General features: G+C 35.9%; 816 protein-coding genes, 1 tRNA gene, 1 other RNA gene, 13 pseudogenes, 6 riboswitches and 3 other annotated features (2 of these 840 only partly in view). Of the genes and pseudogenes, 643 read left to right on the top strand and 188 right to left on the bottom strand.

Going from position 1 to position 922746, the window contains the following annotated elements; translation table 11 throughout:
- A protein-coding gene (gene pta, locus NSS71_RS17985; RefSeq protein ID WP_047940793.1) for a phosphate acetyltransferase crosses the window boundary here: on the top strand, positions 1-744 show its 3' portion. The gene continues 234 nt to the left of window position 1, outside the view; only the last 744 of its 978 coding nucleotides appear in the window; the start codon falls outside the window, past its left edge; its stop codon occupies positions 742-744.
- Positions 745-1092: 348 nt separating this feature from the next.
- On the top strand, positions 1093-1938 hold the full coding sequence (locus NSS71_RS17980; protein WP_095322008.1) for a lipoate--protein ligase family protein: 846 nt from the start codon (positions 1093-1095) through the stop codon (positions 1936-1938).
- Positions 1939-2410: 472 nt separating this feature from the next.
- Here the strand turns inward: NSS71_RS17980 and NSS71_RS17975 are convergent, their stop codons facing one another.
- A complete protein-coding gene (locus tag NSS71_RS17975) occupies positions 2411-3232 on the bottom strand; it encodes an RsfA family transcriptional regulator (RefSeq protein ID WP_047940791.1) in 822 nt (273 codons plus the stop codon).
- Positions 3233-3437: 205 nt separating this feature from the next.
- Complete coding sequence (locus tag NSS71_RS17970) at positions 3438-4772, bottom strand: MFS transporter (RefSeq protein WP_341116769.1); 1335 nt, start codon at positions 4770-4772, stop codon at positions 3438-3440.
- Positions 4773-5050: 278 nt separating this feature from the next.
- Between NSS71_RS17970 and NSS71_RS17965 the strand changes: the two genes are divergently transcribed.
- From NSS71_RS17965 to NSS71_RS17955, 3 genes are all read left to right on the top strand, one after another.
- On the top strand, positions 5051-5275 hold the full coding sequence (locus tag NSS71_RS17965; RefSeq protein ID WP_047940789.1) for a DUF1450 domain-containing protein: 225 nt from the start codon (positions 5051-5053) through the stop codon (positions 5273-5275).
- Positions 5276-5505: 230 nt separating this feature from the next.
- A complete protein-coding gene (locus NSS71_RS17960) occupies positions 5506-6807 on the top strand; it encodes an HD domain-containing protein (RefSeq protein WP_047940788.1) in 1302 nt (433 codons plus the stop codon).
- A 41-nt stretch (positions 6808-6848) separates the two neighbouring features.
- Entirely contained in the window at positions 6849-7355 is a 507-nt protein-coding gene (locus tag NSS71_RS17955; RefSeq protein ID WP_047940787.1) for a YwgA family protein, read from the top strand.
- Positions 7356-7413: 58 nt separating this feature from the next.
- Here the strand turns inward: NSS71_RS17955 and NSS71_RS17950 are convergent, their stop codons facing one another.
- Positions 7414-7599 carry a 2-hydroxymuconate tautomerase gene (locus tag NSS71_RS17950; protein WP_031540077.1) on the bottom strand — a complete coding sequence of 62 codons (186 nt, stop codon included), beginning with the start codon at positions 7597-7599 and terminating at the stop codon, positions 7414-7416.
- Positions 7600-7820: 221 nt separating this feature from the next.
- On the opposite strand from NSS71_RS17950, the gene NSS71_RS17945 reads away from it, so the two are divergent.
- The 3 genes from NSS71_RS17945 to NSS71_RS17935 all read left to right on the top strand — a co-directional run bounded on the left by NSS71_RS17945 (position 7821) and on the right by NSS71_RS17935 (position 11437).
- A complete protein-coding gene (locus tag NSS71_RS17945) occupies positions 7821-8459 on the top strand; it encodes a site-2 protease family protein (protein WP_047940786.1) in 639 nt (212 codons plus the stop codon).
- 104 nt (positions 8460-8563) lie between these two features.
- Positions 8564-9076 (top strand): YwhD family protein, encoded by a 513-nt coding sequence (locus tag NSS71_RS17940; RefSeq protein ID WP_047940785.1) that lies wholly within the window; start codon positions 8564-8566, stop codon positions 9074-9076.
- Between the two features lie 432 nt (positions 9077-9508).
- Positions 9509-11437 carry an endonuclease MutS2 gene (locus NSS71_RS17935; RefSeq protein ID WP_047940784.1) on the top strand — a complete coding sequence of 643 codons (1929 nt, stop codon included), beginning with the start codon at positions 9509-9511 and terminating at the stop codon, positions 11435-11437.
- A gap of 139 nt (positions 11438-11576) precedes the next feature.
- On the opposite strand, the gene NSS71_RS17930 is transcribed toward NSS71_RS17935, so the two are convergent.
- Positions 11577-13640 carry a transglycosylase domain-containing protein gene (locus NSS71_RS17930; RefSeq protein ID WP_047940783.1) on the bottom strand — a complete coding sequence of 688 codons (2064 nt, stop codon included), beginning with the start codon at positions 13638-13640 and terminating at the stop codon, positions 11577-11579.
- 287 nt (positions 13641-13927) lie between these two features.
- On the opposite strand from NSS71_RS17930, the gene speE reads away from it, so the two are divergent.
- The 5 genes from speE (at position 13928) to argS (ending at position 19323) form a co-directional block, all read left to right on the top strand.
- Positions 13928-14779, top strand: coding sequence for a spermidine synthase (speE, locus tag NSS71_RS17925; RefSeq protein ID WP_047940782.1), 852 nt, complete (start codon positions 13928-13930; stop codon positions 14777-14779).
- Positions 14780-14814: 35 nt separating this feature from the next.
- Positions 14815-15687, top strand: coding sequence for an agmatinase (gene speB / locus NSS71_RS17920; RefSeq protein ID WP_047940781.1), 873 nt, complete (start codon positions 14815-14817; stop codon positions 15685-15687).
- Positions 15688-15953: 266 nt separating this feature from the next.
- Positions 15954-17054, top strand: a complete 1101-nt coding sequence (locus NSS71_RS17915; protein ID WP_047940780.1) for an SH3 domain-containing protein — start codon at positions 15954-15956, stop codon at positions 17052-17054.
- 152 nt (positions 17055-17206) lie between these two features.
- On the top strand, positions 17207-17650 hold the full coding sequence (locus NSS71_RS17910) for a DUF1934 domain-containing protein (protein ID WP_047940779.1): 444 nt from the start codon (positions 17207-17209) through the stop codon (positions 17648-17650).
- Positions 17651-17652: 2 nt separating this feature from the next.
- Positions 17653-19323: an arginine--tRNA ligase gene (argS, locus tag NSS71_RS17905; RefSeq protein ID WP_047940778.1), complete on the top strand. Its 1671-nt coding sequence runs from the start codon at positions 17653-17655 to the stop codon at positions 19321-19323.
- Between the two features lie 301 nt (positions 19324-19624).
- Here the strand turns inward: argS and NSS71_RS17900 are convergent, their stop codons facing one another.
- The 6 genes from NSS71_RS17900 to NSS71_RS17875 are packed head-to-tail and all read right to left on the bottom strand — an operon-like array spanning position 19625 to position 24420.
- Positions 19625-21007, bottom strand: coding sequence for a HAMP domain-containing histidine kinase (locus tag NSS71_RS17900; RefSeq protein ID WP_047940777.1), 1383 nt, complete (start codon positions 21005-21007; stop codon positions 19625-19627).
- Complete coding sequence (locus NSS71_RS17895; protein WP_047940776.1) at positions 20998-21660, bottom strand: response regulator transcription factor; 663 nt, start codon at positions 21658-21660, stop codon at positions 20998-21000. The genes NSS71_RS17900 and NSS71_RS17895 overlap by 10 nt, the downstream gene beginning before the upstream one ends.
- Before the next feature lie 17 nt (positions 21661-21677).
- Entirely contained in the window at positions 21678-22430 is a 753-nt protein-coding gene (locus NSS71_RS17890) for a lantibiotic immunity ABC transporter MutG family permease subunit (RefSeq protein WP_341151891.1), read from the bottom strand.
- Positions 22431-22443: 13 nt separating this feature from the next.
- The gene (locus NSS71_RS17885; RefSeq protein WP_047940774.1) at positions 22444-23199 is read right to left on the bottom strand and encodes a lantibiotic immunity ABC transporter MutE/EpiE family permease subunit; all 756 of its coding nucleotides are present in this window, start codon (positions 23197-23199) and stop codon (positions 22444-22446) included.
- Positions 23196-23912, bottom strand: coding sequence for a lantibiotic protection ABC transporter ATP-binding protein (locus NSS71_RS17880; protein ID WP_341151890.1), 717 nt, complete (start codon positions 23910-23912; stop codon positions 23196-23198). The genes NSS71_RS17885 and NSS71_RS17880 overlap by 4 nt, the downstream gene beginning before the upstream one ends.
- Before the next feature lie 13 nt (positions 23913-23925).
- Positions 23926-24420 carry a NisI/SpaI family lantibiotic immunity lipoprotein gene (locus NSS71_RS17875; protein WP_047940772.1) on the bottom strand — a complete coding sequence of 165 codons (495 nt, stop codon included), beginning with the start codon at positions 24418-24420 and terminating at the stop codon, positions 23926-23928.
- A 530-nt stretch (positions 24421-24950) separates the two neighbouring features.
- Here NSS71_RS17875 and NSS71_RS17870 point away from each other — a divergent pair.
- Positions 24951-25065: pseudogene (locus tag NSS71_RS17870) on the top strand (transcriptional regulator); the annotation flags it as partial.
- A 144-nt stretch (positions 25066-25209) separates the two neighbouring features.
- On the opposite strand, the gene NSS71_RS17865 reads toward NSS71_RS17870, so the two are convergent.
- Both NSS71_RS17865 and NSS71_RS17860 read right to left on the bottom strand, forming a co-directional pair.
- Complete coding sequence (locus tag NSS71_RS17865; protein ID WP_047940770.1) at positions 25210-26367, bottom strand: ABC transporter permease; 1158 nt, start codon at positions 26365-26367, stop codon at positions 25210-25212.
- The gene (locus NSS71_RS17860) at positions 26357-27109 is read right to left on the bottom strand and encodes an ATP-binding cassette domain-containing protein (RefSeq protein WP_047940769.1); all 753 of its coding nucleotides are present in this window, start codon (positions 27107-27109) and stop codon (positions 26357-26359) included. The genes NSS71_RS17865 and NSS71_RS17860 overlap by 11 nt, the downstream gene beginning before the upstream one ends.
- Positions 27110-27343: 234 nt before the next feature.
- On the opposite strand from NSS71_RS17860, the gene NSS71_RS17855 reads away from it, so the two are divergent.
- Entirely contained in the window at positions 27344-28042 is a 699-nt protein-coding gene (locus NSS71_RS17855; protein WP_095258223.1) for a LytR/AlgR family response regulator transcription factor, read from the top strand.
- Positions 28043-28052: 10 nt separating this feature from the next.
- A complete protein-coding gene (locus tag NSS71_RS17850) occupies positions 28053-29057 on the top strand; it encodes a sensor histidine kinase (protein ID WP_341151889.1) in 1005 nt (334 codons plus the stop codon).
- A 229-nt stretch (positions 29058-29286) separates the two neighbouring features.
- Here the strand turns inward: NSS71_RS17850 and cls are convergent, their stop codons facing one another.
- Positions 29287-30489, bottom strand: a complete 1203-nt coding sequence (cls, locus tag NSS71_RS17845; RefSeq protein WP_047940768.1) for a cardiolipin synthase — start codon at positions 30487-30489, stop codon at positions 29287-29289.
- Between the two features lie 639 nt (positions 30490-31128).
- Between cls and rpoE the strand changes: the two genes are divergently transcribed.
- Positions 31129-31698, top strand: a complete 570-nt coding sequence (rpoE, locus tag NSS71_RS17840; RefSeq protein ID WP_047940766.1) for a DNA-directed RNA polymerase subunit delta — start codon at positions 31129-31131, stop codon at positions 31696-31698.
- Between the two features lie 242 nt (positions 31699-31940).
- Positions 31941-33545: a CTP synthase gene (locus tag NSS71_RS17835; protein WP_047940764.1), complete on the top strand. Its 1605-nt coding sequence runs from the start codon at positions 31941-31943 to the stop codon at positions 33543-33545.
- A gap of 97 nt (positions 33546-33642) precedes the next feature.
- Here the strand turns inward: NSS71_RS17835 and NSS71_RS17830 are convergent, their stop codons facing one another.
- Positions 33643-34173 (bottom strand): DUF2529 domain-containing protein, encoded by a 531-nt coding sequence (locus NSS71_RS17830; RefSeq protein WP_047940763.1) that lies wholly within the window; start codon positions 34171-34173, stop codon positions 33643-33645.
- Between the two features lie 194 nt (positions 34174-34367).
- On the opposite strand from NSS71_RS17830, the gene NSS71_RS17825 reads away from it, so the two are divergent.
- The 10 genes from NSS71_RS17825 (at position 34368) to NSS71_RS17780 (ending at position 44299) form a co-directional block, all read left to right on the top strand.
- On the top strand, positions 34368-34730 hold the full coding sequence (locus NSS71_RS17825) for a response regulator (protein ID WP_047940762.1): 363 nt from the start codon (positions 34368-34370) through the stop codon (positions 34728-34730).
- 414 nt (positions 34731-35144) lie between these two features.
- Positions 35145-36002 carry a class II fructose-bisphosphate aldolase gene (locus NSS71_RS17820; RefSeq protein ID WP_047940761.1) on the top strand — a complete coding sequence of 286 codons (858 nt, stop codon included), beginning with the start codon at positions 35145-35147 and terminating at the stop codon, positions 36000-36002.
- Positions 36003-36123: 121 nt separating this feature from the next.
- Positions 36124-36255, top strand: coding sequence for a hypothetical protein (locus NSS71_RS17815; RefSeq protein WP_268874793.1), 132 nt, complete (start codon positions 36124-36126; stop codon positions 36253-36255).
- Between the two features lie 260 nt (positions 36256-36515).
- Positions 36516-37802, top strand: coding sequence for a UDP-N-acetylglucosamine 1-carboxyvinyltransferase (locus NSS71_RS17810; RefSeq protein ID WP_341151888.1), 1287 nt, complete (start codon positions 36516-36518; stop codon positions 37800-37802).
- A 751-nt stretch (positions 37803-38553) separates the two neighbouring features.
- The gene (gene rho / locus NSS71_RS17805) at positions 38554-39828 is read left to right on the top strand and encodes a transcription termination factor Rho (protein WP_016202506.1); all 1275 of its coding nucleotides are present in this window, start codon (positions 38554-38556) and stop codon (positions 39826-39828) included.
- Between the two features lie 220 nt (positions 39829-40048).
- Complete coding sequence (gene rpmE / locus NSS71_RS17800) at positions 40049-40249, top strand: 50S ribosomal protein L31 (protein ID WP_047940758.1); 201 nt, start codon at positions 40049-40051, stop codon at positions 40247-40249.
- Between the two features lie 321 nt (positions 40250-40570).
- Positions 40571-41188: a thymidine kinase gene (locus NSS71_RS17795; protein WP_047940757.1), complete on the top strand. Its 618-nt coding sequence runs from the start codon at positions 40571-40573 to the stop codon at positions 41186-41188.
- 249 nt (positions 41189-41437) lie between these two features.
- Positions 41438-41824, top strand: a complete 387-nt coding sequence (locus NSS71_RS17790; protein ID WP_095258221.1) for a MerR family transcriptional regulator — start codon at positions 41438-41440, stop codon at positions 41822-41824.
- Positions 41825-41863: 39 nt separating this feature from the next.
- Positions 41864-43177, top strand: a complete 1314-nt coding sequence (locus NSS71_RS17785; RefSeq protein WP_047940755.1) for a hemolysin family protein — start codon at positions 41864-41866, stop codon at positions 43175-43177.
- A gap of 60 nt (positions 43178-43237) precedes the next feature.
- Entirely contained in the window at positions 43238-44299 is a 1062-nt protein-coding gene (locus NSS71_RS17780) for a hemolysin family protein (protein WP_047940754.1), read from the top strand.
- 111 nt (positions 44300-44410) lie between these two features.
- On the opposite strand, the gene NSS71_RS17775 is transcribed toward NSS71_RS17780, so the two are convergent.
- On the bottom strand, positions 44411-45313 hold the full coding sequence (locus tag NSS71_RS17775) for an STAS domain-containing protein (RefSeq protein ID WP_082809998.1): 903 nt from the start codon (positions 45311-45313) through the stop codon (positions 44411-44413).
- A 219-nt stretch (positions 45314-45532) separates the two neighbouring features.
- Between NSS71_RS17775 and prfA the strand changes: the two genes are divergently transcribed.
- From prfA to NSS71_RS17570, 41 genes are all read left to right on the top strand, one after another.
- On the top strand, positions 45533-46606 hold the full coding sequence (gene prfA, locus NSS71_RS17770; protein WP_095258220.1) for a peptide chain release factor 1: 1074 nt from the start codon (positions 45533-45535) through the stop codon (positions 46604-46606).
- Positions 46599-47462 (top strand): peptide chain release factor N(5)-glutamine methyltransferase, encoded by an 864-nt coding sequence (gene prmC, locus NSS71_RS17765; protein WP_095258219.1) that lies wholly within the window; start codon positions 46599-46601, stop codon positions 47460-47462. The genes prfA and prmC overlap by 8 nt, the downstream gene beginning before the upstream one ends.
- Before the next feature lie 263 nt (positions 47463-47725).
- Entirely contained in the window at positions 47726-48457 is a 732-nt protein-coding gene (spoIIR, locus tag NSS71_RS17760; protein ID WP_341151887.1) for a stage II sporulation protein R, read from the top strand.
- A gap of 212 nt (positions 48458-48669) precedes the next feature.
- Complete coding sequence (locus tag NSS71_RS17755; protein WP_095258217.1) at positions 48670-49599, top strand: metal ABC transporter solute-binding protein, Zn/Mn family; 930 nt, start codon at positions 48670-48672, stop codon at positions 49597-49599.
- Between the two features lie 2 nt (positions 49600-49601).
- On the top strand, positions 49602-50336 hold the full coding sequence (locus tag NSS71_RS17750; protein WP_341151886.1) for a metal ABC transporter ATP-binding protein: 735 nt from the start codon (positions 49602-49604) through the stop codon (positions 50334-50336).
- A complete protein-coding gene (locus tag NSS71_RS17745; protein ID WP_095258216.1) occupies positions 50336-51244 on the top strand; it encodes a metal ABC transporter permease in 909 nt (302 codons plus the stop codon). The genes NSS71_RS17750 and NSS71_RS17745 overlap by 1 nt, the downstream gene beginning before the upstream one ends.
- The gene (locus NSS71_RS17740; protein WP_095258215.1) at positions 51244-52137 is read left to right on the top strand and encodes a metal ABC transporter permease; all 894 of its coding nucleotides are present in this window, start codon (positions 51244-51246) and stop codon (positions 52135-52137) included. The genes NSS71_RS17745 and NSS71_RS17740 overlap by 1 nt, the downstream gene beginning before the upstream one ends.
- A 308-nt stretch (positions 52138-52445) precedes the next feature.
- A complete protein-coding gene (locus NSS71_RS17735) occupies positions 52446-53360 on the top strand; it encodes a proline dehydrogenase family protein (RefSeq protein WP_061796870.1) in 915 nt (304 codons plus the stop codon).
- A gap of 87 nt (positions 53361-53447) precedes the next feature.
- Positions 53448-55022 carry an L-glutamate gamma-semialdehyde dehydrogenase gene (pruA, locus tag NSS71_RS17730; RefSeq protein WP_061796866.1) on the top strand — a complete coding sequence of 525 codons (1575 nt, stop codon included), beginning with the start codon at positions 53448-53450 and terminating at the stop codon, positions 55020-55022.
- A gap of 270 nt (positions 55023-55292) precedes the next feature.
- The gene (locus tag NSS71_RS17725) at positions 55293-56966 is read left to right on the top strand and encodes a sigma-54 interaction domain-containing protein (RefSeq protein ID WP_061800836.1); all 1674 of its coding nucleotides are present in this window, start codon (positions 55293-55295) and stop codon (positions 56964-56966) included.
- Positions 56967-57038: 72 nt separating this feature from the next.
- Positions 57039-57494 carry a hypothetical protein gene (locus NSS71_RS17720; RefSeq protein ID WP_095258213.1) on the top strand — a complete coding sequence of 152 codons (456 nt, stop codon included), beginning with the start codon at positions 57039-57041 and terminating at the stop codon, positions 57492-57494.
- A gap of 173 nt (positions 57495-57667) precedes the next feature.
- Entirely contained in the window at positions 57668-58708 is a 1041-nt protein-coding gene (locus NSS71_RS17715) for an L-threonylcarbamoyladenylate synthase (protein ID WP_061800834.1), read from the top strand.
- 103 nt (positions 58709-58811) lie between these two features.
- Positions 58812-59366, top strand: a complete 555-nt coding sequence (locus tag NSS71_RS17710; protein ID WP_047940740.1) for a manganese efflux pump MntP — start codon at positions 58812-58814, stop codon at positions 59364-59366.
- Positions 59367-59606: 240 nt separating this feature from the next.
- A complete protein-coding gene (locus NSS71_RS17705) occupies positions 59607-60059 on the top strand; it encodes a low molecular weight protein arginine phosphatase (protein ID WP_061800833.1) in 453 nt (150 codons plus the stop codon).
- Between the two features lie 30 nt (positions 60060-60089).
- Complete coding sequence (locus NSS71_RS17700; protein ID WP_047940738.1) at positions 60090-61391, top strand: methyl-accepting chemotaxis protein; 1302 nt, start codon at positions 60090-60092, stop codon at positions 61389-61391.
- 84 nt (positions 61392-61475) lie between these two features.
- Positions 61476-62048, top strand: a complete 573-nt coding sequence (locus tag NSS71_RS17695; RefSeq protein WP_341151885.1) for a TIGR01440 family protein — start codon at positions 61476-61478, stop codon at positions 62046-62048.
- Between the two features lie 461 nt (positions 62049-62509).
- Complete coding sequence (glyA, locus tag NSS71_RS17690) at positions 62510-63751, top strand: serine hydroxymethyltransferase (RefSeq protein WP_251687858.1); 1242 nt, start codon at positions 62510-62512, stop codon at positions 63749-63751.
- A gap of 230 nt (positions 63752-63981) precedes the next feature.
- Entirely contained in the window at positions 63982-64611 is a 630-nt protein-coding gene (upp, locus tag NSS71_RS17685) for a uracil phosphoribosyltransferase (protein WP_047940735.1), read from the top strand.
- Positions 64612-64793: 182 nt separating this feature from the next.
- On the top strand, positions 64794-65279 hold the full coding sequence (gene tnpA / locus NSS71_RS17680) for an IS200/IS605 family transposase (RefSeq protein WP_047944525.1): 486 nt from the start codon (positions 64794-64796) through the stop codon (positions 65277-65279).
- Positions 65280-65676: 397 nt separating this feature from the next.
- Positions 65677-67884, top strand: a complete 2208-nt coding sequence (locus NSS71_RS17675; protein WP_328282833.1) for a S8 family serine peptidase — start codon at positions 65677-65679, stop codon at positions 67882-67884.
- A gap of 319 nt (positions 67885-68203) precedes the next feature.
- The gene (locus NSS71_RS17670; protein ID WP_047940733.1) at positions 68204-68599 is read left to right on the top strand and encodes an ATP synthase subunit I; all 396 of its coding nucleotides are present in this window, start codon (positions 68204-68206) and stop codon (positions 68597-68599) included.
- Between the two features lie 2 nt (positions 68600-68601).
- Positions 68602-69315, top strand: coding sequence for a F0F1 ATP synthase subunit A (gene atpB / locus NSS71_RS17665; RefSeq protein ID WP_047940732.1), 714 nt, complete (start codon positions 68602-68604; stop codon positions 69313-69315).
- Between the two features lie 66 nt (positions 69316-69381).
- Positions 69382-69588 carry a F0F1 ATP synthase subunit C gene (gene atpE / locus NSS71_RS17660; protein ID WP_016204791.1) on the top strand — a complete coding sequence of 69 codons (207 nt, stop codon included), beginning with the start codon at positions 69382-69384 and terminating at the stop codon, positions 69586-69588.
- Between the two features lie 232 nt (positions 69589-69820).
- Positions 69821-70339, top strand: a complete 519-nt coding sequence (atpF, locus tag NSS71_RS17655; protein WP_047940731.1) for a F0F1 ATP synthase subunit B — start codon at positions 69821-69823, stop codon at positions 70337-70339.
- The gene (locus NSS71_RS17650) at positions 70336-70872 is read left to right on the top strand and encodes a F0F1 ATP synthase subunit delta (RefSeq protein WP_047940730.1); all 537 of its coding nucleotides are present in this window, start codon (positions 70336-70338) and stop codon (positions 70870-70872) included. The genes atpF and NSS71_RS17650 overlap by 4 nt, the downstream gene beginning before the upstream one ends.
- A 26-nt stretch (positions 70873-70898) precedes the next feature.
- The gene (gene atpA / locus NSS71_RS17645; protein WP_061800830.1) at positions 70899-72407 is read left to right on the top strand and encodes a F0F1 ATP synthase subunit alpha; all 1509 of its coding nucleotides are present in this window, start codon (positions 70899-70901) and stop codon (positions 72405-72407) included.
- A gap of 33 nt (positions 72408-72440) precedes the next feature.
- The gene (atpG, locus tag NSS71_RS17640; RefSeq protein WP_047940728.1) at positions 72441-73301 is read left to right on the top strand and encodes an ATP synthase F1 subunit gamma; all 861 of its coding nucleotides are present in this window, start codon (positions 72441-72443) and stop codon (positions 73299-73301) included.
- Positions 73302-73373: 72 nt separating this feature from the next.
- A complete protein-coding gene (gene atpD, locus NSS71_RS17635) occupies positions 73374-74789 on the top strand; it encodes a F0F1 ATP synthase subunit beta (protein ID WP_047940727.1) in 1416 nt (471 codons plus the stop codon).
- A gap of 20 nt (positions 74790-74809) precedes the next feature.
- A complete protein-coding gene (locus tag NSS71_RS17630; RefSeq protein ID WP_047940726.1) occupies positions 74810-75217 on the top strand; it encodes a F0F1 ATP synthase subunit epsilon in 408 nt (135 codons plus the stop codon).
- Positions 75218-75512: 295 nt separating this feature from the next.
- Positions 75513-75749 carry a DUF1146 family protein gene (locus tag NSS71_RS17625; RefSeq protein WP_047945077.1) on the top strand — a complete coding sequence of 79 codons (237 nt, stop codon included), beginning with the start codon at positions 75513-75515 and terminating at the stop codon, positions 75747-75749.
- Between the two features lie 202 nt (positions 75750-75951).
- Positions 75952-76701, top strand: coding sequence for a YwmB family TATA-box binding protein (locus NSS71_RS17620; protein ID WP_251687861.1), 750 nt, complete (start codon positions 75952-75954; stop codon positions 76699-76701).
- Positions 76702-76734: 33 nt separating this feature from the next.
- The gene (murA, locus tag NSS71_RS17615; protein ID WP_047945079.1) at positions 76735-78042 is read left to right on the top strand and encodes a UDP-N-acetylglucosamine 1-carboxyvinyltransferase; all 1308 of its coding nucleotides are present in this window, start codon (positions 76735-76737) and stop codon (positions 78040-78042) included.
- Positions 78043-78397: 355 nt separating this feature from the next.
- Entirely contained in the window at positions 78398-79411 is a 1014-nt protein-coding gene (gene spoIID / locus NSS71_RS17610; RefSeq protein ID WP_047945080.1) for a stage II sporulation protein D, read from the top strand.
- A 300-nt stretch (positions 79412-79711) separates the two neighbouring features.
- The gene (locus tag NSS71_RS17605) at positions 79712-80557 is read left to right on the top strand and encodes a M23 family metallopeptidase (protein WP_341151884.1); all 846 of its coding nucleotides are present in this window, start codon (positions 79712-79714) and stop codon (positions 80555-80557) included.
- A 785-nt stretch (positions 80558-81342) separates the two neighbouring features.
- Positions 81343-81615: a sporulation transcriptional regulator SpoIIID gene (gene spoIIID, locus NSS71_RS17600; RefSeq protein ID WP_016204804.1), complete on the top strand. Its 273-nt coding sequence runs from the start codon at positions 81343-81345 to the stop codon at positions 81613-81615.
- Between the two features lie 678 nt (positions 81616-82293).
- Positions 82294-83295, top strand: a complete 1002-nt coding sequence (locus NSS71_RS17595) for a rod shape-determining protein (protein WP_061800827.1) — start codon at positions 82294-82296, stop codon at positions 83293-83295.
- 354 nt (positions 83296-83649) lie between these two features.
- Positions 83650-84462, top strand: a complete 813-nt coding sequence (locus NSS71_RS17590; RefSeq protein WP_341151883.1) for a flagellar hook-basal body protein — start codon at positions 83650-83652, stop codon at positions 84460-84462.
- 35 nt (positions 84463-84497) lie between these two features.
- The gene (locus tag NSS71_RS17585; RefSeq protein WP_328282836.1) at positions 84498-85325 is read left to right on the top strand and encodes a flagellar hook-basal body protein; all 828 of its coding nucleotides are present in this window, start codon (positions 84498-84500) and stop codon (positions 85323-85325) included.
- A 15-nt stretch (positions 85326-85340) separates the two neighbouring features.
- Positions 85341-85625: a DNA-directed RNA polymerase subunit beta gene (locus tag NSS71_RS17580; RefSeq protein ID WP_061800824.1), complete on the top strand. Its 285-nt coding sequence runs from the start codon at positions 85341-85343 to the stop codon at positions 85623-85625.
- 205 nt (positions 85626-85830) lie between these two features.
- Entirely contained in the window at positions 85831-86268 is a 438-nt protein-coding gene (gene fabZ, locus NSS71_RS17575; RefSeq protein ID WP_047942697.1) for a 3-hydroxyacyl-ACP dehydratase FabZ, read from the top strand.
- Between the two features lie 177 nt (positions 86269-86445).
- Positions 86446-86751, top strand: a complete 306-nt coding sequence (locus NSS71_RS17570) for a hypothetical protein (protein WP_047942696.1) — start codon at positions 86446-86448, stop codon at positions 86749-86751.
- 73 nt (positions 86752-86824) lie between these two features.
- Here the strand turns inward: NSS71_RS17570 and NSS71_RS17565 are convergent, their stop codons facing one another.
- Entirely contained in the window at positions 86825-87259 is a 435-nt protein-coding gene (locus NSS71_RS17565; protein WP_047942694.1) for a YwpF family protein, read from the bottom strand.
- 517 nt (positions 87260-87776) lie between these two features.
- Here NSS71_RS17565 and NSS71_RS17560 point away from each other — a divergent pair.
- Positions 87777-91571, top strand: a complete 3795-nt coding sequence (locus NSS71_RS17560) for a S8 family serine peptidase (RefSeq protein WP_328282837.1) — start codon at positions 87777-87779, stop codon at positions 91569-91571.
- A 158-nt stretch (positions 91572-91729) separates the two neighbouring features.
- Here NSS71_RS17560 and NSS71_RS17555 read toward each other — a convergent pair whose 3' ends face one another.
- Both NSS71_RS17555 and NSS71_RS17550 read right to left on the bottom strand, forming a co-directional pair.
- Positions 91730-94576, bottom strand: a complete 2847-nt coding sequence (locus NSS71_RS17555; RefSeq protein WP_047942692.1) for a DEAD/DEAH box helicase — start codon at positions 94574-94576, stop codon at positions 91730-91732.
- Positions 94563-96176, bottom strand: coding sequence for an SWIM zinc finger family protein (locus tag NSS71_RS17550; protein ID WP_047942690.1), 1614 nt, complete (start codon positions 96174-96176; stop codon positions 94563-94565). The genes NSS71_RS17555 and NSS71_RS17550 overlap by 14 nt, the downstream gene beginning before the upstream one ends.
- Before the next feature lie 290 nt (positions 96177-96466).
- Between NSS71_RS17550 and NSS71_RS17545 the strand changes: the two genes are divergently transcribed.
- The gene (locus NSS71_RS17545; protein ID WP_047942687.1) at positions 96467-96652 is read left to right on the top strand and encodes a hypothetical protein; all 186 of its coding nucleotides are present in this window, start codon (positions 96467-96469) and stop codon (positions 96650-96652) included.
- Positions 96653-96679: 27 nt separating this feature from the next.
- Here the strand turns inward: NSS71_RS17545 and NSS71_RS17540 are convergent, their stop codons facing one another.
- The 3 genes from NSS71_RS17540 to NSS71_RS17530 all read right to left on the bottom strand — a co-directional run bounded on the left by NSS71_RS17540 (position 96680) and on the right by NSS71_RS17530 (position 99721).
- Entirely contained in the window at positions 96680-97759 is a 1080-nt protein-coding gene (locus NSS71_RS17540) for a C40 family peptidase (RefSeq protein WP_047942685.1), read from the bottom strand.
- 321 nt (positions 97760-98080) lie between these two features.
- Positions 98081-98953, bottom strand: coding sequence for a helix-turn-helix domain-containing protein (locus NSS71_RS17535; RefSeq protein ID WP_053215703.1), 873 nt, complete (start codon positions 98951-98953; stop codon positions 98081-98083).
- A 387-nt stretch (positions 98954-99340) separates the two neighbouring features.
- The gene (locus NSS71_RS17530; RefSeq protein WP_061800821.1) at positions 99341-99721 is read right to left on the bottom strand and encodes a thiol-disulfide oxidoreductase DCC family protein; all 381 of its coding nucleotides are present in this window, start codon (positions 99719-99721) and stop codon (positions 99341-99343) included.
- A gap of 235 nt (positions 99722-99956) precedes the next feature.
- Here NSS71_RS17530 and NSS71_RS17525 point away from each other — a divergent pair, with 235 nt between their 5' ends.
- Positions 99957-101957, top strand: coding sequence for a penicillin-binding transpeptidase domain-containing protein (locus tag NSS71_RS17525; protein WP_047942683.1), 2001 nt, complete (start codon positions 99957-99959; stop codon positions 101955-101957).
- A 315-nt stretch (positions 101958-102272) separates the two neighbouring features.
- Positions 102273-103688, top strand: coding sequence for a SpoVR family protein (locus tag NSS71_RS17520; protein WP_047942681.1), 1416 nt, complete (start codon positions 102273-102275; stop codon positions 103686-103688).
- Between the two features lie 46 nt (positions 103689-103734).
- On the opposite strand, the gene NSS71_RS17515 is transcribed toward NSS71_RS17520, so the two are convergent.
- Positions 103735-104877: an anti-sigma factor gene (locus NSS71_RS17515; RefSeq protein WP_047942679.1), complete on the bottom strand. Its 1143-nt coding sequence runs from the start codon at positions 104875-104877 to the stop codon at positions 103735-103737.
- Positions 104870-105367 carry a sigma-70 family RNA polymerase sigma factor gene (locus NSS71_RS17510; protein ID WP_047942678.1) on the bottom strand — a complete coding sequence of 166 codons (498 nt, stop codon included), beginning with the start codon at positions 105365-105367 and terminating at the stop codon, positions 104870-104872. The genes NSS71_RS17515 and NSS71_RS17510 overlap by 8 nt, the downstream gene beginning before the upstream one ends.
- A gap of 136 nt (positions 105368-105503) precedes the next feature.
- On the opposite strand from NSS71_RS17510, the gene NSS71_RS17505 reads away from it, so the two are divergent.
- Positions 105504-106526: a homoserine dehydrogenase gene (locus NSS71_RS17505; RefSeq protein ID WP_047942677.1), complete on the top strand. Its 1023-nt coding sequence runs from the start codon at positions 105504-105506 to the stop codon at positions 106524-106526.
- Between the two features lie 39 nt (positions 106527-106565).
- Here the strand turns inward: NSS71_RS17505 and NSS71_RS17500 are convergent, their stop codons facing one another.
- Entirely contained in the window at positions 106566-106754 is a 189-nt protein-coding gene (locus NSS71_RS17500; RefSeq protein WP_047942675.1) for an aspartyl-phosphate phosphatase Spo0E family protein, read from the bottom strand.
- 683 nt (positions 106755-107437) lie between these two features.
- Here NSS71_RS17500 and NSS71_RS17495 point away from each other — a divergent pair.
- Complete coding sequence (locus NSS71_RS17495; protein WP_082810100.1) at positions 107438-107725, top strand: TMEM164-related integral membrane acyltransferase; 288 nt, start codon at positions 107438-107440, stop codon at positions 107723-107725.
- A 204-nt stretch (positions 107726-107929) separates the two neighbouring features.
- Here the strand turns inward: NSS71_RS17495 and NSS71_RS17490 are convergent, their stop codons facing one another.
- Positions 107930-108901, bottom strand: a complete 972-nt coding sequence (locus tag NSS71_RS17490; RefSeq protein WP_341151882.1) for an exonuclease domain-containing protein — start codon at positions 108899-108901, stop codon at positions 107930-107932.
- A 238-nt stretch (positions 108902-109139) separates the two neighbouring features.
- Here NSS71_RS17490 and NSS71_RS17485 point away from each other — a divergent pair, with 238 nt between their 5' ends.
- Together NSS71_RS17485 and NSS71_RS17480 are read left to right on the top strand one after the other, a co-directional pair.
- The gene (locus NSS71_RS17485; protein WP_061800816.1) at positions 109140-109583 is read left to right on the top strand and encodes a C40 family peptidase; all 444 of its coding nucleotides are present in this window, start codon (positions 109140-109142) and stop codon (positions 109581-109583) included.
- Between the two features lie 197 nt (positions 109584-109780).
- Positions 109781-110647: a DMT family transporter gene (locus NSS71_RS17480; protein WP_047942669.1), complete on the top strand. Its 867-nt coding sequence runs from the start codon at positions 109781-109783 to the stop codon at positions 110645-110647.
- 42 nt (positions 110648-110689) lie between these two features.
- On the opposite strand, the gene NSS71_RS17475 is transcribed toward NSS71_RS17480, so the two are convergent.
- Positions 110690-110854, bottom strand: a complete 165-nt coding sequence (locus NSS71_RS17475) for a hypothetical protein (RefSeq protein WP_162837582.1) — start codon at positions 110852-110854, stop codon at positions 110690-110692.
- A gap of 230 nt (positions 110855-111084) precedes the next feature.
- Between NSS71_RS17475 and NSS71_RS17470 the strand changes: the two genes are divergently transcribed.
- Positions 111085-112035 carry an SDR family oxidoreductase gene (locus tag NSS71_RS17470; protein WP_176474096.1) on the top strand — a complete coding sequence of 317 codons (951 nt, stop codon included), beginning with the start codon at positions 111085-111087 and terminating at the stop codon, positions 112033-112035.
- A gap of 45 nt (positions 112036-112080) precedes the next feature.
- Here the strand turns inward: NSS71_RS17470 and tyrS are convergent, their stop codons facing one another.
- Positions 112081-113328: a tyrosine--tRNA ligase gene (gene tyrS / locus NSS71_RS17465; protein WP_061800815.1), complete on the bottom strand. Its 1248-nt coding sequence runs from the start codon at positions 113326-113328 to the stop codon at positions 112081-112083.
- 55 nt (positions 113329-113383) lie between these two features.
- Positions 113384-113621 (bottom strand) — a binding site (T-box leader).
- A 167-nt stretch (positions 113622-113788) separates the two neighbouring features.
- Positions 113789-114036, top strand: a binding site (T-box leader).
- Between the two features lie 136 nt (positions 114037-114172).
- On the opposite strand from tyrS, the gene NSS71_RS17460 reads away from it, so the two are divergent.
- The 10 genes from NSS71_RS17460 to NSS71_RS17415 all read left to right on the top strand — a co-directional run bounded on the left by NSS71_RS17460 (position 114173) and on the right by NSS71_RS17415 (position 122497).
- Positions 114173-115171, top strand: coding sequence for a tryptophan--tRNA ligase (locus NSS71_RS17460; protein ID WP_047942666.1), 999 nt, complete (start codon positions 114173-114175; stop codon positions 115169-115171).
- A 233-nt stretch (positions 115172-115404) separates the two neighbouring features.
- Entirely contained in the window at positions 115405-115953 is a 549-nt protein-coding gene (locus NSS71_RS17455) for a DUF3231 family protein (RefSeq protein ID WP_047942665.1), read from the top strand.
- A gap of 202 nt (positions 115954-116155) precedes the next feature.
- Entirely contained in the window at positions 116156-116530 is a 375-nt protein-coding gene (locus tag NSS71_RS17450; RefSeq protein WP_047942663.1) for a DUF2500 domain-containing protein, read from the top strand.
- Positions 116527-117012 (top strand): GNAT family N-acetyltransferase, encoded by a 486-nt coding sequence (locus tag NSS71_RS17445; RefSeq protein ID WP_047942662.1) that lies wholly within the window; start codon positions 116527-116529, stop codon positions 117010-117012. The genes NSS71_RS17450 and NSS71_RS17445 overlap by 4 nt, the downstream gene beginning before the upstream one ends.
- 119 nt (positions 117013-117131) lie before the next feature.
- On the top strand, positions 117132-118061 hold the full coding sequence (locus NSS71_RS17440) for an ABC transporter ATP-binding protein (RefSeq protein ID WP_061800813.1): 930 nt from the start codon (positions 117132-117134) through the stop codon (positions 118059-118061).
- Positions 118036-118773 carry an ABC transporter permease gene (locus NSS71_RS17435; protein ID WP_341151881.1) on the top strand — a complete coding sequence of 246 codons (738 nt, stop codon included), beginning with the start codon at positions 118036-118038 and terminating at the stop codon, positions 118771-118773. Before NSS71_RS17440 ends, NSS71_RS17435 begins: the two co-directional genes overlap by 26 nt.
- Before the next feature lie 8 nt (positions 118774-118781).
- A complete protein-coding gene (locus tag NSS71_RS17430; RefSeq protein WP_341151880.1) occupies positions 118782-119915 on the top strand; it encodes a sensor histidine kinase in 1134 nt (377 codons plus the stop codon).
- The gene (locus NSS71_RS17425) at positions 119912-120514 is read left to right on the top strand and encodes a response regulator transcription factor (RefSeq protein ID WP_047942657.1); all 603 of its coding nucleotides are present in this window, start codon (positions 119912-119914) and stop codon (positions 120512-120514) included. The genes NSS71_RS17430 and NSS71_RS17425 overlap by 4 nt, the downstream gene beginning before the upstream one ends.
- 430 nt (positions 120515-120944) lie before the next feature.
- Entirely contained in the window at positions 120945-121688 is a 744-nt protein-coding gene (locus tag NSS71_RS17420) for a Yip1 family protein (protein WP_047942655.1), read from the top strand.
- A gap of 17 nt (positions 121689-121705) precedes the next feature.
- Entirely contained in the window at positions 121706-122497 is a 792-nt protein-coding gene (locus NSS71_RS17415) for a metallophosphoesterase (protein WP_445668944.1), read from the top strand.
- Between the two features lie 45 nt (positions 122498-122542).
- Here the strand turns inward: NSS71_RS17415 and NSS71_RS17410 are convergent, their stop codons facing one another.
- Positions 122543-123112: an HAD hydrolase-like protein gene (locus NSS71_RS17410; protein ID WP_047942653.1), complete on the bottom strand. Its 570-nt coding sequence runs from the start codon at positions 123110-123112 to the stop codon at positions 122543-122545.
- A gap of 89 nt (positions 123113-123201) precedes the next feature.
- Between NSS71_RS17410 and NSS71_RS17405 the strand changes: the two genes are divergently transcribed.
- The 10 genes from NSS71_RS17405 to galU all read left to right on the top strand — a co-directional run bounded on the left by NSS71_RS17405 (position 123202) and on the right by galU (position 132051).
- A complete protein-coding gene (locus NSS71_RS17405; RefSeq protein ID WP_156485468.1) occupies positions 123202-123342 on the top strand; it encodes a hypothetical protein in 141 nt (46 codons plus the stop codon).
- 2 nt (positions 123343-123344) lie between these two features.
- Complete coding sequence (locus tag NSS71_RS17400) at positions 123345-123497, top strand: hypothetical protein (protein WP_156485467.1); 153 nt, start codon at positions 123345-123347, stop codon at positions 123495-123497.
- 435 nt (positions 123498-123932) lie between these two features.
- Positions 123933-124679, top strand: a complete 747-nt coding sequence (locus NSS71_RS17395; RefSeq protein ID WP_061800811.1) for a DUF2087 domain-containing protein — start codon at positions 123933-123935, stop codon at positions 124677-124679.
- Between the two features lie 17 nt (positions 124680-124696).
- Positions 124697-125053, top strand: a complete 357-nt coding sequence (locus NSS71_RS17390; RefSeq protein WP_047942650.1) for a GIY-YIG nuclease family protein — start codon at positions 124697-124699, stop codon at positions 125051-125053.
- Positions 125054-125194: 141 nt separating this feature from the next.
- Complete coding sequence (locus NSS71_RS17385) at positions 125195-125707, top strand: GNAT family N-acetyltransferase (protein WP_047942647.1); 513 nt, start codon at positions 125195-125197, stop codon at positions 125705-125707.
- Between the two features lie 12 nt (positions 125708-125719).
- On the top strand, positions 125720-126229 hold the full coding sequence (locus NSS71_RS17380; protein WP_341151878.1) for a DinB family protein: 510 nt from the start codon (positions 125720-125722) through the stop codon (positions 126227-126229).
- A gap of 105 nt (positions 126230-126334) precedes the next feature.
- Positions 126335-128365 (top strand): Na+/H+ antiporter, encoded by a 2031-nt coding sequence (locus NSS71_RS17375; RefSeq protein WP_061800809.1) that lies wholly within the window; start codon positions 126335-126337, stop codon positions 128363-128365.
- 140 nt (positions 128366-128505) lie between these two features.
- On the top strand, positions 128506-130197 hold the full coding sequence (locus NSS71_RS17370; RefSeq protein ID WP_061800808.1) for an ATP-binding protein: 1692 nt from the start codon (positions 128506-128508) through the stop codon (positions 130195-130197).
- A 60-nt stretch (positions 130198-130257) separates the two neighbouring features.
- On the top strand, positions 130258-130812 hold the full coding sequence (locus NSS71_RS17365) for a YdhK family protein (RefSeq protein ID WP_047942644.1): 555 nt from the start codon (positions 130258-130260) through the stop codon (positions 130810-130812).
- A 342-nt stretch (positions 130813-131154) separates the two neighbouring features.
- On the top strand, positions 131155-132051 hold the full coding sequence (gene galU / locus NSS71_RS17360) for a UTP--glucose-1-phosphate uridylyltransferase GalU (RefSeq protein ID WP_047942642.1): 897 nt from the start codon (positions 131155-131157) through the stop codon (positions 132049-132051).
- Positions 132052-132841: 790 nt separating this feature from the next.
- On the opposite strand, the gene NSS71_RS17355 is transcribed toward galU, so the two are convergent.
- The 3 genes from NSS71_RS17355 to selD all read right to left on the bottom strand — a co-directional run bounded on the left by NSS71_RS17355 (position 132842) and on the right by selD (position 135203).
- On the bottom strand, positions 132842-132991 hold the full coding sequence (locus tag NSS71_RS17355; protein ID WP_341151877.1) for a hypothetical protein: 150 nt from the start codon (positions 132989-132991) through the stop codon (positions 132842-132844).
- Between the two features lie 82 nt (positions 132992-133073).
- On the bottom strand, positions 133074-134135 hold the full coding sequence (gene mnmH / locus NSS71_RS17350) for a tRNA 2-selenouridine(34) synthase MnmH (RefSeq protein ID WP_341151876.1): 1062 nt from the start codon (positions 134133-134135) through the stop codon (positions 133074-133076).
- Between the two features lie 18 nt (positions 134136-134153).
- Positions 134154-135203: a selenide, water dikinase SelD gene (selD, locus tag NSS71_RS17345; protein WP_341151875.1), complete on the bottom strand. Its 1050-nt coding sequence runs from the start codon at positions 135201-135203 to the stop codon at positions 134154-134156.
- 198 nt (positions 135204-135401) lie between these two features.
- Between selD and NSS71_RS17340 the strand changes: the two genes are divergently transcribed.
- Positions 135402-136454, top strand: coding sequence for a permease (locus tag NSS71_RS17340; protein WP_047942638.1), 1053 nt, complete (start codon positions 135402-135404; stop codon positions 136452-136454).
- Between the two features lie 20 nt (positions 136455-136474).
- On the opposite strand, the gene NSS71_RS17335 is transcribed toward NSS71_RS17340, so the two are convergent.
- Positions 136475-137602 (bottom strand): GntR family transcriptional regulator, encoded by a 1128-nt coding sequence (locus NSS71_RS17335; RefSeq protein WP_341151874.1) that lies wholly within the window; start codon positions 137600-137602, stop codon positions 136475-136477.
- Positions 137603-137993: 391 nt separating this feature from the next.
- On the opposite strand from NSS71_RS17335, the gene NSS71_RS17330 reads away from it, so the two are divergent.
- The 5 genes from NSS71_RS17330 (at position 137994) to mgrA (ending at position 144783) form a co-directional block, all read left to right on the top strand.
- Positions 137994-138953, top strand: coding sequence for an acetylxylan esterase (locus NSS71_RS17330; RefSeq protein WP_061801322.1), 960 nt, complete (start codon positions 137994-137996; stop codon positions 138951-138953).
- On the top strand, positions 138946-141180 hold the full coding sequence (locus NSS71_RS17325) for an alpha-galactosidase (protein WP_095258188.1): 2235 nt from the start codon (positions 138946-138948) through the stop codon (positions 141178-141180). Before NSS71_RS17330 ends, NSS71_RS17325 begins: the two co-directional genes overlap by 8 nt.
- 14 nt (positions 141181-141194) lie before the next feature.
- Positions 141195-142586 (top strand): glycoside hydrolase family 1 protein, encoded by a 1392-nt coding sequence (locus tag NSS71_RS17320; RefSeq protein ID WP_341151873.1) that lies wholly within the window; start codon positions 141195-141197, stop codon positions 142584-142586.
- 92 nt (positions 142587-142678) lie between these two features.
- On the top strand, positions 142679-143554 hold the full coding sequence (locus NSS71_RS17315) for an ROK family protein (RefSeq protein ID WP_047942632.1): 876 nt from the start codon (positions 142679-142681) through the stop codon (positions 143552-143554).
- A gap of 236 nt (positions 143555-143790) precedes the next feature.
- Positions 143791-144783, top strand: a complete 993-nt coding sequence (gene mgrA / locus NSS71_RS17310; protein WP_061801324.1) for an L-glyceraldehyde 3-phosphate reductase — start codon at positions 143791-143793, stop codon at positions 144781-144783.
- A 33-nt stretch (positions 144784-144816) separates the two neighbouring features.
- Here mgrA and NSS71_RS17305 read toward each other — a convergent pair whose 3' ends face one another.
- Both NSS71_RS17305 and NSS71_RS17300 read right to left on the bottom strand, forming a co-directional pair.
- Positions 144817-146010, bottom strand: coding sequence for an AGE family epimerase/isomerase (locus NSS71_RS17305; RefSeq protein ID WP_144544813.1), 1194 nt, complete (start codon positions 146008-146010; stop codon positions 144817-144819).
- A 27-nt stretch (positions 146011-146037) separates the two neighbouring features.
- Entirely contained in the window at positions 146038-147387 is a 1350-nt protein-coding gene (locus tag NSS71_RS17300; RefSeq protein ID WP_047942626.1) for an MATE family efflux transporter, read from the bottom strand.
- Positions 147388-147545: 158 nt separating this feature from the next.
- Between NSS71_RS17300 and NSS71_RS17295 the strand changes: the two genes are divergently transcribed.
- The 4 genes from NSS71_RS17295 (at position 147546) to NSS71_RS17280 (ending at position 152328) form a co-directional block, all read left to right on the top strand.
- Complete coding sequence (locus NSS71_RS17295; RefSeq protein ID WP_251689471.1) at positions 147546-148487, top strand: glycoside hydrolase family 113; 942 nt, start codon at positions 147546-147548, stop codon at positions 148485-148487.
- A gap of 430 nt (positions 148488-148917) precedes the next feature.
- Entirely contained in the window at positions 148918-150234 is a 1317-nt protein-coding gene (locus tag NSS71_RS17290; protein ID WP_217989383.1) for an ABC transporter substrate-binding protein, read from the top strand.
- 317 nt (positions 150235-150551) lie between these two features.
- A complete protein-coding gene (locus NSS71_RS17285; RefSeq protein ID WP_095322810.1) occupies positions 150552-151436 on the top strand; it encodes a carbohydrate ABC transporter permease in 885 nt (294 codons plus the stop codon).
- A 67-nt stretch (positions 151437-151503) separates the two neighbouring features.
- Positions 151504-152328, top strand: a complete 825-nt coding sequence (locus NSS71_RS17280) for a carbohydrate ABC transporter permease (protein ID WP_047942718.1) — start codon at positions 151504-151506, stop codon at positions 152326-152328.
- Between the two features lie 42 nt (positions 152329-152370).
- Here NSS71_RS17280 and NSS71_RS17275 read toward each other — a convergent pair whose 3' ends face one another.
- The 7 genes from NSS71_RS17275 to NSS71_RS17245 form a co-directional block, all read right to left on the bottom strand.
- Positions 152371-152955 (bottom strand): hypothetical protein, encoded by a 585-nt coding sequence (locus NSS71_RS17275; RefSeq protein ID WP_095320432.1) that lies wholly within the window; start codon positions 152953-152955, stop codon positions 152371-152373.
- Positions 152956-153068: 113 nt separating this feature from the next.
- On the bottom strand, positions 153069-153236 hold the full coding sequence (locus tag NSS71_RS17270; protein ID WP_156485498.1) for a hypothetical protein: 168 nt from the start codon (positions 153234-153236) through the stop codon (positions 153069-153071).
- Positions 153237-153666: 430 nt separating this feature from the next.
- Positions 153667-153960, bottom strand: coding sequence for a MazG-like family protein (locus tag NSS71_RS17265; RefSeq protein ID WP_047942622.1), 294 nt, complete (start codon positions 153958-153960; stop codon positions 153667-153669).
- Between the two features lie 206 nt (positions 153961-154166).
- Complete coding sequence (locus tag NSS71_RS17260) at positions 154167-154556, bottom strand: cytidine deaminase (RefSeq protein WP_047942621.1); 390 nt, start codon at positions 154554-154556, stop codon at positions 154167-154169.
- A gap of 100 nt (positions 154557-154656) precedes the next feature.
- Entirely contained in the window at positions 154657-155523 is an 867-nt protein-coding gene (locus NSS71_RS17255) for a TetR/AcrR family transcriptional regulator (RefSeq protein ID WP_341151872.1), read from the bottom strand.
- A 431-nt stretch (positions 155524-155954) separates the two neighbouring features.
- Positions 155955-156833, bottom strand: a complete 879-nt coding sequence (locus NSS71_RS17250; protein ID WP_047942618.1) for an alpha/beta fold hydrolase — start codon at positions 156831-156833, stop codon at positions 155955-155957.
- 280 nt (positions 156834-157113) lie between these two features.
- The gene (locus tag NSS71_RS17245; protein WP_095320437.1) at positions 157114-158544 is read right to left on the bottom strand and encodes an MDR family MFS transporter; all 1431 of its coding nucleotides are present in this window, start codon (positions 158542-158544) and stop codon (positions 157114-157116) included.
- A gap of 364 nt (positions 158545-158908) precedes the next feature.
- Here NSS71_RS17245 and NSS71_RS17240 point away from each other — a divergent pair, with 364 nt between their 5' ends.
- Both NSS71_RS17240 and NSS71_RS17235 read left to right on the top strand, forming a co-directional pair.
- Complete coding sequence (locus NSS71_RS17240; RefSeq protein ID WP_341151871.1) at positions 158909-159817, top strand: glycoside hydrolase domain-containing protein; 909 nt, start codon at positions 158909-158911, stop codon at positions 159815-159817.
- 77 nt (positions 159818-159894) lie between these two features.
- On the top strand, positions 159895-160887 hold the full coding sequence (locus NSS71_RS17235; protein WP_095320439.1) for a Gfo/Idh/MocA family protein: 993 nt from the start codon (positions 159895-159897) through the stop codon (positions 160885-160887).
- A 414-nt stretch (positions 160888-161301) separates the two neighbouring features.
- Here the strand turns inward: NSS71_RS17235 and NSS71_RS17230 are convergent, their stop codons facing one another.
- The 4 genes from NSS71_RS17230 to NSS71_RS17215 all read right to left on the bottom strand — a co-directional run bounded on the left by NSS71_RS17230 (position 161302) and on the right by NSS71_RS17215 (position 165363).
- Positions 161302-163209 carry a DHA2 family efflux MFS transporter permease subunit gene (locus tag NSS71_RS17230; RefSeq protein WP_341151870.1) on the bottom strand — a complete coding sequence of 636 codons (1908 nt, stop codon included), beginning with the start codon at positions 163207-163209 and terminating at the stop codon, positions 161302-161304.
- 9 nt (positions 163210-163218) lie between these two features.
- The gene (locus tag NSS71_RS17225; RefSeq protein ID WP_047942613.1) at positions 163219-163869 is read right to left on the bottom strand and encodes an HlyD family secretion protein; all 651 of its coding nucleotides are present in this window, start codon (positions 163867-163869) and stop codon (positions 163219-163221) included.
- The gene (locus NSS71_RS17220) at positions 163866-164318 is read right to left on the bottom strand and encodes a MarR family winged helix-turn-helix transcriptional regulator (RefSeq protein WP_047942612.1); all 453 of its coding nucleotides are present in this window, start codon (positions 164316-164318) and stop codon (positions 163866-163868) included. Before NSS71_RS17220 ends, NSS71_RS17225 begins: the two co-directional genes overlap by 4 nt.
- A 124-nt stretch (positions 164319-164442) precedes the next feature.
- Positions 164443-165363 (bottom strand): HD-GYP domain-containing protein, encoded by a 921-nt coding sequence (locus tag NSS71_RS17215; protein ID WP_328283025.1) that lies wholly within the window; start codon positions 165361-165363, stop codon positions 164443-164445.
- A 149-nt stretch (positions 165364-165512) separates the two neighbouring features.
- Between NSS71_RS17215 and NSS71_RS17210 the strand changes: the two genes are divergently transcribed.
- The 4 genes from NSS71_RS17210 (at position 165513) to NSS71_RS17195 (ending at position 168267) form a co-directional block, all read left to right on the top strand.
- Positions 165513-166076 (top strand): CBO0543 family protein, encoded by a 564-nt coding sequence (locus NSS71_RS17210; protein ID WP_047942610.1) that lies wholly within the window; start codon positions 165513-165515, stop codon positions 166074-166076.
- 65 nt (positions 166077-166141) lie between these two features.
- The gene (locus NSS71_RS17205; protein ID WP_047942608.1) at positions 166142-166612 is read left to right on the top strand and encodes a CBO0543 family protein; all 471 of its coding nucleotides are present in this window, start codon (positions 166142-166144) and stop codon (positions 166610-166612) included.
- A 53-nt stretch (positions 166613-166665) separates the two neighbouring features.
- Positions 166666-166986, top strand: a complete 321-nt coding sequence (locus NSS71_RS17200; RefSeq protein ID WP_341151869.1) for a YnfA family protein — start codon at positions 166666-166668, stop codon at positions 166984-166986.
- A 183-nt stretch (positions 166987-167169) separates the two neighbouring features.
- A complete protein-coding gene (locus NSS71_RS17195) occupies positions 167170-168267 on the top strand; it encodes a diguanylate cyclase (RefSeq protein ID WP_235844510.1) in 1098 nt (365 codons plus the stop codon).
- Between the two features lie 91 nt (positions 168268-168358).
- Here NSS71_RS17195 and NSS71_RS17190 read toward each other — a convergent pair whose 3' ends face one another.
- Positions 168359-168649: an AbrB/MazE/SpoVT family DNA-binding domain-containing protein gene (locus NSS71_RS17190; protein WP_047942606.1), complete on the bottom strand. Its 291-nt coding sequence runs from the start codon at positions 168647-168649 to the stop codon at positions 168359-168361.
- Between the two features lie 188 nt (positions 168650-168837).
- Between NSS71_RS17190 and NSS71_RS17185 the strand changes: the two genes are divergently transcribed.
- Together NSS71_RS17185 and NSS71_RS17180 are read left to right on the top strand one after the other, a co-directional pair.
- Positions 168838-169680 (top strand): aldo/keto reductase, encoded by an 843-nt coding sequence (locus tag NSS71_RS17185; protein ID WP_047942605.1) that lies wholly within the window; start codon positions 168838-168840, stop codon positions 169678-169680.
- A gap of 624 nt (positions 169681-170304) precedes the next feature.
- Entirely contained in the window at positions 170305-171255 is a 951-nt protein-coding gene (locus tag NSS71_RS17180; RefSeq protein ID WP_341151868.1) for a nuclease-related domain-containing protein, read from the top strand.
- Between the two features lie 255 nt (positions 171256-171510).
- Here NSS71_RS17180 and NSS71_RS17175 read toward each other — a convergent pair whose 3' ends face one another.
- Entirely contained in the window at positions 171511-172575 is a 1065-nt protein-coding gene (locus NSS71_RS17175; RefSeq protein ID WP_341151867.1) for a hypothetical protein, read from the bottom strand.
- A gap of 165 nt (positions 172576-172740) precedes the next feature.
- On the opposite strand from NSS71_RS17175, the gene NSS71_RS17170 reads away from it, so the two are divergent.
- The 4 genes from NSS71_RS17170 (at position 172741) to NSS71_RS17155 (ending at position 177625) form a co-directional block, all read left to right on the top strand.
- Positions 172741-173298: a thioredoxin family protein gene (locus NSS71_RS17170; RefSeq protein WP_061799550.1), complete on the top strand. Its 558-nt coding sequence runs from the start codon at positions 172741-172743 to the stop codon at positions 173296-173298.
- A 154-nt stretch (positions 173299-173452) separates the two neighbouring features.
- Entirely contained in the window at positions 173453-175210 is a 1758-nt protein-coding gene (locus tag NSS71_RS17165) for an ABC transporter ATP-binding protein (protein WP_341151866.1), read from the top strand.
- Positions 175203-177044: an ABC transporter ATP-binding protein gene (locus NSS71_RS17160; RefSeq protein WP_445668937.1), complete on the top strand. Its 1842-nt coding sequence runs from the start codon at positions 175203-175205 to the stop codon at positions 177042-177044. Before NSS71_RS17165 ends, NSS71_RS17160 begins: the two co-directional genes overlap by 8 nt.
- Before the next feature lie 77 nt (positions 177045-177121).
- On the top strand, positions 177122-177625 hold the full coding sequence (locus NSS71_RS17155; RefSeq protein ID WP_047942600.1) for a MarR family winged helix-turn-helix transcriptional regulator: 504 nt from the start codon (positions 177122-177124) through the stop codon (positions 177623-177625).
- Between the two features lie 146 nt (positions 177626-177771).
- Here NSS71_RS17155 and NSS71_RS17150 read toward each other — a convergent pair whose 3' ends face one another.
- The 3 genes from NSS71_RS17150 to NSS71_RS17140 all read right to left on the bottom strand — a co-directional run bounded on the left by NSS71_RS17150 (position 177772) and on the right by NSS71_RS17140 (position 180519).
- Positions 177772-178176 (bottom strand): VOC family protein, encoded by a 405-nt coding sequence (locus NSS71_RS17150; protein ID WP_061799545.1) that lies wholly within the window; start codon positions 178174-178176, stop codon positions 177772-177774.
- 298 nt (positions 178177-178474) lie between these two features.
- Positions 178475-179335, bottom strand: a complete 861-nt coding sequence (locus NSS71_RS17145) for a MerR family transcriptional regulator (RefSeq protein ID WP_061799543.1) — start codon at positions 179333-179335, stop codon at positions 178475-178477.
- Between the two features lie 20 nt (positions 179336-179355).
- Positions 179356-180519: an MFS transporter gene (locus tag NSS71_RS17140; protein ID WP_341151865.1), complete on the bottom strand. Its 1164-nt coding sequence runs from the start codon at positions 180517-180519 to the stop codon at positions 179356-179358.
- A gap of 153 nt (positions 180520-180672) precedes the next feature.
- Between NSS71_RS17140 and NSS71_RS17135 the strand changes: the two genes are divergently transcribed.
- From NSS71_RS17135 to NSS71_RS17125, 3 genes are all read left to right on the top strand, one after another.
- Positions 180673-181089, top strand: a complete 417-nt coding sequence (locus NSS71_RS17135) for a DUF4304 domain-containing protein (RefSeq protein ID WP_156485437.1) — start codon at positions 180673-180675, stop codon at positions 181087-181089.
- A 10-nt stretch (positions 181090-181099) separates the two neighbouring features.
- Complete coding sequence (locus NSS71_RS17130) at positions 181100-181522, top strand: HIT family protein (protein ID WP_341151864.1); 423 nt, start codon at positions 181100-181102, stop codon at positions 181520-181522.
- Positions 181523-181650: 128 nt separating this feature from the next.
- Complete coding sequence (locus NSS71_RS17125; protein ID WP_341151863.1) at positions 181651-182220, top strand: DUF6434 domain-containing protein; 570 nt, start codon at positions 181651-181653, stop codon at positions 182218-182220.
- Between the two features lie 610 nt (positions 182221-182830).
- On the opposite strand, the gene NSS71_RS17120 is transcribed toward NSS71_RS17125, so the two are convergent.
- The 3 genes from NSS71_RS17120 to NSS71_RS17110 form a co-directional block, all read right to left on the bottom strand.
- Positions 182831-183016 carry a hypothetical protein gene (locus NSS71_RS17120; protein WP_047942592.1) on the bottom strand — a complete coding sequence of 62 codons (186 nt, stop codon included), beginning with the start codon at positions 183014-183016 and terminating at the stop codon, positions 182831-182833.
- Between the two features lie 144 nt (positions 183017-183160).
- The gene (locus NSS71_RS17115; protein ID WP_341151862.1) at positions 183161-184273 is read right to left on the bottom strand and encodes a mechanosensitive ion channel family protein; all 1113 of its coding nucleotides are present in this window, start codon (positions 184271-184273) and stop codon (positions 183161-183163) included.
- 139 nt (positions 184274-184412) lie between these two features.
- The gene (locus NSS71_RS17110; RefSeq protein WP_341151861.1) at positions 184413-187142 is read right to left on the bottom strand and encodes an N-acetylmuramoyl-L-alanine amidase; all 2730 of its coding nucleotides are present in this window, start codon (positions 187140-187142) and stop codon (positions 184413-184415) included.
- Positions 187143-187567: 425 nt separating this feature from the next.
- Between NSS71_RS17110 and NSS71_RS17105 the strand changes: the two genes are divergently transcribed.
- The 25 genes from NSS71_RS17105 to NSS71_RS16985 all read left to right on the top strand — a co-directional run bounded on the left by NSS71_RS17105 (position 187568) and on the right by NSS71_RS16985 (position 212420).
- Complete coding sequence (locus NSS71_RS17105; RefSeq protein WP_082138343.1) at positions 187568-188404, top strand: YveK family protein; 837 nt, start codon at positions 187568-187570, stop codon at positions 188402-188404.
- Positions 188376-189074, top strand: a complete 699-nt coding sequence (locus NSS71_RS17100) for a CpsD/CapB family tyrosine-protein kinase (protein ID WP_047942589.1) — start codon at positions 188376-188378, stop codon at positions 189072-189074. The genes NSS71_RS17105 and NSS71_RS17100 overlap by 29 nt, the downstream gene beginning before the upstream one ends.
- A gap of 579 nt (positions 189075-189653) precedes the next feature.
- Positions 189654-190277 (top strand): sugar transferase, encoded by a 624-nt coding sequence (locus NSS71_RS17095; RefSeq protein WP_268876241.1) that lies wholly within the window; start codon positions 189654-189656, stop codon positions 190275-190277.
- A gap of 16 nt (positions 190278-190293) precedes the next feature.
- A complete protein-coding gene (locus NSS71_RS17090) occupies positions 190294-191226 on the top strand; it encodes a glycosyltransferase family 2 protein (protein WP_095322792.1) in 933 nt (310 codons plus the stop codon).
- Positions 191227-191231: 5 nt separating this feature from the next.
- Positions 191232-192383: a glycosyltransferase family 4 protein gene (locus NSS71_RS17085; RefSeq protein ID WP_095320471.1), complete on the top strand. Its 1152-nt coding sequence runs from the start codon at positions 191232-191234 to the stop codon at positions 192381-192383.
- 16 nt (positions 192384-192399) lie between these two features.
- Entirely contained in the window at positions 192400-193830 is a 1431-nt protein-coding gene (locus NSS71_RS17080; RefSeq protein ID WP_341151859.1) for a hypothetical protein, read from the top strand.
- Complete coding sequence (locus tag NSS71_RS17075; RefSeq protein ID WP_341151858.1) at positions 193811-194944, top strand: glycosyltransferase; 1134 nt, start codon at positions 193811-193813, stop codon at positions 194942-194944. Before NSS71_RS17080 ends, NSS71_RS17075 begins: the two co-directional genes overlap by 20 nt.
- A gap of 38 nt (positions 194945-194982) precedes the next feature.
- Entirely contained in the window at positions 194983-196134 is a 1152-nt protein-coding gene (locus NSS71_RS17070; protein WP_095320474.1) for a glycosyltransferase family 4 protein, read from the top strand.
- 19 nt (positions 196135-196153) lie between these two features.
- Complete coding sequence (gene gmd / locus NSS71_RS17065) at positions 196154-197164, top strand: GDP-mannose 4,6-dehydratase (RefSeq protein WP_341151857.1); 1011 nt, start codon at positions 196154-196156, stop codon at positions 197162-197164.
- A 70-nt stretch (positions 197165-197234) separates the two neighbouring features.
- The gene (locus NSS71_RS17060) at positions 197235-197816 is read left to right on the top strand and encodes a glycosyltransferase (protein ID WP_095258149.1); all 582 of its coding nucleotides are present in this window, start codon (positions 197235-197237) and stop codon (positions 197814-197816) included.
- The gene (locus tag NSS71_RS17055; RefSeq protein WP_095258148.1) at positions 197803-198366 is read left to right on the top strand and encodes a glycosyltransferase; all 564 of its coding nucleotides are present in this window, start codon (positions 197803-197805) and stop codon (positions 198364-198366) included. Before NSS71_RS17060 ends, NSS71_RS17055 begins: the two co-directional genes overlap by 14 nt.
- A 31-nt stretch (positions 198367-198397) precedes the next feature.
- On the top strand, positions 198398-199510 hold the full coding sequence (locus NSS71_RS17050; protein WP_095258147.1) for a glycosyltransferase family 4 protein: 1113 nt from the start codon (positions 198398-198400) through the stop codon (positions 199508-199510).
- Between the two features lie 47 nt (positions 199511-199557).
- Complete coding sequence (locus tag NSS71_RS17045) at positions 199558-200889, top strand: oligosaccharide flippase family protein (protein ID WP_095258146.1); 1332 nt, start codon at positions 199558-199560, stop codon at positions 200887-200889.
- Between the two features lie 62 nt (positions 200890-200951).
- The gene (locus NSS71_RS17040; RefSeq protein ID WP_095258145.1) at positions 200952-202139 is read left to right on the top strand and encodes a glycosyltransferase family 4 protein; all 1188 of its coding nucleotides are present in this window, start codon (positions 200952-200954) and stop codon (positions 202137-202139) included.
- A gap of 18 nt (positions 202140-202157) precedes the next feature.
- Positions 202158-203363: a glycosyltransferase family 4 protein gene (locus NSS71_RS17035; protein WP_341151856.1), complete on the top strand. Its 1206-nt coding sequence runs from the start codon at positions 202158-202160 to the stop codon at positions 203361-203363.
- A gap of 5 nt (positions 203364-203368) precedes the next feature.
- Positions 203369-203686, top strand: coding sequence for a PqqD family peptide modification chaperone (locus tag NSS71_RS17030; protein ID WP_082138341.1), 318 nt, complete (start codon positions 203369-203371; stop codon positions 203684-203686).
- A complete protein-coding gene (locus tag NSS71_RS17025) occupies positions 203674-204162 on the top strand; it encodes a lasso peptide biosynthesis B2 protein (RefSeq protein WP_341151855.1) in 489 nt (162 codons plus the stop codon). The genes NSS71_RS17030 and NSS71_RS17025 overlap by 13 nt, the downstream gene beginning before the upstream one ends.
- Positions 204140-205321 carry a nucleotidyltransferase domain-containing protein gene (locus NSS71_RS17020; RefSeq protein ID WP_341151854.1) on the top strand — a complete coding sequence of 394 codons (1182 nt, stop codon included), beginning with the start codon at positions 204140-204142 and terminating at the stop codon, positions 205319-205321. The genes NSS71_RS17025 and NSS71_RS17020 overlap by 23 nt, the downstream gene beginning before the upstream one ends.
- A gap of 3 nt (positions 205322-205324) precedes the next feature.
- On the top strand, positions 205325-207133 hold the full coding sequence (locus NSS71_RS17015; protein ID WP_341151853.1) for an ABC transporter ATP-binding protein: 1809 nt from the start codon (positions 205325-205327) through the stop codon (positions 207131-207133).
- Between the two features lie 22 nt (positions 207134-207155).
- Positions 207156-208541 carry a sugar phosphate nucleotidyltransferase gene (locus tag NSS71_RS17010; protein ID WP_341151852.1) on the top strand — a complete coding sequence of 462 codons (1386 nt, stop codon included), beginning with the start codon at positions 207156-207158 and terminating at the stop codon, positions 208539-208541.
- A gap of 133 nt (positions 208542-208674) precedes the next feature.
- Entirely contained in the window at positions 208675-210624 is a 1950-nt protein-coding gene (locus tag NSS71_RS17005) for an asparagine synthase-related protein (RefSeq protein WP_047942565.1), read from the top strand.
- 43 nt (positions 210625-210667) lie between these two features.
- Positions 210668-210805 (top strand): paeninodin family lasso peptide, encoded by a 138-nt coding sequence (locus tag NSS71_RS17000; protein WP_123258429.1) that lies wholly within the window; start codon positions 210668-210670, stop codon positions 210803-210805.
- A gap of 122 nt (positions 210806-210927) precedes the next feature.
- Positions 210928-211857 carry a hypothetical protein gene (locus tag NSS71_RS16995; RefSeq protein ID WP_047942564.1) on the top strand — a complete coding sequence of 310 codons (930 nt, stop codon included), beginning with the start codon at positions 210928-210930 and terminating at the stop codon, positions 211855-211857.
- Entirely contained in the window at positions 211854-212153 is a 300-nt protein-coding gene (locus tag NSS71_RS16990; protein WP_047942563.1) for a lasso peptide biosynthesis PqqD family chaperone, read from the top strand. Before NSS71_RS16995 ends, NSS71_RS16990 begins: the two co-directional genes overlap by 4 nt.
- Positions 212154-212171: 18 nt before the next feature.
- Positions 212172-212420, top strand: a complete 249-nt coding sequence (locus NSS71_RS16985) for a helix-turn-helix domain-containing protein (protein WP_144579565.1) — start codon at positions 212172-212174, stop codon at positions 212418-212420.
- A 333-nt stretch (positions 212421-212753) separates the two neighbouring features.
- On the opposite strand, the gene NSS71_RS16980 is transcribed toward NSS71_RS16985, so the two are convergent.
- On the bottom strand, positions 212754-213557 hold the full coding sequence (locus tag NSS71_RS16980; protein ID WP_251689407.1) for a hypothetical protein: 804 nt from the start codon (positions 213555-213557) through the stop codon (positions 212754-212756).
- A gap of 224 nt (positions 213558-213781) precedes the next feature.
- Between NSS71_RS16980 and NSS71_RS16975 the strand changes: the two genes are divergently transcribed.
- The 14 genes and pseudogenes from NSS71_RS16975 to NSS71_RS16910 all read left to right on the top strand — a co-directional run.
- Complete coding sequence (locus NSS71_RS16975) at positions 213782-214525, top strand: YveK family protein (protein ID WP_251689406.1); 744 nt, start codon at positions 213782-213784, stop codon at positions 214523-214525.
- Complete coding sequence (locus NSS71_RS16970; RefSeq protein WP_061799481.1) at positions 214512-215222, top strand: CpsD/CapB family tyrosine-protein kinase; 711 nt, start codon at positions 214512-214514, stop codon at positions 215220-215222. The genes NSS71_RS16975 and NSS71_RS16970 overlap by 14 nt, the downstream gene beginning before the upstream one ends.
- 82 nt (positions 215223-215304) lie before the next feature.
- Positions 215305-216069, top strand: a complete 765-nt coding sequence (locus tag NSS71_RS16965; protein ID WP_061799477.1) for a tyrosine-protein phosphatase — start codon at positions 215305-215307, stop codon at positions 216067-216069.
- 126 nt (positions 216070-216195) lie between these two features.
- The gene (locus NSS71_RS16960; protein WP_061799471.1) at positions 216196-216870 is read left to right on the top strand and encodes a sugar transferase; all 675 of its coding nucleotides are present in this window, start codon (positions 216196-216198) and stop codon (positions 216868-216870) included.
- A gap of 20 nt (positions 216871-216890) precedes the next feature.
- Complete coding sequence (locus tag NSS71_RS16955; RefSeq protein WP_341151851.1) at positions 216891-218174, top strand: lipopolysaccharide biosynthesis protein; 1284 nt, start codon at positions 216891-216893, stop codon at positions 218172-218174.
- Positions 218161-218688, top strand: a complete 528-nt coding sequence (locus NSS71_RS16950) for an acyltransferase (RefSeq protein ID WP_061799461.1) — start codon at positions 218161-218163, stop codon at positions 218686-218688. The genes NSS71_RS16955 and NSS71_RS16950 overlap by 14 nt, the downstream gene beginning before the upstream one ends.
- 68 nt (positions 218689-218756) lie before the next feature.
- The gene (locus tag NSS71_RS16945; protein WP_167555733.1) at positions 218757-219956 is read left to right on the top strand and encodes an O-antigen ligase family protein; all 1200 of its coding nucleotides are present in this window, start codon (positions 218757-218759) and stop codon (positions 219954-219956) included.
- Entirely contained in the window at positions 219953-220426 is a 474-nt protein-coding gene (gene pssD, locus NSS71_RS16940; protein WP_235844509.1) for a PssD/Cps14F family polysaccharide biosynthesis glycosyltransferase, read from the top strand. The genes NSS71_RS16945 and pssD overlap by 4 nt, the downstream gene beginning before the upstream one ends.
- Positions 220423-220905, top strand: a complete 483-nt coding sequence (pssE, locus tag NSS71_RS16935) for a PssE/Cps14G family polysaccharide biosynthesis glycosyltransferase (protein ID WP_061799453.1) — start codon at positions 220423-220425, stop codon at positions 220903-220905. Before pssD ends, pssE begins: the two co-directional genes overlap by 4 nt.
- Positions 220906-220920: 15 nt before the next feature.
- Positions 220921-221934 carry a glycosyltransferase gene (locus NSS71_RS16930; RefSeq protein ID WP_061799452.1) on the top strand — a complete coding sequence of 338 codons (1014 nt, stop codon included), beginning with the start codon at positions 220921-220923 and terminating at the stop codon, positions 221932-221934.
- Positions 221935-222095: 161 nt separating this feature from the next.
- Positions 222096-223460: a sugar phosphate nucleotidyltransferase gene (locus NSS71_RS16925; protein WP_061799450.1), complete on the top strand. Its 1365-nt coding sequence runs from the start codon at positions 222096-222098 to the stop codon at positions 223458-223460.
- A gap of 62 nt (positions 223461-223522) precedes the next feature.
- Positions 223523-224689, top strand: coding sequence for a nucleotide sugar dehydrogenase (locus tag NSS71_RS16920; protein ID WP_061799445.1), 1167 nt, complete (start codon positions 223523-223525; stop codon positions 224687-224689).
- A gap of 207 nt (positions 224690-224896) precedes the next feature.
- On the top strand, positions 224897-225958 hold the full coding sequence (locus NSS71_RS16915) for an endo-1,4-beta-xylanase (RefSeq protein ID WP_061799439.1): 1062 nt from the start codon (positions 224897-224899) through the stop codon (positions 225956-225958).
- Between the two features lie 104 nt (positions 225959-226062).
- Positions 226063-226563 (top strand): annotated as a pseudogene (locus tag NSS71_RS16910) (transaldolase family protein); the annotation flags it as partial.
- A gap of 173 nt (positions 226564-226736) precedes the next feature.
- On the opposite strand, the gene NSS71_RS16905 reads toward NSS71_RS16910, so the two are convergent.
- The 3 genes from NSS71_RS16905 to NSS71_RS16895 all read right to left on the bottom strand — a co-directional run bounded on the left by NSS71_RS16905 (position 226737) and on the right by NSS71_RS16895 (position 230143).
- Positions 226737-227270: a phosphoribosyltransferase family protein gene (locus tag NSS71_RS16905; protein ID WP_172885269.1), complete on the bottom strand. Its 534-nt coding sequence runs from the start codon at positions 227268-227270 to the stop codon at positions 226737-226739.
- 18 nt (positions 227271-227288) lie between these two features.
- On the bottom strand, positions 227289-228362 hold the full coding sequence (locus NSS71_RS16900) for a solute carrier family 23 protein (RefSeq protein WP_061799428.1): 1074 nt from the start codon (positions 228360-228362) through the stop codon (positions 227289-227291).
- A gap of 73 nt (positions 228363-228435) precedes the next feature.
- Positions 228436-228537: riboswitch (purine riboswitch) on the bottom strand.
- Between the two features lie 187 nt (positions 228538-228724).
- On the bottom strand, positions 228725-230143 hold the full coding sequence (locus NSS71_RS16895) for a PTS transporter subunit IIC (protein WP_095259543.1): 1419 nt from the start codon (positions 230141-230143) through the stop codon (positions 228725-228727).
- A 293-nt stretch (positions 230144-230436) separates the two neighbouring features.
- Between NSS71_RS16895 and NSS71_RS16890 the strand changes: the two genes are divergently transcribed.
- The 5 genes from NSS71_RS16890 to NSS71_RS16870 all read left to right on the top strand — a co-directional run bounded on the left by NSS71_RS16890 (position 230437) and on the right by NSS71_RS16870 (position 235847).
- On the top strand, positions 230437-231453 hold the full coding sequence (locus NSS71_RS16890; protein ID WP_047941946.1) for a LacI family DNA-binding transcriptional regulator: 1017 nt from the start codon (positions 230437-230439) through the stop codon (positions 231451-231453).
- Complete coding sequence (rpe, locus tag NSS71_RS16885) at positions 231446-232105, top strand: ribulose-phosphate 3-epimerase (protein WP_047941947.1); 660 nt, start codon at positions 231446-231448, stop codon at positions 232103-232105. Before NSS71_RS16890 ends, rpe begins: the two co-directional genes overlap by 8 nt.
- Before the next feature lie 22 nt (positions 232106-232127).
- On the top strand, positions 232128-233042 hold the full coding sequence (gene rbsK / locus NSS71_RS16880; protein ID WP_047941948.1) for a ribokinase: 915 nt from the start codon (positions 232128-232130) through the stop codon (positions 233040-233042).
- A 325-nt stretch (positions 233043-233367) separates the two neighbouring features.
- Positions 233368-235011, top strand: a complete 1644-nt coding sequence (locus tag NSS71_RS16875; RefSeq protein ID WP_047941949.1) for a PTS transporter subunit IIBC — start codon at positions 233368-233370, stop codon at positions 235009-235011.
- Positions 235008-235847 (top strand): endonuclease/exonuclease/phosphatase family protein, encoded by an 840-nt coding sequence (locus NSS71_RS16870; protein ID WP_341151850.1) that lies wholly within the window; start codon positions 235008-235010, stop codon positions 235845-235847. The genes NSS71_RS16875 and NSS71_RS16870 overlap by 4 nt, the downstream gene beginning before the upstream one ends.
- 161 nt (positions 235848-236008) lie before the next feature.
- Here NSS71_RS16870 and guaD read toward each other — a convergent pair whose 3' ends face one another.
- On the bottom strand, positions 236009-237376 hold the full coding sequence (guaD, locus tag NSS71_RS16865) for a guanine deaminase (RefSeq protein ID WP_341151849.1): 1368 nt from the start codon (positions 237374-237376) through the stop codon (positions 236009-236011).
- A 157-nt stretch (positions 237377-237533) separates the two neighbouring features.
- Positions 237534-237635, top strand: a riboswitch (purine riboswitch).
- Positions 237636-237817: 182 nt separating this feature from the next.
- On the opposite strand from guaD, the gene NSS71_RS16860 reads away from it, so the two are divergent.
- The 13 genes from NSS71_RS16860 (at position 237818) to NSS71_RS16800 (ending at position 253356) form a co-directional block, all read left to right on the top strand.
- Positions 237818-239176 carry a uracil-xanthine permease family protein gene (locus NSS71_RS16860; RefSeq protein ID WP_047941954.1) on the top strand — a complete coding sequence of 453 codons (1359 nt, stop codon included), beginning with the start codon at positions 237818-237820 and terminating at the stop codon, positions 239174-239176.
- Positions 239177-239201: 25 nt separating this feature from the next.
- Positions 239202-240206: an aromatic ring-hydroxylating dioxygenase subunit alpha gene (locus NSS71_RS16855; protein ID WP_095322453.1), complete on the top strand. Its 1005-nt coding sequence runs from the start codon at positions 239202-239204 to the stop codon at positions 240204-240206.
- A gap of 222 nt (positions 240207-240428) precedes the next feature.
- Positions 240429-240989, top strand: coding sequence for a transposase (locus tag NSS71_RS16850; RefSeq protein WP_217989369.1), 561 nt, complete (start codon positions 240429-240431; stop codon positions 240987-240989).
- A gap of 1568 nt (positions 240990-242557) precedes the next feature.
- Positions 242558-244264 (top strand): NAD-dependent malic enzyme, encoded by a 1707-nt coding sequence (locus NSS71_RS16845; protein WP_341151848.1) that lies wholly within the window; start codon positions 242558-242560, stop codon positions 244262-244264.
- Positions 244265-244345: 81 nt separating this feature from the next.
- Complete coding sequence (locus NSS71_RS16840; RefSeq protein WP_095322457.1) at positions 244346-245293, top strand: AEC family transporter; 948 nt, start codon at positions 244346-244348, stop codon at positions 245291-245293.
- A 301-nt stretch (positions 245294-245594) separates the two neighbouring features.
- Positions 245595-246008 (top strand): hypothetical protein, encoded by a 414-nt coding sequence (locus NSS71_RS16835; protein ID WP_061799404.1) that lies wholly within the window; start codon positions 245595-245597, stop codon positions 246006-246008.
- 329 nt (positions 246009-246337) lie between these two features.
- A complete protein-coding gene (locus NSS71_RS16830; RefSeq protein ID WP_061799563.1) occupies positions 246338-247567 on the top strand; it encodes an MFS transporter in 1230 nt (409 codons plus the stop codon).
- A gap of 118 nt (positions 247568-247685) precedes the next feature.
- Entirely contained in the window at positions 247686-248459 is a 774-nt protein-coding gene (locus NSS71_RS16825) for an IclR family transcriptional regulator (protein WP_061799402.1), read from the top strand.
- 18 nt (positions 248460-248477) lie between these two features.
- On the top strand, positions 248478-249743 hold the full coding sequence (locus NSS71_RS16820; protein WP_235844508.1) for a Zn-dependent hydrolase: 1266 nt from the start codon (positions 248478-248480) through the stop codon (positions 249741-249743).
- A 26-nt stretch (positions 249744-249769) separates the two neighbouring features.
- Positions 249770-250555, top strand: a complete 786-nt coding sequence (locus tag NSS71_RS16815; protein ID WP_341151847.1) for a dihydroorotate dehydrogenase electron transfer subunit — start codon at positions 249770-249772, stop codon at positions 250553-250555.
- Positions 250552-251463, top strand: coding sequence for a dihydroorotate dehydrogenase (locus NSS71_RS16810; RefSeq protein WP_341151846.1), 912 nt, complete (start codon positions 250552-250554; stop codon positions 251461-251463). The genes NSS71_RS16815 and NSS71_RS16810 overlap by 4 nt, the downstream gene beginning before the upstream one ends.
- A 206-nt stretch (positions 251464-251669) precedes the next feature.
- Complete coding sequence (allB, locus tag NSS71_RS16805; RefSeq protein WP_341151845.1) at positions 251670-253118, top strand: allantoinase AllB; 1449 nt, start codon at positions 251670-251672, stop codon at positions 253116-253118.
- Positions 253119-253170: 52 nt separating this feature from the next.
- Complete coding sequence (locus NSS71_RS16800) at positions 253171-253356, top strand: hypothetical protein (protein ID WP_144545740.1); 186 nt, start codon at positions 253171-253173, stop codon at positions 253354-253356.
- Between the two features lie 168 nt (positions 253357-253524).
- Here the strand turns inward: NSS71_RS16800 and NSS71_RS16795 are convergent, their stop codons facing one another.
- Positions 253525-254433 (bottom strand): helix-turn-helix transcriptional regulator, encoded by a 909-nt coding sequence (locus tag NSS71_RS16795; RefSeq protein WP_341151844.1) that lies wholly within the window; start codon positions 254431-254433, stop codon positions 253525-253527.
- A 76-nt stretch (positions 254434-254509) separates the two neighbouring features.
- Here NSS71_RS16795 and NSS71_RS16790 point away from each other — a divergent pair, with 76 nt between their 5' ends.
- The 4 genes and pseudogenes from NSS71_RS16790 to NSS71_RS16775 form a co-directional block, all read left to right on the top strand.
- Positions 254510-254962, top strand: a complete 453-nt coding sequence (locus NSS71_RS16790; protein WP_341151843.1) for a VOC family protein — start codon at positions 254510-254512, stop codon at positions 254960-254962.
- Between the two features lie 189 nt (positions 254963-255151).
- Entirely contained in the window at positions 255152-256597 is a 1446-nt protein-coding gene (locus NSS71_RS16785; protein ID WP_341151842.1) for a right-handed parallel beta-helix repeat-containing protein, read from the top strand.
- Positions 256598-256887: 290 nt separating this feature from the next.
- Positions 256888-257229: a MazG nucleotide pyrophosphohydrolase domain-containing protein gene (locus NSS71_RS16780; RefSeq protein WP_047941978.1), complete on the top strand. Its 342-nt coding sequence runs from the start codon at positions 256888-256890 to the stop codon at positions 257227-257229.
- Positions 257210-257779 (top strand): annotated as a pseudogene (locus tag NSS71_RS16775) (PTS transporter subunit EIIC); the annotation flags it as partial. The gene NSS71_RS16780 and the pseudogene NSS71_RS16775, both read left to right, overlap by 20 nt.
- A 599-nt stretch (positions 257780-258378) precedes the next feature.
- Here NSS71_RS16775 and NSS71_RS16770 read toward each other — a convergent pair.
- Both NSS71_RS16770 and NSS71_RS16765 read right to left on the bottom strand, forming a co-directional pair.
- Positions 258379-259107, bottom strand: a complete 729-nt coding sequence (locus NSS71_RS16770; protein WP_047941982.1) for an SIS domain-containing protein — start codon at positions 259105-259107, stop codon at positions 258379-258381.
- Positions 259108-259166: 59 nt separating this feature from the next.
- Entirely contained in the window at positions 259167-260558 is a 1392-nt protein-coding gene (locus NSS71_RS16765; protein WP_047941983.1) for a sugar phosphate nucleotidyltransferase, read from the bottom strand.
- 226 nt (positions 260559-260784) lie between these two features.
- On the opposite strand from NSS71_RS16765, the gene NSS71_RS16760 reads away from it, so the two are divergent.
- From NSS71_RS16760 to NSS71_RS16735, 6 genes are all read left to right on the top strand, one after another.
- Positions 260785-261498 (top strand): GntR family transcriptional regulator, encoded by a 714-nt coding sequence (locus NSS71_RS16760; protein ID WP_061799376.1) that lies wholly within the window; start codon positions 260785-260787, stop codon positions 261496-261498.
- Between the two features lie 343 nt (positions 261499-261841).
- Positions 261842-262831: an ROK family protein gene (locus NSS71_RS16755; RefSeq protein ID WP_341151841.1), complete on the top strand. Its 990-nt coding sequence runs from the start codon at positions 261842-261844 to the stop codon at positions 262829-262831.
- The gene (chbG, locus tag NSS71_RS16750) at positions 262819-263544 is read left to right on the top strand and encodes a chitin disaccharide deacetylase (RefSeq protein ID WP_341133074.1); all 726 of its coding nucleotides are present in this window, start codon (positions 262819-262821) and stop codon (positions 263542-263544) included. Before NSS71_RS16755 ends, chbG begins: the two co-directional genes overlap by 13 nt.
- Positions 263545-263557: 13 nt before the next feature.
- Complete coding sequence (locus NSS71_RS16745; protein WP_047941986.1) at positions 263558-263791, top strand: PTS system mannose/fructose/sorbose family transporter subunit IID; 234 nt, start codon at positions 263558-263560, stop codon at positions 263789-263791.
- A gap of 91 nt (positions 263792-263882) precedes the next feature.
- The gene (locus tag NSS71_RS16740; RefSeq protein ID WP_047941988.1) at positions 263883-265178 is read left to right on the top strand and encodes a neutral/alkaline non-lysosomal ceramidase N-terminal domain-containing protein; all 1296 of its coding nucleotides are present in this window, start codon (positions 263883-263885) and stop codon (positions 265176-265178) included.
- 80 nt (positions 265179-265258) lie between these two features.
- Positions 265259-265666, top strand: a complete 408-nt coding sequence (locus tag NSS71_RS16735) for a PTS sugar transporter subunit IIA (protein ID WP_445668936.1) — start codon at positions 265259-265261, stop codon at positions 265664-265666.
- Here the strand turns inward: NSS71_RS16735 and NSS71_RS16730 are convergent.
- A pseudogene (locus tag NSS71_RS16730) lies at positions 265640-265756 on the bottom strand (AsnC family transcriptional regulator); the annotation flags it as partial. The gene NSS71_RS16735 and the pseudogene NSS71_RS16730 sit on opposite strands and share 27 nt — an antisense overlap.
- Positions 265757-265877: 121 nt before the next feature.
- On the opposite strand from NSS71_RS16730, the gene NSS71_RS16725 reads away from it, so the two are divergent.
- The 5 genes and pseudogenes from NSS71_RS16725 (at position 265878) to NSS71_RS16705 (ending at position 270383) form a co-directional block, all read left to right on the top strand.
- Positions 265878-266294: a carboxymuconolactone decarboxylase family protein gene (locus NSS71_RS16725; protein WP_061799362.1), complete on the top strand. Its 417-nt coding sequence runs from the start codon at positions 265878-265880 to the stop codon at positions 266292-266294.
- A gap of 117 nt (positions 266295-266411) precedes the next feature.
- Complete coding sequence (locus NSS71_RS16720) at positions 266412-266579, top strand: YjfB family protein (protein ID WP_268874849.1); 168 nt, start codon at positions 266412-266414, stop codon at positions 266577-266579.
- Positions 266580-266758: 179 nt separating this feature from the next.
- Complete coding sequence (locus NSS71_RS16715; protein WP_061799360.1) at positions 266759-267022, top strand: MazG nucleotide pyrophosphohydrolase domain-containing protein; 264 nt, start codon at positions 266759-266761, stop codon at positions 267020-267022.
- A gap of 342 nt (positions 267023-267364) precedes the next feature.
- Positions 267365-268195, top strand: coding sequence for a BglG family transcription antiterminator LicT (gene licT, locus NSS71_RS16710; RefSeq protein ID WP_061799358.1), 831 nt, complete (start codon positions 267365-267367; stop codon positions 268193-268195).
- Positions 268196-268443: 248 nt separating this feature from the next.
- Positions 268444-270383 (top strand): annotated as a pseudogene (locus tag NSS71_RS16705) (beta-glucoside-specific PTS transporter subunit IIABC).
- 311 nt (positions 270384-270694) lie between these two features.
- Here the strand turns inward: NSS71_RS16705 and NSS71_RS16700 are convergent.
- Positions 270695-271135 carry an Lrp/AsnC family transcriptional regulator gene (locus tag NSS71_RS16700; RefSeq protein ID WP_047941989.1) on the bottom strand — a complete coding sequence of 147 codons (441 nt, stop codon included), beginning with the start codon at positions 271133-271135 and terminating at the stop codon, positions 270695-270697.
- A 121-nt stretch (positions 271136-271256) separates the two neighbouring features.
- On the opposite strand from NSS71_RS16700, the gene NSS71_RS16695 reads away from it, so the two are divergent.
- Positions 271257-271673 carry a carboxymuconolactone decarboxylase family protein gene (locus NSS71_RS16695; RefSeq protein ID WP_251689335.1) on the top strand — a complete coding sequence of 139 codons (417 nt, stop codon included), beginning with the start codon at positions 271257-271259 and terminating at the stop codon, positions 271671-271673.
- A 201-nt stretch (positions 271674-271874) separates the two neighbouring features.
- Positions 271875-272048 (top strand): YjfB family protein, encoded by a 174-nt coding sequence (locus NSS71_RS16690; protein WP_082138312.1) that lies wholly within the window; start codon positions 271875-271877, stop codon positions 272046-272048.
- A gap of 173 nt (positions 272049-272221) precedes the next feature.
- Here the strand turns inward: NSS71_RS16690 and NSS71_RS16685 are convergent.
- Positions 272222-273570 (bottom strand): IS1182 family transposase gene (locus NSS71_RS16685; RefSeq protein ID WP_156485408.1). Its coding sequence is split into 2 segments (ribosomal slippage): positions 272222-273006 and positions 273006-273570, totalling 1350 coding nucleotides; the frame shifts between segments, so codons are not numbered across the junction.
- A gap of 540 nt (positions 273571-274110) precedes the next feature.
- Between NSS71_RS16685 and NSS71_RS16680 the strand changes: the two genes are divergently transcribed.
- From NSS71_RS16680 to NSS71_RS16545, 28 genes are all read left to right on the top strand, one after another.
- A complete protein-coding gene (locus NSS71_RS16680; protein ID WP_172865713.1) occupies positions 274111-274869 on the top strand; it encodes an IclR family transcriptional regulator in 759 nt (252 codons plus the stop codon).
- A 149-nt stretch (positions 274870-275018) separates the two neighbouring features.
- Positions 275019-275972 carry a sugar kinase gene (locus NSS71_RS16675; RefSeq protein ID WP_047942156.1) on the top strand — a complete coding sequence of 318 codons (954 nt, stop codon included), beginning with the start codon at positions 275019-275021 and terminating at the stop codon, positions 275970-275972.
- A 21-nt stretch (positions 275973-275993) separates the two neighbouring features.
- A complete protein-coding gene (locus NSS71_RS16670; protein ID WP_047941994.1) occupies positions 275994-276632 on the top strand; it encodes a bifunctional 4-hydroxy-2-oxoglutarate aldolase/2-dehydro-3-deoxy-phosphogluconate aldolase in 639 nt (212 codons plus the stop codon).
- 14 nt (positions 276633-276646) lie between these two features.
- Positions 276647-277795, top strand: a complete 1149-nt coding sequence (dgoD, locus tag NSS71_RS16665) for a galactonate dehydratase (protein ID WP_061799348.1) — start codon at positions 276647-276649, stop codon at positions 277793-277795.
- A gap of 125 nt (positions 277796-277920) precedes the next feature.
- Positions 277921-279189, top strand: a complete 1269-nt coding sequence (locus NSS71_RS16660; RefSeq protein ID WP_341151840.1) for an MFS transporter — start codon at positions 277921-277923, stop codon at positions 279187-279189.
- Between the two features lie 372 nt (positions 279190-279561).
- Positions 279562-280374 (top strand): creatininase family protein, encoded by an 813-nt coding sequence (locus NSS71_RS16655; RefSeq protein WP_047942000.1) that lies wholly within the window; start codon positions 279562-279564, stop codon positions 280372-280374.
- 26 nt (positions 280375-280400) lie between these two features.
- Complete coding sequence (locus tag NSS71_RS16650) at positions 280401-281201, top strand: ABC transporter ATP-binding protein (RefSeq protein ID WP_047942002.1); 801 nt, start codon at positions 280401-280403, stop codon at positions 281199-281201.
- Between the two features lie 15 nt (positions 281202-281216).
- Complete coding sequence (locus NSS71_RS16645) at positions 281217-282554, top strand: FAD-binding oxidoreductase (RefSeq protein ID WP_047942004.1); 1338 nt, start codon at positions 281217-281219, stop codon at positions 282552-282554.
- A 13-nt stretch (positions 282555-282567) separates the two neighbouring features.
- Positions 282568-283416 carry an ABC transporter permease gene (locus tag NSS71_RS16640; RefSeq protein WP_123260435.1) on the top strand — a complete coding sequence of 283 codons (849 nt, stop codon included), beginning with the start codon at positions 282568-282570 and terminating at the stop codon, positions 283414-283416.
- A gap of 48 nt (positions 283417-283464) precedes the next feature.
- Positions 283465-284460 carry an ABC transporter substrate-binding protein gene (locus NSS71_RS16635; RefSeq protein ID WP_047942006.1) on the top strand — a complete coding sequence of 332 codons (996 nt, stop codon included), beginning with the start codon at positions 283465-283467 and terminating at the stop codon, positions 284458-284460.
- Position 284461: 1 nt separating this feature from the next.
- Complete coding sequence (locus NSS71_RS16630; protein ID WP_186440633.1) at positions 284462-285784, top strand: amidohydrolase family protein; 1323 nt, start codon at positions 284462-284464, stop codon at positions 285782-285784.
- Between the two features lie 21 nt (positions 285785-285805).
- A complete protein-coding gene (locus NSS71_RS16625; protein ID WP_095259227.1) occupies positions 285806-287041 on the top strand; it encodes an amidohydrolase family protein in 1236 nt (411 codons plus the stop codon).
- Positions 287042-287092: 51 nt separating this feature from the next.
- Complete coding sequence (locus tag NSS71_RS16620) at positions 287093-287329, top strand: ferredoxin (RefSeq protein ID WP_047942012.1); 237 nt, start codon at positions 287093-287095, stop codon at positions 287327-287329.
- Between the two features lie 217 nt (positions 287330-287546).
- The gene (locus NSS71_RS16615) at positions 287547-288434 is read left to right on the top strand and encodes a hypothetical protein (protein WP_172885252.1); all 888 of its coding nucleotides are present in this window, start codon (positions 287547-287549) and stop codon (positions 288432-288434) included.
- Positions 288435-288595: 161 nt separating this feature from the next.
- Positions 288596-290716, top strand: a complete 2121-nt coding sequence (locus NSS71_RS16610; protein WP_047942014.1) for a BglG family transcription antiterminator — start codon at positions 288596-288598, stop codon at positions 290714-290716.
- Between the two features lie 16 nt (positions 290717-290732).
- Complete coding sequence (locus NSS71_RS16605) at positions 290733-291173, top strand: PTS sugar transporter subunit IIA (protein ID WP_336045006.1); 441 nt, start codon at positions 290733-290735, stop codon at positions 291171-291173.
- The gene (locus NSS71_RS16600; RefSeq protein ID WP_047942018.1) at positions 291173-291439 is read left to right on the top strand and encodes a PTS sugar transporter subunit IIB; all 267 of its coding nucleotides are present in this window, start codon (positions 291173-291175) and stop codon (positions 291437-291439) included. The genes NSS71_RS16605 and NSS71_RS16600 overlap by 1 nt, the downstream gene beginning before the upstream one ends.
- A 31-nt stretch (positions 291440-291470) precedes the next feature.
- Positions 291471-292766, top strand: a complete 1296-nt coding sequence (locus NSS71_RS16595; protein WP_061799334.1) for a PTS ascorbate transporter subunit IIC — start codon at positions 291471-291473, stop codon at positions 292764-292766.
- Between the two features lie 71 nt (positions 292767-292837).
- Positions 292838-293830 (top strand): phosphotriesterase family protein, encoded by a 993-nt coding sequence (locus tag NSS71_RS16590; protein ID WP_047942023.1) that lies wholly within the window; start codon positions 292838-292840, stop codon positions 293828-293830.
- Positions 293831-293846: 16 nt separating this feature from the next.
- Positions 293847-294575 (top strand): creatininase family protein, encoded by a 729-nt coding sequence (locus NSS71_RS16585; RefSeq protein WP_144545724.1) that lies wholly within the window; start codon positions 293847-293849, stop codon positions 294573-294575.
- A gap of 1 nt (position 294576) precedes the next feature.
- Positions 294577-295290, top strand: a complete 714-nt coding sequence (locus NSS71_RS16580) for a KDGP aldolase (protein WP_061799328.1) — start codon at positions 294577-294579, stop codon at positions 295288-295290.
- 3 nt (positions 295291-295293) lie between these two features.
- Positions 295294-296046, top strand: a complete 753-nt coding sequence (locus NSS71_RS16575; RefSeq protein WP_341151839.1) for an SIS domain-containing protein — start codon at positions 295294-295296, stop codon at positions 296044-296046.
- 583 nt (positions 296047-296629) lie between these two features.
- On the top strand, positions 296630-297748 hold the full coding sequence (locus NSS71_RS16570; protein WP_047942029.1) for an ROK family transcriptional regulator: 1119 nt from the start codon (positions 296630-296632) through the stop codon (positions 297746-297748).
- Positions 297749-297779: 31 nt separating this feature from the next.
- Positions 297780-298193 (top strand): PTS sugar transporter subunit IIA, encoded by a 414-nt coding sequence (locus NSS71_RS16565; RefSeq protein WP_053215654.1) that lies wholly within the window; start codon positions 297780-297782, stop codon positions 298191-298193.
- Positions 298194-298195: 2 nt separating this feature from the next.
- Positions 298196-298675: a PTS system mannose/fructose/N-acetylgalactosamine-transporter subunit IIB gene (locus NSS71_RS16560; RefSeq protein ID WP_047942035.1), complete on the top strand. Its 480-nt coding sequence runs from the start codon at positions 298196-298198 to the stop codon at positions 298673-298675.
- Between the two features lie 83 nt (positions 298676-298758).
- Positions 298759-299547 (top strand): PTS mannose/fructose/sorbose/N-acetylgalactosamine transporter subunit IIC, encoded by a 789-nt coding sequence (locus NSS71_RS16555; protein WP_047942037.1) that lies wholly within the window; start codon positions 298759-298761, stop codon positions 299545-299547.
- The gene (locus NSS71_RS16550; RefSeq protein ID WP_341151838.1) at positions 299540-300349 is read left to right on the top strand and encodes a PTS system mannose/fructose/sorbose family transporter subunit IID; all 810 of its coding nucleotides are present in this window, start codon (positions 299540-299542) and stop codon (positions 300347-300349) included. Before NSS71_RS16555 ends, NSS71_RS16550 begins: the two co-directional genes overlap by 8 nt.
- A 14-nt stretch (positions 300350-300363) precedes the next feature.
- On the top strand, positions 300364-301428 hold the full coding sequence (locus NSS71_RS16545) for an SIS domain-containing protein (protein ID WP_095322480.1): 1065 nt from the start codon (positions 300364-300366) through the stop codon (positions 301426-301428).
- 474 nt (positions 301429-301902) lie between these two features.
- Here NSS71_RS16545 and NSS71_RS16540 read toward each other — a convergent pair whose 3' ends face one another.
- On the bottom strand, positions 301903-302871 hold the full coding sequence (locus NSS71_RS16540; RefSeq protein ID WP_341133064.1) for a helix-turn-helix transcriptional regulator: 969 nt from the start codon (positions 302869-302871) through the stop codon (positions 301903-301905).
- Positions 302872-302959: 88 nt separating this feature from the next.
- Between NSS71_RS16540 and NSS71_RS16535 the strand changes: the two genes are divergently transcribed.
- From NSS71_RS16535 to NSS71_RS16515, 5 genes are all read left to right on the top strand, one after another.
- Positions 302960-303490: a dihydrofolate reductase family protein gene (locus tag NSS71_RS16535; RefSeq protein ID WP_061799295.1), complete on the top strand. Its 531-nt coding sequence runs from the start codon at positions 302960-302962 to the stop codon at positions 303488-303490.
- Between the two features lie 322 nt (positions 303491-303812).
- Positions 303813-304469, top strand: coding sequence for a response regulator transcription factor (locus NSS71_RS16530; protein ID WP_047942160.1), 657 nt, complete (start codon positions 303813-303815; stop codon positions 304467-304469).
- On the top strand, positions 304466-305398 hold the full coding sequence (locus NSS71_RS16525) for a sensor histidine kinase (protein ID WP_047942047.1): 933 nt from the start codon (positions 304466-304468) through the stop codon (positions 305396-305398). The genes NSS71_RS16530 and NSS71_RS16525 overlap by 4 nt, the downstream gene beginning before the upstream one ends.
- Before the next feature lie 90 nt (positions 305399-305488).
- Complete coding sequence (locus NSS71_RS16520) at positions 305489-306412, top strand: ABC transporter ATP-binding protein (RefSeq protein ID WP_336044965.1); 924 nt, start codon at positions 305489-305491, stop codon at positions 306410-306412.
- A 31-nt stretch (positions 306413-306443) separates the two neighbouring features.
- Positions 306444-307142, top strand: coding sequence for an ABC transporter permease (locus NSS71_RS16515; RefSeq protein ID WP_341151837.1), 699 nt, complete (start codon positions 306444-306446; stop codon positions 307140-307142).
- A gap of 58 nt (positions 307143-307200) precedes the next feature.
- On the opposite strand, the gene trmL is transcribed toward NSS71_RS16515, so the two are convergent.
- Positions 307201-307671: a tRNA (uridine(34)/cytosine(34)/5-carboxymethylaminomethyluridine(34)-2'-O)-methyltransferase TrmL gene (trmL, locus tag NSS71_RS16510; protein WP_341116584.1), complete on the bottom strand. Its 471-nt coding sequence runs from the start codon at positions 307669-307671 to the stop codon at positions 307201-307203.
- 270 nt (positions 307672-307941) lie between these two features.
- Here trmL and NSS71_RS16505 point away from each other — a divergent pair, with 270 nt between their 5' ends.
- The 4 genes from NSS71_RS16505 to NSS71_RS16490 all read left to right on the top strand — a co-directional run bounded on the left by NSS71_RS16505 (position 307942) and on the right by NSS71_RS16490 (position 312008).
- A complete protein-coding gene (locus NSS71_RS16505; RefSeq protein ID WP_061799277.1) occupies positions 307942-308427 on the top strand; it encodes a sigma-70 family RNA polymerase sigma factor in 486 nt (161 codons plus the stop codon).
- Between the two features lie 169 nt (positions 308428-308596).
- The gene (locus NSS71_RS16500; RefSeq protein WP_341151836.1) at positions 308597-311104 is read left to right on the top strand and encodes a bifunctional diguanylate cyclase/phosphodiesterase; all 2508 of its coding nucleotides are present in this window, start codon (positions 308597-308599) and stop codon (positions 311102-311104) included.
- A 145-nt stretch (positions 311105-311249) separates the two neighbouring features.
- On the top strand, positions 311250-311489 hold the full coding sequence (locus NSS71_RS16495; RefSeq protein ID WP_061799259.1) for a helix-turn-helix domain-containing protein: 240 nt from the start codon (positions 311250-311252) through the stop codon (positions 311487-311489).
- 30 nt (positions 311490-311519) lie between these two features.
- The gene (locus NSS71_RS16490) at positions 311520-312008 is read left to right on the top strand and encodes a competence protein ComK (protein WP_341151835.1); all 489 of its coding nucleotides are present in this window, start codon (positions 311520-311522) and stop codon (positions 312006-312008) included.
- Positions 312009-312242: 234 nt separating this feature from the next.
- Here NSS71_RS16490 and NSS71_RS16485 read toward each other — a convergent pair whose 3' ends face one another.
- Positions 312243-312689 (bottom strand): helix-turn-helix domain-containing protein, encoded by a 447-nt coding sequence (locus tag NSS71_RS16485; RefSeq protein ID WP_053215658.1) that lies wholly within the window; start codon positions 312687-312689, stop codon positions 312243-312245.
- A 450-nt stretch (positions 312690-313139) separates the two neighbouring features.
- Here NSS71_RS16485 and gnd point away from each other — a divergent pair, with 450 nt between their 5' ends.
- From gnd to NSS71_RS16440, 9 genes are all read left to right on the top strand, one after another.
- Positions 313140-314036 (top strand): phosphogluconate dehydrogenase (NAD(+)-dependent, decarboxylating), encoded by an 897-nt coding sequence (gene gnd / locus NSS71_RS16480; protein ID WP_341151834.1) that lies wholly within the window; start codon positions 313140-313142, stop codon positions 314034-314036.
- Positions 314037-314145: 109 nt separating this feature from the next.
- Positions 314146-314913: a PTS sugar transporter subunit IIC gene (locus tag NSS71_RS16475; protein ID WP_341151833.1), complete on the top strand. Its 768-nt coding sequence runs from the start codon at positions 314146-314148 to the stop codon at positions 314911-314913.
- A 24-nt stretch (positions 314914-314937) separates the two neighbouring features.
- A complete protein-coding gene (locus tag NSS71_RS16470; protein WP_047942055.1) occupies positions 314938-315807 on the top strand; it encodes a PTS system mannose/fructose/sorbose family transporter subunit IID in 870 nt (289 codons plus the stop codon).
- Between the two features lie 77 nt (positions 315808-315884).
- Positions 315885-316298 carry a PTS sugar transporter subunit IIA gene (locus NSS71_RS16465; RefSeq protein ID WP_061799237.1) on the top strand — a complete coding sequence of 138 codons (414 nt, stop codon included), beginning with the start codon at positions 315885-315887 and terminating at the stop codon, positions 316296-316298.
- Between the two features lie 27 nt (positions 316299-316325).
- Positions 316326-316820 carry a PTS system mannose/fructose/N-acetylgalactosamine-transporter subunit IIB gene (locus NSS71_RS16460; protein ID WP_047942058.1) on the top strand — a complete coding sequence of 165 codons (495 nt, stop codon included), beginning with the start codon at positions 316326-316328 and terminating at the stop codon, positions 316818-316820.
- A 95-nt stretch (positions 316821-316915) separates the two neighbouring features.
- On the top strand, positions 316916-317908 hold the full coding sequence (locus NSS71_RS16455) for a D-isomer specific 2-hydroxyacid dehydrogenase family protein (RefSeq protein ID WP_047942059.1): 993 nt from the start codon (positions 316916-316918) through the stop codon (positions 317906-317908).
- A 39-nt stretch (positions 317909-317947) separates the two neighbouring features.
- A complete protein-coding gene (locus NSS71_RS16450; protein WP_341151832.1) occupies positions 317948-318613 on the top strand; it encodes an HAD family hydrolase in 666 nt (221 codons plus the stop codon).
- 37 nt (positions 318614-318650) lie between these two features.
- Positions 318651-319574: a phosphoglycerate dehydrogenase gene (locus NSS71_RS16445; RefSeq protein WP_341133058.1), complete on the top strand. Its 924-nt coding sequence runs from the start codon at positions 318651-318653 to the stop codon at positions 319572-319574.
- A gap of 19 nt (positions 319575-319593) precedes the next feature.
- On the top strand, positions 319594-320223 hold the full coding sequence (locus NSS71_RS16440; RefSeq protein ID WP_047942061.1) for a bifunctional 2-keto-4-hydroxyglutarate aldolase/2-keto-3-deoxy-6-phosphogluconate aldolase: 630 nt from the start codon (positions 319594-319596) through the stop codon (positions 320221-320223).
- A 68-nt stretch (positions 320224-320291) separates the two neighbouring features.
- Here NSS71_RS16440 and NSS71_RS16435 read toward each other — a convergent pair whose 3' ends face one another.
- Both NSS71_RS16435 and NSS71_RS16430 read right to left on the bottom strand, forming a co-directional pair.
- Complete coding sequence (locus NSS71_RS16435) at positions 320292-321005, bottom strand: response regulator transcription factor (RefSeq protein WP_095259242.1); 714 nt, start codon at positions 321003-321005, stop codon at positions 320292-320294.
- Positions 321002-323077, bottom strand: a complete 2076-nt coding sequence (locus NSS71_RS16430; protein WP_341151831.1) for a sensor histidine kinase — start codon at positions 323075-323077, stop codon at positions 321002-321004. Before NSS71_RS16430 ends, NSS71_RS16435 begins: the two co-directional genes overlap by 4 nt.
- Positions 323078-323410: 333 nt before the next feature.
- Here NSS71_RS16430 and NSS71_RS16425 point away from each other — a divergent pair, with 333 nt between their 5' ends.
- Positions 323411-330244, top strand: a complete 6834-nt coding sequence (locus NSS71_RS16425) for an immunoglobulin-like domain-containing protein (protein ID WP_341151830.1) — start codon at positions 323411-323413, stop codon at positions 330242-330244.
- Between the two features lie 512 nt (positions 330245-330756).
- On the opposite strand, the gene NSS71_RS16420 is transcribed toward NSS71_RS16425, so the two are convergent.
- Positions 330757-332469 (bottom strand): sensor histidine kinase, encoded by a 1713-nt coding sequence (locus tag NSS71_RS16420; RefSeq protein ID WP_047942062.1) that lies wholly within the window; start codon positions 332467-332469, stop codon positions 330757-330759.
- Positions 332469-334022, bottom strand: a complete 1554-nt coding sequence (locus tag NSS71_RS16415; protein ID WP_095322491.1) for a response regulator transcription factor — start codon at positions 334020-334022, stop codon at positions 332469-332471. Before NSS71_RS16415 ends, NSS71_RS16420 begins: the two co-directional genes overlap by 1 nt.
- Positions 334023-334238: 216 nt before the next feature.
- Here NSS71_RS16415 and NSS71_RS16410 point away from each other — a divergent pair, with 216 nt between their 5' ends.
- The 14 genes and pseudogenes from NSS71_RS16410 (at position 334239) to NSS71_RS16345 (ending at position 350387) form a co-directional block, all read left to right on the top strand.
- Positions 334239-335912, top strand: coding sequence for a sugar ABC transporter substrate-binding protein (locus NSS71_RS16410; protein WP_341151829.1), 1674 nt, complete (start codon positions 334239-334241; stop codon positions 335910-335912).
- A gap of 184 nt (positions 335913-336096) precedes the next feature.
- On the top strand, positions 336097-336966 hold the full coding sequence (locus tag NSS71_RS16405) for an ABC transporter permease (RefSeq protein WP_047942167.1): 870 nt from the start codon (positions 336097-336099) through the stop codon (positions 336964-336966).
- A gap of 13 nt (positions 336967-336979) precedes the next feature.
- Positions 336980-337873 (top strand): carbohydrate ABC transporter permease, encoded by an 894-nt coding sequence (locus NSS71_RS16400; protein ID WP_341151828.1) that lies wholly within the window; start codon positions 336980-336982, stop codon positions 337871-337873.
- 109 nt (positions 337874-337982) lie between these two features.
- The gene (locus NSS71_RS16395) at positions 337983-338606 is read left to right on the top strand and encodes a YesL family protein (RefSeq protein ID WP_047942071.1); all 624 of its coding nucleotides are present in this window, start codon (positions 337983-337985) and stop codon (positions 338604-338606) included.
- A 193-nt stretch (positions 338607-338799) separates the two neighbouring features.
- Positions 338800-340284, top strand: coding sequence for an aldehyde dehydrogenase family protein (locus tag NSS71_RS16390; protein ID WP_341151827.1), 1485 nt, complete (start codon positions 338800-338802; stop codon positions 340282-340284).
- 206 nt (positions 340285-340490) lie between these two features.
- Positions 340491-341021 (top strand): hypothetical protein, encoded by a 531-nt coding sequence (locus tag NSS71_RS16385; RefSeq protein WP_341151826.1) that lies wholly within the window; start codon positions 340491-340493, stop codon positions 341019-341021.
- A 385-nt stretch (positions 341022-341406) separates the two neighbouring features.
- Positions 341407-343407, top strand: a complete 2001-nt coding sequence (locus tag NSS71_RS16380) for a methyl-accepting chemotaxis protein (RefSeq protein ID WP_341151825.1) — start codon at positions 341407-341409, stop codon at positions 343405-343407.
- Between the two features lie 221 nt (positions 343408-343628).
- Positions 343629-344093 (top strand): hypothetical protein, encoded by a 465-nt coding sequence (locus NSS71_RS16375; protein WP_047942076.1) that lies wholly within the window; start codon positions 343629-343631, stop codon positions 344091-344093.
- Between the two features lie 201 nt (positions 344094-344294).
- Positions 344295-345485 carry an ROK family transcriptional regulator gene (locus tag NSS71_RS16370; protein WP_047942078.1) on the top strand — a complete coding sequence of 397 codons (1191 nt, stop codon included), beginning with the start codon at positions 344295-344297 and terminating at the stop codon, positions 345483-345485.
- Positions 345486-345628: 143 nt separating this feature from the next.
- A pseudogene (locus NSS71_RS16365) lies at positions 345629-345820 on the top strand (amidohydrolase family protein); the annotation flags it as partial.
- Positions 345807-347264: an argininosuccinate lyase gene (gene argH / locus NSS71_RS16360; protein ID WP_095259247.1), complete on the top strand. Its 1458-nt coding sequence runs from the start codon at positions 345807-345809 to the stop codon at positions 347262-347264. The pseudogene NSS71_RS16365 and the gene argH, both read left to right, overlap by 14 nt.
- Before the next feature lie 23 nt (positions 347265-347287).
- Complete coding sequence (locus NSS71_RS16355; RefSeq protein WP_235844469.1) at positions 347288-348571, top strand: extracellular solute-binding protein; 1284 nt, start codon at positions 347288-347290, stop codon at positions 348569-348571.
- 59 nt (positions 348572-348630) lie between these two features.
- Positions 348631-349548, top strand: coding sequence for a carbohydrate ABC transporter permease (locus NSS71_RS16350; RefSeq protein WP_095259248.1), 918 nt, complete (start codon positions 348631-348633; stop codon positions 349546-349548).
- A gap of 20 nt (positions 349549-349568) precedes the next feature.
- The gene (locus NSS71_RS16345; protein WP_235850138.1) at positions 349569-350387 is read left to right on the top strand and encodes a carbohydrate ABC transporter permease; all 819 of its coding nucleotides are present in this window, start codon (positions 349569-349571) and stop codon (positions 350385-350387) included.
- A gap of 152 nt (positions 350388-350539) precedes the next feature.
- Here the strand turns inward: NSS71_RS16345 and NSS71_RS16340 are convergent, their stop codons facing one another.
- Positions 350540-351790, bottom strand: a complete 1251-nt coding sequence (locus NSS71_RS16340) for an MFS transporter (protein WP_047942090.1) — start codon at positions 351788-351790, stop codon at positions 350540-350542.
- Positions 351791-351833: 43 nt separating this feature from the next.
- Positions 351834-352289: a CBS domain-containing protein gene (locus tag NSS71_RS16335; protein WP_061798199.1), complete on the bottom strand. Its 456-nt coding sequence runs from the start codon at positions 352287-352289 to the stop codon at positions 351834-351836.
- A 183-nt stretch (positions 352290-352472) separates the two neighbouring features.
- On the opposite strand from NSS71_RS16335, the gene NSS71_RS16330 reads away from it, so the two are divergent.
- The 3 genes and pseudogenes from NSS71_RS16330 to NSS71_RS16320 all read left to right on the top strand — a co-directional run.
- Positions 352473-352907, top strand: a complete 435-nt coding sequence (locus tag NSS71_RS16330) for a MarR family winged helix-turn-helix transcriptional regulator (RefSeq protein WP_047942092.1) — start codon at positions 352473-352475, stop codon at positions 352905-352907.
- 425 nt (positions 352908-353332) lie between these two features.
- Positions 353333-355702 (top strand): immune inhibitor A domain-containing protein, encoded by a 2370-nt coding sequence (locus NSS71_RS16325; protein WP_341151824.1) that lies wholly within the window; start codon positions 353333-353335, stop codon positions 355700-355702.
- 164 nt (positions 355703-355866) lie between these two features.
- Positions 355867-356342: pseudogene (locus NSS71_RS16320) on the top strand (type I glyceraldehyde-3-phosphate dehydrogenase); the annotation flags it as partial.
- 461 nt (positions 356343-356803) lie between these two features.
- Here NSS71_RS16320 and NSS71_RS16315 read toward each other — a convergent pair.
- Complete coding sequence (locus NSS71_RS16315) at positions 356804-357001, bottom strand: YwbE family protein (RefSeq protein WP_047942094.1); 198 nt, start codon at positions 356999-357001, stop codon at positions 356804-356806.
- Positions 357001-357201 carry a hypothetical protein gene (locus NSS71_RS16310; RefSeq protein ID WP_095259271.1) on the bottom strand — a complete coding sequence of 67 codons (201 nt, stop codon included), beginning with the start codon at positions 357199-357201 and terminating at the stop codon, positions 357001-357003. Before NSS71_RS16310 ends, NSS71_RS16315 begins: the two co-directional genes overlap by 1 nt.
- Before the next feature lie 180 nt (positions 357202-357381).
- Between NSS71_RS16310 and NSS71_RS16305 the strand changes: the two genes are divergently transcribed.
- The 14 genes from NSS71_RS16305 (at position 357382) to NSS71_RS16240 (ending at position 381855) form a co-directional block, all read left to right on the top strand.
- On the top strand, positions 357382-357840 hold the full coding sequence (locus NSS71_RS16305) for a hypothetical protein (RefSeq protein ID WP_061798196.1): 459 nt from the start codon (positions 357382-357384) through the stop codon (positions 357838-357840).
- A 243-nt stretch (positions 357841-358083) separates the two neighbouring features.
- Positions 358084-359196: an iron-containing alcohol dehydrogenase family protein gene (locus NSS71_RS16300; RefSeq protein ID WP_061798195.1), complete on the top strand. Its 1113-nt coding sequence runs from the start codon at positions 358084-358086 to the stop codon at positions 359194-359196.
- Positions 359186-360388: an aminotransferase class I/II-fold pyridoxal phosphate-dependent enzyme gene (locus NSS71_RS16295; protein WP_251689161.1), complete on the top strand. Its 1203-nt coding sequence runs from the start codon at positions 359186-359188 to the stop codon at positions 360386-360388. Before NSS71_RS16300 ends, NSS71_RS16295 begins: the two co-directional genes overlap by 11 nt.
- A complete protein-coding gene (locus NSS71_RS16290; protein WP_095322503.1) occupies positions 360366-361196 on the top strand; it encodes a transporter substrate-binding domain-containing protein in 831 nt (276 codons plus the stop codon). Before NSS71_RS16295 ends, NSS71_RS16290 begins: the two co-directional genes overlap by 23 nt.
- A 342-nt stretch (positions 361197-361538) precedes the next feature.
- On the top strand, positions 361539-362903 hold the full coding sequence (gene purB / locus NSS71_RS16285; RefSeq protein ID WP_336044596.1) for an adenylosuccinate lyase: 1365 nt from the start codon (positions 361539-361541) through the stop codon (positions 362901-362903).
- Positions 362896-363408: a GNAT family N-acetyltransferase gene (locus NSS71_RS16280; RefSeq protein WP_061798187.1), complete on the top strand. Its 513-nt coding sequence runs from the start codon at positions 362896-362898 to the stop codon at positions 363406-363408. The genes purB and NSS71_RS16280 overlap by 8 nt, the downstream gene beginning before the upstream one ends.
- A gap of 6 nt (positions 363409-363414) precedes the next feature.
- Positions 363415-364212, top strand: coding sequence for an amino acid ABC transporter substrate-binding protein (locus NSS71_RS16275; RefSeq protein ID WP_235844471.1), 798 nt, complete (start codon positions 363415-363417; stop codon positions 364210-364212).
- Between the two features lie 14 nt (positions 364213-364226).
- Positions 364227-364904, top strand: coding sequence for an amino acid ABC transporter permease (locus NSS71_RS16270; protein WP_047942102.1), 678 nt, complete (start codon positions 364227-364229; stop codon positions 364902-364904).
- A 12-nt stretch (positions 364905-364916) separates the two neighbouring features.
- Positions 364917-365657, top strand: coding sequence for an amino acid ABC transporter ATP-binding protein (locus tag NSS71_RS16265; RefSeq protein WP_061798183.1), 741 nt, complete (start codon positions 364917-364919; stop codon positions 365655-365657).
- 3 nt (positions 365658-365660) lie between these two features.
- On the top strand, positions 365661-366803 hold the full coding sequence (locus NSS71_RS16260) for an amidohydrolase (protein WP_321198309.1): 1143 nt from the start codon (positions 365661-365663) through the stop codon (positions 366801-366803).
- Positions 366796-368115 (top strand): MmgE/PrpD family protein, encoded by a 1320-nt coding sequence (locus NSS71_RS16255; protein ID WP_095259253.1) that lies wholly within the window; start codon positions 366796-366798, stop codon positions 368113-368115. Before NSS71_RS16260 ends, NSS71_RS16255 begins: the two co-directional genes overlap by 8 nt.
- Positions 368116-368330: 215 nt before the next feature.
- Positions 368331-371420: a hybrid sensor histidine kinase/response regulator gene (locus NSS71_RS16250; RefSeq protein ID WP_095320869.1), complete on the top strand. Its 3090-nt coding sequence runs from the start codon at positions 368331-368333 to the stop codon at positions 371418-371420.
- Positions 371401-372516 (top strand): response regulator, encoded by a 1116-nt coding sequence (locus NSS71_RS16245; protein ID WP_047942105.1) that lies wholly within the window; start codon positions 371401-371403, stop codon positions 372514-372516. The genes NSS71_RS16250 and NSS71_RS16245 overlap by 20 nt, the downstream gene beginning before the upstream one ends.
- 201 nt (positions 372517-372717) lie before the next feature.
- A complete protein-coding gene (locus NSS71_RS16240; RefSeq protein WP_341151823.1) occupies positions 372718-381855 on the top strand; it encodes a SpaA isopeptide-forming pilin-related protein in 9138 nt (3045 codons plus the stop codon).
- Positions 381856-382106: 251 nt separating this feature from the next.
- Here NSS71_RS16240 and NSS71_RS16235 read toward each other — a convergent pair whose 3' ends face one another.
- A complete protein-coding gene (locus NSS71_RS16235) occupies positions 382107-382994 on the bottom strand; it encodes an EamA family transporter (RefSeq protein ID WP_172865225.1) in 888 nt (295 codons plus the stop codon).
- 384 nt (positions 382995-383378) lie between these two features.
- On the opposite strand from NSS71_RS16235, the gene NSS71_RS16230 reads away from it, so the two are divergent.
- Positions 383379-383663, top strand: a complete 285-nt coding sequence (locus NSS71_RS16230) for a hypothetical protein (protein WP_047942107.1) — start codon at positions 383379-383381, stop codon at positions 383661-383663.
- Positions 383664-383717: 54 nt separating this feature from the next.
- On the opposite strand, the gene NSS71_RS16225 is transcribed toward NSS71_RS16230, so the two are convergent.
- Positions 383718-385013 (bottom strand): hypothetical protein, encoded by a 1296-nt coding sequence (locus NSS71_RS16225; protein ID WP_341151822.1) that lies wholly within the window; start codon positions 385011-385013, stop codon positions 383718-383720.
- 234 nt (positions 385014-385247) lie between these two features.
- Here NSS71_RS16225 and NSS71_RS16220 point away from each other — a divergent pair, with 234 nt between their 5' ends.
- From NSS71_RS16220 to NSS71_RS16205, 4 genes are all read left to right on the top strand, one after another.
- A complete protein-coding gene (locus NSS71_RS16220; protein WP_061798172.1) occupies positions 385248-386564 on the top strand; it encodes a CapA family protein in 1317 nt (438 codons plus the stop codon).
- Positions 386565-386759: 195 nt separating this feature from the next.
- Positions 386760-388025, top strand: coding sequence for a M20/M25/M40 family metallo-hydrolase (locus NSS71_RS16215; protein WP_047942110.1), 1266 nt, complete (start codon positions 386760-386762; stop codon positions 388023-388025).
- Positions 388026-388411: 386 nt separating this feature from the next.
- Positions 388412-388756 (top strand): hypothetical protein, encoded by a 345-nt coding sequence (locus NSS71_RS16210; RefSeq protein ID WP_047942113.1) that lies wholly within the window; start codon positions 388412-388414, stop codon positions 388754-388756.
- A gap of 215 nt (positions 388757-388971) precedes the next feature.
- The gene (locus NSS71_RS16205; protein WP_156485407.1) at positions 388972-389145 is read left to right on the top strand and encodes a hypothetical protein; all 174 of its coding nucleotides are present in this window, start codon (positions 388972-388974) and stop codon (positions 389143-389145) included.
- A gap of 118 nt (positions 389146-389263) precedes the next feature.
- Here the strand turns inward: NSS71_RS16205 and araA are convergent, their stop codons facing one another.
- From araA to NSS71_RS16190, 3 genes are read right to left on the bottom strand one after another with little or no spacing between them, the layout of a single operon-like run.
- Positions 389264-390682 (bottom strand): L-arabinose isomerase, encoded by a 1419-nt coding sequence (gene araA / locus NSS71_RS16200; protein ID WP_047942115.1) that lies wholly within the window; start codon positions 390680-390682, stop codon positions 389264-389266.
- 40 nt (positions 390683-390722) lie between these two features.
- Positions 390723-391418, bottom strand: a complete 696-nt coding sequence (locus tag NSS71_RS16195; RefSeq protein ID WP_047942116.1) for an L-ribulose-5-phosphate 4-epimerase — start codon at positions 391416-391418, stop codon at positions 390723-390725.
- A gap of 21 nt (positions 391419-391439) precedes the next feature.
- Entirely contained in the window at positions 391440-393050 is a 1611-nt protein-coding gene (locus NSS71_RS16190) for a xylulokinase (RefSeq protein WP_061798167.1), read from the bottom strand.
- Positions 393051-393389: 339 nt separating this feature from the next.
- Here NSS71_RS16190 and NSS71_RS16185 point away from each other — a divergent pair, with 339 nt between their 5' ends.
- Positions 393390-394475, top strand: coding sequence for a GntR family transcriptional regulator (locus NSS71_RS16185; RefSeq protein ID WP_061798165.1), 1086 nt, complete (start codon positions 393390-393392; stop codon positions 394473-394475).
- A gap of 123 nt (positions 394476-394598) precedes the next feature.
- Here the strand turns inward: NSS71_RS16185 and NSS71_RS16180 are convergent, their stop codons facing one another.
- The 5 genes from NSS71_RS16180 to vanR form a co-directional block, all read right to left on the bottom strand.
- Complete coding sequence (locus NSS71_RS16180) at positions 394599-395528, bottom strand: metallophosphoesterase (protein WP_047942120.1); 930 nt, start codon at positions 395526-395528, stop codon at positions 394599-394601.
- A gap of 10 nt (positions 395529-395538) precedes the next feature.
- Positions 395539-397458 (bottom strand): FtsX-like permease family protein, encoded by a 1920-nt coding sequence (locus NSS71_RS16175; protein ID WP_341151821.1) that lies wholly within the window; start codon positions 397456-397458, stop codon positions 395539-395541.
- Complete coding sequence (locus tag NSS71_RS16170; RefSeq protein ID WP_047942122.1) at positions 397451-398212, bottom strand: ABC transporter ATP-binding protein; 762 nt, start codon at positions 398210-398212, stop codon at positions 397451-397453. Before NSS71_RS16170 ends, NSS71_RS16175 begins: the two co-directional genes overlap by 8 nt.
- Positions 398213-398339: 127 nt before the next feature.
- The gene (locus NSS71_RS16165; protein ID WP_082138317.1) at positions 398340-399434 is read right to left on the bottom strand and encodes a sensor histidine kinase; all 1095 of its coding nucleotides are present in this window, start codon (positions 399432-399434) and stop codon (positions 398340-398342) included.
- The gene (vanR, locus tag NSS71_RS16160) at positions 399427-400119 is read right to left on the bottom strand and encodes a VanR-ABDEGLN family response regulator transcription factor (RefSeq protein WP_047942123.1); all 693 of its coding nucleotides are present in this window, start codon (positions 400117-400119) and stop codon (positions 399427-399429) included. The genes NSS71_RS16165 and vanR overlap by 8 nt, the downstream gene beginning before the upstream one ends.
- Before the next feature lie 229 nt (positions 400120-400348).
- On the opposite strand from vanR, the gene NSS71_RS16155 reads away from it, so the two are divergent.
- Complete coding sequence (locus tag NSS71_RS16155) at positions 400349-402178, top strand: hypothetical protein (protein WP_341151820.1); 1830 nt, start codon at positions 400349-400351, stop codon at positions 402176-402178.
- Between the two features lie 38 nt (positions 402179-402216).
- Here the strand turns inward: NSS71_RS16155 and NSS71_RS25725 are convergent.
- Positions 402217-402411: pseudogene (locus NSS71_RS25725) on the bottom strand (helix-turn-helix domain-containing protein); the annotation flags it as partial.
- Positions 402412-402426: 15 nt separating this feature from the next.
- A complete protein-coding gene (locus NSS71_RS16150) occupies positions 402427-402690 on the bottom strand; it encodes a hypothetical protein (RefSeq protein WP_141231683.1) in 264 nt (87 codons plus the stop codon).
- 588 nt (positions 402691-403278) lie between these two features.
- Here NSS71_RS16150 and NSS71_RS16145 point away from each other — a divergent pair.
- The 8 genes from NSS71_RS16145 to NSS71_RS16110 all read left to right on the top strand — a co-directional run bounded on the left by NSS71_RS16145 (position 403279) and on the right by NSS71_RS16110 (position 413225).
- Positions 403279-404073, top strand: coding sequence for a nucleotidyltransferase domain-containing protein (locus NSS71_RS16145; protein ID WP_095259264.1), 795 nt, complete (start codon positions 403279-403281; stop codon positions 404071-404073).
- A 290-nt stretch (positions 404074-404363) separates the two neighbouring features.
- Entirely contained in the window at positions 404364-405581 is a 1218-nt protein-coding gene (locus NSS71_RS16140; protein WP_047942129.1) for a cytochrome P450 family protein, read from the top strand.
- Positions 405582-406094: 513 nt separating this feature from the next.
- Positions 406095-407078: a ring-cleaving dioxygenase gene (locus NSS71_RS16135; protein WP_341151819.1), complete on the top strand. Its 984-nt coding sequence runs from the start codon at positions 406095-406097 to the stop codon at positions 407076-407078.
- Between the two features lie 171 nt (positions 407079-407249).
- Entirely contained in the window at positions 407250-408242 is a 993-nt protein-coding gene (locus tag NSS71_RS16130) for a LacI family DNA-binding transcriptional regulator (RefSeq protein WP_047942131.1), read from the top strand.
- Positions 408243-408543: 301 nt separating this feature from the next.
- Complete coding sequence (locus tag NSS71_RS16125; protein ID WP_172885249.1) at positions 408544-409581, top strand: Gfo/Idh/MocA family oxidoreductase; 1038 nt, start codon at positions 408544-408546, stop codon at positions 409579-409581.
- A 67-nt stretch (positions 409582-409648) separates the two neighbouring features.
- Entirely contained in the window at positions 409649-410587 is a 939-nt protein-coding gene (locus NSS71_RS16120) for a sugar ABC transporter substrate-binding protein (protein WP_047942133.1), read from the top strand.
- A 120-nt stretch (positions 410588-410707) separates the two neighbouring features.
- A complete protein-coding gene (locus tag NSS71_RS16115) occupies positions 410708-412216 on the top strand; it encodes a sugar ABC transporter ATP-binding protein (protein ID WP_341151818.1) in 1509 nt (502 codons plus the stop codon).
- Between the two features lie 4 nt (positions 412217-412220).
- Positions 412221-413225, top strand: a complete 1005-nt coding sequence (locus tag NSS71_RS16110; RefSeq protein WP_047942135.1) for an ABC transporter permease — start codon at positions 412221-412223, stop codon at positions 413223-413225.
- A gap of 67 nt (positions 413226-413292) precedes the next feature.
- On the opposite strand, the gene NSS71_RS16105 is transcribed toward NSS71_RS16110, so the two are convergent.
- The 3 genes from NSS71_RS16105 to NSS71_RS16095 form a co-directional block, all read right to left on the bottom strand.
- Entirely contained in the window at positions 413293-414171 is an 879-nt protein-coding gene (locus tag NSS71_RS16105; RefSeq protein ID WP_341116553.1) for a VanW family protein, read from the bottom strand.
- Between the two features lie 397 nt (positions 414172-414568).
- The gene (locus NSS71_RS16100) at positions 414569-415540 is read right to left on the bottom strand and encodes a permease prefix domain 1-containing protein (RefSeq protein ID WP_095320883.1); all 972 of its coding nucleotides are present in this window, start codon (positions 415538-415540) and stop codon (positions 414569-414571) included.
- Positions 415533-415868 carry a PadR family transcriptional regulator gene (locus NSS71_RS16095; RefSeq protein WP_047944476.1) on the bottom strand — a complete coding sequence of 112 codons (336 nt, stop codon included), beginning with the start codon at positions 415866-415868 and terminating at the stop codon, positions 415533-415535. The genes NSS71_RS16100 and NSS71_RS16095 overlap by 8 nt, the downstream gene beginning before the upstream one ends.
- A 223-nt stretch (positions 415869-416091) precedes the next feature.
- Here NSS71_RS16095 and NSS71_RS16090 point away from each other — a divergent pair, with 223 nt between their 5' ends.
- From NSS71_RS16090 to NSS71_RS16045, 10 genes are all read left to right on the top strand, one after another.
- The gene (locus NSS71_RS16090) at positions 416092-422055 is read left to right on the top strand and encodes a lamin tail domain-containing protein (RefSeq protein ID WP_341151817.1); all 5964 of its coding nucleotides are present in this window, start codon (positions 416092-416094) and stop codon (positions 422053-422055) included.
- 511 nt (positions 422056-422566) lie between these two features.
- Positions 422567-423772 (top strand): ROK family transcriptional regulator, encoded by a 1206-nt coding sequence (locus NSS71_RS16085; protein ID WP_047944475.1) that lies wholly within the window; start codon positions 422567-422569, stop codon positions 423770-423772.
- Between the two features lie 60 nt (positions 423773-423832).
- Positions 423833-425089 (top strand): ABC transporter substrate-binding protein, encoded by a 1257-nt coding sequence (locus tag NSS71_RS16080; RefSeq protein ID WP_061798139.1) that lies wholly within the window; start codon positions 423833-423835, stop codon positions 425087-425089.
- A gap of 94 nt (positions 425090-425183) precedes the next feature.
- Complete coding sequence (locus tag NSS71_RS16075) at positions 425184-426110, top strand: carbohydrate ABC transporter permease (protein ID WP_095259295.1); 927 nt, start codon at positions 425184-425186, stop codon at positions 426108-426110.
- A 63-nt stretch (positions 426111-426173) separates the two neighbouring features.
- Positions 426174-426935 (top strand): carbohydrate ABC transporter permease, encoded by a 762-nt coding sequence (locus tag NSS71_RS16070; protein WP_082138436.1) that lies wholly within the window; start codon positions 426174-426176, stop codon positions 426933-426935.
- Between the two features lie 49 nt (positions 426936-426984).
- Complete coding sequence (locus tag NSS71_RS16065) at positions 426985-427998, top strand: Gfo/Idh/MocA family protein (RefSeq protein WP_047944472.1); 1014 nt, start codon at positions 426985-426987, stop codon at positions 427996-427998.
- Entirely contained in the window at positions 427995-428981 is a 987-nt protein-coding gene (locus NSS71_RS16060; RefSeq protein ID WP_341151816.1) for a Gfo/Idh/MocA family protein, read from the top strand. The genes NSS71_RS16065 and NSS71_RS16060 overlap by 4 nt, the downstream gene beginning before the upstream one ends.
- A gap of 48 nt (positions 428982-429029) precedes the next feature.
- Complete coding sequence (locus NSS71_RS16055) at positions 429030-429863, top strand: sugar phosphate isomerase/epimerase family protein (RefSeq protein ID WP_047944470.1); 834 nt, start codon at positions 429030-429032, stop codon at positions 429861-429863.
- Positions 429864-429876: 13 nt separating this feature from the next.
- Complete coding sequence (locus NSS71_RS16050) at positions 429877-430443, top strand: Gfo/Idh/MocA family protein (RefSeq protein ID WP_341151815.1); 567 nt, start codon at positions 429877-429879, stop codon at positions 430441-430443.
- Between the two features lie 13 nt (positions 430444-430456).
- Positions 430457-430858, top strand: coding sequence for a hypothetical protein (locus NSS71_RS16045; RefSeq protein ID WP_341151814.1), 402 nt, complete (start codon positions 430457-430459; stop codon positions 430856-430858).
- A gap of 124 nt (positions 430859-430982) precedes the next feature.
- Here the strand turns inward: NSS71_RS16045 and NSS71_RS16040 are convergent, their stop codons facing one another.
- The 3 genes from NSS71_RS16040 to NSS71_RS16030 form a co-directional block, all read right to left on the bottom strand.
- On the bottom strand, positions 430983-431411 hold the full coding sequence (locus NSS71_RS16040) for a DinB family protein (RefSeq protein WP_341151813.1): 429 nt from the start codon (positions 431409-431411) through the stop codon (positions 430983-430985).
- Positions 431412-431663: 252 nt separating this feature from the next.
- A complete protein-coding gene (gene hpaB, locus NSS71_RS16035) occupies positions 431664-433094 on the bottom strand; it encodes a 4-hydroxyphenylacetate 3-monooxygenase, oxygenase component (RefSeq protein ID WP_341151812.1) in 1431 nt (476 codons plus the stop codon).
- Between the two features lie 165 nt (positions 433095-433259).
- Complete coding sequence (locus NSS71_RS16030) at positions 433260-433973, bottom strand: GntR family transcriptional regulator (protein WP_047944466.1); 714 nt, start codon at positions 433971-433973, stop codon at positions 433260-433262.
- A gap of 164 nt (positions 433974-434137) precedes the next feature.
- Here NSS71_RS16030 and NSS71_RS16025 point away from each other — a divergent pair, with 164 nt between their 5' ends.
- The 4 genes from NSS71_RS16025 to NSS71_RS16010 are packed head-to-tail and all read left to right on the top strand — an operon-like array spanning position 434138 to position 437581.
- Positions 434138-435550, top strand: a complete 1413-nt coding sequence (locus NSS71_RS16025) for a glycoside hydrolase family 1 protein (protein ID WP_047944465.1) — start codon at positions 434138-434140, stop codon at positions 435548-435550.
- Positions 435551-435575: 25 nt separating this feature from the next.
- The gene (locus NSS71_RS16020; RefSeq protein ID WP_047944464.1) at positions 435576-436895 is read left to right on the top strand and encodes a PTS sugar transporter subunit IIC; all 1320 of its coding nucleotides are present in this window, start codon (positions 435576-435578) and stop codon (positions 436893-436895) included.
- 39 nt (positions 436896-436934) lie between these two features.
- Positions 436935-437240: a PTS sugar transporter subunit IIB gene (locus tag NSS71_RS16015; protein ID WP_047944463.1), complete on the top strand. Its 306-nt coding sequence runs from the start codon at positions 436935-436937 to the stop codon at positions 437238-437240.
- Between the two features lie 23 nt (positions 437241-437263).
- Positions 437264-437581 (top strand): PTS lactose/cellobiose transporter subunit IIA, encoded by a 318-nt coding sequence (locus tag NSS71_RS16010; RefSeq protein WP_047944462.1) that lies wholly within the window; start codon positions 437264-437266, stop codon positions 437579-437581.
- Between the two features lie 206 nt (positions 437582-437787).
- Here NSS71_RS16010 and celB read toward each other — a convergent pair whose 3' ends face one another.
- Entirely contained in the window at positions 437788-439092 is a 1305-nt protein-coding gene (gene celB, locus NSS71_RS16005; protein ID WP_047944461.1) for a PTS cellobiose transporter subunit IIC, read from the bottom strand.
- Positions 439093-439417: 325 nt separating this feature from the next.
- Between celB and NSS71_RS16000 the strand changes: the two genes are divergently transcribed.
- From NSS71_RS16000 to NSS71_RS15975, 6 genes are all read left to right on the top strand, one after another.
- Entirely contained in the window at positions 439418-439795 is a 378-nt protein-coding gene (locus tag NSS71_RS16000) for a hypothetical protein (protein ID WP_095259283.1), read from the top strand.
- A gap of 55 nt (positions 439796-439850) precedes the next feature.
- Positions 439851-440312, top strand: a complete 462-nt coding sequence (locus tag NSS71_RS15995; protein WP_336045138.1) for a GNAT family N-acetyltransferase — start codon at positions 439851-439853, stop codon at positions 440310-440312.
- 83 nt (positions 440313-440395) lie between these two features.
- Entirely contained in the window at positions 440396-440983 is a 588-nt protein-coding gene (locus NSS71_RS15990; protein WP_061798124.1) for a restriction endonuclease, read from the top strand.
- A 142-nt stretch (positions 440984-441125) separates the two neighbouring features.
- Positions 441126-441734, top strand: coding sequence for a hypothetical protein (locus NSS71_RS15985; protein WP_061798122.1), 609 nt, complete (start codon positions 441126-441128; stop codon positions 441732-441734).
- 38 nt (positions 441735-441772) lie between these two features.
- On the top strand, positions 441773-442414 hold the full coding sequence (locus NSS71_RS15980; protein ID WP_061798121.1) for a hypothetical protein: 642 nt from the start codon (positions 441773-441775) through the stop codon (positions 442412-442414).
- 663 nt (positions 442415-443077) lie between these two features.
- The gene (locus NSS71_RS15975; RefSeq protein ID WP_053215797.1) at positions 443078-446113 is read left to right on the top strand and encodes a glucosaminidase domain-containing protein; all 3036 of its coding nucleotides are present in this window, start codon (positions 443078-443080) and stop codon (positions 446111-446113) included.
- A gap of 87 nt (positions 446114-446200) precedes the next feature.
- Here the strand turns inward: NSS71_RS15975 and NSS71_RS15970 are convergent, their stop codons facing one another.
- Positions 446201-446980 carry a CAP domain-containing protein gene (locus NSS71_RS15970; RefSeq protein ID WP_235850142.1) on the bottom strand — a complete coding sequence of 260 codons (780 nt, stop codon included), beginning with the start codon at positions 446978-446980 and terminating at the stop codon, positions 446201-446203.
- A gap of 465 nt (positions 446981-447445) precedes the next feature.
- Between NSS71_RS15970 and NSS71_RS25720 the strand changes: the two genes are divergently transcribed.
- Positions 447446-447649 carry an NlpC/P60 family protein gene (locus tag NSS71_RS25720; RefSeq protein WP_095259294.1) on the top strand — a complete coding sequence of 68 codons (204 nt, stop codon included), beginning with the start codon at positions 447446-447448 and terminating at the stop codon, positions 447647-447649.
- Positions 447650-447702: 53 nt separating this feature from the next.
- Positions 447703-448647, top strand: coding sequence for an LCP family glycopolymer transferase (locus NSS71_RS15965; RefSeq protein ID WP_047944456.1), 945 nt, complete (start codon positions 447703-447705; stop codon positions 448645-448647).
- Positions 448648-448798: 151 nt separating this feature from the next.
- On the opposite strand, the gene NSS71_RS15960 is transcribed toward NSS71_RS15965, so the two are convergent.
- Both NSS71_RS15960 and NSS71_RS15955 read right to left on the bottom strand, forming a co-directional pair.
- Positions 448799-448996, bottom strand: coding sequence for a hypothetical protein (locus NSS71_RS15960; protein WP_047944455.1), 198 nt, complete (start codon positions 448994-448996; stop codon positions 448799-448801).
- On the bottom strand, positions 448997-450532 hold the full coding sequence (locus NSS71_RS15955) for a glycosyltransferase family 2 protein (RefSeq protein WP_053215796.1): 1536 nt from the start codon (positions 450530-450532) through the stop codon (positions 448997-448999).
- A gap of 488 nt (positions 450533-451020) precedes the next feature.
- On the opposite strand from NSS71_RS15955, the gene rfbA reads away from it, so the two are divergent.
- From rfbA to rfbB, 4 genes are read left to right on the top strand one after another with little or no spacing between them, the layout of a single operon-like run.
- Positions 451021-451899, top strand: coding sequence for a glucose-1-phosphate thymidylyltransferase RfbA (gene rfbA, locus NSS71_RS15950; protein ID WP_047942549.1), 879 nt, complete (start codon positions 451021-451023; stop codon positions 451897-451899).
- A gap of 20 nt (positions 451900-451919) precedes the next feature.
- Positions 451920-452486 carry a dTDP-4-dehydrorhamnose 3,5-epimerase gene (gene rfbC, locus NSS71_RS15945; RefSeq protein WP_047944454.1) on the top strand — a complete coding sequence of 189 codons (567 nt, stop codon included), beginning with the start codon at positions 451920-451922 and terminating at the stop codon, positions 452484-452486.
- Positions 452483-453337, top strand: a complete 855-nt coding sequence (gene rfbD, locus NSS71_RS15940) for a dTDP-4-dehydrorhamnose reductase (protein ID WP_047944453.1) — start codon at positions 452483-452485, stop codon at positions 453335-453337. Before rfbC ends, rfbD begins: the two co-directional genes overlap by 4 nt.
- Positions 453338-454357 carry a dTDP-glucose 4,6-dehydratase gene (gene rfbB, locus NSS71_RS15935; RefSeq protein ID WP_047944452.1) on the top strand — a complete coding sequence of 340 codons (1020 nt, stop codon included), beginning with the start codon at positions 453338-453340 and terminating at the stop codon, positions 454355-454357.
- 123 nt (positions 454358-454480) lie between these two features.
- Here the strand turns inward: rfbB and NSS71_RS15930 are convergent, their stop codons facing one another.
- Positions 454481-456370 carry a glycosyltransferase family 2 protein gene (locus NSS71_RS15930; protein ID WP_235850608.1) on the bottom strand — a complete coding sequence of 630 codons (1890 nt, stop codon included), beginning with the start codon at positions 456368-456370 and terminating at the stop codon, positions 454481-454483.
- 317 nt (positions 456371-456687) lie between these two features.
- On the opposite strand from NSS71_RS15930, the gene NSS71_RS15925 reads away from it, so the two are divergent.
- The 7 genes from NSS71_RS15925 (at position 456688) to NSS71_RS15895 (ending at position 464060) form a co-directional block, all read left to right on the top strand.
- The gene (locus tag NSS71_RS15925) at positions 456688-457689 is read left to right on the top strand and encodes an LLM class flavin-dependent oxidoreductase (protein WP_336045401.1); all 1002 of its coding nucleotides are present in this window, start codon (positions 456688-456690) and stop codon (positions 457687-457689) included.
- A gap of 555 nt (positions 457690-458244) precedes the next feature.
- Entirely contained in the window at positions 458245-460359 is a 2115-nt protein-coding gene (locus NSS71_RS15920; protein WP_095322756.1) for a BglG family transcription antiterminator, read from the top strand.
- Between the two features lie 47 nt (positions 460360-460406).
- Entirely contained in the window at positions 460407-460715 is a 309-nt protein-coding gene (locus NSS71_RS15915; protein ID WP_061798103.1) for a PTS sugar transporter subunit IIB, read from the top strand.
- Positions 460716-460740: 25 nt separating this feature from the next.
- Entirely contained in the window at positions 460741-462030 is a 1290-nt protein-coding gene (locus tag NSS71_RS15910; protein ID WP_047944448.1) for a PTS sugar transporter subunit IIC, read from the top strand.
- A gap of 31 nt (positions 462031-462061) precedes the next feature.
- Entirely contained in the window at positions 462062-462457 is a 396-nt protein-coding gene (locus tag NSS71_RS15905) for a hypothetical protein (RefSeq protein WP_061798101.1), read from the top strand.
- Positions 462458-462484: 27 nt separating this feature from the next.
- Complete coding sequence (locus NSS71_RS15900; RefSeq protein ID WP_061798099.1) at positions 462485-463351, top strand: class II fructose-bisphosphate aldolase; 867 nt, start codon at positions 462485-462487, stop codon at positions 463349-463351.
- A gap of 97 nt (positions 463352-463448) precedes the next feature.
- Positions 463449-464060 (top strand): AAA family ATPase, encoded by a 612-nt coding sequence (locus NSS71_RS15895; RefSeq protein WP_047944446.1) that lies wholly within the window; start codon positions 463449-463451, stop codon positions 464058-464060.
- A gap of 107 nt (positions 464061-464167) precedes the next feature.
- Here NSS71_RS15895 and NSS71_RS15890 read toward each other — a convergent pair whose 3' ends face one another.
- Complete coding sequence (locus tag NSS71_RS15890) at positions 464168-464353, bottom strand: type Z 30S ribosomal protein S14 (protein WP_047944445.1); 186 nt, start codon at positions 464351-464353, stop codon at positions 464168-464170.
- A gap of 188 nt (positions 464354-464541) precedes the next feature.
- Between NSS71_RS15890 and NSS71_RS15885 the strand changes: the two genes are divergently transcribed.
- Positions 464542-464769, top strand: coding sequence for a hypothetical protein (locus tag NSS71_RS15885; RefSeq protein ID WP_061798096.1), 228 nt, complete (start codon positions 464542-464544; stop codon positions 464767-464769).
- A 126-nt stretch (positions 464770-464895) separates the two neighbouring features.
- Here NSS71_RS15885 and NSS71_RS15880 read toward each other — a convergent pair whose 3' ends face one another.
- Positions 464896-465927 carry an NADH:flavin oxidoreductase/NADH oxidase gene (locus NSS71_RS15880; RefSeq protein WP_047944443.1) on the bottom strand — a complete coding sequence of 344 codons (1032 nt, stop codon included), beginning with the start codon at positions 465925-465927 and terminating at the stop codon, positions 464896-464898.
- Positions 465928-466576: 649 nt separating this feature from the next.
- Between NSS71_RS15880 and NSS71_RS15875 the strand changes: the two genes are divergently transcribed.
- From NSS71_RS15875 to NSS71_RS15855, 5 genes are all read left to right on the top strand, one after another.
- Entirely contained in the window at positions 466577-467275 is a 699-nt protein-coding gene (locus NSS71_RS15875) for an MBL fold metallo-hydrolase (protein WP_047944442.1), read from the top strand.
- Between the two features lie 2 nt (positions 467276-467277).
- The gene (locus NSS71_RS15870; protein WP_047944441.1) at positions 467278-467844 is read left to right on the top strand and encodes a TetR/AcrR family transcriptional regulator; all 567 of its coding nucleotides are present in this window, start codon (positions 467278-467280) and stop codon (positions 467842-467844) included.
- 237 nt (positions 467845-468081) lie between these two features.
- On the top strand, positions 468082-468798 hold the full coding sequence (locus NSS71_RS15865) for a LytR/AlgR family response regulator transcription factor (RefSeq protein ID WP_061798094.1): 717 nt from the start codon (positions 468082-468084) through the stop codon (positions 468796-468798).
- A 246-nt stretch (positions 468799-469044) separates the two neighbouring features.
- Positions 469045-469761, top strand: coding sequence for an EAL domain-containing protein (locus NSS71_RS15860; protein ID WP_095259527.1), 717 nt, complete (start codon positions 469045-469047; stop codon positions 469759-469761).
- Between the two features lie 397 nt (positions 469762-470158).
- Positions 470159-470881 carry a LytR/AlgR family response regulator transcription factor gene (locus tag NSS71_RS15855; RefSeq protein ID WP_047944438.1) on the top strand — a complete coding sequence of 241 codons (723 nt, stop codon included), beginning with the start codon at positions 470159-470161 and terminating at the stop codon, positions 470879-470881.
- A gap of 57 nt (positions 470882-470938) precedes the next feature.
- On the opposite strand, the gene NSS71_RS15850 is transcribed toward NSS71_RS15855, so the two are convergent.
- Both NSS71_RS15850 and NSS71_RS15845 read right to left on the bottom strand, forming a co-directional pair.
- Positions 470939-471955, bottom strand: a complete 1017-nt coding sequence (locus NSS71_RS15850; protein WP_095259526.1) for a FecCD family ABC transporter permease — start codon at positions 471953-471955, stop codon at positions 470939-470941.
- Positions 471955-472992, bottom strand: coding sequence for a FecCD family ABC transporter permease (locus tag NSS71_RS15845; protein ID WP_047944436.1), 1038 nt, complete (start codon positions 472990-472992; stop codon positions 471955-471957). Before NSS71_RS15845 ends, NSS71_RS15850 begins: the two co-directional genes overlap by 1 nt.
- Positions 472993-473182: 190 nt before the next feature.
- On the opposite strand from NSS71_RS15845, the gene NSS71_RS15840 reads away from it, so the two are divergent.
- On the top strand, positions 473183-474151 hold the full coding sequence (locus NSS71_RS15840) for an iron-hydroxamate ABC transporter substrate-binding protein (RefSeq protein WP_047944435.1): 969 nt from the start codon (positions 473183-473185) through the stop codon (positions 474149-474151).
- Between the two features lie 131 nt (positions 474152-474282).
- Here NSS71_RS15840 and NSS71_RS15835 read toward each other — a convergent pair whose 3' ends face one another.
- Entirely contained in the window at positions 474283-475089 is an 807-nt protein-coding gene (locus tag NSS71_RS15835; protein ID WP_047944434.1) for a MurR/RpiR family transcriptional regulator, read from the bottom strand.
- A 123-nt stretch (positions 475090-475212) separates the two neighbouring features.
- Here NSS71_RS15835 and NSS71_RS15830 point away from each other — a divergent pair, with 123 nt between their 5' ends.
- The 3 genes from NSS71_RS15830 to NSS71_RS15820 are packed head-to-tail and all read left to right on the top strand — an operon-like array spanning position 475213 to position 479999.
- The gene (locus NSS71_RS15830; protein ID WP_047944433.1) at positions 475213-477093 is read left to right on the top strand and encodes a beta-glucoside-specific PTS transporter subunit IIABC; all 1881 of its coding nucleotides are present in this window, start codon (positions 475213-475215) and stop codon (positions 477091-477093) included.
- Complete coding sequence (locus NSS71_RS15825; protein WP_047944432.1) at positions 477090-478532, top strand: family 1 glycosylhydrolase; 1443 nt, start codon at positions 477090-477092, stop codon at positions 478530-478532. The genes NSS71_RS15830 and NSS71_RS15825 overlap by 4 nt, the downstream gene beginning before the upstream one ends.
- Positions 478533-479999, top strand: a complete 1467-nt coding sequence (locus NSS71_RS15820) for a glycoside hydrolase family 1 protein (protein ID WP_144544590.1) — start codon at positions 478533-478535, stop codon at positions 479997-479999. It begins immediately after the preceding gene.
- A 652-nt stretch (positions 480000-480651) separates the two neighbouring features.
- Here NSS71_RS15820 and NSS71_RS15815 read toward each other — a convergent pair.
- Positions 480652-481518, bottom strand: a complete 867-nt coding sequence (locus tag NSS71_RS15815; protein ID WP_251688141.1) for a metal-dependent hydrolase — start codon at positions 481516-481518, stop codon at positions 480652-480654.
- Between the two features lie 19 nt (positions 481519-481537).
- Positions 481538-482176 carry a hypothetical protein gene (locus NSS71_RS15810; protein WP_251688143.1) on the bottom strand — a complete coding sequence of 213 codons (639 nt, stop codon included), beginning with the start codon at positions 482174-482176 and terminating at the stop codon, positions 481538-481540.
- A 352-nt stretch (positions 482177-482528) separates the two neighbouring features.
- Between NSS71_RS15810 and NSS71_RS15805 the strand changes: the two genes are divergently transcribed.
- Positions 482529-483002: a hypothetical protein gene (locus NSS71_RS15805; protein ID WP_047944429.1), complete on the top strand. Its 474-nt coding sequence runs from the start codon at positions 482529-482531 to the stop codon at positions 483000-483002.
- A 157-nt stretch (positions 483003-483159) separates the two neighbouring features.
- On the opposite strand, the gene NSS71_RS15800 is transcribed toward NSS71_RS15805, so the two are convergent.
- From NSS71_RS15800 to NSS71_RS15770, 7 genes are all read right to left on the bottom strand, one after another.
- Positions 483160-484875, bottom strand: a complete 1716-nt coding sequence (locus NSS71_RS15800) for an adenine deaminase C-terminal domain-containing protein (protein ID WP_341151811.1) — start codon at positions 484873-484875, stop codon at positions 483160-483162.
- Positions 484876-484888: 13 nt separating this feature from the next.
- Positions 484889-485947 carry an ABC transporter ATP-binding protein gene (locus tag NSS71_RS15795; protein WP_095322740.1) on the bottom strand — a complete coding sequence of 353 codons (1059 nt, stop codon included), beginning with the start codon at positions 485945-485947 and terminating at the stop codon, positions 484889-484891.
- A gap of 12 nt (positions 485948-485959) precedes the next feature.
- Positions 485960-486748 (bottom strand): ABC transporter permease, encoded by a 789-nt coding sequence (locus NSS71_RS15790; RefSeq protein WP_047944426.1) that lies wholly within the window; start codon positions 486746-486748, stop codon positions 485960-485962.
- 6 nt (positions 486749-486754) lie between these two features.
- Positions 486755-487576 carry an ABC transporter permease gene (locus NSS71_RS15785; protein ID WP_061798090.1) on the bottom strand — a complete coding sequence of 274 codons (822 nt, stop codon included), beginning with the start codon at positions 487574-487576 and terminating at the stop codon, positions 486755-486757.
- Between the two features lie 4 nt (positions 487577-487580).
- Positions 487581-488528: a nucleoside hydrolase gene (locus NSS71_RS15780; protein WP_336044736.1), complete on the bottom strand. Its 948-nt coding sequence runs from the start codon at positions 488526-488528 to the stop codon at positions 487581-487583.
- A gap of 17 nt (positions 488529-488545) precedes the next feature.
- The gene (locus NSS71_RS15775) at positions 488546-489592 is read right to left on the bottom strand and encodes an ABC transporter substrate-binding protein (protein WP_047944480.1); all 1047 of its coding nucleotides are present in this window, start codon (positions 489590-489592) and stop codon (positions 488546-488548) included.
- A 206-nt stretch (positions 489593-489798) separates the two neighbouring features.
- On the bottom strand, positions 489799-490119 hold the full coding sequence (locus NSS71_RS15770) for a Na-translocating system protein MpsC family protein (RefSeq protein ID WP_047944423.1): 321 nt from the start codon (positions 490117-490119) through the stop codon (positions 489799-489801).
- Between the two features lie 651 nt (positions 490120-490770).
- Between NSS71_RS15770 and NSS71_RS15765 the strand changes: the two genes are divergently transcribed.
- Together NSS71_RS15765 and NSS71_RS15760 are read left to right on the top strand one after the other, a co-directional pair.
- Positions 490771-492072, top strand: coding sequence for a GntP family permease (locus tag NSS71_RS15765; RefSeq protein ID WP_172865627.1), 1302 nt, complete (start codon positions 490771-490773; stop codon positions 492070-492072).
- A gap of 15 nt (positions 492073-492087) precedes the next feature.
- Positions 492088-493224: a glycerate kinase family protein gene (locus NSS71_RS15760; RefSeq protein WP_047944421.1), complete on the top strand. Its 1137-nt coding sequence runs from the start codon at positions 492088-492090 to the stop codon at positions 493222-493224.
- A gap of 62 nt (positions 493225-493286) precedes the next feature.
- On the opposite strand, the gene NSS71_RS15755 is transcribed toward NSS71_RS15760, so the two are convergent.
- Both NSS71_RS15755 and NSS71_RS15750 read right to left on the bottom strand, forming a co-directional pair.
- Positions 493287-494312 (bottom strand): CdaR family transcriptional regulator, encoded by a 1026-nt coding sequence (locus tag NSS71_RS15755; protein WP_047944420.1) that lies wholly within the window; start codon positions 494310-494312, stop codon positions 493287-493289.
- A gap of 587 nt (positions 494313-494899) precedes the next feature.
- A complete protein-coding gene (locus NSS71_RS15750; RefSeq protein WP_047944418.1) occupies positions 494900-495163 on the bottom strand; it encodes a SunI/YnzG family protein in 264 nt (87 codons plus the stop codon).
- A 472-nt stretch (positions 495164-495635) separates the two neighbouring features.
- Here NSS71_RS15750 and NSS71_RS15745 point away from each other — a divergent pair, with 472 nt between their 5' ends.
- The 8 genes and pseudogenes from NSS71_RS15745 to NSS71_RS15710 form a co-directional block, all read left to right on the top strand.
- Positions 495636-498296 carry a YhgE/Pip domain-containing protein gene (locus tag NSS71_RS15745; protein WP_047944417.1) on the top strand — a complete coding sequence of 887 codons (2661 nt, stop codon included), beginning with the start codon at positions 495636-495638 and terminating at the stop codon, positions 498294-498296.
- A gap of 1284 nt (positions 498297-499580) precedes the next feature.
- On the top strand, positions 499581-500981 hold the full coding sequence (gene treP, locus NSS71_RS15740; protein WP_328283166.1) for a PTS system trehalose-specific EIIBC component: 1401 nt from the start codon (positions 499581-499583) through the stop codon (positions 500979-500981).
- Between the two features lie 338 nt (positions 500982-501319).
- Positions 501320-502960: a sensor histidine kinase gene (locus tag NSS71_RS15735; RefSeq protein ID WP_047944415.1), complete on the top strand. Its 1641-nt coding sequence runs from the start codon at positions 501320-501322 to the stop codon at positions 502958-502960.
- A 7-nt stretch (positions 502961-502967) separates the two neighbouring features.
- Positions 502968-503732 (top strand): response regulator transcription factor, encoded by a 765-nt coding sequence (locus NSS71_RS15730; RefSeq protein WP_047944414.1) that lies wholly within the window; start codon positions 502968-502970, stop codon positions 503730-503732.
- A 95-nt stretch (positions 503733-503827) separates the two neighbouring features.
- Entirely contained in the window at positions 503828-504856 is a 1029-nt protein-coding gene (locus tag NSS71_RS15725; protein WP_047944413.1) for an ABC transporter substrate-binding protein, read from the top strand.
- 24 nt (positions 504857-504880) lie between these two features.
- On the top strand, positions 504881-505963 hold the full coding sequence (locus NSS71_RS15720) for an ABC transporter ATP-binding protein (RefSeq protein ID WP_047944412.1): 1083 nt from the start codon (positions 504881-504883) through the stop codon (positions 505961-505963).
- A 3-nt stretch (positions 505964-505966) separates the two neighbouring features.
- Entirely contained in the window at positions 505967-507628 is a 1662-nt protein-coding gene (locus NSS71_RS15715) for an ABC transporter permease (protein ID WP_047944411.1), read from the top strand.
- A gap of 855 nt (positions 507629-508483) precedes the next feature.
- Positions 508484-508597, top strand: a pseudogene (locus NSS71_RS15710) (excalibur calcium-binding domain-containing protein); the annotation flags it as partial.
- Positions 508598-508952: 355 nt separating this feature from the next.
- Here the strand turns inward: NSS71_RS15710 and NSS71_RS15705 are convergent.
- On the bottom strand, positions 508953-510341 hold the full coding sequence (locus NSS71_RS15705) for a PTS transporter subunit EIIC (protein WP_061798088.1): 1389 nt from the start codon (positions 510339-510341) through the stop codon (positions 508953-508955).
- 300 nt (positions 510342-510641) lie between these two features.
- Here NSS71_RS15705 and NSS71_RS15700 point away from each other — a divergent pair, with 300 nt between their 5' ends.
- The 10 genes from NSS71_RS15700 to NSS71_RS15655 all read left to right on the top strand — a co-directional run bounded on the left by NSS71_RS15700 (position 510642) and on the right by NSS71_RS15655 (position 524057).
- Entirely contained in the window at positions 510642-511841 is a 1200-nt protein-coding gene (locus NSS71_RS15700) for an enolase C-terminal domain-like protein (RefSeq protein WP_095320789.1), read from the top strand.
- A gap of 117 nt (positions 511842-511958) precedes the next feature.
- The gene (locus NSS71_RS15695; protein WP_235844466.1) at positions 511959-512675 is read left to right on the top strand and encodes a GntR family transcriptional regulator; all 717 of its coding nucleotides are present in this window, start codon (positions 511959-511961) and stop codon (positions 512673-512675) included.
- A gap of 608 nt (positions 512676-513283) precedes the next feature.
- The gene (locus NSS71_RS15690) at positions 513284-514948 is read left to right on the top strand and encodes a sugar ABC transporter substrate-binding protein (protein ID WP_095320788.1); all 1665 of its coding nucleotides are present in this window, start codon (positions 513284-513286) and stop codon (positions 514946-514948) included.
- Between the two features lie 121 nt (positions 514949-515069).
- A complete protein-coding gene (locus tag NSS71_RS15685; RefSeq protein ID WP_047943822.1) occupies positions 515070-516026 on the top strand; it encodes an ABC transporter permease in 957 nt (318 codons plus the stop codon).
- Positions 516027-516042: 16 nt separating this feature from the next.
- Positions 516043-516924 carry a carbohydrate ABC transporter permease gene (locus NSS71_RS15680; protein WP_095320787.1) on the top strand — a complete coding sequence of 294 codons (882 nt, stop codon included), beginning with the start codon at positions 516043-516045 and terminating at the stop codon, positions 516922-516924.
- A 68-nt stretch (positions 516925-516992) separates the two neighbouring features.
- Positions 516993-518123 (top strand): glycosyl hydrolase family 8, encoded by a 1131-nt coding sequence (locus tag NSS71_RS15675; RefSeq protein ID WP_047943823.1) that lies wholly within the window; start codon positions 516993-516995, stop codon positions 518121-518123.
- A gap of 31 nt (positions 518124-518154) precedes the next feature.
- Positions 518155-519741, top strand: a complete 1587-nt coding sequence (locus NSS71_RS15670; RefSeq protein ID WP_095320791.1) for a glycoside hydrolase family 43 protein — start codon at positions 518155-518157, stop codon at positions 519739-519741.
- Positions 519734-520339, top strand: a complete 606-nt coding sequence (locus NSS71_RS15665; protein ID WP_047943824.1) for a YesL family protein — start codon at positions 519734-519736, stop codon at positions 520337-520339. The genes NSS71_RS15670 and NSS71_RS15665 overlap by 8 nt, the downstream gene beginning before the upstream one ends.
- 243 nt (positions 520340-520582) lie before the next feature.
- Positions 520583-522349, top strand: coding sequence for a sensor histidine kinase (locus NSS71_RS15660; RefSeq protein ID WP_341151810.1), 1767 nt, complete (start codon positions 520583-520585; stop codon positions 522347-522349).
- Positions 522350-522461: 112 nt separating this feature from the next.
- Positions 522462-524057: a response regulator transcription factor gene (locus NSS71_RS15655; protein ID WP_047943826.1), complete on the top strand. Its 1596-nt coding sequence runs from the start codon at positions 522462-522464 to the stop codon at positions 524055-524057.
- Between the two features lie 120 nt (positions 524058-524177).
- Here the strand turns inward: NSS71_RS15655 and NSS71_RS15650 are convergent, their stop codons facing one another.
- A complete protein-coding gene (locus NSS71_RS15650) occupies positions 524178-524849 on the bottom strand; it encodes an NAD(P)H-dependent oxidoreductase (RefSeq protein WP_047943827.1) in 672 nt (223 codons plus the stop codon).
- Between the two features lie 189 nt (positions 524850-525038).
- On the opposite strand from NSS71_RS15650, the gene NSS71_RS15645 reads away from it, so the two are divergent.
- The 3 genes from NSS71_RS15645 to NSS71_RS15635 all read left to right on the top strand — a co-directional run bounded on the left by NSS71_RS15645 (position 525039) and on the right by NSS71_RS15635 (position 527758).
- Positions 525039-525344 (top strand): hypothetical protein, encoded by a 306-nt coding sequence (locus NSS71_RS15645; protein ID WP_341151809.1) that lies wholly within the window; start codon positions 525039-525041, stop codon positions 525342-525344.
- Between the two features lie 348 nt (positions 525345-525692).
- Entirely contained in the window at positions 525693-526268 is a 576-nt protein-coding gene (locus NSS71_RS15640) for a TetR/AcrR family transcriptional regulator (protein ID WP_047943829.1), read from the top strand.
- A gap of 35 nt (positions 526269-526303) precedes the next feature.
- On the top strand, positions 526304-527758 hold the full coding sequence (locus NSS71_RS15635) for a DHA2 family efflux MFS transporter permease subunit (RefSeq protein ID WP_410796286.1): 1455 nt from the start codon (positions 526304-526306) through the stop codon (positions 527756-527758).
- A 94-nt stretch (positions 527759-527852) separates the two neighbouring features.
- On the opposite strand, the gene NSS71_RS15630 is transcribed toward NSS71_RS15635, so the two are convergent.
- Positions 527853-528593 carry an SDR family oxidoreductase gene (locus NSS71_RS15630; protein ID WP_341151808.1) on the bottom strand — a complete coding sequence of 247 codons (741 nt, stop codon included), beginning with the start codon at positions 528591-528593 and terminating at the stop codon, positions 527853-527855.
- Positions 528594-528720: 127 nt separating this feature from the next.
- Here NSS71_RS15630 and NSS71_RS15625 point away from each other — a divergent pair, with 127 nt between their 5' ends.
- The 7 genes from NSS71_RS15625 (at position 528721) to NSS71_RS15595 (ending at position 537144) form a co-directional block, all read left to right on the top strand.
- Positions 528721-529623, top strand: a complete 903-nt coding sequence (locus NSS71_RS15625) for an AraC family transcriptional regulator (protein WP_341151807.1) — start codon at positions 528721-528723, stop codon at positions 529621-529623.
- A gap of 267 nt (positions 529624-529890) precedes the next feature.
- Positions 529891-530817 (top strand): ABC transporter permease, encoded by a 927-nt coding sequence (locus NSS71_RS15620; RefSeq protein WP_047943831.1) that lies wholly within the window; start codon positions 529891-529893, stop codon positions 530815-530817.
- Between the two features lie 23 nt (positions 530818-530840).
- Positions 530841-531758 carry a carbohydrate ABC transporter permease gene (locus NSS71_RS15615; RefSeq protein ID WP_047943832.1) on the top strand — a complete coding sequence of 306 codons (918 nt, stop codon included), beginning with the start codon at positions 530841-530843 and terminating at the stop codon, positions 531756-531758.
- A 24-nt stretch (positions 531759-531782) separates the two neighbouring features.
- Complete coding sequence (locus NSS71_RS15610) at positions 531783-533249, top strand: ABC transporter substrate-binding protein (RefSeq protein ID WP_251688164.1); 1467 nt, start codon at positions 531783-531785, stop codon at positions 533247-533249.
- Positions 533250-533319: 70 nt separating this feature from the next.
- A complete protein-coding gene (locus NSS71_RS15605) occupies positions 533320-533934 on the top strand; it encodes a DUF624 domain-containing protein (protein ID WP_047943834.1) in 615 nt (204 codons plus the stop codon).
- Between the two features lie 12 nt (positions 533935-533946).
- Positions 533947-535638, top strand: coding sequence for a sensor histidine kinase (locus tag NSS71_RS15600; RefSeq protein WP_047943835.1), 1692 nt, complete (start codon positions 533947-533949; stop codon positions 535636-535638).
- A 15-nt stretch (positions 535639-535653) separates the two neighbouring features.
- The gene (locus NSS71_RS15595; protein ID WP_341151806.1) at positions 535654-537144 is read left to right on the top strand and encodes a response regulator transcription factor; all 1491 of its coding nucleotides are present in this window, start codon (positions 535654-535656) and stop codon (positions 537142-537144) included.
- A 75-nt stretch (positions 537145-537219) separates the two neighbouring features.
- On the opposite strand, the gene NSS71_RS15590 is transcribed toward NSS71_RS15595, so the two are convergent.
- Together NSS71_RS15590 and NSS71_RS15585 are read right to left on the bottom strand one after the other, a co-directional pair.
- Positions 537220-539433: a GH92 family glycosyl hydrolase gene (locus NSS71_RS15590; protein WP_047943837.1), complete on the bottom strand. Its 2214-nt coding sequence runs from the start codon at positions 539431-539433 to the stop codon at positions 537220-537222.
- A 19-nt stretch (positions 539434-539452) separates the two neighbouring features.
- Positions 539453-540481, bottom strand: coding sequence for a GntR family transcriptional regulator (locus NSS71_RS15585; protein WP_047943838.1), 1029 nt, complete (start codon positions 540479-540481; stop codon positions 539453-539455).
- 224 nt (positions 540482-540705) lie between these two features.
- On the opposite strand from NSS71_RS15585, the gene NSS71_RS15580 reads away from it, so the two are divergent.
- The 20 genes from NSS71_RS15580 (at position 540706) to NSS71_RS15485 (ending at position 562710) form a co-directional block, all read left to right on the top strand.
- Positions 540706-542001 carry a glycoside hydrolase family 125 protein gene (locus NSS71_RS15580; RefSeq protein ID WP_047943839.1) on the top strand — a complete coding sequence of 432 codons (1296 nt, stop codon included), beginning with the start codon at positions 540706-540708 and terminating at the stop codon, positions 541999-542001.
- A gap of 39 nt (positions 542002-542040) precedes the next feature.
- Complete coding sequence (locus NSS71_RS15575) at positions 542041-544713, top strand: alpha-mannosidase (RefSeq protein ID WP_047943840.1); 2673 nt, start codon at positions 542041-542043, stop codon at positions 544711-544713.
- Positions 544714-544901: 188 nt separating this feature from the next.
- Entirely contained in the window at positions 544902-546098 is a 1197-nt protein-coding gene (locus NSS71_RS15570; RefSeq protein ID WP_047943841.1) for an MFS transporter, read from the top strand.
- 163 nt (positions 546099-546261) lie between these two features.
- Positions 546262-547371 (top strand): SDR family oxidoreductase, encoded by a 1110-nt coding sequence (locus NSS71_RS15565; RefSeq protein ID WP_082138403.1) that lies wholly within the window; start codon positions 546262-546264, stop codon positions 547369-547371.
- Between the two features lie 64 nt (positions 547372-547435).
- Entirely contained in the window at positions 547436-548692 is a 1257-nt protein-coding gene (locus NSS71_RS15560; protein WP_341151805.1) for a cytochrome P450, read from the top strand.
- 181 nt (positions 548693-548873) lie between these two features.
- The gene (locus NSS71_RS15555) at positions 548874-550169 is read left to right on the top strand and encodes a helix-turn-helix domain-containing protein (protein WP_082138404.1); all 1296 of its coding nucleotides are present in this window, start codon (positions 548874-548876) and stop codon (positions 550167-550169) included.
- Positions 550170-550321: 152 nt separating this feature from the next.
- Positions 550322-550450 carry a hypothetical protein gene (locus tag NSS71_RS15550; protein ID WP_268874807.1) on the top strand — a complete coding sequence of 43 codons (129 nt, stop codon included), beginning with the start codon at positions 550322-550324 and terminating at the stop codon, positions 550448-550450.
- A gap of 7 nt (positions 550451-550457) precedes the next feature.
- A complete protein-coding gene (locus NSS71_RS15545; RefSeq protein WP_047943844.1) occupies positions 550458-551084 on the top strand; it encodes a hypothetical protein in 627 nt (208 codons plus the stop codon).
- A 78-nt stretch (positions 551085-551162) separates the two neighbouring features.
- Positions 551163-552332 (top strand): hypothetical protein, encoded by a 1170-nt coding sequence (locus NSS71_RS15540; protein ID WP_047943845.1) that lies wholly within the window; start codon positions 551163-551165, stop codon positions 552330-552332.
- 234 nt (positions 552333-552566) lie between these two features.
- Positions 552567-553370 (top strand): undecaprenyl-diphosphate phosphatase, encoded by an 804-nt coding sequence (locus NSS71_RS15535; protein WP_172864653.1) that lies wholly within the window; start codon positions 552567-552569, stop codon positions 553368-553370.
- Positions 553371-553633: 263 nt separating this feature from the next.
- A complete protein-coding gene (locus NSS71_RS15530; protein WP_082138405.1) occupies positions 553634-555148 on the top strand; it encodes a BglG family transcription antiterminator in 1515 nt (504 codons plus the stop codon).
- 25 nt (positions 555149-555173) lie between these two features.
- On the top strand, positions 555174-555644 hold the full coding sequence (locus tag NSS71_RS15525; RefSeq protein ID WP_047943877.1) for a PTS sugar transporter subunit IIA: 471 nt from the start codon (positions 555174-555176) through the stop codon (positions 555642-555644).
- Between the two features lie 42 nt (positions 555645-555686).
- On the top strand, positions 555687-556001 hold the full coding sequence (locus NSS71_RS15520) for a PTS fructose transporter subunit IIB (protein ID WP_047943848.1): 315 nt from the start codon (positions 555687-555689) through the stop codon (positions 555999-556001).
- Positions 556002-556017: 16 nt separating this feature from the next.
- Complete coding sequence (locus tag NSS71_RS15515; RefSeq protein WP_095258446.1) at positions 556018-557103, top strand: PTS fructose transporter subunit IIC; 1086 nt, start codon at positions 556018-556020, stop codon at positions 557101-557103.
- 59 nt (positions 557104-557162) lie between these two features.
- A complete protein-coding gene (locus NSS71_RS15510) occupies positions 557163-558014 on the top strand; it encodes a class II fructose-bisphosphate aldolase (protein WP_047943850.1) in 852 nt (283 codons plus the stop codon).
- Positions 558015-558038: 24 nt separating this feature from the next.
- Positions 558039-558938 (top strand): ketose-bisphosphate aldolase, encoded by a 900-nt coding sequence (locus NSS71_RS15505; protein ID WP_047943851.1) that lies wholly within the window; start codon positions 558039-558041, stop codon positions 558936-558938.
- A gap of 250 nt (positions 558939-559188) precedes the next feature.
- A complete protein-coding gene (locus tag NSS71_RS15500) occupies positions 559189-559512 on the top strand; it encodes a PadR family transcriptional regulator (protein WP_047943852.1) in 324 nt (107 codons plus the stop codon).
- Positions 559505-560065: an HAAS signaling domain-containing protein gene (locus tag NSS71_RS15495; protein WP_047943853.1), complete on the top strand. Its 561-nt coding sequence runs from the start codon at positions 559505-559507 to the stop codon at positions 560063-560065. Before NSS71_RS15500 ends, NSS71_RS15495 begins: the two co-directional genes overlap by 8 nt.
- On the top strand, positions 560058-560855 hold the full coding sequence (locus NSS71_RS15490; protein WP_047943854.1) for a DUF4097 family beta strand repeat-containing protein: 798 nt from the start codon (positions 560058-560060) through the stop codon (positions 560853-560855). The genes NSS71_RS15495 and NSS71_RS15490 overlap by 8 nt, the downstream gene beginning before the upstream one ends.
- A 169-nt stretch (positions 560856-561024) precedes the next feature.
- A complete protein-coding gene (locus tag NSS71_RS15485) occupies positions 561025-562710 on the top strand; it encodes a methyl-accepting chemotaxis protein (protein ID WP_047943855.1) in 1686 nt (561 codons plus the stop codon).
- Between the two features lie 228 nt (positions 562711-562938).
- Here NSS71_RS15485 and NSS71_RS15480 read toward each other — a convergent pair whose 3' ends face one another.
- Together NSS71_RS15480 and NSS71_RS15475 are read right to left on the bottom strand one after the other, a co-directional pair.
- Positions 562939-563535, bottom strand: coding sequence for a hypothetical protein (locus NSS71_RS15480; RefSeq protein WP_053215765.1), 597 nt, complete (start codon positions 563533-563535; stop codon positions 562939-562941).
- Between the two features lie 124 nt (positions 563536-563659).
- Entirely contained in the window at positions 563660-564370 is a 711-nt protein-coding gene (locus NSS71_RS15475; protein WP_047943856.1) for a GntR family transcriptional regulator, read from the bottom strand.
- A 198-nt stretch (positions 564371-564568) separates the two neighbouring features.
- Here NSS71_RS15475 and bglA point away from each other — a divergent pair, with 198 nt between their 5' ends.
- Positions 564569-566008 carry a 6-phospho-beta-glucosidase BglA gene (bglA, locus tag NSS71_RS15470; RefSeq protein ID WP_047943857.1) on the top strand — a complete coding sequence of 480 codons (1440 nt, stop codon included), beginning with the start codon at positions 564569-564571 and terminating at the stop codon, positions 566006-566008.
- 99 nt (positions 566009-566107) lie between these two features.
- On the opposite strand, the gene pepF is transcribed toward bglA, so the two are convergent.
- Entirely contained in the window at positions 566108-567919 is a 1812-nt protein-coding gene (gene pepF / locus NSS71_RS15465) for an oligoendopeptidase F (protein WP_047943858.1), read from the bottom strand.
- Positions 567920-568176: 257 nt separating this feature from the next.
- Between pepF and NSS71_RS15460 the strand changes: the two genes are divergently transcribed.
- The 6 genes from NSS71_RS15460 to NSS71_RS15435 all read left to right on the top strand — a co-directional run bounded on the left by NSS71_RS15460 (position 568177) and on the right by NSS71_RS15435 (position 571939).
- Positions 568177-568695 carry a VanZ family protein gene (locus NSS71_RS15460; protein ID WP_053215766.1) on the top strand — a complete coding sequence of 173 codons (519 nt, stop codon included), beginning with the start codon at positions 568177-568179 and terminating at the stop codon, positions 568693-568695.
- Positions 568696-568725: 30 nt separating this feature from the next.
- Positions 568726-569301 carry a GNAT family N-acetyltransferase gene (locus NSS71_RS15455; RefSeq protein ID WP_047943859.1) on the top strand — a complete coding sequence of 192 codons (576 nt, stop codon included), beginning with the start codon at positions 568726-568728 and terminating at the stop codon, positions 569299-569301.
- Positions 569302-569486: 185 nt separating this feature from the next.
- On the top strand, positions 569487-569666 hold the full coding sequence (locus NSS71_RS15450; RefSeq protein WP_144544645.1) for a hypothetical protein: 180 nt from the start codon (positions 569487-569489) through the stop codon (positions 569664-569666).
- Positions 569667-569944: 278 nt separating this feature from the next.
- Entirely contained in the window at positions 569945-570520 is a 576-nt protein-coding gene (locus tag NSS71_RS15445) for a hypothetical protein (protein WP_047943860.1), read from the top strand.
- Between the two features lie 199 nt (positions 570521-570719).
- Positions 570720-570845: a hypothetical protein gene (locus tag NSS71_RS15440; protein ID WP_268874806.1), complete on the top strand. Its 126-nt coding sequence runs from the start codon at positions 570720-570722 to the stop codon at positions 570843-570845.
- A gap of 242 nt (positions 570846-571087) precedes the next feature.
- Positions 571088-571939 carry an HAD family hydrolase gene (locus NSS71_RS15435; RefSeq protein WP_047943861.1) on the top strand — a complete coding sequence of 284 codons (852 nt, stop codon included), beginning with the start codon at positions 571088-571090 and terminating at the stop codon, positions 571937-571939.
- Positions 571940-572171: 232 nt separating this feature from the next.
- Here NSS71_RS15435 and NSS71_RS15430 read toward each other — a convergent pair whose 3' ends face one another.
- The gene (locus NSS71_RS15430; protein WP_047943862.1) at positions 572172-572483 is read right to left on the bottom strand and encodes a hypothetical protein; all 312 of its coding nucleotides are present in this window, start codon (positions 572481-572483) and stop codon (positions 572172-572174) included.
- 230 nt (positions 572484-572713) lie between these two features.
- Between NSS71_RS15430 and NSS71_RS15425 the strand changes: the two genes are divergently transcribed.
- The 3 genes from NSS71_RS15425 to NSS71_RS15415 all read left to right on the top strand — a co-directional run bounded on the left by NSS71_RS15425 (position 572714) and on the right by NSS71_RS15415 (position 578533).
- On the top strand, positions 572714-574057 hold the full coding sequence (locus tag NSS71_RS15425; protein WP_061798082.1) for a UDP-glucose dehydrogenase family protein: 1344 nt from the start codon (positions 572714-572716) through the stop codon (positions 574055-574057).
- Between the two features lie 247 nt (positions 574058-574304).
- Positions 574305-577433: an alpha-mannosidase gene (locus NSS71_RS15420; protein ID WP_047943864.1), complete on the top strand. Its 3129-nt coding sequence runs from the start codon at positions 574305-574307 to the stop codon at positions 577431-577433.
- A gap of 110 nt (positions 577434-577543) precedes the next feature.
- On the top strand, positions 577544-578533 hold the full coding sequence (locus NSS71_RS15415; RefSeq protein WP_061798080.1) for an FUSC family protein: 990 nt from the start codon (positions 577544-577546) through the stop codon (positions 578531-578533).
- A 3-nt stretch (positions 578534-578536) separates the two neighbouring features.
- Here NSS71_RS15415 and NSS71_RS15410 read toward each other — a convergent pair whose 3' ends face one another.
- Positions 578537-578665, bottom strand: coding sequence for a hypothetical protein (locus NSS71_RS15410; RefSeq protein ID WP_268874805.1), 129 nt, complete (start codon positions 578663-578665; stop codon positions 578537-578539).
- A gap of 328 nt (positions 578666-578993) precedes the next feature.
- Between NSS71_RS15410 and NSS71_RS15405 the strand changes: the two genes are divergently transcribed.
- On the top strand, positions 578994-579608 hold the full coding sequence (locus NSS71_RS15405) for a nitroreductase family protein (RefSeq protein ID WP_047943867.1): 615 nt from the start codon (positions 578994-578996) through the stop codon (positions 579606-579608).
- Between the two features lie 52 nt (positions 579609-579660).
- Here the strand turns inward: NSS71_RS15405 and NSS71_RS15400 are convergent, their stop codons facing one another.
- Complete coding sequence (locus NSS71_RS15400) at positions 579661-581421, bottom strand: flavocytochrome c (RefSeq protein WP_061798078.1); 1761 nt, start codon at positions 581419-581421, stop codon at positions 579661-579663.
- A gap of 218 nt (positions 581422-581639) precedes the next feature.
- On the opposite strand from NSS71_RS15400, the gene NSS71_RS15395 reads away from it, so the two are divergent.
- On the top strand, positions 581640-582464 hold the full coding sequence (locus NSS71_RS15395; protein ID WP_047943869.1) for an aldo/keto reductase: 825 nt from the start codon (positions 581640-581642) through the stop codon (positions 582462-582464).
- A 69-nt stretch (positions 582465-582533) separates the two neighbouring features.
- Here the strand turns inward: NSS71_RS15395 and NSS71_RS15390 are convergent, their stop codons facing one another.
- The gene (locus NSS71_RS15390; protein WP_047943870.1) at positions 582534-583256 is read right to left on the bottom strand and encodes a 3-ketoacyl-ACP reductase; all 723 of its coding nucleotides are present in this window, start codon (positions 583254-583256) and stop codon (positions 582534-582536) included.
- Between the two features lie 335 nt (positions 583257-583591).
- Between NSS71_RS15390 and NSS71_RS15385 the strand changes: the two genes are divergently transcribed.
- Positions 583592-584263: a YdeI/OmpD-associated family protein gene (locus NSS71_RS15385; RefSeq protein WP_047943871.1), complete on the top strand. Its 672-nt coding sequence runs from the start codon at positions 583592-583594 to the stop codon at positions 584261-584263.
- Between the two features lie 726 nt (positions 584264-584989).
- On the opposite strand, the gene NSS71_RS15380 is transcribed toward NSS71_RS15385, so the two are convergent.
- Both NSS71_RS15380 and NSS71_RS15375 read right to left on the bottom strand, forming a co-directional pair.
- Complete coding sequence (locus tag NSS71_RS15380) at positions 584990-586231, bottom strand: MFS transporter (protein ID WP_047943619.1); 1242 nt, start codon at positions 586229-586231, stop codon at positions 584990-584992.
- 51 nt (positions 586232-586282) lie between these two features.
- Complete coding sequence (locus NSS71_RS15375; protein ID WP_047943620.1) at positions 586283-586750, bottom strand: hypothetical protein; 468 nt, start codon at positions 586748-586750, stop codon at positions 586283-586285.
- Positions 586751-586934: 184 nt separating this feature from the next.
- Here NSS71_RS15375 and NSS71_RS15370 point away from each other — a divergent pair, with 184 nt between their 5' ends.
- The 5 genes from NSS71_RS15370 (at position 586935) to NSS71_RS15350 (ending at position 594052) form a co-directional block, all read left to right on the top strand.
- Positions 586935-588209, top strand: coding sequence for an ATP-binding protein (locus NSS71_RS15370; protein WP_061798076.1), 1275 nt, complete (start codon positions 586935-586937; stop codon positions 588207-588209).
- 167 nt (positions 588210-588376) lie between these two features.
- Complete coding sequence (locus NSS71_RS15365) at positions 588377-589567, top strand: MalY/PatB family protein (RefSeq protein WP_095258414.1); 1191 nt, start codon at positions 588377-588379, stop codon at positions 589565-589567.
- A gap of 456 nt (positions 589568-590023) precedes the next feature.
- Positions 590024-591358, top strand: a complete 1335-nt coding sequence (locus NSS71_RS15360) for a polysaccharide pyruvyl transferase family protein (protein ID WP_251688203.1) — start codon at positions 590024-590026, stop codon at positions 591356-591358.
- Positions 591359-591628: 270 nt separating this feature from the next.
- On the top strand, positions 591629-592984 hold the full coding sequence (locus tag NSS71_RS15355; protein ID WP_061798072.1) for a polysaccharide pyruvyl transferase family protein: 1356 nt from the start codon (positions 591629-591631) through the stop codon (positions 592982-592984).
- Between the two features lie 207 nt (positions 592985-593191).
- A complete protein-coding gene (locus NSS71_RS15350; protein ID WP_144579418.1) occupies positions 593192-594052 on the top strand; it encodes a hypothetical protein in 861 nt (286 codons plus the stop codon).
- A gap of 68 nt (positions 594053-594120) precedes the next feature.
- Here the strand turns inward: NSS71_RS15350 and NSS71_RS15345 are convergent, their stop codons facing one another.
- The 4 genes from NSS71_RS15345 to NSS71_RS15330 all read right to left on the bottom strand — a co-directional run bounded on the left by NSS71_RS15345 (position 594121) and on the right by NSS71_RS15330 (position 598626).
- Positions 594121-596064, bottom strand: a complete 1944-nt coding sequence (locus NSS71_RS15345; RefSeq protein ID WP_061798070.1) for an ABC transporter permease — start codon at positions 596062-596064, stop codon at positions 594121-594123.
- The gene (locus tag NSS71_RS15340; RefSeq protein ID WP_341151804.1) at positions 596051-596815 is read right to left on the bottom strand and encodes an ABC transporter ATP-binding protein; all 765 of its coding nucleotides are present in this window, start codon (positions 596813-596815) and stop codon (positions 596051-596053) included. The genes NSS71_RS15345 and NSS71_RS15340 overlap by 14 nt, the downstream gene beginning before the upstream one ends.
- A gap of 123 nt (positions 596816-596938) precedes the next feature.
- Positions 596939-597940: a sensor histidine kinase gene (locus tag NSS71_RS15335; protein WP_341151803.1), complete on the bottom strand. Its 1002-nt coding sequence runs from the start codon at positions 597938-597940 to the stop codon at positions 596939-596941.
- A complete protein-coding gene (locus NSS71_RS15330; protein WP_095320764.1) occupies positions 597937-598626 on the bottom strand; it encodes a response regulator transcription factor in 690 nt (229 codons plus the stop codon). Before NSS71_RS15330 ends, NSS71_RS15335 begins: the two co-directional genes overlap by 4 nt.
- 145 nt (positions 598627-598771) lie before the next feature.
- Between NSS71_RS15330 and NSS71_RS15325 the strand changes: the two genes are divergently transcribed.
- The 9 genes from NSS71_RS15325 to NSS71_RS15285 all read left to right on the top strand — a co-directional run bounded on the left by NSS71_RS15325 (position 598772) and on the right by NSS71_RS15285 (position 607508).
- Positions 598772-598912, top strand: coding sequence for a hypothetical protein (locus NSS71_RS15325; protein WP_341151802.1), 141 nt, complete (start codon positions 598772-598774; stop codon positions 598910-598912).
- Positions 598913-599287: 375 nt separating this feature from the next.
- Positions 599288-599389: riboswitch (purine riboswitch) on the top strand.
- A gap of 160 nt (positions 599390-599549) precedes the next feature.
- Positions 599550-600158, top strand: coding sequence for a xanthine phosphoribosyltransferase (locus NSS71_RS15320; protein WP_047943630.1), 609 nt, complete (start codon positions 599550-599552; stop codon positions 600156-600158).
- A 1-nt stretch (position 600159) separates the two neighbouring features.
- Complete coding sequence (locus tag NSS71_RS15315; RefSeq protein WP_341151801.1) at positions 600160-601467, top strand: nucleobase:cation symporter-2 family protein; 1308 nt, start codon at positions 600160-600162, stop codon at positions 601465-601467.
- 59 nt (positions 601468-601526) lie between these two features.
- Positions 601527-601769 carry a hypothetical protein gene (locus tag NSS71_RS15310; RefSeq protein WP_341151800.1) on the top strand — a complete coding sequence of 81 codons (243 nt, stop codon included), beginning with the start codon at positions 601527-601529 and terminating at the stop codon, positions 601767-601769.
- 122 nt (positions 601770-601891) lie between these two features.
- A riboswitch (SAM riboswitch) is annotated at positions 601892-602002 on the top strand.
- Positions 602003-602142: 140 nt separating this feature from the next.
- Positions 602143-603159: a methionine ABC transporter ATP-binding protein gene (locus tag NSS71_RS15305; RefSeq protein WP_341151799.1), complete on the top strand. Its 1017-nt coding sequence runs from the start codon at positions 602143-602145 to the stop codon at positions 603157-603159.
- Positions 603159-603821, top strand: coding sequence for a methionine ABC transporter permease (locus tag NSS71_RS15300; RefSeq protein WP_047943633.1), 663 nt, complete (start codon positions 603159-603161; stop codon positions 603819-603821). Before NSS71_RS15305 ends, NSS71_RS15300 begins: the two co-directional genes overlap by 1 nt.
- A gap of 79 nt (positions 603822-603900) precedes the next feature.
- Complete coding sequence (locus NSS71_RS15295; protein ID WP_061798054.1) at positions 603901-604758, top strand: MetQ/NlpA family ABC transporter substrate-binding protein; 858 nt, start codon at positions 603901-603903, stop codon at positions 604756-604758.
- Between the two features lie 12 nt (positions 604759-604770).
- The gene (locus NSS71_RS15290) at positions 604771-605979 is read left to right on the top strand and encodes a M20 family metallopeptidase (RefSeq protein ID WP_047943635.1); all 1209 of its coding nucleotides are present in this window, start codon (positions 604771-604773) and stop codon (positions 605977-605979) included.
- 347 nt (positions 605980-606326) lie between these two features.
- Entirely contained in the window at positions 606327-607508 is a 1182-nt protein-coding gene (locus tag NSS71_RS15285; protein WP_061798048.1) for a NupC/NupG family nucleoside CNT transporter, read from the top strand.
- 47 nt (positions 607509-607555) lie between these two features.
- On the opposite strand, the gene NSS71_RS15280 is transcribed toward NSS71_RS15285, so the two are convergent.
- Together NSS71_RS15280 and NSS71_RS15275 are read right to left on the bottom strand one after the other, a co-directional pair.
- Positions 607556-607960, bottom strand: coding sequence for a YkvA family protein (locus tag NSS71_RS15280; RefSeq protein ID WP_061798045.1), 405 nt, complete (start codon positions 607958-607960; stop codon positions 607556-607558).
- A 95-nt stretch (positions 607961-608055) separates the two neighbouring features.
- Positions 608056-608241, bottom strand: a complete 186-nt coding sequence (locus tag NSS71_RS15275; protein ID WP_047943638.1) for a hypothetical protein — start codon at positions 608239-608241, stop codon at positions 608056-608058.
- Between the two features lie 66 nt (positions 608242-608307).
- Positions 608308-608409, bottom strand: a riboswitch (cyclic di-GMP riboswitch).
- Positions 608410-609197: 788 nt separating this feature from the next.
- Between NSS71_RS15275 and NSS71_RS15270 the strand changes: the two genes are divergently transcribed.
- On the top strand, positions 609198-609422 hold the full coding sequence (locus tag NSS71_RS15270; RefSeq protein ID WP_156485404.1) for a hypothetical protein: 225 nt from the start codon (positions 609198-609200) through the stop codon (positions 609420-609422).
- A 186-nt stretch (positions 609423-609608) separates the two neighbouring features.
- On the top strand, positions 609609-610115 hold the full coding sequence (locus tag NSS71_RS15265) for a hypothetical protein (protein WP_053215750.1): 507 nt from the start codon (positions 609609-609611) through the stop codon (positions 610113-610115).
- A 359-nt stretch (positions 610116-610474) separates the two neighbouring features.
- Here the strand turns inward: NSS71_RS15265 and NSS71_RS15260 are convergent, their stop codons facing one another.
- Positions 610475-610924, bottom strand: a complete 450-nt coding sequence (locus NSS71_RS15260) for an AraC family transcriptional regulator (RefSeq protein WP_061798035.1) — start codon at positions 610922-610924, stop codon at positions 610475-610477.
- Between the two features lie 439 nt (positions 610925-611363).
- Positions 611364-612059: a Crp/Fnr family transcriptional regulator gene (locus tag NSS71_RS15255; protein WP_061798030.1), complete on the bottom strand. Its 696-nt coding sequence runs from the start codon at positions 612057-612059 to the stop codon at positions 611364-611366.
- 155 nt (positions 612060-612214) lie between these two features.
- Here NSS71_RS15255 and ric point away from each other — a divergent pair, with 155 nt between their 5' ends.
- Positions 612215-612904, top strand: a complete 690-nt coding sequence (ric, locus tag NSS71_RS15250) for an iron-sulfur cluster repair di-iron protein (protein WP_047943641.1) — start codon at positions 612215-612217, stop codon at positions 612902-612904.
- 101 nt (positions 612905-613005) lie between these two features.
- The gene (locus NSS71_RS15245; RefSeq protein WP_047943681.1) at positions 613006-613869 is read left to right on the top strand and encodes an NAD(P)-dependent oxidoreductase; all 864 of its coding nucleotides are present in this window, start codon (positions 613006-613008) and stop codon (positions 613867-613869) included.
- 32 nt (positions 613870-613901) lie between these two features.
- Here the strand turns inward: NSS71_RS15245 and NSS71_RS15240 are convergent, their stop codons facing one another.
- Entirely contained in the window at positions 613902-614990 is a 1089-nt protein-coding gene (locus NSS71_RS15240; protein WP_047943682.1) for an iron-containing alcohol dehydrogenase family protein, read from the bottom strand.
- Positions 614991-615175: 185 nt separating this feature from the next.
- Between NSS71_RS15240 and NSS71_RS15235 the strand changes: the two genes are divergently transcribed.
- The 12 genes from NSS71_RS15235 (at position 615176) to NSS71_RS15180 (ending at position 628514) form a co-directional block, all read left to right on the top strand.
- Positions 615176-615736 (top strand): AAA family ATPase, encoded by a 561-nt coding sequence (locus NSS71_RS15235; RefSeq protein WP_328282761.1) that lies wholly within the window; start codon positions 615176-615178, stop codon positions 615734-615736.
- Between the two features lie 63 nt (positions 615737-615799).
- A complete protein-coding gene (locus NSS71_RS15230; RefSeq protein WP_341151798.1) occupies positions 615800-616618 on the top strand; it encodes a MurR/RpiR family transcriptional regulator in 819 nt (272 codons plus the stop codon).
- Between the two features lie 109 nt (positions 616619-616727).
- Positions 616728-617723 (top strand): acrylyl-CoA reductase family protein, encoded by a 996-nt coding sequence (locus NSS71_RS15225; protein ID WP_328282762.1) that lies wholly within the window; start codon positions 616728-616730, stop codon positions 617721-617723.
- Between the two features lie 241 nt (positions 617724-617964).
- Positions 617965-618357: a nuclease-related domain-containing protein gene (locus NSS71_RS15220; protein ID WP_082138392.1), complete on the top strand. Its 393-nt coding sequence runs from the start codon at positions 617965-617967 to the stop codon at positions 618355-618357.
- Positions 618358-619021: 664 nt separating this feature from the next.
- The gene (locus NSS71_RS15215; protein ID WP_328282763.1) at positions 619022-621262 is read left to right on the top strand and encodes a GAP1-N2 domain-containing protein; all 2241 of its coding nucleotides are present in this window, start codon (positions 619022-619024) and stop codon (positions 621260-621262) included.
- Positions 621263-621389: 127 nt separating this feature from the next.
- Positions 621390-622823 carry an NAD-dependent succinate-semialdehyde dehydrogenase gene (locus NSS71_RS15210; protein WP_082138393.1) on the top strand — a complete coding sequence of 478 codons (1434 nt, stop codon included), beginning with the start codon at positions 621390-621392 and terminating at the stop codon, positions 622821-622823.
- Between the two features lie 226 nt (positions 622824-623049).
- Positions 623050-623391 carry a Na-translocating system protein MpsC family protein gene (locus NSS71_RS15205; protein WP_141232339.1) on the top strand — a complete coding sequence of 114 codons (342 nt, stop codon included), beginning with the start codon at positions 623050-623052 and terminating at the stop codon, positions 623389-623391.
- A 118-nt stretch (positions 623392-623509) separates the two neighbouring features.
- Complete coding sequence (locus tag NSS71_RS15200; RefSeq protein WP_369989348.1) at positions 623510-624280, top strand: ABC transporter ATP-binding protein; 771 nt, start codon at positions 623510-623512, stop codon at positions 624278-624280.
- A gap of 71 nt (positions 624281-624351) precedes the next feature.
- Positions 624352-625167 carry an ABC transporter permease gene (locus NSS71_RS15195; protein ID WP_047943683.1) on the top strand — a complete coding sequence of 272 codons (816 nt, stop codon included), beginning with the start codon at positions 624352-624354 and terminating at the stop codon, positions 625165-625167.
- Between the two features lie 42 nt (positions 625168-625209).
- Entirely contained in the window at positions 625210-626244 is a 1035-nt protein-coding gene (locus NSS71_RS15190; RefSeq protein ID WP_047943650.1) for an ABC transporter substrate-binding protein, read from the top strand.
- Between the two features lie 69 nt (positions 626245-626313).
- Positions 626314-626925 carry a cysteine hydrolase family protein gene (locus NSS71_RS15185; RefSeq protein WP_053215751.1) on the top strand — a complete coding sequence of 204 codons (612 nt, stop codon included), beginning with the start codon at positions 626314-626316 and terminating at the stop codon, positions 626923-626925.
- A 119-nt stretch (positions 626926-627044) separates the two neighbouring features.
- Positions 627045-628514 carry an MFS transporter gene (locus NSS71_RS15180; RefSeq protein WP_047943652.1) on the top strand — a complete coding sequence of 490 codons (1470 nt, stop codon included), beginning with the start codon at positions 627045-627047 and terminating at the stop codon, positions 628512-628514.
- 566 nt (positions 628515-629080) lie between these two features.
- Here NSS71_RS15180 and NSS71_RS15175 read toward each other — a convergent pair.
- On the bottom strand, positions 629081-630763 hold the full coding sequence (locus NSS71_RS15175) for a methyl-accepting chemotaxis protein (RefSeq protein ID WP_047943653.1): 1683 nt from the start codon (positions 630761-630763) through the stop codon (positions 629081-629083).
- Positions 630764-630998: 235 nt separating this feature from the next.
- On the opposite strand from NSS71_RS15175, the gene NSS71_RS15170 reads away from it, so the two are divergent.
- From NSS71_RS15170 to NSS71_RS15155, 4 genes are all read left to right on the top strand, one after another.
- Positions 630999-631505 (top strand): cupin domain-containing protein, encoded by a 507-nt coding sequence (locus NSS71_RS15170; RefSeq protein ID WP_047943654.1) that lies wholly within the window; start codon positions 630999-631001, stop codon positions 631503-631505.
- A gap of 165 nt (positions 631506-631670) precedes the next feature.
- Complete coding sequence (locus NSS71_RS15165) at positions 631671-633407, top strand: phospho-sugar mutase (protein ID WP_144544688.1); 1737 nt, start codon at positions 631671-631673, stop codon at positions 633405-633407.
- Positions 633408-633673: 266 nt separating this feature from the next.
- Positions 633674-634015: a single-stranded DNA-binding protein gene (locus NSS71_RS15160; protein WP_047943656.1), complete on the top strand. Its 342-nt coding sequence runs from the start codon at positions 633674-633676 to the stop codon at positions 634013-634015.
- 14 nt (positions 634016-634029) lie between these two features.
- Positions 634030-634176, top strand: a complete 147-nt coding sequence (locus NSS71_RS15155; protein WP_163186436.1) for a hypothetical protein — start codon at positions 634030-634032, stop codon at positions 634174-634176.
- Positions 634177-634411: 235 nt separating this feature from the next.
- Here the strand turns inward: NSS71_RS15155 and NSS71_RS15150 are convergent, their stop codons facing one another.
- Positions 634412-634558, bottom strand: a complete 147-nt coding sequence (locus NSS71_RS15150) for an anti-repressor SinI family protein (RefSeq protein WP_095258455.1) — start codon at positions 634556-634558, stop codon at positions 634412-634414.
- A gap of 24 nt (positions 634559-634582) precedes the next feature.
- Positions 634583-634671: riboswitch (cyclic di-GMP riboswitch) on the bottom strand.
- Between the two features lie 240 nt (positions 634672-634911).
- Here NSS71_RS15150 and NSS71_RS15145 point away from each other — a divergent pair.
- Positions 634912-635658 (top strand): WecB/TagA/CpsF family glycosyltransferase, encoded by a 747-nt coding sequence (locus tag NSS71_RS15145; RefSeq protein WP_095258457.1) that lies wholly within the window; start codon positions 634912-634914, stop codon positions 635656-635658.
- Positions 635659-635696: 38 nt separating this feature from the next.
- Here NSS71_RS15145 and NSS71_RS15140 read toward each other — a convergent pair whose 3' ends face one another.
- Positions 635697-639311, bottom strand: coding sequence for an alpha-amylase family glycosyl hydrolase (locus NSS71_RS15140; protein WP_341116460.1), 3615 nt, complete (start codon positions 639309-639311; stop codon positions 635697-635699).
- A gap of 372 nt (positions 639312-639683) precedes the next feature.
- Between NSS71_RS15140 and galE the strand changes: the two genes are divergently transcribed.
- Together galE and gloA2 are read left to right on the top strand one after the other, a co-directional pair.
- Positions 639684-640646, top strand: coding sequence for a UDP-glucose 4-epimerase GalE (gene galE, locus NSS71_RS15135; RefSeq protein WP_047943684.1), 963 nt, complete (start codon positions 639684-639686; stop codon positions 640644-640646).
- A gap of 84 nt (positions 640647-640730) precedes the next feature.
- The gene (gene gloA2 / locus NSS71_RS15130) at positions 640731-641120 is read left to right on the top strand and encodes an SMU1112c/YaeR family gloxylase I-like metalloprotein (RefSeq protein ID WP_047943659.1); all 390 of its coding nucleotides are present in this window, start codon (positions 640731-640733) and stop codon (positions 641118-641120) included.
- 332 nt (positions 641121-641452) lie between these two features.
- Here the strand turns inward: gloA2 and NSS71_RS15125 are convergent, their stop codons facing one another.
- The 7 genes from NSS71_RS15125 to tagU form a co-directional block, all read right to left on the bottom strand.
- The gene (locus NSS71_RS15125; protein WP_082138395.1) at positions 641453-643345 is read right to left on the bottom strand and encodes a CDP-glycerol glycerophosphotransferase family protein; all 1893 of its coding nucleotides are present in this window, start codon (positions 643343-643345) and stop codon (positions 641453-641455) included.
- Between the two features lie 18 nt (positions 643346-643363).
- Positions 643364-644539 (bottom strand): CDP-glycerol glycerophosphotransferase family protein, encoded by a 1176-nt coding sequence (locus NSS71_RS15120; protein ID WP_176473329.1) that lies wholly within the window; start codon positions 644537-644539, stop codon positions 643364-643366.
- Positions 644540-644572: 33 nt separating this feature from the next.
- A complete protein-coding gene (locus tag NSS71_RS15115; protein ID WP_047943660.1) occupies positions 644573-645598 on the bottom strand; it encodes a ribitol-5-phosphate dehydrogenase in 1026 nt (341 codons plus the stop codon).
- Positions 645591-646307: an IspD/TarI family cytidylyltransferase gene (locus tag NSS71_RS15110; RefSeq protein WP_047943661.1), complete on the bottom strand. Its 717-nt coding sequence runs from the start codon at positions 646305-646307 to the stop codon at positions 645591-645593. Before NSS71_RS15110 ends, NSS71_RS15115 begins: the two co-directional genes overlap by 8 nt.
- A gap of 272 nt (positions 646308-646579) precedes the next feature.
- Positions 646580-647719, bottom strand: coding sequence for a CDP-glycerol glycerophosphotransferase family protein (locus tag NSS71_RS15105; protein WP_269083452.1), 1140 nt, complete (start codon positions 647717-647719; stop codon positions 646580-646582).
- Between the two features lie 25 nt (positions 647720-647744).
- A complete protein-coding gene (gene tagD / locus NSS71_RS15100) occupies positions 647745-648140 on the bottom strand; it encodes a glycerol-3-phosphate cytidylyltransferase (protein WP_047943663.1) in 396 nt (131 codons plus the stop codon).
- A gap of 198 nt (positions 648141-648338) precedes the next feature.
- Positions 648339-649268, bottom strand: coding sequence for a polyisoprenyl-teichoic acid--peptidoglycan teichoic acid transferase TagU (gene tagU / locus NSS71_RS15095; RefSeq protein ID WP_047943664.1), 930 nt, complete (start codon positions 649266-649268; stop codon positions 648339-648341).
- Between the two features lie 643 nt (positions 649269-649911).
- Between tagU and NSS71_RS15090 the strand changes: the two genes are divergently transcribed.
- From NSS71_RS15090 to NSS71_RS15080, 3 genes are all read left to right on the top strand, one after another.
- Positions 649912-650742, top strand: coding sequence for an ABC transporter permease (locus tag NSS71_RS15090; protein WP_047943665.1), 831 nt, complete (start codon positions 649912-649914; stop codon positions 650740-650742).
- Between the two features lie 13 nt (positions 650743-650755).
- Entirely contained in the window at positions 650756-651565 is an 810-nt protein-coding gene (gene tagH / locus NSS71_RS15085) for a teichoic acids export ABC transporter ATP-binding subunit TagH (protein WP_047943666.1), read from the top strand.
- Positions 651566-651873: 308 nt separating this feature from the next.
- Positions 651874-652935, top strand: coding sequence for a glycosyltransferase family 4 protein (locus NSS71_RS15080; protein ID WP_047943667.1), 1062 nt, complete (start codon positions 651874-651876; stop codon positions 652933-652935).
- 58 nt (positions 652936-652993) lie between these two features.
- Here the strand turns inward: NSS71_RS15080 and NSS71_RS15075 are convergent, their stop codons facing one another.
- The 4 genes from NSS71_RS15075 to NSS71_RS15060 all read right to left on the bottom strand — a co-directional run bounded on the left by NSS71_RS15075 (position 652994) and on the right by NSS71_RS15060 (position 657825).
- Positions 652994-655366 (bottom strand): SpoIID/LytB domain-containing protein, encoded by a 2373-nt coding sequence (locus tag NSS71_RS15075; protein ID WP_341151797.1) that lies wholly within the window; start codon positions 655364-655366, stop codon positions 652994-652996.
- A gap of 226 nt (positions 655367-655592) precedes the next feature.
- Positions 655593-655730 carry a hypothetical protein gene (locus tag NSS71_RS15070; RefSeq protein ID WP_156485402.1) on the bottom strand — a complete coding sequence of 46 codons (138 nt, stop codon included), beginning with the start codon at positions 655728-655730 and terminating at the stop codon, positions 655593-655595.
- Between the two features lie 244 nt (positions 655731-655974).
- Entirely contained in the window at positions 655975-657063 is a 1089-nt protein-coding gene (locus NSS71_RS15065) for an LCP family protein (protein ID WP_047943668.1), read from the bottom strand.
- Between the two features lie 129 nt (positions 657064-657192).
- Positions 657193-657825 carry a YigZ family protein gene (locus tag NSS71_RS15060; protein WP_047943669.1) on the bottom strand — a complete coding sequence of 211 codons (633 nt, stop codon included), beginning with the start codon at positions 657823-657825 and terminating at the stop codon, positions 657193-657195.
- 557 nt (positions 657826-658382) lie between these two features.
- Between NSS71_RS15060 and NSS71_RS15055 the strand changes: the two genes are divergently transcribed.
- The 3 genes from NSS71_RS15055 (at position 658383) to NSS71_RS15045 (ending at position 661561) form a co-directional block, all read left to right on the top strand.
- Positions 658383-659522 carry a sensor histidine kinase gene (locus tag NSS71_RS15055; protein WP_047943670.1) on the top strand — a complete coding sequence of 380 codons (1140 nt, stop codon included), beginning with the start codon at positions 658383-658385 and terminating at the stop codon, positions 659520-659522.
- A gap of 189 nt (positions 659523-659711) precedes the next feature.
- Entirely contained in the window at positions 659712-660398 is a 687-nt protein-coding gene (locus NSS71_RS15050; protein WP_047943671.1) for a response regulator, read from the top strand.
- A gap of 323 nt (positions 660399-660721) precedes the next feature.
- A complete protein-coding gene (locus tag NSS71_RS15045) occupies positions 660722-661561 on the top strand; it encodes a DegV family protein (RefSeq protein WP_047943672.1) in 840 nt (279 codons plus the stop codon).
- 303 nt (positions 661562-661864) lie between these two features.
- On the opposite strand, the gene NSS71_RS15040 is transcribed toward NSS71_RS15045, so the two are convergent.
- Together NSS71_RS15040 and NSS71_RS15035 are read right to left on the bottom strand one after the other, a co-directional pair.
- Positions 661865-662059: a hypothetical protein gene (locus NSS71_RS15040; RefSeq protein ID WP_047943673.1), complete on the bottom strand. Its 195-nt coding sequence runs from the start codon at positions 662057-662059 to the stop codon at positions 661865-661867.
- Positions 662060-662159: 100 nt separating this feature from the next.
- A complete protein-coding gene (locus NSS71_RS15035; protein WP_047943674.1) occupies positions 662160-663119 on the bottom strand; it encodes a hypothetical protein in 960 nt (319 codons plus the stop codon).
- A 344-nt stretch (positions 663120-663463) separates the two neighbouring features.
- On the opposite strand from NSS71_RS15035, the gene NSS71_RS15030 reads away from it, so the two are divergent.
- From NSS71_RS15030 to NSS71_RS14860, 35 genes are all read left to right on the top strand, one after another.
- Positions 663464-663892, top strand: a complete 429-nt coding sequence (locus tag NSS71_RS15030) for a nuclease-related domain-containing protein (RefSeq protein WP_341151970.1) — start codon at positions 663464-663466, stop codon at positions 663890-663892.
- A gap of 242 nt (positions 663893-664134) precedes the next feature.
- Positions 664135-665634: a DEAD/DEAH box helicase gene (locus NSS71_RS15025; RefSeq protein ID WP_341151796.1), complete on the top strand. Its 1500-nt coding sequence runs from the start codon at positions 664135-664137 to the stop codon at positions 665632-665634.
- Positions 665631-666323: a ComF family protein gene (locus NSS71_RS15020; RefSeq protein ID WP_341151795.1), complete on the top strand. Its 693-nt coding sequence runs from the start codon at positions 665631-665633 to the stop codon at positions 666321-666323. The genes NSS71_RS15025 and NSS71_RS15020 overlap by 4 nt, the downstream gene beginning before the upstream one ends.
- 13 nt (positions 666324-666336) lie before the next feature.
- Entirely contained in the window at positions 666337-666750 is a 414-nt protein-coding gene (locus NSS71_RS15015; RefSeq protein WP_047943677.1) for a TIGR03826 family flagellar region protein, read from the top strand.
- A 137-nt stretch (positions 666751-666887) separates the two neighbouring features.
- On the top strand, positions 666888-671471 hold the full coding sequence (locus NSS71_RS15010; RefSeq protein ID WP_341151794.1) for a hypothetical protein: 4584 nt from the start codon (positions 666888-666890) through the stop codon (positions 671469-671471).
- Positions 671468-671764: an EscU/YscU/HrcU family type III secretion system export apparatus switch protein gene (locus NSS71_RS15005; RefSeq protein ID WP_047944767.1), complete on the top strand. Its 297-nt coding sequence runs from the start codon at positions 671468-671470 to the stop codon at positions 671762-671764. Before NSS71_RS15010 ends, NSS71_RS15005 begins: the two co-directional genes overlap by 4 nt.
- Positions 671765-671819: 55 nt before the next feature.
- Positions 671820-672251: a flagellar export chaperone FliS gene (fliS, locus tag NSS71_RS15000; RefSeq protein WP_144579398.1), complete on the top strand. Its 432-nt coding sequence runs from the start codon at positions 671820-671822 to the stop codon at positions 672249-672251.
- Between the two features lie 20 nt (positions 672252-672271).
- Positions 672272-673681 (top strand): flagellin N-terminal helical domain-containing protein, encoded by a 1410-nt coding sequence (locus NSS71_RS14995; RefSeq protein ID WP_061800959.1) that lies wholly within the window; start codon positions 672272-672274, stop codon positions 673679-673681.
- 167 nt (positions 673682-673848) lie between these two features.
- Positions 673849-674286, top strand: a complete 438-nt coding sequence (locus NSS71_RS14990) for a YaaR family protein (RefSeq protein ID WP_061800958.1) — start codon at positions 673849-673851, stop codon at positions 674284-674286.
- A 278-nt stretch (positions 674287-674564) separates the two neighbouring features.
- Positions 674565-674819: a flagellar biosynthesis anti-sigma factor FlgM gene (flgM, locus tag NSS71_RS14985; protein ID WP_095258474.1), complete on the top strand. Its 255-nt coding sequence runs from the start codon at positions 674565-674567 to the stop codon at positions 674817-674819.
- 21 nt (positions 674820-674840) lie between these two features.
- Positions 674841-675326 carry a flagellar protein FlgN gene (locus NSS71_RS14980; RefSeq protein WP_061800956.1) on the top strand — a complete coding sequence of 162 codons (486 nt, stop codon included), beginning with the start codon at positions 674841-674843 and terminating at the stop codon, positions 675324-675326.
- Between the two features lie 11 nt (positions 675327-675337).
- The gene (gene flgK / locus NSS71_RS14975) at positions 675338-676987 is read left to right on the top strand and encodes a flagellar hook-associated protein FlgK (RefSeq protein ID WP_095258475.1); all 1650 of its coding nucleotides are present in this window, start codon (positions 675338-675340) and stop codon (positions 676985-676987) included.
- A 46-nt stretch (positions 676988-677033) separates the two neighbouring features.
- Entirely contained in the window at positions 677034-678179 is a 1146-nt protein-coding gene (gene flgL, locus NSS71_RS14970; protein ID WP_251688227.1) for a flagellar hook-associated protein FlgL, read from the top strand.
- Positions 678180-678297: 118 nt separating this feature from the next.
- Entirely contained in the window at positions 678298-678747 is a 450-nt protein-coding gene (gene fliW, locus NSS71_RS14965) for a flagellar assembly protein FliW (protein ID WP_061800953.1), read from the top strand.
- Positions 678747-678980, top strand: coding sequence for a carbon storage regulator CsrA (gene csrA / locus NSS71_RS14960; protein WP_061800952.1), 234 nt, complete (start codon positions 678747-678749; stop codon positions 678978-678980). The genes fliW and csrA overlap by 1 nt, the downstream gene beginning before the upstream one ends.
- 146 nt (positions 678981-679126) lie before the next feature.
- Positions 679127-680251 carry a flagellin N-terminal helical domain-containing protein gene (locus NSS71_RS14955; RefSeq protein ID WP_095258478.1) on the top strand — a complete coding sequence of 375 codons (1125 nt, stop codon included), beginning with the start codon at positions 679127-679129 and terminating at the stop codon, positions 680249-680251.
- A gap of 155 nt (positions 680252-680406) precedes the next feature.
- Positions 680407-680997: a hypothetical protein gene (locus NSS71_RS14950; protein WP_095258480.1), complete on the top strand. Its 591-nt coding sequence runs from the start codon at positions 680407-680409 to the stop codon at positions 680995-680997.
- 15 nt (positions 680998-681012) lie between these two features.
- Positions 681013-682020 (top strand): UDP-N-acetylglucosamine 4,6-dehydratase family protein, encoded by a 1008-nt coding sequence (locus NSS71_RS14945; protein ID WP_341132970.1) that lies wholly within the window; start codon positions 681013-681015, stop codon positions 682018-682020.
- Positions 682021-682074: 54 nt separating this feature from the next.
- Positions 682075-684906 carry a 6-hydroxymethylpterin diphosphokinase MptE-like protein gene (locus NSS71_RS14940; protein ID WP_341132969.1) on the top strand — a complete coding sequence of 944 codons (2832 nt, stop codon included), beginning with the start codon at positions 682075-682077 and terminating at the stop codon, positions 684904-684906.
- A 28-nt stretch (positions 684907-684934) separates the two neighbouring features.
- A complete protein-coding gene (locus tag NSS71_RS14935; RefSeq protein ID WP_341151793.1) occupies positions 684935-685972 on the top strand; it encodes a TylF/MycF/NovP-related O-methyltransferase in 1038 nt (345 codons plus the stop codon).
- A gap of 67 nt (positions 685973-686039) precedes the next feature.
- Entirely contained in the window at positions 686040-687464 is a 1425-nt protein-coding gene (locus NSS71_RS14930) for a CDP-glycerol glycerophosphotransferase family protein (RefSeq protein ID WP_341132967.1), read from the top strand.
- 25 nt (positions 687465-687489) lie between these two features.
- A complete protein-coding gene (locus tag NSS71_RS14925) occupies positions 687490-688497 on the top strand; it encodes a glycosyltransferase (RefSeq protein ID WP_251688243.1) in 1008 nt (335 codons plus the stop codon).
- Between the two features lie 34 nt (positions 688498-688531).
- Complete coding sequence (locus NSS71_RS14920) at positions 688532-689980, top strand: CDP-glycerol glycerophosphotransferase family protein (protein ID WP_142300794.1); 1449 nt, start codon at positions 688532-688534, stop codon at positions 689978-689980.
- Positions 689964-690656 carry a CDP-alcohol phosphatidyltransferase family protein gene (locus tag NSS71_RS14915; protein WP_341151792.1) on the top strand — a complete coding sequence of 231 codons (693 nt, stop codon included), beginning with the start codon at positions 689964-689966 and terminating at the stop codon, positions 690654-690656. Before NSS71_RS14920 ends, NSS71_RS14915 begins: the two co-directional genes overlap by 17 nt.
- A 28-nt stretch (positions 690657-690684) precedes the next feature.
- Positions 690685-691623 carry an ATP-grasp domain-containing protein gene (locus NSS71_RS14910; RefSeq protein ID WP_095258492.1) on the top strand — a complete coding sequence of 313 codons (939 nt, stop codon included), beginning with the start codon at positions 690685-690687 and terminating at the stop codon, positions 691621-691623.
- A complete protein-coding gene (locus NSS71_RS14905; RefSeq protein ID WP_095258493.1) occupies positions 691620-692276 on the top strand; it encodes an HAD family hydrolase in 657 nt (218 codons plus the stop codon). Before NSS71_RS14910 ends, NSS71_RS14905 begins: the two co-directional genes overlap by 4 nt.
- Before the next feature lie 23 nt (positions 692277-692299).
- Positions 692300-693025, top strand: coding sequence for a cytidylyltransferase domain-containing protein (locus NSS71_RS14900; RefSeq protein ID WP_095258494.1), 726 nt, complete (start codon positions 692300-692302; stop codon positions 693023-693025).
- 1 nt (position 693026) lies between these two features.
- Entirely contained in the window at positions 693027-694076 is a 1050-nt protein-coding gene (gene pseG, locus NSS71_RS14895; RefSeq protein WP_095258561.1) for a UDP-2,4-diacetamido-2,4,6-trideoxy-beta-L-altropyranose hydrolase, read from the top strand.
- Positions 694073-695125: a pseudaminic acid synthase gene (gene pseI, locus NSS71_RS14890; RefSeq protein WP_095258495.1), complete on the top strand. Its 1053-nt coding sequence runs from the start codon at positions 694073-694075 to the stop codon at positions 695123-695125. The genes pseG and pseI overlap by 4 nt, the downstream gene beginning before the upstream one ends.
- 12 nt (positions 695126-695137) lie before the next feature.
- Entirely contained in the window at positions 695138-696076 is a 939-nt protein-coding gene (locus tag NSS71_RS14885) for an SDR family NAD(P)-dependent oxidoreductase (protein ID WP_341151791.1), read from the top strand.
- Positions 696077-696106: 30 nt separating this feature from the next.
- Positions 696107-697294 carry a UDP-4-amino-4,6-dideoxy-N-acetyl-beta-L-altrosamine transaminase gene (gene pseC, locus NSS71_RS14880; RefSeq protein ID WP_341116365.1) on the top strand — a complete coding sequence of 396 codons (1188 nt, stop codon included), beginning with the start codon at positions 696107-696109 and terminating at the stop codon, positions 697292-697294.
- A gap of 110 nt (positions 697295-697404) precedes the next feature.
- The gene (locus NSS71_RS14875) at positions 697405-697770 is read left to right on the top strand and encodes a flagellar protein FlaG (RefSeq protein ID WP_341116363.1); all 366 of its coding nucleotides are present in this window, start codon (positions 697405-697407) and stop codon (positions 697768-697770) included.
- Positions 697771-697788: 18 nt separating this feature from the next.
- Positions 697789-699615: a flagellar filament capping protein FliD gene (gene fliD, locus NSS71_RS14870; RefSeq protein ID WP_341116362.1), complete on the top strand. Its 1827-nt coding sequence runs from the start codon at positions 697789-697791 to the stop codon at positions 699613-699615.
- A gap of 22 nt (positions 699616-699637) precedes the next feature.
- Positions 699638-700039, top strand: coding sequence for a flagellar export chaperone FliS (gene fliS / locus NSS71_RS14865; RefSeq protein ID WP_341151790.1), 402 nt, complete (start codon positions 699638-699640; stop codon positions 700037-700039).
- Positions 700039-700392 carry a flagellar protein FliT gene (locus tag NSS71_RS14860; RefSeq protein ID WP_341116360.1) on the top strand — a complete coding sequence of 118 codons (354 nt, stop codon included), beginning with the start codon at positions 700039-700041 and terminating at the stop codon, positions 700390-700392. Before fliS (NSS71_RS14865) ends, NSS71_RS14860 begins: the two co-directional genes overlap by 1 nt.
- 48 nt (positions 700393-700440) lie before the next feature.
- On the opposite strand, the gene NSS71_RS14855 is transcribed toward NSS71_RS14860, so the two are convergent.
- Positions 700441-701610, bottom strand: a complete 1170-nt coding sequence (locus NSS71_RS14855; RefSeq protein ID WP_341118086.1) for a glucose-1-phosphate adenylyltransferase — start codon at positions 701608-701610, stop codon at positions 700441-700443.
- An 864-nt stretch (positions 701611-702474) separates the two neighbouring features.
- Between NSS71_RS14855 and hpf the strand changes: the two genes are divergently transcribed.
- From hpf to NSS71_RS14710, 29 genes and pseudogenes are all read left to right on the top strand, one after another.
- Entirely contained in the window at positions 702475-703023 is a 549-nt protein-coding gene (gene hpf, locus NSS71_RS14850; protein WP_047943892.1) for a ribosome hibernation-promoting factor, HPF/YfiA family, read from the top strand.
- Between the two features lie 227 nt (positions 703024-703250).
- On the top strand, positions 703251-703700 hold the full coding sequence (locus NSS71_RS14845) for an Lrp/AsnC family transcriptional regulator (RefSeq protein ID WP_061800934.1): 450 nt from the start codon (positions 703251-703253) through the stop codon (positions 703698-703700).
- 159 nt (positions 703701-703859) lie between these two features.
- Positions 703860-704171, top strand: a complete 312-nt coding sequence (locus NSS71_RS14840) for a hypothetical protein (RefSeq protein WP_328282791.1) — start codon at positions 703860-703862, stop codon at positions 704169-704171.
- A gap of 669 nt (positions 704172-704840) precedes the next feature.
- Positions 704841-705209, top strand: a pseudogene (locus tag NSS71_RS14835) (oligopeptide/dipeptide ABC transporter ATP-binding protein); the annotation flags it as partial.
- A gap of 1 nt (position 705210) precedes the next feature.
- A complete protein-coding gene (locus NSS71_RS14830; RefSeq protein WP_328282792.1) occupies positions 705211-706821 on the top strand; it encodes a gamma-glutamyltransferase family protein in 1611 nt (536 codons plus the stop codon).
- Positions 706822-706845: 24 nt separating this feature from the next.
- Positions 706846-707409 (top strand): chromate transporter, encoded by a 564-nt coding sequence (locus NSS71_RS14825; RefSeq protein WP_095322062.1) that lies wholly within the window; start codon positions 706846-706848, stop codon positions 707407-707409.
- Positions 707406-707936 (top strand): chromate transporter, encoded by a 531-nt coding sequence (locus NSS71_RS14820; protein WP_328282793.1) that lies wholly within the window; start codon positions 707406-707408, stop codon positions 707934-707936. Before NSS71_RS14825 ends, NSS71_RS14820 begins: the two co-directional genes overlap by 4 nt.
- A 20-nt stretch (positions 707937-707956) precedes the next feature.
- A pseudogene (locus NSS71_RS14815) lies at positions 707957-708789 on the top strand (DUF1028 domain-containing protein).
- Positions 708790-709078: 289 nt separating this feature from the next.
- A complete protein-coding gene (locus NSS71_RS14810) occupies positions 709079-709765 on the top strand; it encodes a GntR family transcriptional regulator (RefSeq protein WP_235844546.1) in 687 nt (228 codons plus the stop codon).
- A 77-nt stretch (positions 709766-709842) separates the two neighbouring features.
- On the top strand, positions 709843-711921 hold the full coding sequence (locus NSS71_RS14805) for an alpha-glucuronidase family glycosyl hydrolase (protein WP_341151789.1): 2079 nt from the start codon (positions 709843-709845) through the stop codon (positions 711919-711921).
- A gap of 563 nt (positions 711922-712484) precedes the next feature.
- Positions 712485-713654: an extracellular solute-binding protein gene (locus NSS71_RS14800; RefSeq protein ID WP_061800930.1), complete on the top strand. Its 1170-nt coding sequence runs from the start codon at positions 712485-712487 to the stop codon at positions 713652-713654.
- Positions 713655-713712: 58 nt separating this feature from the next.
- Complete coding sequence (locus tag NSS71_RS14795; RefSeq protein WP_061800929.1) at positions 713713-714843, top strand: ABC transporter ATP-binding protein; 1131 nt, start codon at positions 713713-713715, stop codon at positions 714841-714843.
- A gap of 4 nt (positions 714844-714847) precedes the next feature.
- On the top strand, positions 714848-715711 hold the full coding sequence (locus NSS71_RS14790) for an ABC transporter permease (RefSeq protein ID WP_047943900.1): 864 nt from the start codon (positions 714848-714850) through the stop codon (positions 715709-715711).
- Between the two features lie 17 nt (positions 715712-715728).
- Positions 715729-716622 (top strand): ABC transporter permease, encoded by an 894-nt coding sequence (locus NSS71_RS14785; RefSeq protein WP_341151788.1) that lies wholly within the window; start codon positions 715729-715731, stop codon positions 716620-716622.
- Between the two features lie 186 nt (positions 716623-716808).
- Positions 716809-717963, top strand: a complete 1155-nt coding sequence (locus NSS71_RS14780; RefSeq protein ID WP_341151787.1) for a Gfo/Idh/MocA family protein — start codon at positions 716809-716811, stop codon at positions 717961-717963.
- A 19-nt stretch (positions 717964-717982) separates the two neighbouring features.
- Positions 717983-718150: pseudogene (locus NSS71_RS14775) on the top strand (Gfo/Idh/MocA family protein); the annotation flags it as partial.
- Between the two features lie 774 nt (positions 718151-718924).
- On the top strand, positions 718925-719857 hold the full coding sequence (locus NSS71_RS14770) for a Gfo/Idh/MocA family protein (RefSeq protein ID WP_082138410.1): 933 nt from the start codon (positions 718925-718927) through the stop codon (positions 719855-719857).
- A 413-nt stretch (positions 719858-720270) separates the two neighbouring features.
- On the top strand, positions 720271-722790 hold the full coding sequence (secA, locus tag NSS71_RS14765; RefSeq protein ID WP_047943904.1) for a preprotein translocase subunit SecA: 2520 nt from the start codon (positions 720271-720273) through the stop codon (positions 722788-722790).
- A 329-nt stretch (positions 722791-723119) separates the two neighbouring features.
- A protein-coding gene (gene prfB / locus NSS71_RS14760; protein WP_123258225.1) for a peptide chain release factor 2 occupies positions 723120-724224 on the top strand; the annotation gives its coding sequence in 2 pieces (ribosomal slippage) (positions 723120-723191 and positions 723193-724224; 1104 coding nt in all).
- A gap of 244 nt (positions 724225-724468) precedes the next feature.
- A complete protein-coding gene (locus tag NSS71_RS14755; protein WP_047943905.1) occupies positions 724469-725452 on the top strand; it encodes a glycosyltransferase family 2 protein in 984 nt (327 codons plus the stop codon).
- The gene (locus NSS71_RS14750; RefSeq protein WP_047943906.1) at positions 725449-725877 is read left to right on the top strand and encodes a GtrA family protein; all 429 of its coding nucleotides are present in this window, start codon (positions 725449-725451) and stop codon (positions 725875-725877) included. Before NSS71_RS14755 ends, NSS71_RS14750 begins: the two co-directional genes overlap by 4 nt.
- Complete coding sequence (locus NSS71_RS14745; protein ID WP_047943907.1) at positions 725874-727559, top strand: DUF6044 family protein; 1686 nt, start codon at positions 725874-725876, stop codon at positions 727557-727559. Before NSS71_RS14750 ends, NSS71_RS14745 begins: the two co-directional genes overlap by 4 nt.
- 142 nt (positions 727560-727701) lie before the next feature.
- On the top strand, positions 727702-728502 hold the full coding sequence (gene bacA / locus NSS71_RS14740; RefSeq protein ID WP_047943908.1) for an undecaprenyl-diphosphate phosphatase: 801 nt from the start codon (positions 727702-727704) through the stop codon (positions 728500-728502).
- Positions 728503-728909: 407 nt separating this feature from the next.
- Positions 728910-729728: a YitT family protein gene (locus tag NSS71_RS14735; RefSeq protein ID WP_047943909.1), complete on the top strand. Its 819-nt coding sequence runs from the start codon at positions 728910-728912 to the stop codon at positions 729726-729728.
- A 675-nt stretch (positions 729729-730403) separates the two neighbouring features.
- Positions 730404-731090, top strand: coding sequence for a cell division ATP-binding protein FtsE (gene ftsE / locus NSS71_RS14730; RefSeq protein WP_047943910.1), 687 nt, complete (start codon positions 730404-730406; stop codon positions 731088-731090).
- Complete coding sequence (gene ftsX / locus NSS71_RS14725) at positions 731080-731973, top strand: permease-like cell division protein FtsX (protein ID WP_047943911.1); 894 nt, start codon at positions 731080-731082, stop codon at positions 731971-731973. Before ftsE ends, ftsX begins: the two co-directional genes overlap by 11 nt.
- 207 nt (positions 731974-732180) lie before the next feature.
- Complete coding sequence (locus NSS71_RS14720) at positions 732181-733581, top strand: murein hydrolase activator EnvC family protein (protein ID WP_047943912.1); 1401 nt, start codon at positions 732181-732183, stop codon at positions 733579-733581.
- 216 nt (positions 733582-733797) lie between these two features.
- On the top strand, positions 733798-734136 hold the full coding sequence (locus tag NSS71_RS14715; RefSeq protein WP_047943913.1) for an ArsR/SmtB family transcription factor: 339 nt from the start codon (positions 733798-733800) through the stop codon (positions 734134-734136).
- Between the two features lie 270 nt (positions 734137-734406).
- On the top strand, positions 734407-736590 hold the full coding sequence (locus NSS71_RS14710) for a heavy metal translocating P-type ATPase (RefSeq protein ID WP_047943914.1): 2184 nt from the start codon (positions 734407-734409) through the stop codon (positions 736588-736590).
- Between the two features lie 94 nt (positions 736591-736684).
- Here the strand turns inward: NSS71_RS14710 and NSS71_RS14705 are convergent, their stop codons facing one another.
- Entirely contained in the window at positions 736685-737512 is an 828-nt protein-coding gene (locus NSS71_RS14705; RefSeq protein WP_061801328.1) for a manganese catalase family protein, read from the bottom strand.
- A 154-nt stretch (positions 737513-737666) separates the two neighbouring features.
- On the opposite strand from NSS71_RS14705, the gene NSS71_RS14700 reads away from it, so the two are divergent.
- Positions 737667-739088: a S41 family peptidase gene (locus NSS71_RS14700; RefSeq protein ID WP_047943941.1), complete on the top strand. Its 1422-nt coding sequence runs from the start codon at positions 737667-737669 to the stop codon at positions 739086-739088.
- 566 nt (positions 739089-739654) lie between these two features.
- Here the strand turns inward: NSS71_RS14700 and NSS71_RS14695 are convergent.
- A complete protein-coding gene (locus tag NSS71_RS14695) occupies positions 739655-740017 on the bottom strand; it encodes a winged helix-turn-helix transcriptional regulator (RefSeq protein ID WP_047943915.1) in 363 nt (120 codons plus the stop codon).
- 197 nt (positions 740018-740214) lie between these two features.
- On the opposite strand from NSS71_RS14695, the gene NSS71_RS14690 reads away from it, so the two are divergent.
- The 19 genes from NSS71_RS14690 to NSS71_RS14600 all read left to right on the top strand — a co-directional run bounded on the left by NSS71_RS14690 (position 740215) and on the right by NSS71_RS14600 (position 761376).
- Positions 740215-741399, top strand: coding sequence for an MFS transporter (locus NSS71_RS14690; RefSeq protein WP_047943942.1), 1185 nt, complete (start codon positions 740215-740217; stop codon positions 741397-741399).
- A complete protein-coding gene (locus NSS71_RS14685; RefSeq protein WP_047943916.1) occupies positions 741396-742235 on the top strand; it encodes an aldo/keto reductase in 840 nt (279 codons plus the stop codon). The genes NSS71_RS14690 and NSS71_RS14685 overlap by 4 nt, the downstream gene beginning before the upstream one ends.
- 584 nt (positions 742236-742819) lie before the next feature.
- Complete coding sequence (locus NSS71_RS14680; protein ID WP_053215769.1) at positions 742820-743035, top strand: DUF3923 family protein; 216 nt, start codon at positions 742820-742822, stop codon at positions 743033-743035.
- A 329-nt stretch (positions 743036-743364) separates the two neighbouring features.
- Positions 743365-743811, top strand: coding sequence for a ribose 5-phosphate isomerase B (gene rpiB / locus NSS71_RS14675; protein ID WP_047943918.1), 447 nt, complete (start codon positions 743365-743367; stop codon positions 743809-743811).
- Positions 743812-744048: 237 nt separating this feature from the next.
- Positions 744049-744912: a 6-phosphofructokinase gene (locus NSS71_RS14670; RefSeq protein WP_235844536.1), complete on the top strand. Its 864-nt coding sequence runs from the start codon at positions 744049-744051 to the stop codon at positions 744910-744912.
- 75 nt (positions 744913-744987) lie between these two features.
- A complete protein-coding gene (gene tkt / locus NSS71_RS14665) occupies positions 744988-747003 on the top strand; it encodes a transketolase (protein WP_047943920.1) in 2016 nt (671 codons plus the stop codon).
- Positions 747004-747395: 392 nt separating this feature from the next.
- Positions 747396-749450, top strand: a complete 2055-nt coding sequence (locus tag NSS71_RS14660; protein WP_047943921.1) for a BglG family transcription antiterminator — start codon at positions 747396-747398, stop codon at positions 749448-749450.
- A gap of 27 nt (positions 749451-749477) precedes the next feature.
- Positions 749478-749945 (top strand): PTS sugar transporter subunit IIA, encoded by a 468-nt coding sequence (locus NSS71_RS14655; protein WP_047943922.1) that lies wholly within the window; start codon positions 749478-749480, stop codon positions 749943-749945.
- A gap of 15 nt (positions 749946-749960) precedes the next feature.
- Positions 749961-750260, top strand: coding sequence for a PTS sugar transporter subunit IIB (locus tag NSS71_RS14650; RefSeq protein ID WP_047943923.1), 300 nt, complete (start codon positions 749961-749963; stop codon positions 750258-750260).
- Between the two features lie 46 nt (positions 750261-750306).
- Positions 750307-750588: a PTS sugar transporter subunit IIB gene (locus tag NSS71_RS14645; RefSeq protein WP_047943943.1), complete on the top strand. Its 282-nt coding sequence runs from the start codon at positions 750307-750309 to the stop codon at positions 750586-750588.
- 102 nt (positions 750589-750690) lie between these two features.
- Complete coding sequence (locus tag NSS71_RS14640; protein ID WP_047943924.1) at positions 750691-751968, top strand: PTS galactitol transporter subunit IIC; 1278 nt, start codon at positions 750691-750693, stop codon at positions 751966-751968.
- A 95-nt stretch (positions 751969-752063) separates the two neighbouring features.
- The gene (locus NSS71_RS14635; RefSeq protein WP_047943925.1) at positions 752064-753116 is read left to right on the top strand and encodes a galactitol-1-phosphate 5-dehydrogenase; all 1053 of its coding nucleotides are present in this window, start codon (positions 752064-752066) and stop codon (positions 753114-753116) included.
- On the top strand, positions 753117-754148 hold the full coding sequence (locus NSS71_RS14630) for a zinc-binding dehydrogenase (RefSeq protein WP_047943926.1): 1032 nt from the start codon (positions 753117-753119) through the stop codon (positions 754146-754148).
- Positions 754149-754452: 304 nt separating this feature from the next.
- On the top strand, positions 754453-754899 hold the full coding sequence (rpiB, locus tag NSS71_RS14625; protein ID WP_095322077.1) for a ribose 5-phosphate isomerase B: 447 nt from the start codon (positions 754453-754455) through the stop codon (positions 754897-754899).
- 91 nt (positions 754900-754990) lie between these two features.
- Positions 754991-755296 (top strand): hypothetical protein, encoded by a 306-nt coding sequence (locus NSS71_RS14620; protein WP_321198329.1) that lies wholly within the window; start codon positions 754991-754993, stop codon positions 755294-755296.
- Positions 755293-755877: a 6-phosphofructokinase gene (locus tag NSS71_RS14615; protein WP_321198330.1), complete on the top strand. Its 585-nt coding sequence runs from the start codon at positions 755293-755295 to the stop codon at positions 755875-755877. The genes NSS71_RS14620 and NSS71_RS14615 overlap by 4 nt, the downstream gene beginning before the upstream one ends.
- The gene (gene tkt, locus NSS71_RS14610) at positions 755874-757886 is read left to right on the top strand and encodes a transketolase (protein WP_341151786.1); all 2013 of its coding nucleotides are present in this window, start codon (positions 755874-755876) and stop codon (positions 757884-757886) included. The genes NSS71_RS14615 and tkt (NSS71_RS14610) overlap by 4 nt, the downstream gene beginning before the upstream one ends.
- A gap of 228 nt (positions 757887-758114) precedes the next feature.
- Positions 758115-759308 carry a PDZ domain-containing protein gene (locus NSS71_RS14605; RefSeq protein WP_061800407.1) on the top strand — a complete coding sequence of 398 codons (1194 nt, stop codon included), beginning with the start codon at positions 758115-758117 and terminating at the stop codon, positions 759306-759308.
- A gap of 175 nt (positions 759309-759483) precedes the next feature.
- Positions 759484-761376 (top strand): TniQ family protein, encoded by a 1893-nt coding sequence (locus tag NSS71_RS14600; protein WP_341151785.1) that lies wholly within the window; start codon positions 759484-759486, stop codon positions 761374-761376.
- Positions 761377-761453: 77 nt separating this feature from the next.
- Here the strand turns inward: NSS71_RS14600 and NSS71_RS14595 are convergent, their stop codons facing one another.
- Entirely contained in the window at positions 761454-763265 is a 1812-nt protein-coding gene (locus NSS71_RS14595) for a TniQ family protein (protein WP_341151784.1), read from the bottom strand.
- 62 nt (positions 763266-763327) lie between these two features.
- Between NSS71_RS14595 and NSS71_RS14590 the strand changes: the two genes are divergently transcribed.
- The 17 genes from NSS71_RS14590 to cydC all read left to right on the top strand — a co-directional run bounded on the left by NSS71_RS14590 (position 763328) and on the right by cydC (position 783907).
- Positions 763328-763966, top strand: coding sequence for a TnsA endonuclease N-terminal domain-containing protein (locus tag NSS71_RS14590; RefSeq protein ID WP_053215733.1), 639 nt, complete (start codon positions 763328-763330; stop codon positions 763964-763966).
- A 6-nt stretch (positions 763967-763972) separates the two neighbouring features.
- Positions 763973-766048, top strand: coding sequence for a Mu transposase C-terminal domain-containing protein (locus NSS71_RS14585; RefSeq protein ID WP_163187421.1), 2076 nt, complete (start codon positions 763973-763975; stop codon positions 766046-766048).
- A gap of 10 nt (positions 766049-766058) precedes the next feature.
- Positions 766059-767030 carry a TniB family NTP-binding protein gene (locus NSS71_RS14580; protein ID WP_163187423.1) on the top strand — a complete coding sequence of 324 codons (972 nt, stop codon included), beginning with the start codon at positions 766059-766061 and terminating at the stop codon, positions 767028-767030.
- Between the two features lie 284 nt (positions 767031-767314).
- Positions 767315-767773 carry a MarR family winged helix-turn-helix transcriptional regulator gene (locus tag NSS71_RS14575; RefSeq protein ID WP_047943233.1) on the top strand — a complete coding sequence of 153 codons (459 nt, stop codon included), beginning with the start codon at positions 767315-767317 and terminating at the stop codon, positions 767771-767773.
- Between the two features lie 69 nt (positions 767774-767842).
- Positions 767843-768370 carry an arsinothricin resistance N-acetyltransferase ArsN1 family A gene (locus tag NSS71_RS14570; RefSeq protein WP_016204943.1) on the top strand — a complete coding sequence of 176 codons (528 nt, stop codon included), beginning with the start codon at positions 767843-767845 and terminating at the stop codon, positions 768368-768370.
- A gap of 1 nt (position 768371) precedes the next feature.
- Complete coding sequence (locus tag NSS71_RS14565) at positions 768372-769745, top strand: NAD(P)-binding domain-containing protein (protein ID WP_341151783.1); 1374 nt, start codon at positions 768372-768374, stop codon at positions 769743-769745.
- A gap of 22 nt (positions 769746-769767) precedes the next feature.
- Positions 769768-769977, top strand: coding sequence for a hypothetical protein (locus NSS71_RS14560; protein WP_047945104.1), 210 nt, complete (start codon positions 769768-769770; stop codon positions 769975-769977).
- 113 nt (positions 769978-770090) lie between these two features.
- The gene (locus NSS71_RS14555) at positions 770091-770429 is read left to right on the top strand and encodes an ArsR/SmtB family transcription factor (protein ID WP_341151782.1); all 339 of its coding nucleotides are present in this window, start codon (positions 770091-770093) and stop codon (positions 770427-770429) included.
- Positions 770430-770596: 167 nt separating this feature from the next.
- The gene (locus tag NSS71_RS14550; protein WP_171510383.1) at positions 770597-770926 is read left to right on the top strand and encodes an ArsR/SmtB family transcription factor; all 330 of its coding nucleotides are present in this window, start codon (positions 770597-770599) and stop codon (positions 770924-770926) included.
- Between the two features lie 15 nt (positions 770927-770941).
- A complete protein-coding gene (locus NSS71_RS14545; RefSeq protein ID WP_047945085.1) occupies positions 770942-772240 on the top strand; it encodes an arsenic transporter in 1299 nt (432 codons plus the stop codon).
- Positions 772241-772300: 60 nt separating this feature from the next.
- Positions 772301-773944: an FAD-dependent oxidoreductase gene (locus NSS71_RS14540; protein WP_163187427.1), complete on the top strand. Its 1644-nt coding sequence runs from the start codon at positions 772301-772303 to the stop codon at positions 773942-773944.
- Between the two features lie 407 nt (positions 773945-774351).
- Complete coding sequence (locus tag NSS71_RS14535; RefSeq protein ID WP_047945083.1) at positions 774352-775173, top strand: alpha/beta fold hydrolase; 822 nt, start codon at positions 774352-774354, stop codon at positions 775171-775173.
- Positions 775174-775232: 59 nt separating this feature from the next.
- A complete protein-coding gene (locus NSS71_RS14530) occupies positions 775233-777383 on the top strand; it encodes an NACHT domain-containing protein (RefSeq protein ID WP_169189097.1) in 2151 nt (716 codons plus the stop codon).
- Positions 777384-778080: 697 nt separating this feature from the next.
- Positions 778081-779433 (top strand): cytochrome ubiquinol oxidase subunit I, encoded by a 1353-nt coding sequence (locus tag NSS71_RS14525; protein ID WP_095258551.1) that lies wholly within the window; start codon positions 778081-778083, stop codon positions 779431-779433.
- Entirely contained in the window at positions 779430-780443 is a 1014-nt protein-coding gene (locus NSS71_RS14520) for a cytochrome d ubiquinol oxidase subunit II (RefSeq protein ID WP_047944877.1), read from the top strand. Before NSS71_RS14525 ends, NSS71_RS14520 begins: the two co-directional genes overlap by 4 nt.
- 15 nt (positions 780444-780458) lie before the next feature.
- Positions 780459-782189 carry a thiol reductant ABC exporter subunit CydD gene (gene cydD / locus NSS71_RS14515; protein WP_251688305.1) on the top strand — a complete coding sequence of 577 codons (1731 nt, stop codon included), beginning with the start codon at positions 780459-780461 and terminating at the stop codon, positions 782187-782189.
- A complete protein-coding gene (gene cydC / locus NSS71_RS14510) occupies positions 782189-783907 on the top strand; it encodes a thiol reductant ABC exporter subunit CydC (RefSeq protein ID WP_251688307.1) in 1719 nt (572 codons plus the stop codon). The genes cydD and cydC overlap by 1 nt, the downstream gene beginning before the upstream one ends.
- 116 nt (positions 783908-784023) lie before the next feature.
- On the opposite strand, the gene NSS71_RS14505 is transcribed toward cydC, so the two are convergent.
- Positions 784024-785064 (bottom strand): NAD(P)-dependent alcohol dehydrogenase, encoded by a 1041-nt coding sequence (locus NSS71_RS14505; protein ID WP_251688309.1) that lies wholly within the window; start codon positions 785062-785064, stop codon positions 784024-784026.
- Positions 785065-785293: 229 nt separating this feature from the next.
- Here NSS71_RS14505 and NSS71_RS14500 point away from each other — a divergent pair, with 229 nt between their 5' ends.
- The 5 genes from NSS71_RS14500 to zupT all read left to right on the top strand — a co-directional run bounded on the left by NSS71_RS14500 (position 785294) and on the right by zupT (position 789432).
- Complete coding sequence (locus NSS71_RS14500; protein ID WP_341151781.1) at positions 785294-785704, top strand: MerR family transcriptional regulator; 411 nt, start codon at positions 785294-785296, stop codon at positions 785702-785704.
- Between the two features lie 89 nt (positions 785705-785793).
- Positions 785794-786219: a MaoC family dehydratase gene (locus tag NSS71_RS14495; protein WP_047944884.1), complete on the top strand. Its 426-nt coding sequence runs from the start codon at positions 785794-785796 to the stop codon at positions 786217-786219.
- A 193-nt stretch (positions 786220-786412) separates the two neighbouring features.
- Positions 786413-787930: a flavocytochrome c gene (locus tag NSS71_RS14490; RefSeq protein WP_144546290.1), complete on the top strand. Its 1518-nt coding sequence runs from the start codon at positions 786413-786415 to the stop codon at positions 787928-787930.
- A gap of 186 nt (positions 787931-788116) precedes the next feature.
- Positions 788117-788338 carry a hypothetical protein gene (locus NSS71_RS14485; protein WP_061800391.1) on the top strand — a complete coding sequence of 74 codons (222 nt, stop codon included), beginning with the start codon at positions 788117-788119 and terminating at the stop codon, positions 788336-788338.
- A 284-nt stretch (positions 788339-788622) separates the two neighbouring features.
- Positions 788623-789432, top strand: coding sequence for a zinc transporter ZupT (gene zupT / locus NSS71_RS14480; protein WP_047944888.1), 810 nt, complete (start codon positions 788623-788625; stop codon positions 789430-789432).
- Between the two features lie 108 nt (positions 789433-789540).
- Here the strand turns inward: zupT and NSS71_RS14475 are convergent, their stop codons facing one another.
- Positions 789541-789762, bottom strand: a complete 222-nt coding sequence (locus tag NSS71_RS14475) for a hypothetical protein (protein WP_321198338.1) — start codon at positions 789760-789762, stop codon at positions 789541-789543.
- 291 nt (positions 789763-790053) lie between these two features.
- On the opposite strand from NSS71_RS14475, the gene NSS71_RS14470 reads away from it, so the two are divergent.
- From NSS71_RS14470 to NSS71_RS14460, 4 genes are all read left to right on the top strand, one after another.
- Entirely contained in the window at positions 790054-790224 is a 171-nt protein-coding gene (locus NSS71_RS14470; RefSeq protein WP_082138459.1) for a DUF1657 domain-containing protein, read from the top strand.
- A 36-nt stretch (positions 790225-790260) separates the two neighbouring features.
- Positions 790261-790440: a hypothetical protein gene (locus NSS71_RS25715; protein WP_445668943.1), complete on the top strand. Its 180-nt coding sequence runs from the start codon at positions 790261-790263 to the stop codon at positions 790438-790440.
- A 206-nt stretch (positions 790441-790646) separates the two neighbouring features.
- Positions 790647-791333 carry a ribose-5-phosphate isomerase RpiA gene (gene rpiA, locus NSS71_RS14465; protein WP_047944890.1) on the top strand — a complete coding sequence of 229 codons (687 nt, stop codon included), beginning with the start codon at positions 790647-790649 and terminating at the stop codon, positions 791331-791333.
- Positions 791334-791563: 230 nt separating this feature from the next.
- A complete protein-coding gene (locus NSS71_RS14460) occupies positions 791564-792799 on the top strand; it encodes an NAD(P)-dependent malic enzyme (protein ID WP_341151780.1) in 1236 nt (411 codons plus the stop codon).
- 45 nt (positions 792800-792844) lie between these two features.
- Here NSS71_RS14460 and NSS71_RS14455 read toward each other — a convergent pair whose 3' ends face one another.
- Together NSS71_RS14455 and NSS71_RS14450 are read right to left on the bottom strand one after the other, a co-directional pair.
- The gene (locus tag NSS71_RS14455; protein ID WP_445668935.1) at positions 792845-794176 is read right to left on the bottom strand and encodes a nucleobase:cation symporter-2 family protein; all 1332 of its coding nucleotides are present in this window, start codon (positions 794174-794176) and stop codon (positions 792845-792847) included.
- A 151-nt stretch (positions 794177-794327) separates the two neighbouring features.
- Positions 794328-795974, bottom strand: coding sequence for a PucR family transcriptional regulator (locus tag NSS71_RS14450; protein ID WP_047944896.1), 1647 nt, complete (start codon positions 795972-795974; stop codon positions 794328-794330).
- A gap of 246 nt (positions 795975-796220) precedes the next feature.
- Between NSS71_RS14450 and allC the strand changes: the two genes are divergently transcribed.
- From allC to NSS71_RS14425, 5 genes are all read left to right on the top strand, one after another.
- A complete protein-coding gene (gene allC / locus NSS71_RS14445) occupies positions 796221-797456 on the top strand; it encodes an allantoate deiminase (protein WP_341151778.1) in 1236 nt (411 codons plus the stop codon).
- Positions 797457-797799: 343 nt separating this feature from the next.
- Positions 797800-798990, top strand: coding sequence for a pyridoxal-phosphate-dependent aminotransferase family protein (locus tag NSS71_RS14440; protein WP_095322096.1), 1191 nt, complete (start codon positions 797800-797802; stop codon positions 798988-798990).
- A 216-nt stretch (positions 798991-799206) separates the two neighbouring features.
- Positions 799207-799424, top strand: a binding site (T-box leader).
- A gap of 84 nt (positions 799425-799508) precedes the next feature.
- Positions 799509-800942 (top strand): proline--tRNA ligase, encoded by a 1434-nt coding sequence (gene proS / locus NSS71_RS14435; protein ID WP_047944899.1) that lies wholly within the window; start codon positions 799509-799511, stop codon positions 800940-800942.
- A gap of 298 nt (positions 800943-801240) precedes the next feature.
- On the top strand, positions 801241-801747 hold the full coding sequence (locus NSS71_RS14430; RefSeq protein WP_251688321.1) for a hypothetical protein: 507 nt from the start codon (positions 801241-801243) through the stop codon (positions 801745-801747).
- 53 nt (positions 801748-801800) lie between these two features.
- A complete protein-coding gene (locus tag NSS71_RS14425; protein ID WP_251688323.1) occupies positions 801801-802565 on the top strand; it encodes a TraX family protein in 765 nt (254 codons plus the stop codon).
- Between the two features lie 219 nt (positions 802566-802784).
- On the opposite strand, the gene NSS71_RS14420 is transcribed toward NSS71_RS14425, so the two are convergent.
- From NSS71_RS14420 to NSS71_RS14400, 5 genes are all read right to left on the bottom strand, one after another.
- Positions 802785-803663, bottom strand: coding sequence for a cation diffusion facilitator family transporter (locus NSS71_RS14420; protein ID WP_144546300.1), 879 nt, complete (start codon positions 803661-803663; stop codon positions 802785-802787).
- Between the two features lie 195 nt (positions 803664-803858).
- The gene (locus tag NSS71_RS14415; RefSeq protein ID WP_251688325.1) at positions 803859-804710 is read right to left on the bottom strand and encodes a DUF3298 and DUF4163 domain-containing protein; all 852 of its coding nucleotides are present in this window, start codon (positions 804708-804710) and stop codon (positions 803859-803861) included.
- A gap of 12 nt (positions 804711-804722) precedes the next feature.
- Positions 804723-805208, bottom strand: a complete 486-nt coding sequence (locus tag NSS71_RS14410; protein ID WP_047943753.1) for an RNA polymerase sigma factor — start codon at positions 805206-805208, stop codon at positions 804723-804725.
- A 180-nt stretch (positions 805209-805388) separates the two neighbouring features.
- Positions 805389-807590, bottom strand: a complete 2202-nt coding sequence (locus tag NSS71_RS14405) for an MMPL family transporter (protein WP_144546302.1) — start codon at positions 807588-807590, stop codon at positions 805389-805391.
- Between the two features lie 120 nt (positions 807591-807710).
- Positions 807711-808340 carry a TetR/AcrR family transcriptional regulator gene (locus NSS71_RS14400; protein ID WP_047943755.1) on the bottom strand — a complete coding sequence of 210 codons (630 nt, stop codon included), beginning with the start codon at positions 808338-808340 and terminating at the stop codon, positions 807711-807713.
- A gap of 369 nt (positions 808341-808709) precedes the next feature.
- On the opposite strand from NSS71_RS14400, the gene adhE reads away from it, so the two are divergent.
- Positions 808710-811322 (top strand): bifunctional acetaldehyde-CoA/alcohol dehydrogenase, encoded by a 2613-nt coding sequence (adhE, locus tag NSS71_RS14395; RefSeq protein WP_047943756.1) that lies wholly within the window; start codon positions 808710-808712, stop codon positions 811320-811322.
- 59 nt (positions 811323-811381) lie between these two features.
- Here the strand turns inward: adhE and NSS71_RS14390 are convergent, their stop codons facing one another.
- Positions 811382-812407, bottom strand: a complete 1026-nt coding sequence (locus NSS71_RS14390; RefSeq protein WP_053215761.1) for an HD-GYP domain-containing protein — start codon at positions 812405-812407, stop codon at positions 811382-811384.
- Positions 812408-812655: 248 nt separating this feature from the next.
- On the opposite strand from NSS71_RS14390, the gene NSS71_RS14385 reads away from it, so the two are divergent.
- The 21 genes from NSS71_RS14385 (at position 812656) to trxB (ending at position 834711) form a co-directional block, all read left to right on the top strand.
- A complete protein-coding gene (locus NSS71_RS14385; protein WP_235844534.1) occupies positions 812656-812943 on the top strand; it encodes a hypothetical protein in 288 nt (95 codons plus the stop codon).
- A gap of 215 nt (positions 812944-813158) precedes the next feature.
- Positions 813159-814025: an STAS domain-containing protein gene (locus NSS71_RS14380; RefSeq protein WP_053215762.1), complete on the top strand. Its 867-nt coding sequence runs from the start codon at positions 813159-813161 to the stop codon at positions 814023-814025.
- 12 nt (positions 814026-814037) lie between these two features.
- Entirely contained in the window at positions 814038-814271 is a 234-nt protein-coding gene (locus NSS71_RS14375; RefSeq protein WP_047943757.1) for a CsbA family protein, read from the top strand.
- 416 nt (positions 814272-814687) lie between these two features.
- A complete protein-coding gene (gene uvrB / locus NSS71_RS14370) occupies positions 814688-816667 on the top strand; it encodes an excinuclease ABC subunit UvrB (RefSeq protein WP_095258576.1) in 1980 nt (659 codons plus the stop codon).
- 7 nt (positions 816668-816674) lie between these two features.
- Positions 816675-819551 (top strand): excinuclease ABC subunit UvrA, encoded by a 2877-nt coding sequence (uvrA, locus tag NSS71_RS14365; protein WP_047943759.1) that lies wholly within the window; start codon positions 816675-816677, stop codon positions 819549-819551.
- Between the two features lie 356 nt (positions 819552-819907).
- A complete protein-coding gene (locus tag NSS71_RS14360) occupies positions 819908-821032 on the top strand; it encodes a DUF4097 family beta strand repeat-containing protein (protein ID WP_047943760.1) in 1125 nt (374 codons plus the stop codon).
- 124 nt (positions 821033-821156) lie between these two features.
- Complete coding sequence (locus tag NSS71_RS14355; RefSeq protein ID WP_047943761.1) at positions 821157-821510, top strand: phage holin family protein; 354 nt, start codon at positions 821157-821159, stop codon at positions 821508-821510.
- Positions 821511-821707: 197 nt separating this feature from the next.
- Positions 821708-822637, top strand: coding sequence for an HPr(Ser) kinase/phosphatase (gene hprK, locus NSS71_RS14350; protein WP_047943762.1), 930 nt, complete (start codon positions 821708-821710; stop codon positions 822635-822637).
- 47 nt (positions 822638-822684) lie between these two features.
- Positions 822685-823497 carry a prolipoprotein diacylglyceryl transferase gene (gene lgt, locus NSS71_RS14345; RefSeq protein ID WP_047943763.1) on the top strand — a complete coding sequence of 271 codons (813 nt, stop codon included), beginning with the start codon at positions 822685-822687 and terminating at the stop codon, positions 823495-823497.
- A 21-nt stretch (positions 823498-823518) separates the two neighbouring features.
- A complete protein-coding gene (gene ppaX, locus NSS71_RS14340; RefSeq protein ID WP_095258577.1) occupies positions 823519-824172 on the top strand; it encodes a pyrophosphatase PpaX in 654 nt (217 codons plus the stop codon).
- Complete coding sequence (locus NSS71_RS14335; protein WP_061800355.1) at positions 824169-824702, top strand: acyltransferase; 534 nt, start codon at positions 824169-824171, stop codon at positions 824700-824702. The genes ppaX and NSS71_RS14335 overlap by 4 nt, the downstream gene beginning before the upstream one ends.
- Positions 824703-824999: 297 nt before the next feature.
- On the top strand, positions 825000-826184 hold the full coding sequence (locus tag NSS71_RS14330) for an ATP phosphoribosyltransferase regulatory subunit (protein WP_251688331.1): 1185 nt from the start codon (positions 825000-825002) through the stop codon (positions 826182-826184).
- On the top strand, positions 826181-826825 hold the full coding sequence (hisG, locus tag NSS71_RS14325) for an ATP phosphoribosyltransferase (protein ID WP_047943767.1): 645 nt from the start codon (positions 826181-826183) through the stop codon (positions 826823-826825). The genes NSS71_RS14330 and hisG overlap by 4 nt, the downstream gene beginning before the upstream one ends.
- 19 nt (positions 826826-826844) lie before the next feature.
- On the top strand, positions 826845-828113 hold the full coding sequence (gene hisD, locus NSS71_RS14320; protein WP_144546310.1) for a histidinol dehydrogenase: 1269 nt from the start codon (positions 826845-826847) through the stop codon (positions 828111-828113).
- A 41-nt stretch (positions 828114-828154) separates the two neighbouring features.
- Positions 828155-828742, top strand: coding sequence for an imidazoleglycerol-phosphate dehydratase HisB (gene hisB, locus NSS71_RS14315; protein WP_061800347.1), 588 nt, complete (start codon positions 828155-828157; stop codon positions 828740-828742).
- Positions 828743-829366 carry an imidazole glycerol phosphate synthase subunit HisH gene (hisH, locus tag NSS71_RS14310; RefSeq protein WP_061800345.1) on the top strand — a complete coding sequence of 208 codons (624 nt, stop codon included), beginning with the start codon at positions 828743-828745 and terminating at the stop codon, positions 829364-829366.
- 5 nt (positions 829367-829371) lie between these two features.
- The gene (gene hisA, locus NSS71_RS14305) at positions 829372-830097 is read left to right on the top strand and encodes a 1-(5-phosphoribosyl)-5-[(5-phosphoribosylamino)methylideneamino]imidazole-4-carboxamide isomerase (RefSeq protein ID WP_047943771.1); all 726 of its coding nucleotides are present in this window, start codon (positions 829372-829374) and stop codon (positions 830095-830097) included.
- 26 nt (positions 830098-830123) lie between these two features.
- Entirely contained in the window at positions 830124-830882 is a 759-nt protein-coding gene (gene hisF, locus NSS71_RS14300; RefSeq protein ID WP_047943772.1) for an imidazole glycerol phosphate synthase subunit HisF, read from the top strand.
- Complete coding sequence (hisIE, locus tag NSS71_RS14295; RefSeq protein ID WP_047943773.1) at positions 830879-831520, top strand: bifunctional phosphoribosyl-AMP cyclohydrolase/phosphoribosyl-ATP diphosphatase HisIE; 642 nt, start codon at positions 830879-830881, stop codon at positions 831518-831520. Before hisF ends, hisIE begins: the two co-directional genes overlap by 4 nt.
- A gap of 196 nt (positions 831521-831716) precedes the next feature.
- On the top strand, positions 831717-833234 hold the full coding sequence (locus tag NSS71_RS14290) for a tetratricopeptide repeat protein (RefSeq protein ID WP_047943774.1): 1518 nt from the start codon (positions 831717-831719) through the stop codon (positions 833232-833234).
- Between the two features lie 526 nt (positions 833235-833760).
- Positions 833761-834711 carry a thioredoxin-disulfide reductase gene (gene trxB, locus NSS71_RS14285; RefSeq protein WP_047943775.1) on the top strand — a complete coding sequence of 317 codons (951 nt, stop codon included), beginning with the start codon at positions 833761-833763 and terminating at the stop codon, positions 834709-834711.
- A gap of 267 nt (positions 834712-834978) precedes the next feature.
- Here the strand turns inward: trxB and NSS71_RS14280 are convergent, their stop codons facing one another.
- Positions 834979-835932 (bottom strand): nuclease-related domain-containing protein, encoded by a 954-nt coding sequence (locus NSS71_RS14280; RefSeq protein WP_341151777.1) that lies wholly within the window; start codon positions 835930-835932, stop codon positions 834979-834981.
- A 169-nt stretch (positions 835933-836101) separates the two neighbouring features.
- Between NSS71_RS14280 and NSS71_RS14275 the strand changes: the two genes are divergently transcribed.
- The 5 genes from NSS71_RS14275 (at position 836102) to NSS71_RS14255 (ending at position 839840) form a co-directional block, all read left to right on the top strand.
- A complete protein-coding gene (locus tag NSS71_RS14275) occupies positions 836102-836560 on the top strand; it encodes an NUDIX hydrolase (protein WP_047943777.1) in 459 nt (152 codons plus the stop codon).
- Positions 836561-836581: 21 nt separating this feature from the next.
- Positions 836582-837454 (top strand): RNase adapter RapZ, encoded by an 873-nt coding sequence (gene rapZ, locus NSS71_RS14270; protein ID WP_047943778.1) that lies wholly within the window; start codon positions 836582-836584, stop codon positions 837452-837454.
- Positions 837451-838407: a gluconeogenesis factor YvcK family protein gene (locus NSS71_RS14265; RefSeq protein WP_047943779.1), complete on the top strand. Its 957-nt coding sequence runs from the start codon at positions 837451-837453 to the stop codon at positions 838405-838407. Before rapZ ends, NSS71_RS14265 begins: the two co-directional genes overlap by 4 nt.
- 66 nt (positions 838408-838473) lie before the next feature.
- Positions 838474-839418 carry a DNA-binding protein WhiA gene (whiA, locus tag NSS71_RS14260; protein ID WP_047943780.1) on the top strand — a complete coding sequence of 315 codons (945 nt, stop codon included), beginning with the start codon at positions 838474-838476 and terminating at the stop codon, positions 839416-839418.
- A gap of 173 nt (positions 839419-839591) precedes the next feature.
- Complete coding sequence (locus NSS71_RS14255) at positions 839592-839840, top strand: HPr family phosphocarrier protein (RefSeq protein WP_047943781.1); 249 nt, start codon at positions 839592-839594, stop codon at positions 839838-839840.
- 127 nt (positions 839841-839967) lie between these two features.
- On the opposite strand, the gene clpP is transcribed toward NSS71_RS14255, so the two are convergent.
- Positions 839968-840570, bottom strand: a complete 603-nt coding sequence (gene clpP / locus NSS71_RS14250) for an ATP-dependent Clp endopeptidase proteolytic subunit ClpP (RefSeq protein ID WP_047943782.1) — start codon at positions 840568-840570, stop codon at positions 839968-839970.
- 319 nt (positions 840571-840889) lie between these two features.
- Here clpP and NSS71_RS14245 point away from each other — a divergent pair.
- The 14 genes from NSS71_RS14245 to NSS71_RS14180 all read left to right on the top strand — a co-directional run bounded on the left by NSS71_RS14245 (position 840890) and on the right by NSS71_RS14180 (position 856589).
- Positions 840890-840961 (top strand) — tRNA-Arg (locus NSS71_RS14245).
- 571 nt (positions 840962-841532) lie between these two features.
- Positions 841533-842549 (top strand): sugar-binding transcriptional regulator, encoded by a 1017-nt coding sequence (locus NSS71_RS14240; RefSeq protein ID WP_047943783.1) that lies wholly within the window; start codon positions 841533-841535, stop codon positions 842547-842549.
- Between the two features lie 54 nt (positions 842550-842603).
- Positions 842604-843614, top strand: a complete 1011-nt coding sequence (gene gap, locus NSS71_RS14235) for a type I glyceraldehyde-3-phosphate dehydrogenase (protein ID WP_047943784.1) — start codon at positions 842604-842606, stop codon at positions 843612-843614.
- Between the two features lie 112 nt (positions 843615-843726).
- Positions 843727-844911 (top strand): phosphoglycerate kinase, encoded by a 1185-nt coding sequence (locus NSS71_RS14230; protein WP_047943785.1) that lies wholly within the window; start codon positions 843727-843729, stop codon positions 844909-844911.
- 34 nt (positions 844912-844945) lie between these two features.
- Positions 844946-845707, top strand: coding sequence for a triose-phosphate isomerase (gene tpiA / locus NSS71_RS14225; RefSeq protein ID WP_047943786.1), 762 nt, complete (start codon positions 844946-844948; stop codon positions 845705-845707).
- Positions 845700-847235 (top strand): 2,3-bisphosphoglycerate-independent phosphoglycerate mutase, encoded by a 1536-nt coding sequence (gene gpmI / locus NSS71_RS14220; protein ID WP_047943787.1) that lies wholly within the window; start codon positions 845700-845702, stop codon positions 847233-847235. Before tpiA ends, gpmI begins: the two co-directional genes overlap by 8 nt.
- 25 nt (positions 847236-847260) lie before the next feature.
- Positions 847261-848556, top strand: a complete 1296-nt coding sequence (gene eno / locus NSS71_RS14215; RefSeq protein WP_047943788.1) for a phosphopyruvate hydratase — start codon at positions 847261-847263, stop codon at positions 848554-848556.
- A 355-nt stretch (positions 848557-848911) separates the two neighbouring features.
- Positions 848912-849145, top strand: coding sequence for a preprotein translocase subunit SecG (secG, locus tag NSS71_RS14210; protein ID WP_031540682.1), 234 nt, complete (start codon positions 848912-848914; stop codon positions 849143-849145).
- A gap of 245 nt (positions 849146-849390) precedes the next feature.
- Entirely contained in the window at positions 849391-850134 is a 744-nt protein-coding gene (locus NSS71_RS14205; protein ID WP_047943789.1) for an alpha/beta hydrolase, read from the top strand.
- Between the two features lie 66 nt (positions 850135-850200).
- The gene (gene rnr / locus NSS71_RS14200; RefSeq protein ID WP_373694335.1) at positions 850201-852492 is read left to right on the top strand and encodes a ribonuclease R; all 2292 of its coding nucleotides are present in this window, start codon (positions 850201-850203) and stop codon (positions 852490-852492) included.
- A gap of 119 nt (positions 852493-852611) precedes the next feature.
- The gene (gene smpB, locus NSS71_RS14195; RefSeq protein ID WP_016203855.1) at positions 852612-853079 is read left to right on the top strand and encodes an SsrA-binding protein SmpB; all 468 of its coding nucleotides are present in this window, start codon (positions 852612-852614) and stop codon (positions 853077-853079) included.
- Between the two features lie 159 nt (positions 853080-853238).
- Positions 853239-853597: a transfer-messenger RNA gene (gene ssrA / locus NSS71_RS14190) on the top strand.
- A 485-nt stretch (positions 853598-854082) separates the two neighbouring features.
- Positions 854083-854886: a BglG family transcription antiterminator gene (locus tag NSS71_RS14185; protein WP_341151776.1), complete on the top strand. Its 804-nt coding sequence runs from the start codon at positions 854083-854085 to the stop codon at positions 854884-854886.
- A 224-nt stretch (positions 854887-855110) separates the two neighbouring features.
- Complete coding sequence (locus NSS71_RS14180) at positions 855111-856589, top strand: aldehyde dehydrogenase family protein (RefSeq protein ID WP_341151775.1); 1479 nt, start codon at positions 855111-855113, stop codon at positions 856587-856589.
- A gap of 83 nt (positions 856590-856672) precedes the next feature.
- Here the strand turns inward: NSS71_RS14180 and NSS71_RS14175 are convergent, their stop codons facing one another.
- Positions 856673-856879, bottom strand: coding sequence for a YozQ family protein (locus NSS71_RS14175; RefSeq protein ID WP_095258622.1), 207 nt, complete (start codon positions 856877-856879; stop codon positions 856673-856675).
- Between the two features lie 453 nt (positions 856880-857332).
- Here NSS71_RS14175 and NSS71_RS14170 point away from each other — a divergent pair, with 453 nt between their 5' ends.
- From NSS71_RS14170 to arfA, 5 genes are all read left to right on the top strand, one after another.
- On the top strand, positions 857333-858688 hold the full coding sequence (locus tag NSS71_RS14170; protein WP_217988646.1) for an ABC transporter substrate-binding protein: 1356 nt from the start codon (positions 857333-857335) through the stop codon (positions 858686-858688).
- A gap of 68 nt (positions 858689-858756) precedes the next feature.
- Positions 858757-859656, top strand: coding sequence for a carbohydrate ABC transporter permease (locus tag NSS71_RS14165; protein ID WP_341151774.1), 900 nt, complete (start codon positions 858757-858759; stop codon positions 859654-859656).
- A gap of 2 nt (positions 859657-859658) precedes the next feature.
- Positions 859659-860549: a carbohydrate ABC transporter permease gene (locus NSS71_RS14160; RefSeq protein ID WP_176474024.1), complete on the top strand. Its 891-nt coding sequence runs from the start codon at positions 859659-859661 to the stop codon at positions 860547-860549.
- 36 nt (positions 860550-860585) lie between these two features.
- On the top strand, positions 860586-861197 hold the full coding sequence (locus tag NSS71_RS14155; protein ID WP_095322132.1) for a YesL family protein: 612 nt from the start codon (positions 860586-860588) through the stop codon (positions 861195-861197).
- Between the two features lie 82 nt (positions 861198-861279).
- Positions 861280-862794: an arabinosylfuranosidase ArfA gene (gene arfA, locus NSS71_RS14150; protein WP_095258658.1), complete on the top strand. Its 1515-nt coding sequence runs from the start codon at positions 861280-861282 to the stop codon at positions 862792-862794.
- A 119-nt stretch (positions 862795-862913) separates the two neighbouring features.
- Here arfA and NSS71_RS14145 read toward each other — a convergent pair whose 3' ends face one another.
- The 5 genes and pseudogenes from NSS71_RS14145 to NSS71_RS14125 all read right to left on the bottom strand — a co-directional run.
- Positions 862914-863660: an amino acid ABC transporter ATP-binding protein gene (locus NSS71_RS14145; RefSeq protein WP_341151773.1), complete on the bottom strand. Its 747-nt coding sequence runs from the start codon at positions 863658-863660 to the stop codon at positions 862914-862916.
- Positions 863661-863675: 15 nt separating this feature from the next.
- On the bottom strand, positions 863676-864335 hold the full coding sequence (locus NSS71_RS14140) for an amino acid ABC transporter permease (RefSeq protein WP_047943804.1): 660 nt from the start codon (positions 864333-864335) through the stop codon (positions 863676-863678).
- A gap of 72 nt (positions 864336-864407) precedes the next feature.
- Positions 864408-865184, bottom strand: coding sequence for an amino acid ABC transporter substrate-binding protein (locus NSS71_RS14135; RefSeq protein ID WP_061799168.1), 777 nt, complete (start codon positions 865182-865184; stop codon positions 864408-864410).
- Positions 865185-865546: 362 nt separating this feature from the next.
- On the bottom strand, positions 865547-865870 hold the full coding sequence (locus NSS71_RS14130) for a hypothetical protein (RefSeq protein ID WP_341151976.1): 324 nt from the start codon (positions 865868-865870) through the stop codon (positions 865547-865549).
- A pseudogene (locus tag NSS71_RS14125) lies at positions 865863-866042 on the bottom strand (MEDS domain-containing protein); the annotation flags it as partial. The pseudogene NSS71_RS14125 and the gene NSS71_RS14130, both read right to left, overlap by 8 nt.
- Before the next feature lie 357 nt (positions 866043-866399).
- Here NSS71_RS14125 and NSS71_RS14120 point away from each other — a divergent pair.
- The 4 genes from NSS71_RS14120 to NSS71_RS14105 all read left to right on the top strand — a co-directional run bounded on the left by NSS71_RS14120 (position 866400) and on the right by NSS71_RS14105 (position 870418).
- Positions 866400-867452, top strand: a complete 1053-nt coding sequence (locus tag NSS71_RS14120) for a sulfate ABC transporter substrate-binding protein (RefSeq protein WP_047943806.1) — start codon at positions 866400-866402, stop codon at positions 867450-867452.
- A gap of 129 nt (positions 867453-867581) precedes the next feature.
- A complete protein-coding gene (gene cysT / locus NSS71_RS14115; protein ID WP_341151772.1) occupies positions 867582-868427 on the top strand; it encodes a sulfate ABC transporter permease subunit CysT in 846 nt (281 codons plus the stop codon).
- 17 nt (positions 868428-868444) lie between these two features.
- Complete coding sequence (gene cysW, locus NSS71_RS14110; RefSeq protein WP_341151771.1) at positions 868445-869317, top strand: sulfate ABC transporter permease subunit CysW; 873 nt, start codon at positions 868445-868447, stop codon at positions 869315-869317.
- A gap of 27 nt (positions 869318-869344) precedes the next feature.
- Positions 869345-870418 (top strand): sulfate/molybdate ABC transporter ATP-binding protein, encoded by a 1074-nt coding sequence (locus NSS71_RS14105; RefSeq protein WP_047943809.1) that lies wholly within the window; start codon positions 869345-869347, stop codon positions 870416-870418.
- 434 nt (positions 870419-870852) lie between these two features.
- On the opposite strand, the gene NSS71_RS14100 is transcribed toward NSS71_RS14105, so the two are convergent.
- Positions 870853-871044, bottom strand: a complete 192-nt coding sequence (locus NSS71_RS14100) for a hypothetical protein (RefSeq protein ID WP_047943810.1) — start codon at positions 871042-871044, stop codon at positions 870853-870855.
- Between the two features lie 253 nt (positions 871045-871297).
- On the opposite strand from NSS71_RS14100, the gene NSS71_RS14095 reads away from it, so the two are divergent.
- The 7 genes from NSS71_RS14095 to NSS71_RS14065 all read left to right on the top strand — a co-directional run bounded on the left by NSS71_RS14095 (position 871298) and on the right by NSS71_RS14065 (position 878085).
- Positions 871298-872455 carry a GNAT family N-acetyltransferase gene (locus NSS71_RS14095; RefSeq protein ID WP_341151770.1) on the top strand — a complete coding sequence of 386 codons (1158 nt, stop codon included), beginning with the start codon at positions 871298-871300 and terminating at the stop codon, positions 872453-872455.
- A 172-nt stretch (positions 872456-872627) separates the two neighbouring features.
- Positions 872628-873815 (top strand): aminotransferase-like domain-containing protein, encoded by a 1188-nt coding sequence (locus NSS71_RS14090; RefSeq protein WP_341151769.1) that lies wholly within the window; start codon positions 872628-872630, stop codon positions 873813-873815.
- Between the two features lie 139 nt (positions 873816-873954).
- The gene (locus NSS71_RS14085) at positions 873955-874488 is read left to right on the top strand and encodes an NADPH-dependent FMN reductase (protein ID WP_095258633.1); all 534 of its coding nucleotides are present in this window, start codon (positions 873955-873957) and stop codon (positions 874486-874488) included.
- Positions 874489-874638: 150 nt separating this feature from the next.
- Entirely contained in the window at positions 874639-875235 is a 597-nt protein-coding gene (locus tag NSS71_RS14080) for a nitroreductase family protein (RefSeq protein WP_047942339.1), read from the top strand.
- Positions 875236-875372: 137 nt separating this feature from the next.
- A complete protein-coding gene (locus NSS71_RS14075) occupies positions 875373-876098 on the top strand; it encodes a DsbA family oxidoreductase (protein ID WP_047942338.1) in 726 nt (241 codons plus the stop codon).
- 266 nt (positions 876099-876364) lie between these two features.
- Positions 876365-877078, top strand: coding sequence for a GntR family transcriptional regulator (locus tag NSS71_RS14070; protein WP_341151768.1), 714 nt, complete (start codon positions 876365-876367; stop codon positions 877076-877078).
- A 239-nt stretch (positions 877079-877317) separates the two neighbouring features.
- Positions 877318-878085 carry a MerR family transcriptional regulator gene (locus NSS71_RS14065; RefSeq protein ID WP_341151767.1) on the top strand — a complete coding sequence of 256 codons (768 nt, stop codon included), beginning with the start codon at positions 877318-877320 and terminating at the stop codon, positions 878083-878085.
- Between the two features lie 61 nt (positions 878086-878146).
- Here the strand turns inward: NSS71_RS14065 and NSS71_RS14060 are convergent, their stop codons facing one another.
- Positions 878147-879607: an MFS transporter gene (locus NSS71_RS14060; RefSeq protein WP_321198349.1), complete on the bottom strand. Its 1461-nt coding sequence runs from the start codon at positions 879605-879607 to the stop codon at positions 878147-878149.
- Between the two features lie 153 nt (positions 879608-879760).
- Here NSS71_RS14060 and NSS71_RS14055 point away from each other — a divergent pair, with 153 nt between their 5' ends.
- Positions 879761-880210 (top strand): MarR family winged helix-turn-helix transcriptional regulator, encoded by a 450-nt coding sequence (locus NSS71_RS14055; RefSeq protein ID WP_144546525.1) that lies wholly within the window; start codon positions 879761-879763, stop codon positions 880208-880210.
- Positions 880211-880245: 35 nt separating this feature from the next.
- Here NSS71_RS14055 and NSS71_RS14050 read toward each other — a convergent pair whose 3' ends face one another.
- Complete coding sequence (locus tag NSS71_RS14050; RefSeq protein ID WP_047942333.1) at positions 880246-880893, bottom strand: GntR family transcriptional regulator; 648 nt, start codon at positions 880891-880893, stop codon at positions 880246-880248.
- Between the two features lie 142 nt (positions 880894-881035).
- Between NSS71_RS14050 and NSS71_RS14045 the strand changes: the two genes are divergently transcribed.
- The 9 genes from NSS71_RS14045 to NSS71_RS14005 all read left to right on the top strand — a co-directional run bounded on the left by NSS71_RS14045 (position 881036) and on the right by NSS71_RS14005 (position 890549).
- Positions 881036-881362, top strand: a complete 327-nt coding sequence (locus tag NSS71_RS14045) for a metal-sensitive transcriptional regulator (RefSeq protein ID WP_144546527.1) — start codon at positions 881036-881038, stop codon at positions 881360-881362.
- 12 nt (positions 881363-881374) lie between these two features.
- A complete protein-coding gene (copZ, locus tag NSS71_RS14040) occupies positions 881375-881581 on the top strand; it encodes a copper chaperone CopZ (RefSeq protein WP_047942331.1) in 207 nt (68 codons plus the stop codon).
- Between the two features lie 83 nt (positions 881582-881664).
- Complete coding sequence (locus tag NSS71_RS14035) at positions 881665-884097, top strand: heavy metal translocating P-type ATPase (protein WP_186325705.1); 2433 nt, start codon at positions 881665-881667, stop codon at positions 884095-884097.
- Positions 884098-884190: 93 nt separating this feature from the next.
- The gene (locus NSS71_RS14030; RefSeq protein ID WP_095258636.1) at positions 884191-884316 is read left to right on the top strand and encodes a hypothetical protein; all 126 of its coding nucleotides are present in this window, start codon (positions 884191-884193) and stop codon (positions 884314-884316) included.
- A gap of 551 nt (positions 884317-884867) precedes the next feature.
- A complete protein-coding gene (locus NSS71_RS14025; protein ID WP_047942330.1) occupies positions 884868-885746 on the top strand; it encodes a helix-turn-helix transcriptional regulator in 879 nt (292 codons plus the stop codon).
- 109 nt (positions 885747-885855) lie between these two features.
- Positions 885856-887373, top strand: a complete 1518-nt coding sequence (locus NSS71_RS14020) for an alpha-glucosidase/alpha-galactosidase (RefSeq protein ID WP_144546529.1) — start codon at positions 885856-885858, stop codon at positions 887371-887373.
- Between the two features lie 37 nt (positions 887374-887410).
- On the top strand, positions 887411-888724 hold the full coding sequence (locus NSS71_RS14015; protein ID WP_235976232.1) for an ABC transporter substrate-binding protein: 1314 nt from the start codon (positions 887411-887413) through the stop codon (positions 888722-888724).
- 78 nt (positions 888725-888802) lie between these two features.
- Complete coding sequence (locus NSS71_RS14010) at positions 888803-889675, top strand: carbohydrate ABC transporter permease (protein ID WP_047942328.1); 873 nt, start codon at positions 888803-888805, stop codon at positions 889673-889675.
- Positions 889665-890549: a carbohydrate ABC transporter permease gene (locus NSS71_RS14005; protein WP_144546531.1), complete on the top strand. Its 885-nt coding sequence runs from the start codon at positions 889665-889667 to the stop codon at positions 890547-890549. Before NSS71_RS14010 ends, NSS71_RS14005 begins: the two co-directional genes overlap by 11 nt.
- A 155-nt stretch (positions 890550-890704) precedes the next feature.
- On the opposite strand, the gene NSS71_RS14000 is transcribed toward NSS71_RS14005, so the two are convergent.
- Positions 890705-891568 carry an aldo/keto reductase gene (locus tag NSS71_RS14000; protein WP_144546532.1) on the bottom strand — a complete coding sequence of 288 codons (864 nt, stop codon included), beginning with the start codon at positions 891566-891568 and terminating at the stop codon, positions 890705-890707.
- 415 nt (positions 891569-891983) lie between these two features.
- Complete coding sequence (gene katA / locus NSS71_RS13995; protein ID WP_336045433.1) at positions 891984-893438, bottom strand: catalase KatA; 1455 nt, start codon at positions 893436-893438, stop codon at positions 891984-891986.
- 379 nt (positions 893439-893817) lie between these two features.
- Between katA and NSS71_RS13990 the strand changes: the two genes are divergently transcribed.
- From NSS71_RS13990 to NSS71_RS13980, 3 genes are all read left to right on the top strand, one after another.
- Positions 893818-894348, top strand: coding sequence for a shikimate kinase (locus tag NSS71_RS13990; protein WP_336044860.1), 531 nt, complete (start codon positions 893818-893820; stop codon positions 894346-894348).
- Between the two features lie 25 nt (positions 894349-894373).
- Positions 894374-895138, top strand: a complete 765-nt coding sequence (gene aroD / locus NSS71_RS13985; protein WP_047942362.1) for a type I 3-dehydroquinate dehydratase — start codon at positions 894374-894376, stop codon at positions 895136-895138.
- Positions 895139-895283: 145 nt separating this feature from the next.
- Positions 895284-896657: an aldehyde dehydrogenase gene (locus NSS71_RS13980; RefSeq protein ID WP_144546534.1), complete on the top strand. Its 1374-nt coding sequence runs from the start codon at positions 895284-895286 to the stop codon at positions 896655-896657.
- Between the two features lie 63 nt (positions 896658-896720).
- Here the strand turns inward: NSS71_RS13980 and NSS71_RS13975 are convergent, their stop codons facing one another.
- A complete protein-coding gene (locus tag NSS71_RS13975) occupies positions 896721-897263 on the bottom strand; it encodes a hypothetical protein (protein ID WP_061799122.1) in 543 nt (180 codons plus the stop codon).
- A 149-nt stretch (positions 897264-897412) separates the two neighbouring features.
- Between NSS71_RS13975 and cdaS the strand changes: the two genes are divergently transcribed.
- Positions 897413-898036, top strand: a complete 624-nt coding sequence (cdaS, locus tag NSS71_RS13970) for a sporulation-specific diadenylate cyclase CdaS (RefSeq protein WP_047942320.1) — start codon at positions 897413-897415, stop codon at positions 898034-898036.
- A gap of 285 nt (positions 898037-898321) precedes the next feature.
- Here cdaS and NSS71_RS13965 read toward each other — a convergent pair whose 3' ends face one another.
- The 3 genes from NSS71_RS13965 to NSS71_RS13955 all read right to left on the bottom strand — a co-directional run bounded on the left by NSS71_RS13965 (position 898322) and on the right by NSS71_RS13955 (position 899829).
- Positions 898322-899143 carry an STAS domain-containing protein gene (locus NSS71_RS13965; RefSeq protein WP_095322146.1) on the bottom strand — a complete coding sequence of 274 codons (822 nt, stop codon included), beginning with the start codon at positions 899141-899143 and terminating at the stop codon, positions 898322-898324.
- 180 nt (positions 899144-899323) lie between these two features.
- Entirely contained in the window at positions 899324-899608 is a 285-nt protein-coding gene (locus NSS71_RS13960) for a spore coat protein (protein WP_144546536.1), read from the bottom strand.
- 26 nt (positions 899609-899634) lie between these two features.
- Positions 899635-899829 carry a hypothetical protein gene (locus NSS71_RS13955; protein WP_061799119.1) on the bottom strand — a complete coding sequence of 65 codons (195 nt, stop codon included), beginning with the start codon at positions 899827-899829 and terminating at the stop codon, positions 899635-899637.
- A 246-nt stretch (positions 899830-900075) separates the two neighbouring features.
- On the opposite strand from NSS71_RS13955, the gene NSS71_RS13950 reads away from it, so the two are divergent.
- The 10 genes from NSS71_RS13950 to NSS71_RS13905 all read left to right on the top strand — a co-directional run bounded on the left by NSS71_RS13950 (position 900076) and on the right by NSS71_RS13905 (position 912273).
- Positions 900076-900489 (top strand): DUF624 domain-containing protein, encoded by a 414-nt coding sequence (locus NSS71_RS13950; protein WP_336044859.1) that lies wholly within the window; start codon positions 900076-900078, stop codon positions 900487-900489.
- A 62-nt stretch (positions 900490-900551) separates the two neighbouring features.
- Positions 900552-900713 carry a hypothetical protein gene (locus tag NSS71_RS13945; protein WP_156485428.1) on the top strand — a complete coding sequence of 54 codons (162 nt, stop codon included), beginning with the start codon at positions 900552-900554 and terminating at the stop codon, positions 900711-900713.
- 19 nt (positions 900714-900732) lie between these two features.
- Positions 900733-902484, top strand: a complete 1752-nt coding sequence (locus tag NSS71_RS13940; protein ID WP_336044858.1) for a sensor histidine kinase — start codon at positions 900733-900735, stop codon at positions 902482-902484.
- 4 nt (positions 902485-902488) lie between these two features.
- Positions 902489-904030, top strand: a complete 1542-nt coding sequence (locus tag NSS71_RS13935; protein WP_047942315.1) for a response regulator transcription factor — start codon at positions 902489-902491, stop codon at positions 904028-904030.
- Positions 904031-904208: 178 nt separating this feature from the next.
- Positions 904209-905504: an ABC transporter substrate-binding protein gene (locus NSS71_RS13930; RefSeq protein ID WP_341151766.1), complete on the top strand. Its 1296-nt coding sequence runs from the start codon at positions 904209-904211 to the stop codon at positions 905502-905504.
- Between the two features lie 130 nt (positions 905505-905634).
- A complete protein-coding gene (locus NSS71_RS13925) occupies positions 905635-906534 on the top strand; it encodes a carbohydrate ABC transporter permease (protein WP_047942313.1) in 900 nt (299 codons plus the stop codon).
- Between the two features lie 38 nt (positions 906535-906572).
- On the top strand, positions 906573-907445 hold the full coding sequence (locus NSS71_RS13920) for a carbohydrate ABC transporter permease (RefSeq protein WP_445668942.1): 873 nt from the start codon (positions 906573-906575) through the stop codon (positions 907443-907445).
- Positions 907446-907508: 63 nt separating this feature from the next.
- Entirely contained in the window at positions 907509-908612 is a 1104-nt protein-coding gene (gene bglB, locus NSS71_RS13915) for a beta-galactosidase BglB (RefSeq protein WP_341151765.1), read from the top strand.
- Between the two features lie 29 nt (positions 908613-908641).
- A complete protein-coding gene (locus NSS71_RS13910; protein ID WP_341151764.1) occupies positions 908642-910627 on the top strand; it encodes a beta-galactosidase in 1986 nt (661 codons plus the stop codon).
- A gap of 359 nt (positions 910628-910986) precedes the next feature.
- On the top strand, positions 910987-912273 hold the full coding sequence (locus tag NSS71_RS13905) for a Gfo/Idh/MocA family protein (RefSeq protein WP_047942310.1): 1287 nt from the start codon (positions 910987-910989) through the stop codon (positions 912271-912273).
- A 59-nt stretch (positions 912274-912332) separates the two neighbouring features.
- Here the strand turns inward: NSS71_RS13905 and NSS71_RS13900 are convergent, their stop codons facing one another.
- The gene (locus tag NSS71_RS13900; protein ID WP_176473299.1) at positions 912333-913310 is read right to left on the bottom strand and encodes a LacI family DNA-binding transcriptional regulator; all 978 of its coding nucleotides are present in this window, start codon (positions 913308-913310) and stop codon (positions 912333-912335) included.
- Between the two features lie 218 nt (positions 913311-913528).
- Here NSS71_RS13900 and NSS71_RS13895 point away from each other — a divergent pair, with 218 nt between their 5' ends.
- Entirely contained in the window at positions 913529-913666 is a 138-nt protein-coding gene (locus tag NSS71_RS13895) for an RAxF-45 family protein (RefSeq protein ID WP_341151763.1), read from the top strand.
- Positions 913667-913951: 285 nt separating this feature from the next.
- Positions 913952-915838 (top strand): ribosomal protection-like ABC-F family protein, encoded by a 1887-nt coding sequence (gene abc-f / locus NSS71_RS13890; protein ID WP_341151762.1) that lies wholly within the window; start codon positions 913952-913954, stop codon positions 915836-915838.
- Positions 915839-915885: 47 nt separating this feature from the next.
- Here abc-f and NSS71_RS13885 read toward each other — a convergent pair whose 3' ends face one another.
- Positions 915886-916587, bottom strand: a complete 702-nt coding sequence (locus NSS71_RS13885; protein WP_047942306.1) for a YoaK family protein — start codon at positions 916585-916587, stop codon at positions 915886-915888.
- 371 nt (positions 916588-916958) lie between these two features.
- Between NSS71_RS13885 and NSS71_RS13880 the strand changes: the two genes are divergently transcribed.
- Positions 916959-917537, top strand: coding sequence for a class D sortase (locus tag NSS71_RS13880; protein ID WP_095320538.1), 579 nt, complete (start codon positions 916959-916961; stop codon positions 917535-917537).
- Between the two features lie 245 nt (positions 917538-917782).
- On the top strand, positions 917783-918685 hold the full coding sequence (locus tag NSS71_RS13875) for a hypothetical protein (RefSeq protein ID WP_095320539.1): 903 nt from the start codon (positions 917783-917785) through the stop codon (positions 918683-918685).
- 55 nt (positions 918686-918740) lie between these two features.
- Here the strand turns inward: NSS71_RS13875 and hxlB are convergent, their stop codons facing one another.
- Both hxlB and hxlA read right to left on the bottom strand, forming a co-directional pair.
- Positions 918741-919298: a 6-phospho-3-hexuloisomerase gene (gene hxlB / locus NSS71_RS13870; protein ID WP_095320540.1), complete on the bottom strand. Its 558-nt coding sequence runs from the start codon at positions 919296-919298 to the stop codon at positions 918741-918743.
- Between the two features lie 4 nt (positions 919299-919302).
- Positions 919303-919935: a 3-hexulose-6-phosphate synthase gene (gene hxlA / locus NSS71_RS13865; protein WP_047942301.1), complete on the bottom strand. Its 633-nt coding sequence runs from the start codon at positions 919933-919935 to the stop codon at positions 919303-919305.
- Between the two features lie 177 nt (positions 919936-920112).
- Here hxlA and NSS71_RS13860 point away from each other — a divergent pair, with 177 nt between their 5' ends.
- The 3 genes from NSS71_RS13860 to NSS71_RS13850 form a co-directional block, all read left to right on the top strand.
- Entirely contained in the window at positions 920113-920487 is a 375-nt protein-coding gene (locus NSS71_RS13860; protein ID WP_047942300.1) for a winged helix-turn-helix transcriptional regulator, read from the top strand.
- Between the two features lie 262 nt (positions 920488-920749).
- A complete protein-coding gene (locus tag NSS71_RS13855) occupies positions 920750-921775 on the top strand; it encodes a LacI family DNA-binding transcriptional regulator (protein ID WP_047942299.1) in 1026 nt (341 codons plus the stop codon).
- 57 nt (positions 921776-921832) lie between these two features.
- On the top strand, positions 921833-922746 hold the 5' portion of the coding sequence (locus NSS71_RS13850) for an alpha,alpha-phosphotrehalase (protein WP_144546558.1). 751 nt of this gene lie beyond the right edge of the window; only the first 914 of its 1665 coding nucleotides appear in the window; the start codon lies at positions 921833-921835; the stop codon falls past the right edge of the window.

The following is a 922746-nucleotide window of genomic DNA, read 5'->3' as shown; positions in this document are numbered from 1 at the left end:
GATGCACTAGTTGCTTCTTTTGTGGAAAGACGTAAAGGAAAAGTAACGGAAGAAGATGCTCGTAAAATTCTTTTAGATGAAAACTATTTTGGAACAATGCTTGTATATGCTAACGAAGCAAATGGTCTAGTAAGTGGTGCGATTCACTCAACAGCAGATACTGTTCGTCCAGCTTTACAAATCATTAAAACAAAACAAGGTGTGAAAAAGACATCTGGTGTATTTATCATGGTTCGTGAAGAGGAGAAATATGTATTTGCAGACTGTGCAATCAATATTACTCCAGACAGCCAAGATCTTGCAGAAATCGCTGTGGAAAGTGCGAAAACAGCAAGAATGTTTGACATTGATCCACGTGTTGCAATGTTAAGCTTCTCTACAAAAGGCTCTGCAAAATCACCAGAAACGGAAAAAGTAGAAGGTGCATTAGCAGAAGCTAAATTAAGAGATCCGTTATTAGTAATCGACGGTGAATTCCAATTTGATGCTGCATTTGTTCCATCTGTAGCAAAACAAAAAGCTCCAGATTCTCCTATTCAAGGTGATGCAAACGTATTTGTATTCCCTAGCCTAGAAGCTGGTAACATTGGCTATAAAATTGCACAAAGACTAGGGAACTTTGAAGCAGTGGGACCAATCCTTCAAGGATTAAATGCTCCTGTAAACGATCTTTCTCGTGGATGTAACGAAGAAGATGTTTATAAATTAGCTTTAATTACAGCTGGTCAAAGCTTAACAAAATAAATTTAAAAGCAGGCGTCTCCTTAGAATGGGAGGCGTCTTTTTTGTTTATGTTATCTATCTTCATCTTACTCCCACATGTACAAGAAGCTTAATGAAAATTCTAAGTTATACAAAGTATGGATAGTCGCTGTCACTGATTAAGTGGTTTTTCTATTTAGGAGATTGGAGCGAATGAACGAAGCAGATTTAAGTTTATCCCTAAGTAAGGATACGAAAAATATATCAAAAAAGAGAAGATTGCTTTTGAAATAGCTCTAAATTCGCTATAATAAATCATTGTGATGAATAAAGAGGGCTAAATCTTTTTAAAATAGAATAGATAGTTGGTAAAACAGAAGGAGCTAAGTGATGGTTGGCAGTACTAGTTTATTAAAACAAGAAAAATGGAGAATTATTGATCAGTCCACAACAGGTTTACATGTATCCGCGCTCACATCTTTTGGTATGGATGACACCTTATGTTCTTCCGTGGGAAGCGGGATGGCACCAGCCACGGCCAGAACATGGGTCCATGATCGGACAATTGTATTAGGAATTCAAGATACGAGATTACCACATTTGAAAGAGGCATTAACTTTTTTAAAGGAGCAGGGATACCACTATATTGTTCGTAATTCAGGTGGTCTAGCTGTTGTATTAGATAAGGATGTGTTAAATATATCGCTTATTCTCCCAGAGCAGGAGAAACGAATTGATATTAACAGTGGCTATGATACTATGTTCGAATTGATTAAATATATGTTCCGTGATTATGGAAAAACAATTGAAGCAAAAGAGATTGTTGGTTCGTATTGTCCGGGCAGCTATGACTTAAGTATTGATGGAAAAAAATTCGCTGGAATTTCCCAGAGACGCTTAAGAAGCGGAGTTGCTGTGCAAATTTATCTTTGCGTAAATGGAAGTGGACAGGATAGAGCAGGGATCATCAAACAATTTTATTCTTCTGGTCTACAAGGAGAGACGACAAAGTTTGAGTATCCTGAAATAAACCCTGAAGTAATGGCATCCTTAGCAGAATTGTTAGGAGTTTCTTTAACGGTTGATCAAGTTATGACCAAATTGTTACTCGCTTTAAAGGATCATGCAGAATTTTTATTTGCAGATCAATTACAAGGAGAAGAACTTTCGCTATTTGAATCTTATTATGATCGGGTCGTGGAAAGAAACGATAAAATCATGCAGCCATTTCGCTAAAACCAAAAAGAGGATAAGGAAGGGGACTTCAAGTAGAGAAAATCCCTTTTCTTATCCTCTATTTATAATCGAGAAATGTGCTGCCAACTATTAATACTCTCTCTTTTTAATAAATGTGGACCGCTGCAGTAGCTTTGGGTGATGGGCTAGCCTTTCCCTACGATAAGTCAACATCAGATCGCTATCGCTCACTGTGTTTCCTATATCTCAGGAAATGCTGCTCCACCCCACACGCCGCTAAACAGTCCCTTTCCGCTTTAACATAATCCAGCTCCAGCGCCTATCAGCTAGCAAACTTCAGTCTTCTCCCTACGATAAGTCAACATCGACTCACTAGCGTTCGCCGTGTATCCTTTATCTCAGTCGAAGCCCTTCGACGTATAGGATGTACTAGTGTCGACGTCGCCACAGGACGTGGCGATCTTAGTCGACCAGTTTGTACGCTGATAAGCAAGGCGCCTCCGCTTTTTAGTTACTCTGCGACTTTTTCGAGGTTTCCGTTTCGGTCCATTTTAAATTTGGTTGGGCGCTCGTCTTCTTCTAGTAGGACGAGTTTTCTGGCTCTGTTCATAATTTTCATCAGTGTCTCGTAATCTTCTTGCATGGTTTCTGAGTTGTTTTCGATTTGATGAAGCTTGTCTTCTAATTCCTTGTTTCGACTTTTAATGGAAGACATTTCTCTTTTTAATCTTTCATTCTCGCTTTTTAGGATTTCCAACTGGATGGTAGCATTTCGGAAATTTTGTAAGTAGGAAAGAACCATGTCGAAATTTAGTGTGCCAGCTTGGCTATGCTTTACAGATGAATAGGCAGGTGCTTGTTTCGCTTCATATGCTGGTAATGGCTGTGCGTCTTCTTCTGATTGATAGTTTGCAAGCTCTTCTTCTTGTGGACTAGTAACATTTGTTTCTAATGTTTCAGTTGTAATGAATGTTTCCATCGCATCCAAATCCATAGAACCGATTTCTAAATTAGTGGATACGGTAAGTGCTTCAAAATCATCCACTGTTGGCACTGGTGGTGAATATAATAGTTTTTTCTTGCCGCCTTGATCCTTTCCTAACATCCGTTGTCGTTGCTTTCGTTGTTTTTTTGCAAGCTGAAGTGCTTTTTCATATTGATGACGAACGACTGCGTTCCAGCGGAATCCACAGGCTGCCGAAGTTCTGTTTAGTTTATCCCCAACTTCTTCAAAGGCATTTAACTGTGTGCTCCCTTCTCGCACATGTCTTAAAACTGTTTCTGCTAATAATAGGTCATTTTCTTCTGACCATGCGTCTTGTCTAACTTTCATTGATAACTCAACTCCCAACTTAATCACGATAAATAAATATTTCTAGTCCCATCTTTTCCAGAAACTTGGATGTTTATACAAAAGAAATACAAGGATAGTAGATTTTTTTATAGAATAGAAAAAAGGGAAATTAGCGGATAAAGAGGATGAAAAAAACAGCCGGCGATAAACCGACTGTTTTTAAGATAGATAAGGTGGGAAATCTCTATACGTTTTTTTCGCTTAAAGTTCCTTCGTTTCGAATGAAGAATGCTGAAAGAAAAGCAAATATGCTAACAATAAATCCAAATAGGAAGAGATGGTGAATGCCATCCATAAAGGTTGAGCCACTATTTAGCAAAGATCCCATAATCGTTACGCCAATAGCTGTTCCCATGTTTCGGCAAAACATAAAGAAAGAGGTGGATATACCCTTTTCATGGTTTCCAACTAGTGCCTGGGCACCAATCACACCTACTGTACTTAGTAAGCCGAATGCAAGGCCTTGTACGACCATAAGAATAAATACGTACCAGAAGCCATTTGATTCATTTAATAATACTAATAATATTCCTGAAAGCAGCAATAGTGCATTTCCAATAATTAATAGAATGCGATAGCCATATTTTAATATCCATTTCCCTGCAGGAACAGACATGGCCATCCATCCAACCGATAGGCCAAGGAGAGAAACGCCACTCCATAATACAGAGAGCCCTGCCTGATTTTGTAGGAATAATGGAATATAGCTCGATGTTCCAAATAAGGCCAATGTTCCAACAAATCCATTAATAAACATCCAAGTGATCGTCTTATTTTTGAAAATGGATAACGGGACAATAGGAGATGCTTGTTTTTTCTCAAAGAAATAAAAGCTAATTAACAGAAGGACACCTACTATAGCATAAAGATAAAGGTAGTTTTCAAGCACTGTAACTAGTAATAAACAAGTTATTCCGATTCCAAATAGCATTGCTCCGATGTAATCCACCTGTGCCTTTTTCGCCTGATAGACTTCTTTATATGGAATTAAAGTTAGTAGTGCAATAATGCATACTGGTAAATTGATATAAAAAATCCATCTCCAACTCATAAATTCTACAAAGAGAGAACCAAGAGTAGGGGCTAATATGGCGGATAGAGCCCACATGCCAGTAAACAATGCTTGGATTTTCCCTCGCTTCTCAATAGAAAAAAGATCCCCGGCAATGATAGCAGGAAATGGCATCATGAATCCGGCTCCCATCCCTTGCAATGCTCTAAAAATAACTAATTGAGTCATAGTGGATGAGATTCCGCATAGCAGAGAACCAATTAAAAAGACAATAATTCCAAAAGCAAACAGCTTTTTCCGTCCGAATAGATCGGAAAGTCTTCCAGCAATTGGTGATAGAATTGTGCTTGCTATCATATAAGCAGCAAAAGACCAAGCGTACAATTCCGTACCGCCAAGTTCTTCCGCAATAATTGGCATAGTTGTATTCATAATAGTCGTATCAATAGAGGCAATAAGCATTGCAAGAACAATGCTGCACATTACTAATATTCTACTTTTGTTCATTGTAAAACCTCCCTATATTCAAGAGAAAATTATAACGCATATTGATTAATTAATATAGAGAGGCAAGCTAGTTTACAAAAAATATAATGATAGTAGTAAGGGAATGATACTGTAAGGCCAGTGGATTTTCTCCACAAATTCGTCACTATTTTACAATCTTTTGCATCTTGCATTGCTAGTGGAGAAGGGGTAAAATACCATATAGTAATAAGTGAGAATGTTGTCGAATGAATTTTCGATAACGTTATTGGAGAGCAAGTATAGAAAGGGTTGTCCAAATGGCAAACGAATTTCGTGTTTGCGACGATTGTCAGGCAGTGAATTTAAAAACGTTAATACCTCGTTTAAAGCAAATTGATCCAGATGCTAAAATTGATATAGGCTGTCAATCCTATTGTGGGCCTGGTCGTAAAAAAACATTTGCTTTTGTCAATAATCGTCCACTAGCCGCATTAACAGAAGAAGAGTTAATGGATAAAGTCAATGCGAAGCTGAAAAAGTAATGGAAAGCTGTCAATACTTTAATTTTTTGTGTAAAACAACAATGAAAAAGAACAGAGCCTTAGTAAAACAGAGGAGTTTCCACTGGATAGTTATTTTATGGAGAAAGCCATGATTTTTCCCTTTTAAAATGCCTACAACGGAACCCTCTTTTTCTATCTTTAGAATATGGAATAACTCTAATTACTAGAATGAATAAAAAATAGCCAATGAACGAAAGAGAGTGAGAAAGATGCCATATTCGACGGATAAGCTAAATGAAGAGAAAGTATTTAAAGATCCTGTCCATCGCTACATTCATGTTCGCGACAGAGTGATATGGGACTTGATTGGAACAAAAGAATTTCAGCGACTGAGAAGAATTAAACAGCTGGGCACGACCTATCTTACCTTTCATGGTGCAGAACATAGCAGGTTTAATCACTCTCTAGGAGTATATGAAATTGTTAGAAGAATCATTGATGATGTTTTTGAAGGCCGAGAAGAATGGAACAATGACCAAAGGTTGCTTTCTTTATGTGCCGCTCTCCTACATGATTTAGGTCATGGCCCTTTTTCTCATTCTTTTGAAAAAGTGTTTGATCTTGATCATGAAGAATTTACACGCAGAATTATCTTAGGAAAAACAGAAGTCAATAAGGTTTTGACAAAAGTAGAGAAGGACTTTCCTAAAAAGGTTGCAGAAATAATTGCTAAAACCTCCAAGGAAAAACTAGTAGTTAGTTTAATTTCCAGTCAGATAGATGCAGACCGAATGGATTATCTGCTAAGAGATGCATATTTTACAGGGGTTAGCTACGGGAATTTCGATATGGAACGAATTTTGCGTGTAATGCGCCCGCGTGAAGATCAGGCTGTTATTAAAAAAAGCGGAATGCACGCGGTGGAAGACTATATTATGAGCCGTTATCAAATGTACTGGCAGGTCTATTTCCATCCAGTGACAAGAAGTGCGGAAGTAATTCTTACGAAAATTCTACATAGAGCGAAATATTTACACGAGCAATTCTACTCTTTTAAATATCACCCTATTCATTTTTACTCAATTTTTGAAGACGAAACATCGTTAGAAGACTACTTAAAATTGGATGAGGCTATTATTCTCTATTATTTTCAGATGTGGCAAGAAGAAGATGATGCCGTTTTGAAGGATCTCTGCCGCAGGTTTATGAACCGAAATCTTTTTAAATACGTGGAGTTTGATCCAGCTAAAGAGTATAAAAAGCTTCAAGAATTATCTGGTTTATTCCATAAAGTAGGGTTGGATCCGGAGTATTATTTAGTTGTCGATTCTTCGTCAGATCTTCCCTATGATTTTTATCGACCTGGAGAAGAGGAAGAGCGATTACCGATTCATCTATTGATGAAAAACGGAGAAATTAGAGAGCTTTCCAGAGAATCAGAAATTGTTGATAGTATTTCTGGAAAAAGAAGAACCGATCACAAGTTATATTTTCCTAAGGATATTTTAAAGGATGACAGTTCCAAAGGGGAAATAAAAAAACAAATTCGTCAATTGTTGGATATTCAATAGATGTATGTCTTAGGATTAAATGGAGTAGGAGATGACCCAATTTGTTAAAAGATCATGCCAAAGTAATGAAAGCAATTGCTGCTTCGGGCGAAATTATTGGAAGAAAAAAGCTGCAAAAAATGATATATATCGCAAAAAAGCTCGATTTTCCATTTCATGAAAAATATCAGTTTCATTTTTTCGGTCCCTATTCAGAAGAATTAACCTTGCGAATAGAAGAATTATGCAATATGGGTTTTTTGAATGAAGTAAAAGAGAAAAAGGGAGGATATTTCCAATATCGATATACTTTAACCGATAATGGAAAGGAATTTTTGGATCTTAATGAGGTGGAAATGCCTGATTTGTCTCCTTGTCTAGAAGATATGAATGGCCAGAATTCTCGCTTCCTCGAGCTTGTGTCAACCGTTCTTTTCTTTGATAGCCTTCCAAAGGAAGAAGTGAAGGAAAAAGTATTCACATTAAAGGCCAAGCAAAAATATACGGAAGAAGAAATAGAGATTGCATATGCGTATATTGAAAGCCTAAGAGAGAAAAGAAATCATTAAAAAAAGGTCCTGCCATGCAACGATTTGAATTGCTGGACGGGACCTTTTTGAACTCTTTTTACTGATCGCTTAGGCGTTTGCCTGCAACAGCATAATGGTTTGTAGGCATTTCTTCAATAAAGACCACTACTTTTTCCTTTGATGCGCCTGTTGTCTCCACAACTGCTTCTGTTACTTTCTCTACTAAATTTCTCTTTTGATCCTCAGTTCTACCTTCTAACATTTTTACAGTTACATATGGCATTTGTTCAAATCCTCCTTAGTTTTGATTGTAGTTTTTCATATTTCTTGGAAAAGTGCAAGTTTCTAATCAGCGTATATGCATTTAAATAGAGTCTTATGAAGAGGTAACAAAAGAAAATTTTCCTTTCCAATTTAATATCATGTATAATTTTAAAAGGAAACATTACTAGATAGAGAATATTCATTTTCCATAGAAACTGTGTATAGAGGGGAGCTAATCATTTGTTATTTTCGCAAAATTTGGCGGATTTGCCTTATATTATTATTTCCATTGTAGTAGGTTTTACCTTCCATGAATTCGCACATGCATTTGTAGCCTATAAATTTGGAGATCCCACGGCGCAAAAGCAAGGAAGATTAACGCTAAATCCAATCGCTCATATTGATCTCATAGGGGCAATTTTTATCTTAATCGCAGGATTCGGATGGGCGAAGCCAGTACCGGTTAATCGTCATTATTTTAAACGACCAAAATTAGCTGGAGTATTAGTCACTTTAGCAGGTCCTGTCAGTAACTTAATACTAGCTTTTCTTGGCTTTATCATTATTGCAATATTAATAAAGTTACAAGTACCAGCGGGAAGTAATTTTGATTTATATCCGTTTTTTGAAATTTTTGTTTATATGAACTTATTACTTTTTGCTTTTAATTTGCTTCCTTTGCCCCCTTTAGATGGTTATCGAATTATTGAAGATCTCGTTTCCTCGCGGGTAAGAGCAGCGATGTCCAAGTATGAGGTTTATGGATCTATTTTATTTATTGTATTAATTGTTACAGGTTTATCAAGCTATACGATATTCCCTTGGATTGAAGTGATACGATACTTTTTTCTATCGCTGTTTAATCAATTGTTCTTTTGATTTTGCAGAGGATAAAAGTCGGCTTTATATACACGACAAATAAAAAATCGTCAAGCTATACCAATCCGCGATCATTTATAATAAATCGCAAAAGGAGTATGAACATGGAAGAAAAAAAGAAGAAAACAATAGGCTTTAATATTATTAAAAATGACCCAACCGATGGGCATAAAGGCTTTGGAATTGGCAGTCTTAGTTTAGAAAATGTATCTCCTGTTATTATTGATGTAGAAGAGGGAGAAGCCATCGTTGATATCGGCGCCATGCATGCAAGAAGTGCAGTGGAACGTGGCATCAAATTTTTGAAAACAAAAGAAGAGGTTCCTAATGGTAAGCCTTACTGGTTAGTCTGGGTGACAATTGACCGTAAGCCTGAAGGTCCTTATTATGCTGGTGTAACAGCGTGTGAAATGACTGTGGATCGTTCTATTCGCAGGGGTTATAAGTCTCTTCCAGAGCATGTGAATAAGATGGATAAAAGTATGAAAAGACATATTATGGTCGATCATATGGATGAGAAGTCTAAAAAGGTGCTGGCAGATTTTTTGAAAAAACATGATCAGCGACTATGGGATAACTCTGTAGAACAGCTGAAACAAGACTTATCCCCTTCTTAACTATTGAGAAATGAAATTTTCTCTTTAGTAAATTAATTTTTTGAAAATGTTGACAAAAGAAAAGAAAAATCGATAAACTAAAAGGGAATAAAAAATAAAAAGCCCTTTTAAAGGAGATTGTTTTATGAGTGTGAGTGTTCTTAACTAACCGTTAATTATATACGGCCTTGAATTTTGTTAAAAAACTGGGGATATACCGGTTTATTTAGCATGGGTATTTCAAGGAAGGTTAAGAATAAGCCTCATAGCAAGCAATAGATGATAAAAAGCTATGGCATATTTGTCATAGTTTTTATTTCTTTATTGCAAAGGATCTCCTAATCCGGCACTTTAAAGCGGATAGGTCTACCCCAAAAAGCTAGTGTGAGCGTTTGTTCACGCTGGCTTTTTCTATTTTTAAGGGCTATTTGAAGAAAAATAGGAGGAATTAAAATGAATCAACAGGCATTTGAAGTATTAGGTTTTTATAAAATTTTAGAAGAGATAGAATCCTATGCCAAAACAAATTTAGCGAAAAAGACAATACGAAAACTGCGACCGCTGCAGGATAAAGGAAGAATGGAGCAGTCAATCAAGGAAATAGAAGAGGCTATGAAAATCATAGAAATATCTAGTAGTGTGCCGATTCATACACTTGATGAAATGTCTATTTATTTAAGCCAAGCAAAAAAAGGGATTTATATTCGAGCAGATCAATTTCCGTTTGTTATTTCCTTTTTGGAACATTGTACCAAGCTTAAACAATTTATGAAGGATAAGGAATATGCGGCACCAAATGTCTCGCTTTATGTTCAATCCATTCCTGATGTTAGAGAGCTTACAGAGGAAATAGCAAGATGTATTAGACATAGTAATGTGGATGATTATGCTTCTAGTGATTTAGCCTATTTAAGAAGACAGCTGTCCATCCTGACAGATCGAGTAAAAGAAAAAGCGAGTCAATTAGTGAAATCGAAAAAATATACGGGCTATCTTCAGGACAAAATTGTTTCAGAGCGTAACGGTCATTTGACCCTCTCTGTAAAAAGAGAATATCGAACGAAAATCCAAGGTAGTGTACTGGATACATCCGCATCTGGAGCGACGGTATTTATTGAGCCAATTGAACTTGCTGACATGCAAGCAGAAATCGAAACCATGAAGCTAGCAGAAGAATCTGAAGTAGAAAGAATTCTATATGAATTAACGGAGAAGCTCTTGGCTGAGGAAGAGGCCATTAATTTAGCAATAGAAACGATGCACTATTATGATGTTTTATTTGCGAAAGCAAAATATAGCCGAGTAATTGCTGCAAAGCCGCCTTTCTTATCAGAAGATTATACGATTTATTTAAAAGAGGCTCGTCATCCAATGCTTGGAGACAAAGCAGTTCCTTTAACTATTTCATTTGGAGAAGAGCATCGTGCCCTTGTTATTACAGGACCAAATACAGGTGGGAAAACAGTCACATTAAAAACAATTGGTTTATTAACAATGATGGCTCAATCTGGCTTATTAATTCCAGCGAAAGCAGGGAGTAAAATCGCCATTTTTCAACATATATTTGTGGATATAGGCGACGGACAAAGTATTGAACAAAATTTAAGTACATTTAGCTCCAGATTAGTAAATATAATTGATATCTTAAGAACAACCAATGACCGATCCCTTGTATTGCTTGATGAGCTAGGATCAGGGACCGATCCCGGAGAAGGTATGGCTCTTGCTATTGTCATTTTAGAACAACTTTATCAAAAAGGAGCAACCTTATTTGCGACCACTCACTATAGCGAGATGAAAGAATTTGCAGATCAAACAGAAGGTTTTTTAAATGGAACAATGGAATTTGATATCAATACATTGCGACCAACATATAAACTATTACTGGGACAAAGCGGAAGAAGCCAGGCATTTGAAATTGCAAGTAAATTAGGCTTGCACCCTAAGCTCATTGAAAAGGCGCACCAGATAACGTATAAAACATTTCGGAATTTCCATCATGAACAGAATTTAAAGGAGCTGGATTTTCAGCAGCAAATTGTAATCAATAAATACGCGCGAAAGGCAGTAGAGAAAAAAACGACTAAAACCCTTCCATCCCGGGAGCCTATTTTTGAGAGAGGAGATAATGTGATTCTTACAGAGACGGATGAAATGGGAATTGTTTATCAAGGTCCTGATGTACAAGGAAGATATATAGTGCAGGTTCGACAGGAAAAAAGAACCGTGAACCAAAAACGATTAAAGCTCTATATAAAAGGAACAGAGCTATATCCGCAAGATTATGATTTCGATATTATTTTTAAATCGAAAGAATATCGGAAAATAAACAAGCAGCAAAAAAGAAAGCATATAGAAGATGTATGGCTTGAGGAGGAATAGGTGATAGAACCGTTGTCTGAGTCCTTTGGGGAGAGGAAGTAAGGGGAAAGGGAGTAGAGGGGAGCTTTACCCTGTTGCACCTAAACAAAAAAGCATACTACACTCAAAAGAGCTGGTAGTATGCTTTATCAAGTTCCTTCTACCACGGTAAAATTCGTTTATACCATGGTACTTTTTCTTTTGCTTTGTCCTTATTTGCTGGTTTTTCCTTAGAGTCTTCTTTTGGTAAATCAGCACAAAATTCTGTTGGTACAGTATCTTTAGTAAAGTACATCATTCTTTTTGTATCACATGCAGCTGATGCGAGTTTGCCGCTCTTAGGATCGATATAAACGCCAACAGTACCTTTAGTTGGTGTAAATCCTTTGATCGGCTCTTTTTTTAAACTATGTTCCATAAACTGAACCCAAACTTTCTTTGCATATGTTTTATCGGCTGCTAACGTTATAGGCTCTCCCTGATCATAGCCTGTCCAAACAGCGGATACTAGCTGTGGAGTATAACCAATCATCCAACTGTCTGATTCAGTGGAGCCAGATTTTCCTGCATAAATTCTTGTGATGTCGTCTTTAATAGTACTTCCTGTTACAGAGGCATAGCCATTAAGAGTAGGGTCAAACATGCCTGTCATCATTTGATTCATCACAAACGTTAAATCCGTATCTAAAATCTTTTCTGGTTTTGTCTTATGTTCATAGAGAATCTGCCCATCATTTGTCTCAATTTTTGTAATGAAAACAGGAGATACCCTATTTCCTCCGTTGGCAAATATACTATAGGCATTTGCCATATCAATCACACGAACATTAGACGTTCCAAGAGCGAGAGATGGAACCTCTTGTAAATCGGTTGTAATGCCGAATTTCTTGCCTGTTTTTACCAATGTATCTTGCCCTAAAAAAAGATGGGTTTTAACCGCATAAACATTATCAGAGACAGCTAGTGCCTGTGCCATGGTAATATTTCCATCGGCATATTGATTGTTAAAATTATGCGGGGTATATGGATCTCTCCCATCATCAAAGCGAAAGGTTGTTTGTTCGCTGCTCATCATCGTAGCCGGTGTAAATCCATGTTCAAGAGCTGCATAATACAATAAAGGCTTGATCGTCGAACCAGGTTGCCGAGTTGCTTGAATTGCTCTGTTAAATGGACTTTCTTCATAATCTTTTCCACCTACCATTGCCTTAACGTGGCCTGTAGCTGGATCCATGGCAACGAAGCCAATTTGTATATTACTATCCTTATTTATCGTCTGGTTAATCGTTTCCTCTGCTATTTTTTGCTGCTCTGTATTCAAGGTTGTATACACTCTTAATCCACCTAATTGAATCGTTTTATCATCTAAATGAAGCTGGTTTTTTAGAATGCTTTTTACAGTATCTTGAAAATAAGGAGCTGTTTCGACACTAGCATTTGGAAATTTTCCTACTAACGACAGTTTTTCCGTTAAAGCTAACTGCTTATCCTCTTCTGTTATATATCCATTTTCAATTAAGGAATTTAGGATGATGCCCTGTCTTTTTTTCGCATTCTCCATCGATGAAAAAGGAGAATATATACTAGGTCCCTTCGGAATACCAGCAAGCATGGTTGCCTCTCCTAATGTTAGTTCGGAGGCCTTTTTTCCAAAGTAGTATTGGCTTGCAGCCTCTGCTCCATATGCTCCATGACCATAATAAATGGTATTGATATAGCCTTCTAGAATTTCATCCTTTGTATAGAATATTTCTAATCGAAGTGTATAAAATGCCTCTGCAATTTTTCGCTTCCACGTCTTTTCATGCTCTAAAAATAAGTTTCGAGCATATTGCTGGGTTATTGTGCTCGCGCCTTGAACTTTTGCCATTGCTCTTATGTCGGCTAAAATAGCACCGCCAATTCGTTTATAGTCAAAGCCGTGATGAGAATAAAAGTTTTTATCTTCAATAGAAACAGTAGAGTCTACTAAATAGGGACTAACATCATCAATGGATACCCAATACCTTTTCTGTCCATTGCTGCTTTCGCCAATAATGCTGCCATCATCTGAATAGTAGATTGTTGACTGAGAAACAGCTAGCGGTGGAGGACCTAGTGTACGAGCATATACATATATACCGATAAAAATCATGCTTGCGGTTATCATGAAAAGAAGTCCTAATATAATCAATAGACGTAAATATTTCCCAGAGTTTTTAAGTTTATTTACAATGACTTCCAAAACATGACACCTCCTAAGTAGAACCTTCTTTGTTCTTTTATCGCATTAATGAAAGATAAATAGATAAAACTAGTATGTGGTAAAGATTGGCGTTTTAAACATTTTTATCATGGAATATAAAAAAAAATCTTTGCTTTTATACGAATATCCACTATACTTTTTTCGTGTTTGTTATTTGTTTGATTGGGAAGTATAAAAAGAAGATTGTACTCACAAGAAATGAAGAAACTAGGAATGTTTAGCATATAAGAAACTTTATACCAATCAAATGAATGGAGGATATGTCAATGGGAATTTGGTTTACAGAGAAGCAGACCGACGATTTTGGAATCACTATGAAAATCAAGCGTACATTACATACAGAACAAACACCGTTTCAAAAGTTAGATATGGTAGAAACAGAAGAATGGGGAAATATGCTATTATTGGACGATATGGTGATGACTTCTGTTAGAGATGAGTTTGTTTACCACGAAATGGTAGCACATATTCCACTGTTTACACATCCCAATCCTGAGTATGTTCTAGTTGTTGGCGGTGGGGACGGCGGGGTTATTCGAGAAGTTTTAAAGCATCCTAGTGTCAAAAAAGCGACGCTTGTTGATATTGATGGTAAAGTAATTGAATATAGTAAGAAGTTTCTACCAGAGATAGCAGGTAAGCTGGATGATCCAAGAGTAGATGTACAAGTAGGCGATGGGTTTATGCATATTGCCAAAAGCGAGAAGAAATACGATGTTATTATGGTTGATTCCACAGAACCAGTGGGTCCAGCTGTTAATCTGTTTACAAAGGGCTTTTATGCAGGAATAGCGAAAGCATTAAAGGACGATGGACTTTTTGTTGCTCAAAGTGACAATCCTTGGTTTAAAGGAGAGCTCATTCGTTCCGTGCAAAGAGATGTAAAGGAAATATTCCCGATAACCAGATTATATATCGCCAATATTCCGACGTATCCAAGTGGCATGTGGGCATTTACAATTGGATCTAAACAGTATGATCCATTAAATGTTCCAGAAAGTCGCTTCCATTCGATAGAGACAAAGTATTATACGAAAGAGTTACACAAAGCAGCCTTCATCTTACCAAAGTTTGTTCAAGATCTCTGTGACGGGGATAACAGCAAATCAAGGGAATGATTGGACTGTCTTTGAATAAAAAGGAGAGATGACTAATGCGTTTTGACGAATCGTATTCAGGAAATGTATTTATTAAAAGTTTTCCAAATTATGAAGAAAGCCAAGTAGTATTGTATGGTATGCCAATGGACTGGACCGTTAGCTTCCGTCCTGGCTCCCGTTTTGGCCCAGCAAGAATTCGAGAGGTTTCTGTTGGGTTAGAAGAATACAGCCCTTATTTGGATAGAGAGCTTGAGGAAGTAAAATATTTTGACGCAGGGGATATTCCTTTACCATTTGGAAATCCACAACGCAGCTTAGATATGATTGAAGAATTTGTGGACAAAGTATTAGGTGATAATAAATTTCCGCTTGGAATGGGAGGAGAGCATTTAGTATCGTGGGGCGTGTTCCAAGCAATGTATAAAAAATATCCGGATTTAGCTATCATACATATGGATGCCCATACAGATCTTCGCGATGAATATGAAGGAGAGCCATTGTCTCATTCCACGCCGATCAAAAAAGTAGCCAATTTAATTGGTCCCAAAAATGTATATTCATTTGGGATTCGTTCTGGAATGAAAGAAGAGTTCCAGTGGGCGAAAGAAGTAGGGATGCATATTTCTAAGTTTGAGGTGCTAGAGCCATTAAAAGAAATCTTGCCAACACTTGCAGGCAGACCTGTATATGTAACCATAGATATTGATGTCTTAGATCCAGCGCATGCCCCTGGAACAGGTACGGTGGATGCAGGAGGAATTACTTCAAAAGAATTATTAGCATCCATTCATGAAATAGCGCGCTCTAATGTTCAGGTAGTTGGAGCGGATTTAGTTGAAGTAGCGCCAATTTACGATCCATCTGAGCAAACAGCGAATACAGCAAGTAAATTAATCCGTGAAATGATTTTAGGGTTTGTAAAATAATATAATTTTAATAAGCTGGGACATAGTTTCCAGCTAGAAATAAAGTCAAACAATTGTACGAAAGATTTCATATGGTTGTTTGACTTTATTATTAGACATTTTAAATTCAACCATTAACTTTAGAAAATGACTAGGAAAATATTGTAGCTTTGTAATGTGGTTATTAAGAAACTGAAATAGTGTTCTGCTAGACTATATATGGAGCATTTGGCGTATGCTTGTCCATGAAAAGGAGGGCATCATATTACATAGGGAGAAGGATGAAAATGGGGAAAAGGATTTTTGTTCTACTAGTAGGGGTAATGGTTTTATTTGCGGGCTTTCATTCAGTAAATACGGTACAAGCTGCTAGTAAAAAAACGAAATATGTGACAGCAAGCACTCTTAATATAAGAAGTGGTCCAGGTACTTCTTATAAAGTAGTGATAACCGTTAAGAAAAATCAGGCTGTAACAGTAACCCAAACAAAAGGGTCTTGGGATAAAGTGACAGTTGGAAAGAAAACAGGCTGGGCTTCTAACAAATATTTAACGACAAAAAAGCCAGCAGCAAAGGCAACGACATCTACAAAAACGATGTATGTTACAGCAAGTACGTTAAATGTGAGAAGTGGTACAGGAACCAACTATAAAGTAGTTGCGACAGTCAAAAAAAATCAATCTTTAAAAGTATCACAAACAAAGGGATCTTGGAGCAAGGTAACAGTGGGCAGCAAAACAGGCTGGGCATCAAGTAAATACCTAACAACCAAAAAACCCGCAGAACCAAAAAATTTAGCAGCTGGCCTAAAAACAGTAGGAAAGAATAAACAATTGATTCTTGTTACTTCAAATGGCTATAATATATCCTCTGCTGAGATTCGCACTTTTGAAAAAAATAAAAAGGGTGAATGGATTCCGGTTTTAACGACAACTGGACATATTGGGAAATATGGCTTTACTTCAAATATGAGTGAAGGCGGAAAAAAATCACCCATTGGGAAGTTTACGATCGGAACAGCGTTTGGTACACAAAAAAATCCTGGGACAAAATTACCTTATCGAAAGATAACCAATGATGATGTTTGGGTAGATGATCCGAAATCTAAGCTATATAACACATGGCAGTCGAAAAAGGTAACAAAAGGTCAATGGAAAAGTGCCGAAAATATGAATGTGCCGGCATACAAATATGGATTTGTTATTGACTACAATACAAAGCGAGTTCCTAATAAAGGAAGCGCAATTTTCTTCCATATTGCAAATAGTTATACGCTAGGCTGTACAGCAACTTCAGAAGCAAACGTTGTGAAGGTTTTAAAATGGCTGGATCCATCTAAAAATCCTGTGATTATCCAAACACCAATCAAGGAACTAAGCAACTATTAAAGCGAAAACCTGCAGATTGTACTGTAGGTTTTTTACATATAGGGTTATGTCAAGAGAGAATATCTTCGTTCTTTTGCGAACCATCTTGCACTTCCCCTTTAAAAAATTTATACTTATAAAGTTACACAGTAAATGAAAAGGAAGTGTTGTCGTTGTCTCAACCATCAGGGCAACAAGTGCCTGTAAAATTACACGTTACAACACATATATATAACGGGAAAAATAAAGAAAGTATTGAGTGGATTGGGTTTGGTCAATACTTAGAAAAAGATACTAGTAAATATATAAAATATGAAGAAATCATAGAAGAAGGTACCATCAAAACAATTATTAAAATCACAGAAAAGGAAGGATTAATCCTTCGAAGTGGAGCAGTCAAAATGCGCCTTCCTTTTCTTATTAATAAACAAAAGGTCGGCAGCTACGAAAGTCCTTACGGTGTATTTCAGCTAGTTACCGATACAAAGAGACTGGCGCTAGAAGTGGAACAGCAAGCAACCACAGGTTCATTAGATATTTTATATGATTTAAAGATGCAAGGAAGCAATAATGGAACCTATCATATGACTATTTCATTTAAGGAGGAGACAGAGTAAAAATGAATATTGTAGATCAAATAAAGGACAAGCTAAAGGAAGAAATTAAACAAAGTGTCATAAAAGCTGGATTAGCAGCAGAAGAACAAATTCCCGAAGTAATATTGGAGTTGCCAAAGGATAAAGCCCATGGTGATTATTCTACAAATATGGCGATGCAATTAGCGAGAGTTGCCAAAAAAGCGCCAAGAATGATTGCAGAGGCGATTATTGAGAATTTCGATCAAACGAAAGCTTCTATTAAAAAAGTTGAAATAGCAGGTCCTGGTTTTATTAATTTTTATATGGATAACAGCTATCTAACGGATTTAATTCCAACTATCCTTAAAGCAGGAGAGCAATATGGACAAACTACAGTTGGAAATAATGAAAAAGTACAAGTGGAGTTTGTTTCAGCTAACCCAACTGGCGACCTTCACTTAGGTCATGCGCGTGGGGCGGCTGTAGGAGATTCTCTTTGCAATATCTTAGATAAAGCTGGCTATGATGTTTCAAGAGAATACTATATTAATGATGCTGGTAACCAAATTAATAACTTAGCATTATCGGTAGAAGCGCGTTATTTCCAAGCATTAGGGATGGAAAAAGAAATGCCGCAAGATGGCTATCATGGAGAAGACATTATCGGAATCGGGAAAAAGCTAGCAGAGGAATATGGGGATAAGTATGTCCATGTTTCAGAACAGGAACGTTTTGACTTCTTCCGTGAATACGGTCTGAAGTATGAAATGGCTAAATTAAAACAAGATTTAGAAGATTTCCGTGTGAAATTTGATGTGTGGTTCTCCGAAACATCTCTTTATCAAAATGGAAAGATTGATATAGCGTTAAACAAATTAAAGGAAAATGGCTATATTTTTGAACAGGATGGAGCGACATGGTTACGTTCTACTGATTTTGAAGATGATAAAGACCGTGTGCTTATTAAAAATGACGGCTCTTTTACGTACTTATTGCCAGACATCGCATATCATAAGGATAAATTAGATAGAGGCTTTGAAAAGCTTATTAATATTTGGGGTGCAGACCATCATGGTTACATTCCTCGTATGAAAGCTGCAATCCAAGCATTAGGATATAACAAAGAAGCATTAGAAGTGGAAATTATTCAGCTTGTTCACTTATATAAAAATGGCGAAAAAATGAAGATGAGTAAGCGTACAGGGAAAGCTGTAACAATGAGAGACTTAGTAGAAGAAGTAGGGCTAGATGCAACTCGTTATTTCTTCGCCATGAGAAGTGCGGATACGCATTTAGATTTTGACTTAGATCTCGCTGTATCCCAATCGAATGAAAACCCAGTATATTATGCACAATATGCCCATGCTCGTATTTCAAGTATCTTGAGACAAGGAAAGGAACAAGGAATAGAGCTGACCGATGAGCTGAATGCTGCACTAATTACGGCGGAAAAGGAATTTGACTTATTAAAGAAATTAGGAGAGTTCCCGCAGGCAGTAGGAGAAGCAGCATTAAAGAGAATGCCGCACCGTATTACGAATTATATTTACGATTTGGCATCAACTTTCCATAGCTTCTATAACGCTGAAAAAGTTTTAGATGCAGATAACTTAGAAAGAACAAAAGCACGTTTAGCATTAATCCAAGCAACGCAAATCACATTAAGAAATGCCTTGGCGCTTATTGGCGTATCTGCACCAGAAAAAATGTAATAAATCAAAAGGAGGAAAGCGAAAATAGATGCTTTCCTCCTTTTAATAGGTTATTTCTTCAACATTGCAAGGTATTCGATTTTTTTCTTTTGGTATTAAAAAAGGTAAGGAGAAGAGATTTAACATTTTCCTATTCCTATAATACTCTTCAGTATTTGTAAGATCATATAAGAAATAAATAACGAGATGATGAAATTGAGTATTATATTAGCATTGCTGGCAGCTTCGATCATCATCAGCATTTTTATTTGGCTTTATACCGCGCGAAGCATTACAACCCACGTCCAGATAGGGCGTGGGGTTAATGATTTCTATATAAGGGTATTTTCACTCGCACTTCTCCGCCGCCCTCTATCGTGTTTCCAAGAGTCAGTTCTCCATTATGGAGATTCACAGCATTTTTTGCGAAGGTCAACCCCATTCCATAATGACCTTTAGACTGACGGGCCTTGTCATCCATGTAAAAAAGTTCTGTTGCTTTTTTTAGCCCGCTTTCCGAAAATCCATTTCCTGTGTCTTTTACCAAAAAGTAAAGAGTATCAGAATCGCATTCCGCATGCACCGAGACAGTCCCATCTTCTGGTGTATAATCAACCGCGTTTGTTAAAATATTCAATAACGCTCTATGTAACAGCTGCCAGTCAATTTCCGCCTCTTTCTTGAGATTTTCTTTTTTAAATGAAATAGTTATTTTCTTATTCCCTTTATAGGCGGATATATCTTTCTGCAGAGTTTCTGTCAGCTTATCTATAAAGGCTTTCTCCAAATGAATAGTTAAGGAATCCTCCGTTCTTGAAAGATAAATAAGCTGAGAAATATATTGTTCAATTTGATTTCCTGCTCCAAGAATATACTTTGTATACTCAGCTTGTTCTTCGTTTTGAATAGATAAGCTGAGTAATTCAGCATTTCCTTTAATAATGGTAATCGGGATTTTGATATCATGTGCCAAAGCACCAATTTGCTCTTTCTTATTTTTTTCTAACCGCCACTGGGCCTCGAGTGATGACCGAAGAGCATCTCTCATTTCAATTAAGGAGTCAATTACATCATCAAATTCCTTAATATGTGTAAATTCGGGGGTGAACTGCAAATTTTGCTCTTTTATATATCGAGTAATTACATTCAGTGTTTCAAAATGTTTTCTTAATCTATTAGCAAAGTACGTTGTTATAATAGAAATGTCTATAATGAGCAAGATTATCAAAATACTGATACTCGTTAATTCATAATTAGGAAGGTATTTTCTTAATAAAGGTGAGCTGAAATCTGCCCGTAATGAATATTGCAAAATACAATACTCATTTTTTCTTTCTATAATCAAATATCCTTTTTGTTTATAATTGACATACGGTTTTTTTTCAAGCTTCTTTTTTACCAGGTTCAGATCTGTTTCTTTAATAGTTCCAGCTGTTTTTTGTTTTGTTTCTTTATCTAGGAGGGCAAATGACATCGTATCAGGAATCACATCAGCAGTTACTTTATCTACATGTTCCAGCTTCGGCGCAAGTTTCTCTGCTTCTTGTTCATTATAATTTGCTGGATGTGAGAAGCCCATATTCATAGCGATGGTATTCATAAATAAATAGAGCAGAGCAAGTACAATCAAACTAATACATAACGCAGCTATATACTTTATCAGTTCTCTAAGAAGTGTTTTTTGGCCATTAAAATTTATTCCCATTTGTACCCGAATCCCCATACCGTTTTGATAGGGTCTGCATTATGCTCTTTACATTTTCTGCGAATCGTTCTGATAAACTCAGTAATTGTTGAATACAAGGCATTCCCCTCTAGTCCATATATCTCCTCGTAAATTTGTTCTCTTGAAAAAGTTCTCCCTTTATGTTGAGCTAAAAATTCAAATATTTTATATTCATTTTTTGTTAAGTTAAGTTTTTGATTATTGATAAATACTTCTTTACTATCAAAATGAAATAAAAAACCAGAGATGACTCTTTTCGATTGATGTTTGTCTCTCCGTTCCCTTCTTAAGTGAGCATTAACTCTAGCACTAAGCTCTCTAACGCCGAACGGCTTTGTAATATAATCATCTCCGCCAGTAATGAGGCCTTTGATTATCGCTTCCTCTTCAGTTTTAGCCGTGAGGAATAATATGGGACAATCCACCAAAGGCCGTATCTGTTTACATAGCTCAAAACCGTCAATGTCCGGCATCATAACATCAAGCAAAATTAAATCATATCCTTGAAATAAATCAGGCGGCTGGCCTTTAACACGATCTAAAGTGTCGACTTTATGCTGATCACGGCGCAAAATATTTTGTATCAGTGCAAGAATATCTTTTTCATCATCGACAGCAAGGATTTTTGCCATTTTCCATCCCCCTCATGCTATTCAAACGTTTTTCTGCCTTCCCATCTGCTAAACCATATTAGACTGGCAATAATTATACATACTGTACCAAAAACAACAATAAATACCGCTGAATTTATTTCATGCATTAATAAAGAATAATTCCCTTTTTCTATAAAATGGAGAACCCCATTTAAACCTGATAATCTAATACTCCAAGCCCAAGGGTTATATTTCCATATCGCATCTCCTAATCCAGTATTCATGAGAGCTGTCAAAAGCAGGCCCGCTCCGCCTATCAGAACAGAAGCACCCATTCCAAACATACAGCTGATAAAAAAATAAATAACATATAGAACGACACTGCCCGCAACCAGCCAGGCAGCACCTGTTATAAAAATATCATAAGGCAAATCCGGCACATTTAAAATAAATGTTAATCCCATTATATAAAGGAAAAGCGCTATGCCAATTGAGCAAAGTTCCATGAGAAGAAGCATTAACAATTTACTGGCATAAGCAATAATTTTCGGAGATGTGCCTCCCAGCAACACTTGGAATTTTCCAGCCTGTTCTTCTAAAGATGCGGTCATGCCGCATAAAACCCCTATGAGCAGCGGTAATGCAATAGCAATAGCTTCCATAAAAGATTTATACAAATGAAATTGGCTTTGGTCTCTTCCATAAAAATACAGGATTAACACACCTGAACAAACTATAGGGATAATGAAATGCAGCCACATAAAGGAGGTGTGCCTGTTTTTTTGAAAATCAGCTTGTAAACACCTCAAAAGCAGTCCCACTTTACATCGCCCCCTGCTTTTTTCTTCTGTAATCAATGGAAGGAGCAAATGAACGGCTGGTTAAAAACGCTATTAACAAAAATAATAGTACAGAAATCAATATAGCGGGAGGGACGACCATCCAACTCAACAAAGGATTATTTTTTTCAAGCAACAGACCGTTAGGGTGAATACCTATTGTTGGACACATCATTCGGATTGGCCAGCTCCACGGAATAAACCACCAAAAAGAGCGAGATGCCGGCATTATTCCCAAAACAAATGTTCCTATGAGATTTAACATTACTGCTATTGTAAGACCCCACTTTTTGGCAACAAATAAACAAAGTGGAATTTGCCAAAGGCTTGTTACCCAAAGCAATAAACTTGCGGCAACTGTAGAAAGCGTAACAATGGCAAAATCAGCTAAAACGAATCCCATAAGTAACATAAACACTAAAAATACAATTTGAGATAATAACGAATAAACCATAATAATGACAATCTTAGAATACCATAATCTCCCCAAATCAATAGGCAATGAATATGTGCCATTATAATTAGAGGCTTTTTTTTCTTTTTGATGAGATAACGAGCAAAGTAAAGCAATCATCACTGGCATAAAAATAATAGACCACCAGTTAAAAGTACCGGAAACAAAAAATTGAATGTTCATTAAAAAAGAAAAACCTATATTAAGGAGCGGTACAAAGATAATCATTTTTCTAGAAAAAGTCCGTTTAAACTTCAGGTTTTCGGCCTTCATATAATTTATCATCTTTTTACACCCTCTTTTTCACGGCTTGCCTTTACAACTTCCATAAACAAATGCTCTAAATCATCAGTCTTATTTATTTCGCCCTGGTATCCAAGGTGACCGCCGATGATAATCCCAATATGATCTGCTATTTGCTCTACTTCTGAAAGGATATGACTAGATAAAATCACGGTTATTCCTTCTTGAGGAAAAGAGCGGATAAGGTCTCGGAGCTCCTGAATACCGATTGGATCTAGCCCGTTCGTAGGCTCATCAAGAATTAATAATTTAGGATGATTTAATAAAGTAATAGCAATCCCCAGCCGCTGCCTCATCCCCATAGAAAACTGGCCTGCTCTTTTCTCACCAGTATGCTGCATATCTACAGTCTTTAGCACACTGTGTATACGCTCTTCAGATAGGCCCAGCAGCGTGGCATGTACTTTTACATTTTCAAATGCTGTTAAATTATCGTAAATGGGCGGAGCTTCTATTAAAGATCCAATATTTTGCAAATCAGAACGATCCCATTTATGTCCGTCGAAGAAAACCTCACCAGAAGTCTTCCGTAAAATTCCTGTCAATATTTTAAGTGTTGTCGATTTCCCAGCTCCATTTGGTCCAAGCAGACCATAAATGCTGTTTTTTTGAACAGTTAGTGAAACATCTGAAACAGCTGTTTCCTTGCCAAACTTTTTTGTAAGACTTTTGGTTTCTAATAGGACTGCACTCATTTCACACTCTCCCTTATTCCTTTTCATTCTTAATCAAAACCGCCCGATAATACTCGTGATTAAACTCAACGATGATTTCATCTTTGGCATCGACGTCTTCGTTTGCACTGTAAACCTTCCCATATCGTAAAGGTTTTTTCTCTCTGATATCATCAGGGTCAAGAGAGATATACGGTTCTTTCAGTTCTTCTTCCGACCATCTCTTTCCGTCGCTATCTACAAAGAAAGTTTTGCCTATTGCCCCTATGACTTTTCCTTTTGTGTCTTCATCAACTTTATCTTTCAGCTGATAAAGTTTTTCGTTGTAGACCACTTGAGCGAATTTTCCCTTAGCAATCAAACTCTCCATTGTTTCAGCTGTTTCGTTTTCGTTACCCTCAGTAAAATGCATTGTTTTTTTTGTTTCTTCAATGGTTTTATCTTTAAACTTTGTTAATGATTGACATGCAGATAACATAAGTAAAACAATAAAACAGCATGAAATGTTTATACATCTTCTTAAAAACATATACACCACCTCAATCTTATGACTTTTCCCCCTGTGCGTGTCTATGTGGGATGTTGATTATTCTAGAATACTTTTATCAAAATTTAATCAAGATACATTTCTAACTGGAAACTCAAAACATTTGGGCTACTGGCAATACGATCGACTTGTCCAAATAAAAAGGGGGATAGATGAGATTCAAATATATTTTCTTTCTCAAAATTTTTGTGTCTTGATCAATAAAGGTTTTTTAATATCCCAATACTTGTTCAATAAATAATCTTTAAGGTTATACAATTTTAATTCTTTAAAAGAAAAATTATGTGGAGTATATAAATGATATCCAAGATTTTCTTTCTGCACTGCCTGTTTCCAAAGTATAAAAAATTCCTGCTGTCCAATTTTCAAGAAATAAAATAGAGAAATGACTGGAATCACCAATAAGGATAGTTTAGACTTTGGATTCCATGACATAAAAAACGTAATTAAAAGTATAGAAAATAGATTATTCAAGAACGGAAGGGGAGGAAAGTGCCGGTAGAAAGAAATAGATTAGACGTGATTACGTCTTGCAGTATTATGGTCAAAAACGATTATTCCCTTAATCAGCTTGCGCTGGAAATCGGAGTCTTACCCGCCGCATTGAGCCGCTTGCTAAATGGAGAAAGTGAAGTGTATTCAGGCTGCGGCTGATCACCACAGACCCTTTTTCTTAAAAATTAATTAAACCCCGAACAATTATACGAATATTTTTTTTAGTGTGTACGTATAATTATTCGGGGTTATATTTGATTGAAATACTTATTATGCTTAATTAATAACCCACTTATCCTTTAAAAATAGCATTCTGCCAATCAGAAAGGAAATAACGATAAAGACTAAATTTGATCCTAGGGTAAGAAGCAAATGCTGATAAATTATTTCCCCGAATATTAACTCTTTTAGAGTGCTAAATACATTAACAAAAGGAATAATAAAATGGTTAGTAGTTAATTCATTTATTCCAGTAGTTGATAAAAGCATCATTGGAAAAATAGTCAGAAGCAGTATCGGTGTGCTATAGCTTTGAGCCTCTTTAATCGTCTTACCAATAATACTAGTAATCATAAGCAATGAAGCAATTAACATAGAGTAAATAATCGTCATAACCAAAGCGAATAAGATAATTAATGCAAAATTATCATGCACAGGAACAGCATTTTTTAAATTTTCCGTAAAAAAGGCAATTTCAAGCACAACTACCAGCAAAGTGATCAAACCAGTTAAAACCCCAATGGTGGTGATAGTTAACCATTTAGAAATAACTAAAGTTGAACGCTTTACGGGAGTCATTAATAATGCCTCCATTGTTTTCTTTTCTTTTTCTCCTGCAAACAGATCCGCAGCGGCAGGAGAAGCTCCGACTCCTAAAGCTAATGATAGGATTAATGGAATAAGCATAGCGACTAAATTAATGGTTGGGTCCTCTGCAGAAATTTCTTGTTGTTCAATAGAGAAAGGCTGTACAATCGAACTTTCGACACCTGCTTCATTTAATCGTTCTGTTACCACCATCTTTTCGTATTCATTTAATGCATTCATAACAATCGAAAGTAACGTAGAAGATTTTTCACTAAAGGAATCTCCAATGAGAACGATATTGGTATTTTCTCCTTGGCTGAGTTTTTCGCTAAAACCATTCTCTATCAGTATGGCAGCCTGTGCATCTCCGTCTTTTACCATTTTTTCGGGATTATCAGAATCTATTAATTCAATGTTTGTATAAGCAGCTAAATTAGCTTTCATCTCTTCGTTTATATTTGTTGGAATGGCTAATTGGTAGGTGTCTCCTTCATCACTAGATACTAACTTTTCATAAAAGAGGGTTAAGCCTGTCATCATAATAATCGGTAAGAAAACGGAAAGTAGTAATGTGCGTCTATCGCGAAATGAATCCTTTAATTCTTTTAAAAATAATTTAAATAGCATATGTGTTTCCTCCTCTAACTAATTTACTCATAAAGATGTAGTTTAGGTCCTGGCTGCCTTCCGCTTTGTATAAATCTTCAAGCTTTCCATGATAGACAAGCTCTCCTTTGTGTATCATAGCAACGCTATCACAAAGCAACGCTACTTCTTCCATAATGTGGCTGGAAAATAATATGGTTTTTCCTTCTCTTTTTAATTGATGAACAAGCTGGCGGAATACATTTGAAGCAGTAATATCCAAGCCTGTTGTAGGTTCATCAAAAAGAATAATTTCGGGGTCATGAATAATCGCTCGTGCAATCGCCACTTTTTGTCTCATCCCTTTAGAAAAGCCGCCAACCTTGCGATTTAAATAATCTCTCATTCCAAACATCCTAGAAAGCTCATCGATTCTTACCTTTGTTTCATGTTTTCCTAATCCGTATAGATTAGCAAAGTACTCCAAATTCTCTCTTGCAGTTAATCGCTCATAAAGACCAGTTTCTCCACCGAATAGAACACCAATTTTTTGTTTAATTTCATTTGGGTTTTTCTTTGTATCATATTGATCAACCGTTATAGTTCCTTCTGTTGGTTGAATAAGGGTGGCAATGGAACGTAGAAGCGTCGTCTTGCCTGCTCCATTCTCTCCAAGTAAAGCAATTGTTTCTCCTTTTTTTATGGAAAATGACACGTGTTTCAGGGCTGTTACAGAAGTTTTTTTATCTTGGAATTTTTTAGTTACCGTTTGAATTGTTATCATACTCTTTCACCTCGTATTGGTTTCGTTACATTTATCATAATCGGAGAGCCTCTTTTTTTCTGCCATTATGTCACGAAAATGGCTTTTCATGTCGTGAAAAGGGAGGATACCGCATATAGGAATACTTGTGGGGATGGAAAATGCGGTGAAACCCATCCGAACGTAGAGAAATCATGGTAAAATAAAAAGGGTAATTTCTGTCAGTATTTGTGGGGATGAAGGGAGAAAGAAAAGTTGAGAGTTGGTTTAGTTGATGACCGTATGATTGATCTAGATAAATTAATAGGCATTGTTTCCGGTATTCCTGATGTTGAGATTATCTTCTCAACACTTTCTGCGGAAGAGGCTTATACGGAAATAAAAAAAGAAAGCATTGATTTGTTAATTGCGGATATTGAAATGCCAGGTTTATCGGGATATGAATTAGCGGACATTATTCATTCTCATGCTTTGAATATTTTGGTCATTTTTGTAACAGGTACTAGTGGCTATGCTGTTCATGCCTTTGAACTGAACGTCCATGACTATATTATGAAGCCTTATAATAAGGAGCGGCTTACCCAATCGGTACACCGAGCATTAGAAAAGACAAAGTCTACAGAGATTGCTGGAAGACTTTATATTAAGCAAAAGAGTGAAATTCACATTATCCAAAAGAAGGATATTGTTTTTATTGAACGATCTGGAAGGTCAACAACCATTTATACAAAAGCAGAAGCGATCAAAACATATCAAACGTTAAATGAATTAGAGGGAGAACTGAGAGAAAGAGATTTTATTCGCTCCCATCGATCCTTTATTATAAACATTCATTATGTTAAAAATTTTTCTCTTTATGCAAAGAACTCTTATGCTGTAGCATTCGAAGGATTAGAGGAAAAGGCATTGATTACAAAGGAAAAGGTAGATTTTCTTCAGGAAAATTATTTTTAAAGAGGTATATATGATTAATAATAACCATTTTTATTGGCTGCTTATTGCTGTCTATAGCACCATACATAGCAAAATAGTAATCGACCACGTAAGTTTTTCAGTGCAAGCATATTGGATCTTTGCATTCTTTGTGGGAATATGCTTTGTTTTTTCGAAATATTTACATCAAGATAAAGCTGTTATTACTTCCAGCTTAGAAGTTCTCTTCTGGCTTGTACAATCATTGGTTTTGCTTTTGCATATTCAGGTTACTTTCACATACTGGAATATATTATTCCTGCTGTTGTTTGTACTAATAGAAATAGTGCGGTTTATGATTGGAGGAAAAATCTTTTCACTAAAACAGGCAAAAGAGTCCTACGAGAAGGAGATAAGCCAATATAATGAACTTTTTCAAGTAGTGCGCAGCGAAAGACATGATTTTTTAAAGCATATTTCAGCTGTGCATTTTATGCTGGAAAAAGAGGGTTCCTCCCATGCTAAGTGTTATTTAGACGAACTGGTAGAAGGATATGAAGAAACAAATCTATCTATAAAAGGGGAAAGTGGATCTGTAGCCTCTGTCTTGCATAGAGTTTATAAGCAGGCGGTTCAGGAAAATATCGCGCTAAAATATGATTTTGATATACCTTTATCGACGTTGCCGATGAAAGAAAAGGATATCGTCGGTTTAGTAGGAAATTTATTGTCTAATAGCTTAGAAGCAAGTCGAGAATGGCAGCAAGAGTATCAACGAGAGGCCCATATTACTATTCGGCTATCCAAAAGAAGTGGGCTTTATTTACTGACATGCAAAAATGACTGCTTGCCTATTCCAGTTTCCATCTTAGACTCTTTATATAAGAAATTTGGTAAGTCGACGAAGATGGGGAAAGAACGAGGATATGGAACAAGAATCATCCTTGATATCGTGAAGAAGCATTGTGGCTATCTTGATTACACCTATAAGGAAGAATCATTTTTTGTCAAAATAAAAATACCAGTCATAAAAAACAGTAACGATGTTTATGATTGATTGGATATTGGTTGCAAATCCGAAGCAGCTTAGGGGTAGCCCATGGAAAGTGAATGGTATTCCGTCTGCGGAAAATAACTACAAAATAATTCTTTTTTTAAAATAAAGACCCAAACAGTCACAAGAAGTTTTATTTACTTCTTGTGATTGTTTGGGGTTATGTTTAGCTGGAATACTTATATTCCGGGCATGTCTTTACAAAACGTCTAAGGATAGTTCCGTAATGTGTTTATAGAAATGGAGCGAAAAGGCGGGCTATCCATTCTTTTAGCTTACTTCTCATTGTAATGGTATCTAAACCTTCAAGAGATAACTCCTTTGCCTGCTGTAAATCCTCTGTTGTAATCTTGTTCATTCTTTCTATAAAGCCTTGGTCGTAGATACAACAATTTAACTCATGATTTAAAAAGATACTGCGTCTATCAAAATTGGCTGAACCAATAATGATAATTTCATTATCAATATTAATTAATTTACCATGAAAAAAACCATTCATATACTGATAAACACTTGCTCCATGTGCAAGCAATGTACGTAAATAAGGAAAAGAAGCCTCCTTGACCAATAAATGATCAGCCTTATCTGGAATAAGGATAGTAATGGAAATATTTCTATGTAATGCTCTTAGTAACTCGCTTGTTATTTGTTTACTAGGTATAAAATAAGGAGTGGTAATTAAAAGAGAACTTTTGCAGTTTTTTATGACATGACAGACTATTTCTTCTAAGTAAACCCCTTGTGTAGGAATTATTTGATGCCTAGATGCTCCCTTTTTTTGCACAGGAAAATATATTCGATTTTGCAGTAGATTTATCTTTGAAGCTTTTAACCAATCCATTAAAAATTCTCGCTGTAAGTCATCGACCCCTTCGCCAATCAATTTAAGATGATAGTCACGCCACGGGCTCAATTTAATATTGGCATGAATATAATCCTTGCCAATATTAAAGCCGCCCATAAAACCAACTTTACCATCAATAATAGCAATTTTTCTATGGTTTCTAACCTGCAAGGAATAAAATAGATAAGGGAAAGATGGAAGCTGGCAAAAAGCAAACTGAATACCAGCCTTTTTTAATTCTTCCCTAACTTTTCTTCTTATTTTATAACTTCCTAACCAATCTAAAATAAGACGCACTTCCACTCCTTCATGTGCTTTTGATTTTAAAAGATTGAGAAACTCTTTGGAAATACTGTCTGTTTTAATAGTATAAAAAAGAATATGGACATGATCAGTAGCCTCTTCAATTGCTTGAAAGAGGGCTGGAAAAAGCTCCGTTCCGTCCGAGTAAATGTGAAAGTCACTATATCTAAAAGGATGATTTTTTCGATTGATTTTTTGGTGCTGAGCTCTCTTACCTAATTGAAAGTCCAGGTAAAGAAGGAAAATGAGTATGGCAATAATGCTTAGGATAATCAAGAATGTCTTCATTCATAATGCCCTCCTTAGAAGGATAGTATTGCCGATATTCCCTTCCTTTCATACCTTGCTTGGTAATGTCCGTAGAGATTGCTATTCATCAAAATTACAATAAATGATGGGAGAGAAAAGAAAAAATAGAGTATAGACTTGCGCACCCCTTGATAGAATCGTTATCCTAGAAGTAAGAATATTCTACATTTAGTTGGGATGGATTAGCAGTGCGGAAATTATGGATATGGATGGGAATACCTGTATATATGGTGGTGTTTACTTTCCTTTATAAGCATCACTTAGGTTCCATTGGCTTCTTTCTTTTATCCCTTCTGTTTTTTAAACTAGCTAAGAACAAACATTCAAAAATAATGGGAAAAGAGAAGGAAAACTTTTATTTTGAAGAAAAGTTAAATAAACCTTAACTAGAACTAGCATATTCACCTAAAATTTGTTTATAATGGAGAATATGTATTTTTACTATTTTAGTTAAAGCTCTTTTCAAAAGGCATTAAAATAGGTTATAGGATTTATTGCAGAATGATCAACAAAAGCATAGAAAAATAATAAACTCCCGAAAAGTGAAACTTCCACCTGAATTTCAGTCCGAGCTTTCAGGAAAGGGATAAGAGTAGATAAGAAAGGAAGTGCAAAAGAATGAGTGTTGATAAATACACACAAGAAGAACTAAAAGAAATGTCGCTAATTGATGTAGCACATGAAATTATGAATGGTGGTAAAACACCTTATGCGTTTAATGAACTAATGGATGAAGTAGCAAAATTAGTTGGGTTAAGTGAAGAAGAGGTTAATGAAAAAATAGCACAATTATATACAGATGTTAATATTGATGGTCGCTTCTTATCATTAGGAGACAATCGTTGGGGGCTTCGTTTATGGTATCCTGTAGATAAGTCAGAAGAAGATGTCGTAACAGTCACAAAACCGAAGAAGAAGAAAGCGAAAAAAGCTGTCGATGATGACTTCGATGATTTTGATAGCCTAGATGAAGATGACGATTTTGATGACTTTGATGCTGATCTAGATGACGAAGAGCTTCTAGATGAGGATGAGGATTTAGATGAAGAAGATGATGATCTACTAGATGACGATTTGTCAGAAGATGATGATGACTTCGATGAAGATTATGAAATCGATGACGATGACCTTGATGAGGATGACGAGGAAGACGACGACGAATTTGATGACGAGGATGAGGATAAATAATCTCCTAGTCTTGACATTTAGAGTCGTTGCTAGTAAAATCTTTTTTGGGCTCCTTAAAAAGAGGAACGAACTAAAATTCGCTAAATATAGCGCTCCCTTACTTTTAGAAAGTAAGTGGAGCGCTTTTTATTTTTTAGTAAAGAAAGTAAATAGCAATCGTTTCATACCCCTCTAAAAAAATTAGTTAATTCGTCTTAAATAAAGAGGAATTGGAGCAAACTTAAATCAAGGGGGATTATATAATGACAAAATATATTTTTGTAACAGGTGGAGTAGTATCTTCACTAGGAAAAGGTATTACAGCAGCATCACTAGGACGCTTGCTCAAAAATCGTGGTGTAAGTGTAACGATTCAAAAGTTTGACCCGTATATCAATGTGGATCCTGGTACAATGAGTCCATATCAGCATGGAGAAGTGTTTGTAACAGATGATGGTGCAGAAACGGACTTAGACTTAGGACACTATGAGCGTTTTATTGATATCAATTTAACGAAATATAATAATGTGACAACAGGAAAAATCTATTCTACTGTATTAAGAAAAGAACGTAGAGGAGATTATCTTGGCGGTACAGTGCAAGTAATTCCACACATTACCAATGAGATCAAAGAACGAGTATTTAGAGCTGGTCGTGAAACGAATGCAGATGTAGTAATTACAGAAATCGGCGGAACGGTTGGAGACATCGAATCCTTACCATTCTTAGAAGCTATTCGTCAAATTAAAAGTGATATTGGTCGTGACAATGTTATGTATATTCATTGTACATTGGTACCATACATCAAAGCTGCAGGGGAAATGAAAACTAAACCAACACAACATAGTGTAAAAGAGCTGCGCAGCTTAGGAATTCAGCCAAATGTGATTGTAGTAAGAACAGAAAAACCTATTTCTGAAGATATGAAGGATAAAATTGCTTTATTCTGTGATATAGACAATAAATCTGTTATTGAGTGTCGTGATGCAGATACACTTTATACTATTCCATTAGCTCTTCAAGAGCAAAATCTTGATCAAATTGTATGTGATCATTTAAAGCTTAAATGTCAAGAAGCAGATATGACAGAATGGATTGAACTAGTAGATCGCGTTCGTCATCTTTCTAAAACAACAAAAATTGCCCTTGTTGGTAAATATGTTGAATTACAAGATGCTTATATTTCTGTAGTAGAAGCTTTAAAACATGCTGGATATGCATATGATGCTGACATTGAGATCGATTGGATCAATGCAGAGCAGGTAACGAAAGAAAATGTCCAAGAATTATTACAAGATGCAGATGGAATTCTTGTACCAGGAGGATTCGGAGACCGTGGCGTGGAAGGGAAAATCCTTGCAACGCAATATGCACGTGAACAGAAGGTTCCTTTCTTTGGAATTTGCTTAGGTATGCAGGTAGCATCTATCGAATTTGCTCGTAATGTTTTAGGTTGGAATGATGCTCATTCTTCTGAAATTAACGAAGCAACAACGCATCCAGTTATTGACCTTCTGCCAGAACAGAAGGATGTGGAAGATTTAGGTGGAACACTTCGTTTAGGTTTATATCCATGTAAATTAAAAGAAGATACTAGAGCATATGAAGCATATCAAGACGAGGTAATTTATGAGAGACATCGTCATCGTTATGAGTTCAATAATCAATATCGTCAAGAGATGGAAAATGCAGGATTTGTATTCTCAGGAACTAGCCCAGATGGCCGTTTAGTGGAAATTGTTGAATTAAAAGATCATCCTTGGTTTGTTGCTTCTCAATTCCACCCAGAATTTATCTCGAGACCAACTCGCCCGCAACCTCTTTTCCGTGAGTTTGTTGGTGCATCTATCCGCTTAGCAGAAAAATAAAGTTTAGGGCAAACTTAAAAAAGAGGCTATTCCACTTATTTGGAAAAGTCTCTTTTTTGTAATGTTTTCTAACATTTAATGTAATAGTCATTCTTCTTTATAAATCATATTCTTTGAGAATTTCATCGGTTGTAAATTTAATGCCATGATAAATAAAAAGAGCAGCAATTAACGATGGATAGCCATATCGCTTTCCTTCATCGTCAGGCAATAAGCCTTTAGAAAGTCTTAAGTCGATAGAAACATCTGCGAAGTCAATCAGTGATTCGATATCAGGATTGGTAATGGAACAGATGGAAATAAAGGGAACTTGAGCATCGTATAGCTGTTTAGCAAATGTGTTTATTTCTTCCTCTTCATTTGTTCGAGCAAAAAGAATAAACCGATCGTTTGAGGTAATAGATTCAAGCGGTGTATTTGCCCATTCTTCTGTATTTGGCATTGGCTCCATCCCAGTTGTTGCTTCTGCTATTACTCCAGCCATTTCATTTGTGGCATAGAAATAAATCTTCCCGTCACTGACAATGGCTTGTGCTAATAGTCTTGAACTGTCTTCGATTGCTTCCTCTTCTTTCTCATGCAATCTTTTAAATAGCCCACTTAGTTGAGTGGAAAACATTTTAAGCAAGTTTGAAAACCTCCATTTTATTAAATTAAAACAGTAATTTGCTTCATATAGTAGATAATTATAATTAAATTGAAGGAAAAGGTAAAATTTAAGGGGATTAGCAGGAAAAAACGACTAAATAGTAGAAAAAGATAAAGTATGATAAAAACGAGAGAATACATACATATAACTTGACTTAGAAGGGAAGGTTCCTTATGAAAGGGAAAATATTAATTGTTGATGATCAATTCGGCATTAGAATCCTTTTGAATGAAGTTTTTCAAAAGGAAGGCTATAAGACGTTCCAAGCTGCAAATGGGAATCAGGCGTTAGAAATTGTGACAAGAGAATCACCTGATTTAGTGCTGCTTGATATGAAAATTCCAGGAATGGATGGAATTGAAATTTTAAAACGAATGAAAAAGCTTAATCAAGATATTCGTGTGATTATCATGACAGCTTATGGAGAACTTGATATGATTCAAGAAGCGAAGGACCTTGGTGCCTTAACGCATTTTGCTAAACCGTTTGATATTGATGATTTGAGAGAGGCTGTTAAGAAGTACATTAATCATTAATCGCCATATTTTATACATATTTATTAGCCAGATAGTCCTTATATGTTTTCCCTTATCTCTAAAAATGTAGTTTCTGTTTAGAAGCTATTGTTTTTTTGAAATCTAAATCTGTGATGTTTCTTACTAAGCCATTATAGGTCATATTTCCAATGCTTTTTCTATAGTTTATAAGTGGATTTAGAATTAAAGTGCTTTCATTCGTCAAAAAGTATATTAATTTGTGACAAAATAGAAAAAAAAGCTTGAACGATAGCATTTCTTGTTTTATTTTGGTATGATTACAATTGAGTTTTTAAATGGAATGATTCGTTTTATTTTACTTGAGGTATTATATACATATTCAACTTTCCTTTGGGAATTTTAATAAAGATTCTCTTGTAAAAAAGAACGATCATTAAATAAGGAGGAAGAAATATGCCTTTAGTTTCAATGAAAGACATGTTAAACAAAGCAAAAGCAGAAGGCTATGCTGTTGGTCAATTTAACTTAAATAATCTTGAGTTTACTCAAGCAATTCTTCAAGCTGCAGAAGAAGAAAAATCTCCAGTTATTCTTGGGGTTTCTGAAGGTGCTGGCCGTTATATGGGTGGCTTCAAAACTGTTGTTAAAATGGTAGAAGGTTTAATGGAAGACTATAACATCACAGTTCCTGTTGCTATTCATTTAGATCACGGTTCAAGTTTCGAAAAATGTAAAGAAGCTATCGATGCTGGCTTTACATCTGTAATGATCGATGCTTCTCACCATCCATTTGATGAGAACGTTGAGATTACTTCTAAAGTAGTAGAATATGCACATGCTAAAGGTGTTTCTGTAGAAGCAGAACTTGGTACTGTTGGTGGACAAGAAGATGACGTTGTAGCTGAAGGTGTAATTTATGCTGATGCTAACGAATGTGTTGAACTTGTTAAACGTACTGGCATTGACACTTTAGCTCCTGCTTTAGGATCTGTTCACGGTCCTTACAAAGGTGAGCCTAACTTAGGTTTTAAAGAAATGGAAGAAATCGGCAACTTAACTGGTTTACCATTAGTATTACACGGTGGTACTGGTATCCCAACAAAAGATATCACAAAAGCTATTTCTTTAGGAACAGCTAAAATCAACGTTAACACTGAAAACCAAATTGCTTCTGCTAAAGCTGTTCGCGAAACATTAGCTGCTAAACCAGAAGAATATGATCCACGTAAATACTTAGGACCTGCTCGTGATGCGATTAAAGCAACTGTAATCGGCAAAATCAAAGAATTTGGTTCTTCTAATAAAGCATAATTTTATCTAAAGGAAAGAGAGGATATCTTTTAGGGGAAGGCCCTTAAAGGATATCCTCTTTTTTATGGAATATTTCTAAAAAGATGTTTTTGTTAGAGGTAAAAGGAGATACTTGTAAAGAATGGAACAAATAAATACCTCGAAAAATAACTTCCATATTTATATTTCAAAAGGGATACTAGCAAGCAGCTTTCAGTTGATTAGCGAATTACCAAAGATTATCATGACTGGTTTATGGAAAAAGCGTATATGAAAGTTGAAGATTCATAGTACCAGATAAATGCCAATAAATTGGTTCGAGTATCATGATGCCTTATATAGGTAATACTAAAAATGTTTGTACTTTGTTAACACAATAGAATGTAAAGTTCATACATATATACTTTTCCATTGAGTCTTAATATTTGGTATAATAAGTAACAGTAATTCAAACAAGATTCTACATCCAAGCCTCATCTTGATTAACTTATAGCAGAATTCGTACTTTTGCATTGGCTTAGAAGGGAGCTAGAAATGGAAAAACTTATGATTGCAGGTGGATCACCTTTAAAAGGAACGGTTAGAGTTAGTGGTGCAAAAAATAGTGCAGTGGCACTTATACCAGCAACCATTTTAGCTGAATCTCCCGTTACTATTGAGGGACTGCCTGACATTTCAGATGTTCAGATATTAAAAAAGATTATGGAAGAGTTAGGTGGAACGGTATCTATATCAGAGTCTGATATAACAATTGATCCCTCTTCTATGATTTCTATGCCTATGCCGAATGGGAAGGTAAAAAAATTGCGTGCTTCTTATTATTTAATGGGAGCCATGCTAGGACGATTTAAAAAGGCGGTAATTGGCTTACCTGGTGGCTGTCATCTAGGACCAAGACCGATAGATCAGCATATTAAAGGATTTGAAGCACTTGGTGCACAGGTTACAAATGAACAAGGAGCCATTTATCTTCGAGCAGATGAGTTAAGGGGAGCAAGAATTTACTTAGATGTAGTAAGCGTCGGGGCAACAATCAATATTATGCTTGCAGCAGTACGAGCAAAGGGGAAAACCATCATCGAAAATGCTGCTAAAGAACCGGAAATTATTGATGTGGCAACACTTTTAACCAATATGGGAGCGAAAATAAAAGGTGCAGGAACTGATGTAATTCGGATTGAAGGGGTAGATCATCTTCATGGTTGCCGTCACACTATTATTCCGGATCGAATCGAGGCTGGTACTTATATTATAATTGGAGCAGCAGTTGGAGATGGTGTGCTTGTGGATAATGTGATCCCTCAACATTTAGAGTCTCTAATTGCGAAATTAAGAGAGATGGGAGTCTCGATTGAATCAAGTGATGAACAAGTGTTTATCAGCTCCAATAACTCTTTGAAACCAGTAGATATAAAAACACTTGTATATCCTGGGTTTCCAACAGATCTTCAGCAGCCATTCACGTCCCTTTTAACAAAGACAAATGGTACAAGTATGGTTACAGATACAATTTACGGTGCAAGATTTAAACATATTGATGAGCTGCGTCGAATGAATGCCACAATAAAAGTTGAGGGACGATCTGCCATTATTAATGGCCCTGTTCATTTGCAAGGTGCCAAAGTAAAAGCAAGTGATTTACGTGCTGGTGCATCCTTAGTAATAGCAGGGCTTATGGCAGATGGAGTGACAGAAATTACGGGTCTTGAGCATATTGATAGAGGGTACAGCCATATAGTGGAAAAACTTACTGGTTTAGGCGCGACAATATGGCGAGAAAAGATGACCGAAGAGGAATATGAACAAATAAATAATGGCTAAGCTATAATGAACTAGTAAAGCGCCGTGTTATTCATTAAGAATCATGTGTAGAACCTTTTTCTATTTATTAGCCAATATAGGAGAACAGAGGGAGGAAGTTCCCTCTGTTCTAGATTCATTAAAAACTTTTTGGAAAAAGAATTTGAACGGAAATAAGTCTAATAAACCATTCATACGTAAGATTTTCGCTATAAAAGGGGTGTAGGGACCATCCTTTTAAATTTGCTTTGTGAAAAAATAAATGTCCTCCAAAACGGGAATATTCATTAAGCTTCCTCCATACCTTCCTTTTCGAACGACCCTAAAAAAAGAAGGATGAAAACGAAACTTCATCCATATTCCGCTTCCATTATGGAGTGGACAAGTGTTGGTAAAAAAATTCTTGTTGCACATTTTTCGTAGATGGAGGTAAAATAGAGATTGCTTTTAATTGATTCTCGTTGAAGCTAATAGAAACCTGAAGGATAAAATAAAAACTCCTCTTAAGATAAATTTATATTCAAATCAAGGCTCCTTCCGCTTTATTGAAAGAAAGCCATTCTTATGAAAAAAGTTATAAGAAAATGAAAGTATACGATTTATCGATAGCTGGAGAAGAAGCAGGATTCTTCTTTTCCATCCTTCACTTTAATTATTTCTCGCATCAAAATTTCTCTTCACAAAAAGCGTTCGCCTCAAACAGAAGAAAAACCTTCCCACATTTCGAAATAAATGGTAGGGATAACTGAAAATATAAAAGAGTGGTGTAAAAATGGGATTAAATATATCTAGTTTAGAAAATATGAAATTAAAAGAGCTGTATGAATTAGCTCGCGAATATAAAGTTGCCTATTACAGTAAGTTAACAAAAAAAGAACTGATTTTTTCCATCTTAAAGGCAAGAGCAGAGCAAGAAGGCTATTTCTTCATGGAAGGTGTTCTAGAGATTATTCAGTCAGAAGGATTTGGCTTCTTAAGACCGATTAATTACTCTCCAAGTTCACAGGATATTTATATTTCAGCATCTCAGATTAGAAGATTCGATTTGAGAAATGGAGATAAAGTTTCAGGGAAAGTTCGCCCACCTAAAGAAAACGAAAGGTATTTTGGCTTACTTCAAGTAGAAGCTGTTAATGGAGACGATCCAGAGACAGCAAAAGAAAGAGTTCATTTTCCAGCCTTAACGCCTCTATACCCGAATCGTCAAATACATTTAGAAACAACACAGAGAAATGTATCTACTAGAATAATGGATGTGTTAGCTCCTGTTGGCTTTGGACAACGCGGTCTCATTGTAGCTCCTCCTAAAGCAGGTAAGACAATGCTGATCAAGGAAATAGCAAATAGTATTACAACAAATCATCCAGAGGCAGAGTTGATTGTTTTACTCATTGATGAAAGACCTGAAGAAGTAACAGATATTGAAAGATCTGTAAGTGGAGACGTTGTTAGCTCTACATTTGATGAAGTTCCCGAAAACCATATTAAAGTTGCTGAATTAGTACTAGAAAGAGCAATGCGTCTTGTAGAACATAAACGTGATGTTATTATCTTGATGGATAGTATCACAAGATTAGCTCGTGCCTATAACCTAGTCATTCCTCCAAGTGGAAGAACTTTATCGGGAGGAATTGATCCAGGAGCATTCCATAGACCAAAACGATTCTTCGGTGCTGCACGTAATATCGAAGAAGGCGGTTCTTTAACTATATTGGCTACAGCACTAGTTGATACTGGTTCACGTATGGACGATGTTATTTATGAAGAATTTAAAGGAACAGGTAATATGGAGCTTCATTTAGATCGTGCATTAGCAGAAAGAAGAATATTCCCTGCTATTGATATTAGACGCTCTGGAACACGAAAAGAAGAATTATTGATTCCTAAAGAACATTTAGACAAGCTATGGGCTATTCGTAAGTCAATGTCTGATTCACCAGACTTTGCTGAAAAGTTCTTAAGAAAATTAAGACAAACGAAAAGCAATGAGGATTTCTTTGCGATCCTAGGTGAACAAATGAAAGCAGGAACTGCGAAGCGTTCCTAATCACAGATAAAAGCGATATAAGTGATTTTTAAATTATTTATTTCTATGATTGAAGACTTTCAGTTTTTTTCAATATTTGGTAATTAATGCATGGTTAATAGTGTTGCAAAACAAGAATGTACTTGTTATAATATAATCAATGTGTTTTACAATTACAGTGTCTAAGCACTGTTTTAGAACTCTGTTTCGAAAGTTGCAGGGCGGAAGGAGATGAAAAGGAATGAAAACAGGAATTCATCCAACTTATAACGAAATTACGGTGAAATGTGCTTGTGGTAACGAGTTCAAAACTGGTTCTGTTAAAAAAGAAATCAAAGTTGAAACTTGTTCTGAGTGCCATCCGTTCTATACTGGACGTCAAAAATTTGCTGAAGCTGGCGGACGTGTTGATCGCTTCAACAAAAAATACGGTCTTAAGTAATATGGAATATCAAGAACAGGCAAGAAGTTACTTCTCCTTGCCTGTTTTTTATTTGGACTGATAGTAGGATTTTTAAGAATGAAAGTCATGATATAACTTTTATTCTTAAGTATCTTATGTTATTTTTTTGTCTATTTTTCATGCGAGATGCTAGTAAAAATGATATTTGAAGTGAATCTATTATTTCCATTAGCATGGATAGCTGTTAAAGTATGTAAGAGAGAATATGGATAGTGATTTTCATATCTTGACTATTAATTAGGAAAATATAAATAGAGTAATGGAAGAGACAAGTTGTTTTATCTAGGAAGGAGCGGTTTCATGTATGTAATGAAACATCATGGATGGGTAGAAGTTATTTGTGGAAGTATGTTTTCAGGAAAATCAGAAGAACTCATCCGTCGTGTAAGAAGAGCGCAATTTGCTAAGCAGAAGTTTATAGTGTTTAAACCAAGTATCGATAATCGCTATAGTGAGAAATCTGTCGTTTCTCATAATGGAACTGCAACCAATGCGATTCCTATTAGTAAATCAGCAGACATTTTTGAATATGTTACTTCCGATATAGAGATAGTTGCAATAGATGAAGTGCAGTTTTTTGATGATGAAATTATTGGAGTTATTCAACATTTGGCAAATAGTGGCCATCGAGTGATTTGTGCTGGTCTAGATCAAGACTTTAGAGGCGAGCCATTCGGAAAAATGCCAGAATTAATGGCGATCGCAGAATTAGTGACGAAGCTTCAGGCAGTTTGTGCCGTTTGCGGTTCTCCAGCAAGTAGAACACAAAGATTGATTAATGGTGCCCCAGCTAACTATGAAGATCCTGTAATTTTAGTAGGTGCTTCTGAATCTTATGAACCAAGATGTCGCCATCATCATGAAGTACCTAGAAGTACAGAGAAAGCAAATAAAGATAATACCTCAACAGCTTTATAAGAAAAAGCTCTTGTTAGGAATGGTTGATCCTTCTTAACGGGAGCTTTTTTATTGTTTATAGAAAATATCGAAAACAAGTACAAAACCGTAGAATTGATAAAATCCTGGAATTCGTCTGCTATTCTTAGGTAAAATTCATTATCAACATGAACGATAAACCGTAACGTAATACTGTACGGATTTTGTTTTTCATGTTACTATATAATTAACTTATAAACAGAAAGGGGTTTTTTCATTGGGAAGGCGTTATTGCGTATTGGCCAAGTGGCGAAATTAAGCGGATTATCTACAAGAACGATTGATTACTATACAAGTAATAAATTGCTTCCGGTGACGCGATCTGATTCCAATTATCGCCTGTATTCCGAAGATGTTCTCTATACATTGGAACGAATAAAACTTTTGAAAAAACAACGTATGTCGATTGAAGAAATACGAAAAGTCATTCATTCAATGGAAGACCAAGAAATCGAACCAATGATGGATGAGGTACAGGACGAAATTGCCTGTTTGCATAAAAAACTGGCCTCCTTGGAAGAACGATTGAAAGATGCGCCGCAGGAAGAGAAAAAGAAAGTGTATCGTACACTTGAAACAAAATTATTAGACATAATGAAATTACTGTCTTTAATGTAACTATTCCTGGAGGTGAATCCCTCGAAACGAGGGAAATAATTGGACATAATAACGATAATCAATTTATTTTTACTAGTGCTATTAATAGCGCTAACAGCTTTCTTTGTTGGTGCAGAATTTGCTGTTGTTAAAATTCGTATGTCAAGAATTGATCAGTTAATAGCAGAAGGAAATAAGAAGGCCATTATGGCGAAGAAAGTAGCAAGTGAGTTAGATTACTATCTTTCTGCCTGTCAATTAGGTATTACCGTAACCGCACTTGGTCTTGGTGCCCTAGGAAAACCGGCAATTGAGCAACTATTGTATCCAGTATTTAATTTACTGAATGCTTCTCCATCTGTTGCCTCAGTTGCTTCCTACGCTATTGCTTTTGCATTGGTAACTTTCTTGCATGTGGTGGTAGGAGAAATGGCCCCGAAAACACTTGCTATTCAATTCGCTGAAAAATTAACCTTATTGCTGGCGCCGCCATTATATTGGTTTGGTAAGGTGATGAAACCTTTTATATGGGCATTGAATGGTTCTGCACAAGTAGTACTTCGTTTAATGGGGATCAAACCTGTTAAGCACGAACAGGCCTATTCTGAAGAAGAATTGAAAATAGTAATGACACAGAGTTATCAAGGTGGAGAAATTGATCAAACAGAGCTTGAATATATGGAAAATGTATTTTCCTTTGATGAAAGAGTAGCGAAGGATATTATGGTTCCTAGAACAGAGTTAGTAACACTAAATAAAGATATGTCCTATGAAGAGATTGTAAAGGTCTTGGATGAGCATAATTATACGCGCTATCCTGTAACAGAGGATGGAGATAAAGATCATATTATTGGTGTAGTGAATGTAAAGAAAATGCTCACACAAATGGCTTGGGGAAGAAATCGTCAATTAGAAGAGTTCGTTCGTGACCTTCCGGTTGTGTTAGAAGTAACAAGATTGCAGGATGCTCTTTTAAAAATGCAGCAGGAGCGAGTGCATATGTTATTGGTTATTGATGAGTATGGTGGTACTTCTGGTATCCTGGCAATGGAAGATATACTAGAGGAACTTGTTGGAGAAATCCGTGATGAGTTTGATGCAGATGAAGTGGCGGACATCCGAGAGTCGGGGAAGGATAAATATTTCATTAATGGCCGTGTATTGCTAGATGAATTAGAAGAACGTTTTGGAATCCCGTTTGAAGAAAGGGAAGAACTTGATACTATTGCAGGCTGGATACAATATCAGCTATTAGATACAGCAAAAATTGGGGATCAAGTAGAACAAGGGGACCGATTATGGACTGTGACCGATATGGATAACTACCAGATCAAAGAGGTTAGCCTTACACAAAACGCTTTTAAAACTATCTAGATGTCAAAACTGCTTTATCGATAACTCATGGAGGTGAATCCCTTTAAAAGAGGGAAATAATTGGACAGTATAATACTATTGAATTTGTTTTTAGTAGCAGTATTTATTATGTTAACAGCGTTTTTCGTTGGGGCGGAATTTGCTATTTTAAAAGTAAGAATGTCACGGCTGGATCAGCTTATTGCCGAGGGAAATAAAAAGGCAATTATTGCAAAAAAAGTAGCGCATGACTTAGATTACTATTTATCTGCCTGTCAGCTTGGGATTACCATTACGGCATTCGTTTTAGGAGCTTTAGGGGAACCAACAGTAGAAAAAATCCTTCATCCTTTGTTTGAGAGGTTCGATGTGCCTAATGCTTTATCAACTGTACTCTCCTATGCAATTGCTTTGTCAGTTGTTTCTTTTTTACATGTTGTAGTCGGAGAATTGGCTCCAAAGACATTGGCTATTCAATATGCTGAAAAAATGACGCTGATGTTTGCTCCTGGCTTATATTGGTTTGGGCAGGTTACAAAGCCGATTATCCATGCTCTAAATGGCTCATCTAGAGCGATCCTCGGATGGTTTGGTATAAAACCGACTGGACATGAAATAGCCCATTCGGAAGAGGAATTAAAGTTGATTGTGACTCAAAGTTATGAGAGTGGCGAAATCAATCAAACAGAATTAGCCTATTTAAAGAATATTTTTGCTTTTGATAATCGAATTCTAAAAGAAATTATGATTCCAAGAGAACAAATTGTGAATGTAGAAATAGAAATGTCATTGGAAGAAATGTTGACTGTCTTGGATACACATGAATATACTCGTTACCCTGTTACAAAGGATGGAACAAAGCTAGTAGGGTATGTAAATACAAAAGAAATGCTGACAAATGTGGTAGCAGGAAGAGAAACGAAAATGGAAGAATTTATTCATGAGATGCCTATTTTTTTTCAAACGTCACCAATCAAAAATGTTCTTCTTAAAATGCAGCAAGAAAGAGTGCACATGGCTTTAGTGAAAAATGAAAGAGGCGTAATTGTAGGACTCGTTACAATGGAGGACATTCTAGAAGAAATTGTTGGCGAGATACGTGATGAATTTGTAGGAGAAGAAATTCTGAATAAAGGATTCTAATTTTGAATTTACTAGTTTAATAGAAAAAAGATTAATAACTCTGCTAAATCATTTATTGCTATGCAGGAAATCCATTTCCGATAGTAGTATAAACAATTTAGCAGAGTTTTTTTATGGTTTATGCTTTGCGAAAGGCATAGTACTAATGCTAGAGGCTGCGACATCTAAAGACTTTTCCTGTAAAGATAGCGCTTGTTTTAGCGTACTGAATGTGGAAACTTTCCCCAATTTAATTCCCAAGGCAGCAATCATTTGTGCTGTATCAGGACTAAGTCCAGAAATAGTAGACTCAATACCAATGAAAGAAAGTATTTTTGTTAGTTTCATTAACTCATGCAAAACCATTGTATCAATGGAAGAAATACCTGATAAATCAATGAACAGATGCTCAATGCCTTCCTCTTTGCAGCGTACAGGAACGGTTTCTAATATTAGTTTTGCACGTAAGCTATCAATGTCACCGATTAGGGGAAGAACACCAATCGAATCAGTAATTGGAATAACAGGAACGCTTAATTGCTGGATAAGCTCCTCTTGGGAATGGATTTTTTCTTTGGTAAAAGTATGATACATACTGGTAAATTGATTTGTCAATTGATCAAAAGTAGAGTGATATTTAGTGCTCCATTGTAAAACTAAGGCTGTTGAAACTTCTTTATGCTCAAGGATAAATTGTTCAATTGTATCCCATATTGCCTTTCTTGTAATACTTAATGCCTCTAATACTTCATGAACAGGCGTTGCTAATTCTACCCTGCTTTTAGCAACTTCATTTGCCCATACTTCTAGATTATCAGCAAAGATGCTTTCATCTTCTAGAAATGCACTGATAACAGTCTGAATGGTAAAAGCATGCTGCTTTTTAAGCATTTCTTCAACTGCAGGGGAGGTGTTTTTTGAGTAAATAGACCCTGGTTCTCCATCTTTAATAGCAAACCATGTTTTCGTAATAGAGGGCGCCTTGTCCATCACATATTCGTAAATGGAATGGTTCGTTAGGGACATATTTGTCATTTCCTCTCTTTTTAGTGTTATATCTATTATAATAGATAATGAAAAAATTGGCTCTACATTCTTATGCTTATTTAATTAAGGCGCTATTTTTTAAGTGGAAGAATTTTTTTGAAAAAGAAAAGAAGCGATAAAATGCTATTTTTCATAAGAATTGGTTTTGACGAGAAAAATAGCCTATAATATAATGAATACGTTATGGATAAAAACGAGGTGAATAGTGTGTTTGATCGTCTTCAAGCTGTCGAGGATCGTTATGACAAGCTTAATGAATTATTAAGTGATCCTGAAATTGTGAATGATACAAAAAAACTGCGTGACTATTCGAAGGAACAATCGGATATTCAAGAAACAGTAGAAGTTTATCGTGAATATAAAGAAGTAAAAGAACAGCATGTAGAAGCTAAAGCAATGCTGGAAGAAAAGCTAGACTCAGAAATGCGCGAGATGGTAAAAGAGGAATTAGATGAAACAGCAGCACGTATTGAAGAGTTAGAAGCACGTTTGAAAATATTGTTAATCCCTAAAGATCCTAATGACGATAAAAACGTTATTATGGAAATAAGAGGTGCTGCCGGAGGAGATGAAGCTGCATTATTTGCAGGGGATCTTTTCCGTATGTATAGCCGCTTTGCGGAGGCGCAAGGATGGAAGATGGAAGTCATCGATGCGAGCTCAACAGGTGTTGGCGGCTATAAAGAAATCATCTTTATGATTAACGGAAAAGGGGCATACAGCAAATTAAAGTTTGAAAATGGGGCCCACCGTGTACAGCGGGTGCCGGAAACGGAATCTGGTGGTCGTATCCATACGTCTACTGCAACAGTTGCTTGTTTGCCTGAAGCAGAAGAAGTAGAGATTGAAATCCATGAAAAAGATATTCGTGTAGATACATTTGCTTCTAGTGGTCCTGGAGGGCAAAGTGTTAATACAACGATGTCTGCTGTCCGTTTAACGCATCTTCCAACAGGTACAGTCGTTTCCTGTCAGGATGAAAAATCACAGATAAAAAATAAAGAAAAAGCAATGAAAGTATTACGTGCGCGTGTTTATGATAAATTCCAGCAAGAAGCACAAGCAGAATATGATCAACAACGTAAATCTGCGGTTGGAACAGGGGACCGCTCTGAGCGTATTCGTACGTATAATTTCCCGCAAAACCGTGTGACTGACCATCGTATCGGATTAACTATTCAAAAGTTAGACCAAATTCTTCAAGGAAAAATGGATGATATTATCGATGCCCTCATTTTTGAAGAACAATCTAGTCGTTTGGAAAGTGCTTCCGATGTGTAAGGTATTTGAAGCCCTAAAATGGGCTTCTTCTTTTTTAAAGGAGCATAATAGAGAAGAATATGCAGCGGAGTTATTATTAAGGCATTCGTTACAAGTGAGTAGATCTGAAATGCTTATGAAATTTCGTGAAGACATAGGTGATGAACAATTCAAGGATTTCCAAAAGCTAGTCTACTTGCATGCCAAAGGACAACCAGTCCAATATATTATTGGTCAAGAAGACTTTTATGGCAGAGCTTTTAAGGTGAATAAGGAAGTGCTCATTCCTCGACCAGAAACGGAGGAGCTTGTACAATCTGCGCTTGCACGGATAGATAGACTGTTTGGAAAAGATGCAGCGTTAAAGCTAATAGATGTGGGGACAGGAAGCGGGGCAATTGCTGTGACTATGAAGCTAGAATGTCCATCCTTGCAGGTGGTAGCTAGTGATCTTTATGAAGTTTCATTAGCTGTTGCAAAGCAGAATGCTGCGAATTTAGGGGCAGATCCAATAGAATTTGTACAAGGAGATTTATTGCAGCCATTTATTGCCCAAGGGAAAAGCTTTGACGTTGTACTCTCCAATCCTCCCTATATACCAGAAGGGGATGTCATGACGATGTCTGACGTGGTAACCGAGCACGAGCCGCATAGAGCACTGTTTGCCGGAGAAGATGGGCTCCTTTTGTATAAAAGGCTATGTGAAGAACTACCTCAGGTCGTCAAGGAAAAAGCTATTATTGGCTTTGAAGTAGGTGCGGGCCAGAGCAATGCTGTTGCACAGCTTTTAGAAGCCGCTTTCCCTCAGGCAAAAGTAGAAGTTCAATATGATATCAATGGCAAAGATCGCATGGTATTTGCCGAAGTAGGCTTTTGATTAGTAGGAGAAAAGGCATATGCTATACCCGGTTATACGGTGTAATAGCATATGCTTTTTTTATTTGGGAAGAGTCGTTTTATAAGTTGGAGAGGAGGAGCCGCAAGTGTAAGGTGGGAGAACTGCAAGAAAAAGCAGCAAACGGCAAAATAAATGAAGACAAATTCCCATTCTACAAAAAATTACTCCAAAAAAATGAAATTTACTAGTTTAAGATTCTATTAATCTGCCCACACTGTGTTAGTGAAGGGGCGGTGCTAAAGATGAAAAATAAACCGATGGCAACTATTTATTTATTTGTACTTATTTTATCTACAATGATGAGTTTATATATTCCAAAAAATGAAGTGACAGCAAATAATGAAGTAATTATTCCTAATGATGCGATTCGTCTAAGAATTTTAGCAAATAGTGATAAGGAAAATGATCAGGAGTTAAAAAGAAAAGTAAGAGATGCTGTAAATGAGGAAATTACAAACTGGGTTTCCAAATTAACTTCTAAAGAAGCGGCAAAAGACTTATTGAAGAAAAAATTACCAGAGATTCAACAGATTGCGGAAAGAGTAGTAGAAGAAGAAAAAGCCAATCAAGCTGTAAATGTTACGTTTGATAAAGTGGATTTTCCAACTAAGCTTTATGGTGAGTTCTTATATCCAGCTGGACAATATGATGCCATTTTAATTACTTTAGGAGAAGGTGAAGGGGCCAATTGGTGGTGTGTTCTTTTCCCGCCATTATGCTTCTTGGATTTCTCTAACGGAGTTGCGGTAAGTGATGGATTTGAGGAAGAGAAGAAAGAAGAAAAAGAAGATAAAGCAGTAAAGGAAGAAAAGAAAGAAAAGAAAGAAAAGAAAGAAAAGAAAGAAACGAAAGAACAAAAAGAACAAACTAAAGCGGAAGAGAAACAAGATCCTGTATTTGTAGAAGGAGAAAAAGAAGAAGAAGTAGAAGTGAAATTCTTTCTTGTGGAGTTATGGGAGAAGATATTTGGATAACAAAATAGTTTTTAAGAGAGATGCTGTTAATAAAGGCATCTTTTTTTATTGAATGTTAGCAAAGTTACTTAAAAAATTTTCCCTAATCACGATTAAATCATTGACATTTTTCGAATAGTTAAGTATTTTGTATATAAACATAAAAGTTTCCTTAGGGAAACAAATTGTCCAAAGGGTATGTTTGTTTCGATAAAGAAAAGGGGGAAGGAATAATGTGGAAATTGGTACTAACAGGATTGCTAATGTCGTTTGTTTTTCTAACAGGATGTTCAGCTGAATCAACGGAATCAAAAGAAGATGGTAAGCTTACGATTGTTACTACAATTGCGCAAATTGCAGAGCCTATGTCGGTTATTGGCGGCGATAAAGTAGAAGTGCAAAGCTTGATGGGACCTGGAGTGGATCCTCATTTGTATACAGCGACACAAGGAGATATCCAGAAAATGGATGGTGCGGATATTGTCTTTTATAGCGGGCTGCATCTAGAGGCAAACATGGTAAAGGTTTTTGCAGAAATCGGCAAAACAAAACCAGTTCTTGCGATTGGGGATGGTATCGCCGAAGAGAAACTTTTGAAGGATGAGGAAGGCGCAATTGATCCCCATATTTGGTTTGATGTTGATTTGTGGAAAGAGGCACTTGATGCTGCAACGACCGAGTTAAAGAAAGCGTCACCTGATGATAGTAACTATTTTGAAAAAAATAAACAGGAATATTTTGCGAAATTAGATTCATTAAAAGAAGAAGCAAAAACACAAATGGAATCATTGCCTGAAGATAAGCGGGTATTGGTTACAGCACATGATGCATTTGGCTATTTTGGAAGAATGTTAGATATAGAAGTTGTTGGTTTACAAGGTTTAAGTACGGAAGCTGAAATTGGGTTAACGGATATAGAGGACACTATTGCATTACTAGTAGAGCATCAAGTTCCAGCAGTTTTTGTTGAAAGCAGCATTAACCCAGCCTCCATCAATGCCGTTCTGGAAGGAGCAAAAAAACAAGGGCTTGATATAGAGCTTGGCGGAGAATTGTTCTCTGATGCTATGGGCGATGCGAAATCGAATGAAGGAACATATATCGGGATGTATGAACATAATGTTTCAACCATCTATCAAGCATTGAGCAGAGGAGTGGAATAAAGATGGAGACAGTACTTACAGTGGAAAATGTGTCCGCTGCTTATCGTAAAAATGAAGTACTATCTGATGTTAGTTTTCAAGTGGAGAAGGGAACTCTGACGAGTATCGTCGGACCAAATGGGGCCGGGAAATCTACTTTGTTAAAAGTAATATTAGAGCTTCACCATGCTATTAGTGGAGAGGTGAACTTTTTTGGTGAAACCTATCAAACAGCCAAATCGAGAATTGGGTATGTACCCCAGCGTGGTTCGGTAGACTGGGACTTTCCAACAAATGCTCTTGATGTAGTAACAATGGGTTTATATGGGCAAATAGGGTGGCTCAAGAGGCCGAAGAAAGAGCATAAACAAAAGGCAATGGCAGCCTTAAAAGAAATGAAGATGGAAGACTATGCAGATCGTCAGATTAGTCAGTTATCAGGTGGACAGCAGCAGCGTGTGTTTCTTGCACGCGCGCTGGCGCAAGAGGCTGATCTTTACTTCTTAGATGAACCGCTTGCTGGAGTAGACGCAACAACGGAAAAGGCGATTATGGAAACCTTAAAGATGTTGAAAGAGCGCGGTAAAACTGTTATGGTCGTCCACCATGATTTGCAGACTGTTGAAGAATATTTTGATCATGTTCTCCTGTTAAATAAAACAGTTATTGCCCATGGTCCTACAAGTGAGACTTTTACAAAAGAAAACATTAGGAAAGCATATGGTGGTACCTTGCACTGGATGGGAGAGAAGAGATAATGTTTAGTTTTCTTTCTTATAATGCGCAATCTGTATTATTCAGTACGTTCTTATTAGGAATGGCAGCAGGTGTTATTGGAAGCTTCGCTTATTGGAAGAGACAAAGCTTAATGAGTGATGCCCTTTCTCATGCTGCGTTACCAGGAGTTGTATTAGGGTTTATAGTACTGGGAGAAAAAAATCTATTTGTCATGATAATTGGAGCAGCGATTACCGCTTTATTAGGTGCATTTCTTATTCAGTGGATCAGAAGCTCAAGTCGTGTGAAAGAAGATGCAGCCATGGGAATTGTATTATCTGTTTTCTTCGGCTTAGGGATTATGCTGTTGTCATTTGCTAATCGAATGCCTGGCGGTAATCAAAGTGGACTGGATAGTTTTATTTTTGGGCAAGCGGCATCTATGGTATCAAGAGATGTCTGGACCATGATGATGGTGGCTATTATTGTACTTTTCTTAACAGTAATTCTTTTTAAAGAGTGGAAAATTTTTTTGTTCGATCCAAGCTTTGCGAAAGGATTAGGTATATCCATAACGGGGATGAATGCACTCTATATGGCAATTCTTGTTTTAGTTATTGTGGTTGGCATTCAAGCGGTCGGCGTCATATTAATGGCAGCCTTATTAATAATTCCAAGTGTAAGTGCTAGATATTGGACAGAATCCTTTAAAGTGATGGTGATTCTTTCCGCCTTGTTTGGAGGAGCCTCCGGAATGATTGGAACATTTTTAAGCACAATTGGAAAAGGATGGCCAACTGGTCCGTTTATCGTAGTAACCGCAGCTGCTATTTTCTTTATCTCCTTATTTTTAGGAAGTAAAAAAGGATTGGCTGTTGTCTATTTTCAACAGAAAAGACAAAGGAAGAGCATGGAGTTAGTAAAAATGACGAGGGAGGTAGAACAATAATGAGCTATACAGGTTGGATATTGTTGACTGCCTCATTAGTAGGACTAAGTTGTGGTTTAATTGGCGTTTTGTTGATTTTAAGAAGAATGGCTATGATGGCTGATGCTATTAGCCATACCGTGTTATTGGGGATAGTGTGTGCTTATTTAATAACACGAGAATTAACAGGAATTCATATGTTGATTGGCGCGGTTATTGCTGGCCTTATTACTGCGTTTTTCATTCAGTGGCTGCATTCACGCGGAGTTCAACAAGAAGCTTCGATTGGAATCGTCTTTACTACACTATTTGCGATAGGGGTTATTTTAATTGCAACCAAAGTAGGCAATGCCCATTTAGATGTGAAACATACTTTAATGGGAGAAATTACTTTCATCCCATGGGAAAGAGTAGAAGTCCCCATTCTAGGAAGTGTTCCAGAGGCAGTAGTATTACTTAGCGGCGTGTTATTTGTAATTCTATTGGTCATTATTGCATTCTATAAAGAGTGGAAAATTACTTCATTTGATTCTGCACTTGCAGCAAGCCTTGGTATTCCGGTTATCTTTATGCATTATTTATTTATGTCTTTGGTTTCCTTAACAACAGTGGCAGCTTTTGATGCTGTTGGCGCAATTATGGTAGTAGCAATGCTTATTACTCCTGCGGCTGCAGCTTATTTATGGACAGATCGATTATCCTTTCTTTTTCTGTTAAGCAGTGGGTTTGGGATTCTATCGGCGTTTATTGGCTATTATATGGCGGTATGGTTAGATACCTCTATTTCAGGGGCGATGGCTTTTTCTACAGGCATCATTTTTATGATAAGCTTCCTTTGCTCTCCGAAATATGGAGTATTAGCAAAAAGAATGACAAGAAGAAAACACAACCAGAGAACATACAAAATTAGTTAAGAGATTGTCTGTGAAGTACTCTTTTAAAAGAGGGGTTAGAACCTTTTTTAAAGAGAGTACTAGTCGGACAATCTTTTTTTATGTGATCGGCAGCCTCATTCATTAATCACTTCGGATACTCTTCCCTCTAAATTTTAAGCAGCTATCAAAAGAAATAAATTATGCGCTTCCAGTATTTTAATAATAAAAATTAATCAGAAAATTATAGATTTCAAAGCTGGTATTATTGTATAATCGAAGTATGAATTAAACACAAATGTACAGTGCTTAAATTTTAAACAAAAGTGTTCAAAAAGGGGAGCTTGATAATGGAAGTTGCATTGAGAAATATGTTTCAGTCATTAGCTAAGAATAAGTCCGCCAATAAACTAGCTCGCAAATACGGTTTACGCTTTGGAGCAAAACGATTTGTTTCTGGTGAAACGATAGCAGAAGCAATTTCAAAAGTCAGTGAATTAAACAAATCAGGTAGAGTGGTTACGCTTGATCATTTAGGAGAGTTTGTCTATACGAAAGAAGAAGCAGATGAATCAACGAGAATGTCTTTAAAAACACTAGATGAGATTCATGCATCTAGCGTTCACTCCCATTTATCAGTCAAAATGACATCTCTGGGGTTGGATATTGACAAGGAATTATGCTTGAACAACATGCGGAAAATTGTTTCTAGAGCCAACCAATACGGAAACTTTGTCCGTATCGATATGGAAGACTACGCTCATTGCCAAGTAACCATTGATATTTATGAAGAGCTCCGCAAGGAATATGATAATGTTGGTTTGGTCATTCAAGCCTATTTGTATCGAACAGAAGAAGATATGAAACATTTGAATGAATTAAGCGCAAATCTGCGTTTGGTAAAGGGGGCTTATAAAGAGTCACCGGATGTTGCCTTTCCAGAGAAAAAGGACGTAGACGAAAATTATAAAAAAATTATTGAAATGCATATGCTGAATGGAAACTACACAGCTGTTGCCAGCCATGATGAAAAAATAATCCAATTCACTAAAGAGCTTGCCGCAAATCATGGGATTGATAAAGACAAGTTTGAATTTCAAATGCTGTATGGAATATGTGAGGATTTGCAAAATAAGCTAGTGAAAGAAGGGTACAAAGTAAGAGTGTATGTGCCATACGGAAAAGATTGGTTCGGCTATTTTATGAGAAGATTGGCAGAAAGACCAGCAAACGTTTGGTTTATTTTGAAAAACTTATTTAAGTAAGTCGGTAGAATCGAGCTCCCCTTTTTATATATTAAGTTTGCTAGATATCAGGATGAAAAAATATAAACAAAAAAGGAGAAATAAAAGATGACGAATATGACAAGTATCCCACCGTATAAAAATGAACCGTTTACCGATTTTACAAAAATCGAGAACCAGCATGCAATGGAAGCCGCTATTCAAAAAGTAAAAGAGGAATTAGGAAAAACCTTCCCCCTTGTAATTGGCAAAGCCAAAATTATGACAAAAGAAAAAACGGTATCGATTAATCCGGCGAATGTAGATGAAGTCATCGGAGAAGTAAGTAAAGGGAATAAAGAGTATGCAGAAAAGGCCATGCAGGAAGCCTTGCAATCGTTTGAGACATGGAAGAAAGTAAAACCAGCTGAGCGTGCTGAATATTTGTTTAAAGCTGCACAATTAATGAGGGAAAGAAAACATGAGTTTTCCGCATATTTAATCTTAGAGTCAGGGAAGAACTGGGTAGAAGCAGATGCAGATACTGCGGAAGCAATTGACTTCCTTGAGTTTTACGGGAGAGAAATGATTCGTTTAAGTGAGACATCGATCCACCAACCGCTATACCCGACAGCTGGTGAAGTAGATAATAAGATTACCTATATTCCGCTTGGGGTAGGGGTTGTTATTTCTCCATTTAACTTCCCGCTTGCTATTATGGCAGGGACAACAGTTGCTGGAGTCGTATCGGGGAATACCGTTATCTTAAAGCCGTCCGATAATACACCAGTTATTGCTGCTAAGTTTGTAGAATTAATGGAAGAAGTGGGTTTGCCGTCGGGTGTTATTAATTATCTTCCTGGCGATAGTTTGGAAGTAGGAGAATATTTAGTGGAGCATCCTAAAACAAGATTCATTTCCTTCACTGGATCTCGTGCTGTAGGCTGCCGTATCTATGAGCGTGCATCTGTTGTACAGCCTGGCCAAATGTGGTTAAAGCGAATTGTAGCCGAAATGGGTGGGAAAGATGGCATTGTAGTCGATGAAACAGCAGATCTTGATGCAGCAGCAGAAGCGATTGTGGCAGCGGCGTTTGGTTTTCAAGGTCAAAAATGTTCTGCTGGATCTAGAGCAATTATTGTGGAATCTGTGTATGATAAAGTAGTAGAAAAGGTAGTAGCACGGACAAAAAATTTAGCTATTGGCCTACCAGAGACGAATGCAGCAGTAGGGCCAGTGATTGATGAAAAAGCATTAAACAAAATACTAGGCTATATTGAAATTGGCAAAAACGAAGGGAACCTCGCAATAGGTGGGTCTCGTGCAGAAGGAAATGGCTACTATATTGAACCAACTATTTTTATAGATGTTCCCGCAGATGCTCGCATTATGAAAGAGGAAATTTTTGGTCCAATTCTCGCAATCTGTAAGGTGCCTGATTGGAAAACAGGTATTGAAGTATATAACGATACCGAATATGGCTTGACCGGCTCCTTTTTTTCTACTCAAGATGATCGAATCGAGTATGCATTAGAAAATCAGCATTGCGGCAATTTATATATTAATAAGAAATGTACAGGTGCATTAGTAGGAGTGCACCCATTCGGAGGCTTTAACATGTCTGGAACGGACTCCAAAGCAGGAGGATTCGACTATCTGTTACTTTTCACACAAGCTAAACTAAGCACGAAAAAAGTACTGTAATCAGTGTAATTGCTAGCTGTCTTTTGGGGAAATGATGGTAGGCAGAGTAAATCCATAGTCAAAAATAAACCAACTTAATCAAGCTGACTCTATTAGGAACACAAGAATATTACTAGAAAGAAGTAGTAACTTCTGCATTTTAATCATTCGAGTGGATTCCTTTTAGAGCCAGCTTTTTTCTATAGAATAAATTGCATCCATTTTCTCTTATTGGAAAAAACGGTTATTTAGTGATAAATTAACAATAATAAGGAAAGAAAGGATAAAGATATGTTTACAGATTCGCAAATGAAGATTGAAACTTCATTTACCATCCTCTCAGACGACGAAAAAATTAGTACGCTAACAGAGGTGTTAGCAGATTATTCCTACGCTATTATTGAAAGTGAGCAGTTATTTACGATTGGAAATGCTGAGCAGTACCTGCTAGCAGCTGTAAGGAATAGTCAAACAATAAAAGACTGGCTGCAAGTAAGTAATATATTACCTTCAGAGGTAATTACTATACAGGATATAAAAAAGGACAATCTAAGTTGGTTAAGACCAGTCATTATAAAGAAACAAAATGAATTTCAAGGGATTGTGACTGCGGCAGCAAGAATCCAAGCTTTACAAAAGGAAAATAAATATATCGCTACTTATTTTGAAACACTTGCTGAGACTATGAATGATGCCGTAACAGCAGTAGATAGTCACGGAACCGTTTTTTACTGGAATAGTGTAGCAGAAGATACCTATCAAATTACAAAAGAAGCAATTATCGGTAAAAAAATCGGCGAGCATTTTGAAACAGACTCAATTCAATTACATCGTATCCTAAAGGAAGGAAATCCGATTAGAGGTACTTATCACCGCCCAAATGAACATACACATGTGTTAATTAATGCTTCACCTGTTCTTGTAGATAATAAAATAATTGGTGGCATTTCAACAGAACATGATATTACGAAGCTAATACACCTAAATCAAGAATTAGATTCGACTACCTCTATATATGTGCAAAAGGATGAGCCTTTTTCCTCTATTTTATCAAGCAGCAAAGAAGTGAAAAGAGCGGTTGAAATGGCACAAAAGGTAGCATCGGCGGAAATACCGGTTCTTATATCTGGAGAAACAGGTACAGGAAAAGAACAGCTTGCACAAGCGATTCATTATGGGGGATCGAAAAGAAAGAATCCGTTTTTATCGTTAAATTGTTCCACTGTTCCAAAAGATTTAATGGAGATGGAACTGTTTGGATATCAGAAAATGAGTTTTAATGCGGGAGATCCAGTAGAAATAGAAGGAAAGATAGAGCAGGCTGAGTCAGGGACACTATTTATCGAAGAAGTGGATAAAATGCCTTTAACTGTTCAAGAAAAACTACTGCACTATATGACTGAGCGATCCTTTACTAGGGTGGGCGGAGAACAGCAGAAAAAGCCAGCAACAAGACTTATTTTGTCATCTACCCAGCCTTTAGGAGAGTTAGTAAGAAAAGGCGAATTTAATGAAAGGCTTTATTACCAAATTAGCGTTATTCATATTGAAATTCCTCCACTCCGCAAACGAAAAGAAGATATACCGCATTTAGTTAATAGTTTTCTAAAAATGTACAATGAAAAATATCAGAAAAACGTAACAAAAATAAATGAACAAGCAATGCATATTGTATGTTCATACGATTGGCCAGGTAATATAAAAGAGTTGAAGAATGTAATAGAACATAGTCTATTAGTATGTGAGGGAAATAGGGAATTAACTCTTGAACATATCCCGGCAGAAATTGTAGAGAAGTATAAGGTTTCTATTCGGGGTGAAAAAGGGAATAGGGAAGATAACGAAATGGAACGAATAAAAGAAGCGCTCAAAAAAACCTATGGAAATAAGAGTGCTGCAGCAACATTGCTAGGAATATCAAGAGGAACTTTATATAACAAAATAAAAGAATTTGGCCTTAAATAAGAAATCTCGCATTTTTTCCTCCATCATTTCATAGTAATAGATTAAATACTAGATGGTGGGGGGATTAGAAAGATGCATATCATTCGACAAGCAGAAATAGGGGATTTAGAAAGGATTGCTGCTTTTTTAACAAAAGCAGAAGTGACAGTAGAAAGATTGCAAGAATGGCTGGACTGCTTTTTGCTTATGGAAGCGGAAACTGATCAAACTCTGATAGGCACCATTGGAATAGAACCTTTTGGGAAAATAGGATTGCTTCGTTCGATGGTTCTTTCTAAAGGGACGGTGGAAGATATATTGTTTTTAATACACCAAGCGTTAAAATTAGCGAAGGATAAAGACCTAGATACCATCTATTGTAAGGTTCATAATCCGCATTCCATGCAATTATTTCATTTATTAGGGTTTCAAGCGATAGAAGAAGAAAACATTCCAGCAGCATTGAAAGAGTCGAATACTGTAAAAAGCGTTTTCACTGTTGATAAGTCGCATTTTATGTATATTCCGATGAATATTGTGGATAAATAGCAAAAGTTATCCACTTTTTAGGGGTGTTTATTCACAATTTGGGGACAAGTCAGATTTTTATCCCCATTTAAGGAGAAGCTTGTCCTTTTCCACAAATGGTGGTATTGTCGAAAAATGAGGAATAAGAAGCGATTTAGCGTAATTGATATTAAAATGGAAAAAGGTGGATTTTAATGAAGACAAATTATTGGTCAGTGGATAAAAATGTGGATAAAGAGGAAAGTTATTCACAAATACAACAAGCTGCTGATCTTTTAAGAAAAAATGAGGTCGTTGCGTTTCCGACAGAAACGGTTTATGGCCTTGGTGGAAATGCAAAAGAAGATTCCGCCATTTCAAAAATATTTGCGGCTAAAGGAAGACCGTCTGACAATCCGCTTATCATACATATTGCAAAACGAGAGCAATTAGATGAGTTAGTAGAAAAAGTACCGGCAACAGCAGAGAAATTAATGGATGCTTTTTGGCCGGGACCACTTACGATTATTTTTGAAAAGAAAAATGGGGTGTTATCGGAGTTAGCGACTGCTGGTCTTTCTACAGTGGGAATTCGAATGCCTAATCACCCTGTCGCATTACAGATTATTGAACAATCATCCCTGCCAATCGCAGCTCCAAGTGCTAACCGTTCCGGGAAACCGAGTCCCACGAAAGCGATTCATGTGAAAGAAGATTTAGATACATATATTGCCGGAATAGTGGATGGTGGTTCCACAGGAGTAGGTGTTGAGTCTACTGTTGTTGATTGTACGGATGAGAAAGTAATGGTTCTCCGCCCAGGAGGCATTACGAAAGAACAACTAGAAAGTGTTGTCGGTGAAGTGAAAGTTGATCAGGCGCTGACTGATACGGAAATAAAACCAAAGTCACCTGGGATGAAATACACTCATTACGCTCCAAATGCTCCATTGTTTTTAGTGGACGGTTCTAAGGAGAAAATTCAATTACTAATAGAAGAAGAAAAACAAAAGGGACATAGAGTTGGTGTTTTAACTACAAAGGAAAATAAAGCATTCTATCGAGCTGATTTTGTTTATGCTTGTGGTAAACGGCTGGATCTATCTACGGTAGCTGCTGAGCTATATGATGGTTTGCGAAGCTTTGATCATCAGCAAGTCGATATTATCTTCGGAGAGATGTTTCCGACAGAGGGCGTTGGACAAGCTGTTATGAACAGATTGATGAAAGCTGCTTCTCACCAAGTAATAAAATAGTGTTTAATGAGAAGTCATCTCTTAAAAATATTTGCGGATATTTAATTCTAAAAGAACTTGGACGTGCATAATCTCTAATGAGCAAGTCCAAGGGGGCCAAAGAATGTCTGCAGTTGTGGGAGAACTTTTTACACTTATTTTAATGGCATTTGCTTTAGGAATGGATGCATTTTCGGTTGGGCTAGGAATGGGGATGTTTCAACTAAGATTAAAGCAAATCGCAAAAATCGGCTTTATAATTGGAATCTTTCATGTAATAATGCCTTTACTGGGGATGATTACAGGGAAGTTTCTTTCGGAAAATTTCAGTGAAATAGCCGGATATATAGGTGGAGCACTTCTAGTTTTATTAGGAATTCAAATGATTTGGACTGGGTTTAAAGAAGTGGAGACAAGTCGAATTACGCCGGTTGGTTTCGGCTTGCTTCTATTTGCGGTTAGTGTAAGTTTGGACAGCTTCTCCGTTGGCTTAAGTCTAGGAATATACCAGGCAAGAACAGTAGTAGTTCTGCTTTGCTTTGGAATTAGTGCGATGGTACTGACGTGGTTAGGCCTACTAATTGGAAGAAAAGTACAGGGCTGGTTAGGCTCTTATGGAGAAATGCTTGGGGGAGGAATCCTTCTTATTTTTGGAATCAAGCTGCTTATTAGTTTATAGTAGTATTAGATACGGAGAAGTGGCTTTCATCATTGGGTGAAAGCCATTTCTCATTTCCTTGTTTAGAAAATGATAGAGTGAAAAGATAATTTGAAGGTAATGTAACATACTCCAATTAGTAAATGCTGAAAATGTCCTAGCTTTAACCGATAATAAACGAGTATTTGCACTATCTTCTTTGTAGATAAAATAGAATTATTAGGTAAAATGGTCTATAATAGAACCATATAAAGGAGGATAATGATGATTCGCATATTGTTTGTTTGTACAGGTAACACGTGCAGAAGTCCAATGGCAGAGGCTATTTTAAAGCATAAATTTGCTTCTGAAGTCGAAGTCAAATCCGCTGGAGTCTATGCGGTAGATGGTAGTGCTGCATCTTTGCAGGCACAGGAGATTCTTTCTGAAAAGGGAATCCAGCATAACCATTCTTCCACAATGGTCACAAAAGAGTTAATAGACTGGGCAAATTATATATTCACAATGACAAAAGGGCATAAAAATATGCTTGTATCAGCATATCCATCCTCCATTGAGAAAACGTTTACGATAAAAGAATATGCAGAGGATGACCCAGATGGGGATGTGAGTGATCCTTTTGGAGGACCTGTTTCGATTTATCGAGACACATATGAAGAATTAGAAATATTGATAGATAAAATAATGGAAAAAATAACAAAAAGTGAATGGTAAGGTGCTACTTATTCACAAGGGGGAAAAAGAGTGGGAACGAAGGTGCAGTATAAGTTTAGTTTACGAAAGAAATTGGCGCTATTTATTACAATTCTTGCAATTATTACGTATTCAACGAGTGCTTTTTTTATGTATATTCTCTATCCAGCCATTGAAAGCAAAATCGCCATTAGTTCCGTTATTTTTAATATTGTCACCTTAGCATTAGGCGTATTTTGGTCTGGTTTTTTAGGCTTTTTGGCGGCAGGGCTTATTATTAAACCGTTAAAGCGATTGGAACAAAGTGCATTAAAAGCCGCACACGGAGATATAAGCAGGGATGCAGAAGTGTCCAAATCAGATGATGAAATCAAATCCTTAGGCTTAGCTTTTAATCATATGCTGTTTAATTTACGCGACATGGTTCAAAGTATTGAAAATAATTTTAACAAAACAAACGAAACAGTAAAACGGATCTCTGCTGAATCGGATAACGCGCTAGAGCAAACATTAGCAATTTCTAATTCGGTTGGTGAAATTGCTGGGGGTGCTGAAATGTCTGCACAAAGTGTCCAAGCCTCAGCAGAGTCTGTAGAAGAATCAATGAATATCGCTCTTGTCGTGGAAGAAAAAGCGAATATGTCCAAAGCTATTTCCGAACAAATGTCTGAAAAGTTAGTAGAGACAAATAAAGTAGTTCATTCCTTAGTGGATGGAATGATGGAATTGGCAGTAGAGAATACGCATTCCCTAAAGTCTGTACAAAATTTAGAGATTCATTCTAAAGAAATTGAAGAAGTGTTAAAGCTTGTTGGAGAAATTGCCTCACAGACAAATTTATTAGCATTAAATGCATCTATAGAAGCGGCGCGAGCTGGAGAACATGGTGCTGGCTTTAGTGTGGTAGCCGAAGAAGTAAGAAGACTTGCTGATGAGAGTGGCAAAGCGGTAGAAGGAATTGCGGAGATTATCCGCAATATGCAGACAGAAGTTAGAAATGTCGTTGAACAAATTACAAACCAAGTCGAGAATGCTCAAGAAAAAGCGGAAACAGGGAAGAAAACGAATTTAATTTTTAATGAAATGAATGAAACTACAAATAAAATGGTAGATGCAACAGCTGATATAACCGAATTGATTCATAAGCAAAAACAACAAATTTATGAAACAACCCAGCAATCACAAGAAGTTGCAGCAATTGCGGAAGAAACGGCTGCAGGAGCACAACAGGTAACGAATATTGCGGATAATCAAACGGCACTTATACGCAAGGTGGATGGATTGGCATTGGAATTACAAGCGCATGCAGAAGAACTGCAGCAAACCATTTGTCGCTTTCACATTAAAGAATAGATAGTTTACTTGTACTCCCTATATCTTTGTGCCATGATGGTTATAGTATAAGAAATGTAGGTAACTTGAAGAGGGGTGTTTTAAATGAATGAGGAAACACTTAAGCTAAAGGAGCAGCTACGAACGATTCTAACGGAATATCAAGAACAGGCACAGCTGAAAGAACAGCAATTATTTGTGATTGGCTGCAGTACAAGTGAAGTCATCGGTCAAAAGATTGGTACCGCGGGAACGGTAGATGTCGCTTCCTTAATTTTTGAAGAATGCCAAAAATATCAGCAGCAAGCAGGAATTTCGCTTGCTTTTCAATGCTGTGAACATTTAAATCGGGCTTTAGTAGTCGAAAGAAAAGTGATGTTAGCAAGGAACTTACCGGAAGTTTCTGTTGTACCGGTGCGTCATGCGGGTGGAGCGATGGCCACTTTTGCCTTTCAGCAGATGGAAGATCCAGTGGTCGTAGAGTTTATTCAGGCAGATGGTGGAATCGATATTGGCGACACCTTTATTGGCATGCACTTAAAGCATGTTGCTGTACCAATCAGAACCTCACTGAAGGAACTAGGAAATGCTCATGTCACACTAGCAAAATCCCGTCCTAAATTAATTGGTGGTCCAAGAGCTGTATATGAGAACACAAAAGAAAATCTTTCTTGTTAATGAATAACCAATGAAATTCCTGCATGTTTTTTAGGGATTTTGTTGGTTTCTTGTTTTTATGGACTGGAGCTGAAGGAAGAGAATCTAAGGTGTATTGAGAAGGAGGAAGGACGAAGTTAAGTAGAGTAAGAGAAAAAAGATATTAGAGACTACGACACTTCCACTCTCCTATCCCATTCCCATGAGTACTATTGTTAAATAATAATTCTTTGCTAAGAAAACCACCCAATAATAATGAAAAAATTATTTTTTAACACAGGTTCATTTTATTGAAATAGTAGAAAAATAAATATTTTTGTATCTTTCTAAAAAAATAACGAAAATACTTTGGAAAAACCGAACGAAAAGTGTATAAATCATTTGATAATTCGTAAATTAGCTCTTTCTTTTTAAAATATATACATGATAGAATAGAGGCAGATTTACGGTGGAAAAGAGAGAATAGTCGGGAGGAAATACATATGAAGCATTTAGCGGAGCAAGATGAACTGGTTTTTAAAGCAATACAACAAGAATTAGGACGCCAAAGAGCGAAGATTGAATTGATTGCATCAGAAAACTTTGTTAGTGAAGCGGTAATGGAAGCACAAGGATCTGTATTAACTAATAAATATGCAGAAGGTTATCCTGCTAAACGTTATTACGGTGGATGTGAATATGTAGATATTGTAGAAGATATTGCGCGTGATCGTGCGAAGGAAATCTTCGGTGCAGAACATGTAAACGTACAGCCGCATTCAGGTGCGCAAGCAAATATGGCTGTTTATTTTACCATTTTAGAGCATGGAGATACCGTGTTAGGAATGAATTTGTCTCACGGTGGGCATTTAACACATGGTAGTCCAGTTAACTTTAGTGGTGTTCAATATAATTTTGTGGAGTATGGTGTGGATAAAGAAACACATTATATTAATTACGAAGATGTTCGTGAAAAAGCGTTGGCTCATAAGCCAAAGTTAATCGTAGCTGGAGCAAGTGCGTATCCACGTGAAATTGATTTTGCGAAATTCCGTGAAATTGCTGATGAAGTTGGAGCATACTTAATGGTCGATATGGCTCATATAGCTGGTTTAGTTGCTGCGGGCTTACATCAAAATCCAGTTCCATATGCTGATTTTGTTACTACTACAACGCATAAAACGTTACGTGGACCTCGTGGAGGAATGATTCTATGTAAAGAGGAATTTGCCAAGAAAATTGATAAATCTATTTTCCCGGGAATTCAAGGTGGTCCGCTGATGCATGTAATTGCAGCAAAGGCTGTTGCATTCGGGGAAGCACTGCAAGCTGATTTTAAAGATTATGCAGTGAATATTATTGCAAATGCAAAGAGATTAGCAAGTGGTCTGCAAAAAGAAGGATTAAACTTAGTATCGAACGGCACGGATAATCATTTATTATTAGTTGACCTCCAATCATTGGGTTTATCTGGAAAGACAGCAGAGCATGTATTAGATGAAGTGGGGATTACTGTAAATAAAAACACTATTCCTTATGATCCAGCAAGTCCTTTTGTGACAAGTGGAATCCGCATTGGAACAGCAGCGGTAACATCTCGTGGATTTGGTTTAGAGGAGATGGATGAAATAGCTTCTATTATTGGTTTTACACTTAAAAACCATGAAGACGCTGAGAAGTTAGCGGAAGCTGCTAAAAGAGTAACAGTATTAACGAGTAAATTTGAATTGTACAAGGAACTATAAGAGGAAGAGAACAGTTGATAAGGCGTATAGCGGCTTATCAACTGTTCTCTTTTTTTAAAACGATTTTTTTCTAGGTTTTCGGAAAAACTATCAGAGAAAATTCAAATTTAGAAAAGAATTTCAGTTGATTCAGTAATACTTTTTCTGTAGAATAAATAGAAGTGTGTTAACGAAGTATCCTGTCGAAAAAAGAGGATATTTATACTAATGAAGGAACGGAGTGAATAGTTGTGGCAAAAGTATATGTATTTGATCACCCATTAATTCAGCATAAACTTACATACATCAGAGAAAAACAAACAGGTACGAAGGAATTTAGGGAGTTAGTAGACGAAGTTGCTACTTTAATGGCTTTTGAAATTACTCGTGATATGCCATTAGAAGAAATTGAAATTGATACACCGGTCGCAAGAACAAAATCAAAAGTTCTTTCAGGTAAAAAAATTGGTATCGTTCCTATCCTGCGTGCTGGTATTGGAATGGTGGACGGGGTTCTAAAATTAATTCCTGCTGCGAAAGTTGGACATATTGGATTATATCGTGATCCTAAAACATTAAAGCCAGTGGAATACTATGTTAAGTTACCTTCTGATGTCGAAGAAAGAGATTTTATTGTTGTAGACCCAATGCTTGCTACTGGTGGTTCTGCAATTGAAGCAATTCACTCTTTAAAAAATCGAGGCGGAAAAAATATTAAATTTATGTGCTTAATCGCAGCTCCTGAAGGGGTGGAAGCGTTAAAAGAGGCACACCCAGATGTAGATATCTACATTGCGGCATTAGATGAAAAACTAAATGAAAAAGGTTATATTATCCCAGGTCTAGGAGACGCTGGAGACCGATTGTTTGGTACAAAATAATATCGTTCCAAAAAGGCCCAAAGCAGCTTAGCTTTGGGCCTTTTTTATTTATAGAAAAGAAAACCCTGGGCTATGCCTAGGGTTCCAAAAAGCTTACAGCGCGGTATTAAAAAAACTTCCTCTTGGTGCTAAAATATTTTTTGGTTCGCCAACCGAAAATAAATAGCCAGGAGGAAGTCCTTATGTCAAAAGACAATAATAGTTTAGCACACACAACTTGGAATTGTAAGTATCACATAGTATTTGCACCAAAATATAGAAGACAAATTATTTACGGGAAAATAAAGAAAGATATTGGGCAAATCTTACGTACCTTATGTGAGAGGAAAGGCGTGGAGATAATAGAAGCAACAGCGTGTAAGGATCACGTACATATGTTAGTGAGTATTCCGCCAAAATTAAGTGTATCAGCATTCGTAGGCTATCTAAAAGGGAAAAGTAGCTTGATGATATTTGATCGACATGCACAATTGAAATATAAGTATGGAAATCGAAAATTTTGGTGTACAGGATATTATGTAGATACGGTAGGAAGAAACAAAAAGGTAATTGAAGAATATATCCGTAATCAAATACAAGATGATATAGTCGCAGAACAATTAACAATGATGGAATATATTGATCCATTTACAGGGGAAGAAGTGAAGAAAAAGAAACGAAAAAATTAGGAGAGAAGGCCTTTGAGGTCTGGCCAGTAGAAGTAGTACAATTGGCGAACCTTTCAGTAGCCCTTTAGGGTTTGGTCAGTAATAAAGGCTTTCAGCCGCAGAGAAAACCACCCGTTCTCACGGGTGGTCCTTATTTCCGCTCATCTCCTAGGGAAAAGAAACTTTATATCATTTCATTATAAGCTTTTCCTGCTTCCTTTGTGCTAACAGAACTGCAAATCTCATTGCTTCTTTATAACCTTATTAAATTAGAGAGAGTTTTTTGCTTTTAACAATAATGAAATAAATATTTGTGAGAAAAGTCACATTCGGATTGTGATGTGTATTTTTGGCAATACATAAAAACACAACTTGCGGTCAAAATAAAAAGCATAAAGATTTGCAGGGGGCGGTAATAATGCTACAAAAAACACTCAGAATTCTCCTCTTTATACCACTATTACTATCACATTTAACAATGGCAGCATCTTTAAAAACTCCAAATCTTCCCTCGCAAAATTTCAATGAAGTTCAAATTGCTATTGTGCATACAAAGAAGAATTATGCCGAACAAGAAATCGATCGGCTTCTTAGTCGATATCCAGATTTAAAAAGAAGATATATTTTTACAGAAGTATTCAGTGGTTTTTCTGTTGAAGGACCGGTATATGAACTTGAAAAATTAAAACAAAGCGAAAGCGTGAATCAAGTCTCAAAGGTTCAGACTTATATGGCAGAAACAGAAGACCCGGTTGAAATAATTGGAGCAGATGAAATTAGGAATTACTTAGGCAAGTCATTAGAACATATTAGTGGCAAAGGAATAAAAATAGGGGTCATCGATACAGGGATAGATTACCAACATCCTGATTTAGCCAAAAATTATCGGGGTGGCTATGATTTCGTGGATAAGGACAAGGACCCGATGGAAACAAAAGGGTTAGGGAATAAAGATACTTTTCATGGAACTCATGTTGCTGGAATTATTGCAGCAAACGGAAAAATCAAAGGAGTTGCTCCGAACGCAACAATTTATGCCTATAGAGCATTAGGTCCAGGTGGTTCTGGAACAACAGAACAAATATTAGCAGCAATCGATAGAGCTGTCAGAGATAAAGTTGATATTATCAATTTATCATTAGGCAGTGATGTGAACGGCCCTGATTTGCCAATTAGTCTTGCTTTAAACGAAGTCGTTAAGAAGGGGATAATTGCAGTTGCAGCAGCTGGAAACGCTGGTCCTGCTGAATGGACAGTTGGTTCTCCAGGAACCGCAGCTAAGGCCATTTCAGTAGGCGCTACCACGCCCAATATCCATACTCCTTTTTTTACCATAGATGATAAGAAAATTGCCTTAACAAATATGGAGAACAGTAAGGAATGGATGGGAATGGAATCTATTCCATTAGCAAGCGGTGGGATAGGAAAGAAGCAGCAACTGACGAACGTAAAAGGAAAGTTAGTATTAATAGAAAGAGGAGAATTGACATTTACAGAAAAAGTGCAGAATGCCTATGAGGCTGGGGCGGTGGGCGTATTAATATTTAATAACTTGCCCGGAGCATTTCAAGGAATGCTAGAAAAAGAAGTACCTTTACCAGTAGCAGGAATTACAAAGGAGGAAGGAGAATTTATAAAGAAGACTATTCAAAAAAAGAAAATATATGTAACCATCGAAAAGAAGTGGGAAAAGGATATACTGGCAGATTTTAGCTCGCGGGGACCTGTTACAAGTACATGGGAAATTAAACCAGATGTTCTCGCGCCTGGAGTTGTGATAAATAGCACAGTCCCTGATGGATATATGGCTTTACAGGGAACAAGTATGGCAGCTCCTTTTGTTGCTGGAGCGTGTGCGTTATTGTTGGAAGTGCATCCTGACTGGGGACCAGAAGAAGTAAAAGCGGCTTTAATGAATACCGCAAAGTCAGTCAAAAATAGACAAAATGTGACATATAAAGTATACGAGCAAGGGGCGGGTCGAATTCAAGTTGACCAAGCCATAAATGCCAATGTTTTAATCATGCCAGGAAGTATTCGTTTCGGAAAATATAAATTAGTAAAAGAAAAGAATCAATATAAAGCGTATATCTCCATTAAAAATGTGGGGAAAAGAAGAGAAAAAATTTCCTTTGATTTTCCTAAAGGAAAGCGCGGGATTAGTTGGAAACTTCCCCTTTCTTTTACACTAAAACCAAGAGAAGAGAAAAATGTTCCAATAATAATGAATATTGATGATAACCTTTTCAATAAGAAACTGCAAGATGGTATAATTAAAGTGAGAGCAGGCGGAAAATTAATTGAATTACCCTATTTATATGTATTGGAAGAACCAGATTATCCAAGAATTATGGGGTTCGATTTTCATAAGAAGAATGGAGAAAGTTGTTATGAGTATGAGACCTATCTGCCAACTGGCGCCGAGGAATTTGGAATTGCACTTTTTAGAGAAGATACATTACAATTTGTCCGGTTTCTAGATTGGAAAAAAGAAGTGAAAAGAGGTCGATTAAAAGGTGAATTTGCCTTAACGAAAGTAGAGGAGGCAGGGACATATCGAATGAAAATATTCGCCAAAAAAACTGGGAAAGAGGACATGCTTGAAAAAATTCTAAAAATAAAATAAGCTATAACAAAGAGATTGTTAAATGGTGAGCAATGAATTTTTTTTTTGTATTTAAATGCATTGACATTGACAATACCCTATTGTATGCTTACAAGGGGTATGAATAGGTTTTCACCCGCGGAGTATCAAGATTTTAACACTAGTATAGTGTTAATAGAGTTAAGGGGCAAGCGATATAATCGCTTCGTTTATCGGATGAAAAGGAAGGATAAACATATGGTATAATGCCCGAATGATACAAAAGGAATGTGCTTTTTCTCTGCTTCGCTTTATTTTCGCGGGTTTAGAGTGATGCCCTGAAAATAAGGAGGATAGAGAATTGGAACAATTGTTTGAGATTTATATGAGGGTTAAGAAATACCTTTATTTCTTTTTATCATTTTGTGCATTTGCTTGGGCGTTCACCCCCTATCAATCTGTTTTTCTTGGTCTATTTGTCGGGACAAGTGCCAGTGTATTCAATCTCACCTTACTGGTTAGAAGAGCAAAGGTCTTTGATAAAGCCATTGAAGAGGAAGGGAAGGTTTATGGCTTAGGAACCATTTCCCGAATGGCTACAGCAGTAATAGTTTGCTTAATTGCCGTAGAATATCCACAAAAAGTTCACTTAATAAGTGTTGTAATTGGATTGATGACAGCTTATATTGTCATTATGGCAGATTATTTAGTGCGTTATTTTATTTTACATAAGAATGGTGAGAAAAGAGGTGAGTAATATTGCATCATGAAGCACCTACCAAAGTGTTTTTAGGATTAACTTTTAACCTATCTAATGTTTTAATGATTGTTGTATCAAGTATAATTGTATTTTTAATCGCATTTTTTCTCACTCGGAATCTTCAAATGAAGCCGACAGGCAGACAAAATTTGATGGAGTGGATTATGGACTTTGTCCGTAATATTATTAAAAATAACATGGATTGGAAAGACGGAGGAAGGTTTCATGTTTTAGGAATCACGCTTCTAATGTATATCTTTATTTCCAATATGTTAGGTTTACCTTTTGCTATTACAGTGCATCATGAGCTTTGGTGGAAATCGCCAACTGCAGATCCAGGTGTCACATTAACACTAGCAATTATGGTTGTGGGTTTAACTCATTACTACGGTGTCAAAATGCGTGGTACAAAAGGATACTTTAAAGAGTTTGTCCAACCAGTAGGATTTTTATTACCATTGAAAATAGTTGAGGAATTTTCTAACACACTCACACTGGGTCTTCGTTTATACGGAAACATTTATGCAGGTGAGGTACTACTAAACTTACTAGTAAATGGTTTAGCGAAAGCCAATTATATTGGAACAGTAGCGGCCTTCCCATTAACAATGGTATGGCAGGGATTCTCCATTTTTATCGGAAGTATCCAAGCATTTATTTTCACTTTATTAACAATGGTTTATATGGCTCATAAAGTAAGTCAAGACCATTAATATATATACCCAGTTCAGAATATGGACAAACTTTATAATAATTACAATTTAGGGAGGATTTTAATAATGGGTTCATTAGCAGCAGCAATTGCAATTGGTTTAGCAGCACTAGGTGCAGGTTTAGGTAACGGATTAATCGTTTCTCGTACAGTAGAAGGGATTGCTCGTCAGCCAGAAGCAAGAGGTATGCTTCAATCAACAATGTTCATCGGGGTTGCATTCGTAGAGGCGATTCCTATCATGGCGGTTGTTATCGCGTTTATGGTTCTTTAATAGAATACGAATATATTTATTCCAGTTATGGCGAAGATCATTCGATAAGAACCTTCGCCATTCCTTTATTTAAAATCAACAATTCACATAAAAAACACGCAAAAAAGCGTATTATGATAGCTTAAAAATTGTTCCTATTAATTTATAAATAAGCATATTCACCTTTTTTCCATAATCGAATAAAGGTTTCCAGTATGTGATACAAACACTATCTGAAAGGAGTGAATCAAGCGTGTTCACAAATGGATTAGTATTAGGTGCCGTAATGAATTTTGCGGGCGGTGATGTAATCGTTCAATTACTATCTTTCTTATTATTACTGTGGGCAATCAAAAAGTTTGCATGGGGTCCTTTAATGAAAATGATGAAGGATCGTGAGGAATTTGTTGCAAATGAAATAGATAATGCAGAGAAAAGCAGACAAGAAGCTGCCAAACTATTAGAAGAGCAAAGAGTATTATTAAAAGAAGCGCGCAATGACGCACAAGAGTTAATTGATAGAGCAAAACAACAAGCAGATGCTCAAAGAGAAACTATCATTGACGATGCCAGAAAAGATGCAGAGCGAATCAAAAACTCTGCTTTAGTAGAAATTGAACAGCAAAAGGAAAAAGCTGTTGCAACAATTCGCGATCAAGTCACTTCTCTTTCTGTTTTAATCGCTTCTAAAGTGATCGAAAAAGAATTAAATGAGCAGGATCAAGAAAAGTTAATTCATGATTACATTCAAGAGGTAGGCGAGAAACGATGATGGATACAGGTGTTGCAAAGCGTTATGCTTTAGCCCTTTTCCAAATCGCCAAAGAAAACGGACAGATTGATCAACTAGATGAAGAAGTACGAGTAGTAAGGACATTAGTCACTTCTTCGCCTGATATTCATACATTTCTACAATCTCCTAATATTGCATTAGAAAAGAAAAAAGAAATGGTGAAAGTGGCATTTGCCTCTGCGAGTGAGTATATTCAAAACCTTTTAATGCTATTGATTGATCGTCATCGAGAAGAGATGATTACTAGTATATGTGATCAATTTATTGCACTAGTTAATGAAGCAAAAGGGATTGCAGATGCAAAAGTATATTCCATCAAACCGTTAACAGACGATGAGAAAAGAGCTATTTCAGCTACATTCGCTGCAAAAGTTGGGAAAATATCGCTAAATATTGAAAATATCATTGATTCTAACCTATTAGGCGGAATTAAGGTAAGAATCGGTAATCAAATATATGATGGTAGTCTTCAAGGGAAGCTGAACCGTCTACAACGACAATTATTAGGATAGTAATTCTTTAGATAGGGGTGAAACGCATGAGCATCAAAGCGGAAGAAATCAGTGCTCTTATAAAAAAGCAAATTGAAAGTTACCAATCAGAAGTTCAAGTAAGTGAAGTTGGTACAGTAATTAATATTGGTGATGGTATTGCTCGTGTACATGGCCTGGATAATTGTATGGCTGGAGAGCTTGTTGAATTTTCTAATGGGGTAATGGGCTTAGCTCAAAACCTAGAAGAAAGCAATGTAGGTATCATTATCCTTGGTCCTTATACAGATATTCGTGAAGGTGATGAAGTTCGCCGTACGGGAAGAATCATGGAGGTTCCAGTAGGAGATGCGCTGATTGGACGCGTAGTAAACCCTCTTGGTCAACCAGTTGATGGACTGGGTGCAATCAACACTACGAAGACTCGTCCAATTGAATATTTAGCTCCTGGTGTAATGGATCGTAAATCGGTAAGTGAGCCACTACAGACAGGAATTAAGGCTATTGATGCGTTAGTGCCGATTGGTCGTGGACAACGTGAGTTAATCATCGGTGACCGTCAGACAGGTAAAACATCTGTAGCGATCGATACGATTCTTAACCAAGCAGACCAAGATATGGTTTGTATTTATGTTGCAATCGGACAAAAGGAATCAACAGTACGTAACGCTGTAGAAACATTACGTAAAAATGGTGCATTAGATTATACAATCGTTGTAACAGCATCTGCATCTCAACCAGCACCACTTCTATACCTAGCTCCATATGCAGGTGTAGCAATGGGTGAAGAGTTTATGTATAACGGTAAACACGTTTTAATCGTATATGATGATTTAACAAAACAAGCATCTGCTTATCGTGAACTGTCCCTGTTACTTCGTCGTCCTCCAGGTCGTGAAGCATATCCAGGGGATGTCTTCTACTTGCATTCACGTCTTCTTGAGCGTGCCGCTAAATTGAGTGATGCAAAAGGTGGAGGATCTATTACGGCGCTGCCATTTATTGAAACACAGGCAGGAGATGTTTCTGCTTATATTCCAACAAACGTAATTTCGATTACCGATGGACAAATTTTCTTACAATCTGATCTCTTCTTCTCTGGCGTACGTCCAGCGATCAATGCAGGTTTATCTGTTTCTCGTGTTGGTGGTTCTGCCCAAATCAAAGCGATGAAAAAGGTTGCTGGAACATTACGTCTTGACCTTGCATCATACCGTGAGTTAGAGTCATTCGCTCAGTTTGGATCTGATTTAGATAAAGCGACACAAGATAAATTAAATCGTGGTGCTCGTACAGTAGAAGTATTGAAACAAGATCTTAATAAACCATTAAAAGTAGAAAAACAAGTTGCGATTCTATATGCACTTACACGTGGTCATTTAGATGATATTCCTGTAGTGGATATTAAACGTTTCGAAGAAGAATTCTTAAATTGGTTAGATCATAATCATACAAATGTGGTAGAACATATTGTTACAACAAAGGATCTTCCATCTGATGATGATATGAACGCAGCAATTAACGATTTCAAAAAAACGTTTGTAGCTTCTGAATAAGAAGGCAAACTTATAGATTGGTGGTGAGAATCTTTGGCATCTTTACGTGATATAAAAGCTCGTATTGACTCAACAAAAAAGACTAGCCAGATTACGAAAGCCATGCAGATGGTGTATTCGGCTAAAATGAATAGAGCGGTTATTAATGTAAAAGCATTTATTCCGTATATGTCTAAAATGGAAGAAGTAACACATTCTGTGGCTCTAGGCAGCTCAGGTGTTAGCCATCCAATGCTTCAAACACGACCTGTTAAAAAAACAGGATATCTGGTTATTACTTCTGAACGTGGATTAGCAGGAGCATACAACAGTAACGTACTAAGAAAGCTAAATCAAACAATTAAAGAACGTCATCAATCAAAAGACGAATATGCCATAATTGTGATTGGTAGAATCGGGAGAGACTTTCTATTAAAACAAGGACATAATGTCATTTTGGATGTAGTGGGTATTCCTGATTTACCAGATTTCCTAGATATTAGAGATGTAACAAGCAAAGCAGTAGGTATGTATGATGATGGTACTTTTGATGAACTTTATGTTTACTATAGTCATTATGTAAGTGCTATTCAGCAGGATGTGGTAGAGAAGAAGGTTCTTCCGTTAACGGAAATGGATGCTTCTAATAAAACATTAACATCCTATGAATTTGAGCCATCAGCAGAAGAAATTCTCGATGTTCTATTACCACAGTATGCAGAAAGTCTATTATATGGTGCTCTGCTTGATAGTAAAGCAAGTGAGCATTCTGCACGTATGACAGCGATGAAGAATTCTACTGATAATGCGAAAGAATTAATAGACAATTTAAGTTTACAGTATAACCGTGCTAGACAAGCAGCGATTACACAAGAGATTACGGAAATCGTTGGTGGAGCTGCAGCGTTAGAATAATGATACAAATAAGTTCTGCTAAACTTAACGTTTTAGCAGAACCTGCTTTAAGAAAGTTTAGGAGGGAAATTAATGAGCACAGGACGAGTTCTTCAAGTTATGGGACCAGTTGTTGACGTGAAGTTCGATGGAGGAAGTCTACCTGACCTTAACAACGCATTACGTGTTGTTCAAGATCCAAGTAGTTCTTCTAACATAGAATTAACCCTTGAAGTGGCCCTTCATTTAGGTGATAACACAGTTCGAGCTATTGCGATGTCTTCTACAGATGGTGTTACAAGAGGCGCAGAGGTAATAGATACTGGAAAATCTATTTCCGTACCTGTTGGGGATGTTACACTAGGTCGTGTATTTAATGTATTAGGAGAAACAATCGATTTAGATCCAGAAATTCCAGCAAGTGCAAGACGTGATTCTATTCACAGAGAAGCTCCTAAGTTTGAGCAATTATCAACCCAAGTAGAAATTTTAGAAACTGGTATTAAAGTAGTAGACTTATTAGCGCCATATATTAAAGGTGGGAAAATTGGTCTATTCGGTGGAGCTGGTGTAGGTAAAACAGTTTTAATTCAGGAATTAATCAACAATATCGCGCAAGAACATGGTGGTATTTCTGTTTTTGCTGGTGTTGGGGAACGTACTCGTGAAGGAAATGACCTTTACCATGAAATGACGGATTCAGGCGTTATTAAGAAAACAGCGATGGTATTCGGACAAATGAATGAGCCGCCAGGTGCTCGTATGCGTGTTGCCTTAACAGGTTTAACGATGGCTGAATATTTCCGTGATGAACAAGGACAAGACGTACTTTTCTTCATCGATAATATTTTCCGCTTTACTCAAGCTGGTTCTGAGGTTTCCGCGCTGCTTGGCCGTATGCCGTCAGCAGTTGGTTACCAGCCGACATTAGCAACTGAAATGGGTAAATTACAAGAACGTATCACATCAACAAATGTAGGTTCTGTAACTTCTATCCAAGCAATCTATGTACCAGCGGATGACTACACAGATCCAGCACCAGCTACAACGTTTGCTCACTTGGATGCAACAACAAACCTTGAGCGTAAATTAACAGAGATGGGTATTTATCCAGCGGTAGATCCACTTGCTTCTACTTCTCGTGCCCTTTCTCCTGAAATAGTTGGAGAAGAGCATTACAATGTAGCGAGAAATGTACAATCTACATTACAGCGTTATAGAGAGCTTCAAGATATCATCAGTATCCTTGGAATGGATGAGCTAAGCGATGAAGATAAATTAGTTGTTCACCGTGCAAGAAGAATTCAATTCTTCTTATCACAAAACTTCCATGTTGCCGAACAATTTACAGGTCAAAAAGGTTCTTATGTACCTGTAAAAGAAACGGTAAAAGGATTTAAAGATATTCTTGAAGGTAAATATGATCACCTTCCAGAAGATGCATTCCGTTTAGTTGGTCGTATTGAAGAAGCAATCGAAAAAGCTAAATCTATGGGTGTAGAAGTATAAAATAATCAGGAGGGGTAGTAATGAAGACGATTAAAGTCAATGTAGTAACTCCTGATGGCCCGGTGCATGAATCAGATGTAGAAATGGTGATCGCAAAAGCAGAAAGTGGAGAACTTGGAATTTTAGCAGGCCATATTCCGATGGTTGCTCCACTTAAAATAGGAGCTGTTCATTTGAAAAATGGTTCAGATTCTGAATATATAGCGGTGAATGGTGGAATATTAGAAGTTCGCCCAGATCAGGTGACAGTACTTGCTCAATCTGCTGAATTAGCGGAAGAAATTGATTATGATCGTGCCTTACGTGCTAAGGAGCGCGCAGAACAAAGATTACATGCTCAAAAATCAGAACATGTGGACTTTAGACGTGCAGAACTTGCTCTTCAACGTGCAATGAATCGTATATCCATTGTTGAGAAAAAATACTAAAAAAGTCCCTAAGGGGGCTTTTTTTAGTGGGGTAGATTTAAAGTGAGGATTAAGACAGCAAAGTAGATTTCCTATTTTTTAAATAGATAATGGCAAGTAAATAATGGAAAAACACTCTGAATGGGGCTTAAAAGTGTACCGAACAATCAGTAGGGAAGAGAGATAATTACTTCGGATAAATATTTACGATTTTAAGGATGGAAAAAATAAAAAAATAATTACACAAATTGAAACCTTTTTATAAGTCAATACGTCAAATAAGAGTTGAAACAGAAGGGATAGATGGGAGGAAAAAATGGTAGAAGCTTTTGGACAACAGGCGTTACTGAGTATTTTGATACATATCGTTTTTATCGCTCTTTCATGGTGGGCATTACAGTCACTAAATTTTGAGAAATTCCTTCGAAAAAACAGAGTTTTTCAAGCACGAGTATTATATGTATTATTAGCAATTATAATGGGATCGATTGTCAGCAATTTCTTACTCGACTATTTAGTTTGGTCACAACAATTGCCATTAATATTGAAGTAATTACCAAAATAAGAAATAATTAATTACAAAGATAGGTCTTCATACATGTTTTCATTCCTTTGTTTTTTAAGTAAAATTCATTTTGTGTGCTTAAATAGTTTGTTCATTGATTAACGTTTTATTCATGTCAAAAAGTGACGATTAATCATTAGTATGCAATTCTTCTCCTTGGAAACAATGGTAGTATGGGGGAGGAATAACAATGAAGATAAATAAAACGTTAATTATAATAACAATATTAATTGGTTTGGCTTGTCTTACAATTGGGAATAACATCACTATCGCGAGAACGAAGTCTGACTTAATAACTATAAATGAAATTTTACAAAAACAAGAAAATGTAACGATTAATGAATGGTCTCTGCATGCAAGAGAAAGGCTGGAAAATGTTACAAGCATTGAAGATGCAAAAGCATATCAGTCAGAGTTAAAAAGAGTTTTCCCAAATGGTGATTGGGTGGAAACGAAAAATCATCAGAGCTGGCAAGCAAAGATGGTCTTGAAATCCAGTGGCCAAATAGAAGAAAGTATAATCTTAACCACTTCTTTAACAACTGATAACGTCCAATCATATATTATGTATGAGGTGAGAGGAAAGAAGTTAGCGAACAAAGAAATGAAAAGGTTAGATATGGAAATTAATAAAAAAATTTCTGACATATTTCGAGGAAAACCAACAATTTTCTCTTGTATTAAAGGCGAATTCAGTGATAAGATGAATGAGACTTTGCCTTATAAAGTTAACCATTTGCTAGATGCATTTCAAGCAAAAAAAGTAGAGGCGTTGGAAGAGGATGATTTTATATCCACCTCCGCATATACGCCGCTATTTGAAGAACGAATTGATAATAGCGAAAAGGAAATGAACGTACAAATAGGACTAAGAACACAAGATATGGGAGGAAAAACTACGTTCGTAGTTGGCACACCCATCATAACGATTGAATATTAATATAGAGATATTGGACGCGGAGGGGAATAGACTTTGGATAAAATCATCGTCCGCGGCGGAAAAAGGTTGAATGGAACGGTTAAAGTAGAAGGCGCAAAAAATGCCGTTTTGCCTGTGATCGCCGCTACATTATTAGCAAGTGATGGAAAAAGTATAATTAAATCAGTTCCGACTCTTTCAGATGTATATACGATTAATGAAGTATTGCGATATTTAAATGCAGAAGTACATTTTGAAAACGGAGAAGTAACTGTAGATGCATCAAATGATTTAAGCGTTGAAGCGCCATTTGAGTACGTAAGAAAAATGCGCGCATCTGTTTTAGTAATGGGATCTTTGTTAGCAAGAAATGGCCATGCAAGAGTAGCATTACCTGGTGGTTGTGCAATTGGTTCAAGACCAATTGATCAACATCTAAAAGGTTTCGAAGCAATGGGAGCAAAGGTTCAGGTTGGTAATGGATTTATCGAAGCTTCCGTAGATGGACGTTTAAAAGGTGCGAAAATCTATCTTGATTTCCCAAGTGTTGGTGCGACGGAAAATATTATGATGGCTGCTTCTTTAGCAGAAGGTACGACTATTATTGAAAACGTAGCAAAAGAACCTGAAATTGTTGATTTGGCGAACTTCCTAAATAAAATGGGCGCAACAGTAAGAGGAGCAGGTACAGGAACTATTCGCATTGAAGGTGTAGAAGTGCTACATGGTACAGAACATACGATTATTCCGGATAGAATTGAAGCAGGGACATTCTTAATCGCTGCTGCTATTACTAATGGAAATGTCCTTGTACAGGGTGCGGTTCCAGAACATTTATCATCCTTGATTGCCAAAATGGAAGAGATGGGTGTTGTTTTCAAAGAAGAAGAAGACGGTATCCGTGTGATTAGTGCAGAAAATTTAAAAGCTGTAGATATCAAAACAATGCCTCATCCAGGATTTCCAACAGATATGCAATCTCAAATGATGGCATTACTTCTTCGTGCAAAGGGAACAAGTATGATTACAGAAACTGTTTTTGAAAACCGTTTTATGCATGTAGAAGAATTTAGACGTATGAATGGCGATGTGAAAATTGAAGGTCGTTCTGTTGTTATGAATGGACCAACTAATCTGCAAGGTGCAGAAGTAGCTGCTACTGATTTACGTGCTGCTGCTGCCTTAATATTGTCTGGACTTGTAGCAGACGGTATTACACGCGTTACAGAGCTTAAACACTTAGATCGTGGTTATGTTAATTTCCACGAAAAATTAGCTGCGTTAGGCGCTGATATTGAAAGAATTACCGAAGAAAGTGAATTAACGTTAACGGCAAGCTATGTTGCAGATTTAAATGCATAAATATAATTGGCAAACTTTATTTATCGATTTCATTCCGATAGATAAAGTTTGTTTTTTTATGGGCAAAATTATACATAATATGAAAAATATTTTAGAATAACCGAGAAGTTCAATAGAGGCTTCTATATATGTTTCAGTTCCTACTTCTGTTAATATCTGTTATATAATAGAGGGGATTACCGGAGTTGTTTAAAACACAGGATTGCTAAAATAGTATGCAAAACGGATATGTTTAGAACCATAAATTAAGGATATTTCTCTAGAAAAAAGAAGGAATAAAAGCTTGTCCATCTCCATAAGAATGTTTTAGAGACAGTTAAAAAGGTCTTATTTCTATCTTATGGAGGCTTTATTCATGATTAAAATCAAACCTTTCATCGTACTAGGAGTTATTCTGTTTGCTATTACTATACTTATTCCGACCATCCTTGTTCTGCCCTCTATTCAGGATAAAAAGGAAGAGGTAAAGAGTAATATACCACCTGCAGAAACGCCAGAGCCTGCTATTGAAGTAGCTGTATATCGTGAAAATAAACAAGAAGTAGAGAAATTAGACTTAGAAGAATATGTAGTTGGGGTTGTTGCATCAGAAATGCCAGCGAAATTTGAAAAAGAAGCATTAAAAGCACAAGCCTTAACAGCGAGAACATATATTGTAAAAAGAATGATGCATCAAGAGAAAACAGATCTTCCAAAGGGAGCATTAGTTGGCGATACAATAAACTACCAAGTGTATAATAACCGCGAAGAATTAAAGAAAATTTGGGAAAATGATGGGTTAGATTGGAAGAAGAATATGGCTAAAATAGAAGAGGCTGTAGCGGCTACAAAGGGGCAAATTTTAACGTATGAAGGTACTCCTATTGATGCCACGTTTTTCTCCACAAGCAATGGATACACGGAAAATTCAGATGATGTCTGGGCTAATTCCATCTCCTATTTACAAAGTGTGGAAAGCCCATGGGATGTCAATTCGCCAAAGTTTAAAGGGGAAGTGACAATGCCTGTTAAAGACTTCGAGAAGAGCTTAGGCGTTAAGCTTACAGCTGACAGGAAAGTATTAGAAGACGTTAAATATACAAAAGGAAAACGAATTGCAAGTGCCAAGATTAATGGAAAACAATTATCAGGAACAGATATTAGAGAAAAGTTAAGCTTAAAATCAACGGACTTTACAATGGAACGAAAGGGAAATAACGTTTATATTGCTACAAAAGGATATGGTCATGGTGTCGGCATGAGCCAATATGGGGCAAACGGAATGGCCGCAAATGGGAAAAACTATGAAGAAATCGTAAAATACTATTATAAAGGGGTAGATGTAACAGCATCTGATGATATGCTAGCGAAATACACAGCTCAGAAATAAGGGGATCAGCCAAAGTAGCGGTGAAATCAGCCAAAGTAGAGAAATATCAGCCAAAGCAGCGGGTGAATCAGCCAAAGCAGCGGGTGAATCAGCCAAAGCACTAATTACAAGCCTAAAAAGCAAGTCTTCCTCAAGAAGGCTTGCTTTATTTATTGTGACTTCATCCCATTAATAATTAAAATTTTCGTTTCTATGTATAAACTCAAGAACTTTGTCGAAAAATAAGTCTAAAAAATTTTTTAGCATGTAGGTATATATTTATCATTATCTGTTCAGAATGATTGCTGAGGTGATGATAAAATGAGAGAGGAAGAAAACAAACGTACTTCTCCAAAGTCAAAAGTAAAAAGCTTTTTTAAAAAGCGTTGGGCATTTCCAGCCATTTATATCGCAAGTGCAGCTATTATTCTAACAGGGGTCCTTTGGTATCAAAATAGCGCATCAGAAACAGATAAGTATAAATATAATAACGCTGATATGCCAACAAAACAAACAGATGAACCTGCAGAACCAGTAGCAAAGGAATTTGAGAACTTTGCATGGCCAGTAGTCGATGAAGATTCTTTCATTACACAAAAAGAGTTCTATGATAATACGGCTAGTAAAGAAAAGCAAGCTGAATCTTTAGTATTCTATAATAATCAATATCAGCCAAACACAGGTATTGACTTAAAAATGGAAGATGATAGCGAATTTGAAGTAGTAGCAGCTCTAAGTGGAACCGTTACAAAAGTTGCGGAAGATTCTCTATTAGGGAATACAATTGAAATTGATCATGACAATGGGATTAAAACATATTATCAATCTGTGAAGGATTTCCAAGTGGAAGAAGGCGCTGAAGTAAAGAAAGGCCAACCATTAGCAACTGCTGGAAAAAGTAAGTTGAATCAAGAAGCAGGAGTTCATGTCCACTTTGAAGTAAGAAAAGACAATGTAGCTGTGAACCCTATTGATTATTTTGGTAAACCGGTAAGTGCTTTACAAAGTGATGATACTTCTGGTGCTACTTCTGGAAATGATTCAGCAGTAGAAAAATCAAGTAATTCCGATGAAGAATTGCCGACAGATAACAAATTAGAAAATGGAACAGACGCTAAACAGGATGAAGATTCAGAAGGGTCTACAACCACAGATCCAAACGCTTAATAACTAGAGGTTGCTATAAGTAGTTTTTACAAAGCATAAAATAATGATTATGCGAGTGATAGCTACTTTATAGCAACCTTTATGTATTCTCGAAAGAAGTATTTTATGGATGGGAAATGTCGAAGAAAATACGTAAATACAAAGAATTCTCATCTAGACATCTCCCTTTATATCCTCGAATAGTCCACTAAAAGGCAAGACATCTAATAACTCCAGAACATTTATAAGTGAAAAGTAGTAGTATAATTTAACTATAAGTGGAAGACATAAATGGATAATAGTCACTTACGAGCGGAAAATGACAAATTTCTCGGGAAATATTAAACCTCTAGACGATGAAAATAACAGATATTTTTCTAATAATAACAGATGTAAAACCACACATCGGCAATTTCCTCTTTTTAAAAATATCATTCCTGTTTTTCAAGCCAATCAATTGTTTCGCATAAAACATAGCTATTTAATTCCTCAAAAACAAGTAAATATAGAAAAAAACAGATAAACCTTGTCCCTATTCATATTTTTCTGCATAAAGTCTTACCCAAGCTAATAAAATGTTACAAACCTTACAAAGCGGAAGTTTGGAGTGAGGGGTCGTTTGAAGATAATGGATATGTAGTTGAGGACATGTTTAATCCCTATAAGAACAGAAAGCTTTTGACTTTCTGCCGCATGAAGAAAAGTATTATGCAGGAAAGGAAACGTGCGGGATGAAGAATTTCAATGAAGCGAAAAGCGAGTCTCATTTCACACTTCTCACATCCAATTTAGGGAGGGCGAGTGGTGTGCACGATTACATCAAAGAGAGAACTATCAAGATTGGAAAGTATATCGTGGAGACGAGAAAAACGGTTCGCGTAATAGCGAAGGAGTTTGGCGTATCCAAAAGTACAGTCCATAAAGATTTAACAGAAAGACTTCCTGAAATTAACCCAGATTTAGCAAATGAAGTGAAAGAGATCCTTGATTATCATAAATCAATACGACATCTACGCGGTGGGGAAGCAACAAAAATGAAATATAAAAAGGAAGAGCTTGAAGGGGAAACTGTACAGTAAGAAATTCCAGGGTAATGCTTTATCATGAATGCATTAATTAAATAGAAAAAGTATGCAATATTAAGTTACCCTGGAAATATTTAAAACAGAAAGGGAAGTTTAGAAAAATGGAGTTACAACAGTCTATCGGTGGAGGTGTCTCCATCGATAGAGAAAAAGAATGAGTATAAAAAGCAACTCATTTTGGAATGCTAATAAAGGGTACATAATAGCTAAAAGGACCTTGGAAGCAATGTCCTTTTTCTTGTTTGAGAAAAAAGAAAATTATTTTGTGAAAAAAAACTCATTTTTTTTACAAAAAGTTACTTATTTCGTGATCTTATGATAAAATAAAAAATTAGAGTGGTTTAAATAGATAGAGAAAAAAACATACAAATTTTAACCTGAAAAATACATAATTCACTTTACAAAAGAATGAAAATGGTTGATTTAATATAGAGCGATAAGAAAGACATATTTAAGCGAGGTAAATATTTAGTGGCATTTAAAAAGGCGCTATAACTGTGTGAATGGAAGGAATTCTTAGGAATGTTTTTTCGTTTAACTACATTTAATGAAACTTAAATATGAGGATGTCGTTACATATAGTGTGGAAGCCAGCTCTTTGTCTCTATAAGGAAAATGAAATTATAAAATGAAAAAAATGGAAAAGCTAAAGGCGAAGGAGGAGCATATATAATGTTTGCTAGAGATATTGGTATCGATTTAGGAACAGCAAATGTACTCATTCATGTAAAAGGAAAAGGGATTGTATTAAATGAGCCTTCTGTTGTGGCATTAGATCGCAATACAGGCAGAGTGTTAGCGGTAGGAGAAGAAGCTCGTAGTATGGTCGGACGTACGCCTGGAAATATTGTTGCTATTCGCCCACTAAAGGATGGCGTTATCGCTGATTTTGATGTAACAGAAGCAATGCTAAAGCATTTCATTAATAAATTGAACGTAAAAGGATTTCTTTCAAAGCCAAGAATTCTTATTTGTTGTCCAACAAATATTACTAGTGTGGAACAAAAAGCAATTAAAGAAGCAGCCGAAAAAAGTGGTGGAAAGAAAATCTATTTAGAAGAAGAACCAAAGGTTGCAGCGATTGGTGCAGGAATGGATATTTTCCAACCAAGTGGAAATATGGTTGTTGATATTGGCGGCGGTACTACAGATGTAGCAGTGCTATCAATGGGGGATATCGTTACTTCTTCTAGTATTAAAATGGCTGGAGATAAATTTGATAATGAAATTCTCCAATATATTAAACGAAAATATAAGCTCTTAATTGGAGAACGTACGGCAGAGAATATAAAAATTAATATTGGAACTGTTTTTCCAGGTTCTAGAAAAGAAGAAATGGATATTCGCGGTCGTGACATGGTTTCTGGTCTTCCAAGAACTATTACGGTACATTCAGAGGAAATTGAGCAAGCATTAAGAGAGTCCGTATCTGTTATTGTACAAGCTGCTAAAAGTGTCTTAGAAAGAACACCACCTGAGCTTTCTGCTGATATCATTGATCGTGGAGTTATCTTAACTGGTGGTGGAGCATTACTTCACGGGATTGACTTACTATTAGCGGATGAATTGAAGGTTCCTGTATTAGTAGCTGAAAATCCAATGGATTCTGTAGCAATCGGTACAGGAATAATGTTAGATAATATTGATCGTCTTCCAAAAAGAAAATTAAGCTAAAAAATGGGGGGGCATAAACAAGTGAAAAAACTTGTTTATGCATAGGAAAATGAAATCTATTTATTTCATACCCGTTTGTATAAGTCTTAAACCTAAAAAATCGGAATGGAAAAATTTCTTTTTCTTATTCCGATTTTTTATTTAGCTGTTTCTGTTTTTTTAGTAACCATAAGGTTCTTCTTCCTCCTTTATCTTCCAGTAGATTGTTCCTATGAATAGCCGATATAATAAATGATTAATATAACGAACATTTTTAGACTTTTTTCAACAAAATTTAATGTAATCTTTTGATATTTTTTTTATAATAGAATATATATGCTTGAATCGAAATTTTTGTATAGATAGGAGACAATTATGTTTAAAGGGTTCTATACAGCAGCTTCTGGTATGCTTGCTCAGCAGCGCAAAACCGAAATGCTTTCTAATAATATGGCCAACAGTACGACACCGGGTTTTAAAGCAGATCAATCATCCATGAGAGCTTTTCCTGAATTATTACAGCAAAGCGTTAGGAAAAATGCAGCTGGTACTGTAGAAAAGCAGCAAGTAGGCTATTTAGCAACAGGAGTCTATATGCAAGAAATAATCCCGAAGTTTACTCAAGGTGATCTTAATCAAACAGGATTAAAGACAGATTTAGCAATCTTAAACGCGAATGTTCCAGGGAATGGAACGAATGCTGGCGGCGGATTATTTTTTACAGTGCAAAATGATAATGGAGTTGCTTATTCGAGAAACGGAAATTTCACCTTAGATGGCCAAGGGTATTTAACTACTTCTAGTGGTGCTTACGTTTTAGATGAAAATAATGAACGAATTCAACTTACAAGTACGGATTTCTCTGTTACATCTGATGGAGTGCTTACAAGCAGTAATGGAGAAGTGTATCGTCTTGGAATAAGTTATACAGATTCACCGGAACAGCTCGTAAAAGAGGGGGATGGTTTGTATCGAGCACAAGATGGAGCCGCTCTACAAAGTGCTTATGCAAATAACCAAGTTACCTTTCAAATCAATCAAGGTTTTTTAGAGAATTCTAATGTTGATACAGCGCAGACAATGACAGATATGATGACTGCTTATCGAGCATTTGAAGCTAATCAGAAAATATTGCAGGCTTATGATAAGAGCATGGATCAAGCCGCAAATGAAATTGGTAAGCTATAAGAATCATTTAGATAGTAGTAAAGGGGGGAATCGCTATGAATAGAACGATGATAACGGCTAGTAATACTTTAACACAGCTGCAAAAGCAAATGGATCTTATTAGTAATAATATGGCTAATGTTGATACTACAGGCTATAAAAGGCAAAATGGGACGTTTACAGATATGCTTTATCAGCAATTTAATAATCAAAAGGATGAAACGCAGGAAGTCAATCGTCAGACGCCAAACGGCATCAGGCAAGGAGTAGGCGCTAAAATGGCTCAAACGCAATTAGTGATGACACAAGGAATGATTAAATCATCTGATCGCGTTTTGGATACTGCATTGACGAAAGAAGGACAATTATACAGAGTATTGGTGCAAGACGGAGGAACTTCCGAAATGCGTTATACGAGAGATGGAGCGATGTATTTATCACCTGTATCTAATAATGAGAATATGCTGGTTACGAAAGAAGGCCATGCTATCCTTGACGAGAATAATAACCCAATTTTATTAAATAATAATGTTAAAGAATATGCTTTTTCATCAACAGGAACTTTAACAATTCAATTGAATAATGGCGGGCAGGAAACCTTTAATCTCGGCATATCGTATGCTAATAATCCGCAAAGCCTTGAAAAAACAGGGGAGAACTTATATCGACTCTCTGACACTGCTGATGAAAATCAAGTAATGGTCGATTTGAATGGCGGCAGAAGAAATGAAATTGCAATGAAACAAAATGCATTAGAACAATCTAATGTGGATATAAGCAAAGAAATGGTCAATCTGATTGCTACACAGCGCTCCTACCAATTTCAGTCCAGATCCATCTCTTTAGCAGATCAGATGATGGGATTAGTGAATGGAATACGTTAAAAAAGGAGAAAAGTGATGGCATTAAATAGCAGTAGTCAAGAAATGGTTAAGACAAGAGAACAGGTTAAAAAAGATCAAAAAGAGAAGAATAATCCAGAAGAGAAAGCTTCTCCTAAACAGAAGATTAGAGTTCGTCTGTTTCCTATATGGCTACGTATTGTTGTTATTATTTTAGTAATGGCTGTAAGTGTTCTAGCTGGAGCCGTTGTCGGTTATAGTGTAATGGGAAACGGAAAAGCAACAGATACCTTTAAAAAAGATACCTGGATGCATATTGTCAATTTGATAAATGAAGAGTAAAGAAGATGGGAATTTGTAAAAATAATTACAGATTCCTTTTTTGCTGGTGTGCTGGAATGATCAAATTAACGAAATAGCTGTTCAGGATGATAGCTAGAACAACTATTTTAAAAAACATCTTAAAAAAGGAGGGGATATCCCTTCCTTTTTCATAGCTTTTTTTAGTACAATATAATATAACCACATATTAGTAGGAGGTCACAAAATGTTAGATATTAATCAAATTAAAGAAATAATTCCTCATCGATATCCATTTTTATTAGTAGATAGAATTTTAGAAGTGGAAGAAGGTAAAAAAGCTGTAGGTATTAAAAATGTATCGGCAAATGAAGAATATTTTAATGGGCATTTCCCTGAATACCCAGTTATGCCAGGTGTATTAATTGTAGAAGCATTGGCGCAAGTAGGAGCGGTTGCCATGTTGATTAAGGAAGAGAATAAAGGAAGATTAGCTTTCTTTGCTGGAGTAGATAACTGCCGCTTTAAAAAGCAAGTGTTTCCAGGAGATCAGCTGCGACTAGAAGTAGAAATGACAAGACTACGTGGCAATTTTGGAAAGGGAAAATGTGTAGCTACTGTTGATGGTGAAATTGCCTGTGAAGCAGAAATTATGTTTGCCCTTGGAGATAAGAAAGAAGCATAAAAAGGCAGAAAGAAGAGGTGTCTGTTTAAACGAGCAGCTTCTTCTTTTTTTCTTTACAACATTGTTTATTATTGGAATTGAATAATAAGGCGTAATAATTTTCTTTTCTTGGATAACCTAATAACTGACCAAATGAATGGTCATGAATGATACTTATCAAGAAAAGGGGTATAACGAATGACTAAATGGATGAAGTTATTAGGAGTTTCAGCGTTATCTGCTATGCTGTTAACTGCTTGTGGTAATGATGATGATAATCAAAGTCCTCCACCGGATGATGATACCACAATCGAAGATAAAGACTTAGATACGAATGACGTTGTTCCAGACAGAGGTACTGATCTGGATAATGACAACGAACCAGATGTACCAGATGAAAATAAAGATGATGATCTAGATCCAACAAAGGATGATAATGATCCTGGTGAAGATATGATCGAAGATAAAGATGATATGAAAGACAAAGACGATATAGATCGATAAAGAGCCTATATGTTCAGAATCTCAAGGTTATTCCAGGCCTTGAGATTCGTCTATTCAATAGTTCTCCTGCAACCTACAGCTTCTTCTCCAAAAATGTCTGTGGCTTGCTTTGCATCAGCTCAGTAAATTTATTCGATAATTTTTTCCCTTCATAGCCTTCTTCGATTAGATATTGGAGCAATAGCTCTGCATAGTCTTTTCTGTCTCTTTTTAATGTTCCTTCTAAAAGAATGCTTGCTTTATCACCAAAATTTTGGATAGACAGAATCGTTACTTCAAAAGGAGCGGGATCATTTTCTTTTTTTGAGATAACAGCTTGAACAAGCAACTCCTCCTTCTTCTGAAATGCTTCATCAAGAAAAGCGATAGCAGCTAATTCTGTATAAACCTCAATTAGCCAATGATTAAAATCATCTTCTTTATTTATAATCAATCCATCAATCAATTTAATCGGCACTAGCTTTTCCTTCGTGAGAATCTGTAAAGAAATTAATTTAAAAGTTTTCACGATAATCCCTCCCCAGGCAAATTCTCCTTTTCTTTTATTATACCTTACCTTGATGAATTATCTAAGCTCTCGAATGATCCGATTGGAAAATAAGTAAATATAATTCTATTTCGTATAGTACAAAAATATTCTCCCTGCCTCCATCTGAAAACAATCTCTTTAAAAATTATATTAATAAAAGTTTGTTTTATATTGTTCACTATTTTTTTAATCTATTCTTTCTAAAAGGAGAATGTTTTATAATTTTTGCTAACATTTGCTTCTAAAAACTAGCTTTCATCACAGCCTTTCATCAATAATTCCCCAAGGTGATTATATCCTGATATTGGCAGAAAAGCAGAATAACGTCAGCTCTTGGCGAAAAAGGAATAAAAATGCGATATTTACTGACTAAATTACTAGTATATACAAGAGAGAGACAGTACTTTCGTCCCTTAATAAATATAAGAATATTGTGATATTTTTATATAGTTCGATATATTCCGAAAATAAAGAAGGGGTAGAGGGGAGTTTTAACATGAAACTTAGAAAAGTATTTTTTCTAGTTATTATGCTCTGTATGCTATTTTCCAATAGTGTATTGGCAGCAACTGTACCAGATAAGGAAATTCGTAAAAAAGGAGAAGAAAACAAGCAAAATATCCAAACCATAAAGGTGGACGAGCTAGAGACCACTTATAATAAAAACGATACGGTTCGGGTAGTGGTAGAGATGAACACGGAGCCGACGGTGCAATATGCTCAAGCACAAGCAAAGCAAGTAAAAGAATTGCCTAAATCAACAAAAGAAAAATTAAAGAGCGAAAAGTTAGCAGAGCAGAAAAAAGTAAAAGAAAAAGTAAAAGCAAGAAAAGTAAAATTTAAGGAATTAGAGAATTTCACCACCATTTTTAATGGTTTTAGTGGAGAAATGAAGTACGGAGATATTGAAAAAATCGAGGAACTTCCAGAGGTAGCAAAAGTACATATTGCCACAGCTTATGAAAGACCAGAAGAAGAAGCAGACATGATATATAGTAAAGAACTTGTACAAGCTCAAGATGCTTGGCGGGATTATGGTTTTAAAGGCGAAGGAATGATTGTTGGTGTAATTGATACCGGCATTGACCCAAATCATAAGGACATGGTACTTTCTGATGAAACAGAAGAGGAATTGAGCAAGGAAGAAATTGCCCAATTTAAAAAGGAAAATGGGCTTAAAGGTAAATTTTATAGCGAAAAGGTACCATACGGATATAACTATATGGATGAAAATGACATTATTCAAGATATCGCTGAAGGGGCAAGTATGCATGGGATGCACGTCGCAGGTACTGTTGGAGCAAATGGCGATGAAGACAATAATGGGATTAAAGGAGTTGCGCCAGAGGCACAGCTTTTAGCGTTAAAGGTTTTCGGAAATGACCCAACTGTATCGACTACCTGGGGAGATATTTATATTAAAGCTATTGATGATGCGATCGTATTGGGTGCAGATGTCCTTAACATGAGTTTAGGATCTCCAGCAGGTTTTGTTGCGGCCGATGCACCAGAGCAGCAAGCTGTAGAGCGTGCTGTGGAAAATGGAATTATGATGTCTATTTCAGCTGGAAACTCTGCCCATTTTGGAAATGGCTTTGCCAATCCATCTAGCTCTAACCCTGATATTGGAGTATCTGGTTCACCAGGTGTTGCCTATGATAGTTTACAAGTTGCATCTATTGAAAATAGTTTTATAGATATTGATGCACTTTCCTATCAATATGATGGTCAGATGGAACAAGCTGGATTCCTGTCAGCAGGCAGTGTTCACCCAAATTCAGTTACGGAAAAAACATTTAAAATTGTTTATGCTGGATTAGGGAAACCAGAAGAATTAGCCGCAGTTGATGTGAAGGATAACTATGCGCTCATCCAAAGAGGCGAAATCGGCTTCGTGGATAAAGCAATCAATGCACAGCAGGCAGGGGCAGCTGGTGTTATTATTTATAATAATACAGATGGCTTTGTTAGCATGGCAACAGATGCAAGCATTAAGATTCCTCAACTATTCTTATTAAAAACAGATGGGGATAAATTAGCAGCAGCTCTTCAAAGTGGTGAAACTATCTCGATTACATTTGATGGCAAAAAAATAACTTCCGCTAATCCAGAAGCCGGAAAAATGAGTAGCTTTTCCTCATGGGGCCTAACGAATAACTTAGACTTTAAACCAGAAATCACAGCACCAGGTGGACAAATCTATTCTACTTTAGAAAATAATCAATATGGGATGAAGAGTGGAACGTCGATGGCAGCTCCGCATGTTTCAGGGGGATCTGCCCTTGTATTAGAACGTGTAGATAATGAATTCGATGTGTCAGGCTTTGATCGAGTAAACATTGCGAAAAATCTCTTAATGAACACCGCTAAACCGGTGACAGATATTGGAACAGTAAACAGTGCATTTGACTGGGAGGTACCATATTCTCCACGTCGTCAAGGTGCTGGATTAATGCAGCTGCATGCAGCATTACAATCACCTGTTATAGTAACGGAGAAGAAGACGAAAGAAGGGAAAGTAGCCTTAAAAGAAGTAGGAAACACCTTTACTTTTACTCTAGAAGCGAAAAACTATAGTGATAAGAAGGTTAAGTATGATGTGGCTGCAAATATACAAACAGACTTTGCGGCTTACGGAGAGTTAGGTTATACTGCTAATCTATTAGAAGCACAGAAGATTTTGGATGCAAAGATAAAAGTAAATGATAAGAATGAAACAACGATAAGCATTCCTGCCAACAAAAGCAAAAAAATTAAAGTATCTGTTGATTTAACAAATGCAAAAGTAATTGATCCTTCTCAAACAGGCAGTTGGGAAACACCTGTAGCGATTGATCGCGTATTTGAAAATGGCTATTTTGTGGAAGGGTATGTAACATTAACAGATCCTCAGGAAACAAATGCAACATTAACCGTGCCGTATGTTGGATTTAAAGGTGACTGGAACAAAGCACCCATTTTAGATGGGATGAAATATGATGAGACATCTTTCTATGGCATGGCTGGAGCGGTGACAAAAGAAGGAGAAGACTTCCTATACCTTGGATATGATCCGATTACAAGTAAGTTTACAAAAGAAGGAATTGCCATTTCTCCAAATAATGATGGAGTCCAAGAAGAAATAATTCCGGTTCTATCGTTTTTAAGAAATGCAAAGAAAGTTCAATTCTCTATTGTTGATAGTAAGGGGAAAACCGTAAGGACATTACGTACACAAGAAGAAATTAGAAAGAATTACTATGATGGCGGCAAAGGAACAAAATATGTTCTTGATTCCAATTGGGCATGGGATGGAAAAGTGAATGGAAAGCTAGTGGAAGGGCAATATTTCTACCGCGTTAGTGCAACCCTTGACTATAAAGGTGCAAAACCACAGATAGTAGATATTCCGGTTATTGTTGATACAGTAAGTCCAACTGTTGAAGTGGACTTAGCAGAAGATAATAAAGTATTGGAAATTGCTGCGTCTGATGATGAAAATGGCTCTGGGATTTCTTATTTAGATATTTTAGTAGATGGGAAATCAGTTGTAACTACTCCAGTCAGCGGTGAAACAACTGAATTTACTTTGCCGAATGAAGTAAAACCAGGTACATCTGTAACAGTTGTTGCGTATGATTATGCTGGCAATAAAGAGGAAGCAAGTGTGGTTGCCGAAGAAGAGAAGAAGGATACAACTATTCCCGTAATCTCTTTAGCGACCCCAGAAGCTTTAGAGGTGTATGGAGAAAAAGAAGTGGTATTTAGTGGAACAATCAAGGATGAATCGGACCTTAAAGAATTTACGATTGGCGGTCAAAAAGTAGACACTGTTTATAATGAGGAGAAAGAAGAATATACCTTTAATACAGTCATTCCTTATGAAAATGGCGTTCATTCTGTTGAAATCAAAGCAATAGACAGTGCTGATAATACAGCAGTCTTTAAACGAAGCTTTATCGTTGATGCTGAAGCACCCGTCATCTCCTTCAAAGGGCTTTCTGGCAATCGAATCGTAAATAGCAATGGCAAAAATCCAACTGTACATGTAACAGTAAAGGATAATTTTGATGATATTCAATTAGCTCTAAATGGAAGTGAGCTTTATTATCAGACATTTAAAGAGCCATATGCTATGAGAAGTTTAGAAAAAACAATCAAGAAAGTGGAATTAGACTTAGAAAATGGCTTAAATGAATTTGAATTCACAGCAACCGATTTAGCTGGCCATAAAACAACGAAAACTGTATATTTCTATAAGATGACTAAACAAGAAAATCGAAAAGATATTAAAGTCCCAGAGGATAAATAAACAAACCGATCTATAAAAGAAGACGAGAAACAGGTTGAGACATAAGTATTTCAATCAAAGATAAACCCCAGCAAGGATACCGAGTAATTCATATCCTTGCTGGGGTTTTTATTCATGTCTTCTGTATTATCCATTTGGTTCTGTTCTCTGCTAGCACCCTATAAGGCTGCTGGGTTTTCATTCAATGACACCAAATCCCTTAATTCATCTGTTGTTAACTCGGTCATCCAATTTTCGTTTTGGATAATTTGGTCATTTAGTGATTGTTTCTTTTCCAGCATCGCATCAATTTTTTCCTCTAATGTTCCTGTACAAATCAGCTTATGAACATGAACAAAACGAGTCTGGCCAATGCGGTATGCACGGTCTGTTGCCTGATTTTCTACAGCAGGATTCCACCAGCGATCATAATGAATAACATGGTTGGCAGCTGTTAAATTTAATCCTGTTCCTCCAGCCTTTAAGGAAAGGAGGAAAATCGGAAATTCTCCAGCTTGGAATTGGTCAATTAAGCGATCACGTTGTTGCTTGGACATACTGCCATTTAAGAATGGAACGTCGATGCTGAACTTTTTCTTCATCATTTCCTGAATCATATGTCCCATTTCAATATATTGTGTAAAAATAAGGCAGCTTTCACCTCTCTCTAAAATCGTATCGGTCAGTTCTGCCAATTTCTCCATTTTTACTGATCGATCAATTAAGCTAGTAGGTGCTTGCTCTTTTAAGTAAAGGGCAGGATGATTGCATAACTGCTTTAATTTACTTAACATTTGTAGGACAAGACCTTTCCGCTCGAATCCAGAGAGCTGCTCAATTTGGGCAAATGTATCGGTAACTAATTGTTCATATAAGGCAGCCTGCTCCGTCGTTAAAGGACAATATTCCTTTTGCTCCAGTTTATCAGGGAGATTCAAGGCAACCTCTTCATCCTTTTTCGTTCTTCTTAATAAGAATGGACGAATCAGTGTCTGCAATTGCTGGATTTGTTCCGGTTTATTTTCCCTTTCAATCGGAATAACAAAGCGCTTTTGAAATTGTCCGAGGCTACCTAAATAACCGTGATTAGTAAAATCAAAAATAGACCAAAGCTCATTGAGACGATTTTCCATCGGTGTTCCAGAGAGCGCAATATAATGTGCTCCCTTTAATTTTCTCACAGCTCTTGATTGCTTTGTCTGCGCATTTTTGATATTTTGTGCTTCATCGATTGCAATGGTACTCCATGTGAGTTCTTCGAAGCTTTGCTTATCGATATGTGTTAATCCATAAGAGGTTAAGACTACATCTGCTTCGTGTACTCTATTTAAAAAGGCCTCATCTTTTAAGCGATTAGCTCCATAATGGAGATATACATTTAAATCAGGTGCGAATCGCTCTAACTCCTTTTGCCAGTTGCCGAGGACAGAAGTAGGACAAATGATAAGAGCTGGTGTTGTTAGTTCTGCTTCTGTTTCTTTCACTTTTAATAAATAAGAAATAAGCTGAACTGTTTTTCCTAGTCCCATATCGTCTGCTAAAATGGCTCCAAATCCATACTTTCTTAAGAAGAGAAGCCAGCTCATCCCAAGCACTTGATAAGCACGTAAATCGCCTAAAAAGCTGTGTGGAACTTCTTCTAATGGCAGATTCTTTACTTCTTTTAATTGATGAATCATCGTTCTCCATTGTCTATTTAGGTCGATTTGGATTCTTGCAAATGTTTTCGGATTCTCTAGCTCATCATTTTGTTGTTCTTCCGCTTGCATTAACTCTTGCTCAATAATATCGCGGACATGCAAACCTTCTTTTTCAGCTTTTTTCATTAAATCCTGTATTTGCCGAATAAAAGCGGGATCTAATTTAATCCAACGACCTTTAATAAAGACAAGACGGCGTTTTTCCTCCACTAATTTATTGAATTCATCTTCAGAGAGGGTGACGCCATTCATAGAAAAGCGCCAATTATAATCCAGCATTGCCTGTAGCCCTACAAAGGATGGACGATGACTTGTACTCGAAACCTTTGCTTTCACTTTCAAGTTGGCTGACTTCATTGCTTGCCACCAAGAAGGAAGAAGAATATCCACTCCAAGGGCAAGGAATGTTTCACTAGCTTCTGATAAAAAAAGCCAAGCTTCTTCTTCTGTTAATTGATTGGTTATCCCGCTTTTTCCTTTTAGCCATGGGAAAAGCAGGAGCCAGCGCTGTTGTTCTTCCTCAATATAGGAGGTAAAGTTTAACCACTTCTTCGGCATATTACTTTCATCATGTATATCCACAACGAGATCAGGATTTTCCTTTGATCGTAAAAATATATCCAAATCCCAAGTTGTATCGATTTCAGTTGGTTCTTCCAGACGGATTCCTAGCGTGAATGGATAGTCTGTTTCTTTTAACCCCATCCATTCCTGCCATTTATCTTCAGTGAAATAAGCAGCCAGCTGCTCGGAAGGAATATTTGCATTCTTTAATGTTTGGATTCTTGCATGGAAATTTTGTTTTGTCTCTTGATGATCTTCCAAATAATGATTGAGCGAATGCTGGAACCATTGCTGGATAAAATCGTTATTTGTTTGACCTGCCAACTCATCGTGAAGTTCCATTTCCCAAAAGCTCGGGTCAAATTCATCCATGATACGATTGGGCAGGGACCATTGGAAATTGCCAACCTCCCATTGGCTGAAATCCGGTATCCATTCTTTATGTTTAATAGCTTCCAAAATACTTGGGGCAGCAGCAAGACAAACCTGTGCAGTATCATTCCAATCCCAATCTACATAACGATTAAACCCTTCAGTAGCAAGCAAAGTCACCAACTGCCAGCCACTTAATAATACGCCTTCTATTTCATCAATTGTTACAGTATCTAGGATAGTTCCATAATAGCTCTCTTGATGCTGCTGAAAAAGAAGTTTTTTCCAATAATTAGGATATAGATAGCGATTCTCTATTTCTCCTGTTAAAAAAAATCCTCTATTCTCATAGTAATGAACATTTATTTTTAGATAGTTAGTTTTCAGCATGGATTAACTTTCCCTTTCTACATTCTTCATGAAAGGCTCTTAATCGTTTCGTACGTTCTAAGATAACCAATAAGAATTGCTCGAATTCGGTTTGTTTTTTCAGCTTTTTATAAAGGGTACGCAGTTTTTTTAACTGACGGACAGCGATTCGATAATGCTCTCTATTTTTCCCTTCGATATGTTCTTGAATCGAACGATGATATAAGGAAAGCAATAATGATTGATCATATTCCTGCAGCGTTTTTATTTGTTCTTTGTGAAGATGATCTAGTCCATATCCCATCATGGTAAACAGATCCATCCATTTATCAAATTGTTTCTTCTCATACAGAAAATCCTCATATTTGCGGTAGCTATATGGAAGTGTATGAATATATGCTTTTTCAAGTAAGTCTTCTTTATTCATAGCTAGGCAATAAGGGAGAATCGCTCGGATTGCCATCTGTGTAAATTCGTAGCAATAATCGTCATCATCATCTGTACATATATAATTTTTCAGTTCTTGAATAAATGCTGGTATATATAAATCCATTCTTTTCCAAGCTTTGCGACTCGATAAATAATCAATCCAATAAAGCATATACGAAGTAACTTGTGTATCAAGTGATTGAATGATTTTAAGGGCATTCTCATCTTTTTGAAGAAGGATTTCTAGGTGAATCATGGCAATTTTTTCGGAAAAGCTTGGGTCGCTGTTCGCTGACAATTGTGTCAATTCATCCTGTCTCCATTTTTTCGTGGCGAAAAGATCCGTCCACATTAAGCGATAAAGCTGTATACACTCAAATGCTAATATTGGCTGGATGGTAAGAATTGCTCGTATATCATCCTTTAGACTAATTAAAAAATCGTCAAACGCAAATGGAAAGGTAAAGTTTGATAATTTATAGAGGTTATCCTCGATGCTATTCATTAAATCATGAAAAAGATGTCGATAATAGCGATTGATTGTTTGTGTATTATGATCTAGTTTTTTACTAACTATTAATAATTGTTTAAAAGTAAATACATGGGCGATAACTAAATAAAGGAGCTTCCACTCTGTTTGGAGAGGAGTAGCTGCTTTTATTTTTCGTATATAAATATAATACGTTTCCGCAATCAGATATGGTTTGTTATGATTTGTCTCCATAAGGGATTGAAAACTCTTTTCCAATGTTTCAATCCAATCTGTATAATTTGGCTCTTTGTCTTCTTTTTCCTTCAGTAAGTCACTTGCTCGCATAATACCGAGATTTTTTAACATTTCCGCATTCTCAATTGGTTTACGCCAATTTTCCAACCAAGTGGACACTTTCCCAACTTGTGCAAGTAAATAGAAAAATAGAGCGAGCTGATGGCGACAAAATCCTTCTGCGTGACAAGTACAAGAGCTCTGTTGAACATAATCCAAATCTAAAGTGGCCCTTACAGGCGTTACATCTTGGATCATTCCCGTCACCAATTCATTGGAGAACTTGACCTGATAGACAAAGCTTTGTCTGTACAGAAGCAGTCCCTTTTCCACAACCTTTTTCATTTGGGGATCATTTGCATCCAATAAATTCATTAAGTTTTCTGCGCAAAAATTCACTGGCTCCAAATACTTTTCTAGAAGCATAATGTATCCCTCCCATATTGGTAAATCGATTAATTTTGCTTAAAGATGTGCTCTAAGAAGTAGAGGCACCAAAAAAGTCCATTCTTTAATTATAACGCTTTTTGAATAGAGATGGTAGAGGACAGAAGAAGAGAAGTAAAAGAGCGTAATTGGATACTAGTTTTGAAGTAACGAATATAGGGAATGAAGAGAATAGACAATGAAAGTAGGAAAAAATATACGCAGTTTGGTAAAAGCTCGGCGCTGAATGGTGCGAGATTGGAAGATATATTAGCAAAATGGAGGAATATTTGTTCCATGGTAAGGGTATATCAGCCAAAGTAGTGGAGATATCAGCTAAAACGAGGAGTAAATCAGCCAAAGTAGTGGGTATATCAGCCAAAACAAGGAGTAAATCAGCCAAAGTAGTGGGTATATCAGCCAAAGTAGGGATATATCAGCCAACCCCAAAGCATACAAAAAAGACTGCCCGCTAAATAGACAGCCCTTTCTATTATTATCTGTTAATATAAACGTTTAAAACTATCAAAATGCTCTTTATAGTATGAGTTATCTAAACTTGTAACACGAACGCCGCTTGAGTCAGCGTGAATAAATTCATTGTTGCCAATATAAATACCTAAATGAGAGATACCTTGTTTGTAGGTATTTTTAAAATAGACAATATCTCCAACAGCTGGAACATCTATATAATAGCTGCGGTCATAGTAGCCTTCAGCAGAATAACGTCCAATTGATTTACCGCTTTGATTTAACACATAGTAAACAAATCCGCTGCAATCAAACCCTGCAGTAGTTGAGCCTGCCCAAACATATGGAATGCCAACTAGACTTTTAGAGACCGAAACGACTTTGGAAGCATAGGATTGTCCATTGTTTCCATTAGAAATAAGAGTCGGTTTATTAGAAGAGGGATTAGTATTTCCAGTGTTAGTTATCTTTTCAGAAGCAGTAACCTTCAATTTTTGTCCTGGGAAAATCAAATCAGAATTTAGATTATTTAATTGCTTTAGTTGGCTTACAGACATTTTATACGTAGAAGCAATTTTACTTAAAGTATCTCCGCTTTTAATCGTATAAGTTCCTGTAGAAGCAGTTGTAGTTTCCTTTACAGCTGTATTGCTGTTACTTCCAGAGTTACTAGACGGGTTGGAATTAGCATTTCCAGGTTTGGAAACATATAAAATATCACCAGGATAGATAAGCGAAGAGGATAGATTGTTCCATTGCTGTAACTCTCCTAAAGAAATAGAATGCTGATTTGCTATTTTAATAAGGGAATCTCCTGAAACAACTTTATATGTCTTGGCACTTGAGCTTGTCTTCGTAGAAGTTTTACTAGCGTTAGTTGTATTGCTGCTAGATTTTGAATCATCGCCAATAGATAATTCTTGATTGATTAAAATAAGGTCTGAGGAAAGATTATTTTGCGACTTTATGTCATTAACAGTCGTATTGAATTTCTTCGCAATCTGTCCTAAAGTATCCCCTTTTTTCACTACATAAGTACTAGCAGAGGCATTCGCTGCGAAAGTGGTTGACAGAATAGCCGTAGTTGCCAATACTGTGACTTTCTTCTTCATTTTTTATCACTCACTCCTAATGATTAAACTATAGTATATCTATCTTACCATAACCTATCAGACTATTGACCTTTTATTTTAATAAAATTGATAACGTTTTACGAAAATAGGTAATTTTTCATAGAATCTTATCATTAGGACATTAGTTGCTGGAGATGAAACTGATTGTATAAACAGGGAATAACTAACTAGGTATATATGCGGATAGCATAGAGGCGATGGAAAATGATCGTTATCCCCGCTTAAGAAAAAAGATGCCCCCAACTATTTCACGATTCGTAGGGGAGAATAGTTGGAGGACATCTTTATATAATACATATATTATGTTTGCCAGCTACGGATTTTTCCTTCGATATAATCCGTATATCGATGATCTTTTACTAATTGGAAAATCATTAGTGCATCTTGCATATAAGGAATAGCTAGGTCAAAATTCTTTTGTAATTCATAGTTATATCCGATATGATAGTGAAAGTGAGCCAGCAAATAAAGGTTATCCTGTTGTATCGCCCAATCAATCCCTTCCTTACAATAAGTAATGGATGCATCAAACATGGATTGATCTGTTAAGGATTTCGCGATATTAAAATATAATCTGCTTTTAATCGTATCATCCTTTAAATAGGGAAGCTGGTTGATCGCTTTAAATGCTTGTTCATAAATGGTCAAGGAATCATCAATAAATCCTTCTTCATAGTGAAAGATTCCTTTACTAATAAAGATTTCTATTTCTCTTTCTGTGAAGACAGTGTCAAAGGTAAGTTCAATTGCTTCATTAATAAGCTTTACTGCTCGATTAAAATCACGGTCGATTTCAAATACATAAATTGCCTTATGCCAAAGCAGCAATTGATAGTTTTTTTTATGGTGCGTAAATAAAGGATTTTTTTCTTCTGCTTTTACAATTTGTTTTATTGTATGATAATCAGTATTCCTTCTAGCTGCTTTTAATTGCCGAAAAGTTTCTTCCACATAATCTAGTCTGGGGGTCGTACCAATATCGAAGAAGTAATTTACGTCTACTCCCAATCGCCTAGAAATAAGATAAAGAGTAGAAGACAATGGAAGTACTTCTCCTTTTTCAATCTTGCTTATTTGCGCTTGTGTACAAATATTGTGAGAAAGTTCCTTTTGTGATAGTCCCATTTGCTTTCGTAATTCCTTGATTTTTTCCCCAACCGCTGAAAAATTCAATCGCTTCACTCCTACATAGAAAAGCTCACCTTTTTTTAATGATATTCCTAAAGTTATATTTTTGAAGATTTTTGCAAAAAAACAGTGCTAAATGCCTTAAAATGCCGAAATTTACTTTGAAATCAAGAATTCATCTATCTTAATAATATGATTTAATTGTTTTTACTGCAATATATTAAGAATATTTTTGCTATTTTTAGAAGTGCCCACCTACGCCTTCTAATTATTCGCATAATAAAACTTAATTGAGCATTTTTAATAGAAATTTTGAGATTTCTATTAAACCCCAATATCTGTTTTACGAGTAGTCCTTTTATCTCCAATTTTCTGCCGTTTTCTGATGAGAAAGCGGTCTTTTTTATTCGAAAAGGCAAGAATGTGAGGGAACTATAAAAAGCGCTTCTTCATTTCTTCTGTTGGAAGCATACAGGAATCCTGTTTGCCAAACCATTTATAACGATTTCTAGCAATAATTCGATAAAGAGGGTCTCTGATGAAAGGCGGGATTACTTTTAAAATAGCTAGAAGCTTCCATCCACCTGTAAGATGGCTGCAAATTTCTAAAGCGGCATCCGATTCTAAATAGTATCTATCTTCTTTTAAAAGGATAACACTATCAACCTCAGATAAATGATATTTATTCAATAGATTTCTTCCAGTTTCGCTCTGTAAGGAAGCAAAGAAAAATTGGTTATGTGGATCTCTTTTAATAATAAATTGCACACTTTTGTTGCATAAATTACAAACCCCATCAAATAACACAATCATCTATATCCCCCCTTAGTCTGTATTTTAGCAAATGGTGAAGCAAAAGTATGTTAAAAACGATCTGTAATTTTTTCAATTGGTCTTCGTAATAAAGTTATTATTTTGTCAGAAAGGTAATAATATACAGGATGCAGGAAAGAAAAAATAAAAAAATGACCATTTTGTATGTAATTCTTTTTCCGTTTTTATGAAAAAATGGTACGCTAGTAGTAGTAGATTAGAAGGGGAGATAGGAATGAAAAAGAGATGGATGCTTTTACTGATATTTGTATTGATAGCAGTGGTAACAGGGTGCAATAAGAATGATCCTACCCCAGATGAACGGCTATCACAATATATAAAACTGTGGAATGACGAAAAATTCAAAGAAATGTATGCTTTCTTATCAACAGAAGCAAAGAAAAATGTTTCGGAAGAAGAATTTGTTTCTAGATATGAAAAAATTTACAAAGACTTAAGTATTAAAGATTTAGAGATAACATATAAGAAACCTTCAGACGACGAAAAATTTGATAAAGTAGAGAAAGCAGAAATTCCATTTTCGGTTAAAATGAACAGTATGGCAGGAGAAATCAGTTTTGATAATCAGGCCACGCTTGTAAAAGAAGAGCGAGACAAAGACGAGAATTGGTATATAAATTGGGATACTACTTATATATTTTCTGAGTTAGGTCCTGATGATAAAATTTCGGTCAACACGATTCCAGCAGAACGCGGTAGTATTGTGGATAAAAATGAGAATCCGATGGCCATGAATGGAGTTATTTATGAAGTTGGGCTGGTTCCAGAACAAATGGGAGACAATCCAGATGCTGTCATAAGTAATCTAGCAAAGCTTTTGGATATTAAAAAAGAAACAATAGAGAAAGCGATCCAAGCAGATTGGGTCCAACCGAGCTTTTTTGTTCCAATAAAGAAAGTTGCCACAGGAGATCGTGCTTATTTAGATAAACTCTTTGCATTACCTGGTGTGCAGAAGCAAGATACCAAAGGAAGAATTTATCCATTTGGCGAAAGTGCTGCCCATTTAATTGGCTACATTGGCAGCATCACAGCAGAAGAGCTGGAGGAGAATAAAGGGAAGGGTTATTCAAGCACAGATGTAATTGGAAAAAGAGGCTTAGAGCAAGTGCTGGAGGAACGATTGAAAGGCACGAATGGCGAAGAAATTTCTATTAAAAAAGCCGACGGCAGTACAGTTACTTTAGCGAAAAAAGATGTGAAGAATGGTGAAAATGTAAAGTTAACAATCGATGCAGACTTGCAAAAGGAAATATATGAAAAAATGGATGGCGAAGCAGGTGCAGCTACAGCTATTAATCCGCAAACAGGGGAAACACTTGCGTTAGTCAGCAGTCCCGCATTTGATCCAAACAAGATGATTGTTGGCCTGACAACGTCTGAGAAGGAAGCATATGATAATAATAAGCTAGATCCTTTTACCAATCGCTTTAAAAATAAATATGCTCCTGGTTCTGTTATGAAGCCGCTTGTAGCAGCTGCTGCATTAACAGAGGGCGTCATTACTCCTGAACAGGAAAGAAAGATTACCACTAAGAAGTGGCAGAAGGATAAATCTTGGGGCGGTTATTATGTCACAAGAGTGCATACAAGCTCAGAGCCTGTAAATCTGGCGGATGCTTTGATATATAGTGATAATATTTACTTTGCGCAGACAGCACTTGATTTAGGTAAAGATAAGTTTGCAGCAGAACTAAAAAAATTCGGGTTTGAAGAACCGTTTACTTATGCTTACCCAATTGAAACATCCACCTATGGCAAATTAGATACAGAGCAGCTTTTAGCAGACTCAGGATATGGCCAAGGGCATGTGGAAATGAGTGTGATTCATCTTGCGACAGCATACACACCATTTGTTAACGGTGGAAATCTAATAACACCTGTATTATTAGATAGTGAAGAGAAGAGTAAGGTTTGGAAAGAAAAAATCATGGACGAATCAGTAGCCAACACCATTTCTGATGACTTACAACAGGTTATTGAAAGTCCTCACGGTACAGCACGTGCCGGAAAAATAAGCGGGAAAACATTCGCAGGAAAAACAGGTACAGCTGAATTAAAAGAAAAGCAAGGCGAAAAGGGAACAGAAAACGGCTGGTATGTTACCTATGATAAAGGCAATAAGAACCTCTTGATTGCAATGATGATGGAAAGCGTACAAGATAAAGGCAGCTCTGGATACGTTGTGAAAAAGGTAAAAGAGATAATAGAATAAAGAGAAAAGGAGTGTTCTGTGGGAATGCTCCTTTTTTTTTCATAAAAGTAGACAGGAAGGATTAGGGAGGGGCAACAGGTGGGATGAAAGCTAAAAAGTAGAAGGAGTGACAGAAAAAATGCGTTCATACCCGTGATGAAAGCCAATATCCAGCTAGTCCAACAAAAACAGCATCATACTTACTCCAAAATCATTTCGCCAACACCTACACAAGCAATAAATAAAAGATCTATCCAATTCAATTTCTATTCAATTTACTCATGATTCCGTTTTTTTTTTCATACATTAGTTTAAACGGTGAAAGGAGAGAGCGGAATGAATGAGGTAGAACAAAAGGAATTGGAATATGCCATTGCAGAAATCACCGAGATTGCTACTGGATTTGGACTAGACTTTTATCCAATGAGATATGAAATTTGTCCTGCGGATATCATTTATACATTCGGTGCTTACGGAATGCCTACTCGATTTTCCCATTGGAGCTTCGGAAAGCAATTTCATAAAATGAAATTACATTATGATTTAGGCCTATCCAAAATATATGAATTAGTCATTAACTCAAATCCTTGTTATGCTTTTTTGCTTGATAGTAACTCCTTAATAAATAATAAGCTTATCGTTGCCCATGTTCTGGCACACTGTGATTTCTTTAAAAATAATGTTCGATTTCAAAATACCAAACGAGAAATGGTGGAAAGTATGGCCGCAACTGCTGATCGAATTCGTCAATATGAAATCAAATACGGGAAGCAGGAAGTGGAAACGTTTTTGGATGCGGTATTAGCCATTGATGAACATATTGACCCAAGCTTGATGAGACCTAAATTAGCTTGGTCCATGGACGATGTAGAATTTGTGGAGGAAGAGGAACCAACAAGTACACCTTATGATGAATTATGGGGATTGGACGACCGAAATAAACCAAAGAAGCCGAAGAAAAAAGTAGCCAAGAAATTCCCGCCCCAGCCAGAGAAGGATTTACTACTTTTTATTGAAAACTTCAGTCGAGAGCTTAGCGACTGGCAAAGGGATATTTTAACCATGATGCGCGAAGAAATGCTTTATTTCTGGCCACAGTTAGAAACAAAGATCATGAATGAGGGCTGGGCATCCTATTGGCATCAGCGGATTGTTCGAGAATTAGATTTAACAAGTGCGGAAGCCATTGAATTTGCAAAGCTGAATGCTGGTGTAGTACAGCCGTCTAAAACGGGCATTAACCCCTATTATCTAGGTTTAAAGATATTTGAAGATATCGAGGAACGCTATAATAATCCAACAGAAGAAATGAAGCAAAGAGGTGTTAAACCAGGATCAGGGCGAGAAAAAATGTTTGAAGTTCGGGAAATAGAATCAGATATTTCTTTTCTGAGAAACTATTTAACCAAAGATCTTGTCATGAGAGAAGATATGTATTTGTTCCAAAAGCAAGGAAGAGATTATAAAATTGTCGACAAGGCATGGGAACAAGTCCGGGATCAATTAGTGAGCATGCGCGTTAATGGGGGTTTCCCATATATTACAGTCAATGATGGTGATTATAATAAAAATGGAGAGCTGTACTTAAAGCATGGCTTCGAGGGAATTGAATTAGACTTGAAATATTTAGAAAAGGTTCTTCCGTATATTCATCAATTATGGGGAAGAGGCGTGCATATGGAGACGGTAGTAGAAGATAAACCGCTTCTTTATAGCTATGATGGAAAAGCGCTGCATCGGAAGTATTTATAGGAGAAATAGACCCACAGAGCTTTATTGAGTCCTGTGGGTTCTTCTTTTATTCATCCCAATTCCAAAAAGCTATATCATCTATACTAATTTCCTTTATCCAGCTTTCTTTTTTTAACTTGAGTATTTCTTCTGTAGGACCAGTAATAACAACCCCATAATGATTAATACCATTTTTTTTCATATAAGCAATTCGTTTATTTAATTCTAAATGACCAAAATAAAAATTCTCCGCCTTTTTTTCATACGGTTCTAGAAATGTAAGTGTTTTTAGAAACTGTTTATGCAGAATCTCCGCATCTCCTACTGTATACTCTGGCGAACTAGAGGAGCTAGATTCAATGGAAAACCAAAAGTTTCCTTCTTTTTTGGTTGAATCTGTGATCATATCATCATCATGCCAAATAGGGTTATTAGGAAAGCCAATTGGATCTATACCAAATTCGTCTCTATTCTCTACCCCTGTATCAACAGCAAACCAGATAATTTCTATATTTCTATCTTTTAAATAATCAAACACTTTATTTGTTGATAATAATTCAGAGAAGGACAAATAAACAGACGCTACAGTGCCATTCTTTACTTTTTCTAGTCGCTTCCATTCCGATGGGGATGACTCTTTTGGTAAAAAGGAAAAGGAGGCTTGTTGTTGGGAGATGACTCCCTGTGTTTTCTTTTCAGGCATTCCCATGAGTGAAAAGAAAAATTTTGTTTTATACTCCCCCGTTTTATAGATTTCATCCCCGACTCTTTTTTCAATATCTGTTGTTGTTTCCAGTCCAAAGTAAGGCTTTGTAGCTGCACTTGTTCCACTGTACTGCCCATAGGGATCTGTTACAGTAAGGGTTAAATCAATAATGTTTCGGTATACATCTGTTCTATCAGGGGTGCCCCAAGCGTAATAAACAGCAGTGAAAATGGAAGAAAGAATGGTGAAAAGAATGATTAGTCCTAATGCAGTGAGTGCTGTTTGAAATCGGGCCATCCACTTTCCTCTTCTTACTATTCTTCTTTGTTTTTTTGAATCAATCAGGAGTGGTGCGGCTTGATGATGATTGCTCATTTCTGCTTCCTCAAAAACTTGAAAATATTGCTCCATCTTTTCTAAATCTTTCTCTATTTCTGCTGCTTCCTCTTTTGAAAGTTCCCCATTTTTATATGCTTCTAACCTTTTTTTGTACTCTTCACTCACGAATTTGTTTCCCCCTCTGTCTTATTGTTTGTCTCCCTCGGAAGAGTAAAACTTTAAAGTAGGTTGGACTAATGTTCATTACCATGGCACCTTCCTCTGTTGTAAGTTCTTGGAAGTCTGCTAGTAATACGGCCATCCTTTGTTTTTCAGGCAATACTTTTAGCATGTTTATCACTCTTTGAATTTCTTCTTTTAATAAGACTGTCTCCTCTGTTCTTTGCGCGTTATCCATCTTTTCTTGAAAGAAATCATTCTCTTTGACTACTAGTCGCTTATTTTTTCGAAACTGATCGATAAAAACGTGATACGCCACCGTGAAAAGCCAGGCCTTCACATTTTTTCCTTGGAAAGTTTCCAGATAGAGATGTGCTCTGAAAAATGTCTCTTGAACTAAGTCTTCTGCAGAATGATGATTATGGCAGAGTGAAAGGAGAAAATAATAAATATCATTAAAATAAGTTTGATAAATAGAATCAATTGAATCCTTCATCTTCGCCCCCTATCACTTATAACACGTTTAATGAGATGAAAAGTTACAGTGAAAAATATTTAATCCAAAATAAAGGGAATATAACAGAAAAAAAAGAAGTCTATAGCAAGAATAAAAGAAAGGAATAGTTGAAACAATGAAACAAAAAAGGATAATCGTTACGGGATATGGCACAGTCGGGAAGGAATTTATCGAATTATTGTATCGGAAAAAAGAACTGTTCCTAAAACAATATCATACAGAATTGATGGTAACTGGAGTAGTTGGATCTGTAGGGATGGTCTATGAATCGGAAGGATTGGATTTATCTATACTGCATCAGCTCCCAACAGGTTCGATTGGGATTTCGCAATATGCTAGTATGAAAGATTTAGTGCTTGAATCTCCAGCCATTAAAGGAGATATTCTTGTAGAGTGTACTCCTACGAATATAGAAACAGGCGAACCAGCCCTTTCTTACATAAAAAAAGCGCTCGAGGCAAATATGGATATTGTATCTGTCAGTAAGGGGGCGCTTGTTCATTGCTTGCCAGAATTACTGGCCATTGCCAAAGGGAAAGGATGTCATATTAAGTATAGTGGAGCTACGGCAGCAGCGCTGCCTACATTAGATATCGGTGAATTTAGTTTGGCAGGCAGTACCATTCAATCGATAAAAGGGATTCTAAATGGAACATCCAATTTCATCCTGACAAGTATGTCAGAGGGGAACCTGACTTTTGAAAAAGCATTACAGTTAGCACAGGAAAATGGAATTGCGGAAAAAAATCCTGAGTTAGATATTAAAGGGTTGGATAGTGCATGCAAAATATTGCTGTTAGCAAATGGTTTACTTCATACGAATCTAACTTTAGAAGATGTGGATATCGATGGCATCGACAAGATTACCAAAGCAGATATACAGCGTGCCAAAATAAATAGCTGTGAGTGGAAGTTAATTGCAACAGCGAAAAAGCAACGAGATAAGTTTATCTTACAAGTAAAACCTGAAATGATTCCTCCTGAAAATCCGTTAATCCATGTAAAGGGAACAAATAAAGGAATCTTGTTTGAAACGGAAGAAATGGGAGCCATTTGCTGTGTTGGCGGTGCGTCACATCCGAGAGGCGCAGCAGCAGCAGCGATGAAAGATATGATTAATCTTATTCGGCAGGAATAAATGTAGAAGAGGATTTGCAGGAGGACTATGTATATTTGTCTATTTTTGAGCCAGTTTTTTCTGATACATGACAATATATGTATCTAGCAGTTCACTTATTTGAATGGTATTGGGATCATCTAATCCTTTTTCAATCCCATATTTAAGCAATTGTATTTTTAAAGAATCGATTGTGTCCATAAGTTCACAAACGTTTTCTATATTCATTCGAGAAAGTACCATTATCATTTAAAGCTCCTATATTTTATAGATTGCTTTATTATTTTACCAAATTAAATTGGAAAAAATAAGTACTTTTTCTATTAAATTTACAAAAATGTAGGAGAATGACTTGTTGAATAATTTTCCTTTTTTGCGAGAAGAAAAGCGATATCTAATCATTTCACCTAAAAGGGAGTCTGGAGGATACGATGATTTTTTAATGATGAAAAATCATCGTATCCTTCAGATTATTTTTCCGAAGCAAGATTAAATAAATATTCAAGGTAGGATTCTAATTCGAATTTATCTTTGTCAATAAAATCGGTCATTGCAGTATTTGTTTGTAGTTTCATCATAATCCTCTCCTTCAAAAATGGTTTTTTCTTTTCAGTAGTATTTGTCTATAATATTCCCAAACTATTAAACTTTTATACATAGTTTTTAAAAATAATTTGGAAAAAGTTTTTTTTCGGAAAATATCAGAAAGGAGAATGGTGGTAAGGAAGGGATGGTACGGCCATCTTTATGATGATTTCCCCTTTGAATTATTTTCTGTTTCTCTTCTCATCATGATAGGTATTCTTATAATAGGGGGAATTTTACTTGCTTTTTTTCGGAATAACATCCAAATGATCATTTTTTTAGTCTACTTTCTTTGTATTGTTACTTGGTTTAGAGGTGATGTATGATTATTGGATGTATAAGGATGGATGATGGGATGCTTCTTTATACTGCCGTTCCATCTGTGTTCTATTAGCTTAGTGCTTTGTTTGCTGCTTCTAATTACAAAATGGGAGTTTGTTTTTCAAGTTGTCTATTTTTTCGGCATGATTGGCGCATTGATGGCTATTTTCACACCAGAGTTATTTATAGGTTATCCCCATTTCCGCTATTTTCACTTTTTTGTTACGCACATTCTTATTATATGGACTTGTCTTTATTTTGTGCTTGTCCACCAATATAAACCGACTAAAAAGGGTTCGTTTTGTCCTAAATAGCAGTGCAGTGCTTGCGTGGATTATTAATACTTATACAGACGGTAATTATATGATTGATTATTTAGTTCATATAACATACTTGATCTTGGGACAGTCGCCTTTTTTTATTTTCTGTTTTGTTTATTTCCTTTCGATGGAAAAGGGAAAGCAAGGATAATAAAAAAGACTGCTTCTTAGTGGGGAAGAAACAGACTTTCTATTTGATTAATGATTGACTCGTTCTTTTTTTAATAGTGCTAGAAATTGCTGTTCATTAATAATTTCTATGGGTTTTCCTTTTGCTTGTAAATCATACGCTTTTTTTTCTTTAGAACTAATGCCTTCAGATCCCACAAGCTTTTGGTCTTGGTCACCGACCACCAAATAATCGGTTTTGCTGCTGACACCACTTTTAATAATGCCTCCAACATTAACCACTTGCTGCATCGCATCTTTCCGTTCTAGTGTACGCAGATCGCCAGTAAATACAAGATTTTTTTCATATAGCGGGTGATCCACATCAAAGGAATCCGTTGTTGGTGTTATTTCCGATATGGAAACGGAAGCAAATTTCTTGAATGGTTTTCTGTTGGAAAAATTAGTTGCTCTTCCAAAAGTATTTTGTGGTTTTAATTCAGAAAATTGTTTTATAGGAAGAGTTGGATAGGAAGCACAGTAATGACTTAACGAATTCTTCTTTCTCGAGTGAATACAAGCGATTACTAGCTCTGCACATGCTCGCGCATCGGAACCTGCATGATGATGTTCTTGCATAGAAATACCAAAATAAGATGTCCGATCCTTCAATGATTGCCCAATTTTTGCTCCTCTTGTTGCCCGATTGCTAATAGGAATACTGCAAATATAGGAAAAGTCTGGTTTTGCCAATTGATATTTTTCTAGACAGGCATAAAGAACACTCATATCAAACTGGGCATTATGAGCGATGATGGTATGGGAAGAAATATCTTCTTTTATTAGTTCCCATACTTCTGGAAACCTCTTTGCATTCTCAACATCTTTTTCTGTTATTCCATGAACCGCTACAAACTTTGGATCAAATGATAGACTTGGCGGCTTTATTAAAAAATATTGTTCTTTTATTATCGCGTTATTTTCTACATATGCTAATCCAATGGAACAGGCGCTTGCCATATCAGCATTCGCAATTTCAAAATCGATAGCAATAAAATCCACTGTTTATACGCTCCTTCTTTTTTCTATTAGTATATCATGTTCGCTCCTTTCTTTAGAGAAATTAGCTAACAAGAAGATATTGGAACCACAGGAAAGTTATTCTTAAATAATATTGTAATAGATTTGTAATCGAATTTCTATCAAGCTGTAACCTAATTATCTGAATAATATGAGAAGATAGATTTTGTTGATAGAAGGAAGCCTTGGGAATAATATTTTAGGTAAATGAGGTCACTACATGAAAAAAGTTCTTGTTATGTCATTCCTGTCATTTGGTTTGTTATTTTCCGGCATATTTACTGCACCTGAGGCAAGTGCTGCTTCAAAGAAATCAGTTGTTACTGTTGCGAAAAATTACATTGGAACACCATATAAATACGGAGGAACGTCTCCAAAAGGTTTTGACTGCTCCGGTTTTGTCGGTTATAGCTACAAAAAGGTCGGCAAATCACTGCCACGAACAACCGCAAGCATGTACAAAAAAGGGAAAAAAGTTAAGAAAGCAAACTTGCAAAAAGGGGATTTAATCTTCTTTGAAACATATAAAAAAGGTGCCTCTCATGTCGGCATATACATAGGAAGTAATCAGTTTATCCATAGTTCCTCCTCCAAAGGAGTAAAAGTGGACAAGCTATCTAACTCTTATTGGAAAACAAAATATTATGGTGCAAAAAGAATTTAGCCCTTTCTTAGAAAGGGTTTTTCTGTTTGCTGAATGGATTTACATTCATTTTAATAGAGTTTGCTTTTCAGCTTTGCTAGTATTTAAAGAATTTACGAAATAAACTGAAAAAATACCCCCAACATATTCCAAAAAGACCAATTTTTCTATATCATTAAGAGTAAAATGAGCAACTGGAAAGAATTTGGGGGAGTAATATGAGTGCAGCAATGAAATTTGCATTATCGATGGCCATATTTGGTTCGGTTGGCTATTTTTCTGCCAAAACAAATTTGCCATCAATCGAACTTGTATTTATTCGATGCATTTGTGCATGTGTCGTATTAAGTTTGGTGTATTTATTTTCAAATAAGAAAAAAGAAGCGGTGGAGAAAAAGGAGATTGGCTTTAGTGTCCTGTGTGGTGTGTTTCTCGTTGTTAACTGGGTCTTCTTCTTTCGTTCCTTTGAGCATATGTCCGTAACGGTTGCCGTTTCGATCTATCATTTGGCACCGGTTCTAGTTGTGTTACTGGGAAGTTTTCTTTATCGGGAAAAGATCACTTTAAAAGTAATGCTGACGGTTATTACATGTTTTATCGGAACATTATTAGTTGGGGGAATGCAAGATTATCTGTCTTTAGAAAGTCTTATGTCAGCTGGATTGCCGTGGGCATTTGGAGCAGCCTTATTTTATGCATTAACCACTTTGATGGGCAAGAAAATTTCAAAATTAAATCCTATATTAACAACCATTATCCAAACAGGAGTCGGGGTTCTCATGCTATTGCCGCTTGTCCAATGGGATTATTTTAGCCAGTTAACGGGCGAAAATTGGTTTTATATTTTATTAACTGGGATCGTCCATACAGGGTTTGTGTATTATTTGTTTTTTAGCAGCTTGCCAAAGCTGTCTTCTGGGACAATTGCAATCCTAGTATTTATCGATCCAGCAGTTGCGATTTTTATGGATATTGTCTTAACAGCATATCGTCCTGATTTTCTGCAGATTATTGGTATCTTACTTATCTTCTGGGGACAAGCTCATGCTGCTTTGAAGCGAAAGGTAAGTGAATCAGGGAATTAGCCCATAAAAGAGGAATGGAAAAGATCCATTCCTTTGATTTTTTTATACTTTTGGAAAATGTAATTCATAAACTGGCTTTTTAAAATATGGCGGCCTTATCGTTATTTTTGGCATTGTCCATTTATGGTTGATATAGGTCATATACACAGTTTCATTAGAATGCTTTTGCAGTAATAATTTTACCTTCGGGTTAAATTCATATCTCATCTTTACCCCTCCTTCATTTCTCCTTTTAATGTATTCACTTCCAACAAAAGAGAGTTAGTCCCAAAAAGATAATTAGGCACCAAATATTGAATGCCACATAGGATATGTTACGACTATGAGGAGGGATCAGTATGTCTATTTATGTAAATGATCCGAGAGATCCGATGTATCAAGTGCCAGAAACATTTTATGAATTAGTAGAAAAAAGAAATCATCAATCAGATAAGCTTATGGAATTAAAGGAAGTCCAAGACCTTTTTACTGCCAATAAACAGACAGAACCATATCCGCTTTATCCGAACTACGGAAGAATCACGAAGTATGAGGAAATACCGATTAATTTTCCAGAAAATAGACAGCTTCGTCAGCCAGGACTTGAAAGTTATATGGTGCCAAAGCCAATTATTGAAAATGACCACTACATAGGAAGTGGAAAGCTGAAAGGGAAAGTGGCTCTCATAACAGGAGGAGATAGTGGTATTGGTGCGGCCGTTGCAATTGCCTTTGCAAAGGAAGGGGCAGATGTAGCAATAGCCTATTTAGATGAGCATGAGGATGCGAATCGTACGAAAAAAAGAATTGAGGAGTTAGGGCAGCAATGTCTGTTATTACCAGGAGACTTGCGCAAGAAAAAACAGTGTATAGATATTGTGGAGAAAACAGTTAAGGTATTCGGAGAATTAGATATCCTTTGTAACCATGTCGGCATTCAATTTCAACAGACAAGATTAACAGATATTACGGATGAACAATTTGATAATACTTTTAAGGTTAATATTTATTCGCATTTTTATACGACAAGAGCAGCTCTTCCACATTTAAAGCCAGGCAGCAGCATTATTAACACTGCTTCCGTTGTTGCATATGCTGGGGAACCTCTGTTAATTGACTATGTTGCCACAAAAGCAGCAAATGTAGGTTTCACTCGTGCTCTTGCCAGAAGTGTTGTCAAAGACGGCATTCGAGTAAATGCAGTAGCGCCAGGGCGAATTTGGACACCATTAATTCCGGCAAGCTTCTCCTCTGATCAAGTAGCTATCTTTGGTTCAGAGAATCCAATGCAAAGAGCGGCCCAACCATTTGAATTAGCACCGACCTTTGTATATTTAGCTTCTGATGATTCTCGATTTGTAACAGGGCAAGTTCTGCACGTAAATGGAGGCGAAGTAGTAAGCTCCTAAAGTGAGAGAATAGAAAAATGGGCTAGCAGCTAGCCCATTTTTATTTTATTCGCTAAACAGTTTTACAAACTTTCTTTTCCCTACTTGAATAATCAATTCCTTATTGATTGAAACTTCAAGGTCCATTTCTTCGACTTTCTCTCCATTGATGCGTATACCACCGTTTTGTATCATCCGTCTTGCTTCACTTTTCGAGGTTAATAGATGTAAGTCTACTAATAGCTGAACAAGCGATTCAGGATTTTTTCCAGTCCACTTAACGGTTGGAATATCCTCTGGTAAGGAGCCTTTTTGAAAAATTGTAATAAATTGCTGTTCTGCCTTTTCGGCTGCTTCTTTGCCATGGTACATCCGGACGATTGTTCTTGCAAGCAGCATTTTAGCATCCCGAGGATGAAGAGATCCTGTATGCAATTCTTTTTTTATTTGCGTGATTTCAGCAGGCTCAAGATCAGTAATAAGCTCAAAGTATTTGCTCATTAGTGGATCAGGGATGGACATCGCTTTGCCGTACATATCATTGGGATTCTCATCAATGCCAATGTAGTTATGCTTTGACTTAGACATTTTTTCAACCCCGTCTAACCCCTCTAAAAGAGGCATTAATATAGCAATCTGCTTTTCTTTTCCAAACTTCTCTTGGTAGTGGCGGCCCATGAGAATGTTAAAATGCTGATCTGTTCCACCAAGCTCAATATCTGCCTCTAACATAACAGAATCATACCCTTGCATTAATGGATAAAAAAACTCATGCAAGGAAATTGATTTTCCGTATGCTAATCGCTCTTCAAAATCATCTCGTTCTAGTAAGCGGGCAACAGTTATTTTTCCAGCAAGTCCTATAACATCTTCGAAAGAAAGGGAAGAGAGCCATTTAGAGTTGTAATGAAGCTCAACCTTTTCCATGTCTAATACTTTTCCGAATTGCTCAAAATAAGTTTTTGCATTCTCCTTCACTTCTTCATCTGTCAGTTGTTTTCTAGCAGAAGATTTTCCAGTTGGATCACCGATTTTCCCAGTGAAATCTCCGATAATCAATTGAATGGTATGCCCATTTTCTTGAAATTGGCGCAATTTATTCAGTACAACAGTATGGCCAAGGTGAACATCTGGCGCAGATGGGTCAAGACCAAGCTTTACTTTTAGCGGCGTATTGGTCACAAGGGATTTTGCAATTTTTTCTGCGAGTTCTTCTGTTGGAATGATGTCTTGTACGCCTTGGCGATAGATATCTAGCTGCCTCTTCATTTCTTTTTCTTGGTCGCTCGTTAACTGTTCAATAAATGGACTCATCTTTTTTCTCCTTTCGTTAAATGAATGATTAATAAACAAAAAACCACGCCCCTAAAAAAGGGACGTGGTTGCTTGTAAGCACGTGGTACCACCCTAATTGAAGAATATAATTAATTATACTCTTCCACTCATTATGGGTAACGGCTCATCCGTTCTTTGCTAATCGAATCAAATTCTTTCACAAAGAATGCTCCTGGAGGTAATTCGCGTCTATTTTTGTGTCAATTTGCACCGGCCATTGACTCTCTAAAAACAGGGAAATAGGCACTACTCATTCCAATCAAAGCATGTATATTTAAGAGATATATTTAGTAAAATTTGAAGTTAGCGCTAACTTGATAAAGATACTAACAGATAAAATTTGCAAATACAAGAGGTTATGTTGATTTTGTGTTTAAAAAATTTTTCATTTTAGATCCCTTGACCTTTTGAAAAGTATATTTTACTATATATGTAATATTAATGAGCGATGAGGAAGAAGAGTAGGCAGTTGAAAGGTTTAAGAGAGCTGATGGTTGGTGCGAATCAGTACGGATTGATTGTTGAATGGGCTTCGGAGCTTCAAGGCTGAACCAATAGTAGGCTGCGCGGAAACGTCTTACCGTTAAAAAAGACAAAGTATAAGAAACGGCTATGTTTCTGTACGGATAAGTGCGTTTATCGGATATAAACGAATGAAGGTGGCACCACGGGTTACTCGTCCTTTTTTAGGATGAGTAGCCCTTTTTGTGTTTTGTCCGATGCTTACCGTCCGTAAAGTTTCGAATGGTTCAACTACCTCATCAGCAGGAGGAAGAAGTCCCGCTGACGGAGGTTTCGCTTATAGAAAAGGGAGGATTATCAAATGGAGCAAATTGTCTTAACGGGTATTAAGCCAACTGGGCAGATTCATTTAGGGAACTATATAGGAGCAATTAAACCGGCTTTGAAGCTAGCAGAAAATAGCGATTATCAAGCTGCTTATTTTATTGCAGATTATCATGGTTTAACAAAAATTCACGATCGGGAAGAATTTCGAACATTAACATATGGAGTAGCAGCAACATGGTTAGCACTTGGATTGGATCCAGAAAAAACAATCTTTTATCGTCAATCGAATGTGCCCGAAATTTTTGAACTGAATTGGATATTAGCTTGCTTTTCGCCAAAGGGATTGATGAACCGAGCACATGCTTATAAAGGAATAGTTGATAGCAATAAACAAGCAGGGAAAGAGGTAGATAATGGGGTAAATATGGGATTATTTACGTACCCAATCTTGATGGCAGCTGATATTCTTGCATTTCAAGCAAATATGGTACCAGTCGGAAAAGATCAAATACAACATGTGGAAATTGCCCGCGATATTGCGGAAAGCTTTAATCACCAATATGGAGAGACATTTGTACTACCAGAATATATCGTAGATGAAGAAACAAGCATCTTGCCTGGCCTAGACGGTCGAAAAATGAGCAAAAGCTACCATAACACAATTCCGCTTTTTGAAGAACCGGCAAAGCTACAAAAGCTGATTAATAAAATCAAAACAGACTCGCTTCCGCCAGAAGCGCCGAAAGATACAGAATCGTCTATTCTATTCACGCTGTATAAGGAATTTGCTAGTGTCGAAGAAATAGCACAGATGCACAAAAAGTACGAAAGCGGAATCGGATGGGGTGAAGTGAAAAAAGAATTATTTGCTGTGATGAATCGATTCTTAGAAGAACCAAGAAAGAAATATCAGGAGTTAATGGCAAATCCGGAAAAAATAGATCTCATTCTCCAAAATGGAGCAGAAAAAGCGAGAGCACGAACATTGCCATTTTTACAGGAAGTAAGAAAGCAGATCGGCGTGCTGCGCTGAGTGGAGAGCGGCAAGTAAAAGGGTGGAGAGCCGCAAGCAAAGTGAGGAGAGGAGCAAGTATAAGAGCCAGAGTCGCAAACAAAAGTATCAATAAGTTTTACTGTGAACTTAAATGGTCGCTCATTTGTGAAAAAAGGAGATTCTTTTCACTTTTCATCTCCCTTTTCTTTATTTTGAATAAACTGCCATCTAATTGTAAACATTATAGGTAAAAAACACTAAGAGGTGTAGTAATGGCACATAAGATGGAAGCGCTTCTTGACTATATTAAGACAAGATTTGATTCAGAACCGAAACCTTTGCTTCATATTGGAGAGGCGATGGGCTGCTGGACATATCATGCTGCAATTGCGGATGAAATTCCTGTACTTGAGATGGCACTTAATACAACGACAGATAATGTTTTAATCAAATTGCTTCATGAAGCAAAAGAATTAGCAACAGAACAGCGCAAAACATTAGAGAAGTTTATGATTAAGGAAGGCGTTCCCCTCTCAAGTTCTGCTGAGTCAAAGCCTAAGTCCGATCCGAATGCCGTGCCTTTAGGAGCGAAATCTACCGATATGGAGATAGCCAATTTACTGGCGGCAAAAGTAACAAGCAATATTGTTATGTGCTCCACTAATATTACGCAAAGTGTGCGCAGTGATGTCGGATTAATGTGGATTCGTTTCCATACGGAGAAAAGCATTTATGGGATGGAGTTAAAAACGAGAATGAGGGAACATGGATGGATTAAGATGCCGCCGAGCTTCTATCCTCCAGGTGCACCACAGCAGTAATTCAAAAATAAATATAAAAAATAAACTGTTCGAGTATATTAATAAAAAAGTCTAGTGCGGCGTAGCGCTAGATTTTTTTGTTGAAGAAAGCACAACCTTTTAGGAAAATGATGACTACCTTTTGAAACCTTTTCCCATATACATGCGTAATAGTGCTATTGGAACAAAAGAAAATAATCTTTTCATAAAAGGAGATTGGTCTATGGAAGAATTTTTGCTTGGTGGGGATATTATGTTTACAGTTGCACGTCTCTTTATTTTTCTTGTATTTGCTATTATTTTATTTAATGTTTTAAAGGGTATCTTTCAGTGGGGGGAAAATAATCGGCAGCCACATCTTACTTCTGCTGCGAAGGTAGTAGGCAAACGAACAAGTATTCACGGCGGAGGAAATACTCGTGCATATAATCACTATTTTGCCACATTTGAATTTACGAATGGAAATCGTACCGAATTTCAACTGAAAGACGAAGAATATGGCATGCTGGCTGAAGGGGACAGCGGGGAACTGCAATTTCAAGGCACAAGATATTTAGGATTCACGCGAAATAAAAGGACAGGGGAAAATAGCGGATGAATTACACTATCCAAAAGATGACAGAAGAGGCGGCCAGGGAAATCCTTAGCTGGACCTATCCCGTCCCCTATGATTTATATAATGGAGAAGTAACAGAAGAATCGTTACAAGAGTTTGCAGAAAACCTTTATTATGCGATTGAACAGGAGGGGAATCTAGTCGGATTCTATTGTACAGGCTTTGTTGCTCAGGTTCCAATTGGATATCTGTTTCAAGCATATCCAGAAGGATACCTCGATATCGGTCTTGGTATGCGTCCTGACTTAACAGGACAGGGACGGGGCATGGGCTTTATGCAATTTATTATCGATTCCATAGAAACTAATCAGCCGCTGCGCTTAACGGTTGCAGCCTTTAATAAACGAGCTAACGCCTTATATGAAAAATTTGGCTTTCGTAAAGTTTCTGCTTTTAAGAATGCAAATGATGTAGAGTTTTTCGTAATGACAAGAGAAGAAGGAAACAAACCGTGTTCTGGTTAGTAACCAGAGCATTTTTTTATAAAAAAATGACATTTGTCATCTTAAATTCCTGACATCTGCGACTAAACCGCCTCTTATTTGCTCGCTATACTAAGGATAATAGCTTGGAGGTGGAGTAGTTGGAAACAATTGTAGAGTTAAGGCACGTAACGAAAGAGTTTCAGGGAAAGAAGGCAGTTCATGATATTTCCTTTTCAATAAAACGTGGAGAAATGGTGGCAATCTTAGGAGCGAATGGCGCAGGGAAAACGACAGCGATGCGGATGATGCTTGGATTAATTAAACCTACCCGAGGGACTATCTCTCTTTTTCACAAGAATCCTAGACAAAAGGAAGTATTAGAAAAGGTAGGTGGGATGCTGCAGGAAGTTAGTGTGATGGACAGCTTGAAGGTAAAGGAGCTAATCCAATTAGTTCAAAGCTATTATCAAAGTCCGCTAGCGTTATCAACTCTGTTGGAACTAACAGGGCTTCAAGAAGAAGCTTGGAATCAACGGACGGAAAAGCTTTCTGGCGGGCAGAAACGACGCTTGAATTTTGCGTTGGCACTGGCAGGAAATCCTGATTTGTTGTTTTTAGATGAACCAACCGTGGGCATGGACGTAACGTCAAGAGAACAGTTTTGGCAAAAAATCAAAGAATTGAATAGACAAGGAAAGACAATCCTTTTTACAACCCATTACTTACAAGAAGCAGATGAAGTAGCGGAAAGAATTATTATGATTAATAAGGGGGAGGTAGTAGGCGACGGTACACCAGCACAATTGAAGGAAAAACTTACAAAACCAAGGGTAATGTTTCAGGAGAAATCTCCTTATAGTTTAAAATTCTACCGAGAATTGCCATATGTTGTGGATGTGCAGAAAGAGAAGGAGAAAGTAATGCTGACTGCTACAAATTCGGATCAGCTTTTACAAGAACTTTTCGATAGACAGTTGGATATTCAGCATATAGAAGTAAAGCTTGGTCGGTTAGAAGAGGTTTTCTCGCAGTTAATGGAAGATACGAAGGGGGTTAATGAGAATGAAATCTTTTTGGATGCAAAGTAAAGCGGAAATCGTCCGAACGCTTCGGAATAAATATTATATCTTTTGGTCCTTACTTATTCCCGTCCTTTTTTATTTTTTATTTACCAATATTTTCACGGCGCCACGAGATGATGAGGCGTTATGGAATGTACATTATTTAATGTCGATGACAACATTTAGCATTATGGGGTCTAGTATTATGACGTTAGGAATCAAAATTGTGGAGGAAAAAGCAGAAGGGTGGACCATTTTCCTGCATATTACGCCCCTTTCCCAATTTGCTTACTTTGGAGCCAAGATGGTGGCACAAACTGTTATCCATTTATTTTCCATCATGGTGATATTTACGGCTGGAGTCCTTATTAATGGGGTTCATCTTTCTTTTTCTCAGTGGGTGCTTTGCGGAATCTGGATTCTCTTCGGATCCCTCCCGTTTCTAGCGCTTGGAACGATCGTCGGTAATATCAAAAAAGTAGAAACAGCTTCAGGAATTAGCAATCTATTATATATGTCTATGGCAATAACAGGAGGAATGTGGATGCCGATTGATGTGTTTCCATCCTTTATGCAGCAAGTGGCGAAATGGGTTCCTTCCTATCATTTTGCTAATGGAGCGTGGGAGATTATTAGAGATCAATATCCATCCTTTCTCAATTATCTGATGATTACCGGGTATCTTCTCCTATTTATGTTATTATCAATTTATATTGGAAAAAAACGAGAGGCGGTGTAAAGTCCAAAATGGATACCAAGAAGAAATTTGAGCTTTTTCCGAAAAGATATGGCTTTTTTCCTTATATCTTTTTAGTATACGTATTACTTCCGATTATTCAGGTAATGCAGGAGAATGGGATAAAGCAATTGATTGGTATCCTGCTTGTACTTGTTTTCCTCCTGGCTTATCGACAATTATACTGTCATATGGAAGAGAGTATATTTAATTATTGGCTGGTTGTGCAAATCTTGATAGTCATGTTTTTTAGTATCTTCTATGATCCTAATCTATTATTTATGGGGTATTTTCCTGCTAACTTTATCGGATATTACTCAGGCAAAAAGTACTTCTATTACTTTTACAGCCTTTTCGCCATTTCCTTGGTTATTCCAATTATCTTTAGTTGGAATGGTATCAATCCTCAGTCTCTCTTTTTCTTAGTGCCGTTCTTTATCATTATGCTGATTTCTCCTTTTGGAATCCGCTCGATGAACCGACGGATGGATTTAGAAAGACAATTAGATATAGCGAATGAGCAAATTAGCCATCTTGTTAAAAGAGAAGAACGAATGAGAATTGCTCGAGATTTGCATGATACGCTCGGCCACACTTTATCCCTGCTGACATTAAAAAGCCAGCTTATCGCAAAAATGGTGCCAGCTCAACCAGATAGTGCCATACAAGAGGCAAAGGAAATGGAAAGCATATCACGATCAGCGTTAAAGCAAGTTCGTGAGCTTGTGTCTGATATGCGCGCCATAACCATTCGTGAAGCAATAGTAGAGATACAGACAGCTTTACAGACAGCAGAGATAGAAAGTGAACTAGCAATCGAACTAGAAGATGGAGAGGTCCCGCTTTTAACCCAGAATATTATTAGTCTCTGCTTAAAAGAAGCAGTAACAAATATAATCAGGCACAGTGCGGCAACCATCAGTAAAGTATCGATTCAACAACGTATAGGCGAGATAGAGCTTATCGTGCAGGATAATGGGAAAGGCGTGAAGGGAGATGAAACGCAAGGGAATGGATTAAAGGGAATGCGTGAAAGACTGGAATTGGTTGACGGAAAATGGAGTATGACGGCTAATTCGGGAACCACTCTGCACATCATTGTTCCCATTATTCGAAAGGAAAGAAGAGAGGAGGAGATATTGTGATACGAATTATCATCTCTGAAGACCAGCGCATGCTAAGAGGAGCATTAGGAACGTTGCTTAATTTTGAAGAGGATATGGAGGTCGTGGGACAAGCGGAAAATGGCGAACAGGCCTTAGAGCTAATAAAAAAATATAATCCAGACGTCTGTTTATTAGATATTGAAATGCCTATTAAAAGCGGTCTAGACGTGGCAGAGGAATTACAGAGGCAGAAATCTTCTTGTAAAGTGATTATTTTAACGACATTTGCGCGACCAGGATATTTTGAAAGAGCACTAAATGCCAATGTTCATGGCTATTTATTAAAGGATGGTCCCAGCGAGGAATTAGCAGAAGCTATTCGCAAAATCATGGACGGAAAAAGAGAGTTCGCCTCTGAACTGATTTTTGGCAGCATTGGAAAAGAAAATCCATTGTCAAAGCGCGAAAGAGAAATATTAGTACTGATTGAAGAAGGAAAATCAGTAAAGGAGCTTGCGGCAATGCTTTATTTATCTTCTGGAACGATTCGCAATTATATCTCAGAAGCAATCAGCAAATTAGGGGCAAAAAATCGAATGGAGGCCATTGCCGAGGCGAAGCGGAATGGTTGGTTATAATATAGCCCTCCTTCTCACGAATTCTTATTCCTCGCATCTTATAAAAGCTAAATGCCCCCACAGTGAGACAACAGCATGATCAATTTTCGAATACCATAAGCTCCATCCCAATAGGATAGTTAAAGAGAACGGGCTGGTTTGTCAAAATAGAAAATAAGTAAACAGCAATATGTTGCTGCCTGAAAAATATATAAGATAAGGATATCCACTCGTAATTATTTGAGACGGAAAAGAATAAGAATCTTCTTTTTGATAAAAGCATATAAAATCAATAATTGATTTTATCGTATGCTTAACAGCTAGGATAACCCACCTCAAGCAAACCGACTGATGGAAATTTTCCTTAACTTATGCCTATTTTCCAAAAATTTAACAATTTATTTTCTTATTTTGATAGAATATTAGTAACTATCCTTTAGGAGGAACAAATATGGTAGATAGTCAGAACTTTAGAAGGGGAATGGAATATGCCTTTATAAAACTAGCAGGAGCTGGTTTTGCGGCAACACTCTTTTTTTCTTATATTTTTCTATCAAGTTTCGATTTATATTTATTTTCACATGAAATTGAAAATCCATACTTTTGGATAGGCTTTTTTGGTTTCGGAATTCTTATTTCGATCGTAATAGATTGGATATCTAACTATTTTCCAAAGCTAGAATTACTATTATATATTGTGGTGGGAGTATGTCTTTTTTTGCCGATTATGTGGAATGTTCTACCTGTCCTTGCTATCGTTTCTGGTTTTAGCGCGATTTTATTCTATATAGGGATTAAAATAGCTGCTAAAGTAAGTTGGTTTAAGTGGATATTTGCCTGTACACCTATTCTCTTTCTTTTGTTAACAATCCCAGACTTCACGGTGAAAAAAGAATGGAATACAGTAAGAGGCGAACAGTCCTACGAAGCTTATTTTGCTTATTTTAACGGGGAGGATGAAGTCCCGATTAAAGCGAAAAAAGGGGAAAGGGTTACCATTCACATTGATTTTACCAATCGCAATGGCGGTGGCTTCGGGTATTATTTAATAGATGAAAAAAATCGAAGAATTGGCTTAAGTAATGAAGAGAAAAAAGTTTTAACCTTTGATGCAAAAAAAACAGAAACCTATAAGCTTATTGTGACCGGAGATGGATTACAAGGCGGTTTTGAGGTGAACTGGGAGAAAGAGTGAATATAGTGAGAAAAAGAATGTTGCTTCTTGCTAGTTTAATAGGCATCTGTATATTTTTTTCATACTACCAGAATAATCATTTATCGACCTCGAGCTTTACTCTCTCGTCTCTCAAAATAACAAAGCCGATAAAAATAATGCAGTTATCGGACCTACATAGTAAGCAATTTGGAAAAGAGCAACAGCGTTTAATACAGCAAGTAAAAAAGCTAAACCCAGACCTGATCGTTTTCACTGGAGACCTTGTGGATTCAAAAAAATACGATGAACAAAAAAGTATGACATTAATGGAAAGACTTGTCCAGCTTGCGCCAACGTATTATGTAACAGGCAATCATGAATACTGGTCAGGGGAATTTCCGTCATTAGAAGCGAAATTAAAACATGCAGGCGTGTTTGTGTTAAGAAATGAACAGACACTTGTAAAGGTTGGAGGAGAAACGATTAATATTATCGGTGTAGATGATCCAACCTTTTTATCTGGAGAGGATAATCTAGCTGAAATACTAGGTGGCCTGAAGGATGAAGAACATTTCAATTTGCTGTTGTCCCATCGGCCAGAGCTTTTTTCTCTCTATGAAAAAATAGATTTAGCTTTAACAGGACATGCACATGGTGGTCAAGTAAGATTGCCCTTTATCGGTGGAATTGTCGCTCCAGATCAAGGCTTCATGCCAGAATATACAGCTGGTATGTATAAAAAAGCAGACACAGCAATGATTGTGAATAGAGGCTTAGGAAATAGCATCATTCCCCAGCGAATTTTTAATCGTCCTGAAATTATCGAAGTAGTGTTGGAAAAAGAGTAAAGAGCATTCCGAGATGTAAGGGGATGCTCTTTATTATCTTAATAGTTACGCTTTCATCGGGTATACTTTGAAAAAATCAGCAAAGTCTGATAGATGAAAGTCAGCAAATTCACATTGATTTTGAAATATACAAGTTTGTATCCCTAATTCCTTAGCTGGAATTAAATCCAGTTCTCTATCACCAATAGCTAAGTCAATGGAATACTTCGTGTGCAAATATTGATAGGCATTAACCGCAGGCTTCCGCGGAAAACCATTCTCCAATGTTACTATTTCAGCAAAATAACGCTCCCACCCATAGTGCCGAAGAAAATTTACCACACCGTCATAGCTTTTATGCGTCATAATCACATTTATTTCCGCAGTTTTCAAAATCTCCTCTACCCCTGTAAAAGGTTTCACCTCATCCGCAGCAATTCCTTTATTCATAAGCTTAATCTCATTTCGCTGCTGCTCTGATATGTTGAAATATTCCATCGCATGAGAAAAAGATACTTTTAGCTCTTTATAAATACCGGCCTTGTCCACCTTTTCACCCAATACCTTATAAATAATATTTGTATAAGCAGGATACGTATCAAACAACGTACCATCAAAATCCCAAAGAATATTCATCCATATATCCTCCAATAAAAGCAGTTTCTTTCATGGTAGTACACTTGTTTGGGAATGTCCATTCAGAGATTGTTAGATAGAGAGCTAAGATGAAAGAGGGCTGGGAAGAGAAAGGTGGTGTTCATAGTGCAGATGAAAGCCAAAAAGGAGAGCAGGGAAGAGAAAAAGGTGTTCATAACGGTGATGAAAACCGAAAAGGAGAGCAGGGAAGAGAAAAAAGGTGTTCATAACGGTGATGAAAACCGAAAAGGAGAGCAGGGAAGAAAAAAAGGTGTTCATAACGGTGATGAAAACCGAAAAGGAGAGCAGGGAAGAGAAAGATGGTGTTCATAACGGTGATGAAAACCGAAAAGGAGAGCAGGGGAGAGAAAGGTGGTGTTCATAGCGCAGATGAAAACCAAAAAGGAGAGCAGGGAAGAGAAAGGTGGTGTTCATAACGTTGATGAAAACCAAAAAGGAGAGCAGGGAAGAGAAAGATGGTGTTCATAGCGTTGATGAAAACCAAAAAGGAGAGCTGGAAAGGGACAAGTGGTGTTCATAGCGTTGATGAAAACCAAAAAATAGAGTTGGGAAGAAAAAAGAGGCGTTCAGAGCACAGATGAAAGCCAAAAAATAGAATAGAGAAGAAAAATAGCTTGCATAACCTAACTCCAATAGAAGCTGAAAAAGAAAGAAACCCCAAAGCCTCAAAACACGCCAAAGACTCAACAACAAAAAACTCCTAAGACTATTGACGATTACCCAAAGTAGGTTTAATATTTAACTAACGTAAATGATAATTGTTTGTAAAACAACAAACGAATTAATGGAGTGTTTATAAATGAATGTTTCATCTTATTTTCAAAATGCAACGATTGATGAATTAAAAAAGGGTTATATTGAGAATTCAGATTCGTATCTTTGTCTTTTATGTGGGGAGGAGATCGAGAAAGGGATTATCTACCCGGAAGACGGCAGATTATATGAAGCGGAAAAGTACATGAAGCGTCATATCGAGGATGTCCATCAATCAGTTTTTCATTTTTTACTAAGCTTAGATAAAAAGATGACAGGGTTAACGGAGCATCAGACAAAATTGCTGGAGCTGTTTTATCAGGGAAAAAGGGATGAAGAAGTGAAAGCAGAGTTGGAAATCGGCAGTGCTTCAACCATTCGGCATCATCGTTTTGCTCTTAAGGAAAAAGAAAGGCAGGCGAAAAATTTTCTGGCAATAATGGAGCTGCTGAAGGAAAAGGACCATCATGCGCCAAGCTTTGTCCCTGTTCATCCTACTGCTGCAATGGTAGACGACAGATATAATATCACGGAAGAAGAGCAGGGAAAAATAGCAGCAAAATATTTCAACAATGGTATATTAAGTAAATTCCCGATCAAACAAAAGCAGAAATTAGGGGTTCTTCGGGAAATAGCGAAGTATTTAGAAGGGCAAGAAAACTACACGGAGAAGCAATTGAATCAGCATTTAAAAACAATTTACCCTGACTATGTTCTTATCAGAAGATATTTAATCGAATACGGATTTCTTGACCGTAAAGCAGATGGAAGTCTTTACTGGTTAAAAAAGTAAAAGAAAGGTGAATCACAATGGACCGAAAAAAAGAGCTGAAAATGCAATATAAAGAAATTCCGGTCGAAGCCGGTATTTATACAATTACTAATAAGAAGAATGGGAAAGTCTGTGTCGTTAGTACAAGAAATTTCAAAACCATTAATGGCGTGAAATTCTCCTTGGAAAATGGCGGATATGCAAATAAAAAATTGGTGGATGAATGGAAGCAATACGGCAAAGAAGCATTTTCCTTTGAGATAGTAGAAGTATTAAAGCCGAAGAAAGATGATCCTTATTACAATGAAAAGGAAGAGCTGGCTAAGTTGGAAGAAAAGTGGCTGGAGAAATTACAGCCGTTTGGAGATAGTGGTTATAATAGCAGGAAAGAGTAAGGGATGTCTTTAATAGGACATCTTTTTTCATTAGATAAAGTAAAAAATACTTTCATTTTTCGTCCCTAATTGGTATCTTACTTAATAAGATTATAAAATTTGATGGAATTTTTCAAATTATAGAAAAAAGGGGATATGGCAATGATCCGTGAGATGAAGGAAACAGATTTAGAAGAGGTTTTGGAAATATATAATGATGCCATTTTACATACAACGGCCGTATATGGTTATCGTGCCCATTCCTTAGAAGACAGAAAAGCATGGTATAACCAGAAGCTGGAGGGCGGATATCCTCTTTTTGTTTTCGAGGAGGCTGGGAAGGTGCTTGGTTTTGCAACATATGGACCATTTCGAGCATGGCCAGCTTATAAATATTCGATTGAGCATTCGGTGTATGTTCATAAAGAAGCAAGAAAAAGAGGAATTGGTACACACTTATTAAAAGCTCTGATTGAGCGGGCGGAAGAAGAGGAGTATGCAACCCTTATTGCCGGAATTGACAGTACGAATAAAGGAAGTATCTTTATTCATGAGAAATTAGGATTTACGTATTCAGGCACGATAAAAAAGGCAGGCTATAAATTTGAGAAATGGTTAGATTTAGCCTTTTATCAGCTAGAATTAACAGGACCTAAATCTCCAGTAGAAGAATAAGGGGGAGTCAGCATGATAAGACCAGCCATTAGTGATTATCCAGAACATTATCGGGAGTATATAGGCTTAGTTCCAGAGGGAGATATAATTGCTTTAATTAATGCTCAAATAGAAGAAACAGTTGCTTATATAAAGGAAAACGAAGACCGACGTGATTTTCGCTATGCAGATGGAAAGTGGTCATTCATCGAAGTGGTTGGTCATATGAGCGATACGGAGAGAATTCAGGCATATCGCTTAATGCGGATTGCTCGAGGAGATAAAACGCAATTAGCCGGTTATGATGATGAGGACTATATGGAGAATGCCCATTTTTCGACAAGAACAATAGATGATCTATTAGAAGAATTAGTGGCAGTCCGCAAATCTACGGTAAGCTTGTTGAAAGGCCTTCCAGAAGATGCTTGGGAAAACAGGGGTTTTGCTAATAACGGAGAATTTACTGTCATGGCCCTTGCTTATATTATTGCCGGGCATGAGCTTCATCATTTGAAACTGATTAAAGAAAGATACATGGTTTAATTATGAAGGGAGGTTCCTGTTGGGAATCTCTTTTTAATCTCTTTCCAACATAATCTACATAAAAAGGAGAAAAACTAGCATAAGAATCTGCAAGGAGACAACAAGATGGAGTTATTAATAACAATCATTTTATTATTATTTTGTTTACTGATTTCGAATATTGTCAGTCATTATCTTCCCTCTATCCCAACTGCCTTAACGCAAATTGCATTTGGAGTAGTGATGGCACTTCTCTTCTCCGATTTTGAGCTTGAATTAGAGGCAGAGTGGTTTTTGCTCTTGTTTGTTGCCCCTTTGCTCTATAACGATGGCAGGCATTTTCCAAGAGAAGAGCTATGGAAGATGCGTACTTCTATTTTAGGGAATGCCATTATCTTAGTATTGCTTACGACTATCGTTGGCGGTTATTTTGTTCATTGGCTTATTCCCAGTATCCCGCTTGCGGCGGCCTTTGCTTTAGCGGCAATTTTATCCCCGACAGATCCAGTAGCTGTCAATGGGATTGCGAAACGTATTCATATTCCAGCAAGCGTGCTCAACCTTGTAAGAGGAGAATCGCTGATTAATGATGCTTCAGGGCTAGTGGCATTTAATTATGCGGTTGCTGCTGTTGTCACAGGATACTTCTCGATTACAGAGGCATTGACTGATTTCACGTATACCTTTTTCATTGGAGCTGTAGCAGGACTTGTTTTAAGTCTTCTTATTATCATAATCCGTTTTATTTTACGAAAACAGGGAATCCAGGATGTTACATTCCACTCTTTGTTACAGGTGCTGACACCGTTTCTAATTTTTATTATAGCTGAGGAAATGCTCCATGCTTCTGGGGTGATTGCTGTTGTAGTAGGTGGAATTATTCACTCCTTAGTGAGTGAAAGAACAGAAACGATGCTTGCGGAGGAACAGGTATTAACGGAAAATATTTGGTCTATCGTTATCTTTATTCTTAATGGAATAGTCTTCTTATTACTCGGGTTAAATATCCCATCTTCTATTGTGGATACAGTGGAAGATCCTTCTTTAAGTAATTGGTTAATTATCGGATATGTCATGTTAATTGGGATTGTTATTCTTGGCATTCGCTTTTTCTGGTCCTATTTATTTTCCATTTATGAATATAAAGCGAACAAGACAAGAGAAAGCGAAAAGCCGAGTATGAAGCATACTTTACTGGTCAGTCTGACAGGAGTCCGCGGGGCGGTAACAATGGCAGGGGTACTGTCGATCCCCTTTGTCATCCATACTGGCCAAGGATTTCCGGAGCGTTCCTTAATTCTCTTTCTAGCTGCAGGTGTTATCATGTTCACTTTACTTGCAGCTACGATATTTTTGCCATTCCTTAGTAAAAATAGTGGAGAGACAGAAATAAATGATGAAGAACTAGTAATCAGAGCAAAGAAAAAGCTTATGCTTTCCACTATTGATAAGCTTTATTTAGAAATGAATGAAGAAAATACAGCAGCTGCTTATGAACTAATTGATGAATATAAACGACGCATTCAGCAGTTAAATTATCAAGTGGCAAGAACAGAAGAGGAAGAGAATAAATATTCAGCCTTGGTTGAAATTAGGTTGCGCGCCTTAAAAGAAGAACGTAACTATGTACACCATTTAGTAAAAGAGGAAAAAATTTCAGAAGAAGTGTTTGCGATTTTTGAAAAATCATTGGACTATCGCGAAGAAATACTATGCACCAATGTGCAAACTGGGACGAGATTTCTGTTTGGAAAGGCCATGAGAGGCTGGAAACGCTTTGTGCGGAAACACCGCGGTAATAAACGTGATCGAAGAGAACAAATTCGTATCAGCAAAGAGGTGCTATTAAATTCGATGAAATCTGCTCTTTCCTATTTAGAACAATGGAAAGAGACAGCGGAACATAAACAGCAAGTAGAATCCGTTATTTTAGAATACCGACGGATGGTCGATCGCTGGGAAAAACAACCATCAGCATCATTTAATGAAAAGCTGCAGGAACAAATAGAAGAATTACGTCTAGGCATCGTGGATCAGCAACGCGCAGCCATACAGCAAATGTATGAAAAAGGAGAAATAAATCGAGAACAGACGAAAGAACTTCGTAGATTTGTTCATTATATTGAGAGTGTAACCTTGTATGAATATGAAGAATAGACGGAGAGAGAGTTCCTTCCTGCATAGTGAGGAACTCTCTCTCTATTTTTGAAAAAATAATAAATTCATCCAAATAGTCGGAAATTTACATGCTATAATAAAAGGATATTAAACTTTATAAAGAAAGTTGGGGGTTTTTAATGGCTGTATATACTCCTCAGACAAGGTTTCATCCAGAGGTTGCTCTTACAAATCTCTCTGATATGACAAGTGGTGCCCATGTCTTATACTTAACGAACGACGAAGATAAATACATAACTAATGCGGCGTCCTTCTTAAAAACCGGTCTGCTTTTGGAGCAAATAGTAATTTTTGTCGATCAGCAGAAAATATGGCCACTAATAATAAAAAAGTTGGAAGCGAACGGATTACATACTAAGCTAATTGATAAAATAAACTTTATTGATAGTGAAGATGTTTATTTTAAAAACGGAGAACTATGTTTGGAGAATATAATGGAGGCAAGCAAAGACTTGGTTGATCCTACCCTATTTTTCAATAAAGAAATTACCATCCGTTATTGGGGGAAAATAATACCAAGACTCTTAAGTGAAAAAAGTAACATAGATAAATTACTTCAATACGAGGATAAAGTAGATGAGTACATAAGGGATTATCATAATTATACGGTATGTGTCTATGACGGGATGGAATTATCTGCAAGCAATTATATAAGCTTAAAAAAGTACCATCCATATGTGATGACAGATACGGAATTTACCTTATCCAGTGTTTATGAAAAAGAAATCTTACCTCCATCCCCCGTGCGAAATGGTAAATATGAAGAGACGATTGCCAACCTACAATTAGCACAAACCTACTATTCCCGGCTAGTAGAGGACATGCTAGACGCGGTATTTATTACTTCCAACAATATTATTATGTATGTAAATAAAGCAGCTGCAAAGTTATTAGATGCAGAAGATCTTGTCGGAAAGTCAGCTTACGAGATTATGGAGCCAGATTTCCTAGAAAACTATTTAGATAAATCTAGAAATATATGGAAAGAAGAAATTTCTACTCCATATGAAATGCAGTTGATTACCTCAAAAGGAAAAAAGGTAGAGGTAGAAGTTTTAGCTTATCCGTTTCTTTTTGAAGATTTAAGTTCCACCGTTATTATCATTGCACGAGATATAAGTGTTAGAAAAGAGAACCAGCAGCTGCAGATAAAAAATGAAAAACTAGGAATAGCAGGACAACTAGCAGCAAGTATTGCCCATGAAATTAGAAATCCTCTTACGGCCATTAAAGGTTTTTTAAAGCTGGCATACCAAGGGGCGATGAAATTAGATGATATTTATCCAATCCTTGATCTTGAAATCAATCGAATCGAAACAATTGCAAGCGAGCTAATGTTTTTAGGAAAACCAGCCAGATCAGAAATTAAAGAAACAAACATTGGAAAAATTCTTCTCGATGTCTACACCTTAATGCAATCACAAGCCAATTTAGATAATGTTGTCATTAATTTAGATACATATGGAGATCATTTAAATACATTATGCAATGTAGATCAGATTAAACAAGTTTTTATCAATTTGGTCAAAAATGCGATTGAAGCAATGGATAATGGCGGCATCATAAATATGGAAGCAAAGCTTGATGGAAAATGGGTAGTTGTTACTATTACTGATAATGGGAAGGGAATACCAGATGAAATAAAGAATAAGCTGGGGGAACCTTTTTACACAACAAAGGAAAAAGGAACCGGGCTAGGGCTAGTAATCTGCTATAACATTATCGCAGAACATAAGGGCAAAATAGATTATGTCTCAGAAGATGGAATGGGTACCACATTCACGATTCAATTACCTCTCGCTAATAAATAGACGTATGTTTAAAATAACCTCTAAAGTGAAAGAATTCATAATAATAGAGGAGGTAATGAAATGAAAAGTAGGCATTTTTACATGGCGGCGGTTTTTGCCGTACTGTTACTATTTTACGGTTGTTCATCTGGTGAAAAAAATAGCGATAGTGAAAATCTATCTACGCAAACCCAGCATGAACACAAAGAAACGGGATCTTCAGATATTCCCGATGGCCTAGAGCCAGCATCAGATCCTACTTATAAAGAAGGCAGTCAAGTCATCTTAAAGGCAGATCACATGGAAGGAATGGACGGAGCAGAAGCGACGATATTAAATGCATTTAACACGATTGCGTATGAAGTGACTTACACTCCGACAACAGGTGGAAAACCAGTCAAGCATCATAAATGGGTTATTCAAGAGGAAATAAAAGATGCTGGGAATGAAATGCTTGAAAAAGGGACAGAGGTTACCTTAGAAGCAGATCATATGAAAGGGATGAAAGGTGCAAAAGCGACGATAGATTCCGCTGAGAACACAACCGTATATATGGTAGATTATCAACCGGCAACAGGCGGCAATATGGTAACAAATCACAAGTGGGTCACCGAAGAAGAAGTATATCCGGAATAATATTAGAAGAAAAGGGTTGTTATTACAACTCTTTTTTTGTATGGTAGAATAATAAGTTTTCTGAATATTAAAGGTGTAATAAATGCATTTAAGGGATAATTTGACAAAATATTGTAAAAAGTGATAAGTTATTAAAAAATACATAACAACTATTCTCAAAGAGAAGCTAAAGTGATATAATGGTTGTGCGTTATGAAGAACGAATTAATACTTAATATAATTTTATAAAGAACAGTCTTGTGTTTTTTACTAATAATTTACAAAGAAGAAATTCGTATTTGAATTCCTTTGTAACAAAAAAATGGTATAATCAAAAGTGAATTGCTTAAAGGAGGAAATAAGTTGAAAAAAGTAAGAAAAGCGATCATTCCAGCCGCTGGTCTAGGTACTAGATTTTTGCCTGCAACGAAAGCGATGCCGAAAGAAATGTTACCAATTGTCGATAAACCTACAATTCAATATATCGTAGAGGAAGCAATTGCTTCTGGTATTGAAGATATTATTATCGTTACCGGTAAAGGAAAAAGAGCGATTGAAGATCACTTCGATTACGCACATGAATTAGAACAGAATCTTCGTGATAAAGAGAAATTTGAGTTGCTTGAGAAAGTTCAATATTCTTCAAATCTTGCAGATATTCATTATATTAGACAAAAAGAGCCAAAAGGTTTAGGACATGCTGTATGGTGTGCAAAAAGCTTTATTGGCGATGAGCCATTTGCTGTTTTACTTGGTGACGATATCGTGCAGAGCGATACACCATGCTTAAAACAATTAATTGACCAATACGAAGAAACACATGCTTCTGTTATTGGCGTTCAAACAGTGTCAGAAAATGAAACACACCGTTACGGAATTGTCGATCCAGGTGAGAGCGAAGGAAGAAGATACCAGGTAAATAATTTCATTGAAAAACCAGCTCCTGGAACAGCACCTTCTAACCTAGCAATCATGGGTCGCTATGTGTTAACGCCAGAAATCTTCATGTACTTGGAAAATCAACAAACAGGTGCAGGCGGAGAAATCCAATTAACAGATGCCATCCAACAATTAAACCAAATTCAACGTGTTTTTGCTTATGATTTCGAAGGAGATCGTTATGACGTTGGTGAAACATTAGGATTCGTTAAAACAACATTAGAATTTGCTTTACGACGAGATGAAATGCGAGAAGAAATTATTGAATATATGAAAGCAGTACTGGATAAAGCTGATCTAGATAAAATCAAAGTATTGTAATAAGAGAACGTCTTTTGGATGTAGATCAACTGCATGTGAGAGGCGTTTTTGTTTGGAATTTGTGGGAGTGAGGGGGGATTAGTTAGTGGCTGGTGGTTTGGCTGATAAATCTGAAGTTTGGCTGATAAATCTGAAGCTTGGCTGATAAATCTGAAGTTTGGCTGATAAATCTGAAGTTTGGCTGATAAATCTGAAGTTTGGCTGATAAATCTGAAGTTTGGCTGATAAATCTGAAGTTTGGCTGATAAGTACTGAAGTTTGGCTGATAAGTACTGAAGTTTGGCTGATAAGTACTGAAGTTTGGCTGATAAATCTGAAGTTTGGCTGATAAATCTGAAGTTTGGCTGATAAATCTGAAGTTTGGCTGATAAATCTGAAGTTTGGCTGAAAAATCTGAAGTTTGGCTGAAAAATCTGAAGTTTGGCTGATAAATCTGAAGTTTGGCTGATAAATCTGAAGTTTGGCTGATAAATCTGAAGTTTGGCTGATAAATCTGAAGTTTGGCTGAAAAATCTGAAGTTTGGCTGATAAATCTGAAGTTTGGCTGATAAATCTGAAGTTTGGCTGAAAAATCTGAAGTTTGGCTGATAAATCTGAAGTTTGGCTGAAAAATCTGAAGTTTGGCTGATAAATCTGAAGTTTGGCTGATAAATCTGAAGTTTGGCTGAAAAATCTGAAGTTTGGCTGATAAATACTGAAGTTTGGCTGATAAGTACTGAGGTTTGGCTGATAAATCTGAGGTTTGGCTGATAACGCCCCAAGTTTGGCTGATATCCTAAAATCCCTTCCCTTAATTTTGCTCTTGTCTCAGTGTTTCTAGCCAATAATTCCAAATTTCTGCCCGAATCGACTCCATCATTAGAAGGATAATCACAAAAACGGCACCCAAATCAACTCCATAGTCAATCACCACTGCAAAATCCCTTCCTTCATTTAACATTCTACACGCATCACACCCTCCAAACTAAAAAAAAGCTTTATCACTTGTCCTCAATAACAAGTAATAAAGCCATTTCCAAAAGTTAGTTCGCTTCGCTCTTCGCTGAAGTCCGACTCTTCTTTTGCCAAAACTCCCTTACTTTAATGATCGCATCCTCTGTGTTTTGCACATATAAATCGATAGTTTGCTCATCTTTATATTGTAAAGCCGTTCTTTCATAGAGCGGATCATAATAGTAGGTTAACAGCAATTCAACAGCTTCAGCATAGTTTCTAGTCTGTAGAGATTCTTCAATTTTAGCAGCCGCGGGTGTGTGGATGCGCCGCTTGATTAATTGGAATGCTTCTACACATTCATCATGATGATTGGCTGGAGAATAGTCAGTCAATATATGCTGAACTCGTTCCTCGATTGGCATATGAATAAATAGCTGAAGGCCAGCCTCCTTTTTTTTCAAAAGAAAGTTAGGCAGCAGTACTTTGCCAATTCGCTTACTTTCACCTTCCATTAAAAAATAGGAAGAAGCAGGCAGCTTTTCGATTTCGCCGACAAGCAAGGAGTCGAAAGTCTTCTGATTATGGGGCTTGAGTCCAATTTGGCCGAAGATGGAGCCGCGGTGATTGGCCATTCCTTCCAAGTCCAATACAGGAAGTCCTTCTTGTTTTAAATGCTGTAAAATAACAGTTTTATTGGAACCAGTGTAGCCGTTTAAGACAATTGCTTCCTGAGCCATTTCCATTGTATCTAATTGGTGGATAACCCATTGTCGGTACGTCCGGAAACCGCCTTGCAAGCGGTAGCTATGCACGCCCATTAAATCAATAACGGTTGCCGCTGTTTTACTGCGCATGCCGCCCCGCCAGCAAAAGACCACTACATCCCTTGATAATTCTTGGAATGACTGGATGAAAGCAGGCAGTTTAGCAGACACGATTTCCAAGCCGCGAGCTTTTGCCGCTTCCACACTTACCTGCTTATAAAGAGTCCCAACTTCTGCTCTTTCCTCATCTGTAAAAAGAGGGATATTGACACTGCCAGGAATTGTATGCTCGTTAAATTCAGAAGGAGAGCGAACATCTACTAAAGAAAATTCTTTTTTCTCCCGTAATTCAAATAATCGTTCGATTGTTATATCTTGAAACAAGGTAGCTCCGCCTTTCTCTTACCCAACAAAAATATGGCCAGGGCTCTCTTCTTTGACTTCTCCAATAATCGCCGCTTCTACACCGGCATCAACTAATTCTTGCAGCAATGCATCTGCTTGTTCACCTTCAACAGAAATAAGCAGTCCACCAGAAGTTACCGCATCGCATAAAATTAACTGATCAAGCTCATCTAATCTAGAAGCAAAAGTAACATCGCCTTCTAGGTGGGCAAAGTTATTTTTCGTACCGCCAGGAATTACCCCTTGTTCCGCTAATTCTTTTACACGTGGAAGAACAGGAACTTGATCGCGGTTAATATGGATGGTTGTATTGCTTCCTTTCGCCATCTCTGAAGCATGTCCAAGTAATCCAAATCCAGTTACATCTGTACAAGCATGTACATTATAAGACTCCATCACTTCAGCAGCCTTCTTATTCAGTGTAGCCATAACTTTTGTCACACGATCAATTTCTTCTGCTGTTAATAGACCCCTTTTAATCGAAGTGGTTAAAATACCGACACCGATTGGTTTGGTTAAAATTAGTTTGTCAGTAGGCTTAGCACCGGCATTTGTACGTACTTTATCTGGATGGATGGTTCCAGTGACAGCAAGACCAAATTTTGGTTCTTTATCATCAATGGAATGTCCGCCGACAAGGGTAGCTCCAGCTTCTTTCACTTTATCGCCAGCACCTCGCATAATATCAGCCAAAATTTCTTTTTCTAAAACAGAAATAGGGAAAGCCACAATGTTTAGGGCAGTTAACGGTTTTCCACCCATTGCATAAATATCACTTAAGGCATTTGCTGCAGCAATTTGTCCAAACGAGTAAGGATCATCCACAATTGGCGTAAAGAAATCGACTGTTTGCACGATTGCTAATTCATCTGTCAGCTTGTAAACGCCAGCATCATCGCTTGTATCTAAGCCAACAAGAAGATTTGGATTTTTCTCTGCTGGTGGTAATGTACGAATGACTTCAGATAAGTCAGCAGGACCGATTTTGCAGCCGCAGCCTCCTTTGGAAGATAAAGATGTAAGTTTAACGGAATAAGACTGTGTCATATGACACCAACCTTCTTTCTAGTAAATTAAATATTTTTTATTAAGTATTCTTCTCTATTATAAAGCAGTTAGCAGGACATTGCATGCTTAGTAGATTGGATGGGAAAAAAAGGAGATTAAATCATTTTCGGGTACCTAAATTTTAAAATATGATATAATTTAAAACGCAATTAATCTAATATATCGAAGGTGAAAGTGATGAGTACGTTAGCAGAGGAGCAATCAAGTAAAAAAAGAACGTTTTGGTTCGCTTTTCTATTTGTTTTAGTCGCAGTAATCGGTCTCACATATGTGAAATGGTGGCCATATTATCATAAGGCCATCCTTTCTTTTCAAACAAATTCTATCGGAGATTCGATTCTGCAAGATCAGATTTCCGGAACATTCACATGGAGTGCCGCAGTAGATTATACGGTTACTTACTTCCAATCTGTTTGGAAGGCAGCAATTTTAGGTATTCTGCTAGGTTCCCTTGTGCAAGTTCTTCTGCCGACTGGCTGGCTGTTAAAAGTGCTAGGGAAAACAAGCTTTGGCAGTACTGCAGCAGCAGGACTAGCATCTATACCAGGAATGATGTGTACTTGCTGTGCCGCGCCAGTCGCTGTGGGGCTTCGTAAAAAAAATGCCTCCGTCGGCGCAAGCTTGGCCTTTTGGATTGGGAATCCAACCATCAACCCAGCAACCTTAATTTTTATGACTTTTGTCCTTTCTTGGAAGTTTACTGTATTACGTCTTATCGTTGGACTAGTTTTAACCTTTGGCATTAGCTATTTTGCCAACCGCTTTGTCAAAAATCCAACTCCTGTTTCTATGGATAAATTAATAGAAGATGCGGAAGTAGATAAGCGTTCATTTTTAAATAGATGGCTTACTTCTCTTGGAAGCATGGTTCTTTATGTGGTACCGGCCTATGTTCTGTCCGTATTAATTCTAGGTGCAGCGCGTTTTTGGCTCTTCCCGCAGCTAAGTGACAGCATGTCTAATAGTTTGATTGCTATTCTGATTTTTGCAGTAGCTGGGATGCTTTTTGTTATTCCAACAGCCGCTGAAATTCCGATCATTCAAACGTTAATGGCAATGGGTCTTGGAGCAGGACCAGCTGCGGCCCTGCTTATTACACTGCCAAGTATAAGCTTGCCATCTTTATTGATGGTAGCGAAATCCTTTCCAAGAAAAGTACTCGTATTTGTATCCATATCGGTAGTCGTTTTAGGAATTATCAGTGGATTAATAGGAAAGTTAATATTCTAGTATGTTAAGATCCGCATGTGTTAAAACACGGCGGATCTGTTCTTTTTTACAACGTCAGTGGAGGAACGGATGACTAGTTTTGGTTCATAAATAATCGGGTCGTCCAAGGAAAGATTGTATTCTTTTCCTTCAACGGCTGCAATAATTCTTCTAGCTGCATCTATTCCCATATGACTTTTCGGATGGGCGATAGTAGTTAATGGAAGATTTGGTGAGTCAGCTAGTGCAGTATCATCGAAGCCAACAAGGGAGATATCCTCTGGTACAGATAAATGCAATTTTTGTAAAACTTTGTGAACGATAACGGCAACATAATCATTGTAGCAGACGATAGCAGTAGGCATATTCTTTCTATTTGTAAGCGTATTCAAAATTTTCTCCTCCAAACCAGCATGTAATTCTTCGGTAGTAAAAGTAACGACAAGCTCCGGTGCAATCGTAAGCCTCTCATTTCGCAGCGCCTGCAAAAAGCCTTGCATGCGATGAACGCCTTGTAAATCATCCGATTGAAAGAGACCAAGAATTGGCTCATGCCCAAGCTGGATTAAATGATCTGTTGCCATATATCCGCCTTTTACATCATCCATAATTAAATAGAAGGGAGAGAGCTGCGAATAATATTGATTAATCATTACATAGGGGATATGGCGTTCCTCCAGCTCCAGGTAATAATCTAGATTAGGATTGAAGTGACTGCTTTTTGTAGGTTCTAAAATGAGTCCGTCCACATTTAAATCAAGGAGCTTGCGGATACATAATCGCTCCTTTGCATGATCATTTTCCGTACAAACTAATGTTAAAGAATATCCCCTTTCTGTTAAATAAGTTTCCATTCCACGGATAATCGATGGAAAAATATAATCAGAAAGATAAGTGGTCATCACCCCAATGTTTTTCCCATTCGCTATTTTCTGGCCCTTTCTACTAGCAAAAGGTTCCCCGCAAAAGGTGCCAACACCCTGCTCCCGATAGAGCCATCCCTCATCGACAAGTTCTCCAATCGCTAATCGAACCGTATGCCTGCTTACATCAAACAGCTTCGAAAGCTCATACTCCGAATAAATCCGATCCCCCGGTTTCACTCGTCCATTGATTACCCAATCCTTTACCGATTCCATCACCATTACCTTTTTTGAATGTCGCCCCATTGTAACTCCCCCTTTAAATGCAAATCTGTTACTTCTAACAAATGCAGCCATTTCCGCAGATATACATTTTTTATTGTTTTTGTGAAAAGTTTATTGGATTGGAGAGGATGAAAGAATTCGCAAATAAAGGTGGAAAGGTCGCAAATAAAGTAAGAAAAATGCAACCAATGCTATAAAAACTGCAAACTCATTCTCCATCAGCCCCAACAAAAAAGCATAATCGGCAAGTATACAATGAAAATTATTCAATAAAATAACAATAACCGCATTTATAAACGAAAAAATACTACAACCAAATTTTGATTTTACATTAATATAAATAAATATAGACATTTACAATTTCAAGTATATACATTATAATGAAAGCGATAACAGTTCGGAGGTGTCCTTCATGAAAAAAGAGCAGGTAATCAATGAATATCGAGAATATAAAGGATCTGGTCGAAAGCCCGCGGATTATGATTTATATTGGGATAAGGCGTTACAAGAGCTAGACGAACAAAGCTTAGATTACGAGTTAGAAAGAGTAGAGATTCCTTCCAAAACGGCAGAATTTTTCAACTTATATTTTACAGGTGTAAAAGGTGCAAGGATAAGATGCCAATATATCCGTCCGAAAAAAATAGAAGGAAAGGTGCCTGGGATGCTGATGTTTCATGGCTACCATGGGGATAGCGGGGACTTTGGTGATAAGCTTTCCTGGGTAACAGAGGGGTTCGCTGTTCTTGCGATGGATTGTCGCGGGCAAGGAGGAGAGTCAGAAGATACGACAACGGCGAAAGGAACGACATTAAAAGGATTAATTATCCGCGGTGTCGAAGAAGGACCAGAGAGCCTTTATTATCGAAGCGTATTTTTAGATACTGCTCATGCAGCTAGAATTTTAATGAGCATGGAGGAAGTTGATGAAGAGGCTGTTTCTGTTCAAGGTGCCTCACAAGGCGGTGCTCTGTCATTAGTCTGTGCAGCACTAGAACCGAGAGTGAAAAAAGTAGTAGCACAATATCCTTTCCTTAGTGATTATCGCAAAGTATTTGAGTTAGACATTAATTCATCTGCATATGAGGAATTGGCATATTGGTTCCGGTTCAGAGATCCAATGCATGACAGAGAAGAGGAATTTTTCGATACATTAGAATACATTGACTTACAGCATTTGGCACCGAGAATTAAAGCAGAAGTAAAGTGGGCAATTGCCTTAGAAGATGGCGTTTGTCCGCCAGCAACGCAATTTGCTGTGTACAATCAGATTTCTTCACCAAAAGAGATGATTTTCTTCCCAGAGTACGGGCATGAATATTTGCCGAAGCTCGGAGATAGAGTCAGGGGGTTTTTGTTAAATCATGAGTAGAATGATTACATTCAATAAAGAAACACTAGAATTTCATTTATCAAACGGACTTATAAGTTATTTATTTCGTGTCATTGAAAAAACATCCCAGCTAGAGCATCTTTATTTTGGTAAGGCAATCCGACATCGTCATAATTTTCAATATTTACTAGAAAGAGAGATTCGTCCTTCTAATAATCAAATAGAGGGAGATCATACTTCTTCTTTAGAGCATATAAGACAAGAATACCCTTCTTATGGAACAACAGATTTTCGCACACCGGCACAGCAAATTCGTTATCCGGAAGGGGATCGGATTTCTGATTTCCGTTATGATCATCATAGCATCCTAGAAGGAAAGCCTGCATTAACGGGACTGCCTGCTACTTATGTAGAGGACAAAGGCGAAGCGGAGACATTAGAGGTTGTTTTAAAAGATACGTATTCAGACATAAGTATTCATTTATTTTATACAATTTTTGCGGGGAGAAAAGCAATTGCTCGGAGTGCGAAGTTTGTAAACAATGGTAAGCAAAGCTATGATTTAGAATCAGCGTTGAGCTTAAGTCTTGATTTTCCTGATAAAAATTTTGAACTTGTTCATTTACATGGAGCTTGGGCACGGGAAAATCAGATGGAAAGAAAGCCTGTGATGACGGGTATTCAAGCGATTTCTAGTGCAAGAGGGGCAAGCAGCCATCAGCATAATCCGTTTATGGCATTGGTGCGACCGGATACGACAGAGCATACAGGACAGGCATATGGCTTTAGTTTAATTTACAGCGGCAATTTTTTAGCACAAGTGGAAGTGGATACATATCAAGTAACAAGAGCGATGATCGGCATCAATCCATTCGAATTCACTTGGCGCTTAAAGCCGAATGAAGCATTCCAGACGCCAGAAGCTGTTGTTGTATTTTCAGATGAAGGCCTGAATGGGATGAGTCAGACCTTCCATGAGCTATATCGTACAAGACTTGCTCGCGGTGAATGGCGCGATAAAGAACGTCCGATTCTCATTAATAACTGGGAAGCAACCTATTTCGATTTTAATGAGGATAAGATTTTGGATATTGCCAAAAAAGCAGCTGAAGTGGGTGTCGAATTATTCGTCCTCGATGATGGCTGGTTTGGGGAAAGACATGACGACACTTCTTCCTTAGGAGACTGGTTTGAAAATAAAGACAAATTGCCAAATGGCATTAAAGGTTTAGCAGAGAAAATTCATGCATTAGATCTAAAGTTTGGTTTATGGTTTGAACCAGAAATGATCAGCAAAGGCACGAAGCTTTTTGCAGACCATCCAGATTGGCTTATTCATGTTCCTGGAAAAAGAACATCTCATGGCCGCAACCAATTTGTCCTCGACTATTCTCGTCCAGAAGTTGTCGACGGAATTTTTGCTCAAATGGATGCTATTCTTTCTACCAGCAAAATCGACTATATCAAATGGGATATGAACCGTTATATTTCCGAGGTCTTTTCGATTGCTTTGCCAAAGGAGCAGCAGGGAGAAGTATTCCATCGCTATATTTTAGGTGTGTATTCTCTATATGAGAGACTGCTAGCTAAATATCCACATCTATTAATCGAATCCTGTGCTGGGGGCGGAGCTAGATTCGACCCAGGCATGCTCTACTATGCTCCCCAAGCGTGGGCTAGTGATGATACGGATGCAGTTGAGCGTTTGAAAATTCAATATGGTACTTCTATGGTTTATCCGTTATCTAGCATTGGGAGTCATGTGTCAGCTATTCCAAATCATCAAGTTGGCAGGATGACGAGCTTAGATACAAGAGCAAATGTTGCTTATTTCGGTACATTTGGCTATGAACTGGACATTACGAAAATGTCGGAAGAAGAGCATGCGAAGATGAAGGAGCATATTGCTTTCTTTAAAAAGCATCGCAAGCTAATCCAGCAAGGTACATTTATCCGTTTACAAAGTCCTTTTACGAATAACGAAACAGCCTGGATGGTCGTCTCCGAAGATAAGACAGAAGCAATCATCGGCTATTATGAAGTGCTGGCAAAGCCGAATCGACCGTATGAACGCTTGCGGTTAAAGGGCTTAGCAGCAGATAAATTATATACGATTAATAATGATGTAGAGCGATATGGCGATGATTTAATGGAAATCGGGCTAATATTTGCGGGGAATTATATCGACCGTGCCAGCGATTACTGGTCAAGAGAGCATATTTCCGATTACAACAGCAAGATATTTTATTTAGCAGAGAAACAATAAAGGAGATTAAAATCATGAAAAAGTTCCCGGAAAATTTTTGGTGGGGTGCAGCAACATCTGGGCCGCAGAGTGAAGGTCGTTTTAATAAACAGCATGCGAACGTTTTTGACTACTGGTATGAAACGGAGCCAGAAGTATTCCATAATCATGTAGGACCAGATACAGCATCTAATTTTTACAATAGTTATGTAGAAGATATTGCGTTAATGAAAGAGATCAACTTAAACTCTGTTCGTACATCGATTCAGTGGACACGTTTAATTGATGATTTCGAAACAGCAAGCTTAAATGAAGATGGGGTGCGTTTTTATAACAATGTAATTGATGAATTTATCAGGCAAGGGATTACACCTGTAATGAACCTGCACCATTTCGATTTGCCTGTCGAGCTGTATCATCAATATGGCGGCTGGGAATCCAAGCATGTCGTTGATCTTTTTGCCAAGTTTGCTCGCCGCTGCTTTGAATTATTCGGCGATCGCGTGAAGCATTGGTTTACATTTAATGAGCCATTGGTCATTGTCGATGGGCAATATTTATACCAATTCCATTATCCAAAAGTAGTAGACGGAAAAAAGGCAGTACAGGTGGCATATAACTTAAACCTAGCATCTGCAAAGGCAATTAAAGAATTCCGCGACTTAAAAATGAACGAAAAAGGTGCGAAAATAGGTACAATCTTAAATCTAACTCCTTCTTATCCAGCAAGCGATAAGCCAGAAGATGTGGAAGCAGGGAGAATTGCAGACCTATGGCGCAATGAAATGTTCTTGCATACAGCCGTATACGGAGAATTTCCGCCTGCATTAGTGGAACTTTTAACAAAGGATAAAGTAATTTGGGAATCAACAGAAGAAGAGCTAACGATTTTAAAAGAAAATACCATTGATACACTTGGGGTAAACTTCTATCATCCTTCGCGTGTAAAAGCGCCAGATGTAGCACCGAACAGTGTCGGCGACTGGATGCCAGATCGCTATTACGATCATTATGCTATGCCTGGCCGCCGCATGAACTTGGATAAAGGCTGGGAGATCTTTCCGGAGGCGCTATATGATATTGCCATTAATATTCGTGATAACTATAAAAATATCGAATGGTTTGTATCAGAGAATGGCATGGGCGTTTCCCGCGAGGAACGTTTCTTAAATGAAGAAGGTGTGATCGAGGATGATTACCGCATTGAATTTATTCAAGAACATTTAGAATGGGTTCATAAGGGAATCGAGGAGGGCTCTAATTGTTATGGCTATCATTTATGGACGCCAATCGATTGCTGGAGCTGGATGAATGCCTATCGCAACCGCTATGGATTTATTTCAAACAATATTCATACACAAGTGAAAACTATTAAGAAATCGGGTCATTGGATTAAAGAAGTAAGTGCTAAGAATGGGATTGAATAATTAGGAAGAAGATCATCGCTTAATTTTTGCGATGGTCTTTTCTCCAGGCATATAATTAAGAGTAAAAACGCACACAAATCGGGGGTGTTCAAATGTCCTTATTAGTAATGGATATAGGCGGGTCTTCTGTAAAGTTTGCTGTCTGGGAAAAAGAACAGCTAGTGGACAAAGGCTCTTTCATCACACCAAAAACTTGGGATGAGATGAAACAAGAAATGATACAGTTAAAAGAAAAAATGGACGCAAAATACACTATTGAGGGTATTGCATTTAGTGCTCCAGGGGCGGTGAATCAAAGGAAAGGAATAATTGAAGGGGCAAGTGCTGTTCCTTATATTCACCACTTTCCAGTTATTTTCGAGCTAGAGGGACTATTTGGCTGTCCAGTTTCCATGGAAAATGATGCAAACTGTGCAGGTCTGGCGGAAGTATGGAAAGGTGCCGCACGTGGAATGCAGAATGTTCTGTTCGTAGTTATTGGCTCGGGAATTGGCGGCGCAGTGATTGTGGATGGGAAAATCCGCCATGGAAAACATCTATTTGGGGGCGAGTTTGGATACATGCTGCTTAAAGAAGATAAAACCTTTAGTGACCTAGGGACGGCTGTCAATATGGCAAAACGCTATTCCAAGCGAATGGGATTAGAAACGCCATTAAGCGGCAAAGAAGTATTCGATCTCGCCGAACAAGGGGATAAGACAGCAAAAGAAGAAGTAAAAACGTTCTATCACTATTTGGCAACAGGCATCTATAATCTGCAGTACAGCTTCGATCCGGAAAAAATCATAATTGGCGGGGGTGTCTCTGCTAAAGAAGGCTTACTAGACGAATTGAACCTTCATCTTGCCAGAGTAGTAGAAAGCACAAAAATCGCTCCATTCATTCCCGAAGTAGCTATATGCGAATTTCAAAATGACGCCAATTTAATTGGTGCTGTTTATAATTATGAGCTTGCTTTTGGGAAGTAGGCAGTGGAAAGGGCGGAGTCACAAGTAAACTTGCAAGAAGCGCAAATAAATGGACAAAATCCACAAGTAATCTAGCAAATTGCACAAACAAGTTTTTGGATCTCTCAAACAAACAGACACGGTACCGCCGAAGTAGCGCTGACCATTAAACAACGATCAAAATTCAATATATTGCTAGTCCACAATATTATTTTTTGCAAAAAATAGCAGTTAAAATAATTGGAGAAGAGGGACAAATCATGTATACGGCTAATGAAAATAGGTATGAAAAAATGATTTACAATCGTGTGGGGAAGAGCGGATTGAAATTATCGGCGCTGTCACTAGGGCTGTGGCATAATTTTGGGGGTGTCGATTTATTTGAAAATAGTCGTGCTCTTGTAAGAAGAGCATTTGATTTGGGAATTACGCATTTTGATTTGGCGAATAACTATGGACCGCCTGCCGGCAGTGCGGAGGAGAATTTTGCGAGAATCTTAGAAAAGGATTTAAAGCCGTATCGGGATGAGCTGATTATTTCCACAAAAGCAGGATATGGGATGTGGGCTGGTCCGTATGGTGATGGTGGCTCGAAGAAATATTTAGTGGCTAGTCTTGATCAAAGCTTAAAGCGGATGGGTCTTGAATATGTGGATATTTATTATCACCATCGTCCAGATGAGGAAACGCCCTTAGAGGAGACGGCGGAGGCTTTGGATTTATTGGTCCGTCAAGGCAAAGCGTTATATGTTGGTGTTTCCAACTATTCACCGGAGCAAACAAGAGAAATAGCGCGGATTTTTGAAGATAAAAAAACGCCATTCATTATTCATCAGCCTTCTTACAGCATGTTTAATCGCTGGATTGAGGATGGATTGAAGGATGTTTTAGTGGAAAAACAGCTTGGAGCGATTGCTTTTAGTCCACTTGCTCAAGGATTATTGACAGACCGCTATCTAAATGGCATTCCTGAGGATTCTCGTGCCAATCGGGAAACGGGACTATGGCTGCATAAAGAAAATGTGGATCAGACAATAGATAAAGTAAGAGCTTTAAACAATATTGCGAAAGAACGAGGGCAAACCCTTGCCGAAATGGCAGTTGCCTGGATTTTGCGTGATGGCATTGTCACAAGTGTACTCATTGGTGCAAGCAAGATAAGCCAAATTGAAGACAATGTGAAGGCACTGGATAATATTCATTTTAGTGCGGAAGAGCTCGTGGCTATTGATAAGGTGCTAAGAGGATAAAGAGAAAACCACTGCAGAGCAGTGGTTTTCGTTTTAATTTGCTAAGCGTTTGATCATTTCTAAGCACATTCTTGCATTATGGTAGGGACATTTCCATGAGTCGACGATGTTTTCTTGTGTTTGGTACTTTTCATCGCGGAGAGAAGAAATAACTTCACCGTTTGTATCAATGCGGGAGTACCATTCGCCGCCCTCGCGCTTATCATGGATAGATGCTTGAATGTATTTCCATACATCCTCACTATATATTAAATAGTTTTGGATATTCGTTAATTCATAGGCATTGTGGAAGCCGATTACTGCTTCGGCTTGTCCCCACCAGACTCTTGTTGCGTGAATGGTGCCATTTGCCTTGTAATCCATAAGCGATCCATCTTCAGCAAGCCCTTCTCTAGCAACCTCCAATGCCATGAGCTTATTCATTTCTACTATTTCTGGTCTATCGAGCTTAGTTACATTCAATGCTTCTGATAAAAGCCAGCTCGTTTCAATATCATGTCCAAACGAGAAAGTATCTTTTATACTATTCCAATTTTGGTCAAAGGCAGCGTGGCAATAATGCTTTTGATGATCAAAAATATGTGTATGGAATAGCGTTAATAGATTATCAATTTTGCGTAATAGTCTTTCATCAGGCCAAATTTGGTAAAGGGTCGTGTATGCTTCGATAATATGCAAATGGCTATTTGTTGTAAAGGCAGCCTCCACGCACTCATTTAATAGAACATTTTCCTTTTTAGTCCAATCGGCATTAAATTCTTCCAAATAACCGTTTAATGATTCAGAGAAGCAAATATCTTCTATAAGATAAAATAATTTTTGTGCTAAAGCTAATACTTCCATATCTTTAGACACCTTATAATATTCACTTAAGCCATAAAGCGCAAAGCTTTGGGCATAGACATGCTTTGATGAGATAACCGGATTTCCTTTATAATCAACAAGCCAATAGATGCCGCCGTTTTCCTGATCCCAGAGCTTATTTTTAAAAAATTCATAAGCATGATGGGCAGCTTCTAAATAGGCTGGATCTTGTTTGTATTGATACACAGCGGAAAAGGTCCATAGGTTTCTAGCACCTAAAACGCCACCTTTATGGGCTTCAGGATGAAGCTTTAAATGGTAATCAACCACCCCGTAGAATCCGCCGTTCTCCTTATCCATTAGATTTAACCAAAATGGCAAAATACGATTCTCCAACTCTTCCATAAACTCTATTTTCTTCATGGTAACTCCTCCTCTTTTTTACCTTCTTTACCCTTCAACAATATTGCGAATCCATTTTTTTGTATAAGTTCTTTTTAACCCCAAGAAGGCTCGAATAAAATCATGGGAGTTAGCAAGTGCATAGACAGCAAACAATGGCAGCTGGAAGTATACGCCTAATGCAGCAAGTGGAAGCCCGACTAGCCAAACACCGATTGTGTCTAGCCACATTACATATTTTGTGTCGCCTCCAGCACGCAAGATGCCGACATTGTTGATATAATTTAGATTTTTGGCAATGGAAAAGGGGATATAGACAAACATAATGCCATAAACAAGTTGTTCTACTTCTGGTGTAAGTCGATAAAGCGACAGCACATGCGGGAGTAGGATTAAAATCAGAATTCCGACGACAATAGAAGTTCCCGTAGTAATCCGGATGAAATTCTTCGCATACTGAAAAGCACCTTTTTTATCATTTGCACCAAGCTGATTTCCAATCATGACTGCCGATGCATCGCTTATCCCGGTAAAGACACAGGTGAAAATAAAAATAATCGGATCAATCATCGAGATAGCGGCAGTTTGATTTGTGCCCATTGTGGCATACAGCCAGAAAAAGAGCGTATCTCCAAGCGTCCATGTACCATGGTTAATGATGGATGGCATCGTGATTTTAAAATATTGTTTGCTTAAACTGCTTCGGAAAACATCGAGATTCTTTTTGATAATCGAAAAAGAAAGGAACTCTTTTTTTACAAGAAGCATGAAAAGAAGAGCAGTTTGAATGATACGAGCGATTAGTGTCGCAATCGCAGCACCTTCGACTCCTAATGCAGGTGCTCCGAAATTCCCGTATATAAGGACATAGTTTAATAGCGTATTCACTAATAAGGCAATTACGCTATAATAGGTTGGTTTACGTACTTCGCCAGTTGTTTTTAAAGCGATTACAAAAATCATAGATAAGGCTGTAAAAACATAGGAGTAACCGAGAATTTGCAGAAATTCACCGCCCAATTGCTTAACAGAAATATCCGAAGAAAAAAAGCTAAGAATCGGGTAGGAGAAAAACTGTGTCAAGAGTGTAAAGAAAAGGGAAAAAACTGCGGTGAGTACGCTTACAAAGATAACCGAGCGACTAATGCCGTTTTTATTTTTTGCTCCCCAGTATTGGGCACAGAAGATGGTTGCGCCACTTGCAAATCCTTGTAGAAGAATCGTCGGAATCTGCGTGAATTTATTGGCAATCCCCACAGCTGCAATACTGTCTACACCAAGTCTGCCGACCATAATGGAGTCAATAATATTAAGACCTGAAGTAATCAAAAGCTGAATAGTAATAGGGATGGTAAAATACATCATTTTCCTATAATATTCTTTCTTGCTATCTTCCATTCTGTCACTTTCTTTCTATTAAATTGTCTATTTTTTCTCCCGTTTTGTTCTTTACTTATTGGAAGTCGAAATATATAATTAATTTACAACAAAAGTATAGACAATTCAATATAAAACTTTATATTTATATTGATTTATTGATAAAGGAGGAAAGTGCGATGGAATTTATGAAAGGATTTAGCTTTGGATTTATGAGCAAAAGAGGAGAATGGCAAGAGGAGAAAACGATAGAATCACTGAAGCTGCTAAAAGAAAGATGTGCAGTTGAACATATTGTCCTAACTGTTGTTGCAGAGCAGGATACTCCACAATCCACCACAATTAATTGGAAGAATCATCCCGATGTAGTCAGTGATGAAGAAACCGTGCAATTAATTGAATACGCTAACAAAATAGGCTTAGAGGTCACTTTAAAGCCAATGGTAAACGTGGCAGATGGTACATGGCGTGCCCATATTAATTTCTTTGATACGGATGTACCTTGTGAACCAAAATGGTCTGAATGGTTCGCTTCTTATAATGAGTACATTCTGCACTATGCAAAGCTAGCAGAGCAAATGAAGTGTCCCATGTTTGTAATCGGCTGCGAACTAGTAAATGCAGACAGAAGAGAAGCTGAATGGCGTCACCTTATAAAAGAAGTGCGCAAAGTATATAGCGGTTTAATCACATATAACTGCGATAAGTACCAAGAAGATGTCTTAAAGTGGTGGGATGCTGTTGACGTAATTTCTTCTAGCGGCTATTACCCGATTGATGCCTGGGAAGCACAATTAGACCGTATCGAAAAAGTAGTACAGAAACACAAGAAACCTTTCTTTTTCTGTGAAGCTGGCTGTCCAAGCTGGGTAGGTGGAGATTTGCTCCCAAATGATTGGACAAAAAGAGGCGAATTCAGCGAAGAAGTTCAAAAAAGATGGTATGAAGCAATGTTTCAAGCAACCAGCAAACGCAGCTGGGTAAAGGGATTTGCCTTATGGGACTGGAAAGCTCATCTATATCCAATCGAACAAGCAAAAAGTAATCAAGATTACGCTGTATATGGAAAAGCGGCAGAAAAAGTGATTAAGGATTATTATTCTTCTGTTGGTGGAGAGTGAGGATGGAGGGTAGTTGTAGGATGAACGCGAATAGCCGAGGGAATTGGAACAGTGATGTTCATAAAGGAGATGAAAGCCAAAAGAAGCGGAGGTACGCGGGAAAGTGGTGTTCATAAGAGAGATGAAAGCCTAAACCAGCCTAGGCAATCATAAAAATGGTGTTCATGAAGCAATAAAAGCGGTAAGAACAGTCAAAAGCAAACAAAGCAACAATATATCAAGTGTCCTAGCAAGCAATAAATCAAATCATTAAAATGTATGCGCTTAACATAACTATATCACCATAAAAATAATTGTCCTTACTTTTTCAACAAAAGACTATACAAATGGAATTGACCATGGTAGAATATGTTTGTAAGCGCTTAATGGTAAAGTTTTCAAAATATGCTTTAACTCTTTATATGACCTAATTATTTGGAGGGAAAATAGAATGGGGATTAAAAAAGGTAATAAACTATTTCGGTTTGGCCTGATTGCTAGTGCAGCTGCATTAATGCTTGGTGCTTGTAGCAGTGATTCGGAAAAGCAAGGGGGAAAAGGGGCAGACGGGAAAGAGACAATCACTTTTATTAACCACAAAACAGACTGGACTGGGAATGGCAAATGGGATGAGTACATTGCACAATTCAATGAAAAACATCCAGATATTGAAGTGAAAGTAGAAACAATTACTGATTATGCTGGTCAAATGCAAATTCGCATGAACTCAAAAGATTATGGCGATGTGTTAATGGTGCCAACAACGATTAAGCCAGAAGACAACGCAAACTTCTTTGAGCCGCTTGGTGATCAAAAGGAATTAGAAGAAAAATACTTATTATTAACAGACCGTGCATATGACGGTGTATCTTATGGTATTCCAATTGCCGTAAATACAACAGGTGTACTTGTTAATATGAAAGTATTCAATGATGCAGGAATTACTGAATTCCCTAAAACGCCAGAAGAATTTCTAGCAGCATTAGGAAAAATTAAAGAATTAAATCCGGATATTACGCCATTATACACAAACTATGCTTCTAACTGGGCAATGTCGAATTGGGATTTCGTACGTGAATCTGCAGCAGGCGATCCAAACTTCACAAATGAGTTAACAACAGATAAAACGCCATTTGATGATGGAAAGCCTATGAATACTATTTACAAATTGCTTTATGACTCTGTAAAAGAAGGCTATACAGAAGCGGATCCAACGACAACAGATTGGGAACAATCTAAGCAAGATCTTGCTGATGGAAAAGTAGCAGCAATGGTATTAGGAAGCTGGGCAATTGAACAAGTACAAGCGCTAGCGGAAAATCCAGAAGACATCCAATTCGCTGCATTTCCAACAACACACGATGGAAAACAATACACAGTGATTGGTGGAGACTACAATATTGGTATTAACGTAAACAGTGAGCATAAAGAAGCTGCACGCACATTCTTAGATTGGTTTGTTGATGAGTCAAACTATGCTGCTGACACTGGCGGAATATCTCCAAAAGTGGGAGCTGATTTACCAGCTGCACTTAAATCAATGGAAACTGCTGGAGTGGAATTCTTCCAAGCAACACCTGCTCCTGCTGGAAAAGAATCATTGTTTGCTGATATCAACAACAGTTCGGAAATCGGTTTAGGTACAACGGATGCAACCAAACAACGAATCGTGGATGCGGCAAAGGGCAACACAAAAGAATCTTTTGACGATATCATGAAAGAGCTTAACGAAAAATGGGGCAATGCAATCGAAGAGGTTGGACAATAAACCAATATAGAAATCGCAAGTATTATGGGGAAATGAAAACGATTAAAAAGATTGTTATTTAAAAATGGAGGGTTATCTTAAAAGAGAAAATCTCTTAAGGTACCCTTCATTACTATTGAGTTTTTGTAAAAATCAGTTTTCAGACGGGGCACAGCAGAGAAAATCCTTCTTACTTTGTAGTCATTAACTATTCATTTGTACGATGCTATAACACAAGAGAGTTCCCGTTTGTAGTTTCATATTTTACGCCGGCGCCGATGGAGGTGAATGAGTTTTCCATAAAAGGCGTTAGTGAAAGAATAAGAGGTGTAGGCAAGATGAATAAAATGAAATTGGGGTATAACGGGCAGAGACGATTAATCATTGTTTTATTTTCCGCCCTGCCAGTTTTTTTACTTTTGTTATTTTCATATTATCCTTTATTTAAAATGGTACAGTATAGTTTTACAAACTGGAATGGAATAAGCCCGACAAGTGAAAATGTTGGCTGGGATAACTATATTCGCATTTTTACCACTCCTGAATATTTCTCTGTTTTTAAAGTAAGCTTATATTATTTCTTTGCAACATTTGTACAACTAGGAATCGCATTATATTTTGCGACCGTTTTAACGTTTAAAGTAAAATTCGCAAACCTTTGGAAAGGAATTCTTTTCTTCCCATATTTATTAAATGGGGTAGCGATTGGGTTCATTTTCTTATATTTCTACAAAGGTGGAGGTACGCTAGATACCGTATTGAATTTCTTAGGACTAGAAGATCAAATCCGTCTTTGGTTAGGGGATCGCTCCATTAATAACGTATCAATGGCATTTACTTCTATTTGGCGTTATATGGGCTTTAACTTTATCATCTTCCTTGGTGCTATTCAGTCTATTGATTCAGAAATTTATGAAGCTGCAGAGATTGATGGAGCAAATCGCTGGCAGCAATTCCGATATATTATTATGCCGAGTATTAAGCAGATTATTTTCTTAAATATTATCCTTGGTATCAGTGGCTCACTGAGTGTATTCGAAATTCCTTATATCATGACTGGTGGATCAAACGGTACGAAGACATTCGTTATCCAGACAATTGACACAGCCTTTAAGTTCAGCAAGGTCGGATTAGCATCTGCGATGGCGTTAGTATTACTTGTTATTGTTATTGTTGTGACATTGCTGCAGCAGTTCTTAACAAGAGAGAAAGGAGCGAAATAACATGAAATCACAAACTAGCTTGGAAAAACAAACAGGAATAAAAAGTGAAAATGGATTAACAACTGCGATGATGGTAAAGAATATCCTCGGATTCATTGTCAAATATGGAAGCTTATTAATCGGAGCCGCTGTTGCCATTGTTCCTGTTTTAGTTGTGATTATTGGCTCCTTTAAATCAAAGCAGGAATTTTTAACAACGGGTGTATTAGAACTGCCGAAGAATTTTACCTTTAACAATTATGTTACAGCCTTTGTGGATGGACAAATGCTGACTGGTTTTAAAAATACGATCCTTATCTTTATTGCATCCATCATCGGAAAACTCCTTTTAGGAACGATGATTGCCTATGTACTGGATCGCTTTAATTTTAAAATGAAGAAGGTTATTCTAGCATTATTCCTTCTTGCAACATTGATTCCTGGTATCACAACACAGGTTGCCACATTCCAAATCATTAATGGAATGGGATTATTTAATACCATCTGGTCTGTTATTGTTCTCAACTTAGGTACAGATGTTATTGCTGTTTATATCTTCCTGCAATATTTGAAAAACATCCCTGTTTCACTAGATGAAGCAGCGATTTTGGAAGGGGCATCGTATTTTACGATCTATCGTAAAATCATTCTGCCGTTATTAAAAGCACCGATGATTACGATTCTAATCATCAGTGGTGTCGGAATTTACAATGATTTCTACAATCCGTTCCTATATATGCCGTCACCAGATTTAAAGGTTATTTCGACAGCACTATTTGCCTTTAAAGGTCCGTACGGCACAGATTGGCCAGTTATCCTTGCTGGTGTTATCATCGTTATTCTTCCGATCCTAATTGTGTTCCTAACCTTACAGAAACATATTTATAATGGAGTATCTGGCTCTGTTAAATAAAGAAAAGGGATAGCATCCAAACAAGATGCTATCCCTTTTCCATTACACCGGCCGAGGCACAATATACTTTGTCAAAAAGATTGTCAACGGCGGGGCAAAGAAGATAAATACTAGTAAATTAATGCGGACGAGAAAACTAATCGCAATAATAGTGGCCAGTATAATCAAACTATTAATAAAACGGCGAATACAGGTGTCAAATGCGATTGCATACAGCCATTTTTGATCATCCTTGCCTTTCGGAGGATCAGCTAGAAAATAAATACAATAAATGTAATAAATCCAAGCGAAAAAAGTGAAGAAAACAAGCGGGAATTGAAAAAAGCCAAGAACAGGACTAGCTGTAATGAGCGAATAATAAACGGATAGTAAACTAGCCACAGTCAGCAAAAAGACTACAAAAGACAATAGTTTATTCCCCTTATGCTTCTGATAGGCCTCTTCAAAGGAAATGCGAATACTGTATTCTACCTCATTGTGAATACTTTCAATGCTATGAATCAGACCAATACCAGCAGGAACTAAGCCATATACAAGTCCCCCGCGCAAAAGATACATCCAAAAATAATACCCAGCAGTCGTATACTGAGCCACTCTGTTGATGAAAAGTATAATCTTATTATTCAATATGTTCACCCTTTTAATGTCTATATGTTAGTTATACATGTAAACGGAAACATTATCAATAGGGAGAATGCATAAAGAAAGGGGAAAGGATGCTATCCATGTTCCCCGTTAATTTATATATGAATAGTATTTTTTTTCAAGCGTGCAATCATATACTCTCCTTGCAGAAGCATAAATAGAAAAAACAACGGGATAGCAAGAAAGACAAGCTTGCGGTGCCATTGTAAGTTGCGATGAAGCAGGAATGCCGAAAATAAGTTAGTCAGCAGAAAATTAGTCATAAAAAAGTCACCCTTTTTTCTCTTAGTGTGATTAGAAAGGGTGATTTTTATTCAGGAGTCAGCAGCTGCAATAGTTTCAAGTGCGGACTGGCATGTTGGGAACACACGCATATCTAGCTTTTTCCCATATGTATATTGAATTTTATAACATAAATAGAACTTTGTTGCATATTAGAGAAAAATATATATCTGGAATATCGTGACAAGAAAACTACCTTTATTACCATCTGTTTTTATCTTTTGCTTCTAAGTATAGTTAGGGAATTTCCTATTCTAATCAAAGAATCACTAGTCCAATATCAAAGCTCAACGCTCTTTGGAAAACTTATCTGCTGTGCTGTAAAGGTATTTTGACAAAAGAAGTATTTACCATTCCAACCTGGTATCATTTGTTCATTTCAGTAGCCTCGCTATGGGACAGGCTTTTTGTTTAACTAATTTTGTTTTCCCATTTATTCATTTTTTTATCTAGTAAGTCATACAGCTCTTCTTCTCGATTAGAAAGCTTATAAAATAAGGATAATGCAACAAGGAGAGTATCAACACATTCTTCCTTAATGTCTTCTTTATTGAGCTGCTTATAGTCACTTCCGCTTGCATTTAAATAAGAAAGCACAGCCTGTGATACTTCTCCAGCTTCTTCTGATAATTTCAATGCCATTTGCTCCAGTGTCTTTGGCTCCAATTTACTCAGCTTCCTTAATCTCTCTAAGTAGGTGTTCATGGTCTTCTCTCCTTACTCTTATGTAACTACACTTTAGTTATAGTAATAATCCATTAAGCAGTCTTCTACTTTATAAGAACATGTTTTTTGTTATTAGCCTTGAGAATCCTCAACTGTTCGAATATTGATAGATTCGGATTGTAATCCCCCTATGCATTTAGCATGAAGGTTTTATGAAATTTCAGCTATATTTCAACTAGTTAATTTCATGTATAAGCATTTGTCCAATGAAATGGCTGAAGTTCTTGTAACGAGACATACTTAATTTCATCTGTTTTATGCGTCACGGCTACTAATACTTCACCTCCCCAATACAGCAATCTTTCTTGACAAATACCACAAGGAGTAAGAATTTTGAAAGGGCTATTTTCATCATCTCTTACAACACAAATGGAATGAGTAACTGTTGTTTGCTGTTTATGAGCTTCTAGGATAGATCCCACTTCTATACAAAGATTAGTTGCTGCATTCAGCACTTCTGGTGCTACGCTAGTAATAATATTTCCATCACTTGTACGCATTGCGGCTGCACCGCCCCAACCGGTAGGATAGCGCTTTTCAATTAGCTGCACTGCTGATTTATATAAAATGTCCATTATAATTGCCCCTCCAGGAAGTATTTAAAATAAGTTAATCTGCATTTGGTATGCGAGAAAAACAAAAGTGACTGTTACATATAAGATCGTTCATTTAACATTATTGATAAATATCTTTTTGTGTATGGATAATGTCAAATAACTCTTTCAATATATTTTGATAAACTGAATCTGTGGAGGAAGATAGTATCTGTAATTGACGAATAGCACCTTCACAAACACCCCATCTTGTATAAGAACTTTGAGTTTCTTCTAAAATAAAACTTATTAATTCTTTTTGTTCTTGTGATAAATGATCCCAACTTATACACTTGTCAAGTAATTTTCTTATTTCCCTAATAGCGGATTCTTGATCGTCGGCTGAGTTAGGTGATTTATACGGAAATAAAACTTGATTTGTTTGTTTTGTAATTTCAATGTTATTTTCTAAACGTAAAATATTGTAATCTAAAATATCAGAGCTATTTATATTCAGCTTTATTTGATCGGAATATCTAAACTGATAACCTAAACTCCCAATAAAATGAGTGGATAAATCCATTGCGCTCTTTTCGATATCTTTTCCATAAACGTCTATTAGGCGTTTTGACAGCCAATTTAATTCTTTATAATGTCTTTCTTGCATGTAACTTTGTAATTCCTCATCATTTTCGCCCAAAGAGATATTATATAATTCTGAGATTTTCTCCGTTCCATAAATGGAATGCTTTACCCGAAGCTGGGTATAAAATAGCTGCTTATCGTATGGACTTCCTTCGAGCAACAACGTATTTTGTTGTTCGTCAACCTTTTCGTCAACTTTTTGAATAATATAAAGAATCAATTGTGATTTTGTAGAGAAGTAATTATAAAATGTGCTTTTGGAAACTTTGGCTTGTTCCAAAATATCTTGGATTGCAGTATCATGATAGCCTTTTGTTCGAAATAATTGTTTTGCTGCTTCAATGATTTTTTCTTTTTTACTCATACAATTCTAACTCCTTTAAATATGATGGATATCATTATAATACCAATCTATCATAAAAACAAACTTGAGTACAGAAAAATGAACTTCGGTTTGATTGAAAGGGGGAATGGAATGATTATTCCTTAAAGATTTAATATCTTAATCAAGGTAAAAAGTCCGTCAGCAAGGAGGTGATAAAATAAGTGTTCTATTGAATACAGCTATCAACTGAGGAAGAAGGTTCCTTATACTTTCTATATAATAGTTATTATATAGAGGCTGAGGAGGGTCCTAGAAGTTATAAAAGTTTATAATCCTATTACCGATCAGGGTGGTCTGAAACTCTAGTGTTACTCACTAGAAAATCTTCACAAACTACTCTAATGTCACAAGATGTACATTAATGGAATGAGGAAAGCCCTCATGCATAACGATAAGGGCTTTTATCTTTTCTATTTATTAAAAAAGTTTAAAACACGATCATTAATTTGTTCTGGCTTCTCCATCGACATCAAATGACCTACCCCTTTTATAATCTCTGTTGTAATATGAGGAGAGGAGTTCTTGGCACGATTAAAAGCTTCCACAGGATCATACATTACTTCTTCTTCTCCAAGTAACAGAAGAATTTGAGTCTGAATTTGGGCTAATTCTTCATCCTCAAATACATAAGGGAATGCTTGTTCCACTTGAGTTGCTTTTGGTGGAGAAGACACAGTGTCCTTCATTCCAGCTATTAATTGTTGTTTTATAAGAGGGTCAACAATATAACGGTTATTAAAAATCCATTTTAAAAAGTTGTTAACTCCTGCTTCATTACTAACCAATCCGATAGCGTAAGAATAGAATTCAGGATTAAAAGGAATATAAGTAGCGGCTGGGCTCATAATAACAGCTTTATTCACCTTATCAGGGAAGAAGGTCAAGAAATTAACCGTATGTAAAGCACCATAGGATAAACCTACAATATTTGTTTTAGCAATTTTCAGAGAGTCTAGCACTTCATTTAACCAAGAAGCATAGCTTAATCGATTTGAAAATGGTTTCTCCGCAATGCTTTTATTTGTATCCCCTAAAATATCTATACAAATGACTCTATAATGCTTACTCCATTCTGCCACATTTGGATACCACATGGTCGAACTCATTTTAGCACCATGCAAAAGGAGTAGGGGTGGAGACAACTTATCTCCACTCTCAATTATATAGGTGTTTCCATAAGACGTTTCTAAAAAGTAAGAGGAAAATTGTGTTGGCCATAGTGCTTTTAATGCGTTATCGTAAGATTGAATGTATGTACTTTTTGGGTCATCTGACTTTAAATGATTCATTTTTAATTCCTCCACATAGTTGTTTTTATTAAAACTCACCAATCGTTTTAGTTGAGTTTTAAGAAATAGATTACGCCTGATTTTAGATCACTGTTTGTTAAGAGTTCTTAAGTTACAAATAGATTAATAGATTGAACTCTTGTGAGTCGATTTAAATAGTCATAATAATTCCTCCCATATCTCTAAATTTCAAAGCCATATCGAATTTCTAGATATCCTTTCTCCTTCAACACTTAAAAGAGTGTCCGTAAGGGGGATTATTTAATAGAAGAGATACTGTTTATTCAGCTTTAATTGATGGAGACTTTATAAAAAAACATAATACAAATGCGATGGCGATTAGAATGAAGCCGGATATAAAGGCATTCTTAAGACCATTCAACAACGGAATAAAGGAAGAGTCTTCATAATAGCTTGAATATTTGGTCACAGTAGCTGACATAACCCCAACCATGACTGCAGATCCTAGTGAGGCAAACACTTGTCGAACAGTATTATTAATAGCAGAACCGTGACTTATCAAATCATTAGACAATGCATTTATTCCCGCAGTGGCTAAAGGCATCATGACAAATCCCATACCTAGCATTCTAAAAGAATAAAGACAAACAATCCACCAAGTAGCTGTATTGTTAGTGAGGTATAAGAATGGAAAAGTTGCTGCCGCTAGAATGAACATGCCCATTATTGATATTTTTTTAACGCCAAACTTATCAAATAATTTCCCTGATATTGGAGAAATAATACCCAGTACAATCGCACCAGGAAATAATATTAGCCCCGATTGAAGTGCTGAAAAGTTTTTTATAGTTTGTGTATAAATAGGTAAAAGAACTTCAAATCCAATCATAGTCATAAAAATAATAGAGACAATCATTGTAGACAATGTAAATGTTCTACTTTTAAAAACTTGTAACTCCAAAAAGGGTTGAGTGAGTTTAAATTGTCGATGGGAAAATAAAATTATGATTAGGAGGCCAGCTACGCAAGAGAACCCTGTAATTTTATTTTGCCACCCTATATTCCCTGCAACACTAATCCCATATAGCAGGGAACCTAAACCTATGCTACTAAGCATAATAGAAAGGATATCAATCTTCGGTTTAGTTAAATTAATGACGTTTTTCAAATAGAAGCATGCCAGTAACATGTTAATCACAGCAATTGGGAGAATTATATAAAATAAGTATCGCCAATTAAAATAATCAACAATCCATCCAGATAAAGTGGGAGCAATAGCAGGAGCAAATGCAATAACAATTCCTACTAACCCCATAGCCTCTCCTCGCCGTTCAACTGGATATACTAAAAACATTAATGTCTGCATTAAAGGAATAATTAATCCTGAACCAACCGCTTGGATGATACGTCCTAATAACAGTATGTTATATGTAGGACTGAGTGCACAGATTACTGTGCCTATTACAAAGCTTACCATTGCTGCCATATATAATTTTCTATTATTTATTGTATTTAACAAAAATGCTGAAGTGGGAATCATGATGCCACTGATCAACATAAACGCAGTAATGAGCCATTGTGCATTAATAGCACTAATGTCTAGGTCAACCATTATCTTTGGCAAAGCTGTGACCAATAATGTTTGGTTTATGATAGTTAAAAAAGTACCAATCATTAAAACGAGGACAAATCCGGCTCTACTAAATTGATTTCCATTAATGTCGATGGGATGTGCTCTAATATTTGTCATTCTTCTTATCCTCCTGTTGTATAAAATAAAACTCGAGTATATTTTTCTGAACTCTAGTACAATACCATGATAGAATTGAATAATAAAGATGTCAATATCCTTTTTGTTCCGGCACAACTACTTGATGTGCAAAATTAGGAATGGTTATGCTTTCCAGTTATGAATTATTCATACTCTTTAATGATTCTTAAATAGCAACAAAGAATAACTTCTTTTCCTCGCCAATATAGATAGGAGGAGGAAGAGATAGTTCACTTTTTTCAGATAATAGTTTCACTAAAGGACAACATGCATTTACAGATGGAAATAGTGCTGACCATTTATTTCCTTTTTTTCTATATAAAAAGAAAAGGAGTGGTTCAGAATGACAATGGGCTTTGATTGTGCTACCAAGTTAACAGAAAAAATGGCAAAAGACTTGTATGGAGCAGGGTTTCGCTATGCTGCACGCTATTTAGGAGATAGCTGGAAGTCCTTTAATAAGAAAGAGGCAGAAGTAATTCAAAAGGCGGGAATAAAGCTGATTAGTATTTTTCAAAAAAGAGCTAATAAGATTTCCTATTTTACAGAAAAGCAAGGAACAGTAGATGGGAAGGACGCAGAAAAGTGGGCAAAAGCAGTTGGGCAGCCAGAAGGAACTGCTATTTACTTTGCAGTTGATTGTGAGGTTACAGGAAAGCAAATGGCCCAGATCCAAGCTTACTTTTCAGCTGTGAAAAAGGAGCTGATATCTTATAAAATAGGAGTATACGGTTCCTATGCAGTGATGCATACCATGAAGGGGGAGGTTGATTACTTATGGCAGACCTATGCATGGTCACGCGGAGAAGTCGCTCCCTTTATTCATATGTATCAATATGAAAATAATATCATCCTAGAGGGCGTCAACATTGACCGGAATCAGATTATGCAAAATCCTGGGCATTGGGACACGGAAAAAGTGCAGGCGAATAAGTATACTGTTCAGCAGGAAACAGGTGCCTTTCTAACAGCGGCAGATGCTAAAGCTGGCCAAAATAAAAAGGGAATCGTCAAGCCAGGAATATACTCGATTTTTAACAAATCTCAAGGAATGATAAATGTCACGAAAATAGCAGGAAAACCAGGATCATGGATTAACCCGCAGCAAGAAACAGTACACATCGTCTCCAGTGGAGAAACGTTAACGAAAATTGCCAAAATCTATGGAATGAGCCTTTCATCCATCCAAGCAAAAAATCCACAGATTAAAAATGTGGATCTCATTTACCCTGGGCAAGCGATAAAAATTTGAATTGACTAGACAAATTTTGAAAAAATGAAGGGTTTTCAAAGACGGAGAGCGAATAAGAAGGAGAGGTGAAAATATAGATGAAAAAGATAGAAAACGAAGTTCGATGGGGAATTATTGGCTGTGGAGATGTGACAGAAGTAAAAAGTGGACCAGGCTTTCAATTAGCGGAAAATTCAAAGCTAGTGGCAGTTATGCGCCGCAATGGTGAATTGGCTAAGGATTATGCGGAGCGTCATCATGTTCCTAAATGGTATGACAATGGCGAAACACTAATAAATGATCCAGATGTCGATGCTGTTTATGTCGCTACCCCACCAGCTTTTCATAAAGAATATGCACTTCTTGCCGCAAAAGCAGGGAAACCAGTGTATGTAGAAAAACCAATGGCAAGAAATTATCAAGAGTGCCTAGAGATGATTGAAGCATGTAAACGAGCAGATGTGCCTTTATTTGTTGCCTATTATCGTCGCGCACTTCCTCGTTTTCTAAAAATAAAAGAAATAGTCGACAGCGGTGTACTTGGGGATATTCGCTTTGTGCGGACAATCCAATACCAGCCGCCGCTGAAAGATGATCAAGCATGGAGAGTGCAGCCAGAACTTGCAGGCGGTGGACTATTCCTTGATTTAGCAAGTCATACATTGGATATTCTGGATTTTCTGCTTGGACCGATTAAGGAGGCAGAAGGATTTGCAACCAACCAAAATGGCAGCTACGAAGCAGAAGACATGGTGACCGGCAATTATCTATTTGAATCAGGTGTGCATGGAACAGGAACATGGTGTTTTGGCGCATATGACCATGTGGACGAAAACGAAATTGTCGGAAGCAAAGGGAAACTGACTTTTGCAACCTTTGGGAATGGTCCCATTACTTTAACAACATCAGAAGGAACGGAAGAGTGGGTAATCGAAAATCCACGTCATATTCAGCAGCCTATGATTCAATTGATGGTGGATGAGTTAACTGGAAAAGGCACTAGCCCAAGCACAGGCGAAAGTGGAGCAAGAACAAACTGGGTGATGGATCAGCTGATTAAAGGGTATTATGGGGAAAAGGCATCTCGTTGAGAGGTGCTTTTTCGTGTGGCAGCGATGACTTTGTTTTGGCTGATATATCTCCAGTTTGGCTGATTCCACCCTTACTTTGGCTGATATTTTCTCAGTTTGGCTGATTCCACCCTTACTTTGGCTGATATTTTCTCAGTTTGGCTGATTCCACCCTTACTTTGGCTGATATATCTCCAGTTTGGCTGATTCCACCCTTACTTTGGCTGATATCTGGAAAGTTTGGTTGAAAAAAATCGTTATTTTTGCTGATTATCTACTCTATTTCAGCATATTAATGACAACATTGCTAAAAAATTAACTTTCTATCTTGTGACATTTCTTTATAAACAAGTTTTCTTTTTCAAAAATCCAATCTTTACAATAAAATCCGAAGCACCATCTTCTGCTTCGGGATTTTTTCCTATTTTTAATTTTTTATTTCGAACTTGCAGTAGCTCTTCGGATAAAAAATGATAGCACTAATGCAACACTCGCAATAATCGTAGCTACAATAAAAGCGTCATTAATTCCACTGATTGTAGATGCTTGAGCTGCTTTTCCATAAACTGTAGAGATTGCTAAGGTTTGACCTGCTCCGGTTGGAAGTCCTGTGAGACCAGCTAAACCTTGACCAAGCTGAGCAAATTTCTCTGCAATATATGGGTTGGCAGACGAGATAATGTTGTTATAGTTATCTAGATGAAAAGCGGTACGATTGGTCATGACTGTGATTAAGAAGGCAGTACCAATACTTCCCGCAACTGTTCTGGCTGTATTGGAGACAGCAGTTCCATGACTCGTTAAGTTTAATGGGAGCTGGTTCATTCCCTCTGTCATAACCGTCATCATAATAAATGACATCCCGAACATCCGGAAAATATAAAGCATCATGAGATGAGAGTAAGATGTCTGCATCGTTAATTGAGTGAAGCCCCATGTAGTCAGAACCGTAATGATTAAACCGATGATCGCTAGTGGTCTTGCCCCAAAGCGGTCAAAAAGTTTTCCGGAAATTGGTGACATGATTCCCATTACAATCGCACCTGGCAGCATTAATAATCCAGAATCGAGGGCAGTGAAGCCGCGGATATTCTGCAAATAGATTGGTAAAAGCAGCATTGCCGCAAACATCGCCATATTGACAATCATGCTTACTAATGTTGTTAAAGTAAAGATACTATATTTGAATACACGTAAGTCTACCATAGGCGCTTCTGTTGTAAGTTCTCTCCAGACGAAGAGGCATAAGAAAATTACTCCGATAACAAGAGAAAGAACAACTACTCTGCTATCCCATCCGTTATTTCCTGCTTCGCTGAAACCATAAAGCAAGGAGCCTAGGCCGACTGTACAAGTGATAAAGCCAATCGTATCAAAGACTGGATTGGATACTTTTGTTACATCCTTCATCCACAGAATAGCGATAATTAAATCGAGAATGCCGATTGGAATAACAAGCTCGAATAAGACTCTCCAAGAATAATGACCGATTAACCAGCCTGATAAAGTTGGCCCAATGGCTGGTGCGAAAATCATGACGACACCCATAATCCCCATTGCTGTTCCGCGTTTTTCGGGCGGGAAAATAATTAAAAAAACGGTCATTAAAAGTGGCATTAATAAACCGGCGCCTGCTGCTTGGATGATACGCCCAATTAGAAGCATCGAAAATCCAACAGAGGTCGCACAGACAATGGATCCGATGGTAAACGCGGAGATTGCTGAAATCAACAGTTTCCGTGTTCCTAGTTTATTGATTAAAAATGGAGTGATTGGGATAAACACACCATTTGTCAGCATATATCCAGTGGACAGCCATTGGACGGTGCTTGTTGATACATTTAAATCGTTCATAATATGTGGAATGGCCACATTTAGTAAAGTCTGGTTCAGAATAGCGACAAATGCACCTAGCATGAGGGCAACAATCACTTTACCGCGGTTGATTTCTTCGGCCGTTTCTAGTGGTTTATAAGGAGCTTTTGCTTTTTTTGATTCTTTGGCTTCAGCTGCTTGCTCCTCTTCATCCGCTATTTCGTTAGATTCGACAGCATTAGCAAGGCGTTCCTTTTCATTGGATATTCCTTCATTTGTTTCCATTGCTTCTGCTACGCCATCTTCACCGTCTTCTTTCATTGCATCTGCATGCTCTATGGTATCCGACGACTCTTCTTGTTTTACCATCTCTGATTTTGTAAGGGATGACGTGGTGTCATTTTCCTTCTTGGCATCTTCCATAACGCGGCTCGGTTTTGCTACTGTCTTCTTTTTTCGTAAAAAAAGATTGATGATCAGCAGAAGGAGGATGCTTCCTATAATATAGCTTGTGATGTAAGTGGTCATATCCATCACCTACTTATGAATTCTTACGGAAACGTTCATACCTGGAATTAGTTTTAGTCCGCCGTAGTTATCGATAGAGATTGTTACCGGAACTACTTGTGTTTCTTTTGTATAGTTTCCTGAGCTGTTGTTGCTTGGCAGAAGGGAGAATGTTCCTGCTGTTGCAAGTCCTAAGCTGTCTACTTTTCCTGTTAAAACAGTCTCTGGGTAGGCATCTACATATAAATCAACTTCTTGCCCAACTTTTACTTTGTTAATATCTGTTTCATCGACATTTGCTGTTACCCATAGATTTTCTAAATCATAGCTTTTAGCAAGGGAAGTTCCTGCAGCAACAAATGTATTTGGGACAGCGCTAGATTGAACAATGGTACTATTTTCTGGAACAGTAATATCCATTTTAGTTGTACCTGATTCTGTTACAACCTCTACAGTACCGATTTTTTCGTTTTTGTTAAAAGAAGTACCTGCTTCGCCTTTCCAATCCGTTAATTTACCTGTTGCTGGTGATGCGATGCTGATTTGTTGTCCAGCAATTTGAGCATTATCTGTTTTGATATAGGAAACAGATTGGTCGTAGAAATAATAGCCGGCAAAACCTCCGCCAACTAACACAATCAATAGGATAATATTTAATAAAATCATGCGTTTACTATTCATGGTTGTTCCTCCTCAATTTCATTTAATATGGTCAGTATTTTTTCATTTAGCTCAAGTAATTTGTTTATGTCTTCCTCTGGAAGCTGCATAACTTCTCTTACTTTTCCTGCTAGAATAGAAGTCCCAGCGAAATATTGCTGCATGACGTGCTGACCTTCTGCAGTTAGTTGGATGTTGACCGATCGACGATTGTTTTCAGGAATGGTTCGTTCAATTAATTGTCGTTGGGATAGTCGATCGATAACACCGCTAACGGTGCTTTTGGTTAAAGATAGTTTTGTTGCAAGTTCTCCAATGCCGATATTAGGGCAGAAATAAATTCTGTACAGCGTTTTTAACTGCACGGCTGTTAAATCCAATTTCTTCGCATCAAGGTGCACTAGATGGTTATAGGCTTTATTAATACGAGAATAGGAGCGGATTAATTCATTATTTAACGACCCGTTCATCTGAATTTTTCTCCCTTTCTAATAGTTTTTATCAGAACTGTTCGTATGCGAACTATTGGATTTTCGCATATTTTTTTGGAGAAGTCAATGGATTTGCTGAGATCTTGTTAAGGAAATCACTAATTTATGAATCAGCTGTAAATGGTTTGTTTTTTTCTTCAAAAAGAGCGAGAAAGGCATCGACCACATTTGGATCAAACTGCTTTCCTTTGTTCAGCCTAATTTCGTGAAGAATTTCTTCTAAAGGAATTTCTTTTCGATAAACGCGACCGGAAGACATCGCGTCAAAGGTGTCTGCAACTGCGACGATACGAGCGAGCAATGGGATTTCTTCTCCCTTTAAGTGTTGCGGATAACCTTTTCCGTCAAAGCGCTCGTGATGATATAAAACAATATCCAATATCCCACTATTTTTATATTGCTTAACATGTTTAATGATTTCATACCCTTTTGTTGTATGTTTTTTTATTAATTCATATTCAGTTGCTGTTAACTTTCCTGGTTTTGTTAATAAAGATTCGGGGATGCCGATTTTTCCAATATCATGCAGTAATCCGCCGATATGAATAACCTCACATAAATGATGGGGGAGCTCCATTTTTTCGGCAATTTGCATGGCATATTTTGCGACATTTTTCGAATGGTGCATCGTATAGGAATCTCGGGAGTCGAGTGCATTGGAAAGTACTTTTGTTAAGGCTAAATTATCTTCCATCACTCTTTGCACGCGTGACATAAAGGCAACGGATATGAACGTGATCAGAAGATAGGTTAATAAATAGGTAATAAAAGTAAGAATAGATGAAGCATGTGGCTCCGGAATGAAAAAAAATCTACAAACAACAACTAGAAACGTCAACATTACAATCTTCCAAAGAGAGCTATTGTAGAAGCCGAGTCCCAGAAAAATAGAGCATAATATATATAAAATAAAATAATTATCATGGTTTTGCAGAATATAGCGATTTAAAATGATACTAATGATAAAGAGAATAAAGAAAAGATAACGAAAATAAGCAGGATTATTCCAAATTCGATGATGCATATCGGACCTCCAGTGCTAATCTTAATCGAACAAACCTCTATTAATGGAAGCATTCCCTATTCTTCTAATTTAATAAGCTTTGCAGGGGAGAAATATTTTCTAAAAAAAAGTTCATACTACAAAATGAAAATAATTCCTGAGGTGATCAGATGAATGACCAACAACGTTCCTTTTTTGATCGATTAGTTTCCATTCAAGAAAAATATACAAAAGAGGCGCAAGAGTATTGGAGTTTGTATTCAAACATAGATTCATGGCAATTTTGGGTGGTGCTGCTTATGTTAGTTGTTCCCCTGATCGTCTTATATTTTACCATTGACCGCAAGCGGATTTTCATCATTGGTTTCTTTGGATTCGCCGTGCATATGTTATTTTTCTATGCAGATGCAACTGGTATTCGCTTTGGGTTATGGGCCTATCCATATCAGATGCTTCCTTTCTTACCAAGCTTTTCGCTAGATGGGTCGATTATCCCAGTCGCGGTTATGCTAGTATTTCAATGGACATTAAAACACGAAAAAAACTTCTATCTATATGCCGTCATTTTAGCAGCCATTTTTGGTTTTGGCTTTAAACCATTGTTGACAAGCATGGGGTTATTTGAACCATATAAATGGGTTAACTTTTTTCATATTTTCCTGATTTATTTGTTCCTATATATTGGTGGATATTTAATTACAAAACTATTTATGAAATGGCAAGAAGATGAGTAATTTATCTGATTTCGGCAAGGATAAGAAGGAACATTTAGTATAGATTATAGATCGGAGTCTATTCCATGCTCGTTCTTATCCTTATTGTACTTTTATTTAATACGATAGCATATAGCATTCCAAAACGATTAACTCCTATTGAAATGTTGACAACAACACTATTTGCAATGTTAATTCAGTTACTTACAGATATCTATCTTAGTTTGAAATATAATATTTATGGTTACTTTGAAAAAGGGCCTGACTGGGATAGCTTTATCTATATTCTGGGAATTTATCCTGCGGTCAATATTATTTTTCTTAATTGCTTTCCGTATAAAAAGAAGCTCAGGAATAAGATACTCTATGTTTTTGTCTGGGGCGTCTTTGCCATGATCTTTGAAACGATATTTATTTGGAGTGGTACCTTCTATTTAAATGGTTGGAAGCAATCATATTCTATATTTACGTATCCAGTTCTTTATGTCACGCTCCTATTATTTCATCAATTCACAGTGAAATTAATGAAAAGAAGCAGGAAAGAAAGCGACCATTAAACAGCCTTCGATTTGGTATAATATAAGGAAATACTAGAATTAGGTGGTTTGACATGACAATTCTTATATTTATCATCGCCGGCATAGCCGAAATTGGTGGAGGCTATCTTATTTGGCAATGGCTTCGTGAAGGAAAACCCTATTATTGGGGAATTTTTGGCGGGATTTCGCTCATTTTATATGGTATTATTGCAACCTTCCAATCTTTTATGTCTTTTGGTAGAGTATACGCTGTATATGGAGGTATCTTTATCATTCTCTCTGTATTATGGGGGTGGGGGATAGATAGAAAAACACCAGATATATATGACTGGTTAGGGGCAGGAATTTGTTTATTAGGTGTGATGATAATGGTTTTTGCACCGCGTCATTAAATGCTGGTTTTAGGATAGCTTCCTTTCTAATAGTTAAAGTGCTTCCTCTATAAATCTTCTTAAATAAATAATCCCTTAGAAATTGGCATCCTTTTCAGTAAAAGGAGGAAAGTTGGAATAGTTTCCATTATAACTAGAGTGGATAATCATTCGCTATTCAGCAAGAGATTACATGAAAATAGGGTGATCGACATAAAAATAACGTTCCATGCTTTTTTAAATAATATGACATTAATAATTGCTTTTATGTTTTTGGTACTGCAGTTAAAAGAATATCTTGTCTTGCGATATAAAAATATTCTCAAGTATATGTGGGTTACTCCAATTTTTGTTAGTCTATTAAGTATTGCAGCCATGTGGGAGCCACTAATTTATGGGGAAGTGCGATTGGATTTACGAGGTGTTCCGATTTTTTATATTTCTTATTTATTGGGATGGAAATATGGATTAATCTCGACCATCTTACCAGCTTTATATCGCTATCAGCTTGGAGGCACCCTTGTAATGGATGGGATATTTCAGGCAATTATTCTGCCATTTATAATAGGCGCTTTTTTCCAAGATAAGAAGTCTTATAATCCACCATATTCCATTATAAATATGAAGCATATGCTGAGCGCATTTTTCTGCTACCAGATCCTAAGGCTATTTTTTATTCTTCAGACGACCCATGTTTCGTTCATGACAGTAATATTACTTATAGTATTTGAACTCGTTGCTGTTCTCTGCATTTTTCTTATGCAAAATAGTGTTAGCAGAAAACAGTTATTACGAAAAGAACTAGAATATCATTCAAGACATGATAGTATGACCGATTTATATAATATTCGTTTTTTTCGGACAAATGTTGAAAAGCTAATGCAGAATAATGTCCCCATTGTCATTGCCATGATGGATGTAGATTATTTCAAAAAATATAACGATATCCATGGTCATCCAGCTGGTGATGCTGTACTACGTACAATTGCGCAGCTATTAAATGATACGATGAGACAAGAAGACATTTTTGCCCGATACGGCGGTGAGGAATTTATTATGTGCTTTACCAAAATAACGAATATGCAGACAGCTGCAAATATTGCAGAGCGAGTTCGAAAAAATGTGGAGGATTATCGATTCTTTGGGGAAGAGACTCAGCCTAATGGGAAAGTAACTGTTTCTGTTGGAATAGGCGGTCTTTCTGCTGGGAAATCACTAGATGAATTAATAAAAGAGAGTGACCAAATGCTGTATAAGGCAAAGAAATTAGGCAGAAATGTAGTAGCGTGCAGTTCCTCCTAAGTGAGGGACTGTCCTTCTTAATGAGTCGTTTTCCAAAGAAAAAGACAATTCCGATGTGATAGAAAAAGGTGGAATTGTCCTATTATAAAGTTTACTTTTGTGATTCACTTGCAAAGACAGTTTCCAACTCTTTCATTAATAATGCTGCGCCTTCTTTACTTAACACAAGCTTTCCATTACCAACCGTGATATTATCGGGGGAGACTTCTCCTGTAATGGCACATTCTTCAAAAGCTTTATATTTTTGGAAGACAATTTTTTCCCCTTCGACAAAAATTTCTAAAGGATCTTTAATTTCAATTCCTAATGTTCTTCGCAATTCTCTTGGAATAACAATACGACCTAATTCATCCACTTTACGAACAATTCCTGTGCTTTTCATACTTTTTCCCTCCCTATACATTTTTTAATATATATCCTATATTTTAACATACTGTCTTGGAAAATGAAGAAATATTTTGAAGTAAAGATAACTTGCTGGAAGCATATCACTAGAATTAGCTACAAGCTTTCCACTATACTTTTTTTGAAGAGGAAATCTTTTCTAATTAATAGAAGGAGGATATAATCATGCAAACAACCATTCCACAAATCACGCTTAATGACGGTCTTGTTATTCCAGCAATTGGTCTTGGTACCTATAATTTACGAGGAGCAACTGGGGTTCAGGCCATGACATCAGCAATAAACATGGGCTATCGGTTACTAGATTCTGCATTCAATTATGAAAACGAAGGCGCAGTTGGAGAAGCAGTTCGCCGCAGCACCGTAAGCAGAGAACAGTTATTTATTACCTCCAAACTTCCAGGACGCCATCATCAATACGACAAAGCCATCTATACCATCCAAGAATCACTATACCGCACCAAATTAGATTATTACGATTTATTTTTAATTCACTGGCCAAACCCCAAAACGGACTTATATGTAGAGGCATGGCAAGCCTTGATTGACGCCAAAAAATGGGGACTCATTCGCTCCATCGGCGTATGTAACTTCCTGCCAGAGCATCTCGATCGCTTGAAAAAGGAAACTGGCGTACTGCCAAGCATTAATCAAGTAGAGCTCCATCCATTTTTCTCTCAAAAGGAACAATTGGCCTACGATAAAGCAAACGGTATCGTAACCGAATCATGGAGCCCACTCGGCCGCGCAAATAACGTTCTAGAAAACGAAACAATTAAACAAATAGCAGAAGCACATGGAAAAACAATATCCCAAGTCATCCTTAGATGGCACACCCAACTAGGAGCATTACCAATCCCAAAATCAAGCTCCCCTGAACGTCAACAAGAAAACTTGGAGATATTCGATTTTAAACTGAACGATGCCGAAATGAATAAAATTTCCAGCCTAACCCGAGCTGACGGCCGCATTGCCGATCAAGATCCAGCTGAGTATGAAGAGTTTTGAGGTAGTTTGACTTAAGGAGTGGGGAATTGAGCGGGGCGGTTGGTTGGAGAAGTTCGGTGTGAATTGGCTGAAATATGGGTGGAATTGGCTGGATTGAGGTAGATTTTGCTGAAGCAGGCGAGGAAATCAGTGGAGATGACAGTAAATTTGGATGAGGTTGGCGAATATCAGCTGAAGTAGTGGTGGAATCAGCTAGAGTGCGAGATATATCAGCCAAAGTAAGGATGAAATCAGCCAAACTAGGAAAATATCAGCCAAAGTAAGGATGAAATCAGCCAACCTGAGAAAATATCAGCCAAAGCGAGGGTGAAATCAGCCAAACTAGGAAAATATCAGCCAAAGGGAGGTTGGAATCAGCCAAACTAGGAAAATATCAGCCAAAGTAATGGTGGAATCAGCCAAACTGGGAAAATATCAGCCAAAGTAATGGTGGAATCAGCCAAACTGGGAAAATATCAGCCAAAGTGAGGGTGAAATCAGCCAAACTGAAGAAATATCAGCCAAAGTAAGGATGAAATCAGCCAAACTGAAGAAATATCAGCCAACCCAATTTCCCTCTCCCCACCAAAAAGGATTTTCAAGCAAACAAATAGAATAAATGAAATAGAGAAAGGAAGTGGTAAATTGTTTATAAACGAAATTTGTAAGAGTAATAGATTAAAAACAACGGAAATTCTGGTCAAAAGATTAAAAGAAACGTATAGGCTGAGACCAAATGTAGTGGAAGATTTAAGGAAGTTATTAGCAGGCTATCGGGGTGAGAAAGATATGAAGTATTACTTTCAATTTTTGCCAGACAAAGATTGCCTCATCATTCATAATCTTCGTCTTTACGATGGAAAAACATATTTTCAGATGGACTACCTCATCCTCACGCAAAAATTTGCACTTATTGTTGAATGCAAAAACTATTATGGAGAAGTAGAGATTGACACTAACTTTAATCAGATGATTCGCAAAGTAGATGAAAAGGTAGAAGGCTATTCTAATCCAATTTCCCAAGCCAAAAGGCATCAACGTCAATTGCAAAAGTACTTTCAACTGCACAATCTCCCGCCAATCCCCATCGAATTCATCATAATATTCAGCAGTTCATCCACTGTATTAAAAGGAAGTCCAGCCATCAGAGATAAAGTCATTCACAGTCATAGTTTTATAGAAAAATGGGACAATCTCTCTCAAAAATATAAAGTGACTGTGGTAGAAGGGAAGCTCCTCCGCAAAGTATCCAAAAATCTCCTGAAAAATAACACTCCTGAAAGTATTGATCTACTAAGGAAATATGGAATCCCACAAAGCGACCTCATCACAGGCGTACAATGCCCATCCTGTGAAAAATTTGCAATGATACGTCAAAAACGCAAATGGTTCTGCCCTCACTGCAACACATATGATAAACATGCCCATCACCAAACAGTGAACGATTATTTTTTATTAATAAAAGCCACTATTACCAATAAAGAATTCCGGAACTTTGCCAATATATCCTCACGTGAAACAGCTGCCAAAATGCTAGTGAAAATGAATTTGCGAAGTATAGGAGAAAATAGAGGAAGAAAGTATCAAAAACCATAAGCAATTGGATAAATATACGAATGGATGATGAGTAGAGAATAAACTATGCTCATTATCCATTAATTATTGGGAAAAGTGGGGGAGGAATCAGCCAAAGTGGAGGAGAAATCAGCCAAACTGGGAAAATATCAGCCAAAGTGGAGGAGAAATCAGCCAAACTGGGAAAATATCAGCCAAAGTGGAGTTGGAATCAGCCAAACTGGGAAAATATCAGCCAAACCCGAGCCAAAATCATCCAACCCTCCCCACCAAAACTCATCCCGCCAACAAAGTCTTCATCAATCGCTTCTCCAGCACAATATCCGTCATATTCGGATTATGCTTCTCCAACTGAGCGCCTTCTTCGCAAAGCGCAGCTGCTTTATCATGATCGCCATTTACATACATTTCATACGCTGCTGCAATTCGTTTATTGCTCATCTGTTTGATTGTTAAGAAACGCTTAACTTCTTTATTCTCATAAATAGATTGGACTTCTTCCTTGTCACCATCCAGTACAGTTAACAAAAACAAGCGCTCTTTGGCAACCTCCACCCGGAAAAGGGGGATTAACTCGTCTTTCCTTGCCCACAGTATGTCATTAATTCTTTTTGCCTCTTCAAAATCGAGGCGGTCCATTGCGCGAACTTGTTGCATGCACAGTCCCCACTGGGAAAAATAATCCTTCCCATCATCGCCATCGGGCAGTGCAAATAGTTCTTCTGGCAGCTCTTGATAAGAAACGCCATTGGAAGTTTGGGCGTTAATATAGAATTGACTAAATAGCTGCCATTGCTTTTTTTCGTTGCTCCAAGCCATTTTTAGCGTCATCCCATCATTAAAACCATAGGGAATAATATTGGTTACTCCAATGAAGAGGCCAAGGAGTACGAATAGAGTGACAGGGATAGGGAAAGCATTCCCATATATAATCCAAGCAATGCCGCCAACCACTAAACTACTGAGAAAATTTATGATAACTCCGCCGCATAAATACAACTTAAAGGGATACTTGCCTTTCACATATTCGGGAGGAGCCATTAAACATTGGCCTAATGTACCTGGCATATGCAGCTTTTTCAACTTTAAACCGTCTTTGGTGGCAACAACCATCCAGGAAAAAACGCGAAAGGAAACAAGCGAATAGCCAGTCAATTTTCCAAAAATAAGATGTCCCCCTTCATGTAAAATAATATGTATAATATAAAAAGCAAGGAAACAAACTACGCTGATAAGAATATTAGTTATACTCCATTCTTGCGATAAAAGAGCGAGCATAAGTGCCCCGCCAAATACTCCTCCAATCAAAGCCATTCCAAGTGTTGAAAGAAATTTCTTCATGCCATAACTCCAATCTTAAGAAATCGTGTTAAGATAATTGTAACAAAGCCTTATGCATTCATCTATCAAAAAAAGCAATTTATCCCAAATCGTCAAAATAGTATGAAACACATAGACATAGTAAAATAATAGAGAAGGTCTACATAAAAAAGGAGCGTGTACCTAATGAAGACAGAGCAGCAATATTTTGAAGAAGGCACAACGATTCAAACATATATGGAAAACATGAGTACATTAAAAGAGGAAAGCTATGAAGTATATGACAACTTCTCTTTACCGCAAGATAGTTTTATAGAAGAATTAAAAAAGCATAAGTTGCATTTCCTAACGATTACGGAAGATTGGTGTGGCGATGCGATGGTGATTAATCCTGTTCTTCGCAAAATAGTGGAAGCGGCGGATCTGCCAATGCATGTGGCATTGCGAGATGCAGATACAGATTTAATTGATCGCCATTTAACAAACGGCGGCAGAGCAATTCCTATGGTGCTTATTTTAAATGAACAAGGCGAGTTAATTGGCAAATGGGGACCGCGTGCACCAGAAGTCCAAGAAATAGTTAATGAAGGACGCGCTAAGCTTCCTGCAAAAGAGGACCCAGCATTTGCGGAAAAACAAAAAGAGTTTTACGAAAGCCTGCAAAAAAGATATCGCACGGAGCCAGCTATTTGGACATATGTATACAATAGCTTTAAGAGCAGAGTCCAAGAGATTATTAAATAAGCAGACAGCCCTTGAATTTGAGGGCTGTTTTTTAATTGGTAAAAGCTTTTGTTTGACATCGAACTCTAAAATCATTAATATAATCGCATACGATATATCGGATACGATGTATTTGGTGGAATTGATGTATGGCTGCAGGGGGAGGAATGGTTTCATGATAAATATTTTTAAAAACTTTCAAAAAAAGGACTGGATGTTCATTTCATGTGCATTAGTCTTTATTATTTTACAAGTATGGCTTGATTTAAAGCTGCCAGATTATATGTCTGAAATTACAAGGCTGGTGCAGACAGAGGGAAGTGAGTTAAGCGACGTTTTAGCTCAAGGCGGATTTATGATGCTTTGTGCGATCGGAAGTATGGTTGCTTCGATTATCACGGTTTTCTTTGCCGCAAAAGTAGCCGCGGGCTTTTCGAATCGTCTCCGTAAAAAGGTTTTTGATAAGACATTATCTTTTTCAATGGAAGAGCTGTCTGGTTTTTCAACAGCTAGCTTAATAACTCGTTCGACAAATGATATTATGCAAGTTCAAATGCTGATTATATTAAGCTTACAAATTGTTATTAAGGCACCGATCATTGCCGTGTGGGGAATTTTAAAAATTACCGGGAAAAGCTGGGAATGGACTGCTGCTACAGGCGTGGCGATTGCGGTGCTATTAGTGCTGATTGCTACGATTGTGTTAGTTGCTCTTCCAAAATTCAAAGTTATCCAGAAGTTAACGGATAATCTTAACATGGTAACAAGAGAGCATTTAAACGGAATCCGTGTTGTTCATGCTTATAATGCAGCAAATTATCATGAGAGAAAATTTGAGAAAGCAAATAAGGAATTAACGGACACTAATCTATTCACTTCTCGGATCATGGCTCTGATGATGCCGACGATTTCCCTGATAATGTCGGGGATGACGCTGGCCATCTATTGGATTGGAGCAGTGTTAATCAATAATGCGGCAATGGCAGACCGCTTGCCGATATTCTCAGACATGGTTGTCTTTTCTTCCTATGCGATGCAAATTATTATGGCGTTTATGATGGTTTCCATTACATTTGTTCTTCTTCCTCGTGCGGCAGTTTCGATTAAGAGAATAAACGAAGTGCTGAATACCGATGTGAAAATTAAGAGTGGTTCGAAAACAGATGGAGACAAGGTAGGAGAGATTGAATTTCGCGATGTCAGCTTTAAATACCCTGGTGCGAGTGATTATATTCTCCGAAATATTAGCTTTACTGCTTCTAAAGGGGAGACTGTTGCGATTATTGGTTCTACTGGGAGCGGAAAAAGTACTCTGTTGAACTTGATACCTCGCTTTATGGAAGCAAGCGAGGGCGAAATTTTGGTAGATGGTCTAAATGTGAAGGATTATAAGCTAGAAGCATTACGAGACAAAATTGGATATGTATCGCAAAAAGCAGTTATGTTCAGTGGCTCTGTGTCTTCCAACATTACGTTTGGAGAGGAAGATAAGGATTCAGTGGAACAGACAAAAATCCAACGAGCAGTAGAAATTGCGCAAGGAAAAGACTTTATTGAAAAAATGGATCAGCAATATGAGGCCGCGATTTCACAAGGTGGAACCAATCTTTCTGGTGGACAGAAACAAAGATTATCGATTGCACGTGCCATTTATAAAGATCCAGAAGTCTATTTATTTGATGATTCTTTTTCCGCGTTGGACTATAAAACAGATCGTGTCCTCCGCTCTAAACTGAAAGAAGAGATCAATGATGCCACTAATATTATTGTGGCACAGCGAATTGGAACAATTAAGGATGCTGACCGCATTCTGGTATTAGATAAAGGCGAAGTGGTTGGAATGGGTACGCATGATGAGTTGATGGTAACTTGCGATGTTTATCAAGAAATTGCCTTATCACAATTATCAAAGGAGGAACTCGAAATTGGCTAAGAAAAACGAGGTAAAAGAAGCAAAAAATCCAACCCAAACGGAGGAGTTGGGGAACCAGCCAGCAAAATCGATTCCTCCGCGTGCAAAAGGGATGAATTTTTCCAGTTTAAAGCAGCTGGTCATTTACTGTAAGGCTTATTTTCCGATTATCATCTTTGCTTTAATTCTTGCGATGACAGCGGCAATCTTTAGCATTATCGGTCCTGATCAGCTAAGCAAAATGACGGATCATATTACAGCAGGACTGATGGGAGAAATTGATCTAGACGCTGTATATGATGTAGCGATTCTGCTGGTTTTCCTATATGGTTTAGGCTTTATTTTTAACTATGTGCAAGGCTATATTATGGCAACTGTTACCCAGAGAATTTCAAAACAATTAAGAAGAGACATTTCGGTAAAAATTAACCGTCTGCCTTTAAAATATTTTGATAATACAAAAACTGGTGATGTCCTTAGCCGGGTTACCAATGATGTCGATATGGTTGGACAGACAATGAACCAAAGTATTAGCAGCTTAATTACGGCTATTACTATGTTCGTCGGTTCCTTAATCATGATGTTCTATACAAACTGGATTATGGCTATTGCAGCTATTCTTTCCACCTTTATTGGTTTTGCGTTTATGTTCTTTATTATTTCGAAATCACAGAAATACTTTGCTCAACAGCAGCAAGAGCTTGGAAAACTAAATGGTCATATTGAAGAAATCTATTCTGGCCATAATGTCGTGAAAGCTTACAATGCTGAACAGCAGGCGAAGGACGATTTTTTTGCTATCAACACACGACTATATGAGAGTGCGTGGAAATCGCAATTTATGTCAGGGCTGATGATGCCGTTAATGATGTTTATTGGAAACTTTGGTTATGTGGTTGTATGTATTGTCGGGGCGGCTCTTGCCGTAAATGGCCATATTTCATTTGGTGTTATTGTTGCCTTTATGCTGTATATTCGCTTATTCACACAGCCGCTGCAACAAATTGCCCAAGCAGCAACAAATCTGCAGTCCACAGCAGCAGCAAGTGGGCGTGTTTTTGAGTTCTTGTCCGAGGAAGAACTAGCAGCAGAAGAGGAGAAAACAGCAAAATTGGCAAATATCAAAGGCGATGTGGAATTTAAGCATGTCCGTTTTGGCTACAGCGAAGATAAAACGATTATTGAAGACTTTTCCGTACAAGTAGCCGCTGGTCAGAAGGTCGCAATCGTAGGCCCGACTGGCGCTGGAAAAACAACATTAATTAATTTGCTCATGCGCTTCTATGAAATAAATGGCGGCGAGATAACGATTGACGGGATTCCAACCAACCAAATGACAAGAGAGGCCCTGCATGATCTTTTCTGTATGGTGCTGCAAGATACATGGATATTTGAAGGTTCTATCCGCGACAATATCGTTTATTCAAGAGAAGGAGTATCGGATGAAGAAGTAGAAGCTGCCTGCAAAGCAGTTGGCTTGCATCATTTTATCAAAACATTGCCAAACGGCTATGATACTATCTTGGATGACAAAACAAGTTTATCAGCAGGTCAAAAACAGCTTATCACCATCGCACGTGCCATGGTAAAAATGGCGCCATTACTTATCCTAGATGAAGCGACTAGCTCCGTGGATACCCGTACGGAATTACTGATCCAAACAGCAATGGATAAGCTGACAGAAGGAAAAACTTCCTTTGTGATCGCCCATAGACTTTCTACAATTAAAAATGCCGATTTAATACTTGTCATGAAAGACGGCGATATTATTGAAGCCGGAACACATAAAGAACTAATCGCGAAAAATGGATTTTACGCTGAGCTTTATAATAGCCAGTTTGAAGAAGCATCGTAATAAAAAGATTTTCATAGAAAAACTCGCTAGAATGTTGCGAGTTTTTCTTCCAGCTTCTTATAGAAAGGAGGTAAAAAATGTTAGATAGGCCGACATACATTTGGGAATCGATTGATTTCTTGAATCGATTTATTATGAAGAGCCTCCAAAGGCACGCAGAGGAGCATGGACTAACTGCTCCTCAAGCGCGTGTCATCCTAGAAGTTTTCCTTCATAAAAAAATAAGTGTGAAGGAGCTTACCCAAAATCTGCGCATCACACAAAGTACCGTTTCGGATATTGTAGAACGACTGACAGAAAAGGGCATTCTGATTAAGAAACCGAATCCGAAAGACAAACGATCCGTTCAGATTATGCTAACAGAAAGAATGCTAAAGAAAATCGAAGAAAAATCCCCAAAGCCCATTCAACAAATAATGGGAGCCGTCTTAGACAATTTGCAGCCAAGTGAGCAAGCAAAAGTCGAAGAAGGAATGAGATTATTAGTAGCCGCTGTCGGTAAGAAAATGGAAGCAGACGGTATCGATGATTTAGAAGATTTCGAAGTATTATTTTTGCCAAAGGAAAAGAAATGCACATAAAAAAGTCGGGTCTGGGACCTGACTTTTTTATGTTGGATTTATGCAGCCTATTTTGTTTATTTAGACATTGACTTTTCTAGCGTCATTTTCAAAATACATAAACTTCTTTAGTAAAATACATCTTTCTTTTCGCTGATCCTAAATCTCTACATAGGACAATCCGGGTGCTCCCATACATCAAAAAAATTTCCGTCAGGGTCTTTGAACGTGAAGAATTTGCCCCATTCCCCCTCATCCGTAATAGAAGGTCTTACAGAAACGCCCTCGGCTTTAAGCTTATTGTATAGTGCATGGATATTCTTTGTTCTAAAGGTGATAATCCAATGAGGTTTACCGTTAAGGGTAAATGTAGCAGTTGTATCAGTGTCTTTCTTCAATAAGTCAAGAATAGGTCTCCCGTTATTCCATAGACTTAACCGATCTTCCCGAGGAAACTTCACTTCAAAACCAAAATGTTTCACATACCATTCCGCAGTCTGAAAAATATCAGCCACTGGAAGACAACAATAGGCAATTCCTTCTAATCCAGTTTCTAAATAAGTTTCACGCATCTCTTCTCTCTTCTCGATAGGGGAATTATAAACCCTTCAGATACATTATTCTGCAATTGCGGAACAATTCCTCCTTATGAACAAAACAGTCACGTAAGACTTAAGGTTGTCCAAAATGAGATCAGATCATGGTTTACGAAATGTTATCGTTATTCTTTAAATGTGAGACTATGCATCAAAATTAAGCCTTAGGAACAATCGCAGAAATGAGGCAAATTATTTGAGTATCTCCTTATGGTTATTGACAAGAATATACTTTCGCCTAATATCGGCAAAGTTCTACCCAAACGCTTTACTTCTACCCTTTCATTTTATCATCCATTATTCCCCTGCTTCCACACTCAGCGACCCGCACACTAAACTCGCTAATATACTCTTCTTTCTTATGATAAAGCCCCACCGAGAATGTTTCGTAAATGTCACTGGTCACGGTTAAGTTTTGTTCCTGTACATAGTGAAGGAGCTTTTGCAAGGTTTGAAAGTACTCTGTAAATATGTTGGATTTTAATTTGATACATACATATGTCCCCTTCGGAATAACTGCTCGCTCTGCTTCATTGGAAAGGCTGGATAGCTGTTTTCGTAAAGGGACTGGTGTATAAAGATAGCTATAAGTAATCTCTTCCACTTTTTCATATTGTTTGAATGGAATAATGGAGCCATAGCCATTGTTGCGAAATTCTTCCTTTGTTGCTTTTTTTAGGTTGCTATAGGAAGGATTAAGAATGTTCTGTGGCCCAATATTTTTAACGCTTGTTTGGATAATGGCTTGATCTTCCTTTTCCATTAGGACGATTTCTCCAAACGGATATTCTTGTCTTTGCAATTCTTCGCGGAGCTCTCGAATAGACTGTTGTGTCTCCAGTAAGGAAGCGATTTTTTCGGATATCAGCTCTTCTTGTTTTTTCAAGAAAGCGACGAAATCCAAGTTATCTGTTTCTTGGATTTCTTTAATCTGCCCAAGAGGTGTGCCGATTGAAATAAGCAATTTAATAATATCAAGCCGATATAATTGTGTATCCCGATAATAGCGATAATTCGTTTTGGGATCGACATAAGCAGGTTTAAATAAGCCGATTTTATCATAATGGCGAAGTGCTTTAATGGTAATATTCGCCACTTTAGCGACTTCTCCAATGGAGTAAAGTTTCTCTTCCATCTTAATCAACTCCATCCATTCTAAGATTTAGCTAACGATTTTTGTCTCCAAATAAGAGTCAAGGCGATACCGATCGCTAAAAAGACAGCTGCGAAGTAGAAAGGATAATTTAAATCAATATCGAATAATATTCCTCCAATAATCGGGCCAAATACATTACCAATGCTTGTGAACATGGAATTCATCCCGCTGACAAAGCCTTGTTCGTCTCCCGCGATTCTGGAAAGATAGGTCGTCACGGCTGGCCGCATTAAATCAAAGCCAACGAAAACAATAATCGTAACAAGGAGAATGAGAGAGTAAGAATGCACAATTGTTAAAAGCAAGACTAGTATAGTGGAAAAAAGCAGGCTATATCGAATTAACAGAATTTCGCCCATCCACTTTGTCAATTTTTCAAATAAGGCTACTTGCGCAATGACTCCAACTGTCGCCCCACCTGTAATGATAATTGCAATATCCTTTGGCGTAAATCCAAACTTATGATCGACGAAAAGTGAAAATAGTGATTCAAAGGAAGATAAACCAAAGGATGAAATAAAGATAATAAGAAAAGAAATAAAATAGATAGGCACGAAAATTCGCTGCCAGCCCACCTTTTCTGCAATTGCTTGATTTTCCTCTGTCCGTCGCTCAGGCTCCCTTAAGGCGAAAAAGGAAAGAATCGCAGCTGTAAAGCCTAAGATTCCGGCAAAATAAAAAGGCATACGCGTCCCAATTTCTGCTAAAAATCCGCCAATTCCTGGGCCAATGATAAATCCAGTGGAAATAGCAGCAGACATATAGCCAAGTGCTTTCGGTCTAGCTTCCATTGTAGTAATATCGGCAATAAAAGCCGTAACAGCAGGCATAATAAACGCCGCACTAATCCCGCCAAGCACACGAGAAAGAAAAAGGATGCTGACAGTTTTACCGATTCCAAATAATAATTCAGACGCACCAAAGATAAGTAGTCCAATGACAATCATGCGCTTTCTTCCAAATTGATCGGCCCAGCGACCAGCTATAGGAGAAACAACAAGCTGGGCAATCGCAAAAGCTGCCACCATGTAACCAACAATCGCTCCAGAAAGATGAAGCTCATTCATAATCGTTGGAGTTACAGGAATAACCAGACCAATACCGAGAAAGGCAATGAATAAATTTATAAGTAAGATAGAAAGAGTAATATTCTGTCTAAGCATAATGTTCGTCTCCTTAAGAAGTATCTACAAAGATTAAGTGTAAACTCTCCTCTAAGGGTAGAGTCAATGGGGTCTGTAATTTTTCGTCAGAGTAATAATAATTTTTACACTATTTACAGAGAATATCCAAATGATTAACCTAAGAGTAGGAGTGTGAAAAATTGGGAGGTGTTCATCATAAGTACAAATAATCGTCTAGCTATGATTAAAGCTTTAAAGATTACTGTCGTTTCCTATTTAAGAGAGCATGGTTTTAAGGGGGCATTTCCACATTTTAGAAGACAAAAGGAGAATCATATTGATTTAATTACGTTCCAATTTAATCGTTATGGTGGATCATTTGTTGTGGAATTAGCATTTTGTCCGGCAGAGGGAATAACAACGAGCTGGGGAGAACATATCTCACCAAAAAAGGTAACGGCACATGATGTAAATGAACGATATCGGCTGAATGAAGACTTAAATGATGCTAGCAAACAATGGTTTCATTTCGAAAATGCCATAGATGAAAAAGATTATGAACAAGTTGCTTCAGAAGTAAAGCAGTTATTACATAGAAAGATAGAATAGGAGAACGGTTATGGATTGTATAGGCTGTAAATTAGCGAATAAAAACGAACCAGTTTACGTTGTATATGAGGACAATTATGTTTGTTGTTTTTTGGATCATCGTCCATTTAATGAAGGGCATACATTAATCTTGCCAAAGAAGCATTTTTATGAGGTAGAGGAACTGGATGAATCAACGTCCAAGTCAATAATGGAGGCATCCATCCTCCTTTCAAAAGTTATAAAAGAACTATATCATCCAGATGGAATAACGATATGCCAAAATGGGGGCGTCTTTAACGAACTTACCCATTATCATATGCATATTGTGCCAAGGTATGAAAATCAGTCATTTTCAACTTTTTATTCTGATGATGAATCAGCCAATATAGGAATAACAGAACGGTTAAAGGAAACACAAGAAAAGATGGTGGGAATTATAAATAAATTGTAAAAATCGATGCTTGGTAAGAAAGAATCCTTTTTCCTTATGGATTTTGGTAAATCTTGTTACTTTTGTTTCTGATTAACTTTGATTAATTAGAACAAATGTTCTATAATATGAATAGGGAGGTGTAAAATATGAGACCAAATCTTACAAAAGATATTAGTATAGATAGTTTTAAAGATTTTTATTGGTTAAAAGAGGAATTACAATCTTTTTGCAGGGAAAATGGAATAAGTGCATCGGGATCAAAAATAGAGATTTCCGATAGAATTGAAACATTACTTCGAACAGGAGAGATAAAGAAGCCGATTAGAAAGTCAAAGTTAAATAGTAAGTCAGAGATACCGGGCGATTTAAGTCTTGATACAATCATTTCGGAAAATCATCGTTGTAGTCAAAATGTAAGAGCCTTCTTCAAGACAGTTATTCCTAATTTTCATTTTTCTACGTATATCCAAAATTATTTTAAAAATAACATTGGAAAAACATATCGGGATGCAGTAGATGCTTGGTATAAAGAAGAAGAACGAAAGAAGGACCCATCATACAAGAAAATAATCGCTCCTCAATTCGAATACAATCAATTTATTCGTGATTTTTTTGCTGACATTAATAATCAAGAGAAGAGTCGTGAGGAAGCAATTGAAGCTTGGAACAATATCAAAAAACTTCCTGGAAGCAATAAATATACGTCTAATAATTAGCCAAGCACATCTTAACATTTCTACAGTGGTGTGGTTTGATTTTTGACAGGTATAAAGAACCATTGTTTGACTCGTTCATCACATGCCATTTGCTTGCCTATTTCCAGTCAACGGAACTAGTCTTCTGCCTTTTTTACGCCCTGTTCCTGTTTTCTTATCGATCCTATTAGCATTTCGGTCTTGTACCACGATATCTGCTATTAGTGAATCCTGGTTATGGATTTATTAGTATGATATTTTTATCCTTCCTGTTTTGGTTTTGTGTGGTCTTATTATATAATATATTTTCCCTGTATATGACCATTATGATTTTTCGCTAGTTCAATATGTCAAACACGCCATATTCTTTCCTTTGACGCCCTTTCCAAACGATGGTCATGCCAGTCGGAATTATCGCCGTCTATTTGTTGTTTCATTATAAACCAGTGATAGTGTTTTTTATAGGCGGAGGTTTATTAGCCTATATTTTAATGTTTTTAGGGTCTTTTTCGTTTGCGGGATGTTGAATAACGAAATCCATTGATTCACCATTAAACGTCTGAAAAGGTGGCTATGCTTTTCTAGACGTTTTTTACGGTGTGTCCTCTAAAAAGTAAAAGGGATTTTAAGATTAGGGCTGTCGATACTTTTGAAATCTAATCCCATTGTCACCTGTATTACTTAATCTTCTTCTTAAAAATAATATATCCTTATACATTTTCATGCTTATGACAATCATTGCCGCACTAAATAGACTGGATAAAATCGTGCTCGCAAATAACAGCCAGATGATTTTTTTAGCGCTATTCCACATCATTGTGACACCCCCTAGTTAGAAGGTATTATTTGTAAAAGCAAGAGGAATTATGTTGTTTTTGTGCTTGATAAGTTCTTCCATTTATACTCCTCATAAAAAAGACAACCCTAAGTGCAAAATACACTTAAAGCTGTCCTTCAACATTTATTCCCCAGTCATCAATTTTTTCCCATCCTCTTTCTCTGGCAAGTAAATCTGCTGACTAGGCAAGGCAATTTCAATTCCGTGTTTCTCTAAGATACTAAGTATTTGTAAATTTGTGTCTTCTTTCACTGCTAGGTATTCAGCCCAAATAGTTGTCTTCGTGAAAAAGTAGACAAAGATACCTAATGAATAATCACGGAAATCGGTAAAACGAACCATTATCGCATCGGGATGTACACCTGGATGTGCACGCAGCATTTCGTCTATTTCTTTTAAAGCTGTTTTTAGCTTTTCATTTGGCGTACGATAGGAAATGGCTAGTTCATAGTCTATTCGTCGTTTTGACATCTTCGACCAGTTTGTAATAGCTTCATTGGAAAGTTTGGAGTTTGGCACGGTTACAATCGTATCAGCGAATGTGCGAATTTGCGTACTGCGGAAGGAAATATCCTCAACGGTTCCTTCTACAGAAGGCGTTTGAATCCAGTCACCTTTTGAAAATGGTTTTTCCGTGATAATCACGACACCGCCGAAGAAGTTGGCGACCGTGTCCTGTGCAGCTAAGGAGAAGGCAAGACCTGCAACTCCGAGACCGGCAACAAAGGCACCAATTTGAATTTCCCAAACATCTAGAATGCTGACAGCCGTAAAAATGACGACAAGCATACGGAATACTCTTCCTAAGAAAGGAATCAGCATACTATCTGAATCTAATTTGGTTCGAGAAATCATTCGTTCGAACGGATTCGACTGATCGGAAAAATAATTAAAGATTCCCCAGCCGATCAATCCAATAATAAACGACTTATATAGCAGCTTTACAAAGTTAAAGGTAGTAATCGGGAATGGCAAATAAGTAAGTGCCAAGTATGTACCGAGAATCACCCAGAACCATCGTAGCGGTTTTTCAAATGCTAGCAATATTTTTGAAACAATATCTACCGGCAGTTTCTTTACCATTGCTAATACTAACTTGTATATATAGGCGGTAAAAAGCTTTCGAAATCCTAAAAAGACAAGAAAGATTAACAAGGCGATACCTAAATCAATCCAGTTAAAACGTTGAAAGGCAGCGATAAATCGCTCCATTTGGGACCAATGAAAATCACTCATCTAAAATCACCTCGAGGAACATTATAGCATAGGAGGGGAGGAACCAAAGAATACGAAGGGAACAGTAAATAAATTGTAATATGAATTCCTTAATATAGAAAAAAGGATCAGCGATCATGCTAATCCTTTTTAACTATTACTAAAATCTTTTAAAATACTCTTCAATTCCATCGGCGATGGCTTTTGCTGTTTTATCCTGATAGCTGCTTGATACAAGCTTTTGACGTTCCGTTGGATTATTGATAAATCCTAACTCTAGTAACGTAGCAGGTACAGCCGTTTCACGTAAAACTGCAAGTGTTTCACCGTAGATACCACGGTTATTGGCACCTGTTGCACCAACCATATTCTTCTGTAGCAAATCAGCCAGCAAGGTACTTTTCATAATCCGGTTTGGATCATTGTGGTTTTTGCTATTGATTTGAGAAGGGTAAGCTGGGTTGTATTTATAGAAAATAGATTCCATTCCAGATACCGTAGTTGAACCAGTGCCTGTTGAGTTATGATGAATACTCACAAAGATATCTGGATTTAAAGCATTTGCTTTTTTCGAACGATCTAGTAAGGAAACATACGTGTCATTTGTACGGGACATATAGACGATATAGCCACGGCTTTTCAGCAGCTTCTCTACCTTCTTAGCTACTGCTAAGTTTAAGTTCGCTTCGGTATAACCGCCTGCTACTGCCCCAGGGTCTGATCCGCCATGGCCAGGATCTAGGAAAACGGCTTTCGCTTGTTTAAATGCACTAGCTGCACTAACAGCGGAGCCAGTTCCTTTAGGAACAATTTTAATTTCGATAGACTCTAATCGTTTCGATAATCCTTCCGATCCAGCCTTCATTCCATTTTTCGCCCAGCCAAGCCAGCCATAGTTTTGTGCATGGACACGGTAGTAAACATCGAAATATTTCTCCATATCACTAGTTAAACTGATTTTGATTGCTTCCAATCGTTTGCTCTTTCCAACAGTACCGGAAATTTCTCCATTAGAAGAATTTGTTACCCAGCCTGTACCTTGGATATGTGTGGAATAAACAATATCTCCTTGGAAAGAAGCATTGTTTAATTCGATCTTAATAGCTTCTAAACGTTTTGCTTGTCCAGTGGTACCGCTTGAAGCACCGTCTTTCACAGAAGAAATCCAGCCTTTGCCTTGTACATGGGTACTATAGGACACAGAAGGCTTTTTCACAAAGGAAGTACTTGTCGAACCAGGCGCCTGTGCACCTTTATTTACAAGGACAATTTCAATTCCTTCTAAACGCTTCGCAAGACCTTCTGTACCAGCAGATGCACCGTTCTTCGCCCAGCCAAGCCAGCCGTAAGTTTGTGCATGAACACGGTAATAGACGTCATAATGTTTGGCCATATCGCCTGTTAAATTAATGCGAATACCTTCGAGACGTTTACTCTGTCCTGACGTACCAGAAAGTGCGCCATTCGACACAGCGTTTTGCCAGCCGATACTTTGAACATGTGTGGAATACTCGATACTTCCACTGTATGGTTTATTCTTTAAATCAATTTTAATTCCTTCTAGTCGATTGGACTGTCCAGAAGTTCCGCTCATTTCTCCATCCGCAACCGCATCCTGCCAGCCGATTGTCTGAACATGTGTTGCATATGTAACAGATGGTTTTGTAATAAAGGAGTTATCAGTTGAGCCAGGCGCCTGCGCACCTTTTGCTACTAGTTTGATTTCCATTGCTTCTACTCGTTTGGAAAGCCCTTCCGTACCAGCAGATGCACCATTCTTTGCCCAGCCTAGCCAGCCAAATGTTTGAACATGAAGCCGATAATAGATGTCATAGTGCTTTGCCATATCCCCAGTTAAAGCTATTTGGACTGCTTCCATACGCTTTCCTTCACCAGGCGCACCACTTTCTGCTCCATCGGTCTTGCTTGTCATCCAGCCATAGCCTTGTACATGGGTTTTGTAGGTAACGCTGCCAGCGTAATTTGCATTGGCAAGGTAAATTTTCATTGCTTCTAATTGTTTCGATTGCCCGCTAGTTCCAGATAATATCCCGTCTTTAACAGGAGATTGCCATTTTCCATCAACAAAGCTTGCATAATTAATAGAAGGATTTAATACAGCAGATTGTATCATTGCACGAGAGGCTTTTGCTTTCGGCATTACAGAAGGACTTTCTTCTGTAGTTGTGCTTTTAGAAGTTTCCTCATTTTCGAGGGAAGCATCCTGATTATTCTCTGGCTGTACAATTTCATCATCCTGTGTTTCTTCCGGAACTTCCTCACTAGGAGTGGAAGGTTCTTCTACTTTTTCAGAAGAAGAGGGGTCTGTTACAAAATTTAATGCATCATATTCTTCCTTCGTAATCAATGCTTTTTGTTGATTCTCGTCTATAGAATAATAAGTTAATCCTTGATTGTGAACAACCGTCCCATATTCATCCAAGGTTTTTACTTCTTCAATCGATGTACCGTTATCATTTTGTGCTATGACAGTAACCTGATCTGTGAAAGTAACCGGTTCGACCTGTTCTATTTTGTAAGAATCAGATGGAACGATTCGATAAAGTATACTTTCTTCCTCAGAAAGCGGGAGCTGCTCTCGATCTTCTCCGACATTCATTGAAAATACTTCGTGATCACCTAATGAGTCAGTTAGATAACCTTCAACAGCTTCTTGCTTTTCATTTGTCCAGCCATTTAAGTGTAAAACAACTTCCTCATTCAGGTTGATTTCCTGCTTTTCGCCATTATAGTAAATAAAATAATAGCTAGAGCTAATATCCAACTCATTCGTATCAGCCTTTTCCATAGCATGTCCGATACTTAAGTTAGAAGGAAACACCAAACTAAATACCAATACAGCAACTAACAAAAATACTCTTTTCCTCATCACCAAAACCCTTCTTATTTTTTTACAGAGAAATCTGTATAACACTACTATTCTATCATAATTTCGGTGGTCCAAAGCACTATTTTTATCCTATTATCTTGGTATATGTTACCAATTGATGATGTTTATAGGATATAAGAACTAGTATAATAGGGGTATCTTTTTTGCTGTTTTAACGATAGTCAACAATATAGCTGACTAATCTCTTCATTTTTCCATTCTGGGAAGTTAAAATTTGAAAAACTTTAAAATAAACGGATAATTATCACTGTCTCTAGTAAATTCCAATTATAACTATAAAATGAAATCAAATACAGAAAAAATAGTGAGCATTTACATTTGGAGGGAGTATTGACAAGATATTATTAAGAAAGTGAAAAAATAAAAAAATCGTTAAAAATTCCTATCGCAAGGAAATAGAAAAGATGTATAATAGACATAAGTTCTTTATAGAGAACGATAAAACGAAGGATGAACTTATATTAAGTACGATATTAGGAGGTAAGCAATTGGAAGGAATAAAGTCGGTTAAAGAGATTTTAGCTATTTTGAAAAAAAGAATGTTACTTATCATGATAGTATCCATTGGAGCTGGCATTGTAAGCGGCTTATATACTAATTATAAAATAACGCCGCTCTATCAAAGCAGCTCACAGCTTTTGGTTAATAAGAATATTGAAAAAGTCGTTGATGTCAGTGAACTGGATGTAAGATCCAATATGGATTTAATCGATACATATATTGTCATTATCAGAAATCCAGTCATCTTAAATGATGTGGTTGAAAAGCTCCAATTACCAATAACGGCAGAGCAATTAAGTAGTCAAATCCAAGTTGCTAAACAAGATTCTACACAAGTTTTAAATGTAACAACTACAGACACTAATCCAGAACGAGCTGCAAAAATTACCAATACTACTATTACTACTTTTTTAGAAAAACTGCCATCCTTAATGAAGGTTAATAATGTGCAAATAATGAATGAAGCAATAGTAAATGAAAAGCCGATCAGCCCTAGTATAACTGTTAATATAGGAATCGCGGTTGCTTTAGGAGCCATTATGGGAGTGGGATTAGTCTTATTATTTGCCTTTTTAGATACGACCGTAAGATCAAAATCAGATTTAGAAAAATTAAATATAAAAGTAGTAGGAACGCTATCTGCTATTTCTGAAAAAGACAGAATCCCTCAATCACTTATGGAATCCTTAAAAGCTGAAAGGAGATCGTTAAATGTCACCACTACCGAAACGGAAATCTAAATTAGAAAGGGTAAGTAATCTATTATCCCATCTAAAACCCAAATCGCCAATTAGAGAACAATACCATGCAATACGTGCTAGCATTCAGTTAGCTATTAATGAAAATCAGATTAAAACCTTAGCAATTGTATCTGGAGAAGAATCAGAAGGAAAATCTACCTTTTCTGCTAATTTAGCAATAGCTTTTGCAGAGGTAGGAAAAAGAGTTCTTCTTGTTGACTCCAATTTTCGTCATCCAACATTACACACATCATTTGAAGAAAATAATGAATTTGGTTTAAGCACTATACTAGTAAACAGGGACAGGCTAGAAGAATGTGTAATAGAAACACCTATTGACCATCTTGACCTGCTAACTAGTGGACCTGTACCTCCTAATCCATCAGAACTACTCGGTTCACCTGCAATGGAGATGTTAGTAAGTAACGTATCCCATCAGTACGATATGGTTATATTTGATACGCCATCACTAGTATCTGTCGCTGATTCTTTATTACTATCGAATATATCAGACGGGGTATTAATGGTAGTACGCAGCAATAAAAACAATATAGAAACAGTTGAATTTACACGAGATATGCTTTCGAATTCCAAAGCGATTTTTTTAGGTGCAGTGCTTAATGATGAGCGTGTGAGTAAAAGGCAGCGCAAAAAAGTGAGAATAAACTAGAGCTGAATCGAAACCTGCTAACTTACGTATTTTTTTTAAAATAAACGTTATTCGACAAAAAATGCTATTTCCTTCTAGTGGATACATTGCTATAATGACGATTAGTTAATCGTTCTTCAAAAAGAACAAATTAGTTTAAATATAAATATTGTATTTTTTTATGTTCTTTTAGAATACAGGCCTTTATCAGGCTATATATTTTTAATGAGTCGTTCTTTATTAAGAATAAGTTGTTTTTTGAAATGAATTTTTTGGTGATGTCTCTTAACCAATATCAATAGAGGCACTCGGTCATGCTGTGGGTAGAATGAAGGCTCTACCTTAGCGCTAGTCTGCAAAAGTGTGATGTGAGGAGAGGTTAAATGCCTCATTTTAAAAAAATTTAACGAAGGAAACCAGTTCGTTTTCTTCGTTAAGTTTTTTTAAAAGAGAAATAAATATTATTATCATTGTTACTAGATAAATAATATTTATTGTAACTCGAACATATTAATTAGCAGTTAACAAGAAAGCTGGTGAAAGTAGTTGTCGTTAGGAGAAAAAACATTAGTAAGAGAATTAAATGCAAGGACAGAAGAATTGCTGATCAAAGAGCAGAAAGCTTATCTTCTTTTCAAAAGAGTTTTCGACATTCTCTGTGCCATCATAGGGCTGCTTATACTTTCGGTATTATTCTTCATTATTGGATTATTAATAAAGCTCGAGGACAAACGGGGATCAGTCTTTTTTAAACAGACGAGAATTGGAAAAGATGGTAAACCCTTTGAGATGTATAAGTTCCGTTCTATGGTATCCAATGCAGAAGACCTTAAAGCCTCGTTAATGGATAAAAATGAGGCAACGGGTCCTGTGTTTAAAATAAAGGACGATCCAAGAGTAACAAGAGTCGGAAAATTTATCCGCAAGACTAGTATCGATGAACTTCCACAATTAATAAATGTTATAAAAGGAGAAATGAGTTTAGTAGGACCAAGGCCTTCCCTTCCACAAGAAGTAGCTGCCTATTCATCATATGAAAGACAAAGATTAAAGATAGTTCCAGGCATCACCTGCTATTGGCAAGTTGGTGGAAGAAGCAATCTTAGTTTTAGTGAATGGGTAGAGCTTGATCTTAAATATATAAGAGAAAGAAACCTATTTATTGATTTTAAGTTAATCATTAAAACATTTTTTGTCCTATTTGGATCAAAGGACGCCTTTTGAGTGGAGGGATGAAGGTATGGAAACGTCGGTAATTATTCCGACCTATAAGCGGACAGATGATTTAAAAAGGTGTTTGGAGGGATTAAGCAGACAACTTTATAAACCGGATGAAGTAATAGTTATAGTTCGTGATACAGATGACCAAACTGCAAGCTTTCTAAAAGACTATCAATCTATTATTTCTATTAAACAAGCAATCGTAACTCGACCAGGTCAAGTTGCCGCATTAAACGAAGGGCTGCAGCAGGCAGCAGGAGAATTCATTTGTATATTAGATGATGATACAGTGCCGCATACTCATTGGCTTCAAAAGATAATCGACATATTTAAGAGCTCCGACCAAATTGGCGGAGTCGGCGGGCGTGACTGGGTAGTTCACGGCAACTATAAAGAAGAAGGAAGGAAAGATCCTGTTGGAAAAGTACAATGGTTTGGTCGTGTCATTGGCAATCACCATTTAGGATATGGAGAAGCTCGTGATGTAGATGTATTAAAAGGAGCAAACATGAGCTATCGTCGAAAGGCCATTGCTGGATTAACTTTTGATGAAAGATTATTAGGGCAGGGAGCACAAGTACATAATGATATGGCATTTAGTTTAAGTGTAAGAAAGCGCGGATGGAGGCTGGTATATGACCCGGATGCAGCAGTGGATCATTATCCAGCTCCGCGATTTGATCTCGATCAGAGAGGAAGGTTTAATAAGGAAGCGTATTTACAAGGGGTATTTAATGAGACTTTGATCTTATCTGAATATATGTCAAATCCGATCCGAAAATTATTATATATAGGATGGTCTATAATGATTGGAACATCTGACAGGCCGGGAATATTACAACTTATTCGACTTTTTAAGAAAAATCCAAAATCCAACTTCCAAAAATTCTCCGTAAATATTCATACTCGATTAGGATTTCAAAAAAAATTAAAAACCATAGTAAGGAGTTAAGCTAGATGAAAAAGAAACTAGCGATTGTTGCCCATAACATAAACAATAGAGGTGGAATGGAAATTCATCTTTCAGAGATGATTAAACGACTAAGTAAGGAATATGAGATTACTGTTATTGCTTCTGAATTAAGTGGGGCATTTCGCGAAGTTAAATTTTTAAAAATTCCAGTTCCACAGAGACCTGTTTTTCTTAAAAGTGTACTTTTTGCGATTATGGCAAGTTTTGTTTTGTTTTTTAAAAAATACGATTTTGTTCATACTACGGGTGCCATAGTTTTTAACCGAGTGGATATGTCTACTATCCACTTTTGCCATCGGGCCTATAGAAGTCTTGGACTAAATGATCGTCTCAAACATACAAAATCATTTGCTCATAAAATAAATTCTTGGTTACACGGCAATTTTGCTTTATGGATGGAAGGGGTTTGTTATCAGCCAGACCGTATTCCGCATCTAGTAGTCGTTTCTGAACATGTTAAAAAAGAAGTTTTAAAGCATTTTCTTTATAAAGAAGATGATATAAGTATTATTTATAATGGGGTTGATGTTTCAGCTTTTAGACCAGCATCTATTGAAGAGAAAAAGCATTATAAGAAAAAACTAGGAATTCCTACAGAGGCTTTAGTATTCGTTTTTGTTGGTGGGGATTGGTCAAGGAAAGGTCTAATAATTCTATTAGAGGCTTTTCAAGAATTATTATCGAGGAATGCAGAACTAAAAGCAAAAGTATTAGTAGTAGGAAAAGGGGACAAATCGGCAATATTGAAAGGTTTTTCTAAGGAGGTAACCGATCATGTTATTTTTCACGGCTTCAAAGAGAATCCAGCCGATTTATATAGATTGTCAGATATATATGTTCTCCCTAGCTTATATGAAACGTTTAGCATTGCATCATTGGAAGCAGGGGCATGCGGTTTACCAGTCATTATGACTTCTGTTGGTATTGCCAATATAATTGCCGAAGATAATATTACAGGGTATACCGTTGAAAGAAATAAGGAATCAGTTTTAGAAGCAATGGAGAAATTAGCATTAAATCCAGAATTAAGAGACAAGATGTCATTCCAAGTTAGACAACGATCGCTAAGTATAACTTGGGATGAGACCTATAAGTTATTTCAAAAGCAATATGAGAGTTTAATTGATGTGTCTTAAAAGTGAGGGCTGAATATTGACTACTTTTCTTTATAGAAGAAGATTAATGGAGTTAGGGATTGTATTCTTAGCTCTACTTGTTATTGGCAGACTTTCAATAAGTCCTGGAAATGTAAGAGTACTTATATTTGCTAGTCTCTTTATCTTTACATTAGCCATGTTAGCAATCGTTAGAGAACGAATCATTTTCTTTTTAGTTGTTTACTTAGCTTGCATGGGCTTAATTAGAAGGGCGTTGATTCCCATTGCAAGCTGGAGCTCATTTGATCCTTTACTAATACTTGGACCAAGCATAACGATTATTTTAGCTCTTTCTTTATTTTGGGAATTGAAAAGTCAGCAGAGCCTAGGAGAAGAGAAGCCGGATAAATTAATGGTTACTCTTTTTATTTTCGGTTGTGTACAAATGTTTAATCCTTACTCCGGGAGTCCGATATCAGGTTTCGTAGCCGCGATATACATAATTGTTCCTTGGCTATGGTATTTCATCGCATTCTACAAAATTACGCAAAAGGATATCGGGAGGGTTTTAAATATTGTAGAAGTGATCGGTACAATGATCGCACTATATGGCATCTACCAGACGTTCTTTGGGATTCTTCCATTTGAACAAATGTGGGTGGATTTGACGGGGTATGCTGCTTTGTATCTAGCTCCAGAAACAGTAAGAGCAATTGGTACATTTCCGAGTGCGCAGGAATTTGTATATTTTACAATGATTACTTTTATGATTGGATTTACAAAGTTGGTTTTCAAGAAAAAATGTTTGATTCATTTACCAGTAGTTCTTATAACTCTGCTCTCCATTTTTTTTGCCAGTTCTAGAACAGTTATTTTTTTTATGGCTATAGCTTTATTAATGATTTTGATTGTATCTAAGAAAACACTGCTTCAAAAAATTGTAGCAGGATCAATATCAATTATGGTTCTATTCTCTATTTGGTCCCTTTTACCTCGTTTAAATCCATCATGGTTTGGGGTTGCTGAACCAGCAGTGCAACATATGATAGAAGGCTTGGTTGACCCGTTATCAGAAGAACAAACTGGTTTAGGTCACATTGAAAGGATTGTTGAAGGAATGAAAACAATCGCCACCAATCCCATTGGGCACGGCATTGCATCTGTAACAAAAGCTGCAGATAAATCAGGGGGAACGGATGCTATGTCAACAGAAATGGACCTTTCTAATATGATAGTAGCATTAGGTATTGGAGGAGTTATATACATTTTAGTAGTTATTATGACAATGTATAAACTTATCAAACTAATAAGTATGCAAAGGAAAATAGAATACATCATGGTGTTAGGAATTTTAGCAGGAGGAATTGGAAATTGGGTAAATGGAGGGTTCTATACAACCTCAATAATAACATGGCTGTTAGTAGGGTGGATTCATAAACAATATAGTAGTTATCGAGGTGAAGTTTATGCATTTAGTAGTCATTAGTCATGCTTGCGTTACAGATATCAACCAGCAAATATATGCGGAAATGGAGAAAATGGGACATAAAGTTGATTTAATAGTTCCTAGTAATTTTATTGCTCCAGGACTTACTGATAAGCCAATTTCAGTTAAAAGATGGCCGGCATTTAGTGGGAGAATTCTACAAATTCCGATATATTTTAATAAAAGTATTCCACTCCATTTCTATAAAAAAAGTTTAAAACAATTCTTTCAAAATAATAAGCCAGATTTTGTCTATGTTGCGGAAGAACCTTATTCGATTAGTTGTTTTCAAATTTTAAAAAGCGCATTAAAATACACCAAAGCAATTGGGTTTTATTCGGCACAAAATATAAAAAAAGACTATCCTTTCTTATTTCGAAAGATGGAAAGGTATGTTTATAAAAACTCCTCTCTCGCAGTAAGCATTAGTGAAGATGTTACATCAGTATTAAGAGAAAAAGGATTTAAAAATCAAATTTGCCAAGTTCCTTTAGGAGTAGATGAAGACCACTTTCATGTTTCAGCAGATTTAAGAGAAGAGGCGAGAAAAGAAGCAAATATTCCATCTAACGCTTATGTAATAGGGTTTGCTGGCCGTCTTGTAAAGGAAAAAGGTATTGATCTATTAATCAAGGCATATAGTTCCATTTATAAAGAAATAAGTAATTTGTACTTATTAATTGTTGGAAGAGGACCTTTAATAGATGACTTGAAAAAATTAGCAATAGAAATAGGTGTGAAAGAAAGGGTTGTTTTTATAGATAAGGCTGTTCATTCCGAAATGCCTAAATGGTTTAATGGGATGGATGTTCATGTTCTGCCTTCTATTACAATGCCTAACTGGCGAGAGCAGTTTGGCAGGGTTTTAATTGAGGCCGCTGCATGCGGGGTACCATCTATTGGAAGTTCTAGTGGGGAGATTCCTATCGTGCTAAATAACTTAGGGATGGAAAATGTATTTGAAGAAGGAAATATAGAACAACTTACTAATGAGATATTAAAACTAGCTCAGAAAACAAGTAATTCATTAGATATTAGAGAATTCTCTATAGCCAAATATGGAAATAAAGGGATTGCTGCTCGATTAGTGAGCGCCTTTGAAAAGGTTATGTAAAAATAAACTTAAAATCTAGTATTAAGGTAGGGTTATTAATGACCAATAGATTATTTATATCTGTAGACTTTCCACCAGAAAAGGGTGGAATTCAAAACTATGTATATGGGCTTGTTTCTCATCTTGATCCTATGAAAACAGTTGTTTTGACTTCTAATAGATTAGGAGAGGATGTTTATAAAGAATTCGATAGCAAACAGTCCTTTCAAACATATCGAATCGGAATCTCTAACAAGGTGTCCATGGTCAAACAAATTGTACAGCTATTTGTTTTATTTTTCTCTATTTGGTCCATTAAAAGAAACCATCATATACAGGAACTCCATTTCGGAAATATAATGCCGATTGGATTGGTTGGTCCATTTGCTAAGAAATGGTTAAAGGTAAAGTTTTATCCATATATCCATGGCCTTGATTTCCTTGAATCCAGGACCAACCCATTAAAGTATAAATTATTACACTATAGTTTAAAGCATGCTACGAAAATAATTTGTAATAGCAATTATACGAAAAATGTGCTGATCCAATCAGGTATCGATGAAAGTAAATTAATGGTCATTCATCCAGGAATCCATGCCAATCTTGATTCTAAAAAGTTACATAAAGAAGCAGTAATAACCAAGTATCAACTTCAGGATAAATTTGTTTTGTTAACAGTTGGCCGACTAGTAGAGCGTAAAGGCCATGATAAAGTACTAGAAGCATTAAAGGAGCTTGTACAAGATAATCAGAATATTAGATATATTATTTGTGGCAAGGGGCCAGAACGTGAAAAGTTAGAAGTGCAGACAAAGAAATTACAATTAGAGAAGTTTGTAATTTTTACAGGGGCCATAGATCAGAACGAATTGGAAGCATTATATGAGGCGGCTGATTTATTTATTATGTTGAATAGGGAATTGCAAGAGCAAGGGGATGTAGAAGGCTACGGTATCGTCTTTTTAGAAGCGGGTATGCATAAATTGCCAGTTATAGGAGGTAACAATGGAGGAGTGCCAGATGCAGTAGTCAATGGAATGACTGGCTACCTAGTAAATTCTACAGACGTTCAAGAGGTAGTAAACACGATTCAGGTGTTACAGCAAGATAAGCAGCTAATAAAGGAAATGGGGATAAATGGATATAAGTGGGTTAATAGCAATTGTTTATGGTCGAGTAGAGTGAAGCTCTTAGACAACCTAGAGGGATAAAGGAAGGATGGCGAGATGATTGAAATCTGCACTGATTACGGGGATAACTGGTCAAGATGGAGCTTATTTAGCACAATTGCTATTAAATAAAGGATATAAAGTGTTTGGGTTACTAGCCAGAAGGAGTACAGATACGTTATGGAGACTAGAGTATCTGCAAATTAAGGAAGAAGTGGTATTAGTTGACGGAGATATGACAGACCTGTCTTCTTTGATAAGAGCATTACAGTTAGCCAAACCTGATGAAGTATATAATTTAGCAGCGCAAAGTTTTGTTGGGACCTCTTGGGAACAGCCAGTATTAACAGGCAATATCACAGGTATAGGAACAGTGAATATTCTGGAGGCTATAAGGTTAACGAATCCAGGAATAAGATTCTATCAAGCATCAACAAGTGAAATGTTTGGATTAGTGCAGGAGGAGATTCAAACAGAAAAAACACCATTTCACCCTAGGAGCCCTTATGGAGCGGCTAAATTATACGCACACTGGATGACAATTAATTATCGAGAAAGCTATAAAATGCATACTTCTTGTGGCATTCTTTTCAATCATGAGTCGCCATTGAGGGGAATTGAATTCGTCAGCAGAAAAATCACAGATGCTGCGGCAAGAATAAAGATGGGGATACAAAAGGAATTGAGGCTGGGCAATATAGAAGCCAAAAGAGATTGGGGCTATGCAGCAGATTATGTAGAAGCAATGTGGCTGATGCTTCAACAAGAATCAGGAGATGATTACGTTATATCTTCTGGCAGAACAACAACTGTACGCAGACTTTGTGAAATCGCCTTTAGCTATCTGGATTTACGTTATCAAGACTATGTAGTGATTGACCCACACTACTACCGTCCCGCAGAAGTAGATGTCCTTTTGGGAGATTCATCAAAAGCGAAAAGAAAGTTAAATTGGCGAGCAAAGACAGAGTTAGAGCAGCTGGTAAAAATAATGGTGGATGCGGATGTACAGAGAATAAGGAAAGAAATAAACAGCTATCCTTCTCTTTTTCCTAAATTAGCAAATTTATAGAAAGTCAACTTTGAAGTAGTCAAGAACTGCTTTTTTTTATACATAAAAATGGCAAAAAGGAGGGGAGCCAGTGAAGCAAGTTGGAAAGATTAAAGTACTGTTCCTAGTACACACGGCAATAATTGGAGGGGGAGAAAGAAGTTTAATTGATATATTGACCTATATCAACAAAGAAAGATTCCAGCCCACATTAGTATGCTTTGAGGACGGTCCACTTGTGGAAAAGGTCTCGGGAATTTCTGGTGTGGAGGTTGCTGTCATTCCATTTTCCGCTAAAGTATTGAAGTATAACAGAGATGAAAAAAGTATATTAAGGTTCTTGTCCATATTCTCATTATTTATCCCAATGGTTAGGCTTTTTTCTTTCATATATAAGAGTAAGGCAAAGATTGTTTATTCTAATTCGATGAAAGCTCATTTTATTGGTCTTGTTGTTGGGAAGCTGGCATTTAAAAAGGTTATCTGGCATGTAAGGGATATTATGGATGGTGGAATAAATAAGAAATTATTTGTTTTGCTTTCAAAGTTTGCGGACGAAATTATATGTATTTCAAAGTCTGTATCCAGTCAATTTGGAAAAACAGAGAAGACAAAAATTGTCTATAACGGAATCCTTCCATTAGAGGAGGTTAGAAGTCGTGAGGGAATTTAAAGTTGCTATTGTGGGTCAGATAGCTAGATGGAAAGGGCAAGACGTGTTCATTAAAGCAGCAAGGCTTTTGCACCCAAAGTATCCCGAGATCAAATTTTTGATAATTGGGGATGTATTGTTTGCGAAAGAAGAAGAACTTCAGTACAAGAATCATTTAATAGAATTAGCGAAGGATTGTAATTATATTCAGTTTCTAGGTCATAGAGAAAACGTTTTGGAATTATTGAAAGATATCGATATCCTAGTGCATGCTTCTACTAGAGCAGAGCCTTTTGGCAGGGTGATTATTGAAGGAATGGCTTCTAGAAAGCCAGTTATTGCAGCTGGGATAGGAGGACCGTTGGAGTTAATTGAGGATGATCTCACAGGTATCTTATATTCACCAGGAGATTACAATCAATTAGCCGGAAAAATAGCGCTGCTTTACAAAAATGAAGAAAAATATCATTATGTTGCGAGAAATGGCTATCACAAGTTCAAAGATAATTTTGATATTAGAAAAACAGTGTCATTAGTAGAAAAGTATATTAATTCTCACATTAGGCAGTAATCAATTATATAAATACATTTGAGGTGTGAAAATGAAAGTAGCTCTAATATCAAGTGCTGATTATGATCCAAATACCGGAGTTTCTGGTACTCGAATAGCTTTTAGAGATGCTCTTAGAGAGTTAGGTGTGCAGGCCGATACGTATTTCATGGATGATTTAAAAAGTTTTTCTGGGGGGCTAACGGATAAGGTTTTATTCCCATGGAAAGTAGCTTGGAATAAGATGAAATGGAATGATTATGATGTGATAGACGTCGCTTCAGGGGATGGCTGGGTATTATCTTCTATGAGAAATCGTCCTACTACCGTTTTTAGTAGTCACGGATTAGAGCATTTAGCCCATCATGAGTTATTAAAAGAATCAAAGAATGGCCATGTGAATTTAAGCTGGAAATATCCTATATATTGGGGTGGGTTCAGACTTTGGGAAGTAGCTAAGTCTATAAAGATGTCTGATGTGTCTATATTCTTAAATGAAAATGATAAGAAATATGCAATCAACCATTTCAAAGTCAATCCTAAAAGCGTCTATATTGTTCCCAATGGTATACCAGATTACTTTATAGGGAGAGAATTTACGCGGAAAAAGGATGACAGTAAGTCAATTAAAATAGTACAGATTGGGAGTTACATTCAAAGAAAAGGGATAAAATATACTTCGGAAGTAATGAATGAACTACTTCAGAAGTATCCAAATATAGAACTAACTTTTCTGGGAACAGGGTGTAATAGGGAAAAGGTCTATCAAGATTACATTCCTGAGGTAAGAAGTAGAGTAAAGGTAATGGAAAAATATAAACATAGCGAACTGCCGGAACTACTAGAACATTACCAAATTAATCTTTTTCCTTCTTTATCTGAAGGATTTGGAAAAACATTAATAGAGGCTATGGCTTGTGGTCTGGCGCCAATCACCTTTGAAACACCAGGTCCGTTAGATATTTTGACGAATATGCATGATGGACTTGTGGTGCCGAGGAGAAATAAAGAGTTATTGCGGAATGCTCTTGAAAAGTTAATTAACCAACCGGCATTATTATATGATTTACAAGTGAATGCTTATCATACTGCACAAAAATATAGTTGGAATCAAGCGGCAAAGCAGCGATTAACAGTATATGAAAATGCAATTGAGGTTAGATGAATATAGGGATAAATGTGGAAAACTATCGTAATAATAGGAGCTATTAGATGAAAAAATTATTTTTATCTAGTTTATCTGTCAATCTATTTATAATGATTATCAATTTAATTACTGGTATATTAAGCGCACGTTATTTAGGAGCATATGGGAGAGGGGAATTGGCAATAGCAACTAGATGGCCAAATTTATTCATCTTGCTTTTTACGTTTGGGTTGCCTGGTGCACTTACTTTCTTAGGAAAGAAAAATAATAAAGAACAAAGCAGTTATTTAAGTGCGTATTTTATACTTAATGCTATTATAGGTCCTATTGGTTTAATTATCGGCTTTATAGTTTTTCCAATGATAATCTCCAATCAACCCGCTTCTATTATAAATATGGCAAAAATATCATTACTAGCATTACCTTTTGCAATAATGTCACATGGTCTAATAGGAAGTCTACAAGGTATCAATAAGTTTAAGCATGTGATGGCGATTAAATTAATGACGCCATTTGGGATTGTTACAATAATTTTAGTTCTTATTTTTGCTGGTAAATACAATGTCTATAATTTCATTGTTATAACTACTTTATTGAATGTTCTTATTTGTATCATTTCCTTGTTAATGGTTTTAAAATTTATAAAACCAACATTAAATAACACTTTAAATAAAACGAAAGAATTAACAAAAAGAGGTATTCAAATTTATGGTTATTCCATAACATCTAGTTTTGGTAATCAAATGGATCAGTTGGTGATTTCCTTAGTTCTAAGTCCGTTTATTTTAGGTTTATATACAGTAGCTGTAAGTATTAGAAATATGTTAATATCCCTAATTCATGGAGCAATAAGTGTCTATTTGATGCCTAAATTAATGGATTTAAAGGGTACCGAGAGATATATGAAAGTGGAGAGAATACATGGGACGTTATTTTACGGGACATTCTTTGTATCAATATTCTTAAGTAGTGTGTTGCCTTTAGTGATTCCTTTAATTTATGGGAAAGAGTTTGTAGATTCCATCATTATGGGGGTAATACTCTTAAGCAGTGTCCCTTTTTCGATAGGAAATGCGATATTAGTCAACTTTTTAACTGCTGAAGCTAAGTTTCATAGAATTACCTGCTCGGAGATTTTAGGTATTATAGTGGGGTTAATTGTTACAGTACTTTTATATAGATTTATGGGTGGAGAAGCGGCAGCGCTGGGAGTAGTGAGCAGTTCGATTGCAAAATGGATTATAAATTTACATGCAAGCTGTAAGATAGGTGTAAACTATAGGTCATTATTCACCCTTTATATAGATTCATATAAATCACTTTTGCAATTACTATTTAGTGTAATCTATATAAATAAATTTCAGAAACATAAATCGACAATTAACAAAAATGTATGAGTAAAACTAATAAATTTATAATAGTTTTTTAGTAGCAAGCATACTGAAGGAGGTCGAATCTTATGAAAACAGCCATCATCCACGACTGGTTAGTAGTCTACAGCGGGGCGGAAAAAGTGCTGGAGGAATTACTTAAACTCTTCCCAGATGCAGATCTATACAGTACGGTCGAACATCTAGAAGCCAAAGATCGACATTTTATTCAAAATAAACAGGTGAAAACAACATTTATACAAAAGCTTCCTTTTTCGAAGAAGAAGTATCGTAATTATCTTCCTCTTATGCCGTTAGCAATCGAGCAATTGGATCTTTCTAAATACGATTTAATCATCTCCAGTTCTCATGCAGTTGCAAAGGGAGTGATAACAGGTCCGGATCAGCTGCATATTTCTTACGTATATTCACCAATACGCTATGCCTGGGATTTGCAGCATCAATATTTAAGGGAATCGGGTCTTGAAAAGGGGATAAAAAGCTGGATCACAAGGTTCATTCTGCACTATGTTCGAAACTGGGATTATCGAACAGCAAATGGTGTGGATTTTTTTATGTGCGTATCTGACTTTATTGGGCGGAGAATTTGGAAGGCGTATCGGAGGGAAGCCAAGACAGTATATCCTCCAGTAGATGTATCTGCGTTCACGTTAAGAGATGAGAAAGAAGACTTTTATTTAACTGCCTCACGGATGGTACCGTACAAAAAGATAGATACCATTGTAGAATCTTTTTCTTTATTGCCAGACAAGAAACTAGTTGTCATAGGAGATGGTCCGGACTTTAAGAAAATTAAAGCAAAAGCTGGGTCAAATGTTATTTTGATGGGATACCAGCCTTTTGAAGTATTAAAGGACTATATGCAGCGTGCGAAAGGCTTTATTTTTGCTGCGGAAGAGGATTTTGGAATTGCTCCATTAGAAGCACAAGCATGTGGAACACCTGTTATTGCATACGGGAAAGGCGGGTCTCGGGAGACAGTTAGAGGATACAATGAATCTACTAGTCCAACAGGGCTCTTTTTTTATGAACAAAATGTGGAAGCAATTGCGGCGGCTGTCCAAAAGTTTGAGCATATCCAGATAGATTCGATTGATTGCCGAAATCACTCCTTATATTTTTCGAATGAACGTTTTCAAAAAGAATTTAAAGCGTTTATTGATACCAAAATCAATGAATGGAGAATGAAAAAAGCTTTAGCAAGTGAACAGGAGGCTACTTCTGAACACTGGCTGCATAAGAGAAAGAAGGCATGATAAAAAGGAGGCATTCCCATGAAAACAGCAATTATACATGATTGGCTGGTAGTTTATAATGGGGCAGAAAAAGTACTAGAGGAGATACTCAAGATTTATCCAGATGCAGACCTTTACAGTACAGTCGATTACTTAGATGAGAGTGATCGGCATTTTATTCAACATAAGAAAGTGAACACGACTTTTATTCAAAAGCTTCCTTTTTCAAAAAGGAAGTATCGTGCGTATCTTCCCTTAATGCCATTAGCCATTGAACAATTAGATTTATCTAAATATGATCTCATTATCACTAGCTCCTATGCTGTAGCAAAAGGGGTCATAACTGGACCAGATCAGCTTCATATTTCATATGTTCATTCTCCTATTCGCTATGCTTGGGACCTTCAGCACCAATATTTAAAAGAAGCAGGGATGGATAAAGGAATAAAAGGATATTTAACTAGATTTCTACTGCACCAAATTCGTAATTGGGATTATCGAACAGCAAATGGTGTAGATTTTTTTATGTCTAATTCTGATTTTATTGGAAGAAGAATCTGGAAGGTTTATAAAAGAGAATCACAAACGGTATATCCGCCCGTGGATGTCTCTAGATTTAGCTTCTATCCAGACAAAGAGGATTTCTATCTTACTGCTTCCAGGATGGTTCCTTACAAGAAAATAGATACAATAGTTGAAGCATTTTCTCTGATGCCAGATAAGAAATTAATCGTAATTGGGGATGGTCCGGATTTTAAAAAAATTAAGGCGAAAGCAGGTTCAAATGTTCACTTGATGGGCTATCAATCCTTTGAAGTGTTAAAAGACCATATGCAGCGGGCAAAAGGTTTTATCTTTGCAGCGGAAGAAGACTTTGGCATAACCCCTCTAGAAGCACAGGCTTGTGGTACGCCGGTCATTGCTTATGGAAAAGGGGGATCCTTAGAAACGGTCAAAGGATACAATGAATCGCTTCATCCAACTGGGTATTTCTTCTATGAACAAACACCAGAAGCGATAAGAAGGGCTGTGGAGCAATTCGAACGATTACCATTCAATCCAGTCCATTGTCGAGAGTATGCTTTGAATTTCTCTCCGGAACGGTTTCGTACAGAATTCAAACAGTTTATAGAGGAAAAAATAGCGCACAAACAGCAAATTTGGGAAAAGACAACGAATATCAATGTAGTAAAATCTTATATCATTTCAGACGTTCACTGGACAAAGAAACAATCAATCAGTTAGGAGCGATGATGATGTTATTAAATGAGGAGTTAGCGAGAGATTGTTTTTATCAAGTTAACAAAGAAAATACATGTAAAGAATTAAATAGCCAAATGTATATATGGAATCAGCAAAATAATACGTATTACAAGATTGGAGAAATAGGGACTGTGATATGGGAATATTGTAAGTATCCGATAAGTGAGCAGCAAATCGTAGCAATGTTAATGGAGGACTATGAAGTTTCAAAAGAAGAATGTGAGCAGCAAGTAGAATATTTTTTAGCAGAATTATTAGCAGATAATTTACTAGTAAAGGTAGATTTAAAAGGATGCCTAGAGTGATACGGAAAGTCAAGAAATTTATCAAAATGGATTTTAAACTAAAATGCCTAATGATGGAGGCATTTATTTTTTTGGCAAGAGGTAGGTTTTTGAAACTATTGCCATTCGCGAAAGTTGCTCCTAGTCTGGGTGAAGAATCGATGGAAACGGAAGTTCAGGTATATGGCAATGAAAAGATGATAAAAGATGTATCATTGGCGATTGAGACGATGAGCAAATATACATTTTGGGAAAGTGCCTGCCTTGTCCAAGCAATTGCAGCAACGAGAATGTTAAATAGAAGAAAGATTCCAACCACTTTATATCTAGGTATCGCAAGGGACCCAGCAGGCAAAATGGAAGCACATGCATGGGTTAGAAGTGGTTCGCATTATGTGACAGGTGCACGCGGTAAACAACGTTTTACCGTTGTGAATACATTTGCCGGTGGTATGAGTAAAAGAGGTGAAAAGAATGAAGGGATCAGAAGAAATTGATCTGCATAGCTGTTCCAATGAACTGCAGTTGTTATTAAGGCTATTGAATGAGGAAGAAGACTCCATAAAACTGATAGAGGAATTTTATAAAAAGGTAGATTGGAAGGAGTTTCTTCAGCTGGTTTATTTTCATAATGTGTATCCATCCATCTATTTAAGACTGTCTAGTATAGACTCTCCCTATTTACCTAACAACGTAGTCAAAATAGTAGAGGATTTATATAAAGACAATACAATCAAAATGCTCCAATTAATCAAAGAACTAGATAATATTTCAACTGCATTAACGAAGAATAAGATCCGCATGCTGACTTTAAAAGGACCAATTCTTTCCTATTATTTGTACGGAGACTTATCTTCCAGAACTTCCAACGATCTTGACATTCTGATTTCCTTTCAAGATTTAAAATCAACGATAGAAATACTGCAAGCCAAGGGATATGAAATGGAGTATGAACCACCACGAAAATTAAAAGATTGGCAAAAAAGAAACCATCATCTTGAATTCCTTCATAAAGAGAAAAATTGCAAAGTGGAAGTGCATTGGAGACTTCATCCCGGTCCTAGTAAAGAGCCGAGCTTTGAAGACTTATGGAATAATCGCAAAACGGTGTCTATAGGGTCAACAGCATTCCATACTTTAGGTGAGGAAATATTGTGCTATTATCTTGTTACACATGGGGCACGTCATGGCTGGTTTCGTATTCGGTGGCTAGTAGATATTGTGCAACTGCTGAAGAGAGAAGAAGATATTAATAGTTGTCCAAAGGCCTTTATGGAAAATCAATCCTGCCACCTCTATCAACAAGTGCTCTATTTAGTAGAAAACCTACAATTAAGCCCAAAAAGGTATCAGAGAAAGATAAAGAAGCAAGCGAAGGGACTTGCACAAAAAGCTTTTCTATTCATGAGAGAAAGAATCAACTTTTTTCATCCTCCAGAAAAGATATGGGATAAGGAAGGAAAAAAGTATCTATTTATGATGAAACCATTTAAGCAGAAGGCAGCTTACATCATTCGGAAATTCTATGCTAATTCATGGGATGCAGAAGTGCTTCCTTTACCAAAATCATTGCACTTTCTTTATCTTCCATTAAGACCAATTTTATGGCTGTGGCGAGTAATTTTAAAGCAAAAAGTTTCACTTAGGAGACTTTAGAAAATGAGAAATCTTATTGTTTTTTTTAAGAAACTGCAGGCAGTTACTGGAACGAAGATGTATCTTAATATTTTTCTTAGCATTCTAATAAGTGCCCTTGAAGGAATTAGCATTTATCTTTTAATACCAATGCTTTCTGTTATTGGATTGTTGAATATGCAGATAAATGATCTGTTTCCTATTACTTTAATAGTAGCAGCAATGGAAAAGCTGCCATTTCAACTAAATTTGACTTCTGTCTTATTGATTTATCTTCTATTGATAGGTGGTCAGGCTTTGCTGCAACGGAGTCAAACGATTTTAAATACAGATATCCAGCAGAACTTTATTAAACAGCTGCGACTAGAGACATATGAATCACTTATCAAAGTGAAGTGGGAATATATGCTGAGAAAAAGAAAGTCGGATTTTAACTATATTCTCACAACAGAAATATCACGAGTCGGCGTGGGAACACATAGTATTATCCAATTAATCAGCATTGTATTTTTTACTATTGTTCAAATAATGCTGGCTTTTCTCTTATCACCATCCTTAACAAGCATAGTCTTAATTATTGGTGGGTTACTTAGTATTTTTATGAGGAAATTCGTAAGGAATTCTAAAACAATTGGCAAAGAAACAACAGAGTTAATGAACGATTACTTTGGAGGAATTACAGAACAGTTTAGTGGAATGAAAGATATGAAAAGCAATATGCTTGAGCCATCTTTTTTTGATTGGTTTCAGTCTAAGTCTCATTTAATTCATCATAATGTGATGAATTTAGTTCGCTTAAACGCTAAGTCTGTATTCATTTATCGGCTGATGGCTGGTATCTTGATTGTCCTTTTTGTATCTATTTCTTTTTCCTTTCTTAAACTGCCGCCAGAGAAGCTTATGGTAATTATTTTGATTTTTTCAAGATTATGGCCGCGGTTTTCCTCCTTGCAAAGTAATGTAGAACAAATTGTTTCCATGTTTCCGGCATTAGATCATGTTCTGCGTGTTCAAGCGGAAAGTAACAAAAGCCAAGAATGGAGTACCTTTCGCACAAGGGAATGGGAGCCATTTACTCTCGAACAAGCAATAGAATGTGACCATGTCTATTTCCGCTATCAACCATCTCAGGAAGACTGGACATTAACTAACGTAAATATTCATTTTCCGCTTAAGAAAACAACTGCAATAGTTGGGCCGTCAGGAGCGGGAAAGACGACATTAGTCGATTTAGTAATGGGTTTGCTGCAGCCTGAAAAAGGCAGATTGCTTGTAAACGGAAAATCGTTAACAGAGGAGGAGATACTGTTATATCGGAATTCCATTAGTTATGTTGCTCAGGAGCCTTTTTTATTTCATAGCAGCATTCGAGATAATTTATTAATGGTAGCACCAAAGGCGACAGAACTGGAATTATGGCAAGCTTTGTCATTTGCTGCTGCAGAGAATTTTGTTAAACAAATGCCGGAAGGATTGGATACGGTTATTGGAGATAGAGGAATAAGGCTTTCAGGGGGAGAGCGCCAGCGTCTCGTTTTGGCGCGGGCCATCTTGAGAAAACCAGCTATTCTCATATTAGATGAAGCAACAAGTGCATTAGATAGTGAAAATGAACAGAAGATTCAGCAGGCTATTGACCAATTAAAAGGGAGAATGACGATAATCGTAATCGCTCATCGTCTATCAACGATTCGAAATGCAGATAAGGTAATGGTATTGGAATCTGGAAAGGTAATACAAGAAGGGGAATATAAGCAATTGGCGCAAACAAAGGGAGCGTTAAGAAAAATGCTTGTTTCCCAAGAATTAGCCGGAAATCAAACATTGGCTTAATTTCAAGAAGGAGAGGATGAAATTGAAACTTGTTTTATTGTCTGGCGGCTCTGGAAAACGTCTATGGCCGTTGTCCAATGATGCCCGTTCAAAGCAGTTTCTGAAAGTGTTAACCGATGAAGAGGGCAATAAGGAATCGATGGTTCAAAGAGTGTGGGGACAGCTTGAAAAAAATGATCTTGCCAAGGATTCGCTGATTGCAACAAGTAAATCGCAAGTGGAAATGATTCAAATACAAGTTGGAACACAAGTGCCTATTGTGGTAGAACCAACAAGAAGAGATACATTTCCAGCAATTGCTCTAGCCGCTGTCTATTTATATTCTGTTAAAGGCTGCAGTCCTCATGAAGTGATAGCGATACTTCCTGTTGACCCTTTTGTAGAGAATCACTTTTTTTCGAAGGTAAAAGAGCTTGAGAAAACGGTAGTAGAAAGTAATGCAGACCTCGCTTTAATAGGAGTGCAGCCAACCTATCCTTCTGAAAAATATGGATATATGGTTCCTTTTGATGAAGAAGAGAGGAGTTATATGCGAGTATCTTCTTTCAAGGAAAAGCCGAGAAAAGAAGAAGCAGAAAGACTAATAGAAAGTGGCGGATTATGGAACAGTGGGGTGTTTGCTTTCAAAATCGAATACCTGCTTAATATCTTGTTGGAAAGAGGCTATCCTATTCAATATGAGCAACTAGTAAGTCAATATCACCTATTACCTCAGAATAGCTTTGACTACGAAGTGGCAGAGAAGGCAGAGCAAGTAATTGCTTTATCCTATACGGGCTATTGGAAAGACCTTGGAACCTGGAATACGTTAACAGAGGAAATGCAAAACCCGATTAGTGGAAAGGGCTTTGTTAGTAAAGGTATAACCAATTCTCATATTGTAAATGAGTTGGATATCCCTATTACACTAATAGGTTTAGATGATGTGGTGGTGGCGGCAAGTCCGGATGGTATTTTAGTAACAAATAAAGAGGATAGTCTGCAAGTGAAGGAAATATTAAAAGACCTAATAGAAAGACCTATGTTTGAAGAGAGAAGGTGGGGCTGGTATAAGGTATTGGAACATACGAAATATCTCGAAGGAAATGAAGTTTTAACAAAAAGAATATGTGTAGATACCGGGAAGAACCTGAGCTATCAAGTTCATTACAAACGAAGTGAGGTATGGACAGTTGTTAAAGGAGAAGGTGTCCTAGTATTGGATGATCAACTACAGCATATTCGGTCAGGGGATGTTATTCATATTCCCCTAGGAACAAAGCATGCTTTAAGAGCAACCAGTACAATGGAAATTATTGAAGTACAGACAGGCAGTGAGCTAGTTGAGGAGGATATTTATCGATTCTCACTAGAATGGAAACAAATAATGAATGGAATAACCTATAAAAATCTGGCAATAAATTTATAAACAGGTATTGCTAGGAAGTCTGTAGTATGATACGTTCTTAATAAAGAATGTGTTAAGAGAACATTACTTAGCAATCGTATTTTTTTAAGATTTTCGTTCTTTATTAAGAATAAATGAGGGTGAAGCACAATAAATGAGTGGTATAGCTGGAATCTTATATGAAAATCAAGCGAGCATAGCAACAGAGCATGCTAGGAGAATAATGAATGGGTTTCAAGGATTCCCTTCCGATGATATTCAAGTATATAGCAGGATGAATATTTTTCTTGGCTGTCATGCACAGTGGATTACCCCAGAATCAATTGGAGAGAGAAATCCTTATTTTGATAAAACAAGCGGAGTGGTAATCACCTCTGATTCTATTATTGATAACCGAATGGAATTGTTTCAATCCCTGCAGGTTGATCGCTCCTTGCAGCAAACTATTTCTGATACGCAGTTAATTCTTCTTGCTTATCTTAAATGGGGGGAAGAAACTCCGAAATATCTGATTGGAGATTTTGCCTTTTTTCTTTGGGATGAAAGGCAGCAAAAGTTATTTGGTGCAAGAGACTTTTCGGGAAGCAGAACTTTATATTATGTGTATAAGGAAAGGCAGTTCTACTTCTCAACGGTAATAGAATCGTTATTGAAATTACCAAATGTCAAGCAGCGGTTAAATGAGGAATGGCTAGCTGAATATTTAGCTATTGCTGGAGTAGTAGATACGGTTGATTCTTCCATTACGCCTTTTATCGGGATTGAGCAAGTGCCGCCATCACATAGCATCACAATTGAAAAAGGACGGAAAAAAGTAAAGAGATATAGTCAGATAAGCTCTGAAGTAAAACCAATACATCTACCTACTGATAATGATTATGTAGAAGCGTTTCAGGAGGTTTATCAATCAGCTGTCCAAGCAAGGCTTAGAACCTATAAAAAAGTTGGGTCTCAGTTAAGTGGTGGATTGGATTCAGGGTCGGTTGTCAGTTTGGCAGCCAAACATCTTAGAGGAGATGCTGGCTTACATACTTTTAGCTATATACCACCAAAAGACTTTATTCCATTTGGTCCGAAGAATTTAGTAGCCAATGAATCAGCCTTTGTAAATAAAACAGTGAATTATATTGGCCATTTACAGGATCATTACCTAGATTTCGAAGGGGAAGATTCCTACACACAGTTAGACGAATTTTTAGAAATAATGGAAATGCCCTATAAGTTTTTTGAAAATTCCTTTTGGATTAAGGGGATTTTTGAAGAGGCGCAAAAACGGGACATAGGCATTCTTCTGAATGGAAATCGAGGAAACCTGTCTATATCGTGGGGAGGAGTGCAGGATTATTTTCCTCTTCTACTAAAACAATGTAGATTGCTTAAACTCTATAAAGAAGTGGAGGCATATAGCAAAAACATTGCAAGACCACGGAAAAGGGTTGCTGCGATGGTGCTTAGAGAAACTTTTCCTTTTTTAAATCAGCAAAGGAAGAAATATACAACGGGAGGGCCGCCGCCGCTGATTAATCCAGAGTTTGCAGCGAAAACAAGCATATATACGAAATTAGCAGAAGCAGGAATTGATGCAACAGGATGGTTTTCTGAATTAAACGCATTTGAGCAAAGGAGAAGGCATTTTGATGACTTATTTCACTGGAATGCTTCCAATACATTCATGACCAAACTTTCGCTGAAATATGGATTAATCAGTCGAGACCCGACAAATGATTTACGAGTTATTCGTTTTTGTTTGTCTATTCCAGAAGATCAGTATGTACAGAAGGGAATGGATCGTGCTCTGATAAGAAGAAGTACGGAAGGATATTTGCCTGATGAAATAAGACTGAATCAGCAAATAAGAGGGGCTCAAGGGACGGACTGGCTTTATCGAGTAATTCCCCATTGGAAGAGTCTATTGCAGGAGGCTAGGGAGGTTTCAAAAGATCCAGCGATTCTTTCCTATATTAATTATAGTTGCTTGAAAAGGGGACTGGATAAGCTGGAAAAAGGAGCAATTTCTGAACTCGCAGTGGATCCTGATGTCCGAGCATTGTTTAGAAGCATTATCGTGTATCGGTTTTTAAAAAAGCTAAAGTTGGCAGGATGAGTAGGAAGATACTAGATCTTACAACTTGAAAGGAGGTGATAAGATGAACAAGCTTGAATGGAAAGAGCCAAACTTAGAAGTTTTAGATGTAAAAGAAACAATGGCAGGACCATTTAATAACAATAAGTTAGATGCAACTTATGAAACTGGAACGCCATTCCCTGATCTTGGCTGGAGCTAATGATCAATTCCACTTTTAGGACATAATAGTTATATTTTTTCGATCTGCCTCCATCCTTCGCTGTTAAGAAGGTAGAGGCTTTTCTTTTTGATAGGATAAGGAAGAAGGTGTAGGAGGGACATATGATAACAAAAAGTGCATTTCGTTATTATGCTTTTGGATGCCATGTGTACAGCGAATTCATGCTGCCAGAGTTATGCAAAGAAGAAAAAGTAGAAGTCATTCCAGAACTAGTGATTAAAGAAAAAGACCTGCGGGAATATTGGAATGCTAAAGCAAAGGCAAATAACTATTTTGTCATAGAGAGGGATATGGTTCTCTTCCATGTTCCAAATATCGCAATATTTTTAATCGAAAAAGGGGAAAGCATTTCTATCACGTTATTGTCGGCAAATAAAATGGATGAAATGCGCCTCTATTTATTAGGTACATGTATGGGTATTCTGCTCATGCAAAAACGAATTCTTCCTCTTCATGGCAGTGGAATTGTGATTGAGGGGAAAGTATATGCCATTGTAGGGGACTGTGGCGCAGGCAAGTCTACATTAGCAAGAGCATTTTTACAAAAAGGCTATAAATTGATAAGTGACGACATTATTCCAGTCCAATTAAATAAAGACGGAAAACCAATTGTTATCCCTACCTATCCCTATCAAAAGTTATGGCTAGAGAGTTTGCATGAGTTTGAAATGACTAATCTTTCTTTCAAACCGATTGCTTATCGAGAAGAGAAATTTAGTGTGCCAATAGAACAGCAATTTGAAACAAACTGTCTCCCGCTGGCTGGCCTTTTTGAGCTCACAAAAAAGGACGGAGAGAAGATTGAAATAAAAGAAAAACGGAATCTTGAACGGCTGCAAATATTGTATAAGCATACTTTTCGGAACAGCTTTCTTCAACCATTAGGTTTATTGGAATGGCACTTAATAACCACATCTAAATTCTTAGAAAGTACCTCTATTTATCAAATCGAACGGCCGAAATCTCGCTTTACTGCAAATGAACTGGTAGAGCTTATTTTAACAAAGCAAAAGGGAGAAGAAGACAAATGAGGAAAACACAAGCGCAAATAAATAAACAGACTATCGTTGTACAAACTCCAGGACACATTGTGAGTGATATGAATGGAGAAAAAGTAATGTTAAGCATTGCGAATAGCAAATACTATAATTTAGGTCATATTGGAGGCGATATTTGGGAATTAATAAAGGAGCCAATCTCGATTGACCGAGTGGTAGCTATCTTAATGGAAAAATATGAAGTAACACAACGAAAATGCGAGCAGCATGTTTGTTCCTTCTTGGAAACATTAAAAGAGGAAGGTTTGATTACAATAAAGAGTACCTAAAGGAAAAGAGGAGAATGAATGATTGGCGAAAGAATTCGATATTTACGTCAGCGAAAAGGTTATTCGTTATCTAGGTTGGCAAAAGAGGCGGAGGTATCCAAAACATACTTAAGCAACATCGACAGAGGCTTACAAAATAATCCCTCTCTACACTTCTTAGAAAAAGTAGCCGCTAAACTAGGAACAAGCGTGGAATACTTAATTAGTGATGATTTTGAAAAAGATATGCTTAATAATAAAACAAGCAGTAAAAGAACGATCAAATAGATGCATGAGCACCCAAAAGATACATAGTTGAACTTTGATCAAGGGAAAGTACCCCCCTTTCTTCCTACTTTCCCTGCAAACCTTCCTATAAGCTTTTATTCCTCCCATAGAGTTATCATATTGCCAGCCAATTATAGCAAACGAGCATTCTTTAAATGAGTAAGTAAAATATATAATATAATAGAAGAAACTAGGTAGCGTTTACAAGAAGAAATGGGAGTGAAGTAACATTTGCAAATATTCAGAAATCGTGATAATATGCTATTTCGTTCGTTATAAAGAACTATTTTGTGAAAAATAAGCGAGAAAATCTCGCTTTAGTTAGTAAAGAGTTTATTCAGAAATAAGTTTTTTAGCCAGATAGCTGCTCCAAACTTTAAAGCCTTGTTCATTTGCTTTTGATTTATCACCTAACTCAACGTAATAATCTTTAAGTTTTAAATCATTGCTATCAGGCCATGCTTCCCAATGATTCCAATAGGAAATTTCCTTCGATTCTGCAAACTTTTGCAAATCATTCGTTTGCATAGGATAAAGACCTGCCTTATACAGGGGATGTGCCGGCATTAAAACAAATGTTACATCTGGCAGTTCATCTTTTGTTTCATTTATCACTTGGTTGACATTCAATAAGGTTGTAGAAATATCAACTACACCGTTATCATTCAACAAAAAAGGTTCCCAGATGACCATATCTGGCTTCTTATCGATCATAGACTCATATTCATTATTATTTACATAATCGGATGATGTCTCATTATATGTAATGCTATCAATGGTTACGTATTTATCATATTTATTAGCTAACGCTTCTTGCAATGGTGTAATTAACCCAAGCTCTTTATCGCCAATTTCCTCGGAACCAACTAATAAGATATGAAAAGCTTGTTTATCAGCAAGTTTCTCTTCCAGTACTTGCTGGGCACTCTCAGGCCAAGACTTGGCGAAACTCATATAGTAGTCAAGACTAAAGTACTGGTCTTTATGTTCTTCCTGGTCTTTATTTTTTACTTCTGCATCTTTAGTAGGATGGCTGTTAGTTAAAGGACTGACCTCTCGATTATTCCAATGCGTATTCCCAATAATAAGTATGAGCACGAGAATAATAGAGAGGATGGATAGAATAATAGCTTTCATTGAAACCTCCTAGGAATAGTATAATTATTTAGCAATCTACCAAGTTAGTACATAAGATAGGAAAGTTCTCCCTTTTTAAAAAAAATATATATCAAAAATGTAAATTAATTGATATAGTAAAACACGTAAAAACAATTCAATTAAAATTATGACAAGAAATGACAATATATGCAACGTTATATGATATAATATTTTTGGTTTTTATATTTTTCTAGGAGGAAGTCATGGAAGAAACTATTAGTCTAAAAGAATTATTTGATACAGTAAAGAAAAGAGTATCACTTATTATCTCCATTACATTAGTTGCTATGATAGTAAGTGCCGTTGTAAGCTATTTTATTATTACGCCTGAGTATAAATCTTCGACACAGATTCTTGTTAACCAGGCAAAGGAAGATCAATCGATTTATAATTACAATGAAGTCCAGACTAATGTGCAATTAATTAATACGTACAGTGTAATAATTAAAAGTGCAGCTATTTTGAATAATGTAAAAAAAGAATTGGATTTAGATATGTCTATTTCAGATTTAAATGATAAAATTTCAGTTGAAAGTGCACAAAATTCTCAAATTATGACTGTTTCAGTAAAAGATTCGGATCCCACAGTAGCATTGCAAATTGCCAATACTACTGCCGAAGTGTTTGAAAAGGAAATAAAAAACTTAATGAAAGTAGACAATGTAAGTATATTACCATTAGCAGATGATCAAGAAAATCAATCTCCTGTTAGCCCTAATCCTCCTTTAAATATTGCGATTGCTGCAGTAGTAGGAGTAATGATAGGTGTTGGATTAGCGTTACTACTTGAATACTTAGATAATACAGTGAAAACAGAGCAGGATATTGAGAAATTGCTAGAGTTACCTGTACTGGGAGCTATTACAAAAATTGATGAAAGCTTTGAAGCAAAACTTAGAGGCACACAAAAAGGAAGAAGCAGGGGGGATTTACTTGGCAGCAAGTAAAAGAGCAAAAAAGGGCGGATTAGCACTTAATAATAGACGAAAACTGATTGCAAAGTATGATCCGAAATCACCAATCTCTGAACAGTATAGAAATATTCGAACAAATATCATATACTCAAGTGTGGATGAAGAAATCCGTTCGATATTAGTGACATCCTCGGGACCAGGGGAAGGAAAGTCGACAACAACGGCAAATTTAGCAGTGGTGTTCGCACAACAAGGAAAAACAGTATTATTAGTGGATGCAGATTTACGGAAACCAACTGTCCATTATACGTTTAATTTAAATAATACAGCTGGATTGACCTCCATATTAACAAACCAAATGGGTTTAATGGAAGCTGTTCATCAGGATGATGAACAGAATTTATATATTCTTCCTAGTGGGCCAATACCACCAAATCCTTCAGAGCTATTAGGATCAAAAGCAATGAGTCATTTTTTAGAACAAGCATTAGCAGAGTTTGATATTGTCTTATTCGATACACCGCCAGTAATGGCTGTGACAGATGCACAAGTGCTGGCCAATCTTTGTGATGGAAGTATTTTAGTAGCAGGGAGCGGGAAAGCGGATAAAGAAGCTGTGGTGAAAACGAAAGAGCAGCTTGCTGCTTCGACGGGAAAAATATTAGGTGTAGTATTAAATAATAAAAAAGCGGACAAAAAAGGTAGTTATTATTATTATGGCACAAATTAACAATCAGTTAAATTGCTTACGATAATATCACTTAATATAGTTATAGAAAAAGTTAGTAAAATAATAGAGGGGTGTAGAACCAATGATTGATATCCACAGTCATATATTACCTGGAATTGATGATGGGGCACAGACAATAGAAGATAGCATAAAGATGGCAAAAACAGCCGTGAACGAAGGCATAACATCAATCATTGCTACACCTCATCATAAGAATAATCAGTTTAATAATTTGAAATCTTCGATTCTTACAAAGGTAAATGAGCTAAATACAGTATTAAAACAAGAAAATATTCCTCTTACCGTACTTCCTGGTCAGGAAGTACGAATTTATGGAGAAGTGATAGAAGATTATAATAAAGAAGAAATTCTAACACTTAATCATACAAAATATCTTTTCATAGAATTTCCCTCTTCCTCTGTGCCGCGATATGCAGAAAGGTTATTGTATGAATTGCAAACTGAGGGAATAATTCCAATTATTGTACATCCGGAGAGAAATAAAGAATTGCAGGAAAAGCCTAATCTTCTTTATCAGTTCGTAAAAGGTGGCGCATTAACTCAAGTAACGGCATCTAGCGTGGTGGGATATTTTGGAAAGAACGTGAAAAAATTTTCAGAGCAGTTGATTGAGTACAATTTAACCCATTTTATTGCATCCGATGCTCATAATATCCATAATAGAACATTTAAAATGACTGAAGCTTTAGATATGATTGAAGCAAATTTTGGTACGGATTATATCTATCTTTTTAAAGAAAATGCCCAATTTCTAGTGGAAGATAAGAATATAATAAAAGAAATTCCTGAACGGATAAAAAGAAAGAAAATTTTAGGGATATTTTAATCCAATAATTTACTAGATAACTAATAGTAGGAAAATGTATATTTAATAGTATCATGGTTTTATTATTTATTAGTTATCTGGAGACTACATAAAAAGAAAAATAATTAAGGGTTAGGTGATATAGTGATGTCTGAATTTTATAAGGATCAATCTCTGTATTTAGAAATGAAACAAAATATATCTGTAAATACAGCTCGAAGTTACCTTGTAATGAAAAGATCAATAGACATCATCGGTTCATTCTGTGGATTAGTTGTTCTAAGCATCCTTTTTATTATTATTGGTCTTTTAATTAAATTAGAAGATCCAAAGGGGAAAGTTTTCTTTAAACAAATAAGAGTTGGAAAAGATGGTAGTGAATTTTATATGTATAAGTTTAGATCAATGGCATCCGATGCTGAGGAACGTCTGAAAGAGTTATTAGAATTAAATGAAGTATCTGGAGCAATGTTCAAGATGAAAGATGATCCAAGAGTAACCAAGATTGGAAAGTTTATTAGGAAAACCAGTATCGACGAGTTACCCCAGTTATTTAATGTTTTAAAAGGGGAAATGAGTCTAGTAGGCCCTAGACCACCATTACCAAGGGAAGTAGCTGATTATTCTTCTTATGACAAGCTGAGATTATTAGTAGTTCCAGGTTGTACTGGTTTGTGGCAAGTAAGTGGTAGGAATGAGTTGGGCTTTCAACAAATGGTTGAATTGGATATTGAATATATAAAAAAAAGAACAATTCTATTTGATGCTAAAATTATTTTAAGAACTGTAAAATGCATGTTTAAACCAAATGGAGCGTATTAAAAGATTATGGTGAAATTCTAATGAATTCAATGATGAAAAAAGTAGGTTGGATGCTTTATGGACAAGGCGGAAGGCTGATATTTCAAACAATTTACTTTCTGGGCTTAGCTTTTGTATTTACACCTTATGAGTATGGAATATATGTAAGTATTACAGCTATAACTGTAATACTTAGTCCGTTTTGTGGAGTAGGATTTAATAGTTTACTGGTTAAAATAATTTCTACCGATAATAAAAATTTTCCAAGAGTCTATGGTAATGCTTTAAAAATAACAGTATATAGTTATGTTTTATTATTGATAATGGGTTCTGTAGCTGTTTGTTTTTTATTTGATAACTACTTTTTTGCATTTAAGTTATTTATACTCATCAGCCTTGCCGATTTATTATTTTTAAAGTTAACAGAAATGTCTTCGCAAATTTTTATTGCTAAAAATTTGGTGAAAATTTCTGCTCATATTCTAAATTTTATAAGTTTAATTCGTTTTATGTCAGTCTTATTTTATTTTATAATGGTTAGAATTAATCCACAATATACGGGGCTTTTAAATTGGGGGAAAATATATTTAATAGGATCCTTGATTTTCACTATATATATATTAATTTATACTCTTAAAAAAAATGAAAAACCATTATTAAGAGAGAAAATATCACTATCGTATATAAAAGAAGGGATTTATTTCTCGATAGGATTATCATCACAGGGAATATATAATGATATCGATAAAACCTTAATGGGGAAATATACTAATTTAGAAACTACCGGGCAATATGGTTTTGCATATAAAGTTTTGGATGTACTATTCATACCTATTAAAGCCATTCTTGCAATTACTTTTCCGATGTTTTTTAAATATGGAAAAGAAGGCAATATACGAAAAACTTTACGCTTTGGTTTGAAAATTATGTTTCTTCTATTACCATTACTAATATTAATATGTGTACTTTCATTTTATTTTGTTCCCCCGTTAATTAAACTAATATTTGATAATAAATATTTAGAAAGTATCAGTATGTTTAAACTATTATTACCAATTGTTATTTTAAGAAACATTCACTATATACTGGCTGATGCAGTTACAGGGGCTGGCTACCAAAAAGAAAGAAGTATTATTCAAATAATAGTAGCAATTTTGAATTTCTTATTAAACATATATTTTATAAGCCAATTTCAAGTTATGGGAGCTATTATTGTAAGTATAGTTTCAGATTTGTTGATGGTAGTATTTGTTGCAATTTTAATTCTTAATAAATTAAAGGATGACAAAATAAATTTAAAAGGGAGTCATAATGAAAATAGTTAAAGATTCTTATTTAGCAATTTTAAATTTTATTGTGCCAAATATTCCATTTCATAGTTTAAGAATATTTTTATATAGATTACTAAAAATCAATATTGGGAAAGATACTACTATTTTGAGACCTGTTTTTTTCTACAATCCATTTAAGATTACAATAGGTAGAAACTGTGCTATTAATGACCACGTTGTACTTGATGGGAGAGGTACATTAAAAATCGGTAATAACGTAAATATATCACCTTATGTAAAAATTTACACTGCGGAACATGATGTAAATAGTTCTAATTTTAAATATATTGAGGGAAAAGTAGTTATAGATGATTATGCCTGGGTTAGCACAAACGCAATGGTTATGCCTGGTGTAACTATTGGGAAAGGTGCAATAATAGCAGCTGGTGCAGTTGTAACTAGAAATGTTGAGCCATACGCAATTGTAGGGGGAGTTCCTGCTAAGAAGATTGGAGAAAGAAATAAAGAATTAGATTACACTCCTAATTTCAAGAAGTTCTTTCACTGATTTTGAAGGAAGTTTAATCTTAGAAAAGGTTGATGAAATTGATTTATTTATATTATTGGCTAATTGTTATGTTAGGTGCAATTTCTTGGAAACCGTTAATACCAAATTATGGTGGGACGATTTTAACATTAGTGAAAGGAGCATTATTAATAACAATAATATTTATTATAATTTCGAGAGGGATTAATAAGAATTTTCTTACTTATTTCAGTTTATGTGGTATCTTTGTATTGTTTTTTTATCTACTTTTACAAATTAGTAGATTAGATTCTGTTGAATTTGCGAACTTGGGCGACATATTTAAATCTTTTTCATCTTATCTTTTATTATTTTTAATGCTAATGATTAGGTTAAGAAATGAAGAAATTAAAAGAATCTTAGATTTAATACAAAAATTGCCGATTTTCAGTGTGGTATTCGGATTGTTCTTTTCTCTCTTTACTGATTGGTCTGTGATAAAATTTGAATTTACAGGTGTGAATAGGCTACAAGGAAGTAATCCTCCTGCTCATTTAGCTGAAATTTGCTTTGTTGCTATAATTACTTCTGTAGGTCTTCTACTAAAGAAAGATATTCAAAAAACTCTATATTCAAGTTCAACCAATAAATTATATTGTTACCTACTTATTAATACTTTAATTTTGATTCTTACTTTTACTAGAATTACTCTTTTAGGTGCAGGTTTGATTATTTTATATATGTTAATTAAGAAACTGTATATTACAATAATCAACAATAGGTATTCAATACCAATTGTTTTTATCACTATTATAAGTATTTTTCCAGCAATATTTATCTTTATTTATATGGTTAAAAGTATTTTAAGAAGATCAACTAATGAAGGTGGAGGAATAAATACCTCCGGGAGATATTGGGCTTGGAAGTATTTTATTGATAGAGCAAATGAATATCCTGTATTCGGAAGAGGAATGGGCGCAAGTCAATCGCTATATGATGTTAATCCTTATAAAGAATTTGTAGCACCTCATAATGAGTATATTAGATCCTACCTTGAAGTGGGTATATTAGGTAGTATAATAATGATTATTTTTATTTTAGTATTTATAGGATGGTTAATTTATAGTAACAAATCAAATAAATTGTTGAGTAATAAATTTATTTTTATAAGTATTATTTCCATTGGAATAGTCTCTTATTATGATAATTTATTTGTAACTATTCACTTTAGCTTACCGTTTATTTTATTAATACTATGCTTAGTGAATGTTTTTACATTTCGAAAAAGTCAGGAAGGGGACTTCACGTGAAAAGGGTGACCTTAATTAGTTCAACTGGTGGACATTGGACACAATTAAACAATATATATAAAGAATTCAAAAAAATAGAGTCTATTGAAAATAAGGTCAAAATAAAGTTAATAACTGAAAAAAATGAATCTAATAAGGATAATAAAAAAGTTGATTTTCTTTATCAACAAGATAGAAAAAGTAAAAATCTAATATTCATTTTAGTTCTTAATGCAATTTTATCTTTATATTATGTTATCAGATATCGACCACATTATGTAATATCAACTGGAGCAGGTGGGACTATTCTTTATCTGATATTTGCAAAGCTTATGGGTTCGAAAGTGATTTTTATTGAAAGTTATGCGAAAATTAATAGCCCTACTATAACTGGAAAAATAGTTTATAAATTTGCAGATATATTTTATGTTCAATGGCCAGAAATGCTAAAATTCTATCCTAATGGAATATATAAGGGGAGTTTATATTGATATTTGTTATATTAGGGACTCAAAAATTTCCTATGAATAGATTAATAGATGAAATTGATTTATTAATAGAGAGAAACGTATTTGCTGCTGAGGAAGTTGTAATACAATCTGGTTATAGTAAGACTTCAAAATTCGCTAAAAGTTTTGAGATAATTAAGGAGAATGACTTTGATCAGTATTTAGCAAATAGCTCGCTTGTTATTTGTCATGGTGGTACCTCAGCTATAATTAAATCGCTTAATCTATCTAAAAAAGTAATAGTTGTTCCAAGACTATCTAAATTTAATGAACATGTTGATGATCATCAGAAAGAGATAGTAAATGTTCTCTTTCAAAAGGGATATATTGAAATGGTTGAGGATATAAAGGAATTAGAACATTATGTTACTAAAGCTTATAAAACAACCTATAATAAATACAATTCAAATGGTGAATTAGCCAATGTTATTGTAAATTATATTTTAAATGAAACAGAATAGTGAGGAATAGATTAGATGGATAATATATTTTTAGTATGGACGAAGTATCAATCGAGGGTTGAGTCGTTAATAAAAGATATAGCACAAAATTTAGGGGACTCAAAGATTATTTATAGAGATAATCCGCCAGCAAACAGTATTAAAAAAATTATATTATATATGATTTACTTTTTTAAAGATTTAGTTTTTATAATTAAAAGTAAGCCCAAAAGTGTGTTTGTACAAAATCCTCCAAGCTACTCACTATTTGCTCCAATTTTATATAAGCTCATTATTAATAAAAAGGTAAAAGTAATTTCTGATTTGCATAATGCAATGACTCGTGAACCATGGCTAAATAGAATTGGCACCAAATTTTTATTAAGTCATTGTGATTTATTAATTGTTCATAATGAAATTGTGTATAGAGGAATAAGAGAAAGGAATCTTTTTAGTTATATAAATCCAGACAAAATTATTGTATTAGAAGACAAAACTCCACTTATCAAGGAAGTAGAAAGAAAGGTAACTAGTAGTGCTGATAAGAGACCAATTGTTTTTTTTCCTGCTTCATTTAATATGGATGAACCTATCGTTGAAGTAATCGACAGTGCTAAATTAGTACCAGAATTTCGAATTATAATGACTGGTAATTATAAAAAGTTATATTCAAACTTTAATTTGTCTGAAAAAGATTTACCGGAAAATGTAGAAGTTACAGGATGGATAGAAACTAAAGATTATTTAGATCTATTGAAAAATTGTGATATTCTTTTGGGGCTTACGATATTCGATGATATTCAGATGAGTGTAAGTAATGAAGGATTAGGTGCAGAAAAGGTAATGGTATTGTCTGATATGGAAGCATTAAGATTAATCTATCAAGATGGTGCAGTATATACAGAAAATTCAGCGAAGTCAATTGCTAAGAATTTGGGAGTTGCTTTTAAAAAAAGAAATGAACTTAAGAAGAAAATTAAAGAGGTAAAAATAATAAAAGAAGAACGTTATATTAAACAATTAAATAACGTTATTAACAGTATTCTCTAGCTTTCAGTAGTCTAAATTATGTGTTGTCATTAAATTCTTTATTTACCATATAGTTTGTGCAAGGGACAACTTACTAAAGAATGAGTTGAAAAGATAGTGATTAATTGTTTGCACCAAAATTGCATGAGAAATTTAACAATATATTTATAGAGGAGTATACTATGAAATTAGTATTATTATCAGGTGGATCAGGAAAAAGACTATGGCCGCTATCAAATGATGCTCGTTCTAAGCAATTTTTAAAAGTTTTAGAAGATAAAAATAATAGAGCATCCATGGTTCAAAGAGTATATAAGCAACTAAAAAACGTAGGTTTGGATAAGTCTGTTGTGATTGCTACTAGTGCCTCTCAAGTAGATATGATTAAGAATCAACTTGGTAATAAAGTGTCAATTGTAGTTGAACCAGAAAGACGTGATACATTCCCAGCAATTGCATTATCTGCTGCATATTTATATACAAAGTGTGCTGTTGATATGGATGAAGTTGTTGGTATTCTACCTGTAGATCCATATGTTGAAGATGAATTTTTTTTAAGAGTCGCAGAGTTAGAGCATATTGTAAAAAATACTGATTCTGATTTAGCGCTAATAGGGGTTAATCCAACTTTTCCATCTTCAAAATATGGCTATATTGTTCCGAGTAACGACAAATTACAACATGATTATTTACAAGTTAGTCATTTTAAAGAAAAACCGTCCGAATTACAAGCAAAAGAGTTAATTAAAAAAGGTGCCTTATGGAATTGTGGAGTTTTTGCATTTAAACTCTCATTTATTATTAACATAATAGAAGATTTGGGATTATCAACGAATTATGAAGAATTAAAAAAACAATATAATTTAATTAATAAGAATAGCTTTGATTATGAAGTAGTTGAAAAGGCAAATAAAATCGTGGCAATTGATTATAATGGTTATTGGAAAGATTTAGGAACCTGGAATACCCTTACTGAGGAAATGACAACAAATATAATGGGAATTGGAACAATTAGTGAAGATAGCGAAAATGTCCATTTAATAAACGAACTTGAAATACCAGTAGCTGTTTTAGGAGGAAAAAACTTAATAGTAGCTGCTTCCCCTGATGGCATTTTAGTGAGTGATAAAGAAAGCAGTCCTAAACTTAAAGATTTAATAACTGACTTTAATCAACGTCCAATGTATGAAGAGCGTATATGGGGCTGGTATAAGGTTCTTGATTTTTCAAAGTACGATAAAGAAAAGGAAGTTCTTACAAAAAAAATCTGTATTAATGCAGGCAAAAATTTGAGTTATCATTACCATCAGCATCGAGTAGAGGTATGGACTGTAATTAAAGGCAGTGGAGAATTAATAATGAATAATGAATCGCGTGTCATTTCTGCTGGTGATGTAATAGAAATATCTCCTTATATCAAACATGCTTTAAGAGCGATAGAGGATTTAGAAATTATTGAGATACAAAAAGGGACTAATATTATTGAAGAAGATGTAAAGGATCCAATTTTTTCTTGGAAGGAAATTTTATTAGACTTAAGAGTATAGAGGATTAACTTTACTTCTAATTTAATTTGGATTTACAAACTTAAAGGAAGTGTGCCTAATATATGAAAATTACCGTTGCTGGGACTGGTTATGTGGGTCTATCTAATGCTATTCTTTTAGCTCAACATAATGACGTAATTGCGCTTGATATTATACAAGAAAAGGTAGATTTAATTAATAAGAAAAAATCCCCGATAATAGATCATGAAATAGAGGAATACTTGGCAACAAAGGAATTAAAATTATCAGCTACTACTGATAACTTTAAAGCTTTTAAGGATGCAGAATATGTAATCATATCTACACCAACTAATTATGATCCAGAAAAAAATTATTTTAATACTAGAACAGTTGAAGCTGTAATTGCTAATGTACTATCTATTAATCCAGAAGCTGTAATGGTTATCAAATCTACTGTTCCGGTAGGATATACTGAGAAAATTAAGGAGAAATTTGAAACAGAGAATATTATCTTTTCACCGGAGTTCTTAAGAGAAGGTAAAGCACTTTATGATAATTTGTATCCATCGCGCATTGTGTTAGGCGAACAATCAGAAAGAGCAAAAGTTTTTGCTAATTTACTAGTACAGGGTGCAATTAAAGAAGATATCGATGTATTATTTACGAATTCTACTGAAGCAGAAGCTATTAAACTATTTGCTAATACATATTTAGCGATGAGAGTAGCATTCTTTAATGAACTTGATTCTTATGCTGAAGTAAGAGGGTTAGATTCAAAACAAATTATTGATGGTGTTGGATTAGATCCAAGAATCGGAACTCATTATAACAATCCTTCATTTGGATATGGTGGCTATTGCTTACCCAAAGACACAAAACAACTTTTAGCTAATTATGCAGATGTTCCAAATAATATCATGACAGCCATTGTCGATGCCAATAGAACGAGAAAAGATCACATAGCAGAAATGATTATCAAAAAGAATCCAAAAATTGTTGGTATTTATCGCTTAACAATGAAAATGGATTCAGATAACTTTAGACAATCTGCTATACAAGGTGTTATGAAACGTATAAAAGCAAAAGGGATTGAAGTAGTTGTTTATGAACCAGCATTGCAGGAAGAAACTTTCTATAATTCTAGGGTGATTAATGATTTCGATCAATTTAAGGAAATTTCTGATGTGATTGTTGCTAATAGATTATCTAGTGATTTAGCAGATGTTGAAGAGAAGGTTTATACGAGGGATTTGTTTAGTAGAGATTAGTATTTGTGAAATAAAATGGATAATAAGCATATAAAAGGAGTACTATTTTTTTAGTGCTCCTTTTGAGTATTTTGATAGGAAATTGAACTGAAAAAATAACTAAGAGTTTTTACTTTAAGAGAATATAGATACCAAATATAAATAATAGATATATTGATTTTTAGGAAATAAGTATACTCAATAAAACTATTCATTAGGAGCTTTAGAATGCAATATAAGAGATCGAGACTCAAATTAATTATATTTCTACTACTATTATTCATTTGTATTGGAATATTTATATTTAATATAGAAGTAAACACTAATAAAAATAGTAGCTTAAAAGTGGAAGGTAGAAAGCATGATTTATTAATTGGGACAGCAGTGAACGGAGAGGCACTTAATAATGATGCTGAATATAAGAAAAAAATAAGAGAAGAATTTAGTATTATTACTCCAGAAAATGAGATGAAGTTTAGTGTAGTACAACCGAATTTAAATAAATTTAATTTCAAAAATGCCGACAAGATTGTCGAATTTGCTGAAGAAAATGAAATAAAAGTTAGAGGGCATACTCTCGTTTGGGATAAAAGAATACCTGATTGGCTTGAGAATTCTAACTTTACTAAGGAAGAAGCTGAACAAATTTTAAAAAATCATATATATACAGTAGTTAACAGGTATAAAGGTAGGGTATATGCTTGGGATGTTGTAAATGAGGCTTTTAATAATGATGGTAGTTTAAAAGATTCTTATTGGTTAAGAACTATTGGACCTGAATATATAAAAAAGGCTTTTATATGGGCAAAAGAGGCAGATCCTGATGCGCTATTATTTTACAATGATTATAGTGCTGAAGTAACTAATGAAAAATCAAATGCAATTTTTAATTTGTTAAAAAGTTTTAAAAATGAAAAAATACCAGTTGATGGAATTGGATTTCAATTTCATACCAATCTATATCAAAAATTCACTGAAAATGAGATAACAATAAATATGGAAAGGTTTAGAGATATTGGTTTAAAAATAAATGTTACGGAATTAGATGTAAAGATTTCTGATAGTAATTATTCTGAAAAGTTAAAGCTAAAGAAACAGGCTGAGCAATATTCAGTTGTGTTAAATTCATGTATGAATTTAAAGGGAAGTTGTACCGTTTTTAGTATGTGGGGATTTACAGATAAATATACTTGGATAAGGAGTGATAGTCCTCTGTTGCTGAATAGTGTTTATGAAAAAAAACCGAGCTATAATGCTATTAAAAATATTTTAACAAATATTCATCAATAAATTTGATTGATGCTAAACAATTATGTATAGATTTATGAATGAAGAATATGGGGGTTTTATGATTAAAGGGAAATTTTTTATTTTAAGTATTTTCCGATGACTTTGCCATCATGGAGAAAGAAGCAGAAAAGATAAATAGCTGGGGAGAAAATGTCTATATTAAAATACCAATTACTAATTCGATAGGGCAATCATCTATTCCCTTAATCAAAAAACTATCCAGTAAAGGAATGCAATTAAACATTACAGCCATTTTAACACTAGACCAAGTCGAAGAAACGGTTCAAGCCTTCAAACCTGGAACAAAAAATATCGTTTCCGTATTCGCCGGCAGAATTGCAGATTCGGGAATCGATCCTATTCCCACTATGAAAGAAGCCGCCAAAATATGCAGCAAAAAAGAAGGAACGGAGCTATTATGGGCCAGTTCGAGAGAGCTATTAAACATCATGCAAGCAGACGCATGTGGCTGTTCCATCATCACCTGCTCTCCAGACATCCTTAACAAACTAGAAAACGTAGGTAGAGACCTAAAAACTATATCCCTAGACACAGTAAAAATGTTTAATAAGGACGTACAAGAATTAGGATATACCATTATTTAGCAGGATGGTTTCTCCTGCTTTCTTTTTTGAGGGAGTATTGTAGAGCTTCGGGTACTGTTTTTAAAGTGAATAAAATAATGAAGAGCCATTAGAACAATGTTTGTTCCAATGGCTGTTTTTACTACGCAATTTTTTTAATCCTTCACAAAAAACATTCTTTGTATCCCAACCTATTAAAACACAGGCAACTTCTCTAAATAAACGATATCATCTCTTTCGGCAGCATCTCCTTCAGCAAGAATGGCAGCTTTTGAAACAACGATTCCTCCTGCTTTGGTAACTAGTTCCTCGAGTACTCGTATCGATTCCCCGGTGCTAATGACATCATCAATTATGGCAATGCGTTTTCCTTTAATCTTGGCGGCGTCTTTTCCATCTAAACAGAGTAATTGTTCTTTTTGTGTGGTAATGGACACGACTTGATTAATTAGTGGTTCGTCCATATAGGGTTTTACACTTTTGCGAGCAACAATATATTCTGGCATGTTTAGTTGTTTCGATAGTTCATGGACGAGGGGAATTCCTTTTGCCTCAGCTGTTACTAAATAATCGATGTCTTTCAATTGCTCTGCTAAAAGGGAAGCGGCTGCAACGACGATTTCTGTATCACCTAAAATGACAAAGCTTGCAATCTTTAAATCATTTGAAATAGGGATAATCGGTAACTCTCTTTTTACTCCTGCAACTGTTAGTGAATAAGTCTCCATCATAAATCCTCCTTTTTCTTAAACTCCAAAGAGTCCTAGTAAAAATTCCATCACAACGCCAGCTAATAACCCTAAAAATGGATCGGCAATGGCTGTTACGATGATAGTAATGGCTCCAACAATAGGAGAACTAGCTTCTGTACCAGTTAGTGCAGCTGTTGCATTGCCTGGTAATGTCACAATCGCACCTAGGACGAAAAGGAAACCGGCAATGGATGAGCTGGGTACATATTTTCCAATCTTCGGCAAAAGCTTGAAGAACAGGATCGCTGCCATGATGGCCATTGTTAGTACACCTGCCCATACTGCATGGGGAGCGGAAGCAGTCGCGGAAATAATGATTTCCACAGGTCCTCCACCAAATAGAGAAGAGACCATATCTGCTAAACTACTAATAATTGTTAGCGTGTCAATGTTTACATTTGCTCCAGCGATTTCTCCATTGATTTTTCCAAAGGCAATATTAGCACCAATATTTAAACAAACAAGAGCGAGTGCCCCGCGAATAACAGAAGGGTTGAGAATAAACTTTTGGAGCTTAAATTTATCTTCTGTTAGCATATTTGTTACAGTGGCAGATTCTTTTTTAGTGAAATGATAGACAATGCTAGAAAGCAGCACAGAAACAGTGATTGTATATACTAAGTCTTTTGAAATAATATAGGTTAATAAGGCACTAGCGAATGAAGTTATCCCAATCAATCGATCGTTTTTCGCCATATCCCAGGCAACCTTCGCAAGCATAAAACCAACACCAGCCATCATCCCATTTGTAATAACAGGACCAATCCAGGCAACGATTTGTTCCATCAATCCAAAAACACCTATAATAACTAATAAAAAGGCACCAAAAAAGATGGAAGAGAGCCGTTCGCGCATATTTTTTCCCATTGTTCCTGCAACTGTTATGGTTTCCGCCTGAAAGGAAATAACGGCCACATTGCTTGTTAAGCTATTCCCAGCAGCACCTACAAGAAAGGCAAGCGCAGTTGGCACGGACGCAAAGCCAAATGATAGCGCCAGTAACCCTTGAGGCAATCCATTTAATACAACACTAAATGCCGCTAGTATGTCTTTTAGTATATCTTCCATTTTCCTTCTCCTTTACTATTTCCCGCAATGTCCTATAGAAAAAAACCGTTCAGCAAAGTAGAACGGTTTCTAGAAAAAGAAATTTTCCGTCCATAGTAGAGTGATTTAGGGTCACTCTGTAGAGACTCCCAGACCATATTACCGGGATTATACGGGTTATTTACGTACAATATTTACATTGTAACTTAAAAAGTTCGTATTTTGAATAAAAATTTTGAAAAAACAGAAGATAAGGACTTCTTTTGGCAGTAGAATCTGCTGAAGGATGAATACAGTAGTTATGGCGATTTTCTTTATACGCTCCATGAAAATAAAAACAGAATGCTAACCTGAAATTTCAAAGTTAACATCCTATTTTCTGTTTATGACACTTTCTTATCTGTATTTTGTTTCAATTCCATTTTCTTATTTTCTTTTCTCATTTGTTTAAAGTACCAGCCGAATAACAGGATATAAGCGATAAGCGCTAACACGGAGAATCCTATTAATTTGATATCCCAAGTATCGACAGCTTTCCCAAATAGAATAGCTAGCATTTTTTCAATTGGATCAGAGTCCACGGAAGAGAACAGGGCGTCAGCATCCAGTCCATTAGGGAAATTCCCCATAGCTTTAGATGTTTCTGTCACGAATTTAGCAATAAAAGTTGCTCCCCATAAGAATAAAGGAATTAAAATGGTTCCAATAATGGTCATGCGCACCACTCTTCCCTTTGTCACGATTAGAAGGGCTGGGGCTAATACAGTAAGCAGAATTCCTCCTAATGGAAGGACTGTATTGCCGGGAAGAAAGATAGCGACTAGCAGCAAGATTGGTGCTAAAATATTCGCTACTGCCCATAGTTCTGCGCGTGTCGCCAGGATTGGCCAGTCGATTCCTATCAATAATTTCCGGCCTTTAAAACGCTTACTCATTTTCGATGTAATACCTTCGGATAAAGGACCAATAGCTGGGCCGAACCAACTGCCAACTAATGCAAATAGTTCAAGGGCAACAGCACCAGTAAAGGCTAAGGTGAAAATTTCTGCGACCGACAATTGTCCAAGAATACCGATGAATATCCCTAAGTAGGCACCAATTGCGAAATTACTGCCCCAGAAACCAATTTTTTTATTTAATGCTTCTGCATTAAAGTCAAATTTATCAATAAATGGTAAGCATATATCGATAAACTTGTTTAACACCATAACAAGTGGTGCGATTAGTAAGGATGGATGAGCAGTTGTTGTAATGTTGTTTTGATCATATCCTAAAAGCTCATTGATTGTAGGCTTCATTACATCTGCATTGATAAGCATTAATGCGTAAATAAAAGCTACGAATAATGTCGTAAGAATTAGATTATCGTTAGAATAATACATAGTAAGAAGACCAATGACAGAGAGATTCCAAATATTAAATAAATCTACGTTTAAGGTTGTTGTTTTCTTGGCGATCAACATGAATACGTTTACTAAAAGGCATATAAAAGCGAAGTAGAGTGTGTAAACAGATCCCCATGTGATGACAGCGAGTGGAGCCCATCCTAAATCTGTAACAGATAAAGCAACTCCCGTAGATTCTACAAAACTATTTAGTGCTGGTGAAAAAGCAGTAGTAAGCAAAGAAATAATTGCTCCCATACCCGTTAAGGCAATGGCCATTCTTAGGCCGCCTTCAATTGCTTTCGAGATAGAAACGCCAACGATTAAGGAAAGAATCGTAATGATGATAAACATCATGGCAGATCCTCCTAAATTAATAAAGCCATTAAAAGCATCATTTAATTTCTCAAAAAACATTTGGCTTACCTTCCTTTTATGAAATTTACGTAATCGGTTCCGTAAACGGTTACTCAAAATATAACAGAATTTTTTTAAAGGTACAACTATTAATTTAAATTAGTTTATTAAAGGAAAAGCATTTTTAAAAGAATACGAGAGAAAGGGAAGTAACCGGTTTCGTTGATAGGAGAGCCTTTTCGCTGGATTGATAAAAAGCGGTAAGTTTTTAAAATATATAATTTCAGTTGACATTATTTTTTTGGAATGATTAAATGAAAATAAGTAATCGGTTACGTAAATGAGGGATTAAGATGATAACAATCAAAGATGTTGCGAAAGAAGCAGGTGTTTCTGTTGCTACTGTATCAAGAGTTCTTAATAATAAAGGTGGCGCGAAGCCTGAAACAATTACGCATGTAGAAAATGTCATAAAGAAATTAAATTATAAACCAAATAAAATAGCCAAAAGTCTTTCGGAAGGAAGCTCCAATTTAATTGCGCTTCTTGTTCCAACATTGAATAATCCCTTTTTTCCTGAGTTGGTTAGGGAAATTGAAAAGGTTGCAAATGAAAACGGTTATAATGTGTATTTATGTAATAGTGATGATGATCGCATGAAAGTGGAATATTATCTAGAATCCATGATTGACCACTATGTTAGTGGCGCCATTATAAATTCGCTTCATGTAGATGCAAGTGACTTAGCAGAATTAGAAAAACGCGGAATTAGAACAATTACAATTGACCGTGCAAATTTTGAACATCCATACTCTGCCATAACTGTTGATCACACTTTAGGTGCACAGCTGGCAGTTACTCATCTTATTCGAGATGAAAAATGTAATAATATTGTGTTTATTTCCGGACCTAAAAATGAGAAAAGTGCGATTGATCGTTTAACTGGATTCACGCTTGCTTTAAACGAGGCGGGACATCCTGTCAAAACGCATATATGTTATGGTGATTTTGGAACTGCAAGTGGGTATGAAAATACAAAGGCTCTCATTCAAAATGGCCATTCATTCGATAGCATTTTCTGTGCAAACGATGCAATGGCTATTGGCGCTATGCGTGCATGCCATGAGTTTGGCATTAAAGTACCAAGTGAAGTGAAGATTGTTGGCTACGATAATATTAGTCTTGCTTCCTATATGTATCCAACTCTTTCATCTGTAGATCAGTGCAAAGAAGATATTGGCAGATTAGCGGTCAATGAATTAATCCAATTAATAAAAAATCCGAAGAATAAGCAGAAACAATATGAATTGGAGCCAAAGTTAGTCATAAGAAATTCGTCAACAATTAATGGAGGAAGTATTAATGAATAAAATCGGACCATCTCTGATGTGTGCAGACTTAGGGAATTTAGAACAAAATATTAAAGAATTAGATAAAGCGGGTGTTGATTTTTATCATATTGACATTATGGATGGAAAATTTGTACCTAATTTCACATTAGGACCAGACTTTGTGAAAACGGTTCGCAGACTTACAACAACCCCATTAGATATTCATTTAATGGTAGAAGAGCCAGAAAGACATATCGACTTATTTGCAGAGTGTGGAGCAGACATGATTTCTGTGCATCAAGAATCAACAAATGCTCTACATAGTGTATTAATGAAAATTAAAGAGAAAGGAATAAAAGCGGGAGTAGCGATAAATCCGGGAACTTCGCTTGAATTCCTTGATCAAGTATATGACTTAATTGATTATGTCGTAGTGATGACTGTAAACCCAGGATTTGCCGGCCAAAAATTTATTCCTTCTATGTATGAAAAGATTGCGAAACTAAATGAGAAGATAAAGCAGTATAATCGTGAAATCGAGATTCAAGTAGACGGCAATATTGGAGAAAGTACCATTCCAACATGCCAAGAAAATGGTGCGTCGATGTATGTATTAGGAACAAGTGCTGTATTTAATAGTAATCATTCATTGGAAGAAAATGTTCGATTAACAAGAGAAATATTTAACTAAAACCAACTGGAGGAAAGCTAAAATGAATTATGATATCGTAGTTGTCGGCAGTATTAATATGGATATAATTGTAGAAGCACCGAAGTATCCAGCATATGGGGATACGATGTTTTGTGATTCGATTAAGATGCTGCCAGGGGGAAAGGGAGCAAACCAGGCTGTCTCTGTAGCGAAGCTTGGTAAAAAAACGTGTCTAGTTGGATCCGTTGGAAAAGATAGTGCAGGAAATCAATTGATTGAGAATTTACAGGCAAAAAATGTGGATACTAGTTATATTGTGCAAAGTGAAGCATCAGGTACTGGTACTTTTGTTGCGATTGTTGACAGTTCAGGTGAAAACACAATGGTAGGAACAAAGGGAGCAAACGATTCTCTATCAAAAGAGGATATTGAGAAGATATTCGCCCAAATAGATGCGAAGATTCTGCTTGTCCAATTGGAAACTAGCAAGGAATCTATCATCGCTGCAATGCAGGCTGCTAAAGAACGCGGAATGTATGTAATCTTAGATCCAGCACCTGCTGATGGAATTTTTGAGGAAGCCTTTCAATATGCTGACTTAGTAACACCAAACAAACAAGAAACAAAACGCATCACTGGAATTGATGTAATAAATAAAGAAACGGCACTTGAAGCAGCGAAAAAACTAAATGAAAAAGGCATTTCTGATGTCATTGTCAAAATGGGCGAACATGGAAGCTTAGTATACAAAAATGGAGAAGCAACAGTAGTAGATGCTATTAAAGTGAAAGCAGTGGATACAGTAGGAGCAGGCGACTGCTTTGCAGGTGCTCTTGCTAGTGCCTATTTAGATACGAATGATTTAGTAAAAGCGGCTAATTTCGCAAGCGTTGCAGCAGGAATAAAAGTATCGCGGAGCGGCGGCCAAGAAGCAATCCCAACTTTGAGTGAAGTGGAAGGGTATTTGGTGAAGTAAGGCTTTGGTTATACTAAAAAACTTGATAAAATCCTCATCCATAACTGGTTGGGGATTTTTTGGGTGTCAGGCACCATAAAAAGACAAACGGTCTATTTTGTCCATAGGAGATAGACAGTTAGGTTAACAGAAGCAATTTATTTATCATTCTTTTTAAAAGAAGGATTTTTTCTGAAGGTGATTCCGATTAATGCAATCGTTTGCGCTATTTTTACAATTAATTACTAATATTATAAATATTTTTCTTGTAAAATGGTAGATATATTACTATAATCAAAGATAAGTTTTAGTGCAAACGTTTTAATTGGAAATAGGAGGGAACACAATGAAAAAAATGTTGTCATTTGAATTTTGGCAAAAATTCGGAAAAGCATTGATGGTAGTGGTAGCTGTTATGCCGGCAGCTGGGATTATGATTAGTTTAGGTAAGCTGATTGCCATGATTGATGCTTCTGTTTTTATCACAATTGGAAGCGTTGTAGAGAATATTGGTTGGGGGATTATTGGGAATTTACATATTTTATTTGCCTTAGCAATTGGTGGTTCGTGGGCAAAGGAAAAAGCAGGCGGGGCCTTTGCTGCGGGGATTGCCTTCTTATTAATTAATAGAATTACAGGCTCTATCTTTGGGGTCACAAATGAAATGCTATCTGAAGATGGTGCATTTACGCATACTTTATTTGGAACCAAGATTTTAGTAGAAGGATATTTTACAAGTGTATTGGAAGCGCCTGCACTTAATATGGGTGTGTTTGTGGGGATTATCTCCGGCTTTATCGGAGCCATTGTCTATAATAAATATTACAATTTCAGAAAGCTGCCAGATGCACTGGCCTTCTTTAATGGAAAACGATTTGTACCGTTTGTGGTTATCCTTTGGTCTGTTATCGTTTCCTTGATCCTTGCGGTGATTTGGCCAACGATTCAAACAGGAATTAACCATTTTGGACTGTGGATTGCGACTTCAAGTGAAAGCGCTCCAATCCTAGCGCCTTTTATCTATGGTACAGCTGAACGTCTACTTATTCCATTTGGTCTACACCATATGTTAACGATTCCAATTAACTATACCTCACTAGGTGGAACATATACGATCATGTCTGGTGTGATGGCTGGTAAGGAAGTATTTGGACAAGACCCACTTTGGCTAGCATGGGCAAGTGATTTAGTGAATCTACAAAATGCGGGTGATACTGCGGCATATAATCAACTGCTATCATCTGTTACTCCAGCACGTTTTAAAGTAGGGCAGATGATTGGGGCGACAGCAATTTTGATGGGAGTCGCTGTTGCAATCTACCGAAATGTGGATATGGATAAAAAGAAAAAATATAAATCAATGATTTTTTCCGCAGCCATCGCTGTCTTCTTAACAGGGGTTACAGAGCCATTAGAATTCATGTTTATGTTTGCTGCTCCTGTACTTTATGTTGTTTATGCTATTTTACAAGGATTAGCTTTTGCCTCTGCGGATATTGTCCATTTACGGCTCCATTCCTTTGGAAACTTAGAACTGATTACACGTTTGCCGATTGCTTTTAAAGCAGGCTTGGGAGGCGACGTCCTAAACTTTGTAATTGTATGTATTGTCTTCTTTATAGTGAGCTATTTTATTGCGAATTTCATGATTAAGAAATTTAATTTTTCAACACCAGGTCGCAATGGTAACTATGAAAGTGATGCAGATTCTAACACCACAGAAGCAGGGAACGCTGGTCCTACTAACAGCCAAGTGTTAGAAATTGTCGACTTATTAGGCGGAAAAGCTAATATTACCGATGTGGATGCCTGTATGACAAGACTGCGTGTCTCCGTAAAAGAGCTAGATAAAGTAGGCGATGAATCGTCATGGAAAGCAGCTGGTGCAATGGGCTTAATTAAGAAGGATGGCGGTGTTCAAGCTATCTATGGTCCAAAGGCTGACATTCTGAAATCAGACATTAATGACTATTTGGAGCAAAGTGAATGAAATTATTAACATTAAATACCCATAGCTGGATAGAAGAAAGTCCTTTAGAAAAACTGGAAGCGATCAAGGAGCAATTGCTTGCTGATTCCTATGATGTTATTTCCTTACAGGAAGTAAATCAATCGATGGATGCAGAGGATGCAGAGGTGGATTCTTTTTTCATTGCCCCCAATCAAGATACGGTAATTAAAAAAGATAACTTTGCTTTTCTTCTCCAGCAGGAGCTGAAGAAAGAAGGGCTTGAATATTATTGGAGCTGGGTTCCTAGTCATATTGGTTACGACCAATATGATGAAGGAATCGCCATTCTCACTCGATTTAAAGTAACAAATGCAAGAGGGATATTGCTGTCCCGCAAAGATGATTATACAGACTATCATACAAGAAAAGCGTTGGAAGTTAGTTTTCAAGCAAGTGAAAGAAACTATTTAGTATACGGATTGCACCTCTCTTGGTGGCAGGATGAAACCGAAAGCTATCCTTTCTTGTATGAATGGAACAAGCTTGTTGAGGCATGGGAAGCGGAAGCACGGGCAGGTGGATGTATCTTGTTGATGGGCGATTTTAATAACCCTGCCCATATCGAAGAGGAAGGGTATAGTGTTGTTTCCAAGCACCCTCATTTAAAGGATGCTTATCTAGATGCCACGGTCAAAAATGGCAGCCATACTGTGGTGAAGAAAATTGATGGCTGGGAGAATAATAGTGATCTGCTTCGGATTGATTATATCTTTGTTTCTTCTAATCTATCTGTTTACTCATATGAAACTGTTTTTGATGGAAGAACCACGCCGGTTGTGTCTGATCATTTTGGGGTTAAGGTAGAGATAGGGTGACAAGATAGGGTGACAGGCACCATAAAAAGACACTGTCTCTCTACAAGGGACATTTAAATATATTCTTCAATATTAGCTTTTTTACTTAGCAGAAGCACCCTAATCAAACGTTTGATTAGGGTGCTTCATGTTATCTGATTGATTGTAGACCAATAGAATTCTCAAGAACGGGAGTGAACTTTCTCTCCTTGAACCCAAACTTCCGAGATATTATCTGGGCGTACGAGATAGAGGATCTTTTGGAAAATATCATCTAAATCTTCTGCTTCAGAGAAAATCGGCAGTTTTGCAGTTGGTGTTTTTGTATCAATGATTTGTACATCCCAAGTGTAGTTTTCTTGTAAACGTCCGATTGGCAGACTTAAGCTTTCACCCCCGCCGGCAGTTGCTAGATAAAAGGCTTCATGAATAGAAATTCGGGAATCTGGTACGCCTCTTTCCTCTGCGGGAAGAGCTGGATTTACGCCATCTTCTAGCATTCTCGAGGAAACAACGGCTTGCTTCGCATTATCATAAAGACTTGGAGTGGCACCAGCGGAAATATCTGTACCTAGTCCGATATCAATTCCCAATGATTGAAATCTTTTTATGGGCAGTACGCTATTGGCGAAATAGGCGTTGGATAGCGGGCAATGGCTGATGGCTGTACCAGTTTCCACAAATAATGCGGCATCGTTGTCATTTAAGAAGTTACAATGAGCCATCACAGATTTGTCGCCTAATAATCCAAAATCATGGAGAGCGAATGCATCATGCTTACCCAAGCGTTCTTTTACATAACCATGGGCCCAGTCACTTTCACTGCAATGGGACTGAATATGGGTATCATATTTTGCTGCCAATTCGCCAAGTCCCTTAAGGGCTTCGTCTGAGCAGCTTGGAATAAATCGAGGTGTAACAACAGGATAAACACCTTGTTTCGCCTCTTTGGCTAACTCTTTCACGGCTAAAATAAATGACTCTGTATCAGCTAGAGCTGTTTTTGTATCAGCATCTCGGTAATAGGATGGGTTTTGTTCTGGATCATCCATGACGACCTTGCCTACTAAACCTCTTTGCCCTTTTTCTGCACAGATTTTTGCCAATAACAAACTCGCCTCTTTGTGGACAGTCGCGAAATAAAGAACGGTTGTTGTTCCATTTGCAAGCAAGGTGCTTACCAAGTCTTCATATACTGATGAGGCGAAGGATAAATCTGCATACTTAGCTTCTAGCGGAAATGTATAGGTATGCAGCCAATCGTATAGCGGGATATCTAAAGCTGTACCCGACTGTGCCCATTGCGGTGCATGAACATGCAAGTCTACAAAACCAGGTAAGAAATATTGCCCCTCTGCTAAACGGTGGAAGTTAGCTTGTCCTTCATAAGTCTCTAACAAGGCTGGATATTCGGCCTGTTCCGGTCCAATCATTTTTTTTATCATTCCATTGGTATCGATAAAGAATAAATAGTCTTTCAATATAGTTACTTTTTTGGGAGATTCACTAGAAAAAGCAGTTCCGTGAAAAATATGCGTATAATTGTTCATAAACACCTTCCTAATGTTCGTGTTTTGTGTTAATATAGTCATTGTAGCAAGTTGATAATTGCTAGTAAATAAAAAATTTTATTGCGTATTTTAAAAAATGAAGTGAATGTTGAAGGTGAGCTTGAGCATTGCAAATGTTTCAGGTTGCTATAATATTCAAAAATAAATAGTGTATTTTCATATAATCGTAGGGATATGGCCTACAAGTTTCTACCTGTTTACCGTAAATAAACTGACTATGAAAAGCAGAGATAAAATGGACATGACGTCCCTTTATAGGGAGATGTCTATTCTTGTCATACTTTGATTATAAAGGGCTCGAAGTGCATGCTTTTCTTTTGTTAAGGAAGGTATGTACTTCGAGCTTTTCTGTTCGGTGAATTTGCTCGTTAATGAAGAAACAAAGATTATATGAAGGTATCATCAACAGGGGGTACTGGGATGGAGAATATGGCAAAAGATTTGGAAGCAAAGGGGAATATACAGAAAGGAAAAGAAGAAATTACCGTTGGCAAATCGATTTTTCTAGGAGTACAGCAAATATTAGCGATGGATTTGTTTATCCCGCCGATTATCTTGGCAGGCTTATTGTCCTTTTCCGTATCGGATAGTGCATTGCTGATCCAAATGACCTTTATCGCATGTGGAATTGCAACGATTATTCAAGCAGGCTTTGCAATGAAGCTTCCTGTTATGCAAGGACCTTCCTTTGTGCCATTAAGTGCACTTGCAGCAATTGGAACGACATCAGGAATTGGAACAATGATAGGCAGCTTAATACCTGGTGCGTTAATTATTGCCTTGCTTGGTTATCCGCTTAAACTCTATAGCAAAGTGGTTAGAAAAGTCATCCCACCGATTGTTGCTGGGACTGTTATTGTGGTTGTAGGGATTTCTTTAATGCCGAGTGCGATTAATTCTATTTATACAGCAGAAGGTAGTTTTGGCGAAAATATCTTGGTTGCGACCGTTACAGCAGCTGTATTGATTTTCTGTATGTACGTAGGGGAAAAGGCTAAATCTAAATGGAAATATATAAAAGTAGTATCGGTTATCTTAGCACTAGGATTAGGCTCACTTGTTGCCTCTTTCTTCGGTTTAGTTAGTTTTGCCTCATTAGAAAATGCAAGCTGGTTTCAAATGCCAAGTCTATTTGCATTTGGAGCGCCACAATTCAATGTTCATGCCATCCTAGTCATGATTGTAGTTTACTTAATTGTCACTATTGAAACAACGGGAACATGGTTTACTGTAAGCAATGTAACGGGTGAAGAGCTTAATGACAAACGTTTAAATGGCGGTGCATTCGGTGAAGGGTTAGGCTGTTTTGTCGGTTCTTTTTTTGGTGGAACGCCAGTAACGGGCTATTCCTCTAATGCTGGTATTATTGCGATTACAGGAGTAAAGAGCCGTAAGCCAATTATTATGGGTGGAATTATGTTAGTAGTTCTAGGCATGATGCCAAAACTGACGAGTTTGATTGCCTGTATCCCTAGTGTGGTGATTAATAGTGTATTTGCGATTTTATGCGTAATCATTATGATGAATGGATTTAAAGTCGTGAAAGGATTGGAATTTACGGAGAGAAATATGATTGTTATTGGAGTTCCAATCATGCTCGCTTTATTTGCTGTATTAATGCCGGCGAATGTGTTAAATGGGCTGCCTGAAATTGTTACTTACTTTGTATCATCAGGGACAGCTATAGGAGCCATTGCTGCATTAATTCTTAATCTAGTTTTGCCGCAAAAACAAGTAGAGCGTGTAAATACAAACAAGCCAACGGTAAATATTAACTAAAAATAGGAACAGGAGAGGCGCGATTATGCAACAAGATAGACTATGGAATGAATGGCATCCAGTATGTAAAGCAGAGGAATTGCAGGATGATCCGAAACAAGTATTTGTGCTTGGGGAAAGAGTAGCTATTTTTCGAAATGAGAAAGGCGTTCATGCCTTTAAAGATTTGTGTATTCATAGAGGAGCGGCACTTTCGCTTGGTAAGGTAAAAAACGGAAATTTAGTTTGTGCATACCATGCTTGGGAATACGATTGTGCAGGGGCGTGTGTCAAGATTCCAGCATTGCCAAATGGACGAGCTATTCCAAGAAAAGCGAAAGCAACCGTTTATCATTGTGAGGAATACCTTGGACTTATTTGGGTGAACTTGGGGGATGATCCAGCACCGCTTATTTCTTATCCTGAATATAGTACAGAAGGATATCGAACAGCGATATGTGGTCCTTATGAGGTAAAAGCAAATGCACCGCGAATCATTGAAAACTTCCTCGATGTTTCCCATCTTATGTTTGTTCATGAAGGCTTGCTTGGAGATGAGGATCATGCCGAAGTGGTCGATTATAAAGTGGATTTTATCGATAACCGTTTTATTACAAGCAAAATTCCTGTCTACCAGCCCAATCCAGATGGACGCTCAAAAGGTGGATATGCCAATTATGTGTATGAAATTCTAAATCCAACAACTGCTCGTTTCACGAAAACAACAGATGGATCAGAAGATGCGTTGACGATTTTGCTTGTCGTCAATCAAGAAGATAACGAACAGTCGAAAGCCTTTATGCTGTTAACAAGAAACTATGATTTAGATAAACCAGATGAACCATTTATCGAATTCCAGGATAAAATCTTTTATCAAGATTTAGATATTGTTCAAAGCCAAAAGCCAGAATTACTGCCATTGGATCTGCAGGCAGAATTACATCTTAAGTCAGACGCCCTGACGATCAGCTACCGTAGATGGCTGCAGGAACTTGGAGTGGAAAATGGAACAACTCCTGGTGACAGGCACCATAAAAAGACAAAAAGCTAATTCTGTCTCTCTCTGGAGGACAAAGTGGAAGAGGGATCATTTTTTGATTTCTTTTCCTATTTTTTTGTCGGAAAATGCAGGGATTTTGTATGGAATGTAGAATGTTGTATTTTAAGATGCCTCTTTCTATTAGAGGGCATAGAATAAAACCCTCTTGCTAATCTCCGTCGATTTTATCCTTCATAATATGCAAGCAAAATTCATAAAAAGGGAGGTTGTTCGTTGGCTAGAAAAAAGCGTGTTTGGTATCCTGGTGCTAGTTATCATATTACGAGTCGAGGTATTCGCCGTACTTCTTTATTTTTGGACGAGGAAGACCGCGAAAAGTATCTGCGATTATTGACAGAAGTAATGGAGGAAAGGCCATTTATTCTGCAAACCTATTGTTTGATGACAAATCACATCCATCTTCAAATTAAAACTCTTCAACATTCCCCAAGTGACATTATAAGAACTCTTCATTTTAATTACGCGATATATTTCAATAAGAAATACGATTTTACAGGACATGTGTTTGAAAGTCGTTATGGATCTGAGTTGATTACTTCTGCTCAATATGAATTAGAAGTGAATCGGTACATTCATCTAAATCCAATTCGAGCTGGTATGGTAGAAAGCTTGGAAGAATATCCTTGGAGCAGTTATTTTGACTATATAGAGACCAAAGAGGGAAGTATGGTAAATTCAGAACGGATTTTTGCGTATTTTCCTGACCCCAAACCTGAGCAATATCTTCAATTTTTACATGCGAGAGGAAAAGAATCTGATCAATATCCAATCTAGGTTTTGCAATACTTAGGAAAGTTAAATAAGTTGACCTTATTTAAAGAGTTTTTCCACCAAGGTTTACGTTTTTCTTCTATATCTGTTGTGGGAGTCAATAGAATTTGATGATCTCCGTTATATAATAAGTCAAGGCTCACTTGTTCTCCTTTTTTCCAGCCATTTGATTTTATAGCTTTTAATATCCAAAGGGAACAGCATGTTCTTCTAATGCATTTGACCATTTATAAGTTTTTGAAGTTTCAGTTTCTCTTATTATTTCAGCATTTCTAGGAATAGGAAGTCATAAAAATCTTTTGAAGGTGGATAGGGGAAATAGATAAAAAATAATAGCATCCTCCTATTAACAGAATAGTTAAAGCAAATGTCAGAATGAATTTTTTCTTCAAACATACTTCCCCCCCTCCAAACACTTATTTTAAAATCCACTAGACATATTTATCCATAATATTAGGTTTAGATCCAAAACAAAAAGAAAATATTGTTAATCAGTATAATTCATGGTGGTATCATCAATCTTCCATATTTCTTGATAACTTATGATTCAATTCCTAAAGAATTAGCGTAAATAATAGTGGTTTTTATTTTATTTCCCAAAATAGTATATTAAATCTCTATAAACGAAAAATAAAAATAGAGAATATCATTAAGCTCAAATAAATATAACATTTGTACTTTATTAACACGAAGTGAACATTTAAACTATAGTATAAATTAGTTCATATCTGCTTCCATGGACAAAGGTAACATTTAGACTTTTTTCCAATGTCTTGGACAGAGCTCAATTAAGGATATTTTATCGTTCTTGAACATATTAAAATGAAACGTGGATATAATATTTATAACCACTTTATGTATTGTAAAAGTGGTACAACTATGATCCCTCTGTCTAGACTGGCGTTCATGGACGTTGACGAAATTTCTTCTTTGGACAAAAAAGAAATTTCCAGACAGTGTGTTTGAGGTTAATAATGATACCGAGCCGTGGTACAGTCAAATAGAATATCAAAAAGAGAAAGTGAAGTAGAAATAGATCATTTTCTCAACAAAAGTTGAAGGCAGAAAACAATCTTCATCAGGAGGCTGTTTTTTTATAATACTTCCTAAGGACAATCATATTAATGAACTAGCTAAATTTTACCTAGTTAACCTAATAAAGGGTAAAGAGTAAGCTGGAGGTAAAAGCAAAAACAAGGATGCTAAATTGTTTCCACTAAGGATAAGTGATTTCGTTGTTTTTTTTCTATGATGATAAAACGGTACCATCGACGCTGTTACTAAAGTCCCCTTATTTTTCATAAACTTTTGTCTAAATCAATTCCTTGACAAGCATTTTTAGCAGGAGTATATTTGGTTACGGATTATAACTAGGGTAGAAAAAATTATTAAAAAAGAGGAAGAATGACCTATAAGTGAGAAGGGGGGAAGAAGAAGTAGTTTAATTATAGGAAGGAACGAGGCTTAGATAGAACCTCGTAAGGAAAAGAAGTGTCAGAAATTATCTTGAATTAAAGATATACTAATTTGAGAATTTCTGTTAACTTACAAAAAGAAAGAAGGAGCAAGACATGGCAATAGGAACAATTAGTAAACAAGATGTTATTCAAACAAATTTAAAAGGAAAACAGCTCTTATTAAATCCCTTTCTTAATAAAGGCGTAGCTTTTTCGAAAGAAGAACGTCAAGAGCTTGGTTTAAATGGTTTATTACCAACTCAAATTCTAACATTAGAAGAACAAGCAAAACGTATTTACGAACAATTTTCTGCCCAAACAAGTGATTTACGTAAAAACGGTCTTTTATATGATTTGTACAATCGAAATGTTGTTCTATTTTACAAAGTACTTCAGGATAACCTGAACGAAATGCTGCCCATTATTTACACTCCTACTGTTGGAGAAGTGATTCAAAAGTACTCTCATGAATATCATATTCCTGGTGGATTATATTTATCTATCGATAATATGGAGAGCATGGAAGAAGCTTTTAACAATTTAAATATTCCTAGTGATGGAATTGATTTAATCGTAGTAACTGATTCAGAAAGCATTCTTGGAATTGGAGATCAGGGTGTCGGAGGAATTAATATTGCGATCGGTAAACTAGCTGTGTATACGGCAGCGGCTGGCATAGATCCTAGTAGAGTGCTTCCAATTGTGTTGGATGTAGGAACAAACAATGAAGCTTTAATTAAAGATCCATTATATCTTGGTAACAAATTTAGTCGTGTTCGCGGCAAAAACTATGATCAGTTTATTGAGCAATTTGTGGAAAATGCCTTGAAGACTTTTCCAGATGTTCTCCTTCATTGGGAAGACCTTGGAAATGTAAATGCTCGTGCAATCATGGAAAAATACAGTGATAAAATTCTTACTTTCAATGATGATATCCAAGGAACAGGCGCTGTTACTTTGGCGGCCGTCATGTCTGCTTTAAAGGTTACGAAAGAGTCTCTTTCTGATCAGCGAATTGTTATCTTTGGACCAGGTGCTGCTGGCATTGGGAATGCAGATCAAATGGTAGAAACAATGGTATTAGAGGGAGTTTCGAGAGAAGAAGCGTATAATCGCTTTTGGCCAATTGACTTCCGTGGATTATTAACAGATGAAACTCCAGATGTTGTTTCTTTCCAACAGCCATATGTTCGTTCTGCAAAAGAAGTAGAGGATTGGGAAAGAAACGAGGAAAATATTATTCCGCTTCTAGAAGTTATTAGAAAAGTAAAGCCGACTATTCTTATCGGTACATCTGGACAAGCTGGTGCTTTCTCTGAAGAAGTGGTAAAAGAGATGGCTAAACATGTTGAACGTCCGATTATCATGCCGATGTCTAATCCAACCCCATTAGCAGAAGCTACACCAGAAGACATTATTAAATGGACAGATGGGAAAGCACTAATTGCTACTGGTAGTCCATTTAAAGCCGTGGAATATAACGGTGTCACATATGAAATTGGTCAATCGAATAACGCGTTTGTGTTTCCCGGACTAGGGTTAGGAGCAATTATTGCAAAAGCTTCCATTATTTCAAAAGGAATGTTTGCAGCCTCCGCAAATGCTGTTGCATCATTATCTGATAGCAGCTCGCTTGGGGCATCTATCCTTCCTTCCATTGACAAATTACAAGAGGTATCTAAAGCCGTAGCTATAGCAGTAGCTGAAGCTGCGATCGAAGAAGGAATTGCGCAAGCGGAAATAGAGGATATAGAACAAGCGCTTAATGATTATATGTGGAACCCTGAATATAAAACAATAACATTAAAACAAGACAATTAAATAAATAGAATCGTCTTGCAATCACTGTAAGACGATTCAAACAGCTTAGAAACGAACAAAGGGAAAGTGAAGTGAATTACCATGTCTCTTGGACATATATTTTTAGTATTAATCCCCATCTTTTTTACCATTATTTTAGGATATTTAGGTGGCTATCTAAACATTTTTAATGCTGATTCTTCTAAAGGTCTCAATACATTAGTAACAAAATTTGCACTACCAGCGCATTTATTTATTGGAATTACAACTACATCGAAGCAAACATTAATCGATCAATGGCCGTTTTTCTTAAATATGTTTATAGGTATTATTGGTTTTTATGTCATATTACTACTTATTGCGAAGTTTATTTTTAAATATGATGTTACAAAAGCTTCGATGTTCTCATTAAATTCTACGCAGCCGGCATTTGCTTTTATGGGGATTTCTGTGCTTGGTAGTTTATTCGGACAACAAGAAGTTGCTATTCCTATTGCGATTACAGGAATTGTGGTTAATGCTATTTTAGATCCTTTAGCAACAATTGTGGGGAATATCGGCGAAAGCAATAAAGGGAAAGCAAAGGATGAGAAGGGAAGCACAATAGGTATTATTTTGCATGGATTAAGTGAACCACTTGCTTGTATTCCATTACTAGCAGTTGTATTGACACTATTTGGTTTCCACTCACCAGAAATAGTACAAAGTGCGCTTGATCAAATTGGCTCCGTAACATCTGGTGTTGCTTTATTTGCGGTAGGGGTAACCGTAGGTATTCGCAAGATCAATTTCCAAGGAGTTGCTTTTGGTATTTCACTATTAAAAGTGATAGTGCTGCCAGTATTTATGATATTGGTTGCTCATCTAGTAGGGTTAAACCATGCCGATACAGTAAAAGCTATTTTATTAGTAGCATTTCCAGGATCAGCCGTTGCAGCGATGATTTCAACTAGATTCGATTCGCTAACAACAGAAACAGCATCTTCTTTCGTAATTAGCACTATATTATCATTAATTACATTACCAATCTTTATAACCTGGTTGATTTAATAAATAAATAAAAAGGAAGCAGAAGGGGGGTTTTTCTGCTTCCTTTTTTTATTGGTGACAGGCACCATAAAAAGACATCCTATCAATTTTGTCCATCTTAGAAGGATAAATTGATGGTAGAGGCTATGTTAATGGTATATAGAAATAGGGCCTTGATAACTAAGGAGAAAAATACTCTGCCATTCCACAACAAAAAAACACTAACATTAGGTTATTTTAAGAATAGATGACAACAGCTTCTTCTAACCAAAATGAAAATGGTAAGATAATATTAATCAGATAAGGGAGGGGACTCATCATCATGTTTTTCCTAAAAGATGAAGGATTTGAATATAGCAAGACACAACTAAAAATAGAAGTAATCGATATACGTAATATAGAAGACTTTATTCAATTACAATTAAGATTTACATTTGACTTTAGTTTTGGAACATTTTCTCATGAGGTAACTTGGTCTAACCATGATATAGAAGCGGTGGTGTCCCAATTGGAAAACCTCCATCTTTCTGGAGAAATCACAGCCATTGAACCCGACATTTCATTCAGCTATCAAAGAATGGAGGGAAATCTTTATACATTTTATATTCACTTTGACAATGGAATGATTCATTCAAACATGGGAACAGACTCAGGGATTAGCCTTAGATTAATAATTAATAGACAGTCTTTAGTAGATTGGGCAAGGCAGCTAACCAAACTATTACACCATACATAATAATTTATTATAGTTAAGTATAAAAATCCTTCCCCTCATCGCCATTCCAGATGAGGATATTTTTGTATGGATCAAACTAGAAATAAATATCTGAAAATAAATAATATTGTCATATTTTCTGACAATATCATAGATTTCCAAAAAAGTTAATAGTATTATACGTTTATGCTACTTAATTTTGAAACATCGTTCCGTTCAGTGAAACACTGCCGGTAGAAAGACATACAAGGGTTATTTTGGGGAGAGGAGAAGGGGAGCAGGTTTTGATAGAAAGATAACAGGATAGAATCGGTCATATTTAAGTTAAGGGGAGGAGTTATTCAGTGAATATGAAAGCATATGAAAATTCAGAGGTACCGGAAAAGAAGATAACGGGTTATCAGTGGAAAACGCTGTGGTCTTCAACGGTTGGATATGCCATGGATGGGTTAGATATGATGATTTTGGCTTATACACTGCCGCTCATAATTGCTTTTTTTGGCATTAACCAAGCGCAAGCGGGAAGCCTTTCAACTATTACATTGCTTGGAGCTGTAATTGGTGGAATTGTATTTGGGGTAATGGCGGATAAATTTGGGCGAGTACGGGTGTTTACTTGGACTATTTTAATATTTTCTGTTTTTACGGGTTTATGTGCTTTAGCTCCTAATTTAGAAACATTTGCGATTTTTCGCTTTTTAGCTGGTTTAGGTCTTGGTGGAGAATTTGGAATTGGGATGACGCTTGTCAGTGAGACTTGGCCGAAGAAGTATCGCTCTCGTGCTACATCTGTAGTAGCGGTTGGATTTCAGTTAGGGATTGTTCTTGCTACTTTAACCGTATTGTTTATTGCACCGAAATTTGGATGGCATGGTGTATTCCTTGCAGGGGTAGTACCAGCGGTTTTTGCGTTTTGGTCCCGCAAAAATTTAAAGGAACCAGAGATTTGGACAAAACTTAAAGAAGAAAATAAAAATAAAATTGCCATTGGACAATTATTTGCTTCAAAGGAAACAACGAAGATAACGATTGGCTTAATTATCGCCACAAGTGTTCAAAACTTTGGCTTTTATGGCATTATGACGTGGATGCCGACGATGCTTGCTTCGGAACTAGGCTACAATTTTAATAAAACAACTTTATGGACGGTAACAACAATTGTCGGGATGATATTAGGGATTTTAATCTTTGGTTATTTGGCAGACAAAATTGGACGCAGACCATCTTATATCACTTTCCTGATTGCTGCGGCAATTATTGTTTGGGTCTATTTCCAAGTAACATCGACAGCAGCTTTATTGCTTCTTGGCGGCGTATTAGGATTCTTTGTAAATGGGATGATGGGTGGATATGGAGCCCTGCTAGCAGAGCATTATAATACAGAAGTCCGTTCCACTGCAGAAAACATTATTTTTAATGTAGGGAGAGCAATCGCGGGATTTGCGCCATTTATTATTGGTTATATTTCTCTTAATCATTCTTTAAGCTATGCACTTAGCTTATTGTCCGGTGTTTACATTTTATCTGCACTAGCATTTATCTTTTTAATTCCTGAATCAAAGGATAAAGAGATTGTTTAAGAATTAAGGTTACAATCTATATTTTAAGAGAGAAGGGTGTTTTTATGACACCTTCTCTTATTTAAAAAATGGAACGATGTTCCGCTTAGAGAAACTTTTTTAAAAGGAGAGACATGGCTTGGAATGGTTAAATCGCTTTACAGTTGTAATGGACTGCCTCTCTTCTAATGCCAATATAGGAATGGGTGTCAGTGAACTTGCGAGAGAGACAGATTTAAGTAAGGGTACGATTCATCGAATGCTTACAAGTATGTGTGAACATCAGCTTGTTGTGCAGGATAAAACGACTAAACAGTATTATCTAGGACCGAAAACGATGCTGTGGGGCAGTCAATTTTTAAGATTGCAGGATCCGATTAAATTACTGGGCAGATATGGAGAAAAATTATCTAATGAAACCAATCTGTATACCTTCATTTGTCGTTATCATGGAGGCGATGTCTATTGTGTTTACACCCATCAGCCATCAGATCTGCGCAATAAATATTTTGTTCATGTGGGACAACGGATGCCGATTCATAGTGCCGCAGCAGCAAAAGTAATTTTGGCGTATCAAGAGGAAGCAATGATTGAGAAGATGGTGCAAGAGACACCCTTTGAAGCTACCACCCCCTATACGAAAACGAATCCTCTCGATATCAAACAAGAACTAAAAGAAATCTATCATTCCCAACTCGCATTTTGCATTGAAGAATTGGAAATAGGCGTATCTGCTATTTCCGCGCCAATATTTTATGATGACAAAAAAACGAATGTCAGTATCAGCATTGTTGGCGAAAGTGACTATATCGAAATGCAGCAAGAAATATTAGTGAAACAAATAAACGAAGTGGCCAAAGAGGCAAGTGAACATATGAAATCTATGCATCTATTAAGTTCTATTCGCTTATAAAGAGAAGGGCGGAGCTCCATGGCCCATAATCAAGGAGATAGAAAGATGGATCGAAAAAGAAGATACGAAGAACTGTTGAATAATATGAATCAATATAATTCGGGAACGAAAGGAATCACAAGAGTGGCCTTTACAAATGAGGAACAGGCATGCAGTCATGCCTTTATGCGTTTGTGTAAAAATGAGGGCCTAGAAATTAGAATGGATTATTGCGGCAATATTATTGCGAGAAGAGAAGGAAAGCAAAAAAATCTTCCGCCAGTTGTCATAGGGTCCCATCTAGATACCGTTTACCAAGGTGGTAAATACGATGGCGTAGTAGGAGTTACAGCAGGTTTAGAAGTGATAAAACGCCTCAATGAACAAAACCTGGAAACGGAACATCCGATTGAGATTATTTCTTTCGCCTGTGAAGAATCGTCTCGATTCGGGGTCTCAACGGTTGGAAGCAAAGCAATGGCAGGAACACTTCAAAAGGAGAAGTATCGTCATCTGAAGGATAAGGATGGAATTACCTTTGAAAAAGCTCTTTCACTTTGTGCTCTGCGATTTGATCAATTGGATTTGGCAAGCAGAGCGACAGAACGTTTTCAAGCTTTCTTTGAATTACATATTGAACAAGGTCCGATTCTGATGAATACCAATAAGAAAATTGGGATAGTAACAGGGGTTGCGGCACCCGTCCGCTTCATTATTGAAGTAAAAGGCGCTGCTTCACATTCTGGTACAACACCGATGAATATGCGCAAGGATGCATTGCTTGGGGCAAGTGAACTAGCGCTTGCTTTAGAAGAAGCAGCGAAAGAAGAACAGCATAACGGTACCGTCGCAACAATCGGGGTGCTTTCCATTCCAATGGGGGCGATGAATGTGGTACCAGGTACAGTCGAAATGAAAGTCGATATTCGCTCCACTTCGACTGCCTCTAGAAATAAAGTACTCACTGCTCTTTTAAAAAAAATGGAGGATGTTCAGGAAAGACGAGGTTTAACGATAACTTCACAGGAGATTAGCAAGGAAGAGCCTGTTCAGTTATCAAAAGAGCTTACTTTTCAAATAGAAAAAATTTGTCTGGAAAAAAAGCTTCCTTATCAATGGATGCAAAGTGGCGCTGGGCATGATGCCATGAATATGACTTCCTTCGGTCCAGTTGGGTTAATCTTTATTCCGTCTTTAAACGGGATTAGTCATCATCCAGATGAACATACCGATTTAGACGATATTTTAATCGGAATTGATGTATTAGAGGCAGCTGTATTACAGCAAGCAATAGCCGTGTATTAATTAAAGAAAGGAAGGAGAGAAAAAGGATGGCAGTGAAGGCAGAAATAATATTTAACAAGCAAGTAAGCAAGCGGTATTTTCATTTAAAAGTAAAAGTTCCCAATCAGCAGCTATTCCCAGTTCAAGCGGGTCAATTTTTTCATATCAAATGCAATGATGGACCTAAGCCCTTGTTACGCAGACCACTTAGTATTTTTCGCATCAATGAAGCAGAAGGTACATTGGAGTTTCTTTATTTAGTAAAAGGAGTTGGGACAAAGGCTTTAGCGGAGCGAAAGTCGGAAGAGACGCTGGATATACTTGGTCCATTAGGGAAGGGATTTAGCATAGCGGAAGGAAGTGAAAATATTCTTGTTGTTGCTAGAGGTGTAGGAATTGCCACCCTTTCCGCTCTTGCTTTCAAGATGAAAAGTAAGAATATTTCGTGTTTTGCGATTGTCAGTGCTAGAACAGAGGAAGATTATTTAGTGGAAGCGGAGTTAAAGGCAGCTGGTGTGGAAGCTGTGTTTGTAAATGATGAAGCTGGAACGAGTGATCCTCAGTACGTAAAACTTTTAGCAGAAACATGGATAAGCGAAAAAAAGATAGATGGCATCTATACATGTGGATCAAGAAGACTATCTATATTAATGAAGGAATTAGCATATGAACACAAGCTTTTTGCTGAAATCGCCTTGGAAGAAAATATGGGATGCGGGATTGGTTCTTGCTATGGATGTGTCTGTCAGATTGAAGAAGAGGAACGCATCCGGCCAGTCCGGATTTGTATGGAAGGTCCAGTCTTTCCGTTAGAAAAGGTGGTATTTGCATGAGTGGCTTGGAAGTAACATTAGGCAATCTTCATTTGCGAAATCCGGTTATGCCAGCGTCTGGAACATTTGCGGAACAAATGACTAATTATATTGATATCAATCAGATTGGAGCCATTATTCCCAAAAGCATTACAATGAATCGGCGAACAGGCAATCCTACCCCTCGTATTTGTGAAACAAAGGCTGGTGGCATGATTAATTCGATTGGGATTCAAAGTGAGGGATTAACGTATTTTAAAGAAAAGATCATCCCCTTTTATGCAGCTTTTTCGACTCCTCTTATCCCTAGTGTGTCAGCCGACAGCATCGAGGAATTTGTGGAGGTTAGCGCAGAGCTCGGTGCTATGGACGAGGTGGATGCCATTGAATTAAATATTTCCTGTCCCAATTTGAAAAATAATGGGATGGCGTTTGGCATGGATCCATCTATCTCACATGAATTAGTAAGCCAGGTACGAAAGACGACAAATAAGCCGCTCATTCCGAAGTTATCTCCTAATGTAACAAGTATTGTGGAGATTGCCAAAGCTTGTGAAGCAGCCGGCGCCGATATTTTAACGGTTTCCAACACATTTTTGGCTATGTCTATTGATGTTCATACTAGAAAACCGAAGATCAGCAATGTAATGGGCGGCTATTCCGGCCCAGCTATTTTGCCCCTCGTTGTCCGAATGGTTTACCAAGTGTATCAGGCAACCTCCCTTCCGATTATAGGATGCGGAGGCGTCATGAATGGAGAGGATGCCATCGAATTAATGCTCGCGGGTGCGTCCGCTGTACAAATTGGCACAGCTTCCTTCGTCGATCCAGAAGCAATGATAACGATCCGCGATGAAATAGAAGCCTATATGCAGGCACATGGAATAAAGGATATACAAGAGATTATTGGTGGAGTGGTGGTTCGGTAGTCGGATGGATGGAGGGTTGGCTGAAAAGGCAGCGGTTTTGGCTGATAAAAGAGAAGATTGGCTGAAAAGATAGCGATTTTGGCTGAAAAAACGAAAGAATGGCTGATATCCATGCCGTTTTGGCTGATAAACCCCAAAGAATGGCTGATATCCTCGCCGCATTGGTTGATAAATCAATTTTTTCATATAAAAAAGGAGTGGAGAATATGTTGTGGGATCATGTTATTAAAAACGGCTATTTATATACCGGAAATGGATTTAAAAAAGGGCATCTCTATATAAAAGACGGAAAGATTGCGGCCATCTCTCAGGATGAATTAGCGGGAGAAGCGGCAGAGGTAACAGATGGAGAGGGATTATATGTTTGTCCTGGCTTTATGGATACCCATATTCATTCAAGGGATCCAGGTCCAACGTATAAAGAAGATTTTTATTATAGCACCCAAGCTGCAGCGGCAGGTGGGATTACGACTGTTTTTGAAATGCCGAACACTAATCCTCCTATAAATAATGTCGAAAATTTTGAGAAACAAAAGAAAAACCTTGCGGCTAAAGCACATGTGGATTTCGCCATATGGGGAATCTGCTTAGGGGATGCTAACCGAGAGGATATCGTTCCACTGCATCATGCTGGGGTTATTGGCTTTAAGTTTTTCTGGGGCTATGCCATTAATAAAGAGACTTATCAGTTGATGTATAACTATAAGGATGGAGACGAAGGCGTCATTCCGCCGCTTTCAGATGGAGAGGTCTATAGTATTTTCCGAGAAGTTCAAAAAACGGGACAAATTCTTGCTATTCATGCGGAAAATAATCAAATAATTCAACGGCTGACAGAGGAAGTAGAAGCTTCCGGGAAAAGAGATTATGAGGCACTTCTGCAAGGACGCCCGAACTTAGCAGAGGAAATGACCATTCAATCTGGGATTGCATTGGCGAAAAGTCTTGGCACTAGACTGCATATTCTTCATGTAAGTACAGGAGAAGGGGTAAAGTTAATAAGACAAGCACAAGCAGATGGCTATACAAATATTACATCAGAAACATGTCCGCATTATCTCTTTTTATCCAATGAGGATTATGAAAGAGTTGGCCCGCAGATGAAGGTATATCCGCCTATTAAATATAAAAAGGATCAGGAAGAGCTGTGGAGAGGAATTCAAGATGGTACCGTAACGGTTGTCTGCTCCGACCATGCTCCTCATACCGAGGAAGAAAAGGATGGCAGCTTATGGGATATTCCTGCTGGAATGTGCGGTGTTGAAACATTAGCACCACTACTATTAAACGCAGTAAGTGAAGAGAAAATCTCTTTAGTCGATGCCTGTAAACTCCTTTCCGAAAACCCAGCAAGGCAATATGGAATCTATCCGCAAAAAGGATCATTACAAGTAGGAACCGATGCAGATATTACAATAGTAGATATGAAGAAAAAACATACTATTAAAAGAGAAGAGCTCCACAGTAAAAGCAAGGTAACAGCATACGACCAAACTCCTATTACAGGAATGCCAGTCGCCACCATTGTCCGCGGAACAAAAGTAATGGAAAACGGCCAAATTATCAGTCAACCAATTGGAAGAATCGTGGTGCCAGGAGGAGGGAATGAGAGGGACGGTTCTTCTTTCCAGCTTAGGAGCATAGGTGATTTGTGATTGCTTCTATTAAAGTTTTGTAGATAAAAAAAACAGGAGGAGAGCGGGATAAATGAATAAAAAAGAGAAGCTAGATTCTTTTATAAAACTATACCACCTAATCAACTTTTACTACGAAAACCGTGACCGCCCAGCAGATGGAGAATTCGACTTCTTTGAAGAAGTAAAAGCCAATTGTGAAACTTTAGAAATTGATTACGATGCGTTTATCCAGGAACTTCGATTGCAACGGTTGTGAGGGGGGAGAAGGGAATCAGAGGGAAGGCTCTGGATTCCCTTTTTTAAAGGATTTTATGACTTATTGGAGTTTTTTTCTGTTAAACTTAATCATCAATAATAATAAAAGTATTGATCCAGTTTTTTTAAGCAATTATTAAGGAGCTGAAAATGATGGTTAACATCAACTTTACTTATAAAGCCTCACTGTATCCTCCAAAAAATGTAAGTATTCAGCAATAAAAGCTTTAGGCTTTATAATTTTCACCTTATTACCGAATCCCGCTAAAAACTGGTAGGCAAATGGATTCATAGGCAATTCAATAGTGGCAAGATAACTTTCTGAATTCCTCTTGTTAACAGCGTTCTTGCCATATCTCTCGATAAATTGATCTCTGACTGCAACGTCTATCAATACCTGTACATTAACTAAATCTTGTTGTTCATTATGTTGCTTTTCTGCTTCCAATACCTTATCAGTTCTCGGTATAAAAAAACCGCCTTTGTTGATATTAGTCATCCTCGTCAATTTAAAGGTTCGATAATCTTCCCGTTCTAAACTATAACCAAAAAGGTACCAATGCATTTCTCGCAAATGCATCTTATAAGGTTCTACAACTCTGGAAGTTATATTTCCTATTGAATCTACATACTCAAATTTTACTAACCAGTTATTTTCCATTGCTTGTTTTATTAATAAAACATCTTCATCTATTTGACTTCTTCCTTTCCAATCATAAAAAGTTACATCTAATTTTGGAGATATATTTGCACTGGTCATTCCTTTGATTTTTAGAATAGTCGTTTGAATTTCTTGATTTGTAATCAGCTGCTCAAAACCACCTAAAGCTACGAGTATATTTTCAATATCCTTCTGATTTAGTAATCGTTTATCGAATTTATACTCATCCATTAGTGCATATCCACCTTCAGCACCATATTTCGCATAAATAGGGATGTTTGCATAGCTTAATGCTTCCATATCACGTTGAATCGTTCGTTTCGTTACATGAAAAAGTCGACTAAATTCTGATGCGGAAACAACTTCTTTTTGTAATAAGATCATTACTATTGAAATAAGTCGCTCAATTTTTTTCATTTTCTCCTCCTATATACGACATATAGTTGTCGCTTATGTCCTATTATACTTTAAATATAAAAAGGAGGAATTAAATATGAAAGCAATAGGTTATTTACAATTCGATGGAAAAGCAGAAGAAGCGATAGACTTCTATGAAAAGGCATTACATGCAACAAATGTAAAAAAGGTGAGATTTGGCGCTTTTGGTCAAGATCCTAATGCTCCATTAACGCAAGAAGAGCAAAACATGATTATGGAATCTCGTATTGAGTTTTCAGGGAATATTCTAATGATTTCTGACGTCCTGCCTTTTATGCAAGTTATTACGGGCGAAATCGTAAAAGGGAATACCGTCTTAATCAGTATTATTGATGCAGATCAAAATAGGAATCAGCAAATATTTGAAAAGCTTGCAGAAGATGGTACTGTAATCATGCCGTTAGCTTCTACACCATGGTCAGCAAGTTTCGGAATGGTAGTGGATAAGTACGGGGTAACGTGGAAATTTAACAGTGAGGCGAGTAAATTTCTAAATAGTTTTAAGTAGGCGCAGGCAATACAAAAATTGTACTAATAGTTCTTTGTAAAATAAATCCCTATCTATTTTCAAATAGATGGGGGTTTTTTTTGCTGTGATTTTCTAAAAGTAGAATGTGTTTCGGTAGGCAAGTCTTGCAGTATGATAACTGCTAGAGTACCATTAATTAAAAATAAATTAGATGAGGGGATAACAAATTTGAAAAAAGAAGTAGTAATCTTAATTGCGATTGTAATACTTGTTGTCATAATTTATGAGTTTATCGATTGGAGAGGAAAAACAGAGGATAGAGAGACAGAACCCAAAATAAACCAGGAGCAAGAAACTGGAATCCAATCTCTTTATGTTTCACCAACAGGAAATGATCGAAATGATGGAAGTAAGGAACATCCCTTTCAAACATTAAAAAAAGCGGCAGATAAAGCGGTAGCAGGGACAACTGTTTATATTCGTGAGGGGATTTACAAAGAACCGCTCACAGTTAAACATAGCGGCAAAAAAGAACTTCCGATTGTCTTTCAAGCCTATGACCAAGAGAAAGTAATAATTAGCGGTGTGGAGATGGCAGAAAAAGAAGAGGAGACATCTCTAATAACCATTCAGAATAAAAATTATGTTTCTATTAAAGGATTAATAATGGAAGACTTATCTACTAGTCTTGCTGATGAAACAGTAATGGGAATATATATAGCAGGGTCAAGCAGCCATATTGTGATAGAGAACAATGTAGTAAGAAAAATCAGCACCATGAACGAGGATGGGAATGCACATGGAATAGCAGTTTATGGAACAGAGGGAATGAAGAATATTGTCATTCGCAATAATGTGGTCCAAGATTTAAAGCTTGGAGCAAGTGAAGCACTTGTCTTAAATGGTAATATAGACGGATTTATCATTGAAGGGAATACAGTCCGTAATAATGATAATATTGGCATTGATCTAATTGGATACGAAGGAACGGGAAAAAAGGATGATTTCACCCGTAATGGAATAATCAGAAATAATATAGTATATAATAATTCTTCATTTGGTAATCCCGCTTATGGAGAGGATTATAGTGCAGCGGGGATATATGTAGATGGCGGCAAAAATATAAAAGTGAAAGCTAATACGGTTTATCTTAATGACCTTGGGATTGAGGCAACATCTGAGCATCGAAAGAAGTATGCAGATAATATTGAGATTACCCACAACATAGTTTATGAAAATGTTTATACCGGTATATCTATTGGGGGATATGACGAAGAGCGTGGCGGTACTACCAACACTATTATTGCAAAAAATACTCTCTATCAAAATGATACAAAGGGGTTAGAGGGGGGACAGCTGCTTCTGCAATATGATACCAAAAAGAATACCATCCAACAAAATATCATGACAACTAATTCTTCACAGTTATTTATCGTTAATGAATTTCAAAAAAATGTAGATAATCGACTAGTGAAAAATATTTATCATAAAGAAGAGAACAAACAGGGAAGATGGATCTGGAAAGGAGAAGAATATACAGATTTTATAGATTTTAAAGAAGCCTCCAACAGTGATAAGCAATCCATGTATATTGATCCAAAATATAAGAATCCCTTAAAGCATGACTTTGACTTGAAACCAAATTCCCCTGTTTACAATATTTTGAGTGAATGAGTAAGAAAGCAGGGGGGCTTCTGCTTTCCTTTTGTTCTATTGATTCCCATTTTATTCTAAGTGCTTTTTGAAATACAGCTGACTACTTGTGAAAGAATATGCACTTGGTTTTACACTCAATAGTTCAAAAATGGATAAGCAAAATTATAAATTTTTAATAAAAAGGAATCTTATTTATTATTGTAATTCCTTTTAAAATAATGAATTCTCCTAGAAAATATCCTATTAAAACCATAAAAAATTTTCATTATTTTTGATAAACTTATAATTGAATTGGAGGTTAGATGAGTATGAATGTAACGGAATTTCAGCAATGGGTAAAGGATTATTATGAAGGCAGAGGCTGGTCTGATCTAGACATATTTATTCGAATTGGCTTTTTAGCAGAAGAAACAGGTGAGGTAGCACGCGCTATAAGAGCTCTTGAAATTGGTAGAGACAGGCCAGATGAAGTAGTAGGCTCATATGAGGAAAATAAACAGGAGTTAACGGAAGAACTAGGTGATGTGCTGGGTAATTTAATAGTAATTGCCAACAAGTACAATATTCCACTAGAAGAAGTGTTTCAGTCACATAAAAAGAAACTATCTGATCGTTATTCACAAACGACAACTTCTCAATCGCTTTATTGATATTATTTCAAATATTTTCTCCCCAGTTTTAGGTTTGCTAGCTGCCACAGGTATTATCAAAGGTTTTAATGCATTATTCGTGGCATTTGGCTGGATCAGTAATGTACTAGTAAATGCTCAGACAGGCACAGTGGAGTCTACCTATGGAATCTATGCCTTATTAAAATGCGATAGGCGATGGTTTCTTCGTATTTTTGCCAATCTTCTTAGGTTATACGGCAATGAAAAAATTTGGCGGAACACCTATGTTAGGGATGGCTATCGCTACAGCTTTGGTACACCTAACTCTTGTGGATATCAAAGCGCTTGATCCAATTATGACAGTTTTTCAAGGAACACGATTAGAATCACCAATTCAAATCGAATTTTTAGGGATTCCCGTTGTTCTAATGACTTATACATCTAGTGTTATTCCGATTATCTTAGCAACCTATTTTGCGGAAAAAGTAAAAAAAATGGTTAGTAAAAGGTAATGCCAGCGGTGGTAAAAAGCTTTTTTGTTCCACTATTCACCTTGTTATTGATTGTCCCGCTAACATTCTTAATTATTTTATACGAGTTAGATAGTCTAAAAGTATGCCACTACCACCCGTAGCAAAACTGGTTGTTTTTGTTACAGTAATTTGATTTCTTATTTATGCTGTTGTTGTAAAAAACTTCAGTATATTCCGAAGAGCCATTCAATGAAATAAGGCTTATTGTGCTTTCTTGGCAGTTTTTTGAAGAAAGAATTGGTTTTGTAAAAGAAGGAGCCCAGAAGAGGTTGGGAATTGCCTGATGGTATTGTAGAAACCAAAGAGGCAATTAAAGATGCAGTAATTCAGAAAAAATATCTTTAATATGTGGTGATTAGGTACACCTGTAAGTGGGGAACTACAAACAAGTTCAGAAAAGTTTAGAAGTTGTACTTTTTATTATTGAAGAGGCTTTAAATCTGATTGAGAATAATGACTATAAAGATATATCGGAAGCTGGTTTCGATCTTTTCAGAAAGGATTCAAAAGACTTCAAGCTTTGGGATTTTTGGCTTGACGTAAAGAGAGGGAAAAGTAATAAGAGAGAGTGCTCAAAAGTCAGACTTTTGGCACTCTCTTCCTTTTCTTGATTTATTTTTAATAGCTTAATACAGAAACACAAATTATGGATTACTTACCATTTTACATAATTTGAAAATATCTCATCATTAAATTGATCAGCCCCATCCACATTTGAACTCTTAAATACTGGAGGGGTAATACCAGCTTCTATTAAAAGCTGTAGAGATTCAACGATGAGAGCTTGAGCAAGGAAGCATCCAACGGCATCTGAAGTAGCTCCAGAATAAATGTCAGAGTTTGAGATCCGGAAACCAGCATCACCGATAACAGCGCCATTATCGAGTACTACATCAGCAAGTTCATAAAGTTTTTTTCCGCTCTGGTGTCTTGAAGTTACACTTTGAGAATGTTTAATGCTCGTCATAGCAATGACCTTTGCTCCCTTTTTCCTTGCCTCTATAGCCATTTCAACGGGTACAGTATTTCTTCCTGAGTTTGATACAATCATAATTACATCTTTGTCTGATACTTCATGTAAATTTAAGTACGACTTCGCAAGTCCTTCGATTCTTTCAAGATAGGTGCTTTTATTTGGGCGTTCATGCAACATTAACTCTGGAGGTAAAATAGCTGTGACTAAGGCAAGTCCACCTGCACGATTATAAATCTCTTCGGCAATCATATGAGAGTGCCCAGAACCGAATACATAAAATCTTCCCCCCGACTTAACAGCTTGTGAGATGAGGTTAGCACCTTCTATAATGGCTTCTTCTTGTGTTTCTTGAACTTCCATTAAAATATTGTTAAAGAATTTACTATAATCCGCAAATAATGATCCCATTGTTCTTCCTCCATTAAAAGTTTTTATTTTGAATTTATTACTATGATAGCTTTTAAGCTTTACCATCCATAACGATGAGTGTCCCATCCTTTTTCAATTAGAGTTTGTTGGGCATACAATAACGTCTTAGATGGTATATCTTTCTCCACTGCAACACCTGATCCGATAACGCAATTACTGCCTACTTTAGTTCCCGGCATATATAGACTCAAAATACCGGTCCGAGTAAAGTCGCCAAAATAAACAGCATTTCCAAATTTCTCAGGAATTTCTCTTCTACCATTCACCTTTTGAGTTTGAGGCAGATCATCGAAACGAGTAATACCTACTGTGACTCCAGCAGCGATATCTGTTGATTCACCTATGATTCCGAACACTTCACCAAAATGTATAAAACTGACGTTATCAAAGGTAATACCGCTAAATTCTGCACAATGTCCAATGCGATTTTTACTCCCAATGACGCTATCAGGACCTATCCTACAAAAGTTTTCTATGCGACAATGAGAACCTATTACTACGTTTCCTTCTATAGTTACACCATTTTCAATTTTTGTATGATCTCCAATAATCGCATTTCCTTTTATCGTTACATATTTTCCTATTTCCACATGTTCTCCAAGCTTTATACATCCTTGAATATCAGCTGTCGGATGGATATTACAAGTCTCAGGAATATCATTATGTTGAAGTTTATTTGTCATAACCGATAGCGCCAGCTGATTAGCTTGCATTAGGTGCCAAGGCTTATCTATATCAATTACTCCATCTGTGATAGGATAGGATGAAACCGTATATCCTTCTTCTACTAACCATTGTAGACTTTGCTCAAATTCCATCTCGTGTTGTGGCATAACTCCTGTCGGTACATTTTTCATGAAACCTGGGTTATGGTGCAACATTCTCTTCAACGCTTTTGTACTTAGAGCAAAGACGCCTATGAGTCGCTCTTGTACATAATGAGGACGAGGGTGACCATAAATATTCTGAACACTGTTTCCGGTCCCTTTGGAAATTCCAAACCAATCAGGTGCAAATTCATTTGTTATAGGTTTAGATAAAATGAGTGTATCTACAGTATTAAGTTCTTTTTGATAGGCATCAACAAAACTAGTTAATCTCTCTAGAGTAATAAAGATATCTCCATACATGATCAACAAATGTTCGTCGTTAACGAGGGACACTACTTTTTCTAAACTATCTGCAGTCCCCTCAGTTACCGAGAGTTCAATAGTTTCAACTCCTTCAAAATCGCAAACAAGAGATTTAATTCTGCGTCCTAGATAACTAGTCACAATAATAATCCGGTCAAAAGACAAGCTCTTAAGATGGTTTACGAGATGAACGATATTTCCTTGGTTAGCTACTGGTAATGCTGCCTTAGGCCAATAATCATTATATGGCCACATTTTTTTTCCTTTACCTGCAGCCAATATAATAGCTGTTTTCACATCAATCACTCCGTATGTTTATTTAGTCAATTTAATCAAACCCTAAAAAGTAATGCAGTACGTCCTTTAAGTTGTTTAAATCTAATGAATCATATCCATAAAGATTTACACCATAATTCGAATTTATACCTCCTTTATAAATTGATATATACCAATTCTCTTTAATTATTATAAAAATATGTATATAATGTCAATAGAATAATCTTAAATAAAAGGAATGTGAAACATGAACAATAAAAAAACCCCTTTATATAAACAACTGAAAAAGGAAATTATACAAAAAATTGAAAGAGGGGAGTTGAAACCGGGTGATGTGTTACCACCTGAAAGAGAACTTGCAGAATTATTCGAAATGAGTCGTATGACGGTGAGGCAAGCTATTTCAGAATTGGTCAATGAATATATTCTCATAAGACGACACGGCAGCGGGACATATGTAGCTGAATCTAAAATTCCACAAGGTAGGCGTTTAAAGAGCTTTAGTGAGGACATGAGAGCGCGAGGGCTGTTGCCCGGATCCAAGGTTCTAGAGAAAACAATAATTGTAGAACCTCCTGCAAACATGATTGCTGATTTAAAATCTGAGGGAAAGATTCTTATGCTGAAGCGTTTAAGATTGGCAGATTTGTATCCTTTAGCAATTGAAACAATAATGCTGCCGATTGAAAAGTTTAATAATCTTGAAAGTAGAAACTTCGAGAACGAATCGCTATATCGAATCTTAGAGGATGAATACAGTATAAAGATTACAAAGGCTCAACAAAAAATCGAGGTAAGAATGCCTACTCCTCAGGAATCAGAATTACTTGAAATAAACTACTCTGTACCCGTCTTTCATTTTAAACAGATAACCTTTGATCAAAATAACGAAATTTTCGAGGTTGCTCATTCAGTATATAGGGGAGACAGATATGAAATAAATACTGAAATTTATAGCTAGACTATGAATACGAATCCAAAATAAGGGATTCGTATTTTTTTAAAATTAAATTGACAAAAATATCAGGTAAATATAAAATTTATGTAAATTGGTTCGTACCAATTTAGAATTGGTATAAACACTAAATAATTGGTGCTCTCGTTATGTTATTGCCGATCTATCGCTCCATTTTTCCGTTTCCGGCCTGGCCATATAATTTGGTATTGATACTAGTTTTGGTCTATATCTTAGTTGGTTTCATTTTAGGATTAGTCCTAAAAAAGAAAAACGCAAAACCTTGTACAGGATGTTAGTAAAATTATTAGTTCAGATGGTTCAGAAAAAATGTAGAAAAGGTGATAAAATGAGTGGTTTGTATGGATTAGTGGATATTGGAGGAACTAAAACCCTAATTGGAATAGCCACTAATGAAAAAATTATTGGCACACGTCAGTTGATGTCTAAAACTATAGAATCACCACAAATGCTGATAGATATTCTTATGAAAGAATTCGATTCATTAATAGCTGAAACGGACCATAAATATGGAAGGTTAAACTCGGTCGGTATAAGTGTCCCGGGTCCGTTAAATCGAGAAAATGGAGTTATTCATTTCACAGGAAATTTAAAGTGGTCCAATTTTAAGATTGTGGAAGAACTAAGAAAAAGGCTCAATGATATTCCGATAATCATAGATGATGACGCTAACGCTGCTGGTATTGCAGAAGCGATTTATGGAGCAGGAAAAGGCTATAAGAATCAAATATATTTGACAGTCAGTACAGGTATTGGAGGTGCAATCATTATAGATGAAAAACTATATTATGGAAAACAAGATCTTGCGGGCGAAATCGGCCATATGACGGTATCACCAGACGGACCACCATGCTCCTGTGGGAATTTCGGTTGCCTAGAAGCTTTGGCTTCTGGAACATCTATTGCAAAAAAAGGGGAGCAATTATTGATTCAAGAGCAATCTGAAGTATTATTAGAACTTGCCGGTAAGAATTCGGTTAATGCTGAAATGGTTTTTGAGGCAGTTAGGTTGGGAGATCAAGCCTGTTTTTCTATCATCCAACAAACTTGCCGATATTTAGGGATTGGTTTGGCAAATATAATACAAATTTTCAACCCTGACGCGATAATTTTAGGAGGCGGAATTATGAATAATCAGTCAAAACTATTAATTCCATTAATAGAAAATGAAATGAATCAACGCTTGTTCAAAATTCACAGGGGTCATCTGGATCTTAAATTGGCTGCACTTAGCGGACAGAGCGGTTTATGGGGAGCGTGGCATTTAGCCAAAAATTTCCCTTCTAGAGCGGAGAGAAACTCATCATGCCATATTTAATAGTAAATGCTGATGACTTTGGTCTTTCAAAAGGAGTAAATTACGGAATTATTGATGCACATGTAAGTGGAATTGTTACATCAACAACGCTAATGGTGAACATGCCGGCAGCGAAACATGCCTCAAGCCTAGCCAAAAAATATCCTTCTTTGGGTGTTGGAGTTCACCTCAACCTAACGGCAGGTAAACCTATTCATCAAAATGTTCCATCACTAGTCAATCAAAAGGGATATTTCCATAGCAAGAAAGAAGTTTTAAACAAGGCAAATGTAATTGAGATAGAAAAAGAACTTAGGGCACAAATGAACGAATTTTACACTTTTGGATTGAATCCTACTCACATAGATACTCATCATAATTTACACGGCACAGAGCCAGTTTCTTCGATTGTAAAAGTTTTGGCTGAAGAGTACCGGCTGCCAATACGTCAATTAAATAAGGATGATTCAGCGATAAACACTCTAGAGTTTTGTTCTAAATTCCATGATGATAATGCTTCTTATGAAACTTTATTGGATATTTTTGAGCGTGCAAGTGTGACCCCTTTAGAAATGATGTGTCATCCTGGTTTTGTTGATCAACAACTTTTAAATCACAGTTCTTATAATATACAAAGAATAAAGGAATTAGGTATATTAACTGATCCCTTTACAATAACTGCCATTCAAAAAGCTAGTATCCAGTTAATATCTTACAAGGAGCTCAGATGGTAATAATTCTGTCTATATGCAGTACTTTTCAATTTTTACAATTATATGTGTTCAAAGATATATTGCAATGGCAACGATGTTAGGGATTGTAGTCATTGGTGGTTTAATCCCGCAACTTGTACAATTAGCCACTCCTTATGTACTAAAAGTGGGAGGTGCAGAAATAAAGTTCCAGGAAATCTTTGATTGGATTTTACCTAGCTTACATCCCTTAGCTATTACAGTTATTAGTTTCCTATTAATTAAGTAAGGTTTTAGTGCAATCAAAATTTTAATGGGAATGATTATTTTTTGTGTATTGGGTAAATAGATTGGTATTTTATAATGAATAAGGTGATAAAATGAATATTTATTGTGGATCAGCTAAAGTTGATATCACACCTACTGAAAGTAAGCTTTTAGCAGGTTATATGGCTACAAGACAATCTAAGGGAATTCATGATCCAATTTATGCACGAATTGTTGCAATCAGATCTCAACAGACTTTTATAATTCTAGTTAGCTTAGATTTGATTTGTATAGATCAAAACTATACAGTCGAACTTCGCAAAAAAATTTCAGACCAAACGAATGTTTCAAAAGAATGTATCTTCCTTCACGCTACGCATACTCATTCTGGTCCAGGGGGGACTATTCAGGAAACATCTCCCATCTGGAGAGCATTTCCTGATTTATGGATGCCATACGATAGAATACTTGTAAATGAACAACATAAAAAAATTGTTGAGGCTGTTAAACTAGCATTGGAAAATTTAGAAGAATGTAAAGTTAGTATTTGTGAGGGGGAAGTCAGCGGCATTGCTGCTAATAGGATATCATCTGAAATAGAATATTCCTCAATTTTAAAAGTAATAGAATTTGAATATTGCAGAACGAACAAAAAGATTATAGTGTATCACTTTGCATGCCATCCAACGATAATGAATAGAAACAACCTTCTAATTAGTGCTGATTTCCCTGGAGTAACTAGCTCTAATTTAGAAAATGAAAATAATGTAGAAATTGCATTATTTATAAATGGTCCGTCAGGTGATATTAGTACACGTTTTACAAGAAAAGAGGCAAGTTTTTATGAAGTAAGAAGGGTAGGAACAGTATTATCAGCAGCGGTACTGGAATTATTAACTCACAAAAAACAAATCAAGGTTGATACCATAAGTTCTAAAATAGAGAAAGTAGATTTGGCCCTTCGCAACATAGAAGATTCTGCACAACTGCAGCATAAATTGCACGAACTTAAACAAAGACATAAAATCCAAAGAGTAACAGCTGGAAATAACTGTGCCTATTTAAGAAAGATAGAATCAGAGATTGAAGGTGTTTCTGCATTAATCAAGAAATCAGGAGCGTTAGAAAATTCATTAACCATTTCTACCGAAATACAAGTATTAAAGCTGGGTGAGATCTTATTTGTATCAATACCTGGAGAAATATTTAATGAAACTGGAACAGAAATAACTAATAACTACAACGGAGTACCAGTATTCATAGCTGGTAACACTAACGACTACATAGGATATATAGTCCCAGAAGGCTACTATGCGAGTGACAGCTATGAGGCATATATGACGTTATTAGAAAAAGGATCCTCAGAAAAAATAAGAGACACAATACTCTATATGATGGACCAATTATAGGTGAGTATTTTACTCCATTAATGGCGCGATTGTTTAACAACACAAACAGAAAATGATCAAATTTTTTATAAAAAACGTCCATGAAATATATTAAGAGAAAAAAACAGGCTCTGTCCTCCGTTGGCATTATCCCTTCAGCAGGGCGGACTGTATCTCCAGTAAACGGTATTGTTACGACTCTTTTCAAAACAAAGCATGCCATCGGAATTACATCTGACAATGGGGCAGAAATCTTAATTCATATTGGAATGGATACAGTCCAGCTGGAGGGTAAATACTTCACAGCACATGTAAAACAAGGAGATAAAGTGAGTGCTGGTGACTTGTTATTAGAATTTGATATGGAAAAAATTAGAGAAGAAGGATACAATCTGATTACTCCTGTTATTATTACAAACAGTGCTGATTTTAAACAAATCGATACGACAAGGGAAAGGGCAGTAAGTGAAAAGCAAGTTGTCGCGTTCTGTTACAGACGGAGAAAATAAATTAATTCTTCTTCCAAGTTCACTCATCGATAATCGACTATTTTGGTTTAATTCATCGATTATTTTCTTATCAATTAAATCTATTTTCATTTTTAATAAAAAACCTCCATTTTTATTAATTTTATAAAGTGTTTCGAAGGAAAATATATCATTTTTAATGGGAATCTTTTATATTCTCCAGTAAAATTAATTCTACAAGGAGGTAGTAAGGATGGCAAGAATTAATGAATCAAAAAACGGTGAAACACCTTTTCAAAGACTCTTAGGATATAATGTAGATGTCTTAAATGGATGGAATCAATTAGGAGATGTGTTAGAAAAAGATTTGAATCTATCATCCCATCTAAAAGAACAAGTAAGAAGAACCTTAGCACAAAGCAATGGGTGTGAATATTGCAAGGCAAAGGGAAAACCTGAACCCCACCTGTTCGATGAAAAAACGTCGATTGCAGTAGGGTTTGCAGAAGCCTTTTTGAAGCAAAAAGGGGATATTTCAGATGCTCAATTTAATATATTGAGAGAGTATCTTTCAGAAGCGGAAATCAGTGAGCTTATTGCGTTTATCACCTTTACTACCGCTTCCCAATATTTTGGCGCAATAATGAAATTAGAGCCTGTGACAATATAACAGATTCAGAGGGACGGTTCTGCCGCTTCCCTTTTGTCAATTAATGGCGAGGAAATTGGAGATAAATAGATATAAAGATAGAGAAACATACCGCCTAATGAGATTTTGTTATAAGCAATTAAGGCATTATCAATAGGAATGAAGCAAGAAAGCTTAACGCAAAATGTCGGCATAGCTTTAACAAAAAAGGCAATGGATACTGCTGAACAGAATAGTGATAAATTACTAATAATGCTAGAAGCCCCACATCCCACACTAGGGAAATCGATTGATCTTTCGGTTTGATTGCTATCCAGCACCAAGCAAGTGAGGACAAGGAAAAAGGACCATTTTTATGGTTCTTTTTTTCTTTGTAAGTCAATTAGATCTTTATAATATATTTATACTTAACCTATTAAATTTACGTAAAAAGTGTATTTCATTCATCCTAAAAAATCTCCATCCAATAATTCATTTATTAGTATGTGATTAAGGATATATTTATTAGAATTGGCTTTTTAGCAGAAGAAACAGGTGAGGTAGCACGCGCTATAAGAGCTCTTGAAATTGGTAGAGACAGGCCAGATGAAGTAGTAGGCTCATATGAGGAAAATAAACAGGAGTTAACGGAAGAACTAGGTGATGTGCTGGGTAATTTAATAGTAATTGCCAACAAGTACAATATTCCACTAGAAGAAGTGTTTCAGTCACATAAAAAGAAACTATCTGATCGTTATTCACAAGCTTAGCAAAATAGTAAGTTTCACTTAAGGGGGGACAATTCCAGTCTTCTGCTACTGAAGAAGCAAAGCAATTGCATAATAGGATAACTGCAGAACCTTATGCCAAAGGGATTAAAAATGTTTGTATGCTGCACTTTTAAAGGGAAATTACAGTTTTTTAAATCCAGCTGCCAATAAGGTATCTGGATTTTTTTCAGGAAGGGGAAAGCGAATTTAATTTAATTCTTGGATTGGATATTCCCTTCCTGCATATTTTGCGCTTTGATTCTTGTTGACACTCCATTTCTTTGTTCCTTATTATAGAAATAATAACGGAAAAATAGCAGAAATTAGAAAGGTGGTGCAAATTTGAAAGTAATTAAAGTTTTCAATAACAATATTATTAGTGTCGTAAATAATCAAAACAAAGAATTAATGATAATGGGAAGAGGAATTGGATTTCAGGTAAAACCTGGAGATCTGGTCAATAAGAAAAAAATTGAAAAAATCTATACGCTAGACAGCAAAGAAGTATCGGAAAAATTTAAAACCCTGCTTCGTGAAGTTCCTATTGAAGTAATGGAAGTATGTGAAGAGATCATCCTATATGCTAAAACGGTATATCATAAGAAATTAAATGATATTATTTATGTTGCTTTGACCGACCATATTAATTTTGCAATTCAACGAAAAAAAGATGGCTATGAAATTAAAAATGCTCTCATGTGGGAAACGAAGAAATTATATAAAGATGAGTTTGCTATTGGGGTGGAAGCTATTAAGATGATAAAGGAAAGGCTTGGGATTGAGCTTCCTGAGGATGAAGCTGGTTTTATAGCTCTTCATATTCTGAACGCAGAGTTGAACGATGATATCACCAATATTATGTCTATTACCAAAGTCATTCAGGAACTTTTAACGATTGTAAAATATCATTTTAAGATAGACTTTGATGAGGAGTCGTTAAATTATTTTCGTTTTATCACGCACCTGAAGTTTTTTGCCCAAAGAATGCTCACTCGTACTTATATGGATAATGATGATGATGATTTATTTAATATCGTAAAAGAGAAACATCCAAAAGCCTTTTCCTGTTCGGTAAAAATTAATGATTATCTTAAAAAAGAGTATCATTATGCACCAACCAATGAAGAACTGCTTTACTTAACGATTCATATTGAAAGAGTGTGTCAGCGTTAAATTGTTCAAAATTTACATTTATCAAAAAAAGAAAGGGTTTACATTTTAGTGGATTTATATTATATTGAAGGCAACAGCAAAATATCAGACCGTAATAGGGTTGTTACTGGTAAAGCAGGCAAAACCTAAGTCACTTATAATATGAGGCTCATGTCTTATATTGTAAGAGATTTAGGTTTTTTTGTTTTTCATGATTCGACACGATCTGAAAATTTTGCTAAATAATACATGTTGGAGGTGTCACCATCATGAAATATGAACAACTAGCAAAAGACATAATACAAAATGTCGGCGGGAAAGAGAATGTAAAGAGCGTAACCCATTGTATTACACGTTTACGTTTTAAGTTGAAAGATGAAAGTAAGGCAAACACAGAGGTATTAAAAGACATGGATGAAATTGTAACCGTTATCAAAAGCGGTGGACAATACCAAGTGGTAATTGGAAATCATGTGCCAGATGTCTACAAAGATGTTGTGGCAGCAGGCGGATTTTCATCATCAGCCCCAGTAGATCCAGAGGATGAAAACCAAGAAAAACAAAGCTTGTTCAATCGCTTTATTGATATTATCTCAAATATTTTCTCCCCAGTTTTAGGTTTGCTAGCTGCAACAGGTATTATCAAAGGTTTTAATGCATTATTCGTGGCATTTGGCTGGATCAGTAATGTACCAGTAAATGCTCAGACAGGGGCAGTGGAGTCTACCTATGGAATCTATGCCTTATTAAATGCGATAGGAGATGGTTTCTTCGTATTTTTGCCAATCTTCTTAGGTTATACGGCAATGAAAAAGTTTGGCGGAACACCTATGTTAGGGATGGCTATCGCTACAGCTTTGGTACACCCAACTCTTGTGGATATCAAAGCGCTTGATCCAATTATGACAGTTTTTCAAGGAACACTATTTGAATCACCAATTCAAATCGAATTTTTAGGAATTCCCGTTGTTCTAATGACTTATACATCTAGTGTTATTCCGATTATCTTAGCAACCTATTTTGCGGCAAAAGTAGAAAAATGGTTAGCAACGGTCATGCCAGCGGTGGTAAAAAGCTTTTTTGTTCCACTATTCACCTTGTTATTGATTGTCCCACTAACATTCTTAATTATTGGACCTGTATCAACATGGGCATCAAACCTTCTTGGTCAAGGAACTTTATGGATTTATGAAGCTGTTCCAGCTATTGCAGGTTTGGTCATGGGTGGTTTTTGGCAAGTATTTGTTATCTTTGGTCTTCACTGGGGATTCGTTCCAATCGGTTACAATAACTACCCCGTATTAGGCTATGATAATTTCTTAATAATGACATTTGCAGCATCATTCGCGCAAATTGGTGCCGTCCTAGCTGTTATGCTTCTTACTAAAAACAAAAAGGTAAAATCATTAAGTATTCCAGCCTTTATTTCTGGTATCTTTGGTGTAACAGAACCAGCAATTTATGGGGTGACACTACCACTTAAAAAGCCGTTTATTATCAGTTGCATAGGCGCAGGCATAGGTGGGGCAATCATTGCGGTCATGAATGCAAAATCATATTCTCCAGGTCCACTAGGAATTTTCAAAATTCCTACATTGATCAACCCAGAAAATGGTGTAGATACAGCCTTCTGGGGTGCGATGATTGCGATTGGTGTTGCATTTGTATTATCATTCGTTCTTACATTATTGTTTGGTGGTATTAATAAACAAGCAAAAGAAGTGGTTAGTGAAGGGAAAGAAATAATGAAAGGAGTAAGAAATGAAGAAATAGTTAGCCCGATTTCTGGTGAACTAATCTCTCTGAAAGAAATTCCTGATCAAGTTTTTGCTTCCGAATCAATGGGGAAGGCGTTGGCATTATCCCTTCAGCAGGGAGGGCTGTATCTCCAGTAAACGGTATTGTTACGACTCTTTTCAAAACAAAGCATGCCATCGGAATTACATCTGACAATGGGGCAGAAATCTTAATTCATATTGGAATGGATACAGTCAAGCTGGAAGGTAAATACTTCACAGCACATGTAAAGCAAGGAGATAAAGTGAGTGCTGGTGACTTGTTATTAGAATTTGATATGGAAAAAATTAGAGAAGAAGGATACAATCTGATTACTCCTGTTATTATTACAAACAGTGCAGATTATAAACAAATTGATACGATAAAGGAAAGGACAGTAAGTGAAAAGCAAGTTGTCATTACGGCTGTTTAATCAGCGTTATTCAGAATAAAAAGTACATTGTTTTCTGGGGGGGCGGCCGACACTAGCTAGATGGCAGTAGCGATGCTTGTTGGAAGCGCTTCTTTGATTTTCTGTTTATACAACGGAAGAAATTCAACTATTGATTAAAAATACTAATAAGAAGAGGGAAGGTCACCATAGGGGAGAAACCTTCCTTTTTCTAATCGTGCGGGAATAACGGACAAAACTCCTCAATAACAAGTGCGTTCTTACCGCTCCATATAAAATAAACACTTTTATCCATTTTAAGGGGGTATCTCATTAAAAAAATCTAAATAAAATCAGTCTGAATCAATCTTTAAATTTGTATCCACCTTTGAAAAAATAAAATGTGTTACAGTGTGAGCAAAAGGGTTTATATCTTCAATAAATTGTTCTGCTTTGGCAAATGTATCGAATTGCATTTTTAGCATATAGCAGGCATTTCCGGCAATTCTGTAACAAAACTCTACATTTGGCTGCTCCTCAATATACCTTTTAAAAGAATTATAATCACCATTTTTGACGGTTGCTTCAATAATACATTGAATAGGAAGTCCAAGTTTACTGTAATCCACTTCTAAAGTATACCTTTTGATTATTCCAAATGACTCCATTTGCCTTACGCGTTCTGTTACAGACGGAGAAGATAAATTAATTCTTCTTCCAAGTTCACTCATCGATAATCGACTATTTTGGTTTAATTCATCGATTATTTTCTTATCAATTGAATCTATTTTCATTTTTAATAAAAAACCTCCATATTTGTTAAGTTTGTAAAGTGTATCTATAAAAAATGTATCATTTTTAATGGGAACCTTTCATAATCTCCAGTAAAATTAATTCTACAAGGAGGTAGTAAGGATGGCAAGAATTAATGAATCAAAAAACGGTGAAACACCTTTTCAAAGACTCTTAGGATATAATGTAGATGTCTTAAATGGATGGAATCAATTAGGAGATGTGTTAGAAAAAGATTTGAATCTATCATCCCATCTAAAAGAACAAGTAAGAAGAACATTAGCACAAAGCAATGGGTGTGAATATTGCAAGGCAAAGGGAAAACCTGAATCTCACTTGTTCGATGAAAAAACGTCGATTGCAGTAGGGTTTGCAGAAGTCTTTTTGAAGCAAAAAGGGGACATTTCAGATGCCCAATTCAATATATTGAAAGAGTATCTTTCAGAAGCGGAAATCAGTGAGCTTATTGCGTTTATCACCTTTACTACCGCTTCCCAATATTTTGGCGCAATAATGAAATTAGAGCCTATGACAACTTAATAAATTCAGAGGGACGGTTCGGCCGTTTAATTAATGGCAAGAAGATTGGAGATAAATAGAAATAAAGATAGAGAAACATACCGCAAATGGAGATTTTTGCTATAAGCAATTAAGGTATTACCAAGCTCTAAGTAATAGATTGGTAAAAATTTGTTTACAGTTATGTCTGGCAGCCGATAACAAGAAGAGGTGGTGAAAAAAATGGATATTGCTGCATTATCAATAGGAATGAAGCAAGCAAGCTTATCGCAAAATGTCGGCATAGCTTTAACAAAAAAGGCAATGGATACCGCTGAACAGAATAATGATCAATTACTAAAAATGCTAGAAGCCCCACATCCTACATTAGGGAAATCAATTGATCTTTCGGTTTGATATTGGTATCCAGCGCCAAGCAGGTGAGGGCAAGGAAAAGGAACCATTTTCATGGTTCTCAGCTTGTGGAGAAAGGCACTATATTTTCTTCCACAAGCTTTTTTATTTGGTTTAATATTTATTTTTTTCACTGCCTTCCATCATTTTTATGTAAAAAACAAGGATCGTCACAATTACCCTAGCTTGGCTAGGTGCATGGCGATCTTTTTCATATTCTGACACGCTGCGGTGAGTAACACTTGCTCACTCGCGTTGCGCAAGCCCCGTAACCGGCAATAGCGAAGCCCATGCAGTTCTTTTGAATCTGCGAAGCTTCGCTCGACTTTCTCTTTTCTAAGTTTATAAAGCATTTTTCCGGAAAGGGAGAGTCTGTTTAGGCGTACCTTCTCCTTGAACTCTTCCCACACATGGCGTGTTATGACCTTTTGTTTGTTCTTTGACCTTGTGCACTCCTTCAGGAGTGGGCATTCCGAACATTTTTTAGCATCCGACTTATATTCTCTATATCCTTCTCTTGTTGTAGTGCGATAAACTAACTCCTGGCCATTCGGACAAACATAGACATCCTTTTCTTTGTCATAAGTAAACTTCCACTTTGGGAAAAGTCCTTTTGTGGGCTGAAATCTTCGGTGGGCAATGACGCCAAAAATACTTCTGTCGTGAAGACCTTTACAAATGGGATTCGTTAAATAACCTGAGTCTAGTGCTACAGCTTCCACTTTAAATCTAAATCGCTCAATCTGACGATCCAATCTAGAAAGATAAGGGACAGAGTCATGGACATTTCCAGGAGTAACATAGGCATCAGTTATAATATTAAACTTCATATCCGTTGTTCGGTGGTCAAGGTAACAGAACATTTCCTGCTTGTTATCCCTGGACATAAAGCCACAATCCGGATCGGTTGTACTTTTTCGGATTTCTTTTGTCTCTGTCACCTCCTCTATATCTTTTAGAGCTTTTTTCCGTGGTTTGATCGGTCTTCATCAATAGCTTTATTGAGTTCATCTATGTATTCACGAGTCTCCATTTCTACTTCTTGACGAGTGAACTTGTGCTTGTTGGCATTCGCTTTAAGGTGAGTGGAGTCAGTAAATAAAACTCTTCCACCGACCATTTTATGATTGATAGCTTGAAGGACAATTTCATCAAAGATTTCTTGAAAGATGTTTGTATCCTTAAAACGAGTTCGTCGGTTCCAACTGATTGTTGAATGATCCGGAACGGGATCATTGAGCTTTAAGCCAAGGAACCATCGGTATGCCACGTTCATCTGGACTTCGCGTTCTAATTGTCGCTCTGAGCGGATGCCATAAAAATAACCAATGAACATCATCTTAAATAGCATAATTGGATCCGAAGGACGCCCGTTTTTCTCAGAATAGAAGGGACGGACTTTCTCCCCAATAAAAGAAAAATCAATGTACTTATCAACCTTTCTTAGAAGATGATCCTCCGGGACCAAGTCCTCAATAAAAACAAATTCAGCTTCATTTTGTGATTCTTTTTTCGGTTTGAACATACCATCCACCATCCTAGTAATATTAACTATATTATATCATATTAACGCGGTGAATTAGTGAAGCAAAAGCATAAAATAAAGACTGTCGAGAGTTTCTCGACAGCCTGGGAACCATTTTTATGGTTCTTTTTTCTTTGTAGGTCAATTGTATCTTTATAACATATCTCTATCTCTTTTCTTTTTCGGAAAAATTTATGACAAGCGCTTAAATGAAAAAATGGATTTTTGATATAAAAAGGACAGGTTCCACGTCCTGGTTTAAGTAAATTTATTAAAAGAAGGAACAATAATATAACGCAAGAAGCTTCTAGTGAGTTGATCCAACTCTCTGAAGCTTCTTTTTTCTGAAAAAAACTATTTTATATGTGGGTTTTATAGATTTGAAATTGCCTTCAAAGGATTTATTTTAGCGATTATTTTTTTGTTAGCGATTCCACAAAACATATTGACACTGCAAATAAGGGGTGATATTATGTATCGGAATTAATCACATATATGATTTTGCATCACATATGTGATATGAAGGAAGGGGAGGATTGGATGTCAGTTAAATCTGCCGAAAGGGTTCTGCGAATTTTTGAACTACTTGCCCATTATCCGGATGGGTTATCAATTAAAGAAATTAGTGAGAAACTTTCATTCCCGCAAAGTAGTACATCTAATCTCGTGGCGACGCTTTTGGAACAGAATTATCTAAGTATAGATGTATTGAAGCGATTTAAATTAGGAGCAAAATTAGTCCATATTGGTACACTTGCTATGGAAAATATGGATATATCTATCCAAGCTAAGCCATATTTGCAAAAATTAATGGAAAATGTTCAAGAGACTGTATTTATGGCAACGCTTGCTGAAAATGAATTAGTCTATGTCCAAAAAATAAACAGCAATCGCTCAATCCGTACGACTGCCCAAACTGGCTATCGTAAACCATTGTATAGCACGGGGTTGGGGAAGACCTTTTTAGCTAATATGTCAGAAGAAGAGAGAAAGCGGATTTTAGACCAGATTGAACTTGTTCCGATTACTGAGAAAACAGTGACAGACAGAGCGGAATTAGAAAAAGAGCTTTATCAGTATTCGATGATTGGATATACGATTGATGATGAAGAAGGAGAAGAAGGATTATATTGTGTGGCGGCACCTGTATTTGGACCAGGACGCAAGCTGGAAGCAGCAATAAGTGTAGCAGGCCCAAGGGAAAGAATGCTTAAACAAAAAGAAGAAGTAGTAGAAAGAGTTCTTTGGACAGCGAAGAAAATTTCGGAAAGTATGGGTTGCATTTTATCCCACACTTAGCAGACAGTAAGACTCAACCGTATGCTTATGAGAATTTGGAGAAGATTGGTTGAGTTTAACTGTCCGTATAGGTTCGAATGGTTCGACTAATCATCAGTGGGGTTGGTCATCTGATGGAAGTTTCACGTTATAAGAAACGAGGTGAAGAGATGGATGTTATTAGTATCGGTGAGACGATGGTTTTATTTACACCCAATACACTCGGCAAAATCCGCTATGCGAATCAGTATACTTCGAGGATTGCCGGTGCTGAGACCAATACTTTGATTGGTTTAGCAAAATTAGGCCATCAGGCTGGGTGGATCAGCCGGCTGGGCCGTGATGAATTTGGTGAGATGATTTTAAATACAGTTCGAGGAGAAGGGGTAGATGTTAGCAAGGTAGTGATTGATGAAACAGCACCAACAGGAATTCTCTTTAAGGAAATCTTGAATCAGGATGCTGTCAATATTTATTACTATCGCAAAGACTCAGCTGCAAGCAGGCTAGAACCAGCTGATTTAGATAGAGACTATATAGCCAATGCGAAATACTTGTATCTATCTGGAATTACACCTGCCCTTAGTCTATCTTGTAGAAAAGTTGTGTTTGAGTCGATTGAAATTGCAAAAGACAACGGATTAAAAATAGTCTTTGACCCCAATATACGCAGAAAGCTTTGGGATGATAAGGAAGCAAGAGAAGTCATTCTGGAGATAGCGGCGAAATCCGATATTGTCTTGCCAGGTATAAGTGAATGTGAATTTTTATTTGGCACGAAGGAATATGGGAGAGCAGTTCAATCCTTCCACGAGATGGGAGTGGAAATAGTAATTATTAAACTTGGAGAGAAGGGTGCCTATTACTCTACTACTGATAGCAAAGGATATATTGATAGTTATCCAGTAAAAACAGTAATTGATCCAGTAGGTGCAGGAGATGGATTTGCTGCAGGCGTCCTGTCTGGGCTGCTTGATAAATTAACCATCAGTGAAGCAGTAAAAAGAGGCTGTGCCATCGGAGCTATGGTTTGTTCTACTAATGGAGATATAGAAGGACTTCCTAGCAAAAGGGAATTAAATCAATTTTTTCAATCCGACTTAACCGATGAAGTGAATAGATAATAGAAGGGAAGCGGTAATAAGATGAGTACACTTCAGAAAATTTTCGATCATAAATTAATTGCCATCATACGAGGGGCTGACCCAGAGGATACATTGAAAATTGTTAAGTCCTTATATGAAGGGGGAATAAGAGTAGTCGAAATTACGATGAATTCGCCGAAAGCGCTAACAGCCATTGAAAGGGCAGTCGACGAATTTGGAGACAGAATGGCGGTAGGTGCTGGTACGGTGTTAGATGCAGAGTCTGCGCGAAGTGCTCTGTTAGCTGGTGCTCAATTTATTTTATCCCCGACTTATAAAGAGGAAACCATCCGGATGACCAAAAGATATGGTGCAGTTAGCATTCCTGCTGCTTTCACCCCAACTGAAATTTTGGAAGCGTACGAGTCTGGAGGGGATATTATAAAAGTTTTTCCAGCCACTGCTGTAGGTCCGAAGTTTATCAAGGATATTCATGGGCCATTGCCGCAAATACCATTGTTACCAACTGGCGGAGTGGATTTAACAAATGTGAAGGAATACTTAGAAGCCGGGGCTGCAGGATTGGGAATTGGTAGTTCGTTAGTAGACACAAAAAAGGAAATAACGGAACAATATTTACAAGAATTAACTGAAAAGTCAAATAAATTTACGTTGTTAGCACAAAATTATTCATTATAAGGAGTGTTTTTTCTATGAAAATAACAGGCTATGAATTATTCACCGTACAACCACGTTGGTTATTCTTGAAAATCGAAACAGATGAAGGAATTGTTGGATGGGGAGAACCAGTAATTGAAGGGAAAGCGGCTACAGTCAAAGGGGCTGTAGAAGAACTAATGACGTATCTAATTGGGAAAGATCCATTAAGAATTGAAGATCACTGGAATGTCATGTATAGAGGAGGCTTTTATAGAGGCGGTCCGATTCTTATGAGTGCTATCGCTGGAATTGATCAAGCACTTTGGGATATAAAAGGAAAATACTATGATGCCCCAGTCTATCAATTATTAGGCGGAGCATGCCGTGACTCTATCAAGGTTTATTCATGGATTGGCGGAGACCGCCCAAGTGATACGGCAAGAGCGGCAAAAGAGTGTGTCGATAAAGGGTTTCAAGCGATAAAGATGAATGCATCGGAAGAAATGCAATACATAGATTCCTATGAAAAGGTGAATAAAGTACTTGAAAACGTTGCAGCTATTCGTGCAGCCGTTGGCAAAAATATCGGGATTGGAATTGACTTTCACGGGCGTGTGCATAAGCCAATGGCAAAAGTGCTAGCTAAAGCATTAGAAGAATTTAATCCAATGTTTATTGAAGAACCAGTATTACCAGAAAATAATGAAGCATTAAGAGAAATTGCATCATTAACGGCTATCCCTATCGCAACAGGCGAACGTATGTTTTCAAGATGGGATTTCAAATCCTTATTAAGCGATGGATATGTTGATATTATCCAGCCAGATTTATCCCATGCAGGTGGAATCACGGAATGCAAAAAAATTATCAGTATGGCTGAAGCTTATGATGTAGCAGCTGCACCACACTGTCCATTAGGGCCGATTGCATTAGCGGCTTGTTTACAAGTAGATGCAACAGCACATAATGCTGTCATTCAAGAACAGAGTCTAGGTATTCATTATAACCAAGGCAGTGATTTACTTGATTACTTAAAGGATCCAACAGTCTTTTCTTACGAAGATGGTTATGTGAAAATTCCGCAAGGACCTGGACTAGGGATTGAGGTTGATGAGGATGTTGTTCGTGAAATGGCGAAAACAGGTCATCAATGGCAAAACCCAGTATGGCGTCATCGTGATGGAAGCGTGGCAGAGTGGTAAGGATGCTGGTTGTACGGCAGGGAGAAACTCCCTGCCGTAGAAAGAAAAGGATTGATAGTGAAAGAGGACGATAGGAGGACTAAGATAAGAACAAAGCAACAAAGGTTCGCTATAGTGTTGTATTCATGTTATTTATAACGGTTATTATTAACTATATGGATCGAAGTAATATTTCTATTGCAGCTCCCTTTATTACGGAAGAGCTAGGATTAAGTTCTGTGACAATGGGTCTTATTTTTTCAGCTTTTGGTTGGACGTATTGCTTGCTTCAAATTCCAGGTGGCTGGGTGTTGGATAAACTAGGGAACCGGAATACTCATGCAATTGGGATTGCAGGATTCTCCCTTATGACTTTACTTCAAGGATTTGCAAGCGGTTTCTTAGGACTGTTTATATTACGAGTAGGTTTAGGAGTTTTTGAAGCACCAGCTTTCCTGACAAATAGTAAGGTTGCAGCTAGCTGGTTTCCGGAAAATGAACGTGCAAGAGCAATTTCCATTTACACCTCAGGTCAATTTATTGGACTAGCATTCCTAACACCGACTCTTATTTTCTTCCAACAAACGTTTGGATGGAGAGGCCTGTTTATTGTTACTGGTATTATTGGACTTGTGTGGGCCGTTCTTTGGTTCATTCTTTATCGCGATCCAAGCAAAAGTAAAAAAGTGAACAAGGCCGAACTTGATTACATTCAAGCTGGAGACGGCTTTGTTGATGCAGCTGCTGATAAAGCGGACAAACCGAAAATCGGAAAGAAAGATTTCGCAACGGTCTTAACAAGCAGAAAGCTTTGGGGAATCTATATTGGCCAATTTGCAGTTAGCTCCACCCTATGGTTTTTCTTAACTTGGTTCCCTACCTATTTAGTCGAGTATCGCGGCTTATCCTTTATTAAGACCGGATTTTTAGCATCCTTGCCCTTTATTGCTGCATTTATCGGGGTCCTTTCCGCAGGTTTCCTTTCCGACTTCCTTGTGAAAAAAGGAGTGTCTAGCAATAAAGCAAGAAAAACACCAATAATTGCAGGCTTAATCTTATCTACCTCCATTATCGGAGCCAACTATGTGAATAGTCCAAGCTTAATTGTATTGTTCATGTCTATTGCCTTTTTTGGTAACGGTTTCGCCTCGATCACATGGGTATTCGTTTCTCTATTAGCACCAAAACGACTAATAGGTATTGCCGGCGGCGTCTTTAATTTCATTGGGGGAACAGCCTCTATTATTATTCCAATTGTCATTGGCTTCTTAGTAAAAGGAGGCAGCTTTGCACCAGCTCTTACATTTATTGCCTGCATCGCATTAGTAGGCGCCCTGTCCTATATATTCCTAGTAGGGAAAGTCGAACGGGTACCAGAACGAACAGATAATGACAAAATAATTAACGTCTCTTAAGGAGCAGGGGATAGTTCCCCTGCTTCCTTTTTTAATTCTTCTATTATTGCTATTTTTTCCTACTCCCCTATCCTCGCTACTTTACCTTTTGCGCCAACTGACGATAAATTTCTAAAACAGAAGGAAGATATAAAATGAAAAGCACCTTCTTCATTTATGAATTATCCCAATATTCAAATTTGTTCAAAGTATACAAAATATTATGAAAATATCTACGAAACTGCTAATGTATATTTGCAAAGTAACCACTAATATAAATATTATGTTTATGTTAGTAAATATAACATCAGTCGTAATGGTGTGGCATAAAAAGTTGATTTTGGGATGAGGGGTACGAAAATTCATAGGTTTCTTAAAGGGAGATGGGAAAAGATGTTACATGGTAGATATAGCGGTCATGCTTTTGAAAAAAGGTTCTTACCTAGATTGACGTCCAAAGAAATTAAGGAATTAGATAAGGAAAACGCACTTGTTATTTTGCCGATCGGTGCAGTAGAACAGCATGGACCACACTTGCCTGTTTATACAGATACTTTAATAGGCGAAGGGCTGTTAGTGGAAGCATTAAATTTAATCCCAGATGAGGATGTTTGGATTTTACCATCCTTACCATATGGAAAGAGTACAGAGCATTTAGGAATGTCAGGAACAATAACATTGTCAGCAGACACTTTACAGGCTGTCATTCGTGATATTGCGAAAAGTGTAAAGGAAAGTGGGTTTAAAAAATTGCTTCTGTTCAATACGCATGGAGGGAATCATGATCTTCTAAATATGATGGCAAGAGAAGTACGGATTGAAACAGGGATGAATGTCTTTCGACTAAACCCTGATTATTCGGTCCTACATTCCCTTATTTCTGATAAGGAACAAAAGTACGGGATTCATGGAGGCGAGGTCGAGACGTCCATGGTGTTAGCGTTAAAAGAAGCATGGGTGGACATGGAACTTAGTCCAACAGAGTTTGTCCACTTACCTGAAGATACACAGCATTTATATTTGAAAGGAAACAGTTACTTTGCGTGGGTGATGAAGGATATATCGGAAACAGGAATTGCGGGAGATGCTGCTAGTGCGACCATTGAAAAAGGGGAACAGATTCTCCAATTAGTTAGTGAAAGCTTTGCCGGTGCTATTAAGGAAATGATTCATTTCGATCTTCGTACAGTCAAAAGCATAATATAATTCGAAAACTCAGGAGGAGGTTCTGTATGCAAAATACCAATGTGATGGAAGGACAAAAGCTGCATCCTTTAAATGAAACGATTGTTCATCTCCAAAATGTTAATAAGATTTATCCAAATGGGAAAACAGCCGTTCAAAATGTCAGTCTCGATATTGAACAGGGAGAGTTTGTATCCTTTGTTGGTCCATCAGGCTGTGGAAAATCAACGATTTTTAAGATGATTTCCGGGTTGATTGAACATACAGATGGAGAACTAACGATTCTAGGGAAGAGCCCTCGTCAAGCTCAAAAACAGAGCACAGATGTATCCTTCGTTTTTCAAGATGCTACCTTATTACCTTGGAGAAATGTAATGGACAATATTTTGCTTCCACTTGAATTCCAGCAAATCCCTAAAAAGCGAAAAGAGGAAATGGCAGAAAAAGTGTTGGAATTAGTAGGATTAAAGGATTTCCGCAAAGCTTTGCCAAGGGAATTATCTGGCGGCATGAAAATGAGGGTATCGATTGCCAGGGCGCTTGTGGCGAAACCAAAATTACTATTAATGGATGAGCCCTTTGGCGCATTAGATGAGATAACGAGACAAAACTTGCAAGCAGAGTTATTAAAAATATGGGAAAAGGAAAAAATGACCGTTCTATTCATTACCCATAATGTATTTGAAGCCGTATATTTATCAACGAAAATTGCCGTAATGACCCCTAGTCCAGGAAAGATAGAAAATACAGTCGAAGTGGACTTACCCTTTCCGAGAAATGCTGAATTAAGAACTTCCCATCATTTTAGTGATATAGCAGCAAAGGTTTCTCATTATTTACAATTTTAATAGGTGGTGATTTTTATGTGGTTAGATAAATTAATAGAGTTAGTGGGAGAAGAGAAGGTCATTGTAAGTGATAACTTAAGAGAACGATTGTCTAAGGATTATTACTGGTATTCGCCCGTACTATTCGAAGAATTAAAAGATAAAGTAGCTGATTGTGTAGTAAAACCGACATCGATAGAAGAGATACAAGGGTTGGTAACTTTTGCAGTCGAAAATAAAGTACCTGTAACGATTAGGGGAGCAGGAACAGGTAACTATGGACAGGCAATTCCTTTAAAAGGTGGAATTGTGCTTGATTTAACGAAAATGGATAAATTACTAGATTTAAAAGAAGATACCGTCAAAGTACAGGCGGGAATGCGTCTTGGCGCATTAGAAAAAAAATTACGAAAACAAGGAAAAGAACTAAGGATTTATCCAAGCACTTTTATGACTGCGACAGTAGGTGGTTTCTTGTGCGGAGGTTCGGGTGGAATTGGTTCCATTCGGTGGGGTAATTTATGGGATGGCAATATTCTAGGTGTGACGGTGATGACTTTTGAAGGCGAGCCGAGAATCTTTGAGGTAGTAGGAGAGGAAATAGAAGATTATATACATAATTACGGGACAACCGGAATTGTGTTAGAAGCTATTTTACCAGTGGAGGAGAAGCAAGAGTGGACCCAGCACATCATTTCCTTCCCGACCTTTAAAGAGGCGGTGAAATTTGGGGATGAGTTAGCCCATAAGGAAGAGATAACAAAACGTCTCGTATCTGTGTGTGAATGGCCGATTCCTTCTCACTTTCATTCATTAAAAGACGTTCTTCATGAGGAGAAATCTATTACGATGCTAGAAATAGAAGAGTCCTGTTTGGATGCATTACAAAGCTTAGTAGATAAATATAAAGGAAGTACAGATTTAATGATACCTGCTAACAACTATCATAAAGGTTTAAAGGTATCTGATTTTACATGGAATCATGCAACCCTTTGGGCTCATAAACATGGTGAGAATATGACATACCTTCAAGCTAGATTTAAGGTTGATCGTATTTTTGAACAGATGGATACATTGAGGGCTGAATTTGGAGAGGAGATTCAATTTCACTTTGAGTATATCAAGATAAAAGGAAAAATTACTCCTGCCTCCTTACCAGTCATACTCTATCAGTCAAAAGAAAGATTATATGAAATTATTGATTTCTGCCGAACGATAGAAGTGGAAATTAATGATCCCCATACGTACTTACTTGGATTTGGCGGTTATAATCTGAAAATGGAAAAAATCTTAATGAAGAAACGAGAAAATGATCCTTTCGATTTACTAAATCCAGGTAAGATTCCGGTGAAACAAGAATCAGAGATAATTTAAAAGGAGGGATATTATGGAACAAGCATCACAAAAGGTTACAGAAGTGCAGATAATAGGAATAAAAACGGATAAAAAATGGACGAAAGCGTTTAGCGTTTGGATTCCCCCTTTGATTGTATTTGTATTGTTTATGCTCCTTTGGCAATACGGTACCGTGCTATTTCAAATACCACCCTATCTATTGCCGAAACCAACAGATATTCTTCAAGCTTCACTAGAGAACTGGGAGAACTTGCGAAATGCAGTGACTAAAACGATTACTGCTTCTATCATTGGATTTATTTTTAGTGTGATTGGGGGAGTCATTGCAGCAATATTAATGGCTAGTTCGAAAATGCTGGAAAGAAGCTTGTATCCTTACGCCATTCTTCTCCAGACGATTCCGATTGTCGCGATTGCCCCGATCATTGTTATCTGGTTCGGATCTGGAACAAATGCGATTGTCATTATTGCCTTTACGATTGGATTTTTTCCAATGCTGTCGAATACCTTAGTGGGTTTAAATGCAACGGATCGAGGAATGATTAATCTACTAACCTTGTACCAAGCGTCTAAATGGAAAATTATGTGGAAGGTCCGCATTCCTTTTGCCCTCCCTTATATTATGGCAGGGCTGAAAATCTCCTGTACCCTTGCTGTGGTTGGTGCCATTGTCGGGGAGTATATTGCAGGCATTGGCGGTGGAGACGGTGGGTTAGGCTATGCGATTACCGTTGCCTCTAGTCGCATGGAAACAGCCTACTTATTTGCCTGTGGAATTTCTGCGAGTATTTTAGGGATTGTCTTTTTCCTGTTGGTCAATCTATTGTCAAAATGGGTTTTAGGATCCTGGCATGAATCAGAAATGAAACGAGACAATTAATAGGCATGTGATTTTTTACTAGATAATCGTAAAGGGGGAAATTAGTGAATGAGGAAAATAAAATCATACAAAAAAATTGGTGTGTTCGTCACTGCTATGTCTATGTTGCTGCTTACGGCCTGTGGAGATGCGAAGGAATCAGGCGGAAGCTCTAAGGATGGAGAATTAACGAAAGCTAAATTAGTTACAAATTGGTTTGCTCAGCCGGAGCATGGTGGGAACTATGCCGCCTTAAAACAGGATTTCTATAAAGAAGAAGGACTTGATATGACGATTGAGCCAGGCGGTCCGCAAATTTCGTCTACACAAATAGTCGCTTCTGGCAAAGCCCAATTTGGTTATACGCAAGCAGAGGACGTTCTAATCGCCAGAGATAAAGGAATACCTTTAGTAGCAATTGGCGCAATTTTTCAAAAAAGTCCTCAAGTATTAATAGGGCATGAAGGTGCATTAAAGGATTTCAAGGATTTAGATGGTAAAACAGTATACACAGCACCAGGCAGTGGCTATTGGGAGTATATTAAGAAGGCAAATGACTTAGAAGTGAAGGATATGGCTTATACCGGATCATTGGCAACATTTATTGATGACCCTAATGCCGTCACGCAAGGGTATGTTACTTCGGAGCCTTATGTTTTAGAGCAGGATGGAGTAAAAACAGACTACTTATTCATTCATGACTCTGGTTTTGAAACATATGCCAATGTTATTTTCACGACAGAGGATGTTATTAAAGATAATCCTGAATTGGTTCAATCCTTTATGAAAGCAACGGTAAAAGGCTGGGAATATTACCGTGACCATTCAGACGAAATTAATCCTTTTTTAAAGGAGAAAAATCCTGATTTATCCATGGAATTAATGGATTACGGAGCGAAAGCAGAAGAAGAGTTGATTTTCGGCGGGGATGCAAAAGAGCATGGATTTGGTTATATGTCTGATGAACGCTGGACAATGCTCCAAGATGAGCTGCTGGATCTTGGCATTATTAAAAAGAAAGAAGATGTTTCAAAAATATTTACGAATGATTATTTAGGTGAATAAGATGAAGGATATTCAATTGATCAATGTTTCTTTGCCATTGCTGAATACGGAAAAGCTTTATACCATTGTGATTCAAAACGGCATGTATACAAAAGTAGAACCACAAACCCAAAAGAGAAATGGGAATTTTTCCATATTTAAAGACATTTGGAGCAGTAAGGAAGATTATCAACCAATAATAGATATGGGGGGAAGAATTCTTCTTCCCTCTTTTATTGATATCCATACTCATCTTGATAAAGCATTCTCTTTAGAAACGGTGCCGAATAAGTCGGGGACGCTAATCGAAGCAATCAGAAATTATAGCGAAAAAGCTGCCTCTTTTTCCAAAAACGAAATAAAACGGCGAGTAATGAAAGGAGCACTTCAAGCACTCTCACATGGCACCACTCATATACGAACCCATGTTAACTTTGAATGGAATATATCGAATGAGTTGGCATTAAGCCATCTGCAAGCGGTACTAGAGGCAAGGGATTTGTTGAAGCCCTATGTAACTATACAAGTTGTTCCGATGTTCTCGGATTTGTCGGTGAAGTCGGAAAGAGAAAAAGATGTATTGAGAGAAGCGATTTCCTATGGGATAGATGGAATAGGCGGAGCACCACATTTATCACCGAACGCAACGAAAGATATCGATCAGCTGTTTGAACTAGCCGCTAAATATGATAAGTTCGTTGATTTGCATGTGGATGAACAGGATAATCCGGAAATTTGTACGATTGAAAGAATTATTGATAATACGAAGAAATGGGATTTTCAAGGAAGAGTAACGGCGGGGCATTTATGCTCTCTATCTGCTATGACAGAAGAAAAGTCCGATCGCATTATAGAAGAAATGGCTCTTCAACATATCTACGCTGTCACTTTGCCTGGTGCCAATATGTATTTGCAGGGCAGAGGAGATAAGGGAATCGTTCGAAGAGGAATAACGAGAGTACGTGAAATGCTGCAGAAAAAGGTCGGATTAGCAACAGCCTCCGATAATGTAAGTGATCCATTTCATCCCTTTGGTCGATTTGATTTATTACAAATAGGATTACTTACTGCTTATACAGCACATTTGGCGAGTGAAGAGGAGCTGATAGCTGTTTTAAATATGATAACTCAAACTCCAGCTGCTATTTTTGGGAAAAAAGCCCATGGAATGAAAGAAGGAGGGGTAGCTGAGTTTGTGTTATTCGATGCTACAAATATATATGATCTTTTTGCGAATCTATCTCCCGCGCGGTATGTATACAAAGATGGTGATTGGATTAGCAGCTCCCAATTCGAGCATCGATTCGGCGAAGGCAGTTTAAGTAGATTAGTAGAGATGGGATAAACAGATGAATGGAGTGAGAAGATGTTTGATCTAGTTTTAAAGAATGCTCAGCTTCCTTTTAAGGGAAATCCTACTAATATAGGTATAAAGGATGGGAAAATCCACTCCATTTCATCAAGCAATTTAATGGGGAATGAGGAAATGGATTTAGAAGGAAATGTATTACTGCCTCCTTTTGTGGAGATGCACACGCATTTAGATACGGTGCTGACAGCAGGGGAACCTTGGTTTAATCAATCTGGTACATTGGGAGAAGCAATTGATATTTGGTCTGTCAGAAAGCAATCGCTGACTAAAGAAGATGTGAAAAATAGAGCATTCAAAGCCCTTAAAATGTTGATGGAATATGGCGTGCTATATGTGAGAGCAGCAGTTGATATTTCCGATTCTGACTTAACAGCTTTGCATGCCATCATGGAATTAAGAGAAGAGCTGAAGTCATTCCTTTCTCTTCAAATAATCGCTTTCCCGCAAAATGGAATTATTTCTTGTCCGGAAAATCAAGAGCGGTTAGAAAAAGCAATATTACTAGGAGCTGATGCAGTTAGTGCAGTTCCGCACTTGGAAAATACGAGAGAGGAAGGAATTCAATCATTGGAATTCGCTTTTTCTCTAGCCAAAAAATATGAAAAAGAAATTCATATTTTTTGTGATGAAGTCGATGATGAACATTCTCGTTTCCTTGAAGTTGTCGCAAGCCTGACAATGCAGGAGAAAATGGAGGGAAAGGTAACCGCTAGCCACGCTAATGCCATGCTTTATTATTCAGATGCCTATGCCAACAAAGTCATGTCATTAGTGAAAAAGGCTCAAGTTACAATTGTCTGCTGCCCATTAGTTAACACTACGATGCAAGGGAGAGCAGATGCTCATCCAAAGGGGAGAGGTATTACACGTTTGAAAGAGTTAGCGGAACAGGGTGTAAATGTATGCATTGCCCATGATGATATCCAAACTCCTTTTTACCCATTCGGAAATGGCAATATCCTTCAAGCGGCTCACATGGCTCTTCATTTAGCACATATGACTGGAAGAGAGGAGCTGAAGCATATAGTGAACATGATTACGGTTAATGGAGCACAAGCTTACTCTATAAAGGATAAGTATGGGATTGAAGTAGGAAAAGAAGCGAATTTTGCCTGCTTTTCAGTAAAAGATGTATATGAGATTTTCTTTAAGCAACCAAAATGTAGGTATTTATTTAGGAAAGGAGCGTTAGTGGTAGAGACTGTTCCGGAGAGAACTAGCTGGAAATGAAAAGATTAGGAGAGGAAGCTTGAGCTAGAAATGGAGGGAAGGGGGATAAGAATGGCTAAATATGTAATGGTTGATAAGGATACATGTATTGCGTGCGGAGCATGTGGAGCAGCGGCCCCAGAGATTTTTGATTACGATGAGGAAGGATTATCAGAGGTGATGATAGATCATAATACAGGAACAGTAGCGTTAGCAGATGAATTATATGATGATTTATTCGATGCACTTGATGGGTGTCCGACTGGGTCTATTTTGGTAGAGAATTGTCCGTTTGGTGAGGAGAGTTGAAGTTTGTTAATGTGTTTACAGTTTTTTGGGGAAGAGAAGAGTGAATAGAGTCTATTTTGAGAAAAAGATAAAGGCATCCCCGTCTAAATTAGATGGGGATAAATTTTACTTGTAAAGCAGCTTAATTAGTGAATGTCGTTGTTTTTATTTAATTAATAAGGTATAAATATAGTATCTACATAGAAATTCTATATATTTATAGAAAAGAGATGATACAATGACAAAAACAAAATGGCCCCTGGCTTTACTAGCCGTAATGGATATAGTACTACTCATCATGCACTTTTCAGGCTATTATTTTATCTTCCTGCTGCCAACTGGTTATATCCTTCCGCTTATCCTTAACATTTTGATTTTATCTATTATGGGATTTCGTTCTGCACGCATTCGTTCCTTTTGGGTGATAATTGGTTTAATGCTCAGTATTCCTATTTTGCTTTTACACGCGCTCATGGTTTCCCTTTTGGAAAATAATTATACGACCATTGATTCTCCGGATAACAGGCAGTCGTTAGTGATTGAACATCGGAATTTTACCCTTGGTGAAACCACTTATTATTATGAATTCTACAAAACAAAGTTCGGACTTATCGGCAAGCATCTTGACGGCCAACCCATTAGAGTAATGGTTCGTTCTTCCGATATGGGTGATGGGGGAGATGAAAGTGCCATAGGGTGGGAAAACGCCCAATGGATTACAAAGGATGTGGTTCGTTTTCCAACGCTAGAGGGAGAAAAGGATGTGTATCTAAATCCCACTTCTACTCGTAATAATGCTATCCAAAATAAGAAGGAAGAAAACCAATCCTTTTCGTCAGAAATGACGGAAAGGATTGACATTTTTATGAAAATGGCGGAGAAGAAAGAGGATGGGCAAGCAATAGAGATTAATGGTAATCGCCTAGAGGTTCGTTATGATAAATCAGCGAATGAAAGCTGGATAGAAGTTGAAAACGACAAGGAGTCAGGAACGATTCCAAGACAGCAATGTTCCCGGATAGTGAGGAATGAGGAGAACGGCTATTATATGCTGGAGGAATGTACACATAGATGGGAATATCGGTTGTATCCTTTGGGGAACGGGGAAGAGCGTATATACAGATAATAAAATTTGTTTTCGAATCATGCTGATTAACGAGTACGATTTTGCACAAAAGCTGTTGATTATAATCGGTCTTTCCATATAGACAGATAGGGGGTAGAATCAAGCTAAGCAATTGCCCTTTATCTTTTTGCACATTACTTAAGTGCGAGGAGGAATATGACATGTCATTAGATAAACGCAGTACTGCGATATTAATGCAACTCATCCATGCAGACTCATATATGTCTGTGGAAGAATTAACAGAGAAATTAAATGTTTCCCGCCGAACCATCTATTATGATATAGAGAAAATCAATGACTGGCTCGATAGCCTTGGAATCGACAAGGTGGAAAAAGTGCGGAGTGCGGGATTTATTCTTCCAGATAAAGTGAAAAAGCTTATTCCAACCAACATACAGAAAGTCCAAGCCTGGCATTATGAATACTCACAAGATGAACGCAAGGCATGGATTGCTATTTATATCTTAATGGGCGGAAAACGATATTTTCTGGAAGACCTAATGGAAAAAACTAGAGTTAGTAGAACGACTACTATTGAAGATATTAAATCTTTAAAAATGGATATTTGCTCTTTTCATCTTCATTTGGATTTTGAACGGAAGCAAGGATACACCATATCAGGGGATGAAACGGAAGTTCGGAGAGCAATTGGGTATTATTTATCGATTGCCATCCCCGTCCAAAATCAGCATTCATTAGTAGCTGCTCTGCAAATTCAACTTAGCGACGCCAAAAACAGTGAGCAACTTTTAGCATTGCTGAAACAAGTTTATCATTTACTGTTCCAAAGCGAAAAAGAATTAAATATTAAGTTTACCGATAATATGCTTTACAGCTTAAGTTTGCGATTTATGCTATTTAGCATGAGAATAACGCAAGCAAAATATATAAAAATGGATGTAGTGGAAAAGGAAGTATTACGGAACACGAAAGCATTTTTGGTTGCAAAACAAATTTGCAGGGAACTCGAACGTATATTTCAAACAACCTTTCCTGAAGATGAACAGATTTATTTAACTACTTACTTATTAGGGGCGCGTGTTAATTACTCGGAAGAAGATTTAAATGACAATATCCTTTCAGAAGAGTTAATGAAGATTGCCAAAATAATGACGAATCAATTTCAAATCCTTGCTTGTACCTTATTTGATGATCAGGAAACCCTGGTGAAAAATCTCGTTCTCCATTTAAAACCTGCTTTTTATCGGGTCAAATATGGACTTGATGTCGAAAAAAATATTGTTGACGCTGTTAAATCCCAATTTGAAGAGGTATACTTCCTCACGCAGAAGGTGATTGAGCCCTTCGAAAAGCTGATTGGAAAGCAGCTGCCAGAAAATGAAATCGCTTATATTTCTTTTCACTTTGGAGGGTGCTTAAGGAGAGCTGGGACAACATTAATTACTAGGAAAAAAGCATTAGTCGTGTGTGCAAATGGGATTGGCACCTCTCAAATATTAAAACAGCAATTAGAAGGGTTATTCTCAACAATTGATATTACTGATTCTATTTCCGTTAGAGATTATGAGAAGAAGAACTATCATGTTGATCTTGTCTTTTCCACAACAGCGATTCAGAAAAAGGATACACCAGTTTTTATCGTTAGTCCTATTCTATCGGATGCTGAAAAGGAAAGCTTATTAAAAAAAGTAAACGTTATCTTTAATAGCACGCAAAAGCAGCATCTTGCCACAAATCGAATTATCGATGTGGTGGAACGATATGCAACGATACATCAAAAAGACGAGTTGATGAAGGAATTAAGACAATATTTAAATAGTCCAGAAATGACAATAACCGAAGCCTATAAACCAAACTTACTTGATATTTTAAAAGAAGAACATATCCAGACAACTTTAAATGTTCCAAATTGGAAATCAGCTATTAAATTAGCGGCTCGCTCCCTGATAGAAGGTGAATATATTACGGAAGCATACCGAGATGCGATGATTTCAAAAATTGAAAAGTATGGACCTTATATTGTTATTTCACCGAAGGTAGCGATTCCTCATGCTAAACCAGAAGATGGCGTCAAGAAACTAGGCATCAGTCTATTGAAACTTGAAGAAGCCGTTTCATTTTCAAATGATGAAAAGCATGATGTTTCCTTAATCATTACATTAGCTCCTTTGGATCAAGAATCACATCTCAGGGCTTTATCCCAATTAACAGGATTATTTTCCAAAAAAGACACAGTGAACAGATTAATCAAACTTCAAACAGCACAGGATATCTATCAATATATGAAACAATCCTTAATTGATCAGCAATTGGTTAACTAACATGGAGGTGTGATACATGAAATTTTTGGAGGAATCTCTAATTGCTTTAGATGTAGAAGCTGCATCACCGGAAGAGGCTATTATTAGCACGGGGAAGCTTCTAATGAATAGTAAACTTGTTGAAGAAACTTATGTACATGCTATGGTGCGTTCTTTTCAAACAAATGGTCCTTATTTTGTCCTTGCGCCAAATATAGCGCTCCCTCATGCAAGACCAGAAGACGGCGTGAAAGAGGCAGGTGTATCATTTGTCAGACTAAAGACACCAGTTAAATTTGGTCATTCTTCTAATGACCCAGTGAGGTTAGTATTCGCTTTAGGCGCTTCCTCTAGTACAGAGCATGTTACCGTGCTGCAAAAATTAACGGCACTGCTATCAAATCAAGAAAATGTAGAAAAACTACTGAATGCACAAAGCTATGAAGAGATTAAACCATTAATAGGAGGACAAATCTAATGAAAATTTTATGCGTATGTGGATTAGGACAAGGAACAAGCTTGATTTTACGAATTAATGTAGAAAATGTACTGCGCCAAATGGGGATAGACGCAGATGTAGAAAACACAGACGTTTCCAGTGCTTCTGCCGAACGTCCTGACTTTATCATTACAAGTAATGAATTATCCCAGTCATTAGCAGGACATTCCTCCAAAATCATTATCGTTAATAATTACTTTGATACAAATGAAATTAAAACAGCTCTTGAAGCAAATATCGTTTAATAAATCCTAAATAATAGAGGAGGAACAAACAATGGAGGTCATTCAATGGCTAGCATCTAACTTCTTCGGAATACCGGCAATTTTATTAGGCTTTATTGTGTTGCTTGGTTTAATCTTACAGAAAAAGAATACAAGCCAAATCATCAGCGGCACATTTAAAGCAATGATTGGTTTCTTAATCATTAATGCTGGTGCAGGTGTTATTACTGGTTCCCTTGGAGTATTTGAACCGATGTGGAGCGAAGTATTTGGGATTGAAGGAGCAGAATTTAGTGCTTTTATGGGACAAGAAGCCTTCAATGCGAAATATGGCTCAGCAGTTACATTAGCGATGTTTATCGGGTTTGTTATTAACGTGTTATTAGCAAGATTCACTCGCTTTAAATATATCTACTTAACAGGGCATATGATGTTCTGGACAACCATGATATTTGCAGGTGTCCTTATCGATACAACAACAAATATCCCATTCGCAGCTTTAGTTCTTATATTATCCGTATTTATGGGGATTTATTGGACCTTCCAACCAGCTATCGTCCAGCCGTATATGCGGAAAATTACTGGCCATGACCAAATAGCGCTAGGACACACTTCTGCGCTCGTTGCATTACTTGCATCTTGGTTTGGAAAATGGTTTGGGAATAAAGAGAATGATGCGGAAAAAATCAAATTGCCGAAAGGTCTTGAATTTCTTAGAGACTCCAATGTTATTACTGCCCTGACAATGAGTATTCTCTTCGTAATAGGTGCTGTTATTCTTTCTTTAAAAGATACACCTGCTGCAGATGCCTTAGTTGCTCAAGCTGGCGATCAGAATTTTATCATGTATGCCATTATTCAATCCTTTACCTTTGCAGCTGGTATTGCTGTTGTCCTTTTCGGGGTGAAAATGTTTATTGGTGAGATTGTTCCTGCCTTCAACGGAATCGCTACGAAACTAGTTCCTGGTGCAAGACCTGCATTAGATGCACCTATCGTATTCACTTATGCTCCAAATGCCGTTATTCTTGGATTCCTTGGCGCATTTGCTGGCGGTATCATCTGGCTAATTATTTTAGGGCAAACAGTAGGGTATGTGTTTGTGCCAACAATGATTGTACTATTCTTTCATGGAGCAACTGCTGGTGTTTTTGGGAATGCAACTGGCGGCGTCCGCGGCGCTCTAATGGGTGGCTTCATAACAGCAACCGTTGTCGCATGGGGACAATATCTAATGGTTAAAACGCTGATTGCTTCGACGATTCCAGACACCGCCATGTGGGCTGCGGATTCTGATATGTTCATCTTAGGACCATTATTCAGATTGATCGGAATGCTCTTTAATTAAATAACAATTATATAATCCGACATTGATTCATATGTCGGTTTTTCACTTAATAGATCAGGAGGTAAATGAAAATGAGCTTTATTCGGACATTAAGAGGAGATATTCAACCTAAAGAGTTAGGTTTTACTTATTCACATGAACATATTGTTTGCCGTCCAGCCTATTGGGCTGAAAGAGATGCGGATGATTTACTATTAGATGATAAGGAAAAGTCTAAAAAGGATGTGGCTGATTTCAAACGCCATGGAGGCCAAGCGATTGTTGATGCTACAGCCGTTGATTATGGCCGCGATGTGCAAGCGGTAAAGGAAATATCGGATGAGCTGGATCTCCACATTATCGGTACAGCTGGTTTTAACAAGAGTTTTCTTTGGGATGGAAAGATTAAAGACGAGCTTAAACCGCTTATTGGAAATTACGATACTTATGCGGAATGGATTGATCAAACAAGTATTAATAAACTAACGGAGTTTGTCATTAGAGAAGTGGAAGAAGGACTGGAAGGCACGCCGTTTAAAGCAGGACAAGTGAAATTCGGAACAGGCTATAACCGAATTACGCCCTTAGAAGAGAAGACTTTACGTGCAGTAGCAAGAGCACATCATGAAACAAAAGCTCCAATCCATTCCCATACTGAAGTTGGCACGATGGCATTAGAGCAAATAGAACTATTAAAATCAGAAAATGTGAATCTTGAATTCTTAAGTCTAGGACATATGGATCGTAATCCAGATCCATCTTATCATGAAAAAATAGCGAAAACAGGGGCACTCTTAAGTTTTGACGGCATAGCGAAAATCAAATACGCACCAGAGTCGCTAAGAATTGAGTGCATTCTACATTTAGTAGAAAAGGGCTATGAAAATCAAATCCTTATTTCGGGTGATACAGCTCGTAAAAGCTATTATAAACATTATGATTACGGCTTAGGTCTCGAATACATTATTGCCAAGTGGGTTCCTAGATTCATTGAGGAAGCAAATCAAAAAGGCTTTAATGGGGAGCAGCTGGTTCATAAATTCTTTGTAGAAAACCCAGCAAGATGCTTTACATTTAAAAAATAATGAGCGAGGTGTAAGCATGCAATTCCAATACGAAAACTCCTTTGAGGTGAAAGGAAAAATAATCGATAAAAAGGTCGCTATCTTACCAATCGGAGCTGTAGAGGCTCACGGCCCGCATTTACCATTAGGGACAGATAATCTTTTAGCGGAACGGTTAAGTGCAAAGCTCGCCGAACAAGTTAATGGATTTGTTTTACCGACGTTACCTTATGGACAGGTTTGGAGTTTAAAGAACTTCCCTGGCAGCATCAATGTATCGAATGAATCGTTAATTAGTATGTTATTCGATATCGGAGAAAGTTTATACCGTCAGGGCTTCCAAATTTTCGCCATGGTTAATGGACATCTAGGAAATGCTTTTGCCATGAAAGAAGCAGCACGAAAGCTTTATGAAATTTACCCAGAGTTAATCGTACTCTACCTATTTTATCCTGGTACAAGCAAAGTTATTGCTGAAGTTAGAGAAACGCCAGCAAGCCATGGCACATACTTTCACGCAGATGAAATAGAAACATCCTACATGTTATACCTAGCTCCAGAGTTTGTTGCGATGGAGAAAGCATTAAATGATATGCCAACCATTCCAATGATTGCCGATGTGACACCAACACCTTGGGAAGAATTCACCGAAACAGCCATTTTAAGTGATGCAACATTAGCCCGTATAGATAAAGGGGAAAAAATAATCAAAGTTGCTCTTCAAAACATGGTACAAATTATTGAAAAAATGAAAGAGGGCCGCTAACATGTTAAAAGAAAAGCTTTTTGATTTTGTTTTATTCAACTTTCTAGCAAAGGATAAAGAAAATGTACAGGATATCATGGAAGCTGGAAAAGGCTTTGTTGTTCCAGGAATCGTAGCGTCCGATTTTTCCAATAAGCAAGAAGGGGCTAGTAAGGTTAAAGAATTGAAGGAAGTAGTTGATATCGTCTCTATCGGTCTTGGCGGTGGCGGAGATCCTGTGTATGCAAAACGAGTTCTCGACATAGCCGCTATTTCTAATCCAGGACATATTAATCAGCCATTTGAAAGTGCCATCTATGCAAAAGGATTTCTAGAAGGAAAAGGAGCATCTCCTCAGCTTGTTAATGCATTGGTAAAACCAAGTGGAACCGTTGGAACTGTGAAATTAGCTTCAGGTATGGAAGTAAAAGTAGAGGAATTCGTAGAAATTGCGCTCGTATTAGGAGTGGAGTCCATTAAATTTATGCCTCTATCCGGCGAAGTTCATTTAGAGGAGCTTGTCTATTTAACAAAAGTTGCTGCACAAAAAGGAATTCGTGGTATTGAACCTGCAGGTGGTATAAGTGCGTTCAATATAAAGACAATCATTGATGCAGTAAAGAAAATAGAAATAGAATTTTTTATGCCGCATATATTTGGTTCCACAATTGACCAAGCAACAGGGAAAACCATTCCGACGGAAGTTGCACAAATACTAAATAAACTGGGGGCTTAACTTATGCTAACGAACTATTTTGAAAAAGTAAGCAATCTACTGCAGCTCGTTTTAGAAAAGGAAAAAGCGCAATTGCAATTGGCTGCGGAGAAAGTCGCAGACAGCATTGAAAATGATGGTATTATTCAATTGTTTGGATGTGGCCACTCGCATATCTTAACAGAAGAGGTTTTTTACCGCGCTGGTGGATTGGTACCCCTAAAACCAATCTTATTCGAACCGCTAATGCTTCACGAAGGGGCAATGCATTCTTCCCAGCTGGAGCGCAAAAATGATTATGCACAAAACTTTATAGAGGAATATGAGATTAAGCCAAATGATATCGTTTTTGTGTTATCCACATCTGGGCGAAATCCTGTCCCTGTAGATGTAGCGCAATATGCGAAAGAAAAAGGCGCTTTTGTCATTGGGATAACTTCATTAGAATATTCCCAAAGCCAGCCTTCACGTCATAAAAGCGGCAGCCATCTTTTTAATTCAGTCGATTTAGTGATAAATAATCATTCTGCTAAAGGAGATGCAATCTTAAGCTACGATAAGGTGAAGGTACCATTTGCCCCGACTTCTACTGTTATTGGTGCGACTATTCTTAATAGTATCTTCGCAGAGGCAATTAAAATCATGGCAGATCATGATTTTGAACCACCAGTTTTCTTAAGTGGAAATATAGAAGGATCTGACAATCATAATGAATCATTAGTAAAAAAATATGAAAAAAGAATCCCGTTACTAACTTTAAATATGAAAGAGGAGTAAGTAACGAGGCAGCTAATCATTGGCATGAAAAAAGAATTTTTAACTCTATAAGAAAGTCTCTTTTATTAACTTTTAACAGGGCTTCTCTCTACTGTATGAGAGAGCCCTATTTTAGTATAAATAAAGATAATTCAGTAAAGGAATCTTCAAAATAAATTTTCTTCCCCCATTTGGCTGATATGCTCCCCGTTTTGGCTGATATATCCCTACTTTGGCTGATATGCTCCCCGTTTTGGCTGATATATCCCTACTTTGGCTGATATGCTCCCCGTTTTGGCTGATATACCCTTTACTTTGGCTGATATGCTCTTCGTTTTGGCTGATATATCCCTTACATTGGCTGATATCCTCCTCGTTTTAGCTGATATATCCCTTAAGTTCCCTGATATCTTCCCCCGCAACTAAAAAATACTAATAAAATTCGTAGAATGATCAGAATTTTTTTAAAAAAATATTGAAATGTCAGAAAACTCATGCGATAATACAAATAATTAGTCCAGTAACAAAACTAATTAAAGGGAATAAGAAATAATAGAAATTTTTAAGGATTTACAAACTAGTATTGGAGATAGGATAAAGCATTATGAAAAACAAAGTTGCAGCACATCATGACTTGATAAAAAAGATTAATCGGTCATTGATATTGGAAGAAATTAAAACAGAAAAGTTAATTAGCAGAGCTCAAATTGCGAAGAAATTATCACTAAGTAAGTCAACGGTTTCATCTATTGTGGAAGAATTGTTAGAAAAAAAGTTAGTAATTGAGATGGGAGAACAAAGTCCAGTAAAAGGTGGTGGGAGACCTGCATTAATGTTAGGATACAACACGGATTCAGCCTATGGTATTGGGTTAGACATTGATAGAGTAAGAATTTTAATCATTATTACCAATTTAGTTGGAAAGATAATCTTTAAAAAAAAGGTGAAGCTAACGAATCAAGTAGAAGAAATTATCAGTATTGTCAAACAGAGCATAAAAGAATCTGCTATACCAGAGGAAAAAATTCTAGGGATGGGCATAGGGGTGCCTGGTAGAGCTAATTCAGAAATAGTATTTCGGGCAAAAGCTTTAAATTGGACTAATCTTAACCTTCATGAAATTTTCAAACCGCATTTTCCTTTTCCCACTTTCATAAACAATGATGTCAATTGTGCAGGTCTAGGCGAAATGTGGCTGGATCCTTCAGGGATTAAAAATCTCTTATTCATTGAAATAGGGCAGAGTGTTGGAAGCGCAGTTATTAACGAAGGGAATCTAGTTTATGGTCATGATTACCAAGCAGGTGAGATTGCCTATCAAATAAGCCGGAGTGATTTTGAAAATGGCAAGTTTAACCTGATGGGAAAACCAGGTGTATTCGAATCAAAAGTATCTGGAGTTGCATTGGCAGAGTCAGGTTATTCCCCTGAAGTTTTGTTTCAAAAGTATTCCCATGGAGAGGAACAAGTGATTTCTATCGTAGATAGTTTTGTTATTGAACTATCTGTTTTTATCGCTAATGCAACAAATCTAATAAATCCTGAAAGAGTTATTATTGGTGGAGATGTTTCCGAATCGATGGATATAGTAATCAATCAAATAAGTGAATTAGTTACAAACCTTACTCCAATAAAAACAGAAATAAGTCTGGCTAGGCTTGGAGGGGATGCTGGAGCACTTGGTGCGATAGCGTTTATGTTTAAACAGATAGAAAATCAATAACACAAAAAGCCATCTTATGGAGGGATGAATAGTGAGAATCATTATTGCAACACATGGTGAGTTAGCCAAGTCATTAATCGAGACTGCTGAATTAATTATAGGTACAAACCACCAAATGAGTTATTTTTGTATGACAAAATCAAAATCAGGAGAAGTAGGAAAGAAGGAATTAACAGAGTTAATTTATAGCGATACTTTAACAGATCTTGTTATTTTCACAGATGTGTATGGGGGAAGTGTCAATAATATTTGTTCTGAAATATTATTGAGTTTACCAGAAAATGAAACATTTCATTTAGTTTCGGGTGTGAATCTTCCTATGATTTTGACTACCATTATGACTTCATATAACGAAGATTCATTGGAAGCGATATTAACTGAATCTATTAAAGAAGGAAGAAATGGGATTAAATACATCAATGAATTAGTAAAAGGAGTGGTGTGAAAATGATTTCTTTATTCAGGATTGATGATCGTCTTCTCCATGGGCAAGTTGCTTTTGGATGGTCACCTTCTGTTGGTGCAAATGTTATTCTTGTGGTAAATGACGAAGCGAAAAATGACAAAGTAAAAGCAATGGCTCTCGATTTGGCTAAACCTAATAATGTGAAATTATATATTAGAGGAGTTGCAGAATCTGGAGAAATAATTAGTAAATTTGCTGAAGCGAAAAAAAGTAATGTATTAGTTCTGGTAAGAAATACAGATGATGCTCTAGAAGTTGCTAAGAACTCCCAAGGTGCTATAAGTGAGATAAATATTGGGGGGCTAAGATACGAAGAAGGGAAGAAAAAATTGACTGATTTAGTTGCAGTCAGCGAAAAAGATATCAATAACCTGAAACAAATAGAGCAGCTAGGTATAAATTTAGATTTCAGAATATTGCCAAGAGATAAAAAACAATCATTCAGTGATTTACTAAAATAAAAAAATATTTCATCAAGATCTACGAACAATGGTCGTCATCATATCTAAGAAAATGGTAGTAAGAATAAGGGGAGGCGAGATTTTTGTTATATGAGGCAATATTATTGGGGTTAATAGCCGGTATAGGAATATTGGATAGCAGATTATTCGGAGTCTTGATGTTAGAACGCCCTTTGGTATTAGGTGCATTGGTTGGATTAGTTCTTGGTGATTTTAAGACGGGGATTATTATTGGTGCGCAACTAGAATTAATCTGGATGGGGATTGCTGGCATCGGTTCATCTACACCACCCGATGTTGTGACAGGAGGAGTCTTGGGTACTGCTTTTGCGATAATTTCTGGAAAGGGTCCGGAGGTTGCCTTGGCACTTGCAGTTCCTATTGCAGTTTTAGCTCAATCACTAGGTGTACTTGTAAGGGTAATTAATACTTATTTTGTACATAAAGCTGATCATTACGCGCAAAAAGCTGATTTTAAAAAAGTTACCCTCATGATGTGGATACCTATCTCTTTATTTTTCCTAAGTGTGTTTGTTCCAACCTTTTTAGCAATTTTATTTGGGGCAGATAAAGTTACGTATCTAATTAATTCAGTTCCAAAAGTGATTTTAGAGGGAATGACTATTGCCGGAAACCTGCTGCCAGCCATTGGATTTGCTCTCTTGATGGATATGCTGTTTTCTAAAAAAATGGCCGTATTTTTCTTTATTGGTTTCTTAGCGGCATCCTATCTAGAACTTGATGTTATGGCAATAGCGTTAATGGGTGTATGTTTAGCAATTCTATTAAACTTTTTCATTGATAATAACGATGCTGGAAAGAAGAAGGACGAAAGTAATAATTTAACGGAGGGAGAGATTAACTTTGAGTGAGGGGAAGAAGCTTAGTAAAAAGGACTTGCAAAGCGTTTTTTGGCGGTCATTTGCTCTGCAGGGTGCCTTTAACTATGAGAGAATGCAGAATCTCGGCTTTTGTTATACGATGATCCCGGTAATCAAGAGATTATATGAAAAGGAAGAAGAACAGGCACAGGCTTTAAAAAGACATTTGGAAATTTTTAATACAACACCAGTTGTTTCTCCTACTATTGCCGGAATTAGTGCAGCGATGGAGGAACAAAATGCAAATAATGAAGATTTTGACACTGGTTCGATTAATGCGGTAAAAACAGCGCTTATGGGACCGTTAGCTGGTATTGGAGATTCATTATTTTGGGGAACATTGAGGATAATTGCTGCGGGTATTGGTATATCCTTTGCAGAGCATGGCAATCTGATTGGTCCAATCCTGTTTTTGCTGCTTTATAATGTTCCCAATTTATTAGTAAGAATTTTTGGATTAAAGTTTGGTTATTCTGTTGGTGTGAATTCATTGGAAAGAATACAAAAAGAAGGCCTGATGGACAAAATTATGGCAATGGCTACTACAGTTGGTTTACTTGTAGTGGGAGCAATGGTAGCAACTATGTTAAATATCACCACACCATTGAAATTTAGCGTAAATGGAGCAGAAGTAATAATTCAAGACATATTGAATCAAATTTTGCCTAATCTTTTGCCAATATTAGTAACATTTGTTGTCTTTTGGATGATTAGAAAAAAAGTAAGCATATCTAAGATGACAATTGCGACTATTTTTATTGGAATAATTATACATTGGATTGGAATATTATAAAGGAGAGATTATTAATGAATATTACAGATTATTTAAAAGAAACCCCAGCAAAAATGAAGGAAATAATTGCACTATCAAGTGAGCTGTTTTCTACTGTTAAAAAAGAGGAGATTAATAGAATTATTATTACAGGATCTGGAACTAGTTATCATTCAGGGGCGCAAGTTCAACAAAAAATGCGTGAGTTAACTGGATTATCTGTAGAAGCTTATTATCCTTTTCAAATTACAAAGGAATTATTAACAAAGGACACAAAAAATACTCTCTTTATTGGAATCTCGCAAGGGGGAAGTAGTTATTCTACCTACAATTCTATGAAATTAGCCAAAGAGTCAGGATGTATCATAGCATCCATGGCGGGAACAGATAATGCACTAATTGATGAAATTGCCGATTATGTACTGACTGTTCAATGTGGGGAAGAGAAGGCAGGTGCAAAAACAAAAGGATTTTATTGCACAAAATTAAATTTGCTTCTTTTAGCTCTTTATATTGGTGAAGAAAATGGGAAATTGAGTAGTGAGGAAACGAAGCAAGTGATGGAAATATTAAATAAAACAAGCGATGCCTTTCTAGATATTTACTATTCTGCGGAAGAATGGGTGCAAAAGAATAGTGAAAAACTAAAAAATGCAAAAGAAATAAGAATTGTCGGCACCAATGAATTATATGGGGATACTTTAGAAGGTGCTTTGAAATTATTAGAGACGATGCGTATTCCTGTAACTGGTTATGAATTTGAAGAATTTATTCATGGAATCTATAACGCAATTAATGAAGATTCTACGATTATATTCTTGCATACAGGAGAAGAGCCGAGAGTAAATAAATTAATTAGCGTCCTATCAGACTGGACAGATAATATCTATATCATTGGCAGTAAGGTAGATGGTTTTGAGGATAAGAATTTGGTGATAGAAAATGGAGATAATTATTTGTATCATTCATTTGTGTATCCAATAGCAGTACAGTTAATATGTGCAATAGTCCCTGCTTTAAAAGGAATTAATCCAAGTACACCAAAAGATCCGAAATTCCATATGAAATTAGAAAGCAAAAAATTGAGCGGGAAAATATAAAGATTAGCAATAGCTGATCAGTAAAAGTCTATCTTTCTAACCTAAAGGAAGATAGGCTTTTTTGAATTTAAAGATGTCCTATCTATTTTAAGGAGTGATTCTATAATTTTTAGTTTTCGCTCCTTATTTTTGGATGTAAATAGAGAAAATATGATGGCAGGGAGTGAGAGCCTTGATTCGAAGAATAGAAGAAGAGAGGTTAATAGAGTTAGATTTGTTTATTTTTTTCTCCATATATATTTTCTATAAATGGAATATAAATAGAGCTTTAAATTGAAGGGTTAGTAATACAATGTGTCTCTGTACACCAATCAAAAATGCAAGAGACGGAATTCGTCCTATTTGCGTAAACTCCGTCTTTCTATGTTTGGGAAATTATCATATAAGGTAATCTCTAGATCCTTCTTTATCCTTCTAAATGCTACCTCACTTTGCCTATTCTATCGTTTCTTTCTCAGCGGTAGCAGCGCTCCCTTACATCTTTTGCAGATTATAAAAATCAACTATCTTCTTCGCCATTTGGTAAATTTCCTGTTTCAGCGTGGAAGGGGAGATGACTCTGATTTGATCGCCGAAGCCTAGAATATAGGCAATTGCTTCTTGTTCTGTATCACTGCGCAGGCTTACAGGGAGCCATCCCTCTGCAGTTGGTGTTCCTATTCTTTCGATTTGCACAAAACGTGTGGTGAATTTCATTCTATGAATAATCGATGGCGATGCTTCCACTTCTACCTTATATTCAGGAAGAGAGCTAATAAAAGTTTGTGTGGATTCCAGCCAATATTTCTCTAAATTGAAGTCGATTGGTCTAGTAAAAGCTTCCTCTGTCATCACTAAGGACAGGAGTCTGGATGCTCGATAATTTCGTATCTTTTTGTCTGAGGAGGCAATTAAGTACCAAGTACTGCCTTTAGCTACTAATCCTAAAGGATTGACCATTCGAAAAACTACTTTTCCGTCAGCTCGCTCATATTGAATATGCAGTACTTTTTCTTTCCAAATTGCTTCTTGGATTATTTTAAAGGAAACAAGTTTTTCCGCTGGTTGTTTCCATGCGGTTGTATCTATATGAATTCGGTTCCAGACATCGAGGGAACCTTGTCGAAAAGTATTCGGGAGTGCAGCAACCATTTTCTGGCGGGCATCATGCCATTCTTTTGCTAATCCGAGATCGGACAGCAATTGAACAGAAGGAGAAATAAGCAAAGACAACATTTCATCATACTTTAATCCAGTTAAGTTCGTACGATACTGGTCAAGCAATGTCCATCCGCCCATTTTCCCTCTTTCTGCTACAATGGGTATTCCTGCTGTACTTAAAGCATCCATATCCCGATGGATTGTTCTTTCTGTAACTTCTAATTCCTTCGCTAATTCTTTTGTTGTCATTTTCCCTCTATTTTGTAACAGGAGCAAAATGGATATCAACCGATCAGCCCGCATACAACCACCTCTAAAATTATATATATGACAAAAGGTGTCATTATTAAACATTATACTATAACCATCGAACGTTTTAGGAGGAATGTATATGAAAAAACAGCGGAATATCGTATTATTTACAGCAACAAGTCTAGATGGTTATATTGCTGGGAAGGATGAATCATTAGAATGGTTATTTAAAGTAGAGGGAGAAGGAGATAATGGGTTTTCTGCATTCTACGAAACGATAGATACTATTCTAATGGGAAGAAAAACATATGATTGGATTATCAATCATACGAACGATTTTTCTTATAAAAATAAGGAATGCTATGTTTTTTCGAGACAGGAAAACAAGGATACAGACGAGGTGACATTTATAAAGGATGATATCATCGAGTTTGCAAATAAATTAAAAAAACAAGAGGGAAAGAATATATGGATGGTTGGCGGGGGAGAACTATTACACTCTTTTCTTAAAGAAAAGTTAATAGATGAGTTCATTCTTACCATCGCCCCTGCGATAATTGGAGAAGGAGTTCCTTTATTTAAAGAAGCTGATTATCAAGTGGACTTGATCTTAAAAGGAACAAAATGTTTCAACCAGTTTGTAGAGGTTCATTATGAAAGAAGAAGGTAAGAGATTGGGCTAAAAAAAGTTGAAATATCTTAAACCCGGTCCCTTTACTGCGCCCCAATTGTTAGATACATCTAACAACGGGAGGCGCAGTTTTTTTATGTCCAAATAGGATAGGAATTTAAGCAAAAGGAATCTTTTCTCACGTGTACTTTTCGTAAACTCCATATAAATGCCATTATTAATTTATACTACTTATAGTAGTATAAAAGGTAAATAAATGTTTTATAGAATAATTAGCTCTTATATGTAGGGAAATAAGAGAGGGGGAGTCTAGGTGCAAAAAACTATTTTACTTGTGGAAGATGATCTTGCGATTAGTGATATGGTAAAAAGATATTTACATAATGAAGGATTTAATGTGGAATGTGTTTTTGATGGAAAGACGGCAGGACAAATGTTTAAGGAAAAGCGTTATGATTTGATTTTATTAGATATCATGTTACCGAAATTGAGTGGGATGGATGTTCTTCAAAGTATCAGAACAACTAGTTATATTCCTGTTATCATCATGTCAGCGAAAGACACAGAGATTGATAAAGCTTTAGGATTAGGGTTTGGTGCAGATGATTATATTACAAAACCATTTTCCATGATTGAACTAGCTGCAAGAGTAAAAGCAGCGATTAGAAGATCGACGCAGTACGCTGACAAAAGCCGTGAAGAATCTAAGCCATCAAGGATGAAAGTCTATGAATTGGAATTAGATAAAGAAAATCATCGGGTATGGAAGAATGGTTTGGAAATTAATTTGACAGCGACAGAATGGAAAATCCTGCTTTTGTTTTTTAGCAACCAAAAGAAAGTGTTTACAAAGGAACAAATTTATCGTTCTGTTTGGAGCGATGATTATTTTGGTGATGATAATGTTATTAATGTCCATATGAGACGATTGCGCGAAAAAATTGAGGATAATCCCTCTGATCCTATTTATATCAAAACAATATGGGGGATTGGTTATAAGTTAGGGGAGTTTGAATGATTATCTGGATCAGTATTATTTTGGTTCTTCTTATTTTTAACGTCTATCAATATCGACAAAGGAAAAATCGGGATCAACATATAGCATATATATCAAACAAACTAAAAAAAATTCTGCAGAGGCAAACGAATGAAAGAATTCTCGTGGTCTCAAATGATCAACAATTAAAAGATCTCCTTATAAACATCAATCAAGTATTAGATGATCGTCACGAAAAGTCCCGAGAATTTATCAAAATGGAACATTCCATGAAGCGCATGCTTGCAAATATTTCCCATGACTTAAAAACACCTCTTACGGTAATTGCCGGTTATATTGAAATGTTTCAGAAAGATTTTCCCATTACAGAAACAGAAAGAGTGCAATTATTAAGTCAGGTGCATGACAAAACAATGGAGCTTATTCAATTAATGAATACATTCTTTGATCTCGCAAAGCTTGAGTCTGGTGATAAAGAAATTCCCCTTGAAATAGTAAATTTATCTGAACTATGCAGGAAAAATATCTTAACATTCCATGATTGGATAAGAGCCAAAGGGCTAGAGGCAATGATTGATATCCCTGATGAGTCTGTCTTTGCGCTGGGAAATGAGGAAGCTGTAAATCGTGTTTTACATAACCTCCTTTCGAATGCGCTCCGTTATGGTCTCGATGGGAAGGTAATTGGATTAAGCCTGCATTTTGATGAACAGCAGGTTTATATAGAAGTGTTTGATCGCGGGAAGGGAATTGACGAAGCTGACCAAGCTAATATCTTTGAGCGTCTATTTACACTTGACGATTCGAGAAATAAAGCATTTCAAGGCAGTGGTTTAGGGCTGACTATTACCAAAAGGCTAGTCGAAGAGATGCACGGAGAAATTTCCGTGCATTCTATTCCATATGAAAAAACTTCATTTTACATTACCTTTAGGCGAATGAATGGGTAAGGAATCTTAAGGTTTTTGTAAGATTTAAGACAGAAAAAAGCAAGGGATAGGAGCTAAAATGAATACAGATAGTAAATGAGGAGGATTTAGATGGACTATGCTGTACGAACAAAAGATTTAACCAAAACCATACAAGGACGTGAAGTCGTATCCCAGGTTTCCCTTCATATTAAACAAGGAGAAGTATATGGATTTCTTGGTCCTAATGGTGCAGGGAAATCTACGATTATGAAGATGCTGACCAATATGATTAAGCCTACACAAGGTAGTATTACAATCTTCGGAAAGCCCCTTCTTCCGAATTCCTATGATTACCTGACGAGAATTGGCAGCATGATTGAGTATCCGATTTTTTATGAGAAAATGACTGCTTTAGAAAATCTAGAACTACATTGTGAGTACATGGGTTACCATAACAAAAAAGCAATTAAGGAAGCGTTAGAGTGGGTTGGCCTTGAAAATGTGGAAACGTTGAAACCAAAAGACTTTTCCTTGGGGATGAGGCAGCGTTTATGTGTTGCCAGAGCAATTATCACTAAGCCGGAATTATTAATTTTAGATGAGCCGATTAATGGGCTAGATCCAGCTGGGATTAAGTCAATGAGAAAATTGTTTAATATCCTTAATAAAGAATATGGAATGACCATTTTGGTTTCTAGTCATATAATCGGTGAAATTGAACAAATTGCAGACACGATTGGTGTGATAAAAAACGGTAAACTTATCGAAGAAGCAACGATGGATTCTATAAAGGCGAAAAATACCGATTATCTAGAATTAGTAACAAATAATCAGCGCAAAGCAGCTTTTGTTTTACACAATAAATTGAATATGAATAATTTGAAAGTGATCGATGATGAGGTGATTCGTATTTATGATACAGCCATTACTCCATCACAAATAACGAAAACGTTGATAGTAGAGGATATTGATGTAGAGTCTATGACAAAGAAACAAACCTCATTAGAAGAGTATTTTATAAAGAAAGTTGGATTGGAAAAAATCAATCATTAATTAACTTTTAATGATAATAGGAGGATATATTTTGTTTCATTTAATCAAGCTGGAGCTTAGAAAACATAAATTAGGTTGGTTTATTAAAGGAGCTATTATTGCTAATATCGTTATTCTTGGGTTATTATGCATGATTACTTTCGAGCAAATAATGGAAGGAGAGGAATCCTTTCAAAGCTTTGCGGATTATTCCATGGTTGCTGGAACAATGGTTCGTGGCGTATTTGTTGTTTTTGCTTCTGTGCTAATTTCGAAGGTCATCATAGATGAGTTCAAAAATCGAACTGCGCTTGTTTTGTTTTCTTACCCAATAGATCGGAAAAAAATAATGAGCGCAAAGATTGTCTTGATTTTTATTATGACATTGGCGACGTTGATTATTTCTAATCTGTTTGTCATTCTGAGTTTTCTCGGGCTAAATCAAGTATTTCATCTAACAATTGAAATGAATGTAACGATTAATCAATTTCGTTCCGAGCTATTAAATATATTGGTATTTAATGTGGCAACTGCAGGTGCATCGCTTGTGCCTCTCTATTTTAGGATGAGAAATTATTCAACCCCTGCAACAATTGGTTCCTCTCTGTTGATTGTTATGATTATGTGTTCCTCGATCGGGACGGACTTTTCCTTGGCTAATATTATTTATATCCCTATTACTTTAACAATTGTTGCAATTGGCATTGTTAACATGACTATACGCAAGATGGATTCAATTGATTTACAGTAATTATTTCAGGCTCCAAGAAAACTAATGAAAAAAGGGAAGCAGAGGAGATTCTGCTTCCTTATTTTATTTGTGAATATCCTTGTTGTCGTAATGCTTCAAATACTAGTATTGCTGCTGTATTGGAAAGGTTTAGGGATCGAATGTGTTCGGTCATTGGAATTCGTAGAAAATGGTCTTTGTGTGTTTCTAGTAAGTCTTTTGGCAAGCCCGTTGTTTCTTTTCCGAATATGAAGTAATAGTCCTTTGATTGGTCAGTGAAATCATAGGCTGTATAGGTTTTTTCAGCGAATGTTTCAATATAGTAAAATTCGCCTTGATTTTTCACAAAAAAATTGTCTAATGAATCGTAATAGGTAATATTTACGTTCTCCCAGAAATCTAGACCTGCTTGTTTGATCATCTTTTCATCGGTTGAAAAACCAAGTGGTCGAATTAAATGCAGCGCTGTATTTGTTCCTGCACAAGTACGTGCAATATTGGCAGTATTAGCCGGAATTTCTGGCTGATACAAGACAACGTGTATGGCCATGAATGTCACCTCTATTTATATTTTCCCTTTCGAATTATAGCATATTTTGAGGCAGCGGCAGATTTATTTAAAGGATAACAGCCTCTTAAAATAGGGCTATTTATCAAATAACCCTCACTCTACCTTCAAGTTAGACGTCAATTCTAAATTTTACTTGTATTTTTTGTATTCTATCGTATCTTTTCTTCTGTCGAAAGTCTCCTTATTTTTCCATAAAGTAAAGGTACCTAGGAATAAAAAGGAAAGGCGCTTTTCTGGAAGGAAACGAATGTGGAAGGGAAGAATTACGAGCAATTAGTAGAGGAGTTTACTCCGATGATCCACCATATGATAAAAAAGTTGCTGATTTATAAAGATAAGCAAGAGTTTTTTCAAATTGGTTTAATAAGCATTTGGGAAACGATGAGTCAGTTTAAGGAGGAAAAGGGTAAATACAGCAATTACTTATATCGACATATGCAAGGAAGATTTCTTGATGAATTGAAGCGGCGGACAAGAGAGGCAGAAAGGAATGATTACCCAAGTGAAGAGTTTTGGGCGCTGATGGAAAGTCCTATTCTATACCGAGAAGAAGAGGACTATATAAAAGGTCTTTGCAAGGAACTATCTGAGGGGGAGACAACTTGGGTAATAGCCACCTTTGTTCATCAGCTAACTGTAAAAGAAATAGCACAGAAAGAACGAGTATCGCCTTCTGCTGTGAAATGGTGGCGGAAAACAGCGAAGGAGAAGTTGAAGCGGATATTGGAATTCTAGAGAGAAAGCGATGACTAACCACTACGAATAACATCCCTATTGATTATGAGAATCTTTTATTTGGATGGATCATCCTTCACTTAATAAATTGTTCGAGAATTCATATAGTCCAAATTTTACTGAACCTATATAATGGATTGTATATGACCGTAAAAATAGGGAGAAAGCTATGAAATTAGAACCGTTTATTAATGCAAGTCCTGATATTATTATTTTAAAGGATAAAGAAGGCCGCTGGATAGAAGCGAATCGTAACACATTGGAACTTTTTAATATAGAGAAATATCAAGGGAAAACAGACGAGGAATTAGGAGAGCTATATCCTCATATTGCTGCGTATGTGCCTGGCTTTGTGAAAAGTGATTTCCAAGCTTGGCAGACAGGAAAACAGATAGAAGTAAAAGGGTCGTTTTTTTTCCAAAACTCAGAGCGTATATTTGAGATAATTAAGGTACCGATATTTGATTCAGCTGGAAATCGTCAAAATCTAATCGTATTTGGACGAGACATTACGAAATTAGAAAAAAGTGAACAAATATATAAATCTCTATTTCTACATGACCCAGATGGAGTCTATACTTTGGACAAGGAAGGCAATTTTTTAGATGTTAATAAAGTTGCAGAAGAAATTAGCGGGTATACAAAGGAGGAATTAACGAGATTAAATTTCCGTGATTTAATCGTACCTGAACAACTTCCGAAAGTGCTGCTGCGTTTTGACAAGGTCTGTTGTGGAATGACTCAAGGGATTGAGTCGCAAATCATTCGAAAAGATGGGAAAATCCGGGATATCAAATTGACCACGATTCCATTGAAGTTAAATGATCAAGTTATCGGTATACATGGAATCGCCCAAGATATAACAGAAAAGAAAAGCATTGAGGAACTGCAAAAGAAACAAAAGGCTATTTTATCGAGAATTGCCGTGGGTGAACCATTAGAACAAATAATTGAATATATTACTGAAAGCGTAGAAGAACTTTTAAAAGGAATTTGTTCGATTATGTATTATGAAGAAGAGCATAATTGGCTGCGTTTTGGCTATGGTCCAAAGCTAGATTCTACATTCATTGAAAAAATTGATAAGTTTCCTGTAGGAGAGAATTTTGCCTCCTGTGGCCATTCAGCATACACGAAGGAATTAAAAATTACAGCGGATATAGAAACAGATCCATCTTGGTCAAATTGGAGGGCAATTGCACTCGCGAATGGATTGCGTTCCTGCTGGTCATTGCCCATTATCTCATCTAAAGATTCCTTATTAGGAACATTTGCTGTTTATTATAAGGAACCATTGGAACCAAAGGATTCTGATATTGAAATGTTAAAAGATTTTAGTCATTTGACAGGAATTGCTTTGGAACGCCATTTCCATGAAGAAAAGATTAAATATCTAGCAAATTATGATAGTTTAACAAATCTGCCGAATTTGCGGTATTTAAAGGAGATCTTCTCGCAGCGCTTACAAGAAACGAGCCACCTTGCAGTTATGTTTTTAGATTTAGATAACTTAAAACCACATAACGATACTTTTGGTCATTCATCAGGAGATAGGTTAATACAAGAAGTAGGGAAACGAATTCAAGAAGCCATTGGTGAAAAGAATGTGGTGGCACGAATGGGCGGGGATGAATTTGTTATATTAATTAGTAATTATATTAGCAAATCCATGTTACGTGCATTAGCTGCTAAAATTCTCCAAGCAATTGAAGAACCGATCATTATAGATGGTCAAGAATTTTCCACCCATGGAAGCATCGGTATAAGTCTTAGTGGGGAACATGGCCAAACGTTTGAGGAACTGATGAAGAATGCTGATATTGCTATGTATAGTATGAAGAAAGTGGGTGGCAATGCCTTTAATTTGTATGATCCAAAAATGAATGAAAATGCTTTCAGTGCTTTTCAGTTAAAGAGCAATCTAAAAAAAGCACTGAAAGAAAACGAGTTTGTTCTTTATTACCAACCTAAAGTGAATATAGAAACAGGTAATTTTATTGGAGTGGAAGCATTAATTAGGTGGATTTCGCCAGAGAAAGGGGTAATCAGTCCTGCAGCCTTTATTTCCCTAGCGGAGGAAAGTGACTTTATTTTACTGCTTGGTGAGTGGATTCTAAATGAAGCATGTGCTCAAATAAAAGAATGGGAAAAGTTAAATATAAAAATCCCCATCGCCATCAATGTATCGATTAAACAGCTCTTAAAACAAGATTTCGCTGCACTAGTGAGCAAAAAACTGATGGAATATAAGATTTCTTCTGAATACCTAGAAATAGAAATAACAGAAAGTGTGTTATCTAACCATGAATTTCTCGTTCGAGATACGGTTTCTACATTGCGGAGCATGGGCATAAAAGTCTCCATTGATGACTTTGGAACGGGATATGCTTCCTTCATGTACTTAAAACAGTTTCAAGCAGATACGATTAAAATTGATAAGTCATTTATTAGTCATCTTCCTGCTAGTCAGGAAGATGCAGCCATTGTTTCAGCGATTATCATCCTTGCATCGGAATTAGGTATGAATGTGATTGCAGAAGGAGTAGAAACCCATGAGCAGTCTGACTTCCTAAAAAGCAAAGGATGCACTAACCTACAAGGCTACTTATATAGCAAACCCCTTCCACCAAGCGAAATACTTTCATTTTTAACGGAAGCAGAGGGACGGTTCTTGTGAGGTCAATGACCTTCCATCGAACCGTCTTTTTTCTGTTTTTACAGTTGATTCCTAAAAATTAACAAAATGTTAACAAATTCCTGCCTATAGGAAGTTTTACTGGTTATTCATTTCCTTCATAATAGTTCTAAAGGAGGTGATAAATTTGAAAACAAGAGGGGAAAAAAGTTGTATTGATTATAAATTACTTAAAGAGAGGAGGTTACAGAAAAAGCTCACTCAGTTTGAGCTTGCGGATGAAACAGGCTTACACTATGCCCACCTTGGTCAAATTGAAAGAGGGCAAAAGGAACCAAAAGTAAGTACCCTATACAAAATTTGTGAAGTACTTGATTTACAGCTGGATGCAGTTCTTATTAAAGAGACGATGGAGGAACTAGATTAAAAAGTGTGTGAAAAAGAAGGAGTGTTAAAGATGAAGAAAGAGTGTATTTTAAATAAATATATTGCCAATGAACGCACGATGACCATCATGCCCATGGAAGCAATCGAATATGGCACAGTGGTAAAAGAAGTAGATCGGACTGTGTATGTCAAAGAAACTCCCTTTGACATAATCAAGGAGAATCTATTAATTGGAGGTTCTGATTTTGATGGAAGACGTCGTTCTATTACATATAAATTAGGAATGCAGAAAAGACTGCCTATGCCAATTAACCCCCCAAGAAATATATATGCATTTCCCACCCATGCTCCTAGGCAATTTCACTGTCAATGGATCTTCACCGAGCATATCGATCACATATACCCAGTAAAACACAATGAAAAATTTAAAAGCGCTATCATTTTTAAAAATGGAGAAAAAATCTTTACGGAAGTATCTCCCTATATCCTAGAGACACAGATTATCAAATCATGGAGGGTAAGAAAATCAATGGAAGATAGAAAGGATATCCGGCAATAGGCTCTTATAATGAATAGTGGGTTCAAAGGAACAGGTTTCTATGAGGTCCCATTATTTATATAGAACAGTTTATCCCTCTTTCCAAAGGATTAGGAAATGTCTGAAATCTAGCAGGAGAGGATATAAGAGAATCGGAGGGGTGGTTCTACTGTTACCCTGTTATAGGCATAAGATATGACTGGGTAGAACCATTCCCCCTTTGGTAACGAATGCCAGTACAAGAATTGTCGACCGTTACCGACTTTCAAAATCGCGTTTCATTCGGGCAATCATTAATAATTCGGCAGCATCTCGTTCATTTAAATCATTAAATATGGAAACTAGTTCTTTTGCTTCTTCTGTTAGTGTTTCGTTGGCTGCATGTTCATTAATGGATTCTCGTTCTTTTATTATACTAGTGCTGATTGATGGTTTGTCATCTTGGATTACTATATTTCCGCTTTTTAAGGATGAATCTCCTAAAAATTCCTCTCCAGCAAGCAGCCAATCAGCAGATACCTCAAATTCCTTCGCAATGGTGTAAATGGCCTTAGCTCCAGGTAATGATTTCTTTTTCTCACTTTCCCAGTCTCCAACATTTCCCGAAGATACCCCAATTCTTTTTCCAAAAGCAGCTTGCGACAATCCGTGTTTTTCTCTTAATAATTTGATACGTTCCCCAATATGTTCGATCTTTTTCACTAATTTAAACTCCCTTCACACGAAAAAATGTATTTATACGAAATTTCGTCTATTTTCGGTTGACTCACTCGAAAAAACGTGTATAATTTGAATTAACAAATGATATTTGCCCACCGGTGTTCTAGCTAGTAAATATCACTTTGTGAAAAAATAGTAGTAAATTTCCGGTAGTTACTAAGCTTAGAATGGACCGGAAAGTTGTAAGAGCTGTCTGACATATAAATAAGTTCCGATTTATTTGGTACATCATTTCTAGGATGCTCGATGAGCGAAGCAGATAAGCGTAGGGAAGCTATGCCCATTTATCTATTAACCTAGCAATTGTACACGAAAAAAAGTAGATTCATGCATAAAATAATCTGAATGTAAGATTAAAGAAAAATGGTAATACTTTTTCAAAGTCACAAGCATTTACAAAGAATAAGCTGTTTGTAAACAAGGAGTGGTTTGATGCAAATTGGAATGATTGGTTTAGGAAAAATGGGATTTAACCTTGCGTTAAACTTAGCAAACAATCATCATTCTGTCTATGGTTTTGACGAATCTAGTGATGCTAGAAATAGAGCGAATGAAAATGGGATACATATTGTGGAAAGTATAGATCAAATGCTTATAAATATGCAATCTCCAAGAGTAGTATGGGTAATGGTACCAGCAGGAAAACCAAGTGAAATCGTGATAGAAAAGCTGCTCGAAAAAATGAAAGCGGATGATATTGTCATTGATGGAGGAAATGCAAATTATAAAGACTCTATCCGCCGTGCCGCCTTAGCTGAGGAAAAGGGCATTCATTTCTTAGATGTCGGCACATCAGGGGGAATTTTAGGCGCAAACCAGGGTGCATGTTTAATGATTGGAGGCAGACAGGAAATTTTTGAACGAATAGAACCAATATTTAAAAGTGTTTCTACTCAAGATGGTTACTTATATGCAGGAGAATCTGGCAGCGGTCATTTCTTAAAAATGGTTCATAACGGAATTGAATATGGCTTTATGCAAGCAATTGGTGAGGGATTTCAAGTGCTGAATCAAAGTCAGTATGATTTTGATTTAGCTAAAATCGCTGCTGTCTGGAATAATGGTTCTGTCATTCGGAGCTGGCTTATGGAATTAATGGAATCTGCCTTCCAAAAAGATGCCAGACTCGAAAAAATTCGTGGAATGGTAGCATCATCAGGTGAGGCAAAGTGGACAGTTGAAACAGCATTAGATTTAGAAGTTCCTGTTCCCATTATTGCTTTGTCGCTTATGATGAGAAACCGATCACTGGAAGAGGACAGTTTTTCTGCGAAAGTGGTTGCTGCTCTCCGTAATGAATTTGGCGGTCACCGTGTGCTTAGGAAGTAATTTTATATTTTATATAATTATTTCATATTTTTCTGCGGAAGGAGGACAGTGTTGTAGTAATTTGTGCAATTATGAACATTTTTAAAAATATAAGGGAGTGATAAGACAAATGGCAACACTATCCATTGGTCAAGCACTAATAATCGCCATTTGGGTTGCAATCGTTATGTCCCGAGGGATAGGCTATGCAACTTTAACATTGCGCTTTAGCCCGTTAATGACAGGGTTAGTTGTTGGAATTGTAACAGGACATATAACAGAAGCGATGATTATTACAGCGGCAATTCAATTAGTTTATATGGGCGCAGTTGCGCCAGGAGGTGCATTACCAAGTGAGCCTGCTATCGCGGCAGCTATTGCTGTAACAGTAGCTGTATTAGGGGATTTTACACCGGAAAAAGCAGTGGCTATCGCAGTTCCAGTTGGAATACTAGGTAGTTATGCTTATCAATTCCGCTTCTTTTTGAATACGTTTGCATTACGGGTGTTAGATAAATATGCAGCAGATGTAAATGACAGAGGAATATTTACATCTGTCATCATTATCCCGATTGTCATAAGTTTCATTCTTTATGTTCCAATAGTGTTTATTGCTCTTTACTATGGAGCTCCGGTTGTTGCTGATTTTGTTAATTCAATTAGCGATGGTCCAATTATCCACGTGCTTGAAGTAGTTGGCGGCGGTCTTGCTGCTCTGGGTATTGCCGTTATTATGCATGTTATCGGTAAAAAGGAACTGCTTTTATTCTTTTTTCTAGCATACTTCATGAGTGTTGCTTTAAAAGACTTACAGATTAATACGGTAACGTATGCGATTTTCGGTGCTATTCTTGCTGGTCTGTATGTATTATTCACGAGAGGGAAGGAAGCAGCTTAAGAACTTAAAAAGGTGGGTTGATTGATGAGCGCAGAAGAAAAGAAACAAAGTCCAGAGAATTACCCTGAGCCAATTACAAAAAAAGATTTGCTTAAGGCTTGGGCAAGATGGTGGTGGGCAAATGAAATCCCGCATACCTTTGATAGAATGGTGGCTCCTTCCTTTTTATTTGGAATGACGCCAATTCTGAAAAAATTATATAAAGATAAAAAAGATTTAAGTGAGGCGTACCAAAGGCACTTATTATTTTTTAACACGCAAGCCATTTGGGGCGGAGGTACATTGACTGGTATTACAGCATCCCTTGAAGAATCCCGCGCGAAAGCACTTGCTGAAGGAAAAGAGGAAGAAGCGCCGAGTCCAGACATGATTAACAATACAAAAGTAGGATTGATGGGTGCTCTAGCAGGGATTGGAGATGCGATTGACTCCGGTACTGTCCAGTATATTTTTATTGCAATCGCCTTGCCATGGGCGATGGCAGGCAGTCCTCTTGGAGCATTATTTCCGTTCCTTGGTTTCACGCTCGTAACATTTCTTTATGGCTATTATTTTGTCAGAATGGGCTACGGGCTGGGACGTAATGCAGCCAAAGAAATTTTAGCAGGAAGCCGTATTAAAACAATGATTGACGCATTATCTGTTCTTGGATTGTTTATGATGGGCATCTTGGCAGGGTCCTATGTAAAAGTAAGCAGCTCACTATCCTTTACTCTATCAGAAAAACAATTCGTGCTGCAGGATATTTTAGACTCGATTTTACCAGGGTTACTGCCTTTATTAACCGTATTAGGTGTTTACTTATACTTCGATAAAAAAGGCTTTAATATTACCAAAGGATTATTATGGCTAACTGGTACATTAATTGTACTCGGTGCAATCAAAGTTTTATAAATCTATTATTTTTGAGAAGTGATTATATAGGTAAGGAAAAAGTTGATAAGATTATCCCAAAGTAAAGGAGCAGGTGTATGGAAAATCGAGCAATTTTGGTGATTACACATGGGGAATTCGGCATCGAGCTCATTAAAAGTGCAGAAATGATTATGGGACCTCAGCGAAATTTACGAGCTTTAGCACTGCGACCAGGTGAATCAGTAGATGATTTGCGTGAGGATGCAAGTAAAATAATGGAAGAGAATGAGAAAAACGGCTTGGAAACCATTTTACTTGTAGATTTATTGGGCGGCAGCCCTTCTAATGTATCTTTATCGTTATTAAGCAAGTATGACTTACACATATTAACCGGTATCAATATGCCGATGTTAATTGAATTATTAACTTTCTACCAAACAGTAGAAGATACCAATAATTTAATCGAAACAGTGCAGGGAACAGGTACAAGTGGAATTCATCATTTGAATCGGAATTTCTTAAAGAAATAAATATCTAATATGAAAAAGGAGGCCAGCATGGGGAAAATCAATTTAGTAAGAGTAGATGATCGCTTAATTCATGGACAAGTAATGACAAAATGGTCAAAAGGTTTAGGGACTAATGCCCTTTATGTTATTGACAACGAAACAGCATCTGATGAATTTATGAAAGATATTTATATAAATACAAACTCTTCTTCTGGATTGAAGATTCAGGTATACAGCAATCAAGAAGTAGTTGAAAAATGGAATAGAGATCAGTTTGGAAAAGATAACGTTGTCCTACTTTTTAAATATATTGCTAGTGTGAAAGAAGTTGTGGAACAGGGGTTACCTGTTACTAGGCTGAATATAGGAGGCGTTTCAAAAAAGGGAGAGGCACAATTTGTTATCCCTACCGTTGCGTTAACAGAAACAGATGTTGATCATTTAAAGTCGTTAGATGCCAAAGGAATCGAAATATTTTTCCAAACGGTTCCAGACAGCAAAAAAGTTCCATTGATGGATGGGTTAAAAACGATTAAGAAATAGTTCTCAAGGAATGAAAGTACCGTTTTCTAAAAGGTGATTTCATTCCTTCCCCATATGTTCAGTAATGCACAATTTAAGCGGAAAGGAACAAAGCAATGGCAAACAAAATTGCAATTGTAAATTCAAGTAGTTTTGGAGAAAGATTCCCTGATCAAATAGAACGTCTTGAAAGCATTGGAGAGATAAAAAGATTTACCTTCCCTGTAAATATTTCGGGAAAAGAGCTAGCTGAAAAATTGCAGGGATTTACGATCATTATATCCAGCGTTACTCCTTTTTTTACGAGGGAATTCTTTGAACAAAAGGACGAAACACTGATTATTTCCCGACATGGGATTGGCTATAACAACATTGATATAGAAGCTGCAACAGAAAAAGGGACGATTGTGACCATTGTATCTGCATTAGTAGAAAGAGATGCTGTAGCGGAAAATGCAGTTACTAACCTCTTAGCAGTAGTGAGAAAAACATATCCAGCAGCAACGGCAGCAAGAGAAGGACGTTGGGCAGATCGGGCTCAATTTGTTGGACATCAAATCAATGGGAAAACAGTTGGTGTAATTGGATTAGGGAATATAGGAAGCAGAGTTGGCGATATTTTCAAGGATGGCTTTAATGCTAGATTACTAGCATATGACCCCTATCAAACAAAAGAGGAACTGGAACAAAAAGGTGCGGAAAGTGTTTCTTTAGAAGAATTATTAAAACAGTCCGATATTATTTCATTAAATGCATTTGTTAATGAGGAAAGCTACCATCTTCTGTCTGATCACGAATTTTCTTTAATGAAAGAAGGGGTGTATCTCACTAATACGGCACGTGGCGAATTGTGGGCGCAGGATGCTGTATTGCGGGCATTGGAGAGTGGCAAAATTGCAGGACTCGCAACAGATGTTTTAGAAGGGGAACCAGTGGATAAAACCCATCCCTTTTTCCAATATGAAAATGTTCTGGTGACCCCGCACACTTCCGCCTATACAATGGAATGCTTAAGAGGAATGGGAGAGAAAGTAGTGTCAGACATAGAAAGAACGCTTAAAAAAGAGAGACCGGACAATGTGGTCAATGTGGAGTTGTTCCAAGGATGATTTGTCCTAAGCGTTGTATTGATTGAAAGGAGAATTAGTTTGGGGATTCCACCGTTAATTATTTTTGATATGGATGGCTTAATGTTTGATACAGAAAAGTTAGCCTATCGAGCGTGGCAAATGGCAGCTGCCCATTATGGCTTTTCTTTTGAAAGGACACTATTTGAACAGTTGATCGGCATAACGAATCAAGATATTGTTCGAAAAATGGCTGATTATTATGGTCCAGATCAACCTGTGCAAGAGTGGCGAGCGTATATGCGTTTAAAAAAGCGTGAATTAGAATACTCGTTTATTAGAGGACCTCATTTTAAAAAAGCAGGATTGGACGAATTACTTTCCTTTTTAAAGTCTCAGGGCATAAAGATAGCTGTAGCTTCATCAAGTGCGAGAGAAGTAATCCATCGATTTCTAACTGTATCAGACACACTTGCTTTCATTGATTTATATGTTTCAGGAGAGGAAGTACCAAATGGAAAGCCAAGTCCTGATATTTTCCTTGAAGTCTGTACTCGATTAAAGGTGAATCCGAAAGAGGCTCTTGTATTGGAAGATTCCCCAGCAGGTATTCAAGCGGCCTATCTTGCGGGTATTCCAGCATTTTTTATCCCTGATTTTGTGAAGGAAACAGCTATTATTCGTAAGCTCAAGCCAAAAATTTTTCGGGATTTAGTGGAAGTTGAACAATATTTACGATTCGTATAATACCTAAATTTAGGAAACGAGAAAAGGAGGGAGACAAATGCCGAAAGTACTCATTACTCCCAGATCTTTTGGAAAACACAGTGAAGAGGCTAGCCGAATATTAACTGCTCATGGCTTTGAAGTGGTTACTAACCCATATGGCAGAATCATGACGGAAGAAGAAATGAAAAAAGAAATAGTGGATGTAGATGCAGTTATTGTTGGCGTGGATCCATTGAATGCTGATGTCCTAGCAGAGGCGAAACGGTTAAAGGTTATTTCAAAATATGGCGTTGGAACAGATAATATTGACGTCGACTATTGCAAAGTCAACAACATTCCAGTAACGATTACTCGAAATGCCAACGCTGACTCTGTTGCGGATTTTACTTTCGCTCTAATGTTAGCGATTGCGAGAAGAATAGTAGAAATCGATCAATCATGCCGTGTAATGGATTGGAGCAAAAAAACAAGTATTGGTATATACGGAAAAACACTTGGTGTGATTGGGACTGGTGCCATTGGAAAGGGCGTTATTAAGAGAGCCCATGGCTTTGACATGGATATTCTAGCTTACGATGTTTGCCCAGATAATGAGTTTGCTAAAAAATACAAGGTGACTTATGTGGAACTGGAACATCTTGTGAAAGAAAGTGACTTTATAACTCTTCACTTACCAGCAACTCCAGAAACAACCAATCTATTTAGTGAGAAAGAATTCAGCATGATGAAGGAAACGGCTGTATTGGTCAACACAGCTCGTGGAGAACTGATTGATGAAGATGCCCTTTATAATGTTCTGCGGGATAAGAAAATTTGGGGAGCTGGAATAGATGTTTTCAAAAAGGAACCACCAGAAAAGAAGGAACTGCTGGAGCTGGATAATATGATTATCGGGTCACATGCTGCTGCCTCTAGTGTGGATGCAGTCAATAAAATGAGCTTAATGGCAGTTGAAAATATCCTTGCTAATTTTAAATAAAAGGAAAAGGTGATCTTTTATGGATAAAATAGAAGTTTTAGCAAAAATGAAAGAGGAAAAGATTGTAGCAGTAATTCGAGCGCAAAATATAGAACAAGGGTTGCATGTAAGTGAAGCGATCCGGCAAGGCGGCATTAAATTTTTAGAGTTAACCATGACAATTCCTGGCGCATTGGATGTGATCAAAAAACTTGCTGATAAATATGCAGGAGAGGATGTTATCGTTGGTGCTGGAACAGTATTAGATCCGGAAACAGCAAGACTTGCTATTTTGGCAGGAGCAAAATTTATAGTAGGACCAAATCTGTCCCCGGAAGTCATTACGATGTGCCACCGCTACAGAGTTGCTGTTATGCCTGGCGTTATGTCACCAACCGAAGCACTAACAGCAATAGAACTTGGTGCAGATGTTATCAAAGTATTCCCGGGTGGAGCCTTTGGACCAAGTATTGTGAAAGATTTTAAAGGACCTCTTCCTCAAGGGAACTTTATGCCAAGCGGCGGCGTTACTGTCGAAAACGCAGCTGAATGGATCAAAAATGGCGCCTATGCTATAGGAACAGGCTCCAGCCTAACAAAAGGAGCAGCCACAGGCGATTACGAAGCAGTAACCCGCGAAGCAGAAAAGTTTGTAGCGATTGTGAAGTAGAGAAGCAGATGGACGGTTCTTGTGCGGATTTCTTTATTATAGGAAAGCGTTAGTCGCTTTCCTATAATTTATGTCACAAGTTTATAGCCCAACCCTCTTACTGTTTCAATGTATATTTCATCCTTTGCGTAGGAATCGAGTTTTTTGCGGAGTTTTGAAATATGGACTTTGATTGTTCTTGTTTCTCCTAAGCTATCCTCTCCCCAAATCATGTTATAAAGTCTATTTGCATTAAATGTAGTTCCAGGATACTTGGCCAAAATAGATAAAATTAAAAATTCCTTAATGGAAAGAGGTACATACTGACCATTAATGGTGATACGCTGTTGCTGAAAATGAAAAGTAATTGGTCCAAGCTGAAAGTTATCAGCAGGCTTGTCATTTGTTGAATTGGTTGAAAAAATCTCTTGACTAAAGGAAGTCATACGGCGTAAGTTCGATCGGACACGTGCAACAAGCTGGTGTAAATCGAATGGCTTTGTTACGTAGTCATCTGCTCCAAGTTCGAGTCCTTTTATGATATCTGAACCATCATCTAAACAGCTGACAATAATAATTGGAACATTTGAAGTATTTCTTATTTCCTCACAAACTGAAAAACCACTCGTATCTGGCAATTGAAGATCTAGTAATACTAGATCAGGAGAGAGAATAGCTACAGCTTCTATTGCTTCTCCACCCGTTGAAACACAATTCGTCCTATACCCAAAGCTATTTAAAGCAGTTGTTAGTATCTGTTGAATATCTAGATTATCTTCAACAATCAATATGGTCGAATTCATCGTACTTCCCCTCCACCTTTCACTAATTCACCGGGCAACTTAATTAGGAATTTACTACCAGAGCCAGAAATGCTTGTGGCTGTAATCTTTCCATTATGGTGTTTTACTAATTCCTGTGAAATAGCTAAACCTAGACCAGTCCCTTGCCTTGAAATGGCATCTTTTCCTTTTACAAAACGGTCAAAGATAAAAGGAAGCAAACTCTCCTCTATTCCGGTACCAGTATCCTTAACCTCGATTATAAGAAAACTATTATACCTGGAATTGATATGGTTTTCTCTCTTATAATAGCCACTTATGGAAATAGTTCCTCCTTTTGGAGTAAATTTTATTGCATTTTGAATAAGGTTAGAAAATACTTGTTCTATCTTAATTTCATCCAATTGTACAAATAACTGATATCCCTCTGGAAGATTACTTAAAGGAGAATAATTACTGGTAATCCCAGCATTTTTAATTTCATAAGAAAAGCGATCATAAAGCTGCTCCAACAAATGGGGAGCAGCAATTTCCTCCCATTGGAAGTTTAATTGCCCTTCATCCAATTTTGCCAAGTCTAATAAGTCTTTTGACAAATGGTTAAGAAGCTCAGCTTTTTCATTTATGATTTCTAAAAATTTCTTTTCTTTATCTGGCTGTATATTGCTTTGGATTAGCTGGATATATCCTTGCATTGATTGGATTGGTGTTCTAATCTCATGTGTTAATGCTGAAAAGAATGCCTTTCTCGTTTGCTCAATATGTTGCAGTTTTTTATTCTTTTCATAAAGTATTAAGGTTCTTTTATTTATTTTTTCTTCTAATAATTCATTTGTTTTTTGCATTTCTAGGGAAAGTATTTCTACCTGTGAAATGGCATAGGAACTTTTTTTGACAATAATGATTGCTTGGGCAAATAAATAGATGCCTGCAGCAATGGAAGCTAAATCAATGCCTTCTATCCAAAAGTTATAGTACAAGTAGTCATGGACAACTGCAAATCCAAAAATACAGATTGCAATTAAGTTGAGCAAAGCTCCATTACGCCTACGAATATATGCGAGAACAACTATATATAAATGATAGATTAAGATAACAATTAAAAAAAGTTGATAGACAAAATATAAATGTGTAAATATATATGCCGGAAACAGAGTAGTCAAGCTAAATATTACGCTGATCGCCACTAATGAATAAACTATGATTTTGTTTATCTCTTTCGGAAAAAGATTCTGTAAATATAACAGAATCAACATAAAACCAATATAGATCGTTAAGTATTCCAATTTGACACTGACATCCCATGAAAAGTTTGGAAAAAAATACATGAATAGTCTATCCCCAACTAGTAATGTACGAAGTGATGCCAAAAGGCAAAATATTCCTAAAAATAAAGGAAGGGTATTAGACCGCTTGAATAAATAAAGAGAGATTAAGTATAAGCTAAGTGCGAGCAAGGTGATGCTTATAACCAAGTCCCTAATCATCGCGTTTTCGCGAAGTTGACTAATTTCTTGATTATAACCGAACTTAATAGGTGCCCACATTCCTCCCTTTCTCTGTTCGTAGTTTGATACCTGCATTATAATTTCTACCCTTGTGCTATTAGGGATAAAAGAAAAAACTTCAGCATAGGACATTGGCACCATGGAGGTTCGGTTTGTTCCAACTGTCCCTTTTTCAGCAAGCATTGATCCATTAACCCATAGTTTATACGCAGTTGCAACAGTTGGGATATACAAAGACATCAGTTGATCCTTCTGCTTTTCCCTAATCATCACTACTAATCGATATGTTCCATAACCTTCATTTGAAAGAGACGAAGAACCGCTATATGAAGCTTGGGACCAGATGCTTGGAACAGAAATGTAAGGTTTATTACTCCGTTCTTTCAAGAAGTTGTCTGGAGTATATAAAGACTTCCAATAAAACTCCCATTCCCCTTCCAAGTTAATAGTTCTATTATCTAAAGAGGTGTGCTGTAGATCAAGTAATCCTTGGTTTATATTATATTCCGTATTAGCATTCGCTTTATAATCAGTAAAAAACAAACAAAAAACGAACAGGTAAATAATGGATATTTTCATTTTCATCAATAAATAGTCCTTTCGGAAGGTTAACAAAAATTAACCTTTTAGCTGCGAAATATATATAGTACAGGATATATGCCTATAGTATAATAGCACTAGAAAAAAGGTCGGAATTTGCAGGATAAATGTAATTATATGACAGAAAATTCCGTATCTTTGTTCGACCTGATTTAATGCATTCATTCCAATTTTAAAGGAGATGGTGATTGATTACTCTTTAAGTAATATGACTAATCTATTTGTGATATTAACATATTTTGAGTGATTAGAAGAGTAAGAAAAACTTTCCAATAGATACAATTTAATTACCAATATGGAGCAGAAAGGATAGGAAAGATGAGTAAAAGAAACATAAATAGGTCTTTTAAATTATTGCTGGCTATATTAATTGTCTTATCTTCATTTAGTAGTATTCATTTGAATACTGCTTTCGCTGAGCCGATAAAAAATGGCATCTTTGGATCCGATTATCAGGCTAGTGTGACTAGTGATGGCGATAAAATGATTATAGATAACAGCATAAACATTGAATTAATAGATTCATCAAGTATAGAAACGGCAAAAGTAGTTGTTACCAATTTTAAGCAAGGGGATGAACTGCACTTTGCTGAACAAAATGGTATAACAGGATCTTTTGATGCAAATAATGGCTTATTAATACTTAACGGTAGTGATAATGTTGAAAACTATGAACAGGCATTAAGCAGTGTCGAATTTTCTACTACATCAGAAGATTTGGAGTCTCGGAAAGTTACTTTTTCCATCGAGACTTTACAGAATACAAATGAAGAGTCTCAAGAGGTAGTAACTTATTATACGGATAAAATAATTAGTGTAATTGAAAAAAATACAGAGATGAAAGAGCCGAACTCGACAGAACCAGTCCAAGAGGTACAAGGGAATTCCGAAACTTCTGATAACGTACAAACAGAAGAAGATTCGATTGAACCAAAAGTAGAAGCAGCGAATACTGAACCAAAGGTAGAAGGATCTAATATTGAGCCAAAAAGAGAAGAATTAGAGGCTTCACCATCTATTTCAGAAATAACTAGTCCTTTAACTAATGGAGGTTTTGAAGATGGTTCAACAGGATGGACTAAATACGGTACTGTTGATGTTGGAGCAGGAGGACCGTATATAACAGGTGGGTCAAGGCCTAATGACCCTACTTATAACTGGACGATTGACCCATATCAGTCAAAAATGGCGGTTTTAATACCGAGTGGTAGTCAAGGAGTATACAATTCGGTAATCAATGAACTAAAGCTTTCTACAGATAATAGTAATTATATTAAAGGGCTATTTCCAAACACAACTAACTTCTCATATATTTATCAAGATGTTGAATTAAAAGCAAATGAAGAGTTAACAATGGCCTGGAACTATTTAGCAATCGACTATGAACCTTTTAATGATGCTTCTTTTACATCTTTTGTAAATATAAACAATCCTAATTCTATTCCTCTTGTTAATGGGGTAAAGGCACAAGTTGGTATATTAGGAGCGACGGTCAAAGGAACAGGTAATTACTCTACAGGAAGCTACGGTAGCACAGGATGGCAAACATCTACATATAAAGCAGTAGATGCAGGGACCTATCGTTTAGGATTTGTAATATATAATCTGGATGATACAGAGCTAAGTCCTTATTTATTTGTAGATAAGGAACCTGGAACAACTTTGAAAAATGGCGAGCCGTTTGGTCCAATACCAAAAGATCCAAATGCACCACCTCCTGCTGGTGAAGTGGAACCAGAGATTGAGCAAACACTTGCTCCAAAGGAAGATAAGATTACAGCAAATGCTACGGATGGAATAATAACAGTAAGAAATGTTCCAGAAAAAACGAAAGTAAAAGTCTACAAAAATGGCAAGGAAATTGCAACTGAAACCGAGAGTGGCACGGTAACGTTATCCAATCTTACTTTTAGTAAAGAGGATACTATTCAAGTCACATTCACAGAGGATGGAAAAACGGAAAGTGAACAAACAACGAAAAAGGTTCAAGAACGCAGTGTCTCTCCAATAGAAGACGATATAGTTGCTAATGCAACAACAGATAAAGTAACAGTAAAAAATGTTGCTGCAGGTGCTACTATTACTATCTACAATGAGGATAGTGAAAAAATTGGGGAAGCAATTAATAGTACAGAGTCTGACGAGATTAGTATTTTAGTTGATTTAGGGCTTGATAATAATCAGGAATTATTCGTAACCGTTACGAATAAGGGTGATTTAGAAAGTAATCCCCTAAAAGTAAATGCAACCCTTGAAAAGTCAATTGCCCCAAAAGTAGAAGACATTGTAGTGAATGCTACAGATAAAACGATTACTGTAAATAATGTTCCAGATAATACAATAGTAAAAGTATATAAAGATAGTGTAGAAGTTGCTTTTGTTGAAGGGAAAAAAGGCAATATAACCATCCATGATATAGAAGTAATAAAAGGCGAAGAATTACATTTAACTTTTACCGAAAAGAATAAACTCGAGAGTGAAGAAACTGCGAAGGCTGCTCAAGCTCGCAGTGAAAAAGTTGATGGGGAAAAAGTCGTTGCTAATGCAACCACAAATACCATTACGATAGTAGATGTTCCTCATAACGCAAGCATCTTCATTTATAATGCTGCAGAACCAGCAGTAGTTATTGGAGAAGCTAAGGGTAATTCATCAGGTAAAGTTATTATAACGTTGAAGGAAGATATTAAGGTTGAAGCTCCGATTAGTTTGACATTAACACTTCCTGGGGACTTAGAAAGTAATAAAACATCAATTCAGCCAATGGAACAGTCAGCCCAACTAGATATAGAAAATGTATCGGTATCTGCAACATCTGATAAACTATCTGTCAAAGGGGTAGCTGAAGGTTCAACTATAGCTGTTTATAATGAAGCAGGAGAAAAGATTGGAGAAGCAACAAATAATTATGATTCTGCTACTTTATTAGAAATAGAACTCCAAAGTGATTTGAAAAATGGACAAGGTGTCCAAATAACAGTTATAGAAAATGGAAAGTTAGAAAGTGAACCAATAATTGCAGGTGCATCTTTAGATGTATCGAAAGCGCCAGAAGTGCAAGACATAATTGGCAATGCTACAGATAAAAAGGTAACAGTTAACAATGTTCCGAAAGATACGACTGTAAAACTATATAAGTCAGGAATTGAAACGCCTATTCAAACATTAGCGGATGCTAATGATACCGTTGTTTTTGAAAATGTGGAATTAACAGAGGGAGAGATTATTGAAGTATCTTTCACTTTGCCTAATCATTTCGAAAGTGTAAAGGTAGAAAAAAAGGCGCAAATCCTTTCTGATGTACTAGATGAAAACCAAGTGCAAACCTTAGCACCTATTAATGTTGTACAAGTAAGTGACGTCCCTGCTGATGCAAGTATCTTCATCTACGATATAGACGGAGAAACACTATTAGGTTATGGGAAAAATTATAGTAATGAAACTACTCATTTAGAGGTTATTGTTTTTCATAAAAAATTAACTGGAAATGATTCTGTTCTTGTTACGATTCAGGAAATGGATAAGTTAGAGTCAGAGCCACTGAAAAAAAATACTATTGATGTTGCGCAGCCTGTAAAAGAGCGTTATGAAAATGCAGGTGGGTTACCTACAGATCCTGTGTATATGGATGTTGTAACCAAAGATTTTAAACTACTCACTTTAATAGGAAATCCATTAGCGATAGACGAGTCAAAGAGTTTAATAGAAGATTTAAAACAAGCGATTAAAGTACTTGAAGAAGCAAGTGCTGCAAAAGAATTGGAAAACGCGATTCAAGCTGCAGAAAAAGCAAAAGAAGCCGTGAAAAAGGCAGAAACACGCTTTACAACAGCTGGTGGAGAAAAAACGACGAAAGAATATGAAGCAGTTGAAAAGGCATTAGAGGAACAAGAAAAAGCTCTAAAAGCAACTCCACAAGATACGAAAGCAATCGAAGCAGCCACAACTAAATTAGTAGAAGCAACAAAAGTATTAGAAGAAGCAAGTGCTGCAAAAGAATTGGAAAACGCGATGCAAGCTGCAGAAAAAACAAAAGAAGCGGCGAAAAAAGCGGAAACCCGCTATACAACAGCTGGTGGAGAAAAAACGGCGAAAGAATATGAAGCAGTTGAAAAGGCATTAGAGGAACAAGAAAAAGCTCTAAAAGCAACTCCACAAGATACGAAAGCAATCGAAGCAGCCACAACTAAATTAGTAGAAGCAACAAAAGTATTAGAAGAAGCAAGTGCTGCAAAAGAATTGGAAAACGCGATGCAAGCTGCAGAAAAAGCAAAAGAAGCGGCGAAAAAAGCGGAAACCCGCTATACAACAGCTGGTGGAGAAAAAACAGCGAAAGAATATGAAGCAGTAGAAAAAGCATTAGCAAGACTAGATTCAGCGTTGAATGCAACTCCGCAAGATACGAAAGCAATCGAAGAAGCAACTTCAAAATTAGTGGAAGCAACACAAGCACTAGAAAAGGCAAGTGCTGCAAAAGAATTGGAAAACGCGATTCAAGCTGCAGAAAAAGCAAAAGAAGTAGGGAAAAAAGCGGAAACACGTTATACAACAGCTGGTGGAGAAAAAACGGCGAAAGAATATGAAGCAGTAGAAACAGCATTAGAGGAACAAGAAAGAGCTCTAAATGCAACTCCACAAGATACGAAAGCAATCGAAGCAGCTACAACTAAATTAGTAGAAGCTACAAAAGTATTAGAAAAAGCAAGTGCTGCAAAAGAATTGGAAAACGCGATTCAAGCTGCAGAAAAAGCAAAAGAAGTAGGGAAAAAAGCGGAAACACGTTATACAACAGCTGGTGGAGAAAAAACGGCGAAAGAATATGAAGCAGTAGAAACAGCATTAGAGGAACAAGAAAGAGCTCTAAATGCAACTCCACAAGATACGAAAGCAATCGAAGCAGCTACAACTAAATTAGTAGAAGCTACAAAAGTATTAGAAAAAGCAAGTGCTGCAAAAGAATTAGAAAACGCGATTCAAGCTGCAGAAAAAGCAAAAGAAATAGGGAAAAAAGCGGAAACACGTTATACAGCAGCTGGTGGAGAAAAAACGGCGAAAGAATATGAAGCAGTAGAAAAAGCATTAGAGGAACAGGAAAAAGCTCTAAAAGCAACTCCACAAGATACGAAAGCAATCGAAGCAGCTACAACTAAATTAGTAGAAGCTACAAAAGTATTAGAAAAAGCAAGTGCTGCAAAAGAATTAGAAAACGCGATTCAAGCTGCAGAAAAAGCAAAAGAAATAGGGAAAAAAGCGGAAACACGTTATACAGCAGCTGGTGGAGAAAAAACGGCGAAAGAATATGAAGCAGTAGAAAAAGCATTAGAGGAACAGGAAAAAGCTCTAAAAGCAACTCCACAAGATACGAAAGCAATCGAAGCAGCAACAAAAGTAATGCAAGATCTTATGGAGCCTTTAAATAAACTAACGAATAAACTAATTAAAGAAACAATTGCAACAAAAATTTCTAGTATCAGAAATATGGAAGATATAAGAAAGATGGAGAAAGCAATTGTCGAGAGTTCATTAGAAACTAACGATAAAAAAGAACTTTATAGTTTACTAGTAAACAAAATTATGGAACAGAAAAACTCCATTATTTTCGAAACAGCAGATGATATTAGCATCATCAAAGAGGGTATTGCTAACTCAAACCTTAATGAGCCAGCAAAAGAAAAGGCTTATATAACATTAGCTGAAAAAGCAATTAATGAATTAGCGCAAAGAGATAAACCATCTGGTGATAAAGAATTCCAGAAACAAGAAAACCAAAACATTGTAAAAATAATTAATCAAATCAATAGTTCCAAAGAGAAAGCAAGATTAGCTAAACTACATAAATTATATGTAGATACACTAACTCTTACCAAAGAACAGGCGTTTACTTTTAACGTTAAGGATTCATGGGAAAGTATCACTTCGCAATTCTTATTATTAGCAGAAGGAGACTATGGGTCTGAAATAAATTGGGAGTCTAGTAATTCACGTGTTATTTCTATCCATAATCAGAAAGCAAGTGTTAATCGACAAGTAAAAGATAATGTTATGATACTAACAGCAAGATTAAATAATGGAGATACAAGCTTAGAGAAAACATTCCTCCTTGTTGTTAAAAGTAATATAGCTGGTGTAAAAGTAACAGAAGATACGAGAAGACAGCTTAGTGTAGCAGTTGGATCGGAGAAATCATCACCAGTAAGTATTCAAAGAATTAATTTATATGGACTACAATCAGGTAATATTCTTAATAAGATTGATAAATTGATTGTAGATGATTCACTAGTATCTAATGCAACAACCGAATCGGTAAGGATTTACATGCCAGATGATACAAATAATCTTGCTGATGAACTAGCAATAGAAGTTCCATATAGTACTTTGCAAAAGTTAGGAGGCAGCCTAGAAGTAGGGACAGATCAAGGTAAGCTATTGCTTTCTAAAGAAGTAATTCAGCAATTGCAAAGAGATGGAATCGACTTGTATTTCCATATAGTTCCAATTAGAGAAAAAGAGGCACAAGAAGATGTAATGAGTCGAACCATAGACAGTGAGCAGGTAAAAGAAGCTATTGCTCAGGTTGGAGGAAATAAAATCCAAGTGCTTGGTACACCGAGAGAAATCGAGACCAATTATAAAGGATACAAGACAGATATTGTCTTGCCTTTAGCTGATGTTCTATACAATGGCATTAATCTTGATATGATTCGTATCTATATAGAGCATACAGATGGAGAGAAAGTAGTAGAGCAAGGCGAAATTGTTTATGATGAAAATGGCAACCCTACTGGCATTAAGTTTTCCGTAGATAAATTCAGTACCTTTACTATTTTCGAGATTCAAAAGGTAGCAGATGCACCAATCCAACAACCAAATGAGGAAGATGATTTAGCGGAAGAACCGCAAAATAGTAATCCTGGTGATATAAAAGCTGAAGAACCAAATAATGGATCTGAAGATAAAACAGCTGAAACCCCTTCTAACGAAATTTCAAAAGATAAGACAACAGCTGATCAGTTGGAAAAATCTAATGTAATTACAAATGAATTACCCAATACGGCTGGAACATTTTATAATTTAATTTTATTAGGTGCCATGTTCTTATTAGCAGGTTTCATCTTATTAATAATGAAGAGAAGAAAAAGTAAAAGAGCTTAATAAACAGGAAATAGAGAGCTTGTAGACATTGTCTGCAGGCTTTTTTATACTATCAAAAGTAAATGGATCTCAATAAGAAAGCTCTCTGCTTCCTTTTCAATTTATGACGAATCAAGAGTAAGTTTGGTTGATAAGGAAAGTTCTTGTAAAATGAGAGAAATTGCGTTATATCATCATACTTTAAGGGAGTACTACGAGGGAAAAGGATGTAAAAGAGTATCTTCTTTATCCCAATTTTAAGAATTTGCAAAGGATATTCTCGCGCTGGCAAAAGAAATTTTACCAGATAGTTTAACTTTTAAGTGTGTTTGTGAATGTAAAACAGCATGTATTAGAGATTTCAAAGAATAGCAAGCAGATTCATATTGCGAAGGGAATGAGCCTTCCGTTATAGGTTACGGTTTGTAATAAAATAGATTTTAGTATGGGTAAGCCATTAATATAGGGGGAAGCAGATGGACGTTTTTTGTGCGGGCAATATCTTCCATAAAAACCGTCCTCTGCCATATCATTTATAAAATCTTTGGTATTCGTACCTCTACCGTTGTCCCTTTTCCTAGCTTGCTAGTATAAGATAAACCATAGGCTTCCCCATAAGCCAACTTAATTCGATGATGAACATTCTGTACGCCATATCCTGCAGTTTTAGTAGTTAGAATGGTTTCTAGTATTTCTGGTTCCATGCCATTGCCGTTATCTGAAATAGTAAATAGGAGATCATTATCTGCCTGTTTTCCAATAATCGTTACTAATCCTCTCTCTCTATCTTCTTTATGGTCTATTCCGTGATTAATAGCATTTTCTACTAATGGTTGCAGTAGTAGGTTAATCATCGTATGTCCAAGAATTTGGTCGTCCACAATAATTGAAAGATCAAAGGAATTACTGTGCATCATCTGCTGTATTTTCATATAAGAAATCGTATTTTCTATCTCGTCTTTAACGGTAATCATATTTTTCCCTTTGTTTAAGGTAGTACGATAAAATGTAGAAAGGAGTTGTGCCATCTCGCTAATGTCTTCTTGCCCCACAAGGATAGCCTTACTATTTATCAGAGAAAGACTATTATAAAAAAAGTGTGGATTGATTTGTGCCTGTAATGCTTTCATTTCATATTCTTGCTGAGCAATTTTACTTTTATAAACTTCATTAATCATTTCTTGCAGATTGTGAACCATGTCTCCAAATTGTCCAATTACATCACCAATTTCATCTTGAGAGGAATGGGTCACAGTCACAGTTAAGTCTCCTTTTTCAATTTGCTTCATATTTGCTGCAAGCAACTCCAATGGACGAACAACAACCTTTGAAAGAAAAAAAATAGAAAGATAAAGAGTAAAGATACATAAGATAATAACGATAATTACCCAAGTCATAATAGGTGAAGTAGATTGAGATACGATATCAAATGGTCGAAATAAATAAGCTGTCCACTCGTTTGATTGAAATTTAGCACTTTTGTATACATATTCGTTTTTCAGCGATCCATTATTGATTTTGTTTAATAACTCGTCTACAGAGAGTGTATAAGATTGTTTATTTTTATTAAAGTTTTGATGATTGTAAACAGGTTGCTTTTTCTCATCCAGAATAATGAGTCCATAGGAATTCTCAAATAGGTTGGATAATGGATTAAAGAAAGATTGATAATGGATATCCATGTAGACAATATTTATATTATTTCCATTATAATCAAATATTTTACTAGCCATTTCAAAAGAGTTTTTATCAGAAGAAACGATTAAATGGGCGGAAGCATTTTTGATAACTTCCGGAAACCATTCTAATTTTTCTACATCTGTTAGAGGTCGAAGAAAGGTCCCATGTGGGAATAATGTATTGTTATTGCTATAAACTGTTATCCGATTGATATCGGTTTGTGAATTCTTTACATTGAAGATAAGTGGCTTGAGATGATTTCGATACATCGTATACATATCAAAGTTATTGTCATAATTAACGGTTAACCCGCTTTTTATATTTTGATTCCAAACAATTTGATTCAGGGCATCATTATAGGAATTAATTTTATAATCGAGACTGAGAATAGCCTGATGTAAGGTTTCTTCTAAAACTTCCTTTTCTCGATTGATTAATAGTTTTTGAATTTGAAAGTAGCAATAGCTTCCTAATGCAGTAACAGGCAATAAACTGGATAGAAGGCAGATTACCAATATTTTTCTTCGATATTTTAAATCTTTAAACCATTGGGATAGTTTATTCATTAATTCGTCTTCTCTTTCGTATTTCCATTTGATTGTCTGAATTTTTCAGGGCTTAGACCAAAACTCTCGCGGAAACTGCGGACAAAATAGGAAATATTCTGATATCCTACTTGCTTGCAAATATCATTGATTTTCATATTTGTATGAATTAGTAAGTTCTTGGCCGCATCCATTCGAACCTGTTTTATATATTTGTTGATCCCAGAACCGGTTTCTTGAATAAATACATCACTTAAATAACGCGGTGATAAGTATACTTTATCAGCAAGAATATTCAGGCTTAAGTCTTCAGCATAATGTTCATGGATATATTGCATTACAATATGAATGACATGTTTAGGTGACTTTTCCTTTTTCTCTAGGAAGGATAAGACACCCCTTTTTACTTCTTCTATTATTTGTTCTATTTCTGAAAAATGAGTGCATTTATAAATAGCTGATATTTTTTTATTTAATATCGTTTCTTTGTACTCCGGTAGGGCATTACATAAAATCTGAAGCAATCGTGAAAATAAATAACGTACATAAATATGCGATATTTGTTTTTTGCTATGATATTTTTGAAAAAGGGCATCTATGCTAATTCGAAAGCTAAATGTATCTACATATTGAATGGCATTCTGTATCGATAGCAGAAAATTTTCATCCTGCTCTAAATATTCCTCTTGTTCAAACTTTCCACATTCAATCGGATAAAGATAGTTATCTTTATAGAAAAATCGATCTTCTAAATAAAATTCGATTTGTTTAAATCGTTCAGGAATTTTTTCTGGGGCTTCTACTTCTTCACTAATAGAAAAATAACCATGTATCCCAAGAGCGGAGTGAATCTGCTGATGAATATTCTTGGCAATTAATCTTATTTCTGTATGCTCTATCGGCTTCTTTAATAAGAGTAATAATTGATAGGGATTTAGATGAAGATAGTCAAAAGACATTCCTTCCATACATTGCTTGATTTGTGTGAAAAGGAGGGAGGTCTCTTCTTTGAGCAATTTATCAAATAAAGGTTCTTCAAATTGCATCAGTATCATTCGGCTGTATGCATATAAATAATCCATATCTATGAAAGGGTATTCATTTTTTAATATATCTATGGAAGTGCCATTCAATAATCGATACAATAGATGGTTTTTAAGGAAAGCAATATTCGATTTTTCTCTCTTCAGCTCCTGATTTCGTTGTTCCATATTTTTGATAACAGATGCTATCGTTTGTTTTAATTCATTTGGATTAACTGGTTTTAATATATAGTCAACGGCTCGCAGCGACAAAGCATTTTTGACAAAATCGAAATCGTCATGGCCGCTAAAAAAGATAAGTTGGATATTGGGATTTATCGATTTGGCCACTTTAGCTAAATCTATGCCATTGACAAAAGGCATTTTCACATCTGTAAATAAGATATCAATTGATTCTTTCTCTAATAAGTGGATGGCATCTTTTCCATTAGCTGCTTCTACTATATCGAGTTGAAATTGAAATTTATCAAGAAGAAACCGAATAACGCTACGTTCGTCCTTTTCATCATCTGCTATTAATATACGATGCATCGTAATACCTCCTGACTAAAATTCTAGTTGATTATAACATATTGTCTTTTTTTTTAATGATCAACAGAAAAATTTCCGGAAAAAAGTACATGAAAACGATTTATTTAATATATTCATCTCTTTGTTAATCCAGTAAACTTTAACTATATTTTGGTAACATGTAAGATTCCTTAAAAAACTTGTTTTTAACTTATATAAAAAGGGGGAGGACATTTTATGAAATACAAAACATTTTGTAAGCGTGCGGCATTTGGATTAATGGCAGCTTCATTAACACTGTCATTAACTGCATGTATGGATAATTCTTCATCTAGTGAGAGTGTGACAGAAGATGGGAAAACTATTATTAAGATGGGGAGAGTAACCGCAGCCAATTCTAAATTGCCTGAAGGAGACACCTATGAAAACAATGCATACACAAGATTAGTAGAAGAGAAACTAGATGCTAAAATAGTGGATCAATTCGAAGCAGAAGGTGAGGACTATAATCGACAAGTAGCACTTGCAATCGCCTCAGGTGAGTTACCAGATATGATGCGTGTAGATAGTCGTGAAGAACTAAAAGAGCTAGTGGAAAATGACCTAATTGCTGACTTGACAGAAGTATATGATAAAAATGCGAGCGATTTCATAAAAGAGGTTTATGGTACGTATGATAACAAAACGCTAGAAGATGCAACATTTGATGGAAAATTGATGGCTATTCCAGGTACAATTGGCGATTCTGCACCAAATATAGTGTGGATTAGGAAAGATTGGGTGGAAAAGTTAGGTATTAAATTAGATGCAGATGGAGATAGACAAATTACTTTAGATGAGTTAGAGAGCACAGCAAAGGCATTTGTCGATAATGATCCAGGTGCTACAGGAAAGCCAGTGGGTATACCTTTTGCTTCTTGGTTAAATGCAGGTGATTACGGGGGAAGCGGCATGAATATGACTAGCATTGCCGGAGTGTTCAATGCTCATCCTCGAATGTGGTTAGAAGATAATAAAGGAAATATTGTCAATGGTTCTACAACTGAAGAGACGAAACAAGCATTAGGGGTAATGGCAGATTGGTTTAAAAAAGGTATCATAGATCCTCAGTTTGGAACAAGAATATGGGATGATATTATGGCGCTTGTTACAAATGGTCAAACTGGGATAGTTACGGGACCATGGCATATACCAGATTGGGGATTATCAACAGTAAGGGGAATGGATAAGAATGCTGAGTTTGCCGCTTATGGAATAAAAGGAGTAAACGGAAAAGTGAATGTATTTCATAGTAACCCAACAGGTCAATTTATTGTTGTCCGAAAGGATTATGAGCATCCAGAATTAGCAATAAAAATTTTAAACTTATTCTATGATGAAATTGTAAATGCGGATGACTTACAGAAAGATTATCCAGAAATCTATAAATATGGCGAGTTAGCAGTGGACGGTTCCACAAGGCCATTTAATATCGAAGTTTATAAATCCACCAATATTATAGATGAATATAAATATATTCAAGAAGCAGTGGAAGGGAAAATTTCCATAGATGATATTCCTACTGCTGGTTTAAAAATTGACACGGAAAGTATAATGGCATATCAGAATGATCCAGAAGGAGCAGGGACTTCCGAGTGGGCAAAATATCATTCTAGAATGCTCGGAATGAGTTTGATTGATAAATTCACAAAAGAAGAGCAATTCAATTGGACTACTCCAGTATTTTTCGGTAACACCCCAACTATGGAGAAAAAGGGTGCTAATCTTTTGAAACTAGAAGAAGAAGATTTTATTAAAATTGTAACAGGTAATAAACCGTTAGATTATTTTGATACATTTGTAGCTAATTGGAAGAAACAAGGAGGAGACGAAATAGCTGCTGAGATAAAAGAAGAGTTAGCTGATAAATAATATAAATTTAAAGCTGTTCTAATCATGGAATCCTTCTGTTAAGAAGGAAAGATATTATTAGAACAACTGAATGGTGAGGAGGAATAATATGTTTCAGCAGCCGAATTTGAAAATAGAAAATGGTAAAAATTCATTACCTAGCGCCAAAAGGAAAAAATCAAAAAGAATAGTAACGAAAGAAGAGATGTTTTATCATTCGATGTTGCTTCCTGGGATGATTTTTTTGATTATCTTTACGTTTGTTCCAATGTTTGGGGTAATCATGGCATTCCAGGATTATGTACCCGCAAAAGGAATAATGGCTTCAGAATTTGTAGGCTTCGAACATTTCAAGTATATGTTCTCTTTACCTGATATTGGGAAACTATTCAGAAATACAATTGTTATCGCTATTGGAAAAATCGTTTTAGGATCTCTGTTGGCTATTGTTTTTGCCATTTTATTAAATGAAGTCAGATTGAAACTGCTGAAAAAATCTATTCAAACAATTGTTTACTTACCACACTTTCTTTCATGGGTGGTACTAGCATCTGTGGTTGTTAATATGTTCAGCTTAGATGGAACAATCAATCAGCTTCTAGCCTTTTTTGGCATAGATAAGCAGAATTTCCTTGGAAGTAATAAACTATTTCAACCATTGCTGATAGGGACAGACGTATGGAAAGAGTTTGGTTTTAATTCGATTGTTTATTTGGCGGCATTAACTGCTATTGATCCTGGGCTTCATGAGGCAGCAAGCATAGATGGAGCGAATTGGTGGAAACGCATCTGGAACATTACCCTTCCAGGTATGCTGCCAATTATCCTGTTGTTGGCCGTATTAAGTTTGCCTAACGTTTTAAATGCTGGATTTGACCAAGTGTATAATCTCTATTCCCCAATGGTATATGAATCAGGTGATATATTGGATACTTATGTCTACCGAGTGGGATTAATAGGGCGAGAATATAGCTTTGGTACTGCAGTAGGTTTATTTAAATCGGTAATTGGAATTATCCTGATTCTATCAGCAAATAATGCAGCAAAAAAATATACGGATCGCAAATTATTTTAGGAGGGGAGAACATATGATAGAAAATAAGAGCTTTTCTGCAAAATGTGGCAGATTAACTATTTATGCAATCGTTATTTTCCTTGCCCTTACTTGTTTGCTTCCATTGTGGAATATTGTAGCGATATCATTTAGCGGAGGCGATGCAGTAGCTAGTAATAAGGTTGGTCTAACACCAATTAATACGACCTTAGAGGCATATAAAATGATTATGGATGATAGTCAATTTTGGCGCTCCTTTGGTATTTCCATTCAGAGGGTAATTTTGTCCTTGGTTATTAACATGGTATTAATTGTTACAATGGCCTATCCTCTTTCAAAAACCAAAAGAGAATTTAGAGGCAGAGGAATCTATATGAATCTGATTATTTTTGCCATGCTGTTTAATGGTGGAATGATTCCAACCTATTTGGTTGTGAAAAACCTTGATATGTTGAATACGATTTGGGCACTAGTTCTTCCAGGAGCTGTTCAGGTTTTCAGCATTATCCTTGTAATGAACTTTTTTATCGGCGTTCCCAAATCACTAGAGGAAGCAGCAATTATGGATGGTGCCAACCCATTGCAGGTACTTATTAAAGTATATATACCGATATCGATGCCTGCTTTGGCGACAGTTGCTTTATTTAGTATCGTCGGAAACTGGAACGACTTTTTCTCAGGGTTGATTTATATGACAAAAGTAACTAATTATCCATTAATGACATATATCCAGTCATTGACAATCAGTATTGAGGAAATGCTAAAAGCTGGAGCAACTTCAAGTGACCTAGCAAATGCAGGAGAAGTATCTAACAAGAATCTTAATGCAGCAAAAATTGTTGTTTCATGTGTTCCGTTGCTATTAATCTACCCAATCCTACAAAAATACTTTATCACTGGTATTGTAGTAGGTTCAGTGAAAGAATAGCCTTATTGATTTGATTAAAAGAAAAAAGTAATAAGGTTATCGGTTTCATTGATTCTTGTAGTTTTAATGAAACCGATAACCTCTAATCTTTGGAAGGGAAGGATTTACAGTGAACAATATTTTTGAATGGAACGGACCCTTTTATCGATTTTTAGAAAAAATAGTTAATTTATTCCTACTAAATGCTCTATTTCTCCTTTCTTGTTTGCCTATTGTCACAATAGGATCTGCACTAACAGCTATGTATTCGATAACAATAAAAATGGCTAAAAATGAAGATGTATCAATCGTTAAAGCATATGCCGCTGCCTTTCACAAAAACTTTAAACAGTGTACGATCATATGGTTGATTTTATTAGCAGCCGGCATTATTTTGTATATGGATTACTATTACCTGAATCAATATACAGGAAACTTAGTTTTTCTTGTTAAGATAAGTCTAGGACTTTTTTCTTTTGCTTATATAATATTGTTTAGCTTTATATTTCCTTATGTTGCAAGATTTAAAGATTCAGTAAAGGATTCAATCATTAACACTTGGAAAATAGCACTAGTTCACCCTTTTAAGACAATTTCCGTCCTAATGGTTACTGGGACTCCTATTATAACTTTGGGAATATCAGTCTATTCCTTTTTCTTTCTTTTATACTTTAGTCTATTTATTGGTTTTTCCTTATTTGCTTATATAACTACCTTTATCATTCTCAATATTTATGAAGGATATGAGAGGTGAAGAGGGAATAATCCCTCTTTTTCGCCGCCCTTGTCGTTACTTGTCAAATGCCGTCAAACATGTCAAAAATCCTCGAAATATTTCTTCTTTTATTAGTTGTATCTCTATTTCCACAGTGTTAACATTATTTTGTAAGCGTTTTCCATTATTAGTGCCTGACCATTAAATTATCTACTTTTTAAGGAGGAATTCGATGAACCAACAGACTGTAGTTTTGAAAGAAAAGGTTGGAAAGTTCCTAAGTGGTAAGAAAAAGTTATTTATTAATGGTGAATTTGTGGAGAGTCAAACACAAAAAACATTCGACAGTTATAATCCAGCGACAGATGAGGTTTTGGCAAGTGTATATGAAGCAGGTCCAGAAGATATTGATTTAGCGGTGAAAGCGGCACGGAAAGCTTTCGACGAAGGACCTTGGTCAAAAATGAGTGCTTCGGAGCGCAGTCGTCTTATGTACATACTGGCCGATTTGATGGAGAAAAACAGTGCGGAGCTTGCCCAATTAGAAACGTTAGATAATGGGAAACCGATTCGCGAAACAACTAATGCGGATATTCCATTAGCCATTGAGCATATGCGCTATTATGCGGGGTGGTGTACAAAAATTACAGGACAAACGATTCCAGTTAATGGTCCATACTTTAATTATACACGCCATGAAGCGGTGGGAGTAGTTGGGCAGATTATCCCTTGGAACTTCCCGCTGTTAATGGCAATGTGGAAGCTCGGAGCGGCTCTTGCAACCGGATGTACAGTGGTATTAAAACCAGCTGAGCAAACGCCGTTATCTGCTCTTTATTTAGCAGAATTAATCCAGGAAGCGGGGGTCCCGGATGGGGTTGTGAACATTGTTCCTGGATTTGGGGAAACAGCTGGCCAGCCGCTAGTTGATCACCCTTTAGTAGATAAAATTGCTTTTACTGGTTCTACGGAAGTTGGAAAAATGATTATGGCGAATGCCTCTAAAACATTGAAAAGAGTTACATTGGAGCTTGGTGGGAAATCACCGAACATTATCCTGCCAGATGCAGATTTAACAAAAGCTATTCCAGGTGCATTTAATGGTGTTATGTTCAACCAAGGACAGGTATGCTGTGCCGGATCTAGAGTTTTTATTCAAAAGAAACATTTTGATAATGTCGTTGCCGATATGGCAGATCAAGCGAAAAAAATGAAGCAAGGTGCTGGTATCCACGCTGATACAGAAATTGGACCGCTTGTTTCCGCTGAACAGCAACAACGAGTTCTTGGTTATATTGAAAGAGGGTTAAACGAAGGCGCGCAGCTAGTCGCAGGTGGTTTTAATCCACGTGAGGAAGGATACTTTGTTTCCCCAACTGTTTTTGCCGATGTACGAGATGAGATGACGATTGCCAAGGAAGAAATTTTTGGACCTGTTATTTCGGCAATGCCATATGACGATTTAGATGAGCTGATTAAACGTGCAAATAACAGTGAATATGGCTTAGCAGCAGGCGTCTGGACGAGAGATATTGCTAATGCCCACTACATCGCCAGCAAACTCCGCGCAGGAACCGTTTGGGTCAACTGCTACAATACATTCGATGCAGCCTCTCCATTCGGCGGATACAAACAATCAGGCATCGGCCGTGAAATGGGCTCTTATGCCTTAAACAACTACACAGAAGTAAAGAGCGTATGGGTTTCTATGCAGTAAGGGAATCGGAGGGACGGTTCTTATTGCTTTTTAATCGCATGATATAGCAAGTAGTGGCTGACGCAAAAGTCGTTTAAGAACAACTTTTGAAGTCAGCTTCTTTTTGTTCATATACTAGGATTAATGGAAAGAGTACTCTGTATAAATGTGTATTTCATTTTCACGAGACATAGTAATAAGGAAGGAAGAAGGGAGGGCAACATGTAATGAAGAACATTCTTTTGATAGTTGCGCTAGCTCTGACCATTTTTGTTATTTACCTTATTGCGATGCATCCAAATCCAACTAAAACTGTCTTTATTCCTCCTATATCATCTTTGGAAGAAAGGGTATGTGAAGAAGTATCGGAACAATTTGGTGATTGCAAACGAATCCTGTTGTTTGATGCGCAGTCCCGTATCGTTTTTGCGGAAAATAGGTCGGGGATTGTTCCTGTACTTACTAATAAAGAATTTACTGACTTTCAAAAAATTATTTATCCTATATTAGAATTTCAGGAGTTTCAAGAAGAGAGACAAGAGAGAGGTTCTATTACCTGGCAGGCAAATAATAAGCTCGAAAAGAATTTTTCCATTATTTATGGATTTGCCGAAGATAGCGCCAAAACCATCATTATTACTAGTGAGGGCAATATCCAGCCAAATAAGTTTTTCCTTCAAGATAATCTCTGGGTATGGTATGCGACTTTCCAAAAGGATAATGTTAAACTGCCAGTTGAAGTAGATGCTTATGAATAAATGGAATCGTAGGGACAGTCAGTCTTTTTGCTTCCCTTATTAAAGATTAAAGAAGCTAAGGAGTCTTCCTATGCTTCTTTTTTGGTTTACTTAGGGACATTTCTCGCGATTGATGAATGTCGGGCCAAAGCTAATATGAAAGTAATTTCTCATTCAGGGAAGTAATACCATCGAGAAGAGAATAAGCGTTATATGGTTGAATGTTTCTCGAAAATAATAGGGAATAGGTGGAACAGCCTCTCTGAAGACTAAATTCGGTAGAAAAATGTCGAAAACGGTTGTCTAAAGTATTGATATACGTCAAATTTTGTCGATATGTATATTAAGCAGTATAGTTATATGTTTTATGATGCTAAATAGAGATGCATAAAGGAGACGAGGAAGGATGAAAAAAAGTAAAGACAGATCGATTAAAACAAAATTTATTTTGTATTTTTTATTAATTGGTCTTATTCCAGTAATAATAGCTTCCAGTATTATTTATTATGTAAGTAGTAATAATGCGTTAAACAAGGAAGAGGAATGGCTTGGTAATCAAACAGCTTCTACTGTTGAAAACATGGAGGAATGGATTCAAAAACGTTTGGATGAACTTACGCTTATTTCGAAATCAGATACCATTATCAATGGAGATCTTGCAGCTCGGAGTAAACAAATTAATATAGTTAAAGAGCAAGATCCAACTTATGAATCAGTTGTAGTTATCGGAAAAGATGGAATGGTGGAAGCACATACAGACCCTAGTCTAGTTGGTAAACTAGACTTATCAAAAAGAGATTATTTTATTAAAGGGATAAAAGGCGAACAAAGTGTTTCGAATGTACTTGTATCCAATTCAACAGGGAATCGGGTTCTTGCAATAGCCACTCCGATTATAAATGCCAATAAAGAAGTAGTGGGAGTTGTATCTGCTACCGTTAACTTTGAAAGTCTTATAAAGCAATTTTTCCAAAATGAGACTTCTCAAAATAGTAGCACATATCCTGTTTTAATTGATAGTAATGATATCATCCAATATTATCCTAATGCAGATTTAATCGGTAAGACAATTAAGGAAGCAGGATTTTCCCAAAAAGTAATGGATATATTTGAGGAGGGAAAAACAGCCAGTGGTAATAAGAACGCAAATGTTAACGGAGAAGAAGAACTAGTTACTTATGCTCCACTAAAAAGTGCTGGTTTAGGGATTTATTTATTTACTTCCTTCGATGATATATTACAAGTCACAAAGAGTATAAAGAGTATTACTATTATTATTATAGCAGTGGTTTCTGTGCTGATAATTGGTGTAGCAATTTGGATTGCAAACGGGATGACAAAACCAATCCGAAATATTGTTGCTCAGCTTCGTTTAGTTGCAGCGGGAGATCTTACAAGCAAGGATGTAGCTGTTCACTCTAGAGATGAAATTGGCCAGTTGGCGGAAAATACGAATTCGATGAAACATAGCTTGCGGGAATTGATTAAACAGTTGAAGGAAAGCTCTGAACATACAGCAGAAACATCTGCGCAATTGGCTGTGAGTGCAGATCAATCCAATCAAACAAGTGTAGTAATAACGGAATCGATTCAAACTGTTGCTGAAGGAGCAGCCGATCAGGCGGAAATGGTGACCGAAAGCACAGAAGCGCTTGATGAAGTGGCACAAGGAGTACAGCAAATTGCAGAGGCTTCGGCGACTATTTCTGAAAAGGTGAGCTCAACATTGAATAAAGCCCAAACTGGTAAGGAATCTGTTGAAAAAAATATTACCCAGATGAATACAATTCAACAATCGGTTCAAAACTCAGATGAATTGACGAAATCACTTATTGTAAGATCACAGGATATTGTAAAAATATTGGAAGTTATTACTTCTATAGCTGATCAAACAAATCTGCTTGCGCTTAATGCGGCAATTGAAGCAGCTAGAGCTGGAGAGCATGGGAAAGGATTTGCAGTAGTTGCCGATGAAGTTCGGAAACTGGCAGAAGAATCACAGCGTTCTTCTCAAGAAATTGCTGGGATAGTAACGAAAATTCAAGGGGAGATTAAACAAACGAGCGAATCAATGAATGCAGTCATGGATGAAGTTCAAAGCGGTGTATTGATTGCTAATAATTCAAGAGAACTATTTATGGAAATCTTAGAATTGACATATGAAGTTTCTGATAATATTACCAATATGTCTGCCACTTCAGAAGAGATTTCAGCAGGCGCAGAAGAGGTATCTGCTTCCTTTAATCAAATCTCTACTATTACTAAGAACACAAAGGCAAGCACACAAGAAGTTGCCGCAGCCTCAGAAGAACAACTAGCAGGAATAGAGGAAATTTCCTCAGCTGCCCAAAGCCTCAAAAACTTAGCAGCTGAATTAGAAAAAACGATCACAAAATTTACAATATAGGAAAAAAAGGGGACGGTTCTCATCCGTCCCTTTTTTTATACTCTTTATGAAGGAAGCAGGAGAATCTCACTTTTGGGACTTTGATGGCTAAAATTTATATTTTTTGCAAATACTAACTTCAAACTCTTTCGCAAAACCATGGATTATATTCTCAGTAGATGCAGATCACTAAGCTGTACGCTCAATTACTTTATCTATTAAAAAGGTGGCCGGGGAAAGATGTGAATAAGAATTCATTTGAAAAACTTTTATGGTCCATCGCTTTGCCTGGCTTTGGACAACTACTTAATAAGAAATATATAAAAGGAATTATTTTTATCTTACTTGAGTTAGTTGTGAACATACAAGCTAACTTTAATAAAGCCATTATTTTAAGCTTTCATGGACATACTTCCGCATCTTTAGAGGAAGTTAATCTGAAATGGCTTATGTTTTATCCATGTCTTTATTTTTTTGCGATGTGGGATGCTGTAAAGGATGCTGATGAGGAAGGAGAAAATTCTCCCTTACTATTTCTTCCGTTTGTGTTTGCAGCTTATTTTGTAACAGTAGGATTAATCTATTCATCAGAGGTTTTCTTATTTGGGCATCTAATCGGCCCTATTTTTTTACCAATGCTTTTTGTGTTACCAGGCGTAATCGTTGGATTGGTCATAAGAAAAGTAATATATATATTTACGAAATGAAACGCCATTTTTTAAATGGTGTTTTTCTAATATTCAAGTAAAGGAACGAGGAAAACAACGATTCTTTAAAAGCACCTTAACTAAAATAAGGGAAAGTTCACAAAAAATTTCGGAATACTTTAAAACATATTACATTCTAGTCAATCATAAGCTATTTAAGAAGTAAGGAAGGTTTACTAACTGTCATGATTGGAGGAATGAATGAGTATTTTGCAATCAGGAACTCCCACCTACTTGAAGATAATCAATAAGAGAAAAGTGCTGCAAGAAATTATTGAGGGAAATAAGCTTTATTCAAGAGCGAGTTTGGCAAAAAGATTGAAGCTGAGTAAACCGACTATATCAGCATTGGTAGATGAGCTGGTGGAAGAAGGCTGGATTATTGAAAAAGAAAGCAAAAAGGCGGCAAAAAAAGGGGGGAGAAAACCTGTCCATTTATTGTTTGCCAAAGAATACAAATATACGATTGGCATTGATATTGGAGGAACGACGACCGAAATAGCAATTATGGATTTAGATGGTAAATTTATTCTTCACCGCAAAATCGACACGCAAGAAGCGTTGAAGAGGAATTTTGTCCAATTGCTTGTTGATCAAGTAAACAGCATGTTATCAGACCAGAATATTAGTCATACGAAGGTGTTGTCTTTAGCGATTGGTGCACCGGGTATGACGGATTCTGAACAAGGAATAGTGATCGAAGCACCAAGCTTAGGGTGGCTGCATTATCCATTAAGGGAGCAGATGACAGAACATTTTTCTTTCCCAATATACATAGAAAATGATGTGAATATGGCGGTACTAGGTGAATGCTGGAAAGGAGCGGCTAAAGATAAAGCACATGTTGTTTTAGTAACAATAGGTACAGGAGTCGGCTGTGGAATTGTTATAAATGGAGAGTTATTTCGCGGCAGTCAATTTGCCGCTGGAGAAATGGGTTATATGATTACCAATAAAGACCAGGCAACCGAAGGCTTTGAATCCATTTTCGAAGGCTATGGTTTTCTGGAAAATCATACTGGCGGCCCATCTATAGTAAAGCAGTATCAAAGAGGTCTAGAGATTAAGCAAGAAAAGGAGTATAGTGCAGAGGAAATCTTTGAGAAGGCTATCGCAGGAGAAGCATTTGCAAAGAAAGTCATAAATGAGGCATTAGATCATATTGCTGTCTCCTTAATTAACATAGCAGCATTGCTCAATCCAGAATGCATTATTCTAGGGGGAGGAATATCGAAGTCAGGATATTGGTTTCTCCCTAAATTACAAGCCAAAATTAACCATTATTTACCCATTCAAAGCAGGACAGAGGTTATGCTGACAAAGCTGCCTCAAGCATCCTTATTAGGTGCAGCGGTTCTAGGTATGAAAAAACATGAATTATTATCTAGTTGAAAAAATAGATTAGAAGGGAGATATACATGCTCGTTCAAAATGATTTTCAAGTGATTGATATACATGGTCATTTGCCAGCTAAAGAAGGGAGCAGCTTTATCAAAAGATCAAAAACGGGCGATCAATACAATGCAGAAAGATTAGAAAGAATCTTATTTGGAACAGATTCAAAAGGATTTCCGAGAGGTTTTTCCAATCGGTATTTACAAGAACAAGTAAGAGTATGTAGAGAGATAAATATGCAGGAGGATGCTATCGAAACTATATTTGAAAATAATGCTCGCCGTTTTCTCCATTTAGAGAAGGGAGTGAAGCAGTATAATGCCAGACAGTAGATCCCAAGTCTATGTAAACCATATCTTAGAACCCATCTATGATTTTACGAAACAACATTACCTTCCCTATTTATTAGAGATTAACATCGCCCATGCTACTATGCTAGCCCGCCAAAAAATCTTAACAATAGAAGATACCCAAAAAATCATTAAAGCGAATCAAGCGATATTAGCAAAAGGTTATCCCAAAAACTATAATCCTCTTTATGAAGACTTATTTTTTATGCTAGAAGAAGATTTGAAAAAGGAAATCGGCGAGGTGCTTGTTGGAAATATGCATATTGCCTTTAGTCGAAATGATATGGATGCAACCATGTATCGAATGGTATCTAGAGAAAAGCTCCTGCAGTTTCTTACCTTACTTGTAGAGTTAAAAAAGGTATTGTTACGTTTGGCAAAAGAGCATGAACTAACGATTATGCCAGCCTATACCCATAATCAGCAAGCACAGCCGACTACCTTAGCCCACTATCTGTTAGCCATCGATTGTAGTTTACAAAGGGACTTGGAACGTGGTTTCACTCTTTTAAGAAGAATCAATGAGTCCCCAATGGGAGCTGCTGCTTTAGGGACTTCTGGTTTTCCAATTGATCGTTCATTTGTGGCAACCCAATTAGCTTTTGATAAACCAATGGAGAATTCCTATGATTCTATTAGTGCTGCTGATTATATGCTGGAAATAGCTAGTGTGATCAAGATTACTTTAAGTACCTTATCGCGTTTTACTCATGATCTCTTGTTTTTTACGACAAATGAAGTAGAAGCAATCAGATTAGATAAAAGCTTAGTGCAAACATCGAGCATCATGCCTCAAAAACGCAACCCTTCATCTTTAGAACATACGAAATCTCTCATTAGTCGGACAATTGGGGAAGTAAATGCTGCTTTTATGATGTCCCACAACACACCTTTTGGGGACATCGTCGATATTGGGGATGATATCCAGCCTATTCTTATCAATGGCTTTTCTCACTCTTATCAAATTATCGAATTGCTGACAGAAATTCTTAAAACGATGGAGGTGAATGTAGATAAACTCCTGACCCGTTGTTCAGAAGGCTTTTCCACCGTAACGGAATTAGCGGATGTACTGGTTAGGGAGTGCCAATTATCCTTCCGCGATGCCCATCAGATTGTCAGCATTTTGGTTCAGCGATTAGCTAGTTCTAGGAAAAAAATAAAAGATGGTTCTGCTGAACTAGTCAAGCAAATTTCTCAGGAGATATTAGGAACACATCTTCCTTTAACAGAAGAACAATATCAAACTGCGATTAATCCTTTTCATTTTGTTATGGTTCGCTCTGCTTTTGGAGGTCCTAACCCAAAAGAAACAGAGAGACAGCGAATAAAGTCCATTCAAAAGCTTGCTGACTTTTCAAAAGAAGTAGCAATATATAGAAACAAATTTACTTCTTATAAGCAGCTGCTTCGCAATAATAACTAACTTGTTTAATAGGAGGGGTTCTATTGAAAAAGTTTTTAAGTGTATTTCTTTTTCTAGCCATAGCAATGGTTATTGTTGGTTGTTCGAAGGGAAAGGATTCTAGCGGGGAAGCAGATGGTACGGTAACAATTGAATATTGGCAATATGCCTATAAGGCGAAAGTGGATTTAATGGATGAGCTTATTAAAGAGTTTGAAGATAAAAACCCAGGAATTAAAGTAAAGCAGACAACTTTTCCATATGAGCAATACAATGAGAAGGTTGCTACACTAGTTCCAGCTGGAAGAGGTCCCGATGTTATCAATTTATATTATGGCTGGCTGCCAAAATATATTGATTCAGGCTATTTACAGCCTCTTCCTGAGGATACATTTCCAGTGGATAAAATCGAAAGTGAATACTTCTCCTTAGTAAATGCAGCAAAATTGGACGATAAATATTGGGCCATTCCGACTGCGGTTCGTACTCTTGCCCTATTTTATAACAAAGATCTTTTTGAAAAAGCAGGCCTGGATCCAAATAGTCCGCCAAAAACATGGGATGAATTAGTAGATTATGCGAAAAAACTGACAGTAAGAGAAAACGGAAAGCTTGTAACAGAGGGGATGGCGTATGAAATTGGTGCACAGCTGAACAACTGGTTTTATGATGCTCTTGTCTATCAAGCTGGCGGTCAAGGATTGAGTGAGGATCGTAAGCAAATTCTTTGGGATGATACACCTGCTGGTTTAGAAGCATTTACGTATTTAGTGGAATTCGGATCCAAACATAAAGTTGGCGAAAGTGGTTTTTATACAGATGATGTAACAGCATTTAAGACAGGGAATGCGGCGATGAATATTGACGGTTCCTTCCGCTTAGGTACATTGGCGACAGATGCACCTGACTTAAATTATGGGGTTGCGCCACTGCCATCTTATAAAGAAAAGGCTACACAATCTTCGTTCTGGGCAAATGGCATTACGGCTAAAGTAGAAGGAGAGAAATTAGAAGCTTCTAAAAAATTCTTAGCGTTTTTAACAAGTGATGAAGTGATGGAACGCTGGATTGACGAGGTAGGAGAATTGCCAGCAAAAGAAGCGGTCGCAACACAAGATAAATATGTAAACGATCCATTATACGGACCATTCATCGAACAGCTTCCATATGCTAATGCACAATTCTATGTCGACGAAACAGCACAAAGACAATATGTTATTGATGCAGTGAATGAAGTGTTGCTAAATGGAGTTTCAATTGAAGATGCCTACAATGATTTCGCAGCTAAGTCACAAAAGCTATACGATGATTATTGGAGTAAAAAGTAAAGATACTGGAATAAAGAAAGGCGGTAATCGTCTTTCTTTATTCAGAAAGGAGGGTTTTCATGTCTGGGAAGAACCATTCTGCCGTCTCCAAAAAGACTGCTAGATTTACGTTAAAGCAACAAAAATATATCTTTGTATATACATGCTTGCTGATACCTCTTCTTTTTTTTATTTCGATTCGGTTTTTGCCAACACTTTATACATTCAATATCGGGTTTCGGGAATGGGATATTCTATCAGAGGATAAACCATTTGTAGGGATGGATAATTATGTAGCCCTTTTTAAAGATGAAGTCTTTCGTAAATCACTAATAAATACATTTATCTATGTCGTTTTTGGTGTAGTAGGACAGCTGATGTGTGGATTAGGAGTAGCGCTGCTTTTGCAAAGGATTAATAAATTTGTCGGGGTATTTCGCGCTATTTATTTCATTCCCTATGTGACAAGTATTGTTGCGGTAAGCTGGGTGTTTAAATGGATTCTAATGAACAACGGCATTGTGAATGATATTCTCATGAAGTTTGGCTTGGAAGCCCAGCTCTTTCTTAAATCACCTGATCAAGCAATTTATATTATTATCTTAACGATGATCTGGCAAGGGCTAGGTTTTCAAATGATTATTTTCCTAGCAGGACTTGAGAATATTCCCAAAATGTTCTATGAAGCTGCGGAAATTGACGGGGCAGATGGTTGGAAAAAATTTATTCATATTACCTTGCCTTTACTAAATCCAACCATTGTATTTTCCGCAGTCATTGGCAGTATTAGTTTCTTACAAACCTTTACCCAAGTGCAAAATATGACACAGGGTGGACCACTTCATTCTACTATATCCGTTGTTCTTTATATTTATGAATTAGCCTTCCAGCACTTTGATATGGGTCTCGCTTCTGCTGCAACAGTTATCTTATTTCTGATTATTTTAGTTATCACAATCATTCAAATGAAAGTTTTGACAAAGAAATTTGAGTACTAGTTTTTTATGGGGGTGAGGAGTTGAAGAAAAGAAACTATTTAAAAAAATCAATCGTCTATATTCTCTTGACCGTTGGGGCTATCTTTATGCTGTTCCCTTTTATTTGGATGGTATCCACATCCTTTAAGCCGCCGACGGAAGTATATGGACTGAAGCTGCTTGCCGACCACCCTACATTAGAGAATTATCGGAAGATCATGGTGGATACCCTGTTTAGTAAATGGTTTTTAAATAGTTTTATCGTGGCAGTTATTACTACTATAAGTGTTGCATTATTTGATACCCTTGTTGGTTATGTTATTGCTAAATTTTCCTTTGTTGGCAAGAGTATTATTTTCTTATTCATCTTAAGTTCCTTAATGATTCCTACCGAAATGCTGATTATTCCTTGGTATATCATGTCTACTGACTTAGGCTGGGTTGATACGTATTGGGGGATTATGTTTCCAGGCGTAATTTCTGCCTTTGGTATTTTTCTTATGAAACAGTTTATGGAGTCTATTCCAGATGACTTACTCGATGCTGCAAGAATTGATGGCTTAAATGAGTTTAAAATTTTCTTTAAAATCGCCATTCCACAAGTATATCCAGCATTAGCAGCGCTATGTATTTTCACATTTTTAGGAAACTGGAATGCCTATTTGTGGCCGTTAATCGTTATCGAGACAGAAGAAATGCGAACACTGCCAGTCGGCCTTGCCTTTTTCTCCGGTGAAAACCAAACTTACTGGGAAATCGTCATGGCAGGAGCTACCATCGCTGTTGTACCACTAATCATCGTCTTCTTAATCTTCCAACGCCATATTATTAAGGGGATAACGTTGACGGGGTTGAAGTAAGGGGAAGTGGAAAAGAAGTTTTTCCAGTTAGACAAACTTGATTAAAGGCTGATCACAAGCATTAGAGGGAAGTAGTACAACTGTCCCTCTGCTGCCATTCCCATCTATACTTAGACAGATGGGAATTATTTATGATTATTGGTAGATGTTGATTAATGACCAGAACCCATTGCATCCACATGATGGACATGTTTGCTATTAAACCAGATAAATAATACGGAAACTAATACAAATCCAGCTCCAACAAGGAATGGGACAGATGGATTAAATATTTCTGCTAACTTTCCTGCTGTGAAAGGTGCAATGGCTCCACCTATAAAGCGCAAGAAGCTGTATGCTGCTGAAGCGGTAGATCGTTCTACAGGAGCAGCATTCATTACGGCAGTTGTAATAAGCGTATTGTTATTTCCTAATAAGGCACCAGCGAAAATAACTGCTGCGATGATAACCCATTGGGTTGTTGTCCAAATTCCCATAGCAACTAATACAACTGCAAACAAGGTTAACATTGCACACATTGATTTTACGGTTCCAAAACGTTCCTGCAATCTTGGTGCCATAAAAACAGAAGTGACAGCTAATAAAATACCCCAGCCCAAGAATACAAAGCCAAGTCCATGTTCGTCTAAGCCCATTACAAACGGTGCATAGGCTAACAACGTGAAAAATCCAAAATTATATAATGCTGCGGCAATCCCTAAAACTAGTAAGGAGCGGTGTTTTAATGCTCTAAACGGATCTGCCAGGGAAGTTTTAGGTTTAACTGTATTCGTTGTATTCATGGAAGTATTTTTTGGCATTAAAATGAAAATACCGAAAAAGGCAATGATCATTAAAACAGCTACCCCTAGGAAAGGACCTCTCCAGCTCATGGCTCCTAACCATCCGCCTAGTAGTGGACCGACAGAGATACCAAGTCCAATCGCTGCTTCATAAAGAATAATTGCTTTAGCAGTACCACTGTTTGATAGGGACACAATTGCCGCTAAAGCAGTTGCTACAAACAGGGCATTACCAAGTCCCCAACCTCCGCGAAGACCAACAAGCGACCAAATCCCATTTGATAGTCCGCCTAGGCAGGAGAAAATAGCAATGATAACAATCCCCAAGATAAGTGTCCACTTAATTCCAAGTCTGGAGGAGATCATCCCAGTCACTAGCATTGCTACAGCCATCACGGCATTATAGCTAGTGAAAAGCAGCGTTACCTGGCTTTGGGAGGCATGAAGTTTCTCGGCAATAGCAGGAAGGATCGGATCTACGAGACCAAGCCCCATAAAGGCAATAATCCCCGCAAAAAATACAGCCCATACTGCTTTAGGCTGTTTTAATAAACTAGCTTCTGTTTTCGTATTTAAATTGTTTTTGGTTGAATCTGCTGATACAGATTGTGAAGATGACATTTCATTCTCCCCTTTATTTTTTTATTCCCTTTGTTTTTATAGACTAGATTAATTCTTTAAAAGAATTCCTTATAACATCACCGCGACTAATAATGCCTACTAAAACTCCATTTTTTTCAACGGGGACTTTTTTTATTTGCTTTTTACCTAACAGAGCAGCAATCTTTTCTAAATTTTCATCCCAAGCCACTTTAATAACCCTTTTTTTCGCAATTTTCATTACATTCAAATGTAAGAGACTTTGCAATCTATGTTCAAAGTCTTCATCATCCCCTTTAATGACAACCGTATAATAAATACTGTCGATAATATGATCATCATGTTTACCAATGTATCGCAGTACATCTCCATCACTGATGAAACCGACAATCTCATTGCGGTCATTAACGATAGGAAGACCGCTAATTTTATATTGAATGAATTTTTCGATGACAGAACGGACGGTGTCGTTTTCCTTCACTTTATATACTTGGCTTACCATAATATCATGGGCTAACATTTATCTTTCCCCCTTTTTTGGACAAGTAGTTGTATAAGGAAACTATATAATTGTATTATACAACTATATGATGAAACGTCAAATGTTTTTATAGTCAGATGGATTCCTTCCTCCTTACAAATCTTTAATCAAGTATGCTATCATATCTTATAGAAATATTGGAAACGGTGAGGTAGTTAATCAATGGATGAACAATCGCTGGAAGAACTTGAAGTGGAATTATCTATACTGATAAGAAGGGTTACCCATACCTCTTCTCATAAAAAAACTGGCAGTCTGGATCGGTCAGCATACCTGTTATTGCATGAAATAGTGACATCAGGACCTGCCGGTGTTAAAGCGTTAGCAACTGAATTTCAATTAGATGTTTCTACTGTAAGTCGACAGGCGGCTGCGTTGGAGCAAAAGGGCTTTTTGCTGAGAATTCCTGATGAAACAGATGGAAGGGCTTATACGCTCCAGATAACCGAAACAGGATTAGAAGAATTTCAAAAGGAAAAAAAGTTTAGAAAAAGCAGAGTGGAAGAAGTTACTAAATGTTGGACAGAAGAAGACCGTGAGACTTTTGCCAAGTTATTAAAAAAATATAATCAGTCTGCGATGAATGTTCATATATGACTGATTTAATAAGAGAATAGGCATTTGGAAAAAGAAGTGCTTGCTTAAGAGGGAAGGTATTTTCACCTTCCCCTTTTCTATTGGGAGACAAGTGTAATTGGAGGCTATTTGCGTTTTTTGTATGATTTTTATAGGGCCGTTAGAGAGAGGTTCCTTTATGTCTATTTTATTAATATTTTTATATAGTTTGAAAAGCAAAAGAAGATTATTTGCTGGAGATTTAATGTTGATATTCCTTAGTTATGGAAGTGCTCTGATATATAGGGGAAGCACCATTGGGGATTAGTGCGGGATTTGAAGTTTGAAAATAATTAATTTTCTGATATAAAAGTACTATTTTGAGAAAATAAAAAGGGGAATTGACTATCAATTTAGAATATTAAGTCTCGTAATATTACATATTGTGATCAGAGGGGGATTTTTTGGTGGTAAAGAAGAAACTTAAAAAAACAGCACTAGCAGCAGTACTTGGAATTAGTACTCTCTCACTAGGGTTATATGGTCCTCCTGAGAAAGCCGCTGCAGAAGCAGCATATAAAGAAGTTGTCTCCAGTTACGGTGGAGCTCCTATTGATTTAGGCATTGCCAATGATGAGCGGATTATTGAAATGCTGAAAAAAGAGGGAAAGTTAGCAAAGAATGCAAGTACCGGTGAAACGGAAAAAGCCTTACAAAAGTATTTACAAGGCAAAGCAGAAGGAGCTAAAAAAGAAACAAAGGATAAACTGCCGAAAGCCTTATCAAAATTAGAAACAAAGGGAGAAAATGAAACATCTAATCATAGTCTCCAAAAGGGAAAAGGAAATAAATTAGGACAGGCAAAGAAAAATACAGTTGATTCTGTCAAAGAGGAAGCGTATGAAGGGGAAGTTCGTGAAGATAAGGTTCTCGTTTTAGCGATAGATTTTCCAGATTATAAAAAAAGCTCGATTACAAAAGATGAGACAGATATGTTCTATGAAGATTACACACATGAGCACTTTCAAAATATGATTTTTGGCGAAGATGGTTATGAAGGTCCGAACGACGAAAATCTTGTCTCCATGAAACAATTTTATGAAGAGCAATCTGGTGGCAGTTATTCGGTAGAAGGGGAAGTTGCTGGCTGGTACACAGCAGATCATGAGGCCGCTTATTATGGAGGAAATTATCCTGGGCCAGATGATAGTGATGCACGTCCTCGTGAATTAGTCTATGAAGCATTATCAAAAGCTGCACAAGATCCAAATGTAGACTTAAGTGAGTACGATGTATGGGATCGTGATGATTATGATGGCGATGGTGTATATAACGAACCAGATGGAATTATCGATCATTTAATGGTTATCCATGCAGGAGTTGGTGAAGAAGCTGGTGGAGGAGCCTTAGGGGGAGATGCTATTTGGTCTCATCGTTGGAACTTAGGAAACCTAGTTGCAGTGCCAGGAGCTACATCTAATAGCGATCGTTTCGGTGGCTTGCTTGGTGCATATGATTATACCATTGAACCAGAAGATGGTGCGGCAGGTGTTTTTGCGCATGAATTCGGACATGATTTAGGATTACCAGATGAATATGATACGCAATATACTGGCGGCGGTGAGGCTGTGGCTTACTGGTCTATCATGGCTAGTGGCAGCTGGGCCGGAGATATTCCAGGTACGGAGCCGAGTGGATTTAGTGCATATGCTAAGGAATATTTGCAAGGTGCCCATGGGGGAAATTGGTTAAGCGGCACTACGTTAAATGCGGATGAAATTACAAGTAAAGGAACAGAACTACTGCTGGACGAAGCGGTAACAAAAGGAATAAATAATGACGCAGTGCGTATTAATCTTCCAGATAAAACAACAGATGTAAACACACCGGCAAGCGGGAAATATGAATACTTTAGTGGTAGTGGAAATAATATCGATCATTCTATGAAGACAGCAGTAGATTTGACTAATGCCACAAGTGCCGAGTTGACCTTTAAAACATGGTACGACATCGAGGCTGAATGGGATTATGCATCTATTAAGGTAAATGGCGAGACGATTAAAGGAAATATTACCACAAGCGAAAATCCCAACTACCAAAATCCAGGAAATGGGATTACAGGCAGTACCAATGGTGAATGGGTGGATGGAGTCTTTGATTTAAGTGCATATGCGGGACAAAAGGTCGAAATTGAATTTAATTATTGGACCGACGTGGCAGTTGCTAATCCTGGTTTCTATGTGGATGATATTAAAGTGACAGCTAATGGAGCGGAAATATTAACAGATAATGCAGAAGGGGATTCTTCCTTTGCATTAGAAGGCTTTCAGAAAGATGAAGGAAAATTTTATTCAAAACATTATTATTTATTAGAATGGAGATCACAAAATGGAGTAGATGAGGGTCTTGCGCATATTCGCCGTGGTGCTAGTCTCATGAGTTATGATCCAGGTCTTGTCGTTTGGTATGTGGATGAATCATATAGTGATAACTGGACGGGGGCGCATCCTGGAGACGGATATTTAGGAGTAGTCGATGCAGACCAGCATACAAACTACTGGAGTGATGGAACTGTAGGAGCTACCCGATATCAATTAAATGATGCTGCCTTTAGTTTAGCTAAATCTAATAAAATGTTTTTAGATTATGCTGCTATTAACGGAACTACATTAAAAGATAATTTTACAAAACGAACTCCACTATTTGATGATAGTGCTGACTACAGCAACCAAGGAAATCTAGAAGCAGGACGCAATATTCCATCCACCGGCTTGAAAATTCGTATAGTTGGTGAGAGCAAAGACGGTACAGTAGGAAAAGTATTATTATATAAATAATAATAAATAGAAGAGGCTGTCCGAAAAGTCTCTAATATAAAGCAAGAGGAGAAAAAGGCTCGTTTTTCTCCTCTTGCTTTTCTATTCTGTTGATTCTATCCGAAAGTAGCTGGTGGAAATATGTATTGAAATTCCACTTATAAAGAAAAAAATGGAGAGCATGGATTCATGCTTATACAGGTGACCATATGACCCTTGACGGCCCACATGCAAAGGGTGACTTGCGAAGAGACGTGCAGCGGCTTTAAATATTGTACCAACTTCTACTGGTGCAGCTACAGCAATAGGACTGGTCATTCCAAAATTAGAGGGCAATTTAGACGGTGTATCTCAGCGCGTGCCAGTACCGGCTGGCTCGGTGACAGAGTTAGTCGCTGTCGTCAATAAGACGGTAAAGAAAGATGATATAAATACTGCTATGAAAGCGGCATCTTCCGATTCATTTGGATATACAGAAGAACAGTTGGTATCCTCAGATATAATTGGTATAACATATGGTTCATTATTTGATGCTACACAAACAAAGGTTACCTCACTTCCTGATGGGAAGTCTTTAGTGAAAGTTGTGGCATGGTATGATAATGAGAATTCGTATACAAACCAAATGGTTAGAACTATTAAATATTTTGCCGAACTATAATCTGTGGCTTAAAAAGATATGGCACTAAGAACTTATGAGAAGTCCTCAATATCTATTGTCTTTAATACATTTAATACACGCTTGGATTCCGCATTGGGAAGTCGGATCACTGCGTGTTAAAAGCAAATGGCATTTTTGAGCTAAATCAAAGCCGCCATAACTTAATAAATGATGAGGGTGTAATTAATGCACCCTCTTTTTGTATATATGCTTGCGGCTTTAGGATAGAAGGTTCTTATGTATTCAAAGCGGCTGTTTTATTTTGGGAAGGAACCGTTACCCTGCGGTAACGGTTTAGCCTAGATGAAGCTCCCATCCTTTATAAATTCAAAAGAAGTATCAAAATGATGACCAGTCAGGGCGGTCATTTTTTATTCGACACTTTTCATGCAAATTTTGTGCAGGGATGTTTTTTGTACCTTTTTTTCATTTGTAGCATATGGGACACCCCCTTCCCTTTTTTATTTTTCCTTAATTAACTGTACACGACCTACTTGTCCATCTTCTAGGCGAACCTTAATTCCATGGGGATGGAAGGAAGACTTGGTTAATATATCTTTTACAATGCCTGCTGTTCGTTTCCCGGTTCTTTGATCTTGTTTTAGTACTATTTCAACAGGTGTGCCTGGTGTTATGTCTTTGCGATTCTGACCGTTCATTATACACCCATGCGTTTTCTTTGGTTATTTGGCTTTTTGGTTAACTGGCTTTTCATTTTTTGCATTTTTTGATTGCCGCTCAAACTTGCTTTTCCGCCTTGTCCTTGCTGTGCTTTATTTGCCAGCTGCTGCTTCATGGCTTCTTGTAAGCTAATTTTCTTTTTACCTTCTTGTTCCTTTGTCTGCATATCGTTGTTCATATCGTTCACGGATTTTTCCTCCATTATTATCGAAATAAGGTTACTCCCTCATCATAACATCAATTGGGTGTCAGGCACCATAAAAAGACAGAAGCCAAAGGGTGTTCACCTCAGAAGGACAGTTTTTCTGCAAACATATTCTCTTCTTTTTGTGAATAGGCTGTAGGAGAACAGGAATGGATGGTGGTAACGATGGATCTGCCGGTTATTTTAGCTGGGCCATTGGTGCGCAAAGTGGAGGAAACATCAGCTTATCTTTGGATAGCTTTAAGTGGAGAATATCAATTGAACGCCAATCTATATGTGATTCACTTCAATCAAACGACAAAAGAGCATGAATATCAGCCGTTTGACATTCAGTCAGATATACAAGTATGCCGATTAGGAAAAAACTTATATATTTATTTAATCAAACTTCAGCCTATCTCCCAAAACTTTCCCACCCAAACATTGTTAGGATACAATCTAGGGTTTCAAAAAGACAAAACAAGCTATGACTTAAGTGATTTTGGATTATTATCATCTGATAGTCCAGTCTCTATTTGTTATGGAAACTTACAATATCCCACTTTCTTCATTCCAGCAACAGTTGAAAAAAACTTCTTATATGGTTCCTGCCGCAAATTTCTAAGAAAATAATCAATTTATTTTATAAAGAGCACCTCTTTTTTCTTCCTTTTGCGCAACGCTATTGTAAAAGAAGGAAAGAGTAGGAGCTCTTTTCTTTTAAAACTACTAGTCGCCAATAGCACCTGTATTTTTAAAATTTATATAGATTAGAAGATTCAGAAAAGTGTGGTTGCTAATTCCGAGTAAGTGTATTAGAATAATAGAAAATTAAACTCTTTACAAAGATAAAGGGAAGGTTCAGGAGGTTAATCATTGATCGATTTAGTGTATCGTTTTGGCCCTCAAAATTATTATCATTATGCTGGAGTAATTAATACACTACCGAAGTTTTTGGAAGACAACCACATACAATTTCCATTAATAATTCATGGGCAAAAGTCATGGCAGGCTGTTCAACCTTATTGGCCCGAAACTGAATTTCAGAATCCCTATAAAGAAATTTTGTTTGCTGGTGAATGCAGCTATGAAGAAATAGACCGAATATGGAACGAAGCCTTGCACCACCAGCATGATGCCATAATAGGAGTTGGTGGAGGGAAAGTTTTAGATACGGTAAAAGCGGTGGCAAGTAAAGCGAAAATACCTTGTATCTTAATTCCTACATTGCCTTCAAATTGTGCTAGCTTTACCCCCATCAGTATTGTTTATTCTGCTGAAGGAGACCATCTTGGTACAATACGACATAGTCAATCAAATTATATGGTAATGGTTGAACCAGAATTATTAGTTAAAGCACCAATCGAGCATTTGACTTCTGGAATTGGCGATACCTTGGCTAAATGGTATGAAAGTAAAATTCGTTTTAAGAAATTAACAAGTAAAGAAATATCCATTCCATTGGAACTGTCTCATACTGCTGCTAAGCAATGTCGAGATAATATTTTAAAATGGGGTGAAGCTGCTGTTATAGCTGCTGAAGCTAAAAAAAGCAATGCAGACTTCTCTCGCATGCTTGATACGATTTATGCCGTAGCCGGCCTTGTTGGAGGATTGGGAGGGGAGTTTGGGCAAAGCGTTGGCGCACATGCCTTTAATTACGGATATGTCAGTTTGGGGAAAAAGAGACATTTACATGGCAGCCTTGTTGCGTACGGAATATTATTTCAGTTGAGTTTGGAAGAAAATTATGAAGAAATAAAACAATTAGTTCCTTTATATAAAAAATTGAAGTTGCCAATATGCTGGAGAGATTTACATTTATCCCCTGAGAAAGGTGACCTTGAAAACATGGCTGATCAAATATTAAGACCATCCTCTAGAATTTATGCATTGCCAATGGAGCTAACCAAGCAAAAGGTAATAGATGGCCTGGAAAAATTAGAATCATTTATTACAGAAAATGAGGTGGGGTTAAATGCATTTTGATTGCTCTGAACGTCTGGGTAAATTAAAGCCGAAATATTTAGTCGTTCAAAATAAACGGATAAAAGAACTTCAGCAATCAGATAAGCAGGTAATTAATCTCGGAAGAGGAAATCCAGATCAGCCAACTTTTCCCCGTATTGTGGAGTGCCTGCAAGAAGCCATATATGATAAGAACAACCATGGTTATCCACCTTATGGCGGAAAACAAGATTTTAAAAAAGCTATTGTGGATTTTTATCGAAAGGAGTATGGAGCAAATATTTCGTCTAATCAGGTTGCGATCATGAATGGTTCTACAATAGCCTTATCTGGATTAGCACAGGCCCTCTTAAATCCTGGGGATATTGCATTGGTTCCTGATCCTGGTTTCTTTGGATATCAAGCGGCTGTTGAGTTGGCAGGTGGAGAACCATTTTTTGTTCCGATTAGCGAGAATAATCATTTTTTAGTTGATTATTCAAGCATCCCAGAAGAGGTCAGTCAAAGAGCAAAGATTTTATTTTTAAATTATCCGAACAATCCAACAGGTGCAAATGCCACAAGGGAATTTTTCGAAGAAACGATTACATATGCCAATAAATATGGGATTGCTGTCATTCATGATTTTGCTTATGCAGATATCTACTATACAGAGGAAAAGCCAATCAGTTTTTTATCCATTTCCGGGGCAGCGGAAGTAGGAGTTGAAATTTATACCTTCTCCAAAACATTTAATATGGCTGGTTGGAGGAGTGGATTTACAGTAGGGAATGAATCGCTTATCAAACATTTAAGTGCCTATTTACAAAATGCAGTTGGCGGTGTTTTTGGTGGAATACAGGATGCATCTGTGTTTGCTCTATTACATCAACAGGCAGAACGTAATGCCTTAAGAGAGTTATATCATGAGCGGCAATTGTTAGTTGAAAAATGTTTAGAAACGCTAGATTGGGAGTATGTTGCCCCACAAGGAACATTTTTCCTTTGGGCTAAGGTTCCGTTACCAATGAATTCGGTTGAATTTGCCGAACAATTACTAGAAGAAGCGTTGGTAGCAGTGGTTCCGGGCAGTATATACGGCAAAAACGGAGAGGGATGGATTCGCATTAGTTTGGTGACCTCTTTGGAACAGTTGAAAGAATCATTTGAGCGAATAAAGAGATTTTTACTAAGGAAGCGGGGGAATGAAAATGAAAACCTTTCTAAAGCTTAATGCACTTCTTATTGTTGTTATTTCAATAAATCTATTAGCTGCTTGTAGTAATTCTGCTAATTCACAAGAAGAATCGACGAAAACTGCTAGCAAAAGCGAAACGTCAGATAAAAAGGTTATCCGCGTTGGCGCAACTGGTCAAAGTTTTCCAAACTCTTATCAAGAGGATGGAGAATTAATCGGTTTTGATGTGGAAGTACTTGAAACGATTGCAAAGAATTTAGGGTATAAAGTGCAATGGACATTAGCAGGCTTTGAAGGGTTAGTAGGGCAGCTAGGGGTCGGAAAACTTGATACGATTGCTAATGCCTTTGAATATACAGAGGAAAGGGCAGAACAATATAATTATTCGACAACTTATTCTTATACAAGTACAGGGATTGCTGTTCTTAAAGATAGTCCTTATGATTCTGTAAAGGATTTAAATGGACAAACAGTTGCTGGAGTATTAGGGTCTAATAAAATTAATGTATTGGAAGATTATGTGAAGAAAAATGGATTAGATATTGAAGTCAGACAATATGAAACAAGAGATGGTCCACAATCGGATACAATTAAGGGTGCCGTAGCAGGTTATGTCCAAGGAAAACCTATTTTGCAAGCAACAATAAATAAATCGAAATTACCTCTGAAAATATTAGAGGATGACTTAAAGAAATCAGAAATTGGTTTCCCGTTTGCAAAAACAGAACAAGGGGATGCGTTAAGAAAAGCGTTTAATGCAGAAATAGAAAAGCTGAGAGCGGATGGAACACTAGCTGAAATCTCGGAAAAGTATTATGGAGATGATATTACTTCTGAGGAGTAACGAGAAATTTATTGAATTTTTGATTAATTAAGTGGAAGAAAAGTTTTCTATTAAATAGTGTATAGGCTTCTTCGTGTAGAAGAAGCCTAATTATATTTTGTCCTTTTAAATTGCGAGTTTAGAACGTCTGTTTTTCCTCAATTATGAATGTGTGGAACGTTAAAAAATAATAACTTAATAAACGCTGTCAAATGAAAATTATAAAAAAAAGAAAAAAGTATGGGATTAACCACTTCGAATATGTTAGAATAGTCAATAATTCAGATTAGTTTTGTTGGAATTAATATTTTGATAATTTAATAATTTAATAGTATTAATATTGGTATTAGGAGAGGATAGGAAATGGGTTCACATGTTGTAGCTTTAAAAATGCTGCAGAACAATTTTAGTACAGAAGAAATGCGTTCTGTGTGGGATGATAAAAATAGATTACAGAAGATTCTGAATGTAGAAGCAGCTTTAGCATTAGCAGAAAGTGAGTTAGGGATCATTCCAAAGGAAGCCGGAAGAGCCATAAAGCACGCTTCAAAAGTAGAAAATTTTGATATTGAAGAAATTGCAAAAGAGTCTGCTAAATTAAAACATTCCTTAATGGCTACAGTTAACCATTTGCAGAAACTATCAGGTGATTATGGAGAATATGTTCATTATGGCGTAACAACACAGGATGTAACAGATACAGCGATGATTCTTCAATTGAAGGAAGCAGATGAAATCATAAGAAGAGATACAAAAAAAGTAGCAGAGCTTCTGATTGGTTTAGCATCCAAATATAAGAAAACGCCGATGCCAGCAAGAACACACGGAATGCAAGGACTGCCAACCACATTTGGCTTTAAGCTCGCAGTCGTTTTAAGTGAGTTTGAACGTCACCTAGATAGATTAAATAGCGTCCAATCACGGATTTTTACAGGTGTTCTTGCTGGTGGTGTTGGTACATATGCCGCTTTAGGAAGCATAGGACCAAAAATTGAAGAACGGGCATTGGAGATTTTAGAACTTAATGCGCCAACGATTTGCTGGCATTCCTCACGTGACCGAATTTCGGAGTATGGTTCAGTGCTAGGACTAATAAGTGGTTCGTTAGGAAAGCTAGGAAATGAATTCTATAACTTAATGCGGACAGAAATTGACGAAGTGGAAGAGCCGTTTTCAGCAGGAAATGTGGGCTCAACTACGATGCCGCATAAACGTAATCCAGCTATTTTTGAAGGAATTGCCAGTCTGACAAAACCTGTCTTACATAGTGTTGCCTTGCTGCATGAATCATTAGTGATGGAACATGAAAGGGATGCGATGAGCTGGAGAAGTGAATGGATAGCCTTACCAGAAATTTGTTTATATTTATCCTCTCAATTGAAAAGTATGCTAACCGTTCTGGAAGGGCTTGTAGTGAAACCTGAAAACATGCTGAAAAACTTGGAGCGATTAGGTGGACTGATTTTATCAGAACGTGTCATGTTTGCTTTATCAGAAAAAATAGGTAAACAAACTGCCCATCATCTTATATATGAAATCGCAATGGAATCTGCTGAACAAAAAACTCCATTTAAAAGATTGCTTGGTCAGAATGAAAAGGTGGCTGCTGTATTGACAGAAGAACAAATTAATCAGTTATTAGATCCAAGTCAATATATTGGCTTAGCTAGTGAGAAGGTAGATGAAGTAATTGCTTCGATTAGAAATGGGGGACTTTTAAGTGAGTAATTTATCTTTTCATCAAGCAACTTCCAAAGATATTCCCGAATTACTTGATCTATCTCTAAGAGGATATGCCTCTATTCGAGAGCTGGGAATTCACTTTGCTGCTGCAACAGCAGATGCAGAATTGGTAGAAAAGAATATCAAGGAAAATATATGCTTCTATTTACGAGATGAAGGCAAAATGGTTGCAACTGCTTCTGTTCGCATGCCATGGAGCAGTCATCCTGGTCCATTTGAAATTCCCCATATTTGGTGGGTTGCTGTTGCTCCAGAAGAAAAAAGAAAAGGATACGCAAGCAAAATCCTTCATTATGTGGAGGAAAGTTTTTTAAGAGATACACTTCATTGTCCATCTGTATCGCTGGGCACGGCGAAGGAGCATCCTTGGCTTAGAGAAATGTATGAAAAACGGGGATACAAAAAGGTTGGAGAAACGGATTTAGGGAAAGGTCATATTACCATCTATTTAGAAAAATTACTTTTAGCAAAATCATATAAGAAAAGGTAGGAATTGATAATGTGGAAGAAACTGACTGTAATCATGAGTATAGCATTTTTATTATTATTATCTGCTTGCAGCGGAAACGATAATAAAACAGAAAATGGGGGATCCTCAAAGGAGCAAAAAACACTCCGTGTAGGTTCAACCGCACAAAGTTATCCAAATGGATATGAGGAAAATGGTAAATTAGTAGGTTTTGATATAGAAGTATTAGAGAAAATCGCAAAAAATTTAGGCTATCAAGTGGAGTGGGTTAGATCAGACTTTGCAGGTTTAATGGGGCAATTAGAAACCAAAAAAATTGATACAGTGGCAAACTTTGTTGCTGTTACAGATGAAAGAAAAGAAAAGTATCAGTTTTCAGAGCCGTATGCCTATGCAGGTGCTACCATTGTTACAAATAAAGACAATGCATATGATAGTTTAGATGATTTAAAGGGCAAAACAGTATCCGGAGTATTAGGTTCGAATAATGTGAAGAACTTAGAAAATTTCGATCCTGACATCATCCCTAAAACATATGAAAACCGTGATGGTGCAATGAATGATGCGATTAATAAACGTGTCGATGGTTATGTTAACTCTAAATCTTCTTTGATCGCAGAAATTGAAAAAGGAAATTTGCCATTGAAGTTTGTAGGGGAGCCATTTGTGTATGAAGATGTTGCTTTTCCGTTCCTTAAAAATGAAGATGGAGAAGCTTTGGCAAAAGCATTTAATGCTGAAATAAAAAAATTACGTGAGGATGGTACCTTAACAGAAATATCGAAGAAATATTTTGCAGACGAGGATATCACCGTTAAGGAATAGTTTGGAGGACCAGTATGAATCTTAATTTAGATTTTCCATATTTAGTTGATATATTACCAGAACTGTTGGAATTCATACCGCTTACTTTATTTCTTGCTGTTCTATCCATGGTTTTTGCCATCATTGGCGGATTGATTTTAGCTGTGATATCCAGATCGAATATCCCAGTATTAAAGCAGCTTGCCGCTGTATATATTTCGTTTTTTCGTGCCATTCCAACACTGGTTCAATTATTTTTAATTTATTATGGGCTGCCACAAATCTTTCCAGCTCTAAGTGCGATGACGGCTATAACAGCAGCGATCTTAGGGCTTAGTTTAAAACAAGCAGCATTTTTAGCAGAAATATTCCGTGCTGCACTGAATTCGGTTGATAAAGGACAGGTGGAAGCATGTTTATCAGTTGGAATGACAAAAGTGCAAGCCTTTCGTCGAATTGTTCTACCTCAGGCGACGCGAAATGCTATTCCTGCAACAAGTAATATTTTTATTGGTTTAATTAAAGAAACCTCATTAGCGTTTACTTTAGGAGTAGTGGAGCTTTTCGCCCAAGGGAAAATAATTGCTGCTAGTTCTCTTAAATTTTTTGAAACCTATTTGGCTTTAGCGCTGCTTTACTGGGTGTTAATTATTCTTGTTACTTTCGTTCAGCGGGCTATTGAAAAAAGAATGGAAAAACCGTATTTATCATAAAGGAGTAGTAGGATGATAGCTGTTACAAATCTAAAAAAGAGGTTTGGAGAGAATATAGTATTAGATGGTGTTAATTTAAAAGTTAACCGTGGAGAAGTGTTGGCTATTATCGGACCGTCTGGATCTGGAAAGTCAACATTGCTCCGGTGTTTGAATTTATTAGAGCTGCCTGATGAAGGGGTTATTCAAATAGGCGAGACAAATGTAAATGTACAAAAAATGGGGCGGAAAGATATTCATCAGCTTCGCCAGGAAACAGCGATGGTGTTTCAAAACTATAACCTTTTTAAAAATAAAACTGCCTTGCAAAACGTTACGGAATCCTTGATTGTTGCTAAGAAAATGAATAAACAAGATGCAGAGAAATTAGGGAAAGAACTTTTAGTGAAGGTAGGGCTTGAGGATAAGTTTCACCAATACCCTGCCACATTATCAGGCGGACAGCAACAACGTGTGGGCATTGCTAGAGCGCTCGCTGTTAAGCCACATGCCATTTTATTTGATGAACCAACCTCAGCACTTGATCCAGAATGGGTTTCAGAAGTGCTGCAAGTTATAAAAGATATTGCACAACAAAATACAACCATGATTATTGTGACCCATGAAATGAAATTTGCGGAAGAAGTGGCTGACAGAGTGATTTTTATGGCAGATGGAAATATCATTGAAGAAAATGAGCCGAAAGAATTATTTCATCATCCACAAAATATAAGAACAAAACAATTTTTAAAAACTTTAGAAAGAGATGAATAATAAATCATGAACATGTCTCCTGAACTATTAAACGATTTAATTGTCAAACGAAGATATTTGCATGAGCATCCAGAGCTAGCTTTTGAAGAATTTCATACAACGGAATTAATCAAAAAATGGTTAACAGAACAGGGTATTGCCATTGTTGAACTTGGTCTAGAAACAGGAGTTGTTGCGGAAATAAAGGGAGCGTTTGCGGGACCAACCATTGCTATTCGGGCAGATATTGATGCCTTGCCGATAATAGAAGAAACAGATGTTGCATTTAAATCAAAAAATGAAGGGAAAATGCATGCCTGTGGTCATGATTTCCATACAACTGCTATTTTAGGAGCAGCGATTCTAATCAATAGTCAAAAGGACAAATTACATGGAAATGTAAGATTTATTTTTCAGGCTGCCGAGGAAATTGCTCAAGGTGCAAAGAAATTTGTAGAAAAAGGAGCAATAGAAGGAGTAGAAGCAATTTTTGGAATGCATAACAAACCTGATTTGCCAGTAGGAACGATAGGGGTAAAATCAGGTGGACTTATGGCAAGTGTAGATAAATTTAGTTTAAGGTTTATCGGTGTCGGAGGTCATGCTGGTATACCACATCGTGCTATTGATCCGATTGTTATGGCTAGTCAATACGTAACAGCAGTTCAGTCAATTGTCGCAAGAAGAATGGATTTGTTTGATAATGTAGTAGTCAGTATCACAAGCATCCATGGAGGAAATACATGGAATGTCATTCCAGATGAAGTCAAACTAGAAGGTACTGTTCGAACATTTCAGCCTAAAGCTCGTGAGGCAGTTCCGACAATAATGAAAAAGCTAGCGGCGTCTATTGCAGAGGGAAATGGTGGTTCGGTTGAATTTGTTTGGGATGATTATCTTCCCGTGGTAAACAATCATCAAGATTATGAAGATATTGTCCGAGCCACAGTTTTGGATGCAGGGTATAATGTCGTCGATGCTGTGCCAAGTGCCGGTGGAGAGGACTTTGCGTTTTATCAAAATTATATTCCGGGATTTTTCGTTTGGATGGGAGTGGATGGACCCCAAGAATGGCATCACCCTAAGTTTGATTTACAGGAAGAGGCCATTAAAGTGGCTGCTGAATTTTTTGCTAAGCTAGCGGAGAACCTTTTGAAAAATGACTGATTTAACAAAAGCGATAGTTGACTTGATTCAATCCTCCCCGTCTTACAAGGAGCTTACTAATGAGACAAAAAAGAATTTGGAAAAGGGAGTATTCGATTATTTTCTGGCGTGTTTTGCCAGTGTGAGGTTCGATATAAACTTTTCCACTGTTTTACGTACTGCTATTTATCCTGCTGGAGAGGGAGCAGCAATAATCGGCACGGATTCAAAGGTTCACCCTTTTGATGCTTGTTTAATTAATGGGTATTCTGCACATGCATTAGATTTAGATGATGTTCATTCTGAGATTAGAGGACATCCGTCTGCGATTATTTTGAGCTTATTACATGCCCTAATAGAAAAGAAGCGTGATAGAGACCGCTTCTATGAAGCCTATTTAATAGGAATAGAGACGATGAAGTGTTTTGCTCAACTATTAGGTGCCCAGCATTATGAAAAAGGGTTCCATACAACTGCGACTGCGGGAATTTACGGAGCAGTTGCAGCTGGAGCCCATTATTTACATTTCGAAACAGAGAAATTTTCGCAAGCTATTAATTTATGCGTATCCAAATTAAGTGGTTCTCGGAGTCAATTTGGAACAATGGTGAAACCGCTGCATGCTGGTCTAACTGCCCAAAGTGCTTGGCAGATTCTTCATTTTGTTGATAAGGGAATCGCCGGAAGTAATAATACCATTCAAGCAAAAAATGGTTTACTTTCTATGTATGTGGAGCAGAGAGGAAATCCATACGAGGTTTTTGAAAAATGGGGAGAACCTTGGACTATAGATAAACCTGGATTATGGTTCAAATTATATCCATGTTGTTCTGCAAATGCACATGCCATTGAGGCCATTCAGAATATAAAGGCACAAAGAAATTTTTCCATTGATGAGGTTGCTTCTGTTGATTTGTATTTCCCTCCCAATGGTGATGCTGCATTAGTTTACACGCGCCCGAAGAATGGAGAACAGGGGCGTTTTAGTGTAGAATACTGTGCAGCTTTATTATTGCGGGGTGAAGCATTATCTATTGAAAATTTTTCTGTCAATCAAATTGCCGATGATATTCAAGAAGGAATAAAAAAAATTCATCGAAAGCATGATCCTGCAATTCCCGTAAAAGAAATTAGTTATCCAAAAGGAAGATATTGTATAGCTAAAGTAATGTTAAAAGATGGTCAACAGTTGGTATCTAGAGTAGATGCACCAACAGGCTCACCAGCTAAGCCGCTTAAAATGAAGGATTTAGCCAATAAAGCAAACACATTATTAGGCGAACAAGCCAATACTTTAAATAAGTACTATGCTGCAGGAATAGAAGGCTGGTAACAGAGGGGCGGTTCTTGTGAGGTCATTTGGCCATCAAGAACTGTCTTTTTGAGCAGGAGAATATCTTTAAGAGATAAAATTCATTCTTTTCCCTCTTTGAACATGCAATGGGTCCCAATGTTTTAGGGACCTTTTTTATTTTAGAAATTTGTCCAGGTGGCTGCTGCATGAAAGAATAACAAGGTATAATAGAACTAGAATTTTGAGGTGACTAAATGAAAAAATCAATTGGAATTATTATAGCATGTTGTATCTTTATCCTTTCTATTATAAGCATTGTCTATTCTAGTTGGTCGAATCATACTAGAGAAGCAAAAATCTCTAATGGGCAAATAAATCTTACATCTGTATCGTTTGATAATAAAGATATCATTCACTTAAATGGGGAATGGGAATTTTATAAAAATCAACTGATTACTCCAATTCCAAACAAGAATATATTTGATTCATATGAGAGGGAGTTAAGATACGTCCCTGGATTATGGAGTGATAATAAGAGTAAGGCTCCTTTTATTGCGGGAACTTACCGAATTACAATTACAGTTCCGAAAGATGGTCTTTATGGTATAAAAGTAAATGCTGTCAATCATGCCAGCAAGTTATTTATCAATGGGATAGAAGCAGGAGAGAGTGGCAACCCATCGAAAGATAAATCAGACTATCGTCCATATATTCGAAAATATATCGGTATAGGAAGAAGCGAAAATCATAAGATCGAAATTGTTATTCAAGCAGCAAGTCATAATCAACCGCTGCGAGGCGGAGTAATACAACCAATAGAATTTGGATCGGCAACTCAAATATTAACAAGCAGAGAAAGTGATAGAACAATTGAAACTTTATTATTAGGCGGTTATTTAGTCTTAGGGGTATTCTATCTTTTTAGCTTTTTTTATCGAATGAGGGATATCCATCAATTATACTTTAGTCTTTTTTGTATTCTTCAAGGGGTATATGTAGCTTTTATCAATGAAAAGATAATCGAGCTAGTTATTCCTAGCATAAGTGTTTACTTGTTATCCAATATACAGCTGTTATTATTTCATAGTGCTTTGCTCTTCTTTTTATGGTTTATCCATGGGTGTTTTAAGGAGTTTACTAGTCAAAAGGTGATTCAGGTTATCAGCATTCTGCTTATGATAGACGGATTATTATATGGCGTTCCAGGTGTTAGTGCAAATCTATTATGGTTCCTTCCTATTTTCACCAAACAAATAATGATTGTCCTATTAGTAGCACCAGCCTATGTGTATATAGGATTTGTTTTGATAAAGGCTCTAGTAAATAAATCAGAAGGTTCCCAGTATCTTATTATCATTGTGTCATCGTTTATCAGTTATGGTCTTGTGCTTGGGGTTAATTTTCTCTTTGCTACAGAAATAGGCAGAATCCCTCTTATTCTATTTTTATTTATGACGATTGGCCTTGCTTTATATATGGGACTACGATTTTATCAGGCTTTTATTAAAATAGAAAAACTATCAGAGAGTCTGCAAGTACAGGATAAATTGAAGGATGAGTTTCTAATAAAAACTTCTCATGAACTTAGAACTCCTTTGAATGGAATTTTAAATTTATCTAGGCTGATGCTAGAGGGCAAGGAAGGACCACTTTCTATAAAGCATCAGGAGAGCCTAGCACTGATCCATAATGTTGGGAAGCGTTTAGCAAATTTAGTGGAAGATTTATTAAATGCTTCTGATATAAAAACAAATAATATTGCATTATTCCCAAAAAGTTTAAATTTAAAAATAATAGATGAAGTCATAAAAGAGATGTATCTTTTGGTTCCTGTAAATAAAAATATTACGATTTCCAACAAGATAAATGCCCATCTGCCCAATGTGTATGTCGATGAGGCTAGGCTTATCCAAATTTTTTATAACTTAATTTCGAATGCTATTAAGTACACGGACAATGGTGAAATCACTATCACGGCAGATGTCATTAATAATAAAATGGAAATCACTGTTACGGATACAGGAATGGGAATAAAAGAAGAAGAGCTAGAGCAAATTTTTACGACATTTTACCAAAGTGAAAGAACAATCAACCGAGGAACAGATGGACTGGGATTAGGGCTGGCTATTACGAAGCAGCTGGTCTTAAAATCCGGTGGCGAAATTTTTGTGAAATCAAAAGTGGGACAGGGCTCTCAATTTTCCTTTACCCTTCCTTTAGCTAGTACAGGGGAGAAATTGCCAGTTGAAACACTAGTCCGTCCAGAGGAGTCTATCGTTAAATCTCAAGAAAACAAGGAAAAGTTACAACTTCCGCTGCCTTTAATCGAAAATGGCAAAAGTCCTTATACCATACTTGTTGTCGATGATGAACATGCAAATTTAAAAGTGGTTGTTAATCTGTTAAAACTGCTTAACCATAGTATAATTGCAGTAGATAATGGAAACATGGCATTGGAAATAATCAAAGAAAGAAAAATAGATTTATTGGTGGCAGATTTAATGATGCCCGAAATAAATGGCTATGACCTCTGTAACATCATTCGAGAAGAATATCATTTAGTCGAATTACCAATTTTAATTTTAACGGCTTCAGGGCAAATAGCAGATTTAACAAAGTCCTTTATCAGAGGAGCCAATGATTTTTTGCGAAAACCTATTGAGCCAGAAGAATTAAATGCAAGAGTGACATCGCTTTTAACGATGAAAAATGCCGCAGAACAGGCGGTAAACAATGAACTTAATTACTTTTATGCCCAAATAAAACCACACTTTTTATTTAACACATTAAATAGTATCATCGGTTTAAGTTATAGGGACATGGAAAGAGCCAGAGAAGGGTTATATCATTTATCCACTTATTTCCGCGGAAAACTTGATTTATATCGAAAACCAACCCTGATCTCTATACAAGAAGAAATGGAATTGGTTCAGGCATATCTAGCAATTGAACAATTGCGCTTTGGCGAAGACTTACAGGTGAAGTTTGATATAGAAGAAGATATTCAGATGGAAATTCCGGCCTTAACTATTCAGCCTCTTGTCGAAAATGCAGTTCAGCACGGATTTTCTTACAAGAAAAAAGGTGTGATTTCTATCATAATAAAAAGAGTGGAACCAAAAATAGTTAACATTATTATAAGTGATAATGGAAAAGGAATGAACGAAGAGTCAAGGAATAGGTTACTTCAAGGTAAGAGTAATGGGATGGGCTTTTCCAACGCTTTAAAGAAGCTAAAACTGCTTAAAAACTCAAAACTCTTACTCGAGTCTACAGAACATCAGGGTACTAAAATAATCATCATACTTCCAGAGGTGAGAAGGAATGAGGGTCATAATAATTGATGATGAAAAGTGGGCGATCGAAGTATTAGTACGCCAACTTAATAGATTAACGAATGTAAATATTGTGAAGACATTTACCAATCCGCTTGAAGCCTATCGGGAGCTACCGAAATTAAATGTGGATGTAGTTTTTCTTGATATTGAAATGGGAGAAGTGGATGGTCTAGAATTTGCAGCAAAGCTACTCGCTTTGCCGACACACATGGATATTATCTTCGTTACTGCCTATAATCAGTATGCGTTAGATGCATTTGAAGTAAATGCAATAGATTATCTAATAAAACCTGTCACTATTGCTAGATTGAAAAAAACTTTTGATAAACTGCGTATTTATGGACGAGCAGATTCACAAGTTTTAACTGATAAGAAACAGAGATCCCTATATGCAAACGTGATGGGAGGATTTCAACTGCTTGATCAGGATGAAAGTGTTGTGAAGTGGCGGACCAAAAAGGTTAAGGAGCTGTTTATTTATCTTTGGCAGCACAAGGGGATATTAGTGCATAAGACAAAAATTATTGACAACTTATGGACAGATATTCCAATAGATAAATCCTTAACATTATTGCACACTTCTATCTATCAATTAAGGAAAACACTCAAAATATTAGGATTAGAAGATCCCATCGTCTTTTTAAATGATCATTATAAATTTGATTGCATTATTAAAAGTGATATAGATCGGTTGTTAGAGATTTTTGCTAAAAAAGTGGTATCAGAGGAAATGATAGAAGAAGTTCTCTCTCTCTATAAAGGTGATTACTTGGAGGAAGAAGATTTCGAATGGGCCATCGGGAAACAAAAGCAAATAAAATCCCAGTTTGTAAATTTTTTAGAACAATATATTGAGGGAAAACTTGAGCGTGTAGAAAAATCAAGCAGCATTATTATAAAATCTTTAGAAAAATTAGTAGAGATGGAGCCATATAGTGAAAAATATCTCGCATATGCTATTAGATATTTGGGGGAACAAGAAAGTAAGCAGGAGCTAATTCGCTTTTTTGAATATTTTCAAGAAAAGTGGTCGAGTGATCTAGATTTGCCTTTACCCAAGGAGTTATTTGATTTGTATCAGCAATATATAGTGAAGCTTTAGAAAAAGAGGATGTCCCGAATGGATGGGATATCCTTTTTATTGTTCAGAATTTGTTCAGAAGGTCCTGATAATATATATAAGGTTTTAGATAGACAAATAAAAATTAATACATTTGAGAGTTTATTATTCCTATAGATAAGAATTAAAGCTAATCTTGAGTATTTGTTTATCTAGCAATATATATTGAAAGGAGAAAATAGGTTGAAGAGGATAAGTATTAGTTTTCTACTGTTTGTTTTTATTATGCAAACAGTAATGAGCAGCATTCTTTTACCTTCATCAGTATTAGCAATAGAACTGGATGATAATCCGATAATAGATGTGAATCTATTGGATGAGCAAGGGAATGCTGTTAATCTAGCAAATAAAGTTACGTTAGACTCCAAACTGGATTTGAAATATCAATGGTCTCTTGCTGATATCGATGTATCAGAGGGTAAAGCATTATCATTTCAAATACCTTCAGAGCTAACAGTGACTGAAGAGAAGCAAGGACCTTTAGTAACAAGTGATAATCAATCAGTTGGAGAATATAGTATCACCACCCAAGGGATTGTCACTCTCCATATTAACGCAGAGGAAGAAACTACAGAGGCTTATAACGGATTGCTTTCTGTACCAGTAAAGCTAAATGCAGAAAAGATAAAGGGTGACGAGAAGTCTCTCTCTATTCCATTTACTTTAAGGGAAGGAAGTAAAGTTATTGAGGTTGGTTTAGAATCTATCCAAAGCCAAGAAGAAAAGGATAGCTCAGGTCAGGAGAAAGCTCCTGAAACAGAAGAAGCGTTAAAAGAAGAGCAACCTAGTGATAGTGGTCAACAAGAAAAGGATATAACTGATTTACCACTAGAAAATGAAAGAAAAGAAGTAAATATAAGGGAAATTAAAAGTTCAAATATAGAAGAGAACATCCTTGTAAAAGCAGAGCTTACTTACGAGGATGAGAATGGAAACAATCTAGAAAGGCCTAATAAGAACTCCTACATTGGTGTTGATTATACGTGGAAACTTCAAAATGGCCATGGTTATAAGGATGGGGCTACCTTCACGTTTACATTACCTGAGGAGCTAGAGGTTTATAATATAGTAGATAAAGAGGAAATACGATTCAATAATCAAGTTATTGGTCATTTTTCGGTAGCGGAAAATGGAATAGCAACTATTGTATTTAATGAATTTATTGAACAATATTCTAATATAGAAGGCACGCTTAAAGTATGGACAAAGTTAAGTGAAGAGCTTGTTGTCAATGAAGAAAAAACAGTCACTATTACACCTATTAAAGACAGCAACTCAATAAAGATTCCCATTGAATACACTCCGAATGGACCAACAGTGACAAAAAGCGGGCTCGCAAATAAAGCATATAATGCTAATAGCATTTCATGGACGGTTGATTTTAATAAATCTTTAGAAAATCTGGAGAATGCTGTTTTAAGTGATCCCATTCAAACAGGCCAAGAATTAAAAGCTGGTTCTATAAAATTATTTCATTTTAATACAAAATTGAATGGTCAAATGACGTTAGGGGATGAAGTAGATCCATCCTTATATGAAATAGGAAAAGCAGAGGATAACAAAGATTTCACTATTAAGTTTAAAAATACAATAGGAACAGCTTATCGATTAGTTTATGAAACTACTATTACAGATGAAAATCAGAAGAAATTTGATAATAAAGCCATCCTTCTTTCAAATAATAATCCGAAGGGTGAAGCAGCAGCATCTGTAAGTGTAAATAGAGGAAGTCATCTAGAGAAAAGTTCGACTGGCTATGATGCAGATAAGCAAAGCATTAGTTGGGAAATCAAATATAATTACAACGAAAAAGCAATTAAGAAGGATCAAGCAATTTTAAAAGATCTATTTACAAATAGTCAATCCTTAATGAAGGAATCATTGAAGATTTACAATGTCACAATAGATGAAGACGGCAAAGAAAGTGTGGGAGAAGAAATTCCCGCATCATCATACACGCTACAAGAAATAAACGAAGATAATAAAAATGGATTCAAGTTAAGTTTTAACAACGATATCCAGACAGCTTACAAAATAGTATATCAGACTAAAGCGATTGACCGTGTATTTGAGGGAGAAACGATTAAAAATACAGTTATATCCCCCAATGAAACAAAAGAGGCTTCAAGGAATATTGGGCAGCGTATCTTATTTAAATCACATGGAACACCTAATTACAAAGATAAGAGTATTGACTGGACCATAACATTTAATCACGATCAGTATGAGATGAACAATGTTAATTTAGTAGATATATTTGTAAATGAAGGATTGACTTTAGACAAGGATAGTCTAGTTATAAAAAGTGGAGAAAACACATTAGAATTAGGCAAAGACTATACGCTTGCTGAAACAAGTGATGCAAAATTTTCCATTAAGCTTTTGCATCAGATCGATCACATGACGACTATAAAATACAAGACATTCTTCGACTATGAAAAACGACAAGACAAAACGCATAATTACCTTGAAAATAAGGGTGTATTGACATGGATTGATGAAAATGGTGAAGAAGCGGAAAAAGAAGTAGTATCTAGGTTTACTCCGGACAGTTTTACTCAATCCAATGGCTTTAAAAATGGGAATTATGATGCAATTACGAAAGAAATTACGTGGAACGTTGGAATTAATTATAATGAAAAGCTGCTGCGCAATGCGGTAGTAGAGGATTATATTTTAGGAAACCAGCGCTTAGTAGATAATTCCATTGAAGTCTTTAAAATGAATTTAACAGGTGGTTCCAATGGAATAGGGAAAGGGGAACTAGTTCCAAGTGAAGACTATTCTATATCCTACAAGGAAGATGAGAATGGTAATAAAGGATTTAGAATTGAATTTAAAGAGGAAATTCAATCCGCCTATTATATTACCTATAAAACTAGTTTAAAGGATTTAGCGTTAGTAAGTTCGAAATATGATAATAAAGCAGTTTTATATGATGGAGAAACAAAAGAAACCGAATTATCTGCATCTGTTAGTATCCCGCATGGTGGTACTTATATTACGAAGGATGGAACGCAATCCGGAAAACTAATTGATTGGAAAGTAAATATCAATTTTGCCCAATCTCAGATAATGAATGCGAGCATTGAGGATATTCCTAGTCCAAACCAAATGTTATTAAAGGACTCTTTTCACCTTTATTCAACTAATGTAGATTCGAAAGGGAATGTAACAAAGGGGGAAGAGCTGGTTCAAGGAAAGGACTATTCTCTACAGCTTGAGGAAGATCCAAGTTCATTTAAACTAGTGTTTCTGAAAGAAATAAATGAACCTCATATACTTGAGTATCAGTCATATATCCAGGCGAATGTAAATGATGCAGTTAGTAATGATGTTTCTATTACAGGAGAAAACATCGAACCAGGGCAAATCTCGTCCACAGAGAAAGTTGTTATAGTCAAAAGAACAGCTGGTATGGGAGATGGAACTGGAGTGCTTGCAAACTTGAAAGTTGTTAAAATCGATGCAAGCAGTCAGGAAAAATTACAGGGAGCTGCTTTTTCACTTGTTGATAAGCAGAGTGGCATTACATTAAAAACAGCGGTCACTGATGACAAGGGAGAAATCCTTTTTGACAAACTGCTTTTTGGTGATTATGTCTTAAAAGAAGATAAAGCACCAGAAGGATATTTAACAGGCATTAATGGAGAACAAAATATAACAATTGAAAAAGAGAATAGCGAAATAACGATAAAGAACCAAAAAATAATCAAAGCCGTACAGTTAACGAAAGTGGATATGGCCTCAACAGATACTACATTGGCTGGAGCTACTTTTAAGTTGTTGAAGAAGGTTGACGATAAGTTTGTTGAATTAGAAACATTGACAACAGATGGGGAAGGCAAGTTATTTAGAGACAACCTAGAGCCTGGAGAATACCAGTTTATAGAAACGAAAGCACCTAATGGATATGAGCTTAATGAGGAACCGATAGCTTTTACTATTAAGGAAGATCAAACGAAGGCGATAGAACTAGTAGCAAAAAATAAAAAACTCGGTTCTGTAGAGTTAACGAAACTAGATATGGATGACAAGCAAACGCCGTTAGCGAATGCTGTATTCCAGTTGTGGAAAGACGGGGAGCTTTTAACCTCGAATCTTACAACAGATGAAAAAGGGCTCCTTTTTGTAGAAAATCTTAAACCTGGATCTTATCAGTTTATAGAAACTACAGCACCTGATTATTATAAGCTGGATTCTAAGCCCATTGACTTTACGATTGAAGATGGTAAAACAGATCCAGTTAAGGTAACAGCCTATAATGAGTTAGTTGAGGGTTCCGTTGAATTAACAAAAGTGAATCAGGCTGATTCAAAGGAAGCATTAGCAGGAGCAGAGTTTGAACTCCGCAATGAAGCAGGGGAACTAATTGCGGAAAAACTAGTAACAGATAAATCTGGTAAAATAACGGTTGATCAATTAAAACCAGGAAAATATCAGTTTATAGAGGTAAAAGCACCAGCTGATTTCCAATTAAATAGTGAACCAATCAGCTTTACGATTTCCAAGAGTAAGACAGCAGCTGATGCAGAACAAGTAAAAGTGACAGCAGCAAATACGTTGATCCCAGGCTCTGTTGAACTGACAAAAGTAGAGAAGGATGATCATTCGATTGTTTTAGCAGATGCTGTATTTGAGCTGCAAGACAAAGATGGAAATATAATCAAGTCTGATCTTATAACAGATGAAGAAGGAAAAATTTTAGTAGAAAATCTGGTACCAGGCACTTATCAATTCATCGAAAAACAGGCTCCTTTTGGCTATGTATTGGAGAAGGAACCAGTTATTTTCGAGATAGAAAGAGGGCAAACGGAAGTACTATCCATTCAAGTTGAAAATGAATTAATTCTTGGAGCGGTTGAACTTCTTAAAGTAGATGCGGATAATGATATGATGCCATTAAAGGACGCTGAATTTGAATTACAAGATCAAGAAGGTAATAGCATCAAAAGCGGACTAATCACCAATGAAGAAGGAAAAATATTCATTGATGGCTTAAAACCAGGCAACTATCAATTCGTTGAAACAAAACCGCCATTTGGCTATAAAAAAGTGGAAAGCCCAATTAGTTTTGTTATTGTTAAAGGACAAGAAAAACCACTATTGAAGGTAGTAACGAATGAACTAACATTGGGTTCAGTCGAATTAACAAAAATAGATGCGGACAATCACAATCTGGTCTTAGAAGGTGCGGAGTTTGAACTTCAAGATAAGGAAGGAAAAACGCTGCAAGAGGGATTAAAGACAAATGAAGAAGGGAAAATTCGCATTGACGGCTTAAAACCAGGTAGCTATCAATTGGTTGAAACGAAAGCGCCAGTTTACTATCAATTAAATGAAAAGCCAATAATTTTTACAATCGAAAAAGGACAAGAGAGAGCATTGGAAGTGACTGCCGAGAATAGCCTTATTACTGGATCGGTAGAATTAACGAAATTAGATGCTGATCAACAAGATCAATATTTAAGTGAAGCCGAGTTTGTCCTTCAGGATGATAACGGTCATATCTTGTTCGAAAAATTGGTAACAAATAAAGAAGGAAAAATTGTAGTAGAAAATTTAAAACCAGGAAATTACCAGTTTGTAGAAGTGAAGGCGCCGAAAGATTATGTTTTAAATAAGAAACCCGTAGCTTTCACTATTTCTAAAAGCGAAACAGCCGCAGATGTAAAAGTAGTAACCGTTTCTGCATTTAACGAACTAACACCAGGTTCAGTTGAGCTGACGAAAGTAGATGCAGACGATGAGAATCTTGTTTTAGAAGGAGCGGAGTTTGAACTTCAAGATACGGAAGAAAAAACACTGCAAGAAGGATTAAAAACAGATAAAGATGGAAAAATCTACATCGATGGCTTAAAACCAGGGAAGTATCAACTAGTAGAGACGAAAGCACCAACTTACTATCAATTAAGTAAAAAACCAATTGTTTTCACCATTGAAAGAGGACAGACGAAAGCATTGGAAATAACAGCTGAAAATAGTTTAATCACTGGTTCAGTGGAGTTAACAAAAGTAGATGCAGATGATAAGAACCTTCGTTTAGAAAACGCTGAGTTTTCGCTGCAGGATATCGAAGGTAATACGATACTAGGTAACTTAAAAACAAATAAAGATGGAAAACTTCTAATTGAAGGGATAAAGCCAGGCAAGTATCAGCTGGTAGAGACGAAAGCGCCAGTTTATTATCAACTAAACAATAACCCAATTGTCTTTACGATTGAAAAAGGGCAAGAACAGTTATTGGAAGTAAAAGCTGAAAATAGCTTGATAACTGGTTCAGTAGAATTAACAAAAGTAGATGCAGACGATAAGAACCTTGTTTTAGAAGGAGCGGAGTTTGAACTTCAAGATACAGAAGGAAAAACACTGCAAGAAGGGTTAAAGACAGATGAGGATGGAAAGATCCGAATCGAAGGCTTAAAACCAGGGAAGTATCAATTGGTAGAAACGAAAGCACCTGCTGACTATCAGTTAAACGGCAATCCGATTGTCTTCACGATTGAAAAAGGACAAGCGAAGCCATTGGAAGTAGTAGCGGAGAATAGCTTAATACCAGGTTCAGTAGAATTAACAAAAGTAGATGCGGACAATAAGAATCTTGTCCTAGAAGGGGCAGAATTTTCACTTCAAGATACAGAAGGGAAAGTACTGCAAGAAGGGTTAAAGACAGATAAGGATGGAAAAATCCGAATCGAAGGCTTAAAACCAGGGAAGTATCAATTGGTAGAAACGAAAGCACCAGCATACTACCAGTTAAACAGTGATCCGATTGTCTTCACAATTGAAAAAGGACAAGAAAAACAATTAGAAATAACGGCCGAGAACAGTTTAATTACTAGTTCAGTAGAATTAACGAAGGTAGATGCTGATCAACAAGAGCAATATCTGAGTGGGGCTGAGTTTGTCCTTCAAGATGATAAAGGCAATATCCTGTTTGAGAATTTAGTAACAAATGAATCAGGTAAAATCCTAGTTGAAAATTTAAAACCAGGAAATTATCAGTTTGTAGAAGTAAAGGCACCAAAAAATTATAATTTAAATAAAAAGCCTGTTCCTTTTACAATCTCAAAAAGCAGTACAGCAGCAGAAGTAAAGAAAGTGACAGTTATAGCAACAAATGAATTAACACCAGGAGCAGTAGAGTTAACAAAAGTAGATGCAGATAAGAACGATCTTGTTATTGGAGGAGCAGAGTTTGCGCTTCAAGATATGGAAGGGAAAAACCTTCTAGAAGGGTTAATAACAGATAAGGATGGGAAAATCCACATCGATGGCTTAAAGCCAGGGAAGTATCAATTGGTGGAAACGAAAGCACCAGCTTACTATCAGTTAAACAGCGATCCGATTGTCTTCACGATTGAAAAAGGGCAAGGGAAGACATTGGAAGTGAAGGCCGAGAATAGCTTAATACCTGGTTCGGTGGAACTAACAAAAGTGGATGCCGATCAACAAAACTTACCATTAAGTAATGCGGAATTTGTGCTGAAAGATAGCCAAGGGAATGTTTTAATCGAAGGCTTAGTGACAAATAAAGCAGGTAAAATTCTGGTAGAAAATTTAAAACCAGGTGATTATCAGTTTGTGGAAGTGAAAGCGCCGAAAAACTATGATTTAAATAAGCAGCCAATCCCTTTTACTATCTCCAAGAGTAAAACATTAGCTGATGTAAAAATGGTACCAATCACAGCAACTAATGAATTAACAGCAGGAGCAGTGAAATTAACAAAAGTAGATGCAGATGACAAAAACCTTGTCTTAGAAGGGGCGGAGTTTGAACTTCAAGATACAGAAGGGAAAGTACTCCAAGAAGGCTTAAAGACTGATGAAGATGGAAAAATCCTTATCGAAGGTTTAAAACCAGGGAAGTATCAATTGGTAGAAACGAAAGCACCAGCTTACTATCAATTGAACAGTGAGCCGATTACCTTCACCATTGAAAAAGGGCAAGCAAAAGCATTGGAAGTAGTAGCCGAGAATAGCTTAATACCAGGTTCGGTAGAATTAACGAAAGTCGATGCAGATGATAAAAACCTTGTCTTAGAAGGAGCGGAGTTTGAACTTCAAGATACAGAAGGAAAAGTACTCCAAGAAGGCTTAAAGACTGATGAGGATGGAAAAATCCTTATCGAAGGCTTAAAACCAGGGAAGTATCAAATGGTAGAAACAAAAGCGCCAGCTTACTATCAATTAAATGGAAAACCAATAACTTTTGTGATTGAAAAAGGTCAAGAGAAAGTGCTGAAGGTGACTGCTGAGAACAGTTTAATTACCGGCTCAGTAGAATTATCAAAAATCGATGCTGATCAACAAGATCAATTTCTAAGTGAAGCAGAGTTTGTCCTTCAGGATGATAACGGCAATATTTTATTTGAAAAATTGGTGACAAATAAAGAAGGAAAAATTTTAGTCGAAAATTTAAAACCAGGAAATTACCAGTTTGTAGAAGTGAAGGCGCCAAAAGGCTATGTTTTAAATAAGAAACCTATAACTTTCACTATTTCTAAAAGCAAAACAGCCGCAGATGTAAAATTAGTAACAGTTTCTGCGATAAATGAGCTGACTCCAGGTTCAGTAGAATTAACAAAAGTAGATGCAGACAATAAGAATCTTGTCTTAGAAGGAGCGGAGTTTGAACTTCAAGATACAGAAGGGAAAGTACTCCAAGAAGGCTTAAAGACAGACAAGGATGGAAAAATCCGCATCGAAGGCTTAAAACCAGGGAAGTATCAAATGGTAGAAACGAAAGCACCAGCTTACTACCAGTTAAATAGTGATCCGATTGACTTCACTATCGAAAAAGGACAGGCGAAGACATTAGAACTTATGGTCACTAATAAGTTAATATTGGGAAGTGCAATAGTGAAGAAGGTGGACGAGAAAACAAATCAACCATTAGAAAATGCACATTTCAAGTTAACTGATAAACAAGGTAATATCATCATGGAAGAGGGAATTAGCGGAAGAGATGGCAGTTTAGAATTAATAGATTTATTGCCTGGTGAATATCTCTTATTTGAAACGAAAGCACCTAATGGCTATAAGAAATTATCAGAGCCAATCATGTTTGAAATTACCAAAGGGCAGCAAGAACCAATTGTTGTTATAGTAGCAAACGAAAAGGTCGTTTCCGGAGAACAGAAACCAACGAAAGAGTCTGACGATGAGAGTGGTACTAAAGGGGAAGATTCTTCTGGTTCGAAAAATAACCCTGGAAAGACGCTTCCTGATACAGCAACAAGTTACTTCAATTACATTTTAGCAGGAGTGCTCTTAATAGGTTTTTCTGTTTTAATTAGAATTAGAAAAAGAGGAAATTAAGAAACAGAAATCTACTATCTTCAACGTAAGCTAATAATAGAGAAAGCAGCTGAATTGTCAGCTGCTTTTTTTAGTGTGCTAGAGATAGCAACCATCTAATCGATGTAAGTTCTCTTTAGCGGGATTCCTTCTGTGCTATTTTCCCGACACTCGATTTCATAGGAGTAATTAATACCCATTAATTACTTTTATAAAGATATATCCTCTTATTCGTTTTAATAGGTTTTTAGAGGGAATCGGTAGAATGTCCCTTAATAGGAAGCTATTTTTGCTTTGGATAGTCGAACATTACTAAAAGCGATTCCTCCTAATATTAAGGCAACACCGATCCATTGCAGCATGCCAACCTGTTCTCCTAAAACAAATGCAGACATCGAGACAGCTACAGGAAGCTCAGAAGCTGTTAAGATAGTGCCAAGTCCCGGTCCAATTTGTGGCATTCCAATAGAATAGAGCAGAGGCGGAAGAACTGCACCGAAAACTCCAAGCAGCAATCCATATGGTGCTACCCCTATTAACGTGGAGAAATCCATTAAATAAACCGGTGGAAATACTAGAAAAACAACGAATAAGCCACCTACGGAAAGAAGGCCGCTCTTTAGGAGAGGAGCAGTGTTCTTTCCGACAGATCCGCTAAGAAAAATAAAAGTAGCAAAGGTGAAGGCAGAAAGTAATCCCCAACCGGCACCTTGCCAGGAAATATCCATGCCCCCTTCTAAAGAAATGCCTCCTGCGAGGACAGAGCCGAATAGAAGAATAATAATCGAGATGACCTTCTCCTTTGTAGGCTTTTTCTTATAAATAACCATTTCGAAAAGCGTGCCAATCCAAACAAATTGAAACAGTAAAATAATTGCAAGGGAAGCATTTATTGTTTGTAAGGATTGATAATAGAAAATTCCTGTCATCCCAAACGGAATACCAGATAATAAGAGTTTAATAGCTTGCATGAACGTTACTTTATATTTCTTTGTAAGTAATACAAGAATCCATGTAATGGCTGTACCAAATAAATATTGTGCACCTGTTACTTCAGCTGCCGAAAATCCAGCAGCATAGGCAAGTTTAACAAATGTAGACAAAATTCCGTAACAGCAGCCACCTAAAAAAACGATTAAAGCATAATTCCATTTTGCCAAAATAAATTTCCTCCTTTTCAACATAAAAAGCCACACAATTGTCAAAAGACAATCGTGTGGCGAAAATAGAGTTTCCTCTAGAAAAATCCACGTCCTACACCAGGTTTTATTATTACATTCCTCATTTATTATAAGAACAAGCCTGCTCGTTGTCAAAGGGTTAGAAAGAGAAAAAGAGAATAAGTTCTAGCGAGGGTTAACTAAGGATAAAAACAAGAAATCTGTTAAGAGAAAAATTCAACCTTTTTTAGCTAAAAAGGGAAACGGAAGAACTTCTCTTGCTTCCCTTTATGAAATGTATGTGAATTAGTACACAAACAAGGTTTTTTCGAATCGATGTGGAGTACAATAAGGGGAGAAAAAGAATTTGAGGAGTGAATTGAAATGTGTTCTGATGATCAAGCGTTTTCAGGTGTTGATGGAATTGTAAATGAGCTTCATGTAAATCAGGTACAGAATACTAATTTCTATGGAGCGGGAGGGGATTATTCAAATGGGATACATCTGCAAGTGCAGCTAAGTTCCAAGCAATATTCAAATCTATTAAAATACGGATACTCAGGTAAAAAGAACAATGTCTATTTCGCAGTAAGATCGAATAATCATGTCCATCTCTATGCGGCTTCTACAGAAGATATTAACAAACTTTTAGAAGTGATCAGTAATTAAGGGAAGCAGAAGGAGGGTTCTAGTGAGATCATCCGACTCATAAGAACCGTCCTTTTATGTACCAATCTGATATATCTTTCTTGGTCTTCCTCTTGTAAGAGGAACTTCTTCGCCGATTATTTTGGCTAGTCCTTGTTCTTTTAAATTTGTCAGTATTCTTCTAGCATTTCTTGGTGTCATTTTGAGCCATTCAGCTACGTCTGATGCAGTTATTGCATGTTTTCCAGTATTTTTTTGGATAGAGATCAATTTGTTATAGGTGCTAATAGTCACTCCTGCTTTTTTGAGTTTATTGCTAAGCTCTTCATCTGTCACCCTGTAATTAAATCCTATGGTTTGATTTTGCTGAAGTGGACCAGTAATATTTCCTTTATCATCGACAAGAAAACCGGTATAGGTTCCATATGCCTCTGCATGTTCCAGTGCTAGAATGGCGTTTTTCTCCGCAATCATGGCGGTGTCCCCATAACCAATTCCGACATTTGCTTTAGAATCTGTAAGCAGCTCTATCTGAGAAAGAAGGGAAATTCCTTGTTGACCGTTTCTTTCAATCGAGCCCCTTGTCGAGAAAATAATAAAGCTGCCGATACCTGTCGTAATAAAAGACCCTGAAACAGATTCAGCAAAATCTAATACGGAATTTTGGATTTTTAAATTTAATCGATGTAAATCATAGGAAATCGAATCCTTTGCAGCTGTATCCATCATTTCCCCAATTTTTATCATCATGACTGCAATTTGGGAATTACGGAAATGGAGTTTTTCCCATTTTTCAAACCCTTCGCTAATCGTTTGTTTAATATTCTCTTTTGTGGCAGTCACTCGATAGACAGGAATATTCAGCGAAACAAGCTTGTCATAAACGGAGCGAAGGGAGGTGATGCAAATATCTACTTTCCTATTCCGAAAGAGATTAGTATGATATTCAACAATGTCATTGGATGAGAGTCCGACATTATGTAATAAATGTAATTGGTCTAAAGGAATATGGTTTTCCTGATAAAGGTCGATAAATTGCTGTTTAAAAAAACTATCGATACTAATTTTTTCAATGTTTTTTCCATCCTTATAAAGAATATTTAATAGGATGATGGCAATAGCGCCTTGATTAAACCGTGGATAAAAAAATAATTGCTGCTGGTGAAATTTTTTCGTCAAATGGTAAGGGGTATATCCTGAACATATCCAAAAATCAACAAATTGCTGCTTTTGTTCTACAATTGCTACCGAGTCACTTGGTTCGTTATAAATACATGGAATAACTTCTAGAGTGGGCTGGAATTCTTTAGCGATATTCATTATTTTCTGGACCGAGTCTTTTGGGCCGAGCAGCCCAGCTTTTGCTTTCATGATTGCATTGCCTCCGACTATTTTTTCCTCGAGTATACTATAGGAAATAAATAATGAGCAAACTGAATTTCCGTAATAATTCTGTAATAATTGGAGAGAAAAATTATGTCAGATAATCTTACAGGGTTTTTAACATGTGTTATTGACTTTGATATTTTGTCTCTCTATACTTTAATTTAAGGGTTAATTAAGGAAATATTCCGAATTTAACAAAAGAATAAAGGGGGAGGAAAAATGCAAGATATCATTACATTTGCGGCGACTGGTGATTCCTTTATCACACGTAAGCTTCCAGTCAAAACTGCATCCTATAAAGAAATTGCTGGAATTATTAATCAAGCTGATTTTCGATTTACGAATTTAGAAGTCACACTTCATCATAATGAAGGTATTCCCGGAGCAGAAAGTGGAGGTACTTGGGCGATGGGGTCTCCAGAACTTCTGTCTGATTTAAAGAATTATGGATTTAATACCCTTGCATGGGCGAATAATCATACCTTGGATTATTCTATTGATGGATTGAAAGCGACAGAAAAATACTTAAATAAGTCAGGCTTTGTACATGCAGGTGCTGGACAGAATTTGGCCTATGCGAGTGAACCCAGATATCTAGAGACAGATCCTGGCAGAGTTGCCTTAATATCAGCCACATCCACCTTTCATGAGTCATGGGTAGCAGGAGAGCAACGCCCAGATATGATGGGAAGACCTGGCATTAATCCACTACGTTATAAAACCACCCACCAGATTACACCTGAAAATATGAATACTTTAAAGCAAATAGCCTCAACCACTTATATAAATGCAGCTCAAGAATTATCCATTAAAGAAGGCTTTCTTTTAAGAAGAACCGATGGGATTTTTTCTTTTGGAGACTACTTATTCGAAGAAAGCAAAGAAGAAGGACAAACGACTACACCGGATGAAAGAGATATGGAACGGATCATAAGAAGTATTAAACAGGCCAAAAGACAAGCTCGCTATATTATTGTAAGTATTCATGCTCACGAAATGAGAAAAGGAGATAAGGAACTACCTGCTCAGTTTTTGGAGAAGTTTGCTCGAAGATGCATTGATGAAGGAGCACATGCTGTCATTGGTCACGGTCCGCATGTATTAAGAGGAATAGAAATTTATAAAAATCGTCCGATATTTTACAGCTTAGGTAATTTTATTTTTCAAAATGACACTGTACCTTATTTACCAACAGACTTTTATGAAAAGTATCAATTAAGTCATACGGATAATGTCGCAGATGCACTAGATAAAAGAAGTAAAAATAACACAATTGGGTTTGGGACAAATCATAAAATTTGGGAATCGGTTATTCCAGTTTGGACAATGGAAAAAGGTGAATTATCAGAACTAAAGCTCTACCCAGTGGAATTAGGCTATGGGAAGAAAAGATATGAAAGAGGCTGGCCGGTTCTATCCGATAATCAGGACATATTGCAAAGACTTGCTAAACTTTCTGAGCCATATGGTACGCAAATCAATCTAGAAGGAAATATAGGGATCATTCGTTTAAAAGAGCATACAACCGCAATTTGAAAAGACAGAATATTTTTAAAATAGAGGAAAAAGCTTTTAAGTTCTTAATAAGGAGTGTATTTCAATATAAGATGTCCATTTAGAATGGATCGATGTAAGCAGGAAGTGCCTTCGGAAATTACAAATTAACGATAAACATGTTGTTGCTTTTCATTTATATGATTGATTAAAAAGTGAGAGAGGAGTGCAGATTTCATGACAAATGTTGAGCAGAAAACAGAGGGGGTTACCAAGAAGGTGGGGCAAGTATATAAACTACTTGCTGAGAATGAGCAAGTCCAAAAAGCACTAGAGTTTTTAGAAGAGGATAATGAAGCAACAACTGAGGAACAAATTGAACTGACGGAAATAGAGGCACCAACTTTTGAAGAAAAGGAAAAAGGAGAATGGTATAAAAAGAGATTAGAAGCGTTAGGTGTTAGGGAAGTAACTACAGATGAAGTAGGAAATGTTTTTGGTGTGCTGCCAGGAAGCGGGAAAGGTCCTTCCTTAGTTGTTTGTGCTCATTTAGATACCGTGTTTCCAAGAGGGACAAATATAAAGGCAGTCCGCAAAAACGGATTAATTTATGCTCCGGGGATTTGTGATGATGGAAGAGGGTTAGCTGTTGTTTTAACCATTATTCGAGCGCTTGCTGTGGCGGGGATAAAGACAGAAGGGGATCTTATTATTGGTGCCACAGTGGGGGAAGAAGGACTGGGAGATTTAAGAGGGGTGAAATCATTATTTGAAAGTCGTCAAGATATAGATGGTTTTATCTCGATTGAGCCTGGGGATCCAAGTCGTATCACTTATTTAGGCACAGGAAGCAAAAGATTTAATGTTTTATTTAAAGGACCTGGTGGGCATAGCTTTGGGAATTTCGGTATTCCAAGTCCCATTCATGCATTAGGGCGAGCAATTGCCAAAATTTCTGACCTAGCGACACCTATTGAACCAAAGACGACGTTTAATGTAGGCATGATAAAGGGAGGAACATCTGTTAATACGATTGCGGAAACAGCGGAAATGCTAGTTGATTTACGTTCGAATTCACAAGAAGAACTTGAAATAATCGAAAGTAAATTTTTACATTTGATGGAGCAAGCAAAAGAAGAAGAAAATGCTCGCTGGAATGTGGAAGCACAAGTTAGTCTTCAGATAGAAAAGGTAGGTGATCGTCCAGCGGGATCACAAGATAAAAATAGTGTCATTGTGCAAGCTGCTCAATGTGCGACAGCAGCGCTAGGGTTTGAACCGATTCTAGATCAGGCGAGTAGCACTGATTCGAACGTTCCTATTCATTTAGGGATTCCAGCCTTAACGCTCGGCGGCGGTGGGGAAGGTGGAGGATTCCATACATTGCAGGAATACTATAACCCTGCCGGCGCTTATACTGGGGCACAAAAAATATTATTAACAATTCTCGGCTTAGTTGGATTAGAACAGGTTACCGCTCCACTATTGGAGAAAGGTAAATAAAATCTTAAATGGCTGCTTAACTTTGGTAAGCAGCCAAGTGTAGCTAATCGAGGTATTAAAGAAACGGCTGAAGTAGTGGCAAGATCCATTTGAAAGGCTTAGGAGCAGATGGAGAATTAGTCGCAATAGAAGAAAATCCGATTGATCAATAATGGGGAAGTGACTCTTTTTCGTCAAAAATTCGTTACGGTATGCAAGAGGGATCGCTAATAATAAAAGGGCTCTTCTTGATAGAATGGTGCTATGCAACATATTAAGCAGTAGTTGAAGAACTATCGATTAATCTGATTTTTTTTAGTACTTTTAATAAGTAAAGTTTTTTTTGTTAATATTATGATGAATATAAATATTAGGATTTTAAAATAAATGCTTTAGAAAGGGAAAGCATGTTGAAGAAAAAAGTAGTTTTGATATTTGCTTTAGTAATTCTGTTAATAGGAGGCTGCTATTATTTATTTATCTATTTTCCTTATCAATCTTCCAAAGATTTTTTCGGCTTCCCCGTTCCTAGAAATGCTGAAATAATTAGAGGAAATGAAACGACAAAAACTTATAAATGGTCAAGCGCATCAGAAGAACATGGTATTCCCTTTGGATATGCAAAAGCCATACAATTATATGGTTGGAAAAAGGGAGAACAAGAGGGAGCTTTGGTTTATTATAGCAACGGAGAGCATCAAATCATATTGATTTCTTTAACAGAAATAATAAGCATCGAAAAAGTAAAGTAAGAAAATAAAGGAAAAGTGAAATGGAGAAAAAGAGCTATTCTAAATGGAGTTGTGGCTTTTTTGGGAGTTAAAATATATAAGTCTAACCGACGGCATAGGTGGAAAAAATACAAGAATCGACTATAAAATATTTTTCCAAATAAATGAAACTAATTAGCTCTTTAAAACGTATTCTTAAGTAGCAATTGTTAAACAATAGATGTGGAGGTGTAAAAATGATATTTTTATGGCTATTTGCCCCAGTGGTAATTGTGGTGGGACTTGTACTATTTTTCGCAAAGAAATCTGGAATGACTGCACCTGACGAAAATAAACAAGCAGATAAATTAGGAGAAATAGTCCATTATAATCGAGTTAATTCAAGTAGTGGTCCAGGAGGAAATAGTTGAATAAATGAGAGTAGAAGAAGCAAAAGGACAGTTCTTGTGAGAATTTATAATAATCACAAGAACCGTCCTTTTTGTGAAGTGGAGGGCGGGGAGTACTAGAACCGTCCCTCCGAGGTCATTACTTAATCACGACATATTCTAAATTAACTAGTTTTGCATAGGTGATAATTTGATCGGTTGTTAGGTTTAGAGAAACGACTGTATGGTGGCCGCCACCGTTTTCGATCCATGCCTTAACGCCGTCTTGAAAATTTGGTTTGATATTCCATAATACCCGAGCTACTGGAAGATTTGGGGCTGGAACGGTTGGTTCGAATGCGGATACTTCATTGATTAAAAGCTTGTAATGAGTACCGAAGTCAGCCATGGAAACAACAACTCCATCTCCTGCTTTTCCATCAAATACTAATCGAGCTGGATCCTCGCGATTGCCAATCCCTAATGGAGATACAATAATTTTCGGTTTATTGCTTGCTAAAGTTGGATCGACTTCGAGCATATGTGATTGAAGTGCGGCTTCTTGACCAACTGCTAATTCATAGGTGTAATCCTCCATAAAGCCTGTTGACTCGTTATGGCTCATTACTTTTAGAAGGCGATCAAGTGCAGCGGTTTTCCAATCGCCTTCGCCGGCGAATCCATAGCCTTGCGCCATTAAACGCTGGACAGCAAGACCAGGGAGCTGTTTCATGCCATATAAATCCTCAAAGTTTGTGGTAAAAGCGTTGTATCCACCTTCATCAAGGAAGCGTTTAATGGCAATTTCATAGCTTGCCTGCACTTTTACGCTAGCTTCCCAATCTTCCTTATTATAGCTTCCGTAGTCAAAGTCATATAGTTCTTCATATTGTGCAAATAAATCATTTATTTCATTTTCGTTTACTTCATTTACATATTGAACAAGGTCGCCGATTCCAAAATAATCAACGGTCCAGCCAAATTGTATTTGTGCTTCGATTTTATCTCCTTCTGTCACCCCGACATTACGCATGTTGTCGCCAAATCGCGCAACCTTAATTTGAAAGCTTTCGTTATAAGCGACAGCTACGTCCATCCAATCAGCAATTTGCTGCTGTACTTTTGCGCGCTGCCAGTGGCCAACCACTACTTTATTTTGTTTTTTCAAACGTGCATTAATGAAACCGTACTCTCGGTCCCCATGAGCTGCTTGATTTAGATTCATAAAGTCCATATCAATTGTATCCCATGGAATGCTTTCATTGTATTGTGTTGCTAAATGAAGCAAGGGCTTTTGTAATAGCTTGGTGCCGCGAATCCACATTTTCGCAGGGGAGAAAGTGTGCATCCAGGTGATAACACCAGCTACTTCATCTCGGTAGTTAACTTCTTTCATCATCTTTGTAATGGTATCTGCGCTCACTGCTAAATCTTGCAAAACAAGCGGATAAGGGAGCAGACCACTTTCATTTAAAGTGTCTGTCATTGTTTGTGCATGGGCTTTGACTTCCTTTAACGCTTCTTCGCCGTATAGATGCTGGGATCCTACAACAAACCAAAATACTTTATTAGTTGACATGCTATTTCCCTCTTTCTAATAATAGTTTAGTAGCTTAATATTACTTTTGACCATAATAAGCATTCTTTCCATGCTTTCGTAAATAGTGTTTATCCAAAATACGCTGCGGCAATTCTTTGGAAAAATGGTTTAATTCTCTTGTAAATAAATTCATCTTGGCCACTTCATCCAACACGACACTGTTCATAACAGCTGATTTAGCATCTTTTCCCCAAGTGAAGGGACCATGACCATGCAGCAAAACGCCAGGGATTGCTAAGATGTCTAATCCCCGTTCTTCGAAAGTTTCAATGATTACTTTACCAGTCTCTGCTTCATAACCACGATCAATTTCTTCTTGTGTTAAAAAGCGAGCACATGGTACAGCACCATAAAAAGTATCAGCGTGTGTAGTTCCCAGAGCGGGAAGATCAAGTCCTGACTGAGCCCAAATGGTTGCCCAAGTGGAATGAGTATGGACAATTCCGCCGATTTCTTGATAATGTTTATAAAGAACAGCGTGAGTAGCTGTGTCAGAGGAGGGATTCAACGTTCCTTCTACAACATTTCCCTCTAAATCTATTACGACCATATCGCTTGGCTGCATTGTTTCATAATCAACCCCGCTAGGTTTAATCACGAATAAACCACTTTCGCGATCAATGGCGCTGGCGTTTCCCCATGTGTATTTCACGAGTCCCTGCTTAGGTAATTCCAAATTTGCGAGAAAAACTTCCTCTTTCAGCTTTTCTAACATGTAAATCCCTCCAATTATCCTTTAAAGAATCAAATTTTCGATTGCAGCTTTTTCGATTGCTAGCCCTTTTTTATAGCGTTCGATAAATTCTTCAAAGCCTTCTACGTCAAAGCGGTCTGGATAAATCGTCTGTTTATCTACCTCTTTAAATACTCTTTTGTCGAGATAATCTTCTAAACTATCATGCTCGTTATTATTTAACATATAAGAAGCGAGAATAGCGATTCCCCATGCGCCGCCATCTCCAGCAGTATCCATGACAGAGACAGATGTGTTCATTGCAGCTGCCACAATTTTTTGTCCCACGACAGGCGTTTTGAATAAACCGCCATGTCCTAAGATGCTGTCTATGGTAACATTTTCTTGTTTGGTCAAAATATCCATTCCGATTTTTAAAGCTCCAAAGGCCGTAAAGAGATGGGTTCTCATAAAGTTTGCTAAATTAAAATTGCTCTCTGGCGAACGGACGAATAAGGGACGGCCACTTTCTAAACCAGTGATATTTTCACCTGAAAAATAGCCGTAGCTTAGCAATCCGCCACCATCTGCATCCGCTTTCAAAGAAGTGTTTAATAAAACATGGAACAATTTGTCCATTTCTACCTTTTGTCCCATTGCTTCTGAAAATTCGCGGAATAGGCGCATCCAGGCATTTAAATCACTCGTACAGTTATTGGCATGGACCATTGCAACTGGAGATCCATCTGGAGTTGTGACAATATCAATTTCTGGGTGAACGGCTGAAAGGTCTTTTTCTAATACAATCATGGCAAAAACAGAAGTTCCAACGGAGACGTTTCCAGTCCGTTTCTTCACGCTGTTGGTTGCAACCATCCCTGTACCGGCATCTCCTTCTGGAGGACATAGGGGAATACCTGGTTGTAAATTCCGTGAACGATCCAGAATTTTTGCGCCGATTTCTGTTAATTTTCCGGCTTGTTCTCCGGCTATAGCGACTTTTGGAAGGATATCCTTCAGTTTCCAAGGGTATTCTTTTGCAGCAATTAATGCATCGAATTGTTCTATCATTGATTCATTATAATCTTGCGTTGTTTCATCAATTGGGAACATACCGGAAGCATCGCCAATGCCGATGACCTTTTGACCAGTTAATAACCAATGAATATATCCAGATAAAGTAGTAATATGGTCGATACGCGGGATATGCTGTTCATTATTCCAGATAGCTTGGTAAAGATGTGCAATACTCCATCTTTCTGGAATATTGAATTGGAATACATCAGTTAATTTTTTTGCAGCAGTACTTGTGGTAGTATTGCGCCAAGTTCGAAATGGAACAAGTAGTTCACCAGTATGATCAAAGGCTAAATAGCCATGCATCATCGCAGAAAACCCGATCGAACCAACTGTGCGAATAGTTACCCCATAATTTCGTTCAACCTCTTGTTTCATTTCACTATAAGCTGTTTGTAAACCAGTAATAATGTCCACTAAATTGTACGTCCAAAAACCATCTTCTAAAAGATTCTCCCACTCATAACTTCCAGTTGCGATGGTTTCAAAACGGTTGTTAATTAAGACAGCTTTGATTCGCGTGGAACCGAATTCAATTCCAAGTGAGGTTGCCCCCTCAACAATATCTTGTTTGGTATTTGCTCGATTATTTTTCATATATTCCCTCCTTGACAGCGGTTTCGTAATCAGTGGAGATAATGGTGTTTATTAATATCATTTTTATACCTATACTTTATAATGTGTACGTACATTTGTCAAATGTATTTATAGATGTTCATACAAATAAAAAGAATTATGAATAGCCTTATTACTATTAATACTAGCCTGAATATAAATTTATGTATATTCGTATAAAAAATTGTCGGAAAAGTAAAATGGCATTAGCTGTGTTTAATTTGTATGCACTAATATGCATTGTTTTGTTTCTGTAGCAGTTATGCTAAAATATGACCATACAAATACCAGATCGTCATTACATTGAAGGAAGTGCATTAAATGAAATTAAAGTATCAGATCATCATTGATGATATAAAAAGTAAAATTCTTTCTGGAGATTATCAGGTTGGAGAACAAATTCCTACTGAATCAATCTTGCAGGAAATGTATAAAGTTAGCCGTCATACGGTGCGAAAAGCAATCTTGGAATTGTCTAATGACGGATTTCTCCGAAGTGAAAAAGGATCTGGTACCTATGTAAGTAACTACTATCAATTAAAAGGGAATGGAAAATCCAAAAGGAAAACAATTGGTGTTATTACTACCTATATATCTGATTATATCTTCCCTTCCATTATTCGAGGAATTGAAAGTCGGTTAAATGCAGAAGATTATTCTTTATTATTAGCAAGCACAAACAATGATGTGGAACAAGAAAAGAAGGCATTAGAAATGATGCTGGCATTTGGAGTAGACGGTTTAATTGTTGAGCCGACAAAAAGTAATTTATACAATCCAAATATTGCTTACTATCTATCCTTTAAAGAGCAAGATGTTCCATTCATTATGGTCAATGCCTATTATGAAGAACTAGAAGTGCCATTCTTCTGTCTTGATGATGTGAAATCTAGCTATCTTGCAACAAATGAATTAATCGCAAAAGGGCATACAAAAATTGGCCTTATAGCAAAAATGGATGACTTACAAGGAAAGTTTCGTATGAAGGGATACATAAAAGCATTAGGAGAAGCAAAGCTGCGTTTTCAAGCAGAGCATGTTTATTCTTTTACAACCGAAACAAAGCCTGATTTAAATGTAAAATTAAAGGAATTTCTACAGGAAAACATGGATGGAATGACAGCGATTGTCTGCTATAACGATGAGGTAGCGTTAGAGGTTGTTCATGTATGCAGAAAACTGAACATCGCCATTCCAGACCAATTATCGATTATTGGTCAGGACAATTCCTATATGGCAAAAAACGCTAATATCAAGTTGACTACTTTAACACATCCGCAAGAAAAAATGGGACAAGATGCAGCAGAATGGATCATTAAGAAACTACAAGGCAAAAAAGATTTGAAAAACGAAAACTATTATCAACCAGAACTCATCCAAGGAGAAACAGTGAAAGGTCTGATATAGGATGCAGAGTGGCGGTTTCCACGCAAAAAGGTTCCCCAGCCCTAAAGGAAAAGGACTGGGGGAATATATAAGTAATTAACCATTTTGGGGAAAGGGAGAGCTTTACTATATTTGCAAAATAAGCTATTTCGTTTTTAAAGTGATTAGTCCAATGCTCGGAGTATTGAATAATCGAAATGAAGCAAACCATGGACCAGTTACCCCTAACCCACCATTTACATATTGTGTATGATTTTTTACAGTATGAACCCCTGTTACATTTACCTTTCCTGGAAATAATCCATAATTCGGTGCATAGAGAGGACCGATAATTGGTAGTTTGAATTGGCCGCCATGTGTATGACCATTAATGCTCAAATCCCAATGTCTCCATTCTTTATCGGTATCCTTTAAAGAGGTTATCCGATAATCATGGAGTGTAGTGCTTTCTTTATCAATTTCTGTAGGGCGATGCGAGATTTCAATGGTGAAAGGCTCGTTCTGCTGTAGGTAACGAAGCTCAAATTCTTTCCTTGCTTCTATTAAGTGATAGGGGATTTTATCTGCCCCTACTTCATTTATTCCAGCATATGGATTGGTTTTTAACCAAATAGACTCATCACCTTTTTTTAGTTCCTGACCAGGATATAATGGCTTCACTCCATATTTCATAAATAATTTATAAAATGGGTTGCTTTTTGTCAGTGCTGCTGTACTATTATCAGCATCTTTGTCTCCTAAAATATAGTACATTTCTTTCTTTTGTGGCATTCCTTGTAATAGGTGTTCGAGTGGTTGTAAATTTTCTTCTTCGGAAATATAATCCCCTGTGAAAACAACTAAATCATATTGTTGCTTTTTTATTAAATGAATCAGCTTCTGCTGATCTTTTCCGAATTCCTTTCCTTTCAAATCAGAAATCTGTAAAATATTGAAATGATCAAATGCTGCTGGCAAACGGTGGTTGACAATCGTTACCTTATCTACTACCACGCGATTGTTATCCCAAATAATTCCTATAATTAACAAGGTGAGTGCTGTCATTATAACCCAAAAAGGTTTTAGCTTTTTCATTTCTATTCTCCTATTGCCTGATTATTTTTTTGTAGCTTTTTTCTGTCAAAATAAAGAGAAATCCATAAATAATTATAAAAACAATGGCCGCAAAAAGACCACATCCTATCACCACAAGCCAGTCATCCATGGCTGCGATTCCTATTAATTTCATTACTAGTGGCAAAGCCATTGTAAGATGCAAGAGAGCGACTGCTAACGGGGTAAAAAACATAATCCAAGTTTGTTGCCGAATCGTTTTCGTCATTTCTCTATCGCTCATTCCGACCCTTTTCATAATGACAAAACGCGTACGATCATCGTAGCCTTCGGAAATCTGCTTATAAAAAATCATTAATGCTGTTTCCGCGAATAAAACAGTACTAATAAATATTCCGAGAAATAATAGGCCGCCAAATCGTACTAATAAAGATTCTTTATAAATGGATTTTGCTTCGACATAGATATTTTCGATGGATTCTGCCTCGTCAGTGATTGCGTGGGAAAGCTTATTCACTGCATCTGGATCTCCTTGTAAAGCGATGTCTTGGAAGCTTTCCGCAGAATCGGGCAATCCAATTTGGTTTGTGAATCTGCTGTTTAGTGGTGCAATAACATAAATCCATTTATTCTCCGGGTTAGTAGATAAGGAGGTGTCTATTGGAAGCTCTTCGATGAGTTTATTCACTTTGAATTGGTGATCAGCTAAGTGAATACTTTGTAGTGGAGTTGTTTTCTCATTCCTTAAAAGCAGTACCTCATCATCAGCCAAGGAAACCTGTTGGTTTGTTAACCTGTTATAGTCGTTCAAGGGTAAAATAAACACAAAGTCGTCCTTCCCATCACCCGTTAGATCAGCAGCAAACTTTCCTCCTTGATAAGAAGTAATAGAGGTAATCTTGACTTTAAAAGCGTCTGCACTTTTTTCTATAAAGGTTTTCAGCTTTGTTTGTTCCGTATTGGATTCTCCACTGCTGCTAATTTTTATATCATACGGAAAACTGTTCGTTAGTATTGTGTTAATGCCCATATATAAAGAAAGTGTTATGGTCATAACCATCAATGTTCCAGTACTTAAAATCGTAATATTGGAGAGGCCAACTGCATTTTGTTTCATTCGATAAAGCATGGTAGATATTAACGTGAAATTATTTTTGCTATAATAAAGGTTTTCCTTACTGCGCAGGGCTTTTAGCAGGGCAATACTAACAGCTATAAAAAGCAAATAGGTAGCTATCGTTACAAATCCGATAGCTAGCAGCATGGAATATAAGTCATTTTTCGGGTCTTTTACGGTAAAGGATAGAATATATCCAACTATTAAAAGCACTCCACCAAGCATAGCAGCTATTAATCTTGTTTTTGGCTCCTTTTCGCCAGCTTCGGCACCCTTCATTAAATCGATTATAGGAACGGAAAGGAGTTGTTTTTTATTAAATAAGTATAGGATAAAAAAGATAACAAAAAACGTAGCGATTGTTTTGAAACATGCTCCTAATGATATAGTGCTTACAGTCAATGGAACATCCATGATGGCCGACATGGCTAATCCTGCCAATTTATTGAAAATAAGGCCTATTAATATACCACTCGTAATTGTTAAGCTTGCAATGATATTATTTTCTAGCAGCAATAGTCTTTGGATATGTTTTCTCTCAAGTCCCAATAAATGATAGAGGCCAAATTCCTTCTTCCGCCATTTCAAAATAAAGCTATTTGTGTACAGTAAGAAAAAGACAGAAAGAACCGTAAATAATAGACTGCCAAATTTCATAACGTCTATGGTGAAGTTCCCTCCGGAAATAGACTTTAATGTTTCGTCTGTCACTAAGCTATTGATGGTATAGTACAAAGAGATGATAACCGTGCAGGTTAGTAGATAGGGAAGGTACATTTTCCGATTTGTTGTAATGTTAGTTACAGCTAATTTGATAAAGACTTTTTTACCCATAAATGTCACCTCTAGCAGCTTTTGCTGCCTGTACTTCGAAGATTCTCTGTATCATATCTTCCTCGGAATGTGTTTTGCGAATTTCTTGTTCCATTTTTCCGTCCTTGATAAATAACACACGGCTTGCCTTACTTGCTGCATGAACGCTGTGTGTGACCATAATAATTGTTTGACCTTTTTCATGAAATAACTGAAATAAATCCAATAGCTCATCTGCGGAGCGAGAATCTAATGCCCCGGTTGGTTCATCTGCTAAAATTAAGCTTGGCGATGTGATAAGCGCCCTTGCGACAGCAGCTCTTTGTTTTTGTCCCCCAGATACTTCATAAGGGTACTTTTCTAAAATGGAGTCTATTCCTAATGTTTTCGCCAACGGCTTAAGTCTTTCTTTCATTTCTGCTACAGACTTATTGGCTAATACAAGCGGTAGAAAAATATTATCTTTTAGACTAAATTGATCGAGTAATTGAAAATCCTGAAAGACAAATCCTAAATGTTCTCTGCGGAATGCTGCCATTTCATCATTTTTGATTTGTTTATAATCTGTCCCGTGTAATATTACATGTCCTTCTGTGACATCCTCTAATGATGCTAATATATGGAGTAATGTTGACTTTCCTGAACCGGATTCCCCCATAATAGCAATATGCTCCCCTTTGTGAACAGTGAAGCTTATATCTGCCAATGCCTCTACCTTTGCGCCAAGCCGGGGTTTATAAACTTTTTTGACATTTTTCACTTGTAAAATTTCCATCATCATACCTCCAACAATAAAAAGCAGCTTATTATTTCGTACTTTAATCATACGGAATAATAAGCTGCTTTTTATTTGCTCTATCTAACAATTATCTTCTTTTTTTCTTCTAAAATTCTTACGAAATTCATACGGTGAGAGGGATGATGACTTTGAATAGAATATGTTGGTCTTCGCTTTTCGCCGTAATGGTACCATGATGTTGTTCGATAATTTGCTTAGCGATTGCTAATCCTAATCCTGTGCCGCCATTTCTAGAGGATCTAGAGGTATCCAAACGAAAGAATTGTTCAAAAATCCGATCTAATTTTTCTTGTTCGATTGGATAACTTTGATTGCTAAATTGAATCACAGCATTACCGTTATCCTGCGTAACGGAAACAATGATGCTGCTATTTTCCAAGCTATAATGCACAGCATTACTAAGGAGGTTATCAAATACTCGTTGAATCTTCTCTGTGTCACAAACGATTTCTACATCCTTGCTTCCGTCCAACTGATACGTTACATTTTTCCTTTTTAAGGCTGGCTGCAGCTCAAATAGTAACTGCTCGAGCATAAAGGAAATATTCACTTTGCTGTAATTTAACGAGACATTAGCTAAGTTAAAGCGGGTAATTTCGAAAAACTCATTGATTAAATCGTCTAACCGCTCTGCGTTATGGAGTGTAACTTGGATAAACTTTTGATGCATCTCATCTGAAATGCTTCTCTCATCCCGCAACAGTGTTAAATATCCGATAATGGAGGAAATAGGTGTTTTTAAGTCATGTGCTAAATAAACAATTAAATCATTTTTTCGCTGCTCAATTTCTTTCCTGGCCTGCTCCTTTTCCCGTAATGCTAATTGCAATCTTTCTATGCTCTCTTCCGTATCTTTTAATATGCCTGGTAGCGGGAAACGGTCTTTCTCTTGATCTTCTTCCAAGCTTATTGTCTCAAAATTTGCTGAAAGGGTAGCTAAATAAGCTATTAATTGTCTTCGCTGAAAATAAATAATAGCAATAATACAAAAGATAAAAAGTAGTGGAGCGAGGGTTAAAATTCGGTTACTAAGCCATTTTAGCGCGGTCCCTAACATCCCATTAAAGAGTTGCTCACTATCTGCTTTTAGGATGAGAACAGAGAGGAGGAATATAACCGCAAAGCAGAAAAGTGCAAGGATAAAAAAACGAATTCTTAAATAATGGCTAATTTGCTTTTGCTTTGCTTGTTTATTCAACTTTATACCCCACTCCCCAAACGGTTTTAATAAATTTCGGCTTTTTGACAGGCTCCTTGAGTTTTTCTCGCAGTCTCGCAATATGTGCCATAACCGTATTGTTGTTTTCTAAAAACTTCTCTCCCCAAACATTCTCAAACAGTTCTTCAGAGGGAATGACTTTGCCCTGATTTTCGGCTAAATACCACAGGATGGAAAACTCAATTGGAGTTAAATCGATTGGTTCCCCAAATAAAGAACAGGTGTGGGTTGCTTTGTTTATTTTTAATCCTCTAATATCATGCTCCTCGACCTGCTGTTTTCCTGTTTTTTCGTTGTAGCTCGTATAACGACGCAAAACAGTTTTCACTCTAGCCATTACCTCGAGAGGATTAAAAGGTTTCGTAATATAATCATCAGCACCAATAGTTAAACCGGTAATTTTATCGAAATCCTCTATTTTGGCTGTTAACATAATGATGGGATAGTAGTATTTTTCTCGAATTTTCTGGCATAATTCAAACCCATCGACATTAGGTACCATTACATCTAATATGGCTAGATCGTACTCTGTATTTTCAATATACTCTAAGGCAAGCTGCCCATCATGAACGGTTGTAACGATGTATCCCTCATTTCTTAAATATAGCTCTAATAATTTCGACAGATCCTCTTCATCTTCAACAAGTAGTATTTTTCGACTCATTTTCTATCTCCTTTTTGGTTTAAACATGATAAATGCTAGGGATGTGGAGTGGAAATATAAATTTACTATACCAAATAATAGGACGAGAGGGGAACTGTCCTTTTGCGTCTTTTTTTACTGAAAGTCTTTCCTAAAAGGGAAAGATAGTATTTAATAGAAATATGGGTAGATATGGGTGAATATACTAAACTATCCATTTTTGTTGTGTTCAAAAAAGAGGAGGAATGGCATGGGCTTTAAAGATGAATTAAAACATGAAATGCGGAATTTAAAAAAGGATATAGAGAAAGAGGTTCAAAAGAGTTGGACCGTTCATTATAAAGGACATGTGATAGAAGTGATCAATCAAATGAAAGAAGAGTTGCTTATCATTGACGGGATAACGGTAGCCCAAAATAAACGGAAATCAATACTATCGCATATTATTCCTTATACAAAGCTATCGGGAGTCCTCACTTTGGAAGATGGGAAAAAGCATAAAGTCTCTGTAAAAATTGGTGGCTACGTAAGTTTAAACTGCAGCATCAAAATTGATAATGAGACTGTTCTGCAGGAATCCGAAAAACTTGAATTTCTGCCCTGGGACCATAAAGAGAAAATAGTTCCGTTTATTCAACGACAAGTTCTAGAAAATAATAGAATAGTAGAAAATACTCTACCAGATGATACGTACTTTTTTGGAGAAGATAATCCACCATTGGAGCCAGGGTTATTTGATATAATCGTGAATGAACCGAAAACGCCATTTTTTGTGAGTAAGCTGATGAAGCTTTTTAAAGAACAGCTGGAACAACCCACTATAAAAACAAGAAAGGCGACATATGATCAAATTATTTTTGACCATATTGCCATCTATCGAGATGAGCTTCTTGACCAGTTAGGGCAAGCAGAATTGGATGAACACATGGCACAGCAAGAGGCATTATGGCTATTAGAGCATGCTGCACATAGAGATGTTGTTAAATTTGCTATTCTGGTTCTCGGGTTTACGAACTGTGAGGAATATCAGGAGCTCTTATATACAATCGGCTTACACGATGAGTTTACCCCATATGCTATATTCGCTATAAGAAGCGGAGGGAAGGGAGTAAATGATCAAATATGGAAACTAGTTCAATCTGTCCAAGGGATTGGTAAAATGACAGCGATTGAGCTAGTGGAAGCGAAAACGCCAGAAATGAAGTATTGGCTGCTTACAAAAGGATGTGAAAATAGGAAATTTGCTGATTTCCTAGCGCATCGTTGTGCAGTAAAGGGAGAGCTAGATGTTGCGCTCTACGAAGTGAATATTTCCAAGGAGCTATACACGGGAGCGGCTATGATTATAGAAGGCTTATTAGACGATGAAAATCAAGACGGCATGGATCAATATCCTTACGCCAGTGCTGTAATGACTCGCCTCCTTCACCACGCCGCAACCCACTGTGAAAGCTTGGAGGATTTTTATCCGATAATGAAAATAAGCGAATTTGTTCATGCCGAAGATGACATTTGGGAAGAGCGATTAAATGGACAATGGAAGCCGCATGAACGCAGGGCAATTCAAGAAGCTGTTCAACCGTTCATAGACAACCCTAAATGGTCACAGCTGGCATTGGATGTATTACAATCGAGCGAGAAGGTAGATTTCCGAGCAATGGAGATAGCTCGATTCTATCAATTAGACATTACGGCACTATTATTTGAAAAGCTGAAGAAAGAGCCGACAAACAGTATATTGTATGGTGCTATCATGGAAACAAGGGATTTACAGTCTATTCAAGATCTTTGTGCCTTCGCAGAAACACATTTTTCTATATCCAGTTTATCGCTGGAAGAACAGTATTGTCTAGAGTATATTATTCAAGATTTACATGAATTTGAGGGTGTAGGGGCTCCATTAGTCCGCGCAGCACTGGAAACTAAAAATGAGAGCTTACGCTGGCAGGGATTAAGCGTGTTGGCAGAATGGTCCCCAGCTATAAGGCAGTTACCAGAAATACAACACAGCCTTAGAACTATAATCAGCACAACAAAAGATAAAGAAGAACGGAAATTGGCCAAGCAGTTGGTGAGATGAGAACAGCAGAGAGACGGTTCTAGTGAGGGATATCTTCATTAGAACCGTCTTTTTGCTTCTTTTTTTAAATGTTTTTTTCGGTAGTTTAAAGAAGAAATGCAATATTTTTTCTTGAAGATGCTTGAGAAGTATTGGCTGTATGTGAAGCCGCATTTTTCTGAAATTGTTTGAATGGTGTTATCTGTTTTTAATAGTATGATTCTTGCTTGCTCTAACCGATAAGAATTTAAATACTCTAATGCGGTGAATTAATAAAATAGTTTCATGTATTTAGATATTGTATTTTCATGTATGTTAAAATGAGCGGTTAATGTATCGTTTGTTAGAGGAAGATGATCATTTTCTCGTAAAAACTGAACAACCTTTTCTGCGATCACATAGCTGCTATCTTTTGCAATTCCTTGAGATTCTAAGAGATTAATTAATGAAAAAAAGCTTAATTGGATATCCCAAAATGAAAGCTCTAAGGATTCGGTTTGTACAGATGTGTATACAAAGTATTTAAATGACATGCAGGAAATCCAGAGAGTTTCACTTCTGCCATTTGTTGAAAAGGAAGGAAGCAAGTATAAGCCTTCTCTTTTATTCGATGTGTTATGAGCTCATAAAATCACGATTGGAGTAAATCGAATCCAATCAGATAGCGTTGTGTTAAATGCAATGGAGCTAATTCAGAAAGTAATTGAAAATCGTTTGTCCATTTCGCTAGAGCTCTAGTTAGTCCATATTTTCGCCAGAAAAATTATGTGCATTGTTTAAGCACGTATAAAAGCTTATATAAAAATTGCAATAATAATATAAATGATAAAAAAGAAGTTCTAAAAATAAAATGAAAACACCATATTTTTTAATTGAAAAATAATAAAATGTTATAACATATAAGAAAGCGCTAACATTATATTTCGAATTCCTTATTGGTGTTTTTACCAATACAATCAATTAATTTGAGATTAGAAAGGACAGGATAACATGAAGCTAAATGTTATAAGATCTTCTTCTACTGAAAGGGCGTTTTTTCCTGGAATTTCTAAAACAGCAAGAACTACATATACTTTGATGGAATATAGTTAGTAAAAAATAAAAAAGGGAGTGATAATTGTATGTACAAACATCATCAAGATTCCATTAACAATTTCATTAATATATATAAAGATAATTTAGAAATCATAGCTGCCATTTTAGGAGGATCGGTTGCAAAAGGTAAAGAAAGAATAGATTCTGATGTAGATATCATGTTAATTGTTAGTGATGAGAAGTATGAGGAACTTACAAAACAGAATAGGCTTTCAGAAGTAATTACGGATAACTGCACTTATGAGAAGGGTTATTTTGACATAAAATACTTTACAAAAGATTATCTCATCCAAGCTTCTAAAGTTGGAAGTGAACCTACTCGAAATGCCTTCGTAGGAGCCCAATGTATATTTACCCATGATTCTGAAATAGTTGAGCTAATTAAGAAAATCCCTATTTATCCAGTCTGGGAAAAGGAAGAAAAAATAATATCATTTTACAGTGCTCTCATGCTAAATAACTTTTATTTTTGGGAACAGGCTATCATCACAAATAATGTCTATTTAAAAACAAGAGCGGCCACGGACATTGTTTTGTTTGGTTCAAGAATGTTACTAGCTTACAATGAGAAACTATTTCCTTGTCAAAAGGGATTAATTTCCACGCTCAGCGAACTGGATCAAAAACCGCAAGATATTGCATATAAAGCCAATTTATTTTTACAAAAACTCGATGAAGATACAAAAAACGATTTTGTATTTTCTATCTTAAATTTTTGTGATTGGAATGTATCAAATGATACGGCAACTATTTTGAGCAGATCGATTGATGATAATGAATTATGGTGGTATAAGAATCGCCCTGTTCTAGCAGAATGGTAATGAGATTTAAATAGAGTGATAGAGGAATATTAAACATACTGATATTATTACAAAATTGAATTTAGAGGTAATATTTACTTACACTAATTTAGAAGTCATCAATAAAAACTCATATGAAATGAAATTAACCTGGACGAATAAAGTTGTGGGAATTATGATGCTGTTTAAGTTTCGTTGCAGAACAAGCAATAGGGGATGGGCTTTATCGTCCGAGCAGCATTCTTTCTTTGTTAATTGGGGTAAAAAGTTAAAATCAATTATAAGATTAATTAAATGAGGAGGAACATTTAATGACTATACTGAACCATAATGGCAATAATTCAAAAATTGATTTCCTAAACACAAAATTTATCGATAATCCATATCCAGCCTATGCTGAGATTCGTAAAAATGATCCAGTACATCGATTTCTATTGCCAAATGGACAATTTGCCTGGATTATATCAAGATATAAAGATGCCGCCAAACTGTTAGCTGACTCTCGTTTTGTTACAAATTATCCTGTCCACTCTTCTATTAAAGGAAATCTGCCTCCACACCAAGAAATAATTTCCAGAAACTTACTTAGTGTAGACCCGAAAGATCATCGCCGATTACGACGTTTAATCCAAAAGGCTTTCACACCAAAAATGGTTGAGAATCTTAGAGGAAGAATAGAGGAAATTGCAGAAGAGTTACTTTTTCAAGTTGAGCATAAACAAGAAATCAACTTGATAGAGGACTATGCCTTTCCGCTTCCTATTATTGTTATATGCGAAATGTTGGGTGTTCCCTTAAAAGATCAGGAAAAATTCAGGGAATGGTCGAATGTGATCATGGAAGGAGTTAGTAATCCAGAGCTTTCTCAAAAGACTGAAAACGCGATGATTTCCTTTATCCAGTATTTAGAGGAATTAATTGCCGAAAGAAGAAGGCATCTTCAAGATGACTTAATTAGTGATCTTCTGCGTGTGGAGGATGAAGGAGATGTATTAAGTGAAAATGAATTATATGCACTTGTTTTCGTTTTAATCATTGCCGGTCATGAAACAACTGTTAATCTTATTGGGAATGGTATTCTTGCCTTATTAGAACATCCTGAACAGAAAGAAAAATTAGTATCTCACCCTGAGCTTATTCATGGTGCAATTGAAGAAATATTGAGATATAACGGTCCTGCCGAAGTTAGCAATGTCCGTTTTGCAACAGAGGATGTCATCATTGAAGGAAAGCATATTAAAAAGGGGGATATGGTATTTATAGCATTAGCAGCTGCCAACCGTGACGATAATCACTTTATTGAACCAGATTCATTTGATATAACCCGTGAAGCTAATACCCATATCGCGTTTGGTAAAGGAGTTCATTTCTGTCTGGGAGCTCCACTCGCAAGACTGGAAGGTGAAATTGCGATTAATAAACTGCTGAAAAAAATACCGCAAATAAAATTAAAAGAGGATTTAAACACAATTGAATGGCGACCTGGGATTATTATTCGCGGAGCAAAAGAAATTCCGCTTACTTTTTGAAGTATATAATTGGAAAAAGTAATAAATACTATGCCTAAAAGATTTGGTTGCAATATGGGCTGCCAAATCTTTTAAATTAACTTTTAAGCAACAGTATTTCCAACACAGTGAACTTCATAAATCAGTAGTACTAACTATTTTCTTTCCCAACTGTTTTAGTTAAAATAGCAAATCCCTGACAATGTTGACTATACTCTTCTACACTTGGACCATCCTGATATAATCCATAAGCACCTCTACAGAATGTATTTATTGCCTTTTTAACTTTTAGAGGGCGCAGTAAATAACAGTTTGTCTGCAATAATTTCTGTCATAATATCCAAACATCCTTATATACCTCCATTATTATAAACAAAAGAAGAAGTGACTTTTTCTTTTCACGATAGAAATTCTTTCCTATTGACCAAAAAGTAATAAAGTGATAAAATTATTTCGAATTAAAGATATCTTAATTAATTATATTTTTTATATAAATATCTCAATTTCGAGATAATTAATAGGAGGAAATAAATAATGAATGAGTTAAAAGGACTTCATCATATTACAGCAATTACAAGCAGTGCCGAAAAAATTTATGAGTTTTTTACCTATGTATTAGGACTAAGATTAGTTAAGAAAACAGTAAATCAGGATGATATTCAAACCTACCATCTATATTTCACGGATGATGTCGGCAGTCCAGGTACGGATATGACATTTTTTGATTTTCCTGGAATACCAAAAGGAGTGCACGGCACAAATGAGATTTCCAAAACATCTTTCCGAGTGCCGACAGATGTAGCTTTAGAATATTGGGTAAAACGCTTTGATAAGTATGAAGTGAAGCATAAAGGAATTCAAGAACAGTTTGGGAAAAAGACATTGTCATTCGTAGATTTTGATGACCAGCAATATCAACTGATTTCAGATGAAAAAAATGAAGGAGTTGCATCAGGGACTCCGTGGCAAAATGGACCAGTTCCATTAGAATTCGCGATTACAGGATTAGGACCAATATTTGTTCGGACTGCTTACTTGGATTACTTTAAGGAAGTATTAGAAAAAGTGTTTTTAATGAAAGAAGCTTCTCAAGAGGGTTCATTCCATCTATTTGAAATGGGTGAAGGAGGAAATGGTGCCCAAGTTATCGTAGAATTTAACACCATTCTTCCACAAGCAAGACAAGGGTTTGGTACCGTTCACCATGCTGCTTTCCGAGTAGAAGATCGTGGCGAATTAGATCAATGGCAAGAACGTTTGAGCAGTTTTAAATTGCCAAACTCCGGTTTTGTAGAGCGCTATTATTTTGGTTCTTTATATTCCAATGTTGCACCGCAAATCTTATTTGAATTAGCAACAGATGGGCCTGGATTTATGGGAGACGAGCCATATGAAACATTAGGAGAAAAATTATCCTTACCACCATTTCTCGAACCAAACCGTGAAAAAATTGAAAAGCTCGTAAGACCAATAAACACCGTGCGCAGTAATATAGAAATCAAGAAAGAATACTTGTAAAGCAAACAGAGGGATGGTTCTATAGAGGTTAATGACTTCAATAGAACCAGCCTTTTTTTTATATATAGAATCATATATTTACTGTCCTCACAAGATCCATCACTCTGGCAAATAAGATTATCTTATACTATATTTAAATTTATAGTGTTTGAGGAAAGTAGGGTTAGTGTAATGAAAACGACGATTTATCAAGTGGCAGAGAAAGCTGGGGTTTCTATTTCTACTGTTTCGAAAGTTATAAATAATACGGGACGTATTAGTGAGGAAACGCGGAAAAAAGTCAAACGCATTATGAAGGAATTGAATTTCCAACCAAGTGTGGTGGCTTCTGCCTTAACGGGAAAGCAGACGAAAACAATTGGTTTTCTTATTTCTGATATATCCAATCCCTTTTATGCAGAAGTTGCGCGGAAAGTAGAAAATAGAAGTAGAGAACTTGGCTTTCATGTCATGATGTGCAGTACTGATAATGAAGAAGAAAAAGAAAAAAATTATTTATCCTTGTTAACTAGACAGCGTGTCGATGGATTAATTATAGCTTCTGAGTTTCATAATACGGATATATTGGCAGAAGTGATTGAAAATCAGCAATTGCCAGTTGTACTGATTGCTTCTGATATTCCTAAGCTTCCCATTCATTCCGTCAGAGTTGACGACTATCAGGGGAGTTATTTAGCCACTTCTCATTTAGTGCAGCTAGGACATCAGCGAATTGCCATGATAGCCGAGAAAATTAGAAGTAATCATCAACGGGTAGTAGGTTATAAAGATGTTTTAGGAGAATATGATCTCCCTTTATATGATGAATATGTTATCTATACAGAGGCTACTCATCAAAGGGGCTATGAAGCTGCGATGAAGCTTCTTTCATTGGAGAATAGACCAACAGCTATTTTTGCAAGTAATGATTTATTAGCAACAGGTATTATTAAAGCAGCGAAGAATTTAGACATAGAAGTTCCTAATAAACTTTCGGTGGTTGGCTTTGATAATACTATTTTATCAACGGTTATTACCCCGGCATTAACGACTATAGCACAGCCTGTTCAGGAAATGGCTTCGAAAGTAGTCGATTTGCTTATGGAAGAAATGGAGCAGCCAAGTAAATATAAACAGCGTCTACTATTTACTCCCGAATTAATCATTCGCGATTCTACGTTGTGATACGAAATGTAAAATGAGTTGACATCAAAGTTGCTCAATAGTTACTCAAATAATGAAAAAATCATGAGAACTTTTTTAATAAATCATGTTGCAATAAATGGGATTATCAGCTAAAATGAACCTAGCTGCAAAAGAAAGCGTTTTACCAAAAGGTTTTGGTATGACCAATCATCTATGTAACTACCAAATCTAAAGTAGAAAAAGGAGGGGATTTATAACTCTAATACTTTATGGTTGTATCTGTTCAATAATGAAGAACTAAGGGGATTCAAAGATTAAACAGTATATAGGGAGTGATTAGGTGAATAAAAAAACAAAATGTGCTGTTATGGGAATTGGCAGATTGGGATATTGGCATGCTGTAAATGCATCAACAAGAATTCAACATGTAGAAGTCGCTGCTATTTTTGATATTGATATAATCCGAGCGGAGAAAGTAGCAAGGGAGTTAGAGATTCCTAAATTCACTTCAAATGCAGAGGCGATATTTCAAGATGAGACGATAGAAGCCGTTATCATTGCTACGCCAACAAGTACCCATTTTGAATTTTTAAAGCAGGCTTCTTTTGCTAATAAAAAGATTTTTGTGGAAAAGCCATTGACCATTGATATACAGGAGGCAAAAGAGATTACTAGTTTAATTGATAAGAATCATACATATTGCCAATTGGGCTTTATGAGAAGATATGACCCGGCATACGCGGAAGCCAAAAAGAGGATACTTGCTGGAGACATTGGGAAACCGCTTTACTTCAAAGGCATATCAAGGGATCCAGATTGTCCTCACGAAAGCTTTATTCAGAACAGCGGCGGAATTTTTGTGGACGTCTCTATTCATGATTTTGATATAGCAAGATATTTATTAGCATCCGAAATCAGCAAGGTTTCCGCTAATGGGAAAGTAGTTAAATATCCTTTTGTGGAAAAATATAACGATATTGATCAAGCGCTTTCCTATATAGAGTTTGAATCAGGTGCAGCTGGCGATGTTGAAGCTAGCAGAAATGCTTACTATGGCTATGATATTCGCGCCGAAATTATTGGTTCAGAAGGAACCATAGTGGTAGGAGATAACTTACAGCAGCATAATCTTCATATCTTTACAAAGGCAGGTAAGACACATAATATTCTCCCTCATTTTCCAGAAAGATTCGCAGATGCTTACTATTTAGAATTAGATGATTTCTTTCGAGGCATTCGAGAAAATAAACATGCTTCCGTTACAGCTTACGACGGATTGAAAGCGCTTCAAATTTCTTATGCAGCAAGATCTTCTTATCTAACACAACAACCGGTCTCATTAGCAAAGGAAGAAAGTGCCATAGCAAATATAGATTAATTGGTTCAGCTCATCTTTATTGTCATTACTATTAAAAAAAATAATCGAGAATAGAGGGGTATATGCTATGAAAAAATTGGGTTTGTTGCTTACGATTATTGGTTTAGTAATTGCGATGGTGGGATGTGGCAAGAGTGCATCCGGAAGCGGGGAAGATGGAAGCGTTGCGGTTGTATTGAAAACATTGAGTAGTCCTTACTGGAAGTATGTAGAAGCAGGAGCGAAGGCAGCAGGAAAAGACTTAGGTGTGGATGTTACTATTGTGGGACCTGCTTCTGAGTCACAAATTATGGAACAAGTAAACATGATTGAGGATTCTTTAAACCAAGGGATAGGTGCACTTGTTGTATCTCCAACCCAACCAGATACTGTCGTACCAGTGTTAGAGCAAGCGAATGTGCCGGTCCTTTTTATTGATACGGACGCCGATTTTTCTGGAAAAACTTCTTTTATTGGTACAGATAATTTAACAGCAGGGAAAGAGGGCGGAAAACTGCTTGCTTCTTTCCTAAAAAAAGGGGATGAAGTTGCTCTGCTTGGTGGAGCGTTAGGAAATACAGCAATGGATCAACGTATTAAAGGTGCGAAAGAGTCTCTAGAAGAAGCAGGAATGGTTATTGTGGCTGAGCAGCCTGCAGATAGTGATAAAACAAAAGCTAATTCAGTAGTGGAAAATATTTTGCAAAATAATCCTAATATTAAAGGGATATTTTCGGCAAATGATGATATGGCAATAGGGGCGTTACGTGCGACAGAGTCGAAGGGAATTAAACTTCCGATTATTGGAACAGATGGAACTGCTGAAGCAATTCAATCGATTATAGATGGAGATTTAGCTGGATCTATTGCCCAAAATCCATATGAAATGGGCTATAAAGGGGTGGAAAATGCTGTTAAAGCAATGAAGGGGGAAAAAGTAGAATCAAGAATCGATAGTGGAATTGATATCATTACGTCTGACAATGCGCAGGAGAAATTAGATTTCCTTGAAGGAATCGCAAAATAATGAAAGTAACTATATGAGTTCTACTGTCTATTTGAGGATGAATTCGTATAAATGTTCTTTATAACAGATATCTTCGTAACTAGAAAACATGGAAATAGAAGCTTAGAAAGGAGAACAAGTATGGAAGATGGGAACCAATTGCTTGTGATGAAAGGGATTAAAAAAAGCTTCTCAAATAATCATGTCCTAAAAGGGATTGATCTCGAAATAAAGGCGGGAGAAGTCCATGTTCTATTAGGAGAAAATGGTGCCGGAAAATCAACATTAATTAAAATTTTGACTGGTGCATATGAGAAAGATGGCGGAGAAATATATTGGGAGAATCAATTAGTCTCCATCAATTCCCCTGTCGATTCTATGAAGATAGGCATTGCCACGATTTATCAAGAGTTAAACGTTATCCCACAGCTTAAAGTATATGAAAACATTTTTTTAGGGAGAGAATTGAAAAACAAGGGAAAATTATCTTTTTTAAATCGAAAAAGCATGCATGAAAAAGCGAAGGAATATTTACGAATGCTTGGGCAGGACCCATCGATTGCGGATAAAGAATTAAGTGAATTAGGAATGGGGCAGCAGCAACTTGTTGAAATTGCGAAGGCCCTAACTTTGGATGCAAAATTACTCATTATGGATGAGCCAACATCGAGTTTAAGCGGGGCAGAAGTAGAACAATTATATGATACAGTTGAGAATTTAACGAAAAAGGGAATGGCAATCGTTTTTATATCCCATCGCTTGGAAGAAATTAAGCGAATAGGGGATCGAGTAACCATTTTAAGAGATGGCTATAAAATTGAGACATTGCCTGTAAAAACAACTAGTAGCGATCAATGGATTGAGTTAATGGTTGGAAGGTCATTAGATGAAAAATATCCGAAGAAGAATTTTCCATTAGGAAAGGAGGGGTTCCGAGTTGAAAATTTAACAGTGAAAGGGACTCTTCATCCAATAAATTTTCATGTTAATCACGGAGAAATTGTTGGATTTTCTGGTTTGGTGGGTGCGGGCAGAACAGAACTTGCAAGGGCGATCTTTGCAGCCGATCCAAAAGATGGGGGGAAGATTTTTGTAGAAGGAAAAGAAGTTTCCATCCGAACACCGAGAGATGCTATCAATGCAGGAATTGCCTTTATTACAGAAGATCGTAAAAGTGAAGGCTTGCTATTGGATCAGCCGCTTGATTTTAATATCGCATTAGCTAATATGAAGGGCTTTCAAGGAAAAAAATCAAAGTTGATCAATCCTCAGCAAATTAGAAATGTGGCCAATTCATATATTCAAGAGCTTCAGGTCAGGCCGAATAATGTGGAGCTAAATGCAAGAAAACTAAGTGGAGGAAACCAGCAAAAAGTTGTGATTGCAAAATGGCTGGAAACGAAAGCAAAGGTGTTTATTTTTGATGAGCCAACGAGAGGGATTGATGTTGGAGCGAAGGTAGAAGTATATCGGTTAATGAATCAGCTGGTAGAAAACGGTGCGACTGTGATAATGATATCTTCAGATTTACCTGAAATTCTTGGTATGTGTGACCGTATTATTGTCATGCATGAAGGAAAGATAACTGCTACTTTAGATCGAACAGAAGCGACACAAGAAACGATTATGAAAGCAGCTACAGGAGGGTGATAGTATGTCAAAAGCAGCGATAAATGATGTGCAGGCAGAAATTAAGGCCCAGGAAAGAAAAAAATCATTCCGATATTATTTAGATAAATTTGGTGCGGTTATTGGCTTAGTTGCACTAAGCATTATTTTAACGTTTTTATCCGATCGATTTTTGACACTAAATAACTTAATGAATATTGCTCGTCAATCTTCTATTAATGCTTTACTAGGACTCGGGATGCTGCTGCCGATCTTAACAGCGGGCATTGATTTATCTGTTGGGTCTATTCTTGCTATATCCATTATGGTAATGGGAGTCGTGGTTGTGAATATGGGAGTTCCTCCTGTAGTTGGAATTTTAGTATGTTTATTAGTGGGGGGATTCTTTGGCTGGTTAAACGGAATTATGCTGACAAAGCTGCGTTTACCACATCCGTTTATATCCACTTTAGGAACAATGAATATAGCGAGAGGGTTAGCCCTTATTATCACAGCAGCAGCTCCAATCGCTGGTTTTCCTTATTTGATTCAATTTTTGGGGAGAGAGTTTGTCGGTCCTATTCCGGTTAGTTTCGTATTGGTTCTTATTATGTATGTTATCTTCCATCTTTTCTTAACCCGTACGAAAACAGGAAGATATATTTATGCAATTGGCGGTAATAAGGAAGCTGCACACTTATCAGGAATTAATGTAAACAGAGTCCTAATCATTGTTTATTCCATAAGTGGCTTTATGGCCGCACTTGCAGGATTAGTAATGGTGGGGCGAGTAAATTCTGCCTTTCCACTTGCAGGCCTTTCGTATGAATTAGATGCCATTGCAGCAGTAATTATAGGCGGCGCCAGCTTCTTTGGTGGAGTTGGAACCGTATGGGGAACCTTAATTGGAGCCATGATTATAGCCGTTCTCCGCAATGGATTAAACCTCTTGAACGTATCAGCAGACTTTCAAATGACCGTAATTGGGGTGGTTATTATAGCAGCAGTATTCGTAGATGTTATCAGACAAAGAAGATCAAAAAAAGATTAAAGGAAATGAAGGGAGGGTTCTTGTAGAGTTGAATCCTTCTCACAAGAACCGTCCCTGTGCTTGCCCTTTATAGATAGGGAACTTTTCTAGGCTGATAAGAAATAGTTTCTGCTGAATAGATCTCTATGAGTAAATGATGTCCTAACATTTTGGCTTGAATAAGGACGGGAAGTTCGTAGTTATTTTCAAAAACAAAATCTGGTCCGTCCCAGCTGACGGTGGCATCTCGCTTGGGCGGAACATAAGAGATTTTTCTACTATGTGAATATCGTTGAATGATATTTAATCCCGCATTATCTACAGCATTAAAAAGGGTAGAGGAAACTTGGCAAATTCCACCGCCAATATCTTCTGAAAATTTCCCATGAATAATTACAGGAGCCTGTAAATATCCCTTTTCCACAGTCCTTTTCCCAACAATTTGATTAAAGGAAAATTTTTCATTTGGAAAAATGACACTGTTATTAATCGCTTCTGTAGCTAGGGAAATATTCATGCTCCGTTCTTTATTCCCCTTGTTAAAAGATGTTATATATCTGCCTATTTTTTTGCGGCGAATACTTTCTAACAGTTCACTATCTACCTTAGGATAAATCACTTCTAGGGGGTACCCTTTGTTACTAGAAGTATCATTAAAATAATGTGCATACATTTGCTCTATAAATTTAACTCGATGCAGACGATAACCAACTTCTTCAGGGACAATCCCTCCATATTTATTGACGGCAGCATCTTTTGGTGCGATATACACTTTTTTATCTATTTCATCCATTACTTTATTGAACTCATCTGTATGGATAACAGGTAAACCAGGGGACTTCCATAAAAAATTTTCTTCTTTCTTAACTTTAGGTTGTGATATACTTTCTGTTGCTTTAATAAAATCACCTGATAAAAGTACAGAATGAGAAAATAGCAGCACTCCGAGTAAAAAATGAACATACATAAGAAATACCTCCGTAAAGATCTCCGTTATTCATTAATATGTGTTTGTTTTTTTTATTTAATGTACTTAATTGTAATTTTAATGAGGTAGTAGAGGTATTCACTTGGAAGTGCGAAGATTGTAAAGAAGCAGAGAGACATTTTTGGATGCTGCTTTGGCTGATAGTCTCTCTACTTTGGCTGATAAGCCCTCGAGTTTGGCTGATAAGTCCCCGAGTTTGGCTGATAAGCCCCCGAGTTTGGCTGATAAGTCCTCGAGTTTGGCTGATAAGTCCTCGAGTTTGGCTGATAAGCCCTCGAGTTTGGCTGATAAACCCCCGAGTTTGGCTGATAAGCCCCCAAGTTTGGCTGATATCCACCTGTTTTTGTGAGGCTATGACTTCACAATAACCGTTTTTCTATCTATCTTTTTTAATAATGGTGTACGCACCGCTAAACATGGCCATTAGCAGTCCAGCTATTGGGAAGATAATCCAATTGATATGCCAGTTTCCATACACGATGCCAGTAATTAAGAAAATGACAACAGCTAGTGGCCAGATAACCGCTGCAAAGGCACCGATTACTTTATCCTCTTTTTCTTTTTCGAAGGAATAGTCTTCAACTTTTAACAGCTTTTCATATGCATCTTTTTTGCCGCCACTAATAATAAATAGATATACTGCTATTGCAATAAAGGCTAATAAAAGACAGACCCCATAAACCGCTGCTTGATCACTGATACCAGAGGTTACTAGTATTGCAATTGGGGATAAAATACATAATGCTACACCGATAATTACGGAACGAAAAAAGATTGGCTGATAAGCATCTTTTTCTGCCGTTATTTTCTTTTTTAAAGGAATGGAAAGCTCAAAACTAGCTGTTTTTTCCATAAATTTATATTTTTCTAAAAGCTGGCCACTATAAATGAATAAACTAACAGCGATTGCTACGAATAAAAGTAATTGAGCAACACCGATTAAAGTGGCTGTGTTTTCGGTTATGCCGTTCAGCAATCCTTGATCATACATTTGAAGGCTGAGAATTAGCAGGGCGGAACCAAGTATACACAGCATCACACCGATACCGATAAAATTCATTGCCTTTGCTGTTTTTTGTAAAAAAGTTGTTACTTCTTCTTCAGTAAGTTGGCGTTCTAATGATGTTTCCTCGGTTAAGGGAAGATCAAGCTCACTTAACAGTTCATCCATATTCCCAAATTCAGAGATGACAATCCCAATTGCTTCATGTTCCATTTTTCCAGCCTTTTTTAATTCATTATATTTATCCTCCATATTTGAGAGCATTTCTTGTTTCAGTGTTTCCATTTCTAAAGTTTTTGGTAAGCTGGCAAAGACATTGTCTAAATAATTTATAATGCTATTCATTATATCCCTCCTTAATAAATAAGTTAATTACTTCCTGGGTTACGAACCATTCTTGGCATTTTTCCTGATAATATTTTCTGCCTTCTGACGTTATGGTGTAATAAGTTCTTCTTTTTCCAAATTCTCCTTCTTTGTAATAGGAATGAATATAGTTATTTTTGATTAATCGATTAAACGCAGAATAAAGGGTTGTTTCTTTAATAATGTATTTTTCGTTAGTTAATGTTCGTATATCTTTTGAAATTTCATAACCATAAGAATCCTTTTCTAATAGTAAAAAAAGAATGATGGTGTCATTATATCCGCGAATGACATCACTGCTAATCAAAAAATCACCCCTTCCAAATACTTCATCTATCATACTATGTCTGTCGTAGTAATTATACTTTACCATATATACTACGACAGGTGAAGTAAAAATGTTAAAAATTTCTGATTTCCCTTTCTTTACATAAATTTTATGTTTATTAATACTTGCTTAAAGGTTCCTTAAAATAGGACCTCTATGATTTGACTGAGTAGGATAATCACCTTAAGGGAGGAATGAGCTTGTGACTATAAAAAAGAGGATAACAAAGAGGGCTTTGGTCATCTTTGTGATGGGGGTTTTTTTCTTTTCAACCTATTTTCCTATTTTTCCAGGTTTAACGATGTATGCGGCAGAACCAACTGGTAAAAAAGTAGAGGAAAATCCGCCAAAGACAGTAGAAAATAACACGGTAGAAGTACCTGAGACTACAACCGACAAAGAGAAGGGAGAAACAATCGAAGAAGAAAAAGTAGAGGAAAAGGATCAGCATGAAAATGAATCCTCATCTACTTCCAAAGAGAAGAAATCAACTCTGACTGCTGAACAAAAGGAAGAATCAGTAATAGAGGAAGAGGATAAGCCTCAGGAAACGGAAGAGAAGGAACCAGCAAAAGAGGAAATAACAAATAATACGGAACAAAATCAGGAGAAAGCAGAGAATCAACAAGAATCTGTTGATTACACAAAACTACCGCCATTACTTATTACCGAGCTAGCTCCTGATTCGAAAGGAACCGATAACTTCGAATTTATTGAGGTCTATAATAACACTAATCAGCCAATAGACTTAAATAGCTATTATTTTTATTACCAATACATAGGCGGTAATACAGCAGATAAAATAATGTCTATTCCAGCAGCCACACTAGCACCCCAAGAAACCATTGTTCTTTGGTTTAATGTCAAGGAACTTTCAGTAGAGGATTTCAACAAGCATTTTAGTACTTCATTAACAGAACAACAAGTAATTTCCATTAAAGGGGATTTTTCAGGTTTTGCCAATGGTGGTAATCGAGGTGTCCTAATAAAAAACCTTGCAGGGCAGGAAGTAGTATCAGCAAACTATTTACCAGGTGAAACGGACAATACAGGTGCAGATGTTCATTATGCTTTTCCAACTGAAGGTACAGAGATGGTAAAGCAGGAAGTTAAGGCTGCCCCAACTCCAGGTGCATTAAGTGATGGACAAGTACCAGCAGAGCAAGTTCCAGTGAATCCCGAAACTAAAGATACAGAAGCTCCTGTCATAACGCATGAAGCAAAAACAACCATGAAAGCAGGAGAGGCAATTTCTATCGAAGCCACTATTATAGATGATAGAAAAAATCCAACAGCTACCTTGTATTATCAAGGTAAAACAGACACAGAGTTAAAGGTATTAGAGATGAAACAAGATTCAGCCCAACCACAAAAATTCACAGCCAGCATACCTAAAGAGGCTGCATTGGGCAAAGTAGTCTATTATCTGGAAGCTTCAGATGGCATGAATATATCAAAAACATCCGAATATACAATCGAATTAGAAAAAGAACCAGAGAAGGAACCAGTGCAAGATACATATAGCGATCGCCCCCTTTTAATCACAGAACTTGCTCCTAATTCAGTGGGAGGAGGCACAGATTATTACGAATACTTTGAGCTATATAATAATTCCAACCAAACATTGAACACAGCAAGTTACTCTTTCTACTATGTATATACGGATAATTCGAGAGAGCCGATTCTCTTTCCATTACCAGCAACTGAAATAAAGTCAAAAGAGAAGCTTGTATTCTGGTTTAATAATGGAAATAAAACATTAGCTGATTTTAATAAAGAGTATGAGGCAAATCTTACAAGTAACGAAGTAGTAATGTTTACAGATCAAACATTCCCAGGTTTCGCGAATGGGGGTAATCGTGCTCTTGAAATCAAAGATGCCAAAGGGAATATCACGATTTCAGCTAGTTATTTAGGTTCCGAAAATGATAATAATGGCAAAGTGGTTCATTATCAATTTCCTCAAGCGGGAACGGAAATGGTTAAGTATAAAGTATTAGCAGATCCTACACCTGGGAAAATAGAAGCAGACCAAGTTCCAACTAATATAGTGGATCTACCTGATGTTCCGAAAGATACGGAACCACCGGTCATTTCTCATCAGGCAATGAAAACAGCAAAAGCATTTACGGCTGTTACAGTAGAAGCAAAGGTAACGGATAATGAGACAGCAAACCCAATTGTGACTTTACAGTATAAAAAATCAGCGGATGAAAATTTTAAATCTGTATCTCTTTTAAAGGATACGCAAGGGAAATACTCAGCAACTATACCAGCAGCAGATATAGATGGAGACATTATTTATTATTTGGCAGCTAGTGATGGAATCAACGAAAGCAAAACCGAAGAATATACAATTTCGGTGGAGAAAACAGATATTGATTTTACCAAAGTTCCTAAATTGCTTATTACAGAAATAGTGCCTGATAGTGCTAATGTCGGGACTGCAGATGGCTATGAATACATCGAAATCTATAATAATACCGATAAGGCAATAAACTTCAAGGATTATAAAATTCAATATCGCTATAATGCAGACCCTAATACAGATATGATTTGGCCATCTGTACCAGATGATACGATAATCGAACCGCAAGGCACTCTTGTCTTCTGGGTGATTAATTCTCAAAATGGGGATAAAACAGTAGCTGATTTTAATGCGAATTATGGGACAAACCTTGTCGAAAATAAAGATATTGTTCGTATTAAAAGTGATGGCATGGCCAATGGAAGTATGCGTGGTCTAGTAATTGCCACGAATACAAAAGAAGAGATAAATGTTGCTTATTATAATGATGAGGCAGCGCAATTAGATACGGCAATGAATATGGGCGTTCTTTATAAATTCCCGGAGGATGGCTCCACGCAATCGGTCAAAATTAGTTCGAAAACAAAATTAGGAACACCTGGCTCCATAGAACCGTCACAAGTGCCGAACGAGCCAGTTCATGTAGAGGATGATACGGTTCCGCCAACTCTCATCAACGCTACGAATGTTCAAGAAATTCAGCAGATGAATGATTTAACCATTCGAGCAAAAGCAACCGATGATAAGGGAATTAAATCTGTGCTTTTGTATTATCGTACAAATGATCAAACAGATTATGAAAAAATATTATTAACAGTAGATGCGAGCGACAGCGAATATTATGCCACTATTTTATCGGCAGCTAACTTTATTGCGAAAGAGAAAATCGAATATTATTTCGTTACCACAGATGGGCAAAATGAGGTAACATCCGAAAGATATGTCATTACTATTAAAAATGAAATAAGCAATGCACCTATCTATTTAAATGTTAAAGATGATGATATTTTAACTGGAAAAGCAATCTTAAAAGCAGTATCCAAAGAAACAGCCGCTGCAGATGTAGAACTTTTTATTGATGGGAAAAAAGTAGAGGAAAGCACCTACAGCACATTAGAGACACAAGCTTATCTTGCTGTTGATATTAGCGGTTTGAATATGTATTTCAAAAATGCTATTACAATGGGAGAGGAAATAATCCACCTTTTGGATAAGGATAATAATTCTGATTGGAAAACTTTTACGATTCCGATTGACCCTAATAAATTAGCCGTCGGAGAAAATACTATTACCGTTCGCTCGGGGAATAAGGCTTCTCCATTCCAATTAGAAGAAAGTGAAGAAAATAGAGATGATTATAATCTAAGAAATGTAAGGTTAATTTTAGCTGATGGTACTGTTATTAGAGACCCTCAAAAGGCGGATCCTTTTCAAGTATTCGATATGGGGGATGATGGCACATATCGTCCATTCGAAGATTTTACTTTTACGATAACAGAAGAGCAGTCAAAAGCAAAAGCCTATGTCTGGGACACTACGTCTGTTTCTGATGGAGCTTATATTATTAAAGCAACAGATGGAAAAAGGGAAGCAGCTGCTACTGTAAAAGTAGATAATACAGCCCCAGTAATTAAAACAAATATAGAAACAGAGAAAGAATATAAGGGTGTCTTTACCATTGAAGCGAGTGCAGAAGATACACTTGCTGGTGTAGAATCACTGGAAGTAACCCTTGATGAAGAGGAGATAAAGGTACCATTCGATACGGCTTCTTCCAAGCTTGCTCCAGGAAAGCATACCTTAAAAATGGTCGCAGTAGATAAGGCAGGCAATAAAGGAGAATCCGATATTTCCTTCTCTGTGACAAATGAAAATCCCAATAAGCCAGAATTAATTGCACCAGCTAATAACACAGCAGCACCAGTCGAAGGCGATCCGAAATTGAAGGTAAAGGTAACGGATCCAACAAATGATTCGATGGATGTTACGTATTATAAAGGATATAAATATGAAGCATCGGATAGTAAAGTAAAATCATTTGAAAATGCTAGTGACACAGAACCACCAGTTGAGCTGGCACCAGCAGGGGAAAAGGCATTAACTGCTAAGGATGTTTCGGCGATTTCTTCCTTAGACGGAAAGTATCTAACAACGAATTCAAGTACTAAATTCCCTTATCATCGCTTTGAAGTAGCGCTAGATCCTTCTATTAGTAATCAAGATAAAGTGGAGCTAGTGTGGAACGGAAAATCACTGCAAGGAAGAAAGGTTTCCATGTATGCTTGGAGCATTCAAGAAAATAAATGGAAGCTACTAACATATAAAATTGCGGGTCCTGAAGATTTCACATTAAAAGCAAACGTCGATGTCAGGGCATTTGCTGATGAGGCGAATAAAGTTAATGTGTTAATTCAAGATGAAATTCCAAGCACACCAGATGAATATGATTATACATTTGTTTGGATGTCAGATACGCAATATTATGCAGAGAGCTATCCAGATATTTATAAGCGACAAACAGAATGGATTGCGGAAAAACAAGAAGAGATGAAAATTAAATATGTCATGCATACTGGTGATGTTGTCGACGAGTTTGATGATGAGAAACAATGGGTGTATGCAGATGAATATATGCGAACGTTAGAAGAAAATAAAATTCCCTATGGCGTGCTTGCCGGAAACCATGATGTGAACCAATTATCTAATGACTACAAAGAATTCTCTAAATGGTTCGGAGAATATCGGTTTAAAGATAAGCCATTTTACGGAGAATCTTACAAGAATAATCGTGGTCATTATGATTTGATTTCTGCGGGTGGAAATGACTTTATCATGGTATATATGGGCTGGGGAGTAAACGACGAGGATATGAAATGGATAAATGATGTACTAAAACAATATCCAGATCGTAAAGCCATTCTTAATTTTCATGAATACTTATTAGTTTCCGGAAATAGAAGCCCGATTGGGGAAGAAATTTTCCAGAAGATAGTAGTGAAGAATGAAAATGTCTTTCTTGTATTAAGTGGACATTATCATGATTCGGAGACATTAATCAGTGAAGTGGATGATGATCAGGACGGAAAAGCCGATAGAAAAGTCTACCAAATGCTTGGCGACTATCAAGGTGGTCCAGAAGGCGGGCAAGGCTATATGAAACTACTTCATTTTGATCAAAAGAATAATAGAATTCTTATTAATACGTATTCACCATATTTAGATGATTATAATTTCTATGATCCAATAGAGTATCCATTGAAAGATGAATTGGCTATTGATTTAGATTTAACAGTCCAAGAGAAACAAGTCGCTACGGATTACTTTGCAGTAAATGTTTATACAAAGGAAGAAATCGGCAAGCAAGAAAATGTAGCAAGTGGCGAGATTGCTGAAATAGCATGGAAGAATCTAAAAGAAGGGCAAGTATATGATTGGTACGTAGTAGCTTCTGATCATTATACAGGGTCAGTAACTTCCGATATTTGGTCTTTTGCCAAAGGCCAGCCGGCACCAGAAATTCCAGCAGAACCAGGTGATGGAGGAAGCGAGGAGCCAACACAGCCGAATCCAGGGGGAGATGATGGAGGAAGCGAGGAGCCAACGCAGCCGAATCCAGGAGGAGATGATGGAGGAAGCGAGAAGCCAACACAGCCGAATCCAGGAGGAAATGATGGAGGAAGTGAAGAGCCAACACAGCCGAATTCAAGTGTTACCAATCCAAGTGAACCAAAAAATAATCAGTCCAGCATACTCCCGAATACAGCTACAGCAAATTATACAATTATGCTGGTAGGATTAGTGTTATTAATTGGAGGAATGGTAGTTGCTTACTGGAGTAGAATACGTAGAGAAATATAGGATCTGGTTCCATTTATTCCTATTTACGGTTTAACTACAGGGAATTCTAATAATCATTTATCAATAACAATAAAGAGCGGTAGAATCTATTTATTAAGACTATCGCTCTTTAACTATAAAATGTACTATTTTCAATATGATAATAATATATTGGAATTATCTACACTATCTTCACGAATATTAACCTTTCAGCTCCCTTACTTATCTCGCTCTTCATTAAAATCTTACGGTTATAAAAGGAGGTCAAAAGAAATAAAAACAATTATCGTTTGAAAAATCGAATATTTAGATGGTTATGAAAAACATATTTACAACACAAGATATTTATTTTCCATACTTAATAACGACACTAGAAAAAGTAAGTTGATAGAATTTTCCCTATACCACGATTCCCCATTCATTTCCTACAATACTCATCCTAGTCGAACTAATTTATATTTAATTTCAAGTAGCATTTTCATTTCTTTTTAAAGTCATTGGTAAAAGTAAGTAGAGGGAGAGGATTTCATTTGTGCAAAGAACAGGGGATTTAAAGCTCATACAAGAATTAAATCGATCCATTATTTTAGATACGATCCGAAAAAAAGGACCGATTTCAAGAAGTCAGGTTGCAAAAGAAATAAAAATAAGCCCTACTACCGTTACATCAGCTGTCAATGATTTAATTCGTAAAGGCATGGTAATTGAAGATGGTGTTGGTCATTCCAGTGGCGGGCGAAAGCCGGTATTACTTCGCTTTAACCCGAGTAAGCATTCCATTATAGCTATATCTATCACTAATTCTTATATCAAAATGGCTGACATGGACTTAGAAGGAAAAATTTTAAGGAAGAACGTTCATCCAGTAAATCAGCTTCAAGGTGATGATATTATTTTGCTTTTGATAGACTTATTGGAACAGTTTGTCGCAGGGAATGACCGATTAGAGTTTTGCGAAGGGATTTCCATCATAACTCCTGGCATTGTAGATTCCAATAACGGGATGATTGGTTATAACACCAAACTTAAGCTTTATGATGTTCCGCTAACAGAAATGATAGAAGAAAAGTTTAACTTACCAACCTTTTTAGATAATGATGTAAATGCATTTGCGGTGGGAGAATATTATTTTGGTTCTTTTAACAGCTATAAAGATATCATGTATCTCACTATAGGAGATGGTGTAGGCTCCGGTTTGATGATTAATGGGACCATCTATCGTGGATTCAAAGGAAGCTCTGGAGAAATTGGGCATACAACTGTTGTCCCAGGTGGTTCAAAGTGTGAATGTGGAAACAATGGATGTCTAGAAAACTATGTAAACTGGCCAGCTATTTATTCCAGTATCGTTTCCTCCATACTAACTAAAGGGCGTGATACGTTAATAAAAAATTTAATTGAAAATGACGTCCGAAAACTTACCCCTGAAATTTTTATTGAAGCAATTAAACGGAATGATAAGTTAAGTATCGAAATTCTTGATGAAATTATCAGCTATTTATCGATTGCAATTTCTAATACGATTCACTTACTAAATCCAGAAATAATCATAATAAGTGGAGAAGTCGTACAGGATAATCCCTTATTTATCAAAAAGATAAGAGAGAAATTATCTGAAATGGTGATTCCTATATTAAAAGAGGACATAAACATTCAAAGTACTTCTTTGGGTTCGGATTTTGACTTATTGGGAGCGGCAGCGGTCATTCTTCAAGGGAAATTTCGTTTTCAATTATAAAGAGTGGAAAGGTATTAAAAGAATATTCAGTCATTATTATAGGGAAAATGGAGGGGTATTATGAAAAAGTTATTAAGCCTTTGTATCTTTGTGTTGATCTCCATCATGCTTGTGGCATGTGGCGGGAAGTCATCGGGTGATGGAAAGAAAACGATAGAAGTTGCATTATGGGATGAAAATGTTAGTGCTGCTGTTGATGCATCGATTGAGTCGTTCAAAAAAGAACATCCTGATGTGAATGTAAAAGTTACTTATACTCCGTTTGCGGAGTACTGGACAAAGTTGCGAACAAGTCTGGGAGGTGGTAGTGGTCCGGATATTTTTTGGATGAATGGCCCCAACTTTTATCAATATGTAACTTCTGATTTGATTAAAGATTTAGAACCATTTCTTCAAGGAGACGAAGAGTTCGCCAAGGAAAATTATTATCCAGCCGTTGTGGATCTTTATTCCTATGAAGATAAACTATATGCTGCTCCATATTTTGTAGATTCTATTGGCCTATTTTACAACAAAAAATTGTTTGATGAAGCAGGCGTAGATTACCCTGATGAAACTTGGACTTGGGAAGACATAGAGACAGTTGGTGCAAAGCTTACAAAACCGGACGAAGGAGTCTATGGCTATTTAAATCAAGTTGTGCGAAATCAATCAGGCTACTATAACTTAATGCATCAAGCAGGTGGTTATGTCATCAGTGAAGACAAAACAAAGTCTGGATTTGACACACCAGAAGCAAAAGAAGCATTTGCATTTTTGAATAGATTAATTGAAAAGAAGATTTCTCCGACCGTGCAGGCACAAATCGAAACAGATGCAGATCAGTGGTTCATGTCTCAGAAGGTGGCTATGACTCCAGAAATTTCTGTTCATGCAGCGGAGTATGAAGAGGTTCTTGGAGAGGATTTAGGGGTAGCGCCCCTGCCGAAAGGAAAAGTAGATACATCCATTGTCCATGGTATTGGATGGGCAATGAATAGCAAAACAAAAAATGAAGATTTAGCTTGGGAACTAATTAAAAGCTTATCTAATAAAGAAGGAACAACGGTGATGGCTGAGACAGGATTTGCTACACCAGCCCATATGGAAATTAGTAAGGTTTGGTTAGATTCTCTGCCGAATGTTGATTTACAAATATTCTTAGATGCGCTTGAAAAAGCAGTCCCATATCCAGTTTCCGAAAAAACATCAGAATGGCAAAATATTGAAACAACGGAAATCCAAGGTGCCTTCTTAGGACAAAAATCGATTGATGAGGCTTTAGATAAAATTGCTGCTGAAATGAATGCGATTTTGGAAGAAGAACAGAAGGATTAAGCTGGTTTTAAATGTAATTTCCCTTTTCATTGATTCCTAATGGAAAGGGAAGGGGGGAAATTCAAGAAAGAAGGGAGAGTTACGATTGGAAACGATGGTAGTGAATAAGAAGAGCCCAGAGACTGTGGCAAGAAAGAGAAAGAAATTTAATCGTGAAGCCATTGCTGCCTATTTATTTATTGCTCCCACCATGTTAGGGCTGTTTATGTTTTATATTTTTCCTGCACTTGCCTCATTTGCTTTGTCCTTTACAAAATGGAATGGTATTTCCACGCCGGAATATGTAGGGTTGGAAAATTTGATCCAATTATTTACTGATTCTTCCTTTCTTCGTTCGATCATTAATACAGCAGTATTTACCTTTATTTCCGTTCCATTTACTGTCATTATAGCGATTTTTATAGCAGTCATGCTGAATCAAAAAATAAAAGGCATTGTCTTTTATCGTACCTTGTATTTCTTGCCGGTAGTTACGATGCCGGTCGCTGTTGGGATGGTATGGAAATGGCTATATAACACCGATTATGGCTTAATTAACTACATTCTAGGTATCTTTCATCTTCCGCAGCCATCGTGGTTATTTGACCCGAAGATTTCCTTAATATCCGTTATTATCGTCTACATATGGATGAGTGTCGGCAATAATATCATTTTAATCTTAGCGGGACTTCAAGGAATAGAAAAAACGTATTATGAAGCGGCCGACATTGATGGTGCTTCAAGGGCTCGGAAGTTTTTTAGCATTACCTTACCACTATTAACACCTACTATTTTCTTTGTTTTTATAACAGGAATGATTAGTTCCTTACAAGTATTCGACTTATTATTTGTCATGATTGGTAATAGTACAGCGCTACTAGAACCACTGCGTACGATTGTGTATGGCGTTTACGAATCAGGCTTTAAGTATGGTGAAATGGGGATTGCTTCTGCCCAAGCATTTATCTTGTTTCTTGCCATTCTATTGATGACCATTATTCAATTTATTTTCCAAAAGAAATGGGTTTATTACGATTCATAATAAGGGGGGATTTGCTTGAAGCGGGTTTCTAGACATTTACTGCTCATTATCGGAGCTTTTATCATGATTGTGCCATTTCTCTGGATGATTTCTACCTCTCTGAAATCTTTTGGAGAATCTATGCAAGTTCCGCCGACGATTATCCCTAAGGAATGGCATTTCGAGAATTACGGGAACGTCTTTGAAGCTGTGGATTTTTTAAAATATTATCTGAATACGATTATTCTCACTTTAGGTAGAACGATTGGTCAACTTATTTTATGTTCTTTAGCTGCATTTGCTTTTGCACGTTTAAATTTTCCTGGGAAAAATGTTCTCTTTATTTTAATGCTATCCGTGCTTATGGTACCTGCTCAAGTAATTTTAATACCAAATTATGCAACATTAACACAGCTGGGCTGGATTGATACATTCTTCGCTTTGATTGTTCCAGGCATTTTCAGTGCCTACGGAACCTTTTTGCTGCGCCAATTCTTTATGGGCATTCCAAAAGAGTTGGATGAAGCAGCTAAAATTGATGGCTGTTCGTACTTTGGAATCTATTGGAGAATTATTTTACCAAATTCGACACCCGCCCTTACTGCTTTAGGAATCTTTACGATTCTCGCAGCATGGAATGATTTCTTATGGCCGCTTGTTATGACAAACTCTGAGTCAATGAGAGTATTGTCTGTTGGGATTTCCACCTTCTCAGGACAATATTCTACGGACTATCCGCTGTTAATGGCTGGTGCTGTCTTGTCCACGATTCCCATGTTGTTCATGTTTATTTTTCTGCAAAAGCATTTACTGGCAGGGATTGCACTTGGAGGAGTTAGAAGATAGCTAGTTAGAAGGAGAAAGAATTGATAAATAGAATAGGGAGTGTGTGTATATGTTAAAAGCATTAGTTATTGGCGCCGGAACAATGGGGAGTACTCATTCCTTCGCTTATTCAACCATGGATGATGTTCAATTAGCTGGAATTGTGGACAAAAACCTGGAAAAAGCGGAAGAATTGGCAAGAAAAATAGGAGTTCAGGCATTTGCAAGCTATGAGGAAGCGATCGAAAGCCTTGGTGCTGTTGATGTTGTGTCTGTTTGTGTTCCTACTCCATCTCATAAGGAATATGTCATAAAAGCAGCAGATGATTGTTTCCAAGTTGTTTGTGAGAAACCATTGGCTCGCAATTTAAGGGACGCCAAAGAAATGATCGACTATTGCAAGGAAAAGGGCGTGAAGCTTTTTGTAGGTCATGTCGTGCGGTTTTTTCCGGAATACCAGCGCGCAAAGCGAATGATAGAAGAAGGGAAAATTGGCAAGCCAGGTGTTGTAAATACGAAAAGAGGCGGAGGCTTTCCATCTGCTTCTAGAGATTGGTATGCAGACTATAACAGCAGTGGTGGATTAGTGCTAGACTTAATGATTCATGATTTTGATTATTTACGCTGGTGCTTCGGTGAGGTAGAGCGAGTCTATGCCAAAAGTGCCCAAGGAAGAGCGATGGCAAAATTAGACTATGCATTAGTGACACTGCGCTTTGAAAGCGGAGTAATTGCTCATTTGGAAGGAACTTGGGCTCACCAAAATTTCGCAACAAAATTTGAAATAGCTGGAAAAAAAGGAATTATTCACTATGATAGCTCGAAATCAACTCCGCTTGTAAAAGGTATTAATCACAATAATACAGGTTCAGCTGGGGTCGCCGTGCCGGAAAGTCCATTAAAAGAAAATCCATATATAACAGAATTAAAACATTTTATTTCATGCATCAAGAATAAGGAGGAATCGATTGTGACTCCCTTAGATGCGTATAAAGCAATGGAAATTGCGTTAGCTGCTATCGAGTCACTAAAGGAAGGAAAAGTAGTAGAATTGCGTAAACAAGAAATGGAGGTAAGACGATGAGAGTAGGAATTATTAGTTTTGCTCATGGCCATGCGTACGCCTATGCAGAGGCATTAAAGAAAATCGATGGAGTAGAGTTAGCAGGAATCGCAGATGACCAGGAAATCCGTGGTACAGAAGCAGCAAAGAAATACAGTACCAATTACTACTCAAACTATGAAGATCTATTAGACCAAGCTATAGATGCTGTCATCATTACTTCCGAAAATTATAAGCATCATGAACATGTGCTTGCTGCAGCAAAGAAGGGGAAACATGTTTTATGTGAAAAGCCGATTGCGACAAATAGGAAGGACGCATTGCAAATGATTGAAGTTTGCAAAGAAAATAATGTATTCCTGCAAATTGCTTTCCCTGTACGCTTTAGTACACCAATAGCAAAAGCGAAACATATAATCGAGACAGGGGAACTTGGCAGTATTATTGCTATAAAAGGAACGAATCGCGGTACTAACCCAGGCGGCTGGTTCGTAGACAAAGAAAAATCAGGCGGCGGTGCTGTAATGGATCATACGGTTCACCTTGTGGATATTATGCGATGGTATATGAATTCAGATGTGAAAGAAGTCTATGCGGAAGTAGATAATCTCTTTTCTGATTATGAGATAGATGATTGCGGAATCGTCACAATGGAATTTGAAAACAATGTGTTTGCTTCTATTGATTGTAGCTGGTCAAGAAATAAGACATTCCCAACATGGGGAGACGTTACATTAGAAATAATCGGGACGAAGGGAACATTGTCAGTAGATGCCTTTGCGCAGAAAAGTGAGGTGTATAGTGCAGAGGGAGCAAAATGGGATTATTGGGGAGATGATATGAACCAAGATCTTGTAGAAGACTTTGTTGCAAATGTGATGAAGGGAATTGCACCTACTATAACAGGGGAAGATGGCCTGAAAGCAATGGTGTTTGCTCTTGCAGGCTATGAATCTGTGAAAAGCAAAAGGCCTGTTTTGATAGAAAAGAATGGAATCAAATAATCAATAGATATAGCTGTATGAAGGGATGCTATTTAGGGAGGAATAAAGATGCTAAAGGGGATTAATCAGTGGTGCTATCCCGATGATACACCATTAGAGATGGTATTTAAGTACAGTCATGATGCTGGCTTTGATGCAGTAGAGCTCAATGTAAGTATAGATGGCATTGGGCTTACAATGAATACGTCAAGGGAAGAAGCAAAACAAATTCGAGAAATGGCTGAGCATTATCGTTTACGTTTAAGCAGTATTTCTACGAATCTATTATGGAAGTTCCCTCTTTCCCATCGAGATGAAAAGGTGCGGGAACAAGGGAGAAAAGTGGTAGAAAAACAAATAGAGTTAGCCGGATATATTGGGGCAGACACTGTTTTAGTTGTCCCAGGGGTAGTTAATGAAGAAACGTCTTACCTTGATTGTTATAGGCGTAGTCAAGATGAGTTAAGAAAAGTTCTGCCATTAGCTGAAAAACATAATATTCATGTGGGAATCGAAAACGTATGGAATAAATTTCTACTTTCTCCTTTAGAAATGGCAAGGTATATTGATGAGTTCTGCTCCGATTATATTGGCGCTTATTATGATGTCGGCAATACATTACAATATGGCTATCCAGAACAATGGATTGCCATATTAGGGGAGCGAATCCGAAAAGTTCATGTTAAGGATTTTAAACTGAACGTTGGGAATATTACTGGCTTTGTTCCATTATTAGCAGGGGATGTAAATTGGGAAAAAGTGTACCAAGCATTAAAGAACATAGGCTATAAGGATACAGTAACCGCTGAAATACCAGCCTATGCATTTGGGCCAGAGTATCTTGCCCAAGACACATCCAAGCATCTGGATGTCGTGTTAAATCTGAAAAAGGTTAGCCCTTAGAGGAGTGTCCGGTATGAGAAAAGTTCGTGTAGGCTTTATAGGTGTCGGGGGGATTGGATCCGTACATTTGAAGAATATTGCTTTGATTGAACAGGCAGAAATGGCAGCGGTATGTGATATATCCGAAGACCAAGCAACAGCTGTAGGGAAGAAATATCATATTCCAGCATATACAGATGTAGACAAGATGCTGGAAGAGACCGCATTGGATGCACTTTTTATATGTGTCCCTCCATTTGCCCATGGGGATATCGAGGAAAAGGCTGCTAAAAAGGGCATTCATATTATGGTAGAAAAACCTGTTGGATTAAATCTGGATAATGTAAAGAGAAAAACTGCGGTTATTAAAGCTTCTGGGATTATTTGTGCTACAGGATACTGTTTACGGTACTTAGATACAGTGGCAAAAGCAAAAGAGTATCTACAAGGCAAACAAATTGCGATGGTTAACAGCTATTATTTAACAAAATTTGTTCCAACTCCATGGTATCGGGAACAATCCAAATCAGGTGGACAATTAGTAGAACAAGCCACACATATTTTGGATTTTAATTCGCTATTTAGCAGGAGATATAGATAAAATCTATGCAAATATGAATCTATTGGTTTCAAAGGATATTCCTCATATTGATATACCAGATGTCACTTCGGTCAATTTCACTTTAAGGAACGGGGCAATCGGCCAATTAGGCTGCTCTTTTATACAACCAGATCACCGGATGGGTCTAGAAATTTTAGGGAAGAATTTCCGTGTTGCTTTTAACGGTTCCAATATAACGATTACAGATGAATTTTCAACTACTACGTATCGACCAAAGTTGAATTATTATGAGGCCCAGGATCGAGCTTTCATTGAAGCGATTGCTGCCAATCAGCCAGAATTAATCCTGTCATCCTATGAAAATGGTGTTCAAACATTAGCTGCTACCCTTGCTGCAAATGATTCTCATGAAAATGGAGAGCCTATTTCTTTAAGTAATTATTATTCTTTGTAAAAAGATTTCTATTGATAAAATGACAATATGACTTTTTTAGATTGACTTCCTATTTATAACCCCGTTCTAAAAGGAGAACGGGGTTATAAATATAGCATGTAGATTTTGATGTGTGTCTTTTCTTTTAATAAGATTTTTCGATTAAGATTTGAGAGTGAATATGATGTTCCATATGCTCAAGATAATCTTGTATCAGCCACTCTAGTGTTTTATGCTGATTATTTCCTATGTCGCAAAGATAGGAAAGCTTTTCGTGCGGAACATTTTTCACAATATGAACCATTTGTTTATGGAGTGCTTGATACAGATCTATTATGTCATCAAGTGGTCTATCCTGATAATTTTGCATCTTTACCCAATGATCTTGGTCATATGATTGGATAGCATACACTGGTTCTTCATATTGAATTTTGATAAACCTTTCTATATTATTTATCGCTGAATCACAAAGATGCCCTAAAATTTCTTTTTTTGACCATTTGTTTGGCATGGGACGATGAGAAGAACTATTTTCAGACATAGATTTGAATTCTTCTGGTAATCTTTTATCCAATAATTTATTCCCTCCACAACCTTTTGCATGATTCTATTCCTCCTTCTTTTAAAATTTAATATTCGATTGCCATCTGTAATATTCCTTTATTGTTCCTGAGTTAAAAGTATGACTAATGTATGAAGGATTTATTGACAAAAAAATGCGACGGCTGAATTTAGGAGGAAAAGGGAGGGGCGCTCATTAGTTATTAACCTTATGTAGAAGGGCTACCCATATGTAGTCCTTGCCATTTGGGCAGCCGTTGATAACTCATTCTGTCAAAAATTCATTAATTCTCTCCACATAATCACTTTTGGGGTAGTTATTATATAAAAATCCAGAAAGGCGGACAGGATCGCCAAAAAAATATCGCTCATATTGTGTCTGTCTTGTGCCGAAGGAACTCATTGTTAAATCCCAAGCTAATCGAAAGATTTTATTGCGTTCATCTGCAGATCTGCACGTTGCTTGGAGATATTGATTTAAATCTTTCCCAACTTCTGAGTGAAACATTTTCTCTGTTGGCAGCGATACTAAACCGCTGGCGCCAATTAGTTGAAGGATTTCGGAAAAACGAGGATAAATTTTTGGGAAAATATTACTAGCAACTAGCAGGATGGTTTTATTTGGAATCATAAATCCTTGGTCATTTAAGAGAGCATCGTTCTCTGCCTTTTCTATTAGTGCTTTCAACGTTTCTAATCCAATAATGATTTCGGCCATTTTTTCTTGGATATGTTGATATTCGCCTACATTAATTGTGTTTATCATATTTTCCGCTAAGCCTAAAATAAACTCTGTTTTGACAATTTGTCTAGTAATAACTTGATGATAAGCAAATGAATTAAAAGAACTTTGGCTTAAAAACATATTTGCAGTTTCCAGATCTTCGTGGAAAAAAACACGTTCCCATGGAACAAGGACGTTATCAAATACAACAATAGAATCCATTTCTTCAAATCGCGAGCTTAATGGATAATCAATAGTAGATTCTCCTCCCACATAGGATTCTCTGCATAGAAACCTTACTCCTTTAGTGTCTGAAGGTATTGCAAAAGCAAATGCTTCCTCTTTCGCGAATCTGGGTGCTCCGAAAACCAACAGTTCATCGGTGAGACCACCCTGTGTGGCTAGGAGCCGCGCCCCTTTAATGATTAGTCCCTTATTATTTTTCTCGATTATTTGAGCAGAGATTGGCTCGTTGGAATATTCTAGATACATACTCGAGCGATTAACTTGAGGTGTTATAAAAGTATGGGTGAAGCTAAGATCCTTTTCTCTTGCCGCTTCGTATAAGGATTGGATATGCTTAGGGTAACAATTTTCCTTTCCTTCTAAAAGGGAAGCAGAAGTGGCAAAACTCATGATTACTGTATTCAAATAATCTGGGCTCCGTCCCATCATTCCTGCTGTTTCCTTAGCCCACCGTTCGATCATCTTTCTTCTTCTTCGCAAATCCTCTTTTGTCTTCGGCTGTAAGTATGACATACCTATAGAGTCCCCGGATAGTGGGGATAAGAAAGTCATTTCCTCCTTTAAGTTAGGCTGACATTGTAAATCATAAAGAGAAGCTTTTGAATGTAGTATCCCTTTAAAGGCAGGATGGTTAGAGAGGTCCTGGACTTTTTCCCCATCTAACCAAATTTCTGTAGATAGACCGCTGATTCGTGATAAATATGTCTTTTCATTCACTATTCCCATTTTTTCTTCTCCCTTATTCATTAATAAAATGGATATAAACTATTTTATTATTTTATTAATGAATATAGTCCTCAGTTCCAGTTAATTGGATAAAGATGGGGATTTTTTCTTTTCATTTGATTTGGAAAAATAGGTTTCCGGGTTGCTCGCCCCTTTATTTCCTTCTTAGTTATGAACAAAAACTGTTTCAAAAACAAAACTCTCGTGCAGATGGCGTGTGATCGAGTATTCGAATATTCTTCCATCTTCTAACTGGGCTAATTTTTCGATTTCCATCATGAAGGAGTTGTCTGGAATCTTTAGTAAAGAAGTATCTTCGCTATTTGCTTTGTCTCCTCTAATCCAGACATGGGTGCTATGCGTTTTCAGCTTTAATTCCTCGCGAATATAATTATAGATAGATCCTTCTAGATGTTTTGGCTCTAATCCAGTAATAATAGATAAGGGCATGTAAGTATGTTCCAGCGAATAAGGTTTATTATTAATATGCCTTGTTCGAATAATTCGATAAATGTATTCGTCATCAATCTCAAGTTTTTTGGCAATTTCTAAGGAAGGTTTTTCGATCGAAAAAAGAATGATTTTTGAGGAAATGTTCTCTTTTCCAACAATGTTAGATAAGCCTTCTGATGGACCTAATGCAATAGCTTCTCCGTTAGTAGAAACCCCTTTCACATAAGTTCCAGAACCTCTACGTCTAACAACCATTCCTTCTTTAACAAGAATATCTAATGCTTTTTTTACTGTCAGTTTACTGCATTTGTAATAATCAGCAAGCGTATCCCCGTCAGGTAACTTTTCATTTATCTCATATTCGTTATTATTTATCTTATCTCTAATATCTGTATATATTTCCATATATTTAGGTAGTTGGCTCAAGTTAAATCCTCCATTTTGTAACGGTTTTACATTTAATAAGTATACCATATATTTAAAAACAAGTATATAAATCAATAAAGGTATATACTTTTTATTAAAAGTATTTACTTATATTAAAAAGAGTGGTATAGTTTGTTCGTAAAGGAATGAAGGAGGCATTTATTATGAAAGAAATGTTAACGTTTCCGAGTGATTTTTGGTGGGGAACGGCTTGGTCAGCTGAGCAAGCAGAAGGTAGAGGTAATACAGGAAAAGCTGAAACAGTTTGGGAACATTGGTTTAAAACGGAACCATCACGTTTTTATCAGGGGATTGGACCTGAAGTAACAACTGATCATATAAATCGATACAAGGAAGATATTCGATTAATGAAGGAAACAGGGCATAATTCTTTCCGCATTTCCATCTCATGGGCAAGGATGTTTCCAGATGGTGGAGTAGGAGAAAGAAATCCAAAGGCAATTTCTTTCTATCGAGACCTTTTGACTGAAATGAATGAAAACGGTATCAAACCTTTTGCTAATCTTTATCATTTTGATATGCCGTATGTACTTCAAGAAAAGGGAGGATGGGAATCACGTGAAGTGGTTAATGCATATGTGAACTTTGCAACTGCTTGTTTTGAAGAGTTTGGTGATTTGGTTTATCATTGGTTCACATTTAATGAGCCGTTAGGGCCAATTTTAGGAAGTTATTTAGAAGATTTTCATTATCCAAATTTAGTAGATTTCAAGCGTGGTGCACAGGCAGCATTTAATACTATATTGGCACATGCGAAGGCTATTCAATCTTTTAAGGAAAAGCAACTGCCTTCTAAGATAGGAGTAATATTAAACTTAAGTCCAACTTATCCGAGAAGCCAAAATGAGTTTGATGTAGAAGCAGCTGAAATTGCGGATGCCTTTTATACAAGAAGCTTTTTAGACCCCATGGTTAAAGGAACATTTCCAAAGAAATTGGTAAAAATATTGCAGGAATATAATCAGATGCCTTCATATGAAGAAAACGATTTAAAAGTAATTGCAGAAAATACTTCTCAAATTTTAGGGTTGAATTATTATGAACCAAGAAGAGTTAAGGCACGCCTGACAGAAATTAATAAAAAAAGCCCTTTTTTACCAGAATGGTTTTTTGAACTTCATAATATGCCAGGGAAAAAAATGAATGTGTACCGCGGATGGGAAATTTATGAAAAAGGTATCTATGATTTATGTATAGACATTAGAGATAATTACGGCAATATAGAAGCTTTTATATCTGAAAATGGTATGGGAGTAGCGAATGAAGAACGATTTCTTAATGAGCATGGACAAATTATAGATGATTATCGAATTGAGTTTATTAAAGATCATCTCGCCTATGTCCATAAAGCCATTCAAGCAGGCTGCCATATCAAAGGATATCATTTATGGACATTTATTGATTGCTGGTCATGGATTAATGCTTATAAAAATCGATATGGACTAGTTTCTCTTAATTTAGAGACACAAGAAAGAACAATCAAGAAAAGTGGAGAATTTTATAAAAAAATGAGCATGGACAATGGATTTGAGTACGAAACGAGTAAATTGGGATAAATAAAATATAAAGGGTGGATAGATCATGAATAACTCAACAAAGCAAGGTATTGCAGATCGGTTTGCTTTTGTTGCACAAAAATTAGGAGCGCAGATTCATCTAAGAAGTCTACGCGATGCCTTTGCATCGATTATGCCATTTATGATACTAGCTGGATTTATGACTCTGATTAATTATGTCATTTTAGAGCCAGCTGGATTTATGGGGAATTTGGTTAATCCTGATACTTTAACAACCTGGCAATCTATTGGGGTATCAATTGCTAACGGTACACTGAATATCATGACACTTTTAGTAGCTGTTGCCATTTCTTATCATCTATGTGTAAATAGGGGATATAAAAATGTAATAGCTCCGATCTTAGTTGTTCTTTCTACAATGATAGTAGTTACACCATTAACAACGACTTTTTCACCAGAAGGATCAACCGAAAGCTTTCTTATTTCTAATGTGATTCCTGTGAGTTATACAAGCGCATCAGGAATGTTTGTTGGGATTATCGTAGGGCTGCTTGCAACCGATTTATTTATAAAATTATCTTCAAATAAAAAAATGCAAATCAATATCAGTGGGAATATACCACCGGCAGTTATTAAATCTTTTAATGTGTTAATTCCGATTATGGTGAATGTTATTATCTTTGCAGTTGCATCCTTTTTATTAAATCAAGTATTTAATATGGATTTTAATACTTTAATATCCACCATTATTACTAAGCCATTAAGCTATGTGACAACCAGTTTACCAGGGTTCTTATTAATTACTTCAATCGCTAATTTGTTTTTTGGATTCGGTATCCATCAGGCAGTTATTTCCGGAGCGCTTTTGGATCCCTTTTTATTACAAAACATGCAAGATAATATGTTAGCATACGCTAATCATCAAGAGATACCCCATATAATTAATATGGCCTTTAAAGATACCTTCGCTGTTATGGGGGGGTCTGGAAATACGATTGCATTGTTGATTGCTATTTTTATCTTTAGCAGACGTAAGGATTATAGAGATATATCAAAAATGTCCTTAACACCTTCAATCTTTAATATTAGTGAGCCAATTATATTTGGGCTGCCAATTGTATTTAACCCAATGTTAATTATTCCATTTGTTCTTGCTCCAATTTTTTCTTTATCAGTTGCCTATTTTGCGACAGCTTTAGGTTTAATAAATCACGTGGTTGTTCAAACCCCATGGACTACACCACCGATTATTTCAGGATTCCTAGCTACAGGAGGTGACTGGAGAGCATCTGTCTTACAATTATTGATCATCATAATAACAGTATTTATGTATCTGCCATTTTTAAAAGTAGATGAGAGAGTAAGTGCGATGCAGAATAAATAAGGAATAAAAACAGTCTATTCTATAGGAGGAGTGGTTTGTATGAAAAATATTTTATTAGTATGTAATCAAGGAATGTCTACGAGTTTTTTAGTAGAAAAAATGAAGCAGGCAGCAAAAGAGCAAAGCATAGAGGTAAATATTTGGGCGGTTTCAGATGCAGAATTACATGAAAACTGGGAAAAAGCAGATATTGTTTTATTGGGACCACAGGTAGGATATTTAAAAAGCAATACAGAGAAAGTAGTCGGTAATAGTATTCCTGTTACTGTCATTGATTTTGTTGATTATGGAAGAGTAAACGGAGCGGCAGTTCTTAAGACCGCATTAGAAATGATAGAAAAATAGTTTAGAAGAGGCGAGGGATTGGAATGGAAGGAACAGAACTAATTGCTTTTCAAATCATTGGGAATGTTGGGATGGCGAAGACAAAGTTTATAGAAGCACTAGCTCAAGCGAAAAACGGTGATTTTTCCAGTGCAGCTTCATTGATGAAGGAAGGATCAGACCTTTTGGTTGAAGGCCATAAAGTTCATGGTGAATTAATCAAAAATGAGGCTGCGGGTAATAAAACAGAATTCTCCATTTTATTAATGCATGCAGAAGATCAATTTATGAGTACAGAAACAATTAAATTGCTCATTGCAGAAATGATTGAATGGAGGCAAGAACTAAGTACCGTTAACTGAAGTTGGAAATAAAGGGTTTATTTTGAAGTATCTGCTAAGTAGGATAACTATATATTTCAAGACCTTTTAGGAGGATAGCGGCCATACTATCCTCTTTGCATTTATTATTTTTTAAAATTATTGGTGCTACTTCATCTTGAAGCTTGTTCACACATTCTCATTAAAAAAGAAGACTGTTTCACTCCCCTTAAACCGTCTATCTGTTTCTAGTTTGCTATTTTCTTCTCTTTGGATGCAGGAATTTTAATTTCAGAACGAAAGTATTGTTTATCTAAGATGGCAAGGAACGGAATCCAGATTACTACGACGATTGCTAAATTAACGAGTTGAAGAATTCCACCTGCTATTGAATTAGTAACAAGCATCCCACCGATAAATATGGGCGTAGTCCATGGGACGTGTACCCCTGTCGATACGGGGACAAGCCCTGTTGCCATGGAGAAATAGGTAACGATTGTTACAACAACTGGAGATAAAAGCCATGGAATGATAATTAAAGGGTTCATAACAATTGGCAAACCAAAAATAATCGGTTCATTTACGTTAAATATCGATGGTCCTCCCCCCAGCTTCCCAAGTTGTCGTAATTGCTTACTTTTGGTAATGAAAAAGATACCAAGAATAACGGCCATTGTCATTCCAGTTCCGCCCATTCCAACGATGAACGTATCAATGAACTGATTATTAACAATATTGGGCCGCTCTAAACCAGCGTTAAAGGCTTCAAGATTTTCTAAAGAAAGAGTCATCCAAATTGGGTCCATAATGGAATTCACAATGATTTGGCCATGCAGTCCAAAAAACCAAAATAACTGAATGATTAAAACGGCGATAATGGTTGCGGCAAGCCCGCTTCCAAGAGAGGTTAAAGGTTTTTGAATCACAGTGAAAATAAAATTTTGTACCGTTTCAAAGGAGGTGTAGCTAAATAGGATACGAATTAAGAGAAATATTGTTAAGGTGAAGGTAATAGGAATTAAAGAACTGAAAGATTTCGATACGGCCTCAGGCACACCATCTGGCATTTTTATGGTCCAGTTTTTTTGTAAAAAGAAACGATATAATTCAACCGATAAGAAAGCGGTGAAAATTCCTAAAAACAGACCTTGTGCACCTAATGCTGCAGAAGGAATAACACCAGAAACGCCTTCCAATACTTGTGGAGTTAAGATAATGAATGCCGCAATCGATGCGAAACCGCCATATAGCCCATCCATTTTATAATATTGCGTTAATTTAAAGCCAATCCCACATATTACGAATAGTCCCATAATACTTAATGTAGATGCAGAAGCTGGACCTAGCGCATTTTTATAAGAGGTAACAGCACCCTCATTCAGGATTTTATCTAAAAAGGGCAAATTAGCTAAAACAACAAAGATTGATCCAAATATAATCATAGGTAAAGCACTCATAAATCCGTCACGCAGTGCACCAAGATAACGATTTGTATTTAATTTCCGGGCTATTGGCAATAATATTTTTTCTAAAAAGGTAGTGAATTTATCCATTAACAACACTCCTCTAAATATTTTTTAAACGCTTACAAAAAAGAATGAAGCTTTAACGAAAGCCTGTTTGTAAAAAATATCTGTATGATAGCAATACTAAACTAAATTAGGAATGAATAAAGCACTCTTACTGGACCACCTCCCTTTTGCTAAAACATTTTCAACTATCTTTTTACTATTCAGTTTAGTTCAAGCTGTTTATAAACTACAGCTATGCTTTTTCCGTTTAATTTGGAAAATGTTATCTAGGACAATACAATAGTAGGTGAAACATAATCCTTGCTAATTCGTAAATACTTAGAGACATTCTTTAGGAGGGAGTTAAATGAACAGGGAAATTATTTTTGAAGAGGACGCTGCTGTACTGAAGATAAGAGGATTTATGATGCTGTTCACTTTCAAGCATAAAGTGAAGATGCCCTATAGCATGATTAAGAGTGTATTTGTTGATTATTTTGATCCACCGAAATGGATGATTCGTATGCCTGGAACTTCTATTTCGCCGTTAAATATATATGAAGGCTCTTATAAATACCAAGATGAATGGTATTTTTTATCTTACGAAGGAAGGATTCCAGTCGTAATCATCGAATTGGATAACCATGAGAAGTATCGCTATGTCATTTTCCAAATTGAAAATCCAACAGAGGTGGCAGCTGAGCTGAGGAGGAAAATGGCGGAAGCAGAGGGGCGGTACTACTGAGGTATGTCTTCAGTACAATCGTTCCTCTGAGGACTAACGAGGGGGAAATATACAGGTGAAATGGCATATAAAGAAATTTAATGAGTTAACAAACGTGGAATTATATACGCTTTTGAAAGAGAGAACGGCTGTTTTTGTGGTGGAGCAAAATTGTCCTTATTTAGAGGTGGATGGAAAGGATTTAGAATCGTTTCATCTTTTTGCTGAAAAACAGGGGGAGATTGTTGCGTATTTAAGAATTTTACCTCCAGGGGTGTCATATCCAGAGGCCTCTTTAGGGAGAATTTTTGTAAAGAAAGAATATAGAGGACAAGGATTTGCAGAAGAGCTTGTAAATCGCGGGATTGATTATATCAAGCAAGAGCTAAAAGAAGAGAGGATAAAAATTCAGGCACAGGACTATTTGCGGAACTTTTATCAGTCTTTTGGCTTTCAAGCCATATCAGAAGTATATTTAGAAGACAATATTCCTCATATTGATATGTTATTAAACGGAAAAATAGCGCAAACTAAGTAACGAAGATTAGATTTGAATACCTAATTTCGGTATAAAATACAGCATTCCTGCCTACCCTTTAATAATGCAAGGGGTGTTGTGAAATGTTCTACATAGAAATTATAGTAGCGATTCTTTTAATCTTGGCTTTTATGAAATACTTATGGACTAAAAAAGAAAATGATTATCAGACTACTCTGCTGGCTAATCATATCGAGTCAAGTGACGAGTTAAAAAAGACATTGGCAATGGGGCTTTATTTAAGGTTTTGTAAAGAGGAAAAAGACAATAACTATTCATCTATTTATTTAAAACAAGATCCTCGCCAATTTGAAAGGTTTGCTGCGGAAATTATGGAGAAGACAAGAGGCGGATCGACATGGGTGACTCCTCCGACAGGTGATTTTGGAGTAGACTTTGAACATGAAACAGAAAAAGGATTGTTTCTTGGACAAGTAAAATGTTATCAAGGAGATTTACCATTTGATTCAATTGCCCTGATTCATTCGAATATAATCAAACGAGGAGCTCAAGGTGGATATGTTATTACAACAGGCAGCTTTACATCTGCAGCTTATGAATATGCCAAAGGATTAAATGTTGAATTAATCGACGGTGTTAAGTTTGTGGAAAGCTGGTTAAGTAGTTTGAGCAAAGAGGAAAAAGAAATGAAGGAATTATTGCTCGTTTAAGGGAAGCAGAGGGACGGTTCATCTGAAGTTATGTATTCGGAAGAGCCATCTCTCTGCTTCTTTTTTAGATGTATTGGAAAATAGGAAAAAGGAATAATAATGGAAACGGTTCTGTCAAAAATGATTTGGAGGGGGATTTTTTATGAGGAAATTTACGTATGCTTTTCTGGCAGTATGTATGATATTGCTTGTTGCTTGTTCAGCAGATAAGAATAAAAAGGAAAATACGGATAATAACAAACAAGCAGATGAACAAAAGGTGAATGTGGATAAAGGTCTTTTAAATGTTGAAATCACACTGCCAGCCTCTTTGTTTGAAGGGGAAGATATTGATTCCGTAATTGCGGATGTAGAAAAAGAGGGCATTAAAGTTACTAAAAATGAAGATGGTTCCCTTACTTATAAAATGTCTAAGGCAAAACATAAAGAGATGATGAAGGAAATGGAAACCTCGTTAGAAGAATCCATTAAGGAAATAAAAGAGAGTGATGATTATGTGTCTATTAAGGATATCACGCATAATAAATCATTTTCTGAATTTACGTTAGTGGTTGATAAAAAGAAATATGAAGATAGTATGGATAGTTTTGCTATTTTTACCCTTGGAATAACAGGCATGATGTATCAAGTGTATAGTGGCGTAGACCCAGATGATTATCAAGTCAAGATTTGGACAAAAGACGAGGCTACAAAGAAAGTTTTGGATGAAACCATTTATCCTGATGATTTAGAAGAGGATTCGGATAAATAGAAGGAGTTTTTACATAGAGAAAAGTAAGGAGAATGAACATGAAAATTAAGCTACCCAATATTTTTAAGCTGTGTCTTACTAGTTTATTTATTATCGCTATTCTTGGAGGATGTGGACAAGATACCAAGGATGTAAAAATGAAAGAAGATCATGAAGGTCAGGAAGAAGCACAGACAAAAGAGTCAGATAAGAAAGAAGAAGCAAAATCAAAGCTCGGCACTCGAAGCAATCCAGTCCCATTGAAGAAGACAGTAACGGTTGATGATGAACTATATAATGACGAAGGGGAGTCTTTTCCCATAAAATTTGATTTAACCGTATTGGAAGTGACACGCGGAGAGGATGCTTATCAAAAATTGAAATCTATGAATGAATTCAATGAGCCTGCTCCAGATGGATATGAATGGCTTTTAGCAAAAACAAAAGTGAAGTTTACTGAATCGGCTACAAAAGATTTGTCCTTCTATATTGACGGAATAATGAATTTCGAAATGGTTAGTGAAAATGGGGATATATATAGTGGTGACATTCTCGGTACAACTGACCCTGAATTTAGTTATGAAATGTATGTAGGAAACGAAAAAGAAGGATATATCTCTGGGTTAGTGAAAAAAGGAGAAAAAGCGCAGCTACGCTATGAAGAGATGCTCGGGGGGAATGTGTTCTTGAATTTACAGTAGAAAAAGGAAGAGGGGAATCAGATTCTACTGATTCCCTATCGCACCACGTACTGAAGATGGTAACCATTTGAGAAAAACACGACAAATGCTGCGTTTGTGTGTGCCTAATGACAGGCTAACAAGTCTAAATTCCAAAAGGTCGATAATTCATCTCTATACACCTAGTATGTTAGCTGTTTGTTTAAAACATGATAGTTTTTTTCTCTAGATTATTATTTTCTAATTCTTGCTTATATATTGTTGGGTGAATTCATTTAATGAATACATCAGTGGAGCTCCTCTAATAAAATATGGATAACATTTTTGAATTATATAGATTGAGTCATTTTCTTTCATTATCTTATCAGACATAAGTGCATGCAGGTAGTTCCCTTTGTTAATGATAAATATACTAGATTCTAATATAACTAGTTCAATAATGGCTTAGTATCATAGTCAATTTCTCTGTCAACAACAGGCATTCCTTAATTAAAAGGAAAAACTCTCTCTATTTCCTTTCTTATTTCCTCCTCCAAATTCCCTATTTTTTAAAATTGTTAATATTATAATGTCGTATATGATAGAATAGTTGTAGAAAAAGAGAATATTAGTAGGACATAAGAATGAAAGTTTTATCATTTTATGTCCTGAATTTTGTTAATAGGGGGAAATGACAGAAAATCTATGAATAAAAACAGACAAATTTTTTACTTTTTTGTAGTTATTTTACTAGGTATGATATATGGCACAAATGTTACTAACGTCAAAGCAGCGCAAAATCCAACGATTAGCTATTCGTCACATGTTCAAAGCTATGGCTGGATGGATAGTGTATCTAATGGCAAGCTATCTGGAACGACAGGAAAAAGCAAACGAGTGGAAGCGGTTAAGATTGATTTGAAAAATAAACCATACTCAGGGAACATTACCTATAAAACTCATGTTCAAAGCTATGGTTGGATGAATAGTGTGAAAGATAATGCTATCAGTGGAACTACTGGAAAATCTAAACGGGTAGAAGCTATTCAAATTAACTTAACGGGAGAAATGGCGAAGCACTATGATGTATATTATCGTGTCCATGCCCAAAGCTATGGCTGGTTAGACTGGGCAAAAAATGGCCAGTCAGCTGGAACAGAGGGTCTTTCAAAGCGAGTGGAAGCGATGGAGATTGTCTTAGTGAAAAAAGGACAAGCAGCGCCTGGTTCCACAGCTAAGCCATTTGTAGCCAAGTTATCCGTAAATTATTCTGCACATGTTCAAAGCTATGGCTGGATGAATGCAGTCAAAAATGGAGCCACTGCTGGAACAACAGGAAAGAGTAAGCGAGTGGAAGGGATTAAAATTTCCTTGAATAATACTCCATACTCAGGTGGAATTACGTACAAGACACATGTTCAAAGTTACGGCTGGCTGGATTCAGTTTCAAATGGAGCAGTAAGCGGCACTACAGGAAAAAGTAAACGAGTAGAAGCTATCCAAATTAACTTAACAGGAGAAATGGCAAAGCATTATGATGTATATTATCGTGTCCATGCTCAAAGTTACGGCTGGCTTGGTTGGGCAAAAAATGGCCAACCAGCTGGAACTGCAGGGCTTTCGAAACGAGTGGAATCCATTCAGATTAAGCTTGTAGAAAAGGGAGAAAATCCACCTGGACCTACAGAAAGGCCATATATAACAGATCTATCCGTTGCTTATTCTACTTATGTTCAGAATAATGGCTGGACAAAAACAGTGAAAAACGGTGCATTATCAGGTACTTCTGGTCAGAATATGAGAATCGAAGCGATAAAGGTTGCTTTAAAAAATACTCCATACTCAGGTGGAATTAACTATAAGACAAATGTCCAAGGACATGGCTGGTTGAATGCTTCTGCCAATGGAGCTATAAGTGGTAAAGCTGGCGAAGGCAAACGTGTTGAGGCGATTCAAGTAAGCTTATCTGGAGAAATGGCGAAGCATTATGATGTGTATTATCGTGTGAATGCAAATGGTTATGGCTGGCTAGGTTGGGCAAAAAATGGTCAATCAGCAGGAACAGAAGGATTAGGTAAGCAAGTAGAGGGAATAAATGTGGTATTGGTAGAAAAAGGAGGAAAAGCTCCGGGTTCTACTTCTAAACCATTTTTAACAAAGCCTTCTGTCGCTTACGAAACCTATGTTCAATCTGATGGTTGGACAAAGACAGTGAAAAATGGCACATTAAGTGGTACACAAGGACAATCTAAACGGATAGAAGCAATAAAAATTAATCTTGAAAACTCTCCTTATAGTGGAAATGTTATATATTCTTCTAAAATGCAAGGTACAAATTGGTTGAGTAGTGTAACTAATAACGGTGTATCTGGTATCGAAGGCTATTCCAAACCGTTAGAAGCGGTAAAAATTAACCTATCTGGTGAAATTGCTAATTACTACGAGATCTATTATCGTGTACATGTTCAATCCTATGGCTGGCTGGGATGGGCAAAGAATGGAATGAAAGCCGGAACGGAAGATTTATTTAAGCGAGTTGAAGCAGTTGAGATAAAGCTTGTCGAAAAAGGAAAAGGAGAAGCTGTTAGTGAAAAGAACTCCTTTAAAACCAACCTGACTATACAAAATACAAACTATAATATTTCCTTTCAAGATGCATTAGCATTGCAAATGAAAGTTTCACCGCAGACAGATAAATACCGCAACGAAAAGGCATTTGCGAGCAAAGAGTATCTTGAACTGATGAACAAAGCGACAATCAATGAAAACGATGTGAAACTAAGAACTTCTCCAGAGTTAAAAGATGATAAAAATGTGGAGGAGAAAGTGAAGTCCGGTACGGCCATTCTCGTTTTAGATAACAATGTTAAAGGGGATAAAACCTCTAACAGCGAAAAATGGTATAAGATTGAATATAATGGAAAAGACCTATTTGTTCATAGCTCACTCGTGAAAATGGGAGCGAGAGTAGGAAGAGTAAATGCTGATACTCTAAATATTCGCTCAAAAGAAAGTACGACAAGTCATACCTATGGCACGGTAAAAAAGGGAACCGTATTAACGGTTATAGAAGAAAAAGACAAGTGGGTAGAAGTAAGCTACAATGCTTGGCGTAATGCTACTTCATCAGATGTAAAGTACTATCTAGATCCAGTCAATTTTTCTAAAGATAAAGTGCAGAGATTCCAATTCATGGACTTGACGAAATCAAGTCAAGTTCCAGTTAGTATTCTAAACCAATACCTTAAAGGGAAGGGAATTTTAGAAGGACAAGGACAAGCGTTTATTGATGCAGGGAAGAAGTATGGCATAAATGAAGTTTATTTAATGGCTCATACTTTATTAGAAACTGGAAACGGTAAATCCACGCTTGCAAAAGGAATAAAGTACAATAACAAAACAGTCTATAATATGTATGGTATCGGTGCATACGATGACTGTCCAGAAAAGTGTGGAGCAGAAGCCGCATACAAAAATGGCTGGGACACTCCATATAAAGCTATTTTGGGTGGAGCTGCCTTTATTGAAAATGGCTATATAGGCGGAAATAATGCCGATCGAATTGTACAAAATACGCTATACAAAATGCGTTGGAATCCAGAAAAAATGGTAAAATCTAAAGCGGCTGGGCATCAATACGCGACAGATATTGGCTGGGCCTCCAAACAGGTACAGGTGATGTCTGAAGTATACAACCTAAGACCGTACGTTCTATATTTAGATATTCCAGTATATAAGTAAGGGAGCAGAGGGACGGTTCTACTGTTACCCATTGGATTCTAATTTATAGGTAAAAGAAGAGGGAGCGGTTTAAAAACCGCCCCTTTTTTATTTTTTAACAAACATTTGTACCCATTCATAACCGCCTTCATCAAAACCTACACCGATATGCGTATACTTGTTATTTAGAATGTTTGCGCGGTGTCCTTCGCTATTCATCCAAGCGTTTACTACTTCTTCTGGTGTGCGTTGTCCTTGAGCAATATTTTCACCGGCTGACTCGTACGTAATTCCAAAGTCTCTCATCATGTCAAATGGAGATCCATAAGTGGGGCTTGTATGTGAGAAATACCCTTTGTCATTCATATCTTTTGCTTTCATATCCGCTACATTATTTAATTCTGGATACGCTTGTAAATCAGGAAGTCCTTGTTTTTTTCTTTCAGCGTTTGTTAAGTCTATTACTTCCGACACAAAGTTACTCGGTTCTTTTTTTGCCGTATTATTAGGTGCTGTATTATTATTAGGTGTTGTTTGCGGAGCTGATTGAGCACCTGGCTGCGTACCTTGATTTGCTTGTTGTTGCTGCTCTGTAGCCTGTTGCTGTGGTGTCGCTTTTTGCACTTGTTGTCCATTAGTTGCATTTGGATTATTTGAATCATAAGTTCCGACAATTGTCCGGAATTCGTATTTAGCATTTTGAATTTTTACAGGTTGTGTATGCGGATATTTATTACTATTTACATTTGTTGTTAAGCTAGAAATTGTAGAATCATTATAACGATCCATATTCATGTCTGAAGCTTCACGGTCATTATTGTTACATCCAGCTAGCATAAGGAAAGGCATGCAAGCAAGGATTGATAATATATTTTTAAACTTCATCATCATTTTGCTCCTTTTATTAAGATATTTACTTTTTTATTTTTTCATCTTTTCATCAAAATACAAATGGGAATTAAAAACAAATGCAGAGAGACTGTTCTTCTGTTTGCTTTTCCCATAAATTGGAGTATGGGGGTGACTCATTAGAACCGTCCCTCTGAATCCATACTAATGGCAGGAGGAACTTGAGTCTTTTTCATCAGATGGAAATAAAGGAAGTGGATGGGGAGTATACGCTTATTTTGCATTTAAGGAAGCAGCAATCCTGTTATGATAACTTTTAATAGGTCTCATCTTTACTTCGGCAATACGAAATTGTATATTCCTCAATTGATAAAACCCAAAGAAATTTAAGCATAGTGTCTCCTAGTTACTTTGATATAAATGCGGATGGCCCGTAAATACGTCGGCGGGAATATAAACATCAAGGACAGTCATTCAAAGAGCTAACCTACAGTCAGGTAACTTATTTTTGGCACCATTTCTCATGTAGGAATTTATCTGGGAGAAAATCAATTTATTTCTGCTACTAGTATAAAAGGCATTGCTGTTTATTTTATGGATAACACTTATTGGTTTCAAAATGAGAAGACGATACTCTTGTTCCCAAAAGAAAGGGGAAGTGAGCATATCGTCCCTAATTTTCATCATTTTCTCATTTTTATCGTATAAAATACAAAAGTGTTTAAAATACCCATAAAAAATAAAGAAGGAGAGCGCAAAAAATGGAGAAGAGAGTAAGGAAAAAAAGGAAGAAAAAATTATGGATTATTGTATGGTCGATTATCGGGATACTTATAATAGGGGCAGGGTCTTATATTTATTATTTATTTCATTCTGTAGAACAGGCAGCGAATGAAATGTATGAGCCGCTTGCAGAGGATTCAAATTCAGCAAAAAAGGAAAGGGAAGAGAAGCTTTCGCATCAAAAGCCAATTTCTATTTTATTAATGGGGATAGATCAAAGAAAAGGGGATGTTGGAAGATCCGATACCCTTATTGTAATGACGCTAAATCCGAAAAATGAGAAGATGCAAATGGTAAGTATTCCACGTGATACCAAAACAGAAATTATCGGAGATGGGCGAGTAACAAAAATAAATGCTGCTTATGCTTATGGCGGCGTTAAAATGGCCAAGGATACAGTGGAAAATTTCACTGGTGTAAAGATGGACTATTATATCCAAGTCAATATGGAAGCGTTAAGTGATCTTGTTGATGCTATAGGCGGAATCACCGTTCAAAATGATTTGGATTGGATTGATGAAGGTTATTATAAAAAAGGCTATCATTATGAAAAAGGTACATTAACTTTAAATGGACCACAAACATTAGGATTTGTAAGAATGCGTCACCTAGATCCAAACGGGGATTTTGGCAGAAATGAAAGACAGCGCAAAGTTATTAGTGCGATAATTGACAAGGCTACAGGAATATCTACTGTTACCCATTTTAATGAAATACTCGACGCTCTTGGAGCAAATGTAAAAACAAATATTACCTTTGACCAGATGATGACGATACAGAAAAATTACCGAAGTGTGCGTAAATCAGTAGAGCAGTATGAGGTTACCGGACAAGGAACACCGCCTGGACAAACATACTATTTAAATGTTCCTGATGAAGAAAAGGCAAAAGTTCATGATATGTTGACAGAGAATTTAAAGTAAATGGACGAAAAAAGGGTATTAACTATGAATAGTTAGCACCCTTTTTTGTTTTCAGAGGAATGGTTCTCTTGTTTAGATTCCCGCAATGAACGAAAAATGGAAATAAAGATCCATCTCACTGCTTTCCCATGATTATTATAATTTTTTAGCCTTATTTTACATCTTTTGTTTGAATGAACTCTGTATTCATGATGCCGTCAAAATCGACCGGTCGTAATTCGTACCAACCTTTAATGCTTGGCCAAACTGTTAGCTCTACTCCCGCCTCTTCATAATGGTTCACTTTAATTGCATTAACAGAAGGACGAGCATATGTTGTGACATTTTTTAATGTTTTCACTTTTTTCATCTATTTATTCCCTTTCTTACTTTTATCCTCAAGTTTAACTTCCAATGAAATATTGCTAAGAGGTTTCGTGTAAAATGGTTGAATAGAATAAACTTTTCCAAACGAATGTAGAGAAGGAATTATATCATGTTTTTTAAGGAACTCAGCTCGAGAAGAGCCTAACCTTCTTCTTTTTACATAGCCATTAACAGTTGCCTCTACAAATAGGTCCCAAACCCCAACAAACTTTTCATCAAAGAGTATTTCTTGATAATCTACCACAAATGTAAATTTTTCTTGTATACCTGGGAATTGATTTTTATGATGTACTTCTAAGCCTGTTGGTCTGTGGACTAAACGTAGTTCATATTCCACATCCTGGTTAATTAATAAACTTTGTGTCATTTGCCCATTAATTGTGAATGTTCTATCATCAAATTCTAATTCGGAAATAAACACATTAGAAGTGTTAAATTGATTTACAACATGTTCTTCATCATAGGAAATTTCTTTAGAAACTTTTCTTAACCTTGCATAGATAAAGCCGTTTTCCACTTTCGAAATGTCATTTGCGGTTACTTTGTTTATATGACGATGAATGGCTAATAATTTATCCACATCATTTTCTTTAGCTACCTTTAGTAAATATTGAAATCTAGAATGCATAGAAGCAATAAGGTCATCTCCTACATGATTATCAATAAATAATTTGGTCTCATTTAACCAATCTTTTTTCTGTTCTTTGTTTAGCAAACCAGATAGTAGATGGCCTTTTAATCTACTTGCATGTAAGAATCGATTTAAAAAGGCTATCTTAAGCTCCCTTTTATAAATAGCATTCAGACTGCTATTTTCAAGAAACTCCATAATACGGTTGAAGGAGAAGAAAAATTCATTTGCAGGAAAATATTTCAGGCTTAAATTTTCATTTCCTCTTGCGACCACATAATAGTAATCATAGTCTGATAGCACGGTTATTACTTTAGCATTTATGAAGCATTGCATTACAAATAGCTGATCTTCTCCAACTACTGCTTTGGGATGGAATTGAAAACCATTTTCTTTAACAAATTGTAAATTGAACATTTTATGGGGAGCTAAACTATACACTAGATTATCCTCAATGATATCCGCGTTGTATCTATTGCCTTTTTTAAACATAGATTGAGGAACTACCCGACCGTTTACCCCTACATATTTTCCAAAAATAACGTCTGACTTATGTTCTGTTGCTGCATTATAAAATCTTTCTAATGTTTCTTCACCTAAAAAATCATCATTATCTAAAAATAAGATATACTCTCCTCTAGCTGCTTCAATGGCATCGTTTCGAGGAATCATAGGACCGCCTGAATTTTCCACACGATCAATTAGGATTAAATTACTCATCTTCTTTTGATATTCATTTATTACACCTAAACTATTATCTGTAGAACGATCATTGACACAGATAATTTCGAAATCGGCAGCATCCATTGTTTGGTTCATTAATGAATCTAATGTAACATTTAAATGTCGAGCCGCATTATAAATTGGAATAGCTATCGTTACTTTCAATTACTTACCCTCCAAAATTACATGTTTCCTTTTATTCATAAGATTTATCATACCACACTTTTTGCGATAAATAATTATCTTCTTTATTACAATAGTTAAGTTTATGATAGGACTATACAGTGTTCTATTTACCTAATTCAAAAATAGTATAATACTATTTCCTTTTAATTACTACCATTTATATCCTTTATAATAGAGGAAACTAATAAGTTTGATGAAAGAAGACGTTATATCCTTAAAATTTGATTACAACAATAGGTTTTTCTATTTGTAGAAAATACAATCTTTTTCCATAGTAGGAAGGAATTCAATAAAGATTTTTGACTTTTTCTATCATTATTGCTAATTTTTATATGTAGCATTCATTTCCATCGTTTTTTTCTATTAATTACTAGCTAAAAATTATTTTTTGATTACATTCATATAAGTTGTTATTTATTTAGGGTAAAATAAAATTGTAAGCTTAAAAGAAAAGGAGAATTTCTTACATGAAAGGAATTATACTAGCTGGCGGAAGCGGGACAAGACTTTATCCACTTACTTTAGTGACAAGTAAACAGCTTTTACCGATTAATGATAAACCAATGATCTATTACCCCCTATCTACTTTAATGTTGGCGGGAATTAAAGATATTTTAATTATTTCTACACCCGAGGACACCCCTCGATTTGAAGCACTGCTAGGTGACGGTTCTCAATTTGGCATTACCTTGCAGTATAAAGTGCAGCCAAAGCCAGAAGGACTTGCTCAAGCATTTATTATTGGGGAAGAATTCATTGGCGATGATTCGGTTGCGATGATTTTAGGTGATAATATATATTATGGAAGCGGAATGAGAAAAATCCTCCAACGTGCAGCACAAAAGGAACACGGGGCAACCGTATTTGGCTACCATGTTCAGGATCCGGAACGCTTTGGTGTAGTAGAATTTAATGAAGACGGAAAAGTGTTAAGCGTGGAAGAAAAACCAGAAGTGCCTAGGTCTAATTATGCGATTACAGGTCTCTATTTTTATGACAATCGAGTAGTAGATATTGCAAAAAAAGTCCAGCCATCTCATCGTGGAGAGCTAGAAATTACGTCTATTAATGAAGCGTACTTGCAGCTTGGAGAATTAGAAGTAGAGTTACTTGGCAGAGGCTATACATGGTTAGATACAGGAACGCATCAAAGTTTATTAGAGGCTTCTAATTTTGTTCGGACAATTGAGGACCATCAAGGAATTAAGATTGCTGCACCAGAGGAAATTGGTTACATAAATGGTTGGATTACCAATGATTTGCTAATTGAACAGGGGAATCTTTACTCTAAAACAGGCTATGGACAATATTTATTAAAAGTGGCAAAAGGCGATATTAAATATTAAGTAGATTTGAGGTGCATAGGATGCAAATTACAGAAACATTTATTCAAGGATTAAAAGTAGTGGAACCAAAAGTATTCGGGGATCATCGCGGCTGGTTCATGGAAACCTATAATGAAGAAATCTTCCAAAAGGCAGGAATCGATATTCGTTTTGTCCAAGATAATCAATCGTTTTCGGCAACAAAAGGAACACTTCGCGGCTTACATTATCAATTAAACCCGAAGGCACAGACAAAATTAGTCCGCTGTACAAAAGGGGCTATTGTTGATGTGGCGGTAGATATTCGCAAAGGTAGCCCTACGTTCGGTAAGTGGTTTGGAATCGAGCTTTCTGCTGAAAATAAAAAGCAATTATTAATCCCACAAGGGTTTGCGCACGGATTTATGACGATTACGGATGATGTGGAAGTGCAATATAAAGTCGACAACTTATACGCCCCTGATTGTGATCGAGGAATTAGTTGGAATGATCCTGAAATTGGCATTGAATGGCCATTAGAAATTACGCCGGTTCTTTCAGAAAAAGATGAAAAAGCACCATTATTGAAAGATGCTGATAATAATTTTACTTTTGGTGAGAATAAATGAAGATTTTAGTGACAGGCTATTCCGGTCAATTAGGTTATGATGTGGTATTAGAAGGAAAAAAGCGTGGATTTGATATGATTGGCGTCGGTCATAAGGAACTGGATATTACGCAAGAAGAGCAGGTGCGAAACTATATACATACCGTAAAGCCAGATGTGGTCATACATTGTGCTGCTTATACGGCAGTCGATAACGCAGAGGATAACAAGGATGTCTGCTTTGATGTGAATGTAAATGGGACAAAGTACTTGGCAGCGTCGGCTAAAAGCGTGGATGCTAAATTTATTTACATTAGCACCGATTATGTCTTTGAAGGAACAGGGACAGAGCCTTTCACAGAAGAAGATGCAGCTAATCCAGTTGGCTACTATGGAATAACGAAATATGAAGGTGAAAAAGCTGTACAAAGCTTATTAGATAACTACTTCATTGTCCGTATTTCTTGGGTATTTGGCATCAACGGCAATAACTTTATTAAAACGATGCTTCGTTTGGCGGAAACAAGAAAGGAATTGAATGTAGTCGGGGATCAATATGGCTCTCCTACGTATACATTTGATTTAGCGAAGCTATTACTAGATATGGCTGAAACGGAGAAGTATGGCGTGTATCATGCTTCTAATGAAGGATTTACTACATGGGCAGACTTTGCGAAAGAAATTTTTCAAGTAGCAGGAAAAGCCGTGAAAGTAAATAGCATTACGACTGAAGAATACCCGACTAAAGCTGTTCGTCCAAAGAATTCCCGGATGTCAAAGGACAAGTTAGAGAAGAATGGATTTACTCGTCTTCCTGCATGGCAGGATGCATTAACGCGATATATCGCTGAATTACAAGAAGAGGTGAATTAAATGGCAAGAAAGAAAGTACTAGTAACAGGTGGAGCAGGATTTATCGGCGGTAACTTTGTTCAATATATGGTCAACAAATATCCCGATTATGATATCTATAATTTAGATTTATTAACCTATGCAGGAGATTTAACGAAGCATAAGGAAATCGAAGCGAAGGATAACTATCATTTCGTAAAGGCAGATATCGCAGATCGTGACGCCATTTTCGCACTTTTTGAAAAAGAAAAGTTTGATTATGTTACTCATTTTGCAGCAGAAAGCCATGTCGATCGTTCGATTACCAACCCTGAAATTTTCGTGGTTACTAATGTACTAGGTACACAAGTATTACTGGATGCGTCAAAGGCAATTGGGGTAACAAAATTTGTTCATGTATCGACAGATGAAGTATATGGTGAATTGGATTTTGATCCAACGACCTTCTTTACAGAAGATACACCATTACAGCCAAATAGCCCATACAGTGCAAGTAAAGCATCCTCCGATATGCTTGTTCGTGCCTATCATGAAACATTTGGCTTGCCAATCAATATTACGCGTTGTTCCAACAACTATGGACCATACCATTTCCCAGAGAAATTAATTCCATTAACGATATCTCGCGTGTTGAATGAACAAAAGATTCCTGTTTATGGAGACGGTAAAAACATTCGTGACTGGTTACACGTATTAGATCATTGTGCGGCAATTGATTTAGTGCTGCATGAAGGTGCAAATGGAGAAGTATACAATGTTGGCGGTCATAACGAACGTACAAACCTAGAAGTAGTAAAAACAATCATTAGTACACTAGGCAAGTCAGAAGACTTAATCGAATTCGTAACGGATCGACTAGGACATGATAAACGCTATGCGATTGACCCAACAAAATTAGAAGCATTAGGCTGGAAACCAACCTATACATTTGAGTCTGGCATTGCCCAAACGATCCAATGGTATTTAGACAACAAGGAATGGTGGGAGCAAATCATCAGCGGGGAGTATCAGAATTATTTTGAGAAACAGTATACATTGTAATGCTCTAACCTAGCATTAGCAGTTTGGTCATAATAGAAACAAAAGGGGCCGTCTAATAGTGAATTATTCACTATTAGACGGCCCTCTTTAATTTAAGTATGTTACTGAAATTGAATGTTTATATTAAGAAATATGAAGAATTACAGATTCTAAATTAGTCTTTCTGCCTTCAAAAACAGTAGTAATAGAGTATCTTCCGGCAGGAATGTTTAATGTTGTGATTACTTTCGCTTCTTCCCCATTACCAATTAGAAGTGCTTTTCCTTTGATTTCATTGTTGTCTCCAAATTCCTTTAAGACAATCGATCCTTTAATTTCTGTTGAACCAAACACTTCTATATTTGGTAGCTTTATTATAATAATAGTTTTATTTTTTTCACTTTCAATTTTAATATCTTCAGTTTTAGGGTTGGAAACTTTAATAACACTATGAACTTTACTTCCAATATCAAGGCTAAGTAAATTAGCTTTATTTGTATAGGACACAGCTGTTTTCCCATTAACTAGGGCAGCTTCTATATATCCTTCTGGTCCTACAATTCCTCGATGGAAGGTTCTGCCGAGTGCAGTGAATCTTGCAGCTATATCCCATGGATTTTGTCTTAAAGGAGAACCCATAGCTCCATTTTCTAGATTAATGGAAAATTGCATGTTCCCTGTAAAGGTTACTTTTGAGTCAGGGAAATGCTTTATTTCTACACTAGATGAATTTACAGGAGTTTTCCAAGTAACTCTTGTGTTTCGATCTTTTATACTTGCTTCAAAGGAATGTGTATCTATTTCCTCCGTCAGATCTAAATAGTGCTCTGGAATTATTTCCTTTAATTCAGAAGGGATGGAACTATAAATTTTATCATCCTTACTCTCTAATAAATACGGACGTTTTTCATCCATTGACATTTCTGCTTCTACATCTAATGAGAGCATCCCATCTTGCCATTGGACATTTTTCGCATAAGGTCTAGCAGTTAGGTCATTATCTTCTTTAGCTAATAACTTTAAAGCATCTAATTGGTTATTTCTTAATAAATAAGAACGTAATTGATTAACTTTATTTAATTTGTCATCAATATATAAAGGAATTAAGTCCTCAGCAACTTTTCTTGCATAATCAAATTCAATCTGAATTCGGTCCTCTGATTCATCAAGTAACCAATTCCCTAGGATTCCAAGTACCCTTGTTTGATACCAATGTTTTAGCATAAAATCAAGATCTTCTTTATTTGTAATAGTCTCTGTAAAAAACGTAATCAATTTACGAATTTGATCCCATTTTTCATGAGGATCTCTTTCGAAACTATTAGAGCTATTAACACCTGTATCAATCCAATAATAAGTAGGATAATCTGCTAAAATTGCAACTTTAGCTCCACATGTAAAAACCTTTGTATTAAAATAAACATCTTCCCATAAGACTCTAGCACCTTCATTGAACGTTATATTATGTTCTAATAAAAATTCCCTGCGATAAAATTTATGTGGAGTCATCGGCAAGAGAGACTGAATTCCAAGTTTTTCAGCAGATGGATCATTTTCTTTGAATTGTTCCCATCCCCAAGTCCATCCTTTTGTTCTAACTTCTTTAGCATTAACGACATCGGCATTATTTGCTGTCCCATATGCATAAACCCTTTCGAATGCCTCTGGATAAACTGTATCATCATGATCTAAATAAAGAATATAATGGCCATGTGCTAATTTAGTTCCCACATTTCGCGGTCTACTTCCCCAGCCCGAATTAGGTATTTGCTGCACAATCATATTTGATCGCTCTTTAGCCATGCTCTTAAGAACATCATAAATATCTGTAGTAGATCCGTCATCAATAATGATAATTTCATATTCATCTTTATCCATCGTTTGAGCATCAATAGATTTAATCAAGCGGTCTAAAGCTTTTAAATCCGTGTTGTATGTAGGTATCATTACACTTATTTTAATTATTTTTTCCTGCTTTGCAGATTCCTTTGAAAGGAATAAACTCTTAATCTTTCTTAAACTGCTACGGTACAACGGTATATCCTCCAATTTCAATACTGTTTGATAGATATTATTTTTTAAAGCAATAATATAACATATTGACATAATAAAACGAAAAGAAGCTAATAAACAAACTATAGTTGAGTAATCAATATATAATTTTATTTCTATATTGTATTCTAAGCAAGAAATAGAAAAATAGTGGGAAGGTTCTTTCGTATCCTTTCTTTGTTAATGAAGTGTATGAGTAATAGGCCTATTTTCCTTTAATACCGCAAGCAAATAATTTTTTTTCTTGTTAAGCAATTGATATGATTAAGAATGACTTAAACAAGAAAGGATCTTGCAAAATGGCAAATTTAAATATACCTATATCTGTATTAAACCTTGCCCCGATTCGTGAGGGACAAACTTCTAACGAAGCTATTGAATCAATGGTGGATTTAGCTCAAGCAACAGAGAAAATGGGCTATAAACGTTATTGGATTGCTGAGCATCATAATACATCTACACTTGTTAGTTCGGCAACAGCTATTCTCATTAAGCATACGCTTGAACATACAGACAGCATTATCGTAGGATCTGGCGGCGTGATGCTTCCGAACCATTCTCCATTGGTAGTTGCCGAACAATTTGGAACGATGGCAACGATTTATCCAAATCGAGTAGATTTAGGACTTGGCAGAGCACCAGGAACCGACATGCTGACTGCGAGTGCGTTAAGACGGTCACAAAAGGATTCCGTCTATACGTTCCCAGAGGATGTTAATGCTCTTCTAACGTACTTTGGACCTGAAGAGGATCAAGGTTATGTGAAAGCACATCCGGGTGTTGGTACAAATGTACCGATATATATTCTTGGTTCTTCCACTGATTCAGCTTATTTAGCGGCAAGTCTAGGACTGCCTTATGTGTTTGCTTCTCATTTTGCACCGAGATATATGGCGGATGCAATCAAGATTTATCGTGAGCGTTTCAAACCTTCGAAGTATTTGGATAAGCCATATATGATGGTTTGTTTAAATTTGATTGCCGCTGAAACAGATGAAGAGGCGGCTGTTTTGCAGACGTCTACTCATCAATTTTTCCTAAATGTTGTACGGGGAACACAAATGCCGCTTCAGCCACCGGTGAATAGTTTAGATGGTCTTTGGAATCCACAAGAAGAAGAAATGGCCAGATCCATGTCTAGCGTGACTCTTTTAGGAAGCAAAGATTCCGTTCGCAAACAGCTTACAGCTTTCCAGGAACGCTTTAATGTCGATGAAATCATGGCAGTTTCTTATATTTTTGATCCTGAAAAACAGAAACGCTCTTATGAAATATTGAGAGAAGTAGTAGAGGGAAAATAAAAGTTCAGCAAAAAATTGCAAAAAATTAAATCATAAAAAAGGGTACTAGCTCCTGAAAGAGCAAGTACTCTTTTTTACCATTATTTCTCTTTATCCTCTTTTTTCTTTTCTTGCTGTTTCTCTTTTTGTTCCTCTGTTATTTTAAAATCACGATCCACTGTTTTGTTTTTTAAATCTTCATTTTTAACCATCTATAACGCCTCCTTTTTTCTTATATATAGACGATTTTAAGCAGATTAAACGGTAAAGTAATAGGAAAAAGTGGGATTATTTGGGTTTTGAGGAAGCGGAGGGATGGTTCTCCCTTTTTTTAATAACTAACATTTGAACTTTCTATTTATGATCCAGTTCGATTTTTCTGGACACTTTCTACGCCTACAATTATGTAATTTATCATATTTCATATTTTTTTGATAATGAGATGAAGATGCAATAACTATGCATATGAATAATTATTTAATCGCTTACATTTTTGCCAGTTAAAGTTGCAAAAACATATACTAAACTTCTTATAAACAGTTAATTATAATCAAATTATGAAAGGGGTTACTTTTCATGAAGGAACGCACAAAACAAGTATTGAAAAGACTTCTAACGGCAAATACGTATTTAACTTTAGAAGATTTAAGTAATGAATACCATATTAGCCAACGAACCTTGCGAAATGAATTAATGCTAATTAATGAGTTTCTCCAAAGCAACAATTATTCACTGGTTACCACAAAAAGAGGGAAGGGAATGCAGCTTACTCTGGCACATAGAGATGCAAAAACCTTATTGGAGCGAATGAATGCGGAAGGAACGAAAGAATATTACCATCCTGACGAGCGTTTCTTAGTATTACTTTTAGATATTGCTGATACTAGTAAAACCACTCTCTTATATGAAATGGAAGGACGTTTACAAGTATCGAAAAGTACAGTGGATGAAGATATGCGTAAGATTCGTCAGCATTTAAAAAAGTATGGTATTCAAGTCGTAAGTCTTCCGAAGCAAGGAGTTGTTTTACAAGGGGATGAAAGGTCTATTCGGTCGATGCTTTTTGATGTCATTAATAATCGGACAGATTTCGATTATATAACGCTATCGAGCAGAATGCCGAAGGAAATTAATTTTGAGGCTAGGCTAGTATTAAACTTTTTGGAAAGAGAACGGATAAAGATTATTGCACAATTGTATAACCAGCAATTGAAGCAGTTGAACCCAGATGTTAATCCTTTATATCATAATCAAGTTATCTTATTTTTAGCCATTTGGATCAGACGGATACATGATGGCAATACCATTAGTGATACGGTAAAAGGAAAAAGAGAATTAACGGAAGGGCAAATTAGAGATTTTATCGATCAAATTTGTGAGCGCTTTAAGCTATATCCCTCCCTATCAGAAATGAAATATATTGCCTTTACGATTGAATCTTTTGATTCGAAAGATATGAGTAATTCACTCGATTGGGTTACAGCACAGCTATTGACAATTCAACTAATCACTCATGTGGAGAAAGTAACACTTATCCCTTTCTCTTTGGAAGAAGAAGATTTATATGAGGGATTGTATAAACATATTACAGGCTTACTCAGTAGAGCAAGGAATGACATAAAGGTATTCAATCCATTAAAAGAGACAATTAAGGAATCCTATAGTTGGATCTATCAAGCGGTAGCAGGATTTAGTAACCATATAGAAAGTTATATAAAGAAACCATTATCAGAGGATGAAATAGGCTTTTTGACTATTTATTTTTCTACATCGACAAGTCGGATGAAGCAAGAGGAGCAGTATATTTATCAAGCGGTAGTTGTCTGTAATCACGGTATTTCTACAGGAAGGCTGTTGGCGGCAAATTTAAAGGAGCAATTCAATATAGAGATAATCACTGTTTTGAGTTCCTATGAACTGTCTTTTATCGACAAGTTAGATGTAGACATTATTTTCTCAACCATTCCGATTGACTATTCTAAGAAACCCTCCCTTTTGCTTAATCCTATATTAAGAGAAAGTGATAAAAAAGAGATTGATGCTTTCTTAGAACAAAATAAAGAAAAAAGAAGATTAGTGTCTAATGAAAGAGATGCAACCAAGATGCTGCAGGACATACTAACCTTAATGGAAGCGTGCGGTGCAAAGATAACAGCGGAGAGCTATCTGAACCTAGTAGATACCTTTAAACAACACCGCTTGAAATTTAATACAAGGGAGATTCAGCCAATGTTACAAGATATCCTCAGGGATAAGAATATTATACTCCATCAAGAATGTGAAGATTGGAAGGAGGTGATTGAGCGAGTCTCTCTCCCTTTAGTAACGGAGCAAGTTATCGAAGCTAGATATATTGAGGCAATGATTCATTCTGTTGAAGAATACGGTCCTTATATTGTGATAGGGAAGCACTTGGCGCTTGCGCATGCTAGACCAGAAGACGGTGTGAATGAATTAGGAATTAGTGTGATGACATTGAAAGAACCAATTATGTTTGGAAATGAAGAAAATGATCCTGTGAAAATTATTTTTTGCTTAGCAGCTGTAGATTCTTACTCTCATCTAAACATAATGAAGAGCTTGGTTGATTTGATAAATGATAAACAAAAGGTAGAAAGATTAATCCATGCAGATAATCTAGCTATTTTTAAGCAAGAGTTGTTTGAAAAGAATTCATGCAATAAAAATTGATTTTGCTAATGCTATCAAACTATTAAAAAGTTAAAGGAGAATGCTAATTGAAAAAGTTAAATATTTTATTTGTCTGTGGTGCTGGGTTAGGAAGCAGCTTTGCGTGTCAGATGGCAGCGGAGGATGTGTTAAACAAATTAAAAGTAAATGCAAAATTAGATCACAGTGACATTTCCTCAAGCGCGGCAGCAAAACCAGACATTATTATTACGGCACAAAACTTCCAGACTCAATTCGAAAAGTTCACTATTGATCCTGCCAAAACTCACATCATCTATTTGAAAAATATTGTTTCAAAACAAGAAATTGAAGAAAAACTAACACCGGTTTTACGAGAAAAAGGTGTGCTATCTTAATAAATAGGTAGAGAGAGGGATAAAAATGAGCGTCATCAACTTTATCATCCAAAATATCTTAACGCAAGCATCTATTACGGTCGCTTTAATTGCGATGCTTGGACTTATTTTACAAAAAAAATCGACTGGACAAATTATATCGGGTTCTTTAAAGACATTGTTAGGATTTATGGTTTTATCAGCTGGCTCCAGTATTATTGTAGGAAGTTTACTGTATTTCGGAGAGATTTTTACAGAAGGCTTTCATATGCAAGGGATTATTCCCTCCATAGAGGCTATTAATGGTCAGGCTATGAATGAATTGGGGTTAGGTCGCGATATTGCACTTACCTTTTTAGCTATATTTGTTTTTAATATTCTGATAGCTCGATTCACTAGATGGAAATATATATTTCTTACAGGTCAAGCGATATTATGGATGGCTACTATGACCACTGTTTTTGGATATTTTGCTGGCTTACGCGGATTAGCATTAATACTGATAGGCGGTTTAATTGGAGGAATCTTTGCGGTCGCTATGCCGGCAATTGCTCAGCCATTTGTACGAAAAATTACGGGTATGGATGAGATTGCATTAGGACATTTTTGTACAATTGGTTATGTTTTTGAAGCTGGGGTAGCAAAAGTATTCGGGGAAAAAGGCGAAAAGAAAAAATCAGTGGAAGATATAAAGCTGCCTTCTCAATTAGAATTTTTGCAAGATACGTATCTTTCCTTAATGACAGTGATGGTTCCTCTATTCATTATTACAGCTATTTTTGCCGGTGAGGAATTTGCTTCTACTTTTTCTGGAAGCACGAATTATATCATGTATGCATTCTTGCAATCCATCCAATTTGTAGTAGGAGTTTATGTACTGTTATCAGGAGTGCGCTTGTTATTAGGGGAGATTGTCCCGGCATTCAGAGGGATAGCTATGCGTGTTGTTCCAAATGCAAAGCCTGCACTTGATTGTCCAGTTCTTTTTCCTTACAGTCCTAATGCGGTAATTGTTGGTTTTATTACGACTGTCATTGGATCAATCATTGCGATGTTTGTTCTTCCTATCTTTGGTTTAGCGATGATTTTACCAGGGATATTAACCGCCTTCTTTGCAGGGGGGACAGCAGGAATTTTTGGAAATCTAACAGGTGGAAGACGAGGAGCCATTATAGGAGGAATATTCCACGGATTTTTTATCACCTTATTACCGGCACTATTAGTAACCATTTTTAACTCTATGGGATTTGTCAATGCAACAGCAACAGATGTAGATACTGTAACAGTTGCTTTATTATATGCATGGCTGATTGGTCCATTAATGAAGGCCTTCTAAGAGGAATTAACTGGATTTGGAGGGAATGATTATGTGGTTTAAAAGAAAATCAGAGAAAAATAAAAACGAGAATACCATATCGAAAAAGAAGCTTACGGAGGATCAGAAAGAAGAATTATTAGGTTTTATATCGAGAAAATCAATAGAAGTACAGTCGTTGAATATTGAGAATCAGGCAAGGGTCTTTGAAGAGATAGGTTTAGCCTATTACGAGCTTGGTGATGAAGAGAATGCAATAGCTTCACTAGAAAAAAGTCTTCAGCTGAAAAAAACAATTGGAGAAAGCTTTAAAACATTACTAAAGCTATATAACAAAAAAAGAGCAGAAGCAGCGGAAAGTAATGATGCCGATAATTTACAGACTTTTTTGAATAAAATAGATTTGCTGATGCAAATTTCAAAAGATGTTACCCGAGGTGTTAAGTGATACTTATTTAGGGAGGAAAATCACAATATGTATACAACATTAAAAGAAGTTACTCGTAAAGCCGAGGCACTAAATTATACAGTAGGTGCCTTTAATGCACATAATTTAGAGATGCTGCCAGAAATGATACGGGCGGCAAAGGAAATGGGCGCACCTATCATTATCCAAACAAGTATAGATACGGCTAAATATATCGGGCATGAAAACATAGTAGCGGTTTGTAAGTCTATGGCTACTAAGGAGATGGTAGATGTAGTTCTCCATTTGGATCATGCACATGATTTCAATGACATTAAAGAAGCGATAGATAAAGGGTATACATCTGTTATGTTTGATGGTTCTCACTTGCCCTTTAAAGAAAATATTATGAAGACAAGTGCAGTAGTGGAATATGCTCACCAGCATGGTGTATCTGTAGAAGGAGAGTTAGGAACTATCGGGGGAACTGAAGAAGGAATTCATGTGGAGGAGAGTGACAAGATTTATACAGATCCGCAGGATGCTTTGAAATTTGTAAAAGCAACAGGAGTAGATGCATTGGCAATTGCCATTGGCACCAATCATGGACAATACAAATCAAAAACAGATGTAAATATACCGCTATTGAAAGAAATCAACAGATTAGTAGATGTACCTTTAGTTATTCATGGAGGAACAGGTGTAAAGGAAAACGATATTCACGAATTAATAAATAACGGTATTCGGAAGTTTAATGTAGGTACAGAATTACTGGTGACTTGGACAAAAACAGCAAAAAAATATTTTGATGAAACAAAAGAAAATAAATCCCTGCGACACAATATTATTCCATGTAATGAAGCTGTAAAGGAAATTGTAAAACATAAAATAGAAATTTTCATGAATAAGGAAGGGGCTATAAATAACGTCTTATAATTACCCAAAATATTGCTCCTTATTGCGAGAAGAGAGTACAAGTATTTAAAAAAAGTACTCTTTTTTCTTGTATGAATAGTGGAAGAGGTGATTAGAAATGAATGGGGTCTTAATTTTATTAGCGGGTTATCCAGGAACTGGGAAGACTTTTCTAAGTAATATTATTAAAAAGAAGCTAGGCGGTTTAGTCAGGATTTCACCAGACGATATAAAAGAGGACTATTTCGATAGGTACGGCTTTCGTAATATAAAAGAGAAGCAACAAATTGAAAGAATAGCATGGGAAAAATACTATGAAATAATGGAAAAGCAAATGAAAAGAGGTAACGGCATTATTTCAGATTATCCTTTTAGCAGTAAACAAAAAACTTATCTTGAAAAATTAAGCGGAAATTATAACTATAAAGTTATTACCATTAGGTTAATCGCAGATTTGGATATATTATATGAGCGTCAGCAAAAACGAGACTTAGATCCAACTAGACACTTAAGTCATATAGTTAATTCTTATAAGAAGGGAGATTATTTAACTAATAGAGAAAAAGCAGATAACTTACTAACTTATGAAGAGTTCATAGAAAGATGTAAAACAAGAGGTTATAACACATTCAATTTAGGGAGACTTTTTGAAGTGGATGTGACCGATTATACTAATGTGAATTATACGGATTTAATAGATAATGTTGAAACGTACCTAAGTTTAGAATAGGAGCATATATATCATTAGGGGAAGCGACGAGAACGTTTTACTGTCTCTCTTTTTGAAGAGAACCACGAAAGGGAATTAGAAAAACATCCTCGTGATTCCCCTTTATATTACCAGCTTGCTTTTTTTAGTCCAGGAATTTGGCCTTTGTAGGCTAATTCTCTTAAGCAAATCCGGCATAATTTAAATTTGCGGTATACAGAATGAGGTCTTCCGCATTGTTCGCATCGTGTATATTCTTGTACTTTATATTTAGCAGTACGTTTTTGTTTATTGATAAGTGCTTGTTTAGCCATTATTCAGCCTCCTTTTAAAATAATTATAAACTAATAATTATTTTAAAAGAATAGGAGATTAATGGCAGATAGAGATACGGTTCTTGTGGTCCCCATCATTACAGTTATTCTTAATGGGAAACAGCAGAACCTCTGAGTACTTTCTATGAAACCCGGGTATAAATAATATAAATAGGGAGGTGACGCTGATGGCTGAGAATAAAGGAAAATCTACTTCGAATAAGACGCAGATGAATATGGATAATCCAGAACAATACCCTACAGAAAATGAAAGTTTATTTGATAAGTTTGAGATAGAGCAGACAGTTGATTCCATTCCAATGGAAGATTTAAAAGAAGAACAAAGAGAAGAAAAGGCAAAACATGACACCAAAAATACATCCTCAAGTGAAAAGAAGTATAAAACAGGTATGTAAAGAAACCGGAGGGATGGTTCTATGGAATCCTTATTTAATAGCAAGTCTAAATGGAAACAGAAGAACCTTCCCTCCGATTCCCCACAAAAAAGCACCCGAGATCAACTCTCAGGCACTTTTGGAATTTTATCTTTTGGGAAAGGCAACAGCATATTGTTTTGGCATTTCTGTTTCTTTGCGCAATTGCGCCGCTGCTTCGATAGTCCAATATGGGTTGCGAAGCATTCCTCTTCCTACAGCAACAAGGTCTGCATCCTCGTTCCCAATAACAGAGTTTGCTAGTTCTGCTGAATCCAGTCTTCCAACAGCAATAACGGGCACATTTAGTTCTTGTTTAAATGCACGAGCTAGAGGAACTTGGTAGGCAACATGTGTCCCAGGTCTGCCAGCAGCTGCAATTGGGCCTTCTCCACCTGCACTGACATGGAAAATATCTACTCCAGCTTCTTCGTATTTTTTAGAAAAAGCAACACTGTCTTCAATATCGTATCCGCCTTCTACATACTCTTTACCAGAAACACGCATGATTAGTGGCATGTCAGTCGGCATTTCTGCTTTCACCGCTTTAATGACTTCTACACCAAACTTCGTCAAATCTTGACCATATTCATCTGTACGTTTATTTGTATAGGCAGATTGGAATTGATGAATTAAATATCCATGTGCACCATGAATCTCGATAGTATCAAAACCAGCTTTTATTGCACGGGCAGCTGTTTGGCGGAATTTTTCTACCATTTCTTTTACTTCTTGTGTTGTTAATTCTCTTGGAGTTTTTGATTTATCATCAAATGGAATAGCAGATGCTGATACTGGTTGTGGAGCATCTTCTGCTTTTCTACCAGCATGTGCAATTTGTATACCCACTTTTGCGCCATATTGATGACAAGCATCGACAATACGTTTCAATGGTGCAATTTGCTCATCAGACCATAAACCTAAATCGTTATCTGTAATACGGCCATCTGGTTCTACATCAGTCATTTCAATAATAATTAATCCAGCACCGCCAATCGCACGGCTTACATAATGAACATAATGCCAATCTGTTGCAATTCCATCTTTCTTCTCCACTGAATATTGACACATTGGAGGCATTACCACTCGGTTTTTTAATTCTAATCCTTTATAAGAAAAAGGAGAAAATAGATCCTTCATATTTTTGCCTTCTTTCATCAATAAAATATATGTTTGTCTAAAAACTTACCACCAGCCGCTATTTAATTCAAATATTATGCTTTCACCAATGATTTATTATGTACAAGATGCTGAAAATAAATCCTATCGATTGTTATAAAAAATATTTATTTTAATAGATGAAATCTTACATATTTCATCCATGATAAAAATAAAATAAGAAAAGAGAAATGTAATTGCACAAATTACTATTTAAATATTAAAAATATACAGTAAATTAATAGTATTACCTTTTATCTTATTAATATGTTGTTATATAATGAATACAATATATATAGAGCGGCTTAAATCTTTCATAGGCGCAACATCACAGAATAAGATAATTGGATACTCAAATTATTTATTGGGGATGGAGATGATAAAGTGAGACTAGGTTCCATTATCTGTTTTTTTAAAAGACGCCATAAATTTAGTTATTACTCCAATAAGTGTGTGCGTTGCGGCAAAAAAAGAGAGATTTAAAAGGATAACAAATAATAAGGTGTTTTTTAAAATACTCTCGGACATGAAGAGTATTTTTTTATTTAAAAAACAATGACTTGCTAAAACTAATAGCATTAGTTAAAATGAAACTAATACCATTAGTTTTTTTAATCAGGAGGTTTGACTATTGAGAATTATCCACCATAATTATTTATATCAATTGACTTTTTTGCCAAGAATTTTTCCAGTGAACTGCTATCTCGTCGAGGAAGGGGAAGAATTAACATTAATTGATACAGCTTTGCCTTTCAGCTATAAAAAAATTCTCTTATTTGCTGAAAAACTGAATAAACCGATTACGAAGATTATTCTTACTCATGCCCATGGAGATCATATTGGCTCATTAGATGCCCTAAAAGAAAGATTACCAGATGCGAAAGTCTATATATCTGTACGAGATGCTCGCATATTAGGCGGGGATCATACTATTGACAAGCAAGAGGAACCCTTTGTTTTAAAAGGGGGTTTACCTAAAAATATCAAGACGAATCCAGATGTGCTAATAAAAGATGGGGATCAAATTGGTTCGCTAATAAGTATTTCTTTACCAGGACATACACCAGGGAGCTTTGGCTTTCTCGATAAACGAGATAATAGTTTGATTACTGGAGATGCTTTTCATACAAGAGGAGGCTTTGCTATAAGTGGTCAATTTCGGACTTTCTTTCCTTTTCCAGCATTGGCAACCTGGAATAAGGAGAAAGCCATTGAGAGTGCGAAGAAAGTGCTGTCTCTAAATATTAGTCTTTTAGCCACTGGGCATGGAGATCTGCTGGAAAATGCTCAGCCTTCTATTGAATCATTACTTAAAAAAGAAAGAGGATAAATATGTCGCCAAGAGCAGGAATAACACATAATGATATTATTGCCATGGCAATCGAAATTGCCAATACGGAAGGATTAAAGGAAGTAACGATAGCTAATCTAGCAAAGCGACTTCAGGTTAAATCTCCATCCCTATATAATCATATCAATGGGCTTCCCGATATCATGAATCTGTTAACATTGCGAGCATTAGAAAGTCTATATCAGTTATTAAAGAACGCAATAATGGAAGGGGGAAAAGCAGAGACTATCCATAATCTAAGCTTCGCCTACTTAACCTATGCGAGAGAGCAGCCAGGGCTCTACATGTTAACTATTGAATCGGCATCGAAGAAAGGAGAGGAAATTCAAACGGCTGCTAATCAAATAATTCAATTATTAATAGAAGTATTAAAGCCATATGATTTAAACGAAGAAGAGACCATTCATGCCATTCGCGGGCTGAGGAGCATTCTTCATGGATTTGCCTCTATTGAAAATCAAAAAGGATTTGGCATGCCGATAGAGCTGGATAAAAGCTTTCATTATTTGGTTTCTACTTTTATTGAAGGGTTGGAAAAACATTCATAAGCGAAGTGGAAAGGGTCACTATTATAGTCGCCCTTTTTTTATGGCAAAAGTAGGCGTATTCACTAATGACTTTTGTTTGGTTTAAAGAAAAGGAACATGTTAAAATAGTTCAGTCATTTAACTATTTATCTGCCTATTTGTAATGATAAAGATAAAAACATTCATTTTTGATAAGAAGTTTTAAGAAAATAAGTCTATCCTGTTGCATTTAATAGAAACATAGAGAAAGGAGTTACTATGTTAATTAGGGTAATGATAGCCGATAAAGATAAACGAGTGATCGCTCGTATTCGTTATTATTTAAAGGATCATAAGGATATAGAAATTATTGCTGTGTGTGATAACGGCAATGATTTAGTTTATCAATATCAGAAGTGGAAGCCTGATTTGATAATAACAGAAGTAGATTTACCATCTATGAACGGACTGGAAGTCATGAAGCAATGTTACCAATTAGGGGGAGAAATTCATTTTATTTTTTTAGCAGAAGGTGAGAAGGATGCATTAGAAGCATTGGAATTAGATGCTATTGATTTTTTGGTCAAGCCATTCAGAAGTTTTCGATTATCTAAAGCTATTGAAAAAGCAAAACGAGTGATAGCGAGCAAGAGAGAAAGGTTCTCTTTCAATAATTTACCAGTTAAATATCATAAAGGCATGTATTATATTAAAAAGGAAGAAATATATTTTATTGAGAAAATAGGCAAGAAATGTGTTATATATACGGCCGAAGATATAGTGGAGACTCGGGAAAATATTGGTGAGTTATTACCTCAATTAGATGATACATTTTTTCTGTCGCATCGTTCCTATATTATCAATCTAGAAAAGGTGACAGAGATTAGTCCCTATAAGGAAACGTATATTGCCTATTTTGATGGAGTAAACAGACAAGCGAAAATATCAAAGTTGAAAATTAATGAGGTAAAGGAAAGAGTATCTATGCTTTTATAAGTTAGCTAGTACTTTTATATCTCCTAAATAAAAATAAATATGTCGAAACATGGAATATTATGTAGATACTCTCAAATGGCTAAAGTTCTGTTTAAAAAGTATCTTTTTCATACAGAAATGACTAAAATTATGTCTAAATGGCGTTAAGTTCAATAGACAAATACTGACAGAATCGGTAAATTTACTTGTATGATTAGATAAATTTGAAAAATCAGGACTTTTCGTTTATTTTGGAGGATACCCTAAGTGGATATAATAACAAGATTAAAAAGCAAAAAGTTTTATCATGTATATCAGCCAATTTGGAATATAAAAGAATGGAAGATTATCGGATATGAATCATTGCTGCGTATATCCCAAGAGCCAGACATCTCGTTAGAAGCTTTCTTCGCTGATGCGAGAAAGGAGAATTATTTATCTGAATTAGATACCTTTCTTATTAACAATACGATTGAACACTACCAGATACTTTCATCAAGAAGAAAGAAGCCACTATTTATCAATATATTTCCATCAACCATCATACATGAATCATTTGATTCGCTGATTCTATCTTTACTTGAAAAATTCCCAGCCATGAAAGGGAAGATTATCTTTGAATTAAATGAAACAGTATTAGAGGAAGAGCTATGGGATTCCTCTCTATTTAAGGAGAAGATTACCTTTCTAAAAGACAATCAGTTTCAAATAGCTTTAGATGATTTTGGGAAAGGCATAGCAAATTTTGAGAAAATCTTAGAGATTTCTCCTAGCTATCTTAAACTAGATCGTTATTTTTCCAACAATTTAGCTTTTTCCACTGAAAAACAAAAACTAGTTCATCTATTAATGGATTTTGCAGATGAAAAGATGAAAATTATCTTGGAAGGAATTGAAGAGGAGACAGATTTAGCGATGACTAAAGCATTGAAGGTTCCTTTTGGCCAAGGATTTTTGTTAGGAAAACCAGAGATGCTGGTCTAAAAAGTTTTTTAATGAATTATTAAGTACAAGGAGTAATATAATTGTTTTTTATAGAAAAAGCACGCTGCCGTATCATTGTGTTTAGATCTCAATTACTTACATGTGATCAAACATCTTATGGCAGCTATTTTTATATAAGAGAATCATAAAAAGTCGGATGGAATCATTAGAATGACATTGAAATTAAGAATAAAATAAAGTTATATTTACATAAGGTTATATGAGGCATTTAAATTAAGGGCTATTGGATGAATATCTATTACAGGAAAAATACAGGGTATGCGATACTTTTTTTTGAATCTTCCTGTATAGGTGAATCCGTTAGTTTCATCAGTGAATAGGGAGTTAATGAGATGGATCATCAGGGGGTAGTTGTCTTATATAGAAAGGAGAAAGAATGGAAACGCTAACGATAGCGGTAGCTTGTATCGATTCACCTATTAATTCATCTATCCATAATTTGATTGCTATCCATTCTAGTTTTAAAATAATAGGAGAAGCAAAGACTGGAGAAGAATTATTAGAATTAATTTATCGAGCGAAGCCTAATATTATAATTGTTGATTATGACTTACCATCTATCCATTCCACTATTTTTAATAGTGCCTATAAAGACTATCTCCCCGATTTCCAGCTTATTTTAGTAGGCAAGGATAAAAAACAGGCGATTGAAGCATTTAATTATTCAGCAGTTGGTTATTTGCAGAAGCCTATTATGGAATCACCATTCCTATCCCTTTTATATAAAATAAAAGAATCTTATACTAAGAGTAGAAGACAGATTCATACCGGGAAGGGGAATCGGATTTTAATCAAATTAAGTAATCGATTTGTTTATATCCCAATAGAAGAAATTTTGTTTATAGAAATAATCGCACGAAAAACAATGGTACATACAATCAAGAAATCATATGAAACGACAGAAACCTTTCTCTCCTTCGTAGACCGATTACCGTGGTATTTTTATCGTACCCACCGTTCCTTTCTTGTTAATTTAAAGAAAATTGTTCGCATTGAATTATTCGGCGAATCCTATTTAGCCTATTTCTCTGGAACGGATAAGCGTGCAAACATATCAAAATTAAAAATACGAGAAGTCCATTCCTTGTTGATTCAATAAGAGGGGGGATATTCTTTTTCCATAAAAAAGGGAAGCAGGAACCGTGGTTCTGCTTCCTCATTCTTTAATTAGAAGATAGATAAAATATGGAGCACCTAAACAGGATAGAACGAGCCCAACTGGTATTTCTGAGCCAACCATGAGACTTTTGGCGATGATATCAGATGTTAACAGGAGAAGTGCTCCTATTAGTGCCGCTATCGGCAGGAGTCGTTGGTGTTTTGGACCAACTAGCATTCTTGCTAAATGTGGGGCAAGAAGCCCTAAAAAGGAGATTCCTCCGCCAACTGATACACATGCTCCTGAAAGTCCGACAGCAAGCAGCAAAAGTAATCCTCGCTCTTTTTCGATCGAAACACCAAGACCCTTTGCTAGATTATCACCTAGTTGTAGTAAATTAATGGATTGGAATTTGCTTATTGCAATCGGAACAAGAATAAGAATCCAAGGTAAAAGGGCAAGAACATAACTCCAACTTGCGCTCCAAATACTTCCGGAAAGCCAAATAGTCGCTTGGGTAAAATCCCGGGGATCCATCATCAATTGAAAAATGATGATTAAAGCACCGAACGCAGCGTTAATGCCGATACCGACTAATACTAAGCGAACAGGCGTAACCCCATCCTTCCATGCAATGATGTAGATGAGTGCAGCAGCCATTAGAGCTCCAGCAAGTGCAAAAAATGGCATGATATAAACCGATAATGAACCTGCTTGAAAAGCACTTCCTTGAATAAAGAAGATATAAAGGATAACGCCAAAGCCAGCTCCAGAATTGATGCCTATAATACCTGGGTCGGCTAAACTATTACGCGAAACCCCTTGTAAAATCGCTCCAGCAATTGCCATTCCCATTCCTATTAAAACGGCAATTACAGATCGAGGCAGTCGAAAGTTATATAGAATATTAAAGTTTTGAACGGTGCCTTTACCGGTAAAAGCTTCTATCATTTCCATCGGACTAATTTTTATGGTTCCCATATTTAGACTTAGAACAAAGACTAAAACGATAGCCGTAAGTAAGGCAGTGCTAACAATATATATGTTTTTGTTCGTTAATTTTAAAGAAGACATTACAGACCCCTCCCTTCTCGACGTGCTAAATATAGAAAGAAAGGAACGCCAATTACCGCTGTTATGGCTCCTAATGGTGTTTCAAAAGGAGGATGAATCAAGCGTGCAACGATATCTGACAGCACTAACAAAAGTGCACCAACAACTGCCGAACAAGGAATAATTAATCGATAATCCGATCCTACAATAAAACGAACAATATGGGGAACAACGAGTCCTACAAATCCAATAGTTCCCCCGACTGCCACAGCAGCCCCAGTTAAAAGCAAAACGACAATCGTACCTAATAATTTCACTAGACCAACCTTTTGGCCTAAACCAGCAGCAATATCCTCACCTAAACTTAAAATAGTAATAGATTTACTAATGAAAAAAGCGAGAATTAGTCCTAGTATAGCCACAGGGATAAGTAATTTTACATTAATCCACTGTACTCCAGCTACTCCTCCTGCATACCAAAAGCTAATATCTTTAGCTACATCAAAGCGAAGGGCAATTCCAGTTGAAATGGAACTAAGGAAGGCACTGATAGCAGTACCAGCGAGCGCTAATTTCATTGGTGTTAATCCTCTTTTGGAGAGTGCGCCAATCAAAAAGACTAAAGCTGCCCCTAAACCTGCGCCAATGAATGCAAAGAGCATAATAGTCATATTGGAAACAGCAGACAGAAAAGCAAAGGCAATCGATACGGCAAACATAGCTCCAGAAGTTACCCCCATTATAGAAGGAGAGGCGAGTGCGTTTCTCGTCATCCCTTGCATGATGGCACCAGATACGGCAAGGCTTGCTCCGATAAAGGTAGCAGCAAGTGCTCGTGGGAGGCGTAAACGATAAACAATTTGATGAGCGGTGGACGTACTATCAAAATGAAATAGTCCTTGTATAACTGTTGATAGGTTAATATCGGCTACTCCTAAAATGATGGACATACAAATAGAAAAGAAAAGCATTATAAGACCAATTAAGACAACCAAAGTGGCAGCTTTTGGTCTAAATATAGCAGCTTTATCATTTTCAAAAGAGTTACTTTTACTCATGAGGAACCCACTTTCTAATAAAATAGAGAGAAAAATAGTAAATAATAGTATGTAAATGGTTAAATAATAATCGATATAGGAAACATTTCAATTAATTTTACTATAAAATTAATTGAAAATCGATATTATTATTGAAAGTGATAATCGTTATCATTTATAATCGAAATATAACCTATTAGGAGGATACATAATGAATAACCGAAAGATGAAATCAATATTATTTATTTGTTTACTACTAGTTTTCACTGTTCTTGCGGCATGTGGAAATAATAATAGTAAAGAAAATAACAATAAAGAGAATGGCGCTTCCCAAGATGCAACGGAACGTACATTAACAGATGCACTTGGAAATGAAGTAAAGGTTCCGGCAGAGCCAAAAAGAATTATTGGTTCATACTTAGAAGATGATTTACTATCATTAGGGGTAACTCCAGTTGCTCAATGGTCCATTAAAGAGGGAAAAGGGGTTCAAGCTTATCTGCAAGACTCGTTAAAAGATGTCCCAACCATTGACTCTTCACTGCCTTATGAAGCAGTGTCCAGCTTTGCTCCTGATTTAGTATTAATGTCATCGGGCGCACAAGTAGAGGGGGCAAAATATGATCAATACGCGAAACTTGCTCCTACCTATGTTGTTTCAAAAGAAAATAATAATGACTGGCGCACGAGGCTCCAAACAATTGGAGAAGTAATTGGGAAAAAGGCAGAGGCAGAAAAAGTGTTAGCAGACTATAACAAAAAGGCAGAAGATGCGAAAGGAAAGATTCAGGCATCTATTAAAGATGAATCAGCAGCAGCAATTTGGCTTGTATCGAATCAATTATTTATTGTCGGAGAGAATGTATCAAGCGGAGCAGTCCTATATGGCGATTTAGGCTTGAAGGTTCCAGAAGTAGTAAAAGAAATATCCGCTACTGCAACAGGAAACTGGTCAGCCATTTCATTAGAAAAACTTGCTCAATTGGATGCCGATCATCTATTCCTAATCAATAGTGACGGTAAAGGAGCAGAAGTGCTTAAAGATTCCCTATGGTCCAATATTCCAGCTGTGAAAAAAGGAAACATTTATGAATACGGTCCTGACACAAGCTGGCTATACTCCGGTCCAATCGCCAATACACAAATCATTGACGACGTAGTAGAAAGTCTAGTGAAATAAGCAAAGGAATGGTTCTTCCGAGGACTTTCTCCATAAAAAAGCCAAGTAGAAGTGGAAATACTTTTACTTGGCCTTTTATTTTTATGAAATATGTTTAAAAAACAAATAATTTATCCTCATATGAATCGTCCCTATGATTCCTTTCTTCTATAGTATCTAAATCTTGAAACGAGCATGTCCATTACGATTTGATAGATAAAGGAGTGGGTTTGGATATCTGTTTGATGTGGGAAGAGGATAGAATCTTGAACGAAATCGTAATCATTCACCTTTGGATTGGAGGAGATTACAACGATTTTTGCTTTCGTATTTTTAAAAACATTTTTCTTTGGTGTTCCTGCCCGAAGCTGTTGTTTTTCTAAGAAGTTTCCTGAGTTAGAAAAAATGATAATTAATGTATCTTCTTCCGCTTCTTCGATATACTCCTCTTGTTTCCTATCACTTTGAAAAGTGACAATAAATTTCCCGTTATAAGCTAATTTATATTGCAGATCAAAGGCGGCTGATTCCGAAAATAATAAGCCAAAGGAAGCAACATTTTTGAAATGTAGGATATCTTTAGCCAGTCTGTCAATGGCTTCTAAATCAATTTCTCTTTTATATGCTTCTATATCTTTGATAATGGCATCAAAGTAGCTTTCCGTCCCTAATTTTTCAATAGAAGACAAAATATTGGAGACGTAATTCAAATCATTTTGATAGCGATTCTCTATAAAAGGGGCTGCATCCTTCAAATCAAAGTAGTCATCAAATCCAATAGAACGGGCAAACTTAGAGATCGTAGACTTTGAAACATTGCAAAGCTTGGCCACTTCAGAGATGCTTAAGTGTGAGATTTCATTATAATGATTTAATAGAGTAATGGCGATATGATAGTTAGTTGAATCTAGTCGTTCATTGTTAAGAACAGTAAGCAATCGTACAATTAGCTGCCCCACCTAATAATCCCTCCTGAAATGTAATGGTTTCCAAAAAACGAAATTTTAATGAAAACGTTAACTATGTTGCTATATTTAATGTGTAATTAGAAAACTTCATAAAAATTAAAAGGAGCGTTCAACATGTCAAAAGATTATGGCAAGCTTTCTCAAGAAATCATTGACGGCGTTGGTGGAGAGCAAAACATTATTAGTTTATATCATTGCGTAACAAGACTACGCTTTAAATTAAAAGATGAGACAATTGCAAAGATCAATAAAGAAAAGATTCAGAAATTACCCGGAGTTCTTTCCATTGTAGAATCCAATGGTCAGTTCCAGGTTGTAATTGGAAATGAAGTAGCAGATGTGTATCAGTATATCATGGATAAATACAAAATAAAAAGTGCTTTAGGATCTGATTCGGATAATCCTAATGAGGGAGAGGCAGAAGAGAAAAAATCAGGCAATCTCCTTATTCGATTTTTTAATGTAATCTCTTCTATCTTTAATCCAATCATCATTGCGCTCGCTGGTGCTGGGATGACCAAGGCTCTCCTTGTTTTATTATCACAGTATCACATATTAGATGCAGATGGCAGTACGTATAAAATACTATCAGCAGCAGGGAATAGTGTATTTTACTTTTTACCACTTTTTCTAGCAATTAGTGCTGCAAGGGTTTTTAAAGTAAATCAATTTGTTTCATTAGCTATTGTGGCCTCTCTATTAGAGCCTAACTTTGTAGGACTCGTAACAGAAAATGGAACTACTGTTGATTTTCTAGGTATACCAACCGTTTTAATGACTTATTCTGGGACGGTAATCCCAGCAATTGTAGCTATTTACGTTTATTCTCATTTAGAGAAAATTTTGAAGAGGTTTATTCCCAAAAGTATTCAAATATTTGCTCTATCAATGGTTGCATTACTAATTATGGTACCACTTACAGCGATGGTCATTGGTCCTATAGGTGTAGGATTAGGTAATGGATTAGGAAGCATGATGAATTTAATTAGCAGTAAGAGTGGTTTACTAGCTGGTCTTATCATTGGAGCTGGTTGGACATTCCTTGTAATGTTAGGGATTCATTGGGGTATTGTTCCAATCATGATTAATAATCTTGCAACATATGGGTTTGATACTTTACGTCCAATGATTGCTGCTGCAACCTTTGCCAGTGCTGGTGTTGCACTAGGTGTGTACTTAAGAAGCAGAAATAAAGGAACAAAGAGCTTGGCACTGACTTCCCTTGTACCTGCATTGTTAGGGGGAATAACAGAACCCATAGTATATGGTTTATCCGTAAGATATAAAAGGCCGCTCATCGCTCAAGCAATAGCAGGAGGAATCATGGGAGCCTTCATGGGAGCCATGCAAACAAAAGCAATTGTCTATGTGTTTCCCGCATTGACTACTTTACCAGCTTTTCTTGGTGATACCTTCATCTATTATGTAATAGGTATAGCTGGTGCATTTATATTAAGTGCGGTTTTGACATATTTTATTGGAATTAAAGAAGAGGAGCAAGATTCAATAATCAATAAAAAAGCAGCTGAAGGTAAAATGGAGCTGCCGGTAATTGGACATGCAATTTCTTTAGATGATGTGAACGATGAGGTATTTTCATCAAGAGCAATGGGAGATGGTATTGCCATTGTTCCAACAAAAGGAATTCTTTATTCGCCGTTTGATGGAAAAGTTGAGGTTGCATTCCCAACTGGTCATGCTTTCGGCTTAAAATCGAATACCGGTGTAGAGATGTTATTGCATATCGGAATTAATACGGTGGAGCTAAATGGGAAAGGTTTTAATGCAAAAGTAAAAGTGGGAGATTCAGTTGAAAAAGGCCAGATTCTGGGTGAATTTGATCTAGAAGCAATAAAAAATGCTGGTTATGATCCGACAACAATGATGATTTTCACTAACTTAACTGCTGAAGTTCAAGAGGAGATCATTACAGCAAATGATCAAGAAATGATTCATTTAATGAAATGGAAAAATAGTGGAGGTGCAACAGTATGAGTAAGTTTCCAACAGGATTTCTATGGGGAGGAGCTATTGCTGCTAATCAGGCGGAAGGTGCATATTTAAAGGATGGAAAAGGACTGAGCATAGCAGATATTTTACCTGTAGGAAAAAATCGTTTTGATAACTTAACATTAGAGATTCGTGATGGTGTATTTTATCCAAGTCATGATGCAATTGATTTTTACCATACGTATAAAGAGGATATTGCTATATTAGCAGAGGCTGGATTGAAATGTTTCCGAACCTCTATTGCATGGAGCCGTATTTTTCCGGAAGGAGATGAAGCAGAACCGAATGAAAAAGGTTTAGCCTTTTATGAAGATATGTTTCAAACTTTGCGTTCTTTCAACATAGAACCTGTTGTGACTCTATCACACTTTGAAACTCCCCTTCATTTAGTAAAAAAATATGGAGGATGGAAAAATCGACAGCTAATTGCCTTTTTCGAACAATATGCTCAAGTTGTGTTTGAACGGTATCATGGTTTAGTGAAATATTGGATGACTTTTAATGAAATTAATCATACACATACCCTTCCTTTGCTAGCTGCAGGTCTTTATATTGAAGGAGAGGATGAGCAGCAGAAATTGCAAGATATGTATCAGGCTAGCCATCATATGTTTGTCGCTAGTGCGAAGGCTGTAAAAATTGCGCACGGTATTGATAAGTCCTTACAAGTCGGCTGTATGCTTTCCTTAAGTCCTATTTATCCAGCAACTTGTAATCCGAAAGATGTTTTCGAAGCAAACGAATTAAGAAGAAGATCGTTGTTTTATAGTGATGTCCATATTAGAGGGAAATACCCTGCCTATTTTAAACGGATTGTAGAGGAGAACCATTTAAGCCTTGATATTCGAGAAGAGGATCTACAGGTAATAAAAGAGGGAACATGTGATTATTTAGGATTTAGTTTTTATCGAAGTTCTCTTCACGAGGCTGGGATGAAAATTCTAGGGAATACTGGTGGTTTGCTAGGAAAGAAAAATCCATATTTAAAAGAAACACCATGGGGATGGCCAATTGACCCACTCGCACTTCGATATGTTTGTAATGAACTAACAGATCGATATCAAAAGCCGCTATTTATCGTGGAAAATGGAATTGGATTACATGACAAAGTAGAGGAAGATGGCAGCATTATGGATGTGGAGCGAATGCAGTATTTAAAGGAACATGTAGAAATGATGGCAGAAGCAATAAAAGATGGCTGTGAAATTATAGGCTACACTTGGTGGGGACCAATTGATATTGTCTCAGCAGGAACAGGAGAAATGGAAAAGCGCTATGGATTTATTTATGTCGATAAGCAAAACGATGGAACCGGCAGCCTGAAGAGAATAAGAAAAGAAAGTTTCTACTATTATAAAAGAATCATTGAATCAAATGGAGAAGACTTAGAACTTCTTCAATCAGTAGAAAAGGTGGAGAGATAAATGGCAATGAAAAGTTATTTTCCGAAAGATTTTTTATGGGGTGGAGCAATTGCTGCCAATCAGGCAGAAGGAGCTTGGAATGTAGACGGGAAAGGGATGTCGGTTGCAGATGTGGCCAAGTATAAACCAAATATTGATAAAAAGGACTATGTCAGCCAGTGGCATGTAAGTCCAAAGCAAATTGAAGAAGCAATGAAAACAGATGATACAGTCTATTATCCAAAAAGAAGAGGAATTGACTTTTATCATCGATATGTAGAAGATTTGGCATTATTTGAAGAAATGGGCATGAAATGTTTACGTGTATCGATTGCTTGGACCAGATTGTTTCCTAACGGTACAGAAAAGGAACCTATTCAAGCAGGAATTGACTTTTACGTTCGTCTTTTTAAAGAAATGAGAAAAAGAAATATTGAGCCTCTTGTTACTTTGTCTCACTATGAAATGCCATTGTATTTAGTCAACCATTATGATGGATGGGTCTCAAGAGAAGTGGTAGATATGTTTGTAAATTATGCGAAAGTTTGTTTCGACCACTTTGGACAGTATGTAAAATATTGGCTGACGTTTAATGAAATCGATAGTGTTTTCAGACATCCTTTTACTACTGTCGGTGTAGTAGAAGAAAAGTATTCTAGCAAAAAAGAAGCAGAAAATGCCATTTATCAGGCTCTTCATCATCAATTTGTTGCCAGCAGTTTAGCTACTAAATATGCGCATGAAATGATCAAAGACGCAAAAGTTGGCTGTATGTTAACGAGGACCCTTGCTTACCCACTAACTTCTAATCCTGAGGATGTAGTACTTGCCCAAAGGCATAATAGAGAAAATTATTTTTATTCCGATGTTCAAGTGTTTGGCGAGTATCCGTTGTTTATGAAACGATATTTTGAAGAGAATAATATTGTCATAGAAAAGGTAGAGGGGGACGAAGAAATTCTCAAACAGCATACAGTAGATTTCGTATCGTTTAGTTATTATATGTCGATGATTAAAAGTGTTAATGAGGAATCGATGGAAAAGGTTGGTGGTAACTTAATAACAAGTGTGAAAAATCCATACTTGGATATTAGCGATTGGGGCTGGCAAGTAGATCCAGTCGGCTTGCGAATTTCCCTCATTGATTTATATGATCGTTATCATCTTCCATTATTTGTAGTGGAAAATGGCATAGGATCAATTGATGAACTAGTGGATGGTCAGGTACATGATGATTATCGGATTGATTATTTCCGTAGACACTTTGAGCAAATGAATCTGGCATGCAAAGAGGGGGTAGAGATGATGGGATATACATCTTGGGGTTGCATAGATATCGTAAGTGCCTCTACCTCCCAAATGAGCAAAAGATACGGCTTCATCTATGTCGATGCAGACGATCTAGGAAATGGAAGCTACAAACGAATTAAAAAAGATTCCTTTTACTGGTACCAAAAAGTAATTAAGAGTAATGGGGCGGAGCTTTGATAGAAGAGGTAATTAGGAATATTAGCAGATGACAATGGAGGACTTCTGACTTTATCAATAGAAATTAGAAAAGGATACTTTTAAGTAAAGGGAAATCGCCGGTTAAACTGGCGATTTCTTGATTTTAACCATACAGTACTAAAACTACTGGAATAATAGGAGGACATCTGCAAGCGGAAATCCAGTATTTATTATATGTTACAGCAGAGATTCAGCGATATTATTAATCGTTATCAGGAAACACTGATTTTAGTACATTCTTAAAAATTTCTGGAATTTCCCATATATCTAATTTTAATTGGGCAGGGGAAAAAACAGGGAATAATTCTTGCTCGACTACTTAGCCTCCCAAAGCATTGATAGGGATCTGTTGCAGCTACATTTGTAACAAAATAACCAAAGTTTTCATCAAACTTTAATAGTATCCTATTTCCATTTAGCTTTACTTGAACTTGATCACAATTGGAAAAAAGATGACCTCAACTTTTTCACTTTTACAGTGATCCCATTTTTCCGAAGAAAATAACGAGTTTTCTCATTTACGGCTAAATCTAATACTCCTGCTGAAGATCCATGTATGGGCCATCAGTGAGCTTCTTCAAGATAATCGTTACCAGTCCAAGCTTATTTCGATAGCTATCAATGGAAAACATTATTTATCTAAATACTCTCCCAAAAAAGATTCTTCATTTCGGTAAAAGCGCGGATCATAAATGCCGATTCTATTGTCGTCATCTACTACAACTACAAATGGTGACCATCTGTATAATGTTGCAGCTGCAGGATTTTCTGCAAATAGGTAATCAAGGTCCACTTCATCGCTTGAAGTAAGTCTATCCACAAAATTAGCTTTTGTTAGAAGGGAATCATTCATGATATCGACCGTCTCAGCATTTTTTCCGATAATGGTAAAATGCCAAGGGATAAAGCTGGCAGACAGGGCAACATCCTGATAATCCTTTTGATAGTTTTTATATAAAACAGCACCTTGAAGAGATTGGATAGCGATATGAAGTACAATTAGAATCCAGCCAATACGGAATAATACATGTGGCTTTATTTTAGGATACACTTTGGAACCAATAAAGGTTAATAAAAAGATAAACCATATCACTAAATCAACAATTGGAACTGTTCCAAAAGTTAAACGAACAGATGAAAATGGTTCGAGATAACCTGTTCCCCATGCGTTGAATACATCACTAGTATTGTGGATGAAAACGGCGAGAAGTGCAATATAATATGATTGAATTCCTTTTATTTTAAAAGCGAAACGATTGATCATGTAAAAGATTAAAGCCCATATAGGAGCTAGAAAAATAGAATGGGTGATGCCTCTATGCCACATCTGATACTGCCCTGTAGTGTCCCAGAGCTGGGAGATAACATCAATATCAGGGATTTGGCTGGCACCTATTGATGTAACAATCAGGGCATATTTTTCTTTTCTAGTCATTTTTTCTTTATTAACACTTTTATAGATTCCTATACCAAATAAAGTATGTGTAATAGTATCCATATTTCCCCCGTTCTCACAATCAGTCCTTTAGTTTCTCCAATATTTTGATAAATAGTTCATTTTTGGTGGATGCTCTTTTATTCATTTTGACAAGATGATACATCACAATGATAAAAAAGAAAATCCAAGTAAATAGCTGTACAATGAAAGCAAAGTCAGCATTTACGCTAATTTCTATACGGAATATCTCTGGGTGTTGAATAAAATACAACAAGATACCAGCGAATAGAGTAGAAAAAATGGCCATAATGGTGGCAGGAAGGGAAACTGAGTTTCTTTGTGCCTTAAAGTAAGCTAGTAAGAGTTCTCTTTTTTCCTTCTCGATTTTAGTGAATGCCTGTTTGATAAGCTCAAGGTTGTCTATAAGATTATACTTCGGTTTAATGTCTTTCAAAAGATTTTGTTCCAGCCTTCTGCCGCCGTTTCCTCCATCATCAACCCATTCTAACAAACTTTTATAATGCTTCTTTTTCCAGCTTGTTTCACCATTAGACAGCAGATGCAAGAAGCTATCTAATAGAAACATAATAAAAACAGAAAGAAGGATGGAGAAAATGCCATTGATAGTGGTTTGATTTAACACTTCCAGTGAACTGCCTATTGCCAGTCCCGCAAATAACACAACAAAAATAAAAGTAGCCCATAATATCCTGTTCATAAAAATCATCACCAATACATGTATAATTTAAGTAATCTTTAACTTTACTTCCATTATAGCAAGTTCTTGGTAGGAAACATAGGGACGTTCGAAACTAGTAAAGTACGACTTAAAGTAATGAGTTGAAAATGGTCTATCATTAAAATGCGACGTTGCACTGGATTTTTCCAGTTAATTATCATGCTTTCCGGAGCTATTTCGAATGTTTTTGTAACCTCCATTCAATTTATTTAAAATAATAAGTCTAATTACATGGGTATAATTAACTATAATCCCCGAAGTGAATACTATTTAATTTCATTTTATGATAATATTGTACTATTGTTAGAAATTAATAAGAGGAGATGGGAAAATGAAAGAAGTAGTATTCTCGATGAATTTATTATTCTTTTGGATTAAGGGAAAAGTCGAAGTTGATAGTAGGTTTGTGAAAACAAATCTATCAAACACAATATTAGGATTTATTCCAGCAGGAAAAGATCAACAAAGCATTCCATTAAAAAATATTTCTGGGGCTATATTATCATCAAAATATCATATTAAACGCATTATTTTAGGACTATTTATATTTTTTATAGGATTAGGTTCTTTAAGTTCCAGTATTTTTGGATTGATTATACTCCTAATAGGTATAGGGATTGCTGGGAATGGTGTACAAACTATACTTACAATTGAAAAATCAGGGACAACCAATGTTATTAGTGTTCCTTTCTTTGAAAAACAAAAGATGCAATTATTACAGAATAGTATACATAATGCCTTAGCAGAAGATACAGATAAAACCGATCTAAATTTATTTTTTGATAAAAAATCACAAGAGGTATAAACTTTAATTTCATGAGATTAATGCTATTATATCAATATTATTAATTGTAAAATGAGGCTTCTAAAAAAGGGTTTATAGGTCTTTTTTAGAAGCCTAATCTATTTAAATTCACCAAAATGCAATAGAAATCCAACTCACTCTTATACCAAAACTCCTTCTATCTCCCCAGTACTTCAAAGGAAACAACTTTGCCTTCGTTTACTGCAATTAAGCCGTGGTCTGTTATTTTTAGGGCTGGGCTTACTGGCAGGGACAGGGTGCTTAATGACATGATTACATTATAATGTTCGTAACCTAATGACTTTAAAGTATCTGTTAATTCTTCTACTTGTGATGCTATGACTTCTAAAGGTTCTTCCGATAGAATGCCTCCAACTGGTAGTGGCACCATGGAGAGAATTTTTCCGTTATAGACACAGCAGATGCCGCCTTGGGTTTTGATGACTTCATTTGCAGCTAGCTGCATATCTGCTTTATTTTTCCCGACTACTAATAAGTTGTGATTATCATGGGAGTAGGTGGTGGCAACAGCACCCTTTTTTAAAATATCACCGCCGATTAAGCCATGTGCTTGATTGTTATTTTTCCCATAGCGTTCAAATGTTTTGACTAAACAATAAGCGCTATTCATCCATTGTAATTTTCCTGCTTCCACTGCAAGTGTATCTTGTCTTTCTTCTGTAAAAGTAGAGCCATTTTGTACATGGATCGTTCGAACAGTGACACTCTTTTTCTCTGTTTCGATAGGTACTTCAAAATCCTCTGCCTTTAAGGGAGCAAGCTTTACACTTTCATAGAAAGGGGAAGGAAATTGTTTGGAGACCGCTCTCTGCACATAAGGGAGGTCTCGCTCAAAAACTTTTTGGCCGTTTTTATATACAGCATCAATGGAAAAGTCTGCGACATTACTCACCATTACAAAATCAGCTATTTTGCCTGGGGCGATAACGCCTCTATCATACATTCTCATCCGCTGTGCAGGAGTATAGGTGCAAGCATAAATGGCATCCTCCATGGACATCCCCATGGCAATAGCTTTCTTCAGCAAGACATTTAAATGGCCTCTTCTTTGAAAAGAATCTGCCATTACATCATCTGTCACAAAGCAAAAATGTTCTTTAACTGGATTTGCACTGAGATAGTCGATTACTTCTTTTGTCATCGATTTCTCTTGAATTTCTAAAAACATGCCAATTGCAATTCTTTCCATCATTCCTTCCACAGTCTGGTGAGTATGGTCGGAGCCGACGCCAGCAAAAGCAATTCCTTGTAATTCATCATCTAATAGTTTAGGAACATGGCCTTCAATTATTAGTTCAGGATAGTTGTTGCGAACAAAGTCGAGAATTTGATTGGTTTTGCAATCTGGCTTTGTGAGAACATCATAGTAATTCATGATTTCGCCTAGGCATTTGATGGACTCTGTCTGCAGCAGTTCTTCGATATCCTCTATTTCAATTGCGCCGCCGGTCGTTTCCATTGCAGTAGCGGGAACAGAGCTCGGAATGCCATAAAACATATCGACCACTTCATTATTGCTTGCCTTAATCATTTCTTTTACCCCAGCAATTCCAAAAACATTGGCCATTTCATGGGGTTCTGGAACGATAGTTGTTACTCCATTCTTTATTAATCCATAGGAAAAGGTTGCAGGTGTAACCATCGTACTTTCAATATGCAAGTGAATATCAATTAAGCCTGGAATGATATATTTTCCATCAGCGTCAACCGTCTCTTTTGCTTGGAAAAATTCTCTTCCCTTTTTTCCGATATAAAAGAACTTTCCATCTTTAATCGCGATATTTTCTTTTCTAAATTGTTTAAAATAACTATTAAACACAATTCCGTTCAAAACGAGTGTATCTACTTGCACGAAAAACCCTCCTCTATTCCACTAGTACCATTTGATTCTGTGGAATAATTACCGTTACTTCTTGTCCGTTTTTAAATGGCTGAACCATTTCTTTATTAATCGTGAAATCACCGAGGGCTGTTTCTACCACATATTGATAGCTTCTGCCAAGGAATGTCGTAATTTTAATGATTCCCTTCATTCCATTCGTTGGGATAGCATCTATGCTTGGCTCCATCATAAAATCATCGGGACGAATGGCGCCCACTTTTTTATTGAGATTTTCCATATGTGCATGTCGATCAACCTTGAAGATCAATCCAGCTTTTTCAAGCTCGATATGATCCTCATGATCTATTCGTTTATCAAAAGGAATGAAGTTTTTAAAGCCGATAAAGTCAGCAACGAACTTTGTTTCGGGATATTGATAAATGGTCGCTGGGTCGCTCAGCTGTTCAATGACTCCTTTATTCATAATGGCAACTTGATCTGAAATCGAGAAGCATTCTTCTTGGTCATGGGAGACGTAAACAGTAGTGATTCCTAGTTCTTGCTGAATTCTGCGAATCTCTACTCTCATATTGACTCTAAGGTTTGCATCAAGATTACTTAGTGGTTCATCAAATAGTAGAATATCAGGTTCGATTACTAAAGCTCTTGCGATTGCCACACGTTGTCTTTGACCACCAGATAGCTCGCTGGGAAATCGTTGTTCAAATCCCCTTAAGTTTACGATCTCCAGCATATTTAAAACGCGTTTCTCGATTTCCTTTTTGTTGATTTTTCGTAATCGCAAGCCAAATGCAATATTGTCAAAAATAGATAGATGAGGAAAGAGCGCATAGTTTTGAAAAACAAAGCCGAAATTTCGTTTGTTAACAGGAACCTTTGTATAATCTTTACCTTCAAAAATAAATTTTCCTTTACTTGCTTCTAAAAATCCTGCAATTAAGCGCAATGTCGTTGTTTTTCCACAGCCGCTTGGACCTAACAGGGAAACAAGCTGTCCTTTTTCAATACTTAAATTAAAATCTTCTAATATATTTTTCTTTTCATATGCAACAGATACATTTTCTAAAGTAAATAAAGCCATTTTTATCCTCCATTATCTTTTCGTGAAATAAGACAATCCCATTAATCTTTCCACTACAAACATAAAGATAGCAGTTAAGAACATTAATAGAACAGAGATGGCTGCAACAGTAGGATCAAAATAATTCTCTACATAAAGCAGCATTTGAATAGGGAACGTACTGACACCGGGTCCAGTCATATAAACCGAAATATCCACATTGTTGAAGGACTCTAAAAAGGCAATCATGACAGCCGCGATAATGCCAGATTTAATGTTCGGCAATACGACACGAAAGAATGTACCAATTCGATTCGCACCAAGACTAAGTGCCGCTTCTTCTATGGAAAAATCAAAGTTTGCCAGACTAGAAGAAATGACGCGAATAATAAATGGCAGCATGATGACTGTATGACCGATAAATAAGGATAAATAAATAGGAAGGTTATAGGTCACAACAATATAACGCAAAAAAGAGAAACCTAGAACGATTCCTGGAATAAGAATCGGAGAAACGAAGATAGCATTAATGATCCCTTTGCCAGCAAAGTTAAAGCGGCTAAGCGCATAGGCTGCTGGTACACCAAGTAGTAATGCTAAAATGTTTCCTGCTATGGATACAATAATGGATGTTTTAAAGGTGCTTAAAAACATTTCCACTTTAAAAATATTCTCATACCATCTAAGGGAAAACTCTTCTGGAGGGAATTTCAGAATACTTCCACTCTCAAAAGAGGTAATCGATATTATTACAAGCGGCCCAAGTAAAAAAATAAAAACAAGGATCGTAAACAGGGCCAATCCTCTATGTTTTTCCTGCATACACGTTTACCCCTTTGGATTTAGTTTTTTCGCAACACCATTCATGATCGTAATAATGATAAAGGTACAAATAATCATTATAGTTGCCACAATAGAGGCAAGTTTCCAGTCATTTAAGGTAATTGCATTTTGATAAAGAAAAGTGGAGATAACCCGTTGTTTTCCACCGAGCAAAGCAGGCGTAGTATATGCGGTAAAGCTGCCCACAAATACTAAAATACTTCCAATTACAAGACCGGGAACACATAATGGCACAATGATTTTCATAAAGGATGCCATTTTGGAAGCACCAAGACTTTCTGCTGCACGCAGTAAATCACTGTCGATATTCTCCATTACACCAACAAGCGTTACGATAATTAATGGAAGAAAAAGGTGAACTAAACCGATAATAATTGCATTAGGCGTATATAAAATATTTAAAGGTTCTTGGATAAGCCCTAGACTCAATAACGTTTTATTTAACACACCATTTTTCCCAATAATAATCATCCAGCTAAAGGAACGAACAACAGGACTTGTCAGCAATGGAAAAATCGTGAATAACAGGAGAACCGCCTTTCTTTTGCTAGGAAGCTTCGCAATATAATAGGAAACTGGAAAGCCAATTAAAATACAAATAAAAGTTGTGAGTAAACTAACGCGTAAAGTAGTAAGAAGGATATCGATAAAGTATTTATCCTTAAAAAAGTCGATATATCCTTGCAAACTAAAGGATCCTCCCTCATTAAAGGTTGTCCCCATCATTGAAAGAATAGGTATTACTAAAAATATCGTTAAAAATAATACTCCTGGCAGTAAAAGTAAATATAAATATCGTTTCTTCAAGACGTCACTCCCTTTCCTCAAAGTGACCATTCAAAATATCAATAAACATCTGGAAGAAGACATCAGCATCTACTTGTAGGGAAATATGCAAATTCGCTTCTCTTTGTAGACGATTTTGAAAATCACAGACGAGCTGACCATCACATAATTCACTTCTTGTTTCAACATCGACAAAATACTTTTCTGTTTGTACTAGGCCTTTGTTGAGGGCAATTCCTACAGCGAGCGGGTCGTGCATAGCGCAAGCATGGACTCCGTACCGGTTAAAATATTTTTGTTGATAGTCATTTGTACTTTGAGCAATATAATCTTGTAAAGATTTATCCGTTATTAACTGAAGATGATCTTTCGTTAATAATGCTTTTCTTGTTACATCTAATCCGACTTGCGTGATAGCAGGAAAGCCTGCATGTAAAACAATTTTTACAGCTTCGGGATCAACATAGCTGTTAAATTCAGCAGTTGGCGTTACATTACCTGGTCCCTTTACAACCCCGCCCATAAAAATAACTTCTTTCACGTGATTCGTGATTTGCGGACATTTTTTCACGGCTAAAGCTAAATTGGTTAAGGGGCCAGTAAACACTAATGTTACTTCGCCCGAAAAGCTTAAAATGGAATTGATTAAAAAGTCAGGAGCGAAGCCATCACTCACTGGATGAGTGACAGCTGTCTCCTTTAGTGCTCCGCCTAAACCATCTTCTCCATGTATGCGATGTTCGAAGAATGGTGCTCGTACGAGGGGAGTGGCAGCTCCTTTTATTACTGGAATATGATTTGCTTTTACTAAATCTAGTATTTTGCATGTGTTTGTTGTTGCTTGATCCAGGGAGACATTGCCATTAACAGTTGTAATCCCTAGAATATCAAATGATTTGCTTTTTACAGCTAGTAGAATACCAATTGCATCATCAATGCCAGTGTCTACATCCAATATCAGCTTCTCTTTCATGATGACCCTCTTTTCTATTATTGAACTAGCTCGCGGTTCCAGCGATCAATCCAGCCCTTTAAGTTATCGTTGATAAATTTCATATCTAATGTGTGCAAGCTGGTGATTACCTCTTCGCCATATGTTAACCCTTGTGCTTCTTCTTCTGTTAATTCGACTTGCGTATTAACCGGTGAATCTACTTTATTTTTAGCTGATTTTTCTTGTGCTTCTTTTCCTAAAATATAGTTGATGAATTTTTCTGATAGTTCTTTTTGGTCTGAACCTTTTACGATGTTTACTGTATTCATAACGGCATATCCACCTTCAGCAGGTGTAACAAATTTAGCATTAGGGACTGCTTCTTTTAAATCAGCAAAGTACATTTCCATGATTGGCCCAGCGGCAATTTCTCCTTGAGCAAACATATTTACATATTCAGAAGTTTGACCATATTCTTTTACAACGCTTGGCATTAAGGATTTTAATTGTTCAAAGGCTTTATCTTCGCTAAAAGTTTGTTCACCGCTAACTAAAGAAGCCACGTCTACCATCATTGGCCCTGTTGTAGAGGTAATGCTAGGGATCGTAATTTTTCCCTTTAAATCTGCACTCCATAGGTCTTTCCAAGAAGCAACGGGTTTTGCTACTTCATCTGGATTATAAGCAATTCCAAATTGCGCTATGGTATAGGCAGGTCCGTACTCTTCACCAAGTGGAGCTTTAGCCGTTTCATAAATATTGTCTAGATTAGTCAGCTTGCTGCGATCAATCGTTTCAAAAACATTATCTTCAATTCCTTGCTGGGCGTAATAGTCGGATAAAAAGATGACGTCAACATCTGAATTTCCTTGTCTCACTTTATTTAAGCGGTCTGCATTATTACCTGTATCTAAGACGATTTCTACATTGTTCTCTTTTTCGAATGGTGCATAAATTTCACTGCGGAAGAAATCTTCATTAAATCCCCAAGTGGAAACAACTAGCTTTTCTTTTTTTTCTTTGCTGTCTGATGCGCCATCGGAACTGCATGCTGCTAATAATAAAAAGGATGATGCGGCTACTGCACTAACTAATTTTTTCATTTTCATTTTAGAACCCTCCGAATGATTTTGTTTTTTTAGGCTTTAAGAAACTCTCTTTCTCGCAAGCTATTAAATAATAAAAAAAGACAAGCTTAAATAGAATTATCCTTCTACTTAAGATTGTCTTTTCTTTGTAAACAAAGATTAAACTTATCTTTTGTATATAGTGGCGTTCTGCTTAGATAAATCCAAGAAGAAATCCAAGATTAATGTTTAGTTAATACAATGTTTGTAAAAGCAAGCTGTGTGAAAGAATCATAATCCCTAAGAATCGCTTCAATATTCCAATTTGTCGTTTCTTCTAGTTGTTCTTTTAGCTTTTTCTTAAAAAGTAAGGACAGATGAAAGTCAACCTCTTGTTTAAGGCTCGGTACTTCTCCTTCGAGAGCAGCAGAGCGGGGGGCACGTGGATGCTTCGCTTGAAGTGTAATCACATTCTGATCAATCGTTACCTTCAATAATGTCGTTCCAGCACCAAACAAATCCTTTGAAATCTTATTGTATACCTGAGATAAAAATCTCTTCATTTCATTTGCATCGATGATAAATCACCTGCCAAACTATTGATATTGGTTATTATACATATCATTTTTGAATAATTCAATAGAATGTGCGGATTTTGGCGAAAAAAATATAAATTTGTCGTTTCTGGAGGAAATAACATGGTAAAAAAACGAACTATGGAGAGATTTGTGAAATGTGTTCTACAGTTTCTCTATAGAGAATCTTTGCTGGAATAGCTAAAGGAAAATTAATTTTAATATTGATAAAATTTTATATATTCCTAACTTTAGTATATTCTCTTTTATTTTTCTAGTAGGAGGGAAGATTTTTTTACATTATTTTAGTGTAAGAGAGAGAGTAGTCATGATAGATTGTAATGTTGCATGAAGAAAATTCTTCTTTTTATAACGGTGATAAAGAAACTGTTTATATATTCCTAACTTAGTTTTTGTGCAAATGAACAAGGAAATTTGGTTGGTTTATCAATTGTTAAAGGGCTTACAATGAAATAGAATGAAACCGTATTCAAATGGTTCTATTTGCAAATGGTTTATAAGGGGTATACACCAATTTTAGTAATATTACCAAACAAGGGCAGAACAAAGGATGATTTTTGGAAGATTCGAATGTAATAGACCGTTATTGTCAAGATTAATAGATTAGGAGGATTATTTATGGCAGCTGGGTTAGAGATTAGTTGGATTGGAGCTTTATGTGGTTTGGCGCTGGCAATTATTTTAATTTTGTTTAAGTTAGCCCCAACTTATTCCCTTATTTTAGGGGCGATTGTTGGAGCATTTATTGGTGGTGCTAATTTTTCAGAGACAATTACGATTTTAGTGTCAGGGACTCAAAGTGTTCAAGGAACAGTTATCCGTATTATTGCTGCAGGGGTTTTTGCAGGTGTCATGATGGAATCTGGGGCAGCAGAAACAATTGCCAAGTTTATTGTTGATAAACTCGGTGGGACAAAGGCTATGCTATCTTTAGCATTAGCTACGATGATCATTACAGCGGTAGGAGTATTCATTCCCGTAGCGGTATTAATTGTCGCACCAATTGCTCTGTCTGTGGCAAAAAAAATGGGTTATTCTAAGATTGCTGTCTTAGTTGCCTTATCCGGAGGGGGAAAAGCAGGAAATATTATATCTCCTAATCCTAATACAATTGCTGCAGCAGGCGGATTTGAGCTTCACGTTAACCAGGTAATGATAGGGGGACTTATTCCAGCTATTTTTGGTGTAATTGTCACAGTATTCCTTGCATCGCTAATTAAGTATAAAGGAACGAAAGTGACAGATCAGGAGGCGGAAGAACTAGAAAATGCAAACGTCTCCAATTTACCGGCTTTATCTAAAGCTTTAATAACTCCAATTATTGCTATTGTTCTATTGATGATTAGTCCAATAGGAGCATTGCTTGGAATAGATGTACTTACAAAATTGAACATTGACTCCTTGTTTATTTTGCCTTTTGCGGCAGTTGTCGGTACGCTGGCGTTAGGGAAAAAAGAAAAGCTGCTGGATTATTGTACAGCTGGCTTAAATAGAATGACACCAACCATTTTAATTATTATTGGTGCAGGTGCTATTGGTGGATTGATTACTGCTTCAGACTTGCCTTCACAAGTAGTTGCCTTAGTAGAATCATCTGGCATTTCTGGCACATTCCTTGCTCCAATTGCAGGAACTTTAATGGCAGCCGCTACAGCATCTACTTCAACAGGGGTTATTTTGGCAACTGGTTCATTCTCAGAAGCAATCTTGAATACTGGCGTCGCACCTATAGCTGCAGCAGTGATGACACATACTGGCGCTACGGTGATTGACCACTTACCACATGGAACTTATTTTCATGTTACTCGCAACGCTATGAATATGAGTATGGCAGACAGAATGAAAGTGGCAGGTTATGAAAGTATTGTTGGCTTAAGCATGACTATTGTAGCAATTATCCTATATGGATTTATTTTATAAAAAGAGGTGGAAGCAATGGGGAAAACATTTTTATTAGCTCCTGATTCATTTAAAGAAAGTATGACAGCAAAAGAAGTATGTGTTGCTATGGAAGCAGGGATAAAAAGAGCAATCCCTGATGCAGAATGTATCCATGTTCCAATGGCAGATGGCGGAGAGGGGACGGTTCAATCACTAGTAGACGCTACAGGCGGTACACTAGTTACAAAGGAAGTTACAGGACCCCTTCATACACCAGTTTTAGCACAGTATGGTATTTTAGGAGACGGTAAGACTGCTGTCATTGAAATGGCATCTGCAAGCGGAATCCATCATGTTAACAAAGAAACAAAAAATCCCCTTATTACCACAACTTTTGGAACAGGGGAATTAATAAGGGAATGTATAGAGCGAGGCATTACAGATATTATATTGGGAATTGGCGGGAGCGCAACAAATGATGGCGGAACGGGTATGGCCGCTGCGCTTGGCTATAAATTTTTAGATAAAGATGGAAATGAATTGTTGTTTGGCGGCGGTTATTTAAATGAACTTAATACAATTGATTGTTCTCATGTTATCCCACAGTTGAAAAATGTGCATATATTGGTTGCATCGGATGTCACAAACCCATTGTGTGGAGAAAATGGAGCATCGGTTGTCTTTGGTCCCCAAAAGGGTGCTACTCCAGAGATGATCCAAATTTTAGATAGAAACCTACGTCACTACGCTAACAAGGTGAAAGAGTATCTTGGAATCGATATAGTAGATACAGCTGGTGCAGGTGCTGCAGGTGGCCTAGGGGCAGGTTTACTTGCTTTCACTCATTCAACGATGAAGAAAGGAATAGATATCGTAATCGAATATACCAATTTAAAGGAAAAGTTAAAAGCAGTAGATTATTGTTTTACAGGAGAAGGCGGCATTGATTTTCAAACAAAGTTTGGCAAAGCCCCATATGGAGTTTCACAAGCAGCTAAAAGTGTGAACCGTGACATTAAAGTAATCGCACTGGCAGGGTGTATTGGTCAGGATGTGGAAGTTTTGTACGAAGAAGGTTTTGATGCCATTTTTGGGATTGTCCCTGGAGCAGCTTCGATTGACACTTTGCTGGCTCAAGGAAAAGAAAATCTTGCAAGAACGGCAGAGAGTATTGCAAGACTATTAAAATAGCATTGCTTGATTTCATACGAGTATATAGCTGAAGCTGTTCCTTTGACTTAGGAGCAGCTTCTTCACTTGATACGATTAATTAACATAAAGATTAGTTCTACAAGATCCAATATATTTTTAGGATCTTTCCCTGTAATTTTATGAATACGATTCAATCGATAATTTAATGTATTTCTATGTACAATCAGCTGGCTGGCTGTTTCATTCATATTCATATTGCAGTTAAGGTAAGCCTGGAGTGTCTTGATAAGTTCATCATTTGTTTCCAGCAAGTCTGACTGAAGGGCTGTTTTTTTTATTTTTTGCAAAGAATAAGATAAATCGGCAATAAACTCACAATCAGCATAAAATATGATTTTCTGATGAAGAAACAACCCTTTTAGTACTTTTAATGCCAATTTTGTCTGAAGAAAACCATCCGCGATTTTATCATTTATTTTGCTAACGGAAATAAAGATATCTTGATATTTAGCTAGATTCTCTAGCAGCTCTTCCATGTTGTTTGGCTCTTGCACAACCACACATAGTGTAGTTTGATAGGGCTGAAAGAAAGGAAAATCTTTGACTATAGTCTCATCAACGTTTTTCTGAAATTCGATATAGACTAGTTGACTTGGTTTATTTAGCTGAACATTATAGGAGGATGCCTGGTCTATTAAATCCTTTGTATAAATAGTATTTGAGTCTATTAATAAGTTGAAAAATTCCTGTTTTACATTCTTTCTCCTATTTTCTTTTTCCGAAGCAATGCTCTGTTCAATTAATAGCAGAACGGTTGACTTCACTAGTTTTCCAAAAGGGCTGGTTTCCTTTATCTCCCCGCTAATACCAACTACTCCTAATATAGACTTATTCCATTCAATAGGCAGATTAATTCCTTTCTTGACAAATTCTTCATCCTTTTCAATAGGAACTATTCTTTTTTGTTTGATGGCAGCAACTGCACCATGATGGAGCGTGCCGATTCTTTCTTTATTGCCACTGCCAATGATAATGCCTGTTTTATCCATAATATTAATATTATATGGAATATCCTTCATCATTTTATTTACAATTTTTTGTGCCTGTTTGGGTGTTAATTCATACATTTTAACTGGCTCACCACCTTTTAAATAAGAAAGAAAAATACTTGCTATTATATAGTATATATGAGAATTAGATATTTGATTTTTTATATTGCAAAGGAATAGTCGAAAGCACTTCATTTAATGGAAATTAAAAGTAGAGAGAAAACCAAAACAATTCAGTACTCTAAAAAATATCTGGATACTTTTTTTGAAAATACTTTAAAAGAACGGGTAAATTTTTCTGAAACTCTAAACAAATCTGCTGGCCTAATGGAGCGGCATAAATATTCTTTTGGCAAAACGGGCAGACATCCTTTTCTTTGAATATGTGTTTTACATTCAAGGGAAAAGGTTCAGTAGAATTTCCAATTAGAAAGTGATAATCATGATTTTCTATGCGGAATAAAATTTCCAGTCCCTTAAAGCTGCTTGACGGATAAATCTTGGTTACCTCAATAGGAAGTTCGTTAATCAAAAGCATAGTTAGATTCAATCCTTAATATTTATTGTATAGTCTTATTAATAAAATAAACTATATCATTAAATGATAGCGTGTTCAAATAGGAATAAACACCACAAATCAGCCAATATTGTGGTGGTAAAGAAATTTAACTTCCCTTCATAAAATCCAAAATCTTATCCTTCAAATTTCCGATACTTGTAAAAATAATATAATTATCTGTTTTGGTATGTATGATGATCCTGTCAGTGTTTCCATAAGGGAGACCAATTCGTATTCCGCTTATTTCTTTCCCGGCATATGTTTCATCATTTGTTACTGCTGTTATATCTGATAAGAGTATTTCAATGGTACTTAGCTGCCATTTTATTTGTAACTTGTTATTGTTCTTTGTTACTTTGACTTCCAACATTCCCATTCACTCCTTTTAACTATGTTTACGGAGATGATGGGGAAAAGTTTCATGGGATAAGTAACTCTCTAAAAGAGTATGAGCAAGCATACTGACTGGTCTTAACACAAAGTTTTATTGCTCTGTATAACTTGGGGTGAGCATGAAAAAGAAACGGAAATGGTGGAATAGAAATGAAAGTTCTGATGATACTCCGGTGTTTTTTCTTAGCAGGTTGTTGTGTTTTGATTACTTGCGCTTTGTGTGAATTCCTTTCTTCATTTATGTTTAGTTGAATCACTTGAAATGGTATCATAGAGAAATATTAGGTTTTTTCCAATATATACTAAGAAAAAAGAGGATGGATTCTAGATGACTGCCGTTATTAAGATGATAAGGATTTCAGGAGGAAGCTTTTGTTTGAGACTTTATAAGAATCGCTCCTCTGAATGCTTTTCTATTCATCTTCATAAACTAACGAAGGGTGATTTTTTTGAAGAATGTTTTTACTATTTACCGAAATGATTGGATTCGTATTTTTAAGGCGCCTGTTGCGGCACTTCTAATTGTGGCTTTAATGGTGCTGCCATCTCTATATGCTTGGTTTAATTTGGCGGCTTCATGGGATCCATATTCGAATACGAGTGGGATAAAAATTGCAGTAACAAGTGAAGACGAAGGAGCAGTTATTCGCGATTCCTCCGTCAATATTGGCGATGAAATTGTTTCAAGCTTAAAGAAAAATGATAAGCTTGGCTGGGAATTTGTAAGTAAAGAAAAAGCGAAGGAGGGTGTTACGAAAGGAGAGTATTATGCAAGCCTGTACATCCCTCATGATTTTTCCGCTAAGATTGCAACTATTTTAGAGGACAAACAAGTAAAACCAGAGATTGATTATAGTGTAAATGAAAAGTTAAATGCAATCGCACCAAAGATGACTTCTACTGGTGCCTCGACGATTGTGCAGCAAGTAAAGGAAAACTTTATTCATACGGTAAGTGAATCCGTATTGAGTGTATTTAATGATGCTGGAATTAAGCTGGAAGAAGAATTGCCGACGATTAGAAATATAGAAGAGAAAATTTTCGCATTAGAAAAAGAAGTTCCGAAAATAAATGAATTAGGAGAAAAAGTAGTAACACTGGAAGGTAAGTTGCCTGAAATCAATAAGCAAGCACAAAAAATTTTAACATTAGAAGCAGCTTTTCCAGATATTAATGAAGCGAGTAAAAATATCCTGTTATTAGAAGAAAAGCTTCCGGAACTAGATAAGGTTGGTGAAGGCATTCTAGTCTTACAGGAAAAGGCGCCAGAAATTCAAAAGTTAGCGGATGGCGTGATGGAGCTAGATGCTCATTTTTCTGACATTAGTGAAATGGTAACAAAAGCATTATCGAATGTAGAAGACATGCAGTCATTTTTGGAAACAGCAAGTGGTTCATTAGAGAAAATCGAACAAGGGATAAATAACGGGAAGCAATTAGCAGATACACTGCCGGCGTTTATCGATGCAAATGGGCAAGCGCTCGATGCAGTAGGGCCAGTATATAAACAAAATCTTCTTCTCCATCAGAAAACGGCTGATGCTGTTCACCAATTTGCTGCATTAGTTCAAAATGGTAATCTTACTGAAGAGGAAGCAAAAACAAATGCAGTAGCTTTGCAAGCACAAGTGCAAACTAGTATCGATAGTTTAACACGTTCCGTTGCATTATTTACTACTCTAAATAGTGTAACTCCAAATGGAGATGATGCTCTTTTGTCTGAAATTAAAGACTTACAGGCATTACAAACCAATTTTCAGCAAGAAAAAAAGCTGCTACATACGATTCAAGCAGAGGATAAGGAGAAAGCATCCAGTTTATTGGCGTTGTCGCAAGAGGCAATTGAGCTTAGTACTACTCTAATGAATCGTTATGACAAGCAAACAGAGCCAGCTATACATCGTGCTATAGAGGGGATAAAGGATTCGGCTCAAAATGCAATGAATGATTTGGAAAGTGCACAGGCGAATATACCAAAGCTAGAAGAGATATTAAAAAATACGGATGAGTCACTTGCCTTTGCGCAAGAAGAATTAACAAAGCTTCATTCTGACTTACCTACAATAGAAAAGAAGATTCATGAAGCAACAAACCTTATCAAGAAAAATATGGACAAAGTTTTAGCAGGCATTAATGATGCCGCAGAATTTTATCAAAAATCTTTTCCGAGTCTGAAAGAGAAGTTTCATGAAGCAGCAAACTTTGTTCGTAATGATCTTCCCGCGGCTGAACAAGATATTTCTAAAGTAGCTGCATTTATTAAGACGGATTTACCTAGAGTGGAAGATGCTGTTCATAAAGCGGCAGATATGGTACAAAATGAATTGCCAAATTTAGAAGCGACGTTGACTAAAACGGCAGATTCTATTCGGAAATTTGAAGATGAATATGATTTAGGGGAAATTATTTCCTTGTTGAAAAATGATATACAACAAGAAAGTGACTTTATATCAGATCCGATTGTATTAAATGAAAATTCTTTATTTCCTATTCCTAATTATGGATCAGCGAATTCGCCTTTTTATACAACCTTGAGTTTATGGGTTGGTGCCTTGCTGCTCATTTCTTTATTACGCGTGGATGTTCGAGATCCTGAGGGGATTTACACACCGAACCAAGTATACTTTGGCAGATGGCTCACCTTTGTCACAATTGGATTATGTCAAAGCTTGATTGTGACACTAGGAGATATGTTTATCTTAAAGGCATATGTAGCTGAACCAGTTGCATTCGTATTGTTCAGCATGTTTATCAGCTTAGTATTTATGACAATTGTTTACACATTAGTTTCTGTTTTTGGCAACTTAGGTAAGGGATTAGCGATTATTTTTCTTGTATTGCAGCTATCTGGTTCTGGAGGGACTTTTCCTATTCAGGTTGCACCACCTTTTTTCCAAAAAATTAATCCTTACCTACCATTTACACATGCGATCAACCTGTTAAGAGAAACCGTAGGTGGGATGGTAAAGGAAAAAGTACTATTTTCAATCAGTATGCTTATAGTCTTTAGTGTAATTGCTTTGATTATTGCTCTATTTTTAAAAAAGCCATTAGCAAATGGAACAAGAAAAATGACAGAAAAGGCAAAAGCAAGCGAGATTATACATTAATAGGGACTACGTGGATAAGGAATCTCCCATTATGGAAAGCGAAGGACTGTTTCTACATGATAGAACAGTCTTTTTGCTTTTATTTTTAAGAATAATGTAATGCCGAAAAGGGTAAAAGAAGGAAGGAATCAGCCTTATTAAGTGTTTATGTTAATTATGTAAGCTTTAAGGAAAACTGATGTTGGCTGAAAAAATTCGACTTTAGCTGAAAAGCCAGTGAGATTGGCTGATAAAACAGAAGTTTGGCTGAAAAGCCCCCAGTTTTGGCTGATAAAAATGAAGATTGGCTGAAAAGCCCCTAGCTTTGGCTGATAAAAATGAAGATTGGCTGAAAAGCCCCCAGTTTTGGCTGATAAAAATGAAGATTGGCTGAAAAGCCCCTAGCTTTGGCTGATAAGATCGAAGTTTGGCTGAAAAGCCCCTAACTTTGGCTGATAAAACAGAAGTTTGGCTGAAAGCCCCCAGTTTTGGCTGATAAAAATGAAGATTGGCTGAAAAGTCAGCGGGTTTGGCTGATAAAACAGAAGATTGGCTGAAAAGCCCCTAACTTTGGCTGATAAAAATGAAGATTGGCTGAAAAGCCCCCAGTTTTGGCTGATAAAAATGAAGATTGGCTGAAAAGCCCCTAGCTTTGGCTGATAAAATCGAAGTTTGGCTGAAAAGCCCCTAGCTTTGGCTGATAAGATCGAAGTTTGGCTGAAAAGCCCCTAACTTTGGCTGATAAAATCGAAGTTTGGCTGAAAAGCCCCTAACTTTGGCTGATAAAACAGAAGTTTACCTGAAAACCCAACAGATTTGACTGATAAAACCCCATTTAGGCTAGAATCCTCTCATCTTTGCCATAATGGGAAGCCTTTTTCCAGTAATTTCTCCTATATTTTACTACTCCTTTGACATAAACAGCTGATGGCTAATGGTCCATTGTAAGTATTTGCTTTCCAAACTCAAACTATTGAAACATACCTGAAATACTACAGAAAAGAATTAATATCTTCTCCATTCAGCTATGGAAGGTTGGCAGGTTTTAATATCATCAACAAATAAAATACTATTCTACTTACTTAATCTTCTGCTTGTGTTAGGACTACTAATAGGATTTATTTCTCTAATCTAATGGAAAAAAATACTATTGTAAACGTATTATCCTTTTTATTGACAACTTGTATATACATCTATATCATTAGTTTTATGACATGTATATACAAGATTCGACAAGATTTGCAAACGTTTTTATTAGTATTGGAATAGAATTTACTTTCATCATAGAATAGGAGGACGTAAGAAATGAGCATAGATAAACAGCAGGTTAGTAATATAATTGAAGCGATTGGCGGCAAAGAGAATATTTATGCTGCAACGCACTGTGTGACCAGATTACGATTTGCATTAGCAGATGAAGCAAAAGTAGATAAAGAGAAGCTTGAATCATTAGATTTAGTGAAAGGGTCTTTTTCGACAAATGGTCAATTTCAAGTAGTAATTGGTCCAGGTACGGTGGAGAAGGTTTATAAAGAGTTAATCAATCAAACGGGTGCATCCGAAGGGTCGAAGGATGATGTCAAAAAAGCCTCAGAACAAAATTTAAATCCATTACAGCGTGCTGTAAAAATGTTAGCTGATATATTTATTCCGATTTTGCCTGCGATTGTAACAGCTGGTTTACTAATGGGAATCAATAATGTCTTAACAGGTGAAGGTATCTTTTTTGAGCAATCGGTGGTTCAAGCGTATCCACAATGGGCAGACTTTGCTAGTATTATCAATTTAATAGCTAATACAGCGTTTACTTTTTTACCTGGTTTAATCGGCTGGTCTGCAATGACTAGATTTGGCGGCAGTCCTTTATTAGGGATTGTGCTTGGATTAATGCTCGTTCATCCTGATTTATTGAATGCATGGGGATATGGAAAGGCAGAAGAAATACCGACATGGAACATTTTTGGCTTAGAAGTAGAAAAGGTTGGCTATCAAGGTCAAGTTTTACCAGTCCTGCTTGCTTCCTATGTTTTAGCTAAGTTAGAAATTTTCTTAAGAAACAGAATCCCAGATTCCTTTCAAATGTTATTCGTAGCACCTATTGCTTTACTTGTAACTGGTTTTGTATCATTTATTGCAATAGGTCCAATCACATTTTTTATCGGAAACATGATTACAGATGGAGTTGTAGCAATCTTTGATTTTGCGCCAATTTTAGGTGGATTAATATACGGCGGATTATATGCACCGCTTGTTATTACTGGTATGCATCATACCTTCTTAGCAGTAGATTTGCAGTTGATCGGAAGCACTGGAGGAACATTTCTATGGCCGATGGTTGCTTTATCCAATATTGCTCAAGGGTCAGCAGCACTTGCCATGTTGTTTATATTAAAAGATGAAAAATTAAAGAGTTTGTCAGTAACTTCAGCTATCTCCGCGTATCTTGGTGTTACGGAGCCAGCGTTGTTTGGTGTTAATCTGCGCTTCCGCTTTGCCTTTATTTCGGCCATTATTGGATCTGCTATAGCTGGTGCTTTTATTTCTATCCAAGCAGTAAAAGCACCTTCAATAGGAGTAGGCGGCTTGCCAGGATTCCTGTCCATTTTCCCTAATAATTGGGGAGCATTCTTTATTGGAATGGCCATTGTAATAATCGTCCCATTCCTTTTAACAATATTATTTGCAAAAGTGCGCAAGGCGCAATAAATAGTAGAGTATTTATAACAGAAGGTATCAATGATTCCTATTGATATCTTCTGTTTTTATTTACATAAATGACTAAGCAAAAAAAGTGAAAAGAAATCTATGCTTCTTTTTATCTTATATGGTGAAGAATTCATTAATATGCGACTTACAATATGATCCTGAAAGTCATATAATTCGCATAGAACAATCCTATTTATCTTGAATTGTCTCTTCTGCTGTTTTTGGTATTTAATAGTTTGTGAGTATCGTTTTTCAAATTACCTTTCCAATTTTTAATTATCTTGGTAAAGTAGTCGTAACAATAAGGAGTTAGTAGAGAAAGGTGGGTGAATCATTTTTTGAAAACGTTTAAATTTAAAGATAGATTACGAAAGGAAATTATGGTAAGTTCGCTTATTACTATCTCGCTGGCTTCCTTGGTGATTTTTGGAGGACTATTTGGCTACTATTACTATTCAATCAACCAAGAAATAACAGAAGAAAGGGAAAGGATTACTAAACAGTATAAAAGTATAACTAGTTACCTTGATGAAAATTTAGAAATGTACAGCGAAACCATATTTGCAAGATATGTAGATGGAAAATTAACTGATAGAGATTTATATGAAGAGTATTATCACCTTCTAAGCAGAAAGGAAAGGAATGTCAGAATTCGGTTATTATTATTGGATAAAAATAAAAATTTATTATTTGATAGTGAGAAGAAAGAAGATATTAGGTTGATCTATTTCTTAAATACGGTAGTGGATAATAATCCATTAGAGGAAAAAGTTATACGTCGGATATTTATGACTCCTCAAAGAGAGCATACCTTATTATCTTTAAAAAAGATAAAGGAGGATTCCTATACGATTGGATATGCTGCCTTTTTAATGAATGGAAATGATTTTCTGCAAAACTCTTCAGGAAATGGAACCCAATATCTACTGTATGATAATTATCATAATGTTTTCTCCAGTAGCTCATTCGAATTTTTAAAAGGATCTTTAGAAAAAGTAAGTTCAGAAGTAAGGGATGGAAATTTCCAAAGTGAAGAAGGGAACTATTACTCCAAACATAGACTGCTGGAATCAAATATGAATTTAATTGTTTATAAAAAATTAGAATCACTAAACATATTATGGCGCTTTTCGTTTAGCATCGTCATGATTTTGGTTTTCTTTTTATTACTTTTTTCTCGTTATTCCTCTAAAAAGATTGCTTACAATAATTCTAGATATGTGGAATTTATATCCAATGAAATGAAAAAAGTAACAAATAATAAAAACTATCGCTTTAAGATAGAGTCAAAAGATGAATTCCAATTTTTGAGTGAAAATATAAATCAAATGCTCGATGAATTAGAGGAATTAAATCAAAATAACATTTCTTTACTAAAGGAAAATGTCATCTCAGAACGCAAAATGCTAGAGGCGCAATTTAATCCTCACTTTCTGTATAATACATTGGAAACGATACGAGTAGCAACTTATTATGATACAGAATTAGCTAACAAATTAATCTTAAATCTAAATACCATTTTGAGATATAGCATTTCCAAAATGAATGAAGTAGCAGCCATTAAAACCGATATGCTTTATATTAAAAACTATTTGGAAATTTGCAAAGAACGGTTTGAGCGATTTACGTTTGACATAACGATAGAGGAACAAACAGAGGAATTCCTCATTCCGAAATTGTTAATTTTGCCAATAGTAGAAAATAGTATCAAATATGGATTTAGAGATAGAAGCGATTTACATTTATCAATTAATATCCTCAGAACTGGGGAAAGTTTGACGATACAAATAAGCGATAATGGAGGAGGTATAGATGATAGTACGTTAGTTAAAGTAAATTCAAATGTATTTAAGAAAAGTGGGAACCATCATGGCCTATATAATGCAAAGAGAAGATTATTATTAATGTACCCAAATTCTTACTTCAAAGTAAAAAGTCCTGGGGAACATACGACTGTAATTATGAAAATCAGGGAGTGAGAGAAAAGTGTACAGAGTTCTCATTATTGAAGATGAAAAGTTAATAAGAAAATGGCTGCGTTATGGTTTTGATTATGAATCAGTTAATTGCGTAGTAATTGGAGAAGCAAGTGATGGGGAAGAAGGAATTGAACTTATAAATGAACTAAAGCCTGATATTGTCATTACAGATATTAATATGCCAAGAAAAAATGCCTTTCAAATGCTTGAAGAAACAAAATATCTTATTTTTTCAAAAATTATTGTCTCGGGATATAATGATTTTCCTAATGCAAAAAAGGCAATTTCTTATGACGCAGTTGAATTTATTGTAAAACCGATAAATGAATCAGAATTAAAAGAAGCTATCAGAAAAGCAGGGTCAATGGTAGATATATTGAAACTGGAACAAAAGGAAAAGCAGAAAATAGACGATATGATTAAGGGGTTAGCACATTCATCTTTTGAGGGTCATTATGATCATTTAGTTAAGCAGATGATTCAATATATTGAGAAAAATTACGCAAAAAAGTTTACTTTTAATGCAGTGTCAAATGAACTGGGATATAGCTCATCTCTTCTTTATAAGAAATTTAAAGAGGAAACCAAACAAACTTTTAATGAATACCTGAATCAATATCGAATAAAAAAATCAATTGAAGAGGTTCAACGCGGAGAGTATAAAATTTATCAAATAGCTGAAAAAGTTGGTTTCACTGATTATAAGTATTTTAATCAAGTGTTTAAGAAATACACAGGATATACTTGTACTGAATTTTTGGAGAGAAAGTAGTGTAGAATTTTCTCTGAATTTATAGAATAGTACCATTTGAAAGCGTTTGCTTATATATTATCCTAAACATATCAATGATAAGGAGAGGATAATAAATGAAAAGATATTGGAAAATGTTCATTTTAGTAGTTGTGGGTGTATTAGCACTAACTGCTTGTTCATCTGAAGAGAAAGCGGGAGAAGGAGCATCGGATAAATTAGTTATTTACACACCAAATTCAGAAGGGTTAATTAATGCGACAATCCCTGCATTTGAAGAAAAATATGGAATCAAGGTTGAGTTAATTCAAGCTGGTACAGGAGAGTTATTCAAAAAGTTGGAAAGCGAAAAAGACTCTCCAGTGGCGGATGTAATGTTTGGAGGAACCTATACTACTTATGCTCTTCATGGAGAATTATTCGAAGAATATGTTTCTGCTGAAAACGAAAACGTAATAGAGGAATATCGTAATACTAATGGATATTCTACTCCATTTACTTTAGATGGAAGTGTACTTGTTGTAAATAAAGATCTGACAAAAGGAATGGATATTAAAGGATATGCTGATTTATTGAATCCCGAGTTAAAAGGAAAAATCTCTACAGCTGATCCAGTTAATTCATCAAGTGCATTTTCTCAATTAACGAATATTTTACTTGCAAAGGGCGGATATGATTCAGATGATGCCTGGAATTATGTAGAAGATCTCTTTACAAATATAGATGGAAAAATCAACTCTAGTTCTAGTAATGTATATAAAACAGTGGCAGATGGAGAGATGGCAGTTGGGTTATCTTATGAAGATCCGACAGTGAAGTTATTGAATGATGGAGCGAATGTTGAAATTATTTATCCAGAAGAAGGTACGGTTTTCTTACCTGCAAACTCAGCGGTTGTAAAAAATGCCAAAAATATGGATAATGCGAAAAAATTCCTTGATTTCATTATTTCTAAAGATGTTCAAGAGGTACTAGCAAAATCAACAACTAATAGACCAGTTAGAGATGATGTAGAAATCGGAGAAAATATGAAGCCGCTTGCAGATATTAAGACATTAACAGAAGACTATGAATATGTTATTAAGCATAAGGATGAAATTGTCCAACATTATAATGAAATATTTGTTGATATTCAATCTAAATAATGAGAGGCCAGGAGGTGAAAGAGAATGAGTTTTATTAATATAGAGCATGCCAAAAAGGAATATGGAGGAGTAGCGGTAATTCCAGATCTAACCCTGAACATAAAAGATGGATCTTTATTTACCCTATTAGGTCCATCTGGATGTGGGAAAACAACCTTACTGAGAATGATAGCTGGTTTTAATTCAATAGAAGGAGGAAACTTCTATTTTAATGAGAACAGAATAAATGATAAAGAACCAAGTAAAAGAAATATCGGAATGGTATTTCAAAACTACGCAATCTTTCCTCATTTAACGGTAAGAGAAAATGTAGAATTTGGTTTAAAACAAAGAAAACTTACGAAAGAGGAAATCCAACAGAGGACGACTCAATATTTGAAATTAATGCAAATTGAGCAATATAGTGAGCGGAAACCAGAAAAATTAAGTGGTGGACAACAGCAGCGTGTTGCGCTAGCACGTGCATTAGCAATAAATCCTGATGTACTACTGATGGATGAACCGCTAAGTAACTTAGATGCTAAATTAAGACTTGATATGCGCCAAGCTATTAGGGATATCCAAAGAGAAGTGGGAATAACAACCGTATATGTTACCCATGATCAAGAAGAAGCCATGGCAATTTCAGATCAGATTGCTGTTATGAATAATGGAGTAATTCAGCAAATTGGAAGTCCGAAAGAATTATATCACCGCCCTGCTAATGAATTTGTTGCTACCTTTATTGGGAGAACTAATATACAAGAAGCGAAACTAGTTTCCACTGGAGATAGTGCCACAATAGAGTTCGAAAATGGTTTTAATCTTCCCTTTGATGAACTAGCCAGCGAACATAGTCAAAGAGTTAGAGTGAGTATTAGACCAGAGGAATATGTAAGAACAAAGCAAAATCCTGATACTATTCGTGGCGTAATAACTGATAGTGTCTACCTAGGAATGAATACGGAATATTTCATTCATCTGGATACAGGAGAAAATATTCAAGTAAGTGAAGAGTCAACATTTGAAGAGGATTTGAAGGCTGGGGATGAAGTCTGGCTGGCGATAAATAAACAAAAAATCAATATATTTACTGATGATGGTTCACGTAATTTATTGGGGGTGTAAATAATGAGAAACAAGTTTAAATTTAATATTTGGACCGGATCCTCCTTATTTATCCTTCTTACGTATACCGTTTTCCTTATATATCCGGTATTAATGATTTTAATACAAGCGTTATTTATAAATGGTTCCTTTTCATTAAAATACTTTGTTGAGTTTTTCTCTAAAAGTTACTACTCGGAAACATTAATCAATAGTTTTAAAGTTTCTATTTCTGCAACGTTCTTTGCATTAGTAATTGGAATAACTTTAGCTTATTTATTTTCTATGTTTCAGTTTAAAGGAAAAAAAGTGCTGCAAGTATTAATTATTATAGCTTCCATGTCAGCACCCTTTATTGGTGCCTACTCATGGATCCTATTATTAGGAAGAAATGGAGTCATTACTAAATTTTTAGTGGAATATCTTCATTTTCCTCCATTTGATATTTACGGATTTTCTGGAATAACCCTAGTTTTTACTTTGCAGTTGTTCCCGCTGATTTTCTTATATGTTACGGGTGCCTTCAAGAGTATTGATAATTCGATTTTAGAAGCAGCTGAGAGTATGGGATGTACAGGAATAGCTCGGTTTTTCAAAGTGTTATTACCACTGTTGATTCCTACCATTTTAGCAGGAGCTTTACTAGTTTTTATGCGGGCGTTTTCTGATTTTGGAACCCCGATGTTAATTGGAGAAGGTTATCGAACTTTCCCGGTGTTAATTTATACGCAGTTCATTAGTGAGGTAGGAGGAAATGCAGCATTTGCAGCTTCTTTAGCTATTATTGCAATTGTTATTGCCTTAGTAATATTTTTAATTCAGAAGTATGTGTCCAATAAAAACTCTTTTAGTATGAGTTCGCTTCACCCTGTGCAGCCCAAAAGTATGAAAGGATTTAAGAAACTTTTTGTTTATATAGTAGTTTATGGCATTGTATTTATTGCGATGCTGCCACAATTTTACCTGATGTATACCTCGTTTTTAAATACAAAAGGGATGGTATTTCAAGAGGGATATTCTTTTAATAGTTATATAGAAGCATGGGATAGAATGGGATCAGCGATAATTAACACGATAAGGATACCTTTCTTAGCCCTAGTAATAGTAGTTATTTTTGCTATCTTTATTTCTTATTTGGCGGTAAGGAAACGTAACCTATTTACATCATTGATTGATAGTTTAAGTATGATTCCTTATATTGTTCCTGGCACTGTTTTAGGAATAGCCTTATTAGCATCATTTAATACGGGAATAGGTGGAAGTGGAATAATCGCAATTACTGGTACAGCGTTTATTATGGTTATTTCTTTATCTATTAGAAGATTGCCGTATACGATAAGATCATCAGTAGCCTCCTTACAGCAAATTCCACCTTCTATTGAGGAAGCGGCTGAAAGTTTAGGCAGTAGCCGGTTAAATACTTTTATCAAAATAACCGTTCCAATGATGTTGCCTGGCATTATCTCTGGAGCAATATTGAGCTGGATTACCATGCTTTCAGAGCTTTCTACGTCCATATTGCTATATACGGTGAATACCAAAACAATGACAGTAGCAATTTATACGGAGGTAATTCGGGGGAATTATGGTATTGCAGCAGCACTGTCTACAATATTAACGATAATAACAGTTCTCTCTCTCTTAATATTTATGAAAGTATCTAAAAATGATAGTATTACGCTATAACTTTTGCCTATAGATTAACGAGTAGTTGTTTAAGAGAAGTAGATGCAAATCAAAGAGGCTCCCATCTCATCAAATCTGCGTTATATTGGTTTTGTGAGATCGGAGTTTTTTGTATTGAGATAGTAAAATTAAAGGAATATGCAGACTTTGTCGAAAGAATTTTATAGAAATATAGGAAAAACTACCGATAGTAAATTGGTGGGATTTACTTCTTAATGACTACTTTTCAAGTTATAGGAAGAGACTCCTAAATATAATTTTTTGGAGGACAGCATGATTGGCTTAGGACTTATAGGATTATTATTAATGGTATTTGCGCTTATTTATTTCGTTATCTATTTACTTAACAAGGTGAGAGGCAGAAATCCAATTCTTTCAAAGAAAATATTTTATTTTTCCTTAATTGGTGGTTTCTTATTAATGATTCTTTCGGCTTCTTTTCTTGATACAGGAACTCAAGGACAATTACAAGAGGCAAATGGAAAGAATAGCAAATTAGAGTCAAAAGTAAAGGAATTAAAAACAAAAGCAAAAGAGCTTGAAAATAAAGTCGTAGAACTAGAATCAGATAAAGAAAAACTTACAACTGAGCTAAGTGATACAAAAGCTAAGCTCTCTGATAGCAAGAATCAAGAAAAGGAATTTGCAGAATATAAAAAATCACAAGAAGAAAAAATTGCTAACTTAGAAAGTGAAAAGAAGGAGCTTGAAGAAAAAGTAAATAACTTAGAAGACAAAGTGGCTGCGGCGAATACACCATCAAATTCTTCAACGAAAGCTTCGAATTCTGGCAGTACTGCTAGTTCAAAAAATAATAATGCAACTGCTTCTACTGTTAATTCAAGCAATAATAATTTTGCTAATTGTACGGAATTAAGATCTGTCTATCCAAATGGGGTACCAAGCTCTCATCCTGCTTATCAGTCTAAAATGGATAGGGATAAGGATGGGTATGCTTGTGAGAGATAAGAAATCTTTCATTAATTGATACATATTTTAATTGTACTATACATTCTTATGATTAATAGCTGTCTCTTTTTAGAGACAGCTCAGATTGAAGACAAAAGGCATTTAGGAAATGTAAATGGAATTATTATGCATTGATTGGAGTGGAAGGGGTGAGACTCCTGTGGGATCTGCGAGACAGTCTGAGACCCTGCAGGCCTTTAGGCCGAAGCGGCTCAGCGCGAGCCCCACGGAAAGCGAACCCCTGCAACGGAAATCATCTCTTATTTAAAAGAATGTATATTTATAAACTAAGACAAACTCCTAATTACCGAATTAGGAGTTTATCGACAGTCTGAGCTATTTTAGTAGCTAGCATTTAAAGCTTCTGTGTATCAGAAACAGGCTCATTTACATCATTAGTATCAGCTTTTTTAATCGTAAAGTAGGCAATCAAGAAAGCGGTTCCGATGGCAATAATAATTCCAGCTATCGCATATGGGAAGTAAGGACCAACATAGGCAACTAGACTTACGATACTAGAAAGGATATAGCCATATATTCTCACTCCAGCAGCGGCAAAGAAGGTTGCAGCAATGGCACTTCCGATTGTACATGCAATAAATGCTTTTTTATTTTTAATTAATACACCGAATAAAGCAGGTTCTGTAATGCCGAGTAGTGCTGATATAGTTGCAGAAATGATAATCGATTTCTCCATTTTATTTTTTGCTTTAAAGAACATAGCAAAGGTTGCTCCAGCAATTGCCATATTGGTCATAAACATCATTGGCATTAACATATCATAACCTTTATCGGCGAAGTTTTGCAGGGCGATTGGCGTGATAGCATGATGCACTCCGAATACAATTTCAATGGGTCTTGCTCCTCCCATTACAACACCAGCTACTATAGGCGAAATATCAAATAAAAGTTCAATAACATAAGCCAATGCCTTACCGACATAACCACCCAATGGTCCTGTGACAATTAAAGAAAAAGGAATAGCAATAAATAGAGCCAACGTAGGTGTAAATACCGTGCGTAAAACATTTGGCATGAAACGATCCACCCATTTGTGAATATGACTTAACGCCCAAACCGAAAGGATAACAGGTATAACTGTACCAGAATAATTAATAACTGGAATCGGTAACCCGATAAATTGAAATTGACTAATTTCTCCTAATTTAGCTGCATCCAATAAGGTTGGATACATCAGTCCTCCAGCGATGGCAATAGCTAAGTATTGATTGGTTTTAAAGATTTTTGCTGCTGATGCTGCTAAAAAGAATGGTAGAAAGTAAAAGACACCGCTTGCAACTAAATCTAAAATAGTGACAGTTTCACTTTCCTTGGAAAGAATATTTAAAGCAATGAGTCCAGCCAATATCCCCTTTATCATTCCAGCTCCGGCAATAGCAGGAACTATTGGTCCGAAAACACCTGAAACAACATCTAGTAATCTGCCAAAAACTCCTTTTTTCTTGTCACCCTCTTGTGCTTCTGACTTATCCTCATCTATTCCTAACTCATCGATGATTGCTGTATAAAATTTTTGCACATGCGTACCAATAATGATTTGGTATTGATCGCTTTGTAATTGTTCTCCGATTACTCCATCCAGTTGTTTTATTTGCTCTCTTTTTATTAACGACTGGTCATATAAATCGAAGCGTAAACGAGTCATACAATGCCAAACTTTTTTTATATTACTGTTACCGCCAACATATTCAATGATCTTTGAAATCGTGTCTTTTTCCCTCATAGTTTCATAGCATCCTTTCCTTTTACATAAATGCGGAAAACGTATAACTGCACTTTGATTTGACAAGGAAATCATAGCACAGCTCTTTCATTTTTGAAAACGGTTTAAAAAAACCAAAAAAATGAAGAAATCCTTATAAAATAAGGCGTTTATTCGATTTTTTTATAAAATTGGTATGGTAAATTAACGCTATATTATGACTTGCCTAACCAAATTGACGCTTCATTTTTCCTATGTTTAAATTTAAGTATTAATTGGCTTTGATTTGACAAGAAGAAGCAAAGAGAGAAGGAGATTTTGGTGGAACCGACAATCATAACAGATATAAAATCTTTTGTAACCAATCCACATCGGCATAATTTAGTTGTCGTGAAAGTGGAAACTGATAAAGGGATTTACGGATTTGGATGTGCAACCTTTCAGCAGCGGCCTTTAGCAGTTCAATCCATTCTTGACGAATATCTTAAACCTTTACTATTAAATAAAGATGCCAATAATATTGAAGATTTATGGCAGATGATGATGGTCAATTCCTATTGGCGCAATGGACCGGTAATGAATAATGCGATTGCCGGCATCGACATGGCCTTATGGGATATAAAAGCAAAGCTTGCTAATATGCCTCTTTATCAATTGCTAGGCGGAAAATCTAAAAATGCGATTGCCGCATATACCCATGCAGACGGATTAACACTTGATGAACTTTTTGCCAATGTAGATGAGTTAATCCAAAAGGGATATCGTCATATTCGTTGCCAGTTAGGAAAATATGGTGGGAAAAATCAAAAAATGCATTTGACGAACGAACTAAGTGAAGGGGAATATTTTGATCCAGATATTTATATGACAGATGTCATTACCATGTTTAAGGCACTTCGTGAAAAATATGGCTATTCTATTCACTTCTTACACGATGTTCATGAACGGTTATTTCCAAATCAAGCCCTTCAGTTGGCAAAAGAACTGGAACCATATAAGCTTTATTTCTTAGAAGATATTTTGCCGCCTGATCAAAATGAATGGCTTTCCCAACTAAAAGCACAATGTACGACACCTATTGCGACGGGAGAACTTTTTAATAATCCAATGGAATGGAGAAATCTAATCGTTAATCGACAAATTGATTATATACGATGTCATGTTTCCCAAATTGGTGGAATTACCCCAGCACTTAAGCTAGCTGCTCTTTGTGAAAATTTTGGTGTACGCATTGCGTGGCATGGGCCTTCTGATATGACGCCAATTGGGGTGGCGGTAAATACGCATTTAAATATTCATCTTCATAGCGCGGCTATTCAAGAGATTCAGGAACCAGATGAAACGACAATGAAAATGTTCCCGCATTCGGTAAAAGTGCATGAAGGTTATATTTACCCAATTGAAAGAGTGGGAATTGGCGTAGAATTTGATGAGGAAATGGTGAAGGAATACCCTGTTATCTATCGTAAACATGAGTGGACACAAGCACGAATACCAAACGGTGCTATTCATACACCATAATAGAAGTTAAGAGAGAGGTCTTAGTAAAAGGGATCTGTCTCTTTCTTTTATTTTTAAGAAATAAATATATGTTAGAATGATGGGGCGGATGAAACCTATTCTGTTTGAGAGGTAATAATGATGAAAAAAAGAGACTTTATAGCAGAAGATATTTTAAGTAAGATTTATCAAAATAAATACAAAGCCGGCGAAAAGATCCCAACGGAAAGAGAACTGGCAAAACATTATGATGTATCAAGATACACTATTCGTGAAGCACTAAAAAAGCTTGTGAATATAGGGTGTGTAAAAGTTATTCAGGGTTCAGGAATTTTTGTAAAGGAAACACGATATAAAAGCCCTTTAATATATAATTCACTCACAGAAAGAAAGTTTAAAGATATCCAATCAAAAATTATCTATTTTAAAAAAATAGAGGCAGATCATGCATTAGAAAAAATATTTGACTTAAGTGGTAAAAAAACAAAAGTATGGGAGTATAAACGCGTTCGTATTGTGGATTTTCAAAAAATGCAAATAGAAACAACAAGACTTCCTTGTGCCTATTTCCCAGATTTAGAGGAGGAAGCAGTAAAAAACTCCGTTCATGAGTATGTCCAGCAATGTGGCTATCAAATCTCTCATTTTATTACTACCTATAGTGCTATAAATGTCAGTAAAGAAGATGCCGAGCTGCTTAATTGCAAAAAAGGTACAGCTGCTATGAAGATTTTTAATAGAGGAATTCTGCAGAATGGCACCGTTTTTGAATATAGTGAGATGATAAATTTGGACTACTCCGTTTCTTATTTCACTCCATTTAATCCATATAGTCATCAGTATAGGAAGAATTAGGGGGAAATATTTGTTTTTTCCTCCAAAGGAATAGGGACTGTAAACAATGTCCCTTCAGACAGTAGATAAACTCCTGTATTTTGGAAATAGAAGTTTGAGTAAAGTATAGATTATTAATGTCTTTGAATTAGGGTGTTGTTTTCCGCTCCGGGGGTTCGCGCTGAGCCGCGGTCTGCCTTCAGCCTGCAGGGTCTCAGGCTGCCTCGCTATCTCACCCCCCTCTGCTCCAAGCAACGCATGAAAATGGGTTTCTACTTCTTCCATATCTTTTTGTCGACAAACTGTAAGTACTTTAAAATCTCCCATTTATTTGTATATCAATAAAACAACCTTCCATACCTCCTTCACCATATCATTAAAATCCTCTATATTTTTGGATGAAAAATCCAAAAAAATAAGACAAATTAAATAAATCATGGCTTTTTTGTGTAATCTCTTTAGAATGTATGGATGAAAACATTGTTTACATTTGTTATGGTTGATGAAGAAAGCGTTTTCTTTTTGGAGTGAAAAGGGGGGAGGATAAGAAGGACCTTGCTATCTTTAATTTATAGGGAGTAAATACATCTTTATTTTTATTGGTTGAACAATTATCCGGAGGTGTACAGATGAAGAAGATACTATCCGTTTTATCTTTGTTTTTAATAGGTTTATTAGTGCTCTCGGGCTGCGAATCAGATAAGGAAACATCGTCAAATGTGGATGAAAATGGAATAAAAACTTTTACTGCATTTATGGCTGTGCCTGGTAAAGAATTACCGGATGATAATAGAATGATGAATAAAATTGCTGAAAAAATAGGAGCGAAAGCAGATGTTACATGGTTAACAGGACAAACGGCTTCCGAGCGAATCGGTGTAATGATTGCAGGAGGAGAATATCCTGATTTTATTGATGGATCAGATGGTACAGCTGCATTAATCAATGCTGGTGCATTAATCCCATTAGAGGATTATTTAGAGGATTATCCCAATATAAAAAACTTGTATACGGATGCTCAATGGAATCAAATTAGGAATGAGGATGGCCATATTTATATTATTCCGCAATTTGGTGTCGTTAAAGGGCAGAATATGGCAGTTAACCATAGTGATGAAGCGTTTTGGATTCAAAAGCGTATTTTGGAATGGGCTGATTATCCTGAAATCACCACATTAGATGAATATTTTGATCTAATTGAAAGCTATCTTAAAGAAAATCCTACTTCAGAGGATGGCCAGAAGAATATTGGATTTTCCATTTTGTCTGATGATTGGAGATATTTCTGTTTAGAAAACCCACCGCAATTTTTAGCGGGATATCCTAATGACGGAGCTGCGGTTATTGATCCTGTAACAAAGGAAGCAAAAGTTTATGATCAAATTCCAGAAGCAAAAGAGTATTACAAAATCCTAAGCGAGAAATTTGCCAAAGGAATAGTTGATCCAGAAACTTTTACGATGTCTTATGATCAATATATTGCAAAAATTTCTTCAGGGCGTGTATTAGGAATGGTTGATCAATATTGGCAATTCCAAGATGCAGAAACTTCTCTTAAATCACAAGGTTTAGATCATCTAACATATGTTCCGCTTGATTTAGTCTTAGATAAAAATGTTACACCGCAATATTTTAGCCCGCCAACATTAAATGTTGCAAATGGCCTTGGCATCAGCATTAGTAATAAGGATGTTGAGGGCTCCTTGAAGTTCCTAAATGACTTACTTGATCCAGAGATTATGGTTATGAGGACTTGGGGAGAAAAGGGTGTTGATTATGAAGTAGATGATAAAGGTTTATTCTATCGAACCGAAGAACAACGTAAAAACGCAAAAAACCAGAATTATGTAACGAATAATTTTTCTGATTATAATTATTTCCCGACATACACTGGAATGATGGAAGACGGAATCAATGCTGTATCTCCAGGTGAACAGCCAGATGAATTCTATGCTACTTTATCTGATTTGGATCGAAAAATTCTTGATGCTTATGGCTATAAAAAATGGACAGATTTCTTAACACCAGTGAAGGAAAACGCACCTTGGTATCCTATTTATTCAGCGACAAATGGATGGACTGCCAGCACACCAGAAGGAATTTCAAAAGAAAAAATGACGGAAGTAAAGCAGCAGTGGTTACCAAAAGTTATTATGACACCACCAGATAAGTTTGAAAGTGCTTGGAGTGATTACATGGATGCTTATAATTCTCAAGTTGATGTAAAGGCCTATGAAGATGCCTTAACAAAGGAAGTACAACGAAGAATTGAAGTCTCTGAATCTACTAATTAACAAGGCTGGTAATGATTATTTAACGAAATATTGGGATGCGCCCTGAAATATAGGACGTTTTCCCAATCCCTTTCGTATTAAAGAAAGGTGTGTGTAAAAGGTGCAGCAGGAGAAACCGGTAATGTTAGAAACTGTGGTACAGCCATCTCCGAAAAAGGTAAGTTCTTTAAAAAAATTATTTAAAAAATGTAAAGAGCAAAAGGAATTAGTGTTACTATCTATCCCATTTGTAATTTATGCATTAATTTTTTATTATGCTCCTCTTAGTGGCTGGTTAATGGCTTTTCAAAATTATCGGCCAGGAAGAGGAATATTTGAACAAGAATGGGTGGGGTTAAATAATTTTAAATTTCTCTTTTCTGATCCTACATTCATTAATGTAGTCCGTAATACATTAGCAATGAGTATGATAAACCTTGTGCTAGGATTCATTTTTTCCATTGGATTTGCACTTCTCTTAAATGAGGTAAGAAATAAAACAGTCAAAAAGTTTATGCAAACCGTATCGTATCTTCCTCACTTTTTATCTTGGATTATCGTGACAGGAATTGTAATGGAAGTTTTGTCTCCGGAAACAGGCATTATTAATCAATTATTGTTAGTCTTTGGCATAATTGATGCACCTATTAACTTTTTTGCAGATCCCAAATACTTTTGGTGGATTGTAGGCTTTGCAAATGTATGGAAATCAACTGGATGGGGGAGCATTATTTATTTAGCGGCAATGGCATCGATTAATGAAGAACTGTATGAGGCAGCATCTATTGATGGAGCAAATCGCTTAAGAAAAATATGGCATGTTACACTGCCGGGAATTAAACCAACTATCTTTATTCTCTTATTAATCAATATTGGAAATATATTAAATGCTGGATTTGAAGTTCAATATTTATTAGGCAATGGATTAGTTCAAGGAGTATCGCAAACAATTGATATCTTTGTATTAAAATACGGAATTAGCTTAAATAATTATTCATTAGCTACAGCTGCTGGAATATTTAATGGAATAATTAGTCTTACCTTAATCTTCATTGCTAACCACTTAGCGAAAGCAGCGGGAGAAGAAAGACTATTCTAAAGGAGGATGGAGAGTGATGAAAAAGGTCTATTATTCTGATGTACTTTTTGATATTTTAAAATGGATTTTTTTACTGTTTTTTATTCTTGCAACACTGTACCCCATTTTAAATACGCTAGCAGTTTCCTTTAATGATGGATTAGATTCTATTAAAGGAGGAATTTACCTCTTTCCAAGAGAATTAACACTTGAAAACTATATAACTGTATTAAAAAAAGATACGCTTATCCAAGCTTCTATTATTACTGTTGCGAGAACGGTAATTGCCACAATCGTTCAATTATTTCTAACTGCTCTTTTAGCCTATATATTAAGCAGAAAGGAATTTGTATTTAGAAAATCTATTACATTACTTTATATCTTTACTATGTATTTAAATGCGGGTTTGATACCGAATTACCTTTTGATGAGTAAGTTAGGATTGTTAAATAGCTTTTGGGTGTATATTATTCCGGGAATGATAAGTGCGTTTAATATGTTAGTTATCCGCACGTATATTAATGGATTACCGGAAAGTTTAGTGGAATCTGCCAAAATGGATGGTGCATCTCATTTTAGAATATTTATAAGTATTATAATGCCGTTATGTAAACCAGTTTTAGCAACAGTTGCGTTATTTATAGCAGTATATCAATGGAACTCTTGGTTTGATGCGATGTTATACAACGGATTTAATGATCGATTAACTACATTACAATATGAATTAATGAAACTGCTTTCTTCTGTGACGAATCAAGGTGCAAATGTGAATTCCATGAAAAACTCGTCTTCTATGGTCACTCCTACATCAATACGAGCCGCAACCACAATTATTACGGCATTGCCGATTGTTTGTCTCTATCCCTTTTTACAAAAGTACTTTATGAGTGGACTAACAATAGGTGGAGTAAAAGAATAAAGATGTTAAAAATAAATGATGGAGGTGAGCTGCCTTACTATCAGGAAGTGATAGTTCGGTAGATTAATATGGTAAAAGCATTTCAGACGGGAGAATATACTAATTTATTTAAAAAATATGGCTATCAAGAAGAGGAAATTAACAATCGCTTAGCGCTCATTTGGCAAACGCTATTTTTGGGAAAGGAAGAGGAACGAATTTATTATGAAACAGATAATCAGATGGGATATGTGGTAGATACGGGCAATAACGATGTAAGGACAGAAGGTATGTCCTATGCAATGATGTTAAGTGTGCAATTAGATCAAAAGGAAGTATTTGATCGGTTATGGAAATGGACAAAAACATATATGTGGATGGATTCTGGACTCCATGCTAACTATTTTGCATGGTCTGTTTCACCCGAAGGAGTAAAAAATTCCTATGGACCAGCTCCCGACGGAGAAGAATTTTTTGCAATGGCATTATTTTTTGCTTCGCATCGCTGGGGAGATGGAGACGGAATTTTTGAGTATTCAAAAGAAGCGAAAGATATTCTCCACTATTGTATTCATAAAGGAGAAAACAATGATGGCTTCCCGATGTGGAATCCTGAAAATAAGCTTATTAAATTTATTCCAGAAGTAGAATACTCTGATCCATCTTATCATTTGCCACACTTTTATGAACTCTTTTCCTTATGGGCAAATGAAGAGGATCGTGATTTTTGGAAGGAAGCAGCTGAAGCGAGTAGAAGCTATTTGCTAAAAGCATGCCATCCAGTTACGGGGCTTACGGCAGAATATGCCGATTATGATGGAAACCCCTACTATGACAGCGAACATTTCTACTTTTATAGTGATTCGTATCGGGTAGCGGCTAATATTGGGCTCGATTACGAATGGTTTGGCAAAGACGAAGAATTAAGAAATTGTGTGGCAAAGATTCAAAAATTCTTTTGTGAAACAGTCAAAGGGGAAGAGGATTACGTTTATGCTATAGATGGAACAAAGGTGGAGCAGAAGGTGTTACATCCTGTTGGACTATTAGCAGCAAATGCGATGGGTTCCCTTGCAACAGCAGGAAAGTTTGATTATGCGAAAGAGTGTGTAGAGAAATTTTGGAATACCCCACTTAGAACGGGAGAGCGAAGATATTATGATAACTTTCTTTATAGCTTTGCGTTTTTATCGTTAAGCGGAAATTATAGAATATGGTAGTGCTATTTTTGAGAAGAAGGGATGATTGGCAGTGCAGACTTTTCAGAATCCAATTTTAAAAGGATTTTCGCCTGATCCATCTATTTGTGTAGTTGGAGATGATTATTATATGGTTACGTCCACTTTTTCTTATTTTCCTGGTGTTCCGATCTACCATAGTAAGGATCTTGTTAATTGGGAATTAATCGGAAATATATTGGACCGAAAATCGCAGCTTCCCCTATCAGATGTTACACATTCTCAAGGAATATTTGCACCTTCTATTAGGTATAACAAGGGAATTTTCTATATGATAACGACAAATGTTCCGAAGGGTGGAAACTTTATTGTGACAGCAACTGATCCAACAGGACCCTGGTCTGATCCATATTATTTAGAAGGAGCAGAAGGAATCGATCCAAGTCTATTCTTTGATACAGATGGAAAAAGCTATTATGTAGGGACAAGGCCAAATCCCAAAGGAGTGCGCTACAATGGAGACTGGGAGGTATGGCTACAGGAAATAGATCTTCAATCCATGAAACTGATTGGAGTCAGTACAAAACTTTGGAAGGGTGCTCTAAGAGAGGCAATCTGGCCAGAAGGACCACATTTATATAAGCGGAACGGTTATTATTATTTAATGATTGCAGAAGGTGGCACTTCATTTGAACATTGTGTCACGATTGCGAGAAGTGAAAAAATTGATGGTCCGTATATAGGAAATCCATGTAACCCTATTCTTACACATAGGCATCTTGGACGTGATTATCCTGTATGTAATGTAGGGCATGGCGACTTAGTGGAAACAGCGGATGGGCAATGGTATATGACTTGTCTTGCAAGTCGTATTTTTGACGGATATAGCAATTTAGGCAGAGAGACATTTCTAGCAGAAGTAGTCTGGGAGAGTGATTGGCCAGTCATTAATCCGGGATTAGGAAGGTTAGCAAGAGAGCAGATGCACAGGCTGCCACTTTTTCCAACAGAAACAGTAAATCCTCGAATTCTGTTTGAACAACCTTTAGATAAGCGGTTATTATTTTTAAGAAATCCTGATATAGAAAAGTATGTTTTTGATGAAAGAGACGGTTGGTTAAGAATGTACGCTTCCCCACATACAATCGCAGATATTGCATCCCCTTCTTATATAGGGATTAGACAACAATCCATGTGGTATACGCTTAAAACGAGGCTGGATTTTATACCTCAACAAAATGGGGATGAAGCCGGGCTTGTCATTCTGCAAAATGATCGTTATTCTATTCGCTTTGTCTCAGGATTGTTTGATGGAAAAAGAGAATTGAGAGTCATAACAAATTATAATGGGGAAGAGAAGCTGGAAGAACGTATAGTAGAGGATTCTCGTAATTTAACCTTAAAAATAAGAGGCGATTGTCAAAAACTTCACTTCTATTATTCTCAAGAAGATGGCGAGGAAATAGAAGTGGTGAAGAATATAGATGCACATATCCTAAGTACGGAAGTGGCAGGAGGATTTGTTGGTTGTACAATGGGAGTTTATGTAACTAGTAAATCGGATCTTACAAACATTTGTTATGCAGACTTTCAATGGCTGGAGCAAGTAAACGAGGAAGTAGAAATGCGTATAACAGAAAAGGTGAAACTGTATGAATAGATTAATGAATGGAATATATATGAGGAGATTGACAAAGGTAGCCAATTTATTATACTTAAGTCTTCTTTGGACAGTATTCTCGTTACCTATCATTACGATTGGGGCATCCACGGCTGCATTATATTATGCAGCCCACTATGCAATTAGAGAGGAAGAGGGATATATATTTCAGCAATTTTGGAAAGCGATGAAAAGTAGCTTTAACCAGGCTACTATTACTTGGATATTTTTTGTAGCTGTCATTTCTGTGTTTTACTACAATAGCCTGTTTTTAGGGGCACAAGCAAATGGGAGTGTTGTATCTATAATAGGGCAGACAATATTTCTTCTACTTATCCCTTTGGCATGTTGTTGTTTTATCTATGCTATCTCCTATATAGCGAGATTTCAGTCCCCATTAAAAATTGTTTGGAAAAACGCGGCCATTTTAGCCATCAGCCATTTGCCTAAATCGCTATTTCTATTAACACTTCTAGTGCTTTTTATATTTAGTATATGGCTATTACCAATTTTAGTTGTAATCATTCCTGCTTTTTTCTCCTATATGATAAGTCGCTATATGGAAAATATATTCTCCAGTTATTTGAAAGAAAAATAATAGGTGATTGTAGTAAAAAGGAGAGGGATCAAGTTCAGATTATAACTAATTCTTCAAAGAAACATAGCAATAATGATTTTATGAGAAAATCTATAAAGTAACAGTAAATAAATGGTAGAATACACATTATAGAAAACGTTTACAATTAGTAGGCTAGCAGTCGCTGTTGTTTATTATTTCTTTCTGATTATGATAGATAATAGCCTTTAGCTTTACTATTTGTGTAGAGCTTAGTTTGGAAGGATGGGAAAAAACTTGCTTGCTCTGCTTCTGAATAATATTAAAATAAAGAAAAAAATGATTCTAATTTATTTATTAGCTGTAGTGATTCCTATTGTTCTTACTAATTTAGTCATTATCCATTCCATTCGAGAAAATGAGGATATCCAAAAAAATAAATCAATGGAGATTACGATAGAACGGCTGAAATATCATCTTAATGAGAGCTTCAACGAGATTACGGAAGTATCCAATTATATTAGTAGAGATTTGAAGATCAATGAATTTCTCCAAAAGGAGTATAAGGATAATGTAGATTATTATAGTGACTATATTTCACTTGTTCAAGAAAACATCATTAATAATTTTTATGTATCCCAAGCATTGGAAAGTATTGAAATATACACTACTAATCCAACTATTATTAACGGTGGGGTTTTTTGGAATTTGCGAGCGGTCGAGCATACGAATTGGTATAGAATTTACAAAGAGAATAATCAGAACATGGTTTTATATCCATATTATGAAGAGAATAAACAATTCCCACCAAAGTTAGAGTCGAATCGAACGATCAGTTTTATAAGAGAATTACCGAATGGAAGCAACGGATATAAAAGTATTGTAAAAATAAATATTAATTATTATCGATTATTGGCAAATATCAAAAATGAAGATACGAGTAATAATATTGTAATAGCGTATAATGATCAGGTTATTTTTAGTAATCATGGTTCAGAGAAGAAGAATACTATATTCCGAAAGTTAGAATCAAAAGAAAAATCCAAATTTAATCTATCTGATTCTTTTCTAGCAATCAATGATCGATGGGATATCTATATATCTAATAATCAGACTAATATTTTTGATCTCATTGAGAACAAGAAAACCGTACTACTTGTGTTAATAATTTTTAATTTTCTATTTCCCACACTTGTTATTTTGCTTATTAATAAGTCTTTTCAAGATAGAATTGCTCTAACAGAGCAGCATTTATTGAAAGTAGAAAAAGGGATATTCGAAAGAATCAATATAAATGAAGGGAAAGATGAAATAGGTGATTTAATAAGGAGTTATAATTTCATGGTGGTTAAAATCGATGAATTATTAGGTGAAGTGTACAAAAAAGAAAGAGAACAGCAGAAAATAGAATTAGCCAAAACAAAAGCAGAGCTTAATGCGCTTCAAAGTCAAGTAAATCCACATTTTCTTTATAATACGCTTGATAGCATCAGAATGAGGAATTTATTAAATGGTGATCGAGAAAGTGCAACAGTTATTAATGAATTAGCACAGTTATTTAGAAGAATGACCAAATGGAGTGATTCATATTTTGTTACTGTCGAGGAAGAATTAGCATATGTCCAAAGATACTTAAATATTCAAAAATATCGTTTTGTAGATAGATTGAACTTTTCTATCTATGTAGAAGAGGAATGCAAGGAGCATTATATTCCAAAGATGCTGATATTAACTTTTGTGGAAAATGCCTGTATTCATGGGATTGAGAAAAAGAAAAATGGAGGAGAAATTAGCATCATCGTCTCTACACAAGAGAATGCTATTTATATTGAAATTTTAGATAGCGGAGTTGGGATGGATGCAAAGAGATTAAGGAAAATAAGAGAGTCCCTTGAGAAAAATGATGTGACAACATCCAATTGGGAAGAAAGCACAGGAATCTTAAATGCCTATTTACGGATAAAAATGCACTATCAAGAGGAGGGGGAATTAGAAATTGAAAGCCAGAATTACACTGGAACAGAAGTATACATTAAGTTACCCATTATATAGAGATTAAGCTTGGCAGCATATTTCCAGTACAGGTGTTAATTACTTTTTCGTTTAGTGTTTCTTTCACAAATTCATTTTGAATAGGAGAAAGGTCATTTAGGAGGAATAGATAATGTTAAAAGCCCTTATTGTTGATGATGAGCCATATATTCGGGAAGGAATTAAAGTCATGATTGACTGGGGAAAATACGGTTTTGAACTTTGTTATGAAGCCGGAAATGGGGAAGATGCTCTTCAAATTATTCGAGACTATGATGTTGACATTGTTTTTACCGATATAAAAATGCCTGTTATGGACGGATTAGCATTAATTAAACAAGTAAAGCAGAGCATGGATAAGGAAATAAGATTTGTAATCTTAAGTGGATATTATGAATTTAAATATGCGAAGAAAGCTATTCAATATCGGGTCACTGATTATTTGTTAAAACCAATACAGGAAAAGGAGCTAATCGATTTACTAGAAACCATTAACAAACGATTTATAGTACTAAAGAGAAAAGAAAAAGAGGAAGAAAAAAAGAACAAGGCAATTATTGATTATCATTTAAAAAATATTTTATATGATAAATTTACCTCAAAGGACATCGAATTTGTCAAAGAAAGGTATGGGAATTTTAGAAACTATACCTTTATTAATATGGATGTTGTACAAGAAAATAGGCAGGAACGTGTTATGCCAGATGAAAAAAAGAAATGGAGAAAAATGCTCTATAAAGTAATAGAAAAAATGGTACAGGAAGAGAATTTCCTTATTCTTTATGATATAGAAAATACAAACATGGAATACTCAGTAAGTGTTGTTTGGCAATGCAATCGCTCTGAGGTTTATAGAGCAAATTATATAGAGAAACTTCACAGAAGATTAATTAGTGAAGTGCCGTTCACGGTGAAAATATATATCGGAAATACAGTACAGAAAATAGAAGAAATAACTGATTCCTATAATAAAGTAGTTTTAGGGAAAGAATATGAATATTTTTATTGTGTCGATAAATCAATAATTTATTGCGATAACACACCAGTATTTTCTTTAGAGCAATATCACTTATCTCAAAAACGGATAAATCAATATATTGATAGTATATCAGAAAATAATGAGCAAAAAATAAATATTATTGTTAAAGAAATATACGAAGAATTTCAACAGAAATGTCTGCATCCTCAATTAATAAAAAACAATCTTACTCTGTTAATTTATCAATTAGCAGACCTATGGAATAAGAATAATAAACCGAATTTTTCTAATGATGAACCCCTCCTTTTTATTCATGATCAGAAGAATATTTTATCTGGAAAAATTTCAATGGATGAGTTTTTAACCTATTCATTACATTTTGCAAACTATTTATATAGTATCAGGAATTATTCATCAAAAGACATCTTAGTTAAAATCGAAAGTGACATTGCAGAGCGCTATATGGAAAAATTGAGTTTAAGAAAATTAGGAGATAAATATAATATAAATAGTGTATATTTAGGCCAATTATTCAGTAAGAAATATGGAGTAGCCTTTAAAGATTACTTAAATGAATATAGAATAGAAAAAGCATGCCGGCTTTTAGAAGAAACTGATGACCGCATTTATCAAATAGGGACAAACATAGGTTTTCAGAATCCCGATTATTTTATAAAAAAGTTCTTACAAGTTAAGCATATGACCCCTAGAAAATATCGTCTTATGTCTAGAAGTATAAAGGAAGCATAAAGACAAGAAGCATGGAGACAGTATAAATAAAGAATTAGTTATCCTTTTTTTACTCTCCCCCGCATTAATTATAGTCACTAAAGCGGGGAGAGTTTTCCGTTAGGCAATTTTAAACAAAACTTATACCCACTTCACCACATCATCAAATTCTCTGCGTGTTTTTGGATATGGATCTTTCGCACGATAACCGAATGCTACCATGACGGAAATTCCTAAATGGCCATCTTCTAAAAGTCCTTCTTTATTTAATAACTGATTCATTTTTTCCATATGAAAGCCCTCTATAGGACAAGAATCGATGCCGATTTGGGCAGCAGCGGTCATCATATTTCCAAGTGCGATATAGGTTTGTTTAGAAGCCCAGTCAAATAAAGAACGATCGGTGTCTAAGCGGAAATCCTCCTTTTGAAATTCTTCTATCCGTTCAATCATTTTTGGAATCACTTCAGCAGGAAGCTTGGATACATTGGTAAACTGTTCTTTTAAATAGGCGGAATCATAGGCTGTATCTAATTTTGTTCTAGCTAATAAAATAACAAAATGGCTGGCGGCTGGAATCTTTGTATACGCTCCCCAAGACGATTGTTTGATTTTATTCAGCAATTCTGGATTTTCAATCACAAGAAATTTCCAAGGCTCAGTACCAAATGAGCTTGGAGAAAGACGAGCTGTTTCTAATATAAATTTCATATCACTTTCTGGAATCTTCTTCTCTGGATCAAATTCTTTTGTAGCATGACGAAAATGATAGGCAGCAAGAATTTCTTGTTTTAACTCTTCTTTATTGCGCATAATTTATCTCCCTTCTTATAACCATCTGCATTACCCCGTATTTCTTTAAGGTAACCAATTTGTTTATGAGTATAGCATAGGAAATTATTGTGGTAAAACAGTCTGATTTCTCTTCATATATATCCATTATTTGTGTATGATATATATAAAATTCCATTAATTTACAACGGAATAGGGGAGAGTAGGCGAATGAAAAGCAAGAACACTAGCATATCTTTTTATTGCTTCTTAGCTTCTATTGTTGTCTTTATTCTAGCTAACATGATGGGGAAGTTATATGATGAAACAGGATTCAGCATTGGAATTGGGAACGATTATCTCGGTTATAGCATATTAGCAAGTATATCTATCATCCCTTTAGTCGGACTGATATTCGGATTAAAAGGCGAAAAAAGTCGCTTGAAATACCTTTCTATTGTTGGAAATATATTAGTATTCTTGACAGTGGGCCTCTTATCAATGGCTTTAATCGTTTACGACTTCCTACCACAATAAGCCAGGATAAGTATTCAGTCTGCGGGAGATTGCCACCAACTTATCTTTCTTAAAAAAACATAGCCCCATTATAATTAGACGAATGGATTTAATATGTCCGTATAATTGTTCTGAGGGCTGTTTGGCTGGAATACTTATTCCAGTATTTTTTTGATGAAACAACTGCACCAGAAGGCATCTTGGTGAAGAATATAAATGAAAGCCCTTTACTGTAAAAAATAGATAAAGAATCAGTAATTTTTGCATAAAAAGAAGCAAAATAAGCTATTATTTTCTTGACACTTCTAGAATGTCACATTAATATTATGTAGACCAGTTGTTATAATACTTTTAAGAAGAGATGATCGAATGAAAAAAGGCAACAATAAAAAAGAAGCAATTCTAACTACTGCAACGAAACTATTTCAACTGCAAGGATTCCATGCAACGGGTCTTAATCAAATAATTGATGAGAGTGGTGCTCCAAAAGGCTCCTTGTATTATCACTTTCCAAACGGGAAAGAAGAAATTGCATTAGAAGCAATTAAGCGAATGCGAGAGCTAGTGGTAGAGAAAATGAAAGCAGACTTATATAGCGGGGAAACACCTGTAGCTGCCTTTCAACAACATGTGAATTCTATCGCAAATGAATTTGATCAGATGGGCTGCAGTGCACTTGAAGGCTTGCAAATTAGTCTGATTGCTTCTGAAACAGCGTTAACACATGAAACGCTGCGCTTGGCATGTGATGCTACTTTTACCGATTGGCAGGCGCTTTATACAAATAGGCTAGAGGACTTTGGCTTTGCAGAACCACTGGCAAAGGAACTGGGTATTACGTTAAATGCAATGATAGAAGGTGGGTGCATGCTTGCTCTCACGAATAAGAGCAGTAACCCCCTGCGTTGCATTTCGAATCAAATAGCAGTGCTGTTAAAACAGTGATTTTTTGGATTTAAAGGAGGAAAAGAAATATGACAATGGATATTCCCGCTAAAGGCGAAACAATTGGGAAAACGGAGTTTAAGACGGTGCCGATTATTGCCTCCTTTTTAATTGCGGGCTTTATTGGATTATTTAGTGAAACGGCACTGAATATGGCATTAAGAACAATTATTACGGATTTTAGTATTAACGAAACAACGGTACAATGGTTAACAACAGGTTATTTATTAACACTTGGAATTTTAGTGCCTGTGTCAGGACTTATTCTACAATGGTTTACGACAAGACAGTTATTTATTACTTCCCTTATTTTTTCGATTTCGGGAACGCTTATAGGAGCAATTGCGCCGACCTTTACAATCTTAATGGTTGCTCGTGTTGTTCAGGCAATTGGTACAGCACTATTATTACCGCTTATGTTTAACACAATTCTTGTGTTAATTCCACCGCATAAACGGGGAAAAGTAATGGGGATGATGGGGTTGGTCATTAGTTTTGCTCCGGCAGTAGGGCCAACTATTTCTGGATTAATTCTTCGCTCTCTTACTTGGCACTGGATTTTCTGGATTTCCCTGCCACTGCTTGTGGTTGCGCTTGTTTTCGGCAGTATATTTATGCAAAATGTAACGACATTAACGAAGCCAAAGATTGATATTTTATCGATTATTTTATCAACAATTGGATTTGGTGGTATTGTTTACGGGTTTAGTAATGCTGGAGAAGGCGGCGGATGGGGCAGCTTAGAAGTAATTATTTCTATTGCCATTGGACTAATAGCATTAATCTTGTTTGCTATTCTTCAAGTGAGAAGTGAGCAGCCAATGATGAATTTAGGTGCTTTTAAATATCCAATGTTTGTTATAGGGTTAGTACTTGTCATCATGATTATGATGGTTATGCTTTCATCCATGATTTTATTGCCGCTATATTTACAAAATGTGCTAGCATTAAGCACATTTACAGCAGGATTACTTCTTCTGCCAGGTGGTTTAATTAATGGATTGCTTTCGCCAATTATGGGAAGTCTCTTTGATAAATTTGGTCCAAAATGGTTAGTTATTCCTGGTCTTGCACTAGCAACTCTTGCATTATTTGGATTCTCTACAATTGATATTGATACATCATCAGGTTTTATTATTGCTTTGCTGATTGTATTAATGATTGGTGTCTCTATGGTAATGATGCCGGCACAAACAAATGGCTTAAACCAATTGCCGCCTGAATTATATCCACATGGAACTGCAATTATGAATACGTTGCAGCAAGTTGGTGGAGCTATCGGAACAGCAATTGCTATTTCTCTTTTAGCTTCAGGTTCTGCGGAATATATAGATAGTGCTGCGACCGATTTAACCAACCCGTTAAGTCCATTGCTTGCCTTTACAGCTGGTGTACAGAAATCATTTAGCTTTGCGATTATTGTTGCAATCATTGGTCTAGTTCTATCGTTCTTTATCAAACGAGTGAAAGTAGACCATCCATCTCATTAATAGCAAAATAATCTAATGAAAAATCGATTGGAGGAATATCGATTTGCACTTTTCAGTGTGAATCCCATTCTTTCAATCGATTTTTTTCTTACAATTAAACCATTCCACCATTAACGCGAAGAGTCTGACCTGTAATCCAACGAGCATCTTCACTCGCTAAAAAGGCGACAACTTTTGCGATATCGTCCGTTTCTCCGAAGCGGCCGAAGGCGTTTAGTTTTTTTAGGTTTTCTAATTGTTCAGGGCTTTTGCCATCCATAAACAGCTCGGTATTTGTAGGACCAGGTGAAATCGTGTTTATAGTGATTTTTTTGGGACCAAATTCTTTTGCCAGCTGTCTTGTAATTTGTTCGACAGCTCCTTTTGTTGCTGCATATAGGCTGTAACCAGGGAACATCATTCCTGCTACAGAGGTGGAAAAATTAATAATTCTTCCTTCTGCCTCCATATGCTGAAGCGCTTGTTGGCAAGCAAAATAAGTACCTTTTACATTGATGGAGAAATGTAAATCAAATTCTTCTTCTGTTACAGCCTTTAATGGTATAGTGTGCATTATGCCAGCGTTATTAACAAGAATATCTATTTTTCCAAAGTGCTGAAGGATTTCTATAAATAAACGTTCTACCTCTTTAACTTTACTGACATCTGCTTGAACTGCAATAGCTTCTCCACCTTTATTCACGATGCTTGCAACAACTTCTTTAGCTTTTTCTGAGCTACTTGAATAGTTAATTATCACCTTCGCCCCTAATTGAGCAAGTTCTTCTGCGATAGTTGCTCCTATTCCTCTCGATGAACCAGTTATAATAGCGACTTTATCTTGTAAATGCTTCATTTCTTCCTCCCATAGCTAATTATTAGTCTTTAGATAACATACTGTAATGATAAGAAAACTTTCAGCAAGAGTGATAGAAGATTTCTGTATAATCTTTGCCTAATTCTCCAAATAAGAGGTAAAATGTATGAAAAGTAGGGGGGATATGGTGAATAATAAAAATGAGTTAACGGAACTGGTAGAAAAACACTTTAAAACAGATGGTACACACGCAACAGAAATTAACCATCTAAGCATTGTCCGAGCATCCACATTAACAGAACCGCTTCATTCTATTGTCGAGCCTTCTGTTTGTTTCATTATACAAGGTTCCAAAATAGTGATGTTGGGGGAGGCGATATTTCGCTATGATTCCAGCCAGTATCTAGTTATATCTGTGCATCTGCCTATTCGCGGGAAAATAATAGAGGCTATGAAGGAAAAGCCATATTTATGTATTAGACTTGGATTTACGACAGAACAGATTTTAGAAGCAGTTGCTAATCATAAGGAAGTAGTTTCAGATCCTCCTAAAAGAGCGATGCTTGTAAATAAAACCACCTCTGAAATGACAGATGCCTTACTTAGATTAATAAGGCTGCTTGATACTCCAAAGGATATCCCTGTTCTTGCACCATTATATCAAGAGGAAATATTATATCGGATTTTACAGAAGGAGGATGGTGATCAGATAAAGCAATTTGCCATTTTAGGAACTCATGCCCAGGCGATAAAAGAAACCATTCAATTGATAAATCAGGCATATGCCGAGCCGCTTCGCGTAGAGGAATTAGCTAAAGCTGTGAATATGAGTCTTTCTTCCTTTCATCATAATTTTAAGTTGATTACGGGTATGTCTCCTTTGCAGTTCCAAAAAATGATTCGTTTACAGGAAGCGCGCAGGTTATTGATAGCTGAAGGATTAGAAGCAGCGGAAGCAGCTTTTCAAGTTGGGTATGAAAGTCCGTCGCAGTTCAGTAGAGAATATAGCAGATTGTTTGGATTGCCGCCAAAAAGTGATGTGAAAAAATTACAAGATAATTGGAAATAATGAAAACCTACTATTTGGAGCACAAATGGCAGGTTTTTCTTTTTATGCTGACAATCATTAAGTTTTCAAAAGTGCGTTATGATTGAGTACATATTAAGGATGTAACCTTATTTAAGATTTTGTTTATCATATTTATATTTTACCTAAAAAAACATATAATTCGTTTAGTTTTTCCTATAATTTGTTTATTGGTTAGCACTCTCTTCGATATTATAATTTAGCTATACCAAAAAGAAAGCGTTTTCCAAAGAAAGGAGGGATAGAAAAATGGCCATGTTAAGAAATTTGTGGAGAAATAAGGCCTTTTTGTTAATGGCATTGCCTGGAACTATTTGGCTTATTTTATTTTTTTATATTCCGGTATTCGGGAATGTTGTGGCATTTAAAAATTTCCACTATTCAAGTGGCGGATTTTTTCAAAGCTTGCGGGAAAGCCCGTGGGTTGGGTTTGATAATTTTAAGTTTTTATTTTCTTCCAATAATGCTTACTTGATTACAAGAAATACTGTCTTATATAATGTGGCATTTATTGTGTTAGGGTTGATTTTTGCTGTTTTCTTGGCAATAGTACTCAGTGAACTGCGTTCAAAAAGAATGATTAAGATTTATCAAACTTCGATGCTATTCCCTTATTTTTTATCATGGGTTATTATCAGTTATTTTGTCTTTGCATTTTTAAGTCCAGATAAAGGATTAATGAATAGTATCCTTACTCTTTTTGGCGGGGAAGAAATTAATTGGTATAACGAGCAAAAATATTGGCCATTTATCTTAATCGTCTTAGGAATATGGAAAGGTGTCGGCTATAATAGTGTCATTTATTTTGCGAGTATAATGGGAATCAACTCGGATTATTATGAAGCTGCGATGGTTGATGGAGCATCGAAATGGCAGCAGATTAAAAATATCACGATTCCGCAGTTAGTACCTTTAATATCTATTCTATCTATTTTATCTGTCGGCAATATTTTTAGAGCTGATTTTGGATTATTCTATCAAATCCCGAGAAACTCAGGTGCTTTATATGAAGTAACAAGTGTCTTAGATACTTATATCTATAACGGACTGACAAGTACAGGTGATATTGGGATGACAGCAGCTGCAGGTCTTTATCAATCAGTTGTCGGCTGTATTTTAGTAGTTCTGGCTAACTTCATTGTTCGCAAATTTGATGAAGAATCTGCATTGTTTTGAGGAAAGGAGGTCCAAATCATACAGTGAAAAAGAAAAAAATAGAGCATGTTCGTGTCCGAACTTTTAGTCGAAAAACAAATATCTTTTTTAATATCATGGTAGGCTTGTTTGCCTTCTCTTGTATTTTTCCCTTCTTATTCGTAATCATTATATCGTTTACAAGTGAAACAGCCTTAATAACAAATGGATATGCATTGTGGCCAAGTGAGTGGAGTATTCAAGGGTACACATATTTAGCTGATTTAAAAACGCAAATTATTCAATCCTTATTTATTACCGTATTTGTAACAGTTGTCGGAACTTTTATCAATGTTGCATTCACATCAACCTATGCTTATGCCATCTCTCGGCCGAATTTTCGTTATAAGCGATTTTTCACCATCTTTGCCTTAATTACGATGTTATTTAGTCCTGGAATGGTACCAAGCTATATTGTGATGACGAATATGCTACAGTTAAAAGATACCGTGTGGGCTCTTATTCTTCCTATGGCTTTAAGCCCGTTTAACATCATCGTGATGCGAACATTCTTTAGAAGACAGGTGCCAGAATCGATTATTGAATCTTCCCGTATTGATGGGGCAAGTGAAATGAGGATCTTTACACAAATTGTTTTACCATTAGCGGTGCCAGGAATTGCAACAATAAGCCTGTTTGCCGCACTAGGATATTGGAATGATTGGTTTAATGCACTGCTATACATTCAAAGTGATAATCTAATTCCACTGCAATACTTATTGATGAAAATCCAAAGCAATATTGATTTTATGACCCAAAATGCGGGCTTAAGTGGAAACTTATCTGGTGGCCTTGCCGCTATTCCAAAAGAGGCTACGCGAATGGCGATGGTTGTGATCTCTACCTTACCGATTGCATGCAGCTATCCATTTTTTCAACGTTATTTTGTTAGCGGCTTAACAATTGGCGGGGTAAAAGAGTAAGTAAATAAAAGGGGGATATGGTATATGAAAATGAAGAAAAAAGTTCCTTTTCTACTTGTATTGATGTTGCTGATTGGCACTGTGTTAGCTGGCTGTAGTTTAAAAGGAAATTCTACAGCGGATAACAGTTCTAAAGATGGTGTAACCACCTTATTAATGTATCAAATTGGCGATAAACCGGAAAATTTTGATGTGTTAATGGAGAATGTTAACAAGAAAACGGAAAAGGAGATTGGCGTTCGTGTTAATTTACAGTATATTGGCTGGGGCGATTATGAGAAAAAAATGTCTGTTATCGTATCCTCTGGTGAAAATTATGATATTGCCTATGCCAATAACTATGTAACAAATGCGCAAAAAGGTGCTTATGCAGATTTAACGGAATTACTTCCAAAATATGCGAAAGAAGCCTATGACATGCTGGATCCAGCCTATATTGAAGGGAACACAGTGAATGGGAAGCTTTATGCGTTCCCGGTAAATGGCAATGTGTACGCACAGACGATGTTTTCATTTAATAAGCAATATATTGATAAATATAATTTAGATATTTCTGATGTGAAAGGATACAAAGATCTTGAGCCGCTTTTGAAAGTGATAAAAGAAAACGAAAAAGACGTCATGCCATTTTCTGTTGGGCAAGGATTCCGCGTTCTCCCTAATATGGATTTTATCTTAGGAAATGGCATGCCTTTTGCAGTGGATTTAAATGGAGATACCGCCAAAATTATTAATCAGTATGAGAATAATCAAATGCAAGAAAACTTACGAATTATGCATGAATACTACAATAAAGGATATATTGCTAAGGATGCAGCAACAAGCAATACGGAATACCCATTAAATAGTGGTACATGGTTTGTTCGCCAAGAGACACAAGGACCGTATGACTATGGTGATACCCTTTTATCAACAGTTGCAGAGCAGCCAATAGTTTCCATGCCGATTACAGATCCGATTAAGTCTACAGCACAAGCGCAAATGGCAAACTTTGTTGTTTCTAGTAACTCAAAGAATAAAGAAAAAGCAGTAGAGTTCTTAGGTCTTCTAAATTCTGATCCAGAACTATTAAATGGTCTTATTTATGGGGAAGAAGGAAAAGCGTGGGAGAAGGCCGGAGAAAACAAAGTAAAATTATTAGATGGCTATAAGTCAAATAATCATATGGCAGCTTGGAATACAGGCAATAATAAGATTGTTTATGTTCAAGATTCTATTACTGACGAACAGATCAAAGAGCGAGATGAAAATATTGCCAATGCTACAAGCTCTCCAATTCTAGGCTTCACCTTTAATACAGATTCCGTGAAAACAGAAATCACCAATATTTCGAATGTAATGAGCCAATACCTTGATGGATTAAACACAGGAACATTAGATCCAGATAAAGCAATCCCTGAATTAAATGAGAAATTAGAAGGCGCGGGGTATGAAAAAGTCCGCGAAGAAATGCAGAAGCAATTTGATGCATTTCAAGCCTCTAAAAACTAATCTTTAAAAGGTGCGTTAGCTCTAGTTAACGTGCCTTTTCTCATCATATAATAGAAAGGAGAAAAGCGATATGATTGCCTCTTTTTTGACTACTTTTTTTAACCGATTTTATGTAGTAGTAAAACTGAATCTGTATTTTTGGCTGCTGACTATAATGGGGGGGATTATTTTTGGTATTGGCCCTGCATTGTTAACGATTGTAAAGCTATCTTTAGAGTGCCGCTGGGACCATCAGGAATTAACATGGAAGAATGTATTTTCTACCTTTAAGACTAGCTATAAACGTGGCAATTTCTCCTTTTACGGATTTTTGCTATTAGGTGTCATTTTAAGCTATAATCTTTATTTTTCCCTTCAAATTAATCATTTGCTCTTTCTCATCATTGACTTCTTGCTTATCTTTGCCCTATTTTTAATTGCTATCAGCTTCCTGTTTTCGCTCTTTATTGAGGCACAATATGAAGCAGCGATAAAAGATGTATGGAAGCTGTCGTTTCTCTTGTTCTTTATGGACTTCTGGACACTCCTTAAACTAGGAGGGCTGCTCGCTGGCATTTCTGTTCTTACTTATTTTAATCCTGCCCTAATTTTATTCGGAAGTATCTCGCTGTTTATCATACTAGCTAGCTTTATTTCCAATAAGCTATTTATAAGACTTAGTCAAAAACTCGTATATGTATCTTAAGGATGATGCTAATTGGGAAGTAAGTATTTTATTAATTCACTATTAAAAACATATTCTATTATCTTAATTTCTGCTGTTACTCTTTTTGCTTTATTAGTCAGCTATAATACAAGCCAGGATAAGCAAAGGACAGCAATCGATTCTGTTGAGAGGGTCGCTAATCAATTAGAAAATATTGTGACAGACAATGAGAAAAAGTTAGATAAAGTAGTTGCTAATTTAATGGCCAGCTCAGAGATGATCACAAGTATGTATCAATATTTTGAGTTAGAACCAGCAGCATATTTACAAAAATCGTTAAGTGAGCAAAGAAATAATGCCTTTCTTTATCTTCCGCGAATCGTAACAGAGATGTATTACTTGGATGATGATATTGAATCGGTAACCATTTCATTAAATGATTATAAAGAAGTCTATTATTCAACGAAGGAAAACAAGGGAGGCAAGAAGTATTTCCATACTCCTATCCGCAACAATCAAGTAGTCTACCAAAAAGCAATAAAGGATCCCAATACTTTATCACAAATTGGAATTGTATCAATTGTTTTTAATGATAAAGAATTAGAACGGATTTTAGATAATGACAAAGAGAAAACGTCTCTTCAAGCAGCAATTATTTCTGATACAAAAAAACTAGTATACTATCAAGGACAATACAGACAAGACTCTGTGCTCCAACAAAAGATTGCAGCAAATTTAGAAGAGTCTTCCGTTATTAGTCTTAAGGATTTAGAAAAACAATATTATATTAAAAGTGTTCATACAAGCAATGACTTTGAGGTGCTCGCTTTCATCAGTAAAAAGGAAGTAAATAACGAATCGATGAAAAGTCTGTTTTTCTTTTTATTTGTTAGTGCTATTTTAGACGGTATTCTCCTTTTTGGGCTCCGAAAAACGTTTAAACGATATGTGATTCAAGTAGAAGATATTCAAAAAGGAACCAATCAAGTTTCAAACGGGAATATGGAAGTACGCATTGAAGAAAAGACGAAGCAAGGGGAGCTAAAGGATATTTCTCATAGTATCAATCAGATGTTAGATAGCATTAATCGCAATATTGAGGATATCTATAACTTAGAAATCAAACAAAAGGATGCTAATATGCGGGCGCTTCAGTCTCAAATTGATCCGCATTTTCTCTATAATACACTTGAGTACATTCGTATGTATGCGGTAAGTGAAGGGGCCGATGAATTATCGAATGTTGTTTATGTTTTTGGAAGCTTGTTAAGAAACAGCATCACCCAAGAGAAAGTAGTTACAATCAGACACGAGCTCGAATTTTGTGAGAAATATGCTTATTTGTATCAAATGCGCTACCGGGATCGCATCGCTTACGGGTTTCAGATAGAAAAGGAGCTTGGAGAAATTAGCATCCCTAAATTTTCTATTCAGCCGCTGGTGGAGAATTTTTTTATACATGGGATTGATCATACAAGGAAAAACAATACAATTAGTGTAAAGGTCTCAAAGCAAGATGGGTATACCTGCATTTTAATCAAAGATAACGGAACAGGAGTACACGAAGATAAATTAAAGAAAATCAACGAATTATTGAAAACGCCTTCTTCAGAAAATCAGTTAGAGTCCTCTATCGGCATACATAATGTAAATGCAAGATTGCGATCCTTTTTTGGAGATACATACAGCATGAGGTTAAAGACCAATCCATTAGGCGGATTAACAATCGAAATCTTGTTTTAAAAGGAGAGGATAGCTTTGTATAAAGTTCTGCTTGTTGATGATGAATATATGATTGTAAGAGGTTTGCAAAAGTTGATTCCTTGGGAGAATCATGGATTTGAAATTGTCGGCACAGCAGGTAATGGGCAAGAGGCTTTTGAATTTGTAAAAAGACAAAAGGTAGATATTGTGATAACCGATGTAACCATGCCGATCCTTTCTGGGATTGACTTTCTAAAACAAGCACAAGAAGCGTCCATCTTTTTCCGTTTTATTGTGTTGTCTGGCTATCAAGAGTTTGAATATGTGAAAGAAAGTCTCCAGATGGGAGCAGAGAATTATTTAATTAAACCGATAAACAAAGAGGAATTAATCGAGACGTTAAAAAAGTGTATCAAGGAGTTTGAAGAGGAAAAGCTGCGAATCCAAGGCGAAAAATATTTATTTGCACATTTACTCAAACGCTGGGTACATGATGATATTGATTATATGGATTTAAAAAAGATGCTTGCTGCCTTTGATATAAGTACGGAGATGAAAAGGTATCAAGTGCTGATCTTTACCTATAAAAAGAAACTCCATGACCAAGTTCATCAGCTGTTACATACGAATAAAGATTTATATTTTTTTCATCATTATGAAGAAGACCAATGGGTCGTTATCTATTTTGGTGGAAGATGGGGACTGGAGAGCTTAATGAAATCAATCCAAGTGCTATACTGCCAAAATAAAGTGACTTTTGGAATCGGGGAAGAAGTAAAGAAAATGGCTGATGTTTCCTTAAGCTATGAACATGCAAAGAGTAGTTTATATCTTAGTTCTTTTTATGAAAGACAGCAACAATTTATGGACACGGCAACCGCCAATGTTTTAAATGAAAATGTACCGAATATATCGTTCACAGCGTTTAAAAAGGCATTAGGAATAAGAAATATAGAAACAATTCAAACGGAGATTAAACAAATCTTTGCGGAGTTAATGGAATCCGCCGCTTCACCTGCATACACTCGCTATATTATCTTCCTGGTATTCATGGATATTTATCGCGAACTTGAGGTTCAGGATGAATTCATCTATGAAGAGATGGTGGAGAAAATAAATAAAGCTTGTTCTTTTAAAGAGCTGCAAATGATCATTAAAGATCTGTTGGACAATCTGAAGTATAAGAAGTTTAGAAGAGAATACAGCATGAATGTTCAAAATGTCCTCAAAATCATCCAAGAAGAATATCACGAGGATTTAACATTAAAAGCAATTGCCGAAAGGCTCCACTTAAATGTGATGTATGTAGGGCAGATTTTTAAGAAAGAAACCAATAAGAGTTTTTCTCAATATTTAAATCACTATCGCATAAAGCTAGCGCAGAATCTATTGCTGAATTCAGAGCTGAATATAAATGAAATCTCCGAAAAAATTGGCTATATGAGTCCAGGTTACTTTTATAAAAACTTTAAAAAATATTGTGGTATTTCTCCAAAAGAGTTTAGGGACAGCTATCAGCAATTATTTGAGCCGATTGATGAATGAGGAAGTGGATTTGAATATAAAGAAAACCTACCCTTTGGCTTGGTCGGCGCGGGTAGGTTTTTGGTGTGCTTTTATTTATAGGAGGGAGGCACTGTCTGTCGACAAGGAATAAGGTAAATCTGTTTCTGCATAGTCTTTATTTGGCGGCACAATACCAAGCTGGAAGTCGATGGTGCAGCCTTTTATAAGTACGTCATGCTTTAAAAATAGCTTGTTGTAAATTTCATTGTTGACAGTAACCTGATGAACAAAATTAAATTGTGGCTGGTTGAATGCAGTTGAAATTTCGATTTTTTTGTCATTTGGTAGATGTATTGTAATCTCATCAAAAATCGGCATTCCAATTACATATTCCCCTGTACCAGGGCAGATAGGATAAAAGCCCATACTGCTAAAAATAAACCAGCCAGACATACTGCCATTATCTTCATCACCAGGATAGCCAGTTGGACTACTAGAGAATAACTGGGTCATTAATTGTTTTAATAAAACTTGAGACGAAGCGGGATCACCAGCATAGGTAAATAAATAAGGCAGATGAAAACTTGGCTGATTGGATATGGCAACTTGGCCAAAATCAATTGCAGCCATTTCGCTCATTTCATGTATTTCCAATCGATAGCCTTTGGTATCAAAAATCGGTTCTTGATTGCACAGATCTACTAATTTGTTTCGAAAAGGTTCTTTTCCACCATAAGCATTTATTAATCCAGCGAAGTCGTGAAAAACCGCAAAGCTGCTTTGCCAAGCGCTTCCTTCTGCATAATCCTGCCCCCAGCTAAAGGAATTGAAGGGTTCTTCTACTTTGCCTTGTTTATCTTTGGCACGCATAAATCCCGTTTCTTTATGGAAGATATTGCGATAATTATAAGCGCGCTTTTCGAAGGTCTTCCTTAGATCATCCTGTCCTAATTTTTGGGCTACTCTGCTAATGCAGAAATCACTAAATGCGTAATCAAGTGTATGGTTTACACTTTCATGATGGCTGGAAGGAATGTAGCCATATGTATCATAATCTTCGATTCCTTGTCGGCCATAGGTTCGCTTTGAACTTACGGTAGAAGCAGTTTTCACCATTGCTTCAAACAACTCAGGAATGATATCAACAGCAATTCCTTTTTGCGACGCATCTGCAATAACAGCATCGATTAACGTACCCGGCATAAGTCCACGTTCATCGGGAGACAGCCATTTAGGGAGAAATCCCGTTTCTTTATAACTATTCAGAAAGCCTCTCAGCATTTCTTCATATTCTTCTGGAATAAGAAGAGAATAGAAAGGATAGACGGTTCGGAATGTGTCCCAAAAGCCGTTATTTGTATACAGGACACCAGGTTTTACACTTTTGCTTGTTGTATCATAATGAATCGGCTCACCTTGTTGATTTATTTCATAGAATTTTTGCGGAAAAAGAAACATCCGATACATACAGTGATAGAATGTCTTAACTGTAGAAAAATCTTTATTCTTCACTTCAATTTTATTTAAGTAATGTTCCCAAGCTTCCTCTGCCCTTTCTTTGAGAGCATTAAATGAAAAAGGTGATAGTTCTTGACTTAGATTCCATTCTGCTTGAGCACTGCTTATAAAAGAAGTGGCAAGACGAGTTTCTAGCGGTTTGTCTTCGGTTAATAAGAAGCGCATCAAAAAGTGCTGGTCTTCGCCAGTTGCTGAAAAAGCGGAAGTAAACGTCTTATCCTCTTGGAAAAAGCCAGTATGCACTTGATCGATGGGATGACTAAAGGTCATGACAAAGTACATTTTAAAATCAGGATCTTCGCAGCCAGCAAAATTGGAAACATATCCAGTTAGCTTGTTTTTCTCTATATCTAGTGAAACGTTTCCTTTGCCAGGAAGATGTAGGGATAAACCTGGTAGATTGAAATCTCTATAGGCAGAACGAAGTATGGAGCCATATGTAGTAGGAACCAATTCATTCTTAATTTGATAGCGTGCTTGCGTTATTTGTAAATAATGTGGCTGATATACGGCATTTTCAGGTCGATAGGAACTTTGATTGTGGTAAATATCGTCATGGTGAACAGCGCCTGAAAGGGGTGTTAATAATAAATGGGAGAAATCCCCCATCCACGGGCTCGGCTGATGAGTTAACCGAAAGCCTTGAAAAACCCGATCACGCGGATGAAAAAACCAGCTTCCATTCGTATGTTTTGTTTGCGGAACAAAGAAATTCATGCCAAAGGGAAAGCCTGTATAGGGAAGCGTATTCCCGTTTGAATAGCTATGTTGATTTTCTGTACCTTGTCTTGTATCAATTAATTCTAACATAGACACCTCTCCTTACTTTTTAATTAGTAGATTCTCTAATGATCATTTCAATCGGAATTACTACGGAATGAATTGCTTCTTTGTTTTCAATTAATTGAATAAGCTGTTTAGCTGCTTGATATCCGATCTCCTCGAAGTTTTGGGCAATCGTGGTTAATGCGGGGTCGACAAGTTCAGCTGCTTGTATATTATCAAAGCCAATAATCGAAAAGTCTTTAGGGATTTGATAGCCGTATCTTTTGATTTCTTTCATTAAATGAATCGCATTAATATCGTTCTCTGCTATCAGGCCAGTAATTTCTTCTTCTTTTAGCTGACGGATAAAAGCGCTGTTGTCCTCAGCTGAATGCACTACTTTTGAATCATGATACGCAATATTTGCTTCGTGTACTGCTTTTAAATAACCTAAATACCTTTCTCGAATAGTGGAACTTCTCTCTAAATTTTGTGTAGCATAAAAAATGATTTTCTTATGTCCTTGGTTAATTAAATACTGTGCTGCCAGATAACCACCTTGCATATTATCAGATGTAATAAAAGGAAATGGGATGCTTTCGATTTTCTTATCGAGCACCACTACCGGAAATTTTTCGAGATATAAGGTATAAAGAATATCTAAATGCGATGTTCCAGCCTCTGGATAAAGGAGGAGACCTGCGTACATAGATGATATTTTTTTGGCATCAAGCTGACTTAAGTAAGCATTTGTCTGAATTTGCACCGTATAGGATGTGTTCGCAATAAAACGGCTAATTCCTTGAGCATAATCTCCTAGTCCAGGATTATTAGGAAAAGGAAGAATAAAGAGAATAACATCAGAAGGAAACTGTTTTTGTTCGGCAACAAAGCTTCCTCTCCCTTGGATTCGTTCGATTAGTTCTTTGTTTTCTAGCTCGGTTAATGCTCTCTTTGATGTGATTCGACTGACGTTGTATTGCTTAGAAATTTCTAATTCTGTCGGTACTTGATCGCCTGGCTTTAAATCACCAGCTTGGATTTTGGCTAGTATGTCTGTGACAATTTTTTGATAAAGTGGTTCTTTTTTCATCATAAACTCCTTAAATGATATATCAAATTTATTATAACATGAAATTGCTTTCCGTAAAGAGTAAAGCTAAGCAAATTTTATGAATATAAATATGAGAGAAGTTTTCCCGATTTATAGACAGACAATTTTTCATTAAAATAAGAAAAAGAAACACTAGACAATAAAGGCGATTGAAATTAAAATGGGTTTAAATGATATATCAAATATTGAGAGGGGTTCGAAAAATGTCATATCAAAAAACAACGATGTCTTCGGTAAAAGAATTTATGAAATGGATTACAAAAAAATGTGGGGATGAACATGCGAATTGGGCTGTTAATTTCAATACTTGTTTTGCTAATACATTAGAAACAACAGTTGAAAAGCTGGAGGATGGAACTACTTTTCTCCTTACAGGGGATATACCAGCGATGTGGCTGCGAGATTCCACTGCACAGGTAAGACCATATTTAGTATTGGCTGAAAAGGACGAAGAAATGGCTAATATGATTGCCGGTCTTATTGAGCGACAATGTCAGTATATTTGTTTGGATCCTTATGCGAACGCTTTCAATAAAGAAGCGAATGGGGCAGGACATCAAACCGATTTAACGACAATGAATCCATGGATATGGGAAAGAAAGTATGAAATTGATTCACTGTGTTATCCAATCCAGCTTAGTTATTTGTTCTGGAAGGCAACAGGGAGAACAAATCATTTTAATCAGTCGTTTCAGGAAGCGGTCCAAAAAATAATTGAGGTATGGATGATAGAGCAAGATCATACGAATTCCTCCTATACATTTGAAAGAGTGACCGATCGACAAGAGGATACGTTAATAAACAAAGGGAGAGGGGCAGACGTCGTTCCTACTGGCATGACCTGGTCAGGATTTAGACCAAGTGATGATGCTTGTACATATGGTTATTTAGTGCCTTCAAATATGTTTGCTAGTGTAGTGCTAGGTTATCTAATCGAGATTTATGAAGATGTTTTGAAGATAACGGAGCAAGTTCCTGTCTTTCAAAAACTCAAAGAGGAGATAGAAAAAGGGATTGAGGAGTTTGCCGTTGTACGCAATCATAACGGTGAAGAAATTTATGCCTACGAAGTAGATGGAAAAGGCAACTTTACCATTATGGATGATTCTAATATACCTAATCTACTATCTGCCCCCTATCTTGGATATGTGGAGGAAAATGATGAAAGATACCGAGCAACACGGCAGACAATACTTAGTAAAGAGAATCCTTACTTTTATAAAGGGAAATATGCGGAAGGGATTGGAAGCTCCCATACACCGGAAAATTATATTTGGCCGATTGCTCTTGCGATGGAAGGTCTAACGGCAGAGGATAAAAAGGAGAAAGAAAGAATACTAGATTTGCTTGTAGCCTGTGATGGAGGAACACATTTAATGCATGAAGGCTTTAATGTGGATGATCCTTCTCAATATACGAGAGAGTGGTTTTCATGGGCGAATATGATGTTTTGCGAATTAGTAATGGATTATTTTGATATTCGAGTAAAGAAAAAATAATGACAGGACAGTAAAGGAACTAGAGAGGAGTACCTGAAGATGAAAAAAGTGTATATAATATCCCATAGTCACTGGGATCGAGAATGGTATTTGCCTTTTGAACAGCATCGCATGCGATTGGTTCAGCTAATCGATGATTTATTAGAGTTGTTTGACACAGATCCTCATTTTAATAGTTTTCATTTAGATGGGCAGACAATTATTCTCGATGATTATTTGGAGATAAAGCCGCAAAACGAATGGAAGCTCAAAAAATATATTCAAGAAGGAAAATTAAAAATTGGTCCCTTCTATATTCTGCAAGATGATTTTTTAATTAGTAGTGAAGCAAATGTACGAAATCTTTTAATTGGATTGCAAGAATGCCAAAAATGGGGAGCACCAGTTAAGTTAGGCTATTTCCCAGATACATTTGGGAATATGGGGCAGGTACCACAAATTCTTAAACAGTCTGGCATGGATGTGGCGGCGTTTGGGCGCGGGGTTAAACCTACGGGGTTTAATAATATTGTTATCAATGATGATCAATATAGTTCACCATATTCAGAAATGTGGTGGGAGGGCCCTGATAAATCCACTGTTTTAGGCATTCTTTTCGCCAATTGGTATAGTAATGGGAATGAAATTCCTGTGGATGAAGTGGAAGCAAAGCAATTTTGGGATCAGAAATTAAAGGATGCCCTTCAATATGCATCTACAGATCATCTATTGTTTATGAATGGCTGTGATCATCAGCCAGTTCAAAAGAATATTACAGCTGCCATTGAAGCAGCCAATAATTTATATCCTGACATAACCTTCATTCATAGTAGTTTTGATGAGTATATGAAAATAATAAAACAAGACATTCCTGAAAATTTACATACAGTGAAAGGAGAATTAACTAGTCAGGAGACAGATGGCTGGTATACTTTAGCAAATACCGCTTCCTCTAGAATATATCTGAAACAAAGAAATACAGATGTTAGTAGATTGTTAGAAAATATTGCGGAACCATTGGCTGCAATGGCCTATCAAAAGGACGGAAAATATCCCCATGAAATGTTTCAGTTTGCATGGAAACAATTGATGCAAAACCATCCCCATGACAGTATTTGCGGCTGCAGTGTGGATGAGGTGCATCGTGAAATGATGACTCGCTTTCATAAAGCAGAGGAAGTAGGTCAATTTATAAAAACAGAAGCTTTAACTATGCTTGCAGAACAAATTGACACGAGTGAATTTCCAGCTGGAAGCCGCCCTTTTATTGTCTTTAATACTGCTGGCAGTACAAAAACAGGTTTGGTTGAAATAGAGATAGAGTGGAAAAGACTTCCCTTTTCGAGCGGACGTCCAGATGAATTGTATCGCAAGCTAAAAGCCGAAGAGTTTCCAGCAATGAAAGTAATCGATAAAGAGGGAGTGGAAGTTCCAGCAAGGGTTATCTATACAGATATCCGGTTTGGATATGATCTTCCAGAGGATCGTTTTCGTCAGCCGTTTATCGGTGCTTATGTGACTGTTGAGCTCCCATTAAACGAAATGAGTCCATTATCATGGCAAACCTATGCGTTGATAGAAGGGGAATCCCAGCAGCAAGAACACAAAAAAATTGTTCAGCATCAAGGGCAGCTTTTAGAAAATATCCATCTAAAAGTTCAAATAGAACAAAATGGTACATTGACTGTTTTGGATAAAGGAACAAATAGTATCTACACAAACTTTCTCACTTTTGAGAATACGGGCGATGTTGGCAATGAGTATATTTACAAAATGCCAAAAGGAGATCAGCCCATTTTATCATCAGCAGGAACAGCAGAGGTAGAGATTATTTCTGATACTTTTGCGTATGGAGAAGTGCTTTTAACACAAAAAATGCTGATTCCAGAATCAGCAGATGAAAGGTTATTGGAAGAGCAGAAAGGATTAATTGAATTTCGTGGTCGTCATGCTGGCCGTTCGAAAAAGCTGAAAACATTGGAGCTGAAAACAAAAATAAGATTAGAGCGAAACAGTAATCAGCTTTTATTCGAAACGTCATTTGCTAACCAAATGAAGGACCATCGCATACGAGTGCTCTTTCCAACGGGGATTCATGTAGAGGAGCATGAATCTGACAGTATTTTCGAAGTAGTGAAGCGAGCAAATAAGGTAAGTTCCAACTGGGAAAATCCAACTAACCCACAGCATCAGCATGCATTTGTTAATTTACATGATGAAAATAGAGGGGTGACTGTTGCGAATTATGGACTGAATGAGTATGAAATTATGGAAGATACCATTGCCGTTACTTTGCTTCGAGCGGTTGGGGAATTAGGAGATTGGGGTTACTTCCCAACTCCAGAAGCTCAGTGTATAGGAAATCAAACAGTGAAATTTGCCGTAGGATTTCACGATAGCACAAACAAGCTGGAATCCTATCATGCAGCAATTAACTTTCAAATTCCATTTTCTAGTGTGCAAACAGATATGCATAAAGGTGCATATCCGTCCATATATGAATTTATTCAATTGGACGGAAAAGCTTTTCGACTAACAGCATTTAAGCAGAAAGAAAACAGCAAAGAAATAGTTCTTCGAGGCTATAATTTAACGGAGCAAAAACAGCCTTTAACGTTGAAATATAATGGGAAATACCCAAGAAAATCTAATTTACTGGAAGAAGTGAACGGAGAGATGTTCGATTCCAATCAAATGAACGAAGCGGAGATTTGTACATTTATATGGGAGTAATTTAGAAGAAAAAAAGAGTGTTTCCCCATTTTTTATAGGGAAACACTCTTTTTTTATATGAATGATTAATAACTAAAATAGTAAAATATAGTACCAATCAGCTAAGTATTAATGATTCTAGACATTTCCAGATGTAGTCCTTATGTTATAATTATATATCATCTTGGTTGGTGAAAGGAGAGTTGGTAATGAACAAGAAAACAAATTTTCTCATTTTTTTATTGGCGGTAAGCTGTGGAGCTGTAGTGGCTAATATATATTATACCCAGCCGATAATTCAATTTATTTCTGCTGATTTACATATTGCTTCAAATATTTCTGGGCTGTTAACGACTTTAACGCAGATTGGATATGGCGCTGGCTTGTTTTTCTTAGTGCCCTTGGCGGATCTTTATAAAAGTAAACGAATCATTATCTTGTTAATAGGGCTAACCATTCTTTCTTTAATTGGTGCTTTATTTTCGACAAATGGCATGATCTTTTTATTTGTTGTTACATTCATCGGGATTGGAGCAAGTGCTGCTCAAATGTTAGTGCCATTAACGATGAAAATTGTCCCTAAAGAACAAGCTGGGAATTATATCGGCAAAGTAATGAGTGGGCTTTTTATTGGAATTATGGTGGCGCGGCCATTTTCAATCGCCGTTACGGATTGGCTTGGCTGGCGGATGGTCTTTCTTTTTTCTTGCCTTATTTTAGTTACTATTTTGCTATTATTATTAAAATTTTTGCCGGATTTTGGATTAGAATCTAATCTTGGCATAACGTATCCTGCTTTATTGCGCTCGATGGTAAGTGTCCTAAAAGAAACGCAGCCACTCCAACAAAGAGCATTTTACCATGCTTGTATCTTTGCTACATTTAGTTTGTATTGGACAGTTTTACCCATCTTATTAAGATCCGAGTCCTTGCATTTTACTAATAATGAAATTGCCCTATTTGGCTTTGTTGCCATTGCTGGTGCATTGTTAACCCCATATATTGGAAAGTTAGGGGATAAGGGATATATTTACTCTATGACGAATGTATCAATGGTTCTAGTATTTGTTTCGATTTTTCTTTTGTTTTTTGTAAAAGATCATTCTATCTTAAGTATTGCACTTATTGTAATCTCTGGGATTATACTAGACATCGGTGTATCAGGAAATATGCTGTTAGGTCAAAAGGTTATTTTTAGCTTAAACCCAGCCATTCGAAATAGATTAAATGGATTATATATGACCATTTTCTTCTTAGGAGGAGCGTTTGGATCATGGATCGGAAGCTATAGTTATTATCAATTCAGTCCGGATACGGCATTGCTCTTGGCGATGACCTTTCCCATACTAGCTCTCCTTGTTCATCTGAAAAAAGGAAAAAAAATATTGTCTCATGCCATGGGCTAAAAGAGTAGTTTAAAGAATGAAAGTATCCTTTTTGGGATATTTTTCATTCTTTTTTTATTACTTTTATGGGTATATCTTCTATATGTCACTTCCATTTCTTTTCTGATATTATTTCTGAATTACTAAATACTAAGCTTATTACTATTATGTGGGAGGTATGATGATGAGCAGCAAGGAAAGAGAGTACGATAAGAAAGTACTTCATTTAGAGAGCTTAAAGGAATTAAAAGATAGGAAGTTTCAGAAACAAGTTGATTCAACGGGCAAGCGGACATTAAAAGAAATCAAGGAACAAGTAATCGTAATTACAGGAGCTTCTAGTGGGATTGGACTTGTCACAGCGAGAATGGCTGCTTCTAAAGGTGCAAAGCTTGTGCTGGCAGCACGAAATGAGAATGCCCTGGAAAAACTAACTGCTGAGTTAAAGGAACAAGGGGCTTCCGTCGTTTATGTAAAGGCTGATGTGGGAAAAGAACAAGAGGTAAAAAAAATTGCCGAAACAGCGCTAGAAACATTTGGAGGATTTGATACTTGGGTTAATAATGCAGGAGTGACGATATATGGATATGCCCTGGATGTAAGCATTGAGGACATGAAACGAATGCATGATACTAACTATTGGGGTGTTGTCTACGGTACAAGAATTGCGATTAACCATTTCAAAGAGCGAGGGAATGTGGGTGCTCTAATTAATGTAGGGAGCCTATTTGGGGATAGAGGAACACTTATCCAGTCGACATACGCACCTTCGAAATTCGCTGTTCATGGCTGGACTGAAAGCATTCGAATGGAAGCGGAAAAGGAACAAATTCCTGTATCTATTACTTTGATTCATCCTGGAAGAATAGATACGCCATATGCAGAACATGCTAGAAGTTATTTGGATAAGCAGCCTACTCACAAAGGGATGATTTATCCTCCAGATGCGGTAGCAGAAGCAATATTATTTGCAGCAGAAAATCCAATGAGAGATATATATGTTGGTTCTCAAGCGAAACTATTAAATCTACTAGGCACATTATTACCGCGATTTACAGACAGGTTAATGGAGAAATGGATTCCACCAACTCAATATAAAGATCAACCATCTAACAGCCGTGAAAAAAGTAATTTATATCAGCCAGGATACGGTTTACATGAAAGAGGAAATAATCAGGGATGGATTCGTTCTCGAAGTATGTACGTAAAAATGAGCAAGCATCCCATTCTTACAGCTGCAGCTGCCGTCAGTATTGGGATTATCTTTTTGACTAAAGGGAAAAAATCAAAGTAATAAGAAACAGAATACCTGTTTTTCCTGTGCGAATGATGACACAGTTTAGAAAGGAGAGTCCGAGATGCCGACCAATTCAAACGTGCCTTCAGATAAAGGATTAGATAAAACCATTACCTTATTAAAGGAAGGATATCTATTTATTAATAACAGAATGGATAAATTTAATACTGATATATTCACAGTGCGTTTATTAGGGCAAAATGTGATATGTATAAAAGGAGAGGAGGCTGTAAAGATTTTCTACGACACTGAGAAATTTCAGCGCAATGGTGCAGCCCCTAATCGCGTTCAGCAATCATTATTTGGAAAGAATGCGGTTCAAACGATGGATGATGAAAAACATCTTCACAGAAAACTTCTATTTATGTCCTTATTGACTCCTGAGCATCAGAAAAAGTTGGCGAATCTTACAACAGTCTATTTAGAAGAGGCAATAAAGCAGTGGGAACAACGGGATCAAATTGTTTTATTTGATGAAATAAAGAATATCTTATGTAAAGTTGCCTGTCAGTGGGCAGGAGTCCCGCTTGCGGAAGAAGAAATATTAGAGCGTGCTGATGATTTTATTGCGATGGTGTATGCATTTGGCACCCTTGGCCCCGAGCACTGGAAAGGCAGAATGGCCCGTAATCGAGCAGAGCGGTGGATTAGACAAGTGATTGAAGAAGTTCGTGAGGGCAAACTGGAAACAGAGCAAGGAACCGCGTTACATGAAATGGCTTTTTATGAGAAAATCGATGGAACAAGGCTTGATACGGAAATGGCGGCAATTGAGTTAATAAATGTGTTAAGACCAATCGTTGCGATTGCCACTTTCATTACATTTTCTGCTTTAGCCTTCCATGAATATAAAGAACAAAGAGAAAAACTTCGCACAGCTGATGACCGACATTTCGATATGTTTGTCCATGAAGTAAGGCGATATTATCCGTTTGGCCCTTTTCTTGGAGCTCGTGTCCGAACTAATTTTATGTGGAAGAACCAAGAATTTAAAGAAGGAACTTTAGTCTTATTAGATATTTATGGAACCAATCACGATGCACGTTTATGGGAGAATCCCAATCAATTTAATCCAAGTCGATTTGAAAATTGGCAAGGAGGGTTGTATGATTTTATTCCCCATGGCGGAGGAGATCCAGCAAAAGGGCATCGCTGTCCCGGAGAAGGAGTTACAGTTGAATTGATGAAGGTTGTTTTGCGAACTCTCGCAACGGAATTGGACTATGATGTTCCAGTTCAAGATTTACATTATGACTTAAGTCAGATGCCAACATTGCCGAAGAGTGGTTTTATTATGAACAATGTTAAAAAACGATAAGTAAAAAGAAGAGCTTGGCCTGTTTATTTAAAGGTCAAGTTTTTTTATTTGTTATTTCTCCTATTGGTGAAAAAATATGTCGAAGAAGTCCTGTTTTTTGAAAAAAATTGGTGAATTTTTTTATATATTTTCTAAAAAATGGTAGATTAGCGCTATAATTATAATATCGATACATGGAGAAATGGAAATAACAAGAGAGAAGGGAGATATAATGATTGGTGAAAGAATAAGGCAACTACGTATCCATAAACAGCTGACGCAAAAGGAATTAACGGAAGGGATTTGTTCTATCACTTATTTAAGCCGGATTGAAAATGGGCAAATCAATCCATCTGCAGAGTTTTTAAGAAAAGTGTCCAAAAGACTTGGTTATGATTTAACCGAATTGAGTAGTCCGAATAGAGATGAAAAAATATTAGAGATCGTGGAAAACTATAAAAAAAGCGGAAAAATTACAGATGAACACCTTTCTTATCTTCATATTCAGACATTGGAATTAAACTCTACCAAAATAAATCTGAACCTTTATGGAGTTTTATTGAGATATTATACGACAAAAGGAGAAATAGAGCAGGCTAGAAGTATTTATAGCTTATCTAAACGATTTATTTCAGGAGAAATTAATGAAGGTTTAGAAGAAGAATACTTTTATTATTATCTTTCTTGTGGTAACTTCTTTTATTACCTTCAGGACTTTAATTTTTCAGTTCATTATTACACAAAAGCAGATCATTTATTAAAAGATAGGGAGAGTTTAGATGCTGCGAAACTTTATTATAATCTTAGTTTGATTAAACAAAGAACACACGCCAATCAAGAAATTAGTATGTATTACTCTAATAAGGCATATGAGATATTTGAAAAAAAGAAAGAAAAAGAATATATCATTACTGCTTTAATTACATTGGGGGTTCAATATCAGCTAAATAATGATTTGGATAATTCAATGGAATGTTTAAAAAAGGCAGAACATATTATCATGGAGAATAAAGAGCATGAGAAACTTTCAAGTTTTAAAGGGATGATACAGCATAATATAGGGAGAGTTTATGAGAGAAAAAAGGAATATCAGTCAGCAATAAAATACTATTTAAAGAGTATTAATATATTTGAACAACCTTCACTAGATTTGCAGATTGTTCACCCGTTGAGAAGGTTAGTAGAAATCTATATAGAATTAAAAGATTGGGTACTTGTGGATGAGTATTTAGAAAAGGCCCTTGCGATAACAGAAAAATTTCAGCTTAAGCATGATTATATTTTATTATGTTTATTAAGATTATCGGTTAAGAAACTGCAAGGTAATGAAACTGCATATGAAAAGGGAATGCAAAAAATGCTAGACTCTGCAATTGAATTACATCAAGGTATTTTGATTAAACGAATAACCAAAGAACTGGGGAATCATTATTACGATAAAAAGGCATATAAGAAAGCAGCAGATTATTTAATGAAAGCATTAGAATATGAGGAATAAATTGAAGTAGTAGGTATGTATAGTAAAATTTTAATAGCAAAAAATCTATTAAATGATAGAAAAAACAGTAGAATTTTACCTATTTTTATAAATAATCTATATAGTATAAAATTTTATTAACAAATAGATTAAAGAATAGGAGTGTATTACAAATGAAAAAAATGATAGTATCCGTTGTGGTTCTTATTACTTTAACATTGGGTGTGAATCTTGGAAGTGCTTTTGCTGGGCATGAATGTCAACCAGGAGCACTTAGTATTGGAAATCTCGAAACGGAGTAATAGTGAAATGGTGGAGATGAATAATCAGTTGATGCAGCGAATTTTTGAAACATATCAAGATCAAATGAATCGTGATTATTTACAGCCATCAACTTCTCATATTGTTGCTTGTTCTATTGAAAAAAATCAAAAAATATCACTGCGACCTCGAGAATGTCTTTTTCATAAAAACACATTAGCACAAATTTTATTTGAGGTAATAAGCAAATTTGAACCGGAATTTATAAAGGATATATCTCCTGTAATACTCAAACTAGATGAAAATGTAGTGATGGGAATTCCTTATAATGGTGTTTATAAGCTGGATTCTGAAAAGGAAATTTTTGTGCAACTAGATACAATAGAGTGTAAGCAATATAGTGATATTGCTATACACCAGAAACAATTAGGAATACATTCAAACTTAGGCATATCATATAAGCTTTTAAGACAAGACAAAGAGACATTGGACACTTTAATAAAAGTAATGAAGAAATTAAATTATTATTTAACTATTCATGGAGGAGTAGAGTCAACCATTGCAATAGCTGACTTTATCTCCGACAAGCACGAAAAGAAATTATTATTACCCCCTTACCTTTTTATTCAATGGTTATATCCTACAACTAACTTTGGAGACACTTTAATCTCATAAAGAAAAATTCCAATTTACTTCATTTAAAAGGCGAGTTTGCACTATTAGCATGCCGCCTTTTTACTTTAGGAGGATAGTATGAAAACGAAATTTGGTATAGCTCTATTTCTAATTATCGTTCTAATGATTACTGTCACTACAAAAATTGGCCATTCAGAAAATAACCTTACGATGGAAGAGCTTAATCAGCCAGATTTTCTACATGATAAAGAGGCAGTTGTCTATTTCTCCACAATAACTAATCAAGATAGGAATAATGAAGGGATTAGCTACGCTGTTTTTATTGATGATAAAGGAAAAGCAACTGGTTTTCAAATGGGTGGTTTAGAATTTGGAAGCATGGCGCTAAATGATCATCAAATGTTGTTAGAGGATAAAAATACAATAAGGTTGATTGGAGAAAAGAATGCTGTAATCGATTTGAAATACCAACAAAGCGGAGAACGAACAGGCTATTTGGAGAAACAGGATGTCTTTTTCTCTATTTATCGTTCTGGAAATGATAAAGAAAGGGATATATCCCATATTTATTGGGGAAATCACAAAGGGTTTAAAGGAGGAAATCTCCCTTTTAATATAATGGCTTCGGGTTCCACCAAGGATGAAATTCTCATTTTGACAAATGATAAAGAAGAAAAGGAATATGTCTTAAGGAAAGCATTCTTGGAAAATAACCATTTAGAAATAAAGGCCATTAAGGGATTGGAAATGGAGAAAGGATATGAATATTCATCATTGGCACCTATCTTAAGTGACGAACTCCATTATTATGTTTTGCTTTCAGAGATAACCGATGACAAGAGTCAAAATACCGTTTTATTTCTCCTTAATAAGGAAACTTTGGAACAAACAAAAGTGGAGTTAAGTACAGGATATGTTGCTAATGACCCCGCAGCTGATTCCATGAATTCCAAAAATGCAGCTTATTTATGGCGGGACGTTTTTTTCTATGTTAACGGAGTAGGAGAAGTTGTTGCGGTAAGTAAAGATGGACAAGAACAGAGTAAATTCCTGCTGGAGGATTTTCCACAAAACCAACCCCGGCATAATGAAGAAGTATATTTTGCAGGGGATTATTTATTTGCATTAAGGTATGACGATTCGAAAAAAGAGAAGTATTATCTGGAAAGCTACTCTTTGGAAAATGGTGAGAAGGTAGAAGAGAAAATAATAGAAGGATTAGATGCCATCTTATCATCTGTAAAAGGAACTTCTATTTATTCTTATGATTTTAAAATATTAAAGTAAAAGCATAAGAGCAGCCTTATGCTTTTTTTAATGAAGCTAGATGTAAAGTAGATTTATTTTAAAAAAAATATTTGTTTTCTCCTTTCCAAATTTAAAAGGTTCTAAAACGATTACATTTTTATAGAATAAGAGATTGTACAAGTTGATCCCTATATTTCCATCTCACTTTCAAGTATACTAAGAAAAAAGTAGATAGTTGGAGGTTAAGTAGTGGATTTACATGATTTTTTAGTAATGTTCAAGTATTTTATTCTAGGAGCCATCCAAGGTATTACCGAGCCAATTCCAATTTCCTCAAGTGGTCATTTAATTATTGGCCAAAGGCTTCTAGGAATTGAACAGAGAGGCTTATCGTTCGAGATTATTACAAATACGGCATCATTAATTGCCATTGTCTTCATTTACCGAAAGGATATAAAGCAATTAATAACACATAGCTTTTTGTATCTAAAAACACGAAAGGAAAGTTATCGAGCTGATTTTCGATTCTCCCTGTATGTTATTATTGGAACCATTCCAGCTGGTGTGATCGGCGTACTGTTTGGCGATTATATTGCTGATTATTTCACCTCTTTTTATACTGTTTCCATTACACTACTAATTACAGGTATAGCTTTATGGATCATTCGAAATATGCGTGGTGTAAAAAGAGATGGGGATTTATCTTTGCGAGATGCTCTTATTGTTGGATGTGCTCAAGTGATTGCACTTATACCAGGTATCAGCCGCTCAGGTTCCACTGTTATAGCGTCCATTGCATTGGGCATGAAACAAAGTACGGCGCTGCGTTTTTCCTTTATGCTTTATATTCCAGTAAGTGTTGGAGGAGCTATTCTTGGAGTAACGGAAATGATTAACAGCCCAGATTTGAAAACTTTGGCTTGGCCTTATTTCATTGCTTTTATCACGGCTCTTGTTTTTACCTATTTCTCTATGAAATGGCTAATGGGTATAATGGAAAAAGGAAACTTAAAATATTTTGCTTATTATTGCTTTATCGTTGGAACGATATTATTGGTGGTAACCTACTTATTATAAAGAGAATAATAGACAAAGAAGAAAAGTGCGATAGGACAACTATTGTGCTTTTTTGTCTTTAATGACGACTGTTTCAAAAAGAAATGAAAGAAAGGAAGAGCTTTTATTGTAAAATCCCAAGTTCTTAACAAAGCCGGAAAATCAGAAATAAGGATTGCTCACTTTAATAGGGACATAACAATCAACATTATTTTGTAATTGTGTATCCGCTTTCAGTCGGATAAGATATTACCATAGAAAGAAGAAAAGAGGTGAAGGAATTTGTGAGTCAAGTCATAAATGAGCGTCATCAGATGATTCTTACTATCTTACGAAGGGAGAAACGGTATGTGACAGCTGCAGAGTTAGCACAATCACTTAAAGTTTCTAAGAAGACAATATATAGAGATATCCAACAAATAGTTGATTCGAATTCAATGCCGTTTCGGATAATAAAAAAAGAAAACTTCGGTTATTACTTCCAGAACCATAAAGAACCTTTAGAAACGGAAACGATTGTATTTGATTATCCTGACGAAAGACGTTTGAATTTACTATTATATCTTTTAGCCATTGCACCCGGTAAGACCTCAATTCAAAAAATATCGGAAAAGTACATCGTAAGTCAGAGCTCTATTCTCAATGATTTTAAACATATTGAAAAGGAATTAAGGTCCTATCATTTAAGACTATTAAGGACAAAGGAAGGAACCTTTATTAAGGGAGATAAACTATCTATTTATCGTTTGATGGCCGTAATTATTGAGAATTACTTAACTCAAATGGGAGACCCTTTTAGTCAATATGATATTCCTGATTCTATCAAAAAAGTAAAAGTGAAAAATAATCATTTAATAAAAATTAAGAGGTTGCTGCATGATATCCAAGTGAAGCATGATTTAAGCTTAGATCAGCCCTATTATTTAACCTTATTCTGCTCTCTTCTTTCGATAATAGAAAAACATAATAATAAGCTTTCATTAGATGAAGAAGAAATAGTATACGAAGAAATAGATGAAAATTCCACTATTTATTGTATTTGTAAAGATATGATTGAGGAAATCGAAAATCAGTTTTCTCTTTCGTTAAAACAATATGATATTTATTCTCTTTATTATATTTTGAAAGCGTATAAACTTAATTCGCGATTTTTATTAAATCAAGGTACTGAGCCATATAAAAATGATCAGGTCGTTCTTTTAACAAAAAGGTTAATAGCAAAAGTGACAGAAAATAGCGGATATCGATTCGATACGGATGATGAATTATTAGAAAGGATAACCTTGCATATGCATGCAATGTTATATCGATTAAGCCATCGAATCTATATAGTTAATCCAATCATAAAATCCATAGTAACCAATTTCTCCAATATATTTGGCTTAGTAAAGACTAGCATTCAACAGTTAGTAGAAGAAGGACATTATGAAAAGTATATAACCGATGAAGAAATTGGCTATATTACTTTGTATTTTCAAATTTCGTATGATGATCATTTTGCTAATCAGATTCCTATATTAATTGAATGTACAAGTGGAATTGGCACTTCGCATTTATTAAGTGAAAAAATAAGAAGAACTTTTCCTGATATCCACATAAAGAAAATAATCGCCCAGCAACGAATAAAACAGACAGATTATGAAGATGTAGAATTAGTTATTTCTACTGTGAAAACACATAGTATCATTGATAAGCCTACTATTCTTGTGAGTCCTATTTTAAATCAAGAGGATAAGTTTAAGATAGATCAATTTATTAAGGACTACTACAATCAACAGAGTATTATCGGTGAAAAATAGAAAGGTAGGAGAGTTAAAAGTGGACATGAAAATAGAAGAATTAGATTTTCATAAGGTAGTAACAGAAGATCTTATCGAGTTAAATTTGCAAGGAACTACAAAGGAAGAAGTATTGAATGAGTTAACTGACCTATTATATGAAAACGGTTGTATATCGAATAAAGAAGGATTTATAAAGGATGTGATGTATCGAGAAGAAGAAGGTGTTACTGGTTTGGAGAAGGGGGTGGCTATCCCCCATGGTAAATCAAAGCATGTACGAAAGACATCTATTGCAATAGGAAGAACCCAATCATTTATAGAATGGGAATCGCTTGATGGAAATCCTATCAATATTATTATCTTATTTGCTGTTAAAGACACGGATAAAACCACTATCCATATTAAATTATTACAAAAGGTAGCTGTCTTATTAGCGGATGAGGAAACGATTAGTAAGTTCCAAACACTGCAGACAAAGAAAGAATTTTTAAAGGTATTAACGAAAAATGATTAAGGTGCATTTTATTAAAAACTTATAAATTTGGAGGGAATCATGATGAATATTGTGGGGATTTCAGCTTGTACATCTGGTATTGCTCATACGTATATTGCGAAAGAAAAATTGATTAAAGCAGGCCAAGAGCTGGGACATAAAGTTCGTATCGAGACACAAGGGACCATTGGAATTGAGGATGAGTTAACGACTAAGGAAATAGAGGAAGCTGATTTGGTCATAATTGCTGCAGATATCAAGGTAAGTGGAAAAGAACGTTTTGCTGGGAAGAAAATTGTTGAGATACCTACACATATTGCCATAAAGGCACCGAAACAGCTTTACCAAAAGATTGACGCTGAGCTAAATAAACAGTGAGGGGGTCTACTAGATGCTGAAGAAAATGCAAGTAAAAAAGCATGCTTTAACAGCCATTAGTTATATGCTGCCACTTGTTGTGGCATCAGGACTTTTAATTGCAATTGGGAATCTTACAGGTGGTTCGGTCATTGAAGATTATAAAGCTTCCTTTGATATTCCCTCAGCACTTGTTTCGTTAGGAGTACTTGGAATGGGGTTATTAGCTCCTGTTATTTCAGGAGCAATAGCATATTCCATAGCAGATCGTCCAGGTATTGCTCCAGGGTTATTAATGGGATTGATCGCAAACGCCATTGGAGCAGGATTTTTAGGTGGGATGCTAGGTGGATTTATTGTTGGTTACTTTGTTTTATTTTTAAGAAAAAATTTAAAAGTGCCAAAGTGGGCAGAAGGCTTAATGCCAATGATGATTATTCCTTTAATATCGAGTTTAGTTATCGGATTACTTATGTTTTTTGTGCTTGGCGTTCCGATTGTATGGGCAACAGAGGGCTTAACTTCTTTTCTAACAAGTATGCAGGGATCGATGAGATTTGTTTTTGGGGCAATATTAGGGGGAATGGCAGCATTTGATTTTGGCGGGCCAGTTAATAAAGTAGCCTCATTGTTTGCAGATGGTTTGCTATTAGAGGGCATATACGAGCCAGAAGCTGTAAAAATATTGGCATCAATGGTTCCCCCATTTGGTGTAGCCATTTCTTGGGGACTTTCTAAATTATTTCAGAAGAAACGATATACAAAATCGGAAGAAGATAACATCAAAATAGCTCTACCGATGGGAATATGCATGATTACAGAAGGCGTTATCCCGATTGCAGCAGTAGATATTGTAAGAGTTGTTGCTTCATGCACCATTGGAGCAGCCGTTGGAGGAGGGTTCTCTATGATGTGGGGGGTAGGATCTCCGGTTCCATCAGGAGGAATGTTTATTGTACCTGCGATGACACATCCAATTCTATTTTGTGTGGCATTACTTATCGGGTCACTCATTACCGGAGTTATGCTGTTCTTATGGAAGAAGGAACCAGCTGCAGAAATAGAAGAAACATCGAGTGAAGAGGAAGAAGTAGATTTATCAGATGTGAAGATTACATTTTAACCTGAATGAAAGAACGCTTATTTTGCTAGAGAGTAAGTCAATAAAGGAGGGGACTTAGAATGTATGTTTCGATGAAGGGAATGCTTGCACGTGCCAACCAAGGGAAATATGCGGTAATGGCAATCAACTGCTTTAACCTAGAAACAGCTAAGGCAGTGATTGAAGCAGCACAAGAATTGAGAGCACCTATCATTGTAGATTTATTACAAGATCATTTAATGCAGCATTTGGGAAGTAAGTTATTAACAAGACCAATTATAGAAATGGCAAATGCAGCAAGTGTAGAAGTAGCTATTAATTTAGACCATGGGCAGGATGTTGGATTTGTGAAGAGATGCTTAAGAGATGGATTTTCTAGTGTAATGATGGATGCTTCTCGTTATCCAATTGATGAGAATATAAGAATAACGAAAGAAATGGTAGAATTCGCGCAAAGCTATGATGCGAGCGTCGAAGGGGAGATTGGTAATATCGGTTCTGTTTCTAGGAACCAGATGACAGATGATGAAATGTATACGAATCCTGATTTAGCCATTAGATATGCAAAAGAAACAGGAATAGATGCGCTGGCTATTTCTTATGGCTCTAGTCACGGGGATTATCCAGATGGTTATATTCCAGCTTTTCGATTCGATATTTTAGAAAAAATTAAAGGAGAAACGGGTATCCCGCTTGTGCTCCATGGAGGATCTGGATGTGGAGAAGAAAACATAAGAAAGTCTATTTCATTAGGTATTAATAAGATTAATGTTGGCTCTGATTTTTTTAAAGCACAGGTAAATAGTATAAAAGAAAACATGGTTAGAAACGAAATAGATTATTTTGATATTATTCATCAAACGATTAAGGCTGGAAAAGATTTAGTTAAATATTATATTGAACTGGCAGGCACTGAAGGAAAGTCATTATAAATTTAAAGAAAAGAGGAATATATTATGTTATTAAATATGAAGCAGTTATTAGAAGTAGCACAAAAACATCAATTTGCCGTTGGAGCATTTAATGTAGCAGATAGTAACTTTTTGAGAGTAGTAGTTGAAGAGGCAGAAAGCAATAATTCTCCTGCGATAATTGCAGTACATCCAACTGAATTAGACTTTGTCAAAGATGATTTTTTCTCTTATGTATTAACGAGAATTAAAAATAGCCATGTTCCATTTGTTCTGCATTTAGATCATGGCGGAAATATGGCTGATATTATGCGGGCGATTCATGCAGGCTTTAGTTCCGTCATGATTGATGGCTCCTTGCTTTCTTTAGAAGAAAATATTCAGTTAACGAAACAGATAGTAGAAGTGAGCCATTCGCTGGGAGTATCAGTGGAAGGAGAATTAGGAACAATTGGAAATACAGGTACATCAGTAGAGGGCGGGGTATCGGAGGTAATTTATACTAGACCAGAAGACGCCCAAGAATTTGTAGAGAAAACAGGGGTAGATACATTGGCAATTGCAATCGGTACTTGTCACGGTATTTATCCAAAAGATATGGAGCCAAAGTTGAGAATGGATATTTTAAAAGAAATTAAAGAAACGGTCGACATTCCTCTTGTGCTTCATGGCGGCTCAGCTAATCCAGATGAAGAAATTGCAGAGGCTGTTCAGATTGGTATTCAAAAAGTGAATATCTCATCAGATTATAAGTACGCATTTTATAAAAAATGCCGTGAGATTTTAGCTGAAACAGAGCTTTGGGATCCTAACGCAATATATCCAGCATGCATTGATGCAGCTAAAGAAATAGTAAAATATAAAATGAATTTATTTCAATCCATTGGAAAAGCTGAAATTTACAGAGAAGAAAATGTGACGGCATGGCGTAGAGAATGGTTATAAGCAGTAGGAAGAGGGGAGATAATCCTCTCTTTTTTTATAATCGAATTATTTTTTTATGTCCTCATTAAATGGTGCAGATATAGGTTTCTGTGCTATTTTAATCGTTTTAAAGAGAAATCTAAATTTATTTTTTAATCAGTACCTTGCAATGAACAATACTAAATGGTATATTATTGGCAATAGGTATTATTTTTACTATGGTACTGTTTATTATAAGGTACTGAATGATGAATAAAGGTAGGTGGAAAAGATGAATGTACAGTTTAAAAAGGGTGTCTTAGAGTTATGTGTACTTGTTCTTTTAGATAAAAAGGACCGCTATGGCTATGAACTCGTTCAAAAGATATCCAATCAAATTGAAATTTCAGAGGGCTCTGTTTATCCCCTCTTAAGAAGATTAACAAAAGAAGAATATTTTACAACTTATTTACAAGAGTCAACAGAAGGTCCTTCGCGTAAATACTACAAGTTAACCGATAAAGGAAGAACCTATCTTAATAAACTTATTACGGAATGGAATGAATTTTCTAATGGTGTCAATCAATTAATAAAAGAAGGTGTAAATAATGACTAAAGAGCAATTTTTAAAACAGCTCCAAGCTGGATTAAAAAAGCTTCCGCAAGAGGAACGAAAAGATATCATCCATGATTATGAAGAACATTTTTTTATAGGCAAAGAAGATGGAAAAACAGAGGAAGAAATAGCCAAGTCTTTAGGATCTCCTCAGCAAATTACGAAAGAATTAATAGCTGCCTATCACCTTGAAAAGGTGGAAAAAAGCAGAACAACGGGAAATATTCTTCGAGCAGTATGGGCGGTTATTGGTTTAGGATTCTTTAATTTGGTTATTGTACTTGGACCATTTCTTGTGATAGCATCCCTTATTCTATCAGGGTGGATAGTTGGTGCGTCTTTTATACTCTCCCCACTACTTGTTCTTGTGGACAGTGTTTTTCATCCAGGTAGTTTTGCATTTTTTAAATTATTTATGACCATTTTGCTAGTGGGATTAGGAATTTTTATTGTAATTGGTATGTATTACATTACAAGAATTTCTTCAAAAGGCTTTATCAATTATTTGAAATTTAATGCAAAATTGGTGAAGGGAGGCCAAAAGCATGATTAGTCTAAAAAAATTAATGGTCACTGGACTTATTCTTGTTCTAATTGGCGGCATAGGGGCATTCCTAACATTCCGCGATAACAGTATAGATATTCATGAAGAGAAAGTATTTAAGGAAAATGATATTACTGGAATTGAAGTAGATTCCAATAATGCAGGGATTGAAATTATTCCCACAGCAGAGAAGGAAACAAAGGTTGTGTTGCAAGGAAAAGGTTCCTCTGAAACGAAGGGAAGTTTTACTGCCAAGGTAGTTGGGGAAAAACTGGTTGTAAATTGGAATGAAAAACAAATTAGCTTTTTTCAGATGAATTTTATAGATGAATCACTTACCTTAAAAATTCTTGTACCTGTGAAGGAATATAAATCCCTTCGCATAAATAATGATAATGGAAAGATTGATTTAGCGGACCTAATGGTTGAGCAAGTACAGGCAGAAAGTAATAATGGTCGCATCCATCTGCAAAATATTCAATCCAGAAGTGTAGAAGTAAACTCTGACAATGGAAGAGTATCGCTGGATCATGTAAGCGGAAGCGTGAAAGGAGAAACGAATAATGGGAGAATTTCGATGAAAACTGCCACATTGGATCAGGCGATACAGCTGGAAACAGATGATGGCAGTATCGAAATTGTAACAGATAAGGAACCAACAAATGTCACATTCGATGTTCAAGTTGATGATGGCAGCATCAATATTTTAGATAAATACAAAGGAAGTACCGTGATTGGAAACGGAGAAAATAAAGTAAAGCTGAAAACAAATAATGGGAAAATTAGGGTGGGGAATTAAAAAAAGGCAGCTTTTTTAAGCTGTCTTTTTTATCTGCCGATATAAATATAAATTTTCTTGTGAAAAGAAAATTTGGTATCGCATTCAAACTATATAAAAAATAAAAGCCTCCGATATATAGAAAGTAAATGGACAAAAGAATAAAGCTAGAAGCATTCAGGGGGATAGAATGAAAATAAAATATCAATTGGCAATCATTTTCTTCATTTTAATTATTTCTTTGTTGGGGATTGGCGGATTTAGCAATATGAGTCTGCAGTCGTTAATTGCAAATAGTAAAGAACTGACAGAGGCAAAAGAAATGCAGCGTCTAGTTACTCATTTGCAATATCGAATTGCTGGAATTTCTAATGACGAGCGTGGCTTTCTTCTTACCGGAAATAAAGAATATAGTGACGGAATTAATGAGAAAGAGTCAGACATTCATGATACTTTGAAAACAATGGAGACTTTATCTAATTATTATGAGTATAAAGAAGATATCCAAACGTTTCAATCCAGTCTACAAACGTACTTAGCCACAAGTGACAAAGTGCCTGGGGCTTATATCGAAGATCCATCTGCTGCAGAAAAACTCCATTTTGGGGATTTACGGACATTAAGGAAAGAAGTTTTAGATCCGGCAGTTAATGAATTAGTGGAACATATTAATCAAGATGTTATTCAGTTGGAAGAACAAAATCAAAAAAATAATAAAATAACAAAAACGGTATTAATCGTAATTATCATCGTGGCAGCACTATTGAGTATTGTCTTAGGTTTTCTGTTATTAAAGTCTATTTTACGACCATTAAATAAAATTAATAATCAACTTCAAAGTATTGCTTCTGGAGAAGGGGACTTAACACAGCGAGTAAATGTGAATGGGAAAAACGAATTTGGTCAATTAGCACATTCGTTTAACGCATTCGTCGATTCTCTTCAAATAATGATAAAAAGTGTAGGGCAGACGTCTAAAAATGTTGCACAAGCTTCAGATGAATTAGCTTCCAGTATGGAACAATCGACTGTAGCGGTAGAGCAAGTGGCGGATGCTGTTCAAACCATTGCAGAGAATGGAAATAAGCAAGATTCACTTACCCAGAATAGTTTAATAGAAGTTAATAATTCCTTGAAAAATATTAAGGATGTGGCCCATACTGCCAGCGAAGTTGCAAATGAATCTCTGCTTATTAAAGAAAAAGCAAAAGAAGGGGAATTGGCATTGACTGAAATGCAAATGCAGATGGAGGCAATTCATGCATCTGTTGATTTAGCAGGAGATGGATTAAAATCACTTGTTTTAAGTACAAATGAAATTAATGAGGTACTTGCAAGTATTCAAGATATATCCAATCAAACCAATCTGCTAGCATTGAATGCATCCATTGAAGCAGCAAGAGCAGGAGAACATGGAAAAGGATTTGCGATTGTAGCAGAGGAAGTTCGAAAGCTATCAGAAATGACAGGTACTTCTGTAAATCAAATACACGATCTGATAAGTTCTATTCATGACCACTCAAACACGACAGAAAAAAATATGTCTTTTGTAATAGAAAATGTAGATGCTGGTACGAAATTATCTGATACTACAAATGAACATATTAAGGAAATATTAAATCGTGTTGAATCCATTGCAGATCATATTAAAAAGATGGCAGAAACAGCACAAGAAATTACGGCAGAAGTACAAGAGGTACAAGATTCAGTGGAAGAAATAGCTCATACTTCTCGCGAAACTTTAGAAAGAACGGAAAGTGTTGCAGCAGCAACAGAAGAACAAACTGCCTCATTCCAAGAAATAACAAGCTCAAGCATGGCATTATCTAAAATGGCAGAGGAGCTTCAAGAACTAGTGCACCGATTTAAAATCTAAGAAAGAATGTAAAAAAAGAGAAACTGTGTGAGATTTTCTAGATCAAATTTAAAAAGATCGAAAAAAATTAAGGAGGCAAGTACCCAAGGATTTCGAACAAGTATAGGTCTGAACAATTATACAATTATGTGCATATATTGTATAATTGTTCGTTTTTTATTCGGTATAAGTGGTAATCATCCGCAGATTGCATAAGCTTGCTAGTGGGCGAGCACCAAGCTGCTTCATTTATTGATCTACTGCGTTAATAGGAGATGAATTACTTTGCAAGTTTTCTCTCTCTTTTAAAAGTAAAAAGCTTATAAAGATTGTATTAACCAATCCTATTATTCCATAACACCATATCGGCATTCTGAGAGCTTCATACCATAACATGTTAATAAAGTATACACCAATAGCTATTAACAACGAATTACTTATCAAAGTTAATAGGGCTTTTTTTACAATGAAAAATGAATATAGTCTCCAAATAGCAATAATTAGCGCAGCAATACTTGTCATAGTCAAAGACATTAACGCAATAGAGCGTACGTTTTGTTCTTGATGAAACACTTCTGCTGTAAAAAAGAATTTTGTAAATATATTGGTGAGAAAATAAAAACTTGTTAGATAAATAGAACTAGCCAAAAAGGAGATAGGTATCCATTTCAAATATATAAAAATGGCGTTTTTACTCCTGTTTGACGGTTTTCTTTTTTCCTGAATGGTTTCAGCAATTGATGTCACAACTATAATGAATACTAATAAATATAAATCGTGTAATGGGAGTTTTCCTTTAAAGATGTCCATTAAGAAAAGAAAAGCATCCTTTAATTCCATTAACATTATCTATTCCAACCTTTCAATTATGTACTACCTGTTATACGAAAGGAAATATAGGAATGTTTCAATAATTATATATTTTTTCAGATTTAGGAAACTTTTCCTGATTAGCTATATGTTACCTCAGTTAAAAGAAATGACTATTTGCCTGGATAAAAAATTGGGATTGTTCATAGTTATAGGTAACTTTTGAAAAGTCAAAAGGCTGCCCATTAGTTAGATGAAAAATGCTCTCTACCAATAATTTAGGATTATCTTTTTCTAATCCCAAATAAGCAGCTTCTTCTTCCGTTAATTTCCCTACATGTAAATACACATCTGAAAAGCCTACTTTTAGCCCTAAGCCTTTTGTTATGTAATGAAAAATAGATTCCGCTACGATTTCTTTATTTAAATACGTAATGAAGGCTTTATTATACCAAGATTCCTCTAAACAAAGAGTTTGGCCGTTAATATAGCGAATTCTCTTTACGTAATAAACCTCCTCGTGAAGCTCCATATTTAAATTTAGGGCAATTTCCTCAGTCGGTTTTCTTATCTCTAATTCGATTATTTTGGAGGTTAGAGTATAATCCTCTAAATCTGTTTTAAATCCTTGATTGGAAAGCAAGCTGATATAGCCTTTTCGATTCTGTCGTCTTACAAAAATTCCACTGCCTCTTACTTGAAAAATGATTCCCCTTTTTTCAAGAAGCTCAAGCGTTTTCGTAATCGTACTTTTACTAACCTCGAATTGCTTCATTAATGTCTCAATAACTGGCAGCTTACTGCCTTGCTTTAAGCCATGCTCTTCAATATATTTTTCTATTTCTTCTGCGATTTGCTGGTATTTTAACATAATATATACCTCGATTATCTTAAACGTTATAGCTGGATTATAGCATATATAGGAAAAAAACTCATTTGGATTAATTAGGTATAAAAATATTATATTGTATTTATCATATTGTACCGGTACAATTATAATATAAGTGTAATCTAAAAAATAATGTAAAGGAAAAGACAATTTAATAGTATAAAAAGGAGGAAAATAAGGATGAGCAAAATGCCGAAAGATTTTTTATGGGGTGGAGCATTAGCTGCACATCAATTTGAAGGTGGTTGGAATCAAGGCGGTAAAGGTCCAAGTGTAGTAGATGTTATGACAGCAGGTGCTCATGGAGTACCTAGGAAAATAACAGACTTGATTGAAGAAAATCAATTTTATCCAAATCATGAAGCAATTGATTTTTACCATCGTTACAAAGAGGATATTGCCTTGTTTGCTGAAATGGGGTTAAAGTGTTTACGAACTTCCATTGGCTGGAGCAGAATTTTTCCAAAAGGGGATGAATTAGAACCGAATGAAGAAGGACTGCGCTTCTATGACCAAGTATTTGATGAATTACTTAAATACGGAATACAGCCAGTTATTACCTTATCCCATTTTGAAATGCCGTTACATCTAGCAAGAGAATATGGCGGTTTTAGAAATAGAAAAGTAGTTGATTGTTTTGTCCGCTTTGCCGAAGCATGCTTCCATCGATATAAAGACAAAGTAAAATACTGGATGACTTTTAATGAAATCAACAATCAAATGGATGTTTCTAATCCGCTCTTTTTGTGGACAAATTCTGGAGTAACCGTCAAAGAAGGAGAAAATGCGAAAGAAGTGATGTATCAAACTGCTCATCATGAGCTAGTTGCAAGTGCATTAGCTGTGTCTATTGGCAAAAAAATAAATCCTGATTTCCAAATTGGAGCAATGGTTTCCCATATTCCTATCTATCCATTTTCTTCTAATCCAGAAGATGTGATGCTAGCGGAAGAAGAAATGAGACAAAGATATTTCTTCCCAGATGTGCAAGTTCGTGGATATTATCCTAGTTATGCCTTAAAGGAATTTAAGCGAGAAGGCTATTCGATTACAATGAAGCCAGAGGATGCTGAGATTTTACGCAATGGGACAGTTGATTATTTAGGATTTAGCTACTATATGTCCACTACCGTAAAGAGCGATGTGAAAAATAATAATACAGGGGATATTGTAAATGGCGCCTTGCCAAATGCGGTTGAAAATCCGTACATCAAAGCAAGCGATTGGGGCTGGTCCATTGATCCGACAGGTCTGCGCTATGTGTTAAATCGTCTATATGACCGCTATCAAATACCTTTATTTATTGTAGAAAATGGATTTGGCGCTATTGATACTGTCGAAGCTGATGGCTCTATTCATGACAAGGAAAGAATTGCCTACTTAAAGGCGCATATTGAAGCATTAGAGAAAGCGGTAATGTATGATGGAGTAGATTTGATTGGATATACGCCATGGGGAATTATTGATATTGTTTCCTTTACAACAGGAGAAATGAAAAAACGCTATGGAATGATTTATGTAGATCGAGATAATCAAGGGAAAGGAACCATGAGCCGTTCGAAAAAAGACTCCTTTTATTGGTATCAGGAAGTGATTAAGTCAAACGGGGAAAAGCTGTAATAGAAAAAGGAAGGGGATGTTTTCCTCTTCCTTTCTTTGTATTGTATACTTGATTTTTAATGAAATTTACTATTTTGCGAGAAATAAATTTAGTATTTTTTAATTATAGCTTGCTTCTAATTCATCTATTAAGCTTCCAACATAGGCAATTGCTTTTCGGATTGGCTCAGGGGTGGACATATCTACATTTGCTAGTTTCATTAAATCGAATGGTTTTAAAGTGCCGCCGGCTTTTAAAACTTTTAGCCATCGCTCAACAGCAGGCTGTCCTTCTTCCTCAATCATTGCTGATACGGCAGTTGAAGCTGTAAGCCCAGCGGAGTACGTATATGGGTAAAGACCCATATAATAATGGGGTTGGCGCATCCATGTTAGGCCTGCTGCTTCATCTATTTCCACACTGTCTCCCCAGAATGATTTTAAGACATCGATATTTTGTTCACATAATACTTTAGCTGTAATCGGAGTTCCTTGTTCTGCTAAGTCATAAACTTTTCTTTGGAGTGCCCCTTCTAAAATATGGGTAACAAAATTATGATAATACGTTCCTAGTGATTGGAGAATTACCCATCTTCTAATTTGATTGTTTGAAGATTGTTTCATAATATACTTGCTCAAAAGCATTTCGTTCATGGTGGATGGAGCTTCAATAAAGTATCGAGATGGACGGGTATTTGAAATAATTTGATTTTTGCCAGCAAGAGCAAAATGTCCAGCATGTCCAAGTTCATGTGCTAAGGTAAACGTATTACGCATTGAGTTATGCCATGTCATTAAAATGTATGGATGTACTCCATACGGGCTGGAGCAGAAGGCACCTGATCGTTTTCCATGGTTATCTGCTAAGTCTACCCAGCGGTCTTTTAAGCCTTTTTCCATTATTTCCATATATTCTGGTCCCATAATATTAAGCGCTTCTAAGATAAGCTTGGAAGCTTCCTCGTACGTAATTTTAGGATCATAGGATGTGTCGAGCGGAGCCTTTAAATCACAATAATGGATTTTTTCTAAACCTAATACACGCTCTTTTAATTTGGCGAATCTGCGCATATGTGGAGCCAATTCTGTAAGAATGGTATCCAATTGGTTATGGTACATTTCTTTTGTGACTTGTTGTTCTTGTAAAAGCATGTCTGTTACAGATTCATAGTTTCGTAAACGAGATTCTATTATTTGTTTTTTAACTTCTGTTCCATAGGTAGCCGCATATGTATTTTTATAACGGTTAAGGCCAGCCGAAAAGGCTTCATATGCTTTTCTTCTTACTTCTTTATCTGCCGATTCTTCGTACTTTTCGAAAGAATTAAATGTCAAAGGATATTCTGTCCCGTCACTTGTTATAAAGGAGGAAAACTCCATATCTGATGTTTTACTTCTTTGATAAATCATATAAGGAGAACGCTGGATTTCACCAAATGCTGCTAATACTTCCTCTGCTTCAGGTGTTAACATATGTGGCTTCAAATCCATTAAGTCCGTTAGTGTTTTGGAAAAAAGCTGTAGTTCTTCTTCCTCGTTCAGGTATGTATTTATTTTATCGTTTGCAAGCGTAAGAATCTCTGAATTAATAAAAGAAAGGCTTGAGCTTACTTTTGCATAGAGGGAAGAAACAATTGCATCGTTCTCTTGATTGGAAGGATTAGATCCGTCTGCAGATTGATTAAGGTTTGCATAAGTGAGAACTCTCACTAATCTTTCATCCAATGCATCTCGAGCTTTTAGACAATCTAGCAAGATTTTAGCGTTTTGGTGAAGCTTCCCTTTAAATTGTGTCACAGTAGGAATATCTTCTTCAATCGCTTCTACTTCCCTTTTCCAATCAGCTTCGCTTTCGAACAAATCGCGCAAATTCCAGGTTTGTTCGAAAGGAACTTCGGAACGATAAAGTGTTTTTTCCATTTCTTTATTCATAAACATTCTCCTCTGTCACCTATTTATTTCGTTTTTCGAAACGATTAGTTTGATTATACAATAAAAAATTGAACTATAGGAATATTTTGTTTATTATATTTTTTAATGATAATTTGTAGAAGATAAAGATAAAAAACTACGCTTCTTATGATAAATAATTGTATAATGGTTAAAACTCACCATTTCACCAAATTTTACATTTTAAGGTAAAAGAATGACCGCTGAAATTGGAATAAACAAAAAGGAATGAAAAGAAATTGCCCTTAAAGTTTTCACGAAAAAAAAGATTTTATTTATTATTTTTTATCTGCATTGTCTCCATGTTTATCATTTTTATGTTCTCCCATATGCCGTATGAAGAACAGGATATTAAGCCATTTTTACGAGATAAGATAGACCTGACAAATGTTCCATTCCCCTCTATAACATTTGAGTATGATGGCCAGATTATCTCTTCGGATTCTGACCCATATGGTTTTATCGAATTTTTATTTCGAAAAGCAGGGCATGTAATTGGTTATTGCCTCTTAACTTTGCTGTTATTTCTCACCCTGATGCAAACGAAAATCAAACGACCATGGGTGTATCTATTAAGTGGTGCTCTTTCTATTGCTTATGCATTAACAGATGAGTGGCACCAAAGCTTTGTTCCCGGAAGAACAGGCCATTGGCAAGACGCCATCATTATCGACGGAACTGGCGTTATATTAGGATTAGTCATTGGTTTTATAGGTACTATATTTTTTAAAAAGAGGAAAACGAAGGGAAGGTTTTAGGGATTCCTAAAGAAAGGAGAAGTGAAGTGATTGTACCAAGATAAAGAATTAACAGTAAGACCGATTAAGGAGGAAGATCTTTATCAGCTTTGGACACTGGCATTTAAAGAAGAAAATCCTGAATGGAAAAAATGGGATGCTCCGTATTATGCACATAAAGCATTAAGTTATGAAGGATTCTTAAAAACTCAAAAAGAGCGCTTCTTAGAAAGAGATGATTACTGGGCAATTGTTGTAGGGGAAGAACTAATAGGAACGGTTGGCTACTACTGGGAACATGAACCGTCCAAATGGTTAGAGATGGGAATAGTTATCTATAATCCAAACTACTGGAGTGGTGGATATGGAACGCGGGTATTGAAGCTATGGATCGACCATTTATTTAAGACTTTGCCATTAGTTCGAGTTGGATATACAACATGGTCAGGGAATGAGCGAATGATAAAGGTAGGAGAAAAGCTGGGCATGACAATGGAAGGACGCATGAGAAAGTGCCGCTACTATAACGGTGTATATTATGACTCCATACGGATGGGGATATTAAGAGAAGAATGGGAAGCATTTATAGACGGAAACAAATCAAATGCTGGAAAGATAAATAAATAAAAACAGTGCAAAGGAATATTATGTTAGGTAAAAGTAATATGAAAATTAAGTTCTCGTACTCATGCTTAACATATATTTTATTAGTATAATAGTAGAAAATCAGGAATAAAAGGGTAAATTGTATAGAAGTTACAGCATCACCGGAATTAAGTAGGCGTGGAAAATAACTGAATGGAGTGAGGTCCATGAAGAAAGAGGTTGGATACGTATTTTTCTGCCAGCATTGTGGATTGCCTCAACGTATTCCAGCGTTTGTGCTAAAAACATACTTATGTGATGACATCGTAAAACAATTCTATTGCAATAATTGCAGCCGAGAAAATCTAATTCCTTCTTATATAAAAAAGCTGAAATCAGAATTATAGAACAAGGTCAAGTGATGCACTTGGCCTTTTTTTCTAAGAAATTATAGGTGCTTCTGCATCCACTCTTCTTAGAATCATTTCAAGCTGTGGAAAATTGAAAGAGCCTTTTCTATTTTTTATGAGTAATTACTAATAAATTGTACAAACTATTTAAAGTAGAGAAATAACTCAAGGTCATAAGTAGACAAAAACAGGTCTCTTTAACTCCGATTATTGGAGATTCTTAAACGTGCCTCTCCCTTCAATAATGGAAATTTTTTAAGGAGGAGATGAATAAAATGAACTACAAGGAATATTGGGATAAAATTAATGAAATAAATGGACAATTACATTCATTATATTCTTCCTATTGGGATAAATATTCAGATTTTTCTACATGGCAGTTTTGGATCATTCTTCTATCTTTATTAGTACCATTAATCATATTATATTTTATGGTAGACAGAAGGAGATTATTTGAAATATTATTCTTTGGCTATACTGTTCATCTACTTTGGGCATACATAGACCTTGCACTGAGTAGAACTAATTTCTTAACACATACCCACTTTCTTACACCGGTGCTTCCTAATGCATTAAATATTACAGGTTCCTTTCTGCCAGTAGGGTTTATGCTAGTGTATCAATATGCAACGAATCGCAAGAAAAACTTTTATATCCTAACCGTGTTATTGAGTGCTGTGTATACTTTTATATGCGCTAATATTGAAAAATCAATGGGCTTGGTAACGTTTCATGGAGGAATTAACGTTATTCATTTATTCCTTTTGGATTTATTTATTGTATTTGTAGCATATTGGTTTACTAGGTTATTGTTGAAATTTAGAATCCTCAAGAAAGACGAGCAGCAATAGCGTTTATTACTAGCGTGTATTTAAAAGGCACATGCTAGTTTTTTTTGCGTTCCAGAAGAAGGTAGGAAAGTGAAAAATCGAGAATTGCAGGAAAAACGCTATGGAAAAACTAAGATGTACTCCAAATAGAAGGGAGAAGCGAAAAAAGTGGCGTTCATTACCAAGATGAAAGCCAAAATAGAAGGGAGAAGCGAAAAAAGTGGCGTTCATTACCAAGATGAAAGCCAAAATGGAAGGGAGAAGCGAAAAAAGTGGCGTTCATTACCAAGATGAAAGCCAAAATGGAAGGGAGAAGCGAAAAAAGTGGCGTTCATCAGCAAAATGAAAGCTGAAACGGAAGGGAGAAGTGAAAAAAAGTGGCATTCATCAGCAAGATGAAAGCCAAAAAGGAAAGAAAATGCAAACAAAAAAGCATTCATTGCAAAGTTGAAACCAAAAATCATCGAAGAGCTAAAAAGAGTTAACAGCTAATCTCTCCTCACCTTCGAGGAAAACAAACAATGCATTTGAGGGAAAACGTAACGAGGTGTATACTTGCCAATGAAGAGTGTTAAAGGGGGAATTATTTTGTTACAAAAGCCAAAGGCTATTTTTCTTGATATGGATGGTACTATTTTAAATCACCAGAATCAAGTAAGCGTGAAGACAAAGGAGATTATTGATGATCTACGCAAGGATGGTCTATTCGTATTTATAGCTACAGGAAGATCTTTTGATGAAATTGAATCCGTCGTGCCAGAAGGATTTAAAGTGGATGGATATGTTACTTCAAACGGCATGGCTGGTTACATAGGAAAGGAACCTATTTTTCAGCATACTCTACCTTTAGAACTAGTCGAAACAATTATTAAAAAGGCAAGAGAGAATAAAGTATATTATGAGTTATTTCCATATGGGGACTCTCGAATGACATTAAGTCAGGATAAAGAATATGTTATACAAGAGATCAGAGAACCGAAACCAGAAAGCGTAGGTATTAATGAATGGCTTTCTCGAAAAGAAGCTATCAGTAGAAAGATTGCTTGGAAGGACACGATTGAAGGCAAAGAGTTTTCCAAGTTCTATTTTTTTGCTCGAACAAAAGAACATATTAATCAATGGAAACAGGTGCTAGAAGACTTAAGAAAAGAAATCGACTTTACAGCATCTACTTCATCTGCACATAATGTGGAAGTAATGGTTGCTAACGTAAATAAAGCCACTGGTATTAAAGAGATGTTAGAAAGATTTAATCTTTCAGCAGAGGAGACTATGGGAATTGGCGATAGTGATAACGATATCCAAATGCTTCAATTTGTTTCTATGCCGGTTGCTATGCAGAATGCTCCAGACCATATTAAAGAATTGGCAGCAGAAGTAACAGATTTAAGCTGTGATGAAGATGGCGTTTGTCATTTCTTAACAACTCGATTCAAATAACAGATACGGTTCACCATACTTATTCTTTGTTATTGTAAGTGAAAATCAAAACTTCCTTAAGGGACATCAGTCTAGTATTAGTGAGGATAATAGTAAAGGAAACAAGCGGAATAAAGAGCAAAGTGATAAAACAGAAGACGAAAGATAGTCAGCTTTTTAAGAAGCTGGCTTTCTTTCGTTACTCCTTCCTTAAAAACTTTCGATTACAATTTTTAATAAAAGTTAAAGTAAGTTATTTATTTGCAGCAATGCTATATGAGTCAGACCGTTTGGAAAACTTTTTAATTAGCTCAAGAATGAAGTAGTTAATCCATGTAATAACAGGAATGAAAAGTGGCAGCAAGGATAGAGGCGAATGACCAAAACCAAATAATCTCACTTCTTCATTAGAAATATATATAATCCATGTCGTACCTGCTAACACAACGCTATTCCCACAGAATGCAACGAATAGTGCCACCCATTTCTTCTGTGTTTTTGTGAGTGTAAAAATAGAGAGGACTGCAGAAAACAATAAAGATATAAATAGTAAGATAATGACCACTGATCCTTCCTCCATTCCTATTTTAGCTATAGTTTAGCATAAATTTCCTATTTTTACCTCTTATGATTAGTTGGGAAATTTACATTCCTTTACCAAAAATATAAAAAGAATAAGCGATGAAATAATCAACCATTATACTAACTATATTCCTATTTAAATCTTCCGACTTTTTATTTTAATAACGGATTTTGGCCGTCTTTGTAATCTTTTACATAAGGAGTTTTGTCAAGATGAATATCACAGTGGCAGGTACAGGATATGTTGGATTAGTGACAGGTGTTTGTTTAGCAGAGGTTGGTCACAAGGTAATTTGTGTAGATCAAGACCAAGAGAAAATTGTTCTTCTGAATCTAGGGATTTCGCCTATTTATGAGCCAGAGCTAGATAAACTTATAGAAAAAAATTCACAGGCCGGAAAATTAACTTTTACAACTGACTATAACAAAGCCTATGCGCAATCAGATGTTATTTTCATCGGGGTCGGGACGCCCGAAAATGAAGATGGGTCTGCTAACTTAAACTATGTATTTCAAGTCGCAAAGCAAATTGCCGAAAGTGTAAGGCGTGATTGTTTAATTGTTATTAAATCAACCGTTCCCATCGGGACAAATGACCGTGTTGAAACATACATAAAAAATCACTTAAAACATAAGGTTTCGATAGAGGTTGCCTCTAATCCTGAATTTCTTGCCCAAGGAAGTGCCATTAAAGATACACTGCATGCTTCACGAATTGTCATTGGGGTAGAAAGCGAAAGGGCTAAGAAGATTTTAACTTCTATTTATGAACCTTTTCAACAGCCGATTTTAACAATGAATCGTCGCAGTGCAGAAATGGTAAAATACGCATCGAATGATTTTCTGGCTTTAAAGATTTCTTTTATCAATGACATTGCTAATTTATGTGAATCAGTTGGTGCGAATATTGAGGATGTAACAAGTGGAATGAGTTATGATGAGCGCATTGGGAAAAAATTTTTAAATCCAGGCATTGGGTATGGTGGTTCTTGTTTTCCAAAAGATACGAAAGCCCTGCATTGGCTTGCAGAAGAAGAAGGCTATGTTTTACGGACAGTAAAAGCTGCAATTGAGGTCAATGAGAAGCAAAAATTTAAGCTGATTTCAAAGGCGCGGAATGAATTTTCCTCTTTCAATGGAATGAAAGTAGCAGTACTAGGGCTGACCTTTAAGCCTGGAACAGATGATTTGCGTGAAGCTCCTTCTATTCCCAATGTTCGCATATTATTAAGCGAAGGAGCAAAAGTACATGTCTATGATCCAGTAGGGGGAGATAACTTTAAAAAGCACTTTCCTACAGAGGTAGTCTATGAACAAACACCAGAGAAAGCGCTGGAGGGAGCAGATCTTTGCTTTATCTATACAGAATGGGCTGAAATTAAAGCAATAGATTTAACTATTTTAAAAAACAAAATGAACGTACCATTTATATTTGATGGAAGAAATTGTTTTTCCCTAGAGGAAGCAAGTAAGGCAGGTATTAATTATTTCTCCATTGGCCGACCAGAGGTTAGAGAGATAGAGGTTGAACCGATTAGAAGAGCAGCAGGAAGATAACGGTGTGTGGAATAAGAGAAATAGAATAACAACAAACAAAACTCTTCCTTTCTAAGGAGGGTTTTTGTCTGTTGTATAAAGAATAAGCACGTATGTAAATGATTTAGGACAGGGAGTGTGGCGAATTCAAACAGCTTGATAACCCCATCTCCGCCCCAAACTATTTTTTTGCATTGACTAAAGCTCTTATTGTTAGATAATAAAGATAATCGAAATTTTGAAAATTATCTTAATATGGAGGGCTTTTATGTTCTGGACAGAAAAGAAATTGGATGCACGAATCAAGGAACTAGAAAATTATCGCTATCGAGAATCAATTTCCTTGGACTCCTTTTCGATGCAATTAGATGAAGAAGGAGAGATTGGTGCGAGACCACCAGAAAATGGGGAATGGGCTACTATTCATGTCGGAGATCATTGGGCAGGAAGGGATCATTATGCTTGGTTAAAGACAGAGGTAGCAATCCCTATGAGCTGGAAAGGGAAACAGGTATTGGGCTATTTTGATTTTGGCATAACAGATGGTGGAACGAATTCAGGCTTTGAGTCTCTTTTGTATGTAAATAAGAAAATCTATCAAGGTGTAGATGCGAATCATCGGGAAGTTTTTCTCAAAGAGGAACATTGCGGCACAAATGTCAGCTTGATTTTTCGTTTGTGGTCTGGCTTAGAGGGTGGCGGTAAGCCGCGTATTCAGGAGCATAAGATAAAGAAGGCAGAGATTGCCTGGCTAGACGAAGCAACAGATGATTTATACTATACAGCCAAAGCAATGATCCAAACCATACATATTTTAGATGAAAACAGACCAGAGTATCAGACCATCCTAACAGCATTAAATCGATCATTTTATGAAATAGACTGGACAGAACCAGGATCGGATTTATTTTATCAATCTATTAACAAGGCAAATAACTATTTAAATGCAGCATTAGAAAAGATGGACAAGCATGCAGCTGTAACGATTCATGCAATTGGCCACACCCATATTGATGTTGCTTGGTTATGGCGCTTAAAGCATACTCGAGAAAAAGCGGCACGTTCCTTTTCCACCGTATTGCGTTTAATGGAAAGATATCCAGAATACTTATTTATGCAGTCACAGCCTCAGCTATACGCCTATTTAAAAGAGGATTATCCGGAAATCTATGCCCAGCTGAAAGATAGAGTAGCGGAAGGAAGGTGGGAACCAGAAGGCGGGATGTGGCTGGAGCCTGATTGTAATTTGCCTTCAGGTGAATCTTTTGTTCGTCAATTACTTCATGGAACGAGATTCTTAAAAGAAGAATTTGGAGTAACAAGTAAGTACTTATGGCTGCCAGATGTATTTGGCTATAGCTGGTCATTGCCGCAAATTCTTAAACAAGCAAGAATAGAAACTTTTATGACGACGAAGATTAGCTGGAATCAGTATAATCGGATGCCGCATGATACCTTTCAATGGCGAGGCATTGATGGAACAGAAATTTTGACCCACTTTGTAACTACACCGTATCCGAACAGTAGAGGCTGGGCTTATGATTATAATGGAGAAATGCAGGCAGATGTGGTGCAGGGTGCTTGGGATAATTATAAGGACAAAAATATTACGCAAGATTTACTGTTGTCTTATGGCTATGGAGATGGCGGAGGTGGAGTAAATCGGGATATGCTGGAAATGAGAAGACGTTTTGACCGAATTCCAGGCCTGCCTGCTGTTAAATCAACTAAAGCAGGCGATTATTTTGACTTCCTTCATGAAAAAGTGAAGAATACAGAAGAATATGTTCATACATGGGATGGAGAACTCTATTTAGAATTTCATCGAGGAACCTATACCAGTCAAGCTTATAATAAAAGAAGTAATCGCAAACAGGAATTATTGTACCGGGAGACAGAACTGCTTAGTGTACTAGCTGGTGTATTAGCCTCTGATTGGTCCTTTTATCCGCAGGAAGAGCTGCATAAAGGCTGGACGATTTTATTGCGCAATCAGTTCCATGATATCATTCCAGGGTCTTCGATTCGTGAAGTGTATGAAGACAGCCTATTAGAATATGATGAAGCAGAATCACTGGCTTATGAAGCACAAGAGCAAGTATCAACGAGAATAATCGATTCAGATGTCTCTAATCAGTATACCGTGATAAATGACTCTTCATGGCCGCGTTCCGGATTGGTGGAGGTGCCAGTTAAACTTGGACTAGAAGAGGGAGAATGGTCATCAGAAAATGGAAAAGTACTGCAAGTTGAAAAAGTAAATGGAAAGTGGCTTATATTAGTGGAAGAAGTTCCATCACATGGATTAGCTAATCTTTTATTTAAATCGTCGGAAAATCAAGGTATAAATAAGCAGTCTGCTTTTGTGATAAATAATAATGGGATAGAGACACCTTTTTATCAAATTCTTTGGAATGAAAAGGGACAATTAATTCGTATATTTGATAAAAAAGCACAAAGAGATGTGTTAAAGGAAAATCAGGCAGGAAATATCCTGCAAGTATTTGAAGATAAGCCGTTAAGATGGGAAGCTTGGGACATTGATATTTTTTATCAAGAAAAGCATCAAGAGATTTCTACATTAGAAGAGATAGAAATAATCGAAAACAACTCCTTGCGAGCAGTAATAAAGTTTGTGTGGACATATCACCATTCGAAGGTAGAGCAAGAGGTAATTCTCTATGCTGAAAATCCAAGAATAGACTTTAAAACATTTGTTGATTGGCATGAACAGCATCAGCTATTAAAAGTGGCATTTCCAGTTGAAATTCGTTCCACTCAAGCAACCTATGATATTCAGTTTGGAAATGTACAACGACCAACTCATTGGAATACAAGCTGGGATTATGCAAAGTTTGAAACGGTTGGACACCAATGGGCAGATTTATCCGAGCAAGGTTATGGAATAAGTCTTTTAAATGATTGTAAATATGGCTATGACATCAAAGATTCCGTGATGCGTTTGTCCCTTATTAAGGCAGGTACTTACCCAGATTATTTACAAGATCAAGGAGCACATACATTTACTTATTCTCTTCTGCCACATCAAGGTGACTGGAGAGAAGGGAGAACAGTCCAAGAGGCATGGGATTTAAATCAGCCATTAAAAAGTTTGGCAGGAAAGTTACAATCACAAGATTTTGCTTTATTCCATATAGTGTCTGATCATTGCTTGATCGATGCAGTGAAAAAAGCTGAGGATGGGAATAAAGTCATTGTTCGTTTACATGAATTTATGGGAAAAAGAGGAACAGTAGAATTAACCTCAGATGCTCATGTGAAAAGATGGCAGGAATGTAATCTTCTAGAAGAAACAATTGGAGAAAAACAGGAAAATGAAAGGATAACATTCGCGATAAAGCCCTATGAAATTAAAACTTTTTTAGTAGAAATCTAAAGTGAATGAAAAAGGCAGATCCTAAAGAGAACATACTCTAAGGTCTGCCTTTTGCATGTTTTTTTACAGGAGACTCATACTAAAGTTAAAAACATATAGTGAGGTTTTGTATGAAAATAAATAGATGGAATGATAAGACAATATTAATAATGAAAATGGCAATTGGTTCAGCAATTGCCTGGCAGCTTTCCAAGCTTATTGGCTCGAGTCATTCATATTTAGCACCACTTTCACTCATTCTGTGCTTGCAGCCATCACTCGAGCAGTCTGTCCAATTCTCGATTCGGCGGGGCGTTGGGACGATTATTGGGGTGTTAATGACTATATTTTTTATTCAATATGTACCGCTAACAGGCTGGATATTAGGGATATTTCTATTTGCAGGTACCGGCATTGCCCTGATATTCGGATTAAACACAGTTATCATCCATCAAGTTGCCCTGTCCATTTTATTAGTATTTGCATTAGAAAAGCACGCTGGGAATTATGGATTGGATCGAATTGTGGATACAGTACTAGGAGGGATTCTTGCTATTTTTCTTCAATTATTTATTTTCCCGCCAAACGTGTTAAATAGGACGGCTGTCATAAATTATGCTGAAAAATATGATCATTTACTTACATATGTTTCTTCTTGGATAGCATCAGACTTTAATAAGCAACAGGCTGATGAGGTAGACAGACTAAATAAGAAATTACTTCAAACAATTCAAGAAATCGACAAAAACCTACTAACAGCAACTAAAAATATAAAATACACTGTGTACAATAGAAGAGGCTTAAAGAAAACAATAAATACCCATTCCAAAAATTTAGCTGTATTAAAGGAATGTCATTCCTATTTAATTAATATTATAGCTATCCTAAAGGAATGGAATAAGGCTGGTGGAATGTCTTTACTCGAAAAGGATCAGCTTTTGAGACAATTAAATTTAATAGGAAAAGTATTTAGAGTGCAACTCACAAATGAAGCGAGTCAGAAAGAGAAGGAGAATAGTAATGTGTTTATTCTCCAAAATCCATTCCTTTTCGAAGTAGATTGCTATAGAGGTGCTCTTTATGTAGAGATAAGAAAACTTGCTGCTGCAGCCACTAAATAGAATTTAATGAACATTTTCCTTTGGTGCAGGCAATATTTTTTCTAATGTGATGAGATTATTGTGTATTACCTTTAAATCGTACTGACATTGCTTTAAAAGCTTTTCTATTTCCAGCCATTTTTCTTTATTCAAAGTGAATTCTCCTTTCAGGTTTGGTGATTAGTACAAAGTATGTGGAAAAAGGAAAATTATTCGTAAATAGAGAAGGTGGAAAGTGGAGAGATAGTTTTAAAGAAGAGGGAAATGCTCCTAAAGGCACACCTTAAAACGACTGACGAACATTCTTAAACACTAAATAATTCTATCTCTCTGATTAAGTAATTTATAACGTTTAATAAACATTCTTTAATGGAACTTATAACTATTGTAAAAAAATACGATTCATCATCTTTGACAATCTTTACTTACTAATGGTAAGTTGGTTCTAGAAAACAATTAACTAATTAGTTGGAGGAAGAATATGTCTCATTTAGAAGAAATAATGAAAAGCCGTAAATCGGTAAGAGTGTATGATTCAGCTCATAAAATAGAAAAAAAGGAACTGGAAGAAATTTTAACATTAGCAACAAGTGCACCATCTTCTAGTAATTTGCAGTCTTGGAGATTTATTGTGATTCAAGATCAAGAACTAAAAAAAGAGTTAAGAGAAATTGGCAATAACCAAGCGCAAATAGAAGATTCCTCAGCGATTATTGCTGTGTTAGGAGATACAGAAGCTTATAGAAATGTGGAAGAAATCTATGAAAAAAATGTTTCCCTTGGCTATATGGATCAATCTATTGCAGATAGAACGGTTAATAATACGCTAAGTTTATATCCCAATCAACCAAAACAAACATTAGCACAAATTGCTAGCTATGATGCAGGCTTAATTTCCATGCAGATTTTACTGCTAGCAAAAGAACGAGGGTATGATACCGTTATAATGGGCGGTTTTGATAAAGATGCATTTGCGAAACGTTTTGAGTTACCAGAAAACCAATTTCCGATTACCCTTATTGCAATAGGAAAAGCAGCTGCACCAGCTTTTAATACTAGCAGAATGCCGATAGAAAAAATTGCGAAATTTTACTGATTGAGAGAGAAAAAAGTGCCTTGATTCTAAAAAGAAAGAAGGCACTTTTTTGTTATTTTATTTCGATTGCAGAGGTTTCACCAGCTATACGGCCAAATACGATAATGTCAGCAACAGCATTTCCACCAATTCTATTTCCACCATGAACACCACCAGTAACTTCACCTGCAGCATACAGTCCTTTAATGATATTTCCTTGTTTATCTAAAACATGAGTTTTTGTATCAATTTTTAATCCACCCATAGTATGATGAATACCTGGAGTTACGGGAATTATATAGTATGGACCTTGTTCTAACGTTTGAGTTAGATGGACTCTGTCAAATTCTTCGTCTTTTTTATTTTTAACGTATTTTGTATAATTTTTTAAAGTAGAAGCAAAGGTACTGCTATCTATTCCTGCTGTCTTTCCCAAAGCTTCTATTGTTTCTCCTTTTGTAGCATAGCCATCTTTAATATATCCTGCTAATGAGGCGTTTTCATCAGCCATTTCTTGGTTTACGACGAGATATGCAACTTTATCTGCCTGTGCCAAAATATTTTTCGAAACAACATCACGTGTCAATAATTCATTGGTAAATCTTTTTCCTTCTTTATTTACTAAAATGGCTCCGTCCCCGCGTAATCCTTCTGTAAATAAATAGCCTGTTTCTGGATCGGTTGTTGGGTGTATTTGTATCTGATCCATATCTACGAGGTCAGCCCCAACCTTTTCTGCCATAACAATTCCTAATCCTATTGCTCCTGCATGATTTGTTGTTGAGAAACCTTTCAGATCTTTATTGTATTTAATAACCATTTCAGCATTTGCCCCAAAACCACCTGTTGCTAAAATAACAGATTTTGCATTAACCGTGAATGAATTCCTATTTTTATCGGTAGCTTTTACTCCTACAATTGCTCCATCTTTTTTTATTAAATTATCAGCTGTAGTATTTAATAAAATGGGAGTATTTAATTCTTTCAATTTATTGGATAGAACCTCTACAATAACAGGACCAACTGGTGATCCATCTGCTGGCTGATGAATTCTTGGGTTTGTTTGTCCACCAGATAATGTTACCTTTGTTAAACCTGCTCCCATATCATTTAGCCATTTCAGTGCATCAGGAGCATTATCTACTAGTGTTTGTAGTAGTTTTGGATCATTTAAGTTTTTGCCGCCTTTCATCGTATCGTCAAACCATGTTTGTTTGTCGTCTTTAATTCCATCCGCTTCTTGGTATTTGGTGCCTGCCACATTCATTCCACCTGTTGCTTTATTTGTGTTTCCACCAATGATAGGCATTTGCTCTAAAATGACAACAGACTTACCAGCTTCGCTAGCCTTCACGGCTGCTGCAAGTCCTGCACCACCTGCACCTACTATAGCGACATCAACATCTAAGTCTTCCTGCTTTTGTTCTTCTACAATGACTTTATTTGCAGCATCTTTTAAGGCTTTCATATCGGCTCCAGACTTTTCTAACGCCTTTGTAACAGCTTCAATAATTCCGTTACTAGATTCACTTGCTCCTGATACAACATCCACTGCTAAACTTTGTGAGGAGATAATATCATTGGTTAATTGAGTAGTTGCCCCATCACTAATACTGCCAGTTTCTCCATCTGCACTGATTTCAATTTTCTCAATCTTATCTTTTGAAACTGTTACTGTAGCTTTAATTTCTCCTCCATGGCCAGTGGAAACGCCTTCGTATGTTCCCGCTTTATACTTTGCTTTTTCTTCTGTATTCGAATTGTTGCTACAACCTGCTATTATCAGCATAAATATAGCTAGAAGAACGAATGCTATACTAGAAGCTCTTTTCATAAAAATTTTCCCCTCTCTCTATATATTGCTCATTATTTCACAATATCTATCATAAAGAACATGCTCAACTACTAGCTATCAAAATAATAATGTTCAAAATAAGTTCATAAGTATATGGAGAATTTGTGAATCTTTAAAGGATAAGGAAATCGTACTTTTTGTAATTTATTTCTATTCGCGCTAAACTAAAAGAGAATTCGAAAAAGGAGTGTGGAAAGATGAATGTTGTTACATTAAATAATGGTTTAAAAATGCCTCAACTAGGGTTTGGCGTCTGGCAGGTTCCAGATGAAGAAGCGGCTGTTGCTGTCAGCACTGCTTTTAAAGTAGGCTATACTTCCATTGATACTGCGATGGTATATCAAAACGAAGCAGGTGTAGGAAAAGCAATTAAAGAATCTTCTATTCCACGCGAAGAGTTGTTTATTACAACAAAAGTATGGAACAGTGATCAGGGCTATGAGAATACACTAAGAGCATTCGATGAAAGTTTAGAAAGATTAGGGCTTGATTACGTCGATCTTTATTTGATTCATTGGCCAACCCCACAATTTGATGAGTATGTGGATACATATAGAGCACTAGAAAAATTATATAAAGATGGCAGAGTGAAGGCTATTGGTGTTTGTAACTTTGAAATTGAACATTTAGAGCGCATTTTAAATGAATGTGAGGTTAAACCTGTTTTGAATCAGGTAGAATGTCATCCATATTTAGCGCAAAATGAATTAAAGGACTTTTGCGCAAAGCATGATATTTTTGTAGAAGCTTGGAGCCCGCTTGATCAAGGCGGAGAAGTTCTTCAGGATGAAGTCATCACACAAATTGCAGAAACAAAAGAAAAGTCACCAGCACAAGTAGTATTGCGTTGGCATTTGCAAAATAATACGATTGTTATTCCGAAATCAGTGACACCATCTCGCATTGAAGAAAATTTCCATGTGTTTGATTTTGAATTAACAGAGGAAGAAATGAAACAAATTAATGAGCTAAACCGCAATAGACGAAAAGGTCCACACCCAAATGAGATGAATAACCGATAAGAAAGAAAGGGAATAGTGCTGCTATATTTAATAGCGGCACTATTCCCTTTCCCAATTATATCTATGGTATTAGAATGGGTTTGTTCCTAGTACTGTAGCTGTTTTTACATAGATTCTTGGATGCAGTTTTAATTGAGAAACAATCAGTTCTGCGATATCTTCTGGCTGCATGTATTTCTCTGCATCACCTTTGATTAAATCTGTTTTAACAGCAAGCTCTGTTGCAACTGTACTTGGTGTTAAGGAAGTAACACGAATATTATTTCTGCGTACTTCTTGTGCTAATGATTCTGTCATTCCGATTAGACCGAATTTAGAAGCACTGTATGCACTGGAAGTAGCAGCGCCATTTAAGCCATTTGTAGAAGAAATATTGATAATATCTCCGCCATTTTTTTCAATTAATTGTGGTAAAACTGCCTTTGTTACATAGTATGGTCCCATTAAGTTTACGTCGATGATTTGTTTCCATTCTTCTGGGTCCATTTCTAAAAGAGATTGGAATTTACCAATTCCAGCATTATTGATTAAAATATCTGCTTTCCCTAGTTCGTTTGTTAAAGTAGAAATTGCTTGTTCTACTTCTTCTAAAGAGGATACATCAACTGTTGCATAAGCAGCTTTTACGCCAAGTGCTTCCACTTCTTTGGCTACTTCTTGTAATGCTCCTTCTGTACGAGCAAGTAAACCAACATTTACACCTTCATTTGCTAGTGCAACCGCTACTGCTTTTCCTATCCCTCTTCCAGCTCCCGTAATGAAAGCTACTTTTCCCTTTAAAGATTGTGCCATTAAAAGCAACTCCTTCCAATCGTTGTTCAGTAAATAATACTTTGTCTATTTTAAGATTTTCTGCAGGTATTAGCAAGAAAGCCGCTTAGAGAAAAGATTTATTATCTATCATTCATATAATTTCCCTTTTCCTTGTTTCTAATTGGAATGATTCTTGCCATCGAACTAATTTTGCCTAATATCCTGTTTATTATCTTTTTTCTGGAAAAAAATATACCTGCTAGAAATAAATAAACTCCATCGGTATTTATTATTTTTGAAAGAGTAAGACAGATAAGTAGTATATTGTTAAACTATTTAAATAAAATACTTAAATGAATAAGAAGGAGAATCCTATGGTAAAAACAATTGTCGATAAATTAAATTTAAAAAAATACAAAAAAATGGCGATTCTAAATCAACCAAATGAATTGAATTACTTTGGAGAATTGGAAGCATATGATACAGAGCTTCAAGATAAATATGATGCTATATTCGCCTTTGTGCTAGACATGGTTGCAATGCGAGAAACGGTTGATAAGATTATACGAACAGATTCGCTGAACAAGAAGGGATACATCTTTTTAGCATATCCAAAGAAAGGAAATAAAGTCTACCCCACTTATATTCATCGGGATGAATTGTTTAAGGGGCTAGATACGGATTCAGATGGATATGTGGGAACGAGTACAATAAAATTTGCGCGTATGGTTGGATTGGATGAAGTATTCACTGTGATAGGTTTAAAAGAAGAGGAAAAAAGGACATTAAAGGCCGCTTCCTCCAAAGCGAGTCAACGTGTTGATGATTATATAGAAAAGATCCAAGCTATCGAAGATGATTTAATAAATACTCCCGAGTTATTAGCCTTTTACCAATCCCTCACACCAGGTTATCAAAAGGAATGGGCAAGATATGTCTATAGTGCAAAACAAGAAGCAACGAGAGAAAAAAGAAAAGCAGAAATGTTGATGATCCTTCAAGCTGGTTATAAAAGCAGAGATACCTATCGAAAAGAGCAGGGATAATAGGTTTCAACAGTCTTTTTGATTATCGGTTTGGCTAAATAAACATTTCAATCAAATATAACCCCGAATAATTATACGTACACACTAAAAATATTCGTATAATTGTTCGGGGTTTAATTAATTTTAAGAAAAAAGGTCTATGGTGATCAACCGCAGCCTGAATAGACTTTGCTTTCCATGGGGCGAGCGCCAAGCCCCATCCCAAGTGTTAGGCACTATCTACAATTGGAGGTGCAGTTGACTTTAGCCGAGGAGGCTTTGGTTGTTCCTCGAGGTATCGTGTGTCTGTAGTGTAATGGAACGAATTGGTTTCACCACTAAATTAGAAATTGTTATTTTTATCTATTATATATTTTGTTTTGTACCAGCCACTCTTCAAATCCTTCTCGTCAAAAAGTATGGCATGACTTTCAAACGATATTCATAGATTAATATATATCTTTTTTGAAGGAGAGGATTATATGCGTTTTGCTAGACTAGCTGATCGTTTTTGGGACGGCATAACTTTGACTAATGTCAATCATAAAGGAATTATTTATCCTTATTTTGTTTTTATGATTACTGCATTTCTTTTTGAATTATTTCTTATAGTGTTAATAGGAATATCTATTTATTACTTCTACCAATGGAAGTATTATCCCAATGCGCTCTTTTATATTGGATGCTGCATCCTTTTTTTACTGCTTATCTTGACAACAATATCGATAAAATCTATTTATCTAAGGATTAAATAATTTCCTGCTTTTTACGTAAATAATAATATAAAATGATGCAGCAAATGGAGCATAATAAAGATAAAAATGCGATAAACCCATAGCCTGCCTGCTGTCCAATAACACCATTACTTGTATAAAACAAACGATTTATCCCATCAATTATGACTCCAATTAGCAGGTTTCCGAACACACTTGCAATTCCCATTAGAGTAACAGTAAAGGTAATGGCTGTACCCGTTCCCTTCGGATACCTTTTGGCAAGTAATGCCATTACAGTTGGGTAAATGGGGGCAATTCCTATTCCAGCGATAGCAAAAAGAATCGCACCTTTTTCGCCAATGATAATGCCAGCAAAACTGCAAATGCCGGAAAAGGCAGCGAAGATCATGATGGATAGTGTATAGCCGATTTTATCTGTTAGTGGGCCAAGGAATAACCTTGAAAGCATAAAAAATAGAAAAAACATAGATAACATACCTGAAGCTGTTTCCACATTCCATGAATACGCTTTAATTAAAAAGTTTACTAACCAGCCTCCGACAGCCAATTCAGATACCACCCCAAAGGAAAGTATCATGACAATAAGCCATGCAGCTGGATCGCGAAGTAAAAATCGATATGACACTGATTCATCATCACTAGTTTCCTCTTCAGGAAATTTGCCGAAGATAGAAGGGATGATAGGGAGAAGGGCTAAAAGCAGCACAATGAAGTACATTCCTCGCCAGCTTAGTTCCTCGCCAGCTATTGTCCATTTCATCATCCAAGAGGCGATAATCGGCGCAAACATTGAGCTTAATCCATAGAAAAAATGAGCGAGATTCATCATAAATCCAGTATTTTTTGTGAAAATTCGCGCTGCCATTATCCCCAGTCCGATTTCAAGCATTCCATTTCCAATATATAAAAGGAAATAAGAGGAAGAAAGGGTGAAATATTTTTCGGAAAAATAAAGACAAATACCTGAAAGAGCCATTGCTGCGAAAGCAACAATACCAGTCCATTTAATGCCAATTTTATTGGCTAAAGCGGCAGTAAAGGTACAAGCAATTAAATAGCCAAGTGAATTGATAGCAAGCAAAAATCCTATTTGTGACTCACTTAAAAGAAAATCTGCTTGAATGATAGGGATAGCGGGTCCCTTAACGTTCTCTGATAATCCGAAAATGAGGAACCCGCCAAAAATAATAGCAAGTAAAACAGAATAATTAATTTTAGAATGTTTCTTACTAAAAGCAATCAAGCGATTCATAGGTATCCTTCCTTTATCTTCAAAAATGTAACCAACGAGTTATGAAGACTATTATTTATGATAACGTGATTGGCGAGATGGAAGATTGGTATTTTCGTTTGAATGATTATTCGTGTCCACATGATTGTTTTTTTTGCGAAGGATTTTTTTAATTCCTTTAAACAATAAGGTAATAACTAAATATATTCCGAAAAATAGGAGGAATCCATTAATTCCGGCCACTGCATCTGCAAACTCCATATTTCCCCGTCCCGTAATTCCTTGCTGGATTTCAATTGCAAATACCAATACAAGGATGAGTGTAAACGTATATATAAAAGAAATGCTCTTGATGCTCCAAGCAGCTAACCGTTTAAAAATAAATTGAACAATAAAGAATGAAATAATCCCAATAAGGCCGATAATCCATAAATGTAAATCTTTGTCTGAAGCTTGCCAACCCAGAATGGCAGCAGCATCCATAATAATATCATGAAGAATATTAACAATCTCTGCGGTAATTTTAAAAAAGTCTCCCATTGTGTCCCTCCCCTTTAATGTTTCCTTTCATTAGATTATACTGGACGATGGAAAATAATAAAACAAGCAATCAATTATTCTATTATTAGCAAATGCGCTTCTAGTTAAAAAATGGTAAGATAGGATAAAAGATGTTCATTAAGACGAACGTATATAGAAATTATACTTTGAAGGGGCAATGTCTATGCTGCTTTGGAATCGTAATAGGCAAATAAAAACATGGGGACAAATTACGTTAGTAACGATCTCTATATTATTTACTACTTATCAATTTGTTATAAAGCATGAACCTTTTTTCAATATTGATTTTTTCCTGTTTACGATCTTAGCATGGATTGTTGGCTGGAGGTATGATCTGTCCAAATACTATGAGAAGAAGGCAAAGGATAGTGAAGAAAGCTATCGACTCCTAATGGATTCCTTACCAGAATCCATATTTATTCAATCCTTAAGAGAAAACAAGTTAGTCTATGTCAATCATGCTGCTGTTAAAATGATGGGAGCATCTAGCGGTCAAGAGTTAATTAATCGATCATTTGGAGAGTTTGTCACAGCAGATTATATGGAACGGTGGAAAATGCGTCTGAATATTGCCTTAGAGAAAAAGAAACCGCTCTCTCCTATTGAATACAAAATGAAACGTGTGGCTGGAAATGATTTTTTCTATGAGGCGTCCTGTTTAGCGATAATGTTAAATGGGGAAGATGTGATATTATCGATTGGAAAAGATATTACAGCTAGCAAAGAGAAAACGATGCATTTGCTCCAAAAGTCAGAAAAATTAGCGATTTTAGGAGAGATGTCTGCAGGAATTGCTCATGAGATTAGAAATCCATTAACCTCGATTAAAGGATTTATTCAGCTAGCGAAGGCAGAAAATCCTAAAAATAGATACTTTGAAATTGTATTGTCAGAAATCGAAAGAATTAATGGCATTGTTGGCGAGCTGCTTTTTCTCGCTAAACCTACGGCGGATGTTTTTTTAGTTAAAGATATTCGTAATATTATTAAAGACGTTATTACATTAATACATACTCAATTAAGCTTACATAATATTCAGATTAAAGAAGTATATGAATGGGATATTCCAATGATTTTATGTGAGGAAAAGCGCCTAAAACAAGTATTTATTAACTTGCTGCAAAATGCTATAGAAGCTATGCCACAGGGTGGATATATTTCTATTAAGGGTACGTCTCTCCAGGATGGTAATATTTCGATAGAAATTATGGATCAGGGAGTAGGTATTCCGGACGAGAGATTAGGAACATTAGGTGAACCATTTTTTACAACGAAGGAAAAAGGGACTGGTCTTGGTTTAATGACCTGTTTCAAAATCATTGAAAGTCATAATGGCAGTTTGAGCTTCCAAAGCGAATTAAACAAAGGAACAAAGGCAATCATCGTCTTTCCGGCAGCTACACAAGATACATTACTTGGTACAGTTTCTCAAGGATAATAAAAGCAGATGTAAACCTCCGCAAAAATAGTGGGGGTTTATTTAGATAAAGGAAGTAAGTTTGACTGAAAAGGGAAAACTGTAGATGTTAAAGATTCCAGTCGAGTTTTTTTCTAACGCTCCATGTTATAATGACTTCAAAATAGCAAAAGGATGGTGGATATGTAGTGATTAATAACTTTGATGAAGTGGTAAATCGACGAAATACTTATTCGATTAAATGGGACGGTGGAAAAATTATTAAGGAGATGGGACTTACAGAGCGATATGATGAAGAGACAATCCCCTTATTTACAGCAGATATGGATTTACCTGTACCACAAGCATTAGTAGATGCATTACATAAAACGGTTGATAATCGCATATATGGCTATTCTATTTTTCCTGATGAGTACTATGAAGCAATTCAGCATTGGTTTAAAAAAAGACATAATTGGGAGATAGATAGAGAATCTATTGTCTATAGTCCAGGAACAGTTCATGCAATTAATATGGCAGTGCGTGCTTTTACAGAAGCTGGCGATGGTGTAATTATTCAACGCCCAGTTTATCCGCCGTTTACTTCGGCAATTGAAGGAAATGGCAGAGTGGTTCGGAATAATGCATTACTTCAAGACGAAGAAGGGTATTATACCATCGATTTTGCTGATTTTGAAGAGAAAGCAAAGGAAGAATCAACGAAGCTGTTTATTCTTTGTAACCCCCATAATCCAACTGGTCGCATTTTTACAGTAGAAGAACTAAGTCGTTTAAATGAGATTTGTGTAAAACATAATGTGTTAATTATTGCAGATGAAATTCATGGTGATTTAATTAGACGTACACAGAAATTTACTCCAATTGCGATGGTTGCAGATAATCAGGATCATTTGATTACATGTACGGCAATTAATAAAACTTTTAATGTGGCAGGACTTCACTGCACTAATTTAATCATTCCAAATGTGAAGCTGCGCAATGCGTTTAATAAGGAAATGGGTCACCAATTGGCATCTCCTTTTACAATTTCTGCGCTTATTGCCGTTTATAAGGAAGGAGAAGAATGGCTGGAGGAATTGAAGGAATATATTGACGGAACCATGGAATGGGTAAAAGCCTACATCGATGAACATATGCCAAAAGTGAAAGTGACAATACCAGAAGGAACCTATATCATGTGGATGGACTTCAGCGGATATGGAATAACACCAGAAGAAGTACATGAGCGTATTTATCATAGAGCCAATGTTTTACTAGAAGATGGCAGTATGTTTGGAGAAGAAGGAATTAATCATCAACGAATTTGTATTCCTTCCCCAAGACCGATTATAAAAGAAGCTATAGAAAGAATTGCAAGAGAGTTCGCTGATTTAATATAAAGATCCGTTTTGACTAAAGAATCTAATGAAGAAAAGATATATTTCAACTGCAGGGAAGAGCAACTACTTTAACCTTAAGTAAAAAAATGTTTCTTTTCTAATCAGATTCTTTTTTGTTTGGACTATATTGTAAAGTTTTGTTAGGCATAGGAAAGGGTAAGAAATAATCGGTTAGTATTATTTCTTTTGATTTTTAACAAAAGAACCTAGTATTTTGATAATGATTCATTATTATTAATCATTTATTAATGTTACTGCTGTATAGAATTTAAAAAACTGCCAATGATGATATTAGATATTTAACTTGAATAGGTTAGTAGTCATTGTAAGATGTGGCAATACAAATTTTTGGAGTAAAACAGGGCTTTCAGTTGAATCAGAAATATAGAATTTTTATATAGGCTCATAATTAAATTCCATATTTTTTAATTTGTGGTTACAGAAAGGGTTAGGAAAATGAAGAATATATTGATTAGATCAGGGATGTCACCACTTGATATTTTTGATGCATCATACATACTAAACAACAATTCGATTGGAGGAAATGTTGGAAACCTAATTTACCAATATAGTGTTTACCGTACATTAATGACGGAGGATACAAACATTACGCCAGATTACTATGATTATGATCCATCAAGAGCAGATGAAATCAATGAAGAGTATGATTGTTATGTCATTCCCTTGGCAGATGCATTTCGAAAGGAATTTGTACCGACTTTACGAAAATACACAGAGTTAATCAAAAGATTAAAGATTCCAGTCTATGTCATTGGAGTAGGACTGCGTGCTCCTTTTGAGCCAAAATTAAATGAAGGTTTTCCATTCGATGAGGATGTAAAAGCATTCATTAAGGCTGTTTTAGAAAAGTCAACAATCATTGGGTTACGTGGTGAAATTACATCAAAATATTTAACTGGATTAGGGTTTAAAGAAGGAGTAGACCATACAGTTATTGGCTGTCCTTCCATGTATACCTTTGGTCGAGAATTGAACATTCGAGAAACAACTATAACGAAAGAGTCGATGGTCTGTGTGAATTCCTCACGAATCTCTCCAAAAAATGTCCTTGATTTCATTACAAGAGGGATGGAAGAGTTTCCGAATTATTATTTTATTCCACAGTGGCTTAAAGAATTGAAATTAGTGTATTTAGGTGCGCCTGCAATAGCAAAAGACAGCACAAACTATCCGGTGAAAATTTCTGATCAAGCCTATAAGAATAATAGAGTTCGTTTCCCTCTGAATGCTCCAACTTGGTTTGATTTTATAAGCCAAGCAGATTTGAGCTTCGGAGCAAGATTACATGGAAACATAACAGCAACAATCTCTGGAACACCGAGCATTATTATTCCAAAAGATGCTCGGATGAGAGAATTGGCAGAATACCATCAACTTACATATGTAATGGCCAAGGAAATTAATGAGAAAACAAGATTATCGGATTTGATTGAGCAGGTAGACTTCCAACAGCCTGCAAAGCGACAAGGTGAAAATTTCGATCATTATATTGATTTCTTAAATAAAAATAAAATAGATCATATTTATAAAGACACAAATCATCCTGAACGAATACCATTAGAAGAAAGATTGGCGGATGTACAATTAAAGCCAATAGAAGTGCCAATAAGTGTATGCAGTATAGAAGAAGCAGTTGCAAGATGGCATAATTTCCATTCAGGAGAAGCTCCACAAATCGTGGAGTTGAAAAAGAAAATTAAAAAGCTAGAGGGGCAATTAAATCGAAAATCTGTCAAACTAGTCTTAAAAGCAGCAAACGTATTTAATTAATGGAGAATGAAAGGAAGCATGCACTTTTCTCTTATAAAAAAGGGGCAAGGAATAAGGCTAATCTTCCCTGAATCGCTTGCTTATATAAAAATGTAAAAAAGCACCAAGCTCTGAAGGTGCTTTTTTACATTCTAGCAGCAGTGGATTATGTATAAGTATTAGGTTTAAAAGCTATTCATCCTGTCAAAAATATGAAAAAAGCTGATTTCATGAAGACTAAGGTTAAATCAAGAAAAAGTGTTGAAAAAAACATGATAGGGAAGAAGCATGATGAAAAAAATATTAATAAGAGCAGGTATGTCACCTTTAGAACCTTTTGATGCAGCAAAAATGATAATGGACAATACATTTGGTGGGAATATCGGAAATCTAATCTATCAATACAGTGTATTTCGGACATTGATGACTAAAGATACAATTATTACACCAGATTATTATACATATGGCCCAGATAGAGCAGATGAAATAAACGAGAATTATGATTGCTATATCATCCCCTTAGCAGATGCCTTTCGAAATGAATTTATTCCATCTTTACGAAGATATACGAAGCTGATTAATAAATTGAAAATTCCCGTTGTCGTCATTGGCGTTGGCTTAAGGGCTCCCTTTGAACCAAAGTTAAACGAAGGATTTCCCTTTGATAAAGATGTAAAGAATTTTGTTAAGGCCGTATTAAAAAAATCTTCTATTATTGGAGTTCGAGGAGAAATTACGGCAAAATATTTAACTCGTTTAGGATTTCGTGAAGGAATAGATCATGTAGTAATTGGCTGTCCATCGATGTATACGTTTGGTAGAGAATTATCTATACGGAATACGCGCGTAACGAAGGAGTCAAAAATCTGCGTTAACTCCTCCCGTCGTTCCCAAAAGAAAGTATTAGACTTCATCGCTAGAGGTATGGCCGAATATCCGAATCACTATTTTATTCCTCAATGGTTAAAAGAATTGAAATTAACGTATTTAGGAGCACCTTCCATTGCAGAAATAAGCAAAAAATATCCAATAAAAATGTCAGACCCTGTATATATGAATAATAGAGTTCGATTCTTTTTAAATGTACCCACATGGTTAGAGTTTATGAAAGATGCTGATTTAAGCTTTGGTGCCCGTCTCCATGGAAATATTGCAGCTACCATTGCGGGCACACCTAGTTTAATTATTCCGAAGGATGCCCGAATGAGAGAATTAGCAGAATACCATCAATTAACCAATCTAATGGCAAATAAAATAACGGGTAAGACTAGTTTATTAGAAATAATAGAGAAAAGCGATTTTCAGTCTCCTGTTAAAGTACAAGGTAGGAATTTTGACCACTTTATTGATTTTCTTAATAAGAATCAATTAGAGCATATATATATAAACACAGTAACACCCTCCACTGTTCCGTTAGATCAGAAGCTAGCAGATATTCAGCTCCAACCACCAGTGAAACCAGTAAGCGGATGTAGCTTAGAGGAAATGGTGGAACGATGGGAGAGATACTATCCATTAGAAAGTAGTCAAAAAAATGGAAGCAAAGTTTTAATGACGAAAGAAAATTTAGTAGCAATGGTTATGGAAAGGATTTTCAAGAAAAAGGAGCAGGTATTTAAGCGATTATCCAAGGTAGGCAGTAAGTAATTAAAATCTCAAGAGAAGAAGAATATAACTATTAGAAAGTGTTTTCTCTTCCCTTTCTAATAGTTATATTTTGTTACGGAATCCTTTAAAAAGATTTTTTATAAAAGATGACGTATTCTTTACCAATAGCCTAAGGATAATATATAATAGAGAGGAAGGAAGTCCCTTTTTAGTGGACTTGCTATTATTTTTTACTAAATTGAAAGGATGATTTTTATTGTTATTCAACAGGCAGTACAAACCGAACTAATTAAAAAGTATTGGGAAATGTATGAAAGTAAGAAAGAGAGGACATATATTGTAAAGCCCTCGATGCCAATTATGTATTTTGGTAATAGTAAGAAATATTTTGAATCCCCTATCCGCATCATTACTGTAGGTCTAAATCCGTCTAGACGTGATTTCCCTGACCCTGACCCTTTCCAAAGGTTTCAATCGATGAAACGAGACCATCACTATCAATTCAATCAACAGTACATTACTGCACTTGACCAGTATTTTGAAAAAGACCCATATAAAGCATGGTATGAGCCTTCTTTTGAACCGTTATTGAATGGAATGAATGCAAGCTTTTATGGTAACAAAGAAAATACGGCATTGCATACAGATATTTGCTCACCGCTTGCAACTAATCCTACCTGGGATAGTTTAAGCAAAGAAGCAAAGAAAGACCTTCAAGCAGAAGGCGTGAAATTATGGCATGATCTTATTGAATACTTACAGCCTGATGTAATCCTAATTTCAGTTGCAGGAGAACATCTCTCAAAAATTCAGTTGGAAACAGAAAGTGATTGGGAGACTGTTTATACGATTCCTAATTCCCGTTATTTAATTAATAGCAAGAAAGTAAAGTTAGCGACTAAAACAGCTGATGTTTACTATGGCAGATCGGCAGAAATTCCATTTGGGCAAGTTTCACCGGAGAATAAGGTGAAGATTGGTGAATATATTAAGGCGATTACGGAGAAAAAAGATCAGCCAATTGATTTTAAAGCCTTTCATCATGCCATTTTAGAATCCGAACAGCGAGATGATGAACTTTTTGGCTGGAACCAAGAAGCAAACTAAAAAAAGGGAATCAGGCTATTGTTTGTCTGATTCCCTTTTTTATTTGACTGATAAGTGGTGATGCACCTTTACAATGCCTCGCTAATGATTTTCTTATAATAAATAACGGAGAGAATTCCAAAGATGGAATACAGCAATGCATATAGCCCCATTACAATGAACATTGGTGCCCATAATTCCGATCCAAAGAAGAACCAGCCAGATTTGACAGCGAAATAACTATGAAGCAGGCCAATAAGTAACGGAATCCCAAAGTTAAATAGTTGTTTTGATTTAATGCCGTTTATTAAATCATTCTGTGTATAGCCTAGCTTACGAAGAATGGTATAGTTATACTTTTCTTCTTCTCCTTCATCCATCTGTTTAAAGTAAAGAATACACCCTGATGTGATAAGGAAAGTGAGCCCAAGAAAACCGACAATAAACATCGCTAATCCCATAAATTCTTTTTGAGACTGGCTTGTCTCATAACGTGATAAAGTTTCCTGACTTTCAAAAGTTAGTTTTTGATAAATTTTATCAGCTTCTACAATTTCTTGATTCTTATTAATATTAATCCCAATATAAAGAGAAGAAGGAGACTGAAGGCTTTTATCCATATTCTTTTGTACTAAATCAAAGACAGAAGAGTCGACGATTACGGTCATTAGTCCGCCGTTAGAAAAGTTATAAGGAAGAATGTTCATTTCCTTCATTCCTAAATAATTTAATGGGACGGACTGACCGTTTAACTCCATGGTAATTGAGCCCGTAGATTTTAATTTGATAAACTTTTCTAAGGTAGAACTATATCCATCAAAAAGTACTTCCTCTTTAGATAGATGAACACCTTCTACATAGTCTTCACTAATAACAGGCATCTGCATCTCGCTGGTATCTTGTGTGAATCCATCTGGAATATTATCGAGGACTCCCTTTATATCAAAGATGGTCTGAATAACAGGAATTTTTTCTTCCTTATAAGCAATTTTTTGTTCTTCCAGTCGGCTCGTAAAAGCTTCTGCATCTTGGACATTATCAAAGGCGAAATCGGCTGGAACATTTTGTTTTGCATTTTTTTCTGCAGAGTAGTAAGAAATATAGCTTAAACAAAGAAAGCCTAATGCGAGCGCAGAAACGGTTGTTATAATTGTTAATAAAATAGCATTTGATTTCATCCGAAACATAATACTAGACAGGGAAAGTACTTGATTAATATTAATGTAGCCATTTTTCCCTTTACGAATAAGGTTAAACAAAAAGCTGACAGATCCTTTATAAAAGAGATATGTCCCGATTATGACTAGAGCGAGAATAGAAATCATAGCGAAAAACAATTCATTCATGGATTGAAAGTCGCCATTAAAAAGCTGGGACGAGATGTAGTAGCCGCTTATGATAAAAATAATTCCTGTAACACCGATAATCATTTCCCATACAGACATTTTCTTAACTCGTGCTTCTGTTGAAGACGCAACACGGAATAAGGAAAGAATCGTTTGGCGCTTAATGAAAATATAGTTCATTAACATAATGAGAACATATATGGCGCAAAAAACAATGACTGTTTGGACGAGAGCCTCTGGCGAAAAGTGAAGTTTCGCAATAGCTTGGACCCCGGTTACTTTGAATAGAATCATGATGGTTATCTTAGAAAAAGAAACGCCAATAAAAATACCGATTACAATAGATAGAAAATATAAAATAAAATTTTCCAGTGTTAACAAACGGAAAATTTTGCTTTTGGTCATCCCAATCAATTGGAAAAGTCCAATTTCTTTTCCGCGGCGCTTGATAAAAATCGTATTGGCATAGAGTAGAAAAATCGCAACAATTGCTATTAAAAGAACAGAGGCCGCTTTAATAGCAGCGCCGCCTTTGACTGAATTTTCTACCACGTCCATCGATGGGTCATATTGTAAGGTTACAAAGGAAAAATAAAGGGACACGCTGAATACTAAGGCAAAAATATAAAGATAATAGTATTTTATATTTTTTTTGAGATTACGAATTACAAGATTACTTAAGGTCATTTTGCACACCACCCAAAATTCCCTGTGTTTTGATAATATCTTGGAAAAAGCGCTGTCTATCCTGGTCTCCTTTATAAAGCTGTGTATAAATTTGCCCATCTTTAATAAATACAACTCGATTACAATAGCTTGCAGCGACTGGGTCATGGGTTACCATAAGGATGGTTGCGCTTCTTGTTTGGTTTAGATGACCCAATTTATTTAATAAATCAGAGGCAGACTTAGAATCAAGAGCCCCGGTTGGTTCATCTGCAAATATAATACTTGGTTCATGAATGAAAGCTCTGGCTGCAGATGTTCTTTGCTTTTGACCACCTGATATTTCATTTGGATACTTATCTTTTATTTCGTAAATACCTAATTCTTTCGCTAAAGTATCAAAACGCTGATGCGCCTCTTTTTTTGGTGTTTTTGTAATCGATAATGGTAAAAGAATATTTTCTTTAACGGTTAAAGTATCGAGTAAATTATAATCTTGAAAGATAAATCCTAAGTGATTTTTTCGGAATTCTGCTAACTGCTTTTCTTTAAGACGGGTAATTTCCTTCTCTACGATTCGAATAGTTCCTCCACTGGCTTGATCGATAGAAGAAAGTACGTTCAACAAGGTTGTTTTCCCTGAACCAGAGGCCCCCATAATACTGACAAATTCGCCTTTTTGGACGTTTAAATTTACGCCCTTCAGCACTTCTTGACGATTTGTTTTATTGCCATAACTTTTATGGACCTTTGAAGCAATTAAGATATCCATACTCCACACTCCTTTAAATGATAGATTAAGTATACAAAAAGAATTTCCTCCAATCCCTCGATTTGACGAACAAATAAAAGAAGCATGTGACATTATTGTCACGATGCCTCGAAGTCAACATGTTTAGTTATGAATTTGATTAAATTCATTGTTCTTCGGAAAAGTAAGGATGAAGGTGGTACCTCTATTTAATTTGGAATGGACAGCAATATTGATTTTGAGTACATCTGCAATTTTCTTGGATAAATATAACCCCATTCCTGTAGCAAAATTATTTTGATGCTTGGAGGTGGAAGTAAAGCCTTTTTCAAAGATCCTTGGTAAGTCTTGCGGGCTTATTCCTATTCCATTATCGGTTATTTCTAAACAGCTATATCCGTCATTGTCATAGCTTCTTATGATAATATCTGATTCATTACTATATTTAACGGCATTACTCAATAGCTGCCTAATAATAAACGAAAGCCATTTTCCATCTGTTAATATCATCTTTTTCTGCAGTTCAATATCAAAACCGATTCCTTTTTGGATGCACCATGACTGTAATGTTTTTATTTCTTCGAAAAGAACCACTTCGAGATCAACATTTTCTATGTAGAGATCATTTTGAATAAATGAAAAACGTTTTTGGTACAGCTGTTGGTCTAAGAGATGGTGAATTCTTAACCATTCAAATGTCAAGGAAGTCTTCATTTTCTGATTTTCAATAGCATCTATTAGTAAACGTAATGCTGTTAATGGCGTTTTTACTTCATGAATCCAAGAAAGCAGTTCATCCTTCTCTAGTTCAAGCTGCCGAAGATTTTGATATCTTTCTGTCTTTAACATGCTAGTTTGGGTTGTAAAGCTATCCGCGATTATTTTTTCAAAAGGTGTTTTTGCTGGCGCTAAGGATGTTAGGTCTAAATCATCTTCTCGAGCAGAAAGGCTTTTATAAAACTTAGTCTCTTTTTGATAGCGGATAAAGCAGAAAATCAGAAACAATAAGATGCTAATAAAGCTAACATATATCATTGAATAAAAAGAAATTGTCTCATCAATAATGGCCATAAATAATTGAAACAGCTGTAAAAAAAGAATAAAGAGAATCCAGCTTCTTTTTTCTATTAGAAATTGTCTGATCATAATGTATCCTCTTCAATAGCCATGTAGCCTTGTCCAACTTTTGTTTCTATATTGCTTCCGAGAGAAAGTTCATCTAGTTTTTTTCGCAAACGATTTACGTTTACTGTTAGCGTGTTGTCACTAACAAAGCGTTTATCGTTCCATAGTTCATTGATAAGATCATCTCTTGATACGATTTTATTTTTTTTGTCTAATAATATTTTTAAAATGAACATTTCATTTTTCGATAGCTCGATTTCCCCATTGACGGAGGTCACTGTATTTTTCTCAAAATCAATGGTGGCACCACACCAAGTTTTCAGAGAAGATTGCTCGATGTTGTAATTATAAACCCTCCGCAAGGTTGCCTGTATTTTTGCAATTAAGACTTCAAAGTGAAATGGCTTTTGTACAAAGTCATCGGCTCCTAGCTGCATCGACATCACCATGTCGGTTGGATGATCACGAGAAGATAGGAAAATAATTGGTACATTGGAGTGGCTTCTAATCATTCGACACCAATGAAACCCATCATATTTAGGAAGCTGAATATCGATAATAACTAAATCGGGTTTCTTTTCTGTAAACTCTTGCATCACTTTATTAAAATCATGAATCCCAATCGCTTCGTAAGACCATTGCTCTAAACGTTCCTTTATTGCCCGGAACAAAGTTTGATCATCTTCAATTAAAAGTATTTTAAACAGGACAATCACCACATCATAATTAGGTTTTTATTCGCTTCTTTTTGTGAATAACAAGAAGCGGACTACGGTCATTATATCATTTTAATTCCTAACAATGGGGAATGTAGAAGCGAAAATTAAAAAATTGTTAATATATGGAAGATGTGTGCTTTATAGTAAAGTGATTTTGACAGATTGGAGTGCAGCAACAACGATTAAACAAGTAGAATCCTTAGAAGATTTTATATCCATTGTGCCAATTATTAAAGCGGCAATACCAGGCAGACTTTTCGATAGCGATTTGTGATAAAGAAAAATTTATCGTTTATTTTTTCCTGGAGAGATTATCAATTTACATATCAAAACAAATCAGTCCTTACAGCCTGATGAACCGTTGAGAGAGACAATTCAGCCAAAAAAAACCTTAAAGCCGAATCGATGGGAAAAATTGCAGCTATCGGGAAAAACAAGCAGATTCCATTGAACATACAGCCATCTTTATGGAAGAAGTTTTAAAGATGGCTAAAAAGATAAATGACTATTCTAATAAGCTATAGAATTAGTCTTTTTTAGAGGTTTTTATCCATTAACTATTCAATCGCTAAGCTGGAAACTTTCTCCTTTTAAAAAAATTTAGTTTTCATTTCCGAGAAAATCCGTTATAATCCATTATGTTGTCAAATAATCAATCGATATATACACTCGTATAATAGCAGGAATATGGCCTGCAAGTTTCTACCAGATGACCGTTAATCATCTGACTACGGGTAAGCGTATAAAATGCATATATACTGATCTATACATAAATAGGGCAGTCTATTTTTGCTTTAAAAACACAGCCGCTTACTCATAGAGTAAGCAGCTGTGTTTTTTTGTATTATGTAAGGATAGTTCGAGCATTTATTGTTATTAGCTATCCTTCAAAAAAGGAGAGAGTCTAGTTAATGGAGTTATTGAAGAAGAAAATTGAAGAAGAAGGTATTGTGTTAAGTGATCATGTTTTAAAAGTAGATTCATTCATTAATCACCAAATGGACCCTCAGCTGATGAAGGAAATTGGCTTGGAGTTTGCTAGATTGTTTAAAGATGCTGGGATTACAAGAATCTTAACAATAGAGTCATCTGGTATCGCACCAGCTATAATGGCAGGTCTAGCATTAGATGTTCCGGTTATTTTTGCAAGAAAAAGAAAATCCCTTACTTTAACAAGCGATTTATATACAGCAACAGTTTATTCATTTACAAAACAAGAGTCAAATGAAATTACAGTTTCCAAAAAGTATATGCATTCAGATGATCATGTTCTTGTAATTGATGACTTTTTAGCTAATGGACAGGCTGCTCTAGGCTTAGCAAATATTGTCGAGCAGGCTGGTGCAACTGTTAGTGGAATTGGGATATTAATCGAAAAGTCATTCCAGCAAGGGGCAGATGATTTAATCGCAAAAGGCTATCGAGTAGAATCTCTAGCAAGAATTGCCTCTTTAAAGGGTGGAAAAGTAACATTTGCCGAACAGCGAATACATGATGGCATTTATGCAGGAGGATATTAAAATGGAAAAAATGTCAGTAAAAACATGGTCTGTAGGTCTGCAGCATGTACTAGCAATGTATGCTGGTGCTGTGCTTGTACCTTTATTAATTGGAGGAGCATTAAAATTAACACCTGAACAGTTAACCTATCTTATATCGATTGATCTACTAACATGTGGTGTTGCTACGTTGCTGCAGGTTTGGAAAAATAAATTTTTTGGAATTGGTCTCCCTGTTATGCTTGGCTGTACATTCACTGCAGTTGGTCCAATGATTGCAATAGGAAGTCAGCATGGAATAACGGCCATTTATGGTGCAATTATTGTTTCTGGTATTATTGTTGTTCTTATCTCTTCAATCTTTAGCAAGCTTGTGAAATTTTTTCCTCCAGTCGTAACTGGTTCTGTCGTTACTATTATTGGTCTTACTTTAATTCCTGTAGCATTTAATGATATGGCAGGAGGGCAGGGAAGTGCAGACTTCGGTAATATTAAAAACGTCGTACTTGCTTTTGGTGTACTTACTATCATTATATTGCTAAATAAATTTACAACCGGGTTTATCAAGACAATTTCTATTCTGATTGGAATTATTATCGGAACGCTAATTGCTGCAATGATGGGAATGGTTGATTTTGCTAAAGTGGGTGAAGCTGATTGGATACATGGAATCACTCCATTTTATTTTGGAATGCCAACCTTTGATCTCACTTCCAATATCACGATGACTCTTGTTGCCATTGTGAGTTTAATTGAATCAACAGGTGTCTATTTAGCATTAGGAGATATAACTAATAAAAAGGTTTCAGAAAAAGATTTAGCAAACGGATATCGAGCAGAAGGGATAGCTTCTGTAATTGGCGGGATTTTCAACTCCTTCCCTTACACAGCTTATTCACAAAATGTTGGTTTAGTTCAATTAACAGGTGTAAAAACAAAGAATGTCATTTATGCAGCAGGAACAATTTTAGTTATTTTAGGCTTTATTCCTAAGATTGCAGCCATTACAACATTGATTCCAACAGCTGTACTTGGGGGCGCTTCGCTTGCAATGTTTGGTATGGTTGTGTCCTATGGTATTAAAATGCTAGGACAGGTGGATTTTAATCACCAAGGAAACTTACTCATTCTTGCTTGCTCGATTGGAATGGGGCTTGGTGTAACCGTTGTTCCAGATATCTTTATGAAATTTCCAGAAAGCATCCGCATCCTCTTCCAAAGCGGTATTGTTGCAGGTGGGCTAACTGCAATTATCTTAAATATTTTATTTAACATAATTCCCGGATCACGTGCCAAAACAGTACAAATGGAAGAAAAGACAGCAGCCTAAATTTGCGATGCTAAAAAACAGATAAATAAGACTTTCCGCAGAAAACGGGAAGTCTTATTTTGTTTAAACAAAAAAGCAAAAGTAATCCAATAATAAGCATAAATCGAGAAATTACGCTTTTTTATAAAAATTATTCCGATAAGTTTAATTATATTTATTTGTTATATCAGAATATTTTTTTGTTAATGGTTATAGGAATAGATGGAGTATTGATTGAAGTCGAAGTTAAAGAAATTATATGGGTAATAAGAATAGTTTCTTATCCTATATATAAAAACGATTATCAAGTGGATGTTTTATAAGAATAATTTATTTTTATAGCGAAGCATATTTGTAAATAAAAAAATGCAAAAACATAGTTGACAATTTATTTATCTAGTTTTATAGTTGTTATCAAATCTTACAAAAATTAAATAAAACATTTTTCTTATCCAGAGAGACGGAGGGACAGGCCCGAAGAAGTCTCGGCAGCGGATTTATATTAAACACCGTGCCAATTCCTGCAAATGCCAATTGTGCATTTGAAAGATGAGAAAAAGTAGTTTCTTTGTCTTATAAAGGCCCTGCTTTTTCTTTCTGGAAAGAAGAAGCAGGGCCTTTTTGCATTCACTAAAAGTCTGCTTCTTCTTGACAAGATACGTATGTTTTTAACCTAGTATAGGAGTGGAAGGGCAAATGATTGAATTTGAAAAGGTAGCCAAGACCTTTAAGCTTGGCAGTCGCGAAGTAAACGCAGTAAAGGATGTTTCTATCTCCATTGCACAAGGAGAGATTTTTGGGATTATTGGTTTCAGTGGAGCTGGAAAAAGTACTTTATTACGACTTGTGAATTTATTAGAAACACCAACAAACGGAAATATCCAAGTACAAGGAGTAGATGTAGCCTCCCTATCACCAAAAGAGATTCGCAAGCTTCGCCGAAGAATCGGCATGATTTTTCAAAACTTTAATCTCTTTACATCTCGAACGGTAGCCGGCAACATAGCCTATCCATTAAAGCTAGCTGGTGTATCGAAAAAGGAAATAAAAGAAAGAGTGGCAGAGCTCTTGCACTTTGTCGGTTTATCCGATAAAGCAGACGACTATCCTGAACAATTGTCAGGAGGACAGAAGCAGCGGGTTGGGATTGCACGTGCTCTTGCTACTTCTCCGGATATATTGATTTGTGATGAAGCAACTTCTGCGCTTGATCCAGATACAACAGGTGAAATACTGCGTTTATTAAAAAAAGTAAATAAGGATTTAGGCATTACGATTTTATTAATTACACATGAGATGCATGTTATTCAAGAAATATGTGACCGAGTGGCTGTGATGGAAAATGGCGAAGTAATAGAGAATGGATCTGTCTTTGAAGTTTTCACAAATCCCCAACACTCGACTACACAACGCTTTATTCAGTCTGTACAGCAGGATCGTCCATCTGCTTCCTTATTGGCTGAATGGAGGAATAAGGGCGGCGACAAGTTATATAGAGTAATTTTTAAAGGGGAAATTGCAAGTGATCCAGTTCTTTCAAAGGTCACAAGAAAATTTAATGTCGATGTAAATATTGTTTATGGATCTGTTCGTGAATTGCAAGAGAAGTTTTATGGGAATCTTCTAGTATCCTTTGAAGGCAGCAAGGAAAATATTAAAGCGGTTCTGCATGAATTAGAAGCATTAGTAACAGTTGAGGAGGTGCTTGTTTAATGAAGGTTGATTGGAGTACTTTTTGGCCGCGCATTGTGGAATCTACCGGAGAAACCATATTAATGGTTATTACCACTCTTATTTTAGGATCTATTTTAGGCATTACGATTGGATTACTTCTCTTTGTGACAAGGAAGGGAAATATTTTGGAAAATAAATTAGTTTTCCGTTTGCTCAATATTCTAATAAATATTATCCGCCCTATTCCATTTATTATTTTCTTAGTAGCAATCAGCCCGTTAACAAGAGCAGTTGTGGGCACAACGATTGGGACTTGGGCAGCGATATTTCCAATGACTATTGCAGCCTCATTCGGAATTGCGAGAGTAGTAGAAAATAATTTAGTCAGTATTGATCCAGGAGTTATTGAAGCTGCTAAAGCGATGGGAGCAAGCCCTTTGCAAATCATTTTTACTGTATTAATTCCCGAAGCATTAGGACCACTGATTCTAGGATTAACCTTTGTAACGATCAGCTTAATTGATTTTTCTGCGATGGCTGGTACCGTTGGCGGAGGCGGACTGGGACATGTGGCGATGACATATGGCTACCAGCGTTTTGACGGCAGTGTTATGCTTGTTACCGTCATTATACTGATTATACTTGTACAAATTGCTCAATGGATTGGAAATACATTATCACGAAAAATAATGAGACGTTAAGACAAAACTTTAACGATGGGATATTTACCGCTTTATAAGTTAAAAAATAACAAAAATTACTAATTAAGGAGATTGAGAGATGAAAAAATATTTTGCTATTTTACTATTATTAACAACTATTTGGGCACTAGCTGCCTGCGGGTCAGACAGTGCATCAGGTAAAGATAAAACAGTGAAGGTGAAAATAGGGGTAACAGGATCCGATGGAGAAGTCTGGCCGACTTTGAAGAAAAAGGCGAAAGCAGAAGGAATTGAAATCGAGCTAGTCGAGTTTTCAGACTATACTTTGCCAAACCAAGCTTTAGAGAATGGAGATATTGATATTAACTCCTTCCAGCATATTGCTTTTCTAAGTCAGTTTAATGAAGAAAACAAAACGGATTTAACGCCCATCGGAACAACAGTGATTGCTCCTATGGGAATCTATTCAGAAAAAGTGAAAGATGTAAGTGAAATAAAAGAGGGTGACAAAATTGCTATTCCAGACGATCCATCTAATCAAGCGCGCGCTTTAAAATTACTTGAATCTGCAGGATTAATTACCTTAGCTGATGACTTTGGATTATTTGGAGATCCATCTAAGATTGTAGAAAACCCAAAGAAACTTGATATCTTGCCAATTGTAGCTCAACAAACACCAAGAGTCTTACCAGATGTTGCAGCATCTGTTATCAATAATGGTGTCGCTGGTCAAGCAGGCTTTGATCCTGTTAAAGATCCCATTTATCTAGAAGATGCAGAGGATAAAAACGTATTACCATATGTAAATATCTTTGCGGCTCGTACAGAGGATGCGAATAATGAAACCTATCAGAAAATTGTTGAACTTTATCATGAAGAAGAAGTTGTAAAAGCGGTAGAAGCAGATACAAATGGTGGTTCGATTGTAGTAAATATTGCAAAAGATGAGCTGGCAAAACAATTTAAAGGACTATAAGGGGGAGAGAAAATGAGTAATACGTTATCTGGTCTTGATTTAATTAATGAATCCATTCAAACAAATAAGGATCTTTATATTGAAACGAGTCAATTAATTCATGCAAATCCTGAGATTGGCAATCAAGAATTTTTTGCAAGTAAAAGGCATGTAGATATTCTAACAAACGCGGGATTTAAAGTGGAAATTGCTGTTGCTGGACATGAAACATCTTTTTATGCAGTAAAAGACAGTGGGATATCTGGTCCAACCATTGCCTTCCTTGCTGAATATGATGCCTTGCCTGGTCTAGGGCATGCTTGTGGCCACAATATTATTGGAACAACAAGTGTTGCAGCTGGTATTGCCTTATCTCAAGTACTGTCTAAAACTGGTGGGAAAGTAGTTGTTCTTGGCACACCTGCAGAAGAGGGAGGTCCAAATGGGAGTGCAAAAGGAAGCTTTGTGAAACATGGCTATTTAAAGGATGTGGATGTCGCTTTAATGATTCATCCCTCTGGCCAAACCTCGTTGACTAGTGAAACACTTGCTGTGGATCCCTTAGATTTTCATTTTTACGGAAAAGCAGCACATGCATCCGGATCACCTGAAAAAGGGATAAACGCACTTGATGCAGTTATACAATTGTTTGTCGGCATCAATGCGCTTAGACAACAGCTGCCTGATGATATCAGAATCCATGGGATTATAACAAACGGGGGAGATGCACCGAATATCATACCAGAATATGCATCAGCACGATTCTATATACGTGCCGAAACATGGAAAAAAACAGAAGAGGTTGCAGCAAAAGTTCGTGCGATCGCTGAAGGAGCTGCGCTTGCCACTGGTGCGACTGTTAAAGTGGAAAGATTTCAAAATGAAGTGAAGGATTTTGTATTAAACCCAATTTTAGATGGAATCTTAAAAGAAGAATTAGAGGCAGTTGGAGAAACAGTTGTAACGGAAAGATCTCGCGGAAAAGGATCAACAGACGCTGGAAATATTAGCTATGAAGTTCCAACTGCGCATCCTCATATTAAAATAGGGCCAGACGACTTAATTGCCCATACGAACGAATTTCGAGAAGCCGCAAAATCACCAACTGGAGATGCCGCTCTTGTTAAAGGAGCACAAGTCCTTGCAAAAACAGGCTATCGTTTGCTTTCAGATAGTGTGCTTTTAAATCGTGTGAATAAAGCATTTGAAGCAGCGAAAAAAGAAAAAGTAAACTCCATTTAAAATAGTTATTTTTGTCACTGGAAATTTCAAAAGAATAGAGAAATGGAAAAAGCAATTTTAGGAGATGGTTCCTGAAATTGCTTTTTATCGTTTTATTTACCTGGGTGAGTATTTATAATGATATGAATTAAATATATTTAGATAATATTTAGAAAGGTTGAAATTTTATTAATTTAACTTATTCTTCAATTAAAGGATGACATTAACCCAAATATAAGGTAATATCTAAAACTGTATATCGTTTTTAATGTATTAGCAATGTTTTCTGAAGTTATATTAACTATATTAAGATAGTTTTTATGAGAAGAGGAAGGTTGTTACTGCTTCATATTTAGGAGGAATTTTCTATGTCGATTTTAGTTGGGATATTAGGTATCATCGTGACGATAGCTATTGCCTTTTTACTATCAAATGATAAAAAAAGGATTAACTTCAGAGCTATTCTCGTATTATTTGTGCTTGAATTTATTGTAGCACTAATAATGTTTAAAACTACAGTAGGACTAAAAATAGTAGAAGCTACATCTAACGGTGTCTCTAAAGTCCTTAACTATGGGTATGAAGGGGTAAATTTTGTTACTGGGGGATTAGTACCAGAAGGCGAAAGTGTTTTTTTCATTAATGTTCTTATGATCATTATTTTTACTTCTACTTTATTATCTTTGTTAACTCATATCAAAGTATTGCCACTAGCAATTAAATATATTGGTGGTGCATTGGCTAAGATTACTGGTTTATCAAAGGTTGTAACATTTAACAGCATTAACTCTATCTTTTTTGGACAATCGGAAGCACTTCTTGCGATCAAAGGGCATTTAGATACGATAAACGCAAATAAATTATTTATTGTATGTACCTCTGCTATGGGATCTGTTTCTGCATCTATTATGGGGGCATACATGGAAATGATTCCTCCCCGATATGTATTAGCAGCTATGATTTTAAATGCATTATCTGCTTTAATTATTGCGACACTTATTGCACCAATTTCAAAAGATGAAGATGAGAAAATTAACATAAAAGATGTCTCCAATACGAATTCTGTTTTTGGAGCAATCTCAGCAGGAGCTTTAGATGGTGGTCGTGTTGCCTTAATTGTTGCCGCGATGTTAGTTGCTTATGTTGGTTTACTGGCTCTAATTGACGGTTTCTTTACAAGTATTTTCGGCATCGGTTTTACCGGTATATTGGGTTATATATTTGCTCCAATTGCTTGGATAATGGGGATACCTGGCAGTGAAATAGTAACGGCTGGTTCTGTAATGGGGACGAAATTAGCTGCAAACGAATTTGTAGCAATGCTGCAATTACAACCATTACTTGGAGATCTTTCAGACAAAACAGTAGGGATTGTGTCCACTTTCCTTGTATCTTTTGCAAATTTCTCTAGTATTGGAATTATTGCCGGATCGATTCAAGCAATTAATGCCAAAAAAGCAGATATCGTTGCAAAATTCGGACTGAAAATGTTATTAGCAGCCACACTTGCATCTGTATTAACCGCTACAATCGTAGGTTTATTTCTTTAATAAATGAAAAAGGGACTGTTGCTAGTCCCTTTTTTTATAAGCAATTTCTACTTTATTTTTTTATCTATTTCAGTTGTATCGACTTTACTGCCAAACCACTCTGTGAGTTTTACTCTTGCTTTTGATTTAATATCCTCATCAATATACATAGCAACTTGGAATAATGCAAGTCCTAGTGCCCCTAAATCATCTGTATAACCTATACCAACAAGAAAATCAGGGATTAAATCAAGAGGGAGGATAAAATAACCTAATGCTCCAATAATAGTTGCTTTGACTTTTTTAGGTACATTTGGTTTTTGTAAAGTGTAATACAACAAAAGCACCGCATAAACGACAGAGGAACCTGCCTTTTTTCCAAACTTGGCAATTTTGGACCAAAATTTTTCCTCGGAATAATGCTTTCCTGCAGCAGCAAGTTCTTTTTCTAATTTTTCTTTTGATTCGGCCATTATGAAAGCTCCTTTCCTAATGGTTTTCGCGCCTATTCATATAATGATTATATGCTTTTGTGTAGTATAAGTAAAATATTTACTGTTTGACTAGTCTATTTACCAACAAAAGTAAGGAAAATACGAAGCCATCCAAAAAAGGAAATCCATAAAGGGGTACTAATAAGCATACCGAAAAATAGTCCCTTCCCAAAATTTCCTGTTTCCGGTAAATAATAGTTTTGATCGCTTACAACGATTGATCGCTTGATTAGTATTTCATCATTATTTTTTTGTCTCATTTTCTTTTTTCCCTTCATCTAAATCGTCGAAGGTGGATTCGGTAACTGGCTGGCAAGCGTAATGAATGTCATAACTTTTGCTATCATGTAGAAAAAATCGATCTTCGTTACCCCTAAGCCCCTATAGCTTTGCGTCATCACTTTTCAATGATTTTGCCCTTTCGTCGATTAGTCAGATTATTATAGTTTAAGATTAGTACTTGCTAGTTCTAAATGCCAGTATCAAAAGGCCTATAACACCTTTATAAAGAAATTATATCAAATATTTTGTGGGAATTATAGGTTATTTATACTATATTAGACATCTGAAATTCTTTTTCTTCATACTTTCTCCATTTGCTAATTGATTGTCCATTCATTATTTTTCCTATAATAATGGGCAAAAAATAAATAGGAAAACAATAATTATCCACAAAAGCCATTAAGCAGTCATCCCATTTTTAAACAAACGTCAAGTGAAAAATATTTTTTTAGAAATAGAGAAGTTACCACGGTAAAAGAAGACAGTGGATTTCGACGTTCTTCTCCATTATTCAAGGAGTAATTTAATTGTTCTAGTTGTTTTAGTGATAAGACGTATGTCGGAAGGAGATTTAATCGATCAGTATTGCCGTGTTTTAGGATAATTTCCCGGGAAACTTGTCGCTATTTCTGTATTTACTTTTTATCGGTGCATGTGGAAGTATTATGTCAACTTTTGTTTATCCATTAAAAAGATTATTCTTTGGCTGAAGCTTCGACCTTTTTATTCTTTTAGCAGCTTTCCTTATCGGTGAATATGCCATTCATTTTGGGGTAGAGGTAGCAGCATGGCTTGCCTTAATTAGGTATTTTCGAACATTGCCCTGAATACTTTGTTAATGATGGGTTCCATTAGTCAATTCGATATAAAAGAACTGATGCCTGTTTTTAATCAGGATTTAAGGAACAGTATTGGCGAGTAGACATCATATGGCATGACTGAGATGCTGGTTTGTATGATTCTTTCGCTAGTAAGAAACGAACAGACTTGGCTCAGTTCCTCTGAAGCAGGTGGTATTTATGGTGGCATGATTGTTATGATTTGGCCAATTTTGGAAGCGTTAGTATTAACCGCAGATGTAGCAGCAAAGTATATTGTTTCTTCTATGGCAAATGGCTCGAAGTGCAAATGGATTTATTTATCCATTGTTATGAAATAATTATAATTTTCTTTTTGTGTTACCTATTTTTACAATGATGATTTTCCATTACTCATTCATTGCCTTCTGAAAGAAAAGATCATCGTCTAGTTATCATTCCTGTAGGACTTGTTTTAAAAACTGTTTACTGCACCTCAAATGGGCTATTTACATAGAGTAATATAAAAGCTCGAAAGGGGAATAATAATGTATTTTCAGCCGTTTTATTCTTATTGTGGACACCATTCTTTTCTACCTCATCATAGAATGATTAGTTCGCAAATAGGTGGAGAATCTAGAATAACCCCTCCATCGAATGGTGGAGGAACAGTTCCTCATTTGCCGCCAATCGGAGGTGGGATTTTGCCGCCGTTTCCAGGTGGAGAACAACCGCCTCCTCCAGCAGGACCTCCAGCATTTCCAGATGCACCGCAGATTGGAGATGGGACTGACTCTGGACCGCCGATATCACCACCGCCATCTTTTACACCACAATTAAATCAGTCGCAACTAAGCACTTTTACTGTTGAATCTAGTTCTATCCGACCTTGTATGTACCGCTTTACTTTTATTTGGTTAGAAAATGGCAAAGGATTTTGGTTCTATCCAACCTTTATTGGGCGTCATTCTATTGCAGGATATCGTTGGCGAATAAACCGTTGGATGTATTATGGAACAGATATTAACCGTATTCGATTTTTTCAGTGTATTTAAGCTAGCAAGGAAAGATCTCCTATGTTGATAATGAAACAGAGTTATTGTGGAATACAAAGTGGTGTAGTATGAATGATATTTAGTGTGAATGAAGAAAGTCCAATGTAGAAACTATAAAGGGAGCAGAGGGAAGGCAACCATTATAAAGAGAGACAAGTGAAGCATTTAAACGAGCAAGGTCTCTGTGCCCCAAAAGAAGAGAACAGAGAAAAAAGGTAAAGGAGGAGAGCTCTCTGTGCCCCAAAAAGAAAGAGGAATAGAGAAAAAGTAAAAGAGAAGAGTTCTCTGTGACTGAAATTCAAAAGAAAAAGTGCAAAAAGGTAACAGATACCCCTTCTCCTCGCTGTGCCACTGCTCGGTTACTGTATAGGAACTAGTATTTCACACAAATGATTTTCAATCATTTGTGAATTATATCTTTCTATAATTGGTTGTTGTCTTAATGATAGATTATGTCTTTCTATCTCAGAAATAATATTTCCCCAAAATTCACTGACTGCCTCTTTTGTATGGTCGAGCAAGAAAACAGCATATTTTCCACCGGGAAATTCACCAACTTGAGCTGGTTTTGCTACTTTAAAATTATTTTCTATCACAATACAAACATCATAACGGCATTCCTCCTTAGGTGTGATTTCTGGGTTATCTCGAGGTATGCCAAGAATAATAGAATTATCAAATAAGCCATTCGATTTTGCCCACTTTTTAAAGGATTCCATCAATTCTTTATTTTGTTTTTCTCCATACTCCCCAACATTTCGAAAATAAGCAATCCTTGATTTAGGTATTTCTTCAATAGTTATATTCATATTGTAACCTCCTTCTTAGATAAGGTAATTCGAATTAAAATGTTTTTCAAGTGAATTTTAAAAAAATTTTGACTTCATGATGGTTTTCTTCTCTCAAGAAGTAATTCACTAGATCTTTAAACAGATATCTTTGTGGAGAAGATTAATTCAAAAGAAGCAAAAAGAATAGAAATGGGATGATTTTTTGAAGTGCATTTCTGTTAATTAGCAAGAAGAGTTGTTCTATATAAGGAACGAATAGGAAATATTTAATGGGAGGCTGGATAACATTAACCTACGTAACAATTTTAAAATCACTAATGATGGTTTATCAAATTTGGCCATTGCGCGGAAGTTTAGGAGAATAAGAAGTTACTTATGTAAAAGTGTTTCCTGCTTGGAAAAGGAGAAGGAATAGCTGCGATGAATATTTATTTGTTTTCATTATTAAAGGGGGAAGTTATCCCCCTATTGATTGAAGCTTCCCTTTATTATGAATGAGAATTTGTTTGTTACCGATTAAGCTAAGAATTCCCTTGTCGACCAGCTTTGCAAGTTTTCGGCTAATTGTTTCTCTCGTAAGGCCAACATAGCTGGAGACTTCTTCTCTTGTGATAGGGAGGGTAATAAGAACAGTATTTTGATGTTCTGTCCCGAATTTCTCACAGAATTCTAAAAGCATATCGGCAATTCTCACTTCGGGATCTTTCGTTGCTAACGTTCTTGCTAGATCTTCTGTATGAGATAAGCGTTTGGTAATCGTTTTTAACAGTTTGAAAGAGATTTCAGGATTACTTAACATTATTTGATCAAAATCTTGTTTTTTTAATACACATATCTTTGTATCTTCTAAAGCATGGCAGCTTAAGTTCATAACCATGTCATCATGAAAAAGATTGCTCTCTCCAAAGAAATCACCAGTCGTTAATAAATGAACGATTTGTTCTTTTCCCTGAATAGTTAACTTAGATAGCTTGACTTTGCCACTATGAATAATATAAAGAGAGGTGGAAATATCTCCTTCCTCTATAATCATCTCACCTTTTTTAAATAGTTTATGATGAACAACATCTGTTATTTTTTTTATTTCTAAATCTGATAAAGAGTAAAATATAGGAACTCGTTTAGGACATGGGCTAACCATTTGTTGTTTCATTATTAACACCACCAGTCAATTTGTGTATTTTTTCACAATTAAAACGATGATTATCTAATTAAAATTATAACAATCTTTAATCTGTGATTTCAATCCTATTTTACTTTGTCCATATCTTCTATACTTTAGCTATTCTAATAAGGGAGAGTGTTCATATGAATGCCATTTTTACGGAAGAGACGAAAACAGGTGATATCATTATTAAGTTTCCAGCAGCAAGTAAACTATTTAAAGAATATAAAATTGATTTTTGCTGTGGGGGAAATCGGCCAATAGGAGAGGCAATTAAATCTTTACATTTAGAAGATAAGGATTTAGTAAAAGTACTCAATATTATGTATGAACAGATGCAGACAACCGAAGAAATTGACTGGATGAATAGGTCATTAACTGATTTAGTGAAGTATATTATCGATCATTACCATGCAAATACGAGAGATTTATTAGAAGAATTAGATGGATTTGTTAGTAAAGTCTATCGTGTGCATGGGGAGCGCGATTTACATTTGAAAGATATGTATACCCAGTTTTATTTATTAAAGGACGATTTAGAACAACACTTGCTTCGAGAAGAGCAGCGGATTTTTCCAAAAGTGATAGAATATGAGGCGAGTAAGGAAGTAGAAAGTCTTGAAAAGGCTCGTGCTGAAATCACAATATTAGAAAAGGAACATGAAGGTGCAGGGGAAATATTGAAGAAAATTCGCCAAGCTACGAATGATTATGAACTGCCGCTGCATGCATGTAATACGTACCGATTAACCTATTTAAAACTAGAAGAATTAGAGAGCTTAACATTTGATCATATTCATCTAGAGAATAATGTATTGTTTAGAAGATTATAAACGGTAATTCTTCTTCCTATCCTATATCCACATTGACGTATTGTGATAAATAATATGGTAAAATGTGTATGACTATAGGATGGGAAGGATGGAATGATTGTATGAAAATAGGTTGGATAGGATTAGGAAATATGGGGATTCCGATGGCTTTGAATTTAATCAAGGCTGGTTATGAATTAACGTTCTATAATCGTACACCCGATAAAGGAAAAGAATTAATTGCTGTTGGTGCCAAACAGGCTGAATCGTTAACAGAACTAGTCGATAACAGTAACCTCATTTTTACAATGGTTTCAGACGATAATGCTGTGAAAAGCATCTATCTTGAAAATGGAATCTTGTCACATGCAAAATCAGGAAAAGTATTTATTGATATGAGTACCGTTTCCCCACAAACGTCTCAATTCATTTATAATACTGCTTTAGAAAATGGAGTGAAGTTTCTTGATGCCCCAGTTTCAGGAAGTGTTCAACCGGCTAAGGAAGGAAATTTACTTGTTTTAGTTGGCGGCGAAGAAGAAGTTTACGAACAGGTGAAAGCTGTATTGGAGCCGATGAGCAAGCTTTCTATTTATCTTGGTCCATCTGGAGCCGGCAGTAATGCAAAACTTGCCATTAACTTATTATTGGGAATTACAGTACAAGGAATTGCCGAATCCGTTCTTTTTGCAGAAAAACAAGGAATAAAAAAAGAAGACATGTTAACTATTATTAATGAAAGTGCAGTCGGAACAGCAATTTCAAAAATGAAATCATCGTCTATTTTAAAGGATGATTTTCCGGCAGCATTTGCCCTTAAGCATATGGCAAAAGATTTACGACTAGCAAGTGAAACGGCAGAATTAAATGCGATTGGAGCATCAGCCTATAAAACATATCAATCCGCTCTTGAAAATGGATTAGGAGAATTCGATGTAATGGCTGTTTTAAAAGAGTTAAAAGGAGATGGATCAACATCGCTATAAGCGATGTTGAATTCTATCTCCTTTTTCATTTTTTATACAGATTTGCTAGTTGTGATACTTTCCAGGACGTTCATTGCCGCAATTACTTCATCTGCTCGATAGGAACCCATCAGCTGAAGCGATTCTTTTGGATTAACAGCATGTTCTGCAACCTTTTGTAGAGCTATTGCCTGATTATCTACAATATGTAAGTCTGCTAAATTGGTTGGAAAACCGAGCTGCTGATAATATGGCAACAATGCTTCGATTTCATCAATGCGGTTTTCTAAGGCAAGCTGGACTAATATGCCATAAGCCACCTTTTGTCCATGAAGGATGGTGTGTGTTTCTTCAACAAAGCTTAATCCGTTATGAATGGCATGAGATCCAGACATTCTCCCATATCTTCCGCCGAATCCTCCTACTGTTCCTGCTAAAGTAATAACGGCTTCTACCGTTTTAGTAAAGCTCGGTGTAACTTTTCCAGCTTCACTGCTTTGAACTGCTTTTATACTATCCTTTAATAAAATATCACGGATGAAAACAGATTGGCTTAATGCAGCTTGGACAAATAAAGAGTGAGCTCTTTCATCATTCGCATTTCGGATAATCGCTTCTGCTTCATACCATTTTGTTAAGGTATCACCAATTCCACTTTTCAAATAATCAATCGGGGTGTGAATTAAAAATGCTGGATCAACAACCGTTAAATAACTAGAGCGTCTATGATATGCTACTCTTTCAAATTCCCCATCTGGTGAATAAATGACACTTAATGGTGTGCTTGCAGCACATGTTCCAGCAACAGTTGGAATTAAAACAACTTCGATATTTAATTTGTCTGCAACTGCCTTGGCAGTATCTAATATAATGCCGCCTCCTATACCAATAATGACATCAGCTGCTCCACATGATGGGGCGAGCTCCTCTATCGCCTGTTGAGAACTATAGCCTGCGTGCTGAATAATTTTCCAGTGTTCAGGAATGGAAGCGACATATTTAGTATAGGCTTCAAATGATTTATTGCCAGTTATGATGGCAGGAGCTTGAAAGGGAGACAATAAACTGTCTAATTCCTTTAGAATTCCTTCTTTACAAATATATTGGTTCGGACCACTTCTAACGATGTCCTCTGGTTGAATTTGCATTGTTTTTCCTCCTTAGAGATAGCCTCTGTAAATAAATTATATTATTCTAAAAATTATACAACTTTCGGAAAGCGAAAAGTAGGTGTTTTTTCAAAAAAATCAAACATTTGGAGTGAGAAAAAAAGTAAGAGTGATAAATTTGCTATAGTAAAAGAAAAATACCTTATGGGGGGAAGCTTATGATTATTTGGATCAACGGAACATTTGGTGCAGGGAAGACAACAACTGCTTATGAGCTTGTGAAAAGATTAGAAAAAGCATTTGTATTTGATCCAGAAAGATTTGGATATGTCTTAATGAAAAATATTCCACCCGCTTTACAAAAGGATGATTTTCAAGATTTTCCTCTTTGGAGAGAGACAAACTATTCATTATTAAAACAAATCACTCGCGATTACGATGGAATCATTATAGTACCAATGACCATTACGAATGAAGCATATTTTCATGAAATTATCTCGCGATTAAAGAATGATCAGATTATAGTTAAACATGTTACACTGATGGCGTCAAAAGCTACGATCAAAAAACGATTACGAAGCAGATTAGAAGGAGAAGATTCTTGGGCATATAAGCAAGCTGAATCTCGATTAAAGCAGCTAGAACGATCATTATTTAGGGAGCATGTGGATACAAATGGTTTATGTATCGAGGAAGTCATCGAAAAAGTTGCGCAGGCTATTGGCTTAAATTTAAAAGAAGATAAAAGAAATCCATTTAGAAAAAGAACGGATAGATGATGGAATAAATTAAAGGAAATTAGCTTATTTAAGTAAAGAAATCAATGAATTTTGGTGATGAAATTGAAAGATATTATTTTTCGTTTATTAGACTTTATTAATAACAATAAAACAAAGGATACGAATTACTATATTGCCTTGACACTATTAAAAGATGTGCGTCATATTGCCAATATGAACATTACTGTTTTAGCAGAAGCTTGTTATACATCCCCTGCAGCGATTACAAGATTTTGTAAAAAAATAGGGTATGCTTCCTTTCAGGAATTTAAAGATATTGCCCAATTGGACAAGTTGGAAAATCCAGTGGAGGAATATACTGAAAGTGGCTTACAAGAAAATGAAGTAGGCGAGCAATTGCAAAGAGTGCTTTATCAAAAAATGGCAGGGTGGCTGCATACAATGGAAGCTAGGATAAATGTTGGTGATGTACGAAATATTTTAGAAATTATCTATGAAGCAAAGAAGGTTTCTTTCTTCGGAACACAATTATCTCAAGCGATGGCTCAAGATTTTCAATACCGATTAGTAAAGTCTGGGAAATTTGTTCATGCCTTTTCTGATATCCAAGAGCAAATGAAAGATATAGCAGAATTGGACGAACAATCTGTAGCCATTATCACAAGCCCTTCTGGCAGATTCATAGAAGGAAATACAGAGTTGATCCAACTTATTCAGAAAAGCAACGCCAAAATTATCGTTATTACCCATAATGAAAGCCTTCCTATTGTCAATAAAGCTAATCTTTTCTATAGACTTCATGGACAAACATATGATCGAACAGGCTTCTCCTCAGAACGTTTTGGACTTATGTACTTTTTTGATTTTGCAATAGCATTTTATCAAAAGTTATACCCAGCTGAAAAGAATCACAGAGAGTAATTGCACTTCTGTAAGTGGAAATTCGCATTCATACTATAATAATAGGGTAATTTCTTTGCTTTGACCTGTTATTACTAAATTGATACTATGAGTACGAGGTGACTTAATAATGAAAAATAGTTTTCAAGCAGTTGTAGTTGATAATAAAGATAGTAATTTTTCAGTGGAAACAAAGCATGTTAGCTTAGAGGATTTATCTGCTGGTGAAGTAGTCATAAAAGTTCATTATTCTGGCGTAAACTATAAAGATGGGCTTGCTGGTACTCCAGATGGAAAAATTGTTCGTTCGTATCCCCATATTCCAGGAATTGATATGGCAGGGATAGTTGTGTCTTCAGAAGACAGTCGCTTTAAAGAAGGAGACTCTGTTATTGCTACCAGCTATGAAATAGGTGTATCTCATTCTGGAGGTTATAGTGAATATGCTCGTATTCCTGCAGATTGGATTGTTCAGCTGCCAGAAGGATTAAGCTTGAAAGAAGCGATGATTATTGGAACAGCAGGCTTTACCGCAGCTCTTTCTATACAAAGATTGCAGGATAATGGTCTGAAGCCAGAGAATGGATCTGTATTGGTGACAGGTGCTACTGGTGGAGTTGGCAGCTTCGGTGTAGCGATGCTTTCCCAATTAGGGTTTAACGTTATTGCAAGCTCTGGAAAGAAAGAAGCAGAGGGCTATTTAACAAGCATTGGAGCATCCCATGTTATCGGAAGAGAAGACGTCTATAATGGCAAAGTAAAGGCACTGGATAAGCAAGAATGGGCAGGAGCAATTGATCCAGTCGGAGGTGAATCGTTGGCTGCAATTATTAGTAAAATAATCTATGGCGGTTCGGTCGCAGTAAGTGGCTTAACAGGTGGTGGAGCAGTGCCGACAAGTGTATTTCCATTCATACTTAGAGGAGTGAATCTACTTGGAATCGACTCTGTCTATTGCCCAATGGGAATTAGACAAAAGCTATGGGAACGTATTGCAACTGATTTGAAACCAAAAAACCTTTCTTCCTTTGTTTATAAAGAGGTATCTTTGCAGCAATTACCTGAAGAGTTACCCAAAATATTAGAAGGCGGCATAACAGGCAGAATGATTGTTGCTGTTGAATAAAAAAAAAGAGGCTGTTCTTATAGAATGGCCTTTTTTAATAAAAAAAGAAGGGATGAAACAAATTAGTATGCCCTATAAACCTCGGACAATTTCTCCAGAAATCCTCGTTTTACAATCCTTGAATCAACGGATGGACCTAGATTTAAATGAAAAACAGTACTTAGCTCATCTGAAAAAAGGCTAGGCAGGAGAAAAATTATTTGATTGCTTCACAGAGACTCTTTTAGGAGACAGCTAATTAATCAATGATTTACTACTGCAAATAAATAACACTACTTTTCAAATCGATTCCATTATTATTAACACTGATGAAATTCATCTTTTTGAAATAAAGAATTATGGAGGAGACTATTACTATCAAAATGATCGCATCTATACAATGAATCATAAAGAAATTAGTAACCCACTAAATAAAATAAGGAGGGATGAAACGTTATTTAAACAGTTGCTTCATAAGCATGGTTGGGAGAATAAAACAACTACTTCTTCTGTTGTTTTTAGTAATCCTGAGTTTACCTTAATAACAAGCTCCCCTATCTTTACCATTTATTTTTCCAACGCAGGTCCAGCGATATTTAAAAAGAATGAGTCATCCTTCCGAAAATCTGAACAAGTTTCAGCAACAATTGGCTGAAAAATTAGCAGCGCTGCACATCGACAAATCCCCATTTTCAAAATTACCAATCTATAAATATAAAGAATTGCAGAAAGGAGTCTTTAGCAAAATATGTCATTCATTTAAAGTGGTAGAAATAGGAATGAATGTCGTTTGTGAAGAAAGCTGAAAGGAAGAAACAGTCAAAACTGCGGTATTACGCAATGTAGAAGAACTGAAATTACTTTTTCTTAATGAAAAAATAATAACCCTCCTATTATATAATTGGTGTAGAATTATTTATTCCAAAAAAGAATAAGAAGAATATTAGCCAAAACATTATAAGTTAGCAGGAGTCAACCGTTGGAGCTATTTTGAGTAGTTTATAATTATGTTAATAATATGTAAACTGAAATAAAAGAAAAAAGAGCGCTCCTCTCTGTGCCCAAAAGCAAGAGACAAAAAGGGAACAGACCCAAGGTTTAACTAGAATATTGAATACCACAGGGAATTTTCAAAAAAGTAGATAGAATTTCTATATTTATTGGAAAAGTGCAGCGAAGTTAGTTTTTAAAAAAACAGCATGCCTGTATAATACAGATATTAGCTGTTTTTTTTATATTGTAATTATAGTGATGAATATAGAAGCATTAATGTAAACCTTATTTATCTATAAAAACAAGGAAAGAAAGGAGAGAGGACAATGGGAAAAAGCCTGATACAGCAGCAAATAGTAACTAGAGATGGTAAAGGTCTTTTTCTTTCAGGTGATGAGTCTGATACTATAGCTGTCTCCCCTAACGTGGAGGAAAGCTTCATCAAGAAATACCTAATTCCAATTAGTACTTATCATATGCCGAGTGAATTAAAGAAAAGCAGTGACAAAGAAATAGAGAATTATCCACCGCAATTTACTTTAATGCAGCCTGAAACGGGAGAATTGGTGATAGGGAAATCTAGTTTTGCGCCTGCTGAAAGCCCAAAACGAAAGAACCAGCTGTTTGTACATAATTATATTATTCCTCCAAGTAGAAAAGAGGAATGGATCCATAAACCTTCTCAAATTTTTCATATTGAACATTTTTATAGCTTGGAAGATATTGAGAACCTAGGAGAAGAACTAGAAGAAATAGAACATGTCTCATATACGAAAGAGAATATCTTTACCAAAAAGCAAGAGCTGTTTTATGTTTTACAGCTGGATGAAAAGAAGTTTAAAGAGTTATTATTTGCTTGTATTACGGCGGTTGCGGAAAAGAAAAGAGTGTATATTTCGTTTCAGGCCCCCTCTCATCAGCAGCATAAATATGCAATGTGGCTATTGGAATTATTATTTATATATATGCCCTATGAAACAAGAAGATTATTTGGTGCATCTACTTTTCATAACGAACCAGAAATGTTAGAAAATATCCATGTAATGTTTGTAGAGCAGGGATCCATTCGTCTCCGAAATAGAGCTGTGGAAAACCAATTTACTTTTGACTTAAGTCAGGATAAAAGAAATGTCTTAAGTTTTAAGGAAGAAGAACATGATTACCTTCACTTTGCTTTTGAAGCACTGGAAACTGCCACAGAGCTAGATGAATTTTTTGTTTACTGTGAACGGGCTTTGAAAGGATTGGATAAACAGAAGAAACTTGCTATTCAAACATACAATGACTTATTTCTTCTATTCTATATGGAAAAACTAGATTATTATTTTTATGATAACGATAAAGTAGCGACATTGAAAATGCTGTATACTTTTCTCCAAAAAAATCATCGAGAAAAGCTCGAGCTTGTACATATTTTCAAACAAGTGCTTTATCGAGAAGAGCGGATGAAGGACGCTTCCATTGTTCCTGATTATCTAAGATTTGTTTTGGAAATCCAAAAGGTTGTTGAACATGTAGATGTTGTAGAATTTATAGTTAAAACAATTGCCTATTATGAAGGGGAAGATATCTGCCAATCACTATGGGAAATTCTCGAAAAATATCCAGAAACGTATCAGCAAGTTCTTTCTTATATGAGTGATATTTTTTCTTACACAGAGATTATTGAAGATTATCTAAAGCATGAATTCAGCTTTCAACATTCTTTAACCAAAGTATTAATTAATATCAAAAATCTATTGCATGTAAATTCTTCCTTTGAGCATAATGCAACATTCTTAAAAACAACCAAAAATAGACTAGTGTATGAAGTGAAAAAAAGCAGCCATCCTATGGCAATTGTCTTTGAAATAATCGTCTATTTTCAAAGATTTATTCCATTTGAATCATATAAGAGGTTGGTGCTCCCGGATGTAAAAGCACAGATTTTAGTACAATTACAGTTAGAAAAAGTAGAGCTTGCCGATGTTAAGCAGTTTGGAGAGATATTTTTACAAGACAAAGAAGAACGTAGTTTTGAGATAAAGGGTTGGGAAAAAGAGAAGTTTGAAGTATTAGAATTACTGTATACCTATTTCTACCTATCTCAGGAACAAACACAAAACGTTTTTCGTATGGCAAGTGAACCAATTAAAGCCAAAGCAACCGATTTGGCCCAAGAGATTGCGAAAGACAATGGTCTTTTTAAACCATATGAACGATTTCTCCTTCTGTTTCCAGGAGGAATGGAGGGGGTCGAACATCGTCAAGTCTTTTCGTATATAGCGATATATGGTTCCGAAGATGAAATGCTTGATTATATTGAATGGTCCTTGAAAAAATTTGGGACGAGTCCAAGGTTCAACTATGCCTTAAAAGATTACTTAATTACGGATCGTAATTCTATTTGGAAGAAGAAAGAACGGAAAAGAGAATTAGCTAGTATACGATCTCAATCTTTGAAAAAACTTCTAAAGGAAGTTCGTGAACAAACGGCGAATCCAGGTGTAAAGTTTTTTCGCAAATATGGAATTCTTATAATTGTTTTAATCATTCTTGGAGTTATAGGATATTTTTATGTGAATTAAGAGAAACGGAGCGTCTTTATTTAATAAGATGCTCCGTTTTTTATAGGAGTAAGCAAGTCGGATTATGTGGAATTATCGAAAATGTTTGTTATGATAGGGGAAAAACACTTATGAAAGGAGTATGAAAATGCAATATATTAATGGGGTATGGCGTCATTCCGTTTCAGGAAAAACTTATTCTGTCTATAACCCGGCAACTGGAGAGGTCATTGAAGAAGTGGCAAGAGGAGGAAAGGAGGACGGGCATTTAGCAATTGATGCAGCTCAAAATGCGCTGCCTTTATGGGCGAAAAAAACTGCAAAAGAACGTTCTATGTATTTAAAAACAGTAGCTGATAAGCTGCGCGAACAAATAGAAGATCTCGCAGCAATTATTACAACTGAAATGGGAAAGCCAGTTGCAGAGGCTAAGGGGGAAGTGAATTTAGCAGCAGATTATTTGGAATGGTATGCGGAAGAAGGAAAACGTATCTATGGTGATACGATTCCTGCAAGTTCAGAAACAAAGCGAATCATTGTGCTAAGACAGCCAGTAGGAGTAGTCGGAGCAATTACTCCATGGAATTTTCCAATCGCCATGCTTGCTAGAAAAATTGCTCCAGCGCTTGCTGCTGGATGTACAGTTGTCTTAAAGCCAGCGGAAGCCACTCCTTTAACAGCAATAGAAGTAATGAAGATTTTTCATGAAGTAGGACTGCCAAAAGGTGTGTTAAATTTAGTTCATGGTGATGCGGCTCCAATCGGAGATGCGATGATGGAAAGACAAGAAGTAAGAAAAATCACTTTTACAGGTTCAACAAAAGTAGGGAAAGAGCTTGCAGCAAAAGCATCTGCTACCATGAAGAAGATCTCGATGGAACTTGGGGGCCATGCTCCTTTTATCATTTTTGAGGATGCAGACTTAGAAAGAGCAGCTGAAGGCGTTATTGCAAGTAAGTTTCGCAATGCAGGACAGACATGTATATGCACGAATCGGATTTATGTTCAGAAAACAATTGCAGAACGCTTTTCCGATATTTTAGTAACAAAAATGAAAAATTTGGTTGTTGGAAATGGCTTGTATCCTGAAGTAACCATTGGGCCACTTATAAACGAAGCAGCTGTTGCCAAAACGGAAGAGCATATTCAAGATGCTATCCAAAAAGGCGCTAAAGTCATCTATGGAGGAAAAAAACCAGCTGGCGAAGAATATGACAATGGCCATTTCTATGAACCAACAGTTTTATTACATGCTACTCATGAGATGAAAATTGCGACGGAAGAAACATTTGGACCAGTAGCGCCAATTTTTGAATTTGAAACAGAGAAAGAAGCCTTACATTTTGCTAATGATACTTCCTATGGATTAGCAGCATATTTTTATACAAAAGACATCTCTCGTGTATTTAGAATGTCAGAAGGCCTTGAATATGGCATAATTGGGATCAATGATCCGGTACCAACCACTGAACAAGCACCATTTGGCGGAGTAAAAGAATCAGGAGTCGGCCGCGAAGGTGGAAAGTATGGATTAGAAGATTATTTAGAGTATAAATTTCTTTCATTGGAATTAGATCTCTAAACTTTTTATAAAAAATAGAGTTAGAATTTCTGACAAAATAGAAGAAAGTCGTACAAAGATATGATATGATCCAATAAACAGAATATTCTATATTTTATATAGGTAGATTTGTTTTGCTTGTGTGCTGCGAGCTTTTGATAGGTTATAGAATGGCTTATTCGTTCTGCTATCTTTAGTGGGGGTGATAATTATATTAGTTGATCAGCTACCAAGAACTCTCGGAGAATTGAAGCAAAGTATCATGAAGGAAAACAATCTTGTCAATCAATTGATTTTTAAGGTTGGGCTAACTGAACAGCAGATTAGTTTAATCGATAATAAAATTATCATTATTGCTAAGCATAAGCGTATTCCTGTACTGGAAATTATAGAAAGTTCAAGTGATAACCTTGCGGAGATTATTGATCGTCTATTAATTGATAAATACAAGGAAATGCTTTTACGCAATTTAGAAGAAAAACTGCATTTCAAGGTGCAGCTAATATTAAAGGATTATGATTCCATGAGAGAGATTAGTGGAACAATTATTATGTTAGACAAGAAAATTGAATCCTATTTGGCTGGTTAAATGAACTCTTTGGAAGAGAGCAGGAAAACCGTCAGAATTAGACTGAGATACAACACTCAGGAAATTCTGGCGGTTTTTTTTATTAAAAGTAATATTTTATGAAATGAGGGATTTTAGGGTGTATAAACTAGAAGTTCGCCATACGAATAAGATCTTTAAAAAAGAAGGAAAAGAAGTAGTAGCATTGAGGGATGCCAATTTAAAAATCCAAGAAGGCAAGTTTATCAGCTTAATTGGACCGAGTGGTTGTGGTAAATCAACGTTATTTAATATAATCGCAGGTCTAATGAAGCCTACTACTGGGGAGGTAATCCTCGATGGTAAGAACATTGTTGGCAAGAATGGATATGTGGGCTATATGCTTCAAAAAGATTTGCTTCTACCTTGGAGAAGTATTTTGCAAAATGTCATATTAGGACTAGAAATAAAGGGTGTGAGTAAGAAAGAAGCTGTGGCAAGAGCTAAACCACTTCTTCAAAAATACGGATTAGGGGGATTTGAACATCATTATCCAGATGAATTATCTGGTGGAATGAGACAAAGAGCAGCATTATTACGCACCTTGTTATATGACCAAGATATTATTTTACTCGATGAGCCATTTGGTGCTTTAGATGCCCAGACACGATTATTGATGCAAACTTGGCTGTTAGATATTTGGGCTGATTTTAAGAAAACCATTTTGTTTGTAACCCATGATATTGATGAAGCTATCTATTTATCAGATGAAATTTATGTCTTATCCCCAAGACCAGGACGATTAAAGGAAAAGGTAGAAGTACCATTAGCAAGACCACGCAATCAAGAAACATTATTGCATCCGGATTTCATTGCTTTGAAAAAATATTTATTTGCACTATTAAAGGAAGAAGCAGCTTTAGAAAAATAAGATTCTAGAAAAGAGGAGGAACATAGATGAGAGACAATTCAGAGCAAATTATTTTGCCGCACAAGGTGAAAATGCAAGAGGTAGGTATATTGCCGATTATAGAGGATGAGGAATTAAAGGAAAGAAGGAAGAAGCGAATAACGCTAATTGGGCAAGTTTTAATTGGTATTCTTTTCTTTGTTTTATGGGAACTACTTACCAAGTGGAAAATAATCGATTCTTATTATTGGAGCAGCCCGACGATTATTTGGGAAACGGGTATTATTGCTTTTACAGAAGGAACTTTATGGAGCGATCTTCTATACACTTCAGGTGCTACTATAATCGGCTTTCTTTTTGGCACATTTTTTGGTGCGTTGCTTGGATTGTCCTTTTGGTGGTCCTATTTTTACTCCCGAATCACAGAACCATATTTAATTGCTTTTAACGCCATTCCTAAACTTGCATTAGCTCCGGTTTTAGTTATTCTTTTTGGGATTGGCTTCAGCTCAAAAGTTGTTCTGGCATTTATGATGACTGTGATTGTAACAGCTATTGCTGCACATAGTGGGGTGAAAAGTGTGGATGCTGATTTAGAAAAAATGCTTTTCTCCCTTGGCGCAAAAAAACATCATATTTTTGCAAAAGTCGTTATTCCCTCTGCTATGCCGTGGATTGTCAGCAGTTTGAAAATTAATATTGCCTTAGCCTTAGCGGGAACAATCGTAGGGGAATTTATTAGTTCGCGACAAGGGATTGGCAGAATGATTTTGTACGCAGGACAAATTATGAATATAAATTTAGTATGGGTAGGAGTTGTTGTTTTATCCATATTATCAGTGTTGATGTATATAGGCACTGTTTGGCTGGAAAAGCGCTTGTTAAAAGGAAAAAGACTGAGAGAGTAGAGTCTTAGCCAGTTTAGATAATGCAATAGGGGGAGAGTTTACATGAAAAAAAGTCGCTATTTTAAAATTGGTGTTTATTTAGTGCTTCTTATAATTATTTTTAGCGGGTGTTCCTCCGCAAACGGCACCAGTAGTAAAAAAGAGTCTGAGAATGGAACAAAGAAGCTTGTTATTGCCGAACCAGTACATTTAATTGGCTATCTGCCTTTATATGCAGCGATTCGGGAAGGCTTTTTTGAAGAAGAGGGACTAGAGGTTGAAATAATTACAGCAACAGGCGGTGCCCATGTTACTTCTGTAGTTAGTGGGGATGCATGGGGAAATATTGGTGGTCCAGAATCGAATCAAATGGCCAACACAGGAAATGCTGATCCTATTGTTTCTGTAGTAAATGTTGTAAACCGAGCCAATGTGTACTTAATGACGGATACAGAGCAAACAATAGCTAATACTAGTAAGGAGAAACTTGCTGATTATTTAAAAGGAAAAACCATAGCAGCAGGGCGCTTTGGCGGAAGTCCCAATTTATTAACACGGTGGTTATTAATGGATGTCGGATTAGATCCTGATAAAGATGTCAAACTAGAAGAACCAGCTGATGCAAGTGCTGTCGTTTCATTAGTTGAATCGGGTCAAGCTGATATAGCGAATGGCGCAGAACCACAGATTACCGAAGGAATAAATAAAGGAGTTTGGGCAGAACCGTTTTACAGCTTTGCCAGTCTTGGTGACTACCCATATTCGGTATTAAGCGTGAAAAAGTCAACAATAGAAGAAGAGCCAGAGACAGTAAAAAGCTTTGTCAGTGCGGTTATGAAAGGACTTAAGACGATTGATGAGGATCATGAGCTGGCGATGAAAATTTTAAAACAAGAATTCCCTTCGACTGCGGAGGAAAGCTTGCAGGCTTCGCTTGATCGGGCTTATGCAGATAGTCTTTGGAGTAAGGATGGCTTTATTTCCGAAGAGGCACTTGCAAAACCAATGGAAGTTGTCGAAAAAACTGGAGTTTATACAAATGGCTATCAATACGATAAGCTAATTGACATGCAATTTGTGGATGAGCTTTCTAAATAATATGGATCATTTTGATGGGAATGCAAAGGATACAGGAAGGTATAAATTTAACACGAAAGGATGAGGCTAATGAATCAATTAGAATGGAATCCCCAACATACTGCATTATTAATTGTTGATGTTCAAAATGATTATTGTCATAAAGAAGGAAGCTTAGCTCAGCAGGATTTAGATGTATCTATGGTAGATGAAATGATGCCAAATCTAAAAAGCATGATTGCTTCGATGAAAGACATAAATGTACCGATTATTTATATTCAAACGATTCATGAGGACAGCACAGATTCAGAAACGTGGGTTAAGCGACTAAAGGGAAAAAATCAGAAGGGGCTTTGCCGAAAGAATACATGGGGAGCAGAATTTTATCAATTGGAACCAGAGAAGAATGATGTTATCGTAATAAAACATAGATATAGTGCATTTATTAATACAAGATTGGATTCTGTTCTAAGAGCATTAAAAATTGAGACGCTGTTAATGGCTGGTGTTAGCACAAATATATGTGTGGAATCAACAGCAAGAGATGGTTTTATGCTGGATTACGATGTTATTTTCTTATCAGATTGTACGGCAGCCTTCTCGAAAGAGGCACATGATATGACCTTGCAAACCATCAACCAGTTCTTTGGTACAGTTGCCACCAGTAAAGAAGTAGTTAAATCTATTCATGCTCTGCAGTAAGATACGAATTAGTTTGATAGGAGGAAAGTGTGAGAAGCTTCTGATACTCTCATCCTCCTCTTTAGATTTCGCCGTAGTAGAGAGAATGCATATGTTCATCACCATAAAGGATGATTTAAATGACAAAAAACAAGCTAAGTTATTTAGAAGTAAGAAAAGGCGCATCAACCTCGAGTCAAAAATTCCAGTCCATACTTTTTTTGCTATCTGTTTGTACAGGGGCTTTTTTGTCCCACTTTTCTGCTGGATTTGTCAATATTGCCTTAACCGATATATCCATTGACTTTTCGGCAAAGCTTTCCGTTACCCAATGGATTGTCAATGGGTATCTATTGGCAATTATGTTGTTTTTACCTTTGATGGGGAAACTAGCAGATCAGTTTGGAAAGAAGCGTATACATAATCTTGGCTATCTTATTTTTGCAGTGGGAGCATGCGGATCCGCCCTGTCTTTCAATATTCCTATGTTAATTATTGCTAGAGTAATCCAAGGCGGTGGGGCAGCAATGCTTCAAGCAGTCAATATGGCAATTGTGACAGATGTTTATCCTGAGAAACATCGAGGCAAAGCTCTTGGGATTATCAGCACATCTGTGGGAATCGGAGCATTATTAGGTCCCTCTGTTGGTGGATTTTTTATCGAATCCTTTTCTTGGCATATCTTATTTTGGACCGTTGTTCCAATAAGTTTGGGAGCCTATTTTTTAGCACAAAGATTTGTGCCAATTGACCGCCATTTTGAAAATTCTAGCTTTGATTACAAAGGCAGCATCTATTTTGGAATCGGTATTGTTTCCTTTGTTTTTGTTCTTAACTCAATTGGTGAGGGAGCATTTAAGATCTATTTATTAGGGATTGCGTGTATGAGTGTTGCCTGCTTTCTTTTCTTTTTCTTTCATAGTAAGAAGGAGGAGCATCCGTTTATCCAGCCATCGATTTTCTCTTCACCGATTGTTAAAGCAGGTGGATTAATCTTAATGACAAGCTATTGTGCTGCATTTGCTTCAACGGTTATATTACCTTTTTATTTACGGGGAGTTGTAGGCTTTACTGCCGAGCAGTCAGGACTTTTATTAATGTGTTATCCATTGTTTCTTGCAGTACTAGGACCTATTAGTGGATCGTTAGCAGACAGATTTGGGGGAGAGAAAGTAGTCTTAGTTGGCTTAGGGCTTTTATGTATAACGATGCTTGGTCTGAGTTTCCTATCTCCTGGGACATCCTTACCTATATTAATTGCATTGCTTTGTTTATTGGGTTTTTCGATGGGGATTTTAACATCACCCAATTACAGCATTATGATGCTATATGTTCCCTTACAATTCTTAGGAATGATGAGCAGTACTATTGCCTTACTTCGAAATATTGGAATGGTAATCGGGACAGCGCTAGCTATTACTTTTATGAATATGTGGTTAGATGGAACGATTACGGATTGGATGAATGATACAAGACGTTCAGATTTTGAGGCAGTAATGTTAGGCTTTCATTATTTATTTCTGCTTTTATTCGCTCTTTTAGTATTGATTGCTATTTATTTCGTTTATTCTGTTCGAAGAAAGAAGAAGGAGGAGTGGGAGGAAGGATGAAAAATTAATATTTATAGGGAATAATTGGTGAAGTGAATGATGATTTTGGCTGAAAGTATCGAGAATTAGCCATAGTGCACTGGGAAATCAGAAAAACAGGAGGAAATCAGCCAACCGAGGCAAGAAATCAGCCAAAGTAGAAAAATATCAGCCAAGCGGGGCAGAAAATCAGCCAAAGTAAAGAAAAATCAGCCAACCGGGCTAGGAAATCAGCCAAAGTAAAGAAAAATCAGCCAACCGGGCTAGGAAATCAGCCAAAGTAGAAAAATATCAGCCAACCGCGCCAAGAAATCAGCCAAAGTAAAGAAAAATCAGCCAACCGGGGCAAGAAATCAGCCAAAGTAGAAAAATATCAGCCAACCGGGCTAGGAAATCAGCCAACCGGGGCAAGAAATCAGCCAAAGTAGAAAAATATCAGCCAACCGCGCCAGGAAATCAGCCAAAGTAGAAAAAATCAGCCAACCGCGCCAAGAAATCAGCCAAACAACAAATTATTATTCATTCTCCTTAAAAAACACCCGAAAAGTAATTGTCACGCTAACTTTTCGGGTCCTCTTACTTCACATTTAGGTTTCACTATTAAACTGAGACACAATTTCCATTAATTCTTCTGCCATGCTGGATAAGGATTCAGCAGAAGCCTTAATTTCTTCCATCGATGCTAATTGTTCTTCTGTAGAAGCGGCAACTTCTTCTGTACTATTCCCATTTTCTTTAGCAAGAAGGGTAATTTCATTTGCAGCCCCAACCACATCTTTAATCTGTGTTGTGATTGCAGCAACTGTTTGGGCAACCTCATCTATTTCTGGAGCAACCTTTTGAGTATTGGACACAATGGTGGAGAAGGATTCAACTGTATTTGTTGAAATAGTTACCCCGTTCTTCGCTCGATCCATTGTCTCATTTAACATGGTGACTGCATCAGATGTATCCTGCTGAATTCCATGTAAAGATTGGGAAATATCTTGTGCGGAAGTTTGAGACTGCTCCGCTAATTTACGAACTTCATCGGCTACAACGGCAAAGCCTTTGCCGTTTTCTCCTGCTCTAGCCGCCTCAATAGCCGCATTTAAAGCTAATAAATTTGTTTGCTCGGCAATATTACTTATTAACTCAATCATTTTTCCTATTTCTTTTGATCGATCAGCTAAAGAAGAGATAATCGAATTGGAACGTTGTACAGAATCATAAATGAATTTCATTTGTGTTAAATTATCTTCGATTTGTTTTGTTCCCTTTTCTGCATAGGTAAATGCAGCTTGCGATAAGGAAGACACATGCAAAGAACGATCTTTAATCGCTTCTACTCCGGTTAAAATGGAATCTAAGGCAAGTGTATTGCCAGATATTTTAACAATTGCATGTTCATTACTAGCAGCAATTGCCTGAATAGAGGAAGCAATTGCTGCAGATGCATTGCTTGATTGCTCTGCACTTGCATTTAATTGCTCCGCAGATGCCGCTACCAGATTTGAGCTTTCTGTCATGTTAACAATCATTTTTGCTAAATTCTCTTTCATTTGTTCAAAAGCTTCATTTAGTTGATAAATTTCATCTTTTGATTTTATAGGAAATTTAGCTGTGTGTAAGTTCCCTTTTGCTACTTTTTGCATATTTGTTTTTAAATACTGAATTGGTTTCATAATAAGAGCTGATTGTAGGACCCCCATAACGACAGATATCATCGTGACTAACACACTAAAAATAATTACCAGCATCATTCTTTGTTCAGAATCTGTATGAGCTTTTTCAACTTCTGGATTCAAAATATCATGGCTCAGCCAAATATTAAAAGCTTCCGTTTGATCAGATAAGCTGTCAGACAATGTCGTAATCTCATCTAAAGCAGATCGAGAAGGATTATTACTATTCATCAATGCATTCGCCTTATGAGTAAGTTCTTTGTTTAAAGTCTGTATATCCTTTAATCGCTTTACTGTTTCTGCCTCAGTAGAGATTTCTATCCCACTGTTAACAAGCGTATCAATATTGGTGCTTGCGCCATTTACTCTATTTTTATAGGCATCGGTTTTATAAACAAAATAACCCCTTAAGTTTGAAATTTCTCTAGCTGTATTTGTCTGTATTTGTTCAGAAATAGAGCGTAATTCTGTGACGGTTTCAATTACATAATCATAAGTTTCTACTGTTTCTTTTGTACTTTTATAAGAATAATAGGACAGAAGCATAAATAAAATAGAAACAATCAGAAAACTTGCTAATAATTTATACTTAATGGAAATTTTCATACTGTTCGCCTTCCTTTTTAAATGTTAATAATTCTTATTTAGCAAAATTAAAAGATACCTTGAATATTATCGACGGAAACTTTCTTATTTTTAGTAAAAATGCAAAAGTCAGAATTGGAAGAAAAGAAGTAATTATTTGAATGGATGTTTTTAAGAATTCAATAAATAATCGTAGGAATGATTTAGGAAGAAGAGGGGTATACAGTAATATCAACTGACAGAGAGGTGTGTATCCATGGGTAATCCAGATATTACAATGTATTATTTCGAACAGAATAGATATATACCCAATCATCCGTATCTACCGGCTCTTCATTATAAAAGGGCAATGGAGAATAAGGAAGACGAAATGGAAAAGGTCTTTCAGCAAAATAATTGGAAAAATACCTGGTCAGGAGGAGTATTTTCCTATCATCATTATCACAGCAACACCCATGAAGTTCTGGGTGTAAAAACAGGCTCCGCTTTATTACAAATAGGTGGAGAAGGTGGATCCAAGCTTATAGTAAAGAGTGGTGATGTCTTATTGCTTCCTGCGGGAACTGGTCATAAGAAATTATCTGCCTCTCCAGAATTTGAAGTGATCGGTGCATACCCAAATGGAGAAGATTATAATATAAAAACAGATGTAGAGAAAGACTTAGACGGTGTACAGGAAGAGATCGAAAGTGCATTTTTTCCAGCTGCGGATCCAGTCTATGGAGAAGACGGTCCACTGTCAAAGATGTGGAGACAAAAATGATTTAGGTGGAAATTGATCTGGGAACTTTATTGACATAGGAATTAAGACCTGATTGGTGAGGAGGGTTCCACAAGAAGGGGTTTGAAAAAATCTTTACTTATATACATATTTTAGGTAATGTTAAGATATATGGTTAATTAATTTAAAGGTGGGAGAACAGCGACAATGGCTTATAAAGAAATCGTAGAAAAGTGGACAAGTTTTGCAGGACTAGAAGCGAACTTAAAAGCGCAACTAACAGAATTACAAACATCTGATAAGTTGCTGGAGGACAGTTTTTACAAACATTTAGAATTTGGTACAGGCGGTATGCGTGGAGAACTAGGACCTGGTATTAATCGCATGAATATTTATACTGTTCGTAAAGCAGCAGAAGGATTAGGGAAGTACATAGTAGAGCAAGGAGAAGAAGCGATGAAGCGCGGGGTAGCTGTAGCGTATGATTCTCGTCATCAATCTCCGGAATTTGCCCTAGAAGTTGCGAAAGTAGTAGGTAAGCTTGGAGTTAAATCCTATGTGTTTGAAGAGCTTCGTCCTACACCAGCATTATCTTTTGCTGTACGCTATTTAAATACATTTGCTGGAGTAGTGATTACCGCTAGTCACAACCCTCCTGAGTATAATGGCTTTAAAGCATACGGAGAAGACGGTGGACAACTTCCTCCTGAGGCTGCGGATATCATTATTAAATATGTAAATGAAGTAGAAGATGAGCTTACAATAGAAGTGTTAGATGAAAAAGAGTTATTAGAAAAAGGATTATTAACATATATTGGTGCAGAAGTAGATGCTGCCTATGTAGAACAACTAAAAACAATCCAATTAAATCGTTTGCCAGAAGCAAAAGATTTAAAAATTGTTTATACTCCATTACATGGTACTGGAAACAAGCCAGTCCGTGCTGGTTTAGAAGCGTTTGGATTTGAAAATGTAACAGTTGTGAAGGAACAAGAATTACCTGATGCTAACTTTTCTACCGTAAAATCACCAAATCCAGAAGAGCATGCTGCTTTTGAAATTGCGATTCGTTACGGCAAAGAAATCAATGCCGACGTTCTCCTTGCCACAGATCCAGATGCAGATAGACTAGGGGTTGCAGTGAAGGATGCAAGTGGCGAATACACAGTTCTTACAGGAAATCAATTAGGTGCATTAATGCTTGAATACTTATTGTCTGAGAAAAGGGCAAAGGGAACACTTCCAGAAAACGGTGTTGTCATTAAAACAATCGTTACCTCTGAAATTGGCCGTGTGATTGCAGAATCTTATGGCATTCCAACTATTGATACTTTGACAGGATTTAAGTTTATCGGAGAGAAAATTAAAGAGTTTGAACACACACATGAGCATACGTTCCTTTTCGGTTATGAAGAGAGCTATGGCTATTTAATCGGTGATTTCGTGCGCGATAAAGATGCTGTTCAATCTGCCATTTTTGCTGCAGAGGTTGCTGCTTATTATAAAGCAAAAGGTTTAACGCTATATGAAGGTTTACTAGAAATCTTTAAAAAGTATGGCTTCTATCAAGAAGGTTTAGAATCATTAACATTAAAAGGAAAAGATGGAGCAGAGCAAATTGCATATATTATGGATACTTTCCGTAAAGCTCCAATCAAAGAAGTTAAGGGCTTAAATGTTGTAGCAGTGGAAGACTATTTAACAAGTAAACGTTCAGAAGGTCTAACAGAAACATTGATTGATCTACCAAAGTCTAATGTAATTAAATATTATTTAGAAGATGGTTCATGGTTCTGTCTGCGTCCATCTGGAACAGAGCCAAAGGCGAAATTCTACTTTAGTGTAAATAGTTCTTCTTTAGAAGACAGCACAAGTAAGCTAGAAGCACTGAAGCTAGGCGTAATGGAGCAAGTGAATGCAGTAATCGACGGATATAATAAATAATCTACCAAAACTCCTTCAAGATTGTTTGGGAAAAGCGAAGTGATATTCCTTTTCTAGACATTCCTGAAGGAGTTTTTTTATTAATAAAATAAAAAAGGCAAAACTTAAAATTTGAACGCTATTTCTGCTCCGAAGTTTAAAAATCGCTTAGGCGAAATCTTCGTTTTCTTTATAGATATACGCTCAAAACTTGAATTTTCGACATTTTGCCTTTGCTCTAATTTATAGTATGATTTTACTAATTTAAGAGAGAAGGGGGGGAGAAGATGATCAATCAAGTTACTTTAGTAGGAAGGCTAACGAAAGATCCAGAACTGCGAGTAACGCAAGAAGGAACTTCCATTGTTCATGTGACTGTTGCAATAAATAGAAACTACAAGAATCAAGCTGGTGATTACGATGCTGATTTTGTGCAATGTACCTTTTGGAATAAGGTAGCGGAAAATACAGCCCAGTATTGTCATAAAGGCTCTCTGGTTGGAGTCGTTGGCCGAATACAAACAAGAAACTATGAAAATCAGGATCGGAAAAAGGTCTATGTAACAGAAGTTATTGCCGAATCCGTACGTTTCTTGGATCCTAGAAAACTAGAACAAACCATTCCTTAAAGGAGGAAAACAAGGTGAATAATGTACCAGATTTAATGGTTACATTAATTAAAATGCAGGCCAAGACTAATGAAAAATTAGAACAATGTAATGTAAGAATAAAACAGCTAGAACATATTATTCAGATGGAAACTATCTCTCGTACTTCCCCAACATCTTAAGGCTTTCACTCTATACACTTACTCACGCCAAAATTATCTTTCCGTTTCAAAGCTCTTTCTTTGAAACATCCATCCTTTATTAGAAAAAATCAATACACACTTCGCTTTTATTCCCCATTATTTAGTGTCCAATGTGACACTTTTTTTTTTGCGGGTGACATAAAAGAGAAAAAATACCTTAATAGATTCGCTATTAAGGTTGAAACGCTATCATATTTTAAAATATTCTAAAAATTTATTCGTTGCTATTTTCTAGTATTGTTAACACTGCACGGACTTCTTCTTGCGTTAAGCCCTGCTTTTTTGCCTCCGAGATAAGCGATAACCATTCACTGTCTAAATTTCTTTCAGTTTGAATTTCGGTGGGAAACAAATTAATCATGATAATTAACCTCCTTATAGAATATAAGGTGGCCCAGCCATCATAGTAAAAAAATCTACCTTAGACCTGAAGCTTTGCGTCCCACCCTTTCAGATGGTTTGCCTTTATCTGTTAATTGTACAGTAAAATTTTATCACTATTATGCAAAAGTTAAAAACATTTTCATATGAAAACTTTCGACATATTCCAACATCGGCATAGTAAATATTTCTTAAAAAAGGAAAAATAGTAAATATTGTAAATTGTACAGTATAGAATGAGAGAGGTATTACTAGCATGAATTGTTTCTAGTAGACAATTTTTATATAATAGAAAAGGGCTTTTTTAAAAAATTTCTCATTAGGGGATACAAAATGGATAAGAAATGGCTAGGAAATTTAAAAGTAAATGTTATAAGCTCAAAAGAAGCTATTACGTATATAAAGGAAAAACTAGACAAAAGAAAAGCAACGGATGTTTTTTTTCTAAATGATCATGGATATAATATTGCGCAAAAGGATGCAGAATATCGTGATATGCTGAATAATGCTGATTTATTGTTAAATGACGGAATTGGTATTGAAATGGGTGCTAAGCTTTTTGGCTTCTCTTTTAAGGAAAATTTAAATGGGACAGATTTTATTCCGGCTTTATTTGAGTCATTAAATGAAGAGAAGCATAACCAATCATTTCGAGTGTTTCTTTTGGGAGCTAAACCTGGTGTCGCACAAAAGGCTCAAGAGCGGCTGCAGCAAACATATCAGAATATTTTATTTGTAGGGAACCAGGATGGTTATTTCCCGAAAGAGAATACGGAAAATATAATTAGTCAGATTAATGAGAGTAAAGCAGATATCCTTTTAGTAGGATTTGGGATGCCGTTACAGGAACAATGGATTAATGAATATCGTTCAAAGCTAAAGTGTACGATTACGATGGCAGTAGGTGCTTTTATTGATTTTTCTTCCGGTGAAGTGACAAGAGCTCCTAAAATCTTTCGCGATCTCCGTCTTGAGTGGTTATATCGAATGGGAAAAGAACCCAGAAGATTATGGAAACGCAATGTCGTTGGGCATGTCTCCTTTTTCTATTCTATTTATAAGCAAAGAAAAACAAGCTGAAAATACCAGATAAGGAGAAACCCTTATCTGGTATTTTCTTATTTATCTGCTGTGTGTTTCTTTCTTCGAATAAATATTACCGTTCCAATTCCAATTACTAGCAGACCTAAACCGATTAAAATATGGTTATAGGAGTCAGTTGCAGTATTAGGAAGAGCTTTTCCATTTCCTTTGTTTGGAATGCTGGGGGTTTCTGCTGCTTGATGAGAACCTTGATTTTTGGAACCATCTGATTCAGGCGTTTTCACTCCGTTATCATTAGATGTTGGAGGTGTTTCTGAATCCGTTTCTCCAGGAGTAGAAGGTACCTCTGGTTGAGGTGGCTCTGCTTGCTCCGCATCTACTAATAAAACAGTTCCGCCGTCTTCTCTAGAAGGAATAGTTATCGTAATTTTATTTTCACTAACAGAATATGTTTTACCAGAATATAAATCTACTGCTTCCTTCATAAATGGAACTTCAAAGGCAGCTTCTGTCGCTGTTTCCTTCGTATTTAAGGCAACAAAAACTTGTTGATTTGAGTATTCTCGTTTAAATACAGAATAACCTTCCGCATCACTACCTGCTATGTGAGCACGAGTCCCTTTAGAAAATATGCTGGAGTATTCTTTTCTAACATTTAATAGTTTTGTATAGTGCTCCAGAACCTCATTGTTTTCCGTTAGATTCCAATCCATGTCATAGCGGTTATCATAGTATGGATAATTATTTGCTCCTGACAGACCAAGTTCTTCTCCATAGTAAATGACAGGTTGACCTTTAGAGGTGATTTGCAATGCGGCTGCAAGCTTAAGCTTTCCAATATCACCATCTACAGACTCTAAAAAGCCGTCTTCATCATGGCTACCTAGAAATTGTCCTAATGTACCTGTGTTTGAAAGCTTATTGTTTCTATCTTCTAAAGCTCTTTGGACACGTTCTATATCACCATTTGCAAAGTCACGTGCTAAATTCTTAAAGTCAAAGTCTAATAAGGAGTCCATAATACCGCTATTTAAATAGCCTTGGTCATCATTCACTTGAGCTCCCCATGCTTCTCCAATTAATTTAAAGGTTGGTAAAATTTTTGTTAATTCATTTTTAAAGCTTGACCACGTTGTATTCTCAACGTGTTTTACGGTATCCACGCGGAAGTAATCAATGGTATTTCCTTTCGCTGTCTTTGATTTTTCAATCCAGCTAGTTTGCCAATCTACAATTTGGTTCCTTACATCTGGATTTTCCGTTAAGAAATCAGGCAGTCCTGATAGCTCGCCTTGTACAGTATCTGTGCCTCCATCACGGAACATTCCAGCAAAACGATTTCTATCATCAGCAGTAGGGAAGTTAGCGATTTTTCCATCCTTTACGGCATCACTTGCTTTTAACCCATAGCCCGCATGATTTACGACAACGTCCACCATAATTTTTATTCCACGCTCATGGGCTGCATCAATTAGTTCATGGAAATCCTCCATTGTTCCAAAATGAGGATTCAATTTTTCAAAATTACTAGCCCAATATCCATGGTACGCATAATAAGGAGTATCTGGATTTTCATAGCGAACATCATACTTAATATTTTCTACTATAGGATTAATCCATATTGTATTGATGCCTAGATTTTCGAGATAATCTAGCTTTTTTGTAATTCCTTTAAAGTCTCCACCATGATAGGTTCCAGGTTTACTTGTATCATAGCCAATGCCAGATGGATCATTGTTCAATGAATCTCCATCAAAGAATCGGTCTGTTAGCATAAAGTAAATCCTTGCTTCATCCCAGTCAAAATCATCTTTTCCCACTGATTGTCTTGCTTTAACTGTGATTTTTGCTTGCTCGGTATGAATGTTGCCATACTGATCAGTAATATATACCGGAATTTCTTTCGTTCCTGTAGTTGTATTTTGGTCAATAGCGATGGTAAGTTCCTTTAATTGTGGATCAATTGCTACTTTTCCTTTTCCGCCAATAGCGCTTAAATCAGCATACACTTCACGGATAGCTGTATTTTTGTTTGTTTGCCAATCAACGGAAAGGACGGCATTGTCGTTATAAGTCGCTTCTTTTGGAGTGATATCCGTAAGCAAGTTAAAATCTGCTTTTTCATAAACAAGCATGGATGTGCCATTTTCCGTATTATAGGGATCAGTTACTTCTGTTTCGATCCCATCGATTGTTACAAAGAAAGAATAGGGATGCTTTCCTTCTGGGATATTTTCAATTGTATAGGAAAAACGCTCATTTTTTGCTTCATTCGTCATATTATAACGTTTTCCATTAAATTGAAGTTCTACCTTTTCTAGTTTATCCATTTCATTCTTTGCATATAAATCTTTGTCTCTATAGTAGAAGGTAGCATTTCCGTTTTCTAAAACGGGTCCAGTAACTTCAGGCACAATATATAGCTCCTCTTGCCCACTTGTAACATAAACCTTTGTGATTAAATCCGATGTATTTAGAGATATGTAGCGATCTCCATTTCCTTCTTTAACAGCTGTATCCCAATTTTCGCCTTTTCGTAAAATAAATCCAACGCTTTGGGCTGCTTCACTTACATTAATTGTTGCAGTCGCCATCCCGTGAAGGTTTTGATCAAAATCGATTTGGTCATCTTTCACACCAGTCCCCCATACCCATATATTCCAGTCTTTATAATCCAAATCAGGACGATCATACATAAACTGAATATGGCGCCTTACATAATCCCCTCCTTTTAAATCTTTTATTGCGTTAATAGCATCATCTTTTGTATAGAAAACAGTTTCTACCCCTTCAATTATCCATGCTTCAGCAGCTTGTTTGCCATCCGCTATTTTAATAGAGTTCTGTATATCTTGCGCTTCCCAATTTCCTTTGCGAGGAATAATCGTTATTTCATTTTCTGGAAAAGAATAGTTCCCACTTGTAAACATATAATCATTTGTCACTTTCTCTGTAAATGGAAAGCCATTATCAGGAACCCCACTGTTAAAAATCCATAAATCCCATTTCGTATAGTCTTCATCTAGACGATAATAGTTAATAGTGTACGAATACATATTGCCAACAATATCAATTTTCTTTTCTACCTTTTCACCATCCTTATCAGCAAGCAGGATAAAGGATTCATTAGCTTTTGCATTGTCCTGTATTGTTAGTTGGCCATCAACAATGTTAATCCCTTCTACTTTCTCTTTAAGTGACCACGTAAGCTCTGTTTCTTTTTGTGTACTGCCATCTTTATTAACTAGGATCGCTTCTAATGGGTATGATTTATTTTTTTCAACCTTCACCGGTATAGAATCAAGGTTTAAGCCGGGAACAACAAAGCGACTATTGCCATCTTCCATAATCTCATTTGCTGGATCTGTTATCCATTCATTATCAACAATAAACTTATATTGATAGACGCCAGCTGCTAGATTTGAAATAGAAAGGGACCAGCGATTGTCTTTGTCCTTTTTCATGCTTAATGCTCCATTTTGCCAGTCAGTAAAGCTTCCTGCCACTTTCACGTCCTGTGCCGATGCATTATCATAGGAGAATTGCACAGACTTATCAGCATTGACGATAGGAGAATCTGGTAAATTATCTGCTTTTGCCTTTTTACTTGGAAGATAGCCTCCAAAGCTGCTGAAAATCAGAAGAAAAATTAAACATAGTACGAGATAAGGATGATTTTTTGTTTTCAAAAAACATTCTCCTTTCCATTTTTTTATGAGAACAGAAAGACTTCTGTTACTACCTATGTACTTCAAAGAAAACGATTGCCCTAATGGGATAAAGGTGATTTATTAAGAAAGTGAGTTCATGATGGGGCATCAGTGAAAACGTTTGCGCAAAATAGCAAAATAAAATGTTGTTGTTAAAATGATAGATGAGAAAAGTTGAAAGCGTTTTCTGTATTTGAGTCTATTTAAAGATACTATGCTTTTGTCTATTTGACAATAGGATATTTCTTTTTTAGTGCCAATTTGCGATTAAAATCTTACTGTAAAAAATTTTTACAAAAAATGTGATAAAATAGGAGAGAGGATAAAATGTTACTAAAAGGAGATTTATCTATGATATTAGTAGTAGGTGGAGCTGGCTATATTGGTAGTCATTTGGTTAAAGAATTAGTAGAAAAAGAAGAAGTGATTGTATTAGATAATCTTGCTACAGGTCACGAGGAAGCAGTAGATTCGCGTGCTATTTTTGTAAAAGGGGATCTAGGGAATGTAGACGATTTAGAAGCGATTTTTTCTAAATATCCAATTAAAGCTGTTATGCATTTTGCAGCATATAGTCTAGTCGGGGAGTCTGTTCAAGACCCATATAAATATTATGAGAATAATGTAGCCAATACATTAACGTTATTAAATGTCATGTTGAAATATAAGGTGAAAAACTTTATTTTCTCTTCAACTGCAGCTACATATGGAATTCCAAAAGAAGAAATCATTGTAGAAACATCAGAAACAGCACCTATTAATCCGTATGGAAGATCAAAATTAATGGTAGAACAAATTTTAGCTGATTTTCATACCGCATATGGTCTTCATTATGTGGTTTTACGCTATTTCAATGCTGCTGGTGCTCATGTATCTGGTGAAATCGGGGAAAGTCATGACCCAGAAACACACTTAATTCCTATTATTCTTCAACAATTATTAGGAGAGAGAGAGTCTATTTCTGTCTTTGGTACAGATTATCCAACCGAGGATGGGACTTGCATTCGTGATTACATCCATGTGACAGATTTAGCTAATGCTCATATAGCTGCATTAGACGCTCTATTAAATGGAAAAAAGGAAGCAGAAACCTATAATGTAGGTAACGGAGTAGGCTATTCTGTCAAACAAGTAATTGATATGTGTGAAAAGGTTACTGGCACAAAGGCAAATGTAATTCTAGGTGATAGAAGAGCAGGGGACCCTGCAAGATTAGTTGCTTCCTCGGAGAAAATATCCAGCGAATTAGGCTGGAAAACAGAAAGAGGCTTAGAGACAATTATTGAGAGTGCATGGAAATGGCACAATAAATAATACATAGAGGCGAAGGAATCCAGACAATTTCTTCGCTTTTTCTAACATGACGATGCTTATTTTTAAATGAAAAGGAGTAATAAAATGTTTAATGTAAATAAGATTCATCATATAGCGATTATTTGCAGCAATTACGAAGTATCAAAACATTTTTATGTGGAGCTTTTAGGATTTAAGCTAATAAATGAAGTATACAGAGAAGAAAGGGACTCTTATAAGCTAGACCTTTTAGTAAACAATATCTATCAAATCGAACTATTTTCCTTTCCTAAACCAAGAGAAAGACCAAGTTATCCTGAGGCTGCCGGCTTACGTCATATTGCCTTTGAAGTAAATAACATAGAAGAAACTGTACAATATTTACAATCGAATAATATTACAGTTGAAGATATTCGGATCGATCCATTTACGAACAAAAAGTTTACTTTTTTTGCTGATCCTGATGGGTTACCAATTGAAGTGTATGAGGCTTAATTAGAATGAGCTTTTCCCTTATATTGAGAAAGGGTACAAACAGTTTGTAAAATAAATTGCTTATCTTGAGAACTTAGTAATCTCCAGCTACCAGCTTTTATTTTCATATTTATCATCCTTTCCACTCATTTTCTTATAGTATATATACCGCGTTTGTATTTATTGAAAACACTAAATTATCAACAAATGCTGACAAGTATTTCCCGAGAAATGTCGGCAGAAAGAAAAAGTCGTCTTAATAAGAGAAGCTTATTAAGACGACTTTCTTTAAATTTTTAGTTTTTGTAGCTAATTAAAAAACAACTTTGTTCCATTAAACATTCGATATCTAATTATAATAACTCATTAAAATTATTGATAATAAGCTGGTCAACAACACGCTCTGTTGCTTTTCCGTCTAAATCATCAAAGAAGTAATGAACAAAGGGCTCAATTTTCTCCATTTTAAAATCTTCCTTTTTAATAATGTCGATCATTTTCTCTGTCGTTTTTGCAAGCGGACCAGGAATGAAGGAATGATAGTCATAATAGAAGTCACGTGTACGGACATATTCCTCCACATCATATGCAAAGAAAATCATTGGTTTATTTAATAGAGCATATTCGAAACATACAGATGAATAATCTGTAATTAAGATATCAGTAATAAATAGTAAATCATTGATTTCTCGGTAGGAAGAAAAATCATAGAAGAAATCACTGAATTGGTAAGGAATGCTAAATTCATTTTTTACAAATGGATGAATTTTAAAAAGGAATACATACTCGTCCTTCAATTCGTTATATAGCTTTTCTAAATTTAATACCTCCATTGGATAATGGGCAGACTGCTGGCCATTTCCTCGGAAAGTAGGTGCAAATGTAATTACTTTCTTACCTTTTAAGAATGGATACTCTTCATATAAGTTATTTCGTACTTCTTCCTGATATTCTTTATTAAAGAAAACATCTGTTCTTGGAATACCTGTTGGAATTACTTTATCTAAGTCAATACCAAACCCTTCAGCATAATGCTTTGCAACGTTATGAGAGCTAACAATAGCTTTTGTATAGTTGCGATGGTTTTTCGATTTTGGTGACGGTCCTCCTGGACGGCCTAAGCGGCTAAAGCCAAATGTTTTAAATGCTCCAACTGCATGCCATAATTGAATCAATTCAGCATTTTTTCTAATTTTTAGTGGGTAGATCATTGGATAAAAGTCATCAAGAATAATAAATTTAGCAGTAGCTAAATGATAAGCTAAGCTAAAGATTTCTCGATAATTTTTCTTTTCGTCTACTCCCTTTTTTAAAAGGAGATGATAGTCATAATTTAAATTTCTTCTAAGTAATTCATCATAGACAAATTGGAAGTTTCCGCTCATTTCACTACGGCTGTCAGATGCAAAAATAATCTTTCTTGTTTGCAATGGTAATAGCGTTTTGCATATTTTGTAAGTTAGAGAAAAACACCATTTGTAGACAATGCGATAAATGATACCGCGCTGTTTTAAGTCTGCATCTAATCCCATTAAGGTTGGATCTAAGTCCTTCAATTTAGATGACGTAATTTTTAATGTCTTTAACGGTAAATCATATGTAGCTAAAAGGTTGAACTTCATTTCTTTTCTTGCGGTGAAATACTCCATTTTAGCTGAATGAAAACCATTATCTAGAAAATGCTCAATATTTCCTAAAGGGAATGATTTTTTATATACTTTATCGCCAAGTACATGGACGTCAAGCTCCAAGAATAAGCGATATTCCTCCTCAGGAAGCGGCCTATTATGGGAAGTAATAGTAGCAAAGTTAACCTTTGAGCGAAAACCTGCCCAGCTATACTTACTATCAATAGAATCCGTTGTTTTGATATCCTTAACAAGCACATCTTGTAAGGGGATAGATACCTTTAAACCACTAGTGCTTAATAAAACTAAACGTTTTTTCACGAGGTCTTCATTCATCATAGGAACTTTTTCTAAATAAAAATATCCCTCGATTTCCAAAATAGGTCCATTCCAGTTCAATTGCGTTATTTTACGGCGAGGAATATATTCTTCTATTTTTCCAGCTATTTCGTTCAGAACAGGAAGGGATTCACTTATTTTCTCTTTTTGGATAATAATACGATCCTCTGTTATTTGAACAGGCTTATCAATGCTAAATTCCAGATCATCACGGACTACCGGTCCGGATGAATTAGAAGAGGTTCTTCTTCTTAACTTTCGAATAATCTTTCTTAACATATTTATGTCTCCTTAACTTCATAAATCATTCAATGAACTAAGCAAATGTGAAACGATTCTACTAGAAGTGTTTCCGTCTGTATAATCAAAAAATTTATTTTTAAATAAATCCATTTTCTCTTGATTGAACTGCCCATTATTTAACCAATCTACAAGTTTCTCTGTGTGAGAGAAAATAGGCCCAGGTACTAATGATTCGTATTCATAATAAAAATCTCGTTCTTGCATGTATTCATTTAAATCATGAGCATAAAATGCCGCAGGTTTATTTAATAAGCTATAGTCAAATATAATAGAGGAATAATCTGTTATAAGAACATCTGTAATTAATAATAACTCTTCAATAGTAAAGTCATGTTTGATATGGTAAACAAAATCTTTTAAATCGTCCTCTAAATGGAAAGCAGAAGACATATAAGGATGTAAATGAATCAAAATGATTGATTCTTTTTTTAGTTGCTCTTTTAATAAATTAAAATTAATAGGGCTAACAAATACGTCCTGTTGATAACTTTTCCCGCGAAATGTAGGGGCATAAAGAATTATTTGTTTATCTTGGAATGATCCTATTTTTTGTAGTAATTTCTCTATCACTTTTTCCTTCTGATGATTTTCAAAAAAATAATCAGTTCTGGGAACACCTAGGGGGAATATTTTTGACTCTTCCATATCAAAAGCTTCTGCATAATAAGGAATAACCTCAGACGAACTGACATATAGTCTAGAGTAATTTGAATGAATTTTAACAGTCTTTATATATTCCCTACTTGGGCCATTTGGCTTTCCTACTATGCTCATACCAAACTTTTTAAATGCTCCACAAGCATGCCAAAGTTGAATAATTTCTGTTTTTTTTCTTGGTTTAATTAAGTAAATCAAATAATGATAATCATCGATAATAAAATATCTTGAAGTTGCAATATGATAGCACTCTTTAATCATATGAAATAAGTAGTGTATCTTACCAGTAAAATCATTCTTAATTTTAAAGAATGATTTTACTAAAATAAGATTATTATCTCTACTTTTAAATTCTGAATAAATATATTCTAAGTTACCATTTAGTTCGTTTGAACGTGAAGATGCAAAGGTAATTTTTTTGGGATTTACTTTAAAGAAGAAACAAAAAAGTAAATAAACAAATTGGAAACCAATTTTTGCTAAAACAGTAGGTAGTAATTTTATACTCTTCAAAAACAATCTACCTTTCTTATCTTTTGGTAAGATTTATATCTTCCATTCCATAATCGTTTTTCCCCAAGAAGAAGTTAAGTCTTTTTCAAATGCCTCAATAATGGACTGAATAGATGTAACTGTTTGGACTTCTCCAATTAAGGTAGAAAAGTAATCTACGATATCTGGATACTCTTTATAAAAATTAACGGTATTTTGGAAATCAGCACGTCCACTCCGGCTGCTGCCAATCAAGGTAATACCTTTTTCCAGAACCATTCTTGTATTTACTTCAACAGGATACTCTGACACCCCTAGAATCGAAATAGAACCTTCTGGCACAATTAAATCAATGCTCTGGTTTATAGCATATTGGCTGCCTAAACCACCTACACATTCGAATGCGTGGTCTATTTTTACTGATTCTGGAATATCATCAATTAAGTACGCTTCATCTACAAAGGAGAAACGGTCTAATTTATACTGCGTTTTTCCAAAGGAAATTACTTTGCTCTCAGGATATTTCTTCTTTAAGATTAATGACATAATAAATCCAAGATTTCCATCTCCCCAAACACCAAATGTATTTCGGCGTTTATGAGATCTTGATTCAAATCTTGTAAGGGAATGCATGGCAATTGTGATAAGTTCAGTAAAAGCTGCTACAAATGGGTTCATATCTTCAGGAATTTCAACTAAGCGATCTCTCTTTAAGAAGACATAGTCTTGCATAAATCCGTCATAGCCACTAGAGCGGAATCTACTTGAACGCAAATAGTTTTCAGCAATGTAAGGATCTTCTTCAGTAGGATCGTTAGGAACCATTACTACTCTTGTTCCATTTGCTATTTCACCTTTTGGATCGTATACAACTGTACCAATTCCTTCATGAATTAAAGCCATTGGTAGTTTTTTTGCCATTGTCTCTTTACCGCGTGATCCAGTATAATAGCGTTGGTCCGCATTACAGATAGACAAATGAGTTGGCCGAACGACAATCAATTCTGATTTTAAGGAGAAGTCTTGGTATGTTACTTCAAATTGTCTTGGGGAAACAAGACGATAAACTTGATTAATCATGGTTTATTCGCTCCTGAATAATAGCATTTGCTACTTTTAAATCGTATGGTGTTGTGATTTTAATATTAAATACTTCTCCTGTTACAAGTTTCACTTTCTCGCCCTTTAAGACACAGATTTTACAAGCATCTGAAAGAATTGCCTTTTGCTCCGTAGAAAGGGAGTAATAGTGATCTTTCAGCATTTTCATATTAAATGTTTGTGGTGTTTGACCTTGATACATAAGATCACGAACAGGGATATGAGAAATAGACTCGCCATCCTCTGATTCGACAATTGTATCAATCGCAGATATTACAGTATCAACAGCACCAAATTCAAGACCGTATTGGATGTTTTCTTCAATAATGCGATGGGTAATAAAAGGACGAACAGAATCATGCGTTACGATTATATCGTCATGAAATAACCCAAATGTATCTTCCACATATTTTATTCCATTCATAATGGTCCCATTTCTATCTTCTCCACCTTCGATTACAACTAAACGGTCACGATTATCAATATATTTATTGATAATATCATTTGTATAATTGATCCATTCTTTGGGTGAAGCAATAATAACTTTTTCAAATTGGTCATTTAATAAAAACTTTTCAATAGTATGAATAATAATTGGCTTTTCATTTAATGGAAGGAATTGTTTTGGCATGCTAACATTTCCCATTCGTGTTCCTTTTCCACCAGCAAGGATTTCAGCGTATATCATAATTAAGTCTCCTTTACATGATTATCTATCAACTGTCTCTTCATATTTATTTAATCTTTCATTTACATAAACCAAACTAAATATACACTTCTTTTCGAGTCATTTCAACAAATACCATAGGATTTAAAGTAATCGTAACACAATTAGCGGCCCTATAAAAAAGGCATCTATCATAACTAAATAGTCTGATAAATCCCATTAGTACAAATCTCTTTTGTTTCTGTATTCGATAAAGCAAGAAAAATAGTCACAAAGAAAGTGTATGTTATTCATTATTTTAGCCATTTATGAAGCTGATTAGCCACATTTTTGCTAGCATTCCCTAATGAATAAGTATTCCAATCTTCATGGAAGTTTTCAATCTTCTTATAATCAAAGGACGAGTGACTAATGTAGTCGACAATTTCTTCTGAATTATGCGCAATAGGTCCTGGTACTAATTGGTCATACGGTTCCCAAAATCCTCGATTTTGAGAATATTCTTCTAAGTCATAAGGATAGAAAATCATTGGTTTTTGTAAAAATGAATATTCAAAAGGAATAGAAGAATAATCTGTTATCAATATATCCGAAATGAATAATAAATCATTCATTGTAGGATAGGAAGAGAGATCGTAAACAAAACCTTCGTAATTTGATAGGTCCATTGCATTTTTTATACTTGGGTGCAGTTTAATAAGTAAAATATAGTCAGATTTTAATTTTTCTTTAAAATAAGCAAAGTTAAGTGGTAAATCAGAAGTTTCTCCTTGGTCATCTCTGAAAGTTGGTGCATACAGAATAATTTTTTTTTCTCTAAAAGTAGGATACTTTGTGTAAAATGTATCTTTAACTTTTTTTATATAATGTTGGTCGAAAAAAATATCAGTTCTAGGGATACCAATCTCTAGCATTCTCTTTTCAGAAACAGAAAAGGCTTGTTGATAAATTGCAGACATTTTTTTCGAACCAGAAAGGATATAGTCAAACTGATTATATACCTTACTAAATCTTTTCTTTGCACGATTACTACGGTGTTTGACACTATAATCTTTCCAACCAAATGTTTTAATGGCGCCATTAGCATGCCAAATTTGAAGTTTTCTAACTTCATTTTTAAACTGAATTGCTGATAAAAAACCAAAATAATTATCTAACACAACTACTCTAGAAGTTGCCAGGTGATAAATTCCTTTTAAAAAAGATCCAAAGTGTCTGGGGGAGAAGGGAAGAACTGTATCTCCAATTGTAACTTTGTCTTTAAAAAAGGAAGTGGTTTTATGGTCTGTTAAAAAAATGCAAGGATATGTTTGAGAATTCTTTTTTAGTTCATTGTATATAAAGTAATTATTTTCAACAAAGGACACACAAAAAACTATTTTCTTCTGCAGAGGAAACAACTTAGCTACCTTGAACAGAAAAGAAAATAGCATTAAGTACATATAAATAAATAGTTCTCTAACCATTTATATTAATTAAGTCCGTTTTTATTTTTGTTGTTGAAATGCCATCTGTTCTTGGCAAATATACAACTTCACAATAATCTTTCAAAAAGTCGAATTTACCTTCCCAATCATTTCCCATCACAAAAATATCAATATTGTGATCAACAACATCTCTAATTTTTTGATCCCAATCATTTTCAGCAATTACTTCATCTACATATCGGATAGATTCTAAAATAGTTTTTCGATTTTCATAGCTATGAAAAGCTTCTTTATTTTTGATTTTATTAAATTCATCACTAGAAAGACCAACTGTTAAATGGTCTCCTAATTCTTTTGCACGTTTTAAAATATTTATATGACCTATATGCAACAAGTCAAAAGTACCATAAGTAAGAACTTTTTTCATTATAACCTCCTGAATAGAGTGATTAACCTATAATGATAGGCTATAAAAGATAGATGATAGAAATTTAGTTTATCCAATTAATTTATTTTAAATCTTTTGATTGTTATTTACAAGTACAAGGAAGCACGACAAATAGCATAAAAAAAGCAGCCACCTTTGTCTAGATTAGACTAATGTGGACTGCTCTGTCTTTTGTATTTAATCAACATTTAAGTGATTTTTTAGTTCTGTTTGCACTCTTGTTTTTTCTTCATCATTAACAACTAAATACCAAACTTTATTAATAGTTTGTCCAGTGCCAGAAATCGTTAACTGGTCAATGTCGTTTGCTGCACTCTTATAATTGGCTTGAATATCAACCATTTCATCAAAGCTTATATTCGTTTTAATGTTTTGACCAAGAGCTTCGAAAATATTACCGAAATTTGTTAATGTGTTGAGACTAGCTCCTTCTTTAATAACAGCTTGAATAATTAAACGTTGACGTAATTGACGACCGAAGTCTCCTCTAGGATCTTCATATCGCATACGAGAAAATTTTAAAGCATCTTTACCATTTAATGATATTTGACCTTTAGGGAAATGAACTCCTTCATACGTAAAGTCTAGATCATTATTAACCGTTACCCCACCTACTGCATCAACGATATCCTTAAAACCTTCCATATTAATTTGCATATAGTAATCGATAGGAATATCTAAAAAGTTCTCAACTGTATCCATAGACATTGCTACTCCACCAAAAGCGTAGGCGTGGTTAATTTTATCTGTCGTACCATGACCAACGATTTCTGTCCGAGTATCACGTGGGATACTTAACATCTTAACAGATTTTTTTTCTGGATTAACTGTCATTACGATAATTGTATCAGAACGTCCAGAATCTCCATCACGTTCATCTACACCTAGCATTAACACAGAAAACGGTTCTTTACTCTTAAGACTTAATGAGCTATCCCTTTTAGATGTAACCCGGTCAACTGGTTCATGCATCGTATCCACCGCTTTATTTAGTGAATGCCATACCGTGTATATATAAGCTCCAATTCCAATAATCAATAACAGTAATACAATACCAGTTACACGAAGCCAAGTTCGTTTCTTCTTTATAGGCTTATCTGATCGCATTAATTAAATCCTCCATATCCTGACAAAATATGATAAAACTAATATAAAGAATAGCAGAAAAAAAAAATAATAGATATCTTTTTATAAAAATTAAGAAAAGTACATTAATTCTTTACACCTAGTAAATCCCTGATAAAACTGATTAAATAATGTAGATGCTTTAGTAAGGGGAAATAATAGTTTAAAACAGATTGGCTTAATATAGAATTTCCGAGGAACATAAGCATCTCCTATATTAAAAATCGTATAATAACTTTTTATAGCATTTGTTCAATCACATCGTTTCATTCGGATATTTGACAATAAAAGTTTCGGAATTATCTCCATTCGATTTTACTATCTATTTATATAGGACGTTATTAATCAGATGTAAGTTGCAATAGTATAGAAAAAACTTGTAAATCATATTAAATAGAAGGTAAGGAAGAGAACTAGGAAGTGAATATCGAAAATTAGTTGATATTTTAGTATTTGAAAAATCTTTGTAAAATCTATATATTTATAAAGAGACTAAAAGGGAATAGACAGGAGGTAGTTTAAAAATATATTAGGTATAAGAAAGTTAGAGATAAAATAAATGGAATACACTCTGACATAAATAAGATTATAAAGATAGATGATAACTTTAGAAGGGTATAACAATATGAATTCAATGTTTAAAGTAATTAAAGAACAAATAGATAATTTTCATTTAATAAAAAGGCTGTCCACGTATGAGTTGAAAAGTTCTAATAGAAATAATTATTTGGGGATTCTTTGGGAGTTTATTAACCCAGCCATTCAAATTGCAATCTATTGGTTTGTATTTGGATTTGTACAAGGAAGGGGAACTGTACCAGGAGAAAATGGAAAAATACCATTTTTTGTCTGGATGCTGTCTGGAATTTTAATCTGGTTTTTCATCTACCCGGCTATAACACAAGGCTCTAAGTCCATTTATTCTAGACTACGAATGGTCTCAAGAATGAATTTTCCTTTAAGCGCTATACCATCCTATGTAATATTGTCGTTATTATATCCCCAATTATTGATAATGGGAGTTATAATGATAATATTCCAATTTATTGGATATCCTATTACGATTTATTACTTGCAAATACCTTATTTTTTATTTGCAGCTATTTTATTTTTATTTGCACTATCACTAATCACATCAACTATCTCAACTATTGTGCGGGATTTTCAAATGTTGCTGCAATCTTTAATGCGTGTGCTCTTGTATATAACGCCAATCTTGTGGCCGGCAGGAAGATTTAATGATTCCTCCTTTGGAAAGATTATTGATTATGTGATGTTATTAAACCCTATCTATTATTTAGTAGAAGGCTATCGTTATGCATTGTTAGGAGAGGGCTGGTTTATCATGGCCCATCCAACAATCACCATATATTTCTGGGGATTAGTTCTCCTCCTATTATTTGTAGGGTCATATATGCATGTGAAATTTAGAAGACATTTTATTGACTTTTTATAATAGGAGGTCCCGTATGGAAAAGTCTGTAATCGTTAAAAATTTAACAAAAAGATATAAATTATATAAAAACAATTCGGAGAAACTAAAAGATATATTTCTTCCGAAAAGTTACGGAGAACCCTTTTTTGCTTTAAAAGATGTTAGTTTTGAAGCAGAGAAGGGGGATGTTATTGGCTTTGTAGGTGTCAATGGTTCCGGCAAATCAACATTATCTAATATTATTGCGGGGATTGTTCCCCAAACTTCTGGTGAGGTAGAAATTGATGGACAGGCATCTCTGATTGCAGTATCTGCTGGTGTGAACGGCGAATTAACAGGCCGTGAGAATATAGAGCTAAAGTGTTTGATGCTTGGATTTACAAAAGATCAAATTAAAGAGCTTGAGCCAGAAATTATCGAGTTTTCAGAGTTAGGGAAATTTATTGATCAGCCAGTGAAATCTTATTCAAGTGGGATGAAGTCCCGTCTTGGCTTTGCGATTTCTGTTCATACAGATCCAGATGTATTAATTATTGATGAGGCATTGTCAGTAGGGGATAAAGCATTTGCGGAGAAATGTTTGGACAAAATGAATGAATTTAAAAAACGCGGGAAAACGATGTTCTTTGTTAGCCATTCAATCGGCCAGATGAAACAATTCTGCGAAAAAGGTGTTTGGCTAGAGCATGGCGAAGTGAAAATGATCGGCAGTATTGAAGAAGTAATGCCAGCATATGAGAAATTTTTAGCAGAGTATAAAAAATTAACTCCGAAACAAAAAAAAGAATTTCAAGAAGCTGGGCTGAAAAAAAGAAGTGATCCTGCATTTGTAGGAAAGGTCTAAGGAGAAAGCTTGTCTCTATTAGTACCTTGTAAAACCGTTCTATCTGTTAGAGCGGTTTTATTTTTAATAGGGCAGAGATGAAAAAATTATGCTTTAGGTTGAAACTTTCCTAAAGTGGACCACGTCATATATAATAATAATCAAGTTATGTTTATTTAGGATTAAAAAAATGTAATATAAATGTTAAATAAGAGTGGAATTTATTAAACCAAGCAAGATAGTATTGTGTTATAATAAATTTCGATTATATGCAAGAATAGACAGATGCCTAAAAATATACGTTATGAGAGGCATTAGGGAGGATCTCCATGATTTATATAATGCTTGTGGTATGTTTTATTGCTTCTATCTTACTGACACCACTAGTGAAGAAGCTTGCGTTTAAAGTTGGAGCAATGGATAAACCAGAGAAACGAAAAGTACATCAAAAGATCATGCCACGTATGGGTGGTTTAGCAATATATATTAGTTTTGTCATCGGTGCTTTAGTAATTAACCCAGATAAGGCCTATCATTATCCAATATTGATTGGTAGTGTAATTATTATAATAACGGGTATATTAGATGATATTTATACCCTTTCAGCAAAGATTAAACTTGCTGCTCAAGCAATCGCTGCAGTAATAGTCGTTGTATGGGGCGGTGTACAAGTTGAATTTATCAACTTGCCATTCGGTGGCCAGCTAGAATTTGGATTCTTGGATATACCGATTACGATTCTTTGGATTGTCGGCGTAACGAATGCGATTAATTTAATTGATGGTTTAGATGGTCTTGCATCAGGTGTATCCTGTATTGCCTTGTTTACTATCACTGGTATGGCAATGATCATGGGAAATGGGTATGTAATTGCAATTTCCTCCATCGTTTTAGCAAGTACACTTGGATTTTTATTTTTCAACTTTTATCCTGCAAAGATTTTCCTCGGAGATACGGGTGCGTTATTTCTCGGTTATATCATTGGTGTAATGTCTCTGCTAGGTTTTAAAAATGTAACGTTAATCTCCTTTATTATTCCGGTTATTATTTTAGGAGTTCCTATTTCGGATACATTCTTTGCGATAATTCGTCGATTAGTTAATAAGCAGCCATTAACGGCCCCGGACAGGTCTCATTTACATCATTGTTTACTAAATATAGGTTTTACGCATAGACAAACCGTTATAATAATATATGCAATGGCATCATTTTTTGGACTAGTTGCAGTCATTTTCTCTATGGCAAAAGTATGGGGAGCAATCCTCTTAATAGCCACTGTTTTATTAATAATTGAATTAATTGTAGAAAAGATTGGATTAGTAGGGAAAAACTATAAGCCGATTTTAAAATTTATTAATGATATAAGATATTCAACTGAGAAGAATAGATAATAAAAAGGCCTCTTAATTATAAGAGGTCTTTTATAATGGAGAAGAAAAGAAGTGAGGCTTACTTTCTTTCCTTTACATTTTTTACATACTTTGTGGATACATAGCCAGTTACTTTTCCATATTTCACTTTATACCAAGAACCGCTTTTTTCATAAATAGTTACTTTCTTATCGTTTGGAATCGACCCAACTACCTTGGATGATGTAGAGGACTTCTGTCTGATATTGAGCTTGCTTGCTTTAACAGTTCCAGTTTTTACTTTATAGAGAGTGAACTTTTTAGAAACAGATTTCTTTAGCTTGCTTATATTGACCGATTCAATTGTTGCTGAATAGAACCCGTCACTCGTGCTTCCAACACTCCATGTATAGGAAGAGGATCCTGCCTTTAATGATTTATTAGAAGCAAGTGTTTTAACGACCTTATTTTTGTTGTTTACAATTTTTACGGTTGTGTTAGAAGCTTGGTTCACATGGAAGCTCACCTTTATTTTATTTCCTGATGTATCATAGGATGTTTTTACATTGTTAATAATTGGAGCTTGTACTACTGTTTTCTTAAGAGTGAAACTTTGTTTAGCTGTTTGCTTTTTATTAGCGCTATTTATCGAAGTAATTTCAAACGTATAGGCTCCATTGTTCACATTTGCTACATCCCAAGTAAAGGAATGATACCCGGCTGTTAAAGATTGATTGTTGGCTAATGTTTTCACTGCTTTATGATTGCTATCTTTCACAATAACCGTTGTCTTTGTTGCTTGGTTAACATGAAAGGAAGCAACGACTTTGTTAGCATCTTTATCGTATTTGGTAGTACTGGAACTAATCGATGGTGCTGCTAGTTTTGCAACTTGAACTACAGCATGAGCTGTTGCTGTTTGCTTATTGCTGTCGGTTGCAATTATTTCAGCTGTATAGCTGCCGTTGTTCCAGTTTGCTACATTGGCAGTATAGTTGTAGTTACCAGCATGTAAAGCTGCGTTATTTAAAAGAGTTGCAACCACTATACCAGTACTATCTTTTAATCTTACAGTCGTATTGGCTGTTTTATTGATAGAAAAGAAAACGCTGACTGTGTCATTCGTGTTCGCGAAAATAGCTTTTGTATCTGTTATCACAGGAGTGGTAATCTCAGACTGGATATATTCCGTTACTAAATTAGCGCTTGGATAATAGAATGAAAGAATATCACTGTATTTTTGGCCACTATTAGCACGACCATTTGCACCATATTGACTTAAACCTACGCCATGGCCATACCCCTTTCCAGCAACACTATGTGCAGTGGTACTAGAAGCGCTTTTTGTAATAAGATAACTCTTTAACGTATCTACACCAATTATTGCTCTAACTTTAGAAGCTGCCACATTTGCTTGTTTCACTTCTTGTAAAATAAGGTTCCCGTCTTTATCTTTTAGATCCTTCACATAAAACTGAACTGTTATTGAACCTGTTGTTACTCGGGTTGTGGACGAAGGATTATTAAACGCAAGGGCCGGAATAGAAACAATTTTGATATCTTTATCTTTATAGTTATTATTATTTAGCCAACTTTTTATAAGACTGACAATTTTTGTATCTTTTTCTGAAGTCGTTTTCCACCATGCGTCTGGATTAGCTAAATCTTTATCTTTCATATCGATTTGTGTTTTTTGTAGGCTGAATTCCCAACTATAGTTGTTATCAAAGGAATCAGCACCATTTTGTAAATAGGCATATTCATAGCCCCAAACATTTTTAGCAGACTCCATTACGCCACCATTACTTGCTGAGAATACAGCATCGATTAATTTGCTGCCATATTTTAAGACCTGTCCAGTAGTTGCCTCCACTGCATTATCAGAATTAGGATGAGAATCAGTTAATCCGCCATACACTTGGTGATTAATGGTATCGGTAATGGTTTGACCGCCGTAATTCCAAGAATAAGTTCTGGCAGCAACTGCCTGTGCTTTTAATGCTTCGATATTCCACAGGGCAGGCATTTCACGAGGCACAACCCCTTTAAGATAATCTTCTATCCCTACTGTATTAATTGGGCGAATATATGTTTTTCCGCTGATTGTTTCCATGATAAATTCAAAAGATCCTTTATAGGAACGATTATTAATTGTTAAGTAGCTGTTTGGATCAGAAGGAGCCAAAGTAAACGAAGTAGACTCAGAAAGAAGCTGGCTTCCTTGATATAGCTTTAATTTTGATTGTTCTAGCTTAACCATATATTCTGTGTTGCTATTTATAGATACTTTACCATCACCAGTTTTATAGGTACCAGAGGAGGTAAGGGAAATTACTGTTTTATTACCAAGATAATTCTTTAACTTAACATGTACTAGTGGTTCAGCAACGCTCGCGTAGATGCTGTGTTCAAAAACAGGAAGGAAAGAAAGAAGCAAGACAAGTGACAACAATGATAGTGTTTTTTTTATCATCATTTTCTCCTTTATTTAATTGTCGTAAACTAGGAATCTATTAAAAAAAAATTATGTCTTTTACCTAAGAGGAATTACTATGATTCTATCATATTCTAATGGTAAATGAATGTGGATATTGCTGGCAGATTAAGAAAGGGATAAATGGGGAAGAAACAGAAAAAAACTGTAGAGCAATTCATCTACAGTTGTATATGGTATCTAGAAGTAAATAATAATAGCATGATTATAAAAGTCTGTGCTTTTCGTCTAATTCCTCATCGTAAAAATCATCTTCTAATTCATTCCAAATACTAGGTTCATTATCCGTAAATAATGGTCTTTCAATTGCTCCATTTAAGTAGGTTAACATTTTTTTCAACATACTAGCACCTCATTACTTTGTATTTCCTTTACAAAATATGTTTGCTTTTTCTATTAGGTATAGTGTTGACATTTTACTTAAAAATTATAATGCTGAAATATATTTTTTAGTCAGGCAGGTAGTTGTATAGTTTATTTATAACCATTTTAATTCATTTTCAATGAGGATTTACACAGAATTTTTTTATTATATGATATAAATAAAAAATGCATCATGCTTTGGAAGCTTGATGCATTTATATTATTTAATAATTTACCTTATCGGATGTGGTATCTGTTTCCACGGTACTGTTTAAATCAGTAGTATTTTCCGAATCATTCGGTTTGTCTGAATTGGATAGTTGGTTACTGCTTATGCCTAAATGCTGCTGCAGAATCGATTTTGTTTCTGCTAGTGCTGTTTCATCTAATTGATAAATATATTTATTATCGACACGACCGTCGGTTCCAGCTAGCGTTAGTGTCTCCACTTGTAAACCATTATCTGCAGTTGCATAAGCAATTAGAGATTGTATATCGCTGAATGATAAGTCTGTTGTCATATTGCTTCCTATCGCTTCCATCACTTTTGAATACTTGGTTATTCCCTCGATAGAGACTGCTTTTTTCATAATGGCTTGCATGATTAATTGTTGTCTTTTCCCACGTTCAATGTCATTATCAATTTTTCTTGTTCTTGCAAGGGCAAGTGCTTGTTCGCCGTCCAATTCTTGATAGCCTTTTTCAAGATGAATGGCGCCTGCTTTATCCTTTGAGTTTTGTTCTGTAAATGTTACTGGAACATCGACATCAATTCCACCTAATGCATCTACTACATCCATAAAGGCATCGAAATTCATTTTTACATAATAATCAACAGGAATATCTAGCAATTCTTCCACTGTGTCTAAGGTTGACGAAACCCCGCCGAAATAATGGGCATGAGTAATTTTATCAGAATAGCCGCGTTCAGGAATATATACATAAGAATCACGTGGGATGCTCAGCAATTTAACGGATTTTTCTTTCTCATTTAAAGTAGCAAGCATGAGAGCATCGGAACGAGATCGGGTTGTGCCGGATTTGCTCGATCTTTTCTCACTGTCATCTACTCCAATGAATAAAATTGAAACGTCATCGATGTTTGGATCCACTTTTGCATCCCTTTTAGAATCACGGTCAATTGGCTCATAAGAATCATCTACCACTGATTTTGCCTTTGAATATAAGGTAGCTCCATAACCAATTCCGGCTAAGATAATAACCAGCAATGGGACAAAAATAAATAGCTTAATTTTTTTTCGTTTCTTTTTCTTTGTATCCTTTATTAAAGTTTCTCTTGTATTATTTGCCATAAGTTCTCCTTTTTGAATTAAGAAATAACGGAATGAAAACATACATACTATCTTACCTCTATCTCTCTTTAACGTAAATTAGTAGTTTATTTCTATTCCAGGTATATTTTTGTATTAATTGTAAAAAATTCAAATGAGGGTTTCTGCGTACAAGGTGTCTTTTTCTTTTATAATACCTTGTCCATTTGTTAAGTCAGTTATCCAATCCGTATAAGTCTCTACCTCATCAGAATCCACAAAGACATTAATTTCGACATTTTCTAAATAATGAATATCTTTAATTTCATAGTTCGATGAACGTAATTCATTTTCTATTTTACCAAGTAAGTGATACTCGATGGATACACTGACTATTTGCTTCAACTTTCTTTCAACAATACCGATATTTGCTAATCCTTCAGAGGTTGTTTTTCCATAAGCACGAATAAGCCCCCCTGCACCAAGCTTAATACCTCCAAAATAACGGGTAACAACAACTGTTGTATCTTTCAGACCTTTTTTCTTCAGGACCTCAAGAATTGGTACTCCTGCTGTGCCACTCGGTTCCCCATCATCGTTTGCTTTTTGAATTTGATCATGTTCTCCGATTAAGTAAGCAGAACAATTATGTGTTGCGTCTTTATGTTTTTTCTTGATTTCTCCTATGAAAGCCTGTGCTGCTTCTTCTGTTTCTGTTCGAGCGATATGAGCAATAAAGCGTGATTTTTGAATAATTAGTTCATATTCTCCGTAGCTAGGTACAGTAAGATAGGAAGGAAGCATATTGGCAGCTCCTTTCTTTGTATCTCTTTCCACTAATATTGGCGATTTCATCTTATTTGTTCGTTATATAAGTCATTTTTTGTAACCATTTTCTATAAAAAATTAGTAGAAAATCGATAATTAGTCTTATTTCATTATAATTCGACATTGTTTATTCTTCAATTATTGTTCGCTTTGTAATCAAATCTTAATATAGCGATTTAGCAAGCATGATATAATAAGTAAAACTCCATGCTCGAAAAGGCCCGCTACATATGGTATAGGCTATATTTCATGCAGAGGGTTACGAATCTTGGATTACAGGCGCCTTATCAATCTATTTTCTTTTACTTTGTTTTTTGTTTAGAATAGGATAAAATTGTATTATTGCATTTTTACATACTTTTTCACAGTGATTCTTGATGTTAATAGGTCTTCGGACATGGTTTCATGTAGGGTGATATATGTCAAAATAACGATTTTAATTTATTTTTCGATGAATTAAACATATTATTAACTTTCAAGCTAAAATAATAATGGATGTTGGAAGGGTTTTAGCCTTTTTGGAGGAATTAAATATGTTGATAAGGAAATTTGACACAAAAACGTTAGATTATATTGTAGAACAAATGATTAAAACCGTTGGTTCAAGCAAAGATGAAATTTTTCGTATTGGAGAACAATGTCGACAAGATTATGAAACCCTTACCGAAGAATTAAAAGAAATGAAAGTTCTTGTATTAGAAACGATAGAAAAAGGAGACAAGCTAGAAATCCAGTCTCGGTTTGCTCGTAAACGCTTATCAGAAGTCAGTAAGCATTTTAATGAATACTCAGAAGAAGAAGTACGTGAGGCTTATGAAAGAGCACATACACTGCAAATGGATTTAAGTGTGAATCGGCACTTAGAAAAGCAGTATCGAGAACGCCGCGATGATTTAGAGCGTCGATTGTTAGGTCTAGATGAAACCATTAAGCGGGCAGAACATCTGGTCACACAAATTTCTGTCGTGATGAATTATTTGGTTAGTGATTTAAAGCAAGTTGGCGAAGTAATCGAAGACGCCAAACAAAAGCAGGATTTCGGACTGAAAATTATTGGTGCCCAGGAAGAAGAGAAGAAAAGACTTTCTCGAGAAATACACGATGGTCCTGCACAAATGATGGCAAATGTAATGATGCGCTCTGACTTAGTGGAAAGAATATATAAAGAGCGTGGGGCGAAAGAGGCCTTTGAAGAAATCAGAAATTTAAAAGTGATGGTACGAAGTGCATTATATGAGGTAAGACGAATTATTTATGATCTTCGTCCAATGGCTTTAGATGATCTTGGCCTTATTCCGACGCTAAAAAAATATTTGAAAACAACAGAAGAGTATCATGACTCAATAAAAATTGAGTTTGCCACCATCGGAAAAGAAACAAGACTTCCAAGCAAATATGAAGTTGCAATTTTTCGCTTAGTTCAAGAATCAGTCCAAAATGCTTTAAAGCATGCAGAAGCATCTAATATCTCCGTAAAAGTAGAATTACGAATGGAGCAAATTATCGTCTTAGTTAAGGATAATGGAAAAGGATTCGATAAGAATGAGAAAAAAGAAGAATCCTTTGGTTTAATTGGGATGAAAGAAAGAGTAGAACTACTGGATGGGGAATTAACCATTGATTCCAAACTTGGAGTTGGAACCATTGTTATGATCAACGTTCCTATTAGATGATAAGAATGACTGTTTTCGAGAAGTATGTTATTTTAACCAAAATGAAGTTTAACATTTTTGTGTTGAATGGATTGGAGGATGCTTGACTCCTATCAAGTAGTGTGTGGAGAGGAAAGCAAGAACTTCATTTCCTGCCAAAAATAACATTGTGACGAAAAGAGCTTAAAGAAAATAAGGGAGGCGGAGCAGTTGACTACAAGGATAGTTATTATTGACGATCACCAATTATTTAGAGAAGGGGTAAAAAGAATTCTCGACTTCGAATCGAGTTTCGAAGTAGTAGCTGAAGGAGACGATGGTACACAAGCTATTCAGCTAATCGAAGAATACCAACCCGACGTAACAATCATGGATATAAATATGCCTACCATTAATGGTGTAGAGGCAACAAGACAATTACTAGAGAAATTTCCAGAAACAAAAGTCATCATCCTATCTATACATGATGATGAAAACTACGTAACCCATGCCCTTAAAACAGGTGCGAGCGGTTATCTGCTTAAGGAAATGGATGCAGATGCATTAATTGAAGCGGTTAAGGTAGTAGCAGATGGAGGGTCTTATTTACACCCGAAAGTAACCCATAATCTCGTTAATGAATATCGCCGTTTAGCAATAGAGAATGCAAACTCGGATGAACATCATGTGCAAGTAGTAGAAATTAGAAGACCATTGCACTTGTTAACAAGACGTGAGTGTGAAGTTTTACAGCTTCTTGCTGATGGAAAAAGTAACCGAGGAATCGGAGAGGCACTATTTATTAGTGAAAAAACGGTTAAAAACCATGTAAGTAATATTTTACAAAAAATGAATGTGAACGACCGTACACAAGCAGTAGTTGTTGCTATTAAAAACGGTTGGGTAGAAGTTCGTTAAGAAAAAAGGGGTTACCTAAATCACTTGTTGGTTTGAGGAAACTCCTTTTTTTAACGAATTGTTTTATTTGGTGAGGTTGGTGTTTTCGTTGCAATTGCAATCATATGAAAATGCGATAAAATTGGAGGAAGTGAAAGTAAAGAAATATTGCCATCCTAATCAACCTCTAAAGTGAAAAATCTGTTATAATATTTCCTTGCCATTTAAAATTCCATATAAATTCCTCTTTATGTGCATTATAATAGAATTAATCGATAATGCTAATTAACTTTTATAGTTAAAATATGTATACAAACGAATAGATAAGGAAGGTAACTAATTGCATGAAAACAGCTATTGTTACAGATAGTACGGCCTATATTCCTAAAGAGGTGAGGGAGAAGTACAATATATATATGATCCCATTGACAGTTTTCTTAGGGTCAGAAGTATATGAGGAGGAAAAAGAATTAACCGCATCTGAATTTTATGAAGCAGTTAGAAAAATGGACCTGCCTACGACTTCTCAACCATCTATTGGAAAATTTGTAGAGCTATTTGAAGAACTATCTAAAAATTATGATGAAGTAATAAGTGTTCATTTATCAAGTGGTATCAGCGGCACTTATCAAGGAGCCATTACTGCTGGAGACATGGTAGAGGGCATTAAAGTATTTGCTTTTGATACAGAAATAAGCTGCATGGTTCAAGGTTTCTATGCTATAGAAGCAGCAAAATTAGCTCAACAAGGGAAAAGCGCAGCAGAAATTATTCCCATTCTTGACGAATTAAAACAAACAAGCAACGCCTACTTTATGGTAGATGATCTATCAAATCTTCAAAGAGGTGGACGACTATCCAGTGCTCAAGCAATCATCGGCAGTCTTCTGCAGGTTAAGCCATTGCTGCATTTTAAGGATAAGATAATTGTCCCATTTGAAAAAATCCGCACAAAAAAAAGAGCAATGAGGCGAATTGTCGAACTTCTCCGCGAAGAAACGAATGGAGGCAGCTACTACGCTGCCATCATCCATGCTAATCGCGAAGAAGAAGCAAAAGAATGGAAAGCAGAACTAGAACAAGAATTCCCCAATATTGAATTCTCATTAAGTTACTTTGGTGCTGTTATTGGTACACACTTAGGAGAAGGATCAATGGGACTTGGCTGGATAAAGAAAAGATAATAATGATGTTTGGAATCCCGGTTCTTAGAAAAGAATCGGGATTTTTGTGATGGTGGGAGAGTTAGTCGAAAGGATAGGTGAGGGAGTCGCAAGGAAAAAAATGAACAAGGAAGAGCGCCCCTTTTCATTCCTTCGTTATGACTAGCTTGTAAATCGTGTTTTACCCAGTCAGCACTTACAGCTCCAGATCCTTCCTCACTACGTTCAGTCCGGTACCGCTGTAAGAACTTGACTAGGCATCAAAGTCACCTCTCGATCCAAGAGGTGGTCTTTTTCAAACTTCCCCTATCTTCCAAAATACCATCATTTTTTCTTCTCCATATTCTCAGCTGCAGTAATCTCTTTACGAGCCTCCAGCGTTTGGCGCATCGATTCTACGAGCAAGCGATCCCTCTCTTCTAAACGATTCTCTATGTATTCATGCTGACCATGAAATTCTTCAATCAGCTGTTTATTAAACTCCATTTGTTGCTTGCGGAAGCTTTTGAATACTTCCATTATGTAAAAAACCCGTAAACGTTGTTAAATCAACGTTTACGGGTTTTTGGTGTGTTCCCAAACTTTGATTTGGGAACGTTATTTTGTATGGTGTTGTATATTAATATAATAATTTTTTCCAATAATCTGCAATGCGCTCAAAAGTTTTTGCTGATTTCTCTTTAACGAAGTTATTTGCTGCTTCGTAGTCGTTATCTTGTTTAGAAATACCTTTTGTAACAAAGTTCGATAACTCATCCTGCAATTTAGCAATGAGGACATCAACGTCCGATTTATTTTGAAGCATTCCGAATTTTTCTTTATAACCTTCAATCATTTTGGAAATTTCTGCTTCTGTATAATTGATTTTGCCTAGTTTATTTGTAATCGATAAATTATTTTTTTGTTGGGCATTTAAAGAAGATGTATCCATATGTCGGGTTTCGTAAATCTTCGCACGCCCTTGATAAAATTTTTCTTCGATTGACTTATAGCTCAATACACGTTTTTCATTTCGCTTTGTGTACTGTTCAATCAATTGGTGAAAGCCCTCTTTCGCATCGCCTGTAACATATTTCTCACCAAATAGTTGTAATGCAGCTGTTGAAGAGGCAAGTTCTAATTGTGCCTCAGCAGAAGTTAATTGCTGCGTAATAGGTTTGCTTCCAGATTTTATATCTCGGCCTTTTGGTGTAGCAATATCTAAATTATCTAAGCCATCCGTTATATCTACAAGTAGATTTTCAATTTCTTCAATATCCTTCGCATTCTTCCCATCAAAGATACCATTATCATTTAAATATTGACTGAAAATAAGCCATTGGTCTCGCGGACGATATGAAAAAATATCAGATGGGTCCTCTACTTGCTGAGCAAACATTTGTGCAATTTCTTCATCTGTCTCTGCTTTTAGGTGTTTTATTTCATCAGAGAATGTTAAAGTAAAAGCTTTTCCGTCACGCTCTACTTCAATTTCTTTTTTTCCACCTAGTGGCTGCTTCATTAGTACATCTGTATTGGTCGATGCTTGTTGCTTAAATTGTTCTTTTACTGCTCCTTCAAACAAAAGATTAATTTGCATAACGGCACTCCTTATTTATTACCAGTTAATATAAAGACTGAAAATTGGTATTATATTTTATATCGGCTAACGATAAATAATTTAAATTATGTAGTTACCAAGTGCAGTTTAGTAAACAAAAGCAACTAAGTTTTATTCACAAGTCCTTTTTTATCAAATAGGCAGGAATTCAAATGGCTGTATAGAATAAATTCAGTATGAAAAAAAGGAAGTGAGCAGTTGATCGTAAAACCAATTGAATATCGATATCGAGCGCTCCAATTAGTGGCCTTGCTCTCGAGGATTAGAGCTAATCATTCTAATATTCCGTTAATCAATCAAGATTATCAACGGAAGTTGGCAAGATACAGGGGGGAAGCAGGCAGTGGATTTTCCCGCTTAGTTTTTTGCCAGATGATGAATACTTTATCCTGCATGATTTACGTCTATGGGACGGAAAACATTTTTTCCAAATTGATGTATTAATTCTGCATGCGAAATATGCGTTAATCCTTGAATTGAAAAATATCATTGGCGAGCTATACCTTGATACTGATTTACATCAAATGATACGAATAAAGGAAGAAGAAAAAGAGGCATTTCCTGATCCTATTATTCCTATTTACTCTCTCGTTGTATTTAGTAACCCAAAATCAATTTTGCGGTTATCCTCTCCTCAAATTCAAACCTTTAAAAACACCATCATTCATAAAGAATATTTACCAAAATTGATTTCTAAACTCACTTCTTCCTATAAAAGATCTTTTCTCCCAACAGAGGAAAAAAGAGATTAATCAAGTGTCTTAAAAGAAAGAATACTCCTTTAGATACGGATATTTTGCAAAAGTATTATTGGTTTTTCCCTAGCTGTAGTAATAAGTCAAAAAAAGGCGATACTCCCCACTTTAAAGGATATTAGTCTATAATAGCTTCAAGGACACTAGCAAATTTAAAACTGAAAAGAACAGGATTTGGAAAAAAGGCAATTCATCATTTAACCTTAAAATCTATTTAAAACAGAACTAGGAGGAAAATAATGCGATTTTATCAAAAGGACAATATATTACTCCCCACGAAAAGTAATTTCTCTCACTCCTTCCGAATCTCAAATGCTTCCCAAAATCAACTGATAACGCCGCCACTTAATAAAGCTTATCCATTTAATCCGCAACTCCAAGCTTCCCTCCAAGGTAAAACTTTACTACTAGCTGAGCTCCCTTTTTCAGAACAAGAAATCCAAGCACATTACGAAAATGGTTATTGCTCGTATAGGAAAGGGATAGAGAAAAAAGCTCGCAATAAGTACATTTGCATGCGTTGTGGAAATGAAAATCAGGAGTTATTTGCTACTTTTCCTTGTGCACGATGTAAAGAAAACTGCACTTATTGTCGAAATTGCATCATGATGGGGAGAATAAGTGAATGTACCCCATTAATTAAATGGAGTGGGCCTGAACTGGATCAAGAAACATCAAAAATTGCATTACAATGGAACGGCAGTCTTTCACAAGGACAGCAAGAGGCATCAGACAAAATGGAGCAAATCATCGAGGCACAATCGGAGCTTCTTATCTGGGCAGTGTGTGGCGCTGGGAAAACGGAGATTCTTTTTAAAGGAATTGAAAAAGCATTGCGCGATAATCAGCGTGTATGTATTGCTACTCCGCGTACAGATGTTGTCCTCGAATTGGCTCCTCGATTACAGGAAGTTTTTCCAGAAATAAAGGTATTGCCTGTTTATGGTGGTAGTGAAGATCGTCATCAGTATAGTCCGCTAACGATTAGCACGACCCATCAGCTTTTTCGGTTCCACCAAGCCTTTGACCTCATTATTTTAGATGAAATGGATGCATTTCCATATTCCGTTGATAAATCGCTTCAATATGCTGTGCAAAAAGCCAAGAAGGAACAATCGACACTTATTTATTTAACGGCGACTCCCGATAAAGACTGGCAAGAAAAGTGTAAGCATAGCAAAGTTCACTTTGTGACCATTCCAGCACGCTTTCATCAATATCCGTTGCCTGTTCCAGATTTTCAATGGTGTGGGAATTGGGAAAAGGGCTTGAAAAAGGACAAGCTCCCTGCCATGCTTGTTGATTGGATTCGAGAACGAGTTCCACAAAATAAACCTATGCTCTTATTCGTGCCCAAAATTCATTATATGGAAAAAGTGAAAAAGCTGTTGCAACCAATTGTTGATAAGGTTGAAGCCGTTCATGCTGAAGATCCTGATCGAAAGGAAAAGGTACAAAAAATGCGTAATAAAGAAGTGGATTTGCTTGTTACAACAACGATTTTAGAGAGGGGCGTTACTTTTCCAAATGTAGATGTTGCTGTTTTAGGAGCGGAAAATCGGATTTTCACAGAGAGTGCTCTTGTACAGATTGCGGGAAGAGTAGGAAGGAAAAAGGAATTTCCAGATGGAGCGATAACTTTTTTTCATTATGGAAAAACAAATAATATGGTATTAGCGCGAAAGCAAATTAAGCGAAGCAATCAAGAAGCAGGAGAGAAGGGGATGCTACTGTTATGATTTGCGTGATTTGCTTAGCGCCAGTTATACCGGAATTTAATTGGACCTATCTTTTCTCGAAAGCACCAGAATGCTATTTATGTGCGGGCTGTAAGGAGAAGTTAGCAGTAATAAAGGGAGATACTTGCCGAATTTGTGGCCGATCTTTTCAGTTCTTGGAGTCCGTTCATGTTAAAGAGGGCATGTGCTATGATTGTCAAAAATGGGAAGACGAAGAGGAATGGAAAGGAATTCTGCAATCCAACCAATCGTTATTTTTGTACAATGATTTTTTGAAAGAAACGATTGCACGGTTTAAATATAGAGGGGACTATAATATAGCTGCAGCCTTTGTTTCTTTTTTACCGAAGGATTTCGGAAAAAATAAAGTGGTGATGCCTATTCCATTAAGTGACGAACGTTTGTACGAAAGAGGTTTTAATCAAGTAGAGGCAGTTCTCTTTTATGCAAAAGTTCCTTATGTAAATGGTCTTGTGCGCATACATAGTGAAAAACAATCGAAAAAAACACGGAAACAACGATTGCAGATAGGAAATATTTTTAAAATAGAGCAAAAAGAGGCTGTTATCGCTCAAGATATTATTCTGGTTGACGATATATATACTACAGGTGCAACGTTACGAAATGCAGCGAAAGTGCTAAAGGAAGCCGGAGCAAAGTCCATCACTTCCTTTACAATTGCAAGATGAGGAGGAATCATGGATGGCTGAACTAGGGAATTGCCCAAACTGTGGCGATATATATGTGATAAATAACATTCGAGATGTGTGTTTGAAATGCTATAAACAAGAAGAAGCAGATTATGAAAAAGTATACCAATATATTCGCAAAAAGCAGAATCGCACAGCGCAGATGGATGATGTGGTCGAAGCGACTGGTGTAGAAAGAACATTGATATATAAATTTATCAAAAAAGGCAGAATCAAGCTTGCCCAATTCCCTAATCTTGGATATCCCTGTGCCAAGTGTGGAACGATTATTCGAGAAGGGAAGCTGTGTCATTCTTGTTTATCAGGAATACAGAATGATCTAAATGTGATGGAAAAGGAAGAAGAAAGAAAAAGAGAAATGGAAGAAAGAAATAAATCAGCCTATCGAGTATTAGATAAAAGGTAGAATAATTAAAAAAGTTTAATAGAATTGTAATTCTATTAAACTTTTTTAATTAAATTTTACCATTTTTATTGAATAAATAAAGTTAGAAAGCATTGGGCCGATATAGTAAGAAGAATGTATTTTATGGGAGTGTTATTATGCAAATATCTAATAAAACCCAACTATCCAATGTAACAACCAATGAAAAACAATTAGAGCTTTTAAAAAATGAAACATATAATGCACAAATTAAATCTCGGATTTCAGAAAATGAAGCGGTTGTCCAAATTAAAGGAAAAGACTTTAATGTGAAATTTGAAGAAACGATTCCAAAGGAAAATCGAGTTTCTGTCCAAATTAGTGATATGGATGGTGGTGAAATAAAGGTTAAAACAATCACCACTACTGCTCCTGACTTACCATCAAATCCTTCATCAGAAAAAATGATAGAAGATATGAGCATTTCAGAAAAAAGTAAAAACGAATTAAGAATGGCAACGGCTATTTTAGGAAAAAAAACTACCATAAATAGAGATACATTAGTCCAGTTAAATACATTTTTAGAAAATGAAACAGGGACAATAGAAGAAAAATTAGTTTCATTACGTGCTCTGGCAAGCAAAAATCTGGAGATATCAGCAGTTAATTTGCGTTCTATCCATGCAGCAGTTAATGGAGAGCCGTTGAATGATATCATTACAAAAATAGCAAATGTAATTGATCCTAATTTTCAAAAAAATGTATCGAAAAATCAAGTAGAACATCATAATCCAGTCTATGCTTTAAAAAATGAAACTAGTTCAAAGCAAAATAATGCTTTGACAAAATTAATAAGTGAATTATCTTCTGCAATGGAAACGGAAGAGGATATTCAAAAGGGAATAGAGTTATTACGTACAAAATTAAACGAAAATCCACGGATATCGAAAGAGCATATAAAAAGTATTACACAAGCTATACAAGATTCTGAAAAACTACAATCAATAGCCAAAACAAAAATAATGGATGTATTGACAAATATAAAATTAGACGATTTACAAGAGGCTGCTACGGAATTGAATAAAGTGAAAGACCAAATAAAACAAGAGCCTAATCTACAAAAAGCAATCCAGACGGTAAAAGAGACGATTATCAACAATCCGAAAATGCCGCCGGAAGTAGTAAAACAAGTAGAACAGGCAGTAAGAGAAGCAGCAATAAGCCAGCGTTTAGGCCAAGAGAGTGCGGGCAGAGAGAAATTAGTACAAGCAGTCACAAAGGCCGAACAAGAAATTACGGCCCAACAAGCCAAACCAATAGCACCAGAGCAAAGCAAAGCCGAGCAAGATCAATTGACTCAAACGAAAGACCAAATAAAACAAGAGCCTAACCTACAAAAGGCAATCCAAACGGTAAAAGAAACGATTATCAACAATCCGAAAATGCCGCCGGAAGTAGTAAAACAAGTAGAACAGGCAGTAAGAGAAGCGACAATAAGCCAGCGTTTAGGCCAAGAAAATGCGGGCAGAGAGAAATTAGTGCAAGCACTGACTCGTGCCGAACAAGAAGTAACAGCTCAACAATCTAAACCAATAGCAACAGACCAAAGCAAAGCCGTACAAGACCAATTGACTCAAACGAAAGACCAAATAAAACAAGAGCCTAATCTACAAAAAGCAATCCAAACAGTAAAAGAAACAATTGTCAATAATCCAAAAATGCCGCCAGAAGTAGTAAAACAGGTAGAACAGACAGTAAGAGAAGCGACAATAAGCCAGCGTTTAGGCCAAGAAAGTGCTGGCCGCGAGAAATTAGTACAAGCACTCACAAAAGCAGAACAAGAAGTAACAGCCCAACAAGCCAAACCAATAGCAACAGACCAAAGCAAAGCCGTACAAGACCAATTGACTCAAACGAAAGACCAAATAAAACAAGAGCCTAATCTACAAAAAGCAATCCAAACAGTAAAAGAAACAATTGTCAATAATCCAAAAATGCCGCCAGAAGTAGTAAAACAGGTAGAACAGGCAGTAAGAGAAGCGACAATAAGCCAGCGTTTAGGCCAAGAAAATGCGGGCAGAGAGAAATTAGTGCAAGTACTGACTCGTGCCGAACAAGAAGTAACAGCCCAACAATCTAAAACAATAGCAACAGATAAAGCAGTGCAAAATCAATTGACTCAAACGAAAGACCAAATAAAACAAGAGCCTAATCTACAAAAAGCAATCCAGACGGTAAAAGAAACAATTGTCAATAATCCAAAAATGCCACCGGAAGTAGTAAAACAGGTAGAACAGGCAGTAAGAGAAGCAACAATAAGCCAGCGTTTAGGCCAGGAAAGTGCGGGCAGAGAGAAGCTTGTGCAGGCATTGACTCGTGCCGAACAAGAAGTAACAGCCCAACAAGCCAAACCAATAGCAACAGACCAAAGCAAAGCCGTGCAAGACCAATTGACTCAAACGAAAGACCAAATAAAGCAAGAGCCTAATCTACAAAAGGCAATCCAAACAGTAAAAGAAATAATTGTCAATAATCCAAAAATGCCGCCGGAAGTAGTAAAACAGGTAGAACAGGCGGTAAGAGAAGCGACAATAAGCCAGCGTTTAGGCCAAGAAAATGCGGGCAGAGAGAAATTAGTGCAAGCACTCACAAAAGCAGAACAAGAAGTAACAGCCCAACAAGCCAAACCAATAGCAACAGACCAAAGCAAAGCCGTGCAAGACCAATTGACTCAAACGAAAGACCAAATAAAGCAAGAGCCTAATCTACAAAAAGCAATCCAAACGGTAAAAGATACGATTATTAACAATCCGAAAATGCCACAGGAAGTAGTAAAGCAGGTAGAACAGGCAGTAAGAGAAGCGACAATAAGCCAGCGTTTAGGTCAAGAAAATGCGGGCAGAGAGAAATTAGTGCAAGCAATCACAAAGGCCGAACAAGACGTAACGGCCCAACAATCCAAACCAATAACAACAGACCAAAGCAAAGCCGTGCAGGATCAATTAACTCAAACGAAAGACCAAATGAAGCAAGAGCCTAATCTACAAAAAGCAATCGAAACGGTAAAAGAGTCGATTATTAACAATCCGAAAATGCCACAGGAAGTAGTAAAGCAAGTGGTACAGGTTATTAATCAAGCAGATCAATTAAATGCAGCAGCCAAAGAGCGTATAATAACTGCTCTTAATCAGATTATCGAAATGGATAATTCAAAAATTCCTAATGAAAAGAGTCAAGTTCAACAAAATGAGAGCATTAGAGAAGCTGCTAAGACTAACACGACTCAATTACAGATGGAGACTATCAAACAAGCTGCTAAACAAATACAAAAAGAGCCTATCCTAGAAAAGGCACTAAATGATTTAAAATCTGAGCTTAGTAAAAATGAAAACTTAAGTCCAGATAAAAAAGAAAAGATAGAAAAAGCAATTAATACTTCATTAGAGTTAAATAGTAAAGGCAGAGAGATGGCATCAAGACAAAACATTTCTAAAGCTTTACAGGAAGTAGAAACAGCAATACAACAAGAAAACAAAAATTATGGAGAAGATAGTTCTCTAAAACAAGTGGAGATGGAAGAAAAACGATGGGATAGTCAGTTGCAAGCCATGGGAATATCTTCAAAGGATATATTGGTAACAAAAATATCTCAAAAACTAGCAGAGGCAACACATGAATTTAGAGATATAAAGAGAGAAATCTATCGAAATTTAGATAATGCGCAAAAATTAATGGAAAAGTACAAGGATTCAAGTATCCCACAAGCATCAAAAATAATTGAAAGTACAATTGCTAAATTAGATCAAACAATTTTAAAAAGTGATTTAATGTTATATGCCGATATGCGTACCGAAAAACGACTACTCCAGGCGAGCTCACAATTAGCAGAAGCAAAAAAATATCTTTCTAATGGAAATACTGCCAAAGCAACTGAAATTGTTTCAGAGGTGAAAAAGATGGTTGATAGTATTCAATATAAGCCATCTGAACAAAAAATTGTCCACTATGTTTCAAAAAATAGTGCGTTATTAGAAGAAGTATCTCCATTGAAAAGTTTGGTAAAACAATCTGAGGATATTGGAAGGAATTATATATTAGAAGGAGAAGAGCCTTCTTCACGACAAATGTATGAAAAAATCCGCTCATTCGGTTTAAATCGAGAGAGTGATGTAGCAAATAGACTTGTTTCAAGTCATACACCAACTAAAGAACAGGAAGACAATCTGAAGACAACATTATTGAAATTAGCAAGTAGTGAAAATTTAGGTGATGAAACAGTAAGCAGGCAGGCGGAACAGGCATTAAACAATATTAATGGACAACAATTATTAAATAAGCAAGATTCATCTAGCCAATTGCAAAGTATGTTCTTTAATTTGCCCATGTTGTTAGGCGAGAAAAATGAGAATATACAAGTATTTATCAATTCAAAATCAAAAGGAGAGCAAGTAGATTGGGAAAATTGCAATCTTTACTTTCTTTTAGAAACGAAGAAATTAGGGGATGTTGGAATTTTATTAAATGCGACCGATCGCAATCTATCCATCACCGTAAAAAATGATTCAGCAGATTTTGAAAAGAAAATGTCGCCACTATCTAAAATTGCGGTAGACCGTTTACAAGAGATTGGTTATCAGGTTCAAAATATCCATTTTACGCATCTTACAAACCCTTCAGCTGAAACAATAGAGAAAAAAGATAATAAAAGACTTGCAAGCGTTAATGAATTCATACAAGAGAAAGGAGTTAACTTACAAATATGAGCATGACAAGATATTATAATCAAAAAAATCGCTTTGAAAGAAATGGACCAGTTGCAGCAGTATTAAAATATGACGATAAAAGCACGGCCCCTTCCGTTGTTGCGCAAGGAAAGGGAGCAGTTGCTCAACAAATAATAGAATTGGCACAAAAAAATAATATCCATATGCAAGAAGACTCCTCTCTTGTCGCCAATCTATTAGATATGGACTTAGGGGATAGTATTCCTCCTCAATTATATTCCGTAATAGCAGAAATTCTTCTATTAATTGAAGAAATGAATAAAAAATATTAAAGAAATTAAAAGATGTTCCGATAAAAAAAACAGGAGCATTTGGAGGTGGAAAAACATGGCTAACCTTATTTCAGAAGAAGTACTCTATCAAAAATCTCCACAAGAACTCACAGCATTATTATATGAAGCATGTCTAAATAATTTAGATGAGGCAATTGAAAATATAGAGAATAAGGATTATATCCTCGCGAATGTAAAATTAAAGAAAGCTAATGACATTGTCTGGAGACTTGGCGCTGGGATTAATTATGAGGCAGGAATCATCGCCGATCAACTAGACATGTTATATAACTATATAGCAGGAAAACTTATTGATGCCAATTTAAAAAAAGATATATCCATTATCCAAGAAGTCAAAACGATAATAGAAGAACTGCTTGCAGCTTGGACTGTAAGCATGAAAGAAAAAACACCTAAGATAAATACTGGTCTTCGCCAAAAAACATTGGCATACGAAAAAAATATCATGACATATGATAAAAATTAAAACAAAAGGAGCATGTTAAAATGAAAATTAATCACAATATTCAGGCGCTGAATGCTTACCGTAATCTATATCAAAACCAATTCAATACTTCTAAAAACCTAGAAAGATTATCTTCTGGTTTAAGAATCAATCGTGCAGCAGATGATGCAGCAGGACTTGCGATTTCCGAAAAAATGCGTTCACAAATTAAAGGTTTATCTATGGCCGAACGCAACTCACTAGATGGCGTTTCTTTAATGCAAGTAGCAGAAGGAGCAATGAACGAAGTACACTCTATGCTTCAACGTATGCGTGAATTATCTGTACAAGCAGCAAATGACACAAATACCGATTCAGACCGTAATTCCATTCAACAAGAAATTGATCAGCTGTTAAAAGAGATTGATAGTGTTGCCGCTAAAACTGAATTTAATACACGTAAGCTATTAGATGGTTCTAGTGCAGTTGATACACAATTCCTTGATGGAGAACAGGCAAAAACAAACTTAAAGCAGGTTCCGACAGTAGTAGATCCAACTTTAGCAACAGGCAAATACGAAGTGGCTGTTTCTGGGACTCCCCAATTTGTTAATACATTAAATCAGCCAGGTGCGGGAATCAGTTCCTCAGATGTTCTTACAATGGATCCAGACAGTGACTTAGCATTAGGAGAATATTCTGTGGTGGTTACGGGATATCAGGATGATGGAACAAAAAGAAGCGCCAATATTGAAATTTTTGATCCAAGTGGATTTTCTATTGGACAGCTTGCAGCAGTAGTCGGTGAAGATGGTGCAGAAGAGACAATTGGAACAGAGACTGGCAAGAAAATAAAGATAGACACAACCCAAATTACTGGAAATGGTACAGCTAAAGTTCAAATAGAATCTAAAGTTACATTATCTGTTTCTAAAGTGAATGGTGACGATTCTACTACTCCAATTACTTTCTCGAAAGAGCTTATTACAAGAAATGGAGAAGTTGAGCACGGCGGATTGAAGCTATCCTTTGGAGCGAATGTTAAAGAGGGAGCATCGCAATTTGATTTAACAAACAAAGCTCTAACATTCCAAATTGGTGCCAATACAAATCAAAATCTAAATATTGATATCCCGCAATTAAGCACTGTAAAGCTGGGAATTAATAATTTAAATATTCTTTCAAATGATGATGCTAGCAAATCAATTTTCAAAATTGACCAAGCGATTAACCAAATTTCATCCATTCGTGCTAAACTAGGTGCTACCCAAAACCGTTTAGAGCACACAATCAGCAATCTGCAAGTAACAAATGAGAACTTAACATCTGCAGAATCTCGTATCCGTGATACAGATATGGCTCAAGAAATGACAGAGTTTACCAAAAATAATATCTTGAATCAATCAGCTCAAGCAATGCTGGCTCAAGCAAATCAATTACCAAATGGAGTTCTACAGCTTCTACAATCGTAATTATTAAATCAAAGCTAGTCCTGGTAAAAGATGGACTAGCTTTTTCTCTTTCTGTTTTATGATAATATAGATGTTATAAGTGTGTAATAAATAATAAACTTAACTATAATATCAATCTTCTCTTGGAAATCTAAATATATTTATAATTATGAAAGGGAGGTTTATATATGGAAGTCCAAAGAGTATCGAGGACAAGTACGGATAAAATAAAAAGTAAAGATAATTTGCCGGCAGAGAGTATTTCTTTTCAAGAAGTTATTTCTAAAAATCGTCAACAGGCAGTTTATGAAAAATTATCAAAATTAGTAGAAGAAATTGAGGGACAAGGGAAAAAATTATCGGAACACCGTACGGTAGATGATTTACGCAGATACAAAAAAATGGTAAAAGATTTTATGGATGAAGCGGTTAACAATGCCTTGAAACTAGAAGAGCAAAGTGGTTTTAATCGCAGAGGAAGAACGAAAGTATATAAAATTGTTAAAGAAGTGGATAAAAAGTTGGTGGAATTAACCAATACCTTATTAGACAAAGAAAAAAACGGTTTAGATATATTACAATCAGTTGGTGAAATTCAAGGTCTTTTAATTAATATATATACTTGAATGAGTATTTAGAACTATTGCGGCAAGTGAATTCCCAGGGATTCTATGCTGCTTTTTTATTGTATTGGGATATTTTAACTAAAATGAACATGAAATAGGAATAGGCTGGTTAGAATAGAAATAGGAATATCAGTCTAATTTGTATAAATACAAGTTTTAGTCTTTAAAAGGAAAAATTTTGACCGATATAGAAGATAGAAGAATAAGAACTGAAAGATGAGTATAGTAAATTTCCATATATAAACGTAAGGTCAAATTTTCTGTAGAGGAGTGTAAAAATGAAAATTAATAATTTTAATCCAGTAAATATAAACCCATATAAAAAGCAGATGGAAAAAAATGCAGCTGCACAAAACATTAAAAAAGAAGACAAAGTGGAAATATCAAAAGCTGCGTTAGAACTTCAAGGTACACAAGATGAAGTGAGACTAGAAAAAATTCAGGAGCTAAAAAAGCAAATTAGTGAAGGCACATATCAAGTAGATTCCAAAGAAGTTGCTGAAAAAATTCTATCATTCTGGAAAAAGAGCTAAGGAAAGATAGGAGGATTTCGGATGCAGACCGAAAAGATTGAAGCGTCATTAAAAGACATACTTTCCTTGCATGAAGATCTGTTGCAGCTTTCTTTTGAAAAAAAAGACATACTTATTAAAGGAGATACAGATCAATTACGAGTAATCACAGGAAAAGAACAAAAGTTTATTAAAGCTATTCAAAAAAAGGATCAAGAATTGCAATTGAATTGTAATAATTTTTTAGGCAGTGAACTAATGAAGGCAACATTAAATGATGTTATTAAAATGGTTGACGATCAAACGAAAGAGATATTAATTGAAATAAAACAGAAACTGGTAGAGGTGCTGGGGTTAATAAAAACGCAAAATGATACAAATCAACAACTTATTAACCAGTCTCTGCAATTTATTGAGGTCTCGCTTGATTTATTAAAGCCAGATATAGACACATATAATTACAATCGATCAGAGACGAAAAATCCTTATCCAAAAGAAGGATTTTCGATATTTGAATCAAAGATTTAGGAGGAGAATCAATGGTTTCAACCTTCATGGGCTTAGAAACAGCAAAGCGTGCTTTGACAACACAGCAATCAGCTATTGCTACAGCTGGGCATAATATTGCAAATGCTAATACATTAGGCTATACGAGACAAAGAGTAAGTTTAGCTGCAACACAAGGATATCCAGCAGTTGGCCAGAATAGTCCAGTGATGCCAGGACATTTGGGGACTGGAGTTCAAGCTGATCAGATTGAACGGATTAGAGATAGCTTTGTCGATATGCAATATCGTAAAGAATCTAGTAAATTGGGGTACTGGGATTCGAAGGCACAAATGTTATCACAAATGGAAAATGTTATGGATGAGTTATCTGGAACAGGGATTTCGAATAGTATGGATCAATTTTGGAATTCCTTACAGGATTTAGCGACAGAGCCAGAAAACGAAGGGGCAAGAAGAGTTGTTAGAGAACGCGGATCTGCTTTGGCGGATACGTTTAAATATATGTATACTTCTTTAAAAGCAATTCAAAAAGATAATAGAAATGAATTAGAAAATACAGAAGATAATATTAATAGTGTGTTGAAGCAAATCAATCAATTGAATCAGCAAATAGGTGCTGTGGAGCCTAATGGCTATTTGCCTAATGACTTATATGATGAACGTGATAGATTGCTTGATTCTCTTTCTACGATGATGAATATTAAAGTAGAAGCTAAGTCCAGCGGCGGGTTAGCTCGGGCAAGTGCTGAGGGATTATATGATGTATATATGGCAACACCTGAGGGTGATATTTTAACAGATTCTAATGGTCAGCCTATTAAACTAATAGATGCATCAACAAGAACAGCAAATGGCATCCATATTCAATATGATAGTAGAGAAGAATTAGACAGCCCAGTTACCTCTTTTAAATTTTTTAAACTAAATGATGATCCGACTGCTAAAAGCAAGTTTGAGGGAATTGAAACAGATTCAGATGCTGATGCTGCAAATGGTGTATATACTTTAAACGATTTCAAGGCCTTAAATAGTCAAGGGAAGCTAAAAGGCGTAATTGAAGGTTACGGTTATATGGAAGGCGGAGAAATAAAGGGCACATATAATGCTATGTTTGACGATTTAGATGAAATGGTCTATACGTTTGCAACGGCTTTTAATGAGGTTCACCGAAGTGGATATAGTTTAAATGAAATAGAAGATGGAACTGCAAGAGATATTGACTTCTTTAGTTTTACAGATAGTAATATAACAGCTGATAATCCGAAAGGAGCAGCTGGGAGTATTGTATTGTCTAAGGAAATTTTAGAGGATGTAGATAACATAGCAGCTGCTACAGAGTCCTCAGCTGGAAACGGAACAAATGCCTTAAACCTTGCAAAAGTAAAGGATTCTATTCTTGATTTTGGCGGAAATAAAACAAATGTCCAAGCCTTTTATCAAGGGGTTATCGGCAAATTAGGGGAACAAGCTTCTGAAGCAAATAGGATGGAAAAGACTTCAGGAATATTAAAAAATTCTGTTGAACAAACAAGAATGTCTGTAAGTGGTGTATCGATTGATGAAGAGATGGTTGATTTAATCAAATATCAGCAGGCATATAATTCAGCGGCAAGAATGATTACAATTGTGGATGAAATGCTTGATAAAGTTATTAATGGAATGGGTGTAGGAGGAAGATAAAAACTTCTATTTTCTAACTAATTAAAACTAGGAGTGTAACAGGCAAATGAGAGTAACTCAATCAATGCTTACCAATAATAATTTGAAATACATTAGTAACAGCTATAAGGATTTACAAAGGCTTTCTGATCAAATTACAACAGGGAAAAAAATAACTAAACCCTCTGATGATCCTGTTGTAGCCATGAAAGGGATGCGTTATCGTACACAAGTATCGGAGATAAAACAATATCAGCGAAACCTTAATGAAGGATATAACTGGATGGAAAATGCTGATACTGCACTAGATAGTGCGAACCAAATTTTACAAAAAATTAGAGAATTGACAGTGCAAGCGTCAAATGATACGTATGATGAAACGGCACGTAAGAATATTGTCGATGAAATTACCACATTACAAGAACAGTTAGTAACATTGGCAGAAACAAAAGTAGGGGATAAGTATATTTTTAATGGCACGGATACAGCGTCCTCTCCCATGAATTTAAATCAAATAGATATGGAATTTGAGGGATTTCAAGCTGGTTTAGCAGATGGGTCTATTAATCCTTCTGAATATGTAATAAATTATCAAGGAAATAAATATACCTATGATAGTACTGATAATATGTTTAAAAATAAAAATGGCTCTTCGATTGAAATTGATGGAAATACAGGAGAAATAACATATACCTATCAAGAAGAATTACCATATAAAGATGGAGAAACAGTTGCTGCAGAAAAGAAAATAGATAGTGGAAGTATTGTTATTTCAAAAGATACTGCTGTTTCGACGAATTCAAATCAAGTGCTATTAGAAGTCTCAAAAGGTATATCTATCCCTGTTAACATAACTTCAAGTAATGCCTTTTCATTAGATATGTTTGGCGGAATTGAGGCAATTAAGAAAATGATCTTGGACCCCGATGCAACAGGGAAGGAAATTACTAAATCATTAGATGCAATTGATGGCTATATAACAGATGTTGTTTCCACACAATCTCAATTAGGAGCACAATTGAATCGTGCTGAAATGGTTGAAAGTAGATTGAAGAAGCAAGAGGTTGTTGCGAATGAAACACTTTCTGAGAATGAAAATATGGATTTTGAAGAAGCAGTGATGGGCTACTTAACACAGCAGCTGGTTCATAATGCATCCCTTCAAGTAGGAGCGCAAATTATGCAAAGATCATTAGTAGACTTTTTACGATAAGCTGTCCGATTGGATAGCTTTTTTCGTTTATAATAGAATTAACTATAGATAGATGGCAAACAGAATTTTTTTCTAATGGATGCAGATAATAAATTAAAATGAGAATGGTGGGTATAAAGTGGAAATTAAAACGAAATTTCATGGTAATGTCTCTATAGAAAAAGACAAAATAATTCGATTTGAACAAGGATTACCTGGATTTGAAGAGGAGAAAGAATTCTATATATTGCCTTTAGAAGGTGGAGCAGACCTTTTCGTACTTCAATCAATAGCAACCCCCTTATTAGCTTTTGTCATGATAGATCCATTTTTGTATTTTAAAGAATACGCAGTGAAAATTTCCGATGAGGTGAAAGAGTTATTAAAAATACAAGATACAAAGGAAGTAGTCATCTTTTCTCTATTAACCATTAAAGAAGAATTGAAAAGCATTACAGCTAATCTTCAAGGACCAATCGTTATAAACGATAAGCTGAAAAGAGGCAAACAAGTCATACTAGTAGATTCAGATTATCAAACCAAACATGAACTTTTTCTTTTCAAGGAACAAAAGGAGGGTTCTAAATAATGCTGGTATTAAAAAGAAAAGTAAATCAATCGATAAAAATTGCAAATGATATTGAAATAACAATCCTAGCAATTGAAGGAGAGCAAATAAAAATCGGAATCGAAGCCCCCAAAAATATCGAAATACATAGAAAAGAGGTATATGTAGCTATTCAAAATGAAAATAATGAAGCAGGAGATGCTTCCGTAGATTTTATAAAAAACCTTACTAATCAATTAGGAAAAAATAATTAGATTTTTATTGTTAATATACTAAACATAAATAATTCCCTGTCGATATATTTAATAGAACGGCAATTCAAGAAGGCGGCCGACTTTTTGAAATGACCGGCTAACCACATGGATGTGGAATTATTTATATTCAGGGAGGAAAACAAACAATGATTATCAATCATAACTTATCAGCGATGAATACTTATCGCCAAATGGGTGCAAACCAAACAAATGCTTCTAAATCTATGGAGAAATTATCTTCTGGTTTACGTATTAACCGTGCAGGAGACGACGCAGCAGGTCTAGCAATTTCTGAGAAAATGCGTGGACAAATCAGCGGTTTAAATCAAGCACAACGTAATGCTCAAGATGGTATCTCATTAATCCAAACAGCTGAAGGTGCTTTAAACGAGACGCATTCCATTCTACAACGTATGCGTGAACTTGCTACACAAGCAGCGAACGATACAAATACAGATCAAGACCGTCAAGAATTACAAAAAGAATTAAACCAATTAACTTCTGAAATTAACCGTATTGGTAACAATACTGAGTTTAACCAAAAGAAATTATTGAATGGTTCACAAAGCTTAAGCAGTGGTAATAGAGTTGCAACTGCTGGTAATACAGCTAGTGGAAATGGTTTACACTTACAAATTGGTGCAAACTCACAACAAAACTTTACTGTTGATATTTTTGATATGCGTGCAGAAGCACTTGGAATTGCTGGTACAGCTGGATCTACAGCTCAAATTGGTCAATCAGCTCAAGCTGGTCAAAAAAATGCATGGGTAACTGGCGGTGCAGCTGGAACTGAAGACTACAATTCAGCTAGTGGTGCAAAAGTTACAGGAGCAAACAAAGTACTAACAGAAAATGGAACTACTGTTGGTGCGGAGCTTGTTGCAAAATCTTCTGATGCTAAATTTGCTTCAGGTGCTGCAAATAAACTTACAGATGCTGGTAATGCTACTGGTGCTGAAGTTTATGCTTTAGATATCAGTGATCATAAAAAAGCTACTTCTGCAATTTCAACTATCGATGCAGCTATTAACCAAGTTTCTGCTGAACGTTCTAAACTTGGAGCATTCCAAAACCGTCTAGAGCATACAATCAGCAACTTAGGTAACTCTTCTGAGAACCTACAATCTGCTGAATCTCGTGTACGTGACGTAGACATGGCGAAAGAAATGATGGAAATGACTAAGTCTAACATCCTTTCTCAAGCATCTCAATCTATGCTTGCTCAAGCAAACCAACGTCCACAATCAGTATTACAATTATTAGGTTAATAATAATGGCAAATGACTACCGAGATTTCGGTAGTCATTTTTTGTCTTAATTTTTCTTCGATACCTTTCCTTCCATTATTTATCTTCTATTTCTTATTCAACTCTTTGAAATAATACCGATATAGTAAGTAGAATACGTTTTTGGGGGTTACTAAATGGAATTATATTTATCCGGTGAAATGCTTATTTATGAAAATAGTGTTGAAAATATAGATATGCTTATTCAAAAAATTAATGAGGACTTAGAAAAAAACAAATTATACTTTAGTCACTTAATTATTAATGGAAAAGAAGTTTATAGTGATTTTGAAGAACAAATTATGGAGCAAATCAATACAATTGAAAAAATAGAATTAGTAACAAAAACAATTGATGAATTTATTAACGATTTAACGGTATCATTAAACGAATATAGTAATCGTGCTATCCCAAGTATTAAACAGCTTACAGAGCAATTTTATCAAACCCCAACAGAAGAAGCATGGGGCATGCTTCAAGATTTATTGGAAGGCTTAAATTGGGTGTATAGTACGATAAAGAGTATTGGCAATACGGAGTTAAATGAGTATAAGGAAAATCTATTGAATATCGCTAATCATTTCGAAGTTGAATTGCCTAACCTGCTGGATGCAATTGAAAATTATGATTACATCTTAATTGGAGATATTATTTCTTATGAAATTCTTCCACAATTTGAATCAATTGGATCAGTCACTGAAAAGACATTTCAGGTTATAAATAAATAGAAAAGAGTTAATTAAATGGATAATAATCTATACTATCGTAAAAAGATTTTAATTATTGGCGGAACAGGGACAATTGGCAAACAGCTGCTGATTGAAATTCTTAAATGTGAGCCGGAAGTTGTTCGGATATTTAGCAGGGATGAGTATAAGCAATTTGAACTGCAGCAAGAGTTGGGAAGTATATCTAATATTAGGTATTTAATTGGTGATGTGAGAGATCAGCAGAGGCTGTTAATGGCAATGGAAGATATTGATTTTGTGTTTCATTTAGCAGCAATGAAACATGTACCTGCGTGCGAGTATAATCCTTTTGAAGCAGTGAAAACAAATGTCATCGGAACACAAAATGTCATTCAAGCTGCATTAGATGCTGGTGTAAAAAGAGTCTTGTTTACAAGTACAGATAAAGCGATTGCCCCTACTAATGCTTATGGAGCCACAAAATTGACGGCTGAAAGGCTTGTTTCTGCAGCCAACTATCAAAAGGGTCCTAAAAATACCATTTTTAGTTCGGTTCGATTCGGCAATGTAATGGGATCAAGGGGGTCAGTTATCCCGTTGTTTAAAAAGCAGATTTTGGAAAAAGGGTATATAACTATTACCAATAAAGAAATGCTTCGTTATATGATGACTCCATCTCAAGCCATTTCCCTTATCCTCGAAGCAAATGAAAAAGCAATTGGTGGAGAAGTTTTTGTATTAAAAATGCCAATAATTAAATTAGGTGATCTAGCTGAGATTATAATGGAAGAAATTTCGAATAAATTCGAATTAAACAATATAGTTGAAATAAAAGAAATCGGCTTAAGGCCAGGGGAAAAAATGTATGAAGAACTCATGACAGAAGATGAAATAAGAATTGCATATGAAACAAATAATATGTATATTATTCCTCCAACATATACCAAATACAAGGCAAATCATGATAGTTATCTAATGAAAGAAATACCTATTGTTTCAAAAGAAAAAGCAATAGAAAAAGAAATATTGAGAAATTGGATATTAAAGGAAATGATTCTCTGATTTGGTGAATGAAAAACTTTTTAATTAATAATTAATAATAAAGGATATGATAATTTGAAAAGCAAAAATTTATCTATTTTAAGAGAATACAATCCAAGTCTTTTCAATTTAATAAAAATAGATTCAATAGAAGAAGATGATACCAGTTATCAAGTAATTGAAACACGAACGGGTATGCCTACTATACAAGTAAATAAAGATGACCGTTCACGATTTCTTCATAGCAAATATGACCCGAAAAGTGAAGCGGAAAAATTTATTGAGCAGTTCCAAGAGAATATGGGTGATTATGACCATGTATTATTCTATGGTGTTGGCTTAGGTTATCATATTGAGGCTTTTACAAAGCGTAATCCCATGTTTAATTTCTCTATTTATGAGCCTAAAATCAATATATTTAAATTATATGCTGACCATGTAGAAATACCTTTATACAGAATAAAGAATATATTTGTCGAAACATCCAGAGAAGCGGGCCAAAATTTTTTAATAAAATTAACAGAAGAAATACAGGAAAGAATTTTATTAATTATTTTACCGAGTTATCAACAAATTTTTAAAGATGAATTTGCAGATTTTATGGAAGACTTTAAAATGGCAGTTGAATATAAAAAACAATCACTTTATATCGATACTAAATTTAGTACAAGGTGGACAATAAATAGTCTTTCAAATCTTTCTACAACGGTAAATTCTCCAAATATCTTAAATCAGGCATATAAAAAACTCTTTAAGCAAAAACCTTTAATTATTGTTTCAGCTGGTCCGTCTTTAGAAGAAGAATATGAAAATTTAAGATATATAAAACAACATAAACTAGCCTATATTTTTGCCGTTGGTTCCGCTAATAAAGCTCTAATTGCTCAAGATATCATACCAGATGCAGTAACTACTTATGATCCACAAGGCCATAACCATAATGTGTATTCAAGTATTATAGAAAAAGGGATTGAATCTATTCCCATGATATATGGTACGAGCGTGGGTTTTGAAACGTTAAATTTATATCGTGGCCCGAAGTTGCATATGTTTACAAGCCAAGATACAGTAAGTAAATATTATTTGCAAAATCAAAATGGAATGAACTTTGAATTTATCGAAGATGCTCCAACAATTGCTTCTGTGACATTCCAATTAGCAGCTAAGTTAGGATGTTCTCCAGTGGTATTCGTTGGTCAAAATTTAGCTTTCAGAAATAATCAATATTATTCTAAAGAAGTTGAGTACAAAGGTCTAGGCAGGTCTTTTCAATTACAAGAAACTGATCGAGCGAACACTATTATTGTAAAAGATGTATATGGAAGGGATATAGAATCCACTCCTTCTTTCATTAATATGCTGGAGAATATGGAGTACTATATTGCAAAATATAAAAATGTCGAGGTAATAAATACAACAAATGGTGGAGCTGCAATCGCAGGTACTGAATTTATACCATTAAAAGATTTCATTAAAAATAGACTGTGTTCTGCTGTGGTGCAAGAAAATTGGTTTCAAACTATACAAAATGAATATAGTGATGGACACTTATTGAAGTATATTAACAAAATGGAACAATCCATGGAGAATTTTCAAAAGTTATATAAGGAAATTTTAGTAGTTTTAAGTGAGATTGAAAATAAACTAGTGAAGAAAAACATTTCACAACTTCCAAAAAAATTCCAAAAATTTGATAAAATAATGAAAAAAATCATTATGAATGAGTGTTATGTTACTTATATTTATCCGATAAATCGTTCTCATTTTCAATCACTAAGCTTAAAAGCTGCAAATATAAGAAAACAAAGTAATGTTATAGAAAAAGCAAAAATTTTAATTGAGTCCTTTAGACCGTTTTTAGAGAGATGTAACGGAACAATTGAGCGGATTACTGAACTTATTTTAAGAGAACATTACCAGTTATATAAAAATATAAATCATAAGTGTTATAAATATTATGATGTATATAATGGGTGTTTTAGTTTTACAGGGCATGTAGAAAAGAGATATAGAAATAGTGGAATTTACTTATTTAAAGAAGAAATGAATACTGATTACTCCACAATAAAGTTTAGATTTACCGGTAAGTATCTGCGAATTATAGGTAGAAAAGTAACGGACAATAACAGTATACAAGTATTAATTGATGGAGAGGTTGTTAATAGCAATACTAAAAATAGTAGCGGAATTAAAGCTAGTGTTTTTGAGATTAATAATCTTGAAAACCAAGAGCATCAGGTTGAGATCCGTTTATTAGAGAGATCTATATTCTGGTTTTTAGGTGTAGAAGTGGAAGAAAACGAAAGAGTACTACATGTAAATGAAGTAACTACGATAGACGAACTAGAAATCGGTAAAAAAATTCGCTGCCACTATACTGCAACATATAATAGAATTGGAACATTTGATAATCTTGGAAAAGAAACAGTTGATTTTATTTCAAATGAGTCAATGGGAAATCCGAATGGAGATTTTTATTTTATTATGGTAGATGAAGATGGGGCCAATAAAAAATTAATTGCTGATCGAAATATACAAAACTATGTAAGTTTTAAAAGGCTGAAAGAAGGTCTGAATCAAAATGTTCATATTGATAATTTATTGAATACAAGAATTCGGTTGCCCCAAGTTACTAGAGATATTGATGAATGGGTTTTATATATCCAAAATTCAAATTTGAGTAATACTATCGTAGCCAATGATGAAACTGTCTGGAATCATGAAAGAAATGTAGATAAGTCATATGGTTTACATAGTTATATAGATGAGGAAGGTAAAGCAGCTGCATATAGCTATTATACAAACAACGAAATGAATATTATTAAAGAAAATACCCTTTTTAAAATTGATGAAAAAGATATTCAGAGACTATTGGGTTTTAGACCAGCGCTAATTATAAAAAAATAAAAGTATAATATGAAAGATGGTAATCCAATTGGAAAAAATCAAAGTGTTTATTTTCGGAACAGGATTGGGAGCCGAAAAAATCTTAAAGTATATCAACACAGATCAAGTATCAATTGAAGGATATATTGATAATAAAAAGTTAGTTGAAAAAGTGGAATATAATAATAAACAAATCATATCACCAAACGATTTAGGGCTATATGATTTTGACTTTATCATTATTGGAAGTTCTACTTACGCTGAAGAAATGCAAAATCAATTGCTGAAATTGGGAATTGATAATAAAAAAATAATCATCCCTTTGCGTCGAACAATGCAGCAAAAACAGTTTAGAGAATTTTATGTGAAAAAAAATCAAGAATATGAGAGATATAAAAAGGCCTTAAAACCTGAATATTTGCCTGAGATATTTAATGACTTTGGCCTATACTCCATAAATCAAGGTATTAGGGAAAGTCGAAAGATCAATTTAATGGAATATCCAGACTATGCCTTAAAGGGAAATGATTATGTTCGTTTATCTACTCTTGAATTATTATCACGTGAACTTGAATATAAGCAAGTAAAAGGAAGCATAGCTGAATTAGGAGTATATCAAGGCGACTTTACAAAAATTATTAGAGATCTATTTCCTCAAAAAAAATTCTATTTATTTGATACATTTGAAGGCTTTTCAGAAAAAGACATACATTTGGAAGAAATAAATAATTATTCTATAGCTAAAGCTGGAAGATTTGAGGATACTAATTTAGAAATTGTTTTGAAAAAAATTAAAAATCCAGACAATATTATTGTAAGAAAAGGCTACTTTCCTGAGACTACTATTGGATTAGAGGATGAATGCTTTTCCTTTGTCAGCATTGATGTAGATTTGTACCAGCCTACATTAGAAGGGCTAAAATATTTTTATAAGCGTTTATCAAAAGGTGGCTATATTTTAATTCATGACTATAATTTTGATAAATATAAGGGTGTAAAAAGTGCTGTGCGAGATTATTGTGAAAATGAAAACATCAGTTATACTCCAATTAGTGATTATTTTGGAAGTGTTTTAATTACGAAATAGTTGCTTGAATAAGTCATATCCTTAAAATAAATACGTTAAACGTTATATTAATAGTGAAGGTGTATGTATGAAACTTAATATTATTATTTTTGGAACTGGTAGTAGTTCAGAGAAGCTCTTGGAGATTCTTGATTTTGCTAAAGTGAATATTATTGGCTTTAGTGATAATAACGAAAGTAAGCATAATTTGACCTTTCGAAACCATGTTGTTTTCTCAGCTAGTGAAATAGTAAAGCGAAATTTTGATTATGTCGTTATTGCAAGTCAATTCTCAAGCGAGATATATAGCCAATTATTAGATATGGGAATCCATCATAAAAAAATAGTTCCAATGGATATAGCTGTCCATCATTATAATATGACTAAAAACTATAATGAAATCTTAAAGTCTATTACTCTCGATAACAAACCTAATGGTCGAAAAATAAAAATAGGCATTATAAATTACAATTATTCAAATTATAATGGATATGCTTTATATAAGTATATGCCTATAGAATTTAAGGGGAAATACGATGTATCTTTAATTGAAGAAAAAAATGTGGGAGAGCTTATGGACTTTGATGTTTTGTGCTCTTCTCACTTTGATGGTTTGTATGATGGAAGTCATATAAATATTGAAATGTGGCATGGGTTTCCTCTGAAAAAAATGGGATATCTTCAGGAAAGTGGAGTAACAGAAGACTTAATTAATCATATAAAGCAACGATCAGACCAAATTCAATTAATTATGTCTTATTCCCAACTTTATAGTACCTTTTTTAATAGTTGTTTTCCAACTAATTCTAACAAATATAAGATAACTGGGATGCCGCGAAATGATTTGCTTTTTGAAAAAAACAGTTTGGGAAAATTGGAAAAAGTAGTAGAGCAGAATTTAGACTTTGCTAATATAGTTTTCTATTTGCCAACATGGCGGAAAGGTAAAAATTCACAAGTTGAAACTAATAAAGAATGGAAAAAGCTAATAGGGTTTAAAGATGAAAGTAAAAAGAAACTAATTAAAATGTTAGAAGAAAAAAATCTCTTTCTAATAGTTAAACTACACCCTTATGAGTATAACCAATTTAAAGATTTAGAGATTTTTAAAGAAAAAAGGATATTTCTACTTTCAGAAGATATATTGAAGATGAATAAAATACATCTATATGAATTATTAGGCTGTGGAAAACTATTAATTACAGATTATTCATCCATATTTTTTGACACTTTACTAATTGATTTACCAGTAATTTTTGCACCAACAGATTTGGATGAATATACAGAAAATAGAGGATTCATGTTAGAGCCTTATCAATATTTTACTCCTGGTCCTACAGTTAATAGTTTTGAAGAGCTTAAGAGTAATATTTATTCCTTAATAGATGGTATTGATCCATATATTGATCATAGAGAGAGAATAAGGAATTTAGTGTTTAAGTTTTTGGATAATAAAGCTAGTCAGCGAGTATGGGATAGTATTGATGAATACTTAATGGCAAAAAGCCTTTGAATCTATAAAAAGAGGGTGAAGCTAATTGGTACAATTAACAGCTCTTATGTCAGTATATAATGGTGCAAAACATATCAAAGAGACAATTGATAGTGTTTTAAACCAGTCTTTTACCGATTTTGAATTTATTGTTGTGGATGATGGCTCCAATGATGGAACAGTTGATATCCTCAAAAGTTATAAGGATAATCGGATGAAAGTTTTCTTTCTGGAAAAAAACGTTGGTATACCAAAAGCGTTGAATTTTGGTATTGATAAAAGTATCGGAGATTATGTAGTGAAAATTGATGCCGATGATGTTCAGCATCCAGAAAGATTTGAAAAGCAGTTATCTTTTATGTTAACTACTCCAAAAATGACCCTATCTAAAACTCTTTGTGAGTACTTCCCAGATACTTTGGAAATAGAAAAAAGTCAAAGATACAAGACATTTAAAAAATATATAGAACCATATAAAAATTCAACTTTAAATGAAGAACAAATAGCTGAAAGATTAAAGTGGTTTTGTTGTATATCTCATACAACAATGATGATTAAATTGGAGGTATTAAAAAAGTATCGTTATCGTAATCTTCCATTGTTTGAGGATTATGATTTATTTTATCGACTTAATGAGGACAAGTTGTTAATGGGAAGTTTAAATGAATTTTTAGTTAAAATAAGAGTATCTTTAAATTCTACCACTGTCCGAAAAAAATACACATTAGATGAATGTGCGTTTTTAATCAAAGAAAAGCAATTAAATCGATTTAAAAATAATCAGTCAATCTATATTTGGGGATCTGGAGAATTTGGAAAGTCAGTAAATGAGGTATTAGTTAAGCGAGGTTGGCATTTACGGGGGTATATTGATTCGAACCCTGAATTACAAGGGAAGCTTATTGATGGCATGGAAGTGTATTCACCCGATATTATCGATAATAAAAAAATTAATAAAGTAATAGTTGCTTCTCAGCCAGGAATGTTTCAAATTATTGATTATCTTCAACAATTTGATTATCAATCAGAAGTGGACTTCATGGTATATAGATAAGAATATTATAAATACAAAAGGAAGAGATTATATTTTGAAACAAATAGGAATAGCTTGCACAAACATTTTCCATTATATACATCTTAAACGGATTGCTATAGAGCTTAGGAAAAATGAAATGGAAGTAATGTTTATCATTTATACACCTAGACACGTAAATGGTCGATTTGAAAAGCTGGAAGAGTACTTTCAGAATAATGACATAAATTATTGTAGCTTTGAAGAGGTGTTTGGTAATCAAATTTCATTCGATATGATTATTGCCCCATATTTTTTACCAGGATTTCAATTATTGGATAATAAGATAATAAAAGTTAGATGTCTTTATGGTTATGCTAAGGACCGTTGGAATTATGCTGAATGGAATAAAGGATTTGATCTGATTTTAAGTTATGGACCCTATGCTGAAAAAAGATTATCAAAATTCAGCAAAGTTATAAACATAGGTCATCCAAGAAATAGAGTAAATTATAAACAAGAAATCTTGGATATCCAGGGTAAGTTATTTAGTCGAAAACTAGTAAAAAAGCCTGTTGTGGTCTATTGTCCTACATGGGCAGATTTATCATCTTTAAACCTTTTTAGTACCTCGCTTGAGAAACTAAAAGAAAATTATACAGTTTTAATAAAATTGCACCATGGTAATGTGCTTTCCGATAATAAGATAAAAATGGATGAATTTCTAAAGTCAGAAGATGTCTTTATATTTGATGAACAGTATGACCTTTTTGATTTGTTGAGTCAATGTGATGCTGTAATCAGTGATCATAGTGGAGCAATTTTTGATGCAATGCTTTTTAAGAAGCCTATAGTATTGTTAGACCCTTATCAAAATAAGGTGAATACTGGATTTACCAATTTGCAAAATATGAAAAATATAGCGGTATACACAAAAGAAAAAGAGGATGAAAGTAACTTAGAAAGTCTTGATATAAAGGTCAGAAACATACTTCCTCATACACAAGATATAAATAGATTACAAGATTTGATAGAAACTTCTATGAAAAATGAAGAAGTTCCTTATTCTGGTCTTTTAAAAGAATTATATAGCTTCAATGATAGTAAAGCTCCTAAAAGAGCGGTAAATGCATTGAAAGAGATATTGGCTTCTACTGAAATACAATCGAAGGATGCTAAAGATTTTCATATATTAGATGATGAAAAGATTGATCATTTTATTCTTCGCAATAAAAATGATCATTTAACAATTTGGGGAGCTGGAGAAATTGGACAGGTTCTGTATTCTTGGATCACAGCAAAAGGCTTCAATATTTCTAGCATTTATGATTCAGATATAAATAAACACGGGAAATTGGTGCAGAACACTGAGGTCATTCCTCCGCAAGTAAAAGGAAAGATATTAATAACTGTTGCGAGTCATCAAAAAGAAATAATCTCTTTTTTAGAAAACGCTGGTTTAAGAAGTGGAGAAGATTTTATTTCAGTATTTCGGAGTGTAAATAGTAATGAAAATAGTCAGTAATTACAGGACGTTTAGATCTCGGTATGTAGTTCAGAAAAGAAGACCAGAAGAATATTTTTTTAATAAATACTACGCTCATTTAATTGATCCATTCTTTACAAAGCTTGTATATGATTTGCGGTTAAAACCAAATACTGTGACGATTATATCGGGCCTTTTAGGTGTTGGATCAGGAATATCAATGATGTTCCAACACTTAATATTGGCCGGTATACTATTGCAGTTACACCACATTATTGACGGAGCTGATGGGAATTTAGCACGATTAACTAACCAATGTACAGTATTTGGAGCAAAATTAGATGCATATACAGATCGGCTTGTAAGAGCTGTTGTTTTAATTGGAATTATTCTAGCAACAAATGAACCTATGTGGATAGATGGATTATTAATTTTGACATTTATTATTGATCATCTAGCAGTTCAAACCTATATATTGCCATTTATTAGAGAATACGGAGTAATTCGGTCGAAATGGAAACAGTGGTTTTTAACTAGAGGGGTTATCCCTTCCTTTGATATATTTACTATTTATTTTTTGATTTCTTTGTTTGCGATAATGAATGAATTAGATATACTTATCTATCTATTAATAATTTTGAAGAATATAGATTGGATTTACAGAGTATGGGAGTGTGTAAAAACTTCCATAATTTATAGAAGGAAAAAACTTTAAGAAATTAAATTTAGGAATGTGATATATATTGAATAAGATTCTTATAACGAGTATATCAAGTAAAGTACCTTTAATAAGTTCAATCAGAGATTCTGCCAATTTAAAAGAAATATATATTATTGGTGCTGATATAAATAAACATGTTGTAGGAAGTCACTTCGTTGATGAGTTTTGGCATATGCCTAAACTCGCAGATATGTCTGTAAACGAAATACTTAATTTTTGCAAAAAAAAAGGTGTGAATATAATCTTTCCTACTAGAGATGGTGAATTGAAATACTTTGCCGAACATTATCAGGAGTTTAAACAAAATAATATCAGTGTGATGGTTTCTGATAAAAGAAGTATTGAAATAACGCAAGATAAATTCCTTTTTTTTAAAGAGTTACGCAAGATGGGGTATCCAGTGATAGAAACAACAAGGGATATTAATGCTTTAAAATGCTCTAGATTTGTAGTGAAAGAGAGATATGGATCAGGGGCTAAAAATATGCTTATAAATATAAATAAAGAAGATGCCATAAGTGGAGCAAATTATTTGGAAAGTCCTATCTATCAACCTTTTATTCAAGGTAAGGAGTATAGCGTAGATGTATATGTTAATAGGAATGGTAAAAGTAAAGGAGCAATAGCACGAGAAAGAGTAATGGTTGTGGACGGTGAATCACAAATTACACGTACCATAGAGAATGAAAAGTTAACTAATTTGTCGATGAATTTAGCTGAAGATTTGGGGTTAAGTGGTCATGTTATGTTTCAAATTTTACTGGATACGCATAATAATCCACAGATAATTGAATGTAATCCTAGAATAGGTGGTGCTTCAACATTAAGTGTTAGAGCAGGTTTAACTAGTTTTCAATGGTTTATTTTAGAATCAAATAACGAGAGTTTAGATGATTATCCGTTTATACAATGTAGCAAGGACTTGACATTAATTAGGTATAAGAAGGATTTGATTATGTGAAGGTGATAGTTTTTGATTTAGATGATACGCTTTATGATGAGCTATCATACGTAAAGAGTGGTTTTCATGAAGTTGCTTCTTTTATCGCAAAAAAATATAATGTGGCTGAAGTAGAAACCAATAAATGGATGTGGTCACGTCTTCAAACACACGGAAGAGGTAGTATTTTTGATGATGTGTTAAGACATTATGGAATTTATACAAAGAAAGTTGCTAAAGAATGCCTATCGGTTTATAGAACTCATAAACCTAATATTTCCTTGCCAGATAATACTTTGATATTTTTAAAGAGTATTTCTAATTATCCTCTTTATATTGTGACTGATGGAAATAAAATTGTACAGCATAATAAGTTAGAAGCGTTAGGTCTTTATCCGATAATGAAGCATTGTTATGTAACTCATCGATATGGAAAAAAGAATGCGAAACCTTCGCCATATTGCTTTACACATATAATGAGACAAGAAAAAGTAGAATCACAAGATATTGTTTATGTAGGAGATAACCCGAGAAAAGACTTTGTTGGCATAAAGCCCCTTGGCTTTAAAACAATTCGTATAATGACAGGACAGCATAAGCATATTGAGATGCCAGAAGAATATGAGGCTGATGATCGGATAAAAACTTTGCAGGACTTAAAGTTTTTTCTGTAACAATAATTGTAAGGTGGTAAAAAATGAAGACGATTGTAATTATTCAGGCTCGTATGGGATCATCAAGATTACCCGGGAAAATATTAAAACCTCTTGGAGAAGTAAATGTTTTAACTTATGTAGTTGAAAGATGTAAAAGAATCAGAGGAATTGATCAAGTTATTATTGCGACTTCAACACTTGCTCAAGATAATATTGTAGAAGAATGGTGTTTAAAACAAAATGTTTTATGTTATAGAGGATCTGAAACGGATGTGCTTGATAGATATGTAAAGGCAGCACAACCATATCAGCCAGATATGGTAATGAGAGTGACTGCGGATTGTCCTTTTGTTGATTATAATCTAGGTAGTAAAATGATTGAGAAAATGACAAAGGATAGGAAAGACTTTATACGGATTAATGGTAACTTACCGAGAGGCCTAGCTGTAGAGTTATGTTCTTATTCTTCATTATTATATATACACCAGCATGGAAGGGAAGAACGACATAGAGAACATGTCACCTACTATGCTTATGAAAATTCATCTGAATTTACATGGACTGAGATAGAAGCTTTGAAAACAATTCAAGAGCCATCCTTAAGAATAACCTTGGATACGAATGAGGATTATGAACTTTGTTGTAAAATTGCCGATTATTTCTACAATGACACTTTAATATCAGCAACAGATGTCGTGAAATACCTCAAAGAACATCCAGATATTGCAAAAATTAATTCTCATATTAAACAAAAGCCGGTTATTTAATATGATAGAAGATGTTGTTATTCGAGCTGATGCATCTTATCTAATTGGTTCTGGCCATGTTATGCGTTGCCTTACTTTAGCCCATATGCTAAGAGAAGAAGGAATAAAAGTTTCCTTTATATGCAATAAGGCAGAAGGGGATTTGTCTGAATTAATTATTCAGCAAGGATTTAATGTATATTTAAATCTTATTGATGATAGTAAGAAAACGGATCATGTTGTAGAAATATTAAAAAAAATAAATTGTGATTTACTAATAATTGATCATTATCAAATTGATATAAAATGGGAAAAAGAAATTCGTTGTAACTTCCCTAACATAAAAATTATGGTAATTGATGATTTAGCAAATAGAAAGCATGATTGTGATATCTTACTTGATCAAAACTATGTTAAGGATTTTACGAACAGATATGTAAAATTAGTTCCAAAGGAATGCAAACAGTTATTAGGTCCGAAATATTTACTTTTACGACCAGAATTTTATAAAAAAGGCACTGGAAAACAAAAAAAAGATAAACAAGTTCATGATATATTAATTTTTTATGGAGGCTCTGATCCAACAAATGAAACAGATAAAGCTATTAATGCCTTATCTGATCTAGATACTTCAAAAATAAAAGTGCATGTAGTTACCGGACAATCAAATATTAATAAGGAACATATTAGAGAAAAATGTGAGATGAATGGTTATTACTATTATTTACAAATTGACTACTTAGCTGATTTAATGAGACAAGCAGATCTTTCTTTAGGAGCTGGAGGAGTAACCATGTGGGAAAGATGTTATCTTGGTCTGCCAACAATTGTCACTATAGTAGAAGAAAATCAAAGAGCGTCGGTAGTTGCGGCTTCTCAGTATGGGGCAATTTGGAATATGGGGTGGCATACTGAAGTCAAAGAAAATGATTTATCTCACATGCTAGAAAATATTTTAAAAGGAAAAGAAAAGTTGGGAAAAGTTAAGGAAAAGGCAAGAAATCTGATGAATGTTAATGAAACATATGTAAAAAAACCTGTAATTGAGGCTATTATGGAGGAAAAATCATGAACAATGAAATAAATATTGCTGGCAGGATGATAGGGGAAAATCATAAACCATTTATTATAGCTGAAATGTCCGGCAATCATAATCAATCTCTTGAAAAGGCACTTCAAATAGTAGAAGCTGCAGCAGAAGCGGGAGTTGATGCTTTAAAACTGCAAACTTATACTGCAGATACTATGACATTAGATGTAGATAACAGTGATTTTATGATTGATAATCCAGAAAGTTTATGGAAAGGCCAAACTTACCATGATCTATATAAGAAAGCATACACTCCTTGGGAATGGCACAAAGAGATTTTTGAAAGATGTCATCAGTTAGGATTAATTGCTTTTAGTTCACCGTTTGATGAAACAGCAGTTGATTTTCTTGAAACGCTAGATGTCCCGTGTTATAAAATAGCATCTTTTGAAAATACTGACATTCCACTTATCCAAAAGGTTGCAAAGACAGGTAAACCAATAATCATTTCTACTGGTTTAGCAACTGCTGGGGAATTAGATGATACGTTAAAGGCTGCCAGGGATGCAGGAGCTAAAGATATAATTTTATTAAAATGTACAAGTACGTATCCAGCATCTCCTGATAATTCAAATTTATTAACGATTCCTCATATGAAAGATTTATTTCAATGTGAAGTAGGCTTGAGTGACCATACGATGGGAATAGGAGTAGGAGTAGCAAGTGTAGTTTTGGGAGCAACAGTCATTGAAAAACATTTTACTATTTCAAGATCCTCTGGTGGAACTGATGCTGCGTTTTCAATGGAACCTGATGAAATGAAGGCGTTGGTTTTAGAAACTGAAAGAGCATGGAAAAGCTTAGGGAAGATTAGTTATGGACCCACTAAAGATGAATTGCCATCATTAAAAGATAGAAGATCTCTTTATATTATTAAGGATATAGAAGAAGGAGAATTATTTACAAAAGATAACATCCGACCTATCCGTCCAGGGTACGGTTTACCCCCAAAACACTTACAAACTATTTTAGGAAAAAAAGCGAAGAGTTCTTTAAAAAAAGGAACTCCATTACAATGGGATTTACTATAGAAAGGGGACATTATGAATATTCTATTAACAGGCGGAGCAGGCTTTATTGGCAGAGCTGTAGCAAAGAAGTTGCTGGCAGATGGACATAAAGTCTGGATTTTAGATGATTTATCTAATGGCAGTGATAAAAATATTGAGGAATTTAAAGATCAACTAGAGGAATTCATTATTGGCGATATTAAGGATGAGGCATTGTTAAAGAAATTGTTTGCTAAAACATCCTTTGATATTTGCTATCATCTTGGAGCATCGATTAATGTCCAAGATTCGATTGATGATCCTCGAACAACTTTTAACAACGATACTATCGGGACTTTCTATGTATTGGAACAGTGTAGAAAAACCAACACAAAGGTTGTATTTATGAGTACATGTATGGTGTATGATCAATGTACCGATGAAACAGGGATTACAGAACAGCATGCAATTAAACCAGCTTCTCCTTATGCAGGAAGTAAAATTGCAGCGGAAAATATGGTATTGTCTTATTATCATGCTTACGGTTTGCCGACTGTTGTAATCCGTCCGTTTAATACATATGGACCTTTTCAGAAAACTGGAGGAGAAGGTGGCGTAGTAGCCATTTTTCTGAAGAAAAAAATAGCTGGAGAGCAGCTTCATATATATGGTGAGGGAACGCAAACAAGAGATTTATTATATGTGGAAGATTGTGCAGAGTTTGTTGTGAATGCTGGATATTCAGATGCTGTAAACGGAGAAATTGTAAATGCTGGCTTAGGAAGAGACGTTTCTATCAATGAACTGGCCCTTAAAATTGTTGGAGATTCGGACCGTATTAAACACATTGAACATATTCATCCGCAAAGTGAGATTCAAAAGCTTTTATGCAATTATGATAAGGCAAAACAATTATTAAATTGGAGCCCTAAGTATACGTTAGAAGCAGGATTAAGAGAAACGGAAGAATGGATTAAAAGTCACCTGATGTAAGGTGGCTTTTTTCCAAAGGAGGAAAATGAAATGGAATTAGCATTGTATGGAGGCCAACCAGTAAGACAGGAGTTTCTGTCGTATGGCCAACAATGGATTACAGAAGAAGATGTACAGGCAGTTGTAGAAACATTGCAAAGTCCTTATTTAACACAGGGTCCTAAAATTGATCAATTTGAACAAGCGATAGCAGAATATGTCGGCACAAAATATGCCGTTGCTTTTATAAATGGCACAGCTGCTCTGCATGGTGCTTGTTATGCAGCTGGCATAGGTGATGGAGATGAAGTCATTACAACCCCAATGACATTTGCAGCGTCCGCCAACTGTGTTCTTTATATGGGAGGAAAACCAGTTTTTGCAGATATTGATAAACAAACTTATAACATTGACCCAATTAATATCGAAAAACTGATTACCTCTAAAACAAAGGCAGTTATTGCTGTAGATTATACAGGACAGCCGGCGGATTTAGATGGAATCAAAGCGTTATGTAAAAAGTATCATTTAGTTTTTATAGAAGACGGTGCACATTCGATTGGTGCTTCCTATAAGGGAGAAAAGGTTGGTTCTCAAGCTGATATGACGATGTTCAGCTTTCATCCTGTCAAGCATATAACGACAGGTGAAGGTGGCATTATTGTCACTAATTCAGAAGAATATGCAAAAAAACTTCGATTATTTCGATCACATGGCATCACGAAGGATACTTTAAAAGAGGATGAGGGACCATGGAGCTATGAAATGGTTGATTTAGGTATGAACTACCGAATGACAGATATACAAGCTAGTTTAGGATGTTCTCAATTAAAAAGACTTGATAGTTTTGTAAAAAGACGCAGAGAGATTGCTAATCAATATACAGCTGCTTTTCATAACATTCCGAATGTAGTGGTACCTTTTCAAGAGGCAGCTGGTGAATCAAGTTGGCATTTATACATGCTTCGATTGCGATTAGACAGTTTAAGTGTAGATAGAAAGACTATATTTGAAGCTTTACGTGCTGAAAATATAGGTGTGCATGTTCATTATATCCCAGTCCATACTTTAGCTTATTACCAAAACTTAGGATATAAGAAGGGGATTTGTCCTCACGCTGAACTCTACTATGAAGAAGCGATTACACTTCCTTTATTTCCGAAAATGACAGAGGAAGATGTGCGATCTGTAATAAAAGCTGTACAGAAAGTAATAGGCTATTTTTCGAAAGTAAGGTAATTTTCCTTATTTATCCCATTTTATTTACAATTGAAATAACTTTTTGTTAATAAATGTTTAGAGTATCCGATATAAAAATTAAAGGATCTGATAGAGGAGCTGTTATATGGATGAAATTGGAGATAAATCAACAACAATCGACTATATCTAACTTAGTGAACTCAACCAGAAATGATAATGAAATTAGCTTAAATAATAGGGATTACACCAAATTGGTGGATACTCTTTCAGAAGAATCGACTAACATTCTGAAAAAAGAGAAAGCGGAAGAAATAGTAACGAGTATCAATGAATTTTTAAAGCCACATTATACTTCTATAAATTTTAAGGTCCATGATGAAACAGAACGCTATTATATAGAAGTCGTTGATAAAGCTACAGAGAAGGTTATAAGAGAAATTCCATCTAAAGAACTTTTAGACATCTATGCAAAAATGACAGAGTTTATCGGAATATTTATAGATAAAAAGCTTTAAATTAGAGGAGGATTTATAATGAGTGTAAATTCAATAAAATTCACCGGTCTTGCCAGTGGACTTGACACACAATCGATTGTCGATTCATTAATGAAAGTGCAGCGTATGCCTCTAGACAAACTAAAACAGCAAAAGCAAATTTTAGAATGGCAACGTGATAATTACCGAACAATGAATGCAAAATTAAAAGAGTTCGATACTTTCATATTTGAAGGTATTTCTAAACAATCAAATATGATGAAAAGAACTGCTGTTTCTTCAAACAAGGATATAGTATCAGTAAGTGCAAAAGCGAATGCAGGGAATGTTTCATATAATATCTCCGATGTTGTAATGGCAAAGTCCGCTAAAGTACAAAGTGCAGATAAAATTAGTAATAGTACGCTAGATCCTACCAAGAGTTTACTTTCCCAGCAAAGCAAACTCTCTGATGACTCTGGAATTCAATGGAAGGGAGAAAGTTTTTCACAGACTTTAACAGGACATGGTGATGAAATATATCTAAGCGGTACTTCCTTATCTGGATTTCCTGATTCAATAACTGTAACAGGAGGAACCGATAAAACGTTTAAAGTTCAGCTGATAGAAGGAGATGCTCCAGAGAAAGGTACTAGAGCAGCTGATACTGTATATGTTAATCCAGCCACTGGAAAAATGACATTTGGTGAAATTCTTCCAGAAAATAGCACGGTAACAGTGAGTGGGGACAATCTTAAGAAGAACAGCTACATTGAGTTTGATATTCAAACAACAAATGAAGATGGTACAAAAAATAAGCAAAGTTTTAAAATTGATGGTTCCACTTCATTAAATAGTATGTTTAGTAAAATTAATAGTTCTAATGTGGGGATCAGTATGTTTTATGACACTGGTACTGATAAAGTGGTCGCACAACGCACAGATACTGGCATACTAAATAACGGGGCAGAAGAAATTGAGTTTTTGGGAAAGGATGCCGAATTTTTTACTAAAACTCTAAATTTAACTGAAAAAACGGCTGGGTCTGATGCTGAATTCACCATTAATGGATTAAAAACATCTAGAAAATCCAATACCTTTACAATGAACGATGTTACCTTTAATTTAAATAAAAATACTGCTGCTGGTGAAAGTGTGAATGTAAATATTCAAACTGATACAGATAGTATTTTTGATACGATAAAATCTTTTGTCGATAAATATAATGAAACAATCGGTGCTGTTAATACAGAACTTACTGCTCAGCGTTATTCAGCTTTTCAGCCTCTTACAGAAGAACAGAAGGCGGCAATGGGTGAAAAGGAGATTGAGCAATGGGAGGAAAAGGCGAAAAGTGGCTTACTGAAGAGAGATCCCCTTTTAACCTCTGGTTTAAATAAAATGAGAAACTCCTTATATGCGTCTGTAACAGTTAATGATAAAACAAAAACAATTGAAAAATATAATCAGTTGGCTGAAATTGGGATCACTACTTCGAAGGACTATTTAGAACGTGGTAAGCTAGAGATTAATGAAGATAAATTAAAAGCAGCAATCGAAGATAATCCAGAAGCGGTATACCAGTTATTTATGGCGGATGGCCCAACAACTGATCAACAAGGATTAGCGAGAAGGCTAAGAACGGATATATCAGATACTATGAAACAAATTGAAGAAAAAGCTGGTAATACGTTTAAAACGGAATATAATTATACCATTGGTAAAGATATGCTGCGAATTGATGATAATATTGAATCAATGGAATATCGATTAAAGCAAATAGAAGATCGTTATTGGTCACAGTATAATGCAATGGAAAAGGCTATACAGAAATTAAATAATCAATCTTCGCAATTAGCAGGCTTTTTTGCACAAAATGGATCATAATAACTTAGGGGTGAGTAAGTAGATGGTAATTAATCAACCATACCAAACCTATAAGCAGAATGCAGTCAATACTTCGTCTCCCGGTGATTTGACTCTTATGCTGTATAATGGTTGTTTGAAATTTATTACATTAGCCAAAAGAGCTATTGAGGATAAAAATATTGAAAAACGAAATGAAAATCTTGGTAAAGCCCAAAATATCATTAATGAGTTGATGATTACATTAAATTTAGAGATTGATATTTCTAAAAATATGCTCCAAATGTACGATTATATTTACAGAAGATTAGTGGAAGCTAATACTAAGAATGATATAAATATATTAAATGAAGTCGAAGGTTATGTTATCGAATTTCGTGATACTTGGAAGGAAGTAATAAAAATAGCGAAAAAAGATATTGGACCTTCCAATGGATTAGCATAATGAATCCATTAACTGACTATAAAGAGTGTACGGAAAAGCTGCTTGGACTTCTTACGATAGAGGAAGGAACGATAGAGGAAAGAGAAGCTGTTATAAAGGAAATAAATGAGTTATTAGAGAAGAGGGAAGAATTATTAAATCAGCTTCCTTTATGGCCGAAAATTAATGAAGCAGATAAAAAAGAAATGATCGCTTCAGAGAAACTTCTGCAGGACAAGATGGTTTCTTTGCAAGGGAAAATAAAAACAGATTTAAAGCAGCAGCAAGTGAGAAAGAAAAGGATTAATCAATATAATGATCCGTATGGTGGAAATATCTCCATAGATGGCATGTTTTATGATAAGAAAAAATAAAAATGTTGTTGCCAATTAAGGCAACAACATTTTTATTTGATATTATATTCAAATCACTCTCGACAATCCAACACGGGTCTGCTTATTCTCAATACTTTCACCGATCAAAATAATTTCTGAATCTGCGTCCTTTGGTGCAATAATGCTGTGATCACCCACTGTTACATTGCATGCTGTTACGCTTTTTTCAATGACAGCATTTTCGCCGATAACGGTTCCAGGCAGGAGTACGGAATCTTTGACGATTGCTCCTTTTCCGATAATGACATCATTGAAGATAACAGAGTTTTCAACAGTTCCATAAATTTCGCAGCCTTCACTGATAATGGAGCGATTTACGGTAGCGGAAGATTCGATATAGGACGGGGCGTAGCACTGTTCGTGGGTAAATACGGTCCAGTCTTTGTCATTTAGAAAGATATTGCTTTCCTTTGATAATAAGTCCATATTTGCTTCCCAGAAGCTGTCGATTGTCCCAACGTCCTTCCAATAACCTTTAAAGGTGTAAGCATGTAGTTTGCGGTTATCTGTCAGCATGGCAGGAATAATATCTTTTCCAAAGTCCTTAGAAGATAATTCGTTCTTTTCTTCTTTTTGTAGATAGTATTTAAGCGTTTTCCATTTGAAAATATATACACCCATGGAAGCTAGATTTGATTTAGGATTAGATGGCTTTTCTTCAAAGTCGACGATTCGATTATTGGTGCCATCTGTGTTCATAATACCGAAACGATTTGCTTCCTCCCAAGGAACCTCCGTAACAGAAATTGTTGCATCTGCCCCAGTTTTAATATGCTGCTGCAGCATTAAATTATAATCCATTTTGTAAATATGGTCACCAGAAATAACGAGAACATAATCCGGGTTATACTGGTCAATATAGGATATATTTTGATAGATAGCATGGGCTGTACCATCATACCAGCGTTCTTCTGTACCACATTGGTATGGAGGGAGGATGCTTAGTCCGCCATCTCTGCTGTCCAAATCCCAATCTTTTCCGTCTTTAATGTAATTTTGCAGTACATGCGGCTGATATTGTGTTAATACACCAACAGTATCTATTCCTGAATTACGGCAATTACTTAATGTAAAATCAACAATACGGTATTTTCCCCCAAAGGGTACTGCCGGTTTTGCTAATTCTTCTGTTAGTTTTTTTAGTCTTGTCCCTCTTCCGCCAGCCAATAGCATTGCAATACATTTTTTATTCAAAATAGATCCCTCCAGTATGCGTTATCAAAGTTCATTTGTTAGAAATTCAAAAGAAAGTAATTTATTACTTATTTTACCAGGAAGATTTCAAATTTTAAGAACACTTCTTAAAAAAGCAAATGTTCTTCCTTTTCGTATCAAGTAGATCTATTTCGGCCTATAAACGATCGTCTTCCCACAACTTGTAATAGTACTCTTCCTCTTCCATTTCTTTTAATTCTAACTCAGGCTGATTTTGTAATATTGCTTCACTCATTCTTTTACCTCCAGGTTAAATTCTTAATGTGTTCATTGTAGCAAATATAAAACATTGAATTGTAAAAATATTTTGATTAATTTCGCTAAAACTCGACACCGACCGAATAAGTAATACTCATAATTCCATCTATTGTTAGGAATATAGGCTTCTTCTCTTACATTATGTCGAAATGTTTTTCAAAAGGGAGAATCTTTGTATAGATATTTAACTTCAATAGCCTCTACTTTTGAAATAGAAAATAATGGTTATACTAACACTTGCCTATCTTCTTTTTTCAAAGAACTAGTTCTTTTACTAAGTAATCAGTCACTTTATTATCGTACGAGCTATACGTTTTGATTATGGTGTATATATAACCGCTGTTAATCGTTTTGAAACATTTTCTAACATAAAAATTTGCTGAAAATAATTTTCGATAGAATAATAGTAAGCGTTTGTATTTAAAAAGTTCACAATTTTGTCGAAATTTCTTATCGTTTTAGCAGGATTTTGCCAGGGTATGATAGAAATAGATAGTATAGTCAAAATGATTCCTTATATGGTATATTTTCATTTACTATAAGGAAAAAATAAGACTTGCACTGGAAACTATAAAGGAGGAGTAACTTATGAATTTCAACATTAGAGGAGAAAACATTGAGGTAACTCCAGCAATTAGAGAGTATGTCGAAAAGAAAATCTCTAAATTAGAAAGATATTTTTCTGAATCACCAGATGCACAAGTAAATGTAAATTTAAAAACGTACAATGATAAAACTTCCAAGGTAGAGGTTACAATTCCAATGTCCCAGTTGCTGTTACGTGCAGAAGAAGATCATATGGATATGTATGCAGCTATTGATTTAATCTCTGATAAATTAGAAAGACAAATAAGAAAACATAAAACAAAAGTAAATCGTAAGCATAGAGAAAAAGGAAATCTGAATGAACTATTTGGTTCTTACGAAAGCACACCAAATGTGGAGGAAGAAGAACAGGAGCTAGAAATTGTCCGCCAAAAACGCTTCAATCTAAAACCAATGGATAGTGAAGAAGCAATCCTGCAAATGGATTTACTAGGCCATAACTTTTTCGTTTATACAGACGCAGAAACAAATAACACCAATATCGTCTATAAACGAAAAGATGGAAAATACGGTCTAATTGAAGCTCAATAATAAAGATAAAGCCTGCAGTGAAACATTGCAGGCTTTATTTTATTGTTTATATAATACATGAGAATAATCCGTTAAAACCCCATAAGTCAATAGACATTTCAACCAAATATTTCATCCGATTTTGTCATCCCCTTTAAAGGTTAGAAAATTCTAAAAAGAACTTCCTTATTTCCAATCTACAAGCTATAATGAAGCATATTTTAAAACAGAAGATGCGTGGTGATTAAATGAAATTAGATGCAATAGACAAAAAAATATTAGAATTACTTACAGAAAATGGCAGGCTTTCCTATGTGGAAATTGGCAAAGAGCTGCAATTATCCCGCGTGGCTATAAGAGAGCGAGTCAGCCAACTAATCGAAAATGGAGTGATTGAAAAATTCAGTGCTGTTATCAATTCGGAAAAAGTAGGCAAAACAGTTTCTGCCTTTTTTGAAGTAGACTGCGAACCAGCTTCCCTCATTCAAGTAGCCCAAACACTAGCGGAAAATCCTGTTGTGGCCAGCTGCTATCAAATGACGGGTCCAAGCACCTTACATATGCATGTTCTCGTTGAAGACTTCGAAGCACTAGAAAGCTTTACAAACAACGAATTATATTCCTTAGAAGGCATCACAAGAGTAGAAAGTCATATTCTTTTAAGAAGGTTTAAAAGTAGAAATGGTTTAAAAATTTGATGTAAATACCAAACAAAGATCAAATTTATTATGTTAATCTTTTGTTTGGTATTTTATTGTCCTCTTTTTTTCCAACGTCTCTCCGAATTAATTTCCATAATTAAGGAAAATAATGATAAAATACATGTATATTATAAAAATTAGAAAGGTTGTTTATATTTGGAAAATAATATTAACACACCAAAAAAGTACAGTATAATTAGTTATATTGCTCTTGCCATTGGTATTATTTGCGTCTTTATTGTTTTTGTCACACCGACAAGAATAGCTAATAACGGAAATTTGGCTGGCGACTATATCACATTTTTTCTTACGGGTGCAGGAATCCTATTATCGATAATTGCCTTGTTGAAGAAGACAGAGAAAAAGATACTCCCTGTTATATCTTTAATACTTTCCTCCTCTTTGTTTATATTTTGGATAATCATTTTTATCCTATTGTTTACTGGGCAAATTGACTTTGCACCATAATAAGAAAAGAACTATGGTGGGCATTGGCTTTCTTCTGCTTGTCTAGTGTCCTCCGCTCCCCGACGAAAACAGAGTATAACGGATAATTACCATAAACCCTCCTTCAAACCAATTCACATAAATGAACTACATGTAAAAACACTTGCTTGCCACTATAGAAGCTTTCTAGCCAATCAACCTTTTTATATAGCTTAATTGTATAATAATAGAAAGCTCAACCAATTCTCTCCAAGAAAATTTACAAATTCTTTTAAAAAAATCCCCAACAAAAAATATAAACGTATTTACTTTCTTGAAATAGTATTAATCTTTTTATATCTCTACTAAATTAAGAAGAATTCAAGCAATTAAATTACTATAAGAAAATAATGGAAGTATAAAAATACTAAAAAACGAATGATTATTAAATTAATTCACCTCTCATGCTTATAGTAATTTCCCTCCACTACTTTGTGAAAAACATATTATTATTTCGATAAAATAAATTTTAGAGGTACGAAAAGTTTTTCTTGTTTTCTGTAAATATTGAATATATAAAATTATTAAATTTTTTAGAAAAATAACTAGAATTCTGTTTGTAACTGTCTTATAATCATGAATATTAATCATTTGCTTTCGTTTGTTAATCAAATAAAGTGATTTGATTTCCTTGTGAAAGATGAAAGTGGATATCAATTAACCTATCTATTTATCTCACATGACTTAGGGGTTGTTCGCTATTTCTGTGATCGGGTTTTAGTTATGTATTTAGGAAATACAGTGGAGCTTGCTTCTTCGGAAAAATTATACGAAAATCCGCTTCATCCTTATACTAAAGCGTTGTTATCCTCGATTCCACGTCCTAAAATGGGAGCAAAAGGGCAAAGAATTCGCTTAACAGGAGAAATTCCTAATCCGGCTCATCCTCCTTCTGGCTGCCCATTTCATACACGCTGTCCGATAGCAACAGATCTATGTAAACAAGTAAAGCCAGAGTGGCAAGAAGCAGAAGCGGATCATTTTGTTGCCTGTCATTATGTCGGAAAGGAATTGAATTAAGATGAAACTAGATTACTTGTATCACCCTTATCCTTCCCAGCGAAATACTGTTTTTGCAAAAAAGGGAATGGTTGCTACATCGCAGCCTCTTGCTGCTCAAGCTGGTTTAGAGATTTTACAAAAGGGCGGAAATGCGATTGACGCAGCAATTGCAGCAGCCGCAGCATTAACAGTAGTGGAACCAACTTCTAATGGAATCGGGGGAGATGCATTTGCGCTTGTATGGTTCAAGGATAAGCTGCATGGATTAAATGCAAGTGGACCTGCACCAAGTTCCATTTCCATTGATGCGTTAAAAGCAAAGGGGCTAGAAAAGATACCAACCCATGGTGTTATTCCGGTAACAGTGCCAGGTGCTCCATCTGCCTGGGCATCACTTTCAGAAAAGTTTGGAAAATTACCTTTGAAAGAAACATTGGCACCAGCTATTCGTCTTGCCGAAGAAGGCTATCCAGTCAGCCCGACTCTCGGAAAGTATTGGGATCTTTCCTATAATCGCTTTAAAGAAAGTTTTCAAGGTGATGAATATAAGCCTTGGTTTGATACGTTTACTCCTAATGGAAAAGCACCGCAAATCGGGGAGATTTGGTCATCACCAGGTCATGCTTCTACATTGCGCTCTATTGCAGAAACAAATGCAGAAAGCTTTTATCGTGGAGAATTAGCTGATAAAATAGCACAGTTTATGAAAGAGCATAATGGCTATCTTCAAAAAGAAGATTTAGAGCGCTATTATCCTGAATGGGTGGAGCCAATTTCTGTTTCTTATAAAGGCTATGATGTTTGGGAAATTCCGCCGAATGGGCAAGGTTTGGTTGCATTAATGGCACTTAATATTGCTAAAGGCTTCAAGTTAACAGAGAAGGATTCCGTTGATACATATCATAAACATATAGAAGCAATGAAGCTTGCATTTACAGATGGGAAAGCATTTATTACCGATGAAAAGGAAATGCCTCATACAGTAAAGGAATTATTAAGCAAAGAATATGCTGCTTTAAGAAGAGAAAAAATTGGCGATCAAGCTATTACTCCTGAACCACTATCACCTCCAAAGGGAGGAACGGTTTACTTAGCCGCAGCAGATGAAGAAGGAAATATGATTTCCTATATTCAAAGTAATTACATGGGCTTCGGCTCAGGAGTTGTCATTCCCGGAACAGGGATTAGCATGCAAAACAGGGGGCATGATTTTTCCCTTGATCCAGCCCATCCCAATGCATTAAAACCGGGGAAAAGAACCTATCATACAATTATCCCTGGATTCCTTACGAAAGATAATAAGCCAATCGGACCTTTTGGGGTGATGGGCGGTTATATGCAGCCACAAGGTCATTTTCAAATTGTCACCAATACAATCGACTTTCATTTGAATCCACAAGCGGCTTTAGATGCACCGCGCTGGCAGTGGACGGAAGGGAAGAAGATACTAGTAGAGCCGCATTTTCCTAACTATTTAGCTCAAGCACTTGCAAGGAGGGGACATGAGATTCAAACGGCTACAGAGTTTGGACATTTCGGCAGAGGACAGATTATCTGGAGAGATGAAGAAACAGGTGTATTAATTGGAGGAACAGAATCAAGAACAGATGGAACGATTGCCTCCTGGTAAAGCTGCAGAAAGGTTGTTGAATTTATGACACATTGGCATCTATTTCTTGCTTTTTTTCGGGTAGGGATTTTAGGATATGGCGGTGGTCCTTCTTCAATTCCTCTTGTGAAAAAGGAAGTAGTGGATAAATATAAATGGATGACAGATGATGAGTTTTCTGATGTTTTGGCATTAGGAAATGCGTTGCCAGGCCCAATTGCCACCAAAATGGCTGGTTATATTGGCTGGCAAGTAAAGGGTGTATTCGGGATGATAAACGCTATTATTGCATCGGTTGTTCCGACGATACTATTAATGATTGTATTATTAACTTTTTTAAATTCCTTTAAAGATAAGCCTTGGGTATTAGGAATGACAAAGGCTGTTGTTCCTGTGGTTGGTGTAATGCTAGGAGTATTGACAGTAGACTTTCTAAAGAAAGTAAATAGTCATTTTCGGCTGAAGCTGACGATTGGGTTGATGGCCGCAAGTCTTATTCTTTTAGTCCTTCTCCAAATCCATCCTGCGATTGTCATAGGAATTGTCATTGTCGTTTCTTTACTTAGCAAGAAGCAGAAAGAGGAAGTTAAAGAGGTGAAGGCATCATGATCTATTGGCATATTTTTTGGGCATTCTTTCTTCCAGGTATTCTCGGCTATGGAGGTGGACCAGCATCGATCCCCTTAGTGGAAAACGAAGTGGTCGATCGGTATGGCTGGGTAACCGAAAATGAATTTAGTGAAATACTGGCAATGGGAAATGCATTGCCAGGTCCGATCGCGACTAAAATGGCAGGCTATATTGGATTTCAAGAAGGTGGAATAATTGGTGCGAGTATTGGGGTCTTTGCAACGGTTGCCCCGTCCTTATTATTAATGATTGCCTTATTACGGCTGTTAATGAATTTTAAAGATTCACCTAAAGTGAGTTTGCTGACAAACTTAGTGAGACCTGTGATCGCTGTCTTACTTGCCATGATGACGATTAGCTTTTTTCAGAATTCCTATCATGGAATAGGAATCTTGCAAACTGTATTTATAGGTGCTATCAGCTTGATTTTATTGGAAAAGGTAAAGATTCATCCAGCATATGTAATAGCGGGTTCCCTAATGTATGGAGCAATATTCTTGGCTTAAATGAAGGAGGAGGTTGTATATTGACATTTTCGATTGTTGGCTTTGATCCAGAGGAGAAGGAATGGGGGATTGCAGTCCAATCTAAGTTTCTTGGTGTTGGAGCCGTTGTTCCATGGGCAAAAGCAGGCGCGGGAGCAGTAGCAACGCAATCTTATGCAAACACATCCTTTGGTCCAGAAGGCTTGCGTTTAATGGAGGAAGGTCGGAAGAGGAGGCATTGCATGCGTTATTAGCACAAGACCCTGGAAGAGAACAAAGACAGGTTGGTTTTATTGATGCAAATGGCAATGCGGCAACCTTCACTGGAAGCGAATGTTATAAATGGGCAGGAGGAGTAACGGGTCCTCATTTTGCAGCCCAAGGAAATATTCTCGTGGATGAAAATACAGTAAAGGACATGGGGGCTATTTTTCAACAAACGGAAGGAAGCTTGGCAGTGCGACTACTTGCAGCATTGCAAGCAGGTCAGGATGCAGGCGGCGACAGCAGAGGACAGCAATCAGCAGCACTTCTTGTTGTAAAGGAAAAAGGCGGCTATGGCGGCTTCAATGATCGTTATATTGACTTGCGAGTAGAAGATCACGAAGAGCCAATTAAAGAACTTACACGTATCTACCAATTACAACAGCTCTATTTCGCCCCATCTAAACCAGAAAATATTGTATCGATAGAAGGAAAGACCAAAGAAGAACTTACGATTCACTTACAAAGATTAGGCTATCTAAACGAAACGACCACAAAAATATTAGACGCACTAAAAAGCTATATTCATACGGAGGATTTTGAAGAAAGAGAACAAAAGATAGGTCTAATTGATAAAGAAGTATTGGAGTATATGAAAAAGCAAAAATAAGATGGTAGAGAACTCCCTATTAATATGGGAGTTGTTTTATTGCTACCGATCATAGTTTAAAGCAACTGAAAAAAGCCATTAATGAGCATAATAGAATATAAATTATGATTTTAAAAAATTTTAATTCTTGATTCAAAATGGCAACCGCCTATTTTCCCTTTATCCATAAAAGTTAAAATAGTCAGAAATGAAAAATTAATCTAATAAAGGGGATTGAAATTCCAGTGGAGACCTTCTATAATGAAAATACGAACTACCATACTAGTATAATTAGGATACCGAGGAAAAGGTGAGTATAATCGTTACGATTCGGAAAAAGGAAAATATCTCTACGAGGGATTTTGTGTATGAATCATTAAAAAATAGAATTACAGAATTAGAGTTAAAACCAGGGCTAAAGATTTCTGAACAAGAAATCGCAAGTGAGTTAAATGTAAGTCGCACTCCGGTAAGAGAAGCTTTCTTAAAGCTCTCACAAGAAGATTTGCTGGGGATATATCCGCAAATTGGTACGATTGTTTCCTTGATTGATTTAGAGCTTGTGGAAGAAGCAAGGTTTGTCCGGGAAAATATGGAGAAAGCAGTTGTGAAAGAAGCTTGTCAGGTTTTTAAACAAGAGCAGTTATTTAAATTGGAATCTAATATTGCCATGCAGGAATTATGCTTAAAAAATCAATCCTGCCATCAATTATTGGAATTGGATGATCAGTTCCATCGTTTATTATTTGAAGGATGCAACAAGCTGAGAACTTGGAAGATGATTAGAAAAATGAATAGTCACTTTGACCGCTTGCGTGTTCTTCGATTGGAATCCAATCTGGAATGGGATATGCTTGTTTCTCAGCATAAAGATATCTTTCATTTTATAAAGGAAAAGAAAACAAACGAAGCAGAAAAACTAATAGGGATACATTTAAACTTAGTTAACTTTGAAAAAGAGGAACTAAAGAAGACATATCCTGATTATTTTCGTTAAAATTAACAGGATCTAATCTAGCCTTTTCACAGAATTTTAATCAAGCTGTATTGGTTAATTATAGGAGGGTTATGTAAATGGAAAAAATGGTGGATAAAGAAAATCAACAATTCGTAACCAATAGTTATCATTGTTGGCTGCAGTATCGTAAAATAGAAAACGCTCATCAATACAGTAATATCACTTCTACGATTGGAATAGCAGGAGATACAGCCATGATTAATTCTGCTGCAAGGGAACTCCAGAATGGATTTAAATCCATGCTAGACGTTAATCCAACTCTTCAACCATATAATTCAAAGAAAAGCTCTATTATTTTAGGTACATATGAAAGCGTTAACTTAAATGATTATGGCATCTCATCCACGTTATTTGATGACTTAAATGATGAAGGCTATGTATTAAAAACCACTGATGATAATAAACAGATGCTACTAATCGGAAAAACAGATAGAGGCGCATTATATGCAGCTTTTCATTTCTTAAGGATTTTACAGCAAGAAGAACCGCTAATTGGCTTAGAAATAAAGGAAGCACCGAAAAATCAGTTGAGGATGATGAATCAATGGGATAACATGAACGGATCCATTGAACGTGGTTATTCTGGAAAATCGATCTTTTTTAATGATAATGACTTCAATGAGGACTTAACAAGGGTAAAGGATTATGCTCGCCTTTTGTCATCTGTAGGTGTCAATGCTATTTCCATTAATAATGTCAATGTGTGGAAGGTAGAAACGAAACTGCTTACAAAAGAGTTTTTACCTAAAGTAAAAGAAGTAGCAAATATTTTAAGGTCTTATGGAATCACTACCTATTTGAGTATAAACTTTGCTAGTCCAATAGAGTTAGGAAACTTGACGACTGCTGATCCACTTGATCAAGAGGTAGAAAAGTGGTGGGCGAGAAAGGCAGAAGAAATTTATCGCTATATCCCTGATTTCGGCGGTTTTGTGGTAAAGGCGGATTCAGAGGGCAGACCGGGACCATTCAGTTATGGCAGAGGCCATGTCGAGGGGGCAAATGTTTTAGCACGAGCATTACAGCCTTTTAATGGAAAAGTAGTATGGCGTTGTTTTGTCTATAATTGCTTACAGGATTGGCGTGACAGAAAAACAGATCGTGCCAGAGCTGCGTACGATCATTTTAAGCCGCTTGATGGGCAGTTCCTTGATAATGTCATTTTACAAATTAAAAATGGACCCATGGATTTTCAAGTACGGGAACCAATCTCTCCATTAATAGGCGCCATGAAGGAAACGAATCAAGTAGTAGAATTTCAAATTGCGCAGGAATATACCGGTCAACAGAAGGATGTTTGCTATTTAGTACCACAATGGAAAGAGGTGCTAGAGTTCGATACCTATTCGGATGGAGAAGGATCGACCGTAAAATCAATCGTAGCTGGCAGACTTTATAACTATAGCCATAGTGGTATTGCTGCTGTCTCCAATATTGGTAATGATATAAATTGGACTGGGAATACTTTAGCACAGGCCAATCTTTATGGCTTTGGCAGATTAACCTGGAATCCTGACTTAACGACAGAAACAATCACAAATGAATGGATTCAATTAACATTTGGGAATAATCCAGTAGTTGCAAGTGTTGTTAAAGATATTTTACTTTCATCCTGGAAAACATATGAGCATTATACGGCACCCCTTGGTGTTGGCTGGATGGTTAATCCAGATCATCATTATGGTCCAAATGTTGACGGATACGAATATTCCAAATGGGGTACCTATCACTTTGCAGATTGTGATGGAATTGGGGTAGATCGTACAATGGAAACGGGAACTGGCTACACTGGGCAATATTTTGGACCAAATGCACAACGATACAACTCATTAGATGATTGTCCAGATGAGCTTCTGCTATTTTTCCACCATGTCCCATACTTACATAAACTTCATTCTGGAGAGACAGTCATTCAGCATATTTATAACACCCATTTTCAAGGGGTAGAAGAAGTGGAGATGTTTATTAAGAAATGGAATGAATTAGAAGGAAAAGTAGAAGATTGGGTTTTTGAAAATGTACAAGAACGTTTACAGCTGCAGTTAGAAAATGCGAAAGAATGGCGTGACCGCATTAATACGTATTTTTATAGAAAATCAGGAATTGTCGATGAAAAAAATAGAACGATCTATTAATTAGTACCTCTCTTCCCCGCATTATACAGTAAAATCGACTTTTTACATTTAAAGAAAACCAGGGTGGAGGAACAGCTGCGCTTAAAAGACCAATTCGGTCACCCTTCAATAAGTGGGGGGGTGGAACAACCCCTCTGATTGATCATGATTAATAGTAGAAGTTAAATCGTGAAAGCAAAATCATCCAAAGAACCTACTCCTTTTGAATAAAATAGATTCATTTAACAGTAGTTTTAAAACGAATCATTTCTCCCATTGTTCACACCAGTGCATCGATCTTTCAAAATAGAATAGTAAACTTTAAGCAAAAATCGTACGATAAGTAACAATTAAACTTCTAACTACCATACTAGTATATTCTTGTTGAATGAAAGAAGGATATAGAACGAATATCTTGAATTTGTATAATTGTAATCGCTTGCAATTATTTAAGCACTATACGGTGCCGTTGCTACTTAAAGGAGGTGGTTTTTAGAAGCAAAACAAAATACATCTTAGTCCAGTAACAATTCTGCATTTTTATTTGCGAGCATTAATAATACAGGAGAATTGGGGGGATTATTTTGAAAAAGCATAGATGGCTTTTTTTAACAATAATCATGACAATTAGTTTATTACTATCTGCATGCGGAGGAGCTGAAAAAAGTTCTGGAGGTAAAAACGGTAAAATAACGCTTACGATTTATTCGGCCGCTGGTGGAGATGAATACTATAAGGATATTGTTATACCGATGTTTGAAGAAGCAACAGATGGAAAATACAACGTGGAATATGGTCGAGGTACACCCCAAGAAGTAATCAACAAAATAAAAACGCAAGGTAAAAATGGAACCATTGATCTAGTGGTGACTGGTTTAGATGGTCTTCCACTTGGCATTAAAGAAGGCTTATGGGAAAAGATATTACCCGAATACTCAGAAGAGACTCATTCTGCAGAATGGAATGAAATTGGTCAGGAGTATATTGATAAATTCGAAGGCTATGGTGCACCAGTTACAACTGGTTCTGGTGGTCCTATCTTGATGTATAACACAAAAACAGTTAAAAACCCACCGAAAACATATGAAGAATTAAGAGAGTGGATTAAAGAAAATCCAGGAAAATTTACATACCCTGCAGTTCCATCTAGTGGTCCAGCACGAGGATTCTTCTTTGGTCTTATTCAAGCAATGGGAGAAGATTTAAATAACCCAAGCTCATTAGATAAAACGTGGAGTTATTTAGAAGAAATTGGAGAAACGATTGAATCCTACCCAGCAAAAACATCTGACTCGTTTGATCTTCTCTATGAGGGAGCAGTAGATATTGTACCGCACATCCCATTCTGGTATGCGGATAATAAAGCAATTAAAACTATCCCGCCGCATATTGAAGCTGTGAAATTGGAGGATGCCAAACAAGTTATCGATTCTCAATTTTATGTAATGGTAAAAGATTTACCAGAAGATCGCAAAAATGCTGCGCTCGAGTTTCTAAAGTTTGCTACATCGAAGGAAATACAGGCACAAGGATATGTTCGAGGCTTCCTTCCAGCAAATAGTCTAGCAACACCTGATATGCTAGAACCTAAATATCAAAAATCATATGAAACTCTCGTGGAAGCCGTAATGCCTGAGTTTAAAGAAGGCGACAAAATGAAAGTTCCAGACGGAGAATGGATACTATTCCCAGACTTAGAAGAGACCAATGAATTATACGGTCTTTGGGAAGAAAAAATTCAAGCACTCAAATAGGAAGTATTTTCCCTAGTCTCTTGTTTACTAGAGACTAGGGAGATAAGGAGGAATTAGTATGGAACAATCAGTATTGGCAAATACGGAGTCGGCAGTATCTAAAGCAGTCAAGAACACGACAAGTACAAAGGTTGAAATAAAGAATTTAACGAAACAATTTGGTGAATCAACAGCTGTGAATAATGCAAATTTGACAATTGAGAGCGGCGAATTTATGACATTCCTTGGTCCAAGCGGCTGTGGGAAAACAACTATTTTATCGATGGTATTAGGAACCCTTGAGCCGACTTCAGGAGATATTCTATTTAATGGCTCTCCGATTAATCATATTGCTATGAATAGGCGAGATATTGGCATGGTTTTTCAGAACTACGCATTATTTCCCCATATGACCGTTTCTCAAAACATCGCATTTGGTTTAGATATGCGCAAAGTAGAAAAAAAAGAAAAAAGGCGCAGAGTGCAAGAGGCGGTGGAGATGGTTCAGCTAAATGGGCTGGAAAATAGATTTATTAAAGAGTTAAGTGGAGGACAGCAGCAGCGTGTTGCCCTTGCAAGAGCACTAGTTATTCGTCCAAAGGTTCTATTATTAGATGAACCATTAAGTAATTTGGATGCAAAGCTTCGTAAAGATATGCGAATTCAAATAAAAAAAATTCATGATGAACTAGCGATCACCACTATTTATGTAACACATGATCAAGAAGAAGCATTGTCGCTTTCCACTAAAATAGCAGTAATGTCTAAAGGAGAAATTCAACAGCTAGGCACTCCTAAGGAAATTTTCGGAAAGCCTAAAAATCACTTTGTTGCCAATTTCTTAGGCTACGCTAACTTTATTAAAGGAATGATTGTCAGTAAAAATAATGATTACCTTATTTTTGAGTCAGATTCCAAGCTTCGTTTAGAGATAAAAGGAAATGGTCGCCACCAGGTAGGCGATAGTGTACTTCTAACAATTAAGCCAGAAATGATTGAAATTGTCTCAAATGATCGAATTGGAGCCAATGTAATAGAAGGGGAGATATTGGTTGGGGATTATGTTGGAAGCACTACTGGCTATGAAATTAAAATCAAAGATGGTTCTGTTTTGAAGACTAGTGTTTTAGGGCTGGATCCTTATACGGCACACCAAAAAGTAAAGCTTTATTTGAATCCCGATAAGATTATTATTTTGGATGAGGGGTGAAAACATGAATCAACAGGCAAAACCGAAAAAAAGTGATTATTTAATGCTTCTCCCGAGTCTGCTCCCAGTACTTTTGATATTTGTTTATCCATTAATAAGAGGGATTATGATGACATTCCAAGAAAATGGAACCTCTAATTTCACGATGGGTAACTATATTGAGTTTTTTACAAACCCAGATTATTATCAAACCATTTTTCGAACACTTGCTTTAATTATTCCAGCAGCATTTCTGGAGTTATTTATTGCCTTCGCGATTACCTATTATATAAGAGGAAAGATGAGGGGCAAAGGAATAATAGCCGGATTAATTATTTTCCCCCTTACATTAGGCTCCTTAATTATTGATATGGCGATTATTTCATTTTTCAAGCCAACAGGCTGGTTCAACACGATTCTTTTACAAATTGGCCTGATTGATGAGCCAATCAGACTTGTCTATAACTATACTGGTGCATTTATTGCTTGTGTTATTTTGGGTGTGGCATTCCTTGCTACTAATTTCATTGGGATGATGGATTCCATTGATCCAAATTTAGAAAAAGCTTCCAGATCGCTTGGAGCCAGCGAATGGGTTACATTTAGACGAGTATTTTATCCACTTATTCGTGGTGGGGTTTTAAGAGTATTTGCTTTAAATATTATTATGCAGATTGGTGTGTATACTTCTGCTGTGATTGTAGGTAATCCTGCATCGGCAACCAGGACATTTGCTGTAGTTGCTTTCGAGGAAGCGATGCGAAACTTTAACTACAGTATGGCTAATACAGTTGCTGTAGTAATGGCAATTACGCAATTAGTAATTCTGGCAATTGTGTTTGCTTTACGTAAAAGAGGATTCGTCGGTTCAGCAAGTACATTTAAATAACAAAGAGGTGAAATGTAGTGAGAATTGTGGAGAATACCATTAAGGGTGGTATAAACAATCCTACGGAAGCAAGTGTACCTAAGAATAGTAAAGTGGCAGGATTACTAAAAATGCTCTATAAATTTCTAACATGGCTTTTAATAATAGTATGTATCACCTCCATTATTGGTATGACGATCGCTGTATTACTAACTGCCTTCGGAACAGAATGGTATGGTACTTTCCTTCCAGCAGGGTACACAGTGGACTGGTTTGTTCAGGCTTGGCAGGTTTATGAAATAGGTCACTTTTATAAAATAACTTTACAAATTGTTGTAACTGCGACCATTATATCATTGTTGCTAAGTATTCCAACTGCATATGTATTGGGGCGTAAGTCCTTTCCTTTTAAAGAAGGCTTGATTAGTTTCTTTCAGATGCCTTTTACCTTACCAGAACTTGTTTATGCCATACCTGTTGCTTCCATTTTTTATTCAACAGGTCTAGCGGAAACAATTCCTGGCTTAATATTAGTTAACTTAATTGTCGGTATTCCGTTTTCTGTTTTCATTTTGCTGCCATTTATGGAATCGCTGGATCCAAGATTGGAATGGGTTGCTGAATCCTTAGGTGCAACTAAATTTAAATTATTTAGTAGAATTGTTATCCCGCAATTAGTCCCTGGGTTAACGGCTTCTGCCATTAATATTTTCATTCGTATGTTTAGCACATTTACCATTATCCTATTAATCTCTGGACCGAAGACACAGACGCTAAGTGTTATGGTATTCAGTGTCCTTCAAGGAGCAGGTTCCCAGCCGCAGCCTATGCTTAATTCACTAGCATTAACATTAATGTTTCCATTATTGTTATTTGCTTTTATTAGTTTATGGATTTCCAGCTTTACCCAAAGACGGCTTGGTAAAAAATAAAATGATAATTCGCTGATGTCGAAAAAAATATTTATGTGAAATAGTCGCATAGAATTACTTAGAAGCATTTCAAACAAAGAAGACTGCTAGACTTATATGAAACGTAAAGAAGGTATTTCTAGGAGATTAACGATTCTAAATCTCTTTTAACAAGAATAAATAGATTAAGGAAAAGGAGAGGGTTTTGTGCTAAACGTAGCTATTATCGGTTCAGGAGCCATTTCATCTGCTCATATTGAAGCATATCAACAATTTCCTGAGCGCTGTAGGATTGTTGCCTTATGTGATTTGTATCCTGAAAAGGCAAAAAAACAGGCCGAGGAATTCCATTTGAATGCAACCGTGTACGAAGACTATCAAATGATGCTGGAGCGAACAGACATTGATTTAGTTTCGGTGTGTACGCCGCCTTATACTCATGCAAAAATTGCCATTGATTTTCTTGATGCTGGAAAAAATGTATTGGTGGAAAAACCAATGGCTTCTTCTTTAGAAGAGTGTGATGCCATGAATGCAGCGGCAGAAAGAAATAACAAGTTATTGTCCGTTATTTCGCAAAATCGTTTTCTAAGTCCAATGATGAAGTTAAAGAGCGTACTAGATACGAAAATGATGGGACCGATTGTCCATACACAGATTGATTCCTTCTGGTGGCGCGGGCATAGTTATTATGATTTATGGTGGCGAGGTACTTGGGAAAAAGAAGGCGGTGGTTGTACCTTAAATCATGCAGTCCATCATATTGATATTTTTAAATGGATGAATGGAATGCCAACAGAGGTAACTGCTGTGATGAGTAATGCCTCCCACGATAATGCAGAAGTTGAGGATATTTCTATTGCTATTTGCCGTTATGATGATGGCAGCCTTGCACAAATAACAAGCTCTGTTATCCATCATGGAGAAGAACAGCAGTTAATTTTTCAAGGGAAAAATGCTAGAGTCTCCGTACCATGGAAAGTAAAAGCGTCTAAATCAAAGGGAAATGGATTTCCAGAAGCGGATATAGAACTGGAAGAAAAAATTCAGCGCTATTATGAGCAGCTAGATGATATTCCATATGAAGGGCACCCTGGGCAAATCGATGATGTGTTAACAGCGTTGGAACAAGGAACAGCAGTGCTAGTAGATGGAGAACAAGGCAGACAAACACTTGAGCTTATTTCAGCAATCTATGAATCTGCGAGTACAGGGAAAACCATTAAGCTGCCATTAACAAAAGATAATTTATTCTACACAAGAGAAGGTACACAGACAAATGCAATTCATTTTTACGAAAAGAAAACAGCCATTGAAAATTTTGAAGATAATGATATTACGGTAGGCGGTAAATATGAGTAATATGAAGGAGGAGAAAAATGTGAATAAAAATGATGGAATGAATTATGCGCCGAAAGGTCAAGTAAATAAGGTAGTCGCAGAAGGGGAATTTCTGTTTGCTGCGATTGGCTTAGACCATGGGCATATCTATGGGATGTGTAATGGATTAATAGAAGCAGGCGGCACGTTAGTAGCTGTTTATGATCCAGGTGCGACACGTTTCTAACGGAAAAGGTTAGACACTAAGGTACTTTAATCACCTTAGGAGAACTAATTTCTCGATAGGTGGAATGAAGAGGTAACGCTCTGAAACGCCTACTCTAATACTCCGACATGCCATTTCTATGGTTAAATAGATTGGTATGAAGCTCGGTGAAGTCGGCAGAGAGATACCGTAAGTTGATAAGGGGCATTCCTTGTCAATCACGAAAGCTGTCTAGCGGTAGATGGTGTATCCTATATGCCGGGAGTCCATAAAGTATCTATGGTTAGAATGAATAGGGATATACTGACAAATCTCCGAATGTACGGTTCTAGACATAAATGCTGTAGAAATGCAGCAGGTGGCAAAATTGCGATCGTATGGGTGGGTAAGTAAGAATCTGGATTATGAAAGCCCATAGCTTGTTACAGGCAAGTTATACATACAGGACCATAGGAGAGACCTAAGGATATATGGGAAGGATAGAGAAATTGGAACGTGGAAAGCGGAAGGATGTGGAGGCATTAACCTGCTTATGAAGCAGTTCTGTATATAAAGGGGAATAACATAACCTATTAAAACAGATTAACCTTTCGTGAGAGTGGAGTCACAGTACCTATGAAACCATGATAATAAATGGGGGAGGGATAGGCTCTAGTTGGAAATTTCCAAGAATGCTAGATACATAATAAATAACACACGATTCTTTTGGAATTTTCAATGGAACGCCGTGTGAGGTGAAAGTCTCATGCACGGTGTGAAGTGGGGGAAAAGCTGGAGATGGCCTCAAAGGTTTACCTATCACTATATGATGAAAAAGTGCAAAAATTTATCCAAACCTATCCACAAGCAAGGGCAGCAGCGTCAGAAGAGGAAATCCTCCAAGATAAAACGATTCAGCTTGTAGCAAGTGCGAATATTCCAGTCCAGCGTGGTCCACTAGGGTTAAGAGTATTAGATGCTGGGAAACACTATTTTGTGGATAAACCTGCTTTTACTACAATGGCTCAAGTCGAGCAAGCAAAGCAAAAAGTAGCAGAGACTGGTCTAAGATGGGGAATTTATTATAGTGAACGATTACATGTAGAAAGTGCCGTATTTGCTGGTCAATTAATAGAAGAAGGAGCGATTGGCCGGGTTATTTCTGTAATGGGCACAGGGCCACATCGTGCTAATGTCAATAGCCGACCTGACTGGTTCTTTGATCCAGAGCAATATGGCGGAATTTTAACGGATATTGGCAGTCATCAAATCGAGCAATTTTTACATTATGCAAATGCGAAAAGTGCAAAAGTTCTCCATAGTACGGTTGCTAACTATCACTATAAGCAATACCCAGAATTTCAGGATTATGGGGATGCAACTTTGGTGGCAGATAATGGCGCTACCTTTTATTTCCGTGTCGATTGGTTTACTCCGGATGGGCTGGGAACTTGGGGAGATGGCCGTGTGACAATTATTGGGACAGAAGGCTATATTGAAGTCCGAAAGTATATTGATATAGCACGCAGCAAGGAGGGGAACCATTTATTTTTGGTAAATGGAGAAGGAGAAAAATACTATCAATTAAGCGGTAAAGTAGGCTATCCATTTTTCGGTCAATTTATTTTAGATTGCATAAATGGCACAGAAAATGCGATGACGCAGGAACATGCCTTTACTGCTGCGGCATTATGTATTGAAGCACAGGAAAAAGCAATAAAAATCGAATAGGTCTATTAAAAGATTGTTAGTGAATTGGCGATAGCCAAAACAAATAAAACGAGAGTGCAGAATAATATTCATGCCTCTCGTTTTATTTGTTTTGTGTCCGTCTGCTTGATAGAATGCTTTGTTTTACTAGGTATAAGTTGTCACGCTATTGTGGAAATGGTAAGATGTATAGATGATACTAGTTTCATTTTAAAGAAAAATGGGTATTTAGCGATCATTTTTCTTCTATTATAATATATAGTATTACGTCAGTCTTATAGATAAATAATCAAAAAATGGATTTTAAAGGATGAAATCACAGGATAAGTTAACAAAGAAGACAAATATTTTTCATCTGTTTTTAATGAAAAAAAGATAGTCTTCCCTTTAACTAGTGCGATTTCTCATTATAATAGAAAAAGGAGCGTTTTTTAATGCTTGGAATTTTAAATAAAGTATTTGATCAAAACAAACGCGATATTAAAAAATTAACTAAAATTGCGGATAAGATTGAATTGCTTGCAGATGAAACGGCAGCATTATCGGATGAGCAATTAAAGGGAAAAACAGAAGAATTCAAGGCGCGATTCCAAAAAGGGGAAACATTAGACGACTTATTGGTAGAAGCATTTGCAGTTGTTCGAGAAGCAGCAAAGCGTGTGCTTGGACTTTATCCATATCCTGTCCAGTTAATGGGGGGAGCCTCCCTTCATGACGGTAATATTTCAGAGATGAAAACAGGGGAAGGTAAAACGTTAACTGCGACAATGCCTGTATATTTAAATGCTCTCTCTGGCAAAGGGGTCCATGTTGTTACAGTCAACGAATATCTTGCTACTCGTGATGCGGCAGAAATGGGACAATTATATAATTTTCTTGGTTTAACCGTGGGCCTTAACTTAAATGGCCTTTCAAGAGAAGATAAGCAAGCTGCGTATAATGCAGATATTACTTATGGAACAAATAATGAGTTTGGTTTTGACTATTTGCGTGATAACATGGTTCTTTATAATGAGCAGAAGGTACAAAGACCATTGTATTATGCCGTAATCGATGAAGTCGATTCTATTTTAATTGATGAAGCACGTACACCGCTTATCATTTCCGGTTCTGCGCAAAAATCAACACAGCTGTACGTTCGTGCCAACATTTTTGTCAGCAGCTTAAAACCAGAAAAAGATTATACGTATGATGAAAAAACAAAGGGTGTTCAATTAACAGAAGAAGGAATGTCCAAAGCAGAGCGTGTATTCCAAATTGAAAACCTCTTTGATGTTTCCAATGTTGCGATTAATCATCATATTACCCAAGCGTTAAAAGCCCATGCAAGTATGCATAAGGATGTAGACTATGTGGTTCAAGATGGTGAAATTGTCATTGTTGACCAATTTACAGGTCGTCTGATGAAAGGTCGCCGCTACAGCGATGGTTTGCATCAAGCAATTGAAGCAAAGGAAAACTTAGAGATTCAAAATGAAAGTATGACCCTTGCAACCATCACATTCCAAAACTATTTCCGTATGTACGAAAAGCTTGCAGGGATGACTGGTACAGCGAAAACAGAAGAAGAAGAATTCCGCAACATTTATAATATGAATGTTGTTGTTATTCCAACAAACCGTGAGATTGTTCGTGATGACCGCGCAGATTTAATCTATGCTTCTATGGATGGGAAATTCAGAGCAGTAGTGGAGGACATTGCCGAGCGCCACAAAAAAGGCCAACCAGTACTTGTCGGTACAGTTGCGATTGAAACGTCTGAAATTATTTCTAAATATTTGACGAAAAAGGGCATTCCACATAATGTCTTGAACGCGAAAAACCATGAAAGAGAAGCGGAAATCATTGCAACTGCCGGAGAACAAGGTTCGGTGACAATCGCAACGAATATGGCAGGTCGTGGTACGGATATTAAACTTGGTGAAGGTGTAAAAGAATTAGGCGGATTAGCTGTTATCGGTACAGAGCGTCATGAAAGTAGACGTATTGATAATCAGCTTCGTGGTCGTTCTGGTCGTCAAGGAGATCCAGGGGTTACACAATTCTATCTTTCGATGGAAGATGAATTGATGCGCCGTTTTGGTTCCGATAATATGAAAAATATGATGACAAGACTAGGCATGGATGATTCTCAGCCTATCCAAAGTAAAATGGTCTCTCGTGCAGTAGAATCTGCTCAAAAACGTGTTGAAGGAAACAACTTTGATTCACGTAAGCAATTGCTGCAATACGATGATGTACTTCGTCAACAACGTGAGATTATCTACTCACAACGTAACGAGGTATTAACTTCGGAAAATCTGCGCTCTATTGTAGAAAATATGATTAAATCATCATTAGAGAGAAATATCCAAGCACATACTCCAGATAATGCTGATAGAGAAAGCTGGGATTTACAGGCGATCGTGGATTATGTAAATGGAAATCTTCTTAACGAAGGCGAAGTAGAAGTAAGTGATCTTCGCGGAAAAGAAGGCGATGAAATCGTTGAATTTATTTTCGCGAAAGTACTACAAAGCTATGATGAGAAAGAAGAGAAGCTTTCTCCTGAGCAAATGCGCGAATTTGAAAAAGTTATCGTGCTTCGTGCAGTAGACAGCAAGTGGATTGACCATATTGACCAAATGGATCAGTTACGACAAGGTATTCACCTTCGTGCCTATGGACAAATCGATCCGCTTCGTGAATATCAATCAGAAGGTTTTGCTATGTTTGAAGCAATGGTCATTGCCATTGAAGAAGATGTCGCTAAATATATCATGAAAGCAGAAATCCGCAATAATCTGGAAAGGGAAGAAGTGGCAAAAGGCCAAGCAGTAAACCCGAAAGAAGAAGGCGGCGACAAGAAACCAAAGAAAAAGCCAGCAGTAAAACAACTAGATATCGGACGTAACGCACCATGCTTCTGTGGAAGCGGCAAGAAATATAAAAATTGCCATGGAGCAAATTTATAAAAGAATTTCGTGAGCAGCCTATCTTTCCTTTTAAGGAAGGATAGGTTTTTTTAATTGGTTTTGGTTTGCGGAGCAAGTTTGTAGGGGGAAAAGGAGAGTCATAAAAGTTGGGGGAGTCGCAAATAAAGTGAGAAGAGTCGCAAGTAATGCAGAAGAATCCGCAAGCATATTGAATAAAAACCGCAACTAATCCTCTCTCTCCGCCGGTAAAATCATTATCCACCATGAAATTAACAGGAAAACATGCATTTTTTTTCAAAAAGCCATATAATACATAAAGGAAGTAGTAAACTACCTAGAACTATAATTTATATAAAAGGGTGACATGAATGGAATTAGCAGATATTCGCAATGAGTTAGAAAAGATAAATGTAACACTAGAAAACTTTAGGGGGTCTCTTTGACTTAGAAAACAAAGAGGCGCGTATTGCTATGTTAGAAGATGATATGCTTCATCCTGATTTCTGGAATGATCAGCAGGCTGCTCAGACCGTGATTTCAGAAAGCAATGCATTAAAAGATCAAGTTCATGAGTTTTATAAATTAGTGGAGACTTTTGAAAACCTTGAGTTAACATATGAATTGGTGAAAGAGGAAGACGATGCTGAACTTCGTGCGGAGTTGGAAGAGGAGCTTACAGAATTAGTCGGTCGTTTAAGTCAGTTCGAGTTAAATTTATTATTAAGTGGACCATATGATAAAAACAATGCCATCTTGGAACTTCATCCAGGAGCTGGTGGAACAGAGTCTCAAGACTGGGGCAGTATGCTTTTACGTATGTATACAAGATATGCAGAGAAAAAAGGCTTCAAGGTGGAAACTTTGGACTATTTGCCAGGGGATGAAGCTGGGATTAAAAGTGTAACATTGGCGATTAAAGGCCATAACGCTTATGGATACTTAAAAGCAGAAAAAGGGGTACACCGTTTAGTTCGTATTTCCCCGTTTGATTCATCGGGGCGCAGACATACAAGCTTTGTATCTTGTGATGTAATGCCTGAGTTTAATGATGAAATTGAAATCGAAGTTCGTACAGAAGATTTAAAAATTGATACGTACCGTGCAAGTGGAGCGGGTGGTCAGCATATTAACACCACGGACTCTGCTGTACGTATTACACATATTCCAACAGGGGTTGTTGTTTCCTGTCAAACAGAACGTTCCCAAATTAAAAACAGAGAAACAGCCATGAAAATGTTAAAAGCGAAATTATATCAACGCAAAATTGAAGAGCAGGAAGAGAAGCTTGCAGAAATCCGCGGTGAACAAAAAGAAATTGGGTGGGGAAGCCAAATCCGATCTTATGTTTTCCATCCATATTCTATGGTGAAAGATCACCGCACCAATACAGAGGTCGGGAATACACAATCTGTTATGGATGGTGACCTTGATATCTTTATTAATGCTTATCTTCGTTCAAAAATTAATGCCTAATAAATGCGAGTCAAATTCGGAATGGATTAGTGTGTGCTAATCTATCCTAGAATTTGGCTTTTTTATTGGAATTTCAGGAAAATGTATCCGTTATCACTAGCATTTCACTATTTTTTACATATTTTTCATATAATTTTTTCCAATTTATGAAACTATTCTACAGTTTTATCGTCTTACTTAAGTGGGATAATTTAAAAGGGATATTTGGTTTGAGCAATAAAAGGAAAGAAAAGAGGTAGTACAAATGCAAAAAACAATATTAACCATTGCAGTACCATGTTTCAATGAGGAAGAGGTATTTGAGCAGACAATGGGGAATTTACGTACTGTTTTGCGCGATTTAATGGAAGAAAATTTAATCAGTGAACAAAGCCAATTATTGTTTATTGATGATGGCAGTAAAGATGCGACATGGGAGAAAATAGAAAATGCTACTTTGTTTGACCCGTTAGTTAGTGGAATTAAGCTATCTAGAAATTTTGGTCATCAGCGGGCATTATTAGCTGGTTTAGAAGAGGCTGTGAAGTTTTCAGATTGTGTAATAAGCATCGATGCTGACCTTCAAGATGACACGAGTGTAATCAGAGATTTCATAATAGAGTATTTAAAAGGCAATGAGATAGTTTATGGGGTAAGAAGTAAGAGAGAAACAGATACTTTTTTCAAAAGAAATACTGCCCAGGGCTTTTATCGTTTAATGGAGAAAATGGGATTATCCCTTGTTTATAACCATGCTGACTACCGATTGTTAAGTAAAAGAGCGATTGAGGAAATGCTTCGCTTTAAAGAGTCTAACTTATTTTTAAGAGGGATTGTCCCTTTACTAGGCTTTAAATCAACAAAGGTTTATTATGAGCGAAAGGAACGAGCGGCAGGAGAATCCAAATATCCGTTCCGTAAGATGATTGCTTTTGCTTTAGATGGAATCACTTCTTTTAGTGTCAAGCCAATCCGTCTTATTACCATACTAGGTTTCTTATTTTCTGTTATTAGCGTATTTGCTGGTGTATATGCCATCGTCCAAAAATTTATGGGGCATACAGAATCGGGATGGACTTCTATAATGATTTCTGTTTGGCTGCTTGGTGGATTAATGCTTATGAGTATCGGTTTAATCGGTGAGTACATAGGAAAAATTTATGAAGAAGTGAAGCAGCGGCCCCGTTATATTATTGAAAGCAACCTATGCAAAAAAATAGAAAATAGATCAAAGGTACAATCTAGATGAAGGATAAATCATTTCTAATATTTTTAGTAGTTGGTCTTATGAATACTTTTATTGGTTTAACAATGATTTATTTATGCTTAAACGCCTTTCATTTCGACTATTGGGCCGCAACTTTTATCGGAAATGCTGTAGGAGCATGTGTGAGCTACTTTTTAAATAAGCGATTTACATTCAAAAGCAATGCCGCTCTAGGAAGCAGTGGACTTCGCTTTATTGCCGTAATTTTAGCCTCTTATCTGCTGGCATATAAAGCTGGGTTAGTGCTGGTTGAAATGTTGCTTGGTGAATGGAACGTTTTCGCTTCCTATACAGATGAAATCGCCGTTCTGTTTGGAAGTGGCTTCTATACCTTGTTAAATTATGCTGGACAAAAATATTTTGTTTTTCCAAAAAGATATCAACAAAATGCTAGGAGCGTCAAATGAATTATCTAAAAAGAGAAAGAACGTTTTTTTATATAGCAATTGCCATTATTTTCGTATGGGTACTTCCTTATTTTGTGTTAAATGAAGATGCACATATGCGTGTGCATGATAATCTAGATTCTAATTTGGGCTGGTATGAGGTGATGAAAGATAACGGAATTGCCTTCTCGCCATTACATACACCAGTGGAACAAATTATGAATGGGGAATTTTCGAGAGACACCTATTATTCAGAGTATTATGCAATGGTGTTTCTATTTCAATTCTTGCCACCTGTTATTGCCTATGGCCTTTGCCAAGCAATAACACATTTTGTTGCTTTTATTGGCATGTATTTATTATTGAAAAAATATGTGATGAAAGAGGAGCATAATAAAGCTTATATCCTAACTATTGGGGTGGCGCTTGCCTTTAGCTTAACACCTTATTGGCCATCAGGAATGCTTAGTATTCTTGGAATGCCTCTTGCTTTATGGAGTATGCTGAATATTTATAAGGGGGAAAGAAGCTGGAAAGATCTAGCCGTTTTAACGCTACTTCCTTTCTTTTCCACCTTTGTAATCGGCTTTTTCTATTTCCTAGCTGTCATGGGGCTGTTCTGGCTATATGACTTCGTGCGGAATAAAAAAAGCAACTGGCCATTATTTTTCGCCATTTTGTATATGACAATGGTTTATTTGGCAATCGATTATCGTCTTGTTATTTCGATGATTGCCCCGATATCCGATGAATTAACGAACAGAGATGTATTTTACCAGTCAAAGTTGAATTTTGTACAAACCTTAAAGCTTGTAGGTAAAAATTATGTATTCAGTCATAATCAAGATCGAACCATTCATCAATATATTATTTTACCATTGACTTTATTTGGATTACTCTTTATTCTTTTGAAAAAACAGTGGCGTGAAAATAAACTATACATCGGTCTTCACCTATTGAATATTGTCTTATCCACATGGTATGCTTTTTGGTTTTTCGAAGGCTGGCAGCCATTAAAAGAGAAGTTTGGTATTTTAACAAGCTTCAATTTTGCGCGCTTCCATTATCTGCGCCCAATGATTATTTATGTTTTATTTGCTCTTACCTTAAAAATGTTATGGAAGAACCGTAACATGGGCCGAAAGTTAGTCTATGTGCTGATTATTGGTCAATTACTTGTTTTAGTACCGACAAATGAACAAATCATGTACAAAAATCAACCAAGCTATAAAGCATACTTTGCTACAGAACAGTTTACTGACATAAAGAAATATATTGGAAAACCGCTCGACCAATATAGAGTAGTGAGCATCGGTATTCATCCGAATATAGCACAATACAATGGCTTGTATACCCTTGATTCCTATAGCAATATTTATCCACTAGATTACAAGCTTCAATTCAGGAAAATAATAGAGCCAGAGCTTAATAAAAATAAAGCATTAAGAACCTATTATGATGACTGGGGCGGACGATGCTATATTTTCGTCGATGAATTGGGCGAGAATTATATGTACTCAAAGCGCTCCAATAAAGAAATCAATCATTTACAACTAAATGTAGAAGCATTGAAAGAGATGGGTGGCCAATATATTCTTTCGGCCGTTCCAATAAATAATGCTGCAGAAACTAATCTCACCTTTATGAAGGACTTCGAATCAAAAAATAGCAATTGGCATATTTATTTATATAAAGTGATGTGAAAGAATGCCTGACTTCTCGTTATCAAGAAGAAGTCAGGCATTTTTTTATTTTTGATTCTAGATAGGAAGGTAAAAAAATATATTAAAATGGACAGGCGTTAATAAGCATTTTTACACATACCTTTCTTATAGGAGGAGCTTCATGGAGATTATGATTGCTATTATATTAGGAATAGTGGAAGGATTAACCGAGTTTGCACCTGTTTCATCAACGGGACATCTTATATTGGTAGCACATTTACTGGAATTCACAGGGGAAAAAGCAAAAACATTTGAGATTATTATTCAGCTAGGAAGCATTCTTGCTGTTGTATTTGTATTTTGGAGACGAATTTTAAGTATTCTTGGAATAAAAAAATGGCAGGCAGAAGAGGATGTTGGGACATTAAGTATTTTTCATATCGCAATTGGCATTATCCCGTTTGGGGTAGGTGGCATCCTGTTCTATGATTTTATTAAGGAAGTGCTTTTTCGGTCAGGAACGGTCGTGATCACCCTTATCATTGGCGGCTTACTGATGCTTGCAGCCGAGAAATGGAAGCCCCGTAGCCCTACAGCAGAAACACTCGATCAGGTTACGTATCAGCAAGCCTTTACAGTTGGAATGTTTCAGTGTTTTGCGTTAGTACCAGGATTTTCTCGTTCTGGAGCGACTTTATCTGGCGGAATTCTTGCTGGTATGAGCCATAAAGCAGCATCTGAATTTACATTTATTATGGCCATTCCTATTATGGCAGCAGCAACAGGAAAAGACTTATTCGAAAGCTGGAACTATTTATCCCCACAGGATCTTCCTCTTTTCTTGACTGGATTTATCACTGCTTTTGTTGTTGCATTATTAGCAATCAAATTCTTTTTGAAACTGATCAATAAAATTAAACTTGCACCCTTTGCCTATTATCGTTTTGTACTTGCCTTCCTCTTTTGGATTTTTATTTTATAAGCTTGGAAGAAAGGCCTCGCAGTACTTTTGTTGTGAGGTCCCATTTTTCTATCCAAACTGTTCGTAAAGGTCTGTTTAGTTTCATACAGAAATACGGCAAATAACAAAACCCCTCTAAAGAAGATTTCCATTATTTCATCGCTTTACCACGCTAATTTGCCACCATTTACACTTCAAATAATAGATGATATACTCTCTGCTTGGAAGAATCATTTTGTTTTTAGAAGCAGAAAACTGGGGAAATGCACATCGCTTCCTCTTTTTTATGTGGATTTTTTCTATAGAATAAGCTGAATAGTAAAACCATGTCATATTCTTGATTATATTTTTTAACATAAAAAAGATTGTCGAATACGAACACCAAGTATATATGACATAAACTGACAAGAAAATAGAGGTGTAAAAAAATGAAATGGCGCGAATATATTTATGTGCTAATAGGGTCGGCTATTGTCGCTTTATCCTTTAATTTATTTTTATTACCTAATAATATTGCATCTGGCGGTGTAAGTGGAATAAGCACTATTACGAAGGCGGTATTCAAGTGGGAGCCAGCCTATGTACAGTGGGCCTTTAATATTCCATTATTTGTGTTAGGGGTTATATTATTAGGAAGAAACTTTGGAGTGAAAACATTAATAGGTACCGTATTTTTGCCATTTGTTGTGTATCTCTCTAGAGGATTGGAGCCATGGACCAATGAACCTTTATTAGCTGCGATATATGGCGGAATCGGTATTGGCCTGGGGATTGGTATTGTTTTTAGAGGCAAAGCATCTACTGGCGGCACAGATTTAGCCGCACAAATTATCAACAAATATACAGGAATTTCGTTAGGAAAATGTGTAGCTCTGATCGATGGCGTAATCGTCATCACCGCTTCTATCGTCTTCAGTATTGAACAAGGTTTATATGCTTTAATTGCCCTATTTGTAACGAGCAAAACCATTGATTTGGTTCAAGTGGGCTTTGGCAGTTCCAAAATGACTTTAATCATTACAGATAAGCAAGAGGAAGTAAGAGAAGGGATTTTAAATAAGATTGATCGTGGCGTAACAAGATTAACAGCGCATGGTGGTTATACAGATTCAGAAAGACCTGTTTTAATGTGTGTCGTAGACCAATCTCAATTTATCAAGCTCAAGCAATTAGTACAATCAATCGATGAAACAGCTTTTGTTGTTGTAACAGACGCTTCAGAGGTTCTCGGGAGAGGGTTTAAATAAATAGTAAATGAGAGTATCTTTTTTAGATTTGATTCGTGAAATAGGAATTGGACTAAAAAAGATATTTTTTTATGTTGATTTTAACAGAAAAAGGGAAAAAAGCTGACCTGTTTTTGTCGAATTTTTCTTTTTGCTCCTATAAAAGCAGACAAAATTAATTTTATGAACTTTTTTGCCGCCTAAAAGCATCCCTTCATTATGTAAATACTGGATATATTAATGTGTGTTTTTAGGTATATAATACTATTTATCAAGGAAAATTACAAAAATAAAGGGGAAATAGGTCGATTTGTAGTACTATATTAATAGGAAATGCTGGTATGTGCTGAAATCAATAGTACTTTATGTTATGTTTGAAAAGAAAATGTAATAATTTTTTACATTAATTTGTCGTATTATGATGATATAATAATTTAAGTAAGAAAAGGAACAACCTGCAGAGATTGCAGATTGTCACTTTTAGTCGGTTGAAACTTGTCGAATTTTGGTTTTTGAATCATATGGAAAAGTGGAAGGAATAAGTGAAAGAAATAAAACTTATTGCTAGGGGATAAATTCATAAACCAAATCACTTCTATCATAACTCTTCAGTGATTCGTTTATGTTTTCAAACTTATATGTACCTTCTTCGCTTTTCAATAATCCATACAAAAAATAATTCAGGTGTGATAATAGATGATAGAAATGAAAAATGTAATGAAGAAGTATGCGAACGGTGTAATAGCCGCTAATGGAATAAATGTTAGGATTAATCAAGGTGAATTTGTTTATGTAGTAGGACCAAGTGGTGCAGGGAAGTCTACGTTCATTAAAATGATGTATCGTGAGGAAAAGCCCACACAAGGAAGTATTCGAATAAATGGTATTAATTTAGAAAAATTAAAAGATAAGAAAGTTCCGTTATTAAGAAGAAACATGGGAGTTGTCTTTCAAGATTTTAAACTTCTTCCCACGTTAACTGTTTTTGAAAATGTGGCTTTTGCATTAGAAGTTATTGAAGAAAACCCAAAAAATATAAAGAAAAAAGTCATGGATACTTTAGAGCTAGTTGGATTAAAGCATAAGGCAAGAATGCTGCCAACAGAATTATCTGGAGGAGAGCAGCAGCGTGTTTCGCTTGCACGCTCGATCGTTAATTCTCCTAAACTGGTAATTGCAGATGAACCTACAGGTAACCTGGATCCCGAAACGTCATGGGATATTATGAATATTTTTGAAACGATAAATAATAGAGGAACAACCATTGTAATGGCAACACATAATCGTGAAATTGTTAACACGATTAAGCATCGTGTTATTGCTATTGAGGGCGGCAGAATTGTAAGGGACGAAACGAGAGGTGAATACGGCTATGAAGGCTAGAACAGTAGCGAGACATACAAGAGAAAGTTTTAAAAGCCTTCTTCGTAATGGTTGGATGACATTTGCCTCTGTCAGTGCGGTAACGATCACATTAATTCTTGTTGGTGTTTTTTTCGTTATTATGATGAATTTAAATCATGTAGCGACTTCCATTGAAGAAAATGTAGAGATCAGAGTGCATATTGATGTGGCAGCAACGAAAGAAGAGAAAAGCGCTCTAGAAGAAGAAATTAAGGGGATTCCTGAAGTTGGTAGTGTTATCTTCTCACCTAAAGGAGAAGAACTGGACAACTTAATCACTAGTCTAGGAGAAGATGGGGATGCCTTTAAACTTTTTGAACAGGATAACCCGTTGAATGACGTATTTGTGGTGAAAACAAAAGATCCGGAGGATACATTAGCTGTAGTAAAGAAGATTGAGAAATTTGAACATGTTGCAAAAGTAAGGTATGGACAAGGCACGGTTGAAAAGTTGTTTAGCGCAATTAATTTGAGTAGAAACGTAGGAATTGTCCTGATTATTGGATTGCTATTTACAGCGATGTTCCTAATCTCTAATACAATTAAGATTACAATTGTAGCAAGAAGAAAAGAAATTGAAATTATGCGTTTAGTAGGAGCGACTAACTGGTTCATCCGCTGGCCATTTTTCTTAGAAGGTATGTGGCTGGGCCTATTAGGGTCGATTATCCCGATAGCTGCAGTTAGCGCAATATATTACTATGCATATCAGTTCTTAATTGCAAAATTAGCAGGAAGCTATATTAAAATTCTGGATTATACTCCATTTGTATTCCAAGTATCCGGATTACTTCTAGTAATGGGAGCGGTGATTGGAATATGGGGTTCCGTAATGAGTATCCGCAAGTTTTTAAGAGTGTAAAGTAGTTGTCGTTAAATAAATTAGTCTTATGGTCAATAGCTTGAAGAGCGAGAACTACAGTGCTTCAAGCTATTATATTGGAAAAAATGCTGTTTTCTAAAGATTTGTTGGCTATTGTTTAGACTTGGGGATTAAGTAATAAAAAAGAGAGAAAGCATCAGGTTTACCAACTTTACGATTGGTATACGGGGGAGGAGCTTGTACTAAATGAAAAAGAAACTAGCAAAATTAACACTTGTATCTACACTAAGTGTAAGTAGTATGATCGCTTATACATCTATTACGGCATCACCAGTATCTGCCCAAGGTTCACTCAGTGAATTGAATAAGGAAAAAAGTAATATTGAAAATAAGCATAGTAACGTAAAGAAAAAACTAGATGATTCATCCAATAAATTAGATGATATCCATTCTAAACAAGATTCAGTAGAAACAGAGATTAAAAGAATAAATACTTCTATCTCTAGTACACAAGTCAAAATTACAGAGAAAAAAGAACAAATTTCCACTACGAAAGAAGAAGTAAAAAAATTAGAGAAGCAAATTGAAGAAGTAACAGCAAGAATTGAAAAAAGAAATGAATTATTGAAGGAACGTGCAAGATCTTATCAACAAACAGGTGGTATGGTTAATTACCTAGATGTGTTAATGGGTTCACAAAGCATCAGTGATTTTATTGATAGAGTTGGTGCAGTAGCAACAATCGTAGAAGCTGATCAAACAATCATTAAAGAACAAGAAGCAGATAAAAAGTTATTGGAACAATCCAAAGCTGAGCTAAAGTCAAAATTAAATGCACTTGAAACCATGCTTGCTGATCTTGAATCACTGAGTTCTCAATTGAACGCAGAGAAAAAAGAAAAAGATAAATTAATGGCTCAATTGGAAAAAGAAGAAAATCATGTTCATGCAGAAATGCTCTCTTTAGAAGAGGAAGAACAGCTATTGAAGGATCAACAAGTGGCGATGGAAAAAGCAATCAAGTTAGAGAAGGAAAGACAAGCTGAATTAGCAAGACAAGCAGCAGAAGCAGAAAAACAACGAAAAGCAGCAGAAGCAAAGGCAGCGGCTGAAAGAGCTGCAGCACAAAAGCAAGCGGCTAATAATACAAAAGCTACTTCTCAAGCAGCTTCAAAAACAACTGCTTCATCTAATAGCGGAAGCAATTCTCCTGCATCCAAGCCAAAAACTTCTGTATCATCTGGTAGCTTTACCCGTCCAGCAGGTGGAGGATATTTATCTTCAGGGCTAGGTCATCGCTGGGGGACTTTCCATGCAGGTGTTGATATTGCAGCGACTGGAACAGTTCCAATATACGCAGCTGCTGATGGAGTAGTTATTAGATCATATCCTTCAAGCAGTTATGGACAAGTTATTTTTATTAGTCATTATATTAATGGTCAACAATACACAACAGTGTATGCACATATGAGAGAAGGCAGCCGTTTAGTAAATGCAGGTGATGTCGTTTCTAAAGGACAACAAATCGGTACAATGGGTAATACAGGTGATTCTACTGGTCAGCATTTACATTTCGAATTGCATAAAGGGCCTTGGAATCAAGCGAAATCCAATGCTATTAACCCAGTTGGAATTGTTCCATTGTAATAGAATAGTATAGTATTAGTTTATCCGAAATAAGGAGAGTTAAACCTAATCTCTTTGTTCTCCGAAACCTGACTTTATGGCGTTCATTTTAAATGAACGCCATTGTTTTTTGTTGTTAGAACCGATTTTAGCAAGAATCATGTTACTACAGAAAGCAATCATTTCTATGCTATAATAGATGGAAAGGTTTGTAATAATAAAGGGGTAAGAATAGAGATGAGCGAATTTAATGAGAAAAAGGAATCAATGAGTTCCATAAATAAGTTTGAATTGGATGAAGAAACATTATTTATTGTTTCTCAAACATTTAAAGCATTATCAGACCCTACCAGAATAAAAATTCTCCATCTATTATCAAAAAAACAACATTCAGTTAATGAAATAGCAGAAAGCCTAAGTATGCTTCAATCCACGGTTTCTCATCAGCTTCGCTTTCTAAAGAATTTGCGTTTAGTTAAATATAAACGCGAAGGAACTACTATGATTTATTCATGTGATGATGAGCATGTAATGGGCGTGTTAAAACAAATGATTGATCACGCAAGACATCATTAAAAAAATACCAATTAGATGGACTGTAGAGGACTGTAGAAGCTTCTATAATAGATAGATGAATTCTACAGTTTTTTTATAGCCATTTCTGATTAAAGTGTTTTTACTCTAAATTTTAATGGTATTTTTTATACAAAAAATCTGAAAATGGATTGACACTTTTATTAGACTATTCATATAATATAAATATGAGTATATGAATATTTGTGCATATATTAAAAGTAGAAGTAATTGTATATAATAGATCAAAATTAAAGGAAAGAAGGGAAAGGAATGGAGGAAGAGAAGCAGCTGCGGAAAAAAGAATTTATATTAGAAGGCTTGGACTGTGCAAATTGTGCAATGAAAATAGAAAATGGAATAGCATCCATTAATGGAGTCAGAGAATGCACGGTTAACTTTGCTACACAAACATTACATTTACAGGTCGATGAAATAGAAGAAAAGAGTATTTTAGCAAAAGCAGAAAAAACAATCACAAGACTAGAGCCACATGTAAAGATGGTAGAAAAGAGGAAAAAAGCTACTTCTCCATCTCCTGATCATCCGCTTCACCACGATCACGATCACGCTCATGGTCATGAGCATGACCATGACCATGGTACAGAGAATACAAAGAGATTAATTGGAAGATTAGCAGCTGGAACGATTGTTGCAGCAATTGGATTTTTTGCTCCTTTAAACGGAATATCGGAATTTGCTCTTTTCTTTTTGGCCTATTTAATTGTTGGAGGAGACATTTTATTTAGAGCGATAAAAAATATTTTACGTGGGCAAGTATTTGATGAGCATTTTCTTATGTCTATCGCTACATTAGGAGCTTTTGCTATTCAGGAATATCCTGAAGGAGTAGCTGTTATGCTTTTTTATCAAATAGGCGAGTTATTTCAGGGGATAGCTGTCAATCGTTCTAGAAAATCGATTACTAGCTTAATGGATATACGACCAGACTATGCCAATGTAAAAGTTGGCTCTGAACTGAAGAAGCTATCTCCAGAGCAAGTGAACATCGGAGATATTATTATCGTAAAGCCTGGAGAGAAAATTCCGCTTGATGGGCGAGTGATAGAAGGAAGCTCTTCTGTCGATACATCCGCTTTAACAGGAGAGTCCATTCCGCGAGATATAGAAATCGGCAATGAGGTGCTTAGTGGTTATATTAATAATCAGGGTGTATTAACAATCGAAGTAACAAAGGACTTTGGAGAATCAACTGTTACGAAAATACTGGAGCTTGTTCAAAATGCCAGTAACCGCAAAGCTCCTACTGAAAATTTTATTACTAAATTTGCAAGATATTATACACCAGTAGTAGTAATAACAGCTGCATTATTAGCTATCGTACCACCACTCTTAATAAGTGGTGCTACTTTCTCAGACTGGCTGTATCGGGCCCTTGTCTTTCTTGTTATCTCTTGTCCTTGTGCGCTTGTTGTTTCTATTCCATTAGGATTCTTTGGTGGAATTGGCGCAGCATCTAAAAAAGGAATTTTAGTAAAAGGAAGCAATTATTTAGAAGCTTTAAATGATGTGAAGTATGTTGTTTTTGATAAAACTGGTACTTTAACAAAAGGAGTATTTGAAGTAGATTCCATTCACCCAGCACCTAGATTTGCAGAAAAAGAAGTGCTGGAATATGCAGCATATGCAGAAGTGCATTCTAATCATCCAATTGCTGAATCCATTCGCAAAGCATATCAGGGACAGATCATGGAGGAACGCATAGGAGAATATCAAGAATTATCGGGTCATGGAATTATGGTAGAGCTAGATGGAAAAAAAGTGTTAGCAGGTAATCAAAAACTGATGATAAAAGAAAATATCAGCTATTTACCAAACGAAGAAGTCGGAACAGTTATTTATGTGGCAGCAAATCAAGAATTCATCGGTTCTATTGTTATTTCTGATCAGATAAAAGAGGATGCAGAGAAAGCCATCCAACTACTAAAAGAACAAGGAATTAAGAAAACGGTGATGTTAACTGGTGATGCTCAAAAGGTTGGCTCTAAGATTGGGGCTCTTTTAAAAATAGATGAAGTTCATGCAGAATTATTGCCACAGCACAAAGTAGAAGAAATCGAAAAGCTTGATCAACATAAGCAAGCAAAGGAAAAAATTCTCTTTATTGGAGACGGCATAAATGATACACCTGTTCTGGCAAGAGCAGATGTGGGAATGGCAATGGGAGGTTTAGGTGCTGATGCAGCAATAGAGGCAGCAGATATCGTCCTTATGACAGATGAGCCTTCTAAAATAGCAACAGCACTGTCTGTTGCAAAACGGACCCGCCGAATCGTGTGGCAGAACATAATATTTGCTTTAGGAGTTAAAGCAATCTTTTTACTACTAGGCGCATTTGGGATTGCAACGATGTGGGAAGCAGTTTTCTCTGATGTAGGTGTTACTGTTCTTGCCGTTATTAATGCAATGAGAGTATTGCATGTGAAAGGGTTATAAAGAGAGAATTTCCGAGAGGGGACTCATTTCCAAAGAAAAAACGGAGCTAGTATACTGACCACTCGCTCCGTTTTTATTTGAATGAAATTGACCCCTATTTAACATTAGGAGGAGTATTATGTTCAGCTGGAGGAGCAGGCTTTAATTTAGGTGCAGAGCCAAATGGTGGTACATCTCGGACATATTGGAATGTTCCCATACCATCCATGCTTGGTCCCGATGCCCATCTCCCCTTACTGCTTTCATCTCCCATTGAATGATTAAGAAAGAGATAAGATACTTCTGTCTTTTCTAATTTTCTAGGGAAAGTGTTTGGTACAACTACGCCTTCTTGTTGCTCTAATTCGTAAATAGCGGCAAGCCATTGGTTTTGATGCATCGTGTCCCGTGCAATTAAATACGATAACATATCTTTAATGCCTCGATCATCGGTCTGCTCAAACAACCGGACTGCTTGGAGCCTGCCTTGCGATTCTGCATTTAAATTTGCGCGCATATCAGCGAGTAGATTTCCGCTTGCAGCCACATATCCTCCATTCCAAGGTACACCTACGCTATCCTTTGGCATTGCGGCAAGTCCTGAAACGATCGCATGCTGTGGATTAGTTCCACCAATAATAGCCGCCATTGCGGGATTACTTGCAGCTGCTGTTTCAAGCTCGGTAACGGGGGCATCATCTAATAACCTTGCTACCATGGTTGATAGTAATTCAATATGGCCAATTTCTTCTGTTCCAGTATCTAATAATAAATCACGATATTTATCATTTTTTCTTGTTCCCCAAGCTTGGAATAAATATTGATTCATGACCGACATTTCTCCAAATTGTCCACCGATTAGTTCCTGTAAATTTTTAGCGAAAACGGGATCCGGCCTCTCAGGTTTTGCTTCATAGGCCAGCTCTTTGATGTGAAAAAACATTGGTTCCCCTCCTCATAATTCTTTATATACTATGCATGCTTTCTTTATAGGTACGTGTCCAGTTTGAAAAATAGTTTCAATCATAAGTTGTCCGAGCCCTTCATATACATAAAAAAAGGATAAATACATCGTGGCAGAAGAAGGGACGATTGCAATGAATCGGAAGTGGTTGGCTATTTATATGGCAGGCTCCTTATTAGCAGGATCAGGAATGACATATATAGGAATAAACGTGTTGGAAAAAAGACAGGAGGAACAATTAAATAATCAATCAATGGAGGCTGGTTCGCTTGATAAATTGGATAAAGCCTATCAAATAATCTTGCAAAACTATGTGGAAAATGTAGACAAGCAAAAGTTAGAAGATGGTGCAATAAGAGGGATGCTGGCTACATTGGAGGATCCATACTCTGTTTACATGGATCAAGAAGCCGCAAAGCAATTTGAACAAGCTCTTGATTCTTCTTTTGAAGGAATTGGTGCAGAAATTAGTATAGAAGAAGATAAAATGATCATTGTGTCACCAATAAAAGGGTCTCCAGCAGAAAAAGCAGGTATTAAACCTCAAGATCAAATAATTTCAGTAAATGGAGAAAACGTAGAAGGAAAAGATCTTAATGACGTTATCAGCCAAATCAGAGGGGAAAAAGGATCAAAGGTAGAATTAGAAATAAAGCGAGCAACAGTCGATAAACCATTAAAATTGGAAATTGTCCGCGATGAAGTGCCTCAAATCACGGTTTATTCTAATATCATAAAAGACGGTGGAGAAAAGATTGGTTATATAGAAATTACATCATTTTCTAAAGATACAGCAAGTGAGTTTGAAAAGGAATTAAGCAAATTAGAGAAAAATGGTATTTCAAGTCTAATTTTAGATGTACGTGGTAATCCTGGTGGCTTGCTAACAAGTGTAAATGCGATCGTAGAACAATTTTTAACAAATAAAAAACCTTATGTGCAAGTAGAGAATCGAAATGGAGATCGTGAACAGTTTTATTCTGATTTGAAGAAACAAAAGGAATATCCAGTTGTAGTATTGATTGATAATGGAAGTGCATCGGCGTCCGAAATTTTAGCTGCTGCCTTAAAAGAGGGAGCTGGATATCCGCTAATTGGCGAAAATTCATTTGGAAAAGGAACCGTCCAACAGCCTATATTAATGGATGATGGCAGTGAAATCAAACTAACGGTTTCTAAATGGCTTACTCCTGATGGAAATTGGATTCATAGACAAGGAATAAAGCCCACTATCGAAGTCGAGCAAACGGACTTATATCATACCCACCCATTGCAGATTGTAGATTCACTTAAGCCTGAGGATAATGATGAACAGGTCCAATATGCACAAGAAATTTTAACAAGCTTAGGATTCACAACAGATAGGCAAGATGGCTATTATAGTCCGCAAACAGAAGTAGCTGTAAGAGCATTTCAAAGCAAAAATGCACTGGAGGTTACTGGTGTGATAGATGGAAAAACAGCTGCAAAGATGGAGGAAGCAGTTAGGATAGAAAAACAAAAGGACGAAAACGATATTCAATTACAAACAGCTATCCGCTATTTAGTTCATTAATAAAACGTAGGGCACAAAGAATTCAACCAGATAAACCCGAGCAATTATCCTTAAGATACTATTAGGTTTTTCGGATAATTGTTCGGGTTATTTAATTTAAAGAAAGAAGAGTTGTGGAAATCACCCGCAGGCTGAATATGCTTCGCTTTCCATGGGGCTGCGCTTGAACTTCTTTATCACTGCATTGTGCATGATGAAAAAGTAGGTTCATAATAAAGAGGAAAGAAGAAAATTTGAAAGAAGTAAGTATTTTACATAGATAAAAGGAAGAAGTAACAGAGGAACGTGCTCTGTGCCAAAAAGGAAGAGGAGCAGAGCAAAAAAGTAACAGAGGAACATTAGCTGTGCCCGCTCCCAGAAGAAAAAGTGCAAAACCCCCTCATGCTGACCAAAATAATAAAGAAATAGCCTGTCTTCTTCACCTAAAGAATACAGCGTTCTAAAACTTGCTCTCCGGCGCATAGAGTGGTTGCAGCGCAATGGAAAAAATGGTTTTCCTACTAAGTTAGAGGATGTTCATTTTTACTCATTTTATATTTTGTTTTGTCCCCAGTCTCAATAATGTTTTATTTATTTAACACACTATCTTCCAGCATTAAGTTCTTATCTCCGTATATTTTTGTGATATGAGTATCTCCCCATTCACAAAGAGCATTTAAAATGGGCTCTAAACTTTTTCCATAGTCACTTAATTCATATTCTACTTTTGGTGGTATTTGTTGATAGATTATACGATTGATAACACCGTCTTCTTCCAATTCCCTTAATTGCTGTGTAAGCATTTTTTGCGTAATATTTGGCATTAAGCGTTTTAATTCACTTGTTCTTTTTTTGCCATGTGTTAAGTGGCACAAAATTACACACTTCCATTTACCGCCGATTACTTCCAAAGTGGCTTCAACTGATATATTGTATTTTTTATTTTCCATAATATCCTCCATTTTTTATAGGAACTTTTTTGTACCTATATTACCTTTAGGTTCCTACATTACAAAAAAGTACGTACTTTTCTATTTATCTTATATGATTCATAATAACACTAGCCGGTTAAAATGCAAAACTACAAAAAATACCACTAGTGGTTAGCGATATATGTAAGAGGAGGAAAAGGAAGTTGAAGCAAAATATGAATACATTTGCGTTAATAGCCTTGGCTGTTAGTGCTTTTGCTATTGGTACTACTGAATTCATAAGCGTTGGATTATTACCTTTGATTGCCGATGACTTTCGGGTAGGGATTACAACAGCAGGATTAACTGTTTCTATTTATGCACTAGGCGTTACATTTGGAGCACCTGTTTTGACAGCTATTACCTCTAATATTTCACGAAAATCTTTATTATTGGGGATCATGATTGTTTTTATTATTGGTAATAGTATGGCTGCATTTGCTCCCAATATCACTATTTTACTGATTGCACGTATTGTATCAGCTTTTGCTCACGGTATATTTATGTCGATTGGTTCCACGATTGCAGCAGATCTAGTAGCGAAAGAAAAAAGAGCAAGTGCTATCTCTATCATGTTCTCCGGATTAACGGTTGCCACTGTAACAGGTGTTCCCTTTGGGACATTTATCGGTCAGCACTTTGGCTGGAGATTAGCATTTATCACCATTGTTATTATTGGAATCATTGCGTTTATCGCCAATAGTTTGCTTGTGCCAAATAACTTATCGAAAGGTGGCCGTGCAACCTTTAAAGATCAGTTGCAGTTAGTTACAAACCTACGACTACTAATGCTTTTTTTTATTACAGCATTAGGCTATGGAGGAACATTTGTGGTTTTCACGTATCTTTCTCCATTACTGCATGAAGTAACAGGCTTTCAGCAAAATACAGTAGCAGGAATTTTACTATTGTATGGTGTAGCAATTGCCATTGGTAATATGATTGGCGGCAAGTTATCAAACAAAAACCCGCTTCGGGCATTATTTTTTATGTTTATTATCCAAGCTATTATCCTATTTGTTTTGTCCTTTACCCTTCCATTTAAGGTAATTGGCTTAATAAGTATTCTTTTTATGGGCTTATTAGCATTTATGAATGTTCCGGGGCTGCAAGTTTATGTAGTAATGCTCGCAGAACGTTATGTACCAAGTGCAGTAGATGTAGCCTCTGCTGTAAATATTGCAGCTTTTAACGCAGGAATAGCAATCGGTTCTTACTTGGGAGGGATAGTGACCAATTCACTAGGGCTTATCCATACTTCGTGGGTAGGCGGAATCATGGTTATTGCCGCTATTCTCCTAACTGGTTTCAGCTTAATTTTAGAAAAAAATTCATTGAAAAAAGGAGTTATTTCACGATGAAAAACTTACAAGATACAGTTCAACTAACAAACGGAATCAAAATGCCTTGGCTAGGATTAGGTGTATTTAAAGTGGAGGAAGGGCAAGTGCTTGTGGATGCTGTAAGCTCTGCAATTAAGAATGGCTACCGTAGTATTGATACAGCGGCTATTTATGCTAATGAAGCAGGGGTTGGCGAAGGAATAAAGAAAGGCATGAAAGAAGCAGGCATTACAAGAGATGATTTATTTATTACTTCAAAAGTATGGACAGACGATTTAGGATATGAAGAAACAATAAAGGCATATGAAGTAAGTTTAGAAAAGCTCGGACTCGATTATTTAGATTTATATCTTATTCACTGGCCAAAAGAAGGAAAATATAAAGACGCATGGAGAGCTTTAGAAACACTATATAAACAAGGCAGGGTTAAAGCAATTGGAGTAAGTAATTTTCAAATCCATCATTTAGAAGACTTGATGAAAGATGCGGAAGTGAAACCAATGATTAATCAAATCGAATTGCATCCAAGGCTTACACAAAAAGAGTTAATAGCATATTGCCAAGAGAAAGGAATACAAGTGGAAGCATGGTCTCCGTTAATGCAAGGACAATTATTCGATCAGCCGGAATTAGTGGAAATAGCTGCAAGACATCAGAAATCTGTTGCACAAGTAATTATTCGTTGGGACTTGCAAAATGGTATTATTACGATTCCTAAATCCGTTAAAGAGCACCGTATTATCGAAAATGGAAATGTTTTTGATTTCACATTATCAAAAGACGAAATGGAACAAATTGATGCCTTAAATCTGGATCAACGAGTTGGTCCTGATCCAGATAATTTCGATTTTTAATGGAGCGTTAATCCCATTTCTGAAAAGAAACAAATAGAAGTAGTACAAAAGGGTGGGTCATAAGTATTTCAATCAAATATAGCCCCGAACAATTATACGTACACACTAAAAAATATTCGTATAATTGTTCGGGGGTTAATTAAATTTAGGAAAGAAGGTTTGAGGTAATCACCCGCAGCCTGAATACACTTCGCTTTCCATGGGGCGAGCGCCAAGCCTCCTCGTCGTCACTACGTTCCTGCGGGGTCATGGACTTTCTCGCAGCTCCCATAGGAGTCTACGTGTATTCAGGCTGCTCTGTTTTTTCCTAGTAATTTTAGTTTGCTGAAAAACAAATAATCTTTAAAAACGGAGTGTCTGTAGTGTAATGGAATGAATTGGTTTCACCACTAAATTAGAGATTGTTCGTCTTATTCATACAAATAAATTCGCAACCAAATTAGTATAATAACAGCTAATAAGTCATTATATCAATTACTTATATTTTAAAATCATGGTGGGAATCTAAAAAAAATGTAACCTTTCTCTCGAATTACCGTAATACAATTTGTGCAGAAAATAGTAATGGAGGAAGGAGAAAAAAGGTGAAACTCTGGTGGATTGCAAATGTTTTTTGGGTAGTCGTTTTTTCAATACTATCGATTATCATCGCAACAAGGCAAATAGATGGATCGGGGGCTGTGCAAACTCCTGAAATCAGAATTATTACATTTATAATTTTGGCTGTTCCATTTGTATTTATCCTTATAGTCCAATTAATCTGGTTTTATTTTATTCGTAAAAGAACAAGACATTCCTAGTTCAGCTATCCTATGAATAAATAACTGTAATGCTTTCTTGTAAACTAATATATTTAGTTCACAAGAAAACATCCAAACAAAGAACGAGAGAATTTTAAAATTCATCGTTCTTTGTTTGTTTTTAAATATTACTAAATACATTGGGTTGACTAAAGTATGTTATCACACAAATTTCTATATGATCTGGGAATTGTTTAGGTATAGATCTTATTCCCATTAGTTTGTGGCTGAAAATTAATAAAGTTTTCACATGCAACCGAATACAAATAGTAGTTTTTATGTTAGAATACATCTGAAATAGAACCATCTTATCTAGAAAGGATGAGTTTATGAAAATTGCAATAGCCAGTGATCATGGTGGATATCAGTTAAAGGAAGCAGTAAAAGCCCATCTTCATAATGCGGGGATGGAAGTAGAAGATTTTGGTTGCTATAGTAGAGAAAGTGTGGATTTTCCGGATTATGCAAAAAGTGTTGGTGAATCAATTGTGAATGGTGAAAACCAACTAGGTATTTTATGCTGTGGAACAGGAATAGGCATGAGTATTGCTGCCAATAAAATCACTGGAATTCGTGCAGCGGTTGTTGGTGATGTCTTCTCAGCAAAGGCAACAAGAGAGCATAATGATAGTAATATCCTTTGTTTAGGAGAAAGAGTGACTGGGGAAGGATTAGCGTGTCTAATAGTAGATACCTGGTTAAATGCAGAATTTCTAGGCGGCAGACATGAAAAGCGTATCAGTGGAATTAAAGAATTAGAATCATATTATTGTTAATAGTAGGACAAATTAACCTCGAATTTGTTAAATGAAACATATTATAACTTGTACGTACTATTAATAGGTTATACTAAATATGTATGGTTTATTCTTGGGAAGTTGTATGCTATAATGGTTTTGGAAAAATATATCATGGAGAAGAAAAGGGAAAATTAGTCCTTTTTCTTCAAAAAGTATGTACTTTTTTTCTGTATATTATTAGTTACTTATAGCTTGTAAAGGTTAGGGGGTAAGGTGTTGAAGGTTGGTGTAATTGTCTTAGGTTGTTTGCCTTCGGGAGTAAAGCAAATTCTTCATCGATTATATGAGGAGTTATCTTCTAAGCATCAACTATTTGGAATGGAAATAGATAGAGGGTCCGGTGAAGTCAATTATACGGAGATAAAAGAAGTGAGTGATTCACCATACTTAAGCCATACTATCTTAAAGGTAAGCGCTGCACCAGTAAATAATCAATGGGAACAAACACTTGCTCCGATGGATATGACTGTTGTATTGGGAGATGCGCAGGCAAAAGAAATATGGCAGACTTCTATAGCCGATAAAGAAGCGCTGCGTACATTATTTGTCCCAGTTTCCATTTACAATAATATTAAAGGAAATGATTGGACTCTAGGATATGATACCGCACTTAACAGTATTACTCAGAATGTGTTAAAGGTGCAAGATACCATTCATTCTCTTAAATATGATAAGCCAAGATTATTTGGTTTTTCAATAGAGGGGAACCCATCGACTAATATGCTGCAGGATATCTCTCTTGCGGTGGATGGTAACTATTTAGCAGTAGATTACGAGGAAGAAGAAATTACCACTTTATGTGATGCGATAAAGAAAAGCTATACATATACTAAAACTTCTAATGTTCTAATATATAGCCAAGCTTTACAAGAGGTAATTGAAAATTCAGTTATTAGTAAGCTAGAGGTAGATTGGAAATATACAGAAATTGACGAAGCACTATGTATGGGAGTAAACCCAACAGCCATCGATCGAATCCTTGCAAATGAACTTGCGGATGAAATCTTGCGATGGATAAAAAATAATTGTTTAACAGGTGAACTCACCGTTCAAAAGGATGGAATTCAATTTAAATAAACGCTAAGCCAAAATGAATAAATTCTTTTACTAATTTAGGGTTAGCATTAAATAAATCAAAAAAGGATGAGGAAAATGAGTAATCAAGTAAAAACAGATATCGAACAATTAGCTATTAACACAATCCGTACTTTATCCATTGATGCAATTGAAAAATCTAATTCTGGTCACCCAGGAATGCCAATGGGGGCAGCGCCAATGGCTTATACATTATGGGCTAAGGAAATGAATCATAATCCTGCTAATCCTAACTGGTTCAACCGTGACCGTTTCGTTTTATCAGCTGGACATGGTTCTATGCTTCTATATAGCTTGCTGCACCTTTTCAATTACGGTGTTACTGTAGATGACTTAAAGAACTTCCGTCAATGGGGAAGCAAAACTCCAGGACATCCAGAATTTGGACACACACCAGGTGTGGAAGCTACTACTGGTCCATTAGGACAAGGTATTGCGATGGCTGTTGGGATGGCAATGGCAGAAAGACATCTTGCAGAAACCTATAATAAAGAAAATTATCCAGTTGTTGACCATTATACGTACAGCATTTGCGGTGATGGTGATTTAATGGAAGGCGTATCTGCAGAAGCAGCGTCTCTTGCAGGTCATTTAAAATTAGGAAGACTAGTAGTATTATATGATTCCAATGATATTTCTTTAGATGGTGATTTAAATCTCTCTTTCTCTGAAAGTGTTCAAAAGCGCTTTGAAGCATATGGATGGGAAGTTATTCGTGTAGAAGATGGCAATGACTTAGCTGAAATTCAAGCGGCAATTGCTCAAGCGAAAAAATCAGATGTACCGACATTAATTGAAGTGAAAACAGTTATTGGCTATGGTTCTCCGAATAAAGGCGGAAAATCTGCATCACATGGTGCACCACTTGGAGCTTCTGAAACACAATTAGCAAAACAAACATATGGTTGGGCATATGAAGAAGCATTCCACGTTCCAGCAGAAGTATCGGAGCATTATGCGGCATTAGCACAAGAAGGTGCAGAAAAAGAGAAAGCTTGGAATGAGCTTTATGAAAATTATAAAGTAGCATATCCAGAATTAGCTACTCAATTAGAAACAGCTATTAAAGGAGAACTACCTGCTGATTTACAAGAAAAATTACCTGAATTTAATGCTGGAGATTCTATGGCGACAAGAGATTCTTCTGGTAAAACAATTCAAGCAATTGCTAGTGCGGTTCCTGCTTTCTTCGGTGGTTCTGCAGACCTTGCTGGTTCGAACAAAACATTAATGACTAGTGAGAAAAACTTTGCCATCGATGGATATGCCGGCAGAAATATCTGGTTTGGTGTACGTGAATTTGCAATGGGTGCGGCATTAAACGGATTAGCACTGCACGGTGGAGTAAAAGTATTTGGCGCAACATTCTTCGTGTTCTCTGATTATTTACGCCCAGCAATCCGCTTAGCAGCATTAATGAAATTACCAGTAACATATGTATTTACACATGATAGTATTGCAGTTGGGGAAGATGGTCCAACACATGAACCTGTTGAACAACTTGCTTCCTTACGTGCAATGCCAGGGCTTTCTATCATTCGTCCAGCAGATGCCAAAGAAACAGCTGCTGCATGGCAACTGGCAATTGAAAGCACAGATACTCCAACAGCCCTAGTGTTGACTCGTCAAAACTTACCAACATTAGATTTAACAAAAGCAGAAGCATATGAAGGTGTGAAAAAAGGTGCTTATACAGTTGCAGCTGGTAAAGAAGCTGCACAGGCCTTAATCTTAGCATCTGGTTCCGAAGTATCTCTTGCAATCAAGGCACAAGCAGCTTTAGCAGAAGAAGGAATTTCTGTAAATGTAGTAAGTATGCCAAGCTGGGATCGTTTTGAAAAACAATCTCCTGAATATAAAGAAAGTGTATTGCCAGAAAGTGTTCAAGCACGTGTTGCAATTGAGGCTGGTGCATCTCTAGGCTGGAGAGAATACATCGGTTCTAAAGGAGAGCACATTACAATTGATCATTTCGGGGCATCTGCTCCAGCAGATAAACTATTCCAAGAGTATGGATTTACTGTTGAGAATGTTGTAGCAAAAGTAAAATCATCTATCGCAAAAGCAAAATAATATCCGAAAGTTCTAGGTGAAAAGGGCAGAAGCTAATAACCATGTGAGATGGTTATTAGCTTCTTTTTTGTACAAAGAAAAAGAAGTAGGCACCAAAGAAAAAATAGAATAGTTAAATTTTGTCTTAGGAATCGGTGTCAACTTTATCATTAGTTTAAGTAGCAAAAGTAGTTAAATACAGTCACAATAAAGAAATATGCTTTATGCTGTACATACATAATCAGATTAATCTTGGCAACAAGTTTGTCTTTAGGAAAGAAGGAGAATAGATTGGGATTTGTGCAAGTTAATCACTTAGTGACACAATTCACAAACTAGTAATGGAAATGAAAACGGATACAATATCTTATTTTTACATGCTACAATGAAATCAAGTTAAGAGGTGATAGATAATGTATCTTGACGAAAGAAGTAATATCTTATTAAAGGAAGTATTGAGCAATCCGGATACTTCTAACATAAAGCTAGAGAAAAAATTTCAGTTATCTAGAAGGCAAGTTAGTTACAGTTTTCAGAAGATTAATGATTGGCTTGAATCGAATAATTACCCAGCTATCAAAAGAACAAATGGTGGAAAATTCATTATTAGCCCAGTCATTATGGAATTATTTGCTGAAAAGACAGACGAACAAGTAGATAAACATTACATTCCATCTGAAACGGAAAGAGCTCAATTTATTCTATTGTATATTATTAGTAGCAGTGAAGAGCTTTCCCTACTGCATTTTACTACCGCATTAGGTGTAAGTAAAAATACGGTCCTTCGTGATATGAAAAATGTTCAGCAAATGATTGAGCCATACGAACTTGAGGTTAGTTATTCAAGAATGAAAGGATATGAATTAAAAGGAAAGGAATGGGATGTCCGAAAATTATTAGTGGAAGTATTGGAAAATATCTTATCGATTTATAATGGCGAAGTTTATATTCAAAAGTTTATTGATATATCAAAAGACAATCTGACAACGATAAAAGAAAGACTTGCAGAAGTCGAAAGCAGTTTACACCTTCAGTTTATTGATGAACGAATTAATCTTTTGCCATATATTTTAGCAGTCATACTAAAGCGTATTCAACAAGGGAAAGTAATTCAAGATTTTTACCATATTGATTATCGAGCCTTGTCTGATACAAAAGAATTTATTGCTGCAGAAATCTTAATTAAAGACATGAAATCTATTCCGAAAGAAGAGCATCTGTTTTTAACCTTGCAGCTGCTTACATCCAAGATATTATCAGCCCAGTTTTTAGCTGATCATCAAATACCAGAGCTGACGAGGACCTTGGAACAATTTCTTCATACTTTTGAATATAAAGCGTGTATAGCCTTCAAAGATAAAGCGGCATTACTTGAAAGATTGGTTCTTCATATGAAGCCTGCTTATTATCGAATGAAATATAATTTAACGACGAATTACACGATGATGGAAAAAGTAAGCGAAGAATTTGAAACGATTCATTTTATTGTAAAGGATTCGATTTCTCCTGTAGAAGAATATATCGGCTGTCCCATACCAGAAAGCGAATTAATGTTCATCACCATCTTCATTGGCGGCCATTTAATCAGCTCAGGAGAAACAATCCAGAAGAAGAAGAAAGCGGTAGTTGTTTGTCCAAATGGTGTATCTATATCACGCCTAATGGAAAGCACATTACGTGAGTTATTCCCTGAATTTTACTTTTATCAAGCTTTATCTATTCGGGAATTTCAACAACTTAATTACCAAGTGGATATTATTTTTTCACCAGTACCTTTACAAACGGATACAAAGCAATTTGTCATTAATCGCATATTAACAGATTTTGAAAAAGTTCAGCTTAGACAACGAGTATTAAGAGAAATATTTGACTTAAATACTAGTGTGATCAACATTGAACAGTTAATGGGGAAAATTGAGAAATATGCTTCAATAAAAGATAAAGAGTCTTTGCGCAGTACCTTACAAGAACATTTCTCTATTACAACAACTATTGATTCACAAGAATCAATAGCGAAGACAGATTTATCCCTTTCCTCTCTCTTAGCACCAGACATGATTACCGTGGTGAAAAGAATAGAAGGTTGGCAGCAAGGAATCCAACTTGCAGCAGAAAAGCTGTTGAATAATGGCAGCATCACAGAAAATTATATTGCAGAAATGGTGAAACAGTATCCTACAATGGTCCAGCATATCTTACTAAGAAACGTGATAGCCATTCCTCATGCAGGTCCAGAAGATGGTGTAAATAAAGTTGGCATGAGCTTATTAAAAATAGAAGAAGGTATCCCATATAATGATAATATTTGCGTGCATTTTATCGTGGTACTGGCATCTACAGATAAGCATAAACATCTTTATGCATTAAGACAGCTGATGAGTTTATCGAAAAATGAAGAAGATATCAGCAATTTAAAAAACAGTAATGATTCCAATCAAATATATGAAATCATTAAAAAATATTCTTAAAGTTAAGTGAAAGTGGAGGAGTTTAAAATGGCAGTTGCTTCATTTATTAAAGAAAGCTTAATAAACGTCGGATTAAAGGTAGAAAATCAAGATGAGCTTTTCAACGCAATGTTCGAAAAGGCATACAAGCAGGGGTTTGTAAAAGAAACATTTCTACCGAAAATTAAGGAGAGAGAATCGATCTTCCCAACAGGGCTCAGTGTCAATAATTATAGTATCGCTATCCCTCATACAGATCCGGAACATGTAGTGGAGCAATTTATCGCCGTTTCTGTTTTAGAAAAACCAGTATCCTTTCATTTAATGGAAGATAATACAAAAACAACGGAGGTGCAAGCTGTATTAATGCTTGGCTTAAATCAGCCACATAGCCAAATTGAAGTTCTTCAGGAATTAATGCAAGTCATCCAAGTAGAAGAGCATCTTGAAAAGCTTATTCATGCAAAGGATAAATCTGATATAACAGCATTATTTGAAAGCATTAAAATTTTATGAAAGGTGGTGAGTAGATTGAACAAGCCAATAGTACTTGTGGCATGTGGTGCAGGGATTGCTACATCAACAGTTGTTTTAGATCATTTAGAAGAATTATTTAGACGAGAAAATCTAAAGGTAGAGCTTGTTCAATGTAAAATAGCAGAAGTGGCATCTTTACAAGATGATGCGTTTTTAATTATATCAACTACTATCTTGCCGACAAAATATAAAGTCCCAGCAATCAGTGCTACTGCTTATATTAGTGGGTTAGGTATAGAAAAACTAGATAAAGAGATTCTAAGTTATTTTGAAAAAACAAACAAAACAATCTAAATACAAGCCAATTAATAAGTTAAAAGAATGGAAGGGGATTTTAAAAATGAAAAAATATAAAATTTTAGTAGCATGTGGAGCAGGTATCGCAACTTCAACTGTAGTTTGTAATCGAGTGGAGAATTTGGTGAAGGATAACAATATTAATGCAGAAGTTATTCAATGTAAAATAGCAGAAGTAGCTTCAAAACAAAGTGAGGCAGATATTATCGTTTCAACTACTATTCTTCCTACAACTTATCAGATACCAGCAATTATAGCTACGGCTTATATCACTGGAATTGGAATGGAAAGTTTAGATAAAAAAATACTTGATCACTTGCAATAATGAAAAGAAGTTAAGGGAATTTGGGTGAAATTACTGTTTGTTGTTATATAACAACAAACAGTAATTAATTCTAATATATAACAAAAGAAAAGAGGGAAAAATATGCAAAAGCTATTAGATGGCGTTCAGTATGTACTAAATCTTGGACCAACTGTAATTTTACCTATTGCTATCATTCTATTGGGTCTTGCATTTAAGACAGGCTTTAAAAAGGCATTAAAAGCGGGAATAACTATTGGGATTGGATTTGTAGGGATTAACTTAGTTATTGATTTGCTTGTTAGTACTCTTGGACCAGCTGCACAGCAGATGGTTGAGCGTTTTGGATTAAATCTAACAGTTATTGATACAGGGTGGCCTTCAGCAGCAGCTCTATCTTGGGCATCACCTGTTGCAGCAATTTTAATTCCGATTTGTTTATTTGCAAACATCTTTTTCTTATTAACAAAGATGACAAAAACTTTGGATATTGATATTTGGAACTACTGGCACTTTATTGCAGCTGGTGCAACTGGCTATATTGTAACAGATAGTTGGTGGTTTGCAATTTTATGTGCAATTATTTATCAATATGCAGTACTGTTTGTTGCTGATAAAACGGCTCCTATGGTTCAAAAATTTTATGGGCTTGATGGAATTTCATTACCAACTGGTTCTACAGCGGCTTTCGGACCAATTGGTATATTAGTAGGCTGGGCTATCGCAAAAATTCCCGGAATAAATAAATTAAATGCAGACCCTGAAACCATTCAAAAGCGTTTTGGAATTTTTGGTGAACCAATGATGATGGGAATAATCCTTGGTGCACTTATTGGATTACTTGCTGGTTATGATATCGGAAAAATATTACAAACAGGTATTTCAATGGGAGCAGTAATGTTATTGATGCCGCGTATGGTTAAGATCTTAATGGAAGGTTTAATACCAATTTCAGAGTCAGCACGGTCGTTTTTGCAAAAGAGATATGGTGATAGAGAGATTTATATAGGATTGGATGCTGCAGTATCTGTAGGACATCCATCAGTGATGGCAACTGCACTTATATTAGTTCCAATTACATTGTTTTTAGCTGTAATCTTACCAGGTAATAAAGTGCTGCCATTTGGTGATTTAGCGACAATTCCATTTTATATTGCGTTTGTTGTAGGATCTCGTAAAGGAAATATCATTCACTCTGTTTTAGCTGGAATCGTAATGGTAGCGTTATCACTATATATGGCTACTAATTTTGCGGAGGTTCATACTCAGATGATTTCTGGTGCACAATTTACTTTACCTGAGGGTGCTACCCAAATTTCTAGTTTAGATCTAGGAGGTAACTTATTTAACTGGTTAATATTAAAATTCTCTGAAGCGGTTGCCTTTTTGTTTGGAAAATAATTAGAACTTAATGAATAAAAGCAGATGATTTAAGCAATTAGGCTGGTGCGTCTGCTTTTATTTTGAAATGAAAATAATGAATGGAGGTTTAAACGATGAAAGCAGCAGTTCTCCACGCTGAAAACAAAATAATTTATGAAGATATAGAGTTAGAATCTTGTAATGCTACAGAAGTTAAGGTCAAAGTAATGGCTGCTGGTATCTGCGGATCTGATACACATAAAATGACAAGTGTTTGGAAATATCCATTACCAGCAATAATGGGACATGAATTTTCAGGAATTGTTACTGAAATTGGATCTAAGGTTACAAATGTGAAAGTTGGTGAAAGAGTTGTTGTCATTCCTTTTATACCTTGTAACGAATGTGAATATTGTCTAAAGGGACAATTTTCATTGTGTGAAAATCATGGAATGATAGGATCAAAATCTTATGGAGGATTTGCAGAGTATTGTAATGTTCCTGCTAAGAATATTTTATCAATTGGCGAAATGGATTTTGAAGAGGCAGCAATGATTGAACCACTGGCAGTTGCTTTACATGGAGTATTAAATATTAAGCCGCATTTAGGTGATGTAGTAGCAGTTTTTGGTGCAGGAACAATTGGTATGCTCGTTATTCAGTGGTTAAAAATAGCCGGGGTTAAAGAAATAATAGCTATTGATATTTCCGATGAAAAGTTAGCAGAAGCAAGAGCATTTGGCTGTGAAAAAACTATTAATGCAAAAAAAGAAGACTTATATCAAAAAATCGAAGAATATACCAATGGCCTTGGTGTAGATATAGCTTTAGAATGTGCAGGTTCAAAAATTACACAAGAACAATGTTTATTGATTACACGTAAGAAGGGAAAGATCGGATATTTAGGCATTGCATATTCTGATGTAACTTTATCACAGAAAGCATTCGAAAATATTTTTAGAAGAGAGTTAACCTTAAAGGGGTTTTGGAATTCCTATTCAGCTCCTTTCCCTGGTGAAGAATGGACAAAAAGCATTTCATTTTTACAAAAGGGACAAATTAAGTTGAAAGATTTAATTTCTCATAGATTTTCTTTAGAAGATACTCAAGCGGCTTTTAATCTAATTATTAATCGTGAGGAGAACTATGGAAAAGTGTTAATTTTACCAAATGGGAGTGAGAATTAAATGAAAGCTGTAACAAAATTAAAATCTGGTTATGATGAAATGGAGCTAATCGAAATCGATGAGCCTTCTGCATATGACGATAAAGTAAAAATAAAAGTTGCATACACAGGGATTTGTGGATCAGATATTCACACCTTTAAAGGAGAATACAATAGTAAAAATACTCCAGTAGTATTAGGACATGAGTTTTCTGGTGTAGTAGTGGAGGTCGGCAAAGATGTTACAAGAGTAAAAGTCGGAGATCGAGTAACAAGTGAAACGACCTTTACAACTTGCGGAGAATGTATCTATTGTCAAGAAAAGGACTATAATCTTTGTCCAAATAGAACAGGTCTTGGTACACAAGTAAATGGTAGTATGGCAGAATATGTGATTGCTAGGGAAGAGAGCATACATGTATTAAACGAAAAGGTTAGTTTAGAAGCAGCTGCTTTAACAGAACCATTAGCTTGTTGTGTTCATGCTGCGTTAGAAAAAACAATGATTGCAGAAAACGATACTGTTTTAGTATTTGGTCCTGGTCCCATTGGATTGTTATTAAGTCAAGTAGTAAAAGCACAAGGCGCCTTCGTTATATTGGCTGGCATTACAAAAGATAGAAAGCGATTAGATCTTGCAAAGGAATTAGGAATAGATGTTGTCGTGGATCTTTTACAAGAAGATTTGAACGAAATGGTTTACCAATATACGGATGGCTATGGTGCGGATAAAGTATTCGATTGTTCGGGAGCGGTTCCAGCTGTAAACCAAGGTCTTGCACTAACAAAGAAAAAAGGAACATTCGTTCAAGTAGGATTATTTGCAAAGAAAGCAAATGAAATCGATCAAGAGTCCATTATTCAACGCGAAATTAACTATATCGGCTGTCGTTCTCAAAAACCTAGTTCTTGGGATATTGCCCTGAAATTACTAGAGGATGGAAAAATCGATACAGATAAAATGATTACAAAGATCGTATCACTCGCTGAATGGCGCACTGGTTTTGAAAAAGTAATGGCTGGTGATGAGATAAAAGTTTTAATTGAATCTTAAGCAGCTGTCAGATAAGAATACTCCACTTACATCATAAAGCGGGGTATTTTTATCTATTTACTTTATTATTAATTATCTTTCATCACTAGATGGCACAAAAGAAATAACAATATTGAAGATGAAAACGTATACAGATAACTAGGGTTTATGTGATAAAATGAACATGCCAAAAAGGAACTAACAAAATGTAATGGGCATGAGAGTTGATTGTTTCATGATAGATTCTATTATTTGGTTCTTCCTGGAAGGAAATAATACGTTTTTTCCCGATTAATAGAGTTGACTAATAGAGAGGATGAAGAGCATGAAGTTAGCCATTGCATGTGATCATGGTGGATTTTTGCTAAAGGAAGCAGTGAAGAAATATTTATTAGAACAAGAAGTTGAAGTAGAAGATTTTGGTTGTCACAGTCGAGAAAGTGTAGATTTCCCAGACTACGCCAAAAAAGTGGGAGAATCGATTGTTAGAGGTCAAAATGATTTAGGAATTCTTTGTTGTGGAACTGGCATTGGAATGAGTATTGCGGCAAATAAAATAAATGGAATTCGAGCAGCTGTAGTTGGAGATGTTTTTTCCGCGCAAGCTACTAGGGAACATAATAATAGTAATGTTCTATGTTTAGGAGAGAGAGTGACAGGAGAAGGTTTGGCCTTGCTAATAGTAGAAACATGGCTTCAGGCGAAGTTTTTAGGAGGAAGACATGAAAGAAGAGTCGGAGCTATTGGGGAATTAGAAAAATATCTATGTTGATAGATAAAGAGTATAAAGATAAAAGGATGTAAAACAGCTAATCAAATAGAAATCTATAAGATTAAATAAGGGGAAACAGGAGGCATCCAATTTGAAGGTAGGTATCATGATTGCAGGAGTACTGCCTGGGGGAGTAAAGCAGATTATTTATAAAATATTTAATGAATTGACTCCAACTCACCAATTATTTGGGATTGAAGTGAATAAAGAAACAGGGAAAGCGGACTATCTTGAATTTATTGTTAATAATGATTCTCCCTATTTAAGTGATTCTCTATTGAAGCCAACTCCATTATTAGACAATATTAGATGGGAAGAAATCTGTTCCCCGATGGATAGTATAATTTTATTGGCGATGCACAGGCAAAAAAACGGTGGGCGCAGACATTTGCAATGAGCAAAACGATTCATTCCTTATACGTTCCTGTTTCTATTTATAACAATATCAAAGGTTCAGATTGGTCTTTAGGCTATGACACCGCTATTAATAGTATTACACAAATGGTTCTGAAGGTAAAAGATACCATTCATTCGCTGAAATACGAAAAACCAAGATTGTTTGGCTTTGCTATAAATGGATACCCTTCGAATCATATGCTCCAAGATATTTCCATGGCGGTAGATGGCCATTTTTTAGCAAATATGTTTGAATTAGAAGAAGTAGAGCTTTTATGTAATAAAATCGATAATAGTTTTAATTCTCTTCAAACTTCTTCAGTACTAGTATACAGCCATTTAAATAAAGCAAGTGTAGAGAAGAAGCTGATTCGCTCTTTAAATGTGGATTGGAAATACACGGAAATTGATGAAGCTCTATGCATGGGAACCAATCCAACAACAATTGATCGAATATTAGCAAATAAAATAGCGGAAACCATATTATTATGGATAAAAAATGATAATCCGACAGGAGAAATAGCAGTGAAAAAAGAGGGAGTTCTTTATTTAAATAAAAAATACGAAGGAATGATAGTATGACTAATACAGTTGTTGCAAACGTAGAAAAACTAGCAGTAAATACAATTCGAACATTATCCATTGATGCCATTGAAAAATCAAATTCTGGTCATCCAGGTATGCCAATGGGGGCAGCACCAATGGCATATACACTATGGGCAAAGGAAATGAATCATAATCCAGCTAATCCTAATTGGTTTAATCGTGACCGGTTTGTTTTATCAGCAGGACATGGTTCCATGCTTCTTTATAGCTTATTACATTTATTTCAATATGATGTAACCATTGATGATTTGAAAAATTTCCGTCAATGGGGAAGTAAAACGCCAGGTCATCCAGAGTTCGGCCATACTCCAGGTGTGGAAGCAACTACTGGCCCATTAGGACAAGGAATTGCGATGGCAGTAGGAATGGCAATGGCAGAAAGACACTTGGCAGAAACTTATAATAAAGAAAATTATCCAGTAGTAGATCACTATACGTACAGCATCTGCGGTGATGGCGATTTAATGGAAGGAGTATCTGCAGAAGCAGCATCGCTTGCAGGTCATTTAAAATTAGGTAGATTAGTAGTATTATATGATTCCAATGATATCTCGTTAGATGGTGATTTGCATCTTTCTTTCTCTGAAAGTGTTCAAAAGCGTTTTGAAGCATATGGATGGGAAGTTATCCGTGTGGAAGATGGAAATAATATAGAAGAAATTCATAAGGCTATTACAAAGGCGAAACAATCAGAGATTCCTACTCTCATCGAGGTGAAAACCATAATTGGATACGGTTCTCCAAATAAAGGTGGAAAATCTGCATCACATGGTGCACCACTTGGAGCTTCAGAAACACAATTAGCAAAACAAACGTATGGGTGGGCATATGAAGAAGCATTCTGCGTTCCAGCAGAAGTATCGGATCATTTTGCGGCATTAGCGCAAGCAGGCGCAGAAAAAGAGAAAGCATGGAATGAACGTTATGAAAAATATAAAGCAGCCTATCCAGAATTAGCTGGCCAATTAGAATCCGCAATCAAAGGGAAGTTACCAGCTGATTTGCAAGCAAAGCTACCTGAATTTACTGTAGGGGAATCGATGGCAACAAGAGAATCTTCAGGGAAAGCAATTCAAGCAGCAGCAAAAGAACTTCCATTTTTATTTGGTGGCTCAGCTGATTTAGCAGGATCCAATAAGACGTTAATGAATGCTGAAAAGAACTTTGCCATCGATGGATATGCTGGTAGAAATATTTGGTTTGGTGTACGTGAATTTGCAATGGGTGCAGCATTAAATGGATTAGCACTGCATGGCGGAGTAAAAGTATTTGGCGCAACATTCTTCGTTTTCTCTGATTATTTACGTCCAGCTATGCGTCTAGCAGCATTAATGAAACTACCAGTAACATATGTATTCACACATGATAGTATTGCTGTCGGAGAAGATGGGCCGACCCATGAGCCAATTGAACAATTAGCTTCCCTACGGGCAATGCCAGGATTATCGATTATTCGTCCAGCAGATGCTAAAGAAACAGCTGCTGCATGGCAGCTGGCATTAGAAAGTACAGATACACCAACAGCGCTAGTATTGACACGTCAGAACCTGCCGACTCTCGACATAACGAAAGAAGAAGCATACGAAGGGGTAAAAAAAGGTGCATACATTCTTTCCCGGGCTTCAGAGGAAGCGCAGGCATTAATTTTAGCAACAGGATCAGAAGTTTCTCTTGCAATCAAGGCACAAGCAGCTTTAGCAGATGAAGGAATTTCTGTAAATGTGGTAAGTATGCCAAGCTGGGATCTTTTTGAAAAGCAATCTCCTAAATATAAAGAAAGAATACTGCCGAAAAGCGTTCAAGCACGTGTTGCTATCGAGGCTGGGGCCTCTCTTGGCTGGAGAGAATATATCGGTGCAAAAGGGGAACATATCACAATTGATCATTTTGGTGCTTCAGCTCCGGCAGATAAACTTTTCCAAGAGTATGGATTTACGGTGGAAAATGTTGTTGCTAAGGTGAAAGCTTCCATGGCAAAAAACTAAACACTAATGAATACGAGCTAACGACTGTAATAAGTTGTTAGCTTTTTTAGTATGAAAAAACTAGTATATAATTAGAAATACTGATAAAAAGATAGATATTTCTTCCACATAGTCTTTCTATTACCATATTAGTAGAATATAATAGATTTATATTAGCAAAAAGATTAAATTCCTTTATTTCGAGGAATGAATAGATTGAAAGCTTATTGTAAGGATGGGGGAAGTTTTATGTGGCAAGATTGGCTGCTTGAACTATTAAAAGGATTTGGTAAATTATTTTTAAATCCTGTTTTTTATTTATCATTTTTATTTGCCGCTTTTTTAGGGGTTTCTAGAGTGAAAAAGGAAAGAAGAAATTTCACAGTAAGAGCACAGGATGCTTATTTTGAACTGAAACAATTACTTCCACGAGGGATAATTGTAGGGCTATGTGTTTCTGTTCTTTCAATTGGCCTTGTTTTAGTAGTTCCAATGGAATTTATTATTTTCACAGGAATTTTCACCATAATATTTGCTTTAATTGGAAAAACAAGAATATTATCACCTGTATACACGGCTGGTTTAGGCATTATCGCAAGTAGTGTATCTGTTTTCCTTGGCTTGGATTATTTCTTGTTTTCTAAAAGCAATCTTCAGCCTTCTGAGTATATTTTTCCAACTGCCATTATTTTATTAGGCTTATTGATTATTTCCGAGGGAATATTTGTTCGTGGAAACGGAGTAAAGGGGACTTCGCCGCGATTGAAGAAAAGTAAGCGAGGTCAAGTTATAGGTGTTCATTTACTTGAAAGAGCATGGATTATGCCGGTATTTTTATTTATCCCATCAGGCGTACTGACGATTCCATTTGAATGGTGGCCAATGTTTACTATTGCAAATCAAACCTATTCTTTAATTTTCGTTCCGTTCTTGATTGGTGCAAAACTAGAAGTACAAGGAGAGCACCCTATTATTGCTATTAGAAATGTGGGACGAAATCTAATTATTCTTGGTTCTTTTGTCATAGTAGGTGGAGCGGCAGCTTATTTATACCCGCTTGCATCGCTTGCCCTAGTGATTGTAGCCATTATCGGTCGGGAATGGATTACTTTAAAACAGAGAAATAAAGAAAAAAACAGATCTTTTTATTTTTCTAGAAAAAATAATGGGGTAGTAATTTTGGGAATTGTACCAGATTCGCCCGCTGATAAAATGGGACTTAGAATCGGAGAAATGATTTCGAAAGTAAATAGCATTCCAGTTCAAGATAAAATTCAATTATACAAAGCATTACAGAAGAATTCTGCCCATTGTAAGCTGGAGGTCTTTGATACTCATGGCGAAATTCGTTTCGTGCAAAGAGCTCTATTTGAGGGCGATCACCATGAATTAGGTTTGTTATTGATTCCAGATGAAAAAGTTCATGGGAATGAAGCAGTGTAAAAGTGTGATTTTTCTTAATTCCCCGGAATAATTTCATAATTGACCGGAATGGTTTTTCATAATTATTCGGAATGAAAAATTGAGTAATCTTAAATTGATTTAAGATTACTCAATTATATATTATTATATCTTTTAAACTTATAAGTAAAATAACTTTTTTGGGGGTGATTATTTATTGAACAAAAAATTACTTTGTGTAGTTAAACCTAGAAAAGATGAAAATATCTTTAGTTATATTAATAGATTATCAATTGAAAATATGTATGAAACAAATACATGGATATTAAACGATTCTGATTTTAATCACTATATTGGTCCTCGCAATCTGCTACCATGGAAATTTGATTTTTCATCTTTAATGAATTTAACTGGCTTGTCACTTAATGAATTATTAATAACTACATTTTATAACGAGTTTGACTATGAAAAAGGAAAATTTAAGCATTTTAATTTTTCTTTGTATCAAGACAGTTTGATGAATGCTCATGCTAAGGTATGTCCTAGATGCCTTGAAACTGTTGGTATTCATCATAAATTATGGGATATAAGAATTTTTTTAGTATGTCCAATACATAATTGTTTCCTTGTTTCTTCATGTAGTAGCTGTGGAAAACCAATTAAACAATATAGAAAGAAGTTTTATTATTGTAAATGTAATAAGGACTTAAGGACCTTAAAAGTTAAAAATGCTGACGAAAGCAATTCCTTCGTGTCGAGAATCATCTATTATAAATTTAACTCTGATACCAGAAATTTTAAAGAAAGTAATCTAAATTTGTTAACTAAACTTGATCTAAAATATATCTTATTGATTTATCACTTTTTTATAAGATTGTACTATAGAGATAAGAGTAGAGTAGGGAGTATTTCAATTCCATTTGAATATGAAGATAGAGAATTTACTACCTTAATTATGAACATTACAAAAAGATTCGAAAATTGGCCTGTTAATTATTCTGATTTTTTGGAATTGTACAGAAGTTTTAAGAAGTGTAAGCCTAAATATGATAGAGGCAGTTATATTAATAACTTTGGCTACTTTTTTATTGATTTATATAATAAGTATAGTCATCCTCAAATGGACTTCTTAAGAAATGAATTTGAAAATTATATATTTAAAAACTGGGATAGTTCATTAATTTCAAATAGTAGGAGTTTTAACAAGGATATTTATAGTGCTTATTATCTTTCATTATCACAAGTCGCTAACATGTTAAAATGCAAACACGTTACTGTAAAAAAACTTATAGCTAATGGATTTCTTAAAGCGAGTATTACCAAGGAGAGAGAAGAATTTTTAGTAATATCGAGAGAAAGTGTTAATAGATATCTTTCAAATAAAAGATTCTTGGTTAATAGAAAAGTAACAAGTAGTATTTTAAACATATCACTTAACGGTGTGATTTCTTTAGAAAAGACTCTTTTGGAAGTAAAAAGTTCTCCAATCATTAATGGTACTAATGAAGTATTATATGACCGGCGGAAGATTGACCAAATCTTCCGAATTATAGAGAAAAGGTATGAAAGATATTGTTTACAAAGTAATCAAATTTCTTGTAATGAAGAAGAGCTAACAGATATTACAAAGAGTATTAAATATTCAGTAGGCACCAATTTATCCGATATGATTACACTTATAGTCAAGGGGAAAATACGTGTGGTTGATAAAAGAGTGAAAGATACAGGCTTAAAACGATATCTTATTAGAAAAAATGAAGTATGGGAAGAGTCATTAAAAAATAAGTTAGAAACAGGAAAAGGGGTATTATCTCGACTGGAACTAGTTAAATACCTAGGGATAAAAAATAGTCAAATTAGTTTGTTAATCAAATATGGGCTATTAAAACCAACCGAACTAATGGAAAAGCCATATTTTTCAGTAAATGAAGCAAAAAAATACAAAAATAATTATATTAATTTATCTCAGCTTAGTGATCTTGTTTCCCAAGACATTGACTTACTGTTAAACACATTAACTAGTAAAGACATTAGCCCTGTATTAAATCATTTCCAGAATAAATTTAAAATATATAGTAAAAGTGATGTAAAGCTAATTATAGAAGAATAAATATAAAATCTCAGCTTTTTTGAATAATTAATAAAATTCAGTAGGATTCAGTCATTAGAATGCTATTTTAATCTTTATTAGATTATGTTAATTACGCTTTTTAAGAATAATAAGCGTTTACCATCGTTTAATTCAGGTCCTGAAACAGCAATCAATTTCCCCTTATTATATTTTTTTAATATTCTTTTTGTACTAATAGATTTAATCATGGAAATTTGAAAGGTTGTAAAGTACTTGGATTCAAATTTAGTAAAGGAATCGTTTGTAATAGCCCCTGAGCTATTAGTTTTAAGTCTATTTGTACAAATCCAATATTCAATATCCTTTTTCTTAACACCAAACAAGAAGGCAACATCTTTTTGCGATAAAACTCCACTTTGTTTAGCCAGTTTAACAACAATATTTCGAACTATTTTAAAAAGTACTCTTTTTGAAACCAAAGAATTACCCAAAACTTTTTTATCTAATTCGAATGGTAAGCACCCTGCCAACATTGCTTTAATTACAACAAAAGAGTAATGTACACCAACCCACTGAAAGGCTTTATTTAAAATAATTTTTGGTCCAATTATTAGAGTGGTTCTCTGTTGTAACCTTAAAGTGATTTCTTCTAATTTGCCAATAGGGATTTGCCATTGCATTACAGAACCAGTTTGTATGTTAATAGCTGGCCATAATACATTATTGGAAAGTATGTTAAAAGTAACTTTTGGGCTTGTCCGCCAAGTATTCCGTAAGTGTTCTTTTGAAATCGATTCTTTGTAAAGGGACAACCATTTTTCGATTTCAATTTTTTTCACAAAGAAAAATTCCATTTCCTTGAAGTTACACATAAACAGCTGAAAAAAATCACTTCTTTTAATTGTATCTTCTTTTAATTTAGTAATTTCACATGCCTTTTTTATACTAATAAATTGATTTGGATAACTATTTGGTAATTGATTCTTAAGTATATAGTTCATAAACTCAGTGTGCAATGGTTCCAAATTAGTGCCAATTAACTTATTAACAGCATTACAAAATAGACGAAAACTATTAAGGTTGTTTTTATTTTTCATCAATCTAATGAATGTATAAAATTGCTTTGGCCAATCCCTCAATAATATGTAAGCGTGTATGTATAAAGGACAAGATTGAATAAGTGTTTTTGATTTTTTTAAACGGCTATTAACAACTGCGTTTCCGCTATATTTAAAACCATCTAATGTTATAATCTCATCAATATTGATTGTTTGTGGTATCCAAGTTGCTAAAAACTCTAATGCATAATAGAATGTCGAAGAATTTGAAATCCAATCATTAATATTAACAGTTTTATCATGGGAGAAAAATTTATCAACCTCTTGTTGATAATTAAATAGAAGAGATAATGTAACATTTTTGGGTTTAGCTGAAGATAAAGGCATCCCACAAACACATTTATCGGAAATAACGGTCTTAATATTTATATCTCTAGAACAATACATACATTTATCAATTAGAAATAATTTGTGCTTTCTACATATAAAACTATATGTAAAACTCCAGTCTAAACGGTGAATCGGTTCCTCTTTTAAACATACTGGACAAACCTTTGTTGTTTGGTATGAAAACCAAGGGCACTTAATAGTGTTCTTGGTATAATCTACTCTTAAACCGTGAAATTCTAATAGATAAGTAAAAGTCATACTGTTTGCAAGCTGATATTCGATGCGTAAAAAGTTTGAAGTATCTTTAATATGGTTTTGTTCGCCCCAATTCATTAAATTAACATTAGGCTGATAACCTGTAAATACGGAAAAGTGATCATTAATCCATTTTATGTTATCCATTAAGTTTTCTTTTGCCGTCCTATAAAAGAATCCAGTAAGGCTTTCGTTGTTCTTAGGCTTTAAATAAAAAAGTAACATGATGTTCTTCACCTCAAATATAATAATCTCCAAAAAAATACTCTGGTAAACTAGGTGATAATATGGAACAAGTTAGAAAAATAAAACCATCCAAAAAAGGCAGCTTTAGAGGCTTTATAAATAGCAAAAAGTCTAATGAAATGGTTGCTTGGGAGAGTCTGTTAGAGAAGGACTTCATTAAGGTTTTAGATTTTGATCCTTCAATCATAAAAATTCAATCTCAACCAATAAAAATAGAATACAGATATAAAGGGAAGATATACAAATATTTTCCTGATTTTTTAGTGGAAACTAAGGATAAACAGTATATTATTTTTGAAGTTAAGCCAGAGGATAAGATTAAAGAAGAAGATAATAAAGTTAAATTTGAAGTAGGGAAAATATATTGTGAAAAAAAAGGATGGAAATTCAAAATAGTTACAGAAAAAGATATAAGACAAGGATATCTAATACAAAACCTCGATAAGATTAGAGGAGTCGACGAAAGGTTAACTAAAGAAAGTACAAAAATAAAAATTTATAATTTTATACAAAAAAATGGAAAAAGTAAGATGGAAGATATCATAAAGTTTGATGATAGTATACCTAGTCCAGAAATTTATTCGAATTTATACTATATGATTTATAATCAGCAATTAAATATTGATCTCATAAATGAATTACTCAATGATGAAACTTTTATAGATATTGTGAGGGGATAGTTACTAATGAGTATGTTTGCATTTTTAGCAGGAACAAAGTTAATGATAGATGAAGATAGATATATAGTTAGAAGAGAAATAAATGGAGCAATCGAACTAGAGAATTTAAATTACAATAAAATCGAGATTTGGGATAAAGAACACTTATTAGAAAAGTGGAATAAAGAAGAATTAGTATTCAGAAATAACGATTGGCGCAGCAATGAATTTGAAATTAGGGACTTTTCATTGCTAGATATAGATTCAGTTAACGAGGCTAAAAGAAGGTATAAAATTATAAAACCAGTGATAGACGGAGAGATACTACCTGCAGAAATTAAGAGTTATTTAGATACGATAGAACCAAAAGTTAGTAAAACAACCTTTTATGAATGGAAGAGTAGATGGGAAAAATATGAAGATATTCGAACTCTTGTAAAAAAGAAGCCTGGTCCCAAAAATCATTATACAAAGGGAGAGATAGTCGAACTAATAGAAGAACTGGTAAATGAATTCCAATATAGTGGTGAAAAGTTTACAGATGAACATCTTTTTTCTGAATTTTCATTAAGAATCGAAGAAATTAACAGATTTAGAGATGATAAAAATAAAATTAAAATAGTATCTCGTTCTACATTTTATAGAAGGAAGAAAACTATAGAAGACAAATTTAGAAAAGAAGAGATTAGGCTTGGTAAAGTTGAAACTGAATTGAGGAAGAAAGGTTCTAGAAAAGAAGTTGTAATTACTAAACCCTTGGAAAGAGTGGAGATTGATTGGACACCTGTCGATGTCTTATTAATTAATCCATCGACACTAAAGCCAGAACGTCCTTGGCTAGTCTATGCAATAGATAAAGCTACCGGTCATCCACTAGGATTTTATGTAACATTTAAGGATGTAAATGCATCTGCGGTGAAACAATGTCTATTACATTCTATTATGCCAAAAACGTACCTGAAAAAATTATATCCCTTAATAGAAAATGATTGGGTAGCATATGGAAAACCCTCTGAGGTAGTATTTGATAATTCAATAATAAATGAATCGTATGATGTTAAGGATACTTGCCAACAGTTAAATATAAATGTTCACTTTTGTAAAGTTGGTGCTGGTTATCAAAAGGGAACTATCGAGAGAGGATTTAGAACACTTAACACTACATGGATTCATACATTAAAAGGAACGACTTTTTCAAATGTTTATGAGAAAGGATTATATGATTCTGTAGGAGAAGCTTGTATAACAATGCAGACGTTTATTTATATGGCTCATCTGGTGATGGTAGATGTAATTGCGAATTCTTATGATAAGAGACGAGGAGGAAAGCCAAAGGATCTATGGCTTAAAGGATTAGTGAATAATCCTTTGCTACAATTACCTATACCACAAAGCAAAAAAGAGCTTAAATTAATTTTTATGAGTGGAATAGATTATAGAAAGATACAAAATAAAGGCGTTGTTATAGAAAACGAATACTATAATAGTAAAGATTTAATGGAACTTAGAGCTAACTTAATTAACGAGGTAAAACACGAAAAGAAAATTGGGTCTGTTAAAGTTCGATATGACTTAGCGGATATGAGATCTGTTTATGTTTATGATAAATTTAAAAAAATATATATTCAAGCAAATAACACATCTCTTGAAAGAAAGGAAATTCCCACGAATTTACCTGTTTATTTGTCTCAGTTAGAACTAGACTCTTCGGTAAGAACACTTGGCGCTAACAAAGATGATGTAACTAATTTAGCAAAAACCATAAGAAAAGTAAAAGAGCTCACAAATTGTGATAAAAAGAAATATAACAAACAAAAACGCAACTTGGAACAGTTGAATAAACGAGATTTGCCTAAGAGTTATAATTATGAAGGTATTTCTTCAATGGGATTAGCGGAACTACAAATTGAAAGTCCTATTGAAGCTGATACAATAGTTGTTCATTATGATGAACAGAAAGAAAGGGAAAATAAACAGAAAAAATATGCAACTAAAAGTAAAAAAGAGCAATTACAAGATGAAGAAACAATGATTGGGAAAAGTAATAGTGATTATATTGATTTAGACTCATTACCAGATTATGGAGTGAGTTTCAAAAAATGAGGTCATAACGATGAATGAATTATTTAAGCCACTAAAAGGTAAAATTCCTGATGTCAAAGAAATAAAAAAAAGGAAAGAGCACGTTAAAAGTATCATTATTCAATATCCGCGTTATAAAAAAATATTAGATAAAATAGAAGAACACCATCAGTTATCCTTTGGTTCTGTTCAGCCTGATGGTTTATTTATATATGGTGAAACTGGTCTTGGGAAATCTACTCTACTCAAAGAGTATGAAAGTAAATATCCGAGAAAAATTATTGATGGTTTTACAAAAATTCCGATTTTATATTTAACAGTTCCTGTAGGAGCAACACCAAAGTCAGTGGCTTCTAAAATATTGTTGAATATGGGAGATCCAAACTATGATCGTGGTACAGAGAATAATATGACTGTCAGAATATTATCTTTTGTTGAAAAGTGTGAAGTTGAAATGATTATAGTAGATGAGTTTCAACATTTAATTGATAGCGAAAGTAAAAATGTATTAAACAAAGCATCTAATTGGGTGAAAAATTTATCTAATGAAGTTAGAATACCAATATTAGTATGCGGAATGCCTGAATCAAATAAAGTCTTTGTTTATAATGAACAATTAGACCGCCGCTTTTGTGAAAAGCAAAGTTTACAGCCTTTTTCCTACCAATCGAAAGAAGAGGAAATAGAATTTAGAGCGTTTTTAAATGGATTAGATAAGCAACTGCCCTTTCCTGAGCAAGCTTTCTTAGCTGATCCAGTATTAGCAAAGAAGATTTTTTATGCAACTAAAGGAAATCCATTTTATATAAAAAAACTAATAGAAGAATCAACCGTACAGGCTTTAAAAAGTGGGAGTGATTTAATTTCTGAGGATGACTTGTATATTTCATTTAAATCCATTTCATTATCAACAAGACCCTTTGTTATCAATCCATTTAATGATGAGAAATTTAATTTGATTGATGCATTTGAGAAAGAGAAAAGGATGAAAAAATACATATAATAACGCGTAATAAGAAGGTGAAAAATAAATGAACTCGTTTTTACTAATATTAACGCTTTTATAATTGATAAACGTCTAGAACCTTGTTTCATAAGGGATTAGACGTTTTTTATGAGATTTAAGGTTAATAGTAATTAACGCTTAATTTAAAAGTTAACACTCATTTTATTTTAGTGGAGGAGTCTCTTGTGTAACTAAAGGGGGAGTTGAATAAGGTATAAGTTCAAAATATTATTTGACATTATCAATTAATGATGATAACATCTAATTAGAGGCGATAATATATGAAAACACAGGATAAAATTCAAATACGTGAATTGCTCCAGCAATTGGTAAGGGACTTTGGTCTTCTTCAGAAAGACGGATCTGATTGTTGTGGAATTACAGTATCACAAAGTCACATTGTTTATGAGTTAAGTAAGAGCCCAAATATATCTCTACAGACATTGGCAGAAAAGTTAATGATGGATACAGGGCTTTTAAGTAGACAGGTAAATAAACTGGTTGAACTTAACTTTATTTTAAGAGTTCCAGATCCTAATGATAGAAGGTATGTCCTTTTGTCACTTACGGATGAAGGGGAATTGAAGGCAGAGGAAATTTCCAATCAAATGTTAGAGTATCTAGGTAATATTTTTCAACATATTCAGGAAGATAAACATCAACAGGTAATGGAAAGTCTAAGTTTGCTTCTATATGCAATGAATAAAAACAATGGGCTAGGTAGTTGTGCCACCAAATAAGGTGGCTTTCATTAAATATTATAATTGATAAAGTCAATTAATGTGAAAGTCAATTAAGGAGTTGGAAAAATGATTAGAAAAGTAGAGGAAAGGGATTTATTGGCTATATTAGAGATTTATAATCAAGGAATTGAAGATGGAATAGCCACCTTTGAAGAAGAACTTAAAGACGAAAACTATATTTACAAGTGGTTTAATCTCCATAATGGAAGATATTGTGCTTTCGTAGCAACAAACGAACAAGGAGAAATAACTGGTTGGGCTTCCATAAATGCTTATAATACAAGAGCTGTTTACCAGGGTGTAGGAGAACTATCCATATATATACATAGGGGATTTAGGGGGAAAGGAATAGGTCAGCAATTATTACGGGTCTTAGAAGAAGAAGCAAAATCACATGGTTTTTACAAGTTAGTGCTCTTTACATTCCCTATCAATGCTTTAGGTCAAGGTCTTTATCGAAAGCAGAATTATAGGAAAGTTGGATTATTTAAAAATCAAGGAAAATTAAGAGGGGAATTTGTAGATGTAATGATTATGGAAAAATTGCTTTTTGATCAAGATTATTATTTGTTAAAAACAAAGGAGAGTAAATAATATGTCAGAATTCAATATCCTATCAACTTGCTGTAAGCCTTCTAGTGCGATTGAAGAAAATGATTATATTGAAAAAGAATTACCTATAGCTATTATCGGTGCGGGTCCTGTAGGTTTAGCTGCTGCAGCTCATTTCATTCAATATAAGCAAAAAGTGATTATTCTAGAAGCTGGAACTGAAGTTGGAGCAAACATCCTTACTTGGAAGCATATAAAACTATTCTCACAATGGAAATACAACATCGATAAAGCAGCATCTACTTTATTAGAGAGATATGGATGGGAACAACCGAATCTTGAGGAAATACCTACTGGTAAAGAACTCGTGGAAAATTATTTAATCCCTTTATCAAAGATTCCAGAATTACAAGAAGTAATAGCTTTAAATACAAAAGTCATTTCTATAGCCAAAAAAAATACCGATAAAATGAAGACAGCTAACAGAGAGAATGTCCCATTTGTTATTTATACAGAGTATAAAGGGACTATTCAAGTTCTTGAGGCAAGAGCTGTCATTGATGCTACTGGTACATGGGGAAATCCTAATCCAGCTAACTCCAATGGAGTTTGTTTAGAATCAGAAAAATCCCTGAAGGACAACATTTTTTATGGGTTACCTGATATCTTGGGAGAAAGTATAAACCGCTACAAAAATAAGAAAGTAGCAGTTATAGGAAGCGGTCACTCTGCCATTAATGCTTTATTAGAATTAGGGATTTTAAAGGAAAAGAACCCTAAAACAGAAATTATATGGATTATCCGCAAAGAACGGGTAGAGGATGCATATGGTGGAGAGGAAAAGGATGCCTTAGAAGCAAGAGGATTATTAGGCAGCAGGATTCATGGATTGGTGGATAAAGGGATCGTTCAAGTACACACTTCCTTTAGAGTAGATCAGTTGATAAAAAGGAATAATACCTCAACGCTAAATATTATAGGAGAAGTGAACGGTGTAAAGCTGGAAATTGAATCGATTGATGAAGTTATTGTCAATACAGGAAATCGACCTAGTTACTCTTTTTTAAATGAATTACGTACAAAAGTTGATTTTGCTACTGAAAGTGTAGAGGCAATTTCTCCTTTAATTGATCCTAATTTGCATAGCTGTGGAACAGTTCGTCCACATGGTGAAAAAGAATTGAGGCAGCCTGAGAAGAATCTATATATTGTTGGATCTAAAAGCTATGGTCGAGCTCCAACCTTCTTAATGGCTACAGGATATGAACAGGTGCGTTCAATAGCAGCATTTATGGCAGGAGATATAGAATCTTCTGAAAAAGTGGAACTAGATTTACCTGAGACAGGGGTTTGTAGCGTGAGTTTCTCTAATATTACAACTAATAATAGTTGTGAGACGAATTCGTGTTGCTCCTAATAATTAAGAGTGAGGGAGATATATGGTTATAAATAAAGGTGGCAATCTAAGTAAAGATTATTTTAAAGCTTACATGAAATTAATCATGAATAGTTTGGAAGTTTCCATTGAATTAGCAAGAGAAAAGGCTTTTGCAAGATTATTTAGCAATAAAGAAAATACACTTGGATCTATATCCTATAATAATTTCATTCGAGCTTATTGCGAATTAGAGAAGGAAATAGCTCATTAATTAAATATACTATTGAAAAGAGAAAATAAGAGTTCAACTAACTCTTATTTTCTTGCATACTATGACTACTCCATTTAGTATAAAAGTAATTCAAATGGAACGGATGATTATACATGACTATTGAACAAATAGATACTACTGCGAATATTTTGAAACTACTAGGTGATAAGACAAGGTTATCAATAATGGGAATGCTAATGATAAATGACTGCTGTGTATGTGAGTTTGTGGATGTGTTTCAAATGTCACAGCCAGCTATAAGTCAACATTTGAGAAAATTAAAAGATGCTGGTCTGGTTAAAGAGCAAAGAAAAGGCAAATGGGTTATCTATTCTCTAGACCGAGGAAATCAATATTTCCCTATGATTAAAAACATTTTAAATTACATTCCAAATCAAAATGAAAAATTTATTTGGCTTGAGGAAAACGGAATGCGTATTTCTTGTGAATAAATAAAATAATAAGGGTTAATGTCGTTGACATTAACTTTTTTTATAATTAACATATAAGCATATAATTATATACGCAAATGAGTTCTTCATTAATATCTTTGGTTTGTTACATGAGTACCATTTTTTTTTGAAGATACTAAGGGAGGTAAATAAATCTGGCAACTGTAATGGATTTAAAGGATACTGCAAATGTATTAAAGCTTTTAGGAGATAAAACAAGATTATCTATGGTAAGCATGTTGGATGAACAGGAATGTTGTGTCTGTGAATTTGTTGAAATTTTTAATATGTCACAACCTTCTATTAGCCAGCATTTACGGAAGATGCGAGATCTTGGAATTGTTAAAGAACAAAGAAAAGGTCAATGGGTGGTTTATTCTTTAAACACATCAAGTGAATACTATGCATTAGTAAAAGAGTTATTAAAACATGTACCAAGTCAGAGAGAAAAATTTCAATGGCTGGAGGAAAAGGGTTTAAGAATTATATGTAATTAATGGAGGTTAACAGCTTTGTTACAAACTATATTAGCAATAATTATCTTTTTAGTAACACTGACATTAGTTATCTGGCAACCGAAAAATCTTTCGATTGGTTGGTCAGCATGTGGCGGGGCAATATTAGCTCTTCTTGTTGGTGTAGTTGATTTCTATGATGTCATTGACGTAACTGGAATTGTTTGGAATGCAACACTTGCATTTGTCGCAATCATTATTATTTCTTTAATCTTAGATGAAATAGGATTTTTTGAATGGGCAGCTTTACATATGGCAAGAGTTGCTGGTGGTAATGGACTCAAGATGTTTGTTTACGTTGCTATTTTAGGTGCTATTGTTGCAGCGTTTTTTGCAAACGATGGGGCAGCACTAATTTTAACACCAATCGTTTTAGCGATGGTTAGAGCTTTAAAGTTAGACGAGAAAATGGTTTTTCCGTTTATCATTGCAAGTGGTTTTATAGCAGACACTACATCATTACCTTTAGTTGTTAGTAATTTGGTCAACATTGTTTCTGCTGATTTCTTTGATATCGGATTTGTAGAATATGCATCCAGAATGATTGTGCCAAATATTTTTTCTTTAATAGCAAGTATCCTGGTGTTGTACTTATATTTCCGTAAAAGAATTCCAAAGGTTTATGATTTAAATCAATTAAAAGTACCACAAGAAGCAATAAAAGATTTAAAGATGTTTCGTTTATCTTGGATGATTTTAGCTGTTTTACTTATTGGCTATTTCGTGAGTGAATTCCTGTCTATTCCAGTCTCAATCATAGCAGGTGTAATTGCGATTATTTTCCTTGTATTTGCAAGAAGAAGCGCTGCTGTATCTATTAAGAAAGTAGTAAAGGGTGCTCCGTGGGCAATTGTATTCTTCTCTATTGGAATGTATGTCGTAATTTATGGATTGCGTAATGTAGGTTTAACAGACCTGCTATCTAGTGTTATTCAAGCAGCTGCAGACCAAGGATTGTTTGTTGCAACCATGGGAATGGGATTCATTGCAGCAATCATATCGTCCATAATGAATAATATGCCAACTGTACTTATTGATGCATTAGCAATTGCAGATACAAATGCTACAGGAGTAATAAAAGAAGGGTTAATTTATGCCAATGTTATTGGATCTGATTTAGGTCCTAAGATTACACCAATTGGTTCATTAGCAACGTTGTTATGGCTCCATGTTTTATCTCAAAAAGGTGTAAAAATATCATGGGGAACTTATTTTAAAACAGGTATTGTCTTAACTATTCCAACCCTTTTGATAACTCTAATCGGCTTATATCTGTGGCTTTCCATTCTTTCATAAATGAACGGGAATTGTTAATTATACAGAGTAATATTGATACTAATTTTGGAGGATATAAATATGAAAGTACTAATTATAGGATCTGTAGCAGCAGGAACATCTGTAGCAGCAAAGGCACGTAGGAACGATGAAAATGCGGAAATCACTCTATATAATGCAGACTATGACATTTCTTATTCCATATGCGGTATTCCTTATTTTCTAGGTGGAGAAGTAGAAAATCTGGAAACATTAACTCCAAGAAGTGCTGCTTGGTTTAAAAAGCGATATAACGTAGATATTTTTACTCGTCATGAAGTAACTACAATTGATGCCGAGCAGAAGAAAGTTCAAGTGAAGAACTTAGATACAAATGAAATAAAAGAAGACTCTTATGATGTATTGGTTTTTGCAACAGGGGCTTCTCCAATTAAACCTGATATTGATGGAGTAGATGGAGAGCATGTTTTCCAAGTTCGTACGATACAAAATACAGCAGCTATTGATCAATATATGAAAGCAAACCAACCAAAGAAAGCAACCATCATAGGAGCTGGCTATATTGGATTAGAAATGGCAGAACAGCTTACTCATAGAGGTTTAGAGGTAACAATCGTACAACGTAGTAATCATGTAATGGCACATATGGATAAAGATATCGCTTCACGAGTGGAAGAACACTTAGTTAAAAAAGGAGTCAATCTCATCTTAAATGATGAGGTAACTGCGATAAGCAAGAAGGAAGTACAAACTAAATCAGGAAAAGCTATTGAAACGGATATTGTTATATTAGCTACGGGTGTTCGTCCAAATACACAATTGGCTAAGGAAATCGGTGTTGAAATTGGTAGTACTGGAGCTATTGCAGTTAACTCCAAAATGCAGACTAACCTTCCTGATGTTTATGCTGTTGGTGATGTTGCTGAAAGCTACTCCGTTATTACAGGAAAACCTATCTATCGTCCATTAGGAAGTACAGCTAATAAAATGGGAAGAATAGCTGGAGATGTAATAACGGGAGGTTCTTTAGAACACCGAGGTATTTTAGGTACTGGTATCTTAAGAGTATTTGATTTGGCTGTTGGTCAAACAGGTATGAATGAGGTGGAAGCTTTAGAAGAAGGATATGATATTGAAATACTTCATAATATTAAGCCAGCTAGAGCAGAGTACCTCGGAGGAAAAGAATTAGTTATTAAAGCAATTGCAGATAGAGAATCTGGCAGAGTATTAGGTGTCCAAATAGTAGGAGAAGAAGGTGTGGATAAACGAATTGATGTATTTGTAACGGCAATGACGTTTAAAGCAAAAGCAGAAGATTTATTCCATCTTGATCTTGCCTATGCACCTCCATTCAGTACAACAAAAGATCCAGTAATGTACACTGGAATGGCTCTGCAAAATGCTATCGAAAAGAAAAATAAGTTGATGACACCAAAGGAACTAACGGAGAGAATAAAAAAAGGAGAAGCTCTTCAAGTAATTGATACCAGAGCACCAAAACAACATAATGTATCAAAAGTGGAGAGTGCGATAAATATACCACTAGGTGAATTGCGTGTGAAAAGTAGAGAGCTTGATCGTAACTTACCAACCGTAACTTACTGTAATGGTGGAGTCACTGGGAATGCTGCACAAAATGTTTTGCGTAACTTAGGGTTTAATGATATATATAATCTTTCTGGTGGAAATAAGAATTACCAAAATTATATGAAGAATAAATAAAAATTAACATTTAGACCTCGGGTGTAGAGTACTTGGGGTCTTTTTTGCAAAAGTGTTATATATCCAATACTAAGTTAAGAAGAAGAGCTTGTAAAAAAATGTACTTAAACAAATGGGTGCTTCCCTTGAATAAATGGAACTTCTCTTCCTTTTGTCGCTATGGGAGCAGAATAATTATACAAGGTGATTATTATGATTTTTTCGTTCCAGATAGAAATTGATATAATGAACTCTAATCAAACTTACAATCTTGTTTCAAAAGATAAAGAGATGGTGAAAGTTAGTAATTTTGAAAGATAGCGAAGTTTCAATGTATTTCGCTTATTGTAATGAATGATGAAGCATATCTTGGTATAATTGACTATGAGTGTTAACATTTTGTTATATGGATAAATGAGGGATTTGAATTGGCGTTAAATTTATTGTTACATAAAAAAAATGATATAAAAAATGATAATTTAATCGTACTGATACATGGACTTGGTGCATCTGATAATACATGGAAACAGGATGGTATTTCATGGATAGATCTATTTTTAACTGATGATACATTTAAAAATGTAGATGTAGCGGAAATAACTTATGATACATTCCATTTAGCAAACGGATTATTGGCTCTAATGGGAATTAAAAAACTTAAACTAGGTAAATTTAAAAGTTTTTCTGTTGGAAAAGGTCCTTTTACTACTATTGAAACTTTGGCTAGGGAATTAAAAAGAGAAATTGACTCTAAAAAAATTAAGCAATATAAAAATGTATTATTAATCGGTCATAGTATGGGTGGATTAGTAGCTATAAGATATATTCTCGAGGAACTTGAACATAATCAAACTCATAATGTAAAAGGTATGATTAGTTTAGCTACACCATATAATGGTTCTTCATTTGCTTTATATAATCAATTAATAAAAAGTATAAACAAGCATGCTCAAATTCCATCTTTAGAGCCTAATAGCAGTTTTTTAGATGAAACGATAAGATTATGGCAAAAGCATTTAGAAACAATTAATTTAGATTTTAAATTTTTCTTTGGAACAGAGGATACTATTGTGCCAGAAAACAGCGCCATTCCACATATTGTCAGATCGAAATGGACAGGAGGAATTCCTCTTCCAGGAGATCATAGTGGGATCTTGAAAGTAGAAAATCATAGTTCTATAAGTTACAGACATGTTAGTGAAGCAGTAAATGAGATTTTTGAAAGAGATATTGTATTAAAAAAAAAATAATAGATGAGCAAAGAAAGCTAACTTTAGCAAAATCTATTTCACGACTTAAGGCAAATGGTTTGGATAAAGAACAAGCTTTATATTTTTTAGAGAATAAACACTATAATTTTGAATATTTAAAGCCAACTGACGAAAAACGATTAGTAGTAATAGAAGGTGAGTTTGGACTAGGTAAATCTTTTGCTATTGATAAGATTTATTTAGATTTGTTATTAAGAGCAGAGAATGAATTTGATTTTCCTATTCCGATATGTATAAATGCAGCACAATTAGACATTGACGTTCAAAAGTATCTAGAAAAAATAGTTCTTGATAAATCAAAAAGATACTGGATTATAGTAGATGGAATGGATGAAGTATCAGTATCAATCGCATCAAATATATTAGAAAATATGCGTATAGCTATTGAAAGATGGGATAATCTCTGCATAATCCTTACAAGCAGACCATTAAGTATTTTTGCTAATATCTCTGAAAAGATAAGAATGAAAGGTTTGAATGAAGATGAAGCATTAGAGATAGTAAATTTTATCAACAATCAGCAAAAACTTTATCATTTTTACAATCTACCTAAAGACATAGAAGTAGTAATTCAACGTCCTCTTTTCGCGATTTTACTTGGATTATATTTAAGAAAAACAAATAATATAATCCCAAATACCAGTGGCGAACTACTAGCATACTTAATAGAAAACGCCTTTAAAAATGTAGAAATAAATGAATCAAATACAAATCAGTTACTAATGAATTTAGCTATGATAAGTACTAGCAGTGGAAATGTTCCTGTTAAAAAGACTGAAATAGGTGACATTGTCGAAGTTAGGAGTCTCTTAAACAGTGGTTTGATTATTGAAGAAAATGGTTACATATCATTTGTTCTTCCGATATTGAATCAATGGTTTGCTGCTAAGTCGTTATCCGAAAATATGATAAATATTAATCACATAATTGAAAAGGGTACTTTAGATTACTGGAAATATCCTCTTATTATTCTAATTACCATATTTAAGGAGGATACTATTGACAATATTCTTCGCGAAATTGTAGAAAAGGTACCAGGTTTTGCTTCAGTACTAATAGAGGAAAGTATAAAAAAATGGGGAATTCATAATGATATAACCTCTTTATCAACACAAGAATGTGGAGAAAAAATTAGAATGACCATGAGTTCTTGGATAAAATCTTTAGGCATCTTAGCTGATATTATTGCACCAGTGGATATGAATCGAACTATCCTACCTATTGGAATAATGAAAGATGACGAATGGTTATATATATCTTGGTATAGGGGAAGAAAAAAACTGCCTGAAATCAATATCCTAGATGGAAATAAGATTGAATATGACTGGCTAAGTTATAAAGGAGCTAGACCAGGTGATAGATCAAGTTGGTATTGGAGATGGACATTCGAGGAATTAAGGGGTAAATTAACAAAAATAATTAAAAATAAGGCATTGCCCATCTGTACAGAGATAATTTATAAAGAATTAATGTGGAGCACTTCCTTAAAAATAGTCAGGAAAGGCTCTTTATACACCAAAAGTATCAGTATAAATGAAATAAAATCTAGAATTGAAAAAGAATATCAGAATATTTCAGATATAAATGTAAATAAAAAACGAGTTCCAATGTCATTGTATAAGGATTACATTGCAAATTTAGAGATTAAAGGTATTAATGTTGTAGAATGTCCGATACCTGGGGAGGATATTGAAAATCCTAAAGACGATTGGGTATGGAGTGCCTACTCCGATGAACAGCTATATATAAGAACTGTAAAAATTTATAAAGAAGTGATTATTGGATATAAAGAGATTGTTGAAACATTCTTCCCATTATTAAAAAATAGGTTAAGGAAGTTTGTACTTTATCCTTTTACTCTAAAAGGAGATTTACAAGCACCTAAAGAAACAGATGGATTCTCTGCGGGTCCGGGATTAAATTGGCACTTAGAACCTTTGCCGTCAGATTATAAAGATTTTATTTTAGATATCCAATTTACAAAAGAAGATTCAGATGATTTTCATCTTGATGATAATATTATCTATGAAATTGGTAAAAAAATTAAAGAATATCGTCGAGATGATTGTATGTGGTTAAGTGTGACTCGTACTGGTCAAGTATTAGATATATTCGAGGATACACCAATAACTGACATTATTTATAAATGGCTAGAGCAAGACTTGAAATCAATAAATTGGGTTGATTAGTATTATATAGAGAGTTAATTAAAATCCTAAAATTTACACCCAAATTTAAAGTTACACATTTTGATTATTTTATCATTTGTGTAGCTTTTTTGAATTATTTTTGCCCCAAAAGTTGCTCTTCCTCCTGCATAGCCACCTTTATATTCTTTGTAGTTCTGTAGCTAATATATTATTTCTAATAGAAAACAAAATATTTTTTCCGATTAAATATGAAAAAATAATTAGTATTTATCTATTAAAATGACCGTTCCTGATAATTATGAAGAAAACAATAAAAAAATAGGCGCTTTAGCAAGATTGCATTCCGAAAGATTATGAAAAATAACAAAAAGTGTACCGCCTGCTGAATGTTCAAGCAAATTAATTTTACTAACCATTTCAAGTAGAAGAAAATAAATAAGCCAGCAAGAACCAATTCTAAAATGGAGTTGGTTCTTTTTTATGTAAAAATGCCACTGGGAAAATGGGAAAAAAATCCTTCTAAAAGTGTACACATATTAATTTATTCTTCTATGTTAACATTATAAACGTAGTGTTAATATTAGTATTCGTATATTTTGGATAAGTACATAAGTACTTAATAATTTGGGTATTAATAAAGAAGTATAGATAGTACCTGTGTATTAAATTCCAAAATAGTTAAAAATATAGCTTAAACTTGCTCAATATTTCACTAAGAAAAACAGGAGGGAGAAACATGGAGTTTGATACAGTCACCATTAGCAGAATGATTACAGCAATGACCCTTACCTTTCACATTATCTTTGCTACCTTAGGGGTCGGAGTACCATTGTTTATTTCTATTGCTGAATTCATCGGTATTAGAAAGCAAGATAAGCACTATGAATTGCTAGCCAAAAGATGGTCTAGAGGATTTGTGATAACGGTTGCAATTGGAGTAGTGACAGGAACAGCCATTGCCTTACAGCTATCTTTAGTATGGCCCAATTTTATGCAGCTTGCAGGTAATGTCATAGCACTGCCGCTATTTATGGAAGTATTTGCGTTTTTCTTTGAAGCTATTTTCTTAGGAATTTATTTATATACTTGGGATCGCTTTAAAGGAAAATATACGCATTGGCTATTAACATTACCAGTTGTAATCGGTGCAGGGATGTCTGCGGTTTTTATAACGACAGTAAATTCTTTTATGAATTCGCCAAATGGATTTAGCATGGTTGATGGAGAATTTGCTGCGGTTAATCCGTTAAAAGCAATGTTAAACCCATCATCGCCGACTAGAATTTTTCACGTCTTAGGAGGTTCTTATTTGACGGTAGCAGCTATATTAGCAACGATTGCTGCGATTGCGTTATTGCGAAATAAAGGTGCACGGGAATATCATAAAAAAGCATTAAAGATGACGGTTATCGCTATGTTTGTCTTTTCCGTGATTACAGCATTAGCAGGGGATGTATCAGCCAAATATTTAGCGAAACATCAGACGGAAAAGTTAGCTGCTGCAGAATGGCTGTTTGAATCAGAAGAGAATGCAGATCTCCTTCTATTTGGATGGTTGAATGATGAGAATGAGGTCGTGGGAGCGATTCGAGTACCTGGCTTTTTAAGCTTTTTAGCACATGGTGATTTTACAAGCGAAGTAACGGGGTTAGAAGTTACACCAGAAGGAGAAAGACCGCCATTGGTTATCCATTATTTATTTGATTCGATGGTATCTATTGGATTCTTCCTTTTAGGAATTTCGTTTATATATATTGTATTAGCTAGGTTTAAACGCTGGAATCAGCATAGTAGATTAATGCTATGGTTAATCGCAATAAGTGGGCCATTAGCAATGTTAGCTGTAGAACTTGGGTGGGTTTTTGCAGAGTTGGGAAGACAGCCATGGATAGTAAGAGGATATATGACTGTAGACGAGGCAGCTACATCATCTCCTTATATTCTGCATATGTTTTTTCTATTTCTAGCACTGTATATAGTCCTTGGCACTCTATTTACGATCACTTTACGAAAATTATTTAAAGATAATCCAGCAGAATTGGAGTTAGAAAAGAATTACCCTGAATGGAAAGAGGGGATTGAAAAATGAGTTATGAGGTAATCGGGATTACGGTACTATGGTTGTTCTTGTACGGTTATCTAATTGTAGCATCGATTGACTTTGGCGCAGGATTTTTTGCATATTATGCAAAGATTACCAAGCAAGACCATATCATTAATCAAATCATTTCGCGTTACCTATCACCAGTATGGGAAGTAACAAATGTATTTTTAGTTTTCTTTTTTGTAGGTATTGTTGGTTTCTTTCCTTCTTCAGCCTATTATTATGGCTCCGCATTGCTGGTACCTGCAAGTTTTGCGATCGTTTTGCTAGCTATTCGGGGTTCCTTTTATGCTTTTGAAAACTATGGTTCTAAGCAAAGTAATGTTTATATGTTTCTATATGGAGCGACAGGCCTATTTATCCCAGCTTCATTATCGGTCGCTTTAACGATATCAGAAGGAGGATATATTTCTGAACACAACGGCCAAGTTTCGTTAAAGTATTTCGAATTATTTACGAGCCCGTTAGCTTGGAGTATTGTTGCGCTGGCGATTGTATCTGTTCTATTTATTAGTGCAAGCTTTATTACTTATTATGCATCAAGGGCAAAAGATATAGCTGCACTTCAGTTAGTACGTAAATGGGCATTATTCTGGGCAACGCCAACCATTATTATGGCGTTGACAACGATGATTGCTTTAAGTCAGAGAAACCAAGTTAATTACGAAAATATGCTGGATTTATGGTGGATATTTGGCTTATCAATGGGCTTTTTTATTATTGGGATTGGTCTATTATATATAGGCAGGAATTATGGGATTGCTTTTATTGCCATTATGCTGCAGTTTCTCTTTGCCTTTTTCGGATACGGAATGGCTAAATATCCTTATTTGCTCTATCCATACATCAATATTGAGGATAGTGCCACAAATCCATCCATGGCAATGGCGCTTATCATTGCCTTCATAGGGGGACTCTTACTGCTAATTCCGTCCCTAATCTTATTGATGCGCCTGTTTTTATTTGATGCAGATTATGCCAAGGGAAAAAAATAAGAAGGCGGAATCATTATGCAAAATATAAAGAAAACAGTTTGGATGCATAAGAAAAAGATTTATTGGTTATTTGGACTAACCTTGATACTAGGGCTTGCAATTGTTGCCCAGGCCTATGTGATGACGTCCATTGTCGACGGTGTTTTCCTAAAAAAACAGTCGTTTTCAGCGATTATACCGTGGTTGATGCTGCTGCTTGTTATCCTATTTGTAAGGTCTAGTACCGATTATATAAGTAAACGGATTGGTGTTTCGATTGCGAGCAAGGTAAAAGGGGAAACACGTAAGAATTTATTGGCAAAATATACTGCTAATTCTGTCCAGCTGAATGAAAAAGGACAGACAGGCGAAAAAGTAAGTATGCTACTTGATGGTGTGGATGAGATGGATAGTTTTTATAGCCAGTTTATTCCACAGGTTATGCAGAGTACATTTGTACCGCTTTTAATGCTGCTGGTTATTCTTACTCAGCATGTAAATTCAGGGATTATTTTAATGGTTTCTGCCCCGTTTATTCCAATTTATATGATCGTAATTGGAATCAGAACCCAAAAAAAATCGGAGGAGAAGCTGGAAAAACTAGCTTCTTTTTCCGGTAAGTTTTTAGAAACTTTACAAGGGCTAGTAACTTTAAAACTATTTGCTCAAACAAATCGGCAAAAAGGAGAATTAGAAAAAAGTAGTTTAAGCTTTCGTGATACAACACTAGAAATATTGAAGATTGCTTTTACACAATCCTTTGCACTTGAACTTATATCGATGCTAAGTATTGGAATTGTGGCTTTAGAACTTGCTATTCAATTAATTATTTATAAAAGTATTTCTTTTTTCACGGCTTTTTTGATCTTAATATTGGTTCCAGAATTTTATACGTCCCTAAAAGAACTGGGTGTAACGTTTCATAATGGCAGAAGCAGCATGGGAGCTGCACAAAAGGTATTAGAGGTGTTTGAAGAGGAAGATGAACCTACTTTATGGGGAAAACAAACCTTTCCTAAGTGGAAAGTGCCCCCAACGATTGAGCTTCATCAAGTTGACTTTGCTTATACGAATACTAATTTCCGATTAGAGTCGATCACAGCAACTTTTTTACCTAACCAGCAAATTGCCATTGTAGGCGCAAGTGGTGCTGGAAAGACAACCTTGCTTCACTTATTAGCAGGTATGATTACTCCTGAAAAAGGGACGATTTATATTAATCAAGAAGCACTCACTAAATTTGCAGAAGCCGCTTGGTTAGAAAGGATTTCTTATATATCGCAAACTCCTTATATTTTTTCAGGAACGATTGGCGAGAATATTGCGATGGGAACGACAGAGAAAGTTGGGATGGAAGCAATTAAAAAGGCAGCACAATTAGCGGGAATTGCACCGCTAGTTGCTTCATTAGAACATGGCTTTGATACTCGAATTGGCGAAGCTGGCAGAGGGCTTTCTAGCGGTGAAAAACAAAGAGTTTCGATAGCACGTGCTTTTCTTAAAAAGCCTCACATTGTATTGTTGGATGAACCAACGCGCGGGCTTGATTTAGCTACTGAAAAAATATTGCAGCAGTCGATTCAAAAATTAAAGGAGACAGCTACGGTGATTACCGTTGCCCATCGTTTGCATACGATCAAAAATGCCGACCAAATTCTTTTTTTAGAAAATGGGAGACTCCAGGCTGTTGGGACACATGAATCATTATTAGAAATTTCACCTGCATATAAGGAGTTAGTAATGATTCAAAAAGGGAGGGAACAATAATGAGTGCACTGCAGAAAATAATGAGATTAATGTTAATAGAGAAAAAAGACATTAGCGTAGCTGTAGTATGTGGTTTTATTGCTGGAATTAGCAGTGTCGGCTTATTTGCTGCAAGTGGTTATCTTATATCTAAGTCTGCATTAATTCCTCCCTTCTATACTTTAATTATACTAACTTCAACCGTTAAGTTACTTGGTCTTGTGAAAGCAGGAGCAAAATATGGAGAGCGCCTTTCATCACATCGAGCTACTTTTACGATTTTAAGTAATTTGCGAGTGGCTTTCTTTGAAAAATTGACGCCGCTTATTCCGCAAATATTTCATAAATATAGAAGCGGGGACCTGCTTGCGCGTGTAGTTGGAGATGTAGAAAGTTTGCAAAATTTCTTTTTAAGAGTGTTTTACCCACCGCTTGTGCTCTTACTTGTTTTTGTCAGCACGATCTTATTTACTAGTTTTTATTCCATCGCCATTGCGCTGATTCTATTACTTGGTTTTTTCCTGACGACGATTATCATTCCAGCACTATTTTCCTTAAAGCAAGTCAACATTAAAGGGAAAGTTAGGCAGGAGCGTGGTGATTTATCCACCCATATTACAGAGATGATGTATGGGTTTCGTGAATTAAAGCTGTTCCATCAATTACCACATAAACAACAGCAGCTATTAAATCGTTCTGAATCGTATATTAATGAACAAAAACGAGAAAATTTAAATAAAGTATCGAGTCAATCATTTAATGGTTTTATCACGTTGGTTACAAGTTGGTTTGTCATAGGAGTTGGAGCCTATTTAGTTGCGAATGGCATGCTTGAAGGGATATTTTTAGCAATGCTTGTTATGATTTCTTTAACTGTCTTCGAGTCTGCAGCGTCAATGGCTGTATTTCCTATTTATATGCAAGAAAGTAGAGATGCATCAAGACGCTTATATGAAGTGGTAGAAGATCCTAGTTATACAAAGAATCATAGTGATCCTGATATTAATAAGTTATCTAGTCTCCCGCCGTCATTAGAATTTAAAGATGTACAATTCACTTACATGGGGGATTGGCGCAGCACGATTCCTAACATATCATTTACGATACCAGCTAGGTCAAAGACGGCAATTGTCGGTGCCAGTGGCTCTGGAAAATCCACTGTCCTTCAGCTGATTTTAAAGCTGCAAGAAGTTGATGCCGGAAAGATTTATTGGGGAGATTTGGACACATCGTCTGTATCTTCTGAGGCTATATGGGAACAAACGAAAGTTGTCTTGCAGGAGAATTATTACTTTTATGGAACGATTCGTGAAAATCTTCAATTAGCAGCATCAGAACTTAATGACACACAAATGGAAGCAGCATTAGCAAAGGTGCAGCTAGAACATTTTTCCCTAGATCATCGCGTGTTAGAAAAAGGAGAAAATCTTTCAGGCGGAGAAAAACAACGCTTAGCACTTGCTAGAGCATTTTTGAAAAAAGGACATCTATGGTTATTAGATGAGCCAACCTCATCACTTGATGCACAGACAGAACAAACTATTTACAAAGAAATTTTTAAAGATGCCGATCAGGATACATTTATTATGGTCAGCCATCGCTTAAAAGGTTTAGAGTCTATGGATCAAATTATTGTAATGAATCATGGCGAAATTATGGAGTACGGTTCTTATAAGGATTTAATGGAAAAGAAAGGTTATTTTTATCAAATGAAGGTACTAGAAGAAAGCTTGCTTTAAGGAAAAAATGAAAAGTTATTTGTTTTGAAACTTTGTAAAGATGAGGGGGAATTAGCAGATTGAATACTATAGGATTCAGTCTGCGGGTAATATCCACTCCCCCACTTTTTCATCTGCTACATAGTACTCGTATCAATAACGAAACGATATTTTACATCAGAAGCTAAGACACGCTCATAAGCCTCATCAATTTGGTCTGCGGAAATTACTTCTATTTTTGGTACAATATCGTGCTTCGCGCAGAAATCCAGCATTTCCTGTGTCTCCCGAATGCCTCCAATCAGGGAACCGGCAAAGGAACGGCGGTGTCCAATCAATGACATCACATTTAATGACAATGGTTCCCCAGGAGCACCGACATTTACCATCGTACCGTCAAGGGTAAGTAAAGAAAAATACGCATCAAGATTGATTTTTGCACTTACAGTGTTAAGAATTAAATCAAAGGAGCCAGCAAGTTTTTCAAATGTCTCTGGATCATTTGTAGCGTAATAATGATCCGCTCCAAATTCTAAACCATCCTCTTTTTTCTTTAATGATTGAGACAGGACCGTTACCTCTGCTCCCATTGCATGTGCAATCTTAACAGCCATATGGCCAAGACCACCCATTCCGACAATCGCTACTTTTTTACCTGGACCAGCTCCCCAGCGATTTAATGGAGAGTAAGTGGTGATACCTGCACATAGTAATGGTGCCGCAGCATCCAGTTCGATGTTATCAGGGATTCCTACTACGAACTCCTCTGTTACAACAATATGGGTTGAATAGCCGCCTTGTGTAGGCTCTCCGTATTTGTCTACTCCAGCATATGTAGGAATATTACCTTTAAGACAGTATTGTTCTTCCCCCTTTAGGCAGTTCTCGCATTCTCCACATGAGTCCACCATACATCCGACACCCACACGATCGCCGATTTTATACTTCGTTACTTCCGGTCCGATTTCTGTAACAATTCCTGCAATTTCATGCCCTGGTACAAGAGGATAATTAACAGGTCCCCATTCTCCATGAGCTGTGTGGATGTCTGAATGACAAATGCCTGCATACTTAATTTCTATGAGAACATCGTGTAAATCTAGGTCACGTCTTTTAATTTCGGTTGCTTGAAATGGTTTATCTGCACCATATACTGCTCTTGCTTTAGCTGAAATCATTCTAAAACCTCCAATAATTTGATAGTAGAAAAAAGTTCCTTCTCTTTTTTCCTTACAAAATTAGCATAGCCCCTATAGTTAACTCTAGGGCAAGTGAAAAGTATCAATAGTTATATAAATAGTTCTTTCTTCGTAAATCTTTGACAGGGGTCATCTGTCATGATAGGATTCTGCTTAAATCACAGAGTTAATGCAAAATCTTGATCCGTAGGTGGAAAGGGGAAAGCGAATGAAAACATATTCGATCAGTGAAGCAGCCAAAAAATTAAATCTTACTATATATGCTTTACGATACTATGACAAGGAAGGACTGATGCCTCTTGTAACTCGTGATGCTAATGGAAACAGATTGTTTAAAGAATCAGATATAGAGGCATTAAAAGTTATTCAATGTTTAAAAGCAACAGGAATGCCGATTAAGGAGATAAAAGATTTTATCGCTTGGTGTTCGGAAGGGGATTCCACTTTACAGCAAAGATATGAGATGTTCCTGGAACGAAAAGCTGCAGTAGAAGCACAGATAGAAGAGTTGAAACAGACCATGGAAGTTGTTAATCATAAATGCAATTATTATAGGAAAGCTATCGAAGCAGGGACAGAAGATATTCATAAAAAGAATAAGATCAGTAATTTCAATTGATAAAAATTAGTATAATCATTATTAATTGTGAATCCAGTACGTTGGTTTAGAGAAAAAATAGTATTTATTAGAAGAAGAGGTAAGTAACGATGAAACTAGATGAATTTACAATCGGACAAATTTTTCGGACAAAGGCGCTTACATTAACGAAAGAAGAGATTATAAAGTTTGCAGGCGAATTTGACCCGCAATATTTGCATGTAAATGAAGCGAAGGCGAAAGAAGGAAGATTTAATGGCATAATTGCTTCAGGTATTCATACTTTAGCTATTTCCTTTAAACTATGGGTCGAAGAAGAGAAATATGGTGAGGATGTTATTGCCGGTACCGGGATGAACAATATACAATTTATTAGGCCTGTATATCCCGGTGATAAGTTGTATACGATTGTAAAAGTTCTTGAAAAAAAAGCTAATAAAAGTGCTACCGGTATTCTTACTGTATTGCTTAAGACGTACAATGATAAAGAAGAGCAAGTATTTGCAGGAGAATTATCTGTATTAATAAAACGATAAAAAGATGAAATTAGGCTGTCGATATGCTTTTTGTAAGAGTATCGGCAGCCTTTTTGATATACCTAATTGTAACAGGTAAATGAATTTTTAACTTTTTGTGAACTTATGCACAAACTATGTTTTTGATGCTATACTTTGGTAGATGAAAGTACCGGAGTAATGAATAGAGTAGGTGCTATATGGAGGTAATAAGATGAAAAAAAGAATAACATCTATGCTTATCTTAGTTTTTTCCCTAGTGCTTGTCCTTGTTGGTTGTGGAAACGACAAAGCAAGTAACACGCAAAAGCAAGAAAAAAAGGATAAGGAAGCAGAAGCGGTATCAGGAGCATCAAAAACTAGTTATACGCCATATGAAGAACTTAAAGAGAGCTATGATATTATCATTGTTGGTGCTGGCGGAGCTGGAATGACTGCTGCATTGGAAGCGAAGGCCAAAGGATTAAATCCGGTTATCCTTGAAAAAATGCCGGTTGCAGGAGGAAATACAACAAAGGCTTCTTCTGGAATGAATGCTTCAGAAACAAAATTTCAGAAAGAGCAAGGCATTAAGGATAATAATGATAGTTTTTATGAAGAGACATTAAAGGGTGGTCATGGAACGAATAATAAAGAGATGTTACGATTCTTTGTTGATCATTCAGCGAGTGCTATTGATTGGTTAGATTCCATTGGTATCCGTTTGAATAATTTAACGATTACAGGAGGAATGAGCGAAAAACGTACACATCGTCCTGAAGATGGCTCAGCAGTTGGGCAGTATATTGTAGATGGATTACTGAAAAATGTGCAAGAAAAGGATATACCACTATTCGTTAATGCAGATGTGAAAGAAATAACAGAAAAAGACGGGAATGTAAATGGTGTCCGTGTATTATTCAATCAAACAGATGAAAAAGCAATTGCTGCAAAAGCCGTTGTTATCACTACTGGTGGATTCGGCGCCAATATGGAAATGATTAAAGAAGTAAGAAGTGATTTAGGGGACTATGTGACAACAAACCAAGCTGGTAGTACAGGTGACGGAATTAAAATGATTGAAAAATTAGGTGGGACAACCGTTGATTTAGATCAAATCCAAGTCCATCCAACTGTACAGCAAGATGAATCCTATTTAATAGGAGAAGCGGTTCGTGGAGAAGGTGGGATAATGGTCTCTGCAGAAGGAAAAAGATTTACAAACGAATTAGACACGCGTGATAAAGTTACTGCGGCAATCAATGAGCTTCCAGAAAAAGCGGCATTTTTAGTGTTTGATGCTGGGGTGAAATCTCGTGTAAAAGCTACTGATCAGTATAAAAAAATGGGATTTGTATTAGAAGGAGAAACAGTCGAGGCTCTAGCAGAAAAGATGAATGTTTCTGCTGACGAGTTAACTTCAACGCTAGAAACATGGAATAGTGCCGTTAAGAATAAGGATGATCAAGCTTTCGGAAGAACAACAGGAATAGACAATGATTTATCTTCAGCTCCATTCTATGCTATTAAAATTGCCCCAGGTATCCATTATACAATGGGGGGAGTAAAAATTAATACAAACACAGAAGTCCTTAATAAAGAAGGAGCACCAATCCCAGGCTTATTTGCAGCAGGGGAAGTTACCGGTGGACTTCACGGAGAAAATAGAATTGGCGGTAATTCTGTTGCAGAAATAATTATCTTTGGTCGTCAGGCTGGTGTGAAGTCTGCTGAATATGTAAAGGCAAAATAATCGATATTACTGTGAAAGTTCAATTTTAGTTTCAGTAGTATATTAGGCTGATAGATAGGTAAAAGGTTCAAATCACTTTTGATTTGGACTTTTTATTTTGCCATTAAGATTATCGCCTGAAATTAATTAAGGACATCGGACAATCTCTTGCTTTCATACGCTAAATGCAAAGGGGAGATGCGGAAAATGAAAGAAACTAGAAGAAAAGAGTTAATGATTGTGGTTGTAGAATTTTCGCAATTGAAAAAATTTTTAATGCTGGATATGGGAATCGGTACTTTGTCTTATTATTTAGTTAAAATGATTAATGGCAATCTCCTTATTGATTTAATAGGAAGTACTATTATTACGGAAGGAGTAAAAAGAGTGTATAAAGGGATGAACAATAAAAATAAGACTATTACTTAGAAAGAATGAAGCAAGTTTCGAAAAAACAAAAAGGAAGGAAAGAAAGTGATTTTTTTGCGTATAAATGTATTAAGTGATGTTAATGGTTAGGGGAAGAAGGATAAAAAGGTAGGAAGAAAAGCTTGGAGATAAAATAATTTACCTATAATACTTAATGTTATAGATTGACGAATATTTGGAATTTAGTTAAAATTTTTCCTGAGTGAAACTTTTTTTAATTAAGATATAAATTTTATATAAATGAAAAAATGCAGAAATATTTTGGAAGATAAAGGGGGATTTAAATGCCCGAAAATTTATTAATTGCCTTTGGTTTAACATTATTAGCTGGCCTTGCTACTGGGATAGGAAGTATACTTGCCTTTTTTACATCCACTACAAACACAAAGTTTCTCTCTTGGATGCTTGGCTTTTCAGCAGGAGTAATGATTTATGTATCGATGATTGAAATTTTTGTGAAGGCGAAGGATGCATTAGTCGGATCATTGGGAGTACAAACAGGGAATTGGCTTACGGTGGCGGGATTTTTTGGCGGAATTTTACTTATTGCATTGATTGATAAATTTGTTCCAGAGCAAGGAAACCCACATGAATTAAAGAAAGTAGAGGAAATTAATAAATCCAATCTAAAAAGGACGGATCATTCTTTATTAAAGATGGGAAGTTTTACAGCATTGGCAATCGCTATTCATAACTTTCCAGAAGGAATTGCAACCTTTACCGCAGCTTTACAAGATCCAGGACTTGGGGTAGCAATCACTGTTGCCATCGCCATACATAATATTCCAGAGGGGATTGCGGTGGCGGTACCCATTTACTTTGCAACAGGTGATCGAAAAAAGGCGTTTAAACTTTCGTTTTTATCAGGATTAGCGGAGCCTGTTGGTGCATTAGTTGCTTTTCTCATCTTAATGCCATTTTTAAATGATGTTATGTTCGGTCTCATATTTGCAGCAGTAGCAGGAATCATGGTATTCATTTCTTTAGATGAATTACTGCCAGCAGCTAAAAAATACGACGAAGGCCACTTATCCATATACGGCCTGATAGCAGGAATGGCTGTGATGGCAGTAAGTTTGTTATTGTTTATATAATGAAAAATCATATAGTCAATGTCTTTAATAGAACAGGATTGATTCAGCCGGAGTACACGCACCCGAAAAGGAAGTGTACTCCGGTTTTCGTCTTAATAGGATTCATCATTACTTCCTCTCTAATAAGTTGTTTTCCTTCTCCATTTTTTCCACTTCTACTTTCAATTTTTCTGTTTCCAATAAAAAATTCTCATGTTTTAATCGTTCAAGCTCTAATTGATCTTTTAGGATTGCTCTGTTGAGCTTAGTCCTTTTTTCTAAATGATCCGTGATAATTCCAGCTAAGGAAATCAAGAATATAGCTAATACAATCACAATAACAATCATCATATAACTCCCTTGTATCGTTTAGTAATTAATACGATAAACGCGCAAAAAAGTTTCAAATGAAAGCCATAAGAAATATGACTCTGCAAATTGGCATTTTTTTGAGGAATAACAAAGAAAGGAAATGAAATCATATAAAAAGGAACAAGAAAGAATTCGGACAGCATAACTGTCATCCATTCATGCAAGTTTGAAAATCGATGTAGAAATATATTCTACAGAAATCAAAAAGCTTTCTAGCGGAATAACTTCTCTTCAAAAAAATATATAATGGCTTCTTTTATGGAGGAAAATATGATTATTGCATCAGAAGGGAAGCAAACCTTAGCAAGTCTAAAAGGAATTGAATCCCAGCTATCTGTCTTAGCACTTCATTCCAGGGAGGAAGAGGCCCAGAAAGCTTTTCATGAAGCGATGGTGTTAGTTAGTGAAATGAAACATGAAATTCAGTTGCAAGTGTATTAAATATAAAAGGGAAAAAGCACAGCAAATGATGGCAAAATTGTTTATGAGTCTTTAACGAAAATAGAAAAGACCGCTTCATGGCTGCAGACGGAATTAGATAAGCTAGATGTAACACTTGAGAACGTTTTTCTAGGACGGGTCAATTCCTATGGGGAACTTACGATTGATATATATGATGATAAGATGGAACTGGCAGAGCCGCAAGAAAGACCGTAGAATTGTACTCCTTGTAAACGGATAACACAGCTGCAAAAGCGATCTATAGGAAGAATGCAGATAAAATGGTACAAATGAAAAATAAAGTAAAAGTATATTTAGGAGAAAATTCTAAGGAAAATAGATGAAAGAGAAGGCGTTATCATCTATTATAGAAGGAGGATAACTATTTGGATGAATACAATAAAAGTGTGTAGGTGAACAGAATGGAAAGACAGGATGAAAAAGTAATAGTCGGAGAAGCAGCGGTCGTTCAATTTGTGAAAGATGGGATGACAGTGGGACTAGGCACGGGAACTACTGCCTATTATGTGATAAAAAAAATGGGAGAAATGATTAAGGAAGGGATGGAATTAAAAGGTGTAGCAACGTCAAAGGCTACAGAAAAGTTAGCCAGTGAATGTGGAATTCAGCTGGTTGATATAAATGAAGTGGAGCAATTAGACATTGCTATTGATGGAGCGGATGAAATTGATGATAACTTCTTTGCAATAAAAGGGGGAGGCGGAGCATTATTGCGTGAGAAAATAATTGCTAATGCTGCTAAAACCTTTATTGTAGTTGCTGATGGAAGTAAGAAAGTGCAATCATTGGGGAAATTCCCTCTGCCTATTGAAGTCGTACCTTTTGGCTGTGAACATACAGAGAAAGCTATTCAAAAATTCGGCTGCAAAACAGCAATACGGCAGAAAGATGGCGAGCTCTTCGTAACAGATAACGGAAATTATATTATAGATTGTTCCTTTCCTACTATCCAAAACCCCACTCAATTACATCAAGACTTGAATAATATAGTAGGGGTAGTAGAGAATGGCCTTTTTATTAATATGGTAGACGTATTAATTTCAATAAATGAGCAAGATCAAATTAGCGTGGAGCACAAGAACAGATAATGCTTTAGATATAGGGGATTTATGTAGAATAAGTTCCCTTGTAACGGAAGGATAATGGCGGTTTATGGAAATGCTTTGGAGCTGTTTTAAAGATATCTTTATTTTTGCTTGAAAGCGTTTCTTTTTTTGTTTCTACGTTATATTATCGTAGATAGGTAAGGGAATCCTTATCTAAGAAATGCATCCAATGGAAGGATGCAATCATGTTACAGAAATAAGGGAGAGATAGAATGTCTTTACGAGAAGATGCTTTACATATGCATCAAGTCAAACAAGGGAAATTGGAAATCCATGCAAAAGTGGAAGTGAAAAATGCCCAAGATTTAAGTTTAGCTTATTCTCCAGGAGTAGCAGAACCATGTAAAGAAATTTTTGAAAACCCGGAAACTGTCTATGACTTTACCATGAAGGGCAATATGGTGGGACTTATCACTAATGGTACATCCGTACTCGGTTTGGGGAATATTGGTGCTGAGGCATCATTGCCAGTAATGGAAGGGAAAGCAATATTGCTTAAAAGTTTTGCAGGAGTAGATGCCTTCCCAATTGCTTTAAATTCAACAGATGTAGACAAGATAGTAGAAGCAGTTAAACTAATGGCTCCTACTTTTGGCGCCATCCACCTTGAAGACATTGCTGCTCCGCAGTGTTTTGAGATTGAAGAAAGATTAAATCAAGAATTAGCCATTCCTGTTTATCATGATGACCAGCATGGTACAGCAATCGTAGCTTTGGCAGGACTTCTGAACGCCCTTAAGATTGTAAAGAAAGAAATGAAGGATTTGAAAATAGTAATAAATGGTGCTGGCGCTTCAGGTATTGCTATTACCAAGCTTTTCAACTCTTATGGTGTAACTAATATGATTATATGTGACACAAAAGGGGCGATCTTTGCTGGCAGGAAAGCTGGGATGAATCCAGCGAAAGAATCTATAGCAGCATATACGAATGCTAAGTTGACGATAGGTACACTGAGAGATGTTTTGGTAGGAGCAGATGTATTTATTGGCGTTTCTGTAGCAGACACTTTAACGAAAGAAATGGTACAGACAATGAATAAGGATGCGATCATCTTTGCACTGGCAAATCCAGTACCAGAAATAAGTCCTGCACATGCGAAAGAAGCGGGCGCCATCATAGTTGGAACAGGAAGATCAGATTTTCCGAACCAAGTTAATAATGTATTGGCCTTTCCAGGTATTTTTCGTGGTGCTTTAGATGTTCGTGCGACCACTATTAATGAAGAAATGAAAAAAGCAGCAGCAGAAGCGATTGCAGGATTAGTTGCGGATGCCGAGTTGAATGAAGATTATGTAATTCCAAGTCCCTTTGATCCTAGAGTTGCTCCCGCTGTTGCTTCAGCTGTGGCAAAAGCAGCAATGGAAACAAATGTAGCAAGAATTCAAGTTAATCCAGAAGATGTAAGGCTGAAAACCATGAAAGCGACGATTATTGATAAACAATAAAGAGAGAGAGAAAGAGGCTCGAGCCAAATGGCAGCCTCTTTTTGTTTACAATGTATGTGTTTCGCCTATTTGTTTGCTCAAGAGAGAGGCATTAGAGCTTTTCTTACTTGTTTTAACATTAAAAAGAAGATTTAATAAAATGGCAGCCAGACTTCCTGTGATAATCCCATCACTTACAATGATTCTTAAGGCGGAAGGTAGCTGGTCAAATAAATTTGGAACTGCTGTTGCTCCTAAACCGACAGAAATAGAGCAAGCCATGATTAACAAGTTAGCCTGATTGGTAAAATCAACTTTGCTCAGCATTCTGATGCCAGAAGCAACAACCATTCCAAACATAACAACGGTTGCTCCGCCTAATACTGGTGTCGGAATAATAGTGGCAAAAGCCGCAACCTTAGGAATGAAGCCTAAAAAAACAAGAATTCCTCCTGCTGCAATCACGACATTTACTGTTTTGACTTTTGATAGCTGAACAAGACCGACGTTTTGAGCAAAGGTATTATAGGGAAAAGCATTAAATAGTCCACCTATAGTAATGGCTAAACCCTCGGCACGATACCCACGCGTTAAATCCTTTTCACTTAGTGGAGTCTCCGTTATTTTACTTAGTGCGAAAAAGACACCAGTTGATTCAATCACAATAACTAAACCGACAATTAACATAGTAAGAATTGGCCCAACTTCAAAGCTGGGTGTCCCAAAATAAAATAGTTCAGGAAAATGGAACCAACTAGCTTCTCTTACTGGGGTAAGGTTCACCTTACCAAGAACAGCAGCAATGATAGTACCAGCAATAATTCCAATTAGGACGGACAATGATTGTATAAATCCTTTTGTAAACCGGTTAAACAAAAGAATGAATAATAGGACACCGAATGCCAAAATCAAATTTTCAATGGAGCCAAAGTCTTTGCTTGTTGCTCCTCCACCCATATTTTTAATACCGGATGGGATAAGAGATAAACCGATAATAGTTACAACTGTTCCAATTACAACTGGAGGAAAAAGCTTGGTAATTTTGCTGAAAAAGGGAGCACAAATAATCATAAAAATTCCTGTAATAATAATGGCTCCATAAATAGCAGTGACTCCATAATTTGTTCCGATCGAAATCATCGGAGTAACCGCAACGAATGAACTACCTAGTACAACTGGTAAGCCAATGCCTAAATATTGGTTTTTCCAGGCTTGGAGCAATGTCGCAATTCCACATGTTAAAAGATCAATTGCAACAAGATAAGCTAGTTGTTCGGTTGTTAAATTCAATGCTCTTCCAACTAATAGTGGAACAAGGATAGCACCAGCATACATAGCAAGAACATGTTGAAGACCTAAAGAAAAAATTTGTAATCCCTTTTCGTTATTTTGAGGCAATATGAACACTCCTTCTCCTTGTGCCATTTAATTAACACATATTGTTATGTTAATTAACATCATAAGCAGTGAGAAGAAAGAAGTCATTGGTTACATTATACAAAATATTTAGAAAGTATAGATTATATATCTAAGACGTTAAAGAAACTTTTTAGATTTGTATTTGTTTTTTTCTTTCATTCATTTTTAAAATCGATTTAATCCGAAAAGCAAAACGAAGGTGGAAGGTAGTCTCTGGATCCTTAAGACTTTTTCCTAAGAGATCCTCACATTTTTCTAAGCGATAAATTACTGTATTACGATGTACATAAAGGCGTTTCGCCGTCTCAGAGATTTGGCAATGGGTCTCTAAGTAAACAGATAATGTATGGAGTAATATTTGTTCTTCTTCTTGCTGGTGACTGTTAGAAAAAGAATGGAAGATATGGTCATAAAATTCCTGCAGATCCTTTGTTGGAATGATTCTTAACATTTCAAAGGCATCCTTTGGTCGATGTATCTGGATAAAAGGCGTGTTTCCAGAAAGCTGTCCAGTATGTAAAGCACTAAGCGCCTCCTGATAAGCATTGGGTAAATTTAACAGACGCTGATAAACATTGCTGATACCGAATGAGATACTTGTTTTAAATGTGTTCGCAAGATAGGTTTGGATATTTTGTAAATAAGGAAGAATAGTTTTGTCTAGCTCATAAGAGGAATGGGTAACTTCCATGATAATAATACAATGGTCTTGTATAAGAAAAAGCTGAGAAGCGAAAGGTGCCTTTTTTATTTCTGTTTCGATAAATTCATATACATAATCTACCTCAACAGAATGCTGTGTGAAAGATTTATATTGATCGCCGCTATCCAATTTGCCAATTATTGCGATGGAAGCCTGTTCTTTTTTTAAGAAAAATTCTTTAGCTCTGCTTTCGATTTCCTCAGCAAAGCTAAACTTTCCTTCCATAAAGTGAGCGAAGAAGTCATTTCTTGCTCTTCTAGTATATTGCTTCACTGTATTTTCCCTCATTAGCTCAAAAGAAAGCACATTAGTTGCCTGTTCAATCGTAAGAAGTAAGCTGTGATCTTTCATGGGGATTTCTCCCAGAACAACTAAAAAAGCTGGTTTTCTCATATGAGTATAAATGGGGAAAATGGTAAACACTTCTTCTGTATTTCTACTCGAAAAACATGAATAAGGTGCGTTAGCTAATAAAAATTCAAATCCTTTTGCATGGAGAGAGCTAAAAAAGTTATCGATGGATGTTCGATTATGAGAAGAAGTGTGTAATTGGAAATGGGCATCCAGTAAAACAATCGGCTTGTTAATCATTTGAGATAAGTCATCAATAAGCCTTTTTATCCCTTTCCCTTTCAGAATATGCTGCGTAAATTTTCGATGAGTTTCAAAGGCAGTGGTTAACTCTGCTGTTCTTTGACTCAACATATAGTTTAAAGAAGCATTAACGATTTCCCCTAGTGAAGTTTCTAAAGGTATTTCTAATAGGGGAAATCCTATTTCATCAGCGAATTGAATCGCCTCTTGTGGTATATGTCCTAAAAATCTCTTGGACTTAATTCCTAAGGCTGTACAATCTCTTTTATGCATACTTTTTATTAAGGAGAGCAGAACACCAGGATTATCTTTAAGATGATAGGCAGTAGTGACTAATAAATCGTTCGGGTTTAAGAAGTCGACGATATCAGGTGCATCCATCATGGTAATATGCTTTATGTCTTTATTTAATCCCTTGTGACCTGCAATTACTTGCACCTCTTTAAAGGCAGGTTTTTGTAATATCTCTGCTAATTTCAAATGTATCCCTCCTAAAGTAATCCAATTAATCAAGAAGCTTCTTTAGTTATTTTATACAAACTATTTAGATAATTCTAACATTTTGTCTAATGAATTGCTAGCAGGTGATTATTAAAATAATGGTTACATAATATGAGTGCGTTTTAAGTAGTTTTAAATATTATTAGAAAATAACAAAAGGAGAGAGGAGAGTCCTTTCTTTTTATTTTGAATGTGGGGAGAGTATCAGGGAGGGGAGCGGAATCAATGAAGACAACTATTGATATTGAAACAAAAGAGGTAGGGGATTGGCTAGAATGGCTTGCTCGATTTGGAAAGACGAAAAGTGGTGGAGTTACACGACTTCTCTATGATGAAAACTGGCGTTTAGCACAACATTCTCTTTTTCAAAAAATGAAAGAAAGTGGTTTGAATCCTTATTTTGATGGCGTTGGCAACTTATTTGGCAGGTTAGAAGGAACAGATCAAGAGGAGAAAGCTATATTAACAGGTTCTCATATTGATACTGTTGTAGATGGCGGAAAATACGATGGAGCCTTCGGGATTATGGCGAGTTTTATCGCTGTCAATTATTTGAAGAAGCATTATGGCAAACCAAAAAAGACAGTAGAAGTAGTCTCGTTATGTGAGGAAGAGGGGAGTAGATTTCCTTTAGCTTTCTGGGGATCTGGATCGGTAACAGGAAAATTTACTAAAAGTGATTGTGAAGGATTAGCTGACGTAAGAAATATTTCCTTTGCTCAAGCTATGACATCGGCGGGTTTGCAGCCAGATGAAAAACAAGTAAAGCGAGAGGATATTGAATGCTTTATAGAAATGCATATAGAACAAGGGGCTGTCTTAGAAAAAGAGCAGAAGTCTATAGGGATTGTCTCTCATATAGTAGGACAAAGAAGATTTACGATCAAAGTAATGGGGGAGAGTAACCACGCAGGTACAACCCCAATGCTCTATCGGAAGGACAGTGTACATCTTGCAGCAGAATTAATTACATATGCTATTAAACAAGTTACGGAAATAGACGCTCACTTAGTGGCGACAGTTGGGAAAATACAGGCAGTTCCTAATATTCCTAATGTGATTGCCAAAGAGGTTACGTTTACACTGGATGTCCGGCACCACCAAGAAGAAGTACTAGATTACTATTGTGAGAAAATTTTTGCTTATTTTAAACAGAGAGGTAAGACTGCTGATATGGAAGTAGGATGGAATCAATGGCTGGATGTTAAGGCCGTTGCAATGGACGCTAAATTAACGCAGCTATCGGAGAGAATTGTGGAGGAAATAGATATTCCTTATCAAAAAATGATTAGTGGTGCCGGTCACGATGCACAAATTTTCGGAACCTATTGCCCGACAGCGTTACTATTTGTTCCTAGTGTAAATGGAATCAGTCATTCACCAAAGGAACATACGAAACTAGAAGATTTAAAAAATGGGGTTGTTGTCCTTATAGAATTACTACACCGTCTGGCTTATTGATTTTTTAGAGAGAACATACTTAAGGCGCAGGAAAGGCGGAAAGTGGTGTTCAGGAGATTGATGAAAGCCGAAAAGTGAGAGAGGAAAGGAAAAAGTGGTGTACAGGAGGTTGATGAAAGCCGAAAAGTGAGAGAGGAAAGGAAAAAGTGGTGTTCAGGAGGTCGATGAAAACCGAAAAGTGAGAGAAGAAAGGAAAGAGTGGTTTTCATCAATTAAATAACAGTATGAAAAACGAAGAAGTAATCACTTATTCCCCAAGTAGAGGGATTTACCAATAATATAGATAAGGAAAGGAAGTAGCATAGTGACTTTTTTAGAACTAAACACACCCTTAAGAACGATTATGACACCAGGACCAGTGGAGGTTGATCCGAGAGTGTTAAGGGCGCTAAGCACACCTATTTTGGGACAATTTGATCCTGCATTTACTTCCATCATGAATGATGTTATGAGAATGATTCAACAAGTTTTCCAAACTAAAAATCAATGGGCTTATCCAGTTGATGGAACATCAAGGTCTGGGCTGGAAGCTGTATTGGCCAGTGTCATCGAGCCAGGAGATAAAGTGTTAATTCCAATTTACGGAAGATTCGGACATTTGTTAACGGAAATTTCTGAAAGATATGGGGCTGAGATTCATTTGCTCCAGTGTGAATGGGGCGAGGTTTTTGATCCAGAAGTAATTATTGCAGAAATGAAAAAGGTGAGACCGAAAGTAGTTGCTCTTGTTCATGGAGAAACATCAACAGGGTGTATGCAGCCATTAGAAGAGGTCGGCAAAGCATGTCGAGAACAAGATATTCTCTTTATCGTTGATGCTGTTGCAACAATTGGAGGAGCAGATGTTCAAACAGATAATTGGTATATAGATGCAGTAATTGGGGGCAATCAAAAATGTTTATCTGTTCCATCTGGAAATGCCCCTATTACGTATAATGATCGAGTGGAAAAAGTGTTAATTGCACGGAAGAAAGTAGAAAGAGGAATAGCTACTGATATTGAACTAGCAGAGATAAATGCTCATGCCCCAATTCGCTCGAATTATTTAGATTTGGCACAATTGCAGGATTATTGGAGCCCGCGAAGGCTGAATCATCATACAGAAGCAACTACCATGTTATATGCTCTTTATGAAGGATTAAGAATTGTTTTAGAAGAGGGATTAGAAAATAGATTTGCTCGTCATCAGTATCATGAACAAGCGCTAATAGAAGGAATAAAAGGAATGGGTCTTGAATTGTTCGGTGATAAAAGGTGGAAGCTGCCAACGGTAACATGCATCAACGTTCCAGAAGGGATTGATGCAGAATCTGTTCGTAGCATGATGCTTGAGCAATTTGGAGTAGAAATAGCCAGCTCTTTCGGTCCATTACACGGAAAAATATGGAGAATTGGAACAATGGGCTATAGCTGTCGCAAAGAGAATGTCTTATTTGTGCTTGCGAGTTTAGAGGCATGCCTCATTAGACATGGGGTAAAACTCCCTGCAGGCCAAGCACTGCAAGCAGCGCTAAATTTTTATTCAAGAGGATAATATTTAAGGGGCCAGAGAAACACTCTCTTTGCCCAAAGGCAAGAACTCAAAGAAGAAGAAGGTACAGATAATCACTTTCTATGCCTAAAAGCACACAGAGAAGCCACTTACTCCTTCGCCATTTTTCAAAAATACCCTATCGGTTAAAAAAGAATAAAAAAATCTATATTGACAATAATGTTTCTATCCGATATGATTTTTCACAAAGAAATGAATAATGAAACTATAAAAAGGATTAGTATGCAGCAATGTCTATAAAAAGAGAGGGTCTAAATGCTGAAAGGACCTATAGGCTTACCTGTTGAACCTGCCTTTTTCGTTCTGTATCGAATAGACTTTGTTTAAGAAGATTCAGCGGTTCAATACCGTTAACATGGAAGAGTGTAAAGCTTTGCTTTGAATTAGGGTGGTACCGCCATTAATTGGTCCCTAATGAATAGCAAAGCTTTTTTTTATGGTCTTTTACTAAGAAAAGACCACTTGAAATAAAACACAGATAAAATAGGAGGCCCTTTAAAATGGCGAAGGATTTTGTAAAAAGCATTACTAGCATGGAAGATGATTTTGCCCAGTGGTATACAGATGTAGTGACAAAAGCGGAACTAATCGATTATTCAAGTGTAAGAGGTTCTATGATTATTCGACCATATGGAACAGCGATTTGGGAGAATATTAAAGAAGCTTTAGATAAACGTATTAAAGAAACAGGGCATGAGAATGTTTATATGCCATTATTTATTCCAGAAAGCCTTTTACAAAGAGAAAAAGATCATATTGAGGGATTCGCTCCAGAAGTAGCATGGGTTACACATGGAGGAGACGAGAAATTAGCAGAAAGACTTTGTGTGCGCCCAACATCAGAAGTGCTTTTTGCAGAGCATTATAAAAATATTATTCATTCCTATCGCGATCTTCCTAAGCTATATAATCAGTGGGCCAATGTTGTGCGCTGGGAAAAGACGACACGTCCATTCTTACGTACTTTAGAATTTTTATGGCAAGAAGGGCATACATGTCATGAAACGGAAGAGGATGCAGATAGAGAAACAATTCAAATGCTTCAGGTCTATGCCGAAATATGCGAAAAGTACTTGGCGCTTCCAGTGATCAAAGGGCGTAAAACGGAAAAAGAAAAGTTTGCAGGCGCGAAATACACCTATACAATTGAAAGCCTGATGCATGACGGCAAAGCATTACAATCAGGTACTTCGCATAATCTCGGCGATGGCTTTGCGAAATCCTTTGGAATTCAGTTCTCGGACAGAGATGGCAACTTGCAGCATGTTCAGCAGACATCATGGGGCTTTACGACAAGAATCATTGGTGCCATGATTATGGTTCATGGGGATGACCGCGGCTTAGTAGTACCGCCAATGATTGCACCAACACAAGTAATGATTGTACCAATTGCCCAGCATAAGGAAGGGGTATTGGATTTTGCCTACGATTTGCAGAAGAAACTAAGTAATTCGATCCGCGTTGGTATCGATGCAAGTGATAAAAAGCCAGGCTGGAAATTTAATGAGTATGAAATGAAAGGAATTCCTCTCCGTCTAGAAGTGGGACCAAAAGATATCGAGAAAAATCAAGTGGTTCTTGTGAGAAGAGATACTGGAGAGAAACAATTTGTCTCTATGGATGGATTAGAAGAAACAATTACGCAATTATTAACAGATATCCAAGACAACTTGTTAAAGAAAGCCACAGATCATAGAGAAGAAAACACTCATACTGCTGTAAATTTTGATGAATTTAAACAGTTGACGGCAAAAGAAAAGCCAGGATTTATTAAAGCAATGTGGTGTGAAGATCAAGCGTGTGAAGATAAAATAAAGGAAGAAACAAGTGCAACATCTAGATGTATGCCTTTTGAGCAAGAAACCATCGCTGACACTTGTGTATGCTGTGGCAAAAAAGCTAATAAATTAGTATATTGGGCAAAAGCATATTAATATTTTTGCCTAAATCAATTCTATAGACGATCAAGAAATTTAAAACTTTTTTGAAGTGGACTTTGATATATTATCTATGTTTATAACAAAAGAAACAGACGAAGAAGGAAAGAGTTATATTTTATAGGGAAGTCAGAAAGTTATCTGATTTCCTTATCAATAAAAGAAGCATTTTATTCTTAGATAATATGTGTGTTCATTTTTGAAAATACTGAATATTCGTAAAAACACGTTGACATTTGGGACTATTTGGAAGTATGATAGATTTGTTGGAATAATCATCATTAGGAGGGGAAAAATGAAAAAAATAACAAAATTAGGGTTTGTAGCAATATTGGTTCTTTCTATTCTATCTGTAAGTTCAGTAGCCTTTGCAGATGAAAACACAGTTATCGAGAAAATCGAAGGAAATGAGAGTATTGTTAATGAGAATTTTGGTGTAACAGATATTTCTTTATCTACTAACGATGGAGAGGTAGGTATATTCGGAGTAGGAAAGCCAACAACTTCTCATAATGTTTCAAAGAGTGGGGCGATGTATTTCGCAGGGAATGCAGTAACATCGAAACTATATACTAATAAATTTTTTACAGGAAAAGCATCGTATAGAATTAATGTAAAAAACAATCATGCTACAAAAGATTTAAAGATTAAACTATATTCAGATCCTGATTATTTTGCAAAAGAAACATGGACTTTGAAACCAGGTTATTCGTTGAGTGCTTTCCCAACAGGTTTGAAAGCTTCTGAATTATACTATCTAACTTTCTCAGCACCTAGTAATTTCAGTGGCAGTGTACAATGACAAGTATAAAGCGCCTAGTTCTATAGGTGCTTTTCTTCATTAAGGAGACGATAATGCCTACTACTTTAATAAAAATAATAGCTTTAATTTTTATGCTAATAGATCATATAGGGGAATTTATTCCTGGTACTCCAGTATATTTAAGATGGGTAGGGAGAATAGCAGCACCGATTTTTATTTATTTTGTGATAATAGGTATGACTCACACATCTAATAAACATCGATATCTCTTCCGTTTGTATATTGCTAGTGTTATCATGGCTTGCATTAATGTGTTTATTAATCAAAATTATAATACGGGAGTAGGAATTACTAATAATTTTTTTGCGACATTATTTGCAATTGCATTATTAATTTATGTAATCGATAAGCGAAGTTGGAGATATTTCAGTATCTACTTAATATGGCAGATGATAAGTACGGTGCTTTCTACCCTCTTTAAAGAAATATTTATATTAAATGCAGCTCTGACATATCCTTTTTATGGAGCTATATTTGGAAATGTACTGCATGTAGAAGGGGGAATCTTGTTCGTTTTATTAGGTATTGTTTTTTATTTATTTAGAAATAAAAAACAACTAGTAATAAGCTATTCGATTTATTGCCTTTTTATCTTTTTAGTATATGAAAAATGGGGAGGTAGTTTAAATTGGTTTTCCCGACTTTTACTTCCGTTTGCAGACTTCCAATGGATGATGATTTTAGCTTTGCCATTGCTCTATTTTTATAATGGGGAAAAAGGAGTTGGCTTAAAATATTTTTTCTATTTCTTTTATCCAATACATATTATTATTTTATATTTTATTGGAACGAGTTAAAGAGTAATGATGTAAGCCAACTCAATGAGTTGGCTATTTTCTTACTCTATACAACATAATAGTGTGTGTGCTCATATATACTCATGATACTCAATAAAGCAAAAGGCAGCATTAGCCTATAGTGAGGAAAATTCCGCCTTTTTGTATTTGGGGATTACTTAAAAAAGTCGATCTCCAGATTTCTCCGTTATACTTCTAAATACTATCTCATTTGTTTTTTTATTGTTTTTCTTCGTCTGGCTCAATATGGACATGGACCTCTAATACATTAAATTCATTTATTAAAGCATTCTCTACAGCAGAAGAGATATCATGGGCATCGGTAATATCTAGTTTCTGATTAACAGTAATAACAACATCCACAACTGGGCTGTTCCCATAGTTTCTCGCTTTAATTTCTTTTACAGCTTTAACGCCATCTGTATGCAAAATGGTCTTTTTATATTTATCAATCAATAAAACATCAAAACCATCTGTCAGATAATGAGTGGTTTCTCGGAAAATTCCCCAAGCTGTTTTACAAATTAACAGGCCAACGATACAAGCCGCTAGTGGATCTAAAAATTCCAAGTTTAATTGTGCTCCAAAAATGCCGACAGCAGTACCAAAACTAACTATCGAATCAGAAAAATTATCTTTCGCTGCTGCTTTTACAGCTTGGCTATTTATTTTTTTTCCTAATCGTAAATTGATCCGATAGACAAAGAACATAACAGCACCACAGGTGATAGCTGTATATGCTGCCACTAAATCAGGTGCTTGTCTAGAATGAGTAAAGAAGGAAGAGATTGCTTGGTATAATACTTGTAATCCAACACTCATCATAATAAAGGAAGCAATTAACGAAGCAACAGTTTCCGCTTTCCAATGACCATAAGGATGGTCTTTATCAGCTGGTTTTTGAGATAGTCGCAAGCCAATTAAAACGGCAACAGAAGCAATAATATCGGTGAAATTATTCCATCCATCTGCTTTTAAAGCTTGCGAATCAGTGCTATTTCCAATAATTAATTTCACTGATGCTAAAATAATATATGTAATAATGCTTAATATCGCGGCTCGTTCTCCGAGCTTTAAGTCTGCATATTTTTTATCCATTGCAAATGCCTCCTTAACTACCTCACTAATCATATCAAGTCACTATAGGGTGGGTCTAGAGCAACGTTTTTATACCTATCAACAAAAGTATGAGGAAGAGAAAACAGTTTGCCAGAGGAAAACTTTTCAACTATAAAAGAAGAAAAGTCAGAGGGAAAGAATAAATCCTATCCTCTGACTTATCAATGATAACCATTATCTTATATATAAATCACTTACTAAATAATCCTTTATTACCTCGGATGGAACGAGAAATTCAACTGTTCCCATATATCCTGGTGCTACTTCGTATTCATTAAAGCAAATGACCAATTTATGCTGTTTGTTTATATAGAAATTTTGGTGTGGATCGATTTTATCAAATCCTTCTGGATCGGTATCATTTTTTATGAAATAGCTTCCGGTGTCTGCTTTCATTTGCTTGTTCATTTCATGTAAAATGTACGAACTAATAGCATCAATGTAAGAATTATCTTTAAATAAACTTGGTAATGTAATTAACAGTTCGTTTTGTTTATCGATTGTATCATAGTGAATAGATTCTGCAGCAGATGCTTTTGTTTCGACCGTATATCGACCCAGCGATAATAACAAATCATCATCTGTTTTAACGATATAGCCACTTTCAAGCGAGTAGTTTCCATTCTCATTTGCTGTTTCTTGTTGAAATTTAGAATAAAGCTCTTTTGATTCTTGAACGTATTGTTGGTTTAATGTCTGTGAAAGAGTTTTATTCTCTAAGCCAGTTACTTCAGGTGTTTTGATATCAAGCTGATTGTTCTCTTTCGTTTCTTTCCACTCTGTTATTGTAACGACCTTAATGACTTTGTTTAAAAAAGGGATATCTGATAAGGTGCTTGCTGCTGCCGGACTTATATTAACCGTTGTAATGAATAAAAGGATGGAAGCAGCTAAGAAGATAGCGTTTTTTGAAACACTTCTCAAAGTACGATATCGTTTAATCGATTTATGTGTCTGTTTCTCCAATTCATTTGGTATGGGTATATTTAAATAATCCTTTTTCATCTTTTCTAATTTTCTATCCATTATATTCCTCCACTATTTCATTTCTATACGAAGTATTTTTAGTGCCTTATAAAGCTTTGTTTTTACTGTATTTATATTTTCATCTAATACAGAAGCGATTTCTTCGAGCTTTAAATCCTCAAAAAAACGAAGAATCACAATGGTTTTATAAGATGGTGGAAGCTGATTCATTGCTTGTTCTAAATCTAAATTTTTGTAAGTATCGACAGAACTTGAAGCAAGCACTTCTAAACTGTCATCGTCTGCCACATACCACCGTTTCTTTTTTCGCAAAAAATCAAGAGACGTTGTAGCGACAATACGATAAAACCAACTTTTCATCATAGCAGTATCTTTTAATTGATGTTGTTTTCTTAACGCTTTATGAATAGAGTCTTGTACAATATCCAAGGCATCTTCTTGATTCCGTACATAAGAGTATGCAAATCGGTAGAAGCTTTCCTTATGATCCATAATAAATGTAATTAACTCCGTTTCTTTTTTATTTTTGTTTAACATAGAAGAGCTCCTTTATGGAAGAAATACGTAATAACTTAAGTTTTACAAGGAATAGACGTATGGAAAGGGGATTTTGTTTTAAGAAAATCAAATAAATTAAAAAAAGAAGGACTAAATGGAAGGGAGAGAAGAAAATCCTCCAAGCTTTCTGGTGAGACAGGACTTGGAGGAATAAATAATCTATTCTTTTTCTTTTACATGTAGTTTCTTGCTTGGCCAAAAGGCAGCATTTCCTAATAGGGAAGTTATTCCAGGCACTAAAAATGGTCTTACAATAAAGGTATCCAGCACAATTCCGATTGCAGTTATGGTTCCAAAATGGACAAGTACTTGCATTGGTAAAGTCGTAAGTACCATAAAGGTAGCAGCTAAAATGACTCCAGCAGAAGTAATAACACCGCCAGATTCTGCTACACCTTCTTTCACCGCTTGTAAGAGGGGCTTTTCTTTGCGTTTCTTCCATATGCTTGAAATCATGAAGATATTATAATCTTCTCCTAATGCCACAATGAATACAAAAGAGTATAGCGGAATTAATCCTTGAATTGCCTCCACTCCGAATCCGTAATGAAGGATAATCCAGCCCAATCCTAATGCGCTAAAATAGGAAAGCAGAACGGTTGCAATCAAATAGATGGTTGCTGTTATAGAGCGTAAATAAATAAGTAAAAGGATGGCAATCATGGTTAAAATAACAGGAATGACCATTTGCGCATCATCATTTGTTAATTCTCTTGTATCGTATTGCTCTGCAGTAATTCCAGCAATCCAAACATTATCGTTCGCATTTTTGATACCATTCTCCTGAAGCACTTCTTCCAATGTTTCCCGAATTGCTGGTAGTTTATCCATCGCTTCATTTGAATAAGGATTAGTTTGAAGCTCCACTGAATATTTGATTAAATCAGGATTCTTTTTCCCTGCTTCACCCTCTGAAACCTTTGCGATAAAATCTAATTGCTTCAATGACTCCTCGACTTTTACAGCTTCTCCTTCGGTGTTAATAATAACCGATAAGGGAGCAAGTTCCCCTGCATTAAAATGATCTTCAATTAAAGTAAAGCCTTCTCTTGAGGGCATATCATCCGGAAATGAGGATAATAAGTCATACGTATACTCTGTTTTAAGAGAAAAAAGAGCAAAAATTCCAAGTAATATTGTCGTGAGAATCGTCACTTTCCATGGATGTTTTGTTACTACTGTACCAATCGCGTTTCCAAGTGATTTTCTTTTTTTCGCTGTTTTTTTCATGCCCTTTTTTGCTAATAATTCTTCTGTTCTAGGAACGAATGGATAAAAAGATAGTCTCCCGATAATAGCTAAAATGGCAGGGACAATACTTAAACTAGCAATCATCATTATGAGTATAGATAAGCTAAATGGAATGGCAAATCGGTGAACTGCCCCATATTGAGCTAATAATAATGCAATGAGGGAGAAAAATACTGTTAAACCACTCATCGCCACGGCTCCGCCAGAACGTTTTAAGGCTTTTTGCATCGCAATTTCCTTTACTGATTCTTGGGTTAGTAACGTACGATATCTACTGATAATGAATAAACAATAGTCTGTACCGGCTCCAAAAAGCAATACGGTCATAATAGCAATGCTTTGAGAATCAAATTCAATCCACCCTAACTCACCTAAGAAGCCAAGTAAAGGACTGATAACTCCATAAGCGATTCCAACTCCGATTAGCGGGATTAACGCTAATACTGGAGAACGATAAATGACAAGCAAACAAATTAAAACTATCATAACTGTGCCAATGAGTAATGATAAGTCACCTTGGCTAAACAGCTCTGTCGCATCAATAGAGATACCTACTGGACCGGTTGTTCTTGCATGTAATTTTGTTTCATCTTTTATAGAGGTGTTAAAAGGATTTTCTCCCCATAAGTTACTAGCAGCTTTTTCTAATTCCTGAACACCTGTCTTGAGTTCACTTGTTGCTAAATTATTTTCAAATAAAAGCGGGAGAACGAATGTTGTTCCATCTTCAGAAATTTGTCGCTTTACTGCCTCTATCGGTAGTTGATGATAGGGAATAATCATTTCTTGATGGATTAGCGGCTTCTCTGTTAGTTGTTTGGTAAGCTCTTGGATTTGTTGTAAATCTTGATTAGATAATCCTGTTGATCGATACCAAGCAATTAATGCCGGCGTTCCTTGTTCATTGGGAAATTCTTCTTTCATTTTTTCCTCTGCCTGCTGTGATAAAGCAGTAGTGGGAATATTTCTAGCTAAATCATTTTTCTGTGAGCTAGCCTGAGGTAAAAACATGCTTACTATTCCGACAAGGAGAAGCCAGGCAATTAAAGTAATCCACTTTCCCTTTTTACTGGTTACTGCAGTAAAATATCGCTGAATATAATGTTTCATTTTTCCACTCCTTAAAGACGTAACTTATCAATCGATAAGTAAGATGTAAAAAAACTTATCGATTGATAAGTTGAGTATATAATTAATACAGAAAGAAATGAAGTGTTTTTTACAAAATCATTACCTATCTACTAGGCCGAACAAAAATAAATGAACAATTAACTTTGCCTTTCGCTGGATTTCTTTTTTTTGTTGATTAGAAGATAGTTCTTTCATATAAGAAGGCTGCATTGCTGTTTGAATATATTGAAGAAACATCAAGGCAATTTCTTTGCTATTAGTGTCTATTTTATTGTAGGAAATATTTGCATTGTTTTTTTCCTCTTGATCAAATACATGTATAATGGGATTCAAAAATCCTTCCTGCCAGCGAATTCTTAAATGTGTTTGGACATCAGACGGCATTTCATGCTGTAAGTCATGAAACATTTGCATTAAATCCTCTTGATAATTTTCTAAAAAGTAAATAGCAATTTGATAGAGACATTCTTCAAGATTCTCAAATTCTTTCGTAATGTTTAAGAGAGCATGTTCTGTTTGCTTTATAGATGTATTAATTACTTCTTTATAAATATCTTGTTTATTTTTAAAATGATGATATAAAGCTGGCTGTGTAATTCCACAATGTTCTGCAATCATCCTTGTACTAACCTTCCGATATCCTAATTCCATAAATAACTGATAGGAAACATGGATAATGAAATGATAGGTATCATGATTGGTATTTGACTTAACTATTTTTTTATTCACATTGTAAACCCTTTCATTGTTGAATTTATCACATTTAATATTATAGAAAAAATAAAGGGATATTTCAAATTTGAATAAAATGTGAACAAGTTTGTGAAAAGATGAACAATTTTATTTAAATAGGCTTGAAGGTTTTTGCGAGTCGTTATATGATAAGCATGTAAAGAAAAACTAACGAGAATTTGCAAAAAAGCAACAAGAACTGTAAGTTGGTAGGAAAATTAAACTACTATATTAGTAGTTTTTCTTTAAAGAAGAATTTGTGAAAATAATCACAAATAGACTGCTTTTGAAAAGTGGTTTTTTCTTTAAAGTTATATGTGAAAACATTCACATAATTATCATTCTCTATAATTGGAGGGATCTACAATGTCAGTTGTTGAAAAAGAAGTAAAAGGGAAAAACGAACAAGTTGATGTGCAAGCAGTTATTGATGAAATGGCAGCGAAAGGAAAAAAAGCACTAAAGGAGTTTATGTCCTTAAATCAAGAGCAAGTAGATGAAATTGTAAAAGCAATGGCTCTTGCTGGCTTAGATAAGCATATGTATTTAGCTAAACTAGCAGTAGAAGAAACCGGAAGAGGTATTTATGAAGATAAAATAACAAAGAATATATTCTCTACTGAATATATATACCACAATATTAAATATGATCGTACAGTTGGGGTAATAAATGAAGACCAACAAACAGGAATTGTCGAAATCGCTGATCCAGTTGGAGTGATTGCAGGAGTAACACCTGTTACAAATCCTACATCTACTACAATGTTTAAAGCTATTATTGCTATTAAAACACGCAATCCAATTATTTTTGCTTTCCATCCTTCTGCACAAAAATGCAGCAGTGAAGCGGCTCGAATCTTAAGGGATGCAGCTGTAAAAGCAGGAGCACCAGAGAACTGTATTCAATGGGTTGAAAAGCCTTCGATTGAAACAACAAAAGCACTAATGAACCATAACGATATTGCGCTGATTCTTGCAACTGGTGGACCAGGTATGGTTAAATCTGCATACAGCTGTGGCAAACCAGCACTGGGAGTTGGAGCTGGTAATGTACCTTGTTATATTGAAAAAACAGCAAAAGTTAAAAGAGCAGTCACTGATTTAATTCTTTCTAAAACATTCGATAATGGAATGATTTGTGCCTCTGAACAAGCAGTAATCATTGATAAAGAAATCTATGAAGAAGTGAAAAATCTATTAGTTCGTAATAGCTGTTACTTCTTAAATAAAGAGGAATTAGCTAAAGTAGAAAAACTAGTAATTAATGAAAACACATGTGCTGTAAATCCTGATATCGTTGGTAAATCTGCTCATTATATCGCAGGATTGGCAGGAGTAAAAGTTCCGGAAGATACTAAAATACTTCTTGCAGAATTAGAGGGTGTGGGACCGAATTACCCGCTATCAAGAGAAAAATTAAGTCCAGTCCTTGCATGCTATAAAGTAGAATCAACAGAAGAAGGAATCAAACGTGCAGAAGAAATGCTAGAATTTGGCGGTTTAGGACACTCAGCAGTTATTCACTCTGAAGATCCAAAAGTAATCGAAAGCTTTGCGCTAAGAATGAAAGCATGCCGCATTATTAACAACGCACCATCTTCTCAGGGTGCGATCGGTGATATCTACAATGCCTTCATGCCATCTTTAACACTTGGTTGTGGATCTTATGGTAAAAACTCTGTATCTACTAACGTAACAGACATTCATTTATTGAATGTAAAAAAACTAGCAAAAAGGAATGTAAATATGCAATGGTTTAAAGTTCCATCAAAAATCTATTTTGAGAAAAACTCTGTACAGTATTTACAAAAAATGAAGGACATTTCTAGGGTGTTTATCGTAACTGATCCATATATGGTCAAATTTGGATATGTAGATAAATTACTTTATAACTTAAGAAAACGTTCAAATCTAGTGCAAGTAGAAGTATTTTCCGATGTAGAGCCAGATCCATCTATTGAAACAGTTGTTAGAGGAACAGAAATGATGGCTAAATTCCAGCCAGATTGTATTATCGCTCTTGGTGGGGGATCTCCAATGGATGCAGCAAAAGGAATGTGGTTATTCTACGAACATCCAGATGAAGAGTTCTTCGGCTTAAAGCAAAAGTTCTTAGATATTCGTAAAAGAGTATATAAATATCCAGCGTTGGGAGGAAAAGCTAAATTTGTGGCAATTCCAACTACTTCTGGTACTGGTTCTGAAGTAACATCCTTTGCGGTTATTACAGATAAAGAGCAAAATATTAAATATCCTTTAGCAGATTATGAGCTAACACCAGATGTAGCAATCATTGATCCACAATTTGTGATGACAGTTCCACCATCCGTTACAGCAGATACAGGTATGGACGTACTAACACATGCTGTGGAGGCATATGTATCAAATATGGCAAATGACTATACAGATGCATTAGCAGTTAAAGCTGTTCAATTGATCTTTGAATATTTACCAAGAGCATATCGCAATGGAAATGATGAAGAAGCACGTGAAAAAGTGCATAATGCTTCTACGATTGCTGGTATGGCGTTTGCAAATGCGTTCTTAGGAATTAACCATAGCTTGGCACATAAATTAGGAGCCGAATTCCATATCGCACATGGTCGTTCCAATGCAATTTTATTGCCACATGTTATCAGATATAATGCAGAGAAACCAAAAAAATTCATGTCATTCCCTAAATATGAATACTTTAAAGCAGATGAACGTTATGCAGAGCTTGCCAGAATTCTTGGATTGCCAGCAAATACAGTTGAACAAGGTGTAGACAACTTTGTGAAGGCAGTAATTAGACTAGGGAAAGAACTGAATATTCCTATGAGTATTGCTGCCCAAGGCGTAGATGCAAAAGAATTTGAAGCAAAAGTGGATTATTTAGCGGACCGGGCTTTTGAGGATCAATGTACAACAGCTAACCCTAAATTACCATTAGTTACAGAGTTGGCAGATATTTATCGTAAAGCCTATAAAGGGGTTTGAAAAATCCCTGAATAATAAAAAAAATGGTCAAATCTTTGTGATTTGACCATTTTTTTTATTCAATTTGCTAATCCAGTAATCTTCAAAGAGGAAGTCCTGCGTAAATCAATATAGGAATCCTTTAGCCGAATCAATGGTAAATGAGGTTCATTTTGATGAATAAAGATAATTTCTGCCGTTTCATTATTAGATAGTATGACTTTTTTAAAGAGCTGCTTTCTCATAATGAAATTGGTAAATGGAATAACAATAGCAGGATTTAAAGCATTTCCATAGGATTCATTTATTAATTCATCGATAGCTTCAATGTAGGTTTTCTTGTCTTTATACGTATTAGAAGTACACATGCTATTAAATATGTCTGCAACGGAAACGATTTGGATCAAGAAGGGAATATCCTTTTCTGTACGCTGAGAGGGATAGCCTTTGCCATTTATTTTTTCATGATGTAACAGAGCAGTTCGCGATATTAATATATCCAATTGCGGAACTTGAAATAAGATGCCTTTTCCATAGATCGTGTGTTTTTGCATTTCTTTATATTCTGTTTGTGTTAAACGAGCAGATACTTTTAAAATGGATGGATCCAATTTTAACATGCCGATATCATGAAATAATCCCATTTGACTAAGCAGATGGCATTGCTTTTTAGGTAATCCTAAAATTTTCCCAATAATGGCAGAAAGGATTCCAACATTAATACTATGCTGGTAAATATAATCATCTGGTGAGACTTCTTTATGAAGCATTTCTAAAATCGCTAATTCTTGAAGAGAAGAATTAATAGTGTTTTTAAAATCATGCAGAAGTTTCTCCACCGTGCTGTTATCTTGTTTGATGATGCGATGGAAAGTTTCTTTTACCTCATCTAGCAAATTAGTAAATTCCTTATTATCGGAGGAGGCAGAGGTTTCATCTGTAGGTTCAATTACATCAAATGGATTAACCTGATGCTTTGTAAGTAAGTCAATATGCTTCTTCGTTAAGATGGAGTTCTTTTTTAGTAGAAATAAGCCTTCAATAGAGTTTGAATAAACATCCCTTTTTATACGATACCCAACAATATTCATAGTTCCTTTTCCCATATTATTTGTCTCCTTTACATAATGGCTATATATTGCTGCTTCGCATCCCCTTATTAGTAAATATTACCTTAGCTCTATCGTAGATAAAACAGACTTTCTGACTAGTTATCACACTTCTTATTGCCTATTTTAGTAGAATTTACTAGGGATTAAGGCCTTCTGAATATTTTTCCTATTATAATAGCTATATATTTAACAAAAATAGAATAGAAGAAGATGCATAGATACATATAGAGAGGAGCATAAGGATGAAGAAGAATCGATTGAATAAAAATACATTTTCTTTACATAAGCAAAAGAAATATCAACATCATATTAATTTCATTCATAATGAATTGAGGAAGTATCGTACGATTGATATACCAAATCGTACGATAGTCATTAAGAATCAGGATTTGGAAGATTGGATTGTGGAAGAGTTAAGTCATGAAGAAGTAGATGATATTATTGTATTGCTAGAGCATGCTAAGAAAAGAGCATCTTCTGTGAAACCAATCTTTCAAGTGATTGCAACAAGCTTGTTAAAAAATACATAAGGATTCTACTTCTAGAAAAAAGACTTCTTGCTTGTTTCACTATGAGGAGAACTATATAATAGTATATATTTATCGATAAACACTAGAACGATTTTTAAGAAAACAAGTAGAATATCAACAATAGACAGTTGTGGATGCTACTGTTATTGTATTGTGAGAAATAGCCATATAGAAACCTAATGAAGCCTTGTTTCTTGAATTAGGAGGAGAATTAGTTGGAACCTTGTATGCAAAGTTTATATACTTATTTAAATGACCATCTTGTTGATATGCGTAAAGAGTGGCTAAGCAAGATAGAAAATAGTATTTCATCCTTTTATTCAGTCCATAAATCAGCAGAGAATATGGAAGAACTAATTACCGCACATCAAACTCTTTTAGAAAATGTAATAAAGGTTTTTATTGAGGAAGAAGAAGTGTATTCAGCAAATATTTCTGAATGGGCTATTAAAGTTGCAGAAAAGCGGGCGAAAGACTTAGTTCCGATTTTAGAATCTATTGAACAGCTTAACACGGTTAAAGGGATTCTTTTATCATATGTAGAGAAGTTTTCTGCGGAGACTACTGCTCATTTAACAATTCCTACACTCTTTGAATGGATACGATTAATTCATTATGCATTTGATTTATTTGTAAATATTTTTATTGATTCTTATGATAAATATAAATTTCAGCAATTGATGGCACAGCAAGAAACTATATATGAATTAAGCAGCCCAGTTATCCCGATTACGGAGGGAATTGGTGTTCTTCCATTAATCGGAGATATTGATACAAAGAGAGCGCAATTAATTATGGAGAATACACTAAAGGAATGTAACGAGAAACGATTTAATCACTTATTTATTGATTTATCGGGTGTGCCCCTAATTGATACAATGGTTGCGCATCAAATTTTCCAAGTGATTCATGCTTTGCGATTAATTGGTGTCAAAGGTTATCTTTCAGGATTAAGACCAGAGGTGGCACAAACAGCTATTCAACTAGGTGTAGATTTTAGCCAGATACCAATATTTAATAATTTAGCAAGTGCGCTAGGAAAATTTGGATTAACGGTCAATGAAGTGAAATTTGTTAAATAGAGGTGTATATAGATGGGGAAATATCTAGCTGCACTATTTTTCCCGTGCCTATTGGTAATCCTTTTTTCAAAAGCAACCTATTATCCAATTATTGGTTTAGTCTTAACCGTAGCTTTAATAGCTGCTTCGGTTTATAGAGGATATACTGATACATTTTTATTAATTGTTGTTGATGCTTTTTCTATGACTATTGGTTATATGATCAGTAGAAATTGGAAAGAGAGATTAGCAAGTAAGGATACTTAATAGAAGAAATATAAAAAAGAATAGAGAAGAAGAATGACTAAACGATTTTCCGTCGATAAAGAGGATAGGTATTCGTGTAGTCATTTTTTTATAGGGAAATGTTTTTTGTCTTAATTCTAAATTATATTCAAAAATAAATCGAATGTTTGTTCTCTTTTTTGTGGTTTGAAATGGAACGTTTGTGGTAGAATGATGTTATATTGATTACATAGGTAGGAATTATAAAAAAGAAATGGTAAAAATCGCCTTTTCCATTTTTGTTGTTTTCCTTAATATGACGCTTTTTGTGAAGAATTTAAATCCTTAAAACAACAGAGTTACGAAAATAACTTCTAAATATAATGGAGTATTAACATAAAGCAGCAAAGGAATGGATGAATAAGCAGGCGTGCTTATATAGATCGGAGGATGGTTTAGTGAGTCATGATTTTGAATTAGTTTCAAAGTATACTCCTCAAGGAGATCAGCCAGAAGCAATCAAAAAATTAGTCTCAGGTATACAAGCAGGAGAGAAGATTCAAACCTTGCTGGGGGCAACTGGGACGGGTAAAACGTTCACCATAAGCAATGTGATTAAAGAAGTTAAAAAGCCAACTTTAATTATTGCTCACAATAAAACCTTAGCAGGTCAATTATATAGTGAGTTTAAAGAATTTTTTCCTAATAATGCAGTAGAATATTTTGTTAGCTACTATGATTATTACCAACCAGAGGCTTATGTCCCGCAAACGGATACGTTTATTGAAAAGGATGCAAGCATCAATGATGAAATTGATAAGCTCCGTCACTCAGCAACATCTTCTTTATTTGAAAGAGATGACGTAATAATTATTGCCAGTGTATCTTGTATATATGGATTAGGTTCTCCAGAAGAATATCGAGAAATGGTTGTATCATTAAGAACCGGTATGGAATTGGAAAGAAATCAATTGCTTCGTAAATTAGTGGATATTCAATACGATCGAAATGATATTGATTTTAAACGGGGAACTTTTCGTGTCCGTGGTGATGTAGTCGAAATTTTCCCAGCGTCCCGAGATGAACATTGTATTAGAGTCGAATTTTTTGGAGATGAAATTGATCGGATTCGGGAAGTGGATGCATTAACTGGTGAAATATTAGGAGAACGAAATCATATTGCTATTTTTCCGGCGTCTCACTTCGTAACAAGAGAAGAGAAAATGAAAATAGCAATTGAAAACATTGAAAAAGAATTAGAAGAACGATTAGAGCAATTAAGAGCAGATAATAAATTATTAGAGGCTCAGCGTCTAGAACAACGCTCCCGCTATGATTTAGAAATGATGCGAGAAATGGGATTCTGTTCAGGAATAGAAAATTACTCAAGACATTTAACATTAAGACCTCCTGGATCTACTCCTTATACATTGCTGGATTATTTTCCAAAAGATTTCTTACTTGTGATTGACGAGTCTCATGTTACATTGCCGCAAATTAGAGGAATGTATAATGGTGACCAAGCGCGGAAAAACGTATTAGTAGAGCATGGTTTTCGCCTGCCGTCAGCACTTGATAACCGCCCGTTAACGTTTGGAGAATTTGAGAAGCATATTAATCAAATGATTTGTGTTTCTGCAACACCAGGACCATATGAAATCGAACATACTCCTGTTATGATTGAACAAATAATCCGTCCAACTGGATTGCTTGATCCAACCATTGATGTTCGTCCAATTGAAGGACAGATTGATGATTTAATAGCGGAAATCCATGAGAGAATTAAACGAAATGAACGGGTATTGGTAACAACACTAACGAAAAAAATGTCAGAGGATTTAACAGATTATCTGAAAGAAATAGGGATAAAAGTACAGTATCTACATTCCGAAGTAAAAACATTAGAACGGATTGAAATTATTCGAGAGTTACGTCTTGGGAAATACGATGTATTGGTAGGAATTAACCTATTGCGAGAAGGTTTGGATATTCCTGAAGTCTCACTCGTTACGATTTTGGATGCAGATAAAGAAGGATTCCTTCGTTCAGAGCGGTCCCTTATTCAAACAATCGGACGTGCAGCGAGAAATTCTAATGGTCAAGTCATCATGTACGCTGATAAGATAACCCATTCAATGGAAGTCGCCATCAGTGAAACGAAAAGACGTAGAGAAATTCAAGAAAAATATAATGAAGAACATGGAATTACCCCGCAAACTATTCAAAAAGGAATTAGAGACACAATCCGTGCTACGCAAGCAGCAGAGGAGCCTGAAGAGTATGGAACAACTACAAAACTTGATAAATTAACGAAAAAAGAAAAAGAAGCAATGATTGCACAAATGGAGAATGAAATGAAAGAAGCAGCAAAAGCATTAAACTTCGAAAGAGCTGCAGAACTTCGCGATTTATTGCTTGAATTAAAGGCTGAGGGGTGAGAGAACAATGGCAAAAGATAAACTTATTGTAAAAGGTGCACGTGCAAATAATTTAAAAAATATTGATATAACAATACCGAGAGATCAATTAGTAGTGATAACTGGTTTATCTGGTTCAGGAAAGTCTTCTCTTGCTTTTGATACGATTTATGCAGAAGGACAAAGAAGATATGTAGAATCTTTATCCGCCTATGCGCGGCAGTTTTTAGGACAAATGGATAAGCCTGATGTTGATTCAATAGAAGGCTTATCTCCCGCTATTTCCATTGATCAGAAAACGACAAGTCGAAATCCCCGCTCCACTGTGGGGACTGTAACCGAAATTTATGATTATTTGAGATTATTATTTGCGAGGGTAGGAAGACCAACTTGTCCAGAGCATGGTATTGAAATTTCTTCTCAGACAATAGAACAGATGGTAGACCGTATTCTCGAATATCCTGAGAGAACTAGACTGCAAGTACTTGCGCCAGTTGTATCAGGGCGCAAGGGTACACATGTGAAAGTACTTGAAGATGTAAAAAAACAAGGGTACGTTCGTTTGCGCATCGATGGAGAAATGTTTGAAATTGGTGATGATATTTCTCTAGAGAAAAATAAGAAACATAATATTGAAGTAGTTATCGATCGACTTGTTGTCAAAGAGGGAATAACTGCTCGTCTGGCAGATTCATTGGAATCAGCCTTACAATTTGGGAATGGAAAAGTCATTATTGATGTGATGGGACAAGAGGAATTACTGTTTAGTGAACATCACGCTTGTCCAATTTGCGGTTTCTCTATTAGTGAATTAGAACCAAGGTTATTTTCTTTTAATAGTCCATTTGGAGCTTGTCCAGATTGTGATGGCCTCGGAAATAAACTAGTTGTAGACGTAGATTTAGTTATTCCTGATTGGAATTTAACTTTAAAGGAAAATGCGATAGCTCCATGGGAATCTATTAGTTCTCAATACTATCCGCAGCTTCTTGAAAGTGTATGTAATCATTATGGGATTGACATGAATATACCTGTAAAGAACATTCCGAAGAATCTAATGGATAAAATCCTTTATGGATCTGGAAAGGAATATATCCATTTCCGTTATGAAAATGACTTTGGCCAAGTGAGAGAAAATGATATCCAATTTGAAGGCGTTATTAAAAACGTGGAAAGAAGATATAAAGAAACTAGTTCTGACTACATCCGTGAGCAAATGCAAAAATACATGGCGGAACAGCCTTGTCGCACATGTAAAGGATATCGCCTAAAGAAAGAGGCTTTGGCTGTTTTAATTAACGGACAGCATATCGGTAAAATAACTGAAAAATCAGTGGTGGAATGCTATGAATTTATGGAGAAGGTTGATTTAACAGATAAAGAAAAACAAATTGCTAACTTAATTCTTCGAGAAATAAAAGAAAGAGTTGGATTTTTGATCAATGTTGGATTAGATTATCTAACACTAAGTAGAGCTGCAGGAACTTTATCTGGTGGAGAAGCACAAAGAATACGTTTAGCAACACAAATTGGTTCAAGGCTTACGGGTGTACTTTATATTTTGGATGAGCCTTCTATTGGGCTTCACCAAAGAGATAATGATAAATTAATCGATACACTAAGACAGATGCGTGACATAGGGAATACATTGATTGTTGTAGAACATGATGAAGACACTATGATGGCTGCTGACTATTTAATAGATGTAGGACCAGGTGCGGGTGTCCATGGTGGCGAAATTATTTCTGTTGGAACACCAAAAGAAGTAATGAATGATCCGCAATCGATAACTGGTCAGTACTTATCTGGAAAGAAATTCATTCCACTTCCATTAGAGAGAAAACAAAGTGATGGCAGATTTATTGAAATTACCGGGGCAAAAGAAAATAATTTAAAGAATGTAAATGTAAAAATACCGCTCGGAATGTTTATTGCTGTGACAGGGGTTTCTGGTTCAGGAAAAAGTACTTTAATTAATGAAATTCTTCATAAAGGCTTGGCTCAAAAGCTAAATCGTGCGAAGGCAAAGCCAGGTGCCCATAAGGAAATTAAGGGAATTGAACAATTGGAAAAAGTCATTGATATTGACCAATCTCCAATTGGCCGAACACCAAGATCGAATCCGGCAACCTATACTGGAGTGTTTGATGATATACGTGATGTTTTTGCGACAACCAATGAAGCAAAGGTACGCGGTTATAAAAAAGGACGCTTTAGTTTTAATGTCAAAGGTGGAAGATGCGAAGCCTGCCGTGGAGACGGAATCATAAAAATTGAAATGCATTTCCTTCCAGACGTTTATGTTCCTTGTGAAGTTTGTCATGGCAAACGATACAATAGGGAAACATTAGAAGTGAAATATAAAGGGAAAAATATTTCCGATGTATTGGAAATGACAGTAGAAGATGGCGTATCCTTTTTTGAAAATATACCGAAAATTCATCGTAAATTGCAAACAATTGTGGACGTTGGTTTAGGATATATTAAACTCGGACAACCAGCGACTACTTTATCAGGCGGAGAGGCACAAAGGGTAAAACTAGCATCAGAACTACACCGCCGATCTACGGGTAAGTCCTTTTATATTTTGGATGAGCCGACAACAGGCTTACATGTTGATGATATTTCAAGACTATTGATTGTTCTTCAGCGACTAGTCGAAAATGGAGATACAGTACTAGTTATTGAACATAATCTCGATGTCATTAAGACAGCAGATTATATTATCGACTTAGGACCAGAAGGCGGAGATAAAGGTGGCACAATATTAGGAACAGGGACTCCTGAGGATATTGCCAATCTAAAAGGGTCTTATACAGGGAAATATTTAAAGCCAATCCTAGAGAGAGAACGGCAAAGAATGAAGGATAGTATCATAGAAGCTGAAAAGATCGCTACAACTTAAATCAAGAGACGAGGAAAGTAGAAAAGCTGAATTAATTATTCAATTCGGCTATCTGCTAAGCCTCGTCTCTTTTTTTCTTACTTACGCAGAAGTTCTTCTGAATTAGAAAATCGCTACATAAAATAAAAAGGTCAGAAAGTATTCAGATTGAAACTTTTGCAGGGGTGATTCCGTATTAACATATAGGAGTCCGTACTGTTGATTAGTAATTTCAACCACTGAGCGGCTTTGGAAGTGTTTTTTCCTTTAACAAAATAGTCTTTACATTAGCAAATGAAAATAAGCAGTGTTTTAACGTCTTATTTATGTGAAAAGTACTAAAAAGAATAAAATCGTTATTTTGAGGAGGATTTACAGTGGCAGACGAGAAAAAGCGAATTTTAGAATTAGTGGAAAGTGGAAAATTAACTGTAGATGAAGCGTTAAAGCTAATGGAAAAGGTTGATGAAGTGAATGAGAAGAAGTCTTTAAATGAAGAAGAAAAGATAATTTTAGAAGATTTTCAAAAGGAAACAAAGTTTCATGAAAAGAAGAAAGAAACATCTTCAAATTATGGATTTAATTTTCAAGCAGCGAAAGATAAGCTTTTTGACATAGTTGATACAACCATAAAAAAGGTGAAGGAAGTAGACCTTGATTTAAACTTTGGTCATTTTGAAGAAGTTTCTCACATTTTTCAATACCATAATATTGCCCCAAAAAAGGTGGATATCGATATTCCCAATGGGGAAGTGGAGCTGATTCCATGGGATCAAGAGGAAGTAAGTATTGAGTGTAAAGCTAAGGTCTATCGAGTGAATTCTTTAGAGGAAGCAAAAAAGGTATTTCTCAAGGAAGTAGATGTAATCGTAGATGAGGAGCGCTTAGTATTGAAAACGAACCATAAGTGGATGAAAGTGAAAACACAGGTTTATATTCCACAAATTTCATATGAATCGGCCATTATCCGTTTATTTAATGGACCAATTACTACTTTTGATGTTAAAGCGGAAAAATTGTATGCTAAAACAGCAAATGGTAAAATAACGCTAAAAGCTGGTGAAAATAAAAAAGTGGAGGCAGACGCTGCAAACGGCAGTATTAAAGTTGAAAAAGGAAAGATGGAAAAGCTGGATGCAGAAACAATAAATGGCTCTATTACGGTTGATGGTTATTTTAATAAAGTTGATTTACAAGCCTTCAACGGCAGTATTTCTTGTGTGAATCATTCAGAAGCCTGTGACATCCTTGAACTTCAAGGAACAACAGGAAGCATTGAAGTAAGTTTACCAGAATCTTTAGCGGTTAGTGGTGAATTAAAAACGAATTTTGGTGGATTCAATGTAGAATTAGAGGGAATACAAATAATAGAAGAAAAAAATGAAGTTCTGCAAAAAACGTTACAATTTAAATCAATCCAATCAAGTGAGCATCATACAAAAATTGAAGCTAATACTAAAACAGGATCGATTAAAGTGAAGAAAATTGATAAAAGCAATTAATTTTAATAGAAGAATTGGATAAGATACATGGACTGCACGTTGGAGAAGACAAGAAATAAAAAGTTGTCTTCTTCTGTATCTTAAATTAATCAGCTTCTTCTGTGTTTAATAAGGAGTAATTGGAATGAGATGGATAATCGGAATACTGATTAATGCTATTTTCTTTGTAGCATTAGCTGGTTTATTTCAGGAACAATTTTATTTATCGGGAATAGGTGCGGCAATTGGGGCAAGTGTGATTTTATCCTTGCTAAATATTATTGTCAAACCAATTTTAATTTTATTGACGTTACCTGTAACAGTGTTATCGCTTGGGCTATTTTTATTTGTCATCAACGCTATTACGCTGTCATTAACAGACAGGCTAATGGGAGATAGTTTTGAAATTTCGAGTTTTGGTATGTGTTTACTTTTTAGCATTCTGCTGTCACTTTGCAATATAATTGTTCAAAACACAGTTCTGCGAGGAAAAGGATAAAAGCTGCCGAGTAAAGGAGTGGAGAAAAGACCATTGCTTTACTTAGCAGCTTTTCTTATTATTTTGACTGAATTCTAGCATATATTTAGAGTTTAATGCTAAAATAAGGTGAATATGGAATTCTAAAAAAAACTACCTTAAACACCCTATACTGTTTATAAAAACTTAACAGCAATGACCTTTAAAGGAGGAGCTTCATGGCAGCGAAAGTACTAATAAAAGATGTTATCGAAGAGTTTGATTTAGAAATTGTAAGTGGAGAAGAGGGAATTAATCGACCAATTACAGTTAGTGATATATCAAGACCAGGTCTCGAGATGGCCGGCTATTTTAATTATTATCCAGCAGAACGTGTTCAGTTGTTAGGGAAGACAGAACTGACCTTTGCCGAACGGTTAAGTGAGGAAGATAGAGCAAATCGCTTAACTAAATTATGTAGTGATACAACGCCTGGAATTATCATTACACGAAATATGGAGGTGCCTCCTCAATTAATAGAGGCATCAGAAGAATTAGCTGTACCTGTACTACGATCCAAGCATAAAACATCGCTTTTTTCCAGTCGTCTTACAAACTTCTTAGAAAGAAAATTAGCACCAACGACAGCAGTTCACGGGGTACTTGTTGATATTTATGGTGTGGGCGTTTTAATTACTGGTAAAAGTGGTGTTGGTAAAAGTGAAACAGCCCTTGAGCTTGTAAAGCGCGGGCATCGATTAGTTGCTGATGATTGTGTGGAGATACGCCAAGAAGATGAGAATTTAATTGTTGGTAGTTCACCAGAGTTAATTGAACATCTATTGGAAATCCGTGGATTAGGTATCATTAATGTCATGACGCTTTTTGGAGCTGGGGCTGTACGTACCCACAAAAAGATATCTTTAGTTATGTCTCTGGAATTATGGGAGCAGAACAAGCAATATGACCGTTTAGGTTTAGATGAAGAAAAAATGAAAATAATTGATACAGAAGTAACAAAGCTGACAATTCCAGTTCGCCCTGGGCGAAATTTAGCGGTAATTATTGAGGTCGCAGCAATGAATTTCCGTTTAAAAAGAATGGGTGTTAATGCAGCCGAACAATTCACGAATAAATTAAACAATGTTATATCTGACGAACGAAAATAAATAGCTAGAAGTAAATAGTAAAAACATGGGAAATAGGAGGAAATCGAATGGAAGATATACAACCAATTGATCCAATTGCTTTTTCGTTAGGGCCGATTGATGTTAGATGGTACGGACTTATCATTGGCTCTGGATTGATTCTTGCTCTTATTATTGCAATGCGAGAAGGAAATAGAAGAGGACTTGGAAAGGATGACTTCCCTGATTTAATGTTATGGGCAATCCCGATTTCCATTATATGTGCGCGAATTTACTATGTCATTTTTGAATGGAGCTACTATAAAGATCATCTAGGGGATATACCGAAAATTTGGAATGGTGGAATTGCCATTCATGGAGCTTTAATTGGTGCAATCGTAACTACTTATATTTTTACAAAGAAAAAGGATATTTCCTTCTGGAAAATGGCAGACATCGCTGCACCTAGTCTAATTCTGGGACAAGCTATTGGCCGTTGGGGCAACTTTATGAATCAAGAGGCACATGGCGAAGAAGTCACACGTTCCTTTTTAGAAGGCTTACATTTGCCGAATTTTATTATCGATCAAATGTATATTAACGGCACTTACTATCATCCTACTTTTTTATATGAATCATTATGGAATATTGTTGGATTCGTGATTTTACTAGTTTTACGGAAAGTGAACTTACGTAGAGGAGAAATCTTTTTATCTTATGTTATTTGGTATTCGATTGGAAGATTCTTTATCGAAGGAATGAGAACAGACAGCCTTATGATAGGTGACTTACGGATGGCTCAATTAATTTCTTTAGCGTTAATTGTCATTTCTATTATCTGTATCGCTTATAGACGGAAAACGGGTATTGCGAGTGAACGTTATTTAGATACAAATGGTTAATCATGGAAAGGAATGTTTAGGTTGACTGGAAAGATTAATACAGCATTATTTGATTTGGATGGAACGCTAATAAATACAAATGAATTAATTATTTCCTCCTACTTACATACATTAAATCATTATTACCCAGGAAAATATAAACGAGTTGATGTCATTCCTTTTATGGGACCACCATTATTGGAAACATTTGAGTCGATTGATAAAATGCGTGCTCCAGAAATGATGGCAATGTACCGCTCTTATAATATTGCGAATCACGATAAGATTGTTACGATATTTGATGGTGTGTACGATGCTATGAAAGAATTAAAGCAAAGAGGCTTTAAGCTGGCAATTGTATCAACGAAACTTTCCGATGTAGTGGAAATGGGCTTGAAATTGACGAAGCTAGATGAATTTTTTGATGTAGTGGTTGCTTTAGATCATGTAACAAAAGCTAAACCAGATCCCGAGCCGGTTCTTCTTGCTCTTGAAAAATTAAAGGCTTCCCCTAGCGAAGCGATTATGGTTGGAGATAATAAACACGATATTTTGTCTGGGAAAAATGCAGGTACTTTAACAGCGGGTGTTGCTTGGACGCTAAAGGGGAAAGAATTTTTGCAGGCATATAATCCTGATTATATTTTTGAGAATATGAAAGACATCCTTTCTATTCCTGAAGTACAACAAACATGAGAAAAACGACGAGATATCCGGTTAGTGGATCAAATTCCTTATGGCATGTTTATAAAACAGTTCCGTTTTTGAAAGTAATTAAAAATTTTATTGTTATTCAGACAGCAAGATATATGCCTTTTTTGAAAGTGAAAAATTGGATGTACCGAAAGCTATTAAAAATGCGGGTGGGAGAACAAACCTCCTTTGCTTTAATGGTAATGCTTGATATTATGTTTCCAGAAAAAATTAAGGTCGGCAAGAATAGTGTCATAGGCTACAATACCACTATTCTTGCCCATGAATATTTAATAGAGGAATATAGGCTAGGAGAGGTTGAAATTGGCGATGAAGTCATGATTGGCGCCAATACCACTATTCTTCCAGGTGTGACAATTGGTGACCGTGCGATTGTATCTGCAGGTACATTAGTACATAAGGACGTCCCGGCAGGAAGCTTTGTTGGGGGAAATCCGATGCAAATCATTTATACCGCAGAACAAATGGAAGAACGTAAACGAAATGAGCCTTCCTATGTTTTAGATGAATAAATAGAAATACCTATCTGTCCATTATTTCAAGAATAAGTTTCTAGGAGTAATGAAAAGATAGGTCTTTTTTAAAATATCAGAATAAATAAAAAATAAAGAGGGGTATAACAATAAATGGAATTTATCGAAAGAATTATATAAGGAATTTATTAGTCTTGGATTTTTTAGAAAGATCTAATAAATGAAACTTTTCTCTTGACCTCGAATCAGACGAAGAGTACACTAAAAACAACTCTTTAATTTGGTAGTATATTAGCGAACTAAAGCATTCGGAATTTTAAAACACGAGGTGTAATGATGAGTAGCTTATTTATGTTTGAAAAGCCATTAGGCATGAGAGATACATTACCAGCGATTTACGAAAGAAAATATAAAGTAAAACAAAAAATAGATACAGAAATTAAAAAATGGGGTTATCAATTTATTGAAACTCCGACATTAGAATACTATGAAACAGTCGGCACAGCCTCCGCTATTTTAGACCAGCAGCTTTTTAAATTATTGGATCAGCAGGGACACACACTAGTTCTTCGCCCAGATATGACCGCGCCAATAGCAAGAGTAGCGGCATCTAAGCTTCTATCAGAAGATTTGCCATTACGCCTTGCCTATAATGCGTCCGTGTTTCGAGCACAGCAGCGGGAAGGCGGCAGACCGGCGGAGTTTGAACAAATAGGTGTTGAATATATTGGCGATAAAACCATTAGTGCGGATGGAGAAGGAATTTCTCTACTTATTTCCTCTCTTCAACAAGCAGGAGTGAAAAACTATCAAGTTTCGGTAGGACATATTGGCTTTGTCCAATCATTTTTCCAACAAATTCTTGGAACAAAAGATAGAGTGGACAGTTTAACCAAATACCTATATGAGAAAAATTATGTCGGCTATCGTCAGCATGTAGAACAGCTTGCTTTATCAAGTATTGATAAACAGCGCTTAAATGACTTCCTAACGCTTAGAGGAAAAGAAGAAGTGATTAACCTTGCCTATCAATTAATGGAAGGAGATCAAGGCATAAAAGCAATAGATGACTTAAAACAGCTAAAGGACATTCTCATAGATTACGAAGTAGCAGATAGAGTGACATTTGATTTATCACTTGTCAGTCATATGAGCTACTATACTGGCATTGTATATGAGGTATATGCAGAAGGCGTGGGCTTTCCCATTGGAAGTGGGGGCCGGTATGATTTGCTATTAGAAAAATTCGGCAAAGACACTGGAGCAACTGGTTTTGCTATTCGAGTGGATCGACTATTAGAAGCATTAGGTAAGGTGGCAAAAACGACCATAATCGAATGTATTTTATTTAGTAATGAACGCAGAAAAGAAGCGTTTCTATTAGCACAAGAAAAAAGGCGTGCTGGCATCCATGTCATTACGCAAGATATTAATGGAGTGAAAGATGTAGATGCCTGTACAAAACAGTATAGTGAAATCACACTATTGGTCGGGAAAAAAGGGGTGGAGGTGATCAAATGAATGACATGCTAACTATCGCAATGCCAAAGGGAAGAATTTTCGAAGAGGCAGCTGATTTATTAAGAGATGCAGGCTTTCGTTTACCAGCAGAGTTTGACGACTCCCGGAAATTAATTATAGAGGTTGAAGAAGAAAACTTTCGCTTTATCTTGGCTAAGCCCATGGATGTTCCTACCTATGTGGAGCATGGAGTAGCAGATTTGGGGATTGCAGGAAAGGATGTCATGCTTGAGGAAGAAAGAGACGTATATGAATTGCTAGATTTACATATTAGTGCCTGTTATTTAGCAGTAGCAGGGCTTCCTCATACAGAACTGAATGAAATTGCTCCTAGAATTGCGACAAAATATCCTAATGTGGCAGCAGCCTATTTTCGTGAACAAGGCTCTCAAGTAGAAATTATTAAGCTGAATGGTTCCATTGAGCTTGCACCAATTATCGGCTTAACAGATCGAATTGTCGATATTGTTTCGACAGGAAAGACACTCGCTGAGAATGGCCTGATTGAATACGAAAGAATCGTAGATATTACTTCAAGATTAATTGTCAATCCGGCAAGCTATCGATTGAAGGACAGACGAATTAGTGAATTAGTAGAGCGGCTTCAGCCAGTAGTAAAGTCGAAACAAAGTGTGAAATAACGAATAAGGAGTATTCTAGATGAGAATTGTGACAGATATTGAGAATATTAGTTTAAAGCGCTCTGTTGATGCAGGTACGGAAGAACAGCGAAAAGCGGTCCGGGAGATTATGGGAGAGGTAAAAAGAAGTGGTGATCAAGCTTTAATTGAATATACAAAAAAATGGGATAGAGCCGAATTGACATGTCTTCGGGTGAAGGAAGAAGAGGTAGCAGCTGCTTACAATCATGTAGAAGAGGAAATGGTTTCAATTATAAAAGAGGCAGCCGCAAATATTAAAGAATACCATCAAAAGCAGCTGAAAACCTCATGGGATTTTACCCAAGACAATGGCTCCGTTCTTGGTCAACGGATTCTCCCATTAGATTCCGTTGGTGTTTATGTTCCAGGGGGAACAGCAGCTTATCCTTCGTCTGTATTAATGAACGTCATTCCAGCATTAGTTGCAGGAGTTCAGCGGATAGTTATGGTATCTCCACCGAATGATAATGGAATTCTTCCTAGTGCTGTCTTAGTAGCAGCTGATATTGCTGGGGTAAAGGAAATTTACAAAGTGGGAGGCGCTCAAGCTATTGCAGCATTAGCGTACGGCACGGAATCAATTGAGAAAGTTGATAAGATTGTCGGCCCTGGAAATATCTTTGTTGCCCTTGCAAAAAGAGAAGTTTTTGGCGATGTTGCTATTGATATGATTGCAGGACCAAGTGAAATTGCCATTATAGCTGATGAAACAGCAAGTGCCAAAGAAATTGCTGCAGACTTATTATCACAGGCAGAGCATGACGAAAGAGCTTCCTCTGTTCTTGTTACTACTTCTATTTTATTAGCTGAAGAGGTCTCTCAAGAAGTGAAGCAGCAGTTAAATGATTTACCACGTAAGGAAATAGCGGAAAAATCAATTGACCAATATGGATTAATAGTGGTTGTAGAAACATTGGATAAGGCTGTCGCAGTCATCAATACCATTGCGCCAGAACATTTAGAAATCCTAACAAAGAATCCATACGATATCCTCGAACATATCCGTCACGCAGGATCCATTTTTATAGGAAGATATAGCTCAGAGCCAGTCGGAGATTATTTTGCTGGAACAAACCACGTTTTACCGACAAATGGAACAGCAAGATTCTCCAATCCACTAAACGTAGATGATTTCCAAAAGAAATCAAGTATCACTCATTATAGTGAAGCAGCATTTAAAGAAAACGCCCATAAAATAGCCAAATTTGCCCGCTTAGAAGGGTTAGAAGCTCACGCAAGAGCAATAGAAGCGCGATATGATGATTAGACGCTAGTTGAAAGACCTACATAATAAAAGGAGGAAGGAAAATGGCAAGGACGGCTGCAATTAGTAGAAAAACAGGTGAGACGAACATTCAGTTATCGTTTAATGTAGACGGAGAAGGAGTTTCTGAACTAGATACAGGTGTACCATTTATGAATCATATGCTCGACTTATTTACCAAACATGGCCAATTTAATTTAACAGTCCAAGCGAATGGAGATATTGAAGTAGATGATCACCATACGACAGAGGATATTGGGATATGTTTAGGATTGGCTATTAAAGATGCGCTTGGAAATAAAAGAGGGATTAAACGCTATGGGAATAGCTTTGTGCCGATGGATGAAACATTAGCACAAGTGGTTATCGATTTAAGCAATAGACCTCATTTAGAATTCCGAGCAGAGTTTCCAAATGATAAAGTAGGAACCTTTGATACAGAACTGGTTCATGAGTTTCTCTGGAAACTAGCGTTAGAAGCTAGAATGAATCTTCACGTTATTTTGCATTATGGGAAAAATACTCATCATATGATCGAAGCAATCTTTAAAGCAATGGCACGAGCATTAGATGAAGCAACAACAATTGACCCTAGAATAAAGGGGATTCCTTCCACGAAAGGGATGCTGTAAATGATCGGAATTATTGACTATGGAATGGGGAATTTGTTCAGCGTAAGTAAAGCGTTAGAAAGATTAGATGCTCCCTATTTTATTTCAGAGGATAAAGATAGATTACTTCAGGCAGATGCATTGATTCTTCCAGGCGTAGGAGCGTTTAAAGATGCAATGGAAAAATTAAAGAAGACGGGCCTATCTGAAATGATTTCTGTATTTGTTGATAGTGGGAGGCCTTTGTTAGGCATTTGCTTGGGGATGCAGTTATTGTTCGAATCAAGTGAGGAGTATGGATATAGTGAAGGGTTAAATTTATTACCTGGAAAAGTGGTTCGCTTTCCTGGCATTACAGGTGATGGTACTGCCTATAAAGTTCCTCATATGGGCTGGAATAAGCTGCATTTTAAAAGAGAGTCTTTAGTCACACCTGATTTGAACGATGATTTCGTTTATTTTGTGCATTCTTATTATGCAGAAACAAAAGAAGACGTTATTATAGCAAGCTGTTCCTATGATAAAGAGGTTCCAGCAGTAGTAGGAAGAAACAATGTGTTTGGCATGCAATTTCATCCAGAGAAAAGTAGCAAATTGGGAATGCAATTATTAAGCAACTTCGCAAATTTAATACAGAAAGGATAAACAAGATGACCTTTACTTTATATCCAGCCATTGATATGCGAGGCGGAAAGTGTGTTCGTTTACTGCAAGGGGATTATGAAAAAGAAACTATTTATGGAGATTCACCATTTGATATGGCAAAAAGCTTTGTAGACCAAGGTGCGAAGTGGATTCATATGGTTGATCTAGATGGTGCGAAGGACGGCAAGAAAGTAAATGATCAATTTGTCATTGATACAGCAACAAAATTAGGGGTAAAAGTGCAAATTGGTGGCGGTATTAGGAAAGAAGAAGATATTGTCCATTACCTTGAGAATGGGATAACAAGAGTAATAATTGGCAGTATCGCTGTTTCACAGCCAGACTTTGCGATCAAGATGATCCGCAAATATGGAAAGGGAATAGTGATAGGTATCGATGCAAAAAATGGATTTGTTGCGACACATGGTTGGCTGTCCACTTCAGAAGTAAAAGCAGTAGAACTTGGAAAACGCTTTGCAGATGCTGGGGCGGAAACTTTTATTTTTACGGATATTGCAACAGATGGAATGCTAAGTGGACCCAATGTTAAAGCGATTGAAGAAATGGCTCTGATTACGAAAAAAGAAGTGATCGCATCTGGCGGAATCAGCAGTATACAAGATTTGAACCAACTAAAGGAAAGCGACTCTAAAGGTGCCATTATTGGTAAAGCATTATATGAAAAAAGATTCACGCTCCGAGAGGCTTTAGAACGATTGAATGGGAAGTAACTGGATATGGTGAGAGGAGTTTATTAATGTTAACGAAGCGAATTATTCCATGTTTAGACGTAAAAGAGGGACGTGTGGTCAAAGGAATTCAATTTGTTCAATTAAGAGATGCGGGGGATCCCGTTGAATTAGCGCGTTTCTATGATGAACAAGGAGCAGATGAGCTTGTATTTCTCGACATTTCTGCATCACATGAAGGTAGAAAAACAATGGTGGAGGTAGTAAAAGAAGTTGCATCCGAGCTTGCCATTCCTTTTACTGTTGGAGGAGGAATAAACTCCCTAGAAGATATGAAGAAGATTCTGCGGGCTGGTGCCGATAAAGTATCTTTAAATACAGCAGCAGTGTTAAATCCTGCTTTGATTGAAGAGGGAGCTAATTTTTTTGGATCTCAATGTATCGTTGTTGCCATTGATGCTAAATATGATACTGAGCTTGGTACATGGCGTGTCTATACCCATGGTGGAAGGAAACCAGTAGATAAGGATGTAATCACATGGGCAAAAGAGGCTGTTGCTTTAGGAGCAGGGGAAATATTATTAACAAGCATGGATACGGATGGGGAGAAGAAGGGATTTAACTTAGCATTGACCAAAGCGGTAAGTGAGGCTGTTTCTGTTCCAGTAATCGCTTCTGGAGGAGCCGGCAACGCCGCACATTTTGAAGAGGCATTTAAAGATGGCAAAGCTGATGCTGCACTTGCGGCTTCCATTTTCCATTATAAAGAAACATCTGTTTTGGAAGTGAAGAGCTATTTAAAGGAAAAAGGAGTGCTTGTAAGATGATATTAGATGAATTGAAATTTGATGAAAAAGGATTAATACCTGCTGTCGTACAGGATGTTGTGACAAAAGAGGTGTTAACCCTGGCTTATATGAATAAAGAATCATTAGAAAAATCCATGAGCACCGGAGAGACATGGTTTTATAGCAGGTCTAGACAGGAATTATGGCATAAAGGAGGAACAAGTGGAAATACACAATCTATTGTAGAAATAAAATACGACTGTGATCAAGATGCATTAGTAGTACTGATTCAACCGAATGGACCCGCTTGCCATAATGGAACAACAAGCTGTTTTGTAGACAGTATGTATCAAAACAAAGAAAGGGATGTAACTTCAGCGGACTATCAAATTCTTGCTAACTTAGAAAAAGTTATTGAAGAAAGAGATATTAAGCGCCCAGAAGGTACCTATACAACGTATCTATTTGAAAAGGGAGTAGATAAAATTCTCAAGAAAGTTGGCGAAGAAGCCGCCGAAGTTATTATTGCTGCAAAAAATCGCGACTCAGAAGAATTGAAGTGGGAAGCATCTGACCTTCTTTACCATTTATTTGTCTTATTACGAGAACAAAAACTTCCATTTTCTGAGATTTTGCAGGTGCTAGAAGCGCGCCATGAAGAAAAGACAGGAAAGTAAGCAAACTAGAGAATGGTTCATCTAGAGGGCCGCTCTCTTTTCCACACATGTCTCTTTTATTTAAATTCTCTCCTCTAAAAGTTTTTCCAAAAAGGCATTGACTCTTCTCGGATTTGTATTTAGTATGGTATACTTGTTGAGTTAATAGGAACTTTATAATGCAGCTTGATAAGGGAACATATATATTGGAGGATTTATGAATAAAAACTCAGATAGAGTACAACCAGTGGGTAAACTTATTACATTTAATCCTACAGGCGAATTTTATTTTAACAAAGGAATTAAGGCATATCATCAAAGAGATTATTATAAATCCCTTAAATATTTGCAAAGAGCACTGGCGTTAGAACCGGGAGAACCAATGATTGCATGTCAGCTTGCAGTCGTTTATGCAGATATTGGAGAATATCAAAAATCTAATGAACTTCTCCATGTTATTATTGAAGAATTAGATGAGGACATGGTTGAGTGTTATTATTTCCTAGCGAATAATTACGCCCATTTGGGATTTTTTAAAGATGCATATTATCATGCAAAACTATATTTAAGTTTAGATAAAGATGGGGAATTTGTAGAGGATACGGAAGATCTTATGGAAGTGTTATCTCTTGAATCAGAGGAGCTCGAGGAAGAGGAAGCTAACGAGGAAGAAGATCTTATTACAAGACAGGAACAGGCAAGGGCTCTGCTTGAATCTGGTAACTTTGCGCAGGCTGTGGAAGCTTTAACAAAGGTTATTCAAGATTATCCAGAATATTGGTCAGCATATAACAATTTAGCGTTAGCACACTTCTACCTAGGACAATCGGAAAAGGCCAGTGAGATTTTGGAGCATGTTTTAACGAATAATATCGGAAACTTACATGCTTTATGTAATAAACTTGTATTTGCTTATTATCAAAATAACGATAGGCATGTGAAAGAAATGGCTGCTATATTAAGAAAAATCAACCCTATTTCTATTGATCATCAGTTCAAACTAGGGACCACTTTCGCACTTATTGGTGAATATGATACAGCCTATTTCTGGTTGAAGAAGATTTATAAAAAAGGATTTCAGGGAGACGGTTCTTTTTACTATTGGTTATCTTACGCAGCTTATTACACAGGAAATAAGCAAACGGCAAAGAAAGCATGGAAAAAGGTAATGGATATTCATCCTGAAAAAGAAGGACAAGAGCCTTGGAATAATTTGGAATATACAATCAATGGATTTGAGGAGCATGTAAGCTCCATTCTCAAAAGATTTGAAAGCAGCCATGCTGAGGAGCGAATGTTTGCTACTTTTTTAACTTCAATATCTTCTCAAAAAGATAAGATTCTGTCTTCTTCTGTTTTTCAGCAACAGAATGTTTTTACACAAATAGAAAAAGATTATCGTGATTTTGTGAAGAATGGCACTGAGATAGAGGATCCATTCTTATATGTTGCACATCATACAGCCGAACAAATTTATACCAACTATCATCCAATTGGTACGGAAGAAACTAGTTTATATTTATTATGGTTTTCAGCTGTCATGGAAATGCAAACAGCTGGAGCTTTATTTAAAAATTGTATTGCGAGTGCAGCTGCTATTGACTATCTGTGGAGTCAATCTCGCGAGAAGAAAAAAACTCAGCAAGAAATTGCTAATCATTATGGACTTTCTACCTCTACTTTACAAAAATATATAAAATCAATGAAGAATTTTATGCAGCCCATCTATAGCTAAGATTCCATTATTTTGATGTTTTATGCATTTATTGAATAAATAGTAGTAAGAAGCAGTTAGGAATTGGACTGCTTCTTTTTTATAAGCTTTTAAAAAGCCTAATTAAATATATAATAAAAACAGTTATAATTAATCTATGTGATGCATGATATGAAGTTTTCCATATAAGTAAAATCCAAGATGTTGAGTGCCATACAATTTATCTCCTCGTTTTAAGAGTAATTTTTAAGTAAAAAGGAGAATTAAAAATAAAAATTGGGGAATTTTTAAATTCGGCATGATAAAGAACTAGATTTATTAAATCCAAATTGGGAAAATAATAAAAAGGCATATAGTGATAAAGAAATCAAGAAGAAAATGAGGCAAAGAAATTAAAGAACTTATTATAACTATTTATGAGCAGATATTTGGACGGATAAGGGATTGTTTTATAGGATAGTAATAGATAATCATACTTATAATAATAAATGGACAATGTGGATTCTAATAGATGCATTGGGTAGTTAATGGAAAAGGAGTTTTTGAAATGACGGAAGAAAAAATTTATGATGTTATTATAATTGGAGCAGGACCAGCTGGAATGACAGCTGCCGTATATACATCTCGTGCTAATCTTTCTACATTAATGATTGAAAGAGGAATACCAGGCGGGCAAATGGCAAATACAGAAGATGTAGAAAATTTCCCTGGATTTGAAAGTATCTTAGGACCAGATTTATCCAATAAAATGTTTAATCATGCGAAAAAATTCGGTGCAGAATACGCATATGGTGACATTAAGGAAATAGTGGACGGAAAAGAATATAAAACAGTTAAGGCTGGATCAAAAGAATTTAAAGCAAGATCTATTATTATCTCAACAGGAGCAGAATATAAAAAAGTTGGAGTTCCTGGAGAAAAAGAATTAGGTGGACGCGGCGTATCTTATTGTGCTGTTTGTGACGGAGCATTCTTTAAGAATAAGCGATTATTCGTCATTGGAGGCGGAGATTCAGCTGTTGAAGAAGGGGTATACTTAACTCGTTTTGCTTCCCAAGTTACCATTGTGCACAGACGTGACGAATTAAGAGCACAGAAAATCCTGCAAAAAAGAGCGTTTGATAATGAAAAAGTGGACTTTATCTGGAACCATACCATTAAGTCCATTAATGAAAAAGAGGGCAAAGTCGGCAGTGTGACACTTGTTTCAACAGTAGATCAGACCGAGCAAGAATTAGAGGCAGATGGTGTCTTTATATACATTGGCATGGTACCATTATCTAAACCTTTCGAAAGCTTAGGAATTACCAATGAAAATGGTTATATTGAAACGAATGACCAAATGGAAACGAAGGTGCCTGGAATTTTTGCAGCTGGTGATATTCGTGAAAAAACACTTCGTCAAATTGTTACAGCAACAGGAGACGGAAGTATCGCAGCGCAAAGTGCACAGCACTATGTAGAAGAGCTGGCTGAAGAGCTAAAACAACAAGCATAAGAAAGTGTCATTACGTTTTAATTGGAATGTAACAGTAGTGAAACATAGTTAGGGTATCATAGAAATAGAAATTGACCCCCTTTTAAGATATATTTTTTAGCATAGGCTCAAAAATGGAGCCTATGCCTTTTTTTATGGATTTTGCTCGATTTAGGCTTTGGCTGATAAATGTTATTTTTCGCGAATAACTGGAATGTTTTCGCGAATACTTTGTGTATTTCGCGAATTTAAGAGGTAATTACGCGAATATAGTGTAATAACTGCTACTTATTCCAAAAAATCTTTTGTCGGGTAATAAATTCTTCCTCGATTTTCACCTGTATAAGGTAATTTCATCGAGACAAGAAGTCGATTAGCGGTATCTTTGGAAGAAATATGGACAAATTCACGAAATTCCTTACTGGTTATAGAAGGTTTGATTAAAAGGAAATAATCTTCCACTGCTTTAATATGGGCTTTTCTATCAAATGTGGAACAGGATGGACAAAACCAGCTGCGCTTTTTTCTAACCATTGCAAATGCCATGCAATGTGGACACTGAACGCCTGTTATAATATCCTCTTTGCTTAAATTGTATTTTTCCAATACATTAGTATGATCTGGAGTGTGATGCTTGCGCAGGAATTTGGAGATTTTGCGAAGGTTTTTGTCATCGAGAATATTTCCTTTGTATTTTCTTTGTAATTGATCCCATTTTTCAAGAAAACTATGACTGTGTAGAACATGACTTTTTATCGAGGGATTTCCTTTTATGATAGTAGAAGGTTTGGATATAATAACGATTGGCTCGATAGGAGGAATAGGAAAGTGGCGTTTTTGTAAGAATGATTCTAGTTGGTGCTTTAATCTTTTTACTTGAGAGATGGGATCCAGGTAACCCTCTTCTTGATTATTTCGTGTTCGGGTAAATTGGTTTAAGTTTGTATCAAATAGTAATGTGCCTAAATAGTTTTTACAATCAATAATAATAAAAAAGCAATGTGTCAACAAGAGATAGTCGATTTGAAAATAAGATTTTCCATCGTATAAACGAAGGTTATTAATAATAAAGCAATCTTTCTCAGGGATAAAATCGAGATAATAGGTTAGATGCTTTTCTCCTTTATAGCCGCGTAAATAAATCGAAACATCTTTTTTGATGGCCGAATGTTTATCTCCGCGTTTTAAGAGTGCTTCTAATTTTCTTAACTTTAAATCCTTTTTAACAAGGTTAACATACAAAAGTACCCACATCCTTTTCTAAAGATATATAATCATTTCTCTGTCAGGAATAAAGAATCCTTCATAATTGGAAAAGGCAATTGATTGTGGGGGCATGACAATAATAGTATAATAAAAGGAATGGATAAAAAGCAGTGCCTACATATAGAGAAAATTGGGGTGAATAATTTTGCAACGTGTGACGAATTGTTTGTTACTTAAAGATAATAAAGTCTTATTGCTACAAAAACCAAGACGTGGCTGGTGGGTAGCGCCTGGCGGAAAAATGGAGCCGGGAGAGTCTGTGAGAGATTCCTGTATTCGTGAGTATAGAGAAGAAACAGGTATTTATTTACGAAATCCTAACATCAAAGGAATTTTTACCTTTATTATTAAAGAGGGAGATAAAATTATATCGGAGTGGATGATGTTCACCTTTTTCTCTACGAATGCAGATGGTGTCAATGTAGACGAATCAGCTGAAGGGAAAATTGTCTGGCACGATTTAGATGATGTGAAAAATTTGCCAATGGCTGAGGGCGATTATCATATTTTAGATTACATGATCCATGGAAATGGAATAATCTATGGAACATTTACTTATACACCAGATTTCGAATTAATTAGTTACCGATTAGATCCAAGCTAAAGATTTATAGGGGGAATTAAAATGGAACCACAAGTCGTAATCATCACAGGAATGTCAGGAGCAGGAAAGACAGTTGTTATTCAAAGCTTTGAAGACTTAGGTTTTTTTTGTGTGGACAACTTACCACCTACACTTTTACCTAAGTTTCTCGAACTTATGAAAGAGTCGGAGAATAAGATGAATAAGGTTGCTCTTGGGATGGATTTGCGGGGGAGAGAATTTTTTGATGATTTGTTTACTGCATTAGATGATTTGGCAACTTCCTGGGTTGTTCCCAAGATTCTTTTTCTTGACGCTGATGACAGCGCCCTTGTTAGAAGATATAAGGAGACTAGAAGAGTTCATCCCCTTGCACCGGCTGGGCTTCCTTTAGAAGGAATTAAATTGGAACGAGAATTGTTAGAAGAACTCAAAGGGAGAGCACAAATTATTTATAATACATCACAAAGCTCTCCGAGAGAACTACGCGAAAAGATTTTAAAAGAATTCTCTGTTAATAAACAATCTATCTTTACTGTAAATGTGATGAGTTTTGGATTTAAACATGGACTTCCTATTGATGCGGATTTAGTATTTGATGTGCGTTTTTTACCAAACCCTCATTACGTTGAGCATATGAGACCAAAAACTGGATTAGATGTAGAGGTATCTAGTTATGTATTGAAATGGACGGAAACAGGCCAATTTTTAGAAAAAGTCATTGATTTATTAACATTTATGCTGCCCCAATATAAGAGAGAAGGAAAATCGCAGCTTGTTATTGCGATTGGCTGTACCGGGGGACAGCATCGATCTGTTGCATTAGCTGAGTATATCGGCCATCATTTTGAAAAAGAATATAATATTGCTATTGCTCACCGTGATATGGAGAGGAGAAAGGACCAACAGGCATGAGTGAAAAGGAACAGCCAAGAATTGTAATCATCGGAGGAGGAACTGGCCTTTCTGTGCTTCTGCGTGGATTGAAAAAGTATCCAGTAGATATAACGGCAATCGTAACAGTAGCCGATGACGGAGGAAGCTCTGGAAGGTTAAGAGAGGACCTCGATATCCCTGCTCCTGGAGACGTTCGTAATGTGTTAGCCGCGTTATCGGATGTCGAGCCCTTAGTGGAGGAAATGTTTCAACATCGCTTCACGAATAGCAAGGATTTAGATGGACATTCATTAGGTAATTTAATCTTAGCTGCCATGACTTCCATTACTGGTAATTTTACCTATGCGATTCAAGAAATGAGCAAAGTACTTAATGTTCGTGGTAAAGTATTACCTGCGACTAGTCATAGTGTTATCTTAAATGCGGTAATGGAAGATGGAACGGTAGTAGTGGGAGAATCTAATATTCCGGAGGCTGGGAAAAAGATAAAGAAAGTTTTCCTTACTCCCGAAGATTCTGAGCCGCTTCCTGAAACGATACATGCTATCGAGCAAGCCGACTTAATTGTGATGGGGCCTGGAAGCTTATACACTAGTATCTTGCCAAACTTAGTAGTTCCAGAAATCAAAGAGGCAGTCCGAGAAGCGAAAGCAAAAAAAGTTTATGTGTGCAATATAATGACACAAGCAGGAGAAACATCCGATTATACGGCGAGTGATCATGTGAAAGCATTATATGAACATGTAGAAAAGCCATTTATTGATACAATAATCGTGAACAAAACGAATATTCCTGCAAATATACAACAAAGATATGATGAAGAAAAAGCAAAGCCTGTAGTTTTTGATATTAATCGGCTGGAACGGATGGATTTGGATGTAATAGCTGGTGATATCATTAAGCTTGATCAAGGTGTTATTCGCCATAACACACTAGAAGTGGCGAAAATTCTCTATTCAATTATTGATTGAAGGAAGAGTAACTTTTTAGACAAGGTATTGGAAAAATATGCTCCGAGTCTATAAGGGGGGAAGGACATGTCTTTTGCTTCAGAAACTAAAAAAGAATTAACAACAATTGAAGCCAAAAATTGTTGTGGAAAAGCAGAATTATCAGCACTAATTCAAATGAATGGGACACTTTCCTTTTCTAACCAGAGGCTAGTTGTAAATATCCAGACAGAGAATGCAGCTATCGCAAGAAGAATTTATACTCTAATAAAAAGATATTTTGATATCCCGGTTGAACTATTAGTCCGCAAAAAAATGCGTTTAAAAAAGAACAATGTCTATATTGTGCGCATTTCTAATCAGGGCAAAGAAGTGCTTGAGGAACTGAGTATACTTAAAGAAGGTTTTGTGTTTACTCATGAAATCTCACCAGACCTAATTAAGAAAAAATGCTGTAAACGATCTTATTTACGCGGAGCCTTTCTAGCAGGAGGTTCGGTTAATAACCCAGAAACTTCTTCATACCATTTGGAAATTGCTTCTTTATATAAAGAACATATTATCGCGCTCAGTGATTTAATGAATACATTTGGATTAAAAAGCAAGACGCTAGAAAGAAAAAAAGGTTTTATTGCTTATTTAAAGGAAGCAGAAAAAATCACCGAATTTCTTAATATTATCGGAGCCCATGGAGCACTTCTTCGTTTTGAAGACATTCGAATTGTGAGAGATATGAGAAATTCAGTTAACCGCTTAGTCAATTGCGAGACGGCTAATTTAAATAAGACAATCGGGGCTGCATTACGACAGGTTGAGAATATTCGTTATATTGATAAAACAGTTGGCTTACAAATTCTACCTGATAAACTTAGAGAAATTGCAGAACTTCGAGTTGCCTATCAAGATGTAACTTTAAAAGAATTAGGAGAAATGGTGTCATCTGGTAATATCAGTAAATCTGGCATCAATCACCGTCTAAGAAAAATAGATGAAATTGCCGATGCACTTCGTCGTGGAGAAAAAGTCAATTAATAAGAATGGATAATATATCAAGTAAACGATATATATTATCCATTTTTATTTTTTAGAATTATTATCAGAAAAATTATTCTAAACTGAATATTATTGGAGGTGAATCGAGCAAAAATTTCCTTTTCCTTGTATAATAGATATTATTACTACATTGATGAAGGGGAGGATGTTCGATGGTAGAGCAAGAGATTACAGTGGACTTAAAATCTGGACTTCAAGCACGACCCGCAGCTTTATTTGTTCAAGAGGCAAGTAACTATTTATCTGAAGTGTTTATTGAAAAAGATGGAAGAAGAGTGAATGCAAAGAGTATCATGGGGATAATGGGTTTAGCCATTCATTCAGGAGCAACAATAAAATTAATAGTTGATGGCAGCGATGAAGTGGAAGCGCTTCAGAATTTAAAAGGATTATTAAAGTAAAGCTGTTTAATATGTAGAATACTCTCCTAATAAAAAAGGCTGTTCCAAATAGGAAGATTTTATAGAGGATATCATCTATAGAAATCTAATTTGGAACGACCTTTTTTAATTATTAAGAGTTCTTTTATTAATTTTTCTTGTCTTCAAGAGAATTACGACTGATAACATGGTCAACTAAACCATATTCTTTTGCTCTTTCAGCAGTCATAAAGTTATCGCGTTCTGTATCTCTTGCGATTACCTCCATTGGTTGACCAGTTCGCTCAGATAAAATACCGTTTAATTTATCGCGTAGGAATAAGATACGTTTAGCAGCAATCTCAATTTCAGTTGCTTGACCTTGTGCTCCGCCAAGTGGTTGGTGAATCATCACTTCACTATTAGGCAATGCATAACGTTTACCTTTTGCACCAGCAGCAAGTAAGAATGCACCCATAGAAGCAGCCATACCAATACAAATTGTTTGGACATCCGGCTTAATATACTGCATTGTATCATAAATTGCCATACCTGCAGTGATGCTTCCACCAGGGCTGTTGATATAAATAGATACATCTTTTTCTGGATTTTCTGTTTCTAAGAATAAAAGCTGTGATACGATAGAGTTAGCAACATTATCATCGATAGCACTGCCAAGCATAATAATACGGTCTTTTAATAAACGAGAGTAGATATCGTAAGCACGTTCTCCTCTATTTGTTTGCTCAATAACTGTAGGAATTAAATTCATTTAAAATCCTCCTTTTTAATATCTGTTCGTAAAGCATAAGTATTTGTTTCTTCAGAAAGATGCATAACATCTAAACTGTATGTATTCCTAATGATACACGGATGGTCAATTAAGGTCAAACGTTAAAGCTTGATTCCCTGAAAATATCATTCGACATCTTTTTCATTATTGGAGATATAGAAAGCTATTATCAAATACCATCCCTTTATTCCGGTTACAATCCTTTCTCCATGATACCCACTGCACCTTTTTTTAAACATCTTCTATTGCAATAAACGGAAAGTTCGCTTATAATATGAAAGCGTAACTTTAACATAATGCCCTCGTGGTGCAACGGATAGCACGTAAGATTCCGGTTCTTAAAATGGGGGTTCGATTCCCTCCGAGGGTGCTAAGCATTCCTGTAAAAGGGTTTATCTAAATTTTTGGGGGTATTCATCCAATTATTTAGATAGACTCTTTTTTCAATCAGTTAACGCTCTTTTCAGATTTATCCATTCCTTATTAATATTCTACCCTTTTTGGTTTTGCAGATAAATCAGAAGTATGGATGATATTCCCATAATTAAGGCTGAAAACTCTAATTTGTGGCTAATCCTCAGCGTTACTGCTAAAATAACCAAACTTTATCCGATTTCGTATCATGATGAAAGTTATTCTCATAAAATGATTAGTATAGTAAATGAAGGCTTTTCTTATAAAGAAAGCATATTTAAAGGTATATTTTCTTAACAAATCAATAACATGAATAATAATTAGTTTTTTCCAAATAATATGAAAAGATAGAACGACACTTTTTCGCCAAATTTAACAAAAAATAGACACTTATCAGTTGAATTCATACTATACTGGTGTTAGAATTGTTCTTGTAGCAAGGAATTATTTTTTTGTAGTACCCGGGACGGAAAATGTCTATGTGGGACTTCTGACGACCACTGTAAGTGAAGGAGCGCATCAAAAGCATGGTTTCATTTATTGAGATTCAAAAAAGATTATTACCAGATTTACTTACAGTTATGCAAAAAAGGTACTATATTCTGCAGTATATCAAGAATATGCAGCCTGTCGGAAGAAGAAGTCTGGCAGTGAGCCTAGGACTGACCGAAAGAGTCTTGAGAAGTGAAGTCGAGTTTTTAAAGGATCAGCAGCTTATACATATTTCAAACATCGGCATGACAGTCACTTCGATAGGGGAAGAGGTGTTGGAAAGTCTTTCCAGTGTAATGAGAGAAGTAACGGGTATTAACGAAATGGAGCAGCTGCTGCAAAGAAAACTAGGTATTAACCGAGTTATCATTGTAGCTGGGGACAGTGATCACTCTCCATGGGTAAAAAAAGAATTAGGACTTGCCACAGCAAATTGTATGAAATCTCTTCTAAAGGGAAATAATATCATCGCAGTTAATGGTGGGACTACTATGTCCTCTGTTGCAGAGGCACTGACACCTAGTATTGCAGATGGAGAATTATTATTTGTCCCTGCACGTGGTGGAATAGGAGAAGATGTTAAAAATCAGGCAAATACAATTTGTTCCATGATGGCAGATCATACTGCATCTAAACATCGAGTTTTATACGCTCCTGATGAGGTCAGCGAAGAAATGTACAAAAGCATTTCCACAGATCCTCGTATAAGCGAAGTATTAAAACTCATTCGTTCCGCAAATCTTTTAGTTCACGGCATTGGCGAGGCGCTTACAATGGCGAATCGCAGAAATACCAGCAAAAGTGATCTAGAAAAGATTAAAAATGCAGAAGCTGTTGGCGAAGCATTTGGGTACTATTTTAATGAAGATGGAGAAGTTGTCCACAAGGTTCAAACAATTGGCCTTAGACTGGAAGACTTATCTACTGTACCTAATATCATCGCAGTAGCAGGTGGAGCATCGAAGTCAAAGGCTATTCGTGCTTATCTAAAAGAAGCACCAACTTCAACTATTTTAATAACAGATGAAGGAGCCGCAAAAAAGTTGATATAATGGGAAATCCCTTTATATATTTAATACTCTTAAAATTAGAGGAGGAAATTTACAATGACAGTAAAAGTAGGTATTAACGGTTTTGGACGTATCGGACGTTTAGCATTCAGAAAAATCATGGAAAACCCAGAATTAGAAGTGGTTGCAATCAATGATTTAACTGATACTAAAATGCTAGCACATCTTTTAAAATATGATTCATCTCAAGGAACTTTCCAAGGTGAAATCGAAGTACACGAAGGTTACTTCTTAGTAAATGGTCAAAAAGTTGTTACAACTGCTGAAAGAAACCCAGCTGATCTTAAATGGGGAGAACTTGGTGTAGATACAGTTATCGAATCTACTGGTTTCTTCACAACAAAAGAAAAAGCAGAAGCTCACATTCAAGCAGGTGCTAAAAATGTAGTTATCTCTGCTCCAGCAACTGGTGAAATGAAAACAGTTGTTTACAATGTTAACCATGATGTTCTTGATGGAACTGAAACAGTTATCTCTGGTGCTTCTTGTACTACTAACTGTCTTGCTCCAATGGCACAAGTTCTTCAAAATAAATACGGTATCGTATCTGGTTTAATGACTACAATCCATGCTTACACTGGCGACCAAAACACTTTAGATGCTCCACATCCAAAAGGTGACTTCCGTCGTGCTCGTGCAGCTGCTGAAAACATTATTCCTAACTCAACTGGTGCTGCAAAAGCAATCGGTTTAGTATTACCTGAACTACAAGGTAAATTAGACGGAGCTGCTCAACGTGTTCCAGTTAAAACTGGTTCATTAACAGAGCTTGTAACTGTTCTTGATAAAAAAGTTACAGTTGAAGAAATCAACGCTGCAATGAAAGAAGCTGCTAACGAATCTTTTGGTTACACTGAAGAAGAGCTTGTTTCTTCTGATATTATCGGAATTAGCTACGGTTCATTATTCGATGCAACTCAAACAAAAGTTATCACTGTTGGTGATCAACAACTTGTTAAAACAGTTGCTTGGTATGACAACGAAATGTCTTACACTAACCAATTAGTTAGAACTGTTAAGCACTTTGCACAACTTGCAACAAAATAATTTCCCTTTATAAATGGAATTATGTGCGAGTTAATAAGCACCCCCTTTAATCTAACAGCGGAAACAACTTTGTTTCCGCTATTTTAAAAATATGCAGTGGAGGGTACCTATAATGAACAAGAAAACAATTCGTGATATTGATTTAAAAGGGAAAAAAGTATTTGTTCGTGTTGACTTCAACGTACCGATGAAAGATCAACAAATTACGGACGAAACAAGAATTCAAGCAGCACTTCCAACAATTAAGGAATTAGTTGAGAGTGGTGCAATTGTTATTCTAGCAAGTCACTTAGGACGTCCAAAAGGTGAAGTTGTAGAGGAGCTGCGTTTAACTCCTGTTGCAAAACGCCTTTCTGAATTACTAGGGAAAGAAGTTGCGAAAGCAGATGAGTCATATGGTGAAGCTGTTAAAGCACAAATCAGCAAGTTATCAGAAGGGGATGTAATCCTTCTTGAAAACGTACGTTTCAATGCTGGTGAAGAAAAAAATGATGCAGAATTAGCAAAACAATATGCAGAGCTTGCAGATGTATTTGTAAATGATGCATTTGGTGCTGCACACCGTGCCCATGCTTCAACAGAAGGAATTGCTCATTATATTCCAGCAGTATCTGGATTATTAATGCAAAAAGAACTAGATGTTCTTGGCAAAGCTTTATCCAATCCTGACCGTCCGTTCACAGCAATCATTGGGGGAGCGAAAGTTAAGGATAAAATTGGTGTAATTGATAACCTTCTTGATAAAGTAGATAACTTAATTATCGGCGGAGGCTTAGCTTATACTTTTGTTAAATCTCTTGGCCATGAAATTGGTAAATCTTTATTAGAAGAAGATAAAATCGATCTTGCTAAATCTTATATGGAAAAGGCAAAAGAAAAAGGCGTTAAATTCTATATGCCTGTTGATGTTATCGTTGCAGATGATTTCTCAAATGATGCAAACATCAAAGCTGTTTCTATCGAAGAAATCCCAGCTGATTGGGAAGCATTAGATATCGGACCTAAAACACGTGAAATCTATGCAGATGTTATTAAAAATTCTAAATTAGTAATTTGGAATGGACCAATGGGTGTGTTCGAATTAGATGCATTTGCAAATGGTACAAAAGCAGTAGCTGAAGCACTTGCTGAATCTCAAGATACATATTCAGTAATTGGTGGTGGAGATTCTGCAGCAGCAGTTGAGAAATTTGATTTAGCAGATAAGATGAGTCATATTTCTACTGGCGGCGGTGCTTCATTAGAATTTATGGAAGGTAAAGAACTTCCAGGTGTAGTGGCTTTAAACGACAAATAATATCTTTATAGATATGCATGAAAGGATGTTTAACATGCGCAAACCAATTATTGCAGGTAACTGGAAAATGAACAAAACACTTCCTGAAGCTGTTGAGTTTATCCAAGAAGTAAAAGCATCTGTTCCATCAAGTGAAAAAGTGGATACAGTTGTTTGTGCGCCTGCGTTATTTTTAGGACAATTAGTAGAATTAACTGATGGCACAGATGTAAAAATCGGTGCACAAAATATGCATTTCGAAAAAAATGGTGCATTCACTGGAGAAATCAGCCCAGTTGCATTAGAAAATATCGGTGCAAAATATGTAGTACTTGGACATTCAGAGCGTCGTGAGTTCTTTAATGAAACAGATGAGTCTGTTAACAAAAAGACAATCGCTGCATTTGAAAATGGTTTAACTCCAATTGTTTGCTGTGGGGAAACACTAGAGCAAAGAGAAAATGGCGAAACAAATGACTTTGTTGCAACTCAAGTAACAAAAGCACTTAATGGTTTAACTCCAGAACAAGCAAAAGCAACAGTTGTTGCATATGAGCCAATCTGGGCAATTGGAACAGGTAAATCTTCTACTTCTGCAGATGCAAACGAAGTATGTGCACATATTCGTAAAGTAGTAAGTGAACAATTTTCACCAGAAGTTGCAGAAGAAATCCGTATCCAATACGGTGGCAGCGTTAAGCCTGAAAACATTAAAGAATATATGGCGCAGCCAGATATTGACGGAGCATTAGTAGGCGGAGCTAGCCTAGAAGCTCAAAGCTTTTTAGCTTTATTGGAGGCAGGTAAGAATGAGTAAATCTCCAGTAGCTTTAATCATTTTAGATGGTTTTGCTTTAAGAAGCGAACGCATGGGTAATGCAGTAGCACAAGCAAATAAGCCTAATTTCGATAAATATTGGAATTCTTATCCTCATGCTACTTTAGTAGCCAGCGGGGAAGCTGTTGGTCTTCCAGAAGGACAAATGGGTAACTCTGAAGTTGGACATTTGAATATCGGTGCCGGCCGGATCGTATATCAAAGTTTAACAAGAGTGAATCTGTCTATAAGAGAAGGCGAATTTTACAAAAACGAAACTTTTGTTAATGCAATTAAGCATGTAAAAGAAAAAGGCAAAAATCTTCATTTATTCGGATTATTATCCGATGGTGGAGTTCATAGCCACATTGAGCATATGTTTGCACTTCTTCGATTAGCTAAAGAAGAGGGAGTAGAAAATGTATACATTCACGGTATCTTAGATGGTCGAGACGTCGGTCAAAAGACTGCTGAAAAATACATTAAAGCTACACAAGAAAAAATCGCTGAATACGGTGTAGGCGAATTTGCTACTATTTCTGGACGCTACTATTCTATGGATAGAGATAAGCGTTGGGACCGAGTAGAAAAATCATACCGCGCAATGGTATATGGAGAAGGACCAGCATATTCCGATCCATTACAGGTAGTGGAGGATAATTACAATAACGGAATCTTTGATGAGTTCGTGCTTCCATCTGTTATCACAAAAGAGAACGGCGAACCAGTTGCAACGATTGAAGATGAAGATGCTGTAATTTTTTATAACTTCCGTCCTGACCGTGCTATTCAAATCTCAAATACATTCACAAATGAGGACTTCCGTTCATTTGATCGTGGAGAAAAACATCCAAAAAATCTTTACTTTGTATGTTTAACTCATTTTAGTGAAACAGTAAACGGGTATGTTGCATTCAAGCCAACAAACCTTGATAACACTTTAGGGGAAGTTCTTGCACAAAATGGCTTGACTCAGCTTCGTATTGCGGAAACGGAAAAATATCCACATGTTACATTCTTTATGAGCGGTGGACGTGAAGCAGAGTTCCCTGGTGAAAAACGTATTTTGATCAATTCACCAAAAGTAGCAACTTATGATTTAAAACCTGAAATGAGCGCATATGAAGTAACAGATGCGCTATTGAAGGAAATTGAAGCAGATAATTTTGATGCAATTATTCTAAACTTCGCAAACCCTGATATGGTTGGGCACTCCGGAATGCTTGAACCAACAATCAAAGCGATTGAAACAGTGGATGAATGTTTAGGAAAAATTATCACTTTAATTGAACAAAAAGGTGGTAAAGCTATTATCACTGCTGACCATGGTAACTCTGATGAAGTGGTAACACTTGAAGGAAAACCAATGACAGCACATACAACAAATCCAGTACCTGTTATCGTAACAGATAAAAATGCTGAATTACGTACAGATGGTATTTTAGGAGATTTAGCTCCTACAATGTTAGATTTATTAGGTGTAGAAAAGCCAGCAGAAATGACTGGAACATCTATTATTAAAAAATAAGATATTTTAAAAGGAGAGAAAAATTATGCCTTATATTCAACAAGTATATGCTCGTGAAGTATTAGATTCACGTGGTAACCCAACAGTAGAAGTAGAAGTATTAACTGAATCAGGATTCTTTGGTCGTGCACTAGTTCCATCTGGTGCTTCAACTGGTGAATACGAAGCAGTTGAATTACGCGATGGTGACAAATCTCGTTACCTTGGTAAAGGTGTTCTTAAAGCAGTAGAAAACGTAAACGAAGTAATTGCTGAAGCAATTATCGGTATGGACGTTACAGATCAAGTTGGAATCGACAGAACAATGATCGAACTTGATGGTACAGAAAACAAAGGTAAATTAGGTGCTAACGCAATCCTAGGTGTATCTATGGCTGTTGCACATGCTGCTGCTGAAGTAGTAGGTCTTCCATTATACCGTTACCTTGGTGGATTCAACGCGAAGCAATTACCAACTCCAATGATGAACATCATCAACGGTGGTTCTCATGCTGATAACAACGTTGATTTCCAAGAATTCATGATCTTACCAGTAGGAGCTCCAACTTTCAAAGAAGCTCTACGTACTGGTGCTGAAGTATTCCATGCATTAAAAGCAGTTTTACATGCAAAAGGTTTAAACACTGCTGTAGGTGACGAAGGTGGATTCGCTCCAAACCTTGGTTCTAACCGTGAAGCATTAGAAGTAATCATCGAAGCAATCAAAAAAGCTGGATACGAGCCTGGTAAAGATGTATTCTTAGGTATGGACGTTGCTTCTTCTGAGTTCTACAACAAAGAAACTGGTAAATACGATCTTGCAGGAGAAGGCCGTACTGGTTTAACTTCTGAAGAATTAGTAAGCTTCTACGAAGAATTAGTTAACGAATTCCCAATCATCTCAATTGAAGATGGTTTAGATGAAAACGACTGGGAAGGTCACAAATTATTAACTGACCGTATCGGTTCTAAAGTACAACTAGTAGGTGACGATTTATTCGTTACAAACACGAAAAAATTAGCTGAAGGTATCGAAAAAGGAATTGCAAACTCAATCCTTATCAAAGTTAACCAAATTGGTACTTTAACTGAAACTTTTGAAGCTATCGAAATGGCTAAACGTGCTGGTTACACAGCAGTAGTTTCTCACCGTTCTGGTGAAACAGAAGATGCTACAATCGCTGACATCGCGGTTGCTACAAACGCTGGTCAAATCAAAACTGGTTCATTATCTCGTACAGACCGTATCGCTAAATACAACCAACTTCTTCGCATCGAAGACGAGCTTGGCGAGTTAGCAGTATACGATGGTCTTAAATCTTTCTACAACCTTAAAAAATAAGGAAGTTAAGCCTGTCTTAACTTGATAAACACTCTAGCTTTAGGAGTTTTCCTTTAAGCTAGAGTGTTTTTGTTATAGTTGAGAATGTGCTTTTGTTAGGAGAGATAGAGTATCCATTAGCTAGCTGGATACCTGAAGAAGGGAACAGAGAGTCATTCTCTCTACTCGTAAACATAACAGACATAAAAACGAAATACCTATATCCTTTTTAAGAGACTTCTCAATCATTATCTACTATCCCAAAGTGTATTCTACTAATTATTATGACAAAGAGGCGACATACTATTGTGACAAAACATAAAATATGATACATTTAAATTAATGTAGGTTGGTTTTAATGGAGGTGTTTGATATGATACACACAGTTTTGATTACTTTATTGATTATCGTTGCGATTGCATTAATCGTAGTAGTACTTCTTCAAAATGGTAAGAGTGCTGGACTATCTGGAGCAATTTCTGGTGGTGCAGAGCAGTTATTTGGTAAACAAAAAGCACGTGGTTTAGAATTAATCCTTCACAATGCAACAATCGTTTTAGCAATTTTATTCTTTGTCTTAACGATTGCAGTTAGTTATTTTGATCTATAATAACGAAATTCGGTATAGATGAAAAAAACCTGGCCAAGAAAGGTCAGGTTTTTTTTCGGAAAACAAGTGGAGTTGTACATAAATAAGATTTATAAGGAGCTATAGGAAGGTGTAATCATATCACTGGATTCTTTCTTTTCTTTTTTACTAAAATAAAAGGATAGTTCTTTTTCGAATAAATTGGTCACTTTATATTATAGAATAGGGCGAAGGAGAAAATAATAAGACAAAGGAGCGTTTATCTAATGAAAATAGTAGAACAGAAACCATTAACCTTTAAAGGAGATAATAAACGTGCAGTGCTTTTATTGCATGGCTTTACGGGAAATACATCAGATGTACGCTTACTTGGCAGATATTTAAATACAAAGGGCTACACTTGCTATGTACCTTTATATAAAGGTCATGGGGTACCGCCAGAGGAATTAGTGGAATACGGTCCAAAGGATTGGTGGAAGGATGTCACGGAAGGATACCAGCATTTAAAGGAGATGGGGTTTGAAGAAATTGCCGTCGGAGGTCTTTCTTTAGGAGGGGTATTTTCCCTTAAATTAGGTTACACTGTACCTGTAAAGGGTATCGTAACTATGTGTGCTCCAATGTACATTAAAAGTGAAGATGTTATGTATGAAGGCGTACTTGAATATGCTCGTAATTATAAGCAGCGAGAGAAGAAATCAGAAGAAGTTATTGAGCAGGAAATGGCTCAATTTAAGCCAATGAATACATTAAAGGAATTACAAAATTTAATCAAAGAAGTAAGAGAATCGGTTGATCTTATTTATTCACCAGTTTTTGTTATTCAGGCACGACATGATCAAATGATTGATACAAATAGTGCGAATATCATATATGAAGAAGTGGAATCGATTCAAAAAGATATTAAATGGTATGAAAACTCTGGACATGTTATTACACATGATAAAGAAAAAGAAAAAGTTTTTGAAGATTTCTATCAGTTTTTAGAAAAACTAGATTGGAATGAATAAGATGTAAAGGAGGTTTTTTGTTTGGAAGATATAATTAAGGAAAATGTCGAGAAGCTATTAACTTATATGAAAGATGAAGCATATAAACCACTAACCGTGCAAGAGCTAGAGGAAGCTTTCGGAATAGAGGATTCTTCTCACTTTAAAGATTTTGTCAAGGCACTTGTACAGATGGAAGAGAAGGGGCTAGTTGTTCGGACAAGAAGCAATCGCTATGGACTTCCAGAGAAGATGAACCTTATTCGGGGGAAATTAGCTGGTCATGCAAAAGGATTTGCTTTTGTTATTCCTGAAGAACAAGGCATGGATGACATTTTTATCCCGCCAAATGAAGTTAAAACTGCGTTAAATGGTGATATTGTATTAGCACGTGTCACTTCTGAAAGCTCTGGACAAAGAAGAGAAGGAACGATTGTACGAATTATTGAAAGAGGCGTACAGCAAATTGTTGGTACATATTCAGAGAGCAAGCATTTTGGCTTTGTGATCCCTGATGACAAAAAAATCGCGACAGATATTTTTATTCCAAAAGGCAGCACAAAAGGGGCAATAGAAGGTCATAAGGTTGTCGTAAAATTAACTTCTTACCCTGAAGGCAGAAAGAATGCTGAGGGAGAAGTTGTTAAAATACTAGGACATAAAAATGACCCTGGTGTCGATATTTTATCGGTAATTCATAAGCATGGATTACCTCTTGCCTTTCCAGATAACGTGTTAGAACAAGCGAATAGTGCACCAGATACGATTGATGAAAAGGAAATTGCCAATAGACGTGATTTGCGCAATGAAACTATTGTCACGATTGATGGGGCAGATGCGAAAGATTTGGATGATGCCGTTACAGTCACGATGTTAGGGAACGGTAATTATAAATTAGGAGTTCATATTGCAGATGTTTCTTACTATGTAACGGAAAACTCACCAATAGATGTAGAAGCCGAGGAGAGAGGTACTAGCGTCTATTTAGTTGACCGTGTTATTCCAATGATTCCGCACCGTTTATCTAATGGAATTTGTTCCTTAAATCCCAAGGTTGATCGCTTAACTCTTTCCTGTGAGATGGAAATTTCGCCTGAGGGAGAAGTAGTTTCACATGAAATTTTTCAAAGTGTCATTAAAACAACGGAACGTATGACATATGCGGATGTGAACTCGATTCTACATGATAAAGATGAAGAGTTGAGAGCCAAGTATGAAGGTCTTGTCCCGATGTTTGAACGAATGGAGGAGCTAGCAGCCATCCTGCGCAAAAAACGGATGACTCGTGGTGCCATTGATTTTGACTTTAAAGAATCTAAAGTAATTGTAGATGAAGATGGAAAGCCACAGGATGTTATTTTAAGAGAACGTTCTGTCGCAGAAAAACTAATTGAAGAGTTTATGCTTGTTGCCAACGAAACAGTTGCGGAACATTTTCATTGGATGCAGGTTCCATTTATTTACCGTATTCATGAAGATCCAAAAGAGGAAAAGCTGAGAAGATTTTTCGAGTTTATTACAAACTTTGGTTATATCGTGAAAGGTACAGCGAACTCTGTTCATCCAAGAGCGTTACAAGAAATTATTGAGTCAGTACAGGGAACTCCTGAAGAGATGGTCATTTCGACTGTCATGCTGCGCTCCATGCAGCAAGCTAAATACTATCCAGAAAGCTTAGGGCATTTTGGTTTATCAACAGAATTTTATACGCATTTTACATCGCCGATTAGACGGTATCCGGATTTAATCGTACATCGTTTAATTCGTACGTATTTAATTGAAGGAGATATTAGTTCTGCTACACAAGAAAAGTGGAACAGCCGCCTAACAGAAATTGCTGAGCACTCCTCTAGTATGGAAAGAAGATCAGTAGAAGCAGAACGTGAAACGGATGAACTGAAAAAATCAGAGTACATGCTTGATAAAATTGGCGAAGAATATGATGGTATTATTAGTTCTGTTACGAATTTTGGTATGTTTGTGGAACTTACGAATACGATTGAAGGACTTGTCCATGTAAGCTATATGACGGATGATTACTATCGTTATGATGAGCGTCATTTTGCTATGATTGGCGAGCGAACAGGGAAGGTTTTCCGTATTGGAGACGAAATTACTGTTCGCGTTGTGAATGTTAACAAAGAGGAACGTGCCATTGACTTTGAAATAGTTGGAATGAAGGGAACACGCCGCAGAGATCCGAAGAAAGAAGGGAAGGTATTTTCTACTGGCAGTGTCTCTCGTGCCCCGCGTAAAGGCAAATCAGATAGAGATACGGATCGTAAAGGAAAAACAGGTGAATCAAGACGTAAAGGAAAGAATGATAGAAAACACTTCGAGAATGCTCCAAAAGCAAAGAGAAAGAAAAAGAAACGCTAAGAGATAAATAGATGCATTTATGCATGTGGTTTCTTTTGGATGAAGAAGCCACATGCAGAGGATGTTTGTATATTAAGCGTTCTTTTGATAAAATTATTGGCAGAGTAGGGGGAAGAGACATGCCAAAAGGTGAAGGGAAATTAGTAGCACAGAATAAAAAAGCAAACCATGACTATTTTATTGAAGAGACTTATGAGGCAGGAATTGTTCTCCAAGGAACAGAAATTAAAGCGATTCGTGCAGGAAGAGTAAATTTGAAGGAATCATATGCGCGGATTATTAATGGCGAGGTATTTCTATTAGGGATGCATATCAGTCCATATGAACAAGGAAATCGCTATAATCATGATCCATTAAGAACAAGAAAGCTTTTATTACATCGCAAACAAATTAATAAGTTAATCGGGGATACAAAAGAAGCGGGCTATGCTTTAGTTCCACTGAAACTGTATTTTAAAAATGGCTATGCAAAGGTTTTGATTGGTCTAGGTAAGGGTAAAAAGAACTATGACAAGCGTGAAACTTTAAAACGTAAAGAAGCAAATCGCAGTATTGAACGTGCTTTACGTGAAAGGCAAAAAATGTAATCCAAAACTTTACAATTGAAATACGCTCCAGTTATGTTATAATAATTTATGTCGATAAGACAACATAACTTTAAGCTCCTATTTCAGAGCTTCCGAAACGTTAAGCTTAAATGCTCAGAATCTTGTAATGTAACAATTACTTGATTTTATCCTTATAATGGGGACGCTACGGATTCGACAGGGATAGTTCGAGCTTAGGTTGCGAGTCGAGGGGATCGGCCTCGTTAAAACGTCAAAGCCTATAACTGGCAAACAACAAAACAACTTCGCTTTAGCTGCTTAATAGCGCTTAGCGGTTCCTCCCTCCATCGCCCATGTGGTAGGGTCAGGGACTCACTTTAAGTGGGCTACGCCGGATTCCACCGTCTGAGGAAGAAGGAAGAGAACAACCAGACTAGCTTATCGGACGCCAGTCAACAGGCAGAAGAATAAGCGAAATGCGAATATGTTGACTACACTCGTAGAAGCTTAAGTGCCGATATTTCTGGACGAGGGTTCGACTCCCTCCGTCTCCACCAAATACATATTTGGTGGTTTTTTATTTTTTATTAAATACTTGATCTAATGGAAATGAATAGACTTTTCATTTCCCATTTATTTTTGGTCCAAAAAGACAGTGATTTCTGTATTATAGGAATCCTGTCTTTTTGTTTTTGTTAAATAGGAATGGGCTTTTAAGTAGTTTAAATTGAGTGGAAGTATAGATTCTAAAACAAGTTTCCTCTAGTTATTAATGATAACAATCCTGTGCGTTATCATGCTTTTCTTAGACTCCTCTTTTTAATCTTTTCCATCAATGCTTTTCGATTCAATTCACTAATGACAAATGAACCAGCAGCTAAAACATTTGCACACAAAGTTTCATTGTAACTATCATTAAAGTTTGCCATTATCAATAGGAAAAGTTTTGTTGTAGTCTTTCATTTCCTTACTAATAGGAAAAAGAACAAAATAGCGTGAAAATGCTTTCTTTTTTATGATGTAGATACAGGAGGTATTCACTATGAGAGACAGATATACCAAGCTTCTTCACATACTTCAAAATTCAGATGGGTTTGTAACAGGAAATGATATTAGTGAACAGCTAAATATTAGTTCCAGAACGGTGAGAAACGACATTAAAGATTTGAATGATAACTATCTCATTGGTGCACGCATTATTTCAAATAAACGCCAAGGTTATCAACTTGAAGGTGAGTTAGTTGGTTTTAAACAGAGACATCATATTGAATTTGAGGAGCGTGCATTTTATATTGTAAAGGCACTTCTAGATACAAAGGAATGGACAACATACGAACAATTATCCCAAATGATTTATTTCTCTCCACAAACGATTCGGTCAGATATTCAACGAATTTCTCAAATGATTACCTCCCAAAAAAGAAATTTATCCGTGGAAGCATTAGTTTTTCAAGGGATTCGATTAGAGGGGGATGAATTTGACAAAAGATTACTACTTGGGAGTTTAGTAGAGAAAAATTTTATGACAATAAAAGAGCTGTATAAAGAATTATTAGTTCGCTTCGGTGGCTGGGTTTTAGAAGAAGAATTAAACTTACTGTCAACAGTGGTGATTGAGAATCTAAATAAGTATATCTATAATATTCCCACGGGGAAATTAAGCAGTTTGTTAGTGCATTTAATTATTACGATATACCGTATCCGACATGGATATGAGATCCGCGAAGGAAAGGAAGTAGAGCAATCTTTAGATTATGAAAAATTTGAATTGGCATATAAGATTTTAGAGGATGTTCAGGAGATATTTCAAATAGTTAAAGAAGGAAATGTTCGCCTTTACATATAAACTTTTTAGTCCTTATTCATCTACTTTTCACAAAAAAATAGTTTTTTTAGATTAATCCCCTACTAAAAAGTGTATAAGTTAATATAGTGTTACTGTATTTCAGTTATAGGGTTTATTAGTCTCTCAAGAAAATCTATTTGTTTTTATCGTTTTCACCGTATATACCTAAACAACCTAATTCATACTAATGAAGTAAAATAGTTCCTGCAAGGAGGATTTGGAATATGCAAACAGAACCAATCACTATACATGCCATTATCAACGGAGAGAAAGTACCAACGGAAAAGCAAGCTCCACGTGAAAATCCAACACATCCGGATGAAATCGTAGGATATGCACCTCTTAATACGAAAGAAGAAACGGTACAAGCGATTGATGCAGCGTATGATGCATTAAAAAGCTGGGCTTGGACGGATGTAGATGAGCGGATAGAAAGAATGGAACGAGCTATTCAAAAATTAAAGGATGCAACACCTGAAATAGCTACTTTGTTATCTCGGGAACATGGGAAAGCTTTATATGATTCCAAAGGTGAAATAGCAATCTCTATCATGTGGATGGAATTTGCATGCAAGAATGTAAAGAAAGTTGTTGCTCCCCAAGAAAAAGAGCATGAAAATGGGAGAACCATCATTACATTTGATCCAGTGGGTGTTGTTTCCGCTATTTCCCCATGGAATTATCCAATTTCTTTATCCACCATTAAAATAGCACCAGCCTTATTAACTGGAAATACAATGGTTGTAAAACCAAGTCCTTTTGCTCCTTTAGCTGTCAGTAAAGTAGTAGAAATTATCGCAGATGAATTTCCTGCAGGTGTGCTCAATCTTGTCCATGGGGATGCAGAGGTAGGGGTAGAGCTTACATCGAATCCAAAAGTTGCAAAGATTGCTTTCACGGGTGGAACGAAGACAGCTAAGAGTATTATGAAGGCTGCTTCTGAAACGATTAAAAAGATGACGCTGGAGCTAGGAGGAAATGATGCCGCGATCGTGCTAGAAGACTTTGATGTAAATGATGAAAAAGCGATGCGAAGAATGGTAATTTCAAACTTCCTTACCGCAGGACAAATATGTATGATAGCGAAACGCATTTATGTTCATCGATCAATCTATGATGCTTTCGTAGAGAAATATATCGAAGCAGCGAATAAGTGGATTCGCGTTGGCGATCCTTTTCATCCTGATGTAACAGTAGGACCAGTAAATAATAAAAATCAGGTGAAATATGTTAAAAGTCTTGTAGAAGATGCCAAAAGTAAAGGGGCTAAAGTGATCCCATTAGGGGAAATTCTCAATCCCGAATTAATGGATAATGGATATTTTCTGCAGCCTACATTAGTATTAGGCGCTGATTTTCATGATCCAATTGTTGTAGAAGAGCAATTTGGACCGACTGTGCCAATTTTGCCTTTTGATGATGAAGAGCAAGTAATTGAGTTACACAATGAGAGTATTTATGGTCTAACAAGTTCTGTTTGGGGCGAAGAAGAACATGCAATTAAAGTTGCCCGTCGCATTGAGGCAGGCACAACAATGATTAATACTGCAGCTGTTCAAGGCTTGGATGTGCGATTCCCATTTGGCGGGGTGAAACAATCTGGAGTTGGAAGAGAGTATGGAGAAGAAGGATTAAAATCTTATGTAGAGACCCATGTAATTAATATCCCGAAAACACTTGAATTACCATATATTCCAGAGTAACAATTTCTTAGCAAGCATAGCATAGGCATGAAAAATAGAAAAAGGATGCTTTCTCTCAAAAGAATGCATCCTTTTTCTATTTGTTATTTAGTTCTATTCTTCCCTATCTCTATATCCTCGCCATCCACATCATCAATTACAGCGCCAATTTCTCCTTCTGTATATGTATCAGTAGCTTGTTCATGAGTAGTTGCCAAGCCAGAAGAAAGTTGGTCTTTTTTTTCATAATCACTTGGATCAAACATGCGTCCTGCAACTTCTGAATTTTGATTATTATTCTTTTTATTCAAATGAAACCCTCCATTTTTGTTAATAGCTCCTACAGATGTATTTTCTTCTATATTGGCCAAAATTACTCATACAATTTTAGATTTAATGAAAAATTGTAGACTATGCTTTAGTCACTTTTCAATTTGACCAGTACTTCAGAAGATGTATGGTCAAATTTTCATCTGAACTTGTGAGATAAGTTTAAAGAAGAAAAAAAGAAAATCTTTTTCTAAGTGATTAATTTTTGTGAATCTTTATACATATAGGTAAAGTAATCACTTCTAATAGTTAAAAAAAAATGTTTATTACATCCGTACATTTTTTAGGGTGGAATAAAAAAGTGCGTATAAGAATTACACATAAAAAATTGTGGATGGTAATATATCTATTTGTGAAAGCGTTTTAATTCCGGGAGGTGATCTTTTAATACGTAAATGGCAAGAATTCAAAAAATCGAATGGGGGGCAAAGTGTATGTGGTTACCCAAAAAAGGCTTTTCTTATTTTGTGATTCTTCTGATGGCTGTTTTAGTTGTTGGTTGCTCGAATTCTTCTGGGAAAAAGGGAAGTGACAAGAAAGAGGTAGAAGCAGAGGTTACGACAGTTGGACCAGAAGATGGTGCGAAGATGGATATGTGGTTATTCGTTGATTTACATCAAAAGTTTTACACGGAAATGCTGAATAAATGGAATGAAGCGAATCCAGATAAGCAGATTCAAATTAAATTTACAGTTTATCCATATGCAGATATGCATACGAAGCTAACTTTATCGGTCCAATCAGGGGAAGGTATTCCTGATTTAGCAGATGTAGAAATTGGCCAATTTCCTAACTATTTAGATGGAGAAGTTCCATGGCTGGCATTAAACAGTTATGTTGAACCATATAAGGCTGATTTGGTGAAATCTCGATTAGATGCTTATGAAAAAGATGGCAACTATTATGGAGTACCGACACATGTAGGTGCTACTGTCATGTACTACAATACAGAAATTCTCGAAAAATATGGAATTGATTATACTCAAATTAAAACATGGGATGACTTTGCAGCAGCTGGTGAGAAGTTAAAAGAGGCTACTAATGGAGAAGTTTATATGACTTCTGTTGATACTGGCGGTGCAGATTGGCTGACGTTAGCAATGTCGGAACACGGAGAATCTTGGGTAGAAGATCCTGCCAATGCAAATGTGAAGCTGGATTCATTAAATAATATGTTAACAATGCAGCAAGGCTGGTTGGAAAGCGGGATCGCTGAAGTAACTCCAGGGGGACAAATTGATACAGAACAAGGCTATGCGACAGTGGCAAAGGGCGAAGTGGCTGCCTTCCCTAAAGCTATTTGGTATATGTCTCGATTTACGGATTATATGCCAGAGATGTCTGGCAAATTTGCGATTGCGCCAGCACCTGTGTTTGAGGAAGGCCAAAAACGTTCAAATGGTGCAGGTGGTACAGGTACAGTCGTATATAAAGACTCTGAAAATGCCGAGCTAGCAGCTGAATTTATGACTTGGGCAAAGTTAACGGAAGAAGGCGGGGAACAAATTTGGAATATCCTTGGGTTTGATCCGGTTAATACAAAGGTTTGGACTAATAAAGAAATCACCCATAATCCGGAGAATGAGTATGTAAAGTACTTTGTTAATAATCCATTTGATACATTATTGGAAATTCAAGATGAAGTAAATTTGATTAAAACTGTGCCAATTACGACTACTATCAATGAAGTATTTAATTTAACCACTTTAAATGAAGTTCTAGAGAATGGGGCAGATGTAAAGCAAGCTCTTGAAGATGCACAAGCGGAGGTAGACTTTGAGCAAGAATAAGTGACGTCTTTAAGATTACCTTTATGTGGTAATCTTAAAGACCCTGATAGAAAAGGAGAGGAATGCATTTGAAAAAATTCCAGGCTTTTTTATTCTCTCAGAAAATAGCGCCTTATGTGTTTATATTGCCGTTTATTGTTAGCTTGTCATTCTTCTGGATATATCCAATGTATTCGACTATAGAGATGAGTTTTCATAATATTGGGAACGGATATAGCGAATATGTTGGACTTGCAAATTATGAAAAGTTGTTAGGGGATAAGGTATTTCATATAGCTGTTAGAAATAGTGTTATCTATACAATCTTAACGTTAATTATTTTAATTCCGATTCCTATGCTCTGTGCATTTTTATTAAATTCAAAAAGTGTAGTAGGAAAAAGAGTCTATAAATCGATTATCTATTTGCCAGCATTAGTTTCAGTAGTAGTGGCAGGTATTTTATTTCGCTATATGTTTAGTGAAATGGATTCTGGTCTTATGAACCAAATCCTTCATTTTTTTGGATTGGAGTCAAAACAATGGCTGAAAAATTGGGGTACGGGCATGTTTGCACTCCTTTTATTAGCAACATGGAGATGGATGGGAGTAAATACTCTATATTTTGAGGCGGGACTAAGCTCAATTGATGAGGTTCTTTATGAATCGGCAAAAGTAGATGGTGCAAATGCCTGGCAAAGATTTTGGCATATCACTCTGCCGTTACTTAAGCCGACAAGAATCTATGTGACAACCATTAGTATATATGCAGGATTAGCCATGTTTCTTGAAAGCTTTATGATACATGGAAGCAATAATTCTCCCAAAAATATCGGGTTAACGATTGTTGGTTATTTGTATAGACGAGGAATTGAAAAGAATGATTTAGGATATGCTTCTGCTGTTGGCTTAGTGTTATTAATTGTTGCTTTATCCATTAGCATGGTGTACTTGCTTTCAAGCGGCATGTTTAAAAAGGAGGCCAAATAAGTATGGGCAAAAATAATCATTTAGCAAGCTCCTCATTGGAAATTAAAAAAGGGAAGAAAGAAGGCAAAAATCCTCTAGTAAAAGCTTTGATTAATGGATTTTTTATCATTATGTGTGCTAGTGTTGCTATCCCTTTTATTTCGGGTTTGTTTGCATCTTTCCGTCCAGGCCAAATGTTAATTAGAAACGGCTTAAATCTAAACTTAGATTTTGAAAATTGGTCATTTATCAACTATAGCTATCTGTTTGATGGAAGTACTGGGTACTTGGACTGGTATAAGAACAGTTTGATTATTACCATTGTTTCGGTAGTTTTAACATTAATTATCTGTTATTTTGTTGCCTATGGCTTTGCGATGTACCATTTTAAATTTAAAAACCTATTATTTTTCCTCGTTATAGCAACAATGATGGTTCCCTTTGAAATACTGATGCTGCCATTATATAAGCAAATGATCAGTTTTGGACTAATAGACACCTATGCAGGGGTTATCCTTCCTGGTTTAGTACATGCTTCTACTATTTTTTTCTTTAGACAATATCTTTCAGGCATCCCAAAGGAATTATTGGATGCAGGAAGAATTGATGGCAGTAGTGAGTATGGAATATGTGTGCGAATTGTTATGCCAATTTCTAAACCTGCCTTTTCTGCTATGGCGATTCTGAGTTCCATGGGGGCGTGGAATAGTATGCTATGGCCATTAATAGTTTTACGGTCAGCAGAAAAATTCACATTACCTATCGGGTTAAATACGTTATTAACTCCTTATGGAAACAATTATGATGTCCTAGTGGCTGGATCTATCTTCTCCATTCTGCCTTTATTTATCTTGTACTTGATATTTAATAAGTACTTTGTAGAAGGTATGACAGCAGGCGCAGTAAAAGGATAAAGGAGCTGAAATAGTTGATGAAAGGGAGGCGGGGCGATGAAAATTAAATATGATTCACCTTTTTGGGAACGGATGGGAAAGCTTTATTCTATTATTGTTTTAAATTTCTTCTGGATATTGTTTAGTCTACCAGTAATTACAATTGGTCCATCCACTGTCGCACTCCATCATTGTATGTTTTCTCTAATTACTGGGAAAGAAATGAATGTTTTTACAGAATTTTACCAAGCATTCAAGACGAATTTTGTTAGAAACATGAAGGTAGGTTTGATCGTTGTCGGCTTTGGAATGTTATTGCTTTCTGCACGAAATTTTTATTTTGAAATGGCAGCAAATACATCACTATCCATTTACTACTTTTATATTTTCCTAGTTTTTCTTTTTGGTTTATTCTTCGTTACTGTCTTTCCAGTTTTATTAACATTTGATGGAACGGTTTTAGAGCTATTACAAACCGCACTATTTTTAGCAATTAAAAATTTACCAATGAGCATCTTGATGGTAGTAGTAGCCTGCTTGATCATTTATTTTTGCCAAATGTTGATTCCATTAGCCTTAATCGGAGTTGCCCTTATCGTGTTTATTAACAGCCATATTTATTGGAGAAAAATTGTTAATAATTTGGTTAATGATGAAGATAATCTTTGATGAAATCAATAGCAATTGTTTATTTCTAAAAAAATTCAATTATGTTAATCAAAATTTACATCGGAAAAGGAATGAGAGAAGTATGACTGAAAATATCAAAACTGCAAAAATGGTAATCGATAAATCTTTTAAAATATCGGAAATAGATTCCCGTATTTATGGTTCGTTTATAGAGCATTTAGGACGGGCGGTTTATGGAGGCATTTATGAGCCTGGACATCCTTCAGCGGATAAGAATGGTTTTCGTCAAGATGTAATCGAGTTAGTTAAGCAATTACAAGTTCCTATTGTGCGATATCCGGGAGGGAATATGGTATCTGCTTATAATTGGGAAGATGGAGTAGGACCAAAGGAAAAACGCCCGCGAAAATTGGAACTAGCATGGAATTCTATCGAAACCAATGAAGTAGGTACAAATGAATTTTTTGAATGGGCAAAACAAGTGAATTCGGAAGTAATGATGGCTGTAAATCTTGGAACGCGCGGCATTGATGCAGCCCGTAACCTTTTAGAATATTGCAATCTACCAGGAGGGACCTATTGGAGCGATTTGAGAAAAGAACATGGCTATAAAGACCCGCATAATATTAAAGTTTGGTGTTTAGGTAACGAAATGGATGGTCCATGGCAAATTGGTCATAAAACAGCCTATGAATATGGAAGACTAGCTGCCGAAACAGCAAAAGCAATGAAAATTGTAGATCCAAGCATTGAACTTGTAAGTTGCGGAAGCTCCAATACAGCGATGCCAACATTCCCTGAATGGGAAGCCACCTCATTGGATCAGACATATGATTACGTTGAGTATGTATCACTGCATACGTATTATGGTAATAGAGACAATGATACAGCGAATTTCCTCGCAAAATCATTAGATATGGATGATTTTATTAAAACAGTTATAGCAACCTGTGATTATATTAAAGCGAAGAAGAGAAGTAAGAAAAAACTTCATTTAAGCTTTGATGAATGGAATGTATGGTTTCACTCGAATGATCAAGATAAGCAAATAGAACCTTGGAGTGTAGCGCCCCCACTTTTAGAAGATGTTTATAATTTTGAAGATGCATTGCTTGTAGGCAGTTTATTGAATTCTTTAATTAACCACTCAGATAGAGTTAAAATTGCTTGCCTTGCCCAATTAGTAAATGTTATTGCTCCAATAATGACGGAAACTGGTGGAGGGTCTTGGAAGCAGACTATCTTCTATCCATACTATTACACATCTGTTTATGGGCGTGGAACAGCAATCCAAGCGATCGTAGACTCACCAAAATATGATTCGACAGATTTTACAGATGTACCATATTTAGATCAGTCTATTGTCTATAATGAGGAGAAAGAGGAGCTTGTGATCTTTGCTGTTAATAGAAGCTTAGATAATCAATTAAATGTAGAGGTAGATATTAGGTCGTTTGAAGAATATTCCATTGTGGAGCATATTGTTCTTGCAAACGATGATCCTAAAGCAATTAATACACTTCACCAGGAAGCAGTTAAACCTGTTGCTTCTCAAGAATCTTATATGGAAAATGGCAAATTAATACTCATTCTGCCAAAAATGTCTTGGAACGTTATTCGGTTGAGAAGGAAGTAGTAAAAAAAGGCGGGATATTTAGAATTTTAATCAAATAAAAAGGAAGGTTTGTCGTAATCGGTCATAGCCAGAATAAACATCGCTTCCCAAAGGAGAGCGATGTTATTTTGCTTTTATTATTACTTCAAATTCCGACTCAAAAAAGCTTGTGTTCGAGGCGATTGTGGGTTTGTAAATAGGCCGACTGGCGGACCAGACTCTTCAATGACACCGTTGTCCATAAAGATGACTTTATTTGCCACTTCCTTGGCAAATCCCATTTCGTGTGTGACGACAATCATGGTCATTTTTTCTTTTGCTAAATCTTTCATCACTGCTAAGACTTCCCCTGTTAGTTCGGGATCTAAAGCGGAGGTAGGTTCATCAAACAGTAGAATTTCTGGTTCCATCATTAATGCTCGAGCAATTGCCACACGTTGCTTTTGTCCTCCAGATAGTTTGGCAGGATAGACATTAGCAAAATTAGATAGACCAATTTTTTCGAGGATTGTCATACTTCTTTCTTGAAGGGAAGAAGCAGATTCTTTCTTCACTAATTTTGGTGCAAGCTGGATATTGTCTATTACAGTAAGATGTGGAAATAGATTAAAATGCTGAAAAACCATTCCCATTCTTGCAGTAATTTGTTTGACTTTTTGCTGCGGAGCATATATTCCATCTTTCACTAACTCGTCTCCAGAAACACGAAGCGTTCCTCCATCGATTTTTTCTAAATCGACAAGACAACGGAGCATTGTGCTTTTACCAGAACCAGAGGGACCAATAACAGCCACAACATCATTGTTATCGACATCAAAGGTTATCCCCTTCAATACTTCGACCTTATCGTATGATTTTTTTATATTCTCTATTTCAATGATTGCCATAAGTATCCGTCCTTCTTATTCAAATTTAAATCTGCGCTCCAGCCATTTAAATAATGCTGTTAATAGCAGGGTCATGATAAGATAAATAATCCCAGCAATAAAAAAGGGCATAATCGTAAAATCTCGGTTTACCGCCGTTTGGGCAAAGTGCAGTAACTCGGGTACAGCAACAGCATACAGCAAGGCTGTATCCTTCACTAATGTGACAGATTCATTTGCCACAGCAGGAAGGGCAATTCGAAACATTTGTGGTAAAACAACCCGTGTGGTTGTTTGCCATTTACTTAAACCAAGCACTTGAGAAGCTTCATACTGACCTTTATCAATTGCAAGCAGACCTCCGCGGAAAATTTCGGCAAAATAGGCTGCATAATTCAAAATAAATCCTAAAGAGGCAGCGACAAAACGATCTAGGACTAAATATTCTCCTATTCCTGGAATCATTGGTAACCCAAAGCATATAAACAATAATTGCAGTAAGAGCGGGGTACCGCGCATGATGTAAACATAACAGCTTGCCAGCCATGCAATTGGCTTGATGGTAGATCGGATTGCGAGTGTTAATAGGAAACCTAATGGAATGGACACTACAATAGCAATAAGAAATAAAAGAACGGTTGCTTTGGCCCCTTCCAACATTGGTTTTAGTATCGATATAATATAATCAATTTCCATTTCTATTCCTCCAACAAAACAAAACAGGGTTTCGGAAAGAAATCCTGTTTTGTTTATGATTCATTTGCGATGTTACTTTAATACTTTATTTTCACCAAACCATTTTTCGGAAACTTCAGCGGCTGTGCCATCTTCATTCATCTCATCAAGTGCTTTTTGAAGCTTCTCTAATAATGCTTCGTTCCCTTTTTTAACCCCAATTCCGTATTCTTCTGGGGCAAGTGATTCATCAAGGATTTTAAAGGAATCTTGTTCTTTTGTCATATAGTAATCAATAACAATTTCATCTATGACAACTGCATCTAAACGACCAGATTTCAGATCATTTAATGCTAATACGTTATCGGAAAACTCGGTAACTTCCTTAATTTTTGATTTAATAGGACTACCATTTAATGCATCGGATGCAGAAGAAAGAGATTGGAGACCAACAACTTTTCCTTCTAAATCATCTAATTTGGTTATTTTTGAGTCCGCTAATGTTACGACAACTTGTGCATTTTTTAGATAAGGCTTTGTGAAAAGAACTTTTTCTTTTCGTTCATCTGTAATAGTATAGCCATTCCAAATTAAGTCAATCCGGCCGCTGCTTAATTCTGATTCCTTTGTTTTCCAATCAATTGGTTGAAATTCAACTGACATATTCATTTTTTTAGCTGCAGCTTTTGCATAATCAATATCGAAGCCGACAATTTCATTATTGTCATCCCTAAACCCCATTGGAGCGAATTTATCATCAATACCAATGACTAATGTATCTTCCTTATTATCTTTAGAATTGTTGGAACATGCCGTAAAAATGAAAAATACAGATGCCAAAATAACTAAATTAATTGCTAAACGTTTCATGTTGTAAAAGCCACCTTTATAAATTATGTTTTCAGTACAAAAAATCTATAAAACTAAAATCCTTTAGTTCGATAATATATTAGAGTGATAAACTAATGTATAAAATTTACCATACCAAAAAAGAAGTTGTCAATAAAATAATTTAACATATTAGTAGAGTAAAGGATTTCGTGGTGAAATATGTAAAAAAAATTATGCGAGCTTTTTTTAATCTAATGGAAATCATAGAGATCAGATTTGAGGTTTAATAGAAGCAAAAGGAGGCAGTGAGGAATGGAGATATATGGGAAGGAGTAGGAGCAATTATTAAAGACTGTGATTGCTCCTACTCCTTTAAACGATTAATTACGTATCAATCAAGTTCAATTGTCGTCTTTTTCATAAAAGGGTGTATCTGTTATGTATTTTTTTGATGAAATAAGCTTATCATCTTTTAAAATATAAGGATGAGTCTCGTGCAAGATAGTTTCTAAGACACTTGGCACTTTCCATTCTCCATAAGCACAAATTAATGGAAAGGAAATGTGGTTGGCAGCGTTATTAACTATTTTCTCAAAATTTCCGATTAAATGAAAAGGCTCTTCCATCGTTGCCCATTCTACATCGAAAGGGAATACTTTGATCCAGATAAGGCTGAACCATTTTATTAAAATAATCTGTAATAGCTGGTGGATGATAACTTCCACTTGAAAAATAAAAATCTAAGCTATTTACATAATGGATCTGTTTCAATTGCGAAGATGTAATTTTGTATTTTAATTGTTCGAATATCCTTTTGCAATTTCGATCATTGTCGATAAGGATTACATATTCTCTTGCTTCGATACCAGCATAAATAAAGCGCAGGACTTCTTCCATATAATTTCGCATGCCTGTATAAAAGAATAAAACATGTAATTTTTCTTTCCCTTCAAGAAACAGCTTTTTTTATTTTCCAATTATGCACCTCTTTATTAAATAATAATTCTATTATAGAGTTTTTCCATGGAAAGATAACTAGTTAAATAAGGATGGTAGTTAGATAAATAATACACTAAGAAAAAATATAATTCCTAGTTGACTTATAAGAGAAATGAGTATAAATTAATAATAATAAATTTATTGAAAATATTTAATATTCCAATTGGAAGAATGCTGATCAGATAAACTGAAGGCTGTTACCTTAAATAAAGAGGGTAACAGCCTTTTTTATTGCAAAAGAGGGGGAGTTATTTTATGAAAAAACAGGTCAAATCATTTGTTAAGATGTTTACCATTCTCCTAGCTGCATCACTAGTACTCTCTGGATGCAGTGGCGAAAAAAGTAGTGGAGAAAATACTAATGCTTCTAAGATAGAACTATTGAATGTTTCCTATGATCCCACGAGAGAACTTTACCAAGAATATAACAAAGCATTCACAAGACATTGGAAAGAAAAAACCGGCCAGGATGTAGCGATACAACAATCTCATGGCGGATCTGGAAAGCAAGCTCGAGCAGTAATTGATGGTATCGAAGCTGATGTAGTTACACTAGCATTAGCAGGTGATATTGATGCCATTGTAAAGGAAAGAGGAGCTATTCCAGAAGATTGGCAAACAAAGTTTGAAAGTAATTCTACACCTTATACGTCAACTATTGTGTTTCTTGTCAGAAAGGGAAATCCCAAGAATATTAAGGATTGGGATGATTTAATTAAAGCTGATGTCTCTGTTGTTACACCTAATCCTAAAACCTCCGGTGGAGCAAGGTGGAATTATCTAGCTGCATGGGCTTATGCTGCCAAACAGTTTAATGGCGATGAAGAGAAAATCAAAGCATTTATTAAAGCACTATTTCAAAATGTAGAAGTTCTTGATTCAGGAGCGCGAGATTCTACGAACACATTTGTTCAAAGAGGAATAGGTGATGTTTTAATAGCATGGGAAAATGAAGCGTATTTAGCAATTGATGAGTTAGGAAAAGAAAAGTTCGAAATTGTTAGTCCATCTCTTAGTATTTTAGCGGAGCCGCCAGTAGCGGTTGTCGAAGGAATTACAGAGAAAAAAGGAACAACAGAAGTTGCCAAAGAGTACCTTCAGTTTCTGTATAGTGAGGAAGGACAGGAAATTGCTGCAAAAAATTATTATCGTCCAAGGAATCCAGAAGTGTTAAAAAAATATGCAGATCAATTCGAAGAGATAGAATTAGTTACGATTGATGATGATTTCGGCGGCTGGACAAAGGCACAAGAAAAACATTTTAGTGATGGTGGGACATTTGATCAAATCTATATACCTTCTAATTAAGTGAACGAGAAAAAGGGCATTTTTATGAGAAACATATTTTTACATCATCATTCCCTTTAATACAGTTATATGGGAATGATGATGAATTTGTGTAAAACAATTTAATTTACAAGCTAAAGAGGTGAAGAAATGAGGAAAGGAAAAAAACAAAAAAGAAGGATTAAAATGAATAATGCTCTTCCTGGCTTTGGTTTGTCCTTGGGATATACTATGCTCTATCTAAGTATATTGGTCATTTTGCCATTAACGATGATTTTCTTTAATACAACCAAAATGGGCTGGGAGAGGTTTTGGGATACGGTCCTAGATCCAAGGGTAGTTGCCTCCTATAAATTAAGCTTTGGAGCTTCTTTTACGGCTGCTTTAATAAATGTAGTATTTGGTGTGCTGCTTGCATGGGTATTAGTTCGCTATCCCTTTCCAGGCAAGAGAATGGTGGATGGATTAGTTGATTTGCCTTTTGCACTTCCAACTGCTGTGGCAGGGATTGCACTGACAACACTTTATGCTCCAAATGGATGGATAGGCAGTCTCCTTTGGTTTAAGGTTGCCTTTACGCCTATTGGGGTAACTATTGCCTTAACCTTTATTGGATTGCCTTTTGTCGTTCGGATGGTTCAGCCGGTTTTGCAAAATTTAGATAAGGAGATAGAAGAGGCATCAGCAAGCCTTGGCGCATCACAGCTCCAGACATTTATTAAAGTAATTATTCCAGAGCTGCTGCCGGCAATTCTTGCAGGATTTACGCTGGCATTCGCACGATCGTTAGGAGAATATGGCTCTGTTGTTTTTATCGCGGGAAATATGCCGATGAAAACAGAAATTACGCCATTATTAATAATTACGAAACTGGAGCAGTATGACTATGCGGGTGCCACTGCAATTGCATCTGTCATGTTATTTATCTCCTTTATTTTGCTTTTCTGCATAAATCTATTACAGTGGTGGACAAATCGAAATATGACGCCAAATTAAGAAAGGAGGAGTGAAATATGGCAGGAAATGTGCGATTACAGCAAGTATCCACACCAATTCAAACTACATCAAATACTTCAGAGCCAAAATGGCTGCGTTGGGTACTCATTGGTGCTGCACTTTTATTCTTGGCCTTGTTTTTGTTGCTACCTTTAGCGACTATCTTTATTCAAGCATTTGATCAAGGGGCTAAGCTATATCTTGCAGCAATTACTGAACCTGATGCTTTAGCTGCAATAAAGCTTACTTTATTGGTAACAGTGATTGCAGTACCGTTAAATGCGATTTTCGGAGTTGCTGCAGCGTGGGCTGTATCAAAGTTCCATTTTAAAGGAAAGAATCTATTCATTACATTAATTGATCTACCTTTCGCCGTATCGCCAGTAATAGCTGGATTGGTATTCGTGCTGCTTTTTAGTACCCATGGTTTGTTTGGGGAATGGCTTTTAGCCCATAATATAAAAATTATCTTTGCTGTTCCAGGAATTGTCCTTGCAACTGTTTTTGTTACCTTACCGTTTGTTGCAAGAGAATTAATTCCCTTAATGCAAGCACAAGGAACTTCAGAAGAAGAGGCATCACTGACACTCGGGGCAGGAGGCTGGAAAACGTTTTGGTATGTAACATTGCCGAATATAAAGTGGGGATTATTATATGGAGTTATTCTATGTAATGCAAGAGCAATCGGAGAATTTGGAGCTGTGTCTGTTGTCTCAGGCCATATTCGTGGATTGACAAATACCATGCCTCTGCATATAGAAATCTTGTATGGGGAGTATCGTTTTGCCGCTGCATTCGCAGTCGCAACACTTATGTCGATATTAGCTATTATCACTTTAATTATTAAAAGCTTACTAGAGTGGAAGACCAAAAAAACAGCTTATGAATAATTAGTCATATGAGAGGAGGAAATAGGGATGAGTATTTTAATAAAAGATGTTTCAAAAGCATTTGGTTCTTTCCAAGCATTAAAGGATATACATTTAGAAATTAATTCAGGGGAATTAGTTGCCTTACTAGGTCCTTCAGGGTCCGGAAAAACCTCTCTATTAAGAATTATTGCTGGATTGGAGACCGCGGATCAAGGAGTCATTTACTTTGGAGAAAATAATATGACGGAAATAAGCACAAAGGAGAGAAATGTTGGGTTTGTTTTTCAGCATTATGCTCTTTTTCGCCATATGACTGTTTTTGATAATATTGCTTATGGACTAAAGGTAAGACCAAAAAAAGACCGACCTGCAAAGCATGATATCGAATCAAAGGTAAATGAATTATTACAATTAGTGAAACTGGAAGAATTAAAAAACCGCTATCCTTCCCAATTATCTGGAGGCCAAAAGCAACGAGTCGCCTTAGCACGGGCATTGGCAGTGGAGCCTAAGGTGCTATTGCTGGATGAGCCGTTCGGTGCGTTAGATGCAAAGGTTAGAAAGGACTTAAGACGGTGGTTAAGGCGGCTACATGATGAGTTTCATATTACAAGTGTGTTTGTTACCCATGACCAAGAAGAGGCACTGGACGTCGCTGATCGAATAGTTGTTATGAATGAAGGGAAAATAGAGCAAATTGGTTCACCGGAAGAAGTGTATGAACACCCAAATAGTCCGTTTGTATATGACTTTCTCGGCAATGTAAACTTATTCTATGGCAGACTTGAAGCTGGAAAGCTTATTCAAGGAAAGAGTAGTTTTTCTGTTCCAGAATGGAAGCATGAACATAACAAGCAAGCAATAGGATATGTTCGTCCCCATGATATTCATATAAGTAAAGAAGAACAAGGAGATGATTCAATTTTAGCCTCGATTCATCATATTCATATAGTCGGTCCGATTGTCCATTTAGAATTAAAGAGAGAGGATTCAGATGAATTTTTAGAAGCAGAAATTACAAAAGAAATGTATCGGTCACTTTCTATTCATTTAAAAGACCAGGTTTACGTGAAGCCCAATCAATTAAAAGTATTTATTCCAGAAGATTTCTCCATATAAAAACATACTAAGACATAAGTATTTCAATTAAATTTAATCCCGAACAATTATATGTGTACACTAAAAAAAATCGTATAATTGTTTGGGTTTTTTATTTATTTTAAGAAAGAAGGTTTGTGGTAATCGCCGCAGACTGAATACACTGCGCTTTCCGAGCGCAGTGTATTCAGTCTGCTCCGTTTTATTTTCTTTTGAAAAAAATGCTAGAACTAAATAATCTTTAAAAACGGAGTAGTGAAATGGAGCGGAGGACACTCAACTCCTGCGGGAAGTAGAGCAAAGCCTAAGACCCCACAGGCTTAGTTTGCTCACTGGCGCATAGAGTGTCTGTAGCGTAATGGAATGAATTGGTTTCCCTACTAATTTAGAGATTGTTCGTCTTTCTCCAATAATTATTTTGTTATGTCCCACTCTCCTTTTGGTTGTATGTGAAATTATCGTACTTTTTTCCATTTAAGAGAACCGCAGCCATTATGTGGATGTGTGCTGGGGTAAACTTTGTTTAATGTTTCTTTTAATTCAGGAATAGAGAGATTTTGTAGCATTTCAGAGGAGAGACCGCTATTGCAAACAATCTTTTGGATCAATATATTTTTAACGGTTTTCGATTTATCATAGTAAACCATTTTACTTCCTCCTATTAATAAGTGAATTTGAGTGCACTAGAATAATAATTATTAAGTTTGCCGAAGCTTTCTTTTATTATACAACAAATAATTGACTATTCATAGTGGTTAAGAAGGAATTAAAATAAACAATCGTATTTTTTTGTATGGCAAAATTTCTATTGAGGCGAGGGGAACCATTCGTTATAATAGGGCAAAAGGATGAGAAGATTGAGAATTTTGAGTTTTTTAGTATAGAAAAAGAGGTGTCTTAATGAGGGATTATCAAATAATATTATTTGACTTAGATGGTACGATTTCAGATCCTAAAGAAGGAATAACAAAATCTATTCAATATGCACTACAAAAGCTTGGAAAGGAAGAATCTGATTTACGTAAACTAGAAAGATTTATTGGACCACCTCTACAAGAATCATTTATGGAATATTATGGTTATAATCAAGAAATAACGGATCAAGCGATTTCCTATTATAGAGAGAGGTTTACGCAGTTAGGAATGTATGAAAATGAACTATATCCTGAAATTATTCCATTACTTGAAAGCTTAAGAGCAAAAGGCTGTATTATGATTGTGGCAACTTCAAAACCAACTATATTCGCAGAAAAGATTTTGAAGTATTTTCAAATAGAAACGTACTTTACCCACATAATTGGAAGTAATTTGGATGGCACTAGATCATCGAAAACAGAAATAATTCAATACATATTAGAATTGTATCCTGCGTATAAGCCTGAAGAGTTTGTGATGATAGGAGATCGGGAACATGATATTATTGGAGCGAACAATGCAGGAATAGATTCAATCGGTGTTACTTACGGCTATGGGTCCTATGACGAGCTGAACAAAGTAAAGGCAACATTTATTGCAGGCAGTATTTCTTCCTTAAAGGGTATCTTAATAGATAGGAAGCGAAAAGAGCGGATAAGGCTTGTGACAGAAGAAGATGCTCCGATTGTTCATAGACTAATGCTAGAAGCATTTGAAGATTACCGTTATAGCGAGGTACCTTCTAGTGCACTAACGGAACCAGCTGACAAATTCCTTTATGCTCTTAAAAATGGAACAGAGCAAGCAATCATATGTTGGATAGATGATGTTCCCCTTGGTTCTTCTCGTCTGCAGCTTCAAGATGATTCTCTCTATTTTTCCAGACTTTCTGTCATTCCGTCAGCAAGAGGGAAAGGAATAGCTAAAAAACTGCTAGCTTGGATAGAAGAATATGCCATCCAAAATGGCAAGCAGAAAGTAGTGTGTAAAGTAAGAGCGAATGTCCTAAAAAATATCCAATTATACGAAAAAATAGGATTTGTCATCACAAAAGAAGAGACAGCTCCTAATCCTAATGGGCTGTCCGTCAAAGCGGTAACGATGGAAAAAAGGATAAAAAAAATCACTCCAACCAAAATATAATTTTTCTTTAAAAGGCTATTCTCTATGGAAGAGAATAGCTTTTATTTTGCCATTATCCACTCATATCTTAAAAAATAATATTTCCAAGATTGAAACATTACCATATAATGAATAAATATACTGAAAATTCCGCCTACAATAAAAAGAGGGGAATAGACATAAGGAGGACAAAATGAAATATAAATTTGCTAATCGAATAGAAAGAGTAAAGCCATCAGCTATCCGCGAATTATTAAGATTAGGGGGAGATCCAGCTATTATTTCATTTGGGGGCGGATATCCAGACCCGGAAATTTTTCCTATTGAAAAATTAAGGAAGGTGTATGATCAGGTTTTGCAGGAAGAAGGAAAGTTAGCGCTTCAATACACAGGGACAGAGGGGCTAATGTCATTAAGAGAAAAGCTTGTAAGTCGAGTAAAAATGATTGGGATAAGCTGTAGTGTTGATAATCTTTTTATTATTCAAGGAGGTCAGCAAGGTTTAGACCTTACAGCTAAAGCATTTATCGATAGAGGAGATATCATAATTACAGAGAATCCGACTTTTCTAGGAGCACTTGCTGCGTTTAACCCATATGAACCGGAATATGTAGGTGTTTCGATGGATGAAAATGGGATGCGTATGGACGAGCTTGAAGCGACATTACAGAAGCATCCCAATGCCAAGCTTATCTATACGGTTCCTGAATTTCAGAATCCTACAGGTGTGACAATGAGCTTAGAGAGAAGAAAGGCCCTAGTAAGCTTAGCCAATAAATATAATGTGGTTATCGTAGAGGATAGTCCATATCGGGAAATACGTTATGAAGGGAAGGATTTGCCTGCGATTAAAAGTTTTGATACAGAGGGAAGAGTGATTCATATTGGCAGCTTCTCAAAAATTCTTAGTCCAGGTCTCCGCCTAGGTTGGTTAATTGCTAATCGTGATTTAGCAGAAAAACTAAGCCTATTAAAAATGGCTTCCGATACACAAAATTCTACCTTAAATATGTATGCAGTGAACCGATTTATGGACATGTATGATTTAGATGAACATATTGCCCATATTCGTGAAACGTATAAACAGAAAAAAGAAGTAATGTTCCAAACCTTACGCGATACTTTTCCTAATAGTATTACCTATACAAATCCACAGGGAGGATTGTTTACATGGCTTACTTTTCCACAGCATATCGATACAAAAATACTCATGCAGGAACACAGTTTACCAATCGCTAAGGTTGCCTATGTTCCTGGAGAGAGTTTTTTCCCTAATAAGCAAGAGAAAAATCATTGCCGAATAAATTATTCTTATATGTCAGAAGAAAAGATTATAAAGGGAATTACAAATTTGGGGGAAATAGTCAAGGACGTTTGTTAGAACTCTTAAATAACATAAGTACAAGTTAGTTACTTTTAATAACGTTTTGAATAATAGTAAGTGTTTTTGCTTGCAATTAAATAATCTCAGTATTAGGATAAAAAATGTAATAATATTTTAAAAATTTGGAGGTTGGATGATGAAAATTGGAATTATCTTAGGCAGCACTCGTCAAGGAAGAGTAAGTCCACAAGTTGGGGCATGGGTAAAGGAAATTGCTGACAAGCGTGGCGATGCCGAATATGAAATCGTTGATATTGCCGAATTTAACTTACCATTTTTAGGTGCAGCTGAAGGACAAGAGAATGTTGCAGCATGGAATGAAAAGTTAGCAAGCCTGGATGGCTTCGTATTTGTTGTAGCGGAATATAATCACAGTATTTCTGGCGCATTAAAAAATGCATTAGATTCTGCAAGAGAAGCATGGAATAATAAAGCAGCAGGAATCGTAAGTTATGGATCCACAGGTGGTGCACGTGCAGCAGAACACTTAAGAGGAATTCTGGGCGAATTACATATTGCAGATGTTCGCGTTCATCCTACCCTTTCACTATTTACAGATTTTGAGAACTTTACAACCTTTAAACCAGCACCTCTACATTTAGAAAATATGAATGCGATGCTTGACCAAGTAGTCGCTTGGAGCACTGCATTAAAAACCATTCGTGGATAATGCAGTACAGAGAGTAAGCCTTTTAAAGATTACTCTCTTTTTTGAGAAATATCGAAGAGATAAAGCCTTGTAAAATTTTTTAGAAGTCATTTTAAGAATAAGACAAATGGGTAATATTATAGAAGAAAAAATTTTTTACTGGAGGAAAAAATGAGTGCATTTTTAGAAGCAATAAAAAATCGTCGTTCCTATTATGGTATAAGCAAAGAAGCTGTTGTGTCGGATGAAAAAATCCAAGAAATAGTAAATGAAGCTGTGCTACATACGCCTTCTTCTTTTAATTCTCAAAGTTCAAGAGTAGTGGTTTTATTACAGGAACAGCATGATAAACTATGGGATATGACAGCAAGTGAGTTAGAAAAAATTGTTCCTGCTGAGAATTTCTCTTCTACAAAAGAAAAAATAAATTCTTTTAAAGCAGGATATGGAACGATTTTGTTCTTCGAAGATCAGGAAGTGATAGAAGGACTACAAAAACAATTTGCCCTATATGCTGAGAATTTTCCTGTTTGGGCTAATCAAACAAATGCCATGCATCAATTAGTCATTTGGACTGCTCTGGAGGAAGTGGGATTCGGAGCTTCTTTACAACACTACAATCCACTTATTGATGAGGCAGTACAAGGAGAATGGTCGATACCCTCTTCTTGGAAGCTTGTTGCCCAAATGCCATTCGGCAAGCCAATAGCAGAACCAGGAGAAAAAGAATTCAAACCATTAGAGGATCGCGTGAAAATATATAAATAAACAAGATAACCAGAAGGACTCCTGTAACAGGGGTTTTTCTATTAGTAAGAGATGGGCAGCATTACCTAAAGCAAAATAGAAGTAATATTTCTGTTGGTGTGATAGGATTATAGGATCATTATGAAGAAGGTGAAATGATGAAAATTGAAGTATGGTCAGACTTTGTGTGTCCATTTTGTTATATAGGAAAACGCCGTTTAGAGATTGCCTTAGAGCAATTTCCTTATAAAGATCAAGTGGAAGTAGAATTTAAGAGCTTTGAATTAGATCCAAATGCTGAAGTTTACAGTGGTAAAAGTATTCATGAAGTACTTGCTGGTAAATACAGAATGAGTATTGAAGAAGCAAAAAATGCTAATAACAATGTAGGAAGTCAAGCTGCAAGCACAGGCTTGAAATATGATTTTGATAATATGAAACCTACCAATACATTTGATGCCCATCGACTAACAAAGTATGCGAAAACGGTTGGAAAAGATAAAGAGCTAACCGAGCAGTTATTGCATGCCTACTTTACAGAAGGAAAACTAATAAGTGATCCAGATACTTTGGTGGAAATAGGGAAATCAGTAGGGTTGGAAGAGGAAGCACTAAGACAAGTATTGGCTGATTCCACAAGCTTTGCTAATGATGTCCGAATAGACGAAGCGCTTGCTAGCCAAATCGGCGTAACTGGTGTCCCATTCTTTGTAATCAATCAAAAATACTCTGTTTCTGGTGCGCAGCCTACAGAGACTTTCAAACGTGTGCTTGAACAAGTGTGGCAGGAAGACCATCCAGCCCCTAAATTTCAAGATCTTTCAGGAACTGATGCAGAAGGTGCTATTTGTACAGATGAAGGCTGCGAAATTCCGAAGAAATAACCAATATTCGATAAGAATAAATAAAAAAGAGCAAGGGATAGTCGCATGAGAGATGGCTATCTCTCTTTGTTATTTTTTTTTTTTTTTTTTTTTTTTTTGAAAGCGTTTTTAAAAAAGTATACGATTTATAAGAAAATGTACTATACTATAAATAGATATACTAAGGGTTGGTTTTTAAAGTATAGACTTTTAAAGATAAATGTTTATAATTAAAATAACAAATAACATATTTAGAATTATTTCTTCTTAATTAAGGTGGCTCGTGTATGAACAAGTATGAAGCAATTGCAGTCGAAGTAAAACGTCGAATTAAAGAAAATTATTACCCATTGGATCATCCAATACCGGATGAAATATCATTATCTAAAGAGTTTTCTTGCAGTAGAATGACAATGAAAAGAGCATTGGACAAACTAGTGATGGAAGGGCTGCTCTATCGAAAAAGAGGGCATGGAACCTTTATAGTTCAATCCGCTTTGCATGCTAGCAGAGTAAATGTGTTAACAAATGAAATAACTGGACTTTCCAAGCTATTGGATGGCGAAAAGATTGAAAGCAAAATTATTAAATTTGAAGTCCATTTTCCTTCCGAGGAGGTTGCAGCCCACTTAGCGATAGATATTAAAACACCTGTATATTATTTAATCCGATTAAGATCTGTAAAAAGAGAACCATATGTTTTAGAAATTACTTATATGCCAACGACAGTTATTTCGGGATTAAATGATGCAGTGTTATATGGATCGGTTTATGAGCATATTACCAAAACATTAGGGTTAACCATAGCTGGTTCCCATCGAAAAATAAGAGCATGTAAATCAACAGAATTGGACCATGAACATCTGGAATGTGAATTAAATGATCCAATTCTAGAAGTAGAGCATGTAGGATATTTAAACAATGGCGTTCCATTTGAATATTCCTTTTCCCGTCACCGCTATGACAAATTTGAAGTAACAACTGTAAATTTAAAAAGATAAATTGGTGGCTCAACACTATAGGGAAAATTCATTTAGTCTGTTTTTATATCATTGGATACAAACAAGGTGGAATGACGAAATCCTTTTCCTTAACTAATTAAATGAGAGATTGATTGTCTTTAATCAAAAAAGTAGTTATCCTTCGATGTGATAACTGCTTTTTTGTTCAAGTATGAAAAAAACAATTTGCCTTAACGTTACGTTAATCTTTTATGATGGAATAGTCAGGAGATGAAAAGATGGAATATACCGTACAGGCATTAGGAAAGTTAGCTGGAGTAAGCACACGAACATTACGCTATTATGATGAAATTGATCTTCTCAAGCCGGCGAGAATCAATTCATCAGGATATCGGATTTATGGACCAAATGAAGTAGATAGGTTACAGCAAATTCTTTTTTACCGCGAATTAGATGTTCCATTAGAAACAATAAAAAAAATGATGGCTTCTCCTTCTTTTGACGTCAAAGAAGCGTTAAAGGAGCATCACGAAAAACTTCTGGCAAAGCATAAACAGTTAATACAATTGATTGAAAATGTTGAGAAAACGATGAAAACATTAGAAGGGAGTATGACAATGTCTGATAAAGAAAAGTTCGAGGGCTTTAAGAATAAGCTGATTTCTGATAATGAAGCAAAGTATGGGAAAGAACTGCGAGAAAAGTATGGCGAAAAAATTATCGACCAATCTAATGCGAAACTAATGAATATGTCTGAAGAGGATTACCGCAATATGATAGAGATAGAAAATAAGCTTTTTTCCACTCTTAAAGAAGCGCTAAAAGAAGGAAATCCTGCTGGGAAAGCTGCTCAGAATGCTGCTGATTTACATCGCCAATGGCTAACCTTCAATTGGCCAGAATACAAGAAAGAGGCACATGCAGGACTTGCTGATATGTATATTGCTGATGAACGATTTACGGCATATTATGATAAGGTGCAAGTAGGGACGACAGCGTTTTTACGCGAAGCTATTTTAATTTATACCGGTATGGATTCTGATTAATAGCTAGTTAATGAAAAAGCTCCTTGATGAAAATCAAGGAGCTTTCTTAACAAGTTATCGATTAAGAAGCGTTTCGAACTTTTTTTTCATCCGCTTTGTGCGATGCAGCATATCTCCAGCCGGTGAGAAGCAAACCAATGAAACAAAGGCTGCTGGATACAAGAAATACGACATGCATACCGCTTAGAAAAATATCAGGTCTACCAGGAATCAGGGCAGTTACTCGGTATCCTGCTTTCATGCTCATCACAGAGAATAAGATGCTTGTAGCAAGAGAAATACCAACAACCATTCCTAAGTTTCGAACAAGTGAATTAATGCTTCCAGCTATTCCTAACTGCTTTCGCTCTACGGTTGACATAATTAGCGAATTGTTAGGGGATTGGAAGAGGCCCGAACTCGCTCCAAGCATAATAATCCACAAGGCAAGGTGAGTTATAGAACTTCCTTCATGAAGGAATGTTAGTCCAATTTGAGCAGCAATCATTACTAATAATCCAGCAAAAGTAATGGCCTGACCGCTAATTTTGTCCGATAACGAGCCGCTTATTGGAGCCACAATGGCCATCGTAATCGGAAAGAGCATCAGAATATATCCTGAATGTAATGCAGACATCCCAAGAATGTCCTGTGTGTAAAATGGTGATAGGATATTAAAGCAGAAGTTCGCAATAAAAACGATAAATGCACAAAAAATACTAATAGAAAAAAGTGGATTTTTAAAAATCGAGAGTTCTAACATTGGGCTTTCTCTTCGATATTCCACCATGACAAAACTGATGAATGTAATCAAACCGATTAGGATAGAAGCAATAATCATCCAGTTGTTGTAGCCATATTGCTGACCAAGCAGTAAGCCGCCGATAAGGAGAATAATCGCAATGCTGAATAATAAACTTCCTGCTACATCGATTTTTGTCTTAGTTAGTGTTATATCCTTAGGCAGGGTCTTCCATGCTAGTGATATAGCAATAACGCCAATGGGGATGTTAATCCAGAATATGTATTCCCATCCTAAACTTGAAATAATAATTCCTCCTAAGCTTGGTCCAGTAATACTTCCTAGAGAGACAAAGGTACCAATAAGTCCTAGGGCTTTTCCTCTTTCTTTAACTGGAAAAATTTCTGTCACAATCCCTTGGCTATTTGCCATCGTCATAGCTGAACCAATTGCTTGGATAATTCGAGAAAAGATTAAAAAAGCAAGCGAACCACTCAAGCCACAAAGAAAAGAACCAATAATAAACAGAACAGATCCCCATTTAAAAACTTTTATTTTCCCAAATATGTCTCCCAGTTTTCCGAAAAAAAGGATAACGGTACAAATGGTTAGTAAATAACTAATCACAATCCATTGAGAGTTAGCAAAAGCAAGACTTAATTGTTTAGATATAGTCGGAAGCGCAATATTGACAATACTCGCATCGAGCGTCCCCATAAATGTGAATATATTTAAAACAATAAAAATGAGCCATCGGCGCTGATGACCTTCGTTTTTATTTTCAGTTACAGAAGTATGCAAATAATCACCTCATTTATTTAGTTGCATGAGCAACTATTATTGCTTTATTTTAAAATAAGTTAGTTGCGCAGGCAACTATTATTTTGTATGCTACAATCAGTGATTTTAGTGTTCGCTTTCCGAAGCGAAACTATCCGAGGGGGGAGGAACATAATGAGCGATATACCAATTGGAAGGATTGTATCGATGATTCACAGGCAGAATCAGAAATTCCTTTCCAAGGAATTAAAACCTTATGAATTAGGAAATGGTGGGCAGCAAGCTTTTTTGAAAACAATTATTGCGAAACCAGGAATTAATCAAGACGAACTTTCCTTTGTTTTAAAATTTGATAAAGCAACAACAGCTAGAGCGGTAAAACATCTAGAAAGCGTGGGATATATTGTTAGGCATACAGATGATAACGATCGGCGTGTCAATAATTTATATCCAACTACAAAAGCATTGAACATTTTTCCAGAGATACAAAAAGTGCTAGAAAGATTAAATAAAGAGATGACGAAAAATCTAACGGAAGAAGAGGAGCAGCAATTACTTTCCTTACTATTGAAGATTTATCCAGAATTAATGAGTAATATGGTGACGGTAGAGAAGGAAAAATGAAAGTAGGAGGGGAATAAAAAATTCCCCTCCTACTTTCATTTTTCTGCTAAATATTCGACCAAGCTTAGCCAATTATTCTCGATTAAGGTTGGAAGCAGGGATTTGTTTCCCTTTTCAATACATGTAATAATCTCGTGATGCTGTTTGATCGACTTTTTCCCATCGATAGTATTAAATTTTAATAATTCTAAACGCCGAATTTTAGGGAGAAGTCGTTCTAGAGCGATAACTATTTCTGGATTTTGAGATGCTTCTAAAATAACGGCATGAAATTGGTCATCTTTTTGAATTGCTTTATACTTATCCTCAGATTTGAGTGCTTCACCAAATTCGTTATTAATGGCCTTCATTTTTTCGACATCGGTAGAAGACAAAGTAATAGAAGCTAATTTAGCTGCTAATGCATGGAGGGCGGCAACGACTGTTAAGGCATGCATTGCTTGGTCTACTTCTATTAGGCTGACAATGGTTTCTGAACCTGGAGAAGTTACAATTAATCCTTCATCCTCCAATTTTTTGATTGCTTCTCGTACAGGGGTTCTGCTTACACCAAATTGTTCAGCCAGTGCCTTATCGTTAATTCTTTCCCCTGGTGTTAATTCAAGATGAATGATTGCTGATTTTAACTGTTCGTATACTTGATCTCTTAATGATTGACGAGGAATATGCCTAATATTTTTCATAGCAATAATATATCATAATTTGGTTATATTAGGGAAAAAGAGTATTTTTCACTATTTTGTCATACTTTATTGTTTACATTTATACGATACGGGGGTATGATATAAATATAAGGTGGAATATGGAAGAAGGGGGGGAGACTTATTGGAGAAGAAGGAACAAGGAATAGATAATTGCCATATTACGAGTGACCGAAAAAGTCATCATTCAGATAAAGTAAAGCAAAACTTAGTCACTAGGCTAAATCGGATTGAAGGCCAGATCAGAGGCATAAAAGGGTTAATCGAAAAAGATACGTATTGTGATGATGTTATTACACAAATTTCTGCGACTCAATCTGCTTTAAATAGTGTAGCAAAGATTTTATTAGAAGGACATTTAAAAAACTGTGTTGTTGAACGTATCCAAGAAGGCGACATGGAAGTAGTCGACGAGGTTTTAACAACTATTCAGAAATTAATGAAAAAATAAGGAGTGTTTTAAATGGAAAATGTAACATTAACAGTAGAGGGCATGTCTTGTAATCATTGTGTGAAAGCGGTAGAAGGAAGCGTAGGAGAGCTTAATGGAGTTTCTGCTGTCAAAGTTCATTTAAAAGAAGGATTAGTTGATGTTTCATACAATGCAAATGAAGTAACTCTAGATATGATTAAGGAAACAATTGATGAGCAAGGTTATGATGTAAAGTAATTTAAAGAGGAAATGTGCTGTTTTTTTGCACATTTTTATTTTCAATAAAATATACCCTATATAGGTATAAGGAGTTTTGTGATATGGCGGAACAAAGTGTTATGAAAAGGAAAGAGCAAGTAAAAGAACAAACCTTTGAAATTACGGGAATGACTTGTGCTGCTTGTGCAACTCGTATTGAAAAAGGATTAAATAAAATGCAAGGTGTAGAGAATGCTACTGTAAATTTGGCGCTGGAAAAAGCGACAGTTAAATATAGGGTGGATGAACTCTCCCCAAGCGAAATTAAAGAAAAAGTGGAAGGGTTAGGTTATGGAATTGTTACGGAAAAAATTGAATTAGACATTTCAGGAATGACCTGCGCAGCATGTGCAACAAGAATTGAAAAAGGACTTAATAAAATGGCTGGGGTGAATAAAGCAACCGTTAATCTGGCTTTAGAAAATGCCACGGTAGAATATAATCCAGCCACTGTTGTACCTGAGGAACTAATTGGTAAAGTAACAAAGCTTGGTTATGGGGCAACGAAGAAAGAATCAAAACAAGCATCCATCAATCAAAAAGAAGCAGAATTTAAGAGACAAAAACGAAAATTTATCTTCTCGATGATTTTATCACTGCCTCTTTTATGGACAATGGTGGGCCACTTTTCCTTTACTTCTTTTCTATATGTCCCAGATTTATTGATGAATCCATGGGTTCAGATGGCATTGGCAACTCCTATTCAATTTTTTGTCGGGAAGCAGTTTTATGTAGGGGCATATAAAGCATTGAAAAATAAGAGCGCTAATATGGATGTTCTAGTTGCGTTAGGAACTTCCGCTGCCTATTTTTATAGCGTTTATTTATCCTTTGAAACACTGGGACATTCTGGCCACCCTGCAGGGCTCTATTTTGAAACAAGTGCAATCTTGATTACCTTAATTCTATTAGGTAAATTATTTGAAACCAAAGCAAAAGGAAGATCCTCTGAGGCGATAAAAAAATTAATGGGGCTTCAAGCAAAAACAGCGGTTGTTATTCGCCACGGAGAACAAATGGAAATACCGCTTGAAGAAGTTGTGGCTGGTGAGATGCTGCTTGTAAAACCAGGTGAAAAAATTCCTGTTGATGGAGAAATTATCGAAGGACAGTCTGCCATTGATGAATCCATGTTAACGGGGGAGAGCATTCCAGTTGATAAACAGGCTGGGGACACTGTTATAGGGGCCACCATAAATAAAAATGGCTTTTTAAAAATAAAAGCAACAAAGGTTGGCAAAGAAACCGCACTGGCACAAATTATTAAAGTGGTCGAAGAAGCACAAGGTTCGAAAGCGCCCATTCAGCGTTTGGCCGATCATATTTCTGGTATTTTTGTGCCCATTGTTGTGAGTCTTGCGCTGATTACTTTTCTTTTCTGGTATTTTATCATTACACCTGGTGATTTTGCGGAAAGTCTCGAAAAGCTGATTGCCGTTTTAGTTATTGCTTGTCCTTGTGCATTAGGGCTTGCGACACCGACATCTATTATGGCTGGATCAGGAAGAGCTGCAGAATATGGGATATTATTTAAAGGTGGAGAACACCTAGAAATGACCCATAAAATTGATACGATTTTATTAGATAAGACAGGAACAGTAACAAATGGAAAGCCAATCTTAACAGATATAGTAACGGAATGGCAAGAAGAAGAATTACTTTCTTTAGTGGGAGCGGCGGAAAGCAAATCCGAACATCCTCTTGCAGAGGCGATAGTCAAAGGAATTACAGAGCGAGGGATTGTTCTGCGAGAAACTGCTGACTTTGAAGCAATCCCAGGTTTCGGAATTCGTGCAAATGTGGATGGGCGTGAACTATTAGTCGGAACACGACGATTAATGGATCGTTACCGGATAAATGTCGGGAAAATTCTTCCGATGATGAAAGACCTGGAATCCCAAGGGAAAACAGCAATGCTTGTAAGTGTTAATGGCAAATATGCTGGACTGCTGGCTGTAGCCGATACAATTAAACAAACTTCTAAAAATGCCATTAAACGATTAAAACAGATGAACATTGATGTCATGATGATTACAGGAGATAACCAGCAAACAGCGGAAGCCATTGGACGACAAGCAGGAATTGACCATATCATTGCAGAGGTATTGCCAGATGGAAAAGCAGAAGCAGTGAAAAAACTACAGCAACAAGGAAAAAAAGTGGCAATGGTTGGAGATGGAATCAATGATGCTCCTGCACTAGCATTAGCGGATATCGGGATGGCGATTGGAACAGGAACAGATATTGCCATGGAGGCAGCTGATATTACACTTATCCGTGGAGATTTACAAGCAATTGCAGACAGTATCTTAATCAGTAGAAAAACGATAACAAATATTAAACAAAACTTATTCTGGGCTTTTGGCTACAATACGCTTGGTATACCAATTGCGGCAATTGGTTTGCTTGCACCATGGCTGGCTGGTGCTGCAATGGCTTTTAGTTCCGTATCTGTTGTACTAAATGCTCTTCGCTTGCAGCGTTTAAAACTATAAGAGCAAAACAATTTTCTGTTTGCTTCATAATCTTTGCCACTTTATCTCATACTAGAATAGTACGTAATTATTTCTAGCGGGAGGTAATGAATAATGGCGAAGCAGAAAAAGTCTGAAGTAAATAACCAATGGGCAACTGCTAATACAGAAGTTACAAGTAAAAAGCAGCATAAAACAGCAACAGATAACCAGTGGACTTCAACAAATAAGAAGCAATAAAATTTGATGAAAATAAAGAGGTTGGAACACAAGTCTCTTTAAGTAAAAAAAGTGAAGTCGCCGGGTGTGATTTCACTTTTTTTACTTGCTTTAAGGAATTTTAGCAAAATTTCACCTAATTAATGGAATATTTTCCCACAGCGATTATTAATGCTTAAACCAGTTTTATTTTTAACTCTGGATTTCTCAAAAGCCTATAGCGTTTGTGAATCTAAAAACTGGCTTCTCATCAATCTTAGATTGATGGTAAATCTTAGCTGTTTCCTCTTCTGAAAGCTTCGTTTCAGTATACCTTTTTTGGTTCTTCCCATTTTTATTCACTATTAGCTTACGATTCGCCTTTTCTTTTTTCGCTACAGAAAAATATCCGCCTTTTCTATTTTCTAACCCTTTTTTAAGTTAGGATAAAAATAAGGATAAAGGGAAAATTTAAAATTTTCCAGAAATAATTAGCGATTTAAATTTAAAAGAATTAATAAGCATAGAAAAACAGCTTCAAAAGGTAACTGTCTGTCTTCTTTATTTAAAAAATAATGAGGGAGGAATACATAATGATAAACTCAGGTAGTTTATATCAAATTAGTAGCAGTAAAGGTTACCATCCTAAGGTTACTGCTTATTACTTCAAAGAGTGGGATGGATTTTATATGGCCAATCATACGCATTCTTCTATGGAAATTATGTATGTTATATCTGGTGAATGCCGGGTGGAGGTAGAAAGGCAAGATTTTCAAATGAAAAAGCATCAATTTATTTTTATTGATAGTGAAGTACCCCACCGTTTGATTGTTGAAAAAAATAAGCCTTGTAGAATGTTGAATTTGGAATTTGCATTAACTGAAATGAATCGTACATTTCCTCCTATTAATGAGCTTGCAGAAGAAAGCAAAGAATTACAAGAATTACTAGTAATGAAAGAGGCCTATCATTTTTTGAAAGATAGAAACGGTGTTTTTCACTCATTAAGAAATCTAGTGTTGGAGTTAGACAGTCAGATGAATGATACAAGCGACAATTATTTAATGGTTCATATACTTTTTACCCAGTTATTATTACTTATTGCAAGAAATGTAGTTCAAGCTAAAAATGAATCCACACAGCTATCGAATCTATATTTAAAAAAGGTAATTGAATATCTTCATGAGAATTATGATTATGATATAAGAATAGAGCATCTATCTGCGATTACTCATCTTCACCCTAATTATATCCATCGAATTTTTAAGGAGTCAATGGGATGTACCATCATTGAATACTTAACCAAGATTAGAATAGAGAAAGCGAAAATGCTTATTACACAAACAGATATACCGATTACGAAAGTTGCTAGTTTTATTGGGATGAATAGTAGTCAATATTTTAGCAAGGTATTTAAAAAGCACATTGGTATAACTCCTTCAGCCCTAAGAAAGAAGGGGATCATAGACTAAATTTTAACAGGTTAGAATAGTACACAAAAATCTAAAGAAGAGATGAGATTATTTAAAGCGTTTACATTTTGCCGATGGTAACATAAATATAACGAAAAGGAGGGTTAAAATGGCATTTAAAGTTACATTTATAGGCGCTGGAAGCATTGGGTTTACGAGAGGTCTATTAAGAGATTTACTCTCTGTACCAGAGTTTAGAAACATGGAAGTATCTTTTACTGACATAAATCAAGATAATTTGGCTATGGTAACGCAACTATGCCAACGTGACATTAATGAAAATGGTTTGAAAATCACTATTCATTCTACTACTAATCGCAGAGAAGCGTTGTTGGGTGCAAAGTATATTTTTAATGTGGTTCGTATTGGAGGACTGTCTGCATTTCAAAAAGATATTGAGATACCTTTGAAATACGGAATAGATCAATGCGTTGGTGATACGTTAAGTGCTGGTGGAATTATGTATGGTCAACGAGGAATAGCTGAAATGTTAGAAATTTGCAAAGATATTAAAGAGGTGGCAGAAGAGGATTGTCTTCTATTAAACTATGCAAATCCGATGGCAATGATAACATGGGCTTGTAACAAATATGGCGGTATCCGAACTATTGGCTTATGTCATGGTGTACAAGGCGGGCATAGACAAATCGCTAATGTATTAGGAAAAGACAAAAATGACCTTGATATTATTTGTGCTGGTATTAATCATCAAACTTGGTATATCAAGGTTGGCTATAAGGGACAGGACCAAACTAGTAAATTATTGACTGCTTTTGAAAATCATCCAGAATACAGCCGAACAGAAAAAGTAAGGATTGACATGCTACGCAGATTCGGTTATTACAGTACAGAGTCCAATGGGCATCTCAGTGAGTATGTTCCATGGTATCGAAAAAGACCAGAAGAAATAAGGGAATGGATTGATTTAGGGTCATGGATTAACGGAGAAACTGGAGGGTATTTAAGGGTTTGTACAGAAGGGCGTACTTGGTTTAAAACTGATTTTCCTAATTGGTTAAAGGATCCTGCTCTTGAATATAAGCAAGAGAATAGGAGTGAAGAGCATGGTTCCTATATTTTAGAAGGGCTTGAAACAGGGAGAGTATATCGAGGTCACTTTAATATGGTTAACAATGGAGTAATTTCAAACCTTCCAGATGACGCTATTATTGAAGCACCAGGCTATGTAGATAGAAATGGTATTAATATGCCTCTAGTTGGAGAATTACCACTCGGATGTGCAGCAGTATGTAATGTGAGTATTTCTGTACAACGATTGGCAGTGGAAGCCGCAGTGAGAGGTGATGATCAATTATTACGTCAAGCGATGATGATGGATCCACTTGTTGGTGCGGTTTGTAATCCGAAAGAAATATGGCAGATGGTTGATGAATTATTAGTTGCTCAAGCAGAATGGCTCCCTCAATATGCAGAAGCAATAGCAGAAGCGAAAATTAGACTGAAATCTGGGAACCTTCTACCGACAAAAGAATATCGTGGAGCAGCAAGATTAAAAGTAAAAACAATTGAAGAAATGGAGAAAGACAGGGAAGCTGCAAATAAAAATGCAGGGGAAGCAGATAAAGCAAAAGAACGCCCAGTTAGTAAGCAGATAAAGGAGTTATAGTTTAGTTAAAGATAACTATAAGTTGGGAGGTAACTAGATGAAAATTAGTAATCCAATTAAAAGTGGGATATGGATACTTTTAGTTATGTTTATTGTAATCGGTTGCAGCAGTAATAGTACTTCCAGTGGTAAAACCAGTTCAGGAAATGGAAAAACAATTCAATTAACGATGCAAGCATGGGGAAACCCTGCAGAATTAAAAGTTTATCAGAAAGCAATTGATGGGTTTATGGATGAAAACCCTAATATTAAGGTGAAACTAGTTCCGGTTTCAAGTGATCAGTATGATCAAAAGCTAATGACTTCTTTACAAGGAAGTAAGGGACCAGATGTGTTTTATGCACATGAGCCAACTATGCCGCAAATGATAGAGGCAGATGTGGTACAACCATTGGATGATTTTTTTAATAGTGAAGCAAGTTATGTGAACTTAAAGGAGTTTCCTGAAGGATTATTTGGTCCAGCAAGACAAGAAGGAATTACCTATGGAGTTGCTCCAGATGCAAACCCGATGGTTATCTATTATAATAAGACCATTTTTAAAGAGGCTGGTCTAAAAACGCCACAAGAATATTATGAAGAGGGCAATTGGAACTGGGATACATTTATTGAGGTTACTAGTAAGATTAAGGAATCAGGAAAAGAAGGATTAATTATGGAAAACTGGCAGGGGCATTGGTATAGCTGGATTTGGTCAAATGGAGGAAGAATCTTTGATGAAGAAGGTAATTTTGTATTACCAGAAAATGAGAAAGCGAAGGAAACCTTTCATTTTTTACATGATTTAGTTTCCAATGGAAATGCAGTATATGCAGGTTCGCTACCACAAGGTCAAGGGGTTGACGCCATGTTTATGTCTAATCAAGTAGGTATGGTAGCAGGCGGTCGCTGGTTTACTCCCCAATTCGATCAAAATCCTAGTTTAGATTATGATTATATCTATTTTCCGAGTAACACTAAAGAAAAACAAGAAATGGTAAGTGTACCAGTGGCATATATGTCAGTAAATAAGAAAAGTGAGCATTTGGAAGAAGCGATGAAATTTGTGTCTTATTATGTTGGGAAAGAAGGGCAAGAAGCAAGAACTGGAAAAGACGGAAATGCACTCCCATCTCTCCCTTCCGCAGATGAAAATGCACTAGAAGGTAGTAGTGAAAAACATATGGAGTATTTATTTGATGGGCGGAATAATGGTTTTACACATGGTTCTAACTTTGCGCGTGATGCCCAATTTGCAGGATTAACGACTGAAATATCGGAGACAATTGACTTAATGTTCCTTGGTAAAGAAGACGCTGATACTACTATTGATAAGGTAATTAAGATAATTAATCAGTATGTGGATAAATAATTCTATCTTTCTAAAAAGAGAGAATATACCAAGAAGATAAACCTTCTTGGTATATTTTCCTAAAGGGGTGTGGGGCAGTTGGCTAGAAAAAATGCGAATTTATGGGGTTTTCTTTTTATTAGTCCTCAGCTATTAGGGTTGCTGTTTTTTTCGTTAGTTCCATTAATCTATGCCTTTTATTTAAGCTTTACAGACTGGAGTGGATTTGGGAGTAGCAGCTTTATTGGAATATCTAATTATATTAATCAAATAAATAACCCTGATTTTTGGAAGGCAATGGTTAATACAATCTATTATATGTTTTTAGTTGTACCTATTGGAATTGCGTTAGCGCTAATTTTAGCTGTTGCCCTTAATAAAGTAAAAGGTAAAGCAATCTACCGTGTCTTTTTCTTTATGCCTGTAGTAACAAGTTCAGTTTCTGTAGGGGTAATATTTATGTGGATTCTAAATGGAGATTTCGGTATTTTAAATGAATTGTTATCCTATATTGGGATAACTGGACCTCATTGGTTAACTGATACTAAGTGGGTAATACCTTCCATTGCATTATTAAGTATATGGTGGGGGCTTGGATATAACATGGTAATTTTCTTGGCAGGACTACAAGGCATATCAAGGAGCTATTATGAAGCGGCAGAAATGGATGGGGCAAATGCTATTCAGAAATTTAGGCACATAACGTTACCATTACTAACACCAACTACCTTTTTTGTAACAATCATGACCATCATTTCTTCCTTCCAAGTATTTGACCAAGCATTTGTTATGACAAATGGTGGACCTGCAAAAGCAAGTTATACCATTGTCTTCCACATTTATGATCAGGCATTTGTTGATTTTACGATGGGAAAGAGTGCCGCTGCTTCCATGATATTATTCGTTATTATTTTAATCTTTACACTTATCCAATTTAAATTTCAAAAAAGGTGGGTGTTTTATGGAGAATAAATATGAATTAAATACTGATACTAAATTTGACATCCAAAAAGCACGTAAGAGACGAACATTTATCCCAAAATTAGTTCTGCATTTTATATTGGGAATTGGGGCACTAGTAATGATCTTCCCGTTTGTTTGGACGATCCTTAGCTCCTTAAAGGATATGTCCCAAATATTTGTTATTCCGCCAAAATGGATTCCTGATCCTTTTGTTTGGAGTAATTTTCTTGATTCTTTACAGGCAATGCCCTTTAATTTAGCGTACTTTAATAGCTTTTATATTACTGTTATTATCGTGGGCTTTACATTATTCACTGCTTCAATGGCAGCTTATGCCTTTGCAAAAATTAATTTTAAAGGTGCCAATCTTCTTTTTATTTTATTTCTGGCTACGATGATGATACCAAAGCAGGTTACAATGATTCCTTTATATTTGGTAATGGATAAATTAGGCTGGTTAGATACTCATTTAACATTAATTGTACCAGGAGCACTATTTAATGCTTTTGCAGTATTTTTATTAAGACAATTTGTTATGGGAATTCCAAAAGAGTTAGAAGAAGCAGCTATAATGGACGGGGCAGGATATGTTCGAATATATTGGAATATCATATTACCATTAATTCGACCTGCTTTAGCTGCCATTGGTATCTTTACTTTTATGCAATCTTGGAATAACTTTCTTGATCCTTTGATATATCTGAATTCTCCTGAGAACTTTACTGTACCTTTATTATTAAATTCTTTTAAAGGGCTATATACAGCTGACTGGTCGTTAATGATGGCAGGTACAGTTATATCTATTATTCCAGTATTAATTGTGTATATTATTGCACAGCGTCATATAATTGAAGGAATATCCATAACAGGCATGAAGGGATAAGTATATGAGGTTAATAATTTGATTGTTTGTTTTAATATATCTTAAGCTCCTGCAAAATCTTTTCCTGATAAATGCACAGAACTATAATGTGTTTGGTGGAGTGGTAGGAGGTTATACGCCTCCTGCCACTCAATAATAGACTAAATATAGGAACATTATTTTGAAGCAGCTTCCTGCATCGCTTTAAACCGTTCGATATCATCAGGATTCCCAAAGCTCCGTTTGTTTGTATCGAGGGAAGTAATGGTTTTTATATCTTCTGAATCAAGTGCAAAACCAAATAAATCAGCATTTTCCATAATGCGATGTTCATGAACTGATTTAGGAATAATGATGGTATCACGTTCTAAATGCCATCTTAGAATTACTTGGGCAACTGTTTTATTGTGTTTTTTAGCAATCTCCGTTAAAGCTGGTAAATCGAATAATCCATTCTTACCTTGTCCAAGCGGTGCCCACGCTTCATGGGCAATATTATGTTGTGCTAAGTAATTTCTTAGTTCCACCTGTTGGAAAAGAGGATGTGTTTCAACTTGATTTAGCATAGGAGTGATTCTCGCTGTTTCCGCTAATTTTTCTAAATGGTGGATTTGGAAGTTGCATACACCAATTGCGCGGATTAACCCCTCTTCATAAAGATCTTCCATTGCTCTCCATGTTTCTTCAAATCCAGGTGCAGCCCAGTGAATAAGATAAAGATCTAAATAATCTAACTGAAGCTTCTTTAAAGATTCATGAAATGCCTTCTTTGTTTCTTCATAACCAAAATCTGTTACCCACACTTTTGTAGTGATAAACAATTCTTCACGAGAGACACCAGCAGCTTTTATCGCAGTGCCTACAAATTCTTCGTTTTCATATCTTGTAGCGGTATCAATGGAGCGATAACCATTTTTAATGGCTGCAAGGACACTTTCTTCACATTCTTTTGGATCATTTACTAAGAAAACACCAAAACCTAAATAAGGAATTTCTACGCCATTGCTTAGTTTTTTTGTTGAATTGATTGATAATTCCATCTTTTCACCTCGTTAGAATATAGTTTTCCTATTCTAAGAGTAGCGCTTTCTTGAGGGATTATCAAATAATTGAGATGAAATGCATGGATTGTACGAAGGGGGGGAGCCGTATGTAATAGGTTCGGAGTCGCAAGTAAAAAGCGAAAAGTCGCAAGGAAAAGATAAATAACCGCAAAAAAATGCCGAAACCCGCAAGTAATTTGCTAAAAACAGCAAGCATCTAGGCAAATGACGCAATGAAAATAATCCCTTAAAAATAAGTGACTACAAATTATCATAAAATTAGTTTGAGTTTCACTTAAAAGGGGTACTGTACCAACAAACAACAGGCTGTAATCCTTATATTATAGTATTACAACCTCCTCCAAATAGAAAAGAAAAACCCTCAGAAAAGAGGGTTTTTCGCCAATTATTATTATTTTACTGTTTCGGGAACACTTAGACCTAAGCCTTCAGCAACTTTTGTGCCGTATTCAGGATCTGCTTTGTAGAAGTGACCGATTTGACGAAGCTTGATTTCTTCTAATGCTACAGGTTTCATTGCGCCAACAATATTTGCGACTAATCTTTCGCGTTCTTCTGTGGTCATTAGACGGTATAAATCTCCTGCTTGTGTGTAGTGATCATTATGATCATATGCTACACTTTCGGCTACTCCAGATACTGCAAATGGCGTTGTTTTGTTTTCAGGTGTTTCTTTTGGACCACTAAAGCTATTTGGCTCATAATAAACAGAACCGCCGCCATTACCATCAAAGCGCATTTGCCCATCACGTTGATAGTTATTTACTTCATTGCGTGGACGGTTAATTGGAAGGGCATTATGGTTTGCACCTACACGGTAGCGATGTGCGTCACTGTAAGCAAATAGACGGCCTTGTAGCATTTTATCTGGTGAAACTTCTACACCAGGTACTAATGTTCCAGGAGAGAATGTAGCTTGCTCCACTTCTGCAAAATAGTTTTCTGGGTTGCGATCAAGTACCATACGACCAACTTCGATTAACGGATAATCTTTTTGTGACCATACTTTTGTTACATCGAATGGATCAAAACGATACGTATCGGCATCCTCTAATGGCATAATTTGCACATAAAGTGTCCAAGCAGGAAAATCTCCTTTTTCTATTGCATTAAATAAATCTTCTGTATGATAATCAGGATTCTCTCCAGCAAGTTTAGCAGCTAAATTAACATCCAGGTTTTTAATCCCTTGTTCTGTTTTAAAATGATATTTAACCCAAACGCCTTCTCCCTCTTTGTTTACCCATTTAAAAGTATGGCTTCCGAAACCATGCATATGACGTAGCGTTGCAGGAATACCACGATCTGACATCAGGATAGTTACTTGATGTAAAGATTCAGGGGAATGAGACCAGAAATCCCATACAGCTGTTGGGTTTTTTAAATGTGTTTTTGGATCTCTTTTTTGTGTATGGATGAAATCAGGGAATTTAATAGCATCACGAATAAAGAATACAGGTGTATTATTACCAACGATATCATAATTTCCATCTTCTGTATAAAACTTCACCGCAAATCCACGTGGATCACGAACAGTATCTGCAGAACCTAGCTCCCCTGCAACTGTTGAAAAACGGATAAACATTGGAGTTCTTTTTCCTACTTCAGATAAGAAGTTAGCTTTAGTGTATTTCGTTAAGTCATTTGTCACTTCGAAGTATCCATGGGCTCCAGCCCCTTTAGCATGAACAACTCGCTCAGGCACACGTTCTCTATTAAAATGAGCTAATTTTTCAAGTAAATGTACATCTTGGATTAATGTTGGTCCACGATGGCCAGCAGTAATAGAATTTTGGTTGTCCCCAACTGGTGCTCCCCAGCTAGTCGTTAATCGATTATTTGACATATAAAAAATCACCTCAAATCTAGTTCTTTAGCATATGTATATTATAATATCATCTATAATTAAAAAATCAATATAATTTTATAATAATTATAAATAAGTTCTAAAATAGTAATTTATAAATTGTATTTAACTATTAAAACTACGTAATACTTGATAGGATTAGAAAATTGAAAAAATAGCTAATAGAGAACGTAGGAGCATGAATGAGAATATAGGATGGGAGAAAAACGTGTTTTTTCAAAAGAAGATAGCTTTTATCCACTGCATTATATGTGAGAAGAAACAGATTTATTCCAATAATCTGCTAGGATAAAGACTCAATTTCCCTTATAATGAAAAGAAAGATTTTGCCGGATATAGTTATAGGGGGCTTCATTTCATGCTGCAGAATGGATCAGTGAAAGAGAAAAGTATTTTTTTAATAGGGTTTATGGGAGTCGGAAAAACGACGATTGGAAAAGAATTAGCGAAAAAACTTCAACGTGAATTTGTAGACGTTGATCATCAGATAGAAGAAGAGTATAACATGACCATTCCAGAAATTTTTAGCCATTATGGAGAAGCCTTTTTTCGGAAAAAGGAAAAAGAGCTGATTAAGGCGTTATCGGAACAGAAGGAAAAAGTGATTTCGCTTGGAGGAGGAGCTTTTCTGCAAGAAGATATTCGCAATGCTTGTCTAGAAAATGGGATAGTTTTATATATCGATATGTCCTTTAAGGCGTGGAAGGAAAGAATCCCATTTATTATTGATAGTAGACCTGTACTGCAAGGTAAGACTGATGATGAAGTAAAGGCGTTATTTAATACGAGAAAAGAAATTTATAGGAACCACCATCTGAAAGTCACAACCGATGGAAACAAGGTAGAGGAAACAGTTGATGCTATTATAGATTCATTGGATCTGGCTTAAAAGTAAGCTCTTGGAGGGGAAAATGGTGAGTAAAAGCATAAAGGTAAGAGAGGTCATTATTGGAGAAGGAATCCCGAAAATTTGTGTTTCTCTTATTGGTAGAACAAAAGAAGAGCTAAGGGAAGAGGCAGCAGCATTAAAGGAGCTGAGGATAGATATCCTTGAATGGCGTGCAGATTATTTCACAGAAATAGATAATAAAAAAAGGGTAATAGAAATGCTGCAGCAAGTAAGAGAAATAATTGGCAATATGCCTTTACTATTTACATTTCGTACAGCAAAAGAGGGGGGCGAAAGACAAATAGAGGAGCAAGAATATTTCTCGTTAAACAAAAGTGTGTTAGAAACAGGACTGATTGATTTACTAGACATAGAGTTATTCATGGAGACGGAAGCCATTAAAGAAGTTGTAAATATGGCCCATTCTAAACAAATTGCCGTTGTCGTATCTAATCATGATTTTGACAAAACACCATCTAAGGAGGAAATTGTTTCGCGCCTACAAATGGCGCGCCAGCTAGGTGCTGATATTCCCAAAATTGCGGTCATGCCAAAATCAGTTAAGGATGTTATAGCATTATTAGATGCGACTGTTACGATGAAGGAAGAAGCCCCCAATCAACCGATTGTCACGATGTCAATGGGAGGAAAAGGAGCTGTGAGCAGGATGGCAGGAGAAGTATTTGGGTCTGCAATTACATTTGCTGCAGCAAATAAGGCATCTGCACCAGGACAAATTCCATTAGAAGAGTTGAGAACTATTTTAAATGTTTTACATAAAAGTTTATAACAAGGATTTCGTGTAAGAAACCTCATTCTTATGCGAAATCCTTATTGTTATTTTTCAACTGTGTTTTTTTAAACTTGCTTATAGGAAGAATTACTTGATACACTCATCATTAAAATAATACCCATTAAGGGAGCGTAAATAAAAAATGGAAGTAAATCAAAGATTAGAACAAACAAATTCATTCTTTTCGACGCAAGCAACATTGCCCCTTTCTTTTCGAATAGAGCAGCTGGAAAAATTAAAAAATGTTATTTTAGAAAAAGAACTTCTTCTTATAAAGGCACTACAGAAAGACTTGGGAAAGCATCCTTTTGAATCATATGCCTCTGAAATTGGCTTTGTGCTTCAGAGTATTCGTCATACAACGAAACACTTGAAGAGATGGATGAAGCCCCAAAAAGCAAAAAGTACATGGAGTCTATTTCCTTCAAGGGGGAAAACTGTATATGAGCCATATGGAACGGTTCTTATTATCGGTCCATTTAACTATCCTTTTCAATTATTAATCGAGCCTTTAATTGGGGCCATCGCTGCAGGAAATTGTGCGATCTTAAAGCCCTCGGAGCTTGTGCCAACAGTTTCAGCTGTTGTAACGGACATGATAAATAATACCTTTAATCCTGCTTATATTAGTGCAATAGAAGGGGGAATAGAAACAAATCAAGCATTGATACACGCTGATTTTGACTATATTTTCTTTACAGGCAGTACGAAGGTAGGGAAGATTGTGATGGAAGCAGCGTCTCAGCACTTAACACCAGTAACGCTCGAATTAGGTGGGAAAAGTCCAGTAATTATCGATGAGACTGCAAATTTAAATGTAGCGGCCAAGCGTATTATATGGGGAAAAACGTTAAATGCCGGACAAACATGTGTAGCACCAGATTATATTATGGTGCATGAGTCAGTTAAAGAACCATTGATTGTCGAAATGGAAAAGACACTAGGAAACTATTTTGGAGAAGAGATTGAAGATAAAGAAGATTTTGGCCGAATTGTGAGTGATCGACATTTTCAGCGCTTAATTGCAATGCTAGAAGCTGATCGGAAGACCATCCTTTTTGGCGGGAAGAACAATCGAGATACACGTTTTATTGAACCCACGCTACTGGATGCTACGTGGGATTCCGCAACAATGCAAGAAGAAATCTTTGGACCGCTTTTGCCTATTTTAACCTATACAAAACTAGAGGACGCAATGGAATCGATTCGGAAGCTGGAGAAACCGTTAGCACTCTACCTTTTTACAAATAACAAGGAAACAGAAGCGAAAGTGATTCGTTGCCTATCATCAGGAGGTGTTTGTATTAATGATGTGTTAACCCACATTGTCCCGCCTAGTCTGCCTTTTGGCGGTGTAGGTGCCTCGGGAATGGGAGCTTATCACGGTGAATACAGTTTTAAAACATTCTCTCATCAAAAAAGTATCCTTAGAAAGAGTACTAAAGTAGATCTTCCCTTTCTTTTTCCACCATACACGAAAAAGAAAGAGAAGATAATTCGTAAAGTACTTAAATAATGATGAAGTAAAAATGCCCAATAACATTAAAAAAAACGGAAAGAGAGTGGAACGTCTTAAAGATTAGTTCCCTCTAAATTCAGTAATTCCAAAAGTTTGCTCATAATTATAGCCATTAAAATAAATATCTAAATCATGAAAATAGCGATGTAGATTTCGCATGGCGACACGATCATCTTTCTCTGCTACTATTTGAGCATTTGCGCCAATATCATTAATATCCTGCTTAATTTGCTCATCGTTAACCTTTATGTTCTTTAGAGCCTCCAGGATGGATGAAGCTGCTTCTTTTTGCTTCTCGTAGTTTGTTGTTTCTAGTCTGCCCCAGCCTAATGTTTTGTTATAAAAATCATGCCATTTAGAAATAAAGGTGTGTCCACTTGTACCATCTGCCAGAACAACCACTTCCTCATTGACTGGTGTATTGACCTGTTCTTTATCAAAGCTTTCTTCTGTCTCTGATGAAGCTTGTTTCACAACTGGACGGTCGTTTTCTGACTGCAAGGGTGATTTGCTGTCAAATAATGATTGGAAAATAAAATAGGAAGAAACACCTATTGCGGTAACAGATAGTAAAATAATAATAGTCCAAGTCCAAAATTTCATATGTGAAATTTTTCCTCCCATAGTAATATTCAACTATCAGTCTATCATTAGTGAAAATGGAATACAATCATGCAAAACCCTTTGAATGATTATCTTGCTTGTATAAATTCATTAAAGCTGGACAAGGTAACAAAAAAGGGAGTGTTGGTATGGAAGGAGACAACCATTTACCTAATGAGTTTAACCAAGAGATGCATCAATTACTGGAGGATTTAGAGGCGGAACTTAGCGAACTAAAAAATACGCTGGATGAAAAAGATTGCTGTATTTTAAACGATTTTGAGGAAGTAAATAAGTTATTTAAAAGTATTCATCATCGTGCAGCTACATTTTATTTACAATTATATTTAAAGCCATATACTAAGAATTTAGAAATCCTTACTGCTAGCGCCCAAGCTCTTTCTGATAAACGACATGGAGCGTTAATAGCTATTAAGCGTAAGGATTCTTTAGACAGATTGATTCATTCTGGAATCCCCTTACATGCAAAATTATCTGCTTCTTTACTAGAAGCAATTTTTTATCCTGGAAACCCATTGCACGATGGGGGAGTGTTAATCGAAGAGGATTCGATTATTTCTGCAGGCAATATATTTCCAACTGCAAGTAAATTTAACGGCAAGGATAAATTAGGAACAAGACATAGAGCAGCCATTGGGTTAAGTGAAATATCAGATGCATTAGTGATTGTTGTGTCAGAGGAAACAGGGAGAATATCGTTTACATTGGGTGGAGCATTATATCCCATTCAGCCAGGTGATATAAATATGTAAGATAGCCAGTATAGAAAGAGAATTGGAAAATTTCGCATAAAAAATATATTATTTAAAATTAAGTAACTTAATATACGTTGCCCCTCCTTAGCAGCTGCAAGAATGGCTGAGACTTTTTAGGATAAACGAAACCACACTCGCCACATTAGGAAACAAAATGTATTCAGGCTGCGGGGGAATAACCACCATTATAACGATTGAAAAATAAAAATAATGGGTATCCAACCAATATTCAGATGACTATCTTTGGTTGAATACCCATGCTAAGTATTTTCAATAGGAGTTTTAAAGAATATTCTTTAAGGTTTCTTGGAGGGTGCCTCTTGTTTCAGCATTTTTTTCAAAATGAATACCGGCATGCACCATTTTTTTTACTAACTCTGGTCTAAGTCCAGTAAGGATGGCGTTACAGCCCATCATCGAAATACCAGCTAATACTTTTTCAAAATAATCAATAACATCCATTTCCATTTTTGCTGTACCCGAAAGATCTATCACTAATGTTTGAATTTTTGAATCTGCTATATCGTTTAAAACTTTCTCTTCAATAACTTTAATTCTATATGAGTCAATGGTACCGATTAATGGTAAAACGGAAATAGATTGTTTAATCGGAATAATGGGAACAGATAAATGTTCAACCATTTTTCTTTGTTTATTCAACATCTCATCTTTATAATGCGAATAGCTAAGGAAAAAATTATTTAAAAATTGATCTATCTTTTCGTTAAATAATTTTTCCATTCCATAATAATCCTCGCGATTATGTATGATATCCTTTTCCTCATCAATCATGCTAATAAAATGCCATAAGGTTCTTCTGATGGCTTGGACCCATTCTAGCTTTAATTCTAAGGTCAAAGAGTGTTTAGCCCATGCAATTCCTTCTACTTTGGCAAAAGAAATTAAATCTGCTTCTTGTTGATCTACTGTGTAAAATATCAGTTTTTTGGCATTTTTTAACAAATCAATATTTCCTTTATTTAATATATCGGTAATTTTTATAGAAACATTTGTTGCTTCTGTCAGTAATTTTTGATTGAAGGTATTCCCATTCTCATTAATGAAATTTTTTAATTCGTCCTTTATGTACATTATTGTGTTCATTTTCGTTACTCCCATGGATTTAATTTAAGTATGAAATATACTAAACTACACAAATAATAGTTTTTGATAAACTACTTTACCCTATTATAAACATAATTAAACCCAAAATATTAAAATATTGATTTGAAGTTTAAAAAGAAGGAGATAAGCTGACTATATCACTTATCTCCTTCTTTTAATTTATTTTACTAATTCTAATGATATGTCTAATTTTTCTTTATCATGCTTTAATTGTTTATCCACATCATAGGCATAATACATATCATTTTTTATCATATAATTGGCGATTTTAGCATGATTGTCAATCGCTTCATTGAGTTGTTTTTTTAGGATTTCTCTTACTTGTGGAGAAGCTGTCTCTGTTAAGGCAACAGCATATGTTCTTACCGTTGCTTTCGCAGAAACCAGCAGCTCTGTAGCAATTAACTCATCACACATTTTTCCAGTGGCCTTTAATTTATCCATGAAACTCATTCCCATCACCCGTCCCTTTATTGTTTTAGAATTTCCTGTAGTTCTTTGATTGCTTTCTCTGAACTAGATACATCATTATCTAAAATTGCTTTTAAAGTATCATCATCAACCAGGGATTGTAATGCATAGGATTTTACGAGACAACTCTGTTTTAACGTCAGTACTTCATGTAATTCTAACGTTTCATGTATTGCTAATTTAGTAGAAGCCATGTTTTCTCCTCCTGTTGGACTTGTCTTTTCAGTATTTGATATATCCGCAATTGGATAGGCTTAAACCAATTTTTTTCATTTATGAATGAATCCTATCCGAAGGGAGCGATAGAGTCAGTTAAAGCACTCCAGTCTTTGATAGTTATTAAAATTTTTTGATTGCTTTCCTTTTCTTTACATAATTGTATGTAAAGGCTTACAAATTTGGTGTACAATAAATAAAAATGTAATAAGGGAGATGGGAGATTGGTACACAGTTTAACAAATGGTGCTTATAAGTTTTGCGAATGGGTAACGCGACTAGCCTACGTAAATTTACTATGGATATTTTTTACATTTTTAGGATTAGGCTTTTTTGGATGGATGCCAGCAAGTATTGCTATGTTTTCCATTACAAAAAAATGGGTGAATGTGGAAAGGGATATCCGCATTTTTCCTCTATTTTGGGCCAGCTATAAGCAAGATTGGTGGAAAGGCAATATTCTTGGGATGATTTTCATGCTTATTTTCCTGTTACTTTATATGGATTTTCGGATTATCGGCATATTGGATGGCCCCACAACACTTCTTCTTTTTTTATTTGTGGATTACTTCTTTTTTTTAGTACGACTTTTTTATATCTTCTACCAGTTTACACATACTACGATCTCAAGTTATTAGAATACATAAAATATGCATTTGTTATCGGGTTTCTACGTCCCGCCCATACAGTAGGAATCTTTATGGCTGTATTTTGTATAGCTTTTCTGGCATCACTTCATATAACGCTTCTTCTATTCTTTAGTATTAGTAGCCTTGCATTTGTTATTACTTGGCTGGCTGCCAGAGCTTTTGGCAGTGTTGATCATCGTTTAAAGAAAATGACCCAACAAAGGATTGTTTAAAAATGAAAAGGGGTTAACGATGAAACATTTCATTTTTTCTATTATAAATAAATACCGACAGTTAAAAATAAAGAAAAAGTTGACGTTAACCATTTTATTCATAATGGTTGGTTCCTTATCCTTTATATTAATTGGATTTCAATATGCCTTTCATGTATACGATCAATTGTATTATCAAAAGACAACGGATGTCTTGCATATGTCATCCAAGCAATTAGAAAAAGAATTAAAAAGTATTGAGGAAGTCTCCTTTTCCCTCATGTCAGATAATAAAATTCAAAAAATTCTTTCGGAAATAAAGATGGACTCCAATCCTTACCAGCGCTATCAGCTGGATAACCAGCTTTGGGATCTGCTGACAGAGTACGTGGGCTCTTCAAAATATATTCATGCGATTCACATATTTGATGCAAATGGAAGGGAATATCGAGCTGGCGGATATACATCATCCATGATTTCAAAAAAAAAGGAGAAATGGATTGAGATAGGAGAAGGAAAAAAAGGAGCTAACCAGTGGGTAACAGAGACAGACAGCAATAAGATCTTTGCTATTCGCAAAATCAGAACCCATCAGAACTTGAGTTTAGATAATTTAGGCACACTCCTTATTCAAGTCAATGTAGATAAAATTGTAGAAGACAGTGTATCAGAAAATAATAAAGTGACAAGTAATATGATGATTAGCGGAGAAGATAATCAATTCTTTTATAAAGGAATATTCAAAGAAATAGAAAATATTCCCTATTTGCCGAATCAGAAGGTCGGCTATGAAATTCAGTCAATAGGCGGTCAGAAATACTTTATTACACATACTTCTTCCTCCTATGTTAACTGGGTTTATTGGAATATTGTGTCATTTGATTCGATTATTGCAAAAGTGCAAACTACAAAATACATTATGCTGGCGATTTTCTTTTTGCTGAACTTAGTTGTTTTATTTATGGCAGTCGTTTTTTCTAGTAAACTGACAAAGCCAATAGAACAGTTAGTGTCTGCGATGAAAAATGTCCAAAAAGGAGATTTATCCATAAAAAATACATTGCAGCCTGTGCAAGCGAATGATGAGATCGGCATTCTTACTGATCATTTTATCTTGATGATTGAACGTATTAATACATTAATCAAAGAAAACTATGAGAAACAATTATTAATTAAGGATACAGAATTTAAAGCATTACAGGCACAAATAAACCCCCATTTTTTATACAACACATTGGAATCGATTAATTGGCAGGCAAAGATGAATCGGCAAACTGATATTTCCAGTATGGTGGAGTCATTGGGTTACTTATTGCGGAATGCCATTAGTGCAAAAAATGATGCAGTTCTGTTAGAAGAGGAGATATTTATTGTAGATCATTATATAAGAATACAAAAATATCGATATGGTGACCGCTTAACTTTTCATAAAATGATACCTCCAGAGACGAAAAATTGCTATATACCTAAATTGATGATTCAGCCGCTCGTAGAAAATGCTATTCATTATGCACTCGAACAGATGATAGAGCCTTGCAAAATAACGGTCCGTGCTGTTCTTAGAGAAAATAATTTGCATATTACAGTAGAGGATAATGGACCAGGAATGGAGGAGGAACTATTAGCAAGAGTTAGAAAGCAGGAAGTAAAAACAAGAGGAACTGGAATCGGCCTCTATAATATTGATTCACGGATAAAGCTTCTATATGGTGAGGAATTTGGTTTAATAATTAAAAGTAAACGAGGAACAGGAACACAAGTACATCTAATTATTCCAAATAAATGGCGGTGAGAACATGTATAAGGTAATCCTAGTAGATGATGAAAAAATCATTTTAGATGGCATTTCTAGTATTATTGACTGGGATATGTTACATACAAGGCTCGTGGGTAAGGCTGCCAATGGGATGGAAGCCTATCAATTAATTAAAAATTTACAGCCGCATATTGTTATTAGTGATATAAAGATGCCGGGATTAAATGGCGTTGAGTTAGTTTCTAAAATTAAAAAGGAATATCCTTCTATTCATTTTATCCTTCTATCTGGATTTTCCGAATTTCATTTTGCGAAAAAAGCAATGGAGTATGGAGTTAAACATTATTTATTAAAGCCTTGTAACGAAAAGCAAATTATGGAAGCGATTCAACAGACGATTAGTGAAATTCGGATGAAAGAAAAAAGAAAGCGTTACTTGCTAGAAATGAAAAAGAAAATGGATACTGTGCAGCCTTTTGTAAAAAAGCAATTACTGACAGAGCTTGTTACTAGTAAAAAATCAGAAAAAAACGTTTTAGCCTATTATCAAAGAATTTTTCATACTAGATTAGAAGATAAGAAAGTTTTTGTTGTGCTGTTTCATCTCGAAGGAGATTTTAACTATGAACATTTATTTATGTTAGAGAATGTTGGAAGTGACATTTTTGGATCACCTATTCTATCGTCTAATATCGGAGAATATATTTTGTTTCTAGTAGATGAAAATAATGGCCAGGATGAATTACAAGAGAGAATTGAAGAGATCCGTAAAAATTTCTATGCTGTCTACGAAATGGATATGACGGTTGCTGTGAGCGGAGCAGGTCCTATTACATTAACGCGAAAACTTTATCAAGAAGCGCTTGAATGTCTAAGTCATCGTTTTTATTTAGGAGAGGGAAGCATAATAACAAAAAAAGATATTCAGCAGGAACAGGAAATAAATAACTTGGAATTTGGAGATTTACCATTGTTTTTAGAAATAAAATCAGGAAATTGGAATAAAGTAAAGCAAGAGATGGACGATATATTCCAGCAGATTGCAGCTAAAAGAGATCCGATTCATTTGACAAGAACCTATGTTATTCAACTTTTTCTCACCATGATCCAAACATGCTGGGCTAAAAGTCTGCCTGACTATATGGGGAAAATCTCTTATTTACTAGAAGTCGATAGCATTCAGGCCATGAAGGAGTTTTTACTCCATCATACAAAGGAAATCACCTTTATCTATTATGAAAAACATAAATCTTCTCAGTCGCATATAATCGAGCAAATGAAAGAAATAATTAATAGTGAATTAAGCAATCCAGCCCTTTCTTTAAAGTGGGTTGCTAAACAGGTTTATATGAATGCAGATTATCTAGGCAAATTATTTAAGCAAGAAACAGGGGAAAAGTTTTCGACATATGTGACGAGAATGAGAGTGAATAAGGCAATGGAAGAAATTCAGAAGACGGATGATGTAAAAATACTAACACTGGCAGAAATGATTGGATTCGGCGATAATCCGCAATACTTTAGTCAGGTATTTAAAAAACATACGGGATATACCCCTTCTGAATATAAGAACGCACGATAAAAAGCTCCTAATCTCTTTGGGAAAGAAGAGATTAGGAGCTTTTTACTGATGAATTTTCTAAAATAAATACCTCTGTTTTTTAAACAGGATTTCTCTATTTTTTATATTCCATCATGTGGTAATAACATTTAGAATCATGATGAAAGCACTTACAATAAAGAAGGAAGAGGGGGATTTGGTGAGGAAGATTCTCATTTTAGCCTTAAGTCTGTTTGTGGTAACAGCATTTAGCGGTTGTAGTGCATCTAGCAGTAACGAATCAGATGGAAAAAATGGCAGCGACAAGATTACCATCCGGTTTGCGTGGTGGGGTGGTCAGCCTCGTCATGATTACACAACAAAAGTTATTGAGATGTATGAAAAGGAAAATCCTAATGTGAACATCGAGCCAGAGTTTGCTAACTGGGATGATTATTGGAAAAAGTTAGCTCCGCAGGCGGCAGCAAACCAATTACCTGATGTAATTCAAATGGATATGGCCTATTTATCTCAGTACGGTGAAAAAGGACAATTGGAAGATTTAACACCTTATCTTGAAAATGGAACAATAGATACAGCAAATATTCCTGAAAATAATATTTCAGGAGGGAAAATCGATGATAGCCTTTATGGGTTACCAGCAGGTGTGAATGTATTATCCGTTATTTCCAATGATCGCTTATTAAAAGAGGCTGGAATTGAGTTTGACAGCCAAACTTGGACATGGGATGACTATGAAAAAACAGCCTTGCTGCTACAAGAAAAACTAGGAATCTATGGTTCGAATGGGATGCATCCCCCAGATGTATTCTTTCCGTATTATTTAAGAACACAAGGGGAGCGTTTTTATAAGGAAGATGGTACAGGGTTAGCTTACGAGGATGATCAATTATTTATTGATTACTTTGAAAGACAATTGCGCTTAATTGAGGCAGATGCATCTCCAACACCAGATGAACAAGCACAAATAAAAGGGATGGAAGATGATTTTATCGTAAAAGGTGCTACTGGATTTACATGGAATTACTCTAATCAATACTTAGCATTCTCTCAATTAACCGATGATTCTCTTACCATTAACTTTCCTCCAGCCCAAGAACAGGAAAGTGCCTTATTCTTAAAACCAAGTATGTTATTCTCTATTCCGAAAAGTTCGAAGGTAAAAGAAGAGGCAGCAAAATTTATTGATTACTTTGTGAATAATGTGGAAGCAAATAAATTGATTAAAGGAGAAAGAGGAGTACCAGTTTCTACTGAAGTATCTGAGGCAATCAAGCCAGAGTTAAGCGAGTCAGAAACAAAAATTGTCGAATACGTAGAAGCTGCGGCACAACATGCAAGCCAGGCAGATCCGCCAGATCCGATTGGAAGTGCAGAAGTAATTAAAGCACTGAAAGATGTTTCCGATCAAATATTATTTAAACAAATTAAGCCAGCAGAAGGTGCAAAGAAATTTAGAGAACAAGCAAATGAAATTCTAGGAAGAAATAAATAGAGAGCTCCTGTAGCTATCTATTAAAGAACATTTTCATGAAAGCACATATCCAACCTTGACCAAATGCACGAAAAGTTCTATTTTGAATGATTCGTGCTTTATTTCTGATTAGAGAGGAGTTGTCTTCGTTATGAAATCACGTGCATTAAAAGATAATTTATCCGGATATGCTTTTATATCACCATTTATTATTGGATTTACAACATTTACCGTTGTTCCGATGCTTATTTCCTTATACTTATCCTTCACTAATTATGATTTATTTACAACCCCGACATGGATAGGGCTTGGTAATTATAAAGAAATGTTCTTTGGAGATGAGAAGTTTTGGAAATCATTAAGTGTTACTTTTTATTATGTACTTGCAGGGGTTCCTCTACGTTTAATGTTTGCTTTATTTGTAGCAATGCTTTTAAACCAAAACATGAAAGGAATAGGGATTTACCGCGTACTTTTTTATCTTCCATCGATTATCGGAGGTAGTGTGGCAGTTGCGATTATGTGGCGTAATATTTTTGGTAACGAAGGAGTAATCAATGCGCTATTGTTCTTTATGGGGATTGATAACAAGATTCTGTGGTATCAAGATCCGACAAGCGCTTTATGGACATTGATTCTACTTGCTGTATGGCAGTTTGGTTCTTCCATGCTTATCTTCCTGGCAGGACTAAAAAATATTCCGCCAACATATTATGAAGCGGCAAGTGTAGATGGCGCAAATGCTATTCGCAAATTTTTCAAAATTACATTACCGCTTTTAAGCCCCATTATCTTTTTTAATTTAGTCATGCAAACAATATCTGCCTTTATGACTTTTACACCAGCTTACATTATTTCTAAAGGGGAGGGTGGTCCTCTAGATGGTACTTTACTATACCCACTTTATTTATTCCAAAAAGCATTTAACTTTTTCCAAATGGGATATGCTTCTGCCATGGCATGGGTAATGTTGATTATCGTAGGCCTTACCACACTCATTTTATTTAAAACATCATCTTTATGGGTTTATTACGAGTCGAAGGAGGATTAATAAAGGTGGAGACATTTAAACAAGCAACCAATAATGTTATCGAACCAGACATCAGGCCAACAATAGAAAAGAAAAGAAAAAAGATAAGACCGAAAAAAATACTCTTTCATCTGATTACTAGCATCATTGCTATTATTATGCTCTATCCTGTCATATGGTTAATTGTGAGCTCCTTTAAAGAAAGTTCCTCTATCTTTGTTACTGCTCATTCGCTTATTCCGGAAAGATTTATTTGGACCAACTATGCAGATGGCTGGCAGGGAATTGCTGGACAGTCTTTTGGTACTTTCATTAAAAACTCCTTGATTATTGTTGGACTTTCCACCATTGGTGCGGTAGTTTCATCTGCGCTAATCGCTTATGGATTTGCGAGAATTCAGTTTAAAGGCAAAAGCTTTTGGTTTGCATGCATGATGGTGACGATGATGCTTCCACACGAAGTATTAATGATTCCTCAATATATCATCTTTGCCAAAATAGGCTGGATAAATAGTTTTAAACCAATCGTTGTTCCACAGTTTTTTGGGCATGCCTTTTTCATCTTTTTAATTGTCCAGTTTATTCGTACCATCCCTGTAGAGTTAGATGAAGCAGCTAGAATAGACGGGTGCGGCCGCTTTAGTATCTTCTTTCGCATCATATTACCTTTGATAACACCTGCGTTAGCAACATCTTCTATATTTTCGTTTTATTGGAAATGGGAGGATTTAATCAATCCAGTTTTATATTTAAATAAAGCAGAATTGTACCCTGTTTCTCTAGCTCTAAAATTATTTTTAGATACGGAGTCAGCATCAAATTGGGGAGCAATGTTTGCTATGTCTGTTGTCTCATTATTACCAGTTATTTTGATTTTCTTCGTATTCCAAAAGTATATTGTGGAAGGTATCAGTACAAGTGGCTTAAAATAGCAGCGGAAAAAAGAGATCTTTTCAGTTGAACATTTTCTTTATTCTTTACATGGAGGGAAAGAGATGGTTGATACAAGACTTTTGTTAGAAAAACAAAAAGTGGTTGGTTCGATAGAAAAGTTGATAGAGAATTTAGCGAGTATTAAAGATCAAACAGGTGAGTACTTACTACATTTTGATGGAGTTGTGGTGGATGATAAAAGCTGGGAAGTATGGAATTGGCCACAGGGTGTAGGCTTATATGGAATCTATAATTATTGGAAAATATCGAATGATCAAAAGGCAAAGCAAATAATCACAGAATGGTATTACCGAAGATTAAAAGAGGGAGTTCCACCTAAAAATGTCAATACGATGGCGCCTCTGCTTACCTTGGCATACCTATATGAAGATACAAGGGATCAAACGTATTTACCTTATTTAGAGAAGTGGGCTGACTGGGTGCTATATGAAATGCCAAGGACAAAAGAAGGTGGACTTCAGCACATGACCTTTGGACCTGAAAATAAAAATCAGCTATGGGATGATACACTAATGATGACTGTTTTACCTCTTGCAAAAATTGGAAAACTGCTTCATAACCAAATGTATATAGAAGAAGCGAAAAAGCAGTTTCTAATTCATACAAAATATCTGTGTGATCGAAAAACGGGATTATGGTTCCATGGCTGGACGTTTGAGGGGGATCACCATTTTGCGGAGGCTCTATGGGCACGAGGTAATTGCTGGATTACCATTGCTATTCCTGAAATAATCGATTTGCTTGAACTGCCAAAGGGAGATTTCTTTCGTGAATATTTATTAGAGACACTAACTAGGCAGATAGAGAGATTAAAAGAATATCAACATGAAACAGGTATGTGGCATACCTTGATTACCGATCGATCCTCCTATTTAGAGGCATCCGCCACGGCTGGCTTTGCGTACGGAATATTGAAAGCAGTTCACAAAAGGTACATTGGCTCGGAATATAAAGAGGTTGCTTTAAAGGCAGTACAGGCAATTATCCAAGAAATAAATGAACAAGGTGCTTTACAAAAAGTATCAGTAGGAACTGGAATGGGAGAAACACTGGAATTTTATCGCCAAATTCCGATGACTACGATGCCATATGGACAGTCATTAGCGATTTTATGTCTATCCGAATTTTTATACAGTTATTGTTAGCAGAAAGTTATAAGGAGGAGGAAATAAATTTGCAAAAGTTATATCATGGTGCAGCCTTCTATCCAGAGCTATGGGATCAAGAAATTATTGAAGAAGACATCCAACTAATGAAAGAAGTAGGAATTAATGTGGTGCGTATAGGTGAATTTATTTGGTCCTTTATCGAGAAAGAAGAAGGAAATGTGAATGTTTCTTTTTTGAAAGAAGTGATTAAGAAATTGAAAGATAATGGTATTGATACTATCCTATGCACACCGACTGCAACACCGCCAATCTGGATGTCCTATCAACATCCAGAACGTATGTATGTAGATAAAAATGGTACTGTTATGAGTCATGGAGCAAGGCAGCATGTATGTACAAATAATGGCTATTTTCGTGAAAAGGCAGCCATTATAACGGAGACACTGGCAAAGGAGTTAGGAGAGCTGCCTGGTATCATTGCCTGGCAGTTAGATAACGAATTTAAATGTCATGTCGGAGACTGCTTTTGTGATACTTGTAAATCTGAATGGCATCGTTGGTTAAAACAAAAGTATGAAACAATTGAAAATTTAAATGAAGCGTGGGGCACACATATATGGAGCCAATACTATCAAACATTTGAACAAATTCCACAGCCTAAACAAACACCTTTTTTGCATAATGCATCTTTATTAACAATGTATAAATTATTCACACATGAAAAAATAGCAGAGTTTGCAACAGAGCAAGCCGCTATTATTCGTCAACATTCAAATGCACCTATTACACATAATGCAACAGTCTTTTTTGATCTGGATCAAGCATTATTGTTTGAAAATCTAGATTTTGCTTCTTTTGATACATATGCGGTCCAGGAAAATGCTAGTTCCTTTATGATGCTGTGTGATTTGTATAGAAACATAAAGAAAGATAGCCCATTTTGGCTGATGGAAACAAGTACTTCTTTTAGTGCATCACTGGAAAGATATGCAAATCCACATTTAGATGGTTATTTGCAGGCAGAAGCAGCATATGCTTATGCTGCAGGAGCTGAAGGTTTTTGCTACTGGCTTTGGAGACAACAGCGAAGCGGTTGTGAGATTTCTCATGGATCTGTTATTAGTGCTTGGGGAAATCCAACAATTGGTTATAAAAATGTATTAGAAGTAGAACGAATTCGAAAAGAATTAGAACCGCTTCTGCTTCATACAAGGCCAAAGCAAGCAGAGGTGGCGATTTGCTATTCGGACCAGGCTAAAGCCTATTTTCAAACAGAGCCATTTAATGGAGTTCAATATAAACAGATTTTAACGAGTTTTTATGAACGCTTCCTTTCTTTGGGCATTCAACGTGACTTGATTATGGAAAAAGCAGACTTAGATGGTTATAAAATATTGTTTACCCCATTTATTCCTTATCTTTCAACAGAGTATATAAAAAGAGCCGAAACATTTGTTGAAAAAGGAGGGATTTGGATTGTGGGCCCGCTTACCGGAGGACGTACGAGTGAACATACTATCCATACAGATTGTGCACTTGGAGAGCTAGAAAAGGCAGCAGGTACGGAGGCTTTATTTACAAATCCATTAGACGGAACGAATACATTAGGGGAAGCGTTTGGAATCACAGCAGAGTTAGGCTTATGGAGCACTATTTTTAATACCGAAAAAGAAGGAAATATAGGCTTAATCAAAGAAGGACTAGGTGCTGGAGGAACATTTATCAAAGAGACTAAAAGGGGCAAAGGAAAAATAGTTATGCTTGGCAGTTTTCCCCTTGGCAAATCAGGAGAAGAAATGCTGGAGGCATTGATTCAGCATTATGCAGAAATAGCTGCTATAAGACGGGAGATAAAAGCCACTCCTGGTACTGTTCTTATCCCGAGAATCGGAGGGAATGCCACTTACTGGGTTGCGATAAATATGGATGGAGGAACTGGTGACATAACCGTGCCAGAAAATAGTTGGGATTGGAAAAGTAAGAAAAAATTAGTGGAGGGAACATATAAAATTCCGGCCTATAGCTACAAAATAATAATGTCCCAAATATAATGCTTGTAGCTCCTAATAACAAAGTGGTATTAGGAGCTATCAATCTAATTATGTTGTATTTTCACATAAGGATGTGGTAAAAGGGGACTTTTAGATGGTTGATATATAGGGAAAGTTCCTTTATAATCGAAAATAACAACGTTGTTATTTTCAATTGTACTCTCTATTTATTTTGATCCTCGATTGTAAATATTGCACAGCAGATAGCTTCATTAATTTATTAATAAAATGTAAACGTTTTCTATTGTGTGTGCTTATAGTACTTTCCATGTATACAAAGTTTCTTGATGTGGTTAAAAACAACAATAAGTTTATGTTAGGCAGTAATCAAAATGGTTAAACAATAAGGAGGAAAAATTATGAAGAAGAAAACATATGCATTAGTGGGAACAGGTGGACGGGCGGAATTTTTTTATGGAGCAGTTGCGCGAGATTTTCGAGATACTGCAGATTTAGTAGGTTTTTGTGATTTAAATCAAACGAGAATGGATTATGCTAACCATCTATTAGAATCAAAGTATAGTTATAAAAAGGTTCCAACATATACAGCAGATCAATTTGAACAAATGCTGAAAGACCAAACCCCAGATTACTGCATTGTTACAACAATGGATCGCACCCATCATACATATATAATAAAAGCGATGGAATTGGGATGTGACGTTATTACAGAAAAGCCATTGACGATTGACGAAGAAAAGGCACAGTGTATTTTAGATGCAGTGGAACGTACAAATAGAAAACTACGAGTAACTTTTAACTATCGCTATGCTCCCCATAATACCAAAATTAGAGAATTAATTGAAGATGGAGTAATTGGAGATGTGCATGCTGTACATTTTGAATGGCTGCTGAATACAGAGCATGGAGCTGATTATTTTAGAAGATGGCATCGGGATAAACGGAATAGTGGCGGCTTGCTTGTTCATAAATCAACTCATCATTTTGATCTTGTTAATTTCTGGCTGCAGTCCTATCCAGATACTGTTTTAGCAATGGGGGACTTGATGTTTTATGGAAGAGAAAATGCGGAAAAACGCGGAGAAACTAAGTTTTATCAAAGAGCTTATGGCAGTAAATATGCAAAATCGGATCATTTTGCCTTACATTTAGAAAAAAATGAGCACTTAAAGGAAATGTATCTGAATGCCGAAAAAGAAGATGGATATCAGCGAGATCAAAGTGTGTTTGGAGATGGTATTAGCACAGAAGACACATTAGGGTTAATAGCTAAGTTTAAAAATAAAGCGATTCTCACTTATTCTTTACATGCTTATGCACCGTGGGAAGGATTCAATGTTGTTTTTAATGGATCAAAGGGCAGATTAGAAGTCAACGTAGTCGAAAAATCATATGTTAATTCAGGAGGTAATAAGGAAGAGGAAGGAGCCTTATCCTCAAAATCTATTACTGTGCATCCTATGCTAGGAAAACCATATGAAGTAGAGATAGAAGAGGGAGAGGGTGGTCATGGTGGAGGAGATCCAATATTGCTTCGCGATATATTTGGGGAGCCTGTCGAAGATCGGTTTCATCGTGCCGCCACCCATATTGACGGCGTGAAATCTATTTTAACAGGGATTGCCGGAAATATTTCTATAAAAACTGGCATGCCAGTAAAACTAGATTCATTGGTGAACTTTTAGATAGAGTGTTAGTTTGACAGGAGGAAATTTCTATTTTCATAGAAGTTTCCTTTTATTATCTAGGAGATTTTTGTGCAGGAATTTGTAATTTTTAATTCTGGTTCCATAAAAATTTTAGTTTCTACTTCTTCGTCGTTAATCACTTTCATCAATATTTCAATTGTTTTTTCACTAATTTTGTCTAGTGGAACTCCGACTGTTGATAGGGGTATATCAAAATGCTCTAGTGCTGGAAAGTTATCATAACTAATTATAGAAATATCATTTGGTATGGATAAGTTAGATTCATAAATAGCTTGAAGAGCACCGCGCGCAAGGTCATAGCTCCCTGTAAGAATGGCAGTTGGCCGTTTAGCTAAAGTTAGTAATTGCTTAGCAGCCTCATAGCCGTCATATTGTTCAAAATTATTCACTCGTATTTTTTGAAAAGAATAAGTCGGTAATTCCAACTCTAAAATCGCCTGTTCAAATCCCTTGACCTTTTCTTTTTGCAGTTTATCACCTTCTACATCTCCAATATAGCTAATGTAACGATGCCCCATCTTATAAAGATATTGCGCAGCTTGATAAGTTGCTTTTTGGCGATTTACATCAATAACAGGATAAGGAGTTTGCTTATTGGCTAGTCCATGCATAACAATAGGAACATCTGAATAAGAAGAAACGATGGATTGACTAGAATCAAATACTAGTATGGCATCTACTTGATAGCGGCTAAAGATTTTTAAAGCAGACTCTACTTCATTTATAGATATCAATGTTGTATAAGAAAGCTCCTCCAATTCCTTGTTAATAGTTGTAATAAGCTTTGAGAGAACGGTTTGTTCAATGGTAGGCCACACAACACCAATAGTAAAGGATTTTTTGGAAACAAGGCTTCTAGCTGCAATATTGGGTTGATAACCTAATTCATTAGCAACTGCCATAATGAGATCCTTCGTAGGTTTCTTTACTAATGGACTATCACGAAGTGCCTTTGAAACGGTGGAATAGCTTACTCCAGCACTTTTAGCTATATCTTTAATAGTGACACTCATCTTCATCCCTCCGATTCATCCATAAATAAAAATAACAACGTTGTTTTCATTTTATTATATCCACTGCTTTGCTTTTTAACAAGAAGGCCTCTTCGATAGAAAGAAACTTGATAAATTAGTGAATATTATTTTGATTCGAAGTTTACTGATTTTTCTTGTGTAGTATGCCTGATAAAGGTATAATAAATTTATCTTACAAAGAAAAGAGGTGGGAAAGGATGTTAAGTTCAACCGTTTTAGTGCAAGGTTATATGATGGAAAGTCTTTATATTAACCGTGCGAAATTTGCGATTGTAGTTGTTAACGGGATAAGTGTGCCCTTTTTTAAACAACTATATAGCAAATTAAAACGGTGAAAACATCTCTTACCCACATCTAATGGACGGTAAAAGGAGTGCATTTTCATGCGCTCCTTTTTGCATAGATTTATAAAAATCAAAAGTCTTTAGAAAAGTACATGGAAATTTTTACAGTTATACATGTAGAGGGTTATATGGATAGAAAAGAAGATAGGTCTTTTCTATAACAGATAAGTCATGGAGAAGTTGTTTTCCATGGCTTTTTGTGTTGCTTTAAATGGACTGGAATCGTCCGTTTAGAGGTTGGGAAAAGAGATAATCATAACAAAGGAGAGCGGTAAAATGATTATTTGCAGCGTAAATAAGATAGCGAAAATGTATGGAGGAAACACGATATTTGAAGATATTTCTATAGAGATCAAGGATAAGGAAAAAGTAGGTCTTGTTGGCAGAAACGGAAGTGGCAAGACAACCTTGTTTAGGCTTCTAGCTGGGAAGGAAACACCAGATGCTGGGCAAATTCATTGGAAAAAAGGCATGAAAATTGGGTATTTAGAACAAATACCAGAATTTAAACCAGAATGGATGGCAAAGGATGTTTTAAAGCAAGCATTTTCAAATTTAGTTATCATCGACGAGAAGATGAAACAGATGGAACAGGAAATGGCGAAGGACAATTCTCCAAGCCAATTACAGCTTTTAATCGAGGAGTATGGAAAACTGCAAGAGTTTTTTACAAATGCTGGCGGATATGAGATGGATGCCAAAATTGAAAAGATTGTAAACGGGTTAAACATTCAACATTTAGTAACCAAAAAATATGGAGATTTAAGTGGAGGAGAACGAACTAAAATTGGTTTAGCCATGATTCTTCTGGAAGAACCAGATTTCCTTTTATTAGATGAGCCGACGAACCATTTAGATTTAATGGCAGTGGAGTGGCTAGGAAGATTTCTTCAAGATTATAGTGGAACCATTTTACTTATTTCTCATGATCGCTACTTTTTAGATGAAGTAATTCAAAAAGTCATCGATTTAGAGGATGGAGAAGTAACGACCTATCATACTAATTTCACCAATTTTACGAAGGAAAAGGAAGAAAGACTTTTAAGAGAATTCCAAGCTTACGAGGAGCAGCAAAAGAAAATCAAGAAAATGAGGGAAGCGATTAAACGCTTGCGTGAATGGGCCAATCGTGCCAACCCGCCTAATGAAGGACTGCATAAGCGTGCGCGAAACATGGAACGGGCTATAGAGAGAATGGAGAAATTGTCTCGGCCAAATATGAATAGAAAGAAAATGAATTTTGAAATGGAATCAAGTGATCGAAGTGGCAAGGATGTGATTCAACTTCGTAATGTTTCCAAAAAATTTGGAGAGCAAATCCTCTTTCAAGATGTACAGATGAAGATTAGCTACAAGGATAGGGCAGCTATTATTGGAGAGAATGGCACAGGGAAATCAACTTTATTAAAAATGATTCTTCAGCAAATCAAGGCAGATGAAGGAGAAATAAAGATCGGTAGTAATGTTAAAATCGGTTATCTTTCTCAGCATACCTTAACAGAAATGGAAGGAGAAACAGTTATCGAGGCTTTTCGAAATGAAGTATCTGTGACAGAAGGGGAGGCTCGACATATTTTAGCGCAATTTCTCTTTTATGGATATTCTGTTTTTCGAAAGACTGCCAATTTAAGCGGCGGAGAAAGAATGAGGCTGCGATTAGCACAGCTGATGCATCAAGAAATTAATCTGCTTGTATTAGATGAACCAACGAATCATTTAGATATTGATTCTCGTGAAGTATTGGAAGATGCTCTAGAGAATTTTGATGGTACTATTCTTGCTGTTTCCCATGATCGCTACTTTTTAAATAAGCTTTTTCGAAAGATTTATTGGATTGAGTCACAAGAGATTCAATGTTATGAAGGAAATTATACGTATGCGCGAGAAAAGTCACAGGAAAGGAAAAGGACACAAGTGCCTATAGACGAAACAATAACATCGAAAAAGAGGATGCAGCCGATTAAGAAAAGACAAAGAACCGAATCTGCCGTTAATCCAGTGGATTTGGCAAATGAACTGGAAGGATTGGAGAAGGAGATATCAGAAGTAGAGAGAAGAATAGAAACAGAGACGGAATGGGAGAGCTTAGCGCAATTTTTATCGGAAAAGGAAAGGCTGGAAAGAAGATGGGAGGAACTGTATACCCTTATGAATAGCAAATAAAAAGGAGAAAGGCTGCCAAGACTCAGCCTTTCTCCTTTTTACATTAATTATTGTGCACAACGCTTACGAATATATCCTTTATCTTTATGATAGAGAACTAATGCAATAATTAAAATGATGGCAGATATCCAGATAGCTTTATTGCCAAATTGAGTGGTTGTAAACGTTCCTAGTAGCGCTCCGAAAATAAAAGAGCCAATTATAAGGGAAAACTCTTTAAATTGGATTCTTGCCTCTTGACTTTGTTTAATAAAAGCAGCATAAGCCGCTTGTGTCGCAGTTCGTAAATTACCAGTAGTCATAGTAGAATTATAGGCCCATTTATCGAGTTTATTAAAAGTAGATATTTGTAAGGAAGATACAAAAGAAATACTTGTTGTCACAATAATGTTTGGTATAGATGCCGGCAAGAAGCCAACGGTAATTAAGACAATACATTCCAATATTAGAATCGAACGTCTATAGCTGTATAAGATCTCTCTTAAAGAAGGAATCTTCACAATTTCTGAGACTAGGACTCCTAAAATAAAAGCTATTAACGGTGGAATATAATGAAGGGATTCTCTCCATTCGCCAGTCGCTGCGTTCACTGCAAACAAAACAATATTCCCTGTTTGCGCATTGGCAAATACGCCGTCCCTGCTAATAAAGGTATACGCATCTAAAAAGCCGCCAACCATTCCCAATAAAGCGGCTAAGAATACAGAATTAGAAGATAAAGAGGGAATTGGTTTTAATTTATCAATCATGGTATTACGCTCCTTGCGAGATAATTCTTTCCTGAAAGCTATAAGGAAAAACATTACTATCTTAACATAAATCGTTTCAGGAGGATTTGAATAAAAACCGAATTTTTTATGGGTTAATATATTAAACGCTTTCTCTTTGTTTTAAACAAAGTAAAAAATGTCAATTATTTTTTTTCTACTTTTTTGATAGTAAGTACGTGTGAATAATATGTATGTATGTTTGTAATGAGTACAAATAACAAAAAGTAGAGAAGGAAAGCTATTGCCAGATACTGTGACAATAGCTTACAATTTAATCAAAGTAGAAATTATACTGGTCGTAATACGAAATAGTTGTTTTAATAAATTAATGAAGAAAGGCATAGGATGATATGAAGTGGACTAAATGGTTATCCCTCCTGCTTATAATAGGCGGAGTATTTTTTATTGGGTATGGCGTTTGGAATATAATGGATACGAAAGCGCAAACGGAGAACTCTTTATCCGAAGCTAAGGCAGCCATTAACAAGGGGAATGAAAAGTGGGTGGATAAAGAAAGTAAACGTTTTGTCCCATCTATTGGAGATGCTGTTGGGCTATTAGAGATTGACAAAATTGATGGGGAGTTACCAATTGTGGAAGGGACAGATCCAGATGATTTGGAAAAAGGGGTCGGACATTATAAAGGCAGCTTCTATCCAGATGAAAATGGACAAATCGTCTTATCGGGCCATCGTGATACGGTTTTTAGGAGAGCAGGAGAATTAGAAATAGGAGACGAGCTTAAAATTGTTTTGCCATATGGGGAATTCTCTTATCAAATCACTTCTACTAAAATAGTCGAGGCCGATGATCAATCGATTATTACACTAGATGATTCACAAGAAGAACTTATCCTGACAACATGTTATCCATTTCGCTTTGTAGGCAATGCACCGCAGCGTTATATTATTTATGCTAAAAGAATATAGTGATTATACCAACTCTGTAAATGAAAAAATACTCGTAACAGCAGATAAGAAACTACACATATTATCTTAATACGTACACCACTTAGTTATTAGTGGTGTATTTTTTATCTGCTGCATTTTAAATGCATAAAAAAATTATTAAAAAATGTAAAGGCGGAACTTTACATAATAAAATTCGTATTATTAATATCTAATTTATGCTTTATAAATTAGATAATGTTTCTAAATGGAAGGGGAGAGATGAGATGGCATGGCTGCTTCTACTTACCGCTATTATGGTTTGGATTATTTTATTTCTGCGCACAAGACTCACCTTTAAATTTGGTGTATCTCCTAAAGTATTAGAGATTCAGCCAATTAAAGGGTTAAAAAAACTAAGTGAAGACCTAGAACATTCTCTTACTAGAAGTTATATGGAAAATGTAGAAGAACGAGTAAGGAGGGAGAACAAGTTAAGAGAAAATGAGTATGAATGGCGCTTACTTGATTTAAAACGATATTTTGTTTTAACCTCTCTTTTAAAAGAATCTCCTATGTTTAGCGTGAAAGTTGATGAATTATGGCATCAGATGCTCATGTTTACCCGAGAATATAAGGATTTCTCCCATAAATACTTAGGCTCTACTCTCCATCACAGTCCTAATGTAAAGGGGAAATCTAATCCTGATCTACGGGGATTCTTTGATTGGGTTTATGCAGAGCTTTTTCTTATAAGAAAAGAGAATATCTATTTATATAAGGGATTTTTTCGACATCCAGTTCATCCAACTATTATCGAAGACTTTAAAAACTTAGCTGAAGACGACTTATTTAATCGATATTTTAAAACGGACACGAAATATCATACTACTGTTTATGCGCTGATTACCGCTATGAAAAAGTCGGTAAAGAAGGTTAGAGATTATCAAAAAAGTACCATCTATGACAAAATGAAAAAAAGTAAAAGGGAACAAAAATTCAATTCCATGCTTATTCCTTACTTATCTGTTTCTTATTTTCATTACGCTGAATTTTCCAGTTATATGAAAATGAGTAGTGATAGTTCAGCAAGCTGCACTAGTTGTGGAACTGGGTCGGTATTCTGTTCGTCTGATAGCGCTTGCTCCTCTGATAGCTCCTGTTCAAGCTGTGGTGGAGGTTCTGATTAGTAGAAGAAAAAGATAGATAAAGCATATGTCTATCTTTTTCTATTTTAGGAAAAATCTATTCTAAATTAGCATGCTTCCCATACATTTTACTGGAATCCAATTCTTTTATTTCCATGTATTTTAAAATTACACTATCCAAGACGATAAGGAGTAACTGTTCGAATAAGGAACCCATTGGTTGAATACTTTTCGCTTCTTTATTACCTCGATCTTTTGGTGAACCAGGCATTTTAATAACTTGGTCAGCCAGTTTCCCAACAGTAGAATCAGGAGAAATAGTTAGAACTGTAATATTCCCACCAATACTTTTTGCTTTTTCTACTATGGTTAGAATACTTTTTGTTTCGCCAGAACCGGTTCCTACGATGAGAAGGTCATCCTTTTCATAGGTAGCAGTAACCGTTTCTCCAATAACGTAAGCATCAATTCCCATGTGCATCATTCGCATTGCAAATGATTTAAGCATAAATCCAGAACGACCAGCTCCATAAACGAAAACTTTTTTTGATTGCAGAATACGCTCGACAAGCTTTTCTAAGTCCTCATTTGCAATAAGTGCTCCTGCCTGCGTTAATTCCTGAATGACTTGGTCAAGATAATCGCTTGTTTTCATTTACTTATCCTTGAGCAATTAGTTCTTTAAATTTAGAAGCAGCTTCACTTAAGTTCTCTTGGCTAGTAATTCCCCCACCAACAATAACTAAATCTGGTTGAGCAGCAATAACTTCTGGCAATGTTTCTAGTTTTATGCCACCTGCAACAGCAGTTTTCGCTTTTTTGACAACACTCTTAATTGCTTTTAAATCTTCAAAAGAGTTTTTGCCAACTGCTTGTAAGTCATAGCCAGTATGAACACAAATGTAATCAACACCAAACTCATCAAGTTGTTGTGCGCGTGTTTTAATATCTTTAACAGCGATCATATCGACAAGAATTTCTTTGCCAAGCTTTTTCGCTTCAGCAACTGCACCTTTAATAGATTCGTCTTCAGCAACAGCTAAAATAGTGACAAGGTCAGCACCAGCATTAACTGCTTGGCTTACTTCATAACCAGCTGCATCCATAATTTTTAAGTCCGCTAATACAGACAAATTAGGAAAAGCTTCTTTTACTTGCTTAACAGCGTGAAGGCCTTCATTTATTACTACAGGTGTACCAATCTCAACGATATCAACATATTGTTCAACCTGAGAAACAACCTCTATTGCTTGTGGGATATTAACTAAATCTAATGCTAATTGTAATTTCATTTTGTTTAACTCCTTTTCTTTTTTTCATTTTATCTTGCACGCAGAATACTGGAAATATGTCTAATTTCTGTACAACCGTTATTATACGTTTTATAATCCATTTAAGTAAGTACGCACTTTTTTTTTATATAGTGTCTAAAAGTATACTAAGTATCAATTAAGGAAAGAGGAATGATGATGGAACGAATGGCAGGCAAAGAATTTAATTGTGAGAAAGAACTAACCTTAAGTATAATTGGTGGAAAGTGGAAAATGTTAATTCTTTGGCATTTGGGTAAGGAAGGAACAAAGCGCTTTGGAGAACTAAAAGCTTTAATTCCCGGAATTACACAGCGTATGCTTGTCAACCAATTGCGTGAGTTAGAAAATGACTATATTGTAAAACGAGTTGTTTATCCAGTTGTCCCTCCAAAAGTAGAATATTCCTTAACAGATGAAGGAAAATCGCTTATGCCTATTTTAGATGCTATGTATAGCTGGGGACGAAATTATATGGATACGGTACTTGAAAGTCCTCCTGTGATAAAGGAATTAGAATCGATAGACAAATAATGTTAGGATAGTAAATAATGAACGAGAGGATATGTGACAGTATAAGCACAGAGAGTGACTCTCAGTGCTTATATTATAGAAATGGGAATATAAATCTTGGCTACCATTTTAATATTTTTTATTGATATAAAGCTCTTCCTATGGTATATTCTACATATGCTAGTGCAATCGTTTGCACGAAAAGGTGAATGATAGAACAATTTTTTTAATATAAAATGATAGCGTTTACCATTATTGTGCTAAAAATAACGGAGGGGAAAGTATGGCAGTAACCATTAAAGATGTTGGTAAATTAGCAAATGTTTCTCCATCCACTGTTTCAAGGGTACTGGCGAATCATCCGAAAATAAGTGATGAAACAAAGCGCAAAGTCCGGGAAGCAATGGAGGAATTAGGATATCATCCAAACCTTCAAGCAAGAAGCTTAGTAGTTAAGAGCACGAAAACAATCGGAATTGTTATGCCGCATTCGACAGAAAGGGTGCTAGAAAACCCATTTTTTCCAGAAGTTTTAAGAGGTATTAGTTTGGAGGCAAGAAAAAGTCAGTTTGGCATTTATTTAACAACCGGAGCATCAGAAGAGGAAATATTGCAGGAAGTAATCGAGATGGTCCAGGGGAAAAGGGTAGATGGCATTATTCTATTATATAGTAAAACGAATGATAAAATTATGGATTATCTTTTACAAAATAAATTTCCCTTTACTGTTATTGGGAGGCCCTATCAAAATGCTGAAAGAATTACATTTGTGGATAACGATAATGTGTTTATTACGAAACAAATTACCGAGTACTTAATTCAATTAGGTCATCAGAAAATTGCCTTTATTGGAGCCAATATGGAAATGGTTTTTACGATTGACCGTTTGAAAGGTTTTAAACAAGCATTAAAGGAAAATGGAATTGCTTATCAAAAAGAGTTAATCATTTATGATAAGGAATTAGTGGATCGAACAAAAGAGAAGCTTACAGAGATTTTGAATTTGGAAAGCCGACCGACAGCGCTTGTTGTCTCCGATGATTTTATTGCCATTGAATTAATTAGCTATGCAGAGGAACTTTCCATATCTATTCCAGAAGATTTATCCATTGTTGCATTTAATAATATTTCAACTGGTAAGTATATGAAGCCTTCTTTAACAAGTGTGGATATTAATATTTTTCAGCTTGGTGTTGAAGCAACCAAGTGCTTACTCGATGATATTACGTATCCTAATGCTGTAACTAAGCGAATTACCGTACCTGCGAAAATGGTGGAAAGAAACTCTTGTTGTCGAGTAGCGGAATAAAACGACCTTTAATGTGGTAATAAAACAGAAATTAGATGTAGAAAGGGAGAAATTAGAGTGACTCAAAAGTGGTGGAAAGAGGCAGTAGCCTATCAGATTTATCCTAGAAGTTTCATGGATTCAAATGGAGATGGAATAGGGGATTTAAAAGGAATTATAACTAAATTAGATTATTTAAAAGAACTTGGGATTGATTGTATTTGGATTTGTCCAATGTATAAATCGCCAAATGATGATAATGGCTATGATATTAGTGATTATCAAGATATTATGGATGAGTTTGGAACAATGGATGATTTTGACTTGCTTCTATATGAAGTACATCAACGTGGAATGAAGTTAATTATTGATTTAGTAATTAATCATACAAGTGATGAGCATGAATGGTTTGTAGAATCTCGGTCTTCCTTAAATAATCCGAAAAGAGACTGGTATATTTGGAGAGATGGAGTAGATGGGAAAGAGCCGAATAACTGGGAAAGTATATTTGGAGGCTCTGCTTGGAAACTGGATGAGACAACTGGACAATATTTTATGCATATTTTTTCAACAAGACAGCCAGATTTAAATTGGGAAAATGAAGAAGTAAGAAAAGCTCTATACAATATGATTAATTGGTGGCTTGACAAAGGTATTGACGGTTTCCGAATTGACGCCATCAGTCATATTAAAAAAGAAGAAGGATTAAAAGATATGGATAATCCACTAGGCTTAGACTATGTCCCATCTTTTGATAAGCATATGAATGTAGAAGGAATTCAACCATTTTTAGAAGAGTTAAAGAATGAGACATTTGCAAAATATGATATTATGACAGTCGGAGAAGCCAATGGTGTAAAGGTAGAAGAAGCAGAGCTATGGGTTGGAGAAACAAAGGGAAAATTTAATATGGTTTTCCAATTTGAACATTTAGATTTATGGGATAACGAAAAAAATTATGGCGTCGATGTTATGGAATTGAAACAGGTTTT

This window comes from Niallia sp. FSL W8-0951 (assembly GCF_038006525.1).
GTDB lineage: Bacteria > Bacillota > Bacilli > Bacillales > Cytobacillaceae > Niallia > Niallia circulans.
Note: the sequence above shows the minus strand (reverse complement) of the source record. Positions and strands in the feature narration are given on the sequence as shown.

Excerpts from the sequence above, each read along its gene's own strand:
- NSS71_RS14900 (WP_095258494.1), top strand. The coding sequence starts at position 692,300 with ATGAAGACGATTGTAATTATTCAGGCTCGTATGGGATCATCAAGATTA.
- NSS71_RS16800 (WP_144545740.1), top strand. The coding sequence starts at position 253,171 with ATGAATAAAAAAGAGAAGCTAGATTCTTTTATAAAACTATACCACCTA.
- NSS71_RS17885 (WP_047940774.1), bottom strand. The coding sequence starts at position 23,199 with ATGATAAATTATATGAAGGCCGAAAACCTGAAGTTTAAACGGACTTTT.
- NSS71_RS16120 (WP_047942133.1), top strand. The coding sequence starts at position 409,649 with ATGAAAAAATTGGGTTTGTTGCTTACGATTATTGGTTTAGTAATTGCG.
- NSS71_RS15480 (WP_053215765.1), bottom strand. The coding sequence starts at position 563,535 with ATGTTAATGGAATTAAAGGATGCTTTTCTTTTCTTAATGGACATCTTT.
- NSS71_RS16755 (WP_341151841.1), top strand. The coding sequence starts at position 261,842 with ATGAGTGGTTTGTATGGATTAGTGGATATTGGAGGAACTAAAACCCTA.
- NSS71_RS14240 (WP_047943783.1), top strand. The coding sequence starts at position 841,533 with ATGGTTTCATTTATTGAGATTCAAAAAAGATTATTACCAGATTTACTT.
- NSS71_RS14410 (WP_047943753.1), bottom strand. The coding sequence starts at position 805,208 with ATGTTAAACAAAAATAAAAAAGAAACGGAGTTAATTACATTTATTATG.
- NSS71_RS16440 (WP_047942061.1), top strand. The coding sequence starts at position 319,594 with ATGGATAAAATAGAAGTTTTAGCAAAAATGAAAGAGGAAAAGATTGTA.
- ftsE (WP_047943910.1), top strand. The coding sequence starts at position 730,404 with ATGATAGAAATGAAAAATGTAATGAAGAAGTATGCGAACGGTGTAATA.
- NSS71_RS14955 (WP_095258478.1), top strand. The coding sequence starts at position 679,127 with ATGATTATCAATCATAACTTATCAGCGATGAATACTTATCGCCAAATG.
- rpiA (WP_047944890.1), top strand. The coding sequence starts at position 790,647 with ATGGAAAGACAGGATGAAAAAGTAATAGTCGGAGAAGCAGCGGTCGTT.
- NSS71_RS14355 (WP_047943761.1), top strand. The coding sequence starts at position 821,157 with ATGAGATGGATAATCGGAATACTGATTAATGCTATTTTCTTTGTAGCA.
- NSS71_RS16600 (WP_047942018.1), top strand. The coding sequence starts at position 291,173 with ATGAAAATTTTATGCGTATGTGGATTAGGACAAGGAACAAGCTTGATT.
- NSS71_RS17200 (WP_341151869.1), top strand. The coding sequence starts at position 166,666 with ATGACAATTCTTATATTTATCATCGCCGGCATAGCCGAAATTGGTGGA.
- NSS71_RS17520 (WP_047942681.1), top strand. The coding sequence starts at position 102,273 with ATGAATGAGGTAGAACAAAAGGAATTGGAATATGCCATTGCAGAAATC.
- NSS71_RS16820 (WP_235844508.1), top strand. The coding sequence starts at position 248,478 with ATGGCCCATAATCAAGGAGATAGAAAGATGGATCGAAAAAGAAGATAC.
- NSS71_RS15420 (WP_047943864.1), top strand. The coding sequence starts at position 574,305 with ATGTTCTGGACAGAAAAGAAATTGGATGCACGAATCAAGGAACTAGAA.
- abc-f (WP_341151762.1), top strand. The coding sequence starts at position 913,952 with ATGATTATTTGCAGCGTAAATAAGATAGCGAAAATGTATGGAGGAAAC.
- tagH (WP_047943666.1), top strand. The coding sequence starts at position 650,756 with ATGGAAAAGTCTGTAATCGTTAAAAATTTAACAAAAAGATATAAATTA.
- pseI (WP_095258495.1), top strand. The coding sequence starts at position 694,073 with ATGAACAATGAAATAAATATTGCTGGCAGGATGATAGGGGAAAATCAT.
- NSS71_RS14055 (WP_144546525.1), top strand. The coding sequence starts at position 879,761 with ATGAGCGATATACCAATTGGAAGGATTGTATCGATGATTCACAGGCAG.
- rnr (WP_373694335.1), top strand. The coding sequence starts at position 850,201 with ATGAAAGATGAAGCATATAAACCACTAACCGTGCAAGAGCTAGAGGAA.
- spoIIR (WP_341151887.1), top strand. The coding sequence starts at position 47,726 with ATGAAAAATAAACCGATGGCAACTATTTATTTATTTGTACTTATTTTA.
- NSS71_RS14495 (WP_047944884.1), top strand. The coding sequence starts at position 785,794 with ATGAAACTAGATGAATTTACAATCGGACAAATTTTTCGGACAAAGGCG.
- NSS71_RS17595 (WP_061800827.1), top strand. The coding sequence starts at position 82,294 with ATGTTTGCTAGAGATATTGGTATCGATTTAGGAACAGCAAATGTACTC.
- vanR (WP_047942123.1), bottom strand. The coding sequence starts at position 400,119 with ATGAGTCGAAAAATACTACTTGTTGAAGATGAAGAGGATCTGTCGAAA.
- NSS71_RS17875 (WP_047940772.1), bottom strand. The coding sequence starts at position 24,420 with ATGTTTTTAAGAAGATGTATAAACATTTCATGCTGTTTTATTGTTTTA.
- NSS71_RS16465 (WP_061799237.1), top strand. The coding sequence starts at position 315,885 with ATGGAAAATCGAGCAATTTTGGTGATTACACATGGGGAATTCGGCATC.
- NSS71_RS15620 (WP_047943831.1), top strand. The coding sequence starts at position 529,891 with ATGGCCATGTTAAGAAATTTGTGGAGAAATAAGGCCTTTTTGTTAATG.
- NSS71_RS16840 (WP_095322457.1), top strand. The coding sequence starts at position 244,346 with ATGTCTCTTGGACATATATTTTTAGTATTAATCCCCATCTTTTTTACC.
- NSS71_RS15910 (WP_047944448.1), top strand. The coding sequence starts at position 460,741 with ATGAGCGTCATCAACTTTATCATCCAAAATATCTTAACGCAAGCATCT.
- NSS71_RS16540 (WP_341133064.1), bottom strand. The coding sequence starts at position 302,871 with ATGCGGGCTGATCGGTTGATATCCATTTTGCTCCTGTTACAAAATAGA.
- NSS71_RS17900 (WP_047940777.1), bottom strand. The coding sequence starts at position 21,007 with ATGGGAATAAATTTTAATGGCCAAAAAACACTTCTTAGAGAACTGATA.
- NSS71_RS15985 (WP_061798122.1), top strand. The coding sequence starts at position 441,126 with ATGAGGAAATTTACGTATGCTTTTCTGGCAGTATGTATGATATTGCTT.
- NSS71_RS15245 (WP_047943681.1), top strand. The coding sequence starts at position 613,006 with ATGAAAATAGGTTGGATAGGATTAGGAAATATGGGGATTCCGATGGCT.
- NSS71_RS15840 (WP_047944435.1), top strand. The coding sequence starts at position 473,183 with ATGAATAACCGAAAGATGAAATCAATATTATTTATTTGTTTACTACTA.
- chbG (WP_341133074.1), top strand. The coding sequence starts at position 262,819 with ATGCCATATTTAATAGTAAATGCTGATGACTTTGGTCTTTCAAAAGGA.
- NSS71_RS16625 (WP_095259227.1), top strand. The coding sequence starts at position 285,806 with ATGTTTGATCTAGTTTTAAAGAATGCTCAGCTTCCTTTTAAGGGAAAT.
- hisD (WP_144546310.1), top strand. The coding sequence starts at position 826,845 with ATGAGAATTGTGACAGATATTGAGAATATTAGTTTAAAGCGCTCTGTT.
- NSS71_RS17290 (WP_217989383.1), top strand. The coding sequence starts at position 148,918 with ATGGGGATTAAAAAAGGTAATAAACTATTTCGGTTTGGCCTGATTGCT.
- arfA (WP_095258658.1), top strand. The coding sequence starts at position 861,280 with ATGACTGAAAATATCAAAACTGCAAAAATGGTAATCGATAAATCTTTT.
- NSS71_RS14710 (WP_047943914.1), top strand. The coding sequence starts at position 734,407 with ATGGAGGAAGAGAAGCAGCTGCGGAAAAAAGAATTTATATTAGAAGGC.
- hpf (WP_047943892.1), top strand. The coding sequence starts at position 702,475 with ATGAATTTCAACATTAGAGGAGAAAACATTGAGGTAACTCCAGCAATT.
- NSS71_RS15850 (WP_095259526.1), bottom strand. The coding sequence starts at position 471,955 with ATGTCTTCTTTAAAATTAACGAACAAAAACATATATATTGTTAGCACT.
- NSS71_RS17265 (WP_047942622.1), bottom strand. The coding sequence starts at position 153,960 with ATGAACACCTACTTAGAGAGATTAAGGAAGCTGAGTAAATTGGAGCCA.
- NSS71_RS15810 (WP_251688143.1), bottom strand. The coding sequence starts at position 482,176 with ATGAACAGGATATTATGGGCTACTTTTATTTTTGTTGTGTTATTTGCG.
- NSS71_RS16815 (WP_341151847.1), top strand. The coding sequence starts at position 249,770 with ATGGCAGTGAAGGCAGAAATAATATTTAACAAGCAAGTAAGCAAGCGG.
- NSS71_RS14205 (WP_047943789.1), top strand. The coding sequence starts at position 849,391 with ATGAAAATAGTAGAACAGAAACCATTAACCTTTAAAGGAGATAATAAA.
- NSS71_RS16430 (WP_341151831.1), bottom strand. The coding sequence starts at position 323,077 with ATGAAAATGAAAATATCCATTATTTACCTGTTCGTTTTTTGTTTGTTT.
- NSS71_RS14660 (WP_047943921.1), top strand. The coding sequence starts at position 747,396 with ATGTATCTTGACGAAAGAAGTAATATCTTATTAAAGGAAGTATTGAGC.
- NSS71_RS15165 (WP_144544688.1), top strand. The coding sequence starts at position 631,671 with ATGGCTTATAAAGAAATCGTAGAAAAGTGGACAAGTTTTGCAGGACTA.
- gpmI (WP_047943787.1), top strand. The coding sequence starts at position 845,700 with ATGAGTAAATCTCCAGTAGCTTTAATCATTTTAGATGGTTTTGCTTTA.
- NSS71_RS14580 (WP_163187423.1), top strand. The coding sequence starts at position 766,059 with ATGAATGAATTATTTAAGCCACTAAAAGGTAAAATTCCTGATGTCAAA.
- cysT (WP_341151772.1), top strand. The coding sequence starts at position 867,582 with ATGAGGAAAGGAAAAAAACAAAAAAGAAGGATTAAAATGAATAATGCT.
- NSS71_RS17120 (WP_047942592.1), bottom strand. The coding sequence starts at position 183,016 with ATGATGTGGAATAGCGCTAAAAAAATCATCTGGCTGTTATTTGCGAGC.
- NSS71_RS16650 (WP_047942002.1), top strand. The coding sequence starts at position 280,401 with ATGCAAAATACCAATGTGATGGAAGGACAAAAGCTGCATCCTTTAAAT.
- NSS71_RS16150 (WP_141231683.1), bottom strand. The coding sequence starts at position 402,690 with ATGTCATTTAAATACTTTGTATACACATCTGTACAAACCGAATCCTTA.
- NSS71_RS14160 (WP_176474024.1), top strand. The coding sequence starts at position 859,659 with ATGGGCAAAAATAATCATTTAGCAAGCTCCTCATTGGAAATTAAAAAA.
- NSS71_RS15535 (WP_172864653.1), top strand. The coding sequence starts at position 552,567 with ATGTTCAAGTATTTTATTCTAGGAGCCATCCAAGGTATTACCGAGCCA.
- NSS71_RS15305 (WP_341151799.1), top strand. The coding sequence starts at position 602,143 with ATGATTGAATTTGAAAAGGTAGCCAAGACCTTTAAGCTTGGCAGTCGC.
- NSS71_RS15825 (WP_047944432.1), top strand. The coding sequence starts at position 477,090 with ATGAGTAAGTTTCCAACAGGATTTCTATGGGGAGGAGCTATTGCTGCT.
- NSS71_RS15855 (WP_047944438.1), top strand. The coding sequence starts at position 470,159 with ATGGAAACGCTAACGATAGCGGTAGCTTGTATCGATTCACCTATTAAT.
- celB (WP_047944461.1), bottom strand. The coding sequence starts at position 439,092 with ATGGATAAATTCACTACCTTTTTAGAAAAAATATTATTGCCAATAGCC.
- NSS71_RS16420 (WP_047942062.1), bottom strand. The coding sequence starts at position 332,469 with ATGAATAAACTATCCCAATGGTTTAAAGATTTAAAATATCGAAGAAAA.
- NSS71_RS16390 (WP_341151827.1), top strand. The coding sequence starts at position 338,800 with ATGAACCAACAGACTGTAGTTTTGAAAGAAAAGGTTGGAAAGTTCCTA.
- NSS71_RS16590 (WP_047942023.1), top strand. The coding sequence starts at position 292,838 with ATGAGCTTTATTCGGACATTAAGAGGAGATATTCAACCTAAAGAGTTA.
- NSS71_RS17960 (WP_047940788.1), top strand. The coding sequence starts at position 5,506 with ATGCCATATTCGACGGATAAGCTAAATGAAGAGAAAGTATTTAAAGAT.
- bacA (WP_047943908.1), top strand. The coding sequence starts at position 727,702 with ATGGAGATTATGATTGCTATTATATTAGGAATAGTGGAAGGATTAACC.
- NSS71_RS14020 (WP_144546529.1), top strand. The coding sequence starts at position 885,856 with ATGGCATTTAAAGTTACATTTATAGGCGCTGGAAGCATTGGGTTTACG.
- NSS71_RS17525 (WP_047942683.1), top strand. The coding sequence starts at position 99,957 with ATGAAAAAGAGATGGATGCTTTTACTGATATTTGTATTGATAGCAGTG.
- NSS71_RS15905 (WP_061798101.1), top strand. The coding sequence starts at position 462,062 with ATGTGGTTTAAAAGAAAATCAGAGAAAAATAAAAACGAGAATACCATA.
- NSS71_RS17550 (WP_047942690.1), bottom strand. The coding sequence starts at position 96,176 with ATGCTTCTAGAAAAGTATTTGGAGCCAGTGAATTTTTGCGCAGAAAAC.
- NSS71_RS15160 (WP_047943656.1), top strand. The coding sequence starts at position 633,674 with ATGATCAATCAAGTTACTTTAGTAGGAAGGCTAACGAAAGATCCAGAA.
- NSS71_RS16760 (WP_061799376.1), top strand. The coding sequence starts at position 260,785 with ATGAACAATAAAAAAACCCCTTTATATAAACAACTGAAAAAGGAAATT.
- NSS71_RS15555 (WP_082138404.1), top strand. The coding sequence starts at position 548,874 with ATGGAAATAACAAGAGAGAAGGGAGATATAATGATTGGTGAAAGAATA.
- NSS71_RS17355 (WP_341151877.1), bottom strand. The coding sequence starts at position 132,991 with ATGTTAAATGAAGGAAGGGATTTTGCAGTGGTGATTGACTATGGAGTT.
- NSS71_RS16415 (WP_095322491.1), bottom strand. The coding sequence starts at position 334,022 with ATGCATCGTATATTAATAGCAGATGATGAAAAGGACGAACGTAGCGTT.
- hisB (WP_061800347.1), top strand. The coding sequence starts at position 828,155 with ATGGCAAGGACGGCTGCAATTAGTAGAAAAACAGGTGAGACGAACATT.
- NSS71_RS15235 (WP_328282761.1), top strand. The coding sequence starts at position 615,176 with ATGATTATTTGGATCAACGGAACATTTGGTGCAGGGAAGACAACAACT.
- NSS71_RS16915 (WP_061799439.1), top strand. The coding sequence starts at position 224,897 with ATGCAATATAAGAGATCGAGACTCAAATTAATTATATTTCTACTACTA.
- NSS71_RS17340 (WP_047942638.1), top strand. The coding sequence starts at position 135,402 with ATGAGTACGTTAGCAGAGGAGCAATCAAGTAAAAAAAGAACGTTTTGG.
- NSS71_RS15025 (WP_341151796.1), top strand. The coding sequence starts at position 664,135 with ATGCGATTTTATCAAAAGGACAATATATTACTCCCCACGAAAAGTAAT.
- NSS71_RS17205 (WP_047942608.1), top strand. The coding sequence starts at position 166,142 with ATGCTCGTTCTTATCCTTATTGTACTTTTATTTAATACGATAGCATAT.
- NSS71_RS14155 (WP_095322132.1), top strand. The coding sequence starts at position 860,586 with ATGAAAATTAAATATGATTCACCTTTTTGGGAACGGATGGGAAAGCTT.
- NSS71_RS14930 (WP_341132967.1), top strand. The coding sequence starts at position 686,040 with ATGAAACTTAATATTATTATTTTTGGAACTGGTAGTAGTTCAGAGAAG.
- NSS71_RS16405 (WP_047942167.1), top strand. The coding sequence starts at position 336,097 with ATGTTTTATCATTCGATGTTGCTTCCTGGGATGATTTTTTTGATTATC.
- NSS71_RS17295 (WP_251689471.1), top strand. The coding sequence starts at position 147,546 with ATGGAATTTATGAAAGGATTTAGCTTTGGATTTATGAGCAAAAGAGGA.
- NSS71_RS17965 (WP_047940789.1), top strand. The coding sequence starts at position 5,051 with ATGGCAAACGAATTTCGTGTTTGCGACGATTGTCAGGCAGTGAATTTA.
- pruA (WP_061796866.1), top strand. The coding sequence starts at position 53,448 with ATGACGAATATGACAAGTATCCCACCGTATAAAAATGAACCGTTTACC.
- NSS71_RS15070 (WP_156485402.1), bottom strand. The coding sequence starts at position 655,730 with ATGTTGAAAAAAATGTTAACCTACTTAAATGGAGCAATTGAAAGACCA.
- NSS71_RS16695 (WP_251689335.1), top strand. The coding sequence starts at position 271,257 with ATGGCAAGAATTAATGAATCAAAAAACGGTGAAACACCTTTTCAAAGA.
- NSS71_RS16385 (WP_341151826.1), top strand. The coding sequence starts at position 340,491 with ATGAAGAACATTCTTTTGATAGTTGCGCTAGCTCTGACCATTTTTGTT.
- NSS71_RS17650 (WP_047940730.1), top strand. The coding sequence starts at position 70,336 with ATGATGGATACAGGTGTTGCAAAGCGTTATGCTTTAGCCCTTTTCCAA.
- lgt (WP_047943763.1), top strand. The coding sequence starts at position 822,685 with ATGGAAGATATACAACCAATTGATCCAATTGCTTTTTCGTTAGGGCCG.
- NSS71_RS17070 (WP_095320474.1), top strand. The coding sequence starts at position 194,983 with ATGACCAATAGATTATTTATATCTGTAGACTTTCCACCAGAAAAGGGT.
- NSS71_RS16645 (WP_047942004.1), top strand. The coding sequence starts at position 281,217 with ATGTGGTTAGATAAATTAATAGAGTTAGTGGGAGAAGAGAAGGTCATT.
- NSS71_RS14405 (WP_144546302.1), bottom strand. The coding sequence starts at position 807,590 with ATGAAACATTATATTCAGCGATATTTTACTGCAGTAACCAGTAAAAAG.
- NSS71_RS17405 (WP_156485468.1), top strand. The coding sequence starts at position 123,202 with ATGAAAGAGGGCTGGGAAGAGAAAGGTGGTGTTCATAGTGCAGATGAA.
- NSS71_RS15380 (WP_047943619.1), bottom strand. The coding sequence starts at position 586,231 with ATGAATCGCTTGATTGCTTTTAGTAAGAAACATTCTAAAATTAATTAT.
- NSS71_RS13945 (WP_156485428.1), top strand. The coding sequence starts at position 900,552 with ATGGCTGTATTTTGTATAGCTTTTCTGGCATCACTTCATATAACGCTT.
- NSS71_RS17630 (WP_047940726.1), top strand. The coding sequence starts at position 74,810 with ATGAAGACGATTAAAGTCAATGTAGTAACTCCTGATGGCCCGGTGCAT.
- NSS71_RS15975 (WP_053215797.1), top strand. The coding sequence starts at position 443,078 with ATGAATAAAAACAGACAAATTTTTTACTTTTTTGTAGTTATTTTACTA.
- NSS71_RS14255 (WP_047943781.1), top strand. The coding sequence starts at position 839,592 with ATGGTAGAGCAAGAGATTACAGTGGACTTAAAATCTGGACTTCAAGCA.
- hisIE (WP_047943773.1), top strand. The coding sequence starts at position 830,879 with ATGATATTAGATGAATTGAAATTTGATGAAAAAGGATTAATACCTGCT.
- NSS71_RS17625 (WP_047945077.1), top strand. The coding sequence starts at position 75,513 with ATGGTAGAAGCTTTTGGACAACAGGCGTTACTGAGTATTTTGATACAT.
- NSS71_RS17380 (WP_341151878.1), top strand. The coding sequence starts at position 125,720 with ATGATAAGACCAGCCATTAGTGATTATCCAGAACATTATCGGGAGTAT.
- NSS71_RS16335 (WP_061798199.1), bottom strand. The coding sequence starts at position 352,289 with ATGTTAGCCCATGATATTATGGTAAGCCAAGTATATAAAGTGAAGGAA.
- NSS71_RS15895 (WP_047944446.1), top strand. The coding sequence starts at position 463,449 with ATGAATGGGGTCTTAATTTTATTAGCGGGTTATCCAGGAACTGGGAAG.
- NSS71_RS16745 (WP_047941986.1), top strand. The coding sequence starts at position 263,558 with ATGCAGTACTTTTCAATTTTTACAATTATATGTGTTCAAAGATATATT.
- NSS71_RS14485 (WP_061800391.1), top strand. The coding sequence starts at position 788,117 with ATGAAAGAAACTAGAAGAAAAGAGTTAATGATTGTGGTTGTAGAATTT.
- NSS71_RS16605 (WP_336045006.1), top strand. The coding sequence starts at position 290,733 with ATGAAATTTTTGGAGGAATCTCTAATTGCTTTAGATGTAGAAGCTGCA.
- cls (WP_047940768.1), bottom strand. The coding sequence starts at position 30,489 with ATGAAGACATTCTTGATTATCCTAAGCATTATTGCCATACTCATTTTC.
- NSS71_RS17395 (WP_061800811.1), top strand. The coding sequence starts at position 123,933 with ATGAATGTTTCATCTTATTTTCAAAATGCAACGATTGATGAATTAAAA.
- NSS71_RS15175 (WP_047943653.1), bottom strand. The coding sequence starts at position 630,763 with ATGAAAATTTCCATTAAGTATAAATTATTAGCAAGTTTTCTGATTGTT.
- NSS71_RS17495 (WP_082810100.1), top strand. The coding sequence starts at position 107,438 with ATGATGGGATGCTTCTTTATACTGCCGTTCCATCTGTGTTCTATTAGC.
- NSS71_RS14820 (WP_328282793.1), top strand. The coding sequence starts at position 707,406 with ATGATCTATTGGCATATTTTTTGGGCATTCTTTCTTCCAGGTATTCTC.
- NSS71_RS15060 (WP_047943669.1), bottom strand. The coding sequence starts at position 657,825 with ATGCTTCCTTCCTATCTTACTGTACCTAGCTACGGAGAATATGAACTA.
- rpiB (WP_047943918.1), top strand. The coding sequence starts at position 743,365 with ATGAAAATTGCAATAGCCAGTGATCATGGTGGATATCAGTTAAAGGAA.
- speB (WP_047940781.1), top strand. The coding sequence starts at position 14,815 with ATGCGTTTTGACGAATCGTATTCAGGAAATGTATTTATTAAAAGTTTT.
- NSS71_RS16015 (WP_047944463.1), top strand. The coding sequence starts at position 436,935 with ATGAAAAATATTTTATTAGTATGTAATCAAGGAATGTCTACGAGTTTT.
- NSS71_RS16895 (WP_095259543.1), bottom strand. The coding sequence starts at position 230,143 with ATGTTTTTTGAGAAATTAAATGATGCTTTTAATGGCTTTATTAATTTA.
- dgoD (WP_061799348.1), top strand. The coding sequence starts at position 276,647 with ATGAAAATAACAGGCTATGAATTATTCACCGTACAACCACGTTGGTTA.
- NSS71_RS15965 (WP_047944456.1), top strand. The coding sequence starts at position 447,703 with ATGGAGAAGAGAGTAAGGAAAAAAAGGAAGAAAAAATTATGGATTATT.
- NSS71_RS16175 (WP_341151821.1), bottom strand. The coding sequence starts at position 397,458 with ATGGGTAAAAAAGTCTTTATCAAATTAGCTGTAACTAACATTACAACA.
- NSS71_RS15520 (WP_047943848.1), top strand. The coding sequence starts at position 555,687 with ATGAATATTGTGGGGATTTCAGCTTGTACATCTGGTATTGCTCATACG.
- NSS71_RS15395 (WP_047943869.1), top strand. The coding sequence starts at position 581,640 with ATGAATGTTGTTACATTAAATAATGGTTTAAAAATGCCTCAACTAGGG.
- NSS71_RS15265 (WP_053215750.1), top strand. The coding sequence starts at position 609,609 with ATGTATTTTCAGCCGTTTTATTCTTATTGTGGACACCATTCTTTTCTA.
- guaD (WP_341151849.1), bottom strand. The coding sequence starts at position 237,376 with ATGAACAATTATACGCATATTTTTCACGGAACTGCTTTTTCTAGTGAA.
- whiA (WP_047943780.1), top strand. The coding sequence starts at position 838,474 with ATGTCTTTTGCTTCAGAAACTAAAAAAGAATTAACAACAATTGAAGCC.
- ric (WP_047943641.1), top strand. The coding sequence starts at position 612,215 with ATGAATGCCATTTTTACGGAAGAGACGAAAACAGGTGATATCATTATT.
- gloA2 (WP_047943659.1), top strand. The coding sequence starts at position 640,731 with ATGTTTAATGTAAATAAGATTCATCATATAGCGATTATTTGCAGCAAT.
- NSS71_RS15150 (WP_095258455.1), bottom strand. The coding sequence starts at position 634,558 with ATGATTAATTTGTTTCCCACCGAAATTCAAACTGAAAGAAATTTAGAC.
- NSS71_RS16195 (WP_047942116.1), bottom strand. The coding sequence starts at position 391,418 with ATGTTAGAAAAGCTGAAAGAGGAAGTTTTTCTCGCAAATTTGGAATTA.
- NSS71_RS17170 (WP_061799550.1), top strand. The coding sequence starts at position 172,741 with ATGAAGACAGAGCAGCAATATTTTGAAGAAGGCACAACGATTCAAACA.
- NSS71_RS14425 (WP_251688323.1), top strand. The coding sequence starts at position 801,801 with ATGCCTACTACTTTAATAAAAATAATAGCTTTAATTTTTATGCTAATA.
- NSS71_RS17305 (WP_144544813.1), bottom strand. The coding sequence starts at position 146,010 with ATGAAGAAAATAGAGTTTATGGAAGAGTTGGAGAATCGTATTTTGCCA.
- NSS71_RS17915 (WP_047940780.1), top strand. The coding sequence starts at position 15,954 with ATGGGGAAAAGGATTTTTGTTCTACTAGTAGGGGTAATGGTTTTATTT.
- NSS71_RS15315 (WP_341151801.1), top strand. The coding sequence starts at position 600,160 with ATGGAAAAAATGTCAGTAAAAACATGGTCTGTAGGTCTGCAGCATGTA.
- NSS71_RS16490 (WP_341151835.1), top strand. The coding sequence starts at position 311,520 with ATGAAGAAAGAGTGTATTTTAAATAAATATATTGCCAATGAACGCACG.
- NSS71_RS14770 (WP_082138410.1), top strand. The coding sequence starts at position 718,925 with ATGGCCTCAAAGGTTTACCTATCACTATATGATGAAAAAGTGCAAAAA.
- NSS71_RS17175 (WP_341151867.1), bottom strand. The coding sequence starts at position 172,575 with ATGAAGAAATTTCTTTCAACACTTGGAATGGCTTTGATTGGAGGAGTA.
- NSS71_RS15280 (WP_061798045.1), bottom strand. The coding sequence starts at position 607,960 with ATGGCCGAATCAAAAGAAAAATTAGAAAAAGAACTTGCTGCTGCAGGA.
- NSS71_RS16060 (WP_341151816.1), top strand. The coding sequence starts at position 427,995 with ATGAGAGTAGGAATTATTAGTTTTGCTCATGGCCATGCGTACGCCTAT.
- NSS71_RS17950 (WP_031540077.1), bottom strand. The coding sequence starts at position 7,599 with ATGCCATATGTAACTGTAAAAATGTTAGAAGGTAGAACTGAGGATCAA.
- NSS71_RS15170 (WP_047943654.1), top strand. The coding sequence starts at position 630,999 with ATGGGTAATCCAGATATTACAATGTATTATTTCGAACAGAATAGATAT.
- NSS71_RS14135 (WP_061799168.1), bottom strand. The coding sequence starts at position 865,184 with ATGAAACGTTTAGCAATTAATTTAGTTATTTTGGCATCTGTATTTTTC.
- atpE (WP_016204791.1), top strand. The coding sequence starts at position 69,382 with ATGGGTTCATTAGCAGCAGCAATTGCAATTGGTTTAGCAGCACTAGGT.
- NSS71_RS15105 (WP_269083452.1), bottom strand. The coding sequence starts at position 647,719 with ATGCTATTTTCTTTTCTGTTCAAGGTAGCTAAGTTGTTTCCTCTGCAG.
- NSS71_RS17075 (WP_341151858.1), top strand. The coding sequence starts at position 193,811 with ATGCATTTAGTAGTCATTAGTCATGCTTGCGTTACAGATATCAACCAG.
- NSS71_RS14375 (WP_047943757.1), top strand. The coding sequence starts at position 814,038 with ATGGGGAAATATCTAGCTGCACTATTTTTCCCGTGCCTATTGGTAATC.
- hprK (WP_047943762.1), top strand. The coding sequence starts at position 821,708 with ATGGCAGCGAAAGTACTAATAAAAGATGTTATCGAAGAGTTTGATTTA.
- NSS71_RS16770 (WP_047941982.1), bottom strand. The coding sequence starts at position 259,107 with ATGGGATCATTATTTGCGGATTATAGTAAATTCTTTAACAATATTTTA.
- NSS71_RS14990 (WP_061800958.1), top strand. The coding sequence starts at position 673,849 with ATGGAAGTCCAAAGAGTATCGAGGACAAGTACGGATAAAATAAAAAGT.
- NSS71_RS13875 (WP_095320539.1), top strand. The coding sequence starts at position 917,783 with ATGGCATGGCTGCTTCTACTTACCGCTATTATGGTTTGGATTATTTTA.
- NSS71_RS16255 (WP_095259253.1), top strand. The coding sequence starts at position 366,796 with ATGACTGATTTAACAAAAGCGATAGTTGACTTGATTCAATCCTCCCCG.
- NSS71_RS15360 (WP_251688203.1), top strand. The coding sequence starts at position 590,024 with ATGAAGAATATATTGATTAGATCAGGGATGTCACCACTTGATATTTTT.
- hxlB (WP_095320540.1), bottom strand. The coding sequence starts at position 919,298 with ATGAAAACAAGCGATTATCTTGACCAAGTCATTCAGGAATTAACGCAG.
- NSS71_RS17145 (WP_061799543.1), bottom strand. The coding sequence starts at position 179,335 with ATGGAAGAGAAACTTTACTCCATTGGAGAAGTCGCTAAAGTGGCGAAT.
- speE (WP_047940782.1), top strand. The coding sequence starts at position 13,928 with ATGGGAATTTGGTTTACAGAGAAGCAGACCGACGATTTTGGAATCACT.
- fliS (WP_341151790.1), top strand. The coding sequence starts at position 699,638 with ATGGTAATTAATCAACCATACCAAACCTATAAGCAGAATGCAGTCAAT.
- NSS71_RS17420 (WP_047942655.1), top strand. The coding sequence starts at position 120,945 with ATGGTAGATAGTCAGAACTTTAGAAGGGGAATGGAATATGCCTTTATA.
- NSS71_RS14385 (WP_235844534.1), top strand. The coding sequence starts at position 812,656 with ATGAAGAAGAATCGATTGAATAAAAATACATTTTCTTTACATAAGCAA.
- NSS71_RS15560 (WP_341151805.1), top strand. The coding sequence starts at position 547,436 with ATGCCGACCAATTCAAACGTGCCTTCAGATAAAGGATTAGATAAAACC.
- NSS71_RS14795 (WP_061800929.1), top strand. The coding sequence starts at position 713,713 with ATGGAACAATCAGTATTGGCAAATACGGAGTCGGCAGTATCTAAAGCA.
- rfbA (WP_047942549.1), top strand. The coding sequence starts at position 451,021 with ATGAAAGGAATTATACTAGCTGGCGGAAGCGGGACAAGACTTTATCCA.
- NSS71_RS16965 (WP_061799477.1), top strand. The coding sequence starts at position 215,305 with ATGATTGATATCCACAGTCATATATTACCTGGAATTGATGATGGGGCA.
- proS (WP_047944899.1), top strand. The coding sequence starts at position 799,509 with ATGGCGAAGGATTTTGTAAAAAGCATTACTAGCATGGAAGATGATTTT.
- NSS71_RS17555 (WP_047942692.1), bottom strand. The coding sequence starts at position 94,576 with ATGCTGAAAACTAACTATCTAAAAATAAATGTTCATTACTATGAGAAT.
- NSS71_RS15545 (WP_047943844.1), top strand. The coding sequence starts at position 550,458 with ATGGTGGAGATGAATAATCAGTTGATGCAGCGAATTTTTGAAACATAT.
- NSS71_RS16535 (WP_061799295.1), top strand. The coding sequence starts at position 302,960 with ATGAAAAAACAGCGGAATATCGTATTATTTACAGCAACAAGTCTAGAT.
- NSS71_RS15655 (WP_047943826.1), top strand. The coding sequence starts at position 522,462 with ATGTTAAAAGCCCTTATTGTTGATGATGAGCCATATATTCGGGAAGGA.
- NSS71_RS17880 (WP_341151890.1), bottom strand. The coding sequence starts at position 23,912 with ATGAGTGCAGTCCTATTAGAAACCAAAAGTCTTACAAAAAAGTTTGGC.
- NSS71_RS14735 (WP_047943909.1), top strand. The coding sequence starts at position 728,910 with ATGAAATGGCGCGAATATATTTATGTGCTAATAGGGTCGGCTATTGTC.
- NSS71_RS16145 (WP_095259264.1), top strand. The coding sequence starts at position 403,279 with ATGTACAAACATCATCAAGATTCCATTAACAATTTCATTAATATATAT.
- NSS71_RS16680 (WP_172865713.1), top strand. The coding sequence starts at position 274,111 with ATGTCAGTTAAATCTGCCGAAAGGGTTCTGCGAATTTTTGAACTACTT.
- NSS71_RS13960 (WP_144546536.1), bottom strand. The coding sequence starts at position 899,608 with ATGGATAAATTAAAGGCCACTGGAAAAATGTGTGATGAGTTAATTGCT.
- NSS71_RS15035 (WP_047943674.1), bottom strand. The coding sequence starts at position 663,119 with ATGCAAATTAATCTTTTGTTTGAAGGAGCAGTAAAAGAACAATTTAAG.
- NSS71_RS15575 (WP_047943840.1), top strand. The coding sequence starts at position 542,041 with ATGAAAAAAGTGTATATAATATCCCATAGTCACTGGGATCGAGAATGG.
- NSS71_RS15705 (WP_061798088.1), bottom strand. The coding sequence starts at position 510,341 with ATGAGGGAAAAAGACACGATTTCAAAGATCATTGAATATGTTGGCGGT.
- NSS71_RS14390 (WP_053215761.1), bottom strand. The coding sequence starts at position 812,407 with ATGGGAAAAGGAACTATGAATATTGTTGGGTATCGTATAAAAAGGGAT.
- NSS71_RS14065 (WP_341151767.1), top strand. The coding sequence starts at position 877,318 with ATGGAATATACCGTACAGGCATTAGGAAAGTTAGCTGGAGTAAGCACA.
- NSS71_RS13975 (WP_061799122.1), bottom strand. The coding sequence starts at position 897,263 with ATGAAATTTTGGACTTGGACTATTATTATTTTACTATCTGTTACCGCA.
- trmL (WP_341116584.1), bottom strand. The coding sequence starts at position 307,671 with ATGGCCATACACGTTGTCTTGTATCAGCCAGAAATTCCGGCTAATACT.
- cydC (WP_251688307.1), top strand. The coding sequence starts at position 782,189 with ATGAGTGCACTGCAGAAAATAATGAGATTAATGTTAATAGAGAAAAAA.
- NSS71_RS16045 (WP_341151814.1), top strand. The coding sequence starts at position 430,457 with ATGAATCTATTGGTTTCAAAGGATATTCCTCATATTGATATACCAGAT.
- NSS71_RS15510 (WP_047943850.1), top strand. The coding sequence starts at position 557,163 with ATGTATGTTTCGATGAAGGGAATGCTTGCACGTGCCAACCAAGGGAAA.
- NSS71_RS13905 (WP_047942310.1), top strand. The coding sequence starts at position 910,987 with ATGAAGAAGAAAACATATGCATTAGTGGGAACAGGTGGACGGGCGGAA.
- rpmE (WP_047940758.1), top strand. The coding sequence starts at position 40,049 with ATGAAAACAGGAATTCATCCAACTTATAACGAAATTACGGTGAAATGT.
- NSS71_RS15820 (WP_144544590.1), top strand. The coding sequence starts at position 478,533 with ATGGCAATGAAAAGTTATTTTCCGAAAGATTTTTTATGGGGTGGAGCA.
- NSS71_RS16855 (WP_095322453.1), top strand. The coding sequence starts at position 239,202 with ATGCAACAAGATAGACTATGGAATGAATGGCATCCAGTATGTAAAGCA.
- NSS71_RS17035 (WP_341151856.1), top strand. The coding sequence starts at position 202,158 with ATGAAAACAGCAATTATACATGATTGGCTGGTAGTTTATAATGGGGCA.
- NSS71_RS17050 (WP_095258147.1), top strand. The coding sequence starts at position 198,398 with ATGAAAGTAGCTCTAATATCAAGTGCTGATTATGATCCAAATACCGGA.
- NSS71_RS17850 (WP_341151889.1), top strand. The coding sequence starts at position 28,053 with ATGATTAATAATAACCATTTTTATTGGCTGCTTATTGCTGTCTATAGC.
- NSS71_RS14715 (WP_047943913.1), top strand. The coding sequence starts at position 733,798 with ATGAGCGAATTTAATGAGAAAAAGGAATCAATGAGTTCCATAAATAAG.
- NSS71_RS15715 (WP_047944411.1), top strand. The coding sequence starts at position 505,967 with ATGAGAAACAAGTTTAAATTTAATATTTGGACCGGATCCTCCTTATTT.
- NSS71_RS17255 (WP_341151872.1), bottom strand. The coding sequence starts at position 155,523 with ATGAGTAAAAAAGAAAAAATCATTGAAGCAGCAAAACAATTATTTCGA.
- NSS71_RS15080 (WP_047943667.1), top strand. The coding sequence starts at position 651,874 with ATGATTTATATAATGCTTGTGGTATGTTTTATTGCTTCTATCTTACTG.
- NSS71_RS17975 (WP_047940791.1), bottom strand. The coding sequence starts at position 3,232 with ATGAAAGTTAGACAAGACGCATGGTCAGAAGAAAATGACCTATTATTA.
- NSS71_RS16215 (WP_047942110.1), top strand. The coding sequence starts at position 386,760 with ATGACAAATGTTGAGCAGAAAACAGAGGGGGTTACCAAGAAGGTGGGG.
- NSS71_RS14005 (WP_144546531.1), top strand. The coding sequence starts at position 889,665 with ATGGAGAATAAATATGAATTAAATACTGATACTAAATTTGACATCCAA.
- NSS71_RS17810 (WP_341151888.1), top strand. The coding sequence starts at position 36,516 with ATGGAAAAACTTATGATTGCAGGTGGATCACCTTTAAAAGGAACGGTT.
- NSS71_RS16950 (WP_061799461.1), top strand. The coding sequence starts at position 218,161 with ATGAAAATAGTTAAAGATTCTTATTTAGCAATTTTAAATTTTATTGTG.
- NSS71_RS14700 (WP_047943941.1), top strand. The coding sequence starts at position 737,667 with ATGAATCGGAAGTGGTTGGCTATTTATATGGCAGGCTCCTTATTAGCA.
- NSS71_RS16520 (WP_336044965.1), top strand. The coding sequence starts at position 305,489 with ATGGACTATGCTGTACGAACAAAAGATTTAACCAAAACCATACAAGGA.
- NSS71_RS16860 (WP_047941954.1), top strand. The coding sequence starts at position 237,818 with ATGGAGAATATGGCAAAAGATTTGGAAGCAAAGGGGAATATACAGAAA.
- NSS71_RS14750 (WP_047943906.1), top strand. The coding sequence starts at position 725,449 with ATGAAGGATAAATCATTTCTAATATTTTTAGTAGTTGGTCTTATGAAT.
- fabZ (WP_047942697.1), top strand. The coding sequence starts at position 85,831 with ATGTTAGATATTAATCAAATTAAAGAAATAATTCCTCATCGATATCCA.
- NSS71_RS15290 (WP_047943635.1), top strand. The coding sequence starts at position 604,771 with ATGAGTAATACGTTATCTGGTCTTGATTTAATTAATGAATCCATTCAA.
- NSS71_RS14720 (WP_047943912.1), top strand. The coding sequence starts at position 732,181 with ATGAAAAAGAAACTAGCAAAATTAACACTTGTATCTACACTAAGTGTA.
- NSS71_RS16265 (WP_061798183.1), top strand. The coding sequence starts at position 364,917 with ATGATAGCTGTTACAAATCTAAAAAAGAGGTTTGGAGAGAATATAGTA.
- NSS71_RS16080 (WP_061798139.1), top strand. The coding sequence starts at position 423,833 with ATGAAAAAGTTATTAAGCCTTTGTATCTTTGTGTTGATCTCCATCATG.
- NSS71_RS17725 (WP_061800836.1), top strand. The coding sequence starts at position 55,293 with ATGTTTACAGATTCGCAAATGAAGATTGAAACTTCATTTACCATCCTC.
- NSS71_RS17455 (WP_047942665.1), top strand. The coding sequence starts at position 115,405 with ATGGCACATAAGATGGAAGCGCTTCTTGACTATATTAAGACAAGATTT.
- argH (WP_095259247.1), top strand. The coding sequence starts at position 345,807 with ATGCCAGACAGTAGATCCCAAGTCTATGTAAACCATATCTTAGAACCC.
- NSS71_RS16545 (WP_095322480.1), top strand. The coding sequence starts at position 300,364 with ATGAATATTACAGATTATTTAAAAGAAACCCCAGCAAAAATGAAGGAA.
- NSS71_RS16270 (WP_047942102.1), top strand. The coding sequence starts at position 364,227 with ATGAATCTTAATTTAGATTTTCCATATTTAGTTGATATATTACCAGAA.
- NSS71_RS16470 (WP_047942055.1), top strand. The coding sequence starts at position 314,938 with ATGAGCGCAGAAGAAAAGAAACAAAGTCCAGAGAATTACCCTGAGCCA.
- NSS71_RS16115 (WP_341151818.1), top strand. The coding sequence starts at position 410,708 with ATGGAAGATGGGAACCAATTGCTTGTGATGAAAGGGATTAAAAAAAGC.
- cdaS (WP_047942320.1), top strand. The coding sequence starts at position 897,413 with ATGGAAGGAGACAACCATTTACCTAATGAGTTTAACCAAGAGATGCAT.
- NSS71_RS16700 (WP_047941989.1), bottom strand. The coding sequence starts at position 271,135 with ATGAAAATAGATTCAATTGATAAGAAAATAATCGATGAATTAAACCAA.
- NSS71_RS15645 (WP_341151809.1), top strand. The coding sequence starts at position 525,039 with ATGAAAAGCAAGAACACTAGCATATCTTTTTATTGCTTCTTAGCTTCT.
- NSS71_RS17155 (WP_047942600.1), top strand. The coding sequence starts at position 177,122 with ATGTTAGATAGGCCGACATACATTTGGGAATCGATTGATTTCTTGAAT.
- NSS71_RS16560 (WP_047942035.1), top strand. The coding sequence starts at position 298,196 with ATGATTTCTTTATTCAGGATTGATGATCGTCTTCTCCATGGGCAAGTT.
- hxlA (WP_047942301.1), bottom strand. The coding sequence starts at position 919,935 with ATGAAATTACAATTAGCATTAGATTTAGTTAATATCCCACAAGCAATA.
- flgM (WP_095258474.1), top strand. The coding sequence starts at position 674,565 with ATGAAAATTAATAATTTTAATCCAGTAAATATAAACCCATATAAAAAG.
- NSS71_RS15505 (WP_047943851.1), top strand. The coding sequence starts at position 558,039 with ATGTTATTAAATATGAAGCAGTTATTAGAAGTAGCACAAAAACATCAA.
- NSS71_RS17560 (WP_328282837.1), top strand. The coding sequence starts at position 87,777 with ATGAAACTTAGAAAAGTATTTTTTCTAGTTATTATGCTCTGTATGCTA.
- NSS71_RS14085 (WP_095258633.1), top strand. The coding sequence starts at position 873,955 with ATGAAAATTGGAATTATCTTAGGCAGCACTCGTCAAGGAAGAGTAAGT.
- NSS71_RS14520 (WP_047944877.1), top strand. The coding sequence starts at position 779,430 with ATGAGTTATGAGGTAATCGGGATTACGGTACTATGGTTGTTCTTGTAC.
- NSS71_RS15795 (WP_095322740.1), bottom strand. The coding sequence starts at position 485,947 with ATGGCTTTATTTACTTTAGAAAATGTATCTGTTGCATATGAAAAGAAA.
- uvrA (WP_047943759.1), top strand. The coding sequence starts at position 816,675 with ATGGCAAAAGATAAACTTATTGTAAAAGGTGCACGTGCAAATAATTTA.
- NSS71_RS14475 (WP_321198338.1), bottom strand. The coding sequence starts at position 789,762 with ATGATGATTGTTATTGTGATTGTATTAGCTATATTCTTGATTTCCTTA.
- NSS71_RS15885 (WP_061798096.1), top strand. The coding sequence starts at position 464,542 with ATGGCTGAGAATAAAGGAAAATCTACTTCGAATAAGACGCAGATGAAT.
- NSS71_RS17715 (WP_061800834.1), top strand. The coding sequence starts at position 57,668 with ATGAAGACAAATTATTGGTCAGTGGATAAAAATGTGGATAAAGAGGAA.
- NSS71_RS16135 (WP_341151819.1), top strand. The coding sequence starts at position 406,095 with ATGAATGAGTTAAAAGGACTTCATCATATTACAGCAATTACAAGCAGT.
- NSS71_RS16025 (WP_047944465.1), top strand. The coding sequence starts at position 434,138 with ATGAAAGAAATGTTAACGTTTCCGAGTGATTTTTGGTGGGGAACGGCT.
- rfbD (WP_047944453.1), top strand. The coding sequence starts at position 452,483 with ATGAAGATTTTAGTGACAGGCTATTCCGGTCAATTAGGTTATGATGTG.
- allC (WP_341151778.1), top strand. The coding sequence starts at position 796,221 with ATGAAGACAACTATTGATATTGAAACAAAAGAGGTAGGGGATTGGCTA.
- NSS71_RS16875 (WP_047941949.1), top strand. The coding sequence starts at position 233,368 with ATGAAAAAAATGTTGTCATTTGAATTTTGGCAAAAATTCGGAAAAGCA.
- NSS71_RS14120 (WP_047943806.1), top strand. The coding sequence starts at position 866,400 with ATGAAAAAACAGGTCAAATCATTTGTTAAGATGTTTACCATTCTCCTA.
- NSS71_RS15625 (WP_341151807.1), top strand. The coding sequence starts at position 528,721 with ATGAAAAGTAGGGGGGATATGGTGAATAATAAAAATGAGTTAACGGAA.
- NSS71_RS14695 (WP_047943915.1), bottom strand. The coding sequence starts at position 740,017 with ATGGAAAATAAAAAATACAATATATCAGTTGAAGCCACTTTGGAAGTA.
- NSS71_RS16530 (WP_047942160.1), top strand. The coding sequence starts at position 303,813 with ATGGTAAAAAGATATTTACATAATGAAGGATTTAATGTGGAATGTGTT.
- copZ (WP_047942331.1), top strand. The coding sequence starts at position 881,375 with ATGGAAAATGTAACATTAACAGTAGAGGGCATGTCTTGTAATCATTGT.
- NSS71_RS14945 (WP_341132970.1), top strand. The coding sequence starts at position 681,013 with ATGGATAATAATCTATACTATCGTAAAAAGATTTTAATTATTGGCGGA.
- NSS71_RS16980 (WP_251689407.1), bottom strand. The coding sequence starts at position 213,557 with ATGAAAGCTATTATTCTATCCATCCTCTCTATTATTCTCGTGCTCATA.
- NSS71_RS14615 (WP_321198330.1), top strand. The coding sequence starts at position 755,293 with ATGAGCAAAACGATTCATTCCTTATACGTTCCTGTTTCTATTTATAAC.
- NSS71_RS17370 (WP_061800808.1), top strand. The coding sequence starts at position 128,506 with ATGGCTGTATATACTCCTCAGACAAGGTTTCATCCAGAGGTTGCTCTT.
- cysW (WP_341151771.1), top strand. The coding sequence starts at position 868,445 with ATGGCAGGAAATGTGCGATTACAGCAAGTATCCACACCAATTCAAACT.
- NSS71_RS16425 (WP_341151830.1), top strand. The coding sequence starts at position 323,411 with ATGAGTAAAAGAAACATAAATAGGTCTTTTAAATTATTGCTGGCTATA.
- NSS71_RS14415 (WP_251688325.1), bottom strand. The coding sequence starts at position 804,710 with ATGGATAGAAAATTAGAAAAGATGAAAAAGGATTATTTAAATATACCC.
- NSS71_RS17250 (WP_047942618.1), bottom strand. The coding sequence starts at position 156,833 with ATGAATCATTTAAAGTCAGATGACCCAAAAAGTACATACATTCAATCT.
- NSS71_RS17755 (WP_095258217.1), top strand. The coding sequence starts at position 48,670 with ATGTGGAAATTGGTACTAACAGGATTGCTAATGTCGTTTGTTTTTCTA.
- NSS71_RS17450 (WP_047942663.1), top strand. The coding sequence starts at position 116,156 with ATGGAAGAATTTTTGCTTGGTGGGGATATTATGTTTACAGTTGCACGT.
- NSS71_RS16810 (WP_341151846.1), top strand. The coding sequence starts at position 250,552 with ATGAGTGGCTTGGAAGTAACATTAGGCAATCTTCATTTGCGAAATCCG.
- NSS71_RS16660 (WP_341151840.1), top strand. The coding sequence starts at position 277,921 with ATGTTATTTATAACGGTTATTATTAACTATATGGATCGAAGTAATATT.
- NSS71_RS15350 (WP_144579418.1), top strand. The coding sequence starts at position 593,192 with ATGATTTTTATTGTTATTCAACAGGCAGTACAAACCGAACTAATTAAA.
- purB (WP_336044596.1), top strand. The coding sequence starts at position 361,539 with ATGGGTTCACATGTTGTAGCTTTAAAAATGCTGCAGAACAATTTTAGT.
- NSS71_RS13965 (WP_095322146.1), bottom strand. The coding sequence starts at position 899,143 with ATGAACACAATAATGTACATAAAGGACGAATTAAAAAATTTCATTAAT.
- NSS71_RS16690 (WP_082138312.1), top strand. The coding sequence starts at position 271,875 with ATGGATATTGCTGCATTATCAATAGGAATGAAGCAAGCAAGCTTATCG.
- NSS71_RS16225 (WP_341151822.1), bottom strand. The coding sequence starts at position 385,013 with ATGAAAGCAAAAGCTGGGCTGCTCGGCCCAAAAGACTCGGTCCAGAAA.
- NSS71_RS15340 (WP_341151804.1), bottom strand. The coding sequence starts at position 596,815 with ATGGATATCTTAATTGCTTCAAAGGTCCATAAAAGTTATGGCAATAAA.
- NSS71_RS15845 (WP_047944436.1), bottom strand. The coding sequence starts at position 472,992 with ATGAGTAAAAGTAACTCTTTTGAAAATGATAAAGCTGCTATATTTAGA.
- NSS71_RS17710 (WP_047940740.1), top strand. The coding sequence starts at position 58,812 with ATGTCTGCAGTTGTGGGAGAACTTTTTACACTTATTTTAATGGCATTT.
- NSS71_RS16890 (WP_047941946.1), top strand. The coding sequence starts at position 230,437 with ATGATAACAATCAAAGATGTTGCGAAAGAAGCAGGTGTTTCTGTTGCT.
- NSS71_RS17505 (WP_047942677.1), top strand. The coding sequence starts at position 105,504 with ATGAAACAAAAAAGGATAATCGTTACGGGATATGGCACAGTCGGGAAG.
- NSS71_RS16835 (WP_061799404.1), top strand. The coding sequence starts at position 245,595 with ATGTTTTTCCTAAAAGATGAAGGATTTGAATATAGCAAGACACAACTA.
- NSS71_RS17385 (WP_047942647.1), top strand. The coding sequence starts at position 125,195 with ATGATCCGTGAGATGAAGGAAACAGATTTAGAAGAGGTTTTGGAAATA.
- NSS71_RS17015 (WP_341151853.1), top strand. The coding sequence starts at position 205,325 with ATGAGAAATCTTATTGTTTTTTTTAAGAAACTGCAGGCAGTTACTGGA.
- NSS71_RS15980 (WP_061798121.1), top strand. The coding sequence starts at position 441,773 with ATGAAAATTAAGCTACCCAATATTTTTAAGCTGTGTCTTACTAGTTTA.
- NSS71_RS14105 (WP_047943809.1), top strand. The coding sequence starts at position 869,345 with ATGAGTATTTTAATAAAAGATGTTTCAAAAGCATTTGGTTCTTTCCAA.
- NSS71_RS17815 (WP_268874793.1), top strand. The coding sequence starts at position 36,124 with ATGGAACAAATAAATACCTCGAAAAATAACTTCCATATTTATATTTCA.
- NSS71_RS16370 (WP_047942078.1), top strand. The coding sequence starts at position 344,295 with ATGAGTATTTTGCAATCAGGAACTCCCACCTACTTGAAGATAATCAAT.
- rapZ (WP_047943778.1), top strand. The coding sequence starts at position 836,582 with ATGGAACCACAAGTCGTAATCATCACAGGAATGTCAGGAGCAGGAAAG.
- NSS71_RS14265 (WP_047943779.1), top strand. The coding sequence starts at position 837,451 with ATGAGTGAAAAGGAACAGCCAAGAATTGTAATCATCGGAGGAGGAACT.
- spoIID (WP_047945080.1), top strand. The coding sequence starts at position 78,398 with ATGATTAAAATCAAACCTTTCATCGTACTAGGAGTTATTCTGTTTGCT.
- NSS71_RS14095 (WP_341151770.1), top strand. The coding sequence starts at position 871,298 with ATGAGGGATTATCAAATAATATTATTTGACTTAGATGGTACGATTTCA.
- NSS71_RS14070 (WP_341151768.1), top strand. The coding sequence starts at position 876,365 with ATGAACAAGTATGAAGCAATTGCAGTCGAAGTAAAACGTCGAATTAAA.
- NSS71_RS17435 (WP_341151881.1), top strand. The coding sequence starts at position 118,036 with ATGAAATCTTTTTGGATGCAAAGTAAAGCGGAAATCGTCCGAACGCTT.
- NSS71_RS14950 (WP_095258480.1), top strand. The coding sequence starts at position 680,407 with ATGGAATTATATTTATCCGGTGAAATGCTTATTTATGAAAATAGTGTT.
- NSS71_RS16105 (WP_341116553.1), bottom strand. The coding sequence starts at position 414,171 with ATGTATGTTCATTTTTTACTCGGAGTGCTGCTATTTTCTCATTCTGTA.
- NSS71_RS15145 (WP_095258457.1), top strand. The coding sequence starts at position 634,912 with ATGGATAAGAAATGGCTAGGAAATTTAAAAGTAAATGTTATAAGCTCA.
- NSS71_RS15185 (WP_053215751.1), top strand. The coding sequence starts at position 626,314 with ATGAATCAATTAGAATGGAATCCCCAACATACTGCATTATTAATTGTT.
- ftsX (WP_047943911.1), top strand. The coding sequence starts at position 731,080 with ATGAAGGCTAGAACAGTAGCGAGACATACAAGAGAAAGTTTTAAAAGC.
- NSS71_RS17825 (WP_047940762.1), top strand. The coding sequence starts at position 34,368 with ATGAAAGGGAAAATATTAATTGTTGATGATCAATTCGGCATTAGAATC.
- pseC (WP_341116365.1), top strand. The coding sequence starts at position 696,107 with ATGGAATTAGCATTGTATGGAGGCCAACCAGTAAGACAGGAGTTTCTG.
- NSS71_RS13880 (WP_095320538.1), top strand. The coding sequence starts at position 916,959 with ATGAAGTGGACTAAATGGTTATCCCTCCTGCTTATAATAGGCGGAGTA.
- NSS71_RS17230 (WP_341151870.1), bottom strand. The coding sequence starts at position 163,209 with ATGACCACTTACATCACAAGCTATATTATAGGAAGCATCCTCCTTCTG.
- NSS71_RS15015 (WP_047943677.1), top strand. The coding sequence starts at position 666,337 with ATGGCTGAACTAGGGAATTGCCCAAACTGTGGCGATATATATGTGATA.
- NSS71_RS15815 (WP_251688141.1), bottom strand. The coding sequence starts at position 481,518 with ATGGATACTATTACACATACTTTATTTGGTATAGGAATCTATAAAAGT.
- NSS71_RS17940 (WP_047940785.1), top strand. The coding sequence starts at position 8,564 with ATGGAAGAAAAAAAGAAGAAAACAATAGGCTTTAATATTATTAAAAAT.
- rpoE (WP_047940766.1), top strand. The coding sequence starts at position 31,129 with ATGAGTGTTGATAAATACACACAAGAAGAACTAAAAGAAATGTCGCTA.
- NSS71_RS14635 (WP_047943925.1), top strand. The coding sequence starts at position 752,064 with ATGAAAGCAGCAGTTCTCCACGCTGAAAACAAAATAATTTATGAAGAT.
- NSS71_RS17335 (WP_341151874.1), bottom strand. The coding sequence starts at position 137,602 with ATGGGGCGACATTCAAAAAAGGTAATGGTGATGGAATCGGTAAAGGAT.
- NSS71_RS17105 (WP_082138343.1), top strand. The coding sequence starts at position 187,568 with ATGTATAATAGACATAAGTTCTTTATAGAGAACGATAAAACGAAGGAT.
- NSS71_RS17025 (WP_341151855.1), top strand. The coding sequence starts at position 203,674 with ATGCCTAGAGTGATACGGAAAGTCAAGAAATTTATCAAAATGGATTTT.
- NSS71_RS16920 (WP_061799445.1), top strand. The coding sequence starts at position 223,523 with ATGAAAATTACCGTTGCTGGGACTGGTTATGTGGGTCTATCTAATGCT.
- NSS71_RS17330 (WP_061801322.1), top strand. The coding sequence starts at position 137,994 with ATGAAAAAAGAGCAGGTAATCAATGAATATCGAGAATATAAAGGATCT.
- NSS71_RS15900 (WP_061798099.1), top strand. The coding sequence starts at position 462,485 with ATGTATACAACATTAAAAGAAGTTACTCGTAAAGCCGAGGCACTAAAT.
- NSS71_RS17620 (WP_251687861.1), top strand. The coding sequence starts at position 75,952 with ATGAAGATAAATAAAACGTTAATTATAATAACAATATTAATTGGTTTG.
- NSS71_RS16655 (WP_047942000.1), top strand. The coding sequence starts at position 279,562 with ATGTTACATGGTAGATATAGCGGTCATGCTTTTGAAAAAAGGTTCTTA.
- NSS71_RS15115 (WP_047943660.1), bottom strand. The coding sequence starts at position 645,598 with ATGATTAATCAAGTTTATCGTCTTGTTTCCCCAAGACAATTTGAAGTA.
- NSS71_RS14145 (WP_341151773.1), bottom strand. The coding sequence starts at position 863,660 with ATGGCAATCATTGAAATAGAGAATATAAAAAAATCATACGATAAGGTC.
- NSS71_RS15750 (WP_047944418.1), bottom strand. The coding sequence starts at position 495,163 with ATGTTGGAAGTCAAAGTAACAAAGAACAATAACAAGTTACAAATAAAA.
- NSS71_RS14755 (WP_047943905.1), top strand. The coding sequence starts at position 724,469 with ATGCAAAAAACAATATTAACCATTGCAGTACCATGTTTCAATGAGGAA.
- tagU (WP_047943664.1), bottom strand. The coding sequence starts at position 649,268 with ATGCGATCAGATAAGCCTATAAAGAAGAAACGAACTTGGCTTCGTGTA.
- NSS71_RS15960 (WP_047944455.1), bottom strand. The coding sequence starts at position 448,996 with ATGAAAAAAGTGAAAACATTAAAAAATGTCACAACATATGCTCGTCCT.
- NSS71_RS16315 (WP_047942094.1), bottom strand. The coding sequence starts at position 357,001 with ATGAACGGTCAGAATCGCAAAGACATAACACCAGGCACACCTGTTGAA.
- pepF (WP_047943858.1), bottom strand. The coding sequence starts at position 567,919 with ATGAATAAAGAAATGGAAAAAACACTTTATCGTTCCGAAGTTCCTTTC.
- NSS71_RS13990 (WP_336044860.1), top strand. The coding sequence starts at position 893,818 with ATGCTGCAGAATGGATCAGTGAAAGAGAAAAGTATTTTTTTAATAGGG.
- NSS71_RS17460 (WP_047942666.1), top strand. The coding sequence starts at position 114,173 with ATGGAGCAAATTGTCTTAACGGGTATTAAGCCAACTGGGCAGATTCAT.
- NSS71_RS15020 (WP_341151795.1), top strand. The coding sequence starts at position 665,631 with ATGATTTGCGTGATTTGCTTAGCGCCAGTTATACCGGAATTTAATTGG.
- NSS71_RS15640 (WP_047943829.1), top strand. The coding sequence starts at position 525,693 with ATGAAAAAAGGCAACAATAAAAAAGAAGCAATTCTAACTACTGCAACG.
- NSS71_RS14050 (WP_047942333.1), bottom strand. The coding sequence starts at position 880,893 with ATGAAAAATATTAGGCATATTCCTCGTCAATCATTAAGAGATCAAGTA.
- NSS71_RS13940 (WP_336044858.1), top strand. The coding sequence starts at position 900,733 with ATGAAACATTTCATTTTTTCTATTATAAATAAATACCGACAGTTAAAA.
- NSS71_RS15375 (WP_047943620.1), bottom strand. The coding sequence starts at position 586,750 with ATGGGAGACTTTTTTAAAATTACCGCAGAGATTGTTAATATTCTTCAT.
- NSS71_RS16380 (WP_341151825.1), top strand. The coding sequence starts at position 341,407 with ATGAAAAAAAGTAAAGACAGATCGATTAAAACAAAATTTATTTTGTAT.
- NSS71_RS14140 (WP_047943804.1), bottom strand. The coding sequence starts at position 864,335 with ATGGAAATTGATTATATTATATCGATACTAAAACCAATGTTGGAAGGG.
- allB (WP_341151845.1), top strand. The coding sequence starts at position 251,670 with ATGTTGTGGGATCATGTTATTAAAAACGGCTATTTATATACCGGAAAT.
- NSS71_RS15385 (WP_047943871.1), top strand. The coding sequence starts at position 583,592 with ATGGTAAAAACAATTGTCGATAAATTAAATTTAAAAAAATACAAAAAA.
- NSS71_RS15525 (WP_047943877.1), top strand. The coding sequence starts at position 555,174 with ATGAAAATAGAAGAATTAGATTTTCATAAGGTAGTAACAGAAGATCTT.
- NSS71_RS15180 (WP_047943652.1), top strand. The coding sequence starts at position 627,045 with ATGACAAAAAACAAGCTAAGTTATTTAGAAGTAAGAAAAGGCGCATCA.
- NSS71_RS17540 (WP_047942685.1), bottom strand. The coding sequence starts at position 97,759 with ATGAAGAAGAAAGTCACAGTATTGGCAACTACGGCTATTCTGTCAACC.
- NSS71_RS15660 (WP_341151810.1), top strand. The coding sequence starts at position 520,583 with ATGGGAAAAAACTTGCTTGCTCTGCTTCTGAATAATATTAAAATAAAG.
- NSS71_RS16635 (WP_047942006.1), top strand. The coding sequence starts at position 283,465 with ATGAGGAAAATAAAATCATACAAAAAAATTGGTGTGTTCGTCACTGCT.
- trxB (WP_047943775.1), top strand. The coding sequence starts at position 833,761 with ATGACGGAAGAAAAAATTTATGATGTTATTATAATTGGAGCAGGACCA.
- NSS71_RS17935 (WP_047940784.1), top strand. The coding sequence starts at position 9,509 with ATGAATCAACAGGCATTTGAAGTATTAGGTTTTTATAAAATTTTAGAA.
- eno (WP_047943788.1), top strand. The coding sequence starts at position 847,261 with ATGCCTTATATTCAACAAGTATATGCTCGTGAAGTATTAGATTCACGT.
- NSS71_RS17115 (WP_341151862.1), bottom strand. The coding sequence starts at position 184,273 with ATGAGTGATTTTCATTGGTCCCAAATGGAGCGATTTATCGCTGCCTTT.
- rfbC (WP_047944454.1), top strand. The coding sequence starts at position 451,920 with ATGCAAATTACAGAAACATTTATTCAAGGATTAAAAGTAGTGGAACCA.
- NSS71_RS14030 (WP_095258636.1), top strand. The coding sequence starts at position 884,191 with ATGGCGAAGCAGAAAAAGTCTGAAGTAAATAACCAATGGGCAACTGCT.
- NSS71_RS14630 (WP_047943926.1), top strand. The coding sequence starts at position 753,117 with ATGAAAGCTGTAACAAAATTAAAATCTGGTTATGATGAAATGGAGCTA.
- NSS71_RS14000 (WP_144546532.1), bottom strand. The coding sequence starts at position 891,568 with ATGGAATTATCAATCAATTCAACAAAAAAACTAAGCAATGGCGTAGAA.
- NSS71_RS16445 (WP_341133058.1), top strand. The coding sequence starts at position 318,651 with ATGCCGAAAGTACTCATTACTCCCAGATCTTTTGGAAAACACAGTGAA.
- tpiA (WP_047943786.1), top strand. The coding sequence starts at position 844,946 with ATGCGCAAACCAATTATTGCAGGTAACTGGAAAATGAACAAAACACTT.
- NSS71_RS14790 (WP_047943900.1), top strand. The coding sequence starts at position 714,848 with ATGAATCAACAGGCAAAACCGAAAAAAAGTGATTATTTAATGCTTCTC.
- NSS71_RS17705 (WP_061800833.1), top strand. The coding sequence starts at position 59,607 with ATGATGATTCGCATATTGTTTGTTTGTACAGGTAACACGTGCAGAAGT.
- NSS71_RS15920 (WP_095322756.1), top strand. The coding sequence starts at position 458,245 with ATGAAGGAACGCACAAAACAAGTATTGAAAAGACTTCTAACGGCAAAT.
- NSS71_RS17475 (WP_162837582.1), bottom strand. The coding sequence starts at position 110,854 with ATGAGATATGAATTTAACCCGAAGGTAAAATTATTACTGCAAAAGCAT.
- NSS71_RS17860 (WP_047940769.1), bottom strand. The coding sequence starts at position 27,109 with ATGATAACAATTCAAACGGTAACTAAAAAATTCCAAGATAAAAAAACT.
- NSS71_RS13980 (WP_144546534.1), top strand. The coding sequence starts at position 895,284 with ATGGAAGTAAATCAAAGATTAGAACAAACAAATTCATTCTTTTCGACG.
- NSS71_RS16065 (WP_047944472.1), top strand. The coding sequence starts at position 426,985 with ATGTTAAAAGCATTAGTTATTGGCGCCGGAACAATGGGGAGTACTCAT.
- NSS71_RS14995 (WP_061800959.1), top strand. The coding sequence starts at position 672,272 with ATGAAAATTAATCACAATATTCAGGCGCTGAATGCTTACCGTAATCTA.
- NSS71_RS16435 (WP_095259242.1), bottom strand. The coding sequence starts at position 321,005 with ATGAATTCGACCATATTGATTGTTGAAGATAATCTAGATATTCAACAG.
- NSS71_RS15790 (WP_047944426.1), bottom strand. The coding sequence starts at position 486,748 with ATGCAGGAAAAACATAGAGGATTGGCCCTGTTTACGATCCTTGTTTTT.
- tagD (WP_047943663.1), bottom strand. The coding sequence starts at position 648,140 with ATGAAAAAAGTTCTTACTTATGGTACTTTTGACTTGTTGCATATAGGT.
- atpD (WP_047940727.1), top strand. The coding sequence starts at position 73,374 with ATGAGCACAGGACGAGTTCTTCAAGTTATGGGACCAGTTGTTGACGTG.
- NSS71_RS15390 (WP_047943870.1), bottom strand. The coding sequence starts at position 583,256 with ATGGCACAATCTTTAAAGGGAAAAGTAGCTTTCATTACGGGAGCTGGA.
- NSS71_RS15415 (WP_061798080.1), top strand. The coding sequence starts at position 577,544 with ATGAAAATAAATAGATGGAATGATAAGACAATATTAATAATGAAAATG.
- NSS71_RS15335 (WP_341151803.1), bottom strand. The coding sequence starts at position 597,940 with ATGATCAGACAATTTCTAATAGAAAAAAGAAGCTGGATTCTCTTTATT.
- NSS71_RS16230 (WP_047942107.1), top strand. The coding sequence starts at position 383,379 with ATGTGTTCTGATGATCAAGCGTTTTCAGGTGTTGATGGAATTGTAAAT.
- NSS71_RS14550 (WP_171510383.1), top strand. The coding sequence starts at position 770,597 with ATGGATTTAAAGGATACTGCAAATGTATTAAAGCTTTTAGGAGATAAA.
- NSS71_RS16905 (WP_172885269.1), bottom strand. The coding sequence starts at position 227,270 with ATGGAGACTTATTCACTAACAGTTGCAGGAGTAAAAAGAGAGTTACCG.
- NSS71_RS15925 (WP_336045401.1), top strand. The coding sequence starts at position 456,688 with ATGGCAAATTTAAATATACCTATATCTGTATTAAACCTTGCCCCGATT.
- NSS71_RS16900 (WP_061799428.1), bottom strand. The coding sequence starts at position 228,362 with ATGGAAGATATACTAAAAGACATACTAGCGGCATTTAGTGTTGTATTA.
- NSS71_RS17185 (WP_047942605.1), top strand. The coding sequence starts at position 168,838 with ATGCAAACAACCATTCCACAAATCACGCTTAATGACGGTCTTGTTATT.
- tyrS (WP_061800815.1), bottom strand. The coding sequence starts at position 113,328 with ATGAGTCCATTTATTGAACAGTTAACGAGCGACCAAGAAAAAGAAATG.
- flgL (WP_251688227.1), top strand. The coding sequence starts at position 677,034 with ATGAGAGTAACTCAATCAATGCTTACCAATAATAATTTGAAATACATT.
- NSS71_RS15650 (WP_047943827.1), bottom strand. The coding sequence starts at position 524,849 with ATGCGCAATAAAGAAGAGTTAAAACAAGAAATTCTTGCTGCCTATCAT.
- NSS71_RS17695 (WP_341151885.1), top strand. The coding sequence starts at position 61,476 with ATGAATGAGGAAACACTTAAGCTAAAGGAGCAGCTACGAACGATTCTA.
- NSS71_RS16475 (WP_341151833.1), top strand. The coding sequence starts at position 314,146 with ATGGCAACACTATCCATTGGTCAAGCACTAATAATCGCCATTTGGGTT.
- NSS71_RS14875 (WP_341116363.1), top strand. The coding sequence starts at position 697,405 with ATGAAATTGGAGATAAATCAACAACAATCGACTATATCTAACTTAGTG.
- NSS71_RS17820 (WP_047940761.1), top strand. The coding sequence starts at position 35,145 with ATGCCTTTAGTTTCAATGAAAGACATGTTAAACAAAGCAAAAGCAGAA.
- tkt (WP_047943920.1), top strand. The coding sequence starts at position 744,988 with ATGAGTAATCAAGTAAAAACAGATATCGAACAATTAGCTATTAACACA.
- rbsK (WP_047941948.1), top strand. The coding sequence starts at position 232,128 with ATGAATTATGATATCGTAGTTGTCGGCAGTATTAATATGGATATAATT.
- NSS71_RS16595 (WP_061799334.1), top strand. The coding sequence starts at position 291,471 with ATGGAGGTCATTCAATGGCTAGCATCTAACTTCTTCGGAATACCGGCA.
- NSS71_RS14430 (WP_251688321.1), top strand. The coding sequence starts at position 801,241 with ATGAAAAAAATAACAAAATTAGGGTTTGTAGCAATATTGGTTCTTTCT.
- NSS71_RS17740 (WP_095258215.1), top strand. The coding sequence starts at position 51,244 with ATGAGCTATACAGGTTGGATATTGTTGACTGCCTCATTAGTAGGACTA.
- NSS71_RS15805 (WP_047944429.1), top strand. The coding sequence starts at position 482,529 with ATGAAAGAAGTAGTATTCTCGATGAATTTATTATTCTTTTGGATTAAG.
- rpe (WP_047941947.1), top strand. The coding sequence starts at position 231,446 with ATGAATAAAATCGGACCATCTCTGATGTGTGCAGACTTAGGGAATTTA.
- NSS71_RS17480 (WP_047942669.1), top strand. The coding sequence starts at position 109,781 with ATGAGTGCAGCAATGAAATTTGCATTATCGATGGCCATATTTGGTTCG.
- NSS71_RS13855 (WP_047942299.1), top strand. The coding sequence starts at position 920,750 with ATGGCAGTAACCATTAAAGATGTTGGTAAATTAGCAAATGTTTCTCCA.
- NSS71_RS14980 (WP_061800956.1), top strand. The coding sequence starts at position 674,841 with ATGCAGACCGAAAAGATTGAAGCGTCATTAAAAGACATACTTTCCTTG.
- NSS71_RS17280 (WP_047942718.1), top strand. The coding sequence starts at position 151,504 with ATGATGGTAAAGAATATCCTCGGATTCATTGTCAAATATGGAAGCTTA.
- NSS71_RS15110 (WP_047943661.1), bottom strand. The coding sequence starts at position 646,307 with ATGATATACGCTGAAATCCTTGCTGGTGGAAAAGGAACACGAATGGGA.
- NSS71_RS17320 (WP_341151873.1), top strand. The coding sequence starts at position 141,195 with ATGAAAAAGTTCCCGGAAAATTTTTGGTGGGGTGCAGCAACATCTGGG.
- NSS71_RS16780 (WP_047941978.1), top strand. The coding sequence starts at position 256,888 with ATGAATGTAACGGAATTTCAGCAATGGGTAAAGGATTATTATGAAGGC.
- NSS71_RS16795 (WP_341151844.1), bottom strand. The coding sequence starts at position 254,433 with ATGAAAAAAATTGAGCGACTTATTTCAATAGTAATGATCTTATTACAA.
- NSS71_RS16190 (WP_061798167.1), bottom strand. The coding sequence starts at position 393,050 with ATGAAAAATAATCGAGCAAATACCAAACAAGATATTGTTGAGGGGGCA.
- NSS71_RS17745 (WP_095258216.1), top strand. The coding sequence starts at position 50,336 with ATGTTTAGTTTTCTTTCTTATAATGCGCAATCTGTATTATTCAGTACG.
- NSS71_RS15055 (WP_047943670.1), top strand. The coding sequence starts at position 658,383 with ATGTTGATAAGGAAATTTGACACAAAAACGTTAGATTATATTGTAGAA.
- NSS71_RS16295 (WP_251689161.1), top strand. The coding sequence starts at position 359,186 with ATGCATTTTGATTGCTCTGAACGTCTGGGTAAATTAAAGCCGAAATAT.
- NSS71_RS13955 (WP_061799119.1), bottom strand. The coding sequence starts at position 899,829 with ATGGCTTCTACTAAATTAGCAATACATGAAACGTTAGAATTACATGAA.
- NSS71_RS14025 (WP_047942330.1), top strand. The coding sequence starts at position 884,868 with ATGATAAACTCAGGTAGTTTATATCAAATTAGTAGCAGTAAAGGTTAC.
- NSS71_RS17240 (WP_341151871.1), top strand. The coding sequence starts at position 158,909 with ATGACAATGGGCTTTGATTGTGCTACCAAGTTAACAGAAAAAATGGCA.
- NSS71_RS14335 (WP_061800355.1), top strand. The coding sequence starts at position 824,169 with ATGAGAAAAACGACGAGATATCCGGTTAGTGGATCAAATTCCTTATGG.
- tkt (WP_341151786.1), top strand. The coding sequence starts at position 755,874 with ATGACTAATACAGTTGTTGCAAACGTAGAAAAACTAGCAGTAAATACA.
- NSS71_RS17485 (WP_061800816.1), top strand. The coding sequence starts at position 109,140 with ATGAAAAAAGTTCTTGTTATGTCATTCCTGTCATTTGGTTTGTTATTT.
- NSS71_RS15500 (WP_047943852.1), top strand. The coding sequence starts at position 559,189 with ATGAATGTACAGTTTAAAAAGGGTGTCTTAGAGTTATGTGTACTTGTT.
- NSS71_RS16640 (WP_123260435.1), top strand. The coding sequence starts at position 282,568 with ATGGAACAAGCATCACAAAAGGTTACAGAAGTGCAGATAATAGGAATA.
- NSS71_RS16170 (WP_047942122.1), bottom strand. The coding sequence starts at position 398,212 with ATGGAAATTTTACAAGTGAAAAATGTCAAAAAAGTTTATAAACCCCGG.
- NSS71_RS17865 (WP_047940770.1), bottom strand. The coding sequence starts at position 26,367 with ATGCTATTTAAATTATTTTTAAAAGAATTAAAGGATTCATTTCGCGAT.
- NSS71_RS14805 (WP_341151789.1), top strand. The coding sequence starts at position 709,843 with ATGGAAAAAATGGTGGATAAAGAAAATCAACAATTCGTAACCAATAGT.
- NSS71_RS15580 (WP_047943839.1), top strand. The coding sequence starts at position 540,706 with ATGTCATATCAAAAAACAACGATGTCTTCGGTAAAAGAATTTATGAAA.
- NSS71_RS14595 (WP_341151784.1), bottom strand. The coding sequence starts at position 763,265 with ATGTTACTTTTTTATTTAAAGCCTAAGAACAACGAAAGCCTTACTGGA.
- NSS71_RS15400 (WP_061798078.1), bottom strand. The coding sequence starts at position 581,421 with ATGAAAAGAGCTTCTAGTATAGCATTCGTTCTTCTAGCTATATTTATG.
- NSS71_RS15255 (WP_061798030.1), bottom strand. The coding sequence starts at position 612,059 with ATGAAACAACAAATGGTTAGCCCATGTCCTAAACGAGTTCCTATATTT.
- NSS71_RS14585 (WP_163187421.1), top strand. The coding sequence starts at position 763,973 with ATGAGTATGTTTGCATTTTTAGCAGGAACAAAGTTAATGATAGATGAA.
- NSS71_RS13860 (WP_047942300.1), top strand. The coding sequence starts at position 920,113 with ATGGAACGAATGGCAGGCAAAGAATTTAATTGTGAGAAAGAACTAACC.
- NSS71_RS15090 (WP_047943665.1), top strand. The coding sequence starts at position 649,912 with ATGAATTCAATGTTTAAAGTAATTAAAGAACAAATAGATAATTTTCAT.
- NSS71_RS15270 (WP_156485404.1), top strand. The coding sequence starts at position 609,198 with ATGACTGAGATGCTGGTTTGTATGATTCTTTCGCTAGTAAGAAACGAA.
- NSS71_RS17795 (WP_047940757.1), top strand. The coding sequence starts at position 40,571 with ATGTATGTAATGAAACATCATGGATGGGTAGAAGTTATTTGTGGAAGT.
- NSS71_RS15830 (WP_047944433.1), top strand. The coding sequence starts at position 475,213 with ATGTCAAAAGATTATGGCAAGCTTTCTCAAGAAATCATTGACGGCGTT.
- gap (WP_047943784.1), top strand. The coding sequence starts at position 842,604 with ATGACAGTAAAAGTAGGTATTAACGGTTTTGGACGTATCGGACGTTTA.
- NSS71_RS17775 (WP_082809998.1), bottom strand. The coding sequence starts at position 45,313 with ATGACAAATATGTCCCTAACGAACCATTCCATTTACGAATATGTGATG.
- NSS71_RS17000 (WP_123258429.1), top strand. The coding sequence starts at position 210,668 with ATGAACAAGCTTGAATGGAAAGAGCCAAACTTAGAAGTTTTAGATGTA.
- NSS71_RS16830 (WP_061799563.1), top strand. The coding sequence starts at position 246,338 with ATGAAAGCATATGAAAATTCAGAGGTACCGGAAAAGAAGATAACGGGT.
- fliS (WP_144579398.1), top strand. The coding sequence starts at position 671,820 with ATGGCTAACCTTATTTCAGAAGAAGTACTCTATCAAAAATCTCCACAA.
- rfbB (WP_047944452.1), top strand. The coding sequence starts at position 453,338 with ATGGCAAGAAAGAAAGTACTAGTAACAGGTGGAGCAGGATTTATCGGC.
- NSS71_RS13935 (WP_047942315.1), top strand. The coding sequence starts at position 902,489 with ATGTATAAGGTAATCCTAGTAGATGATGAAAAAATCATTTTAGATGGC.
- NSS71_RS15755 (WP_047944420.1), bottom strand. The coding sequence starts at position 494,312 with ATGTATGAATTAACACCCAAACAGGCACAAAAAATTGTAAATAAAATG.
- NSS71_RS16995 (WP_047942564.1), top strand. The coding sequence starts at position 210,928 with ATGATAACAAAAAGTGCATTTCGTTATTATGCTTTTGGATGCCATGTG.
- NSS71_RS17140 (WP_341151865.1), bottom strand. The coding sequence starts at position 180,519 with ATGCTTAGACAGAATATTACTCTTTCTATCTTACTTATAAATTTATTC.
- NSS71_RS17470 (WP_176474096.1), top strand. The coding sequence starts at position 111,085 with ATGGAATTAAAGGAAGTCCAAGACCTTTTTACTGCCAATAAACAGACA.
- NSS71_RS15765 (WP_172865627.1), top strand. The coding sequence starts at position 490,771 with ATGGCAGCTGGGTTAGAGATTAGTTGGATTGGAGCTTTATGTGGTTTG.
- NSS71_RS16070 (WP_082138436.1), top strand. The coding sequence starts at position 426,174 with ATGATTGTGCCATTTCTCTGGATGATTTCTACCTCTCTGAAATCTTTT.
- NSS71_RS15075 (WP_341151797.1), bottom strand. The coding sequence starts at position 655,366 with ATGATAAAAAAAACACTATCATTGTTGTCACTTGTCTTGCTTCTTTCT.
- NSS71_RS16010 (WP_047944462.1), top strand. The coding sequence starts at position 437,264 with ATGGAAGGAACAGAACTAATTGCTTTTCAAATCATTGGGAATGTTGGG.
- NSS71_RS15880 (WP_047944443.1), bottom strand. The coding sequence starts at position 465,927 with ATGAAGGATCTATTTTCTCCTTTTTCTTATAAAGGATTAGAATTAAAA.
- NSS71_RS16000 (WP_095259283.1), top strand. The coding sequence starts at position 439,418 with ATGAACAGGGAAATTATTTTTGAAGAGGACGCTGCTGTACTGAAGATA.
- NSS71_RS17570 (WP_047942696.1), top strand. The coding sequence starts at position 86,446 with ATGACTAAATGGATGAAGTTATTAGGAGTTTCAGCGTTATCTGCTATG.
- NSS71_RS16250 (WP_095320869.1), top strand. The coding sequence starts at position 368,331 with ATGAAAAAATCAATTGGAATTATTATAGCATGTTGTATCTTTATCCTT.
- NSS71_RS14705 (WP_061801328.1), bottom strand. The coding sequence starts at position 737,512 with ATGTTTTTTCACATCAAAGAGCTGGCCTATGAAGCAAAACCTGAGAGG.
- cydD (WP_251688305.1), top strand. The coding sequence starts at position 780,459 with ATGCAAAATATAAAGAAAACAGTTTGGATGCATAAGAAAAAGATTTAT.
- NSS71_RS15585 (WP_047943838.1), bottom strand. The coding sequence starts at position 540,481 with ATGAAAAAAGAACCACTTTATCAAAAAATTGTCACAGACATACTAGCC.
- NSS71_RS14075 (WP_047942338.1), top strand. The coding sequence starts at position 875,373 with ATGAAAATTGAAGTATGGTCAGACTTTGTGTGTCCATTTTGTTATATA.
- NSS71_RS17165 (WP_341151866.1), top strand. The coding sequence starts at position 173,453 with ATGATAAATATTTTTAAAAACTTTCAAAAAAAGGACTGGATGTTCATT.
- NSS71_RS13895 (WP_341151763.1), top strand. The coding sequence starts at position 913,529 with ATGTTAAGTTCAACCGTTTTAGTGCAAGGTTATATGATGGAAAGTCTT.
- NSS71_RS16960 (WP_061799471.1), top strand. The coding sequence starts at position 216,196 with ATGTCTGAATTTTATAAGGATCAATCTCTGTATTTAGAAATGAAACAA.
- NSS71_RS15970 (WP_235850142.1), bottom strand. The coding sequence starts at position 446,980 with ATGATGAAGTTTAAAAATATATTATCAATCCTTGCTTGCATGCCTTTC.
- NSS71_RS14230 (WP_047943785.1), top strand. The coding sequence starts at position 843,727 with ATGAACAAGAAAACAATTCGTGATATTGATTTAAAAGGGAAAAAAGTA.
- NSS71_RS16340 (WP_047942090.1), bottom strand. The coding sequence starts at position 351,790 with ATGTCATCTTCACAATCTGTATCAGCAGATTCAACCAAAAACAATTTA.
- NSS71_RS16310 (WP_095259271.1), bottom strand. The coding sequence starts at position 357,201 with ATGAACAACGATATGCAGACAAAGGAACAAGAAGGTAAAAAGAAAATT.
- NSS71_RS16945 (WP_167555733.1), top strand. The coding sequence starts at position 218,757 with ATGTTAGGTGCAATTTCTTGGAAACCGTTAATACCAAATTATGGTGGG.
- NSS71_RS15565 (WP_082138403.1), top strand. The coding sequence starts at position 546,262 with ATGAGCAGCAAGGAAAGAGAGTACGATAAGAAAGTACTTCATTTAGAG.
- gnd (WP_341151834.1), top strand. The coding sequence starts at position 313,140 with ATGCAAATTGGAATGATTGGTTTAGGAAAAATGGGATTTAACCTTGCG.
- NSS71_RS17040 (WP_095258145.1), top strand. The coding sequence starts at position 200,952 with ATGAAAACAGCCATCATCCACGACTGGTTAGTAGTCTACAGCGGGGCG.
- NSS71_RS17005 (WP_047942565.1), top strand. The coding sequence starts at position 208,675 with ATGAGTGGTATAGCTGGAATCTTATATGAAAATCAAGCGAGCATAGCA.
- NSS71_RS16205 (WP_156485407.1), top strand. The coding sequence starts at position 388,972 with ATGATATTTTTATGGCTATTTGCCCCAGTGGTAATTGTGGTGGGACTT.
- NSS71_RS16180 (WP_047942120.1), bottom strand. The coding sequence starts at position 395,528 with ATGAAAAAGCTAAAACCTTTTTGGGTTATAATGACAGCACTCACCTTG.
- NSS71_RS14470 (WP_082138459.1), top strand. The coding sequence starts at position 790,054 with ATGATTATTGCATCAGAAGGGAAGCAAACCTTAGCAAGTCTAAAAGGA.
- NSS71_RS15550 (WP_268874807.1), top strand. The coding sequence starts at position 550,322 with ATGAAAAAAATGATAGTATCCGTTGTGGTTCTTATTACTTTAACATTG.
- NSS71_RS15775 (WP_047944480.1), bottom strand. The coding sequence starts at position 489,592 with ATGAAAAAATTAGTTAGTGCAGTAGCCGCATCATCCTTTTTATTATTA.
- NSS71_RS17590 (WP_341151883.1), top strand. The coding sequence starts at position 83,650 with ATGTTTAAAGGGTTCTATACAGCAGCTTCTGGTATGCTTGCTCAGCAG.
- NSS71_RS15065 (WP_047943668.1), bottom strand. The coding sequence starts at position 657,063 with ATGGCAAATAATACAAGAGAAACTTTAATAAAGGATACAAAGAAAAAG.
- NSS71_RS15760 (WP_047944421.1), top strand. The coding sequence starts at position 492,088 with ATGGGGAAAACATTTTTATTAGCTCCTGATTCATTTAAAGAAAGTATG.
- NSS71_RS17980 (WP_095322008.1), top strand. The coding sequence starts at position 1,093 with ATGGTTGGCAGTACTAGTTTATTAAAACAAGAAAAATGGAGAATTATT.
- NSS71_RS15685 (WP_047943822.1), top strand. The coding sequence starts at position 515,070 with ATGTTAGAAACTGTGGTACAGCCATCTCCGAAAAAGGTAAGTTCTTTA.
- NSS71_RS14080 (WP_047942339.1), top strand. The coding sequence starts at position 874,639 with ATGAGTGCATTTTTAGAAGCAATAAAAAATCGTCGTTCCTATTATGGT.
- NSS71_RS17720 (WP_095258213.1), top strand. The coding sequence starts at position 57,039 with ATGCATATCATTCGACAAGCAGAAATAGGGGATTTAGAAAGGATTGCT.
- NSS71_RS13925 (WP_047942313.1), top strand. The coding sequence starts at position 905,635 with ATGAAATCACGTGCATTAAAAGATAATTTATCCGGATATGCTTTTATA.
- NSS71_RS15495 (WP_047943853.1), top strand. The coding sequence starts at position 559,505 with ATGACTAAAGAGCAATTTTTAAAACAGCTCCAAGCTGGATTAAAAAAG.
- hisA (WP_047943771.1), top strand. The coding sequence starts at position 829,372 with ATGACCTTTACTTTATATCCAGCCATTGATATGCGAGGCGGAAAGTGT.
- NSS71_RS17895 (WP_047940776.1), bottom strand. The coding sequence starts at position 21,660 with ATGGCAAAAATCCTTGCTGTCGATGATGAAAAAGATATTCTTGCACTG.
- clpP (WP_047943782.1), bottom strand. The coding sequence starts at position 840,570 with ATGAATTTAATTCCTACAGTTATTGAGCAAACAAATAGAGGAGAACGT.
- NSS71_RS16525 (WP_047942047.1), top strand. The coding sequence starts at position 304,466 with ATGATTATCTGGATCAGTATTATTTTGGTTCTTCTTATTTTTAACGTC.
- NSS71_RS15540 (WP_047943845.1), top strand. The coding sequence starts at position 551,163 with ATGAAAACGAAATTTGGTATAGCTCTATTTCTAATTATCGTTCTAATG.
- NSS71_RS17225 (WP_047942613.1), bottom strand. The coding sequence starts at position 163,869 with ATGAATAGTAAACGCATGATTTTATTAAATATTATCCTATTGATTGTG.
- NSS71_RS17045 (WP_095258146.1), top strand. The coding sequence starts at position 199,558 with ATGAAAAAATTATTTTTATCTAGTTTATCTGTCAATCTATTTATAATG.
- NSS71_RS17410 (WP_047942653.1), bottom strand. The coding sequence starts at position 123,112 with ATGAATATTCTTTGGGATTTTGATGGTACGTTGTTTGATACGTATCCT.
- NSS71_RS17585 (WP_328282836.1), top strand. The coding sequence starts at position 84,498 with ATGAATAGAACGATGATAACGGCTAGTAATACTTTAACACAGCTGCAA.
- NSS71_RS17235 (WP_095320439.1), top strand. The coding sequence starts at position 159,895 with ATGAAAAAGATAGAAAACGAAGTTCGATGGGGAATTATTGGCTGTGGA.
- NSS71_RS14555 (WP_341151782.1), top strand. The coding sequence starts at position 770,091 with ATGACTATTGAACAAATAGATACTACTGCGAATATTTTGAAACTACTA.
- NSS71_RS16955 (WP_341151851.1), top strand. The coding sequence starts at position 216,891 with ATGAATTCAATGATGAAAAAAGTAGGTTGGATGCTTTATGGACAAGGC.
- NSS71_RS17220 (WP_047942612.1), bottom strand. The coding sequence starts at position 164,318 with ATGAACGGGTCGTTAAATAATGAATTAATCCGCTCCTATTCTCGTATT.
- NSS71_RS15125 (WP_082138395.1), bottom strand. The coding sequence starts at position 643,345 with ATGTTAAGAAAGATTATTCGAAAGTTAAGAAGAAGAACCTCTTCTAAT.
- NSS71_RS15210 (WP_082138393.1), top strand. The coding sequence starts at position 621,390 with ATGCAATATATTAATGGGGTATGGCGTCATTCCGTTTCAGGAAAAACT.
- NSS71_RS15475 (WP_047943856.1), bottom strand. The coding sequence starts at position 564,370 with ATGTTAAAATACCAGCAAATCGCAGAAGAAATAGAAAAATATATTGAA.
- NSS71_RS17605 (WP_341151884.1), top strand. The coding sequence starts at position 79,712 with ATGAGAGAGGAAGAAAACAAACGTACTTCTCCAAAGTCAAAAGTAAAA.
- NSS71_RS16620 (WP_047942012.1), top strand. The coding sequence starts at position 287,093 with ATGGCTAAATATGTAATGGTTGATAAGGATACATGTATTGCGTGCGGA.
- NSS71_RS17675 (WP_328282833.1), top strand. The coding sequence starts at position 65,677 with ATGCTACAAAAAACACTCAGAATTCTCCTCTTTATACCACTATTACTA.
- NSS71_RS14180 (WP_341151775.1), top strand. The coding sequence starts at position 855,111 with ATGCAAACAGAACCAATCACTATACATGCCATTATCAACGGAGAGAAA.
- NSS71_RS17365 (WP_047942644.1), top strand. The coding sequence starts at position 130,258 with ATGAAAAGTAGGCATTTTTACATGGCGGCGGTTTTTGCCGTACTGTTA.
- NSS71_RS16735 (WP_445668936.1), top strand. The coding sequence starts at position 265,259 with ATGAAATATATTAAGAGAAAAAAACAGGCTCTGTCCTCCGTTGGCATT.
- NSS71_RS16185 (WP_061798165.1), top strand. The coding sequence starts at position 393,390 with ATGAAATTAAAGTATCAGATCATCATTGATGATATAAAAAGTAAAATT.
- hisH (WP_061800345.1), top strand. The coding sequence starts at position 828,743 with ATGATCGGAATTATTGACTATGGAATGGGGAATTTGTTCAGCGTAAGT.
- zupT (WP_047944888.1), top strand. The coding sequence starts at position 788,623 with ATGCCCGAAAATTTATTAATTGCCTTTGGTTTAACATTATTAGCTGGC.
- NSS71_RS15695 (WP_235844466.1), top strand. The coding sequence starts at position 511,959 with ATGATGAAAAAAAGAGACTTTATAGCAGAAGATATTTTAAGTAAGATT.
- NSS71_RS14845 (WP_061800934.1), top strand. The coding sequence starts at position 703,251 with ATGAAATTAGATGCAATAGACAAAAAAATATTAGAATTACTTACAGAA.
- NSS71_RS15345 (WP_061798070.1), bottom strand. The coding sequence starts at position 596,064 with ATGACCTTAAGTAATCTTGTAATTCGTAATCTCAAAAAAAATATAAAA.
- NSS71_RS16460 (WP_047942058.1), top strand. The coding sequence starts at position 316,326 with ATGGGGAAAATCAATTTAGTAAGAGTAGATGATCGCTTAATTCATGGA.
- NSS71_RS17285 (WP_095322810.1), top strand. The coding sequence starts at position 150,552 with ATGAATAAAATGAAATTGGGGTATAACGGGCAGAGACGATTAATCATT.
- NSS71_RS16130 (WP_047942131.1), top strand. The coding sequence starts at position 407,250 with ATGAAAACGACGATTTATCAAGTGGCAGAGAAAGCTGGGGTTTCTATT.
- NSS71_RS17445 (WP_047942662.1), top strand. The coding sequence starts at position 116,527 with ATGAATTACACTATCCAAAAGATGACAGAAGAGGCGGCCAGGGAAATC.
- NSS71_RS14170 (WP_217988646.1), top strand. The coding sequence starts at position 857,333 with ATGTGGTTACCCAAAAAAGGCTTTTCTTATTTTGTGATTCTTCTGATG.
- NSS71_RS14460 (WP_341151780.1), top strand. The coding sequence starts at position 791,564 with ATGTCTTTACGAGAAGATGCTTTACATATGCATCAAGTCAAACAAGGG.
- NSS71_RS17835 (WP_047940764.1), top strand. The coding sequence starts at position 31,941 with ATGACAAAATATATTTTTGTAACAGGTGGAGTAGTATCTTCACTAGGA.
- NSS71_RS17130 (WP_341151864.1), top strand. The coding sequence starts at position 181,100 with ATGGATTGTATAGGCTGTAAATTAGCGAATAAAAACGAACCAGTTTAC.
- NSS71_RS16100 (WP_095320883.1), bottom strand. The coding sequence starts at position 415,540 with ATGAATAGCATTATAAATTATTTAGACAATGTCTTTGCCAGCTTACCA.
- NSS71_RS15045 (WP_047943672.1), top strand. The coding sequence starts at position 660,722 with ATGAAAACAGCTATTGTTACAGATAGTACGGCCTATATTCCTAAAGAG.
- NSS71_RS16500 (WP_341151836.1), top strand. The coding sequence starts at position 308,597 with ATGAAATTAGAACCGTTTATTAATGCAAGTCCTGATATTATTATTTTA.
- NSS71_RS17580 (WP_061800824.1), top strand. The coding sequence starts at position 85,341 with ATGGCATTAAATAGCAGTAGTCAAGAAATGGTTAAGACAAGAGAACAG.
- rpiB (WP_095322077.1), top strand. The coding sequence starts at position 754,453 with ATGAAGTTAGCCATTGCATGTGATCATGGTGGATTTTTGCTAAAGGAA.
- NSS71_RS16455 (WP_047942059.1), top strand. The coding sequence starts at position 316,916 with ATGGCAAACAAAATTGCAATTGTAAATTCAAGTAGTTTTGGAGAAAGA.
- NSS71_RS15370 (WP_061798076.1), top strand. The coding sequence starts at position 586,935 with ATGCTGCTTTGGAATCGTAATAGGCAAATAAAAACATGGGGACAAATT.
- NSS71_RS16845 (WP_341151848.1), top strand. The coding sequence starts at position 242,558 with ATGGCAATAGGAACAATTAGTAAACAAGATGTTATTCAAACAAATTTA.
- NSS71_RS15635 (WP_410796286.1), top strand. The coding sequence starts at position 526,304 with ATGGATATTCCCGCTAAAGGCGAAACAATTGGGAAAACGGAGTTTAAG.
- NSS71_RS15680 (WP_095320787.1), top strand. The coding sequence starts at position 516,043 with ATGAAAAAGGTCTATTATTCTGATGTACTTTTTGATATTTTAAAATGG.
- NSS71_RS14525 (WP_095258551.1), top strand. The coding sequence starts at position 778,081 with ATGGAGTTTGATACAGTCACCATTAGCAGAATGATTACAGCAATGACC.
- NSS71_RS16155 (WP_341151820.1), top strand. The coding sequence starts at position 400,349 with ATGGGCTTTAAAGATGAATTAAAACATGAAATGCGGAATTTAAAAAAG.
- NSS71_RS15630 (WP_341151808.1), bottom strand. The coding sequence starts at position 528,593 with ATGAAGCATTTACAAGATAAAGTCGCTATTATAACTGGTTCATCGAGA.
- NSS71_RS16925 (WP_061799450.1), top strand. The coding sequence starts at position 222,096 with ATGAAATTAGTATTATTATCAGGTGGATCAGGAAAAAGACTATGGCCG.
- hisF (WP_047943772.1), top strand. The coding sequence starts at position 830,124 with ATGTTAACGAAGCGAATTATTCCATGTTTAGACGTAAAAGAGGGACGT.
- NSS71_RS15690 (WP_095320788.1), top strand. The coding sequence starts at position 513,284 with ATGAAGAAGATACTATCCGTTTTATCTTTGTTTTTAATAGGTTTATTA.
- atpA (WP_061800830.1), top strand. The coding sequence starts at position 70,899 with ATGAGCATCAAAGCGGAAGAAATCAGTGCTCTTATAAAAAAGCAAATT.
- pseG (WP_095258561.1), top strand. The coding sequence starts at position 693,027 with ATGATAGAAGATGTTGTTATTCGAGCTGATGCATCTTATCTAATTGGT.
- NSS71_RS17085 (WP_095320471.1), top strand. The coding sequence starts at position 191,232 with ATGAAAAAGAAACTAGCGATTGTTGCCCATAACATAAACAATAGAGGT.
- NSS71_RS16740 (WP_047941988.1), top strand. The coding sequence starts at position 263,883 with ATGAATATTTATTGTGGATCAGCTAAAGTTGATATCACACCTACTGAA.
- NSS71_RS14560 (WP_047945104.1), top strand. The coding sequence starts at position 769,768 with ATGGTTATAAATAAAGGTGGCAATCTAAGTAAAGATTATTTTAAAGCT.
- NSS71_RS14565 (WP_341151783.1), top strand. The coding sequence starts at position 768,372 with ATGTCAGAATTCAATATCCTATCAACTTGCTGTAAGCCTTCTAGTGCG.
- NSS71_RS14690 (WP_047943942.1), top strand. The coding sequence starts at position 740,215 with ATGAATACATTTGCGTTAATAGCCTTGGCTGTTAGTGCTTTTGCTATT.
- NSS71_RS17510 (WP_047942678.1), bottom strand. The coding sequence starts at position 105,367 with ATGAAGGATTCAATTGATTCTATTTATCAAACTTATTTTAATGATATT.
- NSS71_RS17530 (WP_061800821.1), bottom strand. The coding sequence starts at position 99,721 with ATGATTGTGTTATTTGATGGGGTTTGTAATTTATGCAACAAAAGTGTG.
- NSS71_RS17210 (WP_047942610.1), top strand. The coding sequence starts at position 165,513 with ATGAATGACCAACAACGTTCCTTTTTTGATCGATTAGTTTCCATTCAA.
- NSS71_RS14490 (WP_144546290.1), top strand. The coding sequence starts at position 786,413 with ATGAAAAAAAGAATAACATCTATGCTTATCTTAGTTTTTTCCCTAGTG.
- NSS71_RS15295 (WP_061798054.1), top strand. The coding sequence starts at position 603,901 with ATGAAAAAATATTTTGCTATTTTACTATTATTAACAACTATTTGGGCA.
- NSS71_RS14330 (WP_251688331.1), top strand. The coding sequence starts at position 825,000 with ATGAGTAGCTTATTTATGTTTGAAAAGCCATTAGGCATGAGAGATACA.
- rho (WP_016202506.1), top strand. The coding sequence starts at position 38,554 with ATGGGATTAAATATATCTAGTTTAGAAAATATGAAATTAAAAGAGCTG.
- NSS71_RS16610 (WP_047942014.1), top strand. The coding sequence starts at position 288,596 with ATGTCATTAGATAAACGCAGTACTGCGATATTAATGCAACTCATCCAT.
- NSS71_RS16050 (WP_341151815.1), top strand. The coding sequence starts at position 429,877 with ATGAGAAAAGTTCGTGTAGGCTTTATAGGTGTCGGGGGGATTGGATCC.
- NSS71_RS17750 (WP_341151886.1), top strand. The coding sequence starts at position 49,602 with ATGGAGACAGTACTTACAGTGGAAAATGTGTCCGCTGCTTATCGTAAA.
- NSS71_RS14645 (WP_047943943.1), top strand. The coding sequence starts at position 750,307 with ATGAAAAAATATAAAATTTTAGTAGCATGTGGAGCAGGTATCGCAACT.
- NSS71_RS14505 (WP_251688309.1), bottom strand. The coding sequence starts at position 785,064 with ATGATTTCAGCTAAAGCAAGAGCAGTATATGGTGCAGATAAACCATTT.
- tnpA (WP_047944525.1), top strand. The coding sequence starts at position 64,794 with ATGTCAAAAGACAATAATAGTTTAGCACACACAACTTGGAATTGTAAG.
- adhE (WP_047943756.1), top strand. The coding sequence starts at position 808,710 with ATGTCAGTTGTTGAAAAAGAAGTAAAAGGGAAAAACGAACAAGTTGAT.
- NSS71_RS14100 (WP_047943810.1), bottom strand. The coding sequence starts at position 871,044 with ATGGTTTACTATGATAAATCGAAAACCGTTAAAAATATATTGATCCAA.
- NSS71_RS14915 (WP_341151792.1), top strand. The coding sequence starts at position 689,964 with ATGAAAATAGTCAGTAATTACAGGACGTTTAGATCTCGGTATGTAGTT.
- fliD (WP_341116362.1), top strand. The coding sequence starts at position 697,789 with ATGAGTGTAAATTCAATAAAATTCACCGGTCTTGCCAGTGGACTTGAC.
- NSS71_RS16110 (WP_047942135.1), top strand. The coding sequence starts at position 412,221 with ATGTCAAAAGCAGCGATAAATGATGTGCAGGCAGAAATTAAGGCCCAG.
- NSS71_RS16990 (WP_047942563.1), top strand. The coding sequence starts at position 211,854 with ATGAGGAAAACACAAGCGCAAATAAATAAACAGACTATCGTTGTACAA.
- NSS71_RS15005 (WP_047944767.1), top strand. The coding sequence starts at position 671,468 with ATGAGCATGACAAGATATTATAATCAAAAAAATCGCTTTGAAAGAAAT.
- NSS71_RS14830 (WP_328282792.1), top strand. The coding sequence starts at position 705,211 with ATGAAACTAGATTACTTGTATCACCCTTATCCTTCCCAGCGAAATACT.
- NSS71_RS16725 (WP_061799362.1), top strand. The coding sequence starts at position 265,878 with ATGGCAAGAATTAATGAATCAAAAAACGGTGAAACACCTTTTCAAAGA.
- NSS71_RS14290 (WP_047943774.1), top strand. The coding sequence starts at position 831,717 with ATGAATAAAAACTCAGATAGAGTACAACCAGTGGGTAAACTTATTACA.
- NSS71_RS17270 (WP_156485498.1), bottom strand. The coding sequence starts at position 153,236 with ATGACTAATTTTCTGCTGACTAACTTATTTTCGGCATTCCTGCTTCAT.
- NSS71_RS17150 (WP_061799545.1), bottom strand. The coding sequence starts at position 178,176 with ATGCGTGAAACTTATTTAGAAACTGGATTAGAAGGAATTGCCTATTGT.
- NSS71_RS15190 (WP_047943650.1), top strand. The coding sequence starts at position 625,210 with ATGAAAAAAAGTCGCTATTTTAAAATTGGTGTTTATTTAGTGCTTCTT.
- NSS71_RS15490 (WP_047943854.1), top strand. The coding sequence starts at position 560,058 with ATGATTAGTCTAAAAAAATTAATGGTCACTGGACTTATTCTTGTTCTA.
- NSS71_RS14860 (WP_341116360.1), top strand. The coding sequence starts at position 700,039 with ATGAATCCATTAACTGACTATAAAGAGTGTACGGAAAAGCTGCTTGGA.
- NSS71_RS15300 (WP_047943633.1), top strand. The coding sequence starts at position 603,159 with ATGAAGGTTGATTGGAGTACTTTTTGGCCGCGCATTGTGGAATCTACC.
- NSS71_RS15990 (WP_061798124.1), top strand. The coding sequence starts at position 440,396 with ATGTTCTACATAGAAATTATAGTAGCGATTCTTTTAATCTTGGCTTTT.
- NSS71_RS17125 (WP_341151863.1), top strand. The coding sequence starts at position 181,651 with ATGAGACCAAATCTTACAAAAGATATTAGTATAGATAGTTTTAAAGAT.
- NSS71_RS16350 (WP_095259248.1), top strand. The coding sequence starts at position 348,631 with ATGTCTGGGAAGAACCATTCTGCCGTCTCCAAAAAGACTGCTAGATTT.
- araA (WP_047942115.1), bottom strand. The coding sequence starts at position 390,682 with ATGTCAACTAATAAAGTATTTTGGTTTGTTGTAGGATCCCAGCATCTA.
- NSS71_RS17375 (WP_061800809.1), top strand. The coding sequence starts at position 126,335 with ATGGAGTTATTAATAACAATCATTTTATTATTATTTTGTTTACTGATT.
- glyA (WP_251687858.1), top strand. The coding sequence starts at position 62,510 with ATGAAGCATTTAGCGGAGCAAGATGAACTGGTTTTTAAAGCAATACAA.
- NSS71_RS15225 (WP_328282762.1), top strand. The coding sequence starts at position 616,728 with ATGAAAAATAGTTTTCAAGCAGTTGTAGTTGATAATAAAGATAGTAAT.
- NSS71_RS14605 (WP_061800407.1), top strand. The coding sequence starts at position 758,115 with ATGTGGCAAGATTGGCTGCTTGAACTATTAAAAGGATTTGGTAAATTA.
- NSS71_RS15605 (WP_047943834.1), top strand. The coding sequence starts at position 533,320 with ATGATTGCCTCTTTTTTGACTACTTTTTTTAACCGATTTTATGTAGTA.
- hisG (WP_047943767.1), top strand. The coding sequence starts at position 826,181 with ATGAATGACATGCTAACTATCGCAATGCCAAAGGGAAGAATTTTCGAA.
- NSS71_RS15780 (WP_336044736.1), bottom strand. The coding sequence starts at position 488,528 with ATGAAAGAGAAGCTGATATTGGATGTAGACACTGGCATTGATGATGCA.
- bglB (WP_341151765.1), top strand. The coding sequence starts at position 907,509 with ATGGTTGATACAAGACTTTTGTTAGAAAAACAAAAAGTGGTTGGTTCG.
- NSS71_RS15260 (WP_061798035.1), bottom strand. The coding sequence starts at position 610,924 with ATGAATATAACTATTGAAGAAATACCTAAATCAAGGATTGCTTATTTT.
- NSS71_RS17110 (WP_341151861.1), bottom strand. The coding sequence starts at position 187,142 with ATGAGGAAAAGAGTATTTTTGTTAGTTGCTGTATTGGTATTTAGTTTG.
- NSS71_RS17030 (WP_082138341.1), top strand. The coding sequence starts at position 203,369 with ATGATGATGTTATTAAATGAGGAGTTAGCGAGAGATTGTTTTTATCAA.
- NSS71_RS16055 (WP_047944470.1), top strand. The coding sequence starts at position 429,030 with ATGCTAAAGGGGATTAATCAGTGGTGCTATCCCGATGATACACCATTA.
- flgK (WP_095258475.1), top strand. The coding sequence starts at position 675,338 with ATGGTTTCAACCTTCATGGGCTTAGAAACAGCAAAGCGTGCTTTGACA.
- NSS71_RS14590 (WP_053215733.1), top strand. The coding sequence starts at position 763,328 with ATGGAACAAGTTAGAAAAATAAAACCATCCAAAAAAGGCAGCTTTAGA.
- NSS71_RS16220 (WP_061798172.1), top strand. The coding sequence starts at position 385,248 with ATGCAAGATATCATTACATTTGCGGCGACTGGTGATTCCTTTATCACA.
- NSS71_RS16675 (WP_047942156.1), top strand. The coding sequence starts at position 275,019 with ATGGATGTTATTAGTATCGGTGAGACGATGGTTTTATTTACACCCAAT.
- NSS71_RS15355 (WP_061798072.1), top strand. The coding sequence starts at position 591,629 with ATGAAAAAAATATTAATAAGAGCAGGTATGTCACCTTTAGAACCTTTT.
- galE (WP_047943684.1), top strand. The coding sequence starts at position 639,684 with ATGATATTAGTAGTAGGTGGAGCTGGCTATATTGGTAGTCATTTGGTT.
- NSS71_RS15665 (WP_047943824.1), top strand. The coding sequence starts at position 519,734 with ATGAATAGATTAATGAATGGAATATATATGAGGAGATTGACAAAGGTA.
- NSS71_RS17100 (WP_047942589.1), top strand. The coding sequence starts at position 188,376 with ATGTCACCACTACCGAAACGGAAATCTAAATTAGAAAGGGTAAGTAAT.
- NSS71_RS16330 (WP_047942092.1), top strand. The coding sequence starts at position 352,473 with ATGGATGAACAATCGCTGGAAGAACTTGAAGTGGAATTATCTATACTG.
- selD (WP_341151875.1), bottom strand. The coding sequence starts at position 135,203 with ATGACACAGTCTTATTCCGTTAAACTTACATCTTTATCTTCCAAAGGA.
- NSS71_RS17970 (WP_341116769.1), bottom strand. The coding sequence starts at position 4,772 with ATGAACAAAAGTAGAATATTAGTAATGTGCAGCATTGTTCTTGCAATG.
- NSS71_RS14885 (WP_341151791.1), top strand. The coding sequence starts at position 695,138 with ATGAATATTCTATTAACAGGCGGAGCAGGCTTTATTGGCAGAGCTGTA.
- NSS71_RS16585 (WP_144545724.1), top strand. The coding sequence starts at position 293,847 with ATGCAATTCCAATACGAAAACTCCTTTGAGGTGAAAGGAAAAATAATC.
- NSS71_RS17325 (WP_095258188.1), top strand. The coding sequence starts at position 138,946 with ATGAGTAGAATGATTACATTCAATAAAGAAACACTAGAATTTCATTTA.
- csrA (WP_061800952.1), top strand. The coding sequence starts at position 678,747 with ATGCTGGTATTAAAAAGAAAAGTAAATCAATCGATAAAAATTGCAAAT.
- NSS71_RS16410 (WP_341151829.1), top strand. The coding sequence starts at position 334,239 with ATGAAATACAAAACATTTTGTAAGCGTGCGGCATTTGGATTAATGGCA.
- NSS71_RS17390 (WP_047942650.1), top strand. The coding sequence starts at position 124,697 with ATGGACCGAAAAAAAGAGCTGAAAATGCAATATAAAGAAATTCCGGTC.
- NSS71_RS14825 (WP_095322062.1), top strand. The coding sequence starts at position 706,846 with ATGACACATTGGCATCTATTTCTTGCTTTTTTTCGGGTAGGGATTTTA.
- NSS71_RS13885 (WP_047942306.1), bottom strand. The coding sequence starts at position 916,587 with ATGATTGATAAATTAAAACCAATTCCCTCTTTATCTTCTAATTCTGTA.
- NSS71_RS16400 (WP_341151828.1), top strand. The coding sequence starts at position 336,980 with ATGATAGAAAATAAGAGCTTTTCTGCAAAATGTGGCAGATTAACTATT.
- NSS71_RS15485 (WP_047943855.1), top strand. The coding sequence starts at position 561,025 with ATGAAAATAAAATATCAATTGGCAATCATTTTCTTCATTTTAATTATT.
- NSS71_RS17415 (WP_445668944.1), top strand. The coding sequence starts at position 121,706 with ATGTTGCTTCTTGCTAGTTTAATAGGCATCTGTATATTTTTTTCATAC.
- NSS71_RS17430 (WP_341151880.1), top strand. The coding sequence starts at position 118,782 with ATGGATACCAAGAAGAAATTTGAGCTTTTTCCGAAAAGATATGGCTTT.
- NSS71_RS15890 (WP_047944445.1), bottom strand. The coding sequence starts at position 464,353 with ATGGCTAAACAAGCACTTATCAATAAACAAAAACGTACTGCTAAATAT.
- NSS71_RS17300 (WP_047942626.1), bottom strand. The coding sequence starts at position 147,387 with ATGGAAGATAGCAAGAAAGAATATTATAGGAAAATGATGTATTTTACC.
- NSS71_RS15865 (WP_061798094.1), top strand. The coding sequence starts at position 468,082 with ATGTTAATTAGGGTAATGATAGCCGATAAAGATAAACGAGTGATCGCT.
- NSS71_RS13900 (WP_176473299.1), bottom strand. The coding sequence starts at position 913,310 with ATGAGTGTCACTATTAAAGATATAGCTAAAAGTGCTGGAGTAAGCTAT.
- NSS71_RS14745 (WP_047943907.1), top strand. The coding sequence starts at position 725,874 with ATGAATTATCTAAAAAGAGAAAGAACGTTTTTTTATATAGCAATTGCC.
- NSS71_RS16630 (WP_186440633.1), top strand. The coding sequence starts at position 284,462 with ATGAAGGATATTCAATTGATCAATGTTTCTTTGCCATTGCTGAATACG.
- bglA (WP_047943857.1), top strand. The coding sequence starts at position 564,569 with ATGAGCAAAATGCCGAAAGATTTTTTATGGGGTGGAGCATTAGCTGCA.
- NSS71_RS15590 (WP_047943837.1), bottom strand. The coding sequence starts at position 539,433 with ATGTTAGAATTAATTGATACAAGACAAGGTACAGAAAATCAACATAGC.
- NSS71_RS15720 (WP_047944412.1), top strand. The coding sequence starts at position 504,881 with ATGAGTTTTATTAATATAGAGCATGCCAAAAAGGAATATGGAGGAGTA.
- argS (WP_047940778.1), top strand. The coding sequence starts at position 17,653 with ATGAATATTGTAGATCAAATAAAGGACAAGCTAAAGGAAGAAATTAAA.
- NSS71_RS15285 (WP_061798048.1), top strand. The coding sequence starts at position 606,327 with ATGTCGATTTTAGTTGGGATATTAGGTATCATCGTGACGATAGCTATT.
- NSS71_RS14540 (WP_163187427.1), top strand. The coding sequence starts at position 772,301 with ATGAAAGTACTAATTATAGGATCTGTAGCAGCAGGAACATCTGTAGCA.
- smpB (WP_016203855.1), top strand. The coding sequence starts at position 852,612 with ATGCCAAAAGGTGAAGGGAAATTAGTAGCACAGAATAAAAAAGCAAAC.
- NSS71_RS14185 (WP_341151776.1), top strand. The coding sequence starts at position 854,083 with ATGAGAGACAGATATACCAAGCTTCTTCACATACTTCAAAATTCAGAT.
- NSS71_RS17190 (WP_047942606.1), bottom strand. The coding sequence starts at position 168,649 with ATGAAAAGCACAGGAATTGTTCGTAAAGTGGATGAATTAGGTCGTATT.
- NSS71_RS15040 (WP_047943673.1), bottom strand. The coding sequence starts at position 662,059 with ATGGAAGTATTCAAAAGCTTCCGCAAGCAACAAATGGAGTTTAATAAA.
- NSS71_RS14500 (WP_341151781.1), top strand. The coding sequence starts at position 785,294 with ATGAAAACATATTCGATCAGTGAAGCAGCCAAAAAATTAAATCTTACT.
- NSS71_RS17735 (WP_061796870.1), top strand. The coding sequence starts at position 52,446 with ATGGAAGTTGCATTGAGAAATATGTTTCAGTCATTAGCTAAGAATAAG.
- NSS71_RS16670 (WP_047941994.1), top strand. The coding sequence starts at position 275,994 with ATGAGTACACTTCAGAAAATTTTCGATCATAAATTAATTGCCATCATA.
- NSS71_RS14440 (WP_095322096.1), top strand. The coding sequence starts at position 797,800 with ATGACACCAGGACCAGTGGAGGTTGATCCGAGAGTGTTAAGGGCGCTA.
- prmC (WP_095258219.1), top strand. The coding sequence starts at position 46,599 with ATGTGTAAGGTATTTGAAGCCCTAAAATGGGCTTCTTCTTTTTTAAAG.
- secA (WP_047943904.1), top strand. The coding sequence starts at position 720,271 with ATGCTTGGAATTTTAAATAAAGTATTTGATCAAAACAAACGCGATATT.
- NSS71_RS14420 (WP_144546300.1), bottom strand. The coding sequence starts at position 803,663 with ATGGATAAAAAATATGCAGACTTAAAGCTCGGAGAACGAGCCGCGATA.
- NSS71_RS14685 (WP_047943916.1), top strand. The coding sequence starts at position 741,396 with ATGAAAAACTTACAAGATACAGTTCAACTAACAAACGGAATCAAAATG.
- NSS71_RS15195 (WP_047943683.1), top strand. The coding sequence starts at position 624,352 with ATGCAAGAGGTAGGTATATTGCCGATTATAGAGGATGAGGAATTAAAG.
- NSS71_RS14570 (WP_016204943.1), top strand. The coding sequence starts at position 767,843 with ATGATTAGAAAAGTAGAGGAAAGGGATTTATTGGCTATATTAGAGATT.
- NSS71_RS16305 (WP_061798196.1), top strand. The coding sequence starts at position 357,382 with ATGGTGGTAACGATGGATCTGCCGGTTATTTTAGCTGGGCCATTGGTG.
- NSS71_RS15450 (WP_144544645.1), top strand. The coding sequence starts at position 569,487 with ATGAAGAAAGAGGTTGGATACGTATTTTTCTGCCAGCATTGTGGATTG.
- NSS71_RS16985 (WP_144579565.1), top strand. The coding sequence starts at position 212,172 with ATGATTGGCGAAAGAATTCGATATTTACGTCAGCGAAAAGGTTATTCG.
- NSS71_RS17020 (WP_341151854.1), top strand. The coding sequence starts at position 204,140 with ATGAAGGGATCAGAAGAAATTGATCTGCATAGCTGTTCCAATGAACTG.
- hpaB (WP_341151812.1), bottom strand. The coding sequence starts at position 433,094 with ATGGGAATAGTGAATGAAAAGACATATTTATCACGAATCAGCGGTCTA.
- NSS71_RS17260 (WP_047942621.1), bottom strand. The coding sequence starts at position 154,556 with ATGGACATTTTATATAAATCAGCAGTGCAGCTAATTGAAAAGCGCTAT.
- NSS71_RS17500 (WP_047942675.1), bottom strand. The coding sequence starts at position 106,754 with ATGATAATGGTACTTTCTCGAATGAATATAGAAAACGTTTGTGAACTT.
- NSS71_RS15010 (WP_341151794.1), top strand. The coding sequence starts at position 666,888 with ATGCAAATATCTAATAAAACCCAACTATCCAATGTAACAACCAATGAA.
- NSS71_RS17090 (WP_095322792.1), top strand. The coding sequence starts at position 190,294 with ATGGAAACGTCGGTAATTATTCCGACCTATAAGCGGACAGATGATTTA.
- NSS71_RS14090 (WP_341151769.1), top strand. The coding sequence starts at position 872,628 with ATGAAATATAAATTTGCTAATCGAATAGAAAGAGTAAAGCCATCAGCT.
- NSS71_RS16570 (WP_047942029.1), top strand. The coding sequence starts at position 296,630 with ATGAAAAACAAAGTTGCAGCACATCATGACTTGATAAAAAAGATTAAT.
- NSS71_RS17215 (WP_328283025.1), bottom strand. The coding sequence starts at position 165,363 with ATGCATCATCGAATTTGGAATAATCCTGCTTATTTTCGTTATCTTTTC.
- katA (WP_336045433.1), bottom strand. The coding sequence starts at position 893,438 with ATGTCAAATAATCGATTAACGACTAGCTGGGGAGCACCAGTTGGGGAC.
- NSS71_RS16575 (WP_341151839.1), top strand. The coding sequence starts at position 295,294 with ATGCTAACGAACTATTTTGAAAAAGTAAGCAATCTACTGCAGCTCGTT.
- NSS71_RS14655 (WP_047943922.1), top strand. The coding sequence starts at position 749,478 with ATGGCAGTTGCTTCATTTATTAAAGAAAGCTTAATAAACGTCGGATTA.
- NSS71_RS15215 (WP_328282763.1), top strand. The coding sequence starts at position 619,022 with ATGGGAAAAAGCCTGATACAGCAGCAAATAGTAACTAGAGATGGTAAA.
- NSS71_RS15725 (WP_047944413.1), top strand. The coding sequence starts at position 503,828 with ATGAAAAGATATTGGAAAATGTTCATTTTAGTAGTTGTGGGTGTATTA.
- NSS71_RS17315 (WP_047942632.1), top strand. The coding sequence starts at position 142,679 with ATGTCCTTATTAGTAATGGATATAGGCGGGTCTTCTGTAAAGTTTGCT.
- NSS71_RS14035 (WP_186325705.1), top strand. The coding sequence starts at position 881,665 with ATGGCGGAACAAAGTGTTATGAAAAGGAAAGAGCAAGTAAAAGAACAA.
- NSS71_RS15570 (WP_047943841.1), top strand. The coding sequence starts at position 544,902 with ATGAACAAGAAAACAAATTTTCTCATTTTTTTATTGGCGGTAAGCTGT.
- NSS71_RS16790 (WP_341151843.1), top strand. The coding sequence starts at position 254,510 with ATGAAAGCAATAGGTTATTTACAATTCGATGGAAAAGCAGAAGAAGCG.
- NSS71_RS14640 (WP_047943924.1), top strand. The coding sequence starts at position 750,691 with ATGCAAAAGCTATTAGATGGCGTTCAGTATGTACTAAATCTTGGACCA.
- NSS71_RS16975 (WP_251689406.1), top strand. The coding sequence starts at position 213,782 with ATGGAAGAAACTATTAGTCTAAAAGAATTATTTGATACAGTAAAGAAA.
- NSS71_RS16580 (WP_061799328.1), top strand. The coding sequence starts at position 294,577 with ATGTTAAAAGAAAAGCTTTTTGATTTTGTTTTATTCAACTTTCTAGCA.
- NSS71_RS14575 (WP_047943233.1), top strand. The coding sequence starts at position 767,315 with ATGAAAACACAGGATAAAATTCAAATACGTGAATTGCTCCAGCAATTG.
- NSS71_RS15870 (WP_047944441.1), top strand. The coding sequence starts at position 467,278 with ATGTCGCCAAGAGCAGGAATAACACATAATGATATTATTGCCATGGCA.
- NSS71_RS16020 (WP_047944464.1), top strand. The coding sequence starts at position 435,576 with ATGAATAACTCAACAAAGCAAGGTATTGCAGATCGGTTTGCTTTTGTT.
- NSS71_RS16290 (WP_095322503.1), top strand. The coding sequence starts at position 360,366 with ATGAAAACCTTTCTAAAGCTTAATGCACTTCTTATTGTTGTTATTTCA.
- NSS71_RS15610 (WP_251688164.1), top strand. The coding sequence starts at position 531,783 with ATGAAAATGAAGAAAAAAGTTCCTTTTCTACTTGTATTGATGTTGCTG.
- NSS71_RS16075 (WP_095259295.1), top strand. The coding sequence starts at position 425,184 with ATGGTAGTGAATAAGAAGAGCCCAGAGACTGTGGCAAGAAAGAGAAAG.
- NSS71_RS16930 (WP_061799452.1), top strand. The coding sequence starts at position 220,921 with ATGGATAATATATTTTTAGTATGGACGAAGTATCAATCGAGGGTTGAG.
- NSS71_RS15445 (WP_047943860.1), top strand. The coding sequence starts at position 569,945 with ATGAACTACAAGGAATATTGGGATAAAATTAATGAAATAAATGGACAA.
- NSS71_RS16140 (WP_047942129.1), top strand. The coding sequence starts at position 404,364 with ATGACTATACTGAACCATAATGGCAATAATTCAAAAATTGATTTCCTA.
- NSS71_RS16245 (WP_047942105.1), top strand. The coding sequence starts at position 371,401 with ATGAGGGTCATAATAATTGATGATGAAAAGTGGGCGATCGAAGTATTA.
- NSS71_RS15425 (WP_061798082.1), top strand. The coding sequence starts at position 572,714 with ATGAATATCACAGTGGCAGGTACAGGATATGTTGGATTAGTGACAGGT.
- NSS71_RS16870 (WP_341151850.1), top strand. The coding sequence starts at position 235,008 with ATGAAATTATTAACATTAAATACCCATAGCTGGATAGAAGAAAGTCCT.
- NSS71_RS17245 (WP_095320437.1), bottom strand. The coding sequence starts at position 158,544 with ATGACAAATATTAGAGCACATCCCATCGACATTAATGGAAATCAATTT.
- NSS71_RS16615 (WP_172885252.1), top strand. The coding sequence starts at position 287,547 with ATGACAAAAACAAAATGGCCCCTGGCTTTACTAGCCGTAATGGATATA.
- NSS71_RS15405 (WP_047943867.1), top strand. The coding sequence starts at position 578,994 with ATGTCTCATTTAGAAGAAATAATGAAAAGCCGTAAATCGGTAAGAGTG.
- NSS71_RS15675 (WP_047943823.1), top strand. The coding sequence starts at position 516,993 with ATGGTAAAAGCATTTCAGACGGGAGAATATACTAATTTATTTAAAAAA.
- treP (WP_328283166.1), top strand. The coding sequence starts at position 499,581 with ATGAGCATAGATAAACAGCAGGTTAGTAATATAATTGAAGCGATTGGC.
- NSS71_RS15320 (WP_047943630.1), top strand. The coding sequence starts at position 599,550 with ATGGAGTTATTGAAGAAGAAAATTGAAGAAGAAGGTATTGTGTTAAGT.
- NSS71_RS16210 (WP_047942113.1), top strand. The coding sequence starts at position 388,412 with ATGTTGAAGAAAAAAGTAGTTTTGATATTTGCTTTAGTAATTCTGTTA.
- NSS71_RS15770 (WP_047944423.1), bottom strand. The coding sequence starts at position 490,119 with ATGAAGAGATTTTTATCTCAGGTATACAATAAGATTTCAAAGGATTTG.
- NSS71_RS14015 (WP_235976232.1), top strand. The coding sequence starts at position 887,411 with ATGAAAATTAGTAATCCAATTAAAAGTGGGATATGGATACTTTTAGTT.
- NSS71_RS15275 (WP_047943638.1), bottom strand. The coding sequence starts at position 608,241 with ATGAGACAAAAAAATAATGATGAAATACTAATCAAGCGATCAATCGTT.